832 protein-coding genes, 25 tRNA genes, 6 rRNA genes, 2 other RNA genes, 8 pseudogenes and 3 riboswitches (2 of these 876 only partly in view) are annotated in these 912,670 nt (G+C 65.8%); of the genes and pseudogenes, 515 read left to right on the plus strand and 358 right to left on the minus strand.

Annotated elements, in window-relative coordinates; translation table 11 throughout:
• Both WI26_RS00975 and WI26_RS00980 read left to right on the plus strand, forming a co-directional pair.
• On the plus strand, positions 1 to 309 hold the end of the coding sequence (locus WI26_RS00975; protein WP_069225014.1) for an NAD(P)H-dependent flavin oxidoreductase. Its footprint begins 771 nt before the window's first position; only the last 309 of its 1,080 coding nucleotides appear in the window; its start codon lies off the left edge, out of view; its stop codon occupies positions 307 to 309.
• A 420-nt stretch (positions 310 to 729) separates the two neighbouring features.
• The gene (locus tag WI26_RS00980) at positions 730 to 1,872 is read left to right on the plus strand and encodes a branched-chain amino acid ABC transporter substrate-binding protein (protein ID WP_040142930.1); all 1,143 of its coding nucleotides are present in this window, start codon (positions 730 to 732) and stop codon (positions 1,870 to 1,872) included.
• A 99-nt stretch (positions 1,873 to 1,971) separates the two neighbouring features.
• Here WI26_RS00980 and WI26_RS00985 read toward each other — a convergent pair whose 3' ends face one another.
• Positions 1,972 to 3,186 carry an MFS transporter gene (locus WI26_RS00985; RefSeq protein ID WP_069225015.1) on the minus strand — a complete coding sequence of 405 codons (1,215 nt, stop codon included), beginning with the start codon at positions 3,184 to 3,186 and terminating at the stop codon, positions 1,972 to 1,974.
• A 277-nt stretch (positions 3,187 to 3,463) separates the two neighbouring features.
• Between WI26_RS00985 and WI26_RS00990 the strand changes: the two genes are divergently transcribed.
• The 3 genes from WI26_RS00990 to WI26_RS01000 all read left to right on the plus strand — a co-directional run bounded on the left by WI26_RS00990 (position 3,464) and on the right by WI26_RS01000 (position 6,167).
• Positions 3,464 to 4,123, plus strand: a complete 660-nt coding sequence (locus WI26_RS00990; RefSeq protein WP_059508646.1) for a HugZ family protein — start codon at positions 3,464 to 3,466, stop codon at positions 4,121 to 4,123.
• A gap of 355 nt (positions 4,124 to 4,478) precedes the next feature.
• Complete coding sequence (locus WI26_RS00995; protein ID WP_011350620.1) at positions 4,479 to 4,772, plus strand: H-NS family nucleoid-associated regulatory protein; 294 nt, start codon at positions 4,479 to 4,481, stop codon at positions 4,770 to 4,772.
• 237 nt (positions 4,773 to 5,009) lie between these two features.
• Entirely contained in the window at positions 5,010 to 6,167 is a 1,158-nt protein-coding gene (locus tag WI26_RS01000; RefSeq protein WP_069225016.1) for a cation diffusion facilitator family transporter, read from the plus strand.
• A 27-nt stretch (positions 6,168 to 6,194) separates the two neighbouring features.
• On the opposite strand, the gene WI26_RS01005 is transcribed toward WI26_RS01000, so the two are convergent.
• The 3 genes from WI26_RS01005 to WI26_RS01015 form a co-directional block, all read right to left on the minus strand.
• Positions 6,195 to 6,665 carry an Lrp/AsnC family transcriptional regulator gene (locus tag WI26_RS01005; protein ID WP_006477376.1) on the minus strand — a complete coding sequence of 157 codons (471 nt, stop codon included), beginning with the start codon at positions 6,663 to 6,665 and terminating at the stop codon, positions 6,195 to 6,197.
• A gap of 79 nt (positions 6,666 to 6,744) precedes the next feature.
• Positions 6,745 to 7,404 (minus strand): exonuclease, encoded by a 660-nt coding sequence (locus WI26_RS01010; protein WP_069225017.1) that lies wholly within the window; start codon positions 7,402 to 7,404, stop codon positions 6,745 to 6,747.
• A complete protein-coding gene (locus tag WI26_RS01015) occupies positions 7,401 to 8,045 on the minus strand; it encodes an MBL fold metallo-hydrolase (RefSeq protein ID WP_059539853.1) in 645 nt (214 codons plus the stop codon). Before WI26_RS01015 ends, WI26_RS01010 begins: the two co-directional genes overlap by 4 nt.
• Before the next feature lie 660 nt (positions 8,046 to 8,705).
• Between WI26_RS01015 and WI26_RS01020 the strand changes: the two genes are divergently transcribed.
• Positions 8,706 to 9,317 carry a septal ring lytic transglycosylase RlpA family protein gene (locus tag WI26_RS01020; RefSeq protein WP_059465101.1) on the plus strand — a complete coding sequence of 204 codons (612 nt, stop codon included), beginning with the start codon at positions 8,706 to 8,708 and terminating at the stop codon, positions 9,315 to 9,317.
• 95 nt (positions 9,318 to 9,412) lie between these two features.
• On the opposite strand, the gene rsmI is transcribed toward WI26_RS01020, so the two are convergent.
• The gene (rsmI, locus tag WI26_RS01025) at positions 9,413 to 10,291 is read right to left on the minus strand and encodes a 16S rRNA (cytidine(1402)-2'-O)-methyltransferase (RefSeq protein WP_059465102.1); all 879 of its coding nucleotides are present in this window, start codon (positions 10,289 to 10,291) and stop codon (positions 9,413 to 9,415) included.
• Positions 10,292 to 10,337: 46 nt separating this feature from the next.
• On the opposite strand from rsmI, the gene WI26_RS01030 reads away from it, so the two are divergent.
• From WI26_RS01030 to WI26_RS01050, 5 genes are all read left to right on the plus strand, one after another.
• Positions 10,338 to 10,766, plus strand: coding sequence for a YraN family protein (locus WI26_RS01030; protein WP_208604129.1), 429 nt, complete (start codon positions 10,338 to 10,340; stop codon positions 10,764 to 10,766).
• Positions 10,767 to 10,894: 128 nt separating this feature from the next.
• Positions 10,895 to 11,479 carry an SIS domain-containing protein gene (locus WI26_RS01035; RefSeq protein WP_069225019.1) on the plus strand — a complete coding sequence of 195 codons (585 nt, stop codon included), beginning with the start codon at positions 10,895 to 10,897 and terminating at the stop codon, positions 11,477 to 11,479.
• A gap of 17 nt (positions 11,480 to 11,496) precedes the next feature.
• A complete protein-coding gene (locus WI26_RS01040) occupies positions 11,497 to 12,294 on the plus strand; it encodes a BON domain-containing protein (RefSeq protein ID WP_059465105.1) in 798 nt (265 codons plus the stop codon).
• Positions 12,291 to 12,650 carry a c-type cytochrome gene (locus tag WI26_RS01045; protein ID WP_069225020.1) on the plus strand — a complete coding sequence of 120 codons (360 nt, stop codon included), beginning with the start codon at positions 12,291 to 12,293 and terminating at the stop codon, positions 12,648 to 12,650. Before WI26_RS01040 ends, WI26_RS01045 begins: the two co-directional genes overlap by 4 nt.
• Positions 12,651 to 12,715: 65 nt before the next feature.
• A tRNA-Ala gene (locus tag WI26_RS01050) sits at positions 12,716 to 12,791 on the plus strand.
• Positions 12,792 to 12,859: 68 nt separating this feature from the next.
• On the opposite strand, the gene WI26_RS01055 is transcribed toward WI26_RS01050, so the two are convergent.
• Together WI26_RS01055 and WI26_RS01060 are read right to left on the minus strand one after the other, a co-directional pair.
• Positions 12,860 to 14,257 carry an enolase C-terminal domain-like protein gene (locus WI26_RS01055; protein WP_069225021.1) on the minus strand — a complete coding sequence of 466 codons (1,398 nt, stop codon included), beginning with the start codon at positions 14,255 to 14,257 and terminating at the stop codon, positions 12,860 to 12,862.
• A 62-nt stretch (positions 14,258 to 14,319) separates the two neighbouring features.
• Positions 14,320 to 15,660 carry an MFS transporter gene (locus tag WI26_RS01060; protein ID WP_069225022.1) on the minus strand — a complete coding sequence of 447 codons (1,341 nt, stop codon included), beginning with the start codon at positions 15,658 to 15,660 and terminating at the stop codon, positions 14,320 to 14,322.
• Positions 15,661 to 15,951: 291 nt separating this feature from the next.
• Here WI26_RS01060 and WI26_RS01065 point away from each other — a divergent pair, with 291 nt between their 5' ends.
• Entirely contained in the window at positions 15,952 to 16,578 is a 627-nt protein-coding gene (locus tag WI26_RS01065) for a DUF2239 family protein (protein ID WP_069225023.1), read from the plus strand.
• 16 nt (positions 16,579 to 16,594) lie between these two features.
• Positions 16,595 to 17,932, plus strand: a complete 1,338-nt coding sequence (locus WI26_RS01070) for a carotenoid oxygenase family protein (RefSeq protein ID WP_069225024.1) — start codon at positions 16,595 to 16,597, stop codon at positions 17,930 to 17,932.
• Between the two features lie 13 nt (positions 17,933 to 17,945).
• On the opposite strand, the gene WI26_RS01075 is transcribed toward WI26_RS01070, so the two are convergent.
• From WI26_RS01075 to WI26_RS01090, 4 genes are read right to left on the minus strand one after another with little or no spacing between them, the layout of a single operon-like run.
• Positions 17,946 to 19,112 carry an ABC transporter permease gene (locus WI26_RS01075; protein WP_069225025.1) on the minus strand — a complete coding sequence of 389 codons (1,167 nt, stop codon included), beginning with the start codon at positions 19,110 to 19,112 and terminating at the stop codon, positions 17,946 to 17,948.
• 10 nt (positions 19,113 to 19,122) lie between these two features.
• Positions 19,123 to 20,277 (minus strand): ABC transporter permease, encoded by a 1,155-nt coding sequence (locus tag WI26_RS01080; RefSeq protein ID WP_069225026.1) that lies wholly within the window; start codon positions 20,275 to 20,277, stop codon positions 19,123 to 19,125.
• Positions 20,278 to 20,295: 18 nt separating this feature from the next.
• Complete coding sequence (locus WI26_RS01085) at positions 20,296 to 20,994, minus strand: ABC transporter ATP-binding protein (RefSeq protein WP_059508697.1); 699 nt, start codon at positions 20,992 to 20,994, stop codon at positions 20,296 to 20,298.
• Positions 20,995 to 21,004: 10 nt separating this feature from the next.
• Positions 21,005 to 22,210 (minus strand): efflux RND transporter periplasmic adaptor subunit, encoded by a 1,206-nt coding sequence (locus WI26_RS01090; protein WP_069225027.1) that lies wholly within the window; start codon positions 22,208 to 22,210, stop codon positions 21,005 to 21,007.
• 367 nt (positions 22,211 to 22,577) lie between these two features.
• On the opposite strand from WI26_RS01090, the gene WI26_RS01095 reads away from it, so the two are divergent.
• The gene (locus WI26_RS01095; protein WP_059465114.1) at positions 22,578 to 22,811 is read left to right on the plus strand and encodes a hypothetical protein; all 234 of its coding nucleotides are present in this window, start codon (positions 22,578 to 22,580) and stop codon (positions 22,809 to 22,811) included.
• 78 nt (positions 22,812 to 22,889) lie between these two features.
• Here the strand turns inward: WI26_RS01095 and WI26_RS01100 are convergent, their stop codons facing one another.
• On the minus strand, positions 22,890 to 23,660 hold the full coding sequence (locus WI26_RS01100) for a Mut7-C RNAse domain-containing protein (RefSeq protein WP_069225028.1): 771 nt from the start codon (positions 23,658 to 23,660) through the stop codon (positions 22,890 to 22,892).
• A 96-nt stretch (positions 23,661 to 23,756) separates the two neighbouring features.
• Here WI26_RS01100 and WI26_RS01105 point away from each other — a divergent pair, with 96 nt between their 5' ends.
• Together WI26_RS01105 and WI26_RS01110 are read left to right on the plus strand one after the other, a co-directional pair.
• On the plus strand, positions 23,757 to 24,626 hold the full coding sequence (locus tag WI26_RS01105; RefSeq protein WP_059465116.1) for an NAD(P)-dependent oxidoreductase: 870 nt from the start codon (positions 23,757 to 23,759) through the stop codon (positions 24,624 to 24,626).
• 71 nt (positions 24,627 to 24,697) lie between these two features.
• Entirely contained in the window at positions 24,698 to 25,339 is a 642-nt protein-coding gene (locus WI26_RS01110; RefSeq protein ID WP_069225029.1) for a LysE family translocator, read from the plus strand.
• A gap of 161 nt (positions 25,340 to 25,500) precedes the next feature.
• On the opposite strand, the gene WI26_RS01115 is transcribed toward WI26_RS01110, so the two are convergent.
• Entirely contained in the window at positions 25,501 to 26,778 is a 1,278-nt protein-coding gene (locus WI26_RS01115; protein WP_069225030.1) for an MFS transporter, read from the minus strand.
• A 99-nt stretch (positions 26,779 to 26,877) separates the two neighbouring features.
• Between WI26_RS01115 and WI26_RS01120 the strand changes: the two genes are divergently transcribed.
• Positions 26,878 to 27,798 carry a LysR family transcriptional regulator gene (locus WI26_RS01120; RefSeq protein ID WP_069225031.1) on the plus strand — a complete coding sequence of 307 codons (921 nt, stop codon included), beginning with the start codon at positions 26,878 to 26,880 and terminating at the stop codon, positions 27,796 to 27,798.
• A gap of 202 nt (positions 27,799 to 28,000) precedes the next feature.
• Here WI26_RS01120 and WI26_RS01125 read toward each other — a convergent pair whose 3' ends face one another.
• The 7 genes from WI26_RS01125 to WI26_RS01155 all read right to left on the minus strand — a co-directional run bounded on the left by WI26_RS01125 (position 28,001) and on the right by WI26_RS01155 (position 35,550).
• Entirely contained in the window at positions 28,001 to 28,834 is an 834-nt protein-coding gene (locus WI26_RS01125; protein WP_059465120.1) for an OmpW/AlkL family protein, read from the minus strand.
• 16 nt (positions 28,835 to 28,850) lie between these two features.
• Positions 28,851 to 30,092, minus strand: a complete 1,242-nt coding sequence (locus WI26_RS01130) for a DUF2957 domain-containing protein (protein ID WP_059465121.1) — start codon at positions 30,090 to 30,092, stop codon at positions 28,851 to 28,853.
• Between the two features lie 155 nt (positions 30,093 to 30,247).
• Complete coding sequence (locus tag WI26_RS01135; RefSeq protein ID WP_059465122.1) at positions 30,248 to 31,669, minus strand: DUF2957 domain-containing protein; 1,422 nt, start codon at positions 31,667 to 31,669, stop codon at positions 30,248 to 30,250.
• 427 nt (positions 31,670 to 32,096) lie between these two features.
• On the minus strand, positions 32,097 to 33,047 hold the full coding sequence (argC, locus tag WI26_RS01140; protein ID WP_059465143.1) for an N-acetyl-gamma-glutamyl-phosphate reductase: 951 nt from the start codon (positions 33,045 to 33,047) through the stop codon (positions 32,097 to 32,099).
• 187 nt (positions 33,048 to 33,234) lie between these two features.
• Entirely contained in the window at positions 33,235 to 33,807 is a 573-nt protein-coding gene (locus WI26_RS01145) for a flavodoxin family protein (protein WP_059465123.1), read from the minus strand.
• Positions 33,808 to 34,019: 212 nt separating this feature from the next.
• Positions 34,020 to 34,622 (minus strand): YbhB/YbcL family Raf kinase inhibitor-like protein, encoded by a 603-nt coding sequence (locus WI26_RS01150; RefSeq protein ID WP_059508629.1) that lies wholly within the window; start codon positions 34,620 to 34,622, stop codon positions 34,020 to 34,022.
• Between the two features lie 241 nt (positions 34,623 to 34,863).
• Entirely contained in the window at positions 34,864 to 35,550 is a 687-nt protein-coding gene (locus tag WI26_RS01155; RefSeq protein WP_006752465.1) for an orotate phosphoribosyltransferase, read from the minus strand.
• A gap of 471 nt (positions 35,551 to 36,021) precedes the next feature.
• On the opposite strand from WI26_RS01155, the gene WI26_RS01160 reads away from it, so the two are divergent.
• Entirely contained in the window at positions 36,022 to 38,292 is a 2,271-nt protein-coding gene (locus WI26_RS01160; protein WP_059465125.1) for an NADP-dependent malic enzyme, read from the plus strand.
• A gap of 140 nt (positions 38,293 to 38,432) precedes the next feature.
• Here the strand turns inward: WI26_RS01160 and WI26_RS01165 are convergent, their stop codons facing one another.
• Positions 38,433 to 42,023, minus strand: a complete 3,591-nt coding sequence (locus WI26_RS01165; protein ID WP_069225032.1) for an indolepyruvate ferredoxin oxidoreductase family protein — start codon at positions 42,021 to 42,023, stop codon at positions 38,433 to 38,435.
• Positions 42,024 to 42,342: 319 nt separating this feature from the next.
• Here WI26_RS01165 and WI26_RS01170 point away from each other — a divergent pair, with 319 nt between their 5' ends.
• Positions 42,343 to 42,537, plus strand: a complete 195-nt coding sequence (locus WI26_RS01170; protein ID WP_069225033.1) for a hypothetical protein — start codon at positions 42,343 to 42,345, stop codon at positions 42,535 to 42,537.
• 147 nt (positions 42,538 to 42,684) lie between these two features.
• Here WI26_RS01170 and hppD read toward each other — a convergent pair whose 3' ends face one another.
• Entirely contained in the window at positions 42,685 to 43,782 is a 1,098-nt protein-coding gene (gene hppD, locus WI26_RS01175) for a 4-hydroxyphenylpyruvate dioxygenase (protein ID WP_059465128.1), read from the minus strand.
• 213 nt (positions 43,783 to 43,995) lie between these two features.
• Between hppD and WI26_RS01180 the strand changes: the two genes are divergently transcribed.
• Entirely contained in the window at positions 43,996 to 44,520 is a 525-nt protein-coding gene (locus WI26_RS01180) for an Lrp/AsnC family transcriptional regulator (RefSeq protein WP_011655746.1), read from the plus strand.
• A gap of 71 nt (positions 44,521 to 44,591) precedes the next feature.
• On the opposite strand, the gene WI26_RS01185 is transcribed toward WI26_RS01180, so the two are convergent.
• From WI26_RS01185 to paaA, 8 genes are all read right to left on the minus strand, one after another.
• On the minus strand, positions 44,592 to 45,239 hold the full coding sequence (locus WI26_RS01185; protein ID WP_069225034.1) for a GNAT family N-acetyltransferase: 648 nt from the start codon (positions 45,237 to 45,239) through the stop codon (positions 44,592 to 44,594).
• A gap of 234 nt (positions 45,240 to 45,473) precedes the next feature.
• Positions 45,474 to 46,079, minus strand: coding sequence for a TetR/AcrR family transcriptional regulator (locus WI26_RS01190; protein WP_069225035.1), 606 nt, complete (start codon positions 46,077 to 46,079; stop codon positions 45,474 to 45,476).
• Between the two features lie 23 nt (positions 46,080 to 46,102).
• Positions 46,103 to 46,918, minus strand: a complete 816-nt coding sequence (locus WI26_RS01195; RefSeq protein WP_059915071.1) for a DUF1835 domain-containing protein — start codon at positions 46,916 to 46,918, stop codon at positions 46,103 to 46,105.
• 129 nt (positions 46,919 to 47,047) lie between these two features.
• On the minus strand, positions 47,048 to 48,184 hold the full coding sequence (gene paaE, locus WI26_RS01200) for a 1,2-phenylacetyl-CoA epoxidase subunit PaaE (protein ID WP_060191029.1): 1,137 nt from the start codon (positions 48,182 to 48,184) through the stop codon (positions 47,048 to 47,050).
• A gap of 31 nt (positions 48,185 to 48,215) precedes the next feature.
• Positions 48,216 to 48,779 (minus strand): 1,2-phenylacetyl-CoA epoxidase subunit PaaD, encoded by a 564-nt coding sequence (paaD, locus tag WI26_RS01205; RefSeq protein WP_059465133.1) that lies wholly within the window; start codon positions 48,777 to 48,779, stop codon positions 48,216 to 48,218.
• Between the two features lie 23 nt (positions 48,780 to 48,802).
• A complete protein-coding gene (gene paaC, locus WI26_RS01210; protein ID WP_059539868.1) occupies positions 48,803 to 49,606 on the minus strand; it encodes a 1,2-phenylacetyl-CoA epoxidase subunit PaaC in 804 nt (267 codons plus the stop codon).
• A gap of 10 nt (positions 49,607 to 49,616) precedes the next feature.
• On the minus strand, positions 49,617 to 49,901 hold the full coding sequence (gene paaB, locus WI26_RS32050) for a 1,2-phenylacetyl-CoA epoxidase subunit PaaB (RefSeq protein ID WP_006752453.1): 285 nt from the start codon (positions 49,899 to 49,901) through the stop codon (positions 49,617 to 49,619).
• Between the two features lie 36 nt (positions 49,902 to 49,937).
• The gene (gene paaA, locus WI26_RS01220) at positions 49,938 to 50,936 is read right to left on the minus strand and encodes a 1,2-phenylacetyl-CoA epoxidase subunit PaaA (RefSeq protein ID WP_069225036.1); all 999 of its coding nucleotides are present in this window, start codon (positions 50,934 to 50,936) and stop codon (positions 49,938 to 49,940) included.
• Between the two features lie 197 nt (positions 50,937 to 51,133).
• On the opposite strand from paaA, the gene WI26_RS01225 reads away from it, so the two are divergent.
• The 6 genes from WI26_RS01225 to rrf (WI26_RS01250) all read left to right on the plus strand — a co-directional run bounded on the left by WI26_RS01225 (position 51,134) and on the right by rrf (WI26_RS01250) (position 58,194).
• Positions 51,134 to 52,399, plus strand: coding sequence for an SGNH/GDSL hydrolase family protein (locus tag WI26_RS01225; protein ID WP_069225037.1), 1,266 nt, complete (start codon positions 51,134 to 51,136; stop codon positions 52,397 to 52,399).
• A gap of 564 nt (positions 52,400 to 52,963) precedes the next feature.
• Positions 52,964 to 54,495 (plus strand): 16S ribosomal RNA (locus WI26_RS01230).
• Between the two features lie 62 nt (positions 54,496 to 54,557).
• A tRNA-Ile gene (locus WI26_RS01235) sits at positions 54,558 to 54,634 on the plus strand.
• A gap of 38 nt (positions 54,635 to 54,672) precedes the next feature.
• Positions 54,673 to 54,748: transfer RNA gene (locus tag WI26_RS01240), tRNA-Ala, on the plus strand.
• Between the two features lie 294 nt (positions 54,749 to 55,042).
• Positions 55,043 to 57,924 (plus strand): 23S ribosomal RNA (locus WI26_RS01245).
• Between the two features lie 157 nt (positions 57,925 to 58,081).
• Positions 58,082 to 58,194, plus strand: a 5S ribosomal RNA gene (gene rrf, locus WI26_RS01250).
• The 16S, 23S and 5S rRNA genes sit together here with 2 tRNA genes alongside, the layout of an rRNA operon.
• Before the next feature lie 396 nt (positions 58,195 to 58,590).
• Here rrf (WI26_RS01250) and WI26_RS32060 read toward each other — a convergent pair.
• Positions 58,591 to 58,740 (minus strand): hypothetical protein, encoded by a 150-nt coding sequence (locus WI26_RS32060; RefSeq protein ID WP_155768724.1) that lies wholly within the window; start codon positions 58,738 to 58,740, stop codon positions 58,591 to 58,593.
• A 113-nt stretch (positions 58,741 to 58,853) separates the two neighbouring features.
• Positions 58,854 to 59,980, minus strand: a protein-coding gene (locus WI26_RS01255) for an IS3 family transposase (protein WP_155768721.1) whose coding sequence is annotated in 2 segments (ribosomal slippage) — positions 58,854 to 59,740 and positions 59,740 to 59,980 — 1,128 coding nt in all. Because the reading frame shifts where the segments join, the coding sequence is not laid out codon by codon here.
• A gap of 879 nt (positions 59,981 to 60,859) precedes the next feature.
• On the opposite strand from WI26_RS01255, the gene WI26_RS01265 reads away from it, so the two are divergent.
• The 49 genes from WI26_RS01265 (at position 60,860) to dsbD (ending at position 98,884) form a co-directional block, all read left to right on the plus strand.
• Positions 60,860 to 60,945 (plus strand) — tRNA-Tyr (locus WI26_RS01265).
• 43 nt (positions 60,946 to 60,988) lie between these two features.
• A tRNA-Gly gene (locus tag WI26_RS01270) sits at positions 60,989 to 61,062 on the plus strand.
• Between the two features lie 25 nt (positions 61,063 to 61,087).
• Positions 61,088 to 61,162 (plus strand) — tRNA-Thr (locus tag WI26_RS01275).
• A gap of 65 nt (positions 61,163 to 61,227) precedes the next feature.
• Entirely contained in the window at positions 61,228 to 62,418 is a 1,191-nt protein-coding gene (tuf, locus tag WI26_RS01280; RefSeq protein ID WP_011882996.1) for an elongation factor Tu, read from the plus strand.
• A 59-nt stretch (positions 62,419 to 62,477) separates the two neighbouring features.
• Positions 62,478 to 62,553 (plus strand) — tRNA-Trp (locus tag WI26_RS01285).
• 42 nt (positions 62,554 to 62,595) lie between these two features.
• Positions 62,596 to 62,976: a preprotein translocase subunit SecE gene (gene secE / locus WI26_RS01290; protein ID WP_006482892.1), complete on the plus strand. Its 381-nt coding sequence runs from the start codon at positions 62,596 to 62,598 to the stop codon at positions 62,974 to 62,976.
• Position 62,977: 1 nt separating this feature from the next.
• The gene (nusG, locus tag WI26_RS01295) at positions 62,978 to 63,535 is read left to right on the plus strand and encodes a transcription termination/antitermination protein NusG (protein ID WP_006400672.1); all 558 of its coding nucleotides are present in this window, start codon (positions 62,978 to 62,980) and stop codon (positions 63,533 to 63,535) included.
• 140 nt (positions 63,536 to 63,675) lie between these two features.
• The gene (rplK, locus tag WI26_RS01300) at positions 63,676 to 64,107 is read left to right on the plus strand and encodes a 50S ribosomal protein L11 (protein ID WP_006400671.1); all 432 of its coding nucleotides are present in this window, start codon (positions 63,676 to 63,678) and stop codon (positions 64,105 to 64,107) included.
• Positions 64,108 to 64,803: a 50S ribosomal protein L1 gene (gene rplA, locus WI26_RS01305; protein WP_059468480.1), complete on the plus strand. Its 696-nt coding sequence runs from the start codon at positions 64,108 to 64,110 to the stop codon at positions 64,801 to 64,803.
• A gap of 295 nt (positions 64,804 to 65,098) precedes the next feature.
• On the plus strand, positions 65,099 to 65,596 hold the full coding sequence (gene rplJ / locus WI26_RS01310; RefSeq protein ID WP_059448627.1) for a 50S ribosomal protein L10: 498 nt from the start codon (positions 65,099 to 65,101) through the stop codon (positions 65,594 to 65,596).
• A gap of 63 nt (positions 65,597 to 65,659) precedes the next feature.
• Complete coding sequence (gene rplL, locus WI26_RS01315; RefSeq protein ID WP_021161757.1) at positions 65,660 to 66,034, plus strand: 50S ribosomal protein L7/L12; 375 nt, start codon at positions 65,660 to 65,662, stop codon at positions 66,032 to 66,034.
• Positions 66,035 to 66,411: 377 nt separating this feature from the next.
• On the plus strand, positions 66,412 to 70,518 hold the full coding sequence (gene rpoB / locus WI26_RS01320) for a DNA-directed RNA polymerase subunit beta (RefSeq protein ID WP_069225039.1): 4,107 nt from the start codon (positions 66,412 to 66,414) through the stop codon (positions 70,516 to 70,518).
• A 21-nt stretch (positions 70,519 to 70,539) separates the two neighbouring features.
• A complete protein-coding gene (gene rpoC / locus WI26_RS01325) occupies positions 70,540 to 74,781 on the plus strand; it encodes a DNA-directed RNA polymerase subunit beta' (RefSeq protein ID WP_059468478.1) in 4,242 nt (1,413 codons plus the stop codon).
• Between the two features lie 243 nt (positions 74,782 to 75,024).
• Complete coding sequence (gene recQ / locus WI26_RS01330) at positions 75,025 to 76,872, plus strand: DNA helicase RecQ (protein WP_069226327.1); 1,848 nt, start codon at positions 75,025 to 75,027, stop codon at positions 76,870 to 76,872.
• Positions 76,873 to 77,109: 237 nt separating this feature from the next.
• Entirely contained in the window at positions 77,110 to 77,490 is a 381-nt protein-coding gene (gene rpsL, locus WI26_RS01335) for a 30S ribosomal protein S12 (RefSeq protein WP_006400662.1), read from the plus strand.
• 172 nt (positions 77,491 to 77,662) lie between these two features.
• On the plus strand, positions 77,663 to 78,133 hold the full coding sequence (rpsG, locus tag WI26_RS01340) for a 30S ribosomal protein S7 (protein WP_034209730.1): 471 nt from the start codon (positions 77,663 to 77,665) through the stop codon (positions 78,131 to 78,133).
• 123 nt (positions 78,134 to 78,256) lie between these two features.
• On the plus strand, positions 78,257 to 80,359 hold the full coding sequence (fusA, locus tag WI26_RS01345) for an elongation factor G (RefSeq protein ID WP_059448623.1): 2,103 nt from the start codon (positions 78,257 to 78,259) through the stop codon (positions 80,357 to 80,359).
• Between the two features lie 41 nt (positions 80,360 to 80,400).
• Complete coding sequence (tuf, locus tag WI26_RS01350; protein WP_011882996.1) at positions 80,401 to 81,591, plus strand: elongation factor Tu; 1,191 nt, start codon at positions 80,401 to 80,403, stop codon at positions 81,589 to 81,591.
• Between the two features lie 286 nt (positions 81,592 to 81,877).
• On the plus strand, positions 81,878 to 82,189 hold the full coding sequence (gene rpsJ / locus WI26_RS01355) for a 30S ribosomal protein S10 (RefSeq protein WP_004199280.1): 312 nt from the start codon (positions 81,878 to 81,880) through the stop codon (positions 82,187 to 82,189).
• A gap of 178 nt (positions 82,190 to 82,367) precedes the next feature.
• Positions 82,368 to 83,018: a 50S ribosomal protein L3 gene (gene rplC / locus WI26_RS01360; RefSeq protein WP_006752926.1), complete on the plus strand. Its 651-nt coding sequence runs from the start codon at positions 82,368 to 82,370 to the stop codon at positions 83,016 to 83,018.
• On the plus strand, positions 83,018 to 83,638 hold the full coding sequence (gene rplD, locus WI26_RS01365) for a 50S ribosomal protein L4 (RefSeq protein WP_006477192.1): 621 nt from the start codon (positions 83,018 to 83,020) through the stop codon (positions 83,636 to 83,638). The genes rplC and rplD overlap by 1 nt, the downstream gene beginning before the upstream one ends.
• Positions 83,635 to 83,949 carry a 50S ribosomal protein L23 gene (gene rplW, locus WI26_RS01370; protein WP_004199275.1) on the plus strand — a complete coding sequence of 105 codons (315 nt, stop codon included), beginning with the start codon at positions 83,635 to 83,637 and terminating at the stop codon, positions 83,947 to 83,949. Before rplD ends, rplW begins: the two co-directional genes overlap by 4 nt.
• 2 nt (positions 83,950 to 83,951) lie before the next feature.
• On the plus strand, positions 83,952 to 84,779 hold the full coding sequence (gene rplB, locus WI26_RS01375) for a 50S ribosomal protein L2 (RefSeq protein ID WP_034209733.1): 828 nt from the start codon (positions 83,952 to 83,954) through the stop codon (positions 84,777 to 84,779).
• Between the two features lie 10 nt (positions 84,780 to 84,789).
• Entirely contained in the window at positions 84,790 to 85,065 is a 276-nt protein-coding gene (rpsS, locus tag WI26_RS01380; protein ID WP_004199273.1) for a 30S ribosomal protein S19, read from the plus strand.
• A gap of 12 nt (positions 85,066 to 85,077) precedes the next feature.
• Complete coding sequence (gene rplV / locus WI26_RS01385; protein ID WP_004199272.1) at positions 85,078 to 85,407, plus strand: 50S ribosomal protein L22; 330 nt, start codon at positions 85,078 to 85,080, stop codon at positions 85,405 to 85,407.
• An 11-nt stretch (positions 85,408 to 85,418) separates the two neighbouring features.
• Positions 85,419 to 86,219 carry a 30S ribosomal protein S3 gene (gene rpsC, locus WI26_RS01390; protein WP_006482899.1) on the plus strand — a complete coding sequence of 267 codons (801 nt, stop codon included), beginning with the start codon at positions 85,419 to 85,421 and terminating at the stop codon, positions 86,217 to 86,219.
• Between the two features lie 2 nt (positions 86,220 to 86,221).
• Positions 86,222 to 86,638, plus strand: coding sequence for a 50S ribosomal protein L16 (gene rplP / locus WI26_RS01395; protein ID WP_059468475.1), 417 nt, complete (start codon positions 86,222 to 86,224; stop codon positions 86,636 to 86,638).
• A 9-nt stretch (positions 86,639 to 86,647) separates the two neighbouring features.
• Positions 86,648 to 86,842 carry a 50S ribosomal protein L29 gene (rpmC, locus tag WI26_RS01400; protein ID WP_006400652.1) on the plus strand — a complete coding sequence of 65 codons (195 nt, stop codon included), beginning with the start codon at positions 86,648 to 86,650 and terminating at the stop codon, positions 86,840 to 86,842.
• On the plus strand, positions 86,839 to 87,111 hold the full coding sequence (rpsQ, locus tag WI26_RS01405; RefSeq protein WP_006752928.1) for a 30S ribosomal protein S17: 273 nt from the start codon (positions 86,839 to 86,841) through the stop codon (positions 87,109 to 87,111). The genes rpmC and rpsQ overlap by 4 nt, the downstream gene beginning before the upstream one ends.
• 309 nt (positions 87,112 to 87,420) lie before the next feature.
• The gene (gene rplN / locus WI26_RS01410; RefSeq protein WP_006752929.1) at positions 87,421 to 87,789 is read left to right on the plus strand and encodes a 50S ribosomal protein L14; all 369 of its coding nucleotides are present in this window, start codon (positions 87,421 to 87,423) and stop codon (positions 87,787 to 87,789) included.
• Positions 87,790 to 87,798: 9 nt separating this feature from the next.
• The gene (rplX, locus tag WI26_RS01415) at positions 87,799 to 88,107 is read left to right on the plus strand and encodes a 50S ribosomal protein L24 (protein WP_006477187.1); all 309 of its coding nucleotides are present in this window, start codon (positions 87,799 to 87,801) and stop codon (positions 88,105 to 88,107) included.
• 16 nt (positions 88,108 to 88,123) lie between these two features.
• Positions 88,124 to 88,663, plus strand: coding sequence for a 50S ribosomal protein L5 (rplE, locus tag WI26_RS01420; RefSeq protein WP_006482882.1), 540 nt, complete (start codon positions 88,124 to 88,126; stop codon positions 88,661 to 88,663).
• A 7-nt stretch (positions 88,664 to 88,670) separates the two neighbouring features.
• A complete protein-coding gene (rpsN, locus tag WI26_RS01425; protein ID WP_006482884.1) occupies positions 88,671 to 88,976 on the plus strand; it encodes a 30S ribosomal protein S14 in 306 nt (101 codons plus the stop codon).
• Between the two features lie 14 nt (positions 88,977 to 88,990).
• Positions 88,991 to 89,386: a 30S ribosomal protein S8 gene (gene rpsH / locus WI26_RS01430; RefSeq protein ID WP_006477185.1), complete on the plus strand. Its 396-nt coding sequence runs from the start codon at positions 88,991 to 88,993 to the stop codon at positions 89,384 to 89,386.
• Between the two features lie 18 nt (positions 89,387 to 89,404).
• Complete coding sequence (rplF, locus tag WI26_RS01435) at positions 89,405 to 89,935, plus strand: 50S ribosomal protein L6 (RefSeq protein ID WP_006758786.1); 531 nt, start codon at positions 89,405 to 89,407, stop codon at positions 89,933 to 89,935.
• 12 nt (positions 89,936 to 89,947) lie between these two features.
• Complete coding sequence (gene rplR / locus WI26_RS01440; protein WP_006477183.1) at positions 89,948 to 90,313, plus strand: 50S ribosomal protein L18; 366 nt, start codon at positions 89,948 to 89,950, stop codon at positions 90,311 to 90,313.
• Between the two features lie 14 nt (positions 90,314 to 90,327).
• Entirely contained in the window at positions 90,328 to 90,846 is a 519-nt protein-coding gene (gene rpsE, locus WI26_RS01445; RefSeq protein ID WP_006752931.1) for a 30S ribosomal protein S5, read from the plus strand.
• 15 nt (positions 90,847 to 90,861) lie between these two features.
• Positions 90,862 to 91,044, plus strand: coding sequence for a 50S ribosomal protein L30 (gene rpmD, locus WI26_RS01450; RefSeq protein WP_006400644.1), 183 nt, complete (start codon positions 90,862 to 90,864; stop codon positions 91,042 to 91,044).
• Positions 91,045 to 91,070: 26 nt separating this feature from the next.
• The gene (rplO, locus tag WI26_RS01455) at positions 91,071 to 91,505 is read left to right on the plus strand and encodes a 50S ribosomal protein L15 (RefSeq protein ID WP_006482880.1); all 435 of its coding nucleotides are present in this window, start codon (positions 91,071 to 91,073) and stop codon (positions 91,503 to 91,505) included.
• Between the two features lie 42 nt (positions 91,506 to 91,547).
• Positions 91,548 to 92,897: a preprotein translocase subunit SecY gene (gene secY / locus WI26_RS01460; protein ID WP_006400642.1), complete on the plus strand. Its 1,350-nt coding sequence runs from the start codon at positions 91,548 to 91,550 to the stop codon at positions 92,895 to 92,897.
• A gap of 9 nt (positions 92,898 to 92,906) precedes the next feature.
• On the plus strand, positions 92,907 to 93,125 hold the full coding sequence (gene infA, locus WI26_RS01465) for a translation initiation factor IF-1 (RefSeq protein ID WP_004521905.1): 219 nt from the start codon (positions 92,907 to 92,909) through the stop codon (positions 93,123 to 93,125).
• 20 nt (positions 93,126 to 93,145) lie between these two features.
• Positions 93,146 to 93,262 (plus strand): 50S ribosomal protein L36, encoded by a 117-nt coding sequence (rpmJ, locus tag WI26_RS01470; protein ID WP_004199844.1) that lies wholly within the window; start codon positions 93,146 to 93,148, stop codon positions 93,260 to 93,262.
• Positions 93,263 to 93,300: 38 nt separating this feature from the next.
• Complete coding sequence (gene rpsM, locus WI26_RS01475) at positions 93,301 to 93,666, plus strand: 30S ribosomal protein S13 (RefSeq protein WP_039323572.1); 366 nt, start codon at positions 93,301 to 93,303, stop codon at positions 93,664 to 93,666.
• Between the two features lie 28 nt (positions 93,667 to 93,694).
• Positions 93,695 to 94,096 carry a 30S ribosomal protein S11 gene (gene rpsK, locus WI26_RS01480; RefSeq protein WP_004197937.1) on the plus strand — a complete coding sequence of 134 codons (402 nt, stop codon included), beginning with the start codon at positions 93,695 to 93,697 and terminating at the stop codon, positions 94,094 to 94,096.
• Positions 94,097 to 94,251: 155 nt separating this feature from the next.
• A complete protein-coding gene (gene rpsD, locus WI26_RS01485) occupies positions 94,252 to 94,875 on the plus strand; it encodes a 30S ribosomal protein S4 (RefSeq protein WP_012362893.1) in 624 nt (207 codons plus the stop codon).
• 124 nt (positions 94,876 to 94,999) lie between these two features.
• Positions 95,000 to 95,977 carry a DNA-directed RNA polymerase subunit alpha gene (locus WI26_RS01490; RefSeq protein ID WP_006477176.1) on the plus strand — a complete coding sequence of 326 codons (978 nt, stop codon included), beginning with the start codon at positions 95,000 to 95,002 and terminating at the stop codon, positions 95,975 to 95,977.
• A gap of 136 nt (positions 95,978 to 96,113) precedes the next feature.
• The gene (gene rplQ / locus WI26_RS01495; protein ID WP_006477175.1) at positions 96,114 to 96,509 is read left to right on the plus strand and encodes a 50S ribosomal protein L17; all 396 of its coding nucleotides are present in this window, start codon (positions 96,114 to 96,116) and stop codon (positions 96,507 to 96,509) included.
• A gap of 208 nt (positions 96,510 to 96,717) precedes the next feature.
• Positions 96,718 to 97,044: a divalent-cation tolerance protein CutA gene (gene cutA, locus WI26_RS01500; RefSeq protein ID WP_069225040.1), complete on the plus strand. Its 327-nt coding sequence runs from the start codon at positions 96,718 to 96,720 to the stop codon at positions 97,042 to 97,044.
• Positions 97,037 to 98,884 (plus strand): protein-disulfide reductase DsbD, encoded by a 1,848-nt coding sequence (gene dsbD / locus WI26_RS01505; protein ID WP_069225041.1) that lies wholly within the window; start codon positions 97,037 to 97,039, stop codon positions 98,882 to 98,884. Before cutA ends, dsbD begins: the two co-directional genes overlap by 8 nt.
• 120 nt (positions 98,885 to 99,004) lie before the next feature.
• On the opposite strand, the gene hemB is transcribed toward dsbD, so the two are convergent.
• Entirely contained in the window at positions 99,005 to 100,003 is a 999-nt protein-coding gene (hemB, locus tag WI26_RS01510; RefSeq protein ID WP_059468471.1) for a porphobilinogen synthase, read from the minus strand.
• 253 nt (positions 100,004 to 100,256) lie between these two features.
• Positions 100,257 to 100,916, minus strand: coding sequence for a ribosome biogenesis GTP-binding protein YihA/YsxC (gene yihA / locus WI26_RS01515; protein ID WP_059468470.1), 660 nt, complete (start codon positions 100,914 to 100,916; stop codon positions 100,257 to 100,259).
• A gap of 218 nt (positions 100,917 to 101,134) precedes the next feature.
• Between yihA and WI26_RS01520 the strand changes: the two genes are divergently transcribed.
• The 5 genes from WI26_RS01520 (at position 101,135) to msrQ (ending at position 107,188) form a co-directional block, all read left to right on the plus strand.
• Positions 101,135 to 101,788, plus strand: coding sequence for a c-type cytochrome (locus WI26_RS01520; RefSeq protein ID WP_059468469.1), 654 nt, complete (start codon positions 101,135 to 101,137; stop codon positions 101,786 to 101,788).
• A gap of 125 nt (positions 101,789 to 101,913) precedes the next feature.
• Positions 101,914 to 104,130, plus strand: coding sequence for a cytochrome c biogenesis protein ResB (locus tag WI26_RS01525; RefSeq protein WP_069225042.1), 2,217 nt, complete (start codon positions 101,914 to 101,916; stop codon positions 104,128 to 104,130).
• A gap of 4 nt (positions 104,131 to 104,134) precedes the next feature.
• The gene (ccsB, locus tag WI26_RS01530) at positions 104,135 to 105,325 is read left to right on the plus strand and encodes a c-type cytochrome biogenesis protein CcsB (protein WP_059593687.1); all 1,191 of its coding nucleotides are present in this window, start codon (positions 104,135 to 104,137) and stop codon (positions 105,323 to 105,325) included.
• Between the two features lie 157 nt (positions 105,326 to 105,482).
• Complete coding sequence (msrP, locus tag WI26_RS01535; protein ID WP_069225043.1) at positions 105,483 to 106,478, plus strand: protein-methionine-sulfoxide reductase catalytic subunit MsrP; 996 nt, start codon at positions 105,483 to 105,485, stop codon at positions 106,476 to 106,478.
• Between the two features lie 20 nt (positions 106,479 to 106,498).
• Positions 106,499 to 107,188: a protein-methionine-sulfoxide reductase heme-binding subunit MsrQ gene (gene msrQ, locus WI26_RS01540; protein ID WP_069226328.1), complete on the plus strand. Its 690-nt coding sequence runs from the start codon at positions 106,499 to 106,501 to the stop codon at positions 107,186 to 107,188.
• Positions 107,189 to 107,274: 86 nt separating this feature from the next.
• Here msrQ and lptM read toward each other — a convergent pair whose 3' ends face one another.
• Positions 107,275 to 107,556, minus strand: coding sequence for an LPS translocon maturation chaperone LptM (gene lptM, locus WI26_RS01545; protein ID WP_059467834.1), 282 nt, complete (start codon positions 107,554 to 107,556; stop codon positions 107,275 to 107,277).
• A 36-nt stretch (positions 107,557 to 107,592) separates the two neighbouring features.
• Between lptM and cyaY the strand changes: the two genes are divergently transcribed.
• On the plus strand, positions 107,593 to 107,919 hold the full coding sequence (gene cyaY, locus WI26_RS01550; protein WP_059467835.1) for an iron donor protein CyaY: 327 nt from the start codon (positions 107,593 to 107,595) through the stop codon (positions 107,917 to 107,919).
• A gap of 97 nt (positions 107,920 to 108,016) precedes the next feature.
• Here the strand turns inward: cyaY and WI26_RS01555 are convergent, their stop codons facing one another.
• Positions 108,017 to 110,404 carry a penicillin-binding protein 1A gene (locus WI26_RS01555; protein WP_081334206.1) on the minus strand — a complete coding sequence of 796 codons (2,388 nt, stop codon included), beginning with the start codon at positions 110,402 to 110,404 and terminating at the stop codon, positions 108,017 to 108,019.
• Between the two features lie 224 nt (positions 110,405 to 110,628).
• Here WI26_RS01555 and WI26_RS01560 point away from each other — a divergent pair, with 224 nt between their 5' ends.
• The 12 genes from WI26_RS01560 to ugpQ all read left to right on the plus strand — a co-directional run bounded on the left by WI26_RS01560 (position 110,629) and on the right by ugpQ (position 122,773).
• On the plus strand, positions 110,629 to 111,552 hold the full coding sequence (locus tag WI26_RS01560) for a competence protein ComA (protein WP_069225045.1): 924 nt from the start codon (positions 110,629 to 110,631) through the stop codon (positions 111,550 to 111,552).
• Positions 111,549 to 112,184 (plus strand): fimbrial protein, encoded by a 636-nt coding sequence (locus WI26_RS01565; protein WP_069225046.1) that lies wholly within the window; start codon positions 111,549 to 111,551, stop codon positions 112,182 to 112,184. The genes WI26_RS01560 and WI26_RS01565 overlap by 4 nt, the downstream gene beginning before the upstream one ends.
• Positions 112,181 to 113,050, plus strand: a complete 870-nt coding sequence (locus WI26_RS01570) for a pilus assembly protein (RefSeq protein WP_069225047.1) — start codon at positions 112,181 to 112,183, stop codon at positions 113,048 to 113,050. The genes WI26_RS01565 and WI26_RS01570 overlap by 4 nt, the downstream gene beginning before the upstream one ends.
• A complete protein-coding gene (locus WI26_RS01575; RefSeq protein ID WP_069225048.1) occupies positions 113,047 to 114,690 on the plus strand; it encodes a type IV pilus secretin PilQ in 1,644 nt (547 codons plus the stop codon). Before WI26_RS01570 ends, WI26_RS01575 begins: the two co-directional genes overlap by 4 nt.
• 40 nt (positions 114,691 to 114,730) lie before the next feature.
• Positions 114,731 to 115,285 (plus strand): shikimate kinase, encoded by a 555-nt coding sequence (locus WI26_RS01580; protein ID WP_059467841.1) that lies wholly within the window; start codon positions 114,731 to 114,733, stop codon positions 115,283 to 115,285.
• Positions 115,282 to 116,361: a 3-dehydroquinate synthase gene (gene aroB, locus WI26_RS01585; protein WP_059467842.1), complete on the plus strand. Its 1,080-nt coding sequence runs from the start codon at positions 115,282 to 115,284 to the stop codon at positions 116,359 to 116,361. Before WI26_RS01580 ends, aroB begins: the two co-directional genes overlap by 4 nt.
• Before the next feature lie 41 nt (positions 116,362 to 116,402).
• Positions 116,403 to 117,611, plus strand: a complete 1,209-nt coding sequence (locus WI26_RS01590) for a deoxyguanosinetriphosphate triphosphohydrolase (RefSeq protein WP_059467843.1) — start codon at positions 116,403 to 116,405, stop codon at positions 117,609 to 117,611.
• Positions 117,612 to 117,701: 90 nt separating this feature from the next.
• Positions 117,702 to 119,036 (plus strand): sn-glycerol-3-phosphate ABC transporter substrate-binding protein UgpB, encoded by a 1,335-nt coding sequence (gene ugpB, locus WI26_RS01595; protein ID WP_069225049.1) that lies wholly within the window; start codon positions 117,702 to 117,704, stop codon positions 119,034 to 119,036.
• Positions 119,037 to 119,135: 99 nt separating this feature from the next.
• A complete protein-coding gene (gene ugpA, locus WI26_RS01600) occupies positions 119,136 to 120,020 on the plus strand; it encodes a sn-glycerol-3-phosphate ABC transporter permease UgpA (protein ID WP_059449834.1) in 885 nt (294 codons plus the stop codon).
• The gene (ugpE, locus tag WI26_RS01605) at positions 120,017 to 120,862 is read left to right on the plus strand and encodes a sn-glycerol-3-phosphate ABC transporter permease UgpE (RefSeq protein WP_069225050.1); all 846 of its coding nucleotides are present in this window, start codon (positions 120,017 to 120,019) and stop codon (positions 120,860 to 120,862) included. The genes ugpA and ugpE overlap by 4 nt, the downstream gene beginning before the upstream one ends.
• Positions 120,863 to 120,894: 32 nt before the next feature.
• Positions 120,895 to 121,980, plus strand: a complete 1,086-nt coding sequence (locus WI26_RS01610) for a sn-glycerol-3-phosphate import ATP-binding protein UgpC (RefSeq protein ID WP_069225051.1) — start codon at positions 120,895 to 120,897, stop codon at positions 121,978 to 121,980.
• Between the two features lie 28 nt (positions 121,981 to 122,008).
• On the plus strand, positions 122,009 to 122,773 hold the full coding sequence (gene ugpQ / locus WI26_RS01615) for a glycerophosphodiester phosphodiesterase (protein WP_069226329.1): 765 nt from the start codon (positions 122,009 to 122,011) through the stop codon (positions 122,771 to 122,773).
• A 167-nt stretch (positions 122,774 to 122,940) separates the two neighbouring features.
• On the opposite strand, the gene WI26_RS01620 is transcribed toward ugpQ, so the two are convergent.
• Positions 122,941 to 123,672 (minus strand): OmpW/AlkL family protein, encoded by a 732-nt coding sequence (locus tag WI26_RS01620; RefSeq protein WP_059467848.1) that lies wholly within the window; start codon positions 123,670 to 123,672, stop codon positions 122,941 to 122,943.
• Positions 123,673 to 123,864: 192 nt separating this feature from the next.
• Here WI26_RS01620 and WI26_RS01625 point away from each other — a divergent pair, with 192 nt between their 5' ends.
• The 5 genes from WI26_RS01625 (at position 123,865) to thpR (ending at position 133,449) form a co-directional block, all read left to right on the plus strand.
• On the plus strand, positions 123,865 to 124,578 hold the full coding sequence (locus WI26_RS01625; RefSeq protein WP_059467849.1) for a transposase: 714 nt from the start codon (positions 123,865 to 123,867) through the stop codon (positions 124,576 to 124,578).
• A 288-nt stretch (positions 124,579 to 124,866) separates the two neighbouring features.
• On the plus strand, positions 124,867 to 129,570 hold the full coding sequence (locus WI26_RS01630; RefSeq protein ID WP_059467850.1) for a glutamate synthase-related protein: 4,704 nt from the start codon (positions 124,867 to 124,869) through the stop codon (positions 129,568 to 129,570).
• A gap of 85 nt (positions 129,571 to 129,655) precedes the next feature.
• Positions 129,656 to 131,122, plus strand: coding sequence for a glutamate synthase subunit beta (locus WI26_RS01635; RefSeq protein ID WP_059467851.1), 1,467 nt, complete (start codon positions 129,656 to 129,658; stop codon positions 131,120 to 131,122).
• A 291-nt stretch (positions 131,123 to 131,413) separates the two neighbouring features.
• A complete protein-coding gene (locus WI26_RS01640) occupies positions 131,414 to 132,904 on the plus strand; it encodes an alanine/glycine:cation symporter family protein (RefSeq protein ID WP_059536955.1) in 1,491 nt (496 codons plus the stop codon).
• Entirely contained in the window at positions 132,901 to 133,449 is a 549-nt protein-coding gene (gene thpR / locus WI26_RS01645; RefSeq protein WP_059467853.1) for an RNA 2',3'-cyclic phosphodiesterase, read from the plus strand. The genes WI26_RS01640 and thpR overlap by 4 nt, the downstream gene beginning before the upstream one ends.
• Positions 133,450 to 133,517: 68 nt before the next feature.
• On the opposite strand, the gene WI26_RS01650 is transcribed toward thpR, so the two are convergent.
• Positions 133,518 to 135,287: an ABC transporter ATP-binding protein/permease gene (locus tag WI26_RS01650; protein ID WP_059467854.1), complete on the minus strand. Its 1,770-nt coding sequence runs from the start codon at positions 135,285 to 135,287 to the stop codon at positions 133,518 to 133,520.
• Between the two features lie 268 nt (positions 135,288 to 135,555).
• A riboswitch (TPP riboswitch) is annotated at positions 135,556 to 135,679 on the plus strand.
• 234 nt (positions 135,680 to 135,913) lie between these two features.
• On the opposite strand from WI26_RS01650, the gene WI26_RS01655 reads away from it, so the two are divergent.
• The 29 genes from WI26_RS01655 (at position 135,914) to tatC (ending at position 157,350) form a co-directional block, all read left to right on the plus strand.
• On the plus strand, positions 135,914 to 137,050 hold the full coding sequence (locus WI26_RS01655) for an FAD-dependent oxidoreductase (RefSeq protein ID WP_069225052.1): 1,137 nt from the start codon (positions 135,914 to 135,916) through the stop codon (positions 137,048 to 137,050).
• A 32-nt stretch (positions 137,051 to 137,082) separates the two neighbouring features.
• Complete coding sequence (gene thiS, locus WI26_RS01660) at positions 137,083 to 137,280, plus strand: sulfur carrier protein ThiS (protein ID WP_014898319.1); 198 nt, start codon at positions 137,083 to 137,085, stop codon at positions 137,278 to 137,280.
• 39 nt (positions 137,281 to 137,319) lie between these two features.
• Positions 137,320 to 138,135: a thiazole synthase gene (locus WI26_RS01665; protein WP_059536948.1), complete on the plus strand. Its 816-nt coding sequence runs from the start codon at positions 137,320 to 137,322 to the stop codon at positions 138,133 to 138,135.
• Complete coding sequence (gene thiE, locus WI26_RS01670) at positions 138,132 to 139,256, plus strand: thiamine phosphate synthase (RefSeq protein WP_069225053.1); 1,125 nt, start codon at positions 138,132 to 138,134, stop codon at positions 139,254 to 139,256. The genes WI26_RS01665 and thiE overlap by 4 nt, the downstream gene beginning before the upstream one ends.
• Before the next feature lie 84 nt (positions 139,257 to 139,340).
• Positions 139,341 to 140,162: an ABC transporter ATP-binding protein gene (locus WI26_RS01675; RefSeq protein WP_059467856.1), complete on the plus strand. Its 822-nt coding sequence runs from the start codon at positions 139,341 to 139,343 to the stop codon at positions 140,160 to 140,162.
• The gene (mlaE, locus tag WI26_RS01680; RefSeq protein ID WP_059449820.1) at positions 140,159 to 140,926 is read left to right on the plus strand and encodes a lipid asymmetry maintenance ABC transporter permease subunit MlaE; all 768 of its coding nucleotides are present in this window, start codon (positions 140,159 to 140,161) and stop codon (positions 140,924 to 140,926) included. The genes WI26_RS01675 and mlaE overlap by 4 nt, the downstream gene beginning before the upstream one ends.
• Before the next feature lie 24 nt (positions 140,927 to 140,950).
• Positions 140,951 to 141,511, plus strand: coding sequence for an outer membrane lipid asymmetry maintenance protein MlaD (gene mlaD, locus WI26_RS01685; protein WP_069225054.1), 561 nt, complete (start codon positions 140,951 to 140,953; stop codon positions 141,509 to 141,511).
• 32 nt (positions 141,512 to 141,543) lie between these two features.
• On the plus strand, positions 141,544 to 142,509 hold the full coding sequence (locus tag WI26_RS01690) for a VacJ family lipoprotein (protein WP_059467877.1): 966 nt from the start codon (positions 141,544 to 141,546) through the stop codon (positions 142,507 to 142,509).
• A 110-nt stretch (positions 142,510 to 142,619) separates the two neighbouring features.
• Complete coding sequence (locus WI26_RS01695) at positions 142,620 to 143,249, plus strand: MlaC/ttg2D family ABC transporter substrate-binding protein (protein ID WP_069226330.1); 630 nt, start codon at positions 142,620 to 142,622, stop codon at positions 143,247 to 143,249.
• Positions 143,246 to 143,521, plus strand: a complete 276-nt coding sequence (locus WI26_RS01700; protein ID WP_059467858.1) for an STAS domain-containing protein — start codon at positions 143,246 to 143,248, stop codon at positions 143,519 to 143,521. Before WI26_RS01695 ends, WI26_RS01700 begins: the two co-directional genes overlap by 4 nt.
• A 192-nt stretch (positions 143,522 to 143,713) precedes the next feature.
• Positions 143,714 to 144,640, plus strand: coding sequence for an ABC transporter ATP-binding protein (locus WI26_RS01705; protein ID WP_059467859.1), 927 nt, complete (start codon positions 143,714 to 143,716; stop codon positions 144,638 to 144,640).
• Positions 144,637 to 145,392, plus strand: a complete 756-nt coding sequence (locus tag WI26_RS01710) for an ABC transporter permease (RefSeq protein WP_059467860.1) — start codon at positions 144,637 to 144,639, stop codon at positions 145,390 to 145,392. The genes WI26_RS01705 and WI26_RS01710 overlap by 4 nt, the downstream gene beginning before the upstream one ends.
• A 50-nt stretch (positions 145,393 to 145,442) precedes the next feature.
• Positions 145,443 to 145,682, plus strand: coding sequence for a BolA family protein (locus WI26_RS01715; protein ID WP_006477131.1), 240 nt, complete (start codon positions 145,443 to 145,445; stop codon positions 145,680 to 145,682).
• Positions 145,683 to 145,695: 13 nt separating this feature from the next.
• Entirely contained in the window at positions 145,696 to 147,045 is a 1,350-nt protein-coding gene (murA, locus tag WI26_RS01720; RefSeq protein ID WP_069225055.1) for a UDP-N-acetylglucosamine 1-carboxyvinyltransferase, read from the plus strand.
• Positions 147,042 to 147,695 carry an ATP phosphoribosyltransferase gene (gene hisG, locus WI26_RS01725; RefSeq protein WP_006751807.1) on the plus strand — a complete coding sequence of 218 codons (654 nt, stop codon included), beginning with the start codon at positions 147,042 to 147,044 and terminating at the stop codon, positions 147,693 to 147,695. The genes murA and hisG overlap by 4 nt, the downstream gene beginning before the upstream one ends.
• Positions 147,696 to 147,719: 24 nt before the next feature.
• Positions 147,720 to 149,036 carry a histidinol dehydrogenase gene (gene hisD, locus WI26_RS01730; protein ID WP_059449814.1) on the plus strand — a complete coding sequence of 439 codons (1,317 nt, stop codon included), beginning with the start codon at positions 147,720 to 147,722 and terminating at the stop codon, positions 149,034 to 149,036.
• A 119-nt stretch (positions 149,037 to 149,155) separates the two neighbouring features.
• Positions 149,156 to 150,229: a histidinol-phosphate transaminase gene (hisC, locus tag WI26_RS01735; protein WP_059467863.1), complete on the plus strand. Its 1,074-nt coding sequence runs from the start codon at positions 149,156 to 149,158 to the stop codon at positions 150,227 to 150,229.
• A 65-nt stretch (positions 150,230 to 150,294) separates the two neighbouring features.
• Positions 150,295 to 150,882 carry an imidazoleglycerol-phosphate dehydratase HisB gene (gene hisB, locus WI26_RS01740; protein WP_006751804.1) on the plus strand — a complete coding sequence of 196 codons (588 nt, stop codon included), beginning with the start codon at positions 150,295 to 150,297 and terminating at the stop codon, positions 150,880 to 150,882.
• Between the two features lie 61 nt (positions 150,883 to 150,943).
• Positions 150,944 to 151,564, plus strand: coding sequence for a MarC family protein (locus WI26_RS01745; protein WP_059449812.1), 621 nt, complete (start codon positions 150,944 to 150,946; stop codon positions 151,562 to 151,564).
• Entirely contained in the window at positions 151,561 to 152,202 is a 642-nt protein-coding gene (hisH, locus tag WI26_RS01750; RefSeq protein WP_059449811.1) for an imidazole glycerol phosphate synthase subunit HisH, read from the plus strand. Before WI26_RS01745 ends, hisH begins: the two co-directional genes overlap by 4 nt.
• Before the next feature lie 163 nt (positions 152,203 to 152,365).
• Entirely contained in the window at positions 152,366 to 153,121 is a 756-nt protein-coding gene (hisA, locus tag WI26_RS01755) for a 1-(5-phosphoribosyl)-5-[(5-phosphoribosylamino)methylideneamino]imidazole-4-carboxamide isomerase (RefSeq protein ID WP_059467864.1), read from the plus strand.
• Positions 153,122 to 153,227: 106 nt separating this feature from the next.
• A complete protein-coding gene (gene hisF, locus WI26_RS01760; protein ID WP_059536943.1) occupies positions 153,228 to 154,001 on the plus strand; it encodes an imidazole glycerol phosphate synthase subunit HisF in 774 nt (257 codons plus the stop codon).
• Positions 154,001 to 154,417: a phosphoribosyl-AMP cyclohydrolase gene (hisI, locus tag WI26_RS01765; protein WP_059593709.1), complete on the plus strand. Its 417-nt coding sequence runs from the start codon at positions 154,001 to 154,003 to the stop codon at positions 154,415 to 154,417. Before hisF ends, hisI begins: the two co-directional genes overlap by 1 nt.
• Positions 154,414 to 154,779, plus strand: coding sequence for a phosphoribosyl-ATP diphosphatase (locus WI26_RS01770; RefSeq protein ID WP_059449808.1), 366 nt, complete (start codon positions 154,414 to 154,416; stop codon positions 154,777 to 154,779). The genes hisI and WI26_RS01770 overlap by 4 nt, the downstream gene beginning before the upstream one ends.
• A 71-nt stretch (positions 154,780 to 154,850) precedes the next feature.
• Positions 154,851 to 155,243 carry a DUF4870 family protein gene (locus WI26_RS01775; protein ID WP_059449807.1) on the plus strand — a complete coding sequence of 131 codons (393 nt, stop codon included), beginning with the start codon at positions 154,851 to 154,853 and terminating at the stop codon, positions 155,241 to 155,243.
• 31 nt (positions 155,244 to 155,274) lie between these two features.
• On the plus strand, positions 155,275 to 155,640 hold the full coding sequence (locus WI26_RS01780; RefSeq protein ID WP_059467866.1) for a histidine triad nucleotide-binding protein: 366 nt from the start codon (positions 155,275 to 155,277) through the stop codon (positions 155,638 to 155,640).
• A 93-nt stretch (positions 155,641 to 155,733) separates the two neighbouring features.
• The gene (gene tatA / locus WI26_RS01785) at positions 155,734 to 155,964 is read left to right on the plus strand and encodes a Sec-independent protein translocase subunit TatA (protein WP_034209780.1); all 231 of its coding nucleotides are present in this window, start codon (positions 155,734 to 155,736) and stop codon (positions 155,962 to 155,964) included.
• A gap of 28 nt (positions 155,965 to 155,992) precedes the next feature.
• Complete coding sequence (gene tatB, locus WI26_RS01790) at positions 155,993 to 156,523, plus strand: Sec-independent protein translocase protein TatB (protein ID WP_059467867.1); 531 nt, start codon at positions 155,993 to 155,995, stop codon at positions 156,521 to 156,523.
• A gap of 41 nt (positions 156,524 to 156,564) precedes the next feature.
• A complete protein-coding gene (gene tatC, locus WI26_RS01795; protein ID WP_059467868.1) occupies positions 156,565 to 157,350 on the plus strand; it encodes a twin-arginine translocase subunit TatC in 786 nt (261 codons plus the stop codon).
• A gap of 225 nt (positions 157,351 to 157,575) precedes the next feature.
• Here tatC and WI26_RS01800 read toward each other — a convergent pair whose 3' ends face one another.
• Positions 157,576 to 158,781, minus strand: coding sequence for a Do family serine endopeptidase (locus tag WI26_RS01800; RefSeq protein ID WP_059467869.1), 1,206 nt, complete (start codon positions 158,779 to 158,781; stop codon positions 157,576 to 157,578).
• A 21-nt stretch (positions 158,782 to 158,802) separates the two neighbouring features.
• Here WI26_RS01800 and WI26_RS01805 point away from each other — a divergent pair, with 21 nt between their 5' ends.
• From WI26_RS01805 to WI26_RS01835, 7 genes are all read left to right on the plus strand, one after another.
• Positions 158,803 to 159,549, plus strand: a complete 747-nt coding sequence (locus WI26_RS01805; protein WP_060189211.1) for a Nif3-like dinuclear metal center hexameric protein — start codon at positions 158,803 to 158,805, stop codon at positions 159,547 to 159,549.
• Between the two features lie 218 nt (positions 159,550 to 159,767).
• Positions 159,768 to 160,388: a ubiquinol-cytochrome c reductase iron-sulfur subunit gene (petA, locus tag WI26_RS01810; RefSeq protein ID WP_009691892.1), complete on the plus strand. Its 621-nt coding sequence runs from the start codon at positions 159,768 to 159,770 to the stop codon at positions 160,386 to 160,388.
• Complete coding sequence (locus tag WI26_RS01815) at positions 160,388 to 161,770, plus strand: cytochrome b (RefSeq protein ID WP_059467871.1); 1,383 nt, start codon at positions 160,388 to 160,390, stop codon at positions 161,768 to 161,770. The genes petA and WI26_RS01815 overlap by 1 nt, the downstream gene beginning before the upstream one ends.
• Before the next feature lie 21 nt (positions 161,771 to 161,791).
• Positions 161,792 to 162,550 (plus strand): cytochrome c1, encoded by a 759-nt coding sequence (locus WI26_RS01820; RefSeq protein WP_059449800.1) that lies wholly within the window; start codon positions 161,792 to 161,794, stop codon positions 162,548 to 162,550.
• Between the two features lie 94 nt (positions 162,551 to 162,644).
• Positions 162,645 to 163,256 (plus strand): glutathione S-transferase N-terminal domain-containing protein, encoded by a 612-nt coding sequence (locus tag WI26_RS01825; RefSeq protein ID WP_006400565.1) that lies wholly within the window; start codon positions 162,645 to 162,647, stop codon positions 163,254 to 163,256.
• A gap of 71 nt (positions 163,257 to 163,327) precedes the next feature.
• Complete coding sequence (locus WI26_RS01830; RefSeq protein ID WP_059593715.1) at positions 163,328 to 163,849, plus strand: ClpXP protease specificity-enhancing factor; 522 nt, start codon at positions 163,328 to 163,330, stop codon at positions 163,847 to 163,849.
• Positions 163,850 to 163,868: 19 nt separating this feature from the next.
• Positions 163,869 to 163,944: transfer RNA gene (locus tag WI26_RS01835), tRNA-Thr, on the plus strand.
• Between the two features lie 181 nt (positions 163,945 to 164,125).
• Here the strand turns inward: WI26_RS01835 and WI26_RS01840 are convergent.
• Entirely contained in the window at positions 164,126 to 164,827 is a 702-nt protein-coding gene (locus WI26_RS01840) for a hypothetical protein (RefSeq protein ID WP_155768725.1), read from the minus strand.
• 427 nt (positions 164,828 to 165,254) lie between these two features.
• On the opposite strand from WI26_RS01840, the gene WI26_RS01845 reads away from it, so the two are divergent.
• Complete coding sequence (locus WI26_RS01845) at positions 165,255 to 165,458, plus strand: hypothetical protein (protein ID WP_059449797.1); 204 nt, start codon at positions 165,255 to 165,257, stop codon at positions 165,456 to 165,458.
• Positions 165,459 to 165,539: 81 nt separating this feature from the next.
• Here the strand turns inward: WI26_RS01845 and WI26_RS01850 are convergent, their stop codons facing one another.
• Positions 165,540 to 166,340 (minus strand): transporter substrate-binding domain-containing protein, encoded by an 801-nt coding sequence (locus WI26_RS01850; RefSeq protein ID WP_059468318.1) that lies wholly within the window; start codon positions 166,338 to 166,340, stop codon positions 165,540 to 165,542.
• Positions 166,341 to 166,700: 360 nt separating this feature from the next.
• On the opposite strand from WI26_RS01850, the gene WI26_RS01855 reads away from it, so the two are divergent.
• From WI26_RS01855 to WI26_RS33375, 7 genes and pseudogenes are all read left to right on the plus strand, one after another.
• Positions 166,701 to 169,880 (plus strand): type VI secretion system Vgr family protein, encoded by a 3,180-nt coding sequence (locus WI26_RS01855; RefSeq protein WP_069225057.1) that lies wholly within the window; start codon positions 166,701 to 166,703, stop codon positions 169,878 to 169,880.
• Between the two features lie 51 nt (positions 169,881 to 169,931).
• On the plus strand, positions 169,932 to 174,572 hold the full coding sequence (locus WI26_RS01860) for an RHS repeat-associated core domain-containing protein (RefSeq protein WP_069225058.1): 4,641 nt from the start codon (positions 169,932 to 169,934) through the stop codon (positions 174,570 to 174,572).
• Entirely contained in the window at positions 174,569 to 174,937 is a 369-nt protein-coding gene (locus WI26_RS01865; RefSeq protein ID WP_069225059.1) for a DUF7716 domain-containing protein, read from the plus strand. Before WI26_RS01860 ends, WI26_RS01865 begins: the two co-directional genes overlap by 4 nt.
• Before the next feature lie 555 nt (positions 174,938 to 175,492).
• Complete coding sequence (locus WI26_RS32065; RefSeq protein WP_155768726.1) at positions 175,493 to 175,660, plus strand: hypothetical protein; 168 nt, start codon at positions 175,493 to 175,495, stop codon at positions 175,658 to 175,660.
• A 19-nt stretch (positions 175,661 to 175,679) separates the two neighbouring features.
• Positions 175,680 to 176,306, plus strand: a pseudogene (locus WI26_RS32890) (RHS repeat-associated core domain-containing protein); the annotation flags it as partial.
• Positions 176,191 to 176,616: an SMI1/KNR4 family protein gene (locus WI26_RS01870; protein WP_069225060.1), complete on the plus strand. Its 426-nt coding sequence runs from the start codon at positions 176,191 to 176,193 to the stop codon at positions 176,614 to 176,616. The pseudogene WI26_RS32890 and the gene WI26_RS01870, both read left to right, overlap by 116 nt.
• Positions 176,612 to 176,770: pseudogene (locus WI26_RS33375) on the plus strand (RHS repeat-associated core domain-containing protein); the annotation flags it as partial. The gene WI26_RS01870 and the pseudogene WI26_RS33375, both read left to right, overlap by 5 nt.
• 33 nt (positions 176,771 to 176,803) lie before the next feature.
• Here WI26_RS33375 and WI26_RS01875 read toward each other — a convergent pair.
• Positions 176,804 to 177,930 (minus strand): IS3 family transposase gene (locus WI26_RS01875; protein ID WP_155768721.1). Its coding sequence is split into 2 segments (ribosomal slippage): positions 176,804 to 177,690 and positions 177,690 to 177,930, totalling 1,128 coding nucleotides; the frame shifts between segments, so codons are not numbered across the junction.
• Between the two features lie 120 nt (positions 177,931 to 178,050).
• On the opposite strand from WI26_RS01875, the gene WI26_RS33380 reads away from it, so the two are divergent.
• Positions 178,051 to 178,305 carry a TNT domain-containing protein gene (locus WI26_RS33380; RefSeq protein WP_167359227.1) on the plus strand — a complete coding sequence of 85 codons (255 nt, stop codon included), beginning with the start codon at positions 178,051 to 178,053 and terminating at the stop codon, positions 178,303 to 178,305.
• A gap of 432 nt (positions 178,306 to 178,737) precedes the next feature.
• Positions 178,738 to 179,055 carry a DUF7716 domain-containing protein gene (locus WI26_RS01885; protein WP_059914980.1) on the plus strand — a complete coding sequence of 106 codons (318 nt, stop codon included), beginning with the start codon at positions 178,738 to 178,740 and terminating at the stop codon, positions 179,053 to 179,055.
• 92 nt (positions 179,056 to 179,147) lie between these two features.
• On the opposite strand, the gene icmH is transcribed toward WI26_RS01885, so the two are convergent.
• From icmH to tssJ, 3 genes are all read right to left on the minus strand, one after another.
• Entirely contained in the window at positions 179,148 to 179,930 is a 783-nt protein-coding gene (gene icmH / locus WI26_RS01890) for a type IVB secretion system protein IcmH/DotU (RefSeq protein WP_069225061.1), read from the minus strand.
• Positions 179,927 to 181,273, minus strand: a complete 1,347-nt coding sequence (tssK, locus tag WI26_RS01895) for a type VI secretion system baseplate subunit TssK (RefSeq protein ID WP_059465239.1) — start codon at positions 181,271 to 181,273, stop codon at positions 179,927 to 179,929. The genes icmH and tssK overlap by 4 nt, the downstream gene beginning before the upstream one ends.
• Positions 181,274 to 181,375: 102 nt before the next feature.
• Positions 181,376 to 181,975 (minus strand): type VI secretion system lipoprotein TssJ, encoded by a 600-nt coding sequence (tssJ, locus tag WI26_RS01900; protein WP_059539163.1) that lies wholly within the window; start codon positions 181,973 to 181,975, stop codon positions 181,376 to 181,378.
• A gap of 392 nt (positions 181,976 to 182,367) precedes the next feature.
• Between tssJ and WI26_RS01905 the strand changes: the two genes are divergently transcribed.
• From WI26_RS01905 to WI26_RS01965, 14 genes are all read left to right on the plus strand, one after another.
• Complete coding sequence (locus WI26_RS01905) at positions 182,368 to 183,009, plus strand: tetratricopeptide repeat protein (RefSeq protein ID WP_059465241.1); 642 nt, start codon at positions 182,368 to 182,370, stop codon at positions 183,007 to 183,009.
• A gap of 44 nt (positions 183,010 to 183,053) precedes the next feature.
• On the plus strand, positions 183,054 to 183,569 hold the full coding sequence (gene tssB, locus WI26_RS01910; RefSeq protein ID WP_059465242.1) for a type VI secretion system contractile sheath small subunit: 516 nt from the start codon (positions 183,054 to 183,056) through the stop codon (positions 183,567 to 183,569).
• Between the two features lie 15 nt (positions 183,570 to 183,584).
• A complete protein-coding gene (gene tssC / locus WI26_RS01915; RefSeq protein WP_006757139.1) occupies positions 183,585 to 185,075 on the plus strand; it encodes a type VI secretion system contractile sheath large subunit in 1,491 nt (496 codons plus the stop codon).
• Between the two features lie 70 nt (positions 185,076 to 185,145).
• A complete protein-coding gene (locus WI26_RS01920; protein ID WP_006477093.1) occupies positions 185,146 to 185,649 on the plus strand; it encodes an Hcp family type VI secretion system effector in 504 nt (167 codons plus the stop codon).
• A 62-nt stretch (positions 185,650 to 185,711) separates the two neighbouring features.
• A complete protein-coding gene (gene tssE / locus WI26_RS01925; protein WP_059465243.1) occupies positions 185,712 to 186,197 on the plus strand; it encodes a type VI secretion system baseplate subunit TssE in 486 nt (161 codons plus the stop codon).
• Between the two features lie 77 nt (positions 186,198 to 186,274).
• A complete protein-coding gene (gene tssF / locus WI26_RS01930; RefSeq protein ID WP_059465244.1) occupies positions 186,275 to 188,110 on the plus strand; it encodes a type VI secretion system baseplate subunit TssF in 1,836 nt (611 codons plus the stop codon).
• A complete protein-coding gene (gene tssG / locus WI26_RS01935) occupies positions 188,074 to 189,174 on the plus strand; it encodes a type VI secretion system baseplate subunit TssG (RefSeq protein ID WP_059465245.1) in 1,101 nt (366 codons plus the stop codon). Before tssF ends, tssG begins: the two co-directional genes overlap by 37 nt.
• A 36-nt stretch (positions 189,175 to 189,210) precedes the next feature.
• Positions 189,211 to 191,877 carry a type VI secretion system ATPase TssH gene (gene tssH, locus WI26_RS01940; protein WP_069225062.1) on the plus strand — a complete coding sequence of 889 codons (2,667 nt, stop codon included), beginning with the start codon at positions 189,211 to 189,213 and terminating at the stop codon, positions 191,875 to 191,877.
• Positions 191,878 to 191,921: 44 nt separating this feature from the next.
• Entirely contained in the window at positions 191,922 to 193,043 is a 1,122-nt protein-coding gene (gene tssA / locus WI26_RS01945; protein WP_059465247.1) for a type VI secretion system protein TssA, read from the plus strand.
• 66 nt (positions 193,044 to 193,109) lie between these two features.
• Positions 193,110 to 195,791, plus strand: a complete 2,682-nt coding sequence (locus WI26_RS01950) for a type VI secretion system Vgr family protein (protein ID WP_069225063.1) — start codon at positions 193,110 to 193,112, stop codon at positions 195,789 to 195,791.
• Positions 195,792 to 195,793: 2 nt separating this feature from the next.
• Complete coding sequence (locus WI26_RS32080; protein WP_069225064.1) at positions 195,794 to 197,290, plus strand: hypothetical protein; 1,497 nt, start codon at positions 195,794 to 195,796, stop codon at positions 197,288 to 197,290.
• Positions 197,291 to 197,301: 11 nt separating this feature from the next.
• On the plus strand, positions 197,302 to 198,099 hold the full coding sequence (locus WI26_RS32085; RefSeq protein WP_155768727.1) for a hypothetical protein: 798 nt from the start codon (positions 197,302 to 197,304) through the stop codon (positions 198,097 to 198,099).
• A 377-nt stretch (positions 198,100 to 198,476) separates the two neighbouring features.
• Positions 198,477 to 199,253 (plus strand): hypothetical protein, encoded by a 777-nt coding sequence (locus WI26_RS01960; RefSeq protein ID WP_069225065.1) that lies wholly within the window; start codon positions 198,477 to 198,479, stop codon positions 199,251 to 199,253.
• 127 nt (positions 199,254 to 199,380) lie between these two features.
• Positions 199,381 to 200,142: a hypothetical protein gene (locus WI26_RS01965; protein ID WP_069225066.1), complete on the plus strand. Its 762-nt coding sequence runs from the start codon at positions 199,381 to 199,383 to the stop codon at positions 200,140 to 200,142.
• A gap of 161 nt (positions 200,143 to 200,303) precedes the next feature.
• Here WI26_RS01965 and WI26_RS01970 read toward each other — a convergent pair whose 3' ends face one another.
• From WI26_RS01970 to WI26_RS01985, 4 genes are all read right to left on the minus strand, one after another.
• Positions 200,304 to 201,245 (minus strand): OmpA family protein, encoded by a 942-nt coding sequence (locus WI26_RS01970; RefSeq protein WP_069225067.1) that lies wholly within the window; start codon positions 201,243 to 201,245, stop codon positions 200,304 to 200,306.
• Positions 201,246 to 201,249: 4 nt separating this feature from the next.
• The gene (tagF, locus tag WI26_RS01975) at positions 201,250 to 202,239 is read right to left on the minus strand and encodes a type VI secretion system-associated protein TagF (RefSeq protein ID WP_059465254.1); all 990 of its coding nucleotides are present in this window, start codon (positions 202,237 to 202,239) and stop codon (positions 201,250 to 201,252) included.
• Positions 202,236 to 206,183, minus strand: coding sequence for a type VI secretion system membrane subunit TssM (gene tssM, locus WI26_RS01980; protein ID WP_069225068.1), 3,948 nt, complete (start codon positions 206,181 to 206,183; stop codon positions 202,236 to 202,238). The genes tagF and tssM overlap by 4 nt, the downstream gene beginning before the upstream one ends.
• Positions 206,184 to 206,484: 301 nt before the next feature.
• The gene (locus WI26_RS01985) at positions 206,485 to 207,330 is read right to left on the minus strand and encodes a M15 family metallopeptidase (RefSeq protein WP_059465256.1); all 846 of its coding nucleotides are present in this window, start codon (positions 207,328 to 207,330) and stop codon (positions 206,485 to 206,487) included.
• A 121-nt stretch (positions 207,331 to 207,451) separates the two neighbouring features.
• Between WI26_RS01985 and WI26_RS01990 the strand changes: the two genes are divergently transcribed.
• Positions 207,452 to 208,414 (plus strand): hypothetical protein, encoded by a 963-nt coding sequence (locus WI26_RS01990; RefSeq protein WP_059510556.1) that lies wholly within the window; start codon positions 207,452 to 207,454, stop codon positions 208,412 to 208,414.
• Positions 208,415 to 208,619: 205 nt separating this feature from the next.
• Complete coding sequence (locus tag WI26_RS01995) at positions 208,620 to 209,648, plus strand: transporter (RefSeq protein ID WP_059539171.1); 1,029 nt, start codon at positions 208,620 to 208,622, stop codon at positions 209,646 to 209,648.
• A gap of 111 nt (positions 209,649 to 209,759) precedes the next feature.
• Here the strand turns inward: WI26_RS01995 and WI26_RS02000 are convergent, their stop codons facing one another.
• Entirely contained in the window at positions 209,760 to 211,928 is a 2,169-nt protein-coding gene (locus tag WI26_RS02000) for a M1 family metallopeptidase (RefSeq protein ID WP_069225069.1), read from the minus strand.
• 644 nt (positions 211,929 to 212,572) lie between these two features.
• On the opposite strand from WI26_RS02000, the gene WI26_RS02005 reads away from it, so the two are divergent.
• From WI26_RS02005 to WI26_RS02015, 3 genes are all read left to right on the plus strand, one after another.
• Positions 212,573 to 213,067, plus strand: a complete 495-nt coding sequence (locus WI26_RS02005) for an LEA type 2 family protein (protein ID WP_059539173.1) — start codon at positions 212,573 to 212,575, stop codon at positions 213,065 to 213,067.
• Positions 213,068 to 213,191: 124 nt separating this feature from the next.
• Positions 213,192 to 214,325: a methyltransferase gene (locus tag WI26_RS02010; protein WP_059914988.1), complete on the plus strand. Its 1,134-nt coding sequence runs from the start codon at positions 213,192 to 213,194 to the stop codon at positions 214,323 to 214,325.
• A gap of 89 nt (positions 214,326 to 214,414) precedes the next feature.
• On the plus strand, positions 214,415 to 215,305 hold the full coding sequence (locus WI26_RS02015; protein ID WP_069225070.1) for a class I SAM-dependent methyltransferase: 891 nt from the start codon (positions 214,415 to 214,417) through the stop codon (positions 215,303 to 215,305).
• Positions 215,306 to 215,360: 55 nt separating this feature from the next.
• Here WI26_RS02015 and WI26_RS02020 read toward each other — a convergent pair whose 3' ends face one another.
• Together WI26_RS02020 and WI26_RS02025 are read right to left on the minus strand one after the other, a co-directional pair.
• The gene (locus tag WI26_RS02020; protein ID WP_059465263.1) at positions 215,361 to 215,933 is read right to left on the minus strand and encodes a DUF1415 domain-containing protein; all 573 of its coding nucleotides are present in this window, start codon (positions 215,931 to 215,933) and stop codon (positions 215,361 to 215,363) included.
• 82 nt (positions 215,934 to 216,015) lie between these two features.
• Complete coding sequence (locus WI26_RS02025; protein WP_059539176.1) at positions 216,016 to 216,639, minus strand: TetR/AcrR family transcriptional regulator; 624 nt, start codon at positions 216,637 to 216,639, stop codon at positions 216,016 to 216,018.
• Positions 216,640 to 216,856: 217 nt separating this feature from the next.
• On the opposite strand from WI26_RS02025, the gene WI26_RS02030 reads away from it, so the two are divergent.
• The 3 genes from WI26_RS02030 (at position 216,857) to WI26_RS02040 (ending at position 220,398) form a co-directional block, all read left to right on the plus strand.
• Complete coding sequence (locus tag WI26_RS02030; protein ID WP_069225071.1) at positions 216,857 to 218,140, plus strand: MFS transporter; 1,284 nt, start codon at positions 216,857 to 216,859, stop codon at positions 218,138 to 218,140.
• 159 nt (positions 218,141 to 218,299) lie between these two features.
• Positions 218,300 to 218,905 (plus strand): nitroreductase family protein, encoded by a 606-nt coding sequence (locus tag WI26_RS02035; RefSeq protein ID WP_069225072.1) that lies wholly within the window; start codon positions 218,300 to 218,302, stop codon positions 218,903 to 218,905.
• A gap of 242 nt (positions 218,906 to 219,147) precedes the next feature.
• The gene (locus tag WI26_RS02040; RefSeq protein WP_059465267.1) at positions 219,148 to 220,398 is read left to right on the plus strand and encodes an Hsp70 family protein; all 1,251 of its coding nucleotides are present in this window, start codon (positions 219,148 to 219,150) and stop codon (positions 220,396 to 220,398) included.
• 102 nt (positions 220,399 to 220,500) lie between these two features.
• Here the strand turns inward: WI26_RS02040 and WI26_RS02045 are convergent, their stop codons facing one another.
• Entirely contained in the window at positions 220,501 to 220,704 is a 204-nt protein-coding gene (locus tag WI26_RS02045) for a cold-shock protein (RefSeq protein ID WP_006477070.1), read from the minus strand.
• 420 nt (positions 220,705 to 221,124) lie between these two features.
• On the opposite strand from WI26_RS02045, the gene WI26_RS02050 reads away from it, so the two are divergent.
• Positions 221,125 to 222,723 carry an APC family permease gene (locus WI26_RS02050; protein WP_059465268.1) on the plus strand — a complete coding sequence of 533 codons (1,599 nt, stop codon included), beginning with the start codon at positions 221,125 to 221,127 and terminating at the stop codon, positions 222,721 to 222,723.
• A gap of 106 nt (positions 222,724 to 222,829) precedes the next feature.
• Here WI26_RS02050 and WI26_RS02055 read toward each other — a convergent pair whose 3' ends face one another.
• From WI26_RS02055 to WI26_RS02085, 7 genes are all read right to left on the minus strand, one after another.
• Entirely contained in the window at positions 222,830 to 223,621 is a 792-nt protein-coding gene (locus tag WI26_RS02055) for a DODA-type extradiol aromatic ring-opening family dioxygenase (RefSeq protein WP_069225073.1), read from the minus strand.
• A gap of 219 nt (positions 223,622 to 223,840) precedes the next feature.
• A complete protein-coding gene (locus WI26_RS02060) occupies positions 223,841 to 224,437 on the minus strand; it encodes a UbiX family flavin prenyltransferase (RefSeq protein WP_059539179.1) in 597 nt (198 codons plus the stop codon).
• A gap of 14 nt (positions 224,438 to 224,451) precedes the next feature.
• A complete protein-coding gene (grxD, locus tag WI26_RS02065; protein WP_011883132.1) occupies positions 224,452 to 224,763 on the minus strand; it encodes a Grx4 family monothiol glutaredoxin in 312 nt (103 codons plus the stop codon).
• Between the two features lie 67 nt (positions 224,764 to 224,830).
• A complete protein-coding gene (gene prmC, locus WI26_RS02070) occupies positions 224,831 to 225,673 on the minus strand; it encodes a peptide chain release factor N(5)-glutamine methyltransferase (protein ID WP_069225074.1) in 843 nt (280 codons plus the stop codon).
• 7 nt (positions 225,674 to 225,680) lie between these two features.
• Positions 225,681 to 226,763: a peptide chain release factor 1 gene (prfA, locus tag WI26_RS02075; RefSeq protein ID WP_059465272.1), complete on the minus strand. Its 1,083-nt coding sequence runs from the start codon at positions 226,761 to 226,763 to the stop codon at positions 225,681 to 225,683.
• Positions 226,764 to 226,844: 81 nt separating this feature from the next.
• A complete protein-coding gene (gene hemA, locus WI26_RS02080; protein ID WP_059465273.1) occupies positions 226,845 to 228,143 on the minus strand; it encodes a glutamyl-tRNA reductase in 1,299 nt (432 codons plus the stop codon).
• A gap of 26 nt (positions 228,144 to 228,169) precedes the next feature.
• The gene (locus tag WI26_RS02085; RefSeq protein WP_059465274.1) at positions 228,170 to 228,931 is read right to left on the minus strand and encodes a response regulator transcription factor; all 762 of its coding nucleotides are present in this window, start codon (positions 228,929 to 228,931) and stop codon (positions 228,170 to 228,172) included.
• 171 nt (positions 228,932 to 229,102) lie between these two features.
• Here WI26_RS02085 and WI26_RS02090 point away from each other — a divergent pair, with 171 nt between their 5' ends.
• The 4 genes from WI26_RS02090 to WI26_RS02105 all read left to right on the plus strand — a co-directional run bounded on the left by WI26_RS02090 (position 229,103) and on the right by WI26_RS02105 (position 232,432).
• Positions 229,103 to 229,357, plus strand: a complete 255-nt coding sequence (locus WI26_RS02090; RefSeq protein ID WP_059449757.1) for a hypothetical protein — start codon at positions 229,103 to 229,105, stop codon at positions 229,355 to 229,357.
• Positions 229,358 to 229,376: 19 nt separating this feature from the next.
• Entirely contained in the window at positions 229,377 to 231,191 is a 1,815-nt protein-coding gene (locus tag WI26_RS02095) for an aminopeptidase P family protein (RefSeq protein WP_069225075.1), read from the plus strand.
• Positions 231,192 to 231,260: 69 nt separating this feature from the next.
• Entirely contained in the window at positions 231,261 to 231,812 is a 552-nt protein-coding gene (locus WI26_RS02100) for a cysteine hydrolase family protein (protein WP_069225076.1), read from the plus strand.
• Positions 231,809 to 232,432 carry an HAD family hydrolase gene (locus tag WI26_RS02105; protein WP_059465277.1) on the plus strand — a complete coding sequence of 208 codons (624 nt, stop codon included), beginning with the start codon at positions 231,809 to 231,811 and terminating at the stop codon, positions 232,430 to 232,432. Before WI26_RS02100 ends, WI26_RS02105 begins: the two co-directional genes overlap by 4 nt.
• A gap of 132 nt (positions 232,433 to 232,564) precedes the next feature.
• Here WI26_RS02105 and ettA read toward each other — a convergent pair whose 3' ends face one another.
• The 3 genes from ettA to gcvA form a co-directional block, all read right to left on the minus strand.
• A complete protein-coding gene (gene ettA, locus WI26_RS02110; protein WP_059465278.1) occupies positions 232,565 to 234,232 on the minus strand; it encodes an energy-dependent translational throttle protein EttA in 1,668 nt (555 codons plus the stop codon).
• A 189-nt stretch (positions 234,233 to 234,421) separates the two neighbouring features.
• Positions 234,422 to 234,730: a DUF3761 domain-containing protein gene (locus WI26_RS02115; RefSeq protein ID WP_059539183.1), complete on the minus strand. Its 309-nt coding sequence runs from the start codon at positions 234,728 to 234,730 to the stop codon at positions 234,422 to 234,424.
• An 89-nt stretch (positions 234,731 to 234,819) separates the two neighbouring features.
• Entirely contained in the window at positions 234,820 to 235,737 is a 918-nt protein-coding gene (gene gcvA / locus WI26_RS02120; protein ID WP_059539184.1) for a transcriptional regulator GcvA, read from the minus strand.
• A 193-nt stretch (positions 235,738 to 235,930) separates the two neighbouring features.
• Between gcvA and WI26_RS02125 the strand changes: the two genes are divergently transcribed.
• The 3 genes from WI26_RS02125 to gabP all read left to right on the plus strand — a co-directional run bounded on the left by WI26_RS02125 (position 235,931) and on the right by gabP (position 239,477).
• The gene (locus tag WI26_RS02125) at positions 235,931 to 237,193 is read left to right on the plus strand and encodes an MFS transporter (RefSeq protein ID WP_069225077.1); all 1,263 of its coding nucleotides are present in this window, start codon (positions 235,931 to 235,933) and stop codon (positions 237,191 to 237,193) included.
• Between the two features lie 82 nt (positions 237,194 to 237,275).
• Positions 237,276 to 237,620 (plus strand): MmcQ/YjbR family DNA-binding protein, encoded by a 345-nt coding sequence (locus WI26_RS02130; protein WP_069226331.1) that lies wholly within the window; start codon positions 237,276 to 237,278, stop codon positions 237,618 to 237,620.
• Between the two features lie 465 nt (positions 237,621 to 238,085).
• Entirely contained in the window at positions 238,086 to 239,477 is a 1,392-nt protein-coding gene (gabP, locus tag WI26_RS02135; protein ID WP_059465283.1) for a GABA permease, read from the plus strand.
• A gap of 165 nt (positions 239,478 to 239,642) precedes the next feature.
• Here gabP and ychF read toward each other — a convergent pair whose 3' ends face one another.
• On the minus strand, positions 239,643 to 240,737 hold the full coding sequence (gene ychF / locus WI26_RS02140) for a redox-regulated ATPase YchF (protein ID WP_059465284.1): 1,095 nt from the start codon (positions 240,735 to 240,737) through the stop codon (positions 239,643 to 239,645).
• A gap of 248 nt (positions 240,738 to 240,985) precedes the next feature.
• Between ychF and WI26_RS02145 the strand changes: the two genes are divergently transcribed.
• The 4 genes from WI26_RS02145 (at position 240,986) to WI26_RS02160 (ending at position 245,642) form a co-directional block, all read left to right on the plus strand.
• Positions 240,986 to 242,164: a UbiH/UbiF family hydroxylase gene (locus WI26_RS02145; protein ID WP_059465285.1), complete on the plus strand. Its 1,179-nt coding sequence runs from the start codon at positions 240,986 to 240,988 to the stop codon at positions 242,162 to 242,164.
• A gap of 90 nt (positions 242,165 to 242,254) precedes the next feature.
• Positions 242,255 to 242,983: a DsbC family protein gene (locus WI26_RS02150; RefSeq protein ID WP_059465286.1), complete on the plus strand. Its 729-nt coding sequence runs from the start codon at positions 242,255 to 242,257 to the stop codon at positions 242,981 to 242,983.
• A gap of 115 nt (positions 242,984 to 243,098) precedes the next feature.
• Positions 243,099 to 244,898: a M61 family metallopeptidase gene (locus WI26_RS02155; protein WP_069225078.1), complete on the plus strand. Its 1,800-nt coding sequence runs from the start codon at positions 243,099 to 243,101 to the stop codon at positions 244,896 to 244,898.
• A gap of 147 nt (positions 244,899 to 245,045) precedes the next feature.
• Complete coding sequence (locus WI26_RS02160) at positions 245,046 to 245,642, plus strand: FMN-dependent NADH-azoreductase (protein ID WP_059449745.1); 597 nt, start codon at positions 245,046 to 245,048, stop codon at positions 245,640 to 245,642.
• 118 nt (positions 245,643 to 245,760) lie between these two features.
• Here WI26_RS02160 and WI26_RS02165 read toward each other — a convergent pair whose 3' ends face one another.
• The 8 genes from WI26_RS02165 to rpe form a co-directional block, all read right to left on the minus strand.
• The gene (locus tag WI26_RS02165; RefSeq protein ID WP_069225079.1) at positions 245,761 to 246,666 is read right to left on the minus strand and encodes a uracil-DNA glycosylase; all 906 of its coding nucleotides are present in this window, start codon (positions 246,664 to 246,666) and stop codon (positions 245,761 to 245,763) included.
• A gap of 13 nt (positions 246,667 to 246,679) precedes the next feature.
• A complete protein-coding gene (locus WI26_RS02170; RefSeq protein ID WP_069225080.1) occupies positions 246,680 to 247,306 on the minus strand; it encodes a CYTH domain-containing protein in 627 nt (208 codons plus the stop codon).
• The gene (gene trpC / locus WI26_RS02175; protein ID WP_059510541.1) at positions 247,306 to 248,091 is read right to left on the minus strand and encodes an indole-3-glycerol phosphate synthase TrpC; all 786 of its coding nucleotides are present in this window, start codon (positions 248,089 to 248,091) and stop codon (positions 247,306 to 247,308) included. The genes WI26_RS02170 and trpC overlap by 1 nt, the downstream gene beginning before the upstream one ends.
• Before the next feature lie 29 nt (positions 248,092 to 248,120).
• Positions 248,121 to 249,152 (minus strand): anthranilate phosphoribosyltransferase, encoded by a 1,032-nt coding sequence (gene trpD, locus WI26_RS02180; protein ID WP_059702638.1) that lies wholly within the window; start codon positions 249,150 to 249,152, stop codon positions 248,121 to 248,123.
• 13 nt (positions 249,153 to 249,165) lie between these two features.
• Complete coding sequence (locus tag WI26_RS02185; protein WP_059465291.1) at positions 249,166 to 249,765, minus strand: aminodeoxychorismate/anthranilate synthase component II; 600 nt, start codon at positions 249,763 to 249,765, stop codon at positions 249,166 to 249,168.
• Positions 249,766 to 249,778: 13 nt separating this feature from the next.
• Positions 249,779 to 251,272: an anthranilate synthase component I gene (gene trpE / locus WI26_RS02190; protein ID WP_059449739.1), complete on the minus strand. Its 1,494-nt coding sequence runs from the start codon at positions 251,270 to 251,272 to the stop codon at positions 249,779 to 249,781.
• Between the two features lie 359 nt (positions 251,273 to 251,631).
• Positions 251,632 to 252,387, minus strand: coding sequence for a phosphoglycolate phosphatase (locus WI26_RS02200; protein ID WP_069225081.1), 756 nt, complete (start codon positions 252,385 to 252,387; stop codon positions 251,632 to 251,634).
• Positions 252,388 to 252,391: 4 nt separating this feature from the next.
• Positions 252,392 to 253,078: a ribulose-phosphate 3-epimerase gene (gene rpe / locus WI26_RS02205; protein WP_006482066.1), complete on the minus strand. Its 687-nt coding sequence runs from the start codon at positions 253,076 to 253,078 to the stop codon at positions 252,392 to 252,394.
• Between the two features lie 177 nt (positions 253,079 to 253,255).
• Between rpe and apaG the strand changes: the two genes are divergently transcribed.
• Complete coding sequence (gene apaG / locus WI26_RS02210) at positions 253,256 to 253,630, plus strand: Co2+/Mg2+ efflux protein ApaG (RefSeq protein ID WP_069226332.1); 375 nt, start codon at positions 253,256 to 253,258, stop codon at positions 253,628 to 253,630.
• A 79-nt stretch (positions 253,631 to 253,709) separates the two neighbouring features.
• The gene (locus WI26_RS02215) at positions 253,710 to 254,942 is read left to right on the plus strand and encodes a murein transglycosylase A (protein ID WP_069226333.1); all 1,233 of its coding nucleotides are present in this window, start codon (positions 253,710 to 253,712) and stop codon (positions 254,940 to 254,942) included.
• 135 nt (positions 254,943 to 255,077) lie between these two features.
• On the opposite strand, the gene paaK is transcribed toward WI26_RS02215, so the two are convergent.
• From paaK to paaN, 5 genes are all read right to left on the minus strand, one after another.
• Positions 255,078 to 256,376, minus strand: coding sequence for a phenylacetate--CoA ligase PaaK (gene paaK, locus WI26_RS02220; protein WP_069225082.1), 1,299 nt, complete (start codon positions 256,374 to 256,376; stop codon positions 255,078 to 255,080).
• A gap of 38 nt (positions 256,377 to 256,414) precedes the next feature.
• Positions 256,415 to 256,867 (minus strand): hydroxyphenylacetyl-CoA thioesterase PaaI, encoded by a 453-nt coding sequence (paaI, locus tag WI26_RS02225; protein ID WP_069225083.1) that lies wholly within the window; start codon positions 256,865 to 256,867, stop codon positions 256,415 to 256,417.
• A 1-nt stretch (position 256,868) separates the two neighbouring features.
• The gene (gene paaG / locus WI26_RS02230) at positions 256,869 to 257,660 is read right to left on the minus strand and encodes a 2-(1,2-epoxy-1,2-dihydrophenyl)acetyl-CoA isomerase PaaG (RefSeq protein ID WP_069225084.1); all 792 of its coding nucleotides are present in this window, start codon (positions 257,658 to 257,660) and stop codon (positions 256,869 to 256,871) included.
• Positions 257,661 to 257,705: 45 nt separating this feature from the next.
• Complete coding sequence (gene pcaF, locus WI26_RS02235; protein ID WP_069225085.1) at positions 257,706 to 258,908, minus strand: 3-oxoadipyl-CoA thiolase; 1,203 nt, start codon at positions 258,906 to 258,908, stop codon at positions 257,706 to 257,708.
• 87 nt (positions 258,909 to 258,995) lie between these two features.
• Positions 258,996 to 260,702, minus strand: a complete 1,707-nt coding sequence (gene paaN / locus WI26_RS02240; RefSeq protein WP_069225086.1) for a phenylacetic acid degradation protein PaaN — start codon at positions 260,700 to 260,702, stop codon at positions 258,996 to 258,998.
• 129 nt (positions 260,703 to 260,831) lie between these two features.
• On the opposite strand from paaN, the gene WI26_RS02245 reads away from it, so the two are divergent.
• The 8 genes from WI26_RS02245 to WI26_RS02280 all read left to right on the plus strand — a co-directional run bounded on the left by WI26_RS02245 (position 260,832) and on the right by WI26_RS02280 (position 271,639).
• A complete protein-coding gene (locus tag WI26_RS02245) occupies positions 260,832 to 261,608 on the plus strand; it encodes an enoyl-CoA hydratase (protein WP_059465301.1) in 777 nt (258 codons plus the stop codon).
• Between the two features lie 552 nt (positions 261,609 to 262,160).
• Positions 262,161 to 263,693 (plus strand): 16S ribosomal RNA (locus tag WI26_RS02250).
• Between the two features lie 62 nt (positions 263,694 to 263,755).
• Positions 263,756 to 263,832 (plus strand) — tRNA-Ile (locus tag WI26_RS02255).
• Positions 263,833 to 263,870: 38 nt separating this feature from the next.
• A tRNA-Ala gene (locus tag WI26_RS02260) sits at positions 263,871 to 263,946 on the plus strand.
• 294 nt (positions 263,947 to 264,240) lie between these two features.
• Positions 264,241 to 267,122: ribosomal RNA gene (locus tag WI26_RS02265) — 23S ribosomal RNA — on the plus strand.
• A 157-nt stretch (positions 267,123 to 267,279) separates the two neighbouring features.
• Positions 267,280 to 267,392, plus strand: a 5S ribosomal RNA gene (gene rrf / locus WI26_RS02270).
• 361 nt (positions 267,393 to 267,753) lie between these two features.
• Positions 267,754 to 269,829 (plus strand): molybdopterin-containing oxidoreductase family protein, encoded by a 2,076-nt coding sequence (locus WI26_RS02275; RefSeq protein ID WP_069225087.1) that lies wholly within the window; start codon positions 267,754 to 267,756, stop codon positions 269,827 to 269,829.
• Between the two features lie 136 nt (positions 269,830 to 269,965).
• Positions 269,966 to 271,639, plus strand: a complete 1,674-nt coding sequence (locus WI26_RS02280; protein ID WP_069225088.1) for a long-chain fatty acid--CoA ligase — start codon at positions 269,966 to 269,968, stop codon at positions 271,637 to 271,639.
• Between the two features lie 377 nt (positions 271,640 to 272,016).
• Here WI26_RS02280 and WI26_RS02285 read toward each other — a convergent pair whose 3' ends face one another.
• Positions 272,017 to 273,174: a porin gene (locus tag WI26_RS02285; RefSeq protein ID WP_059465304.1), complete on the minus strand. Its 1,158-nt coding sequence runs from the start codon at positions 273,172 to 273,174 to the stop codon at positions 272,017 to 272,019.
• A gap of 277 nt (positions 273,175 to 273,451) precedes the next feature.
• Between WI26_RS02285 and coq7 the strand changes: the two genes are divergently transcribed.
• From coq7 to lpxC, 18 genes are all read left to right on the plus strand, one after another.
• Complete coding sequence (coq7, locus tag WI26_RS02290; RefSeq protein ID WP_069225089.1) at positions 273,452 to 274,078, plus strand: 2-polyprenyl-3-methyl-6-methoxy-1,4-benzoquinone monooxygenase; 627 nt, start codon at positions 273,452 to 273,454, stop codon at positions 274,076 to 274,078.
• 386 nt (positions 274,079 to 274,464) lie between these two features.
• Positions 274,465 to 274,893 (plus strand): division/cell wall cluster transcriptional repressor MraZ, encoded by a 429-nt coding sequence (mraZ, locus tag WI26_RS02295; RefSeq protein WP_006400450.1) that lies wholly within the window; start codon positions 274,465 to 274,467, stop codon positions 274,891 to 274,893.
• Positions 274,894 to 274,916: 23 nt separating this feature from the next.
• Entirely contained in the window at positions 274,917 to 275,858 is a 942-nt protein-coding gene (rsmH, locus tag WI26_RS02300; RefSeq protein ID WP_069225090.1) for a 16S rRNA (cytosine(1402)-N(4))-methyltransferase RsmH, read from the plus strand.
• Positions 275,855 to 276,196: a cell division protein FtsL gene (gene ftsL, locus WI26_RS02305; RefSeq protein ID WP_063547959.1), complete on the plus strand. Its 342-nt coding sequence runs from the start codon at positions 275,855 to 275,857 to the stop codon at positions 276,194 to 276,196. Before rsmH ends, ftsL begins: the two co-directional genes overlap by 4 nt.
• The gene (locus tag WI26_RS02310; protein WP_059465308.1) at positions 276,193 to 278,040 is read left to right on the plus strand and encodes a peptidoglycan D,D-transpeptidase FtsI family protein; all 1,848 of its coding nucleotides are present in this window, start codon (positions 276,193 to 276,195) and stop codon (positions 278,038 to 278,040) included. Before ftsL ends, WI26_RS02310 begins: the two co-directional genes overlap by 4 nt.
• Positions 278,037 to 279,575 carry a UDP-N-acetylmuramoyl-L-alanyl-D-glutamate--2,6-diaminopimelate ligase gene (locus WI26_RS02315; RefSeq protein ID WP_069225091.1) on the plus strand — a complete coding sequence of 513 codons (1,539 nt, stop codon included), beginning with the start codon at positions 278,037 to 278,039 and terminating at the stop codon, positions 279,573 to 279,575. The genes WI26_RS02310 and WI26_RS02315 overlap by 4 nt, the downstream gene beginning before the upstream one ends.
• Positions 279,572 to 280,978 carry a UDP-N-acetylmuramoyl-tripeptide--D-alanyl-D-alanine ligase gene (locus tag WI26_RS02320; RefSeq protein ID WP_069225092.1) on the plus strand — a complete coding sequence of 469 codons (1,407 nt, stop codon included), beginning with the start codon at positions 279,572 to 279,574 and terminating at the stop codon, positions 280,976 to 280,978. The genes WI26_RS02315 and WI26_RS02320 overlap by 4 nt, the downstream gene beginning before the upstream one ends.
• Before the next feature lie 16 nt (positions 280,979 to 280,994).
• Positions 280,995 to 282,164 (plus strand): phospho-N-acetylmuramoyl-pentapeptide-transferase, encoded by a 1,170-nt coding sequence (gene mraY / locus WI26_RS02325; RefSeq protein ID WP_059451891.1) that lies wholly within the window; start codon positions 280,995 to 280,997, stop codon positions 282,162 to 282,164.
• A gap of 28 nt (positions 282,165 to 282,192) precedes the next feature.
• Positions 282,193 to 283,704 (plus strand): UDP-N-acetylmuramoyl-L-alanine--D-glutamate ligase, encoded by a 1,512-nt coding sequence (gene murD, locus WI26_RS02330; protein WP_069225093.1) that lies wholly within the window; start codon positions 282,193 to 282,195, stop codon positions 283,702 to 283,704.
• On the plus strand, positions 283,701 to 284,969 hold the full coding sequence (gene ftsW, locus WI26_RS02335; protein WP_069225094.1) for a putative lipid II flippase FtsW: 1,269 nt from the start codon (positions 283,701 to 283,703) through the stop codon (positions 284,967 to 284,969). Before murD ends, ftsW begins: the two co-directional genes overlap by 4 nt.
• Positions 284,966 to 286,069, plus strand: coding sequence for an undecaprenyldiphospho-muramoylpentapeptide beta-N-acetylglucosaminyltransferase (gene murG / locus WI26_RS02340; RefSeq protein WP_069225095.1), 1,104 nt, complete (start codon positions 284,966 to 284,968; stop codon positions 286,067 to 286,069). The genes ftsW and murG overlap by 4 nt, the downstream gene beginning before the upstream one ends.
• Entirely contained in the window at positions 286,066 to 287,463 is a 1,398-nt protein-coding gene (gene murC / locus WI26_RS02345) for a UDP-N-acetylmuramate--L-alanine ligase (RefSeq protein ID WP_059465314.1), read from the plus strand. The genes murG and murC overlap by 4 nt, the downstream gene beginning before the upstream one ends.
• Before the next feature lies 1 nt (position 287,464).
• The gene (locus tag WI26_RS02350; protein WP_069225096.1) at positions 287,465 to 288,406 is read left to right on the plus strand and encodes a D-alanine--D-alanine ligase; all 942 of its coding nucleotides are present in this window, start codon (positions 287,465 to 287,467) and stop codon (positions 288,404 to 288,406) included.
• A gap of 19 nt (positions 288,407 to 288,425) precedes the next feature.
• The gene (locus WI26_RS02355) at positions 288,426 to 289,178 is read left to right on the plus strand and encodes a cell division protein FtsQ/DivIB (protein ID WP_059465315.1); all 753 of its coding nucleotides are present in this window, start codon (positions 288,426 to 288,428) and stop codon (positions 289,176 to 289,178) included.
• 26 nt (positions 289,179 to 289,204) lie between these two features.
• Entirely contained in the window at positions 289,205 to 290,437 is a 1,233-nt protein-coding gene (gene ftsA, locus WI26_RS02360) for a cell division protein FtsA (protein WP_006752447.1), read from the plus strand.
• Positions 290,438 to 290,548: 111 nt separating this feature from the next.
• On the plus strand, positions 290,549 to 291,745 hold the full coding sequence (ftsZ, locus tag WI26_RS02365) for a cell division protein FtsZ (protein WP_011883181.1): 1,197 nt from the start codon (positions 290,549 to 290,551) through the stop codon (positions 291,743 to 291,745).
• Positions 291,746 to 291,945: 200 nt separating this feature from the next.
• Positions 291,946 to 292,452, plus strand: a complete 507-nt coding sequence (locus WI26_RS02370; protein ID WP_069225097.1) for a peroxiredoxin — start codon at positions 291,946 to 291,948, stop codon at positions 292,450 to 292,452.
• Between the two features lie 240 nt (positions 292,453 to 292,692).
• Positions 292,693 to 293,610 carry a UDP-3-O-acyl-N-acetylglucosamine deacetylase gene (lpxC, locus tag WI26_RS02375; RefSeq protein WP_059465496.1) on the plus strand — a complete coding sequence of 306 codons (918 nt, stop codon included), beginning with the start codon at positions 292,693 to 292,695 and terminating at the stop codon, positions 293,608 to 293,610.
• A gap of 81 nt (positions 293,611 to 293,691) precedes the next feature.
• On the opposite strand, the gene WI26_RS02380 is transcribed toward lpxC, so the two are convergent.
• Entirely contained in the window at positions 293,692 to 294,171 is a 480-nt protein-coding gene (locus WI26_RS02380) for a DUF721 domain-containing protein (protein ID WP_059465317.1), read from the minus strand.
• 267 nt (positions 294,172 to 294,438) lie between these two features.
• Between WI26_RS02380 and secA the strand changes: the two genes are divergently transcribed.
• The 4 genes from secA to WI26_RS02400 all read left to right on the plus strand — a co-directional run bounded on the left by secA (position 294,439) and on the right by WI26_RS02400 (position 299,957).
• A complete protein-coding gene (gene secA, locus WI26_RS02385; RefSeq protein WP_059465318.1) occupies positions 294,439 to 297,237 on the plus strand; it encodes a preprotein translocase subunit SecA in 2,799 nt (932 codons plus the stop codon).
• 149 nt (positions 297,238 to 297,386) lie between these two features.
• Entirely contained in the window at positions 297,387 to 298,628 is a 1,242-nt protein-coding gene (gene argJ / locus WI26_RS02390) for a bifunctional glutamate N-acetyltransferase/amino-acid acetyltransferase ArgJ (RefSeq protein WP_069225098.1), read from the plus strand.
• A 19-nt stretch (positions 298,629 to 298,647) separates the two neighbouring features.
• The gene (locus tag WI26_RS02395; protein WP_059465320.1) at positions 298,648 to 299,517 is read left to right on the plus strand and encodes an ATP-binding protein; all 870 of its coding nucleotides are present in this window, start codon (positions 298,648 to 298,650) and stop codon (positions 299,515 to 299,517) included.
• On the plus strand, positions 299,514 to 299,957 hold the full coding sequence (locus WI26_RS02400; protein ID WP_069225099.1) for an NUDIX domain-containing protein: 444 nt from the start codon (positions 299,514 to 299,516) through the stop codon (positions 299,955 to 299,957). The genes WI26_RS02395 and WI26_RS02400 overlap by 4 nt, the downstream gene beginning before the upstream one ends.
• Before the next feature lie 62 nt (positions 299,958 to 300,019).
• On the opposite strand, the gene WI26_RS02405 is transcribed toward WI26_RS02400, so the two are convergent.
• From WI26_RS02405 to WI26_RS02445, 9 genes are all read right to left on the minus strand, one after another.
• Entirely contained in the window at positions 300,020 to 300,220 is a 201-nt protein-coding gene (locus WI26_RS02405; RefSeq protein WP_039317342.1) for a DNA gyrase inhibitor YacG, read from the minus strand.
• A gap of 28 nt (positions 300,221 to 300,248) precedes the next feature.
• A complete protein-coding gene (gene zapD, locus WI26_RS02410) occupies positions 300,249 to 301,004 on the minus strand; it encodes a cell division protein ZapD (RefSeq protein WP_069225100.1) in 756 nt (251 codons plus the stop codon).
• Between the two features lie 109 nt (positions 301,005 to 301,113).
• Positions 301,114 to 301,722 carry a dephospho-CoA kinase gene (gene coaE, locus WI26_RS02415; RefSeq protein ID WP_059465323.1) on the minus strand — a complete coding sequence of 203 codons (609 nt, stop codon included), beginning with the start codon at positions 301,720 to 301,722 and terminating at the stop codon, positions 301,114 to 301,116.
• An 84-nt stretch (positions 301,723 to 301,806) separates the two neighbouring features.
• Entirely contained in the window at positions 301,807 to 302,718 is a 912-nt protein-coding gene (locus WI26_RS02420; RefSeq protein ID WP_069225101.1) for a prepilin peptidase, read from the minus strand.
• Between the two features lie 44 nt (positions 302,719 to 302,762).
• Positions 302,763 to 303,968, minus strand: a complete 1,206-nt coding sequence (locus WI26_RS02425) for a type II secretion system F family protein (protein ID WP_069226334.1) — start codon at positions 303,966 to 303,968, stop codon at positions 302,763 to 302,765.
• Between the two features lie 5 nt (positions 303,969 to 303,973).
• On the minus strand, positions 303,974 to 305,251 hold the full coding sequence (locus WI26_RS02430; protein ID WP_069225102.1) for a GspE/PulE family protein: 1,278 nt from the start codon (positions 305,249 to 305,251) through the stop codon (positions 303,974 to 303,976).
• Positions 305,252 to 305,333: 82 nt separating this feature from the next.
• Positions 305,334 to 306,620: an HlyC/CorC family transporter gene (locus WI26_RS02435; RefSeq protein ID WP_155768728.1), complete on the minus strand. Its 1,287-nt coding sequence runs from the start codon at positions 306,618 to 306,620 to the stop codon at positions 305,334 to 305,336.
• 150 nt (positions 306,621 to 306,770) lie between these two features.
• A tRNA-Pro gene (locus WI26_RS02440) sits at positions 306,771 to 306,847 on the minus strand.
• Positions 306,848 to 306,996: 149 nt separating this feature from the next.
• Positions 306,997 to 307,992 carry a polyprenyl synthetase family protein gene (locus tag WI26_RS02445; protein ID WP_069225104.1) on the minus strand — a complete coding sequence of 332 codons (996 nt, stop codon included), beginning with the start codon at positions 307,990 to 307,992 and terminating at the stop codon, positions 306,997 to 306,999.
• A gap of 210 nt (positions 307,993 to 308,202) precedes the next feature.
• On the opposite strand from WI26_RS02445, the gene rplU reads away from it, so the two are divergent.
• The 4 genes from rplU to proB all read left to right on the plus strand — a co-directional run bounded on the left by rplU (position 308,203) and on the right by proB (position 311,311).
• Positions 308,203 to 308,514 carry a 50S ribosomal protein L21 gene (gene rplU, locus WI26_RS02450; RefSeq protein WP_006025184.1) on the plus strand — a complete coding sequence of 104 codons (312 nt, stop codon included), beginning with the start codon at positions 308,203 to 308,205 and terminating at the stop codon, positions 308,512 to 308,514.
• Between the two features lie 24 nt (positions 308,515 to 308,538).
• Complete coding sequence (gene rpmA / locus WI26_RS02455; protein ID WP_006476999.1) at positions 308,539 to 308,802, plus strand: 50S ribosomal protein L27; 264 nt, start codon at positions 308,539 to 308,541, stop codon at positions 308,800 to 308,802.
• Between the two features lie 187 nt (positions 308,803 to 308,989).
• Positions 308,990 to 310,102, plus strand: a complete 1,113-nt coding sequence (cgtA, locus tag WI26_RS02460; RefSeq protein ID WP_069225105.1) for an Obg family GTPase CgtA — start codon at positions 308,990 to 308,992, stop codon at positions 310,100 to 310,102.
• 90 nt (positions 310,103 to 310,192) lie between these two features.
• A complete protein-coding gene (gene proB, locus WI26_RS02465; protein WP_059916332.1) occupies positions 310,193 to 311,311 on the plus strand; it encodes a glutamate 5-kinase in 1,119 nt (372 codons plus the stop codon).
• Between the two features lie 97 nt (positions 311,312 to 311,408).
• On the opposite strand, the gene WI26_RS02470 is transcribed toward proB, so the two are convergent.
• Entirely contained in the window at positions 311,409 to 311,966 is a 558-nt protein-coding gene (locus tag WI26_RS02470) for a CNP1-like family protein (protein ID WP_059465329.1), read from the minus strand.
• Positions 311,967 to 312,029: 63 nt separating this feature from the next.
• Positions 312,030 to 312,677, minus strand: a complete 648-nt coding sequence (locus tag WI26_RS02475; protein WP_059510973.1) for an RNA pyrophosphohydrolase — start codon at positions 312,675 to 312,677, stop codon at positions 312,030 to 312,032.
• Between the two features lie 218 nt (positions 312,678 to 312,895).
• On the opposite strand from WI26_RS02475, the gene WI26_RS02480 reads away from it, so the two are divergent.
• The gene (locus tag WI26_RS02480; RefSeq protein WP_069225106.1) at positions 312,896 to 314,632 is read left to right on the plus strand and encodes a proline--tRNA ligase; all 1,737 of its coding nucleotides are present in this window, start codon (positions 312,896 to 312,898) and stop codon (positions 314,630 to 314,632) included.
• Positions 314,633 to 314,653: 21 nt separating this feature from the next.
• On the plus strand, positions 314,654 to 315,262 hold the full coding sequence (locus WI26_RS02485) for a MarC family protein (RefSeq protein ID WP_040143346.1): 609 nt from the start codon (positions 314,654 to 314,656) through the stop codon (positions 315,260 to 315,262).
• Positions 315,263 to 315,347: 85 nt separating this feature from the next.
• Here the strand turns inward: WI26_RS02485 and WI26_RS02490 are convergent, their stop codons facing one another.
• Both WI26_RS02490 and ffh read right to left on the minus strand, forming a co-directional pair.
• Positions 315,348 to 315,899 (minus strand): hypoxanthine-guanine phosphoribosyltransferase, encoded by a 552-nt coding sequence (locus WI26_RS02490; protein ID WP_059465332.1) that lies wholly within the window; start codon positions 315,897 to 315,899, stop codon positions 315,348 to 315,350.
• Between the two features lie 94 nt (positions 315,900 to 315,993).
• On the minus strand, positions 315,994 to 317,361 hold the full coding sequence (ffh, locus tag WI26_RS02495) for a signal recognition particle protein (RefSeq protein WP_069225107.1): 1,368 nt from the start codon (positions 317,359 to 317,361) through the stop codon (positions 315,994 to 315,996).
• Between the two features lie 89 nt (positions 317,362 to 317,450).
• Here ffh and WI26_RS02500 point away from each other — a divergent pair, with 89 nt between their 5' ends.
• The 7 genes from WI26_RS02500 (at position 317,451) to WI26_RS02525 (ending at position 325,404) form a co-directional block, all read left to right on the plus strand.
• Positions 317,451 to 318,344: a cytochrome C assembly family protein gene (locus tag WI26_RS02500; RefSeq protein WP_059465334.1), complete on the plus strand. Its 894-nt coding sequence runs from the start codon at positions 317,451 to 317,453 to the stop codon at positions 318,342 to 318,344.
• Between the two features lie 13 nt (positions 318,345 to 318,357).
• On the plus strand, positions 318,358 to 318,675 hold the full coding sequence (locus WI26_RS02505) for a PP0621 family protein (RefSeq protein ID WP_069225108.1): 318 nt from the start codon (positions 318,358 to 318,360) through the stop codon (positions 318,673 to 318,675).
• Positions 318,672 to 319,262: a 1,6-anhydro-N-acetylmuramyl-L-alanine amidase AmpD gene (gene ampD / locus WI26_RS02510; RefSeq protein ID WP_069225109.1), complete on the plus strand. Its 591-nt coding sequence runs from the start codon at positions 318,672 to 318,674 to the stop codon at positions 319,260 to 319,262. Before WI26_RS02505 ends, ampD begins: the two co-directional genes overlap by 4 nt.
• Before the next feature lie 452 nt (positions 319,263 to 319,714).
• The gene (locus tag WI26_RS02515) at positions 319,715 to 322,708 is read left to right on the plus strand and encodes a ribonucleoside-diphosphate reductase subunit alpha (protein WP_059538682.1); all 2,994 of its coding nucleotides are present in this window, start codon (positions 319,715 to 319,717) and stop codon (positions 322,706 to 322,708) included.
• 363 nt (positions 322,709 to 323,071) lie between these two features.
• Positions 323,072 to 324,283, plus strand: a complete 1,212-nt coding sequence (locus WI26_RS02520; RefSeq protein ID WP_059465338.1) for a ribonucleotide-diphosphate reductase subunit beta — start codon at positions 323,072 to 323,074, stop codon at positions 324,281 to 324,283.
• A gap of 82 nt (positions 324,284 to 324,365) precedes the next feature.
• Entirely contained in the window at positions 324,366 to 324,692 is a 327-nt protein-coding gene (locus WI26_RS30735; RefSeq protein WP_081334211.1) for a hypothetical protein, read from the plus strand.
• Between the two features lie 28 nt (positions 324,693 to 324,720).
• A complete protein-coding gene (locus WI26_RS02525) occupies positions 324,721 to 325,404 on the plus strand; it encodes a histone H1-like DNA-binding protein (RefSeq protein WP_059451920.1) in 684 nt (227 codons plus the stop codon).
• A 215-nt stretch (positions 325,405 to 325,619) separates the two neighbouring features.
• On the opposite strand, the gene WI26_RS02530 is transcribed toward WI26_RS02525, so the two are convergent.
• The 10 genes from WI26_RS02530 to WI26_RS02575 form a co-directional block, all read right to left on the minus strand.
• Positions 325,620 to 326,093: a glycine zipper 2TM domain-containing protein gene (locus WI26_RS02530; RefSeq protein ID WP_059465339.1), complete on the minus strand. Its 474-nt coding sequence runs from the start codon at positions 326,091 to 326,093 to the stop codon at positions 325,620 to 325,622.
• A 19-nt stretch (positions 326,094 to 326,112) separates the two neighbouring features.
• Complete coding sequence (locus tag WI26_RS02535) at positions 326,113 to 327,051, minus strand: carbohydrate kinase family protein (RefSeq protein ID WP_059465340.1); 939 nt, start codon at positions 327,049 to 327,051, stop codon at positions 326,113 to 326,115.
• Positions 327,052 to 327,145: 94 nt separating this feature from the next.
• A complete protein-coding gene (tpx, locus tag WI26_RS02540) occupies positions 327,146 to 327,649 on the minus strand; it encodes a thiol peroxidase (protein ID WP_059465341.1) in 504 nt (167 codons plus the stop codon).
• A 70-nt stretch (positions 327,650 to 327,719) separates the two neighbouring features.
• Positions 327,720 to 329,042, minus strand: coding sequence for a DUF3426 domain-containing protein (locus WI26_RS02545; protein WP_069225110.1), 1,323 nt, complete (start codon positions 329,040 to 329,042; stop codon positions 327,720 to 327,722).
• 45 nt (positions 329,043 to 329,087) lie between these two features.
• A complete protein-coding gene (gene prmA, locus WI26_RS02550; RefSeq protein WP_059510979.1) occupies positions 329,088 to 329,990 on the minus strand; it encodes a 50S ribosomal protein L11 methyltransferase in 903 nt (300 codons plus the stop codon).
• Positions 329,991 to 329,992: 2 nt separating this feature from the next.
• Positions 329,993 to 331,360, minus strand: a complete 1,368-nt coding sequence (accC, locus tag WI26_RS02555; protein WP_059465344.1) for an acetyl-CoA carboxylase biotin carboxylase subunit — start codon at positions 331,358 to 331,360, stop codon at positions 329,993 to 329,995.
• An 85-nt stretch (positions 331,361 to 331,445) separates the two neighbouring features.
• On the minus strand, positions 331,446 to 331,922 hold the full coding sequence (gene accB / locus WI26_RS02560; protein ID WP_059465345.1) for an acetyl-CoA carboxylase biotin carboxyl carrier protein: 477 nt from the start codon (positions 331,920 to 331,922) through the stop codon (positions 331,446 to 331,448).
• Positions 331,923 to 331,986: 64 nt separating this feature from the next.
• Positions 331,987 to 332,439 (minus strand): type II 3-dehydroquinate dehydratase, encoded by a 453-nt coding sequence (aroQ, locus tag WI26_RS02565; RefSeq protein WP_040143361.1) that lies wholly within the window; start codon positions 332,437 to 332,439, stop codon positions 331,987 to 331,989.
• 194 nt (positions 332,440 to 332,633) lie between these two features.
• Positions 332,634 to 333,197, minus strand: a complete 564-nt coding sequence (locus tag WI26_RS02570) for a TlpA family protein disulfide reductase (RefSeq protein WP_069225111.1) — start codon at positions 333,195 to 333,197, stop codon at positions 332,634 to 332,636.
• A 7-nt stretch (positions 333,198 to 333,204) separates the two neighbouring features.
• A complete protein-coding gene (locus tag WI26_RS02575; RefSeq protein WP_069226335.1) occupies positions 333,205 to 333,849 on the minus strand; it encodes a UDP-N-acetylmuramate--alanine ligase in 645 nt (214 codons plus the stop codon).
• Between the two features lie 233 nt (positions 333,850 to 334,082).
• Between WI26_RS02575 and mpl the strand changes: the two genes are divergently transcribed.
• The 17 genes from mpl to pyrF all read left to right on the plus strand — a co-directional run bounded on the left by mpl (position 334,083) and on the right by pyrF (position 352,712).
• Entirely contained in the window at positions 334,083 to 335,468 is a 1,386-nt protein-coding gene (gene mpl / locus WI26_RS02580; RefSeq protein WP_059538670.1) for a UDP-N-acetylmuramate:L-alanyl-gamma-D-glutamyl-meso-diaminopimelate ligase, read from the plus strand.
• A complete protein-coding gene (locus tag WI26_RS02585) occupies positions 335,465 to 336,034 on the plus strand; it encodes a YqiA/YcfP family alpha/beta fold hydrolase (RefSeq protein WP_069225112.1) in 570 nt (189 codons plus the stop codon). The genes mpl and WI26_RS02585 overlap by 4 nt, the downstream gene beginning before the upstream one ends.
• A gap of 81 nt (positions 336,035 to 336,115) precedes the next feature.
• Entirely contained in the window at positions 336,116 to 338,203 is a 2,088-nt protein-coding gene (locus WI26_RS02590; protein WP_069225113.1) for an RNB domain-containing ribonuclease, read from the plus strand.
• Positions 338,200 to 339,066 (plus strand): shikimate dehydrogenase, encoded by an 867-nt coding sequence (gene aroE / locus WI26_RS02595; RefSeq protein WP_059538664.1) that lies wholly within the window; start codon positions 338,200 to 338,202, stop codon positions 339,064 to 339,066. Before WI26_RS02590 ends, aroE begins: the two co-directional genes overlap by 4 nt.
• A 16-nt stretch (positions 339,067 to 339,082) precedes the next feature.
• The gene (gene mtgA, locus WI26_RS02600; protein ID WP_069225114.1) at positions 339,083 to 339,820 is read left to right on the plus strand and encodes a monofunctional biosynthetic peptidoglycan transglycosylase; all 738 of its coding nucleotides are present in this window, start codon (positions 339,083 to 339,085) and stop codon (positions 339,818 to 339,820) included.
• 427 nt (positions 339,821 to 340,247) lie between these two features.
• On the plus strand, positions 340,248 to 341,858 hold the full coding sequence (locus WI26_RS02605) for a S10 family peptidase (RefSeq protein WP_069225115.1): 1,611 nt from the start codon (positions 340,248 to 340,250) through the stop codon (positions 341,856 to 341,858).
• A gap of 84 nt (positions 341,859 to 341,942) precedes the next feature.
• Positions 341,943 to 342,347 carry an EF-hand domain-containing protein gene (locus WI26_RS02610; protein WP_059538660.1) on the plus strand — a complete coding sequence of 135 codons (405 nt, stop codon included), beginning with the start codon at positions 341,943 to 341,945 and terminating at the stop codon, positions 342,345 to 342,347.
• Between the two features lie 348 nt (positions 342,348 to 342,695).
• Positions 342,696 to 343,595, plus strand: a complete 900-nt coding sequence (locus WI26_RS02615) for an IclR family transcriptional regulator (RefSeq protein WP_059465354.1) — start codon at positions 342,696 to 342,698, stop codon at positions 343,593 to 343,595.
• On the plus strand, positions 343,592 to 344,617 hold the full coding sequence (locus WI26_RS02620) for a 2-dehydro-3-deoxygalactonokinase (protein ID WP_069225116.1): 1,026 nt from the start codon (positions 343,592 to 343,594) through the stop codon (positions 344,615 to 344,617). The genes WI26_RS02615 and WI26_RS02620 overlap by 4 nt, the downstream gene beginning before the upstream one ends.
• Positions 344,618 to 344,639: 22 nt before the next feature.
• Entirely contained in the window at positions 344,640 to 345,317 is a 678-nt protein-coding gene (locus WI26_RS02625) for a 2-dehydro-3-deoxy-6-phosphogalactonate aldolase (RefSeq protein WP_069225117.1), read from the plus strand.
• Positions 345,317 to 346,096, plus strand: a complete 780-nt coding sequence (locus WI26_RS02630; protein WP_059595932.1) for an SDR family oxidoreductase — start codon at positions 345,317 to 345,319, stop codon at positions 346,094 to 346,096. The genes WI26_RS02625 and WI26_RS02630 overlap by 1 nt, the downstream gene beginning before the upstream one ends.
• A gap of 102 nt (positions 346,097 to 346,198) precedes the next feature.
• Positions 346,199 to 347,194 (plus strand): arabinose ABC transporter substrate-binding protein, encoded by a 996-nt coding sequence (locus WI26_RS02635; protein ID WP_059465357.1) that lies wholly within the window; start codon positions 346,199 to 346,201, stop codon positions 347,192 to 347,194.
• 67 nt (positions 347,195 to 347,261) lie between these two features.
• The gene (araG, locus tag WI26_RS02640) at positions 347,262 to 348,782 is read left to right on the plus strand and encodes an L-arabinose ABC transporter ATP-binding protein AraG (protein WP_059465358.1); all 1,521 of its coding nucleotides are present in this window, start codon (positions 347,262 to 347,264) and stop codon (positions 348,780 to 348,782) included.
• 80 nt (positions 348,783 to 348,862) lie between these two features.
• The gene (araH, locus tag WI26_RS02645; protein WP_059510986.1) at positions 348,863 to 349,879 is read left to right on the plus strand and encodes an L-arabinose ABC transporter permease AraH; all 1,017 of its coding nucleotides are present in this window, start codon (positions 348,863 to 348,865) and stop codon (positions 349,877 to 349,879) included.
• A 23-nt stretch (positions 349,880 to 349,902) separates the two neighbouring features.
• Positions 349,903 to 350,718 (plus strand): SDR family NAD(P)-dependent oxidoreductase, encoded by an 816-nt coding sequence (locus WI26_RS02650; RefSeq protein WP_059465360.1) that lies wholly within the window; start codon positions 349,903 to 349,905, stop codon positions 350,716 to 350,718.
• A gap of 62 nt (positions 350,719 to 350,780) precedes the next feature.
• Positions 350,781 to 351,845, plus strand: a complete 1,065-nt coding sequence (locus WI26_RS02655; protein ID WP_060188399.1) for an aldose 1-epimerase — start codon at positions 350,781 to 350,783, stop codon at positions 351,843 to 351,845.
• Between the two features lie 39 nt (positions 351,846 to 351,884).
• Positions 351,885 to 352,712, plus strand: a complete 828-nt coding sequence (gene pyrF, locus WI26_RS02660) for an orotidine-5'-phosphate decarboxylase (protein ID WP_059465362.1) — start codon at positions 351,885 to 351,887, stop codon at positions 352,710 to 352,712.
• Positions 352,713 to 352,865: 153 nt separating this feature from the next.
• Here the strand turns inward: pyrF and WI26_RS02665 are convergent, their stop codons facing one another.
• From WI26_RS02665 to thiL, 3 genes are read right to left on the minus strand one after another with little or no spacing between them, the layout of a single operon-like run.
• A complete protein-coding gene (locus WI26_RS02665) occupies positions 352,866 to 353,366 on the minus strand; it encodes a CinA family protein (RefSeq protein WP_059465363.1) in 501 nt (166 codons plus the stop codon).
• A gap of 31 nt (positions 353,367 to 353,397) precedes the next feature.
• The gene (locus tag WI26_RS02670) at positions 353,398 to 353,940 is read right to left on the minus strand and encodes a phosphatidylglycerophosphatase A (protein ID WP_059465364.1); all 543 of its coding nucleotides are present in this window, start codon (positions 353,938 to 353,940) and stop codon (positions 353,398 to 353,400) included.
• Complete coding sequence (gene thiL / locus WI26_RS02675; protein ID WP_069225118.1) at positions 353,930 to 354,964, minus strand: thiamine-phosphate kinase; 1,035 nt, start codon at positions 354,962 to 354,964, stop codon at positions 353,930 to 353,932. Before thiL ends, WI26_RS02670 begins: the two co-directional genes overlap by 11 nt.
• A 100-nt stretch (positions 354,965 to 355,064) precedes the next feature.
• Here thiL and WI26_RS02680 point away from each other — a divergent pair, with 100 nt between their 5' ends.
• The 3 genes from WI26_RS02680 (at position 355,065) to WI26_RS02690 (ending at position 358,804) form a co-directional block, all read left to right on the plus strand.
• Positions 355,065 to 357,407: an NADP-dependent malic enzyme gene (locus WI26_RS02680; RefSeq protein WP_269465987.1), complete on the plus strand. Its 2,343-nt coding sequence runs from the start codon at positions 355,065 to 355,067 to the stop codon at positions 357,405 to 357,407.
• A 385-nt stretch (positions 357,408 to 357,792) separates the two neighbouring features.
• On the plus strand, positions 357,793 to 358,224 hold the full coding sequence (locus WI26_RS02685; RefSeq protein ID WP_059451950.1) for a ribonuclease: 432 nt from the start codon (positions 357,793 to 357,795) through the stop codon (positions 358,222 to 358,224).
• A gap of 16 nt (positions 358,225 to 358,240) precedes the next feature.
• Entirely contained in the window at positions 358,241 to 358,804 is a 564-nt protein-coding gene (locus WI26_RS02690; RefSeq protein WP_059452036.1) for a barstar family protein, read from the plus strand.
• Between the two features lie 168 nt (positions 358,805 to 358,972).
• Here WI26_RS02690 and WI26_RS02695 read toward each other — a convergent pair whose 3' ends face one another.
• The 3 genes from WI26_RS02695 to speE form a co-directional block, all read right to left on the minus strand.
• Positions 358,973 to 359,740, minus strand: coding sequence for a 16S rRNA (uracil(1498)-N(3))-methyltransferase (locus WI26_RS02695; RefSeq protein WP_069225120.1), 768 nt, complete (start codon positions 359,738 to 359,740; stop codon positions 358,973 to 358,975).
• A gap of 17 nt (positions 359,741 to 359,757) precedes the next feature.
• Positions 359,758 to 360,174: a VOC family protein gene (locus tag WI26_RS02700; RefSeq protein WP_059465368.1), complete on the minus strand. Its 417-nt coding sequence runs from the start codon at positions 360,172 to 360,174 to the stop codon at positions 359,758 to 359,760.
• A gap of 206 nt (positions 360,175 to 360,380) precedes the next feature.
• On the minus strand, positions 360,381 to 361,238 hold the full coding sequence (speE, locus tag WI26_RS02705) for a polyamine aminopropyltransferase (protein ID WP_059465369.1): 858 nt from the start codon (positions 361,236 to 361,238) through the stop codon (positions 360,381 to 360,383).
• 216 nt (positions 361,239 to 361,454) lie between these two features.
• On the opposite strand from speE, the gene tkt reads away from it, so the two are divergent.
• Positions 361,455 to 363,527 carry a transketolase gene (gene tkt / locus WI26_RS02710; protein WP_059465370.1) on the plus strand — a complete coding sequence of 691 codons (2,073 nt, stop codon included), beginning with the start codon at positions 361,455 to 361,457 and terminating at the stop codon, positions 363,525 to 363,527.
• A gap of 85 nt (positions 363,528 to 363,612) precedes the next feature.
• Positions 363,613 to 364,623 (plus strand): type I glyceraldehyde-3-phosphate dehydrogenase, encoded by a 1,011-nt coding sequence (gene gap, locus WI26_RS02715; RefSeq protein WP_010091320.1) that lies wholly within the window; start codon positions 363,613 to 363,615, stop codon positions 364,621 to 364,623.
• A 98-nt stretch (positions 364,624 to 364,721) separates the two neighbouring features.
• Here gap and WI26_RS02720 read toward each other — a convergent pair whose 3' ends face one another.
• Entirely contained in the window at positions 364,722 to 365,921 is a 1,200-nt protein-coding gene (locus tag WI26_RS02720) for an MFS transporter (RefSeq protein WP_059538643.1), read from the minus strand.
• Positions 365,922 to 366,226: 305 nt separating this feature from the next.
• On the opposite strand from WI26_RS02720, the gene cynR reads away from it, so the two are divergent.
• On the plus strand, positions 366,227 to 367,117 hold the full coding sequence (cynR, locus tag WI26_RS02725) for a transcriptional regulator CynR (RefSeq protein ID WP_069225121.1): 891 nt from the start codon (positions 366,227 to 366,229) through the stop codon (positions 367,115 to 367,117).
• Between the two features lie 57 nt (positions 367,118 to 367,174).
• Here cynR and WI26_RS02730 read toward each other — a convergent pair whose 3' ends face one another.
• Positions 367,175 to 367,897 (minus strand): FadR/GntR family transcriptional regulator, encoded by a 723-nt coding sequence (locus WI26_RS02730; RefSeq protein ID WP_196480784.1) that lies wholly within the window; start codon positions 367,895 to 367,897, stop codon positions 367,175 to 367,177.
• Positions 367,898 to 368,086: 189 nt separating this feature from the next.
• Here WI26_RS02730 and WI26_RS02735 point away from each other — a divergent pair, with 189 nt between their 5' ends.
• From WI26_RS02735 to WI26_RS02745, 3 genes are all read left to right on the plus strand, one after another.
• Positions 368,087 to 369,406 (plus strand): C4-dicarboxylate transporter DctA, encoded by a 1,320-nt coding sequence (locus tag WI26_RS02735; RefSeq protein ID WP_059465374.1) that lies wholly within the window; start codon positions 368,087 to 368,089, stop codon positions 369,404 to 369,406.
• A gap of 101 nt (positions 369,407 to 369,507) precedes the next feature.
• Positions 369,508 to 370,515 (plus strand): allantoicase, encoded by a 1,008-nt coding sequence (gene alc / locus WI26_RS02740; RefSeq protein ID WP_059538637.1) that lies wholly within the window; start codon positions 369,508 to 369,510, stop codon positions 370,513 to 370,515.
• A gap of 13 nt (positions 370,516 to 370,528) precedes the next feature.
• Positions 370,529 to 371,053: an ureidoglycolate lyase gene (locus WI26_RS02745; RefSeq protein ID WP_059510994.1), complete on the plus strand. Its 525-nt coding sequence runs from the start codon at positions 370,529 to 370,531 to the stop codon at positions 371,051 to 371,053.
• Positions 371,054 to 371,251: 198 nt separating this feature from the next.
• Here WI26_RS02745 and fur read toward each other — a convergent pair whose 3' ends face one another.
• Positions 371,252 to 371,680 carry a ferric iron uptake transcriptional regulator gene (fur, locus tag WI26_RS02750; RefSeq protein ID WP_069225122.1) on the minus strand — a complete coding sequence of 143 codons (429 nt, stop codon included), beginning with the start codon at positions 371,678 to 371,680 and terminating at the stop codon, positions 371,252 to 371,254.
• A 142-nt stretch (positions 371,681 to 371,822) separates the two neighbouring features.
• Between fur and WI26_RS02755 the strand changes: the two genes are divergently transcribed.
• From WI26_RS02755 to WI26_RS02795, 9 genes are all read left to right on the plus strand, one after another.
• Positions 371,823 to 372,626: an outer membrane protein assembly factor BamE gene (locus WI26_RS02755; protein ID WP_059510995.1), complete on the plus strand. Its 804-nt coding sequence runs from the start codon at positions 371,823 to 371,825 to the stop codon at positions 372,624 to 372,626.
• A gap of 65 nt (positions 372,627 to 372,691) precedes the next feature.
• The gene (gene dapB / locus WI26_RS02760) at positions 372,692 to 373,489 is read left to right on the plus strand and encodes a 4-hydroxy-tetrahydrodipicolinate reductase (RefSeq protein WP_059510996.1); all 798 of its coding nucleotides are present in this window, start codon (positions 372,692 to 372,694) and stop codon (positions 373,487 to 373,489) included.
• 19 nt (positions 373,490 to 373,508) lie between these two features.
• Complete coding sequence (locus tag WI26_RS02765) at positions 373,509 to 374,177, plus strand: MotA/TolQ/ExbB proton channel family protein (protein ID WP_059465379.1); 669 nt, start codon at positions 373,509 to 373,511, stop codon at positions 374,175 to 374,177.
• Positions 374,178 to 374,199: 22 nt separating this feature from the next.
• Positions 374,200 to 374,655, plus strand: a complete 456-nt coding sequence (locus WI26_RS02770) for an ExbD/TolR family protein (RefSeq protein ID WP_059465380.1) — start codon at positions 374,200 to 374,202, stop codon at positions 374,653 to 374,655.
• A gap of 279 nt (positions 374,656 to 374,934) precedes the next feature.
• On the plus strand, positions 374,935 to 377,529 hold the full coding sequence (gene leuS, locus WI26_RS02775; RefSeq protein ID WP_059538635.1) for a leucine--tRNA ligase: 2,595 nt from the start codon (positions 374,935 to 374,937) through the stop codon (positions 377,527 to 377,529).
• A 38-nt stretch (positions 377,530 to 377,567) separates the two neighbouring features.
• A complete protein-coding gene (gene lptE / locus WI26_RS02780) occupies positions 377,568 to 378,122 on the plus strand; it encodes an LPS assembly lipoprotein LptE (RefSeq protein WP_059465382.1) in 555 nt (184 codons plus the stop codon).
• An 18-nt stretch (positions 378,123 to 378,140) separates the two neighbouring features.
• A complete protein-coding gene (gene holA / locus WI26_RS02785; protein WP_069225123.1) occupies positions 378,141 to 379,235 on the plus strand; it encodes a DNA polymerase III subunit delta in 1,095 nt (364 codons plus the stop codon).
• Positions 379,236 to 379,373: 138 nt separating this feature from the next.
• Complete coding sequence (locus WI26_RS02790) at positions 379,374 to 380,645, plus strand: glutamate-5-semialdehyde dehydrogenase (protein ID WP_059682562.1); 1,272 nt, start codon at positions 379,374 to 379,376, stop codon at positions 380,643 to 380,645.
• A 17-nt stretch (positions 380,646 to 380,662) separates the two neighbouring features.
• A complete protein-coding gene (locus WI26_RS02795) occupies positions 380,663 to 381,085 on the plus strand; it encodes a CopD family protein (protein ID WP_107938103.1) in 423 nt (140 codons plus the stop codon).
• A 146-nt stretch (positions 381,086 to 381,231) separates the two neighbouring features.
• Here the strand turns inward: WI26_RS02795 and WI26_RS02800 are convergent, their stop codons facing one another.
• Complete coding sequence (locus WI26_RS02800) at positions 381,232 to 382,080, minus strand: MurR/RpiR family transcriptional regulator (RefSeq protein ID WP_059465385.1); 849 nt, start codon at positions 382,078 to 382,080, stop codon at positions 381,232 to 381,234.
• A gap of 293 nt (positions 382,081 to 382,373) precedes the next feature.
• Between WI26_RS02800 and edd the strand changes: the two genes are divergently transcribed.
• The 4 genes from edd to WI26_RS02820 all read left to right on the plus strand — a co-directional run bounded on the left by edd (position 382,374) and on the right by WI26_RS02820 (position 386,975).
• A complete protein-coding gene (gene edd / locus WI26_RS02805) occupies positions 382,374 to 384,230 on the plus strand; it encodes a phosphogluconate dehydratase (protein ID WP_059916372.1) in 1,857 nt (618 codons plus the stop codon).
• Between the two features lie 19 nt (positions 384,231 to 384,249).
• Complete coding sequence (eda, locus tag WI26_RS02810) at positions 384,250 to 384,876, plus strand: bifunctional 4-hydroxy-2-oxoglutarate aldolase/2-dehydro-3-deoxy-phosphogluconate aldolase (RefSeq protein ID WP_059465387.1); 627 nt, start codon at positions 384,250 to 384,252, stop codon at positions 384,874 to 384,876.
• A gap of 220 nt (positions 384,877 to 385,096) precedes the next feature.
• Complete coding sequence (locus WI26_RS02815; RefSeq protein ID WP_069225124.1) at positions 385,097 to 386,458, plus strand: GntP family permease; 1,362 nt, start codon at positions 385,097 to 385,099, stop codon at positions 386,456 to 386,458.
• Between the two features lie 13 nt (positions 386,459 to 386,471).
• Complete coding sequence (locus WI26_RS02820; RefSeq protein WP_059465389.1) at positions 386,472 to 386,975, plus strand: gluconokinase; 504 nt, start codon at positions 386,472 to 386,474, stop codon at positions 386,973 to 386,975.
• Positions 386,976 to 387,076: 101 nt separating this feature from the next.
• Here WI26_RS02820 and WI26_RS02825 read toward each other — a convergent pair whose 3' ends face one another.
• Positions 387,077 to 387,724 (minus strand): TetR/AcrR family transcriptional regulator, encoded by a 648-nt coding sequence (locus tag WI26_RS02825; protein WP_059538357.1) that lies wholly within the window; start codon positions 387,722 to 387,724, stop codon positions 387,077 to 387,079.
• Between the two features lie 264 nt (positions 387,725 to 387,988).
• Between WI26_RS02825 and WI26_RS02830 the strand changes: the two genes are divergently transcribed.
• Complete coding sequence (locus WI26_RS02830) at positions 387,989 to 389,410, plus strand: NAD(P)/FAD-dependent oxidoreductase (RefSeq protein WP_059465391.1); 1,422 nt, start codon at positions 387,989 to 387,991, stop codon at positions 389,408 to 389,410.
• Positions 389,411 to 389,493: 83 nt separating this feature from the next.
• Here WI26_RS02830 and purB read toward each other — a convergent pair whose 3' ends face one another.
• The gene (gene purB, locus WI26_RS02835) at positions 389,494 to 390,882 is read right to left on the minus strand and encodes an adenylosuccinate lyase (RefSeq protein WP_059465392.1); all 1,389 of its coding nucleotides are present in this window, start codon (positions 390,880 to 390,882) and stop codon (positions 389,494 to 389,496) included.
• A 242-nt stretch (positions 390,883 to 391,124) separates the two neighbouring features.
• Here purB and WI26_RS02845 point away from each other — a divergent pair, with 242 nt between their 5' ends.
• From WI26_RS02845 to WI26_RS02870, 6 genes are all read left to right on the plus strand, one after another.
• A complete protein-coding gene (locus WI26_RS02845; RefSeq protein WP_059538353.1) occupies positions 391,125 to 392,078 on the plus strand; it encodes a LysR substrate-binding domain-containing protein in 954 nt (317 codons plus the stop codon).
• 275 nt (positions 392,079 to 392,353) lie between these two features.
• Positions 392,354 to 393,640, plus strand: a complete 1,287-nt coding sequence (locus WI26_RS02850; RefSeq protein ID WP_059465395.1) for a Glu/Leu/Phe/Val family dehydrogenase — start codon at positions 392,354 to 392,356, stop codon at positions 393,638 to 393,640.
• Positions 393,641 to 393,890: 250 nt separating this feature from the next.
• Entirely contained in the window at positions 393,891 to 394,784 is an 894-nt protein-coding gene (locus WI26_RS02855; protein WP_059465500.1) for a glutamate/aspartate ABC transporter substrate-binding protein, read from the plus strand.
• An 84-nt stretch (positions 394,785 to 394,868) separates the two neighbouring features.
• Positions 394,869 to 395,609, plus strand: coding sequence for an amino acid ABC transporter permease (locus WI26_RS02860; RefSeq protein WP_059465396.1), 741 nt, complete (start codon positions 394,869 to 394,871; stop codon positions 395,607 to 395,609).
• Complete coding sequence (gene gltK, locus WI26_RS02865) at positions 395,609 to 396,286, plus strand: glutamate/aspartate ABC transporter permease GltK (protein WP_059465397.1); 678 nt, start codon at positions 395,609 to 395,611, stop codon at positions 396,284 to 396,286. Before WI26_RS02860 ends, gltK begins: the two co-directional genes overlap by 1 nt.
• On the plus strand, positions 396,283 to 397,008 hold the full coding sequence (locus WI26_RS02870) for an amino acid ABC transporter ATP-binding protein (protein ID WP_059465398.1): 726 nt from the start codon (positions 396,283 to 396,285) through the stop codon (positions 397,006 to 397,008). The genes gltK and WI26_RS02870 overlap by 4 nt, the downstream gene beginning before the upstream one ends.
• Positions 397,009 to 397,133: 125 nt before the next feature.
• Here the strand turns inward: WI26_RS02870 and WI26_RS02875 are convergent, their stop codons facing one another.
• Together WI26_RS02875 and WI26_RS02880 are read right to left on the minus strand one after the other, a co-directional pair.
• Complete coding sequence (locus tag WI26_RS02875; RefSeq protein WP_069225126.1) at positions 397,134 to 402,371, minus strand: autotransporter outer membrane beta-barrel domain-containing protein; 5,238 nt, start codon at positions 402,369 to 402,371, stop codon at positions 397,134 to 397,136.
• Positions 402,372 to 402,966: 595 nt separating this feature from the next.
• Entirely contained in the window at positions 402,967 to 403,884 is a 918-nt protein-coding gene (locus WI26_RS02880) for a class II glutamine amidotransferase (RefSeq protein ID WP_059465400.1), read from the minus strand.
• A 205-nt stretch (positions 403,885 to 404,089) separates the two neighbouring features.
• Between WI26_RS02880 and pyrC the strand changes: the two genes are divergently transcribed.
• The 3 genes from pyrC (at position 404,090) to rnpB (ending at position 406,453) form a co-directional block, all read left to right on the plus strand.
• Positions 404,090 to 405,154, plus strand: a complete 1,065-nt coding sequence (pyrC, locus tag WI26_RS02885; protein ID WP_069225127.1) for a dihydroorotase — start codon at positions 404,090 to 404,092, stop codon at positions 405,152 to 405,154.
• A complete protein-coding gene (locus tag WI26_RS02890; protein WP_069225128.1) occupies positions 405,151 to 406,029 on the plus strand; it encodes a DUF3025 domain-containing protein in 879 nt (292 codons plus the stop codon). The genes pyrC and WI26_RS02890 overlap by 4 nt, the downstream gene beginning before the upstream one ends.
• A gap of 12 nt (positions 406,030 to 406,041) precedes the next feature.
• Positions 406,042 to 406,453, plus strand: an RNA gene (rnpB, locus tag WI26_RS02895) — RNase P RNA component class A.
• Between the two features lie 69 nt (positions 406,454 to 406,522).
• Here rnpB and WI26_RS02900 read toward each other — a convergent pair.
• Both WI26_RS02900 and WI26_RS02905 read right to left on the minus strand, forming a co-directional pair.
• Positions 406,523 to 406,987, minus strand: a complete 465-nt coding sequence (locus WI26_RS02900; RefSeq protein WP_081057545.1) for an OsmC family protein — start codon at positions 406,985 to 406,987, stop codon at positions 406,523 to 406,525.
• A 432-nt stretch (positions 406,988 to 407,419) separates the two neighbouring features.
• Positions 407,420 to 407,722 carry a DUF1090 family protein gene (locus WI26_RS02905; RefSeq protein ID WP_069225129.1) on the minus strand — a complete coding sequence of 101 codons (303 nt, stop codon included), beginning with the start codon at positions 407,720 to 407,722 and terminating at the stop codon, positions 407,420 to 407,422.
• Between the two features lie 311 nt (positions 407,723 to 408,033).
• Here WI26_RS02905 and rplM point away from each other — a divergent pair, with 311 nt between their 5' ends.
• The 3 genes from rplM (at position 408,034) to erpA (ending at position 409,445) form a co-directional block, all read left to right on the plus strand.
• Positions 408,034 to 408,462: a 50S ribosomal protein L13 gene (rplM, locus tag WI26_RS02910; RefSeq protein ID WP_009687896.1), complete on the plus strand. Its 429-nt coding sequence runs from the start codon at positions 408,034 to 408,036 to the stop codon at positions 408,460 to 408,462.
• A gap of 11 nt (positions 408,463 to 408,473) precedes the next feature.
• Entirely contained in the window at positions 408,474 to 408,866 is a 393-nt protein-coding gene (gene rpsI, locus WI26_RS02915; RefSeq protein WP_011883283.1) for a 30S ribosomal protein S9, read from the plus strand.
• Positions 408,867 to 409,073: 207 nt separating this feature from the next.
• Positions 409,074 to 409,445, plus strand: a complete 372-nt coding sequence (gene erpA, locus WI26_RS02920) for an iron-sulfur cluster insertion protein ErpA (protein WP_059451991.1) — start codon at positions 409,074 to 409,076, stop codon at positions 409,443 to 409,445.
• Positions 409,446 to 409,565: 120 nt separating this feature from the next.
• Here erpA and WI26_RS02925 read toward each other — a convergent pair whose 3' ends face one another.
• On the minus strand, positions 409,566 to 410,714 hold the full coding sequence (locus WI26_RS02925; RefSeq protein WP_069225130.1) for an anhydro-N-acetylmuramic acid kinase: 1,149 nt from the start codon (positions 410,712 to 410,714) through the stop codon (positions 409,566 to 409,568).
• A gap of 142 nt (positions 410,715 to 410,856) precedes the next feature.
• Here WI26_RS02925 and tyrS point away from each other — a divergent pair, with 142 nt between their 5' ends.
• Genes tyrS through WI26_RS02940 form a run of 3 tightly spaced genes read left to right on the plus strand, consistent with a single transcriptional unit; the run spans position 410,857 to position 413,239 of the window.
• Positions 410,857 to 412,098: a tyrosine--tRNA ligase gene (tyrS, locus tag WI26_RS02930; protein ID WP_069225131.1), complete on the plus strand. Its 1,242-nt coding sequence runs from the start codon at positions 410,857 to 410,859 to the stop codon at positions 412,096 to 412,098.
• Positions 412,095 to 412,553: a D-aminoacyl-tRNA deacylase gene (gene dtd, locus WI26_RS02935; protein ID WP_059511007.1), complete on the plus strand. Its 459-nt coding sequence runs from the start codon at positions 412,095 to 412,097 to the stop codon at positions 412,551 to 412,553. Before tyrS ends, dtd begins: the two co-directional genes overlap by 4 nt.
• A gap of 23 nt (positions 412,554 to 412,576) precedes the next feature.
• Positions 412,577 to 413,239 (plus strand): histidine phosphatase family protein, encoded by a 663-nt coding sequence (locus WI26_RS02940; RefSeq protein WP_069225132.1) that lies wholly within the window; start codon positions 412,577 to 412,579, stop codon positions 413,237 to 413,239.
• A 72-nt stretch (positions 413,240 to 413,311) separates the two neighbouring features.
• Here the strand turns inward: WI26_RS02940 and WI26_RS32830 are convergent.
• The 10 genes and pseudogenes from WI26_RS32830 to WI26_RS02985 form a co-directional block, all read right to left on the minus strand.
• A pseudogene (locus WI26_RS32830) lies at positions 413,312 to 413,432 on the minus strand (chromosome partitioning protein ParB); the annotation flags it as partial.
• A 51-nt stretch (positions 413,433 to 413,483) separates the two neighbouring features.
• Positions 413,484 to 414,437, minus strand: coding sequence for an oxygenase MpaB family protein (locus WI26_RS02945; protein ID WP_069225133.1), 954 nt, complete (start codon positions 414,435 to 414,437; stop codon positions 413,484 to 413,486).
• A 24-nt stretch (positions 414,438 to 414,461) separates the two neighbouring features.
• Entirely contained in the window at positions 414,462 to 415,529 is a 1,068-nt protein-coding gene (gene ruvB, locus WI26_RS02950; RefSeq protein WP_059465408.1) for a Holliday junction branch migration DNA helicase RuvB, read from the minus strand.
• A gap of 108 nt (positions 415,530 to 415,637) precedes the next feature.
• On the minus strand, positions 415,638 to 416,219 hold the full coding sequence (gene ruvA / locus WI26_RS02955; RefSeq protein ID WP_059451998.1) for a Holliday junction branch migration protein RuvA: 582 nt from the start codon (positions 416,217 to 416,219) through the stop codon (positions 415,638 to 415,640).
• A 173-nt stretch (positions 416,220 to 416,392) separates the two neighbouring features.
• Entirely contained in the window at positions 416,393 to 416,935 is a 543-nt protein-coding gene (gene ruvC / locus WI26_RS02960) for a crossover junction endodeoxyribonuclease RuvC (protein ID WP_069225134.1), read from the minus strand.
• A gap of 151 nt (positions 416,936 to 417,086) precedes the next feature.
• A complete protein-coding gene (purH, locus tag WI26_RS02965; protein ID WP_069225135.1) occupies positions 417,087 to 418,652 on the minus strand; it encodes a bifunctional phosphoribosylaminoimidazolecarboxamide formyltransferase/IMP cyclohydrolase in 1,566 nt (521 codons plus the stop codon).
• A gap of 44 nt (positions 418,653 to 418,696) precedes the next feature.
• Positions 418,697 to 418,930: a Fis family transcriptional regulator gene (locus WI26_RS02970; RefSeq protein ID WP_006476892.1), complete on the minus strand. Its 234-nt coding sequence runs from the start codon at positions 418,928 to 418,930 to the stop codon at positions 418,697 to 418,699.
• A complete protein-coding gene (dusB, locus tag WI26_RS02975; protein WP_006497523.1) occupies positions 418,927 to 419,994 on the minus strand; it encodes a tRNA dihydrouridine synthase DusB in 1,068 nt (355 codons plus the stop codon). Before dusB ends, WI26_RS02970 begins: the two co-directional genes overlap by 4 nt.
• Positions 419,995 to 420,132: 138 nt before the next feature.
• Positions 420,133 to 421,320 carry a UbiH/UbiF/VisC/COQ6 family ubiquinone biosynthesis hydroxylase gene (locus tag WI26_RS02980; RefSeq protein ID WP_069225136.1) on the minus strand — a complete coding sequence of 396 codons (1,188 nt, stop codon included), beginning with the start codon at positions 421,318 to 421,320 and terminating at the stop codon, positions 420,133 to 420,135.
• An 80-nt stretch (positions 421,321 to 421,400) separates the two neighbouring features.
• Positions 421,401 to 422,798, minus strand: a complete 1,398-nt coding sequence (locus WI26_RS02985; protein WP_069225137.1) for an aminopeptidase P N-terminal domain-containing protein — start codon at positions 422,796 to 422,798, stop codon at positions 421,401 to 421,403.
• Positions 422,799 to 422,986: 188 nt separating this feature from the next.
• Between WI26_RS02985 and WI26_RS02990 the strand changes: the two genes are divergently transcribed.
• Positions 422,987 to 423,598, plus strand: coding sequence for a glutathione S-transferase family protein (locus WI26_RS02990; RefSeq protein ID WP_059465501.1), 612 nt, complete (start codon positions 422,987 to 422,989; stop codon positions 423,596 to 423,598).
• A 94-nt stretch (positions 423,599 to 423,692) separates the two neighbouring features.
• On the opposite strand, the gene WI26_RS02995 is transcribed toward WI26_RS02990, so the two are convergent.
• From WI26_RS02995 to WI26_RS03010, 4 genes are all read right to left on the minus strand, one after another.
• Positions 423,693 to 425,312, minus strand: a complete 1,620-nt coding sequence (locus WI26_RS02995) for an FMN-binding glutamate synthase family protein (RefSeq protein ID WP_069225138.1) — start codon at positions 425,310 to 425,312, stop codon at positions 423,693 to 423,695.
• Positions 425,313 to 425,430: 118 nt separating this feature from the next.
• Entirely contained in the window at positions 425,431 to 426,594 is a 1,164-nt protein-coding gene (mnmA, locus tag WI26_RS03000; protein WP_069225139.1) for a tRNA 2-thiouridine(34) synthase MnmA, read from the minus strand.
• The gene (locus WI26_RS03005) at positions 426,591 to 427,100 is read right to left on the minus strand and encodes an NUDIX hydrolase (protein ID WP_069225140.1); all 510 of its coding nucleotides are present in this window, start codon (positions 427,098 to 427,100) and stop codon (positions 426,591 to 426,593) included. Before WI26_RS03005 ends, mnmA begins: the two co-directional genes overlap by 4 nt.
• 157 nt (positions 427,101 to 427,257) lie before the next feature.
• Positions 427,258 to 428,178: a LysR family transcriptional regulator gene (locus tag WI26_RS03010; RefSeq protein WP_069225141.1), complete on the minus strand. Its 921-nt coding sequence runs from the start codon at positions 428,176 to 428,178 to the stop codon at positions 427,258 to 427,260.
• A 79-nt stretch (positions 428,179 to 428,257) separates the two neighbouring features.
• On the opposite strand from WI26_RS03010, the gene WI26_RS03015 reads away from it, so the two are divergent.
• Positions 428,258 to 429,181: a carbon-nitrogen hydrolase family protein gene (locus WI26_RS03015; RefSeq protein ID WP_069225142.1), complete on the plus strand. Its 924-nt coding sequence runs from the start codon at positions 428,258 to 428,260 to the stop codon at positions 429,179 to 429,181.
• Between the two features lie 52 nt (positions 429,182 to 429,233).
• Here the strand turns inward: WI26_RS03015 and WI26_RS03020 are convergent, their stop codons facing one another.
• The 8 genes from WI26_RS03020 to WI26_RS03055 all read right to left on the minus strand — a co-directional run bounded on the left by WI26_RS03020 (position 429,234) and on the right by WI26_RS03055 (position 438,451).
• Positions 429,234 to 429,920, minus strand: coding sequence for a helix-turn-helix transcriptional regulator (locus WI26_RS03020; RefSeq protein WP_059465418.1), 687 nt, complete (start codon positions 429,918 to 429,920; stop codon positions 429,234 to 429,236).
• Positions 429,921 to 429,993: 73 nt separating this feature from the next.
• Complete coding sequence (locus WI26_RS03025; protein WP_069225143.1) at positions 429,994 to 430,416, minus strand: VOC family protein; 423 nt, start codon at positions 430,414 to 430,416, stop codon at positions 429,994 to 429,996.
• A gap of 285 nt (positions 430,417 to 430,701) precedes the next feature.
• Positions 430,702 to 432,000, minus strand: a complete 1,299-nt coding sequence (locus tag WI26_RS03030; protein WP_059465420.1) for a THUMP domain-containing class I SAM-dependent RNA methyltransferase — start codon at positions 431,998 to 432,000, stop codon at positions 430,702 to 430,704.
• 165 nt (positions 432,001 to 432,165) lie between these two features.
• Complete coding sequence (locus WI26_RS03035; protein WP_069225144.1) at positions 432,166 to 434,304, minus strand: site-specific recombinase; 2,139 nt, start codon at positions 434,302 to 434,304, stop codon at positions 432,166 to 432,168.
• Between the two features lie 515 nt (positions 434,305 to 434,819).
• Positions 434,820 to 435,551, minus strand: a complete 732-nt coding sequence (locus WI26_RS03040; protein ID WP_069225145.1) for a PqiC family protein — start codon at positions 435,549 to 435,551, stop codon at positions 434,820 to 434,822.
• Entirely contained in the window at positions 435,548 to 437,167 is a 1,620-nt protein-coding gene (locus WI26_RS03045) for an intermembrane transport protein PqiB (RefSeq protein ID WP_059465423.1), read from the minus strand. Before WI26_RS03045 ends, WI26_RS03040 begins: the two co-directional genes overlap by 4 nt.
• Entirely contained in the window at positions 437,160 to 437,789 is a 630-nt protein-coding gene (locus tag WI26_RS03050) for a paraquat-inducible protein A (RefSeq protein ID WP_069225146.1), read from the minus strand. Before WI26_RS03050 ends, WI26_RS03045 begins: the two co-directional genes overlap by 8 nt.
• Entirely contained in the window at positions 437,786 to 438,451 is a 666-nt protein-coding gene (locus tag WI26_RS03055) for a paraquat-inducible protein A (RefSeq protein WP_059465425.1), read from the minus strand. Before WI26_RS03055 ends, WI26_RS03050 begins: the two co-directional genes overlap by 4 nt.
• A gap of 260 nt (positions 438,452 to 438,711) precedes the next feature.
• On the opposite strand from WI26_RS03055, the gene WI26_RS03060 reads away from it, so the two are divergent.
• The 4 genes from WI26_RS03060 to WI26_RS03075 all read left to right on the plus strand — a co-directional run bounded on the left by WI26_RS03060 (position 438,712) and on the right by WI26_RS03075 (position 441,945).
• Positions 438,712 to 439,272, plus strand: coding sequence for a cytochrome b (locus WI26_RS03060; protein WP_059465426.1), 561 nt, complete (start codon positions 438,712 to 438,714; stop codon positions 439,270 to 439,272).
• Positions 439,273 to 439,280: 8 nt separating this feature from the next.
• A complete protein-coding gene (locus WI26_RS03065; protein WP_069226336.1) occupies positions 439,281 to 439,841 on the plus strand; it encodes a YceI family protein in 561 nt (186 codons plus the stop codon).
• A gap of 69 nt (positions 439,842 to 439,910) precedes the next feature.
• A complete protein-coding gene (locus WI26_RS03070) occupies positions 439,911 to 440,492 on the plus strand; it encodes a YceI family protein (RefSeq protein WP_059465427.1) in 582 nt (193 codons plus the stop codon).
• Between the two features lie 175 nt (positions 440,493 to 440,667).
• A complete protein-coding gene (locus WI26_RS03075; RefSeq protein ID WP_069225147.1) occupies positions 440,668 to 441,945 on the plus strand; it encodes an MFS transporter in 1,278 nt (425 codons plus the stop codon).
• A gap of 21 nt (positions 441,946 to 441,966) precedes the next feature.
• Here WI26_RS03075 and WI26_RS03080 read toward each other — a convergent pair whose 3' ends face one another.
• The 6 genes from WI26_RS03080 to queA form a co-directional block, all read right to left on the minus strand.
• Entirely contained in the window at positions 441,967 to 443,505 is a 1,539-nt protein-coding gene (locus tag WI26_RS03080) for a S41 family peptidase (protein WP_081334214.1), read from the minus strand.
• Positions 443,506 to 443,662: 157 nt separating this feature from the next.
• Positions 443,663 to 444,613 carry a protein translocase subunit SecF gene (gene secF / locus WI26_RS03085; protein ID WP_059465429.1) on the minus strand — a complete coding sequence of 317 codons (951 nt, stop codon included), beginning with the start codon at positions 444,611 to 444,613 and terminating at the stop codon, positions 443,663 to 443,665.
• Between the two features lie 18 nt (positions 444,614 to 444,631).
• Entirely contained in the window at positions 444,632 to 446,653 is a 2,022-nt protein-coding gene (gene secD, locus WI26_RS03090) for a protein translocase subunit SecD (RefSeq protein ID WP_059535377.1), read from the minus strand.
• 106 nt (positions 446,654 to 446,759) lie between these two features.
• Positions 446,760 to 447,083, minus strand: a complete 324-nt coding sequence (gene yajC / locus WI26_RS03095; protein ID WP_006401647.1) for a preprotein translocase subunit YajC — start codon at positions 447,081 to 447,083, stop codon at positions 446,760 to 446,762.
• A 233-nt stretch (positions 447,084 to 447,316) separates the two neighbouring features.
• The gene (gene tgt / locus WI26_RS03100) at positions 447,317 to 448,504 is read right to left on the minus strand and encodes a tRNA guanosine(34) transglycosylase Tgt (RefSeq protein WP_069225148.1); all 1,188 of its coding nucleotides are present in this window, start codon (positions 448,502 to 448,504) and stop codon (positions 447,317 to 447,319) included.
• A gap of 134 nt (positions 448,505 to 448,638) precedes the next feature.
• A complete protein-coding gene (queA, locus tag WI26_RS03105; protein WP_069225149.1) occupies positions 448,639 to 449,706 on the minus strand; it encodes a tRNA preQ1(34) S-adenosylmethionine ribosyltransferase-isomerase QueA in 1,068 nt (355 codons plus the stop codon).
• Between the two features lie 167 nt (positions 449,707 to 449,873).
• Between queA and recG the strand changes: the two genes are divergently transcribed.
• The 6 genes from recG to ubiA all read left to right on the plus strand — a co-directional run bounded on the left by recG (position 449,874) and on the right by ubiA (position 458,001).
• The gene (gene recG / locus WI26_RS03110; RefSeq protein WP_069225150.1) at positions 449,874 to 452,198 is read left to right on the plus strand and encodes an ATP-dependent DNA helicase RecG; all 2,325 of its coding nucleotides are present in this window, start codon (positions 449,874 to 449,876) and stop codon (positions 452,196 to 452,198) included.
• Between the two features lie 136 nt (positions 452,199 to 452,334).
• Entirely contained in the window at positions 452,335 to 453,294 is a 960-nt protein-coding gene (locus WI26_RS03115; RefSeq protein ID WP_069225151.1) for a hydrogen peroxide-inducible genes activator, read from the plus strand.
• A 541-nt stretch (positions 453,295 to 453,835) separates the two neighbouring features.
• On the plus strand, positions 453,836 to 456,022 hold the full coding sequence (katG, locus tag WI26_RS03120; protein WP_069225152.1) for a catalase/peroxidase HPI: 2,187 nt from the start codon (positions 453,836 to 453,838) through the stop codon (positions 456,020 to 456,022).
• A 99-nt stretch (positions 456,023 to 456,121) separates the two neighbouring features.
• Positions 456,122 to 456,277, plus strand: a complete 156-nt coding sequence (locus WI26_RS32595) for a hypothetical protein (RefSeq protein ID WP_167359228.1) — start codon at positions 456,122 to 456,124, stop codon at positions 456,275 to 456,277.
• A gap of 117 nt (positions 456,278 to 456,394) precedes the next feature.
• Positions 456,395 to 456,883, plus strand: a complete 489-nt coding sequence (dpsA, locus tag WI26_RS03125) for a non-specific DNA-binding protein DpsA (RefSeq protein WP_059465436.1) — start codon at positions 456,395 to 456,397, stop codon at positions 456,881 to 456,883.
• Between the two features lie 245 nt (positions 456,884 to 457,128).
• Positions 457,129 to 458,001 (plus strand): 4-hydroxybenzoate octaprenyltransferase, encoded by an 873-nt coding sequence (gene ubiA / locus WI26_RS03130; protein WP_069225153.1) that lies wholly within the window; start codon positions 457,129 to 457,131, stop codon positions 457,999 to 458,001.
• Between the two features lie 94 nt (positions 458,002 to 458,095).
• On the opposite strand, the gene proC is transcribed toward ubiA, so the two are convergent.
• From proC to WI26_RS03160, 6 genes are all read right to left on the minus strand, one after another.
• The gene (gene proC / locus WI26_RS03135; protein WP_059465438.1) at positions 458,096 to 458,908 is read right to left on the minus strand and encodes a pyrroline-5-carboxylate reductase; all 813 of its coding nucleotides are present in this window, start codon (positions 458,906 to 458,908) and stop codon (positions 458,096 to 458,098) included.
• A gap of 50 nt (positions 458,909 to 458,958) precedes the next feature.
• Positions 458,959 to 459,657: a YggS family pyridoxal phosphate-dependent enzyme gene (locus WI26_RS03140; RefSeq protein WP_059465439.1), complete on the minus strand. Its 699-nt coding sequence runs from the start codon at positions 459,655 to 459,657 to the stop codon at positions 458,959 to 458,961.
• 122 nt (positions 459,658 to 459,779) lie between these two features.
• Positions 459,780 to 461,006 carry a glycolate oxidase subunit GlcF gene (gene glcF, locus WI26_RS03145; protein WP_069225154.1) on the minus strand — a complete coding sequence of 409 codons (1,227 nt, stop codon included), beginning with the start codon at positions 461,004 to 461,006 and terminating at the stop codon, positions 459,780 to 459,782.
• Between the two features lie 7 nt (positions 461,007 to 461,013).
• A complete protein-coding gene (gene glcE, locus WI26_RS03150; protein ID WP_059451313.1) occupies positions 461,014 to 462,102 on the minus strand; it encodes a glycolate oxidase subunit GlcE in 1,089 nt (362 codons plus the stop codon).
• A 178-nt stretch (positions 462,103 to 462,280) separates the two neighbouring features.
• Complete coding sequence (locus WI26_RS03155; protein WP_069225155.1) at positions 462,281 to 463,774, minus strand: FAD-linked oxidase C-terminal domain-containing protein; 1,494 nt, start codon at positions 463,772 to 463,774, stop codon at positions 462,281 to 462,283.
• A 38-nt stretch (positions 463,775 to 463,812) separates the two neighbouring features.
• Positions 463,813 to 465,222 carry an FAD-binding oxidoreductase gene (locus WI26_RS03160; RefSeq protein ID WP_069225156.1) on the minus strand — a complete coding sequence of 470 codons (1,410 nt, stop codon included), beginning with the start codon at positions 465,220 to 465,222 and terminating at the stop codon, positions 463,813 to 463,815.
• A gap of 140 nt (positions 465,223 to 465,362) precedes the next feature.
• On the opposite strand from WI26_RS03160, the gene WI26_RS03165 reads away from it, so the two are divergent.
• On the plus strand, positions 465,363 to 465,914 hold the full coding sequence (locus WI26_RS03165; RefSeq protein WP_059538314.1) for a cob(I)yrinic acid a,c-diamide adenosyltransferase: 552 nt from the start codon (positions 465,363 to 465,365) through the stop codon (positions 465,912 to 465,914).
• Positions 465,915 to 466,010: 96 nt separating this feature from the next.
• Positions 466,011 to 467,219: an NO-inducible flavohemoprotein gene (gene hmpA / locus WI26_RS03170; RefSeq protein ID WP_069225157.1), complete on the plus strand. Its 1,209-nt coding sequence runs from the start codon at positions 466,011 to 466,013 to the stop codon at positions 467,217 to 467,219.
• Between the two features lie 113 nt (positions 467,220 to 467,332).
• Here hmpA and aroG read toward each other — a convergent pair whose 3' ends face one another.
• Positions 467,333 to 468,406 carry a 3-deoxy-7-phosphoheptulonate synthase AroG gene (gene aroG, locus WI26_RS03175; RefSeq protein WP_059465445.1) on the minus strand — a complete coding sequence of 358 codons (1,074 nt, stop codon included), beginning with the start codon at positions 468,404 to 468,406 and terminating at the stop codon, positions 467,333 to 467,335.
• A 42-nt stretch (positions 468,407 to 468,448) separates the two neighbouring features.
• Between aroG and WI26_RS30765 the strand changes: the two genes are divergently transcribed.
• Positions 468,449 to 468,694 (plus strand): hypothetical protein, encoded by a 246-nt coding sequence (locus WI26_RS30765; protein WP_167359224.1) that lies wholly within the window; start codon positions 468,449 to 468,451, stop codon positions 468,692 to 468,694.
• Between the two features lie 110 nt (positions 468,695 to 468,804).
• On the opposite strand, the gene tldD is transcribed toward WI26_RS30765, so the two are convergent.
• The 3 genes from tldD to WI26_RS03190 form a co-directional block, all read right to left on the minus strand.
• A complete protein-coding gene (gene tldD, locus WI26_RS03180) occupies positions 468,805 to 470,271 on the minus strand; it encodes a metalloprotease TldD (protein ID WP_059451318.1) in 1,467 nt (488 codons plus the stop codon).
• 88 nt (positions 470,272 to 470,359) lie between these two features.
• Positions 470,360 to 471,187, minus strand: coding sequence for a carbon-nitrogen hydrolase family protein (locus WI26_RS03185; protein WP_059465446.1), 828 nt, complete (start codon positions 471,185 to 471,187; stop codon positions 470,360 to 470,362).
• A gap of 51 nt (positions 471,188 to 471,238) precedes the next feature.
• Positions 471,239 to 475,438: a YhdP family protein gene (locus WI26_RS03190; RefSeq protein WP_069225158.1), complete on the minus strand. Its 4,200-nt coding sequence runs from the start codon at positions 475,436 to 475,438 to the stop codon at positions 471,239 to 471,241.
• A 227-nt stretch (positions 475,439 to 475,665) separates the two neighbouring features.
• On the opposite strand from WI26_RS03190, the gene glnE reads away from it, so the two are divergent.
• Complete coding sequence (glnE, locus tag WI26_RS03195) at positions 475,666 to 478,467, plus strand: bifunctional [glutamate--ammonia ligase]-adenylyl-L-tyrosine phosphorylase/[glutamate--ammonia-ligase] adenylyltransferase (protein WP_069225159.1); 2,802 nt, start codon at positions 475,666 to 475,668, stop codon at positions 478,465 to 478,467.
• Between the two features lie 128 nt (positions 478,468 to 478,595).
• Here glnE and recN read toward each other — a convergent pair whose 3' ends face one another.
• On the minus strand, positions 478,596 to 480,245 hold the full coding sequence (gene recN, locus WI26_RS03200; protein WP_059465449.1) for a DNA repair protein RecN: 1,650 nt from the start codon (positions 480,243 to 480,245) through the stop codon (positions 478,596 to 478,598).
• Positions 480,246 to 480,264: 19 nt separating this feature from the next.
• The gene (locus tag WI26_RS03205; protein ID WP_059465450.1) at positions 480,265 to 481,167 is read right to left on the minus strand and encodes an NAD kinase; all 903 of its coding nucleotides are present in this window, start codon (positions 481,165 to 481,167) and stop codon (positions 480,265 to 480,267) included.
• Positions 481,168 to 481,297: 130 nt separating this feature from the next.
• On the opposite strand from WI26_RS03205, the gene hrcA reads away from it, so the two are divergent.
• The 3 genes from hrcA (at position 481,298) to WI26_RS03220 (ending at position 483,942) form a co-directional block, all read left to right on the plus strand.
• Entirely contained in the window at positions 481,298 to 482,320 is a 1,023-nt protein-coding gene (gene hrcA / locus WI26_RS03210) for a heat-inducible transcriptional repressor HrcA (protein WP_011544637.1), read from the plus strand.
• Positions 482,321 to 482,464: 144 nt separating this feature from the next.
• The gene (gene hemH, locus WI26_RS03215; protein WP_069225160.1) at positions 482,465 to 483,529 is read left to right on the plus strand and encodes a ferrochelatase; all 1,065 of its coding nucleotides are present in this window, start codon (positions 482,465 to 482,467) and stop codon (positions 483,527 to 483,529) included.
• A gap of 5 nt (positions 483,530 to 483,534) precedes the next feature.
• Positions 483,535 to 483,942, plus strand: coding sequence for an RNA-binding S4 domain-containing protein (locus tag WI26_RS03220; RefSeq protein ID WP_069225161.1), 408 nt, complete (start codon positions 483,535 to 483,537; stop codon positions 483,940 to 483,942).
• Here WI26_RS03220 and WI26_RS32600 read toward each other — a convergent pair.
• Positions 483,914 to 484,075, minus strand: coding sequence for a hypothetical protein (locus WI26_RS32600; RefSeq protein WP_006476841.1), 162 nt, complete (start codon positions 484,073 to 484,075; stop codon positions 483,914 to 483,916). The two genes, WI26_RS03220 and WI26_RS32600, sit on opposite strands and share 29 nt — an antisense overlap.
• A 351-nt stretch (positions 484,076 to 484,426) precedes the next feature.
• On the opposite strand from WI26_RS32600, the gene grpE reads away from it, so the two are divergent.
• From grpE to WI26_RS03245, 5 genes are all read left to right on the plus strand, one after another.
• Positions 484,427 to 484,972, plus strand: a complete 546-nt coding sequence (gene grpE, locus WI26_RS03225) for a nucleotide exchange factor GrpE (protein ID WP_059465453.1) — start codon at positions 484,427 to 484,429, stop codon at positions 484,970 to 484,972.
• Positions 484,973 to 484,982: 10 nt separating this feature from the next.
• A complete protein-coding gene (locus WI26_RS03230; protein WP_069225162.1) occupies positions 484,983 to 485,423 on the plus strand; it encodes a thioredoxin family protein in 441 nt (146 codons plus the stop codon).
• 147 nt (positions 485,424 to 485,570) lie between these two features.
• Positions 485,571 to 487,520 (plus strand): molecular chaperone DnaK, encoded by a 1,950-nt coding sequence (gene dnaK / locus WI26_RS03235; RefSeq protein ID WP_059465455.1) that lies wholly within the window; start codon positions 485,571 to 485,573, stop codon positions 487,518 to 487,520.
• A 253-nt stretch (positions 487,521 to 487,773) separates the two neighbouring features.
• Positions 487,774 to 488,910 (plus strand): molecular chaperone DnaJ, encoded by a 1,137-nt coding sequence (gene dnaJ / locus WI26_RS03240; RefSeq protein ID WP_059465456.1) that lies wholly within the window; start codon positions 487,774 to 487,776, stop codon positions 488,908 to 488,910.
• Positions 488,911 to 488,914: 4 nt separating this feature from the next.
• On the plus strand, positions 488,915 to 490,834 hold the full coding sequence (locus tag WI26_RS03245; RefSeq protein ID WP_069225163.1) for a chorismate-binding protein: 1,920 nt from the start codon (positions 488,915 to 488,917) through the stop codon (positions 490,832 to 490,834).
• Positions 490,835 to 490,966: 132 nt separating this feature from the next.
• Here WI26_RS03245 and panB read toward each other — a convergent pair whose 3' ends face one another.
• From panB to hda, 6 genes are read right to left on the minus strand one after another with little or no spacing between them, the layout of a single operon-like run.
• Positions 490,967 to 491,782 carry a 3-methyl-2-oxobutanoate hydroxymethyltransferase gene (gene panB / locus WI26_RS03250; RefSeq protein ID WP_069225164.1) on the minus strand — a complete coding sequence of 272 codons (816 nt, stop codon included), beginning with the start codon at positions 491,780 to 491,782 and terminating at the stop codon, positions 490,967 to 490,969.
• 43 nt (positions 491,783 to 491,825) lie between these two features.
• The gene (locus WI26_RS03255; protein WP_059465459.1) at positions 491,826 to 492,512 is read right to left on the minus strand and encodes a deoxynucleoside kinase; all 687 of its coding nucleotides are present in this window, start codon (positions 492,510 to 492,512) and stop codon (positions 491,826 to 491,828) included.
• The gene (gene folK / locus WI26_RS03260; protein WP_059465460.1) at positions 492,509 to 493,051 is read right to left on the minus strand and encodes a 2-amino-4-hydroxy-6-hydroxymethyldihydropteridine diphosphokinase; all 543 of its coding nucleotides are present in this window, start codon (positions 493,049 to 493,051) and stop codon (positions 492,509 to 492,511) included. Before folK ends, WI26_RS03255 begins: the two co-directional genes overlap by 4 nt.
• A 35-nt stretch (positions 493,052 to 493,086) precedes the next feature.
• A complete protein-coding gene (gene pcnB / locus WI26_RS03265; RefSeq protein ID WP_059538295.1) occupies positions 493,087 to 494,622 on the minus strand; it encodes a polynucleotide adenylyltransferase PcnB in 1,536 nt (511 codons plus the stop codon).
• A gap of 5 nt (positions 494,623 to 494,627) precedes the next feature.
• On the minus strand, positions 494,628 to 495,305 hold the full coding sequence (locus WI26_RS03270; protein WP_044844056.1) for an HAD family hydrolase: 678 nt from the start codon (positions 495,303 to 495,305) through the stop codon (positions 494,628 to 494,630).
• An 11-nt stretch (positions 495,306 to 495,316) separates the two neighbouring features.
• A complete protein-coding gene (gene hda, locus WI26_RS03275) occupies positions 495,317 to 496,051 on the minus strand; it encodes a DnaA regulatory inactivator Hda (RefSeq protein ID WP_044844057.1) in 735 nt (244 codons plus the stop codon).
• 247 nt (positions 496,052 to 496,298) lie between these two features.
• Between hda and purM the strand changes: the two genes are divergently transcribed.
• On the plus strand, positions 496,299 to 497,354 hold the full coding sequence (gene purM, locus WI26_RS03280; RefSeq protein WP_059916427.1) for a phosphoribosylformylglycinamidine cyclo-ligase: 1,056 nt from the start codon (positions 496,299 to 496,301) through the stop codon (positions 497,352 to 497,354).
• A gap of 107 nt (positions 497,355 to 497,461) precedes the next feature.
• Positions 497,462 to 497,857, plus strand: a complete 396-nt coding sequence (locus WI26_RS03285; protein WP_069225165.1) for a YybH family protein — start codon at positions 497,462 to 497,464, stop codon at positions 497,855 to 497,857.
• 48 nt (positions 497,858 to 497,905) lie between these two features.
• On the opposite strand, the gene tet is transcribed toward WI26_RS03285, so the two are convergent.
• Positions 497,906 to 499,114, minus strand: coding sequence for a Tet(A)/Tet(B)/Tet(C) family tetracycline efflux MFS transporter (tet, locus tag WI26_RS03290; RefSeq protein ID WP_069225166.1), 1,209 nt, complete (start codon positions 499,112 to 499,114; stop codon positions 497,906 to 497,908).
• Between the two features lie 55 nt (positions 499,115 to 499,169).
• Here tet and tetR point away from each other — a divergent pair, with 55 nt between their 5' ends.
• Entirely contained in the window at positions 499,170 to 499,802 is a 633-nt protein-coding gene (tetR, locus tag WI26_RS03295; protein WP_069225167.1) for a tetracycline resistance transcriptional repressor TetR, read from the plus strand.
• Between the two features lie 22 nt (positions 499,803 to 499,824).
• On the opposite strand, the gene miaA is transcribed toward tetR, so the two are convergent.
• A complete protein-coding gene (gene miaA / locus WI26_RS03300; protein ID WP_069225168.1) occupies positions 499,825 to 500,799 on the minus strand; it encodes a tRNA (adenosine(37)-N6)-dimethylallyltransferase MiaA in 975 nt (324 codons plus the stop codon).
• Positions 500,796 to 502,790, minus strand: a complete 1,995-nt coding sequence (gene mutL / locus WI26_RS03305; RefSeq protein WP_059511036.1) for a DNA mismatch repair endonuclease MutL — start codon at positions 502,788 to 502,790, stop codon at positions 500,796 to 500,798. Before mutL ends, miaA begins: the two co-directional genes overlap by 4 nt.
• 172 nt (positions 502,791 to 502,962) lie before the next feature.
• On the opposite strand from mutL, the gene WI26_RS03310 reads away from it, so the two are divergent.
• Entirely contained in the window at positions 502,963 to 503,646 is a 684-nt protein-coding gene (locus WI26_RS03310) for a DedA family protein (protein WP_059511037.1), read from the plus strand.
• A gap of 165 nt (positions 503,647 to 503,811) precedes the next feature.
• Here the strand turns inward: WI26_RS03310 and WI26_RS03315 are convergent, their stop codons facing one another.
• Positions 503,812 to 504,624, minus strand: a complete 813-nt coding sequence (locus tag WI26_RS03315; protein ID WP_069225169.1) for a mechanosensitive ion channel family protein — start codon at positions 504,622 to 504,624, stop codon at positions 503,812 to 503,814.
• A 716-nt stretch (positions 504,625 to 505,340) separates the two neighbouring features.
• On the opposite strand from WI26_RS03315, the gene WI26_RS03320 reads away from it, so the two are divergent.
• From WI26_RS03320 to WI26_RS03435, 23 genes are all read left to right on the plus strand, one after another.
• Positions 505,341 to 506,507, plus strand: coding sequence for a polysaccharide biosynthesis/export family protein (locus WI26_RS03320; protein WP_069225170.1), 1,167 nt, complete (start codon positions 505,341 to 505,343; stop codon positions 506,505 to 506,507).
• 6 nt (positions 506,508 to 506,513) lie between these two features.
• Entirely contained in the window at positions 506,514 to 507,329 is an 816-nt protein-coding gene (locus tag WI26_RS03325; protein WP_069225171.1) for an ABC transporter permease, read from the plus strand.
• Positions 507,326 to 507,988, plus strand: a complete 663-nt coding sequence (locus WI26_RS03330) for an ABC transporter ATP-binding protein (protein ID WP_069225172.1) — start codon at positions 507,326 to 507,328, stop codon at positions 507,986 to 507,988. The genes WI26_RS03325 and WI26_RS03330 overlap by 4 nt, the downstream gene beginning before the upstream one ends.
• Positions 507,985 to 509,157, plus strand: coding sequence for a chain-length determining protein (locus WI26_RS03335; protein WP_236849290.1), 1,173 nt, complete (start codon positions 507,985 to 507,987; stop codon positions 509,155 to 509,157). The genes WI26_RS03330 and WI26_RS03335 overlap by 4 nt, the downstream gene beginning before the upstream one ends.
• Before the next feature lie 15 nt (positions 509,158 to 509,172).
• Entirely contained in the window at positions 509,173 to 510,291 is a 1,119-nt protein-coding gene (gene wecB / locus WI26_RS03340) for a non-hydrolyzing UDP-N-acetylglucosamine 2-epimerase (RefSeq protein ID WP_069225173.1), read from the plus strand.
• Positions 510,285 to 511,556 (plus strand): UDP-N-acetyl-D-mannosamine dehydrogenase, encoded by a 1,272-nt coding sequence (wecC, locus tag WI26_RS03345; RefSeq protein WP_069225174.1) that lies wholly within the window; start codon positions 510,285 to 510,287, stop codon positions 511,554 to 511,556. Before wecB ends, wecC begins: the two co-directional genes overlap by 7 nt.
• 2 nt (positions 511,557 to 511,558) lie before the next feature.
• Positions 511,559 to 514,171: a hypothetical protein gene (locus WI26_RS03350; RefSeq protein ID WP_069225175.1), complete on the plus strand. Its 2,613-nt coding sequence runs from the start codon at positions 511,559 to 511,561 to the stop codon at positions 514,169 to 514,171.
• The gene (locus WI26_RS30775; protein ID WP_081334215.1) at positions 514,168 to 516,027 is read left to right on the plus strand and encodes a BNR repeat-containing protein; all 1,860 of its coding nucleotides are present in this window, start codon (positions 514,168 to 514,170) and stop codon (positions 516,025 to 516,027) included. Before WI26_RS03350 ends, WI26_RS30775 begins: the two co-directional genes overlap by 4 nt.
• A 19-nt stretch (positions 516,028 to 516,046) precedes the next feature.
• The gene (locus tag WI26_RS30780) at positions 516,047 to 521,776 is read left to right on the plus strand and encodes a glycosyltransferase (RefSeq protein WP_167359229.1); all 5,730 of its coding nucleotides are present in this window, start codon (positions 516,047 to 516,049) and stop codon (positions 521,774 to 521,776) included.
• 126 nt (positions 521,777 to 521,902) lie between these two features.
• Positions 521,903 to 523,294, plus strand: coding sequence for a BNR repeat-containing protein (locus WI26_RS03370; RefSeq protein ID WP_167359230.1), 1,392 nt, complete (start codon positions 521,903 to 521,905; stop codon positions 523,292 to 523,294).
• A 345-nt stretch (positions 523,295 to 523,639) separates the two neighbouring features.
• Complete coding sequence (locus WI26_RS03375; protein ID WP_069225179.1) at positions 523,640 to 524,809, plus strand: nucleotide sugar dehydrogenase; 1,170 nt, start codon at positions 523,640 to 523,642, stop codon at positions 524,807 to 524,809.
• On the plus strand, positions 524,806 to 525,918 hold the full coding sequence (locus WI26_RS03380; RefSeq protein WP_069225180.1) for a glycosyltransferase: 1,113 nt from the start codon (positions 524,806 to 524,808) through the stop codon (positions 525,916 to 525,918). Before WI26_RS03375 ends, WI26_RS03380 begins: the two co-directional genes overlap by 4 nt.
• Positions 525,915 to 526,466 carry a hypothetical protein gene (locus tag WI26_RS03385; protein ID WP_155768731.1) on the plus strand — a complete coding sequence of 184 codons (552 nt, stop codon included), beginning with the start codon at positions 525,915 to 525,917 and terminating at the stop codon, positions 526,464 to 526,466. The genes WI26_RS03380 and WI26_RS03385 overlap by 4 nt, the downstream gene beginning before the upstream one ends.
• A gap of 2 nt (positions 526,467 to 526,468) precedes the next feature.
• Entirely contained in the window at positions 526,469 to 527,443 is a 975-nt protein-coding gene (locus WI26_RS03390) for a polysaccharide deacetylase family protein (protein ID WP_069225182.1), read from the plus strand.
• Between the two features lie 236 nt (positions 527,444 to 527,679).
• Entirely contained in the window at positions 527,680 to 528,780 is a 1,101-nt protein-coding gene (locus tag WI26_RS03395; protein ID WP_236849291.1) for a glycosyltransferase, read from the plus strand.
• Positions 528,761 to 529,846: a CgeB family protein gene (locus WI26_RS03400; RefSeq protein ID WP_069225184.1), complete on the plus strand. Its 1,086-nt coding sequence runs from the start codon at positions 528,761 to 528,763 to the stop codon at positions 529,844 to 529,846. The genes WI26_RS03395 and WI26_RS03400 overlap by 20 nt, the downstream gene beginning before the upstream one ends.
• Positions 529,847 to 529,861: 15 nt before the next feature.
• Positions 529,862 to 531,337: a glycosyltransferase gene (locus tag WI26_RS03405; RefSeq protein WP_069225185.1), complete on the plus strand. Its 1,476-nt coding sequence runs from the start codon at positions 529,862 to 529,864 to the stop codon at positions 531,335 to 531,337.
• A 1,068-nt stretch (positions 531,338 to 532,405) separates the two neighbouring features.
• Positions 532,406 to 533,227 (plus strand): SDR family NAD(P)-dependent oxidoreductase, encoded by an 822-nt coding sequence (locus WI26_RS03410; RefSeq protein ID WP_420480779.1) that lies wholly within the window; start codon positions 532,406 to 532,408, stop codon positions 533,225 to 533,227.
• A complete protein-coding gene (locus WI26_RS03415; RefSeq protein ID WP_081334219.1) occupies positions 533,181 to 534,761 on the plus strand; it encodes an LTA synthase family protein in 1,581 nt (526 codons plus the stop codon). Before WI26_RS03410 ends, WI26_RS03415 begins: the two co-directional genes overlap by 47 nt.
• A 2-nt stretch (positions 534,762 to 534,763) precedes the next feature.
• Positions 534,764 to 542,374 (plus strand): type I polyketide synthase, encoded by a 7,611-nt coding sequence (locus tag WI26_RS03420; RefSeq protein WP_155768732.1) that lies wholly within the window; start codon positions 534,764 to 534,766, stop codon positions 542,372 to 542,374.
• Positions 542,371 to 543,285: a UDP-3-O-acyl N-acetylglycosamine deacetylase gene (locus WI26_RS03425; protein ID WP_155768768.1), complete on the plus strand. Its 915-nt coding sequence runs from the start codon at positions 542,371 to 542,373 to the stop codon at positions 543,283 to 543,285. The genes WI26_RS03420 and WI26_RS03425 overlap by 4 nt, the downstream gene beginning before the upstream one ends.
• Before the next feature lie 37 nt (positions 543,286 to 543,322).
• A complete protein-coding gene (locus tag WI26_RS03430) occupies positions 543,323 to 544,651 on the plus strand; it encodes an aminotransferase class I/II-fold pyridoxal phosphate-dependent enzyme (RefSeq protein ID WP_069225189.1) in 1,329 nt (442 codons plus the stop codon).
• On the plus strand, positions 544,651 to 545,328 hold the full coding sequence (locus tag WI26_RS03435) for a GNAT family N-acetyltransferase (protein ID WP_236849307.1): 678 nt from the start codon (positions 544,651 to 544,653) through the stop codon (positions 545,326 to 545,328). The genes WI26_RS03430 and WI26_RS03435 overlap by 1 nt, the downstream gene beginning before the upstream one ends.
• A 9-nt stretch (positions 545,329 to 545,337) precedes the next feature.
• Here WI26_RS03435 and rfbD (WI26_RS03440) read toward each other — a convergent pair whose 3' ends face one another.
• The 6 genes from rfbD (WI26_RS03440) to WI26_RS03465 form a co-directional block, all read right to left on the minus strand.
• Positions 545,338 to 546,258 (minus strand): dTDP-4-dehydrorhamnose reductase, encoded by a 921-nt coding sequence (gene rfbD, locus WI26_RS03440; protein ID WP_069226340.1) that lies wholly within the window; start codon positions 546,256 to 546,258, stop codon positions 545,338 to 545,340.
• A gap of 8 nt (positions 546,259 to 546,266) precedes the next feature.
• Positions 546,267 to 546,818: a dTDP-4-dehydrorhamnose 3,5-epimerase gene (gene rfbC, locus WI26_RS03445; protein WP_069225191.1), complete on the minus strand. Its 552-nt coding sequence runs from the start codon at positions 546,816 to 546,818 to the stop codon at positions 546,267 to 546,269.
• Positions 546,803 to 547,696: a glucose-1-phosphate thymidylyltransferase RfbA gene (rfbA, locus tag WI26_RS03450; RefSeq protein WP_069225192.1), complete on the minus strand. Its 894-nt coding sequence runs from the start codon at positions 547,694 to 547,696 to the stop codon at positions 546,803 to 546,805. The genes rfbC (WI26_RS03445) and rfbA (WI26_RS03450) overlap by 16 nt, the downstream gene beginning before the upstream one ends.
• An 11-nt stretch (positions 547,697 to 547,707) precedes the next feature.
• Positions 547,708 to 548,769: a dTDP-glucose 4,6-dehydratase gene (gene rfbB, locus WI26_RS03455; RefSeq protein ID WP_069225193.1), complete on the minus strand. Its 1,062-nt coding sequence runs from the start codon at positions 548,767 to 548,769 to the stop codon at positions 547,708 to 547,710.
• A 590-nt stretch (positions 548,770 to 549,359) separates the two neighbouring features.
• Entirely contained in the window at positions 549,360 to 550,193 is an 834-nt protein-coding gene (locus WI26_RS03460) for a class II glutamine amidotransferase (RefSeq protein WP_069225194.1), read from the minus strand.
• Between the two features lie 145 nt (positions 550,194 to 550,338).
• Positions 550,339 to 550,668: a carboxymuconolactone decarboxylase family protein gene (locus tag WI26_RS03465; protein WP_011883382.1), complete on the minus strand. Its 330-nt coding sequence runs from the start codon at positions 550,666 to 550,668 to the stop codon at positions 550,339 to 550,341.
• A gap of 130 nt (positions 550,669 to 550,798) precedes the next feature.
• Between WI26_RS03465 and WI26_RS03470 the strand changes: the two genes are divergently transcribed.
• The gene (locus WI26_RS03470; protein WP_069225195.1) at positions 550,799 to 551,746 is read left to right on the plus strand and encodes a cupin domain-containing protein; all 948 of its coding nucleotides are present in this window, start codon (positions 550,799 to 550,801) and stop codon (positions 551,744 to 551,746) included.
• A 158-nt stretch (positions 551,747 to 551,904) separates the two neighbouring features.
• Here the strand turns inward: WI26_RS03470 and WI26_RS03475 are convergent.
• The 9 genes from WI26_RS03475 to WI26_RS03515 form a co-directional block, all read right to left on the minus strand.
• Positions 551,905 to 551,980, minus strand: a tRNA-Lys gene (locus tag WI26_RS03475).
• Positions 551,981 to 552,038: 58 nt separating this feature from the next.
• Entirely contained in the window at positions 552,039 to 552,788 is a 750-nt protein-coding gene (gene ybgF / locus WI26_RS03480) for a tol-pal system protein YbgF (RefSeq protein WP_059465489.1), read from the minus strand.
• Between the two features lie 19 nt (positions 552,789 to 552,807).
• On the minus strand, positions 552,808 to 553,317 hold the full coding sequence (gene pal, locus WI26_RS03485) for a peptidoglycan-associated lipoprotein Pal (protein ID WP_059465490.1): 510 nt from the start codon (positions 553,315 to 553,317) through the stop codon (positions 552,808 to 552,810).
• Positions 553,318 to 553,334: 17 nt separating this feature from the next.
• Positions 553,335 to 554,630, minus strand: a complete 1,296-nt coding sequence (tolB, locus tag WI26_RS03490) for a Tol-Pal system beta propeller repeat protein TolB (protein ID WP_059465491.1) — start codon at positions 554,628 to 554,630, stop codon at positions 553,335 to 553,337.
• A gap of 108 nt (positions 554,631 to 554,738) precedes the next feature.
• The gene (gene tolA, locus WI26_RS03495; protein WP_069225196.1) at positions 554,739 to 555,806 is read right to left on the minus strand and encodes a cell envelope integrity protein TolA; all 1,068 of its coding nucleotides are present in this window, start codon (positions 555,804 to 555,806) and stop codon (positions 554,739 to 554,741) included.
• Complete coding sequence (gene tolR / locus WI26_RS03500; RefSeq protein WP_006484943.1) at positions 555,803 to 556,252, minus strand: protein TolR; 450 nt, start codon at positions 556,250 to 556,252, stop codon at positions 555,803 to 555,805. The genes tolA and tolR overlap by 4 nt, the downstream gene beginning before the upstream one ends.
• A 10-nt stretch (positions 556,253 to 556,262) precedes the next feature.
• A complete protein-coding gene (gene tolQ / locus WI26_RS03505; RefSeq protein ID WP_010091489.1) occupies positions 556,263 to 556,940 on the minus strand; it encodes a protein TolQ in 678 nt (225 codons plus the stop codon).
• Between the two features lie 144 nt (positions 556,941 to 557,084).
• The gene (gene ybgC, locus WI26_RS03510) at positions 557,085 to 557,570 is read right to left on the minus strand and encodes a tol-pal system-associated acyl-CoA thioesterase (RefSeq protein WP_059538244.1); all 486 of its coding nucleotides are present in this window, start codon (positions 557,568 to 557,570) and stop codon (positions 557,085 to 557,087) included.
• Positions 557,571 to 557,676: 106 nt separating this feature from the next.
• The gene (locus tag WI26_RS03515) at positions 557,677 to 558,423 is read right to left on the minus strand and encodes an SDR family NAD(P)-dependent oxidoreductase (RefSeq protein ID WP_069225197.1); all 747 of its coding nucleotides are present in this window, start codon (positions 558,421 to 558,423) and stop codon (positions 557,677 to 557,679) included.
• 180 nt (positions 558,424 to 558,603) lie between these two features.
• Positions 558,604 to 558,704, plus strand: a riboswitch (ZMP/ZTP riboswitch).
• A gap of 137 nt (positions 558,705 to 558,841) precedes the next feature.
• Between WI26_RS03515 and glyA the strand changes: the two genes are divergently transcribed.
• The 7 genes and pseudogenes from glyA to WI26_RS03550 all read left to right on the plus strand — a co-directional run bounded on the left by glyA (position 558,842) and on the right by WI26_RS03550 (position 563,632).
• Entirely contained in the window at positions 558,842 to 560,089 is a 1,248-nt protein-coding gene (glyA, locus tag WI26_RS03520) for a serine hydroxymethyltransferase (RefSeq protein ID WP_069225198.1), read from the plus strand.
• A gap of 6 nt (positions 560,090 to 560,095) precedes the next feature.
• The gene (gene nrdR, locus WI26_RS03525) at positions 560,096 to 560,575 is read left to right on the plus strand and encodes a transcriptional regulator NrdR (protein ID WP_006760615.1); all 480 of its coding nucleotides are present in this window, start codon (positions 560,096 to 560,098) and stop codon (positions 560,573 to 560,575) included.
• Positions 560,576 to 560,728: 153 nt separating this feature from the next.
• Positions 560,729 to 561,289, plus strand: coding sequence for a GspH/FimT family pseudopilin (locus WI26_RS03530; protein WP_069226342.1), 561 nt, complete (start codon positions 560,729 to 560,731; stop codon positions 561,287 to 561,289).
• Positions 561,286 to 561,708, plus strand: coding sequence for a PulJ/GspJ family protein (locus WI26_RS03535; RefSeq protein ID WP_069225199.1), 423 nt, complete (start codon positions 561,286 to 561,288; stop codon positions 561,706 to 561,708). The genes WI26_RS03530 and WI26_RS03535 overlap by 4 nt, the downstream gene beginning before the upstream one ends.
• Positions 561,692 to 562,531: a PilW family protein gene (locus WI26_RS03540; protein ID WP_081334220.1), complete on the plus strand. Its 840-nt coding sequence runs from the start codon at positions 561,692 to 561,694 to the stop codon at positions 562,529 to 562,531. The genes WI26_RS03535 and WI26_RS03540 overlap by 17 nt, the downstream gene beginning before the upstream one ends.
• Before the next feature lie 104 nt (positions 562,532 to 562,635).
• Positions 562,636 to 563,184, plus strand: coding sequence for a pilus assembly protein (locus WI26_RS32905; RefSeq protein WP_081334274.1), 549 nt, complete (start codon positions 562,636 to 562,638; stop codon positions 563,182 to 563,184).
• Positions 563,181 to 563,632 (plus strand): annotated as a pseudogene (locus WI26_RS03550) (type IV pilin protein). Before WI26_RS32905 ends, WI26_RS03550 begins: the two are co-directional and overlap by 4 nt.
• Positions 563,633 to 563,692: 60 nt before the next feature.
• On the opposite strand, the gene WI26_RS03555 reads toward WI26_RS03550, so the two are convergent.
• From WI26_RS03555 to WI26_RS03565, 3 genes are all read right to left on the minus strand, one after another.
• The gene (locus WI26_RS03555; protein ID WP_069225200.1) at positions 563,693 to 564,136 is read right to left on the minus strand and encodes a DUF3318 domain-containing protein; all 444 of its coding nucleotides are present in this window, start codon (positions 564,134 to 564,136) and stop codon (positions 563,693 to 563,695) included.
• A gap of 43 nt (positions 564,137 to 564,179) precedes the next feature.
• On the minus strand, positions 564,180 to 564,569 hold the full coding sequence (locus WI26_RS03560; RefSeq protein ID WP_059468500.1) for a phage holin family protein: 390 nt from the start codon (positions 564,567 to 564,569) through the stop codon (positions 564,180 to 564,182).
• Positions 564,570 to 564,705: 136 nt separating this feature from the next.
• Entirely contained in the window at positions 564,706 to 565,008 is a 303-nt protein-coding gene (locus tag WI26_RS03565) for a DUF883 family protein (RefSeq protein WP_006754606.1), read from the minus strand.
• Positions 565,009 to 565,326: 318 nt separating this feature from the next.
• Between WI26_RS03565 and WI26_RS03570 the strand changes: the two genes are divergently transcribed.
• The gene (locus WI26_RS03570) at positions 565,327 to 565,965 is read left to right on the plus strand and encodes a peroxiredoxin (RefSeq protein WP_069225201.1); all 639 of its coding nucleotides are present in this window, start codon (positions 565,327 to 565,329) and stop codon (positions 565,963 to 565,965) included.
• Between the two features lie 141 nt (positions 565,966 to 566,106).
• On the opposite strand, the gene WI26_RS03575 is transcribed toward WI26_RS03570, so the two are convergent.
• Positions 566,107 to 567,294 carry an acyl-CoA dehydrogenase gene (locus WI26_RS03575; RefSeq protein WP_069225202.1) on the minus strand — a complete coding sequence of 396 codons (1,188 nt, stop codon included), beginning with the start codon at positions 567,292 to 567,294 and terminating at the stop codon, positions 566,107 to 566,109.
• A gap of 221 nt (positions 567,295 to 567,515) precedes the next feature.
• Between WI26_RS03575 and WI26_RS03580 the strand changes: the two genes are divergently transcribed.
• Positions 567,516 to 568,307, plus strand: coding sequence for an IclR family transcriptional regulator (locus tag WI26_RS03580; protein WP_059508865.1), 792 nt, complete (start codon positions 567,516 to 567,518; stop codon positions 568,305 to 568,307).
• A 127-nt stretch (positions 568,308 to 568,434) separates the two neighbouring features.
• The gene (locus WI26_RS03585; RefSeq protein WP_059468503.1) at positions 568,435 to 568,845 is read left to right on the plus strand and encodes a GFA family protein; all 411 of its coding nucleotides are present in this window, start codon (positions 568,435 to 568,437) and stop codon (positions 568,843 to 568,845) included.
• A 193-nt stretch (positions 568,846 to 569,038) separates the two neighbouring features.
• On the opposite strand, the gene WI26_RS03590 is transcribed toward WI26_RS03585, so the two are convergent.
• On the minus strand, positions 569,039 to 569,842 hold the full coding sequence (locus WI26_RS03590; protein ID WP_069225203.1) for an EAL domain-containing protein: 804 nt from the start codon (positions 569,840 to 569,842) through the stop codon (positions 569,039 to 569,041).
• 379 nt (positions 569,843 to 570,221) lie between these two features.
• Between WI26_RS03590 and WI26_RS03595 the strand changes: the two genes are divergently transcribed.
• Genes WI26_RS03595 through fahA form a run of 5 tightly spaced genes read left to right on the plus strand, consistent with a single transcriptional unit; the run spans position 570,222 to position 576,179 of the window.
• Entirely contained in the window at positions 570,222 to 571,910 is a 1,689-nt protein-coding gene (locus tag WI26_RS03595; RefSeq protein ID WP_069225204.1) for an FAD-dependent oxidoreductase, read from the plus strand.
• Positions 571,911 to 571,939: 29 nt separating this feature from the next.
• On the plus strand, positions 571,940 to 572,170 hold the full coding sequence (locus WI26_RS03600; RefSeq protein ID WP_014897947.1) for a DUF2783 domain-containing protein: 231 nt from the start codon (positions 571,940 to 571,942) through the stop codon (positions 572,168 to 572,170).
• Entirely contained in the window at positions 572,167 to 573,528 is a 1,362-nt protein-coding gene (locus WI26_RS03605) for an MFS transporter (RefSeq protein ID WP_069225205.1), read from the plus strand. Before WI26_RS03600 ends, WI26_RS03605 begins: the two co-directional genes overlap by 4 nt.
• 15 nt (positions 573,529 to 573,543) lie before the next feature.
• Positions 573,544 to 574,878 (plus strand): homogentisate 1,2-dioxygenase, encoded by a 1,335-nt coding sequence (gene hmgA, locus WI26_RS03610; protein ID WP_069225206.1) that lies wholly within the window; start codon positions 573,544 to 573,546, stop codon positions 574,876 to 574,878.
• The gene (gene fahA, locus WI26_RS03615) at positions 574,875 to 576,179 is read left to right on the plus strand and encodes a fumarylacetoacetase (RefSeq protein ID WP_069225207.1); all 1,305 of its coding nucleotides are present in this window, start codon (positions 574,875 to 574,877) and stop codon (positions 576,177 to 576,179) included. The genes hmgA and fahA overlap by 4 nt, the downstream gene beginning before the upstream one ends.
• A gap of 156 nt (positions 576,180 to 576,335) precedes the next feature.
• Here fahA and WI26_RS03620 read toward each other — a convergent pair whose 3' ends face one another.
• The 5 genes from WI26_RS03620 to WI26_RS03640 all read right to left on the minus strand — a co-directional run bounded on the left by WI26_RS03620 (position 576,336) and on the right by WI26_RS03640 (position 581,985).
• Positions 576,336 to 577,496, minus strand: coding sequence for an MFS transporter (locus WI26_RS03620; protein ID WP_069225208.1), 1,161 nt, complete (start codon positions 577,494 to 577,496; stop codon positions 576,336 to 576,338).
• Between the two features lie 132 nt (positions 577,497 to 577,628).
• A complete protein-coding gene (locus WI26_RS03625; protein ID WP_059537836.1) occupies positions 577,629 to 578,798 on the minus strand; it encodes an MFS transporter in 1,170 nt (389 codons plus the stop codon).
• Positions 578,799 to 579,082: 284 nt separating this feature from the next.
• The gene (bluB, locus tag WI26_RS03630) at positions 579,083 to 579,850 is read right to left on the minus strand and encodes a 5,6-dimethylbenzimidazole synthase (RefSeq protein WP_069226344.1); all 768 of its coding nucleotides are present in this window, start codon (positions 579,848 to 579,850) and stop codon (positions 579,083 to 579,085) included.
• A 119-nt stretch (positions 579,851 to 579,969) separates the two neighbouring features.
• On the minus strand, positions 579,970 to 580,968 hold the full coding sequence (locus tag WI26_RS03635; protein ID WP_059468511.1) for a 2-hydroxyacid dehydrogenase: 999 nt from the start codon (positions 580,966 to 580,968) through the stop codon (positions 579,970 to 579,972).
• A gap of 30 nt (positions 580,969 to 580,998) precedes the next feature.
• Positions 580,999 to 581,985 carry a LysR family transcriptional regulator gene (locus tag WI26_RS03640; protein ID WP_069225209.1) on the minus strand — a complete coding sequence of 329 codons (987 nt, stop codon included), beginning with the start codon at positions 581,983 to 581,985 and terminating at the stop codon, positions 580,999 to 581,001.
• Positions 581,986 to 582,737: 752 nt separating this feature from the next.
• Between WI26_RS03640 and WI26_RS03645 the strand changes: the two genes are divergently transcribed.
• Positions 582,738 to 583,949, plus strand: coding sequence for a pyridoxal-phosphate-dependent aminotransferase family protein (locus tag WI26_RS03645; RefSeq protein ID WP_059468513.1), 1,212 nt, complete (start codon positions 582,738 to 582,740; stop codon positions 583,947 to 583,949).
• 63 nt (positions 583,950 to 584,012) lie between these two features.
• On the opposite strand, the gene WI26_RS03650 is transcribed toward WI26_RS03645, so the two are convergent.
• Positions 584,013 to 584,948: an AraC family transcriptional regulator gene (locus tag WI26_RS03650; RefSeq protein ID WP_069225210.1), complete on the minus strand. Its 936-nt coding sequence runs from the start codon at positions 584,946 to 584,948 to the stop codon at positions 584,013 to 584,015.
• Between the two features lie 133 nt (positions 584,949 to 585,081).
• On the opposite strand from WI26_RS03650, the gene WI26_RS03655 reads away from it, so the two are divergent.
• A complete protein-coding gene (locus WI26_RS03655) occupies positions 585,082 to 585,972 on the plus strand; it encodes a DMT family transporter (RefSeq protein WP_069225211.1) in 891 nt (296 codons plus the stop codon).
• Between the two features lie 111 nt (positions 585,973 to 586,083).
• Here the strand turns inward: WI26_RS03655 and WI26_RS03660 are convergent, their stop codons facing one another.
• Entirely contained in the window at positions 586,084 to 587,298 is a 1,215-nt protein-coding gene (locus tag WI26_RS03660) for an MFS transporter (protein WP_069225212.1), read from the minus strand.
• 349 nt (positions 587,299 to 587,647) lie between these two features.
• On the opposite strand from WI26_RS03660, the gene xdhA reads away from it, so the two are divergent.
• The 4 genes from xdhA to WI26_RS03680 all read left to right on the plus strand — a co-directional run bounded on the left by xdhA (position 587,648) and on the right by WI26_RS03680 (position 592,788).
• Positions 587,648 to 589,234 (plus strand): xanthine dehydrogenase small subunit, encoded by a 1,587-nt coding sequence (gene xdhA, locus WI26_RS03665; RefSeq protein WP_069225213.1) that lies wholly within the window; start codon positions 587,648 to 587,650, stop codon positions 589,232 to 589,234.
• An 18-nt stretch (positions 589,235 to 589,252) separates the two neighbouring features.
• Positions 589,253 to 591,616, plus strand: a complete 2,364-nt coding sequence (xdhB, locus tag WI26_RS03670; protein ID WP_069225214.1) for a xanthine dehydrogenase molybdopterin binding subunit — start codon at positions 589,253 to 589,255, stop codon at positions 591,614 to 591,616.
• 1 nt (position 591,617) lies between these two features.
• Positions 591,618 to 592,295 (plus strand): xanthine dehydrogenase accessory protein XdhC, encoded by a 678-nt coding sequence (gene xdhC / locus WI26_RS03675; protein ID WP_069226345.1) that lies wholly within the window; start codon positions 591,618 to 591,620, stop codon positions 592,293 to 592,295.
• Positions 592,296 to 592,386: 91 nt separating this feature from the next.
• The gene (locus WI26_RS03680) at positions 592,387 to 592,788 is read left to right on the plus strand and encodes a polyketide cyclase (protein ID WP_069225215.1); all 402 of its coding nucleotides are present in this window, start codon (positions 592,387 to 592,389) and stop codon (positions 592,786 to 592,788) included.
• Positions 592,789 to 592,837: 49 nt separating this feature from the next.
• On the opposite strand, the gene WI26_RS03685 is transcribed toward WI26_RS03680, so the two are convergent.
• The 3 genes from WI26_RS03685 to WI26_RS03695 form a co-directional block, all read right to left on the minus strand.
• On the minus strand, positions 592,838 to 593,785 hold the full coding sequence (locus WI26_RS03685) for a LysR family transcriptional regulator (RefSeq protein WP_069225216.1): 948 nt from the start codon (positions 593,783 to 593,785) through the stop codon (positions 592,838 to 592,840).
• A gap of 69 nt (positions 593,786 to 593,854) precedes the next feature.
• Positions 593,855 to 594,493 (minus strand): 2-hydroxychromene-2-carboxylate isomerase, encoded by a 639-nt coding sequence (locus WI26_RS03690; protein WP_069225217.1) that lies wholly within the window; start codon positions 594,491 to 594,493, stop codon positions 593,855 to 593,857.
• Positions 594,494 to 594,599: 106 nt separating this feature from the next.
• Complete coding sequence (locus WI26_RS03695) at positions 594,600 to 596,033, minus strand: TAXI family TRAP transporter solute-binding subunit (protein ID WP_059915007.1); 1,434 nt, start codon at positions 596,031 to 596,033, stop codon at positions 594,600 to 594,602.
• A gap of 454 nt (positions 596,034 to 596,487) precedes the next feature.
• Here WI26_RS03695 and WI26_RS03700 point away from each other — a divergent pair, with 454 nt between their 5' ends.
• The 3 genes from WI26_RS03700 to WI26_RS03710 all read left to right on the plus strand — a co-directional run bounded on the left by WI26_RS03700 (position 596,488) and on the right by WI26_RS03710 (position 601,629).
• Entirely contained in the window at positions 596,488 to 596,853 is a 366-nt protein-coding gene (locus WI26_RS03700) for a BON domain-containing protein (RefSeq protein WP_059468523.1), read from the plus strand.
• 235 nt (positions 596,854 to 597,088) lie between these two features.
• The gene (locus WI26_RS03705) at positions 597,089 to 599,179 is read left to right on the plus strand and encodes a D-(-)-3-hydroxybutyrate oligomer hydrolase (protein WP_069225218.1); all 2,091 of its coding nucleotides are present in this window, start codon (positions 597,089 to 597,091) and stop codon (positions 599,177 to 599,179) included.
• A gap of 614 nt (positions 599,180 to 599,793) precedes the next feature.
• Entirely contained in the window at positions 599,794 to 601,629 is a 1,836-nt protein-coding gene (locus WI26_RS03710) for a S10 family peptidase (protein ID WP_069225219.1), read from the plus strand.
• Between the two features lie 215 nt (positions 601,630 to 601,844).
• Here the strand turns inward: WI26_RS03710 and WI26_RS03715 are convergent, their stop codons facing one another.
• The 5 genes from WI26_RS03715 to WI26_RS03735 all read right to left on the minus strand — a co-directional run bounded on the left by WI26_RS03715 (position 601,845) and on the right by WI26_RS03735 (position 607,172).
• Positions 601,845 to 602,633 carry a sulfite exporter TauE/SafE family protein gene (locus WI26_RS03715; RefSeq protein WP_059468537.1) on the minus strand — a complete coding sequence of 263 codons (789 nt, stop codon included), beginning with the start codon at positions 602,631 to 602,633 and terminating at the stop codon, positions 601,845 to 601,847.
• Between the two features lie 290 nt (positions 602,634 to 602,923).
• Positions 602,924 to 604,363, minus strand: coding sequence for a DHA2 family efflux MFS transporter permease subunit (locus tag WI26_RS03720; RefSeq protein WP_060190842.1), 1,440 nt, complete (start codon positions 604,361 to 604,363; stop codon positions 602,924 to 602,926).
• 127 nt (positions 604,364 to 604,490) lie between these two features.
• Entirely contained in the window at positions 604,491 to 605,225 is a 735-nt protein-coding gene (locus WI26_RS03725; protein WP_069225220.1) for a DsbA family oxidoreductase, read from the minus strand.
• Positions 605,226 to 605,418: 193 nt separating this feature from the next.
• Positions 605,419 to 606,213, minus strand: coding sequence for a helix-turn-helix transcriptional regulator (locus WI26_RS03730; protein ID WP_059468528.1), 795 nt, complete (start codon positions 606,211 to 606,213; stop codon positions 605,419 to 605,421).
• Positions 606,210 to 607,172 carry an ornithine cyclodeaminase family protein gene (locus WI26_RS03735; RefSeq protein WP_069225221.1) on the minus strand — a complete coding sequence of 321 codons (963 nt, stop codon included), beginning with the start codon at positions 607,170 to 607,172 and terminating at the stop codon, positions 606,210 to 606,212. Before WI26_RS03735 ends, WI26_RS03730 begins: the two co-directional genes overlap by 4 nt.
• 334 nt (positions 607,173 to 607,506) lie before the next feature.
• On the opposite strand from WI26_RS03735, the gene WI26_RS03740 reads away from it, so the two are divergent.
• Positions 607,507 to 608,286 carry an ABC transporter substrate-binding protein gene (locus WI26_RS03740; protein ID WP_059508849.1) on the plus strand — a complete coding sequence of 260 codons (780 nt, stop codon included), beginning with the start codon at positions 607,507 to 607,509 and terminating at the stop codon, positions 608,284 to 608,286.
• A 67-nt stretch (positions 608,287 to 608,353) separates the two neighbouring features.
• On the plus strand, positions 608,354 to 609,598 hold the full coding sequence (locus WI26_RS03745) for an NAD(P)/FAD-dependent oxidoreductase (protein WP_069225222.1): 1,245 nt from the start codon (positions 608,354 to 608,356) through the stop codon (positions 609,596 to 609,598).
• A 62-nt stretch (positions 609,599 to 609,660) separates the two neighbouring features.
• Here the strand turns inward: WI26_RS03745 and WI26_RS32105 are convergent.
• Positions 609,661 to 611,024, minus strand: a protein-coding gene (locus WI26_RS32105) for an IS3 family transposase (protein WP_155768733.1) whose coding sequence is annotated in 2 segments (ribosomal slippage) — positions 609,661 to 610,562 and positions 610,562 to 611,024 — 1,365 coding nt in all. Because the reading frame shifts where the segments join, the coding sequence is not laid out codon by codon here.
• A 504-nt stretch (positions 611,025 to 611,528) separates the two neighbouring features.
• On the opposite strand from WI26_RS32105, the gene WI26_RS03760 reads away from it, so the two are divergent.
• From WI26_RS03760 to groL, 9 genes are all read left to right on the plus strand, one after another.
• Positions 611,529 to 614,627, plus strand: coding sequence for a beta strand repeat-containing protein (locus tag WI26_RS03760; RefSeq protein ID WP_069225225.1), 3,099 nt, complete (start codon positions 611,529 to 611,531; stop codon positions 614,625 to 614,627).
• Positions 614,628 to 614,903: 276 nt separating this feature from the next.
• Entirely contained in the window at positions 614,904 to 615,263 is a 360-nt protein-coding gene (locus WI26_RS03765) for a hypothetical protein (RefSeq protein WP_059466945.1), read from the plus strand.
• A 46-nt stretch (positions 615,264 to 615,309) separates the two neighbouring features.
• A complete protein-coding gene (locus tag WI26_RS03770) occupies positions 615,310 to 615,825 on the plus strand; it encodes a sigma-70 family RNA polymerase sigma factor (protein WP_059538923.1) in 516 nt (171 codons plus the stop codon).
• Positions 615,825 to 616,619 carry an anti-sigma factor family protein gene (locus WI26_RS03775; RefSeq protein WP_069225226.1) on the plus strand — a complete coding sequence of 265 codons (795 nt, stop codon included), beginning with the start codon at positions 615,825 to 615,827 and terminating at the stop codon, positions 616,617 to 616,619. Before WI26_RS03770 ends, WI26_RS03775 begins: the two co-directional genes overlap by 1 nt.
• A 26-nt stretch (positions 616,620 to 616,645) precedes the next feature.
• Positions 616,646 to 617,059 carry a quinol oxidase gene (locus WI26_RS03780; RefSeq protein ID WP_069226346.1) on the plus strand — a complete coding sequence of 138 codons (414 nt, stop codon included), beginning with the start codon at positions 616,646 to 616,648 and terminating at the stop codon, positions 617,057 to 617,059.
• On the plus strand, positions 617,056 to 617,688 hold the full coding sequence (locus tag WI26_RS03785; RefSeq protein ID WP_069225227.1) for a LolA family protein: 633 nt from the start codon (positions 617,056 to 617,058) through the stop codon (positions 617,686 to 617,688). The genes WI26_RS03780 and WI26_RS03785 overlap by 4 nt, the downstream gene beginning before the upstream one ends.
• Before the next feature lie 29 nt (positions 617,689 to 617,717).
• Entirely contained in the window at positions 617,718 to 618,227 is a 510-nt protein-coding gene (locus WI26_RS03790; RefSeq protein WP_069225228.1) for an SRPBCC family protein, read from the plus strand.
• A gap of 371 nt (positions 618,228 to 618,598) precedes the next feature.
• The gene (gene groES, locus WI26_RS03795) at positions 618,599 to 618,892 is read left to right on the plus strand and encodes a co-chaperone GroES (protein ID WP_004186661.1); all 294 of its coding nucleotides are present in this window, start codon (positions 618,599 to 618,601) and stop codon (positions 618,890 to 618,892) included.
• Positions 618,893 to 618,938: 46 nt separating this feature from the next.
• Positions 618,939 to 620,579 carry a chaperonin GroEL gene (gene groL / locus WI26_RS03800; protein ID WP_059466950.1) on the plus strand — a complete coding sequence of 547 codons (1,641 nt, stop codon included), beginning with the start codon at positions 618,939 to 618,941 and terminating at the stop codon, positions 620,577 to 620,579.
• A 140-nt stretch (positions 620,580 to 620,719) separates the two neighbouring features.
• Here groL and WI26_RS03805 read toward each other — a convergent pair whose 3' ends face one another.
• The 4 genes from WI26_RS03805 to WI26_RS03825 form a co-directional block, all read right to left on the minus strand.
• Positions 620,720 to 622,768, minus strand: a complete 2,049-nt coding sequence (locus WI26_RS03805) for a hypothetical protein (RefSeq protein WP_155768734.1) — start codon at positions 622,766 to 622,768, stop codon at positions 620,720 to 620,722.
• 679 nt (positions 622,769 to 623,447) lie between these two features.
• Positions 623,448 to 624,095 carry a class I SAM-dependent methyltransferase gene (locus tag WI26_RS03815; protein WP_069225231.1) on the minus strand — a complete coding sequence of 216 codons (648 nt, stop codon included), beginning with the start codon at positions 624,093 to 624,095 and terminating at the stop codon, positions 623,448 to 623,450.
• Complete coding sequence (locus tag WI26_RS03820) at positions 624,092 to 625,087, minus strand: glycosyltransferase family 2 protein (RefSeq protein ID WP_069225232.1); 996 nt, start codon at positions 625,085 to 625,087, stop codon at positions 624,092 to 624,094. Before WI26_RS03820 ends, WI26_RS03815 begins: the two co-directional genes overlap by 4 nt.
• A 462-nt stretch (positions 625,088 to 625,549) precedes the next feature.
• Positions 625,550 to 626,416 (minus strand): hydroxymethylpyrimidine/phosphomethylpyrimidine kinase, encoded by an 867-nt coding sequence (locus WI26_RS03825; RefSeq protein WP_059466951.1) that lies wholly within the window; start codon positions 626,414 to 626,416, stop codon positions 625,550 to 625,552.
• A 253-nt stretch (positions 626,417 to 626,669) separates the two neighbouring features.
• Between WI26_RS03825 and WI26_RS03830 the strand changes: the two genes are divergently transcribed.
• The 8 genes from WI26_RS03830 (at position 626,670) to WI26_RS03865 (ending at position 633,256) form a co-directional block, all read left to right on the plus strand.
• Positions 626,670 to 626,840, plus strand: a complete 171-nt coding sequence (locus WI26_RS03830) for a rubredoxin (RefSeq protein ID WP_004186709.1) — start codon at positions 626,670 to 626,672, stop codon at positions 626,838 to 626,840.
• A 103-nt stretch (positions 626,841 to 626,943) separates the two neighbouring features.
• Positions 626,944 to 628,245 carry a hypothetical protein gene (locus tag WI26_RS03835; RefSeq protein WP_069225233.1) on the plus strand — a complete coding sequence of 434 codons (1,302 nt, stop codon included), beginning with the start codon at positions 626,944 to 626,946 and terminating at the stop codon, positions 628,243 to 628,245.
• Between the two features lie 171 nt (positions 628,246 to 628,416).
• Complete coding sequence (locus tag WI26_RS03840) at positions 628,417 to 628,995, plus strand: YqgE/AlgH family protein (RefSeq protein ID WP_044846295.1); 579 nt, start codon at positions 628,417 to 628,419, stop codon at positions 628,993 to 628,995.
• Positions 628,992 to 629,441 (plus strand): Holliday junction resolvase RuvX, encoded by a 450-nt coding sequence (ruvX, locus tag WI26_RS03845; protein WP_059466953.1) that lies wholly within the window; start codon positions 628,992 to 628,994, stop codon positions 629,439 to 629,441. Before WI26_RS03840 ends, ruvX begins: the two co-directional genes overlap by 4 nt.
• Positions 629,428 to 629,943: a bifunctional pyr operon transcriptional regulator/uracil phosphoribosyltransferase PyrR gene (gene pyrR / locus WI26_RS03850; protein WP_069225234.1), complete on the plus strand. Its 516-nt coding sequence runs from the start codon at positions 629,428 to 629,430 to the stop codon at positions 629,941 to 629,943. Before ruvX ends, pyrR begins: the two co-directional genes overlap by 14 nt.
• A gap of 74 nt (positions 629,944 to 630,017) precedes the next feature.
• Positions 630,018 to 631,049, plus strand: a complete 1,032-nt coding sequence (locus WI26_RS03855) for an aspartate carbamoyltransferase catalytic subunit (RefSeq protein WP_044846292.1) — start codon at positions 630,018 to 630,020, stop codon at positions 631,047 to 631,049.
• Positions 631,050 to 631,101: 52 nt separating this feature from the next.
• Positions 631,102 to 632,379, plus strand: coding sequence for a dihydroorotase (locus WI26_RS03860; RefSeq protein ID WP_059466955.1), 1,278 nt, complete (start codon positions 631,102 to 631,104; stop codon positions 632,377 to 632,379).
• A 19-nt stretch (positions 632,380 to 632,398) separates the two neighbouring features.
• Complete coding sequence (locus WI26_RS03865) at positions 632,399 to 633,256, plus strand: lysophospholipid acyltransferase family protein (RefSeq protein WP_069225235.1); 858 nt, start codon at positions 632,399 to 632,401, stop codon at positions 633,254 to 633,256.
• Positions 633,257 to 633,289: 33 nt separating this feature from the next.
• Here WI26_RS03865 and WI26_RS03870 read toward each other — a convergent pair whose 3' ends face one another.
• The gene (locus WI26_RS03870) at positions 633,290 to 634,129 is read right to left on the minus strand and encodes a symmetrical bis(5'-nucleosyl)-tetraphosphatase (RefSeq protein WP_069225236.1); all 840 of its coding nucleotides are present in this window, start codon (positions 634,127 to 634,129) and stop codon (positions 633,290 to 633,292) included.
• 292 nt (positions 634,130 to 634,421) lie between these two features.
• Between WI26_RS03870 and rfbB (WI26_RS03875) the strand changes: the two genes are divergently transcribed.
• From rfbB (WI26_RS03875) to rfbD (WI26_RS03890), 4 genes are read left to right on the plus strand one after another with little or no spacing between them, the layout of a single operon-like run.
• Positions 634,422 to 635,483 (plus strand): dTDP-glucose 4,6-dehydratase, encoded by a 1,062-nt coding sequence (gene rfbB / locus WI26_RS03875; protein WP_069225237.1) that lies wholly within the window; start codon positions 634,422 to 634,424, stop codon positions 635,481 to 635,483.
• Between the two features lie 11 nt (positions 635,484 to 635,494).
• Complete coding sequence (gene rfbA / locus WI26_RS03880; RefSeq protein WP_069225238.1) at positions 635,495 to 636,388, plus strand: glucose-1-phosphate thymidylyltransferase RfbA; 894 nt, start codon at positions 635,495 to 635,497, stop codon at positions 636,386 to 636,388.
• Entirely contained in the window at positions 636,373 to 636,924 is a 552-nt protein-coding gene (gene rfbC, locus WI26_RS03885; protein ID WP_069225239.1) for a dTDP-4-dehydrorhamnose 3,5-epimerase, read from the plus strand. Before rfbA (WI26_RS03880) ends, rfbC (WI26_RS03885) begins: the two co-directional genes overlap by 16 nt.
• 20 nt (positions 636,925 to 636,944) lie before the next feature.
• Positions 636,945 to 637,841: a dTDP-4-dehydrorhamnose reductase gene (gene rfbD / locus WI26_RS03890; protein WP_069225240.1), complete on the plus strand. Its 897-nt coding sequence runs from the start codon at positions 636,945 to 636,947 to the stop codon at positions 637,839 to 637,841.
• Between the two features lie 8 nt (positions 637,842 to 637,849).
• Here the strand turns inward: rfbD (WI26_RS03890) and WI26_RS03895 are convergent, their stop codons facing one another.
• The 12 genes from WI26_RS03895 to WI26_RS03950 form a co-directional block, all read right to left on the minus strand.
• Positions 637,850 to 638,971 (minus strand): glycosyltransferase family 4 protein, encoded by a 1,122-nt coding sequence (locus tag WI26_RS03895; RefSeq protein ID WP_069225241.1) that lies wholly within the window; start codon positions 638,969 to 638,971, stop codon positions 637,850 to 637,852.
• 19 nt (positions 638,972 to 638,990) lie between these two features.
• Positions 638,991 to 639,869 carry a GDP-mannose 4,6-dehydratase gene (locus tag WI26_RS03900; protein ID WP_069225242.1) on the minus strand — a complete coding sequence of 293 codons (879 nt, stop codon included), beginning with the start codon at positions 639,867 to 639,869 and terminating at the stop codon, positions 638,991 to 638,993.
• A 13-nt stretch (positions 639,870 to 639,882) separates the two neighbouring features.
• Positions 639,883 to 640,923: a GDP-mannose 4,6-dehydratase gene (gmd, locus tag WI26_RS03905; RefSeq protein ID WP_069225243.1), complete on the minus strand. Its 1,041-nt coding sequence runs from the start codon at positions 640,921 to 640,923 to the stop codon at positions 639,883 to 639,885.
• 44 nt (positions 640,924 to 640,967) lie between these two features.
• Positions 640,968 to 641,915: a D-glycero-beta-D-manno-heptose-7-phosphate kinase gene (gene rfaE1 / locus WI26_RS03910; RefSeq protein WP_069225244.1), complete on the minus strand. Its 948-nt coding sequence runs from the start codon at positions 641,913 to 641,915 to the stop codon at positions 640,968 to 640,970.
• Positions 641,916 to 641,928: 13 nt separating this feature from the next.
• A complete protein-coding gene (locus WI26_RS03915; protein WP_081334222.1) occupies positions 641,929 to 642,930 on the minus strand; it encodes a glycosyltransferase family 9 protein in 1,002 nt (333 codons plus the stop codon).
• A complete protein-coding gene (locus WI26_RS03920) occupies positions 642,923 to 644,440 on the minus strand; it encodes a glycosyltransferase family 4 protein (RefSeq protein WP_069225246.1) in 1,518 nt (505 codons plus the stop codon). Before WI26_RS03920 ends, WI26_RS03915 begins: the two co-directional genes overlap by 8 nt.
• Positions 644,437 to 645,639 (minus strand): glycosyltransferase, encoded by a 1,203-nt coding sequence (locus tag WI26_RS32605; RefSeq protein ID WP_069225247.1) that lies wholly within the window; start codon positions 645,637 to 645,639, stop codon positions 644,437 to 644,439. The genes WI26_RS03920 and WI26_RS32605 overlap by 4 nt, the downstream gene beginning before the upstream one ends.
• Complete coding sequence (locus WI26_RS03930; RefSeq protein WP_069225248.1) at positions 645,626 to 646,012, minus strand: hypothetical protein; 387 nt, start codon at positions 646,010 to 646,012, stop codon at positions 645,626 to 645,628. Before WI26_RS03930 ends, WI26_RS32605 begins: the two co-directional genes overlap by 14 nt.
• Positions 646,013 to 646,034: 22 nt before the next feature.
• Entirely contained in the window at positions 646,035 to 647,021 is a 987-nt protein-coding gene (locus WI26_RS03935; RefSeq protein WP_069225249.1) for an FkbM family methyltransferase, read from the minus strand.
• On the minus strand, positions 647,018 to 648,238 hold the full coding sequence (locus WI26_RS03940; protein WP_069225250.1) for an ABC transporter ATP-binding protein: 1,221 nt from the start codon (positions 648,236 to 648,238) through the stop codon (positions 647,018 to 647,020). The genes WI26_RS03935 and WI26_RS03940 overlap by 4 nt, the downstream gene beginning before the upstream one ends.
• A complete protein-coding gene (locus WI26_RS03945) occupies positions 648,238 to 649,035 on the minus strand; it encodes an ABC transporter permease (protein WP_069225251.1) in 798 nt (265 codons plus the stop codon). Before WI26_RS03945 ends, WI26_RS03940 begins: the two co-directional genes overlap by 1 nt.
• A gap of 167 nt (positions 649,036 to 649,202) precedes the next feature.
• Positions 649,203 to 650,654: a mannose-1-phosphate guanylyltransferase/mannose-6-phosphate isomerase gene (locus WI26_RS03950; RefSeq protein ID WP_069225252.1), complete on the minus strand. Its 1,452-nt coding sequence runs from the start codon at positions 650,652 to 650,654 to the stop codon at positions 649,203 to 649,205.
• A gap of 364 nt (positions 650,655 to 651,018) precedes the next feature.
• Here WI26_RS03950 and WI26_RS03955 point away from each other — a divergent pair, with 364 nt between their 5' ends.
• The 5 genes from WI26_RS03955 to WI26_RS03975 all read left to right on the plus strand — a co-directional run bounded on the left by WI26_RS03955 (position 651,019) and on the right by WI26_RS03975 (position 658,801).
• Positions 651,019 to 652,890 (plus strand): polysaccharide biosynthesis protein, encoded by a 1,872-nt coding sequence (locus WI26_RS03955; protein ID WP_069225253.1) that lies wholly within the window; start codon positions 651,019 to 651,021, stop codon positions 652,888 to 652,890.
• Between the two features lie 95 nt (positions 652,891 to 652,985).
• Complete coding sequence (locus tag WI26_RS03960) at positions 652,986 to 654,167, plus strand: glycosyltransferase family 4 protein (RefSeq protein WP_069225254.1); 1,182 nt, start codon at positions 652,986 to 652,988, stop codon at positions 654,165 to 654,167.
• Positions 654,168 to 654,197: 30 nt separating this feature from the next.
• Positions 654,198 to 655,157: an NAD-dependent epimerase/dehydratase family protein gene (locus WI26_RS03965; RefSeq protein WP_069225255.1), complete on the plus strand. Its 960-nt coding sequence runs from the start codon at positions 654,198 to 654,200 to the stop codon at positions 655,155 to 655,157.
• The gene (locus WI26_RS03970) at positions 655,058 to 656,140 is read left to right on the plus strand and encodes a glycosyltransferase family 4 protein (protein ID WP_335622144.1); all 1,083 of its coding nucleotides are present in this window, start codon (positions 655,058 to 655,060) and stop codon (positions 656,138 to 656,140) included. The genes WI26_RS03965 and WI26_RS03970 overlap by 100 nt, the downstream gene beginning before the upstream one ends.
• Before the next feature lie 312 nt (positions 656,141 to 656,452).
• The gene (locus WI26_RS03975; RefSeq protein WP_236849292.1) at positions 656,453 to 658,801 is read left to right on the plus strand and encodes a protease pro-enzyme activation domain-containing protein; all 2,349 of its coding nucleotides are present in this window, start codon (positions 656,453 to 656,455) and stop codon (positions 658,799 to 658,801) included.
• 115 nt (positions 658,802 to 658,916) lie between these two features.
• Here the strand turns inward: WI26_RS03975 and WI26_RS03980 are convergent, their stop codons facing one another.
• Genes WI26_RS03980 through WI26_RS04000 form a run of 5 tightly spaced genes read right to left on the minus strand, consistent with a single transcriptional unit; the run spans position 658,917 to position 664,345 of the window.
• Positions 658,917 to 660,023: an MraY family glycosyltransferase gene (locus WI26_RS03980; protein WP_059466971.1), complete on the minus strand. Its 1,107-nt coding sequence runs from the start codon at positions 660,021 to 660,023 to the stop codon at positions 658,917 to 658,919.
• Positions 660,024 to 660,050: 27 nt separating this feature from the next.
• Positions 660,051 to 661,073, minus strand: coding sequence for a UDP-glucose 4-epimerase GalE (gene galE, locus WI26_RS03985; RefSeq protein WP_059466972.1), 1,023 nt, complete (start codon positions 661,071 to 661,073; stop codon positions 660,051 to 660,053).
• 14 nt (positions 661,074 to 661,087) lie between these two features.
• Complete coding sequence (locus WI26_RS03990; RefSeq protein ID WP_069225257.1) at positions 661,088 to 662,224, minus strand: glycosyltransferase family 4 protein; 1,137 nt, start codon at positions 662,222 to 662,224, stop codon at positions 661,088 to 661,090.
• Between the two features lie 43 nt (positions 662,225 to 662,267).
• Positions 662,268 to 663,092, minus strand: a complete 825-nt coding sequence (locus tag WI26_RS03995) for a glycosyltransferase (protein WP_059466974.1) — start codon at positions 663,090 to 663,092, stop codon at positions 662,268 to 662,270.
• The gene (locus WI26_RS04000; RefSeq protein ID WP_059466975.1) at positions 663,089 to 664,345 is read right to left on the minus strand and encodes a lipopolysaccharide biosynthesis protein; all 1,257 of its coding nucleotides are present in this window, start codon (positions 664,343 to 664,345) and stop codon (positions 663,089 to 663,091) included. The genes WI26_RS03995 and WI26_RS04000 overlap by 4 nt, the downstream gene beginning before the upstream one ends.
• A gap of 241 nt (positions 664,346 to 664,586) precedes the next feature.
• On the opposite strand from WI26_RS04000, the gene WI26_RS04005 reads away from it, so the two are divergent.
• The 4 genes from WI26_RS04005 to waaA all read left to right on the plus strand — a co-directional run bounded on the left by WI26_RS04005 (position 664,587) and on the right by waaA (position 669,556).
• On the plus strand, positions 664,587 to 665,981 hold the full coding sequence (locus tag WI26_RS04005; protein ID WP_069225258.1) for a phosphomannomutase/phosphoglucomutase: 1,395 nt from the start codon (positions 664,587 to 664,589) through the stop codon (positions 665,979 to 665,981).
• Positions 665,982 to 666,236: 255 nt separating this feature from the next.
• Positions 666,237 to 667,232 (plus strand): lipopolysaccharide heptosyltransferase I, encoded by a 996-nt coding sequence (gene waaC, locus WI26_RS04010; protein WP_059466977.1) that lies wholly within the window; start codon positions 666,237 to 666,239, stop codon positions 667,230 to 667,232.
• A 43-nt stretch (positions 667,233 to 667,275) separates the two neighbouring features.
• Entirely contained in the window at positions 667,276 to 668,160 is an 885-nt protein-coding gene (locus WI26_RS04015; RefSeq protein WP_059448101.1) for a Kdo hydroxylase family protein, read from the plus strand.
• Positions 668,161 to 668,197: 37 nt separating this feature from the next.
• Entirely contained in the window at positions 668,198 to 669,556 is a 1,359-nt protein-coding gene (gene waaA / locus WI26_RS04020; RefSeq protein WP_069225259.1) for a lipid IV(A) 3-deoxy-D-manno-octulosonic acid transferase, read from the plus strand.
• 61 nt (positions 669,557 to 669,617) lie between these two features.
• Here the strand turns inward: waaA and ureG are convergent, their stop codons facing one another.
• From ureG to WI26_RS04055, 7 genes are all read right to left on the minus strand, one after another.
• Positions 669,618 to 670,265 (minus strand): urease accessory protein UreG, encoded by a 648-nt coding sequence (gene ureG / locus WI26_RS04025; RefSeq protein ID WP_059466980.1) that lies wholly within the window; start codon positions 670,263 to 670,265, stop codon positions 669,618 to 669,620.
• A 14-nt stretch (positions 670,266 to 670,279) separates the two neighbouring features.
• Complete coding sequence (locus WI26_RS04030) at positions 670,280 to 670,960, minus strand: urease accessory protein UreF (protein ID WP_069225260.1); 681 nt, start codon at positions 670,958 to 670,960, stop codon at positions 670,280 to 670,282.
• On the minus strand, positions 670,947 to 671,567 hold the full coding sequence (gene ureE / locus WI26_RS04035) for an urease accessory protein UreE (RefSeq protein WP_069225261.1): 621 nt from the start codon (positions 671,565 to 671,567) through the stop codon (positions 670,947 to 670,949). The genes WI26_RS04030 and ureE overlap by 14 nt, the downstream gene beginning before the upstream one ends.
• Positions 671,568 to 671,585: 18 nt before the next feature.
• On the minus strand, positions 671,586 to 673,292 hold the full coding sequence (gene ureC, locus WI26_RS04040; protein ID WP_069225262.1) for an urease subunit alpha: 1,707 nt from the start codon (positions 673,290 to 673,292) through the stop codon (positions 671,586 to 671,588).
• A gap of 28 nt (positions 673,293 to 673,320) precedes the next feature.
• Positions 673,321 to 673,626: an urease subunit beta gene (locus WI26_RS04045; RefSeq protein WP_059448107.1), complete on the minus strand. Its 306-nt coding sequence runs from the start codon at positions 673,624 to 673,626 to the stop codon at positions 673,321 to 673,323.
• A gap of 14 nt (positions 673,627 to 673,640) precedes the next feature.
• Complete coding sequence (ureA, locus tag WI26_RS04050; RefSeq protein WP_006048588.1) at positions 673,641 to 673,943, minus strand: urease subunit gamma; 303 nt, start codon at positions 673,941 to 673,943, stop codon at positions 673,641 to 673,643.
• Positions 673,944 to 674,180: 237 nt separating this feature from the next.
• Entirely contained in the window at positions 674,181 to 675,056 is an 876-nt protein-coding gene (locus WI26_RS04055) for an urease accessory protein UreD (protein WP_069225263.1), read from the minus strand.
• A gap of 25 nt (positions 675,057 to 675,081) precedes the next feature.
• On the opposite strand from WI26_RS04055, the gene WI26_RS32115 reads away from it, so the two are divergent.
• Positions 675,082 to 675,234, plus strand: a complete 153-nt coding sequence (locus WI26_RS32115; RefSeq protein ID WP_155768737.1) for a hypothetical protein — start codon at positions 675,082 to 675,084, stop codon at positions 675,232 to 675,234.
• Between the two features lie 5 nt (positions 675,235 to 675,239).
• Here the strand turns inward: WI26_RS32115 and urtE are convergent, their stop codons facing one another.
• The 9 genes from urtE to hemN form a co-directional block, all read right to left on the minus strand.
• Positions 675,240 to 675,932 (minus strand): urea ABC transporter ATP-binding subunit UrtE, encoded by a 693-nt coding sequence (gene urtE, locus WI26_RS04060; RefSeq protein ID WP_059509651.1) that lies wholly within the window; start codon positions 675,930 to 675,932, stop codon positions 675,240 to 675,242.
• Positions 675,933 to 675,936: 4 nt separating this feature from the next.
• Entirely contained in the window at positions 675,937 to 676,794 is an 858-nt protein-coding gene (urtD, locus tag WI26_RS04065; protein WP_059509652.1) for an urea ABC transporter ATP-binding protein UrtD, read from the minus strand.
• The gene (gene urtC / locus WI26_RS04070) at positions 676,791 to 677,978 is read right to left on the minus strand and encodes an urea ABC transporter permease subunit UrtC (protein WP_069225264.1); all 1,188 of its coding nucleotides are present in this window, start codon (positions 677,976 to 677,978) and stop codon (positions 676,791 to 676,793) included. Before urtC ends, urtD begins: the two co-directional genes overlap by 4 nt.
• Position 677,979: 1 nt before the next feature.
• Positions 677,980 to 679,599: an urea ABC transporter permease subunit UrtB gene (gene urtB / locus WI26_RS04075; RefSeq protein ID WP_069225265.1), complete on the minus strand. Its 1,620-nt coding sequence runs from the start codon at positions 679,597 to 679,599 to the stop codon at positions 677,980 to 677,982.
• 151 nt (positions 679,600 to 679,750) lie between these two features.
• Positions 679,751 to 681,058, minus strand: coding sequence for an urea ABC transporter substrate-binding protein (gene urtA / locus WI26_RS04080; RefSeq protein ID WP_059467112.1), 1,308 nt, complete (start codon positions 681,056 to 681,058; stop codon positions 679,751 to 679,753).
• Between the two features lie 547 nt (positions 681,059 to 681,605).
• Complete coding sequence (locus tag WI26_RS04085; RefSeq protein ID WP_006758748.1) at positions 681,606 to 681,929, minus strand: rhodanese-like domain-containing protein; 324 nt, start codon at positions 681,927 to 681,929, stop codon at positions 681,606 to 681,608.
• Positions 681,930 to 681,943: 14 nt separating this feature from the next.
• Positions 681,944 to 682,600: a protein-L-isoaspartate O-methyltransferase family protein gene (locus WI26_RS04090; RefSeq protein WP_059466988.1), complete on the minus strand. Its 657-nt coding sequence runs from the start codon at positions 682,598 to 682,600 to the stop codon at positions 681,944 to 681,946.
• 104 nt (positions 682,601 to 682,704) lie between these two features.
• The gene (locus WI26_RS04095) at positions 682,705 to 682,962 is read right to left on the minus strand and encodes a hypothetical protein (RefSeq protein ID WP_059448113.1); all 258 of its coding nucleotides are present in this window, start codon (positions 682,960 to 682,962) and stop codon (positions 682,705 to 682,707) included.
• Positions 682,963 to 683,034: 72 nt separating this feature from the next.
• Positions 683,035 to 684,426 carry an oxygen-independent coproporphyrinogen III oxidase gene (gene hemN, locus WI26_RS04100; protein ID WP_069225266.1) on the minus strand — a complete coding sequence of 464 codons (1,392 nt, stop codon included), beginning with the start codon at positions 684,424 to 684,426 and terminating at the stop codon, positions 683,035 to 683,037.
• A 170-nt stretch (positions 684,427 to 684,596) separates the two neighbouring features.
• Between hemN and WI26_RS04105 the strand changes: the two genes are divergently transcribed.
• From WI26_RS04105 to WI26_RS04115, 3 genes are all read left to right on the plus strand, one after another.
• Positions 684,597 to 684,914 carry a YkgJ family cysteine cluster protein gene (locus WI26_RS04105; RefSeq protein WP_069226348.1) on the plus strand — a complete coding sequence of 106 codons (318 nt, stop codon included), beginning with the start codon at positions 684,597 to 684,599 and terminating at the stop codon, positions 684,912 to 684,914.
• Between the two features lie 141 nt (positions 684,915 to 685,055).
• Positions 685,056 to 685,637 carry a DUF1439 domain-containing protein gene (locus tag WI26_RS04110; protein ID WP_059466990.1) on the plus strand — a complete coding sequence of 194 codons (582 nt, stop codon included), beginning with the start codon at positions 685,056 to 685,058 and terminating at the stop codon, positions 685,635 to 685,637.
• 78 nt (positions 685,638 to 685,715) lie between these two features.
• Positions 685,716 to 686,546 (plus strand): undecaprenyl-diphosphate phosphatase, encoded by an 831-nt coding sequence (locus tag WI26_RS04115; RefSeq protein ID WP_069225267.1) that lies wholly within the window; start codon positions 685,716 to 685,718, stop codon positions 686,544 to 686,546.
• 117 nt (positions 686,547 to 686,663) lie between these two features.
• Here the strand turns inward: WI26_RS04115 and trmB are convergent, their stop codons facing one another.
• On the minus strand, positions 686,664 to 687,431 hold the full coding sequence (trmB, locus tag WI26_RS04120; protein ID WP_069225268.1) for a tRNA (guanosine(46)-N7)-methyltransferase TrmB: 768 nt from the start codon (positions 687,429 to 687,431) through the stop codon (positions 686,664 to 686,666).
• A 132-nt stretch (positions 687,432 to 687,563) separates the two neighbouring features.
• Positions 687,564 to 687,638: transfer RNA gene (locus WI26_RS04125), tRNA-Gly, on the minus strand.
• A gap of 309 nt (positions 687,639 to 687,947) precedes the next feature.
• Here WI26_RS04125 and WI26_RS04130 point away from each other — a divergent pair.
• Positions 687,948 to 688,292: a cupin domain-containing protein gene (locus tag WI26_RS04130; RefSeq protein ID WP_059466993.1), complete on the plus strand. Its 345-nt coding sequence runs from the start codon at positions 687,948 to 687,950 to the stop codon at positions 688,290 to 688,292.
• A gap of 220 nt (positions 688,293 to 688,512) precedes the next feature.
• On the opposite strand, the gene WI26_RS04135 is transcribed toward WI26_RS04130, so the two are convergent.
• From WI26_RS04135 to WI26_RS04150, 4 genes are read right to left on the minus strand one after another with little or no spacing between them, the layout of a single operon-like run.
• Entirely contained in the window at positions 688,513 to 688,719 is a 207-nt protein-coding gene (locus WI26_RS04135; RefSeq protein WP_069225269.1) for a hypothetical protein, read from the minus strand.
• A 9-nt stretch (positions 688,720 to 688,728) separates the two neighbouring features.
• The gene (gene rpsU / locus WI26_RS04140) at positions 688,729 to 688,941 is read right to left on the minus strand and encodes a 30S ribosomal protein S21 (protein ID WP_059466995.1); all 213 of its coding nucleotides are present in this window, start codon (positions 688,939 to 688,941) and stop codon (positions 688,729 to 688,731) included.
• Between the two features lie 33 nt (positions 688,942 to 688,974).
• Complete coding sequence (locus WI26_RS04145; RefSeq protein ID WP_059466996.1) at positions 688,975 to 689,184, minus strand: hypothetical protein; 210 nt, start codon at positions 689,182 to 689,184, stop codon at positions 688,975 to 688,977.
• Between the two features lie 50 nt (positions 689,185 to 689,234).
• A complete protein-coding gene (locus WI26_RS04150) occupies positions 689,235 to 689,519 on the minus strand; it encodes a hypothetical protein (protein WP_059466997.1) in 285 nt (94 codons plus the stop codon).
• Positions 689,520 to 689,903: 384 nt separating this feature from the next.
• On the opposite strand from WI26_RS04150, the pseudogene WI26_RS04155 reads away from it, so the two are divergent.
• Positions 689,904 to 690,269, plus strand: a pseudogene (locus tag WI26_RS04155) (mandelate racemase); the annotation flags it as partial.
• 133 nt (positions 690,270 to 690,402) lie between these two features.
• Here WI26_RS04155 and WI26_RS04160 read toward each other — a convergent pair.
• From WI26_RS04160 to WI26_RS04170, 3 genes are all read right to left on the minus strand, one after another.
• Positions 690,403 to 690,939, minus strand: coding sequence for a chromate transporter (locus tag WI26_RS04160; RefSeq protein WP_069225271.1), 537 nt, complete (start codon positions 690,937 to 690,939; stop codon positions 690,403 to 690,405).
• Positions 690,936 to 691,547 carry a chromate transporter gene (locus WI26_RS04165; RefSeq protein WP_069225272.1) on the minus strand — a complete coding sequence of 204 codons (612 nt, stop codon included), beginning with the start codon at positions 691,545 to 691,547 and terminating at the stop codon, positions 690,936 to 690,938. Before WI26_RS04165 ends, WI26_RS04160 begins: the two co-directional genes overlap by 4 nt.
• 131 nt (positions 691,548 to 691,678) lie before the next feature.
• The gene (locus tag WI26_RS04170; RefSeq protein ID WP_069225273.1) at positions 691,679 to 692,434 is read right to left on the minus strand and encodes a DeoR/GlpR family DNA-binding transcription regulator; all 756 of its coding nucleotides are present in this window, start codon (positions 692,432 to 692,434) and stop codon (positions 691,679 to 691,681) included.
• 81 nt (positions 692,435 to 692,515) lie between these two features.
• On the opposite strand from WI26_RS04170, the gene WI26_RS04175 reads away from it, so the two are divergent.
• Both WI26_RS04175 and WI26_RS04180 read left to right on the plus strand, forming a co-directional pair.
• On the plus strand, positions 692,516 to 693,121 hold the full coding sequence (locus WI26_RS04175; protein ID WP_069225274.1) for an NUDIX domain-containing protein: 606 nt from the start codon (positions 692,516 to 692,518) through the stop codon (positions 693,119 to 693,121).
• An 80-nt stretch (positions 693,122 to 693,201) separates the two neighbouring features.
• The gene (locus WI26_RS04180) at positions 693,202 to 694,086 is read left to right on the plus strand and encodes an SIR2 family NAD-dependent protein deacylase (RefSeq protein ID WP_069225275.1); all 885 of its coding nucleotides are present in this window, start codon (positions 693,202 to 693,204) and stop codon (positions 694,084 to 694,086) included.
• Positions 694,087 to 694,123: 37 nt separating this feature from the next.
• Here WI26_RS04180 and WI26_RS04185 read toward each other — a convergent pair whose 3' ends face one another.
• Positions 694,124 to 695,335 carry a S53 family peptidase gene (locus WI26_RS04185; protein WP_069225276.1) on the minus strand — a complete coding sequence of 404 codons (1,212 nt, stop codon included), beginning with the start codon at positions 695,333 to 695,335 and terminating at the stop codon, positions 694,124 to 694,126.
• 407 nt (positions 695,336 to 695,742) lie between these two features.
• Here WI26_RS04185 and crcB point away from each other — a divergent pair, with 407 nt between their 5' ends.
• Together crcB and WI26_RS04195 are read left to right on the plus strand one after the other, a co-directional pair.
• On the plus strand, positions 695,743 to 696,129 hold the full coding sequence (crcB, locus tag WI26_RS04190; protein ID WP_059538889.1) for a fluoride efflux transporter CrcB: 387 nt from the start codon (positions 695,743 to 695,745) through the stop codon (positions 696,127 to 696,129).
• 24 nt (positions 696,130 to 696,153) lie between these two features.
• Entirely contained in the window at positions 696,154 to 696,504 is a 351-nt protein-coding gene (locus WI26_RS04195) for a DUF190 domain-containing protein (protein ID WP_059467006.1), read from the plus strand.
• A 7-nt stretch (positions 696,505 to 696,511) separates the two neighbouring features.
• Here WI26_RS04195 and WI26_RS04200 read toward each other — a convergent pair whose 3' ends face one another.
• Together WI26_RS04200 and WI26_RS04205 are read right to left on the minus strand one after the other, a co-directional pair.
• Positions 696,512 to 697,075 carry a YggT family protein gene (locus WI26_RS04200; protein WP_059467007.1) on the minus strand — a complete coding sequence of 188 codons (564 nt, stop codon included), beginning with the start codon at positions 697,073 to 697,075 and terminating at the stop codon, positions 696,512 to 696,514.
• Between the two features lie 76 nt (positions 697,076 to 697,151).
• A complete protein-coding gene (locus WI26_RS04205; RefSeq protein ID WP_069225277.1) occupies positions 697,152 to 698,081 on the minus strand; it encodes a Rossmann-like and DUF2520 domain-containing protein in 930 nt (309 codons plus the stop codon).
• 511 nt (positions 698,082 to 698,592) lie between these two features.
• Here WI26_RS04205 and WI26_RS04210 point away from each other — a divergent pair.
• Positions 698,593 to 698,889, plus strand: a complete 297-nt coding sequence (locus tag WI26_RS04210; protein ID WP_069225278.1) for a hypothetical protein — start codon at positions 698,593 to 698,595, stop codon at positions 698,887 to 698,889.
• Positions 698,890 to 698,994: 105 nt separating this feature from the next.
• On the opposite strand, the gene WI26_RS04215 is transcribed toward WI26_RS04210, so the two are convergent.
• Positions 698,995 to 699,666 (minus strand): LysE family translocator, encoded by a 672-nt coding sequence (locus WI26_RS04215; protein ID WP_069226349.1) that lies wholly within the window; start codon positions 699,664 to 699,666, stop codon positions 698,995 to 698,997.
• A gap of 33 nt (positions 699,667 to 699,699) precedes the next feature.
• Complete coding sequence (locus WI26_RS04220) at positions 699,700 to 701,256, minus strand: UbiD family decarboxylase (RefSeq protein WP_069225279.1); 1,557 nt, start codon at positions 701,254 to 701,256, stop codon at positions 699,700 to 699,702.
• Between the two features lie 596 nt (positions 701,257 to 701,852).
• On the opposite strand from WI26_RS04220, the gene WI26_RS04225 reads away from it, so the two are divergent.
• Positions 701,853 to 702,980, plus strand: a complete 1,128-nt coding sequence (locus WI26_RS04225) for a transglycosylase SLT domain-containing protein (protein ID WP_069225280.1) — start codon at positions 701,853 to 701,855, stop codon at positions 702,978 to 702,980.
• A 104-nt stretch (positions 702,981 to 703,084) separates the two neighbouring features.
• On the opposite strand, the gene WI26_RS04230 is transcribed toward WI26_RS04225, so the two are convergent.
• From WI26_RS04230 to WI26_RS04270, 9 genes are all read right to left on the minus strand, one after another.
• Positions 703,085 to 704,281, minus strand: a complete 1,197-nt coding sequence (locus WI26_RS04230) for a pyridoxal phosphate-dependent aminotransferase (protein WP_069225281.1) — start codon at positions 704,279 to 704,281, stop codon at positions 703,085 to 703,087.
• A 69-nt stretch (positions 704,282 to 704,350) separates the two neighbouring features.
• Positions 704,351 to 704,788 (minus strand): transcription antitermination factor NusB, encoded by a 438-nt coding sequence (gene nusB / locus WI26_RS04235; RefSeq protein WP_059467013.1) that lies wholly within the window; start codon positions 704,786 to 704,788, stop codon positions 704,351 to 704,353.
• On the minus strand, positions 704,785 to 705,300 hold the full coding sequence (gene ribH / locus WI26_RS04240; RefSeq protein ID WP_040143614.1) for a 6,7-dimethyl-8-ribityllumazine synthase: 516 nt from the start codon (positions 705,298 to 705,300) through the stop codon (positions 704,785 to 704,787). The genes nusB and ribH overlap by 4 nt, the downstream gene beginning before the upstream one ends.
• Positions 705,301 to 705,353: 53 nt before the next feature.
• Positions 705,354 to 706,496, minus strand: a complete 1,143-nt coding sequence (gene ribBA, locus WI26_RS04245; protein WP_069225282.1) for a bifunctional 3,4-dihydroxy-2-butanone-4-phosphate synthase/GTP cyclohydrolase II — start codon at positions 706,494 to 706,496, stop codon at positions 705,354 to 705,356.
• Positions 706,497 to 706,684: 188 nt separating this feature from the next.
• Entirely contained in the window at positions 706,685 to 707,203 is a 519-nt protein-coding gene (locus WI26_RS04250; RefSeq protein WP_059448143.1) for a DUF1993 domain-containing protein, read from the minus strand.
• A gap of 183 nt (positions 707,204 to 707,386) precedes the next feature.
• Positions 707,387 to 708,016, minus strand: a complete 630-nt coding sequence (locus tag WI26_RS04255) for a riboflavin synthase (protein WP_069226350.1) — start codon at positions 708,014 to 708,016, stop codon at positions 707,387 to 707,389.
• 14 nt (positions 708,017 to 708,030) lie between these two features.
• Positions 708,031 to 709,152, minus strand: a complete 1,122-nt coding sequence (gene ribD, locus WI26_RS04260) for a bifunctional diaminohydroxyphosphoribosylaminopyrimidine deaminase/5-amino-6-(5-phosphoribosylamino)uracil reductase RibD (protein ID WP_069225283.1) — start codon at positions 709,150 to 709,152, stop codon at positions 708,031 to 708,033.
• Between the two features lie 15 nt (positions 709,153 to 709,167).
• Positions 709,168 to 710,451 (minus strand): glutamate-1-semialdehyde 2,1-aminomutase, encoded by a 1,284-nt coding sequence (hemL, locus tag WI26_RS04265; protein WP_069225284.1) that lies wholly within the window; start codon positions 710,449 to 710,451, stop codon positions 709,168 to 709,170.
• A gap of 173 nt (positions 710,452 to 710,624) precedes the next feature.
• On the minus strand, positions 710,625 to 711,077 hold the full coding sequence (locus tag WI26_RS04270; protein ID WP_059593379.1) for a hypothetical protein: 453 nt from the start codon (positions 711,075 to 711,077) through the stop codon (positions 710,625 to 710,627).
• Positions 711,078 to 711,331: 254 nt separating this feature from the next.
• Here WI26_RS04270 and WI26_RS04275 point away from each other — a divergent pair, with 254 nt between their 5' ends.
• A complete protein-coding gene (locus tag WI26_RS04275; protein WP_069225285.1) occupies positions 711,332 to 712,549 on the plus strand; it encodes a Bcr/CflA family multidrug efflux MFS transporter in 1,218 nt (405 codons plus the stop codon).
• A 118-nt stretch (positions 712,550 to 712,667) separates the two neighbouring features.
• On the opposite strand, the gene WI26_RS04280 is transcribed toward WI26_RS04275, so the two are convergent.
• The 3 genes from WI26_RS04280 to zwf form a co-directional block, all read right to left on the minus strand.
• Positions 712,668 to 714,596: a bifunctional transcriptional regulator/glucokinase gene (locus WI26_RS04280; protein WP_059467021.1), complete on the minus strand. Its 1,929-nt coding sequence runs from the start codon at positions 714,594 to 714,596 to the stop codon at positions 712,668 to 712,670.
• The gene (gene pgl, locus WI26_RS04285; RefSeq protein ID WP_059509681.1) at positions 714,574 to 715,254 is read right to left on the minus strand and encodes a 6-phosphogluconolactonase; all 681 of its coding nucleotides are present in this window, start codon (positions 715,252 to 715,254) and stop codon (positions 714,574 to 714,576) included. The genes WI26_RS04280 and pgl overlap by 23 nt, the downstream gene beginning before the upstream one ends.
• An 86-nt stretch (positions 715,255 to 715,340) precedes the next feature.
• Complete coding sequence (zwf, locus tag WI26_RS04290) at positions 715,341 to 716,810, minus strand: glucose-6-phosphate dehydrogenase (RefSeq protein WP_059467023.1); 1,470 nt, start codon at positions 716,808 to 716,810, stop codon at positions 715,341 to 715,343.
• 429 nt (positions 716,811 to 717,239) lie between these two features.
• On the opposite strand from zwf, the gene WI26_RS04295 reads away from it, so the two are divergent.
• The 4 genes from WI26_RS04295 (at position 717,240) to WI26_RS04310 (ending at position 721,642) form a co-directional block, all read left to right on the plus strand.
• Positions 717,240 to 718,487 carry an ABC transporter substrate-binding protein gene (locus WI26_RS04295; protein ID WP_059467024.1) on the plus strand — a complete coding sequence of 416 codons (1,248 nt, stop codon included), beginning with the start codon at positions 717,240 to 717,242 and terminating at the stop codon, positions 718,485 to 718,487.
• Positions 718,488 to 718,625: 138 nt separating this feature from the next.
• Positions 718,626 to 719,564 (plus strand): carbohydrate ABC transporter permease, encoded by a 939-nt coding sequence (locus tag WI26_RS04300; RefSeq protein ID WP_059509685.1) that lies wholly within the window; start codon positions 718,626 to 718,628, stop codon positions 719,562 to 719,564.
• Positions 719,554 to 720,411 (plus strand): carbohydrate ABC transporter permease, encoded by an 858-nt coding sequence (locus WI26_RS04305; protein WP_059448153.1) that lies wholly within the window; start codon positions 719,554 to 719,556, stop codon positions 720,409 to 720,411. Before WI26_RS04300 ends, WI26_RS04305 begins: the two co-directional genes overlap by 11 nt.
• A 112-nt stretch (positions 720,412 to 720,523) precedes the next feature.
• The gene (locus WI26_RS04310; RefSeq protein ID WP_059915443.1) at positions 720,524 to 721,642 is read left to right on the plus strand and encodes an ABC transporter ATP-binding protein; all 1,119 of its coding nucleotides are present in this window, start codon (positions 720,524 to 720,526) and stop codon (positions 721,640 to 721,642) included.
• 97 nt (positions 721,643 to 721,739) lie between these two features.
• Here the strand turns inward: WI26_RS04310 and WI26_RS04315 are convergent, their stop codons facing one another.
• The 3 genes from WI26_RS04315 to trxB all read right to left on the minus strand — a co-directional run bounded on the left by WI26_RS04315 (position 721,740) and on the right by trxB (position 724,226).
• On the minus strand, positions 721,740 to 722,363 hold the full coding sequence (locus WI26_RS04315; RefSeq protein WP_059467027.1) for a trimeric intracellular cation channel family protein: 624 nt from the start codon (positions 722,361 to 722,363) through the stop codon (positions 721,740 to 721,742).
• Positions 722,350 to 723,129: a Smr/MutS family protein gene (locus WI26_RS04320; protein WP_059509688.1), complete on the minus strand. Its 780-nt coding sequence runs from the start codon at positions 723,127 to 723,129 to the stop codon at positions 722,350 to 722,352. The genes WI26_RS04315 and WI26_RS04320 overlap by 14 nt, the downstream gene beginning before the upstream one ends.
• Before the next feature lie 134 nt (positions 723,130 to 723,263).
• Positions 723,264 to 724,226: a thioredoxin-disulfide reductase gene (trxB, locus tag WI26_RS04325; protein WP_059467029.1), complete on the minus strand. Its 963-nt coding sequence runs from the start codon at positions 724,224 to 724,226 to the stop codon at positions 723,264 to 723,266.
• 287 nt (positions 724,227 to 724,513) lie between these two features.
• On the opposite strand from trxB, the gene WI26_RS04330 reads away from it, so the two are divergent.
• The 3 genes and pseudogenes from WI26_RS04330 to WI26_RS04340 all read left to right on the plus strand — a co-directional run bounded on the left by WI26_RS04330 (position 724,514) and on the right by WI26_RS04340 (position 729,062).
• Positions 724,514 to 726,823: a DNA translocase FtsK gene (locus WI26_RS04330; RefSeq protein WP_059467030.1), complete on the plus strand. Its 2,310-nt coding sequence runs from the start codon at positions 724,514 to 724,516 to the stop codon at positions 726,821 to 726,823.
• Positions 726,824 to 726,911: 88 nt separating this feature from the next.
• Positions 726,912 to 727,559 (plus strand): annotated as a pseudogene (gene lolA / locus WI26_RS04335) (outer membrane lipoprotein chaperone LolA); the annotation flags it as partial.
• A gap of 192 nt (positions 727,560 to 727,751) precedes the next feature.
• Positions 727,752 to 729,062 carry a replication-associated recombination protein A gene (locus WI26_RS04340; protein WP_069225286.1) on the plus strand — a complete coding sequence of 437 codons (1,311 nt, stop codon included), beginning with the start codon at positions 727,752 to 727,754 and terminating at the stop codon, positions 729,060 to 729,062.
• Between the two features lie 25 nt (positions 729,063 to 729,087).
• On the opposite strand, the gene WI26_RS04345 is transcribed toward WI26_RS04340, so the two are convergent.
• The gene (locus WI26_RS04345; protein WP_059467033.1) at positions 729,088 to 729,354 is read right to left on the minus strand and encodes a DUF2164 domain-containing protein; all 267 of its coding nucleotides are present in this window, start codon (positions 729,352 to 729,354) and stop codon (positions 729,088 to 729,090) included.
• A 239-nt stretch (positions 729,355 to 729,593) separates the two neighbouring features.
• Between WI26_RS04345 and serS the strand changes: the two genes are divergently transcribed.
• From serS to WI26_RS04360, 3 genes are all read left to right on the plus strand, one after another.
• Complete coding sequence (gene serS, locus WI26_RS04350; protein WP_069225287.1) at positions 729,594 to 730,895, plus strand: serine--tRNA ligase; 1,302 nt, start codon at positions 729,594 to 729,596, stop codon at positions 730,893 to 730,895.
• Between the two features lie 130 nt (positions 730,896 to 731,025).
• A tRNA-Ser gene (locus tag WI26_RS04355) sits at positions 731,026 to 731,116 on the plus strand.
• 395 nt (positions 731,117 to 731,511) lie between these two features.
• Positions 731,512 to 733,047, plus strand: a complete 1,536-nt coding sequence (locus WI26_RS04360) for a methyl-accepting chemotaxis protein (RefSeq protein WP_069225288.1) — start codon at positions 731,512 to 731,514, stop codon at positions 733,045 to 733,047.
• A 51-nt stretch (positions 733,048 to 733,098) separates the two neighbouring features.
• Here WI26_RS04360 and WI26_RS04365 read toward each other — a convergent pair whose 3' ends face one another.
• Entirely contained in the window at positions 733,099 to 734,259 is a 1,161-nt protein-coding gene (locus WI26_RS04365; protein ID WP_069225289.1) for an alkane 1-monooxygenase, read from the minus strand.
• A gap of 527 nt (positions 734,260 to 734,786) precedes the next feature.
• Between WI26_RS04365 and WI26_RS04370 the strand changes: the two genes are divergently transcribed.
• The 5 genes from WI26_RS04370 (at position 734,787) to WI26_RS04390 (ending at position 738,075) form a co-directional block, all read left to right on the plus strand.
• Entirely contained in the window at positions 734,787 to 735,440 is a 654-nt protein-coding gene (locus WI26_RS04370; protein WP_230939352.1) for a GNAT family N-acetyltransferase, read from the plus strand.
• Between the two features lie 166 nt (positions 735,441 to 735,606).
• On the plus strand, positions 735,607 to 736,374 hold the full coding sequence (minC, locus tag WI26_RS04375; protein ID WP_059467037.1) for a septum site-determining protein MinC: 768 nt from the start codon (positions 735,607 to 735,609) through the stop codon (positions 736,372 to 736,374).
• Between the two features lie 59 nt (positions 736,375 to 736,433).
• Entirely contained in the window at positions 736,434 to 737,249 is an 816-nt protein-coding gene (gene minD, locus WI26_RS04380) for a septum site-determining protein MinD (RefSeq protein WP_006476635.1), read from the plus strand.
• Positions 737,250 to 737,261: 12 nt separating this feature from the next.
• Positions 737,262 to 737,516, plus strand: coding sequence for a cell division topological specificity factor MinE (minE, locus tag WI26_RS04385; RefSeq protein WP_006486661.1), 255 nt, complete (start codon positions 737,262 to 737,264; stop codon positions 737,514 to 737,516).
• A gap of 157 nt (positions 737,517 to 737,673) precedes the next feature.
• Positions 737,674 to 738,075 carry a YXWGXW repeat-containing protein gene (locus WI26_RS04390; RefSeq protein WP_069225290.1) on the plus strand — a complete coding sequence of 134 codons (402 nt, stop codon included), beginning with the start codon at positions 737,674 to 737,676 and terminating at the stop codon, positions 738,073 to 738,075.
• 118 nt (positions 738,076 to 738,193) lie between these two features.
• Here the strand turns inward: WI26_RS04390 and WI26_RS04395 are convergent, their stop codons facing one another.
• Entirely contained in the window at positions 738,194 to 739,735 is a 1,542-nt protein-coding gene (locus WI26_RS04395; RefSeq protein WP_069225291.1) for a chloride channel protein, read from the minus strand.
• 175 nt (positions 739,736 to 739,910) lie between these two features.
• Between WI26_RS04395 and waaC (WI26_RS04400) the strand changes: the two genes are divergently transcribed.
• A complete protein-coding gene (gene waaC / locus WI26_RS04400; RefSeq protein WP_069225292.1) occupies positions 739,911 to 740,909 on the plus strand; it encodes a lipopolysaccharide heptosyltransferase I in 999 nt (332 codons plus the stop codon).
• 56 nt (positions 740,910 to 740,965) lie between these two features.
• On the opposite strand, the gene WI26_RS04405 is transcribed toward waaC (WI26_RS04400), so the two are convergent.
• From WI26_RS04405 to rph, 9 genes are all read right to left on the minus strand, one after another.
• Positions 740,966 to 741,145, minus strand: a complete 180-nt coding sequence (locus WI26_RS04405) for a hypothetical protein (RefSeq protein ID WP_059448171.1) — start codon at positions 741,143 to 741,145, stop codon at positions 740,966 to 740,968.
• 102 nt (positions 741,146 to 741,247) lie between these two features.
• Complete coding sequence (locus WI26_RS04410) at positions 741,248 to 742,558, minus strand: MFS transporter (protein WP_069225293.1); 1,311 nt, start codon at positions 742,556 to 742,558, stop codon at positions 741,248 to 741,250.
• Positions 742,559 to 742,858: 300 nt separating this feature from the next.
• Positions 742,859 to 743,350: an energy transducer TonB family protein gene (locus WI26_RS04415; protein ID WP_069225294.1), complete on the minus strand. Its 492-nt coding sequence runs from the start codon at positions 743,348 to 743,350 to the stop codon at positions 742,859 to 742,861.
• A 231-nt stretch (positions 743,351 to 743,581) separates the two neighbouring features.
• Positions 743,582 to 743,875: a hypothetical protein gene (locus WI26_RS04420; protein ID WP_059467043.1), complete on the minus strand. Its 294-nt coding sequence runs from the start codon at positions 743,873 to 743,875 to the stop codon at positions 743,582 to 743,584.
• Positions 743,876 to 744,033: 158 nt separating this feature from the next.
• Positions 744,034 to 744,435 (minus strand): hypothetical protein, encoded by a 402-nt coding sequence (locus tag WI26_RS04425; RefSeq protein ID WP_059509703.1) that lies wholly within the window; start codon positions 744,433 to 744,435, stop codon positions 744,034 to 744,036.
• 144 nt (positions 744,436 to 744,579) lie between these two features.
• Positions 744,580 to 744,667 (minus strand) — tRNA-Ser (locus tag WI26_RS04430).
• A 42-nt stretch (positions 744,668 to 744,709) separates the two neighbouring features.
• A complete protein-coding gene (gene hemW, locus WI26_RS04435) occupies positions 744,710 to 745,924 on the minus strand; it encodes a radical SAM family heme chaperone HemW (RefSeq protein WP_069225295.1) in 1,215 nt (404 codons plus the stop codon).
• Positions 745,925 to 745,958: 34 nt separating this feature from the next.
• Positions 745,959 to 746,588, minus strand: coding sequence for an RdgB/HAM1 family non-canonical purine NTP pyrophosphatase (gene rdgB, locus WI26_RS04440; RefSeq protein WP_069225296.1), 630 nt, complete (start codon positions 746,586 to 746,588; stop codon positions 745,959 to 745,961).
• Positions 746,581 to 747,321, minus strand: coding sequence for a ribonuclease PH (gene rph / locus WI26_RS04445; RefSeq protein WP_059467047.1), 741 nt, complete (start codon positions 747,319 to 747,321; stop codon positions 746,581 to 746,583). The genes rdgB and rph overlap by 8 nt, the downstream gene beginning before the upstream one ends.
• 176 nt (positions 747,322 to 747,497) lie before the next feature.
• Here rph and WI26_RS04450 point away from each other — a divergent pair, with 176 nt between their 5' ends.
• The 4 genes from WI26_RS04450 (at position 747,498) to WI26_RS04465 (ending at position 751,803) form a co-directional block, all read left to right on the plus strand.
• Positions 747,498 to 748,421 carry a YicC/YloC family endoribonuclease gene (locus WI26_RS04450; RefSeq protein ID WP_069225297.1) on the plus strand — a complete coding sequence of 308 codons (924 nt, stop codon included), beginning with the start codon at positions 747,498 to 747,500 and terminating at the stop codon, positions 748,419 to 748,421.
• Positions 748,422 to 748,427: 6 nt separating this feature from the next.
• Positions 748,428 to 749,111, plus strand: a complete 684-nt coding sequence (gmk, locus tag WI26_RS04455) for a guanylate kinase (protein WP_059467049.1) — start codon at positions 748,428 to 748,430, stop codon at positions 749,109 to 749,111.
• Positions 749,112 to 749,169: 58 nt separating this feature from the next.
• Entirely contained in the window at positions 749,170 to 749,373 is a 204-nt protein-coding gene (rpoZ, locus tag WI26_RS04460) for a DNA-directed RNA polymerase subunit omega (protein WP_006025620.1), read from the plus strand.
• Positions 749,374 to 749,436: 63 nt separating this feature from the next.
• Entirely contained in the window at positions 749,437 to 751,803 is a 2,367-nt protein-coding gene (locus tag WI26_RS04465) for a RelA/SpoT family protein (protein WP_059467050.1), read from the plus strand.
• Positions 751,804 to 751,979: 176 nt separating this feature from the next.
• Here the strand turns inward: WI26_RS04465 and WI26_RS04470 are convergent.
• The 3 genes from WI26_RS04470 to WI26_RS04480 form a co-directional block, all read right to left on the minus strand.
• Positions 751,980 to 752,056, minus strand: a tRNA-Arg gene (locus tag WI26_RS04470).
• Positions 752,057 to 752,117: 61 nt separating this feature from the next.
• A tRNA-Arg gene (locus WI26_RS04475) sits at positions 752,118 to 752,194 on the minus strand.
• A 67-nt stretch (positions 752,195 to 752,261) separates the two neighbouring features.
• A tRNA-Arg gene (locus tag WI26_RS04480) sits at positions 752,262 to 752,338 on the minus strand.
• Between the two features lie 130 nt (positions 752,339 to 752,468).
• Between WI26_RS04480 and greB the strand changes: the two genes are divergently transcribed.
• On the plus strand, positions 752,469 to 753,032 hold the full coding sequence (gene greB, locus WI26_RS04485; RefSeq protein ID WP_059467051.1) for a transcription elongation factor GreB: 564 nt from the start codon (positions 752,469 to 752,471) through the stop codon (positions 753,030 to 753,032).
• Positions 753,033 to 753,132: 100 nt separating this feature from the next.
• Here greB and WI26_RS04490 read toward each other — a convergent pair whose 3' ends face one another.
• A complete protein-coding gene (locus tag WI26_RS04490; RefSeq protein ID WP_059467052.1) occupies positions 753,133 to 754,275 on the minus strand; it encodes a porin in 1,143 nt (380 codons plus the stop codon).
• 509 nt (positions 754,276 to 754,784) lie between these two features.
• Positions 754,785 to 755,045 carry a hypothetical protein gene (locus WI26_RS04495; RefSeq protein WP_069225298.1) on the minus strand — a complete coding sequence of 87 codons (261 nt, stop codon included), beginning with the start codon at positions 755,043 to 755,045 and terminating at the stop codon, positions 754,785 to 754,787.
• Positions 755,046 to 755,437: 392 nt separating this feature from the next.
• Between WI26_RS04495 and WI26_RS04500 the strand changes: the two genes are divergently transcribed.
• Positions 755,438 to 755,641, plus strand: coding sequence for a cold-shock protein (locus WI26_RS04500; RefSeq protein WP_059467054.1), 204 nt, complete (start codon positions 755,438 to 755,440; stop codon positions 755,639 to 755,641).
• A 161-nt stretch (positions 755,642 to 755,802) separates the two neighbouring features.
• Positions 755,803 to 756,930, plus strand: a complete 1,128-nt coding sequence (locus WI26_RS04505; protein WP_069225299.1) for an exonuclease domain-containing protein — start codon at positions 755,803 to 755,805, stop codon at positions 756,928 to 756,930.
• A 34-nt stretch (positions 756,931 to 756,964) separates the two neighbouring features.
• Here the strand turns inward: WI26_RS04505 and WI26_RS04510 are convergent, their stop codons facing one another.
• Together WI26_RS04510 and WI26_RS32610 are read right to left on the minus strand one after the other, a co-directional pair.
• A complete protein-coding gene (locus WI26_RS04510) occupies positions 756,965 to 757,558 on the minus strand; it encodes a chorismate mutase (protein WP_069225300.1) in 594 nt (197 codons plus the stop codon).
• Positions 757,559 to 757,778: 220 nt separating this feature from the next.
• Positions 757,779 to 757,925, minus strand: a complete 147-nt coding sequence (locus tag WI26_RS32610; protein WP_167359231.1) for a hypothetical protein — start codon at positions 757,923 to 757,925, stop codon at positions 757,779 to 757,781.
• Between the two features lie 197 nt (positions 757,926 to 758,122).
• On the opposite strand from WI26_RS32610, the gene WI26_RS04515 reads away from it, so the two are divergent.
• The 4 genes from WI26_RS04515 (at position 758,123) to WI26_RS04530 (ending at position 762,720) form a co-directional block, all read left to right on the plus strand.
• Positions 758,123 to 758,512 carry a DUF2946 domain-containing protein gene (locus WI26_RS04515; protein ID WP_059509713.1) on the plus strand — a complete coding sequence of 130 codons (390 nt, stop codon included), beginning with the start codon at positions 758,123 to 758,125 and terminating at the stop codon, positions 758,510 to 758,512.
• A 127-nt stretch (positions 758,513 to 758,639) separates the two neighbouring features.
• Positions 758,640 to 760,994, plus strand: a complete 2,355-nt coding sequence (locus WI26_RS04520; protein WP_069225301.1) for a TonB-dependent receptor — start codon at positions 758,640 to 758,642, stop codon at positions 760,992 to 760,994.
• On the plus strand, positions 760,982 to 762,241 hold the full coding sequence (locus WI26_RS04525; RefSeq protein ID WP_069225302.1) for a sialidase family protein: 1,260 nt from the start codon (positions 760,982 to 760,984) through the stop codon (positions 762,239 to 762,241). Before WI26_RS04520 ends, WI26_RS04525 begins: the two co-directional genes overlap by 13 nt.
• On the plus strand, positions 762,238 to 762,720 hold the full coding sequence (locus tag WI26_RS04530; protein ID WP_069225303.1) for a TlpA disulfide reductase family protein: 483 nt from the start codon (positions 762,238 to 762,240) through the stop codon (positions 762,718 to 762,720). The genes WI26_RS04525 and WI26_RS04530 overlap by 4 nt, the downstream gene beginning before the upstream one ends.
• Positions 762,721 to 762,810: 90 nt before the next feature.
• Here WI26_RS04530 and WI26_RS04535 read toward each other — a convergent pair whose 3' ends face one another.
• The 7 genes from WI26_RS04535 to pepN all read right to left on the minus strand — a co-directional run bounded on the left by WI26_RS04535 (position 762,811) and on the right by pepN (position 770,691).
• Positions 762,811 to 763,065 (minus strand): GlsB/YeaQ/YmgE family stress response membrane protein, encoded by a 255-nt coding sequence (locus WI26_RS04535; RefSeq protein ID WP_059467061.1) that lies wholly within the window; start codon positions 763,063 to 763,065, stop codon positions 762,811 to 762,813.
• A gap of 231 nt (positions 763,066 to 763,296) precedes the next feature.
• A complete protein-coding gene (locus WI26_RS04540) occupies positions 763,297 to 763,509 on the minus strand; it encodes a hypothetical protein (RefSeq protein ID WP_059915455.1) in 213 nt (70 codons plus the stop codon).
• Positions 763,506 to 765,251 carry an FAD-dependent oxidoreductase gene (locus WI26_RS04545; protein ID WP_069225304.1) on the minus strand — a complete coding sequence of 582 codons (1,746 nt, stop codon included), beginning with the start codon at positions 765,249 to 765,251 and terminating at the stop codon, positions 763,506 to 763,508. The genes WI26_RS04540 and WI26_RS04545 overlap by 4 nt, the downstream gene beginning before the upstream one ends.
• Positions 765,252 to 765,426: 175 nt before the next feature.
• Positions 765,427 to 766,236, minus strand: coding sequence for a helix-turn-helix transcriptional regulator (locus WI26_RS04550; protein ID WP_059467064.1), 810 nt, complete (start codon positions 766,234 to 766,236; stop codon positions 765,427 to 765,429).
• A gap of 184 nt (positions 766,237 to 766,420) precedes the next feature.
• A tRNA-Thr gene (locus WI26_RS04555) sits at positions 766,421 to 766,496 on the minus strand.
• Positions 766,497 to 766,704: 208 nt separating this feature from the next.
• Complete coding sequence (locus tag WI26_RS04560; protein WP_059467065.1) at positions 766,705 to 767,718, minus strand: class 1 fructose-bisphosphatase; 1,014 nt, start codon at positions 767,716 to 767,718, stop codon at positions 766,705 to 766,707.
• 279 nt (positions 767,719 to 767,997) lie between these two features.
• On the minus strand, positions 767,998 to 770,691 hold the full coding sequence (pepN, locus tag WI26_RS04565; RefSeq protein WP_069225305.1) for an aminopeptidase N: 2,694 nt from the start codon (positions 770,689 to 770,691) through the stop codon (positions 767,998 to 768,000).
• A gap of 186 nt (positions 770,692 to 770,877) precedes the next feature.
• Here pepN and WI26_RS04570 point away from each other — a divergent pair, with 186 nt between their 5' ends.
• Entirely contained in the window at positions 770,878 to 771,579 is a 702-nt protein-coding gene (locus tag WI26_RS04570) for a DUF4136 domain-containing protein (RefSeq protein WP_069225306.1), read from the plus strand.
• A gap of 52 nt (positions 771,580 to 771,631) precedes the next feature.
• Here WI26_RS04570 and WI26_RS04575 read toward each other — a convergent pair whose 3' ends face one another.
• From WI26_RS04575 to WI26_RS04615, 8 genes are all read right to left on the minus strand, one after another.
• Positions 771,632 to 772,204 carry a TMEM165/GDT1 family protein gene (locus WI26_RS04575; RefSeq protein WP_059509802.1) on the minus strand — a complete coding sequence of 191 codons (573 nt, stop codon included), beginning with the start codon at positions 772,202 to 772,204 and terminating at the stop codon, positions 771,632 to 771,634.
• 79 nt (positions 772,205 to 772,283) lie between these two features.
• Positions 772,284 to 772,421, minus strand: a riboswitch (yybP-ykoY riboswitch).
• Between the two features lie 91 nt (positions 772,422 to 772,512).
• Positions 772,513 to 773,829, minus strand: coding sequence for a guanine deaminase (gene guaD, locus WI26_RS04580; protein WP_069225307.1), 1,317 nt, complete (start codon positions 773,827 to 773,829; stop codon positions 772,513 to 772,515).
• Positions 773,826 to 774,233, minus strand: coding sequence for a hypothetical protein (locus tag WI26_RS04585; protein WP_069225308.1), 408 nt, complete (start codon positions 774,231 to 774,233; stop codon positions 773,826 to 773,828). Before WI26_RS04585 ends, guaD begins: the two co-directional genes overlap by 4 nt.
• A 27-nt stretch (positions 774,234 to 774,260) precedes the next feature.
• On the minus strand, positions 774,261 to 775,286 hold the full coding sequence (locus WI26_RS04590) for an adenosine deaminase (RefSeq protein ID WP_059467070.1): 1,026 nt from the start codon (positions 775,284 to 775,286) through the stop codon (positions 774,261 to 774,263).
• Positions 775,287 to 775,304: 18 nt separating this feature from the next.
• Positions 775,305 to 776,309, minus strand: a complete 1,005-nt coding sequence (gene xdhC / locus WI26_RS04595) for a xanthine dehydrogenase accessory protein XdhC (RefSeq protein WP_069225309.1) — start codon at positions 776,307 to 776,309, stop codon at positions 775,305 to 775,307.
• Positions 776,310 to 776,924: 615 nt separating this feature from the next.
• Complete coding sequence (locus WI26_RS04605) at positions 776,925 to 777,437, minus strand: disulfide bond formation protein B (protein ID WP_059467072.1); 513 nt, start codon at positions 777,435 to 777,437, stop codon at positions 776,925 to 776,927.
• A gap of 149 nt (positions 777,438 to 777,586) precedes the next feature.
• Positions 777,587 to 778,963, minus strand: coding sequence for an amidase (locus tag WI26_RS04610; RefSeq protein ID WP_069225311.1), 1,377 nt, complete (start codon positions 778,961 to 778,963; stop codon positions 777,587 to 777,589).
• A 7-nt stretch (positions 778,964 to 778,970) separates the two neighbouring features.
• The gene (locus tag WI26_RS04615; RefSeq protein WP_059543694.1) at positions 778,971 to 779,651 is read right to left on the minus strand and encodes a GntR family transcriptional regulator; all 681 of its coding nucleotides are present in this window, start codon (positions 779,649 to 779,651) and stop codon (positions 778,971 to 778,973) included.
• Positions 779,652 to 779,928: 277 nt separating this feature from the next.
• Between WI26_RS04615 and WI26_RS04620 the strand changes: the two genes are divergently transcribed.
• Entirely contained in the window at positions 779,929 to 781,116 is a 1,188-nt protein-coding gene (locus tag WI26_RS04620) for a gamma-glutamyl-gamma-aminobutyrate hydrolase family protein (protein WP_059507135.1), read from the plus strand.
• Between the two features lie 114 nt (positions 781,117 to 781,230).
• On the plus strand, positions 781,231 to 781,932 hold the full coding sequence (locus WI26_RS04625; RefSeq protein WP_069225312.1) for a DUF2968 domain-containing protein: 702 nt from the start codon (positions 781,231 to 781,233) through the stop codon (positions 781,930 to 781,932).
• A gap of 77 nt (positions 781,933 to 782,009) precedes the next feature.
• On the opposite strand, the gene WI26_RS04630 is transcribed toward WI26_RS04625, so the two are convergent.
• On the minus strand, positions 782,010 to 783,251 hold the full coding sequence (locus WI26_RS04630; RefSeq protein ID WP_236849294.1) for a hypothetical protein: 1,242 nt from the start codon (positions 783,249 to 783,251) through the stop codon (positions 782,010 to 782,012).
• Positions 783,252 to 783,302: 51 nt separating this feature from the next.
• Between WI26_RS04630 and WI26_RS04635 the strand changes: the two genes are divergently transcribed.
• The gene (locus WI26_RS04635) at positions 783,303 to 784,598 is read left to right on the plus strand and encodes an MFS transporter (RefSeq protein WP_069226352.1); all 1,296 of its coding nucleotides are present in this window, start codon (positions 783,303 to 783,305) and stop codon (positions 784,596 to 784,598) included.
• A gap of 77 nt (positions 784,599 to 784,675) precedes the next feature.
• Here WI26_RS04635 and WI26_RS04640 read toward each other — a convergent pair whose 3' ends face one another.
• A complete protein-coding gene (locus WI26_RS04640; RefSeq protein ID WP_420480780.1) occupies positions 784,676 to 786,514 on the minus strand; it encodes a tetratricopeptide repeat protein in 1,839 nt (612 codons plus the stop codon).
• Between the two features lie 130 nt (positions 786,515 to 786,644).
• On the opposite strand from WI26_RS04640, the gene WI26_RS04645 reads away from it, so the two are divergent.
• The gene (locus WI26_RS04645) at positions 786,645 to 788,300 is read left to right on the plus strand and encodes an FAD-dependent monooxygenase (protein ID WP_069225314.1); all 1,656 of its coding nucleotides are present in this window, start codon (positions 786,645 to 786,647) and stop codon (positions 788,298 to 788,300) included.
• Positions 788,301 to 788,308: 8 nt separating this feature from the next.
• Here WI26_RS04645 and WI26_RS04650 read toward each other — a convergent pair whose 3' ends face one another.
• The 4 genes from WI26_RS04650 to WI26_RS04665 are packed head-to-tail and all read right to left on the minus strand — an operon-like array spanning position 788,309 to position 793,611.
• Entirely contained in the window at positions 788,309 to 788,560 is a 252-nt protein-coding gene (locus WI26_RS04650; protein WP_059467080.1) for a formate dehydrogenase subunit delta, read from the minus strand.
• 7 nt (positions 788,561 to 788,567) lie between these two features.
• Positions 788,568 to 791,519, minus strand: coding sequence for a formate dehydrogenase subunit alpha (gene fdhF / locus WI26_RS04655; RefSeq protein ID WP_069225315.1), 2,952 nt, complete (start codon positions 791,517 to 791,519; stop codon positions 788,568 to 788,570).
• Between the two features lie 17 nt (positions 791,520 to 791,536).
• A complete protein-coding gene (locus WI26_RS04660; RefSeq protein WP_069225316.1) occupies positions 791,537 to 793,114 on the minus strand; it encodes a formate dehydrogenase beta subunit in 1,578 nt (525 codons plus the stop codon).
• Positions 793,111 to 793,611, minus strand: coding sequence for an NAD(P)H-dependent oxidoreductase subunit E (locus WI26_RS04665; RefSeq protein WP_069225317.1), 501 nt, complete (start codon positions 793,609 to 793,611; stop codon positions 793,111 to 793,113). Before WI26_RS04665 ends, WI26_RS04660 begins: the two co-directional genes overlap by 4 nt.
• Before the next feature lie 131 nt (positions 793,612 to 793,742).
• Here WI26_RS04665 and WI26_RS04670 point away from each other — a divergent pair, with 131 nt between their 5' ends.
• The 3 genes from WI26_RS04670 (at position 793,743) to WI26_RS04680 (ending at position 795,883) form a co-directional block, all read left to right on the plus strand.
• Positions 793,743 to 794,849, plus strand: coding sequence for a substrate-binding domain-containing protein (locus WI26_RS04670; protein WP_069225318.1), 1,107 nt, complete (start codon positions 793,743 to 793,745; stop codon positions 794,847 to 794,849).
• A gap of 101 nt (positions 794,850 to 794,950) precedes the next feature.
• Positions 794,951 to 795,220 (plus strand): hypothetical protein, encoded by a 270-nt coding sequence (locus tag WI26_RS04675; protein ID WP_069225319.1) that lies wholly within the window; start codon positions 794,951 to 794,953, stop codon positions 795,218 to 795,220.
• Between the two features lie 309 nt (positions 795,221 to 795,529).
• The gene (locus WI26_RS04680) at positions 795,530 to 795,883 is read left to right on the plus strand and encodes a DUF4148 domain-containing protein (RefSeq protein WP_069225320.1); all 354 of its coding nucleotides are present in this window, start codon (positions 795,530 to 795,532) and stop codon (positions 795,881 to 795,883) included.
• A 249-nt stretch (positions 795,884 to 796,132) separates the two neighbouring features.
• Here the strand turns inward: WI26_RS04680 and ssrA are convergent.
• The 4 genes from ssrA to ompA all read right to left on the minus strand — a co-directional run bounded on the left by ssrA (position 796,133) and on the right by ompA (position 798,770).
• Positions 796,133 to 796,502, minus strand: a transfer-messenger RNA (tmRNA) gene (gene ssrA / locus WI26_RS04685).
• A 17-nt stretch (positions 796,503 to 796,519) separates the two neighbouring features.
• On the minus strand, positions 796,520 to 797,236 hold the full coding sequence (gph, locus tag WI26_RS04690) for a phosphoglycolate phosphatase (RefSeq protein WP_069225321.1): 717 nt from the start codon (positions 797,234 to 797,236) through the stop codon (positions 796,520 to 796,522).
• Between the two features lie 13 nt (positions 797,237 to 797,249).
• Entirely contained in the window at positions 797,250 to 797,948 is a 699-nt protein-coding gene (gene ubiG, locus WI26_RS04695; protein WP_059448219.1) for a bifunctional 2-polyprenyl-6-hydroxyphenol methylase/3-demethylubiquinol 3-O-methyltransferase UbiG, read from the minus strand.
• Between the two features lie 153 nt (positions 797,949 to 798,101).
• The gene (gene ompA / locus WI26_RS04700) at positions 798,102 to 798,770 is read right to left on the minus strand and encodes an outer membrane protein OmpA (protein ID WP_040126893.1); all 669 of its coding nucleotides are present in this window, start codon (positions 798,768 to 798,770) and stop codon (positions 798,102 to 798,104) included.
• Between the two features lie 536 nt (positions 798,771 to 799,306).
• Between ompA and gyrA the strand changes: the two genes are divergently transcribed.
• The 16 genes from gyrA (at position 799,307) to cysM (ending at position 817,056) form a co-directional block, all read left to right on the plus strand.
• Positions 799,307 to 801,910 (plus strand): DNA gyrase subunit A, encoded by a 2,604-nt coding sequence (gene gyrA / locus WI26_RS04705; RefSeq protein ID WP_059467089.1) that lies wholly within the window; start codon positions 799,307 to 799,309, stop codon positions 801,908 to 801,910.
• Between the two features lie 83 nt (positions 801,911 to 801,993).
• A complete protein-coding gene (locus tag WI26_RS04710; protein WP_059448245.1) occupies positions 801,994 to 802,593 on the plus strand; it encodes a DUF2059 domain-containing protein in 600 nt (199 codons plus the stop codon).
• Positions 802,594 to 802,754: 161 nt separating this feature from the next.
• Positions 802,755 to 803,837, plus strand: coding sequence for a 3-phosphoserine/phosphohydroxythreonine transaminase (gene serC / locus WI26_RS04715; RefSeq protein WP_059467090.1), 1,083 nt, complete (start codon positions 802,755 to 802,757; stop codon positions 803,835 to 803,837).
• Positions 803,838 to 803,871: 34 nt separating this feature from the next.
• Positions 803,872 to 804,954, plus strand: coding sequence for a prephenate dehydratase (gene pheA, locus WI26_RS04720; protein ID WP_059467091.1), 1,083 nt, complete (start codon positions 803,872 to 803,874; stop codon positions 804,952 to 804,954).
• Positions 804,955 to 805,141: 187 nt separating this feature from the next.
• Complete coding sequence (locus WI26_RS04725) at positions 805,142 to 806,068, plus strand: prephenate dehydrogenase/arogenate dehydrogenase family protein (RefSeq protein WP_069226353.1); 927 nt, start codon at positions 805,142 to 805,144, stop codon at positions 806,066 to 806,068.
• Positions 806,069 to 806,088: 20 nt separating this feature from the next.
• The gene (aroA, locus tag WI26_RS04730) at positions 806,089 to 807,393 is read left to right on the plus strand and encodes a 3-phosphoshikimate 1-carboxyvinyltransferase (RefSeq protein WP_069225322.1); all 1,305 of its coding nucleotides are present in this window, start codon (positions 806,089 to 806,091) and stop codon (positions 807,391 to 807,393) included.
• 13 nt (positions 807,394 to 807,406) lie between these two features.
• Positions 807,407 to 808,093 carry a (d)CMP kinase gene (gene cmk, locus WI26_RS04735; RefSeq protein ID WP_059467093.1) on the plus strand — a complete coding sequence of 229 codons (687 nt, stop codon included), beginning with the start codon at positions 807,407 to 807,409 and terminating at the stop codon, positions 808,091 to 808,093.
• 141 nt (positions 808,094 to 808,234) lie between these two features.
• On the plus strand, positions 808,235 to 809,947 hold the full coding sequence (rpsA, locus tag WI26_RS04740; RefSeq protein WP_059467119.1) for a 30S ribosomal protein S1: 1,713 nt from the start codon (positions 808,235 to 808,237) through the stop codon (positions 809,945 to 809,947).
• Between the two features lie 22 nt (positions 809,948 to 809,969).
• Positions 809,970 to 810,293 carry an integration host factor subunit beta gene (locus tag WI26_RS04745; protein WP_006750752.1) on the plus strand — a complete coding sequence of 108 codons (324 nt, stop codon included), beginning with the start codon at positions 809,970 to 809,972 and terminating at the stop codon, positions 810,291 to 810,293.
• Positions 810,294 to 810,503: 210 nt separating this feature from the next.
• Entirely contained in the window at positions 810,504 to 810,797 is a 294-nt protein-coding gene (locus WI26_RS04750; RefSeq protein WP_059467094.1) for a lipopolysaccharide assembly protein LapA domain-containing protein, read from the plus strand.
• Positions 810,798 to 810,850: 53 nt separating this feature from the next.
• Positions 810,851 to 812,023 (plus strand): lipopolysaccharide assembly protein LapB, encoded by a 1,173-nt coding sequence (lapB, locus tag WI26_RS04755; RefSeq protein WP_069225323.1) that lies wholly within the window; start codon positions 810,851 to 810,853, stop codon positions 812,021 to 812,023.
• 90 nt (positions 812,024 to 812,113) lie between these two features.
• Positions 812,114 to 813,514: a UDP-glucose dehydrogenase family protein gene (locus tag WI26_RS04760; RefSeq protein ID WP_059467096.1), complete on the plus strand. Its 1,401-nt coding sequence runs from the start codon at positions 812,114 to 812,116 to the stop codon at positions 813,512 to 813,514.
• Between the two features lie 7 nt (positions 813,515 to 813,521).
• Positions 813,522 to 814,472 carry a D-glycero-beta-D-manno-heptose-7-phosphate kinase gene (gene rfaE1 / locus WI26_RS04765; RefSeq protein WP_081065931.1) on the plus strand — a complete coding sequence of 317 codons (951 nt, stop codon included), beginning with the start codon at positions 813,522 to 813,524 and terminating at the stop codon, positions 814,470 to 814,472.
• 64 nt (positions 814,473 to 814,536) lie between these two features.
• A complete protein-coding gene (gene rfaD, locus WI26_RS04770; protein WP_059507155.1) occupies positions 814,537 to 815,529 on the plus strand; it encodes an ADP-glyceromanno-heptose 6-epimerase in 993 nt (330 codons plus the stop codon).
• Positions 815,530 to 815,602: 73 nt separating this feature from the next.
• Positions 815,603 to 815,947, plus strand: a complete 345-nt coding sequence (locus WI26_RS04775; protein ID WP_059467099.1) for a ComEA family DNA-binding protein — start codon at positions 815,603 to 815,605, stop codon at positions 815,945 to 815,947.
• A gap of 206 nt (positions 815,948 to 816,153) precedes the next feature.
• Positions 816,154 to 817,056 (plus strand): cysteine synthase CysM, encoded by a 903-nt coding sequence (gene cysM, locus WI26_RS04780; RefSeq protein ID WP_059467100.1) that lies wholly within the window; start codon positions 816,154 to 816,156, stop codon positions 817,054 to 817,056.
• Positions 817,057 to 817,132: 76 nt separating this feature from the next.
• Here cysM and mltB read toward each other — a convergent pair whose 3' ends face one another.
• Entirely contained in the window at positions 817,133 to 818,482 is a 1,350-nt protein-coding gene (mltB, locus tag WI26_RS04785; RefSeq protein WP_081334226.1) for a lytic murein transglycosylase B, read from the minus strand.
• A 43-nt stretch (positions 818,483 to 818,525) separates the two neighbouring features.
• On the opposite strand from mltB, the gene WI26_RS04790 reads away from it, so the two are divergent.
• The gene (locus tag WI26_RS04790; protein ID WP_069225325.1) at positions 818,526 to 819,449 is read left to right on the plus strand and encodes a histone deacetylase family protein; all 924 of its coding nucleotides are present in this window, start codon (positions 818,526 to 818,528) and stop codon (positions 819,447 to 819,449) included.
• 22 nt (positions 819,450 to 819,471) lie between these two features.
• Here the strand turns inward: WI26_RS04790 and WI26_RS04795 are convergent, their stop codons facing one another.
• Positions 819,472 to 820,395: an alpha/beta hydrolase gene (locus WI26_RS04795; RefSeq protein WP_069225326.1), complete on the minus strand. Its 924-nt coding sequence runs from the start codon at positions 820,393 to 820,395 to the stop codon at positions 819,472 to 819,474.
• Between the two features lie 216 nt (positions 820,396 to 820,611).
• Here WI26_RS04795 and WI26_RS04800 point away from each other — a divergent pair, with 216 nt between their 5' ends.
• The 3 genes and pseudogenes from WI26_RS04800 (at position 820,612) to WI26_RS04810 (ending at position 823,112) form a co-directional block, all read left to right on the plus strand.
• Positions 820,612 to 821,646, plus strand: coding sequence for a methionine ABC transporter ATP-binding protein (locus WI26_RS04800; RefSeq protein ID WP_059509785.1), 1,035 nt, complete (start codon positions 820,612 to 820,614; stop codon positions 821,644 to 821,646).
• Positions 821,636 to 822,289, plus strand: a complete 654-nt coding sequence (locus tag WI26_RS04805) for a methionine ABC transporter permease (RefSeq protein WP_044844825.1) — start codon at positions 821,636 to 821,638, stop codon at positions 822,287 to 822,289. The genes WI26_RS04800 and WI26_RS04805 overlap by 11 nt, the downstream gene beginning before the upstream one ends.
• A 27-nt stretch (positions 822,290 to 822,316) precedes the next feature.
• Positions 822,317 to 823,112, plus strand: a pseudogene (locus WI26_RS04810) (MetQ/NlpA family ABC transporter substrate-binding protein).
• 63 nt (positions 823,113 to 823,175) lie between these two features.
• On the opposite strand, the pseudogene WI26_RS04815 reads toward WI26_RS04810, so the two are convergent.
• Positions 823,176 to 823,538: pseudogene (locus tag WI26_RS04815) on the minus strand (alpha/beta fold hydrolase); the annotation flags it as partial.
• A 216-nt stretch (positions 823,539 to 823,754) separates the two neighbouring features.
• Between WI26_RS04815 and WI26_RS04820 the strand changes: the two are divergent.
• From WI26_RS04820 to WI26_RS04840, 5 genes are all read left to right on the plus strand, one after another.
• Positions 823,755 to 824,789, plus strand: coding sequence for a methionine ABC transporter ATP-binding protein (locus WI26_RS04820; RefSeq protein WP_059509785.1), 1,035 nt, complete (start codon positions 823,755 to 823,757; stop codon positions 824,787 to 824,789).
• Positions 824,779 to 825,432, plus strand: coding sequence for a methionine ABC transporter permease (locus WI26_RS04825; protein WP_044844825.1), 654 nt, complete (start codon positions 824,779 to 824,781; stop codon positions 825,430 to 825,432). Before WI26_RS04820 ends, WI26_RS04825 begins: the two co-directional genes overlap by 11 nt.
• Before the next feature lie 27 nt (positions 825,433 to 825,459).
• Positions 825,460 to 826,254 (plus strand): MetQ/NlpA family ABC transporter substrate-binding protein, encoded by a 795-nt coding sequence (locus WI26_RS04830; RefSeq protein WP_069225327.1) that lies wholly within the window; start codon positions 825,460 to 825,462, stop codon positions 826,252 to 826,254.
• Between the two features lie 229 nt (positions 826,255 to 826,483).
• Positions 826,484 to 827,233 (plus strand): electron transfer flavoprotein subunit beta/FixA family protein, encoded by a 750-nt coding sequence (locus tag WI26_RS04835; protein WP_069225328.1) that lies wholly within the window; start codon positions 826,484 to 826,486, stop codon positions 827,231 to 827,233.
• A gap of 16 nt (positions 827,234 to 827,249) precedes the next feature.
• Positions 827,250 to 828,185, plus strand: a complete 936-nt coding sequence (locus WI26_RS04840; RefSeq protein ID WP_069225329.1) for an electron transfer flavoprotein subunit alpha/FixB family protein — start codon at positions 827,250 to 827,252, stop codon at positions 828,183 to 828,185.
• A 305-nt stretch (positions 828,186 to 828,490) separates the two neighbouring features.
• On the opposite strand, the gene WI26_RS04845 is transcribed toward WI26_RS04840, so the two are convergent.
• Positions 828,491 to 829,777, minus strand: coding sequence for a D-amino acid dehydrogenase (locus tag WI26_RS04845; RefSeq protein WP_060320975.1), 1,287 nt, complete (start codon positions 829,775 to 829,777; stop codon positions 828,491 to 828,493).
• A gap of 144 nt (positions 829,778 to 829,921) precedes the next feature.
• Here WI26_RS04845 and WI26_RS04850 point away from each other — a divergent pair, with 144 nt between their 5' ends.
• Positions 829,922 to 830,410 carry an Lrp/AsnC ligand binding domain-containing protein gene (locus WI26_RS04850; protein ID WP_006762687.1) on the plus strand — a complete coding sequence of 163 codons (489 nt, stop codon included), beginning with the start codon at positions 829,922 to 829,924 and terminating at the stop codon, positions 830,408 to 830,410.
• A gap of 91 nt (positions 830,411 to 830,501) precedes the next feature.
• Positions 830,502 to 831,680: a PA0069 family radical SAM protein gene (locus WI26_RS04855; RefSeq protein ID WP_059594504.1), complete on the plus strand. Its 1,179-nt coding sequence runs from the start codon at positions 830,502 to 830,504 to the stop codon at positions 831,678 to 831,680.
• A 22-nt stretch (positions 831,681 to 831,702) separates the two neighbouring features.
• Here WI26_RS04855 and WI26_RS04860 read toward each other — a convergent pair whose 3' ends face one another.
• Both WI26_RS04860 and WI26_RS04865 read right to left on the minus strand, forming a co-directional pair.
• Entirely contained in the window at positions 831,703 to 832,170 is a 468-nt protein-coding gene (locus WI26_RS04860; RefSeq protein ID WP_059465149.1) for an NINE protein, read from the minus strand.
• Between the two features lie 110 nt (positions 832,171 to 832,280).
• Positions 832,281 to 833,420 (minus strand): PQQ-dependent sugar dehydrogenase, encoded by a 1,140-nt coding sequence (locus WI26_RS04865; protein WP_069225330.1) that lies wholly within the window; start codon positions 833,418 to 833,420, stop codon positions 832,281 to 832,283.
• A 153-nt stretch (positions 833,421 to 833,573) separates the two neighbouring features.
• Between WI26_RS04865 and rpsP the strand changes: the two genes are divergently transcribed.
• From rpsP to WI26_RS04895, 6 genes are all read left to right on the plus strand, one after another.
• Positions 833,574 to 833,828, plus strand: a complete 255-nt coding sequence (gene rpsP, locus WI26_RS04870; RefSeq protein ID WP_006476550.1) for a 30S ribosomal protein S16 — start codon at positions 833,574 to 833,576, stop codon at positions 833,826 to 833,828.
• A gap of 42 nt (positions 833,829 to 833,870) precedes the next feature.
• Positions 833,871 to 834,548: a ribosome maturation factor RimM gene (rimM, locus tag WI26_RS04875; protein ID WP_069225331.1), complete on the plus strand. Its 678-nt coding sequence runs from the start codon at positions 833,871 to 833,873 to the stop codon at positions 834,546 to 834,548.
• Positions 834,548 to 835,342: a tRNA (guanosine(37)-N1)-methyltransferase TrmD gene (trmD, locus tag WI26_RS04880; protein WP_059447922.1), complete on the plus strand. Its 795-nt coding sequence runs from the start codon at positions 834,548 to 834,550 to the stop codon at positions 835,340 to 835,342. Before rimM ends, trmD begins: the two co-directional genes overlap by 1 nt.
• A 133-nt stretch (positions 835,343 to 835,475) precedes the next feature.
• The gene (gene rplS, locus WI26_RS04885) at positions 835,476 to 835,868 is read left to right on the plus strand and encodes a 50S ribosomal protein L19 (RefSeq protein ID WP_006753174.1); all 393 of its coding nucleotides are present in this window, start codon (positions 835,476 to 835,478) and stop codon (positions 835,866 to 835,868) included.
• Positions 835,869 to 835,955: 87 nt separating this feature from the next.
• On the plus strand, positions 835,956 to 836,642 hold the full coding sequence (locus tag WI26_RS04890; protein ID WP_059510898.1) for a CoA pyrophosphatase: 687 nt from the start codon (positions 835,956 to 835,958) through the stop codon (positions 836,640 to 836,642).
• A gap of 120 nt (positions 836,643 to 836,762) precedes the next feature.
• Positions 836,763 to 837,701, plus strand: a complete 939-nt coding sequence (locus WI26_RS04895) for a CobD/CbiB family protein (protein ID WP_069225332.1) — start codon at positions 836,763 to 836,765, stop codon at positions 837,699 to 837,701.
• 79 nt (positions 837,702 to 837,780) lie between these two features.
• Here WI26_RS04895 and WI26_RS04900 read toward each other — a convergent pair whose 3' ends face one another.
• Genes WI26_RS04900 through WI26_RS04910 form a run of 3 tightly spaced genes read right to left on the minus strand, consistent with a single transcriptional unit; the run spans position 837,781 to position 840,354 of the window.
• A complete protein-coding gene (locus tag WI26_RS04900; RefSeq protein WP_059465154.1) occupies positions 837,781 to 838,098 on the minus strand; it encodes a putative signal transducing protein in 318 nt (105 codons plus the stop codon).
• Positions 838,099 to 838,156: 58 nt separating this feature from the next.
• Complete coding sequence (rsgA, locus tag WI26_RS04905) at positions 838,157 to 839,098, minus strand: ribosome small subunit-dependent GTPase A (protein WP_059465155.1); 942 nt, start codon at positions 839,096 to 839,098, stop codon at positions 838,157 to 838,159.
• The gene (locus WI26_RS04910; protein WP_069225333.1) at positions 839,095 to 840,354 is read right to left on the minus strand and encodes a M48 family metallopeptidase; all 1,260 of its coding nucleotides are present in this window, start codon (positions 840,352 to 840,354) and stop codon (positions 839,095 to 839,097) included. The genes rsgA and WI26_RS04910 overlap by 4 nt, the downstream gene beginning before the upstream one ends.
• A gap of 117 nt (positions 840,355 to 840,471) precedes the next feature.
• Between WI26_RS04910 and orn the strand changes: the two genes are divergently transcribed.
• A complete protein-coding gene (orn, locus tag WI26_RS04915; RefSeq protein WP_059465157.1) occupies positions 840,472 to 841,092 on the plus strand; it encodes an oligoribonuclease in 621 nt (206 codons plus the stop codon).
• A gap of 16 nt (positions 841,093 to 841,108) precedes the next feature.
• Here the strand turns inward: orn and mog are convergent, their stop codons facing one another.
• Both mog and yjgA read right to left on the minus strand, forming a co-directional pair.
• The gene (mog, locus tag WI26_RS04920) at positions 841,109 to 841,726 is read right to left on the minus strand and encodes a molybdopterin adenylyltransferase (protein ID WP_081057501.1); all 618 of its coding nucleotides are present in this window, start codon (positions 841,724 to 841,726) and stop codon (positions 841,109 to 841,111) included.
• Positions 841,710 to 842,315, minus strand: coding sequence for a ribosome biogenesis factor YjgA (gene yjgA / locus WI26_RS04925; protein WP_272481915.1), 606 nt, complete (start codon positions 842,313 to 842,315; stop codon positions 841,710 to 841,712). The genes mog and yjgA overlap by 17 nt, the downstream gene beginning before the upstream one ends.
• A 128-nt stretch (positions 842,316 to 842,443) precedes the next feature.
• Between yjgA and pmbA the strand changes: the two genes are divergently transcribed.
• Positions 842,444 to 843,814, plus strand: a complete 1,371-nt coding sequence (pmbA, locus tag WI26_RS04930; protein WP_059465159.1) for a metalloprotease PmbA — start codon at positions 842,444 to 842,446, stop codon at positions 843,812 to 843,814.
• A gap of 83 nt (positions 843,815 to 843,897) precedes the next feature.
• Here pmbA and WI26_RS04935 read toward each other — a convergent pair whose 3' ends face one another.
• Positions 843,898 to 844,398, minus strand: a complete 501-nt coding sequence (locus WI26_RS04935) for a dihydrofolate reductase (protein WP_069225334.1) — start codon at positions 844,396 to 844,398, stop codon at positions 843,898 to 843,900.
• A 286-nt stretch (positions 844,399 to 844,684) separates the two neighbouring features.
• Complete coding sequence (locus WI26_RS30835; RefSeq protein ID WP_081334227.1) at positions 844,685 to 845,011, minus strand: hypothetical protein; 327 nt, start codon at positions 845,009 to 845,011, stop codon at positions 844,685 to 844,687.
• A 501-nt stretch (positions 845,012 to 845,512) separates the two neighbouring features.
• On the opposite strand from WI26_RS30835, the gene WI26_RS04940 reads away from it, so the two are divergent.
• On the plus strand, positions 845,513 to 846,910 hold the full coding sequence (locus tag WI26_RS04940) for a sigma-54 dependent transcriptional regulator (RefSeq protein ID WP_069225335.1): 1,398 nt from the start codon (positions 845,513 to 845,515) through the stop codon (positions 846,908 to 846,910).
• Between the two features lie 42 nt (positions 846,911 to 846,952).
• A complete protein-coding gene (locus WI26_RS04945; RefSeq protein ID WP_069226354.1) occupies positions 846,953 to 847,924 on the plus strand; it encodes a thymidylate synthase in 972 nt (323 codons plus the stop codon).
• A gap of 106 nt (positions 847,925 to 848,030) precedes the next feature.
• Here WI26_RS04945 and WI26_RS04950 read toward each other — a convergent pair whose 3' ends face one another.
• Positions 848,031 to 850,535, minus strand: coding sequence for a DUF6600 domain-containing protein (locus tag WI26_RS04950; protein ID WP_069225336.1), 2,505 nt, complete (start codon positions 850,533 to 850,535; stop codon positions 848,031 to 848,033).
• A gap of 162 nt (positions 850,536 to 850,697) precedes the next feature.
• Positions 850,698 to 851,405 carry an ArsR/SmtB family transcription factor gene (locus WI26_RS04955; protein ID WP_059510958.1) on the minus strand — a complete coding sequence of 236 codons (708 nt, stop codon included), beginning with the start codon at positions 851,403 to 851,405 and terminating at the stop codon, positions 850,698 to 850,700.
• Between the two features lie 179 nt (positions 851,406 to 851,584).
• On the opposite strand from WI26_RS04955, the gene WI26_RS32615 reads away from it, so the two are divergent.
• Both WI26_RS32615 and WI26_RS04965 read left to right on the plus strand, forming a co-directional pair.
• Positions 851,585 to 851,722 carry a hypothetical protein gene (locus WI26_RS32615; RefSeq protein WP_167359232.1) on the plus strand — a complete coding sequence of 46 codons (138 nt, stop codon included), beginning with the start codon at positions 851,585 to 851,587 and terminating at the stop codon, positions 851,720 to 851,722.
• 144 nt (positions 851,723 to 851,866) lie between these two features.
• Positions 851,867 to 852,379, plus strand: a complete 513-nt coding sequence (locus WI26_RS04965; RefSeq protein WP_014897688.1) for an acyl-CoA thioesterase — start codon at positions 851,867 to 851,869, stop codon at positions 852,377 to 852,379.
• A gap of 57 nt (positions 852,380 to 852,436) precedes the next feature.
• On the opposite strand, the gene fumC is transcribed toward WI26_RS04965, so the two are convergent.
• From fumC to WI26_RS04980, 3 genes are all read right to left on the minus strand, one after another.
• Entirely contained in the window at positions 852,437 to 853,831 is a 1,395-nt protein-coding gene (gene fumC / locus WI26_RS04970) for a class II fumarate hydratase (RefSeq protein WP_069225337.1), read from the minus strand.
• Positions 853,832 to 853,972: 141 nt separating this feature from the next.
• On the minus strand, positions 853,973 to 855,361 hold the full coding sequence (gene norM, locus WI26_RS04975; protein ID WP_069225338.1) for a multidrug efflux MATE transporter NorM: 1,389 nt from the start codon (positions 855,359 to 855,361) through the stop codon (positions 853,973 to 853,975).
• 129 nt (positions 855,362 to 855,490) lie between these two features.
• Complete coding sequence (locus WI26_RS04980) at positions 855,491 to 855,709, minus strand: RNA-binding S4 domain-containing protein (protein WP_006753074.1); 219 nt, start codon at positions 855,707 to 855,709, stop codon at positions 855,491 to 855,493.
• Between the two features lie 280 nt (positions 855,710 to 855,989).
• On the opposite strand from WI26_RS04980, the gene WI26_RS04985 reads away from it, so the two are divergent.
• Positions 855,990 to 856,400, plus strand: a complete 411-nt coding sequence (locus WI26_RS04985) for a hypothetical protein (RefSeq protein WP_069225339.1) — start codon at positions 855,990 to 855,992, stop codon at positions 856,398 to 856,400.
• A 117-nt stretch (positions 856,401 to 856,517) separates the two neighbouring features.
• On the opposite strand, the gene WI26_RS04990 is transcribed toward WI26_RS04985, so the two are convergent.
• The 8 genes from WI26_RS04990 to fdxA form a co-directional block, all read right to left on the minus strand.
• Positions 856,518 to 857,294, minus strand: a complete 777-nt coding sequence (locus WI26_RS04990; RefSeq protein WP_069225340.1) for a DUF4088 family protein — start codon at positions 857,292 to 857,294, stop codon at positions 856,518 to 856,520.
• A gap of 159 nt (positions 857,295 to 857,453) precedes the next feature.
• Positions 857,454 to 857,792: an AzlD domain-containing protein gene (locus WI26_RS04995; RefSeq protein WP_069225341.1), complete on the minus strand. Its 339-nt coding sequence runs from the start codon at positions 857,790 to 857,792 to the stop codon at positions 857,454 to 857,456.
• Positions 857,789 to 858,562, minus strand: a complete 774-nt coding sequence (locus WI26_RS05000) for an AzlC family ABC transporter permease (RefSeq protein ID WP_081334228.1) — start codon at positions 858,560 to 858,562, stop codon at positions 857,789 to 857,791. The genes WI26_RS04995 and WI26_RS05000 overlap by 4 nt, the downstream gene beginning before the upstream one ends.
• Before the next feature lie 121 nt (positions 858,563 to 858,683).
• A complete protein-coding gene (locus WI26_RS05005; protein ID WP_069225343.1) occupies positions 858,684 to 859,589 on the minus strand; it encodes an AraC family transcriptional regulator in 906 nt (301 codons plus the stop codon).
• A gap of 61 nt (positions 859,590 to 859,650) precedes the next feature.
• Complete coding sequence (locus tag WI26_RS05010; protein ID WP_059465172.1) at positions 859,651 to 860,136, minus strand: CreA family protein; 486 nt, start codon at positions 860,134 to 860,136, stop codon at positions 859,651 to 859,653.
• 107 nt (positions 860,137 to 860,243) lie between these two features.
• A tRNA-Asn gene (locus tag WI26_RS05015) sits at positions 860,244 to 860,319 on the minus strand.
• A gap of 77 nt (positions 860,320 to 860,396) precedes the next feature.
• Positions 860,397 to 860,472 (minus strand) — tRNA-Asn (locus WI26_RS05020).
• Between the two features lie 104 nt (positions 860,473 to 860,576).
• Positions 860,577 to 860,900 (minus strand): ferredoxin FdxA, encoded by a 324-nt coding sequence (gene fdxA, locus WI26_RS05025; protein WP_042583454.1) that lies wholly within the window; start codon positions 860,898 to 860,900, stop codon positions 860,577 to 860,579.
• Positions 860,901 to 861,188: 288 nt separating this feature from the next.
• On the opposite strand from fdxA, the gene pncB reads away from it, so the two are divergent.
• The 5 genes from pncB to WI26_RS05050 all read left to right on the plus strand — a co-directional run bounded on the left by pncB (position 861,189) and on the right by WI26_RS05050 (position 867,166).
• Positions 861,189 to 862,388: a nicotinate phosphoribosyltransferase gene (gene pncB, locus WI26_RS05030; protein WP_059465173.1), complete on the plus strand. Its 1,200-nt coding sequence runs from the start codon at positions 861,189 to 861,191 to the stop codon at positions 862,386 to 862,388.
• Between the two features lie 86 nt (positions 862,389 to 862,474).
• Positions 862,475 to 863,137 (plus strand): LutC/YkgG family protein, encoded by a 663-nt coding sequence (locus tag WI26_RS05035; RefSeq protein WP_069225344.1) that lies wholly within the window; start codon positions 862,475 to 862,477, stop codon positions 863,135 to 863,137.
• Between the two features lie 52 nt (positions 863,138 to 863,189).
• Entirely contained in the window at positions 863,190 to 864,620 is a 1,431-nt protein-coding gene (locus WI26_RS05040) for a sodium:proton antiporter (RefSeq protein ID WP_069225345.1), read from the plus strand.
• Between the two features lie 81 nt (positions 864,621 to 864,701).
• Positions 864,702 to 865,691, plus strand: a complete 990-nt coding sequence (locus WI26_RS05045) for a 2-hydroxyacid dehydrogenase (protein ID WP_059536492.1) — start codon at positions 864,702 to 864,704, stop codon at positions 865,689 to 865,691.
• Positions 865,688 to 867,166: a DNA recombination protein RmuC gene (locus tag WI26_RS05050; RefSeq protein ID WP_069225346.1), complete on the plus strand. Its 1,479-nt coding sequence runs from the start codon at positions 865,688 to 865,690 to the stop codon at positions 867,164 to 867,166. Before WI26_RS05045 ends, WI26_RS05050 begins: the two co-directional genes overlap by 4 nt.
• Before the next feature lie 96 nt (positions 867,167 to 867,262).
• On the opposite strand, the gene WI26_RS05055 is transcribed toward WI26_RS05050, so the two are convergent.
• The 6 genes from WI26_RS05055 to WI26_RS05080 form a co-directional block, all read right to left on the minus strand.
• On the minus strand, positions 867,263 to 867,748 hold the full coding sequence (locus WI26_RS05055; protein ID WP_069225347.1) for a GNAT family N-acetyltransferase: 486 nt from the start codon (positions 867,746 to 867,748) through the stop codon (positions 867,263 to 867,265).
• Positions 867,745 to 868,020: a hypothetical protein gene (locus WI26_RS05060; RefSeq protein WP_006476519.1), complete on the minus strand. Its 276-nt coding sequence runs from the start codon at positions 868,018 to 868,020 to the stop codon at positions 867,745 to 867,747. The genes WI26_RS05055 and WI26_RS05060 overlap by 4 nt, the downstream gene beginning before the upstream one ends.
• Before the next feature lie 37 nt (positions 868,021 to 868,057).
• Positions 868,058 to 869,350, minus strand: coding sequence for a gephyrin-like molybdotransferase Glp (gene glp, locus WI26_RS05065; protein WP_069225348.1), 1,293 nt, complete (start codon positions 869,348 to 869,350; stop codon positions 868,058 to 868,060).
• 105 nt (positions 869,351 to 869,455) lie between these two features.
• On the minus strand, positions 869,456 to 870,073 hold the full coding sequence (gene mobA / locus WI26_RS05070) for a molybdenum cofactor guanylyltransferase MobA (protein ID WP_069225349.1): 618 nt from the start codon (positions 870,071 to 870,073) through the stop codon (positions 869,456 to 869,458).
• Between the two features lie 28 nt (positions 870,074 to 870,101).
• Positions 870,102 to 871,214: a GTP 3',8-cyclase MoaA gene (moaA, locus tag WI26_RS05075; RefSeq protein ID WP_069225350.1), complete on the minus strand. Its 1,113-nt coding sequence runs from the start codon at positions 871,212 to 871,214 to the stop codon at positions 870,102 to 870,104.
• Positions 871,215 to 871,345: 131 nt separating this feature from the next.
• Positions 871,346 to 874,465, minus strand: a complete 3,120-nt coding sequence (locus WI26_RS05080; protein ID WP_069225351.1) for an Rne/Rng family ribonuclease — start codon at positions 874,463 to 874,465, stop codon at positions 871,346 to 871,348.
• 724 nt (positions 874,466 to 875,189) lie between these two features.
• Here WI26_RS05080 and WI26_RS05085 point away from each other — a divergent pair.
• From WI26_RS05085 to WI26_RS05100, 4 genes are read left to right on the plus strand one after another with little or no spacing between them, the layout of a single operon-like run.
• Entirely contained in the window at positions 875,190 to 876,194 is a 1,005-nt protein-coding gene (locus tag WI26_RS05085) for an RluA family pseudouridine synthase (protein WP_069225352.1), read from the plus strand.
• A gap of 5 nt (positions 876,195 to 876,199) precedes the next feature.
• Positions 876,200 to 876,859, plus strand: a complete 660-nt coding sequence (locus WI26_RS05090; RefSeq protein ID WP_069225353.1) for an HAD-IA family hydrolase — start codon at positions 876,200 to 876,202, stop codon at positions 876,857 to 876,859.
• Positions 876,856 to 877,266: a Rieske (2Fe-2S) protein gene (locus tag WI26_RS05095; protein ID WP_059510917.1), complete on the plus strand. Its 411-nt coding sequence runs from the start codon at positions 876,856 to 876,858 to the stop codon at positions 877,264 to 877,266. Before WI26_RS05090 ends, WI26_RS05095 begins: the two co-directional genes overlap by 4 nt.
• 12 nt (positions 877,267 to 877,278) lie before the next feature.
• On the plus strand, positions 877,279 to 878,271 hold the full coding sequence (locus WI26_RS05100; protein WP_059465184.1) for a S49 family peptidase: 993 nt from the start codon (positions 877,279 to 877,281) through the stop codon (positions 878,269 to 878,271).
• 72 nt (positions 878,272 to 878,343) lie between these two features.
• Here WI26_RS05100 and WI26_RS05105 read toward each other — a convergent pair whose 3' ends face one another.
• Together WI26_RS05105 and WI26_RS05110 are read right to left on the minus strand one after the other, a co-directional pair.
• Complete coding sequence (locus WI26_RS05105; RefSeq protein WP_059465185.1) at positions 878,344 to 879,066, minus strand: SAM-dependent methyltransferase; 723 nt, start codon at positions 879,064 to 879,066, stop codon at positions 878,344 to 878,346.
• On the minus strand, positions 879,063 to 879,692 hold the full coding sequence (locus WI26_RS05110; RefSeq protein ID WP_069225354.1) for a Maf-like protein: 630 nt from the start codon (positions 879,690 to 879,692) through the stop codon (positions 879,063 to 879,065). The genes WI26_RS05105 and WI26_RS05110 overlap by 4 nt, the downstream gene beginning before the upstream one ends.
• Positions 879,693 to 879,933: 241 nt before the next feature.
• Between WI26_RS05110 and WI26_RS05115 the strand changes: the two genes are divergently transcribed.
• The 22 genes from WI26_RS05115 (at position 879,934) to nagZ (ending at position 899,796) form a co-directional block, all read left to right on the plus strand.
• Positions 879,934 to 880,569 carry a DUF177 domain-containing protein gene (locus WI26_RS05115; RefSeq protein ID WP_069225355.1) on the plus strand — a complete coding sequence of 212 codons (636 nt, stop codon included), beginning with the start codon at positions 879,934 to 879,936 and terminating at the stop codon, positions 880,567 to 880,569.
• A 98-nt stretch (positions 880,570 to 880,667) separates the two neighbouring features.
• Positions 880,668 to 880,847, plus strand: coding sequence for a 50S ribosomal protein L32 (gene rpmF / locus WI26_RS05120; protein WP_006051932.1), 180 nt, complete (start codon positions 880,668 to 880,670; stop codon positions 880,845 to 880,847).
• A gap of 129 nt (positions 880,848 to 880,976) precedes the next feature.
• On the plus strand, positions 880,977 to 882,083 hold the full coding sequence (gene plsX / locus WI26_RS05125; RefSeq protein WP_069225356.1) for a phosphate acyltransferase PlsX: 1,107 nt from the start codon (positions 880,977 to 880,979) through the stop codon (positions 882,081 to 882,083).
• Positions 882,084 to 883,073, plus strand: a complete 990-nt coding sequence (locus tag WI26_RS05130) for a beta-ketoacyl-ACP synthase III (protein WP_059465189.1) — start codon at positions 882,084 to 882,086, stop codon at positions 883,071 to 883,073. It abuts the gene before it with no gap.
• 85 nt (positions 883,074 to 883,158) lie between these two features.
• Positions 883,159 to 884,091, plus strand: a complete 933-nt coding sequence (gene fabD, locus WI26_RS05135) for an ACP S-malonyltransferase (protein ID WP_059594485.1) — start codon at positions 883,159 to 883,161, stop codon at positions 884,089 to 884,091.
• A 36-nt stretch (positions 884,092 to 884,127) separates the two neighbouring features.
• Positions 884,128 to 884,877, plus strand: a complete 750-nt coding sequence (gene fabG, locus WI26_RS05140; RefSeq protein ID WP_006752487.1) for a 3-oxoacyl-ACP reductase FabG — start codon at positions 884,128 to 884,130, stop codon at positions 884,875 to 884,877.
• A gap of 144 nt (positions 884,878 to 885,021) precedes the next feature.
• Positions 885,022 to 885,261: an acyl carrier protein gene (gene acpP, locus WI26_RS05145; protein WP_004197638.1), complete on the plus strand. Its 240-nt coding sequence runs from the start codon at positions 885,022 to 885,024 to the stop codon at positions 885,259 to 885,261.
• Positions 885,262 to 885,423: 162 nt separating this feature from the next.
• Entirely contained in the window at positions 885,424 to 886,656 is a 1,233-nt protein-coding gene (gene fabF, locus WI26_RS05150) for a beta-ketoacyl-ACP synthase II (protein ID WP_069225357.1), read from the plus strand.
• Positions 886,657 to 886,668: 12 nt separating this feature from the next.
• Positions 886,669 to 887,133, plus strand: coding sequence for a protein YgfX (locus WI26_RS05155; RefSeq protein ID WP_069225358.1), 465 nt, complete (start codon positions 886,669 to 886,671; stop codon positions 887,131 to 887,133).
• Between the two features lie 91 nt (positions 887,134 to 887,224).
• Positions 887,225 to 887,824 (plus strand): RNA polymerase sigma factor RpoE, encoded by a 600-nt coding sequence (rpoE, locus tag WI26_RS05160; protein WP_006752490.1) that lies wholly within the window; start codon positions 887,225 to 887,227, stop codon positions 887,822 to 887,824.
• An 88-nt stretch (positions 887,825 to 887,912) separates the two neighbouring features.
• Positions 887,913 to 888,530, plus strand: coding sequence for a sigma-E factor negative regulatory protein (locus tag WI26_RS05165; protein ID WP_069225359.1), 618 nt, complete (start codon positions 887,913 to 887,915; stop codon positions 888,528 to 888,530).
• 5 nt (positions 888,531 to 888,535) lie between these two features.
• Positions 888,536 to 889,588, plus strand: a complete 1,053-nt coding sequence (locus tag WI26_RS05170; protein WP_069225360.1) for a MucB/RseB C-terminal domain-containing protein — start codon at positions 888,536 to 888,538, stop codon at positions 889,586 to 889,588.
• 16 nt (positions 889,589 to 889,604) lie between these two features.
• A complete protein-coding gene (locus tag WI26_RS05175; RefSeq protein ID WP_069225361.1) occupies positions 889,605 to 891,110 on the plus strand; it encodes a DegQ family serine endoprotease in 1,506 nt (501 codons plus the stop codon).
• Between the two features lie 7 nt (positions 891,111 to 891,117).
• Positions 891,118 to 891,354 carry a glutaredoxin family protein gene (locus WI26_RS05180; protein ID WP_069225362.1) on the plus strand — a complete coding sequence of 79 codons (237 nt, stop codon included), beginning with the start codon at positions 891,118 to 891,120 and terminating at the stop codon, positions 891,352 to 891,354.
• Between the two features lie 208 nt (positions 891,355 to 891,562).
• Entirely contained in the window at positions 891,563 to 893,356 is a 1,794-nt protein-coding gene (gene lepA / locus WI26_RS05185) for a translation elongation factor 4 (RefSeq protein WP_069225363.1), read from the plus strand.
• Positions 893,357 to 893,372: 16 nt separating this feature from the next.
• Positions 893,373 to 894,266, plus strand: coding sequence for a signal peptidase I (gene lepB / locus WI26_RS05190; protein WP_069225364.1), 894 nt, complete (start codon positions 893,373 to 893,375; stop codon positions 894,264 to 894,266).
• Positions 894,267 to 894,419: 153 nt separating this feature from the next.
• Positions 894,420 to 895,676 carry a ribonuclease III gene (gene rnc / locus WI26_RS05195; protein ID WP_069225365.1) on the plus strand — a complete coding sequence of 419 codons (1,257 nt, stop codon included), beginning with the start codon at positions 894,420 to 894,422 and terminating at the stop codon, positions 895,674 to 895,676.
• 60 nt (positions 895,677 to 895,736) lie between these two features.
• Entirely contained in the window at positions 895,737 to 896,636 is a 900-nt protein-coding gene (gene era, locus WI26_RS05200; RefSeq protein ID WP_041490532.1) for a GTPase Era, read from the plus strand.
• Complete coding sequence (recO, locus tag WI26_RS05205; RefSeq protein WP_069225366.1) at positions 896,623 to 897,462, plus strand: DNA repair protein RecO; 840 nt, start codon at positions 896,623 to 896,625, stop codon at positions 897,460 to 897,462. The genes era and recO overlap by 14 nt, the downstream gene beginning before the upstream one ends.
• Entirely contained in the window at positions 897,459 to 898,235 is a 777-nt protein-coding gene (gene pdxJ / locus WI26_RS05210; protein ID WP_059465199.1) for a pyridoxine 5'-phosphate synthase, read from the plus strand. The genes recO and pdxJ overlap by 4 nt, the downstream gene beginning before the upstream one ends.
• Positions 898,236 to 898,304: 69 nt before the next feature.
• Positions 898,305 to 898,751 carry a holo-ACP synthase gene (acpS, locus tag WI26_RS05215; protein ID WP_069225367.1) on the plus strand — a complete coding sequence of 149 codons (447 nt, stop codon included), beginning with the start codon at positions 898,305 to 898,307 and terminating at the stop codon, positions 898,749 to 898,751.
• A 16-nt stretch (positions 898,752 to 898,767) separates the two neighbouring features.
• Positions 898,768 to 899,796 (plus strand): beta-N-acetylhexosaminidase, encoded by a 1,029-nt coding sequence (nagZ, locus tag WI26_RS05220; RefSeq protein ID WP_069225368.1) that lies wholly within the window; start codon positions 898,768 to 898,770, stop codon positions 899,794 to 899,796.
• A gap of 165 nt (positions 899,797 to 899,961) precedes the next feature.
• Here nagZ and WI26_RS05225 read toward each other — a convergent pair whose 3' ends face one another.
• The 3 genes from WI26_RS05225 to earP all read right to left on the minus strand — a co-directional run bounded on the left by WI26_RS05225 (position 899,962) and on the right by earP (position 903,501).
• On the minus strand, positions 899,962 to 901,347 hold the full coding sequence (locus WI26_RS05225; protein ID WP_069225369.1) for a sigma-54-dependent transcriptional regulator: 1,386 nt from the start codon (positions 901,345 to 901,347) through the stop codon (positions 899,962 to 899,964).
• 271 nt (positions 901,348 to 901,618) lie between these two features.
• On the minus strand, positions 901,619 to 902,176 hold the full coding sequence (gene efp / locus WI26_RS05230) for an elongation factor P (protein ID WP_034206788.1): 558 nt from the start codon (positions 902,174 to 902,176) through the stop codon (positions 901,619 to 901,621).
• Positions 902,177 to 902,313: 137 nt separating this feature from the next.
• A complete protein-coding gene (earP, locus tag WI26_RS05235; protein WP_069225370.1) occupies positions 902,314 to 903,501 on the minus strand; it encodes an elongation factor P maturation arginine rhamnosyltransferase EarP in 1,188 nt (395 codons plus the stop codon).
• Between the two features lie 76 nt (positions 903,502 to 903,577).
• On the opposite strand from earP, the gene uvrC reads away from it, so the two are divergent.
• The 6 genes from uvrC to WI26_RS05265 all read left to right on the plus strand — a co-directional run bounded on the left by uvrC (position 903,578) and on the right by WI26_RS05265 (position 906,946).
• Positions 903,578 to 905,608, plus strand: a complete 2,031-nt coding sequence (uvrC, locus tag WI26_RS05240) for an excinuclease ABC subunit UvrC (RefSeq protein WP_059465204.1) — start codon at positions 903,578 to 903,580, stop codon at positions 905,606 to 905,608.
• 99 nt (positions 905,609 to 905,707) lie between these two features.
• The gene (pgsA, locus tag WI26_RS05245) at positions 905,708 to 906,295 is read left to right on the plus strand and encodes a CDP-diacylglycerol--glycerol-3-phosphate 3-phosphatidyltransferase (RefSeq protein WP_059447979.1); all 588 of its coding nucleotides are present in this window, start codon (positions 905,708 to 905,710) and stop codon (positions 906,293 to 906,295) included.
• Between the two features lie 144 nt (positions 906,296 to 906,439).
• A tRNA-Gly gene (locus WI26_RS05250) sits at positions 906,440 to 906,515 on the plus strand.
• Positions 906,516 to 906,567: 52 nt separating this feature from the next.
• Positions 906,568 to 906,643 (plus strand) — tRNA-Gly (locus WI26_RS05255).
• Positions 906,644 to 906,694: 51 nt separating this feature from the next.
• Positions 906,695 to 906,770, plus strand: a tRNA-Gly gene (locus WI26_RS05260).
• Positions 906,771 to 906,872: 102 nt separating this feature from the next.
• A tRNA-Cys gene (locus WI26_RS05265) sits at positions 906,873 to 906,946 on the plus strand.
• Positions 906,947 to 907,076: 130 nt separating this feature from the next.
• Here WI26_RS05265 and WI26_RS05270 read toward each other — a convergent pair.
• Both WI26_RS05270 and WI26_RS05275 read right to left on the minus strand, forming a co-directional pair.
• The gene (locus WI26_RS05270; protein ID WP_069225371.1) at positions 907,077 to 907,625 is read right to left on the minus strand and encodes a GNAT family N-acetyltransferase; all 549 of its coding nucleotides are present in this window, start codon (positions 907,623 to 907,625) and stop codon (positions 907,077 to 907,079) included.
• A complete protein-coding gene (locus WI26_RS05275; RefSeq protein WP_069225372.1) occupies positions 907,622 to 908,281 on the minus strand; it encodes a helix-turn-helix domain-containing protein in 660 nt (219 codons plus the stop codon). The genes WI26_RS05270 and WI26_RS05275 overlap by 4 nt, the downstream gene beginning before the upstream one ends.
• Positions 908,282 to 908,438: 157 nt before the next feature.
• Here WI26_RS05275 and WI26_RS05280 point away from each other — a divergent pair, with 157 nt between their 5' ends.
• Both WI26_RS05280 and map read left to right on the plus strand, forming a co-directional pair.
• Positions 908,439 to 908,675 carry a ParD-like family protein gene (locus tag WI26_RS05280; protein ID WP_059447674.1) on the plus strand — a complete coding sequence of 79 codons (237 nt, stop codon included), beginning with the start codon at positions 908,439 to 908,441 and terminating at the stop codon, positions 908,673 to 908,675.
• Positions 908,675 to 909,481, plus strand: coding sequence for a type I methionyl aminopeptidase (map, locus tag WI26_RS05285; protein ID WP_069225373.1), 807 nt, complete (start codon positions 908,675 to 908,677; stop codon positions 909,479 to 909,481). Before WI26_RS05280 ends, map begins: the two co-directional genes overlap by 1 nt.
• A 100-nt stretch (positions 909,482 to 909,581) precedes the next feature.
• Here map and WI26_RS05290 read toward each other — a convergent pair whose 3' ends face one another.
• Entirely contained in the window at positions 909,582 to 910,085 is a 504-nt protein-coding gene (locus tag WI26_RS05290) for a GAF domain-containing protein (protein WP_059536464.1), read from the minus strand.
• Positions 910,086 to 910,199: 114 nt separating this feature from the next.
• On the minus strand, positions 910,200 to 911,117 hold the full coding sequence (locus WI26_RS05295; RefSeq protein WP_069225374.1) for a LysR family transcriptional regulator: 918 nt from the start codon (positions 911,115 to 911,117) through the stop codon (positions 910,200 to 910,202).
• Positions 911,118 to 911,227: 110 nt separating this feature from the next.
• Here WI26_RS05295 and WI26_RS05300 point away from each other — a divergent pair, with 110 nt between their 5' ends.
• Positions 911,228 to 912,094, plus strand: coding sequence for a pirin family protein (locus tag WI26_RS05300; protein WP_069225375.1), 867 nt, complete (start codon positions 911,228 to 911,230; stop codon positions 912,092 to 912,094).
• Between the two features lie 129 nt (positions 912,095 to 912,223).
• Positions 912,224 to 912,670: the 5' portion of a GNAT family N-acetyltransferase gene (locus tag WI26_RS05305; RefSeq protein ID WP_060321605.1), read on the plus strand. The gene runs 45 nt beyond the window's last position; 447 of the gene's 492 nt are visible here — the first part of the coding sequence; it begins with the start codon at positions 912,224 to 912,226; its stop codon lies off the right edge, out of view.

The following is a 912,670-nucleotide window of genomic DNA, read 5'->3' on the forward strand; positions in this document are numbered from 1 at the left end:
GCGCGGCTGCTCGAGAGCGCCGATACGTCGACGCAGGTCACGCGTGCGATCACGGGCCGCCATGCGCGCGGATTGCGCAACACGTTGATGATGCGGCTCGGCGAACGCATGGCCGACGTTGCGCCGTATCCGGTGCAGAACGCGCTGACCCAGCCGCTGCGCCAGGCAGCCGCGCGAGCGAACGACGGCGACTACCTGTCGCTGTGGGCCGGGCAGGGCGCACCGCTCGCACGGCGGCGCGCCGCCGCGCTGACGACGTCGCAACTCGTCGACGCGCTCGACGCCGAATGGCGCGCAATCGCCGCCTGACCGGTTCATCTCGAAGCTGGAAAAGCGCGTGTTGTCACGCGCGTTTCATTCAATGATCCCGCGCACAAAATACCGAATCGAAATGACGCGGGAATGCTTTGAATCAACCTTTCATCCGGCCGTCGAGGATTAGCGGAAACCCTTATCCGGCGGGCCTCGCAGCGATATTCGAGTGTTCATTCCAATGCGCCCGTATCGGTAGTGTTACCACTACCCCAAAAAAGTCCCACAAATTAATTTGATCACCTACACTTGCGCGCAAGTACGGGCGGGCGGCCGCTACAAGCGGCTGTTTCCCTACGTGCTTGAGGCCAAGTGCATAAACGATGCAACCGGCGAATCGTCCAGTGAATGCAAACACAGGGATGGCAGCGGGGCACCGGGCGATGGCGTTTATTGGGACCGAAACTGGAGACTTACATGAATATCAAGATGCAAAAGCTGTTGCCGATCACCGCAGCGGCGATGCTGTGTGCTGCAGCTGCAAGCAACGCGTCCGCCGATCAAGTCGTCAAGATCGGCCACGTCGCGCCGTTGACGGGCGGCATTGCACACCTGGGCAAGGACAACGAAAACGGCGCGCGTCTCGCAGTCGAGGAAATCAACGCGAAGGGTCTCACGATCGGCGGCCAGAAGATCACGCTGCAACTCGACCCGCAGGATGACGCGGCCGACCCGCGCCAGGCCACGCAGGTTGCGCAGAAGCTCGTCGACGACAAGGTCGTCGCGGTGGTGGGCCACCTGAACTCGGGCACGTCGATCCCGGCCTCGAAGATCTACAGCGATGCGGGCATCGTGCAGATCTCGCCGTCGGCGACCAACCCGGCTTACACGCAGCAAGGCTTCAAGACGACGTACCGCGTGGTCGCGACCGATGCGCAGCAGGGCCCGGCACTCGCCGACTACGCGCACTCGAAGGGCATCAAGAGCGTCGCGGTGGTCGACGATTCGACCGCTTACGGCCAGGGTCTCGCGAACGAATTCGAGAAGAAGGCAAAGGCGCTCGGCCTGAAGGTGATGTCGCACGACGCGACCAACGACAAGGCGGTCGACTTCCGCGCGATTCTGACCAAGATCAAGGGCGAGAATCCGGACGCGATCATGTACGGCGGCATGGATGCCACCGGCGGCCCGTTCGCGAAACAGGCGAAGCAGCTCGGCCTGCGCGCGAAGATCTTCGCGGGCGACGGCGTATGCACGGAGAAGCTGGCCGATCTGGCCGGCGATGCGACCGACAACATCGTGTGCTCGGAAGCCGGTGCTTCGCTCGAGAAGATGCCGGGCGGCGCAGCATTCAAGGCCAAGTACGAGAAGCGTTTCGGCCAGCCGATCCAGATCTACGCACCGTTCACGTATGACGCCGTGTACATCATCGCCGACGCGATGAAGCGCGCGAACTCGACGGACCCGGCGAAGATCCTCGCGGCGATGCCGGCGACGAAGTACACGGGCGTGATCGGCACGACGACCTTCGACTCGAAGGGCGACCTGCAGCACGGCGTGATTTCGCTGTACAACTACAAGAGCGGCAAGAAGACGCTGCTCGACGAAGTGAAGATGTAAGCTGAAAAGCGGTCGACAGAAGGGGTGAAGGCGCGCCCGCGGCAACGCGGGCGCGCCTTCTTTTTGGCGATCTGGCAGCGGGTGGTGCGGCTGCCGCGGTCAGATTTTCAGGTGCGCGAGCACCTTCGGCGCGACGGCCGCGACGAGCGCCGCGCATAGCGCGACGACCGACAGGCCGACGGTGAGGTTCGCGGTCTGAGCGACGGCGCCGATCACGACCGGACCGAACAGCAGTCCGAAATACGCGAGCCCGGCCACGTGCGCGAGACCCTCGGCCGCGTGAATGCCTTTCACGCGCGCGGCGGCGGCGAACAGCACGGGCATCATGTTCGCGAGGCCGAGGCCCATCAGCGTGAAGCCCGTCAGCGCCGCGATCGGGTTCGGCAGCAGCAGTGCGCCGATCATCCCGGCGCACGCGAGCGATGCGCTCGCGAACACGAGCTGCGGCGCGCCGAAACGCGCGCGCACCGCGTCGCCCGCGAATCGCGCGATGGCCATTCCCCCGGAGAACGCGGCATACGCGGCGCTCGCGAGCGCGGGACTCGCCGCGACGACGTCGCGCATGTAGACCGTCGCCCAGTCGTACATCGCCCCCTCGGCGATCAGCGCGATCAGCGCGATGCCGCCCAGCATCCACAGCGCGGGCGAGCGCCAGCGGTTGCCGCCGCCGTGCGCGTGTTCGTGATGCGGCACGTGCGGCAGCACGGCCGGGCTCGCGACGAGCAGCACCGCCGCGCCGACGGCCGCCGCCAGCGCGAGATGCACGGCCGGCGCCATGCCGGCCGACAGTAACGCGCCGCCGGCCGCGGCCCCCGACATCCCGCCGATGCTGAACATCCCGTGCAGCGACGACATGATCGGCTTGCCGAGCGCGATCTCGACCGCGCTCGCCTCCGCGTTCATCGCGACGTCCAGCGTGGCCATCGAGTAGCCGAACAGCGCGAGCACGACGAGCAGCATCCAGTAATCGGGCACGACGAGGATCAGCGCCGCGCATGCGGACATCACGAGCCCGCCCGCGAGGCACGCGGTGCGCGAGCCGACGCGTGCGATCCAGCGCGCGATCGTCAGCATCGCGGCGATCGAGCCGCCCGCGACCGCGAACAGCGCGATCGACAGCAGCCCCGGGCTCAATGCGAACCGGTCGCGCACCGTCGGCACGTGCACGCCCCACGACGCGTACATCATGCCGGCGATGAAGAACAGCGCCATCGTGGCCGTGCGCGCACGCTGGCGGACCGGCAACGCCAGCACGCGATGCGCGTCGGGCGGCGCGGCGAAGTCGGACGACGATCGGGAGGAGGTTTCGGACACGGAGCGCTCTTGAATGGACGATGCGCGGGCGCGTCGCGCCCGTCGGATGGGTCAGATTCTATCGAACCGCTTACGATCTTGCCGACGCGCTGGCCGTTCGGCCGCTCACGCTTCGGGCGCGTATGCCGCAGGGGCGGTCCGCGTCGGTCATCCGGCCGATGCCCGGCGGGACGCCGCCGCGGGTAACATCGATGCGCAGGCGGCGTGCCCGAAGCGTTCCAGTGCGGCGCGTCGTCGCCACCGTTACCGCCCAGGCTTTCCGACCGCAGGAGTCACCGTGAACATCGATCCCGCCCTTGCCGTGCACTTGCTGCACCGCTGCGCGCTCGGCACGCTCGCGACCCACGCGCGCGACCCGCAAGGCTTCCCTTATCCGACGGTCGTACCGTTCGCTCCCGATGCGAATCACCGACCCGTGATTCTCGTGAGCGCCCTTGCCGAGCACACGCGCAATCTTGCCGCCGATCCGCGCGCGGGATTCCTCGTCGTCGACGCGCCGGGCGGCGACGTGCTGAACGCCGAGCGCGCGACACTACTCGGCCGCTTCGTGCCGCTCGGCGACGATCCGCATGTCGCCGCGCGCTACACGCGCTACGAACCCGATGCCGCACGCTACCTCGCGCTGGGTGATTTCACGTTCTGGGCGCTCGCCATCGAGCGGCTGCGCTATATCGGCGGATTCGGCCGGATGGGCTGGATCGACGGCACCGGCCTCGATGCGCTGCCGCCGCTCGGGTTCGATGACGAACGGGCGTTGTGGGACGCGTACGACGCGAGCGATGCGCGCCGCGACGGGCTCGACCTGCTCGGCGTCGATCGGCACGGCGCCGACTGGCGCTGCGACGGCCGCCGCGTGCGCACGCCGTTCGATCCGATGGCGGGCGACGCCGGCGCGCTGCGCGAGCGGTTGATTGCCTGCGCGCGGAATCTAACGTGATGTCGCGGATATTGCTTTGTCTGTTTAGCGTCCCGCGCGGTGCGATTTTTTGCAAACTTGTCGCCGGATGAAAGCTTTGATTTTCGATATGCAGGGTAATTGCGTAGATTGATAGGCCGATTACCAGATCGGTAATGTCCTAATCTCTATGCAAGCACGTAAAAATTTGAGAAATGGCCGTGGCCGGTCAAAATGACATGTGTGAATTGAAATCGACCTCGGGATTTTCATGAATCTCGCTTCTATCAAATCTTTTTTGTGCTAATCTCTGCCTTCGAAAATCCGAGGCACAAATATTCCATGAATGGTGAGCTGGCTGCAGATCGGCGCCATTGGTCATATAGAAAGGGAAACTATGTCTTCTTACAAGGACCTGCTGGCCCAGCGGGAGAAGCTGGAGAAGCAAATCGAAGAAGCGAAGTCGCGCGAATACGCCGAAGTGCTGAATGACGTGAAGCAGAAAATTGCCGACTACGGCTTTTCGCTCGCCGAACTCGGCCTCAGCCGTGCGAAGGCAGGCAAGGTGGGCCGTCCGCGCGCAGGCGTGGCAGCCAAATACCGCGATCCGGAATCGGGCGCGACGTGGTCGGGCCGCGGCAAGCCGCCGCGCTGGATCGCCGGCAAGAACCGCGAACAGTTTGCGATTTAAACAACCGTTTAAGTCGTTGTCTCAAAAAGAGCCGCGTATCCGTCCAGGAGCGCGGCTTTTTGCATTTCGACACCTGAATGTATGCTTTTTGTCACGAAAGTGTCACGTGTGGCGCGTGAATGAAAATGCAACCCGTTCGCATAAGCGATTGATTTGAATGGAAAATTTCATGTTATCGGAATACCGCGCGGACTTCGTTTGATAGAATTCCGTATCCCAACCGATATCTCGTATTTCATGTCTACGTTTTCCGACGACGCGCAAAGCGCGGATAAGCACGCGGTCGCGCGCAAGAGCACCCTCGTCAGTATCGTGCTGAATGTGGTGCTTGCGACGTTTCAGATCGTCGTCGGTGTGGTTGCACATTCTCAGGCATTGATTGCCGATGGCATCCATTCGATTTCCGATTTGATCTCGGATTTTGTCGTACTGGTTGCGAATCGCCATAGTGGTGCATCGCCGGATGCCGATCACAATTACGGACACAGCCGCTACGAGACCGTCGCGTCGCTGTTTCTCGGCGCGATCCTGATCGCGGTCGGCATCGGCATGCTCTGGCGCGCCGGCGACCGTCTCGTGAATCTCGAAAATATCCCGGCCGTCCATTTTTCCGCGTTGATCGTCGCGCTGACCGTGCTCGTGTCGAAAGAGGCGCTGTTCCGCTACATGCTGCGCGAGGCGCGGCGCGTGCGTTCGGCGATGCTCGTCGCGAACGCATGGCATGCGCGCTCGGACGCCGCTTCGTCGCTCGTCGTCGCGATCGGCATCATCGGCAGTCTCGCGGGCGTGCGGCTGCTCGACCCTATCGCCGCGGCGATCGTCGGTTTCATGGTCGCGCGCATGGGCTGGACGTTCGGCTATGACGCGCTTCAGGATCTGTCGGACCGGGCGCTCGACACCGCCGACACGGCCGAGATCCGCGCGTTGCTTGCGGCGACGCCAGGCGTGCGCGACGTACACGACCTGCGCACGCGCAAGATGGGCGATGCCGCGCTCGTCGACGCGCACATCCTCGTCGATCCGATGATCTCCGTGTCCGAAGGCCATTACATCGCGGAGACAGCGCGTGCGCGCGTGCTGCGCGACCCGCGCGTGCTTGACGCGCTGATCCACGTCGACCCGGAGAACGACACGGCACGCCGTCCGGCGCTCGCGCTGCCGCCGCGTGCCGAGATTGCGGCGCGGCTCGAGGCCGCGCTCGCGCAACGCGGGCTGCATCCGGCCGCGATCAACCTGCATTACCTGAGCACGGGGCTCGAGATCGACGTGACGCTCGACGCCGGCGCGGGCGATACCGACGCGGCGCTGGCCGGCCGGCTCGATGTCGACGCGCTGAAGCGGCAGTTCGGCGCGCGTCGGATCGGCTTCACGCGCGGGTTGCCCGCGCAGGCCTGAGCGGCGCTGGCGGCCGCGGGCCGCGCGTTACAGCGGCAGTTGCGTGTCGAACTTGATTTCGCGCAGCACGACGCTCGTGCGCACCTGCGACACGGCCGGAATCTTGAAGATCCTTTCGTGCAGGAAGACGTCGTAGGCCTTGATGTCGGGCGCGACGATCTTGAGGATGTAATCGGCCTCGCCCGTCGTGCTGTAGCACTCGGTGACTTCGGGGCAGGTCGCGATCTCGCGCTCGAATTGCTCGACGCCGCCTTCGTTGTGGCGGGTCAGATGCACGTGCGCGAGCGCGCACACGTGCAGGCCGAGCTTCTCGCGATCGAGCAGCGCGGTGTAACGCTGGATCACGCCGGACTGCTCCATGTCCTTGATGCGGCGCCAGCACGGCGTGCTCGACAGGCCGACCTGGTCGGAGATTTCCTGAACGGAACGGCGCGCGTCGAGCTGCAACAGGCGAAGGATTTTTTGTGAAAAGGAATCGAGCGTCACCTGCGCCTCCATGCGGCAGCTACAACACGCTGAATGTTAGAGGGCCGGGAAAGGAAAGGCAATCTGATGGCGCGTCGCTGAGCGAGATTCGCTAATTTGCGCGCGGATCCGTGGGGTTTTGTCCCGCGCCCGCCTGCTCCGACCGATCGGTGTCACCCACCGCGAGACCCGCGAGCGCGGCTTGCTGGCGGCGCAGGTCGGTGAGCATGTTGCAGAACAGCGCGCCTTGTTCGATCGCGTCGTCGAGCGCGACGTGCGTGTGCGGATGATCGTCGAACCAGTGCTTCGGAAAGCGCGGCTTGATCGCCTTGCGATACGGCAGGCCCGTCATCGCGAACGCGAGCGTCTTGATGTCGAGTGCCGACCACGAGAACGGGCAGCGTCCGGCGAAGCGCATCATGTACCAGAACATGAACGTGAAATCGAAGCCGGCCGGCATCGCGACGAACACCGGCTTGCCGGGCAGCGCCTCGACCCACTCGACGTACGCGACGAGCGCGGCTTCGGGCGACTGCAGGTCGCGCCGGCACGCGGCCCACGCGTCCGGTTCCGTCTTCCACCACGCTTCCTGCACCGGATGGGCCTGCGCGCCCGGCAGCGTCTCGAGATTCGCCGAGAACGTCGCGATCAGCTGCTTGTCCTCGGTATAGGCGGCCGACGCGAAGCTCAGCATCGAGTGCGGGCCGGGAATCGGGCCGTCGGCCTCGACGTCGGTGCTGACGTAGATTTCGGGGATGGCGGTCTGGTTCATCCGAACACCTTGTCGGATACGAACGGATTCGTGCGGCGCTCGTCGCCGAAGGTCGACACCGGGCCGTGGCCCGGCACGAACGTCACGTCGTCGCCGAGCGGCCACAGCTTCTCCTTGATCGAGCGCACGAGGTCCGCGTGATTGCCGCGCGGGAAATCGGTGCGGCCGATCGAGCCGGCGAACAGCACGTCGCCGACGATCGCGACACGATGCGCGCGGCTGAAGAACACGACGTGGCCGGGCGTGTGGCCCGGGCAGTGATAGACCTCGAGCGTCTCGTCACCGAACTGCACGGTGTCGCCGTCGTTCAGCCAGTGGTCCGGCTCGAACGCCTCGGCGGGCGGGAAGCCGAAGCGCTGGCTCTGCATCGGCAGTTGCTCGATCCAGAAGCGCTCGTCTTCCTGCGGTCCCACGATCGGCACGCCGTAGTGTGTCGCGAGCGCCTTCGCGCCCGCGCAGTGATCGACGTGGCCGTGCGTGAGCAGCACTTTCTCGACCTGCACGTTCTGCCGCGCGATCTCCTGTTCGATCCGTTCGATGTCGCCGCCCGGATCGACGACGGCGGCGCGGCCGGTCTTTTCGCAGACCAGCAGCGAGCAGTTCTGCTGGAACGGCGTGACCGGAATGAGCGTGACTTTCATGGAGGCACCGGCGGCTAAAAGGAGCGATTGTACCGGTCGCGCGCGCTGCCTGCCGGCACTGCGGGTGACGTCGGACGCGCTGCTCAGGGCAATCCCGGAGCATTCCGATTGTTACAGCCATAGTGAGAATCAATGGTCCGGACGGGGTGCTTTTCAAGCCAGGCTTTTGATTTATGTATAATGCCGTCCATTGCGCGTGAATTTCACGCAATTCGCTGGTGTTTCGGCCCTGTTAAAAAAGGGTGTCGGATTCACCGTCAAGCATCGACCGCCGGGGAGTCCGGCGGTGTATCCAGCACCGAGCATTCGGTGCTCACGTCTTGTCCGGCCGGGTGCTGCGCGCCCGTCTGCGGCCCTGCTGCCGCGCCGCCGGATGAGGCCTGTGCCGCCGTTCCTGTGCGTTGGCTGTATGCGACGCGCGCGAACGTGAGAGCCATGTTCGATGGCGGCATGTGGGGTCTGGTCAGGCTGCCGGGGACAGGTTGCGCCAGACGTGAAAACTAATCAGGACGGTTGCGGCAGAGACGAAAGCCGCGCCCATGCTAGCCGCCTGCTCGCGTCATCCGAGCGGGGCGTGCACGCATTTGCCGTCTGGGCCGCGTATCTGCGTTGTTGAGCAGCGTTGTATCGGTGCGGCCCGAACCAGAAGGCGACACGTCGATGAACTTTCGTTTTCCGACTCGATTCGGGACTATTGCATTATTTTTTGCGCTGACGGGCTGTGCGGTGCCACCCAGCCAGACCACCGGCAGCGCCAACCAGAAGAACGCGGTCAACAAGACGGCCGCTGCCGCGAAAGCGGACGACGACAAGCAACAACTGAATTTCGATTCCGCGCTGGCATCGATGCCGGCTGCCGACAGCAAGGACGCGAAGAAGTCGTCGCTGGCGGATGCCGAGCCGATCGACGGCAAGGACGTGTCCGACTTCCGGCAGACGGGCCGGGCATCGTGGTATGGCCGGGATTTCCACGGCCGTCGCACCGCGAACGGCGAGCGCTTCAACATGAACGCGCTGACCGCCGCGCACCGCACGCTGCCGCTGTCGTCGTACATCAAGGTAACGAACGCGTCGACCGGCAAGTGGGTCGTCGTGAAGGTCAACGATCGCGGGCCGTTCAAGCGTGGCCGCGTGCTCGACCTTTCGTATGCGGCTGCCAAGATGATCGGCCTCGTGCATGCCGGCACGGGCCGCGTGAAGATCGAAGGGCTGTCGCCGCAGGAAGCGCGCGAGGCACGCGACGAAATGTTCGCGTCGCTGTCGTCGAAGTAACGCGGCGGTTCGTCCGCCCATGCAAAAGGGCTGCCCTCGGGCAGCCCTTTTTCGTTTTCGCGTGCCGGGCGGCGAGTGCCGGCCGCGCCCGCGCGTCAGCCTTCCTTCAGCGCCAGCGCGCGCGCATACAGCGTGTTGCGCGATGCGCCCGTCAGCGCGGCCGCGAGCTTCGCCGCGCTTTTCACCGGCACTTCTTCCAGCAGCAGTTTGAGCAGCGCGTCGTGCGCGGTGTCGTCGGCTTCGCCGCCGTCGGTCGGCGCGCCTTCGACGACCAGAACGAACTCGCCGCGCTGCCGGTTCGCATCGCCTGCGAGCCAGCTCTGTCCTTCGGCCAGGGTGCCCTGGAACAGTTGCTCGTGTAGCTTGGTGAGCTCGCGTGCGATCAGCAGCCGGCGCGCCGGGCCGAACGCGTCGGCGAGGGCGGCGACGGTGTCCGCGATCCGGTGCGGCGCTTCGTAGAACACCAGCGCGTACGGGTGCCGCGCGAGCGCTTGCAGCGCGCTCGCCCGCTGCTTCGGCTTCGGTGGCAGGAAGCCCGCGAACGTGAACGCGCCGGCCCAGTCGCCCGCCACGCTGAGCGCGGTTACGGCCGCGCTCGCGCCCGGCAGCGGAATCACCGGAAAGCCGGCCGCGCGCACGGCGTCGACGAGCCGCGCGCCGGGGTCCGAAATGCCGGGCGTGCCGGCGTCCGACACGTACGCGACGCGTTCGCCCGCGCGCAGCAGCTCGATCACGCGCAGCGCGGCTTCGCGCTCGTTGTGCTCGTGCACGGCGACAAGCGGTTTCGATATCCCGTAGCGGGCCAGCAGCTGGCCTGTGTTGCGGGTGTCTTCGGCTGCGATGCGGTCGGCGAGGCCGAGCACGTGCAGCGCGCGCAGCGTGATGTCGGCGGTGTTGCCGATCGGCGTCGCGACCACGTAGAGAGCGGCGTTCGGGTAGTGCTGCGTTTGCGCGAGTTCGAGGAGGGCAGTCATGGCAGGCAATGCGCGCAATCGCGGCGCAAGCGGAACAAGGACGGCATTGTGCCACGCGGCGCCGTCCGCGCCGGGCAACGAGCACGGTTTGCCGGCCGGCGGCGGCAACTTTTCCGGCACGGCGCGATCCAGATCGATTGGCGCGACGTTCGAGCAGCGCGCGCGGCAGTTCCTGGAACGTCGCGGTCTCGCGTTCGTCGCGGCGAACGTGACGATGCGCGGCGGCGAACTCGACCTCGTGATGCGCGCGTCGGACGGCACGCTCGTGTTCGTCGAGGTGCGCGCGCGGCGCAGCGCCCGGCATGGCGGCGCGGCCGCGAGCGTCGGCTTGCGCAAGCGGCGGCGTCTGATCGCGGCCGCGCTCCATTTCTGGGCGCGGCACGGCGCGGATGCCGCATGCCGGTTCGACGTCGTCGCTTTCGAGGCCGGCCGGCTCGAGTGGCTGCGCGATGCATTTCGTGCCGACGATGCGTAGCCTCGAGCTGTGACGAGATGTAAAGAGTTCTCGTCATACCCCCGGAGAGGGTGCCGGAGTGCGGTAAACTCGCCGCACCCATGACGTTGCGCGCTGCGTGCCGTGCGCGCCCAGTTCACCAGGAATCGATGTCAGTCGAACGTATTCAGCAACATTTTCGCGACAGCGCCGCGCTTCACGCCGAAGCGGCCGATGCGCTGTCGTTGCCGATCGCGGCCGCGGTCGACGCGATGTTCGCCGCGCTGGCGAACGGCAACAAGATCGTCGCATGCGGAGATGGCCCGTCGGCTGCCGCAGCGCACTACCTCGCCGTGTCGCTCGTCGGCGGTTTCGAGCGCGAGCGCCCGGGCCTGCCGGCGATCGCGCTGGCCACCGATGCGTCGCAGGGCGGTCTCACGGGGGCTGCCGCCGCCGATCAACTGTTCGCGCAGCAGGTGCGTGTGCTCGGGCAGACCGGCGACATTCTGCTGGTGCTCGACGCGAGCGGCGCGTCGCCGCGCGTGCTGGCCGCGATCGACGAGGCGCACGAGCGCGAGATGGCCATCGTCGCGCTGACGGGCGGCGACGGCCACGCCGTCGCGGCCGCGCTGTCCGACACCGATATTCTGATCAGCGTGCCCGCCTCGCGCGCGGCGCGCGTCCACGAAGTCCATCTGCTGACCATCCACTGCCTGTGCGACGGCATCGACGCGATGCTGCTGGGTGAGGATTGAACGAAGGAGAGCCGTCGATGAATCAAAGCCGCGTCAAACAGACGCTCGTCAGAACCACGTTGCTCGCCGCGCTGACGGCGGGCCTCGCGATGTCGCTGCAGGGCTGCGTGCTCGGCGTGCTGGGGGCGGCGGCCGGCGGCGGCGCGCTGATCGCGACCGATCGCCGCACGCTCGGCGCGCAGACGGAGGATCGCGAGATCCAGGTCAAGTCGCTCACGCAGATCAACAACGGGCTGCCGGACCAGTCGCACGTGAACGTGACAGTGTTCAACCGCCGCGTGCTGCTGACGGGCGAAGTGCCGAACAACGCGTCGAAGCAGCGCGCGGAGGAAATCGTGCGCGGCATCAACAACGTGAACGGCATCGTCAACGAGCTGTCGGTCGAGCCGTCGTCGTCGCTGTCGTCGCGTGCGAACGACTCGTACCTCGAAGGGCGCGTGAAGTCCGAGCTGATCGCGACGAAAGGGCTGTCGGCGAATTACTACAAGGTCGTCAGCGAGCGCGGCAACGTCTATCTGATGGGGCTCGTGACGGTCGACGAAGGCAATCGCGGTGCTGATGCGGCCAGCCAGGTGCCGGGCGTCGAGAAGGTCGTGAAGGTGTTCCAGTACATCCAGCCGCAGGACGCGCAGGCATTGCAGGCCGCGTCGCCGAGCGGGGCGTCCGGCGCGCAGGCCGCCGCCGCACCCGCGGATGCCGCGACGGTCGGTGCGGTGCCCGATGCGTCGGTCCAGTCCACGCCGCTGCAACCGCCGGCGCCGATCTCGAATTCGTCGAGCGTGCATCCGGGCAATCCTAAGGCAACGCCGCAATGAAATCGACGCAGATGAAGCTCAGGCAATGGATGGTGCAGGGCGCCGCAGTCGCGGCGCTCGCGGCCGGTGCGCTCGGCACGGCGCGGGCGGACGTCGGCGACGGTCTCAAGGTTGCGCGCGGCAATGCGTGCATGGGCTGCCACGCGGTGGACCGCAAGCTCGTTGGTCCGTCGTTCAAGGACATCGCCGCTCGCTACAAATCCGATCCGCAGGCCGTCGCGAAGCTGTCGAAGAAGGTGAAGGATGGCGGCTCCGGCGCCTGGGGCGCGATCCCGATGCCCGCGCATCCGCGCATGAGTGACGCGGATCTGCGCTCCGTGGTCGAATGGGTGCTGGCAGGCGCGCCGTCAAAGTGACGCGTCGGGGTGACGGAATCCCTATTGCCAAGCGCGGAAATGCATGTGTATGATGGTCGACTGTTGGGGCGGTAGCTCAGCTGGGAGAGCGTCGCGTTCGCAATGCGAAGGTCGGGAGTTCGATCCTCCTCCGCTCCACCAACGGAATTCGAAGGGCTCGGTCGCAAGACCGAGCCCTTTTTGCTTTTCCGCGAGCCCGCCCCGCCGCATCATCCCCGCCCGAAACTCGGCCGTTTCGGATCATACGTCCACCCCGGCACCAGATACCGCATCGCCATCGCATCGTCGCGCGCCGTGCCGCCGACTTGCTCGTACAACGCATGGGCCGCCTCGACCTGCGCCATGTCGAGTTCGATCCCGAGCCCCGGCCGCTCGGGCACGGCCACCTGGCCGCCCACGATCTCGAGCGGCTCGCGCGTGAGGCGCGCGTCGCCTTCCTGCCAGATCCAGTGCGTGTCGATCGCGGTAATGGTGCCTGGCGCCGCCGCGGCCGCGTGGGTGAACATCGCCAGCGACACGTCGAAATGGTTGTTCGAGTGCGAACCCCACGTGAGCCCCCAGTCGCGGCACAGCTGCGCGAGCCGCACCGAACCCTGCATCGTCCAGAAATGCGGATCGGCGAGCGGAATGTCGACGGCCTGCAGCCGCACCGCGTGATCCATCTGCCGCCAGTCCGTCGCGATCATGTTGGTCGCCGTCGGGATGCCGGTGGCTCGCCGGAATTCGGCCATCGTCTCGCGGCCCGAGTAGCCGGCTTCCGGGCCGCACGGATCCTCCGCATACGCGAGCAGATGACCTTGCCCGCGGCACAGCGCGACGGCCTCATCGAGCGACCACGCGCCGTTCGGGTCGAGCGTCGCGCGCGCGTCGGGAAAGCGCGCCTTGATCGCCGCGATCGCTTCCATCTCGTCCGCGCCGGCCATCACGCCGCCCTTCAGCTTGAAATCGGCGAAGCCGTAGCGCTCGACCGTGGCCTCGGCCTGCTGCGCGATCGCGGCCGGCGTAAGCGCAGCTTCATTGCGCAGTCGGAACCACGGATCGGCTGCGTGCGTCTGGTCGCGATACGGCAGGTCGGTGCGGCGCCGCTCGCCGATGTAGAACAGGTACGCGAGCATCGGCACGGCGTCGCGCTGCTGGCCTTCGCCGAGCAGCGCCGCGACGGGCACGTCGAGATGCTGGCCGAGCAGGTCCAGCAGCGCGGCCTCGATCGCGGTGATCACGTTGTCGAGCCGCAGGTTGATCTCGTGCGGCTGGCGCAGCACGGCCGCTTCCCCGGCCGACGTCACTTCGTGCCGGATCGTGCGTCCTGCCCCCGCGCCGGTGCCGGACAGCGCCGCGCGCACCGCGTTGAGCGTTGCCTGGTAGCGCCCGATCGACTGGCCGACCACGAGATCGGTCATCCGTTCGAGCGCCTGGCGGATGCCTTCGCCGCCCGGCACTTCGCCGACGCCCGTGTGGCCGCTGCTGTCGTCGAGGATCACGAGATTGCGCGTGAAATACGGTGCGTGCGCACCGCACAGGTTCAGCAGCATGCTGTCGCGGCCGGCGACGGGGATCACCTGCATGCGCGTGACGCGCGGCGTGCCGGCACGGCGGGATTCGGACATCGGTTCGCTCCTGGTTCCGGTCGTGCGCGGGCCGCCGGACGCGCCGGCGCGGCCCGCGCGGTTCAGTTCAGCTCGACGCGGCGAATTTCGCCGACGACGAACAGATAGCAGATCACGGCGACGAGCGCATGCGCGACGACGTACACCAGCGCGCCGTTGAACGAGCCGCTGCGGTCGACGATGTAGCCGATCGCGATCGGCGTCGTGATGCTGGAAAGATTGCCGCACGTGTTGAGCAGCGCGCCGCTCAGGCCGGCGATCTGGCGCGGCGCGGTGTCGGCATTGACGGCCCAGCCGAGTGCGCCGAGCCCCTTGCCGAAGAACGACAGCGCCATGAACAGCACGACGAGCACGTGCGAATCGGTGTAGTTGCAGACGATCATCGACATCGACAGCAGCATGCCGATCACGATCGGCACCTTGCGCGCGACCGACAGCGACTGGCCGTGCTTGAGCAGCGCGTCCGACACGATGCCGCCGAGAATCCCGCCGAGGAACCCGCACACCGCCGGGATCGACGCGACGAGCCCTGCGTTGAGGATCGACATCCCGCGCGCCTGCACGAGATAGACGGGAAACCACGTGATGAAGAAGTAGGTGAGGGCGTTGATGCAGTACTGCGCGACGTATACGCCGACGAGCATCCGGTTCCTCAGCAGCGCCTTCACGTGCCGCATCGACGGGCCGCCGTCGCGCGCGCCGGTCGCCTGGTCGATGTTGACGAGCGCGCCGCCTTCGGCGAGGTAGTCGAGCTCGGCGCCGTTGATGCGCGGGTGCGCCTTCGGGTCGTACATCGTGCGGTTCCACACCAGCACGAACGCGAAGCCGAGCACGCCCATCACCGCGAACACCGACTGCCACCCGTACGCATGCACGAGCCAGCCCATCAGCGGCGCGAACACGACGGTCGCCGCGTACTGAGCCGCGTTGAAGATTGCCGACGCGGTGCCGCGCTCCACGGCCGGGAACCACGTGGACACGATCCGGCTGTTGGCCGGGAACGACGGCGCCTCGGCCGCGCCGACCAGAAAGCGCAACCCGAACAGCGTCGCGAATGCGGCCGCTCCGCCGAAGAAGCCGATGCCGCCCTGAAGCAGCGTGAACAGCGACCAGAAGAAGATGCTGAACGCATAGACGATGCGCGACCCGAAGCGGTCGAGCAGCCAGCCGCCCGGCAGTTGCGCGACCACGTACGACCAGCCGAACGCCGAGAAGATGAAGCCCATCTGCACATGGCTCAGGTGCATCGCGCGGGCAAGCGCCGGGCCCGCGATCGCGATCGCGGCGCGATCCGCGTAGTTGATCGTCGTGACCGCGAACAGCACGGTCAGCACGAGCCAGCGCACGCGGGTGCGCCGGGCCGTTGCCGATGCGGACGCCGGCAATGCGTGAAGCGGATTCATGACTGTCTCCTCCGAAGGGCGGAAGGCGCCGTCGTGCGGCGGCGCGTCGGTGCGCGCGTTTTTTCGTGGTGGTCCTGCCGGCCGGCGGCCGGACGCCGATGCCGCGGAGGCGGGCGTCCGGATCATTCTGTCATGGCGAAATTCGCGCTTTCATGCCAATTGCTGACTTGATCGATTCAGGAATTGAATTGATTCGAGCACTCGGCATATTTTTACCCGGATGATATTGACAATCAATTTATACCCGGATAAAAATTGCGTCATTCCGATTTCTGCCCATGGGCGGCCACGATGACGCTTTCCACCTTGCTTCCTTCCTACACGGCATTCGACGGTCATCGGCGCGTCGCGTCGGGTCCGCTTGCGACGGTGGCCGTCGCAATCCGGCAGGCGTACGGCGACACGATGTCCGGCTCGATCGTGATCTTCGACGACGCGACCGGCCGCTCGATCGACCTCGACCTGCGCGGCACGGCGGACGATATCCGCGCGCGTTACGCGGCAGTGCCGGGCGAGGCATCCGCGTCCGCCGGCGAGCAGGCCGGCGCGGCCGAGCAGCGCGGCCGCGGACGTCCGAAGCTCGGCGTCGTCGCACGCGAGGTCACGCTGCTGCCGCGTCACTGGGACTGGCTCGCTGCGCAGCCGGGCGGCGCGTCCGTCGCGCTGCGCAAGCTGGTGGAGGACGCGCGGCGCACGCACGCGGCGGCCGACCGGCGCCGCGACGCACAGACGCGCGCGTATCACTTCATGTCGGCGATCGCGGGCGACCTGCCGAATTTCGAGGAAGCTGCGCGTGCGCTGTATGCGAACGACCTCGCGCGGATGGCAGAGCTGATCGCCCGGTGGCCGGACGACGTGCGCGACCATGCGCTCGTGCTGGCGCGTGGCGATCTGCCGCCGTCGACCGAAGACTGCTGATGGAGCACACGACGCAATGACGACCTTCGAGCTGAACCGCGGCGCGATCGCGCCGGTCGCCGACGAAGTCGACCTCGTCGACCTGCGCGTGACCGGAACGATCCCGCCAGAACTTGACGGCACGTTGCTGCGCAACGGCCCGAATCCGCCGGGCGGCCGCTTCGAGGGCAATGACGTGCTGTCGTGGTGGCCGGAAGCGGCGATGCTGCACGCGATCGCATTCGAACGCGGCCGCGCGGCCGGCTATCGGAACCGCTGGGCGCGCACGCGCCGCTGGGCCGATGTGCATGCGCCGGAGCAGGCGCCGCACCTGCCCGACACGAATCCGAACGTGAACGTAGTGCAGCACGCCGGCGAATTGCTCGCGCTGGCGGAAGGCGGCGTGCCGCTCGCGATCACGGCCGCGCTCGACACGCTCGGTGCGCCGGCGCGGCATGCGGCGTTCGGCGGCGCGATGGCTGCCCATCCGAAGGTCGACCCGGTGACGGGCGAACTGATCCTGCTTCGCGCGGACTGGCGCGCGCCGTGGCTGCGCTACGGCGTCGCGGATGCGCAGGGCGTGCAGCGCGTCGACGTCGCCGTCGACCTGCGTGCGCCGTCGATGATGCACGACCTCGCGATCACCGAGACCCGCAGCTTGCTGCTCGATCTGAACGTCGGCTACGACTTCGCGATGCTGAAGCAGGGGCACCGGATGCCACTGCGCTGGCACGACGATCGCGACGCGCGGATCGGCGTGATCCCGCGCCACGGCGGCGACGTGCGCTGGTTCGGCATCGAGCCGTGCTTCATCCAGCATGTCGTGAACGCGTACGACTGCGATGCGTCGTGCATCGTGCTCGATGCGGTGCGCTATCCGTGGTTCCTGCGGCTCGACGCGCGCACCGGCCGCTTCGCCGACAACCCGGTCGGCGAGCTGTGGCGCTACGTGATCGATACCGCGAACGGGCTGATCGACGAGGGGCCGCTCGCCGACGGCGGCATCGAGCTGCCGCGCATCAACGAAAGCAGGACGGGGCGCCCGTACCGCTATCTGTATGCGGTCGAGCAGCCGAACAACGCCGAGATGCGCGGTGTGATGCGCTTCGACCACGTGCGCGGCACGACGACACGCTTCGCGGTGCCGGCCGGCGACCAGAACGGCGAGCCGGTGTTCGTGCCGCGCCCGGGCGGCACCGACGAGGACGACGGCTGGCTGCTGGTGATGGTCTACCGCGCGGCGACGGACACGAGCGACGTCGTGATCCTCGATGCGCGCGCCATCGACGCGGCGCCGGTCGCGACGGTGCACCTGCCGCGCCGCGTGCCGGCCGGGTTCCACGGCGCGTGGGTGCCGCGCGAGCGTCGGCCGTGAGCGGCCGCGCGCGTCACTGCGCGCGCAGCGCGTCGACGATGTTCAGCCGCGCGGCGCGCATCGCCGGCAGGAACCCGCCGACGAGCCCCATCACGAGCGAGAACAGCAGCGTCTTCACGACGATCGCGGGTGTCAGTACGAAACGGAACGACAGGTCGGAGAAGGTCTGGAAGTTGGTCGTCGAGAACGACGCGAACTCCATCAGCGATGCGCACGCAAGCCCCGCGAGCCCGCCGACGAAGCCGAGCAGCAGCGCCTCCAGCAGGAACGCGGCGAGCACGTTCGCGCGCTTGAAGCCGAGCGCGCGCAACGTGCCGATCTCGGCGGTGCGGTTCGCGACTGACGCGTACATCGTGATCATCGCGCCGATCATCGCGGCGATCGAGAAGATCGTCGACAGCGTGATGCCGAGGATGTTGATGAAGGTCGACAGCGCCTTCGACTGGTCGCCGTAAAACGTCTGCTCGCGCTTTGCTTCATCCGTCAGCCGCGGGTCGACGTCGATGTCGGCCTTGAAGCGCGCGAAGCCGTCGGCGCTCGGGATGCGCAGCACCATCGACGAATAGCTGGTGCGCCGGAACGACTGCATCAGCTGGTCGACGTCGCCCCAGATCTCCGAATCGAAGCCGCTGCCGCCCGCGTCGAAGATGCCGACGACGGTCCAGTCGCGCTGCGCGAAATGCAGGCGGTCGCCGAGCTGCGTGCCGCTGAAGCCTTTCGCGATTGCGCTGCCGACGACGATCTCCGACGAGCCCGGCGCGAACGTGCGGCCGGCCACGAGCTTCACGCGCGGGCGCAGCGCGAGGCCGGCCGGCGACACGCCGCGGATCACGACGTTCGACGGCTTGCCGGTCGACGTCTTCACGAGCGAGATCAGCACGACGGCTTCCTTCGACACCCGCGGCCGGCCGTCGGGGCCGAGCGCCACGGCCGGATGCATCTCGAGCGCGTTGGCCTGCTGATGGTCGATCGCACTCTGGATCTCGGTTTCCGCGCCCTTGCGGATCACCACGACGTTGTCCGGTTCGCCGGTCGACACGAGCGTCTGCGTGAGCCCCGCGTCGAGCATCTGCACGGTCGCGAACACGAAGATCACCAGCGCCATCCCGCCTGCGGTGAGCGCGGTGGTGAGCCGGCGGGTCCACAGGTTGCGCGCGATGTAGGTGAGCGGAATCGTCATCGGCGGCAGCCTACCCGATCGCCCGCAGGCCTTCGACCACGCGCACGCGCGCCGCCTGCCACGCCGGCACGAGCGCGGCCGCGAGGCCGACCGCGACCGAGCACGCGGCCTGCAGCGCCATCGTTTCGGTCGACACCTTGAACACCGGGAAGATGCCGCCCGCGGCCTGCTTGAAGATGCTCGCGGCCGGCGGCGTCGCGAGCATCCCGAGCCCGCCGCCCGCCACCGCGATCACGACCGATTCGCCGAACACGATCAGCGCGAGAAAGCCGGGGCCGAAGCCGAGCGCCTTCAGCGTCGCGTATTCGGCGGTGCGTTCGCGCGCGCTCATCGCCATCGCGTTCGCCATCACGGCCATGATGATCAGGATCACCACGTACGACACGACGCGTATCGCCGCGATGATCTGGTTCGACATCGCGACGAAGCCGAGCTGGAACGCCTGCTCGGTCTCGGTCAGCGTCTCGGCGAGCGAGTTCTTGAACTCGGCGTCGACGTTGCGCGCGATCGCGGCGCCGTCGTCCGGGTTCGCGACGCCGAGCACGAACACGCCGACCTGGTCGGCCTGCTTCGGCGTGCGCTTGCGCACCGTCTCGTTCAGGTAGTCCCAGTGGAACACCAGCTGGCGCGTGATCGTCGAGTCGTCGCGGCCATCGAGGATGCCGCGCACGACGAAGTCCCACGTGCCCGGATAGATCGTGCCTTTCAGCGGAATCACGTCGCCGACCTTGAAGCCGAACTGCGTCGCGAGCTGGCGCCCGACGAGGCAGCCGCGGCGGTCGCGGTCGTAGTCGGCGCGCTGCTGCGCCGGCAGGATGAATTCGGGATACAGGTCGAGGTAGTTCTCCGACACCGCGAAGCTCGCGAAGAAGTTCTTCGGATCGCGGTAGATGCCGCCGAACCAGTTCGAGCGCACCACGGCCGTCACGCCGTCGACGCCGCGGATCCGGTTCTCGTAGCTGACCGGCAGCGGGAACACGAGCGAGATCGCGTTGCGCGTGACGAGCCGGCCGCTGGAGGCGGCGGCCGCGCCCGCGTACCAAGCGTCGACGACGGTGTGCAGCAGCCCGAACGCCAGCACCGCGATGGTCAGCCCGAGCACGGTCAGCAGCGTGCGCAGCCGGTGCCGCAGCGCATTGCGCGCGATCAGCTTCAGCACGTACATCGCGCGCGCTCCCGTCCGTCAGGCGGCGTGCCCATCGATCAGCTCCCCTTTTTCCAGATGCACGAGCGAGCGCGCGGCGGCTGCCGCGTGCGCATCGTGGGTCACCATGATGATCGTCTTGCCGAGCTCGGCGTTCATCCGCTGCAGCATCGCGAGCACGTCGGTGGCCGATGCGCGGTCGAGGTCGCCGGTCGGTTCGTCGGCGACGATCAGCACCGGATCGGTGATCAGCGCGCGCGCGATCGCGACGCGCTGCTGCTGGCCGCCCGACAGCTCGGACGGGTAATGGGTCATGCGGTCGCCGAGATTCACCATGTCGAGCACCAGCTCGACGCGCTCGCGGCGTTCGCGGCGCGACAGGTGCGTCAGCATCAGCGGCAGCTCGACGTTCTCGAACGCGGTGAGCACGGGCATCAGGTTGTAGAACTGGAAGATGAAGCCGACGTTCGCCGCGCGCCATTCGGCCAGTTGCGCTTCCTCGAGCCGCGAGATGTCGAGGCCGCCCACGCGCAGCTCGCCGCTGTCGGGCCGGTCGATGCCGGCAACGAGGTTGAGCAGCGTGCTCTTGCCGGAACCCGACGGCCCCATCAGCGCGACGAAGTCGCCTTCGCCGATGTCGAGCGTGATGTCGGTCAGCACCGGCACGACCTGGTTGCCGCGCCGGTACGACTTCGCGACGTGGCTGAGCTCGACGAGCGGCGGCGCGGCGTCGTTCACGCGCGCCACGCTACTTCTTCGCGACGGCCACTTTCGCGCCGTCCTTCAGTTTCGCGCCCGGCGCAAGCACGACCGTGTCGCCGGGCTTCACGCCGCGGATCGCGACGAGTTCGCCGATCCGCGCGCCTTGGGTCACCGGCGCTGCGCGCACGGTGTCGTCCTTCACGACGAACACGACCGGCCGGCCGTCGCGCTCGACCACCGCGCTCGCCTGCACGGCGGTTACCGGCTGACGGTCCTGCGGCGACGCGGGCTTCGACAGGAACGCGATCTTCGCACTCATGTCGGGCAGCACGCGCTCGTCGCGGTCGACGAAACGCACCTTCACGAGCACCGTTGCCTTCGAGCGGTCGACAGTCGGCACGATGCGCGACACGCGACCTGCGAAGCGCATGTCGGGCAGCGCGTCGAGCTGGATCTCGCACGGCTGTTCCGCGCGGATCTTCGCGATGTTCGACTCGGCGACGTCGGCCTCGACCTCGAGCGTGTCCATGTCGGCGATCGTCACGACCGCGCCCTTGCTGTCCGACGCGGACGAGAACGGCGTGATGTTGTCGCCGACGTTCGCGTGCTTTGCCAGCACGATGCCGTCGAATGGCGCGCGGATCACCGTCTGGTCGACCGCGACCTGCGCGGCTTGCGCATTGGCTTCGGCGGACGCGATCGTGGCCTCGTCGCTGTTGACCGACGCGCGCGCCTTGTTCACGCGGGCCGTGTCGATGTCGAGCTGCGCGGCCGGCACCGCGCCCTTCGGCGCGAGCGCGGCGGTGCGGCGCAGCGCGATTTCAGCGTCCTTCAGCTCCGCCTGCGCGACGCCGAGGTTCGCGCGGGAGACCTGCACCTGCGCGCGTGCCTGCGCCAGCGACGCCTGTACGTCACGACTTTCGAGCCGCGCGATGATCTCGTCCTTCTTCACGCGCGTGCCTTCGAGCACGCCGAGCCATTCGACGCGCCCCTGGCCCTTCGACGCGACCGCGGCCTTGCGCTGCGGCACGACGTAGCCGGTCGCGTTGAGCTGGGTATCGTTCTGGTACGGATAGGCGGACGTGACGGCGGTCGTGTCGACCGTCGGGCGGCCAGTGAACGCCAGCACGGCGACGATCACGGCGATGACGAGCGCGGCTGCGACCGCAATGCGGAGCCACCGGCGCCGGCGTGGCGCGGGCGCGAGCGGACGCCGGTCGATTTTCAGTTTGTCCAGATTGTGATCGGGCAATTTGGGCGCCTTGCGACGGCGGCGGTCTCGGAACCGGCCGCGTCCGGTTGGGGACGGAAGGAGGCCAGTATAGCGTCGCCGCGGCGGGCGCGAGAGCCGGTTTGTCGGATGATTGACGCACGTTCCGCAGCGTGTCGCGCTGGCCTGAAACCGGCGCCCCCGGGGAAACCCGAGGGTGCAGGCCGCATGTCAACTCGTCGTGCGGGAGAGGCGTTATGGAGCCAGTGCATCAGTGTTTGTCGAGGCGAAAAGGCAAGAGCCGACCCGCCCGGCGGCGACCGGCGACCCGGCGCGGCTGATGTTCCGATGCGGATGCCTCGCATCTCTTACCGGTACGTTTGACTTTTTCTCCGCTAAAGGAAGAACAATGAAGAAGACGCTCGCTTCGATCATGGCCGCAGCATTCGCTCTCGCATCGGTTTCGGCATTCGCACAGGCGTCGGCTGCCGGCGCCGACGCGATGGCTCCTGCTTCCGCCCCGATGAAGAAGGATCACAGCAAGCCGAAGCATCAACTGAAGCACCACGGCTCGAAGAAGGGCCAGGCGAAGGCTGCGGCTGCATCGGCCGCCGGCACGAACGACGCAGGCGCGCAGAACTAAGCACGTTTCGCCGGAGCCGGCACTGCCGGCCGCCCGTCGTGAAACCCCGCACGCTCCGGCCTGCGGGGTTTTGTTTTTTCAGGCGTCGGCCACGTTCGGGACGTCGAGGGCGCCGGGCGGCGGCGGCGCGCGCATCGCATCGACCACCGCGCGCATGCGCCGCCAGTGCGATCCCTCCCAGAACACCCGCCGGCACACGTCGCACGCGGCAAAGCGCCGGTGCCGCTGCCGGACACCGGCCGGCACGCGCGGCGCGGCGTCCGCCGCGTCGAGCGCGTGCAGCGGCGCGTTGCAGCGCAGGCACAGCCGGAACGGCCGCATGTGCGGCGCGAGATCGAGCCGCACGAACAGCTCGCGCAATTGCGCGTCCGGCTGCTGCGCGTGCAGGTAGCAGCCGCGCGCGACCGCGCGGCGCTTCAGCAGCTCGCGGTCGCGTGTCAGCACGATCCGGCCTTCGCGGGACGCGAGCGCGACGAGCTCGTCGTCGCGGTAGTGATTGTCGTAGCAGGTGTCGAAGCCGGCCAGGCGCAGCAGCTGCGCAAGGCCACCGAGGTGCGCGTCGGCGACGAAGCGCCAGCGGTCCGGTTGCGGCAGCGGGGATGCGGCCGACGGCTGCGCGCGCTGCGGATGGATGTCGACGCGGTCGCCGTCGCCGAGCGGCCGGTCGAGGGCGGATGGGGCGCCGTTCACGCAGAGCCGGCCGATTTCCGTATGCGGGACGCCGAGCGCCTCGATTGCATGCTTGAGCGTCGCGTCGCGCGCAAACGCGTGCGCGAACGCGCGCTCGCGCCGGGCGCGAGCGAGAAAGTCGTTCAGTTCGCCGTGAAAGCGGAAGGTTGCGGTCGCCATCCGCGCAGTATCGCACCGCGCACGGCCGGTCGCCGGGGCTGCAGGCTGTCGCCATCTGTGTTTAACTCCCCGCTTCACGAGTCGAAGGAGCGGGAAATGGATCTCGGATTTATCGGACTGGGCGAAATGGGGCAGGCGATCGCGACGAACCTGCTGAAGGCGGGGCATGCCGTGCGGGTCTGGAACCGGTCGCGCGAGCGTGCCGAGCCGCTCGCCGCGTTCGGCGCGCAGATCGTCGCGACGCCGGCCGACGCGTTTCGCGGCGATGCCGTGTTCTCGATGCTCGCCGACGATGCGGCCGCGCGCGAAGTATTCGACGACGCGCTGCTCGCGCAGGCGCCGCGCGGCCTGATTCACGTGAATATGGCGACCGTGTCGGTCGCGCTCGCCGAATCGCTCGCGCACGCGCATGCGTCGCGCGGCCTCGCGTATGTCGCCGCGCCCGTGATGGGGCGCCCGGACGTCGCCGCCGCCGCGCGCCTGACGATCATGGCGGGCGGCCCGGCCGAGGCGATCGACCGCGTGCAGCCGCTGTTCGACGCGATCGGCCAGAAGACCTGGCGGTTCGGCTCGCTGCCGCAGCATGCGAACGTCGCGAAGATCGCGGCGAATTTCACGCTGGCGTCGGCGATCGAGACGCTCGGCGAGGCGTCCGCGCTGCTCGGCGCGCACGGCGTCGCGATGCGCGATTTCCTTGACGTGATCACGAACAGCGTATTCCCGGGGCCGGTCTACGCAGGCTACGGTGCAATGATCGCCGAGCGCAGCTACGAGCCCGCGCGTTTCAAGGCGCGCCTCGGGCTGAAGGACGTGCGGCTCGCGCTGCAGGCCGGCGACGCCGCGTCGGTCCCGCTGCCGGTGGCGAGCGTCGTGCGCGACAGCCTGCTCGATGCGCTCGCGCACGGCGGCGGCGAGCAGGACTTCGCGGTGCTCGGCGAAGTCGCGCTGCGGCGCGCGGGGCGCTGAGCCGGCGCGGGACAGACGCGCCGCGCACGCGGCATAATCGACGTTTCGTTTTTCTTTCGGTCGGGGTGGTGATGAACCTGCATACGTGGTGGCTTTTCGTGGCGACGGTGTTCGTCGTGTCGGCGATTCCGGGGCCGAACATGCTGCTCGTGATGACGCACGGCGCGCGGCACGGGCTGCGGCGTTCGGCGTGGACGATGGCCGGCTGTCTCACGGCGCTGGTGCTGATGCTGTCGGTGTCGGCGGCGGGCCTCGGTGCCGTGCTCGAGGCATGGCCGGCGATGTTCAACACGTTGCGCTTTGCGGGTGCTGCCTACCTGATCTATCTCGGCGTGAAGGCGTGGCGCGCGCGGGTCGACGACGAGCAGCCTGCCGCCGATGTCGAAACCGTGTCGCGCCAGCTCGCGTCGGCATCGCGCGGCGCGCTGTTCCGCAACGGTTTCCTGGTCGCGGGCAGCAACCCGAAGGCGATCCTGTTCGCGGCCGCGCTGCTGCCGCAATTCATCAACGCGTCCGAGCCGACGTTGCCGCAGTTCGGCATCCTAGTCGTCACGTTCGCGGTGATCGAGGTCAGCTGGTATCTCGTCTATGCGTCGTTCGGCACGCACATCGGCGCGACGCTGAAAAGCCAGAGCGTTGCGAAGATCTTCAACCGGCTGACGGGCGGCATTTTCGTCGGCTTCGGCGCGATGATGGCGTTGGTCCGTCACTGATTCATGCCGCCGCGGCCGCCGCCGCCGCCACGGGTTGCAGCACGCCCCGCGCCTCGTCAGAGGGCGGGGCGTTTTCACGTCGCGCTGCGATTACGCTCCGCCCACGCGCGCGGCCAGCCAGAGGCGGGGCATTTTCGCATCCGGGGCCGGTCATGCTTGGATCACGCGCGCGGCCACGCGGCGGCGCCGGCACGGCGGCCGGTCGACAAGCCGAACGCGGCGGCCGCGCCCGCGAACGCGAAGCCGACACCGCACACGGCACGCCACCCGCCCCACGCCCATGCGCTGCCCGCGAGCGCTGCGCCGGTCGCGCCGCCGACGAAGAACAACCCGACGAACAATCCGTTCAAACGACCGCGCGCGGCTGGGTTCAGCAGATTGATTGCCCGGCGGCCGATCGTCTGGTCGACGATCACGCCTGCGTCGAGCAGCGCAGCGCCGCCGGCGAGGAGCGCCAGCGCGACGCCGCGGTGCGTGTGCGCATCGAAGCCGAACCAGCCGGCGCCGGCGATGCCGAGCACGGTGAGCGCGGCGAGCATCGTCACGTGTGCGATGCGCTGCGCGGCCGGACCGTGGCCGCGATCGCCGGCGCGACCGGCCAGCGGCGTGACGATCGCACCGCTCGCGCCGGCGAACGCGAACAGCGCGACGCCGTGCAGGTCGAGGCCGAATGGCGGCTGCGCGAGCCGCAGCCCGATGGCGGTCCAGAACGCGCTGAATGCGGCCATTGCGAGCGCGGCCGACAGCGCATGTCGGCGCAGCACCGGTTCGTCGGCCAGCAGGCGGCCCATCGACGCGAGCAGCGCGCGATAGCCGGCCGTCACCGGCGGCACGCGCGGCGGCAGGCGCAGCGCGAGCACCGCCGCAATCGCCGCGTTCGCGAGCGCGGCCAGCGCGTAGAACGCGCGCCAGCCGGCCGTGCCCGCGATCAGGCTGGCGAGTGGCCGCGACAGCAGGATGCCGAGCATCAATCCGCTCATCACGTTGCCGACCGCTCGCCCGCGCTGTGCTTCGGGCGCCATCGACGCGGCCATCGGCACCAGCATCTGGATCACGCTCGACGCGGCGCCCGCGACCAGCGTTGCGAGCAGGAAGACGGCGCCGGACCGCGTGAACGCCGGCAGCGCGAGCGCGGCCGCGCACGCGACGAGCGTCACGACGATCAGGCGGCGGTTCTCGAGCAGATCGACGAGCGGCACCAGCAGCACGAGGCCCGCTGCGTACCCGAGCTGCGGCAGCATCGCGACGAGTCCCGTGAGGCCCGGCGGCAACCGCAGGTCGGCGCTGATCGAACCGGTCAGTGGCTGCGCGGCGAACAGGTCCATCACGATCACGCCGACCGTCGCGGCGAAGAAGAGCGTCATGCCCGCACTGAGCGCGGGCGGTGCGCCGAGCGCGGGGCGGTCGGCGGCTTGGCAGGAGTGTGCAGGGCAATTCATCGTCGGAAGCCTGGATGTCGAACGAAGGAATCCCCATCGTAGGTGCGCGATGTTTATGCGACAATTGAAATATGTCTAACATGATTATGCGAGTTTGCTTTGAATACGCGTGATCTCCAGGCGTTCGTCGCGGTGGTCGACAGCGGGTCGATGGTCGCGGCCGCCGCGAAACTTCATCTGACGCAGCCGGGCCTGACGCGTCGCGTCCAGAACCTCGAAACACTGCTCGGCATGCCGCTGCTCGATCGGCAGAGCAAGCCGCTGAAGCCGACCGCTGCCGGGCGCGACGTCTACGCGCTTGCGCGCAACGTGCTGGGTGCGGTCGACGAATTGATGGCGGCCGGCGCGCCCGACAGCGAGCCGTCCGGTGAACTGCGGATCGGCGTGCCGCCGTTCCTGTCCGAGCTGGCGCTCGAGCGGCCGATCGACAGGTTGCGTGATGCCTTTCCGCGCCTGACGCTGCGCGTGACGGCCGGCTGGTCGCCGGCGCTCGTGCAGGGCATCGAGCGCGGTGCGCTCGATGTCGCGACGGTCATGGTGCCGGCCAGCGCGGCGCTGCCCGACACGCTCACGGCCACGTTGCTCGGCACGCAACCGACGGTGCTCGTCGCCGCGCGCGACTTTCCGCTACCGGACGGGCCGCTGTCGCTCGATGTGTTGTCGGGTTTTCCGTGGGTGCTGAGTCAGGACGGCTGCGGGATGCGCTCGGCGCTGAGCCGCGCGCTCGGCGCGGCCGGGTTGCCGTTCGACGTCGCGGTCGAGGCATTCGGCTCGGAGCTGCAGCTGTCGCTCGTGGCGCGAGGCGCCGGCATCGGCATCGCGCCGCCGAACGCGCTCGCGCGCAGCGCGCATCGCGATGCGCTAAGGGTGGTGGAAACGGCGGGGCTCGAGACGCGGATCAGCGTGTGGATCGTGCACGGCACGCTGCCGGGCCGTCTGATGCGGCCGGTCGCGCTACTGCGGGATGCGCTGGGAGAGGTGCTCCGCCGGGAGAACGAGATGGGGTCGGATGCGAACTAGCGCTCTAGAGTGCGCAGTCGAGGGAAAATCCTTATTTTCTCTACGGAAATGTTGCAATGCGGAAACCGATTCGCTATAGTTACACCTGTCTCCTCCATGTCTCCTCTGATATGGATTCAGCCCGCCACTTAGGCGGGCTTTTTTTTGCCCGTGTTTTGCGCGGGCCATCCATTCGTCCTTTGTCCGCCCTGCGTCGCCGGCGTCAGAACTTGTACGTCATCCCGACGTAGCTGATGATCGGGTCAGCCTTCAGCTCCGATTTCGACTCGGCGAGCACCGTGCCGTCGGCCGCCTTGATCGTCACCGTCGACGTCGTCTTCAGCGGGATGTAGGTCACCGACGCCACCAGCCCGAAATGCTCGGTCATGTTGTACTGCAGACCCGCGTTGAACACCGGCTGCCACGACGACGACGCCTTCGCTTCCACCGATGTCGTACCCGGCTTGCCCGCGCCCGCCGCGAGAATCGCGCCGAGGTTGTCCTGCGTCTGCTTGATGAAGTTCGTGTTGAGCTGCAGGTCGCTGAACCAGTTGTACGACACGCCGAGGCCGAGGAATGGCCTGAATTTCGCGTTCGCCGCCCCGAAGTAGTACTGCAGGATCGCCGCCGGGCTCCACTGCCGCACGCTCTTCACGATCGGGTTCACCGACGCGAGGCCGATGTTCTGCGTGCCGAGTGCGCCGGCCGGGCCCGGCGGCTTGATCGTGCCCTGGCCCGACACCTTGAACACCGGCGGCACGCCGGCCACCGACGTGACCGCGATGTGATCGGTCAGGAAGTGGCTGACCGTCAGGCCGACGGTATCCGCGCCGCTGGTGTGCAAACCGGTGCCCGGCGACGTGAACGACGGCGGCAGCCGCAACGGCGTGTTGATCGGCGTCGGCGCGACGTTGGTCGTCATCGGCGTGCTGCTTTGCTGCGGCATCACGTGGAACCAGCCGAGCGTGACGACGTTGCTGCCGGCGCTTTGCGCATGGGCCGCAAGCGGCGCCATCGCGGCGGCGCCGGCCGCCGCGCAAAGAAGGGTCTTCTTCATCACGGCTTGCCTCCGCTTACTGGACGAACGCGCCGATCGTGAAATACGGCGTCGAACCCGCGTTGTCGAGGAAACCGAACACGCCACCCGTGAAGATGAACTTGCCGGTCGGCGACGTGCTGCCCGAGCCCGTATGGATCGTCGTGACCGTGCCCGGCACCTTCTGCGTGTAGTCCAGGTCGAGCGCGGTCGCGAGCGATGCCTGCGACGGCTGGAACGGATCGAGCAGCGTGGCCTGGTTGTTGATCAGCGCGGTGGTCCGGTAGTCGAACTGGCTGTCGACCCCGATGTATTCGCCGTTCTGCGAGCCGGCCGCGATGGCCGTCTGCGGCGCGAGGATCGAGATGCTCGATTCGTCGTCGGCGGTCAGGCCCGGCACGCCGTTGCTGTCGGGCGTCGGGTTCGGGTTCGCGACACCCGTGCGCACGAGGATCGGCACCAGCTGGTTGCGCAGCTTGCCGACGATCATGAAGCCCTTGCCCTGCGGCGTCGCCGACAGCGTCGGCTTCAGCTGGCTCGCGTAGTTGTTCGACTGGAACGCGCCGCTGCCGTCGGCCGACTGCACGAAGTTCGTGCCCTGCTGCACGCACGCGCCGCCGGCGAACTGGCCGGTCGTGTCGCACTTGGTCCACGTGCCGTCCGCGTTGATCGTCACCTTGGCGTCGATCGACGCCGGCGCGAATTTCTGCGACGGCACTTCGCCGAAGCCGATGTGGCTGTACGTGCCCGCGACCTTTGTGATGTCGGTTTCGATCGACGAGAAGCCGATGAACGGGTAGTACGGGAATTTCGTGTCGGGCACCGCTGCCTGGCCGAGCACGCCGTCGAACTGGATCTCCTTGCCGGGAATCGTGCCGCCCGCGACGCCGAAGCCGACGAAGATGCGCGCCGGACGCGACGCATCGAGGCTCGCGCCGTTCAGCCGGAATGCGCACTGGTTCAGCTTGTTGGTCGGCAGCAGCGTTTCCTGCGTGAGCGTGCCGCTGTCGACGGTGCCCGCGCGGGTCGGCGTGACGGTGCCGGTCTTTTGCGGAACCGCCGATTCGACATAGGTGACCTGCCAGGTCATCTTGGTCGTGTCGAGCTGGACCTTGGCCAGTTCGCCGCTGCCCGCGCCGCCCGTAAACACGGTGCTGTAGTCGAGCGTTGCGGGGCAGAGCCGGTCTTCGACGAGCGGGGGCGGATTGTCGCTGCCGCCGCCGCATGCGGAAAGAAGGGGGGCGGCAAAGGCCGCCGCCAGAACGAGGTTGCGCTTCATGTTGCTCCTCCAGATTTGTCTTGTCAGGCGGCCGGCTCCCTGTCGACCGCTTCTGTTGCTTGTGCTCGTGCTGCCTGCGCCGTGCCGGGCGCCGTCGTTTCGTGCCTTCCCTGCATTCCGCGGCGGCGCACCGGCCGCCGCCGCGTCCCCGATCGTTACTTGCTGATCTGCGCGCCCACGCCGAAGTACGGTGTCGACGACGTGCTCGAGTTCGCCGACGTCGACGTGACGCCGCCGTTCACCGTGCCCTGGATCAGCGCCGCGTACAGGCCGCCCGTCGCGATCACCACACCCGATGCGGCCGTGCCGCTCTTCGGAATCGTCGTCGTGTTCAGCAGGCCCGGCGTCGTCTGACCGTAGTCCAGCGTGAAGCCGTCCTCCTCCGCCTGCGTGGTCGGGTTGATGAACGACGCGTTGCTGCCGCGGATCAGTGCCGCCGTGTACTTGAAGTTCGAATCGGCGCCCGCGTAGCCGCCGTCGATCGCGCCCGACTGGATCGCGCTCGCCGCGCCGAGCACCGCGATGCCCGATTCGTCGTCGACCTTTGCGTCGGTATGCAGCGCCAGATCCGTGCCCAGATACACGTAGCCCGTGCGGACCACCACCGGCACGGTCGCGCCGTTGAGCTGGCCGATCACCATGTGCGCGGTCGCCGACTTGCCGGTCGCGCCGATGAGCGGCAACTGCGTCTGCGGCAGGATCTGCGGCGCCTTCGTGCTGTCGAGATAGCCGCCGTTTGCGTTGACCGTCCACGGATCGCCGGTCGTCAGGCAGCCGCCCGAGGACGTCGACGTACACGCGCCGTTCGCGTCGAACGTCTCGCTTGAATTCGTGCCCTTCGTCGCGTAGTTGCCCGACGGCACGAGGTGATAGATCAGCGCGTTGTACGTACCCGGCAGCTTCGTGAGGTCGGTCGTCGTGCTTGCGAAGCCGAGGAACGGATAGAAGTCGAAGTGGCGGTTCGGCACCTGGCCGACGTTCTTGTAGATCGGGACACCGGCGACGCTGATCGTCAGGCCGTCGTACTGAACCGTCGCGCCGGGGATGCCGCCGCCCGCGACGCCCATGCCGACCAGCAGCATCGGCGGGTTCGCCTGGTTGAAGTCGGCGGCCGTCGAATAAGTCGAGCCGTTCGGTGCCGTGCCCGAACCCGGCGTGAGCACGAACGCGCAGCGCGTCTGCTCCGCGGTCGGCAGCGTGCCGGTCGGCGGGTGGACGACCTTGCCGGTGATCGTGGTGCCGGCGCGGCTCGGCGTGACCGTGCCGGTCGCAAGCGGAATCGGCGATTCGAGCCACTTGAGCGTGTACGTCATCGCGACCGCGTCGATGTTGACGCTGACGATCTCGCCGCTACCGGCGCCGCCGAGGTACGTGCTCTTCACGATGTCGGCATCGGCCGGGCAGAGCGCGCCGTTGATCGGCTGCGACGGCGGCGGCCCTTGCGTGCCGCAGCTCGATCCGGAACATTGGGGTGCTTCGATCGGCGCGGGCGAGCCGCCGTCTCCTCCACCACAGGCAATCAGGAAAGGGGCGATGGCAAAGGCCGTTGCCACCCCCTTCGATAAGGCGTGCGACATGCCGCTGTCTCCAATCGTTTAATTGTGCGAGCTAATGTCGCTGCCTGGATTTTTGCTGTCAATTGATGAACTCGTCTAAAAAAGACGATTGAAACAACGCGCGCGCGATGAATCCTTGCAGGATACGGATTTCAGTAAGAATTAAAACGCACGGGCAGTGCTAGAGTGCTGCCGAAGTGGGGCGTCTGCCACGCTCGGGCGGCCCTGGAGGCCTTCCTGCGTATAACGGCAGCGTTTAAAGCGGCGATATCAGGTTTATCCCTATTCGGGATTGACTGGAGAAGGTGGGGTGGAATTAATTTGCCGGTAATCGCGCAATGGAAAGCTTGTAAATATTTGTAAATGCGTAAACCGGATTTTATATATTGCCTGATATGGGTAAATAAAAAGCCGGCCAGCGGCCGGCTTGCATCCGATGCGAGAAGGATCAGCGCTTGAGGCCGGTGTCTTCGGCCGCGCCGATGTTGATGTTCATGCACTGGATCGCGGCGCCCGATGCGCCCTTGCCCAGGTTGTCGAGGCGCGCGACCGTGACGAAACGCTCTTCGTTGCCGAATACGAACAGGTCGACGCGGTTCGTGTCGTTGTTCGCCTGCACGTCGAAGAAGCCGCTGTCGAGGTTCGCATCCGCGTTGAACGGTGCGACGCGCACGAACGGTTCGTCCGCGTAGTACTCGGCGAACACGCGCTGCACATCCTGCGGCGTCGCACGCTTGGCGAGCTGTTCGGGCGAGAAGTAGGTCGTCACGGCAAGGCCCTTCAGGAACGGGCCGACGATCGGCGTGAAGATCGGCGCGTGCGCGAGGCCCGTGTGCGCGGCCATTTCCGGCAGGTGCTTGTGCGCCAGTGCGAGCGCGTACGGACGCGGGCTCGCGAGCTTGCCGCCCGGCGCCGCGTTTTCGTATTCGGCGATCATCGACTTGCCGCCGCCGCTGTAGCCGGTGATCGAGTAGCTGTGCGCGGCGAAGGTCGGCGCGACGATGCCGGCATCCACGAGCGGACGCATCGCGAGCACGAACGCCGATGCATGGCAGCCCGGCACGGCGATGCGCTTCGACGTGCGAATCTTGTCGCGCTGCGCGCGGGTCAGTTCCGGCAGGCCGTATGCCCAGTCGGCGCTCGTGCGGAACGCGGTGCTCGCGTCGATCAGCGTCGTGTCCGGATTCTCGACCAGCGATGCCGATTCGCGCGACGCGACGTCCGGCAGGCAGAGGAACGTGACGTCCGATGCGTTGATCAGGCGGCGGCGCTCGTCGACGTCCTTGCGCTTCGCTTCATCGATGCGCAGGATCTCGATGTCGTTGCGCGCCGACAGGTATTCGAAGATCTTGAGGCCGGTCGTACCTTCCTGGCCGTCGACAAAAACTTTGGTGCTCATTTCGTTCTCGCTGAATGACACGGGAGCCGCGGCGCCCTGAAACCGCCATTTTAAAACCTCATCCGGCGGGCCTGCACCGCGCGGGGCGAAAAAAGACGGCCCGCGGGCCGTCTTGTATCACTTTGATACGCGCCGGCACCGCATCGCCGCGTGCCGGGCGGCGAGCGGGCGGGCTCGCTGGCGGCGGTCAGCGGCCGCCGGCCAGCCAGCGGGCGGTCGCCTCGGCGACGCGCAGGCCGAACGCCTTCGCGGTCTCGAGGTCGCCGGGCAGCGGGCCCTCGTCGGGCGTCGCGTCCGCCGGCGACTGCGCGAGCAGGCCCGTGAAGCCGCCGACGTAATTGATGTCGTTGCGCGTGGCCGCCTTCGAGTTGGCCGGCATCATGCCCGTGCCGACCCACACCATCCCATGTTGCATCGCCAGCGTGACGAAATACTGAATTGTCGAGAACTTGTCGCCGTTCATCGTCGCGGAGTTCGTGAAGCCCGCGGCGATCTTGTCCTTCCATTTCTGCGTGAACCACGGTTTCGACGTGGCATCGGCGAACTGCTTGAACTGTGCGGACGGGCCGCCCATGTAGGTCGGCGCGCCGAAGACGATCGCGTCCGCCGCGTCGAGCGCGGCCCAGCCCGCGTCGTCGAGTTCGCCGACGGCGATCAGGCGTGCGGTGGCGCCGGCGTCCTGCGCGCCTGCATGGACGGCCTCGGCCAGTTTCTGCGTGTGACCGTAGCCGCTGTGATAGACGATGACGATGTTCGACATGAAGCGTTCTCCGGAAGAGGACGAAACGGCGGGCGCCGCGGCCTGCCGCGTCACGCGCCGCGGTGGGGCGGCGCGACGGATGCGCGGCGGGATGCCGCGACCGATGCCGCTGAGTCTAGCAAGCCTAAATGACGGGAGAACAGCACGCGCGCGGGCGCGGGTGATCGCGGCTCCGAGACGCGCGCAACGGCAGGCAGGCGGCGCGCGAGCGCTTACTGTCCGTAAGTGACCGTGAGCCGCGCGGTGCCGATCGTCAGCGTGCCGATCTCGTGCTCGAACATCGGAGCGGGGCGCCCTTGCGCGACGCGCAGGTCCGTGCCCTTCAGCGCATAGACGGTGATCACGTAGCGGTGCGGCTTGCCGGGCGGCGGGCATGGGCCGCCGTAGCCGTCGATCCCGAAGTCGTTGCGCGCCTCGCTCGCGCCGATGCGGCGCAGGAAGCCCGACGCGCTCGCGTCGGCCGGCAGGCTCGTGACGCTCGCCGGGATGGTGGCGACGGCCCAGTGCCACCAGCCGTGCCCTGGCGCATCGGGATCGAAGATCGTGATCGCGTAGCCGCGCGTGCCGGGCGGCGGGTTGCGCCAGCTGAGCTGCGGCGAACGGTTGTCGCCCTTGCAGTCGCCGCGGTCGAACACGTTCGCGGCGCCGACGCGCCCGCCGGGCGTCAGGTCGTTGCTCGACACGGTGAACGGGCCTTCCGCCCGCGCGGGCAGGACGGCGAACGCGACACACGCGGCGGCGCAGGGAAGGGCGGCGATGAACGGCGAAGGGCGACCCGGGGACGCAGGCGAAGTGATCCGGCGATCCACACGCATATGGCGCTTCTCCCGTCACGTGGGCCGGTCCGATGCTCCCGGCATTGTTGGCGTTGTGCGTTGCCTGCGCAGCTGATGGCGGCGATGAATCAAGTCTAGCATTAGGGTTCGATGAGCGATGCATGCCGCGGCCCGCGCGTTCGTGCCGGCCCCCGATGCGCACTGGCGGACGAAAAAAAGCCGCTCGCGGTCAGGCGAGCGGCTTTTTCGGCCAGGGTGCCGGCGGCGTGCCGGCTCGGCATTACTCCTTCGGGGCCGTCGCGCCACCGTGCGCGGCCGACCACTCGGCCGGCGCGTGCAGGAACTTCTCGACTTCGTCGAGCGTCTTGGTCTCGAAGTAGCCCGATGCCTTCGCGACGCGCAGCACGTCCCACCAGGTCGCCAGCGCATGCAGGTCGACGTCGATGTCCTTCAGGACCGACACGCTTTCCTTGAAGATGTTGTAGTGGAACAGCACGAAGCAGTGGTTCACCGTCGCGCCCGCGGTGCGCAGCGCGTTGACGAAGTTGATCTTGCTGCGGCTGTCGGTCGTCAGGTCTTCTACCAGCAGCACGCGCGAGCCTTCTTCCAGATGACCCTCGATCTGCGCGTTGCGGCCGAAACCCTTCGGCTTCTTGCGAACGTACTGCATCGGCACCATCATCCGATCCGCGAGCCAGGCCGCGAACGGGATGCCGGCCGTCTCGCCGCCCGCCACCGAGTCGATCTGCTCGAAGCCGACGTCGCGCATGATCGTCGTTTCCGCCATTTCCATCAGTGCGCGGCGCACACGCGGATACGAGATCAGCTTGCGGCAGTCGATGTAGACGGGGCTTGCCCAGCCGGACGTGAAGATGAACGGTTTTTCGGCATTGAAGTGCACCGCCTGCACTTCGAGCAGGATTTTGGCGGTCGTATCCGAGATCGACTGACGATCGTAGCCTGTCATGGGCATTCCTTGGGTGATGAGCGAAGAGCGGGCGCGGGCCCGGTGGCGCAGCAAGGGGAACCTGCCCGTGGGGGCCTGGGTGCGATCGGCGAGCCGATCGCATCGCTGCGCGCGTAGCCGGCTATTTTACCCGATTCAGGCGGGTTTTCGGCGGAAATCCCGCAGGTTTGGCGCGCGGCTCCGCGCGGCTCGCCACCGGCGAAACAAACGGGGCGCGACCATCCCGATGCTGATGCGGAGGATGCGGCGCCGCACCAACGGACGTCATTTAGGGGGTGTACACTAGGCGACCCTTAGAAATCGTTCAGTACTTTGTACTTTCCTCTTGCCACCCGCCAAGGTTCGATGGCGTGCCGACCCGGCGCGCTGCGTGCCGTCTCGCAGTCGACCACCCCTTCGATTCAAGCAGACGCGGCCCAAGGTGCTGTGTACTGAACCGTCAATATTTCGCATGTCTCTCGCAGGTCAATCATGGACGAACAACTGAAGCAGGCCGCTCTCGCTTATCACCTGAACCCGAAACCCGGCAAGATTTCGGTCACCCCGACCAAGCCGCTGTCGAACCAGCTCGATCTGTCGCTCGCGTACTCGCCGGGCGTCGCCGCCGCGTGCGAGGCGATCCACGCCGATCCGCTCGACGCGCAGAAGTACACGTCGCGCGGCAACCTCGTCGGCGTCATCACGAACGGCACGGCCGTGCTGGGCCTCGGCAACATCGGCCCGCTGGCCGCCAAGCCGGTGATGGAAGGCAAGGGCTGCCTGTTCAAGAAGTTCGCGGGCATCGACGTGTTCGACATCGAACTGTCGGAGTCCGACCCCGACAAGCTGGTCGAGGCAATCGCGATGCTCGAGCCGACGCTCGGCGGCATCAACCTCGAGGACATCAAGGCGCCGGAATGCTTCTACATCGAGCAGAAGCTGCGCGAGCGCATGAAGATCCCCGTCTTCCACGACGACCAGCACGGTACCGCGATCATCGCGTCGGCCGCGATCCTGAACGGCCTGAAGGTGGTCGGCAAGAAGTTGTCCGAAGTGAAGCTCGTGTGCTCGGGCGCGGGCGCGGCGGCGATCGCGTGTCTGGACCTGCTGGTGAACCTGGGTCTCACGAAGTCGAACATCCTCGTCGCCGACTCGAAGGGCGTGATCTACGAAGGGCGCGGCAACCTCGATCCGTCGAAGCAGCGCTATGCGGCGACCACCGACGCGCGCTCGCTTGCCGACGCGATCGTCGGCGCGGACGTGTTCCTCGGCTGCTCGAGCGCGGGCGTGCTGAAGCAGGACATGGTCAAGACGATGGGCGAGCGCCCGCTGATCCTGGCGCTCGCGAACCCCGAACCGGAAATCCGCCCGGAAGACGCCAAGGCCGTGCGCCCGGACGCGATCGTCGCGACTGGCCGTTCGGATTACCCGAACCAGGTCAACAACGTGCTGTGCTTCCCGTTCATCTTCCGCGGCGCACTCGACGTCGGCGCGACGACGATCACGGAAGAAATGAAGCTCGCGTGCGTGCGCGCGATCGCCGAGCTGGCCGAGGAAACCGACCAGAGCGAGGAAGTCGCGAAGGCGTATGAAGGCCACTCGCTCGAGTTCGGGCCGGAATACCTGATTCCGAAGCCGTTCGACCCGCGCCTGATCATCAAGATCGCGCCGGCCGTCGCGCAGGCCGCGATGGATTCGGGCGTCGCCACACGCCCGATCCAGGACATGGACGCATATCGCGAGCAACTCGGCGCGACCGTCTACCGCACCGGCATGGTGATGCGCCCGGTGTTCGCGACCGCGAAGAAGAAGCAGGCGCGCATCGTGTTCGCCGAGGGCGAGGACGAGCGCGTGCTGCGCGCCGCGCAGTTCGTGCTGCAGGAAAAGATCGCGAAGCCGATCATCGTCGGCCGTCCGGCGGTCGTCGAGATGCGCCTCGCGAAGATCGGCTCGAAGCTGAAGGCCGGCGTCGATTTCGAGATCGTGAATCCGGAAGACGACACGCGTTACCACCGCTACTGGCAGGCGTACCACGAGATCGGCGCGCGCGACGGCGTGACGCCGGAAGTCGCGAAGGCCGCGCTGCGCAAGTTCAACACGCTGATCGGCGCGATGCTCGTGCATCTGGGCGATGCGGACGGGATGATCTGCGGGATGATCGACACGTACCACACGCACCTGAAGTTCATCGAGCAGGTGCTGGGCCGTGCGAAGGGCGCCGAGCACTTCGCGGCGATGAACCTGCTGATGCTGCCGGGCCGCAACCTGTTCCTGTGCGACACGTACGTGAACGAACTGCCGAGCGCCGAACAGCTCGCCGACATGACGATCCAGGCGGCCGCCGAGATCGAGCGCTTCGGCATCGTGCCGAAGGCCGCGCTGCTGTCCAACTCGAACTTCGGCAGTGCGCCGTCGGCGTCGTCGCGCCGCATGGCCGAAGCCCGCAAGCTGATCAGCGAGCGTGCGCCGAACCTCGAGGTCGATGGCGAAATGCACGGCGATGCCGCGTTGTCGGAAGCGGTCCGCAAGGCCGCATTCCCGGGCACGACGCTGTCGGGCGAGGCGAACCTGCTGATCATGCCGAACGTCGAAGCGGCGAACATCGCGTACAACCTGCTGAAGATGGTCGGCGGCGAAGGCGTGACGGTCGGCCCGCTCCTGCTCGGCGCGGCGAAGCCGGTCCACATCCTGACGCCGGCCGCGACCGTGCGCCGGATCATCAACATGACGGCGGTGGCCGCCGCGAACGCGAACACGAAGTAAGCTCGCGATGCGCGTGTGCCGCGCATCGCGCGCGGCACAATGAAAAACGCCACGGAACCTGCGTTCCGTGGCGTTTTTTTTCATGAACCGCCGACCGCGCGGAGGCGGACGTCCCGACCGCGAACGCCCGCCGCGCGCCGTTACGCGACCTGCTGGTGCGACTGCCCGCCCGTCGGCGAACGCCACTTCGCGAGCAACGTGTTCCACTTCTGGCGAACCGCGCGCAGGTTGTTCTCCTTCACGTGGCCGTAGCCGCGAATGCCGTCCGGCAGCGCCGCGAGTTCGAGCGCGAGCGGGCGGTTGGCCGCGTTCAGGCTGGCCAGCACTTCGCCGATCAGCGCTTCGTACTCGCCGATCAGGGCGCGCTCGGTGCGGCGCTCCTCGGTGCGGCCGAACGGGTCGAGGCCCGTGCCGCGCAGGAACTTCGCCTTCGCGAGCAATCGGAACGCCGACAGCATCCACGGGCCGTACGCCTTCTTCACGAGATGGCCGTGCGCGTCCGTCTTCGCGAACAGCGGCGGCGCGAGGTGGAACTTCAGTTTCCAGTCGCCTTCGAACTGCGACGACAGGCGCGCGAGAAACGCCGGATCGGACTGCAGCCGCGCGACCTCGTATTCGTCCTTGTACGCCATCAGCTTGAACAGGTTGCGCGCGACCGCTTCGGTCAGCGGTTCCTGCGCGGCGTCGCTGTCCGCCAGCGCGCGCTCGGCTGCCCGCACCTTGTCGACGAAGGCCGCGTAGCGCGATGCATACGCGGCGTTCTGGTACGCCGTGAGGAAGTCCACGCGCTTCGCGATCAACGCGTCGACCGCCTTCTTCGTGTGCAGCGAGATCACCGTTGCGCCCTGCGCGGGGCGTGAGTCGCCGGCCGCGGCCTGCTTCACGCTCGCGAGGTCGTGCGCGGCACGGCGGCCCCAGTCGAATGCCGCACGGTTCTTCTCGACCGACACCGCGTTCAGCTCGATCGCGCGTTCGAGCGACGCGAGCGTGAGCGGCAGCCAGCCCTTCTGCCACGCGTAGCCGAGCACGAACGGGTTCGTGTAGATCGCGTCGCCGAGCAGCGCGACCGCGAAGCGGTTCGCGTCGATGAAGTCGACGGCCGCGCCAGCCGCCGCGCGGATGTCGTTTTCCGCGGACAGGCCCGGGAACGCCCAGTTCGGATTCTTGATGAACTCGGCGGTTGGCGTCTGCGCGCTGTTGACGACCACGCGCGTCGTGTCGTGCCGCATCCGCGACGTGCATTCGTCGCCGGCCGTGACGATCGCGTCGCAGCCGATCACGAGGTCGGCTTCGCCCATCGCGATTCGCGTCGCGTGGATGTCGGTCGGCGCGTGCGAGATCTGCACGTGGCTCATCACGGCGCCGCCCTTCTGCGCGAGGCCCGTCACGTCGAGCACGGTCACGCCCTTGTTCTCCAGGTGCGCGGCCATCCCGAGCAGCGCGCCGATGGTGACGACGCCCGTGCCGCCCACACCCGTGACGAGCACGCCGTATGCGCGGTCGATCGCCGGCAGCGTCGGCTCCGGAATCGGCGGCAGCGCGCCGCCGTCCACCGACACGGCCTTCGGCTTCTTCAGCTGGCCGCCTTCGACCGTTACGAAGCTCGGGCAGAAGCCCTTCACGCACGAGAAGTCCTTGTTGCAGCTCGACTGGTTGATCTGGCGCTTCGTGCCGAATTCGGTTTCGAGCGGCTCGACCGACAGGCAGTTCGACTGCACCGAACAGTCGCCGCAGCCTTCGCAAACGGCGTCGTTGATCACGACGCGCTTCGCCGGGTCCGGATACGTGCCGCGCTTGCGTCGACGGCGCTTCTCGGTCGCGCAGGTCTGGTCGTAGATCAGGATCGTCGTGCCTTCGATCTCGCGCAGCTCGCGCTGCACGTCGTCGAGCTGATCGCGGTGATGGATCGTCACGCCCGGCGCGAGCAGCGCCTTCTGGCCGTCGTACTTCTCCGGTTCGTCGGTGACGATCACGATCTTCTTCGCGCCTTCGGACGCGAGCTGGTGCGTGATCTGCGGCACCGTCAGCACGCCGTCGACCGGCTGGCCGCCCGTCATCGCGACCGCGTCGTTGTAGAGGATCTTGTAGGTGATGTTCGCTTTCGACGAGATCGCCGCGCGCACCGCCAGCAGGCCCGAGTGGAAATAGGTGCCGTCGCCGAGGTTCGCGAACACGTGCTTCTCGTCCGTGAACGGCGCCTGGCCGATCCACGGCACGCCTTCGCCGCCCATCTGGCTGAAGGTGCTCGTGTTGCGGTCCATCCAGACCGTCATGTAGTGGCAGCCGATCCCGGCGATCGCGCGCGAGCCTTCCGGCACGTTGGTCGACGTGTTATGCGGGCAGCCCGAGCAGAACCACGGCTTGCGCTCGGTCTGCACGTGCGGCTTCGCGAGCGCCATTTCCTTCGCGTTGATCACCGCCAGCCGCGCGGCGATCCGCGCGCGCACGTCGGACGGCAGCTCGAACTTCTCGAGGCGCGTCGCGATCGCCTTCGCGATGATCGCGGGCGACAGTTCGTAGTGCGCGGGGAGCAGCCAGTTGCCCATCGGCACCGACCATTCGCCGCCGGCGCCGTCCTTCTCGTCGAACTTGCCGAATACGCGCGGGCGCTGCGCATCGGGCCAGTTGTACAGTTCTTCCTTGATCGCGTATTCGAGGATCTGGCGCTTTTCCTCGACGACGAGAATTTCGTCGAGGCCGCGCGCGAACGCCTGCGCACCCTGCGCCTCGAGCGGCCACACACAGCCGACCTTGTACAGGCGGATGCCGATCCGCGCGCAGGTTTCGTCGTCGAGGCCGAGGTCTGTCAGCGCCTGGCGCACGTCGAGGTATGCCTTGCCGCCTGTCATGATCCCGAAGCGCGCATTCGGCGAGTCGATCTCGATCCGGTCGAGCTTGTTCGCGCGCACATAGGCGAGCGCCGCGTACCACTTGTAATCGAGCAGCCGCGCTTCCTGCACGAGCGGCGGGTCCGGCCAGCGGATGTTCAGGCCGCCTTCCGGCAGGATGAAGTCGGTCGGCAGCACGATCTCGGTGCGATGCGGGTCGATGTCGACCGATGCGGACGATTCGACCACGTCCGTCACGCACTTGAGGGCCACCCACAGGCCCGAGTAGCGGCTCATCGCCCAGCCGTGCAGGCCGAAGTCGAGATATTCCTGCACGTTCGACGGGAACAGCACCGGCAGCCCGCAGGCCTTGAAGATGTGTTCGGACTGGTGCGCGAGCGTCGACGATTTCGCCGCGTGGTCGTCGCCGGCAAGCACGAGCACGCCGCCGTGCTTCGACGAGCCGGCCGAGTTCGCGTGCTTGAAGACGTCGCCGGTGCGGTCGACGCCCGGTCCCTTGCCGTACCACATGCCGAACACGCCGTCGTGCTTCGCGCCGGGATACAGGTTCACCTGCTGCGAGCCCCACACGGCGGTGGCGGCGAGATCTTCGTTGAGACCGGGCTGGAAGACGATCTGGTGGGCGGCGAGGTGCTGCTTGGCCTTCCACAGCGACAGGTCGAGGCCGCCGAGCGGCGAGCCGCGATAACCCGAAATGAAGCCGGCCGTGTTGAGGCCGGCGGCGCGGTCGCGTTCCTGCTGGAGCATCGGCAGCCGCACGAGCGCCTGGATGCCGCTCATGTACGCGCGGCCGCGTTCGAGCGTGTATTTGTCGTCAAGCGTGACGGACTTCAGCGCGGCTTCGAGCGACGCGCGTTGGCCTGCGTCTAGCGGGGCATTCATTAACTGTCTCCTCCACCCAGTTTGGGATCACCAAAACTTCGATTGCGTCGACGTCTTGTGGACGTGTCGGCAGTGGCCGGCATATTGGCCGGTTTTGAGTGATGGTAGCACTGGGATAAACCCGCCGCCCATCGGTCGACAGGCAACGACGCGACGACGAAATCTCGCGGGTCAATGCGTTACATCATGTAAAAGCATGTAAAGCCCGCTCCATCTCCGTGCAAATGCCGTTAATCTTGTCGGCCTGCCGGAGGTGCCCGGCCGCGTCGGCTCGTTTCGACGCAACCGGGGAGGCGCCGGCAGTTTTAAAGGAGGTGCAATGAACACACGTCATATCCAGAGTTTCCTGATCGTGTCCGCAGCGTTTTTCGCGATGACCGGCCCGGCGCATGCGCAAGGCGCGAGCGCACTGGCGGCAGCCGGCGCGCAGATGCGCCAGATCGCGCCGGCGCAGGGCGCGGACGCGCAGCCGGCGGCCGCACGCGCCGTCGTGTCGAAGGCGAACGTGCGTTGATCCGTTCGCGCGGCCGGCGGGTCGCGCCGGAACGATGCAAAACAACAAAAGGGCGGGAATCGCAAGATTCCCGCCCTTTTTTCATGTGCCGCCGGCGCCGCTCGGCCCGGGCGCCGTCTGCCGGCCGCCGCGCGGCCGTCGTCTGCGTCAGGCCTTGTCCTGGACCACGCCGCGGCGGATCTGATCGAGTTCGATCGATTCGAACAGCGCCTTGAAGTTGCCTTCGCCGAAGCCCTGGTTGCCCTTGCGCTGGATGATCTCGAAGAAGATCGGGCCGATCTGGTTTTCGGTGAAGATCTGCAGCAGCAGGTCGTCGCGGGCGCCGTCGATCAGGATCTTGCGCTTCTTCAGTTCGTCCAGCGATTCGCCGTGGTTCGGCACGCGGCGGTCGACCAGCTCGTAATACGTGTCGATCGTGTCGAGCAGCTTCACGCCCTTGCCGCGCAGGCCGTCGACCGCGCCGTAGATGTCGTTCGTGCCGAGCGCGATGTGCTGGATGCCTTCGCCGTGGTACGCGTCGAGGTATTCCTGGATCTGGCCGGCCGTGTCCGAGCCTTCCTCGTTGATCGGAATCCGGATCTTGCCGCACGGCGAGGTCATCGCCTTCGACTTCACGCCCGTCACCTTGCCTTCGATGTCGAAGTAGCGCACTTCGCGGAAGTTGAACAGGCGCTCGTAGAATTCGGCCCATTCCTGCATGCGGCCGCGATGCACGTTGTGCGTCAGGTGGTCGATGTAGGTGAGGCCGTGGCCGACCGGGTTCGGGTTCGCGCCTGCGATCGGTTCGAAGTCGACGTCATAGATGCTGATGTCGCCGATCGCGCCCGGCTGCGCGCCGTTCTTGCCGCGCCACCGGTCGACGAAGTAGATCAGCGAATCGCCGATGCCCTTGATCGCCGGGATGTTCAGCTCCATCGGGCCCGTCTTGTTGTCGAAGCCCCACGCACCGAGTTCGAGCGCGTGCTTGTACGCCTTCGCGGCGTCCTGCACGCGGAACGCGATCGCGCAGATCGACGGGCCGTGCAGGCGCGCGAAGCGTTGCGCGAACGAATCGGGCTCGGCGTTGATGATGAAGTTGATGTCGCCCTGGCGGTAGACCGTCACGTCCTTGTGGCGATGGCGCGCGATCGCGGTGAAACCCATCCGTTCGAACAGTTGTCCGAGCGCTTTCGGGTCCGGCGCGGTGTATTCGATGAATTCGAAGCCGTCGGTGCCGACGGGGTTGTCCCAGTTGGGGATCTGCATGTCGTGTCTCCTGTGCGGGGCGATCGGCCGGCGCGACGTGCGCGTGCGCGGCCCGGTTCGATGTCGAATGCGGCGCACGCGTCGGCGTGCGCCGCGAATCGGTACGTGCGACAGAGTGTAGCGGGCGGGCGCGAGCGTAAACTTGCGAACTTAATCGTCCGTGCCTACGATGGCGCAATTTCCAGTCTCTGAGCAATCATTGGAGGGCAGAAAATGGCGCAAGCCGAATTGGATGCCATCGACCGGCGGATTCTCGCGATTCTTCAGGAGAACGGCCGCCTGTCGAACCAGGAGATCGCCGAGCGCGTAAACCTGTCGCCAAGCCCGTGCCTGCGGCGGATCCGCCGGCTCGAGGAGATCGGCGTGATCACCGGCTACGTCGCGCTGCTCGATCCACAGAAGCTCGGCCTCGACTTGCTCGCATACGTGAGCGTGCGGCTCGAGAAGCGCGGCGGCCTGGCGCCGGTTCGTGCCGACGAGACGTCGGCGCGCGCGGGCGCGACCCACGCGGAACTGTTCCGCGCGGCCGTGCAGACCTGGCCGGAAGTGGTCGCGTGCCATGCGATGACGGGGGACATGGATTACCTGCTGCGCGTGCAGGTCGAGGATATGGCGCACTTTTCCCGCTTCGTGCAGGAGCATTTGCTGCACCATCCGTCGGTGATCGACGTGAAGACGAGCTTCTCGCTCGAGTGCTTCAAGGAGACGACGGCGTTGCCGATTCGGTCGGTGCGCTGACGCGTGATGCGGGGAGGCAGGAGAAGGGAAGGCGGGCCGGGCGCCCCGCGAGGCAGCCCGGTTGGCCGATGTTACGCCGTCAGCGCGGCGGGCATCAGCGATGCGAGGAACTTCGACGTGCGGTGCGCTTGGCGCTTCAGCGCATAGTCGAATACCGCGGCCTGCTCTTGCAGCATCTCGGCGAGAATCGTCGAGTGGTCGGCCGGCGGCAGCGACAGGTACGCATCGGCTTCGCCGTAGGCATATTCGATCCGCATCCCGGACTTCTTCGCGATGTGCATCATCGTCGCGTTGCGCGACAGGCAATGCATGTACAGCATCGTCACGCGGGTGTTGCGGCTGCGGATCGCCGCGCGCTCGAACAGTTTCGAGCCGACGCCGCGGCCGCGCGCGCTTTCGAGCACCGACACGCCGAATTCGGCCGTCCGCTTGTCGCCTTCGGCGGGCAGATACGCCAGATGGCCGACGCCGATCAGCTCGAGCGCATGGTCGAACACGCCGAACACTGTGTCGCGACCGAAGTCGATCGTACGGACATAGTTCTCGATCACGTGATCGGGCACCATCTGGCCGAAGCGCAGCAGGCGATCCTCTTCGTTGAGCGAGAGAAAGTGGGTGAGCATTTGCTCACGATCTTTGGAAGCCAGTTCCCTGACGAGAACCGGCGCAGTACCGGCGTGGCCGACAGCCTCGGCACGGCGGTTGAGTTGCGTGTTCATCGTGGGTTCCTCAGTGTGTAGCTGCACAAGCGACTTGTGCAATGCAACGCATTTTACCTGAGCGGGGTTGGGGAAAACCCGTATTTGACGTTATTTGTGCTGAGGGTGAATTCTAAATCCGCTTAGTTAATTCTCCATCTATTTGATTTTTAACGGATTTAAAATTCATCATATGAAATGCGCGACGGCCTGCCGCAGTGTACCCGTCGCGCAACGCATGCTGCTGCGCGGCAATCACACGCCCGACGACAGTCCGTGTTCCATCAGGTCGATCACCTGTTCGGCGAAGTCGCGGTAGCCGAGGCGGCCACCCGGCTTGAGCCACGTGAACGTCCAGTTGATCATCCCGAACACCATCATCGTGACCGATGTCTGGTTTTCCTTCGAGATCCGGTCCGGATAGGCGCGCGCAAGCTGACGCGCGAATGCCGCGACGATGTCGCGCTGGCGGTCGAGCACGATTTCGCGCTGTGCGTCCTCGAGATACTTCACGTCGTTGAGCAGCGCGACATGGCGGCTGTGCGACGTCTCGTACTCGGCGAGGAACGCGCGCACCAGTTCGGCGAACGCGTCGCGCTCGCTGAGGCCGCGTCGCTGGCTCGCGCCTTCGACCTCGGCGATGATCAGCATCAACCGCTTCGTATAGCGGTCGAGCAGGTCGAACAGGATCGCTTCCTTGCTCTCGTAATAGTGATAGAGACGTGCCTTCGACGTGCCGCTCGCGGTCGCGAGATCGGACATCGACGTGCTCGGATAGCTCGTCTGCGCGAATTTTTCGGCGGCGAGATCGAGGATCTGCTCGCGCTGGGATTCGTGGTCGGGCGCTCGGGTACGGGCCATGGTCGAATGCGAAAGTTGTAGCGTTAGCGAGGCGCGGCTGCCGCGCGCATCTGCGTTGAAGAAAGGGCGGCCGGTGCGTCGTCCTGCAGCTCGAGCCGGCCGGCAGCCGCGAGTTCGCGGCAACGCCACCAGGCGATCGAGTCGCTGACGAACAGCCCGCCGCGATCGGCGCCGGCCATGATGCCGCCGACGACGCGTCGCGCGGGCTGCCACCCGGGTTCCGCGTGCGCGACGATCAGCGCGTCGAGATCCGCGTAGTGGCCGCTCTTGATCGTGTTGCTGACCCAGTAGCGCAACTCGGCGTTCAGGTGCTTCGCCTCCTGCCATTCGAGCGCGAGGCGACCGATGCGCAGTACCGAGATCGGCGCGGCGACCGGCCGTTTGCGGGCGAGCGCCGCGGGAGAGAACATCCCGGTCGAGCAGGCCTGGTCAGTGCGGGTCAGCGCCGCGCGTTGCGGGGCGTCGAGGTCCGCGGCCGACAACCGCACTTCGTTCAGCCGCTGCGGCACGTTGCGCAGGTGATAGGCGACGCGGCGCAGCAGCAGCTTGTCGCCGACGCTCGGTGCGTGCCAGACAACCACCTGGTCCGTATCCATCACGAGCTGGTCGAGGCGGCCGAATTCGCCTTCGATCTCCGCGTTCCAGTCGGGAATCTGGTCGCCGAGCACGCGCTGCCAGAAGGCGGCGCGCGTGTCGGGCGTCTCATCGACGCCCTTCAGCGGCCCGACCGCGAGATCGTCGAGCAATCCGACGACGCGCTCGTCGCGTCCGGCTTGCGCGAGGGCCTCGCGCAGCGACGCGGCGGCGGTGCCGCCCTGAATCACGTGAATGGTACTCATCGGCCTGTCATCAACAAAAGAAAACCGCCGGACTGGCGGACGTTGCGACGTCCAGCCGGCCGGCGGCCCCTAGTGTAAGCGAGATGTGTGACGACGAGAAACCAGCGCGCCGCGCCGGTGCGGCGCCGCTCAACGCTCGTCGAAGCTCACGACGACCTTGTCGCTGACCGGGTGGCACTGACACGTGAGCACGAAGCCGTCCTGCACTTCCCGTTCTTCGAGCGTGTAGTTCTTCTCCATCCGGACTTCGCCTTCGATCACCTTCGCGCGGCACGTGCAGCACACGCCACCCTTGCACGCATACGGCAGCGCGAGGCCCGCGCGCAGGCCGACGTCGAGCAGGCTCACACCTTCGTACGGCAGGCGCAGCTTGCGCTTCTTGCCGTCGAGCACGATTTCGAGGTCGGCGGCCGGTGTCTGTTCGGTGATTTCGACGACCGGTGCGCCCGCCTGCGGCAGCGGCGTCCCGAACCGCTCGACATGCACCTTTGCCTGCGGCACGCCGGCTGCCTTCAGCGCGGCTTCCGCTGCGTCCATCATCGGCGCGGGGCCGCAGATGAACGCTTCGTCGATCGCATCGGCCGGCGTCAGCGTGGCCAGGAATTCGGCGCATTTCGCCTGGTCGAGCACGCCGTTGAACAGTTCGACGTCCTGCTGGTCGTCCGACAGCACGTGATAAAGGACGAAGCGGTTCATGTAGCGGTTCTTCAGGTCCTCGAGCTCCTCGGCGAACATGATCGCGTCGACGCTGCGGTTGCCGTAGATCAGCGTGAACGTGCTGCGCGGCTCCAGCTCGAGCGTCGTCTTCACGATCGCGAGCACCGGCGTGATGCCCGATCCACCCGAGAACGCGACGTACTGTTTGCCGTGATCGGCGTTCAGGTGCGTGAAGAAGCGCCCGTCCGGCGTCATCACGTCGATCGTGTGGCCCGGCTTCAGCGTGTCGAACGCGAAGTTCGAGAAACGGCCGCCGCGCACGCGCTTGATGCCGATGCGCAGTTCGCCGTCGCGGTCGTAGTCGGTCGTGCCGACGCAGATCGAGTACGAGCGACGCGTTTCCTCGCCGTCGATGTGGGTCTTCAGCGTGACGAACTGGCCCTGCGTGAAGCGGTACGCGTCGCGCAGCTCCGGCGGCACGTCGAAGGAGACGGTGACGGCGTCGGCGGTCTCGGGCCGCACGTCGCGGATACGCAGCGGATGAAATTGCGGGGTTGACGACCCCCGCCGGGCCGCCCCAAGGGGGGCGTCCGCCCCCTCGGGGGGCAGCGAATGAAGAGAGCGTGGGGGCTGTTTCATTTCAGTAAGGTTTGAAGTAGTCGAAGGGTTCGCGGCAGTCGACGCAGCGATACAGCGCCTTGCAGGCCGTGGACGCGAATTGCGCGAGCCGCTCGGTATTGGCCGAGCCGCAGCGCGGGCAAACGGGCGCGGCGACGGGGCGCGGCACGAATCGCACGACGTTTTCCGTGGGCGCTGCGCTGCCGCACTGGCCGACAGGCGGTGCGATGCCGTATGCGCGCAGCTTGTCGCGCGCTTCCTGCGTGATCCAGTCGGTCGTCCAGGCCGGCGCGAGCACCGTCTCGATCCGGTGCGGCGGCAGACCGGCGGCCTGCATTGCCGCGGCGATGTCCTCGGCGATCTGCGACATCGCCGGGCAACCGGAGTAGGTCGGCGTGATCACGACTTCGAGCTGGCCGTCGTCCGCGCGACGGACGTCGCGCAGGATGCCGAGCTCGCGGATCGACACGACCGGGATTTCGGGATCGGGCACGGCTTCCAGCACGTCCCACGCGCGCGCGAGCACGGGATCGTCGCGGCGTGCGGCGGGTGTGGCATTGGTCGAGGCGTCGATCTGAACGGACATCGTGAGCTCCGTGGTGTGGCCAGTTACCAACTCGCGCCAGGATGCTGACGCGCGAGGCTCTGCATTTCCGCGAGCAGGTAACCCATATGCTCGGAGTGCTCGCCCTGCTTGCCGGTCGTCACGTGCTGCACGGGTGCCGGCAACGCGAGCGTTGCTTCGGCGAGCGCATCGTCCACGTCTGCGCGCCATGCGGCTTCGAGCGAAGCCGGCGCGGGACCGATGCCCGCCGACGCGACGGCATCGTCGATCGCGTCGGCCGCGAAGAATTCACGCGTGTACGGGATCAGGTAGTCGAGCGCGGCCTGCGCGCGGCGATGCGATTCGTCGGTGCCGTCGCCGAGGCGCACGAGCCATTCGCGCGCATGCTGCACGTGATAGCGGGTTTCCTTCACCGATTTCGCGGCGATCGCGGCGAGTTGCGCGTCCGTCGACGTTTCGAGCGCGGTCCACACGTGCAGCATCAGCGTCGCGTAGAGGAAATTGCGCACGATCGTCACCGCGTAGTCCTTGTCGGCGTGCGCGGTGCCGGCGATCGGGCCGTAGTGCGGCAGCTCGGCGAGCGTGAAGTTCGCGAACTCGCGCTCGGTGCGGAAGTATGCGTAGTCGTCTTCCGTCTTCGCCGCACCGTTCAGTTGGCGGTCGAGGTCGGCTGCATGCGTATACAGCATGCGGGCCTGGCCGATGAGGTCGAGGCTCATGTTGGTGAGCGCGATGTCTTCCTCGAGGATCGGGCCGTGGCCGCACCATTCGGCGTTGCGCTGACCGAGGATCAGCGCGTTGTCCGCGAGGCGCAGCACGTAGGAGAGGTGTTCGGGCGTGATCGTCATGGCGCGGGCGTTACATGTGGTTGACTTCGTCGGGCAGCGTGTAGAACGTCGGGTGACGGTAAATCTTGTCACCCGCCGGTTCGAACAGCTCGGCCTTCTCGGCCGGATCCGACGCGGTGATCGCCGACGACGGCACCACCCAGATGCTCACGCCTTCCTGGCGGCGCGTGTAGACGTCGCGCGCCATGCGCAGCGCCATCGACGCGTCGGCCGCGTGCAGGCTGCCGCAATGCTTGTGGTCGAGGCCCTGCTTGCTGCGCACGAACACTTCCCAGATCGGCCATTCCTTGTTCATCACTCTCTCCTGAATCCTGTATTCGATGGTTGCCGCTCAGGCGGCGTGCTGTTCGGCGCGGGCGCGGCGCTTGGCTTCGTGCGCGAGCGCGGCTTCGCGCACCCAGGCGCCGTCGACGTGCGCCTTCACGCGGGTCGCGAGGCGTTCCTTGTTGCACGGGCCGTCGCCGTTGACGACGCGCCAGAATTCGTTCCAGTCGATCGCGCCGTAGTCGTAGTGGCCGCGTGCTTCGTTCCACTTGAGGTGCGGGTCGGGCAGCGTCACGCCGAGCACCTTCGCCTGATCGACCGTCGCGTCGACGAATTTCTGCCGCAGGTCGTCGTTCGAGATCCGCTTGATGCCCCATTTCGCGGACTGATTGCTGTGGACCGAATCAGCATCGCTCGGGCCGAACATCATCAGCACCGGCCACCACCAGCGGTTCACCGCCTGCTGGACCATCGCGCGCTGCGCGTCGGTGCCCTTCATCATCGACAGCAGGGCATCGAAGCCCTGGCGCTGGTGGAACGACTCTTCCTTGCACACGCGGATCATCGCGCGTGCGTACGGGCCGTACGTGCAGCGGCACAGCGGGATCTGGTTCATGATCGCGGCGCCGTCGACGAGCCAGCCGATCACGCCGACGTCGGCCCAGGTCGGCGTCGGATAGTTGAAGATGCTCGAGTATTTCGCCTTGCCTGCGTGCAGCGCGTCGATCAGCGCATCGCGCGATACGCCGAGCGTTTCGACCGCGCTATATAGATAGAGGCCGTGACCGGCTTCGTCCTGGACTTTCGCGAGCAGGATCGCCTTGCGCTTCAGGCTCGGCGCGCGCGAGATCCAGTTGCCTTCCGGCAGCATGCCGACGACTTCCGAGTGAGCGTGCTGCGAAATCTGGCGGACCAGCGTCTTGCGATAGGCGTCGGGCATCCAGTCCTGCGGTTCGATCTTGCCGTCCGCGGCCATGACCGCGTCGAACCGCGCCTGCTCGGGCGAATCGGCTGTGGCGTCGAGCGGTGCGACGTTGCCCGGGATGTCGAGGGATTGCGTGTACATGGCGGAGGATCTCGTCCGTTGAATGTGTGCGAAGTATAAACCAACCGACCGGTCGGTTAATAAATTTCTTGCGGATTTGCGTCGGGATTCGGGTAAACGTGGGGTGTGGGGTGCGACCGCCGGTCGGGAAGGCGTCGGGCGCGTGAGACGGGCGGCTTCTGCGGCACAATGCCCGCTTTCCGATGAGGATTTCGCCGATGTCATTTCGAAGCAGTTTCGTCGCGACCGTTCTGGGTGCGTCCGTTTTCCTGTCGCCGCTCGCGGCCTCGGCCGCACCGGCCGGGTGGGTCGCCGCGTGGGCGACCGCATTGCAGCCGATTCCCGACCTGGCTGCGCCGCCGCCGCTCTACCGTGCGCCCGACGTGGCCGGGCGAACCGTTCGGCAGATCGTCTACCCGACGGTTTCAGGGCATGCTGCGCGGATTCGTGTCAGCAACGCCTACGGTCGCGCGCCGCTGGTGATCGAGGCTGCCAGTCTCGCGCGCGCGGGTGACGGTGCGGCGCTTGCCGACGCGACGGGCGCTGCCGTGCGCTTTGGCGGCAAGACGTCGGTGACGCTCGCTCCGGGCCAGGAGCTCGAAAGCGACGCGGCGGCGATCGAGGTGACGGCCGGGCAGCCGTATGCAATCAGTCTGCGGATGGGGGCGAACCAGCGGATGACCGTGTGGCACCGTGTGTCGAACCAGCTCAATTACGTATCGGCGCCCGGTGATCACGTGAACGATCCGGGCGCGGGCGCATTCCGCACGCGATTTACCCAGTATGCGTGGGTGACTGAACTGGCCGTCGAGGCGGGCGCTGCGCGGGCAAGTGTCGCCGCGATCGGGGACTCGATCACCGACGGGCTGCGCTCGAGCCTGAACCGCAACCGTCGTTGGCCGGATGCGCTGGCGCGCCGGCTGACCGCGACAGGTTCGGATTCACTCGGCGTCGTGAATCTCGGGATCAGCGGCAATCGGCTGCTGAGCGATTCGGCATGCTACGGCACGTCGCTGGCGTCGCGGTTCGAGCGCGATGCGCTCTCGCGTGCTGGGGTGAAGGCGGCAATCGTGCTGATCGGCATCAACGACATCAACTTTGCGACGATGCCGCCGCGTGCGGGGCTGGATTGCGACAGCCCGCATACACAGGTCACGGCCGCTTCGTTGATCGACGGCTATCGCCGGTTGATCGAGGCAGCACACCGCCAAGGCGTGAAGGTCTTTGGCGCGACGCTGACGCCCGCGGCGTTGCCGGCCGGGCGCGAGGCGGTCCGGCTCGAGGTGAACCGGTGGATTCGGAGCGGCGGCGGGTTCGACGGTGTGGTGGACTTCGACTCGGTGCTGCGCGACCCGGCTCGCCCGAGTGTGCTGCAGCGCCGGTATGACAGTGGCGACGGCATTCATCCGAGTGACGCGGGTTACACGGCCATGGCCGATGCCGTGCCGATGGAGCGGCTGCGGGCCGCGGTCGGCGGTAAGTGACATCGCTCTATATATAGAGCGCGGAACGGCTGGCTTCTCGGAGATTGTGGGCGGCGCGCGGTCGCTCGAACCCGAAGCCCCCGTGCGCGGCAGCGCACGGGGGCTTTTTCAAAATATTTTCACAAAGGGGTTGCGGAGACGGGGGCGGGTGCATAGAATCACGCCTCTTTCGCGCTAACGGCAACGCGGCGCGGGAGAAGAAGGGAAGCGGTGCGATGGGTTGGCTGTAGAGCCCCTGGCGCACACGAAGTTGAACCCCGGTTGTCGCAACGAAGCAGTTAAAAAGTTGTTGACGAACCGAAAAAGACGGTTCATAATTTCGCTTCTCTGCTGCTGAAAACGCAGCGCTGCTGAGAAACTTCAGGTTTCTCGCAGAAATGCTCTTTAAAAATTAACAGCCGATAAGTGTGGGCGCTTGATGGCCGCGAGCTGATCTTCGGATCAGATAGCGAAAGTATCAAGAGTCTCACACTAAAGTAAGTCAGGTTTATGAAGTGATTCATATACCTGTCAGCTTTGAGTGAGCGACCGGTTCTTAACCGAACCGAAAACAGTAACAGGTTTAAACTGAAGAGTTTGATCCTGGCTCAGATTGAACGCTGGCGGCATGCCTTACACATGCAAGTCGAACGGCAGCACGGGTCTTGCACCTGGTGGCGAGTGGCGAACGGGTGAGTAATACATCGGAACATGTCCTGTAGTGGGGGATAGCCCGGCGAAAGCCGGATTAATACCGCATACGATCCACGGATGAAAGCGGGGGACCTTCGGGCCTCGCGCTATAGGGTTGGCCGATGGCTGATTAGCTAGTTGGTGGGGTAAAGGCCTACCAAGGCGACGATCAGTAGCTGGTCTGAGAGGACGACCAGCCACACTGGGACTGAGACACGGCCCAGACTCCTACGGGAGGCAGCAGTGGGGAATTTTGGACAATGGGCGAAAGCCTGATCCAGCAATGCCGCGTGTGTGAAGAAGGCCTTCGGGTTGTAAAGCACTTTTGTCCGGAAAGAAATCCTTGGTCCTAATATGGCCGGGGGATGACGGTACCGGAAGAATAAGCACCGGCTAACTACGTGCCAGCAGCCGCGGTAATACGTAGGGTGCAAGCGTTAATCGGAATTACTGGGCGTAAAGCGTGCGCAGGCGGTTTGCTAAGACCGATGTGAAATCCCCGGGCTCAACCTGGGAACTGCATTGGTGACTGGCAGGCTAGAGTATGGCAGAGGGGGGTAGAATTCCACGTGTAGCAGTGAAATGCGTAGAGATGTGGAGGAATACCGATGGCGAAGGCAGCCCCCTGGGCCAATACTGACGCTCATGCACGAAAGCGTGGGGAGCAAACAGGATTAGATACCCTGGTAGTCCACGCCCTAAACGATGTCAACTAGTTGTTGGGGATTCATTTCCTTAGTAACGTAGCTAACGCGTGAAGTTGACCGCCTGGGGAGTACGGTCGCAAGATTAAAACTCAAAGGAATTGACGGGGACCCGCACAAGCGGTGGATGATGTGGATTAATTCGATGCAACGCGAAAAACCTTACCTACCCTTGACATGGTCGGAATCCTGCTGAGAGGCGGGAGTGCTCGAAAGAGAACCGGCGCACAGGTGCTGCATGGCTGTCGTCAGCTCGTGTCGTGAGATGTTGGGTTAAGTCCCGCAACGAGCGCAACCCTTGTCCTTAGTTGCTACGCAAGAGCACTCTAAGGAGACTGCCGGTGACAAACCGGAGGAAGGTGGGGATGACGTCAAGTCCTCATGGCCCTTATGGGTAGGGCTTCACACGTCATACAATGGTCGGAACAGAGGGTTGCCAACCCGCGAGGGGGAGCTAATCCCAGAAAACCGATCGTAGTCCGGATTGCACTCTGCAACTCGAGTGCATGAAGCTGGAATCGCTAGTAATCGCGGATCAGCATGCCGCGGTGAATACGTTCCCGGGTCTTGTACACACCGCCCGTCACACCATGGGAGTGGGTTTTACCAGAAGTGGCTAGTCTAACCGCAAGGAGGACGGTCACCACGGTAGGATTCATGACTGGGGTGAAGTCGTAACAAGGTAGCCGTATCGGAAGGTGCGGCTGGATCACCTCCTTTCCAGAGCTTCTCGCAAAGTTGAGCGCTCACGCTTATCGGCTGTAATTTAAAGACAGACTCAGGGGTCTGTAGCTCAGTCGGTTAGAGCACCGTCTTGATAAGGCGGGGGTCGTTGGTTCGAATCCAACCAGACCCACCATTGTCTGGCGGTAGAACACCTGAGGCATCTGTACTCATGGGGGCATAGCTCAGCTGGGAGAGCACCTGCTTTGCAAGCAGGGGGTCGTCGGTTCGATCCCGTCTGCCTCCACCAATCACCAACGCTAAGGGCTTGGTTCAGACACTGAACCGAGAATTTTGCATTGGCGATTGAGCCAGTCAGAGTGATATGAGTAACACCATATCGGCTGTCGTTCTTTAACAATCTGGAAGAAGTAAGTAATTTGGATAGCGGAAGCGTCTTTGAGATGGACGTGGAAACTATCCGGGTTGTGATTGTATCGATGTATCTCAAGATGATTCGAACTTCATGTTCGGCTCAATTGGAATACGGCACAACGCGAGAACTCAACCTGTAACGACTGTCGATGAGACAGACTCGTTATAGGGTCAAGCGAACAAGTGCATGTGGTGGATGCCTTGGCGATCACAGGCGATGAAGGACGCGGTAGCCTGCGAAAAGCTACGGGGAGCTGGCAAACAAGCTTTGATCCGTAGATGTCCGAATGGGGAAACCCACTCCTTTTGGAGTATCCATGGCTGAATACATAGGCCATGTGAAGCGAACGCGGTGAACTGAAACATCTAAGTAACCGCAGGAAAAGAAATCAACCGAGATTCCCAAAGTAGTGGCGAGCGAAATGGGATGAGCCTTGCACTCTTTATTTGTATTGTTAGCCGAACGCTCTGGAAAGTGCGGCCATAGCAGGTGATAGCCCTGTAGGCGAAAACAGTATGAAAGAACTAGGTGTGCGACAAGTAGGGCGGGACACGTGAAATCCTGTCTGAAGATGGGGGGACCATCCTCCAAGGCTAAATACTCGTGATCGACCGATAGTGAACCAGTACCGTGAGGGAAAGGCGAAAAGAACCCCGGGAGGGGAGTGAAATAGATCCTGAAACCGCATGCATACAAACAGTCGGAGCCTCGTAAGGGGTGACGGCGTACCTTTTGTATAATGGGTCAGCGACTTACGTTCAGTAGCAAGCTTAACCGTATAGGGCAGGCGTAGCGAAAGCGAGTCCGAATAGGGCGTTCAGTTGCTGGGCGTAGACCCGAAACCAGGTGATCTATCCATGGCCAGGATGAAGGTGCGGTAACACGTACTGGAGGTCCGAACCCACTAACGTTGAAAAGTTAGGGGATGAGCTGTGGATAGGGGTGAAAGGCTAAACAAACCTGGAAATAGCTGGTTCTCTCCGAAAACTATTTAGGTAGTGCCTCGTGTCTCACCTTCGGGGGTAGAGCACTGTCATGGTTGGGGGGTCTATTGCAGATTACCCCGCCATAGCAAACTCCGAATACCGAAGAGTGCAATCACGGGAGACAGACATCGGGTGCTAACGTCCGGTGTCAAGAGGGAAACAACCCAGACCGCCAGCTAAGGTCCCCAAATATAGCTAAGTGGGAAACGAAGTGGGAAGGCTAAAACAGTCAGGAGGTTGGCTTAGAAGCAGCCACCCTTTAAAGAAAGCGTAATAGCTCACTGATCGAGTCGTCCTGCGCGGAAGATGTAACGGGGCTAAGCTATATACCGAAGCTGCGGATGCGTGCTTAGCACGCATGGTAGGAGAGCGTTCCGTAAGCCTGCGAAGGTGCCTTGTAAAGGGTGCTGGAGGTATCGGAAGTGCGAATGCTGACATGAGTAGCGATAAAGGGGGTGAAAGGCCCCCTCGCCGTAAGCCCAAGGTTTCCTACGCAACGTTCATCGGCGTAGGGTGAGTCGGCCCCTAAGGCGAGGCAGAAATGCGTAGCTGATGGGAAGCAGGTCAATATTCCTGCACCATTGTTAGATGCGATGGGGGGACGGATCGCGGAAGGTTGTCCGGGTGTTGGAAGTCCCGGTCGCTGCATTGGAGAAGGCGCTTAGGCAAATCCGGGCGCGTAATTCAAGGGTGTGGCGCGAGCTCCCTCGGGAGCGAAGCAATTGGAAGTGGTTCCAAGAAAAGCCTCTAAGCTTCAGTCTAACGATGACCGTACCGCAAACCGACACAGGTGGGCGAGATGAGTATTCTAAGGCGCTTGAGAGAACTCGGGAGAAGGAACTCGGCAAATTGGTACCGTAACTTCGGGATAAGGTACGCCCTTGTAGCTTGACTGGCCTGCGCCAGGAGGGTGAAGGGGTTGCAATAAACTGGTGGCTGCGACTGTTTAATAAAAACACAGCACTCTGCAAACACGAAAGTGGACGTATAGGGTGTGACGCCTGCCCGGTGCCGGAAGATTAAATGATGGGGTGCAAGCTCTTGATTGAAGTCCCGGTAAACGGCGGCCGTAACTATAACGGTCCTAAGGTAGCGAAATTCCTTGTCGGGTAAGTTCCGACCTGCACGAATGGCGTAACGATGGCCACACTGTCTCCTCCCGAGACTCAGCGAAGTTGAAGTGTTTGTGATGATGCAATCTACCCGCGGCTAGACGGAAAGACCCCATGAACCTTTACTGTAGCTTTGCATTGGACTTTGAACCGATCTGTGTAGGATAGGTGGGAGGCTATGAAACCGGAACGCTAGTTTCGGTGGAGCCGTCCTTGAAATACCACCCTGGTTTGTTTGAGGTTCTAACCTTGGCCCGTGATCCGGGTCGGGGACAGTGCATGGTAGGCAGTTTGACTGGGGCGGTCTCCTCCCAAAGCGTAACGGAGGAGTACGAAGGTACGCTAGGTACGGTCGGAAATCGTGCTGATAGTGCAATGGCATAAGCGTGCTTAACTGCGAGACCGACAAGTCGAGCAGGTGCGAAAGCAGGTCATAGTGATCCGGTGGTTCTGTATGGAAGGGCCATCGCTCAACGGATAAAAGGTACTCTGGGGATAACAGGCTGATACCGCCCAAGAGTTCATATCGACGGCGGTGTTTGGCACCTCGATGTCGGCTCATCTCATCCTGGGGCTGTAGCCGGTCCCAAGGGTATGGCTGTTCGCCATTTAAAGAGGTACGTGAGCTGGGTTTAAAACGTCGTGAGACAGTTTGGTCCCTATCTGCCGTGGGCGTTGGATATTTGAAGGGGGCTGCTCCTAGTACGAGAGGACCGGAGTGGACGAACCTCTGGTGTACCGGTTGTCACGCCAGTGGCATCGCCGGGTAGCTATGTTCGGAAGAGATAACCGCTGAAAGCATCTAAGCGGGAAACTCGCCTTAAGATGAGATATCCCTGGGGACTAGATCCCCTTGAAGGGTCGTTCGAGACCAGGACGTTGATAGGTCGGGTGTGTAAGCGCAGTAATGCGTTCAGCTAACCGATACTAATTGCCCGTAAGGCTTGATCCTATAACAAGTCTGCCTTGTAGATCGGCGCCGTGCGACAGCACCGGCCGCCAGATCCAGAGCGACAAGTTGGATTCTCGTGTGTGATACACACAACTCAAAATTACTGCTTCTTCCAAGATTGGTTCTGTTGGCCACGCCAGCAGGACAACCCTCTTTGCCTGATGACCATAGCGAGTCGGTCCCACCCCTTCCCATCCCGAACAGGACCGTGAAACGACTCTACGCCGATGATAGTGCGGATTCCCGTGTGAAAGTAGGTAATCGTCAGGCTCCCTAAGCCAGAAACCCCCGCCCAAACAGGCGGGGGTTTTTGCATTTGGGCGGCGGAAGGCGCGCGTGCAGGCAGTCGAACCTGTCCGTTCGTTGCTCGAGCACCGTAACTCGGTCCCCCCTTTCCATCATCCCGAACCTATCTCCAGATTATTCGCTGCAATCTCCGAGCGCGGAGACGACTTGGGCCGCCTCGGCGAAGCCAACCACCAAGGCACTTTTTCATCCAATGTCGGTGACTATGTTCGAGGCACGCGTGTCGTCGGTATGTGACTGGCGCGTTCATGGTAAGTCCGCGCCAGCTCGAGGCTGCGGGAGTATGGCCTGTTGGCACTCGAATGATGACCGAAATTCCCATCGGACCTTTCGTCGGCGCCCAGGAGTCGGGAGGTGAGCTCAGTTTGCCTGCTCGATCCAATCAGAAGTCTCCTCTGTTGTTTCTGTCGAGAGCGGGCTACCCGCTTCGAAGGGCGCTAGCTTCTTCGGCGAGCGAATGAACTGCGTCACCGAAACAGTCGAGACCTCAGCCACCGACGAGAAGTTCATGGCGCTCGTGTCGACGCGGGTTGTCGCGTCGCATGTTAGCTTCCATGGCGCCAGGTCCGCAGACGGCGCCGCATAGGGATTCCAATCAAAGTCGACATGACCTGCCCCCGGTTTTAGTCCGAACTGCAGTTAGAGTCCGAAGTTAAAAACTGCTGCTTCGCGTCGTGCGCCCGGGCGAACTGCGCAGGCGTCAGATAGCCGAGCGAACTATGAGGCCGCTCGGTGTTGTACTCGATACGCCATTCCTCAATCAGCCGCTTGGCGTGGCGCATTGAGACGAACCAGTGCTCGTTCAGGCATTCGTCGCGGAAGCGACCGTTGAAGCTCTCGATATAGGCATTCTCCACCGGCTTGCCAGGCCTGATGAACGACAGCGTGACACCGGCTTCGTAGGCCCATGCATCCAGCACCTTACCAGCGAACTCCGGCCCGTTGTCGACCGTGATGGATGCGGGTAAGCCTCGCATCTCCTTGAGCCGCTCGAGCACTTGCTGAACGCGTAGGCCCGGCAATGAAGTATCGACCTCGATGGCCAAGCACTCGCGCGTGTAGTCGTCGACCACGTTCAGGCATCGAAACCGCCGACCATAGGCCAGCCCGTCAGAAACGAAGTCCATCGACCAGCTCTGATTCGGGCCTGTTGGTAACGGTAGCGGCGTGCGCTCGACAGCCGCAATACGCTTGCGTCGCCGCTTGCGCACACTCAGTCCCGCCTTGGTGTACAGGCGCCAGATACGCTTGTGATTGACGAAGTAGCCATCCCGCTGCAACAGCACGTGAATCCGGCGATAGCCGTAGCGGCGCTTCTGCGCGGCGATGGCCATCATCCGGCCAGTCAGCACTTCGTCGTCAACTCGGCGGCGTGATTCGTAATAGAACAGAGAGCGCGAAATCCCTACCAGCCCGCAGGCCCGGGTAACACCCATGGCACGTTCGGTCATCAATATCCGGACCGCTTCGCGCTTGGCCTGCGGGCTTGCTACTTTCGAGCCAGCAAGTCCTTCAGCGCGGCGTTGTCGAGCATCGATTCGGCCAACAGACGCTTGAGCTTACTATTCTCCTGCTCCAGTTCCTTCAGGCGCTGCGCTTCGGAGACCGTCATCCCGCCGAACTTCGCTTTCCAGTTGTAGTAGGTCGCTTCCGAGATGCCGTACTTGCGACACAGCTCCGCCGGCTTCAGGCCAGCCTCGGCTTCCTTCAAGATACCGATGATCTGTTCTTCGGTGAATCGCTTTTTCATTGCCGTTCCTCTCTGGAACGGACTCTACACCGTCACCGTACTAAACGCGGGGAGCAGGTCAGACACAGGAACCGGCCGTGGACACCGGATGCTTCGTCGCCGCTTACAACGCAACGATGCCGGTGACCGCCGCAGTTCCGGAAGCTGCCGCACGCCATGGTATTGGACAGCCCTCGGGCGCGCCTTATGGCCGCTGGAGGCGACGATGACGCCCTGGACCGGTGCCGAAAGCTCGATCTCGCCTCAAACTCCTCCTGCCGCTGCTACGCGACGCCTGTCCCTGGCGGCCACGTCGAATACGCATCACTGCCGCAGCGAGCGTGCAGCCGAACTGCGCGCTCGCGCAAGCCGATCTAGATAGGTGCCTGATCAGACTGTCGCGGCGAAGCCGCGCTATACATCTGATATCCGCTGTGTTCATACGATACTCGGCTCGTTGAGCGCGGATTCCGGTGTCGCAGCGGAAGAGGCGAGCAGCGGCGCTATATCCGGATATCTGGCTTCGGTATGCCAGAAGTTCCCGCAGACAACCCGGTCGACCCCGTGGACGGTGTTCTGCCGCCCCATTATCAATAGGCTTCAGCGGTCCAGGCGTGTGCCAGACGTCTCGGAAATTCCCGTCGGCATGGAAATTGCGGATTTTTTGCGTCTACCCGCTTGGCATTATGCTTGGGAGGCCGTATGATGGCGGTCTTTCGTTTTTAGCGAAGATGCAAATCGACGCTGAAGACGGGGTCTGACGAACATGTGGGCTTGCCTTAGCCGGGTGAGCGCGAATGTCAGGTGAATCGCACAAGTGCGCTGGAAGAGAATGAAAAATAATCTTCCGGATGTGCTTGACAAGAGTGCGATGCACCCCCATAATCGTCAGTTCTCTACGGAGGGGTGCCCGAGTGGCTAAAGGGGGCAGACTGTAAATCTGTTGGCTTACGCCTACGTTGGTTCGAATCCAACCTCCTCCACCAGAACATCAGCGCAGAGAGCGGTAGGGAATCGTTAGTGGCCCGTGCGGGTGTAGCTCAATGGTAGAGCAGAAGCCTTCCAAGCTTACGACGAGGGTTCGATTCCCTTCACCCGCTCCAGTCCGTGTAGTTGAAGCGTAATAGCGCCCATGTGGCTCAGTGGTAGAGCACTCCCTTGGTAAGGGAGAGGTCGGCAGTTCGATCCTGCCCATGGGCACCAGCAGTAAAAAGTCAGTGTCTGTTTGCGCGCGGCGCAACATGTGAAATTCCTTTCGGGAGTTGAAAATGGCCAAGGAAAAGTTTGAGCGGACCAAGCCGCACGTCAACGTTGGTACGATTGGTCACGTTGACCACGGCAAGACGACGCTGACGGCAGCGATCACGACGGTTCTGACGAAGAAGTTCGGCGGCGAAGCGAAGGCCTACGACCAGATCGACGCGGCACCGGAAGAAAAGGCGCGCGGCATCACGATCAACACGGCACACGTCGAGTACGAAACGGCAAACCGCCACTACGCACACGTCGACTGCCCGGGCCACGCTGACTATGTGAAGAACATGATCACGGGCGCGGCGCAGATGGACGGCGCGATCCTGGTTTGCTCGGCAGCAGACGGCCCGATGCCGCAAACGCGTGAGCACATTCTGCTGGCGCGTCAGGTTGGCGTTCCGTACATCATCGTGTTCCTGAACAAGTGCGACATGGTGGACGACGCAGAACTGCTCGAGCTGGTCGAGATGGAAGTTCGCGAACTGCTGTCGAAGTACGACTTCCCGGGCGACGACACGCCGATCGTGAAGGGTTCGGCCAAGCTGGCGCTGGAAGGCGACACGGGCGAGCTGGGCGAAGTGGCGATCATGAACCTGGCAGACGCACTGGACACGTACATCCCGACGCCGGAGCGTGCGGTTGACGGCGCGTTCCTGATGCCGGTGGAAGACGTGTTCTCGATCTCGGGCCGTGGTACGGTGGTGACGGGTCGTGTCGAGCGTGGCATCGTGAAGGTCGGCGAGGAAATCGAAATCGTCGGTATCAAGCCGACGGTGAAGACGACCTGCACGGGCGTTGAAATGTTCCGCAAGCTGCTGGACCAAGGTCAGGCAGGCGACAACGTCGGTATCCTGCTGCGCGGCACGAAGCGTGAAGACGTGGAGCGTGGCCAGGTTCTGGCGAAGCCGGGTTCGATCACGCCGCACACGCACTTCACGGCTGAAGTGTACGTGCTGAGCAAGGACGAAGGCGGTCGTCACACGCCGTTCTTCAACAACTACCGTCCGCAGTTCTACTTCCGTACGACGGACGTGACGGGCTCGATCGAGCTGCCGAAGGACAAGGAAATGGTGATGCCGGGCGACAACGTGTCGATCACGGTGAAGCTGATCGCTCCGATCGCGATGGAAGAAGGTCTGCGCTTCGCAATCCGCGAAGGCGGCCGTACCGTCGGCGCCGGCGTCGTCGCCAAGATCATCGAGTAAGCCAGTTATTCGTTGATCGACAGTTTTGGGGCTGGCAGCAGCCGGCCCCAACATGGTTTAGGGGTATAGCTCAACTGGCAGAGCGTCGGTCTCCAAAACCGAAGGTTGGGGGTTCGATTCCCTCTGCCCCTGCCAAAAATCGCCACGTGTCCCACGTGGCATTTGTTTTAAGGTGTTATGGCGAATCCATCCGTCGAAACTGTAAATACCTCCGGCGATAAGCTGATGCTGGCCCTGGGCGTATTGCTGGTCTTGGCCGGATTCGTGGGCTTCTTCTGGCTGGCCAATCAGCAGTGGTATGTCCGCGGTGCCGCATTGGCGGTAGGTATCATCGCCGGCGTGGCCGTCGGTCTGATGTCCGCACCTGGCAAGAGCCTCATCGCATTTGCCAAGGATTCGTACAAGGAAGTCCGCAAGGTCGTTTGGCCCACCCGAAAGGAAGCAACGCAAACCACACTTGTCGTGTTCGGTTTCGTGCTCGTGATGGCGATTTTCCTCTGGCTGAGTGACAAATCGATCGAATGGGTGATTTTCTCGGCGATTCTGGGTTGGAAATGATATGAGCGATACTCCGGCATCCCCGAGCGGAAAGCGTTGGTACGTTGTGCACGCCTACTCCGGTATGGAGAAGAGCGTGCAACGTGCGCTTCAAGAGCGCATCGAACGTGCTGGCATGCAGGATAAATTCGGTCAGATTCTTGTGCCGACCGAAGAAGTGGTCGAAGTCAAAGGTGGCCACAAGGCAGTAACCGAGCGTCGTTTCTTCCCCGGCTACGTGCTGGTGGAGATGGAGATGACGGACGAAACGTGGCATCTCGTGAAAAACACGGCGAAGGTCACGGGTTTCGTCGGCGGTGCGCGTAACCGCCCGACCCCGATTTCCCCGAAGGAAGTCGAAAAGATCATGTCGCAGATGCAGGAAGGCGTCGAGAAGCCGCGCCCGAAGACCCTGTTCGAAGTTGGCGAGATGGTGCGTGTCAAGGAAGGCCCGTTCACGGACTTCAACGGCACCGTCGAGGAAGTCAACTACGAAAAATCGCGCGTGCGTGTGTCGGTCACCATCTTTGGCCGTTCTACCCCGGTCGAACTCGAGTTCGGTCAGGTCGAAAAAGTTTGATCCCGATTCGGTGGGCAGCCTCGGCTGCCCACCTTCGCGCTTACGGTTCGCGTTATAGCCGTTGAGGAGCGTCAGTAGCCAAGGGCGAACGCGCGTTATCACTCACCGAACGCCGTCTGGCGTTCCAACGAGGTTTACAAATGGCAAAGAAGATTGTCGGCTTTATCAAGCTGCAGATTCCTGCAGGTAAAGCCAACCCGTCGCCGCCGGTCGGTCCGGCACTGGGCCAGCGCGGCCTGAACATCATGGAGTTCTGCAAGGCGTTCAACGCGCAGACTCAAGGCATGGAGCCGGGTCTGCCGGTGCCGGTGGTCATCACGGCATACGCTGACAAGAGCTTCACGTTCGTGATGAAGACGCCGCCGGCGACCGTCCTGATCAAGAAGGCGGCGAAGGTGGACAAGGGCTCGAGCAAGCCGCACACCGACAAGGTCGGTTCGATCACGCGCGCTCAAGCCGAAGAAATCGCGAAGACCAAGATGCCGGACCTTACGGCAGCTGATCTGGATGCAGCCGTTCGCACCATCGCTGGTAGCGCACGCTCGATGGGCATCACTGTGGAGGGCGTGTAAATGGCTAAGATCTCCAAGCGCCGTCAGGCATTTGCCGCCAAGGTCGACCGTCAGAAGCTGTACGCGATCGAAGACGCACTGGCACTCGTGAAGGAATGCGCGAGCGCGAAGTTCAACGAGTCGATCGACGTCGCAGTCCAGCTCGGCATCGACGCGAAGAAGTCGGACCAGGTCGTTCGTGGTTCGGTCGTTCTGCCGGCAGGTACGGGCAAGTCGGTTCGCGTTGCCGTGTTCGCACAAGGTGACAAGGCCGAGCAGGCTCGTGCAGCAGGCGCGGAAATCGTCGGTATGGAAGACCTGGCTGAGCAGATCAAGGCCGGCCAGATGGACTTCGACATCGTGATCGCTTCGCCGGACACGATGCGTATCGTCGGTACGCTCGGTCAGATCCTCGGCCCGCGCGGCCTGATGCCGAACCCGAAGGTCGGCACGGTCACGCCGGACGTCGCGACTGCAGTCAAGAACGCGAAGGCTGGTCAGGTGCAATTCCGTGTCGACAAGGCCGGTATCATCCACGCGACCATCGGCCGTGCATCGTTCGAAGCAGACGCATTGCGTTCGAACCTGTCGGCACTGATCGAAGCGCTGCAGAAGGCCAAGCCGGCAACGAGCAAGGGCGTCTACCTGCGCAAGATCGCACTGTCGAGCACGATGGGCGTCGGCGTGCGTGTCGACCAGGCTACGCTGGCAGCATAAGCAAGTATTCGGGCCGCTTCGTTCGCGAAGCGGCCTACATGGGCTTTGGGCGGTTGTTCGTGCAGCAGGGCGGGCAACCGGTTATCAAAGACCGTTGGTGGGACGCAGCAGGCAGGCGATCCCTTAATTCAAGCCAACGCAGATGGCGAACCCGAAAAAGTTTTGCAGTGGTGAAGCCGCAGGTCGTGAAGCGATTCACGGCGTGAGGTGGAAATACTCCTAACGAGGTCGGACGCCGTTGTTGAACGAGGTACGTGAGGTTTCATGCCGAACGTATCGTTTCTGGAGGCTAACCGTGCCGCTTAATAGAGAAGACAAGCAAGCCGTCGTCGCTGAGGTTGCCGCGCAAGTCGCGAAGGCCCAGACCGTTGTGCTGGCTGAGTATCGTGGAATTGCGGTTGGCGATCTGACCAAGCTGCGCGCGAAAGCGCGTGAGCAACAGGTTTACCTGCGCGTGTTGAAGAACACGCTGGCGCGTCGCGCTGTTGAAGGTACGCCTTTTGCTCCGCTGGCAGAGCAGATGACTGGCCCCCTGATCTACGGCATCTCGGAAGATGCAATTGCTGCTGCTAAGGTCGTCAACGACTTCAGCAAGAGCAATGACAAGTTGGTCATCAAGGCTGGTTCGTTCGATGGCAAGGTGATGGACAAGGCTGGCGTGCAAGCGCTGGCAAGCATCCCGAGCCGTGAAGAACTGCTCTCGAAGCTGCTGTTCGTTATGCAAGCGCCTGTTTCGGGCTTCGCGCGTGCTCTTGCCGCGCTGGCCGAGAAGAAGCAAGCGGAAGCTGCGTAATCGAGCGTGCATCAGCGTCACTGATCGCTGGCTGTATCCGAATTCAATTTAGGAGTATTTCAAATGGCAATCGCAAAAGAAGACATCCTGGCAGCAGTCGAAGGGATGACCGTTCTGGAACTGAACGAACTGGTCAAGGCGTTCGAAGAGAAGTTTGGCGTGTCGGCAGCTGCTGTGGCAGTCGCTGGCCCGGCAGGCGGCGGCGCTGCTGCTGCTGCAGAAGAGAAGACCGAATTCACGGTCGTTCTGGCTGAAGCGGGCAGCAACAAGGTTGCAGTCATCAAGGCAGTTCGCGAACTGACGGGCCTGGGCCTGAAGGAAGCGAAGGACGTCGTTGACGGCGCACCGAAGGCTGTCAAGGAAGGCGTCGACAAGGCTGCTGCTGAAGAAGCCAAGAAGAAGCTGGAAGAAGCTGGCGCGAAGGTCGAAGTCAAGTAAGTTTCGACGCGCTGTGCGAAGGCTGGCGGTATTTTCACCGCCGGCCTTTTTGTGCTTTGTGGGGACGTTATTCTGGCACTCATTCGGGAGCCCGAATAGTCGGCCCCAGAGGCCAAAGAAAACCGCCGAATCGTAATCAATGGTCACGATTGGCGTTTCTCTTTGTCTTCTGAAGCGACTGCAGAAGGCAAGTTTGGTCGGGTAGCGGGCAACACAGGCATCCGCTGCCGTCAGCCAGCGGTTGGTAGCGGCCAACCACCAAGCTTCTCGGCTCGTTCAAGCCATCGGGCGGCCATCGGGTCTCAGTCGGTGAACACTCGGGTTCGAAACGTCCAGGTATCCCGCCTCGACAGCACCCGCCGTGATTCGGAGATCGTATGCAATATTCCTTCACCGAGAAGAAGCGCATTCGCAAGAGTTTCGCGAAGCGCCCCATCGTTCACCAAGTTCCGTTCTTGCTGGCCACCCAGCTTGAATCATTCAGCACGTTTCTGCAAGCTGATGTGCCTGGCACGCAACGCAAGCCTGAAGGTTTGCAAGCCGCATTCACATCGGTATTTCCCATTGTTTCGCACAACGGCTTCGCGCGCCTCGAGTTCGTGAGCTATGCGTTGTCCGCGCCGGCATTCAACATCAAGGAATGCCAGCAGCGTGGCCTGACGTACTGCTCCGCACTGCGCGCGAAGGTCCGCCTCGTCATCCTCGACAAGGAATCGCCGAACAAGCCGGTCGTCAAGGAAGTGAAGGAGCAGGAAGTGTACATGGGCGAAATTCCGCTCATGACGCCGACGGGCTCGTTCGTCATCAACGGCACCGAGCGTGTCATCGTCTCGCAGCTGCATCGTTCGCCGGGCGTGTTCTTCGAACACGACAAGGGCAAGACGCACAGCTCGGGCAAGCTGCTGTTCTCGGCACGGATCATTCCGTACCGCGGCTCGTGGCTCGACTTCGAATTCGATCCGAAGGACATCCTGTACTTCCGCGTCGACCGTCGCCGCAAGATGCCGGTCACGATCCTGCTGAAGGCCATCGGCCTCACGCCGGAACAGATCCTCGCGAACTTCTTCGTGTTCGACAACTTCACGCTGATGGACGAAGGCGCGCAACTCGAGTTCGTGCCCGAGCGCCTGCGTGGTGAAGTCGCGCGCTTCGACATCACGGATCGCGACGGCAAGGTCATCGTCCAGAAGGACAAGCGGATCAACGCGAAGCACATCCGCGACCTCGAAGCCGCGAAGACCAAGTACATCTCGGTGCCGGAAGACTATCTGCTCGGCCGCGTGCTGGCGAAGAACGTCGTCGACGGCGACACCGGCGAAGTGATCGCGACCGCGAACGACGAAGTCACGGAAAGCGTGCTCGAGAAGCTGCGCGAAGCGGGCATCAAGGACATCCAGACGCTCTACACGAACGATCTGGACCAGGGTCCGTACATCTCGTCGACGCTGCGTGTCGACGAAACGACCGACAAGACGGCCGCGCGCATCGCGATCTACCGCATGATGCGTCCGGGCGAACCGCCGACCGAAGAAGCGGTCGAGGCGCTGTTCAACCGTCTGTTCTACAGCGAAGAAGCGTACGACCTGTCGAAGGTCGGCCGCATGAAGTTCAACCGCCGCGTCGGCCGTGACGAGATCGTCGGCCCGATGACGCTGCAGGACGACGACATCCTCGCGACGATCAAGATCCTCGTCGAACTGCGCAACGGCAAGGGCGAAGTGGACGATATCGACCACCTCGGCAACCGCCGCGTGCGTTGCGTCGGCGAACTGGCGGAAAACCAGTTCCGCGCGGGTCTCGTGCGTGTCGAGCGCGCGGTCAAGGAACGCCTCGGCCAGGCCGAAAGCGAAAACCTGATGCCGCACGACCTGATCAACTCGAAGCCGATTTCGTCGGCGATCCGCGAGTTCTTCGGTTCGTCGCAGCTGTCGCAGTTCATGGACCAGACCAACCCGCTGTCGGAAATCACGCACAAGCGCCGTGTTTCCGCACTGGGCCCGGGCGGTCTGACGCGTGAACGCGCAGGCTTCGAAGTGCGTGACGTGCACCCGACCCACTATGGCCGCGTGTGCCCGATCGAAACGCCGGAAGGTCCGAACATCGGTCTGATCAACTCGCTCGCACTGTACGCGCACCTCAACGAGTACGGCTTCCTCGAGACGCCGTACCGCAAGGTCGTGGACAGCAAGGTGACCGACCAGATCGACTACCTGTCGGCGATCGAGGAAGGCCGCTACATGATCGCGCAGGCGAACGCCGCGATCGACGAGGACGGCACCCTGATCGACGAACTCGTGTCGTCGCGTGAAGCCGGCGAAACGATGATGGTCACGCCGGACCGCATCCAGTACATGGACGTCGCGCCGTCGCAGATCGTGTCGGTTGCAGCTTCGCTGATCCCGTTCCTCGAGCACGACGACGCGAACCGTGCACTGATGGGTTCGAACATGCAGCGTCAGGCCGTGCCGTGTCTGCGTCCGGAAAAGCCGGTCGTCGGTACGGGCATCGAGCGTACCTGCGCGGTCGACTCGGGCACGACGGTTCAGGCGTTCCGCGGCGGCGTCGTCGACTATGTCGACGCAGGCCGTATTGTGATTCGCGTGAACGACGACGAGGCGGTCGCAGGTGAAGTCGGTGTCGACATCTACAACCTGATCAAGTACACGCGTTCGAACCAGAACACGAACATCAACCAGCGTCCGATCGTGAAGATGGGCGACAAGGTCTCGCGCGGCGACGTGCTGGCCGACGGCGCCTCGACGGACCTGGGCGAGCTCGCGCTCGGCCAGAACATGCTGATCGCGTTCATGCCGTGGAACGGCTACAACTTCGAGGACTCGATCCTGATCTCGGAGAAGGTCGTGGCCGACGATCGCTACACGTCGATCCACATCGAGGAGCTGAACGTCGTTGCACGCGACACGAAGCTCGGGCCGGAAGAAATCACGCGCGACATCTCGAACCTGGCGGAAGTCCAGCTCGGCCGTCTCGACGAATCGGGCATCGTGTACATCGGTGCGGAAGTCGAAGCGGGCGACGTGCTGGTCGGCAAGGTCACGCCGAAGGGCGAGACCCAGCTGACGCCGGAAGAGAAGCTGCTGCGCGCGATCTTCGGCGAGAAGGCTTCGGACGTGAAGGACACGTCGCTGCGCGTGCCGTCGGGCATGAGCGGCACCGTGATCGACGTCCAGGTGTTCACGCGTGAAGGCATCCAGCGCGACAAGCGTGCGCAACAGATCATCGACGACGAACTGAAGCGCTACCGTCTCGATCTGAACGACCAGCTGCGCATCGTGGAAGGCGACGCGTTCCAGCGTCTGGCACGCATGCTCGTGGGCAAGGTCGCGAACGGCGGTCCGAAGAAGCTCGCGAAGGGTACGAAGATCGACCAGGCTTACCTGGAAGACCTCGACCACTACCACTGGTTCGACATCCGCCTTGCGGACGACGAAGCGGCGGCGTCGCTCGAAGCGATCAAGAATTCGATCGAAGAAAAGCGTCACCAGTTCGATCTGGCGTTCGAAGAGAAGCGCAAGAAGCTCACGCAAGGCGACGAACTGCCGCCGGGCGTGCTGAAGATGGTCAAGGTGTACCTCGCGGTGAAGCGCCGCCTGCAGCCTGGCGACAAGATGGCAGGCCGCCACGGTAACAAGGGTGTCGTGTCGAAGATCGTCCCGATCGAAGACATGCCGTACATGGCCGACGGCCGTCCGGCAGACGTCGTGCTGAACCCGCTCGGCGTGCCGTCGCGGATGAACGTGGGTCAGGTTCTGGAAGTGCACCTCGGCTGGGCCGCGAAGGGTCTCGGCTGGCGTATCGGCGAAATGCTGCAGCGTCAGGCGAAGATCGAGGAACTGCGCACCTTCCTGACGAAGATCTACAACGAGTCGGGCCGCCAGGAGGATCTGGAAAGCTTCACCGACGACGAGATCCTCGAACTCGCGAAGAACCTGCGCGAAGGCGTGCCGTTCGCGACGCCGGTGTTCGACGGTGCGACCGAGGAAGAAATGGGCAAGATGCTCGACCTCGCGTTCCCGGACGACATCGCGGAACAGCTCGGCATGAACCCGTCGAAGAACCAGGTCCGCCTGTACGACGGCCGCACGGGCGAGATGTTCGAACGTCGCGTGACGCTCGGCTACATGCACTACCTGAAGCTGCACCACTTGGTCGACGACAAGATGCACGCGCGTTCGACCGGCCCGTACTCGCTCGTCACGCAGCAGCCGCTGGGTGGTAAGGCGCAGTTCGGTGGCCAGCGTTTCGGTGAAATGGAAGTGTGGGCACTCGAAGCGTACGGCGCGTCCTACGTGCTGCAGGAAATGCTGACGGTGAAGTCGGACGACGTGACCGGCCGGACGAAGGTGTACGAAAACCTCGTCAAGGGCGATCACGTGATCGATGCAGGCATGCCGGAATCCTTCAACGTGCTCGTGAAGGAAATCCGCTCGCTCGGTATCGACATCGATCTCGACCGCAATTAATCGGACTACGGAGAGAAGGCAATGAAAGCTCTGCTCGATCTATTCAAGCAAGTCCAACAGGAAGAAGTTTTCGACGCGATCAAGATCGGTCTGGCCTCGCCGGACAAGATCCGTTCGTGGTCGTTCGGTGAAGTGAAGAAGCCGGAGACCATCAACTACCGTACGTTCAAGCCGGAACGCGATGGTCTGTTCTGCGCGAAGATCTTCGGGCCGATCAAGGACTACGAGTGCCTGTGCGGCAAGTACAAGCGTCTGAAGCACCGCGGCGTGATCTGCGAGAAGTGCGGCGTCGAAGTGACGCTGGCGAAGGTGCGTCGCGAACGTATGGGCCACATCGAGCTGGCCTCGCCGGTCGCGCACATCTGGTTCCTGAAGTCGCTGCCGTCGCGTCTGGGCATGGTGCTCGACATGACGCTGCGCGACATCGAACGCGTGCTGTACTTCGAGGCATACGTGGTGATCGAACCGGGCATGACGCCGCTGAAGGCGCGGCAGATCATGACCGAAGAGGATTACTACAACAAGGTCGAGGAATACGGCGACGAATTCCGTGCCGAGATGGGCGCGGAAGGCGTGCGTGAACTGCTGCGCGCGATCAACATCGACGAGCAGGTCGAGACGCTGCGCACCGAGCTGAAGAACACCGGCTCGGAAGCGAAGATCAAGAAGTACGCGAAGCGCCTGAAGGTCCTCGAGGCATTCCAGCGCTCGGGCATCAAGCCCGAGTGGATGATCCTCGAAGTGCTGCCGGTGCTGCCGCCGGAACTGCGTCCGCTCGTGCCGCTGGATGGCGGCCGTTTCGCGACGTCGGACCTGAACGACCTGTATCGCCGCGTGATCAACCGTAACAACCGGTTGAAGCGTCTGCTCGAGCTGAAGGCGCCTGAAATCATCGTCCGCAACGAAAAGCGGATGCTGCAGGAAGCCGTCGACTCGCTGCTCGACAACGGTCGTCGCGGCAAGGCGATGACGGGCGCGAACAAGCGTCCGCTGAAGTCGCTCGCCGACATGATCAAGGGCAAGGGCGGTCGTTTCCGTCAGAACCTGCTGGGCAAGCGCGTCGACTACTCGGGCCGTTCGGTCATCGTGGTCGGCCCGACGCTGAAGCTGCACCAGTGCGGTCTGCCGAAGCTGATGGCGCTGGAACTGTTCAAGCCGTTCATCTTCAACAAGCTGGAAGTGATGGGCGTCGCGACGACCATCAAGGCTGCGAAGAAGGAAGTCGAGAACCAGACGCCGGTGGTGTGGGACATCCTCGAAGAGGTGATCCGCGAGCACCCGGTGATGCTGAACCGTGCGCCGACGCTGCACCGTCTCGGTATTCAGGCGTTCGAGCCGGTCCTGATCGAAGGCAAGGCGATCCAGCTGCACCCGCTCGTCTGCGCGGCGTTCAACGCCGACTTCGACGGTGACCAGATGGCCGTTCACGTGCCGCTGTCGCTCGAAGCGCAGATGGAAGCGCGCACGCTGATGCTGGCGTCGAACAACGTGCTGTTCCCGGCCAACGGCGATCCGTCGATCGTGCCGTCGCAGGATATCGTGCTGGGTCTGTACTACGCGACCCGCGAAGCGATCAACGGCAAGGGCGAAGGCCTGTCGTTCACCGGCGTGTCGGAAGTGATCCGCGCGTACGAGAACAAGGAAGTCGAGCTGGCATCGCGCGTCAACGTTCGGATCACCGAAATGGTCCGCAACGAAGACACGTCGGAAGGCGCGCCGGAATTCGTGCCGAAGATCACGCTGTACGCGACGACCGTCGGTCGCGCGATCCTGTCGGAGATCCTGCCGCACGGCCTGCCGTTCTCGGTGCTGAACAAGCCGCTGAAGAAGAAGGAAATCTCGCGCCTGATCAACACCGCGTTCCGCAAGTGCGGTCTGCGTGCGACGGTCGTGTTTGCCGATCAGCTGATGCAGTCGGGTTTCCGTCTCGCGACGCGTGCCGGCATTTCGATCTGCGTGGACGACATGCTCGTGCCGCCGCAGAAGGAAACGATCGTCGGCGACGCCGCGAAGAAGGTGAAGGAGTACGACCGCCAGTACATGTCGGGTCTCGTCACCGCGCAGGAACGCTACAACAACGTGGTCGACATCTGGTCGGCAACGTCGGAAGCGGTCGGCAAGGCGATGATGGAGCAGCTGTCGACGGAGCCGGTGATCGACCGCGACGGCAACGAGACGCGCCAGGAGTCGTTCAACTCGATCTACATGATGGCCGACTCGGGCGCCCGGGGTTCGGCGGTGCAGATTCGTCAGCTGGCCGGTATGCGAGGCCTGATGGCGAAGCCGGACGGCTCGATTATCGAGACGCCGATTACCGCGAACTTCCGCGAAGGCCTGAACGTGTTGCAGTACTTCATCTCGACCCACGGTGCACGTAAGGGTCTGGCTGATACGGCACTGAAGACGGCAAACTCGGGTTACCTGACGCGTCGTCTGGTCGACGTCACGCAGGATCTGGTGGTGGTCGAGGACGATTGCGGCACGTCGAACGGCGTGGCGATGAAGGCGCTGGTCGAAGGCGGTGAAGTCGTCGAGGCACTGCGCGACCGTATCCTCGGCCGCGTCGCGGTCGCGGACGTCGTGAACCCGGAAACGCAGGAAACGCTGTACGAATCGGGCACGCTGCTCGACGAAACGGCGGTCGAGGAAATCGAACGCCTCGGCATCGACGAAGTGCGCGTGCGCACGCCGCTGACCTGCGAAACGCGTTACGGTCTGTGCGCGGCCTGCTACGGCCGTGACCTTGGCCGCGGCTCGCTCGTGAACGTCGGCGAAGCAGTCGGCGTGATCGCTGCACAGTCGATCGGTGAACCGGGCACGCAGCTGACGATGCGTACGTTCCACATCGGTGGTGCGGCATCGCGTGCGGCAGTGGCGTCGTCGGTTGAAGCGAAGAGCAACGGTATCGTGCGCTTCACGGCGACGATGCGTTACGTCACCAACGCGAAGGGCGAGCAGATCGTCATTTCGCGTTCGGGCGAGGCGCTGATCACCGACGACATCGGCCGCGAACGCGAACGTCACAAGATCCCGTACGGCGCGACGCTGCTGCAGCTCGACGGCGCGGCGATCAAGGCCGGCACGCAGCTGGCGACGTGGGATCCGATGACGCGTCCGATCATCACCGAGTACGGTGGTACGGTGAAGTTCGAGAACGTCGAGGAGGGCGTGACCGTCGCGAAGCAGATCGACGACGTGACCGGCCTGTCGACGCTGGTCGTGATCGACGTGAAGCGTCGCGGTTCGCAAGCTTCGAAGAGCGTGCGTCCGCAGGTGAAACTGCTCGACGCGAACGGCGACGAAGTGAAGATCCCGGGCACGGAACACGCAGTGCAGATCGGCTTCCAGGTCGGCGCACTGATCACCGTGAAGGACGGCCAGCAGGTGCAGGTGGGTGAAGTGCTCGCACGTATCCCGACCGAAGCGCAGAAGACGCGTGACATTACCGGCGGTCTGCCGCGGGTGGCGGAACTGTTCGAAGCGCGTTCGCCGAAGGATGCCGGCATTCTCGCGGAAGTCACCGGCACGACGTCGTTCGGCAAGGACACGAAGGGCAAGCAGCGTCTCGTCATCACGGACCTCGAAGGCAATCAGCACGAGTTCCTGATCGCGAAGGAAAAGCAGGTGCTGGTCCACGATGCTCAGGTCGTCAACAAGGGCGAAATGATCGTGGACGGCCCGGCCGATCCGCACGACATCCTGCGTCTGCAGGGTATCGAGGCGCTGTCGCGCTACATCGTCGACGAAGTGCAGGACGTGTATCGTCTGCAGGGCGTGAAGATCAACGACAAGCACATCGAGGTGATCGTTCGCCAGATGCTGCGTCGTGTGCAGATCACCGACAACGGTGATACGCGCTTCATCCCGGGCGAACAGGTCGAGCGTTCCGACATGCTGGACGAGAACGATCGCATGATCGCCGAGGGCAAGCGCCCGGCTTCGTACGACAACGTGCTCCTCGGTATCACGAAGGCGTCGCTGTCGACTGACTCGTTCATCTCGGCGGCATCGTTCCAGGAAACGACCCGCGTGCTGACCGAAGCGGCGATCATGGGCAAGCGCGACGATCTGCGCGGCCTGAAGGAAAACGTGATCGTCGGCCGCCTGATCCCGGCCGGTACGGGTCTCGCGTTCCACAAGGCACGCAAGGCGAAGGAGATGTCCGACCGCGAGCGTTTCGATCAGATCGCAGCGGAAGAGGCATTCGACTTCGGCACGCCGAGCGCGCCTGCGGAAGAGCCGCAACACCCGGCAGCCGAATAAGCGCGGGCGGCGCGAGCCGCCTCACGCTGCGTATTCGCTGTCATCGAAACCGCCCGGTTCGCCGGGCGGTTTTTTTTGTCCGTCGTTCACGTGCATGACGGGCTTGCCGCACGTTTGCGCAGGCCCGTCATGCGCGCGCACGAACCCTGTCCGATTGGCCAACGTTGCACGATTCGCCGCGCGCTGCGCGAGCGGGTTGTTAAAATCGCGGTCATCGTCCTGCCGTCCTCGTTCTCATCATTCATGTCCCGCGCCCTCGAAATCCTCGACGAAGTCTTTGGTTATTCCGCATTTCGCGGCCAGCAGGGCGAGATCGTCGAACACGTCGCCGGCGGCGGCGATTGCCTCGTGCTGATGCCGACGGGCGGCGGCAAATCGCTGTGCTACCAGATTCCGGCGCTGCTGCGCCGCGAAGCCGGCCAGGGCGCCGGCATCGTGGTGTCGCCGCTGATCGCGCTGATGCAGGACCAGGTCGCCGCGCTCAGCGAGGTCGGCGTGCGGGCGGCCTATCTGAACTCGACGCTGTCGGGCGCCGAGGCTGCGGCGACCGAGCGCGCGCTGCGCGAGGGCGAGATCGACCTGCTGTACGTCGCACCCGAGCGGCTGATGACTGGGCGCTTCCTCGAGCTGCTCGAGCGCGCGAAGATCGGGCTGTTCGCGATCGACGAGGCGCATTGCGTGTCGCAGTGGGGGCACGACTTCCGTCCCGAATACATCCAGCTGTCGGTGCTGCACGAGCGCTTCCCGTCGGTGCCGCGCATCGCGCTGACGGCCACCGCCGACGCGATCACGCGAGACGAGATCATCCATCGTCTCGCGCTCGACGACGCGCGAGTGTTCGTATCGAGCTTCGACCGGCCGAACATCCGTTACCGGATCGTCGAGAAGGACAACGCGCGCGCGCAGCTGCTCGACTTCATCCGCGCGGAGCACACGAACGCGGACGGCACGACCGACACGGGCGTTGTTTACTGCCTGTCGCGCCGCAAGGTCGAGGAAACGGCCGAATGGCTGAAGGCGCAGGGCGTGCGCGCGCTGCCGTACCACGCGGGGATGGAGTTCGAGGTGCGGCAGAAGCATCAGGAAATGTTCCAGCGCGAGGAAGGCATCGTGATGTGCGCGACCATCGCGTTCGGCATGGGCATCGACAAGCCCGACGTGCGCTTCGTCGCGCACCTCGATTTGCCGAAGAGCGTCGAAGGCTACTACCAGGAAACCGGCCGGGCGGGCCGCGACGGGATGCCGGCGAACGCGTGGATGGCGTATGGGCTCGGCGACGTCGTCCAGCAGCGCAAGATGATCGATGAATCCGATGCGGACGATGCGCACAAGCGCGTGCAGACGTCGAAGCTCGATGCGCTGCTCGGGCTGTGCGAGACGATCTCGTGCCGGCGTGTGCGGCTTCTGAACTACTTCGGCGAGGCGAGCCAGCCGTGCGGCAACTGCGACACGTGCCTCGAGCCGCCCGATTCATGGGACGCGACGCGCGAGGCGCAGATGGCGCTGTCGTGCGTATTCCGCGCGCAGCGCGCGAGTGGTTTCAATTTCGGCTCGAGCCATCTGATCGAAATCCTGCGCGGCGGCCGCACCGAGAAGGTGCTGCAGCGCGGCCACGACCAGCTCAGCACGTTCGGGATCGGCGCATCGCTGTCCGAGCCTGAATGGCGCGCGATATTCAGGCAACTCGTGGCGTACGGCTATCTGGCGGTCGACCATGGTGGCTTCGGCGCGCTGATGCTGACCGAGGCCGCGAAGCCGGTGCTGAAGAACGAGGAGAAGGTCACGCTGCGCCGCTACGTAAAGCCGCAGCGCACGCGCCAATCGTCGAGCCGCAGCGGTACGCGGGTCGACCCGACGGCCGGCATGGGCACCCGCGAGCGGGCACGCTGGGACGCGCTGCGCGCGTGGCGCGCGGAAACCGCGAAGTCCGACGGCGTGCCGGCCTACGTGATCTTCCACGACGCGACGCTGGCCGAAATCGCGCGCAACGCGCCGGAGACTATCGACGATCTGCGCCATATCCCCGGCATGGGTGTGCGCAAGCTCGAACGCTTCGGCGACGAGATCATCGACGTCGTCGAATCGGCATGACACAGGGGTTCGGACCCTTCCGGTAAATCCCCCGCACGGCCGGCAGATCACGCAAGCCGTTGACTTAGTTGGCATTTCCGGAATATCATGCTGGGTTCCGGTATTCGGTGGGCCGAGTCGCGTCGAAGATTGTTCGCAGGTTCGTGTCCGTATCGCCGGTTCGGAAGTCAACTGTGCGTCGATTCTCGCTTTGCCCGAAATCGGTGTGCAGATTTTGTTCAATTTCAGGAATAAACAATGCCAACCATCAACCAACTGGTTCGCAAAGGCCGTCAGTCGGAAACGACGAAGAGCAAGAGCCCGGCCCTGCAGGACTGCCCCCAGCGTCGCGGCGTGTGCACCCGTGTGTACACGACGACGCCGAAGAAGCCGAACTCGGCACTCCGTAAGGTTGCCAAGGTTCGTCTGACGAACGGCTTCGAAGTGATTTCGTACATCGGCGGTGAAGGCCACAACCTGCAGGAACACTCGGTTGTGCTGATCCGCGGCGGCCGTGTGAAGGACTTGCCGGGTGTGCGTTACCACATGGTTCGCGGCTCGCTGGATACCCAGGGCGTCAAGGACCGTAAGCAAGCGCGCTCGAAGTACGGCGCGAAGCGTGCAAAGGCTGCCAAGTAAGCAGTTTTTGACCAGGGATCGCCGCAGGGCGGTCAAGGCGGGAGTACCGGATTGCCGGTGCTGTCGAGTAAGTGGTCACCCGGCCAAGCTGGTTAGTCGTGAAGATGTGATCGGGTTTGTTGGTGACCGTGGGGCTGGATGCAGCTCCAACTGAACAGGTAAAGGAAGAATCATGCCGCGTCGTCGCGAAGTCCCCAAGCGGGAAGTGTTGCCGGATCCGAAGTTCGGCAACGTTGATGTAGCCAAGTTCATGAACATGCTGATGCTGTCCGGCAAGAAGTCGGTCGCAGAGCGCATCGTTTATGGCGCATTCGAACAAATCCAGACCAAGGGTGGCAAGGACCCGCTGGAAGTGTTCACCGTTGCGCTCAACAACGTGAAGCCGGTGGTCGAAGTGAAGAGCCGTCGCGTTGGTGGTGCCAACTATCAGGTTCCGGTCGAAGTGCGCCCGTCGCGTCGTATGGCATTGGCGATGCGCTGGCTGCGTGAGGCTGCGAAGAAGCGCAGCGAGAAGTCGATGGCTCTGCGTCTGGCAGGCGAACTCACCGAAGCGGCCGAAGGCCGTGGCGGCGCGATGAAGAAGCGCGATGAAGTTCACCGCATGGCAGAAGCCAACCGCGCGTTCTCGCATTTCCGCTTCTAAGCGCCTGGCTGGGCTGTTTGCGGAAATAAATTCCGGGCGGGTGCGCTATTCAGGCGCCTCGCCCGTTTGTGTTGAAGCGCGATGCAGCAGGGCTGCATCGTGTCATCCCCGTAGAGGATCAAAGTGGCTCGCAAGACTCCTATCGAGCGCTACCGCAATATCGGTATTAGCGCTCACATCGACGCCGGCAAGACGACGACGACCGAGCGCATTCTGTTTTACACCGGTGTGAACCACAAGATCGGTGAAGTCCACGACGGCGCAGCAACGATGGACTGGATGGAGCAGGAACAAGAGCGTGGCATCACGATCACGTCCGCTGCTACCACGGCCTTCTGGAAGGGCATGGGCGGCAACTATCCGGAACACCGCATCAACATCATCGACACCCCGGGCCACGTCGACTTCACGATCGAAGTGGAGCGTTCGATGCGCGTGCTCGACGGCGCGTGCATGGTGTACTGCGCAGTGGGCGGCGTGCAGCCGCAGTCGGAAACGGTGTGGCGCCAGGCCAACAAGTACAAGGTGCCCCGTCTCGCGTTCGTCAACAAGATGGACCGTACCGGCGCGAACTTCTTCAAGGTCTACGACCAGCTCCGCCTGCGCCTGAAGGCGAACCCGGTTCCGGTCGTGGTGCCGATCGGCTCGGAAGAAAACTTCAAGGGCGTGGTCGACCTGATCAAGATGAAGGCGATCATTTGGGACGAAGCGTCGCAAGGCACGAAGTTCGACTACGTCGACATCCCGGCCGAGCTCGCGGACACCTGCAAGGAATGGCGCGAAAAGATGGTCGAAGCGGCTGCTGAAGCCAGCGAAGACCTGATGAACAAGTACCTGGAAGAAGGCGATCTGCCGGAAGCCGACATCGTCAAGGCGCTGCGCGACCGTACGATCGCGTGCGAAATCCAGCCGATGCTGTGCGGTACCGCGTTCAAGAACAAGGGCGTGCAGCGCATGCTCGACGCCGTGATCGACTTCCTGCCGTCGCCGGTCGACATCCCGCCGGTCAAGGGCGAGCTCGAAGATGGCGCGGAAGCCGAGCGCAAGGCGTCGGACGACGAGAAGTTCTCGTCGCTCGCGTTCAAGATCATGACCGACCCGTTCGTCGGTCAGCTGATCTTCTTCCGTGTGTACTCGGGCGTCGTGAACTCGGGCGACACGCTGCTGAACTCGACCAAGGGCAAGAAGGAACGCCTCGGCCGTATTCTGCAGATGCACGCGAACCAGCGTGAAGAAATCAAGGAAGTTCGCGCAGGCGACATCGCTGCTGCGGTCGGCCTGAAGGAAGCGACCACGGGCGACACGCTGTGCGATCCGGCACACCCGATCGTGCTCGAGCGCATGGTGTTCCCGGAGCCGGTGATCTCGCAGGCCGTCGAGCCGAAGACCAAGGCTGACCAGGAAAAGATGGGCCTCGCGCTGAACCGCCTGGCGCAGGAAGATCCGTCGTTCCGCGTGCAGACCGACGAAGAGTCGGGCCAGACCATCATCTCGGGCATGGGCGAGCTCCACCTCGAAATTCTGGTCGACCGGATGAAGCGTGAATTCGGCGTGGAAGCAACCGTCGGCAAGCCGCAGGTTGCGTACCGCGAAACGATCCGTTCGACGGCGAAGGACGTCGACGGCAAGTTCGTCAAGCAGTCGGGTGGTCGCGGCCAGTACGGTCACGCGGTCATCACGCTCGAGCCGAACGAACAGGGCAAGGGCTACGAGTTCTTCGACGAGATCAAGGGTGGTGTGATTCCGCGTGAATACATCCCGGCGGTCGACAAGGGTATCCAGGACACGCTGAAGTCGGGCGTGCTCGCGGGCTTCCCGGTCGTCGACGTGAAGGTTCACCTGACGTTCGGTTCGTACCACGACGTTGACTCGAACGAAAACGCGTTCCGCATGGCCGGTTCGATGGCGTTCAAGGAAGCGATGCGCAAGGCGAACCCGGTCGTCCTCGAGCCGATGATGGCTGTTGAAGTCGAGACGCCGGAAGACTACATGGGCAACGTGATGGGCGACCTGTCGGGCCGTCGCGGCATCGTCCAGGGCATGGAAGACATGGTTGGCGGCGGCAAGATCGTTCGCGCCGAAGTGCCGCTGTCGGAAATGTTCGGTTACTCGACGTCGCTGCGTTCGCTGACGCAAGGTCGTGCAACGTACACGATGGAGTTCAAGCACTACGCTGAAGCTCCGCGCAACGTTGCTGAAGCGATCATCAGCGCGAAGTCGAAGTAAATCTGTAGCTACCAACCGATATTTTTTGAAAGAAGAGAATCATGGCAAAAGAAAAGTTTGAGCGGACCAAGCCGCACGTCAACGTTGGTACGATTGGTCACGTTGACCACGGCAAGACGACGCTGACGGCAGCGATCACGACGGTTCTGACGAAGAAGTTCGGCGGCGAAGCGAAGGCCTACGACCAGATCGACGCGGCACCGGAAGAAAAGGCGCGCGGCATCACGATCAACACGGCACACGTCGAGTACGAAACGGCAAACCGCCACTACGCACACGTCGACTGCCCGGGCCACGCTGACTATGTGAAGAACATGATCACGGGCGCGGCGCAGATGGACGGCGCGATCCTGGTTTGCTCGGCAGCAGACGGCCCGATGCCGCAAACGCGTGAGCACATTCTGCTGGCGCGTCAGGTTGGCGTTCCGTACATCATCGTGTTCCTGAACAAGTGCGACATGGTGGACGACGCAGAACTGCTCGAGCTGGTCGAGATGGAAGTTCGCGAACTGCTGTCGAAGTACGACTTCCCGGGCGACGACACGCCGATCGTGAAGGGTTCGGCCAAGCTGGCGCTGGAAGGCGACACGGGCGAGCTGGGCGAAGTGGCGATCATGAACCTGGCAGACGCACTGGACACGTACATCCCGACGCCGGAGCGTGCGGTTGACGGCGCGTTCCTGATGCCGGTGGAAGACGTGTTCTCGATCTCGGGCCGTGGTACGGTGGTGACGGGTCGTGTCGAGCGTGGCATCGTGAAGGTCGGCGAGGAAATCGAAATCGTCGGTATCAAGCCGACGGTGAAGACGACCTGCACGGGCGTTGAAATGTTCCGCAAGCTGCTGGACCAAGGTCAGGCAGGCGACAACGTCGGTATCCTGCTGCGCGGCACGAAGCGTGAAGACGTGGAGCGTGGCCAGGTTCTGGCGAAGCCGGGTTCGATCACGCCGCACACGCACTTCACGGCTGAAGTGTACGTGCTGAGCAAGGACGAAGGCGGTCGTCACACGCCGTTCTTCAACAACTACCGTCCGCAGTTCTACTTCCGTACGACGGACGTGACGGGCTCGATCGAGCTGCCGAAGGACAAGGAAATGGTGATGCCGGGCGACAACGTGTCGATCACGGTGAAGCTGATCGCTCCGATCGCGATGGAAGAAGGTCTGCGCTTCGCAATCCGCGAAGGCGGCCGTACCGTCGGCGCCGGCGTCGTCGCCAAGATCATCGAGTAAGATCGACGATCCGCGGACTCCTCCGGAGTCCGCGATTCCACGGTAGGCAGTCGTACCGTCGAAACCGGGTGTCCAGTTTGATCTGGCACCCGGTTTTGTATTTGTGGCGTGCGCGTTGCTGCATTGACAAACGCACGCCACCACTTTGATTTTTCGTGTAGAATCGCGGGCTTAGCAGTGGAAGTGCCGTTCGGAATCTGGCGCCTCGCTCCCCGCAGGCAACAGGTTTCGCGTTCTTTTAGTGTCCGGCGATGCAACATCGCCTCGCTCTTTTCAAGGAATCGTCATGCAGCAACAGAAAATCCGCATTCGCCTGAAGGCTTTCGACTATCGTCTGATCGATCAATCGGCTGCCGAAATCGTCGATACCGCGAAGCGGACTGGCGCAATCGTCCGTGGCCCGGTGCCGCTGCCGACGCGCATTCAGCGTTTTGACATCCTGCGTTCGCCGCACGTCAACAAGACGTCGCGCGATCAGCTCGAAATCCGTACCCACCAGCGCCTGATGGACATCGTCGATCCGACCGACAAGACGGTTGACGCGCTGATGAAGCTCGACTTGCCGGCTGGCGTCGACGTGGAAATCAAGCTGCAGTAAGGGTTTCGGCGCCACCCGGCGTGCTGGGTGGTGCTAAGTCTTTGTATTGCTTGCGGAAATCGAGAAGTCGGGCTATACTGCTTGGCTTTTCGCGTATTCGCGTAAAAAAGTTGGGCCTTGCGTGCCCGGCATTTTGTAAATCAGCCCCGACCAATCGCAGTCGGGAATGGAGAAAATGATGAGCCTTGGACTCGTAGGTCGCAAGGTTGGCATGACCCGTATCTTCACGGCTGAAGGGGATTCGATTCCCGTCACCGTGCTGGACGTGTCGGACAACCGCGTGACGCAGATCAAGACTGTTGAAACCGACGGCTACACGGCCGTGCAGGTTGCATTCGGCTCCCGCCGCGCATCGCGCGTGACGAAGCCGCTGGCAGGTCATCTCGCCAAAGCCGGCGTCGAAGCCGGTGAAATCCTCAAGGAATTCCGCATCGATGCGGCCAAGGCAGCTGAGCTGTCGAATGGCGCCGTGGTCGGTGCTGATCTTTTCGAAGTGGGCCAGAAGGTCGACGTGCAAGGCGTGTCGATCGGTAAGGGCTACGCTGGTACGATCAAGCGTTACAACTTCTCCTCCGGCCGTGCCACCCACGGTAACTCGCGCTCGCACAATGTGCCGGGCTCGATCGGTATGGCGCAGGATCCGGGTCGCGTTTTCCCGGGTAAGCGCATGACGGGTCACCTCGGTGACGTTACGGTGACGGTGCAGAACCTCGAAATCGCTCGTATCGACGCAGAGCGCAAGCTGCTGCTCGTCAAGGGTGCGATTCCGGGCGCGAAGGGCGGCAAGGTTTTCGTGACGCCGGCCGTCAAGACCAAGGGGGCGAAATAATGGAACTCAAGCTCCTGAACGAAAATGGTCAGGAAGGTGCAGTGGTCAACGCGTCGGACGTCGTGTTCGGTCGTGACTACAACGAAGCGCTGATCCATCAGGTCGTCGTCGCGTACCAGGCGAATGCTCGCCAGGGTAACCGCGCACAGAAGGACCGCGAGCAAGTCAAGCACACCACCAAGAAGCCGTGGCGTCAGAAGGGTACGGGCCGCGCTCGTGCCGGTATGTCGTCGAGCCCGCTGTGGCGTGGCGGTGGTCGCATCTTCCCGAACTCGCCGGAAGAAAACTTCTCGCACAAGGTCAACAAGAAGATGCATCGCGCAGGTCTCTGCTCGATCTTCTCGCAGCTGGCCCGTGAAGGCCGTCTGTCGGTCGTCGAGGACATCATCCTCGAAGCGCCGAAGACCAAGCTGCTGGCTGACAAATTCAAGACCATGGGTCTCGATTCCGTGCTGATCATTACGGACACGGTCGACGAGAACCTGTACCTGGCTTCGCGCAACCTGCCGCACGTGGCGATTGTCGAGCCGCGCTACGCTGACCCGCTGTCGCTGATCTACTTCAAGAAAGTGCTGGTCACGAAGGCTGCGGTCGCCCAGATCGAGGAGTTGCTGTCATGAGCGAGATTCGCAAGAACGATCATCGTTTGATGCAGGTCCTGCTCGCACCGGTGATTTCCGAAAAGGCGACGCTGGTTGCCGACAAGAACGAGCAAGTCGTGTTCGAAGTCGCACCGGATGCCACGAAGCAGGAAGTGAAGGCGGCTGTCGAGCTGCTGTTCAAGGTTGAAGTTGATTCGGTCAACGTGCTGGTTCAGAAGGGCAAGCAAAAGCGCTTCGGCCGTTCGATGGGCCGCCGCAAGGACGTGAAGAAGGCGTACGTTTGCCTGAAGCCCGGCCAGGAAATCAACTTTGAAGCGGAGGCCAAGTAATCATGGCAATCGTGAAAGTTAAACCGACTTCGCCGGGTCGCCGCGCGATGGTCAAGGTGGTCAACAAGAATCTGCATCAGGGCAAGCCGTACGCGGCGCTGCTCGACTCGCAGAGCTCGACCGCCGGCCGTAACAACAACGGCCGCATCACCACCCGTCACAAGGGTGGTGGTCACAAGCAGCACTATCGTATCGTCGATTTCCGTCGCACGAAGGATGGCATCCCGGCAAAGGTCGAGCGTCTCGAGTACGACCCGAACCGCAGCGCGAACATCGCGCTGGTGCTCTACGCAGACGGCGAGCGTCGCTACATCATCGCCCCGAAGGGCCTGACCGTCGGCCAACAGCTGATGTCGGGTTCGGAAGCGCCGATCCGTGCAGGCAACACGCTGCCGATCCGCAACATTCCGGTCGGTACGACGATCCACTGCATCGAGATGCTGCCGGGCAAGGGCGCGCAAATGGCGCGTTCGGCTGGCACGTCGGCCATGCTGCTGGCACGTGAAGGCGTCTACGCGCAGGTTCGTCTGCGTTCGGGCGAAATCCGCCGCGTGCACATCGAGTGCCGTGCAACGATCGGTGAAGTTGGCAACGAAGAGCACAGCCTGCGCCAGATCGGCAAGGCTGGCGCGAACCGCTGGCGCGGTATCCGCCCGACGGTGCGTGGCGTTGCAATGAACCCGGTTGATCACCCGCACGGTGGTGGTGAGGGCAAGACGGCTGCAGGTCGCGACCCGGTGAGCCCGTGGGGTACGCCGGCTAAGGGTTACCGCACCCGCAGCAACAAGCGCACGACGACGATGATCGTCCAGCGCCGTCACAAGCGTTAAGGAGTAGGCAATGGCACGTTCTGTAAAAAAAGGTCCGTTCTGCGACGCCCATTTGCTGAAGAAAGTTGAGGCGGCTGCAGCTTCGCGCGACAAAAAGCCGATCAAGACCTGGTCGCGTCGCTCGACGATTCTGCCGGATTTCATCGGCCTGACGATCGCTGTTCACAACGGCCGTCAACACGTTCCGGTGTACATCTCGGAAAACATGGTCGGCCACAAGCTTGGCGAGTTCGCACTGACCCGTACGTTCAAGGGTCACGCGGCCGACAAGAAGGCCAAGAAATAAGGGGCAATCAAGATGGAAGTGAAAGCAATTCATCGCGGTGCCCGCATCTCGGCGCAAAAAACGCGCCTTGTGGCTGACCAGATCCGCGGTTTGCCGGTCGACAAGGCGCTGAACGTTCTGACGTTCTCGCCGAAGAAGGCGGCTGGCATCGTGAAGAAGGTTGTGCTGTCGGCAATCGCGAATGCGGAGCACAACGAAGGCGCTGATATCGACGAGCTCAAGATCAAGAGCATCTACGTCGACAAGGCTGCATCGCTCAAGCGTTTTACCGCGCGCGCCAAGGGCCGCGGTAACCGCATCGAGAAGCAATCCTGTCACATCACTGTGACGGTCGGGAATTAAGGAGCCATACGATGGGACAGAAAATTCATCCGACTGGCTTCCGCCTGGCTGTCAGCCGCAATTGGGCTTCGCGTTGGTACGCGAACAACAACAATTTCGCGGCGATGCTGCAGGAAGACATCGGTGTTCGTGAATACCTGAAGAAGAAGCTGAAGAACGCTTCGGTCGGTCGGGTCGTCATCGAGCGTCCGGCAAAGAACGCGCGCATCACGATTTACAGCTCGCGTCCGGGCGTCGTCATCGGCAAGAAGGGCGAGGATATCGAACAGCTGAAGACGGAGCTGCAACGCCGCATGGGCGTGCCGGTTCACGTCAACATCGAAGAAATCCGCAAGCCGGAAACCGATGCGCAACTGATCGCTGACTCGATCACGCAACAGCTCGAGCGCCGGATCATGTTCCGCCGCGCGATGAAGCGTGCGATGCAGAACGCGATGCGTCTGGGTGCCCAAGGCATCAAGATCATGAGCGCGGGCCGTCTGAACGGTATCGAAATCGCACGTACGGAGTGGTATCGCGAAGGTCGCGTGCCCCTTCACACGCTGCGTGCCGACATCGACTACGCAACCTCGGAAGCGAAGACGACCTACGGGATCATCGGTGTCAAGGTGTGGGTGTACAAGGGCGACACGCTCGGCCGCAATGACGCGCCGGTGGTCGAAGAAGTAGCCGAAGACAAGCGTCCGCGTCGCAATGCGCGTCCGGGCGACCGTCGTCCGCGCCGTGACGGCGAAGGCGGCGCTCCGGGTGCTCGTCGTGGCGCACCGCGCCGTGGCGCCGGCAAGCCGGAAGACGGCAAGACTGGAGAATAACGATGCTGCAACCGAAACGCAGGAAGTATCGCAAAGAGCAGAAGGGTCGTAACACCGGCAAGGCGACGCGCGGCAACGCCGTGTCGTTCGGTGAATTCGGCCTGAAGGCGATCGGTCGCGGTCGTTTGACCGCACGTCAAATTGAAGCGGCGCGTCGTGCAATGACGCGTCACATCAAGCGTGGCGGCCGCATCTGGATCCGGATCTTCCCGGACAAGCCGATTTCGCAAAAGCCGGCAGAAGTGCGTATGGGTAACGGTAAGGGTAACCCGGAGTACTACGTCGCCGAAATCCAGCCGGGCAAGATGCTCTATGAAATGGACGGCGTAACCGAAGAACTGGCACGCGAAGCGTTCCGTCTGGCTGCAGCGAAGCTGCCGCTGAAGACGACGTTCATCGTGCGCCAGCTCGGCGCCTAAGGAGAAAACATGAAGGCTTCCGAACTTCTCCAGAAAGACCAGGCCGCGCTCAACAAGGAGCTGGCGGACCTGCTGAAGGCGCAATTCGGCCTGCGCATGCAACTCGCGACCCAGCAGCTCACGAACACGAGCCAGCTGAAGAAGGTTCGTCGCGACATCGCACGTGTGCGGACCGTCATGACTCAGAAGGCGAACCAGAAATGAACGATAGCGTGAAAACCTCGCTGAAGCGGACGCTGGTCGGTCGGGTCGTCAGCAACAAGATGGACAAGACCGTCACCGTGCTGATCGAGCACCGCGTCAAGCACCCGATCTACGGCAAGTATGTCGTGCGCTCGAAGAAGTACCACGCGCATGATGAAGCGAACACCTGCAACGAAGGCGATCTCGTCGAAATCCAGGAAACCCGTCCTGTTTCGAAGACGAAGGCCTGGACGGTGTCGCGCCTCGTCGAAGCAGCTCGCGTCATCTAAGCGGGCAGAGCAGTAGGCAGTAACAGGCGCTTCACCACGAAGTGCTTGAAATCGCAAAGTTTTTGCTTGCGTGACCGGGATTATTTGTTATAATCCCGGTCTTCCCTCTTTATGGGAGCCCCGTCGCGGGCGAAGTTGGTGGGGGAAGCGGACTGGCGCCAGCCTGTCCGAAAGATTCACCGAATTGCGATGGCGGGTTTCGTTTGCCGTCGCTGCTGTTCCAACCCAAGCAGCCGATTGGCTGACGGGACCAAGACTGACCGAATGCATCATGGTGGTGCATCCGGATTAAGTTGGGAAAGACAAACCATGATCCAGACCGAATCTCGGCTCGAAGTAGCCGACAACACGGGTGCGCGTGAAGTCATGTGCATCAAGGTGCTCGGCGGCTCGAAGCGTCGTTATGCCGGCATTGGCGACATCATCAAGGTGACCGTCAAAGAAGCAACGCCGCGCGGGCGCGTGAAGAAAGGCGAAATCTACAACGCCGTGGTGGTCCGCACCGCCAAGGGTGTTCGCCGTCAAGACGGCTCGCTGATCAAGTTCGACGGCAACGCCGCTGTGCTTTTGAATAACAAGCTTGAGCCGATCGGCACCCGTATCTTCGGGCCGGTGACGCGTGAGCTGCGTAGCGAACGATTCATGAAGATCGTTTCGCTGGCGCCGGAAGTGCTGTAAGGAGTCGCGATGAACAAGATTCGCAAAGGTGACGAAGTTATCGTCGTCACTGGCAAGGACAAGGGCAAGCGCGGCGTCGTGCTGGCTGTCGGTGCAGAACATGTGACGGTTGAAGGTATCAACCTCGTCAAGAAGCATGTGAAGCCGAACCCGATGAAGGGTACGACGGGCGGCGTGGAAGCGAAGACGATGCCCCTGCATATTTCGAACGTCGCACTGGTCGACGCGAATGGCAAGGCGTCGCGTGTTGGCATCAAGGTCGAGGAAGGCAAGAAGGTTCGCTTCCTGAAGACGACCGGTGCCGTACTGAGCGCCTGACGCAGCGGAGTAAAAAATGGCTCGTTTTCAAGAGTTTTACAAAGAAAAGGTTGTGCCCGGCCTGATCGAGAAGTTCGGTTACAAGTCGGTCATGGAAGTGCCGCGCATCACCAAGATCACGCTGAACATGGGTCTTGGCGAAGCGATCGCTGACAAGAAGATCATCGAGAACGCCGTTGGCGACCTCACGAAGATCGCTGGTCAGAAGCCGGTCGTCACGAAGGCGCGCAAGGCAATCGCAGGCTTCAAGATCCGCCAGGGCTACCCGATCGGCGCGATGGTGACGCTGCGTGGCCGTGCGATGTACGAATTCCTCGACCGTTTCGTGACCGTTGCCCTGCCCCGCGTGCGTGACTTCCGCGGTGTGTCGGGCCGTGCTTTCGATGGCCGCGGCAACTACAACATCGGTGTGAAAGAGCAGATCATTTTCCCCGAAATCGACTACGACAAGATCGACGCACTGCGTGGGCTGAACATCAGCATCACGACGACTGCGAAGACCGACGACGAAGCAAAGGCTCTGCTCGCCAGCTTCAAGTTCCCGTTCAGAAACTGAGGTTACCGTGGCTAAACTGGCACTGATCGAACGTGAAAAGAAGCGCGCCCGCCTGGTCGCGAAGTTCGCAGCAAAGCGCGAAGCGCTGAAGGCGATCGTCGAAGACCAAAGCAAGTCGGAAGAAGAGCGCTACGAAGCACGCCTTGAGCTGCAGCAACTGCCCCGCAACGCAAACCCGACCCGCCAGCGTAACCGCTGCGCGATCACGGGCCGTCCGCGTGGCACGTTCCGTAAATTCGGCCTCGCGCGTAACAAGATTCGTGAAATCGCATTCCGTGGCGAGATTCCTGGCCTGACCAAGGCGAGCTGGTAATAGGAGAAACGTAAATGAGCATGAGTGATCCTATCGCCGATATGCTGACTCGCATCCGCAACGCGCAGATGGTCGAGAAGGTATCGGTCGCGATGCCCTCGTCGAAGGTCAAGGTTGCAATCGCGCAAGTCCTCAAGGACGAAGGTTATATCGACGATTTCGCCGTCAAGGCGGAAGGTGCGAAGTCCGAACTGAATATCGCGCTGAAGTACTACGCAGGTCGCCCGGTCATCGAACGCCTCGAGCGCGTGTCGAAGCCTGGTCTGCGCGTGTACCGCGGCCGTAACGACATTCCGCAGGTCATGAACGGCCTGGGCGTGGCAATCGTGTCGACGCCGAAGGGCGTGATGACCGACCGCAAGGCGCGCGCTACCGGCGTCGGCGGCGAAGTCATCTGCTACGTCGCTTAAAGCCGAGGAGAGAGAAACATGTCTCGAGTAGGTAAGAGCCCGATCGCGCTGCAAGGCGCGGAAGTCAAGCTGGCCGACGGTGCGATCACCGTCAAGGGCCCGCTGGGCACCATCACGCAAGCGATCAATCCGCTCGTGAACGTGGCGAACAACGACGGCACGCTGAATCTGTCGCCGGTCGACGAAAGCCGCGAAGCAAACGCACTGTCGGGCACGATGCGCGCGATCATCGCGAATGCCGTGCACGGCGTGACCAAGGGTTTCGAGCGCAAGCTGACGCTGGTTGGCGTCGGTTATCGTGCGCAAGCGCAAGGCGACAAGCTGAACCTGTCGCTGGGTTTCTCGCACCCGGTGGTGCACCAGATGCCGGAAGGCGTCAAGGCTGAAACCCCGACGCAAACCGAAATCGTGATCAAGGGGATCAACAAGCAACAAGTCGGTCAAGTGGCTGCGGAAGTCCGCGGTTACCGTCCGCCGGAGCCGTACAAGGGCAAGGGCGTGCGCTATTCCGACGAGGTTGTGATCCTCAAAGAAACGAAGAAGAAGTAAGGGTGCGCAATCATGGATAAGACTCAATCTCGCCTGCGCCGCGCTCGCCAGACGCGTATCAAGATCGCTGAGCTGCAGGTCGCGCGTCTCGCCGTGCATCGCACGAACACGCACATCTACGCTCAAGTGTTCTCGCCGTGCGGCACCAAGGTGCTCGCCAGCGCGTCGACGCTCGAAGCAGAAGTGCGCGCTGAACTGGCCGACAAGTCGGGCAAGGGCGGCAACGTTAATGCCGCGACGCTGATCGGCAAGCGTATTGCCGAGAAGGCAAAGGCTGCCGGCATCGAATCCGTCGCCTTCGACCGCTCGGGCTTCCGCTACCATGGCCGCGTCAAGGCGCTGGCTGAGGCAGCTCGCGAAGCTGGGCTCAAGTTCTAAGGAAGGAATTCGTCATGGCAAAGATGCAAGCGAAAGTTCAGGCTGACGAGCGCGACGACGGCCTTCGCGAAAAGATGATTTCGGTCAACCGCGTGACCAAGGTCGTGAAGGGGGGCCGTATTCTCGGCTTCGCCGCACTGACCGTGGTTGGCGACGGCGATGGCCGCATCGGTATGGGCAAGGGCAAGGCGAAGGAAGTGCCGGTCGCTGTCCAGAAGGCAATGGAACAAGCTCGCCGCAACATGTTCAAGGTGCCGCTCAAGAACGGCACGCTGCAGCACGAAGTGCACGGCAAGCATGGCGCATCCGCTGTCCTCCTCGCTCCGGCGAAGGCGGGTACGGGCGTGATCGCCGGCGGCCCGATGCGCGCAGTGTTCGACGTGATGGGCGTTCAGAACGTCGTGGCAAAGAGCCACGGTTCGACGAACCCGTACAACCTCGTTCGCGCCACGCTGGACGGTCTGCGCAAGCAGTCGACCCCGGCAGACATCGCGGCGAAGCGCGGCAAGTCCGTCGAAGATATTTTGGGCTAAGCCCGGGTGGTCACCATGTCTGAAAAAACTGTCAAGGTTCAGCTCGTCAAGAGCCTGATCGGGACCCGCGAATCGCACCGTGCGACCGTGCGTGGCCTGGGCCTGCGCCGACTCAACTCGGTTAGCGAGCTGCAGGATACGCCGGCGGTCCGCGGCATGATCAACAAGGTCTCGTACCTCGTTAAGGTCATCGCGTAAGCGGCCCTACGGATCAAGGAGTTGATATGGAATTGAATAACCTGAAGCCGGCCGCTGGTGCAAAGCATGCCAAGCGTCGCGTCGGCCGCGGCATCGGTTCGGGCCTCGGCAAGACGGCTGGCCGTGGTCACAAGGGTCAGAAATCGCGTTCGGGCGGCTTCCACAAAGTCGGTTTCGAAGGCGGTCAGATGCCGCTGCAACGTCGTCTGCCGAAGCGCGGCTTCACGTCGCTGACGAAGGAATTCGTCGGTGAAGTGCGCCTGGGCGACCTCGAGAAGCTGCCGGTCGATGAAATCGATCTGCTCGCACTGAAGCAAGCCGGCCTGGTCGGCGAGCTGACGAAGAGCGCGAAGATCATCGCGACGGGCGAACTGAAGCGCAAGATCGTCGTGAAGGGTCTGGGCGCCACCAAGGGTGCGCGCGCTGCGATCGAAGCGGCTGGCGGTTCGTTCGCCGAGTGACACGCGTAGCGCGTCGTTACTTGCATTCATCGGAGAAGGTACTTGGCTAACAGCCCGAGTCTTGCAAAACCCGGTCGAAGCACGGCGAAATTCGGCGATCTGCGCCGGCGAGCGATGTTCCTGCTCCTGGCGCTGATCGTCTATCGCATCGGCGCGCACATCCCCGTGCCGGGCATCGATCCGGATCAACTGGCGAAGCTGTTCCAGAGTCAGGCGGGCGGCATCCTGGGCATGTTCAACATGTTCTCGGGTGGCGCGCTTTCCCGCTTCACGATCTTTGCGCTGGGGATCATGCCGTACATCTCGGCGTCGATCATCATGCAGTTGCTGGCGATCGTCTCGCCGCAGCTCGAGGCGCTGAAGAAGGAAGGGCAGGCAGGGCAACGGAAGATCACGCAGTACACGCGGTATTTCACCGTGGTGCTCGCGACCTTCCAGGCGTTCGGTATCGCGGCTGCGCTGGAAAACCAGCCCGGCCTCGTGATCGACCCCGGCATGCTGTTCCGGCTGACGACGGTCGTGACGCTGGTTACCGGCACGATGTTCCTGATGTGGCTGGGTGAGCAGATCACCGAGCGTGGTCTGGGCAACGGCATCTCGATCATCATCTTCGGCGGGATCGCAGCAGGGTTCCCGAATGCCGTCGGTGGGCTGTTCGAGCTGGTGCGTACGGGTTCGATGAGCATCATTTCGGCGATCATCATCGTCGTTCTGATTGCCGCGGTGACTTACCTGGTCGTGTTCATCGAACGCGGTCAGCGCAAGATCCTCGTGAACTACGCGAAGCGCCAGGTCGGCAACAAGATCTACGGTGGCCAGTCGTCGCACTTGCCGCTGAAGCTGAACATGTCGGGCGTGATTCCGCCGATCTTCGCGTCGTCGATCATCCTGTTCCCGGCCACGATTCTCGGCTGGTTCAGCACGGGTCAGCCGTCGGGAAGCTGGATCTCCAACACGTTGCATAACGTCGCGGAGGCGCTGAAGCCGGGTCAGCCGGTCTATGTGCTGCTGTACACGCTGGCAATCGTGTTTTTCTGCTTCTTCTACACCGCACTGGTGTTCAACAGCAGGGAAACCGCGGACAACCTGAAGAAGAGCGGTGCGTTTGTTCCGGGCATTCGTCCGGGCGATCAGACCGCGCGATATATCGACCGCATCCTCACGCGTCTGACGCTGGCCGGTGCGATCTACATCGTCTTCGTGTGTCTGTTGCCGGAATTCCTGGTGCTGCGCTGGAACGTGCCGTTTTATTTTGGTGGAACGTCGCTGCTGATCATTGTCGTCGTCACGATGGACTTCATGGCGCAGGTGCAGTCGTACGTTATGTCGCAACAGTATGAGTCGCTGCTCAAGAAGGCAAACTTCAAGGGCGGCAACATCCCAATGCGTTAATTAAGGACTATGGCCAAAGACGATGTAATCCAGATGCAGGGTGAGGTGATCGAAAACCTCCCGAATGCGACCTTCCGTGTGAAGCTGGAAAACGGCCATGTCGTGTTGGGGCATATCTCCGGGAAGATGCGGATGCACTACATCCGCATCCTGCCGGGCGACAAGGTGACGGTTGAATTGACGCCTTACGATCTGTCTCGTGCGCGGATCGTGTTCCGGGCGAAGTGATTTGAAAAAAGGGTATTATCATGAAAGTGATGGCATCGGTTAAGCGCATTTGCCGCAATTGCAAGATCATCAAGCGCAAAGGCGTCGTTCGCGTGATCTGCAGCTCGGATCCGCGCCACAAGCAGCGCCAAGGCTGACCGCGCGTTTGTTTGCGCTTTTTGTTTGAGGAAAAACAATGGCTCGTATCGCAGGGGTTAACATCCCGAATCACCAGCATACCGAGATCGGCCTGACGGCAATCTTCGGTATCGGCCGCACGCGCTCGCGCAGCATCTGCACGGCAGCTGGCGTGGAATTCTCGAAGAAGGTCAAGGATCTGACCGACGCAGACCTCGAAAAGCTGCGTGAAGAAGTGGGCAAATTCATCGTCGAAGGCGATCTGCGCCGTGAAGTGACGATGAACATCAAGCGCCTGATGGACCTCGGTTGCTACCGTGGTGTTCGTCATCGCAAGGGCCTGCCGATGCGCGGTCAGCGTACGCGTACGAACGCACGTACCCGCAAGGGTCCGCGTCGTGCAGCGCAAGCGCTGAAGAAGTAAGCGGAACTGACAGTTACAGGAAAACGTAATGGCTAAGGCTTCGAACACCGCGGCGCAACGCGTTCGCAAGAAGGTTAAGAAGAACGTCGCTGAAGGCGTGGTTCACGTTCACGCGTCGTTCAACAACACGATCATCACGATCACCGATCGCCAGGGCAATGCACTGGCATGGGCGACGTCGGGCGGCCAGGGCTTCAAGGGCTCGCGCAAGTCGACGCCGTTCGCTGCTCAGGTTGCTGCTGAGTCGGCCGGTCGCGTGGCGATGGAATACGGCGTGAAGAATCTGGAAGTGCGGATCAAGGGCCCGGGCCCGGGTCGTGAGTCGGCAGTGCGCGCACTGCATGGCCTCGGCATCAAGATCACCGCGATTTCGGACGTCACCCCGATTCCGCACAACGGCTGCCGTCCGCCGAAGCGCCGTCGTATCTAAGAATGTGCTGGCACGTTCGTGCTGGCGCATTTGCCTGTCGCCGCGTAGCGTCGACGGGCGTTGCTTTTTTGATTGACTAAGCCCACCGTTCGCCCCAAAGGGCGCGAACTAGCGCGGATTTCGATCCGCGTGACTGATTGATAAAGGAATGCAAAGTGGCACGTTATATCGGCCCTAAGGCCAAGCTGTCCCGCCGTGAAGGCACCGACCTGTTCCTGAAGAGCGCGCGCCGCTCGCTCGCCGACAAGTGCAAGCTCGACAGCAAGCCGGGTCAGCACGGCCGTACTTCGGGCGCACGTACGTCCGACTATGGTACGCAGCTGCGCGAAAAGCAGAAGGTCAAGCGTATTTACGGCGTCCTGGAGCGTCAGTTCCGCCGCTACTTCGCTGAAGCCGACCGCCGCAAGGGCAACACGGGTGAAAACCTGCTGCAACTGCTCGAGTCGCGTCTCGACAACGTCGTGTACCGCATGGGCTTCGGCTCGACCCGCGCTGAAGCGCGTCAGCTGGTGAGCCACAAGTCGATCACCGTGAACGGCGTCGTCGCGAACGTGCCGTCGCAGCAAGTGAAGGCGGGTGACGTCGTCGCGATCCGCGAAAAGGCGAAGAAGCAGGCGCGTATCGTCGAAGCGCTGTCGCTGGCCGAGCAAGGCGGCATGCCGAGCTGGGTTGCAGTCGATGCGAAGAAGTTCGAAGGCACGTTCAAGCAAATGCCGGAACGCGCTGACATCGCAGGCGACATCAACGAAAGCCTGATCGTCGAATTGTATTCGCGTTAATCCGATTGACGGCCGAGGTACCCCGATTGCGTCATGCAAGGAGGGGCCTCGGCTGTTTATTTTCTGGTTGTTACCGGTCAGCCTTATCGGTGTAACGAGCCGAGGGTATTGAAAAGGAAAGCCCATGCAAACCAGTTTGCTGAAACCCAAGATCATCGCCGTGGAATCGCTGGGCGAGAACCACGCGAGGGTGGTCATGGAACCGTTCGAACGCGGTTACGGCCACACCTTGGGCAATGCGCTTCGCCGCGTGCTGCTGTCGTCGATGGTTGGCTACGCGCCGACCGAAGTCACGATCGCCGGCGTGGTGCACGAGTATTCGACGCTCGATGGCGTGCAAGAAGACGTCGTCAACCTGCTGCTGAACCTGAAGGGTGTGGTGTTCAAGCTGCACAACCGTGACGAAGTGACGGTGACCCTGCGCAAGGAAGGCGAAGGCGTCGTCACGGCCGGCGATATCGAGCTGGCTCACGATTGCGAAGTCATCAACCCGAATCACGTGATCGCACACCTGTCGAAGGGCGGCAAGCTCGACGTTCAGATCAAGATCGAAAAGGGTCGTGGCTACGTGCCCGGCAACGTCCGTCGCTATGGCGAAGACACGGCCAAGATCATCGGCCGCATCGTTCTCGACGCATCGTTCTCGCCGGTTCGCCGCGTGAGCTACGCAGTTGAAAGCGCACGTGTCGAGCAGCGTACCGACCTCGACAAGCTCGTGATGAACATCGAGACGAGCGGCGTGATCACCCCGGAAGAGGCGATCCGTCAATCGGCCCGCATCCTGGTCGACCAGCTGTCTGTGTTCGCGGCACTGGAAGGCACGGAAACGGCTGCAGAGGCACCGTCGCGCGCACCGCAGATCGATCCGATCCTGCTGCGTCCGGTGGACGATCTCGAGCTGACGGTTCGTTCGGCGAACTGCCTGAAGGCCGAGAACATCTACTACATCGGCGACCTGATCCAGCGCACGGAAAACGAGCTGCTGAAGACGCCGAACCTCGGTCGCAAGTCGCTCAACGAGATCAAGGAAGTGCTCGCTTCGCGCGGTCTCACGCTGGGCATGAAGCTCGAAAACTGGCCGCCGGCTGGTCTCGACAAGTAAGCCCAAGTGTTGCTGTAGTTGGCAAAGATGCGGATTTTCCTTTAAAATCCGCATCTTGCTTTTTTCGTTACCGGCCCGTGCACCCCAGCGGTGCGATAGAAGAGCTGGATCAAAACTTTGAATCAAGGAAACTGAAATGCGCCATCGTCATGGTCTGCGGAAACTGAACCGCACGAGCAGCCACCGTCTGGCTATGCTCCGTAACATGTCCAACTCGCTGATCGAGCACGAAGTCATCAAGACGACGCTGCCGAAGGCGAAGGAACTCCGTAAAGTCGTCGAGCCGCTGATCACGCTCGGCAAGAAGCCGTCGCTGGCAAACCGTCGCCTGGCGTTCAACCGCCTGCGCGATCGTGACTCGGTGGCTAAGCTGTTCGACGTGCTCGGTCCGCGTTTCGCGAACCGTCCGGGCGGCTACCTGCGCGTGCTGAAGTTCGGCTTCCGCGTCGGCGACAACGCACCGATGGCACTGGTCGAACTGCTCGATCGTCCGGAAGTCGACGAAACGGAAAACGTGCAAGAAGCCGAGTAAGCTTCCAGTACGCAGCAGTATCTGAAAAGGGCCGAGCAATTGCTTGGCCCTTTTTGTTTTTCGTCACGCTTCGGGCTGCGATCGATTGTCGCAACCGGGGGCGGGCAGTGTCGCGCGGGCTGCGCTACGATACGGAACTGCCGGCGCGGGCTTTCGATGGGCGATTCGTGGCGGCGGAAGCCGGTAAAAGCCAGCCAGGAGGGCGCGTATGGTGGTGGTATTGATGCTCACGACGGTGCCGGACGCGGCGACGGCCACGGCGCTCTCCGATGGCGCGCTCGATGCGCGGCTTGCCGCGTGCGTGTCGGAACTCGGTGCGGTCAAGTCGCGCTACCACTGGCAGGGCAAGGTCGAGACGGCCGACGAGATCCAGTTGCTGTTCAAGACGAGCCCCGTGCGCTCGCTCGAACTGGAGCGATTTATCCTCGCGCATCATCCATACGAGACGCCGGAAGTCGTCTCGTGGCAGGCGACGGCTTCGGCCGCGTACGGCCAGTGGGTGACCAGCGAAACTCAACGTCTATTTCATGTTTAACGGTATGGCGCTTTCCGTGCGCGTGCGCGCGCTGCGGGTCCTCGCAGTCCTGTTGTCGTTCATGTTCATGCTGGGCGGCCTGTCGGCCGCGCGCGCGGCCGACGATTTTCTCGATCCGTCGGTCGCATTCAAGTTCAGCGCGAGCGAAGCGCCGGGGCAGGTGGACGTCCGCTTCAAGGTCGCCAATGGCTATTACCTGTACCGCGAGCGGTTCGCGTTCGCGGTGAAGAGCGGGCAGGCGACGCTCGGCGATCCTCAGTTTCCGGCCGGTCACGTCAAGTTCGACCAGACGTTCCAGAAGGAGGTCGAGACCTATCGCGACGAGGTCGTGATTCACGTGCCGGTCAAGCATGCGGCGGGGCCGTTCGAGCTCGCGGTGACGTCGCAGGGATGCGCCGACGAAGGGATCTGCTATCCGCCCGCGGAACACGTCGTGAAGGTCGACGGCGCGGCGCTGGGCGCGGCTGCGCCGGCCAACGGCGGATCGGCCTCGGACAACTGGTTCGACAAGGTCACGAGCGCGGATTTCGCGCGGTCGCTGCTCGAAGGGCACGGCTTCTTTACGATCGTCGCGCTGTATTTCGTCGCGGGCGTCGTGCTGAGTCTCCTGCCCTGTTCGTATCCGATGATTCCGATCGTGTCCGCGATCATCATCGGCCAAGGTACGCGGGCGACGCATGCGCGCGGCTTTGCGCTGTCGCTGACATACGTGGTCGGCATGGCGCTCGTCTATACGGTGCTGGGCATCGCGGCGGCGCTGGTCGGCCAGAGCCTTGGCGCCTGGTTGCAGAACCCGTGGGTGCTCGGCGCGTTCGGCGTGCTGCTCACGGCATTCGCAGTGTCGCTGATTTCCGGCAAGGACATCGCATTGCCCGAGCGCTGGCAGAACGGCGCGGCAGAAGCCTCGCGCGCGCGGCAGGGCGGTCACTTCGTCGCGGTCGCTGCGATGGGTGCGTTGTCGGCGCTGGTTGTCGGCGCATGCATGACGGCGCCGCTGTTCGCTGTGCTCGCGTTCATCGCGCACACCGGCAATGCGTGGCTCGGCGGCGCAGCGCTTTTCGCGATGGGGCTGGGGCTCGGCGTGCCGCTGCTCGTCGTCGGCATCGGTGCCGGCACGGTGCTGCCGCGCGCGGGCGCATGGATGGATGGCGTGAAGGTGTTTTTCGGCATCGTGCTGCTCGCGGCCGCGTTGTGGATCGTGTGGCCGGTGCTCGCGGGCGGGCTCAAGATGGTGCTCGTCGCGTTGTGGCTGCTCGTCGCGGCTGCGGCGCTCGGCCTGTTCACGCCGCATGCAGGCGCCGCGTCGATCTGGCGCCGTCTCGGTCGCGGCCTGGGTGCGGCGCTCGCGATCTGGGCAGCGACGCTGCTCGTCGGTCTTGCGGCAGGCTCCAACGACCCCGTGAAGCCGCTGGCCGTACTCGCGGCGCGCACGGTTGCGTCGGGCGATGCGTCGGCAGCGGGCGCGGCTCCCGGACAGGCGGGCCCCGCTTTCGCGTCGGTGCGCTCCAGTGGCGAACTCGACGCGCTGCTGAAGACGTCGGGCCGGCCGGTGATGCTCGACTTCTACGCAGACTGGTGCGTGAGCTGCAAGGAAATGGAGCATCTGACGTTCACCGATTCGCGCGTGCAGGCGCGGCTCGCGCAGCTTCACCTGGTGCGCGCGGATGTCACCGCGAACAATCCGGACGACCAGGCGCTCCTCAAGCGCTTCAACCTGTTCGGGCCGCCGGGCATCATCTTCTTCGATCGCAACGGCAACGAAATCGGCCGCGTGGTCGGCTATCAGGCAGCCGAGACGTTCCTGCGCAGCCTCGATCGCGCGGCGGTGCCGACGGTGTAAGGCGCGCGCATTCGCGCACATGGGCGCTGGCTGCGCCGCGCCGGCCGGTCGGCAAATAGAAAACGGCGGGACACCGATGAAGTGTCCCGCCGTTTTTGTTGATACTCGCCGTCGTGCGGCTCAGCGCTGCGCTTTCAGCAGACGGGCGGCATCGAGCGCGAAGTACGTGAGGACGCCGTCGGCGCCTGCGCGCTTGAACGCGAGCAGCGATTCGAGCACGACCTTGTCGTGGTCGAGCCAGCCGTTCATCGCGGCGGCCTTGAGCATCGCGTATTCGCCACTCACCTGGTACACGTAGGTCGGGAAGCGGAACTCGTCCTTCACGCGACGCACGATGTCGAGATACGGCATGCCGGGCTTGACCATCACCATGTCGGCGCCTTCGTCGATGTCGAGGCGCACTTCACGCAACGCTTCGTCGCTGTTCGCCGGATCCATCTGGTAGGTCATCTTGTTGCCCTTGCCCAGATTGGAGGCCGAGCCGACCGCATCGCGGAACGGGCCGTAGAACGCCGACGCGAACTTGGCCGAATAGGCCATGATGCGCGTATGGATATGGCCGTCGCTTTCCAGCATCTCGCGGACCGCGCCGATGCGGCCGTCCATCATGTCCGACGGCGCGACGATGTCGACGCCGGCTTCCGCCTGCGCGCGCGCCTGGTCGACCAGGATCTCGATCGTCTCGTCATTGATCACGTAGCCGTTTTCGTCGAGCACGCCATCCTGGCCGTGGCTCGTATACGGATCGAGCGCCACGTCGGTCAGCACGCCGAGTTCCGGGAAACGCTTCTTCAGCTCCCGCACCGCGCGCGGGATCAGGCCTTCCGGGTTGGCCGCTTCGCGGCCGTCGGGCGTCTTCAGCGACGGCTCGATGGCCGGGAACAGCGACAGCACAGGCACGCCGAGTTCGACGCACTGCTCGGCGACATGCATCAGCAGATCGACCGACACGCGCTCGACGCCGGGCATCGACGGCACGGCCTGGCGTTCGTTGGTGCCTTCGACGACGAACACCGGGTAGATCAGGTCGTCGGTGGTCAGGCGGTTTTCGCGCATCAGTCGGCGGGAGAAGTCGTCGCGGCGCATCCGGCGCGGACGATGAAGCGGATGGAAGCTCATGGCGATTTGGCAGAAATCAGGGCAAGAAGGACCTTACGGAACCCTTAGGTCATTTTCGAGATCGTTGGTATATGATAGCGATCGAGCGGCACGCGTCGCGTGCAACTCCCCGCTTCTCCTCCCTGAGCGGGTGCCTGTCGTTATTCGATTAGGCTGTTTGACCCGCCGTTCAACGGCGGGTTTTTTTATGAGCCGGCCGAATCCGCAGGTGCCGCCAGGTGCGCCCGGCCGATCCCGGCCGCGCGTTGCCCGCTTATTGTGCTACAGGCTCGCCTTTTTCGTCGGCGACGGACGGCCGCACCCAGCTCTCGATCAGTTCATGAGCCTCGTCGAGCCCCGTGCGTTTCAGCGCCGAGAACAGCTGGACCGTCAGCTTGCCCTTCACGCCCTGGTCGCGATACGCATCGAGCCCCTTCTGCGTGTTACGCAGCGCGTTGATGCTTTCCTGGCGCGTCAATTTGTCGCACTTCGTCAGCAGCGTGTGGATCGGCTTGCCGGTTGGCGCGAACCACTCGATCATTCGGCGATCGAGGTCGGTCAGCGGGCGGCGCGAATCCATCATCAGGATCAGCCCGCACAGCTGCGAACGCGTCGCGAGATAGGACGACAGCAGCATTTCCCAGTGGGCCTTCGCGGCCCCCGGCACTTCGGCGTAGCCGTAGCCGGGCAGGTCGACGAGGTTCGCGACGGGCTCGGCGGCCGGGCCGACGGAGAAGTAGTTGATGTGCTGGGTGCGGCCGGGAGTCTTCGACGCGAAGGCGAGCCGCTTCTGGTTGCACAGCACGTTGATCGCCGTCGATTTGCCGGCATTCGAGCGGCCCGCGAACGCGATTTCCGGCTGCACCGTCGGCGGGAGGTCGCGCAGATGGTTGACGGTCGTGTAGAAACGGGCTTGATGGAGCAAAAAGGCCATGGGGGAAACCGGAGGGACGGGGCGGCGCGAGCCGCTTGGTGGAGGCGGGGTAGCCCCGATAGGCGCGGGAGCTTTCAGCGCGATATTGTACAATACGCCGGTTTTGCCGAAGGACTGCGGGCGCCTGCCTCGCGCTTTTATGCAGCTTCTGCGGTAGACTGGTCGACGTCGTTTTTTGCAGAACCTCAAATTCCCACAAGACGAAACAGGGTGTGCGAATGAATCGACTGTGCAAGTCTCTGATGGTGCTTCAGGTTGCAGCAGGGTTCGTAGGTTTCGTAGCGGAGGCAAACGCGGCGGATGCGGCAAAGCCGGATCTGGACCGCGGCAAGGCGATTGCCGGGCAAGTCTGCGCGTCGTGTCACGGCGCCGACGGCAACAGCGCATCGGGCAGTTTCCCGAAGCTCGCTGGTCAGCATCCCGAATATCTGGTCAAGCAGTTGAACGACTTCAAGGCCCAGCCGGGCGCGAAGGGGCCGGCGCGGACCAATCCGGTGATGGTCGGGTTCGCGAGCGCGTTGAGCGCGGACGACATGCGCAACGTCGCCGCGTATTACGGATCGCAGACGACGAAGCTCGGCACCGCACGCGATGCGGCGACCGTGCCGATCGGCCAGAAGATCTATCGCGGCGGCATCGCGGAAAAGGGTGTGCCCGCCTGCGCGAGCTGCCACGGGCCGACGGGGCAGGGGATTCCGGTCCAGTACCCGCGTCTGTCGGGGCAGTGGGCCGATTACACGGTTGCCCAGTTGACCGCGTTCCAGCAGGGTGTCGGCGCGCGCAACAACAACGAGGCGATGCATCAGATCGCATCGCGTCTGTCGGACAACGAGATCAAGGCCGTCGCGGATTACATCGCGGGCCTGCGTTGACCGGACGGTCGCGAATGGAATGACCGGGCGCCCGAACAGGGGCGGCCGGAGTCAGAACAAGAAAAGGGTGGGGCGCCGCGTGATTGCGGCCGCCTTGCCCTTTTTTGTTGTCAGTCGGAGTTTGAATGAGCGTTACCACGTCGGGGTTGCAGTCGAAGTCGGGTCAAAGTGCGTCCAGGCGCGCGGTCGAGCTGCTGAGCTCGATGCGCTTCGCGATCGCGCTGCTGGTGGTGCTGTCGATCGCGAGCATCGTCGGCACGGTTCTGACGCAAGACGACCCGTATCCGAACTACGTGAACCAGTTCGGGCCGTTCTGGGCGGACATCTTCCGCTCGCTGGGCCTGTACAACGTGTACAGCGCGTGGTGGTTCATGCTGATCCTGATCTTCCTCGTCGTGTCGATTTCGCTGTGCGTGATCCGCAACGCGCCGAAGATGCTCGCGGATGCGAAGAGCTGGAAGGACAAGGTCCGCGAAGGCAGCCTGCGCGCGTTCCACCACAAGGCCGAGTACTCGGCGTCGGGCACGCGCGCGAGCGTCGCCGCCACGCTCGCCACGTTCGTCACCAAGGCCGGCTACAAGCACATCGTGCGTGAATCCGACGGCGCGACGCTGATCTCCGCGAAACGCGGCGCGCTGACGAAGTGGGGCTACATCTCCGCGCACCTCGCGATCGTCGTGATCTGCATCGGCGGCCTGCTGGACAGCAACCTGCCGATCAAATTCCAGATGTGGATGTTCGGCAAGAGCCCGGTCAACACGAGCGCGACGATCAGCGAGATCTCGCCCGACCATCGGTTGTCGGCGTCGAACCCGACGTTCCGCGGCTACGCGTGGGTGCCGGAAGGCCAGTTCGTGTCGACCGCTATCCTGAACCAGCCGAGCGGCTCGCTGATCCAGGACCTGCCGTTCTCGATCCAGCTCAACAAGTTCATCGTCGACTACTACACGACGGGGATGCCGAAGCTGTTCGCGAGCGACATCGTCGTGATCGATCGCGAGACGGGCCAGAAAATCCCGGCGCGCGTCGAGGTCAACAAGCCGTTCACGTACAAGGGCGTGTCGATCTACCAGTCGAGCTTCCAGGACGGCGGCTCGCAGATGGAGATGACCGCCTACCCGATGACGGGCGGCAACGCGAAGACCTTCGCGGTGAAGGGCACGATCGGAAGCACGGCGCCGCTGCAGATGCCGGGCAGCGACGGCGACACGATCGAATTCTCCGACTTCCGCGCGATCAACGTCGAGAACATGGCGGACGCGAACGGCAAGCCGGACGTGCGCGGTGTCGCGAAGACGGAGTCGCTCAAGGAAGCGTTCGACGAGCGGCTCGGTTCCGGCGCGAAGACGTCGAAGCCGATGCAGCTCCACAACATCGGCCCGTCGGTGCAGTACAAGATTCGCGGCAAGGACGGCCAGGCGCGCGAATTCAACAACTACATGCTGCCCGTCGACATGGGCGGCACGCGCGTGTTCCTCGCCGGCGTGCGCGCGAGCCCGAACGATCCGTTCCGCTACATGCGGATTCCGGCCGACAGCCAGGATTCGATCGGCGAATGGATGCGCCTGCGCGCCGCGCTCGAGGACCCGGCCGTGCGCGCCGACGCCGCTGCACGTTTCGCGCAGCGTTCGCTGCCGACGACCGAAGCCTCGTTGCGCGGCCGGCTGCAAGACAGCGCTTTCAAGGTGTTGACCCTTTTTGCGGCGAGCGACGACAGCATCGGCCGCGGTGCCGATGGCCAGCCGGTCGGCGGCTTCCAGGCGGTGGCGACGTTCATCGACCGTTCGGTGCCGAAGGCCGAGCAGGAAAAGGCGGCCAGCCTGCTGCTGCGCATGCTCGAGGGTTCGATGTGGGAAGTCTGGCAGATCGCGCGCGAGCGTGCCGGCGAGCCGGCAGCGCAACAGGGCACCGACACGATCCGCTTCGTGCAGAACGCGATCAATGCACTATCCGACAGCTTCTTGTACGGATCGCCGGTTTATTTGCAGCTCGACTCCTTCAAGCAGGTGCAAGCTTCGGTATTTCAGCTGACGCGCGCGCCCGGCAAGAATCTGGTGTATCTTGGCAGCCTGCTGTTGGTCGCCGGCATCTTCTCGATGTTCTACGTGCGCGAGCGGCGCCTCTGGTTCTGGCTCAAGGACGCCGGTTCGGGCGTCGATGTGGTGATGGCGATGTCCACGGCCCGCAAGACCTTCGATTTCGAGAAAGAATTCGTGCAGACGCGCGACGCGGCCGGCGCCGCCTTGCGCGCCACGCCACGCGACGCCGCACCGGTCGGTGCGGCAGCGACTGCCCGTCCGCCCGCAGGCGACGGTTCCGATTCCGAGAATTCCACCCGGTAACATCATGGATCTCACTCAAGTCTCCTCTTCCCGCTCGGGGCCAGTCCAGGCGCCGAATCCGGCGCCGTTGTTCGACGACCGTCCGTTCCTCGCGCGCCTGTCGATCATCGACTGGCTGTTCGCTCTGGCACTCGTGGTCGGCGCGGGCTATGCGTTCGTGCATTACAACGAACACATGAATTACTACGACAAGGCGGTGATGATCGGCACGGTGCCGGCGCTTGTCGCACTCGGCTGGCGCTGGAAGCCCGCGCGGCTGATGATGGCGTCGATCGCGGTGCTGTCGCTGCTGTCGATCCAGATCTACCAGGGCGATCTCGCGCGCGCCGATTCGGCGTTCTTCCTCAAGTACTTCCTGTCGAGCCAGTCCGCGATCCTGTGGATGAGCGCGCTGTTCGTGCTCGCGACGATCTTTTACTGGATCGGCCTGCTCGCACGCTCGGAGTCGGGCTCCGCGATCGGCCAGAAACTGACGTGGGTCGCGGTGCTGATGGGCTTCACCGGCCTGATGGTGCGCTGGTACGAGTCCTACCTGATCGGTGCGGACGTCGGGCATATCCCGGTGTCGAATCTGTATGAAGTATTCGTGCTGTTCAGCCTGATTACCGCGCTGCTCTACCTGTATTACGAAGGCCACTACGGCACGCGCTCGCTCGGCGCGTTCGTGCTGCTGGTCATCAGCGCGGCCGTCGGCTTCCTGATGTGGTATTCGGTCGCGCGCGACGCGCAACAGATCCAGCCGCTCGTGCCGGCGCTGCAGAGCTGGTGGATGAAGATCCACGTGCCGGCGAACTTCATCGGCTACGGCAGCTTCGCGCTGTCGGCGATGGTGTCGGTCGCGTACCTGATGAAGGAGCGCGGCGTGCTCGCCGATCGCCTGCCGACGCTCGAGGTGCTCGACGACGTGATGTACAAGTCGATCGCAGTCGGCTTCGCGTTCTTCACGATCGCGACGATCCTCGGCGCACTGTGGGCGGCCGAAGCATGGGGCGGCTACTGGAGCTGGGACCCGAAGGAAACCTGGGCGCTGATCGTGTGGCTCAATTACGCGGCCTGGCTGCACATGCGCTTGATGAAGGGCCTGCGCGGTGCGGTCGCCGCATGGTGGGCGCTCACGGGCCTGCTGGTGACGACGTTCGCGTTCCTCGGCGTCAACATGTTCCTGTCCGGGCTGCACAGCTACGGCAAGCTGTAAGATTTCCGACATTGGCCCGACAAAAGACCGCCGGCGCACTGCGTGCCCGGCGGTTTTCTTTTGTAACGGGCGGACGGTCCGGCGTCGAACGGCGCCGGGCAGGGCGGGTCGAACGCTCATGAAGCGTGCGCGCCGCGCATGCAGGAGGAGCAGCACGATGTGGATCAAACACTCTTTGCGCACCGTACTGACAGGCGGTGATATCGCGCAGAGCCAGATTACGCCGCGCGCGGTGTTCGAGAACCGGCGGCGCGTATTGCAGGCCGCCGGCCTGGCGGCGGCGGGCGGATTGCTCGGCGGCAGCGGCGCGGCGTTCGCGGCCTATGCGTCGCCGGACGCGCGGGCCGCGAAGCTCGCGGCGAAAACCAACCCGAAGTTCGTCGCGGCCGACAAGGTGACGCCGTTCAAGGACATCACGTCCTACAACAACTTCTACGAATTCGGCACCGACAAGAGCGACCCGGCCCAGAACGCGGGCACGCTGCGGCCGCGCCCGTGGCGCGTAAGCGTCGAAGGCGAGGTGCTGCACCCGAAGGTATTCGATCTCGATGAACTGCTGAAGCTCGCACCGCTCGAGGAGCGCGTGTACCGGCTGCGTTGCGTCGAAGGATGGTCGATGGTGATTCCGTGGATCGGGGTGCCGCTGTCCGAGCTGATCAAGCGCGTGCAGCCGACCGGCAACGCGAAATACGTGCAGTTCATCACGCTGGCCGATCCGTCGCAGATGCCGGGACTGTCGACGCCGGTGCTCGACTGGCCGTACTCGGAAGGACTGCGGATGGACGAGGCGATGAACCCGCTGACGCTGCTCACGATGGGCGTGTACGGCCAGGTGCTGCCGAACCAGAACGGCGCGCCGGTGCGGATCGTCGTGCCGTGGAAGTACGGCTTCAAGAGTGCGAAGTCGCTTGTGAAGATCCGCTTCGTCGACAAGCAGCCGAAGACCAGCTGGAACACGTATGCATCGAATGAATATGGTTTCTATTCGAACGTGAACCCGAACGTCGATCACCCGCGGTGGAGCCAGGCGACCGAGCGACGGATCGGGGAGGACGGCTTCTTCACGCCGAAGCGCAAGACGCTGATGTTCAACGGTTACGGCGATCTCGTCGCGTCGATGTATCAGGGCATGGACCTGAAAAAGAACTTTTGAGCGCGCCGGTGAGAAACGACATCACTCCTTCGACGCTGACGCCCACGCGCGCGTCCGGCATGCGCGCGGCTGCCGCCGGTGTTTCCGCGTCCGGCGCGGCGCGTACCGCTTCGTCGCGCTGGCTTGCCCCCGCCAAGGTGCTGGTTTTCGCGGCCGGCCTCTATCCGCTCGCGCGCCTGGTGCTGTTCGGGCTGACCGACCGGCTCGGCGCGAACCCGATCGAGTTCATCACGCGTTCGACGGGCCTCTGGACGCTGGTGATGCTCTGCATCACGCTCGCCGTCACGCCGCTTCGGCGCGTGACGGGCGTTCCCGCGTTGCTGCGCTTTCGCCGGATGATCGGTCTGTTCGCGTTCTTTTACGCGACGCTGCATTTCACGACGTATCTGTGGTTCGACAAGTGGTTCGACGTGCTCGCGATCCTGAAGGACGTCGGCAAGCGTCCGTTCATCACGGTCGGCTTCGCCGCGTTCGTGCTGCTGATTCCGCTCGCCGCGACGTCGCCGCGCGCGATGGTGCGCCGGCTCGGCCGTCACTGGGCGACGCTGCATCGCGCAATCTATGCGATTGCGCTGTTCGGCGTGCTGCATTTCTGGTGGATGAGGGCCGGCAAGCACAATCTCGCGCAGCCGAAGCTCTACGCGACGATCGTCGCGGTGCTGCTCGGCTGGCGGCTGCTTGAATGGAGTCGGCGACGCATCCGTGCATGACGATGCGGGCCTGAAAAAAACAAAAGGCGATGACGGGAAGTCATCGCCTTTGTAGCGACCGAAACCGCGTGAGCGGCGGTGTGCGATTACTGCGCGATAGCCGGGCCGGATGCGGGCGTCGCGGCCCTCGACGCATCGCTCGACAGTTCCGGCGACAGCGTGAGCGGTGTGCCGGAAGAATCGGGAATGCTCTCGGACGACGCGTTTTCATCGGTCGGCGTGACGTCCGACGGCGGCGTGTCCTGCTGCTGGATGGGCTTTGCCGGCAACGGCGGCACGGTGGGCAGATAGAGCGGGCCGCGTTGGCCGCAGCCGGCAAGTATCGCCAAAGCCGCTACAATCGCGCTCATCCGGAAAACGACTCGCATGATCGTCCCTGAACAATTTAACCGATAGAGTTTAGCATGTCCGATACTGAATACCTGGCCCGTGCCGAGGCCGTGCTGGCGGCCGTCGAGCGTACCGTGGATGCCGCGAACGATGGCGATCACGACATCGATCTGGAGCGCAACGGTAGCGTGCTGACGCTGACATTCGAGAACGGCTCGAAGATCATCATCAATCTCCAGCCGCCGATGAAGGAGCTGTGGATCGCCGCGAAGGCGGGCGGATTCCATTACCGCTTCGTGGACGGCGAATGGCGCGATACGCGCACCGGCACCGAGTTCTTCTCGGCGCTCACCGACTACGCGACCCAGCAAGCCGGCCTGCCGATCACGTTCGGCGCGTAACGTCGGGCGCACGCCCCGCCGGACCCCGATACGCCCGATCGAAGCACAAGAAAAAAGCGCCCTGGCGGGCGCTTTTTTCATGCTCGGGCCGTTCGTGTCAGTGGCCGCGGAACAGGTTCATGATGTCCTGCTTCTCCTGCTCGTCGACGTGCGGCACGGGTTCGTCGGTGTTCTGCACCGCCGGCGCCTGCGGCACGCCGACCGTCGACACGAAGCCGTGACCCGGCGTGAACTCGGTGAAGTACAGCTCGCTGCCGAGCGCCTGGACGTCGTCCGGCATCGTCGGCTTGAACTCCGGCACGCCCTTCAGCGCCGCGCCCATGTAGTCGATCCAGACCGGCAGCGACAGGCCGCCGCCGGTTTCGCGATCGCCGAGGCTGCGCGGGTTGTCGTAGCCGATCCACGCGATCGCCGCGAGCGTGTGCTGGTAGCCGGCGAACCATGCGTCGTGCGAATCGTTCGTCGTACCGGTCTTGCCCGCGAGGTCGGTGCGCTTCAGCACGTTGGTGCGCGCGCCCGTGCCGCGCTGCGCGACGCTCTGCAGCAGGCTGTTCATCACGTACGCATTGCGCGCGTCGATTGCGCGCGGCGCATTCTGCTCGGCGATGAGCGGTTGCGCACGGGCGACGATCGCGCCATTCGGATCGGTCACTTCGGCGATCAGGTACGGATTCACGCGGAAGCCGCCGTTCGCGAACACCGAGTACGCGCCAGCCATCTGCAGCGGCGTGACCTGGCCCGCGCCGAGCGCCATCGGCAGGTAGGCCGGATGACGCTCGGCGTCGAAGCCGAAGCGCGTGATGTACTGCTGCGCGTACTTCGTGCCGATGTGGTTCAGGATGCGGATCGACACGAGGTTGCGCGAGCGCTGCAGCGCGGTGCGCATCGACATCGGGCCTTCGAAGCCGCCGCCGTAGTTCTTCGGCTCCCACGGCTGGCCGCCGGTTTCCGCGGCGCTGAAATACAGCGGGCCGTCGTTGATCACCGTGGCTGGCCCGAGGCCCTTGTCGAGCGACGCCGAATAGATGAACGGCTTGAACGACGAACCCGGTTGCCGCCACGCCTGCGTGACGTGGTTGAACTTGTTCTTGTTGTAGTCGAAGCCGCCGACAAGCGAACGGATCGCGCCGTCCTGCGGGACGATCGAGATGAACGCGCCTTCGACTTGCGGCAACTGCGTGATCGCCCACTTGCCTGCATCGTTCTTCACGACCCGGACGATCGCGCCCGGACGGATGCGCCGATTCGGCTGCGCGCTGGCCGAGAGCGCGCCCGACGCGAAGCGCAGGTTGTCGCCTTCGATCGTTGCGCTGCTGCCGTCGATGAAGGCGACGGTGATCTGGCGCGGGGTGGCGGCGGTGACGACCGCCGCAACCAGTTCGCCATTGTCGGGGTGCTCGAGCAGCGCATCGTCGATCGCCTGCTCGCGGTCGTCGGCGCCGGCCGGCAGCTCGATGAAGCCTTCCGGCCCGCGATAGCCGTGGCGGCGCTCGTAATCCATGATGCCCTTGCGCAGCGCGGTGTACGCGACCTGCTGGTCGGCGGAGTCGATCGTCGTGATGACGTTGAAGCCGCGCGTGTAGGTTTCCTCGCGGTACTGCGCGTACATCATCTGCCGGACCATTTCCGCGACGTACTCGGCGTGCACGCTGAACTCGCGGCCCGCGCCCTTGACGACGAGCGGCTGCGCGACGGCTGCGTCGTACTGCTCGCGCGTGATGAAGTTCAGCTCGAGCATCCGCTGCAGGATGTATTCCTGGCGTACCTTCGCGCGCTTCGGATTGACGACCGGGTTATATGCGGACGGCGCCTTCGGCAGCCCCGCGAGCATCGCCGCTTCCGCGAGCGTGATGTCCTTCAGATCCTTCCCGAAATAGACCCGCGCGGCGCTTGCGAAGCCGTACGCGCGCTGGCCGAGATAGATCTGATTCATGTAGACCTCGAGAATCTGATCCTTCGTCAGCGCGCGCTCGATCCGGTAAGCAAGCAGCATCTCGTAGATCTTGCGCGTGTAGGTCTTCTCGCTCGACAGGAAGAAGTTTCGCGCGACCTGCATCGTGATCGTGCTCGCGCCCTGCGACGCGTGGCCGTTCGTCAGCGCGACGAAGCCGGCGCGCGCGATGCCGGTCAGGTCGACGCCGCCGTGATCGTAGAAGCGCGCGTCCTCGATCGCGAGGATCGCTTTCTTGAGCGAGTCGGGCACGTCCTTGAAATGGACAATGTCGCGGCGTTCCTCGCCGAATTCGCCGATCAGCACGTGATCCGACGTGTAGATCCGCAGCGGTACCTTCGGACGATAGTCGGTCAGCGCGTCGAGCGACGGCATGTTCGGCCACGCAACGACGAGCGCGTAGCCGAGCACCAGACCGCCGGCCACGACGAGGGCCACGCACATCGCGGCCAGGCCGATCAGGACTTTCAGCCACCAGGACCGCTTCTTCGGCTCGGGCGCGGGAGGCGGGGACGTAGGAGACGTGGATTGCATAGGCATACCGGAAAACAGTCCCGCGATTATAGCTGCCCGGTAAGGCGGCCCTGACGCGGGGGCGTCCGCCGGAACGCGGCGAATCGCGGTGCCGCCAGTATGGCGTCCGCGGGCCCGTTTCGAATCACGACTGGCCGTTCGGCCGACTGTCGGGCGCACGCGCCGCTTTGCAGAATCAGGCCTCGGTAACGCGGCGTGGGCCGCGACGATCGCGGGAGGCTGGGATGGCAGGACGATGGGCGGCGCGGTTCGCGCCAGGCAGGCACCGTTCGACGGGCATCGACGTCGGGGCGGACGAGGTGAGGGTAGCCGTGCTGAGCCGGCGCGGCCGGATCGCGGATGTGCGGGTCGAAGGACTCGAGCGGGAGCCGGTCGGACTGGCCGACGGGCCGGAGGACGCGCGCTGGGCTGCTGTCGCACGTGCGTTGGCGGCGGCCGTGTCGCGGCTGGCTGGGGCGGGCGTGCGCTGTGACGCGCGCGGCGTGATGGCGCTGCGCGATGACGAGATGCGGACCGCGACGCTCGATCTGGCCGGGCGCGACGACATCGCGGACGCTGCCCGACAGGCTGCCGAACGGATCTCGGGGCTGGCGCCCGACCACTTCGCGTTCGACTGGCGACAGGACGACGATGCGTGCCAGGGTGAAATTTCAGTCGCCGTGGCCCCGCAGGCATTGCTCGAGCGGCGGATCGACGTGGCCGCGCAGGCCGGCATCGATCTGACGGCCGTCGACGGCGAGTCAGCTGCCGCACTGCGCGCGTTGCGCTATGCCGCGCAGTTCGAGCCGGACGCGCATGGCCCGTATGCCGCGCTCTGGTTCAGCGACACAGGCGTGCGCGGCTGGCGGATCGACGGTACGATCGCCGCGCCGGTGCTCGCGGTGTCCGGCGACGTGCGTGCGGCGTTGCCTGACGCGTTGCGCCAGTGCGTATTCGAGCCGGTGCGCTGCGTGCTCGTAGCCGGCGACGAGCGCTGTATCGCTCGCTGCGGCACGTCGGCCGCCGATATCGGCGATGCCCTCGGGGTGGCAGTGATGCCGTTCGATTGCACCGGATGGGATGGGCTGCGTGGTGTACCCGTTGGCGCACCGGGTGGTCCGGCGTTTGCCCTCGCGATCGGGCTGGCGCTGCGCGGGGTGTGGGAATGACGGCCGATATGAGTTTCGGGCGCGCTGTCGCTGGCCATGTCACGCTCGGCGGCTTCAATTTGTTGCCGTACCGTGAGCGGCTGACGCGGGCGCTGCGGCGGCGCCGTGCCACGCAATGCGGGGTGGCGATCGTGCTCGGCGCATTGGGGGCCTGCGTGTGGACAGGGGCGGCGGCAGCGTGGCGATGGCGCGTGGATGCCGAACGCACGCGAGTGGAGGCGCAGCTGCGGCAATTGCAGCCGCAGGTCGATGCCGCACGGCGCGCCGCCGGCGCGGCCGCCGATCTCGCACAGCGCGATGCGCGGGCAGTCGCCCTTGCCGGGCCTTACCGGCGAGTTGGCGGGCTGCTCGCGACGCTGGCGCAGGTGCGCGACGACACTGTCCGGCTCGACGCATTGCGTACGACATCGTCGGGTGCCGAGCTCGACGCACGCGCGACGAGTTACCGGACGGCAGCGCGGTGGCTCGCGCGGATCGCGGCCGAACAGCGCGACTGGCGATTCGACATCGGTGCGCTGACACCGGCTTCGGCCACATCGGTCGAGGGTTCGGCCGTGCCGTTCCGTTTTTCCGTGCAGGTGCGCTGGCACGACGCGCCGCCGCGACAGAAGGCAGCGGGAGGCGGCGCATGACCGCGATCGTGCATCAATCCATGCCTGACGGTGCTGAGTGGCTCGGCCGCGTGACGCGAATGTCGCCGGCCGCAATGCACGCCGTTGGCTGTGTGCTGGCATTCGCGTTCGTGATGGCGGGCGGCATTCATCTGACAAACGCCGTCGATGGAAGCGGACTCGCACGCAGTCGGGCGTTGCTGGCAACGGCGCAGATACGGGCCGCCGATGCGCAACGGCTGCTCGCGACCGCCGCGCCGCAGCGCGATATGGGCCCGGCTGCCGGGCGCAACGCCAGCTCGCGGCCTGCGCCGGGGTGGCCGGCGTTGATGCTGGAGCTGGCTGACTTGGTCCGAGGAAGCGGACTGAGGGTTGTGTCGATCGAACCACGGCGCACTGACGATGCAGTGCCGGATGGCCGGCGCACGGTGCGGATCGTCGCCGATGGCGGTTTTCCGGCGCTGCTGCGCCTGATGGGCGGGCTGGCGAGTTTTCCCGCGCTGGTGGTGCCGTCGGGGCTGCATATCGAGCGGAAAGCGCCCGCGTCGCGGGTGGAGATGACGATCGACGTGTTTCCAGCGCTGTCGGGGGCATGGGTTCCCGATGGCGCGGAGGCGGTGCTTGCCGGTACGCCGAGCGACGATCCATTCGGCGACGCCGGATCGCCGACGGTGGCCGATGACATGACGCCGCGCCTGGCCGGCACCATTCGTGACGGACGCACCGGGCTCGCGCTGTTCGACGCTGGCGACGGCGCATTCGCTACCGTCGCGCCGGGCGAAGTGTTCGGGTTGTCGCGTGTGGTGAGCATCGATGCCGGTGCCGTGACAGTCGCGACGGCCGGAGGCGCTCGCCGGTTTGTCGTGGACGACGGAGGCCGCTCATGACGAAGTACGGATGGTGGGTGATCGCATTCTGGGTCGGATCGAGCATGGCCGCCGTGAACGCCGCGCTACCGCCTTTACCGCCGGCCGGCGGGCCGATCGGATCGATACGGGCATATTCCCAGCACACGCCGCTGCCGCAGGGTGCGCCCGACGGAATGGACGGCGCGGACGATGACGCGCCGGCGCACGACGGTCCACTGCCGTTCGACCAGGCGGCGCGCGCAGCGCTTCAGGCAAACACTGCGGCACCGCTGCCCCGGCTGGAAGGGCCGCCGATCCCCTTGCCTCCCCCGACGCGCATGAGCGACGCCTCGGCGCGGCGCCCAGGCGATGTGGACGACGCGCGGCGAATCTCGCTGAATCTGCAAGGCGTCGGGCTCGCAGCCGCATTCGACGCGCTCGCGCGATTCACCGGGCTGAACGTCATCGTCGGCGAGCAAGTGCGCGGTACCGTGACATTACGTCTGAACAATGTGCGCTGGCGCGATGCATTCGATACGTTGCTCGACACACATGGGCTGGCGATGTCCCGGCGCGGCAACGTGATCTGGGTCACTCCGGCGGTCGAACTCGCGGCGCGTGAGCGCGAGCGCTTCGAAACGCATGCACGCGCGGCCGAGCTGGAGCCGCTCGCGAGCCGAACCTTCGCGCTGCATTATCCGCGCGCGCAGGACGTGCAGCGGCTGCTGGCGGGGGCGACCGGCCAGCGCCTGCTGTCGAAACGCGGCGCTGCGGCGGCCGATCCGCGCATGAACTTGTTGTTCGTCACCGATCTGGCGCCGCGCATCGAACAGATCGCGGGTCTGATCGACGCGATCGACCGGCCGTCGCGACAAGTCCGGATCGAGGCGCGCATTGTCGAGGGCGAACAGGGCTTCTCGCGCAACCTCGGCGCACGCGTCGCGCTGCGCGCCCAGGGGCGGGCGCCCGTCGCGGACGGGGCGGCGTCCGCAACGGACACGCGCAACGCGCTGGATCTGGCCGCGCGGCCGCTTGGCGGCTTCGAGGCGGCGACGGCCGGCTTCACGTTGTTCGCCGCGCCGCTCAGCCGCGTGCTCGACGTCGAATTGAGCGCGCTCGAGGCGCAGGGGCGGGGCCAGATCGTTTCCAGCCCGCGCGTGGTGACGGCCGACCGCGTGAAGGCGATCGTCGAACAGGGTTCGGAGCTGCCTTACCAGGCGAAAGTCGGCAACGGCGTGAGCGGCGTGCAGTTCCGCCGTGCGACGCTGAAGCTCGAGGTCGAGCCGCAGATCACGCCCGACGGGCGCGTCGTGCTCGACCTGGATGTGACGAAGGACAGCATCGGCGAGCCAACGGCCGCCGGCCCGGCGATTCATACCAAGCACGTCCAGACGCGCGTCGAGGTCGAGGACGGCGGAACGGTCGCGATCGGCGGGATTTACGAGCAGTTGAACCGGGACGATGTGACGCGGGTGCCGCTCTTGGGCAAAATACCGGTTCTGGGCGCGCTTTTCCGGCACCGCGCGCGGCGCGACCAGCGTAACGAACTGGTCGTCTTCATCACGCCGACGGTCGTCGGCGCGCGTTGTGAAACGGCCGGCGCGGGCGACTCGGATGCGGGAAAAACGGGGCCGGAAGCCGGTGGTGCAGGCTCGACAAGGCAGCCGCTTTGCCAGTAAGCTGCGCCACACACCAGCAAGATTCAAGCAGAGGAAGCCGTTGCAAGCGCGGGACCCACACGCAAACGTATTTTTCGTCGGCCTTATGGGAGCGGGTAAGACCACCGTGGGCCGTGCGGTCGCGCGCCGGCTCGACAGGACGTTCTTCGACTCCGACCACGAAATCGAGGCCCGCACGGGTGCGCGCATTCCGGTGATCTTCGAGATGGAGGGCGAGGCCGGGTTTCGCGACCGCGAATCGCAGGTGATCGCGGATCTGACGCAGCGCGAGAACATCGTGCTCGCGACGGGCGGCGGTGCGGTGCTGCGTCCCGAAAATCGCGATTGCCTGAAGGGCCACGGCATCGTCATCTATCTGCGCGCCAATCCGCACGATCTGTGGTTGCGCACGCGCAAGGACAAGAACCGCCCGCTGTTGCAGACCGACGATCCGAAGGCGCGTCTCGAAGCGCTCTACGAAGTACGCGACCCGCTGTACCGCGAATGCGCGGACTTCATCATCGAGACCGGCCGTCCGTCGGTCAACGGCCTCGTCAACATGGTGCTGATGCAACTCGAACTGGCAGGCGTCGTCGCCAAGCCGCTACAAGCATGATTACCGTCAACGTCGATCTGGGCGACCGCGCCTACCCGATTCACATTGGTGCCGGCCTGATCGGCCGCACCGAGCTGTTCGCTCCTCACATCACCGGCTCGTCGATCACGATCGTCACGAACACGACGGTCGATCCGCTGTACGGCGACGCGCTGCGAGCAGCGCTCGCGCCGCTCGGCAAGCGCGTCTCGACGGTCGTGCTGCCGGACGGCGAGGCCTACAAGAACTGGGAAACGCTGAACCTGATCTTCGACGGTCTGCTGACCGAGCGCGCCGACCGCAAGACGACGCTCGTCGCACTTGGCGGCGGCGTGATCGGCGACATGACCGGCTTTGCCGCCGCATGCTACATGCGCGGCGTGCCGTTCATCCAGGTGCCGACGACGCTGCTGTCGCAGGTCGATTCGTCGGTCGGCGGCAAGACGGGCATCAACCACCCGCTCGGCAAGAACATGATCGGTGCGTTTTACCAGCCGCAGGCCGTGATCGCCGATATCGGCGCGCTGACCACGCTGCCCGATCGCGAGCTGGCGGCCGGCGTGGCGGAGGTCATCAAGACGGGCGCGATCGCCGATGCGGCATTCTTCGACTGGATCGAGGCGAACGTCGATGCGCTGAACCGCCGCGAGCCGGCCGCGCTTGCGCATGCGGTGAAGCGCTCGTGCGAGATCAAGGCGAGCGTGGTCGCGGCCGACGAACGCGAAGGCGGTCTGCGCGCGATCCTGAATTTCGGCCATACGTTCGGTCATGCGATCGAGGCCGGGCTCGGTTACGGCGAGTGGCTGCACGGCGAGGCGGTCGGCTGCGGGATGGTGATGGCGGCCGACCTGTCGGTGCGGCTCGGCCTCTTCGACGAAGCGTCGCGGCAGCGGCTCGACGCGGTGATCGCCGCCGCGCATCTGCCGGTGCGCGGGCCGGCGCTCGGCGATGCGCGCTACATGGACCTGATGCGCGTCGACAAGAAGGCGGAAGCCGGTGCGATCAAGTTCATCCTGCTGAAGCGATTCGGCGATACGCTGATCACCCAGGCGCCCGACGAAGCCGTGTTCGCCACGCTGGCGCAGACAACCCGGTAACGGCGCCCCGGATGGCCCGGCGCCCCTGACATGGAGGAGACGTGAGCGAGACATCCAGCAGCAAACCGACCGAAGCCGGTCGCGCATCCGTCGCGGCGCTGGCCGAGCCGCCGACGCTGGCGGCGCTGGAAGCCCATCTCGCTCCGTATGCCGCCCACGCGTCGCAGTCGCGCGGCCGTCGCCATCAGGAAACACCGCCGGCGGCGCGCACCGAATTCCAGCGCGATCGCGACCGTATCGTTCATTCGACCGCATTCCGCCGGCTCGAATACAAGACGCAGGTCTTCGTCAATCACGAAGGCGACCTGTTCCGCACCCGCCTCACCCACAGCCTCGAGGTCGCGCAGATCGCCCGCTCGGTCGCGCGCAACCTGCGGCTCAACGAGGATCTCGTCGAAGCGATCTCGCTCGCGCACGATCTCGGGCACACGCCGTTCGGCCATGCCGGGCAGGACGCGCTGAATGCGTGCATGCGCGAGCACGGCGGCTTCGAGCACAACCTGCAGAGCCTGGCCGTGGTTGACGAGCTCGAGGAGCATTACGGCGCGTTCAACGGCCTGAACCTGTGCTTCGAGACGCGCGAAGGCATCCTGAAGCACTGTTCGCGCGAGAACGCACGCAAGCTCGGCGCGCTCGGCGAGCGCTTCCTGCAGGGCCGTCAGCCATCGCTGGAAGCGCAGCTGGCGAACATCGCGGACGAAATCGCGTACAACAACCACGACGTCGACGACGGCTTGCGCTCCGGCCTGATCACGATCGAGCAGCTCGCCGAAGTCGAGCTGTGGCAGCGCCACTACGACGCCGCGCTCGCCGAATTCCCGCATCTGGAAGGCCGCCGCCTCGTGCACGAGACGGTGCGCCGCATCATCAATACGCTGATCGTCGACCTGATCGACGAGACCACGCGCAATCTCGCGCGCGTCGCGCCCGCGTCGCTCGACGACGTGCGCGCCGCGCCGCAGCTCGTCGCGCACAGCGAGGCGGTCGCCGCGCAGGCGGCCGCCCTCAAGCGGTTCCTGTTCAAGAACCTGTATCGGCACTACAAGGTGATGCGCATGGCGAACAAGGCCCAGCGCGTCGTCACCGGGCTGTTCGACGCGTTCATCGACGATCCGCGGTTGCTGCCGCCGCCGTACCAGTCGGACGACGACGCGCAGCAGCCGCGCCTCGTCGCGCACTACATCGCCGGCATGACCGACCGCTTTGCGCTGAAGGAATATCAGCGCCTGTTCGTTGTCAACGACAACTGACTGTCACAAACGATCACTAGACTTCGCCGGTTCAATGGCGACGGGAATGTTGCACACGCTGTTGGTAACGTTTTCACAGGAGAGAGGTCGATGAAGAAGAAGCCCGCGGGGACCATGATTCGCTCGATCGCGCTGGGCGGCGCGTTGATGTTCGGTGTGCAGCATGCGGCGTTCGCCGTGACGGAAATCCAGTTCTGGCATGCGATGGAGTCGGCGCTCGGCGAGCGCGTGAATGAACTTGCCACGCAATTCAACGCATCGCAGAGCGACTACAAGATCGTGCCGGTGTTCAAGGGCACCTACGACCAGGCGCTCGCGGCGGGCATCGCCGCCTATCGCAGCGGCAATGCGCCGGCGATTCTCCAGGTCTACGAAGTCGGCACCGCGACGATGATGCAGGCGAAGAAGGCCGTCGTGCCGGTGTACGACGTGTTCAAGCAGGCCGGCGTGCCGCTCGACGAGAAGGCGTTCGTGCCGACCATCGCCAGCTACTACAGCGATGCGAAGACGGGCCATCTCGTGTCGATGCCGTTCAACAGCTCGACGCCCGTGCTGTACTACAACAAGGACGCATTCAAGAAGGCCGGGCTCGATCCGAACCAGCCGCCGAAGACGTGGGCCGACGTGCAGGCCGACGCGGAGAAACTGCGCAAGTCCGGGATGACGTGCGGCTTCACGACCGGCTGGCAAGGCTGGATCCAGCTCGAGAACTACAGCGCATGGCATGCGCTGCCGTTCGCGAGCCGCAACAACGGCTTCGACGGCGCCGACGCCGTGCTCGAATTCAACAAGCCGCAGCAGGTCGCGCACATCGCGTTCCTGCAGCAGATGCAGAAGGACGGCACGTTCACGTATGCGGGCCGCAAGGACGAAGCGTCCGCGAAGTTCTACAGCGGCGACTGCGGGATCCTGACGACCTCATCGGGCGCGCTTGCGAACGTGCAGAAGTTCGCGAAGTTCAGCTACGGCACCGGCATGATGCCGTACGACGCGAACGTGAAGGGGGCGCCGCAGAACGCGATCATCGGCGGCGCGAGCCTGTGGGTGCTGGCCGGCAAGGATCCGGTGACCTACAAGGGCGTCGCGAAATTCCTCGCGTTCCTGGCTTCGCCGCCGATCGCCGCCAAGTGGCACCAGGAAACGGGCTACCTGCCGGTCACGACGGCCGCGTACGAGCTCACGCGCCAGCAGGGCTTCTATGCGAAGAACCCGAGCGCGGAAACCGCGATCAAGCAGATGATGAACAAGCCGCCGCTGCCTTACACGAAGGGGCTGCGTCTCGGCAACATGCCGCAGATCCGCACGGTCGTCGACGAGGAACTCGAGCAGGTCTGGGCGCAGAAGAAGTCGCCGAAGGACGCGCTCGATTCGGCAGCGTCGCGCGGCGACGAGCTGCTGCGCCGCTTCGAGAAGTCGGGCAGCTGATCCCGCATCGCGTTCGTGTCGCCGGCCGCCGCTTCGCCTCTGCGAGCGGGCGGCCGGCGGCGCGGTTCCTTTCCCGTTTCGCTTGACCGGATGCCCGCGATGCAATCCCGTTCCCGTTTCGGCACGAGCCTGCTGCCGTACCTGCTGATCGCGCCGCAGCTCGCCATCACCGCCGTATTTTTCCTGTGGCCGGCCGGCGTCGCGCTGTGGCAGTCGACGCAGATGCAGGATGCATTCGGCACATCGAGTGAATTCGTCGGCTTCGCGAACTTCACGCACCTGTTCGCCGATCCGCTGTACCTCGATTCGTTCCGCACGACGCTGGTATTCAGCTCGCTCGTGACGGTCAGCGGGCTCGTCGTGTCGCTGCTGCTCGCCGCATGCGCCGACCGCGTGATCCGCGGCGCGCGCGTGTACCGCACGCTGTTGATCTGGCCATACGCGGTCGCGCCGACGATCGCGGCCGTGCTTTGGGCGTTCCTGTTCAATCCCAGCATCGGCCTCGTCACCTATGCGCTCGCGAAGGGCGGCATCGTCTGGAATCACGCGCTGAACGGCGGCCAGGCAATGTTTCTCGTCGTGCTCGCGTCGGTGTGGAAGCAGGTGAGCTACAACTTCCTGTTCTTCTACGCGGGGCTGCAGGCGATTCCCCGCTCGCTGATCGAGGCGGCGGCGATCGACGGCGCGGGGCCGGTGCGGCGCTTCTTCAATATCGTGCTGCCGCTGCTGTCGCCAACCAGCTTCTTCCTGCTGGTCGTGAACCTCGTCTACGCGTTCTTCGACACGTTCCCGGTGATCGACGCGGCCACCGCCGGCGGCCCCGCGCAAAGCACGAAAACGCTGATCTACAAGATCTTCACGGAGGGCTTCCAGGGCCTCGACATCGGTAGCTCGGGCGCGCAGTCGGTCGTGCTGATGATCATCGTCGTCGGCCTGACGGTGATTCAGTTCCGCTTCGTCGAACGCAGGGTGCAATACGCATGATCGAAAATCGCAAGGGCTTCGACCTGTTCTGCCACGCGGTGCTGATCGCGGGCGTCGTGCTGATCGTGTTCCCCGTGTACGTTGCGTTCTGCGCGGCGACCATGAACGCGCAGGAAGTGTTCACGATCCCGTTGTCGCTGGTGCCGAGCACACACCTGCTGGAGAACATCGCTTACATCTGGGGGCACGGCAGCGGCGGCACGACGGCGCCGTTCGGCCGGCTGCTCGTCAACAGTTTCGTGATGGCGCTCGCGATCGCGGTCGGCAAGATCGCGGTGTCGATCCTGTCGGCGTACGCGATCGTCTATTTCCGCTTTCCGTTCCGCAACACCGCGTTCTGGCTGATCTTCGTCACGCTGATGCTGCCGGTCGAGGTGCGGATCTTCCCGACCGTGCAGGTCGTGTCGACCCTGCATCTGACGAACACCTACGCCGGGCTTTCGCTGCCGCTGATCGCATCCGCGACCGCGACGTTCCTGTTCCGCCAGTTCTTCATGACGCTGCCCGACGAGCTGATGGACGCCGCGCGCATCGACGGCGCGGGACCGCTGCGCTTTTTCCGGGACGTGGTGTTGCCGCTGTCGAAGACGAGCATCGCGGCGCTGTTCGTGATCACGTTCATTTACGGCTGGAACCAGTATCTGTGGCCGATCCTGATCACGACGGAGGCGTCGCTGTCGACGGCGGTGGTGGGCATCAAGACGATGATCGCGAGCGGTGACGCCGCGACGGAGTGGCAATACGTAATGGCGGCGACGCTGCTGGCGATGATTCCGCCGCTCGTCGTCGTGCTGGCGATGCAGCGCTGGTTCGTGCGCGGCCTCGTCGATTCCGAGAAATGAACCACGGACGGCAACCGGGAGAAGGACCAAGTATGGCTGCGCTGAGCTTGAAGGGCGTCAGGAAATCCTACGACGGCAAGCAGCATGTGCTGCACGGCATCGACGTGGAGATCGCCGACGGCGAATTCATCGTGCTGGTCGGCCCGTCGGGCTGCGGCAAGTCGACGCTCTTGCGGATGATCGCGGGGCTCGAGACGGTGACGGACGGCGAGATCGCGATCGGCGAGCGCGTGGTCAACACGCTGGAGCCGAAGGATCGCGACATTGCGATGGTGTTCCAGAACTACGCGCTGTATCCGCACATGACGGTCGCACAGAACATGGGCTACGGGCTGAAGATCCGCGGCATCGAGCGCGCGACGATCGACGCGCGGGTGGCCGCGGCAGCGAAGATCCTCGAGCTCGAGCCGCTGCTCGCGCGGCGGCCGCGCGAGTTGTCGGGCGGCCAGCGGCAACGCGTCGCGATGGGGCGGGCGATCGTGCGCGAGCCGTCCGTGTTCCTGTTCGACGAGCCGCTGTCGAACCTCGACGCGAAGCTGCGCGTGCAGATGCGCCTGGAGATCCAGCGGCTGCATGCGCGGCTCGCGACGACGAGCGTGTACGTGACGCACGATCAGATCGAGGCGATGACGCTCGCCCAGCGCGTGATCGTGATGAACCGCGGCTATGCGGAGCAGATCGGCGCGCCGGTCGACGTGTACGAGAAGCCGGCGACGGTGTTCGTCGCAGGCTTCATCGGCTCGCCGGCGATGAACCTGATGCACGGCCGGCTGTCCGAGGATGGCGCGACGTTCACGGTCGCGGGCGGCGGCCCGGCGCTGCCGGTTGCCGGCGCGCCGGGCATCGGCACCGCGATCGCCGCGGGGCGCGACTGGGTGCTTGGCGTGCGGCCGGAGCACATGACGCCGCAGCCGGGTGTCGCGCAGGCGACGCTGCCGGTCGACTCGTGCGAGCTGCTCGGCGCGGACAACCTCGCGCACGGCCGCTGGGGCAACCACGACGTCGCGGTGCGCCTGCCGCACGCGGATCGTCCGGCGCGCGGCACGGCGCTGGCCGCCGCGCTGCCCGCGCATCGGCTGCATTTCTTCGATCCCGAAACCGGCAAGCGTGCCGGCTGACCCTCACGAACCCGCCGAGAGGCTCACGATGACTTCCCGTACCGACTGGCCCTATCCGCGCGTCGTCGCCCATCGCGGCGGCGGCACGCTCGCGCCGGAGAACACGCTCGCCGCGTTCGACGAAGGCGCGCGGCGCGGTCACCGGATGGTCGAGTTCGACGCGAAACTGTCCGCCGACGACGTGAGTTTCCTGTTGCACGACGACACGGTCGACCGCACGTCGAACGGCAGCGGGCCGGCCGCGGGCATGCGCTACGCGGCGTTGGCCGCGCTCGATGCCGGCGCCTGGTTCGACGCGCGATTCGCGGGCGAGCAGATGCCGACGCTCGAGGCTGCGGCGGCACGCTGCATCGCGCACGGGCTGGCGGCGAACGTCGAGATCAAGCCGTGCCCGGGCCGCGAGCGCGACACGGGGCAGCGGGTGGCGGCCGATGCGGCTGCATACTGGCACGGCGCGGCCGTGCCGCCGCTGCTGTCGTCGTTTTCGTTCGACGCGTTGCAACAGGCGCGCGCCAGCGCTCCGGCGCTGCCGCGCGGGATGCTGTACGACGCTGTGCCGGACGACTGGCACGCGCAAGTCGTCAGCGCGCTCGGCTGCGTATCGTTGCATGCGAACCACAAGGCGCTCGACGAACCGCTCGTGCGCGCGATCAAGGCGGCCGGGCTGCGCATCCTGGTCTACACGGTCAACGACCTCGCCCGCGCGCGCGAACTCGTGCGCTGGGGCGTCGACGCGGTCTGCACGGACCGGATCGACCTGATCGGCCCGACGGCACTCGACGACATCGTGTAACGCCGCGCGCATCCGGCAAAACCCTGTGCGGGAACGTGCCTGACGCGAAAAAACGACGCCCCGGCCGGACTCCGACCGGGGCGTTCTGCATCGCGGACCCGTTACTCAAGGAAAATTCCGCTACAAATTGCAGCAGGATTAACCATTCCCCAAATATTCGACTACGCTTAGAAGCGATAGCCGACGTTCAGATACGTGACGATCGGGTTCAGCGAGATGTGCGCCTTCGACGTTTCCGTGAGCGTGCCGACCGGCGTGCGGCGGGCCGTCGTGAACGTCGCGGTCACGCTGACCGGGATGTAGGAGATCGACAGGCCGCCGAACCAGTGTTTGGTGAAGTTGTACGTGAAGCCGGCGTTAAAGACGGGCGCCCACTGGTTGCTCGTCTGCGCGCTGGTCGGGCCGCCGAGCACGCCGTTCTCGAATGCGCTGTTCGTGATCTTCGCACCGGTGAACCAGACGTACGTCGCGCCGACGCCGACATACGGGCGGAATTTCGCGTTGGCATCGTTGAAGTGATAGCGCAGCAGCAGGGCCGGGCTCCACTGGTACGCGCGGCCGAGCACGCCGAAGCTCGAGAACTGGCCCTTGCCGGTAATGTCGAACTTCGGTGGCACACCGAGAACGAATTCGGTGGAAATGTGGTCAGTGATGAAATAGCCGGTCGCGAGGCCGAGCGTGTCGGCGTCGTTGATGCCGGCGCCGGTGTTGGCAATGGACTGATTGACGGGCGTGCCGCCGACGCCGTAGACGTAAAGCGGATCGCTGCTGTCCTGGGGGGACAGGTGGAACCAGCCGGTGCTGACGTAGAAATCACCTGCGGATTGTGCGTGTGCCGTACCGCCCGCAAACGTGAATGCGAGCGCTGCAGCCCCCGTAATGGCCAGTTTTCGTTTCATTGTGTCTCCTCCGATCTAAGGCGTGCTCATTATGACGACTGCGTTTAAAACCAAACAAGCTCGTAAGTTAGAGTTTTCACCCTAGGATTCGCACGACCGTACGCTTCCGCGCCCCGCCGGGACACGCATTCGGCGCAGTGCGCAATTTCGGACCTTCGGGTATTTCCTAACGCGTTCAAACGGACATTCAGCATGGCACGGTTAGCACGACTCTACGTTCCCGACCAGCCGCAGCACGTGATACTGCGCGGCCTGGATCAGCAACCCGCGTTCGTCGACGACCAGGACTACGAACTCTTCATCGATTGTCTGAAGGCCGCGGCACGCGATCATCACCTTTCGGTGCATGCCTACGTGCTGCTTCCGCGTCAGGTGCAACTCCTCGTGACGCCGAGCGACGAGGCGAGCCTGCCGAAGGCGATGCAGGCGGTCGGCCGCCGCTACGTTGCGCATTTCAACCGACGTTATTCGCGTCGCGGCACCTTGTGGGAAGGCCGCTATCGAGCGACCGTGATCGAAGGCGAGCGCTATTTCCTGCTCGCGAGCCGCGTGGTCGAGATGAGCCCGGTGCGCTCGCAGCTCGTCGCGACGGCCGACGCCTATCGCTGGTCGAGCTACCGGCACCACGTCGGTCTCACCGTCGACAGCCTGATCACCGACCATCCGCTCTACTGGGCGCTCGGCAACACGCCGTTCGATCGTCAGCGCGCGTACAAGGAGCTCTGCGAGCAGCCGCTCGACGAGCGGCAGGCCGACCAGCTTCAGCAGGCGACGCTGAAGGGCTGGGTGCTCGGCGGCGAGAATTACCGCGAATGGGCGGCGCGCACCGCGAATCGCCGCGTGTCGCCGCTGCCGCGCGGACGCCCCAGAAAGGTGCGTGAAAACACCCCGCCGATCCAGCAGTAACGCGGGAAAGGCAGATCACGAGGCGGCGCTGGCAGCGCCGCTTCTTTTTGCACCAAAATGATACGTCCCCAATAAAACGGCACCAGATCGGCGCATGCATTTAATTGGGGTTCTATCAAGTGGTTTTTGTTGCTATTCCTTTGATTCGTCGCGTATATTCCGAATTCCGGTGGCCCGGGTGAAGTTCGCCCAACCACTGTCGGCCGTGCCGTCTCCCGTCGGGAGCGGGATCGACGGCAACAAAAAATGGTTCAACGGCCCCCGAGGCCCCTTTACGACGGTGTCCCCATGAACGACCACCAGCAGCCGCTCGCCGCGGTGCCCGCCGCACAAGGTCTGTACGACCCGCAAAACGAACACGACGCCTGCGGCGTCGGTTTCGTCGCTCACATCAAGGGCAAGAAGAGCCACGAGATCATTCAGCAGGGTCTGAAGATCCTCGAGAACCTCGATCACCGCGGCGCGGTCGGCGCCGATCCGCTGATGGGCGACGGCGCCGGCATCCTGATCCAGATTCCGGACGCGTTCTATCGCGAGGAAATGTCGAAGCAGGGCGTGACGCTGCCGCCCGCCGGCGAATACGGGGTCGGGATGATCTTCCTGCCGAAGGAAAACGCGTCGCGTCTCGCGTGCGAGCAGGAGCTCGAGCGCACGGTGCGGGCAGAGGGCCAGGTCGTGCTCGGCTGGCGCGACGTGCCGGTCGACCACGCGATGCCGATCTCGCCGACGGTCAAGGCGAGCGAGCCGCTGATTCGCCAGATCTTCATCGGCCGCGGCAAGGACATCATGGTGACCGATGCGCTCGAGCGGAAGCTGTACGTGATCCGCAAGACCGCGAGCCACCGCATCCAGGCGCTCAAGCTCAAGCACGGCAAGGAATACTTCGTGCCGTCGATGTCGGCGCGCACGGTCGTCTACAAGGGGCTGCTGCTGGCGGGCCAGGTCGGCGTGTATTACCGCGACCTGCAGGACGAGCGCGTCGTGTCGGCGCTTGCGCTCGTGCACCAGCGCTTCTCGACCAACACGTTCCCGGCATGGGAACTGGCTCACCCGTACCGGATGATCGCGCACAACGGCGAGATCAACACCGTGAAGGGCAACGTGAACTGGCTGAACGCGCGTACCGGCGCGATCGCGTCGCACGTGCTCGCCGACGACCTGCCGAAGCTGTGGCCGCTGATCTACCCGGGCCAGTCTGACACCGCGTCGTTCGACAACTGTCTCGAACTGCTGGTGATGGCCGGCTACCCGCTCGTGCACGCGGTGATGATGATGATCCCGGAAGCGTGGGAACAGCACACGCTGATGGACGAGAACCGCCGCGCGTTCTACGAATACCACGCCGCGATGATGGAGCCGTGGGACGGCCCCGCCGCGATCGCGTTCACCGACGGCCGCCAGATCGGCGCGACGCTCGACCGCAACGGCCTGCGCCCGGCGCGCTACATCGTGACCGACGACGACCTCGTGATCATGGCGTCGGAAGCCGGCACGCTGCCGATCCCCGAATCGAAGATCGTCAAGAAGTGGCGCCTGCAGCCGGGCAAGATGTTCCTGATCGACATGGAGCACGGCCGCATCATCGACGACAAGGAGCTCAAGGACAACCTCGCGAACGCGAAGCCGTACAAGAGCTGGATCGACGCCGTGCGCATCAAGCTCGACGAGATCGAGCCGAAGGCCGAGGAAGTCGCGGCCGGCCGCACGCAGGGCGCCGCGCTGCTCGACCGCCAGCAGGCGTTCGGCTATACGCAGGAGGACCTGAAGTTCCTGATGGCGCCGATGGCGCAGCAGGGCGAGGAAGCCGTCGGCTCGATGGGCAACGACTCGCCGCTCGCCGTGATGTCGAACAAGAACAAGACGCTCTATCACTACTTCAAGCAGTTGTTCGCGCAGGTCACGAACCCGCCGATCGACCCGATCCGCGAGAACATGGTGATGTCGCTCGTGTCGTTCATCGGCCCGAAGCCGAACCTGCTCGACACGAACAACATCAACCCGCCGATGCGTCTCGAAGTGTCGCAGCCGGTGCTCGACTTCAAGGACATCGCGAAGATCCGCGCGATCGATCAGTACACGGGCGGCAAGTTCAGCGCCTACGAACTGAACATCTGCTATCCGGTCGCGTGGGGCAAGGAAGGCATCGAGGCACGTCTCGCGTCGCTGTGCGCGGAAGCCGTCGATGCGGTGAAGTCCGGCTACAACATCCTGATCGTATCGGATCGCAAGACGGACGCCGACCACGTCGCGATCCCGGCGCTGCTCGCCACGTCGGCGATCCACACGCACCTCGTCCAGCAAGGGCTGCGCACGAGCACGGGCCTCGTCGTCGAGACGGGCTCTGCACGTGAGACGCACCACTTCGCGCTGCTCGCGGGCTATGGCGCGGAAGCCGTGCACCCGTACCTCGCGATGGAAACGCTCGCGAAGATGGCGGAAGGCCTGCCGGGCGACCTGTCGCCGGAGAAGGCCGTCTACAACTTCACGAAGGCGGTCGGCAAGGGCCTGCAGAAGGTGATGTCGAAGATGGGCATCTCGACGTACATGTCGTACACGGGCGCGCAGATCTTCGAAGCGCTCGGCCTGTCGAGCGACCTCGTCGAGAAGTACTTCAAGGGCACGGCCTCGAAGGTCGGCGGCATCGGCCTGTTCGAAGTCGCGGAAGAGGCGATCCGCCTGCACCGCGACGCGTTCGGCGACAATCCGGTCCTGCGCGACATGCTCGACGCGGGCGGCGAGTACGCATACCGCGTGCGCGGCGAGGACCACATGTGGACGCCGGATTCGATCGCGAAGCTCCAGCACGCGACGCGCAGCAACTCGTACCAGACGTACAAGGAATACGCGCACCTGATCAACGACCAGACCAAGCGTCACATGACGTTCCGCGGCCTGTTCGAATTCAAGGTGGAGCCGACCAAGGCCATTCCGATCGACGACGTCGAGCCGGCGAAGGAGATCGTCAAGCGCTTTGCGACGGGCGCGATGTCGCTCGGTTCGATCAGCACCGAAGCACACGCGACGCTCGCGATCGCGATGAACCGGATCGGCGGCAAGTCGAACACCGGCGAAGGCGGCGAGGACGAGAAGCGCTACCGCAACGAACTGCGCGGCATTCCGATCAAGTCGGGCGAGACGCTGAAGTCGGTGATCGGCGACGAGATCGTCAGCGACATTCCGCTGAAGGACGGCGATTCGCTGCGCTCGAAGATCAAGCAGGTCGCGTCGGGCCGCTTCGGCGTCACCGCCGAGTACCTGGCATCGGCCGACCAGATCCAGATCAAGATGGCGCAGGGCGCGAAGCCGGGCGAAGGCGGCCAGCTGCCGGGCCACAAGGTGTCGGAATACATCGGCAAGCTGCGTTATTCGGTGCCGGGCGTCGGCCTGATCTCGCCGCCGCCGCACCACGACATCTACTCGATCGAGGATCTGGCGCAGCTGATCCACGACCTGAAGAACGTGAACCCGAGCTCCAGCATCTCGGTGAAGCTGGTGTCGGAAGTGGGTGTCGGCACGGTCGCGGCCGGTGTCGCGAAGGCGAAGGCCGATCACGTCGTGATCGCCGGCCATGACGGCGGCACGGGTGCGTCGCCGCTGTCGTCGGTGAAGCACGCGGGCACGCCGTGGGAACTCGGCCTCGCCGAAACGCAGCAGACGCTGGTGCTGAACCGCCTGCGCGGCCGCATCCGCGTGCAGGCCGACGGCCAGATGAAGACGGGCCGCGACGTCGTGATCGGCGCGCTGCTCGGCGCGGACGAATTCGGCTTCGCGACGGCGCCGCTTGTCGTCGAAGGCTGCATCATGATGCGCAAGTGCCACCTGAACACGTGCCCGGTCGGCGTCGCGACGCAGGATCCGGTGCTGCGTGCGAAGTTCAAGGGCCAGCCCGAGCACGTCGTGAACTACTTCTTCTTCGTCGCCGAGGAAGTGCGCGAGATCATGGCGCAGCTCGGCATCGCGAAGTTCGACGACCTGATCGGCCGCGCCGACCTGCTCGATACGCGCAAGGGCATCGAGCACTGGAAGGCGAAGGGCCTCGACTTCTCGCGCGTGTTCTACCAGCCGGAAGAGTGCGAGGAGGTGGCCCGGCGTCATGTCGACGTGCAGGATCACGGCCTCGAGCGCGCGCTCGACCACGTGCTGATCGAGAAGGCGAAGGCCGCGATCGAGAACGGCGAGCACGTGTCGTTCATCCAGCCGGTGCGCAACGTGAACCGCACGGTCGGCGCGATGCTGTCGGGCGTGATCGCGAAGAAGCACGGCCACGACGGCCTGGCCGACGACGCGGTGCATATCCAGTTGAAGGGCACGGCCGGCCAGAGTTTCGGCGCGTTCCTCGCGAAGGGCGTCACGCTCGACCTCGTCGGCGACGGCAACGACTACGTCGGCAAGGGCCTGTCGGGCGGGCGGATCATCATCCGGCCGACCAACGACTTCCGCGGCAAGTCAGAGGAAAACATCATCTGCGGCAACACGGTGATGTACGGCGCGATCGAAGGCGAATCGTTCTTCCGCGGCGTCGCGGGCGAGCGCTTCTGCGTGCGCAACTCGGGCGCGACGGCGGTTGTCGAAGGCACGGGCGACCACGGTTGCGAATACATGACGGGCGGCACGGTCGTCGTGCTCGGCGAAACCGGGCGCAACTTCGCGGCCGGCATGTCGGGCGGCCTCGCGTACATCTACGATCCGGAAGGCACGTTCGCGGCGAAGTGCAACAAGTCGATGGTCGCGCTCGAGCCGGTGCTGCAGCAGGCCGAGCAGGAGCGCACGGTCGACCGCGCGCTCTGGCATGAGGGCACGACGGACGAAGCGTTGCTCAAGGGGCTCGTCGAGCGTCATTTCCAGTTCACGGGTTCGCCGCGCGCGAAGTCGCTGCTGGAAAACTGGGACGCGGCGCGCCGCCAGTTCGTGAAGGTGTTCCCGCACGAATACAAGCGCGCGCTGGGCGAGATTGGTGCAAAGAAGGCGGCGAAGGAAGTGCTGGCCGCCTGAGCGACGAACGACATAGCGAATGCCGCGCGCGCATGATCGCCGCGCGCGGCTCCCCCACCCGATACACCGAACAGAAGAGCACCTTATGGGCAAGGCAACCGGTTTTCTGGAATTCGAACGCCGCCACGAGGCGTACGAAGCACCGCTCACGCGCGTGAAGCACTACAAGGAATTCGTCGCGGCGCTGACCGACGCGGACGCGAAGATCCAGGGCGCGCGCTGCATGGACTGCGGCATCCCGTTCTGCAACAACGGCTGCCCGGTCAACAACATCATCCCTGACTTCAACGATCTCGTTTACCGCCAGGACTGGCAGCAGGCGATCGAAGTCCTGCATTCGACCAACAACTTCCCCGAGTTCACGGGCCGCATCTGCCCGGCGCCGTGCGAGGCAGCCTGCACGCTCGGGATCAACGACGATCCGGTCGGCATCAAGTCGATCGAGCACGCGATCATCGACAAGGCCTGGGCGGAGGGCTGGGTGAAGCCGCTGCCGGCCGAGCACAAGACGGGCAAGAAGGTCGCGATCGTCGGCTCCGGCCCTGCGGGCTTGGCGGCCGCGCAGCAGCTTGCGCGCGCCGGCCACGACGTGACGGTGTTCGAGAAGAACGATCGCATCGGCGGCCTGCTGCGTTACGGGATCCCCGACTTCAAGCTCGAGAAGTGGCTGATCGATCGCCGCATGCGCCAGATGGAAGCGGAAGGCGTGACCTTCCGCACCAGCGTGTTCATCGGCAAGGATCCGCTGCCCGAGTCGATCGGCAATCTCGCGAAGGAAACCATTTCGCCGGAGAAGCTGAAGGAAGAATTCGACGCGGTCGTGATCGCGGGCGGTTCGGAAACGCCGCGCGACCTGCCGGTGCCGGGCCGCGAACTCGCCGGCGTGCATTTCGCGATGGACTTCCTGCCGCAGCAGAACCGTGTGAACGCGGGCGACAAGCTCGTCGACCAGCTCGTCGCGAAGGGCAAGCACGTGATCGTGATCGGCGGCGGCGACACGGGTTCGGACTGCGTCGGCACGTCGAACCGTCACGGCGCGAAGCAGGTCACGCAGTTCGAGCTGCTGCCGCAGCCGCCCGAAGAGGAAAACAAGCCGCTCGTGTGGCCGTACTGGCCGATCAAGCTGCGCACGTCGTCGTCGCACGAGGAAGGCTGCGAGCGTGACTGGGCGGTCGCGACGAAGCGTCTCGAAGGCAAGAACGGCAAGGTCGAGAAGCTGATCGCGGTGCGCGTCGAGTGGAAGGACGGCAAGATGCAGGAAGTGCCGGGCTCCGAGTTCGAGATGAAGGCCGACCTGGTGCTGCTCGCGATGGGCTTCACGCAGCCGGCGGCCACCGTGCTCGAAGCGTTCGGCGTCGCGAAGGATGCACGCGGCAACGCGCGCGCGGCGACCGAAGGCGATCGCTCGTACTACACGTCGGTCGACAAGGTGTTCGCGGCGGGCGACATGCGCCGCGGCCAGTCGCTCGTCGTCTGGGCGATCCGCGAAGGCCGCCAGTGCGCGCGCTCGGTCGATGCGTACTTGATGGGGCATTCGGAACTGCCGCGCTAAGCAAAAGCGCGCGAGCGGATTTCGAAGAAAACCGGGCGTCCGAAAGGGCGCCCGGTTTTTTTATTGTGCAAGCGCCGCGAATGGTCGACTTCCGAGCGTGCCTTCGTCGCCCGCTCCTTTCGATGCGCGCCCCACATCTTCACGCAGCATCGCCTAACCTGATCGCATCGGGCGCCGATATTGCGTTATCTCTAAACTTTCGTTTTGTAATAATCCTTGAGAACTGTCATATCATGTCGCCCCGGCCGTGTTTCGCGGCCGTCTATATGACCCCATTTACAAGGACTCTGAATGGAAGCATTCGTGCATGGGCTGATCGACGCCGTCAACGGCGTGCTGTGGAATTACGTGCTGATCGCGCTGCTGCTCGGCGCCGGCGCGTGGTTCACGTTGCGGTTCCGGATGATCCAGCTGAAGGCGCTGTTCCTCAGCATCAAGCTGGTCGGCAGCAAGGGCGAACCGGGCAGCATCTCGTCGTTCCAGGCGTTCGCGACCGGGCTCGCGAGCCGCGTGGGCACCGGCAACATCGCCGGCGTGGCGGTCGCGCTGACGGTCGGCGGGCCGGGCGCGATCTTCTGGATGTGGATGACGGCGCTCGTCGGGATGTCGTCGGCGTTCGTCGAGGCGACGCTCGCGCAGATCTTCAAGGTATCGCATCCGGACGGCAGCTATCGCGGCGGCCCCGCGTACTACATCCAGACGGGCCTGCGCTCGCGCGGCTTCGGCGTGCTGTTCTCGCTGTCGCTGATCCTCGCATTCGGCTTCGTGTTCAACGCGGTGCAGGCCAATGCGATCGCCGACGCTTTCAATACATCGTTCGGCTGGAGCCGCGAATCGGTCGGCCTCGGCCTCGTGCTGCTCACCGCGCCGCTCATCTTCGGCGGAATTCGCCGCATCGCGTCGGTCGCGCAAGTGATCGTGCCGGTGATGGCGATCGGCTACCTCGCGCTGGCCGTCTACGCGGTCGCGACGCACGTCGCGCTGGTGCCGGAAGTGCTCGCGCTGATCGTGAAGAGCGCGTTCGGGCTCGAGCAGGCGGCAGGCGGCCTGACCGGCTACGCGATCAGCCAGGCAGTCTCGATGGGCGTGAAGCGCGGGTTGTTCTCGAACGAGGCCGGCATGGGCAGCGCGCCGAATGCGGCCGCGACCGCGAGCGTGCGGCATCCGGTCGTGCAGGGGCTGATCCAGATGCTCGGCGTGTTCGTCGACACGATCGTGATCTGCAGCGCGACCGCGTTCGTGATCCTGCTGTCGGGCCAGTACGAGCTCGGCACCGGCATGGAAGGCGCGGCGCTCACGCAGCGCGCGATCGCGAGCCACGTCGGCGACTGGGGCGGTATCTACATGGCCGTCGCGATCTTCTTCTTCGCGTACTCGTCGGTGATCGGCAATTACGCATACGCGGAAGGCAACGTCGACTTCATCACGAAGCGGCGCGGCGTGCTGCCGCTGTTCCGCTTCGCGGTGCTCGGCATGGTGATGTTCGGCAGCGTCGGGCAACTGCCGCTCGTGTGGGCGATGGCCGATACGAGCATGGGACTGATGGCGATCATCAACCTGGTCGCGATTCTCGCGCTCGGCAAGTATGCGCATGCCGCATGGCGCGACTATCGCCGCCAGCGCGCGGAGGGCATCGCCGATCCGGTGTTCACGCGCAACACGATTCCCGAGCTCGCGCGCGTGCTGCCTGCCGACGTGTGGGGTGAGGACGGCCCGTTGCCGCAGCGTCCGGTGTCGGCCGATGCGGTGGCCGAAGCGCGCGTGGCGGTGCGCGAATCATGAACGGCGACCGGCTCCGTGCGTTCGTCGCGCTGATGCCCGATGCGGCATCGCGCGACGCGCTGCATGCGCTGCCGGTCACCCGAGGCGCGCGGCGCACGCTGCCCGCGCAACTGCACGTGACGCTCGCGTTCATCGGTGCAATCGAACGCGCGCGTTGCGATGCGCTGGCCGCACGCCTGCCGGCGCTCGCGGCCGCGCATGCGCTGCCGTTGCAGCCGGTCGAGCGGATTGCGTGGTGGCCGAGCCTGCCGCGCGCGAGACTGATCGTCGCGGAACTCGCGCCCGATTCCGCCTGCGCGGCGCTGAACGCCGACTTGTCGGCGCTGCTGCTCGAACTGGGTGTGCCGGCCGACCGCCGGCCGTTCAGGCCGCACGTCACGCTCGCACGGTTGCCGCGCGACGCGGACGGACAGCCCGCGCACGGCGGCGCGACCGGGCGGCCGGTCGCGCTGCGTTTCGTCGCGCTGACGTTATTTGAAAGCCGGCTGTCGCACGACGGCGTGTCGCATGTGCCGATCGTGTCGGTGCCGGTCGGGCGGGCGTAGCGGGAAGGCGGGAGGGACGGGGAAGAGGAGAAGGCCGGCGCAGTATGCGCCGGCCTTTTGCCTGGCGGTTACGCCGCGACCTTGTCGCTGTCGTTCACGCGTTCGACGTTGATCGTGCCGACGTGGAACGCGGCGAGCGATTCGCGATGCGCAATGCTGACGATCGCGGCCTTCGGCAGCCGTTCGGCGAACAGATGATAGAGCCGCGCTTCGTTGTCGGCGTCGAGCGCGCTGGTCGCTTCGTCGAGGAACAGGAAGTCCGGCTTGTGCAGCAGCACGCGCGCGCCGGCCAGACGCTGCTGTTCGCCCGGCGACAGCACGCGCGTCCAGTGGCCGGTCTCGTCGAGGCGCCCGACGTAGTCTTCGAGGCGGCACGCACGCAGCGCGTCGCGGCACGCGTCGTCGGTGAACGCGTCGGGCGCGGCCGGATAGGTCAGCGCGGCCTTCAGCGTGCCGATCGGCAAGTAGCTGGTTTGCGGCACGAACATCATCCGTGCGCCGACCGGCGCGTCGATCGCGCCGTCGCCGAACGGCCACAGGCCCGCGAGCGCGCGCATGAACGTGCTCTTGCCGGAACCCGACTTGCCGATCACCAGCCAGCGCGAGCCGGGTTCGATCGTCACGTTGCCGATGTTGGCGAGCGCGTCGCCGTTCGGCAGCGCGAGCTTCAGCGACGACGTCGACAGCTTCGCGGCATCGACGTAGTGCAGGTTGATGCCGCCGTGCTCGGTCGCGGGCGACAGGCTTTCCTTCAGGTGCGACGTGCCCATCACGCGCTTGAATTCACGCAGACGGTTGACGGTCGCGCGCCATTCGACGAGGGTCGAGTAACTATTGATGAACCACGAGAACGAATCGCTGACGGTGCCGAACGCCGACGAGATCTGCATCAGCACGCCGAACGAGAACGCGCCCGCGAAATAGCGCGGCGCCGCGACGACGAGCGGGAAGATGATCGCGATCTGCCCATAGAAGCTCAGCACGAACGTGAGGCGCTTCGTGTACTTCATCACGCGCCACCAGTTGTCGCGAATGCGCGTGAACAGGCTCTGCGCATTGGCGGTCTCGGTCTTTTCTCCGTCGTAGAACGCGATCTGCTCGGCGTTCTCGCGCACGCGGATCAGCCCGAAGCGGAAGTCGGCCTCGACGCGCTGCTGCTGGTAGTTGATCGACACGAGCGGGTGGCCGACCTTCTGGATGATCAGCGAGCCGACCACCGCGTACAGCGCGGCCGCCCACACCATGTAGCCGGGGATCGTGATCGGCGTCGCGCCGAGCGAGAACGTCAGCGCGCCGGCGAGCGACCACAGGATCGTGATGAACGACACGAGCGTGACGACCGTCGACAGCAGGTCGAGCGACAGCGCGAGCGTCGTCGTCGCGAACGACTGGAGGTCGTCGGTGATCCGCTGGTCGGGGTTGTCGGCGAGGCGGTCACGTTCGATCCGGTAGAACGCGCGATCGCCGAGCCACTGGCCGAGAAAGCGGTCGGTGAGCCACTGGCGCCAGCGGAACCCGAGCATCTGGCGCAGGTAGCGGCCGTACACCGCGAGGATGATGAAGCCGAACGCGAGCGCGGAGAACTGCATCAGCAGGTTCGGGAAGTCGTGGACGTCCTTCGACTGCAGCGCGTTGTAGAACTGCGCGTTCCACTTGTTCAGCTTGACGTTGATCCAGACCACGCAGAGGTTGATCGCGATGATCGTGATCAGCAGCCCCCACGCGATTTTCCATTCGGACGACACCCAGTAGGGCTTGATGAGGCTCCACGCGGATACCGGGCGCTCGTCCTGCGGCGCGTCGGAGGCGGAGCGGACGGGATCGATCGATTGGGTCATGTGCTTCCTGATGAGTAGCCGGCGCGCGGGCCGGGCGGAGCCGGACGCGCGCCGCGATAAGGCATGCCGGGGCGCGGTGCCGACTGACGGCGGGCGTCCGGATGGTGGCCCGCGCGTCTTAAACGGCACTTAAGGCCGGCGGTGACGCGGCAACCGGCCGCTCGCGCGGCCGGCCTGCGGGCATTGTGCCAGAGCGGCGCGGCGCGACGGCGAATTTGCCGCAGGGGGACAGTTTGCGGCGCTTTCCGCTTTTATGGTCTAATGGCCGACGACGAAACAGGGGTGCTTCGAGCGCGGCCGACGGACAATTCCGGGCGACGCGGCGAGGCTGAGAAAGACCCTTCGCACCCGATCCGGGTAATACCGGCGAGGGAAGTTTCTGATCCCGCCGGGCCGCGCTGGCCGCCATCCCACATGGTCAGCGCCCGAGTCCCGCCCGGCCGGCCTTTGCTGCCGGTTTCGTCCTTTTGGGTACGCGCGCTGCGCGTTACGGAAGGAATGATGACCGCTCAATCTTCAGTCTTTTGCGCTGTTCCCGATCCGCTGTCGCGTGCGTCCGCACGGGGCGCTGCGCGTGCGTCGACATCCGTCGCACGCGTCGGCGCGGTTCGCGGGGAGGGCGCGCGATGAACCTCCACGCTTCCCGGCCGGATTTCGCGGTACTCGGCGGCGGCCTCGTCGGCCGCCTGATTGCCTGGCGGCTGGCGGGCGACGGGCATCGCGTCGCGCTCTACGAACGCGGCGGCCCGGATGGCGAGCAGTCGGCCGCGTGGGTCGCGGCCGCGATGCTCGCGCCGCTCGCCGAGGCGGCGAGCGCGGAGCTGCTGATCACCGAGCTCGGCGCCGCATCGCTCGCGCGCTGGCCGCAATGGCTCGCGGAACTGCCCGAACCGGTGTTCTTCCAGCAGCACGGCACGCTCGTCGTCTGGCATCACGCGGATCGCGCCGAGGCGCCGTTGTTCGAGCGTCGCGTGCGTGCGAACGCGCCGGTCGAGCTTTTCGACGGGGGCTTCGTCGCATTGGCCGGCGCGCAGGTCGACACGGCCGAGCCTGCGCTCGCGGGGCGCTTCGCGCGCGGCCTGATGCTGCCGCGCGAAGGGCAGCTCGACAACCGGCAGGCGCTGCGCGCAATCGCGGCGGGCCTCACGCAACGCGGCGTCGAACTGCACTGGCACGCGACGATCGACGACGCGAACCGGCCCGACGCGCATTTCACGATCGATTGCCGCGGGCTCGGTGCGAAATCCGTGCTGCCCGCGCTGCGCGGCATCCGCGGCGAAGTCGCGCGCGTGCGCGCGCCGGGCATCGGGCTTACGCGGCCCGTGCGATTGCTGCATCCGCGCTATCCGCTGTACATCGCGCCGAAACAGGACGACCTGTATGTGATCGGCGCGACCGAAGTGGAGGGCGAGGACTTGTCGCCCGTCAGCGTGCGCTCGGCGCTCGAACTGCTGAGCGCGGCGTTTTCCGTGCACCCGGCGTTCGGCGAGGCGCGCATCCTCGAACTGAACGCGCAATGCCGCCCGACGCTGCCCGATCATCGCCCGGCGGTGATCTGGGACGGCGCGACGACGCTGGCCGTCAACGGCCTGTACCGGCACGGCTTCATGATCGCGCCGGAAGTCGCGCATGCGGCGGTCGCGTTCGCGCAAGCCGCGCTCGGCGGCGAGTTCGCCGATGCCGACGCGTTCGCCGCGTGGCGCGATGCCGCGCGCTGGCCGACGCTCCTTCATCACCGCGACGACGCGCGCCAGCCGGCCTGACGCGCGCCGCCGACCGAATTCGATCAAGCCTCATGGATATCCAGATCAACCAACAGACGCTGACGCTGCCCGACGGCGCGACGGTGGCCGACGCGCTCGCCGCGTATGGCGCGCGTCCGCCGTACGCGGTCGCGCTGAACGGCAATTTCGTCGCGCGCACGCAGCATGCGGCGCGCGCGCTCGCGACGGGCGACAAGCTCGACGTCGTGCACCCCGTCGCGGGCGGCTGAGCGCCGCCGGTTCGCCCTCCGCCCTTCCAGGAAAACGACATGACGTCCATCACTTCCGCCGACGCGCTGACGCTGTACGGCGAAACCTTCGCAAGCCGTGTGCTGCTCGGCACGTCGCGCTACCCGTCGCTGCAGTCGCTGTCCGATTCGATCGCCGCGTCGCGCCCCGGGATGGTGACGGTCGCGCTGCGCCGTCAGATGACCGGCGGCACCGCCGAGGCCGGCTTCTTCGACCTGCTCAAGCGTCACGCGGTGCCGCTGCTACCGAACACGGCCGGCTGCCAAACCGTTGCCGAGGCGGTGACGACCGCGCACATGGCGCGCGAGGTATTCGAAACCGACTGGATCAAGCTCGAGCTGATCGGCGACGACTACACGCTGCAGCCCGACCCGGTCGGACTGATCGAGGCGGCCGCGCAACTGGTCAAGGACGGCTTCAAGGTGCTGCCGTATTGCACCGAGGATCTCGTGATCGGCCGGCGCCTGCTCGATGTCGGCTGCGAGGCGTTGATGCCGTGGGGCGCGCCGATCGGCACCGGCAAGGGCGTCGTGAATCCTTACGGACTGCGCGTGCTGCGCGAGCGGCTGCCGGACGTGCCGTTGATCGTCGACGCCGGGCTTGGTGTGCCGTCGCACGCGTGCCAGGTGATGGAGTGGGGTTTCGACGGCGTGCTGCTGAACACGGCCGTGTCGCAGGCCACGCATCCGGAAATCATGGCGCGTGCGTTCGCGCAAGGCGTCGAGGCCGGCCGTGCGGCCTATCTCGCCGGCCCGATGGATGCGCGTGAGACCGCGCACGCGAGCACGCCGGTCGTCGGGATGCCGTTCTGGCACCAGGACGGAGGCGGCGCATGAGCGTGCGCTTCGCCGATGCTTTCTGGCCGCCGGCCGACGAGCTGGCCGAAGCGGCCGAGCGGATTCGGGCCCGTCTGGGCGACTGGCCGACCGGCACGACGCCGTGGCGGCTGTGCGTCGCGGCACCCGACGTGCCGGCCGCTGGCGACGTGCTGATCGTGTCGGCCGGCGATCGTGCCGCGCAGGCGCGCGCGTCGGCGGCATCGCGCCCCGCGTCGCCGGACGCGGTTGCAATCGAATTCGACGAGCGCGGCGCGGCGCTGCATGCCGCGGGCGCGCGCTACGCGCTGGAAGCCGCGCATCCGCTCCCAGACGACTGGATCGCGGCGCTCGCGGCGTTCCTCGATTGCGGTTTCGAGCCGATCGACGCGCTGGTGCTCTCGCTTGCGTGGCGGGACGGCGACGAAGCGCGCGGTGCCGACGCGTGGCCGGTCGAGACCGCGCGATTCCCGCGCGTCGCGGGCCTCCCGGCCGCGCCCGAGCCCGCATTCCCGCCGTGCCCGCCGCGGTTGGGCCTCTATCCGGTCGTCCCCGATGCCGGATGGGTGGAACGCGTGCTCGACTGCGGCGCGCGAACCGTGCAACTGCGCGTGAAAGGCGCGACCCCGGACGCGTTGCGCCGCGAAATCGCGCGCGCGGTCGCGGCAGGGCGCCGCTATCCCGATGCACGCGTGTTCATCAACGATCACTGGCAGATCGCGATAGAAGAAGGTGCGTACGGCGTACATCTGGGTCAGGAGGATCTGGAAACGGCAGATTTGGCCGCGATCGCGCGCGGCGGCTTGCGGCTCGGTCTGTCGAGTCACGGTTATTACGAGATGTTGCGCGCGTTGCACGAGCGCCCGAGCTATCTGGCGCTGGGTCCCGTGTATGCAACCGCGACCAAGGCAGTCGCGGCGCCGCCGCAAGGCCTCGCGCGGATTGCGCGCTATGCGCGCTTCGCGGGCGCGCGGGCGCCGCTCGTCGCGATCGGCGGCGTGGGGCTCGACGCGTTGCCGGACGTCCTGGCGACGGGCGTGGGTAGCGTCGCGGTGGTCAGTGCGGTCACGGGCGCAGACGATTATCGGGCGGCGATTGTTGCGTTGCAGCAATGTTTTGCCCGACAATTTGACAATCATTGACCGCAGGGTCCGGAACGGCGTCACGACATCATTCCAATGCAGGCCCTATAATTTGGCGTTCTGCGTATAAGGACTGTCAGCTCCGTGAGCCCCACTCCTACCGAGACACTGCTGGAACTTCGCGACGTCGACTTTGGCTACGGCGACCGCCTCGTCCTGTCGAACCTGAACATGCGCTTCGGGCGCGGCCAGGTCGTCGCTGTCATGGGCGGGTCGGGTTGCGGCAAGACGACCGTGCTGCGTCTGATCGGCGGCTTGGTGCGCGCGCGTCGCGGCCAGGTGATGTTCGACGGCGCCGACGTCGGCGCGCAGACGCGCGACGGCCTGTACGCGCTGCGCCGCAAGATGGGCATGCTGTTCCAGTTCGGCGCGCTGTTCACCGACATGTCGGTGTTCGAGAACGTCGCGTTCGCGCTGCGCGAGCACACGGACCTGCCCGAAGACCTGATCCGCGACCTGGTGCTGATGAAGCTCAACGCGGTCGGCCTGCGCGGCGCGCGCGACCTGATGCCGTCCGAGGTGTCCGGCGGGATGGCGCGCCGCATCGCGCTCGCGCGCGCGATCGCGCTCGACCCGCAACTCATCATGTACGACGAACCGTTCGCGGGCCTCGATCCGATCTCGCTCGGCATCACGGCGAACCTGATCCGCACGCTGAACGAGGCGCTCGGCGCGACGTCGATCCTCGTCACGCACGACGTGCCCGAATCGTTCGCGATCGCCGACTACGTGTACTTTCTGGCCAATGGCGGCGTGCTCGCGCAGGGTACGCCCGACGAGCTGCGCGCGTCGACCGACCCGAGCGTGCGCCAGTTCATCGACGGCGCGCCGGACGGCCCGTTCAAATTTCATTACACGAGCCCGCCGCTGGCTGCGGATTTCGGGCTCGGCGGAGGGCGCGCATGATCAGCGCGATCGGACGTTACGTCATCGGCGGCCTCGAACGCGCGGGCTACGGCACGCGGCTGTTCGTGCGCCTCGTGCTGGAATTCTTCCCGCTGCTGCGCCGGCCGCGGCTCGTCACGAAGCAGATCCACTTCCTCGGCAACTATTCGTTCGTGATCATTGCCGTGTCGGGCCTGTTCGTCGGCTTCGTGCTAGGCCTGCAGGGCTATTACACGCTGAATCGCTACGGGTCCGAGCAGGCGCTCGGCCTGCTGGTCGCGCTGTCGCTGGTGCGCGAGCTCGGCCCGGTCGTGACCGCGCTGCTGTTCGCGGGCCGCGCCGGCACGTCGCTCACGGCCGAGATCGGCCTGATGAAGGCCGGCGAGCAGCTCACCGCACTCGAGATGATGGCCGTCGACCCGATCAAGACGGTGATCGCGCCGCGCCTGTGGGCCGGCATCATCGCGATGCCGCTGCTTGCCGCGATCTTCAACGCGGTCGGCGTGCTCGGCGGATATTTCGTCGGGGTCGTGCTGATCGGCGTCGATCCGGGCGCGTTCTGGTCGCAGATGCAGGGCGGGGTCGAGGTGTGGGCCGACGTCGGCAACGGCGTGATCAAGAGCATCGTGTTCGGGTTCGCCGTGACCTTCATTGCACTGTTTCAGGGGTATGAAGCGAAGCCCACGCCCGAGGGCGTGTCGCGCGCGACGACCAAGACGGTCGTGTTCGCGTCGCTCGCCGTACTCGGCCTCGATTTCCTGCTGACCGCGCTGATGTTCAGCTAAGCCTCAGCCAAGCCAAATTTTGGGATGACGATGAAAAAGACTGCTCTAGACTTCTGGGTCGGCCTGTTCGTGGTGGTGGGCTTCCTTGCGGTGCTGTTCCTGGCGCTCAAGGTCGGCAACATGAGCTCGCTGTCGTTTCAGCCGACCTACTCGGTGAGGATGAAGTTCGACAACATCGGCGGGCTGAAGCCGCGCGCCGCCGTGAAGAGCGCGGGCGTCGTGGTCGGCCGCGTGAAGGCGATCGGCTTCGATACGAACACCTATCAGGCGGTCGTCACGATCGACGTCGACGGCCAGTACCAGTTTCCGAAGGATTCGTCTGCGAAGATCCTGACGTCCGGCCTGCTCGGCGAGCAGTACATCGGCCTCGATCCGGGCGGCGACACCGAAATGCTGAAGTCGGGCGATACGATCACGATGACGCAGTCGGCGATCGTGCTCGAGAATCTGATCGGCCAGTTCCTGTACAGCAAGGCGGCCGACGCGGGCGGCGCGAAGCCTGCAGCCGGCGCATCCGCGGCGCCGGCCGCACCGGCGCCAGTGGCGGTGCCGGCGTCCGCGGTGTCCGGTTCGGCGGCCCAATAACCACACGAGAGAAAGACAAGAGGGTAATGACCATGCAGACGATCCGCATCAGGCACGCCGCGCTCGCGGTGGCGGCAGTCGCCGCGTTGAGCGGTTGCGCGACCGTGCAGACGCCGACCAAGGGCGATCCGCTCGAAGGTTTCAACCGGACGATGTACAAGTTCAACGACACGGTCGACACGTACGCGCTGAAACCGGTCGCGAAGGGCTACCAGTACGTGGTGCCGCAGCCAGTGCGCGACAGCGTGACGAACTTCTTCTCGAACATCGGCGACGTCTACATCGCCGCGAACAACATCGTGCAGTTGCGAATCGCGGACGGCGTCGGCGACATCATGCGCGTGGTAATCAACACGGTGTTCGGCGTCGGCGGCCTGTTCGACGTCGCGACGATCGCGAAACTGCCGAAGCACACGGCCGACTTCGGGATCACGATGGGCCGCTACGGCATGCCGTCGGGCCCGTATCTCGTGCTGCCGCTGCTGGGCCCGAGCACGTTGCGCGACACGGCCGGCCTCGGCGTCGACTACGTGGGCAATCCGCTCACCTACGTGAAGCCGGACGGCCTGAGCTGGGGCCTGTTCGGCGTGAACCTCGTCAACACGCGTGCGAACCTGCTCGGCGCGGGCGACGTGCTGGATGCCGCGGCGCTCGACAAGTATTCGTTCGTGCGCAACGCTTACCTGCAGCGCCGCCAGATGCTGATCGACAACGCGCGCGGCGAGGCCTCGACGGCGTCGAGCAACGATGCGCTGCCGAAATACGACCTGCCGGACGACGGCGCGGCACCGGCGGCAGCCGGCGCGGCCGGAACGGCGGGCGCGGCGGCAGTCGGTGGCGCGACGGCACCGGCCGGCGCATCGGGCGCGGCCGTTGCCGCACCGGCGTCGGGCAGTGCAGAAGCACCGAACCCGGCCAGCGCGACGAACGTGCCGGCAATGCAGATGACGCCGCCCGCACCGGGCGGGATTCGTTTCCCGAGCATCAAGCTGCACTGACTGACTTACATTCGTTACAGCCGGAAACGATTCAGTCGGTAGCGCACGCGAACTTGCGCGTAAGCTACCGGCTCCAACCTTCGCATCGACTCTTCATGCAGGTCACTATGATGAAAAAACTGTTCCTGATCCCCGTTTTCGCGGCGCTGTTCTCGTTCGGCAGCGCAGCTCACGCGCAAGTCGACCAGTCGAACCCGCAGGCGCTGATCAAGACGGCGACGCAGCAGGTCCTCGATGAGGTCAAGCAGCAGACGATCAAGCAGGGCGACACCAACCGCATCATTACGATCGTCAACAAGGACATCCTGCCGTACACCGATTTCCGCCGCACCACGCAGCTCGCGATGGGGCGCAACTGGCGCGCGGCATCGGCCGAGCAGCAGCAACAGGTTCAGGAGCAGTTCAAGCTGCTGCTGATCCGCACGTATTCGGGCGCGCTCGCGCAGCTGAAGCCGGACCAGCAGATCCAGTACCCGCCGTTCCGCGCGGATCCGGCCGACACCGACGTGGTCGTGAAAACGGTCGCGATGAACAACGGCCAACCGGTCCAGATCGACTATCGCTTGTACAAAACGGCGAACGGCTGGAAGGTGTATGACCTGAACGTGCTCGGCGCATGGCTGATCCAGACGTACCAGCAGCAGTTCAACGAGAAGATCCAGCAAAGCGGCGTGGACGGCCTGATCCAGTTCCTCACGCAGCGCAACCAGCAACTCGCCGCCGGCAAGCAGGCGTCGTGAGCGGCTTCGAAGCAGGTTCTTCGCTGACCGTCGCGAGCGCGAAATCCGCGCTCGCGGACGGTCTCGCGCGCATCGGCGCCGGCGCGACCGCCGTCGATTGCGCGGCGCTGACGCAGTTCGATTCGTCCGCGCTCGCCGTGCTGCTCGCATGGCAACGTGCCGCCAAAGCGCGCGGCGCGACCCTCGACATCCTCAATCTCCCGCAGAAGCTCGCCAGCCTCGCGCGCGCCTACGGCGTCGACGCGCTCATCGACGGCACCGGGCGACATTGACCCTGTCCGACCGAAGCTTGCCGCGCCAGCCGGCGCGCGCACGCTTCAGGCCGCGCGCCTCCTGCGCCGGCCCCACCAGCCGGTTTGCCCTATAATCAAGCGTTTTGCGGGGCTGCCAATCGGCGTCCGGCCCCCATTTTCTTTCGCAGCAAGCACAGAATAGGCGTCGCGGTCCTTGCGCCGCGCACAGTCATGTCAGCCATAGAAATCCGTCACGTCAAGAAGCGCTACAAATCGCTTCAGGCGCTCAAGGGCGTCAGCCTGTCGGTCGAGGAAGGCGAGTTTTTCGGTCTGCTCGGCCCGAACGGCGCAGGCAAGACCACGCTCATCAGTATCCTCGCCGGGCTCGCCCGGGCCGATGAAGGCAGTATCTCGGTGCGCGGCCACGACGTCGTCAAGGACTTCCGTAATGCGCGCCGCGCGCTCGGCGTCGTGCCACAGGAGCTCGTGTTCGACCCGTTCTTCACCGTCCGTGAGACGCTGCGGATCCAGTCCGGCTATTTCGGGCTGCGCCGCAACGACGACTGGATCGACGAAGTGATGGCCAATCTCGACCTCACCGAGAAGGCCGACGCGAACATGCGCGCGCTGTCGGGCGGGATGAAGCGCCGCGTGCTGGTCGCGCAGGCGCTCGTGCACCGGCCGCCCGTGATCGTGCTCGACGAGCCGACCGCCGGTGTCGACGTCGAACTTCGCCAGACGCTGTGGCAGTTCATCTCGCGGCTGAACCGCGAGGGCCACACGATCGTCCTGACCACCCATTACCTTGAGGAAGCCGAGTCGCTGTGCGATCGGATCGCGATGCTCCGCCGCGGTGAAGTTGTCGCGCTCGACCGCACCGACGCGCTGCTGCGCCGCTTCGCCGGGCTGCAGCTGTACTTGCGGCTTGCGACCGGCGCGCTGCCGGCCGAGCTGCGCGGGCTGGAGACCGATCCGGCCGCGCGCGCGCCGGGCGAGCATCTGCTGCGCCTCGCGAGCTACGACGATGTCGAACGCATCCTCGCGCAGTGTCGCGCGGCGGGCTGCACGTTCGACGAGATCGAGGTCCGCAAGGCCGACCTCGAGGATGTGTTCGTCCAGGTGATGAACGGGGCCGAGGTGATCGAGGGATTGGCATGAGCGGTTTTCGTACCTTGTTCTACAAGGAACTCCTGCGTTTCTGGAAGGTGTCGTTCCAGACCGTGTGCGCGCCGATCGTGACGGCGCTGCTGTACCTGACGATCTTCGGCCATGCGCTCTCGGGCCGCGTCGAGGTGTATCCGGGCGTCGAGTACGTGAGCTTTCTCGTGCCGGGCCTCGTGATGATGAGCGTGCTGCAGAACGCATTCGCGAACAGCTCGTCGTCGCTGATCCAGTCGAAGATCACCGGCAACCTGGTGTTCGTGCTGCTGCCGCCGTTGTCCTACAAGGACATCTTCGGCGCGTACGTGCTCGCGTCCGTCGTGCGCGGGCTCGTGGTCGGCGCCGGCGTGTTCGTCGTGACGATCTGGTTTATCCCGATGCATTTTGCCGCGCCGGTGTTCATCATCGCGTTCGCGCTGCTCGGCTCGGCGATCCTCGGCACGCTCGGGCTGATCGCCGGGATCTGGGCCGAGAAGTTCGACCAGCTTGCCGCGTTCCAGAACTTCCTGATCATGCCGCTGACGTTTCTGTCCGGCGTGTTCTATTCGACGCACTCGCTGCCGCCCGTGTGGCGCGAGATCTCGCGTCTCAACCCGTTTTTCTACATGATCGACGGCTTCCGTTACGGGTTCTTCGGCGCGTCCGACATCAACCCGCTCGCGAGCCTCGCGATCGTCACCGGTTTCTTCGTGCTGCTCGCGGTGTTCGCGATGCGGCTGCTCGCAACCGGCTACAAACTGCGTCATTGATATCGACGGCGGCCGCCGCCACGGGCGGCGCGCGCCGACAGGAGCCCCTCATGTTGCCGACTCCCGAACAGGTCAAGCAATACATCGCCGGCGGTCTCGCCTGCACTCATCTGGAAGTCGAAGGCGACGGCCAGCATTTCTTCGCGACGATCGTGTCGGCGGCCTTCGAAGGCAAGCGGCCGATCCAGCGGCACCAGCTCGTTTATGCGGCGCTCGGCGATCGCATGAAGCAGGAAATTCACGCGCTCAGCATGAAGACGCTGACGCCCGCCGAATGGCAGAACGCATAACCGGAACCACTGAGTGCAAGTCACCGTCAACGAGCGCGACGCCGTCCAGAGCGTCGCCACGGCACACCCGGCCGCCAACGGGGAATCGCAGGGACATGGGATGGACAAGCTGGTGATCGAAGGCGGTCGCCGGCTGTCGGGCGAGATCGTCGTGTCGGGCGCGAAGAACGCCGCGCTGCCGATCCTGTGCGCGGGGCTGCTCAGCGCCGAGCCGGTCGAGCTCGACAACGTGCCGAACCTGAAGGACGTGCGTACCACGCTGAAGGTGCTGAACCAGATGGGCGTGAAGAGCGAAACGGACGGCTGCCGTGTGCAGCTCGACGCGTCGCGCGTCGACAACCTCGTCGCGCCGTACGAGCTCGTCAAGACGATGCGCGCGTCGATCCTCGTGCTCGGGCCGCTGCTCGCTCGCTTCGGCGAGGCGAAGGTGTCGCTGCCGGGCGGCTGCGCGATCGGCGCGCGGCCGGTCGACCAGCACATCAAGGGGCTGCAGGCGATGGGCGCCGAGATCAGCATCGAGCACGGCTTCATCGAGGCGCGCGCGAAGCGCCTGAAGGGCGCGCGCATCGTGACCGACATGATCACGGTGACGGGGACGGAAAACCTGCTGATGGCCGCGACGCTGGCCGATGGCGAGACGGTGATCGAGAACGCGGCGCGCGAGCCTGAAGTGAGCGATCTCGCACACTTGCTGGTCGCGATGGGCGCGAAAATCGACGGCATCGGCACCGACCGCCTCGTGATCCGGGGCGTCGAGCGGCTGCATGGCGCACGCCATTCGGTGATTCCCGACCGCATCGAGGCCGGCACGTTCCTGTGCGCGGTCGCGGCGGCGGGCGGCGACGTGATGCTGACGGGCGTGCGGCCGCACATCCTCGACGCGGTGATCGACAAGCTGCGCGAGGCCGGCGTGTCGATCGAGGAAGGCGACAGCTGGCTGCACGTGAAGATGGACCGCCGCCCGTCGGCGGTGACGATCCGCACGTCGGAATACCCGGCGTTCCCGACCGACATGCAGGCACAGTTCATGGCCCTCAATTCGGTCGCGACGGGCACCGCGCAGGTCGTCGAGACCATTTTCGAGAACCGCTTCATGCACGTGCAGGAACTGAACCGGCTCGGTGCGAACATCACGATCGACGGCAACACGGCGCTCGTGACCGGCGTCGACAAGCTGTCCGGCGCGAACGTGATGGCGACCGACCTGCGCGCGTCGGCGAGCCTCGTGATCGCCGGGCTGCGTGCCGAAGGCGAAACGCTCGTCGACCGCATCTATCACCTGGACCGCGGCTACGACCGCATGGAAACCAAACTGACCGCCGTCGGCGCGAACGTGCGCCGCCTCTCCGGGAGCCAAGCATGACCGCGCCGCTGACCCTCGCCCTGTCGAAGGGCCGCATTTTCGAGGAAACCCTGCCGCTGCTGGCGGCCGCCGGCGTGCAGGTGGCCGAGGATCCGGAAACGTCGCGCAAGCTGATCCTGCCGACGACCGATCCGAACCTGCGCGTGATCATCGTGCGCGCGAGCGACGTGCCGACCTACGTCGAATACGGCGCGGCCGATTTCGGCGTGGCCGGCAAGGACGTGCTGGTCGAACACGGGGGCTCGGGCCTGTATCAGCCGATCGATCTGAACATTGCACGCTGCCGGATGTCGGTGGCCGTGCCGGCCGGTTTCGACTACGCGAACGCGGTGCGCCAGGGCGCGCGCCTGCGGGTCGCGACCAAGTACGTCGAAACGGCACGCGAACACTTCGCCGCGAAGGGCGTGCACGTCGACCTGATCAAGCTGTACGGCTCGATGGAGCTGGCGCCGCTGGTCGGGCTGGCCGACGCGATCGTCGACCTCGTGAGCTCGGGCGGCACGCTGAAGGCGAACAATCTGGTCGAGGTCGAGGAGATCATGGCGATCTCGTCGCGCCTCGTCGTGAACCAGGCTGCGCTGAAGTTGAAGCGCGCGGCGCTCAAGCCGATTCTCGACGCGTTCGAACGCGCGTCGCAGAATGGCAATTGAGCGCATCACCGTAACGGAACTCTCATGGCCATCACCATCCGCAAACTCGATTCGACGAGCGACGGCTTCGACGCCGCGCTGCGTGCGCTGCTCGCGTTCGAGGCGAGTGAGGACGAAGCGATCGAGCAGTCGGTCGCGAAGATTCTCGCCGACGTGAAGTCGCGCGGCGACGCCGCGGTGCTCGAGTACACGAACCGCTTCGACCGGCTGGACGCGAGCAGCGTCGCCGCGCTCGAACTGCCGCAGGACGCGCTGCAGGCGGCGCTCGACGGCCTCGCGCCGAAGGCGCGCGCGGCGCTCGAAGCTGCCGCAGCGCGTGTGCGTGCGTACCACGAGAAACAGAAGATCGAGTGCGGCACCCATAGCTGGCAGTACACGGAAAGCGACGGCACGGTGCTCGGCCAGAAGATCACGCCGCTCGACCGCGTCGGCCTGTACGTGCCGGGCGGCAAGGCCGCCTATCCGTCGTCCGTGCTGATGAACGCGATTCCCGCGCGCGTCGCGGGCGTCGGCGAGATCGTGATGGTCGTACCGACCCCGGACGGCGTGAAGAACGACCTCGTGCTCGCCGCGGCGCTGCTCGGCGGCGTCGATCGCGTGTTTACGATCGGCGGCGCGCAGGCGGTCGGTGCGCTCGCGTACGGCACGGCCACGGTGCCGGCGGTCGACAAGATCTGCGGGCCCGGCAACGCGTACGTCGCGTCGGCGAAGCGCCGCGTGTTCGGCACGGTCGGCATCGACATGATCGCCGGCCCGTCGGAAATCCTCGTGCTGTGCGACGGCACGACCGATCCGAGCTGGGTTGCGATGGACCTGTTCTCGCAGGCCGAGCACGACGAGCTCGCGCAGTCGATCCTGCTGTGCCCGGACGCCGCGTTTCTCGAGCGCGTCGAGAAGGCGATCGACGAACTGCTGCCGACGATGCCTCGCCAGGACGTGATCCGCGCGTCGCTGGAAGGTCGCGGCGCGCTGATCAAGGTGCGCGACATGGCCGAAGCGTGCCGGATCGCGAACGACATCGCGCCGGAGCACCTCGAGATTTCAGCGCTGGAGCCGCAGCAATGGGGCCAGCAGATCCGCCACGCCGGCGCCATCTTCCTCGGCCGCTACACGAGCGAAAGCCTGGGCGACTACTGCGCGGGCCCGAACCACGTGCTGCCGACGTCGCGCACCGCGCGCTTCTCGTCGCCGCTCGGCGTGTATGACTTCATCAAGCGTTCGAGCCTGATCGAGGTCAGCGCCGAAGGCGCGCAGACGCTGGGCGAGATCGCCTCCGAGCTCGCATACGGCGAGGGGCTGCAGGCGCACGCGCGCAGCGCCGAGCTCCGGATGAAGGGATGACGCGCGCCGGAGCCGATGCTGGCGCAGCGGTTCCGGTCGACGAGGAGACGCAGTGCAGGGCGGCAGCCGCCGCCTTGCCGACCATTTGACGCCGGTGCGACGCACGCCGGCTTGACACCATGACGACGCCACAAGACATCATCCGCCGCGACGTGCTCGCGATGACGAGCTACCCGGTGCCCGACGCGAGCGGCTTCGTGAAGCTCGACGCGATGGAGAACCCGTATTCGCTGCCGGCGCCGCTCGCGGCGGCGCTCGGCGAACGCCTCGCGCAGGTCGCGCTGAACCGCTACCCGGCGCCGCGCCCGGGCGCGCTGCTCGACAAGCTGCGCCGTGCGATGGGCGTGCCGGCCGCTTGCGACGTGCTGCTTGGCAACGGCTCGGACGAAATCATCAGCATGATGTCGGTGGCATGTGCGAAGCCGGGTGCGAAGGTGCTCGCAGCGGTGCCGGGCTTCGTGATGTACGAACTGTCGGCGAAGTTCGCGCAGCTTGAATTCGTCGGCGTGCCGCTGAAGGCCGACCTGACGCTCGACGCCGACGCGATGATCGCGGCGATTGCCGAGCACCGGCCCGCGCTCGTCTATCTCGCGTATCCGAACAACCCGACCGGCACGCTGTACGACGAAGCCGACGTCGAGCGGATCATCGCGGCCGCGCAGCACAGCCTGATCGTGATCGACGAGGCGTACCAGCCGTTCGCGGAGCGCTCGTGGCTGCCGCGTGCCGCGGAGTTCGACAACGTCGTCGTGATGCGCACTGTGTCGAAGCTCGGCCTCGCGGGAATCCGCCTGGGCTATCTCGCCGGGCTGCCGGCGTGGCTGACCGAGTTCGACAAGGTGCGCCCGCCGTACAACATCAACGTGCTGACCCAGGCGACCGCCGATTTCCTGCTCGACCACCTCGACGTGCTCGACGCGCAGGCGGCCGAACTGCGCGCGGAACGTACGCGTCTCGCGCAGGCCGTGGCCGCGCTGCCGGGCACGACGGTGTTCCCGAGCGCCGGCAATTTCCTGCTGGTGCGCGTGCCGGACGCGGCGGCCGTGTTCGATGCGCTGCTCACGGAGCGGGTGCTGGTCAAAAACGTGAGTAAAATGCATCCGTTGCTGGCCGAATGCGTGCGGCTGACCGTCGGTTCTCCCGACGAAAACGCGCGCCTGCTGGCTGCCTTGAAACTCGCGCTGCCCGATTGAGCCAAGGGCGCGGCGGCGCGCGACGATCAATCCCCATTTACATCAGACTCATTCAAGGAATTGCCATGCGTGTGGCGGAAGTCGTTCGCAATACCAGCGAAACGCAGATCCGTGTGAAGCTCGATCTCGACGGGACGGGCCGGCAGAAGCTGGCCACCGGCGTGCCGTTTCTCGACCATATGCTCGATCAGATCGCGCGACATGGTCTGATCGATCTCGAGGTCGAAGCGCATGGCGATACGCATATCGACGACCACCATACGGTCGAGGACGTCGGCATCACGCTCGGTCAGGCCGTCGCGAAGGCGATCGGCGACAAGAAGGGCATTCGCCGCTACGGCCATTCGTACGTGCCGCTCGACGAGGCGCTGTCGCGCGTCGTGATCGACTTCTCGGGCCGGCCGGGTCTCGAATTCCACGTGCCGTTCACGCGTGCGCGGATCGGCACGTTCGACGTCGACCTGTCCATCGAATTCTTCCGCGGATTCGTGAACCACGCGGGCGTGACGCTGCACATCGACAACCTGCGCGGGATCAACGCGCACCACCAGCTCGAAACGGTGTTCAAGGCCTTCGGCCGGGCGCTGCGTGCGGCGGTGGAGCTCGACGAGCGCGCGGCGGGGCAGATCCCGTCGACCAAGGGCAGCCTCTGACTGCCGAACGTACAGGACGCCAACGACACCTCACGGCTTCGGCGCGGCGCGCCGGCTTGCGATGGATCTGCTCAAATCGTTCATTTCGCTGCTGGCGCTGATCAACCCGATCGGCGCGGTGCCGTTTTTCCTGAGCCTCACGGCGCAGCAGTCGGACATCGAGCGGCGCCGCACGATCCGGATCGCGTCGGTGTCGGTATTCTGCGTGATGACGGTGACGGCGCTGCTCGGGCAGCAGATCATCGACTTCTTCGGTATTTCGGTCGGCTCCCTTGAAGTGGGCGGCGGGATCATCATGTTGCTGATGGCGATCAACATGCTGAACGCGCAGATCGGCAACACGCGATCGACCCCGGAAGAGCGCGACGAGGCCGAGCTGAAGGACAACATCGCGGTCGTGCCGCTGGCGATTCCGTTGCTCACGGGCCCCGGCTCGATCAGCACGGTGATCATCTATGCGGCGAACTCGCGTCACTGGTATGAGCGAGCCGGGCTCGTCGCGATCGGCGCGGTCCTGGCTCTGCTGTGTTTCTTCGCGATGCGGCTTGCCGAGCCGATCGCGAACTGGATCGGCCGCACCGGCATCAACATCGCCACGCGGCTGATGGGTTTGATGCTGTCGGCGCTGGCGGTGGAATTCATCGTCAATGGACTGAGGGCGCTACTGCCTGCACTGAGATGAAAACTTCGATTGCGATTGTGGATTATGGGATGGGCAACCTGCGCTCGGTCGCGCAGGCGCTCAAGAAGGCCGAACCGGCCGCCGATGTGGCGATCGTCGATACGCCGGCCGCGATTCGCGCGGCCGACCGCGTCGTGCTGCCCGGCCAGGGCGCGATGCCCGACTGCATGCGCTGCCTCGGCGAATCGGGGCTGCAGGAAGCGGTGATCGAGGCGTCGCGCACGAAGCCGCTGCTCGGCGTGTGCGTCGGCGAGCAGATGCTGTTCGACTGGAGCGCGGAAGGCGACACGAAGGGTCTGGGCCTCCTGCCCGGCAAGGTCGTGCGTTTCGAGCTCGACGGCCAACTGCAGGACGACGGCTCGCGCTTCAAGGTGCCGCAGATGGGCTGGAACCGCGTGCGCCAGTCGCAGCCGCACCCGCTGTGGGACGGCGTGCCCGACGACGCGTATTTCTACTTCGTGCACAGCTATTACGTGCGCCCGGACAACCCGGCGCACACGGTCGGCGAGACGGCATACGGCGCGCCGTTTACGTCCGCGGTCGCGCGGGACAACCTCTTCGCGACCCAATTCCACCCCGAGAAAAGCGCGGAGGTCGGGTTGCGTCTGTATCGCAACTTCGTACACTGGAAACCGTGAACGTCGCGCGCGTGCCACAGTCGGCGGGCCGGAAAGGCCCGTCGCGCCGGGCTCGCGCGCCTATGCGCCGAAAGAGTTGTACTAAACTAGCGAGACGGCGCGGTACCGGTTTGGCCGGTACGCGCCGGATTCTTTTCATTTTCCACGACGACACCCGATTGCTATGTTGCTGATTCCGGCCATCGATCTCAAAGACGGTCAGTGTGTGCGCCTTAAACAGGGCGATATGGACCAGGCCACGATTTTCTCCGAGGACCCGGCGGCGATGGCCCGCAAGTGGGTCGATCTCGGCGCCCGGCGGCTGCATCTGGTCGACCTGAACGGCGCGTTCGCCGGCAAGCCGAAGAATCTCGACGCGATCGAAGCGATCCTCGACGAAGTCGGCGACGAAATTCCCGTGCAACTCGGCGGCGGCATCCGCAGCCTCGAGACGATCGAGAAGTATCTCGATGCCGGCCTGTCGTACGTGATCATCGGCACTGCGGCCGTGAAGGATCCGGGCTTCCTGCAGGACGCGTGCACCGCGTTCGCGGGCAACATCATCGTCGGGCTGGACGCGAAGGACGGCAAGGTCGCAACCGACGGCTGGAGCAAGCTGACGGGCCATGAGGTGATCGATCTCGCACGCAAGTTCGAGGACTACGGCGTCGAATCGATCGTCTACACGGACATCGGCCGCGACGGGATGCTGCAGGGCATCAACATCGAAGCGACCGTGAAGCTCGCACAGGCGGTCGGCATTCCGGTGATCGCAAGCGGCGGCCTGTCGAACCTCACCGACATCGAGCACCTCTGCGAAGTGGAGGAACACGGCGTCGAAGGCGTGATCTGCGGCCGTGCGATCTACTCCGGCGACCTCGATTTCGCGGCCGCGCAAAAACGCGCGGACGAACTGAACGGCGAACTCGACGACGCCTGAGCGCGTTCGTTCCGTTCGCCGGGGCCGCCAGCAGGCGGCCCCGACCGGATGCCTCGCGCGAGGCGTCCGTAACCGGCCGTCCCATCGCGGCATTTGGCGCAACATCATGGCTCTAGCTAAACGCATCATCCCCTGCCTGGACGTGACTGCCGGGCGTGTCGTCAAGGGCGTCAACTTCGTCGAACTGCGCGATGCCGGCGACCCCGTCGAGATCGCCCGCCGTTACGACGACCAGGGCGCCGACGAACTGACATTCCTCGACATCACCGCGACCTCCGACCAGCGTGACCTGATCCTGCCGATCATCGAAGCCGTCGCGTCGCAGGTCTTCATTCCGCTGACCGTCGGCGGCGGCGTGCGCGCCGTCGAGGACGTGCGGCGCCTGCTGAACGCCGGCGCGGACAAGGTCAGCATGAATTCGTCGGCGGTCGCGAACCCGCAACTCGTGCGCGACGCGGCCGACAAGTACGGCTCGCAGTGCATCGTCGTCGCGATCGACGCGAAGCGCGTGTCGGCGGACGGCGAGGCGCCGCGCTGGGAAGTCTTCACGCACGGCGGCCGCAAGGGCACGGGTCTCGACGCGATCGAATGGGCGCGCAAGATGGCCGAGCTTGGCGCGGGCGAGATCCTGCTCACGAGCATGGACCGCGACGGCACGAAGTCCGGCTTCGACCTCGCGCTCACGCGCGGCGTGTCGGACGCGGTGCCGGTGCCGGTGATCGCATCGGGCGGCGTGGGCTCGCTGCAGGACCTCGCGGACGGCATCAAGGAGGGCCGCGCCGACGCGGTGCTGGCCGCCAGCATCTTCCACTACGGCGAGCACACGGTCGGCGAGGCGAAGCGCTTCATGGCCGACCAGGGCATCCCGGTGAGGCTGTGATGAATACGGAAACGAAATCCCTGCCCGCGTGGCTCGACAAGGTCCGCTGGGACGACAACGGCCTCGTGCCGGTGATCGCGCAGGAAGCGTCGACGAACGACGTGCTGATGTTCGCGTGGATGAATCGCGAGGCGCTGGCGAAGACGGTCGAGACGCAGCGCGCGGTCTACTATTCGCGCTCGCGCAAGCGTCTCTGGTTCAAGGGCGAGGAGTCGGGCCACGTGCAGCACGTGCACGAGGTGCGGCTCGACTGCGACGAGGACGTCGTGCTGCTGAAGGTCGAGCAGGTGTCGGGCATCGCATGCCACACCGGCCGGCATTCGTGCTTCTTCCAGAAATTCGAAGGTACGGTGGACAGCGGCGATTGGGTCGCGGTCGATCCGGTGCTGAAAGACCCCGAACATATCTACAAATGACGCAATCGACCGAAGACACGCTGCTGCGCCTCGCGGCCGTGATCGATAGCCGCAAGGGCGGCGACCCCGAACAATCGTACGTATCGCGCCTGTTCCACAAGGGCGACGACGCGGTGCTGAAGAAGATCGGCGAAGAGGCGACCGAAGTCGTGCTGGCCGCGAAGGACGTGCGCCAGGGCGGCGCGCCGACGGCGCTGGTCGGCGAGGTGGCCGATCTGTGGTTCCACTGCCTCGTGATGCTGTCGCATTTCGACCTGAGCCCGGCCGACGTGATCGCCGAACTCGAGCGCCGCGAAGGGCTGTCGGGCATCGAGGAAAAGGCGCTGCGCAAGCGCCGCGAGCGCGAGCAAAACGGCGGGTGACGATGCGCGGCCTGCCGCGCCGACGCCAGTGCGGTAAGCTGTAAGAATTGTCATCTAACGGGGGTAGCATCATGACCGATACGCCGAGCCAGTTTCCGACACCGTCGGTGCCGGGCGCAGCGGACGCCGAGCGACTGAAAGGTCTGCGCACGTTGACGCACGTGTTGTACGGCCTTTATGCGATTCATTGGCTCACGGGCGGCGTCACCGGGATCATCGCGATCATCATCAACTACGTGAAGCGCGACGACGTGGCCGGCACGCCGTACGCCGACCATTTCGAGTGGCAGATCCGCACGTTCTGGCGTGCGCTGATCGCCTACGTGATCGGCTTCGCGCTGATGTTCGTGGTGGTGGGGTTCGTCGTCATGTTTGTCACATGGATCTGGACGCTATACCGTATCATCAAGGGTTGGCTGTACCTGAACGACAACAAGACGCTCGATCCGCAGGCCTGGTTCTGACCGGCGTGCGCGGGCGTTTCGCAGGAGCAACATGAGTCACGATCCGAATTGCCTGTTCTGCAAGATCGCGGCGGGCGAGATCCCGAGCACGAAGGTGCACGAGGACGATGAATTCGTCGCGTTCCGCGACATCCGCCCGGCGGCCGAGACGCACGTGCTCGTGATTCCGCGCCGGCATCTGCCGACGCTGTCGGCCGCGACCGACGACGATGCGCCGATGCTCGGCCGGCTGATGTTGCTGGTCGCGCGCCTGGCCGACCAGCTCGGCGTCGCGTACACGGGTGGCGAAACCGGTTTTCGCACGGTGGTCAACACGGGCCCCGGCGGCGGGCAGGAGGTCTACCACCTGCACGCGCATATCCTGGCCGGCCCGCGCCCGTGGCTGCGGATGGGTTGACGTGGCGGGGCGTTTCCCCGCATCGATAGTCGAAGCCGGCGTGCCGCCGGCGATTTGCGCCGCGACGCGGCGTGGTTGAGGAGAGGTTTCATCATGGGTGGATTGAGCATTTGGCACTGGCTGATCGTGCTGCTGATCGTCGCGCTGGTTTTCGGTACGAAGAAGCTGCGCAACATCGGCAACGACCTCGGCAGCGCCGTGAAGGGTTTCAAGGACGGCATGAAGGAAGGCGAGACGCCGGCCGACGCGCAGCAACTGCCGCGTTCGGGTACGGTCGACGTCAACGCGAAGGAAACGACGCGTTCCGATTCGAACAAGGCGTAACCCGCCGGCACGCTGACAGGCATTCGCGATGCTGGATCTCGGTCTTTCGAAGATGGCGCTGATCGGCGTCGTCGCGCTCGTGGTGCTCGGCCCCGAGCGCCTGCCGCGCGTCGCGCGCACGGCCGGCGCATTGTTCGGCCGCGCGCAGCGGTACATCAACGACGTGAAGGCCGAGGTCTCGCGCGAAATCGAGCTCGACGCGCTGCGGACGATGAAGACCGATTTCGAGGCGGCCGCGCGCAATGTCGAGACGACGATTCACGACAACCTGCGCGAGCACGAGAAGGAACTGAACGACACGTGGAATTCCGCGGTCGGCGGTCTCGGCGAAGGCTCGGTCGATGCCGGCACGTACGGCTCCGACGCGCCCGCTGCGCCGTCGTGGCGCGGCAGCACGGCCGCGCTCGCGCCGAAGCGTCGCAACTGGCGTGTGAAACAGGCGGCGACGCCTGTCTGGTACAAGCGCGCGACGACCCGCCGCACACACGTGCAGTCGGGCGCCGCGCGAGTCGCGCGCCACCAGCCGGCCAGCCTGCGCCGGCCGACGCGCTTCTTCTGAGCCGAGCGTATGCTCGCTCGTCAATCCTACCGAGGGCCGGTGTGAGCGACCCCCAGCAGAATCCGGGCGACGCCCCGGAAGAAACCTTCATCTCCCATCTCGTCGAGCTTCGCGACCGCATCATTCGCGCGGGGCTGGCCGTGATCGTCGTGTTCCTCGGGCTCGTGTACTGGGCGCCCGACATCTTCCGGCTGCTCGCGCGGCCGCTGATGGAAAACCTGCCGAAGGGCGGCAGGATGATCGTGACCGACGTCACCGGCTCGTTCTTCGTGCCGATGAAGGTCACGATGCTCGTTGCGCTCGTGATCGCGCTGCCGGTCGTGCTGTACCAGATCTGGGCGTTCGTCGCGCCGGGGCTGTATCAGCATGAGAAGAAGCTCGTCGCGCCGCTCGTGGGCAGCAGCTATTTCCTGTTCCTCTGCGGGATGGCGTTCGCGTACTTCCTCGTGTTCCCGACGATCTTCCGTGTGATGGCGCACTACAACGCGCCGCTCGGGGCGGAGATGTCGACCGACATCGACAACTATCTGAGCTTCGTGCTCGGGATGTTCATCGCGTTCGGCGTGACGTTCGAGGTACCGATCATCGTGGTGCTGCTCGTCCGGATGGGCGTGCTGTCGCTGAAGAAGCTGAAGGAGATGCGGCCTTACGTGATCGTCGGCGCGTTCATCGTCGCGGCGGTCGTCACGCCGCCAGACGTGTTCTCGCAACTGATGCTCGCGCTGCCGCTCGTCGTGCTGTTCGAGGTCGGGCTGCTCGCCGCGCGATTCTTCGTGCCGAAGGCGACGGAAGAACCGGAGGCGGAGAACAACGGCGCCGCCGGGTAACGAAAGCGCCGTGCACGTGGGCCGGCATGACGGCCGCCTGCGGTATCACCTCTTCGCGCCGGTGACGCGGGGCTGGCGGCAGCAAGGTACAAACGGTGAGGTCGAACGCCGGCTTCACCGCGATGGAAAGAATCTTCGCCATAAAGCAAATGGGCAGCCGATCGGCTGCCCATTTGCGTTTTCGGCGTGGCCGGCGGGCGAAGCCGCCGCGCTGCCGGCCAAGGGTTACTCGGAGTCGCTGTCCTGCTCGTCGAGCGTCTGTTTCGGCGGCGGCGGGCGCTTGCCGATCACCACGCTCACGTCGAACTCCTTGCCCTTGCGCACGACGTGAACCTTGGTTGGCGTGCCCGGCTTGATCTGCGCGACGGTGTTCAGCAGCTTCGTCGTATCGGTGATTTCATCGCCGTTCACGCTGACCAGGATGTCGCCCGGCTTGATGCCAGCCTTGTCGGCCGGACCGCCCTGCAGCACGCCCGCGACGATCGCGCCGGACTTCTGCTGGAGCCCGAACGACTCGGCGATTTCCGGTGTGACGTCCTGCGGCTCGACGCCGATCCAGCCGCGCGTGACCGAGCCCGTCGTGATGATGCTCTCGAGCACGGTGCGCGCGGTCGACACGGGGATCGCGAAGCCGATGCCGAGCGAGCCGCCCGAGCGGGAGTAGATCGCCGTGTTGATGCCGAGCAGGTTGCCGTTCACGTCGACCAGCGCGCCGCCCGAATTGCCGGGGTTGATCGGTGCGTCGGTCTGGATGAAGTTTTCGAACGTGTTGATGCCGAGGTGATTGCGGCCGAGCGCACTGATGATCCCCATCGTGACCGTCTGGCCGACACCGAACGGGTTGCCGATCGCGAGCACGACGTCGCCGACCCGCGACTGATCGGAACGGCCGAGCGTGATCGTCGGCAGGTTCGTCATGTTGATCTTCAGCACGGCGAGATCGGTTTCCGGATCGCTGCCGATCACCTTCGCGGTGGCCGTGCGGCCGTCGGCGAGCGCGACTTCGATCTGGTCGGCGCCGTCCACGACGTGCTGGTTCGTTAGAATGTAACCTTCAGGGCTCACGATAACGCCGGAGCCGAGGTTGGCCGCCGGTTCGTCCTGCTGCTTGCGGGCGTTGCGGTCGCCGAAGAAGTAGCGGAACAACGGATCCTTCGCGCGCGGATCGGGCGGCAGCGAGCCGTCCTTGCTGGAGAATACGTTGACGACGGCGGGCATCGCCTTTTGTGCGGCTTCCGCGTAAGACGTGGTCGCCGGTGCGCCGCCGATGCCCGGCGCGACTTCCCGCAGCGCGACGATCGGCGTGGCGAGCTGCTTGCCGAGCTGTCCTTGCCGTTGCAGCCATTGCGGCTTGAGCGTCACGACGATGAACATCAGCGCGAGCAGTACGGTGACCGCCTGCGCGAAGAACAGCCAGAAGCGTCTAAGCATCTGAATGGATTAGAGGTTTATATGGATCGGATCGAACTTGAATTGTACTTGAACAATACCCTTGAAACCGCGCGCTTCAAGGACTATTGCCCGAATGGCCTCCAGGTCGAGGGCCGCCGCAAGATCGAGAAGATCGCTACCGGCGTGACTGCGTCGGTCGCGTTCCTCGAAGCCGCGCTCGAATGGGGGGCGGATGCGGTGCTCGTCCATCACGGCTATTTCTGGCGCAACGAGGCGCCGCAGATCACGGGCCGCAAGTACCGGCGCCTGAAGCTGCTGCTCGCGAACGACCTGAACCTGTTCGCGTTCCATCTGCCGCTCGACGCGCATCCCGAGTTCGGCAACAACGCGCAGCTTGGCCAGAAGCTCGGCCTGATCGGTGAACAGCGCTTCGGCGACGGCGACCTCGGCTGGATGGCCACGCTGCCGATGCCCGTCACGCTCGAGCACTTCGTCGCGAAGGTCGAACGTACGCTCGGCCGCACGCCGCTCGTGCTCGGTGATCAGGAGATGCAGTTGCGCCGCATCGCGTGGTGCACGGGCGCCGCGCAGAGCTACTTCGATGCCGCGATCGACGCCGGCGCCGACGTGTTCCTGACCGGCGAAGTGTCGGAATCCGTCACGCATGCGTCGGCCGAGAGCGGCGTCGCGTTCGTTGCGGCAGGGCACCATGCGACCGAACGCTACGGAATCCAGGCGCTTGGCGCCCATTTATCCGAAGAATTCGATATCGAACACCTTTTTATCGATATTCATAATCCGGTCTGAGCGACGGATTTGCGGCGGCGCATCCAGATTTCACAATGTAGCGAATGCTTAAAAGTGAAATGATTTAATCGCTCCGATAGTGCGGGGAAACCCTTAACTATCAACTACTTCGAAGGGATTTTCACCTCCGGGCCTTGTAAATGGCGACTCCATTCGCGCAAACTAGCGGCGGAATGAAAAGTCGTGACGGAAAATCCAACTCAGAAGTGGGGCGTGTGATGCGAGACAAGGAAGAGAAACGCGTCGACAGCGGCCGCCGTACCTGGCTGATTGCGACATCCGTAGCAGGTGGCGTGGGAGGCGTAGCCACCGTCATACCTTTCGCGGCGTCGCTTGCGCCGTCCGCGAAAGCGAAAGCGGCCGGCGCTCCGGTCGAGGTCGACATCAGCGGCCTGAAGCCCGGCGAGATGGTCACCGTGCCGTGGCGTGGCAAGCCGGTCTGGATCCTGAACCGCACCGACGACATGCTGGCCGACGTCGTCAAGGCCGACAAGGAAGTCGCCGATCCGACCACGAAATCCCCGTATTCGATGCCGCTGCCCGCGTATTGCGCGAACGAATATCGCTCGCGGGCCGATCGCAAGAACATTCTCGTCGTGATGGCCGTGTGTACGCACCTCGGCTGCACGCCTAGCCAACGCTTCACGCCGGGTCCGCAGCCGAACCTGCCGGACGACTGGCCGGGCGGTTTCCTGTGCCCGTGCCATGGTTCGACCTACGACCTCGCCGGCCGCGTGTTCAAGAACAAGCCGGCGCCTCAGAATCTCGACATCCCGCCCTACATGTTCACGTCGGCGACGACCCTCGTGATCGGCAAGGACGAGAAAGGAGAAGCGTGATGGCTGCCGACAACAAAGAAGTCTCCACGACAGGTCTCACCGGCTGGATCGATCAGCGCTTTCCGCTCACGTCCACCTGGAAGAAGCACGTTTCCGAGTACTACGCGCCGAAGAACTTCAACTTCTGGTACTTCTTCGGCTCGCTCGCGCTGCTCGTGCTCGTCAACCAGATCGTCACGGGCATCTTCCTGACGATGAACTACAAGCCCGACTCGACGCTCGCGTTCGCGTCCGTCGAGTACATCATGCGCGAGGTGCCGTGGGGCTGGCTGATTCGCTACATGCACTCGACCGGTGCATCGATGTTCTTCATCGTCGTGTACCTGCACATGTTCCGCGGGCTGATGTACGGGTCGTACCGCAAGCCGCGCGAGCTCGTGTGGATCTTCGGTTGTGCGATCTTCCTGTGCCTGATGGCCGAGGCATTCTTCGGCTACCTGCTGCCGTGGGGCCAGATGTCGTTCTGGGGCGCGCAGGTGATCGTGAACCTGTTCTCGGCGATTCCGTTCGTCGGCCCGGACCTGTCGTTGTGGATCCGCGGCGACTACGTCGTGTCCGACGTCACGCTGAACCGCTTCTTCGCGTTCCACGTGATCGCGATTCCGCTCGTGCTGGTCGGCCTCGTCATCGCGCACCTCGTCGCGCTGCATGAAGTCGGGTCAAATAACCCGGACGGCATCGAGATCAAGGCGAAGAAGGATGCGAATGGCATTCCGCTCGACGGCATCCCGTTCCATCCGTACTACTCGGTGCACGATTTCTTCGGTGTCTGCGTGTTCCTGATGGTGTTCGCGCTGATCGTGTTCTTCGCGCCGGAGATGGGCGGGTACTTCCTCGAGTCGAACAACTTCGTCCCGGCGAACCCGCTGCAGACGCCGCCGGAGATCGCGCCGGTCTGGTACTTCACCGCGTTCTACGCGATGCTGCGTGCGACCACCGACCCGTTCAAGATCGTGCTGATGATCGTGATCGCGCTGCTCGGCGTGCTCGCGCTGATCCGCGCGCGCGGCAAGTGGAAGGTCGGCCTGCCGGTGCTGGCCGCGGCGATCGTCGTATTCATGTTCCTGACGGAATCGAAGTTCTGGGGCGTCGTCGTGATGGGTTCGGCGGTGATCACGCTGTTCTTCCTGCCGTGGCTCGACCGCAGCCCGGTGAAGTCGATTCGCTACCGGCCGCTGTTCCACAAGGTGTTCCTTGGGATCTTCGTCGCGGCGTTCCTGACCCTCGCGTTCCTCGGCACGCGGCCGCCGTCGCCGGCCGCGACGCTGATCGCGCAGGGCTGCGCGCTGATCTACTTCGCGTTCTTCCTCGGCATGCCCGTCTGGACGCCGCTTGGCACGTTCAAGCAGCCGCCGGAACGGGTGCGCTTCAAGCCCCATTAACGTGAGCGAGGAGAGAACGACATGAAGAAACTGCTTTCAACGCTCGCGCTGATCGGGGCGACGGCCGTGGCGCTGCTGGCGGCGCCGGCCGTGCGCGCGGAAGGTAATTTTCCGCTCGACCGGGCGCCCGATAACACGGAAAATCTCGTTTCGCTTCAGCACGGCGCGCAATTGTTTGTAAACTATTGCCTGAACTGCCACAGCGCGAACCTGATGCGCTACAACCGTCTGACGGATCTGGGCATATCCCAGAAGGAGATCGAAAAGAATCTCCTGTTCACGACCGACAAGGTCGGGAACACGATGTCCGTCGCGATGCGGCCCGAAGACGCGAAGAACTGGCTCGGCACCTCGCCGCCCGACCTGTCGGTCGAGGAACGGGCGCGCGGCCGCGACTGGCTGTACACGTATCTGCGGAGTTTCTACCGCGACGATACGCGGCCGACCGGCTGGAACAACGCGGTGTTCGAGAACGTCGGCATGCCCCATGTATTGTGGCAACTGCAGGGGCAGCGCACTGCCAAATTCGAAGACAAGACGGACGAGGAGACGGGCGAGAAGGTCCACACGCTCGTCGGCTTCCAGCAGGTCACGCCGGGGACGTTGTCGTCGCCGGACTATGATGCTGCCGTGGCCGACCTGGTGGCCTATATGACATGGATGTCCGAGCCGGCCCAGCAGACCCGCAAGCGCCTCGGCGTGTGGGTGCTGGTCTTTCTCGGTGTCCTGACTTTCCTGGCCTGGCGGCTCAATGCCGCGTACTGGAAAGATATCAAGTAAACACGCCTGACCGGCGTGGGGCCGGCGCAAGGCGGAACCCGTGAAAGGGGTTGCGCTGCGTGCCGGCCCTCGGCTTTTTTGAGGAAACGCAAATATGATGGTTCTGTATTCCGGCACAACTTGCCCGTTCTCCCAGCGTTGCCGGCTGGTGCTGTTCGAGAAGGGCATGGATTTCGAGATCCGTGACGTCGACCTGTTCAACAAGCCGGAAGACATCTCGGTGATGAACCCGTACGGTCAGGTGCCGATTCTGGTCGAACGCGACCTGATTCTGTACGAATCGAACATCATCAACGAATACATCGACGAGCGCTTCCCGCACCCGCAACTGATGCCGGCCGACCCGGTGCAGCGCGCACGTGCTCGCCTGTTCCTGCTCAACTTCGAGAAGGAACTGTTCGTTCACGTCAGCACGCTCGAGAACGAAAAGGGCAAGGCAGCGGAGAAGAACCACGAGAAGGCACGCCTCGCGATCCGCGATCGCCTGACGCAGCTCGCGCCGATCTTCGTGAAGAACAAGTACATGCTCGGCGAGGAGTTCTCGATGCTCGACGTCGCGATCGCGCCGCTGTTGTGGCGTCTGGATCACTATGGCATCGAGCTGTCGAAGAATGCCGCGCCGCTGATGAAGTACGCCGAGCGGATCTTCAGCCGTCCGGCGTATATCGAAGCACTGACGCCGTCCGAAAAGGTCATGCGTCGTTGATGGTGCAATGAGTGCATGACGGAGCGGGCGGCGCGGCGTGCCGTGTGCCCGCTCCGGGTTCGAGGATTGTGATGCAAGAGATTTCAACGAAGCCTTATCTGCTGCGCGCGTTGTACGAGTGGTGCACCGATAACGGTTACACGCCGCATATCGCGGTGAGGGTCGACAACTCGACGCGCGTGCCGCGTCAGTTCGTGCGTGACGGCGAGATCGTGCTCAACATCAGCTTCGAGGCGACGAGCCAGCTGCAGATGGGCAACGAGTGGATCGAGTTCACTGCCCGGTTCTCCGGGAAGGCGCACAAGATCGAGATTCCGGTGGCCAACGTGCTCGCGATTTACGCGCGGGAGAACGGGCAGGGAATGGCGTTCCAGGTCGATGCGGTGGCGGGCGAAGGCGAGGATTCGGGTGCGTTCGAGGACGATGCCGAGCAGGCCGAGGAGGCGCGACGCGACGAGTCGCCCGCGGTGCTGACGCCGGTTGCGGATCATGGCGCGAACGAGGAGCCGTCCGAGGGGGCCGACGAACCGCCAAAAACCGACGGCGATGGTTCGAAAGGCGGCAGCAGACCTCGCCTCAAGATCGTGAAATGAGGTAGAATCTCGGGCTTACGCCGGCTTAGCTCATCTGGTAGAGCAGTTGATTTGTAATCATCAGGTGGCGGGTTCGAGTCCTGCAGCCGGCACCAAATTGAACGAAGGGCCGGGAGATTTTTTCTCCCGGCCCTTCGTCGTTTCAGCGCCGCGAACCGACAAACCCGACGCGGGGCGCGCGGCAAAGCCACTTCAGCGTATTGCATGTGCGCACGCGAGCACGCGGGATTTCCTTCACGCCCCGGCACCGACCATCCGCCAGATTGCCGCACGTCGCTAAGCGAGGCCGTTGCGCCGCAGCCAGTCCTTCAGGCAGTGCCTGCATACCGATTTTCCGCTTTCGAGCAGAAGGAGGCTGCGCTCGCCCGATTCCATTCGATAGACGCCGTCGGAAAGATCGACGTCTGCTCCGAGTGAGCGGCGAAGGAACGCTTCGTCGAACCAGAATTCGTTTTCGGCTTTCGACGAAACCACGACTACCTTCACTACAGGGCCGGGTGGCCGCGTGTCGCGCAGATCGATCAAGGCTGCCATGTCCGGGGACGTGCATGAACCGAAAACAATCCCGTGAATGCCGCATTTGACGAGCGGGCCGCTTACCGTCGCATTCTCGGCGACGATCGCCGTGTCGAACGCACGTGACGCCGGCGTCGGCGAGTGCGGTTGTTCGCCCGAACGCACGAGCAGTTCATCGAGGCAATCCGGGCAAACAGGCCCGCACGCCTGGTCAAGCAATGCGATCTTTCGTAGTTCGGTGACATGTGCGACGCCGCCGACATGGCTGGCCTCTACCGCATGCTCGTCCAGATCCGCGCGAGTCATCCATTTAATCTGGCTGCGTTTGGGCCGATCCAACGACACCCGCACCAATTCTTCGCGCTCGAATCGTCCTCGCTCGCGAATTCGGTCGCCAATACGTTTCGATGCCACTGTGAACGGCCGGACGCCATGTCTGGCGCACAACGTTGGAGACATCATCTGTCGTTACCTCGTCATCGGTTACTTTGTACGTGGGCCGACGCCAGCACGGTTGAGGAATGCCCACGCACGCTTGCCGCGCGCCGGAACGTCGGCTCCGCCGGCGTTGAGCACGTCCATCACGTGCATCATGCAACTGTTGTTGGACACGTCGTAGGCACCGTCGGACTCCCCTTTGGCGCCGCCTCTTTTATTGTCACGGCCGCGTCACGATGACCCAATAACGTTGCACGTCCCAGCGGTGGCGTACGCATCCAGCGGATCCGATGACATCGCCCCGCTCAGGGAGCGCCAGCCTCCTTGCGACGACGTGCCCTCGTCGCAAACGGCCGCGCATTTCCGCATCCCCATGCCATCGAGCCACTCCATCCGAAAACACGATCGACGCCGATCACACCGGATCGCGGACGATCAGGAGACAAGGACCATGCTGAGTCCGCACGAATTTTCGATGCTGCTGCGCGTTGCCCGCGCACCGGACAGTGTCGACCCGTCGAATCCGGCGTTCGCCGTGCTCGTTGAAAAGCGGCTGGTCGACGATACGCAGGTACGCGTGAATGCAGTGGCGGCGCGCCCGGCGCTTACGCCGATCGGCCAGATGCTGCTTGCACGCTTCGACGAAGCGGCTTGAGAGAAGGGAAGCGTGATGCAGATGGGCGTCACGCCTTCGCCGCAGCGAATGACGTGACGCAACACGAGCGCGGCGAACCGCTTATTGCGCGACCGGCACCGTCACATCGCTGCCGAACCAGTGCATCGAGATCTTCTTCAGCGAGCCGTCCTTGCGCAGCGAGTCCAGCGCATCGTTGATCGCCTTCTCGAACTTCGGATTGCCCTTGCGGAACGGGATCGCCATCTCCTGCTTGCCGCCGTTGAGCACCGCGCCCGAGCGCAGCGGCAGGTTCGACGTCTTGATCATGTACGGCAGCATCAGGCGATCGTCGAGCGTCGCCTCGATCCGGCCCGCGGCCAGGTCGCGCAGCTTTTCCGGTGCGCCGGGATACGTCTGCACCTCGATGCCCGGCACGCTGCGGGCCATCTGGTCATAGTTGGTGCCGAGCGTCACGCCGAGCTTCTTGCCCTTGAAATCCTCGAGCGATTTGAAGTTGCGCGTGTCGTCCTTGCGCTGGATCAGCTGCGCGGCCGAGTAGGTGTACGGCTCGCTGAAGTCGAGCACTTCCTTGCGCTGTGGCGTGATCGTGACCTGGTTGACGATCACGTCGAACTTGCCGGCCTGCAGCCCCGCGATGATCCCGCTCCATTCGGTCGGGATGAACTGGGTCTTCACGCCGAGCTTGCCGGCGACGGCGTTGGCGACATCGACATCGAAGCCCTCGAGCTGTCCCGACGTGCCGCGCGAGTTGAACGGCGGATACGTGCCTTCGAGGCCGACGCGCAGCACGCCTGCCTTCTTCACCGAGTCGAGCAGGTCTTCCGCGTGCGCGGCGACGGCCGTGAAACCGAGGGCCGACGCGAGCAGCAGGCCCGACAGCAGGAACTTCGAACGTTTCATCGCAGATCTCCAGTGTTCAGTGTGGTAATCGAGCGCCGGGCATCGGTCGTGCCCGGACTGGGGCCGGAATACGGGCACGTAGACACTACTCGCAACCGGGCCGCGCCGGAAGTCGAATTGGCCCTGATTGCAATCGATTTCAGCGGGCCGTGGGTGAGCAATTCACCGTGACGTCAGGGCGCGTGCGTGTCGAACAAGCGTTCGAACGATTTGCCCGAACAGCCCGGAATATGCGACGAAAAACTCTTTTAAATCAGGTTATTTTTCTGAGTCTCGCAGTAATTTGTCTGTAAAATCGCGCGAGCGAAATCGCATAGCGCGCCATCCGAGGGCGCGTCAAAAGAAGAAAAGGCCGTTGCCATGAACATGCAGAACACTGTTGCCGCCTTGCGCGGCGGGTTGCTTCAGCAGGACCGGCTGTTGAAGCTCGATACGCCGTTGGGCGCGAACGTGCTGACCGTGCAGCGGGCCGTCGGCCGTTCGCGCATCGGGCGCGCGTACGAATTCACGCTCGACGTGCTGTCGACCGACAGCGATCTGGAACTTAAAAAGCTGATCGCGCAGCCCGTTACGTTGTGGATCCAGCGGGGCGATCGCAGCTACCGGCCGATCAACGGATACGTCCACACCGCGCGCCGTCTCGGCGCCGACGGCGGGCTCACGACCTATCAGCTTACGTTCGCCGATTTCACCCATTTCCTGAAGTTTCGTCGCGACCAGCGCCTCTGGAACGACACGACCGTCGACCAGATCATCAGCGACGTGCTGAACCAGCATCCGCAGGCGCAGGGGCATTTCCGCTTCGCACTGTCGCAACCGCTGCCGAGCCGTTCATATACGCGCCAGCACGACACCGACTGGCATTTCGTGCATCGGCTGATGGAGAGCGAAGGCCTCTACAGCACATGGCAGCAGGCCGACGACGGCAAGTCGCACACGCTCGTGATCACCGACAACCTGCAGGCATTCGCGCCGCTGTCGCCGGAAACGGTGCGCTTCTATCGCGGCGGCGCGGCGAGCGAAGCCGACGGGTTCACGCAATGGTCGGGCTCGCGCACGCTGCAGAGCGTGACGCGCACGACGCGCACGTTCGACTACAAGAATCCTTCGCAGCCGTCGAATCCGAAGGGCACGACGCTGCCGACGATGGCCGGTCAGGGCGAATTGCCCGACCAGCTCGAGGTGTACGAGTACACCGGCGCGTACACGTATCTGGACCAGACGCGCGGCGACCATCTGACGAAGATCCGGATGGAGGAATGGGAATCGCAGGCAAAGCGCTTCCATGGCGCGGGCGGCGTGCGTGCGATCGACGCGGGCCGGCGCTTCACGCTGTCGGATCATCCCGAGCACGATCGCGATCCGGCCGACCAGCGCGAATTCGCGGCGATTGGCGTCGAGTGGTGGATCGAGAACAACCTGCCGGTTGCGAGCAGCAGCGCGGATTTCCCGTACAGCCTGCGCGAAGCGTTGACGCAGGCGCAGGAAGGCTACGGTGCCGACCCGGCGTTTCGCGTGCCGCACGACGACGGCTCGGTCGGCTTCTATCTGGTCGAAGTCGAGGCGCAGCGCGTGAGCGTGCCGTATCGCAGCCCGTTCGAACACGAGAAGCCGAAGATGCACCTCGAGACGGCGATCGTCGTCGGGCCGCAGGGCGAGGAAGTCTATACCGACGAGTTGAACCGGATTCGCGTGCAGTTCGTGTGGGATCGCCTGAACCCGGGCAACGAGAACGCGTCGTGCTGGGTGCGCGTCGTGCAGTCGGATACCGGCGCGGGCTACGGCGGCGTGCATGTGCCGCGCATCGGCGAGGAAGTGCTGATCGACTACGTCGGCGGCGATTGCGATCGGCCGCTCGCGGTCGGGCGCGTGTACAACGGCGCGAACCAGCCGCAGTGGCATAGCGACGGCATTCTCTCCGGCTATCGGTCAAAAGAGTATTCGGGCAGCGGCTACAACCACCTCGTGATGGACGACGCAACCGGACAGAACCGCGTGCAGCTGATGAGCAGCAGTGCGAACAGCCTGTTGCATCTCGGTTACCTCATCGACCAGAACGGCAATGCGCGCGGGTCGTATCTCGGCAGCGGCTTCGATCTGCGCTCTGATGCGTATGGTGCGGTGCGGGCGAGCCAGGGGCTGTACGTCACGACTCATCCGAAAGCGCCGAACAGCCAGCCGCTCGACGTGAAGGAAGCGCAGCAGCAGCTCGTGACGGGCGAGAGTCTGATCGAGGCGATGTCGGGCGTGAGCGAGCAGCATCAGGCGGAAAGCCTGAAGGATGCTCAGGACACGATGCGCGCGTTCACCGACGCGACGCAGGACAGCGCGTCCGGCAACGCATCCGGCGGGCGTACGGCAGGCGGCGGCACGGGCAGCGCGAATGCGTTCAAGGAGCCGGTGATGCTGTTCGGCAGCCCGTCGGGGATCGGGATGTCGACGCAACAATCGCTGCACATGGTGGCGAACGATCACGTGAACGTGGCGAGCGGACAGAGCGTGCACGTCGCGACGGGCAAGTCGCTGATCGGCAGCATCGGTCAGAAGCTGAGCCTGTTCGTGCAGAACGCGGGGATGAAGCTGTTCGCGGGCAAGGGCAAGGTCGAGATCCAGGCGCAGTCGGACAACGTCGAGGTGACCGCGCAGAAGTCGGTGAAGGTGGTGTCCGCAACGGAGCGGATCGAGATCGCGGCCGACCAGGGGATTCTGCTGACGAGCGGTGGCGGGTATATCCGCATCAAGGACGGCAACATCGAGATTCATACGCCGGGCGCGGTAGATGTAAAGGGCGCGTCGCATACGTTCGCGGGGCCTGCGAGCATGGGGTATCCGTTGCCGAGCCCGCGTCCGGACCAGCCGGGGCAGCTGGAGCTGTTTCACAAGTACGTGAATGGCGAGGCGGTGAAGGGCGGGCTGTTCACGGTGAGAGACGTGAACGGCGCCGTGCTGAAAAAGGGCGCGCTCGACAGCAGCGGCCATACCGTCGTGAGCGGTTTGCCGCCGGGCGCGGTACGGGTCGAATTCGGCAAGGACCCGCGCGAGTCGGATCAGCCGGCGAACTATTTCAAGCAGGCGAAGTGGCCGGCGGAGCCGGTCGCGCCGTCGCCGGAGGCGGCGCAGGCAGCGGCGAGCGGGCAACTCGCCAGCCAGCTCCAGGGAATGGCGCCCGCTGCGACCACGGCGGCGTTGGGGCTCGTGAGCGGTGGCAGTGCCGGCGCGGCGCTCGGCGGTCTCGCGGGTTCCGCATTGCCGGCTGCCGCGAGTGCGCTCGGTGGGGCAGGCGCCGTTTCCGCGCTACAGACGGCTTCGAGCCTGGGCGGCGCTGCGAAGCAGGTGGCCGGGATGGTGCAGGCCGCACGTCAGGGCGGGCTTGCAGCGCTCGCCGCGCCGGCTGCGAATGCGGCGTCCGGTGCGCTACAGAGCGCGTTGCCTGGCGTCGCTGGAATGGCGGGCAAGGGCACCGCGACGGTGGCGTCGGCGGCGGGTGCGACGGGCATGAAACTGCCGACGAGCGGGTTCGGCGGACCGCTGAAATCCTGAGAGGGCGGCTTGTCAGCCGTCTTGAAAAAAACGAATTGAACGAAGAACGACATGGCACAACAACTTCCACCGGGCGCCGAGAAGGAACAGGCCGTCACCTGGCTCAGTGATGTTTCGCCGAAGGACGTCGCGGCGGTCGGCAACCGCTTCGACGCATGGTTGCGCCGCATCAGCGGCAATCACATCACGTTCGAGGATGTGAAGACGTTTGCCGGCGCGGTGCCGATCGTCGGCAACATCATGGCGATGGTCGACGCGCTTGGCGATATTGCCGAGATTGTCGAGAAGCGCGGCGGGCAGGTGCTCGACTACATGAGTCTCGCGATCAATCTGCTCGGCATCATTCCGATTCCGCCGACGCTCGCACCGTTCCGGATGTCGGCGCGTCCGTTGCTCGCGCTCGTGCGTCACGAATTGCTGGCGACGCGCAACAACCTCGGTGCGGCGATCATCTCCGTGCTGGTCACGCACATCAATGCGACGTGCGCGACCGAGATCGAAGATTTTCTCAACAAGCTGAAGGCCGGCCTCGTCGAGCTGCTGGACGGCTGCGCGTCCAAGTCCGAGGAGATCATGCTCGCGCTGGCGACGGGCATGGACAAGGCGTTGCATGGCCAACTGTTTGACGCCAACGCGAATGTGAAGCGCCAGGAGCAGCTTGCGAAGAAGATGGCGGACAACCGGCCGTGGTATAGCCCGAGCCGTGTCGGCGACGGTATCCAGTTCGCATATGAAGGCACCAAGGCGCTCGGCAAGAAGGTGGTCAACAAGACGGCGGGCACGGTGGCGAAGCTCGCACCGGATGCGTGGCTCGAACCGTTTCGCGGCACGGTGACCTTCTTGCGGACCGAAGCGCCGAAGATCGCGACGTCGATCCGTTCGCTTGCCGGCAGCGAAGAAGGCAAGATGATGTGGCTCGTGTTGCAACTGATCGAAGCCGTTGGGCGCGTCAAGGCACGCTCGAAGCTTCATGAGCAGAGCGCCGACGTCAAGGCGGCCGGGAAGAGCCAGGCGAAGAAGACGCGCGGCCAGGAGGGACTCGAGAAAACCGAAGCGCAAGCGCCGGCCGAAGGAGCGGGAAAGAGCACGTGCAAGGCTTGCGGTGTCGGCGCGTCGCTGGCTTCCATCGATTTCGCGTTCGGCGACGAAACGTTCTCGCATGTGGATTTCGACCTGCCGGGCGCGCTGCCGCTCGTGTGGGGACGCACTTATCGCTCGCGGTTGTCGGCCTATGACAATGGCGAACTGGGTGCGCGATGGATCACGCCTTATACGACACGCATCGACGTCAAGAACGGTCAATGGATCTATCGCGATGCGGAGGGGCGCAGTATCGACTATCCGGCACTCGCGGTCGGCGCGGTGCACGACGATCTATCGGAAAACCTGACGCTGTCGCGACTCGACGATACGTGGGTGACGGTCGCGTACGGCCATGACGAACTGCACGTGTACGAGCGCCGTGGAGATGCGTTCCGGCTCGCGATGCAAAAGGATCGCGCTGGCAACACGATTACGTGCGACTACGATGCCGTCGATCGACTGGCGCGCTTGATCGACGCGAGCGGCAACGTGCTCGCGTTCGAGCATGACAAGCATGGCCGGATCGTGCTGATCGAGCAGGTGCTCGAGGATGGCGCACGCCGCGCACTGGCGAGCTACGAATACGACGCGAACGGCGATCTCGTGCGTGCAGTCGATCGCCACGGCAATGCGCGGACGTATCAATATCACCGCCATCTGGTGACGCGCTATACCGATCGGACCGGCCGCGGCATGACGCTCGAATGGGATGGCGCGGATGCCGAAGACAACGCGGATGCCAAATGCATACGCGAATATGCGGATGACGGCAGCCTCGATCTCCGGCTCGCATGGCATCCGAATATCCGCCTGACCTACGTGACCGATGCGCTCGGCCAGATGACGCGGTACTACTTCAATATCCACGGTTACGTGTACCGGATCATCCATCCGGACGGCAATCAGGAGTGGTTCCGTCGCGATGCGCATCACAATCTGGTTCTGCATATCCGTCAGGACGGCAGCATCGAGCGGCGGGATTACGACGCACGCGGCAATCTGATTCAGCATGAACGCGCCGACGGCAGCATCGTCGAGATGGCATACGACGACAAGGATCAGATGATCCGGCTCGTCGACCCGAACGGGAGTGTGTGGGAGCGCAAGTACGACGATGCCGGCAATCTCGTCGAAGAAATCGATCCGCTCGGGCACGCGACGAAGTACGGCTACAACGGCAAGGGCTTGCCGACCGAGATTACCGACGCGAAGGGCGGCTCGAAGGCCCTCGAATACAACGACGCCGGGCAGCTCGCGAGCTATACGGATTGCTCGGGCAAGAAGACCGAGTGGCGCTATGACGACATCGGTCGCCTGATCGAGAGCAAGGATGCGTCGGGCGGCATGGTCGCTTATCGTTACGGCCCGAACGGGCAATTGACCGAGATTCGCTCGCCGGCTGGCGTCGAGCAGGTGCAATACGACGCTGAAGGCCGGTTGTTACGGCATACCGATCAACTGAACCGGTCGACGCGATACGGCTACGACGCCGTCGGCCGAATTGCGAGTCGCGCGGATGCGCTCGGGCAGACGCTCGCGTATCGGTATGACCGTCTCGGCCGCCTGAGTGCGCTCACCGATGCGAACTTTGCGACGTACCAGTTTCATTACGATCCGGCCGGGCGGCTGATCGAGGAAGTCGGCTTCGACGGCAAGTCGACGCGCTATCAGTACGACAAGGAGACCGGCAGCCTCGTTTCGGTAGATGAAGCCGGCTGCGTAACGGCGATCGACGTCGATGCGAACGGCCGTTTGATGAAGCGTGTTGCCGGGCAAAGCGAGGAACGGTTCGCCTACGACCCAAGCGGCAGGCTGATCGACGCGGTGAACCGCTACAGCCGCGTGCAGTTCTTCTTCGATCCGGCCGGCAACCTCGTGCGCGAACATCACGCGTACGATCTGTTCGGCGAGCGGCGCAGCTACGTCTGGCATCACGAGTACGACGAACTCGGCAACCGGCGAAGAACGGTGCGGCCGGACGGGCATGTGGTCGATTGGCTCATGTATGGTTCGGGACATGTGCACGGGATGCTGCTCGATGGCGACGAGCGTGTGCAGTTCGAGCGCGACGATCTTCATCGCGAGACGGTGCGTGTGCTGTCGAGCAAGGTCGGGCAACGCACGCATTACGATCCGGCCGGGCGCGTGCTGCAGCAGACGATTCAACGAGCGACATCGCCGGCGCCGCTTGCCGAGCGACGGTATCGCTATGACACGGCGGGGCAGTTGTCGCGAATCGAGGACAGTCACAAAGGCGGGATCGACTATCGATACGATCCGGTCGGGCGATTGATCGAGGCGATCAGCCCGGTCGCGAAGGAACGGTTTGCGTTCGATCCTGCGAGCAACATCATCGATCCGGTGCGGAGCACGGAAACGCCGGCTTCCCGTCCGAGCCCGGTGCGGCCGGACAGCACGTTGCCGGTTGAGGTGCCGAAGGTGCTCGGCAACCTGCTGAAGGCGTATGCGGGGATGCACTTCGAGTACGACGCCCGCGGGAATCTCGTGCGCAAGCGTACGCCGGCCGGCGAGCAGGAATACGAGTGGGACCAGTTCAATCGCTTGATGTCCGCGCGGGTTGCGGAGACGTCGCGGCAGAGCCAGGCGCGGTATTTCTATGATGCGTTCGGCCGCCGGATTGCCAAAGAGGTGGACGGCGAGCGCACGGTCTTCGGGTGGGACGGTGACACGCTCGCGTACGAAAGTGATGGCGAGCGCGGCACGCACTATCTGTACGAGCCGGGGACATTCGTGCCGCTGGCGCAGTATGTGGCGGAGCCGGTCGAGGGAATCGCGACGCCGGAATGGAAGAGTACCGACCGCTATGTGCCGGAGGAAGATCCGCTGCAGAAGCTGCCGGAGCGGCGGGGTGATGCGGTGGTGTTCTATTACCACTGCGATCAGATCGGTACGCCGCAGTTGCTGACGGACGACGATGGCGATGTCGTGTGGGAAGCTTCGTACAAGGCGTGGGGTGAAGCGCGGGAGGTGATCGCGCGGGCGTCGAAGGCGGCGGGGATCGTCGCCAGGAATCCGTTGCGGTTTCAGGGGCAGCAGGGAGATGAGGAGACGGGGCTGCACTACAACCGGCACAGGTACTATGATCCCAACAGCGGCCGGTTCGTCAGCAAGGACCCGATCGGTCTCTCGGGCGGGATCAACGTCTATCAGTACGCACAGAACCCGGTTGCGTGGATTGATCCGCTGGGCCTTCGGAAGCGCCCTGGATGCCCCGGGAAATTTCACTCATTCCACGACTTCGATTTGTCGAAAGACAAGTTTTTTGCTAGCGATGCTGTGCAGTTTCGCTTAGCCAACAAGGCGTTGATCGACCGGATGAATACGGATGCTGCATTTCGTCGAGACATGTTGGGGCGGAACCCCGCCTTGTCCGACTGGATGAAGGACCCAGATTTAAGTAAGAGTCCTGTGGGAATGACGTGGCATCATAACGACGAACCGGGGAAACTGAATCTGGTTAGTTTCGACGATCATCGCGATAACCATGGCATTTACCATCCTGACGGGACTGGCGGCAGAAACAAGTGGGGCGGCGGTGAGCCAGGACGACGAGGAAAATTGGATTCAAGTACAGGGTGTCCAAAATGAGCGACTTCAAACATAAGACGTACCAGATCGAAGATTTCATAGCATTTGTTCAGGCTAAGCAGGATCGTTCGGCTCAGTACAACAGGGCTTTTCTCTACGATGTGTACGGGGATGATTCAGTTGAAGATTTGCTCCGGGAGGGGCAAACTATTTTTGTCGGCGACACCGTTCAAGTGGATGACAATGATGAAGAAATCTATCCGCGGGAAGTCAACGAGCGAGGATATGCATTTCTTTACTCAGGTGAAAATTTCCAGGCGGTTGTCGATCTTGCATATAAGCAAAAACCAACGGCTTCGGCGAAAGAAGTCATCCAGTGCCTGAACTACTACGCGCAACACGATGATTTCTTAGACTTGTACTGACGACTCGATTGAGAAACATCTTGGGGCCGCGTGAGCGGCCCTTGTTGTTTCTGGTTGCTGATGTCCGGAAATCGACCAACGCGCGGTTACTCATATGGCGGGGCGCCCGCAGTTCAACTGGAAGGACCATCTACTCGCTTGGGCTCAGAGCATTACGCAGCTACAAGCGTGCAGCGGCAAGCGGGCGGAGAATCGTACGCCGCCGAGCGAAGAATCGGTTACAAGGCAATTCGGCGAGCTGGTCTTCCCGCTCAGGAGGCGAAATGTCTATTTGCCGCGCATGTTGATCCATATTTCGAAAAGCTTGGGTTCACCGGGGACTCGCCAATGCGAACCGTGAAGAATCGGCGATAGGAGGTAGCATGGAACGTAAGTTGATGGATTATCCAATGTACGCGCCGTTGGTGAAATATATCTACGAGGAGATGAGGTAAGGTCATTTTGATGATCTAGTATGCCAAGGTCAGCTGCGCCGAGCTCCGCGTCAGAGTACACAACTGCGCTCGAGGCTTGCTTGGGAAAGGAAGTGAGGGGGCGATTCCTGATGAAGCTCTAATGGACGGATATGTATTTGAGATTGATGGGCAGAAATTGGATCGCTTATCCATCGAGGTGCCGATCTTTTCAGAAGATGGACGTTCGGATGCTTTCGCGGTTTTTCGGGTGAAGAAGGACGATCCTGCGCAGCCAACGGTGTACCTGTACGACATACTGGAGCCGTAACAGGTGACGCAAGTAAGCAGGGCTGCACTATAACCGGCATCGGTATTACGATCCGAACTCGGGGCGCTTCATTAGTAAGGACCCGATCGGGCTTGCAGGCGGGATCAACGTCTATCAATACGCTGATAACCCAACGGGCTGGATTGATCCGCTTGGTCTCGCGAAGCGATGCGGGTGCCCATGCGGCGTTGAGCCACACGGTAATCAACCGAGCCCCCGACCGTCTGGTTATCAGAGCCACCACATCATTCAGGATCGTTGGGCTAAGGCGAACGAAATTGAGGGGTACAACTATCGTGAAGCTCCTGCAATTCTCATCCCACAAAACCCGATCCATAGAGCGATCAGCGATAGCCAGAACGCGCGTCGCGACGCAATGACGGCTGCAGGCCAGGATCCGTGGGCTACCAGCATCCAGGATCAATTCAACTATTCGTCGCAAGACATGCGGGCTGCTGGGATCTCGGACGACTGCCGGAAGAGTGCCTTGAAGAGGCGTACAAATACTTCGACAAACTCGGAGCCATCAAATGACGGACTTCACCGCGTTGCTGAGCGTCGGCTTCCACAAAAACGCCCCCTCCGCCCCCGCAGAAATTGCTGGCCTAGAAAAGACGCTAGGCGTTTTGCTTCCATTGAACTATAAGAATTTCCTTGCATGGTCTGATGGGGGCGAGGGCGAAGTTGGTGACCTCTATCTGTCCATGTGGACCGTTAAGCAAGTTGTCGAACTCAATGCCTTGTACTCGATCACGACACGCATGGGCCGGGGATTCGTGGGCATCGGTACGGACGGTGGGTATTACTGCTTTGCTCTGGATCTCCGAAGGGACGAACGTTTCGTTGTCGTGCCGCTCGGTGCGCTAGCTGAGGATGAAGTCAAACCACTGGCAAGCGACCTCGTGGCCGGACTGACCGCAATCCACGACGGCCGCATAACGGGCAACGATCTATAACCGGCATAGGTACTATGATCCGGGTAGCGGGCGGTTCGTTAGCAAGGATCCGATCGGGTTGCAAGGCGGCCTGAACGTCTATCAGTACGCGCCCAATCCGGTGCGGTGGATTGATCCGCTGGGGCTGACAAAATGTTGTCCGTGTACCGCGCTTGCGCTGTATTGGCCTCCTGACCTGCCCCCGGTTTTAGTCCGAACTGCAGTTAGAGTCCGAAGTTAAAAACTGCTGCTTCGCGTCGTGCGCCCGGGCGAACTGCGCAGGCGTCAGATAGCCGAGCGAACTATGAGGCCGCTCGGTGTTGTACTCGATACGCCATTCCTCAATCAGCCGCTTGGCGTGGCGCATTGAGACGAACCAGTGCTCGTTCAGGCATTCGTCGCGGAAGCGACCGTTGAAGCTCTCGATATAGGCATTCTCCACCGGCTTGCCAGGCCTGATGAACGACAGCGTGACACCGGCTTCGTAGGCCCATGCATCCAGCACCTTACCAGCGAACTCCGGCCCGTTGTCGACCGTGATGGATGCGGGTAAGCCTCGCATCTCCTTGAGCCGCTCGAGCACTTGCTGAACGCGTAGGCCCGGCAATGAAGTATCGACCTCGATGGCCAAGCACTCGCGCGTGTAGTCGTCGACCACGTTCAGGCATCGAAACCGCCGACCATAGGCCAGCCCGTCAGAAACGAAGTCCATCGACCAGCTCTGATTCGGGCCTGTTGGTAACGGTAGCGGCGTGCGCTCGACAGCCGCAATACGCTTGCGTCGCCGCTTGCGCACACTCAGTCCCGCCTTGGTGTACAGGCGCCAGATACGCTTGTGATTGACGAAGTAGCCATCCCGCTGCAACAGCACGTGAATCCGGCGATAGCCGTAGCGGCGCTTCTGCGCGGCGATGGCCATCATCCGGCCAGTCAGCACTTCGTCGTCAACTCGGCGGCGTGATTCGTAATAGAACAGAGAGCGCGAAATCCCTACCAGCCCGCAGGCCCGGGTAACACCCATGGCACGTTCGGTCATCAATATCCGGACCGCTTCGCGCTTGGCCTGCGGGCTTGCTACTTTCGAGCCAGCAAGTCCTTCAGCGCGGCGTTGTCGAGCATCGATTCGGCCAACAGACGCTTGAGCTTACTATTCTCCTGCTCCAGTTCCTTCAGGCGCTGCGCTTCGGAGACCGTCATCCCGCCGAACTTCGCTTTCCAGTTGTAGTAGGTCGCTTCCGAGATGCCGTACTTGCGACACAGCTCCGCCGGCTTCAGGCCAGCCTCGGCTTCCTTCAAGATACCGATGATCTGTTCTTCGGTGAATCGCTTTTTCATTGCCGTTCCTCTCTGGAACGGACTCTACACCGTCACCGTACTAAACGCGGGGAGCAGGTCACTCCCAACAATGGGTCCTTGGGGCCGGAGAAAACAGTCACCTTGCAGCCTGGAACGAAGGTGGACCGATACGGTTACGAAGGCGGCACATATGTATCACCGGCCGGCACTCCTTATGGTGCAAGAGCGCTCCCGCCGGGGTCCAACGAAAAGCCATACAACGTGTATGAGGTGGCCAAGCCGATTGAGAACGTGGCCGAGGGAAGGATTGCGCCGTGGTTCGGTGAATTGGGACTCGGTACGCAATACAAGCTCCCGAAATCTGTTGGGGATCTGGTGGCATCGGGCCACCTAAAGAGAGGGTGTGGTGAATAGTCAAGAGTTACAGAGTGCACTCGCTGCGCTAAACGCACCACGAGACAGCTATTGCCTTGGATGCGAAAAGGACGAGGCACTTTGTCTTGTTGAGAACTACGGGCGCTGGAGTGTTTATTACAGTGAGCGCGGACGTCGTACGGAAGAAGAGTTGTTCGACACAGAGGCGCTTGCCTGCTCTGCTTTCTTGGCACGGCTTCGGAAAATGCTCCGCATTTAATAAACGAACGAACGGCCGCTCACAAGTGGCCCTTGCTGTTTCCGGGCGAGCAGGTTGTGTGCGACCCGGTAAATTGGGCCCGCTGGAATCTATCGCAGCCGAAGTTGGCATAATCTCGGCTTGCTGACGCGAGCGCTGCGTCACAGTCACACTCGTGCCTGCGACGTCACCCGCCCTGCATTGACTTCAGTCCAGTTATAGCCCCAATACCCATGCTGAGCACGCCCGCGACCACCGCGTCGCTGAAACACATCCTCGAACACCCCGGCGACTTCTCCGGATGGCTGAGCCTGCCACCGATGCCATGGACGGTCGATACAGACGGCGCATTCATCGACGATCCAGACGACCCCGAAGCCGACACGCCACCTACCACCGCCCCACAACCCGGCTGGCGCGTAACGCTGAACAGCACGACGATCGAAGACATCGTCATCAACGCGCACGACCAGGTCGACGAGCCGAGCATCGCGCAATTGTTCGACGCGTTCGTGTACTACGTCGAAAACGACGAATTCATTCTGCTCTGACGACGCATCCCGCACACCACAGCAAAAAAGGACCGCCGGGCGGTCCTTTTCCACGAAGCAGCAGCCGCGTTAAAACGACGACTCAACGCCCGTCAAGGCAACGAAATCGTCAAATTCGCCGACTCCGGCCCGACCTTGATGACCTGCGAATAAGGCGCCAGCGCCTGCAGCGTCTTGTCCTTGAGATAGGTATTGAGCCCGAGATACCCGAGCAGGGCCACGAGCGCGAACACCGCGCCGATCGCCCAAACCGGCACCTCGCGCTTCAAGCGGTGCGCGATCTGATCCGGCAGCGGCCAATGCGGCGCGAACGCGGCGCGCTTGCCCTTCATGTGCGCAATCTCGTCCCCCAGCCGTGCGGTGAGATACGCGAGCTTCTCCGGTCCCTCGAGCAGATACTTGCCCTGGAACCCGAGCAGCAGGCACATGTGAAACACCTCCAGCGACTGCAGCCGCGTCGCGCCCTGCGCGCGGCATTCCTCGAGATACTGGAAGAACTTCTCCCCCGCGAGCTGCTCGCCGAACAGCACGAGCTGCAGCGGCCGGCGCTCCCAGTCGGTGCGGATCTTGAATTGCGACGACAACACCATTTCATCGACCGCCGCGCAATACGCGAACTTCGCGCCGTACACGTCCTCGGCCGGGATGTTCAGCTTCTTCGCGCCGCGCTCGAAGTCCGACAGGAATTCCTGGATCTTCGTGCTGAACTCGCTCGCGCTGTCCGGCTCGCGGCCGTTCTTGAGCAGGAACAGCATGAAGAACCCGTCGTACAGCAGGTCGAGCAGCGAACGAGCCTGGAACGCGGCGTCGGTCGACGCCGGGGTGTGCAACGGAGCCGGCGTGTTGTCGCCGAACAGGGAGGGCGCGTAGCTCATGATGTGACCGCGATCAGTTCGAATTTCAGGTCATTGATGCCAGTCGGCGCGTAGATCATCGCGGACTGGGCCTGCAGCATGCGCTCGTACAGCGCGCCGCGCGAATCGAGCTGGAAATAGCATGCACCAGGCCGCACCGGAATCGCGGGCGGCACCTGCGGCATGTACGACAGCCGCACGCCAGGCATCGCCGACAGCACGAGCTTGTCGACGTCATCCGGCGCGCCGACCTTGAAGCGTGCGGGCACGGCGTCGATGAGCTCGACGTTCGGCATGTCCGCGGATACGGCCAGGTAGAACTCGGTCTTGTCGTCGATCTTGCCCGAATCGAGGCGGCCCAGGTGGAACGACGGGCGCACCTCGTCGAGCGTGATCGCGAAGTAGCGCGTCGAGATCACGGTGTCGAGCAGCTCGCGCAGCATCAAATCGAGACGCGCGAAGCTCGGCCCCGGATCGTCATGGCGATACACGGGCAGATCGGCGAGCGTATAGCCTTTCGAGAACGTCATCAGCTGGCCCGCGAGGCGCAGCAGTTCCTGGAACAACCGCTCCGGATGCAACGCCGCATGCTGATGCAGGTGCGCGAGCGTCGCGAACGCGGCGTTCGCCGTGTGCAGCAGCCAGAACGACGCGATGTCGCCCGAGCGGAATTCGATGATGTTCTTCGACGGCTCGCGGTGAAAGCCGTACAGCGCATTCACCTTCGCCTGCAGCGCGTCGACGAGCTGGCGCAGCCGCTGATGCAGGATCGGCGACGCTTCGATCGCGAGGCACGGCGGCACGAAGCTGTCGTCGATCTCGAAGCCGGACGTCGCGGTGCGGCGCACGCGCACGAGCGGCACCGACAGCAGCTGGTCGCGCGGCTCGCTGTGCGCGATCAGCTTGACCTGCGTCTTGAGGAACGTGATGTCGGCTTCGGCGGCGTCGGTGAAGTTGTCGGCGACGCTCGTCTGCTCGCTGACGAAGCGCGTCATGAAGCCGGCGGCCGGATCGTCGCTGTAGTTGGTGCCGTTCTCGCGCAGCGGGTGCAGCGCGAGATAAAACACGAATTCGTTGATGCCGTCGGGCAGCGTGTCGAGCGCGATCGGCGGCGGCAGGTCGTCGGCCTGCGGCGCGGCATACAGCGCACCGTCCGGAAACACGAGCGCGAGCTCCGCCATGCGCAGCACGTTGCTGCCGAGTGCATCGCGATCGATGCGCACGGAGCGCACGCCCCAGTTGTACGGCTGGATCGCCTGGATGGACTCGAACAGGCGCGCCTCGTGGTAGGCGTCCTGCCGCTGGAAGTGTTGAGGCCGGAGGAACAGCCCTTCCCCCCACAGCACCTTGGCCGAATAACTCATGTCAAATCCGGTTAATGTAGCGTTGCGATCTAATCGATTTGGTCGTGCCCGAATTAATCGCCAATTTGTTAACTCTTGTTAATTGACATTCGTGCGTCATGTTTAACCGCAGGTGACCGACGAAAGCAAATTCAGCGGTTGCGAAGGCGCACCTTGTTGCGGTGCGATGACGGAGCCATCGGTGACCGTCATCGCGCAATTATGCAGGCCGATGATTATGCCGGATTTCTCCGACTTCGCCGGGTCGAACGTCAGTTTCCATCGCTGGATTGCCGGATCGCGGAACAGCGCGACGATGCCGAATGCCTGCGCTTCGCGCGACACCTTTTCGGTCGCCGTATAGCGTTGGCCCGGAATCAGCGTGATTTCACGCACGTTCAGCAGATCCGCGCCGAGCGCGGCCTTTTCCTTGGTCGGATCGGTAAATGCGTCGAACGGCGCTTGCTGGAACGAAGTCGGATCCTTCAACGCGTAGAGCCGCACCACCAGGGCGAGCGGCTTGCGATCGTTCGCGGCGTTGAGATTGGGCGCCGCGGCGAGCGTGAGCCCGATGTTGCGCGGCGGCTTCTGGGCATCCGGCAGTTCGGGCTTGCCGACGCCGGCGGCCTGCATCACGGCGCTCGCGGCGGAGCCGAGCAGCGGGGCGGCCGCGCATCCGGCCAGGAGTGCGCAGGCAATCAGCGGCAGCGCAAAGCGAATCATGGGCGATCTTCTCATCGTGTTTCCGGCTTGCCGCCTTTAACTCCCTGTCAAATCTGCCGGGTATTTCCGCGTTCGCCGCGAATGCCCGCCTTATCAGCTGTTCAACTATTAAGCACGCGTGCGCGGCATCGAGGCTCTCGGAAATTTTTTCCGTTGCGCCGGCGATGTGCCGCCAAGCCAGTAAAACTTGCGCATTCCGATCGATGAAAAGACCGCTTCCGGCCCGCCGCCAGAGGCGATTCGAGGGGTAGCGCACGGATTTAAAAGGAATTACTCTGCACGCAGCGATTGAATTATGAAAAATTGATCGGTACTATACCCGCGCGCTTCTTGCAAAGCAAAAGAACCAGATTCTCAACGATTTTAATACTCACGCGCCGGTGGATATAACGATGAAAGACCGTCTCTTCGCAAAATTGTCTGGGGTAGTGCTGGCTTGCGGCGTGATCGCCGGTTGTGCGAGCCAGCCGCCGGCGCCGCCGACTGCCGAGGTGTTCAACAAGTCGCTGGCCGATGCGGACGCCGTTGCGAAGTCGGGTGACCAGGACAAGGCGCTCGGCCTGTACCAGCAGCTCGCGAAGTCGGATCCGACGCGCGAGGAACCGTGGTCGCGCATCGCGCAGATCCAGTTTGCCCAGAACCACTATGGCCAGGCGATCGTCGCCGCGCAGGAGGCATTGCAGCGCGACGCGACCGATCGTCAGGCGAAGAGCGTGCTCGCCGTCGCGGGGCTGCGGATCGCGACGCAGTCGCTCGGCGAGCTGCGCCAGGATGCATCGCTCGCGGGCGATGCGAAGTCGGATGCCCAGGCGCTCGCGAAGCAGCTGCGCGACACGCTCGGCGAATCGGCGCTGTTCCCGCCGGAGCAACGGGCGACGAAGCCGCGCACCGCTCGCCGCGTGATTCATCGTCCGAAGGCCGGCGCGGCGCCGGCTGCGGAAGCCGCAACGTCCGCGCCGACGCCGGCTGCGACGCCGCAGGCCGCGGCTTCGCAAAAGGGCGGCGCCGATCCGTTCAGCGCGCTGCGCAACTGAGCGCAACTGACGCGATAACCACAACTAACCTGGGAGCCGTCGAGATGGCCAAGAAAGAAAGCATTCAGAAAAGCTTGCAGAAAATACGGCCGCCGCGCGTCCAGCTGACCTACGAGGTCGAGAAGGGCGATGCGATCGAGGTGAAGGAACTGCCGTTCGTCGTCGGGGTCGTCGGCGATCTGGCGGGCCAGTCGGAAGTCGAGCAGCCGAAGCTGCGCGACCGCAAGTTCGTCAACATCGACCGTGACAACTTCGACGACGTGATGAAGGCGATCGAGCCGCGCGCCGCGTTCCAGGTGGAAAACCGCCTGAGCCCGGAAGGCGGCAAGTTCGCGGTCGACCTGAAGTTCCGTTCGCTGTCGGATTTCAATCCGGACGAAGTCGTCGAACAGGTCGAGCCGCTGCGCCGCCTGCTCGAGGCGCGCTCGAAGCTCGCCGACCTGCGCAACAAGCTCGCCGGCAACGACAAGCTCGAGGATCTGCTGTCCGAGGTGCTGAAGAACACGCAGCAACTGCAGGAGCTCGCGAAGGGCACCGGCGGCGACAAAGACGGCGAATGACGACGGAGTGTTGAGATGAACCAGCAAACGGCTGCGGCCCAAGCGAGCGGCGCGGAATACGCCGCCGGGACTTCGCTGCTCGACGATATCGTCGAGAAGAGCAAGGTCGCGAAATCCGATTCCGAGCATGCGCGTGCGAAGGACCTGATCGGCGAGCTCGTCCACCAGGTGCTCGACGGCACGGTGATCGTATCGGACAACCTGTCGGCGACGATCGACGCGCGCGTCGCGGAACTCGACCGCCTGATCTCCACGCAGCTGTCCGCGGTGATGCACGCGCCGGAATTCCAGCGCCTCGAAAGCACGTGGCGCGGCATGGACTATCTGGTCAAGGAAAGCAACACCGGCCAGACGATCAAGATCAAGGCGCTGCACGCACCGAAGCGCGACCTCGTGCGCGACTTCAAGGGCGCGAGCGAGTTCGACCAGAGTGCGCTGTTCAAGAAAGTCTACGAAGAAGAATTCGGCACGTTCGGCGGCTCGCCGTTCGGTGCGCTGATCGGCGATTACGAGATCTCCCGCCAGCCGGAAGACATGTATTTCATCGAGCAGATGTCGCACGTCGCGGCGGCCGCGCACGCGCCGTTCATCGCATCGGCGTCGCCGGAGCTGCTCGGCCTCGAGTCGTTCTCCGATCTCGGCAAGCCGCGCGACCTCGGCAAGGTGTTCGACACGGTCGAATACGCGAAGTGGAAGTCGTTCCGCGATTCGGAAGACTCACGCTACGTCGGCCTGACGCTGCCGCGCTTTCTCGGCCGGCTGCCGTTCAATCCGAAGGACGGCCAGACCGCGGAGAACTTCAATTTCGTCGAGGACGTCGACGGCACCGAGCACGACAAGTACCTGTGGTGCAACGCGTCGTGGGCCTTCGCGGCACGCCTGACGGCCGCGTTCGACGACTTCGGCTGGTGCGCGGCGATCCGCGGCGTCGAAGGCGGCGGCCTCGTCGAGGACCTGCCGACCCACACGTTCAAGACCGACGACGGTGAAGTCGCGCTGAAGTGCCCGACCGAAATCGCGATCACCGATCGCCGCGAGAAGGAGCTGAGCGACCTCGGCTTTATCCCGCTCGTTCATTGCAAGAACTCGGATTACGCTGCGTTCTTCGCCGCGCAATCGGTGCAGAAACCGAAAAAATACAGCACCGACAGCGCGAACGCGAATGCCGTCCTGTCCGCCCAGCTTCAGTACATCTTCTCGGTATCGCGCGTCGCGCACTACCTGAAGGCGATGATGCGGGACAAGATCGGCAGCTTCGCATCGGCGCAGAACGTGGAGACTTTCCTCAACCGGTGGATTTCGCAGTACGTCCTGCTCGACGACAACGCGTCGCAGGAACAGAAGGCGCAATTCCCGCTGCGCGAGGCATCCATACAAGTGTCGGAGATTCCGGGCAAGCCGGGCTCGTATCGTTCGGTCGCGTTCCTGCGTCCGCACTTCCAGCTCGACGAACTCTCGATTTCTCTGCGACTTGTCGCTGATCTGCCCAAACCGGCAAATTCATAAGCGAGTAGATCGCCCGGGCGGGCCGCCTGGGTAGGACGTTAAAACCACCTCTTTGGGGAGTCGAAGGGCCATGTTACATATGCACTTGCAGTTTGGTAGTCCGGCGGTGAAGGGCGAATCCGCGGACAAGGACCATCAAGGCTGGATCGAACTGAAATCGTGGGATCACTCGATCGTTCAGCCGCGTTCGGCAACGGCATCGACCGCAGGCGGTCACACGATGACGCGCTGCGAGCACGGCGACATGATTTTCACGAAGGAAATCGATTCGTCGAGCCCGCTGCTGTATCAGCACGCATCGGGCGGCACCACGTTCGATGAAGTGACGGTCCATTTCTCGCGCGCGGACGGTGAAGGCAAGCGCGTGCAGTATCTGGAAGTCAAGCTCAAGTACGTGATCATCTCGAGCATCGCACCGAGCGTTCGCGAAGAAGGTCTGCCGCTCGAGACGTTCTCGCTGAAGTACGCGGCAGTGCAGTGGAAGCAGACCCAGCAGAAGATCGGCGGCAACCAGGGCGGCAACACGCAAGGCGCCTGGAGCCTGACGAAGAACGACAAGACCTACGCGGTCTAAGGTCGGTTGCGGCAACGGGGCGTGCAGCGTCCCGTTGCCGTTTTCGCTGTATACACCGGCCGATGAAACGATTCGAACCCAGCTTTCTCGACAAGCTGTTCGACGACGAACCGCACCTTCCGGCCTCGGCCGCGATGCGGCAATTGTCGCTGGACGAGCTCAAGAACACGGTCGCCCGCGACGTCGAGGCGATCCTCAACACCCGTATCGCGCACACCGAGATCGAACTGGCCGCGCTGCCGGAATGCCAGAAGTCGGTGCTGACTTACGGGTTGAACGATTTCGCGGGGCTGAGCCTCGCGAGTCACTACGACCGCGCGTTCATCTGCAAGTCGATCCAGCAGGCCATCGCGCGCCACGAGCCGCGGCTTCAGCAGGTGCAGGTGACGTTCGAGCTGAACGAGCAGTCGACCAACGCACTGTATTTCGCGATCCAGGCGCTGCTGGTCGTGCATCCGGCCGAGGAGCCGGTGAGTTTCGACGCGATGCTGCAGCCGTCGACGCTGCAATATTCGGTCACGCGCACGCGCGCGGCCAGAATGCTGTAAATCAAGCCGCCGAGCGGGCCGGACCGCCCGGTGATGGTTCAGGGTCCGGCAGGAAATATTGAGGTTCGGGGTCGTCGATGGAAGAGTTGCTGCCGTATTACGAGCGCGAATTATCGTTTTTGCGGCGCTATTCGCGAGATTTCGCCGAACGATATCCGAAGATCGCCGCGCGGCTCGCATTGTCCGGCGAGCACTGCGAGGATCCGCACGTCGAGCGGATGATCGAGTCGTTCGCGCTGCTCGGCGCGCGCATCAACAAGAAGCTCGACGACGACTACCCGGAATTCACCGAAGCGCTGCTGGAAGTGCTGTATCCGCACTACCTGCGGCCGTTCCCGTCGTGCTCGATCGCGCAGTTCACGCCGGCCTCGCCCGGCCAGCAGACCGAACCGGTCGTGATCGACCGCGGCACCGAGCTGAAGAGCCGTCCGATCCGCGGCGTGCAGTGCCGGTTCCGCACCGCATACGACGTGACGCTCGCGCCGATCCGCATCTCGGACGCGCGTTTCACGCCGGTCGCGCTCGCGCCGAGCGCGACGGTACTGCCGTCCAACGCGACGGGCGTGATCTCGATCACGTTCGAATCGCTCGCCGCGCAGCTCGATCTCGGCGCGTTGAAGCTGCCGACGCTGCGCGCGCACCTGCACGGCGAACAGTCGTTCGTCGCCGCGCTGACCGACTGCCTGTTCGTGAACGTGCTCGGCGCCTACGTCGAGCCCGAGCGCAACGGCCGCTGGACGCCGTTGCGCAAGCTGCCGATCGCGCATGCCGGCTTCGACGAGGACGATGCGCTGATCGACTACCCGGCGAAGTCGCATCCCGCGTATCGCCTGCTCACCGAATACTTCGCATTCCCCGACAAGTTCGATTTCGTCGATTTCGATCTCGCGGCGATCGCGCGTGCGTCGGGCCGCTGCCAGCGCGCGACGCTGCATCTGGTGCTGCAGGACGTGCGCAGCGATTCGCACGTCGCGCGGCTGCTCGAGCTGCTCACGGCCAGCCATTTCCGGTTGTTCTGCACGCCGATCGTCAACCTGTTCCGCCAGCACGGCGAGCCGATCCGCATCACGCACCGTGCGGTGTCGTACCCGGTGATCGCCGAAGCGCGTCGCGCGTTCGCGTACGAGGTGTATTCGATCGACTCGGTGAAGCTCGTCCGGCAACAGGCGCACGAGGAATCGGTGATCGAGTTCCGGCCGTTCTATTCGCTGCATCACGGCGAATCGGCGCGCATCGGTCATTACTGGTTCGCGCGCCGCAACGACTGGGTCGCGCAGAAAAGCCCCGGCTATGAAACCGAGATCTCGATCGTCGACATCGATTTCGAGCCGACGTCGCCGCAGACCGACACGCTGAGCCTCGACCTCACGTGCACGAACCGCGACCTGCCGTCGATGCTTGCGTTCGGGCTCGAAGGCGGCGACCTGTTCCAGGAGGGCGGCGCGCAGACGAGCGGCATCTCGCTGCTGCGGCGCCCGACGCAGAGCGTGCGCTTCGAGCGCGGCCGCGCCGCGCACTGGCGGCTCGTGTCGCATCTCGCGCTGAATCACGTGTCGCTGGTCGCGCACGGGCTCGCGCCGCTCAAGGAAATGCTGACGCTGTACGACCTGCGGCGCACCGCGGTGTCGATGCGCCAGATCGACGGGCTCGCCGGCGTCGAGCAGCGCGGCGCCGTGCAATGGCTGCCCGGCAAGCCGTTCGCCACCTTCGTGCGCGGCATCGAGATCCGGCTGACGATCGATGAAGAGCACTTCGTCGGCGCGAGCCTCGCGTCGTTCGTGCGCGTGCTCGACAGCTTCTTCGGGCTGTACGTCCACCTCAACAGTTTCGTTCAACTAGTCGTGGTGTCGAAGCGCACCGGCGAGGAGATCATCCGATGCAAGCCCCGGACCGGCGAATCGATCCTGGCGTAGTCGACGCGCTGCTCGACGAGCCGCACCGCTTCGAGTTCTTCCAGGCGGTGCGCGTGCTCGAGGGGCTGTTCGCGCGGCAGGCGTCCGATGCGCCCGGCGCATGGCGGCAAGGCGACGTCGTCGCGCAGCGCATCGAATTCCGCAACACGCTGTCGCTCGGCTTCCCGCCGAGCGAGATCGAAGGCGCCCGTTCGTTCGACGACGGCGGCACGCTGCTCGATTCCGGCGAGGAACGCGGCGCCGCGCTCGCGGCCGGCGAGCTCGGCCACGTCGAGCTGACGCCCGCATTCTTCGGCTTGCTCGGCGGGCAGGGCGCGCTGCCGCTGCACTATACCGAGCAGATCGTCGCGCGCGAGCACCTGAAGCGCGACCACGCGGCGCGCGCCTTCTTCGACGTGTTCTCGAACCGCGCGACCGCGCTGTTCTACGCGGCATGGAAGAAATACCGGCTGCCGTTCCATTACGAACTCGACCGCGACGAGCGCTACCTGCCGCTGCTGCTCGCGATCGCCGGCGTGCCGAGCGACGAGGTGCGCGACAGCCTCGCGGCCGGCGCGGGCGGCGTGCTCGACGAGGCCGTCGCCGGCTATGCGCTCGCCGCGCGGCACCGCCCGATGTCGGCCGCGTACCTGCAGCGCACGCTGTCCGATTATTTCCGCGTGCCGGTGAAGATCGACCAGTTCGTCGGCAAGTGGTACGACGTGCCGGCCGACCAGCTGAGCGTGCTCGGCGAGGTGAACGCGGTGCTCGGCGCGACGGCGCTCGTGGGCGAACGCGTATGGCAGCGCGACATGCGTGCGCGGATCGTCGTCGGTCCGCTGTCCAAGCGCGACTACGAGGCATTCCTGCCGGGCGGCGCGCAGGCCGTCGCGCTCGAGCGAATGCTGACGCTGCTCGCCGGCGTCACGCTCGAATACGAGGTGAAGCTCGTGCTCAAGCGCACCGAAGTGGGCGCGAGCGTGCTCGGCGCGGGCTCGCGGCTCGGCTGGGACGCGTTCCTCTGCACGCGCGACGCGGCCGAGGACCGGTCCGACGCCCGCTACGAACTGCATGTGATTCACTGATACCGACAACAAGCAATCGAACCTGAGATCGACGCCATGAGCACGCCTCTGAAGACCCTGATCACGAAACTGAACCCGCTGTGCCGGCACGCGACCGAGCGCGCGGCGAGCGCGTGCCTGGCGCGCGGCCACTACGAGGTCGATCTGGAGCACCTGTTCCTCGCGCTGCTCGACGAGGCGACGGGCGACCTGCCGCTCGCGCTGCGTGCGAGCCGAGTCGATCCGCATGCGCTGCGTGCCGATCTCGAGCGCGAACTCACGCGCCTGAAGACGGGCAACACGCGCACGCCGGTGTTCTCCGTGCACCTGATCGCACTGTTCGAGCAGGCATGGCTGATTGCGTCGCTCGATTCGCAGCTCGGCCGCATCCGCTCCGGGCACCTGCTGCTCGCGCTGCTGACAGCGCCGGATCTCGCGCAATTCGCGCAGCGCATGTCGTCGCAGTTCGCGGAAATGAACGTGACGGACCTGAAGCACAAGTTCGACGAGATCATGGCCGGGTCGAGCGAGGCCGAGCCGCGCCAGGCGGATGCGGAAGACGGCGACGTCGCGTCCGCTGCCAACGGCGCGCCGGCGGCCGGCCCGTCGAAGACGCCCGCGCTCGACACGTACACGACCAACCTCACGCAGCGCGCGCGCGACGGCAAGATCGACCCGGTGATCGGCCGCGAAGCCGAGATCCGCCAGGCGATCGACATCCTGATGCGCCGCCGCCAGAACAACCCGATCATGACCGGCGAGGCCGGGGTCGGCAAAACGGCCGTCGTCGAGGGCCTCGCGCTGCGGATCGCGGCCGACGACGTGCCGCCGCCGTTGCGCGGCGTCGCGCTGCACGTGCTCGACATGGGTCTGCTGCAGGCCGGCGCGAGCGTGAAGGGCGAGTTCGAGAACCGCCTGAAGAGCGTGATCGACGAGGTGAAGAAGAGCGCGCACCCGATCATCCTGTTCATCGACGAGGCGCACACGATCATCGGCGCGGGCGGCCAGGCCGGCCAGAACGACGCGGCGAACCTGCTGAAGCCGGCGCTCGCGCGCGGCGAACTGCGCACGATCGCCGCGACGACGTGGAGCGAATACAAGAAGTACTTCGAGAAGGATGCGGCGCTCGCGCGGCGCTTCCAGGTCGTGAAGGTCGAGGAGCCGAGCGAGCCGCTCGCGGCCGCGATGCTGCGCGGGATGTCCGGGTTGATGGAGAAGCACTTCAACGTGCGGATTCTCGACGACGCGATCACCGAGGCCGTGCGCCTGTCGCATCGCTACATCAGCGGCCGCCAGCTGCCGGACAAGGCGATCAGCGTGCTCGACACCGCATGCGCGAAGGTCGCGCTCGCGCACAGCGCGACGCCGGCGGCGATCGACGACACGAAGAAGCGCATCGAGCGCATCGACGCGGAAATCGCGTCGCTGGAGCGTGAGGCGGCAGGCGGCGCGGCGCACGACGAGCGGCTCGGCGAGCTGCGCGGCGCACGCGACTCGGCGCTCGCGCAATTGACCGAGGACGAGGCGCGCTATGAAGCCGAGCGCGCGATCGTCGCCGAGATTACCGCGCTGCGCGAGACGCTCGACAAGGCACGCGGCCCGTCCGAAGACGGCGAGCTGGTCGACGTGCAGGCCACCCGCGAGGAGCTGGCCGAACGCGTCGAGGCGCTGCACGCGCTGCAGGGCGGCGAGCCGATGGTGCCGCTGCAGGTCGACGGTCACGTGGTGGCCGAGATCGTCGCCGCATGGACCGGCATTCCGCTCGGCCGGATGGTGAAGGACGAGATCGACACCGTGCTGAACCTGCAGCCGCTGCTGACTGCCCGCGTGATCGGCCAGGACCACGCGCTGGAAGCAATCGCGCAGCGCGTGCGCACCGCCACCGCGAATCTCGAGGATCCGAACAAGCCGCGCGGCGTGTTCATGTTCGTCGGGCCGTCGGGCGTCGGCAAGACCGAGACCGCGCTCGCGCTGGCCGACATCCTGTACGGCGGCGAGCGCAAGATGGTCACGATCAACATGAGCGAATATCAGGAAGCGCATAGCGTGTCCGGCCTGAAGGGTTCGCCGCCGGGTTACGTCGGTTACGGCGAGGGCGGCGTGCTGACCGAGGCCGTGCGCCGCAATCCGTATTCCGTCGTGCTGCTCGACGAGGTCGAGAAGGCGCATCCGGACGTGCTCGAGATGTTCTTCCAGGTGTTCGACAAGGGCACGATGGACGACGCCGAAGGGCGCGAGATCGACTTCCGCAACACGCTGATCATCCTGACGTCGAACGTCGGGTCGGCCGCGGTGATGCAGGCGTGCCTGAACAAGCCGGCCGAGGAATTGCCCGACCCGGACGCGCTCGCCGAGGCGCTGCGCCCGCAGCTGTACAAGACGTTCAAGCCGGCGTTCCTCGGCCGGATGAAGGTCGTGCCGTACTACCCGATTTCCGACGACGTGCTGGCCGAGATCATCGAGCTGAAGCTCGAACGGATCCGCCGCCGCATCGAGGCGAACCACAAGGCCGCGTTCGAGTGGGACGAATCGCTCGTCGACGCGGTGCTCGCGCGCTGCACCGAAGTCGATTCGGGCGCCCGCAACGTCGACCATATCCTGAACGGCACGCTGCTGCCGGAGATCGCGGGCCACGTGCTCGGCAGGATCGCCGACGGCGCGGCCATCGCGCGCATCGCGGTGCGCGCGGACGAGGCCGGCGAATTCGCGTACACGGTCGAATGAGCCGCCGCGCGCGACATCTCATGCATCAACGGATTCACTGAACCATGCCGATCAATCTCCCCGAGCTGCTGACGCCGATCAGCGATGCGTCGCCCAGTGGCGACGACCTGCTGTTCTCGAACGAATTCGACGCGATCCAGGACGCGCGGCGCTATGACGATCCGACGCTCGACCAGGGCGAATGGGTGACCGAGATCAAGGAGGCCGACTGGGGCTTCGTCGTCGATCGCGCGGGCGAGCTGCTGCGCACGCGCACCAAGGACCTGCGGCTCGCCGTGTGGCTGACCGAGGCGCTCGCGCTCGAGGACGGCATCACCGGCCTGACCGAAGGTTACGCGCTGCTGGAAGGCCTGTGCCGCGACTACTGGGACACAGTGCATCCGCTGCCCGAAGGCGACGACGTCGAATACCGGCTCGGCAATGTCGCGTGGTTGTCCGGCCGCACGGCCGAGCTGCTGCGCGGCATTCCGGTGACGGAGGGTGCGTCGAACGCGTTCACCACGCTGGACTGGGAAGTCGCGCAGCACGTCGCGCAGGCCGTCAGGCGCGACCCCGAACACGCGGACGACATCGCGCGCGGCAAGCCGTCGGTCGAGCAGGTCGATGCGTCGCGGCGTGTGACGCCGATCGCGTTCTACACGACGCTGCTCGCCAACCTGAAGGCGTTCGAATTCGCGCTCGACGCGTTCGAGGAGCGGCTCGTCGAGCGCGCGGGCGATTCGGCGCCGAGCTTCCGGCAGGCGCGCGACGCGTTCGAGACCGTGTACCGGCTCGTCGAGCGCTTCGCGCGCGAGCAGGGTTATACGGGTAGCGCGCCGCATGCGCCGTCGGCGCCGCAGGCGCAGCCCGAGCGTATCGAGCCGAGCTTCGGCGACACGTTCCATAGCGAGGAGACCCACGTGCAGTCGCAGACCGCTCCGCGTCCGCCGGTGACGCAGATGATCGCCGGCATCCAGAACCGTGCGCAGGCCGTGGACCAGCTGCGTGCCGTCGCGCGCTACTTCCGCCAGACCGAGCCGCACAGCCCCGTCGCGTATCTCGCCGACAAGGCCGCCGAATGGGCCGACATGCCGCTGCACAAATGGCTCGAGAGCGTCGTGAAGGACGACGGATCGCTGTCGCACATTCGCGAGCTGCTCGGGGTGAGGCCCGACGAGCAGTCGTAAGCGATGACGTTTTGACCTGAGAGCGCGGGCCCGGCGGGCTCGCGATGAACGAGAAGAAGGGTGACGATGAACGTGACCGAACTGGCGCAAGCGCTCCGCGGTGGCCTGATTCAGCAGGATCGCCTGCTGAAGACGGACATCCCGTCGCTGCCGAACAATGCGCTCGTGCCGCGCCGCGCCGTGACGCGCTCCGAGCTCGGCCGCGATTTCAGCGTGATGCTCGACCTGGTGTCGACCGCGAGCGACGTCGAGCTCAAGACGCTGATCGCGCAGCCGATCACGCTGTGGATCCAGCAGGCGGACAAGTCGTATCGGCCGATCAACGGTTATATCCACACGGCGCGCCGGCTCGGCGCCGACGGCAGCCTGTCGAGCTACCAGCTCGGCTTCGCGTCGTGGATGCACTTCCTCAAGTTCCGCAGCGACATGCGGTACTGGCAGGACAAGCCGGTCGACGCGATTCTCTCCGACGTGTTCGACATGCATCCGCAGGCGCGGGGCCAATACCAGTTCGCGCTGTCGAAGCCGCTGCCGTCGCGCTCGTATTGCCGTCAGAGCGAAACCGACTGGAACTTCGTGCATCGGCTGATGGAGGACGAAGGGCTGTTCGGTTTCTGGCGGCACGGCGAAGACGGTCGGTCGCATACGCTCGTCATCACCGACGACCTGCATGCGGTCGATGCACTGTCGCCGAATGCCGTCACGTTCGAACGCTCGGGCACGGGCACCGAAACCGCCGGTTTCACGCAATGGGCCGCGTCGCGGACGTTGCAAAGCACGCTGCACACGACGCGCACGTTCGACTACAAGTCGCCGTCGTCGGCGGGCAATCCGAACGGCACGTCGCTGCCGACGAAGGCTGGCCAGGGCGACCTGCCAGGGCAGGCGGAAATCTACGAATACACCGGCGCATACACATATCCGGGCCAGGATCGCGGCGAACACCTGTCGAAGATCCGCCTCGAGGAGTGGGAGTCGCGCGCGAAGCGCTTTTTCGGCGTGGGCGGCGTTCGCGGTATCGACGCGGGCCGGCGCTTTACGCTGACCGGTCATCCCGAGCACGGTCGCGATGCCGAGAGCGATCGCGAGTTCGCGGCCATCGGCGTCACGCGGTACATCGAGAACAACCTGCCGATTTCCGATCACGAAGCGACTTTCCCGCATAGCCTTCAGGGCCGGCTCGCGCAGGCGAAGGCCGCTCACGGCGAAGCGGCGGCATTCGAGGTCGGGCACGACGACGGCTCCGCCGGGTTCTATCTCGTCGAAGTCGAAGCGCAGCGCGCGAGCGTGCCGTATCGCAGCCCGTTCGAGCACCGCAAGCCCGCGATGCAGCTCGAGACGGCCATCGTCGTCGGCCCGAAGGGCGAAGAGGTTTATACCGATGAGCTGAACCGGATCAAGGTCATGTTCGTCTGGGACCGGCAGAGCGAGGGCCGCGAGAACGCGTCGTGCTGGATGCGCGTGGTGCAGTCCGATACCGGCGGCGGGTACGGCGGCGTGCATATTCCGCGCGTTGGCGAGGAAGTGCTGGTCGGCTATATCGGCGGCGACTGCGATCGTCCGATCGTCATGCACCGCGTATACAACGGGGCCGCCAAGCCGCAGTGGCACAGCGACGGGATTCTGTCGGGCTTCCGGTCGAAGGAGTACGCGGGATCGGGGCACAACGAGATGGTGCTCGACGATGCGACCGGGCAGAACCGCGCGCGCCTGTTCAGCAGCAGCGCGAATTCGCTGCTTCATCTCGGTTATCTGATCGAGCAGAACGGCAACACGCGCGGCGCGTATCTCGGTTCCGGTTTCGATCTGCGCACGGATGCTTACGGCGCGATGCGTGCCGGGCAAGGTTTGTACGTGACGACGCATCCGAAGCAGGCGAACAGCCAGCCGCTCGACGTGAGCGAGGCGAAGCAGCAGCTCGTCAACGCGCAGGGGCTGGTCGAGTCGATGTCGCAAGTCAGCGAGATGCATCAGGCGGAGAGTCTCGGCACGGGGCACGAGGCGCTGAAGCAGTTCGCGGACGTGACGCAGAACAGCGTGGCGGGTGCGAGCGCGGGCGGGGGCAGGACGGCTGGCGGCGGGACGGGGAATGCAAATGCGTTCAAGGAGCCGGTGATGCTGTTTGCGAGCCCGGCGGGGATTGGGATGGCGTCGCAGCAAAGCACGCACATCGCCGCGGATCGGCACGTGAACGTCGTGAGCGGGCAAAGTACGCATCTCGCCAGCGGGAAATCGCTGGTGGCGAGCGTCAAGGAGAAGCTCAGCCTGTTTGCGCAAAATGCGGGCATGAAGCTCTTTGCCGGGAAAGGTGCCGTCGAGATTCAGGCACAGAACGACAACGTCGAGATGGTCGCGCAGAAGACGATCAAGGTGCTGTCGGCGACCTCAACGATCGAAGGCGTCGCGAAGGAAGAGATTCTGCTGACTTCCGGTGGCGCGTACGTCCGGATCAAGGGCGGCAACATCGAAATTCATGCGCCGGGCAAGATCGACGTGAAGGGCGGACAACATGCGTTCAGCGGGCCGACGAGCATGCACAAGACGTTCAAGGCGGAAGGCAAGAAGGCAGACATGCGGATTCGCTATGTGGATGCCGACGGCAACGTGCCGCACGGGGAGCCGATCAAGTTCACGACGGAAGACGGGACCGAGCATAGCGTCGCGCTCGACGCGGAAGGCAAGGCGGAATTGAAGAACATCGATTTTGACGAGTTCGTGGCCAGTCAGGTCAAGCGGACGGGGGAGTGAACATGGGTGGCAAGGCGCTCGTTCAACATCAGGTCTGTATCGATCTGCCAGGGGAGCCGGTCAAGTGCGCGGCCGAAACGGAATTGACGGTGCTGTTACGCAAGCATCGGGATGTGGTATTCGACATCAAGCTTCAGGCCGGCGCGACCTATACCATCACTACGACGCACCCCGATCAACCTAACGGGCGCTTTTATGACACGAAGCGGAAGGCGAATGTCGGCAAGACGACGTTCAAAGATGGGGCGCCGTGCCACATCTGGCTGGGACGTACATTCGAAGGGAGTCTGATTCTAAAGCAAGGCGAGAAAGTGCTTGGGCACTATCCGATTGCTAAAATGGATTGCACCAAGGGCTGTACCGATGATCCGAAAGATAAGCCGGCGCCAGTTCTGATTGTGCTCCACAACGATAAGGAGTGGGCTAAGGATTTAATCCGGATCTCGGATGCCGGAGTTCTTGGCAATGCTGCTGCGGCGCCGTCCCTGATGTCCGCTTTGGACCGGGCCCGCCGGGCGCAATCTAACGGTGATGCATCCGGTCTACTGAGTAATAGTCCGTTTCAGTCGAAAACAACGATGGCGGAGGCAGGTAATGTTTTTCGCGGTGGGGCGTTAAACGTTTCCGCAGACGGGCGAGAAATAAAATACTCAGTCCATTTATTTTCAGTAAAGCGAAATGCTGGGGTGGACGAACCAATTTGGGTCGCCAAGTTCTTCAAGGAGGGTGACAGACCTTACGAATTCAAGGCAAATCCTCACGACGTTATATCAAGGAATTGGCTTTTGGCGCAGGTTGGGAATATCGGTGCGTATGTGAGGGATGCTTGGTATGGAAATGAGCCTTGGGCGAGAGATTTTTTCAAGAGGTCATTTTATTTGATCAAGCGAGGTGGTGAAACGGTGCTCGCGTTCTCTACCGTTCCGGAAGATTGGAAGACTCTAGGATTCCTACTGGTAGGTTATGCACGGGAAGTGCAGCCCGGTACCAAGTTGGCAACGATTGCTGGCGGGGCTGGATCATTGTCGTCGGCAGGGGCTGCAGCATGGAACGCAGCCAAGGGGTCCTTTTCCGGTAATGCATTAATCGCATTCTTTATTGGCGCGGGCATAGATACGGTTGTGTGGTTTTCGGACTCAAATCAGGATTTGCGCGACCTAATGGCAATATTGTTGGTGGATGCATTCAAAGCGGCATTGGTTGGTGCGGCAATAAGCCTGGCTAACGCCGGGATAGTCGCTATGGCTGCGGCGACGGGGGTGACTGTGGGCGCCTTGGCAATCGGTGGGTTTGTCCTGATTTTGGGCGTAGGCTTGCTTGTTGATTATTTTTTTGATGCTAGTGGCAAAAAATTTGTAAAGTTACTGTTTCATAATCCGAAGTCTATCGTGGACGAAATCGACGGTATGGTGCGTAGGGCGGGTAAGATGCTTGAGGAACAGCTTCCGAAGGACTACGGTGATTACTATTCCGGAACGCAATGGGCGCTGCTTCCTTGATTGAGCGATAATTGAAATTTTCGAGCTTTGATATGATGATGGGGTCAAATATTGATGGAGGTTCTGTCGATGACGGGTCTCCGATAGATTTTCACGGCAAGTTGGCTGCAATAGAGTTGGCTATTGGCTTGCTTGTGGCTGGAATATATTACGTGTTTTCTCAGTTGGGGGTGATGGCGGCCTCGGTGTGGAAATTAATTGTAATTGTTCAGTTGTTCGTATCGACTATTCTGTTTATCCATTACATCGCGAATCGGAGATCTCGAAGGCTTTGGATTGAGGGGGTTGTTTCGCTATTTGCTCTGGCTCCGTGGCTGATGATCTCGCTGGCTTGGTTGTTCTACATATTGTATATTCCAATGTCGGTGGCTTTAAAGAGTTTGGTGATTGCAATTTGCTTTGCTGTCATTGGGTGGCATTCATTTAAGGTTTGGCGGGATTTTGATTCTGCTGCAAAAAAAGAATCGGTCGTCAACACGATTTACTATGAAAGTGGTGGGAATCTTGTGTTTAGAAATTCATTGGGCGGGTATATTGATCAATTAACCTCGAGGAATCCGTTGAAAGGATCCCTGCTTGCGATGATAGGCTATTCTTTGCCATTTGCTGCGGCATTTGGATTGAGTGCAAATCATATTTTTGGTGAAAACGTGGGTCCTCATGTGTTGTGTGTTGTTTTGTCGATTCTTGGATTTCCAATGACCGTATGGATTTTTGGGAATGCCTTTGTTCGGTCAATTTTTTTTCGGGTTTACTTGCCGTTGAAGCTTGAAAAAAAGACCGGAAGGAAGGTTGTTGTTTGTTCGTGAGTGTTGTGGTTGCGGGAGTGTAAAGAGAGGTTTCGTTGAAGCTGTGCCGAGTGATTTTCAAAGCGAATTCGCTCGGTGGCGCTTTCGTGACCCAGTCGCGTATGTGCTCGGTTTTTATAGTTTGTGGATGATGCGCTCCGCCTGAACACTGCCGCCGACAGTACGCCCGCGACGTTCGTCGGCTGAACATATGCATGGCGCGATGACAGCGAGCGCCAGTGTATGGGTTCACAGGTCATCGCCGTGGCAACGGTAGCCGCCTGTGCAAGCCATTTGGTATCGACGTTGGCAATTCCGCTCGTCCGCTGGTTGTCTACGGAAAGCTATGTGAAATGCATGCCCAACAATCCGAGCACGCCGATGTTTGGAGCCCTGCCATGAGGAACGAGGCCGTCGCTCACAGCGCGGAGAAATCGCTGTCACCGGCCGTCGCCCAGGCTGTCTGGATCGGGATTCTGCTCAACGCGTTGGCGGTTGCACTCGCGTTTACCGCCTACAAATTCGATTACGGTGTTTCCAGCCTGCCCGGCCAAATCAGTGTCGCGATTGCTGTGGCATGCGTGGCGACGCCGGTGATTTGCTGGCTCGTGTGCCGGGGCACGAAGAAATTCATCGTCTATGGATGCCTCCGATTGATCAGCTTGCTGTCGGCCTATGCGTTGATCGGGATCGCCTTTTACTTTTACTACTTCATTTTCGCCCCGATGCCGGTTCTTGCCCGGATCGCCGGGTTGGTGATCGGTGGCGGGCTCAGCGTCTACTGGCTGGTGTTTTCCTACGTCGCGCTGACGCGCCATATCGAGCAATCGGATTTCGAGGGCAGGGCTTTCGACGTCCTTGACGGTGCGATCGTCTGCCGGAAGGACTTCTTCGAGATTCTGGACGCCACCTACGCCGAACGCAGCCCGTTCGTCAAATGGCATTCCTGGATCGTCATGGCGCTTGCGCCATTCTTTCTGGTACTCAGCCGACTGCTTTCGATGTACTTTGGGACAGGGGGCGTGCTGTTCTTTGTCGCGGCCATCACATTCCCTGCATCGCTCTGGTTGATCGGCGTCATGATCAGGGTCGGTGTGACGATGATCCAGTTGCCGAATGCGATGGAGCGAAAATACCGGAAGCCGGTGGTGATGGCGCCTGACGCATCGTTCTAGTGGGGATAGGGCCGGTGACTTCCGTCAGCGCGACGGAACGAACTCGGGCCCTTAACCGATGCAACAACAGCACGTCAAACCATGTGATACGAACGCGGGTGACACTCAGCGATGTCGGGGCTTATGTATGAGCGGTGTTGATCGGCTCCGGCCTGATCACGTACTGGCGATGGTGCGGAAAGCCGTGCCGCTGTGTATGGCGTTGCCCTTGCTTGGCGCAGGGATATCGTACGCTGCCTATACGGACGAATTGTCGATATCGACCTGGCCGTGGAGGATCGGCGTTCTGGTTGCATTGGGTTGCTGTACGGGACTCCTGCTCATCCATTTGAGGTACCGCGGCACGAACGAGTTGTTCGCCTACGGACTGGTCATGTCGCTGGGCACGTTCGCGACGTACTACTTTTTCGGCATATTCGGATACTTCTGCTTCTTCATATTTGCGCCCATGCCCGCCTTGGCGCGTTGGCCGGGATTGAGCGGCGGCATCGTGCTGAACATTTTCTGGGCGGCAATCGCGTACCGAAGCGTGTGTCATACGGTCGAGGCAACGCCCTTTGTCGGCAACGTGTTCGATGATCGAGGCGAGTTCGTCGTTTATGACGTCCAGCGTGGAGTGACGGAGTTCGAGCGGCATCACAAGGAGCCTTCCGCCATCCCGAAATTCGGCCGACATATCGTGTTCGGGCTGGCGCCGCTTTACCTGATACTGGGTCGCCTGCTTTCGTCGGGTTTCGGGGCAAACGGCGTGCTGCTGTTTTGGGCCGTAATGAGCATGCCGCTGGCATTGCTGTTTGTCAGCTTGTTCGTGCGCAACTACGTATTGATGATCGCCTTGCCCAAGCGGATCGAGAAACAGCGTGGCAAGCGTGTGCTGGTGGCCGAATAGGCCGCGTTTTCCTGCGGGCGAATGTTGCGTGATGTCGAACGTATCATCTGCAACGAGCGACGCAGGCCACGATCTGTCGGCCCTCGCCGCCAGAAAATCAGATCGCTTCTTGCTCGTGCCGGAATCGGCCGGCGACCCGTGTACACGGGTCGCCACTTCGGTCACTGCCCCACCCTGAACTCGATCCTTCGATTCCTCGCCCGCCCCTCCGCCGTATCGTTCGGCGCGATCGGCTGATCCGGCCCGACCCCTGTCGTCGTCATCTGCTGCGGCGGGACGCTCTTCGTGATCAGATACCCCTTCACCGCATCCGCGCGCGCCTGACTCAGCGCGATGTTCGACGTCCGGTTTCCCGAGTTGTCGGTATGGCCGATGATGTCGACGGTGCGGTTCTGCAGCTTCGACAGCGCGGCCGCCATCTGGTCGAGAATCTGCTTGCCTTGCGGCGTGAGCGTCGCGCTGCCCGTCTCGAACTCGATCGTGCGATTGGCCAGCGTCTGGTCGAGCAGCCCCTGCTCGGAAGCCGACACGCGCAGCCCGTTCTTGATCGTATAGGTCGGGTTCAGCGTGTTCGCCATGTCGCTCGCGAGCTGCTGGCGCTGCGCCTCGTTGTGCACCTCGCCCTTCATCTCGATCTGCGTGCCGTTGATCTTCAGCTGCCCCTTGCTGATCTGCTTGAGCTGCGCGCCGAGCAGCTTCTGCACGTTCGCGCTCCAGTTCGGCGGCGTCGCGACGTCGCCGACCTCGATCTGGTCGACCACGTTCGTCGCGCCGTAGGTGTCGCGCAGTTTCTGCAACACGGCGGCCTTGGTTGCCTCGTCGGGCACCTTGCCGCCGACCACCACCTGGCCGGGCGTCGCGTTTGCGGGCGGCGGCGTGATCGTGCCGGCCGTGCCGTGCACCACCGTGCCGGATGCCGTGCCCGGTGCGGCGCCGGCGTTCGGCGTAGCGGGCAGGGCGGCGGCTGCAACGGTGCCGTTGCCGACCGGCGTGACGGTCGCGCCGCCGGTGTTCTGCGCGCAGGCCGCACCGCTGGCGAAGAGGCCGGCGGTCGCGAGGGCGACGACGAAGGGCGACAGGCGGGCGTGAGTCGTGCGTTGCATCCGGTCAGCCTCCGATGAACGCTTCGCGGAACGCGTCGATGGCGACGCGCAGCGAGAGTTGCGGTTGGTCGAGATAGCTGACGAGCTTGCTGATCCGTTGATCGTTTTGCGCATGGGCGTCGATCCATTCGGGATCGTCGATGTCGATGTTGTGGGCGGCGTAGGTCTGCGGGTCGACGACGCTCAGCAGCGTCTTCGACGACGCGCCGTTGAAGCCGATGATCAGCCGTTCGCGCTCGGCGATCGTGCCGATGAAGATTGCGAGCTCGAAGTCGGCCTGCGCGACGAACGGCGCGATCAGTTCGAGCCAGAACGCGGCGACGAGGCTGCGATAGAACGGATCGACGGGCAGCGGCAGCGTCAGGCCGCGCTCGATGTGCGACGAGCCGCTTTGCATCACGGGCCGCAACAGCGAGCCGAGCGCGAGCATCGCGCCGCGCAGCCGGACCGGATGGCCGCTTTCGAGCAGCATCTGCTGCAGGCCGTACAGCGACTGGTGTTCGATGAAGTCGTTGAAGGTGCCGTCATGCGACGTGCCGGGGCCGCCGATGTCGATCGGCACCTGCGTGTCGCCGAGCGCCTGCAGCGCGCCGGGCGGCTCCTCCTTCGCGAGCAGCGGCGGCATCTGCGCGGCGACGCGCGACCACAGCCGGGCGAACGCGAGCGGGCTGCGCGCGAGGAACGCGAGCGGCCGGTCGACCTCGAGCGCGGTCGCGCCGAGGAACGGGAAGCGGCGCATCGACACGTCGTGGCTCGCGACCATGTGGCCCGCGATCGCGAGCTTGCTGCGCGAGCCGAGGAACGCGAAATGCATCGGCTTCGCATCCTCGTAGACGATCTTCCAGCGTGGATCTTCCGCGAGCAGCTCGAGCGCCTGCGCGATCCAGCGATCGAGCGTCTGCAGCAGCTGCGGGTTGTGCGGGCTCTTCACGAAGTCGCCGCGCGACGGAATCTTGCCGAAGTAGGCGATCTGCGCCTGAACGGTTTGCGTCATTGCGCCCCCTGTGCATTCGTTGCGGCGGCGGCCGCGACGGCCGGTGCCGGTGCCGCGGCCGGCGCGCCCGTGGCGGCCTGCGTCGCGTTCTGCGCGGCGCCCGCGCTCGCGTCGGCGACCGACGACGGCAGCTGCAGGCCGCGCAGGCTTTGCTGCTGCGGCTGGTCGCCGCCGCCGCTCGTCGGCTGCGACGTGCTGATGATGCGCATCGTCACCGACACGTTGACGCTGCCTTGCGCCCACGTGAGGTCGAAGGTGCCGTCCGGGCGGCGCTTGCGCTGCGCCGAGTTGATCAGCTTCTCGAGACCGTAGCGGCCCGGCTCGTTGACGAGCTGCACGGTGCGGCCGTCGAAGGTCGTCGCGGACAGCGTCGCGCCGGGCGAACCTTGCGGGTTCGGCCACACGAAGTTGGTCCACTGCGGCGGGGTGTTGCGGTAGCGCAGCTGCTGCCCGTCGATCGCGATCGTGTATTCCGTCGTGCCCGTGCTCGGCTGCGGCAGGATCTGGAACACGGTCTGCGGTTCGGCCGCCGCGGCCGCGCCGCCTGCGGCGCCGCCGGAAAGCGGCGCGACCCAGCGCGCGAAGCCGTTCGTGAAGTCCGGCGTGAGGCCGATGCCCATGTCGCCCCACGTGCGGGCCGCGAGCGTGTCGCCGCGGCGCACCGCGAGCGGGCCCAGCGTCGTGCCGACGAACTTCGCGATCGCGCCGTCCGGACCGAACACCTGCGCGATTTCACCGGCGCCGGCCTCGACCTTCGCGTTCGCCGCGAACGGATACTTGGTCGCGAGCGAGCTCTGGAACGGCTGGTAGACCTGCGCGTTCCACACCTTGTTGACTTCGGCGCTGGCCGGCTGGATCACCACCGAGAACGCCTGCATCAGCGGGCGCACCAGCAGCGGACGCAGCGACTTGCGTTGCGAGTCGGTCAGGCCGGTCAGCATCTGCTCGTCGACGAACTTCAGCGAATCGGCGAGTTCCGAGCCGTTGCCGTCGAGCGTCTGCTGCATCAGCTGGCGCGCGCCGGGGCCGGGGTCGCCCTGGTTCTTGATCACGTTGAAGCGCGTACGGACCTTCGACAGCGAATCCATGTAGCCCTTGAGCATCGACGTGCCGTCGTGCGTCGCGACGATCCGGGCGAGCCCGATGAACTCCTGGCCGATCGGACCCATCGGCACCTCGGCCGGATTGCCGTTGATGTCGATGTTCGCCGCCGCCATCTGGCCAGCCTGCGAGCGCGTGAACAGTTGCTTGACCCAGTTCACGACGCCGGTCTGCGCCTTCTTGATCGCGACGTTCGCCAGCGACGGGTTGTCCCACGAGGTCTGGTCGTACGCGGTCTCGAGGATCTTGCGGATCGGCGAATCCTGCGGGTCGCCAAGGCGGTTCATCCCGTCGACGGCCTGCCCGAAACTCGTGAAGCCCTGCACCGCGATGCCCTGCATGAACTTCTGCCAGTGTTGCGCGTATTCGGTCTTGTACATCCCGACGAGCGTCTTCTGGATCTGTTCGGGGCTGCCTTCCAGCGTCAGGTCGTCCTGCGTCGACGTGTTGAGCACCCAGTCCTTCGCCTGCAGCTCCTTGGTCGCCGCGTCGCGGATCGCCGGCTGCACGTAGTCGAACCACGCCTCGCGCGTGAACGTGCCCGGAATCGCGTAGCTGCCGGCGACCAGCCCCTGGTTGCCGTCGCCGACGATGCGCGCGATGGTCATCGGCGCAAAGCGGGTCGACGCGCGCGCCTTGATTTCCTCATAGACGCGCTGGCGGGCCGGCATGCCGCGCACGACGCGGCGCAGGTTCTCGCGGGTCTGGTCGACGAGCGCGAGGTTCGCGTCGATCATCGGCCAGTCGTCATCGTTCACGCGCGCGAGGTAGAACGAGATCATGCGCTCGGCGCTCTTGATCATCTCGTCGCGCGGCATGTTGCCGCGATTCGTCTCGAGCCAGCCGCGCCAGAAGCGGGCCAACTGGTCGGTCAGGTGCGCCTGTTCGACGTGACGCTTGTCGGACAGCATCAGGTAGGTCTTCAGCGCGTTGTACGCGTCCTGCACGTTGGTCGGCGACGCGTCGCTGTACAGCCCGCCTTGCGGTGCCGCCGCCTGTTGGGGCGCGGCGGCCGTCGCGGCGGATGCGCCTTGCGCGGCGCCGGCGAGCGGCGTGGCGCCCGGCGGGTTCGTCGACACGGGAATCGCGCCGGCCTGCACGGCGCCCGATTCGGGCGGGCGCGTCATCGGCACGAGCTGTTCGGGATGCGCGTTCACGTCCTTCATGAACGACGCGAGGTTCTGCGAGACCGGCGCCAGCAGGATCTGGCGCACGCCGTTGTAGTACTCGGTCAGCAGATGCTGTTCGAGCCGGTCGCCCTGGTACAGGCCGAGCGACACCGACATCGGCTTGTCGCGGCGGAACTGTTCGAGCTGCTCGATCCGGTCCTCGAGGATGTCCATCGCCTGCAGGCGCGACTGCAGATCGTTGCGGCCCTGCTGCAGGCGCGTGACGTTGTCGAGGTCGGCCTGCACGTTCGCGACGAGCTGCTGGTTGCCGATCGTCGACCACGTCCAGCCGCCGAGCGCGAGCGCGAGCGCCGCGACGAAGCCGAAGAAGGTCGCGTAGCGCAGCCGGGTCTTGGTCGGGCTTGCGAACTGGCGCACGGTCTGGCGGTCCGCGAAGATCACCTTCGAGAACAGGTCGCGCAGGAAGAAGCCGTTCTTCGAGAACGCGCTGTGCGGCTTCGGCAGCGCGGTCGCGTCGAGACCGAAGCGCTGCGCGATACGCTGCGCGGCGGCGCTGTTGGTTTCGCCTTCCTGCAGCGCGCTGGTGAAGTAGAAGCCGCGGAAGATCGGTTTGTACTGGAACGGGTTGTTCTCGAACAGCGTCGCGAGGAACGCGCGCAGCGACGGCTTGATCGTCGAGAACTCGAGCGGGAAGCTCAACTGGCCCGGCGACAACTGATTGCCGCGCGACAGCGACAGCTGCGCGACGCTGATTTCCTTCAGCCCTTCGTACAGTTCCTCGAAGTGTGTGTCGAACTGCGCAACGACGTCGCGCTTGTCGTCCGGCTCGTAGGGCAGGGTGGCGCCCCACACGCGGTCGTATTCGTGCTTGTCGCTGCTGCTGAAGAATTCGGTGAAGCCGGTGATCAGGTCGGCCTTCGTGAACATCACGTAGACCGGCGCGAACACTTCGAGCTTTTCCGTCAGCTCCTGAACGCGCTGGCGGAGGTTTTTCGCGAGGTTGATCGCGAATTCGGGGCGGTTGCCGGTGAGTTCGGCGATGCTCGCGGTCACGATGATGCCGTTGATCGGCGCCTTCGGGCGATAGCGCTTCAGCAGGCCGAGAAAGCCGAGCCATTCGCTGCGGTCTTCCTCGTGTACCGAGTAGCGGCCGGCCGTGTCGAGCAGGATCCCTTCGGTCGTGAAGAACCAGTCGCAGTTGCGCGTGCCGCCGATGCCGTGGATCACGGCGCTGTTCTTGTCCGCGAACGGAAACTGCAGGCCGGAGTTCAGCACCGCGCTGCTCTTGCCGGCGGCCGGGTTGCCGATCACGATGTACCACGGCAGCTCGTACAGCGCGGAGCCGCCCGACACCTGGCCGATCTTCGACGTCTTGATCGTCTTGACCGCGTCGGACAGGCGCGTGCGCAGCACGTCGAGGTCGGCGGTTTTCGTGTCGGGTGCGAGCGCGGCCGCGGCCGGCGCGGCGATCTTGCCGGTTTCCGCCTGCTCTTCCAGCACCTGGCCGAGCTGCTGGTTCGCGCGCTTCACGCGCCAGCGGCGCACCAGCGCGACGCCGAGCCACAGCACGAGGATTGCCGCGAAGGCGATCGCCGCCCACAGGAGCGGCAGCTGCAGCATGTCGGCGACGATGAAGAGAATCGCCGCTAGCGCGACGATCCCGACAATCGAGAGCGTACGCGGATGAGTCAGCACGTTGAGGATGCGTTGCATAGGACGTTCAGGTTCCGGTGCGATTCGGTGAGGCGACGCAGGCGCGCCGAGCGGCAAGCGTGGCGCCGCGATGTGTCGCCATGCTGTCAAACGGGATGAAAGGGGCTGGCATCAATGCGCCCGCGGCATCGGAGAAGGCGCGCGCAATAATGAAAGGACGCTGTGAGAATTTAAACGGAAGCGGCGGCCTGAAAAAATCGCGCAACGGAATGCCCGATCGATTGCGCCGCCCAAATCGTTTCCTGCCGGGTGATTAAAAAGCCCCATGCCGCCCTCATTATTTCTTGTCCGGCAGCCCTGACTAGCTGCCGCGTCCCAGTTTAAAACCGGGTTTATGGTATTCCACGTGTCCGAGGTCCATCATTTTCCATCGGCCTCCCCAGGTCAGGCCGACCTGCTCGGCAACCTGTCCGTACAACTGGTAGCCGCGCATCGCCCAGGGATCTTTCTCGGAAATGACCAGCTTGCCATCGCGCAGAAATGCGTTGTCGGCCGCGAGCCCGAACTGGTGATAACTCTGGAAGGCTGCCGCATTGGTCACGTTGGTGCCCATTTGCGCGAGCCGGTTCTGACGTTCCGGGCTCCGATAACCTTCCAGCAGCGCCATTTCGTAACCATATTGTTCGTGCATGATCTTGTAGACCAGCAGCAAACGCGTGCGGAAATCGGGATCCAGCAGATTCCAGTCGCGGCTCGCATCCTTCAGTGCCGGCCGCACCTGTTCGACTTCCTTCGTGGCAAAGACTTCCGGCGGCAACGGCGGGGGCGGCACGAGTTGTTCGCCCTGCAGCAGCGCGGCGATCTTCTCGTCGGGCACGCGCGCCGTGTCGTCGTACTGAAACAATTGCCGACCGCGTAACGCAATGGCCACCAATGGCGGCGTCGCAAGAATACCTGCCGATACCATAATCATCAAGCGCCGCCGAATCAGTAAATTTTGCACATCGCTTAATGCGCCGCGCGTAACGGTTGCCGATTTAACAATTTGACTTCGCGTGCGTGCGGCGCGATCGTTCGCACGGCGCGTCAGGCGACCGTGAAACTGGGCGACGGATTCGAAAACCGCCGCACGGATACCCGGTAAAAGCAACAGTGCCGCAACCGCGACGGCAAGGGCGAAATAGGCGACGAGTGCGACGGCAATCAACGAAATCCCCGGAAATTGGAATTGATTGTGTTTTGCAATGCTTGCTCTTAGAATCAGGCTGCTTTGAGAGGCCGGGCTATATTATCGCGGTGAATTAAACCAGGATTCAATGAGACGCTGAATGAGTGCGCCGGAAAATTCAAATTCGAAAACCCCGCCGAGCCTGCTGTCCGATACCAAGCCGGCAGGCGAGGGCGGACCGCAGCAGTCGCGCATTCTCGCGAATCTGGAAGGACGTGTCACGCCGCCGGCCGAAGCGCCGCGCCGTTCGCTGAAGGCGCCGATCGCGGCCGTCGTCGCGCTCGTGGTCGCCGTCGGCGGCTGGGGGGCATGGCGCTGGCAGCAGCAATCCGGCGAGCAGGCCGTCGTGGCCGCTGCGCCCGCGCAGGCAGCGGCGAAGGCCGCGGCAGCCAGCGCCGCCGCCGTGCAGGTCGCGCAGAATGCCGCGTCGGCCGCTCCCGCCGCGCAACCGGCCACGATCGTCAATGACGATGCGGCGTCCCAGACCGTTGCGTCCGCATCGGGTGCGTCGGGCGCGGACAACAGCCGCTTGTCGCGCGCGCTCGCGAACGGTGCCGACGATGCATCGGGCGCGGCCACGGCTGGCGCCGTCGCCGCGACGGCCGCCGCCGCGGCGACGACGAAATCCGCGAAGGCCGACGCCGCGCAGAGCGGCAAGGTCGCCGCGCGCAGCAAGGCCGATGCGAAGGCCGACGCGAAGGCGGAGGCCCGCAAGCATCACAAGGAACAGCAGGCGGAACTCGCGCAGGCGAAGAAGCGTCGCGACGCGACGACCCGTACCGCGAGCGCGAAGGCCGCCGGCAAGGACGACCCGGATGCGGACCTGCTCGCCGCGCTCGTCGCGCGCACGAAGCCGGCCGACAAGAAAGTCGCCGCGCAGAAGGGGCAGGTCGTGCCGACCAGGACGGCCGCCACGACGGGCGGTTCGCTCGCGGCGCGCGTGAAGGAGTGCTCGGAGCGCGGCTTCTTCGAGGATCAGCTGTGTCGCTGGCGCGTCTGCGACGGCCACTGGGGCAAGGATCCGGCCTGCCCGAGCGCCGCGCAGTCGGAGACGCGGCAGTAACCGGGCGTCACGCCGGCCAGCCTGTCGAACATGCGCCGCCCGATGGGCGGCGCATTGCTTTTGGGGCCGGCTGACGCCGCACGGCCGCATGTGACGGCGTCACGAGACCGTCACATGCGTCGGGCATACGTTTCCTTTCATTTCCCGGCGTGGCGCCGCGAGGCGCGATGCGCGACGCGATGCGCGCCGCACGACCTTCGACACGATGGACCTGATCGTACAGACTTACGGCGCCGATACGTCCGGCATGGTGTGCGGATTCCGCTTCGTTCCGGGCGGATCGGGCGCGATGCTCGATGCCGACGCGGCCGCCGCATGGCTGCGCACGTGCCGCGAGCACGATGCGGCCGCCTCGGACGATTTCGTCTGGCTGCACTTCAATCTCGCGCACGGCGCGAGCGAGCGCTGGATGCGCACGCACCTCGGATTGCCCGACAGTTTCTTCGAATTCCTTCATGAAGGATCGCGCTCGACGCGCATCGAGCAGGAGGACGGCGCGCTGCGCGCGATCGTCAACGACGTGATGTTCAATCTCGAGCTGACGCCGTCGGAAATCGCGACGCTGTTCGTCCACGTCGAGCGGCGCATCATGGTCACCGCGCGGCTCAAGCCGCTGCGCTCGGTCGACACGCTGCGCGCGTGCGTGCGCGACGGCGAGCGGTTCCGTTCGCCGGCCGAACTGCTCGTGCACCTGCTGCGCGACCAGGCCGACCTGCTGATCCAGATCATGCGGCGCACGAGCATCGACGTGGACCGCATCGAGGATCGCTTCCTGTCGCAACGGCTCACGTCGAATCGCGTCGAACTCGGCGCGATGCGCCGTACGCTCACGCGGCTGCAGCGCATGCTCGCGCCCGAGCCGGGATCGATCTTCCGGCTGCTCGCGAAGCCGCCCGCGTGGCTGCATGCCGAAGACGTGCAGGAGCTGCGCGAGTCGACCGAGGAGTTCTCGCTGGTGCTCGCCGATCTGTCGGGGCTCAACGAGCGGATCAAGCTGTTGCAGGAAGAGATCGGTTCGCGTCTCGACGAACAGAACAACCGGACGCTGTTCACGCTGACGCTCGTGACCGTGATCGCGTTGCCGATCAACATCGTCGCGGGCTTCTTCGGGATGAACGTCGGCGGCGTGCCGTTCTCGGAGAACAAGCACGGGTTCTGGCTGATGGTGCTGCTGGTCGCGGGCTTTACCGCGCTCGCCGCGTGGTGGGCGTTTCGCCGGCGCGACGATCGCTAGCGGCCGTCACAAAAAAACAGGCCCCGCATCCGGGGCCTGCCGAAGGACGTGAAAGATCGAACGCCGTCCGGCGCCGCGAACTGCGCGGCACCGGACGGCCGGACCACGACGTTACTGAACCAGCGTCTTGCGCGGCTTGAACATGCCCTGGTAGCGCAGCGACGGACGTTCCTTCACCATCGGTGCGATGCCGCCGAAGCTCGGCGTCTGGCGCAGCTTCATCGCGGCCGGCGACGCGACCGAGCCGATCGACGTCGAACGCGAAGCCGGCGCGAGGTTGTTCGCGACGAGCAGCGCGGCCTCGCTCTTCAGGTTCGCGAGCAGCACCGGATCGGTCGAGCCGTTGACCTGCGTGAGCAGGCCGCTCCACGCGGCGTCGCTGTAGTTCACGACGTAGTAGTCGAGACCGCTCGGATCCGCGACCACGCCCGTGCAGCCGTCGATCCGCGTTTGCGTCTGCGTATCCTTCAGCGCGAGCGTCGTGCGTTTCGCGAGACCCTGGCCGTACGCGAGCGTGATCGGCACCGTCCACTGCAGGCCCGGATACGCGTTCTTGTTCGGGAACGGCTGCTGTTTCAGCGTGACGATCGTCTGGTTCTTCGTCATGTCGCACTGCGTATCGAGCGAGATCAGCGGCACGCCCGTCTGGCGCACGTAGCTATCGCCGATCGGGCCGACCGGCTGGCCGCTCGCCTTCGACAGCGCATCCCACAGGCGCTTCGGCGTGCCGTTGCCGAACGAGTAGTCGACCAGGTATTGCTGCAAACCCTTGCGCAAGGTTTGCTCGCCGAGATAGTTCTCGAGCGTCTTCAGCACGTGGCCGCCCTTGTCGTACGTGAACGCGCTCGCGCTCAGCACGAAGTCGTTCGACGCCCAGTCGTTGAAGTTCGGTGCGACCGGGAACGCGTTCGGGCCGATGTCGCGATTGATCACGCGATACTTGTTCTTCACCTGGTCGAGCCAGCTGAACTCGTCGGGGAAGAACTGGATCGTCGTCTTCGTCTCGAAGAACGTCGCGAACGATTCGTTGAGCCAGACGTTGTCCCACCAGTCGGTCGTGACGAGGTCGCCGAACCACTGGTGCGCGACTTCGTGCGTCAGCACCTCGTTACCGTAGTGCGACATCGGCTGGCCCGGTTGCGGCAGGATATCGTCGGCGAACTCGAGGATCGACCCCCAGTTTTCCATCCCGCCGAAGTTCAGGTCCTTCTGTTCCTTGAACGCATCGTTCGCGGCGACCGTGTCGAACTTCGTCAGCGGCAGCGGGATGCCCGTGTAGCGGTAGTAGAAGTCGAGCGCCTGCTTGGTGCGGTCCATCGCCGGCTTCGCCCAGTCGCTCATGCCCGGCGGCGTGAACACGCGCAGGTGCAGGCCGCCCTTGCCGCCCGGCAGCGGGCTCGAGAAATCGTCCTCGTAGGTGTCGAACATGCCGCCGCCGAAGAACAGCAGGTACGACGGCATCGGCGGCGTCTTCTCGAACTGCACGAGCTTGTAGCCGCCGCCGACGTTGGTCGACGGCTTCTCGGCCGCGTTCGACACGACGCGCCAGTTCTGCGGCACTTCGGCCGTCACTTCATAAGTCGGCCGGAATGCCGGCTCGTCCCAGCCCGGGAACCACTGGCGCGCCAGGTTGGTTTCGCCCTGCGTGAGGATCGCGCCGCTCGTCGTGCCGTCGGTGGCCTTCAGGTCGACACGGAACACCCCTTCCGCGGCCGAGCAGCCCGGATACGGATCGTTGCCGCAACTGCCGCCCGTCTGCGTGGCCGGATCGTCGTACGACTTGAAGTTGATGATGCCCGACCACTCCATGTGCAGCGAATAGTTGCCCGGCGCGATCGTGCCGGCCACGGGGCGCAGCTGGTAGAAATCGCCCTTGTCCTGCGGCGTCGCGATCAGCTGGATGTTGCCCGGTTGCAGCGTGATGCGGCCGTTCGTGAACTTGATCCGGTGGCCGGCGATCACGATGTTGTTGACCGGCTTCAGCACCTTGATCTCGACATCGGCGCGTCCGTCGAACGCGTTCAGCGCGTCGTTCGGGCGGAACCACAACCGGTAGTTGACGGGTACCACGGTGTCCGGCAGCTCGACAGGCGATACGCTCTTGTCGACGTTGGACGCGCTCGGCGGCGTGTTGGCGGCGGGCGACGAGCTCGAGTGCGGCGCGCCGGCGGAGCTGAGTGCGGAAGCCGAACCGACGCCGCTGTCGTCGCCGCCGCACCCGGCGAGCGCGAGTGCGGCGATCAGCGGCAGGTAACGCATCTTGTGAATGTTGATCGACATGACTGAAACCTCGATTGTTGAAAGAATCGTTCAGTGCTGCGAAAACGCCGGCAAAAGAAATCCCTCGCCGTTAATCAACAGCGACGAGAAATGCCAATGACGGATTATTCGAAAAGACGGCCGGCCGACTACGTGAAGGTAATCATGGTTTACTGCCCCCTCTGTGTTTCCGGATGTCGGTTAACTTGCCGGTTCAAAATGGCCGGGCGCGTGTTGTACTGAATTGATTTCGCGCGCACGACACGGGGCCGCCCGCCCTGCGCGGGCGTGCATTCCCCCTGAACCGACGACCCACGGGGCTGGCCGTGCCAGGCCGCAGGACGGAAGGACGGCATGTCGCCGTTCCGTAAAATCGCCGTCATGCGGCTTGAAGGTTTGTCGGCCTGCTCGAAGGATGCGTAAATATACTTGATGGTTTTGGGTAAAGGAAACGAAAAAATTAGAAAGTGCTTCTATTGGATTTTTTGCGCGCCATTGAATGCCGGGAAGCATTAATTCGCTTTCCATTCGACCGTCTTTTTCCGTAGTTTTAATCTATTAACGATCTCGGCGGCGAGCGAAAACTACGAATCAGGGCGGAGCGTGGCGCGCTCGGTACAATGCAGCGACGATCCGTCGATCGATTGACGCAAGGAGGCCAGCCCATGTCACGAGCCCTGTTCCGTATCGCGCCGCTGCGCGCCATGCTGCTGCTGTTCGCCGCCGTCTTCGCGCTCGGCGGTTGCGCGGGCCTGACGCGCGAGCCGGTGAGCGTGACCGTCGCCGGGCTCGATCCGCTGGTCGGACAGGGCCTCGAGATGCGCTTCAGCCTGAAGCTGCGCGTGCAAAACCCGAATGACGCGCCGATCGAATACGACGGCATTTCGGTTGCGCTCGAACTGAACGGCACGCCGTTCGCAAGCGGCGTCAGCGATCGTTCGGGCGTCGTGCCGCGCTTCGGCGAGGCCGTGATCGACGTGCCCGTTTCCGTGTCGGCGTTCGCCGCCGCGCGGCAGGCGTGGAACCTGCCCGGCGCGGCTGCCAGCGGCGAGTTGCCGTACTCGCTGCGCGGCCGGCTCGCGGGCGGCGTGCTCGGCACCGTGCGCTTCAGCGATGCGGGCACGCTGCGCATGCCGGCGATGCCGGGGTGGGGCGGGTAGGCGATGCCGGCGCGAGGCGAGGGCGGCTGCGCGCGCTTTGCCGCGCGGGCAAAGCGCGGTATGGTGTGGTCCGCGCGCACTTCCGTAGCGCCGCCTGTCTGAAGCCAACTGTAGCCGAGCTCGCGTGACCGATTTCCCCGTTTTCCACTGGACCGACGCCGACGGCGCCGAACATGCCGTTCGCTGGCGCTCCGAAGCCGGCGTGCAGCCGCCCCGGCGCGCCGTGCCCGCCGACGACCGCCTCACCGCCGACGCCGCGTACCGCCTCGCGTGCGAGGGCACCGCGCTCGTCTGGCAAGGCGACTTTCAGAACGCGCGCCAGCTCGTGCAGGCGATGGCGCGCCGTGTCGAACGCAAGCCGAAGAAGGCGAAGGCCGCGGTGGGCGTCGACGCATTCAACCTGCACCGGCTCGCGCAGTCGCAGCGCGCCCGCACGCTCGGCATGCTGCTGATTCCGCTGGACGCCGACTACACGATCCCGCTGCGCCGCGCGCCCGACGTGCGCGCCGCGTGCGAGGAAGCGTACGGGCCGGGCGGCGCGCCGTCGGTCGTGTCGCTGCGCGAGTTGCTCGGCCTCGTCGGCGCGCACGAATGGCGCAAGAAGGGCGTGCCGATTCCGGCACTCGGCGGCGCGCCGATCCATCCGCATTACGGCGTGTTCTCGCCGGTGCGCGGCGAATACGTCGAACTCGTCGCGCGCACGCCGCTGCCCGCGACGTCGCTCGCGTTCGACATCGGCACGGGCACCGGTGTGCTCGCGGCCGTGCTCGCATCGCGCGGCGTCGAGCGGATCGTCGCGACCGACCAGGATCCGCGTGCGCTCGCATGTGCCCGCGAGAACGTCGCGCGGCTCGGTTATGCCGACCGTGTCGACATCGTCGAAGCCGACCTCTTTCCAGCCGGCCGTGCGCCGCTCGTCGTGTGCAACCCGCCGTGGGTCCCGGCCCGCCCGAGCGCGCCGATCGAATACGCGGTCTACGACCCCGACAGCCGCATGCTGCGCGGATTCCTCGCGGGGCTTGCCGACCATCTCGAGCCGGGCGGCGAAGGCTGGCTGATCCTGTCCGATTTCGCCGAGCATCTCGGCCTGCGGCCGCGCGACACGCTGCTGCAATGGATCGACGAAGCCGGTCTCGTCGTGCTCGGCCGCGAAGACATCCGCCCCGCGCACCCGAAGTCTGCCGACGCCGACGATCCGCTGCACGCGGCCCGGCGCGCCGAGGTCACGTCGCTCTGGCGGCTCGGCGCGCGAGCCTGATCGCGCATTTTCGGTAAACTATCGCCATTCCTCACGAATTCCCGCCGCCGGGCCGTGGTCGACCGACCGTGGCCCGGCGCCGCTTCACGATGTCGAACAAGACCTACGAAATCCGTCCGGAGCAGTCCGTCGAGCTGCTGAAGGAGCTGCACATCCTTACCCGCGACGGCAAGCTGAACCAGGACAGCCGCCGCAAGCTGAAGCAGGTCTATCACCTGTTCCAGTTCATCGAGCCGTTGCTCGCGAGCGTGCAGGCCGACAAGGGCGGCGTGACGCTCGTCGATCACGGCGCCGGCAAGTCGTATCTCGGCTTCATCCTGTACGACCTGTTCTTCAAGCAGCAGCCGGGGCACGGCACGCCGGCGTTCGCGTCGCACGTGTACGGGATCGAGACGCGCGAGGAGCTCGTCACGCGTTCCACCGAACTCGCCGCGCGACTCGGGTTCGGCGGCATGTCGTTCCTGAACCTGTCGGTTGCCGATTCGATCACGTCGCCGAAGCTGCCTGAAACGGTCGATGTCGTCACCGCGCTGCATGCGTGCGACACGGCGACCGACGACGCGATCCGTTTCGCGCTCGCGAAGCGCGCGCAGCATATCGTGCTGGTGCCGTGCTGCCAGGCGGAAGTCGCGGGCGTGCTGCGCAAGAACAAGGGCAAGTCGCTCGCGAACGCGCTGACGGAAGTGTGGCGGCATCCGCTGCATACGCGCGAATTCGGCAGCCAGATCACCAACGTGCTGCGCTGCCTGCAGCTCGAGGCGCACGGCTACCAGGTGAGCGTGACCGAGCTGGTCGGCTGGGAGCATTCGATGAAAAACGAGCTGATCATCGCGCAGTACAAGAACCTGCCGCGCCGCAAGCCCAGCGAGCGGCTGAACGAGATCCTCGGCATGTTCGGGCTCGCCGAACTGAACGAGCGCTTCTTCGCGCCGACGCCCGCGGCGACGTCCAACGAGGCCGTCGAGCCGGCCGCGGACTGACGCAGGCCGACGCGCGGCCCGCTTGCCGCGCGCCAAACGGCCGTCGCGTAATGCGTCAGACGTCGTCGCCCGGCCGGCGCATCCATTCACGCCAGCCATCGTGGCCGAGGCGGCGTAGCGTTTCCTGGTTTTTCTCGTAGATCGCGGACGCGTCCGGGAACGCGTCGACCGCGCGCGCGATGCTGTCCTCGCGCAGCAGGTGCAGGATCGGATACGGTGCGCGATTGGTGTAGTTCTCGATGTCGTCGGCTTCGCTGCCTTCGAACCGGTACGCGGGATGGAAGCTCGCGATCTGCAGCACGCCGTCGAGCCGCAGTTGCCGCACGAGCCGGTCGGCGAAGAACAGCGCATCGTTGTAGTCGACGAAATCCGCGAACGCACGCGGATAGATCACGAGCGTCGTGTCGACCTGTCGCGGATCCGCCGCTTCGAGCGCGCGCAGCTCGGTTTCGAGGTCGGCGAGCGCGTCCTCGAGCGTCGTCGCTTCGCTGATCGCATAGCGCACCTGTTCCTTCACGTAGACGCTCTTCGCGAACGGGCACAGATTGAGCCCGATCACCGCGCGCGCGAGCCAGTGCCGTGTGGCGGCGAGGATGTCGTCGTGTGAGTCGGAGCGGGTATCGGTCATGGCAAGGGCGGTCGGGCAAAGCGGCAGCGAGGGCCGCATTGTAGCGGGAGCGGGTGCGCCCGGTCCGGGCGCGCGCCGCCCGTCACGCGCAGGCGGCTTCGATCAGCTGCGTGACCAGCGCGGGCGCGGTGCCGATCGGCGTTTCGCCGTGCCGGTAGGTCTGACTGGCCGCGTAGATACCCTCGATCACGAGCGCGAGCGCATCGGCGAGCGCTTTCGGCTGACGGGCGCCTGCGCCTTCGCACAGCGCGACGAGCCGCTTCATCAACTGTTCCTTGTTCTGCGCGACGCGCTCGCGCGCCGGATGCGACGCATCCGGGAATTCGGCCGCGACGTTGACGAACGGGCAGCCGCGATAGTCCTTCTGCGTCGCGCGCTCCGCGAGATCGACGAAATACTGGATCAACTGCGCCTTCGGCTGGCCGGGATGCTTCGCGACGCTCGAATCGAGGCGCTCGAAGAAACATGCATCCATCCGTTCGAGATACGCAAGGATCAGCTCGTCCTTCGACGAAAACTGGCGGTACAGGCTCATCTTGTTGACGCCCGCCCGTTCCACGACCGCCTCGACGCCAACCGCGCGCACCCCTTCCTTGTAAAACAACTCCTCGGCGGCGCGCAGCAGGTGCTCCTGCGCGGCGGCCGCGGCGATCGGCTGGCGCGTGCGGCGTGCCGGCGCCTTGTTGGCGGCCTCGATGCCCGACATGATGACCCTCGACTGCGTGGTGAATTGCTTGACATGTTACCGACTGGTCACTACGATCGCAACACACTTGTGACCGATCGGTAACAACGCCGGCCGGATCGACAGACAAATGCCAGGTATCGGCCCGGGTCAGCCGATGCAGCGTGCGGCGGAGGTGGCCTGGTGGTGAGGCGGGGCAGGCGCGCGGGCGCCGGGCCGCCAACTGGAGAGCGACGAGATGAACTGGGCGGTGACACGAATCGGCGGGCGTTTCCACTACGGATGGCTCGCGGCGGCGGTGGTTTTCCTGATCCTGCTGGCTGCGGCCGGCACGCGCGCGACGCCGAGCGTGCTGATGGTGCCGCTCGAGCGCGAGCTCGGCTGGAGCCGCGCGGCGATTTCGCTGGCGATTTCGGTGAACATCGCGCTGTACGGCCTGACCGGCCCGTTCGCGGCCGCGGCGATGCAGCGCTTCGGGCTGCGGCCGACGATCCTGACCGCGCTGGTGACCATGAGCGCGGGCGTCGCGCTGTCGTCGATGATGACGCAGAGCTGGCAGATGGTCGTGATCTGGGGGCTGATGGTTGGCTGCTCGACCGGCGTCGTCGCGCTGACGCTGTCCGCCACCTTTGTCACGCGCTGGTTCCACGCGCGGCGCGGCCTCGTGATGGGCATCCTGACGGCGAGCACGGCCACTGGCCAGCTCGTGTTCCTGCCGATGCTCGCGGCGATCGCGCAGCGTCATGGCTGGCGGCCGGTCGTGCTGGTCGTCGCGGTGGCCGCCGCGATCGTGATTCCGCTGGTCGCATTCCTGCTGCCCGAGCGGCCGGCCGACGTGAAGCTGCGCCCGTACGGCGAGCCGGCCGACACGCCGGCCGCGCCCGACGCGACGAAGGAGAATCCACTCGCGGTCGCGTTCCGCACACTGTCGACGGCGAGCCGCTCGCGTGACTTCTGGCTTCTGTTCTTCAGTTTCTTCATCTGCGGCGCGAGCACCAACGGCTATGTCGGCACGCACCTGATCGCGATGTGCAGCGACTACGGGATGACCGAAGTGCAGGGTGCATCGCTGCTCGCCGCGATGGGTGTGTTCGACCTGTTCGGCACGACGCTGTCGGGCTGGCTGTCGGACCGCTACGACAACCGCGTGCTGCTGTTCTGGTACTACGGGCTGCGCGGGTTGTCGCTGATCTACCTGCCGCATGCATTTGGCATCGATTTCTTCGGGCTGCCGCTGTTCGCGATGTTCTACGGGCTCGACTGGATCGCGACCGTGCCGCCGACGGTACGGCTTGCCACCGACGTGTTCGGCAAGGCTGCGGCGCCTGTCGTGTTCGGGTGGATCGTCGCCGGCCACCAGCTCGGCGCGGCGTTCGCGGCGCTCGGCGCGGGGCTGCTGCGTGCGAGCCTCGGCACCTATACGGTCGCTTCGATGATTTCCGGCGGGCTCTGCATCGTCGGTGCGCTGATCGTGCTGCGGATCAACCGCGGCCCGTCCCGCGCGGCCGCGCAGGCCGCCTGAGCGCGGCGCTCCGGCCGTCCGTGCGCGGAGGGGAGGCCGCTCAATGCGGAATCTGTGATTTGCATTGCGCGGGATGATCGGGCGCGTGTCTCCTCGAGCGGTTATGCTTGCGGTTCGCCGGGCGTTCGCGCCCCTTCATCGATATCAGCGAGGAACCGCATGTCCGTCAAACCTGCTCCCACCACTGTTTCGATTCACGACCTGATCGCCGGCCGCTGGAGCCCGCGCGCGTATTCGGACGAGCCGATCAGCGGCGCCGATCTGCATGCGGTGCTCGAAGCCGCGCGCTGGGCGCCGTCCGCCTACAACGCGCAACCGTGGCGCTTCATCGTGTTCGATCGCACACAGGACGAAGCGGCGTTCAAGCGCGCATTCGCGACGCTGGTGCCGTTCAACCAGGGCTGGAACGCGCCGGCGCCGGTGCTGATCGCCGTGACCGCGCACACGCTCACGCCGAAGGGCGAGCCGGCGCCGACCGCGCTGTACGACGCGGGCGCGGCCGCGATGTCGCTGGTGCTGGAGGCGCACGCGCTGGGTCTCGCCGCACACCAGATGAGCGGCTTCGACGTGAAGGCGTTCCGCGACGCATTCGAGATTCCGGCCGACGTCGCGATCCCTGCGATCATCTCGCTCGGCCACTACGGCAACGTCGACAAGCTCGATCCGGTGCTGCGCGAACGCGAAAAGGCCCCCCGCACGCGTCATGCGATCGGCGAAGTCGTCTATGCGGGCGCATGGAAGAAGGGTTTCGACGCGGCAGCCTGATTCCGCGCGCGGGCAGGCATCCATCGCACGCTGTCCGCGCCAGTTGCCGGCGAGCCGGAAGCGGGCGGCATCGACGCGCTGGATGCCCCGTCGCACCCGCTGCCGGCGCGTCGCGGGTGCGTCCGATCGCGGCCGGGCCGGTTGCGCGACACCGGTGGCCGATCCGGTTGTGATCCGGCGGGCTTCATGTTAAAAAGCCCGTCCTTTCCGTTTTCGCGCCGGCCATGCCGCGGCACCTTCCCATGACTTACTGCGCGATCGATTTCGGCACGTCCAATTCCGCCGTGGCACTGCCCGACGGCGACGGCATGCGCCTCGCGCCCGTCGAGGGCGACCACCTGACGCTGCCCACCGCGATTTTCTTCAACAACGACGAGCAGACGGTCGAATACGGTCGTGCGGCGCTCGCGTCCTATATCGACGGTTTCGATGGCCGCCTGATGCGTTCGATGAAGAGCATCCTCGGTTCGCCGCTCGCGGAAACCACGACCGATCTCGGCGACGGCAGCGCGATGGCGTACACGGAGATCATCGCGCGCTTCCTGACGCACCTGAAGCGCAAGGCCGAAGCGCGCGCCGGTGCGCCGATCGGGCGCGCGGTGCTCGGCCGGCCGGTGTTCTTCGTCGACGACGATCCGCGCGCCGACCGCCTCGCGCAGGACCAGCTCGAAGCGGCCGCGCAGTCGGTCGGTTTCAAGGACGTGCATTTCCAGTACGAACCGATCGCGGCCGCGTTCGACTACGAGTCGCGTCAGCAGGCCGAGCGGCTCGTGCTGGTCGCCGACATCGGCGGCGGCACGTCGGACTTCTCGCTGGTGCGCGTCGGGCCGGAGCGGATGGCGCGCCTCGAGCGCAAGGACGACGTGCTCGCGCACCACGGCGTGCACGTCGCGGGCACCGATTACGACCGCCGCGTCGAGCTGGCGGCGATCATGCCCGCGTTCGGCTACCGCTCGCTCGATTCCGAGGGGCGCGAACTGCCGAACCGTATCTATTTCGACCTGGCGACCTGGCATCTGATCAACACGGTGTACACGCCGAAGCGGCTGGGCGAGCTGAAACTGATGAAGCATCTGTACCAGGACGTGCGGCAGCACGACCGGCTCACGCGCGTGGTCGAGCAGCGGCTCGGGCATGCGCTGATGGCGCGTGCGGAAGAAGCGAAGATCGGCGTGGCGGCAGGCGGGGAGACAATGATCGACCTGAACGACGTGGAAGAGGATCTGCAGATCGCATTCGACGCCGAACGCCTGGTCGATGCGAGCGTCGACGACACAGCGCGCATCGTCGATGCCGCGCGCGAAACGGTGCGGCTTGCGGGCGTCGCGCCGCGCGACGTCGGCGCGCTGTATTTCACCGGCGGCTCGACCGGGCTCGCGTTCCTGTCGGGTGCGCTCGCCGGTGCGTTCCCGGACGCGCAGCCGGTGTTCGGCGATCGCCTCGCGAGCGTCGCGACCGGGCTCGGTATTCACGCGCAGCGGCTGTTCGGCTGAGCGAAGGCCTTTCGGACCGGCGGTGGCCGTAAGGTTGCCCGCGCCGGAAAACAAAAAGCCCCGCCGAAGCGGGGCTTTTTTACACGAAATATCGCGCCGAACTTAGACCGGACGGATGTTCGCAGCTTGCAGACCCTTCGGGCCCGTCTTCACTTCGAATTCAACCTTCTGGTTTTCTTGCAGCGTCTTGAAGCCTTCGACGCGGATTTCCGAGAAGTGCGCGAACAGATCGTCGCCGCCGCCTTCCGGGGTAATGAAGCCGAAGCCCTTTGCGTCATTGAACCACTTGACGGTACCGGTTGCCATGTTACTTGTTCCTAAAAAGATAAAACGGGGCCGAGGCCCATGGGTGCGGAAAATCAAGGAAGGGGGTAATAGGACCAACCGGAGTACCGTTGATGGGCGAACTACGAAAGAACCAATTCACTCGCCGCTTGAAATCCTGCAACGTTGTTTATACGGCTATTCGGTCGCGCGGTCAACCGTATTTCCATGCTGTCAGGGTTATTGCGGAGTTCAGGTTTACAAACCTTGCAAGCGACGCGAATTTTTTGTAGGGGCCGAACGATTTTGGCGCCAACTTGCAGGTGCAACCGTTAAACTACGCGCCGCGTGGAAGGGTTGCCCCGATCGGGTGATCCTACCCCCCAAAATGGCATGCGCGGTGTTGTTCGAGCCGATCCCGGACAGCGAGCCGACCATGCTTTTTGAGACATAGGAGAGGATGTGAAGAGTTCTATTCAACGGAACATCGGCCCGTTTGCACTGATGCTGACGGGGCTGGGTTCGATTATCGGCTCGGGCTGGCTGTTCGGCGCCTGGAAGGCTGCGAAGATTGCCGGTCCGGCGGCGATTTGCGCGTGGATCATCGGCGCGGTCGTGATTCTCGCGATTGCACTGACGTATGCCGAACTGGGCGCGATGTTCCCCGAGTCTGGCGGCATGGTGCGCTACGCGCGTTACTCGCACGGTTCGCTGGTGGGCTTCATCAGCGCGTGGGCGAACTGGATCGCGATCGTATCGGTGATTCCGATCGAAGCGGAAGCATCGATCCAGTACATGAGCACGTGGCCGTATCCGTGGGCGCACGCATTGTTCGTGAACGGCGAGTTGACGACACCCGGCCTGCTGCTGTCGGCCGTGCTGGTCGTCATCTATTTCATGCTGAACTACTGGGGCGTCAAGGCCTTCGCGCGTGCGAACACCGCGATCACGATCTTCAAGTTCCTGATCCCAGGCCTCACGATCCTCGGCCTGATGCTGTCGAGCTTCCACTCGGAAAACCTCGGCACCGCGTCGAATGCGAGCTTCGCGCCGTACGGCTGGTCGGCCGTGCTGACCGCGGTTGCGACGAGCGGCATCGTGTTCGCGTTCAACGGCTTCCAGAGCCCGGTGAACCTGGCCGGTGAAGCGCGCAATCCGTCGCGCAGCGTGCCGTTCGCCGTGATCTCGTCGATCCTGCTCGCACTCGTGATCTACGTGCTGCTGCAGATGGCGTACATCGGCTCGGTGAACCCGGCCGACGTCGCGAAGGGTTGGGCGCATTTCAACTTCTCGTCGCCGTTCGCGGAACTCGCGATCGCGCTGAACCTGAACTGGCTCGCGATCCTGCTGTATGTCGACGCATTCATCAGCCCGAGCGGCACCGGTACGACCTACATGGCGACGACCACCCGCATGATCTATGCGATGGAGCGCAACAACACGATGCCGAAGATGTTCGGCAACGTGCACCCGATCTACGGCGTGCCGCGCCAGGCGATGTGGTTCAACCTGCTCGTGTCGTTCATCTTCCTGTTCTTCTTCCGCGGCTGGAGCTCGCTCGCGGCGGTGATCTCGGTCGCAACGGTGATCTCGTACCTGACCGGCCCGATCAGCCTGATGGCGCTGCGCCGCGCGGCGACCGACATCGAGCGTCCGCTGTCGATCCCGCTGATGAAGCTGATCGCACCGTTCGCGTTCGTCTGCGCTTCGCTGATCCTGTACTGGGCAAAGTGGCCGCTGACGGGCGAAATCATCCTGCTGATGATCGTCGCGCTGCCGGTGTATTTCTACTTCCAGGCGAAGTCGGGCTGGACGGGCTGGGGCGCCGACCTGAAGGCCGCCTGGTGGATGGTCGCGTACCTGCCGACGATGGCCGTGCTGTCGCTGATCGGCAGCAAGGAGTTCGGCGGTTACGGCGTGCTGCCGTACGGCTGGGACATGCTGATCGTCGCGGCCATCTCGCTGGTGTTCTACTTCTGGGGTGTGAACACGGGCTACCGGACCCAGTATCTCGACGAGCGCGAGTCGCACGACGAGATCCTCGAAGGGGTCGGTGTCTGACGGCTGCCCGCCACCGGAATCGGCGGTGGTGAAAGCATAAAAAAGCCCGCCCGAGCGCTGCTCGGGCGGGCTTTTTGTTTGCGGTCGTCGGCTGGTGTCGCAGGATTCAGGCAGCTGCGCTCGCGAACACGTAGTTCGTCATCGCGAGCACGCGCTGATACGTGCCGAGCGACTGGATGCCGAGCTGGTAGTCGTCGTCGGCCGCGCCGAGCGCGGTGAACACCGGCAGCAGGTGTTCGTCGGTCGGATGCATCAACGCGGCGTGCGGCGCCTGCCGGCGATAGTCGAGCAGCGCGTCGACATCGCGCGCGGCGAGCTTTGCCTCGAACCAGCCGGTGAATTCCGCGACCCGCGGGTCCGCATCCTCGGGCGCCGCGCTGAAATCGGCCGCGCGCAGGTTGTGCGTGATCTGGCCGGAGCCAATCACCATCACGCCTTCGTCGCGCAGTGGCCGCAGCGCGCGGCCGAGCGCGAAGTGATGGGCGGCGTCCGCGCGCGGCTGGATCGACAACTGCGCGACGGGTATGTCGGCCTCGGGGAACATCAGCAGCATTGGCACCCACGCGCCGTGGTCGAGGCCATGCTCGGTCGTCTCGGTCGCGATGCCGGCCGCGTTCAGCAGCGCGGCCGCCCGTTTGGCGATCTCGGGCGCGCCCGGCGCCGGGTACCGGATCTCGTACAGCGCGCGCGGGAAGCCGTAGAAGTCGTGGATCGTGTCAGGGTGCGCGGCCACGCTGGCGACCGGCTGCTGCGTGCCCCAGTGCGCGGACAGCATCAGCACCGCGCGCGGGCGCGGCAATTCGGCGCCCAGGTGCGTGAATGCGGCGGACGGCAGCGTCGGATCGATCGGCAGCGTCGGGGCGCCGTGGGACAGGTAAAGCGAGGGCAAGCGGTTCATGGTGGGAGAGCCTGCAAAGGGATTTGCCTGTGACTATAGGCCCGCACCTGGCATTGATAAATCGGCTTATGGGAATTTGATTGAATCGTTGAGGTTGATAATTCGGCCGATTTCGTGCCTTCGGTGGCAGCGGGGCTTCGAGATTGCCGGATCGAGCGGGAAGGCGGCTGAATCGGCGAAGATGCATGAAGAATGGCGCCGGAGCGCCGTGTCAGCAACTTATTCCGCCGGTCGGATGCCGGCCCAGGGCGTCGTCATCGGTGTACTGAGTGCGAATAGATCCAGGACGCGGGTGACGGTCTGATCGACGAGTTCCTCGATCGTCTTCGGCATCGCATAGAACGCCGGCAGCGGTGGGAACACGATGCCGCCCATTTCGGTCACGGCGGTCATGTTGCGCAGATGCGCGAGGTTGAACGGCGTTTCGCGCACCATCAGCACGAGACGGCGGCGTTCTTTCAGCGTGACGTCGGCCGCACGCGTGATCAGGTTGTCCGACAGGCCGTGCGCGACGCTGGCGAGCGTCTTCATCGAGCAGGGCGCGATCACCATCCCGTCGGTCGCGAACGAACCGGATGCGATGGTCGCGCCGACATCGCGCACCGAATGCACGACATCCGCCCGGCTTTCGACGTCGGCCCTGGGCAGCTTCAGTTCATGCTGGATATTGAGCCAGCCGGCGTTCGAAACCAGCAGATGCGTTTCGACGCCGCCGGCGGCGCGCAGCAATTCGAGCAGCCGCACGCCGTAGACCGCGCCGGTGGCGCCGGTGATCGCAACGATCAGCCGGCGTGGCGGCGCGCTGTGAGATGCCATCGGGAACGGGGGCGTTACGCGGCAGCGAACAGTTGCTGCAGTTCGCCGGACTGGTACATCTCCATCATGATGTCCGAGCCGCCGATGAATTCACCCTTCACATACAGCTGCGGGATGGTCGGCCAGTTCGAGAATTCCTTGATGCCCTGGCGGATTTCGTCGTCCTCGAGCACGTTGACCGTCTTGAACTGGTCGACGCCGCAGGCCTTCAGCACCTGCACGGCGCGGCCCGAGAAGCCGCACATCGGGAATTGCGCGTTGCCCTTCATGAAGAGCACGACCTGGTTTTCGTCGACGATTTGCTTGATTCGTTGTTGGGTATCCATGACTGACCTTGCGTTTGCGGGGCGTTAGAAGGAAATGATAGCGGATTTCAACCGGACGGGCCGACCATCAACCGGGCCGGCGGCCGCCCGTCGTGCGTTCGATCGCCGCCAGATCGGCGCGCGATTCGACAGCGACGAAGCCGCGTGACACCAGCAATGCGCGCACGGCTTCGGCCTGGTCGTAGCCATGCTCGATCCATAGCGTGCCGCCGGGTTTCAGGTAAGCGCCGGCGCCGGCGACGATCGTGCGGATCGCGCTGAGGCCGTCGGCATCGTCGGTGAGCGCGCCGCGCGGCTCGAACCGCAGGTCGCCCTGCACGAGGTGCGGATCGTGCTGCGCGATGTACGGCGGGTTGCTGACGATCGTGTCGAACGCGAGCACCGGATCGAGCGCGGCATACCAGTCGCTCTGCAGCCAATGCAGCGGGCCGCCCGGGCGGCCCGCGTCGAGCAGCTTGTTCGCGTTGCGTTGAGCGACCTCGAGCGCGGCCGGCGAACGGTCGAGCGCCCACACGCGCGCATCGGGCCGTTCGGCGGCGATCGACACGGCGATCGCGCCGCTGCCGGTGCCCAGATCGAGCACCGCCGGATGCGGCCGTCCGTCGATCGCGTCGAGCGCGGCTTCGACGAGCAGTTCGGTTTCCGGGCGCGGGATCAGCACGTCGGGCGTCACGTCGAACGGACGGCCGAAGAATTCGCGCATCCCGACGAGCTGCGCGACCGGCTCACCGGCCGCGCGGCGCGCTTCGAGCGCGCGGTAGCGCGCGATCGCGGCCGGTTCGAGCGGGGCGTCGCCGCGCGTGATCAATTGCGTGCGGGTCCAGCCGAGCGCGTGTGCGAGCAGCACGCGCGCATCGACCGGATCGAGCGGCGTCGCGCGCAGCAGTTCGTCGGCGGTGGTGTCGGGCATCTCGGCCTCAGTCGGTGTCGCCGAGCGACGCGAGCAGTTCGGCCTGATGTTCGCTGACGAGCGCGCCGATCAGTTCGTCGAGATCGCCGTCCATCAGCGCCTCGAGCCGGTACAGCGTCAGGTTGATCCGGTGGTCGGTCATCCGGCCCTGCGGGAAGTTGTACGTGCGGATCCGTTCCGAGCGGTCGCCCGAGCCGATCAGGCTCTTGCGCGTCGCCGCTTCCTTCGCGTGCTGCTCGTGATACTGCTTGTCCTTGATGCGCGCGGCGAGCACTTTCAGCGCACGATCCTTGTTCTTGTGCTGCGAACGGTCGTCCTGGCACTCGACGACGATCCCGGTCGGGATGTGCGTGACGCGCACCGCCGAATCGGTCTTGTTGATGTGCTGGCCGCCCGCGCCCGACGCGCGGAACGTGTCGATCCGCAAGTCGGCCGGATTGATCTCGACCTCGCCGATCTCGTCGGCTTCCGGCATCACCGCGACCGTGCAAGCGGACGTGTGGATGCGCCCCTGCGTCTCGGTCGCCGGCACGCGTTGCACGCGATGGCCGCCCGATTCGAATTTCAGGCGCGAGTATGCACCCTGGCCCGCGATCCGCACGATCACTTCCTTGTAGCCGCCGAGGTCCGACGGGCTCTCCGACATCATCTCGACCTGCCAGCGCTGGCGTTCCGCGTAACGCAGGTACATGCGCAGCAGGTCGCCCGCGAACAGCGCCGATTCGTCGCCGCCGGTGCCGGCGCGGATTTCGAGGAAGATGTTGCGGTCGTCGTTCGGGTCCTTGGGCAGCAGCATCTTCTGCAACTCGCCTTCGAGGCGAGCCATGCGTTCGCGCGCGCTGCGAATCTCGTCTTCGGCGAAATCGCGCATCGATGCATCGGCGAGCAGCTCCTGCGCGGCCGTCTCGTCGCTGCGCGACTGGCGCCACAGCGCGTACTGCTCGACGACCGGGCCGAGTTCCGCGTGTTCGCGCGTCAGCTTGCGGTACTGGTCGAGGTCGGCCGTGACGTTTTCGCGGCTCAGCAGGTCGTTCAGTTCGGCCAGCCGGATAGACAGCTGGTCGAGCTTGCGTTGCATGCTCGTCTTCATGGTGTGGAGCGGCGCTCCCGGGCAAGGGTATTCGGAAAGGATAGGCCGGCGCGCGGCCGGCGGCAGGGCAGACGGCCGGCGCTAGTGGCCGGACTGGTCGTTCGAGCGCGGCGCGTGCTGGTAGAAGCCGCGCATCAGGTCGATCAGCGAATCGCGGTCGGCGCCGTTTACGCGGTTGAGCGCGCTCGTCGGGCCGTGGATCAGCTTGTTGGTGAGCGCCTGCGACAGCGCTTCGAGGACTGCCGCCGGATCGTCGCCGCGCGCGAGCAGCTTTTGCGCCTTCTCGACTTCCGCGCGGCGCAGCGCGTCGGCCTGCGTATGCATGTGACGAATCACCGGCACGACGCTGCGCGTGTCGAGCCACTGCATGAAATTCTGCACGCGCGTCTCGATGATCGTCTCGGCTTGCGCAACCGCGGCCTGGCGCGATGCGTTGCCTTCGCGCACGATCGCGCCGAGATCGTCGACGGTGTAGAGGAACACGTCCTTCAGCTTGCCGACTTCCGGCTCGATGTCGCGCGGTACCGCGAGATCGACCATGAAGATCGGCCGATGGCGGCGCGCTTTCACCGCGCGTTCGACCGCGCCGAGGCCGATGATCGGCAGCGTCGACGCGGTGCACGACACGATGATGTCGAATTCGTGCATGCGGGCGGGCAGGTCAGACAGCGGCATCGCGCGGCCGTTGAAGCGTTCGGCGAGCCGCTGGCCGCGTTCGGCCGTGCGGTTCGCGACGACGAGCTCGCGCGGGCTTTGCGCGGCGAAGTGCGTCGCACAGAGCTCGATCATTTCGCCGGCGCCGATGAACAGCACGCGCTGATCCGAAACCTTTTCGAAGATGCGCTGCGCGAGGCGGACGGCGGCGGCGGCCATCGATACCGACTGCGCGCCGATCTCGGTCGTGCCGCGCACTTCCTTCGCGACGGCGAACGTGCGCTGGAACAGCTGGTTCAGGTAGGTGCCGAGCGCGCCGGCTTCCGTTGCGGTACGCACCGCGTCCTTCATCTGGCCCAGAATCTGCGTTTCGCCGAGCACCATCGAGTCGAGGCCCGACGCGACGCGAAATGCATGCCGGACGGCTTCCGACTGCGGCAGCGCATAGACGTGCGGCGCGAGTTCGTCGACCGGAATCCGGTGGTACTCCGACAGCCAGCGAATCGCTCCCTCGCGGGCGGCCCGATCATCGGTCGCGCAATAGAGTTCGGTGCGATTGCAGGTGGAGAGGATCGCCGCTTCGGGCGCATTGGGCGCCTGGGGGCCGAGGAACACGTTCTTGAACGTGACGAGAGCCGGCTTGATTTGCTCGAGCGGAAACGCCACGCGTTCGCGCAGAGCGACAGGCGCAGTGTGGTGATTGATTCCGATCGTGAGGAGTTGCATATCGAGGGCTATCGTTTAGCCCCATATTATAGCGTTTCGGTGATTTCCTCACTCGCCGCATACCGTGCATCAGCGTGGCGTGGCCTGGAATTTGGGGGCTCGATCGGCACGCGGTCGAGCTGATAGCCGTAGCCGTAGAGCGGCAGAAGCCGGTAGCCATGCTCCGGAAGCAGCTGCAGCTTGCTGCGCAGCCGGGATGCGTGCGTGTCGAGCGTGCGCGACTTCATGTCGCGGCGGCGAGCCCAGACGGTTTCGAGGATATGGGCGCGCGACACGGGCCGGGACAGGTTCGCGAACAGCAGTTGCGCGAACCGGAACTCCTTCGGCGTGAGCGCGACGACGACGTCGCCGAAGCGCACGAGGCCGTGGGTCGCATCGAATGCGTATTCTCCATACATTTCGCGCGAGCGATTCGGCGGCCGCCGGACGCCGGCGCGCCGGCTGAGCGCATTCACCCGTGCGAGCAATTCGGGCCCGCTCACCGGGCGCACGAGGCAGTCGTCGGCGCCCGCGTGCAGGCATGACACGACTTCGCTTTCGCGCGGCAGTTGCATCACGGCGATGGCCGGCAGGCCGGGCAGGATCGCCTGCGCACGCGGAATGACTTCCTCGGCCGGCTGATCGCCGGCCCAGTTGCCGGTGATCAGCATGTCGCAGGTATCGGTGGCGAGCCACTCGAAGAACGCGGCGCTGGACGGAAACGCGTGGCACACGTGACCGCCGGCGAAGAGCAGGCGGTTCAGGAGCGCAGCATGACGTGCCTCCGGATCGATCAGGGCGATTCGCATGAGGATTTCTTCAATACGGCTGCCGGTGCGCGCTTGCCATAACGTCGGGTCGGCCCCTACACTCGAATGTTCGCGGCGCCCGGCTGGTCTCGGGTTCGATGGATGAATCGATGCTAGTCGCTGGCAACGTTCACGCCTATGGGACGAATCTGAATTTATAGAAGGCGTCGAATGAACTGGTTTGGAATCCTTGTCCTGGGAGCGGCCGTCGGGCTGTTCGGCCGGTGGCTGCATCCGATGCGGCGCACGGGCCGGCCGGCGTGGTGGATCGCGGTGCTGGTCGGCATCGCAGGCGCAGCCGCCGCGCGCATGGCCGGCAATCTCTCCGGACTGTTTTACGATGGCGAAACGCTCGAATGGCCGGTCTGCACCGGTGTCGCGTTCCTTGCCGTAGCCGTGACGGTCGCGGTGTCTGCCCGTCGCTGAAAGCCTCTCAGGTGAAATCATGAATGCCCGTCTCCCCGAAGTCTCGTCGGTGCCGGCCCGCCTCGCGCTGCTGCGCGGCGCGATGGTCCGCGAGGACCTGGCCGCCTATCTCGTGCCGTCCGCCGATCCTCACTTGTCCGAGTACCTGCCCGAACGCTGGCAGGCGCGCCGCTGGTTGTCCGGTTTCACCGGCTCGGTCGGCACGCTGGTCGTAACCGCGGACTTCGCGGGCTTGTGGGTCGACAGCCGGTACTGGGTGCAGGCCGAGGCGGAACTGGCCGGCACGGGCGTCCAGTTGATGAAGATGACGGGCGGGCAGCAAAGCGCGCCGCATGTCGACTGGCTCGCTCAGAATGTGCTGGCCGGTGAGACGGTCGGCGTCGACGGTGCCGTGCTCGGGGTCGCGGCGGCGCGCGCGCTGACGGCCGCGTTGAGCGCGCGCGGCATCGCGCTGCGCACCGATCTCGACCTGCTCGACGCGATCTGGCCGGAGCGCCCGGGGCTGCCGGGCGACGCGGTGTTCGAGCACGTCGCGCCGCAGGCCGACACGACGCGCGCGAGCAAGCTCGCCGAAGTCCGCCGTGCGATGCACGCGCAGGGCGCGCAATGGCATTTCGTGTCGACGCTCGACGATCTCGCGTGGCTGTTCAACCTGCGCGGTGCCGACGTCAACTTCAACCCCGTGTTCGTCGCGCACGCGATGATCGGCGCCGATCGCGCGACGCTGTTCGTCGCCGACGGCAAGGTGTCGCCGGCGCTGGCCGCATCGCTCGCGCGGGACGGCGTCGAGGTCCGCGCGTATGACGCCGCGCGCGCGGCGCTCGCGGCACTCCCTGACGGCGCGACGCTGCTGATCGACCCGCGTCGCGTGACGTTCGGCACGCTCGAGGCCGTGCCGGCCGGCGTGAAGCTGGTCGAGGCCGTGAACCCGTCGACGTTCGCGAAATCGCGCAAGACGTCCGCCGAGATCGAGCACGTGCGCGTGACGATGGAGCACGACGGCGCCGCACTCGCCGAATTCTTCGCGTGGTTCGAGCAAGCGGTGAACCGCGAGACGATCACCGAGCTGACGATCGACGAGCAGCTTACGGCCGCGCGCGCTCGGCGTCCCGGCTACGTGTCGCCGAGCTTCGCGACGATTGCCGGCTTCAACGCCAATGGCGCGATGCCGCACTATCGCGCGACGCCCGAGTCGCACGCGACGATCGCCGGCGACGGCCTGCTGCTCGTCGATTCGGGCGGCCAGTACACGACCGGCACGACCGACATCACGCGCGTCGTGCCGGTTGGCACGGTCAGCGATCTGCAACGCCGCGATTTCACGATCGTGCTGAAGTCGATGATGGCGCTGTCGCGTGCCCGTTTCCCGCGCGGCATCCGTTCGCCGATGCTCGACGCGATCGCGCGCGCGCCGATGTGGGCGGCCGGACTCGATTACGGCCACGGCACCGGCCACGGCGTCGGCTACTTCCTGAACGTGCACGAGGGCCCGCAGGTCATCTCGCACTACGCGCCGGCCGAGTCGTACACCGCGATGGAAGAGGGGATGATCACGTCGATCGAGCCGGGCGTGTACCGGCCCGGCAAATGGGGCATCCGGATCGAGAACCTGGTCGTGAACCGCGCGGCCGGACAGACCGAATTCGGCGACTTCCTCGCGTTCGAGACGCTGACGCTGTGTCCGATCGACACGCGTTGCGTGCTGGTCGAGATGCTGCACGAAGAAGAGCGCGCGTGGCTGAACACATATCACGCGACCGTGCGCGAGCGCGTCGGCCGGCACGTGAGCGGCGATGCGAAGGCGTGGCTCGACGCGCGCACGCAGCCGATCTGACGCAACACGCAACACGCAACGCGCGACACCGGCCGCCTGACGGCCGGGCCACGACAGAGAGGGCAACCGATGGCAGATACCGCAGTGATCGTGATCGACATGCAGCGCGGGCTGGTGCAGCGTGCGCGGCCCGCGTACCGGCTCGACGACGTCGTATCGGGCATCAACCGGCTGACGGCGGCGGCGCGCGCGGCGCACGCGCCCGTGTGCTTCGTGCAGCACGACGGCGACGCGGACGACGACATCGTGCCCGGCACGTCCGGCTGGGAATTGCATGAGGAACTGATCGTCGATCATGCCGACTGGCGCATCCGCAAGCAGGTGAGCGATTCGTTCCACGACACGTCGCTCGCCGCGCAACTCGACGGCCACGGCATCCGTTCGGTGCTGATCTGCGGCTATGCGACCGAGTTCTGCGTCGATTCGGCCGCGCGCCGCGCGGCATTGCTCGGCTACCGGACAACCGTCGTGTCCGACCTGCACACCACGAACGAACGCACGCACCTGTCGGCCGCGCAGATCGTCGCGCATCATCACTTCGTGTGGGAAAACAATACGCTGTCGGGCAACTCCGTGACGCCGCGCACGCTTGCCGACGTGCTCGCGACGGAGTTCGCATGACGATCAAGGCGGTGGTGTTCGATTTCGGCGGCGTGCTGATCGACTGGAGCCCCGAGTATCTGTACCGGCAACTGATTCCGGACGAAACCGAGCGCCGCTGGTTCCTCACGCACGTGTGCGCGATGGACTGGGTGATCCGCCAGGACGGCGGGCAGACGATCGACGAAGGGACGAGCGAGCTCGTCGCGAAGTTTCCGGCGCACGAGGCGCTGATCCGCGCGTTCTATGCGCGCTGGCACGAGATGATCGGCGGCGTGCTCGACGACGGCGCCGCGCTTGTCGATCGGCTCGATGCGCAGGGGATGCCGCTCTTCGGGCTGACCAACTGGTCCGCGCAGACGTTTCCGTATGCATGGGACAACTTCCCGGTGCTGCGGCGCTTCAAGGACATCGTCGTGTCGGGTCGCGTGAAGCTCGTGAAGCCCGATCCGGCGATCTACCGCGAGATGCATGCGCGGATCGATCCACACGTGCCGGGCATCGCGCCGCACGAGCTCGTGTTCATCGACGACAACGCGAAGAACGCCGCTGCCGCGACGGCGCTCGGCTGGCATGGCATTCACCACACGAGCGCGGCGGCGACCGAGGCGCGCTTGCGCGAGCTGGGCGCGCTCGCGTAGGCGGCGGCCGAACGAATGCCGGATGACGAAAGCGGGCCATGGGCCTGCTTTTTCGTTCTGTCGGCCCGGAAGCCGCCGCGTTCCGCATCCGGCAGCGCATTACCGCGTTGCCGGATGTGCGAGCCGCACCGATCAGCGGCTGATCGGCTTGTAGCGCAGACGCTTCGGCTTCGCCGCTTCCTCGCCGAGGCGAGCACGTTTGTCGGCTTCGTATTCCTGGTAGTTGCCGTCGAAGAACGTGACCTGCGAATCGCCTTCGAACGCGAGGATGTGCGTCGCGATCCGGTCGAGGAACCAGCGATCGTGCGAGATCACCATCACCGAGCCCGCGAATTCGAGCAGCGCATCTTCCAGCGCGCGCAGCGTTTCGACGTCGAGGTCGTTCGACGGTTCGTCGAGCAGCAGCACGTTGCCGCCGGAAATCAGCGTCTTCGCGAGGTGCAGGCGGCCGCGTTCGCCGCCGGACAGGTTGCCGACGATCTTCTGCTGGTCGCCGCCCTTGAAGTTGAAGCGGCCGATGTACGCCCGCGACGGCGTTTCGTACTTGCCGACCGTCAGCACGTCGGCGCCGCCCGAGATTTCCTCGAATACCGTCTTCGAGCCGTCGAGCGCGTCGCGGCTCTGGTCGACGTACGCGAGCTTTACGGTCGGGCCCAACACGACTTCGCCCGAATCCGGCTGTTCCTTGCCGGTCAGCATCTTGAACAGTGTCGACTTGCCGGCGCCGTTCGGGCCGATGATGCCGACGATCGCGCCGGCCGGAATCTTGAAGTTCAGGTTGTCGATCAGCAGGCGGTCGCCGAACGACTTGCTGACGTTCTTGAACTCGATCACTTCATTGCCGAGGCGGTCGCCGACCGGAATGAAGATTTCCTGCGTTTCGTTGCGCTTCTGGTATTCCTGGCTGTTCAGCTCCTCGAAGCGCGCGATACGCGCCTTCGACTTCGCCTGGCGGCCCTTCGGGTTCTGGCGCACCCACTCCAGTTCCTTCTTGATCGCCTTCTGGCGCGCCGATTCCGACGCTTCTTCCTGCTTCAGGCGCTCTTCCTTCTGGTCGAGCCAGCTGCTGTAGTTGCCCTTCCACGGAATGCCGTGGCCGCGGTCGAGCTCGAGAATCCACTCGGCCGCGTTGTCGAGGAAGTAACGATCGTGCGTGACGGCGACGACGGTGCCCGGGAAACGCACCAGGAACTGCTCGAGCCAGTCGACCGATTCGGCGTCGAGGTGGTTGGTCGGTTCGTCGAGCAGCAACATGTCCGGCTTCTCGAGCAGCAGCTTGCACAGTGCGACGCGGCGCTTTTCGCCACCCGACAGGTGCTCGATCTTGGCGTCCCACGGCGGCAGGCGCAACGCATCGGCGGCCACTTCGAGCTGTTGCTCGGGGCTGCCGCCGTCGCTCGATGCGAGGATCGCTTCGTACTTCGCCTGCTCGGCCGCGAGTGCGTCGAAGTCGGCGTCCGGTTCCGCATACGCGGCGTAGATTTCCTCGAGCTTCTTGTTCGCCTGGAACAGGTCGCCGAGGCCTTCCTCGACGGCTTCGCGCACCGTCTTCGTCGGATCGAGTTGCGGTTCCTGCGGCAGGTAGCCGATGTTCAGGTTCGGCATCGGCGTCGCTTCGCCTTCGATGTCCTTGTCGACGCCCGCCATGATGCGGATCAGCGTCGACTTGCCCGAGCCGTTCAGGCCGAGCACGCCGATCTTCGCGCCGGGAAAGAACGACAGCGAGATGTCCTTCAGGATCTGGCGCTTGGGCGGCACGATCTTGCCGACCCGGTTCATCGTGAAAACGTATTGGGCCATTTGGATGTGAAACTCAGAAAAGGTTGAGACTGCCGCGCAGCGCGTGGGCCTGCGTGGCGTCGGGCGATTCGGTACGGAGCGTGCCGCGCGAGGCGCAGCGGTGTCGCCGCGGGTTGGCGGCGCGAGCGCGTATTGTACTTCGCCGCCGGCTGCCGCTGGCACCGCGCAGGCCATTCGGCCGACCCGCGTTCACAGCCACGCGGCGACGCCGCCGTGCCCCGAGCAGGTGCCGCGCCGATGTCGGCTGAAGCTGTACGTGCCATCGCGGCAGCGCGCGCTCGCGCCGTCGGGCACGCGGCCCGATTTCGAGTGCGCCGGCGCATGGACGGTGTCGCCGTCGCGATTGCGGTACGTGTCGTGCCGGTCGAGGTCGGCTTCGCTACCGTATCCGGGCGACGTGCGATACGCGTGCGCGGCGGGCGGCAGGGCGGCACACGCGACGAACAGCGCGGCCGACAGGGTCGCGATGCGCGTCATGCGACGCAGCAGGGCAGGCATGGTCTCTCTCCGGATGTCGTTGTCGGTTGCGGGACGCATGTTAGCCGATCGGCCGAAGAACGTTGCCACCGCCCTGCAGGGCAGCGACGCTACACCGCGCTGGTCATCGACGCGGCTCCGTCGGCTTGCGCGGCCTCGAGAATCCATCGGCGGAACGCGGTGACTTTCGCGCGTTCGGCGTGATGCGGCGGATAGACGAGGTAGTACGCGAAATCGTCGAGCCAGGCGACGTCGGCAAGCTGCACGAGCCGGCCGCTCGCGAGCTCGTTGCGCACCATCGCCGCCGGGAGCAGGCCGGCGCCCTGGCCGGCGAGGATCGCCTGCAGCAACAGGCCGGAATCGTCGAACGCGGGGCCGCGCGGCGGGCCGAAATCGGCGATTCGCTGTGCATCGAGCCAGATGTGCCATCCCTTGCGCTCGGCGTCGTGCAGATGCGGCCATCCGGCCAGGTCGGCGGGCGTGGCCGGCATGCCGAGCCGCTCGACGAGTGCCGGCGCCGCGAGCGCGACGATCTCCACGGTCAGCAGTCGTTCGCTGCACAGCCCGATGTAGCGGCCGAGACCGTGGCGGATCGCGACGTCGACGCCGTCGCGCGAGAAATCGGCGAGCGCGTGGCTCGTGACGATCTGCAGGTCGACGTCCGGGCACGCGTCGCGGAACTGCGCGAGGCGCGGCACGAGCCACGCGGACGCAAAAAAGGGTGTGACGCTCACGGTCAGCACGCCGCTGTCAGCGGCGCCCGATACGCGCTGCGACGCGTCGGCGATCTGCCGGAACGCGTTGCGCACGGGCGGCAGGTAGTCGCGGCCCGCCGCGGTCAGCAGGATGCCGCGATTCACGCGCTCGAACAGCTGTACGCCGAGGTGCGTCTCGAGCGTGCGGATCATCTGGCTCACCGCCCCCGGCGTGACCGACAGCTCCTCGGCCGCCGATTTCACCGACAGGTGGCGGGCGGCCGCTTCGAACGCGCGCAATGCGTTGAGCGGTGGCAGGCGGGAACGGGTCATTGAGTTTTTCTAAAGCGAAAGGCCGACGAAATATCGTTTGAGGGGACGAGTGCGCACGAGTACCGTGGTTGCATTGGATCGTATCGTCGCGACCGGGTTTTGCTGTGTCGATGCGATCAACATAGTTCAACTATATCCGTGAGGCAATCCGGGCGCCGTGCGACGTCCGGCGGAGCCCGAGAGGAGGATCGTCATGAGCGGCACGCGCGCATCGCGCGTCTTCTACGGCTGGTATGTGGTGGCGGCTGCCTTTGCCGTCACGTTCGTCGGCTTTGGCAGTGCATATACGTTCAGCGCGTTCGTTGAATCGCTGCAGCGGGACTTTGCCGCCTCGCGCGGGCAGATCTCGCTCGTGTTCTCGCTGGCCGGCTTCCTGTATTTCGGCTTCGGCATCGTCAGCGGCCCGCTTGCCGATCGCTTCGGCTCCCGGCGGCTCGCCGTCGCCGGCATGTTGCTGACGGCCGCCGGTCTCGCGGCGGCCGGTGCCGCGCATACGCTGCTGCAGGTCTATGTCGCGTACGGGCTCGGTGTCGGCCTCGGCGTCGGCTGCGCGTATGTGCCGGCCGTCGGCGCCGTGCAACGCTGGTTCGTGCGGCGGCGCGGCTTCGCATCGGGGCTCGCGGTCGCGGGGATCGGCGTCGGCACGCTCGTGATGCCGCCGCTCGCATCCGCGCTGATCGCGCACGTCGGCTGGCGCGGCGCGTACGTCACGCTCGCGGCGATCGCGGTGATCGTGGGCGCCGGCATGTCGCTGCTGATCGAGAACGATCCGCGCGGGCGCGGATTGCTGCCTGACGGCGATGTGGCGCGTGCGCAATCGGGCGACGAGCAGCCCGGTGCCGCTTCATCGGTGCCGGCCGGCGCGACCGTGCGTGAAGCCGTGACGTCGCGGTCGTTCGCGAGCCTGTATGCGGCATGCCTCGTCTGCTCGTTCGGCGTATTCGTGCCGTTCGTGCATCTCGTGCCGTATGCGCTCGATCACGGCGTCGCGCAGTCGACGGCCGTGCTGCTGCTCGGCGCGATCGGTGTCGGCAGCACGGCGGGGCGCTTCTTCCTTGGGGGCCTCGCCGACCGCTTCGGCCGCCGCGCGTCGCTGCTCGCGATGTTCGCAGGCATGGCGGCCGCGCTCGTCGCGTGGGCCGGTGCCGGCAGCGTCGCGACGCTGGCCGCGTTCGCACTCGTGTTCGGCGTGTTCTACGGCGGCTGGGTCGCCGTGCTGCCGGCCGTCGTGATGGATTACTTCGGCGGGCGCAACGTGAGCGCGATCATCGGCATGCTGTACACGAGCGTCGCGTTCGGCACGCTGATCGGGCCTGCTGCCGCCGGCTTCATCTACGACGCCGGTGGCGGCTATCTCATGCCGATCCTGGCCAGCGCGACCGCGAATGCGATCGCGTTCGCGATCGTTGCCGCCACCGGCCGCGCGCCAGTGGCGGCGCGCGCGGCCGGCCGCTAGACGCCTGTCGCACGGCTAGGCGTCATCCACGATTTCCGCTACGGTGTCCGGGACATCGATCACCGACCGGCGGAGGCGCATCGTGACATTCGATGAAGTTCGGCAGATCGTGCTGGCATGGCGGGGTGTCGAGGAAGGCACGTCGTACGGCACGCCCGCATTCAAGGTGAAGGGCAAGATGCTCGCGCGCCTGCGCGAGGATGGCGACACGCTGGTCGTGAAGGGCGTCGGCCCCGACGAGCGCGCGTGGCTGATCGAATCGGAGCCCGACGTCTACTACATGACCGACCACTATGCGGGCTGGCCGATCGTGCTGGTGCGCCTGTCGGCCGCGCGTCCTGACGCCGTGAAAAACCTGCTTCTGCGAGAATGGCACGCGATCGTGCCGGCCAAATGGCGCGACGCAGGGCCGGGCGGCGCGAACTGAACATCCGGCGCAGCGCCCGCGCGGCACGCAAAGCTCCTTGGCGGAAGGCGTCCACGCGGTGTCGCGCGTGCCTGACTCACCGCGCATTTCCCGATCCAGCGCCGCGCAGGCGGACGCCGAACCGGACCAAGCGTTGCATCGGTTCGCGTCGATGCAACGAGTGGTTCCATCGAAATTCTTCAATTGGTTCTTAGTCGCGAACCGTTTGATGCTTACACTCCTTCGCTTCGAAGGCGGCTGACCGACAGCCGACGGAAAAGGGCGCATGCGATGCGCCGGCGCCCCGAGTGCCGCATCGCACCCGCAGCTTCGCAGACTGCGTTGCGCCGACCGGAACCGGCTCGATCCGGCCTCCTGCCCGCATGCCGCGCATGCGCGGCGGGCTGCCGGATTCAACAACGACAAATCCCGCGCCGCCTTCACGCAACACCGGTCATATCGGAACCGTTTTTTGGAGAGAGACACATGAGTGGAAGCAAGACAGGCCTCGGCACGGGTCTGAAGCAGCGTCACGTGACGATGATGTCGATTGCCGGCGTCATCGGCGCCGGCTTGTTCGTCGGCTCCGGCCACGCGATCGCGGAAGCCGGCCCGGCTTCGATCCTCGCGTATGCGATCGCGGGCGTTCTGGTCGTGCTGGTGATGCGCATGCTCGGCGAGATGGCCGTCGCACATCCGGACAGCGGTTCGTTCTCGACCTATGCCGATCGTGCGATCGGCCACTGGGCCGGCTTCACCATCGGCTGGCTGTACTGGTGGTTCTGGGTGCTCGTGATTCCGATCGAGGCGACGGCCGCCGCGACCATTCTCAACGCATGGTTCCCGGGCGTCGCGACCTGGATCTTCGCGCTCGGCATCACGTTGCTGCTGACGATCACCAACCTCTTCTCGGTCAAGAACTACGGCGAATTCGAATTCTGGTTTGCGCTGATCAAGGTCGTCGCGATCGTCGTGTTCTTGTGCATCGGCGGCGCGGCGATCGTCGGTATCGTGCCCGCGCCGGCCGTATCGGGCGTGTCGAACCTCTTCGCGCACCAGGGCTTCATGCCGAACGGCGCCGGCGCGGTGCTCGCGGCGATGCTGACGACGATGTTCTCGTTCCTCGGCACCGAGATCGTGACGATCGCGGCCGCCGAGTCGGACAACCCGCAACGCCAGATCGTGCGTGCGACGAATTCCGTCATCTGGCGTATCACTTTGTTCTATCTCGGCTCGATCCTCGTCGTCGCGGCCATCGTGCCGTGGAACGATCCGCTGCTGCCGAAGCACGGCTCGTATCAGCGCGCGATGGAACTGATCGGGGTTCCTAACGCGAAGGCGATCATCGACGTGATCGTGCTCGTGTCGGTCGCGAGCTGCCTGAATTCCGCGCTCTACACCGCATCGCGGATGCTGTTCTCGCTGTCGAAGCGCAAGGATGCGCCTGCGTTCCTGCACAACACCGATTCGACGGGCACGCCGCGAGCGGCCGTGCTCGCGTCGACCGCATTCGGTTTCCTGACCGTGATCGCGAACTATCTGATGCCGGAGCAGGTGTTCGGCTTCCTGCTGGCGACCTCGGGCGCGATCGCGCTGCTGGTGTATCTCGTGATCGCGATCTCGCAGCTGCGGATGCGCAAGACGCTCGAATCGGGCGGCGCCGACCTGACGCTGCGGATGTGGCTGTTCCCGTGGCTCACATGGGCGGTGATCCTGTTCATCTGCGGTACGCTGACCGTGATGTTCGTGAGCGAGGAGCACCGGATGGAAGTGGCGGCAACGGCCGTGCTCGCGCTGCTCGTGCTGCTCGCTTCGTGGCTGAACAAGCGCGGTCGTGACGCGCGGGCAGGCGCGGGGCGGCGGGTGTCGGCGACCTGATGGCGTGACATCCGAAGGCGGGCAACGTGCTCGTCTTCGACTGACGGGCATGTCCGTGGATGAAAAATGGGCCGATCGGCATTTGCCGATCGGCCCATTTGCTTTTCGTGCCGGACGCGCATCATGCGATGCCGAGCGTATCGCACGGCATCGGCATTGCACGTATCAGACGTTGAACAGGAAGTTCATCACGTCGCCGTCGTGCACGACATATTCCTTTCCTTCGGCGCGCATCTTGCCGGCTTCCTTCGCGCCCTGTTCGCCCTTGTACGCGATGAAATCGTCGAATGCGATCGTCTGCGCGCGAATGAAGCCGCGCTCGAAGTCGGTGTGGATCACGCCGGCTGCTTGCGGCGCCGTGTCGCCGATGTGGATCGTCCATGCGCGCACTTCCTTCACGCCCGCGGTGAAGTAGGTCTGCAGGCCGAGCAGCTTGAAGCCCGCGCGGATCACGCGGTCGAGGCCCGGCTCTTCCATGCCCATGTCGGCGAGGAAAGCTTCCTTGTCCGCATCGTCGAGGTCGGCGATTTCCGCTTCGATCGCCGCGCACACCGCGACCACCGGCGAATTCTCGCTTTCCGCGTACTTGCGCACCGCTTCGAGGTGCGGGTTGTTCTCGAAGCCGTCGTCCTTCACGTTCGCGACATACATCGCCGGCTTCGCGGTAATCAGGCAGAACGGCTTGAGCAGCGCCTGCTCGTCGTCCGACAGATCCAGGCCGCGCACGGCCTTGCCTTGGTCGAGATGCGCGCGAACCTTTTCGAGCACCGCGGCGAGCTTCACCGCTTCCTTGTCGTTGCCCGACTTCGCGGCCTTCGAGTAGCGCGTGAGCGCCTTCTCGACGGTGCCGAGGTCGGCGAGCGCGAGCTCGGTGTTGATCACTTCGATGTCGTCGATCGGGCTGACCTTGCCGGCGACGTGGATGACGTTGTCGTCCTCGAAGCAGCGCACGACATGCGTGATCGCGTCGGTTTCGCGGATGTTCGCGAGGAACTGGTTGCCGAGGCCTTCACCCTTGCTCGCGCCCGCGACGAGGCCCGCGATGTCGACGAATTCGACGACGGCCGGCACGATGCGCTCGGGGTTGATGATCTCGGCGAGCGCCTTCAGGCGCGTGTCCGGCACTTCGACGATGCCGACGTTCGGCTCGATCGTGCAGAACGGGTAGTTCTCGGCGGCGATGCCGGCCTTGGTCAGCGCATTGAACAGTGTGGACTTGCCGACGTTGGGCAAGCCGACGATGCCGCATTTGAGACTCATGGAATCCTTCGGACGGGTAAGGCGGCGCGGCCGGACTGGGCACGGCGGCGCGGGAAAATAGGGACGGCCGGCGCCTGGGGCGCGGCGGGCCGACGTTCAAACGCGCTATTGTACCGTGCCGACGCCCCGGTTTCCGGCCTTCCCCCGAATACCCGATGCGACGGGCCGCCGCGCTGCCGGGGGCGGCCTGCGATTCTGCTGATTTCCCGCAAAGTCCGGCCGCGTAAGGGATTGGCCCCGCGGCTATAATGCCCGCCATGACTGCCCACCACACCTTCGACGTCGCCGTGGTCGGCGGCGGGCTCGTCGGCAAGACGGCCGCGCTCGCGCTGACCCAGTCCGGCTACAAGACCGCCTTGCTCGCCCAGCCGGCCACGCCGCGCCCCGCCGATCTCGCGTTCGACACGCGCATCTACGCGCTGTCGTCCAGCTCGCAGGCACTGCTGGAGCGGCTGCGGGTCTGGCAGGCGCTCGACCATGGGCGGCTCGCGCCGGTCTACGACATGCGCGTGTACGGCGATGCGCACGCGGAACTGCATTTCTCCGCGTACCAGGCTTCCGTGCCGCAACTCGCCTGGATCGTCGAATCGTCGCTGATCGAGACGTCGCTCGATGCCGCGCTGCGGTTCCAGCCGAACCTCACATGGTTCGATGCGCGCGCGCAGGGCTTCGATGTGCGCGACGACGCAGCCGTGCTCACGCTTTCGTCCGGCCAGGTGCTCGAAGCGGATCTCGTGGTCGGCGCGGACGGCGCGCATTCCTGGGTGCGCTCCCAAATGGGGGCCAGGGTCGAGCGGCGCGATTACCGGCAGACGGGCGTCGTCGCGAACTTCAAGGCGTCGCTGCCGCACCGCGAGACGGCCTGCCAGTGGTTTCACGAAGGCGAGATCATCGCGTTGCTGCCGCTGCCGGACGGTCACGTATCGCTCGTATGGTCCGCGCACACCGCACACGCGGACGAACTGCTCGCACTCGATCCCGCGCAGCTCGCGGCCGAAGTCGAGCGCGTGTCGCACGGCCAGGTCGGCACGCTCGAATGCGTGACGCCGGCGGCCGGCTTCCCGCTCGCGCTGCAGACCGTCGACAAGCTGATCGCCCCGCGCGTCGCGCTCGTCGGCGATGCCGCGCACCTGATCCACCCGCTCGCGGGGCAGGGGATGAACCTCGGGCTGCGCGACGTCGCGGCGCTCGCCGATGCGATCGCGAACAAGGAGAGCTTCCGCAACCTCGGCGACACGGTGCTGCTGCGCCGCTACGAGCGTTCGCGCCGCGAGGACATCCGCGCGCTGATGGTCGCGACCGACGGGCTGCAGCGGCTGTTCGCGGTGCCTGGCTCCTTGGCGAAGGCGGTGCGCAACGCGGGCATGGCGTTCGTCGGTGCGCAACCGCTGGTGAAGCGCTGGCTCGTGTCGGCCGCGCTCGGCTGATCGAACCTTCGCGCCTTCGGCCTGTCGGACAGGGCTGCGTTACGGCGTACACTGTGACGTGCACTCCGATTGAGCTGAAGGAACTACAGGATGAAAAAAACGATCCGCATCGCATCGCTGGCGCTGGCCGTCGCGATGGCGACGCTCGGCTGCACCGCGCAGGCCGACCAGACCACCGACAAGCTGAAAGCCACGCTGCAAGCGCGTCTCGGCAACGACGCGCCGATCAAGAGCGTGTCGAAATCGCCGGTCGCGGGCCTCTACGAAGTGAACCTCGGCTCCCAGATCATCTATAGCGATGCAGCCGGCGACTACGTGCTGCTCGGCGATCTCGTCGACACCAAGACGCACAAGAACCTGACCGACGCGCGCCTGTCCGACCTCAACAAGATCGACTTCGCGAGCCTGCCGTTCGCGAACGCGATCAAGGTCGTCAAGGGCAACGGCGCGCGCAAGATCGCGGTGTTCTCCGATCCGAACTGCCCGTACTGCAAGCGCCTCGAGACGACGCTGCAGTCGATCGACAACGTGACCGTCTACACGTTCCTGTATCCGGTGCTGTCGCCCGATTCGACCGCGAAGTCGAAGGCGATCTGGTGCGCGACCGATCGCGCGAAAACCTGGGAGGGCTGGATGCTCGATCATCGTGCACCGACCGGCGCCGGCACCTGCGACACGACCGCGCTCGACAAGAACCTCGCGCTCGGCCGCGGGATGAACGTCACCGGCACGCCGACGATCTTCCTGCCCGACGGCCGTCGCCTGCCGGGCGCGGTATCGGCCGATCAGCTGAACCAGGCGCTCGCGTCGAGCAAGTAACCGATCGACACGCCGGGCTGCATGGTCCGGCCAGCGAGGGGCGCCCGCGATATCAGCCGGCGCCTCTCTTCGTTTCCGCCGCCGTATTCCGTCCGATTTTCGTCCGATTCCCACGATGACCCAGCCGATCCGTTATTCGATTGCCCCGAAAGATCTCGCCGCACACCTGTTCGAAGTGTCGGTGACGGTCGACGATCCCGATCCCGAAGGCCAGCACTTCTCGTTGCCGGTGTGGATTCCGGGCAGCTACCTCGTGCGCGAGTTCGCACGCAACATCGTGACGCTCGCCGCGTTCAATGACGCGGGCCGCAAGGTGCGGATCGCGAAAACCGACAAGAATACGTGGCGCGCCGCGCCGGTGAGCGGCGCGCTGACGCTGCGTTACGACGTGTACGCGTGGGACCTGTCGGTCCGTTCCGCGTATCTCGACGAATCGGGCGGCTTCTTCAATGGCACGGCCGTGTTCCTGAGCGTCGCCGGCCACGAGGATGCGCCGTGCGAGGTCGACATCGCGAAACCGGCGGGCGCGGCGTTCCGCACGTGGCGCGTCGGCACGTCGCTGCCCGAAGCGCGCGGCACCAAGCGCTATGGCTTCGGTGCATATCGTGCGTCGAACTACGACGAACTCACCGACCATCCGGTGACGATCGGCGAATTCGCGCTGGCGACGTTCGACGCGCACGGCGTGCCGCACGACATCGTGATCGCCGGGCGCGTGACGCAGCTCGACATGGAGCGCCTGCGCACCGACCTGAAGCGCGTGTGCGAGGCGCAGATCGCGCTGTTCGAGCCGAAATCGAAGAAGGCGCCGATGGACCGCTACGTGTTCATGACGCTCGCGGTCAGCGACGGCTACGGCGGTCTCGAGCATCGCGCGTCGACCGCGCTGATCTGCAATCGCACCGACCTGCCGGTGAAGGGCCGGCCGGAAACGACGGAAGGCTATCGCACGTACCTCGGCCTGTGCAGCCACGAGTATTTCCACACGTGGAACGTGAAGCGCATCAAGCCGGCCGCGTTCGTGCCGTACGACCTCGCACGCGAAAACTACACGTCGCTGTTGTGGCTGTTCGAGGGCTTCACGTCCTATTACGACGACCTGATGCTCGTGCGCAGCGGGCTGATGTCGCAGGACGAATATTTCGCGGCGCTCGGCCGCACCATCGGCGGCGTGCTGCGCGGCACCGGGCGGCTGAAGCAGAGCGTCGCGGACAGCTCGTTCGACGCGTGGATCAAGTACTACCGTCAGGACGAGAACGCGACCAACGCGATCGTCAGCTACTACACGAAGGGTTCGCTCGTCGCGCTCGCGTTCGATCTCGCGATTCGTGCGCAGACGCGCAACCGCAAGTCGCTCGACGACGTGATGCGCTTGCTGTGGCAACGCTACGGACGCGAGTTCTATCGCGGCAAGCAGGCGGGCGTCGAGGAAAACGAGGTCGAGACGCTGATCGAGGAAGCGACGGGCGTCGCGCTCGGCCGGCTGTTCGCCGACGCCGTGCACGGCACGCGCGACCTGCCGCTCGCCGAACTGCTCGCACCGTTCGGCGTGACGCTCGCACCCGACGTCGCGCCTGGCGCGGCCGCGAAGCCGACGATCGGCGCGCGCCTGCGCGGCGGCGCGGACTGCACGCTGGCGGCGGTGTACGAAGGCGGCGGCGCGCATCGCGCGGGACTGTCGGCCGGCGACACGCTGATCGCGCTCGACGGGCTGCGCGTCACCGGCACGAACCTCGACACGCTGCTCGCGCGCTACCGGCCGGGCGACAAGGTCGAGGTGCACGCATTCCGCCGCGACGAGCTGCGGACCGCGAAATTGAAGCTCGACGGGCCGGAAGTCGCGCGCTACCGGCTCACGGCGGCCGCGAAGCCGGCTGCTGCGCACAAGGCCCGCGAAGCCTGGCTGAAGGGCTGAGCATGCACGGGCGGGTTTCGGGGCGCGATCGGCGATCGTTCTGCTGCTGCAACAATCCGTCGCCCTGAGCCCGCTTTTTCGCGACCATGCGGCCACGCACAATGGCGTCACTCGCGCTACCGAAGCGCAACCAAACCGGAGCCTGACATGACGACCATTCTGCAAATCAATTCCGCGGCGCGCTCGCAAGGTGCGCAATCCACGCTGCTGGCCAACGAACTGACGGCAAAGCTGCAACAATCGAACCCCGGCGCGAAGGTCGTGGTTCGCGACCTGCTGGCCGACGCGCTGCCGCACCTCGACGAATCGGTGCTCGGCGCATTCTTCACGCCGGCCGACCAGCGCAGCGCGGAGCAGAATGCGATCGTCGCGAAGAGCGATGCACTGATCGCCGAACTGCAGGCCGCCGACATCATCGTGATCGGCGCCCCGATGTACAACTTCGGTGTCTCGTCGCAACTGAAGACGTATTTCGACTGGATCGCCCGAGCAGGCGTCACGTTCCGCTATACCGAGAACGGCCCGGAAGGCCTGATCAAGGGCAAGAAGGTTCACGTGGTGACGGCGCGCGGCGGCAAGTACCTGGGTACGCCGAACGACAGCCAGACGCCGTTCCTGCGCACGTTCCTCGGCTTCATCGGTTTGACCGACGTGAGCTTCATCCATGCGGAAGGCCTGAACCTCGGCCCGGATGCGCAAAGCGCAGCGCTCGCCGGCGCCCGCGAAGCGATCGCCGCGGCGTAAGGCCGATGCGGGTCAGTCACTCCCGCTGCGTCGCCAGACGAAAAAACGCCGCGCCCCGAAAGAGGCGCGGCGTTTTTGCGTGCTGCAGACCGAAGTGAGCGCGAAACGCTGAACGCGGTTACGCGAGCGTTTCGGCGACTTCCGGCAGGCGCCAGTCGATCGGCTCGCGGCCCGCTTCGACCAGATAGTCGTTCGCGAGCGCGAAGTGACGGCAACCGAGGAAGCCGCGGTGTGCGGACAGCGGCGACGGATGCGGCGCCTCGAGCACGCAGTGCGCGCTCGCATCGAATAGCGCGCGCTTCGCCTGCGCATGCGCGCCCCACAGCATGAACACGAGCCCGCGATGGCGGTTGGCGAGTTCGCGGATCAGCGTGTCCGTGCATTGCTCCCAGCCGCGCTTCGCATGGCTCGCGGCCGCGCCGCGCTCCACTGTCAGCACGGTGTTCAGCAACAGCACGCCCTGGCGCGCCCAGCTATCGAGGCAGCCGTGACGCGGCGTGTCGTGGCCGAAGTTCGCGGCGATTTCCTTGAAGATGTTGCGCAGCGACGGCGGCGTGCGTACGGCCGGCGGCACCGAAAATGCGAGGCCGTGCGCCTGCGGCGTGCCGCGATCGTCGCCGTGGTAAGGGTCCTGGCCGAGAATCACGACCTTCACGTCGTCCGGGCTCGTCAGGCGCAGCGCGCGGAACACATCGGTCGGGTAGACCGTCTTGCCGGCTGCGCGTTCGTCGTCGACGAAGCGGCACAGCGGTGCGTACGCATCGCTGTCGGTGAAGGGTTTCAGCACGTCGCGCCAGACGGCCGGCAGCGCGTCGAACTGCGCGGCGAGGTGCGGGACGTGCGCGGCAGCCGGCTGCGGAGAGGAGGACGCCGGGGCGGTCGCCGCGGCCTTCTTTGCGGGCTTGCGCCCGACCGCGGCGGGCGCGGGCGCCTCGGCGGAAACATCGTCCTGCGCCGTTTCCGGCACGGGATCGTCGAACAGCGACGCCTGTTGCGGCGTGCGGAGAGTCTTGCGGGTTGCCATGCGTGATGCGGGTTTATTGCGCGCGCAGCCGGTAGCCGCGCTGCGCCTTGCTGATGTTTTCGGGGGCGAGGCCCGGCAGCGCTTGCTGCAGTTCGGCGGCGAGTGTCGCGAGCGCCGCTTCCGGGCCGTCGATCAATTCGAGTTCGATTTCGCTGATCGGTTCGCGGCGCGTATCGTTTTCCGCCTGGACGACGATCTCGCCGACGTCCACCGCGGCCTCGACGGTCGCGCCGCCGATTGCGATGCGCCACAGCGTACGCGAAAAATCCGTCCGGAACAGCGCATGCAGTGCGGGCGCCGCATCGCGCAGCGCGGTGGCGGCATCCGGCACGTCGCATGCGGTGACGAGCGCATCGATTTCCAGCGCATCGCCGGCGACGGGCAGCTCCCATTCATGGCGGCGATGCAGGCCGGCGTCCGCGCTGCCCACCGTCTTGAAGGTCTGCAGCCAGCCGTGCGGCGTGCGGCGCACGCGCACCGCGCTCTTCGAACGGGCCAGCGCGAGATCGGGCGTGTCGTAGTAGACGTTCGCGAGCACGATGACGTCACCGGCTTCGCCGGTCAGCGTCTCGAAAAAGCGTCGCGCCGCATCGGCCTGACCGGCCGGCAGCGCGAGCTTGATTTCCTTTTCGATCGCCATCAGAAGAACATCCGCGCAAGTTCCTCGCCCGGCTGGTCGGCGCGCATGAACGCCTCGCCGACGAGGAACGCGTTCACGTTCGCCGCGCGCATCGTGTCGACGTCGGTACGCGACAGGATGCCCGATTCGGTCACGACCATGCGGTCCTGCGGAATCATGTCTAGCATGCCGAGCGTGGTCTGGATGGTCGTCTCGAACGTGCGCAGGTTGCGGTTGTTGATGCCGAGCAGCGGCGTGTTCAGCGTCAGCGCCTGTTCCATCTCGTCGCGGTCGTGAACTTCGACCAGCACCGCGAGGCCGAGCGAGTGCGCATATGCCTCGAGGTCCTGCATCAGCGGTGTGTCGAGCGCGGCTGCGATCAGCAGGATCGCGTCGGCGCCCATCGCGCGCGCTTCCAGGATCTGGTACGCGTCGACGATGAAGTCCTTGCGCAGCACCGGCAGCGTGCAGGCCGCGCGCGCCTCCTCGAGATAGCGGACGCTGCCCTGGAAGAATTGCTCGTCGGTCAGCACCGACAGGCAGGCCGCGCCGTGGGCCGCATACGAGCGCGCGATGTCGGCCGGCACGAAATGCTCGCGCAGCACGCCCTTCGACGGGCTCGCCTTCTTCACTTCGGCGATCACCGCCGCATTGCCGGCCGCCTGCTTCGCGCGCAGCGCGCCGACGAAGTCGCGCAGGTCGCGCGCGGACGCTTCCAGTTTCAGTGCCTCGAGCGGCGTGCTGCGCATGGCCGCCGCGACTTCTTCGCGCTTGACGGCGATGATTCGATCGAGAATGTCGCTCATGTGGATTCCTGCTTGATTCGAAAGGGGAGTCAGCGCTTGAACTGCTGCGTGAAGCGCACGAGTTCGTCGACCTTCGCGCGCGCCTTGCCGCTCGCGATCGCTTCGCGGGCGAGCTGGATGCCGTCCGCGATCGATTCGGCGATATTGGCCGCATAGAGCGCGGTGCCCGCGTTCAGCGTGACGATCTCGCGTGCGACACCGGGCTGGTTGTCCAGCGCGCCGAGCAGCATCGTGCGCGATTCCTCGGCATTTTCCACCTTCAGCGTGCGGTTCGACACCATCTGCAGGCCGAAGTCCTCCGGATGGATCTCGTATTCGTGCACCTCGCCGTCGCGCAATTCGCCGACGAGCGTCGCGGCGCCGAGCGAGACTTCGTCCATCCCGTCCTTGCCGTATACGACCAGCACGTGCTGCGCGCCGAGACGCTGCATCACGCGCACCTGGATGCCGACGAGGTCGGGGTGGAACACGCCCATCAGCTGGTTCGGCGCGCCGGCCGGATTGGTCAGCGGGCCGAGGATGTTGAAGATCGTCCGCACGCCGAGCTCGCGGCGCACGGCTGCGATGTTCTTCATCGCCGGATGATGGTTCGGCGCGAACATGAAGCCCATGCCGGTTTCGGCGATCGACGCGGCAACCTGGTCGGGCTGCAGGTCGATGTTCACGCCGAGCGCCTCGAGCACGTCCGCGCTGCCCGACTTGCTCGACACGCCGCGGTTGCCGTGCTTCGCGACCTTCGCGCCGGCCGCCGCCGTGATGAACATCGACGCGGTCGAGATGTTGAACGTGTGTGCGCCGTCACCGCCCGTGCCGACGATGTCGACGAAGTTCGAGTTGTCCTGCACTTCGACGTGGTTCGCGAATTCGCGCATCACGGTCGCGGCGGCGGCGATCTCGCCGATCGTTTCCTTCTTCACGCGCAGCCCGGTGATGATCGCGGCCGCCATCACGGGCGACATGTCGCCGCGCATGATGAGCCGCATCAGGTGCAGCATCTCGTCGTGGAAGATCTCGCGGTGTTCGATCGTGCGTTGCAGCGCTTCCTGCGGGGTAATCGTCATCGTGCGTCTCCCGTCAGGCTGCCGGCGCGGCCGCGCGGGCCGTTGCGCGATGCTGCTTCAGGAAATTCTCGAGCAGCGCATGGCCGTGCTCGGAGAGGATCGATTCCGGGTGAAACTGCACGCCCTCGATCGGCAGCGTCTTGTGACGCACGCCCATGATTTCGCCGTCGTCGGTCCACGCGGACACCTCCAGGCAGTCGGGCAACGATTCGCGTTCGATCGCGAGCGAATGGTAGCGGGTGACGTCGAAATGCTTCGGCAAGTCGGCGAATACGCCGCGGCAGTCGGTTTCGATCCGGCTCACCTTGCCGTGCATGATGGTCTTCGCGCGCACGACGCGGCCGCCGAATGCTTCGCCGATCGCCTGATGGCCGAGGCAGACGCCGAGGATCGGCTTCTTGCCCGCGAATTCGCGCAGCACGTCGAGCGTGATGCCCGCGTGCTGCGGGTTGCTCGGGCCGGGCGACAGGCAGATGGTGTCGGGGTTCAGGCGCGCGATCTCGTCGAGCGTGATTTCATCGTTGCGGTACGTGCGCACGTCCTCGCCCAGTTCGCCGAAGTACTGGACCAGGTTGTAGGTGAACGAGTCGTAGTTGTCGATCATGAGCAGCATGGTCAGTCTCCGGTCAGAAGTCGCTATCGAGGCCGTCCTGGACCTGTTCGGCCGCACGCAGCACCGCGCGCGCCTTGTTCTCGGTCTCTTGCCATTCGGATTCCGGCACCGAGTCCGCGACGACGCCGGCCGCCGCTTGCACGTACAGGTTGCCGTTGTGGATCAGGCCCGTGCGGATCGCGATCGCGAGATCCATCTCGCCCGAGAACGACAGGTAGCCCACCGCGCCGCCGTAGAGCCCGCGCTTGATCGGCTCGAGCTCGTCGATCAGTTCCATCGCACGCACTTTCGGCGCGCCGGACAGCGTGCCGGCCGGGAACGTCGCGCGCAGCACGTCGTAGTTCGTCATGCCGGGCTTCAGCTTGCCTTCGACCGAGCTGACGATGTGCTGCACGTGCGAGTACTTCTCGATCACCATCTTGTCGGTCACCTGCACCGAGCCAATCTCCGCGATGCGGCCGACGTCGTTGCGCGCGAGGTCGATCAGCATCACGTGCTCGGCGATTTCCTTCGGATCGTTCAGCAGTTCGGTCGCGAGTTCAGCGTCGCGCTCGGGCGTGTTGCCGCGCGGACGCGTGCCGGCCAGCGGACGAATCGTGACGATCTGGTCTTCCCCGCGCTTTTCCTGGCGCACGAGGATTTCCGGCGACGCGCCGACCACGTGGAAATCGCCGAAGTTGTAGTAATACATGTACGGCGACGGATTCAGCGAACGCAGCGCGCGATACAGCGACAGCGGATTGTCGCGGTACGGCTTCGTCAGGCGCTGGCCGACCTGGATCTGCATCAGCTCGCCGGCCGCGATGTATTCCTTCGCCTGGCGCACGGCGGCCAGATAGTCTTCCTTCTTGAACTCGCGGAACGTCTCGGTGCGCACGCTCGCCGACGTCACGGGCGGCTGCACGGTCGTGCGCAGGCGCTGCTTCAGTTCGCGCAGCCGCTGCTTAGCCTTCGTATAGGCTTCGGGCTGGGCCGGGTCCGCGTAGATGATCAGGTAGAGCTTGCCGGCGAGGTTGTCGATCACCGCGACTTCCTCGGTGAGCAGCAGCTGGATGTCGGGCAGGCCGAGGTCGTCGCGCGGCGCGGTATTCGCCAGCTTCTTCTCGATGTAGCGCACCGCGTCGTAGCCGAAATAGCCGGCCAGGCCGCCGCAGAAACGCGGCAGGCCCGGACGCTGCGCGACCTTGAAGCGCGCCTGGAACGACTCGATGAATTCGAACGGGTCGCCGTCGTGCGTCTCGACGACCTGGCCGTCGCGCACCACTTCGGACACGCCGTTGCGGGTGCGCACCAGCGTGCGAGCGGGCAGGCCGATGAACGAGTAGCGGCCGAAGCGTTCGCCGCCGACCACCGACTCGAGCAGGAACGAGTTGGCGCCCGCGCGCTCAGGCTGGGCCAGCTTCAGGTAGAGGGACAGCGGCGTTTCGAGGTCGGCGAGCGCTTCCGCGATCAGCGGGATGCGGTTATAGCCTTCGTTCGCCAGCGATTGGAATTCGAGTTCGGTCATGTTCCGGTCCTGTTCGGGGACGAGCGGCGGAGTGCGCCAGGGATCACTTGACGCTGCGCGGGCTGCCGTCGGCGAAAGGGCGGTCGATCGAGAAGTGCCTGTTGCCGGCCGGCATTCCGGGCGTGAACGTCGCGAGCCTGCGGCCGATCCTGAACGCAAGCGTTCGGACGCGGTGGAACTCGAGGTGGTGCGACGATCGGCGCGCGGATGCGCAGCGAGATAAAAAACGGCGCTGAAGACGTGCCTCAGCGTACCTCATCGAAGAGGTTAGCGCGACCAGCGACGCCAGGGCCAGGCTCCCCGGTCGATGCTGCTCAGACTCCGTTTTTTATTCAGAAACATGCGGATGGAAGAAATAATCAGATGGTTGGCCGGCCGGCGTTGTGCGCGGTAATCGCGCGGGCCGCGACCAGCAACGAATCGACTATACCATCCGAATTTATCGTTTGTATAGCTTTGCCGTGGTTGTAGCCGTACGGCACCGTCAGCGTCGCCATCCCCGCCGCGCGGCCGGCCAGCGCGTCGTTTTCCGAGTCGCCGATCGCGACCGCCGCTTCCGGTGCGACGCCGAGCGCGTCGCATGCGGTCAGCATCGGCAGCGGATCGGGCTTCTTGCGCGCGACGCTGTCGCCGCCGAGCACGATGCCGAAGCGATCGATCAGCCCGTATTGCTCGAGCAGCTCGACCGCGAAGCGGTGTGGCTTGTTCGTCACGCACGCGAGCCGGATGCCGGCCGCGCGCAGTGCGTCGAGGCCGGTTGCGACGTCCGGATAGAGGCGCGTGTGCCGGCCGTTGATCTTCGCGTATTCGGTCTGGTAGATCGCGAGCGCGTCGTCGAAGCGCGCGTGTGCCTCGTCGGGCGTGAAGCGCGGCTTCAGCACGCTCTGTATCAGGTGCTCGGAGCCCTTGCCGACGTAGCCGATTACCTCGTCGCGCGACGTGGCCGATGCGCCCAGCCGCGCGAGCATCCCGTTCAGCCCGGCCGTGAAATCGTCAGCCGTGTCGACCATCGTGCCGTCGAGGTCGATCAGCGCCGCGTCGATGCGCGGCGTCGCGAAACGGATCGTACCGTCGGCTTCGGCCGGTGCCAGACCGTCCAGCGAGGATTCGGCCACGGCGTCAGCTCCGCTCGACGGTGGCGAGTGCTGCGCGCATCTCGTCGATCACCTTGCGGTAATCGGGCTTGCCGAAGATCGCCGAGCCCGCGACGAAGGTATCGGCGCCGGCCGCCGCGATTTCCGCGATGTTGTCGGCCTTCACGCCGCCGTCCACCTCGAGCAGGATTTCGCGGCCGGTGCGCTCCGTGTATGCGTCGATGCGGGCGCGCGCTTCGCGCAGCTTGTTCAGCGTTTCCGGAATGAACGACTGGCCGCCGAAGCCCGGGTTCACCGACATCAGCAGCACGAAGTCGAGGCGGTCCATCACGTGATCGAGATAGTTCAGCGGCGTCGCCGGGTTGAACACGAGGCCGGCCTTGCAGCCGTGATCGCGGATCAGCGACAGCGTACGGTCGATGTGGTCCGAGCCTTCCGGGTGGAAGCTGATCAGGTTCGCGCCGGCTTTCGCGAAATCGGGCACGATCCGGTCGACCGGGCGCACCATCAGATGCACGTCGATCGGCACCTGCACGTGCGGGCGGATCGCCTCGCAGACAAGCGGGCCGATCGTGAGGTTCGGCACATAATGGTTGTCCATCACGTCGAAGTGAATCCAGTCGGCGCCGGCGGCGACCACGTTACGGACTTCTTCGCCGAGCCGTGCAAAGTCGGCCGACAGGATGCTGGGAGCGATGCGGAATTGAGTCATGACAGGGGAGCGGGGACGCTGCGGCGCAAAATCGCCATTCTACCGTCCGGCGACCCGGTGCGCGGCGACGGGCCGTGCGGTTGCGGCCCGATTCCGAATAGAATGCCGAACCAGTGCGGCGCGCCCGCGGCCCGGCCGCTCGAGTCGGCGCGGGCGGTTACCTATAGCGGAAACACCATGAGTCAGTATCAGTTCACCGTTGCGGTGAAAACCAGCTACTTGCCGGAACAATCCGACCCCGATCGGCGTCAATACGCATTCGCGTACACGCTGACCATCCGCAATACCGGGCAGGTCGCGGCGCAGTTGATCGCGCGCCACTGGATCATTACGGACAGCGAAAACCACGTGCAGGAAGTGAAGGGGCTCGGCGTCGTCGGGCACCAGCCGCTGCTGCAGCCGGGCGAACAGTTCGAATACACGAGCTGGGCCGTGATCGCGACGCCGGTCGGCACGATGCGCGGCGCGTACTTCTGCGTCGCGGAGGACGGCGAGCGGTTCGACGCGCCCGTCGACGAGTTCGCGCTGCACATGCCGCGCACGCTGCATTGAGCGTGCGCGGCCCGGTCAGCGCGGCTGGCGGTCGTTGCCGCGGGCGTGCTTCTTCCTGCCCGACGACGTCCACACGACGATGAAGACAAGCAGGGCAAGCGCTACGAAAGCCTCGAGCGCGAAGATGAGCATCGGATATTGGTCGAGAAAATCTGACATGGCGGTTTCCATCAAGAACGGACATTGTATGTGGTTTGGGCCCCGGGCGGCCGGCTGGGTCGCGGCGGCCGCGACGGCAGCGCTGCTTGCCGCGTGCGGCGGCGCGCCGACGCGGACGTCGGCGCTCAAGCCGCCGACCGGCGCGGCGATCGTGCCGGGACAGGTTGCCGCGAAGCGGCTCACGCCGGTCGCGTGGCAGCAGGTGCCGGGGTGGCAGGACGATTCGCTGATCGGCGCGACGGCCGCGCTGCGGCAGAACTGCGTGCGGCTCGCGCGCCAGCCGGCGTGGCAGCGCGCCTGCGCTGCCGCCGACCGCCTCGACGAGCTCGACGTCGGCAGCGCGCGCGCATTCTTCGAAACGTATTTCACACCGTTTCAACTGGCGAACACCGATGGCACGCTCGACGGGCTCGTGACCGGTTATTACGAGCCGCTGCTGCACGGCTCGCGCGTGCGTCGTGGTCCTTACCAATACGCGCTGTATCGCTGGCCGGCTGGTTATCGCGCCGGTGCTGCGCTGCCCGCTCGCGCGCTGCTCGAGCGGGCCGGCATCCTGAACGGCAACGAGCTCGTGTGGGTCGATGATCCGATCGAGGCGTTCTTCCTGCAGGTACAGGGCTCGGGGCGCGTGCTCCTCGACGACGGTTCGGTGATGCGGGTCGGCTTCGGCGGTACCAATAACCAGCCGTATCGCTCGATCGGCAAGTGGCTGCTCGATCGCGGCGAACTGACGCCCGCGCAGGCGACGATGCAGGGCATCAAGGCTTGGGCGAAGGCGAACCCGACTCGCGTGGATGCGTTGCTCGACACGAATCCGCGATTCGTTTTCTTCCGCGACATGCCGACGAAGGAAGATGCGCCGCACGGCGGCGCGGACGGCCCGATCGGCGCACTCGGCGTGCCGCTTACGGCGGAGCGCTCGATCGCGGTCGATCCATCGTCGATCCCGCTCGGCACGCCCGTGTTCCTGCAGACCACGCGTCCGCTGACGAATACGCCGATGAACCGGCTCGTGTTCGCACAGGACACGGGTTCCGCGATCAAGGGCGGCGTGCGGGCCGACTATTTCTGGGGGTTGGGCGACGATGCCGGTGACCTGGCCGGACGGATGAAGCAGATTGGCCGGATGTGGCTGCTGTTCCCGAATTCGTGACGTGCAATGGCGCCGGTATTCACGTCTGACCGGCGCTCGAAATGAAGCAGCCCGACCGGTGTTGTTGGCCGGTCGGGCTGTTTTTTTTGATGCGCGCGGTTGCTGTTGCTCGCGGCGGTCAGGCAATGGCGGGTATCAACCCTTGCGCTTGTCGATCACGCGACGCGCCTTGCCGACCGAGCGTTCGATTCCGTTCACGGGCAACACGTTGATGACAGCCGTCACGCCGATCAATGACTTGATGTCGTGCGCGAGCGCCTGTCCGGCTGCATGGATCGCCGCCGTGTCGGGGGCCGTTTCGGGACACGGCTCGACGTTGAGCGTCAGCACGTCGAGCGGGCCTTCCTTCGTCAGCACGATCTGATAATGCGGCGCGAGCGCGCGTTGTTTCAGCAACTGTTCCTCGATCTGCGTCGGGAAGACGTTGACGCCACGCACGATCATCATGTCGTCCGAACGCCCGGTGATCTTTTCCATCCGGCGCATCGTGCGGGCGGTGCCGGGCAGCAGACGCGTGAGGTCCCGTGTCCGGTAGCGGATGATCGGCAGCGCTTCCTTCGTCAGCGACGTGAAAACCAGTTCGCCGAGTTCGCCGTCCGGCAACACTTCGCCGGTGTCGGGGTCGATGATTTCCGGATAGAAGTGATCTTCCCAGATCGTCGGGCCATCCTTAGTCTCGACACATTCCGATGCGACGCCGGGTCCCATTACTTCGGACAGCCCATAGATATCGACCGCATCGATGCCCATTCGCTGCTCGATGGCCATGCGCATGTCGTTGGTCCACGGCTCCGCGCCGAAGATGCCGATGCGCAGCGAACTTTGTGCGGGATCGAGGCCCTGGCGCTCGAACTCGTCGGCGATCGACAGCATGTAGCTCGGCGTCACCATGATGATGTCGGGCCGGAAGTCCTGGATCAGCTGCACCTGCTTTTCGGTCTGGCCACCGCCGAACGGAATCACGGTCAGCCCCGCGCGCTCGGCGCCGTAGTGTGCGCCGAGCCCGCCGGTAAACAGCCCGTATCCGTAACTGACGTGAACCTTGTCGCCACGCCGTGCACCGGCCGCGCGGATCGAGCGCGCGACGAGATTGGCCCAAGTGTCGATGTCGCGCGCCGTATAGCCGACGACGGTCGGTTTACCGGTCGTGCCCGACGACGCGTGAATGCGCGAGACTTGGTCCTGCGGCACCGCGAACATCCCGAACGGATAGCTGTCGCGCAGGTCGCTCTTGGTCGTGAACGGGAAGCGCGAAAGATCCGTGAGCGTCTTCAGGTCGTCGGGATGCACGCCCGCTTCGTCGAATTTGCTGCGATAGACGGGGGAGTGGTCATACGCATGCCGGAGCGACCACTTCAGGCGCTCGAGCTGCAGTGCCGTCAGCTCGTCGCGCGAGGCGGTCTCGATCGGCTCGAGCGGTAGCGGGGTAGTCATGCCTGTCTCCAGTGATTGTTATGAGCGAGCCGTGGACGTCAATGTTCTTCCGGCAGCACCGTGCCCTTGATCTGGGCCGATTTGCCCCGAAACATTGCGACCGTTTCGCCTGTCTGGTTCGTGACGCGGACGTCGTAGATGCCGTGCCGGCCGCTGCGCGTCTGCTCGATCGCTTCGGCCGTCAGCAGGTCGTTACCGTAGACGGGACGCAGGTATTCGATCGAGCAGCCGGCCGCAACGGTATTCAGGTTGTACGAGTTGCACGCGAACGCGAACGTCGAATCGGCGAGCGTGAAAATGATGCCGCCGTGGCAGGTCCGATGTCCATTCAGGAACTCCGGCCGTACGCGCATTTGCAGGCGTGCGTAGCCGGCCCGCACTTCGGCAATTTCCATGCCGAACGCGCGGCTGCAGGCGTCCGCGTCGTACATGGCCCGTGCCGTCGCACGGGCGAGCGCATTGGGGTCGAGCATGTCGTTGGAGGCGGTCATGTCAACGCCCCTCGAAGCGAGGTGCACGCTTCTCGATGAACGCCTTCACGCCTTCCGCGTAGTCGTATGACTGGCCGAGCTTGCGCTGCAGGTCGCGCTCGAGGTCGAGTTGCTGGTCGAGCGTGTTCGTGACGCTGTCGCGCATCGACTGCTTGATCGAAGCGATCGCGAGCGTCGGTTGCTGCGCGAGCTGATTGGCGAGCTGACGGGCCGACGCGACGAGCGCATCGTCGTCGACCGCGCGCCAGATCAAGCCCCATTGTTCGGCCTGTTCGGCGCCGAGCTTGTCGCCGGTCAGGGCGAGCCCCAGCGCGCGTGCCATGCCGACGCGTTGCGGCAGGAACCACGTTCCACCCGAATCGGGCACGAGTCCGATCTTGACGAAGGCCTGGATGAAGCTGCTCGAGCGTGCGGCGAAGACGAGGTCGCAGGCGAGTGCGAGATTCGCGCCGGCGCCGGCCGCCGTGCCGTTGACGGCTGCGATCACCGGGACCGGCATGCGTTGCAGCCGACGGATCAGCGGATTGAAATGCTCGTCGATCAGCGTGCCGAGGTCGGTGGACGCGCCCGGCGTGAAGTCGAGGTCGGCCAGGTCCTGGCCTGCGCAAAAGCCGCGCCCCGCACCGGTCAGGATCAGCGCACGTGCGCCGGCCGTCTCGACTTCATCGAGCGCGGACTGCAGTTCGCGGTGCATCGCTCGCGTGAAGCTGTTCAGCTTGTCCGGACGGTTGAGGGTGATCGTGGCCACCCGGGCAGTCTGATCGATATCCAGCTGGATCGCCTCATATGACATGCAGTGTCTCCTTCATGACTTCGTTATAGGCGCGCGGCGCGTCGGTTACACGCGCTCGATGGCGATCGCGATGCCTTGGCCGACGCCGATGCACATCGTACAGAGCGCGAAGCGGCCGCCCGTACGCTCGAGTTGGTGCAGCGCCGTGGTCACGAGCCGCGCGCCCGATGCGCCCAGCGGGTGACCGAGCGCGATCGCGCCGCCGTTCGGGTTCACGCGACGATCGTCGTCGGCGACACCGAGCATGCGCAACACCGCGAGACCCTGCGAGGCGAACGCTTCGTTCAGCTCGATCACGTCGAACTGGTCGATCGTCATGCCGAGCTGGCGCAACAGTTTTTGCGTGGCCGGCGCCGGGCCGATTCCCATCACGCGCGGCGCGACGCCGGCGGTCGCCATGCCGACTACGCGTGCGCGGCGGCGCAGCCCGTATTGGTCGGCTGCTTCTGCATTGGCGAGCAGCAGCGCGCATGCGCCATCGTTGACGCCCGACGCGTTGCCGGCCGTCACCGACCCGTCCGGGCGCACGACGCCCTTCAGCTTCGCAAGCGCTTCGAAAGACGTTTCTCGCGGATGCTCGTCACGCGATACGACGAGCGCCTCGCCTTTCTTCTGTGGAATCGTCACCGGGACGATTTCCTCGGCGAGCGTACCGTCCTGCTGCGCACGCGCGGCTTTCTGCTGGCTGCGCAGCGCGAACAGATCCTGGTCGGCACGGCTGATGTTGTAGTCGTCCGCGACGTTCTCGGCCGTCTCCGGCATCGAATCGACGCCGTATTGCTGTTTCATCAGCGGATTGATGAAGCGCCAACCGATTGTCGTGTCGAAAATGGCAGCTTGGCGCGCGAATGCGCTGGTGGCCTTGCCCATCACGAACGGCGCGCGCGTCATGCTCTCGACGCCGCCCGCGATCATCAAGCGCGCCTCGCCCGCCTTGATCGCGCGCGCGGCGGTGCCGACGGCGTCCATGCCAGAGCCGCACAGTCGATTCAGCGTCGTGCCCGGCACGACTGTCGGCAGGCCCGCGAGCAGCGCGGACATGCGCGCGACATTGCGGTTGTCCTCGCCTGCCTGGTTCGCGCAACCGTAGATGACGTCGTCGATCGCCGACCAGTCGACGTTGCGGTTGCGCTCGATCAGCGCCTTGAGCGGCACTGCGCCGAGATCGTCGGCACGAACGTCTTTCAGGGCGCCGCCGTAGCGGCCGATGGGGGTGCGAATCGCGTCGCAGATGTAGGCGTCGGTCATGGGGGTGTCGATGTGCAACGAACCCGCCGGTTGGCGGATTCGTTCATGGTAGAGAACGTGACGGCGTTTGCACGTCGGCCATTCGGGTTATGCCGTTTGGCCGGCTTCCACAGGTACTGCCTTCGGCGCAGCATGGACACGGCTTTGCACTACGCAGAACCGGTTGGCGACGAACGCCGGATCGGCAAGCGCCGCGTTGGCGGCCGGGTTCGCGCCGGTGCCGTGGAAGTCGGAGAATGCAGCCGACTGGTTGACGAACACGCCACCGGTCAGGTTGATCGACAGCGCCACGCCGCCACGCACCGCCGCGCCGTGCGCAGCGTCGAGTACCTTGTCGTCGGTGCTGTAGACGGAGAGCGTCAGCGCACCATGTTCAGCGGCGATCTCGCCGGCGAGATCGAGCGACTGCGAGGTCGAGTCGGTCGCGATCACGAACGAGATCGGGCCGAACCACTCCTGCGTGAATTTTGCGCGGTCGGCCACGTCGAGCTGCAGCACGAGCGGCGTGCGCACGCGAGCATTGGCGAACGTCGGATGCTGGAGCGTCTGGCTGTCGGCGAGTACGCGACCGAGCTTGCGGGCATCGTCGACACGCGCGGCCACGCCGTCGTTCTGGATTGCCCCGATCAGTTCGACCGAGCGAGCCGGGTCGCCGGTCAGTTTCTGCACGGAAACGGCGATCGCCTGCGCGACTTCGTCGAAGCTTGCATGGCCGTCCGCCGTCCGGATGCCGTCGCGCGGCACGTAGATGTTCTGCGGTGCCGTGCACATCTGGCCGGAGTACAGCGCCAGCGAGAACGCGATGTTCTTGGCTGCGGCCTTCAGGTCGTCGGTCGAGTCGATCACGATCTGGTTGACGCCTGCCTTTTCGGTATACACCTGTGCCTGATGGGCATGGCGTTCGAGCCACGTGCCGTTTTGCGTGCTGCCCGTGAAGTCGATCAGCTTGATTTCAGGGCGCAGCGCGAGGTCTTGCACGAGGGCGCCGTCGTTCGGTTCGGTCGCGAGGAGCGTAACGACGTTCGGATCGAAGCCGGCTTCGCGCAGCACGTCGCGGGCGATGCGGACCGTGATCGCGAGCGGCAGGATTGCGCCCGGGTGGGGTTTGACGATCACCGTGTTGCCGGTCGCGAGGTCGGCGAACAGGCCGGGGTAGCCGTTCCAGGTCGGGAACGTGCAGCAACCGAGCACGAGGCCGGTGCCGCGCGGAACGATCGTATAGCGCTTGTGCATCGCGAGCGGCGGGTTCTTGCCTTGCGGCTTCTCCCAGTGTGCATCGGCAGGGATGCGACGCAACTCGTCCCACGCGTAGGCGACCGCTTCGAGCGCGCGATCTTGCGCGTGCGGGCCCCCGGCCTGGAACGCCATCATGAACGCCTGGCCCGTAGTGTGCATCACGCTGTAGGCAATCTCGAAGCTCGCGCGATTCAGCCGTGCGAGGATTTCGAGACTGACGCCGATCCAGGCGCTCGGGCCGGCTTCGCGCCACGCACGCTGGGCAGCGGCGGCCGCGGCAATCAGTTCGTCGGGCGTCGATTTCGGATATCGGATGCCCAGCGCGATCCCGTACGGCGACTGCTCCGCGCCGACGGTTCCGCCGGACGCCGGCTGGTCGAGCACGAACGTGTTACCGAGGTGTGCCTTGAACGCCGCTTCGCCATCGGCGTTCGCGCTTTCCCCGTACACTTTGGGACTCGGCATTTCCGCGAACGGGCTCCAGTACCCGCGGCTCTCGATGGCGGCGAGGGCTTGTTTCAGCGTGTCTTCGTGCTTCGTGAACAGTGCATGGGTCATGACGGCGGCCTGGTGGACATAGGGAAGGGGTGGGTCGATTAATTAACCGACCGGTTGGTCGGAGAATGGTAGCATCAAACTATTCGCATGTGCGAGGCGTTTCTCATTTCATTGATCGAGGAGAAATTGATGTCTTACGAGAACATCCTGGTGGAGACCCGGGGGCGAGTCGGGCTGATCACGCTGAACCGTCCGAAAGCGCTGAATGCATTGAACGATGCGCTGATGGATGAGTTGGGCGCTGCGCTGAAAGCGTTCGACGCGAACGACGAGATCGGCGCGATCGTCGTGACGGGGAGCGAGAAGGCGTTCGCGGCCGGGGCCGATATCGGCATGATGGCGACCTATTCCTATATGGATGTTTATCGCGGCGACTACATCACCCGTAACTGGGAGACCATCCGCGAGATTCGCAAGCCGATCATTGCTGCCGTGGCGGGCTTTGCGCTTGGCGGTGGTTGCGAGCTCGCGATGATGTGCGACATCATCTTCGCGGCGGATACGGCCAAGTTCGGCCAGCCCGAGATCAAGCTGGGCGTGATGCCGGGCGCGGGCGGCACGCAGCGTCTGCCGCGCGCGGTGTCCAAGGCGAAGGCGATGGACATGTGCCTGACGGCGCGTTTCATGGACGCGGCCGAGGCGGAACGGGCGGGGCTTGTGTCGCGCGTGCTGCCGGCCGACAAACTGCTTGACGAGGCGATTGCCGCTGCGACGACGATTGCCGAGTTTTCACTTCCGGCGGTCATGATGGTGAAGGAGTCGGTGAATCGCGCGTACGAGACGACGCTGGCCGAGGGTGTTCATTTCGAGCGTCGACTGTTCCATTCGCTGTTTGCGACCGAAGATCAGAAGGAAGGGATGGCGGCATTCGTCGAGAAGCGGAAGCCGGTATTCAAGAACCGCTGATTTGGCGGCAACTGAGCGACGGGTGTCGGTCGTTGGTAGATCGCCCGGTGCAGTAGACCCGAAGCCCCGTGCGCGGCAGCGCACGGGGGCTTTTTCAAAATATTTTCACAAAGGGGTTGCGGAGACGGGGGCGGGTGCATAGAATCACGCCTCTTTCGCGCTAACGGCAACGCGGCGCGAGGGAAGAAGGGAAGCGGTGCGGTTGGGTTGGCTGTAGAGAGCCCCGGCGCACACGAAGTTGAACCCCGGTTGTCGCAACGAAGCAGTTAAAAAGTTGTTGACGAACCGAAAAAGACGGTTCATAATCTCGCTTCTCTGCTGCTGAAAACGCAGCGCTGCTGAGAAACTTCAGGTTTCTCGCAGAAATGCTCTTTAAAAATTAACAGCCGATAAGTGTGGGCGCTTGATGGCCGCGAGCTGATCTTCGGATCAGATAGCGAAAGTATCAAGAGTCTCACACTAAAGTAAGTCAGGTTTATGAAGTGATTCATATACCTGTCAGCTTTGAGTGAGCGACCGGTTCTTAACCGAACCGAAAACAGTAACAGGTTTAAACTGAAGAGTTTGATCCTGGCTCAGATTGAACGCTGGCGGCATGCCTTACACATGCAAGTCGAACGGCAGCACGGGTGCTTGCACCTGGTGGCGAGTGGCGAACGGGTGAGTAATACATCGGAACATGTCCTGTAGTGGGGGATAGCCCGGCGAAAGCCGGATTAATACCGCATACGATCTACGGATGAAAGCGGGGGACCTTCGGGCCTCGCGCTATAGGGTTGGCCGATGGCTGATTAGCTAGTTGGTGGGGTAAAGGCCTACCAAGGCGACGATCAGTAGCTGGTCTGAGAGGACGACCAGCCACACTGGGACTGAGACACGGCCCAGACTCCTACGGGAGGCAGCAGTGGGGAATTTTGGACAATGGGCGAAAGCCTGATCCAGCAATGCCGCGTGTGTGAAGAAGGCCTTCGGGTTGTAAAGCACTTTTGTCCGGAAAGAAATCCTTGGTCCTAATATGGCCGGGGGATGACGGTACCGGAAGAATAAGCACCGGCTAACTACGTGCCAGCAGCCGCGGTAATACGTAGGGTGCAAGCGTTAATCGGAATTACTGGGCGTAAAGCGTGCGCAGGCGGTTTGCTAAGACCGATGTGAAATCCCCGGGCTCAACCTGGGAACTGCATTGGTGACTGGCAGGCTAGAGTATGGCAGAGGGGGGTAGAATTCCACGTGTAGCAGTGAAATGCGTAGAGATGTGGAGGAATACCGATGGCGAAGGCAGCCCCCTGGGCCAATACTGACGCTCATGCACGAAAGCGTGGGGAGCAAACAGGATTAGATACCCTGGTAGTCCACGCCCTAAACGATGTCAACTAGTTGTTGGGGATTCATTTCCTTAGTAACGTAGCTAACGCGTGAAGTTGACCGCCTGGGGAGTACGGTCGCAAGATTAAAACTCAAAGGAATTGACGGGGACCCGCACAAGCGGTGGATGATGTGGATTAATTCGATGCAACGCGAAAAACCTTACCTACCCTTGACATGGTCGGAATCCTGCTGAGAGGCGGGAGTGCTCGAAAGAGAACCGGCGCACAGGTGCTGCATGGCTGTCGTCAGCTCGTGTCGTGAGATGTTGGGTTAAGTCCCGCAACGAGCGCAACCCTTGTCCTTAGTTGCTACGCAAGAGCACTCTAAGGAGACTGCCGGTGACAAACCGGAGGAAGGTGGGGATGACGTCAAGTCCTCATGGCCCTTATGGGTAGGGCTTCACACGTCATACAATGGTCGGAACAGAGGGTTGCCAACCCGCGAGGGGGAGCTAATCCCAGAAAACCGATCGTAGTCCGGATTGCACTCTGCAACTCGAGTGCATGAAGCTGGAATCGCTAGTAATCGCGGATCAGCATGCCGCGGTGAATACGTTCCCGGGTCTTGTACACACCGCCCGTCACACCATGGGAGTGGGTTTTACCAGAAGTGGCTAGTCTAACCGCAAGGAGGACGGTCACCACGGTAGGATTCATGACTGGGGTGAAGTCGTAACAAGGTAGCCGTATCGGAAGGTGCGGCTGGATCACCTCCTTTCCAGAGCTTCTCGCAAAGTTGAGCGCTCACGCTTATCGGCTGTAATTTAAAGACAGACTCAGGGGTCTGTAGCTCAGTCGGTTAGAGCACCGTCTTGATAAGGCGGGGGTCGTTGGTTCGAATCCAACCAGACCCACCATTGTCTGGCGGTAGAACACCTGAGGCATCTGTACTCATGGGGGCATAGCTCAGCTGGGAGAGCACCTGCTTTGCAAGCAGGGGGTCGTCGGTTCGATCCCGTCTGCCTCCACCAATCACCAACGCTAAGGGCTTGGTTCAGACACTGAACCGAGAATTTTGCATTGGCGATTGAGCCAGTCAGAGTGATATGAGTAACACCATATCGGCTGTCGTTCTTTAACAATCTGGAAGAAGTAAGTAATTTGGATAGCGGAAGCGTCTTTGAGATGGACGTGGAAACTATCCGGGTTGTGATTGTATCGATGTATCTCAAGATGATTCGAACTTCATGTTCGGCTCAATTGGAATACGGCACAACGCGAGAACTCAACCTGTAACGACTGTCGATGAGACAGACTCGTTATAGGGTCAAGCGAACAAGTGCATGTGGTGGATGCCTTGGCGATCACAGGCGATGAAGGACGCGGTAGCCTGCGAAAAGCTACGGGGAGCTGGCAAACAAGCTTTGATCCGTAGATGTCCGAATGGGGAAACCCACTCCTTTTGGAGTATCCATGGCTGAATACATAGGCCATGTGAAGCGAACGCGGTGAACTGAAACATCTAAGTAACCGCAGGAAAAGAAATCAACCGAGATTCCCAAAGTAGTGGCGAGCGAAATGGGATGAGCCTTGCACTCTTTATTTGTATTGTTAGCCGAACGCTCTGGAAAGTGCGGCCATAGCAGGTGATAGCCCTGTAGGCGAAAACAGTATGAAAGAACTAGGTGTGCGACAAGTAGGGCGGGACACGTGAAATCCTGTCTGAAGATGGGGGGACCATCCTCCAAGGCTAAATACTCGTGATCGACCGATAGTGAACCAGTACCGTGAGGGAAAGGCGAAAAGAACCCCGGGAGGGGAGTGAAATAGATCCTGAAACCGCATGCATACAAACAGTCGGAGCCTCGTAAGGGGTGACGGCGTACCTTTTGTATAATGGGTCAGCGACTTACGTTCAGTAGCAAGCTTAACCGTATAGGGCAGGCGTAGCGAAAGCGAGTCCGAATAGGGCGTTCAGTTGCTGGGCGTAGACCCGAAACCAGGTGATCTATCCATGGCCAGGATGAAGGTGCGGTAACACGTACTGGAGGTCCGAACCCACTAACGTTGAAAAGTTAGGGGATGAGCTGTGGATAGGGGTGAAAGGCTAAACAAACCTGGAAATAGCTGGTTCTCTCCGAAAACTATTTAGGTAGTGCCTCGTGTCTCACCTTCGGGGGTAGAGCACTGTCATGGTTGGGGGGTCTATTGCAGATTACCCCGCCATAGCAAACTCCGAATACCGAAGAGTGCAATCACGGGAGACAGACATCGGGTGCTAACGTCCGGTGTCAAGAGGGAAACAACCCAGACCGCCAGCTAAGGTCCCCAAATATAGCTAAGTGGGAAACGAAGTGGGAAGGCTAAAACAGTCAGGAGGTTGGCTTAGAAGCAGCCACCCTTTAAAGAAAGCGTAATAGCTCACTGATCGAGTCGTCCTGCGCGGAAGATGTAACGGGGCTAAGCTATATACCGAAGCTGCGGATGCGTGCTTAGCACGCATGGTAGGAGAGCGTTCCGTAAGCCTGCGAAGGTGCCTTGTAAAGGGTGCTGGAGGTATCGGAAGTGCGAATGCTGACATGAGTAGCGATAAAGGGGGTGAAAGGCCCCCTCGCCGTAAGCCCAAGGTTTCCTACGCAACGTTCATCGGCGTAGGGTGAGTCGGCCCCTAAGGCGAGGCAGAAATGCGTAGCTGATGGGAAGCAGGTCAATATTCCTGCACCATTGTTAGATGCGATGGGGGGACGGATCGCGGAAGGTTGTCCGGGTGTTGGAAGTCCCGGTCGCTGCATTGGAGAAGGCGCTTAGGCAAATCCGGGCGCGTAATTCAAGGGTGTGGCGCGAGCTCCCTCGGGAGCGAAGCAATTGGAAGTGGTTCCAAGAAAAGCCTCTAAGCTTCAGTCTAACGATGACCGTACCGCAAACCGACACAGGTGGGCGAGATGAGTATTCTAAGGCGCTTGAGAGAACTCGGGAGAAGGAACTCGGCAAATTGGTACCGTAACTTCGGGATAAGGTACGCCCTTGTAGCTTGACTGGCCTGCGCCAGGAGGGTGAAGGGGTTGCAATAAACTGGTGGCTGCGACTGTTTAATAAAAACACAGCACTCTGCAAACACGAAAGTGGACGTATAGGGTGTGACGCCTGCCCGGTGCCGGAAGATTAAATGATGGGGTGCAAGCTCTTGATTGAAGTCCCGGTAAACGGCGGCCGTAACTATAACGGTCCTAAGGTAGCGAAATTCCTTGTCGGGTAAGTTCCGACCTGCACGAATGGCGTAACGATGGCCACACTGTCTCCTCCCGAGACTCAGCGAAGTTGAAGTGTTTGTGATGATGCAATCTACCCGCGGCTAGACGGAAAGACCCCATGAACCTTTACTGTAGCTTTGCATTGGACTTTGAACCGATCTGTGTAGGATAGGTGGGAGGCTATGAAACCGGAACGCTAGTTTCGGTGGAGCCGTCCTTGAAATACCACCCTGGTTTGTTTGAGGTTCTAACCTTGGCCCGTGATCCGGGTCGGGGACAGTGCATGGTAGGCAGTTTGACTGGGGCGGTCTCCTCCCAAAGCGTAACGGAGGAGTACGAAGGTACGCTAGGTACGGTCGGAAATCGTGCTGATAGTGCAATGGCATAAGCGTGCTTAACTGCGAGACCGACAAGTCGAGCAGGTGCGAAAGCAGGTCATAGTGATCCGGTGGTTCTGTATGGAAGGGCCATCGCTCAACGGATAAAAGGTACTCTGGGGATAACAGGCTGATACCGCCCAAGAGTTCATATCGACGGCGGTGTTTGGCACCTCGATGTCGGCTCATCTCATCCTGGGGCTGTAGCCGGTCCCAAGGGTATGGCTGTTCGCCATTTAAAGAGGTACGTGAGCTGGGTTTAAAACGTCGTGAGACAGTTTGGTCCCTATCTGCCGTGGGCGTTGGATATTTGAAGGGGGCTGCTCCTAGTACGAGAGGACCGGAGTGGACGAACCTCTGGTGTACCGGTTGTCACGCCAGTGGCATCGCCGGGTAGCTATGTTCGGAAGAGATAACCGCTGAAAGCATCTAAGCGGGAAACTCGCCTTAAGATGAGATATCCCTGGGGACTAGATCCCCTTGAAGGGTCGTTCGAGACCAGGACGTTGATAGGTCGGGTGTGTAAGCGCAGTAATGCGTTCAGCTAACCGATACTAATTGCCCGTAAGGCTTGATCCTATAACAAGTCTGCCTTGTAGATCGGCGCCGTGCGACAGCACCGGCCGCCAGATCCAGAGCGACAAGTTGGATTCTCGTGTGTGATACACACAACTCAAAATTACTGCTTCTTCCAAGATTGGTTCTGTTGGCCACGCCAGCAGGACAACCCTCTTTGCCTGATGACCATAGCGAGTCGGTCCCACCCCTTCCCATCCCGAACAGGACCGTGAAACGACTCTACGCCGATGATAGTGCGGATTCCCGTGTGAAAGTAGGTAATCGTCAGGCTCCCTAAGCCAGAAACCCCCGCCCAAACAGGCGGGGGTTTTTGCATTTGGGCGGCGGAAGGCGCGCGTGCAGGCAGTCGAACCTGTCCGTTCGTTGCTCGAGCACCGTAACTCGGTCCCCCCTTTCCATCATCCCGAACCTATCTCCAGATTATTCGCTGCAATCTCCGAGCGCGGAGACGACTTGGGCCGCCTCGGCGACGGATCGTCGCATCGGCAATTCGGGACGGATTCGGCGTCAATATTTTTCATCTTCCATTCCTGTTTTTCGCCGAATAGGCGGGAAATTCGTTTGAAATGACGCGTTACTCGGCCCATCCACGTAAAATTTGCGAATCTCCACCCCAGTCGCATCCAGAACGATGAACGCCGTCACTCAGATAGCTCGGGCTGTTTGCCCGCACGATTGTCCGGATACATGCGCGATGCGCGTGACTGTCGAAAACGGCCGAGCCATCAAGGTTACGGGCGATCCGGACCATCCGCCTACGCAGGGCGTGTTGTGTACGAAAGTCAGCCGGTATGCCGAGCGCGTTCATCATCCTGACAGGCTCACCGTGCCCCTCAAGCGCATCGGCGCAAAGGGGGAAGGGCGCTTCGAGCCGATCAACTGGAGCGACGCACTTGATGAGATCGGTCGTCGTCTCGGGGAAATCGCAGCGCGCGCGCCTGAGGCGATCGTGCCGTACAGCTACGCGGGAACGATGGGACTCGTGCAGGGCGAAGGCATTGCGCAGCGGTTCTTCCATAAACTCGGTGCGTCCAGGCTTGAGCGAACCATCTGCGCCGCGGCCGGTGCGGCAGGGCTGCGCTATACGTATGGCGGTAGCGTCGGCATGCATCTGGAGCATTTCGAAGAGAGCGAGCTGATCCTGATCTGGGGCGCCAATCCGATCGCGTCCAGCCTGCATTTCTGGACCCGAGCGCAGGAAGCCAAGCGTCGAGGCGCCCGTCTGGTCGCAATCGATCCCTACCGCTCGCTGACGGCGGAAAAGTGCCATCAGCACATCGCGTTGAAACCGGGTACCGACGGCGCGTTCGCGCTCGGCATGATGCATGTGCTGATTACCGAAGATCTGCTCGATCACGACTATATCGCGCGTCATACGCTCGGCTTCGATGCACTCAAGGCGCGAGCCCAGTCCTATCCACCGGAGCGTGTCGCGCAAATCTGCGGCGTCGAAGTGTCGGAGCTGATCGAACTCGCACGCCATTACGGCGCGACCCGCAAGGCATCGATTCGCCTCAATTACGGTATGCAGCGCGTGCGCGGCGGCGGCAATGCCGTGCGCGCGATTGCGAGCCTGCCTGCGCTGACAGGCGCGTGGCGAGACCGGGCTGGCGGGCTGCTGCTCTCGTCGTCGGAATCCGCACCGGTCAATCAGTCCGCGTTGCTGCGCCCGGATCTGATGCCCGGCTGGCCTAACAAACTACCGCGCATCATCAACATGAATGCGATTGGCGATGCGCTGCTGCATCCAGGCGACGCAACCTTCGGGCCGAAGGTCGAAGCGGTGATCGTCTACAACTCGAATCCGGTAGCGGTCGCGCCCGACTCGTCGAAAGTCGCCGCCGGGTTCGCGCGCGAAGATCTGTTCACGGTCGTTCTCGAGCACTTCAAGACAGATACGGCCGATTTCGCCGACATTGTGCTGCCGGCCACGACGCAACTCGAGCATCTCGACGTCCACAAGTCGTACGGCCACACCTATGTGATGGCGAATCTCCCGGCGATTCCGCCAGTCCGCGACGCACGGCCGAACACGGAAATCTTTCGCGGCATCGCTCGCAGCATGGGGCTGGACGAGCCCGCGCTTTATCACAGCGACGAGGAGGTCGCGCAGGTGGCGCTCCGTTGGGACGATCCGGCGCTCGACAGCGATTGGGAGACGTTGAAGCGTGCCGGGTGGCTGAAGCTCAAGGTGGCGGACGCGCCGTTCGCGAATGGCGGCTTCCGCACACCGTCCGGCAAATGTGAGTTCTACAGTGCGCGGCTCGAGCAGATGGGCATGGACCCGGTGCCCGATTACCTGCCGCCGTTCGAATCGGCGGAGGCCGCGCCTGAACTCGCCGCTCGCTATCCGCTGGCGATGATTTCCCCGCCGGCCCGTCATTTCCTCAACAGCACGTTCGTGAACGTTGACAGCCTGCGCAGTACGGAAGGCCAGCCGCACCTCGACATACACCCGACCGACGCCGACGCGCGCGGCATTGGGGAGGGCGACATCGTGCGCATCTTCAACGACCGTGGATCGATGCAGGCGGTCGCGAGAGTGACCGATCGCGCGCGGGTGGGGCTCGTCGTCGGACTGTCGATATGGTGGAAGAAATTGTCGGCGGATGGGCGTAACGCAAACGAGGTGACGAGTCAGGCGCTGACCGATCTCGGTAATTCGGCGACTTTTTACGATTGTCTCGTGGAAGTTGAGCGAATTTGACCGAACTTCGAAGTATCATCAGATGATTTGATTCGAAAGTTCGAAGTGGGCATCTAACCCGGTTGTCTCGGGATGGACGAGCCGCTACGATGCGTTTTAGCACGACCATTCGAAAATCAGTGAGGAGACGCGCAGTATGAACAAAATTTGGCTGAAATCGTACCCACCCGGCGTTCCAGCCGAAATTGACGCGTCCCCGTATCCTTCGATTCCGGATCTCCTCGACGAAAGCTTCAAGCAGTACCGCGACCGCAACGCGTTCGTCTGCATGGGCAAGAGCATCACGTACGGCGAACTCGATGCGCTGTCGCGCCAGTTCGGCGCGTGGCTGCAGTCGCGCGGCCTGAAGCGCGGCGCGCGCGTCGCGCTCATGATGCCGAACGTGCTGCAGTACCCGGTGGCGATCGTCGCGGTGCTCCGCGCGGGCTTCACCGTCGTCAACGTCAACCCGCTCTATACGCCGCGCGAGCTCGAACATCAGCTGAAGGACAGCGGGGCGGAGGCGATCGTCATCCTCGAGAATTTCGCGTCGACGCTGCAGGCCGTCATCGCCAATACTGCGGTCAAGCATGTCGTGGTCGCGTCGATGGGCGATCTGCTGGGCATCAAGGGCTGGCTCGTCAATTATGTCGTGCGCAACGTGAAGAAGATGGTGCCGGCGTGGCAGCTTCCGTCGTTCACGCGCTTCAAGGCCGCGCTGTCGGAAGGCGCGCGGCAGACCTTCAAGCCGCAGCAGCTCGGCCCCGACGACGTCGCGTTCCTCCAGTACACGGGCGGTACGACGGGTGTCGCGAAGGGCGCGACGCTGCTGCACCGGAACATTGTGTCAAACGTGTTGCAGGCCGGCGCATGGCACCATCCCGCGCACGAGAAGTACCCTGAGGTGAAACAGTTCGTGACGGTCGTCGCGCTGCCGCTCTATCACGTGTTCGCGTTGACGGTGTGCGGTTTCCTGACGATGCGCACGGGCGGCATGGGCATCCTGATCCCGAATCCGCGCGACATCGGCGGCATGATCAAGGAGTTGAAGGGTTATCAGATCTCGACGATTCCGGCCGTCAACACGCTGTACAACGCACTGCTGAACCATCCTGACTTCAACCAGCTCGACCTGTCGAAGCTCGTGATCGCCAACGGCGGCGGCATGGCGATCCAGGAAGGCGTCGCGAAACGCTGGTACGAGAAGACCCATACGGCGATCGTCGAGGGTTACGGTCTGTCGGAGACCTCGCCGGTCGCGACCTGCAATCCGGTGACCGCGACCGAATACAGCGGGACGATCGGCCTGCCGCTGCCGTCGACCGAAGTGGCCATCCGTGATGACGCCGGCAACGACGTCGCGCTCGGCGAGCCGGGCGAGATCTGCATCCGCGGGCCGCAGGTCATGGCCGGCTACTGGAATCGTCCGGAGGAAACCGCGAAGGTCATGTTCCCGGACGGTTTCTTCAAGACCGGCGACGTTGGCGTGATGGACGCGCGCGGGTATGTGAAGATCGTCGACCGGAAGAAGGACATGATCCTGGTATCCGGTTTCAACGTGTATCCGAACGAGGTCGAGGACGTGGTGGCATCCCACCCGGGCGTGTTCGAAGTGGCGGCGGTCGGCGTGCCGGACGAGCACTCGGGCGAAGCCGTGAAGCTGTTCGTCGTGAAGAAGGATCCGGCGCTCACCGACAAGGACATCCTCGCGTACTGCAAGGAGCGTCTCACTGGTTACAAACGGCCGAAACTCGTCGAGTTCCGCACGGAGCTGCCGAAGACGAACGTAGGCAAGATCCTGCGGCGCGAATTGCGCGACGGACGCGCGTAACACTGAAGCCAAACCAACCAGCCCGGCCTGTGCCGGGCTTTTTCATTCATGGTGCTGCATCAAGGTTGCCGCGCCGTCGTGGTTCGACGGTCGCAAGAACGGCACGCGTTCCACCGGGATGCGCCCTGGCTGACGGAGCAGCTCGATCGGCCCGCCGACGGCTGCCGCAACCCGCGACTCACATGGTGCGGTACCTCGGTGCATGCCGCATACCGGCAGTGGCAGCATTCACGTCGATGGCACGCCGCGCAAGGTTCACTGCCGCGAACGGGCTGTCCGGCGATTGTCCCGCTCCACTACCCACCGCTCCGCAGCCGCAAATAGAAAAAGGCGCCCGAAGGCGCCTTCAATATGCTGCGGCTTGTCAGGCAAGCTGATTAGAACTTGTGACGGATGCCGACGCGCGCTGCAACCTGGTTGCTGGTGCTCGACGGGTCGAGGCCGTTGATCGACGCATGTGCCTGAACGACGTTGCCTGCCGAGTCGAGCGTGTTGCCCGATGCATGCTGGTACACGCCGATCACGTAGACGTCCGTGCGCTTCGACAGGAAGTAGTCGACGCCCAGCGAGCCCTGGTGATACTTGGCCGCCGAGTTGCCGTCGATCTTGCTGCCTTGCGTGTAGTCATACGCCGCGCCGACGATCAGCGCCGGGGTCAGCTGATACTTGAAGTTGATTTCGCCGTTGTTGAACGTCGCGGTCTGGTTCACGAACGGACCGACCGAGAAGCCCTTGAACTTCGTGTTCGAGTACGTCGCACCGATCGTTGCTGCGCCGAACGTGTACGCACCGCCTGCACCGATGACCTGGTACGTGTTCGCGCTGTTCGCATACGCGCCGTAGACCGGCGACGACACGGCAGTCGCCGCAGCCGACGCGCCGGTATTGAACATGCCGCCGAAGTTCGCCGGCGTGCGTGCGTTCAAGTAGCCGACACCCAACACCAGCGGACCGTTGTTGTAACCGGCGCCGAGCGACCAGACCTGGTTCTTCGAGAACTGGCCGGCTTGACCGCCGAAGCTGTACAGGCCGCCGAACGAGAAGCCGCCGTAGGTCGGGCTCGTGTACTTGACCGCGTTGTTCACGCGGTATGCGTTGTTGAAGTTGTCGAGGTCGCCCGGGTGAGCCGCGATGTAGCCGCCCCACTGGTCGCCTGCCTCGAGCGGGCCGACGAAGTCGACGACGGAGTCGTATTGGCGACCCAGCGTGACCGTACCGTACTGGCTCGACAGGCCGACGTAAGCCTGGCGGCCAAACATCAGGCCGCCCTGGCCCAGCTTGCCGGAGTTCACGTCGAAACCGTTCTCGAGCACGAAGATCGCCTTCAGGCCGCTGCCCAGATCTTCGGTGCCGCGCAGGCCGAAGCGGCTACCTTGCATCACGCCGCTTGCCAGGCCGTACAGGTGGCCGCCCTTGGCGTTGTTGTTGAAGATGAGGCCTTCATCGATGATGCCGTAAAGCGTCACGCTGCTTTGCGCATGAGCTGCGCCAGCGAACGCGCCCAGCGCGACGAGCGCGAGAAGCGACTTTTTCATTAACGGATCTCCAAGAATCACTGAATTTTTTTGGCGGGGCGGATAGTTATGTTGTGTTGACGCGCCCCATCAACTTCGCAAGAAGTCGCACGTAATGTAGCAAAGCCGTTTTTTCCGACAAAGCGAAATGCCGTGGCGCAAGGTTGCCATGTTTCCTTTATGCAACAATGGTTAAAATCACGGGTTAACCGCAATTTCCGCTGAATAATCAAGTCGGTTACGCAGTGGAGCACGTGCCCTTGCCGCCCGCGGCAGCACACGCAGCCAGGAGAACAGGATGGTGTTGGATGAACTGATCAGCGAATTCGATCGCGGCCTGCGATCGCTGACCGGCATTAGCCGGATGAGCCGGCCGGTGCCCGCGCCGGCGGAGCCACCGGCCGGCGAACTGACGCCCGCCGAGCGCACGCATGCCGCCGGACTGATGCGCGTGAACCACGTCGGCGAGGTGTGCGCGCAGGCGCTTTATCAGGCGCAGAAGCTGACCGCGCGCTCGTCGTCGTCGAAGGCGATGTTCGAGGAGGCTGCGCGCGAGGAGGAGGATCATCTCGCGTGGACTGCGCATCGGCTGAAGGAACTCGATTCGCGCCCGAGTCTGCTCAACCCGCTGTGGTACGCTGGCGCGCTTGCGATCGGCGTCGTCGCCGGCACGCTGGGCGACAAGGTCAGCCTCGGCTTCATGGCGGAGACGGAGCGCCAGGTCGAGAGTCATCTCGATGGGCACCTGTCCGAGCTGCCGGCGACCGATACGGCGTCACGTGCGATCGTCGAGCAGATGCGCGTCGACGAGGTGAAGCACGGCAAGGCCGCGACCGATGCCGGCGGAATCGAGCTGCCGCTGCCCGCACGGATGCTGATGCGCGCCGCATCGAAAGTCATGACGAGCACTGCGTACTATCTCTGACATTCGGGCCGGGGCGGCGCGCGACGCCGTCCCGGTCCGCCGTCCACGATACCGCCCGTTTTTTCCGCGTTTTCCCGCCCCCGAAGCCCCTTCCGCACGCCAGTCTGGCCCGTCTTTCTCACGTATCACCTTCACAAGTTGCACTAGCTCATTCATTTATAACGGTTTTTGGTATGAGGGGTCGCATGAGCATGCGCGCGTAAGTCCTTGTTCTAACTAACAAAATTCGTCAAAAATCCGGGCCGCTCCCTTGACCGTGCCAAACCCTTCCACTAAAGTGGGAGACAGTGTGAGAAAGTGTATTTTTGTGTGATTTGGCGGGCTATTCCGGCTAAATTCTTGAGCATTGAGCGGGTGCTTCGGTGCCCTGAACGGGAGAGCGGAAAGTGTTCCAAGGGGCGTCGGCGCTGACGCTCGATGCGAAAGGGCGGATGTCGGTGCCGGCTCGCTATCGCGAAGCGCTGCAAGGACAGGCAGAAGGACGGGTGACTGTGACCAAGCACCCGGACGGCTGCCTGTTGCTGTTTCCGCGCCCCGAATGGGAAGTGTTCCGCGCCAAGATCGCCGCGCTGCCGATGGACGCTCATTGGTGGCGGCGAATTTTTCTCGGCAATGCGATGGACGTCGATCTCGACAGCGCAGGCCGGATTCTCGTATCGCCCGAGCTGCGGATGGCGGCCGGACTGGAAAAGGAAGTCATGTTGTTGGGAATGGGTAGTCACTTCGAGCTGTGGGATTCGCAGACCTACATCGCGAAGGAGCAGGCAGCGATGGCGCAGGGCATGCCCGACGCGCTGAAGAACTTCACGTTCTGATTGCGGTGACGGAGACGCCCGCGATGGGAAACGAATTGCAGCATCGGACCGTACTGTTGGACGAAGCGGTCGATTCGCTCGTGACGCGGCCGGACGGCATTTATGTCGACGGCACGTTCGGGCGCGGCGGTCATAGTCGCGCAGTGCTCGCGCGGCTGGCGCCGGCCGGCCGGCTGTTCGCGTTCGACAAGGATCCGAGAGCGATCGAGACGGCGCAGCGCATCGAGGATGCGCGCTTCTCGATCGTGCATGACAGCTTTGCATCGATGCGCGACGCGCTTGCGGCGCGCGGTGTCGAGAAGGTGTCGGGTGTATTGCTGGACCTGGGCGTGTCCTCGCCGCAGGTGGACGATCCGGCGCGCGGCTTCAGTTTTCGCGCCGATGGCCCGCTGGACATGCGTATGGATCCGACGCGCGGTGAGTCGGCGGCTGAGTGGCTCGCACGGGCTTCGGTGCAGGAATTGACGGAGGTGATACGGGATTATGGGGAAGAACGGTTTGCTTTTCAGATTGCAAAGGCGCTTGTTGCTCGCCGGGCAGAGTCCGACCGTCTTGGGCCTCTCGACACCACGGGCGAGCTTGCCCAAATCGTGGGTAACGTCGTCAAAACCCGTGAGAAGGGCAAGGATCCGGCAACCCGCACCTTTCAGGCTATACGGATTCACGTCAATCAAGAGCTTGCGGACCTGCAAGTCGTACTAGACGCGGCATTGTCGTTGCTGGAGCAAGGGGGGCGGCTGGTGGTCATCAGCTTTCATTCACTCGAGGACCGGATCGTCAAGCGATTCATGCAGGCGCACGCGAGTGCGCCTGCGGTCGATCGTCGCCTGCCGATCCGTGCCGTCGACCTCCCGAGCCCGCCGCTCAAGATCATCAGCCGTCAGTTCCCGAGCGACGCGGAAGTCGCCGCGAACCCGCGCGCCCGGTCGGCCGTGATGCGCATCGCGGAGCGCGTCACGCCATGAGCCGCTTCAACATCTTCCTGCTGATCATCGTGATGGGCTGCGCACTGTCGGTCGTCAACTCGACGAACCAGCAGCGCCAGATCTTCATCCAGCTGCAGCGCGCGCAGTCGCAGGAGCGTCAGCTCCAGCAGGACTACGCGCAGCTTCAATATCAGCAGAGCGCGCTGTCGAAGACGTCGCGCATCGAACAGCTTGCGAACGATTCGCTGAAGATGCAGCCGATCACGACCGGCCGCACCCAGTACCTGACGCTGCCGCCGGGCGCCGCGAAGGCGATCGACGCGCCGATTCCCGCGTCGGCCGATTCGGCCACCAAGGGCCGCGGAGGCGCGCGATGAAGCCGTCGCAAAAGCGCCAGGACGTGAAATTCTCGTCGAGCCCCGTGCTCGGCGTGCACCTGCCGATGTGGCGCTCCAAGCTCGTCGTGTTCCTGCTGTTCATGGCGTTCGTCGCGCTCGCCGCGCGCGCGTTCTGGATCCAGGGGCCCGGCAACGCCTTCTATCAAAAGCAGGGCGAAAGCCGCTACCAGCGCACGATCGAGCTGCCGGCCACGCGCGGCAAGATCCTCGACCGTAACGGGCTCGTGCTCGCGACGAGCTTGCCCGTGCGCGCGATCTGGGCGATTCCGGACGCCGTGCCGGACGATCTCGACGCCGGCAAGATCAACCAGCTCGGCAAGCTCCTTGGCATGACGCCAAAGGAACTGCGCGTGAAGCTGTCGGAAGACAAGGGGTTCGTCTACGTCAAGCGCCAGGTGCCGATCGACGTGGCGGACAAGGTCGCCGCGCTCGATATTCCCGGTATCTATCAGCGCAACGAATACAAGCGTTTCTATCCGGAAGGCGAGATCACCGCTCACCTGATCGGCTTCACGAACGTCGAGGACGAAGGCCAAGAAGGCGTCGAGCTCGGCGACCAGAAGCTGCTGTCCGGCACGTCCGGCGTGCGCCGCGTGATCAAGGACCGGATGGGGCACATCGTCGAGGATGTCGCCGAACAGATTCCGCCGCACAACGGGACGGACGTCGACCTGTCGATCGACAGCAAGATCCAGTACATCGCGTATGCGAACCTGAAGGCCGCCGTCGAGAAGTTCAAGGCGAAGGCCGGCGCGGCGATGGTCGTTGATGTGCGCACCGGCGAGGTGCTGGCGCTCGTCAACTACCCGACGTACAACCCGAACGACCGCTCGCGCATGACGGGCGAGCAGTTGCGCAACCGGATCATGACCGACGTGTTCGAGCCGGGTTCGATCATGAAGCCGTTTACCGTGTCGCTCGCGCTCGACCTGCACCGCGTGACGCCGAACACGCTCGTCGAGACGGGCAACGGACATTTCGTGCTCGACGGCGCGCCGATCACCGACGATGCGGGTTTCGGCACGCTGACGGTCGGTGGCGTGATCCAGAAGTCGAGCAACATCGGCGCGACGAAGATCGCGATGACGATGCGGCCCGAGGAAATGTGGAATATGTATACGAGCATCGGCCTCGGCCAGGCGCCGAAGGTCGGGTTCCCGGGCGCGGTGGCCGGCCGCCTGCGTCCATGGAAGAGCTGGCGTCGCATTGAGCAGGCGACGATGTCGTACGGCTACGGCTTGTCGGTGTCGCTGTTCCAGCTGGCGCGCGCATACACGGCGATCGCGCACGACGGCGAGCTGATGCCCGTGACCATATTCAAGACAGACCCCAACCAGCCGATCGTGGGCACGCAGGTGTTCAACCCGACCACCGCGCGCGAGGTGCGTGCGATGCTCGAAACGGTGGTGGCGCCGGGCGGTACGTCGCCCGATGCGGCCGTGCCGGGTTATCGCGTCGGTGGCAAGAGCGGCACCGCTTACAAGCACGAAGGCCACGGCTACACGCGCAAGTACCGCGCGTCGTTCGTCGGCATGGCGCCGATGCCGAATCCGCGCATCGTCGTCGCCGTGTCGGTCGACGAACCGACCGCCGGCAGCCACTTCGGCGGCCAGGTGTCCGGCCCCGTATTCTCGGCGATTGCGGGCGATACGATGCGCGCGCTGAACGTGCCGCCGAACATGCCGATCAAGCAGCTCGTCGTGTCCGACGACGCACCCGGCGCGCCCGCCGGGACGGGCCCGCAAAAGCTCGCCGCGGGCAGCGGTGCGAAGCATATGATCGTATCCAGCACGACACGTAATTCACCAGGAGTTGTTCGATGAGCGCCGCTCGCAGTTCCCATCCGGCGCATCAGCAGATCGCGGCCGCGCTTGCGTGGCTGCGCGAGCATGTGGCCCCCGCGGCGCAATTGCATGCCGACACGCGCAGCCTGCAGGCGGGCGACGTGTTCCTCGGCTATGCGGTCGACGGGGCAGACAATCGCGCCTTCATTTCAGATGCCGTCGCGCGCGGCGCGGCCGCGGTGCTGTATCAGCCGGAAGGTCTCGAAGCCGCACCGGCCGTACCCGTCGCACTCGCGGTGCCGGCGCTCGACCAGCTGGCCGGCGAGATCGCCAGCGGCTGGTACGGCGACCCGAGCGACAGCCTGCTCGCCATCGGCGTGACCGGCACCAACGGCAAGACGTCCTGCACGCAATGGATCGCGGCCGCGCTGACGGCGCTGCATCAGCCATGCGCGCTGATCGGCACGCTCGGCAGCGGCATGCCGGGGCAACTGGTGCCGACCGGCTTCACGACACCTGACGCGCCGCAGCTGCAGCGCAGCCTCGCGCAACTGCACGACGCGGGCGCGAAAGCCGTAGCAATGGAAGTGTCGTCGCACGCGCTGCATCAGGGCCGCGTGAACGGCACGGCATTCGACATCGCCGTCTTCACGAACCTCACACAGGATCACCTCGACTATCACGGCACGTTCGACGCGTACGAAGCCGCGAAGTCGAAGCTGTTCGCGTGGCGCGGCCTGCGGGCGGCGGTCGTCAATCGCGACGACGAAGCCGGCCGCCGCCTGCTCGAGAAGCTGGCCGGCCGCGTGCGCACGATCGCATACGGGATCGGCGATGCGCAGGCAGCCGACGCCGATCGCGAGCTGGTCGCGCTCGACGTGCGCGCGACCGCCACGGGTACGGCTTTCCGCCTGCGCTCGTCGTGGGGCGAAGCGGACGTCGAAGTCGGCACGCTCGGCACGTTCAACGTCAGCAACCTGCTCGCGGTGCTCGGCTCGCTGCTTGCGGCCGACGTGCCGTTCGACGCCGCCGTCGCGGAGATTGCACGGCTCGAGTCGGTCAACGGGCGTATGCAACGCCTTGGCGGCCGGTTGCAGAACGACGAACCGCTCGTCGTGATCGATTACGCGCACACACCCGATGCGCTCGACAAGACGCTCGACGCGTTGCGCCCGATCGCGGCGGCGCGCGGCGGGCGGCTCGTCTGCATGTTCGGCTGCGGCGGCGATCGCGACGCGACGAAGCGCCCGCTGATGGGCGCGATCGCCGAGCGGCTCGCCGACGAAGTCGTCGTCACGAGCGACAATCCGCGCAGCGAGGATCCGCAGCGCATCATCGATCAGGTCATCGCCGGGATGACCGCGCCCGATCGCGCACGCCGCATCGAGGATCGCGCGAGCGCGATCCTGCAAGCCGTGCGCGGCGCCGCGCGCGAGGATGTCGTCGTGTTGGCCGGCAAGGGTCACGAGGCGACGCAGGAAATCATGGGCAAGAAGCGCGCGTTCTCCGATCAGGATCACGCGCGGCTCGCGCTTGCGGCACGCGCGACGCACGGCAAGGGGGGCGGCGAATGACGATGCTCAGTCTCGGCGAAGCCGCGCGCCTGATTCCCGGCGCCTCCGTCCACGGCGATCCGGACGCCACGTTCGAGCGCGTGTCCACGGACAGCCGCACGGTCGGTCCGGGCGACCTGTTCGTCGCGCTGAAGGGCGAGCGCTTCGACGCGCACGACTTCCTCGGCGACGTGGCCGCGCGCGGCGCAGCCGCGGCGCTCGTCGCGCACGCGCCGGCGGGCCTCGCGATGCCCGTCATTGAGGGCGGTGAAACGCGCGCCGCGCTCGGCGCGCTCGCGCATGGCTGGCGCAAGCGCTTCGCGGTGCCGCTCGTCGCGGTGACGGGCAGCAACGGCAAGACGACCGTCAAGGAAATGATCGCGTCGATCTTTGCGGCGGCCGTCGGCGCGGACGCGCGGCTGGCGACGGCCGGCAACCTGAACAACGATATCGGCGTGCCGCTGACGCTGCTGCGCCTGTCGGACGCGCATCGCGTCGCGGTGATCGAGCTCGGGATGAATCACCCGGGCGAGACCGAAGTTCTCGCGCGCCTCGCGGCGCCGACCGTCGCGCTCGTCAACAATGCGCAGCGCGAACACCAGGAATTCATGGCGACGGTCGAGGCGGTCGCGCTCGAACATGCGGCCGTGATCCACGCGCTGACGCCGGACGGCGTCGCGGTGTTTCCGGCCGACGATGCGTACGCCGGAATCTGGCGTGTCGCAGCGACCGGCAACCGGATTCTCGATTTCGCGCTGCACGACGCGGAACGGCAGGTCGAAGCGCAGGTCACGGCCCGTTTGCACGGCGGCGAGCTTGCGATCGATACGCCGTCCGGCCCGGTGACGGTACGCCTGCGCGCGCTCGGCGAGCACAACGCACGCAACGCGTTGGCGGCAACGGCCGCGGCGCTCGCGGCCGGTATGGAACTGGCTGCGATCAAGCAGGGCCTCGAATCGTTCGAGCCGGTCAAGGGCCGTTTGCAGGTCCGGCAGGCGGACGTCGGCAGCCTCGCGGGCGCAACGGTCGTCGACGACACCTACAACGCGAACCCCGATTCGATGCGCGCGGCGATCGACGTGCTGGCCGCGCAACCGGCTCCGCGCGTGCTGGTGATCGGCGACATGGGGGAGGTCGGCGACGAAGGCCCGGCATTTCACCGGGAAATCGGCGCGTATGCGCGCGAGCGCGGCATCGATGCGCTGTTCGCGCTCGGCGATGCGTCGCGCGATGCCTGCACGGCGTATGGCGGCACGGCTCGGCATTTCGACGACGTCGGCGCGCTGGTGACGGCACTGCTCGCGGCGGGCTACGGCGCGCGCGCGACGGTGCTCGTGAAGGGCTCGCGGTACATGAAGATGGAGCGCGTGGTCGACGCGCTGACGAAACAACCCGCGGCGGGCACGGTGCCCGCTGCACACTGAGTAGAAGGAAGGAAGCATGCTGCTGGCGCTGGCGCAATGGCTGCAAGGAGACGCAAGCTTTTTGCGCTTGTTCACGTACCTGACGTTCCGCGCGGTGATGGCTACCATCACCGCGCTCGGGATCGGGCTCGTGTGCGGACCGTGGGTGATCCGCAAGCTGACGCAAATGAAGGTCGGGCAGGCCGTGCGCAAGGACGGTCCGCAGAGCCATCTCGTCAAGTCCGGCACGCCGACGATGGGCGGCGTGCTGATCCTGATCGGCATCGCGGTCGCGACGCTGCTGTGGGGCGACCTGACGAACCGTTTCATCTGGATCGTGATGCTCGTCACGTTCGGCTTCGGCGTGATCGGCTGGGTCGACGACTACCGCAAGGTCGTCTACAAGGACCCGCGCGGGATGTCGTCGCGCGAAAAGTATTTCTGGCAGTCGGTGATCGGGCTGTTCGCGGCGGTCTACCTCGCATTCAGCGTGTCCGAGGCGAACAACGTGCGCGTGTTCGACCTGTTCATGGCCTGGGTGAGGAGCGGCCTGTCGATGGGGTTGCCCGCGCGGGCCGACCTGATGCTGCCGTTCCTGAAGTCGATCAGCTACCCGCTGGGCGTCTGGGGCTTCATCGTGCTGACCTACTTCGTCATCGTCGGCGCGAGCAACGCGGTGAACCTGACCGACGGCCTCGACGGCCTCGTGATCATGCCGGTCGTGCTGGTCGGTGCGTCGCTCGGCGTGTTCGCGTACGTGATGGGCAGCTCGGTGTATTCGAAATACCTGCTGTTCCCGCACATTCCGGGCGCCGGTGAACTGCTGATCTTCTGTTCCGCGATGGGCGGGGCAGGGCTCGCGTTCCTCTGGTACAACACGCACCCCGCGCAGGTGTTCATGGGCGACGTCGGCGCGCTGGCGCTCGGCGGCGCGCTCGGCACGGTCGCGGTGATCGTGCGCCAGGAAATCGTGCTGTTCATCATGGGCGGCATCTTCGTCGCGGAAACGCTGTCGGTGATGCTGCAGGTGTCGTGGTTCAAGTACACGAAGAAGCGTTACGGCGAAGGGCGGCGCCTGCTGAAGATGGCGCCGCTGCATCACCATTTCGAATTGTCCGGCTGGAAGGAAACGCAGGTGGTGGTGCGTTTCTGGATCATCACGCTGATGCTGTGCCTGTTCGGTCTGTCCACCCTCAAGTTGCGGTAAAGGAAAGGTAACAAGGATGTCTGGCGAGATGTTTGGAGATCGGCAGCGGCCGATGGTGCTCGTACTGGGGCTCGGGGAGTCGGGTCTCGCGATCGCGCGATGGTGCGCGAGGCACGGGTGCCGGCTGCGAATTGCCGATACCCGCGAGGCGCCGCCGAACCTTGCCGCGCTGCAGGCCGAAGGCATCGACGCGGAGTTCGTCGGCGGGCCGTTCACGCCTGCGCTGCTCGATGGCGGCGTCGAGATCGTCGGGCTGAGCCCCGGCCTGTCGCCGCTGGAGCCGGCGCTCGCGGCGTTGATCGCCGCCGCGAACGAGCGCGGGATCGCGGTGTGGGGCGAACTGGAATTCTTCGCGCAGGCGCTGCGCGCGCTCGGCACGAGCGGCTACCAGCCGAAGGTGCTCGCGATCACCGGCACCAACGGCAAGACCACGACGACGAGCCTCACGGGCCTGCTGTGCCAGCGTTCGGGCAAGAAAGTGGCCGTCGCCGGCAACATCAGCCCGGCGATGCTCGACCGGCTTGCGGCGGCGATCGACGATACGGCGCTGCCCGACGTCTGGGTGCTCGAGCTATCGAGCTTCCAGCTCGAAACCACACGCACGTTCGCGCCGGACGCGGCCGCGATCCTCAACATCACGCAGGATCACCTCGACTGGCATGGCAGCTTCGACGCATACGCGGCGGCGAAGGGCCGGATTTTCGGTGCGACGACGACGCGCGTGCTCAATCGCGACGATGCGGCCGTGATGAAGTTCGCGCCGGCCGCCGGCGCGGCCGATGCGGCGCGCACCGTCACGTTCGGCCTGAACGAACCGGTGCATGACGGCGACTACGGCCTGTCGCGCGACAACGGCATTGCGTGGCTCGTCGAAGCCGTTGATCGCGACGCGCCGGACGAGACCACGACGAGCCGTCGGCGCAAGCGCGACGGCGCGCATACGCCCGACATCGCGCAGAAGCGCCTGATGCCGGCGGACGCGTTGCGCATCCGCGGGCTGCACAACGCGGCGAACGCACTCGCCGCGTTCGCGCTTGCACGCGCGATCGACCTGCCGGCCGCGCCGCTGCTGCACGCGCTGCGTGAATACCGCGGCGAAGCGCATCGCGTCGAAGTGATCGCGACGATCGACGACGTGGACTATGTCGACGACAGCAAGGGAACGAACGTCGGCGCGACGGTGGCCGCTCTCGACGGGCTCGCGCAGAAGATCGTGCTGATCGCCGGCGGCGACGGCAAGGGTCAGGATTTCGCGCCGCTGGTCGCGCCGGTCGCGCGCTGGTGCCGTGCGGTGATGCTGATCGGCCGCGACGCCCCTGCGATTCGCGACACGCTCGCCGAAACCGGCGTGCCGCTCGCCGATCACGCGACGCTCGAAGCCGCGGTGCATGCTGCTGCCGAGCTTGCGGAGCCGGGCGACGCGGTGCTGCTGTCGCCCGCGTGCGCGAGCCTCGACATGTTCAGGAACTACGCCCATCGCGCGGACGTGTTCCGCGCGGCGGTGGATGAAATCGCCATCGACAAAGGAGCGACGCCATGAGCTGGTCCGATCGCCTCGTCTCCCGTTTCAACGACCGGCGCGACACCGGCGGCCGCGTCGCGTCGGCCACGCGCGCCGCGACCGGCGGGCTTGCGAGCGTCGTCAACGGCGTGCGGCCGAGTCGCTCGCGGATGCTCGATTTCGACTACTCGCTGCTGTGGGTCGCGATCGCGCTGCTCGGGCTCGGCGTCGTGATGGTGTATTCGGCGTCGATTGCGATGCCCGATTCGCCGAAATACGCGTCGTATCACGATTACGCGTTCCTGATGCGCCACTGCGTGTCGCTCGTCGTTGCGTTCATCGCGGCGGTGATCGCGTTCCGCGTGCCGGTGTCGACCTGGGACAAATACGCGCCGCATCTCTTCCTGATCGCACTGGTCGGCCTCGTGATCGTGCTGATCCCGCACGTCGGCAAGGGCGTGAACGGCGCGCGCCGCTGGATTCCGCTCGGCATCACGAACATGCAGCCGTCGGAAATCATGAAGCTCGCCGTGACGATCTACGCGGCGAACTACACGGTGCGCAAGCAGGAGTACATGCAGAGCTTCGCGAAAGGCTTCCTGCCGATGGCGTTCGCAGTCGGTCTCGTCGGCGCGCTGCTGCTGCTCGAACCGGACATGGGCGCGTTCATGGTGGTCGCCGCGATCGCGATGGGCGTGCTGTTTCTCGGCGGCGTGAACGGCAAGCTGTTCGGCGGCCTGGTCGCGACCGCGGTCGGCACTTTCACGATGCTCGTGTGGCTGTCGCCGTGGCGTCGCGAGCGGATCTTCGCGTATCTCGATCCGTGGGACGAACGCTATGCGCAGGGCAAGGCGTATCAGCTCACGCACTCGCTGATCGCGTTCGGCCGCGGCGAGTGGTTCGGCGTCGGTCTTGGCGGCAGCGTCGAGAAGCTGAACTACCTGCCCGAAGCGCATACCGACTTCATCCTCGCGGTGATCGGCGAGGAACTCGGCTTCGTCGGCGTGCTGGTCGTGATCCTGCTCTTCTACTGGATCGTACGTCGCGCGTTCGAGATCGGCCGTCAGGCGCTCGCGCTCGACCGCACGTTCGCGGGCCTGATGGCGAAGGGCATCGGCATCTGGTTCGGTGCGCAGACGTTCATCAACATGGGCGTGAACCTCGGGCTGCTGCCGACCAAGGGCCTGACGCTGCCGCTCGTGAGCTACGGTGGTTCGGGCATCCTGCTGAACTGTGTCGCGCTCGCGGTGCTGCTGCGGGTCGACTATGAAAATCGCGTACTGATGCGCGGAGGGAAGGTATGACCGCGTCGCGACGCACGCTGATGGTGATGGCAGGCGGCACCGGGGGCCACGTGTTCCCGGGGCTCGCGGTCGCGCACCGGATGGAAGCGGCGGGGTGGCGCGTCGTATGGCTCGGCAATCCGGCCGGGATGGAGGCGACGCTCGTGCCGAAGCACGGCATTCCGATGGAATACGTGCGCTTCGGCGGACTGCGCGGCAAGGGCCTGAAGACCAAGCTGACGCTGCCGTTCAATCTGCTGCGCGCATGCTGGCAGAGTCTCGGCGCGCTGCGCCGCGTGCGGCCGGACGTCGTGCTCGGGATGGGCGGCTACATCACGTTCCCGGCGGGCGTGATGACTGCGCTGTCGGGCCGCCCGCTGGTGCTGCACGAACAGAATTCGATCGCCGGTCTCGCGAACAAGGTGCTCGCGAAATTCGCGAAGCGCGTGCTCGTCGCGTTCCCCGGCGCACTGCCGCACGCGGAATGGACGGGCAACCCGATCCGCGCGGAACTTGCGCGCACGGAAATGCCCAAAGCACGCTATGCGTCGCGCAGCGGCCCGCTGAACGTCCTGGTCGTCGGCGGCAGCCTTGGCGCCGCCGCGCTGAACGAAGTCGTGCCGCGCGCGCTGGCGTTGCTGGCGCCGGGCGAGCGCCCGCGCATCGTGCACCAGGCCGGCGCGAAGCACATCGACGCGCTGAGGGCGAATTACGAAGCGACCGGATTCGCCGGCGGCGACGACGTGCGGCTCGTGCCGTTCATCGACGACATGGCGAGCGCATACGCGGCGGCGGACCTCGTGATCTGCCGCTCCGGCGCGATGACGGTGTCGGAAATCGCGGCGGTGGGCGTGGCGGCGCTGTTCGTGCCGTTCCCGTACGCGGTCGACGACCACCAGACGACCAACGCCGCGTTCCTCGCCGATGCGGGCGCGGCGGTGCTGGTGCAACAACGCGACCTGTCGGCGGAACTGCTTGCCGACTGGCTGCGCGGCCAGTCGCGGGCGTCGCTCGCGGACATGGCGGAGCGTTCGCGCTCGCTGGCGAAGCCCGAGGCCACCGATGAAGTCGCGCGCGTCTGCGCGAAGGTGGCCGGCGCGAACCTGGAACAACTGCAATGAAACACATCGTCAAACACATTCATTTCGTCGGAATCGGCGGCGCGGGCATGAGCGGCATCGCCGAAGTGCTCGTCAACCTCGGCTACGAGGTCAGCGGCTCCGACCTGTCGCGCAATGCGGTGACCGACCGTCTCGCGGCGCTCGGCGCGCGGATCGCGATCGGCCACGACGCGGCGAACATCGAAGGTGCGAATGCGGTCGTCGTGTCGACGGCCGTGCGCTCGGACAACCCCGAAGTGCTGGCCGCGCGCCACCAGCGCGTGCCGATCGTGCAGCGCGCGGTGATGCTCGCGGAGCTGATGCGCCTGAAGCAGGGGATCGCGATCGCCGGCACGCACGGCAAGACCACGACGACGAGCCTCGTCGCGAGCGTGCTCGCGGCGGGCGGGCTGGACCCGACCTTCGTGATCGGCGGCCGGCTGATCAGCGCGGGCGCGAATGCGCGGCTCGGCACGGGCGACTTCATCGTCGCCGAGGCCGACGAGTCGGACGCGTCGTTCCTGAACCTGTATCCGGTGATCGAAGTCATCACGAACATCGACGCCGATCACATGGACACCTACGGCCACGATTTCGCGCGGCTCAAGCAGGCGTTCATCGAATTCACGCAGCGCCTGCCGTTCTACGGCAGCGCGGTGGTGTGCGTCGACGATCCGAACGTGCGGCAGATCATTCCGTTCATCTCGAAGCCGGTCGTGCGCTACGGGCTGTCGCCGGACGCGCAGGTGCGCGCTGAAGACATCGATGCGCGCGACGGTCGCATGCATTTCACGGTGATCCGCGAAGGCCGTGCGCCGCTCGCCGTCGTGCTGAACCTGCCGGGGCTGCACAACGTGCAGAACGCGCTCGCGGCGATCGCGATCGCGACCGATCTCGGCGTGGCGGACGACGCGATCCAGCTCGCGCTGGCGGAATTCAACGGCGTCGGCCGGCGCTTCCAGCGCTACGGCGAGGTGCCGACCGCGGACGGCGGCCAGTACACGTTGATCGACGACTACGGCCACCACCCGGTCGAGATGGCCGCGACGATCGCGGCCGCGCGCGGTGCGTTCCCGGGCCGCCGCCTCGTGCTGGCGTTCCAGCCGCACCGCTACACGCGCACGCGCGACTGCTTCGACGATTTCGTCAACGTGCTGTCGACGGTCGATGCGCTGGTGCTGACGGAAGTCTACGCCGCGGGCGAAGCGGCGATCGCGACGGCCAACGGTGACGCGCTGTCACGCGCGCTGCGCGCGGTGGGCAAGGTTGATCCGGTGTTCGTCGCCACGGTCGACGACGTGCCGGACGCATTGGCCAGGGTCGCGCAGAACGGCGACGTGGTGATCACGATGGGCGCGGGTTCGATCGGCGGCGTGCCGGCGAAGCTCGTGCAACACACACAACAGAAGGCATGACATGAGCGGGATCGATCCGAAACGTTTCGGCAAGGTGGCGGTGTTGTTCGGCGGCGAATCGGCCGAGCGCGAGGTGTCGCTCACCTCGGGCCGTCTCGTGCTGCAGGGCTTGCGTGACGCGGGCGTCGACGCGCATCCGTTCGACCCGGCCGAGCGGCCGCTGTCGGCGCTGAAGGACGAAGGCTTCGTGCGCGCGTTCAACGCGCTGCACGGCGGCTACGGCGAGAACGGCCAGATCCAGGGCGCGCTCGATTTCTACGGGATTCGCTACACGGGCAGCGGCGTGCTCGGCTCGGCGCTTGGTCTCGACAAGTTCCGCACGAAGCTGGTGTGGCAGCAGACGGGCGTGCCGACGCCGCCGTTCGAGACGGTGATGCGTGGCGACGACTACGCGACGCGCGCGGCGGACATCGTCGCGAAGCTCGGCCTGCCGCTGTTCGTGAAGCCGGCGAGCGAAGGCTCGAGCGTCGCGGTGCTGAAGGTGAAGACGGCCGACGCGTTGCCCGCCGCACTGTCGGAAGCCGCGACGCACGACAAGATCGTGATCGTCGAGAAGAGCATCGAAGGCGGCGGCGAATACACCGCGTGCATCGCCGGCGATCTGGACCTGCCGCTGATCAAGATCGTGCCGGCCGGCGAGTTCTACGACTACCACGCGAAGTATGTCGCCGACGACACGCAGTACCTGATTCCGTGCGGGCTGCCGGCCGACAAGGAAGCGGAACTGAAGCGCATCGCGCGCCGTGCGTTCGACGTGCTCGGCTGCACCGACTGGGGGCGCGCGGATTTCATGCTCGACGCCGCCGGCAACGCGTATTTCCTGGAAGTGAACACGGCCCCCGGGATGACCGACCACTCGCTGCCGCCGAAGGCTGCGCGCTCGATCGGCATCAGCTATTCGGAGCTGGTCGTGAAGGTGCTGTCGCTTACGCTCAACGACTGACGCAGGAACGGAACGACGTATGTGGAACAACGTTCGCCAACTCAACCTTGCCGCCAGCGCGCTTTACGCGCTGTTGCTGCTCGTGTTGGCGGCGGCCGGCTGCTACTGGCTGATCCAGCGTCCGACGTTCGCGCTGCGCGAAATCCGGATCGACGGCGACACCGAGCACATCAACACGCCGACGGTGCGTGCGGGCGTGGTCGGCCGGCTGAAGGGCAATTTCTTCACGGTCGATCTCGACGCGGCGCGTGCCGCGTTCGAGCAGATGCCGTGGGTACGTCATGCGAGCGTGCGCCGGGTGTGGCCGAATGCGCTGGCTGTCACGCTCGAGGAGTACAAACCGCTCGGGACCTGGGGCAGCGCGCAGCTCGTGAGCGTCGACGGCGAGCTGTTCACCGCGAACCAGGGCGAACTGGATCAGGAACTGCCGGCGTTCGACGGCCCGGAGGGCAGTGCGAAGGAAGTCGTCACGCGGTATCGCGACTTCACGAACTGGTTTGCGCCGCTGAAGGCGGCGCCGGAAGAAGTGACGCTGTCGGCGCGCTACGCGTGGACGGTGAAGCTGTCGAACGGCATGCAGGTCGAATTGGGCAAGGAGCGCACCAGCGAGACCCTGCATGACCGGAGCCAGCGCCTCGTCGCCGCGTGGCCGGCCGTCACGGAGCGTTGGGGCAACGACATCGAGTACGCGGACCTGCGTTATCCGAACGGATTCGCGATTCGTGCGGCAGGCATGCGGTTCCTGACCGATACCGACAAGCGCAAGAAGTAACGAGAGATCACACGCAAGAGCACTTTATGAGCAAAGACTACAAGGATCTGCTGGTTTCCCTCGACATCGGCACGTCGAAGGTGGTGGCCATTGTCGCCGAGCTGAAGGGCGAAGGCCATTACGAGGTGATCGGCCTCGGCCAGAGCGAATCGAAGGGTCTGAAGAAAGGCGTGGTGGTCAACATCGAGGCCACCGTGCAGTCGATCCAGCGCGCGCTCGAGGAAGCCGAGCTGATGGCCGACTGCAAGATCACCAACGTGTTCACGGGGATTGCCGGCAGCCACATCCGCAGCTTCAACTCGAGCGGGATGGTCGCGATCAAGGACAAGGAAGTCACGCAGACCGACGTCGCGCGCGTGATCGAGACCGCGAAGGCGATCAACATCCCGACCGACCAGCAGGTGCTGCACATCCTCACGCAGGAATTCATCATCGACGGCCAGGAAGACGTGCGCGAGCCGATCGGGATGAGCGGCATCCGGCTGGAAGTGAAGGTGCACATCGTGACGGGCGCGGTCAGTGCCGCGCAGAACATCGTCAAGTGCGTGCGCCGCTGCGGGCTGGAAGTGAACGACCTGATCCTGCAGCCGCTCGCGTCGTCGCTGGCCGTGCTGACGGAAGACGAGAAGGATCTCGGCGTGGTGCTGGTCGACATCGGCGGCGGCACGACGGACATCGCGATCTTCGCCGAAGGCGCGATCCGCCATACCGCGGTGATTCCGATCGCCGGCGACCAGATCACGAGCGACATCGCGATGGCGCTGCGCACGCCGACGCCGGACGCGGAAGACATCAAGGTCGGCTACGGGATCGCGAAGCAGGCGCTCGCCGATCCGGACGAGATGGTCGAAGTGCCGGGCCTCGGCGAACGCGGCCCGCGCACGCTGTCGCGCCAGGCGCTCGCGGCCGTGATCGAGCCGCGCGTAGAGGAACTGTTCTCGCTCGTGCAGCAGGTCGTGCGCGAGTCGGGTTACGAAGAACTGCTGAGCTCCGGCGTGGTCATTACCGGCGGGGCTTCGATGATGCCGGGCATGGTCGAGCTCGGCGAAGACATTTTCCTGAAACCGGTGCGTATCGGCGCGCCGGAATACGCAGGCGGCCTGGCCGACGTGGTGCGCAATCCGCGCTACTCGACGGCGATGGGCCTGCTCGTCGAAGGCAGTGCTCAGCGCATGCGCGGCCGCAAGGTCGCCGTGCAGTCCGGCAACGCGGGGCAGATCTTCTCGCGGATGAAGGAATGGTTCCTGAGCAACTTCTGATGAACCGAATCGAAATTCGCGCCGGTGCCGGCGGCTGGCGCGCGACAGGGGGTTGCCCGATCTCCTGCCGAATAACGGCCGAGTAGTTTTATTTTCTTGACGGAGGCATCAATGGAATTCGAAATGCTGGAAACCGAAACCAACGGCACCATCATCAAGGTGGTCGGCGTTGGCGGCGCTGGCGGCAATGCCGTTCAGCACATGATCAACCGTGGCGTGCAGGGCGTCGACTTCATCGTGATGAACACCGACGCACAGGCGCTGTCGCGCGCGCGTGCGCCGTCCGTGATCCAGCTCGGTAACACCGGCCTCGGCGCCGGCGCGAAGCCGGAAATGGGCAAGGCGGCGGCGGAAGAGGCGCGCGAGCGCATCGCTGACGCACTGCGTGGCGCGCACATGGTGTTCATCACGGCCGGCATGGGTGGCGGCACGGGCACGGGCGCAGCGCCGGTGGTCGCGCAGATCGCGAAGGAGATGGGCATCCTGACGGTTGGTGTTGTCAGCAAGCCGTTCGAATTCGAAGGCGGCAAGCGCATGCGCGTCGCGGAAGCAGGCTCGCAGCAACTGGAGGATCACGTCGACTCGCTGATCGTCGTCCTGAACGACAAGCTGTTCGACGTGATGGGCGATGACGCCGAAATGGACAAGTGCTTCCAGTGCGCGGACGACGTGTTGAACAACGCGGTTGCAGGCATTGCCGAAATCATCAATGTCGATGGCCTCGTGAACGTCGACTTCGAAGACGTGAAGACGGTGATGGGCGAGCAGGGCAAGGCGATGATGGGCACGGCGACGGTCGCCGGCGTCGATCGCGCACGCCTCGCGGCGGAACAGGCCGTGGCGAGCCCGCTGCTCGAAGGCGTCGATCTGTCGGGCGCGCGCGGCGTGCTGGTCAACATCACGTCGAGCCGTTCGCTGCGCCTGTCGGAAACGCGCGAAGTGATGAACACCATCAAGAGCTACGCGGCGGAAGACGCAACGGTGATCTTCGGTGCGGTGTACGACGACGCGATGGGCGATGCACTGCGCGTGACGGTCGTGGCGACGGGCCTGGGCCGTGCAGCGAAGAAGCAGCAATCGGCTCCGATGACGCTGCTGCGCACGGGTACCGACAACCAGCCGGTCAGCGCGGTTTCGCACGGCTATGCGCAGCCGCAGCACGTCAGCACGGCAGACTACGGCGCGCTCGATACGCCGGCGGTGTGGCGCAACTCGCGTGAAACCGCGGCATCGCACGTGCAGGCGCTGCAGGAGAAGGGTGTCGACACGTACGACATCCCGGCTTTCCTGCGCAAGCAGGCTGACTGACGACGCACACACAGGCGAAGCCGCGGCGCAATCGACGAGATTGCCGCGGTAACGCCGGCGTGACGGATGCCACGGACCACGACAGGCCGCGTCGGATGCGACGCCGGGCCGGGAAACGTGCCCTCTTCGCATGAGCGAAGCGGGATGGGACGTGCTGTCCGCAATACGCCGAAAAACCGTATCGCTATGAGGGACCAGCCATGATTCAAGTGGGCGACGCGCTGCCCGACGCGCAACTGTTCGAGTTCATCGACGACGCGCGCGAAGGCTGCACGCTGGGGCCGAATGCCTTCAGCGTGCGCGACCAGGTTGCGGGAAAGCGGGTGGTGATCTTCGGATTGCCGGGCGCTTTCACGCCGACCTGTTCGGCGCAGCATGTGCCGGGCTATGTCGAGCACGCCGAGCAACTGCGCTCGGCGGGCATCGACGAGCTCTGGTGCGTGTCCGTCAACGACGCATTCGTGATGGGCGCATGGGGACGTGATCTGCACACCGCGGGCAAGGTGCGCATGATGGCGGACGGCAGCGCTGCTTTCACTCATGTGCTGGGGCTGACGCAGGATTTGTCCGCGCGTGGCATGGGAATCCGTTCCCTGCGCTACGCGATGGTGGTCGACGACGGTGTGGTCAAGACGCTGGCCGTCGAAGCGCCGGGCAAGTTCGAAGTGAGCGATGCGGCGAGTGTGCTCGCGACGTTGACGTCCTGATCGTGCGGTGCGCCGTTGCCTGCCGGCAACGCTGCTCACCGGCCTCAGGGCAGTTGTAATACGGGCCGATGACCGGAAACGCCTCCGTTCCGGGCATCGGCCCGTCCCGTATCGGCGCGGGTAAACAGTCGAAACAGATTGATACGCAGTTTCAAACAGCGTTGAATAGGGAATTACGCTATAATCCCACCTATCGAATATAACTCCTGATTGATATTCTCAATCAAGATGAAGAACATCATGCTGAAGCAGCGCACCATCAAATCGATCGTGAAGACCGTGGGCATCGGTCTGCACTCGGGCCGCAAGGTCGAACTGACGCTCCGCCCGGCCGCGCCGGGCACGGGGATCGTTTTCTCGCGCGTCGACCTGCCCACGCCCGTCGACATTCCGGCATCCGCAATGTCGATCGGCGACACGCGGCTCGCGTCGGTGCTGCAGAAGGATGGTGCGCGCGTGTCGACCGTCGAGCACCTGATGTCGGCGTGCGCTGGCCTCGGCATCGACAACCTCTATGTCGACGTGACGGCCGAGGAAATCCCGATCATGGACGGCAGCGCCGCGTCCTTCGTGTTCCTGATCCAGTCCGCGGGTATCGAGGAGCAGAACGCGCCGAAGCGCTTCATCAAGGTGAAGAAGCCGGTCGAAATCCGCGACGGCGACAAGTTCGCGCGTCTCGATCCGTATTTCGGTTTCAAGCTGAAGTTCACGATCGACTTCCGTCATCCTGCCGTCGACAAGACCGGCCAGGAACTGGAGGTCGACTTCGCGAACACGTCGTACGTGCGCGAGATCGCGCGTGCGCGCACGTTCGGCTTTGCCCATGAAGTCGAAATGATGCGCGAGCTGGGCCTCGCGCGCGGCGGCAGCATGGACAACGCGATCGTGCTCGACGAATACCGGATCCTGAACAACGACGGGCTGCGCTACGACGACGAATTCGTGAAGCACAAGATGCTCGACGCAATTGGCGACCTCTACGTGATCGGCCATCCGCTGCTGGCGTCGTACACCGCATACAAGTCGGGCCACGGGCTGAACAACGCGCTGCTGCGCGAACTGCTCGCGCACGAGGATGCGTACGAGATCGTCACGTTCGACGATCCGCAGGCCGCGCCGAGCGGCTTCGCGTTCGACACGCAGACGGCGTTCGCCTGATCGGCGTTCACCCCGGCGATAAAAAAAGCGACCTTCGGGTCGCTTTTTCGTTGGGCGGCCGCCTGCGCGGTCGGCGCATGTTCAGCGCGAAGACTTCGCACCGTGCCGCGCGGCCATCCGCGCGAGTGCGGCCTGAAGCGGCGACGGTTCGAGATGATCGGCGAGGTCGCGCAACGCGGTGGCGCCGACGGTCGTCATGCGCGCCTGCTTCACGTGCGGTGGCTCCGGCGCGTCCTTCGGCCGCACGCGCACGCGAAGCGTCGAGACTGGCCAGCCGCGCTTCTGGAGATCGGCGAGCAAGCGCGGCTCGACCTGCCGCAGTCGGGCGGCGAGCGCGTTGTGTGCGGCAAAGAGGGTCAGGGTGCCGTCCTTGATGGAGCCCGGTTCGACGTGATTCGCAAGATAGTCGGGCAGCAGGGCGGCGAGATCGCGCTGCAGCGACGCGACTTGTTCGACGCCGGCGCGCAGCGCCGCGAACGCGTCGGTGCGGTTGAGCACTTCGGACACGGGTTGCGGGCGATACGCGGGGAGTGGGCCGAAACGCTTGGAAAATCGGTTCATCGAGGCATTCTTCGGGCGCGCACGGGCGCGGACGTTGACGCCGATTGTACCCGCGCCGGCTCGCGTATGGGCGGCTTTCGGGCCGTGCACCCGGCTGCCCGCGCGGGTTCGGCGTGCGGCGGGAGTCCGGCCGGGACACCGGCGCATGCTTCCTCGCGTGCTAAAATTCCTCGTTTGATTCCACTAATTCGCTAAGCCGCCGAGGCTCGGGCGTCGGGGCGCGCAACGCGCGCCGGGCGCCGGTGCTGCGACGCAGGATCCGATCCGATGACAACCGGTTTTCTCCAGAAAATTTTTGGCAGCCGCAACCAGCGGCTCGTCAAGCAATACCAAAAGACCGTCGCGACGATCAATGCGCTCGAAACGCAGATCGAGAAGCTGACGGACGACCAGTTGCGCGGCAAGACGGATGAGTTCCGCCAGCGGATCGCGGGCGGCGAGTCGCTCGACAAGCTGTTGCCCGAGGCGTTCGCGGTTTGCCGGGAGGCGAGCCGCCGCGTGCTGAAGATGCGCCACTTCGACGTGCAGCTGATCGGCGGCATGGTGCTCCACTACGGCAAGATCGCGGAAATGCGCACCGGCGAGGGCAAGACGCTCGTCGCGACGCTGCCCGTGTACCTGAATGCGCTGGCCGGCCGCGGCGTGCACGTCGTGACGGTCAACGACTACCTCGCGCAGCGCGATGCCGAATGGATGGCGCGCCTCTACAACTTCCTCGGTCTGTCGGTCGGCATCAACCTGTCCGGCATGGAGCATGACCAGAAGCAGCAGGCCTACGCGTCGGACATCACCTACGGCACGAACAACGAGTTCGGTTTCGACTACCTGCGCGACAACATGGTCTACGAGACCGACGCGCGCGTGCAGCGGGCACTGAACTTCGCGGTCGTCGACGAAGTCGACTCGATCCTGATCGACGAGGCGCGTACGCCGCTCATCATCTCTGGCCAGGCGGAAGATCACACCGAGCTGTATGTGCGGATGAACGCGCTGCCGCCGCTGCTGGAGCGCCAGATCGGCGAGGAGAAGGCCGACGGCACGGGCGTCGAGAAACCGGGCGACTACACGCTCGACGAGAAGGCGCGCCAGGTGTTCCTGACGGAGTCAGGCCACGAGAAGGCCGAGCGGCTGCTCGCCGAGTGGGGCCTGATCGGCGAGGGCGAGAGCCTGTACGCGCCGCAGAACATCACGCTGATGCATCACGTGTACGCGGCGCTGCGCGCGCACACGCTGTTCCACAAGGACCAGCACTACGTCGTGCAGAACGGCGAAGTGGTGATCGTCGACGAATTCACGGGCCGCCTGATGGCGGGCCGCCGCTGGTCCGACGGCTTGCACCAGGCGGTCGAGGCGAAGGAACACGTGAAGATCCAGAGCGAGAACCAGACGCTCGCGTCGATCACGTTCCAGAACTACTTCCGCATGTACGCGAAGCTCGCGGGCATGACCGGTACGGCGGACACCGAAGCGTACGAATTCAACGAGATCTACGGCCTCGAGACGGTCGTGATCCCGACCAACCGCCCGCCGAAGCGGATCGACAAGCAGGACCAGATCTACAAGACGGCCAAGGAGCGCTACGACGCGGTGATCCGCGACATTCGTGAATGCTACGAGCGCGGCCAGCCGGTGCTGGTCGGCACGACGTCGATCGAGAACTCGGAACTGCTGTCGCACCTGCTGAAGCAGGCCGGGCTGCCGCACGAAGTGCTGAACGCGAAGCAGCACGAGCGTGAAGCCGCGATCGTCGCGGAAGCGGGCCGTCCGAAGCGCATCACGATCGCGACCAACATGGCCGGTCGCGGTACCGACATCGTGCTTGGCGGCAATGCCGAGAAGCAGGCTGCGTTCATCGACGCCGACGACGCAATCCCCGCCGACGAAAAAGCGCGCCGCATCAAGCAACTGCACGACGAGTGGGAGACGCTGCACGAGCAGGTGAAGGCCGCGGGCGGCTTGCACATCATCGGCACCGAGCGCCACGAATCGCGCCGGATCGACAACCAGCTGCGCGGCCGTGCGGGCCGCCAGGGCGACCCGGGCTCGTCGCGCTTCTACCTGTCGCTCGACGATCCGCTGCTGCGCATTTTCGCGGGCGACCGCGTGCGCTCGATCATGGATCGCCTGAAGATGCCGGAAGGCGAGGCGATCGAAGCCGGCATCGTCACGCGTTCGATCGAATCCGCGCAGCGCAAGGTCGAAGCGCGCAACTTCGACATCCGCAAGCAGCTGCTGGAATACGACGACGTGTCGAACGACCAGCGCAAGGTGATCTACCAGCAGCGCAACGAGCTGCTCGAAGCCCACGACATCACCGAGACGATCTCGGCGATGCGTCATGGCGTGATCACCGAAGTCGTTCGCCAGTTCGTGCCGGAAGGCAGCATCGAGGAGCAGTGGGACGTGCCCGAGCTCGAGGAAGCGCTGCGCAACGACTGGCAGCTCGACCTCGCGATCCAGGAAATGGTGAACGAGTCGTCGTCGATCACGGCCGAAGAGATTCTCGAAGCGGTGACGGCCGCGGCCGATGAGCAGTACGAGACGAAGGTCGCGATGGTCGGTCGCGAATCGTTCAGCGCGTTCGAGCGTTCGGTGATGCTGCAGACGGTCGACCGCCTGTGGCGCGAGCACCTCGCGGCGCTCGACCACCTGCGCCAGGGCATCCACCTGCGCGGTTATGCGCAGAAGAACCCGAAGCAGGAATACAAGCGCGAAGCGTTCGAGCTGTTCGCCGCGATGCTCGAGGCGATCAAGCAGGAAGTCACACGCATCGTGATGAACGTGCAGATCCAGTCGCCGGAGCAGCTCGAGGAAGCCGCCGAGCAGATCGAGGAGCGCGGCGGTCATCTCGAAAACGTCGAGTATCAGCATGCCGACTACGCGGAATCCGGCGCGCCGGTCGCGAACGTCGCGGCCGCCACTGCGGCCACGGCGACGGCCGACATGGTCGGCAGCGCGATGACCCACAGCGGCCCGGGCGGCGAGATGCCGAAGGTCGGCCGCAACGACCCGTGCCCGTGCGGCAGCGGCAAGAAGTACAAGCAATGTCACGGGAAGCTGTCATGATCGGCGGCGGCGCGCATCCGCGTGCCGCATCGTTCTCAGCTTCGAGTCAGTGATAGTGATGTGAGTTGCGGCGGCCCGCGTGTGCGGCCGCCGGTTCTTCCAATCGATGCCGGCGCATGCCGGCATTTTCCATCCGGCAGGTGTGCCCCATGGCTGTCAATTTTCCGTCGATCGATCCCGCCCAACTCCATCCCGTCGCCGGCGTCACGCTCGGCTGGGCGGAAGCGAACATCCGCAAGCCGAATCGCAAGGACGTGCTGGTCATCTCCGTCGACGAAGGGGCGACGGTCGCCGGCGTATTCACCGAGAACCGCTTCTGCGCCGCGCCGGTGACGGTGTGCCGCGAGCACCTGGCAAAGGTGCGTGCCGGCGGCGCGGGCATTCGCGCGCTCGTCGTGAACACCGGCAACGCGAATGCGGGTACCGGCGAGCCGGGCCTCGTGAACGCGCGTGAGACCTGCTCGGAACTCGCGCGCCTCGCGGGCATCGACGCCACGCAGGTGCTGCCGTTCTCGACCGGTGTGATTCTCGAGCCGCTGCCGATCGACCGCCTGAAGGCCGGGCTGCCGGCCGCGCTCGCAAACCGCAAGGCCGCGAACTGGTACGACGCCGCGCAGGCGATCATGACGACCGACACGCTGCCGAAGGCGACGTCGCGACAGGTGGCGATCGACGGTCACACGGTCACGCTGACGGGCATCAGCAAGGGCGCGGGCATGATCAAGCCGAACATGGCGACGATGCTGGGCTTCCTCGCGTTCGATGCGAACGTCGCGCAGCCGGTGCTCGACACGCTCGTGAAGGAAGTGGCCGACCGCTCGTTCAACTGCATCACGATCGACGGCGACACGTCGACGAACGACTCGTTCATCCTGATCGCATCGGGCAAGAGCATGCTGCCCGCGATTACGTCGACCGACTCGCCGGCCTATGCAGCGCTGCGCGACGCGGTCACGCAGGTCGCCCAAGTGCTGTCGCAGCTGATCGTGCGCGATGGTGAAGGCGCGACGAAATTCATGACGGTGCAGGTCGAAGGCGGCAAGAGCGTCGCCGAATGCCGCCAGATCGCGTATGCGATCGGGCACTCGCCGCTCGTGAAGACGGCCTTCTATGCATCCGACCCCAACCTGGGCCGAATCCTCGCCGCGATCGGCTATGCGGGCGTCACGGATCTCGACGTCGGCAAGATCGACCTCTATCTCGACGACGTGCTCGTCGCGAAGGCCGGTGGCCGCAATCCGGCTTACCAGGAGGAGGACGGTCAGCGCGTGATGAAGCAGAGTGAAATCACGATCCGCGTGCTGCTCGGTCGCGGCGACGCGCAGGCAACCGTCTGGACGTGCGACCTGTCGCACGATTACGTGAGCATCAACGCGGATTACCGTTCCTGATCAGGAGCGTTGGGACGACATGGACAAGCTCGAACAGTTTCTGACGCGCGCGGAGGCGCTGCTCGGCCGCCTCGAGGGAATGCTGCCGCCCGCACCGGCGGCCATCGACTGGAACGCCGCCACCGCGTTCCGCTGGCGCAAGCGCCAGGGGCGCGGCTATCTGCAGCCGGTGCCGGCGGCATCGGCGATCACGCTCGACGACCTGCACAACATCGATCGACAGAAAGGGCTGATCGAGCAGAACACGCGACAGTTCGTCCAGCGCAAGCCGGCGAACAACGTACTGCTGACCGGTGCACGCGGCACCGGCAAGTCGTCCCTGATCAAGGCCTGCCTGAACGCATATGCGAAAGACGGCCTGCGCCTGATCGAAGTCGACAAGGACGACCTGCACGATCTCGGCGACATCGTTGATCTGATCTCTCAGCGTCCGGAGCGGTTCATCGTGTTCTGCGACGACCTGTCGTTCGAGGAAGGCGAATCGGGCTACAAGGCACTGAAGGTCGCGCTCGACGGCTCGATCGCCGCGCAGTCCGACAACGTGCTGATCTACGCGACATCGAACCGCCGCCATCTGCTGCCCGAGTACATGAGCGATAACGAGTCGTACAAGCATCTGCCCGACGGCGAGATCCACCCCGGTGAAGTCGTCGAGGAAAAGATCTCGCTGTCGGAGCGCTTCGGCCTGTGGGTCAGCTTCTACCCGTTCAAGCAGGACGACTACCTCGACATCGTCGCGCACTGGCTGCGCCATTTCGGCTGCGCGGACGCCGAGATCGAGACGGCGCGCGGCGACGCGCTCGTCTGGGCGCTCGAGCGCGGTTCGCGTTCGGGACGCGTCGCATGGCAGTTCGCGCGCGACTGGTCGGGTCGCAAGGAGCAGGCATGAGTGCGGATTTCGCGGCGGGCAGCGTGCGCGCGCCTGATGGACGCAAGGTGACAGAGGTCGCGGTCGGCGTGATGGTGCAGGCGGACGGCCGTTACCTGCTCGCGCAGCGGCTGCAGGGCAAGCCGTACGAGGGCTACTGGGAGTTTCCGGGCGGCAAGCTGGAGGCCGGGGAGAGCGTGGAGGACGCGCTGGCGCGCGAGTTGCACGAGGAACTCGGCATCGAAGTTACGGCCTGCCACCGCTGGCACACGCTCGAGCACGATTATCCGCACGCGTATGTGCGCCTCTATTTCTGCAAGGTGACGGGCTGGACGGGCGAGCCGCACAGCAAGGAAGGGCAGGCATTCGTGTGGCAACAACTGCCGGTCGAGGTCGCACCGCTGTTACCGGCGGCGCTGCCGGTGCTGGAGCTGCTGGAGAAGGAGGCGGCGTCGCAATGACGCCGTGGCGGCTCGCCTGAAAGACGGGCCATATCCGCGGGGTGGGCGGAGCCGTGCGCCGCTCAGCTGTCGCGGCGGCCGTCGGTGCCGTCTTCCTCCGACGATGGACCCTCGTCGGAGGACCCGCCGATCCGGTACTTTTCCGCGGCCCATGCGCCGAGGTCGAGCTGCTTGCAGCGGGCCGAACAGAAGGGACGGAACTTGTTTTCAGGCGTCCAGCGCACTTCTGCACCGCACGAAGGACATTTCACAACGGTAGTCATACGAAAGCGTCGAACCGGCACGCGGCCGTTACAGATTGCATAGTGTCAGATGGAACGGAACGTCGATGTCCACCGCGCGCGGCCGCACGTCGCCGTCCTGCATGGTGAACCGTACCCACAGCATGTATTTGTTGGCGCTCGCTTCGGGAATCACGCGCAGCTCCGGGGGCACGCGCACCTGCATCAACTGGTAGGTGCGCCCCGACAGCATCTGCTGGTAGCTGCCCTGCATCGCCATCACTTTCGAAGCCTGGCCTGATTCGCGCGCGAGCCGTAGCACGATCGCAGCGGCGTCGCGCAGCGGCAGCAGCGGCAGGATCCATTTCGCGATGTCCTGGCGCCGCTGTTCCGCGGACCATTGCTGCCACGCATAGTACGACGGCAGGTCGAACTTGCACGTGCCGCCGGGAATCACCGCGCGGCTGCGAATGCTGGCGAGCCACTCGTTGTCGATCAGATGCTGCCCGGTCTTGCCCTGCATCTGCGCAAGATTGGCGAGCGTCTGCTCGATTTCACCGAGCACGACCTCGAGCGCATTCTGTTCGATGCCCGGATTGCCGCGAAAGGGGGCGAGCGTCTGGCGTTGACGTTCGAGCTCCTTCATCAGATCCGATTTCAGGTCCGCGCGGCCTGTGACCTCGGCGATTTCGAACAACGTCGTCAGCGCGACGTGATGTTCACGCGGGTCCTCCTGAGCCAAAAAGAACGCGAAGCGCTCGAACAGGTCTTCGAGGCGCAACAGCGTGCGAATTCGCTCGTTGAACGGATACTCGTAAAGAATCAAGCGCGCTCGCCTCTAGGGTAGGGATTGAAACAATGCAGGACATTCTAATGCTCACTGTCTACCCTAGCAACGCACCAATTTCGTACACCATCACGATCGCGCGCGGCGGTCAGTGCGCGGCAGCCGCGAATGCGAGATAGCGTTGGTGCAGTGCATCGACCTGTGCGGCGAGCGCAGCGGGCGTCGTCGCGTCGTTGACGATCACGTCGTCGGCCGCAGCGAGGCGCGCTTCGCGCGTCGCTTGTCTTGCGATGATCGCTTCGACCTGTTCGCGCGTGAAACCATTGCGCCGCATCACACGTGCTATCTGCGTTTCGACCGGACAGTCGACGACCAGCACGCGATCGCTGCGCGCCTTCCAGTTACCTGACTCCACGAGCAGCGGCACGACGAAGATCACGTAAGGGCCCTGCGCGTCGCGGGCCTCGCGCTCGGTCTCGGCGCGGATCAGCGGATGCGTGATCGCTTCGAGGCGCCGGCGTGCGTCGTCGTCGCTGAAAATGAGTGCGCGCATCTTCGCACGGTCGAGCGAGCCGTCGGCCGCGACGAAGTTCGGTCCGAATGCATGTTCGATCGCCGGCATCGCGAGGCCGGCCGGTGCGGTAATGCGGTGCGCGATCAGGTCGGTATCGACGAGCGATGCGCCGCGTGCGGCGAACATGTCGGCGACGGTCGTCTTGCCGCTGCCGATGCCGCCGGTGAGTCCTATTGAAAACATGCGAGCCTCCGCCGGGCCGTCACGAGGCAGCGAAGCGCCTTCCCGCGACGCAGCGAACATGGCGGCCGCCGGCGGTGCGTCATATCAGCCGCCGAATGCCGAATAGAAAGGGGTGCCGAAAAACAGCGTCGCGACGCCGCCTGCCGCGAGGAACGGGCCGAACGGAATCGGCTCCTCGAAGCGCATGCGTCCGCGCCAAGTCGCGACGAGCCCGACGAGCGCGCCTGTCACCGCGGCGAACAGCACGACCTGCGGCAGCGCGGCCCAGCCCATCCATGCGCCGAGCGCGGCAAGCAGCTTCAGGTCGCCGAATCCGATGCCTTCGATGCCGCGCAACCACTTGAACAGCCAGTAGATCGACCACAGGAACAGGTAGCCGGCCATTGCGCCGACGACGGCCGAACGCAGCGACGTGAACGTGCCACCGAGGTTCAGTGCGAGCCCGGCCCAGAGTAACGGCAGCGTCATCGAATCGGGCAGGTAGCCGGTCCGGATATCGATTGCGCTCATCGCCAGCAAAGCAGCGCACAGACCGAACGAGGCGAGAGCGGCGACGGTCGGGCCGAACGCGGCGAGCGAACCGGCGGCGAGCAGCGCACCGGCGAGTTCGACGAGCGGATAGCGCATGCCGATCGCATGACCGCACTGACGGCAGCGCCCGCGCAACAGCAAGTAGCTGACGAGCGGGATGTTCTCCCACGCACGCAGCACGTGGCCGCAATGCGGACAGGCGCTGCGCGGGCGCCACAGATCGTAGTGCGGCGGATAGCCGTCGTCCGGCGGCGTGCTTGCGCTGCCGGTCGCTTCGGCAATCTCGGCCTGCCAGGCGCGCTGCATCATCACGGGGACCCGGTGCACGACGACGTTCACGAAGCTGCCGACGCACAGGCCGAGCACGACGGCGAACACATACTGCACCGCGGGCGGCAGCATCGCCAGCGCGAGCAGCGTGCTGTCGGGCGAATCGAAAACGGTGATCAGGGGCGCGGACGTCATGGGGCTCGGGTTCGGCATGAAAGACGACAGAATCGGTTGCGATGCTACACCACGTTGCCCAGCTGAAGGATGGGCAGATACATCGCGATTACGAGGCCGCCGACGAGTGCACCCAGCACGATCACGATCAGTGGCTCGCCGAGCGCGGCGAGCGCATCGAGCCGCGCGTCGAGCTGACGCTCGCATAGCGCGGCAATATCGGAGAGCATCGCGTCGAGCGCGCCGGTTTCCTCGGCGACGGCGATCGGCTGCACGACGTCGTCCGGGAAGCATCCCGCCGTGTGCATCGCATCGGCCAGACGCACGCCGCGCAGCACGCGAGACGCAATTTGCGCGGTGGCCTGCTCGAACACCGGATGGCCGGCGGCGCGCTCGAGCGTGATGAACGCATCGGCGAGCGGGACGCCAGCACCGAGCAGCGTTGCAAGCGAGCGGCACCAGCGCGCGGTCGCGAAGCGCGTGAACGCGCCGCCGACGAGCGGCAGGTTCAGCAGATGCCGCGCGACCGTATAGCGCAGCGAAGGCGAGCGCCGCAGCGCGTGGCGCGCGGCAAGTCCCACGGCGCCTGCACCGGCAGCCAACGCGCCGCCCCAGGCCGATGTCGCGGACGAGAGGGCGAGCAGGGCGCGGGTCGGCGCCGGCAGGGCGGCGCCGAAGCCGTCGAAGATCTGCCGGAACGTCGGCACGACCCACACCATCAGCGCGGCAGAGATCGCGAGCGCGAACACGATGACGGCGACCGGGTAGGCGAGGGCGGCACGCAGCTTGCGCCATTGCGCGTCGGCGCGTTCCCGGTGCTCCGCAACGCGGGTCAGCACGGTACCGAGCGCACCCGATGCCTCGCCCACCTCGATCAACTGGCGATACAGCGTGCCGAACTGGGTCGGATAGCGTGCGAGCGCGGCGGCGAAGCGTTGCCCGCCGACGATCTCGCGTGCGAGGCCGGCGGCGATGCGTGGCAGCCCGTCGCGGGTACGGGTGCGGGCGAGCATTTCGAGCGACGGTGCGAGTGGCAGTCCTGCTTGCAGCAGGCTCGCGAGTTGACGCGTGAAGCGCGTGACCTCCCGTGCGCCGGCAGCCGGTGGCCGGGCCGCGCCGCGGATGTCGAGCGACAGCACCGCGACGCCTTCGCGCGCGAGCACTGCGCGTGCGGCGGCTGCATCGAACGCGATGACGTTGCCGCGGCATGGCGTGCCGTCGCGACGACGGCCGCGCCACGCGAAGCGGGTTTCGTTTGTCGGTGCATGCATGGCGGTCACGCGTCAGGTGTCGCGGCCAACGCTTCCGCGATGCTCGTCGTGCCGTCGCGGACGTGCGCGAGCGCCGCGTCGCGCAGACTGCGTACACCCTCGGAGGCCGCGCATTGCGCGAGCGTGCCCACGCTTGCGCGCGCGACGATGTGCTCCGTCATTGCCGATGAAACCGGCATTGTCTGATGCAGGCCGATCCGGCCGCGATAACCGATGCCGTGACAGGCGGCGCAGCCGCGTGCGACGAACGGACGCCATCCGGACTCCAGCGCTGCCGAATCGCAGCCTGCTTCGCGCAGCGCACGTGCCGATGCGTCCGAACGCACGCGGCAGCCGGTGCACAGGCGCCGAACGAGGCGTTGCGCGGTGACGAGGCGCAATGCGGCGGCCAGGTTGTACGGCGCGACGCCGATGTCGAGCAGTCGCGCGACGGCTGTTGGCGCGTCATTCGTATGCAGCGTCGACAGCACGAGGTGCCCGGTCTGCGCGGCCTTGATCGCGACGTCGGCCGTCTCCGCATCGCGAATCTCACCGACCATGATGACGTCCGGGTCCTGCCGCAGCAGCGCGCGCAGCGCAGTGGCGAAAGTGAGTCCGGCTTTTTCGGCCACGCCGACCTGGTTGATGCCGTCTAGCTGAATCTCGGCCGGATCCTCGACCGTGCACACGTTGTGGGCATCGCGGTCGAGCATTTGCAGCGCGCAGTAGAGCGACAGCGTCTTGCCGCTTCCGGTCGGCCCGGTGACGAGCACGAGGCCGTGCGGCGCGCGAATCGCGGCCTCCATCGCCGAGGCCTGCCGCGCGTCGAAGCCGAGGCGCGCGAGCGTGAGGTCGGGCGGCAACATTTCCAGGCGGCGCAACACGAGCTTCTCGCCGAACAGCGTGGGCAGCGAGCTGACGCGATAGTCGCCTCGCATGCCGCCGTCGACCGCAATGCGCAGCCGGCCGTCCTGCGGAAGCCTGCGCTCGGCGATGTCCATGCGGGCGAGCACCTTGATTCGCGTCACGAGTGCATCGCGCAAATGAGCAGGCGGCCGCGCGTGTTCATGCAGGACGCCATCGATGCGCAGGCGGATGCGCCAGCCTGCTTCGGACGGTTCGACGTGGACGTCGGACGCGTCGCGCACGCGGGCGGCGTGCAGCGTGTCGGTCAGCAGCCGTACGGCGGGCGAGTCGTCGAGCTGCGCCGCATCGAGCGACCGTGACGTTTCAGCGGGAGATGCGCCAATGGAGGCGGGCAGCCGCTGTGTGCGCGGCGGTGCCCCGGGAGGTGACAAGTGCATGTGAGCCGGCGCTCGGCCGCCTGTTGATCGTGACCTGCAAATGGTCGCGTATCGCGAGCGGCGCCGACAGTCGGCCGTTTGGCTAGCGCGCGGCGCGTGCGCGCGTGCTGCGTGGCTTGAAGAGCTTGACGGTGCGAACGGCCTGGTCGTCGCTGCGCATGACCTCGAGCATCACGTCACGGATTCTCAGGCACACGTCGCCTTCGGGAATTTCCTCGAGGATCTCGAGGATCAGGCCGTTGAGCGTCTTCGGTCCGTCGGTTGGCAGTTGCAGGTGCAGCCAGCGGTTCAGTTCGCGCAGCGGCATGCTCGCGGCGACGATGCATTCGCCGTTCTGGTCCCAGCCGCCCGCGCGTTCGCCGCGCGGCATCGACGTCGTGAATTCGCCGATCAGCTCCTCGATGATGTCCTCGGGCGTGACGAGCCCCTCGAGTTCGCCATACTCGTTGACGACGAGTGCGGTTCGCTGCCGGCTTTCCTGGAAATACTGGAGCTGCTGAACGACCGGTGTGCCCGACGGCACGTAGTACGGCTCGGCGAGCAGCGTGCGCAACGTTTCGCGATCGAAATCCTGGTTGTGCAGTGCGGTGAGCGTCTTCCTGACGTGCAGCACGCCGAGCACCTTGTCGATGTCTCCTTCATAGACGACCAGGCGGTTGTGATAGCAGGTCTCGAGCTGATGCAGGATGTCGTCGAGCGGCGCGTGGAAGTTGAGCGATTCGATTTGCCGGCGCGGCACCATCACATCGTCGACCGTGATGTTCTCGAGGTCGAACAGGTTGAGCAGGATGCTGCGGTGCTTGGTCGGCATGAAACTGCTCGATTCGAGCACGATCGCGCGCAGCTCGTCGGCCGACATCCGCTGGTCGCGGCCCTTCTTCGTATTGATGCGCAGCACCCAGAGCACGCCGTTCGCAAGCGCGTTGACGAACCACACGACCGGCTTGAACACACGCATCAGCGGCGCGATCACGAGACTGGCGGGCAGCGCGATGCGCTCGGGAAAGGTCGCACCGACGATCTTCGGCGCGATTTCCGCGAATACGATGATCAGGAACGCGACGATGCCGGTCGCGATCGACAGCGCGAGGTTGTTACGGCCGAACGTGTGCAGCGCGAGCGAAGTGGTCAGAACCGGGATGATCGTGTTGAACAGATTGTTGCCGATCAGGATCACGCTGAGCAGCAGGTCGGTGCGGGTGAGAAGACCCTGCGTGGTTTTCGCGCCGAGCACGCCCTGGCCGGCGAGATGCTTCAGCCGATGGCGGTTGAGCGCCATCATCGCGGTCTCGGAAATGGAAAAGAAGCTGGAGCAGAGGAGAAGCAGGAAGACGGCGCCGATTTGCGCCCATAAGGGAATTTGGTCCACGCGTCGGAAGGGGCAGTGAAGGACAGGGATGGAAGGGAATATAGCAGAGGCCGGCGGCCGGGATGTGTCGTGCGCGGCATCGGGGCCGCGCGATCGGGCAAAAGAAAGGCAAAAAAAAACCGTGCACATGGTGCACGGTTTTTTCAAATCTGGTCGGGGTGAGAGGATTCGAACCTCCGGCCTCTACGTCCCGAACGTAGCGCTCTACCAGGCTAAGCTACACCCCGATTTTTGCTCTTCGGACTCTGCCGTCTTCGTGAAGATCGCTGCGTCGTCTCAAGCAAGAACGTAACTATAACGATGTTTTTTCTAAAAGGGAATACCTTGGTGAAGAAATTTTTTCGAGAGAAGGTATCGCGTCCCCTTCGCGTCGCGTTTACGACTGCCGCGACGTCGAGTACGAGCACAGCGCGAGCAGGCTTTCCTTGTAGATCGAATCCGGGAACGCGGCGATCGCGGCCGCAGCGGCCTGTGCTTCCTGGCGCGCGCATTCGAGTGTATGGTCGAGCGCGCCAGAACGCGTGATCGCATCGAAAATCGTATCGAAGCGGTCGGTGCCGCCTTGTTCGATCGCCTCGCGCGCGAGCGCCGACTGTTCGGGCGTGCCGCGTTCGATCAGATAGATGAGCGGCAGCGTCGGTTTGCCTTCGCGCAGATCGTCGCCGGCATTCTTGCCCATCGCTTCGGCCGTGCCCGCGTAGTCGAGCCAGTCGTCCATGATCTGGAATGCGGTGCCGATCCGGCGGCCGTATTCGGCCGCGGCGGCTTCGGTCGGCGCATCGGCGCCGGCGAGCACAGCGCCCAGGCGGGCCGATGCCTCGAACAGCTTTGCCGTCTTGTAGCGGATCACCTGCATGTAGCGCGACTCGTCGACGTCCGCGTCGTGCATGTTCAGAAGCTGAAGCACTTCGCCTTCGGAAATGATCGTCGTTGCTTCCGACAGGATTTCCATCACGCGCATCTTGCCGACACCGACCATCATCTCGAACGAGCGCGAATAGAGGTAGTCGCCTACCAGCACGCTCGCCGCGTTGCCGAACAGCGCGTTGGCCGTCTGGCGGCCGCGCCGCAGTTCGGATTCGTCGACAACATCGTCATGCAGCAGCGTGGCCGTGTGGATGAACTCGACGACGGCGGCCAGCACGTGCCGCTGGTGCGACGTCTCGCCGAGCGCACCGGCGACGAGCAACAGCAGCGCCGGACGCAGCCGCTTGCCGCCCGCACCGATGATGTACTCGGCGATCTGGTTGATCAGCAGCACGTCGGACGCGAGGCTTTGCCGGATAACGCGATTGACCTGCTCCATGTCGCTGGCGATCGGGGAGAGCAGGTGAGCGGCGCTGAGGGTGGGGGAGGCGGTGGACGACGACATGATGATCGAAATGGGTGATGCCGCGGATTATAAGTCGAATCCGCGATATCCCGGTCTGTCGGACGTGCCGGCATGGTGATTTTGGCCGTCCGGCCAGGGCTTGCGCGCGGCAATCGTGGATCGGCTTTGACTTGGGTGCTAACCCCATGTATAATCACGTGTTTTCCGCGCGTGGTGTGCGGAAAAATTGGATCCAGAGTGAGGTTCTCAATGTACGCGGTCATAAAAACCGGCGGCAAGCAGTACAAGGTTGCCGTTGGCGAAAAACTCAAAGTAGAACAGATACCGGCTGACATTGACGCTGAAATCACGCTCGACCAGGTTCTCGCAGTGGGCGAAGGCGAATCGATTAAGTTCGGTACGCCGCTGGTCAGTGGGGCTTCCGTCAAGGCCACCGTTGTGTCGCACGGTCGTCATGCCAAGGTCACCATCTTCAAGATGCGTCGCCGGAAGCACTACCAAAAGCACGGCGGCCACCGCCAGAACTACACTGAGCTGCGCATCGACGCGATCAACGCGTAAGCGCCTCGGTAAAGGAGCAATCAGATGGCACACAAAAAGGCAGGCGGCTCTTCCCGGAACGGCCGCGACTCCGAGTCGAAACGTCTCGGCGTGAAAGTGTACGGCGGCCAGGCAATCAATGCCGGCGGCATCATCGTGCGTCAGCGCGGTACGCGCATGCACGCTGGCGAGAACGTCGGCATGGGCAAGGATCACACCCTGTTCGCGCTGGTCGACGGTCACGTCAAGTTCGCGACCAAGGGCGCGGACAAGAAGCATCTGGTCATCGTTGTCCCGGCGGCTGCCTAAGTTCAGGCACCCACGGGCTTCGTAGCCGAAAGGCCCCGCAGTCTTCGCGGGGCCTTTTTTTATTTGGCCGCCGGGCGCATGTGCGCACCGGCGGCTGTCGCGAAACGACGCGCAATCGGCCGAACGGCAGATTGTTCAAGCGCGCCGGCGCGCGGCACAATAGCGGAAATACTGGTCGGAGTGACGAATGAAGTTCATTGACGAAGCACGAATCGAAGTCATCGCCGGCGACGGAGGCGATGGCAGCGCGTCGATGCGCCGCGAGAAGTTCGTTCCGTTCGGCGGGCCGGATGGCGGCGACGGCGGCCGGGGCGGCAACGTCTACGCGATTGCCGACCGCAACATCAACACGCTGATCGACTATCGTTACGCGAAGAAGCATCTGGCGCGCAACGGCGAAAACGGTCGCGGATCCGATTGCTACGGCAAGGGTGGCGACGACGTTACGTTGCGCATGCCGGTCGGCACGGTCGTGACCGACATGGACACGGGCGAGCTGATCGCCGACCTGACCGAACACGATCAGCAGGTGATGCTCGCGAAGGGCGGCGCAGGCGGTCTCGGCAACCTCCATTTCAAGTCGAGCACGAACCGCGCGCCGCGCCAGAAGACCGACGGCAAGCCGGGCGAACGGCGCATGCTGAGGCTCGAACTGAAGGTACTCGCCGACGTCGGTCTGCTCGGCATGCCGAACGCCGGCAAGTCGACCTTCATCTCGTCGGTGTCGAACGCGAAGCCGAAGATCGCGGACTATCCGTTCACCACGCTCGCGCCGAACCTTGGCGTCGTACGGGTCGGCCCGAGCAAGAGTTTCGTGATCGCCGACATCCCGGGGTTGATCGAGGGCGCCGCCGAAGGGGCGGGCCTCGGCCACCAGTTCCTGCGACATCTTCAGCGCACTGGCGTGCTGCTGCATCTCGTCGATTTGGCTCCGTTCGACGAAAGCGTCGATCCGGTCGCGGAAGCAACCGCGATCGTCGGTGAGCTGCGCAAGTACGACGAGGCGCTCTACGAGAAGCCGCGCTGGCTCGTCCTCAACAAGCTCGACATGGTGCCGGAAGACGAGCGCGAGGCGCGCGTCGCCGATTTCCTCGACCGTTTCGGCTGGGACGGCCCCGTGTTCGAGATTTCGGCACTCACGGGTCAGGGCTGCGAAGCGCTGTGCTATGCGATCTACGACTACCTCGCCGAGCATTCGGACGCCCATCGCGCGGCGGAAGAGGAAGATCTGGCCGCGGACGTGCGGTTCCGCGATGCGCCGCCCGTCGATGGCGGTGCGACGTCCGGCGACGACGTCTGAGCGGGGCCGGAACGCACCGGGCGTCGCGCCCGGTGCCGGAATTTAATCGCGCCCGGCCGGGCAGGCATCAGATACAGGAGACAGCGCACGATGCGTTCGATCATCGCGGATTCGAAGCGATTGGTGGTGAAGGTGGGTTCGAGCCTCGTAACCAACGACGGCAAGGGGCTCGATCATGCTGCGATCGGCCGCTGGGCGGCCCAGATCGCCGCGCTGCGCGCGCAGGGCAAGGAAGTGGTGCTCGTCAGTTCGGGCGCGATTGCTGAGGGGATGCAGCGGCTCGGCTGGAGCAAGCGTCCGCGCGAGATCGACGAACTGCAGGCTGCCGCCGCGGTTGGCCAGATGGGGCTCGCGCAGGTCTATGAAAGCCGCTTTACCGAGCACGATATCCGCACCGCGCAGATCCTGCTGACGCACGCCGACCTTGCCGATCGCGAACGCTATCTGAACGCGCGCTCGACGCTGCTCACGCTGCTGCGGCTCGGTGTCGTGCCGATCATCAACGAGAACGACACGGTCGTCACGGACGAAATCAAGTTCGGCGACAACGACACGCTTGGCGCGCTGGTCGCGAACCTGATCGAAGGCGACGCGTTGATCATCCTGACCGATCAGTCGGGGCTGTTCACGGCCGATCCGCGTAAGGATCCGAACGCAACGCTGGTCGCGGAAGCCAGTGCAGGCGCACCGGAACTCGAGGCGATGGCGGGCGGAGCCGGCTCGAGCCTCGGCCGAGGTGGAATGCTGACGAAGATTCTCGCGGCGAAGCGCGCAGCGCACAGTGGCGCGAATACCGTGATCGCGAGTGGCCGCGAAGCCGACGTGCTGTTGCGGCTGGCGGCGGGCGAGGCGATCGGCACGCAGCTGATCGCGCGCACCGCGCGGATGGCCGCGCGCAAGCAATGGATGGCCGATCATCTGCAGGTGCGCGGGCACGTCGTGATCGATGCCGGTGCGGTCGAGAAGCTGACGGCCGGCGGCAAGAGCCTGTTGCCGATCGGCGTGATCGGCGTGCAGGGCGCATTCGCGCGCGGCGAGGTGATCGCATGCGTCGGCCCCGACGGACGCGAAGTGGCGCGCGGTCTCACGAATTACAGCAGCGCGGAAACGAAGCTGATTCACCGCAAGCCGAGCGGCGAGATCGAGACGGTGCTCGGCTACATGCTGGAACCTGAGCTGATTCACCGCGATAACCTCGTGCTCGTGTAACCATTCGGCCAGAGCGTCGCGAGATATTAAAAAAGCCCGCGTTGTGCGGGCTTTTTGTTGCGACTGGCGGGGCAGGGCCGGTGGCCTGCGTCGCGGGTCAGCGCAGCTGGCTCATCGCGGTGCGGTGGAACCGGATGTTCTCGAGAATCTGCTGGGTCGTGCCCTGCGGCATCTTGTTCGAGCAGAAGTAGTCCTGGTACAGCGCCGAGTGGTACGCATTCAGCTCGCCGTTCTCGATGCGACGCCAGTCGTTCTCGACCGTGCGGTCCCAGCCGTCGTGATCCGAATTCAGGCCTGCATACTGACGCCATTCGTAGGTGTCGCAGCGGATGCCTTCGTAGTTCACGTTGCGTGCGCCGGCCGGGCTCGTGATGACGACCGCATAACGCACGACGCCGTCGGTACCGACAGCGAGCGACTTCGCATCGACGGAGAACTTGAGCGGCGTGTTCTGCGATACGTTGAACGGCAGCAGGTCGCCTGCTTGCGGAAGCGGCGGCAGCGTGTCGACCGGATTTTCCTTCCAGTTGCCTTGGCGGTCCAGCAGGTACACGAACTCGCTGTCGTCCTTGTTGGTCGGCGTCTTCGAATTCGCGCAACCGGCCAGCGTGGCCGCCGCGACAATCGATGCGAGCGCGAGAGCAATCGCTTTCAATATGCATTCCTCGTAAAAAAAGGGCGCGACACAAGGTCGCGCCCGGTCATGCAGTCCGACTCGTCATTTGCCGACGATCTCACGGGGCGGCATCTCGTCGAGCGTGCTCGCCTCCACTTCGATCTCCGAACAAACTACCGATGTGTCGACAATCGTCAGCGTCTGCTGGACCTGCGCACCGATGACGCGCGGATAGCGCGACGGACGCGGCCCACGCGGCTTTTCGGCTCGCTGCGCCGGGCGGCGCAGGAAGCGCGACAGTTCCGTCAGCGCCAACTGATAGACATCCCGCTTGAACTCGATCACCGCATCGAGCGGCACCCAGTACTCGTTCCAGCGCCATGCATCGAACTCCGGGTGATCGGTCGCGCGCAAGCAAATGTCGCAATCGCGTCCGACCATCCGCAGCAGGAACCAGATCTGCTTCTGGCCGCGGTAATGGCCGCGTACTTCGCGTTTGATGAACTTGTCAGGCACCTCGTAACGCAACCAGTCGCGGGTGCGGCCGATTATCTTGACGTGTTCCGGGTGCAGGCCGGTCTCCTCGTGCAGTTCCCGGTACATCGCCTGCATGGGGGTCTCGCCGTACTTGATCCCACCTTGAGGAAACTGCCAGGAATGCTCGCGGAGCCGCTTGCCCCAAAACACCTCGTTGCGCGCGTTCAAGAGGATGATGCCGACGTTCGGGCGAAAGCCTTCACGATCCAGCATACAACCACCTTCGAATCCTTTAAAATTGCTTTGATTATAAACAGATAACGGGCGCTGCGCACCGTGACGGAGCGAATCCGCGCGCGGGGCACCGGCTGATTCGTCCCTGATTTGTCTGCTACGTCATCTGCGCCATCGTCGTTCGTCGCGCGCAGCTTTTTCACCTTGAAACTTTTTCGGGCGCCCCGCCTGGGGGCGCCGTATTTGGAACCGTCCGCATGAAAGCTTCCCGTTTCTTTATCGGCACCCTCAAAGAAGCACCGGCCGACGCAGAGATCGTCAGCCACAAGCTGATGGTGCGCGCCGGCATGATCCGTCGCGTCGCCGGCGGCATCTACAACTACCTGCCGATCGGTCTGCGTTCGATTCGCAAGGTCGAAGCGATCGTGCGCGAGGAAATGAACCGGGCAGGCGCCATCGAGCTGCTGATGCCGGCCGTGCAACCGGCCGAGCTGTGGCAGGAATCGGGCCGCTGGGAACAGTACGGCCCCGAGCTGCTGCGCTTCAAGGACCGCAAGGACAACGACTTCGTGATCGGGCCGACGCACGAGGAAGTCATCACCGACATCGCGCGCAACCAGATCAAGAGCTACCGGCAGATGCCGGTGAACTTCTATCAGATTCAGACGAAGTTCCGCGACGAGATTCGTCCGCGCTTCGGCGTGATGCGCGGCCGCGAATTCATCATGAAGGACGCGTATTCGTTCGACAAGGACGCGGCCGGCCTGAACGAGTCGTATCGCAAGATGTATGACGCATACGTGCGCATCTTCACGCGCCTCGGCCTCGAGTTCCGCGCGGTCGCAGCCGACAGCGGCTCGATCGGCGGCAACTTCTCGCACGAGTTCCACGTGATCGCCGACACCGGCGAGGACGCGATCGCCTATTGTCCGACGTCCGAGTTCGCGGCGAACATCGAGGCGGCCGAAGCGCTGCCGCTGATCGCCCAGCGCGCGGCGCCGGCCGAAGCGATGGAAAAGGTCGCGACGCCCGGCAAGGCGAAGTGCGAAGCCGTCGCCGAATTGCTGGAGATCCCGCTCGAGCGCACGATCAAGTCGATCGTGCTGGCCACCGACAACGAAGGTGCCGAGCCGACCATCTGGCTCGTGATGCTGCGCGGCGACCACGACCTGAACGAGATCAAGGTGTCGAAGCTGCCGGGGCTGAAGAACCACCGCTTCGCGACCGAACAGGAAATCGTCGAGTGGTTCGGCACGCCGCCGGGCTATCTCGGCCCGGTCGGCACGAAGAAGCCGGTGAAGGTGATCGCCGATCGCACGGTTGCGAACATGAGCGATTTCGTCGTCGGCGCGAACGAGGTCGACTATCACATCGCGGGCGTGAACTGGGGCCGCGACCTTCCGGAGCCGGAAGTCGCCGACGTGCGCAATGTGAAGAAGGGCGATCCGTCGCCGGACGGCAAGGGCGAGATCGACATCTGCCGCGGCATCGAAGTCGGCCACGTGTTCCAGCTCGGCACCAAGTACTCGGAAGCGATGGGGGCGACGTTCCTCGACGAATCGGGCAAGCCGCAGCCGATGCTGATGGGCTGCTACGGCGTCGGCGTCACGCGCATTCTCGGCGCGGCCATCGAGCAGAACTTCGACGAGAAGGGCATCATCTGGCCCGAGTCGATCGCCCCGTTCGAGGTCGTGCTGTGCCCGATGGGCTACGATCGCAGCGACATGGTCCGCGAGGCCGCCGACAAGCTGTACGCAGACCTGACCGCCGCCGGCGTCGACGTAATCCTCGACGATCGCGGCGAGCGCCCGGGCGTGATGTTCGCCGACTGGGAACTGATCGGCGTGCCGCATCGCCTGGTGATCGGCGAGCGCGGCCTGAAGGAAGGCAAGATCGAGTACCAGGGCCGCCGCGACGCCGAAGCGACGCTGCTGCCGGCCGATGCGGCCGCGGCGACGGTGACGGAGAAGATCCGCGCCGCGCTCGCGCGCTAAGCGCTACAACCGGGGGACACGGTGGAATACACCTTCCTGTCGGCCACCGTGCTCCTCGTGCTGATCACGGATCCGCTCGGCAACATCCCGCTGTTCATCACGGCGATGCGGGATGTGCCGCGCGAGCGGCGCGTGAAGCTGATCCTGCGTGAAGTGGGGATCGCGTTCGTGATCCTGCTCTTCTTCATGGTGGTCGGCGACCGCTTCCTGCGGATGATGAGCCTCACCGACCTGTCGCTGCGGCTCGGCGGCGGGATCGTGCTGTTCCTGATCGCGCTGCGGATGATCTTCCCGCATCCGGATGGCGCGCTCGGCAGCGATCCGCGCGCGGGCGGGGAGCCTTTCATCGTGCCGCTCGCGATTCCGGCGCTCGCCGGGCCGTCCGCGCTCGCGACGGTGATGCTGCTGACGTCGCAGGCGCCAGGCAAGATGTTCGAGTGGGTCGGCGCGCTGACGGTCACGATGATCGTCTGCGCGATCACACTGGTGCTGGCTGAAAGGATTCAGGCGTGGCTCGGCGAGCGGACCGTCGCCGCATTCGAGCGGCTGATGGGCCTCGTGCTTGTCGCGATCTCGGTCGAGATGCTGCTGGCCGGTATTCGCGCGTTCGTGCACCAGTTGCAGCCGTAGCGCGGACGGTGTGGTCGACGAAAAAAAGCGGCGCTCCGGGAAACCGGAGCGCCGCTTTCTGTTTATATAGCGGGCAGGGCGGCGATCAGACGTTCGCGGTCAGTGCACGGATCGTCGGCAGGTTGCGCCAGTAGCCCTTTGCGTCCATCCCGCAGCCGAACACATAGCGGTCCGGCACCGAGAAGCCGCAGAAGTCGGGGTGCAGCGGTTTCGCCTTCGCGAGCGTCTTCTCGCACAGCACGGCGGACATGAAGCGCTTCGCACCCATGTCGAGGATGCGGTCGCGGATCGCGGCCATCGTCTCGCCTTCGTCGAGGATGTCGTCGAGCACGAGCACGATACGGTCTTTCACCGATTCGCGCGGCGCGACGCGCCAGTGCATCTCCGGGCTGCCCTGCGTCGTGTTGCGGTAGCGGGTCAGGTGGATGTAGTCGAACTCGAGCGGGAAATCGAGGTGCGGCAGCAGCATCCCGGTAAACACCGCGGCGCCGCCCATCACCGAGAGAACGAGCGGGAACGCGTCGCCGATGTCGGCGCGGATCGCGTCGGCCATCCGGGCGATCGATGCGTTGACGGCATCGGCCGAGACGATCTCTTCGGAGTGGTCGAAAATGTGGAGGGCTTCTTCGCGGTTCATGTGTTCTGGCGGGCAGTCGGTATACAAATAAGGATGAGGCAGAACGGCCGGCGCGCGCTACGGCAAAAACCCGCGCGCCGGCCGACGGGCGGAATCAGCGCATGCCGGGCATCATGCCCTTCAGGCCGCGCATCATCTTCTGCATGTTGCCGCCCTTCAGCTTCTTCATCATCGTACGCATCTGGTCGTACTGGTTCAGCATCCGGTTGACTTCCTGCACCGGCACGCCCGCGCCGGCTGCGATGCGGCGCTTGCGCGTCGCCTTGATGATTTCGGGTTTCGCGCGCTCGGCGGGCGTCATCGAGCTGATGATCCCTTCCATGCGGCGGATCTGCTTCTCGGCCTGGCCCATGTCGGCGCCGGCCGCCGCCTGCTGGAACTGCGCGGGCAGCTTGTCCATCAGCGACGACAGGCCGCCCATGTTCTTCATCTGCGAGATCTGCGCGCGGAAATCGTTGAGGTCGAAGTCGCCGCCCTTCTTGACCTTGTCGGCAAGCTTCTGCGCGGCCTGCACGTCGACGCCGCGCTGGGCCTCCTCGACGAGCGCGAGGATGTCGCCCATGCCGAGGATCCGGTTCGCCATCCGGTCAGGGTGGAACACCTCGAGGCCGTCGAGCTTCTCGGCGACGCCGACGAACTTGATCGGCTTGCCCGTGATGTGGCGCACCGACAGCGCGGCACCGCCGCGCGAGTCGCCATCGAGCTTGGTCAGCACGACGCCGGTGAGCGGCAGCGTGTCGTTGAACGCCTTTGCGGTGTTGACCGCATCCTGGCCGAGCATCGCATCGACGACGAACAGCGTTTCGGCCGGTTTCAGCGTGCCGTGCAGCGCGGCGATTTCCTGCATCATCGCCTCGTCGATACCGAGGCGGCCGGCCGTGTCGACGATCAGCACGTCATGGTAGTGGCGCTTCGCCCAGTCGACGGCCGCGAGTGCGATGTCGACGGGCTTCTGGTCCGGCGTCGACGGGAAGAAGTCGGCGCCGACCTGTTCGCTCACCGTTTTCAGCTGCATGATCGCGGCCGGGCGATACACGTCGCACGACACCGTCAGCACCTTCTTCTTGTACTTCTCGCGCAGCAGCTTCGCGAGCTTGCCGGCGGTCGTCGTCTTGCCGGCGCCCTGCAGGCCGGCCATCAGGATCACCGCGGGCGGCGTGACCGCGAGGTTCAGCTCGGCGGCCTTGCCTTCGTAGTTGCCGCCGATCACGGCGGTCAGTTCCTTCTGGACCACGCCGACGAGCGCCTGGCCCGGCGACAGGCTGCTGATCACTTCCTCGCCGAGCGCCTTTTCCTTGACCTTGGCGATGAATTCGCGGACGACGGGCAGCGCGACGTCGGCTTCCAGCAGCGCGAGACGCACCTCGCGGAGCATCTCCTGGGTGTTCGCCTCGGTAAGCCGGGCCTCGCCGCGCAGCGTCTTGACGACGCGCGCCATCCGTTGAGTGAGATTGTCGAGCATGGGGAGCGATGGACAGTGGGGCCCGAAGGCGCAACGGAACCGTACAAAGGGAGCCGTCGCGGGAAGGGGGCCTAGTGTAAACTTCGAACATGGATATTGTACTGTATGCCCTCACCGCATTCCTGTACGGCGGCCTCGCCGTCGCAGGCTGGCGCACGCACCGCCAGGGCGCGACCTCGCTCGTCGCGAGCGTGCCGGCCGTGCCGGTTCCGGCGTCCGCCGCGTCGGGGATGAGCGGGGCCGGCCGCGCGCTGCTGTTCGCGGCGCTCGTCGCGCACGGCGTGCTGCTGCACATGACGATTTTTCCGCACGACGCGATGATCTTCGGCTTCGCGTTCGCGCTGTCCGCGATGTTCTGGCTCGGCGCCGGCATCTACTGGATCGAGAGCTTCTTCTTCCCGCTCGACAGCCTGCGCCTGCTGGTGCTGCCGCTCGCGTGCGGCGCATCGCTGCTGCCGCTCGTGTTCGGCGGTGTGCGGGTGCTGCCTTATGCCGCAGCGCCGCTGTTCAAGATGCACTTCCTGATCGCGAACATCGCGTATGGCCTGTTCGCGATCGCCGCGCTGCACGCGGTCCTGATGCTGATGGTGGAGCGGCGCCTGCAGTCGCTGAGGAGCGGCGGGCGCGACGGGTCGACCGGCTGGATCGCGAGCTGGCTCGAAACGCTGCCCCCGCTGCTCACGCTGGAGAAGCTGCTGTTCCGCCTGATCGGCGCCGGCTTCGTGCTGCTGACGCTCACGCTCGCGTCGGGAATCCTGTTCAGCGAGCAAGTCGATGCGCGCGCGCTGCGGCTCGATCACAAGACCGTGTTCGCGGTGCTGTCGTGGCTGATGTTCGGCGGCCTGCTGGTCGCCCGCAAGACGTCGGGCTGGCGCGGGCGCGGCGCCGCGCGCTGGGTGCTCGTGTCGTTTGCCGCGCTGCTGCTCGCGTATGTCGGCAGCCGGTTCGTTTTCGAGGTGCTGCTGCACCGCTCCGTGGTTTGAACGCAGGTCTCAGATGCGACAGATTCTTCTCCTGATTCTTCTCTTCTTCGCGGGTTCGTGGCTCACGCGCAAGCTGCGCCAGGCCCAGGAGCACGCGCAGGCGCGCACCGGCCGCGGTGGCGGCTTCGACGGCGCACCCGGTTCCGGCAGCGCCGGGACGGCACGCCCGAACGGCGATGCGCGCTCGCTGCCCGAACCGATGGTGCGCTGCGCAGAATGCGGCGTGCATGCACCGAAGGGCGACGCCGTAGTCGCGGGCGGCGAATACTTCTGCAGCATCGAGCACGCGCAGCGACACGGCGCTCACGCGAGCGGCTACGACGCCCGATGAGCGACGCAGCGCTGCTGTCGGTCGACGCGCGCGGCTGGGTGCGCGAAGCGCGCCACGCGCCGTCGCCGAATTTCGAGGCGCGGCCCGCGGGCGCGGTGCCGACGCTCGTCGTCGTCCACAACATCAGCCTGCCGCCCGGCGAGTTCGGCGGCGATGCGATCGAGGCGCTGTTCCTGAATCGCCTCGATTGCGATGCGCACCCTTATTACCGGAGCCATCTGCGCGGCGTGCGCGTGTCCGCGCACTTCCTGATCCGTCGCGACGGCGAGCTCGTGCAGTTCGTGTCGTGCGACGAGCGCGCCTGGCACGCGGGCGCATCCGAGTTCTTCGGCCGGCCGCGCTGCAACGACTTCTCGATTGGCATCGAGCTCGAAGGCGCGGACGACGTGCCGTTCGACGCGGCCCAGTACGCGACGCTCGGCGTGCTCGCTCGCACGCTCGCCGCGCGCTACCCGATCGATGCGGTGGCCGGGCATTCCGACGTCGCGCCGGGCCGAAAGACCGACCCGGGTCCGCACTTCGATTGGCAACGCTTCGCACGCGATGCCGGCTTTTCCGCCGAATACTTTCCTTTCCGTCAGCACTGAGCGCAGGGTTTTTTGGACGGGGAAAGTTTTTTCTCCGACCAATGCCTTGCCGTGTCTGCGCGCGAGCGATGTCAAGACCTCCACCGCAAATTATCCGTTTTGACCTCGCTCGAATGTCCACTATACTTGGTGCCAGTTGAGCGGTTCTGTACTAGATATAGTGTGTGTCGCAGGGGAAACCCGAGCGGCGCCGGCCGGCGGGCAACGCCGGCGGACAGGGTTCTCAGGGCGGCGCGCCAGGCCGGGCGGTCCGGGCGTCGCGATCAAGCGCAGCGAACTTCGACGGGGCAGGGTACACATGACGAAGCACACGACCGGGACGGTTGTCGCGCATCGACCGAACCGGCTTCCCCGACGCATCGCTCGCCTCTTACCGCTCGCGCACTCCATTGCGCAGCGTTCGTTTTAATCCGCGGTTCTCTCCGCACCATCCAACACCAGGAGCTTTGCACATGCAAACCACCGACAACGCGACGTCCCAGTACGAGAGCGCCTCGAGCCGTCCGCTCGGCGGGACCGAACAGGGCGCGCAGGCGCTCGCGCCGCAGGCCACGTTCGCCGACTACAAGGTGATCCGCCGTAACGGCAGCGTGGTGTCGTTCGAGCCTTCGAAGATCGCGATTGCGGTGACCAAGGCTTTCCTGGCCGTCAACGGCGGGCAGGGCGCGGCATCGGCGCGCGTGCGCGAACTCGTCGAGCAACTGACGCACAACGTCGTGCGCGCGCTCGTGCGCAGCCGTCCGAACGGCGGTACGTTCCACATCGAAGACATCCAGGACCAGGTCGAACTCGCGCTGATGCGCGGCGGCGAACACAACGTCGCGCGTGCGTACGTGCTGTATCGCGAGAAGCGTCACCTCGAGCGTCAGCATGCGGGCGAGGAAGCAGCGGCCGCGGGCGGCGAGTCGAGCACCGGCATCAACGTCGTCGACAACGGCGTCACGCGTCCGCTCGACCTGAATGCGCTGCGCGCGCTGATCGTGTCGGCGTGCGACGGCCTCGGCACCGCGGTTAACCCTGACCCGATCGTCGCGGAAACGGTGAAGAACCTGTACGACGGCGTGCCGATGAGCCAGGTCTACGACTCGGCGATCCTCGCAGCACGCACGATGATCGAAAAGGATCCGGCGTACAGCCAGGTCACGGCCCGCATCCTGTTGCACACGATCCGTCGCGAGATCCTCGGCGAGGAAGTGGTTCAGGCCGAGATGTCGGCCCGCTACGCCGAATACTTCCCGCAGTTCCTGAAGCGCGGCGTCGACGCCGGCCTGCTCGACGACAAGCTGCTGCAGTTCGACCTGAAGCGTCTGGGCGAAGCACTCGACGCGAACCGCGACCTGCAATTCGGCTACCTCGGCCTGCAGACGCTGTATGACCGCTACTTCCTGCACGTCGACGGCTCCCGCATCGAAATGCCGCAGGCGTTCTTCATGCGCGTCGCGATGGGCCTGTCGCTGAACGAGATCGACCGCGAAACGCGCGCGATCGAGTTCTACAACGTGCTGTCGAGCTTCGACTTCATGAGTTCGACGCCGACGCTGTTCAACTCGGGCACCCACCGCTCGCAGCTGTCGTCGTGCTACCTGACGACGGTCGCAGACGATCTCGACGGCATCTATGAAGCGCTGAAGGAAAACGCGCTGCTGTCGAAGTTCGCCGGCGGTCTCGGCAACGACTGGACCCGCGTGCGCGCACTCGGCTCGCATATCAAGGGCACGAACGGCAAGTCGCAAGGCGTGGTCCCGTTCCTGAAGGTCGTCAACGACACGGCCGTCGCGGTCAACCAGGGCGGCAAACGCAAGGGCGCGGTGTGCGCGTACCTGGAATCGTGGCACCTCGACATCGAGGAGTTCCTCGAGCTGCGCAAGAACACCGGCGACGACCGCCGCCGTACGCACGACATGAACACGGCGAACTGGATTCCCGACCTGTTCATGAAGCGCGTGATGGAGGGCGGTGACTGGACGTTGTTCTCGCCGTCGACCTGCCCGGACCTGCACGACAAGTTCGGCGCGGAGTTCGAGAAGGCTTACACGGCTTACGAAGACAAGGTCGCGCGCGGCGAGATCAAGCTGTTCAAGAAGATCCCCGCGCAGCAACTCTGGCGCAAGATGCTCGGCATGCTGTTCGAAACCGGCCATCCGTGGATCACGTTCAAGGATCCGTGCAACGTGCGCTCGCCGCAGCAGCATGTCGGCGTCGTCCACTCGTCGAACCTGTGCACGGAAATCACGCTGAACACGAGCGACACCGAAATCGCGGTGTGCAACCTGGGCTCGGTGAACCTCGTCGCTCACCTGGTGAAGCAGGCCGACGGCAGCTACGCGCTCGACCACGACAAGCTGAAGCGCACGATCAGCGTCGCGATGCGCATGCTCGACAACGTGATCGACATCAACTACTACGCGGTGCCGAAGGCGCGTAACTCGAACCTGAAGCACCGTCCGGTCGGCATGGGCATCATGGGCTTCCAGGACTGCCTGCATCTGCTGCGCACGCCGTACGCGTCGGAAGCGGCCGTCGAGTTCGCCGATCGTTCGATGGAAGCGGTCTGCTACTACGCGTACTACGCGTCGACGGAACTGGCCGAGGAACGCGGCCGCTACTCGAGCTACCGCGGCTCGCTGTGGGATCGCGGCATCCTCCCGCAGGACACGCTGAAGCTGCTGACGGAAGCGCGCGGTGGCTACGTCGAGGTCGACACGTCCGAGTCGCTCGACTGGACGACGCTGCGTTCGCGGATCGCCGCGCACGGCATGCGCAACTCGAACTGCGTCGCGATCGCGCCGACGGCGACGATCTCGAACATCATCGGCGTGTCGGCATGCATCGAGCCGACCTTCCAGAACCTGTACGTGAAGTCGAACCTCTCGGGCGAATTCACGGTGGTCAACGAGTACCTCGTTCGCGACCTGAAGGAACGCGGCCTGTGGGACGAAGTGATGGTCGCCGACCTGAAGTACTTCGACGGCATGCTGTCGCGCATCGACCGCATCCCGGCCGACCTGCGCGCGATCTACGCGACCGCGTTCGAAGTCGACCCGACGTGGCTGGTCGAAGCGGCGTCGCGTCGTCAGAAGTGGATCGACCAGGCGCAGTCGCTGAACATCTACATGGGCGGCGCGTCGGGCAAGAAGCTCGACGAGGTCTACAAGCTCGCATGGCTGCGCGGTCTGAAGACGACCTACTACCTCCGCACGATGGCGGCGACGCACGTCGAGAAGTCGACGGTCGCACACGGCGCGCTGAACGCAGTGCCGACGGGCGGCTCGAGCAGCGGCGGCGCGCAAGGCGCGGCAGGCGGCTTCGGTGCGGCAGGCGGCGCAGCGTCGTCGTCGGGTGCACTCGACGCAGCACCGGCACTCGCGCCGGTCGAAGCAGACGGTCCGGTGTGCACGATGCGTCCGGGCGATCCGGGCTTCGACGAGTGCGAAGCCTGCCAGTAACGCGGCGCGCATGACCGGAAGAAGGTTCGGGCGGCGCGCACGGCAACCGATCGAGGTTGAAGTGTGCGCCGCTCTCTACTAAAAAAATGATAAGGAATCTGTAACGCGGCACTTGCGTTGCAGGCAGTGACAAGCGATCGAAACATCCCCGACGACGTCGCGTTTCGATCAGCGTTCGATGCGTCGAGCGCACCTCGCGATACATGCGTGACACGCGTCGCGCTCTGCATGAACGACGATGCGTTGCTCAAAGTGTTGTATCGAGGTCGCAACGCGAATCGAAAAAAGGATTTTTCGTGAGCGAACCCTTTTATCGCTCAGGAAAAGATGGTACAAACCGTTCTAAATTGATGGTGAGAATTTATGCTCAACTGGGATGACGAGAAGACTGCCGTAACCCCCGCGAGCGGAGCGCAGCAAAACACGATGCGCACCTCCGCAGGGATGGCTGTCGGACTGCAGGCTGCAACGCCTGCCGCCCATCAGGTCCGCGACATTTTCGAAGGCGATCTTGCGGTGCCGCCGCAAGCATCGGCTGTTCCCGCTGGCGCTTCCGAAGCGCGGGTCAATGTCGCCGACAAGCGCATCATCAACGGCCAGACTGACGTCAATCAGCTGGTGCCGTTCAAGTACAAGTGGGCGTGGGAAAAGTATCTGGCGGGTTGCGCGAACCACTGGATGCCGCAGGAAATCAACATGTCCCGCGACATCGCACTGTGGAAGGACCCGAACGGTCTCACCGAGGACGAGCGCCGCATCGTGAAGCGCAACCTCGGCTTCTTCGTGACCGCCGACTCGCTCGCCGCGAACAACATCGTGCTCGGCACGTATCGCCACATCACGGCGCCCGAATGCCGGCAGTTCCTGCTGCGCCAGGCGTTCGAGGAAGCGATCCACACGCACGCGTATCAATACATTGTCGAATCGCTCGGTCTCGACGAAGGCGAGATCTTCAACGCGTACCACGAGGTACCGTCGATCCGTGCGAAGGACGAATTCCTGATCCCGTTCATTCATACGCTGACGGACCCGGCCTTCAAGACGGGCACGCTCGAAGCGGATCAGAAGCTGCTGAAGTCGCTGATCGTGTTCGCCTGCATCATGGAAGGCCTGTTCTTCTATGTCGGCTTCACGCAGATCCTCGCACTCGGCCGCCAGAACAAGATGACGGGTGCTGCAGAGCAATATCAGTACATCCTGCGTGACGAGTCGATGCACTGCAATTTCGGCATCGACCTGATCAACCAGATCAAGCTCGAGAACCCGCATCTCTGGACCGCGGAATTCCGCGCCGAGATCCGCGAGCTGTTCAAGCAGGCTGTCGAACTCGAATACCGCTACGCCGAGGACACGATGCCGCGCGGCGTGCTGGGGCTGAACGCGTCGATGTTCAAGAGCTATCTGCGCTTCATCAGCAACCGCCGTTGCCAGCAGATCGGCCTCGATCCGCTGTTCCCGAACGAGGAAAACCCGTTCCCGTGGATGAGCGAGATGATCGACCTGAAGAAGGAACGCAACTTCTTCGAGACGCGTGTGATCGAGTATCAGACGGGCGGTGCGCTGTCCTGGGAATAACCCGCAGCAGCGAACCCGTCACATGATGGAGCAGCCGGCGGCCTCTCGGCCCCGGCCCAAGGTTTAGGAGCAAGAACGCCTGATGCAAAGCATGCCCGGTGCCTTAACGGCCCAACGACATGATCGGCACTTTGCGAACCCTTCAGTGGGATGGGCAAACTTCCCTCCGGAAAAAGCGGGCAGCCGTGTGGCCGTCCGCTTGATCAAGCGATTAGGGGTGGCGGCGCGAGGTGCGCCGGCTACCGACTTGATTTGGCGCGCGAGGCCATGGGGTCACGCGCGCCATACCGTATTCATTAGCGTAAGCGCGTGGTATCCGCGTACGCCGATGAATAGCCCGCTTCGAAGCGCACGTCCTGAACAGCGTCCGCGGGAAGCGGGTTTTGACGAAGGGTGTAGTTTGAACTGACTCTCATCTGAACCTGAAGGAGAACAACATGGCTACTGCCAAGAAAAAACCGGCTGCTAAGAAGGTCGCTGCCAAGAAGACCGTTGCGAAGAAGGCTGCTGCTCCGGCGAAGAAGGCCGCTGCAGTGAAGAAGGTTGCTGCGAAGAAGGTCGCGGTGAAGAAGGTTGCCGCGAAGAAGGCAGCACCGGCGAAGAAGGCCGCTGCGAAGAAGGTCGCGGCAAAGAAGGTCGCAACGAAGAAGGTTGCAGCCAAGAAGGTCGCTGCTAAGAAAGTCGCGGTGAAGAAGGTTGCCGCGAAGAAGGCAGCACCGGCGAAGAAGGCCGCTGCGAAGAAGGTTGCAGCCAAGAAGGTCGCAGTGAAGAAGGTTGCTGCGAAGAAGGCAGCACCGGCGAAGAAGGCTGCTGCGAAGAAGGCCGCGCCGGCGAAGAAGGCTGCTGCCAAGAAGGCTGCGCCTGCGAAGAAGGCTGCTGCGAAGAAGGCGGCTCCTGCCAAGAAGGCTGCGCCTGCGAAGAAGGCTGCTGCTGCACCGAAGGCTGCCGCACCGAAGGCCGCCGCACCGGCGAAGAAGGCTGCTGCTCCGAAGAAGGCCGTCGTGAAGAAGGCTGCACCGGCAACCACCGCGTCGACCGCATCGGTTGCGCCGGCATCGGGCGTGAAGACCGCGCTCAACCCGGCAGCGGCATGGCCGTTCCCGACCGGCAGCCGTCCGTAATCGCGGCTGACCCGTACCACCCGGACACTCACGCGGTGTCCGTGGGTTGAGTAGCGCTACTCAATCGGTCCCGCCATCTGGTTCAGGTGGCGGGATTTTTTTCGTCCGCATTCATGGATGAGTCGACCGGTTGCCGGACACGGACGAAAAAAAACGCATGTGCAGCTTCGCACATGCGTTCGACCGCGGCTTGCGCCGCGTGCTGAGGATGCTCGTTAGTGCGTGACGCGCGTGACGCCGCCGCTCGAGAGCAGTCGCACACGTTCGCCGGCGCGGAACATTTCGCCGCTCGCCGCTTGTGTGATCGAGCGCAGGTCGCCGTTGTCGAGGCGCACGGTGATTTCGACACCGTTCGCCGTGCTGAGGTTTTCGCCGACCGCGTTGCCCGCGACCGCGCCGACGAGACCGCCCGCGATGGCCGTCAGGATCGATCCCTTGCCGCCGCCGATCGCGCTGCCCGCGACCGCGCCGAGGGCACCGCCACCGAGCGTGCCGATCGCGCTGCCGCCGCCGTCGGACTGGATGCGCACGGCACGGACGCTTTCGACCGTGCCCATGCGGACGGTTTGTTCGCGCTGCGCCTGGCCGACGCTATAGACATCTGCCGAGCCCGGCGCCGTGAAGCAGCCCGCGAGCGTCAGCGTGGCCGTCAGCATCGCGGCGAGCGTGAGGGTTTTCTTGGTCAACATTTTTGCTCTCCCACAATATTCATTTGAGACTGTACCCGAAGGCAGCCTCGAAACGCGCGTCGATTTCGGCGCGCGTCAGTGCATAAGTTTGAGGCCCCTGGTGGGCGATCTTGATCGAGCCCATCAGGCTCGCGAGGCGGCCCGTGGTTGCCCAGTCGAGGCCGTTCTCGATGCCGTACAGCAGGCCGCCCCGGAAGGCGTCGCCGCAGCCGGTCGGATCGACGACACGCTCGGCTTGGACGGCCGGAATCTGTTCTTCGCCGTTTTTGTGAAGAATGGTGGCGCCGTGCTCGCCGCGCGTGATGATCAACGCTTGAACCCGGCTGGCGATTTCCTGTTCGGACCAGCCCGTCCTGTCGCTGACGAGCTTGCCCTCGTAGTCGTTGACCGCGACGAAGGTCGCGAGTTCAATGATGCGGCGCAGCGTCGCACCATCGAACAGCGGCAGGCCCTGGCCCGGATCGAAGATGAACGGAATGCCGGCTTTCGCGAATTGCTCGGCGTGCTGGACCATCCCGTCGAAGCCGTCCGGCGCGACGATGCCAAGCTTCACGCCCGACACTTCGTCGGCGCGGTTCAGGTGCGACTGCATCATCGCGCCCGGGTGGAATGCGGTGATCTGGTTGTTCTCGAGATCGGTCGTGATCATCGCCTGTGCGGTGTGCGTTTCGGGCACCACGCGCACGCTGGCCCTGGACAGGCCGAGGCTGTCGAGACGCTCGAGATAGCGATCGGCGTCGTTCGCGCCGACCGTCGCCATGATGCGCGCGTCGCCGCCGAGCATGTGCAGCGCGTAAGCGATGTTCCCCGCGCAACCGCCGAATTCGCGACGCATCGTCGGCACGAGGAAGCTCACGTTCAGAAGGTGAACCTGGTCGGGCAGGATGTGCTCGCGAAACCGGCCTTCGAAGGTCATGATGTTGTCGTAGGCGAGCGAGCCGCAAATCAGCGTAGTCAAGGCGTGCGTTCCTGTAGAGAGCAAAAAGAAGCGGCCGCCCGGCCGGTGCGCCGAGGCCGACGGGCCTCGCGCCGCAACGTCGGGCGGCAGCGGGTTACTTCAGTGCGGCGAGCGCTGCGTCGTAGTTCGGCTCGTCCTTGATCTCGCTGACGAGTTCCGCGTGAATCACCTTGTCCTGTGCGTCGAGCACCACGACCGCGCGGGCCGTCAGGCCGTTCAGCGGGCCGCTCGTCACGTCGACGCCGTACGCGTTCGCGAATGCGCGGGCGCCGCGGAACGTCGAAGCCGTCACGACATTCGCGAGGCCTTCCGTCGTGCAGAAGCGCGTGGCGGCGAACGGCAGGTCGCCGGATACGACGATCACGACCGTGTTGTCGAGCGACGACGCGGCTTCGTTGAACTTGCGGGTCGACGTCGCGCAGGTCGGCGTGTCGAGGCTCGGGACGATGTTCAGCACCTTGCGCTTGCCGGCGAAGCTGGCGAGCGACAGATCGGCGAGGTCCTTGCCGACCAGCTTGAAGTCGGGGGCTTGCGAGCCGACGGCCGGGAACGTGCCGGCGAGATCGATCGGGTTGCCACCCAGCGTAACTTTGCTCATGTTCGTGCTCCGAAATAGCGCGCCGCAGCGGCGCGCGGGTTGAGACGGCGCGCATGCGCGCCGCGGGGCGTCACGGATAAAAGATCTGGACGCGGAAATTCGAGGCGGGCGCGCCGTTCGTGTCGAGACGGACGACCATCGTCCGCGTCGTGCCGGGCGGCAGCCCGGCATCGATCGGCGTGCCCGGGCGGACGTAGTCGCGCGGCGCCAGCACGCGGCGCACGGTCACGTGATTCGTGTCGTCGAGCAGCGTCAGCTCGAGCGACGGGTAAGCGAGTGCGACGCGGTAGCGGTTCGTCAGCGGCACCTTCAGTTCCAGCACGCGCGGGCCGTCGAGCTGGCGCAGGTCGGCCGCGTCGAGCCGCAGGCCGTCGATCGCGCGCGGCGGCGCGACCGTGCAGCCGAGCGGCGCGCACGCTTGCCGGAACCAGCCTTGCGTAACCGGCCAGTAGATCATCGCGGTTTCGCGCTGCCACCACGCGAGTTGCGCGACGAGCAGCACTGCGAGCACGGCGGCGACGAGTCCGCCGAAAAAGCCGCCAAGCAGCCCGCGTCGCTGCGGCGCGCGCGTCTCGCGGGTCACGGCGAAGTGGGGGCGATCGTCATCGGCCAGTGCGGCGGGGAAGGGGACGGCCGGTTGGACGGCCGGTTGGTCGGCCGCTTCGCTGACGGCCGCCGCCGGTGCGGGGGCACCCTCGTCGGCATTGCAATCGTGTTCAGGGACGACTTGTGCTGGCGTGAATGCAAAGCGCGGTTCGCGCGGTGCGCGTTCGTCGTCGGGTACGGAGAAGTGCGCGTTGCCGACGGGTTCGTTCGCATCGGCCGCCGATGGTGTGTGCGCGACGAAGCGCGGTTCGCGCAGGTCGGGCTCGGCCGGTGGCGTGGCTCGCGATGTGCCGGATGAGTCGGTTTCGTGCCGCCCCAAATCCGGTTCCGCCGACGCGACGGTGTGCAGTTCGGCCGGAGCCGAGGCGATCGGGGCAGGCGTGCCGGACAGGTGGACGACACCGGCGTCGATGGCCGGCAGCGCGACGGGCACCAGCGGCTCGGTGCGCACGGTCTGCACGGTGTGCTGCAGGGACGGGTCGACGCCGGCATCGAGCCACGGCGCCCACATGTCCCAGCCTTCAGGCTGATAGTCGGAACGGGACGCCGGCTCGACCGGCGCGTCGGTAGCGAAGAGCCGCGCGGGCGCGGCTTCGTGTTGCGGTTCGGTGGCGGCCGGCCCGGCCGGAGCCGCTTCGGTCAGCGCCGGCTCGGGAACGAGCGACTGCGACGCGTTGAAGACCTGCTGGCAGTGTCCGCAGCGCACGAGCCCGTCATGCAGCGAGAGCTGCTCCTGCTGCAGCCGGAAGACGGTTTCGCAATGAGGGCAGCGCGTCGCAAGAAGCATGTCGAGCCGGGCGGCCTGCTGGCCAGAGTGAAGGACAGCGCTATTCTAATGGCTTTCCCGCCGCGTTCCGGCGAGGCATACCCAACCTTCGTGTTCGCGCCAGACCGAGATGTCGACGTAGCGCGCATAGACGGCCGCGACTTCGTCCGCCTGGCGCGCGAGCACGCCCGACAGCGCGATGTGCCCGCCCGGTTTCACCTTCGATGCGAGCATCGACGCCATCAGCTTCAGCGGATTCGACAGGATGTTGGCGACGACGATGTCGAATTCGCCGGGCGGGCACGCGTCGGGCAGCCCGTACGTGACTTCCGCGTGGTTGCGTTCGCTGTTCTGCCGCGCCGATTCGACCGCTTGCGGATCGATGTCGATGCCGACCACGGGGTTCGCCCCGCATTTCTTCGCGAGGATCGCGAGAATGCCCGAGCCGCAACCGTAGTCGAGCACGGACTGGCCGGGCTTCACCGACTGCTCGAGCCATTCCATGCACAGGCGCGTGGTCGGATGGCTTCCCGTGCCGAATGCGAGACCGGGGTCGAGTTCGAGGATCAGCGCATCGGGGTCGGGTGCGTCGTGCCACGACGGCACGACCCAGATCCGCTCGCCGATCGGAATCGGCTCGAACTGCGACTGCGTGAGCCGCACCCAATCCTGTTCCTCGACTTCGCGCACGTCGAACTTCGGCGTCTCGGCGACGCCGATCTCGTTCGCGGCCGCCGCGAGCAGCACGGCCGGCTCGTGATCGGGCGACAACAGCGCGATCACGCGCGAGTGCTGCCACGCGGTGCGTTCGGGGACGAGCCCGGGCTCGCCGAAGAGCGGCTGTTCGTCGGGCGTGTCGGCGTCGGCGTCCTCGACGGACACCGACAGCGCGCCGAGGTCGAGCAGCGCGTCGGACAGCGCCTCCGCATGCTCACGGGCCAGTTCGACGACGAGTTCGCGATAGCTCATGCTTACGCTTCTTCCGGTGCGACCTGCTGCTTCTGGGCGAGCCGGTGTTCGAGGTAATGGATGCTGGTGCCGCCTTCGACGAACTTCGAGTCGATCATCAGCTCGCGGTGCAGCGGGATGTTGGTCTGAATGCCTTCGACGACCATTTCCGACAGCGCGATGCGCATCCGGCGGATCGCCTGGTCGCGCGTCGCGCCGTAGGTGATCAGCTTGCCGATCATCGAATCATAGTTCGGCGGCACGAAATAACCATTGTATGCGTGCGAGTCAACGCGCACGCCGGGGCCGCCCGGCGTATGCCACGACGTGATCCGGCCCGGCGACGGCGTGAACTTGAACGGATCTTCCGCGTTGATCCGGCATTCGATCGCATGTCCGCGGAACTGGATGTCGCGCTGGCGCAGCGCGAGCTTCTCGCCGGCCGCGATGCGGATCTGTTCCTGCACGATGTCGACGCCCGTGATCATCTCCGACACCGGGTGCTCGACCTGCACGCGCGTGTTCATTTCGATGAAGTAGAACTCGTTGTTCTCGTACAGGAATTCGAACGTGCCCGCGCCGAGGTAGCCCATCTTCTTGCACGCGTCCGCGCAGCGGTCGCCGATGCGCTCGATCAGGCGGCGCGGAATGCCGGGCGCCGGCGCTTCCTCGATCACCTTCTGGTGGCGGCGCTGCATCGAGCAGTCGCGTTCGCCGAGCCAGATCGCGTTCTTGTGCGCATCCGACAGCACCTGGATTTCGATGTGGCGCGGGTTCTCGAGGAACTTCTCCATGTACACCTGCGGGTTGCCGAACGCACGGCCGGCTTCCTCGCGGGTCATGTTGACCGCGTTGACGAGCGCGGCCTCGGTGTGCACGACGCGCATCCCGCGCCCGCCGCCGCCGCCCGCTGCCTTGATGATCACCGGATAGCCGATCGCGCGGGCAATCTTCACGATCTCCTTCGGATCGTCCGGCAACGCGCCTTCCGAACCCGGCACGCACGGCACGCCGGTCTTGATCATGGTCTGCTTCGCGGTGACCTTGTCGCCCATCAGGCGGATCGTCTCCGGACGCGGGCCGATGAACGTGAAGCCCGACTGCTCGACGCGTTCCGCGAAGTCGGCGTTCTCCGACAGGAAGCCGTAGCCGGGGTGGATCGCCTCGGCATCGGTGACTTCCGCGGCGCTGATCAGCGCCGGCATGTTCAGGTAGCTCAGGTTCGACGGGGCCGGGCCGATACAGACGGCTTCGTCCGCGAGGCGCACGTACTTGGCTTCCTTGTCGGCTTCCGAGTAGACGACCACCGTCTTGACGCCGAGCTCGCGGCACGCGCGCTGGATGCGCAGCGCGATTTCACCGCGGTTGGCAATGAGGATTTTTTCAAACATAGCGAGTATTCGTCTCTTCGAGGGGCGCGCGAACGGCGCCTGGCGAGCATCGGCGGAGCGCGGCCGGACGGGCCGCGCGGCGGGCTTAGCCGATCACGAAAAGCGGCTGGCCGTATTCGACGGCCTGGCCGTTCTCGACGAGGATTTCCTTGATCACGCCGGCCTTGTCCGACTCGATCTCGTTGAGCAGCTTCATCGCTTCGATGATGCAGATGGTCTGGCCTTCCTTGACCGTGTCACCGACCTGGGTGAACGGGTCCGCGCCCGGCGACGGCGCGCGATAGAACGTGCCGACCATCGGCGAGGTCACGACGTGGCCTTGCGGTGCGGCGGGCGCGGCAGCGGCGCCTGCGGCCGGCGCGGCAGCCGCGCCTTCGGTCGGCAGCGCGACCGCCGGGGCCGGCGCGCTGACCTGCGGGGCAAATCCGCCCGTCGGCTGGACATAGACCGGCGGCGCGTTCTTGACGATACGCACCTTGCCTTCGCCTTCCGTCACTTCCAGCTCGGAGATGCCGGATTCGGAAACGAGGTCGATCAGAGTTTTCAGCTTACGAAGATCCATCGGGAATTCCCCTTTCAATACGTGAAAGCGCCGGTGGTACCGGCGCTGAATCTAGATCGCGAAATCAGCCGCGCGACGCGCCTTGCAGCTTGTCCAGCGCGTACTCGAGCGCGTACAGATAACCTTTCCAGCCAAGCCCGCAGATCACGCCTTCGGCCTGGTCGGAAAAGTAGGAGTGGTGCCTGAACGCTTCGCGGCGGTGCACGTTCGACAGATGAACCTCGACGAACGGGATGCCAACGCCGGCGATCGCGTCCCGGATCGCGACGCTCGTGTGCGTATACGCGGCGGGATTGATCAGGATGAAATCGGTCTGTTCCTCCCGCGCGGCCTGGATGCGGTCGACGAGCGCGCCTTCATGGTTGCTCTGGAACGACGACAGTTCGGCGCCGGCCTCCTGCGCCCGCGCGGCAAGCGCCTGATCGATCTGCGCGAGCGTGACGCGGCCGTACACCTCCGGTTCCCGGGTGCCGAGAAGGTTCAGGTTGGGGCCGTGCAGCACCAGCAATCGTGTCATGGTCGCTTCTATTTCTGCGGAATTGCGCGAACTTTAGCGCTATTTAGAGAAATTTGTCTAGTTTTGCCGAACGGCCGGGCGCGCGCGACCTGCAAGAATTACCGGTGCGGTCGCAAAGTGTCAGCGAAATCACGTGAAATTGCGGCGATCGACGCACAAATCGCCGCCAACGCGCAGGCTGCCGTTCAGGGCGATCACAACGCGTCGAGGGTCTTTTTCAGCTCGGCCGGTTGGATTTGTCCCAATTTTGTCTCGCGAATCTTGCCGGTTTCGTCGATGACGACTGTAAACGGAAGCGCGCCAGCGGCATTTCCAAAATTACGGGCCAGATCGGCGCCCGCATAACCGCTGACGAATACCGGGTAGTCGACCTTCACCTTCTGCAGGAAGTTCTTCACGTTCTGGTCGGAATCGACGCCGATTCCGATGAAACGGATTCCCTTCTGCTTGTATTGATGCGACAGCGCGACGAGCTCCGGCATCTCTTCGACGCACGGGCCGCACCATGACGCCCAGAAATTGACCACGACCTTCTGGCCCTTGAAGGAAACGAGCGACGCCGGCTTGCCATCGACGCCGGTCAGCGACGCGGCCCACAGCTGGTCGACCGGGCTTCCTTTCGCGGTGGATGCGGCGGGTGCGGCGACGGCGACACCGTCATCGGCGCTGCCGCCGCGGAACCAATGGCCGGCGGCGAGGCCGCCGGCGACGGCGGCGGCAGCAACCACCGCGAGCGCCAACATGCGTTTCATCATCATTGTTGAATCATTCCGGTTCGGAAGGGGCGTTGCCGGCCTCGAGGAGCGTGCGCAACGCGGCGGCGTCTGCGCGGGCGACCCGGCCGCGAGCGTCGGCCTTGACGGCGCCGCGCAGGTCGTCGCTCGCGTAGAGCGCGACGTGAATGCCGATCGCATCCACGTCGCGCCGCGGGCGCCACAGGAAGCTGAGCGTCTCGACGTCGGCGCGGCCGGCGAAATGCCGCGTTTCGGACACGTCGTACTGGACGTTCTGGTTCAGCAGGTAGATCGCGACGTCCTTCGGGTTATCGGTGAATATCTGAAAATGGATGTCCGAATGCACGTTCGCGGTGCCGTTGAGCACCGCGCCCGTCACGTACGGATTGAACTCGGCGAGCCGGCGCATCCAGTCGAGCGCGACCTCGCGCAGCCGGCGCAGTTCGTCCGGCTGCGTGTCGCTCTGGAACAGAGCGAGGTATTCGCGCAGTTCTTCCTCGATCAGGTCGTTATCGGGCAGCCATTCGCCGGCAACGCGCGTATCGCCGAACAGCTGGCGCGCGGCCTTGCGTTTCGCGCCGGCGTAATCGAGGCCGTCTTCCGCGATCAGGCGGGCGGCGGACTGGGCAATTTCCTCGCGGGCGCGCCGCGGGTCGACAAGAGGTTTGCGAGACATGATCCGGCAATCATACTCGATCGCCGCCACGGCCGAACGCGGTGCGCCCGCTTGCCGCCCGCCGCGCCGCGCGGTGTTCGGATCCATCGTTCGGGCCGCCGGGCACGGCGGGCCGTCAGTTACAATGACGGTCTTTGTGTCGCGGCGAAAGTCGTTGGCCGGGCGGCCCGTCCGGCGTGCCGCAGACCATCTTTCCGAATCGACGGCGCCCGGCGGCGCGAAAGCATTCATCTATGCACATCCACATTCTTGGCATCTGCGGCACCTTCATGGGCGGTCTCGCTGTGCTCGCGCGCGAGGCGGGCCACACGGTGACGGGTTGCGACGCGGGCGTCTATCCGCCGATGAGCACGCAGCTCGAGGCGCAGGGCATCACGCTGATCGAGGGCTACGGCGCCGAACAGATCGATCTCAAGCCCGACCTGTTCGTGATCGGCAACGTCGTCACGCGCGGCAACCCGCTGATGGAGGCGATCCTCGATCGCGGCCTGCCGTATGTATCGGGCCCGCAATGGCTCGGCGAGCACGTGCTGGCCGGCAAGTGGGTGCTGGCGGTCGCGGGCACGCACGGCAAGACGACCACCTCGTCGATGCTCGCGTGGCTGCTGGAAGATGCCGGTCTGAACCCGGGCTTCCTGATCGGCGGCGTGCCGCTGAACTTCGGTGTGTCGGCGCGGCTGACGGATTCGAGTTTCTTCGTGATCGAGGCCGACGAATACGACACCGCGTTCTTCGACAAACGCTCGAAGTTCGTCCACTACCGCCCGCGTACCGCGGTGCTCAACAATCTCGAATTCGATCACGCCGACATCTTCCCGGATCTCGCCGCGATCGAGACGCAATTCCATCATCTCGTGCGCACCGTGCCGGGCGTCGGCCGGATCGTGACCAACGGCCGCTCGGACGCACTGGAGCGCGTGCTCGCGCGCGGTTGCTGGAGCGAGGTCGAGCGTTTCGGCGTCGACGGCGGCTGGCAGGCGTTGCCGGCCGAGGACGGCGTGCCGGTCGACGAACGTTTCGCGGTGTACTCGCAGGCCGAGCGCGTCGGTGAAGTCGCGTGGCAGGTGCAGGGCGACCACAACCGGATGAACGCGCTCGCGGCGATCGCCGCTGCGCGTCACGTCGGCGTGCCGCCCGCGCAGGCGGCCGCGTCGCTCGCATCGTTCCGCAACGTGAAGCGGCGCATGGAAGTGCGCGGCAGCGTGGACGGCGTGACCGTCTACGACGACTTCGCGCACCATCCGACCGCGATCGAAACGACGATAGCCGGCCTTCGTGCGCGCATCGGCCGCCAAAATTCCCGCATTCTCGCCGTGCTCGAGCCGCGTTCGAACACGATGAAGCTTGGTGTGATGAAGGCGCAACTACCGGCCAGCCTCGCCGACGCCGATCTGGTGTTCGGCTACGGCGCCCCGACCGGGCGTGACGCGCTCGGCTGGAACCTCGGCGACGCGCTTGCGCCGCTCGGCGACAAGGCTCGCGCGTTCGACGATCTCCATCTGCTGGTGAAGTCGGTCGTCGAGGCCGCGCGCCCGGGCGACCACGTGCTCGTGATGAGCAACGGCGGGTTCGGCGGCGTGCACCAGAAGCTGCTCGACGCGCTCGGGAGCCGTGCGTGATCCTGTACCTGCACGGATTCCGGTCGTCGCCGGAGTCGCAGAAGTCGCGGCTCCTCGCCGCGCGCATGGCCGAGCTGGGCCGCACGCACGAGTGGCGTTGCCCGTCGCTGTCGGTGTCGCCGCTCGAGGCGATCGCGCTCGCGGAGGCCGAGGTGGCCGGCGCGCCCGACGTGACGGTGATCGGCAGCTCGCTCGGCGGCTACTACGCAACCTGGCTCGCCGAGAAGCACGGCTGGAAGGCGGTGCTGCTGAATCCGGCGATCGTCCCGCAGCGCGATCTCGAGCAGTATCTGGGCGAACAGCCGCTATGGCACGGTGGTGGCTCGATCGTCGTCGAACGCCGTCACCTGCACGAGCTCGATGCGCTGCGCGTGGCGGCGATTTCGCGGCCCGAACGCTACTATCTATTCGCGGCGACGGGCGACGAAGTGCTGGACTACCGCGAGATGCTCGCCCATTACCCGGGCGCGAAAACGCGCGTGATCGAAGGCAGCGATCACGGAATCAGCGAATTTGCCGACTATGTCGACGACGTTCTCGCCTTTTGCGGCGAACGTACGTCATGAATCCGGCGTCATGCCGATCGAATTCCCATCATCTTGCGGCGCCGCCGATGCGGCGCCCGGCAGTCTGAACGAGAGTACTGAGTGAACGTTTTCTTCGAGGAATCGGGCAGTTTCAAGGCGGGCAGCGTGCTGTCGCGCCAAGGCGACGCATTTCAGGTCGAGTTGCCCGGCGGGCGGCGTGCGAAGGTGCGTGCGAAAGACGTGCTGATCGAATTCGAGAAGCCGGCCGCGAGCGAGTTGATGCAGGAAGCCGATTCGGCCGCGCAACAGATCGACCTGGATTTCCTGTGGGAGTGCGCGCCGGCCGAGGAATTCGCGTATACGGCGCTGGCCGCGGAATACTTCGGCGCGACCTACGGCCCGGTCGAGCGCGCGGCGCTGGTGCTGCGGCTGCACGGCTCGCCCGTCTACTTCCGCCGCAAGGGGCGCGGTCAGTATCAGCGCGCGCCGGAAGAGCAGCTCAAGATGGCGCTCGCGTCGCTCGAGCGCAAGCGCCAGCAGGCGCTCGTCCAGGCGCAGTATGAAGAGGAACTGAAGGCCGGCAAGCTGCCGGAAGCGTTCGCGGGCAAGGTGCTCGGGCTGCTGACGCGGCCGGACAAGAATGCGATCGAATACAAGGCGATGGAAGCCGCGGCCGGGGCGCGCGGCGTATCGCCGGCGCGGCTGATGCTCGACTGCGGCGGTATCGCGTCGCCGCGTGCGCTGCACGAGGCGCGCTTCCTCGCGGAATTCTTCCCGCACGGCACGGGCTTTCCGCCCGTCACGGTCGGCCCGCTGCCGGACGACCTGCCGCGCGCGGACGTCGAGGCGTTCTCGATCGACGACATCACGACGACCGAAATCGACGACGCGTTCTCGGTCGAGCACCTGTCCGACGGTCGCGTGCGGATCGGCGTGCACATCGCGGCGCCGGCGCTCGGCATCGTGCGCGGAGACGCGGTCGACGCGATCGCGCGCGCACGCCTGTCGACCGTCTACATGCCGGGCGACAAGATCACGATGCTGCCGGACGACGTCGTCGACGTGTTCACGCTGAAGGAAGGCGATTACCGCCCGGCGCTGTCGCTGTACATCATCGTCAACCGCGAGACGCAGGAGATCGTGGCGAACGAGACGCGCGCCGAACTCGTGTACGTGAAGAACAATCTGCGCCACAACACGCTCGACGAGCTCGTCAATGAAGAGACGCTCGCGGCCGGCACCGGCGACTACCCGCACAAGGACGACATCGCCGTGCTGTGGCCGCTCGCGCAGGCGCTGTTCGAGAAGCGCCAGATCGCGCGCGCGGGCTACGGCCTGAAGCGCGAAGTGCAGCGCAACACCGACTACAACTTCTACGTGGAAGGCGAGCACGTGACGATCACGCCGCGTCGCCGCGGCTCGCCGCTCGACCTGATCGTGTCGGAGCTCGCGATTCTCGCGAACTCCACCTGGGGCGCGTTCCTGCACGATCACACGGTGCCGGGCATCTACCGCTCGCAGCGCGGCTTCGGCGCGCCCGGCCCGAAGCGCACGCGCATGCAGACGACGGCCGCGCCGCACGAGGGCCTCGGCGTCGCGCAGTATGCGTGGAGCACGTCGCCGCTGCGCCGCTACGTCGACCTCGTCAACCAGTGGCAGCTGCTCGCGTGCGTGCAGCACGGCGTCACCGCGAAGCTCGCCGCGCCGTTCAAGCCGAAGGACGCCGACCTGTACGCGGTCGTGCAGGGCTTCGACGATACGTACACGGCCTACGCTGACTACCAGCGCCGGATGGAGTATTTCTGGTGCCTGCGCTGGCTCGCGCAGGAGCAGAAGAAGCAGGTCGTCGCGAGCGTCGTGAAGGGCGATCTCGTGCGCCTCGAGGAAATTCCGCTGCTGCTGCACGTGCCGGGCCTCGGTGTGCATGCGCGCGGCACGCGCGTGCTGCTCGAGGTGATGTCGCTCGACGAGCTGACGATCGAGGCGTCGGTGCGGCTGCTGAACGTGCTCGACGCGCCGACGGTGACGAGCGGCGACGCGGCCGACGACGAAGACGAGACCGAAGGCGGCGACGACACGCTGGTCGATGCGCAAGACGCGTCGGCGGAAGCCGAGGCCGAGGCACTGGCCGAAGCGGACGGCGCGGCCGAGGGCGGCGAGGCCGCGAGCGGCAAAGACCAGGAAGGCGAAGAGGGGCGCGCATCATGAATGCAGCCGCGTCCACGAGCAACGCCGACCGCTACGTGGTGTTCGGCAATCCGGTGGCGCACAGCAAGTCGCCGTTCATCCACGCGCAGTTCGCCGCGCAGACGGGCGAGGCGATCGTCTACGAGCACCGGCTCGCGCCGGTCGACGGTTTCGAGGCCGCCGTGCGCGCCTTCATTGCCGAAGGCGGCCGCGGCGCGAACGTGACGGTGCCGTTCAAGCTCGACGCGCATGCGCTGGCCGACACGCTGTCGCCGCGCGCGGCGGCGGCCGGCGCGGTGAACACGCTGCGCATCGAAGCCGACGGCAGCATCTACGGCGACAATACGGACGGCGTCGGCCTCGTGCGCGACATCGAATCGAACCTTGGCGTGTCGCTCGCGGGCGCGCGCATCCTGCTGCTCGGTGCGGGCGGCGCGGCGCGTGGCGTCGTGCTGCCGATGCTCGAGCGCGCGCCGCTGTCGATCACGATCGTGAACCGCACGGCGAGCAAGGCCGAGGCGCTCGTCGGCCAGTTTTCGCAGGCGGCGCACGATGCGGGCTGCGTGCTGTCGGGCGGCGGCCCGGATACCGTGCGAGCGGAACCGTACGACGTGATCGTCAACGCGACGGCCGGCAGCCTCGACGCGGCGGTGCCGGAGTGCGACGCGGCCGCGTTCGGCGCGCACACGCTCGCATACGACATGATGTACGGCGCGCAGCCGACCGTGTTCATGCAGCACGCGGCGTCGCTCGGCGCGCGCACGGCCGACGGGCTCGGCATGCTGGTCGAGCAGGCGGCCGAATCGTTCTTCATCTGGCGCGGCGTGCGGCCGGACGGCGCACCGGTGCTGGCCGCGCTGCGCCAGGCGCTCGCGGCGGCCTGAGCCCGGAGCGCGGGAGGTGGTGGCGGTAAGCAGCACGCAGCGCACGCGGACGGTCAGCCCGACGCGCTGGATCGTCTATGCCGGCTCCGTGTTCGCGGGCGCGTGGCTCGCGACGCAGCTGTTCTATCTCGCGCAGATTGCGCTGTGGTCGTTCATCAATCCAGGTTCGACCGCGTTCATGCGGACCGACGCATGGTGGTTGTCGCGCGACAATCCGCCCGCGCGGATCCAGCACCAGTGGGTGCCGTACGACCAGATCTCGCGCAATCTGAAGCGCGCGCTGATCGCGTCGGAGGATTCGACCTTCGCGACCAACAACGGCTACGACGTCGACGCGATCCTGCAGGCGTGGGAGAAGAACAAGGCGCGCGGACGGATCGTCGCGGGCGGCTCGACGATCACGCAGCAACTCGCGCGCAATCTGTTCCTGTCGCGCGAGAAGAGCTACATCCGCAAGGGGCAGGAACTCATCATCACGTGGATGCTCGAGACGGTGCTCGACAAGGAGCGGATCTTCGAGATCTACCTGAATTCCGTCGAATGGGGCCGCGGCGTGTACGGAGCCGAGGCCGCCGCCCGCTATTACTACAGGATTCCCGCGAGCCGGCTCGGCGCGTGGCAGTCGGCGCGTCTCGCGGTGATGCTGCCGAAGCCGCGCTGGTTCGACGCGCATCGCGGCTCGGCCTATCAGGCGCAACGCGCGGCCGTGATTGCCCGCCGGATGGGCGCCGCCGAACTTCCGCAATCGCAATGAGCGGCGCGAGCGCGCCGTCACATTGTCCGTTCCGTCGCCGGCGCGCCATTGGTGCGCTGCAGCGCATTCGTGTCAGCTGCATTTCGGGACACATCCGTTAGACGAATTCGTCTATTTCGCTTTACCGAGCAATGCCCGCCCGTCGGGGATTTTGTTTGCCGATATGGCACGAAATCCCACGCGGTTTTAGCGTTTCCGGGTAAACGCGAAAGCAATTGAAAGGCGGCTGAAAAACAATGGTTCGCAAAACGAAGCATTTCTGAAAGGTGTGCGCCGCACCGAGCGTCGATCAAATATTTCCAAATTTTTCAAAGCCGACCCGCTCACGTATATTGGCCAGCGCCTCGGCTTATCGGCCGCAATCGAGGCGGGGGGCGGCTTACCCGGCTGCTCGACATAAGAAACATTCGAGAGAAGGAAAGCAACGATGCCAGCGAGCAAAGCGAAGCTGTTGTTGGGGGTTGTGTTCTCTTCGCTGATTCTGTCGGCCTGCAACGACGACGTGACTTCGTCCTCGGCAGCAGGTACCGACAACTCAGCCGATCCCGCCGCTCAAGTGGACAGGCCGTACAACGATCCCAACAGTTATTCGTCGAGCGCGACCGCGTCGCTCGACGCGTCCGCCGCGGTCGAAAAGGCCGCCGTCACCCATCACCAGATCACGCTGAACGGCAAGACGATTCGCTACACGGCCACCGCCGGCCACCTCGTCGCGCGCAATCCGCAGACGGGCGCGCCCGAAGCATCGTTCTTCTACGTCGCGTACACCGCCGACAATCAGCCCGCGGCCAAGCGGCCCGTCACGTTCCTGTACAACGGCGGCCCCGGCTCCGCATCGGTGTGGCTGCATCTCGGCTCGTTCGGTCCGAAACGGATCCAGACGGGCGACCCGAATGCGAACACGTCGACCTTCCCGTTCGTCGACAACGCGGAAAGCCTGCTCGATACGACCGACCTCGTGTTCGTCGATGCGATCGGCACCGGCTTCTCGGAGGCGATCGCGCCGAACACGAACCAGACGTTCTGGGGTGTCGACCAGGACGGCGGCGCGTTTCGCGACTTCGTGACGCGCTACATCGCCGTGAACCAGCGCGACGCTTCGCCGAAATACCTGTTCGGCGAGTCGTACGGCACGCCGCGCACCGACGTGCTCGCGAACCTGCTCGAGACGGCCGGCGTGAAGCTCGACGGCATCGTGCTGCAGTCGTCGATCCTGAACTACAACGCGAACTGCGACATGGCGAGCGACTATGTCGGCAACTCGAACAACGGGGCGAGCCCCGTGAGCTGCGCGGGCTTCGTGCCGTCGTACGGCACGGTCGGCGCGTACTACCAGCTCGACAACCCGAACCCGACGAGCCTGCCGCAATACGCGGACCAGATGCGCCAGTTGACGGCAGGCAGCTACGCGCCCGCCGTGAACGCTTATCTCGCGAGCCACACGCCGCCGACGACGACGCTCGTCACGACGATGGTGAACTCGACCGGCGTGAAGCAGGCGCTGTGGAACGCGGACTTCAACGTCGTCCCGACCTTCTTCGACAACAGCTTCCAGGTATCGCTGATTCCGGGCACGCTGATCGGCCGCTACGACGCGCGCGTGAACGTGCCGTCGTCGAGCCCGCTCGCGGCGGACGGCGACCCGTCGAGCACGTTCATCACGAAGCCGTTCACCGACACGATCGGCAGCTACCTGCCGAACGTGCTCAAGTACAGCGCGCAGTCGGCGTATTCGGTCAGCAGCAATGCGATCCAGACCTGGGACTGGACGCACGACGGGCTCGCGATGCCGGACACGATTCCCGATCTTGCGGCTGCGCTGACGCTGAATCCGTCGCTGAAGGTGCTGTCGCTGAACGGGTATCACGACATCGCGACGCCGTTCTACCAGACCGAGCTCGATCTCGCGCGACTCGGCTCGCAACCGAACCTGACGATCAAGGACTATCAGGGTGGACACATGGTCTATCTCGACGATACGTCGCGTCCGCAGGAGAAAGCCGACCTCGTGACCTTCTACAACGCGGCCGCGCACTGATGCGATGTGCGGGCCTGGCGACGCGCGCCCGTGGCGGCGCCGTTCGCCGGCCGTCGACGACCTCATTCCAGACTGGAGCCTGACATGAAGAAACGTTTCATCGTCGTTGCCGCGGCGCTCGCATGCGCCGGCGTTGCAGCATCCGCATCGGTATCCGCGTTCGCGCAGGCGAGCGACACCGCCGCCCCGGCGCGCGCGCGCCAGGCGCAGCTCGGCGATCCATACGTGCCGCCGGCCGCGCGCAAGCCGACCGCCGGCACGCAGACGACGGGCGCCGCGCTGCACGCGCAGGTGGTGCGCAAGCTCGCGCGGCAGTTCGGCGCGGCCGATACGCAGAACACCGGTTCGATCACCGAAGCACAGGCGCGCGCGGCCGGCCTCGGCTATGTCGCGAATCACTTCCGGCAGATCGATGCGAGCGGTAGCGGTCGCGTGTCGTTCTCCGACGTGCAGCGCTACATGCAGGCGCGCAGCACGAACCAGCAGTAAGCGCGGCACGCATGCCTAACGGGGGCGGAACCCGCGACGCGTCGGGTTCCGCCCCCGTGCGCATGGCGCGGCCGTTTCGCGACGACCGCCGAAGCCTTTTGCCAGTTTTCTCATTATCTGGACAACGCATTCAAATATTGGAGACGAGTGCGTGCGCTCCTACAATCCGAAGCACATCGACAGCTTCGGACCCACGCATCGCGCGGCGCCCGACGCATACGGAGACACATTCCATGAAGTTCGCCGGGCGCTTTCCTCGGTGCATCGACCGCCGCGTTGCCGCGACGCCCGACCTCGTTCCGGCGTCGCAACAGCGGCTTCACCGATTCCGTTGAAGAAGCCCGTTCCATGACCAAGATGCCCGATTCCCTTGCTCTCGACGCCCGGCGCGCGACGCCGGACGATGCGCCGCTTACCGACACCATCGGCGCGACCAGCACGCCGCTCGACCTCGCCGCGCAGCAGGCCGGCACGCAAACGCTGTTGCGCGGTCTCGCGATCCTCGAAGCGATCGCGAACGGCGCGCGCGACATGCGTGCGATCGGCGCCGCGCTCGGCACGACGCGCAGCACGACGCACCGTCTCGTCAGCAGCCTCGTGCAGGCGCGCTACCTGCGCCAGGTGCAAGGCGGCTACCTGCTTGGCCCGAAGCTGATCGAGCTCGGCACGATCGCGCTCGAACAGATGCCGCTCACGGCGGTCGCACGGCCGCACCTCGAGGCGCTCGCCGAAGCGACGCTCGACACGATCCACCTCGGCGTGCGCGACGGCGACGACGTGCTGTACATCGACAAGATTCCCGGCACGCGCGGTCTCGAGATGCGCTCGCGTGTCGGCCACCGGATGCCGCTCGCATCGACCGGCATCGGCAAGGCGATGATGCTCGACCTCGATCCGGACCTGTGGCGCTCGCTGTTCGAAGCTGCGCGGCGCGCGCTGGCCGGCGTCAACTTCAAGCCGGACAACCGGCCCGAGACGAGCGCGTTCCTGCAGCGCATGGCGCATTACGCGGCCGGCGGCTACACGTTCGACCTCGAGGAGAACGAGGCGTCGATCCGTTGCGTGGCCGCGCCGATCCGCGACGCGTCGGGCGCAATCGTCGCGGCCGTATCGGTCGCGAGCACGATTCCGTACATGCCGCACGACCGGATGGACGAACTGATTCCGCTCGTGCAGCGCGAAGCGCGAGCCATTTCCGCGGAACTGGGCTGGAGCCCGCCGCAGGGTACCCGCAGGATCAAACGATGACCAATTCGACCCGGATCGTTCCGGACGCCAACTCCGCCAACCCGTCGCTGATCGCGCTCGACTGGGGTACGACGTCGCTGCGCGCGTATCTGTTCGACGCGCACGGCGCGCTGCTCGACACGCGCAGCCGTGCCGCGGGCGTGATGCATGTGCCGGCCGGCGGCGCGCGCGCCTTCGACGTCGTGTTCGAGGAAGCGTGCGGCGACTGGCTCGACCGCGCGCCTGGCGTGCCGGTACTGGCGGCCGGGATGGTCGGCAGCGCGCAGGGCTGGCGCGAGGCGCCGTACGTCGAGGTGCCGGCCGGCGCCGACGCACTCGTCGCGGGGCTCGTCACGGTGACGACGGCGCGCGGCACGACGGTGTCGATCGTGCCGGGCGTGATCGCGACGGGCGAATTGCCCGACGTGATGCGCGGCGAGGAAACGCAGATATTCGGCGCACTCGCGAACGATCCCATGCTTGATGCAGATCGTTCAGGGGTACTGATCGGCTTGCCGGGCACGCATGCGAAGTGGGCATGGGTGAAGGACGGGCTCATCGAGCGCTTCCAGACCTTCATGACCGGCGAGTTGTTCGCTGCGCTGCGTGATCACACGATCCTCGGCCGCACGATGCGCACGAGCGCCACGCCCGACCGCGCGGCATTCGTGCGCGGCGTCGCGGTGGCCCGCGGCGCGCAGCGCGCGGGCCTGCTCGCGACGATCTTCAGCACGCGCACGCTCGGCCTGACCGACCGGCTCGCGCCCGATGCGCAGGGCGATTACCTGTCCGGGCTGCTGATCGGCCATGAGCTGAACGCGCTCGACGCGATGCTCGCGGAGCGCGGTGTCGCGCTCGCGAACCAGCCGCTGCTGCTGATCGGCGACGACGGATTGTGCGCACGCTATGTCGACGCGTTGAACGTATTCGGCTGCACGCATGCGCGCGTCGTCGCACAGGCGACCGAGCGCGGCTTGTGGTGGATCGCGTCGCGCGCCGGGCTCGTGCGTGCGGACGGCGAGCCCGTCTGCGCCGACCAATGAACAGATTGAAGAGGAACCACGGATGTCGTCCGACCTTACGTTGCCCGCACCGTACACGCCGCACGCCGCGCTGATGCGCGCGTTCGACGCGTGTCCGCTGATCGCGATCATGCGCGGCATCACGCCTGACGAAGCAGCCGAGCACGGCCTCGCATTGCACGAAGCGGGCTTCCGGATCGTCGAGGTGCCGCTCAACTCGCCCGACCCGTTCGCCAGCATCGCGGCGCTGCGCCGCGCGTTGCCCGACGACATGATCGTCGGCGCCGGCACCGTGCTGCGCGCCGAATTCGTCGACCGCGTGCGCGACGCCGGCGGCACGCTGATCGTGATGCCGCACAGCGACGCGACCGTGATCCGCCGCGCGCGCGAGTGCGGGCTGGCCAGCGCGCCGGGCGTCGCGACGCCAACCGAGGCGTTCGCCGCGCTCGCGAACGGCGCCGACGTGCTGAAGATGTTCCCGGCCGAGCAACTTGGCGTGTCCGTCGTGAAGGCATGGCGCGCGGTGATCGACCGCGCGGTGCCGCTGATTCCGGTCGGCGGAATTTCCCCGGACAACATGCAGCCGTTCCTCGCGGCCGGAGCCAACGGGTTCGGGCTCGGGTCGGCGCTGTATCGCCCCGGCCAGTCGGCGGACGCGACCGCCGCGAACGCGCGCGCGTTCCAGGCCGGCTTGCGCGTCGCGCGCGGTGGAGCCGCATGATGGGCCGCCTCGCGGGCAAGGTCGCGATGGTGACGGGTGCGGGCCGTGGCATCGGCGCCGCGATCGCGCGTGCGTTCGTGCGCGAAGGCGCGGCAGTTGCGCTCGTCGATCTCGACTTTCCGCAGGCGCGGCACACGGCCGCCGCGATTGCACACGAATACGACGGCGCGCGCGCGTTGCCGCTGCAGGCGGATGTCGCACGGCAGGAGTCGGTGCGCGACGCGCTTGCGCAGACCGAAGCCGCATTCGGCCCGCTCGACGTGCTCGTGAACAACGCGGGCATCAACGTGTTCGCCGATCCGCTGACGATGACCGACGATGACTGGCGGCGCTGCTTCGCGGTCGATCTCGACGGCGTGTGGCACGGCTGCCGCGCGGCGCTGCCGGGGATGGTCGAACGCGGTCGCGGCAGCATCGTGAACATCGCATCGACGCATGCGTTCCGGATCATCCCGGGCTGCTTTCCGTATCCGGTCGCGAAGCACGGCGTGCTGGGCCTCACGCGTGCGCTCGGCATCGAATACGCGGCGCGCAACGTGCGCGTGAACGCGATCGCGCCCGGCTATATCGAGACCCAGCTCACGCGCGACTGGTGGGACGCGCAGGCCGACCCGGCCGCGGCGCGCGCCGAGACGCTCGCGCTGCAGCCGATGAAGCGGATCGGCAAGCCGGAGGAAGTCGCGATGACGGCCGTGTTCCTGGCCTCCGACGAGGCGCCGTTCATCAATGCCGCGTGCATCACCGTCGACGGCGGGCGCGCGGCGCTGTACCACGACTGACGCAACGATTCGAAAGACCGCACGTGCGACGGCCGCGCGCACGCTGCGTCGAAACCAACAAGCGGCTGCATTCCGTTCGATGAAGACAAGGAGACACTGGAGATGAAACGCAGAACCTTCGTTACGCTGGCCGCAGCGGCGGCAGTGGTGATCGGCAGCCCGGTCGCGCACGCGGCCGACCCGGTCAAGATCGGCTTCCTGGTGAAGCAGCCGGAAGAGCCGTGGTTCCAGGACGAATGGAAGTTCGCCGAGATCGCGGCGAAGAACAAGGGCTTCACGCTCGTGAAGATCGGCGCGCCGTCGGGCGAGAAGGTGATGAGCGCGATCGACAACCTGTCCGCGCAGAAGGCGCAGGGCTTCATCATCTGCACGCCCGACGTGAAGCTCGGGCCGGGCATCGTCGCGAAGGCGAAGTCGCACAACCTGAAGATGATGACGGTCGACGATCGCCTCGTCGACGGCGCGGGCAAGCCGATCGAGGCGGTGCCGCACATGGGCATCTCCGCGTACAACATCGGCAAGCAGGTCGGCGACGGCATCGCGGCCGAGATCAAGAAGCGCGGCTGGGACATGAAGGACGTCGGCGCGATCGACATCACCTACGAGCAACTGCCGACCGCGCATGACCGCACGAGCGGCGCGACCGACGCGCTGGTGGCAGCCGGCTTCCCGAAGGCGAACGTGATCGCGGCGCCGCAGGCGAAGACCGACACCGAGAACGCGTTCAATGCGGCGAACATCGCGCTCACCAAGAACCCGCAGTTCAAGCACTGGGTCGCGTACGGCCTGAACGACGAGGCCGTGCTTGGCGCGGTGCGCGCGGCGGAAGGACGCGGCTTCAAGGCGGACAACATGATCGGCATCGGCATCGGCGGCTCCGATTCGGCGCTCAACGAATTCAAGAAGCCGCAGCCGACGGGCTTCTACGGCACCGTGATCATCAGCCCGAAGCGCCACGGCGAGGAAACCTCGGATCTGATGTACGCATGGATCACGCAGGGCAAGGCACCGCCGGCGCTGACGCTGACGACCGGCATGCTCGCGACGCGTGACAACGTGTCGAAGGTGCGCGAGGAGATGGGGCTCGCATCGAAGTAAGCGGCCCGCCGGCTGCCGCGGCGATGCGGCGGCCGGCGATCGATGGAATTGCAAGTGGGGAGACGACGTGTCAGCGGCACTGCGTTTTGACAATATCGGCAAGGTATTTCCCGGCGTGCGCGCACTCGACGGCATCTCGTTCGACGTGCACGCGGGCGAGGTGCATGGCCTGATGGGCGAGAACGGCGCGGGCAAGTCGACGCTGCTGAAGATTCTCGGCGGCGAATACCAGCCCGATGCGGGCAGCGTGCTGGTCGACGGCCAGCCCGTGCATTTCTCGAGTGCGGCCGCGTCGATCGCGGCCGGCATTGCGGTGATTCACCAGGAACTCCAGTACGTGCCCGACCTGACGGTCGCGGAGAACCTGCTGCTCGGCCGCTTGCCGAACGCGCTCGGCTGGGTGAAAAAAGGCGAGGCGAAGCGCCACGTGCGCGAGCGGCTCGCGGCGATGGGCGTCGATCTCGATCCCGACGCGAAACTCGGGCGGCTGTCGATCGCGCAGCGGCAGATGGTCGAGATCTGCAAGGCGCTGATGCGCAACGCGCGCGTGATCGCGCTCGACGAACCGACGAGCTCGCTGTCGCACCGCGAGACCGAGGTGCTGTTCAAGCTCGTCGACGACCTGCGCGCGCAGGGTCGCGCGCTGATCTACATCTCGCACCGGATGGACGAGATCTACCGGTTGTGCGATGCGTGCACGATCTTCCGCGACGGGCGCAAGATCGCGTCGCACGAATCGCTCGCCGACGTGCCGCGCGAGCGGTTGGTCGCCGAGATGGTCGGGCGCGAGATCGCCGATATCTATCACTACGCGCCGCGTGCGCTCGGCGACGTGCGGTTTTCCGCCGAAGGCGTCGACGGCCCCGCGTTGCGCGAACCCGCGAGCTTCTCGGTGCGCGCGGGCGAGATCGTCGGCTTCTTCGGGCTGGTCGGCGCGGGCCGCAGCGAACTGATGCGGCTCGTGTACGGCGCGGACCGCCGGCGCGCGGGCGCGCTGACGCTCGACGGCAAGCGCATCGACGTGAAGCGCACCGGCGACGCGATCCGCCACGGCATCGTGCTGTGCCCGGAGGATCGCAAGGAGGAAGGGATCATCGCGATGGCGTCGGTCGCGGAGAACATCAACATCAGCTGCCGCCGCCATTCGCTGCGCGCGGGGCTGTTCATCGACCGCAAGACCGAGACCGAAACGGCCGACCGCTTCATCCAGCGGCTGAAGATCAAGACGCCGAACCGGCGGCAGAAGATCCGCTTCCTGTCGGGCGGCAATCAGCAGAAGGCGATCCTGTCGCGCTGGCTCGCGGAGCCCGACCTGAAGGTCGTGATCCTCGACGAGCCGACGCGCGGCATCGACGTCGGCGCGAAGCACGAGATCTACGACGTGATCTACCGGCTCGCGGAGCGCGGCTGCGCGATCGTGATGGTGTCGTCGGAATTGCCGGAAGTGCTCGGCGTGTCCGACCGCATCGTCGTGATGCGAGAAGGCCGCATCGCGGGCGAGCTGCCGCGCGAGCAGGCGAACGAGCATGCGGTGCTGAGCCTCGCGCTGCCGCAGACGAGCGTCGTCGAGGCAGCTGACGCAGTTTGAGGTCGCCGCGTGTGGCGCAGGACTTTCGAATCGATCAAGCGCGGCGCGGGCCGCGCGATGCAGGAGCAGGAGACACAACCATGCAAGTCAGGGAAAACCTCGCCAGCGCAGCCGTGAAGCCGTCGGCCGACGCGCTGGTTCCACAACAGAGCGACCGCCAGAAGTGGTGGCAGCATCTCACCGAATACAGCCTGATCGCGATCTTCGCGGTGATGTTCTTGACGATGTCGCTGACGGTCGATCACTTCTTCTCGATCGACAACATGCTCGGCCTCGCGCTGTCGATCTCGCAGATCGGGATGGTCGCGTGCACGATGATGTTCTGTCTGGCCTCGCGCGACTTCGACCTGTCGATCGGCTCGACCGTCGCGTTCTCGGGCGTGCTGTGCGCGATGGTGCTGAACGCGACCGACAACACGTTCGTCGCGATCGTCGCGGCGGTCGCGGCAGGCGCCGCGATCGGCTTCGTGAACGGCGCGGTGATCGCATACCTGCGCATCAACGCGCTGATCACGACGCTCGCGACGATGGAAATCGTGCGCGGGCTCGGCTTCATCGTGTCGAAGGGGCAGGCGGTCGGCGTGTCGTCCGATACGTTCATCGCGCTCGGCGGGCTGTCGCTCTTCGGCGTCTCGCTGCCGATCTGGGTCACGCTCATGTGCTTCATCGTGTTCGGCGTGCTGCTGAACCAGACCGTGTACGGCCGCAATACGCTCGCGATCGGCGGCAATCCCGAGGCGTCGCGCCTCGCGGGGATCAACGTCGAACGCACGCGCGTATACATCTTCCTGATCCAGGGCGCGGTGACGGCGCTCGCCGGCGTGATCCTCGCATCGCGCATCACGTCGGGCCAGCCGAACGCCGCGCAGGGCTTCGAGCTGAACGTGATCTCCGCGTGCGTGCTCGGCGGCGTGTCGCTGATGGGCGGCCGCGCGACGATTTCAGGCGTCGTGATCGGCGTGCTGATCATGGGCACCGTCGAGAACGTGATGAACCTGCTGAACATCGACGCGTTCTACCAGTACCTGGTGCGCGGCGCGATCCTGCTCGCGGCCGTGCTGCTCGACCAGCTGAAGAATCGCGGCGTACGCGACTGACCGATTCCACGGAGACGATTCGCATGACCATCGAAACACCCGCGCAGGCGCAGCACGCCGCGAGCGACGCGCGTTATGCGCGCTACCCGAGCCTCGCGGATCGCGCGGTGCTGATCACGGGCGGCGCGACCGGAATCGGCGCGTCGTTCGTCGAGCATTTCGCGCGGCAGGGCGCGCGCGTCGCGTTCGTCGATCTCGACGCGCACGCGGGCCAGGCGCTCGCGGAAAGCCTCGCGCAGGCGCCGGATGTGCGCCACGCGCCGCTGTTCCTGCCGTGCGACCTGACCGACATCGGCGCGCTGCGCCATGCGATCGACGCGATTCGCGCGCGCATCGGCGCGATCGCGGTGCTCGTGAACAACGCGGCGAACGACACGCGCCACGCGATCGCCGACGTGACGCCCGAATCGTTCGACGCGGGCATCGCGGTGAACCTGCGCCACCAGTTCTTCGCGGCGCAGGCGGTGATCGACGACATGAAGCAGCGCGGCGGCGGCGCGATCATCAATCTCGGCTCGATCAGCTGGATGCTGAAGAACGGCGGCTACCCCGTCTACGTGATGGCGAAGGCGGCCGTGCAGGGCCTCACGCGCGGCCTCGCGCGCGATCTCGGCCCGTTCGGCATCCGCGTGAATTCGCTGGTGCCCGGCTGGGTGATGACCGACAAGCAACGCCGGCTGTGGCTCGACGACGCCGGCCGTGCGTCGATCAAGGCCGGGCAGTGCATCGACGCCGAGTTGCTGCCGGACGATCTCGCGCGCATGGCGCTGTTTCTCGCGGCCGACGACAGCCGGATGATCACCGCGCAGGACGTGGTGGTCGACGGCGGCTGGGCCTGATTGCCGGGGGCAGCGCTCGCGGCGCCCCGTATCGTTTCATCGACGAAGGAAAGGAGTTCATCATGACCGCCACGTCCTCGCGCGCATCGTCGTCGTCCACGAGCCAGTCGCGCCGCGCGCGCCTGGCTGCCGCCGCGCAGCCGGTCAGCGCCGGCCCGCAGACCGCCGCGTTCGCGCAGGGCGTCGGCGCCGCGCATGCGGCGGCCGTCACGCTGTCGAACGCGGCGCTGCGGCTAGACGTGCTGCCGCACCTGGGCGGCGGCATCGCGCGCTTCGACTGGCGCGGCGATCACGGCGCGCTGGTGCCGGTGTTTCGCCGCTGCGAGCATCCGGAAACGGCGACGGATCCGAACGCGCTCGCGTGCTATCCGTTGTTGCCGTACTCGAACCGGATCGGCAACGGCCGCTTCGAATTCGACGGACGCAGCATCGCGGTGCCGCGCAATCGCCGCGACGAGCCGCTGCCGATTCACGGCGACGGCTGGCTCGCGCCGTGGCAGGTGGACGACGCGACCGACACGACGCTGCAGCTGTCGCTCGATCGCGCGAGCGGCGCGCCATATGCGTTTCGCGCGATCCAGTCGTTCGCGCTCGACGACACGACGCTGTCGATCGCGTTGACGATCGAGAATACGGGGCGCGCACGGTTGCCGTTCGGGCTCGGCCTGCATCCGTTCCTGGTGCGCGACGACGCGACCGAGCTGGCCGCGGCCGCGGGGGGCCTGTGGCTGTCGGGCACGGATTTCCTGCCGGTGCGGCACGTGAGCGTGCCGCCGGCCTGGCAATTCGGCGTCGCGTATCCGTTGCCGGCGACGCTCGTCAATCATGCGTTCACCGGCTGGGGCGGCCACGCGACGGTGAGCTGGCCGCGCCGCGGGCTGTTGTTGACGATCGCGGCCGACGCCGATGCGTACGTGCTCTATACGCCGCCCGGCGAGCCATTCTTCTGCTTCGAGCCGGTCGATCATCCGATCAATGCGGTGAACCTGCCGGGCGGCGCGGCCGCGCACGGGATGACGCTGCTCGCGCCGGGCGAGCGGCTCACGCGGCGTTTCGCGTTCACCGTCGAGCGGTCCGATGCGCGCATTGACGCCGCCGCGCGCGAAGGGCGCCGGCGACGCGGGTAAAATACGCGGTCTACCAACGGTTTGCCGCGAGTATCCGCCATGTCTTCCCCGCTTACTTTCATCGAATCGCTGCGCGCCGCGTGGCAGCGCACGAATTCGCTGCTGTGCGTCGGCCTCGATCCCGAGCCGTCGCGCTTTCCCGTGCAGTTCGACGGCCAGCCCGACGCGATCTTCGAATTCTGCCGGCAGATCGTCGACGCGACCGCGCAGTATGCGAGCGCGTTCAAGCCGCAGATCGCGTACTTCGCCGCGCATCGCGCGGAAGATCAGCTCGAGCGTCTGATCGCGCACATCCATCTTCAGCATCCGGGCCTGCCCGTGATCCTTGACGCGAAGCGCGGCGACATCGGCAGCACGGCCGAGCAGTACGCGCGCGAGGCGTTCGAGCGCTATCGCGCGGACGCGGTCACCGTGAACCCGTACATGGGCTACGACTCGGTGGAGCCGTACTTCGAGCACGACGGCAAGGGCGTGATCGTGCTGTGCCGCACATCGAACCCGGGCGGGTCGGACCTGCAGTTCCTCGAAACGGGCGGCCGGCCGCTGTATCAGGTCGTCGCCGATCTCGCGGCGAACAAATGGAACGCGAAGAATGGCCAGCTCGGCCTGGTGGTCGGCGCGACGTTCCCGAAGGAAATCGAGATCGTGCGCGGGATCGTCGGCGACATGCCGCTCCTGATCCCCGGCATCGGCGCGCAGGGCGGCGACGTGCAGGCGACCGTCAACGCGGGCCGCACCGCCGACGGCACGGGGATGATGATCAACTCGTCGCGCGCGATCCTGTACGCGAGCCAGGGCGAGGATTTCGCCGAAGCCGCGGCGCTCGCCGCGCAGAAGACGCGCGATACGATCAACGCGCATCGCTGAAATATCGTTGGAGCACAGGCCGCCCGCCTGCTTCGCGTGTTTGCCATACTGGCGCACGCGAACAATTCGGACAAGAACTCCATCGTCGCGAAGCCCGGCGCGATCCCGTAAGCGGGCAGGGGCGGTGGTCGCCCCGTCCGTCGCGCCTTCGGATCAGCCTTCGCGCTCGTCGAGCAGCTTCAGCAGCCCGCGCAGCGCATGCGCGGCCGCCTGCGTGCGGATCTGTTCGCGGTCGCCCCGGAACACGAGGGTCTCGACGTCCGTATGCAGTCGGTTGCTCCATGCGAACGACACGGTGCCGACCGGCTTTTTCTCGCTGCCGCCAGCCGGGCCTGCGATGCCGGTGACGGACAGCGCGACCTGCGCACGGCTGTTGCGCAGCGCGCCTTCGGCCATCGCACGCGCGACCGGTTCGCTGACGGCGCCGTGTTTCTCGATCAGGTCGGGCGGCACGCCGATCATCTCGATCTTGGCCTGGTTCGAGTAGGTGACGAAGCCGCGCTCGAACCACTGGCTGCTGCCGGAGATGTCGGTGATCGCGGCGGCGATCATGCCGCCCGTGCAGGATTCGGCGGTGGCGAGCGACAGGTGCTCGTCACGCAGCTTGTTGCCTGCGCGGATCGCAAGCTGATGGACGACGGAATCGGTTGGCATGCGCGTCGGGAAACGGGAGTCGGGGAATCGGTCAGCCGGCGACGGAACGCCAGAAGGCGATCACGAGCAGCGTCATGAACGCGGCGATCAGGTCGTCGACCATGATGCCGAGGCCGCCTTTCACGCGACGGTCGAAATAGCGGATCGGCGGCGGCTTGAGCATGTCGAAGAAGCGGAACGCGACGAACGCCCACAACTGGCCGATGAAGGTCGCGGGCGTGACGAACAGCATCACGAGCCAGATCGCGACGATTTCGTCCCAGACGACGGCGCCCGGATCGGACGTGCCCATCTTCCGTGCGGTGAAACCGGTGATCCACGTGCCCGCCGCGAAACCGACCACGATCAGCGCCCACCATTCGGGCACCGTCAGGTAGCGATTGAGCACCACGAACGTGAGCCAGCCGAACAGCGAGCCGAACGTGCCGGGCATGAACGGCGCGAGCCCGCTGCCGAAGCCGAACGACACGATATGCGCCGGGTGCGACAGCATGAAGCGCGCGGTGGCGCGCTGCGGCGCGTTGCGGGCGGCGCCGGGCGCGGCCGCGGATTGCGCGGTCGGGTCAGTCTGCATGGAAGTGGTCGAAACCGTGCAACGTGAGAGTCAGGGGGGCGCCGGCGGCGTCGCGCCACGCGATCGCGGGCTGCTCCGACGGCGAGGACAACGCGTGTATTGTACCGACTCGCGTGACCCGGACGCCGGCGCTCGCGCTCGCTGCCTCGATCGCCGTGCGGGCCGCGGCCGGCGCGGTGAAACACAGTTCGTAGTCGTCGCCGCCGGCGAGCATGCAGCGTCGCTGCACGTCGGGCGGCAGCGTCGCGAGCGCGGCCGAGCGCGGGACCGCGTCCGCGTCGATCTCGGCGCGTACGTTCGAGCGGGTCAGGATGTGCTGCAAGTCGCCGGCGAGGCCGTCCGAGATGTCGAGCGCCGCATGCGCGACGCCCGCGAGCGCAAGCCCGAGCGCGATGCGCGGCTCGGGACGCTCGAGCGCCAGCCGGAACGCGGCGGCTTCGTCCGCGCCGGCGGCCCATTCGCCGCGCGCGAGCCCGAGCCCCGCGCGGGCGTCGCCGAGCGTGCCGGACACCCAGACGTCGTCGCCGTCGCGCGCGGCATCGCGCCGCAGCGCGGCGTCCGGCGAGACTTCGCCGAGCACGGTCACGCACAGGTTCAGCGGCCCGCTCGTCGTGTCGCCGCCGATCAGCTCGCAGCCGAACCGCTCGGCGAGCGCGAACAGCCCGTTGCTGAATGCCTCGAGCCACGCCGCGTCCGCGCGCGGCAGTGCGCACGCGAGCGTGAACGCGCGCGGCTCGGCGCCCATCGCCGCGAGATCCGACAGATTGACCGCGAGCGTCTTGTGGCCGAGCGCGTCGGGCGCGACATCAGGGAAGAAATGGCGGCCTTCGACCAGCATGTCCGTCGAAATGGCCAGCAATTTTCCGGATCGAGGCGCGATCAGCGCGCAATCGTCACCAATGCCGAGCGTCGACGCACGCGCCCCCCGGGCCGCGCGGCGCGCGAAGAAGCGATCGATCAGCGAAAACTCGGACAGGGCGGCTGGCACGGCGGACGAACCCGGAAGCGGTGAAGGGAACGGCATTGTACGCAGCGAACGGCGCCGTTCCTGCACCGTTCAGTACATTTTTGTCGCGGCTGTTGCACCCGAATCGCCGGTCTGGCGGCCTTGGATTGGCGCTACAATGCCGTCGAACAGTTATTCTAATCCGCACGTCAAGAGACACATGTCGACTCAAGCCTCCTCCAAAGCCAAGCTCCGCGAAGCCGCTCTCGACTATCACGAATTCCCGACGCCCGGGAAGATCGCGATTGCCCCGACCAAGCAGATGATCAACCAGCGCGACCTCGCGCTCGCGTATTCGCCGGGCGTCGCGTATGCATGCGAGGAGATCGTCGAGAACCCGCTGAACGCCGCGCGCTTCACGGCGCGCAGCAACCTGGTCGGCGTCGTCACGAACGGCACGGCGGTGCTCGGGCTCGGCAACATCGGCCCGCTCGCGTCGAAGCCGGTGATGGAAGGCAAGGCCGTACTGTTCAAGAAATTCGCCGGCATCGACGTGTTCGACATCGAGCTGAACGAGTCGGATCCGCACAAGCTGGTCGACGTGATCGCCGCGCTGGAGCCGACCTTCGGCGGGATCAACCTGGAAGACATCAAGGCGCCCGACTGCTTCATCGTCGAGCGCGAAGCGCGCAAGCGGATGAAGATCCCGGTGTTCCACGACGACCAGCACGGCACCGCGATCGTCGTGGCCGCGGCCGTCACGAACGGCCTGAAGGTCGTCGGCAAGGACATCAAGAAGGTGAAGCTCGTCGCGTCCGGCGCGGGTGCGGCCGCGCTCGCGTGCCTGGACCTGCTGGTCGACATCGGCCTGCCGCTCGAGAACATCACGGTGACCGACTTGGCCGGCGTCGTCTACAAGGGCCGCACGGAGCTGATGGATCCGGACAAGGAGCGTTTCGCCCGCGAGACCGACGCCCGCACGCTGGCCGAGGTGATCGACGGCGCGGACATCTTCCTCGGCCTGTCGGCCGCCGGCGTGCTGAAGCAGGAAATGGTGAAGGGCATGGCCGAGCGCCCGCTGATCCTCGCGCTCGCGAACCCGACGCCGGAGATCCTGCCGGAAGCGGCGCTCGAAGTGCGCCCCGACGCAATTCTCGCGACCGGCCGCACCGACTATCCGAACCAGGTCAACAACGTCCTGTGCTTCCCGTTCATCTTCCGCGGCGCGCTCGACGTCGGCGCGACGACGATCACGCGTGAAATGGAGATCGCGGCCGTCAACGCGATCGCCGAACTCGCGCAGCACGAGCAAAGCGACATCGTCGCGACCGCATATGGGATCCAGGACCTGTCGTTCGGGCCCGAATACCTGATTCCGAAGCCGTTCGATCCGCGCCTGATCGTCAAGATCGCACCGGCCGTCGCGCAGGCCGCGATGGACGGCGGCGTCGCGACGCGCCCGATCGAGGACATGGAGGCGTACCGCGTTCACCTCCAGCAGTTCGTGTACCACAGCGGCACGACGATGAAGCCGATCTTCCAGCTCGCGCGCAGCGCGCCGGCGGAGAAGAAGCGCGTCGTGTTCGCGGAAGGCGAGGAAGAGCGCGTGCTGCGCGCCGTGCAGATCATCGTCGACGAGAAGCTCGCGAAGCCGATCCTGATCGGCCGCCCGTCGGTGATCGAGCACCGTATCCAGCGCTACGGCCTGCGCCTCACGCCGGGCGCCGACTTCACGGTCGTCAACACCGAGCACGACGAGCGCTACCGCGACTTCTGGCAGACGTACTACAAGATGATGGCGCGCAAGGGCATCAGCGAGCAGCTGGCCCGCGTCGAGATGCGCCGCCGCACGACGCTGATCGGCTCGATGCTGGTGAAGAAGGGCGAAGCGGACGGGATGATCTGCGGCACGATCAGCACCACGCACCGCCACCTGCACTTCATCGACCAGGTGATCGGCAAGCGCCCGGGCTGCAGCGTGTACGCGGCAATGAACGGCCTCGTGCTGCCGGGTCGCCAGATCTTCCTGGTCGACACGCACGTGAACGTCGATCCGACCCCGGAGCAACTCGCCGAGATCACGATCATGGCGGCGGAAGAAGTGCGCCGGTTCGGCATCGAGCCGAAGGTCGCGTTGCTGTCGCACTCGAATTTCGGCACGAGCAATGCGCCTTCGGCGCAGAAGATGCGCGATACGCTCACGATCCTGCAGGAACGAGCGCCGGAGTTGAAGGTCGACGGCGAAATGCACGGCGACGTCGCGCTCGACGCGGCGCTGCGCAAGGAAATCCTGCCGGAATCGACGCTGGAAGGCGACGCGAACCTGCTGATCCTGCCGAACATCGATGCCGCGAACATCGCGTACAACCTGTTGAAGACGGCCGCCGGCAACAACATCGCGATCGGGCCGATCCTGCTGGGCGCGGCCCAGCCGGTGCATGTGCTGACCGAATCGGCGACCGTTCGCCGCATCGTCAACATGGCGGCGCTGCTGGTCGCCGACGTGAACGCCGCACGCTGAGTCGTAACGAACCGCGCGGCAACGGTCGAAGGTCGAACCGTGCCGCGCGGTGGGCGAAATTGTAAACAAAAGCAAAAAGAGGCCTGCCCGCAATGGACACGCCGTCGGGCAGGGCGCAAACGCGCTTCCCGTAAGCAACAGCAGCATCTCTCCACTCAGGGCAGCGAGCGTGGCAAGGAGGCGGGGTCTTGCCATACGAGAGATGCCGTCGATATTTTATCCTGTTTAGGATAAATGCAGTCTGTTTTCGGTAAAAAATGCACGCTCGCAGGTGGAACCAGCCTTTCGATTCCCAAACGAACATTGATTCGCGCGAACAATAGCGCTACGCTAACGCCTTTGGTTGGTCGTCAACTACTTGATTTAACAGCGGGAACCCTGGTTCATGGCACGCAAGTGGCTCCGCAACGGCGCGCTCGCGTCCGTCTTCGCGATGTTCGCGATGGGTATCGTCGGTACACCGACGGGCAGTCTGGTTTCCGCCGCTTACGCACGGCAGGCCGTTTCGGCCGACATGGCCGTCGGCGGGGTCGATACGATCCCGACCGCCCGTCTGCCGCGTGAGGCCGTGACCACGCTTGGCCTGATCGGCGCCGGTGGCCCCTATCCGTACGAGAAAGACGGCGTCGTTTTCGGCAACCGTGAGCGGATCCTGCCGAAGGCGAAGCGCGGCTACTACCACGAGTACACGGTGCCGACGCCGCGCGCGCGCAATCGCGGCGCGCGCCGGATCGTCTGTGGCGGGCCATTGCGCCGGATCGACAACTGTTATTACACGGACGACCACTACAACAGTTTTAAACGTATTGTTGAATGACTTCGGGATGAACGGCATGAGCGACTCCATCTACGCGCACGATACGGCGGCGGCGGAACTGTTCGCGGCCGGCGACGGCAATCTGTTTCAGCGTGTGATGCAACTCCACGCGGCGGCACAGGCCGGCGGCGCGCCTGAGCAACAGGAAGCCGAGCCCGGGCTTTCATCGAACGAGGAGCCTATGAGCCTTTTCACGACCGTGCGACCCAACCTCGTGCAGTCGATCCGCGCGTTCCGCGTGCAGGATCTCGCCGACGAAGCCGGCCGGCTCGGCCAGCATTTCCTGTACGCGTATTGCGGCGCCGCGCAGTCGAAGCAGGAAGTGATGGAGACGATCGCGACGTCGTTCCTGTTTCCGAAGCATTTCGGGAAGAACTACGATGCGCTGTACGACTGCCTGACCGACCTCGTCGCGAAGGCTGGCGCGCAGCCCGGTTTCGTGATCGTCCTCGAAGGGCTGCCGATCGCGCAGAAATTCGACAAGGAAGGGCGCGAGACGCTGCTCGACGTGTTCCGCGAAGCCGCCGAATTCTGGGCCGAGCGCAAGGTCGCGTTCCGCGTGTTCTATTCGTTCGCGTAAAACGCGAACCCGCCGGCCGCCCGATCGCGGCCGATCCGACAAAAGGCCCGCCTTGCGCGGGCCTTTTTGCGTCCGCGCGCGCAGTCAGCCGCAAGGTTGAAACGCGCCGCATTCACGTGGAGGCCCCGCGAGCGGGGGGGGGGGGCGTGTCGCGGCGCGTCGGGTTCGTCACCAGCCGCCCCAGCGGGCGGCCAGTGCCGCGAGCACGGCCGCGCCGGCCGTCTCGGTGCGCAGCACGCGCGGACCGAGCGACAACGCGGTGAATCCTTGCGCGCGTGCCGTGTTTTCCTCGTCCGGCGACAGCCCGCCTTCGGGGCCGATCAGCAGTGTGACGGCCGCCGCGGGCGGCGCATCGGGCAGCGACGCGAACGGGATGCTCGCGCGCGGCGACAGCAGCAGCCGCAGCTCGCCGTCGGCCGGCGCGGCGGGCAGCATGTCGAGCCAGGCGCCGAAGCCGCGTACCGGCGCGACGTCGGGCACGCGGTTGCGCCCGCATTGTTCGCACGACGCGCGCACGACGCCGCGCCAGTGCGCGACGCGCTTGTCCGCGCGCTCGCCGGACAGTTTCACGACGCCGCGCGCGGTCGACAGCGGCACGACCGCCGCGACGCCGAGCTCGACGGCCTTCTCGATCACCCAGTCCATCTTGTCGCCGCCGGCAATGCCTTGCGCGAGCGTCACGCGATAGGGCGGCTCGGCCTCGGCCGGGTCGAATGCTTCGATCTGCGCGAGCGCGCTGCGCTTGTCGATCTCGACGAGCCGCGCGCGGTACTGGCCGCCGCTGCCGTCGAACAGCGCGAGCGTGTCGCCGGGCTGCAGCCGCAGCACTTGCGCGTGACGCGCGACGTCGGCCGGCAACGCGAGCGTCGCGTCGGTACGCAGCGTCGCCTCGATGAAAAAGCGCGGCACGGCCGCGGTGGTGGTGGCTTCACTCATGCGTATCGCGGCTCCGTTCATGCGACCAGGCGGCGTGCGAGCGCCCAGCGGTAGCCGTCGAGATCCTCGATCTGCGCGAAGCGGTCGCCCCAGAACTGGTCTTGCGGCGCGGTCAGCGATTTCGCGCCTGCGTCGAGCGCGCGCTGCCAGGTCGCGTCGACGTCGTCGACATACAGGTAGAACGACTGCGGGGCGGTTGCGTCCGCACTCTTCGGCGTGAGCGCGGTCGAGCCGAACGCGCCTTCGGGGGCGAACATCACGATCAGTTGCCCGCGGTAGGTCATCTCGACGTGCATGATCGCGCCGTCCTCGTCGAGGACGTCGCGCAACCCGAAGCCGAATGCGGCCTGGAAGAACTCGATGGCCGCCTGCGCATTGCGCACGGCTAGGTAAGGCGTCAACCAAGGCACGTTGGCCGGACGTGGATCGGTCATGAAAATCTCCTGTCGAACGGTGTTGGCGCTTGAGCGGTTACTCCGGTCCCATGCTTCGCAGTCCAACGGGTATTGGCGCGCGGGCGCCGGGTGCGGTCCCGCGGATGCGCCGGCGGGCCGCATGCATCATTCCGGGCCTGCGCGTGGCGGGCCGAGCGCGGGAGATAGCGCGGCGAGCCCGCGGAACGATGCGTCCGCCCGGAATCTCAGCGGCGAACGCCCAGTGTATCGCGCAGCGCGCGCGGCAGGGCAAAGAGGGCCGCATGGAGTCGCGCATCGTAGTAGCGCAAGCCCTGCACGCGGCGCGCGGCGAGGCGCTCGTCGATGTCGTGCGCGAACAGCGCGGCCGCATCGAGCGTGTCGCTCGCGATCGCCATCAGCCATTGGGAGCCGTACAGCGGCACGTGCGCGGACAATGGATCGACGACGGCGAAGCTCGCGCGCAGGTCGGCGAGCAGCGCGGCGACGCGCGCCGTGTGGAACACCGGCGAGCCAAGATGCATCGAGATCGCGCCGCACGGCGTGAGGATCCGCTTGAGGCGCGCGTAGAACTCGCGCGTATAGAGGCCGGCCGCCGGCGAATCGGGCGGCGTGAGATCGAACACGACGAGATCGAAATGCTCGACGGTCGACGTGACGAAATGCGCGGCGTCGCCGATCACGACCTCGACGCGCGGATCGTCGAGCGCGCCCTGGTGCACGTCGTCGAGATAGCGGCGCGCCATGCCGACCACTTCGTCGTCGAGTTCCGCGACGACGATTCGCTCGATGCACGCGTGCTTGAGCAGCTGACGCGCCGCGCCGCCGTCGCCGCCGCCGAGCACGAGCGCCTTCCTCGGGCACGGATGCGCGAGCGCGGCCGGGTGCGTCATGCACTCGTGGTACACGTATTCGTCGCCGACCGACGTCATCGGCCGTCCGTCCAGCGTGAACAGGCGGCCGAGCTGCGGGGTTTCCCAGACTTCGATGTGCTGGTGCGGCGACGCGACGTGCGCGAGCCGGCGTGCGTTCGGGAAGCCGTACGCGGCGTCGGGCGTGGGATGGAAGAGAAGGGTCGTGTTCACGGGCGGGCCGCGCGAGGCGGGCAGTTCCGACGCCTGAATTATAGGAGGCGCGCGGTTCCACGGAAAAGCGTGCCGGAACACCGCGCGCCGACAAGGGAAATGTCAGCCCATCTGTTAAAATGACGAGCTTTGCAGCCCCGTCCGTAGGCTCCGTCCGCTTCGCGTCCGTCAGGCGCCGCACCGCGCGCCGGGAACGATTGACGCTCGAGCTTCCGGATGCCGCCGTGCCCCCGTTTCCTCGACTCGTTCTCCGGACTCGACATGACGACTTCGTCTCCCGCCTCCACCACCCTGATGGCCAACGCGATCCGTGCGCTCGCGATGGACGCCGTCCAGCAAGCGAACTCCGGCCACCCCGGCATGCCGATGGGCATGGCCGAAATCGGCGTTGCGCTCTGGTCGCGCCACCTGAAGCACAACCCGACGAACCCGCACTGGGCAGACCGCGACCGCTTCGTGCTGTCGAACGGCCATGGCTCGATGCTGCTGTACTCGCTGCTGCACCTGACCGGCTACGACCTGCCGATGGAAGAGCTGAAGAACTTCCGCCAGCTGCATTCGAAGACGCCGGGCCACCCGGAATACGGCATCACGCCGGGCGTCGAGACGACCACCGGCCCGCTCGGCCAGGGTCTCGCGAACGCGGTCGGCATGGCGCTCGGCGAAGCGTTGATGGCCGACGAGTTCAACCGTGACGGCGCGAAGATCGTCGATCACCACACGTACGTGTTCCTCGGCGACGGCTGCCTGATGGAAGGCATCTCGCACGAAGCCTGCTCGCTCGCGGGCACGCTGAAGCTGAACAAGCTGATCGCGCTGTACGACGACAACGGCATCTCGATCGACGGCGACGTCGTCAACTGGTTCCACGACGATACCCCGAAGCGCTTCGAGGCATACGGCTGGAACGTGATCCCGAACGTGAACGGCCATGACGTCGACGCGGTCGACGCGGCGATCGCGAAGGCGAAGCTGTCGGACAAGCCGACGCTGATCTGCTGCAAGACGGTGATCGGCAAGGGCGCGGCAACCAAGGCCGGCGGCCACGACGTGCACGGCGCGGCGCTCGGCGCCGAAGAAATCGCAAAGACGCGCGAAGCGCTCGGCTGGAAGTGGGAACCGTTCGTGATCCCGCAGGAAGTCTATGCGGCATGGGATGCGAAGGAAGCAGGCAAGCGTGCCGAAGCCGAATGGGACGCGTCGTTCGCGCAATATCGCGCGAAATTCCCGGCAGAAGCCGCTGAATTCGAACGCCGGATGGCGAACAAGCTGCCGGCCGACTGGGCCGAGAAGGCCGCGGCGATCATCGCCGGCGCGAATGAGCGCGCCGAGACGGTCGCGACCCGCAAGGCATCGCAGCAGGCGATCGAAGGGCTGGCCGCCGCACTGCCCGAGCTGCTCGGCGGCTCGGCCGACCTGACCGGCTCGAACCTGACCAACTGGAAGGCATCGAAGGCGGTCCGCGCGAATCCGGAAGGCGCCGGCGTGCTGCTCGGCAACCACATCAACTACGGCGTGCGCGAATTCGGCATGAGCGCCGCGATCAACGGCCTCGCGCTGCACGGCGGCCACAAGCCGTTCGGTGGCACGTTCCTGACGTTCTCCGACTACAGCCGCAACGCGCTGCGCGTCGCGTCGCTGATGAAGGTCCCGTCGATCTTCGTGTTCACGCACGATTCGATCGGCCTCGGCGAAGACGGCCCGACGCACCAGTCGATCGAGCACGTGTCGAGCCTGCGCCTGATCCCGAACCACGACGTATGGCGCCCGGCCGACACGGTCGAGACGGCCGTCGCATGGACCCACGCGGTTGCCGCCGACCGTCCGTCGAGCCTGATCTTCAGCCGCCAGAACCTCGCGTTCAACCCGCGCACCGACGCGCAGATCGCCAACATCGAGAAGGGCGGTTACGTGCTGAAGGACTGGGACGAAGAGATCGTCGCGCGCAAGATCATCCTGATCGCGACGGGCTCGGAAGTCGAGCTCGCGATGAAGGCCGTCGAGCCGCTCGCGCAGCAGGGCATCGCGGCCCGCGTCGTGTCGATGCCGTCGACCAACGTGTTCGATCGCCAGGACGCCGAATACCGCGAACGCGTGCTGCCGCACGGCGTGCGCCGCGTTGCGATCGAGGCGGGCGTGACCGCGTTCTGGCACAAGTACGTCGGCCTCGAAGGCGGCGTCGTCGGGATCGACACGTTCGGCGAATCGGCCCCGGCCGGCGTGCTGTTCAAGTACTTCGGCTTCACTGTCGAGCGCGTCGTCGAGACCGCGAAGGCCGTGCTGGCCTAAAAGCATTCGCGACGCGCGCCGCCCCGCGCGCGTCGCACCGTGAAGCTGCACGAAACGAATTTTTTCAGCCATCAGGAGATAGACCATGACGATTCGCGTCGCAATCAACGGCTACGGCCGTATCGGCCGCAACACGCTGCGCGCGTTTTATGAAAACGGCAAGAAGCACGATCTCGAGATCGTCGCGATCAACGACCTGGGCGATGCGAAGACCAACGCGCACCTGACCCAGTACGACACCGCGCACGGCAAGTTCCCGGGTGAAGTGTCGGTCGACGGCGACTACCTCGTCGTGAACGGCGACAAGATCCGCGTGCTGGCCAACCGCAACCCGGCGGAACTGCCGTGGGGCGAGCTGGGCGTCGACGTCGTGATGGAATGCACGGGCTTCTTCACGACGAAGGAAAAGGCGAGCGCGCACCTGAAGGGCGGCGCGAAGAAGGTGATCATCTCGGCGCCGGGCGGCAAGGACGTCGACGCGACGATCGTCTATGGCGTGAACCACAACGTGCTGAAGGCCGAGCACACCGTCATCTCGAACGCATCGTGCACGACGAACTGCCTCGCGCCGCTCGTCAAGCCGCTGAACGACAAGATCGGCCTCGAAACCGGCCTGATGACGACGATCCACGCGTACACCAACGACCAGGTGCTGACGGACGTCTATCACGAAGACCTGCGCCGCGCGCGTTCGGCCACCCACAGCCAGATCCCGACGAAGACGGGTGCGGCTTCCGCCGTCGGCCTCGTGCTGCCGGAACTGAACGGCAAGCTCGACGGCTACGCGATCCGCGTCCCGACGATTAACGTGTCGATCGTCGACCTGTCGTTCATCGCGAAGCGCGACACGACGGTCGAGGAAGTCAACGCGATCATGAAGGAAGCATCGGAAGGCGCGCTGAAGGGCATCCTCGGCTACAACGACGCACCGCTGGTGTCGATCGACTTCAACCACAACCCGGCTTCGTCGACGTTCGACGCGACGCTGACCAAGGTTTCGGGCCGCCTCGTCAAGGTGTCGAGCTGGTACGACAACGAGTGGGGTTTCTCGAACCGCATGCTGGATACGGCAGTCGCATTCGCGAACGCGAAGTAATCCCGCACGTCGCGCGGGCGCCGCAAGGCAGCCTGCGTGGCGAACGAGCCCGCCCGGTTTTTCCGGTCGGGCTTTTTTTATTCTCCGGCGCAAACCGACTACTGCGTGACTTGCCGCGTGCCGACGCGCTGCGACGCGAGCCACAGGGCGATCAGCACGCCCGAGAGCGCCGCGCCCGCGATGCACACGCCACGCCAGCCGTCGATGCCGTACGCGACGCTCGCCGCGAACGACCCGAATGCGCCGCCGATGAAGTAGCTCGTCAGGTAGATCGTCGTGACGCGGCTGCGCGCGTTGCCGGCGAGCGCATAGATCACGCTCTGGTTCGAGATGTGCATCCCCTGCACGCCCACGTCGAGCAGCAGGATGCCCGCGATCAGCGCGACGAGCGAATGCGCGCCGGTCGCGATCAGCGCGAACGAGGCGAGCACGGCCGCCGCGAACAGGCCGGTCGCCGCGTTGCCGTGACCGCGATCGACGAGGCGGCCGGCCGACGTCGCCGCTAGCGCACCCACCGCGCCGACGATTCCGAACAGGCCGATCTGGCCTTCGGAATAGCTGTACGGCGGCTGGCTCAACAGGAACGTGAGGCCGGTCCACAGCAGGCTGAAGCAGGCGAACACGAGTGCGCCGTAGATCGAGCGCAGCGCGATCAGCGGCTGTGCGCGCACCAGTGCGACGAGCGACTTCATCAGCGCCGCGTAGTCGAGTCGCGCGTGACGGCGATCCTTCGGCAGCTTAAGCGCGAGCACGCCGGTCAGCGCGAGGATCATCGCCGCGGCGATTCCGTACACCGCGCGCCAGCCGAACCCGTCGGCGATCGCGCCGGCCGCGACGCGCGCGAGCAGGATACCGAGCAGCAGCCCGCTCATCACGGTGCCGACCGCGCGGCCGCGCGTGCGCGCATCGGCGAGCGAGGCGGCAAACGGCACGAGCAGCTGCGTCGAGCACGTGACGAAGCCGAGCCCGACGTTCGCGGCGACGAACATCGTGAAGTTCGTGCTGAACGCGACGGCGACCAGCGCGATCACGTTGAGCACGAGCAGCCGCACGATCAGCGTATGGCGGTTGAGCGCATCGCCGAGCGGGACGATCAGCAGCAGGCTCGCCGCATAGCCCAGCTGCGTCAGCGTGACGAGATAGCCGAGTTCGGCGGGCGGGCGGCCGAAGCTGTGTGCGATCGCCGCGAGCAGCGGCTGCGCGTAGTAGATGTTGCCGATGACGATGCCGCACGCGCAGGCGAACAGCAGCGTCATCGCGCGGGTCAGGGGAGGATGGTTGTCGTGATGCGGTTCCATGGTCGTGAAAAGACAGCGGCGCCGGCCGGCGGCGCGGGCCGTCGGCAACGCGGGGTTGCGGAAATCGGGGCCGGCGTCGACGGATTGGCAATGCGCCGATGCGCGCCGCGTGACTGGCGCCCGGATCGGGCGGAGGCCGACGTCGTACGGCGGGCGAAGGGAGGGGCGGGCCCGGTGGGCCGCTCCGCTGCGGCGGCCAGGCGCCGTGGGCGGAAGCGGATGTGCGTATGATGCGGAAATCGAGCCATAGCGTCCAAGACGGGATTCCTATGGTTTTCATTGGTGCTACCAATAGATGGGCCGCGATGCTACTCCGTCACATCCGATATTTCCTGGCCGTCGCCGAGCAGCGCAGCTTCACGCGCGCGGCCGATGCGCTGCACGTGTCGCAGCCGACGCTGTCGCAGCAGGTTCGCCAACTCGAGGACATGCTCGGCGTCCTGCTGTTGGACCGCTCGGGCCGCGCGGTGCGGCTCACCGAATTCGGCGAGGTCTATGCGCGTCACGCGCGCGCGGCGCTGCACGAGCTCGATGCCGGGCAGCGTGCGCTGCACGACGTCGCCGATCTCGGTAGCGGTTCGCTGCGGCTCGCGATGATGCCGACCTTCGCGGCCTACCTGAGCGGCTCGCTGATCGACGCGTTCCATGCGGATTACCCGAACGTCGCGCTGACGATCGACGCGATGCCGCAGGAGCGCATCGAGGCGCTGCTCGCCGACGACCGGCTCGATGCGGGTTTCGCGTTCGTGCCGCCGCGCGCGCCGGACATCGACGCGCTGCCGCTGTGGGACGAACCGCTCGCGCTCGTGACGGGCCGCTCCCACCGTCTCGCCCGCCGCCGGCGCGCGCTCGGCCCGGCCGAACTCGTCGGCGAGCCGCTGGTGCTGCTGAGTCGCGCGTTCGCGACGCGGGAAAGCATCGACCGGTATTTCATCGAGCAGGGCGCGCGGCCGACGATCGCGATCGAGACGAACACGGTCAGCGCGGTGCTGGAGCTCGTGCGCCGCGGGCGGCTCGCGACCGTGCTGCCGGACGCTGTTGCGCGCGAGAGCGGTGACCTGTGCGCGCTGGAGCTCGATCCGCCGCTGCCGTCGCGCACGGCGGCGCTGCTCACGCGCAAGGGCGCGTACCGCAGCGTCGCGGCGCGCGCGTTCATCGCGCGTGCGCTCGCGTATCGCGATCCTGCGGGGGGATGACCGGCACGACTGGAAAATGGCTGCCGCATCGGCCGGGACCGAAGGCCGACGGCGGCGTCAGGCGCCGGGTGTCGGGAAGAAGATGCCCGCGCGTTGCGCGGCGTTCGCGATGTGCGTCTCGATCGCCGTGCCGGCTGCGGCCGCATCGCGAGCGATCAGCGCGTCGACGATCGCGCGGTGCTCGTGCCACGTCGACAGCAGCAGCTCGCGCCGGTAGAACGGCATGCGCTGGCTTTCCTTCATGATGTCCGCACTGCTGCGCAGCACCGACTCGATCGCCGCGTTGCCCGCGAGATGGATGATCCGCATGTGGAAGTCGAAGTCGAGCTGCGACGCTTCGTCGAGTGCGCTATCCGTCAGCGCGACGTGCAGGGCGGCGAGGTTGTCCTCGAACCACGCGATGTCGTCGTCGGTGACGACGTGCGCGGCCATTCGCGCGGCGAATCCTTCGAGCGCATAGCGCATCTGGTACGTATCGGGCGGCGACGACTGCTCGGCGAATTGCCACGGATGGGCGGCCGTCGCCTGGGCGCTTTCGACATACACGCCCTTGCCGGCGCGGATGCGCAGCATCCCGAGCGCCTCGAGCGTGGAGAGCGCCTCGCGCAGCGACGCGCGGCTGATCTCCAGCTCCTCGGAGAGCTGGCGCTGGGCCGGCAGCAGGCTGCCGACCGGATACACGCCTGCCTCGATCCGGTCGCGGATCGTCGCGATGGCGGCGTCGGTCACGGTATGCGGAACGTTTTTCATGATGTGAGCGATGGCCGGTCTGACCGGCATTGTAATCCGCCCGCGCGCGGTGCATGACCGGCCTACGGGAAAGCCACGATCCGCCCTTGCATGGGGCGGGAAATCCCTATTTTATTCGGCCTTGACTCGACTATATCGGCTTCCTACTATCCACCATAACATCACTGGTCTTACCAGTATGAACAGACGAAACTGCAACCGTTGGATCGGGAGAGCGCCGTGTCGAAATTCCTCAATTCGCTGTTTGGCCGGGTAGTCGTCGCATTGATACTGGGGGTCGCGCTCGGCGCGTTCTTCCCGCATTTCGCCGAGTCGCTGCGACCGCTCGGCGACGGCTTCCTTAAGCTCATCAAGATGGTCATCGGTCCGATCGTTTTCTGCGTCGTGGTCAGCGGGATGGCCAATGCGGGCGACCTGAAGAAGGTCGGCCGGGTCGGCCTGAAGGCGGTCGTCTACTTCGAGGTGATGACGACGATCGCGCTCGGCATCGGGCTTGTCCTCGCGTGGCTCACGCGCCCGGGCGTCGGGATGAACATCGATCTGCGCTCGCTCGACGCGGCCTCGCTCTCGTCGTACGCGAAGAACGCCGAAAGCCTGAAGGACACGGCCGGCTATCTGATGAAGATCATCCCCGAGACCGCGATCGACGCATTCGCGAAGGGCGACATCCTGCAGATCCTCGTGTTCGCGGTGCTGTTCGGCTCCGCGCTGTCGCTGCTCGGCGACAAGGCGCAGCGCGTGAACAGCCTGATCGAGGAGCTGTCGCACGTGTTCTTCCGCATCATCGGCTTCATCATCAAGCTCGCGCCGCTCGGCGTGCTCGGCGCGATCGCGTTCACGACCGGCAAGTACGGCGTCGCGTCGCTCAAGCAGCTCGGCTATCTCGTCGCGGTGTTCTACCTGAGCTGCTTCGTGTTCGTCACGGTCGTGCTCGGCATCGTGATGCGCATCGCAGGCTTCTCGGTATTCAAGCTGATCCGCTACCTGCGCGAGGAACTGTCGATCGTGCTTGGCACGGCGTCGTCGGACGCGGTGCTGCCGCAGGTGATGAGCAAGCTCGAATACATGGGCATCAAGGATTCGACGGTCGGCCTGGTGATCCCGACCGGCTATTCGTTCAACCTCGACGGCTTCTCGATCTACCTGACGCTTGCCGTGCTGTTCATCGCGCAGGCCACCAACACGCCGCTGTCCACGCATGACCTGATCGTCGTGCTGCTGGTGTCGCTCGTCACGTCGAAGGGCGCGCACGGGATTCCGGGTTCGGCGATCGTGATTCTCGCGGCGACGTTGTCGGCGATTCCCGCGATTCCCGTGCTCGGTCTCGTTTTGATCCTGCCGGTCGACTGGTTCGTCGGCATCGCCCGCGCGCTGACCAACCTGATCGGCAACTGCGTCGCGACGGTGGTCGTCGCCGTGTGGGAGAACGACATCGACCGGGCGCGCGCGACGCGCGTGCTGAACCGCGAACTGCGCTACGTGGCCGAGGAGCCGGGCAGCGCCGCACCGGTCGCCGGCGACCAGGCCCACGCGCTCTGAGCACCTTTGCGCGGAGCTGCTTCCCCGGCCGCTTCGCGCGAACGAATTTCCCGAGGCCGGCGCGACGATGCGCCGGCCCCCAACAAGACAATGGAGACGACATGGCAGCCCCCATCCTCGATCCGAACGCGCCGGCCTTCACGCGGCGCTACATGAACCTCGCCGATCCGCGCCTGGGCGCGCAGGCGCTCTTCGCCAGCGACGAATTCTTCGCGCCGAAGGAACGCATGCTGAATCCCGAGCCGGCCGTCTTCATTCCCGGCAAATACGACGACCACGGCAAGTGGATGGATGGCTGGGAAACGCGCCGCAAGCGCACCACCGGCCACGACTTCTGCGTGGTCCGGCTCGCGCGGCCGGGCGTGATTCACGGCGTCGATCTCGATACGAGCCACTTCACGGGCAACTTCCCGCCTGCCGCGTCGATCGACGCGTGCGCGGTGGACGGCGACACGCCGCCGGACGACGCCGAATGGCGCACGATCGTCCCCGCGACGACACTGCAGGGCAATTCGCATCACTACGTGAGCGTCGACGATGCGCAGCCGGTCACGCACCTGCGCGTGAACCTCTATCCGGACGGCGGGCTCGCGCGGCTGCGCGTGTACGGGCAGCCGCAGCGCGACTGGCGCCGCGTGCCGGCCGGCGAGCTCGTCGATCTCGCGGCGATCGAGAACGGCGGCTACCTGGTGGCCGCGAACAACCAGCACTTCGGTGCGGCCTCGCAGATGCTGATGCCGGGGCGCGGTGCGAACATGGGCGACGGCTGGGAAACGCGGCGCCGCCGCGAGCCCGGCAACGACTGGGCGATCGTCGCGCTGGCGCGGCCGGGCATTATCCGGCGCGTCGAGGTCGACACGGCGTTCTTCAAGGGCAACTTCCCCGACCGCTGTTCGCTGCAGGCCGCGCGGGTCGCGGGCGGCACCGACGATTCGCTCGTCACGCAGGCGATGTTCTGGGCCGAGCTGCTCGGCGAGCAGAAGCTGCAGATGGACCACGTGCATACATTCGACCAGCTCGCGGCGCTTGGCCCCGTCACGCATGTGCGCTTCAACATCTTCCCGGACGGCGGCGTGTCGCGCCTGCGTCTGTGGGGCGAGCCGGCTTGAAGGAGGTATCGGCATGAGCGGACCACGCATCCTGCGCGTCGAGCGCCTGACCCGCGAGGCGTTCGCGCCGTTCGGCGACGTGATCGCGCTCGAAGGCGCGCGGCACTTCCCGATCAACGGCGGCACGACCGAGCGCTTCCACGATCTCGCGACGATCGACGTCTGCGCGGACGGCGGCCGGCCGCTCGTCAGCGTGTTTCGCGCGCAGCCGCGCGCGCAGCCGGTCGCGATCACGCTGATGGAGCGTCATCCTCATGGCAGTCAGGCGTTCATTCCGCTCGCGGCCGTGTCGCGGTACGCGATCGTCGTCGCGCCGGCCGGCGAGTTCCGGCCCGACGCGATGCGCGCGTTTCTCGCCGAAGGCTGGCAGGGCGTGAATTACGCGAAGGGCGTCTGGCACCATCCGCTGCTCGCGCTCGACGCGGTCAGCGACTTCGTGATTGTCGATCGCGGCGGCCCGCAGCCGAACTGCGACGAGATTCCGCTCGACGACGCGTGGGCGCTCGAGTTCGCGCCGGCGTGCGCGAGCACGGCCTGACGCGCGGCGAAGGCGCCATCGGGCGTCGAGCAATGCGCGCCGTGCGGCGGCAGCATGGCTCGCCGCTCACGATTGGAAAACGTTCCCGAACCGGCACGCCCGCAACGCGCGGGCCTTTTCCATTCCGATCCCGAAAACAACACGGCCCGGGCGGCGAGATGCCGGCCGGGCCGTGGCGCAGGTGTGAAGTCGTGCGGATCAGTGCTTGCGGTGCGGGCAGTTCTCGGTCGTGCACGAGCCGTACATCGCGAGCGAGTGCTCCTGGAGGTGGAAGCCGCGTTCCTTCGCGATCGCCTGCTGGCGGCTTTCGATCTCGGCATCGAAGAATTCCTCCACGCGGCCGCAATCGAGGCAGACGAGGTGATCGTGGTGCGAGCCTTCGTTCAGTTCGAACACGGCCTTGCCGGATTCGAAATTGCTGCGCGTGAGCAGGCCGGCCTGCTCGAACTGCGTCAGCACGCGGTAAACGGTGGCGAGCCCGATGTCGAGCTGCTCGTTGAGCAGGTTGCGGTAGACGTCTTCGGCCGTCAGGTGACGCACCGGGCTTTGCTGGAAGATCTCGAGAATCTTGAGGCGCGGTAGGGTGGCCTTTAGCCCGATATTCTTGAGATCCGTCGGATTGGTCATGGCTAGGCATCCCTAGAGTACAATGCAGGGCTTCAATGTTACCGGCTTTTCGCCGTTCCAGAAACACGCGCGGCCCGCGACGCGGGCCTGCCCGGTGACGGAAATGTTCACGGAATTTCTTTCGCACCTTCAGAGGAGTCGCATGCGGAGTGCCATCATCGCTGCCGCCGCCGTTGCCGCGCTGGCTGGTTGTTCGTCGTACGACAGCGTGACGCAGCGCATCGCGCAGAGCATCACGCCCTATCGGATCACTGTCGTGCAGGGCAACTTCGTGTCGCAGGAGAAGGCCGCGCAGTTGCAGGCCGGGATGACGCGCGAGCAGGTCCGCGCGCTGCTCGGCACGCCGCTGCTGTCGGACATGTTCCATGCTGACCGCTGGGATTACCTCTTTTACTTCAAGCGCGGCTCGACGTCCGTCGTTCAGCAGCGCGATCTCGTGCTGACGTTCTCGGGCGATCGCCTCGCGAGCTGGACGGGTGCCGAGAACCTGCCTTCCGAACTCGACCTGCTGGCGGATATCGACGGCGATCGCGGCGGCAAGAAGGCGAAGGCCGCGGCTGCGGCGAAGAAGGCGTCCGAAGCCGCTGCGGCCGCGAGCGCCGCGCAGGCGGCCGCCGCTGCGAGCGCATCCGCCGGGCCGGTTTCGGCTGCGGCGGTCGACCAGGATGCCAACGCCCAGGCGGCGCGCGCGGCGAACCGCGCGACCAACCAGGTGTCGGGGCAGGGCACGACCGCCCGCCGCTTCACGCCGTCCGCGCAGGCCTCGGGCGGCGCGCCGGTGCCGGGCGGCCAGCCGCCGGGCGCTGCGCCGGCGATCCAGCCGCAATTCCAGTTCCATCGCCCGCCGCAGCCGAACGCGACGAACGAAGCGGCGCCGCCCGTCGGCCCGCAAGGCTCGGACAACCTGCAGAACCAGCCGCTCACCGCGCCGGCGCAGTCGCAGTAAGCGGCCGGCGAGCGGAAACAGGGCGGCATGCGCCGCCCGCCTTTAGACCTGTCGTGTAGAAAGCCATGAAGATTGCGATTGCCGGTGCATCGGGCCGTATGGGCCGGATGCTGATCGAAGCCGTTCTCAACGATTCCGACGCGCAGCTCGTCGGCGCGCTCGACCGCGCCGATTCGCCGTTCCTCGGCCAGGACGCGGGCGCGTTCCTCGGCAAGGAAACCGGGATCAAGCTGACCGACGACCTCGACGCCGTGTTCGCGCAGGCCGACTACCTGATCGACTTCACGCGGCCGGAAGGCACGATGGCGCATGTGGCGGCCGCGTTGCGCCACGACGTGAAGCTCGTGATCGGCACGACCGGCTTCACCGCCGAGCAGAAGGCCGAGCTGCAGGCCGCGGCGGGCAAGATCGGCATCGTGTTCGCGGCGAACATGAGCGTCGGCGTGAACGTCACGCTGAAGCTGCTCGAATTCGCGGCGAAGCACTTCTCGCACGGCTACGACATCGAGATCATCGAGGCGCACCATCGTCACAAGGTCGACGCACCGTCGGGCACCGCGCTGATGATGGGCGAGGCCGTGGCCGGCGCGCTCGGGCGCTCGCTCGACGAATGCGCGGTGTACGGCCGCCACGGCGTGACGGGCGAACGCGATCCGTCGACGATCGGTTTTGCGGCCGTGCGCGGCGGCGACATCGTCGGCGATCACACCGTTCTGTTCGCCGGGATCGGCGAACGGATCGAGATCACGCACAAGTCGTCGAGCCGCGTGTCGTATGCGCAGGGCGCGCTGCGTGCGGTCCGCTTCCTGTCGGCGCGCGGCGCCGGCCTGTTCGACATGCAGGACGTGCTCGGCCTGCGCTGACCCTCACGGGGAAACTCCGATGGCGATTCCCACCGGCGTTGTCCACTACCTCGAAAGCGGCGATGCGATCACGCACGCCGTCGCCTACGTGCTGCTGGCGATGTCCATCGCCAGCTGGTGCTTCCTCCTCATGAAAGCCTGGCTGCTGGTCCGCGCGAAGCGGCAGGGGCCGCGGGCGCTCGCTTCGTTCTGGCGCGCGGCGTCGCTCGACGCGGGGATCGCCGCGCTGGCCGGCGCCGATCGCGAGCGCGTGTTCGTTCCGCTCGCGGAAGCCGCGCGCGATGCGGCCGATCAGCACGATCCGGCCGCGCTCGCCGCGCGTGTCGAGCGCAGCGAACGCGTGCTGCGTGCGCTGCGTCACGCGATGCTGCGCTCGCAGCGGCGCCTCGAATTCGGCCAGGTGCTGCTCGCGTCGATCGGCAGCACCGCGCCGTTCGTCGGGCTGCTCGGCACCGTATGGGGCATCTACCACGCGCTCGGCAGCATCGCCGCGAGTGGGCAGGCGCAGATCGAGAACGTCGCCGGGCCGGTCGGCGAGGCGCTGATCATGACCGCGTTCGGGCTCGTCGTCGCGATCCCTGCCGTGCTCGCCTACAACATCCTCGGGCGGCTCGTGCGCCAGCTCGCCGAGGAACTCGACGGCTTCGCGCGCGACCTGCACGTATTCGTGTGCGCGCAGGACGCCTGACGCGCGGCACGGAGGCACGAACATGGCATTCGGCGGACTGGAGCACCACAAGACGTCCGCGCCGATGGCGGAGATCAACATGACGCCGCTGATCGACGTGATGCTCGTGCTGCTCGTGATCTTCATCATCACCGCGCCGTTGATGACGCACGCGATCCGGCTCGACCTGCCGAAGGTCGCGGCCAGCGTCGCGCGCGACACGCCGCAGTCGGTCACGCTGTCGATCGACGACGCCGGCAAGCTGTACTGGGACGACGCACCTATTGCGCTCGACGCGCTGCCGGCGCGTTTCCGGGCCGCCGCCGCGGGCGCCGCGCCGCCCGAGCTGCGGCTGCGCGCATCGCGCGCGACCCGCTACGACGTGATCGCGCAGGTGATGGGCGCCGCGCAGGCCGCGGGGCTCACGCGGATCGGCTTCGTTACCGACATGCCGCCGGCGGGCGCCGCCGCACCGGCTGCGGCGGGCGCGGCACGCTGACGCGCAGGCCGCCCGCGCGTGCAGCGCGGGCAAGAATGCATGGCCGGCCCGCGAGAGCGGCCGTCCCGCCCGCCACGGACGGTATAATCGTCGTTTCCGCCCGGTTGGCAAGGTTTCGCCGGGTAACCTGGAGACCCTTCGGGCTACCCCGCGAATATCCGGATCATGATGCAGGCCCGAGAACCTTGAGCCTGCTCCCGCCGCCGGGCTGCCCGATTTCGTCCACTTCCGCGTGCCCGCCTCGTGGCGCGCCGCTTAAAGCCTAGTCCGAACCACACCATGCACGAGAGATACGTACCCGCCGACGTCGAAGCCGCCGCTCAGGGCGACTGGCGCGCAGCCGATGCCTACAAGACGAAGGAAGATTCGCAGAAGCCGAAGTTCTACTGCGTGTCGATGCTGCCGTACCCGTCCGGCAAGCTGCACATGGGTCACGTGCGCAACTACACGATCAACGACGTGATGTACCGCTATCTGCGGATGAACGGCTACAACACGCTGATGCCGATGGGTTGGGATGCATTCGGGATGCCGGCCGAGAACGCCGCAATGGCCAACGGCGTGCCGCCCGCGAAGTGGACCTACGACAACATCGATTACATGAAGGGCCAGATGCAGTCGATGGGTCTCGCGATCGACTGGTCGCGCGAGATCGCGACGTGCAAGCCCGACTACTACAAGTGGAACCAGTGGCTGTTCCTGAAGATGCTCGAGAAGGGCATCGCGTACAAGAAGACGGGCACGGTGAACTGGGACCCGGTCGACCAGACCGTGCTCGCGAACGAGCAGGTGATCGACGGCCGCGGCTGGCGTTCGGGCGCGCTCGTCGAGAAGCGCGAGATCCCGATGTACTACCTGCGGATCACGCAGTACGCGGATGAGCTGCTGAACGACCTCGACGGCCTCGGCTGGCCCGAGCGCGTGAAGATCATGCAGCAGAACTGGATCGGCAAAAGCTTCGGCGTGAACTTCGGTTTCCCGTACGAACTCGACGGAGAGAAGGCGCTCCTGCGCGTGTTCACGACGCGTGCGGACACGATCATGGGCGTCACGTTCTGCGCGATCGCGGCCGAGCACCCGCTCGCCACGCGCCTCGCGCAGGGCAAGCCAGAGCTCCAGGCGTTCATCGACGAATGCAAGCGCGGCGGCGTCGCCGAGGCAGACGTCGCGACGATGGAGAAGAAGGGCGTCGCGACGGGCTTCTCGGTATCGCACCCGCTGACGGGCGAGCCGGTCGAGGTGTGGATCGGCAACTACGTGCTGATGAGCTATGGCGAAGGCGCGGTGATGGGCGTGCCGGCGCACGACGAGCGCGACTTCGCGTTCGCGAAGAAATACGGGCTGCCGATCAAGCAGGTTATCGCAGCCGAAGGCCAGACGTACTCGCTGGACGCATGGCAGGAATGGTACGGCGACAAGGAAGTCGCGGTCTGCATCAACAGCGGCAAGTACGATGGCCTGGCATACGGCGCGGCGGTCGATGCGATCGCGGCCGACCTGAAGGCCGGCGGCTTCGGCGACAAGCAGGTCACGTGGCGCCTGCGTGACTGGGGCGTGTCGCGCCAGCGCTATTGGGGCACGCCGATCCCGATCATCCACTGCCCGTCGTGCGGCGACGTGCCGGTGCCGGAGCAGGACCTGCCGGTCGTGCTGCCGGAAGACCTCGTGCCGGACGGCACAGGCAACCCGCTCGCGAAGTCGGAAGCGTTCCTGAACTGCACGTGCCCGAAGTGCGGCGCGGCCGCCAAGCGCGAAACCGACACGATGGACACGTTCGTCGACTCGTCGTGGTACTTCTCGCGCTACACGGCGCCGGACGCCGAGACGATGGTCGACGCGCGCACCGATTACTGGATGCCGATGGATCAGTACATCGGAGGCATCGAACACGCGATCCTGCACCTGCTGTATTCGCGCTTCTGGACCAAGGTAATGCGCGACCTCGGCCTCGTGAAGTTCAGCGAGCCGGCGAAGAACCTGCTGACGCAGGGCATGGTGCTGAACGAGACGTTCTACCGCGAAGACGCGACGGGCAAGAAGACCTGGTACAACCCGGCCGACGTGACGGTCACGCACGACGACAAGGGCCGCCCGGTCGGCGCGACGCTGAACGGCGACGGCCAGCCGGTCGTGCTCGGCGGCATCGAGAAGATGTCGAAGTCGAAGAACAACGGTGTCGATCCGCAGGTGCTGATCGACCAGTACGGCGCCGACACCGCGCGCCTGTTCACGATGTTCGCCGCGCCGCCCGAGCAGCAGCTCGAGTGGTCGGGTGCGGGCGTCGAAGGCGCGAGCCGCTTCCTGCGTCGCGTGTGGAGCTTCGGCGCGACGAACCGTGAAGCGCTCGCCGCGCGGGCGGGCTTCGACGCGGCCGCGCTCGGCGATGCCGACAAGGCACTGCGCCGCGAGATCTACAGCGTGCTGAAGCAAGCGGATTTCGACTACCAGCGTCTGCAATACAACACGGTCGTGTCGGCCGCGATGAAGATGCTGAACGCGATCGACGGCGCGAAGGGCGCGACGCCCGGCGTGCTGCGCGAGACGTACGGCGTGCTGCTGCGCGTGCTGTACCCTGTCGTGCCGCACGTCACCTTCGAGCTGTGGAAGGCATTGGGTTACGCGGACGAATTCGGCACGCTGCTCGACGCGCCGTGGCCGAAGGTCGACGAGGCCGCGCTCGAGCAGGCCGAGATCGAACTCGTGCTGCAGGTGAACGGCAAGGTGCGCGGCGCGCTGAAGGTCGCGAAGGACGCGAGCCGCGAGGCGATCGAAGCCGCTGCGGTGGCCGACGACGCGTTCGCGAAGTTCAGCGACGGCAAGCCGGCGAAGAAGATCGTCGTCGTGCCGGGCCGCCTCGTGAACATCGTCGTCTGACGGCCGCTGGCCGTCGGGCGAACACAGAAGGAGCGAAGGTGATCCGCAGATCGTTTTTGATGCTCGCCGTCGGCAGCGCAGTCGCGCTGTCGGCATGCGGTTTCCAGTTGCGCGGCCAGCAGAACTACGCGTTCAAGCACTTGCTGGTGGCCGGTGCGCCGGCGCCCGTCGAGGCTCGCCTGGCGCGCCTCGTCGAGGCGGGCAGCGACACGAAGATCGTCAAGTCGGCGGACGACGCCGATGCCGTGCTGCGCATGTGGGAGTCGCGCGGGCAGAACACGCTGACGCTCAACAAGTACGGTTCGGCGCAGGAATACGCGCTGTTCTACACGTTGAACTACACGCTGACGAGCAAGGACGGCACCGTGCTGATTCCGCCGAGCGCGATCGCGCTGAACCGCGCGATGACGTACAGCGACCAGTACACGAACGCGAAAGCGCAGGAAGCCGACATTCTGTACGGCGACATGCAGAACGACGCTGTCGATCAGCTGATGCGGCGTCTTGCGATCGTCCACTCGCTGACGCCTGCGCCGGAGGACGTGGTGCCTGGCGTTGCGCCGGGCGCACCGTTGCCGCCGCCGCCACTCTGATCGCCCGCGCACGCACCGATGCAATTGCGACTTGATGCGCTGGAGCCGCACCTCGCGAAGGGGATGGCCGGGCTCTACACCGTCTACGGCGACGAGCCGCTGCTCGCGCAGGAAGCATGCGACCGCATTCGTGCGGCCGCGCGCGCGGCCGGTTTCACCGAACGTTCGGTGCATACGGTCGAGCGCGGCTTCGACTGGAGCGTGCTGCTCGGCGCGACCCAGGCGATGTCGCTGTTCGGCGAGCGTCAGCTGATCGAGCTGCGCATCCCGTCGGGCAAGCCCGGCAAGGAAGGCGCGGACGCGCTCAAGACGCTCGCGGCGACGCCCAACCCCGACGCGCTGATGCTCGTCACGTTGCCGCGCCTCGACGCGGCAACGCAGAAATCCGCGTGGTTCACCGCGCTGCAGAACGGCGGCGTCGCGCTGAAGATCGATCCGGTCGACCGCGCACAGCTGCCGAACTGGATCGGCCAGCGACTGTCGATGCACGGCCAGCGGGTCGCACCGGGCGACGACGGCCGGCGCGCGCTGCAGTTCATCGCGGAACGCGTCGAGGGCAACCTGCTTGCCGCGCACCAGGAAATCCAGAAGCTCGGCCTGCTTTATCCGCAGGGCGTGCTGTCGTTCGAGCAGGTGCACGACGCGGTGTTGAACGTCGCGCGCTACGATGTCTTCAAGCTGAACGAGGCGATGCTCGCAGGCGACGCCGCGCGGCTCGCGCGGATGATCGACGGGCTGAAGGGCGAGGGCGAGGCGATCGTGCTCGTGATGTGGGCCGTCGTCGAGGAATTGCGCACGCTGTTGCGGATCAAGCGCGGCGCGGCGGCCGGCAAGCCGCTGGCCACGCTGCTGCGCGAAAACCGCGTGTGGGGCCCGCGCGAGCGGCTGATCGGCCCCGCGCTGAGCCGCGTGTCGGAAGCCGTGCTCGAGAAGGCGCTCGCGTTTGCCGCCAAGCTCGATCGGCAGGTGAAGGGGCTGTCGGCCGTTACGCCGGGCCGCCGCACGCAGGACGATCCACCACCCGATCCGTGGGACGGCCTGTTCCAGCTCGCGATGACGGTGGCGGGCGCTCGCGGCGAACGACCGCCGACCGCGGGCCGCGTGCGGCGTTAAGCCCCGTCCGGGCTTTCAGCGCACGCATCGCAACCCGCTTACAATGTTTCGATCGCTGGCGCGGCCCGCTTGCCGCCGCGCTCCACGCTTCCCACGAATTTCACGCCGCGCCAAGCGGCTCGCTTTTCGAGTCACACGATGGATATCGATCAGTACATGACGGACCTGGGCCGCCGTGCCCGGCACGCTTCCCGCGCGATGGCGCGCGCCAGCACGGCCGCGAAGAACGCGGCGCTCGACGCCGTGGCCCGCGCGATCGAGCGCGACGCGCAGGCGCTGAAGGATGCGAATGCACGCGACGTCGCCCGCGCCCGTGAAAAGGGGCTCGATGCGGCGTTCATCGACCGCCTGACGCTGTCGGACAAGGCACTGAAGACGATGGTCGAAGGCCTGCGCCAGGTTGCGTCGCTGGCCGATCCGATCGGCGAGATCGGCAATCTCAAGTATCGCCCGAGCGGGATCCAGGTCGGCCAGATGCGCGTGCCGCTCGGCGTGATCGGCATCATCTACGAGTCGCGCCCGAACGTGACGATCGACGCGGCCGCGCTGTGCCTGAAGTCGGGCAACGCAACGATCCTGCGCGGCGGCTCCGAGGCGCTCGAATCGAACGCGGCGCTCGCGAAGCTGATCGGCGAAGGGCTCGAGGCGGCCGGCCTGCCGCAGGACGCCGTGCAGGTCGTTGCGACCGCCGATCGCGCGGCCGTCGGCAAGCTGATCACGATGACCGAATACGTCGACGTGATCGTGCCGCGCGGCGGCAAGAGCCTCATCGAGCGCCTGATCAACGAGGCACGCGTGCCGATGATCAAGCACCTCGATGGCATCTGCCACGTATATGTCGACGATCGTGCCGATCTCGCGAAGGCGCTGACGGTGTGCGACAACGCGAAGACGCACCGCTACGGCACCTGCAACACGATGGAAACGCTGCTTGTGTCGAGTGGCATCGCGGCGACGCTGTTGCCGCCGCTCGGCAAGCTGTATCGCGACAAGCAGGTCGAGCTGCGCGTCGATGCGGCCGCGCGCGCGGTGCTCGCCGAGGCCGGCATCGGCCCGCTCGTCGACGCGACCGACGAAGACTGGCACACCGAATATCTCGCGCCGGTGCTCGCGATCAAGGTCGTCGACGGCCTCGACGCCGCGATCGAACACATCAACCATTACGGCTCGCACCACACCGATGCGATCGTCACCGAGGATCACGACCGCGCGATGCGCTTCCTGCGCGAAGTCGACTCGGCGAGCGTGATGGTCAATGCGTCGACGCGCTTCGCGGACGGCTTCGAATTCGGCCTCGGCGCGGAAATCGGCATCTCGAACGACAAGCTGCACGCGCGCGGCCCCGTCGGCCTGGAGGGGCTCACGTCGCTGAAGTACGTCGTGCTCGGACACGGCGAAGGCCGCCAGTAAAGCGAGGCGCACAACCGATGGCAATGCTCTGGGTCAAGACGTTCCATATCGTTCTGATTGCCGCGTGGTTCGCGGGGCTGTTCTACCTGCCGCGCATCTACGTGAACCTGGCCATGGAGACCGATCCGGCCGCGGTGCGGCGTCTGTTGCTGATGGCGCGCAAGCTGTTCCGCTTCATGACGATGATCGCGGTGCCGGCGCTCGCATGCGGGCTGTGGCTCTGGCTCGTGATCGGCATCGGCCAGGGGCAGGGCTGGATCCACGCGAAGGTGACAGTCGTGCTGCTGCTCGTGATCTATCACGCGTACTGCGGGCATCTGCTGAAGGTGTTCGAGCGCGGAGAGAACAAGCGCACCGACAAGTGGTATCGCGTGTTTAACGAGCTGCCGGTGCTCGGCATGCTCGCGGCGGTCGCACTGGTCGTGATCAAGCCGTTTTGAGCGGTGCGGCCGGCCAGGTGCTGCCTGCGGTTGCCCGCCGATCCATGCGCAACGGCGCCCTTCGGGGCGCCGTTCTTCGTTTACGCGCGAGTCATGTGCGGCGCGACACGCCGGATGCCCGCGGGGCGGTCGGGCATCGCGCTTCGTCAATCCTTCGCGCCGTCGTCGATCCGGCGGCGCGTAATCGCTTCCTTCGCGCGGCCGACGCGCTCCATCAGCGCGGGCCCGCGCGACAGCGCAACGCCGACAGCGAGGATGTCGCCGATCGCGAGATGCGACATCCGCGACGTCATCGGCGAGAACACGTCGGTTTCCTCGGCAACGTTGGACGCGAGGCTCACCGTCGCGAGCTTCGCGAGCGGCGAGTGGCTCTGCGTGATCGCGACGACCTTCGCGCCGCACGCGAGCGCCGAGCGCGCGGCATCGACGATATCGCGCGTGCGGCCGGTGTTCGAAATCGCGACGACGACGTCGTGCGGCCCGAGCAGCGCCGACGACATCGAGAACGTGTGCGGGTCCGAATACGCGACGCTCGGCACGCCGAGCCGGAAGAACTTGTGCTGAATGTCCTGCGCGGCGATGCCCGAGCCGCCGGCGCCGTAGAACTCGATGCGCGACGCGTTCGACAGCAGTGCGATCGCGTCGGCGACGCTGCCGGCCGACAGACTGTTGCGTACTTCGATCAGCGCGCCGATCGTTCGGTCGAACACCTTGCCGATGATGCCGGGCGCGGGCTCGTCGGGCTCGACGTCACGATAGACCGACGACACGCCCGGCGCGACGCTCTGCGCGAGCCGGATCTTGAATTCGCGAAAGCCGCTGCAGCCGAGCGCCTGACAGAAGCGCGCGATGGTCGGTTGGCTGACGCCCGCGCGGGTCGACAGCTCGGTCATCGCGAGGTCGAGCACCTCGCGCGGCGCGGCGAGAATGTAGTCGGCGAGCTTGCGCTCGGACGGGCGCAGGTCGGCGCGAATCGCTTCAATGCGAGGCAGCATGGGACGGCAAATGAAAATCGGGTTCGGATGAGCGAGTGTATCGCAATCGAATTGTAGAAAATCTACATGAAAATGCTAGCTCGATCGTCAGTGATTTTCGGGTTGATGAGTAGTGGATATTAGGGTTTTCACTAGGTAAAGCCTTGCTGGTGGCGGGAATGCCGGTTGCGCGCATGTTCATTCGCATTGCGTGCGTGTAGTTTTTCTACTAGACTGGCTTCGTTCGTTCGACGCACTCGACCGTCCCCACGATTCCAACCGCCGGCACCGTCCGGCATACAGGAGCGCCCAGCATGACGTCGCTGCACCCCACCCTGGCGAAGGTCACCGAACGCGTGATCGCCCGCAGCCAATCGACCCGTTCCGCCTATTTGAAGCGCATCGACGGCGCGCAGGGCAAGTTCCCGGCGCGTGGTGCACTGTCGTGCGCGAACCTCGCGCACGGCTTCGCGGGTCTCGAAGGCAGCGACAAGTTCCAGATCAAGGCGATTCGCGAGCCGAACATCGGCATCGTGTCCTCGTACAACGAGATGCTGTCGGCGCACGCGCCGTACAAGGATTTCCCCGAGATCATCAAGGCAGCCGCGCGCGAGAACGGCGGCGTCGCGCAGTTCGCGGGCGGCGTGCCGGCGATGTGCGACGGCGTCACGCAGGGCAATCCGGGGATGGAGCTGTCGCTGTTCTCGCGCGAGGCGATCGCGATGGGCACGGCGATCGCGCTCACGCACAACATGTTCGACGCGGCGCTTTGCCTCGGCATCTGCGACAAGATCGTGCCCGGCCTGCTGATCGGCGCGCTCCAGTTCGGCCACCTGCCGACCATCTTCGTGCCGGCCGGCCCGATGACGAGCGGCCTGTCGAACGACGACAAGGCGAAGATCCGCCAGCAGTTCGCGACCGGCCAGGTCGGCCGCGACGCGCTGCTCGAAGCGGAATCCGCCGCGTATCACGGCCACGGCACCTGCACGTTCTACGGCACCGCGAACAGCAACCAGATGCTGATGGAACTGATGGGCCTGCACCTGCCGGGTTCGGCGTTCGTTCATCCGCACACGCCGCTGCGAAACGCACTGACGGCCGAAGCCGCGCGGCGCGTGCTCGACCTGACGGTCGAGCGCGGCCAGTACACGCCGATCGGCCATGTGATCGACGAGAAGGCGATCGTCAACGGGATCGTCGCGCTGCTCGCGACGGGCGGCTCGACCAACCACACGCTGCACCTCGTCGCGATCGCACGGGCGGCCGGCATCCTGATCGACTGGAACGATTTCGACGAACTGTCGGCGGCGGTGCCGCTGCTCGCGAAGATCTACCCGAACGGCAAGGCCGACGTGAATCATTTCCATGCGGCGGGCGGAGTCGCGTTCCTGGTGCGCAACCTGCTCGAAGGCGGGCTGCTGCACGAAGACGTGACGACCGTCGCGGGTAAGGGCCTGTCGCACTACACGAAAGAGCCGAAGCTGATCGACGGCAAGCTGACGTGGGTCGACGGCACGGCCGAAAGCCACGACACGAAGGTGCTGCGCGGCATTCACGACCCGTTCCAGCCCGACGGCGGCCTGCGCCTGATGCAGGGCCGGCTCGGCCGCGGCGTGATCAAGATTTCGGCGGTCGCGCCCGAGCACCGCAAGGTGACCGCGCCCGCGATCGTGTTCGATTCGCAGGAAGCCGTGCAGGAGGCGTTCGATCGCGGCGAGCTGAAGCGCGATTTCGTCGCGGTCGTGCGCTTCCAGGGCGCGCGCGCGAACGGGATGCCGGAATTGCACCGTTTGACGCCGCTGCTCGGCGTGCTGCAGGATCAGGGCTTCCATGTCGCGCTCGTGACCGACGGCCGCATGTCCGGTGCGTCGGGCAAGGTGCCGGCCGTGATCCACGTGTCGCCGGAGGCGCTGCTGGCCGGCCCGCTCGGCAAGGTGAAGACGGGCGACACGCTGGTGATCGACGCGGAGGCCGGCATTCTCGACATCGAGGTCGACGACGCCGAGTGGCACGCGCGCCCGGTTGCGCAACCGCTGCACCAGGCCGACAACGAAACGGGTTTTGGCCGCGAGCTGTTCGGCGTGTTCCGCGCGGCGGCCGCGCCGGCCGAGCAGGGTGCATCGGTTTTCGGGACGCTGGTCGGCGAAGCGGCCGTCCGCGTCTCTGCATGAATTTCAAGGAGCGAATTTGATGAAGACGATTGCTGAAATCGTGAAGCTGGGCCCGGTGATTCCGGTGCTCGCATTCGACTCGGTCGAGCAGGGCGAACACGTGTCGCGCGCGTTGCACGCGGGCGGCGTCAAGGTGCTCGAGATCACGCTGCGTACGCCGGCGGGGCTGGAGGCAATCCAGCGCGCGAGCCAGCTCGCGGACGACATCGTCGTCGGCGTCGGCACGATCACGAAGCCGGAGCACTGCGAGCAGGCGAAGCGCGCGGGTGCGAAGTTTGGCGTGTCGCCGGGTCTGACGAAGGACCTGCACCTCGCGTCGCTCGACGCCGGCCTGCCGCTGCTGCCGGGCGTGATGACGCCGAGCGACATTATCCAGGCGCTCGAATTCGGCTACGAGATCGTCAAGTTCTTCCCCGCGCAGCAGGCCGGCGGCGTGCCGATGCTGCAGGCGTTCCACGGCCCGTTCCCGGCGCTGAAGTTCTGCCCGACGGGCGGCATCACGGTCGACACCGCGCCGAATTTCCTGAAGCTGCCGAACGTCGTGTGCGTCGGCGGTTCGTGGCTCACGCCGAAGGCCGCGCTCGCCGCGCAGGACTGGGCCGAAGTCACGCGCCTCGCGCAAGCCGCGAGCCAGCTTCACCGCTAATACTTGTACGGAATGAAGGTTTGACCCTCGGCAAGCAAGCGCTTAGTGCTTGTTTTACCGAGGGTTTTTGCTGATGGAACCGGTTCTATCCGCGGACCTTAAAGATAAGTAAAATTCAGCGTCCTCACGGGGTGGGTACCCCCGTGTTTCGGAGACCTGCATAGCCGGGCATACTCGCAACCACTCGCCCGGTTTCGAACAATCCAAGGAGGAGTGCCACATGGGGGCTGTCCAAGGCAGCATGCTGCTCGTATTCACGCTGATCGCGATTGCCGCGCTGATCCTGATGATCGCGCGCTTCAAGATCTACCCGTTCCTGGTGCTGATCATCGTTTCGCTGGGGCTGGGTCTCGTCGTCGGCATGCCGATGGACAAGATCGTCAAGTCGTTCGAAACGGGCACGGGCGGCACGCTCGGCCACATCGCGATCGTCGTCGGCCTCGGCACCATGCTCGGCAAGATGATGGCCGAATCGGGCGGCGCCGAACGGATCGCGACCACGCTGATCGACTGGTTCGGTGAAAAGAACATCCACTGGGCGATGATGTTCGTCGCGATCATCGTCGGCTTGCCGGTGTTCTTCGAAGTCGGCTTCGTGCTGCTGATCCCGATCGCGTTCAACGTCGCGAAACGCACCGGCAAGTCGCTGCTCGTCGTCGGCCTGCCGATGGTGGCCGGCCTGTCCGTCGTGCACGGGCTGATCCCGCCGCACCCGGCCGCGCTGCTGGCCGTTCAGCAATACGGCGCCGATATCGGCAAGACGATCGCGTTCGGCCTGATCGTCGGCGTGCCGACCGCGATCATCGCCGGTCCGCTGTTCGCGCTGATGATCTCGAAGTTCGTGAAGCTGCCGGAAAACAACCCGCTCGCATCGCAGTTCGTCGATACGCACACGGACGGCCGCACGCGCGAACTGCCGGGTTTCGGCATCACGCTGTTCACGATCCTGCTGCCCGTCGTGCTGATGCTCGTCGGCAGCTGGGCCGACCTGGTATTCGCACCGAAGTCGCTGCCGAACAACCTGCTGCGCTTTGCCGGCAACTCCGACGTCGCGCTGCTGATCGCCGTGCTGGTGAGCTTCTTCACGTTCGGCAAGCTGCAGGGCTTCAACCGCGACCAGATCCAGAAGTTTTGCGGCGAGTGTCTGGCGCCGATCGCCGGCATCACGCTGATCGTCGGTGCGGGCGGCGGCTTCGGCGGCGTCCTGCGCGATAGCGGGATCTCGCAGCAGATCGTCGAGACCGCGAAGCACGCGCACCTGTCGCCGCTGCTGCTCGGCTGGTTCGTCGCGGCGCTGATGCGCCTGGCGACAGGCTCGGCGACGGTCGCGATGACGACGGCCTGCGGCATCGTCGCGCCGATCGCGGCGGCGTCGGGCGCGGCGGTTCGTCCGGAGCTGCTCGTGCTCGCGACGGGCTCGGGCTCGCTGATCTTCTCGCACGTGAACGACGGCGGCTTCTGGCTGATCAAGGAATATTTCGGGATGACGGTCGGCCAGACGTTCAAGACCTGGTCGCTGCTTGAAACCATCATCTCGGTGCTCGGTCTGAGCTTTACGCTGGTGCTGAGCCTGGTTTTGTAACAAGGGGTAGTCAATGATTCTGATCGCAATGGGCGTGTCGGGCGCGGGCAAATCGCGAATCGGCGAAATGCTGGCGGAACGCCTGTCGTGCAGCTATACCGACGGCGACGCGTTTCACAGCGCCGCAAACAAGGAAAAGATGCACAACGGCATTCCGCTGACCGACGACGACCGCTGGCCGTGGCTGCGCACGATTCGCGCGGCCATCGAGGAGAAGCAGCGTGCCGGCGAGACCGCCGTGTTCACCTGCTCGTCGCTGAAGCGGTCGTACCGCGACGTGCTGCGCGGTACCGACACCGACGTGCGGTTCGTGTATCTGAAGGGCTCGTTCGAGGTGTTGCAGGAGCGCCTGAAGACCCGCACCGGCCATTTCTTCGATCCGTCGCTGCTGAAGAGCCAGCTCGACACGCTCGAGGAACCGGGCCCGGACGAAGCGATCGTGGTCAGCATCGAGCTGACGCCCGAACAGATCGTCGATGAAGTGATGGCGAAGATCGGCCTCGCGCAGCAGCATTGAGCGCGGTTCGCGGCAATCCGCGGCAATTATCACGCAGCAGTGAAAAAGGCGCCCCTCGGGGCGCCTTTTTCGTTGGCGGTGGCGTGCGCGTGAGCCGCCGCTCAGCTTGAGCGGGCATGCTGCGCGATGCCGTCGTGCAGCACGTCCAGCATCGTGTCGTGCACGGCTGCCGGGTCGAGTTGCGCATAGAGCGGGGCGGCCGATTTGACGAGCGGGTGCGCGGTGTCGGACAGCGCGTTCATTTCCGCGAGCTCGACCTCGTTAGCGGGCCGCGTGAGACCGCCGGCCTCGGCGGCCGCGAGCCCGATCACGCTCGCATACCAGCCGACGCAGACCGACGGCAGTGCGGTGCGCGCAATGCCGGCATCGGCCAGCGCACGATGGACGGTCTCGATGTGCGCGAGATCGGCCGGCCCGGTGCTCATGTGACGCTGCAGCAGCGCGAACGCGGCGGGATGGCGCAGCGCGAGCGCGCGGTACTGGCGTGCGAGATCGCACAGTCGCTCCCGCCACGGCAGCGAAGGGTCGACCGGCACGAGCGAGCGCGACAGCGCGTTCGCAATCGCACGGCTCAGGCCCTCCTTCGACTTGAAGTGATACAGCACGCTCATCGGGTCGCAGCCGACCGATTGCGCGAGCTTGCGCACGCTGAACGCGGCTTCGCCGACCTCTTCGAGCAGCGCGAGCGCGGCCGCGACGATTGCATCCTTGTCGAGGCCGCGCGGGCCTTGGGCGGGTTTGTCTTTCATGGAAGCGGGATGGCTGCGGTTGTAATCTTGACGAAAGCATATTCTACGCTGTAGAATTATTTCTGCGGTGTAGAAATTTGGGTGTCCCGGCACCTTCAATGCGTGCTTTCGCACGGTCCGGGATCCAGGCAGACACGAGCGTGCCTGCCGTCAACACGGGCCATCGCGCCCTTTATCTCGTTGACACCCAAGTGGAACCGGCTGCCCCACCCGCGAAGCCTCACGGCCCTTCGACAGGCGGCCCAAGACCATGCAAGTGCAATCATGACTTCCAATCACAAACCCCTGATCCAGGGAGAATCGCGTTTCGACCAGACGCAACTGAACATCGAAAAGGACAACTGGAACTGGTGCGAGCCGTCCCGCTACGACGGCGAGCGTCCGGCCAACTGGTACGAGGCGTCGTTGTCGCGCCATGAAAACAGCGCGCCGCTCGCGCACGACGCGGTGTGCGACGTGCTCGTGATCGGCGCGGGTCTGCTCGGCGCATCGGCCGCGCTGCATCTCGCGGAAGCCGGCGTCGACACGATCCTCGTCGACAAGCATCACGTCGGTTCCGCGGCGTCGGGCCGCAACGGCGGCCAGCTCACGCCGGGCCTCGCGCGCTGGGAGGCGGCCGACATGATCGACCATCTGTCGCACGAGGACGCGAAGCGGCTGTGGCGCTTCGCGTCGGTGGAATCGATGGACCTGATCGATGCGATCGGCGCGCGTTACGCGCTCGACCTCGATCGCAAGCGCGGCCACGTCACGGCGGCGGTCCACCCGGGCCACATGAGCGCGCTGCTCGACGGCGCGGACGCACGCCGCCATCTCGGCGACGCCGGCGTGACGCTCGTCGGCCGCCATCAGCTGCACGACGAATACGTGCGCTCGGGGTTGTATCACGGCGCGGCGATCGACGCGATCGGCGGCCAGCTTCATCCGCTCGCGCTGGTGCGCGGCCTCGTGCACGGCTTCCGGCTGAACGGCGGCGTGCTCCACGAGGGCACCGAGGTGCTGGAACTCGACGAAACGCCCGCGGGCGTCGTCGCGACGACGCCGGGCGGCACGATTACCGCGCGCCGCGGCGTCGTACTCGCGCTGCACAACACGACGTTCCGGTTGCTGGACGACGGCGCGGCGACCACCGTACCGTTTTTCACGTACGTGAGCGTGACGGCGCCGCTCGACGTCGACGTCGCGACCCTGATGCCGGCCGGCATGCCGGTGTACGACACGCAGTTCCAGATCGACTACTACCGGCCGGTGCGCGGCAACCGCCTGCTGTTCGGCGGGCAGGGCACCGGCACGTGCTGGGCGCAGCCCGACGTCAACGCGTATCTGCTGACGCGGCTGAACACGGTGTTCCCGCAGGTCGACGGCCAGTTCGCGCTCGACTACTGCTGGAGCGGCGTCAGCGATTTCACGCTGAACGGCGCGACCGACAGCCGCAAGACCGACGGCCGCGTGCCGATGTACATGGTGCAGGGCTGGAGCGGGCATGGCGTCGCGCAGACGGTGCGGATCGGCAAGGCGATCTGCGACGATTTCGTCGGACGCAACGACGATTTCTCGATGCTGACCGGCATCGACCACCGCGAGATTCCGCTCGGCCGGCAGTTGTCGCCGATCGCGATTCCGGCCGCGAAGGCGGCGATGAGCGTGATGACGGCGCTCAACCCTGGGAAGATGATCTCGTTCTGATCGGGCGGCGCGGATCGTCGGCCCGACAAACAAAAACGCCCGATGCGCGATGCATCGGGCGTTTTGCGTTGGCGCGGCGGCGCTTACGCGATCCGCTTCGCGAGTTCGACGGCCTTGCCGATGTACGACGCGGGCGTCATCGCGAGCAGGCGGTCCTTTGCGTCCTGCGGGATCGCCAGCGTGCCGACGAATTCCTGCAGCGCTTCGCGCGTGATGCCCTTGCCGCGCGTCAGTTCCTTCAGCTGCTCGTACGGGTTCTCGATGCCGTAGCGGCGCATCACCGTCTGCACCGGCTCCGCGAGCACTTCCCAGCAGTTGTCCAGGTCTTCGTTCAGGCGCTGCGGGTTCACTTCGAGCTTGTCGAGGCCGCGGATCAGCGAGTCGTACGCGAGCAGCGAGTAGCCGAGCGCGACGCCCATGTTGCGCAGCACCGTCGAGTCGGTCAGGTCGCGTTGCCAGCGCGACACCGGCAGCTTGTCGGCGAGGTGGCGCAGCGTCGCGTTCGCGAGGCCCAGGTTGCCTTCGGAGTTCTCGAAGTCGATCGGGTTGACCTTGTGCGGCATCGTCGACGAGCCGATTTCACCGGCCTTCGTCTTCTGCTTGAAGTAGCCGACCGAGATGTAGCCCCACACGTCGCGGTCGAGGTCGAGCAGGATCGTGTTCGCGCGCGCAACCGCATCGAACAGCTCGGCCATGTAGTCGTGCGGCTCGATCTGGATCGTGTACGGGTTGAAGGTCAGCTTCAGGCGGTTCTCGATCACGTCGCGCGAGAACGCTTCCCAGTCGAATTCCGGATACGCGGACAGATGCGCGTTGAAGTTGCCGACCGCGCCGTTCATCTTGCCGAGGATCTCGACCTTCTCGATGCGCGTGATCGCGCGCGCGAGGCGGGCGGCGACGTTCGCGAGTTCCTTGCCGAGCGTCGTCGGGCTGGCCGGTTGGCCGTGCGTGCGCGACAGCATCGGCTGCTCGGCGAGCGCATGCGCGAGCGCGACGAGGCGCTGGTGGACAGTGCGCAGCGCCGGCACGATCACGTGCTCGCGCGCGCCGGCGAGCATCATCCCGTGCGACGTGTTGTTGATGTCTTCGGACGTGCACGCGAAGTGGATGAATTCGCTGGCCTTCTCGAGTTCGGCCTGGCCCTTGACCGATTCCTTCAGCCAGTATTCGACGGCCTTCACGTCGTGGTTCGTCACGCGCTCGATTTCCTTGATGCGCGCGGCGTCGTGCGCGGTGAAGCGCTCGGCGAGCTGCAGCAGGAATTGTTCGGAAGCTTCGGAGAAGCGCGGGATTTCCGCGAAGCCGGCGCGCGACAGCGCGATCAGCCAATGCACCTCGACGGTGACGCGGTGGCGCATGAAGGCGGCTTCGGAGAGCCAGTCGCGCAGCGCTTCGGTCTTGCTGGCGTAGCGGCCGTCGATGGGCGAGAGCGCGGTGAGGGCGAAAAGCGTATCGGGACGAGTGTCGGACATGGTCGGGCGTGGCCTTTGGGGCCGGTGCGAACGAGGGGGAGGAGAATCCGGTATTTTACCATTGGCGCGGGACGATTCCGGCCGAACCGGTCCGGCCGTCGCCGTCGGCGATCGGCACGCATGCGGCGCCCGGGCGCCGCGCAAGCAGTCCGCCGGCTGGGCTGGCCGCCGTGCCGCCGGACAGGTGCGCCCGCCGGTAGAATGCAGGCTTCCTCCCGACCGCCGCCCCCGCGCCCGCCCGCATGGAACTGAAATGGCTCGAAGACTTCGTCTCGCTCGCTGAAACGCGCAGCTTCAGCCGGTCCGCCGAATTGCGGCACGTGTCGCAGCCCGCGTTCTCGCGGCGCATCCAGGCGCTCGAGGCATGGCTCGCGACCGAACTGATCGATCGCTCGGTCTATCCGACGCGGCTCACGCAGGCCGGCCAGATCTTCTACGAGCAGGCACTGACGATGCTGTCGCAGGCGCACGAGGCGCGCACGCTGCTGCGCGGCCACGTCGGCGCGCCGGTGCCGACGATCGAATTCGCGGTGCCGCACACATTGTCGCTCACGTATTTTCCGCGCTGGCTGCAGCGGATCGAGGCGAAGATGGGGCAGGTCCACACGCGGCTGCGCGCGCTGAACGTGCACGACGCCGTGCTTTCACTCGTCGAGGGCGGCTGCGATCTCGTGATGGGCTATCACCACCCGAGTCACCCCGTCGCGCTCGATCCGGCCCGCTACGACATGCTGGTGCTCGGCAGCGAGCCGATCAGCGCATTTTCGGCGCCGGGCCGCGCGGGCCGGCCGCGCTACACGCTGCCGGGCACGGCCGATGCGCGCGTGCCGTATCTGTCGTATACGCCGAACGCGTATCTCGGCCGGATGACCGAAGTCATCATTGCGAACGCACCGACGTCGCTGTTCCTCGATCGCGTGTACGAAACCGACATGGCCGAAGGGCTGAAGGCGATGGCGCTCGCAGGCCACGGCGTCGCGTTCCTGCCGCACAGCGCGGTCGAGGACGCGGTGGCGAGCGGCCGTCTGATCCGGCTTGACCGGTCGGCGCGCGGCGGCACGCACCCGTTCACGCTGACGATGGAGATCCGCCTTTACTGCGACAAGCTCGCGCTGCACGGCGACGATCCGCATCAGAAGCTCGTGCGCACGCTGTGGGAAGTCGTGCGCGACGAACTGCGCGAAACCGCCGGTTAACCGCGGGCGGTTAACCCGGCCGGTCGCGCGAGCAGCTGACAACGCGCTTGCCACACCTGTCGGACGGCTGTCCGGCGGGCGTTCCGCGTATTTCCCCGACGATTTTTCGCTGACGCGATGCACGACCGATCACGGGCGTTCTTGCGCAAATCGACCGCGGATTTGCGAAAAATCACGATCATGCAAGAAACGCATAATCGAATAAGCAAACGGCATTGGATAAAAAAAACGGGTTTTTCGACAATGTGCGCAATCCGTTGAACGTTGGAGCGTCCATGTCTTCGCAACTGCAGTCCATCCCGTCCTACCTTCACGCCGACGATCTCGGCCCGTGGGGCAACTACCTTCAGCAGGTCGATCGCGTCGCACCGTACCTCGGTTCGCTGTCGCGCTGGCTGGAAACGCTGAAGCGTCCGAAGCGCATCCTGATCGTCGACGTGCCCATCGAGCTCGACAACGGCACCGTCGCGCACTTCGAAGGCTATCGCGTGCAGCACAACGTGTCGCGCGGTCCGGGCAAGGGCGGCGTGCGCTACCACCAGGACGTGACGCTGTCGGAAGTGATGGCGCTGTCGGCATGGATGTCGGTGAAGAACGCGGCCGTGAACGTGCCGTACGGCGGTGCGAAGGGCGGCATCCGCGTCGACCCGCGCAAGCTGTCGCGCGGTGAGCTCGAGCGCGTGACGCGTCGCTACACCAGCGAAATCGGCATCATCATCGGACCGAACACCGACATTCCGGCACCGGACGTCAACACCAACGAACAGGTGATGGCGTGGATGATGGACACGTTCTCGATGAACCAGGGCCAGACGTCGACCGGCGTCGTGACCGGCAAGCCGATCTCGCTCGGCGGTTCGCTCGGCCGCAAGGAAGCGACGGGTCGCGGCGTGTTCGTCGTCGGCTGCGAAGCGGCGAAGAAGAAGGGCCTGGAAATCGAAGGCGCGCGCATCGCCGTGCAGGGCTTCGGCAACGTCGGCGGCATCGCGGCGAAGCTGTTCCAGGAAGCGGGCTCGAAGGTGATCGCGGTGCAGGATCACACGGGCACGATCTACCAGCCGGCCGGCCTCGATTCGAACAAGCTGCTCGACCACGTCGCACGCACGGGCGGCGTCGCGGGCTTCGAAGGCGCCGAACCGATGCCGAACGACGAGTTCTGGACGGTCGAAACCGACATCCTGATCCCGGCGGCACTGGAAAACCAGATCACCGAGAAGAACGCATCGAAGATCCGCACGAAGATCATCGTCGAAGGCGCGAACGGCCCGACGACGACGGCGGCCGACGACATCCTGAGCGCGAACGGCGTGCTCGTGATCCCCGACGTGATCGCCAACGCTGGCGGCGTGACCGTGTCGTACTTCGAGTGGGTGCAGGACTTCTCGAGCTTCTTCTGGACGGAAGACGAGATCAACCACCGTCTCGAGCGCGTGATGCGCGAAGCGTTCGCCGGTGTGTGGGCGGTCGCGGAAGAGCACAAGGTGTCGGTGCGTACGGCGGCGTTCATCGTCGCGTGCAAGCGCATCCTGATGGCGCGCGAAATGCGCGGCCTGTACCCCTGATCGGTCATTTCCGAGCCGATCGGCCGACTATGACGAAAGCATGACGCAATCCACCCGATTGCATGCATGAACCCTCGCGGGCGGTGCCGAATCCGGCACCGCCCGCGTGTGCATTCAGGCGCCGCGAGAGGCGCCCGAAGCCGGGAGGACGGCTTCGTACAGGACGATTCGTAGTACGGTAAACAACCAGTACTTTCAAAAATATTACTTTGATACACTGGCGCGGGTTTTAGCCAAGGAGATGACCAAAATGAAATACCAGAAGGCAGTCCTGATGGTCGCGGCGCTGTGTGCGTTCGCGAGCGGCGCGCATGCACAGGAGACCGGCACGCTGAAGAAGATCAAGGACACGGGCGTGATCGCGCTGGGCCACCGCGAATCGTCGATTCCGTTCTCCTACTATGACCAGAACCAGCAGGTTGTCGGTTATTCGCGCGAATTCCAGATGAAGGTCGTGGACGCGGTGAAGAAGAAGCTGAACCTGCCGAACCTGCAGGTCAAGAACATCCCGGTGACGTCGCAGAACCGCATCCCGCTCGTGCAGAACGGCACGGTCGACATCGAGTGCGGCTCGACGACCAACAACGCCGAGCGTCAGCAGCAGGCCGCATTCTCCGACACGATCTTCGTGATCGGCACGCGCCTGATGACCAAGAAGGATTCGGGCGTGAAGGACTTCGGCGACCTGAAGGGCAAGACGGTCGTGACCACCGCCGGCACGACGTCCGAGCGCCTGTTGCGCAAGATGAACAACGACAAGCAGCTGGGCATGAACATCATCAGCGCGAAGGACCACGGCGACTCGTTCAACACGCTCGAGTCCGGCCGCGCGGTCGCGTTCATGATGGACGACGCGCTGCTCGCGGGCGAGCGCGCGAAGGCGAAGCAGCCGGGCGAGTGGGTGATCGTCGGCACGCCGCAGTCGGAAGAGGCGTACGGCTGCATGATGCGCAAGGGCGATGCAGACTTCAAGAAGGTCGTCGACGATGCGATTTCGCAAGTCGAGAAGTCGGGCGAAGCCGCGAAGATCTACGCGAAGTGGTTCGAGAACCCGATTCCGCCGAAGGGCCTTAACCTGAACTTCCCGCTGTCCGATTCGATGAAGAAGCTGTACGCGAACCCGAACGACAAGGCGCTCGACTGACCAAGCGGCCGTTGAAGCAGAAATGACGCTACTGAAACGGAAGAGGCCACGCTTCTTCCGTTTCTTTTTGCTGGAGTCTTGCCCATGTCTTACCACTGGAACTGGGGCATCTTCCTGAGCCCCGTCTCGACCGGCGAGCCGACGACTTACTTCGGATGGCTGATGTCCGGCTTCTGGGTGACGATCGAGGTGTCGCTCGTCGCCTGGGTCATCGCGCTGATCGTCGGTTCGCTGTTCGGCGTGCTGCGCACGGTGCCGAACAAATGGCTGTCCGCGATCGGCACCGTCTACGTGTCGATCTTCCGGAACATCCCGCTGATCGTGCAGTTCTTCATTTGGTACCTCGTCGTGCCCGAGCTGCTGCCCGCGTCGATCGGCACCTGGATCAAGCAGTTGCCGCCGGGCACGCAGTTCTTCACCGCGTCGATCATCTGCCTCGGCCTGTTCACGGGCGCGCGCGTGTGCGAACAGGTGCGCTCGGGGATCAACGCGCTGCCGAAGGGCCAGCGCGCGGCCGGCCTCGCGATGGGCTTCACGCAATGGCAGACGTACCGCTACGTGCTGCTGCCGGTTGCATACCGGATCATCGTGCCGCCGCTCACGTCCGAATTCCTGAACATCTTCAAGAACTCGGCGGTCGCGTCGACGATCGGCCTGCTCGACCTGTCGGCGCAGGCGCGCCAGCTCGTCGACTACACCGCGCAGACCTACGAGTCGTTCATCGCGGTGACGCTCGCGTACGTGCTCATCAACCTCGTCGTGATGGCGTTCATGCGCTGGATCGAAGGCCGCACGCGGCTGCCCGGCTACATCGGAGGCAAGTGATGCATCAGTTCGACTGGAGTAGTATTCCCGGCGCGATACCGACGCTGTGGTCGGGCGCGATCGTCACGTTCAAGATCACGCTGATCGCGATCGTCGTCGGCATCGTCTGGGGCACGTTGCTGGCGCTGATGCGGCTGTCCGGCGTGAAGCCGCTTGCGTGGTTCGCGAAGGCATACGTGACGGTGTTCCGCTCCATCCCGCTCGTGATGGTGCTGCTGTGGTTCTTCCTGATCGTGCCGCAGGTGCTGCAGGGCGTGCTCGGGCTGTCGCCGACGATCGACATCCGGCTTGCATCGGCGATGGTCGCGTTTTCGCTGTTCGAAGCCGCGTATTATTCCGAGATCATCCGCGCCGGTATCCAGGCGGTGCCGCGCGGGCAGGTCAACGCCGCGTTCGCGCTCGGCATGAACTACGCGCAGGCCATGCGCCTCGTGATCCTGCCGCAGGCGTTCCGCGCGATGGTGCCGCTGCTGCTGACGCAGGCGATCGTCCTGTTCCAGGACACGTCGCTCGTGTACGTGATCAGTCTCGCGGACTTCTTCCGCACGGCCGCCAACATCGGCGATCGCGACGGCACGACCGTCGAGATGGTCCTGTTCGCGGGTGCATGCTATTTCGTGATTTGCTCGGTGGCGTCTGCCCTCGTCAAAGGTCTCCAGAAAAAGGTCACAAGATGATTTCCATCAAGAACGTTTCGAAGTGGTACGGCCAGTTTCAGGTCCTCGCCGATTGCACGACCGAGGTCAAGAAAGGCGAGGTGGTCGTCGTGTGCGGCCCGTCGGGCTCCGGCAAGTCGACGCTGATCAAGACCGTGAACGGCCTGGAGCCGTTCCAGCAGGGCGAAATCCTCGTGAACGGCCAATCGGTCGGCGACAAGAAGACGAACCTGTCGAAGCTGCGCTCGAAGGTCGGGATGGTGTTTCAGCACTTCGAGCTGTTCCCGCACCTGTCGATCACCGAGAACCTGACGCTCGCGCAGATCAAGGTGCTCGGCCGCGGCAAGGACGAAGCGACCGAAAAGGGCATGAAGCTGCTCGATCGCGTCGGCCTGAAGGCGCATGCGCACAAGTTTCCGGGCCAGCTGTCGGGCGGCCAGCAGCAGCGGGTCGCGATCGCGCGCGCGCTGTCGATGGACCCGATCGCGATGCTGTTCGACGAACCGACGTCCGCGCTCGATCCGGAGATGATCAACGAGGTGCTCGACGTGATGGTCGAGCTCGCGCAGGAAGGGATGACGATGATGGTCGTCACGCACGAAATGGGCTTCGCGAAGAAGGTCGCCCATCGCGTGATCTTCATGGACAAGGGCGCCATCGTCGAGGACGACCGCAAGGACGATTTCTTCTCGAATCCGAAGTCGGATCGCGCGAAGGACTTCCTCGCGAAGATCCTGCACTGAGCGATACCGCGTCGCGCGCTTCGTGCACGCGGGATGCGAAACCGCCCGGCCGAGCGCCGGGCGGTTTTTTTTCGCCGGTTGCCCGGCGGCTGCCATTGGCGGCGGACGGATTACGGCACCGGGCGTTACCAGCTGTAGCGGTAGCCGACCTGGCCGGTGACGCCGCGCCGGTAATCGCCGCCGACGTTGCGTGCGTATTTCACGTTCGCGTACAACTCGCCCGACTTGCCGAAGCCCGCGGTCACGCCAAGGCCGAGCTCGTACCACGTGCGGCCCAGGTGCGTCGCGAACGGCGTGCCGCCGACGACGGTCTGGCCCGGCGACAGGAAGTCGTGCAGCACGTCGGCCGTGAAGTACGGCGTTGCTGCGCCGCCGCCCGCGTTCGCGTCGAGGTTCGGCCGGAAAATGCGCACGCCGACGCGTCCGCGCAACGCACTGCTCGTCGTGCCCGACACAGCCGACACGTTGTCGTTGAAGCCGTTCAGCTTCAGGTACTGATACATCAGCTGCGCTTGCGGCTCGACCGCGATCGGCGTGCCGCCGATCCCGAACGGCTTGCCGAGCTCCTGCGACAGTGCGATGCCGAAGCCGTTCTGCGATGCGTCGTTGCCGTAGCCGTCGCGATAGCGGTTGCCGTAGTGCGTGACCTGGCCGACGCTATCGAAGTAGGTGCCGTCGGACAGGTAACGCGTCCAGTAGCCGCCGACGCTCTGCGCGTGCATCTCGATCGAGCCCGTCGATGTCGACAAGCCGGGCGTGCCGCCGCGTGCCATGTCGCTGAAGCTCGCGTTCGCGACGCCGATGCTTGCCGTCACGCCCGCATGCGTGCTGCCGCCGGCCGGTGCCTGATCGAGCGTCCAGTCCTTGCCGAATTGCGCGAAGAACGTGCGCTCGTCGGCCGCAAAGCGGCCCGCGTTCGCATCGAGGCTCTGCCCGCCGATGCGGCCCCACACGCCGTCGCGGCTGCCCGGCGCCTGCTTCTCGAGGTTGTAGATGTCGCCGACGCGCTCGTGCAGCTTGCCGAGCGTCGAGAAGCCGTAGTCCGCGTTCAGCAGCGGCGTCATCGCATAGCCGGCAACCCCTGGGCGGTACGCAAGGTTGCCGCCGCCGCCGTTGCTGATGTTCGGGCCGACCGGATCGCCAGGGTCGGTCGGGTCGAGTTGCGAGCGCAGATACCAGCCGTTCGCATCGCTCTGTCCGCCGCGGTAGAGCCGGTATTCGTATGCGCCGGCCTGCACCGGGCCCGCGAGATGGAACGCCGATGCGGACGTCGTGCCGCCGTTGGCCGTGACGACCACCGGAATCCCGTCGCCCGTCGTCTGCGCGCCGGTGCCGGCCGTGTTCGCGATCTTCAGTCCCGTCGTGCCGGTCGCGGCCCCGCCGTTCACGATCAGCCGGTCGGTCGGCGATGCATCGGCGCCGAGGTAGGTGTTCAGCGCGATCGTGCCGCCGTTGCCGACGTAATTGCCGGTCGTCAGCGTCCGGTAGCTGCCTGCCGCCGTCGGCGCGCCGGACGGCGCGGCGAATGCAACCAGACCCGCGTTGTCCAGGCTGCTCAGCACGGAGCTGCCGGTCATGCGCCACGTGCTCGTGCCGTCGACGTTCAGCGCGACCGGGTCGATCTTGCCGGTGAGGGTCGTGCCGTTCGTCAGGAACACGTTGCCCGTGCTCGACGCGTCCGACACGATGTCGCCGGCGAGATTCACGGCCGATGCGCTGAAGGTCGCGGTGCTGCCGTTCGCGAGGTTCAGCAGCGTGCCGTTGCCGGCCGTCACGACGGTGCCGTTGCGCACCGCGATGTCGACCGTGCCGCCGCGCGCGGCGAACGCCGGTCCGGCGACGGACGCGACGCTGCCGCCGTCGACGAGCACCGCGCTCGTCGCGCCGGTCGCGAGCGTGTCGGTGCTCAGCACGCCGGCCGTCGCGCCCTTGAGCGTCGTGCCGGTCAGCGCGAGCACGCCGCCGCCGTCGACCGTCGCGCCGTTGCCGGCGGCGCTCGCGATCGACGAACTCGTGTCGCCGATGCGGCCGCCGTTTTGCGCGACGACGCCGTCGGCCGACGCGCCCGCCGTCGAGACCTTTGCCCCCGACAGCAGCGCGGTCGCGCCGCTGCCGGCGACGATCGCCTGCGCGCCGGCGCCTGTCGTCGCGACGGTCGTGCCGTTGGCCGCCAGCGTCGAATTCGCGCCCGTCACGAACAGGCCGCGCGCGTTGTCGCCGGCGGTGTGCACGATCGTCGACGCATCGGTCGCGATGCGCGCGCCGGCACCCGTCGACGACAGCCCGTCGGCGCCGTTGCCGGTCGTGCCGATCTGCGTGCCCGACAGCACGATCGTCGTGTTCGAGCCGAGGTTGTCGATGCCCTTGCCGGCGCCGCCCGCCGCGATCGACGTCGCGCCGGCTGCGATGCCGCCGCCCGACACGGTCGAGTCGATCAGCACGCCGTCGGCGCTGCCGTTCGCGACGACGGTGCCCGCGCCCGACAGGGCGACCGACGCGCCGGTACCCGTCAGATGCACGCCGGCGCTGCCGTTGTCCGCCTCGATCGTGCCTGCGTTGGCGAGCGTTGCCGATGCGCCCTGCACGAGTGCGCCGGTGCCGTTCGATACGCGGATTGACGATGCGTTGTTCACCGTGCCGAGCGCGCCGACCACGATCCCCGTCGAGCCGTCGCCGGTCAGCAGCACCGTATTGCGGTTCTCGAGCGTGCCGAGGTTTTGCGCGACGAAGCCCGTCACGCCGGCCGTCGACGATGCGACGGCCGCGTTGTTGGTCAGCGTCGTCGCGACCGGCGTACCGGCGTTCGCCCCGGTGAGGGTGTGTGCCTGGCCGTCGACGGTGCCGGCGATCGCGCCGGCCGCATTCAGGTTGATGGTTGCACCCGAGTCGATCGTGCCCGTCGCGCCGCCTTCGACGGCGATGGCGATGCCGTTCGCGCCGTTGACGTTGTAAGTGGCGTGTCCGGTGGACAACGTCGTGCCGGCACCCGTCGCGAGCACGCCGCGCGCGCGCTGGCCGTTCACGTCGGTCGTCAGCGTGCCGGCCGCCGACGCGCCCGTATAGGCCGCGCCGCCCGCGATGCGGAACAGCGTCGAATCGTCGGTGTCGACGCTCAGCCGCTGTGCGGCGACGTTGATCGTCGAGCCGGAGCCGTATGCGTAGATACCGATCTGGTTCGTGCCCGACATGAACGCGGGCACGGCGTTGGCACCGACGTCGATCGTCGCGCCCGAGCGCGCATGGACGCCGATCGCGCCGTTGCCGGTGAGGTTGAGCGCACCGTCGACCGTGGCCGTTGCCTGCGGCCCTTCGGCCCACACGCCGTAGTTGCGCGTGTCCGACGCCGGATCGAGCCCGCCGGCGACGTTGATCGTGCCGGTCGACGTCGCGGCCGTCGCGGTCGCGCCGGTGCCGACCACCATGAGGCCGATGCCGTTTACGCCGTTCAGCGTGATCGTGCCCGTGTTGGTCACGGTCGCGGCCGAGTTCGCCGCGAGCATGCCGACGTTGGCGAGCGGCGTGCCCGGTGCCGCACCGTTCACGACGATCGTGCCCGCGTTGCGCAGCGTGCCGGACGACGAGCCGATGCTCGCCATCCCGGCGCCGTTTTGCGTCTGCGCGCCGATCACGATCGAGCCGAGGTTGCTCGCGGTGCCGGATGCACCGAGCAGGATCCCGTACGAATGCGCGGAAAGCGCAACGTCGTTCGCAGCGGCCCCAGGTCCGTATTGGGCCGCACGGCCGAGATAGATCGTGCCGCCGGCCGCGTTCGTGAAGGTGCCGTCGGCCGCGAAGCCGCCGATCACCTGGCTGTCGAGCGTCGTCGCATTGACGCCGACGTTGATCGTGCCGGCGTTCGACGCGTTCGCACCGCTCGTCACGGCCACCGCGTAGTTCTGCAGGTCGGGGCGGTTGCCGTCGAGCGTCCACGCGCCGACGTTCATCACGCCATTGTTGACGAACGAGGTGCCCGTGCCGCTTGCGTACACGCCGTTGCCCTCGGTGTACGCGTGGAAGCCGAAGTTGTCGGGCGGCGCGCTGCTGCTCGTGTCGACATTGTCGCCGGACGCGTAGCCGGACGAGATCGTGCCGTTGTTGACGCCGCTTGCGCCGCTCAGCAGGCGCACCAGCGTGAAGTCGCCCGACAGGCGGCCGTCGTTGACGAAGTGCGCGCCGTTTTCCGCGAGAACGGCCGAGCTCGAAGCGATCGTGTTGGTGCCGCGGAAGTCGATCTGGCCGTCCTTGCCGATCTGCAGCGTCGCGTTCGCGCCGGTCCCGTGCATCGCCGACAGGTGATCGATCGGCAGCGTGTTCTTGTCGCCGGCGGACACGTTGTTCGCGTACTGGAAGGTTTCCTTCGAGAACGTGACGGCCTGGCCGAACGCGGTGTCGTACGCGGCCTGCGAGCCGAGCGCGCCGCTCTGGACCGAGCGCACCAGGAAGTCGTTGTACGCGGCGAGCGACGTGGCGTCGGTGACGGTCCAGGTGCTGCCGTCGAATGCGGTGAAGGTGCCCGCATAGGCCGGCACGTCGAGCTGGAGATTGCCGACGGCACCGCCGCTTGCGAGATAGTCGCCGGTGCCGAGCCAGACCTGGTTGCGCGAATTCCAGTTGACGACGCTTTTGGCCGCGCCGGTGCCGTCCGCGAAGGCGAGGTCGGTCTGCTTCGGTGCGATCGAGATTGCGTTGCCGGCCGCGTCGGGCGCGTTCGCGGGATTGCCGATCGACACGTTCAGCGTGCCGCCGGTGTTGTCGACCGTGCCGATCCGCAGGTTCACGTACTGGTTGCCGTTCACGTCGTGGTAGACAGGCACATTGATCGAGCCGGCCGTCGACGCGGTGAAGGCGGACGAGTTGTATGCAGCGATCGACGTATGGGTGTCCGTGATCGTGTCAGGCGTGCTGACGCTTTGCGTCTTGCCGCCGAGCGACAGCAGCGGCTGGCTCGGGTTGCCCGACACGATGGTGGTATTGCCGATCGGCGTGAGCGTATAGCCGGGGTCGCCAGCGGCGCCCGTCCATGCACCCGTCACGCCGACCGTGTCGCCGCCCGACACGATCGTGGCGCCGGCCAGGTTGTCGTTGACGGTCGGGCTGACGCTGCCGAGCGCGCAACTGGCGCCGCTTGCGACCGCCGAACTGTCACCGCAGGTCGACGCGTACGCGGAGCCGGCCGACAGCGCGGCCAGCGCGGCACCGAGCGCGGCGACGCGCAGCGGCGCGCGGCGGATCGCCGTGCGGCCGGCACGGCGGCTTGCGGCCGATTGCCGGCCCGAACGCTTGCCGTGCGCCCGAGCCGTTTCCGCAACCGCGACCCAGCAGCCGGCGGCTTCGCTCCATATCGATCGAAATGAGTGATTCACGACAAGCCCCTCTTTCTTTTTTTTGAAGTGTTATTCGCCGTATGCGGCGAATGCGCGTTCCTCGGTGATGCGCGTTTCGAATGGACGCGCGGCAGCCGTGGCTGCGTCGAGTGCCAATCAGGATTCGTTACACCGAAGATGGGGCGAGTCTACTTATCGACAGGGCAGTCGATTTTCTAAAAAATCAAGATATGTGGGGATGGTAACGGTATTGGGTGATATTTCTGGATTGTGTGGTTAATCGAACTGAAAGCCTTGGTGGGGGTGGGTTTGGCGGGTTTCTATGCTGACCGCGCGGAATTGTCCGGTCGGTGGGTTAACGCACGGTCGGTGTTTTGTTTGTGCTTTAAATTACGGTTTCCGGATTATCCGTTTTTGGCCGATTTGGTCTTGTTTTTGGCCGTTGAATTATTTTGCTCGAAAATTAATAAAATAAAAGCGGGTGTCGTATGGCGACGATCGCGTGCATCCGATGGCGATCTGAATGAAACGTGAAACGTCGTCGGGCGAGACTTTACTGCAGGCGATCTCCGGGGCGTGACGCTCGCGCACGAGCGGAAGGCGGGAAGGGCGCGCGCGCGACGGCGCGGCGCGCTCAGAAGTCGATCGAGTCGTCGGCGTCGTCCGCGGTGCCGGCCGCCAGCGCCTCGCGCCGCACGCCGCCGCACGGCGCGGACGCCGACGCGTCGAGCGCCGGGTTGCGCAGCTTCTCGAGCACGCGCTCGGGCACCGGAATCTGCATCCGCGCGGCGACGTCGCCGCACTGGAACATGATCAGCTCGCCCGGTTCGAACGAGGTCCAGATTTCGTTGTCGGTCAACGGCTGCGTGGCGATCACCGCGACCCGATCCTCGGGCGTCGTGTATTTCGCGAAGTCGATCGACAGGTCTTCGTCGACCAGATGGGCGGTCGAGAACGGCCAGCGCCGCACGAGGTAGTGCAGCCGCGTCGAGCAGTGCGCGAAGAGCGCCTGGCCGTTCGACATCAGGAAGTTGAACACGCCGTGATCGGTGATCCCGCGCGTCAGCTCGCCGACGCGCTCGAACAGTTCCGGCAACGGCGGCTGCGCACCGGGGAACGCTTCGCGCAGGCCCTGCATCAACACGCAGAACGCTTTCTCGCTGTCGGTCGTGCCGACCGGATGGTAGACGCTGCCGTCGAGATCGGGTTCGTAGTCCTGCAGATCGCCGTTATGCGCGAAGATCCAGTGCCGCCCCCACAGCTCGCGCATGAACGGGTGGCTGTTTTCGAGGAGGATGTGACCCTGCGTGGCCTTGCGGATGTGCGCGATCGTGTTCTTGGACTTGATCGGGTAGCGCTTCACCATTTCGGCGATCGGCGACGTGGCCGACGCCTGCTGGTCGATGAAGAGGCGGCAGGCCTTGTCCTCGAAGAACGCGATCCCCCAGCCGTCGGCATGGTGATCGGTGAGCCCGCCCCGGGCCGCGAAACCTGTGAAGGAGAATGTGACGTCCGTCGGCGCGGCGCAGTTCATTCCAAGAAGTTGGCACATTTTACTTGGGGCGGGGGCGAAAGCAGGGGGGTAACCAACCGGGTGAACCCCGGTACAATGTGGCTTCTAGCATATCACCGAGCCTTGAGCGGTAAAAAGCGGATTCCGCCGGCCGAAGGCCTCGTGTTGCGGTTTGCCGTCAGTCGGCCCGCGCACGCGCGTTCCGGCCCCGCAGATGGCCAGCCCGTTCCTCACGACGCCTCCTATGACTGCCTCGAACGCTTCCTCTCCGGCGACGCTCACGCTCGCCCGTCCCGACGACCTGCACCTGCACCTGCGCGACGGCGACATGCTGGCCGCCGTGCTGCCGCACACGGCGCGCCAGTTCGCCCGCGCGATCGTCATGCCGAACCTGAAGCCGCCCGTCACGACCACCGCGCAAGCGCAGGCCTATCGCGAGCGAATCCTGGCCGCGCTGCCGGCGGGCATGGCGTTCGAGCCGCTGATGACGCTGTACCTGACCGACAACACGGCGCCCGACGAAATCCGCCGCGCGCGCGACAGCGGCTTCGTGCACGGCGTGAAGCTGTATCCGGCCGGCGCGACGACGAACTCGGATCACGGCGTCAGCGATCTCGCGAAGTGCGCGAAGACGCTCGATGTCATGCAGGAAACGGGCATGCCGCTGCTGGTGCACGGCGAGGTGACCGATCCGGCGATCGACATGTTCGATCGCGAGAAGGTGTTCATCGACCGGGTGATGACGCCGCTGCGCCGCGATTTTCCCGGCCTGAAAGTCGTGTTCGAGCACATCACGACCAGGGACGCGGCCGACTACGTGCGCGACGCCGATGCAGCGCCGGGCCTGCTCGGTGCGACGATCACGCCGCAGCACATGCTGTACAGCCGCAACGCGCTGTTCGTCGGCGGGATTCGCCCGCATTACTACTGCCTGCCGGTGCTGAAGCGCGAAACGCACCGCGTCGCGCTCGTCGAAGCCGCGACGTCGGGCAACCCGCGCTTCTTCCTGGGCACCGACAGCGCGCCGCACGCGCGCGGCGCGAAGGAAACCGCGTGCGGCTGCGCGGGCTGCTACACGGCGCTGCATGCGCTCGAGCTTTATGCGGAAGCGTTCGACCAGGCCGGTGCGCTCGACAAGCTGGAGAATTTCGCGAGCCGCTTCGGCGCCGATTTCTACGGGCTGCCGCACAGCACGGAGACGATCACGCTGCGCCGCGAGACCTGGGAGCTGCCGCTCGAAGTCTTCGCGGGCGATACGCCGGTCGTGCCGCTGCGCGCCGGCGAAACCATCGGCTGGAAGTTCGCGTGACCGGCACGCCGCCGCGCGGGGCCGGCCCGACGGCCGGCGGCGGGGCGGCGGTATTTGCGCAGATCGACTGGTCGGCGCCGTGGCTCGCGCCTTACGCGGCGCCCGGTCGTACGCTGCAGGCGGCTGCGCTCGCGGGCGAGGCCGCGTTGCTCGATGCGTTGAACGGCACGCTGCGCGGCGGTACGCGGGCGAGCGGTCGCGGCCGGCCGCTGTGCTTCGTGCCGCAGGCGGAGCTGCCGCCGGGCGTCGCATACGAAACGCATATTGCCGACACGGGCGGCGTCCCGACCCGCCACAATCTTCACGACTTCTTCAATGCGCTCGTGTGGTTCGCGTATCCGCGCACCAAGGCCGCGCTGAATGCACGCCAGGCCGCGGCGATCGATGCCGCGGGCGGCGTCGGTCCCGTGCGCGGCACGCTGCGCGATGCGCTCACGTTGTTCGACGAGAACGCCGCGCTGTTCGTGACGGCCGACCGCGCGCTTGCCGATGCGTTGCGGGGCTTCAGCTGGCAGCAGCTTCTGGTGGCGGCGCGCGACGCGTGGGGCACGCGCTGCGAGGCGCGGCTTGTCGGCCACGCGCTGCTCGAGAAGCTCGTCACGCCGTACAAGTCCTGCACCGCGCACACGTGGATCGTCGAAGTGAGTGACGACTATTTCTCGTGGCCCGATGCACGGCGTGCCGCACATGTCGATGAGTGGATCGCCGATGAACTCGCGACCCGCGACCTGACGAGCCGCGATTTCGCACCGCTCCCGGTGCTCGGCGTGCCGGGCTGGTGCGCCGCGAATGCCGAGCCCGCGTTCTACGACGATCCGGCGGTATTTCGCAGCGGCCGCCGCTCGCGCGCTGCCGGCGGCGGCGCGCAGTGCTAGAATGCGCACCGCAAAGCAGGCCAGGCAGTCGCGGCCTCGCCGCCTTCGGGCAGGCGGGGGCGAGGAAAGTCCGGACTCCACAGGGCAGGGTGATGGCTAACGGCCATCCGTGGCGACACGCGGAACAGGGCAACAGAAAGCAAACCGCCGATGGCCCGGCGCGAGCCGGGATCAGGTAAGGGTGAAACGGTGCGGTAAGAGCGCACCGCGGCGACGGCGACGTCCGCCGGCACGGTAACCTCCACCCGGAGCAATTCCAAGTAGGCAGGCGCGCATTTTCGGATGCAGGACGGGGCCCCCGTCTCGTCTGCGGGTAGGAAGCTTGAGCGCGTCAGCAATGGCGCGCCTAGAGGAATGGCTGCCACGCGCCGTGCGCTTCGGCGTGCAGCGTGCACAGAATCCGGCTTATCGGCCTGCTTTGCCGCTCGAATGTGAAAGGGCCGGCGCTCCATCAGGAGCGCCGGCCCTTTTTTCATGCGTGATTGCCGCGCGTTCAGACTGCGACGATGTCGAACGAATGCGTGAGTTCGGCCGTCTTCGCGATCATGATCGATGCGGAGCAGTATTTGTCGTGCGACAGGTTGATCGCGCGCTCGACCGTGGCCGGGTTCAGGTTGCGGCCCGTGACGGTGAAGTGGAAGTGGACCTTCGTGAACACCTTCGGATCTTCGCTCGCGCGTTCCGCCTTCAACGTGACCGAGCAGCCGGTGACTTCCTGGCGGCTCTTCTTCAGGATCAGCACGACGTCGTATGCGGTGCAGCCGCCGGTGCCGACCAGCACCATTTCCATGGGGCGCGGCGCGAGATTATGGCCGCCGCCTTCCGGCGCGCCGTCCATCGCGACGAGGTGCCCGCTTCCGGTCTGGGCGGAAAACGCCATGCCGTCCTGACCCATCCAGCTTACTTTGCATTCCATGCTTGCACTCCAGCGTTGCCTGATTCGAATTTGATCATGCATTGTAGCCCGCAGCGCAACAGTCGGCTGATGCGCTGCACGACGCGCAACGTCGCGCCGCCGCACGCGGCGCCTGGCGGAGCGCCGAATGCCGATTTCCCTGCTGTTTTTAGGGGTTTTGCTCTAGATGCGACGTGCTTCCGATGGCGTTCTCGTCATCCAATCGATTGATTTAAAAAGAGAAAATGGGTGTCGGCGGTGGCATCTGTTGCATTCCGTATTATGGTGTTCGATTTCGTAATGCAAATTTTCTTGTGAATCCGGCGGCCCGTTCGTATAATGAGCCTCATTGGTTGCCGCGCTGCGGCAACCTCCGCATGTCTCCTCCACCCTCCTCCTAAGGTGGATTAAGCCCGAACCAGCCGTTCGGGCTTTTTTTCGTCCCATGCAAGCATCGGCGCGCAGTTTGCGCGCGCCGATCTGGCGTGATTCCGCTTACGCGGGCCGCCGCACGGCTGGTTGCGATGCCGCGCCGGTTGGCGTGTCGGTCGAACCAGCGGGCGCCGGGACCTGCGCGGCCGATGCGTGGCCATGACCGCGCGCGCAGAAGTGGCGTACGCGTTCGCGTACCGCGCGCAGGCGGGCGACGCGATCCTCGGCATGGGCGTCACGGGCATCGGCGATGCGGGCGTCGAGTGCGTCGAGCTTGGCCTCGCAGCCGGCCCGGGCAGCGACGGCAGGCGCCGCGACCGCCAGCAATGCGGCCGCGAGAAGGGACGTAAGTCGTTGTTTCATCATGCTTGTTTGTTGTTTTCCGTTGTCGGCCGGTCTGGCGCGGCAAGGTCAGGTGCCGCGCGTCGATGGGTGCCTCACCGGGCGCTCGGTTCGCCAGGTATATCGGGGCACGAACGGATTTTGGCCCATTTCGGGCGCCGCCGGCACGGGGCATGGATTCTTTTTGACCGCTCTGCCGTATTTCCTTTATAATTCAGGGCTTTTCCGCATTCATGCCCACGGAAAAAGAACAGGGAGAGCCTGCACCGCGCCTCGAAGCGCACACAGACAAGCAGGAAGAACACATCGGGCAAAGCATTTTTTTTGGATCGATCATGAAGACGTTTTCCGCAAAAGCCCATGAGGTGACGCGCGAATGGTACGTGATTGACGCGACGGATAAGGTTCTCGGCCGTGTTGCCAGCGAAGTGGCACGCCGTCTGCGCGGCAAGCACAAGCCTGAGTTCACCCCGCACGTCGACACTGGTGATTTCATCATCATCATCAACGCAAGCAAGTTGAAGGTCACGGGCAACAAGACTCTGGACAAGAAGTACTACCGTCACTCGGGCTACCCGGGCGGTATCTATGAAACGACGTTCGGCAAGATGCAAGAACGCTTCCCGGGCCGTGCGCTCGAGAAGGCGGTCAAGGGCATGCTGCCGAAGGGCCCGCTCGGCTACGCGATGATCAAGAAGCTGAAGGTCTACGCTGAAGCGACGCATCCGCACTCGGCTCAACAGCCGAAGGCGCTCGAGATCTAAGGGGAGCCCACATGATCGGTAACTGGAACTACGGTACGGGCCGCCGCAAGAGCGCAGTCGCACGTGTCTTCATCAAGGCTGGCAAGGGCGACATCATCGTCAACGGCAAGCCCATCGCTGACTACTTCTCGCGCGAAACGTCGCTGATGATCGTGCGTCAACCGCTGGAACTCACGAACCACGGCCAGACGTTCGACATCAAGGTGAACGTGAACGGCGGCGGCGAAACGGGTCAGGCAGGCGCAGTGCGCCACGGCATCACCCGCGCGCTGATCGACTACGATGCGACGCTGAAGCCGTCGCTGTCGAACGCAGGCTTCGTCACGCGCGATGCACGTGAAGTCGAGCGTAAGAAGGTTGGTCTGCGCAAGGCACGTCGCGCAAAGCAGTTCTCGAAGCGTTAATTCCGCTTCATGGCCGCGCCGCTTTCGGGCGGCGTCCGCCGGAAAAACCGCCAGCATTCACGCTGGCGGTTTTTTTATGTCCGCGCGGCGGTGTCCCGCGGGCAGTTTCCTGTACTGAAATCAACAAGAACCTATTGATTTCATGGACATCAGCACGATCTTCTGATCGGCCCTACAATAGCGGCTAAAGCTTTTTGGAGAGTTCGCATGAACGCTGTTACCGAATCCGCAGCAACGACCACCGAAATGCCGGTACCGTTCGTCTTCACCGACGCCGCGGCCGACAAGGTCAAGCAACTGATCGACGAAGAGGGCAATCCCGACCTGAAGCTGCGCGTATTCGTGCAGGGTGGCGGCTGCTCGGGCTTCCAGTATGGCTTCACGTTCGACGAGGAAGTCAACGAGGACGACACCGTGATGAACAAGAACGGCGTCCAGCTCCTGATCGACTCGATGAGCTACCAGTACCTGGTCGGCGCCGAGATCGACTACAAGGACGACCTCAACGGCGCCCAGTTCGTGATCAAGAACCCGAACGCAACGACGACCTGCGGGTGCGGCTCGTCGTTCTCGGTCTGAGCGCACGCCAAATCCTGTCCGGTTCGCCGGAATGAAAAACGGGGCTTCATGCCCCGTTTTTTTGTGCCTGCGCGCGGCGCGAACCGGGCGGCCTGCGTCTCGTCGCGTCCCGGCCGGCCATCAGCGCGGATAAAGCGCGCCCAGCACGCGCGCGTCCGCGGCGCCCGTCACGCTCGCGAGGTTGCCGGGCTGGCGCGCGGTGAAGCGATACGCGAGCCACGCGAACGCGAGCGCTTCGACCTGCTGTGGCGGCACGCCGAGCGCGGCTGTCGTATCCACTGTCGCTGGCACGCCGGCTTCGCGCAACGCATCCGCGAGCGCGGCGAGCAGCACCGGATTGCGGGCGCCGCCACCGCAGACGAATACGGCCTTGCAATCCGTCGCATGCTGCGCGACTTCGCGGGCGACCGAGACGGCGGTGAGCGCCGTCAGCGTCGCCTGCACGTGTTCGGGCGCGACTTGCGTGAACGCGGCGAGCTTCGCGTCCAGCCACGCGGGATTGAACAGGTCGCGGCCGGTGCTTTTCGGCGGCGGCGCGGCGAAGTAGGGCTCGTCAAGCAGCGCGTCGAGCAGCGGAGCATGTACGGTGCCGCGCGCGGCGAACTTGCCGCCGTCGTCGTACGGCTTGCCGAGGTGGCGCGTCGCCCACGCGTCGAGCAGCGCGTTCGCGGGCCCGCAGTCGAAGCCGCGCACGTCGCCGCCATCGCCGGGCAGGATCGTGATGTTGCTGATGCCGCCGAGGTTGCAGACGACGCGCGTCTCGCCCGGCGCGCCGAAGATCGTCGCGTGGAACGCCGGCGCGAGCGGCGCGCCGTGGCCGCCGGCCGCCACGTCGCGGCTGCGGAAATCGGCGATCACGTCGATATGGGCAAGCTCCGCGAGCAGGGCCGGATTGTTGAGCTGGCGCGTGTAGCCGCGCTCCGGACGGTGTCGGACCGTCTGGCCATGCACGCCGATCGCGCGGATCTGGTCGCGCGACAGGCCGGCGGTGCGCTGCAACTCGTGACAGCACACCGCGTAGCGCGCGACGAGCGCGTTCGCCGCGACGGATTCGCGGTCGATCTCGTTGTCGCCGGGCTGCTGCAGCGCGAACAGCGCATCGCGCAGCGATTGCGCGAAGCCGACGAACGCTTCCGCGAGCACGACGGGCGCGCGGCCCGTCTCGAAGCGCACGGCGACGCCGTCGACGCCGTCCATGCTGGTTCCCGACATCAGCCCGAAGTAGATGCCGTCGGCCGGATGGGCGGGTTGCGGATGTCGTTGCGGCACGTTGGGTTCTCCTGGATCGAGCGGCGCGGGCCGGTGCCACGCGCCTTGCGCCCGATTATCCGCGCAACCTGACGCATCGTTAAGCGATGCACGCGCAAGTTATGGGAAAATCCCTGTCTTTGCGACATTCTTCCCGGCACCGATGAGCACCGAACCCAGTTTCAAGCCTGTTTTCCCGATCACCGACGAAGTCCGCCATGCGCTCGCCGTCACGAAGCGCGGCGTCGATGAACTGCTGATCGAGGAAGAGTTCGCGCAGAAGCTCGCGCGCAGCGCGGCTACCGGCACGCCGCTGCGCATCAAGCTCGGCCTCGATCCGACCGCGCCCGACATCCACATCGGCCATACGGTCGTGCTGAACAAGATGCGCCAGCTGCAGGATCTCGGCCACACCGTGATTTTCCTGATCGGCGATTTCACGTCGCTGATCGGGGACCCGTCGGGCCGCAACGCGACGCGCCCGCCGCTCACGCGCGAACAGATCGAATCGAACGCGAAGACCTACTTCGAACAGGCCGCGCTCGTGCTCGATCGCGCAAAGACCGAAATTCGCTACAACAGCGAATGGTCGATGCCGCTCGGCGCGGACGGGATGATCAAGCTCGCGTCGCGCTACACGGTCGCGCGAATCCTCGAGCGCGAGGATTTCACGAAGCGCTTCCAGAGCGGCGTGCCGATCTCGATCCACGAATTCCTGTACCCGCTGATGCAGGGCTACGACTCGGTCGCGCTGAATGCCGACCTCGAACTCGGCGGCACCGATCAGAAGTTCAACCTGCTCGTCGGCCGCGAACTGCAGAAGCAGTACGGCCAGGAACAGCAGTGCATCCTGACGATGCCGCTGCTCGAGGGTCTCGACGGCGTCGAGAAGATGTCGAAGTCGAAGGGCAACTACGTCGGCATCAGCGAGAAGCCGAACGACATGTTCGGCAAGCTGATGAGCATCTCGGACACGCTGATGTGGCGTTATTTCGAGCTGCTGTCGTTCCGCGGCCTCGACGAAATCGCCGGTTTCAAGCGCGAGGCCGAAGGCGGTCGCAATCCGCGCGACTTCAAGGTGCTGCTTGCGCAGGAAATCGTCGCGCGCTTCCACTCGCAGGCCGACGCCGAGCGTGCGCTGGAGGACTTCAATCACCGCGCGAAGGGCGGCGTGCCGGACGACATTCCGTCGGTCACGCTCGCGGGCGCGCCGCTCGCGATCGGCCAGCTGCTGAAGCAGGCGGGCCTCGTGCCGTCGACGAGCGAAGCGCTGCGCAACATCGAGCAGGGCGGCGTGAAGATCGATGGCGCGACGGTGTCCGACAAGGGCCTGAAGGTCGAGGCCGGCGAGTTCGTCGTCCAAGTCGGCAAGCGCCGCTTCGCGCGCGTCACGCTGACCGCATGATCGCGCTGATCCAGCGCGTGAAGCGCGCCGACGTGCGCGTTGGCGACCGCACGACGGGCGAGATCGGTGCAGGGCTGCTCGCACTCGTCTGTGCGGAGCGCGGCGACACCGAGGCCGTGGCCGACAAGCTGCTCGCGAAGCTGCTTGGCTATCGCGTGTTCAGTGACGCGGCGGGCAAGATGAACCTGCCGGTGTCGAACATCGACGGCATGGGCGGCGCCGGCGGCCTGCTGCTGGTGTCGCAGTTCACGCTCGCGGCCGATACCAACAGCGGGCTGCGGCCGAGCTTTACGCCGGCCGCGCCGCCCGACGAAGGCGCGCGCCTGTTCGACTATTTCGTCGCGGCCGCGCGCGCGCGTCATCCGGTCGTCGAGACGGGCGAGTTCGGCGCCGACATGCAGGTGTCGCTCGTCAACGATGGCCCCGTGACGTTCTGGCTGCAAGTGCGGCCCTGATCTTTCCCCGGAGACGCGCCGCGATGGCCACCACGCAGATTCTCTTCATTCGTCATGGTGAGACGGCCTGGAACCGCATCAAGCGCATCCAGGGCCATATCGACATTCCGCTGGCCGACACCGGGCTCGCGCAGGCGCAGCGGCTGGCCGTCCGACTCGCGCGGGAAGCGCATGAAGGACAGCGGATCGACGCGATCTATTCGAGCGACCTGATGCGAGCGCAGCAGACCGCGCAACCCTTTGCCGAGGCGCTCGGGCTGCCGCTGCGGTTGCGCGAAGGGCTGCGCGAGCGCGCGTACGGCGTGTTCCAGGGGCATGACAGCACCGGGATCGAGACGCTGTTTCCGGACGCCTACGCCGCGTGGCAGACGCGCGATCCGGGCTTCGCGCCCGAGGGCGGTGAGTCGCAGCGCGAGTTCTATCATCGCGTGCTGCATGCGCTCGAGCCGATCGTCGCTGCGCATCCGGGCGGGCGGATTGCATGCGTCGCGCACGGCGGCGTGCTGGATTGCGTGTATCGCTTTGCAAACGGTCTCGACCTGTCGGCGCCGCGCAGCTATCAGTTGCTGAACACCAGCATCAACGTCGTCGATTACGTCGATGGCCGTGCGCAGGTCGTGCAATGGGCCGACGTATCACATCTGGATACCGCGAGCGACGACGACGGGTATCGCAAGGTACTTTGATGTGCTAATGCCGGCCTCGCCGGCGTGAGCTGCGGGCCGACTTCTACATTTGGCTTGGTGCGGCTTCGCGTGGCGCATCCCGTAGTCGAGCGCGTACGCGATTTTACCGGGCTCGTCGGCCGTGATCGGCTGGCGGCAGCTTGCCGAATTCTCCCTGGGTGTACTTCTCCCCGCCATTGATCGCATCGGCGCGGCGGCGACGGGAATCTGACGACAAATCGAAATGATCCGAAGAAACGGATCGTCAGGCGGGAGGGGCGCTGTCGGGCGGCGTCGCGGTTGCACGGCGGCGTGCGCGTTTCGGTGCGCCGTTGACGAGCGCCCAGCGCAGCACGGGGGCGACCGCCCTGACACCGGGCCGGACCACCGCGCGCCGCAGCGGCGCGAACGTCGACACGCCGAGCATGCGCTGCGCCCAGTGCGGCAGCAGGTCTATGCCCGCATGCATGATCAGTGACGCGGCCGGCCGCAGCGCGGGCGTCGAGATCGGCACATTCAGCAGAACGTCCATGACGGCGAAGGTGCGTGGTCCTGCTTCGAGTTCGGGCCGCATGCGCGCGAAATAGGCCGCGACTTCCGCACGCGAACGGGGAACATCCCGGGCACCGAGCAGCTCGGCGATCAATGCCGTTTCAGCGTAGTAGCCATCCTGCAGTTCGCCCGACAGCGACGGATTCACGTAGCGCAAATGGGCGGCGAGAAAGCTCGATACTTCCGCGACATGCACCCAGGTCAGCAACGCCGGATCGTCGGCTCGATACGGCCGGCCGTCGGGCGCGGTACCCGATACGCGCGCGTGGATCGTTCTTACGCGCTCGATCAGCGCGAGTGCGTCCGCGCGGCTGCCGAACGTCGTGCCCGTGATGAACGTGGCGGTGCGCCGCAAGCGGCCGAGAATGTCGGTGCGAAACGACGAGTGATCCCAGACGCCCGCCAGTGCGAGCGGATGGAGCGCCTGCAGCAGCAGTGCGGCAATGCCGCCGGTCATCATCGACGTGAAATCGGCATGCACGCGCCAGCAGATGGCGTCGGGGCCGAACAGCCCCGGGTCTCCCGGTGGCGACGACAGATCGATCGACGGACCGCCGCCGCCGGTCGTCAGGTGCGTGATGCCGGCCACGAGCCGCTTGCGGATCGGTTCGACCCAGCGCGGGCCCGGTGCGGGCGTGGCGGGGTGCGGGCTGGGCGGCGTGGTCATGGCAGGCGCGGCACGGGCAGCGGGTTACTTCCCGTCAGCGGTATCCCACATTCCGCGTTCGGTGTTGCCGGCATCGGGCGCCGAAAGCCCGAAATGGCGGTAGGTGAGCAGCGTTGCGACGCGCCCGCGCGGCGTGCGCTGCAGGAAGCCTTGCTGGATCAGGTACGGCTCGAGCACGTCTTCGATCGTGTCGCGCTCCTCGCCGATTGCCGCCGCGAGGTTGTCGATACCGACCGGGCCGCCGTCGAACTTGTGCAGGATCGCCTCGAGCAGCTTGCGGTCCATCAGGTCGAAGCCGACCGGGTCGACGTCGAGCATCGCGAGCGCGGCGTCGGCCACGGCCGCGGTGATCTGGCCATCGGCCTTCACTTCCGCATAGTCGCGCACGCGGCGCAGCAGCCGGTTCGCGATCCGCGGCGTGCCGCGCGAGCGCTTCGCGATTTCCAGCGCGCCGTTCGGATCGATCTGCGCATTCAGCAGCGACGCCGAGCGCCGCACGATGCGCGACAGCTGGTCGGCATCGTAGAACTCGAGGCGCGCGACGATCCCGAAGCGATCGCGCAGCGGGTTGGTCAGCATCCCTGCACGCGTGGTCGCGCCGACCAGCGTGAACGGCTGCAAGTCGAGCTTCACGCTGCGTGCTGCCGGGCCCTCGCCGATCATGATGTCGATCTGGTAATCCTCCAGCGCCGGATACAGGATTTCCTCGACGACCGGTGACAGCCGGTGGATTTCGTCGATGAACAGGACGTCGTTCGCTTCGAGGTTGGTCAGCAGCGCGGCGAGATCGCCCGCGCGCTCGAGCACGGGGCCCGACGTCTGGCGCAGGTTCACGCCCATCTCGCGCGCGATGATGTGCGCGAGGGTGGTCTTGCCGAGGCCCGGCGGCCCGAACAGCAGCACGTGGTCGAGCGGCTCGGAGCGGCGCTTCGCGGCCTCGATGAAGATCTCGAGCTGGCCGCGCACCTTTTCCTGGCCGACGTAATCGTCGAGCTGGCGCGGCCGCAGCGCGCGTTCGAACACCTCCTCGTGCGACGAGGCGGGCGTGGCGGCGATGATCCGCTCGGCGGCGAGTTTGTCGGTTTCAATCATGCGGCCATTGTACCGCGCGCGCTGACGCGGTCGAACTGGCCGAACGGCCGACTGGCGCGCACCGCACGGCGGCGCGACACTGGCTCCGACAGCCGGTTCGGGCGGGTGTTACGCCTTCGACAGTGCCTTGAGCGCGAGCTTGATGCCTTCGGACACGCCGGTGCCGGCCGGCACGTTCTTGATCGCGGCGAGGCCTTCCTTTTCCGAGTAGCCGAGCGCGAGCAGCGCGTTGAGGATGTCGGTCGCGTGGTCGGACTGGGATGCGGCGCCGGCGAGCGCACCGAGGTCCGCGCCGAGCTTGCCTTTCAGCTCGAGCAACAGGCGCTCGGCGGTTTTCTTGCCGATACCTGGCAGACGCGTGAGACGCGCGGCGTCCTGCATGGTCACCGCCTGTGCGAGCTCCTGCACGCTCATGCCGGACAGCACGGCCAGCGCCATGCGCGCGCCGATACCGGTGATCTTCAGCAGTTCGCGGAAGGTCGTGCGCTCCTGCGGCGTGAGGAAGCCGTACAGCAGGTGCGCGTCCTCGCGCACGATCTGCTGGGTGAGCAGCACGACGCGCTCGCCTGTCTGCGGCAGGTTGTAGAAGGTGCTCATCGGCACGTCGATCTCATAGCCGACGCCGTTGCAGTCGACGAGCAGGTGGGGCGGGTTCTTTTCGAGCAGGATGCCGGCGATGCGACCGATCATGGATGGCGGGAAGCGAGGAAGAAAGCGCGAGTGTAGCGCAGGTGCGGCGCGATGCCGATGGGTTGGCCGTCAGGTCGGGCAATGCGACACGCGTGCGTGGCGCAGGGCGATCAGGCGGGCAGGGTGATCGCAGGCGCAACGCGCGAAGCGACGTGGACACGCGTGCGGTTGCGTCAGCCGACGAGCCGTCCGCGCCGCACGCGCAGCCCCTTTTTCGCGAACGCTGGCGCGAGGCCGCTGATCGTGCCGAGCGTATTACCGCTGTGCGCATGGCAGATCGCCATCCCGAGCGCGTCGGCCGCGTCGCTGCCGGGCTGGCCCGTGAGATTGAGCAGCCGCGTGACCATCTCCTGCATCTGCGACTTGGTCGCGCGGCCGTAACCGACGACGGCCTGCTTCAGTTGCAGCGCGGTGTATTCGGCCACCGGCAAGCCGCCGGCGACAAGCCCGCAGATCGCGGCGCCGCGCGCCTGGCCGAGCAGCAGTGTCGACTGCGGGTTCACGTTGACGAACACCTGCTCGATCGCGGCCTGGTCGGGCGCGTGTTCGCGCACGAGCGTCGATACACCCTGGAAGATCGTGCCGAGTCGGGTGGCCAGGTCGGCCGTTGGCGTGCGGATCACGCCGCTCGCGACATAAGCGAGCCGGTGGCCGCTGACGTCGATGATGCCGAAACCGGTGACGCGCAGGCCGGGGTCGATGCCGAGAATTCGCATGAGTGAGGAGAAGTACCTGATGCAGCGATACTACAACGAATGGTGCACGGCGCCGGCCGCACGGTTGGACGCGCCGGCGCCGCGCAATAAAAAACCCGGCGGGTGTGATGCCGCCGGGTTTTCATGCAGCGGCCGCGCGGGCCGCGTGCGATCAGTGACGGAAGTGACGCACGCCCGTCACGACCATCGCGATGCCGTGCTCGTCGGCCGCCGCGATCACTTCGTCGTCGCGCATCGAGCCGCCCGGCTGGATCACGCAGGTCGCGCCCGCCGCCACGACGACGTCGAGACCGTCGCGGAACGGGAAGAACGCATCCGACGCGACAGCCGAGCCGGCCAGCGTGAGGCCCGCGTTCTGCGCCTTGATGCTCGCGATGCGAGCGGAATCGACGCGGCTCATCTGCCCGGCGCCGACGCCGAGCGTCATGCCGTTGCCGCAGAACACGATCGCGTTCGACTTCACGTACTTCGCGACGCGCCATGCGAACAGCAGGTCGTCCATTTCCTTCGTGGTCGGTTGGCGCTTCGTGACGACGCGCAGCTCGCTCGGCTGCACGTTCTTCGAATCGAGCGACTGCACGAGCAGGCCGCCGCCCACGCGCTTCAGGTCGAACGCGTTGTGACCGTCGCCCAGTGCGATTTCGAGCAGGCGCACGTTCTGCTTCGCAGCGAACACCTGCTTCGCGGCGTCCGAGAACGACGGCGCGATCAGCACTTCGACGAATTGCTTCGCCACCGCCTGCGCGGCCGTCTCGTCGACTTCGCGGTTGAACGCGATGATGCCGCCGAACGCCGACGTCGGGTCGGTCTGGAACGCCTTCGCGTATGCGTCGGCCGAGTCGTTGCCGACCGCGACGCCGCACGGGTTCGCATGCTTGATGATCACGCAGGCCGGCGCGTCGAACGTCTTCACGCATTCCCACGCCGCGTCCGAATCCGCGATGTTGTTGTACGACAGTTCCTTGCCCTGCAGCTGGCGGTAGTTCGCGAGCGCGCCGGCGGGCGTCGTGATGTCGCGGTAGAACGCCGCGCTCTGGTGCGGGTTCTCGCCGTAGCGCAGGTCCTGCACCTTGTCGAACGCCATGTTCAGCGTGGCCGGATACGCGCTGCGCGATGCGTGCTGCAGCTCGTCGGTCAGGCTCGTCAGGTAGTTCGTGATCGCGCCGTCGTATTGCGCGGTGTGCGCGAACACTTTCGTCGCGAGGCGGAAGTTGGTCGCGTAGCCGACCGTGTTGCCGTTCGCCTTCATTTCGTCGAGCACGACCGCGTAGTCGGCCGGATCGACGACGACCGTCACGTCGCGGTGGTTCTTCGCGGCCGAGCGCAGCATCGTCGGGCCGCCGATGTCGATGTTCTCGATCGCGTCGGCGAGCGTGCAGTCGTCCTTCGCGATCGTCGCGACGAACGGATACAGGTTCACGACCAGCAGGTCGATCGTCGGGATGCCGTGCTGCTCCAGCGCCTGCATGTGCTCGGGCAGGTCGCGGCGGGCGAGGATGCCGCCGTGCACCTTCGGGTGGAGCGTCTTCACGCGCCCATCGAGCATTTCCGGAAAGCCCGTGTAGTCGGCCACTTCGGTTACGGGCAGACCCGCGTCGGCGAGCATTTTTGCGGTGCCGCCGGTCGACAGCAGCTTGACGCCGAGGTCGGACAGCGACTTCGCGAAGTCGACGATGCCGGTCTTGTCGGAAACGGAAATGAGCGCTTGCTTGATCATGATGGAACCACCAATAGCCAGGGAAACGGGGACGGGACGGCCGCCTACAGCAGGCCGTGCTGCTGCAGCTTCTTGCGCAGCGTATTGCGATTGATGCCGAGGTACTCCGCGGCGAGCGACTGGTTGCCGCCGGCCTGTACGAGCACGACCTCGAGCATCGGCTTTTCGACGCAGGACATCACCATCTCGTAGACGTCGTGCGGATTGGAGCCGTCTAGATCCCGGAAATACACGTCCAGGCTCTCGCGGACACATTGTTCGATGTTGTGCTTGCTCATGCTGCTAACTGGTTATGGTCGTCCGACTCGCCCTGGCCGTTTTCCTCTTCGTCATCGACGTAGACGAGGTGGTCCGACAGCGCCTTTTGCGCCTCGAAGAATGCATTGACGGCGGCGAGCTGCTCGCGGGTGGAATCGAGCGTGTTCATCCTGTGCCGGAACCCGTTGGCACCGGAAAGGCCGCGAGTGTACCAGCCGATGTGCTTGCGCGCAGTACGGACGCCCGTGAATTCACCATAGAACGCGTAGTGGTCTTCCAGGTGTTCGTTCATCACGTGCTGGATCTCGTCGATCCGTGGTGGGGGCAGCAGCTCGCCTGTTTGCAGGAAATGATCGATTTCACGGAACAACCACGGCCGGCCTTGCGCGGCGCGACCGATCATCAGTGCGTCGGCGCCGGTTGCGTCGAGCACGGCCTTCGCTTTCGCCGGCGACGTGATGTCGCCGTTCGCGACGACCGGGATGCGCACGGCCGCCTTCACGGCCGCGATGGTGTCGTATTCCGCGTCGCCGCGGTAGAGGTCGGCGCGGGTGCGGCCGTGCACGGTCAGCATCGAGATGCCGGCCGCTTCGGCGAGGCGCGCGACCGTGATCGCGTTCTTGTGCTCGCGATCCCACCCGGTGCGGATCTTCAGCGTGACGGGCACCGCATCCGGCCCCGTGCCGACCGCCGCGACGACGGCCTCGACGATCCGCTGCACGAGCGGCTCGTTCTGCAGCAGCGCGGAGCCGGCCGCGACGTTGCAGACCTTCTTCGCCGGGCAGCCCATGTTGATGTCGATGATCTGCGCGCCGTTGTCGACGTTGTAGCGAGCGGCCTCGGCCATCATCGCCGGATCGGCGCCGGCGATCTGCACCGCGATCGGCTCGACTTCGCCTTCGTGGTTCGCCCGCCGCATCGTCTTCGCGCTCTTCCACAGCTGCGCGTTGGACGCGACCATCTCGGACACGGCGTATCCGGCCCCCAGCCGCTTGCACAGCTGGCGGAACGGACGATCCGTCACTCCGGCCATCGGGGCGACGAACAGGTTGTTACGCAATACGTGAGGGCCGATAACGGGCATCGCAATGGCGCCGCCCGCGAGCGCCGGGCGTCGCGGGCAAAAAAGGGCGGAGGGAAAACGCGCATTTTACCGTATTCCCATGCCCCGCCGATTTGACCCGGTTTGCGCGGCCTGACGGCGCGCAACGGACGCCGCGCGTCAGTTGCGCTGGCCGAACATCATCTGGCGTGCGATCGCCTTCTTGAGCGGCGGTACGAATTCGAGTGCGGTGAGCGCCGCGCCACGCAACAGCGGAAGAGGGCCGGCGTCGACCGTGAACAGCCGCGCGAGCGTGTCGGTCGCGCCGATCGTGAAGCGCCGGTCGAGCGCACGCCGCGCGTTGAAGGTCGCAAGTGCGGTTGGTTCGAAGCCCTGGGTGGACAGCGCATCGACGAGTGTATGTGCGTCGCGCAGCCCCAGGTTCAGCCCTTGGCCTGCGACCGGGTGCAGCGTTTGTGCGGCGTTGCCGACGATCGCGATGCGCCCGCTGACCAGCGTTTGCGCCGCGTTCAGCCCGAGCGGGAACGATGCGCGCCCCGCGATCGCGACGAACTGGCCCATCCGCTCGCCGAACGCAGCGCCGAGTTCGCGCAGAAACGCGTCGTCGGGAAGGGCAGCGCGGCGGGCCGCCTCGTCGGGCGCGCAGCACCACACGAGCGAATACTCGGCCTGGCGCGGGCCGCCGAGCGGCAGCAGCGCGAGCGGCCCTTCGTGCGTGAAGCGCTCCCATGCGACGTTCGGGCGCGGCGCCGAGACGGTGACCGTGCCGACGATCGCGGTCTGACCGTAGTCGCGGCGATGCTTGCCGGTATCGGCCTGCTGTTCGTGGAACAGCCCGCCTTCGGCATTGATGACGATACGCGCGCGCAGCGTGCGCTCGCCTTGCGGGCCGTCGAGCGTCAGCGTGACGCCGTCGGCGTCCTGTCGCGGCGTGCGGGCGGTGGTCGACGTGAGCCAGTCGACGCGCGTGCCGCGCACGGCCTGCGCGAGGGCCTGCACGATCGAGCCGTAGCGCACGACGTAGCCGAGCGCGGCCAGGTCGTGCTCGTCGCGATCGATCAGCGTGCGGCCGAAATGGCCGCGCTGCGACACGTGGATGTGCTCGATTGGCGTCGCGTCGCCGGGCCATCCGAGCGTGTCGAGCAGCACGCGGCTGCCGTGCGACACCGCGATTGCACGCGGATCGTTCGCGCTCGCGGCCGGTTCGCGCGCGTCGATCAGCGCGATCGACGCATGCTGCGTCGCGCTGCGTCGGGCGAGCCAGCCGGCGAGCGCGAGCCCGACGGGGCCCGCGCCGACGATGGCGAGATCGTAGTCCGGCGTGGCCGGGAAGGAAGCGGTCGTCATCAGTGTTCGTGAAACGGGGTAACGGTCAACGTCGGATCAGCGGTGGTTCGACAGCCGGGCAATGGCGACCTGCGGCATGCTCACGCGCCGTGCGCCGCGCCCGCACGCATCAGCGCCTCGATCTCGGCAGCCGCCACCGGCACGTCGCGCGTGATCAGCTCGCAACCGTGCTCGCGCACGATCGCGTCGTCCTCGATGCGGATGCCGATGTTCCAGTATTCGGTCGGCACGTCGTCGGCTGCCCGCACGTACAGGCCAGGCTCGACGGTAAGCGTCATGCCGGGTTTGAGCGTGCGCCACGGCAACGCGCCGTCGGCATCGCGCGCGGCCAGCCGCTCGCGGTAGTCGCCGCAATCGTGCACGTCCATCCCTAGCCAGTGGCCGGTGCGGTGCATGTAGAAGCGTGCATACGCGCGCTCGGCGATCACGTCGTCGACGTTCGAGAAACGCGACTTCGGGATGATGCCCGTATCGAGCAGCCCTTGCGCCAGTACGCGTACGGCCGCGTCGTGCGGCGCCTCGAACGGTACGCCCGCGCGCGTTGCGTCGATCGCGGCCTGCTGCGCGGCGAGCACGATGTCGTACAGCGTGCGCTGCGCGGGAGAGAAGCGCCCGTTGGCCGGGAACGTGCGCGTGATGTCCGACGCGTAGCCGTCGAGTTCGCACGCGGCATCGATCAGGATCAGGTCGCCGTCCCGCGCGGCCGCGTTGCCTGCCGGGTAGTGCAGCACGCACGCGTTCGCGCCGGCCGCGACGATCGAGCCGTACGCGGGCGCCTGCGCGCCGTGCTTGCGGAATGTGTACAGCAGCTCGGCCTCGAGTTCGTATTCGCGGATCCCCGGGCGGCATACCTGCATCGCGCGGCGATGCGCGAGCGCGGAAATGTGCGCGGCCCGCATCATGATCGCGAGTTCGTGTTCGTCCTTCACGAGCCGCATGTCGTCGAGGAGCGGCGTGAGGTCGAGCAGCGCGTCGGGCGCGGCGGCACCCGTGCGCGCCTGCGCGCGCACCGCATCGATCCAGCCGGCGAGCTGGCGGTCGAACTCGGCCGACGCGCCGAACCGGTAGTGCACGGTGCCCGCATCGGCGAGCAGGCGCGGCATTTCAGTGTCGATCACGTCGACCGCGTAGGCCGCGTCGAAGCCGAACGCGTCGCGCGCGGCCTCGGGCCCGTAATGGAAACCTTCCCAGATCTCGCGGTCGGCATTCTTCGCGCGGCAGAACAGGATCGATTCCGGCGCGCCGTGCGACCCGGCCGCGTTCAGCACGAGCATGGCATCCGGTTCGGTGAAGCCCGTCAGGTAGTGGAAGTAGCTGTCATGTCGGTACGGGAAGGCCGTATCGCGGTTGCGCAGCATTTCCGGCGCGGTGGGGACGATGGCGACGCCGCCGCCCGCGGCGCGCAGTGCGGCTAGCACGCGTTCGCGGCGCTGGCGGTAGACGTCGACGGCGATGGCGGTATCGAGGGGCGCATTCATCGTGCGATTGTAGCGCCGCCGGACACAGCGCGTGAGAGGAGCGGCCGCAAGCCGCGCCTGACGGGGCTCGGCGACGGTTGTTGCAAACCATCCACAGGCCGGACGGGCAGATTTTCTACCCTGCCGCGCGGGCCGGTTATGATCGGCGACAACGTATACTCTCGGCGGTTCCCTTAAAAAGGCAGATGATGAAATTAATCGGTTCGCTCAGCAGCCCGTACGTCCGAAAGGCGCGGATCGTGCTTGCTGAAAAGAAGATCGACTACAAGCTGGAGCTCGAGAACGTATGGGCGCCGGAGACGGACATTCATGCGTCGAATCCGCTCGGCAAGGTCCCGTGTCTCGTGATGGAGGATGGTGCCGCGGTGTTCGATTCCCGCGTGATCTGCGAATACGTCGATACGCTGTCGCCGGTCGGCAAGCTGATTCCGCCGTCGGGGCGCGAACGTGTCGAAGTGCGTTGCTGGGAAGCGCTGGGTGACGGCGTGCTCGACGCGGCCGTGGCGATTCGTCTCGAACACACGTTGCGCGACGAAGCGCAGCGCAGCGCGAGCTGGATCGCGCGCCAGCAGCGCAAGATCGACGACGCTCTCGTCGCGATGTCGCAGGGCCTCGGCGGCAAGACGTGGTGCGTCGGTAATCATTACACGCTCGCCGACATCGCACTCGGCTGTGCGCTCGGCTACCTGGATTTCCGGATGCCCGAACTCAACTGGCGCGATCGCCATCCGAACCTCGACAAGCATTTCGTGAAGCTGTCGCAGCGGCAGACCTTCGTCGACACGCTGCCGCAAGGTTGACCGGTCGCCGGCGGCGGATCGGGCAGACAAGGAACAAGCGCCCCGCGGGGCGCTTTTTCTTTATGCGAGCCGCCTGGCGGCGAGCGATCGAGCATTACTCGATCGACGTGTAAACGGTTTCGCCGAGCACGAACGAATCGCTGCGCGCAATCGGCCACCACTTGTCGTAAAGCGTATAGCCGCAGGTCTGGCCGTCGAGCAACGCGCCCGGCTTCAGGTACTTCAGCAACTGCGACATCAGCCGCACCTCGTGCGGCGCGACGCGCTGCACGATGTGATGCGCGCGCAACGCCGACGGATGGCCAAGGCCGGCCGCCTGCACGAGTTCCTGCAGCGCATGCAGCGTATTGCGGTGGAAGTTGTACACGCGTTCGGCCTTGTCGGGCACGACGATGGCGCGCTGGCGCACCGGGTCCTGCGTGGCGACGCCGGTCGGGCAGCGGTCGGTGTGGCAGTGCTGCGCCTGGATGCAGCCCACCGCGAACATGAAGCCGCGCGCCGAGTTCACCCAGTCCGCGCCAATCGCGAGCGTGCGCGCGATGTCGAACGCGGTGATGATCTTGCCGCTCGCGCCGATCTTCACGCGGTCGCGCACGCCGATCCCGACGAGCGTGTTGTGTACAAGCAGCAGCCCTTCCTGCAACGGCACGCCGACATGGTCGGTGAATTCGAGCGGCGCCGCGCCGGTGCCGCCTTCAGCGCCGTCGACGACGATGAAGTCCGGCACGATGCCCGTCTCGATCATCGCCTTCGCGATCCCGAAGAATTCCCACGGATGGCCGATACACAGCTTGAAGCCGGTCGGCTTGCCGCCCGACAGCGTGCGCAGCCGTTCGACGAATTCGAGCAGCCCGCGCGGCGTCGAGAATTCCGAGTGCGTCGCGGGCGAGATGCAGTCCTTGCCCATCGGCACGCCACGCGTCTCGGCGATCTCGGGCGTGATCTTCGCGGCCGGGAGCACGCCGCCGTGGCCCGGCTTCGCGCCTTGCGACAGCTTGATCTCGATCATCTTGACCTGCGGATCGGCGGCCTGCTTCGCGAACTTGTCCGGATTGAACGTGCCGTCGTCGTTGCGGCAGCCGAAGTAGCCGGACGCGATTTCCCAGATGATGTCGCCGCCGTGCTCGCGGTGGTACTTCGACAGCGAGCCTTCGCCTGTGTCGTGCGCGAACCCGCCTTTCTTCGCGCCGAGGTTCAGCGAGCGGATCGCGTTCGCGGACAGCGAGCCGAAGCTCATCGCCGAGATGTTGAAGATCGAGATGTCGTACGGCTGCGCGCGACTCGCGCCGACCCGGATGCGGAAGTCGTGGCTCGGCAGCTTGGTCGGCGCGAGCGAATGGCTGATCCACTCGTGCGCGATGGCCTTCACGTTCAGCTCGGTGCCGTACGGGCGGTTATCGGCGACGTTCTTCGCGCGCTGATAGACGAGGCTGCGCTGCGCGCGCGAGAACGGCTTCTCGTCGGTGTCGTCCTCGACGAAATACTGGCGGATCTCGGGGCGGATGAACTCGAACAGGAAGCGGAAATGGCCCCAGAGCGGGTAATTGCGCAGGATCGCGTGACGGTCCTGGTTCAGGTCGTACAGGCCGACGGCGACGAGGGCGACGGGGATGATGATCCACAGCCAGGAAAGCACGTGGAACGACGCGAGTGCGGCCGCCGCGACGAGCAGCAACACGGCGCACCACATTGCGAGGTAGCGTCTGGAAAGCATGGGGACTCCGCAAGAATCTTGAAATGCCGCCATGCGTACGCTGCGCGGCGGCGCACCGGCCGCGGCGGAATCGTGTTCCGCCGGGCGCGGCGTGCCGCAAGTCTAAACCGAATGGATGTCAGCGTGCTTCGGCAAGCGCGCCCGCGTGGGTTGCCGTCGGCGCGGTCTGGCCGGGCTGGCCGGTGGCCGCGAACTCGATGATGCCGCCGCCGAGGCAGATCTCGCCGTCGTACAGCACGGCCGACTGGCCGGGCGTGACCGCCCATTGCGGGTCGTCGAACGCGAGCGAGAAGCGTTCGCCGTCGGCCTGGCCGAGCGCGGCACGACCGAATGTGCAGGCCGCATCGGCTTGCCGGTAGCGCGTCTTCGCGCCGCACGAGAAGCCTTCGGCCGGCGGCTCGCCCGCGACCCAGCTCACGTTGCCGGCGACGAGCTCGCGCGACAGCAGCCACGGATGATCGTGGCCCTGCACGACGTACAGCGTGTTCGATGCGATGTCCTTCGCCGCGACGAACCATGGTTCGCCGCTGCCGTCCTTGCTGCCGCCCAGGCCGATGCCCTTGCGCTGGCCGAACGTGTAGAACGCGAGGCCGATGTGCTCGCCGACCACCTTGCCGTCGGGCGTTTTCATCGGGCCGGGTTTCGTCGGAAGATAGCGGTTCAGGAAATCGCGGAACGGCCGTTCGCCGATGAAGCAGATGCCGGTCGAGTCCTTCTTCTTCGCGTTCGGCAGGCCGATCTGTGCGGCGATCTCGCGCACCTTCGTCTTAGGGATCTCGCCGAGCGGGAACATCGTCTTCGACAGCTGCGCCTGGTTCAGCCGGTGCAGGAAGTACGACTGGTCTTTCGTATGATCGAATGCCTTCAGCAGTTCGAAGCGACCGTCGCGCTCGCGCACGCGTGCGTAGTGGCCGGTCGCGATCATTTCCGCGTCGAGCGACATCGCGTGGTCGAGGAACGCCTTGAACTTGATCTCGGCGTTGCACAGCACGTCGGGGTTCGGCGTGCGGCCGGCCGAGTATTCGCGCAGGAATTCGGCGAACACGCGGTCCTTGTATTCGGCCGCGAAGTTCACGGCTTCCACGTCGATGCCGATCAGGTCGGCTACCGACACCACGTCGATCCAGTCCTGGCGCGTCGAGCAGTATTCGCCGTCGTCGTCGTCTTCCCAGTTCTTCATGAACAGGCCGACCACGTCGTATCCCTGTTCCTTCAGCAGCCACGCGGTCACCGACGAATCGACGCCGCCCGACATGCCCACTACTACACGGCGCTTGCTCATTTGTTTACCGCCTGACGGTCGAATGCTTCCGGGCGCGGCGCGACCGAATGCGTGTGCACGAAATCGAGCGGAATGCGCCGCCCGGCGAGATAGTCGTCGACGCAGCGCATCACCGCCGGCGAGCGATGGCGCTCGCTGCACGCGCGCAGTTCGTCGGCGCTCATCCACAGCGTGCGCATGATGCCGTCGTCGAGCCTGTGGCCCGGCAGCGGTTCGCCGGCCGTGCCGCAAAACGTGAAGCGCAGGTAGGTCGCGCCGGCACTGCCGGGGCGGTCGTAGTGCGCGAGATAGACGCCGACGAGCGCGTCCGGCACGAACGGATGCGCGGTTTCCTCGAGCGTCTCGCGGATCACGGCGTCGGCGAGCGTCTCGCCGGCTTCGAGATGGCCGGCCGGCTGGTTGATGCGCAGGCCCGTCGAGGTTTCTTCCTCGATCACGAGAAAGCGACCGGCACGTTCGACGAGCGCCGCGACGGTCACATGCGGGGTCCAGATTTCGGGTTTCATGGTTCGGCATTTTACCGGTTGCGCCCGGACGCTGCCGGCCGTCAGGTTAGACGAATCCGACCCCGAGCGTTCTTGCTGCGCCAACGGGCCTATCGTCGTCCGGCGGCCAGCCGGGGCAGGAGAACGGACTGTCACCAGCTGAATCGCGCCCCGTGCATCACGGCGCGACGATCGTCGCGACGCAGGCGGCGATCGTATCCCGCACGCGCACGATGGCCGGGTCGCGCTGCGTGCTCGTGCGCCAGCCGATTTCCACCGGGTAGCGCGGCAGTTCGACCGGGCACGCAAGCGCGCGCAGCGACGTCGACTGCGCGATCGCACGCGCCGCGTGCGCCGGAATCGTCGCCACCGCGTCGGAGCCCGCGAGCAGGTAAGGCAGCGCCGCGAAATGCGTGGTCGACGCCGCGACGCGCCGTTTGTGGCCGAGCGCGGCCAGCGCTTCGTCGACGATCCCGATCACGCCGCCCGACGACACGAGCAGGTGATCGCGCTGCACGAAATCGGCGAGCGCGAGCGTGCGCGGCGCATGCGCGCGGCCGGCCGGATCGATCACGCACGCGTAGCCGCCCGTCGCGACCGCGCGCCGGCTGAGCCCGTTTGCCGAGAACCCGCCCGACGCGATCGCCAGATCGACGCCGTGCCGCAGCAGCGCGTCGCCCGCAATACCGCTGTGGGTCTGCCGAAAGATCAGCCGGATGCCCGCGGCTTCGCGTGCGACCGCGTCTATCAGCGCGCGGCCGAGCGCGATCTCGAAGTCGTCCGACAGCCCGATCGAGATCGTACGGCCGACCCGTTCGCCGCCGTCCGCCGCGATCGCGAGGCTTGCGCGGCAGCGGTCGAGCGCATCGGACAGGATCGGCTTCAGTTCGTCCGCGCGCGGCGTCGGCGCCAGCCCGCGGCCGGTGCGCGCGAACAGCGGATCGGCGTAGATCACGCGCAGCCGCGCGAGCGCCGCGCTGACCGCCGACTGCGTGAGGCCGAGCCGCAGCGCCGCGCGGCTCGCGCCGCCTTCTTCGTACAGCGCCTCGAACACCTTCAGCAGGTTCAGGTCGAGGCTGGCGATATCATCCATATTCATGTCAGTTATCGTTTTATCGATTTGATCGATGAAATGATATCGACAAAGATGGCGTCACCCACTCACCGGAGACGCCTTCATGTCCAACTCAGTCATCGCCGCGCTGCAGATTGGCGCATCGCCCGCCGGCACGCGCGCCACGCTCGACACGATCCTCGGCTACGAAGCCGCGATCCGCGACAGCGGCGCGTCGCTCGTCGTGCTGCCCGAGGCCGTGCTCGGCGGCTATCCGAAAGGCGAGATCTTCGGCACGCGGCTCGGCTACCGGCTGCCGGAGGGCCGCGACGCATACGCGCGCTACGCCGCGCAGGCGATCGACGTGCCGGGGCCCGAAACCGACGAACTGGCCGCGCTGTCGCAGCGCACGGGCGCGAGCCTCGTGGTCGGCGTGATCGAGCGGGGCGGCAGCACGCTGTACTGCACGGCGCTGTTCTTCGATCCGCGCGACGGGCTCGTCGCGAAGCACCGCAAGCTGATGCCGACCGGCACCGAACGGCTGATCTGGGGGCAGGGCGACGGCTCGACGCTGCCGGTGGTCGACACGGCGGCGGGCCGCGCGGGTGCCGCAATCTGCTGGGAGAACCACATGCCGCTGCTGCGCTGCGCGATGTATGCGAAAGGCGTGCAGATCTGGTGCGCGCCGACCGTCGACGAGCGCGACCTGTGGCAAAGCTCGATGCGGCACATCGCGCACGAAGGGCGCTGCTTTGTCGTGAGCGCGTGCCAGGTGCAGCCGTCGCCGCGCGCGCTCGGCATCGACGTGCCGGGCTGGGATCCGGAACGGCCGCTGATCCGCGGCGGCAGCGTGATCGTCGGGCCGCTCGGCGACCTGCTGACGGAGCCGCTCGTCGGCGAGGCCGGGCTCGTGACCGCGCGCATCGATACGGACGAGCTCGTGCGGGCGCGTTACGACTTCGACGTGGTCGGACACTATGCGCGCCCCGACGTGTTCTCGCTGCACGTCGACGAGCGGCCGAAGCGATCGGTCGTGTTCGGGGAATGACGGGCGTGGCCGGGGCGCGGACGCCCCGGCATGCGCATGGCGGCGATGCGCGTCAGCGCATCGGCGCTTCCGCGATCCGCATGTAGTCGGCGATGCGCCGGCCTTCCATGTCCGGAAACTGCTCGTGCACGGTGATGTCGCCCATCCGCGCGATGTCGAAGGTGCGGAAGTCGTCGCGCAGCTCGCACCACGCGCCGATCGTCCAGCGTCCGCCCCAGTAGACGAGCCCGAGCGGCCACACGCGGCGCTTCGTGTGCGCGCCGAGCCGGTCGCGGTAGTCGAAGCTGACGACGTGATGCGTATCGACCGCCTGGTGAATCGCGTCGACCTTCGCGCAGAACGTCTCGTCGATGTGGAACGACGGTGCGAACACCGGCAGGCGGTCGAGCGCGGTGCGCTTGTCGGCCGGCATCGCCGACGCGATTTTCGCGAGCGCCGAACGCGCGCCGCCCGCGAAGCGCGCGCCGCCCCAGGTCTCGAGCATCCGCGCACCGGCCGCGAGCGCCGCGAGCTCCTCGGCGGTGAACGTGAGCGGCGGCAGGCTCGCGTTGCGGTTCAGCCGATAGCCGATGCCGGCTTCGCCTTCGATCGGCACCCCTGACAGTTGCAGGTCGCGCACGTCGCGATAGACCGTGCGCGGCGACACCGACAGCCAGTCGGCGAGTTGCTGCGCGGTCGTGAGACGACGCCCGCGCAACAGCTCGGCGATCTGGAACAGGCGGTCGGCACGGCGCGTCATGGCTGAACCTCGACTCCAACGACTACGGGGACTTCGCGATGATAGCGCCGCGCCGGCCGGATCGTGGACGCGCTCAGTGGCATTTCGGTGCGTGCAGGCCGACGCGATTGCCTTCGGTATCGATCAGGTAGCCGATGTAGCCGTAGTTGTTCGGCAGCTCGATGACCGAGCCCTGCACGACGCCGCCCGCGCGCTTTGCGCGGTCGAGTGCCGCGACGACCGATTCGCCGGCGTTCAGGTACACGAGCACGCCGTTCGCGCTCGGTTTCATCTGCTGCGGATCGAACACGATGCTGCCGCCCGTGCTCGACGCTTCGTGATCGAACAGGGCCATCGGCACGCCGCCGATGACTTCGCGCTGCAGCGTCGTCTGCAGCACGGTTTCGTAGAAACGGATCGCCCGGTCGAAATCGAGGGACGGAATGTCGAACCACGCGATTGCGCGTTCCACGGTTGCGGTTTCGGTTGCAGTTGCGGTTGCGGTTGCGGACGTCATGACGAGCTCCTTGTTGTTCGGGTTCTTGATGGAAACCAGCCTTGCATTGCGCCGGGATTGCAGTGTGATCGGGGGCTGCTGACAGCGTGCTGTCAGTAGTCGTGGCAGTGCTGACAAAACGGCCTGACGGCTTTGGCGGGCAGCACGGTGCGGGAACGCATCGGTGCGCGGGTGGCGGGGCGGCACGCGGGCACCGCCCGCATGGGTGCGGTGAAAAGAAAAACGCCCGGCTCGGGCCGGGCGTCGTGTGGGTGTCGGCAGGCAGCCGCGGCGGCCGCTCGCGTGTCAGGCGTCGCCTTCCGGCGCGGCCGGGCGTGCCTTCACGCTGCCGGCGATCAGGTCGAAGCGGAACAGCCGGCATTCGAGCGCGCCGTTGAACAGCGGCGTCTTCGCCGATTCGCGCAGGCGCAGCTGGCCAGGCAGCGACCGGTCCGACGTCAGCAGGAACGCCTGCCAGCCCGTGAAGCGCTGCTTGAGCGCATCGCCGAGCGCGTTGAAGAACTCGCTGTCCGGCGCGTCGGTGTGCGTGCGGCGGAATGCGTCGTCGTTGCCGCGGTTGCGGCCTGTCTCGCGCACCTCGCCGCGCGCGCTGCGGCCGCGCACCTCGATCCGCTCGCCGTACGGCGGGTTCGCGAGGATGATGCCCGGGCCGTCGCACGGCGGCGTCATTCCGCGCGCGTCGACCTGCTTGAGCCACACCGACGGCACGCCCGCGCGCTCGAGGTTCGCGCGCGCCTTCTCGAGCATGTCGCCCGAGATGTCGCTGCCGTACACGCCGAGCGAATCGCGCTTGCCGCGCGCCGCGCGCTTCGCGTCGAGCGCCGCGACCTTCAGGCCCTGCCATGCGGTGATGTCGTACTGCTTGAGCTTTTCGAAGCCGAACCGGCGCTCGACGCCCGGTGCGACGCCGAGCGCGATCTGCGCGGCTTCCGCGAGGAAGGTGCCGCTGCCGCACATCGGGTCGTACAGCGGCGTGCCGGGCGTCCAGCCCGTCAGGCGCAGGATGCCGGCCGCGAGGTTCTCGCGCAGCGGCGCCGCGCCCTTGTCGAGGCGCCAGCCGCGCTTGAACAGCGGCTCGCCCGACGTATCGAGGTACAGCGTGCACTCGGTGGCCGTCAGGAACGCGAACACGCGCACGTCCGGCGCGCCGGTGTCGATGCTCGGGCGCGCGCCGGTCTTGTCGCGCATCCGGTCGCAGATCGCGTCCTTGACGCGCAGCGTCGCGAATTCGAGGCTCTTCAGCGGCGACTTGATCGCGGTGATGTCGACGCGCAGCGTCTGCGTCGACGCGAACCAGCGTTCCCACGGCTGCTCGAGCGCGAGCGCGTAGACGTCCTGTTCGTTGCGGTACGCGCGGTGCGCGATCTTCAGCAGGATCCGGCTCGCGATGCGCGAATGCAGGTTCGCGGCCATGCCGGCGGCCCAGCCGCCGCGGAAATGAACGCCGCCCGGCACCTGCGCGCCCGCGGTGAACGGCGCGCCGTCCAGATGTCGGCCGGCGATTTCGGCCAGCTCGGCGGCAAGCGCCGCTTCGAGGCCGCGCGGGCAGGGAGCGAAGAATTCGTACAGGGTGGGCGAGGACATAAGGCGGGTGAGGACGTGCAAAAGTCCACTATTGTACGCGGCGCGGGCGACCGAAGCCGGCGTCGCATCCGAATCGGGATGCCGGCGCCGGTGCGCCGGCCGTGACGGCGAGCCGGCCCGCCCGCGCGTCGGCGCCCGCCCGCGCGGCGCGCCGACGCTGGAAGTTCAATGCGAGCCCGGCTGGCCGGCGCGGGCCGCCGGGGTGCCGGCCGGCCAGAACAGCGCGGACGGCTTCGACAGCACCGTGCGCACGATCGCGCCGACCAGCGCGCGCACCTTGGTGCGACGCAGGCTGCGCGAGCGCACGGCCATCGTGAATGCGAGCGCGAAGCTCACGAGCACGTTGAGGATGGCCATGCTCAGCACGCCGGCGCAGGCCCACCACAGCTCGGGCGTGCTCAGTGCATCCTTGCCGAGCACGCCGAGCGCGATCCCGATCGAGCCGGCCGACAGCGTCACGTGGCGCACCTCGAACGGGAACAGGAACACGGTGACGATTGCCGGAATCAGGCCGAGCATCAGGCCGAGGCCGACGTTGGCGACCACGCCCGCGACGTTCGAGCGGCAGAAGTGCGCGAGTTTCGCGGCGCCTGCCGCGCCGAGCGTGAGCCGCAGCCGCCGGTTGTATGCGAGCGCGTCGCCGACCCGGTGCAGCACGAACCAGTTGTCGGCCCAGCCCGCGAGCAGACTCGACGCCCACAGCAGCACGCCCGTGAGCGCCGCGTAGAACGGCGTCGGCCCCAGCAGCGAGAACGAATGCAGCGTCGCATGCGCCTTGCCCGGCGAAATCAGGTTGGCGTGCAGCAGGTTGCCCGCGAACAGCTGCACGAGCAGGCACACGGGCAGCACGACGAGCACGTTGCCGGAAATCGCCGCGGCCTGCGTGCGGATCAGCGCGATCACCGACGCGACGAACGCCTTCACGCCTTCCTCGTGACCTGTGTCGTCGAGTTCACGCGCGAGCGTCGGCGCGGTCATCGCGGGCTGCTTGGTCGCGAGCGTGAAATGCAGGAAGTGCATCAGCATGAAGCTCGCCGCGTAGTTGACGCCCGCGAGCAGCCCTTCGAGCATCGACTGCAGGTGCGCGCCGGTGATCGCGAACTTCACGCACACGGTCACGACGGTGACGAGCCCGCCGCCCGCGGCCATCCGCAGCATCTTCAGGTACTCGGCGCGGCCGCGCGAGATGTAGTGCTCGCCGGTGTCCGCGTTGGTCTCGACGAGCTTGCGCGCGAACAGCGAGAAGTTGCTGCGCATGAGGTGCGACACGCTCTGGCTGTTCTGGTTTGCGTCGACGAGCTCGGCCGTCAGGCGGGCCATCCCGCGCAGATCGTCGCGCGCCATCCACGCGTTGAGCAGCATTTCGGCGCGCAGGATGCGCATGCGCATCCGTTCGACCTGGAACACGATGTCGACCGACACGCCATTGCGGTACAAGTGCGCGAACACGTCGTCGACGGCAATCCGGCATTCGTCGAGCAGCACGCGCAGGTAATTCACCTCGTGCAGCAGCTTGCTCGAGTCGCCGCCGTCCTCGACGGCCGCGTGCGCGGTCTCGACCGCGAGCATCGCGCGCGTGAGCCGGTAGAACGGCTGCGTTTCGAGCGGCTGGCGTTCCAGCGGCTTGCGCGCGTCGTCGTCGGACAGCCGGCTGCGCACCGTCTGCGACAGGCCGGTCGAGCTGATCTGGCAGGTCAGGTTGTGCAGGGCGGCGAGCAGGTCGCGCGAGAACGAGCCGGGCTCGTGGCGTTCTTCGTCGGTGACGTCGAACGAGATCAGCTCGGCGAGGCGGGCGAGCAGGTCGTCGGGCAGCGCGTCGATCCATTGCGCGTCTTCCGGCGTCGGGAACATCAGCGTGAACAGCGCCGTCAGTTCGCGGCGGTTCGGCGCGGGCGGAATCAGCGACGCGTCGATGCGCTCGAACAGCGCGCCGAAGAAACCGGAATGCACGGGCATCCCCGCGTCGCACAACAGCGAGATGCCGTCGCATTCGCGCAGGATCCCGCGCAGGATGCGCGCGGCGTGCGATTTCCATGCGGGGTTTCGGTCGAGCACGTGGAACAGGTAGCGGAGCCGCGCGTGCGCCGGATACGCGCGCGCGTCGGCGTCGCGTTCGGCCGGCGTGTCGTGCGCGACCTGCATCGCGCCGTTGCGGCGCAGCCAGTGCGCGAGCTCGATCAGCCATTCGCTGCGCTCGGCGTACGACGCGTCCGCGTCGGCATGCGCGAGCAGCGCATCGAGCTGGTGGCCCGCATTGCGCGACGCGCGCCACTTCTTGATCAGGGTCGTCAGGGAACGAAACATAAACGGAATAGCGAAAGCCCTGGACGGGCGGGTTCGGGATGCCGGCCGGCACATGGCGCGGCACCGGGGAGAACGGTGAGGCTGGTCGGGTGTCCGGACGATGCACGGCGACCCGCGATGCGGCTGCCCCGGCGCGGTGCATGCGGACACGCATGCGCGCTCCGGGAGGCGCGGCGATCGAGCCGGACACGACGGGCGGATCGCCGCCGGCGGGCGCACACGACGAGCGGCGCGAGCCGGGAAGTGCGTAGGATCGTCAATCGGGCGTGAAAACGCAAGCCGACCGCGTTGTGTGGTGCCGGTTCCGGCGGATTTTGACAAACAATGCAAAACCGCCGTCCGGCCGATGGATGCCGAGCGGCGTCGGCCCGAGCGGCGAGGGGCGGCGCGGCCGGCAGGTTCGCGTGCGCGGTTGCGCGCGCACGCGGGTCGATGTCGACGATGACTATCGGGCAGCGTGTGCCGGGTGCGGCCGCACCGCGCGCATGCGTCCGACGCCGGCTCGCGCGCCGCGCTTACGCGCCGGGCTTGCCTGTCGCGCCCGCGTCGTCGCCGGGTGTCGGGTTGGCCGGGCAGGGCACGACGGGCGCGGTGGCCGGTGACTTGCCGGACGCGCTCGTCGCGGCGGTCGACGCAACCGCGGCGCCGCGCCGCGCGGCCATCGCGCGCACGCCGGACGCGGCCTGCGATGCGATCACGTCGAGCGCGCGCCGGTGGCCGGCGACGAGCGCGTCGTAGCCGTCGGCGACCGGTTCCGCGACGCTCGTGCGGCACGTCATCACGGCCTGCGTGCCGAGCGCGCGCACGCTCCACACCGCGTCGATCGCCGCGCGCTTGCCGGGCCACGACTCGAAGCGCTGCACGTTCACGCTGATCCGATAGACCGGCACGCCGGCCGGATACGCGGAATTCGCGACGTCGATCGTGCCGAGCTGCGCGGCGAGGTCGTCGGACAACGCGCGGCGGATTTCGTCGGCGGGCGGCGCGGCCCAGCGCTCCTGCTCGAGCACGTCGACCTGCGCGGCGTTCTTCTGCACGACGAGCTGGTTCTTCGCGACCTGCTCGGGCACGCCGACGGACGGCACCTCGATCAGGAACGACGGGTTGGCGGGCGCGCTGCGCACGGGCGCGGTCGCGTCGGCCGGGCTCAGCGTATAGAACCGCGCGGGCGGCGAGCTGCACGCGGCGAGCGCGGCGAAGACCGCCGCCGCGCCGCTCGCGAGGATGTTCGCGCGTGTCGTCGTCATTGTTGATCTCCTGGCTTGCCCTTGAGCAGCGATTCGGGATGGCGCTCCAGATAGTCGGCGAGCGCGTTCAGCGATTGCAGCGTGCGCGTGAGCTCCTTCAGCGCGCCGCGCACGTCGGACTGCAGCGGCGAATCCTGCTGCAGCGTCGCCTCAGCGGTCGAGAAGGTCTGCTTCGCGGCCGACAGCGTGTCGCGCGCTTCCGGCGCGACCTGCGTGTCGAGTTGCTTGAACAGCTTGTCGGCATTCGACAGCGCGCTGTTCAGGTTCGCGCCGATCTGGTCGAACGGCACCTTGTCGAGCTTCTTCGCGATGTCGGCGACTTGCAGCTGCAGTTCGTCGAGCGTGTTCGGCACGGTCGGCAGCTCGAGCGGCTGGCGTGCCGCGTCGATCTTCACGACCGGCGCCTTCGGGAAGAAATCGAGCGCGACGTACAGCTGGCTCGTCAGCAGGTTGCCGGTGCGCAGCTGGCCGCGCAGCCCGTGCGTGACGAGGCGCTCGACGATCTCGCGGCGGGCCGCTTCGCCCTTGCTTTCGATTGTTTCGCGGAAGCGCGGGCCGAGCCGCTCCGGATACACGTTCATCGTCACCGGCATCAGGAAGTTCTTGGTCTTCGGATCGAAGTCGATGCCGATGTTCGTCACTTCGCCGAGCACGATGCCGCGGAAGTCGACCGGTGCGCCTACCGCGAGCCCGCGCAGCGACTGGTTGAAGTTCATCACGACCTGCAGCGGCTGGCCGTCCGGATCGCGCATCGCGTCCGCCTCGTCGGAGCCGAGGCGGAAGGTCGTGTTGTTCGGCGCCGTTGCGCCGCTGTCCTGGTTCGGCGGTGTCTGGAACGCGATGCCGCCGAGGATCACCGTCGCGAGCGACTGCGTGTTCAGCTTCAGGCCGCTCGAATCGAGCCGCAGGTCGACGCCGCTCGCCTGCCACCAGCGCGAGTTCACGCCGACGTACTGGTCGTACGGCGCGTTGACGAACACGTTGAACGTGACGCCCGTGCCGTCCTTGTCGAGCGAGAAGCCGACCACCTGGCCGACCTGCACGCGGCGGTAGTAGACGGGCGAGCCGATGTCGACCGAGCCGAGCGAATCGCCGCGCAGCACGTACTGCGTGCCCTTCTGGTCGCCGGTCACGGCCGGTGGCGTCTCGAGGCCGGTGAAGTCGGTCTGCGTGTCCTGCCCGTGGCCGGCGTCGACGCCGATGTACGCGCCCGACAGCAACGTGCCGAGCCCCGACACGCCGGTCGCGCCGACGCGCGGACGCACGATCCAGAAACGCGAGCCCTTGACCGCGAAGTCCTCGGCTTCCTTCTTCAACTGCACCTGGACGAGCACGCGCGACAGGTCCTTCGACAGCTTGATCGTCTTGACCATGCCGATCTCGACGTCCTTGTACTTGACCTGCGTCTTGCCCGGCTCGAGCCCTTCCGCGCTGTGGAAGCTGATCGTGACTTCCGGGCCGCGCTCGCGCACGGACTTGATCACGAGGCCGATACCGATCAGCGCGGCGATCAGCGGCACGAGCCAGACGAGCGACGGCAGCCAGCCGCTTTTCGTCGAGATCGCCGGATCGGGCGGCCGGGACGCGTCTTGCTGCGGGCCTTGCGGACTATTCATGGTGTTTCCCTGAGGTTTCGACTGGATCCCAGATCAGGCGGGGATCGAACTGCATCGACGCGAGCATCGTCAGGATCACGACCGAACCGAACGCGAGCGCGCCGGGGCCGGCCGTGATGACGGCGAGCGAACGGAAATGGACGAGCGCGACGGTGAGCGTCACGACGAAGATGTCGAGCATCGACCAGCGGCCGATCCGCTCGACGATCCGGTACAGGCGCGTGCGCTGCAGCGGCCGCCACGCGGTGCGCCGCTGCGCGGTGCCGACGAGGATCGTCAGCACGCCGAGCTTGAGCATCGGCACGAGGATGCTGGCGACGAACACGACGACCGCGAGCGGCCAGTCGCCGGACGTCCAGAAATAGATGACGCCGCTCATGATCGTGTCCTCCTGCGAGCCGACGATCGACGACGTGCGCATGATCGGCAGCAGATTCGCCGGAATATAGAGGATCGCGGCCGCGATCAGCAGCGCCCAGGTGCGCATGATGCTGTTCGGCGTGCGAAAGTGCAGCGTGCTGCCGCAGCGCGCGCAACGCGCGTGCGGATGGTCGATCGTCTGCACGAGCCCGCATGCATGGCAGCTGGCGTAGCCCTCGCGGGCGGCGGTCGGCATCGTCATCGGCGGGGGGCGTCCGGCTGCGGCGGGGAGCCGTCGGGCGGGGCAGGCGTGCGCCGCGCGCGCAGGTCGTCGGCGATGTCCCACAGCGTGCGTGGATCGAACATGAGCACGACGGCGGTCATCAGCGTGAGCGCGCCGAACGCGAACAGCGCCGCGTCGGGCACGACGCGCGCGAGGCTCACCATCTTCACGATCGTCACGACGATCCCGAGCATGAACACTTCGATCATCCCCCACGGCCGCACGAGCTGGATCGTGCGCAGCACGAGATTGAGGCCCGGCGGCACGACGCCACGCCGGATCGGCAGCAGCACGTAAAGCAGCGCGGCCATCTCGACGAGCGGGAACAGCACGGTCGAGCAGAACACCATCACGCCGACGATCTCCATGTCCTGATGCCACAGCGCATCGATCGCGCCGATCAGCGTCGTCTGCACGCGGGTGCCGTTCAGGTCCATTTCGAGGATTGGGAACGCCTGCGCGATGACGAACGTGACGAGTGCGGCGACCGCAAGCGCGCTGATGCGCTCGATCTGCGTGGTGCTGTTCCGATAGAGCAGCGCGTCGCAGCGCGGACAGCGCGCGATTTCGCGGCCGCTCAGGCGCGGTTTATGCAACAGTGCGTCGCATTCGTGGCAGGCAATCAGGTCGTATCGTTGCATGGAAAAGGCAGTGGTGCGACCGCTGGGGGAGCGCGTCGACGGGGCCGGAACCCGCGCCAATCTTACCAAAACGGCTTTTTCGGCGTGTCAACGCCCGGTTACTGGGTGACCGATCGGTAACATGGCGTAAACATGGCAGCGGGCTGACGGGCCTGTCCTGAGAGCCCGCGCGTGACAAAAGGTTGCGGTAGCATGGCGCCCGTGACAAGCGTCGGACGAATTTACCGGCGCAGCCGTTCGCTCAACTGAGGAAATCCAAGATGGCATCGAAATCGCCGCCGGCCCGGCCGGCCCGCTACGCGCACACCGCGATCGCGCTGCACTGGCTGATCGCGCTGCTGATCGTCTGCGCGTTCGCGCTCGGCTGGGTGATGACCGACATCCCCGGCTTCACGCCGACGAAGCTCAAGTACTTCTCGTGGCACAAGTGGATCGGCGTGACGGTGTTCGCGCTGGCCGTCGTGCGCGTGCTGTGGCGCGCGACCCATCAGCCGCCGCCGCTGCCGGACGACACGCCGGCGTGGCAGCGCGCGGTGTCGCACGGCGTGCACATGCTGCTGTACGTACTGATGATCGCGATTCCGGCGACGGGCTATCTGTACAGCTCCGCGTCGAACATTCCGGTCGTCTACCTCGGCATCGTGCCGCTGCCGCGCCTGATCGACCCCGATCCGGTGCTGAAGGAAACCTTCAAGACGCTGCACGTGTCTTTGAATTACATTCTGCTTGCACTCGTCGCCATGCATGTCCTCGCGGCGCTCAAGCACCAGTTGTTGGACCGCGACGGCCTGCTGTCGCGGATGCTTCCCTCCGCCAAATGAAGGATCCCATGAAAGTGTCTTTCTCCCGCTCCATGCTGACCGCGTTCGCCGCGGTGTCACTTGTCGCGTCGGCCGCGGCGCATGCCGACGTCGATCTCTCGAAGAGCAAGGTGTCCGCCGTGTCGAAGCAGATGAACGTGCCGACCGAAGGCGCATTCAAGAAGTTCTCCGCGCAGGTGAAGTTCGACCCGGCGAAGGCCGCGCAGGGCAGCGCGCAAATGACGATCGATATCGCGAGCTTCGACCTCGGCGACAAGATGTACAACGACCAGGTCGCGGGCAAGGACTGGTTCGACGCGAAGGCGTATCCGCAGGCGACCTTCGCGTCGTCGGCGATCGCGCCGGCCGGCGGCAACAAATACAACGTGACCGGCAAGCTGACGATCAAGGGCAAGTCCGAAACCGTCACGGTGCCCGTCACGGTCACGCAGAGCGGCTCGACGCAGACCTTCGACGGCGTGCTGCCGATCAAGCGTTCGGCGTTCAACGTCGGCACCGGCGAGTGGAAGGACACGTCGATCGTCGCCGACGAAGTGCAGATCAAGTTCCATCTCGTCGCCACGAAGTAAGCGGCGACGGGCTGTCGCATCACCCAGAATGCCGCGCGAGGGCGCGGCGCTGTTCCAAGGAGAAAGCGTTTGAAAAAGCATCTGATCATCGCCGCGGGCGCGCTGGCTGCTTCGCTATCGTTCTCGGCATTCGCCGACAGCGCGACGTACCAGTTCGACCCGAGCCATACGTACCCGAGCTTCGAGGCCGACCACTTCGGCGGCCTGTCGGTCTGGCGCGGCAAGTTCGACAAGTCGAGCGGCACCGTGACGCTCGACCGCGCGGCGAAGACCGGTACGGTCGACGTGACGACCGACATCGCGTCGATCCACACGGGCAGCGCGAAGCTCGACGAGCACCTGCAGACGGCCGAGTTCTTCGACGTCTCCAAGTTCCCGCAGGCGAACTACAAGGGCACCATCAAGTTCGACGGCGACAAGCCGGTGTCGGTGGTCGGTAACCTGACGCTGCACGGCGTCACGAAGCCGGTCACGCTGAAGATCGATTCGCTCAAGTGCATGCCGCATCCGATGCTCAAGCGCGAAGTGTGCGGCGTCGACGCGGTCGGTGAATTCAACCGCGACGATTTCGGCCTCGACTACGGCAAGCAGTACGGCTTCAAGATGAAGACGAAGCTGCTGATCACGGCCGAAGCCATCAAGCAGCAGTAACGCGCCCGACCGGGCCGGCCGCCGCGTCACGCTGCCGGCCCGTCGCGAGCCAGCCGCCGCGCTTCCGTTTCCCGGGGGCGCGGCGGTTTTTTTTGCGCGCCTATAATCGTCGGCGCAGCTCGCGGCGCGAGAACCGGCGCGCCGGACACAACGTACAACGACAAGGAGATCGCCGATGCATGCCGTCACGCAGTCCAGCTCCATTGCCTCGTCGCCGCGCGTGTGGCGCGCGGTGGTCGCCGCGTCGATCGGCAACGCGCTCGAGTGGTTCGACCTCGTCGTCTACGGCTTCTTCGCGGTGACGATCTCGAAACTGTTCTTTCCGGCCGGCAACGACACCGTGTCGCTGTTGCTCACGCTCGGCACGTTCGGCGTGTCGTTCTTCATGCGCCCGCTCGGCGCCATCGTGCTCGGTGCATACGCGGACCGCGCGGGCCGCAAGGCCGCGCTCACGCTGTCGATCCTGCTGATGATGGCCGGCACGCTGGTCATCGCGGTGCTGCCGACCTACCAGACGATCGGCGTCGCCGCGCCGCTGATCCTCGTCGCCGCGCGGCTGATGCAGGGCTTCTCGGCAGGCGGCGAATTCGGCAGTGCGACTGCGTTCCTGGCCGAGCACGTGCCGGGCCGGCGCGGCTTCTTCGCGAGCTGGCAGGTCGCGAGCCAGGGCCTCACGACGCTGCTCGCCGCCGGCTTCGGCACCGTGCTGAACGCGCAGCTCACGGCGGAGCAGATGGCCGCGTGGGGCTGGCGCATCCCGTTCTTCTTCGGGCTGTTGCTCGGGCCGGTCGCGTACTACATCCGTTCGAAGGTCGACGAGACGCCCGAATTCCTCGCGGCCGAAAGCACCGCGAGCCCGTTGCGCGACACGTTCGCGTCGCACAAGGCGCGGCTCGTGGCCGCGATGGGCGTGGTGGTGCTCGGCACCGTCGCGACCTATCTGGTGCTGTTCATGCCGACCTACGGCGTGAAGCAGCTCGGCCTTGCGCCGTCGGCTGCGTTCGCCGCGATCCTCGTCGTCGGCGTGATCCAGATGGCGTTCGCGCCACTCGTCGGCCACTGGTCGGATCGTTACGGACGCGTGCGCGTGATGCTCGCGCCGGCCATCGCCATCCTCGTGCTGATCTATCCGGCGTTCGCGTACCTGGTCGCGCATCCGGGCTTCGGCACGCTGATCGCGCTGCAGGTGTTGCTCGCGTTCCTGATGACCGGCTATTTCGCGGCGCTGCCCGGGCTGTTGTCCGAAGTGTTTCCGGTGCAGACGCGCACGACCGGAATGTCGCTCGCGTATAACGTCGCGGTGACGATCTTCGGCGGCTTCGGGCCGTTCATCATTGCGTGGCTGATCCGCGCGACCGGGATGAAGACCGCGCCGAGCTTCTACCTGATGTTCGCGGCCGTGCTGAGCCTTGTGGCGCTGATCGTGCTGCGCCGGCGGTTCGGGTTCCGGTGATGCGAAGCGTGCGGCGGCGCGTCAGTTGCTGACGCGCTCGCATACCGGTTGCGCCGGCATCAGCTGCGCCGGCGCGGTGATGGTCTGCACCGGCCGACCGGCGAGCGCGTCGAGCGCCTGCCGGAGCTGCCAGTCGGCGGCCGTGCCGAATTCCCGCTGCGGCAGCGCCGCGCTCTTCGACGTATCGATTTTCTCGCGCACGCGCGCGTCGCGCAGTTTTTGCCGTGCCTTGCGCACCTGTGCGAACGGATCGGGCGCCAGCCGGTCCGCATACGGCGCGCGGGCGAGATCGACTTCGCGGTACCACAGCAGCACGCCGTCGACGTCCGAGTCGCGGCGCGGCGGCACGAGCCAGTCCGGCACGACGCCGTAGCCGTCCATCGGGCAGCCGTTCGGCCGCAGATTGCGCGCGAACGTGAAATTGACGCGCGTGCCGTCGATCAGGTCGACGCCGGTCTGCGCGAGTCCCTTTCCGTAGGTCGGCATCCCGACGAGTCGCGCGCGGCCCAGATCCTTCAGTGCGGCCGCGGTCGCTTCGGCGGCCGACGCGCTTTGTCCGTCGACGAGCACGACGAGCGGCACGGTGCGCCACCAGTCGTCGGCCTGCAGCGGCGCGAGCGGATCCTGGCCGTGCATGGCCGGCAGTTCGTAGTCGGGCCAGTTGGTCGTGAAGCGGCGGCGCTTCGTGCCGTCGCGCTCGAGCGTCACCATCACGGTGCGGTCGCGCCCGGCGAACAGTGCGGTGATGCCGATCGCCGCATTCAGTGCGCCGCCGCCGTTGATGCGCAGGTCGAGGATCACGCCTTTCACCGTCGGCCCCGCGCGGCGTGCGGCCTGCACGGCGTCGATATAGTTGCCGACCGCGGGCTCCGGGAAGCTCGACAACCGCGTGTACAGGATGTCGCCGGCGAACCGCCTTGCGCTCGCCGGGTGTGGGCGGACGATCGCGCGGACGGGCGCGAAGGTCAGCGTCGCATGGTTCGCGCCACGCCGGATTGTGAGCTTCAGCGGCATGCCCGCGTCGCCCTTCGCGAATTTCACGACCTCGCTGCTGTCGATGCCGACCACGCTCCGGTCGTTCATCGCGACGACGAGATCGTCGGGCCGCACGCCGGCCTGTTCGGCGGGCGCGTCCGGGATCACGTCGATGATGTGGAGCCCGTCGGGCCGCGTCTCGAACACGATGCCGATGCCCGGCGTGCCGTCGCGTGCGCGGCGCTCGTCGTCGAGCCGTTCCTGTTCCTCCCTCGCGTTGAAGAAGCGCGCGTACGGCAGCGTCTTGATCCCGTCGTGCACGGTGGCGTCGAGCAACGCACCGATGTCGACGTCGGTCAGGTGCTGCTTCTTCAGCACTTCGACCGCGGCCTTCAGTTCGCAGAGCTGGGGTTCCCAGTCGGGCGGGCAGGGTGAAGGTTGTGACGTCGCGGTAGCGGCAGCGACGGCCGGCGCGGACGCGGATTGCGCACGGGCGGCCGATGCGCATGCAACGAACGCAGCCGCGGCGGCGGCACCGGTGCTCCAGGCGACGATGCGATGAACGACACGCGTGGCAGGCATCATGAGGACCGCGGCTTCGACGTGTGGCGGGGCGGGGTGGTGAAGCGATTGTAGCCGACGGTCCGTGCGCCGCACCGGAGGAAGCGCGCACACGGCGCGCATGAAAAAAGGCCGGTCCAACAGGACCGGCCTTCTGGTATCCGCCGAAGCGGCGCGATGCTTAAACCTGCGCGCCCGCGTTCGGATCGTCCGGATCGTGCGCGGTCTTCTTTTCCTTGATCAGGTCTTCGCGCTTGATGCCGAGCCACATCGCGAGCGAGCCCGCGACAAACACCGACGAGTAGATGCCGAACATGATGCCGACCGTCAGCGCGAGCGCGAAGTAGTGCAGCGTCGGGCCGCCGAAGAAGAACATCGACAGCACCATCATTTCCGTCGACGTGTGCGTGATGATCGTCCGCGACATCGTGGTCGTGATCGCGTGGTTGATCACCTCCGACACGCTCATCTTGCGTTCGCGGCGGAACGTTTCGCGGATCCGGTCGAAGATGACGACCGACTCGTTGACCGAGTAGCCGAGCACCGCGAGGATCGCCGCGAGCACCGCCAGCGAGAACTCCCACTGGAAGAACGCGAAGAAGCCGAGAATGATCACGACGTCGTGCAGGTTCGCGATGATGCCGGCGACCGCGTACTTCCATTCGAAGCGGATCGACAGGTAGATCACGATGCCGATCACGACGCACGCGAGCGCGAGGAGACCATCGGTCGCCAGCTCGCGGCCGACCTGCGGGCCGACGAACTCGACGCGCTGCAGCGTGACGTCGGGGCTCTGCGCCTTCAGCGCGGTCATCACCTGGTCGCTCTGCTGCGCGGACGTGAGGCCTTCCTTCAGCTGCAGGCGGATCAGCACGTTGCGCGACGTGCCGAAGTTCTGCACCTGCGCGTCGGCGTAGCCGAGCTTGCCGAGCGTGTCGCGCACGGGTTCGAGCTGCGCGGCCTGCTGGTACTGCACCTCGATCACCGTGCCGCCGGTGAATTCGACGGACAGGTGCAGCCCGCGGTGGAACAGGAAGAACACGGCGGCGAGGAACGTGACCAGCGAGATCACGTTGAACACCAGCGCGTGCCGCATGAACGGAATGTCTTTACGGATGCGGAAAAATTCCATGGCTTCGTCTCCGGGGCCTTATTGGGTCGAGCCCGGTTTCTTCGGCGACACGCCTTGCTGCGCGCGGTTGCGCAGTTGCGGCTTGCCGGCGCGCGGCGCGTTGCCCTTCGCAGGCGCGGCGAGCTTCGCGGCGCGCGCGGTGTCGGTCGATTCGTCGGCCGCGGCGAACGACGCGCCGGCCGTGGCGCCTTCCGGCTTCCACACCTGGCCGATCGCGAGCGACTTCAGCTTCTTGCGGCCGCCGTACCAGAGGTTGACGATCCCGCGCGAGAAGAACACCGCGGAGAACATCGACGTCAGGATGCCGAGGCAGTGCACGATCGCGAACGCGCGAACGGGGCCCGAGCCGAATGCGAGCAGCGCGAGGCCGGCGATCAGCGTCGTGACGTTCGAGTCGAGAATCGTCGCCCACGCGTGTGCGTAGCCGGCCTGGATCGCGGTCTGCGGCGGCTGGCCGGCGCGCAGTTCCTCACGCACGCGCTCGTTGATCAGCACGTTCGAGTCGATCGCCATCCCGAGCGCGAGCGCGATTGCCGCGATACCCGGCAGCGTCAGCGTGGCCTGCATCAGCGACAGTACCGCGACGAGCAGCAGCAGGTTCACCGACAGGCCGATCACCGAGATCACGCCGAACAGCATGTAGTACGCGATCATGAACACGGCGATCGCGCAGAAGCCCCAGATCACCGAGTGGACGCCCATCTTGATGTTGTCGGCGCCAAGGCTCGGGCCGATCGTGCGTTCCTCGATGATGTCCATCGGTGCGGCGAGCGAACCGGCGCGCAGCAGCAGCGCGAGGTCGGCCGCGGCCTGCGGCGTCGGCTGGCCCGTGATCTGGAAGCGGTCGCCGAGTTCGGACTGGATCGTCGCGACCGTCAGCACCTCGCCCTTGCCCTTCTCGAACAGCACCATCGCCATCGGCTTGCCGATGTTCTCGCGCGACACCGCGCGCACCGAGCGGCCGCCCGCCGAGTCGAGGCGGATGTTGACCGACGGACGCTGGTGTTCGTCGAAGCCGGCCGATGCATCGATGATGCGGTCGCCGGTGAAGATCACGTCCTTCTTCAGCAGCACGGGCGCCTGGTTGCCCTGCGTGAACAGCTCCTCGCCCGGCGGCACCGGGTCGTTCGGGTTCGGGTGCGTGTTGATCGGATCGGCGAGGCGCGCCTCGAGCGTCGCGGTGCGGCCGATGATGTCCTTCGCCTTCGCGGTGTCCTGCACGCCCGGCAGTTCGACGACGATGCGGTCGCTGCCTTGCTGTTGCAGGATCGGCTCGGACACGCCGAGTTCGTTCACGCGGTTGTGCAGCGTCGTCAGGTTCTGCTTGAGCGCGGCATCCTCGACGGCCTTCTGCACGGCCGGCGTGAACGTGCCGACGACTTGCGTGCCGCCGCCGCCGGGCTGGGTCGCCCATTGCAGTTCGGTGACCGACGCGGCGAGCACCTTGCGGGCGTCTTCCGCCGTCTGCGCATCGCTGAAGTTGACGACGACGGACTGGTCGACGCGGCTCACGCCGCCGTCGCGGATGTTCTTGTCGCGCAGCAGCGTGCGCGCGTCGGACGCGTCGGAGTCGAGCTTCTTCGTGAGCGCGCCCGTCATGTCGACCTGGAGCAGGAAGTGGACACCGCCGCGCAGGTCGAGGCCGAGATACATCGGCAGTGCGTGCAGCGCGGTCAGCCAGCGCGGCGACGCGCTTTGCAGGTTCAGTGCGACGACGTATTGCGGATCGTTCGGATCGGCGTTCAGCGACTTCTGCAGCAGGTCCTTGACGCGCAGCTGCGTATCGGTGTCCTTCAGGCGCACGCGGATGTTCGCGTTGGACGCCGTGTTCTCGAAGGTGACGTCGTCCGGCGTGATCTGCGCGGAGGCGAGCGCGGATTCGACCTGGGTCAGGGTGGTCGAGTCGAGCTTGACCGTGGCCTTGCCGCTCGACACCTGCACCGCCGGCGCTTCGCCGAAGAAGTTGGGCAATGTGTACAGAAGGCCGATGGCGAGCGCCACGACCATCACGACATATTTCCAGAGTGGATAACGATTCATGAGGGGGCCGAACGGGTGGTTGGCGTGAAAGCGTCGCGTCCGGCGCCGCGGCGGCCCGCTCTCTCAGGCGGGCACGACGCGGGGAGCCGGACGCTCGGTGAAGGCCTTACAGCGACTTGATCGTGCCCTTCGGCAGAATGGTCGTGACGGCAGCCTTCTGCACGGTGATTTCTGTGCCTTCGGCGATTTCGACGCCGATGTAGCCTTCGGAGACCTTCGTCACCTTGCCGACGAGGCCGCCGCTCGTGACGACTTCGTCGCCCTTCGCCATGGCCGCGAGCATGTTGCGGTGTTCCTTCTGGCGCTTCATCTGCGGACGGATCATGATGAAGTACAGCACCGCGAACATCAGGATGAGCGGCAGGAAGCTCATCAGGCTCGATTCGGCGCCACCGGCACCTTGCGCGAAGGCATTGGAAATGAACGGCACGTTGGTCTCTCCGTAGGGGAAGATCGAAAAATAAGCCGGTTATTCTACCACCGGCCCCATCTGCAAACGGCACGGCAAATGCGCTTTCGGATCAAGCTGTTAAAGCACGAACCGGCAGCGTGGCCGCGCGTCTGGAAAGGTAATTGTAATGTTTGGCGGTCGCGACCGGTGTCGAGACCGCCAAACTTGATACACGTTGCATGTGACGGTTGGCGGCGCGGGCGGCCGGTCCGTCAGTCGACCCCTCTCGCGCGATCCTCCGCGAAGCGCTGGCGGAACGCGTCGAACGTATGGGTCTCGATCGCGTCGCGGATCTCGCTCATCAGCTGCAGGTAGTAGTGCAGGTTGTGGATCGTGTTGAGCTGAGCGCCGAGGATTTCGCCTACGCGGTGCAGGTGGTGCAAGTAGCCGCGCGAGAAGTTCCGGCACGTGTAGCACGTGCAGCTCGCGTCGAGCGGCTTCAGCGAATTCTTGTGCGTCGCGTTGCGGATCTTCACGTCGCCGAAGCGCGTGAAGAGCCAGCCGTTGCGCGCGTTGCGGGTCGGCATCACGCAGTCGAACATGTCGACGCCGTTCGCGACGCCCTCGACCAGATCCTCCGGCGTGCCGACGCCCATCAGGTAGTGCGGCTTGTCGGCCGGCAGCTTCGGGCCGACGTGCCGCAGCACGCGCATCATGTCTTCCTTCGGCTCGCCGACCGACAGCCCGCCGATCGCGAGGCCGTGGAAACCGAGCTCCGACAGGCCCGCGAGCGACTCGTCGCGCAGGTCCTCGAACATCCCGCCCTGGACGATCCCGAACAGCGCGTTCGGGTTGCCGAGCCGGTCGAATTCGTCCAGCGAGCGCTTCGCCCAGCGCAGCGACATGCGCATCGAGTCGGCCGCTTCCTTGTGCGTGGTCGGCACGCCGTTGGTCGCGTACGGCGTGCATTCGTCGAACTGCATCACGATGTCCGAGTTCAGCACCTTCTGGATCTGCATCGACACTTCCGGCGACAGGAACAGCTTGTCGCCGTTGATCGGCGATGCGAACGTCACGCCGTCCTCGGTGATCTTGCGCAGGTCGCCGAGCGAGAACACCTGGAAGCCGCCCGAGTCGGTCAGGATCGGCTTGTTCCAGCCCATGAAGCCGTGCAGGCCGCCGTGCGCATCGATCGTGTCGAGGCCGGGGCGCAGCCACAGGTGGAACGTGTTGCCGAGGATGATCTGCGCGTTGATCTCGTGCAGCTCGCGCGGCTGGATCGCCTTCACGGTGCCGTACGTGCCGACCGGCATGAAGATCGGCGTCTCGACCATGCCGTGGTTGAGCTTCACGCGGCCGCGGCGCGCATGGCCGTCGGTCGTCAGCAGTTCGAATTCGAGCCCGTTGGCGGGGCGCTCCTGCACGGGAGCGTGCGTATCGTGGGATGAACCTTCGGTCATCGCGTCATTCTCCTTGCCACCGGAAAACAGTCCGGCGCATGTTGGAAACGCCGCCGGCAAGCCGGCGGTCGGAAAAGCAGGCACGCGCCATCGAGGCGCGCGCAGCAGGAAAACGGGTGCGGCGGCGGCCGCGCTTACCTGCGCGGCGCCTCCGGCGTGTCGCGCCGTGTGAGCAGCATCGCATCGCCGTAGCTGAAGAAGCGGTAGCGTTCGTCGATCGCGTGCCGGTACGCGGCGCGGATCGTCTCGACGCCCGCGAATGCGGACACCAGCATCAGCAGGGTCGACTTCGGCAGGTGGAAGTTCGTGACGAGCCGGTCGACGACGCGAAAACGGTAGCCCGGCGTGATGAAGATGTCGGTCTCGGCCTGCATCGCCGCGAGCGAACGGCCCGCTTCGTCGGCGCTGCGCGCCGCGGCTTCGAGCGCACGCATCGACGTCGTGCCGACCGCGATCACGTTGCCGCCGCGCGCGCGGGTCGCGGCGATCTTGTCGACGAGCGACTGCGGCAGGTCGTACCACTCGCTGTGCATCCGGTGCTCGGCGATGTTCTCGACGCGCACCGGCTGGAACGTCCCGGCGCCCACGTGCAGCGTCAGCGTCGCGCGCTCGACGCCCATCGCGTCGAGCTTCTCGAGCAGCGGCTGGTCGAAATGAAGCCCGGCCGTGGGAGCCGCGACCGCGCCCGGGTTGGCAGCGTAGACCGTCTGGTAGCGCGTCTCGTCGTTCGCGTCGGCGTCGTGCTCGATGTACGGCGGCAGCGGCAGGCGGCCGTGCTGCTCGATCAGCGTGAGGCACGGCTGCGGGAAGTGCAGCGTGAAGAACGGCTCGACGCGCTCGCCGACCGTCACGTCGAACGCGTCGGCCAGGCGCAGCGTCGTGCCGGCGCCCGGCGACTTGCTCGCGCGGATCTGCGCGAGCGCGGTGTGCGTGCCGGTCACGCGCTCGATCAGCACCTCGATCTTGCCACCGCTGGCCTTCTGGCCGAAGAAACGCGCCTTCAGCACCTTGGTATCGTTGAACACGAGCAGGTCGCCGGGCGCGATGCACGACGGCAGCTCGGCGAAGCGGCGGTCGACGAGGCGCGCGGGCTCGACGGCGCCGTCGACCTCGAGCAGGCGGCTCGCGGTGCGGTCGGGCAGTGCGGTTTGCGCAATCAGCTCGGGGGGCAGATTGAAATCGAAATCGGAAAGCGTGAACATGCGGGCTGGTTCGAAACGGCCGGCGGGCGCCGCCGACAGGGCGGAAACGCATGAATGGGGCGCGCGAGCCGCTATGATGGCGGGATGCGCGGCCTGGCCGGCGTCGTTCGTTCGGACGACGTGAAAGCCGCTATTGTACTTGCCTTGCGAAGCACCCAGACGATCCGATGCCTGTGTCACCACGCCGTTCCTCCGCCGCCGTTGCCGCTTCCGCCGATCCGTTCGACGCGGACGATGCAGCGTTACCCGCGCAAAGTGCGGAGCCGCGCGCCGCCGCGCCGCGCCGCGCGGGTCCGAAGCGCGGCGCCGCCGGGCGGCTCGCGCAGCCGGCCGCCGCCGCGCCCGACGTCGAGCCGGGCCCGGGCGGCGACGCCGAGGCTGCCGGCGCGTCCGGCGCGAAGCGCAAGAAGAAGCCGGCCGTCGACAAACCGGTGAAGACCGCCGACAAGCTCGCGAAACTCGGCCTCACGCGCTCGATCGATCTCGTGTTGCATTTGCCGATGCGCTACGAGGACGAAACGACGCTCACGCCGATCGGCGAACTGCTGCCGGGCGGCATCGCGCAGACCGAGGGCGTGGTGTTCGACAACGAAGTCGCCTACCGGCCGCGGCGCCAGCTCGTCGTGAAGATCCGGGACGACGACGGCGAGCAGCTCGTGCTGCGTTTTCTCAATTTCTACGGCTCGCAGGTCAAGCAGATGGCCGTCGGCCAGCGGCTGCGCGTGCGCGGGGACGTGCGCGGCGGCTTCTTCGGGATGGAGATGGTGCATCCGGCCGTGCGCGTCGTCGAAGCCGACGCGCCGCTGCCGCAGGTGCTCACGCCCGTCTATCCGAGCACGGCCGGCGTGTCGCAGGCGTATCTGCGCAAGGCGATCGAGAACGCGGTCGAGCGCACGCCGCTGCCCGAGCTGCTGCCACCCGAGATCGAACGCGACTACCTGAAGCCGCTTGGCGTGCCGACGCTCGCGCAGGCCGTGCGGATCCTGCACCACCCCGGTGTCGATTCCGATGAAGCTGCGTTGATGGACGGCTCGCATCCGGCGTGGACACGCATCAAGTTCGAGGAGCTGCTCGCGCAGCAGCTGTCGCTCAAGCGTGCGCACGAGGAGCGCCGCACGCGCGCGGCGCCTGCGATGCCGCGCCGTACCGCGGCCGATGCCGGCGCGCTGACGACGCGTCTCTACGCGGCGCTGCCGTTCACGCTGACGGGCGCGCAGTCGCGCGTCGTCGACGAGATCGCGCACGACCTCACGCTCGCGCATCCGATGCAGCGGCTGCTGCAAGGCGACGTCGGCAGCGGCAAGACGGTCGTCGCGGCGCTGGCGGCCGCGCAGGCGATCGACGCCGGCTACCAGGCCGCGCTGATGGCGCCGACCGAAATCCTCGCGGAGCAGCACGCGCGCAAGCTGCGCGCGTGGCTCGAACCGCTCGGCGTATCGGTCGCATGGCTCGCGGGCAGCCTGAAGGCGAAGGAGAAGCGCGCGGCGATCGAGGCCGCGGCGCTTGGCACCGCGCAGCTCGTGATCGGCACGCACGCGATCATCCAGGACACGGTCGAATTCGCTCGGCTCGGCCTCGTGATCGTCGACGAGCAGCACCGCTTCGGCGTCGAGCAGCGTCTCGCGTTGCGCGCGAAGGCCGCGAATGCGGCCAACGGCGCGCGCGATTTCCAGCCGCACCAGCTGATGATGTCGGCCACGCCGATTCCGCGCACGCTCGCGATGACGTATTACGCGGATCTCGAGGTGTCGACGATCGACGAGTTGCCGCCGGGCCGCACGCCGGTGCTGACGCGCCTCGTCGGCGATGCGCGGCGCGAAGAGGTGATCGCCCGCGTGCGCGAGGCCGCCCTGACGGGGCGACAGGTGTATTGGGTGTGTCCGCTGATTGAGGAGAGCGAGACGCTGCAGCTGCAGACGGCCGTCGAAACCTACGAGACGCTCGCCGCCGCGTTGCCCGAGCTGAAGGTCGGGCTCGTGCACGGGCGGCTGTCGCCGGCCGACAAGGCGGCCGTCATGGAAGCCTTCACGCGCAACGAGGTGCAGTTGCTCGTCGCGACGACCGTGATCGAGGTCGGCGTCGACGTACCGAATGCGTCGCTGATGGTGATCGAGCACGCGGAGCGCTTCGGCCTCGCACAGCTGCATCAGTTGCGCGGCCGCGTCGGGCGCGGCACCGCGGCGTCGGTCTGCGTGCTGCTGTACACGGGCCCGCTTTCGCTGACCGGCCGCGAGCGGCTGAAGACGATGCGCGAGACCACCGACGGCTTCGAAATCGCGCGGCGCGACCTCGAAATTCGCGGTCCCGGCGAATTTCTCGGCGCACGCCAGTCCGGCGCGGCGATGCTGCGCTTCGCGAACCTCGAGACCGACGGCTGGTTGATCGACCCGGCACGCGATGCGGCAGCGCGGCTGATCGCCGCGTATCCCGACGTGGTCACGCAGCATCTCGCACGCTGGCTCGGCGCGCGGGAGCAGTATCTGAAGGCCTGATGCGCGTATTCAGGGACGGATTTAAACCGCCATTGAGCAGCGATCGGGCGCATCGCGATGCAGAGAAACTTGGCGAACCGGTGCCAACGGGTGTATAAATTAAACCTATCGCCTGTATATCTCTGATTGACCCACAATGACCCTGACTGAATTGAAATATATCGTCGCGGTCGCGCGCGAGCGGCATTTCGGTCGCGCGGCCGAAGCATGCTTCGTGAGCCAGCCGACGCTATCGGTGGCGATCAAGAAGCTTGAAGACGAGCTCAACGTGCAGATTTTCGAGCGCGGCGCGAGCGAAGTGAGCGTGACTCCGATCGGCGACCAGATCGTCACGCAGGCGCAGCGCGTGCTCGAGCAGACGTTCGCCATCAAGGAGATCGCGAAGCAGGGCAAGGATCCGCTCGTCGGCCCGTTCCGTCTCGGCGTGATCTATACGATCGGGCCGTACCTGCTGCCGACGCTCGTCAAGCAGATGATCCAGCGCGTGCCGCAGATGCCGCTGATGCTGCAGGAGAACTACACGCTGAAGCTGCTCGAACTGCTGAAGCAGGGCGAGATCGACGCCGCGATCATGGCGCTGCCCTTCCCCGAAACCGGTCTGATGGTGCGGCCGCTGTACGACGAGCCGTTCGTCGTCGCGCTGCCGGCCGGCCATCCGTGGGAGAAGCGCGACGAGATCGATGCCGAGGACCTGAAGCAGGAAACCATGCTGCTGCTCGGTAACGGTCATTGCTTCCGCGATCACGTGCTCGGCGTGTGCCCGGAGCTGATGCGCTTTTCGCAGACGGCCGACGGTATCCAGAAGACCTTCGAAGGCTCGTCGCTCGAAACGATTCGCCATATGGTCGCGAGCGGCGTCGGCATCACGGTGCTGCCGCGGATGTCGGTCGCCGAAATCGGCCCGCGTGCGAACGGTCCCGACGCCGAATTGCTGTCGTACGTGCCGTTCAACGAACCGGTGCCGGATCGTCGCGTCGTGCTGGTGTGGCGCAAGAGCTTCACGCGGATGCAGGCGATCGACGCGATCAGCGAGGCGATCGCCGCGTGCGAACTGCCGGGCGTCGCGAAGCTCGACATGCCGGCCACGATGAATTGAGCAAAGTGTGGTGCATCCAACGCAGGCCAATGAACGGGGTCAATCGACCCCGTTTATTTTTGCCTATCGCATAGATGAAATTTATCAAATTCAAATTGTCGATAGATGTAAATAGAATTACTTTCATGGATGGCGTTGGACCGGTGGTCCGATTTGCACGCTGAATGCAGGTGTCAAAGGAGGATGTCATGATGCGGTCGATATTGCAGCACGCGCAGCGGAACATCCCGTCGCGCGACGGGGTCGTAAATCGCGCGAGGGCCGCGGCCCGCAGCCTCCGCCCGATTGCGTTCGCGTATCTGGCGGACCGTGTGTATGGCGGATGAGTGCCGCTGCATGCGGGTTCCGTGTTCCCCGACTCACCGCCATTCAGCCATGAGGGAGCATTGCATGTCCGACGTCCCGCAGCCCGCATCGAAGGCCACACCGCCTGACACCCCGTAGCACGACGGGACCACCCTGTTCCGTTTCATCCCCCCGCGATGCTCCACGAACCGCGCCCGGCAAGTGGGGGCTTACGAGAAAGTAAAGGAGAAAAAGCATGTCGACCGAATCGAAATGTCCGTTCAACCATACGGCGGCCGGCGGCACGTCGAACAAGGACTGGTGGCCGAACCAGCTCAATCTCGACATCCTGCATCGGCACTCGGCGCTGTCCGATCCGATGGACAAGGATTTCGACTACGCGCAAGCGTTCAAGAAGCTCGACCTCGCAGCGGTGAAGCGCGACCTGCAGGCGCTGATGACAATGTCGCAGGACTGGTGGCCGGCCGACTTCGGCCACTATGGCGGCCTGTTCATCCGGATGGCGTGGCATAGCGCCGGCACATACCGGACCGCCGACGGCCGTGGCGGCGCGGGCGGCGGGCAACAGCGCTTCGCCCCGCTGAACAGCTGGCCGGACAACGGCAACCTCGACAAGGCGCGCCGGCTGCTGTGGCCGATCAAGCAGAAGTACGGCCGCAACATCTCGTGGGCCGACTTGTTGATCCTGACCGGCAACGTCGCGCTCGAATCGATGGGCTTCAAGACCTTCGGCTTCGCCGGCGGCCGCGTCGACACGTGGGAACCGGACGACGTCTACTGGGGTTCGGAAAAGATCTGGCTGGAACTGAGCGGCGGCCCGAACAGCCGTTACTCGGGCGACCGCGACCTCGAGAATCCGCTTGCGGCCGTGCAGATGGGCCTCATCTATGTGAACCCGGAAGGTCCGGACGGCAACCCCGACCCGGTCGCGGCGGCGCGCGACATTCGCGAAACGTTCGCGCGGATGGCGATGAATGACGAGGAGACGGTTGCGCTGATCGCCGGTGGCCACACGTTCGGCAAGACGCACGGTGCGGGTCCCGCATCGAACGTCGGCCCGGAACCGGAAGCGGCCGGCATCGAGCAGCAGGGTCTCGGCTGGAAGAGCACGTACGCATCGGGCAAGGGCCGCGACGCGATCACGAGCGGCCTCGAAGTCACGTGGACGTCGACGCCGACGAAGTGGAGCAACGATTTCTTCAAGCACCTGTTCAGCTACGAATGGGAACTGACGAAGAGCCCGGCCGGCGCGCACCAGTGGGTCGCGAAGGGCGCCGACGAAGTGATTCCGGATGCGTTCGATCCGGCGAAGAAGCATCGCCCGACGATGCTGACGACCGACCTGTCGCTGCGTTTCGACCCGGCCTACGAGAAGATCTCGCGCCGTTTCCACGAGAATCCGGCCGAATTCGCCGACGCGTTCGCGCGCGCCTGGTTCAAGCTCACGCACCGCGACATGGGCCCGCGCGCCCGCTATCTCGGCCCTGAAGTGCCGGCCGAGGAACTGCTGTGGCAGGACCCGATTCCGGCCGTCGATCACGCGCTGATCGACGACGCCGACGTCGCGGCGCTGAAGGCGAAGGTGCTTGCATCGGGCCTGTCGGTCGCACAGCTCGTGTCGACCGCATGGGCGTCGGCCTCGACGTTCCGCGGTTCGGACAAGCGCGGCGGCGCGAACGGTGCGCGCATCCGCCTGGCGCCGCAGAAGGACTGGGAAGTGAACCAGCCGGCCGCGCTTGCGACGGTGCTCGAGACGCTGGAAGGCGTGCGCAAGGCATTCAACGATGCGCAGACGGGCGGCAAGAAGGTGTCGCTCGCCGACCTGATCGTGCTGGCCGGTGCAGCCGGCGTCGAACAGGCCGCCAGGAACGCGGGTGTCGCGGTGACGGTGCCGTTCGCACCGGGCCGGATGGACGCGTCGCAGGAGCAGACCGATATCGACGCGATGGCCGTGCTCGAGCCGGTCGCGGACGGCTTCCGCAACTACCTGAAGCGCGCGTACAAGACCCCGGCCGAGGCGCTGCTGGTCGACAAGGCGCAGCTGTTGACGCTGAGCGCGCCGGAGATGACGGTGCTCGTCGGCGGCCTGCGTGTGCTCGGCGCGAACGTCGGTGACGCAAGGCACGGCGTGTTCACCGACCGTCCGGGCTCGCTGACCAACGACTTCTTCGTGAACCTGCTCGACATGGGCACGGAGTGGAAGCCGGTGTCGGCCGCAAACGACGTGTTCGAAGGGCGCGATCGAGCGTCGGGCCAGGTCAAGTGGACCGGTACGCGCGTCGACCTGATCTTCGGTTCGCACTCGCAGTTGCGCGCGCTTGCCGAGGTGTACGGCAGCGCGGACGCGAACGAGAAGTTCGTGCGCGATTTCGTCGCGGCCTGGAACAAGGTGATGAACCTCGATCGCTTCGACCTCGCATGAATGTCGCGATGCGGTAACGCAGTCACGCTGTAACGTGAAACGGCCGGTCGCACGACCGGCCGCTTCTTCTTCCAATATCGTGTCGAAGGAGAGACGACCATGACGCAAATGATGCTGAACATGCGCACCGCGTTCACGCCGGCCGAGTGGGCGCGGCGCATCGTCGGTGTCGCGATCGTCGTCGGCGGTGCGGCCGAGCTGGGCTCGCAGGCGCTGCACGCGCTCGCGCCGCTCGTGTCGAGCGCTGGCGGCTGAGCGCGCGAGTCGCCGGCCGCGCCGCCGGCAAGTCGCGAACGGATGCCGTGCGACGCGGCATGCGGATTGCTCGACGCATTTTCTCCGGTTCAACATTTCGAATGAGGAGTCCAGAAGATGGCCAGGAAAGGCAATGCCACGCAGATCAACATCGGCATCAGCGACAAGGACCGCAGGAAGATCGCGGACGGCCTGTCGCGTCTGCTTGCCGATACGTTCTCGCTGTACCTGAAAACCCACAACTTCCACTGGAACGTCACGGGTCCGATGTTCAACACGCTGCACCTGATGTTCGAAGAGCAGTACAACGAACTATGGCTTGCGGTCGACTCCGTCGCCGAGCGTATTCGCACGCTCGGCGTCGTCGCGCCGGGCACGTTCGCGGATTTCGCGAAGCTGTCGTCGGTGCCGGAAGCGAACGGTGTGCCGGCGGCCGAAGAGATGATTCGTCAACTCGTCGAAGGGCACGAGACGGTCGTGCGCACCGCGCGCGAAATCTTCCCGATCGCCGATGCGGCAAGCGACGAGCCGACCGCCGACCTGCTGACGCAGCGCCTGCAGACGCACGAAAAGACCGCGTGGATGCTGCGGTCGCTGCTCGCGTAAGTTCGATGCGGCCGGTCGCCCGCGTGCGGCCGGCATCGGCGGACAGTACGATCGCGAATCGGGGCCGGGTCGCCTGCCTGCCGCACATCCGTCCCTTGATTGGCGCGTGCGACCGCCCCCGGCCGCTTGCCGCGGGCCGGAACGGCCCACGCGCATGTCGCGGCGCGCGGTCGCGGGCCATCCCGACATGACGCGAACCGCGGCTCGGCTCTAAAATGCCGGGATTATCTTCCCGGTGCTTCGCCATGCTCGCCCGCTTTCCCCTGTATCTGCGGCTCGTCCGGATGGACAAGCCGATCGGCAGCCTGCTGCTGCTCTGGCCGACGCTCAACGCACTGTGGATCGCGTCGGACGGCCGTCCGCGCTGGCCGCTGATCGTGATCTTCGCGCTCGGCACGCTGCTGATGCGCTCGGCCGGCTGCGCGATGAACGACTATGCCGACCGCGATTTCGATCGCCACGTGAAGCGCACGGCCGATCGGCCGCTGACGTCCGGCAAGATCCGCGCATGGGAAGCCGTCGCGATCGCGGTGGTGCTGTCGTTCATCGCGTTTTTGCTGATCCTGCCGCTTAACACGCTGACGAAGGAGCTGTCGGTCGTCGCGTTGTTCGTCGCCGGTTCGTATCCGTTCATGAAACGGTTCTTCGCGATTCCACAGGCGTATCTCGGCATCGCGTTCGGCTTCGGCATCCCGATGGCGTTCGCGGCCGTGCAGGACACGGTGCCGATGCTCGCGTGGGTGATGCTGATTGCAAATATTTTCTGGTCGGTCGCGTACGACACCGAATACGCGATGGTCGATCGCGACGACGACATCAAGATCGGCATTCGCACGTCCGCGCTGACGTTCGGCCGCTTCGACGTCGCGGCCGTGATGGCATGCTATGCGATGACGCTCGGTATCTACGTATGGATCGGCATGACGCTCGGATTCGGTCTCGCATATTGGGCCGGCTGGGCGGCGGCGGTCGGCTGTGCGCTGTATCACTACACGCTGATCAAGGGGCGCGAGCGGATGCCGTGCTTCGCGGCGTTCCGGCACAACAACTGGCTGGGTGGCGTGCTGTTCGCGGGAATCGCCGCGCATTACCTGCTGGCGGGTGCGACCGGCAACTGAAGCGGTGCGCGCGCTGGCGCGATGCCAACAAAAAAGCGGCCTCGGCCGCTTTTTTGTTGGCGGTGCCGGGAATGCACCGCGTTGGTCGTTGCGCTTACGCGCGGCCGAGCTCGTCGCCCATTTCCCTGGCGCGTGCCTCGGCGGCAAGCGCGCCGCGCACGATCGCTTCCTTCACGCCCTGCGCATCGAACGACGCGAGCGCGGCGGCCGTCGTGCCGCCCTTCGACGTCACGCGCTCGCGCAGCACGCTCGCCGGCTCGCCCGATTGCGCGGCCAGTTGCGCGGCGCCCGCGAACGTGGCGACCGCGAGCGCGCGGCCCTGTTCGTCGTTCATGCCGAGGCGGCGCGCGGCTTCCTGCAGCGCTTCGATGAAATAGAACACGTAGGCCGGGCCGCTGCCCGAGATTGCCGTGACCGCGTCGAGCTGCGCTTCGTCGTCGAACCACACGATTTCGCCGACCGCGCCGAGCACGTTCGACGCGAGCTCGCGACCGGCCGCGTCGACGCCCGGCAGCGCGGCGAGACCCGTCACGCCCATGCCGACCAGTGCGGGCGTGTTCGGCATCGTGCGCACGACGCGCGCGTAGTCGCCGAGCCAGCGGGCGAGGTCGGCGCCGCGGATGCCCGCCGCGATGCTGATCACGAGCTGCGATTTCAAATGCGGCGCGAGCGCCTGCGCGACGTCCTTCAGCACCTGCGGTTTCACCGCGAGCACGATCGCGTCGTAGTCGGCGAGCGTCGCGTCGATGGCGGCACCGGTGCCGATGCCGAACTGCTGCGCCGCGCGCGCGCGGACGTCCTCGTTGACGTCGATGGCATACAGGCCGTCAGCGCCGACGCCGCGCTTGATCAGGCCGCCGATGAGGGCCGCGGCCATGTTGCCGCCGCCGATGAATGCGATTTTCATGATGTCCGATTGAGCAGGTAAGTGAACGGAAAGGCGGGAAAGGGCAGCGCTCAGTGCGAATAGTCGCGCGCGCCGAAGATCGCGGTGCCGACGCGCACGATCGTCGCGCCTTCGAGCACCGCGGCTTCGAGATCGGCGGACATGCCCATCGACAACGTGTCGAGCGGCAGGCCTTCGGCGCGCAATGCGTCGAACAGCGCGCGCAGCGCGCGATGCGGCACGCGTTGCGCGTCGGTATCGCCGGCCGGCTCGGGAATCGCCATCAGGCCGCGCAGGCGAAGTGCCGGCAGCGCGGCGACCGCGCGCGCGAACTCGGCCACGTCGGCCGGCGCGACGCCGCTCTTCGACGCCTCGCCGCTGATGTTTACCTGCACGCACACGTTGAGCGGCGGCAGGTGCGCGGGACGCTGTTCGGCGAGGCGCTGCGCGATCTTCAGCCGGTCGATCGAATGGACCCAGTCGAACCGTTCGGCGACCGGGCGCGTCTTGTTCGATTGCAGCGGCCCGATGAAATGCCATTCGAGGTTCGCGCGAAGATCGGCGAGCGCGTCGATCTTGTCGATCGATTCCTGCACGTAGTTCTCGCCGAACGCGCGTTGTCCGGCCGCATGCGCGGCGCGCACGTCGTCGGCGGGAAAAGTCTTCGACACGGCGAGCAGCGAGACGGCGGCGGGATCGCGGCCGGCGGCGCGGGCGGCGTCGGCGATGCGGCGGTGAACGGAGTCGAGACGAGCGGCGAAGTCGGACATGACGGGCACGGAAGCAGGCACGGGAAGCGAGTACGGCGGCGAGTACGGTGACGAATGCGGCACGGCACGCGCCGCTTCGATTCGCCCATTATACGGATGCCGACGCGGACGCCGACGCCGCGCTACCCGTACAGCAGATGCTCGACCAGCTGGATCCAGTGCGTGACCGGTATCTGCGCGCCGCTTTGCAGATGCGCGATGCAGCCGACGTTGCCGGACACGATCATCTGCGGCTCGAGCGCCTGCAGCTTTAGCAGCTTCTGCTTGCGCAGCCGGTACGACAGCGACGGCTGCGTGAGCGAATAGGTGCCGGCCGACCCGCAGCACAGATGGCTGTCGGCCGGCAGCCGCACGTCGATGCCGAGCGTCTCGAGCAGGCGCTCGACCTTGCCGCGCGACTGCTGGCCGTGCTGCAGCGTGCACGGCGGGTGATATGCGACGGTATGGATCGCGCGGCGCCGCGCAAGCGTCGAGATCTCGGTCTCGAACGCGAGCAGCACGTCGGAGATGTCGCGCGTCAGCGCGCCGATGCGCTGCGCCTTTTCCGCATAGGCCGGATCGTCGCGCAGCAGGTGCGCGTATTCGAGCACCGTCGCGCCGCAGCCCGATGCATTCATCACGATCGCCTCGGCGCCTTGCTCGACGTACGGCCACCACGCGTCGATGTTGCGGCGCGCGTCGTCGAGCGCTTCATCGTGATAGTTCAGGTGCAGGCGGATCGCGCCGCAGCAGCCCGCTTCGGGCGCGACGACCGTCTCGATGCCGAGCGCGTCGAGCACGCGCGCGGTCGCGATGTTGATGTTCGGCAGCATCGACGGCTGCACGCAGCCGGCGAGCATCAGCATCTTGCGCGGATGCGTGCGCTGCGGCCATTCGAGCAGCCGCGTGCGCGGCGGCACCTTGTCGCGCAGCCGTTTCGGCAAGAGCGGCCGCACGTGCTGGCCGAGCCGCATGACCGGCGAGAACAGCGCCGCGTTCGGCACGAGGCTCGCGAGCACGCGGCGCACGAGCCGTTGCTGCACGGGGCGCTGCACTTGCGCTTCGACGTGCTTGCGGCCGATCTCGACGAGCCGGCCGTACTGGACACCCGACGGGCAGGTCGTCTCGCAGCTGCGGCAGGTGAGGCAGCGGTCGAGGTGCTGCTGCGTGCTGCGCGTGACGGGCGCGCCTTCGACCATCTGCTTGATCAGGTAGATGCGGCCGCGCGGGCCGTCGAGTTCGTCGCCGAGCAACTGGTAGGTCGGGCACGTCGCGGTGCAGAAGCCGCAATGCACGCACTTGCGCAGGATCGCGTCGGCCTCGTCGCCGTCGGGCGTGTTGCGGATGAAATCGGCGAGGTTCGTTTGCATCGAGCCCTCAGAGATCAGGATAGAGCCGGCCGCGATTGAAGATGCGCGCGGGATCGAACGCAGTCTTCAGCCCGCGGTGAATCTTCATCAGCGGCGCGGGCAGCGGCGTGAACACGCCCGCGCTGCGGTCGTAGGAATCGCCGGCGCGGAACAGCGTCGCATGGCCGCCGGCCTGCTTCGCGCTCATGCGCACCGTTTGCGCATCGGCGTCGGTGATCCACCAGCGCTGCGCGCCGCCCCATTCCATCAACTGGGTGCCGGGCAGGTGCATCGGTTCGGTGATCGACGGCAGCGCGAGGCGCCACAGCGCATAGCCGGGCGGAATGCCATTGAAGAATGGATCCGTGTGCTCGCGCAGGCCGGCCCAGAAGCGCTCGGCCTCGACCGCGTCGACGACTTCGCCGCCGAGCAGCGTCTTCGCCGATTTCACGGCGGCCTCGGCGCCCGACAGCCGCAGCACCAGCGTGCCGTTGCGCCATGCGCTGGCGCTGACGGGCAGCGGATGGCCGCCCCATTCGTTGAGCTTGCGCACCGCGTCCGTCGCGGTCATCTCGAACTTCAGCGTGACTTCAGCGACCGGCACCGGCAGCACCTTGATCGACAGGTCGAGCATCAGCCCGAGCGTGCCGAGCGAGCCGGCCATCAGCCGCGACACGTCGTAGCCGGCGACATTCTTCACGACCTGTCCGCCGAAGCGCAGCACTTCGCCGCGCCCGTTCATCAGCGTGACGCCGAGCACGAAATCGCGTGGCGCGCCGCAGGTCGCGCGACGCGGGCCCGCGAGGCCCGCCGCGATGCAGCCGCCGACGGTGGCCGCGCGGCCAAAATGCGGCGGCTCGAACGGCAGCATCTGGCCGCGCTCGGCGAGGACGGTTTCAAGCTGCGCGAGCGGCGTGCCCGCGCGGACCGTGACGACGAGCTCGGCCGGGTCGTACGACACGACGCCCTGAAATGCGCGCGTGTCGAGTATTTCGCCGTCCAGCGCCTGGCCGTACCAGTCCTTGGTGCCGCCGCCGCGAATCCGCAGCGGCCGGCCGTCGGCACTGGCGGCACGGATGCGCTCGGCCCATCCGGCGACGATGTCGTCCTCTTCCATGTTCTGTTGCTGCCTCGTTGTTGTCCGGTCGATTGTACCGGGGTGGCGCGAATCCACATCGCGACTATCCCTAAGCCCGGTATGGCGAAGGCACGCAGCCGCCGCGCGCACGATCGGCGCGGGCGGGGCGGCACATCGCGGCCCGCGCGTCGACACGGGCCGCGCAACCGTGCGGCGCTCAGAAGCGCGGCAGGTCGGGGTGCGGCAGCAGCCCCCCGCGCACGTGCTGGCGGCCGTACTCCGCGCAACGCGCGCGGGTCGGGATGCCCTTGTCGGGATTGAGCAGCCCGGCCGGATCGAACGCGCGCTTGACCGCGAAGAACGCATCGCGCTCCTGCGGCGAGAACTGTACGCACATCGAATTGAGCTTTTCGATGCCGACGCCGTGCTCGCCCGTCACGCTGCCGCCGAATTCCACGCAGCACTCGAGGATTTCCGCGCCGAACTGTTCGGCGCGGTGCAGTTCGTCCGGATCGTTCGCGTTGTAGAGGATCAGCGGATGCATGTTGCCGTCGCCGGCATGGAACACGTTGATGCAGCGCAGCCCGTAGCGCGTCTCGAGTTGTTCGATGCGCGCGAGCAGCGGGCCGATCGCGCGGCGCGGCACGGTGCCGTCCATGCAGTAATAGTCGGCGGAAATGCGCCCGGCGGCCGGAAACGCGTTCTTGCGGCCGGACCAGAAGCGCAGCCGCTCGCTTTCGTTGCGCGACACCTGGATGCGCGTCGCGCCATGTTCGCGCAGCACGGCCGTCATGCGGACGATTTCCTCCGCGACCTCCTCGGGCGTGCCATCCGATTCGCACAGCAGGATTGCCTTCGCGTCGACGTCGTAGCCCGCGTGCGTGAACGCCTCGACGGCCTGCGTGGCCGGCTTGTCCATCATTTCGAGCCCGGCCGGGATGATGCCCGCCGCGATGATCGCGGCGACCGCCTCGCCGCCCTTCACGACATCGTCGAAGCTCGCCATCACGAGCTGCGCGGTCTGCGGTTTCGGGATCAGCTTCACCGTGACCTCGGTGACGATCGCGAACATCCCTTCGCTGCCGATCATCACCGCGAGCAGGTCGAGGCCCGGCGTGTCGAGGCCGAGCGAGCCGAATTCGACGATCTCGCCGTCGATCGTGACCGCGCGCACGCGCATCACGTTGTGCACCGTCAGCCCGTATTTCAGGCAGTGGACACCACCGGAATTTTCCGCGACGTTGCCGCCGATCGTGCAGGCGATCTGCGACGAAGGATCGGGTGCGTAGTAGAGCCCGTAAGGCGCGGCGGCTTCCGAAATCGCGAGGTTGCGCACGCCGGGCTGCACGGTGGCGGTGCGCGCGTACGGATCGACCTCGACGATGCGCGTGAAGCGTGCGAGCGACAGCACCACGCCGTTTCCGATCGGCAGCGCGCCGCCGGACAGGCTCGTGCCGGCGCCGCGCGGCACGATCGGCACCTCCATGCGTCGGCAGATCTGCACGATCCGCTGCACCTGCGATTCGGTTTCGGGCAGCGCGACCGCGAGCGGCAGCCGGCGATACGCGGACAGGCCGTCGCATTCGTACGGGGCGGTGTCTTCGTCGCGGAACAGCAGGCAATGCGTCGGCAGCACGGCCATCAGCGCCTGCACGACTTCGCGCTGGCGCTGGGCGCGCATCGCGCTCGACAGTTCGACGGAAGCGTTCATGGAGTCTCCTGCGGGCGGCGCGGCTGCGCGCTGCCGTGTCAGCACGTGAAGATCTTGCCGGGATTCATCAGGTTGCGCGGATCGAGCGCGAGCTTGATCGCGCGCATCGCGTCGATCGCGTTATCGCCGTGCTCCTTCGGCAGGAAGCGCATCTTGTGCAGGCCGACGCCGTGCTCGCCGGTGCAGGTGCCGCCGAGGCGCAGCGCGCGTTCGACGATCCGGTCGTTGATGCGTTCGGCTTCGTCGATTTCCTCTGGCTTGTCGGGGTCGATCAGGATCGCGACGTGGAAATTGCCGTCGCCGACGTGGCCGACGATCGGGCAGGGCAGCGACGATGCGCGCAGGTCGGCTTCGGTTTCCTCGACGCAGGCGGCGAGCTGCGAGATCGGCACGCACACGTCGGTCGTCACCGCGCGGCAGCCGGGTTTCAGTTGCAGCATCGCGAAGTACGCGTTGTGACGCGCGGCCCAGAGCCGCGTGCGATCCTCGGGGCGGGTCGCCCATTCGAAGCCCTGGCCGTTGTTCTGGCCCGCGAGCGTCTGCACGAGCTCGGCCTGTTCCTTCACGCCGGCTTCGGTGCCGTGGAATTCGAAGAACAGCGTCGGCGCTTCGGTGAGCGTCAGGTTCGAGTGGCGGTTGATCGATCGCACGGCGAGCGAGTCGACGAACTCGACGCGCGCGATCGGCACGCCGATCTGGATCGTCTCGATCACGGTGCGCACCGCGTCGCCCATCGACGGGAACGTGCAGATCGCGGCCGACACGGCTTCGGGCAGCGGATGCAGGCGCAGCGTGATCTCGGTGATCACGCCGAGCGTGCCTTCGGAGCCGACGAACAGCCGCGTGAGGTCGTAGCCGGCCGACGACTTGCGCGCGCGCGAGCCCGTCTTCACGACACGGCCGTCGGCCAGCACGGCCGTGAGGCCGAGCACGTTCTCGCGCATGGTTCCATAGCGCACGGCGTTGGTGCCCGATGCGCGAGTCGCGGTCATTCCGCCGATGCTGGCGTCGGCGCCCGGATCGATCGGGAAGAACAGGCCGGTGTCGCGCAGCGCTTCGTTGAGCGCCTTGCGCGTGATACCCGGTTCGACCGTGACGGTCAGGTCTTCCGCGTTGATCGACAACACGCGGTTCATTTCCGACAGGTCGAGCGAGACGCCGCCGCGCACGGCGAGCAGGTGGCCTTCGAGCGACGAGCCGGCGCCGTACGGGATCAGCGGCACGCTGTAGAGCGCGCACAGCGACACAACTTCGCGAACTTCGTCGGCGTTGTGGGCGAATACGACGGCGTCGGGCAATTGCGGGTCGAACGGCGATTCGTCGCGGCCGTGATGGGCGCGCACGGCATCGGCGGTCGACACGCGCTCGCCGAAGGCGGCGCGCAGCGCATCGAGCATGGCGGGGGGCAGCGGGCGGCGCGCGGTGGCCGGCGGGGCAGGGTGATTCACGAATGTCTCCTGTCGACTGCTTGTCAAACTTTCGGCCCATTCTACGCTGTAACGCCCGCTGCGCCCGCCGCCGCGGGCTGCGATAATCGCGTTCCTACGCAACCGGGCCGCATCACGGCCGCGCACGAAAGGACATTCGCATGGGCAACCGCTTGAGCAAGATCGCGACGCGCACGGGCGACGACGGCACCACCGGCCTCGGCGACGGACGGCGCATCGGCAAGGACGACGCGCGGATCGTCGCGATCGGCGACGTCGACGAACTGAACTCGAACCTCGGCGTGCTGCTCGCCGAGCCGCTGCCGGACGACGTGCGCACTGCGCTGGTCACGGTCCAGCACGACCTGTTCGATCTCGGCGGCGAGCTGTGCATTCCCGGCCATGCGGTACTCGACGACACGCACCTCGCGCGCCTCGACCGGTGGCTCGCCGACTACAACGCGACGCTGCCGCCGCTGAAGGAATTCATCCTGCCGGCCGGCTCGCGCGCGGCGTCGCTCGCGCACGTGTGCCGGACGGTGTGCAGGCGCGCCGAGCGCTCGATCGTCGCGCTCGGGCGTACCGACACGCTCAATGATGCGCCGCGGCGTTACGTGAACCGGCTGTCGGACCTGCTGTTCGTGCTGGCGCGCGTGCTGAACCGCGCGGACGGCGGGGCGGACGTGCTGTGGGAGCGCGGGCGCGCCCGCTGACGCCCGGCAGCGTTTTTGCGCGGTGCGACAATTTGCCCGAGGGAGATCGATTTTTAAACATGTATTGTATGTGCATGTTTAACGGAGAGAACGAGCATGACCCACATCACCGCTGACCAAATGGCCCGTGTGAAGGCCACCGCCCCCGTCCTGGCCGAGCATGGCGCGACGATTACGAAGCATTTCTATCAGCGCATGTTCGCGCGTCATCCGGAACTGAAGAACCTGTTCAACCAGACGCACCAGAAGACCGGCAGCCAGCCCGAAACCCTGGCGAAGGCCGTCTACGCGTATGCGGCGAACATCGACAATCTCGGCGTGCTCGGCGGCGCGGTGTCGCACATCGCGCACAAGCACGCAAGCCTGAACATCCGCCCCGAGCATTACCCGATCGTCGGCGAGAACCTGCTCGCGTCGATCGTCGAAGTGCTCGGGGACGCGGTCGATGCGGAGACGCTCGAGGCATGGCGCGTCGCGTACGGCCAGCTCGCGCAGATCCTGATCGGCGCGGAGGCCGACCTCTACGCGGGCGCCGCGTGGAGCGGTTTCCGTCCGTTCAAGGTCGCCCGCAAGGTGCGTGAAAGCGACGAGATCACCTCGTTCTACCTGACACCCGCCGACGGCGGCGAGGCGCCGACCTTCGAGCCGGGCCAGTACATCACGGTGAAGCGCTTCGTCGGCGACCTCGGCGTCGATCAGCCGCGTCAGTACAGCCTGTCCGACGCGCCGCACGGCAAGTGGCTGCGCATCTCGGTGAAGCGCGAGGCCGGCCAGCCGGAGGCCATCCCGCCCGGCAAGGTGTCGACGCTGATGCATGACGGCGTGGAGGAGGGCGCGATCGTCGAAGTGACCGCGCCGATGGGCGAATTCTCGCTGAAGCGCGGCGTCGATACGCCGGTGGTGCTGATCTCCGGCGGCGTCGGCCTGACGCCGATGGTGTCGATGGCATCGACGCTGGTCGGCGAAGGCAGCACGCGCGAGGTGCGGTTTGTCCACGCATGCCGGTCGGGCGCGGTGCATGCGTTCCGCGACTGGCTGAACGATACGGTGCGCGAACGCGCGAACGTAAAGCGCACGGTGCTGTACGAGCTGGTCGGCCCGAACGACCGGGGCGGCGTCGATCACGACCTCGAAGGGCGCCTGACGCCGGAGCGCGTGAAGCAATACGCGCTGGTGCCGGATGCCGACTACTACGTCTGCGGCCCGATCGCGTTCATGAAGGCGCAACGCGACGCGCTGGTCGCGCTGGGCGTCGAGCCGGAACGCATCAATACCGAGATCTTCGGTTCGGGTGCGCTCGAGTGAGATCCTGACGGCGGTTCCCGCCAACGAAGAGGCCCGGCGCGAGCCGGGCCTTGTTCATTGCAGCGCGGGCCGCAGGCCGCGGGCGGCATGCGCCGCCTCGGCCCTGTCGGCGCTCAGTTGCCGCTGCCGCGCGCGACGCGCCGTGCCTTCACCGATTCCGCGAGGCCTTCGAGCACCTTCACGCTGTCGTCCCACGCGATGCACGCATCGGTGATGCTCTGGCCGTAGGTCAGCGGGCAGCCTTCCTTCAGGTCCTGACGCCCCTCGACGAGGTGCGACTCGATCATCACGCCGACAATGCGCTCGTCGCCGGCCGCAACCTGGCGGCCGATGTCCGCGCACACGGGGATCTGGTTCTCGTGCTTCTTCGAGCTGTTCGCGTGGCTCGCGTCGATCATCAGGCGCGCGGCGAGGCCGGCCTTGCCGATGTCAGCGCAGGCGGCGTTCACGCTGTCCGCGTCGTAGTTCGGCGTCTTGCCGCCGCGCAGGATCACGTGGCAGTCCTCGTTGCCGGCCGTTGACACGATCGCCGAGTGACCACCCTTGGTCACCGACAGGAAATGGTGCGGCTGCGATGCGGCCTTGATCGCGTCGACCGCGATCTTCACGTTGCCGTCGGTGCCGTTCTTGAAGCCGACAGGGCACGACAGTCCCGACGCGAGCTCGCGGTGCACCTGCGACTCGGTCGTGCGCGCGCCGATCGCGCCCCACGAGATCAGATCGGCGATGTACTGCGGGCTGATCATGTCGAGGTACTCGGTCGCGGCCGGCAGCCCCATCTCGTTGATCTGCAGCAGCAGTTCGCGCGCGGTGCGCAGCCCTTCGTTGATCTTGAAGCTGTTGTCGAGGTGCGGATCGTTGATGAGCCCCTTCCAGCCGACCGTCGTGCGCGGCTTTTCGAAGTACACGCGCATCACGATTTCCAGCTCGCCCTTGAAGCGCTCGCGCTCCTTCACGAGCCGCCCCGCGTACTCGATCGCCGCCTTCGTATCGTGGATCGAGCACGGCCCGATCACGACGATCAGCCGGTCATCCATCCCGTGCAGGATGCGGTGCATCGACTGGCGCGAATTGTAGATCAGCTCGGACGCGGCCTCGGAGCATGCGAATTCGCGGATCAGGTGGGCGGGCGGCGTCAGTTCCTTGAGTTCGCGAATGCGGACGTCGTCGGTGTTGTGCGGGGGCATGCTGTTTCTCCTAATTTTGCGGGCGCCGTTCGGTTAGTGCGCGTGCGGCAGATTCATCAATTCAAGCGATTCAGTGATTTCGGTCGGGGCCGCGGGATCCGCTGGGGCGGCGACCGGGTGGCGAAGGGCGAAAAAAAACCGCCGGGTTCGCCGGCGGTTTTTTCGGGAATTTCGGTTGCGCTTTACGCGCCATCAACCCTCTCGATCCGCCAGCGGTCTGAGATGCCAAAAAAAGTAAAAATAAAACTTGGCGGACATGACGGAGATTTGGTTCGTCAAAAAAGTTGATTCGGAATTTATACCCGGTCGCCGGCCCGCTGGCAACCGGGGGTGCTCGAAAATGCGGACAATCCGCGCGTTTCTGTCAAAATGCGCGGATTATCTGCGCCGCGATGCGGTTATGCCGTACCGCCGACCGTCATCTTGTCGATCCGCAGGGTCGGCTGGCCGACGCCGACCGGCACGCTCTGACCTTCCTTGCCGCACACGCCGACGCCCGAGTCGAGCGACATGTCGTTGCCGATCATGCTCACGTACTTCAGCGATTCCGGGCCGCTGCCGATCAGCGTCGCGCCCTTCACCGGGTACGTGATCTTGCCGTTCTCGATCATGTATGCCTCGGACGCCGAGAACACGAACTTGCCGTTCGTGATGTCGACCTGGCCACCGCCGAAGTTCACCGCGTACAGGCCGTTCTTCACCGACGCGATGATCTCCTGCGGATCCTTGTCGCCGTTCAGCATGTACGTGTTGGTCATGCGCGGCATCGGCAGCGCCGCATACGACTCGCGCCGTGCGTTGCCGGTGACGGGCATCTTCATCAGGCGCGCGTTCAGCGTGTCCTGGATGTAGCCCTTCAGGATGCCGTCCTCGATCAGCGTCGTGCACTGCGTCGGGTTGCCTTCGTCGTCGATGTTCAGCGAGCCGCGGCGATTCGGCAGCGTGCCGTCGTCGACCACCGTCACGCCCTTCGCGGCGACCTGCTCGCCGATGCGGCCGGCGAACGCCGACGAGCCCTTGCGGTTGAAGTCGCCCTCGAGGCCATGGCCGATCGCCTCGTGCAGCAGCACGCCCGGCCAGCCCGGCCCGAGCACGACCGTCATCGCGCCGGCCGGGGCCGGGCGCGCGTCGAGATTCACGAGTGCCGCGTGCACGGCATCGTCGACGTAGCGCGACAGCACTTCGTCGGTGAAGTAGCCGTAGTCGAAGCGACCGCCGCCGCCGCCGGAGCCGATCTCGCGGCGGCCGTTCTGTTCGGCGATCACCGTGACCGACACACGCACGAGCGGGCGGATGTCGGCCGCGAGCGCGCCGTCGCTGCGCGCGACCAGCACGACGTCGTATTCGCCGGCGAGGCCCGCCATCACCTGCGTGACGCGCGGGTCGCGCCCGCGCGCCATTTGCTCGATGCGCTCGAGCAACTTGACCTTGGCCGTTGCATCGAGCGACGCGAGCGGATCGGACGGCAGGTACAGGTCGCGGCCCGAGATGCCCTTCAGCGAAGTCGCGGCCTTGATCTTCTGGCGGCCACCGCCGGCCGCCGCGATCGCCTTGGTGGCCGCGGCCGCCTGGGCGATCGCCTCCGGCGACAGGTCGTCCGAGTACGCGAACGCGGTGCGGTCGCCCGCGACCGCGCGCACGCCGACGCCTTGATCGATGCTGAAGCTGCCCGACTTCACGATGCCTTCCTCGAGGCTCCACGCTTCGCTGCGGGTCGCCTGGAAGTACAGGTCCGCGTAGTCGACGCGATGCGTGAAGATGTCGGCGATCGTGCGCGTGAGCAGGCTCTCGTCGAGGCCGTACGGCGTGAGGAGGATGTCCTTCGCCAGCGCAAGATTGCGGATGCCGGGTTCGATGATGTTCATGCGGGTATCGAGGGTTCTCAAAAAGTTGTCGGGTGCGTTCTGGGCAGATGGGTTGGCCGGGCGGCGTTTCAAGCGCCGGGGCAGCGGTTCAGGCCAGCACGCGATGCCGCCACGCGGGCAGGCTCTGGCGCACATCGGCGATGCGCTGCGGATCGAGCGCGCCGGTCACGACGCTCGCGCCTTCGTCGCGGACCGCGACGATCTCGCCCCACGGGTCGATCAGCATGCTGTGGCCCCAGGTGCGCCGGCCGTTCTCGTGCTTGCCGCCTTGCGCGGCCGCGAGCACATAACACTGGTTCTCGACGGCCCGCGCGCGCAGCAGCATGTCCCAGTGCGCGCGGCCCGTCGTATACGTAAACGCCGATGGCACGACGATCAGCGCGCAGTCGCCCATCCTGCGATACAGCTCCGGAAAGCGCAGATCGTAACAGACCGACAGGCCCACCCGCCCGAACGGCGCGTCGAACGCGACGACGGTGTCGCCCGCGCGGATCGTGCGCGCCTCGTCGAACGATTCGTCGCCTTTCTCGAAGTTGAATAGGTGGATCTTGTCGTAGCGCGCTGCTTCGTGGCCGGTCGGGTCGAATACGAGCGTCGTGTTCAGCACGCGATCGGGTTCGGGCGCCTTCAGCGGCAGCGTGCCGCCGATCACCCAGATGCCGTGACGGTGCGCGGCCTCCGAGAGGAAGCGCTGGATCGGGCCGTCGCGGTAGGGTTCGGCGAGCGCGAGCTTGTCGGTGTCGCGATGGCCCATGAAGCAGAAATACTCGGGCAGCAGCACGAGCTGCGCGCCGTCGCCGGCCGCTTCCGCGATCAGGCGGCCGGCTTCGGCGAGATTGCGTGCGACGTCCGGCGTGCTCACCATCTGCAGCGCGGCGACCCGAAAGGGTGTGGCGGAACGGGTGTGATCGGTCATCGCTGGATCGATTGCGTCATAAATGGGGTGCGGCCCGGCACCCTGCGCGCGTCAGTGGTTTGCCGCATCGGCCGGACCGTGATTCATCTTACCCTGATCGCTCCGCACCCGCTCGATGTGCGGATGCGCCCACGAGCCGGTGATCGCGTAGTCGAGCGCGAACGCGTGCGACAGCGTCTCCGACAGCGCGTAGTTCGCGGCCAGCACGCCGACACCGAGCAGCGGATTGATGATCGCGGCCGCGATCGCGGCCGTGCCGGCGCCGATCTTCGGCGCGACGTGCGCGTGCAGATCCTGCGTCTCGGTGCCGAGGTCGACCGCGCCGCGCACGGTCACGTTCGCCGGCGCGGTCGTCATCGAGAAGTCGTCGGTGCGTGCGATCCCGTTCGAGATCCGGCTGGTGCCCGTGATCTTGTCGAACGGCAGTCCCTTGCCGATCACGTCGCGGAAGTTCAGCGTCAGGAAGCGCGCGAGACTTTGCAGGCTCAGCACGCCGAGCAGTTTCGCGGCGCCCGGATCGACCTTCAGGATCTGGCCGTGCTCCAGGTCGAGCGCGACCTGGCCGCCGAGCGACGGGAGGTCGACCGCGGTGGGGCCGCCGCGCCAGCCGACCTTGCCGGTCACCGTGCCGTGGCCGTCCGCCAGCGTGCGCGGCAGGCCGACGAGGTCGAGCAGCGCGCCCGCGTTGCCGACGTCGAGCTTGAAGTCGAACACGCTGCGGCGCGGCGCATCGTTTTCGTCGACGCCGCGAGCCAGCGCGCGGCGGGACGTGCGCCAGTTGCCGGTCGCCGTCAGCTTCGCGGCCGGGTTCGCCAGTTCGAGCTTGTCGAGCTGCCACACCGGCGCGCCGTCTTCGTCGATGTTGCGCGCATTGACGACGAGCCGACCGATGTCGTGATCGCGTGCAACGACCTGGTCGACGATCAGGTCGACCGACGGCATCGGCCGGTCGGTCGGCGTCGGCAGGTTCATCGCGCGGCCGACGAGGTCGTGCTGCGCGCTCTGCGGAATCACGAGCTTCGCGAGCCGTGCGTTCAGCACGCCGGCTCCGTTGTGGCCGCCGCCCGGCGCCCACGACAGGTAGCCCGATACCTGGTTGGAAGCGATGTTGGCCTGCCACAGCTCGTCGACGTGCGACGCGCCGACGATCACGTTTTCCCAGTTGCGCTTGAGCAGCTTCAGCGTGCCGAAGTGAAGCGCGAAGCGCTTCGGCGTAAAGCTCGCGATGTCGACGCGCGGCGCGGCTTGCGGCTCCTGCGTGCGCGGCGTGTCGTGCTGCAGCGTGCGGGCCAGTGCGAGCCAGGCGTCGGCGTCGAGTTCGTCGACGTCGACGGCGGCGCTCACGCCGTCCTGCGGCAGATCGGGCATCCGGTGGATGCCCATCGCGCCGCGCGCCGCGCGCAGCGGCTGGCCGGGCGTCGCGTCGAGCAGGTAGGTCGCGGACACGGGGCCGAGTGTCAGGTCGGCATGCTCGAGGCGCTTGCCGCCCGCCTGGGCGGCCGGCTGCAGCGTGAAGCGGAATGGCATCGGCGTGCCGGCCGGTTTCGCGAACGGCGCCGGGAAGTTGAGCGCGACGCCCGTCAGGTCCGAACGCGCGGTGACCTCCGGCAGTCGGCCCGGCGCGCCGCGCACGGCGATCTGGTACGGCGCGTCGCCGACCACGTGCTCGAGCAGCGCCGCGGCCGTGCCGCGCAGATTCAGGCCGCGCGCGGCGTCGAGCGCGAGCTTGCCGTCGACGTCCACCGCGTACGGGCCGTGCGACTGGAAGTTGCCGTTCGCGCGCACCGGACCGCCAAGGAAGCGCGCCGACAGGCCGTGCAGCGATGCACCGGCCTCGGTGAAGCCCACGCTGCCGCGCAGCGCGGACAGCGGCGGCAAGCCGTCGGTCGACAGCGTGTTGCCGCCGAACGCGAGTGCGCCTTCGACGTGGGTATGCGGATGCGGAACGTGCTGCGGAATCGTGATCTTGAGCGCGAGCGCCGCAGGCCCCTGCGCATCGATCCGCTGGCCGATGTGTCCGCTCATCGAGCCGAGCGAGCTGTTGTCCGCGTAGTCGATCAGGTCCGCGAGCGGGCCTTGCGCATGGCCGTCGATGACGAGCGGCGATTTCGACGGGTTGCCGAGATCGTCGATCCGGCCGGCGACCTTCGTCAGCGCGACGCGCTTGTAGTGCGCGCGCGCGATGTCGAAGCGCAGCTTGTTCTGCGCGAGCTCGAACACGCCGTCGATTCCGTCGAGTGCGGGCCACACGCTCGGCGTGCCGTTCGCGAGCTTGCGCGGCGGGTACGGCGTCGGCTCGAAGCGGCCGCCGGTGAACGGCGCGACGATATGGAACACCCCGGCGTCCGGCTCGTGTTCGAACGGGAATTTCTCGAGCGGGCCGCGGGCGACGATCGACGCGCCCTTCGTCACCTGGCCATTCTGCAGCGCATGGCCGAGATAGGTGCGCAGGTGCTCGGACATCCCGGTCGGCAGGTAGCGTGGAATGCGCGCCACCGACGCGCGCGCGAAATCCGCGCGCAAGTCGAGCGAGCCGCGGCCGTGGCCGGGGTTCGTGTACGAGCCCGACACCGCGATTTCCGCATCGGGGTTCGCGACGAACAGGTCGGGCAGCGTCACGTCGACACGCGCGTGCTTTTCGCCCGGCGCCGGCGTGATCACCCATTTCGCGTTGCCGCGCAACCGGTCGAAGGTGAGGCGTGGCTCGTCGAATTCGCCGGGCACCGTGACCGCCGCGTTGACCGTGTCGAAGTGCGCGGCGCCGCCCGTCTCGTTCGCGTCGACGCGGCCCCACAGGTTCTCGACGCCCGGCCAGCCGGCGCGCGGATGGCCGCGCGGCGAGAGGCCCGGGGGCGGCTCCTGCGCGGCGAAGCTGATGCCCTGCAGGTCGCCGAGGAAGCGGTAGCGGACGATCGGTGCGGCGCCGGTGCGGCGCTCTTCGTCGGCGAGCTCGGCCCGCGCCGGCTTCGCGCGTTCGACCTCGATGTGATAATTCGACACCATCCCGCGCGGGTCGAGCTTGATCAGTTCGTTGCGCAGCCGTGCCGGCAGCGGCAGCCCGCGGATGAACTCGCTCAGAATGCCGAGATCGACGCGGTCGCCGACGACGCTCAGGAGTTGCCCCTGGTCGGCGGCCGGCACGCGGTAGCGGGCGGTCAGCGTCGACAGCGCGAGCGAGCGGGCGAGCGGCGTGCCGTCCGGCAGTGGCGGCTGGCCGAGCTCCGCGTTGAAGCGCGTCAGGTGCAGCGTGTAGTCGCGGCCGGTGTCCAGCGCCATGTCCCAGCCGAAGCCGACCGTCGGCACGTCGAGGCGTGGCTGGGTCGGCCGCACGCGCAGCACGACGTCGGCGCCCTGCAGGTCGCCGCCGGCGGAGCGCAGGTGGCCGTCCTGGAAGGTCGCCCAGATTGCGTTGTCGATTCGGCCCGCATGGATCGTGAGCGGGATGTCGAGATAGCGACCAAGCGTCTGCAGGTCGACCGGGCCGGTCGACAGATACGCATCGCCGGTCCAGTTCGTCGGCTTGCCGATCGGCGCGAGCGGCTTGTGCCGGAAGCGCGCGCGGAAATCGAGCGGGCCGAGCAGCAGCGTGCCGTTCGCGGGCGCCTGCAGCGCGGCCTTGTGCTCGCGGCCGTGGTTGAGCACCGCGAGGCGGATGCCGGACAGCGCGAGCTCCGGTGCGTTGTGCTGCGCGTCGCGCCAGCGCAGCGTGCCATTGCGCAGCACGATCGCTTCCTGCTTCAGCAACCAGGTGCTGAACGTGTCGTTGCCGCCATGGGTGGTCGCGACGCCGACGCCCGCGATGCTCAGCGAGCCGTCGGTCGCGCGCGCGACGACCAGATCCGGATGGTCGACGATCAGGCTCGACAGCGCGGGCGACAGCCGCAACAGCGACATCCACGACAGCGCAGCAGTCGCGTGCGGAACCGACAGCGCGATCTGGCCGTCACGGCCGCGAATGGTGAGGTTGGCGACTTCGACGCCCGGCTGCATGCCGGACCAGTGGGGAGACAGTTTGCCGATCGAAAGCTGCGCGTGGAGCTTGTCGGAGACCGCGCGCTCGATGCGCGGGCGAAATTCGTCGATGCGCGGCAGCACCACGTAGCGCAACCCGAGGAACGCGCCGGCCGCGACGAAGTAGGTGCCGATCCCGACTGCCAGCGTCACCCTGAACACGCGACGCAGGACCGGATGATCGTGCTTCGGAGGTCCCGCTTCGGGCTCAGCTACGGCGGATTCCTGACGGTCGGACATGCGGCGGAAGGGCGGCGATATGGTAGTTTTGCAGACTGACGTTGAAATGTATCACAGGGGTTCGTGCCGGCGGCCGTCGCGGCAGCGCGGCACGGGCTTTCCGGCGCGCGGTTTTCGCGGCGGCGCATCCGCGTCGCGACACCGCGCCGAGTCCACGGGGCCCGTCGGCTGCGGGGCGCGCAAGCGTTCCCCGCGGCGGCGGACCTTACCGCCAGGCCCGCTTTTCGATGACCGACGCTTCCGCCCTGATCAGCCCGTCCTACTCCCGCTATATCGCCCGCGCGGCCGCCGCGCGTCCCGCGCTGTCCGACCAGATCGCCGCATGGGCCGCCGCGCCGCTTGTCCGCGCGCAGCTCGACGCGCGCCTGACCGAGCTGCTCGCATCGCCGGCCGGCGCGGTCGCGCCGGGCGACGAGCAACTGAAGCGCGCGCTGCGGCAGTTGCGTGCCGAGGTGTTCGGCGCGGTCGCTGAGCGCGACCTGCGCGGCGTCGCGGACGTCGCCGAGGTGACGTCCGCGATGACCGATCTGGCCGAGGTGGCCGTGCAGCGTTCGCTCGCGCTGCTGTCCGCCGAGCTCGAGGCGATGTACGGCGAGCCGCGAGCGGCCGACGGTCAGCGCGTCGTGCTGGGCGTGGTCGGGATGGGCAAGCTCGGCGGCCGCGAGCTGAACGTGTCGTCGGACATCGACCTGATCTTCGTCTACGAGGACGACGGCGAGACGGCCGGCGGCACGCGCTCGCCGCTGTCCACCCAAGAATATTTCACGCGGCTCGGCCGGCGCCTGATCGGCGTGCTGTCCGAGGTCACCGCCGACGGCTACGTGTTTCGCGTCGACATGCGGCTGCGGCCGAACGGCGATTCGGGGCCGCTCGTCTGCAGTCTCGGGATGCTCGAGGAATATTTCTACGTGCAGGGGCGCGAATGGGAGCGCTATGCGTGGATCAAGGGGCGGCTCGTGTCGGAAGGCGACAGCGACGCGGCGCGGCGGCTCGCGTCGCAGCTCGAATCGATCGTCAAGCCGTTCGTGTACCGCCGCTATCTCGACTTCGGCGTGATCGGCGCGATCCGTTCGCTGCACCAGCAGATTCGCCAGGAAGCCGCGCGCCGCGCGTCGATGCGCCCCGACAAGGCCGACGACATCAAGCTCGGGCGCGGCGGCATCCGCGAGATCGAATTCAGCGCGCAGGTGTTCCAGCTGATCCGCGGCGGCCAGGATGCGGAATTCCGCGTGCGGCCGACGCTCGCGGTGCTGCGCCATGCGCAGGCGCGCGGGCTGATCGGCGAGGACGTGCGCGAGCGCCTGACCGACGCCTACAACTTCCTGCGCACGCTCGAGCACCGGCTGCAGTACCGAGACGACGCGCAGACGCACGCGATGCCGGTCGATCCGGTCGAGCGCGCGGCGCTGGCCGCGTCGCTCGGCTTTGCCGACTACGCGGCGCTGATGACGGTGCTCGACGGCCACCGTACCTTCGTCGAGGCGCAGTTCGACCAGATTTTTGCCGACAAGGCGAGCGGCGGCCCCTGCGCGGCGGGCGAGGACACCACCGCGTCGTGGATCTGGAGCGGGGCGCTCGCCGACGACGGCGAAGACGACGCGCTGCGCGCGCGCCTCGACGGGTTGGGCTTCACCGATCCGGCGACCGTGCTCGCGCGGCTGCGCGCGATCTGGCAGTCGTCGCGCTACGCGGGCTTGCCGGAAAAGAGCCGGCAACGCTTCGACAGCGTCGCGCAGCGCGCGCTCGAGGCGGCGCCGCGGATCGACACCGCGCGCCGCGACGACACCATCGTGCGGCTGTTCGACCTGCTCGAGACGGTCAGCCGGCGCGGCGTCTATCTCGCGCTGCTGACGGAGTATCCGGCCGCGCTCGATCGCGTGCTGTCGGTGCTTGGCGCGACGCGCTGGGGCGGCGGCTACCTGATCCGCCATCCGCAACTGCTCGATGAACTGCTCGACGACGAAGCGATCGCCAGTCCGTTCGACTGGCCCGCGTTCAAGGACGCATTGCGTGCGCGCCTCGCGGCCGCCGACGGCCCCGAGCAGCAGATGGACCTGCTGCGGCATGCGCAGCACGCGGAGGTGTTCCGCATCCTGCTGATCGATCTGGCGGGCCAGCTGTCGGTCGAGCACGTGAGCGATCGCCTCTCGGAGCTCGCCGACGCGGTGCTGGACGTGACGATCGAGGTCGTCTGGTCGCAGCTCGCGAAGCGTCACCGCGACGTGCCGAAGTTCGCGGTGATCGCATACGGCAAGCTCGGCGGCAAGGAGCTCGGCTATGCGTCGGATCTCGACCTGATCTTCCTGTACGACGACCCCGACGAGCGCTCGGCGGATGTCTACACGACGTTTACGCGACGGCTGATCACGTGGCTCACGACCGCGACCGGCGCGGGCGCGCTGTTCGACATCGACTTGCGGCTGCGGCCGAACGGCGAGGCCGGACTGCTCGTGACCGATCTCGACGCGTTTCGCCGCTACCAGCTGCGCGAGGGCGACGCGGCGAACACCGCGTGGGTGTGGGAGCACCAGGCGCTCACCCGTGCCCGCTACAGCGCGGGCGACACGCAGATCGGCGCGGACTTCGAGGTGATTCGCCAGCAGGTGCTGACGACGCCGCGCGACGGCGCGGTGCTTGCGAAGGAGATCGTCGACATGCGCACCAAGGTGTTCGCCGGCCACCCGAACCAGACCGAGCTGTTCGATCTGAAGCACGATCGCGGCGGGATGGTCGACATCGAGTTCATCGTTCAGTACTGGGTGCTGCTGCATGCATCGAGCGATGCCGAGCTGATCCGCAACACCGGCAACATCGCGTTGCTGCGCGAGGTCGCGCGGTTCGGGCTGATGGGCGAGGACGAAGCCGAGCGCGTCGGCGCCGCGTACCGCAAGTATCGGAAGCTGCAGCACAAGCTGCGGCTCGACGGGATGGAAAAGGCCCGCGTCGATCCGGCGCTCGTGGCCGACGAGCGGGCGGCCGTGATGGCGTTGTGGGAGCGGGTGTTCGGCGCGATCGAAACGGGTGTTTGAGTCGGGCGTTCGAACCGAATGTTCGAATCGCCGAGGCAGGGCGCGCGCAATCGGGCGGCGGCTGCCGCCCGTCAAAAAAGACCGGCGCATGCGCCGGTCTTTGTATATTCAGCGATTGGGCGCCCGCGTCAGGCCGCCAGCATTTCCTTCGCGTGCTTGCGCGTCGTCGCGGTGATCTCCAGCCCGCCGAGCATCCGGGCGACTTCCTCGATCCGGCTGGCCTTGTCGAGCGGGACGACCGACGAGACTGTGCCGCCGTGCTCGTCGGCACCCTTCGCGACCTGGTAGTGATGGTCGCCGCGCGCGGCGACTTGCGGCAGGTGCGTCACGCACAGTACCTGGCGGTCACGCCCGAGCTGATGCAGCAGGCGGCCCACCACCTCGGCGACGCCGCCGCCGATGCCCGTGTCGACTTCGTCGAAAATCAGCGTCGGCGTCGGGCTGGCGGCACTCGCAATTACCGCGAGCGCAAGGCTGATCCGTGCGAGTTCGCCGCCCGACGCGACTTTCGCGAGCGGCCGCAGCGGCACGCCGGGGTGTCCGGCGACCCGGAATTCGACCTGCTCGAGCCCGTGCGGGCCACCATCGGCGAGCGGCACGAGCGCGACTTCGAAGCTGCCGCCCGCCATCGACAGTTCCTGCATGCCGGCCGTGACGGCCGTGCCGAGCGCCTTCGCGGCCTGCGCGCGCGCCTTCGACAAGTGCTTCGCGTCGGCGAGGTAGGCTTCCCATGCCTTGGCCTGCGCGGCTTCGAGCGCGCCCAGATCGGCGGCCGCGTCGAGCGCGGCGAGTTGCGCGCGGCGTGCCGCATGTTCCTCGTGCAGCGTGTCGGGCGGCAGCCGGAACTTGCGGGCGGTCGAGTGCAGCGCGTCGAGGCGCGTTTCGACCTGCGCGAGCCGGGCCGGGTCGAGATCGAGGCGCTGCGCGTAGTGCGACAGCGAATAGACGGCTTCCTGCAGCTGGATCTCGGCCGGTTCGAGGGATGCGAGCGCGTCGCCGAGCCCCGTGTCGTAGTCGGCCAGGCTGCGCAGTTTCGACACGATCGCGCCGAGCTGCGGGAGCATCGCGTCGTCAGCCTCGGACAGCGCGTTGAGTGCGCCCTGCACGCCGGCGATCAGGTTCGCCGAATGCGACAGGCGCTTGTGCTCGCTGCCGACTTCGTCCCATTCGCCTGGCTGAGGCGCGAGCTTGTCGAGCTCGGCGAGCTGCCATGCGAGCTTCTCGCGTTCGAGCTGCAGTTCCCGCTCGTGCGCCTTCGCGGCGTCGATCGCCTGCGTCGCGTCGCGCCAGACGCGCCACGCGCGGGCGACGTTCGCGGCATCGGCGACGAGCCCCGCGTGCGTATCGAACAGCTCGCGCTGCGCATCGGGGCGCATCAGCAACTGGTGCGCGTGCTGGCCGTGGATGTCGACCAGCATTTCGCCGAGCTCGCGCAGTTGCGCGAGCGTCGCGCTGGTGCCGTTGATGAACGCGCGCGAGCGGCCATTCGCATCGATCACGCGGCGCAGCATCACGGTGTCCTCGGCATCGAACGCGTGTTCGTCGAGCCAGCGCGCGACGCGGTCGTGCGGCGTGAATTCGGCGGTGATGTCGGCGCGGCCGCAGCCGGCGCGCACGACGCTCGCATCGGCGCGTTCGCCGAGCGCGAGAGCCAGGGCGTCGATCAGGATCGATTTGCCGGCGCCGGTTTCGCCGGAAAAAACGGTAAAGCCGCTGTCGAATTCGAGATCGAGCGCGGCGACGATGACGAAGTCGCGAATCGAGAGGTGGCGAAGCATGGTGTCGGGCTCGGGTGCGTCAGGGCGCCTTGTCGTCTTCGTTCGATGCGTGTTCGTTCCAGTGCAGCTTCTTGCGCAGCGTCGCGTAATAGCTGTAGCCGACCGGATGCAGGAACGGTACCGTGTGCTTCGAGCGGCGCACCTCGATCGTGTCGTTCAGCTCCAGCGCGGTAAACGACTGCATGTCGAAGTTCACGTTGACGTCGCGGCCGCCGACGATCTGGATCGCGATCTTCGAATCGTCGGGCAGCACGATCGGCCTGTTCGACAGCGCATGCGGGGCGATCGGCACGAGCACGATGCCCTGGAGTTGCGGGTGCAGGATCGGCCCGGCCGATGACAGCGCGTATGCGGTCGAGCCGGTCGGCGTGGCGACGATCAGGCCGTCCGAGCGCTGGTTGTACATATACCGGCCGTCGACCGACGCGCGCAGCTCGACCATCCCGGAAAAGCCGCTGCGGTTCACGACGACGTCGTTGAACGCGAGTGCGTGGTAGATCGGCTCGCCGTCGCGCACGATCCGGGCCTCGAGCAGCGAGCGCTCCTCGCGCTCGAACTTGCCCGACAGGATCACCGGGACGAGCGCCTGCATGTCGGCCGCCGCGATGTCGGTGATGAAGCCGAGCCGCCCGTGGTTGATCCCGATCAGCGGTGTCTTGTACGGCGCGAGCTGGCGGCCGATGCCGAGCATCGTGCCGTCGCCGCCGAGCACGACCGCCACGTCCGCGCGCGCGCCGATTTCCGCCGGGGTAAGCGCCGGATAGCCGGAGATGCCGATCTCGCGCGCGGTTTCGGTTTCGAACACGACCTCGAAGCCGAGCTTCGCGATGCAGCCAGCCAGCATGGCGAGCGGCTCGGCGATGCCGGGCGTGTTGCTCCGGCCCACGAGCGCGACAGTATTGAACTGATTACCGGTTTTCATGCCGGCATTACACCATAGCTCGTTGACGAAAAGAACCGGCTGCGTGAGGACGGGGCCGGATCGGTCAGCCCGCGCGACAGTGGCCGTGGCCACTCGCCGTGCTCGCGCGGTTGCGCTAAAATTTTCCACCATGCTAGATCCTCGCGCACGAACCCTCCTGAAAACCCTGATCGAACGGTATATCGCCGACGGTCAGCCGGTCGGCTCGCGCACGTTGTCCCGTTACTCCGGGCTCGAACTGAGCCCGGCAACGATCCGCAACGTGATGTCCGACCTGGAGGAGCTCGGCCTCGTGTCGAGCCCGCACACGTCGGCCGGCCGCGTGCCGACGCCGCGCGGCTACCGTCTGTTCGTCGACACGATGCTGACGGTCGAGGCGCCGATCGATGCCGAGGCCGTTGCGCGCCAGGTGCAGAACACGCTGCAAGCCGGCGAGCCGCAGCAGCGGGTGGTGGCCGCCGCGGCGAGCGTGCTGTCGAACCTGTCGCAGTTCGCGGGTGTCGTGCTGACGCCACGCCGCAGCCATGTATTCAAACAGATCGAGTTCATGCGGCTGTCGGACAAGCGCATCCTGCTGATCATCGTCACGCCCGAGGGTGACGTGCAGAACCGGATGCTTGCGACGCCGCGCGACTATTCGCCTTCGCAGCTCACAGAGGCGTCCAACTACATCAATGCGCATTTCGCCGGGCTGTCGTTCGACGAGGTGCGCCGCCGCCTGCGCGACGAGATCGACCAGCTGCGCGGCGACATGACCACGCTGATGCATGCGGCCGTGACGGCCAGCACGGAGGTGCCCGACACGGAGGACACCGTGCTCATTTCCGGCGAGCGCAACCTGCTCGAGGTGGCTGATCTGTCGTCCGACATGGCGCGGTTGCGCAAGCTGTTCGACGTGTTCGACCAAAAGACGGGCCTCCTTCAATTGCTCGACGTGTCGAGCCACGCCCAGGGCGTGCAGATATTCATCGGCGGCGAATCGACGCTGGTGCCGATCGAGGAAATGAGCGTCGTGACCGCGCCCTACGAGGTGAACGGCCAGATCGTCGGCACGCTCGGCGTGATCGGCCCGACCCGCATGGCGTACAACCGCGTGATCCCGATCGTCGACATCACCGCGCGGCTGCTGTCGCTCACGCTGAGCCAGCAGTAATCCCAACCCGAGCCGATACCGTTTCGCCATCGTGCCGCGATGCCGCGTGCACCGCCAGTCGGCCGAACGGCCAGCCGACCCGAACGAGGCGGCCCGCTATAATTGAGGGCCGTCCGACTGCGTGCCCCGAGCACGTTCCTGCCCATGCGTTTCGATCTCGAGCCGCCTTCGAGCATTGCCGCCGCCCATCGCATCGGCGTGCTGCTGATCAATCTCGGTACGCCCGACGCTCCGACGCCGCGTGCGGTGCGGCGCTATCTGGCCGAATTCCTGTCGGATCCCCGCGTGGTCGAAATCCCGCAGGTCGTCTGGCAGGTACTGCTACGCACGCTGATCCTGCCGCTGCGCGGCCGTGCGTCCGCGAAGAAATATGCGGCCGTCTGGATGCCGGAGGGTTCGCCGCTGCGCGTGTACACCGAGCGGCAGACCGAAGGTGTGCGCCATCTGCTCGCATCGAACGGCTACCAGGTAACGGTCGACTACGCGATGCGCTACGGCAGTCCGGGCATTGCGCAGGCACTCGCGCAGTTCAAGCGCGCGGGCGTCGAGCGCGTGCTGCTGATGCCGATGTATCCGCAATACTCGGCGTCCACCACCGCCACCGCATTCGATGCCGCGTTCGCCGCGCTCGCGCGGATGCGCAACCAGCCGGAGGTGCGCACGGTGCGGCAATATGCCGACCATCCGGCCTACATCCATGCGCTCGCCGAGCAGGTGCGCCAGTACTGGGCGCAGCACGGCCGCCCCGACTTCGCGGCCGGCGACAAGCTCGTGCTGAGTTTTCACGGGGTGCCGAAACGCACGCTCGACCTGGGCGACCCGTATCACGATCAATGCCAGCAGACGGGCGCGCTGCTGATGGCCGCGCTCGGATTGTCGACGCTCGAATGCCGCGTGACGTTCCAGTCGCGCTTCGGCAAGGCCGAGTGGCTGCAGCCGTACACGGCGCCGACGCTGCGCGAACTCGGTGAGGCTGGCGTGCGGCGGGCCGACGTGTTCTGTCCCGGTTTTACGGCCGATTGTCTGGAGACGATCGAGGAGATCGGGATGGAGGTGCGCGACGAGTTCATCGCGGGCGGCGGCCAGGCCTTCCACCGGATTCCCTGCCTGAACGGGGCGCCCGCGTGGATCGGCGCGGTGAGCGAAATCGTCGCCGAGAATCTGCAGGGCTGGCCGGTGAAGGCCGCACAGCCCGAAACGGTGAGTTGAATGCGATGAACTACAAGATTTCGACGGAACCTGGAGCTAAGCTGCGCATCGACAAATGGCTGTGGGCAGCGCGCTTCTTCAAGACGCGCTCGCTCGCGTCCGATGCAGTCGACAAAGGCCACGTGAAGATCGGCGGCGCGGCGGTCAAGCCGGCGAAAGAGGTGCGCGTGGGCGACGAGGTCGAGATTGCGATCGACGGTATCGTCTGGCACATAGCCGTGCTGGGCATTTGCGACGTGCGCGGGCCCGCGAGCATCGCGCAGACGCTTTACGAGGAAACCGAAGCGGGGCGCGTCGCGCGGCTCGCTGAACTGGAGCGGCGCCGCACGTATCGTGAGCCGGCGGCGGAACTGCACGGCCGGCCGACCAAGCGCGACCGGCGCATCATCGACAGATTTTCTGGTGGGAGCTGAACATCTGGTCGAAGGTTGCCCGCGCGCTTCCGTATTCGGTCGTGCGGTCGGTCACGGCTCCGGACAGGCAGATGGTGGTGGTGCCGGCAATCAGTACCAGCGCGACCACCGATATGGCAAAGGTCAGTTTCACGGTACTCGCCTCGATGGGACGGTGAATGCGGCGCCAGGTGGATGTCAGGCGGCGGTAAGCTAGGGTAAACGCGCTTTTTCGACGCTTGAATGGAGTGTAGTGCAGCCCCCTGTGCCGAGCTAGTACTTGCCTGGTAAGCGTTGTTACCGGCCGTTTCGTCCGATCTGGCGACAAATGCGCGCAATCGGGCTGCGCGCGGTGCGGTTGTTTCGCGGTATTGGCGAATACCGGCGAATAGCCCTCTTGAAATCGCAGTTTTCGCCCTTATTTGCACCAACAATGTGCGGTGCCGCCAGCATACGGTCCGGCGGTTGCCGATTTGGCTTCAACCTCTAATCGACTTTCAGCGACATGGAAAACACGCAAGAGAACCCGGCTACCCAATCGGCCGAAGACATCGGCAGCGAGAAGCAGGCGGCGCAAGGCGCTGCTCCCGCCGCTGAAGCAGCCGACGCGGCGCTCGCGGAGGCTCAAGCCAAGGTCGCCGAGCTGCAGGAGAGCTTCCTCCGGGCGAAGGCCGAGACCGAGAACGTCCGCCGCCGTGCGCAGGAAGACGTCTCGAAGGCGCACAAGTTTGCGATCGAGGGCTTCGCGGAGCACCTGCTTCCCGTGCTGGACAGCCTCGAGGCCGCCGTCAGCGACACGTCCGGCGACATCACGAAGGTGCGCGAAGGCGTCGAGCTGACGCTGCGCCAGCTGACGAGCGCGCTCGAGAAGGGCCGCGTCGTCGCGATCAACCCGGTCGGCGAGAAGTTCGATCCGCACCAGCACCAGGCGATTTCGATGGTGCCGGCCGATCAGGAGCCGAACACCGTCGTGACCGTGCTGCAAAAGGGTTACACGATCGCAGACCGCGTGCTGCGCCCGGCGCTCGTCACGGTCGCCCAGCCGAAGTAAGGCTGCCGCGATGGCTCCCGGCGGCGTCGATCCGGCCGCGTTCGACGCGTTCGACATGCAGGCGCTGGCGGCCGACACGTTCGACGCCGCGATTGCCGGCGCCGCAGACGCGCTCGCCGTGGTGTTCTTCTGGGGCGTCGACTGCTTCAACTGCGAGATCGCGAAGAAGGCGATGCTCGCGCAGCCGGACGCGATCCGCGCGCTGGATCTGAAGTGGTTCCACTGCAACGTGTACGAACATCACGAACTGGGGCGCCGCTTCGGCCTGCACGGCGTGCCGACGTGGTTCTTTTTCCACCGCGGCAAGCGGCTCGGCCGCGCGACCGGCTGGCATGGCATGGCGCAGTTCCAGGCGGCGGTGTCGGCGGCGCGCGCGAAGATCGCCGCGGCGGCCGGTGCGCCATCGGGCCGCGACGACGGTCCGCACGATCCGGCTACCCGCGGCGATTGAAAAAATTTAATATCCGCATCGCTTGGCGGGTCTTGAAAACGGATCGGCCGGACGCATTTCGGGAACAGAGTTGAATTCTGGCGCGCGAAACTACCCGTAAAAGCGGCGTTTCGCGCAGCAAACAGGCATTTCTGGAGATTAGGAAAAATGGGAAAGATCATCGGTATTGACCTCGGCACCACGAACTCGTGCGTCGCCATCATGGAAGGCAACCAGGTCAAGGTCATCGAGAACTCGGAAGGCACCCGCACGACGCCGTCGATCATCGCCTACATGGACGATAACGAAGTGCTCGTCGGCGCACCGGCCAAGCGTCAGTCCGTGACCAACCCGAAGAACACGCTGTTCGCGGTGAAGCGCCTGATCGGCCGCCGCTTCGAAGAGAAGGAAGTCCAGAAGGACATCGGCCTGATGCCGTACGCGATCATCAAGGCCGACAACGGCGACGCATGGGTCGAAGCGCACGGCGAGAAGCTCGCGCCGCCGCAGGTTTCGGCGGAAGTGCTGCGCAAGATGAAGAAGACGGCCGAAGACTACCTCGGCGAGCCGGTCACGGAAGCCGTGATCACGGTGCCGGCTTACTTCAACGACAGCCAGCGTCAGGCAACCAAGGACGCCGGCCGCATCGCGGGCCTCGAAGTCAAGCGGATCATCAACGAGCCGACCGCGGCTGCGCTCGCGTTCGGCCTCGACAAGGCCGAGAAGGGCGACCGCAAGATCGCCGTGTATGACCTCGGCGGCGGCACGTTCGACGTGTCGATCATCGAGATCGCGGACGTCGACGGCGAAATGCAGTTCGAAGTGCTGTCGACCAACGGCGACACGTTCCTCGGCGGCGAGGACTTCGACCAGCGCATCATCGATTACATCATCGGCGAGTTCAAGAAGGAGCAGGGCGTCGACCTGTCGAAGGACGTGCTCGCGCTGCAGCGCCTGAAGGAAGCCGCTGAAAAGGCGAAGATCGAACTGTCGTCGAGCCAGCAGACCGAAATCAACCTGCCGTACATCACGGCCGACGCATCGGGCCCGAAGCACCTGAACCTGAAGATCACCCGCGCGAAGCTGGAAGCGCTGGTCGAGGACCTGGTCGAGCGCACGATCGAACCGTGCCGCATCGCAATCAAGGACGCGGGCGTCAAGGTGTCGGACATCGACGACGTGATTCTGGTCGGCGGCCAGACCCGTATGCCGAAGGTGCAGGAGAAGGTGAAGGAATTCTTCGGCAAGGATCCGCGCCGTGACGTGAACCCGGACGAAGCTGTCGCAGTTGGCGCGGCGATCCAGGGCCAGGTCCTGTCGGGCGATCGCAAGGACGTGCTGCTGCTCGACGTGACCCCACTGTCGCTCGGCATCGAGACGCTCGGCGGCGTGATGACGAAGATGATCAACAAGAACACGACGATCCCGACGAAGCACGCACAGGTGTATTCGACGGCGGACGACAACCAGTCGGCCGTGACGATCAAGGTGTTCCAGGGCGAACGCGAGATGGCGGCAGGCAACAAGCTGCTCGGCGAATTCAACCTCGAAGGCATCCCGCCGTCGCCGCGCGGCGTGCCGCAGATCGAAGTGACCTTCGACATCGACGCAAACGGCATCCTGCACGTCGGCGCGAAGGACAAGGCGACCGGCAAGGAAAACAAGATCACGATCAAGGCGAACTCGGGCCTGTCCGACGCTGAAATCGACCAGATGATCAAGGACGCGGAAGCGAACGCAGCGGAAGACCACAAGCTGCGCGAGCTGGCCGATTCGCGCAACCAGGGCGACGCGCTGGTCCACAGCACGAAGAAGGCGCTCACCGAGTACGGCGACAAGCTGGACGCGGGCGAGAAGGAAAAGATCGAAGCGGCGCTGAAGTCGCTCGAGGACGTGCTGAAGGATACGTCGGCCGACAAGGCAGCGATCGACGCGAAGGTCGAGGAACTCGGTCAGGCTTCGCAGAAGCTCGGCGAAAAGATGTACGCCGACATGCAGGCGCAGCAGGCCGGTGCGGCCGGTGCGGCGGGCGCAGCGGAAGGCGCGGCCCACGCGGGTGCGCAGCAGGCTGCGGACGACGTCGTCGACGCCGAGTTCAAGGAAGTGAAGAAGGACTGAGCCGGGTTGCCATGGCACCGCACGCCGCGCGCGACACGCGCGCGGCGTGGCTGAACAGCGGTCTGTCTTTCCTTCCGGATGGCCGGATCGACTCCACGCCTGGCGGGCTTCGCGGCCCTCCGGGCACATTTGTTTTTTGGCGGGTGCTGCGCGAGCCGTCCGCGGACGGCGCAGCGCCAGACGAGTCGAGAGACTTTACTGCGGGCGAAAGGAGCCGCCGCGTGCGTGACGCGCGACGGCACAGCGAATCGATATGGCGAAACGGGATTACTACGAGGTTCTGGGCGTCGCGAAGAATGCGAGCGACGACGAAATCAAGAAGGCGTATCGCAAGCTTGCGATGAAGTATCACCCTGACCGCAATCCGGACAGCAAGGATGCGGAAGAGCATTTCAAGGAAGCGAAGGAAGCCTATGAAATGCTGTCGGACGACCAGAAGCGCGCGGCGTACGACCAGTACGGCCACGCCGGCGTCGATCCGAACATGGGCGGTGCGGGCGGACAGGGTTTCGGCGGCTTCGCGGATGCGTTCGGCGACATCTTCGGCGACATCTTCGGTCAGGCCGCGGGCGGCGCCGCGCGCGGCGGCCGCGGCGGTCCGCAGGTGTATCGCGGTGCCGACCTGCGCTACAGCATGGAAATCACGCTCGAGCAGGCCGCGCATGGCTACGACACGCAGATCCGCGTGCCGAGCTGGGTGTCGTGCGAAGTCTGTCACGGGTCCGGCGCGAAGCCGGGCACGAAGCCGGAAACCTGCCCGACGTGCCACGGCCAGGGCACGGTGCGCATGTCGCAGGGCTTCTTCAGCATCCAGCAGACCTGCCCGAAGTGTCACGGCACCGGCACCTACATCCCCGAACCGTGCGCGCACTGCCACGGGTCGGGCAAGGTGAAGGAAACCAAGACGCTCGAAGTGAAGATCCCGGCCGGCATCGACGACGGGATGCGGATCCGCTCGGCCGGCAACGGCGAGCCGGGCATCAACGGCGGGCCGCCGGGCGACCTGTACGTCGAGATCCACATCAAGCCGCACTCGGTATTCGAGCGCGACGGCGACGATCTCCACTGCCAGATGCCGATTCCGTTCACGACCGCCGCACTCGGCGGCGAGATCGAGGTGCCGACGCTGGCCGGCCGTGCGTCGTTCCCGGTGCCGGAAGGCACGCAGTCGGGCAAGACGTTCCGCCTGCGCGGCAAGGGGATCAAGGGTCTGCGTTCGAGCATCGCGGGCGATCTGTACGTCCACGTGCAGGTCGAGACGCCCGTGAAGCTGACCGAGCAGCAGCGGGACCTGCTCAAGCAGTTCGAGAAGTCGCTGGCCGAGGGCGGTGCGCGTCACAGCCCGCAGAGCAAGAGCTGGTTCGACCGGGTGAAGAGCTTCTTCGAGTAACGGCATGACTGAAGGCAACGAGAGCGCGTCGTTCGCGCTCTTGGACGATTGCGACTCGACCGCGTCCGCGCGGTCGAGTCGTTTGTATTCCGGTTTCGTGCGCGAACGCGTGTGTACGGATCAGGCGCGGCTCGATGAACTCGATGCAGCGGTGGCGCAGGATTTGCGCGACGGGCTCCATGCGATCGTCGTAGGCGATTACGAATTCGGACGCAATCTCGAAAGAGCGCAGCCGGGCCATGCCCCGCTGCGCTTTTTGCTGTATGCGCGCTGCGAGCATCTGTCGCGCGACGAAGTCGATGCGTGGCTCGCGCAGCAGGACGGCGGCGGCCCGCCGTCGATCGCGGGCGTCGCGCATGTCGCGAAGAGCGTGTCGCGCGATGCGTTCGACACGGCGATCGCCGCGGTGCACGACGCGCTGCGCGCGGGCGATTCGTACCAGATCAACTACACGTACCGGCTGAATTTCGACATGTTCGGCATACCGCTCGCGCTGTACCGGCGGTTGCGTGCGCGTCAACCCGTGCGTTACGGCGCGCTGATCGCGCTGCCCGACGGCACGTGGGTCGTGTCGTGCTCCCCCGAACTGTTCGTCGAGAAGCACGGCGACGTGCTGCGCGCGCGGCCGATGAAGGGCACCGCGCCGCGCTCGGTTGATCCGCGCGACGACGCGGCGGCCGCCGCGTTCCTCGCGAACGATCCGAAGAACCGTGCGGAAAACGTGATGATCGTCGACCTGCTGCGCAACGACGTGTCGCGGATCGCGCGCACGGGCACGGTCAGGGTGCCGGCGCTGTTCTCGGTCGAACCGTACGCGTCGGTATGGCAGATGACGTCGACGGTCGAAGCCGGCTGGCGCGACGGCACCACGTTCGCGCAGATGCTGCGTGCGCTGTTTCCATGCGGATCGATCACCGGTGCGCCGAAGCACAAGACGATGGAACTCATCGACGCGATCGAGTCGACGCCGCGCGGGCTCTATACGGGCGCGATCGGCTGGCTCGACGCGCCGAAGAATGAGGCATCGGCAGGCGCTGCGTCGCGCGACGATGCGACCGGCTGCGGCGATTTCTGCCTGTCGGTCGCGATCCGGACGCTGACGCTCGAGGCGGTCGATGCCGACGCTGCCGCCACGATCGACACGCGCGACGCGGCAACGGCCGCTGTCGGCCGGCGACGCGGCACGATGGGTGTCGGCGCGGGCATCGTGCTCGACAGCGTTGCCGCCGACGAATATGCGGAGTGCGAATTGAAGGCGCGATTCCTGACCGACGCCGATCCCGGCTTCCAGTTGTTCGAAACCACCGGTGCGACGCGAGCGAACGGCATCCGGCATCTCGAGCGCCATCTCGCGCGGCTGCGGCGTAGCGCGGATGCATTCGGTTTCCGCCTCGATGCCGATGCGTTGCGCCGCGAGATCGACGCGCGCTGCGCGGCGCTCGACGGCGACGGCCCGTATCGGATGAAGCTCACGCTCGCAAAGGACGGCGCGATCGACATCACGGCCGCGGCGCTGAAGCCGCTGCCCGCCGGGCCGGTCGGCGTGATTCTCGCGTCCGCGCACGGCTTCGCATCGACCCGCGCGGACGACGCGCTGCTGCTGCACAAGACGACGCGCCGTGCCGAATTCGACCGCGCATGGAAAGCGGCGGAAGCGCTCGGCGGCTTCGACATGCTGTTCGTCAACGAGCGCGGCGAGGTGACGGAAGGCGGGCGCTCGAATTTGTTCGTGAAGCTCGATGGCCAGTGGGTGACCCCGCCGCTGTCGAGCGGCGTGCTGCCGGGCGTGATGCGCGGCGTGCTGCTCGACGACCGCACGTTCGGCGCCGAGGAGCGCATCGTCACGCTCGACGATCTGGCGCGCGCCGACGCGCTGCTGCTGACCAATGCACTGCGCGGCGCGCTCGATGCGGTATTGAAATGACGCGATGAACGACCGGGCCGCATGCCCGCAGAACCGGTACCGCCGATCTTCGGCAATACGGTACCCAAAGAAAAAGCGCGGCACCCCGCAAAGGGTGCCGCGCTTTTTTGTCGGACGGTCGCCGGCCGCGCGTCAGAACGAGTGTTCCGGGCCCGGGAACGTGCCGTCCTTCACCGCGCTCACGTACGCCTCGACGGCCGCCTGGATGTTCGGCTGGCCCTGCATGAAATCCTTCACGAAACGCGGGCGCTTCCCGGGGAAAATGCCGAGCATGTCGTGCAACACCAGCACCTGGCCCGAGCAGTCGAGGCCCGCGCCGATGCCGATCGTCGGGATCTTCAGCATGTGCGTGACTTCGGACGCGACGAGCGTCGGCACCGCTTCCAGCACCACGAGCTGCGCGCCAGCATCTTCGATCGCGCGCGCATCGCGCAGCAGCTGCGCGGCGCCGGCTTCCGTGCGGCCCTGCACCTTGAAGCCGCCGAACGCATGCACCGACTGCGGCGTGAGGCCGAGGTGCGCGCACACCGGCACCGAGCGTTCGACGAGGAAGCGGATCGTGTCGGCGAGCCATTCGCCACCTTCGAGCTTGATCATCTGCGCGCCGGCGCGCATCAGCGTGACGGCGTTCGCGAACGCCTCGGCCGGCGTGCCGTACGTGCCGAACGGCAGATCGGCAACGACGAGCGCGCGCGGCTGCGCACGCGCGACGCACGCGGTGTGGTACGCGATGTCGTCGATCGACACGGGGAGCGTGGTGGTGTGGCCCTGCAGCACGTTGCCGAGCGAGTCGCCGATCAGCAGCACGTCGGTGCCGGCGCGATCGAGCAGTGCGGAAAAGCTCGCGTCGTAGCAGGTGAGCATCGCGATCTTCTCGCCGGCCTCGCGCATTGCCTGCAGCTTGGGCACTGTCACGGCAGGCCGGCTCGATTCCTGGAGATAGGTCATGGGAAATCCGGTTCGATGGGGGGAACGACCAAGCGAGGACGCGTCAGCGCGTCGTCTCGCCCTTGACGAAGAATTCCTTGCGGCCGCGCATCGTGTCGATGCGTTCGATCAGCAGCGCCAGGTCTTCGGGAGAGTCTTGCGGGTTCAGGTGTTCGGCTGCGACCGTGAGCACCGGCGTGCGGTCGTAGTGGTAGAAGAACTCGTTGTACGCGTCGACGAGCGAGCGCAGGTACGCGTCGCTGATCTGCAGCTCCATCGGCAGCCCGCGCTTCTGGATGCGCGAGAACAGCACCTCGGGGCTCGCCTGCAGGTAGACGACGAGATCGGGCGCGGGGGCCTGCGGCACGTCGAGGTGCGTCGCGATCGACCGGTACAACTGCCATTCGTCTTCCGGCAGGTTCAGCCGCGCGAAGATGTCGTTCTTCTGCGGCATGAAATCGGCGACGACGGGCCGGCCCGTATCGAGCGCGCCGATCAGCTCGCGCGCCTGCTGCGCGCGCTGCAGCGCGAACGACAGCTGCGCGGGCAGCGCGTAGCGCGCGGTGTCGCGATAGAAGCGTTCGAGGAACGGGTTGTCCTGCGGGCGCTCGAGCAGCGTCTGCATCGACCAGCGCTCGGCGAAGAGGCGCGCGAGCGTCGTCTTGCCGACGCCGATCGGCCCTTCGATCACCAGATAGCGATGCGGGGCGCGCAGGTCGGGCGCGGTGACGGTCAGCGGAGTGATGTTCATCGGCAGCGGTTCTTGTCGGCGTCAGCGCCGGCGGCAAGGGCCTTCTGCATCAGGCATTGACAGGTCTGCACCTTCTCGACGCGCTGATCCGCGACGGAGGCGAGGTACGCATCGGCGCGGCCGCGCGCGGGGATGTCGAGCGCCGGCTCGATCTCGACGAGCGGCACGAGCGCAAATGCGCGATCGGTCAGGCGCGGATGCGGGACGATCAGGTCGGGCTCGTCGATCGAATCGGAGCCGAACAGCAGGATATCGAGGTCGAGTGTGCGCGGCGCGTTGCGATACGGGCGCTCGCGCCCGAAGTGATGTTCGATCTTCTGGCAGAGTGCGAGCAGCTCACGGGCCGACAGCGTCGTATCGAGCTTGACGACGCAGTTGTAGTAGTCGTCGCCGCCCGCTTCGAAGGGCGCCGTGCGATACAGGCTCGATTTGCCGAGGATCGAGATGGTGCGCTGCTGCGCGAGGCACACCACCGCGTCCTTCAGGGTCTGGCGCGCATCGCCGAGATTCGCCCCCAGTCCGATATATGCAACCGTCATGGCATCACTTCCTACGTCGTTCGCCGGCGTGCGCGTCAGTCGTCGGAACCGCCCGCGGTGTCCGGCGCCTGCTCGGCGGCGCCTTCGCCCGGCTTGCGGTTTCGCGCGCCGCCGCGGCGGCGCCGCTTGCGGGGCGATTTTTCCTTCGAGCCGCCCTGCGTGAGGAGTGCCTCGCGCGCGGCCGCGTCGCCTTCGATGAAATCCGTCCACCACTGTCCGACTTCCGCATCGAGCTCGCCGGATTCGCAGCGTAACAGGAGGAAATCATACCCCGCTCTAAATCTTTGGTGTTCCAGCAGCCGCATCGCGCTGCGGCCCGAGCGTTTTTCGAGGCGCAGCTGCAGGCCCCAGATCTCGCGCATGTCGGCCGAGTAGCGCTTGTGGATCGCGAGTTTCTCGGTCTGCATGTCGATCACGTCGTCCATCGCGCGATGGAGCGCCGGCACCGGGAACTCGCCTTCCGCCGTGTATTGCTCGAAGCGCTGGCGCATGTCGTGCCACAGCAGCGTCGCGAACAGGAAACCCGGCGACACCGGCTTGCCGGCGCGCACGCGCGCGTCGGTGTTGTTCAGCGCGAGCGTGATGAACTTCTCGCCTTGCGGTTGTTCGAGCACGACGTCGAGGAGCGGCAGCAGCCCGTGGTGCAGCCCTTCCTTGCGCAGCCGCTGCAGGCATGCGAGCGCATGGCCCGACAGCAGCAGCTTCAGCATTTCGTCGAACAGACGTGCGGCCGGCACGTTGTTGATGAGATCGGCGAGCGCGTTGATCGGCTCGCGCGTGTGCGGCTCGATTTCGAAGCCGAGCTTCGCCGCGAAACGCACGACGCGCAGCATCCGCACCGGATCCTCGCGATAGCGCGTGGCCGGGTCGCCGATCATCCGCAGCAGACGGGCGCGCATGTCGGCCATCCCGTCGTGGTAATCGAGCACCGTCTGCGTCGACGGGTCGTAGTACATCGCGTTGATCGTGAAATCGCGGCGCGCGGCGTCTTCGTGCTGCTCGCCCCACACGTTGTCGCGCAGCACGCGGCCGCTGGCGTCCACCGCATGCGTGCGGCGATCGAGCTCGTCGCGCTTCAGGCGCTTCGGCGGCTCGGCCGCGGCGGCTTCGGGCGGCGCATCGACCAGCGCGCGGAACGTCGACACCTCGATCAGCTCCTGGCCGAACTGCACGTGGACGATCTGGAAGCGGCGGCCGATCAGGCGCGCGCGGCGGAACAGGCGCTGCACCTCGGTCGGCGTTGCGTCGGTTGCGACGTCGAAGTCCTTCGGCGCGATGCCGAGCAGCAGGTCGCGCACCGCGCCGCCGACGATGAAGGCGCGGAAGCCCGCCTGCTGCAGCGTGTCGGTCACGCGCACGGCATTGCGCGAGATCAGCGAGGGATCGATCTGGTGCACGCTGGCCGGCACGACGGTCGGTTCGTGATTGCTGCGCGGCTTCCTGGCGCCGCCGCCGCGACTGCCCTTCGCGGGGCGCTGCGCAGGGGCCGTGTCGGCGGCGGGTGCCTCGGCGGGCAACGTTTGTTCGGCGCCGTCCTGGCCGAGCAGCTTGCGAATGAATTTTTTGATCACGACGTTCAGAAGAGATCGAGGATGCGCCAGCCGCGGTCGCTTGCATGCGCACGCAGCGTGTCGTCGGGGTTGGTCGCGATCGGGTCGGTGACTTTCTCGAGCAACGGGATGTCGTTGTGCGAGTCGCTGTAGAAGTAGCTGTGTTCGAAGTCGTCCCAGTGCTTGCCGAGCGACGCGAGCCACGCTTCGGTGCGCACGATCTTGCCTTCGCGATAGCTCGGCGTGCCGGTCGGCCGGCCCGTGTACGGCGAATCGGGATGCCCGTCGGTCGTTTCGACCTCGCACGCAATCAGCGTGTCGACGCCGAACGCGGTCGCGATCGGACGCGTGATGAACTCGTTGGTCGCGGTCACGACGCAGCACAGATCGCCGGCATCGAGGTGCTTGCGTACGAGTTCGAGCGCGGCGGGCGTCATCGCGGGGCGGATCACTTCGTGCATGTACTGCTCGTGCCATTCGGCGAGCTGCGCGCGCGAATACTTCGCGAGCGGCGTGAGCATCGCGCACAGGTAAGCATGGATGTCGAGCTTGCCGGCCTTGTAGTCGGCGAAGAACTGATCGTTCTGACGCGAGAAGCTTTCCGCGTCGACGATGCCGAGCTTCACCATGAAGCGGCCCCATTCGTGGTCGCTATCGGTCGGGATCAGCGTGTGATCGAGGTCAAAGAGTGCCAGATTAGTCATGGATGCGCATTTTACTCGAAGCGGTTCGGGCCTGTGCCCGGCGGCGCGATGTCGTCGCCGGGACGGGCCAGCATCCGGCGCAGCAGCGGCAGCGTGACGGCGCGCTTCTGCTCGAGCGAGAAGCGGTCGAGCGCGTCGAGCAACGCCATCAGGCTCGGCATGTCGCGGCGGAAATGGGTCAGCAGGTAGGCGGCGATGTCGTCGGTGAGCGCGATCCCGCGCTCCTTCGCCGCGAGCTTCAGTACGGCGATCTTGCCGGCGTCGGACGGCGGCGACAGGTGAAACACGAGCCCCCAGCCGAGGCGCGTGCGCAGATCCTCGCGCACGTCGAGCGCGAGCGGCGCCGCGGGGCCCGCCGCGACGAACGCGCTCGACGGATGCGCGCGAACCTCGTTGAACAGGTTGAACAGCGCGACCTGCTGCGTATCGCTCATCTTGTCGCAGTCGTCGATCGCGTAGATGCCGATGCGCGGGTCGAACGTGAACGCGCCGAGCGGGCTTTGCGGCGTCAGGTAGCGCGCATAGCCGTACGACGCGTCGCTCACGAGCGCCTGCAGCAGGTGGGTGCGGCCGCTGCCGGGCTCGCCCCAGATATAGAACGACCGGTCCGGCACGGGCCCCGCCGCGAGCGCGAGGTCGAGCTTCTGGAGCCGCGAGATGAGCTCGTCGTTCTCCTCATTCATGATGAAGTTGTCGAACGTGGCGGGCGGCGGCGTGCCGAGATCGAGCGTCAGTTGACGGGACACAACAGTCACAATGCGAGTCGGTTGATGAAACGCGCGCCGTACGCCGGGCACGCGCGGGGGGCTGCTCCGGCGCCTGCACACGCGGCCGCACGCACGGCGGCGCGCGCGTTTCGGCGCGGCTCGCGTAGCGATGAAAACGGGGACGTGTCGACCAAGATGCAATCCCTGACGATTCGGTGCTGGGAATTCCGGCCAACGGGCCGGCTTCGGGTAAAATCGCATTTTACCGACCTTCTCGCATTCCCCCATGAATCCTCCGAAATCCGCTCCCGACGCTCAGGGTCTGTCCTACCGCGACGCAGGCGTCGACATCGACGCGGGCGACGCCCTCATCGACAAGATCAAGCCTTTTGCGAAGAAAACCCTGCGCGATGGCGTGCTCGGCGGCATCGGCGGGTTCGGCGCGCTGTTCGAGGTGCCGAAGAAGTACAAGGAGCCCGTGCTCGTGTCGGGCACCGACGGCGTGGGCACCAAGCTCAAGCTGGCCTTTCATCTGAACAAACACGACACCGTCGGCCAGGACCTGGTGGCGATGAGCGTGAACGACATCCTCGTGCAGGGCGCCGAGCCGCTGTTCTTCCTCGACTACTTCGCGTGCGGCAAGCTCGACGTCGACACGGCCGCAACGGTCGTCAAGGGCATCGCGCACGGCTGCGAACTGTCGGGCTGCGCGCTGATCGGCGGCGAGACGGCCGAAATGCCGGGCATGTACCCGGACGGCGAATACGACCTGGCCGGTTTTGCGGTCGGCGCGGTCGAGAAGAGCAAGATCATCGACGGCAGCACGATCGCCGAAGGCGACGTGGTGCTCGGCCTTGCGTCGAGCGGCATCCACTCGAACGGCTTCTCGCTCGTGCGCAAGATCATCGAGCGCGCGAATCCCGATCTGTCGGCCGATTTCCACGGCCGCTCGCTGGCCGACACGCTGATGGCGCCCACGCGCATCTACGTGAAGCCGCTGCTCGCGCTGATGCAGAAGCTGGCGGTGAAGGGCATGGCCCACATCACCGGTGGCGGCCTCGTCGAGAATATTCCGCGCGTGCTGCGCGAAGGCCTCACGGCCGAGCTCGACCAGAACGCATGGCCGTTGCCGCCGCTGTTCAAGTGGCTGCAGGAGCACGGCGGCGTCGCCGACGCGGAAATGCACCGCGTGTTCAACTGCGGGATCGGGATGGCCGTGATCGTCGCGGCGGCCGATGCCGACGCAGCGATCGCCGACCTGACGGCCGCCGGCGAACAAGTGTGGAAGATCGGCACCGTGCGTGCAAGCCGTGAAGGCGAGGCGCAGACGGTCGTGGTCTGACGCACCGCACGCCAGATGCAGCAAGGAAAGCCGCCCGGAGTTGATCCGGGCGGCTTTTTTTCTGGCGCGGCCCGGCGTATCGCCGGGCCGCCGAAGGAGTAACGACGATGACCGAAGACGAACGCGCAATTCGGGATCTGGTGGAAACCTGGTTCGTGTCGAGCCGGCGTGGCGATCTGGCGACCGTACTCGACCTGATCGCCGACGACGCGATTTTCATGGTGACCGGCAAGCCGCCGTTCGACAAGGCGGCGTTCGCGGCCGCGTCGCGCGACGCAAATGCGGCGGCGGGCAATGGGCCGAAGGTCGATGGCCGTTACCGGATCGACGAACTGCGCGTGATGGGCGACTGGGCGTACATGCGCAATTTCATCGAGATCGACGTGACGCCACCGGGCGGCGACGCCGTGCGCCGCTCCGGCCATACGCTGACGATCTTCCGCAAGTCGGATGGCCGATGGCAGCTTGTGCGGGACGCGAATCTCGTCACGCTCGCGCACTGAGACTGCCGTCACCTGGCGGGCGCATCGTCCTGCCATTGCAGCCGATGCTCACGCGGATGGCCGCGCCGCGCCCGCGGCGCGCGCGCCGGCCAGCAGCGGCGGTACGAACATGTACAGCATCCCGGCCGCGGCCCAGACGAGCCCTGGCCACGTGTCGCGCGTCGCCGCGTAGGTCGCGGTGACGACGAGCGGACCCGCGACGCCGATCAGGCTCGCGACGCTGGCGAGCGCACCCTGCAACTCGCCTTGCCGCGCATCGTCGACCTGTCGCGCGAGCATCGCCTGCAGCGACGGCAGCGTCATCCCGCCAGCAGCAAAGAGCGGCAGCAGCGCGAACGGCACCCAGGCGGTCGTCGCGAACGCGATGGCCGCGAACGCGAGCGCATCGCCAACGAGGCCGAGTGCGAGCGCGCGGCGCTCGCCTAGGCGCGCGATCAGCGGCCCGATCGCGAACGCCTGCGCGAGCGTATGGCAGGCGCCGTAGCCCGTGAGCGACAGCCCCGCGACCAGCGTGGACCAGCCGAAGCGCTCCTGCCCGTAGAGGATCCACAGCGTCGCGGGCACCTGCGACACCAGCGCGACGATCACGTAGATGCCGACGAGCGGCGCGAGCGCCGCCGCGCCGTGCAACCGCCTCAGGCTCGCGAACGGATTGACGGCGGCAAAGGCGCGACCGTTGCGCGCAGACGGCGGACGCGACTCCGGCAGCACCCGCCACACGAGCGCGAGATTGAGCGCGTTGAACAGCGCGGCCGCGACGAACGGCGCGCGCAGATGCCACGCGCCGAGCAGCCCGCCGAGCAGCGGACCCGCGATGAAGCCGATGCCCATCATCGCGCCGAGCTGGCCGAAGCGCCGAGCGCGATCGGGTTCGGCCGTCACGTCGGTGACGTACGCGGTTGCAACGGCGACGTTCGCGCCGGTGACGCCCGCGATCAGGCGCCCCGCGTAGAGCCATGCAAGCGACGGCGCACCGGCCATCAGCAGGTAGTCGAACGCGGCGCCGCCGAGCGACGCGAGCAGCACGGGCCGGCGGCCGAAGCGGTCGCTCAGCGCACCGAGCAGCGGCGCGCACAGGAACTGCGCGAGCGCATACAGCGCGAGCAGCATTCCGTAATGGGTACCGGTGCTGCCGGAGGCTGTACCGCCCAGCGAGCGCAGCAGGCCGGGCAGGATCGGCATCACGAGCCCGACGCCGATCGCGTCGAGCAGGGCCGTCGCCAGGATGGCAATCAGGGAAGGATTCAAGGGATACATCCCTATCGGTGATAGAGTGGCGATTATTCCACGATTTCCCCTATCGGTGATAGAGATGAAGGATATGAGCGCGCGGTTGACGCGCGACATGGTCTTGCGCGCGGCGCTCGACCTGCTGAACGAGGTCGGCATCGACGCGTTGTCGACGCGCCGGCTCGCGGAGCGGCTCGGCGTGCAATCGCCGACGCTTTACTGGCATTTCAAGAACAAGGGTGAACTGCTCGAAGCGATGTCGGAAGCGATCATGCTCGAGCGCCACGATGCGTCGCTGCCGCGGCAGGGCGACGCGTGGGATGCATGGCTCGTCGCGAATGCGTGCAGTTTCCGCGCGGCGTTGCTGGCCTATCGCGACGGTGCGCGACTGCATGCCGGCACGCGGCCGCGCGACCCGCACTACGGTGCGGTCGAACGGAAGGTCGCGTTGCTGTGCGGCGCGGGTTTCACGCCGGACGAGGCGGTCGACGTGATGTACGGCCTCGGCCGTTTCGTGGTCGGCTGGGTGCTGGAAGAGCAGGCGCAACAGAGTGGGGACGCCGATCCGTCGCTGCCGGATGCGGCTGCGTATCCACTGCTCGCGCAGGGCTGGGCCGCATTGCGCGAGCGCGGTGGCGACGAAGCGTTCGTGCGCGGCGTCATGCTGTTCGTCGATGGCGCGCGTGCGCGCGTGGCGGCGCGCAAGCCGGGTTGATACCGCTGTCGGCGCCGCAGGTTCAATCGGGCATGTGCCCGTCGAGCACGCGTTCGAGCGCGTCCACCGCGTGCGCGGTCGAGTCGGCCGCGATGCAATCGACGACGACGCGCTCGGGCATCGCGCGCAACCACGTGATCTGCCGTTTGCACAGCTGGCGCGTCGCGAAAATGCCTTTGTCGCGCATCGTCCGGTAGTCGATGTCGCCGTCGAGGAATTCCCACGCCTGCCGATAGCCGACGCAACGCATCGACGGCAGGCCGAGATGCAGATCCTCGCGGCGGCGCAGCCGTTCGACTTCGTCGATGAAGCCCGCATCGAGCATCGCGTCGAAGCGTTGCGCGATGCGCGCGTGCAGCACCGCGCGGTCCGACGGTTCGAGCGCCACCGGCACGAAGCGGTACGCGGCGGCCGCGTCGTCCGCGCGCCGCGGTGCGGCGAGCAGCGCCGACATCGGCTGCCCGCTCAGCAGGAACACTTCGAGCGCGCGCTGGATCCGCTGCGAGTCGTTCGGTGCGAGCCGCGCGGCCGTCGCGGGGTCGACCTGCGCGAGCCGCGCATGGAGTGCCGGCCAGCCGGCGCGTGCGGCGTCGGCATCGAGTGCCGCGCGCACGGCCGGATCGGCGGTCGGCAGGTCGTTGAGGCCCTGCGTCAGCGCCTTGTAGTACAGCATCGTGCCGCCCGCGAGCAGCGGCGTGCGGCCGCGTGCGGCGATCTCGCCAATCACGCGCAGCGCGTCCGTGCGGAATTCGGCCGCCGAGTAGGCGTCGGCCGGATCGATGATGTCGATCAGATGGTGCGGCACGCTCGCGCGCTCGTCGCGCGTCGGCTTCGCGGTGCCGATATCCATGTCGCGGTAGACGAGCGCCGAATCGACGCTGACGATCTCGATCGGACGGTGCGCGGCGAGCGCCAGCGCGGCCGCCGTCTTGCCGGAGGCGGTCGGGCCGAGCAGACAGGCGATCGTCGTTGGACGGGACTGCGGTGAAGCGCTCATTGGCCGCGCATGAAGAGACGGTCGAGATCGTTCAGCGTGAGCTGATACCAGGTCGGTCGGCCGTGATTGCACTGGTCCGCGCGTTCGGTCGCTTCCATCTGGCGCAGCAGCGCGTTCATCTCGTCGAGCGTCAGGCGCCGGTTCGCGCGCACCGCGTGGTGACACGCGAGCGTGCCGAGCAGCTCGTGCTGGCGCTCGGTGAGCACGCGCGAACCGCCGAACGCGTGCAGGTCGGCGAGCACCGCGCGCGCGAGCGACTGCAAGTCGGCGTCCTTCAGCAGCGCGGGCACGGCGCGGATCGCGAGCGTCGTCGGCGACAGCACCGCGAGGTCGAAGCCGAGCGATTCGAGCGTCTCGCGTTCTTCCTCGACCGTGCCGATCTCGACCGGCGTCGCCGTCATCGAAATCGGCAGCAGCAGCGACTGCACGGCGACCGTGCGGTCGGCGAGCGCGTTCTTGAACTGTTCGTAGAGGATCCGCTCGTGCGCCGCGTGCATGTCGACGATCACGAGCCCGTGCGCGTTTTGCGCGAGCACGTAGATCCCGTGAATCTGGCCGAGCGCGAAGCCGAGCGGCTGCTCGTCGTGTACGGTGGCGGCAGCGGGCGACGCGGCGAAGCCCGGCAGCGGCGCGACTGGCGCATTGGCCGCCTCTGCCGAATCGCGCGCGATGGTCGTCGTGCCGTCCGGTGTACCCGCACCCGTGTCCTTGCGGCCGAACAGCGCATCGTAGAGCGCGAGCGGTTGCGCGACCGGCAGCGTGCCCTGCGTCATGCGTGCCTGACGCATCCAAGTGTTGCCCGCCGACGACGATGACGGCGGCGACGAGAAGCCGCTACCGCCCGTGCCGGTGGTCGCGCCCTGGCCGAGCGGCGTATTCAGGAACGACGCGGGGCCGCTCGGCGCCGGCGAGAGTTGCGCGGCATGGCCGCCCGCGGTGGTTTCGGGCGACGCGCCCGCATGGCGCGCGAGCGCGCGCTGCACCGCGTGGAACACGTACTGGTGGATCGAGCGCGAATCGCGGAATCGCACCTCGATCTTCGACGGGTGCACGTTCACGTCGACGGCTTCCGGCGGCAGGTCGAGGAACAGCACATACGACGGGTAGCGGTCGCCGTGGAGGACGTCCTCGTAGGCCGCGCGCACTGCGTGCGTGAGCAGCTTGTCGCGCACGAAGCGGCCGTTGACGAAGAAGTATTGCTGGTCGGCGCGGCCGCGGCTGGCGGTCGGCAGGCCCGCGCAGCCGTAGACAGCCAGCGGGCCGGCCTGCTCGTCGAGCGGCAGGTGCGCGGTCGCGAAGCTGTCGCCGAGAATCTTCGCGACCCGCACTGCGGGCTCGGTCGCGTTCCAGTGCTCGACGGCCTTGCCGTTGTGCAGCACCGAGATCGCGACGTCCGGCCGCGCGAGCGCCGCGCGGCGGATCATTTCGAGGCAGTGGCCGAACTCGGTCTGCTCGCTCTTCAGGAATTTGCGGCGCGCGGGCGTGTTGAAGTACAGCTCGCGCACCTCGATCGTCGTGCCCACCGCGCCGGCGGCCGGCGACAGCGCGCCGGTGGTCGCGTCGATCTTCGTCGCATGCGCGACGTCGGCCGTGCGGCTCGTGATCGACATCTCGGCGACCGACGCGATCGACGCGAGGGCTTCGCCGCGAAAACCCAGCGTCGCGACCGCCTCGAGCTCCTCGAGCGAGCGGATCTTGCTCGTCGCGTGACGCATCAGCGCGAGCGGCAGTTCGGCGGGAGGGATGCCGCAGCCGTCGTCGGTGATCGAGATGCGCTTGACGCCGCCTTCCTCGAGCACGATGCGCAGCGTCGTTGCGCCGGCATCCATCGCGTTCTCGAGCAGCTCCTTGACGACAGACGCCGGGCGTTCGACGACCTCGCCGGCAGCGATCTGGCTGATCAGCTGGTCGGGCAGGGGCTGGATCGCGCGTAGCGGGCGCGGAGCAGGGGCGGGCGCGGCGCCCGCGCCCGTTTCGGTGATTTCGGACATGGCCAAATTATAGCGAGGCGGCGTGAGCGTGCCGGGGCGGCGGCGGTTACGTTTTTTCACGGAGCCTTAAGGTAGTTTCGGTATGATGGCTCCGTTCCGCGCGCCGCCTTGTCCGGCGCGCGCTTTCGCATTTTTCGGCCGTTCGGGCCCTTTCGCCATCGAGGAATCGCATTTGGATACGCTGCTTCATTTCGTCAACCTGGTCCTGCATATCGACGCGTTCCTCGGCGACTTCATCCGGCAGTACGGTGCGTGGGTGTATCTGGTGCTGTTCCTGATCGTGTTCTGCGAGACGGGCCTCGTCGTGCTGCCGTTCCTGCCGGGCGATTCGCTGCTGTTCATCGGCGGCGCGTTCGCGGCGACGGGCGACATGAACGTCGCCGCGCTGATCGTGCTGCTGCTCGTCGCGGCGACTGCCGGCAATACCGTGAACTACATGATCGGCCGCTGGATCGGGCCGAAGGTCTTCAATACGCATATTCCGGTGCTCGAGCGCTTTCTCGATCGCGCCGCGCTGCAGAAGACCCACACGTTCTACGACAAGCACGGCGGCAAGACGATCGTGCTTGCGCGCTTCATTCCGGTCGTGCGCACGTTCGCGCCGTTCGTCGCCGGCGCGTCGTCGATGAGCATCGCGCGCTTCCAGCTGTTCAACGTGATCGGCGCGCTGGTCTGGGTGCTGCTGCTGGTGCTGCTCGGCTACTTCTTCGGCAATATTCCGTTCATCCGCCAGTATCTGAACGTGATCGTGCTGGCAGGGATCGGTGCGGCGATCGTGCCGGTTGCGCTGGGCGCGCTGTGGAAGCTGGTGCGCGGGCGGCGATCGGGCAGTACGCCGAACGCGGGCGGCCATTGAGCCGAGCGTTTTCGCTCCGGCGCAGTAACAAAGCGTGGCGGTTGCCACGCTTTTTTTTCGTCCGTGCGGGCCGACCGATTGCCGATTTGCGGTACCGGCCGATCCCGTTGCTCGACGTCGGCTGCCTCGGTCAGAACCCCGCGGACCGGCGGCGACGCTGTTTCGTCAGGCCGTGCGATGCGAGATCGGCGTTTCGGGCGTCGGGTATTGCGCGTCGCGGAACGTCTCGAGAATCACGCGGTTGGTATCGCAGTACACCTGCCAGTAATTCTCCGGCTGCGTCGACGGACGCACGAACAGCAGCGGGCCTTCCGGCGTGAACTGCAGCACGCCGACGTCCGGCGCCGGCACTTTCAGCACGTTCGGGATCAGCTGGATCTGCGTCTTCAGGCGATTGATCGCATCGGCCGCGTCGACGCCGTTCGCGATCTTGGCGGTCAGGTCGACGCGGCGATGCGGCGTCGCGCTGTAGTTCGCGATGTTGTCCGAGAAGATCTTGTTGTTGCCGACGATCGTCACGACGTTGTCGGCGGTGATGATCGTCGTGCCGAACAGGCCGAGCTCCTTCACCGTGCCGGTGACGCCGCCCGCGCTGATCACGTCGCCGATCTTGAACGGACGCAGTACCTGCATGAACACGCCGGCGGCGAAGTGGGCGAGCAGGCCGCCCCAGGCGGTGCCGATCGCGAGGCCGAGGCCGGCGAGCAGCGCGGCGAACGACGTGGTCTGCACACCGAAGATCTGCAGGATCGCGAGGATAAGCAGGATCGTCAGCAGCACGCTGACGACCGAGGTCAGGTAGTCGGTGAGCGTCGGATCGACCTTGCCGCTGCGGCGCACGACCTTGCCGAGCAGGCGCGTGGCGATGCGGATCGCCCAGCGGCCGACGAACCATAAGACGATCGCGGCGAGAAGGTTGAGGCCGAAGTCGAGACCGCGGGTCATCAGGAATTGCTGGGCGGATTCCAGGTTCAGCATGAAGGCTCCAAGGCGGGTTTAAAGAAGGGCCAACGGCCGATAATCGTCGCACGGTTATAACCGACCTGTGAGACCGAGACAACTACCGCGCCTGCGTGTGCGCTGGTATCGAAAACGTTTCAATCAGCACGACGCACGCCGTTTTCCCCCGGCGCGAACATTGTTAAATCCGCAGCGCAATCCGAATTAATTACAGCCTATTACCGAAGGGTCGCGGTTGCGGACTGATCCTGTAGTTTTCGGACTAAATTCGGACGCGTCCTACTTCCATGCGATAATGCCGGCGTTAGGGAGACCTGCGCTGTAAGTTGCGAGAACCTGAGCGGACAGTGCGATTGCCGGAGCGGGATCGACCACCCCGATAACAGGCGCAGACGGCCGGCTGGCAAGGCCGGGCGCGGTTTTAAGACGTACCGTCGTTTCGGTTATTTCCCATGAATTTCTGAAGTTCGTTCGCCATCGAGCCTGAATCCGTGGCGGAAATTGACATGCAGTAACCATTTCTTCTGCTGTCACAGAGGGTGGGTTTGTTGCTTTTTCGGTCGCCAATGGCCGAAAGAATGCAAATTTAAGTGAAGAATTTTTGAGCGGTCGATGGCCTGATCGAGCCAATCGACTGATGAAAAAGCGGCCGGGTGTTCGGGGGGATGCGTTGATTGAACGCCCGGGAAATGACGCTGGCAAATCAATAGTAAAAAGTCTTGACCTCAAGATCCATGAAAAAGAGTTTATTGGCAATCTCCGTTCTTGCCGCTTTGGCGCTTTCGGGGTGTGGGACCTATCCGGATTGGATACCCGCTTCCGGTGCGTCTCGCCAGAAGGTGCAGCAAGCACCCGAGACCGGCGGGCGCATCGAAGGCATTCAACTGGTGGACGTCAACGACACGTTGGCGAGGAAGCTTGCCGATAGCAAGAAGCTGGGCCAGTTCGCGACCATCTTTCCGAGTGCGGTTACCAATAACTACTTGATCGGCCCGGGCGACGTCATCGAGGTGACGATCTGGGAGGCGCCGCCGGCGATGCTGTTCAGCACGCTGGCGCCCGCGCAGCCGATGACGACGGCCACGGCCAATAGCGTCACGTTGCCCAACCAGATGGTGGCCTCGGACGGCACGATCACCATCCCGTTCGCGGGGCGGATCGCCGTCAAGGGGCGGACGACCGAGCAGATCGAGGCGAGCATCGTCAGCCATCTCAAGGGCAAGGCGAATCTGCCGCAGGTGCTCGTCAGCGTCACCAAGAACAATGCGTCGAACATCACGGTCGTGGGTGAGGTCAACACGAGCGCACTGATGCCGTTGACCCCGAAGGGCGAGCGTCTGCTCGATGCGCTGGCATTCGCCGGCGGCGTGAAGCAGTCGGTCAACCGCATGGCCGTGCAGCTTTCGCGAGGCAGTGTCACTGCAACGATGCCGCTCGATTCGGTCATTCGCGACCCGCGCCAGAACATCGTGCTCAAGCCGGACGATGTCGTGACGGCGCTCTTCCAGTCGCAAAGCTTCTCGGTGTTGGGCGCGACGGGCAAGAACGACGAGATTCCGTTCGAGGCGCAAGGCATTTCGCTGGCCCAGGCGCTCGCGCGTTCGGGTGGTCTCAACGACAACCGTGCCGACGCGCGTGGCGTGTTCGTGTTCCGGTTCGAAGACGCGAAGCTGGTCGATGCGCAGGACAAGACGGTTCGGGCTGTCAATGGCACGGTGCCGGTGGTCTACGAGATCAACCTGCGGGATCCCGCCGCGTTCTTCGTGACGCAGAATTTCCCGATTCAGAATCATGACGTGATTTACGTCTCGAACTCGCCCGAGGTCGAGTTCAAGAAGTTCCTGACGCTCGTCGTGATGGTGGCCAGTCCGGCGGCAACCATCAACCGGGAACTGGAGTAAGTCGCGATGGCGGGAAAGGTGCGTACTCCGATGGAGATCACGGTTTCGGTCTGGCGCGCGATGTTTCTGCGCGAGGCGTTGGATCGCCTCTTTGAGGCACGGGCGGCCTGGCTCTGGCTACTGCTTGAGCCTGTGTTCTATATCGCGATCCATGCCTTTGGATATATCACGTTCCACATTCACCAGATTGGTGGAATCGAGATAACCATGTGGATTATCGCGGGCTTTATCGGATTTCTGCTCTGGCGGCGTACCTGGGTCCAGGTGTTGCATGGGATCGATTGCAACAAGGCCTTCTTCGTATACCGGCAGGTCAAGCCCTTCGACGCGGCGTTCATGCGGGCCGTCCTCGAGTTGTTTCTGATGATTCCGGTTTCAATCATCATCTTCTTTATCGCAATCGCTGCGGGCCGAATGATCACGCCGGGTATGCTCAATCCGGTTTTGTTGCCGGTCGATCCATTGCTGATGATTGTCAGCATTTTCGGGCTGTGGTTGTTTGCGCTTGGCTTCGGTCTGATTACTTCGGTTGCGATGAAATTCGTTCCGGAACTCGATCACGTATTTAAAATACTTTTTCTGCCGTTGTTTTACATCTCCGGGGCGATGTTTCCGATTGCGCTGGTGCCAACGCCTTACCGTGAGATATTGCTGATCAATCCGGTTGTCCATGGCGTTGAGCTGCTGCGGCTTGGATTTTTGCCTTCATATCACACGCTCCCGGAAGTGAGCCTTGCCTACCTATATGAAGGCGGGATCATATTTATGCTTGCTGGTCTGATGCTCTATCGGCGATTTGCAAAAAAGCTGGTGATGAAATGATCATTATCGAAGATGTTCATAAGCGATATCTGACAGAGCACGGTGCGGGCAAGTGGGTACTGCAGGGTATCAACATGACGATTCCACCGAAACGGAATATTGCTCTGATCGGTGTGAACGGTGCAGGCAAGTCGACACTGCTGCGCATTATTGGGAACGTTGATTATCCGACCAAGGGGCGGGTCGAACGGCGCTGTCGCGTGTCCTGGCCGGTCGGTGGAGGAGGATTGGAAGGGACGTTGACCGGGCGTCAGAATACGAAATTCGTTTGCAGAGTATACGGCCGTGAAGACGAGTTGAAGGATCGACTCTCGTTTATTCAGGACTTCACCGAACTGGGTGATTCATTCGACGAGCCTGTGCAGACGTATTCGTCTGGGATGCGATCGCGTCTCCAGTTTGCGCTGTCGATTGCTTTCGATTTCGATGTCTATATTTCGGACGAGGTGACGGCCGCAGGCGATGCCAGATTCAGAAAAAAGGCTGCAGATGCTTTCAAAAGCAAAGTCGATCGAGCAAGTGTGATCATGGTGTCTCATGACGAAGGCACGCTAAAACAGTTTTGCCAGTCCGGTATCTGGATCAATGGTGGTAAGGCATATTGGTTCGATGAACTTGATGAAGCATTGAGGGCTTATAAGGACGCTATCTTGGTATGAAAGAACTAACAGTGAGCAGAGGGGGGCGCATTGGTGCCAAGCTGGCGGCAGCATATGGTAAGGGGAAGTCGACGCTTTTTTCGATGGGGTTATTTCGACTGATTATCAAGATGATCTTGATGTATGCGGTGCTTGCCACAGTGTATTGGCTATTCATCGCTTCCGATCGATTTGTGTCGGTTGCCAACGTAATTATCCGATCCACTGATCAGATCAGCAGTCCGAGTGTCGACGTATCAACGCTCGTTCCCGGCGCTGGTGGTCCCAATCGCGGCGATCAACTGCTGTTGCGCGAATATCTTCTGTCGGAAGATGTTCTTAAGAAGCTCGATGTCGCTTTGGATTTACGCTCTCATTTCAGCGATGGGCATCGAGATCCCGTCTCACGGATGTGGTTCAAGAACGCACCGATGGAGTGGTTCTATCACTATTGGCTGTCACGTGTCGATGTCGAGTACGACGACTACAGCGGTGTATTGCGTATCCAGGCGCAGGCCTATGATTCAAAAACCGCGCAGGAAATCGTCAATTTCATGGTTCGCGAGGGTGAAGCACACATGAATCAGATTGATCATGAATTGGCTTTTTCGCAAGTGCGCTTCCTCGAGCGGCAGGTGACGCTTGCGCATGGAGGTCTTCTGGACGCGACACATGCGCTGATCGATTTTCAGAATCGCAAGGGGTTAATGGCGCCACAGGCAACGGCGGAGAGCCAGAATGCGTTGATCGACAAGCTCGAAGCGCAGAAGGTTGACGTGCAGACGCAAATTGCTGCATTACCTCCGACGTTGAACCCGGATCAGCCCACCGTGGTGATGCTTCGGAACAACCTTAACGCGCTTCAAAAGCAGATCGCGCAGAAGCGGGCTGAACTGGCGTCACCATCGAAAGGGACGCTCAACTACACCGTAGAGGAGTTTCAGCGCTTGCAGATGCAGGTGAGCTTCGCACAGGACTTGTATAAAACCGCGCTTTCGGCGCTTGAGAAAGGGCGGATGGACGCAGCCCGTACGCTCAAGAAGGTTTCAATCCTGCAAGCACCGACGAGACCGAGCTATCCATTGCAGCCGAAGCGGCTCTATAACGCATTTCTGACTCTGCTGCTTGCTGCCTCATTGATTGGTGTTCTGAAGCTACTGGAAAGCATCATTCGCGATCACGTAGATTGAATTTCGGGGGAATCAATGAGGGCCTTGATTATCCTTGGAACCCGACCAGAAGCGATAAAAATGGCACCGCTGGTCGGTGTACTGAGGAACGAACCTGGGATCGAGACGAAAGTCTGCGTTACGGCACAGCATCGTCAGATGCTCGACTCGATGCTCGATTTTTTCGGCATTTGTCCCGACTACGATCTTGACGTCATGGCGCCGGATCAAACGCTGACCGGGATGACGAGCAGAGCGCTGGTTGGCCTCGACACCGTATTGAGCGAGGCCCGACCGGATCTGGTTTTGGTGCAAGGAGACACGTCGACCACGCTTGCCGCGGCTCTGTCCGCGCACTATCGACAGATCGAAGTCGGGCACGTCGAGGCCGGTCTTCGGACCGGTGACATGCTGGCTCCTTGGCCCGAGGAGGCAAATCGCAGGCTGACGAGCGTTCTGGCCAAATACCATTTCGCGCCGACATGCGGCGCTCGTGACAATCTGCTTCGGGAAGGCATTGCTGAATCGAATATCCACATCACCGGAAACACCGTTATCGATGCCCTCCTGGCTACTGCGGCAAGGATGCGTGACGACACGGCACGGCGCAGCGAGCTTGATTCGCGATTCGGCTTTCTCGATCCGAAGAAACGCTTGATTCTTGTCACCGGACATCGCCGGGAGAATTTGGCCGGTGGTCTCGACTCCGTGTGTCATGCGTTGCGGGAAATTGCTCAGCGTGGCGATGTGGAAATCGCCTTTCCGGTCCATCTCAATCCTCGGGTCCGACAATGTGTATATCGCCTTCTCGGCAACGTTCCGGGCGTATTTCTGATGGAGCCGCAGGATTATCTGCCCTTCGTTTACCTGATGGACAGAGCTGCGCTGCTGATTACGGATTCGGGCGGAATTCAGGAGGAGGCACCGGCCTTGGGCAAGCCGGTGCTTGTGACACGTGAGACCACGGAGCGTCCGGAAGCGGTGGCTGCCGGCACCGTGCGAATCGTCGGTACTGGCCAAGCGGCGATCGTCGCCGAGGCGAGCAGACTTCTCGACGATCCAATCGGATATGCCGCCATGGCCCGGGCGGCCAACCCTTATGGCGATGGCAATGCTGCCCAGCGCATCCGCGATATTTTGGTGAACGCATGCTGAATACGATTTCGATAATCGGCCTTGGCTACATAGGCCTGCCGACCGCTACGTTGTTTGCGTCGCGAAAGATGCGGGTTATTGGCGTCGATGTGTCTTCGCATGTCGTCGATACCATCAACCGGGGAAATATCCATATTGTCGAACCAGAACTCGATATTCTGGTTCACGCAGCCGTGGGTGCCGGCTATCTGCGCGCGACGACACGCGTCGAGCCTGCCGACGCGTTCATCATTGCCGTGCCGACGCCACTGACGGCGGACCGAAGGCCGGATTTGAGCTACATCGAGGCTGCGGCCAAATCGATTGCACCCGTGTTGGTCAAGGGCAACTTGGTCATTCTCGAATCGACATCGTCGGTCGGTGCGACCGAATTGCTGGCCAGCTGGCTGGCGGAAATCCGCCCGGATCTGACTTTTCCACAACAGGCCGGCGATGCATCCGATATTCGGATCGCTCACTGTCCCGAGCGCGTTCTACCTGGCCGTATCGTGCATGAGTTGGTCGTTAATGACCGTGTGATCGGAGGCATGACCACGAGCTGTTCCAAGGCGGCGATTGCGCTGTACAGCTTGGTGGTACAAGGCGACTGCATTGTCACGGATGTTCGCACTGCAGAAATGTGCAAGCTTGCTGAAAACAGTTTCCGTGACGTCAATATCGCCTTTGCGAATGAACTGTCGATGATATGCGACAAGCAAGGTATCGACGTTTGGGAACTGATCAAGCTGGCCAACCGGCATCCACGCGTCAATATTCTACAACCGGGGTGCGGTGTGGGGGGGCACTGCATTGCGGTCGATCCGTGGTTCATCGTGGACGGCGCACCGCAGGACGCGAAGCTCATTCGGGCGGCGCGCAGTGTCAACGATGCGAAGCCGGACTGGGTGATTCGCAAGGTCGGTGAGGCTGTCGAAGCGCTGGTCCGTTCGGGGGTCCCGGCCGAGGAAATCAGTGTTGCTTGCCTCGGCATTACGTACAAGGCGGATATTGACGACTTGCGCGAAAGCCCGGCCCTTGAAATTGCGCAGGCGCTTGCGAATTGCCACCGCGGAAAAATCGCGATCGTGGAACCCAACCTGCAAACGCTACCCGATGAGCTGGCGGTAGGAAGAGCGACATTGTCCACACTGGATGATGCGATGGCGGAGGCTCACATTCTCGTTCTGCTTGTCGATCATGCGGAGTTCAAAAGCCTGAAGCCCGAGCTTGGCGGCAGACAGGTGCTTGTCGACACGCGTGGTATCTGGCAAACACAAAGTAAATGACAATGGACCAGAAAATTCAGGCCGATCTCGAGTCTCGTCTCAACGAGATGGGAGAAGAAAACGAGTTGTTACTCCTGCAACTCCATCAGGTTCAGGAGGCGCTCGAGCGTCACCATTTGCTGAATGAAGCGTCTGCGACCGAACTTCCTGCCTTGCCGCAAGCCAGTGATGCGATCTGCAGGGGGTGGGTAGACGACGAACTGCCCGAAGCGTTGGCGGAGCGCCGTCGTTTGCTCACTTTGGTGGACGTTCAGCGGCAAGTCCATCAGACCGAGACGCGCAACGCATTGAATTCGAAGCTGGGGGACTTGTTGATCGAGGGTGCGGATTCCCCGGGCTCGATTGCGACGCTGCCCGGAAAGCTCTGGAAGATCTGGCGGTCATATAGTCGGCAGACGCCCCCTGGATCGCTCGGCGGAAAAGGATTCGACAAGGTCATCGTCGCGTACGGTGAGGGGAGTTTCGACGCGGTGGACAAACTCATGTCGCAGACGTCGAGTTCACCCGCCATGCAGGCCAATGGTTACACCGCGTTGGCGCGACATCTGATGAAGTGCGATCGCCCGCGTGCGGCCGAGGCCGCACGTCGCGCATATGCGTTGGATCCGAAACCTTACCGATTGAAATGGCTCGCATTCCGGCTTCATGAAGCGGGTGACGTCATCGAGGCGAGTGCGATGCTGGACGTACTGCCTTCCGATATTCAGCTTAGCGAGTCGGAAGGGCGGCAGGCCGCCCAGTTGCGCCATGAGGCGCGCCACGCGCTGCAGCGTGAGGCCAAGCAGAAGACCGGGTTTTCCGAGCGCCGTGCCGAGATCGAACGTCAGTTGAGCAGTCTGCTACAGGAAAGGGACGAGCAATCGAAGCAGCTCGGCGCACTTCGCGACGAAAACAAGACGCTCAAGCAGGCGAACGCCCGGCTTGAGCAGGACAAGCAGTCGTTGACGAATCTTCATGGAGAAATTGCTCGGCAAGTTCGCGAACGGGCGGGCGAGGTTGAGGCACTGAAGCAGATCAATGCTCGGCTCGAGCAGGAACAGTTGGTTCTCGCGCGCCGGTACGAAGAGGCCCTTACGCAAGCGCAAGAATACGTCCTGGAAATCAGGAGCCTAAAGCAAGCCAACGCAAGGTTCGGGCAACAGCAGGTGGCATTGACGTGGCAGCATCGGGAAGCGGCGAAGCAGGCTGCGGACCGTAGTCGTGCGGTCGAAGCGCTGAAGCAGGCGAAGTTGCAACTCAAGCAGCAGAAATCGGCACTGGAGATGCGGTGCGAACAAGTCACGAAACAGGCGACCGAGCAAACACGGAAAGTCGATGCGCTGGAGCGCGTCATGGCGCAGCTCAAGCAGGACAAAATCGTACTGGCCGATCTGCACGACGATGCGGTGAAGCGTGCGTCCGAGCGCAATCGCGAGATCGAAGCACTGAAGCGACTCAACGCACAGCTCGAGGAAGACAAGACGACTTTGGCCAGCTTGCATCAGACGGCCGAGAAACTGCTGGCTGAGCGCAGCAGCGACGTCGATGCATTAAAGCAGGTCAACACGCGATTGGAAGAGGACCACGCAGCCTTGATGGAGCGGCATGAAGATGTCGCAAAGCAAGTTGCGGAACGTGTTCAGGAAACCAACGCGTTAAAGAGCATCAACACCAAACTGGAGCAGGAAAGGCAGGTATTGGCGCAGCAGGGCGAAGAAGCGGCGCAGCGAATGGCCGAGCATAGCCGCGAGGTCGACACACTGAAGCAACGCAATGTGCAGCTCGAGCAGGACAAGGCGACGCTGATGGCGCAACGTGAAGAAGCTGCGAAGCAGATCGTCGAGCATACCCGCGAGATCGACTCGCTCAAGCAATTCACTTCGCAGCTGGAGCGGGACAAGGTGACGCTGGCGGAGCAGCGTGAAGATGCTGCGAATCAGCTGGCTGAGCGTAGCCAGGAAGTTGTAACGCTGCAAAATGCCAACGCTCGGCTGGAGCAGGAGAAGCTGGCGTTGGCGGGACAGCGAGAAGAAGCGTCGAAGCAGGCGACAGAGAAGAGCCGTGAGGTCGAGGCGCTGAAGCAGACGAATGCACTGCTGGAACGAGACAAGGCCGCACTTGCGACTCGACATCGGGAACTTGCGCAGCAGGCTGCCGAGCGGTGCGAGGAAGTCGAGGTGCTGAAGCAAGCAAGGGCGCAACTGGAGCAGAGCAAGCTCCTGCTGGCGAGCCAGTACGAAGAGGCCGCGAAGCAATCGGGAGAGCGCAGCCGAGAGGTTGAAACCCTGAAGCAGGCCAAGGCGCAATTGGAGCAGGATATGGCAGCGCTCACCGGCCGGTACGAACAGGCCGCCACGCAGATGGTCGAGCGCAGTCACGAAATCGAAGCCTTGAAGCAAGCCAGGGCACAGCTGGAGCAGGAGAAGTCAGTGCTCGCCGGCCAGCACAATGACTCTGCCAGACAGGCAACTGAACGCCTTGCGCGAGTCAACGTATTGGAACAGCTGATTCAAAGTCGCCAGGTGTACGAGGCGGAGCTGGCGGCGCGTCAGAAGATTGTGCAAGAGGAGATGGTTCGGGCCGAGGCTCAACTCGATCTGATCAAGGACATTCTGCTTCGAGAGTCCGGGTTATGAGAAAGAAGTCTGCGCCCATTCGCTATACGACGACGGTGAAGGAGTCCGCACAGCCTGTCACGGTAGTCGAGGTCGATTCTGTACATTCCGTTGTTCCTTACGACGAGAATCTGTTGGAGCGTGCGCGTACGCAATGGCAGTTCGGCGACTGGCACAGTCTCGCCCAACTCGGGCGCGGTGTCTTGCAGCACCATCCGGATCGAGCCAAGCTGGCCCTGCTCGCAGCGGCAGGTCGCCTGCAAACTGGGCAACTCGCCGAAGCCAAACAGTTCATTCGACTCGCCCAGGATTGGGGAATCAGCCAGAAGCTCCTTTGTCAGATTCTTGCAGCAGGCGTGCACAACAGCTTGGGGCGTGCTGCCGCCGTGGCCGGAAATTTGCCACGGGCGCTCACGCATTTCGAATCTTCCATTGCTGTCGGTACACCGGAGGCCGACAGAGCTCTGTTGACCAAGGCGCGCATCCACCAGCAGTGCAGCGAACTTGGCGTAGCGCCAGGTCATCTTGAAAGAGAGCTGGGGAGCATTGCGCGATCGGATCGAACTTCCTCGCAGTCCGCACGACGTTTTCACATCGTCAAGCTGGCCAAGTTCGATCTAGGTGATGCTTGGGCTGGGAATACGATCAATACGGTTATCTTTCGCCATCACGGTGTTCTGACTCATCAGGGAAAACAAATCACGGCTTTTTACGTCGATGCTCATACACTGCGTGTCGTACGCCGTGATCTGGAGACAGACGATCTCCAGACATTTGATTTGTGCGGTAAATACAATTTGGCGGACGCCCACAACAGTATCAGTCTGGGTGTCGATCGCGCTGACCATCTGCATATTTGTTACGACCACCACGCTACGCAGTTGCGATATCGCCGAAGCACGCGACCCCACGATATATCGAGTTGGACCGATGAACTGCCCATGACTGGGGCGGCGGAAACGAAGGTGACCTATCCGACTTTCATGCAGCCGCATCATGGCTTTCCGTTGACGCTGCTGTATCGCGATGGCGTGCACAACAACGGTACCGCACGTTTCAAGACCTATGACGAGGCATCTGCAGATTGGACAGATCATCCAACACCTGTTTTGAGCGGTAGCGAGTCAAAACCGTGGACCAGCAACGCCTATTGGAACCACCCGGCCATTGGTCGAAACGGCAGCCTTCACCTGAGCTTTGTCTGGCGCACACATACGCTGGGCGTGGAGGAGCGGGTCAACAACATCAATATCGGCTACGCCTGCTCGCTGGACAATGGAATCAGTTGGGTAACTTCCAAGGGGCGAGGCTACCAGCTTCCGATTACGCCGGTAAATGCCGAAACCGTGCATCCGGTGTCTCCGGGCAGCAACCTCATTAACCAATGCAGCATGGCGCTCGACAGCTGCAACCGTCCGCATATTGTTTTTTATGCCGATGATTCCAACGGCATCCCGCAGTATCAACATTTACGGTACGACGGCAAGCAATGGCATCACCAGATTGTGTCGCAACGCATTGAACCATTTGCGTTGAAGGGTGGTGGAACGCTTCAGATTCCGATCAGTCGACCGGAAATCGTTATTGATCGCCAGGACAATGCGTACATCATCACTCGGGGAGATCACAGCGACGGAAGAATGGTCGCGACTGTACTGGCCGCGCCCGAATACACCTGGCATCAAGACGACACTCGAGTTCTGTGGGATGAGGACCTCGGATTTGCGGAACCCGTAATCGACCGATTGCGGTGGGAGCAGGAAAACGTATTGAGTATGTTGTTGCAGTACAACGAGCAACCCAGTCATGACATCGGCTGGCGGCAGACGAATGGGCCCGTCACACTGCTGGACATCCAATTCAAATTTAAGAACTAAGACCAAGAAAATGAAAAATATGGATACGTCTCTCGCACTTGGCAACGCATCGATGCGGGCGGGAAACTTCGAAGACGCCATTCGCCAATACGCGAGGGTGTTGCTCACGGCTCCGGGGTTGGCCAAGCACATCTCGGCGAACTTCGTTCTGGCGCGGAGGAAGTACCTGAGAGAGCGCCAATGCATCAAAAGAAAGCGCGTAGGTGTGTGCGGTTGGGATCTCGGGCGTAATCCCGCCGGACGTGCGTACACGCTGGCCATGCTGTACGAAGATTTTGCGGACGTGGAAATCGTCGGCAGCGTTTTTCCGAAGGACGGGCGACAGATCTGGGAGCCTATTCGAGGAAGTCGAATCGAGAAGCACTGCTTCGTGGCGGACGACGAATCGCGCTATATCCATCAGGCAATCGAACTGGTTGCGGATCATCCTTTTGACATCGTGCATCTGTCCAAGCCCCGAGCCCCGAATATTTTCTTGGGGATTCTCTACAAGCTGATGTGGGGGGCCAAGGTCATCGTTGATGTCGACGACGACGAACTTGCCTTTTTCGGTGAAGACGCGTCGGTCGGCGTCGGTGAATTCATCGAGAAACACCATCAGCTGCCTGCTCTAGCGGACCTTGCGGGGAAGAATTGGACGCGTTTGGCCGTCGGGCTTGCCGAGTCTTTCGACGGCGTTACTGTGTCGAACACTGTTCTCAAGAAACGCTACGGTGGCCAGGTCATTCAGCATGCACGGAATGAACAGCTCTTTGATGCATCCCCGGAGTTCAAGCGAAAGTGCCGGGAAAAGCACGGTGTGCCGCAAAAGAAGAGGGTCGTACTGTTTTTCGGTACGCCGAGGACGCACAAGGGGTTGCTTGAAACCGCCGAGGCCATAGCAGCACTCAAGCGGGATGACGTGGTGTTCGTAATTGCCGGTGAATTTTCCGATGCGACACTCAAGGCGAGGTTGCAAGCGATCGACGGTGTCGAATACCTTTTCATCGCGAATCAACCCATCGAAAGTGCTCCGGAAATCGTCGCGCTAGGCGACGTCTGCGTTCTGCTGCAGGATGTGGGTTCGGCCGCTGCACAGCGTCAGATCCCGGCCAAGCTCTCTGACGCGTTGGCCATTGGCATGCCTGTTCTGGCAAGCGAGACCGAGGCGCTGGCCGATGTCTTCGCGCGAGGCGCGCTTCTGGCGGTCACACCGGAAACGTTGAGTGCCCGGCTAGGGCATGTATTGAACGATTCCGATACTGCTAACCGCTTGAGCGAGTCCGGACGCGCCTATTTTGAAAGCGAGCTTGGCCACGACACAAATGCGCTTCACCTGCGTCAGGCTGTCGAACAACACCGCAATCTACCCCTTTCGAAGGACTGCGAACTCTTCGTCAACAACCTGGACGCGAAGGTTCGCGAGACGCTGCAATACCTGTTGAACGCTGCCGGCACCGGCAATCCGGGATCCGAGGCAACGAATGACCGGAGAGGCGTAGGCGCGCGCCAACTCACGACCGGCGACGCCGCTGGATCGGTAAGCGATCGTCCGTGGGCGGACGCAGGACGCAGGGGCGTGCCTGGTCGAATTGCCGTTGTCGTCCACTATTTTTATCCAGAGATCTGGCCGGAAATTTGTGCGCGATTGGAGCGAATCGGTACCGCTTTCGATCTCTTTGTGACGGCGCCTGTCGAACTCGCTTCGAGCGCACACGAAAATATTCTTCGCAGTTTCCCGAACGCGCGTTTCGCCTTTGGTCCCAATGTCGGAATGGACATCCTCCCGTTTCTCTCGTTGATTCCTACGTTGATCAACGAGCGATACATGGCTGTGTGCAAGATACACACCAAGCGCGGCTATGACGAGTCTGCGGTCGTGTGGCGCAATGTGATGCTCGACAGTTTGCTGGGTTCCGACGTCACCTTTTCCTCCGTGGTTCGCGCATTCGAGGAGCATCCGGAGCTCTGCCTGGCAGGACCAGCGATGCTGTATCAGTCGGCACCCAGACTGATGTACGAGAACAGGGCGAATGTTTCACGCATCTTGAGGGAGAGCTACGGCAGGGACATTCCCGAGACCGACTGGGGATTTTTTGCGGGGACGATGTTTTGGGTTCGTCCTGAACTGCTCGAAAAAATTTGCAGGTATGCAACCTTTCATATCGCGGACCAACAGGCCGCGAATAAAAAGGACGGAAAGCTTGAACACGCGTTGGAGCGCGCATTCGGGCTTCTGCCGGTCATTTACGGTGGCAGTGTTGGCCTGCTGCACGGATCGAGCGACGGCGAAGGAAGTTGTGCGCTTCATTTGACGAACAATCCCGCATTCGTCGGCAAGGCCGACGTAGGTGCCGTTCTCGCGCATCGAGCTGGTCTTGCGCGATATGTGGGCGCGATCCGGAAGGCGGGGATCTTCGACGAAGCGCTTTACCGATTCCAGTATTCCCAAGAACTGCCGATGAATGTCGATGCGTTGACGCACTACATTCTGATCGGCTGCTTCAGCGGAAAGCGCCCGGTCAAGTCGTTCAGTCCAACGCAATATCTGTCCCAGAATCAGGATGTCAGGCGGCACAGGGTCGAGCCGTTGTTCCATTACCTGACCAGCGGTGCGCGGGAGGGCAGGTTACTGTTCAGCGAGCCGGAGAAGGAGCCGCAGTTCCGGTTCGAAGTACTGAACCGGACGCTGATCAATTGGGATAGGCTCGCCGCGGAAGCTCGAAAGCCTCGCACGCTCGACGTGTCTATCGTGATTCCGGTGTATGGTCAGCCCGAGCTCACGGTGAAATGCGTGCAGTCGATACTGAGGGTGGATTCCCCGCTGTCCTGGGAAGTCATTCTCGTTGACAATGGCAGCGACCCGGTTACGGCGGCGCAAGTTGAAAAGCTCAAGAGCGGTACGCGTGTCAAAGTCGTGCGGAATTGGGAGAACCTGAATTTTGCTCTCGGCTGCAACATCGGCTTTACGCACGCAAGCGGGAGGTCGATCGTATTTCTGAACAACGATACGACGGTCACGGACGGATGGCTGGAAAAACTGATACAGCCTCTTGCGGATGCAAAGGTCATGGCCGTTCAACCCAAGCTCTTGTTCCCGGACGGAACGCTGCAATGTGGCGGGGTGGTATTTTCACGATGGAGTGCCCTCGGCTATCCGATATACGCGGAATTTCCGGGGGATGCCGAGTGCGTCAACAAGAGTCGGCGGTTCCAGGCCATTACGGCTGCCTGTATCGCGCTGCGCAGCGAGGATTTTGCGGAAATCCGCGGATTCGATCCTGTATTCATCAACGGGCAAGAGGACGTCGATCTGTGCCTCAGGCTCAGAGAGCGCTTTCATGGATATTGTTGGTACGCGGCGGGCGCCACGGTGATTCACTATGAAGGCAAGACGCCCGGGCGTGGAAAACATATCGCGCACAATCGAGCGAAATTTATTGCGCGGTGGTCGGAAAAGCACCTTCCCGACGATTTCTCCTACTACGCGGAGGATGGGTACGTCGTGAAGGAGTGGCGCGTCGATTCGGAAAAAAATCTGGAGAGGGGCATTGCGGTCTATCGTCCTGCGGTCGCTCCCGCCGAGACAGGCGCCGCTCTCGATCCGAGGCAAACCGTGTCCTGGCCTATTGTGGATGTGTCGGGTGACGCTGTAGTGCCTACGCGAGATACGTCCGTCGCGGGCAAGCAGTCGATCCGGCAGGGTGCGCCGTGGCTGCTCCTGTGCGCACACGCGGCCGGAACGCAGTTGTTCGGAGGTGAGCGAAGCTTCCTGGACATGCTCGTCGCGTTGAACGGCTGCGGTTTCAACGTCGTTGCCACCTTCCCGGGTTTTGGCAACGAGGAGTATCTGGCAGAGGTTCTACAGTACGTCCATGTGCTCTATGTTTTCGAGTATCACCACTGGCAAAAAGAAGTACCGATGTCGAGATCTGCCGTGGAACGATTCTCCGCCATCGTTAAAAGGCATTCGATCGACGCTGTATACGTCAACACGATCGTTATCCGGGAGCCGTTGGTGGCTGCTCGGGAATGTGGCGTGCCCAGCGTCGTTCACGTGCGGGAGATGATTTCGAGCGACGAGCATCTTTCGAAGGCGATCGGGATGTCGCCCGAGGACATCGTGCGCCACCTGTATGCAAGTGTCGACTATGTCGTGGCTAACTCGAGAACGACTGCTGAGGCATTGGGACATCCGGATCGCACATTCGTAGCACCCAACGTGATCGATCTGACGTGCCTCGACGTGCCCAACTGCATTTATCCGAATGAGATCACATTCGCCCTGATCAGCAGCAATATCCCTAAAAAGGGAGTCTACGATCTCGTCAATGTGGCGCGAATTTGCGAGCGGATCGCCCCGGCGGCGAGGTTCTGGTTGGTTGGTCCCGAACGAAAGGAAATAAGCGAGCTCATGGCGTTGCAGGAGAGCGACAGGATTCCGAGAAATGTGGTTTTTGCCGGTTACAAGCAAACGCCTCGTGAGGCGCTTGCGAATGTCAATGTGGTCCTCAACCTGTCGTTGTTTGCAGAATCTTTCGGACGAACGGTAGCCGAAGCGCTATCGGCAGGACGCCCGGTCATTGCATACGATTGGGGTGCGCTGGGCGAACTCGTCCAATCCGGGAGGACAGGATTCCTGGTTCCATATCGGGACGTCGCTCAGGTTGCACAGAAGGTTCGGGAGTTCTGTGCGAACCCGGCGTTGATAGATACCTTCGGTGAGGCGGGGCGGCAATTTGTGCTCGAGAAATACACGCCTGCAACACTTCAGCGCAACCTCGGCAAGGCGTTCTCGAAAATTCTCAAACGAGATCCGATCGTGGATGAAGTATCGCGGGTCGCGGAGCAGGCCAATCAGATGCTCAAGCTCGCGACGGAAAAATATGGGCGTTTTCCGTCGGATGCAGTTAATCGGGATGTGACGGTCATCGTTCCTGTATATAACGCACTGAACGAGTCGATAGCGTGCATTGAAAGCGTTATCGCAAATTCGGATCCGCAACACACGCGTTTGCTCGTCATCGACGATGGAAGCCCGGATCAGCATGTATTTCCCGCGCTCTCGAAGTTCGATGACGTCGGCAATGTGACCGTCGTTCGTAATGAGCGAAACATTGGCTATACAAAAACAGTCAACAGAGGGTTGAAGCTTGCAGGTACGGATGACGTCGTTCTGTTGAACAGCGATACCGTGGTAACGCCGAATTGGCTGCTTGGACTGAGGATCGCAGCGTATGGGCCCGACTCGGTCGGCACCGTGACTGCCATGAGTGACAATGCTGGCGCATTTTCGTTTCCTGTCCCAGGCCGAGCGAATCCGAAACCAGAGAGCATGTCATATGACGAATATGCTTCCGTGGTCCTGTCGGGAAGTACTTCCAAAGATCCGATCGAACTTCCGACCGGCAATGGGTTCTGTATGTACATTAAGCGGGAGCTTGTCGACAAAATTGGCGCATTCGACGAGGAAGCGTTCCCGCGCGGCTATGGAGAGGAAAATGATTTCTGCATGCGTGGACTGAAGGCAGGCTATAAGAATCTTCTGTCTCCGTGGTCGTTCGTATTCCACGTGCGAACTGCCAGCTTCAAGGGGGAGAAGGCCAAGCTGGTTGCCGAAGGCAATGCCGCACTCGAAAAATTGCATCCTGATTATCCGGGACGAGTCCGGGAGGCGTTCTCGTCTTCGGCAATCAAAGATCTGCATAGTGCTGTTGAAGCGGCGGTTCGCGCACACGATTTGCGAGCTGTGGAACTTGCTCGAATATAGGAACTGCAAGAATCGGTAAAGCCAAGTCACAGGGGCGGTGAGTGGCATTCTTGCGAAATTCGTGGCGACAGTTTGAAGAGTCCTTGAACGATGAGAAAAGTGTTTTTGCTCGAAAGAGGAGGTGAGATGCCAAGATATTTGATCGGATGTCTTGCTGTTGTAGCGGCGATGACTTTTTCCACCTCGTCGTTTGCAGACAGCGACATCGATTCCTGCAAGTCTCTGCAGACGGAACTGCCGATCGATCAGGTTTGGGGGAGCGCGCACGTCGAGTTCGCCTCCCTCGAAAGCAAGAAATTTGTCTACGTTGCCTACTACGACGCTGATCGCTGGCTCACGGTTGCGCAAATCAATAAATGCACCGGTGAGAAGGAGAAAATCAGGGTTCCGTCTCGCTTCGAGGGGTGGGATGAGCACAACTATATTTCCCTCGTCTTGGACGACAAGAATCGGCTGCATGTATCGGGGAATATGCATGTATCTCCGTTGATTTACGCCCGGACAGACGGCCCGGATCGACTGGCTGGACTCGATACACTGCGGCCGATGACCGGAGCGGACGAGACTCGAACAACCTATCCGTATTTTTTTCGCTTCGCTGATGGCGCGCTCGGATACTCGTACCGATCTGGACGGAGCGGGAACGGAATTGAATTGATCAACCGGCTGGAAGGTTCGCGATGGGTTCGTTGGACCGACCAGCCGATCTTCGCTCCGAACTCGGAAAAGAGCACGGTCAACGCGTACCATTCGGATTACCAGTTAGGGCCGGACGGCTTCTTCCACGTAGCCTGGGTATGGCGAGAGACCTATAGAGTCGAAACCAACTTTAACGTCAGTTATGCGAAGAGTGCCGATCTGCGCACCTGGAGGAACAGCCGAGGAGACGTTGTACCGTTGCCTATCACGCCGGCCACTGCTGAAGTTGTGGACGCCATTCCGAAGGGTAGCGGACTGATCAACAATGTCCGGATCGGGTTCGATGCGACGGGTCACCCCGTCATCTCATACCTGAAATTCGATTCGACCGGTGCTACGCAGTTGTTCCACGCCAGACGGGAGAACAACGGATGGAAGTCGGTACCGGCGACCCAATGGACATATCGGTGGGACCCGAGAGGCGGCGGGACGATTCCGAGTGAGATCAATTTCTCGGGCGTGAAGATGAGAAACGGGCGCTTGATCGAACAGGTTCATCAACGGGATATCGGTACGAAGACGTTTGTGTACGATGGCGATTCGCTCAAGGTTCGACAGATGCTTGGTGCAAGCGTCTGGGCGCCGACGATTGCCGTCAAGGATCGTCAGGCTCCGAAGGGGGCCGAGCTGAATGTTCGTCCCGTGGCCATTGGAGATTCGGCACCTGATAGCGCCGACGCCAATTATGCGATTTCTTGGTTTAGCTTGCCTGCGGACAATAGAGACCGTCCCAGGGACTGCAAATCGGCGGTGCCGTGTAATTTCGTCTCCGATCTGGTGTTGAAATCGATCCGGACATCACGCGACGCCTCGAATTAGCAAGTGAAGCAGCCATGGATTGTGAAGGTTGTGGATCATGTCGCGGGAGGCGGGCGCATTGCCACATATCGGGAGACCGCCGCTTCGAAGTCGAATATGTCGATGTGGTCGGTCTGATCCTGTTGGCACGGGAGACAGGATTTGAATGTGCGGCATTCGAACACGATGTCGGGCACCGCTGAATTTGAACAGATTTCCTGCGGACGACAGCCTGTTGGGCTCGGTCGTTGCGGGTCGTCTGCAATGGAATGAAGTTGCTTTTCCTGGCACGGACCGCCTACGGGCGCATTTGTCTTGGCTGGAAGGATGGCAGCGGATTTCTTTATCTGTCTGAGAGAAGTTTGCATGAAAATCGCTATCGCCGGCACAGGCTACGTCGGCCTGTCCAACGCCGTCCTGCTGTCGCAGCACAATGAAGTCGTGGCTCTCGACATCGTCCCCGAGAAGGTGGCGATGCTCAACCGCAAGGAGTCGCCGATCGAGGATGCCGAGATCGAGGACTACCTGCGCCACAAGAGCCTGAACTTCCGCGCGACGCTGGACAAGGAAGACGCATACGCCGGCGCTGACTACGTGGTGATCGCCACGCCGACCGACTACGATCCGGAAACGAACTACTTCAACACCCGCTCGATCGAGGTCGTCATCCGCGACGTGATGGCGATCAACCCTCGGGCGGTGATGGTGATCAAGTCGACCATTCCGGTCGGCTACACCGAGCGTACGCGCGCGGCACTCGGCACCGACAACCTGATCTTCTCTCCCGAATTCCTTCGTGAAGGCCGGGCGCTGTACGACAACCTGCATCCTTCGCGGATCGTGATCGGCGAACGTTCCGAGCGAGCCGAAGCGTTTGCCGGCCTGCTGAAGCAGGGGGCGATCAAGCAGAATATTCCGACGCTGTTCACGGGCAGCACGGAAGCCGAGGCGATCAAGCTCTTCGCGAATACGTACCTGGCGATGCGCGTGGCCTATTTCAACGAACTGGACACCTACGCCGCGCAGCACGGTCTCGACACGCACCAGATCGTCGACGGCGTATGTCTCGATCCACGCATCGGCGCGCACTACAACAACCCGAGCTTCGGCTACGGCGGCTACTGTCTGCCGAAGGATACGAAGCAACTGCTGGCCAATTATCGCGACGTACCGCAGAGCCTGATTCGCGCGATCGTCGAGTCGAACAGCACGCGCAAGGACTTCATCGCCGAGAGCATTCTCAAGCGCAAACCGAAGGTCGTCGGCATTTACCGCCTCGTGATGAAGGCCGGGTCCGACAATTTTCGCGCGTCCAGCATCCAGGGCGTCATGAAGCGCATCAAGGCAAAGGGCGTCGAGGTCATCGTCTACGAGCCGGCGTTGCACGAATCGACGTTCTTCAACTCGTCGGTCATCCACGACCTCGCTGAATTCAAGCGCTCCGCCGACGTGATCGTTGCAAATCGCCAGACCGATGATCTGTCCGACGTCGCAGGCAAGGTCTACACGCGCGACCTGTTCGGCGGGGACGCATGATCGGCCCGGAGTCCGGTCACCCGGCGCGCGCGGCCTGCGCGTTGCCGCGCATCCTGTTCTTCAACGTGAACGGCTCGGGCATGGGCCATCTGAACCGTTGCCTCGCGTACGCGCGTCGCCTGCGTGGCCGCGCGCGCCCGTTCTTCTTTTCGCTGGCGTCGGCGATCGAGATCATCGAGGAGATGGGATTCGAAGCGGACTATTTCGTTTCGCATTACTGGTCGTCGAGCTCGACGTTCGGCTGGAACAGCGAACTGGCCGTGCGGCTGGGCATGATGCTGGAGCGGGTTCGCCCGGATGCGGTCGTATTCGACGGAACGTGGCCGTTCAAGGGTCTGCTGACGGCATGCGAAATGTACGGATCGCCTGTCCTCGTTTGGTCCAATCGCGGGCTGCTCAAGGCTGATACCAAGACGGTGCCAGTGGACGAAGCGTTGTTCGATCTCGTGATCCAGCCCGGTGAACTGGGTGCGACCGAAGCACGCGCATCCTTGCCGAATGGCGGCACGCGGCTCACGGTGCCACCGGTTTGCCTGCTGGAAGACGACGAGTTGCTCGACCGCGCGGCGGCGAGAACAGCGCTCGGCCTGCCGCGGACCGGCCGCTTCGTCCTCTTTTCGCTCGGCCCGGGCAACCTGAAGGACGTCGCCGGCATCGGGCACGGACTGATCGCCGCGTTCGAGGCGGCCGGGTTCCAGGTGGTCTGGGCAAGGGCGCCCATCTCGGTGCGCGACGTCGAATTGCCGGCCGGCGTGCTGCCGATTTCGGTCTATCCGTTGGCGCGCTATCTGCGCGCGTTCGATGCGTTTGTCGGCGCCGCGGGCTACAACACCTGCTGTGAACTGGTGCAGTCGGGTGTTCCCGCGCTGTTGGTACCCAACGCGCAACTGGTGGACGATCAGGCTCGTCGCGCGCGGATGGTCGCCGACGTGATGCCTGCCATCGTTTCGGCTTGCGAGACCGAACAGGAACGCAAGGCCGCCGTCGGCACGCTGCTGGGCATGTTGCCCGAGGCGGCGCCGGCGCGGTGCGCGGTACCGATGACCGGCGCGTCGCTTGCGGCGGACGAGATCATCGCCAGGATTGCTGACAAGAGGCAAACGCATTGAGCATCATCGACCAAACCCGGGCCTTGAGGCACGAATTGCGCGCGCTTGCGGCGAAGCCCGACTGGACGTTGCTGACGCGCCATGATTTGCTCGCCGGGAAACCGCTGGCCACACTGAAGGAGCGTGCGTGGCGTGGTGTCAAGCGTGGGCTGTCCACGTTGGGCGTGATTGCGCCGCACGTGACCCAATATCCGTGGCAGCCGACGCTGAAGCACGCGCCGTTTTCGGCCGAAGCGAACACGCTGCTGATCTGGGCGCCGGGTACGGAGCGCGATGCACTGCGCCGTGCGTGCGAAGATTTTTCAGCACGGCTGAAAGGTGACGATACGCTGGCGCCGGTACTGGTGACCGATGTGGCCGATTTCGCCTTCTATTCACGGCTGGGCTGGCTGGTGGAATACCTGCCAGAATTGAGCGGCGACGATCGTTCGTATCGCGAAAGAAAGCGCGCCTATCTCGCGTGGCGTTATCGCGATGCGCGGATCGTGCCGCCGGCCGCGGCGCAGGTCAGCGACGCCGACTGGAAGGCATTGGTGGAAGTGAACTGAACATGATGGATAGAAATCGCTATGCCATGTTGACGGTGGATACCGAGGCGCTGCCCAAGCGCGCCACGGACGATCACGTCAAACGGTTGATGTGGGGTGTGCACGAGAAGGGGCGGGCGGGGGTTGCCGAAATGGCCTCCATCGGCGACGAGTTCGGTGTCAAGCACGTGTTCTTCGTGGACCAGTGCGGCGCGTACGCGTACCTCGACGAGACGAAGGAGGTCGTGCGCCGGCTGGATGCCGCAGGGCAGGATGTTCAGCTGCATACGCATCCGGAATACCTGCCGGACGCGTTCTGGGCCGAGCACGGCCTTGCGCGGCGGCCGCAATACATGAATCAATACACCGACGATGCACGTGCGGAGTTCGTGATTCGCCACTTCGGCGAGCTGATTTCGGCGGAAACGGGCAAGCCGGTGCTGGCGCACCGTGCCGGTTCGTTTCGCTGGAACGCGTCGACGATCCGGGCGCTGAAGTCCACGGGCGTACAACTGTCGTTCAACAATTCCCTGTGCGCGGTCCACGCCGGGCAGTGCAACTACAGCGAGCCCACGAATCTGCCGTTCCAGTGGTCGAACGGCGTGATCGAAGTGCCGATGACGGAAAAGAAGATCCTGCCGAAGGTCGGCAAGGAAGAATGGTGGGCACGCCTGACTTACCCCGAATCGCCGTATTTCCGGTTTCGTCCGTGGTGGGGCAAGTTGCTGCTCGACGCGTTCAGCGGGAGTCCGACGTTCTCGATTTTCCTGCTCCATTCGTGGTCACTGCTGTATTGGGACGAGAACGGGCATGCGACCTATCGGGACGACCAGCGTGTCGAAGGCTACCGGAAACTCCTGTCGCGTCTGACGAAGGACTACGACGTGATCACGACGTCGGAATTCCTGGACCTGCAGACCCGCGGCAAGATCCGGACCACGCATACGACCGATCTCGCCCGTGCCGAACTGAAGGCGGCCGGGGCAGCGAAAGCATGAGCACGATGCTTGATTCGTTGCAGACGGCGTTGACCGAGCCGCTGCTCGCGATGAGCCGTCGGCTGACGGCGCATGTGCTCGAGCGCAAGTTGAAGCAGCGTTCTCGAGGCGTGTCGTTCGTCGGCGATCCGGACACCATGCTGTACGTGGCGGCGAGCGCATTGCCGTATCACACGAGCGGCTATACGACGCGCACGCACGAAGTCGTGCGCGCATTGGCAGCGGCGGGAGGCCGCGTGCACCCGCTGACGCGGCCCGGCTATCCGGGCGATCGTTTGGATCGCCTGACCGATGTCGCCGGAAGCGAGACGCAGGTGAGCGAGGTCCGGTATCTGCATGCGAGCGCGCCGTTCAACAACCGGCCGGTGCTGATGTACGCGTTACAGGCGGCGCCTGTCATCGCGCGCGTGGCCTTGCAGTGTCGCGCGTCGGTGATCCATGCGGCGTCGAATCACGTGAACGCGCTGCCCGCCCTGCTGGCGGCACGGCAACTGGGCATTCCGTTCCAGTACGAGATGCGCGGGTTGTGGGAGTTGACGCGCATCTCGCGCATGCCGGAATACGAAGGACGTCAGGGCTTCGCGCAGGGGCTGCAGCTCGAGGGGCTGGTGGCCCGGCACGCGGACAAGTTGTTCGTGATCTCGGCGCAACTGGGGCGGTTCGCGCGCGACCGCTGGGGGATTGCCGGCGAGCGGATGCATCTGCTGCCGAATTGCGTGGACCCCGAGCGGTTTACGCCGTCGGCACCCGAGGAGATCGATGCCGACACGATCGGATACGCGGGCTCGCTGATCGGCTATGAAGGGCTCGATACGTTGATCGATGCGGTCGCCCGGTTGTGCGGACGAGGGCGCGCGGTGCGGATCGAGATCGTCGGAGAAGGCGAGGCACGGCCGGCGCTGGAGGCGCAGGTGCAGCGCCTCGGATTGTCGGCGCGGATTCGTTTTCTGGGCCGGACCTCACCCGAGCAGGCGCGCAGGACGCTCGGTCGGTGCGCATTGGTGTGCATCCCACGCAAGCCGTTCAAGGTCTGCGAGATCGTGCCGCCGATCAAGCTCGTGGAAGCGCTCGCGATGGGCAAGCCGGTGATCGTGCCGGATCTGCCGGTATTTCGCGACGAAATGGGGCCGAGCCCGGCCGGCTGGTTTTTCAAGGCCGGCGATGCGGTCGACTTGGCACGGGTGATCGATGTGGCGCTGTCCGACCGCGATACGCTCGCGGCGTTCCGGGGGCAGGCGAGAGAATACGCTACCACGCAGCGCCGCTGGCGCGAATTTGTCATGAATGCACTGCCAATGTCGCAGGGTGAGGGGCTAAATGGTCGGCAGGGTCATTAGAAAACTGGGTTCGTTGGTCTACGACTATCCGACGGTTGCGGAGGATGTTGAGCAGGCCGGACGCTTCGGGCACCTGAAGATTGCGCTCGTCACCGATTACTTCACCGCAGACTGCCTGTCGGCGGAATGTCGCGTGCGCACCATGACGCCGGCCAACTACGCGGACGTGATCGGCAACTGGAAGCCCGATCTCGTGCTCGTGGAGTCGGCGTTTCACGGCGTGGACGGGAGCTGGCGCTACGAGCTGGCGCGACAGACGCCGCCGATGCGGCTGGGCAAGCCGACGGCGATCTTTCGTCTGGTCGACTTCGCGAGGCATGCGGGCGTTCCAACCGTATTCTGGAACAAGGATGACGGCGCATTCTTCGACACGTTCATCGACGTGGCGAAGGCGTTCGACTACGTGTTCACGACCGATGAGGAGTGTCTGGACCAATATCGGCAGCAGGTGCCCGCGCACGTGCCGGTGAACACGCTGGTGATGCCGTATCAACCGGCGTCGCATAATTTTTCGGGCTTCAATTTCGTTCGCAACGAGGCGTGCTTCACGGGGAGCTACTACCGGCGCATCCTGAACGAGCGCCGCCGCTTTCTCGACATGGTGTTCGACACCTGCGAGCAGAGCAATCTGCAGCTCAACGTATTCGATCGCAATCACGATCGCCTGTCGCGCTTCTTCGAGTTTCGCTATCCGAAGAGGAATGGGCTGCGCGTGCACGGCAAGGTGCCGCATCGGGAAACCGCACATGTGTACAAGTCCCATGCAATCTCGATCAACGTGAATTCGGTGACGGGCTCCGAGACGATGTTCTCGCGACGCCTGCTCGAGATCCTCGCGTGCGGCGGTATCGCAGTGACCAATGCCAGCCGTGCGGTCGACCGGTATTTCCGCGAGTTCTGTCACGTGATCGATACGCATGACCAGGCGCGGGAGCTGTTTTCGCGGCTTCGGCATGGCCCGTCGCAGGATGATCTGGACCGAGCAGAGGCAGGTGCGCGCTACGTACGGCAGAACCATACGTGGGCGCACCGGCTGGAAGAAATCTGCGCCATCGTGAAGATCTGAGGAGAAGCCGTCACGATGCTCGCGCTGCTTTCCTACGCCGCCCAGTTGGTGTTCCTGCTGGTGGTGCTCTATTTTGCGCTGTACGTGCTCCTCGAATTGCGCGTGCTGCGGATTTCCCGCAAGGTCGAACGGCGCAAGCTGACCGAGCTGGCGCAGCCCGCCCGGATCTCCGAAGACGGGTTTCACCCCCGGGTCAGCGTACTGCTGCCGATCTGCAACGAGTCCGAGGTGGTCGAGCGGCTGATCGACGCGGCCTGCCGCCTGACCTATCCGTCCAACGAGATCGAGATCCTGGTGCTCGACGATTCGTCGGACGCGACGACGAAGCTCGCGTGGGCGAAAGTCGAGCGCTACGCCGCCGACGGAATCAACATCCGGCTCATCAAGCGTCAGTCGCGAACAGGCTACAAGGCCGGCAACCTCGTCAACGGCATCCAGCAATCGTCCGGCGAATTCTTTGCGATCTTCGATGCGGACTTCGTACCGCCCGCGGACTTCCTGCTGAAGACCATCCCGTGCTTCACCGATCCGAAGCTCGGCTTCCTGCAGACCGGCATCGGCTACGAGAATCGCGACGCGTCGTTCCTGACACGCTTCCAGGCCATGGAGATGGGGCACCAGCAGTATGTGACGGTGGGGCTGAGCGAGGACGGCGACATGGCGTCGCTGAGCGGCAGCTCGTGTGTCTGGCGCAAGGAGTGCGTCGATGCGCTGGGCGGCTGGAATGCGTCGACGGTCACTGAAGACGTGGACCTGGGCTATCGCGCGCAGTTCGGCGAATGGAAATACGCGTACATGCGAGAAGTCGTTTCCATGTCGGTGCTGCCGGAGACCATCAGCGCGTTTCGGATTCAGCGGGAGCGCTGGGGGCGTGGTCTGATCCACAGCGGGTTCAAGCATGTCGGACAGATGTTGTCGCAAAGCATGCCGCTGATGAAGCGGATGCACGCGATCTCGGTGATGTTCTCGTCCGTGCTGCTGGCTTCGATCTACGTGCTGATCCTGCTCAGCATGCCGTTGACCTGCCTGGTGCATTTCGACGGCGTGGGGATTCATCTTGGCGCATTCGCCTTTTTCGTTCTGGTCGCGATCTGGGCGCTTGCGAATGCGTTCGGTTCCCGCAAGGGCGCGAGATTCGATGACAAGCCGAGTGTTCTGAAAGCGGTATGGGATACCTACCTTTATATCGCGATGTTTTTACCGATGGCCTGGTATTACTTCGCGGGGGGCGTGCGTGCGGTTTTCGGCGTGTATAGCGGTTTTCACCGCACGCCAAAAGGCAAGAAGGCCTATCGTTCGACGATGCCGCGCATCAATGCAGTTCTGCTCGCCGGCGAAATCGTGACGTTTGCCTATTCACTCACCACGGTTCTGCTGGCGATTCAGAAAAAGAACTATGTTCTGATTCCGCTCAACGTAACGGTTTGCGTCGGCTTCGGCATGGTTCTCTATTGGTCGTGGCAAGAGCATCGTACCCGTGTGCAATCGTGATTTCAGCGTGAGCGAAGTTCAATCGATGCGAGTGATGGCCACGGATTACCGATTCGTTGTGGACGCCCTCTTTCTCGCATTTCGGCGTGTAAAGCGAATGTCAGTATCGAAAGAAGCGTGGATGTTTGCACGAAGAGGGAGCGCGCGATAACCAACGATGTTGTCCGACGATGCTGCGGGCGCCGGTAGCTGACCTGCCGGGCCCGCGCGAGAGGATCGGTGTAGCGCATTTCACTTTTACCGATGGCGCGGCCGCACGGCTTCGCTCGTTTCGCCGTCCGGAGCCGATCTGGAGTAGGGCCTGACGTTTTCCATACATAGTTCGGCGAATCAAGCGAATCGAAGGATCATCAAGATTTGCAAAGAACATTCGAGGAATTCTGTCCGCCCCAATTGGACGGGGCAGAATGCCACCAGACAGTCTCTCATCGAACCCGCTACGTCGGAGATTCATGTCCGCCAAGTAATCGGGAAACTTTAACAACGGCTTGCAGGATTGCTCGCATGCAGTCGGCCGAGCGGTGACGCCAGCATCGGCAATCTGTGCGATGGATACGTCGTGCGAATGGGCGGGTGCCGGACGGCCAGTGTAATGATTCGGCAGTTTTTTCCGATGTTTGCACTTCTGGACCGGCGTGCCCCGGTACCGGACGATTGCAAACGATGCAAGTTTCGTTTTCTGCGTGGTCCCGACCGGCGAGAGCATATCTCGTGTAAGCGGTCGTAACATGCAAGGTATTACTCGAGTATTAATATTGATGTATGATCGCGTCGGCGCGTTGTAAGCTTGTGGCCAACAACCTTTCGCACCGCGCAAATTTCCATGCGGTGGCGTTTCGCTGCATGGTCCGCACATTTTTTCGCAACCCTGATTCGGGCGGTCGCACGTCGTTACGTCGCTGTGCGATACCAATGCGTCGCATGTTGCGGCCGTAGTTAAATCATACGAAATAATCAAACGTAGTAAATCGACAATGTTGTCCGCTGCTTGATCGCAATATCAGGCAGCGCTTGGCGCTTGAAGATCGATAACCACACATCGCTGAAAAACAAAGTCTGTTTAAAACGATGGAAAACAGCAATATTCGCAACCGGGGAGGGCAGGTGAGCGCAAGCGGGCCACGAGCAATCGTGATAACCGGCAGCAGTGCCGGGCTTGGACGCGCGCTGGCATTGAATTATGCCGCGCCCGATACCACGCTGGGGTTGATCGGCAGAAATTCAGCGCGGCTGGAATCCGTCGCCGCGGAGTGTCGTGCGCGCGGCGCCCGCGTCGTGATCGGCTGCATGGACGTGCGCGATTCGACCGCCGTCCAGGACTGGATGCTCGATTTCGATACGCGGTATCCAATCGAATTGATGATCGCGAATGCGGGCGTGGCCAGCACGCTGCAGTCCGCGGACGACTGGGAGCACATGGCGCGTACCGCCGACGTCGTCGATACCAACCTGTACGGCGCGTTGCATGCGGTGCTGCCGGCCATCGACCGGATGCGCATGCGCCGGCGCGGGCAGATCGCGGTCGTCAGTTCGCTCGCCGCATTGCGGGGCATGGCCATCTCGCCCGCCTACTGCGCGAGCAAGGCTGCGCTGGTCGCCTACTGCGATTCCGTGCGCCCGATCCTCGCGCGGGAGGGAATCGGCCTGTCGGTCGTGATGCCTGGGTTCGTCCGCACGGCGATGAGTGACGTCTTCCCGGGCAGCAAACCGTTCATGTGGAGCGCGGACAAGGCTGCCGGGTACATCAAGAAGCGCCTCGCGCGCCGCCGCGTGGAAATTGCCTTTCCGTTCACTCTTGCCTTCGGCATCAAGTTGCTGCGCCTGCTGCCGGCCGCGCTGGCAGATGCAATTCTCGGCCGTCTGTCCTATCTTCCGCGCGGGAAGGCGTGACGTGCTGCACGGATTCGCGTTCGCGGCTGTCGCAGCCGCACTCTCGTTTCTCGTAGAGGCCATCGCGTATCCGCGCGCGTCGCTCGCCCGTTCGCCGGCGGCGATCACACTGCATGTCTGCGCGTTCGCGATCGTGGCGGGCGCGACTTTCGTCGTGACGGCACGGCCGCTTTTCTCGGTATCCGTCGCCCTGGTGCTGATCGCGTTGCTGGTCGTCATCAGCAACGCAAAATACGAAACTCTGCGCGAACCCTTCGTATTTACGGACCTGAGCCTGTTCAGCCAGGTTTTCGCCCATCCGCGTCTTTATCTGCCGTTTCTGAGTGCCGGCAAGGTGCTCGCCATCGTAGCCGCCGTGGCGGTCGCGACGGGCGGGTTTCTGATCGAACAACCGTCCGGCATGCCGGCGCGTGGCGTCGCTGCGCTGATCGCGCTTGCTTGCGTGCCATTCTGTATCGCGCTGTCGTGTCGCATGTCGCTGACGCTCGACCCGATTGCGGATCAGCGTCGGACGGGTTTCTTCGCGGCATTCGTCGCTTACCTCGTCAACGGGTTGCGGCATGCGGAGCGCAATGCGTTCTTTCGCACGGTCGACGCCGGGCCCTTCTCCGGCGGCCGTCCGGACAGCACGCCGGACGTGATCGTCATCCAGAGCGAATCCTATTTCGACGCGCGTCGTCTCGGCGCGTGCGTGTCGTCGGGGCCGTATGCGAATTTCGATCGTGCCCGCCGCGAGGCATTTGCGCAGGGCAGCCTGGACGTTCCCGCCTGGGGCGCCAATACGATGCGCAGCGAATTCGCGATGCTGACGGGATTGCCGTCTGCCGTGCTCGGCTATTCGCGCTTTTACCCGTACATGTATGTGCGCCGCGCATGTGCGTCGCTGGCGGGCTGGTTCAAGCGGGGCGGATATCGCACGCTCGCGATTCATCCGTATCACGCCGATTTCTTCGGGCGCAACCGGGCATTCCGGTTCATGCATTTCGACCGCTTTCTGGATATTCGCGATTTCGGCGGTGCGGCCCGGATCGGGCCGTATATCGGGGATGACCCGGTGGCCGATGCGATCATTGCGACCCTCCAGGAGCACGGCGACGGGCCGCTGTTCGCGTTTGCGATCACGATGGAAAACCACGGCCCGCTGCATCTGGAATCGGTCGGGCCGGGTGAATCCGAATCGCGGCACACGCTCGGCGACGACGCACGCTGGCGCGACCTGACCGCTTATCTGCGACACGTCGAGAATGCCGACGGCATGATCGGCAAGCTGACTGATTATCTCCGCAAGCGGGAGCGGCCGACCGTGCTGTGCTTTTACGGCGATCACGTTCCTGCCCTGACTTCGGTGTTCGACGCGCTCGAAACCGAACCGACCAATAGCGACTACTTTATTTGGCGCAACTTCGCGAACGATTTCGGCGAGCACCGAAACGTTCGCGTCGAGAGTCTCGGTGCTGCGATACAGCGCGCGATGGTGCACGTCGATTGCACTCGCGCCGCGTCGCCGACCGGGATGCTGCAGACGCCGGCATGATGATGGAAAAGAAAATTGCAATTATCGGGATGGCGTGTCGCTTTCCCGGTGGGGTTGAGGGACCCGACGACTTCTGGCAACTGTTGTGTGATGAACGCGATGCCGTGACCGCCATTCCGCCGGACCGATTCGGCACATCGTTCTACCAGCACCCGTCGAAACGGGAGCCGGGAAAGAGTTATACGTTCGCGGCAGGTGTCGTCGACGACGTCGCGGGCTTCGACGCCGAATTCTTCGGTATCTCGCCGCGCGAGGCCGCGCAAATGGACCCGCAGCAGCGGCTGCTGCTCGAACTCGCGTGGGAGGCGTTCGAGGACGCCGGCGTTCGTCCGGCCGCGATGCGCGGACGCGATTGCGGCGTGTTCGTCGGCGTGGCGGGCATGGATTACGGCAACCGCAATATGGACGACATGAACACGATCGATCCGTATTCGGCAACCGGCAACACGCTCAGCATCGCATCGAACCGCGTGTCCTACCTGTTCGACCTGCGCGGCCCGAGCATGTCGGTCGACACCGCATGCTCGTCGTCGCTCGTCGCGCTTCATCAGGCGGTCCGGGCGTTGCAGTCCGGTGAAACGGCGATGGCGCTTGCCGGCGGGGTCAACCTGCTGCTGCACCCGTTCGGATTCGTCAGCTTCTCGAAGGCGTCGATGCTGTCGCCGCGCGGCCGTTGCCGCGCGTTCGACGCGACCGGCGACGGCTACGTGCGCGCCGAAGGCGGTGCGTTCGTGCTGCTCAAGCCGCTCGACCAGGCGCTGGCCGACGGCGATACGATCCACGCGGTCATCGCCGGATCGGGCGTAAATTCGGATGGCCATTCGCACGGCGGCATCAACGTGCCGGCAGCAGCGACGCAGGCGGACCTGCTGCGCGCGGTGTATCGGCGCGCGGGCATCGATCCGCGTACGCTCGCGTATCTCGAGGCGCATGGCACGGGCACCGCGGTTGGCGATCCGATCGAAGCGCGCGCGTTGATCGACGCGGTGTCGGGCGGCCGACCAAAGTCCGATCCGCTGCTGATCGGTTCGGTCAAGACCAATATCGGACACCTCGAAACGGCATCGGGCATGGCCGGTCTGCTGAAGGCCGTGCTGTGCCTGAAGCACCGCGCGGTGCCGCGTTCGCTGCATTTCGACACACCCAACCCCGGCATCGATTTCGAAGGTGGCCGCTTGCGCGTGGTCGATCGGTTCACGCCGCTTGCGCGCGGCGATGCGCCGCTGACCATCGGCATCAATTCGTTCGGCTTTGGCGGCACGAATGCGCACGTCGTCGTCACCGAAGCGGCGGCGGCGCCAGGGGAGCAGTCGGCGGCAAGGAGCGATGCTCCGTTGCCGCCGCTGGTTCTTACCGCACGGTCGCCGGCCGCGCTGGCAGCCGTCGCTGCACGCCATCTCGCACGCCTGCAGTCGGGTGCCGACTGGGCCGCGCTCGCGGCCGCCGCCGCCCGGCGGCGCCAGTGGCTGGAGCATCGCGCGGTCGTCGCGCCGGCGGATCGGGCTGAAGGCTTGGCAGCGCTTGCCGCACTCACGCAGCCGTCGGAGCGCGGGTTGCCGGCCTGCGCAGTGCAGGCGCAGGCCATCGAAGGCGATGCGCCCGTCGCGTTCGTCTACGCGGGCAACGGCTGTCAATGGGCCGGGATGGGCAAGCGGCTCTATGCGGAGGATGCGGTGTTTCGCGCGGCGCTCGACGAAGTCGATGCGCTGTGGCGCGCGGACGGCAACGCGTCGCTCGTCGAAGTCATGTGCGAAGGCGCCGACGCCGAATGGCTCGCCGCGACCGAGAACGCGCAGCCGCTGCTGTTCGCGATGCAGGTCGGCATCACGCGGGTGCTGACCGCGCGCGGCATCCGCTTCGATGCGGCGGTCGGTCACAGTGTCGGCGAGATCGCGGCGGCCTGGGTGTCGGGCGCGCTCACGCTCGCCGAGGCCGTGCGCGTGATCCGCATTCGCAGCGGTGCCCAAGGCCTGACGCGCGGCGCGGGCAGAATGGCGGCGGCCGGCATCGGCGAGGCTGTGGCGCGCGACTGGATCGCGCGTCTCGATCTCGCCGCGGCCATTGAAATCGCGGGCACCAACAGCCCCGAATCGGTGACGCTCGCAGGTTCTCAAGCCGCGCTCGAAGCGATCGGCGCGGCGCTCGTGGACGCCGGCCATTTCTATCAGATGCTTGGTCTCGATTACGCGTTCCACAGCAGCCGCATGGACTCGATCGAGCAGGTCGTACGCGACGGGCTGGCCGATCTCGCGCCGCGCGATACGCATACGCGATTCGTGTCGACGGTGACCGGCGACACGTTGCCGGGTACCGCGCTCGACGCGGATTACTGGTGGCGCAACATTCGCGAGCCGGTCCGTTTCGGCGATGCAATTGCCCGCCTGGCTGACGATCGCGTGCGCGTGTTCGTCGAAATCGCCCCGCATTCGATACTGCGCACCTACGTGAAGCAGACGCTTGCCGCACGCGTCGCGCCGGGCGTCGTCGTGCCGACGCTCAAGCGCCAGCACGACAGTGCGGAAATGCTCGCTCATTCGATCCTGTCGGCAGTCGCGCAGGGCGCGCGTGTCGATCTCGATCGCCTCGTTCCCGATGTTCCGCACGCCGCGCTACCGACTTATCCGTGGCAGCGCGAGCGATACTGGCTTGTGCCGAGTGTCGAGGGCTACGGGCTCGTGAATCGTCGCGTCGATCATCCGCTGCTCGGCTATCGCCTGCACGAGCATGCATTTGCCTGGGAGAACCAACTCGATCCGCAGCGCGTGCCGATGCTTGCCGATCACGTGGTCGACGGCGGCGTCGCGTTCCCCGGCGCCGGTTATGTCGAAATGGCACTCGCGGCGGCGCGTACGTTCTTCGGCACACAGGATGTGGCCATTGAGAACGTCGAGATCCGCATGCCGGTCGTGTTCCAGCCGCAGCACGCGAAGCTGTTCAGGTTCTCGATCGACGTGCGCACCGCGTTGTTTGCGATCGAGACGCGCGACCGGATGTCGGACGGTCCATGGAACCTGAACGTGACGGGGCGCCTGCTCGAAAGCGGCAATACGCTCGATGCGGACAGCACGCCGGATGCGTCCGTCGTCGCCCATCTGCAGTCGCGCCCGGTGCTTTCCGGCGACGCACTGTATGCGGGCACGACGGCCATCGGCCTGAGCTACGGGCCGGCGTTCCGGTGGGTGCGGTCGCTGCGCGTGTCGGGCGACGACGCGCTTGCGGAGCTCGATGTTCCGTCGGTTCTTGCCGATGCGTATGCGCGGTCGGACTATCTGCTGCATCCCGCGCTGATGGACAGCGGCTTCCACCCGCTGTTCGCGGTGCTGGCGCAGGCCGGCGCCGCGCCGGACGATGCGCATTCGGCGTTTGTTCCCGTGCAGATCGGTCGCGTCGATTTCCTGAGCGGCGAGGCGATTCGTCGCGTGCTGGCGCGCATTCATCGCCGCAGCCCGCATTCGATCGTCGCGTCGTTCGAATTCATCGATGCAAACGGCAAGATCGTCGCGCGCCTTTCCGCGTGCCGCTTCCGTCGCATCGATCTCGCCGGGCGCCGTCACGGCGCGCCGGCGCGTTTTGCCTACGTGCTCGAAGCGCGGCCGCTGCCGGCCGGTTACACGGCCGACGCGTTGCCGCCGCCGGGCGTGCTCGTCGAGCGTGCGAACGCGCATGTCGCGGCGCGTGAGGATCTCGTGCGCCGCACGCAGCATCTGACCGAAATGCTGCCGCTGCTCGATGTGCTCGCCGGTCTGCATGCGCTCGATGCGCTGGATGCACTCGGCGAGTTCGCCCAGCCGACGCTGCCGACGAACACGCACCCGCAACTGGTCGCGCGACTGGCGGAAATTGTCGTCGAGGACGGACTGGCCCGCTTCGAAGGCAATCGCCTGGTTCGCGATGACGAAGCCTGCGCGGCGATGCCCGCGCGTGACGCGCTGTGGCGCGACGTGCTGGCGGCATCGCCGGCCCATGTCGCCGAACTGACGCTGCTGGCGCACGTCGGCGCGGCGCTGCCGCACGCACTGCGCGACACGTCGCTCGAGGGCGCGCCGCTGTCGTCGACCGGGCGCAGTCTGGTCGAACAGTTCTTCGATGCATCACCGACATGGGCGCATGCGCGCGCGCTGCTCGCCGCCTGCGTGACGCAGGCTGTCGCAGCGTGGCCGGATGCACGCCGCTTGCGTGTACTGGAGTTCGGCCCCGCGAACGGCGACGTGCTGCAGCCGCTCGACGTGGAGGTGCCGGCCGGTCGCTGCGAATACCTGCTGGCGGGTACGCCGCAGCAGCTCGCAGGTTTCGATGCGGAAGCTCACGCGCACGTGCGGACGCTGGCGTTCGCGATCGACGCACCGCTGTTCTCGCAATGCCGCGACACGACGCCGTTCGACATCGTGATCGTCAACCGGATGCTGGGCGATCATCCGGATCCGCTCTCCGCGCTGACGGCAATCTCCGAACGGCTCGCGCCGGGCGGGCTCGTCGCCATTGCCGATGCGCGCCGCAGCCGGTTCTCCGACATCGTGTTCGGCACGGCCGGTGGCGGCGCTGCCGGCGCGTACGGCGCACTCGCGCCTGCCGTGATCGAGTCGATGTGCGAACGAGCCGGACTGGTCGACGTGGTGCGTGATACCGAACAAGGCCTCGATCTCGAGGGTATGCCGACGTTCTTCATCGCGCGCAAGCCGGCTGCCCGCGAGCAAGGTGCCGGCGCATCGCGGGACCAGGGTCGAGCGCATTGCATGGCGCCAAGTGACGGCGCGCACTGGCTGATCGCACAGGACGATGACGATGCGTTCGGTATCGCGCTGGCGGGCGAGCTCGAGCGACTGGGTTGCCGCGTCGAGTCGGCAGCGGTGTGTGACGTCGCGGCATGGTCGGCGCGTCAGCCGGCCGGGCATCCGGCGCATGTCGTGTTCGTGGCGCCGCTTGCATTGCGCGACACCGCCGACGGTGCGGCCATGATGCGCGCGCAGCACGTCGGCGCGCTCGCGCTGGCATCGCTCGTGCGCGATCTCGATGCTGCCGGCGCGACGGAGCGTGGACGACTGTGTGTCGTGACGCGTGGCGGCGCGCCGTTTGCCGCAGGCACGTCATCACGCCCCGAGCATGGAACGTTGTGGGGTCTCGGCCGCGTGATAGCGAACGAGTATCCGACGCTGCCGCTCAGGTTGATCGACGTCGATCGCGCCGTCGGACAACCGGCCTCGCAGCTTGCGATGGCGCTGCTTGGCGACGATGGCGAGGAAGAAGTGCTGCTTGGCCCGCGGGGCCGCTACGTGCCGCGCATGCTGCCCGCTGCCCAGGCGGCCGAGCGTGGCGACGCGCTGTCGAGCGCATCGGACCGGCCGGCCGCACGGCTCGCATTCGACATGCCGGGTTCGTTGAGCAATCTCGAATGGTTCGCGATGCCGGCACGCGATCTCGCGGCCGGCGAGGTGGAGATCGAGCCGATGGCGACGGGGCTCAATTTCCGCGACGTGATGTATGCGATGGGGCTGCTGTCCGACGAAGCCGTCGAGTCGGGCTTCGCGGGCGCGACGATTGGCATGGAAATGTCGGGACGCGTCGCGCGGGTCGGCGCGGACGTCGAAGGGTTTGCTCCGGGTGACGCGGTGCTGGGTTTCGCACCGGCATCGTTCGCGACACGCGTGGTCACGCGTGCAACCGCGATCGCACGCAAGCCCGACACGATGTCGTTCGAGGAGGCCGCCACGATTCCGACGACGTTCTTCACCGCGTACTACGCGTTGTGCGAACTCGCGCGACTGCGACGCGGCGAGCGCGTGCTCGTGCACGGCGGCGCGGGCGGGGTCGGTATCGCTGCGATCCAGATCGCGCGGCATCTCGGCGCGGAAGTCTTCGCCACCGCCGGCAGCGACGAGAAGCGCGAGTTCATTCGCCTGCTCGGTGTCGAACGCGTGTTCGATTCGCGCAGCCTCGCGTTTGCCGACGAGATCCGTGCGTGCACGCACGGCGAAGGCGTCGACATCGTGCTCAATTCGCTCGCAGGCGAAGCGATGGTGCGCAGCATCGACACGCTGCGTCCGTTCGGCCGCTTCCTCGAACTCGGCAAGCGCGACTTCTACGAGAACAGCCAGATCGGCCTGCGGCCGTTCCGCAACAACATCAGCTATTTCGGCATCGACGCGGATCAGCTGATGGGCGTGCTGCCGTCTCTGACGACGCGACTGTTCGAGGAAGTGATGGGGCTGTTCTCCGCCGGCGTGCTGCATCCGTTGCCATACCGCGCGTTCCCGGCGGCACGTGCGGAGGAAGCATTCCGCTACATGCAGCAGGCGCGCCAGATCGGCAAGGTGCTCGTCACCTATCCGTCGGGCACACCGGTGCCGACGCGTGGCGTTGCGGCGCCGACGCGGCGGCTCGACCCGCAGGCGGCGTACCTGATCGTCGGCGGCACCGGCGGCTTGGGCTTCGCGACCGCGCGCTGGATGATCGAGCGCGGCGCACGGCACCTGACGCTCGCGAGTCGCAGCGGCGTGCTGGGCGCGGCAATGCAGGCGGAGGTCGATCGTTGGCGAGACGCGCTCGGCGTTGAAGTGTCGGTTGCTCGATGCGACGTGACCGACGGCACGGCACTCAACGCCCTCGTCGACGAAATCGAACGTCGCGGAACACCGCTCAAGGGCGTATTGCATTCGGCGATGCAGATCGATGACGGGCTCCTGCGCAACATTGACGACGCGCGCTTCGCGGCCGTGCTCGAACCGAAGGTCGCCGGTGCGTGGAACCTGCACCGTGCGACGCAGCGTTGCACACTCGATTTCTTCGTCGTGTATTCGTCGGCGACGACCTTTCTCGGCAACCCTGGGCAGGGTGCGTACGTTGCCGCCAACGGCTTCCTCGAGGCGCTGGTCGCACATCGCCGCGCGGCCGGTCAGCCGGCCCTGTTCATGGCGTGGGGGCCGATCGAGGACGTTGGCTTCCTGGCGCGCAATGCCGGCACGCGCGAGGCGTTGCAGTCGCGGATCGGTGGTGCATCGATCACATCGGACGAAGCAATGGCCGCGCTCGAACGTGCGCTTGTTCAAGGGACTGCCGGCGAAGCCGTCGTGCGCCTCGACTGGAGCGCCGTCGCGCGCGGCATGCCGGCCGCGCATGCTCGGCGATACACCGCATTGCAGACGGGTGGGGCGGCCGAAACGGCGAGCGAGGATCGTGTGTTGCTGGAGCAATTGCGTATGTTGCCGCCTGCCGAGGCGGTCGCGCTTGTCGAGACGGCGTTGCGCGGCCAGATCGCGCGGATTTTGCACATGTCGCCGGAGCGCGTCGATGCCGGCCGCTCGGTCCTCGATCTCGGGATGGACTCTCTGATGGGCATGGAACTCGGCATGGCCGTCGAGGAGACCTTCGGCGTCAAGCTGTCGATCATGGCGATCGCGGAAGGTGCGACGGTGCACACACTGGCGGAGCGCATCGTCGAATTGCTCGGTGCGCGCAACGGCGATGGAACGGCCGCGACTTCCGACGAACTGGCGGAGGCGTTGGTCGCGCGACACGCATTGGGCGATGAGGCGCGCTCGACGCTCGCACGTCATCAGGATCACGAAGAAAAACAGGGGGCAGCAACATGCAAGTCGACGCCGGCGCATGCCGGGTGAAAGCGCCGAAGGGGTGGCAGGCCAGCGAAGGTACGGTCGCCCGGCCGGTGACTGTGACAGGACATGGTTTGCACACCGGGCGCCGGGTCCAGGTGCGGATCGTGCCCGCGACGCCGTCGGAGAAACGGCACGGGATCGTGTTTCGTCGCATGCGCGGCGATCATCAACTGGGGATGCTTGCCGCCGGTCCGGCGGTGCGTCGCGCGCAACCGCTTTGCACGATGCTGCGTGCCGACGACGGCATGGGCGTGCGTACGGTGGAGCACCTGCTTGCATCGCTGCTGACTTGCGAGATCGATCACGCGATCGTCGAGCTCGATGCGGAGGAAGTGCCGATTCTCGATGGTAGTGCTCGGCCGTGGATCGACGCGATCGCGGCCGGCGGCCGGGCCGAATTGCAGCGTTCGAAGCGCTTTCTCCGGGTGCTCAAGCCGGTGAGCGTGGCCGACGGCGAGGGTGCGTCACGGCGCGAATTGCTCGTCGAGCCGGCCGAGCGATACGAATTCAGCGTGCGCGACGATCTCAAGGGGTTCGGCGACATGCAGTGGGACGGCGAGGTCACGCCGGGGACGTTCGCCAGCGAGATTTCGTCGTCGCGTTCGTACGGGCGGATCAAATGGGCCGTGCCGGCGATCGCGGTCGGCTACCTGACGGGCACACCGATCCTGCGCGGCGCGAGGCCGTCGTGCACGGCGTCGATCATCGGCAATCACGTGATCGGCGGACTGCGCGCGCCCGACGAATTCGTGCGTCACCGCGTGCTCGATCTCGTCGGCGACCTGGCGCTCGCGGGCTCGCCGCTGCTCGGGCGCGTCACCGCGCATCGCCCCACCCACGAAATGAACTACAGGCTCCTCAGCGCGTTGCTCGGTACGCCCGACGCGTACGAATGGGTCGACGTATCCGCGTAACGCGGACACAACGGACGGATTGCCCGGAACCAAAGACATGGCACTCGGAGAAAACCTTCGCCAGCAACTGGCGGCGAAAGCCCTGAAACGGCAACTCGAGCGCGCGACGGAAGCCGCCGCGGCGCACGGCGTGCCCGCTACACCGGTGGCACACGCCGTGTCGGCACGCAGCCGTTTCGAATCGATGCCGCAGTATCAGCAGGTCAGGATCATGCGCGAGATGGGCGAGAAGCTGCGTGTCGATTCGCCGTTCTTCCGCGTGCACGATGGCGTTGCCGGCGCGACCACCCGGATTGGCGGTCGCGAGTACGTGAACTTCGCGAACTACAACTACCTCGGTCTCGCCGGCGATCCGACCGTGTCCGAACGTGCGAAGGCCGCGATCGATCGCTACGGCACGTCGGCGTCCGCGAGCCGGATGGTCGCGGGCGAGCGTCCGGTACAGCGCGACCTCGAGCGGGCGCTGGCCGCATTTTACGAGACCGACGATTGCGTCGCGTTCGTAAGCGGCCACGCGACCAACGTGACCGTGATCGGCGCGCTGTTCGGCCCGGGCGACCTGATCGTCCACGACGCGCTCGCACACAACAGTATCGTGCAGGGGGCGCAGTTGAGCGGCGCGAAACGGCTGAGCTTTGCGCACAACGACTGGCAGGCGCTCGACGAACTGCTGTCGCGCGTGCGTCCCGAATACCGGCACGTGCTGATCGCAATCGAGGGGTTGTACAGCATGGATGGCGACCTCCCGGACCTGCAGCGTTTCGTCGACGTGAAGACGCGTCATGGCGCGTTCCTGCTGGTCGACGAAGCGCATTCGCTCGGCGTGCTCGGCGAGACGGGCAAGGGCATTCGAGAACATTGCGCGGTCGCGCCCGACCAGGTCGACATGTGGATGGGAACGATGAGCAAGACGCTGGCCGGTTGCGGCGGCTTCATAGCCGGCTGCCAGCCGCTCGTGGACATGCTGCGCCATCTGGCGCCGGGTTTCCTGTACAGCGTCGGGCTCGCGCCGACGCTCGCCGAAGCGTCGCTGGCCGCGCTCGAACGCTTGCAGGCCGAGCCGGAGCGCGTCGCACAACTGCAGGCGCGCGGGCGGCAGTTCCTGACCGAGGCACGCGCGGTTGGGCTCAACACCGGCACGAGCGCCGGCTATGCGGTCGTGCCGGTGATCACCGGAAGTTCGCTGAAAGCAGCGCAGTGGGCCAACGCGATGTTCGACGAAGGGATCAACGTGCAGCCGATCTTCTATCCGGCCGTCGAGGAGAAGGCCGCGCGCCTGCGGTTCTTCATCTGCTCGACGCACGAGCCAGGGCAGATCAGCCGGACGGTGGACGTGCTGGCCAGCCTGGCGGCGGGGGCGGCATGATGCCTGCTGCGGCACTCGCGCCATCCTTCGGCGTGCCGCAAGCCTGTGCATCGATGCCGTTTCGCGCCGCATGTGCGGACGATGCGGCGGCATGCGCGCCGCTCGTGTTCGCATCCGGTGTCGGCGAATTCGGCTTCTTCCTCGGCGAGAGCGATGCGCGCTGCATTGCGTTCCTGCAACAGGCGTTCCGGTCGCGCCACGGCCGGTTTTCGTGGCGCAGGCACCGGGTCGCGGTCGGCGCCGACGGCACCGTGCATGCCGTGATGGCCATCCACGACGGGCGCCGGACGATGTTCGACGACGTTCATGTCGTATGGGCCCTGGCGCGCTTTTTCGGCGTGCGCCGCGCGATCGGTCAGCTGTTGCGCGGGCTGGTGCTCGAAACGGAGATTCCGGCGCCCAAGCGTGCGCAGATCCTCATTGCGCATTGCGCGACGGACGAGCGGCAGCGCGGCACCGGCATCTTCACCGCACTGCTGCGCGATGCGCTCGCGAGCGGTGCGTTGCCGGACGACGGCAGCCGCGACATCGTGCTCGACGTGCTGACCCGCAACGAGCGCGCCCGCGCACTGTACGAACGGCTCGGCTTTACCGCGTTGCCGCGGTCGCGTCCGCGCTCGCGACAGTTGCCTGCCGAGCTTGATTCGGTACGGATGCGGCTCACGCGTTGCGGCTGACGGCGTGCATCAAATTTCTTTCATGCACAGTTCGAGCGCGGCTTCCCAATGCGGCGCACACAAGCCGAAGTGTTCCGCCAGTTTTGCATTCGACATGCGGGAATTGGCCGGGCGCGACGCGGGTGTCGGATAACCGTTGGCGGGAATGGGCGACAACGACGGCTTTTTCGACAAGTTCGAAAGGCGGAAGATCGCTTCGGCGAATCCATGCCATGAAGTCGAGCCGGCCGCGCAGAGGTGATAGACACCCGAATGCGTGTTCCACCATTCGCGCTGGCCGTCCCGTTCGTTCATGGAGGCGACGATGGCTTGCGCGGCGACATTCGCGCTCAGCGCAGCGATCGTCTTCGACCAGGTCGGTGCACCGATCTGATCCGCGACGATCTTCAGTTCGTCACGCTCGGCGCCGAGGCGCAGCATGGTCAGCAGGAAGTTCTTGCCGCGCGTGCCGTACACCCAACTGGTACGGAAAATCAGGTGCGCGCAGCCCGATGCCGCGATTGCCTGCTCGCCCGCGAGTTTGGTCGCGCCGTACACGTTTTGCGGATCGACCGGATCATCCTCGAGGTACGGGCCGTTCTTTGTTCCGGCAAACACGTAGTCGGTCGAGTAATGAATCAGCGCCGCGCCGACGCGCTTCGCTTCTTCGGCGAGCACGGCCGGTGCTTCCGCATTCAGGCGCGTGGCGGTCGCGACGTCGTTCTGCGCGTGGTCCACGGCCGTATAGGCGGCCGGATTGACGATGAGGTCCGGTCCGATGTCGCGCACGACCTCGCGCACCTGATCGAGGCGCGACAAGTCGAGCCCGCCGCGATCGAGCGCGACTACCTTGCCGAGCCCCTGCAGGCTGCGCGCCAGCTCGAATCCCACCTGACCATTGATGCCGGTGAGCAGGATGGTCCGTTGCTCGGGCGTTTTTTTCTGTCGCACGGCGCCGCTCACTTGTAGCACTCGGCTTCGGCGAGCCGCTTGCCAGCAGCATCCTTGGCCGCGAGCACGGGCTCGCCGTCGAGCGGCCAATCGATGCCGATCTCGGGGTCGTTCCACAGCAGGCTGCGCTCGTGTTCAGGGAACCAATAGTCGGTGGTCTTGTAGAGGAATTGCGCCGACTCCGACAGCACCACGAAGCCATGCGCGAAGCCGGGCGGCACCCAGAGCTGGCGATGGTTGTCGGCCGACAGTGTCACGCCGGCCCATTTGCCGAAATTCGGCGAACTGCGCCGGATGTCGACTGCGACGTCGAACACCTCGCCTTCGACCACGCGCACGAGTTTGCCCTGCGCGTGCTCGATCTGGTAGTGGAGCCCGCGCAGCACGCTCCTCGCCGACCGCGAGTGGTTGTCCTGGACAAACTCGACGTCGGTGTCGACGAGCGCCGCGAATTCCCGCCCGTTGAAGCTCTCATAGAAATAGCCGCGCACGTCGCCGAATACCTTCGGCTCGACGATCTTGACTTCGGGGAGTGCCGTAGCAGTTACCGTGATGGCCATGCAACCTGATCCGTGAGAATGTTCAGCAAATATTTGCCGTAGCCGTTTTTCGACAGCGGTTGCGCGAGTTCCTGCACCTGCTCGGCATCGATCCAGTGCCGGCGGTACGCGATCTCCTCGGGGCAGGCGACGACCAGGCCTTGCCGCTTCTGCAGTGTCGCGATGAAGCTCGCGGCCTCGATCAGCGAATCGTGGGTGCCGGTGTCGAGCCATGCATAGCCGCGGCCCATGATCTCGACGTTCAACGCGCCGTCCGCGAGATAGCGGGAATTGACGTCGGTGATTTCGAGTTCGCCGCGCGGCGACGGCTCGATATCGGCGGCGATGTCGCACACTCGATTGTCGTAGAAGTAGAGACCGGTCACGGCGTAGTTCGAACGCGGCTTGGCCGGCTTCTCTTCGATCGATACGGCACGGAAGTCCTGATCGAATTCGACGACGCCGTAGCGTTCCGGATCGTGCACGTGATAGGCGAACACCGTCGCGCCCGCGTCTTGCGCGTCTGCGTGCTCGAGTTGTTTCGCCAGATCGTGACCATAGAAGATGTTGTCGCCGAGAATGAGCGCCGACGGATCGTTGCCCACGAATTCGCGACCGATGATGAACGCCTGCGCAAGGCCGTCGGGCGACGGCTGTACCGCATACTGGATGTTCATCCCCCACTGGCTGCCGTCGCCGAGCATCGACTCGAAGCGCGGTGTGTCCTGCGGCGTCGAAATGATCAGGACGTCGCGAATACCCGCGACCATCAGCGTCGAGAGCGGGTAATAGATCATCGGCTTGTCGTAGACCGGAAGCAGCTGCTTCGAGACCGCGTGCGTGATCGGATAGAGCCGTGTGCCGGAGCCCCCGGCGAGAATGATGCCCTTGCGCGCCATGTCCGTTCTCCTTACGCGCGGTGCGCGTAGTTCGTTGCGACCCACTTTCGGTAGTCGCCCGAAGCGACTTCGTCGACCCATTCCTGATGGTTCAGATACCAGCGCACTGTCTTCGCGAGGCCGGTTTCGAACGTCTCGGCGGGTTTCCAGCCGAGTTCGCGCTGGAGCTTGCGAGCGTCGATCGCATAGCGGCGGTCATGGCCGGGCCGATCCTTCACGTAGGCGATCTGCTCGCGGTACGAACCGGCCGATTTCGGTCGCAGTTCGTCCAGCAGGTCGCATAGCGTATGCACGACCTCGAGATTCGTTTTCTCGTTCCAGCCGCCTACGTTATATGTTTCGCCGGTCTGGCCGCGCGCGAGTACCTCGCGGATTGCGCTGCAGTGGTCGCCGACGTACAACCAGTCGCGCACGTTCTGCCCGTCACCGTAGACAGGCAGCGGCTTGCCTGCGAGCGCGTTGGCGATCATCAGCGGAATGAGTTTCTCGGGGAACTGGTACGGGCCGTAGTTGTTCGAGCAGTTCGTGGTCAGCGTGGGCAGGTCGTACGTATGCTGATACGCGCGCACGAGGTGGTCCGCCCCGGCCTTGGTGGCCGAGTAGGGGCTGTTCGGCGCGTACGGAGTCGCTTCCGTGAATTGCGGATCGGCGGGCGACAGTGAACCGAATACTTCGTCCGTGGAAACGTGCAGAAACCGGAATGCGGCTTTGTCCGCTTCAGGCAGCGTGCTCCAGTGCCGGCGTGCGGCTTCCAGCAGCGTAAACGTTCCGACGACATTGGTCTGAACAAAATCCGCCGGCCCGTGAATCGAGCGATCGACGTGGCTTTCCGCAGCGAAATGCAGTACCGCACGCGGCTTGTATTCGGCGAACAATGCGTCGAGCGCTGCACGATCGCAAATGTCGGCTTGCGCGAACACGTGCTTTGGATTTCCGTGCAGCGATTTTAACGTTCCGAGATTGCCGGCATAGGTCAATTTATCGACGTTCAGAATCGATTCGTCCGATTGACGCAACCAGTCGAGCACAAAGTTGGCGCCGATAAAGCCGGCGCCGCCTGTAACCAATATCATGTACCCTCTTTTTATGTTAATGGCAGTGAATCCTGCCTTGCTCTCATTCGTGCGTGTCGCCCTGATCGACGCAGGACAAAGAATATCAAGAAGCCGTGCGACCCCGGCTGATGCAGGCGGGCTCGATTGCACGCATATTCTAGGGTATTCCTTGGGGGCGACGCATGTGCCAACCGGATAGTCTGTGCTGAAAGACTATTAATTCTCTATACCGCAGGACCCAACCGATACCTGTTGTGCGCGATGTATTGCGATTTCAGGTGCTCTTGCACGGGATTCATCAGACATGCTGGTACGCGCAAACATTTGCGCAGTCCGCAGCAAAGAAACTGCGAGCAGGAGTCGATGATCGAAGGCGGTGATGTTTTTTTACGGTGCTTAAAATCGGTGGCAACTATATCATGCTGGATTCATTCGGTGCGAATCATCTATTTTATGCCGTGATTTGAATCGACGTGTTTTATGCTTTGCCGTCACGGCTGGTGGCGCTATGGTCGTTGACGCATCTGTCGAATTACTCGTTAAATCCGGTTTGATTCGGACACTGTCGCTTGTTGACGCGGGGGCTTGAAGCGAAACACCGCTTCAACCTACTTATGCCGCGGATTGAACACCCGCTGCTGCACATCCGCCCCATGCGCGACGATCGCCGTGCTTTCCGGCACTTCCTCCCACGCCCCGCGCAGGTCGACGAGCGGCTCCGACACGACCATGAACGCGTCGTCGCCCGCTTCGACGATGCGCGGATTATGCGGGTAGAGTTCGTGCAGATGCTTGAACGACGTGCTGTGAAATAGCGAGCGCGATTGCCGTTCGCTCGAGTAGCGCACCGCGATGATCCGGTCGCCATCCGTCGCGCAGATCGTCATGTTGAGTGGCTCGGCGACGCGGTATCGCGCGGCGGATTCCTCGATCACGCCGACCATGCGTTCGAGCGCCTGCAGCGGCATCTGCTCGAGGCCGTAGGTCAACGCGAGACGGAACATCAGCTCTGAGTCGGTCGACCCTTCGAGCGTCGGAAACAGCGCCGGGTCGATCTTCATCGTCAGGTCGCGGCGCAGCTTGTGGAAATCGCGGATCAGCCCGTTGTGCGCGAACAGCCAGCGGCCGTGGCGGAACGGGTGGCAGTTGGTTTCCTGGACGGGCGTATCGGTCGCCGCACGGATGTGCGCGATGAACATCCGCGAGCGAATCGCGCGCGCGGCCTCGCGCAGGTTGCGGTCGTTCCACGCGGGGTGCACGGAGCGGTAGCGGAACGGCAGTTCATCGGGATGGCCATACCAGCCGATGCCGAAGCCGTCGCCATTGGTGGTCGTGGCGCCCAGTTCCGAATGCAGGCTCTGGTCGATCAGCGAATGCTTCGCGCGAAACAGCACGGTCTCGAGATGGATCGGATTACCCGTATAGGCGAGCCAGCGGCACATGGAGCGCTCCTTCGCGATGAACCCTCTCGCGCATGGTAGCCGACTTCGCTGCGCCGTTATACGCGGCTGCCGAGCGCTTGCCGATGGCTCCGCGCCGACGATAGTCGATGAAGGACGGGCGGGTGCCGCATCCTTCATGCGCGCGTCAGTCGCCGAGCGCGTCCATCACGCGGGCGGAGTAGACGAGCGCCGCGCCCGCATTCAGCGCGATCGCGACACCGAGCGCTTCGGCCACTTCCTCCTTGGTCGCGCCATGCTTCGCGGCTTCCGCCGTGTGCACGGCGATACAGCCATCGCAGCGCGTCGTGACGGCCACCGCGAGCGCGATCAGTTCGCGCGTCTTCGCGTCGAGATGACCCGTCTTGGCGCCGGCGCCAGACAGCGCCTTGTAGCCGGCCAGCGTGTCGGGCGAGAGCTTCGCGATGTCGCCGATGCGGGTCGTGAGTTCCTTCCGGTATTCGTTCCAGTTCAGCATGATGCGTCCTTTCGAGAAGAAGTTGGTCGGGCGGCGGATGCCGCGATCTCGGGCGATGCAGTGCTTATTCTGATCGCTCACACTGAGGGTTTCGATACGCTAGAGTGTCAATTTTTAGCGCAAACGTCTCATGGACGCGTTGAGTCAATTGCTGTCGCTGGGCCGCAGCCATGTCGAACTCGACGTGCGCTGCCTGCTCGATGGCCCGTTCGCGATGCCGCACGATGCGTTGCCGCCCGGTGAGGCGGCGTTTCACCTGCTGCTGTCCGGTACGTGCGAGCTGCGCACGGCCGACGGGCGCACGCTGCGGCTGGTCGACGGGGATTTCGTGCTGTTGCCGGCGGGGGACGCGCACGACCTGTCTGATGTCGAAGGCGGCAGTGTGCGGTCGGTCGCGCCGCTGCATGAACCCGGTGCGGCGGGCGGCGCGGTGCTGCCGGTCAAGTCGAATCGCGATATCGCGGCGCCGGCCGATGCAAGCGTCGATCTGCTCTGCGGGCGCTTCGTCTACGCGCGAGGTGCCGGTGATTTGTTGATGCGCACGCTGCCGCGCGTGCTGCATGTCGGGCTGCGCGAGGCGTCCGGGCCCGCGTCGCTGCAACTGCTGACGAGCGTGCTGCGCGCGGAGGCGTCAAACGCGCAGCCGGGTGCACGTGCGATCGTGAATGCGCTCGGACAGGCGCTGCTCGCCTATGCGTTGCGCGCGTACGGCCGCGATGCGCGCGTGCCGGCCGGCTGGCTCGCGTTGGCTGCGGACGCGCGGCTCGGCCCGTCGGTCCAGGCCGTGCTGCAGGCGCCGGCACAGCCGTGGACGGTCGAGTCGCTCGGCGCTGCATCCGCGATGTCGCGCGCGACCTATGCGCGGCATTTCCGAGAAAAGGCCGGGATGAGCGTCGGCGCATTCGTCGCGCGGATCCGGATGATGCATGCATGCGCGCTGCTGCAGGACACGCAGCGCGGCCAGGCAGAGATTGGGCAGGCGGTCGGCTATCAGTCGGAAGCGGCGTTCGGCAAGGCATTTCGCGCGGTGCTCGGCACGACGCCGGGGCGGTGGCGTCGCGCGCAGCGCGACACGTGAGATTGCAGGCGCGAGCGGCGTGCTCGACGCCAACGTCTCATTGGCCGGAATGCGGAAGGGGAGGGATGTCTGACCGCGGGCACGCGTTTGCTTGCACGGCGCGGCAACAACAATGAAAAAGGGGCTTCCGGTTTCCCGGAAGCCCCTTCTTGACATCTTGGTAGGCCGTGCGTGACTCGAACACGCGACCAACGGATTAAAAGTCCGCTGCTCTACCAACTGAGCTAACGACCCAAAGAGCAAAAAATTATAGCGGCGGATCGTGGGCCTGTCAACAACCCGTCACGATAATTTATTTGATGCTCTCGATCTTGCCCTGCGCAGTCTGCGCCGCGTTCGATCCGGCGTATTGCGACACGACCTGCTCGAACGTCTTCTTCGCGGCCGCCTTCTGGCCTTGCTCGAGCTGGTTGGTGCCGATCGCGACGAGCGCGTCCGCCGCGCGCGGATGCTGCGGATACTTGCTCACGATCGCCTGCCACGTCGCGGTCGAGCCGCGGTAGTCGCGCAGCGCGTATTGCGCATTGCCGAGCCAGTACTGCGCGGTCGGCTGGTACGGGCTCTGCGGATACTTCGCGATGAAACTGCGAAACGACGCAGCGGCAGCCTTGAAGTTGCCGTTGCGGAATTGCTGCTGCGCCGCGTTGAGCGCATCCGTTTCACCTGGCTGCACGGTGCCTTCGACACCATCGATCGTCGCCTGCTGCGGCTCGAACTTCTTGAGTCGCGTGTCGAGATCCTGGTAGTACTCCTTCTGCTGCCGCTCGAGCGTCGTCAGCCGGTTCGTCAGATCCTCGTTCTCGCCGCGCAGCGTCGCGACCTGCTGGTTCAGCTGGTCGATACGGCCGGATTGATCGAGGATCGTACGCTGGGCGGCCGACAACTGGCTGGCCAGGTTGTCGCTCTTGCTGCGCAGATCGAGCACGGCGCGGCGCGCCTCGTTGTCGTCGAACATGCCGGCGTGCGCCGGCGCGGCCGACCACGCCGCGCCGACGACGCAGAATGCTGCGGCCATGCGCAGCCAGGATTCACGGTGCGTCATACGGCAATTCTTCCGTTACTTACTGTTGGTAGACGAGGTCGGCGCGACGGTTCTGCGCCCACGATGCTTCGTCGTGACCCGATGCTTGCGGCTTTTCCTTGCCGAGGCTCACGGCTTCCATCTGCGAGTCGTTCACGCCGAGCAGCGCCATCGCGCGGCGGACAGCCTCCGCACGCTTCTGGCCCAGCGCGAGGTTGTACTCGCTCGTGCCGCGTTCGTCGGTGTTGCCCTGGATCAGCACGTGGCGCTGCGGGTGGCTCTTCAGGTACTGCGCGTGTTGCTGCAGCAGCGGCTGGTACTCGTCCTTCACCGAATAGCTGTCGAAGTCGAAGTAAATGCTGCGCTTCGCGAGCGGGCTGTTCGGGTCGTTCAGCGGATCGACGTTCACCTGCGCGACGTTGTCGGCGCTCGGTTGCGTGCTCATCGCGCCCGCGTTGGCCTTGTCGTCGAGCTTCACGCCCGACTTACACGCTGCGAGCGCGCTGATCATCATCACGGCCAGGGCCAGACGAGCTTTATTCGACATCATGGTTACTCTCCTTGTGGTCATTGCATGAAGGGCCCCCACGACGGCTCACGAACGGAGCCGCCCTGGACGGACAGGATCTGCGGCGGCGCGCTGCCGTCGGAGGGCACTGCTGCCAGCACGTTGCGACCACCCGACTGGGTAGCGTAGAGAAGGTACTGGCCGTTTGCCGCGAAGCTCGGCGATTCGTCGCGATTGGTATTCGTGATGGCGTTCGCCGCGCCGGTTTGCAGATCCTGAACGTACAGCTTGAACCCCCCACCCGTGCGGGAGATGTAGGCGAGCAGCTTGCCGTCCGGGCTGATGCGCGGGCTGGTGTTGTAGCTGCCGGTGAAGGTCACGCGTTGCGCGGCGCCGGCGCTTTCGCCTTGCGCGGGCATCCGGTAGATCTGCGGCGCACCGCCGCGATCGCTCGTGAAATAGATCCAGCGGCCGTCCGGCGAGTAGAACGGCTCGGTGTCGATCGAACTGCTCTGCGTGAGCCGGCGCAGACCGCCGCCGTTTGCATTGACCGAATAGATTTGCGTATTGCCCGTCAGCGACAGCGCAACGGCCAGCGTGTTGCTGTCCGGCGACCACGCCGGTGCGCTGTTGTTGCCCTTCTGGTCAGAGACCATGTAGCGGCGGCCCGTCGGCAGGTCATGGATGTAGACGATCGGCTTCTTGCGCTCGAACGACACGTATGCAACCTTCGTCCCGCTCGGCGACCACGCCGGCGAGATGATCGGCTCGGTGCTCGACAACGCGATGCGTGCGTTCTGGCCATCCGAATCCGAGATCTGCAGCTGGTACCGGTTGCCCGTCTTGATCACGTACGACAGACGCGTGGCGAACACGCCGCGCACGCCGAGCAACTTCTGATAGATGTAGTCGGCGATCTTGTGGCCGGCCGTGCGCAGCGTGTTGTCGTTTGCCGTCAGCGACAGACCGCCGAGGCTTTGCTGCTTCACGGTGTCGTACAGGATGAAGTTCACCTTGTACTGGCCGTTGGCTTCGCGGTTCACGCTGCCGGCGACGAACGCGTTCGCGCCCTTGGCCTTCCATGCGCCGAGATCGACCGATGCGGTCTCGGGCACGGGCGTGCTGCCTGCGTCGATATTGGTGAATTTGCCGCTGCGGGCGAGGTCGGCGCGGACGATCGACGTGACCTGCTGCGGCAGGCCCGCCTCGTTCGCGAAATTCGCGGTGGCGATGGGGAACTGGGTCGAACCGACGCCGGTGATCAGCACGTTGACCTGCGCGTTAGCGGCGCTGCCGGCCGCAATCAGACACGAGGCCACGAGTGCCCTGAAACCTAGTTTCGTCATCAAACTCATGCTTCTGCTTCCCATGTGACTTGGATCGCTGCGCAACCGCAGAGACAGTAAAAATACCCGATTCGTTCCCGTCCGGCAGCGACGCACGGAGTGTAAGCGCATTTGCGATCACTCCGCCGCCTTGAAGGTAATCGTAATGTCGGACGGGGTACGACCGTTAGAATCGGGCGGCAATGGGACCGACGCCTGAATCGCATTGACCACGGCCTGATCCCACCCCGAATTTCCGCTCGAGCGGCGGATCGAAACGCTCAGCACGTCGCCCGACGGCGTGCAGCGGATCGCGACGACCGTCGTCAGGCCCGCGCGCTCGCCGCCCCAGACGATGTTCGGCTTCACACGGCGACGCACCTTGTCGGGATAGCCGGGCGACGCGGCGTTGCCGCCGGAGCCCGTCCCGGTACCGCTTTTCGCGAGGCCTTCACCGCCGCCTTCACCGGCCCCGGACATCCCTTGCATCTGCGCGAGACGCGCACTGCGCTCACGGTCGAGCTTCGCCTTCGCCGCGGCATCGGCCTTCGCGCGCGCCGTCGCTTCGGCCTTCGCCTTGGCCTGGGCTTCCGCCTTTGCCTTCGCGGCCGCGTCGGCCTTGGCCTTCGCAGCTTGCTGCGCTTCCAGCTGCGCCTGCTTCTGTTGCTGCAGTTTCTGCTGCTGGAGCTTCTGCTGTTCGAGCTTCTGCTGCTCCACGAGCTGTTGTTGCCTGAGCTTGTCCGCCTGCTTCTGCTTATCGCGCTCGGCGGCCTTCTGCGCGGCGAGGGCGGCAGCCTGCTGGGCCGCGAGCTGCTCACGCCGGGCTTCTTCCTGCTGGGTCTTCAGTTGCTGCGCGCGGCGCTGCTGCTCGAGCAGCGCTTCGCGCGCGGCCGCTTCCTGTTGCCGTTTCTTCTGCTGCAGCGCGATGTCCGCCTGCTCGTCCCGGACCGGGGGAGGGGGCGGTGCGAGCTTCGCCGGCGGCGTGGGTGCGACGACGGGCCGCGGCGCGGGCACGTCGGGCACCTCGGTCCAGAGCTCGGCTTCGGCGCCGGCCGGCGTGCTGTTCTGCCACTGCACGCCGTGATAGAGGAACAACGCGAGCAGCACGTGCATCAGCGCGGCGAGCGCGAACGCGCGCCAGGTGCCGCGCTCGCGAGGGGGCTGAGGCGGATAGGCGTTGCCGCGCGTGGATTGCTGCCGGTTCATTGCGATTTGACGAGGAGGCCGACGCGCTTGACGCCGCGCGCCTTCAGGTCCGACATCACGGTCATGACGGCATCGTACTGCACGGTCTTGTCGGCCGCGATCACGACGGGCTGGTCGGGATGGTCAGCCTGTCGGGCCGAGATGAAGCTGTCGAGTTCGGCCTTGGTCATCGTGTCTTCCTGCGTCGCGCCGGAGTCGCCCTTGTACTTGACGCTCATCGTGCGGTCGGCCTTGATGTTGACGACGACCGGCGGCGTCTGTTCCTGGGGGGCGGCATTGCCGACGGTCGGCAGATTGATGATCGACGGTGCGACGAGCGGTGCCGTGACCATGAAGATCACGAGCAGCACCAGCATCACGTCGATGTACGGCACGACGTTGATGTCGGCCATCGCGCGGCGTGAGCGGCCGCCGCGCATGCTGGATCGAATGGGACTTCCTGCCATGGCGCGCTCCTTACTGGGCCTGACGCTGCAGGATGTTCGAGAACTCTTCGATGAAGGTCTCGAAGCGGATCGCGAGGCGATCGATGTCGTGCGCGTAGCGGTTGTACGCAACCACAGCCGGAATCGCGGCGAACAGGCCGATTGCGGTGGCGACGAGCGCCTCTGCGATGCCGGGCGCGACGTTCGCGAGCGTCGCCTGCTGGACGTTCGCAAGGCCCCGGAACGAGTTCATGATCCCCCAGACGGTGCCGAACAGGCCGATGTACGGACTGACCGAGCCGACCGACGCGAGGAACGCGAGGTTCGCTTCGAGCACGTCCATTTCACGCTGGAACGACGCGCGCATCGCGCGGCGCGCGCCGTCGAGCACGAGGCCCGGGTCGCTGATGCGCTTTTCCTTCGCCTTCAGGAACTCACGCATCCCCGATTCGAAGATCCGCTCGAGCGCGCCGATCGTGTGCCGATTGTTGGCCGCGCTCTGATACAGCGCCTGCAGGTCGCCGCCCGACCAGAAATCCCTTTCGAAGCGTTCGGTCTGCGCGCGTGCGCGGCGGATCGCGAACCACTTGCGGAAGATGAAGGTCCACGACATCAGCGACAGCAGCAGCAGCAGCCCCATCACAGCCTGGGCCAGCACGCTCGCATTAAGGACGAGGGAAATGATCGACAGGTCTTGAGAAGTGTTCATAGAGGTTTGAGTAACGTCCCTTCGGGGGTGTCCGGCGAGGGCGCACGGTATGCGTGTGGCGCGGCGCGCCGGCCTGGCCTGGCGCCGAACCTTGCTTAGTATCGATTCAGGAAGGCAAGTTCATAGGCTTTGTCCAAACGGTGCTCATCCGAGCTTCGTTGACAATACAGTCTGCCCCGCGTCGATGACGGGCCCGCGGTGCAGCGCGTCGAGCACGACCGGCGGGATTGCCGCAGGCCGGATGCCGGTTCGGTCGACGCAGCCGAGACGGATATGTCCGGCGACGAGCAGCGTGTCGCCACGCCAGGCTTCCTGTGTGAATTCCACCGATGCGCGGCCGATGCGTCCGGGCCGGCTCGTGATCGTCAGCGCGTCGTCGAGTCGCGCTGGCGCGCGGTAGTCGAGGGACGTGCTGCGGACGATGAAGATCGCGCCCGTGTCGTCGGCGAGCCGACGCTGGTCGATGCCGCACGCGCGCAGCCATTCGGTACGGGCGCGCTCGAAGAATTTCAGGTAGTTGGCATAGAAGACGATGCCGCCTGCGTCGGTGTCCTCGTAGTACACGCGCACCGGCCAGGTGAAGCCGGAGTGCGCGTCCGGGGAGCGGGTAGGCTGAGTCATGGCGCGCATTCTACCGGAAGGCCGAGACGGGATTCGTAACCGATTCGTAACGGAATGTAGTACGCCGCAGCATGCTGCGGGCCGGTCGGAACCGGCCCGTGGCTGCCCCGCCGTGTCAGCCGCGATGGATCGTGAGGCCCGCCGGGGCCTGGGCGACCGGCATCATTTCGATCGTGTTGATGTTGACGTGTGCGGGGCGCGTTGCGATCCAGTAGATCGTGTCGGCGATGTCCTCGGCCGTGAGCGGCTGGACATTCTGGTAGACATTCGCCGCCTTCGCATCGTCGCCGCGAAAGCGAACGTTCGAGAATTCCGTGCCGCCGCACAGGCCCGGCTCGATGTCGGTGACGCGCAACGGTGTGCCGATCAGGTCGGCGCGCAGGTTCAGGCTGAATTGTCTGACGAAAGCCTTGGTCGCACCATATACGTTCCCGCCCGGATACGGATAGGTGCCGGCCACCGAACCCAGGTTGAAGATATGGCCGCGACCGCGCTCGATCATGCCGGGCAGCAACGTATGGGTGACGGTCACGAGGCCCGAGCAGTTCGTGTCGATCATGGTCTGCCACTCGTCGAGGCTGGCCTTGTGTGCAGGCTCGACGCCGAGCGCGAGACCGGCGTTATTGACGAGCACATCGAGCGCGGCGAATTCGGCGGGAAGGGCGGCCGGCACGGCTTCGACGGCGGCGCGGTCACGCACGTCGAGCTCGAGCGGCAGCAGTGCGTCGCCGAGTTCGGCCGCGAGCGCATCGAGGCGATCCTTGCGACGTGCGGTTGCGACGACACGGTGGCCGCCCTTGACGAAGGCTCGGGCGATGGCGGCGCCGAAGCCGGCGGACGCGCCTGTGACGAACACGATCATTGCTGCTCCTGGTCGGTAACAAAGTAGCGGATGGTATCCCGCAAGCCTACTGAGATTGCGGCATCGCGGCAAGGCGCCAAAGCGCGTTGGCACGGGCGCGTAAAATCTGGCCCTTATTGTTTCCGGGCTACTGCCGTGCGGTTGCCTATTCATGACGCATCCAATACACTAACGCGCTCATCACCCCTGCGTGACTGGCGATAGAACCCTTCGGGTTCAAGGTGGAGCATCCCACCGTGAAGCGCGGGGCGCCGTTTTTGCCGTTCGCCTGGGCAGCCGTTGTGCGCCGTCGCGTGCATCGCCGGTGGCTGTCCTGCCTCGCGTCATACGGATTCTTCCGCCACGTCGGGCTGGTTCCGCCAGCAGCGCAATGTACTCGGCCACTCCGGTCAACCTGTACACACTTAACGGAAACCGTATGTTTGACAGAGCCCAAAGCACCATCGCGAACGTCGACCCCGAAATCTTTGCAGCGATCGAGCAGGAAAACCGCCGCCAGGAAGAGCACATCGAGCTGATCGCATCGGAAAACTACACGAGCCCGGCCGTGATGGCCGCACAGGGCTCGCAGCTCACGAACAAGTACGCGGAAGGGTATCCGGGCAAGCGTTACTACGGCGGCTGTGAATACGTCGACGTGGTCGAGCAACTGGCGATCGACCGCGTGAAGCAGCTGTTCGGCGCGGAAGCCGCGAACGTGCAGCCGAACTCGGGTTCGCAGGCGAACCAGGGCGTGTTTTTCGCGATGCTCAAGCCGGGCGACACGATCATGGGCATGAGCCTCGCGCACGGCGGCCACCTGACGCACGGCTCGCCGGTGAACATGTCGGGCAAGTGGTTCAACGTCGTGAGCTACGGTCTGAACGAAAACGAAGACATCGACTACGACGCCGCCGAGAAACTGGCGAACGAACACAAGCCGAAGCTGATCGTGGCGGGCGCGTCGGCATTCGCGCTGAAGATCGACTTCGAGCGTCTGGCGAAGATCGCGAAGTCGGTCGGTGCGTACCTGATGGTCGACATGGCGCACTACGCGGGCCTGATCGCGGCGGGCGTGTATCCGAACCCGGTGCCGCACGCGGACTTCGTGACGACGACGACGCACAAGAGCCTGCGCGGCCCGCGCGGCGGCGTGATCCTGATGAAGGCGGAGTACGAGAAGCAGATCAACTCGGCGATCTTCCCGGGCATCCAGGGCGGCCCGCTGATGCACGTGATCGCGGCGAAGGCGGTGGCGTTCAAGGAAGCGCTGTCGCCGGAATTCAAGGCGTACCAGGCAAAGGTGGTCGAGAACGCGCGGGTGCTGGCTGAAACGCTGGTCAAGCGCGGGCTGCGGATCGTGTCGGGGCGTACGGAAAGCCACGTGATGCTGGTGGACCTGCGCGCGAAGCACATCACGGGCAAGGCGGCGGAAGCGGCGCTGGGCGCGGCACACATCACGGTGAACAAGAACGCGATCCCGAACGATCCGGAAAAGCCGTTCGTGACGAGCGGGATCCGTCTGGGTTCGCCGGCGATGACCACGCGCGGCTTCGGCCCGGCGGAAGCGGAGATGGTCGGCAACCTGATCGCCGACGTGCTCGAGAACCCGGAAGATGCAGCGACGATCGAGCGCGTGCGCGCGCAAGTGGCCGAGCTGACCAAGCGCTTCCCGGTTTATCGCTGATCCGGCATGCGCTGCCCGTTCTGCCGGCATGAGGACACGCAGGTCGTCGACTCGCGCGTGTCCGAAGATGGCGCCGCGATTCGTCGGCGCCGTCGTTGTTCGGCTTGCGACAAGCGCTTCACGACGTACGAGCGGGTCGAGCTGAACCTGCCGGCCGTCGTGAAGAAGGACGGCAGTCGCACGGAATTCGACCGTCGCAAGATCGTCGCCAGCATGCAACTCGCGCTGCGCAAGCGGCCGGTTGCGGCTGACGCGATCGACGCGGCGGTTGCCCGCATCGAATATCAACTGCTCGCGACCGGCGAGCGTGAAGTGCGTAGCGAGAAGCTTGGCGAACTCGTGATGAACGAGTTGCGCGGCCTCGATACGATCGCCTATGTCCGTTTCGCATCGGTTTATCGCCGGTTCGAGGATGTTTCCGAATTTGCCGACGTGATCGAAGAGTTCCGTCGCGCGTCCCCCTCCAAACCTCCGCGTAAGCGCTGACGCGCTGCGTCCGTTCATCGTCTTCTCCGTGGGTTCGGTTCGCGCCGATTGTGTCGGCCGCGATCGCATGTCGCCAGTCGGCCGTTCGGCTAATGGCGCGTGTCTGCTTGCGTCGCTACAGTCGTCGCATCACGTTGACGGAGGGCGATGGCGATGGGACTGCACCGATCGGGCGTTGAACGATGCATGCGATGTAGCGGCGGTTTTACGCTCGTCGAGCTGATGGTCGCGATCGCGCTGGCGGCCGCGATCGGCCTATACGCAGTGCCGGCATTCGATCAGTGGCACATGCGTGAACGTGTGGATGCACGCTCGCGCGCATTGCTCGGTGCGCTGTCGTTCGCGCGCACCGAGGCGACACGGCTCGGCGTGCGCGTGACGTTGTGCAGGGCCGGGCGCGACGGCGGCTGCATGCATTCCGGCGAGCGGTGTGACCTCGCGGGATGGTCGTGCGGCTGGATCGTCAGCGGGCAATTCGACGGACGATCGCGCGTGCTGCGGCGCTATCCGCGCGATGCCGACATCGCTGTCGCGGGGGCGGCGCACGATCTGGCATTTGCTCCGCCGGCGGGCCAGGTGCTTGGAGGGATCAGGCGTTTCGAGTTGCGTCCTCAGCGCATGCTGTCCGGTGACGACACGCGCGTGTCGCGCTGCATCCGGATCGCGGCGGGCGGCCGGGCGCGCGTCGTCACTGGTCGCTGCGAAGCGGCATGAAGCGCGCGCGAAAGTCGATGCACGGCACGTCGCTGCTCGAAGCGGTGCTGGCCGTCGCGCTACTCGCCACCGTGATGCTGGCCGTGGCCGGCAGCCAGCTTGCGATGACGCGCGCGCAGCGGGCGACGATCTGGCGTGAACGCGCGCTGTGGCTGGCCGATGCTCGCATTGAGAGCCGGCGTGCGGTGGCAGGCTCCGACGACGGCATCGCGGCGCTCGCGTCGGCATCATTGCCAGACGGCACGACGGCGCTCGACGGTGCGCCGGCCGATGTCCGCTACGTGACGGTCGGCTGGCGTGACGCTCACGCCTACGCGCCGACATCGGCGCGCTGCGACAGTGCGCGGGTAACGGCCGTGCCACCGTCGTGCGTGCGCATGCCGTTTCGGGAGGCAGAGGTCAATGCCGATGAACGGTGAACGCCGCAGCCGCGCGCATACGCTGCTCGAAGTGCTGATCGCGATGACGGTCGGTCTGCTGGTGCTTGCCGCTGCCGGTACGCTGTACCACGTCCAGCGCGTCGCGCAGCGGCGAGCGGAAGACGGGTTCCGGATGCGCGATGCGGCCTCGACCGCACTGATGCTGATCGGCCAGCAGATCCAGATGGCCGGGTTTCGCCCGCTCGACGTCGAAGGGCCGCCATCGTTACCGGCGGTGTTCGGCTGTTCCGCGGGCCGTGTGCGAGGCAATGGAGCGCAGGTGCGCTGCGAAGCCGTGCGCGCAGCGTCGGACGCATTGCTGGTTCGTTATGTCGGCGATACCGTGTCGACATGGCCGACGATCGGGGCACAGGTGTCTGATTGTCTCGGGCAGGGTGTTGGCGCGCCGGGTGAGCGGCCGCTCGTGGAAAATCGTTTCGATGCGCATGTCAGTCCGTCGACCGGCGAGCCCGAGTTGTACTGCGAGGGCAGCGGGCGCCCGGGTACGCCGCAACCCGTCGTGTCCGGCATCGATCAACTGCGCGTGCGCTACCTTCGTAGAAAAAACGCGCAGTTTGTCGACGCCGGAGCGATAGGCAGCGGTGACTGGCGCGATGTCGTTGCCGTGCACGTGTGCGTCCGTGCGCGTGGCGAACCGATGCACGAGCCCGCGCGTCATGTCGATTGCGACGGCCGCACAGCCATTTCGTCGGATGGTCGCGCGCATCTGGTGCTGCATCGAATCGTCGCGCTGCGCAATGCCGTGGTCGCATTCACTGATCCGCTGGGTGACGCGGCGCGGGATCAAGGGGTGTTGCGATGATCGACGCAAATCGATCCGTCGACGAACTCGCGATGCGATTCCGCAGGCCGCGCAAGGCAGCACGCCGTGGCGTTCCGCGACATGCGGTTCGCGATGAAGGCCCCATGCCGAGCGGGACAACATCACGCATGCGTTGTCCGTCCGCCAGCCGCGGCTGGCGTCGTGACGCGGGTCTGGCGCTGCCCGCCGTAATCGCGGTCGGAGCGGCAGTCGCCGCGCTGACCGGCACATTGTTCGAATCCGCACTGACGGAATCGCGCCGCGCGCGTGCATTGTCGGATCGGCTGATCGCATTTCATGCAGCCGATGCAGCGTTGGCAGCCTGCACGGCGCGATTGCTCGGAGGCTGGGCGCCGTACATCGACGCACCCGCGTCACCCGGCGAGCCGGACGCATGGCGGCGTGCGCCCGCGCTGAGCGTCGCCGAAGCATTCGCCCCGTTCGCTTCGTGGCCGATGGCGGCCGAGCCGCCGCGTTGCCTGATCGAAGCCTGGCGAGGTATCGGTCCTCAAGGGAGTCGCGCTTATCTCGTTACCGCGCGTGGTGTCGGTGGCCATGCGTCAAGCGCGGTCTGGCTGCAGCGCCAGATCGCGCTGCGAGACGGACGCATCGTTGCACAGCGGTGGCGTCGCGTCGCGGCGGTTCATCGATGAAATGGCCCGCATCGATGCGCCGGTCGGTGGCGTTCACGTTGCTCGAACTGATGATCGTGCTCGCGATCGCGGCCGTGCTGGCCGGGTGGGGTATCCCATCGTATCGCGAGCATGTCGTGCGCGTGCATCGCGCGTCCGCGGTCGCTGCGCTCTACCGCGCAGCTCAGTATCTCGAAACGCTCGACGGCGCGCCGCCACGGACGCTGCCGGACGCATATTCGCAGGCGCCCCCGGACGGTCAAGCGGTCTACCACGTGACGCTGCGGCGAGCGTCGGCGATGATGCGCCGGTGGCGTACGAACTCGTTGCACGCCCGCTCGATGGCGGCCCGATGCGCGACGACGCATGCGGCGCATTCACGCTGCGTGCGGACGGGACTAAAGGCAACGCAGGATCGAACGACGCGCAGGTCGACGCATGGGAGCGGGCATGCTGGGGCGCGCGTTGATCACGCGATCACACACGGAAAACGTGCATCGGCGCGGCGCCGTGCGCCTGTCGTTGCGCGTCAGTCGTCGTTCGCGGCAGTTCCGCGCTCGTCGCGCGACTGTTTCCAGATCCGGTAGACCTCCCATGCGGCGAAGCCGAGGGAGCCCCACTTCAACGCGGGGCCCGCGCTCGCGCGCAGCAGCGAGCGAACGGGTTTCGCCAGCACGAGCGACGCGAGCGAACTCAACATCGGGTACTGGTTGACGAGTTGGCCGAGGCTCGCGTTCAGGTTCTTGGCGGACTGGCTGAACCTGGTGCCCGACAGGCCGGGGACGAACACCTTGAGCCAACTGAAGCGCGTGACGGCGTGGCGCATTTCGGCGGCGGCTTCGGCAAGCTCGAGCCGCTCGACCTCGGATCGCAGGATCAGCAATTCCTTGCGGAGTGCGCGATGCTGCGACGCGCTCCAGTTCGATCGCGACGAATGGGGGCGGGTTGAATGGCCCGTGACGTTCTGGCTCATGGCGCGTCGGCGAAGTAGGTGAGAGAGGGAAACGCGACTGCGTTCACGGCTTGCCGCGGAAAATCTCGCGGTCTTTCTCGAGTTCGGCGAGCGTCGCCTCGAACACGGTCGGCGCGTCGCGCAGGCCCGAACGCGCTTTCAGCGCACATACGATGCCCGCGATCGCGTACAGCGCGGTGATGGCTGCGAGCGACTGCCAGCGATAGGTATCCCAGAACGCGATCGCGACGAGCACGGTCAGGCTGATGAGCGCCATCGTCGCGAGCATCATGGCCGCGAGCCCGAGGAACAGCACGCCCATCAGGCGTTCCTTCTCCTCGGCGAGCTCGATGCCGACCAGTTCGAGGCGCGTTTGCAGGAGGCCGATCGCGGAGCCGACGAGGCGGCGCAGCGGTCCCTGGCCGGACGGCTGCGGGTGAGTGTCTGTCGTCATGGATGAGGCGCTTGTGCGCGCAATGAGCGGCTAGGGCAAAGCCGGCCGGGGGCGAACCGCCGGCTGGCCTCGGCACCCATGCGCCGCACGGGGCGGCACACGGGATGGCGCATGGAGCGGAACGGCGCTGAGCGCGTTACTTGCGGTTGATCAGCAGGCCGATCAGCACACCGACGCCAGCGGCGACGCCGATCGACGTCCACGGATGCTCGTGCACGTAGTCGTCGGTCGCGCGCGCGGCCTTCTTGCCCTTCTCGACCACCACGACCTGGACGTCGGTTGCCTTTTCCTTGGCCTGCTTCAGGCGCGACATGGCTTTCTCGCGCAGCTCGGCCGCACGGTCGCCCGTGCTGCTCGCTGCCTGCTTGAGCAGATCCTCGGCGTCCGCGAGAACGGTTTTGATATCCGACATCAGTTTCTCCTTGTTGATTTCCGACATTGCAACTCCCTTCATGCTGTCATGCTGCAGGTTCACATCGTAGCGAAACCCCTGCCTGCTGGCGAGCCGGGAAGACACGCGGCGGCGGTGCAAGACCACATGGTAAACGACTCGTAAGCAGTGACAGAGCCGCAAATGCTGCGAAAAGTTTCCGTTGCGGACGTCCGGCCTGCGCGGATACCGGGTAAAAATGACAAAAAAGTATGAATATCAAACGGAATAATCGTTCGCACCGCCCATTGCTTCCCGTAAGCTGATGGACTGTCCCGCGCCGTCCAGCGCGCGGTTTCAACCAGCATCGTTCGAGGAGGGAACATCATGAGTCTGCGTCTTGGTGACATCGCACCGGATTTCGAGCAGGAATCGAGCCTGGGCCCCATCAAGTTTCACGAGTGGCTGGGCAACAGCTGGGGCGTCCTGTTCTCGCACCCGGCCGACTACACGCCGGTATGCACGACTGAACTCGGGCTGACCTCGAAGCTGAAGGGCGAATTCGAGAAGCGCAACGTGAAGGTGATCGCGCTGTCGGTCGACGGCGTCGAATCGCACAAGGGCTGGATCAACGACATCAACGAAACGCAGTCGACCGTCGTCGGCTTTCCGATCATCGCCGACGCGGACCGCAAGGTATCGCAGCTGTACGACATGATCCACCCGAACGCGAACGAAACGCTGACGGTGCGCTCGCTGTTCGTGATCGACCCGAACAAGAAGGTGCGGCTCACCATCACCTATCCGGCCAGCACCGGCCGCAACTTCGACGAAGTGCTGCGCGTGATCGACTCCCTGCAACTGACCGACAACTACAAGGTCGCGACGCCCGGCAACTGGAAGGACGGCGACGACGTCGTGATCGTGCCGTCGCTGCAGGATCCGGAAGAGCTGAAGAAGCGCTTCCCGAAGGGCTTCAACGCCGTGCGTCCGTACCTGCGCCTCACGCCGCAGCCGAACAAGTAAGCAGCGGCTGCCGCGTCGGCGGCGCGTGACGAACGCACGCACCGATGAAAACGGCCCGCCGGGCAGCGATGCCGGGCGGGCCGTGTCGTTTCAGCGGCGACGACATGACGCGACGGGTGTCGTCGCGTATCGCGCGAATGATCAGAAGAATGCCTGGATGCCCGTCTGCGCGCGGCCGAGGATCAGCGCGTGGATGTCGTGCGTGCCTTCGTACGTGTTCACCACTTCGAGGTTCACGAGGTGGCGCGCGACGCCGAATTCGTCCGAGATGCCGTTGCCGCCGAGCATGTCGCGCGCGAGTCGCGCGATGTCGAGCGCCTTGCCGCACGAGTTGCGCTTCATGATCGACGTGATTTCGACGGCCGCCGTGCCTTCGTCCTTCATCCGGCCGAGACGCAGCACGCCCTGCAGGCCGAGCGTGATCTCGGTCTGCATGTCGGCGAGCTTCTTCTGGATCAACTGGTTCGCGGCGAGCGGCCGTCCGAACTGCTTGCGGTCGAGCACGTACTGGCGCGCGGTGTGCCAGCACGATTCGGCCGCGCCGAGCGCGCCCCAGGCGATCCCGTAGCGCGCCGAGTTCAGGCACGTGAACGGGCCGCGCAGGCCGCTCACGTTCGGCATCAGGTTCTCTTCGGGCACGAACACTTCGTCGAGGACGATCTCGCCGGTAATCGACGCGCGCAGCCCGACCTTGCCGTGAATCGCGGGTGCAGACAGGCCCTTCCAGCCTTTCTCGAGGATGAAGCCGCGGATCGCGTCCTTGCCGTTTTCCTCCAGTTTCGCCCACACGACGAACACATCGGCGATCGGCGAGTTGGTGATCCACATCTTCGCGCCGGACAGCGAATAACCGCCGGGCACCTTCTTCGCGCGCGTGACCATGCTGCCCGGATCTGAGCCGTGGTTCGGCTCGGTCAGCCCGAAGCAGCCGATCCATTCGCCGCTCGCGAGCTTCGGCAGGTATTTCTGCTTCTGTGCGTCGGAGCCGAATTCGTGGATCGGCACCATCACGAGCGACGACTGCACGGACATCATCGAGCGGTAGCCGGAGTCGACGCGCTCGACTTCGCGCGCGATCAGCCCGTAACTCACGTAATTGAGGCCGGGGCCGCCGTATTCTTCCGGAATCGTCGGGCCGAGCAGGCCGATCTCGCCCATCTCGCGGAAGATCTCGACATCGGTGCGTTCATGGCGGAACGCCTCGGTGACGCGCGGCGCGAGCTTGTCCCGCGCATACGCCTGCGCGGCATCGCGCACCATCCGCTCTTCTTCGGTCAGTTGCTGGTCGAGCAACAGCGGATCATCCCAATGAAAAGTTGCAGCGCTCATCGTGTTATCTCCTGTCGGCCAGAGTTGGCGCTTCAGCGCGTACTCTGGCCCCATGCTTCGCGGTCGGCCAGAGATGGCGCTTCGGTGCTTGCCCTGATCCCATGGTTTGCGGTCGGTCCGGGGTTGGCGCTTCGCTGCCTGGCCCGATGTCTAAAGTTCGCTTGACTGTAGTTCCGCTGTGCGGAACAATGTTTTGCAAAACGAACCCAGTGTAGCATCACATGACGCTTTCAACCATCGACGAAACCACGATCGACGAACGCAAGTTCGTCGTTGCGCTCGCGCGCGGGCTGGATCTGCTGCGTGCATTCCGGCCCGGCGAGACGATGCTCGGCAATCGCGACTTCGCGGAGCGCACCGGGCTGCCGAAGGCGACGGTGAACCGGCTCGCCTATACGCTGACCGTGCTCGGCTACCTGCGTTATGACGAGACGCTCGGAAAGTATGCGCTCGACGCCGGCGTCCTGTCGCTCGGCTACGCGCTGCTGTCCGGCTCCGGGACACTCGATCTCGCGCGGCCGCACATGCAGGCGCTCGCGCGCGAGATCGGCGCGGCCGTGTCGCTCGGCTGCCGCGACGGGCTCGACATGATCTATCTGGAGACAATCCGCAGCGAAACCGCGCTGACGCTCGGGCTTGCGCCCGGCTCGCGGCTGTCGATGCTGACGAGCTCGATGGGGCGCGCGTACCTGGCCGTGCAGCCGGAGGACGTGCGCCGCGCGCTCTATGCGGATCTGCACCGGGCGGCCGGCGGCGCGGCCGACGCGGATGCGCTCGTCGCGGCCGCGCAGCACGCGGTGGCCGAGTTCTCCACGGGCGGATGCTGCTATTCGTTCCGCGCGTGGCACATGGACGTGAACGCGGCGGCCGTGCCGTTTCGTGAGCCGCGCGAGGGGCGCTGGCTGATCCTGAGCTGCAGCGGGCCCGCGTCGTCGATGGACGAGAACGTGTTCCGCACGCAGATCGGGCCGAAGCTGAAGGCGCTCGCGCAGCGGCTCGGGCAGACGGTCTGAACCGGGCGCCGCGAGCGGCGCGTCGCCGGGTCGACCACGCACCGGCGTGGGCGCCGCCGACGATTGCACCGCGAGCGAACCGCGCTCATCATCGTCCACCCGTTCCGCGACGATGACGAGGTTTGCGATGTCCCACCTGGAAACCATGGAAGGCGGTTGCGCATGCGGGGCGATCCGCTATCGGATCGCCGGCATTCCGGCCGACGCAGGCTTTTGCCATTGCCGGCTCTGTCAGCGCACGACGGGGGCGGCGGTCGTCGCGTCGGCATCGGTGCCGCTCGACGCATTCGAATACCTGCAGGGCGAGCCGACGGTCTATGCGTCGAGCGCCTGGGGCGAGCGGCGCTTTTGCGGGCGCTGCGGCGCGCAGTTGGAGTACCGGCTGGCCGATGCGCCGACGACCGTGGAAATCAACTATGCGACGCTCGACGAGCCGGCGCGGCTGCGTCCCGCATGGCACGTCTGGTACGGGGATCGCTTCCCGGGCATCGAGATCGACGACGATCTGCCGAAATTCGACGATGGCGGAAGAGCGTAGGCGGCGGCCGTCGATGTCGACGTGCCGGCGTCGAATCCGCGCGCAAGCGCGTTCGACCTTTCACGGATGAGCGGAAACGGAACCGGCCGGCATCGAGCGACGATGCACGCCGTCCCCGATTCCCGACGCAATACCGACACCGGATTCCGTCATCCGACGCGCCGCACCGCGCGCGGGCCGGTTCTCCCCTCGCTCAGGCCGGGACGACCTTCGCGAACACCGGCCCCTGCATGAACCGCACGTCGTGCTGGCGCAGCAGCTCGCACTGCGTCTCGTCGACGACGCCGTCGAAAATCAGTGGAATCCGCACGCGCTGCGCATATGCGACCAGCGCCTTCACCATCCCGTCGCGCAACGCGATGCCTGCATCCATCTTGATGTAGTCGGGACGCGCCATCTCCGATTCGACCGCGAGGATCCGGCCCGGGTCGGGCAGCTTATCGGCAACCTTGAAGCCGTGATGCTGGTAGCTGCGCGTCAGGTAGCCGAGGAAGGTTTTATGTGCGACCGCGGCGGCCGGCAGCTCGATCACGATCCGCTCGGTCGGCAGCCCGAAGCGCTGCAGCACCGACCAGAAATGCTTGCCGTGATCGTACTTCACGCTCTTGAGCAGCCGTTCGTGCACGCGCAGGAACAGCAGCCCGTGGCGTTGCGCGCCGAAGAAGTTGATCGCATGCAGCGCGCGGGACAGCCGGTCGATCGCGACGAGCGTCTGGTCGTCGACGGCCGAGTCGACCGGATCGTGCGGCGCACCCGTGACCAGCGTGACGGCCTGGAAGCCGAGTTCGTCGCCGTAGCGTTCGATCGCGTCGGCGAATGACGTCGACTGCGGCGCGCCGGGCATCGTCACGTCGTAGATCGGCTCATAGGCGCTCGCGAGCGTGCGCTCCGGCAGCTTTGCGCACGCGGTGCCGCCCTCGGCGAGCGCAAGGTGTTCCCGCAGATACGGCAATTGCCCCGCACGGACGACCAGCTCGGGAATGTTGGGCGGAATCATTGGCGTAGGAAGGAAAAATGGCGGCCCAAACGGCCGCCTCATGACTTGATATTAGCAGCGCGTGCCCGGCTCGGCTCGGCGTTTCGCTCATATGGTTATCCCGCCCTCGCGTCGATGGCTAGGGTTTACGTTGATTTCACTATTCGTAATTGGTTTTACTATTCGTAAATCCAAAGATTTGTCGCCGATCAAGAAAAGCGGCGTTCGGGCGCCCGGAGCGGCGCCGTTTCCCGAATCGAATCAACAGGAAGCAAGGAGCGAGACGTGGCGGTTGACAGCAGGTGGGCGAGGCAGGGCGGGCCGCGGCAGCGGCGGGCAACGGGCATGAGCGGGACGAAGCCATGCGCTTCGGCGCGCGCGCGGCAGCGCTGAGGAGCGGATGGCGACCATGAGCATCGATTACCAGACGCTGAAATTCGACTACAAGCCGCGCGCGACGCGGGCCGCCGGCGACGATGCGGCCATCCACCCGGTGATCGTCGTCGGTGCGGGCCCGGTTGGCCTGTCGGCCGCGATCGATCTCGCGCAGCAGGGCGTGCCGGTCGTGCTGCTCGACGACGACGACACGCTGTCGACGGGTTCGCGCGCGATCTGCTTCGCGAAGCGCACGCTCGAGATCTTCGACCGGCTCGGCTGCGGCGAGCGCTTCGTCGACAAGGGCGTGAGCTGGCACGTCGGCAAGGTGTTCCTGCAGGACGAACAGCTGTATGCGTTCGACCTGCTGCCGGAGGAAGGCCATGCGCGTCCCGCGTTCATCAACCTGCAGCAGTACTACGTCGAAGGCTATCTGGCCGAGCGTGCGTTCGCGCTGCCGAACATCGACATCCGCTGGAAGCACAAGGTGACGGGTGTCGCGCAAGGGGCGGAACACGCCACGCTCACCGTCGAGACGCCGGAAGGCATCGAGACGCTGCGCGCACAGTACGTGATCGCGGCCGACGGCTCGCGCAGCCCGATGCGCGCGGCAATGGGTCTCGAGAGCCGCGGCCGCACGTTCAAGGACCGCTTCCTGATCGCCGACGTGAAGATGAAGGCGGAATTCCCGACCGAGCGCTGGTTCTGGTTCGATCCGCCGTTCCACCGCAACCAGTCGGTGCTGCTGCACCGCCAGCCCGACAACGTGTGGCGCATCGACTTCCAGCTCGGCTGGGACGCCGACCCGGTCGCCGAGAAGCAGCCGGAGCGCGTGATCCCGCGTGTGCGCGCGCTGCTCGGGCCGGACGTCGAGTTCGAGCTGGAATGGGTGAGTGTCTATACATTCCGCTGCCAGCGGATGGATACGTTTCGGCACGGCCGCGTGCTGTTCGCGGGCGACTCCGCGCACGGCGTGTCGCCGTTCGGCGCGCGCGGCGCGAACAGCGGCGTGCAGGACGCGGACAACCTCGCGTGGAAGTTGAAGCTCGTGCTCGACGGCCGCGCGGATGACCGCCTGCTCGACACCTATGCGAGCGAACGCGAATTCGCGGCCGACGAGAACATCCGCAACTCGACGCGCTCGACCGATTTCATCACGCCGAAAAGCGCGGTGTCGCGCGTGTTCCGCGACGCGACGCTGAAGCTTGCACGCGACTGCGAATTCGCGCGCAAGCTCGTGAACAGCGGCCGCCTGTCGGTGCCGGCGGTACTCGCCGATTCGCCGCTGAATACGCCGGACCGCAACGGCGACGTGTTCGCGTGCGCGATGCGCGCGGGCGCGGCCGCCGCTGATGCGCCGGTGCGCGCGCAGGGCGTGTCGGGCTGGCTGCTGCGGCATCTGGGCGACGGCTTCACGGGCGTGCTGTTCGGGCTGCCGGGCGACGCCGCCGCACTCGCGCAGGCCCTCGACGGCCTGGCGCTGCCGGTGCGGCCGGTGCTGGTCGTGCCGGCCGGGCATGCGCAACCGGTGGCCGGAGTCGACGTCGTGGAGGACGTTGACGGCCTCGCCGCGCAACGCTACGACGCGAAGCCGGGCACGTTCTACCTGCTGCGCCCCGACCAGCACGTCTGTGCGCGGATGCGCTCGCTCGAGCGCCAGGCGGTCGCCGACGCGCTGGCGCGCGCGACCTGCGCGCGCGGAACATCGCATTGAACACGACAACGATACCGGAGACACCCGTCATGCCCCGACTCGACACCCGCCCGCGCCTGGCCGATCCGGATGCGTTCTACGAAGCGCTGATCGACATGCATCGCGACCTGTCCGACGCCGACAGCCAGCTCGTCAACGCGAAGCTGATCCTGCTGCTCGCGAACCAGATCGGCGATGCCGACGTGCTGCGCGAAGCGATGGCGCTCGCGCGCCAGGGCGTGACGCCTCCTGTGCATCCCGCCGCCGAGGTGGCGCAATGAGCGCGGCGCCGGCCGACGCGCGCGTGCTCGAAGTCGAGCGCGTGATCGACGAGACCCACCGCCCGGGTTTTCACTGGATGCTGCTCGCGTTGTGCGGGCTGTGTCTCGTGATCGACGGTTTCGATGCGCAGGCGATGGGGTATGTCGCGCCCAGCGTGATCGCCGAATGGGGCGTGCCGAAGCAGGCGCTCGGGCCGGTGTTCAGCGCGAGCCTGTTCGGGATGCTGCTCGGCGCGCTCGGGCTGTCGGTGCTGGCCGACCGGATCGGGCGGCGCCCGGTGCTGATCGGCTCGACGCTGTTCTTCGCGGCGACGATGCTCGCGACGCCGTTCGCGGGTTCGATCCCGGTGCTGATGGCGCTGCGCTTCGTCACGGGCCTCGGCCTCGGCTGCATCATGCCGAACGCGATGGCGCTGGTCGGCGAATTCAGCCCGGCCGCGCATCGCGTGAAGCGGATGATGATCGTGTCGTGCGGCTTCACGCTCGGCGCCGCGATCGGCGGCTTCATCAGCGCCGCGCTGATTCCGGCGCTCGGCTGGCGCTCGGTGTTCTTCGTCGGCGGCGCGGTGCCGCTCGTGCTGACCGTCGCGATGCTCGCGCGGCTGCCGGAGTCGCTGCAGTTCCTGGTGCTGAAAGGGCGCGACACGCAGGCACGCGCGTGGCTCGCGCGCTTCGCGCCTCAGGCCGGCATCGATGCGAGCACGCGCCTCGTCGTGCGCGAGCGCGCGGCGAGCGGCGCGCCGGTCGCCGAGCTGTTCCGCGATGGCCGCCTGCCGGTCACGCTGCTGCTGTGGGCGATCAGCTTCATGAACCTGATCGACCTGTACTTCCTGTCGAACTGGCTGCCGACCGTGATGCGCGACGCGGGCTATTCGCCGGGCACGGCGGTGATCGTCGGCACGGTGCTGCAGACGGGCGGCGTGATCGGCACGCTGTCGCTCGGCTGGTTCATCGAACGCTACGGCTTCGTGCGCGTGCTGTTCGCGTGCTTCGCATGCGCGGCGGTCTCGGTCGGACTGATCGGCTCGGTCGCGCATGCGCTGCCGTGGCTGCTGATCGTCGTGTTCGCGGGCGGATTCTGCGTGGTCGGCGGGCAGCCGGCCGTGAATGCGCTCGCCGGCCAGTATTACCCGACGTCGCTGCGCTCGACCGGCATCGGCTGGAGCCTCGGCATCGGCCGGATCGGCTCGGTGCTCGGGCCGCTCGTCGGCGGACAACTGATCGCGCTCAACTGGACCAACGGCGCGTTGTTCCATGCGGCCGCGTTGCCCGTGCTGTGCTCGGCGCTGTTCGTGCTGGGACTGGCCGGCGTTACGCGTCGCAGCGCTGCGCAGGCGCCGAACGCCGCCATGAATTGATGGAGAAAGGAAACGATGACGCTTGACCTGTCGAAACCGGCGCGAGCCGGCTACCTGAGCGGTTTCGCGAACGAATTCGCGACCGAGGCACTGCCCGGCGCGCTGCCGCACGGGCGCAACTCGCCGCAGCGCGCGCCGTACGGGCTGTATGCGGAGCAACTGTCGGGCACCGCGTTTACCGCACCGCGCAGCCACAATCGCCGCTCTTGGCTGTACCGGATCCGTCCGGCGGCCGTGCACCGGCCGTTCGAGCCGTTCACGGGCCCGCAGCGGCTCGTGTCGGAATTCGCCGACTCGGCCGACGTGCCGCCGACGCCGCCGAACCAGCTGCGCTGGGATCCGCTGCCGATGCCGGTGGAGCCGACCGATTTCGTCGAAGGGCTCGTGACGATGGCCGGCAACGGCTCGGCGGCCGCGATGAACGGCTGCGCGGTCCACCTGTACGCGGCGAACCGCTCGATGCAGGACCGCTTCTTCTACAGCGCCGACGGCGAACTGCTGATCGTGCCGCAACAGGGGCGGCTCTTCATCGCGACCGAATTCGGCCGGCTCGATGTCGAACCGTTCGAGATTGCGGTGATCCCGCGCGGCGTGCGTTTTTCCGTCGCGCTGCCGGACGGCGACGCGCGCGGCTACATCTGCGAGAACTTCGGCGCGCTGCTGCGCCTGCCCGACCTTGGGCCCATCGGTTCGAACGGACTCGCGAACCCGCGCGATTTCCTCACGCCGCAGGCCGCGTACGAGGATCGCGAAGGCGCGTTCGAGCTGATCGCGAAACTGAACGGGCGCCTGTGGCGCGCGGACATCGGACATTCGCCGTTCGACGTCGTTGCGTGGCACGGCAACTACGCGCCGTACAAATACGACCTGCGCCTGTTCAACACGATCGGTTCGATCAGCTTCGACCATCCCGATCCGTCGATCTTCCTCGTGCTGCAGTCGCCGAGCGATACGCCCGGCGTCGACACGATCGACTTCGTGATTTTCCCGCCGCGCTGGCTCGCGGCCGAGGATACGTTCCGCCCGCCGTGGTTCCATCGCAACGTCGCGAGCGAGTTCATGGGGCTCGTGCACGGCGCGTACGACGCAAAGGCCGAAGGCTTCGTGCCGGGCGGCGCGAGCCTGCACAACTGCATGTCGGGCCACGGGCCGGATGCGGACACGTTCGAGAAGGCGTCGGCGAGCGACACGACGAAGCCGCACAAGGTCGACGCGACAATGGCGTTCATGTTCGAAACCCGCACGCTGATCCGGCCGACGCGCTATGCGCTCGACACCGCGCAGCTGCAGGCCGACTACTTCGAGTGCTGGCAAGGCATCAAGAAACACTTCAATCCGGAGCAACGATGAGCGACACCCAAGACTGGCGCGCGACGCTCGACCCCGCCCGCAAGAGCTGGGTCGACACGGTGAACGATCCCGCCTGCGATTTCCCGATCCAGAACCTGCCGTTCGGGATCTTCAGCGATGCGAAGCAATCGGCCCGGCGCGCGGGCGTCGCGCTCGGCGACCAGATCGTCGACCTCGCCGCGCTCGCGCGTGCGGGCCTCGTGACGCTGCCGACCGGTGCTGACGTGTTCGCCGCGCCGACGCTCAACCCGTTCATCGCGCTCGGTCGCGACGCATGGCGCAGCGTGCGCGTGCAGCTGTCCGACCTGTTCTCGCGCGACGACGCGCGACTGCGCGACGACGCCGCGCTGCGCGCGCAAGTGCTCGTCGCGCAACGTGATGCGACGCTGCATCTGCCGGTCGATATTCCCGGTTACACCGATTTCTATTCGTCGAAGGAGCATGCGACCAACGTCGGCTCGATGTTTCGCGATCCGAAGAATGCGTTGCTGCCGAACTGGTCCGAAATGCCGATCGGCTACAACGGCCGCGCGTCGTCGGTGGTCGTCAGCGGCACGCCGGTGCGGCGCCCCAACGGGCAACTGAAGCTGCCCGACCAGGAGCGTCCGGTGTTCGGCGCATGCCGCAAGCTCGACATCGAGCTGGAGACGGGGTTCATCGTCGGCAAGGGGAACGCGCTCGGCGAGCCGATCGCATGCGAGGATGCCGAAGCGCACATCTTCGGGATGGTGCTGCTGAACGACTGGAGCGCGCGTGACATCCAGCAGTGGGAATACGTGCCGCTCGGCCCGTTCAATGCGAAGACCTTCGCGACGACGATCTCGCCATGGATCGTCACGCTCGACGCGCTCGAGCCGTTTCGCGTCGCGCAGCCCGAGCAGTCGCCGCAGCCGCTCGCGTATCTGCGGCACGCGGGCAAGCACGCATTCGACATCGCGCTGGAAGTGACGCTGCGCCCCGAAGGGGCCGCCGAGGCGACGTCGATCTGCCGCACCAACTTCAGGCACATGTACTGGACGATGGCGCAGCAGCTCGCGCATCACACGGTCGCGGGCTGCAACACGCGCGTCGGCGACCTGATGGGATCGGGCACGATCAGCGGGCCGACGAAGGATTCGTTCGGCAGCCTGCTCGAGCTGACGTGGAACGGCAAGGAGCCGCTCGCGCTGAACGGCGGCGGCAGCCGCGCCTTCATCGAGGACGGCGACGAACTCACGCTCGCGGGCTGGTGCCAGGGCGACGGCTATCGCGTCGGGTTCGGCGCATGCGCGGGCAAGATTCTGCCGGCGCACGGCGGATAACCGACTGCACCGCGACTCGCGACGCGTAGTCCGGAAGGACAGGGCGGCCCGCATTGCGCGGGCCGTTTTCGTTGTGGCGGCGGATGGCGACGCGCACGCGCCGGTGCGTGACGCTGGACACGAGCATCGGCGCTCACGCCAGCGACAGCGGCAGCGTCAGACCGCGCGCTGCAACGCGGCGCGCCGCTCCCACAGCGCGGCCGCGACGAACGCGGCGACGCACACGACCAGCACGCCGATCAGCGCGTTGCTGCCCAGTTGCTCCATCAATGCACCTGCAACCAGCGGGCCGCCGAAGCTCGCGGCACTCCACGATGCCGACACGAGCGAGCTCGCGGTGACGAGCGCCGCGCCGCGGAAGCGTTCGCCGCATGCGACGAGCGACAGCGTGTAGATGCTGCCGGCGGCCGCGCCCAGCACGAACAGCAGCGGCCAGCACAGCCACGGGTTCGCGATCACGAACGGCAGCAGCGGCAGGCCCGCGAGCACGATCCAGCCGGCGCCGAGATGCACGCGTTCGCGGCCGAGCTTGTCCGCGAGCCAGCCGATCGGGAACTGCATCGCGGTGTCGCCGAACAGCATGATCGACGCGAGCAGCACCGCCGTCGCGCTCGCGACGCCGTGATCCATCGCATAGAGCGGCAGCAGCGACAGCGCGAGCGTATCGAACAGCGCGAAGAAGCCGGTGCCGATGATCAGCGCGGGCATGCGCGGCAGCACGGCAAGCCAGCTGTCGTGCGCTGCGTGATGCGCATCGTCGCCGGCGAGCGGCGCGCGGCGGATCGTCGCGAGCGTCGGCAGCGCGAGCAGGAACAGCGCGCCGCACAGCGCGAAGCGGATGCTCGTCGCGCCGGCGATCTGGCTGACGAGCACGGGCCCCGCCATCTGGAACAGCGTGAAATTGGTCGCGTAGATCGCGACCACGCGGCCGCGCGTCGAATCGTCGGCGAGCTGGTTGACCCACGCCTCGCCGATGGTGAACAGGAGCATCAGCGCCGCACCGCACAGCACGCGCAGCACGCCCCATACCATCAGGTTCGACGTGAACTGCATCAGCGCCGTGGCCGCCGCGAGCAGCACGACGGACACGACGATCGCACGGCGTGCGCCGATGCGCCGCGCGAGCGCGGTGACGAACGGGACGATCGCGAGGCCGCCCAGTGCCTGCGCGGCCGTCAGCATGCCGACGACATTGGTGCCGTGTCCGGCTTCGGTCAGTGCAAGCGCGGTGAGCGGCATCGTCGCGCCGGTGCCGAGACCGACGACCGCGACGCTCAGGATCAGCGCGAGGAAATCACGATTGAGAATGGCTTTCATCGGCCGCGATGCTACACCGCGAACCCTGAAAGGTCCATGAAGGCCATCAGGGTTGCATGGCGTTGTTTGCGCAACGAACGCGGCGGCACGCGGCCGGCTGCCGCACCGCCGCGCGTCGCCGCTGCGCGCGCGTCATACGTATCCGGTCGGCCCGCTCACCGGACGGCGTTCGAGCGACGCCGACCACAGCGTGAGCGCGAGCGCGGCGACCGCCATCGCCGCACCGACCCACGGCAGATTCACGAGCGACACGCCGGAGCCGATCGCCATCCCGCCGAGCCAGGCGCCCGTCGCGTTGCCGAGGTTGAATGCGCCCTGGTTCAGCGTGGACGCGAGGTTCGGCGCGTCGCTCGCGCGATCGACGATCAGGATCTGCAGCGGCGGCACGATCGCGAACGCGAGGATGCCCCACACGAAGATCGTCGCGAGCGCCGCGAACGGCACGTGCATCGTGCCCGCGAACAGCGCGAGGACGATGCCGATCAGCGCGAGCGTGGCGATCAGCGACGGCATCCGGCGCCAGTCGGCGAGCTTGCCGCCCAGCGTGCCGCCGACCGTCAGGCCGAGACCGAACAACAGCAGCACGTAGGTGACCTGGCGCGGCGAGAAGCCCGTCACGTCCTCGAGGATCGGCGTGATGTACGTGAACACGCTGAACAGGCTCGCGGACGCAAGCACGCTGATGCCGAGCACCATCAGCACCTGCGGGTGCTTCAGCACGCTGAATTCGCGCGTGATGCTGGTGTCGGGCATCGCGAGGTTCCTCGGCAGGCACACCGCGAGCGCGGCGGCCGCGGCGATGCCGATGCCGGTGACGGCCCAGAACGTGGCGCGCCAGCCGTATGCCTGGCCGAGCGCGGTGCCGAGCGGCACGCCGAGCACGTTCGCGAGCGTGAGGCCGGTGAACATCAGCGCGATCGCCTGCGCGCGCCGGTTCGGCGCGACGAGGTTGCTCGCGACCACCGAGCCGATCCCGAAGAACGCGCCATGGCAGAACGCGGTGACGACGCGCGCGGCCATCAGCACCGCATAGCCGGGCGCGATCGCGCAGAACAGGTTGCCCGCGATGAACAGCCCGATGAGGCCCATCAGCGCCCGCTTGCGCGGCATCTTCGCGGTAACGACCGCGAGAATCGGTGCACCGATCGTCACGCCGAGCGCGTAGCCCGACACGAGCATTCCGGCGGCGGGGATCGACACGCCGAGGTCGCGGGCGACATTGGGCAGCAGCCCCATGATCACGAACTCGGTGGTACCGATTCCAAATGCGGCGACGGCTAGGGCGAAAAGAGGTAATGGCATCGCGGTGGGCTGCGGAAAAGGCCGTGGCCCGGGAGCCGGCGCGGGATGCGCGGGACGGGCAGGGCGGGGGAGGCGTCAGCCGCGATTCTACTTCAGTGAAAACCCCTATGCTCGGGGCCAAAACAGATGTTGCCGGCGTGCGACGTGGTCATGGCAGGGCTGCGCCACAGTGTGGGATTCGGGGCGGATGGCGGTGGCGCGCATGAAATTCGGGTCGGAGCGAAGCCCGTGGAGCGGCCGTTCCGCGCGCGTTGCGTTCGGGTATGCGGTCGATCGACGATCGGTCAGCGCTCGTGCCCCGCGCCGGCGGGTGTCGAGTCGGAGCGGTCATCGGGTTCGGCGCCGGCGGGCGATGGCGATGACGGCGATCCGGCTGTCGTGCCGGCGTCCGCCGTGCAATCGGCGGCCTGCGTCACCGGTGCGTCCCAGCCGTTTTCGAACAGGCATGCCTCGATCGGCATCCGCGCGGCCCAGCGCTCTTCCTCGAGCATCGGCTTCGCATAGAACGCATCGACATGCCCGACGCACAGCACGGCGATCGGCTTCGCGCCGGCCGGCATGCCGAGCAGCGTGCGCAGCGCGTCGACGTCGAACAGCGATACCCAGCCCATCCCGAGCCCTTCCGCGCGTGCGGCGAGCCACATGTTCTGGATCGCGCAGGCGGCGGATGCGAGGTCCATCTCCGGCAGCGTGCGGCGGCCGAATACGTGGCGCTCGCGATCGTCGGTCAGCGCGACGACCAGCAACTCGCCGCATTCGCGCACGCCTTCGACCTTCAGCCGCATGAATTCGTCCTGCCGCTCGCCGAGCGCGTCGGCCGTCGCGCGGCGCTCGGCCTCGACCAGCGCGTGGATCGCGGTGCGCAGCGCGGGATCGGTGATGCGGATGAAGCGCCATGGCTGCATGAAGCCGACGCTCGGCGCATGGTGCGCGGCGCGCAGCAGCCGCGCGAGCGTGGCGGGATCGACGGGCGCCGGCGTGAAGTGGCGCATGTCGCGCCGTTCGAAGATGGCGCGGTAGACCGCGGCAATGGCGGAGTCGTCGAAACGCATGAGCGGCAGAAGCAAGGGAGAGGTCGGCGCAACGATAGCAGACGCCGGGCGTGCGGCGTTACATCAGTCGAAACAAAATGATGGATCGTTGACGGATCGCTTGCGCCGAACGCCGTCGGTCAGCGTCCCGTCGTGACGACGTTGGTCGGCGTGCCGGCGTGCCACGCCTCGATGTTCAGCAGCGTCGTGTGCGCGATCTCGGCGAGCGCCTCGCGCGTGAAGAATGCCTGGTGCGACGTGACGATCACGTTCGGGAACGTCAGCAGGCGCGCGAGTACGTCGTCCTGCAGCGGCAGGTCGGAGTGATCCTCGAAGAAGAGGCCGCTTTCCTCCTCGTACACGTCGAGCCCGAGATGGCCGAGCTGGCCGCTCTTGAGCGCGTCGACCAGCGCCTGCGCGTCGACGAGGCCGCCGCGGCCGGTATTGATCAGCATCGCGCCGTGCTTCATCCGCGCGAGCGTCTGCGCGTTGATTAGATGGTGCGTCGACGGCAGCAGCGGGCAGTGCAGGCTGACGATGTCCGCATGGTGCAGCAACTCGTCGAGTTCGACGTAGCGTGCGCCGAACGCGATCAATTCGTCGTCGTACGGCGGCATCGAGTGCGCGAGCACGTGCATCCCGAAGCCCATCATGATCTTCGCGAACACGCTGCCGATCAGGCCGGTGCCGATCACGCCGACGGTCTTGCCATGCAGGTCGAAGCCGAGCAGGCCGTTCAGCGAGAAGTCGCCTTCGCGCGTGCGTGCCACCGCGCGCGGCAGCCGGCGGTTGAGTGCGAGGATCAGCGCGACCGCGTGTTCGGCAACCGCATGCGGCGAATACGCGGGCACGCGCACGACGGCAATGCCGAGCCGCTCGGCGGCCGCCAGGTCGACGTGGTTGAAACCCGCCGAGCGCAGCGCGATCAGGCGTGTGCCGCCGTCGGCGAGCCGTTCGAGCACTGCCGCGTCGACGGTGTCGTTGACGAACGGGCAGACGACCTCGTAGCCGTGCGCGAGGATCGCGGTTTCCGCGTCGAGGTGCGACGGCTGGAAGTGCAGCCGATAGCCGAATTGCCGGTTGGCGGCGGTAAAGGATTCGTCGTCGTACTGCCGGCTGCTGAACAGGATCACACGCACGCTGCACCTCCGATGGCTGTCGCGTGCAGTTTACTGCAGGCCCGTCTGCCGGCCGGTGACGATGTCGGCGCGATCGGGCGTGCGCAGGAAGCCGTAGCCGGTCCGTTCGCGGGCCGCCTGCGTGCCGAAATGCTCGAGCGCATGCTCGACGAAGCTGCGCGTGCGGGCCGGCACGTACTGGCGATTTGGGTAGACGACGGATAGCTGCGCGTCCGGGTCGTCGATCCGGAAGGCGGGCAACAGCCGCACGAGCGCGCCGGTGGCGAGCGCATCGGCGATGCTCGGCTCGGGCAGCACCGCGATGCCGGACCCGGCGACGGCTGCCGCCTGTACGAGCGCCAGCTGGTTGACCGTGCAGGTCGGGCGCACCGTGATCGAATGCGTGACGCCGTCGTGGCCGACCAGCCGCCACGCGGGCGCATGCTGGTGCGGTGCGAGCGCGACCCAGTCGTGGCCCGGCAGATCCTCGGGGGTGCGCGGCTCGCCGCGCCGTTCGAGATACGCGGGCGCCGCGCACGCGACGAACGGGTTCGGCGCAAGTGCGTGGCCGATCAGCGTCGGGTTGCCGTCAAGCCGGTTGCCTGTCGCGATGCCGACGTCGTAGCCGGAATCGAGCACGTCGAGCGGCCCTTCGGCGACCGTGAGCTGGACCCGCAGTTCGGGGTAGCGGTGCCGGAAACTGCTGACGAGCGGCGTCAGCGCAAGCGGCGACAGCAACCCCGACGCGACGACCCGCAGCGTGCCGGCCGGCTCGCGCACGGCGTGCGCGACGGACGCTTCGAGGTGGTCGAATTCCTCGAGCAGCGCCCGGCAGCCGTCGAGGTAGCGCAGGCCGGCCTCGGTCAGCGACAGGTTGCGCGTGGTGCGGTGAATCAACCGCGTGTTCAGGTGAGACTCGAGCATTGCGATCGAGCGCGTGACGAGCGCATTCGACACGCCTAGATGGTGCGCGGCGCGCCGGAAGCTCTGCTGTTCGGCGACGCAGACGAACACACGCATGGTCTGAATCTGGTTCATGGCTCGCGAATTTCTGGCCCGGTTGATTGATTTTGGTTGTGATTTTTCGTTGCACGACCTGGAAAGCCGTCGCGTGACGCCAGGTTCCGGCCCGTATCGAAAAATCGGTTTTCGATTCTGCAGACGATTGTTCATTACGGAGCCAATATCCGTCAACCTGAGAAAATGGGCGGGTTGCGTAAAATCGAAATCGCGGGTATCGATTTAACGCGGCGATGTCGCGTGTGCGTGCGGTGAATAGCCGGAGGTGTATTGGGAGAAATTTCTGCGGGTTTGAATATTTTCCATGTGAATCAATATATTGCGGATGATCGTGTGTGGCGGGTGCGGTAATGGGTGAAATCGCTCACCAATAGATGCTGCGATAGTGGATGTTTTTGAACAGGTCCGGTTTTCGTCGGCCGATTCCGCCCTGCGCGATTTTTATCGTGACGACCGGTATTCCGGTCGATGCATGTGTCGTGCAGAACGCGGCCATCCGGAGTGCGACGCAATACTGCCCGAGAAAATCGTGGGCATTGAGCCGCGGATGGAACCGTTACGCATGCGCACGGCAATGCCGCGGTATTGCAAGATCGGTCGTGCGGCGCGGGTGCGGCCGGCTGGCCCGGTCCGTCGACCGGGCCAGCGCCACGCTGTCCGGCTGTGCGTGCCTCTTGCGCGCGGGCGCGGAACGCGGAATGATCGATCAGTTCGCCGTGCCGTGCGGCGAACGACGTCCGAGCGTTTTCTCCGTTCCTTCTCTACCTGCCATGTCCATCGATTACTCGCCGATTCCCTGTCCCGTCGTCGTGCCGCTCGACGCGATCCTGCCCGAAGAACCGCTGCTGATGATGGGGGCCGGCCCGGTCCCGATTCCGGCCGCCGTCGCAAAGGCGAACACGATCGTGATCAACCACCTCGGCGCGACGATGGCGAAGATCATCGAGCAGGTGAAGGAGATGGCGCGCTACGTGTTCCAGACCCGCACGAAATGGGTGCTCGGCGTTGCCGGCCCCGGCTCCGCCGCGATGGAAATGGCGATTTCGAACCTCGCGTGGCGCGGCACGCGCGTGCTGTCGATTCGCAACGGCTTTTTCAGCGCGCGAATGGCGGAGATGGCCACGCGCGTCGGTGCCGACGTCGCCACGCTCGAGGTGGCCGACCGTTCGGTCGCGAGCCTCGACGAGATCGCGGACGCGATCGCGCGCGAGCGGCCCGAAATCGTCACGATCGTGCAGGGCGAGACGTCGAATACCGTGTGGAACCGCGATCTGCGCGACATCGCGGCGCTCGCGAAGGCGGCCGGCGCGCTGGTTGTGGTCGACGCGGTGTGCACGCTCTCGACGATGCCGCTCGAGATGGACGCGTGGGGCATCGACGCGGTGATCACCGGCGGCCAGAAGGGGCTGTCGTCGATCCCCGGTGTGTCGCTGATCGCATTCTCCGACGCCGCGTGGGAGCGGATGAAGCAGCGTCCGGAACCGAATGCGCACTGGTGCCTCGACATGGCGCTCGCGGAGAACTTCTGGCACAACGCGGGCTATCACTACACGGCGCCGGTGTCGGGTGTGCTCGCGTTGCACGAGGCGCTGCGGCTCGTCTGCGCGGAGACGCTCGAAAGCCGCTTCGCGCGCCACCTGCGCTGCTCGCTCGCGCTGCAGGCGGGCGTCGAGGCGATGGGGCTCGCGCTTTATGCGCCGAAGGATTGCCGGCTCAATTCGGTGGTCGGGATCGAGACGCCCGAAGGGCTCACGCCCGGAATGGTGTGCGGCCATATCTCGAAGCAGTACCAGGTCGAGATCTCGGGCTCGTTCGGGCTGCCGATCGTGCGCATCGGGCAGATGGGCGAACAGTGCCGCGAACACAACCTGTTCCGCACGCTGCACGCGTTCGGCCGCACGATGGTCGATCTGAAGGTGCCGGTCGATTTGCCGGCCGGCGTGGCCGCGCTCGAGCAGGAACTGTCGCGGCGCGGCACGTAAGCGCAGGGACGCGAGGCGGGTGCGCTGGACGAAACCGCCTCGTCGTCAGCCGGGGCGTGGCGCTCAGCCGCCCTGCATCGCGCGCCGGTACGCGTTCGGCGTCGTGCCGTGCGCGTCGCGAAAGCGATGGCTGAAGTGGCCGGCGTTCGCGTAGCCGCATTCGGCCGCGACCTGCGCGAGCGGTAGCGCCGTCGTGCGCAGCAGCAGGCGCGCCCGCGCGAGCCGCTGCTCGGCCACCCATGCGTGCGGCGCACGACCGAACGACAGCCTGAACATCCGCGAGAAATGGTATTCGGACAGCGCGGCGACGTCCGCCAGTTCGCCGAGCGTCAGCGGCTGCGACAGGTAGCTGTCGATATAGTCGCGCACGCGGCGGCGCACGGCCGGCGCGAGCCCGCCGCGGAACGGCACGTCGGTGCGCGTCGTGCTCTGGCCGCGCAGCAGCAGGCTGAGCACGTCGTGCGCGGCCTCGTTCACGCGCAGCCGTCCGTCGGCATCGTCCCAGTGCTCGAGCGCGAGCGAACGGAACTGCGCCGCGACGCGCGCATCCTCGAAATAGGTGCGATCGGCGAGCTTCAGCTCGCGCGGCTCGCGATCGAGTTCGCGGATCGCGCGCTGCGTGAAGTGCTCGGGCAGGAAGTACAGGTGGATGAAGTGCATCTCGCCGCGCACCCACCAGCGCGATTCATGGTCGCCCGGCAGCGCGCACAGCAGGCTTGGCGCGCCGTAGCGCGGCACGCGCTCGCGCTCCGTCCGGTAGCCGCCGTCCAGATAGCACGACAGCGTGTGGTGGCCGGGCCGTTCGTAGATCGTCTCGCTTTCGTCGGTGATGCGCGTCCATTCGGCGATCGCGAGATGGTCGCCGAGCCACGTGAAGCGCTCGAGCGTCGCGTTCGCCTCGGCGAGCGTGCGGCACACCGATTGCAGGCCGAACGGCATCGCACCGCCGGCAAGGGCGGCCGCGTGGTCGGCGGGCGGGGCGTACAGGGGCGAACTCATGATGGGGCGAGTATAAGCGCGCGCGAAGCGCTCCGTGCGGCCGCCGGAAAAAGACCGCAATTCCGGACAATCCGCGCTGACGCGGTGGCGGCACAGTCGAAGTCCGTTTCCCTCGTTCCGCTTCGTTGCCGCCATGAACCTGTCGCTTTATTTCGTTACCGTGCTGATCTGGGGCACCACCTGGATCGCGATCAAATGGCAACTCGGCGCCGTGCCGCCGCCCGTGTCGATCGCGTGGCGCTTCTGGCTCGCGGCTGCCGTGCTGTTCGCGCTGCTGCGCGTGATGCGTCGGCCGGTGCGCCCGCCGCGCGAGGCGTGGCGTTATCTCGTCGCGCAGGGTTTCGCGCTGTTCTGCCTGAATTTCCTGTGCTTCTACTATTCGGAGCAGGTCGTGCCGAGCGGCCTCGTCGCCGTGATCTTCTCGACCGCGCCGCTGCTGAACTCGATCAACGGGCGGCTGTTCATGGGCCGCCCGCTGCGGCCGTCCGCGATCGCCGGTGCGCTGCTCGGGCTGGCCGGCATCGCATGCCTGTTCTGGCAGCAGATGGCCGGCCACCTCGACGATCACGCCACATGGAGGGGCCTCGCGATCGCGTTCGCGGGCACGATGTGCTTCTCGGCCGGCAACCTGCTGTCGAGCCGCATGCAGTCGATGGGTCTGCACCCGCTCGCAACCAACGGCTGGGCGATGCTGATCGGCGCGGCGATCCTGACGGTCGGCAGTGCGGTGGCCGGGCTGCCGTTCATGATCGACCCGAGCCCGCGTTATCTCGGTGCGCTCCTCTATCTGGCCGTGCCGGGCTCGGTGATCGGGTTCACGGCCTACCTGACGCTCGTCGGCCGGATCGGGCCCGAACGCGCCGCGTACTGCACGGTGCTGTTCCCGATCGTCGCGCTGGCCGTGTCGACGGTCTTCGAGGGTTACCAGTGGTCGCCGCTCGCGGTGCTCGGGCTGCTGCTCGTGCTGGCCGGCAATCTCGTCGCGTTCGACCTGACGCGCCGGTTGTTCCTGCGCACGGCTTGACCGGGGCGGCCGTCGCGATGGCCGCCGCAAACAAAAAACGCCCGCGCGATGCGGGCGTTTTGCGTTGGCTGCCAGCGCAGCGGCCGCGTGGCCGTCCGGCGAGCGGCTCGTTCAAGCCGCCGCGCCGCTCCCCGCGACCCGCGCCTGCCGCTGGTACAGCATCATCGACAGCGCGACGCCCGCCGCGGCGGCCACCGCCGCGAACAGGAACACCTGCGGATAGCCGAACTCACCGGCCACATAGCCGGCGAGCGGGCCCGTGATGCCGAGCGACAGGTCGAGGAACACCGAATACGCGGACAGTGCCGCGCCGCGGCTCGCCGGCGGCACGAGCGCGACGGCCTCGACGCCGAGCGCCGGGAAGATCAGCGCGAAGCCGAAGCCGGTCAGTGCGGCGCCGACGAGCGCGACGTGCGGTACGGGCGCGAGCCACAGCAGCACGAGGCCCGAGCATTCGAACGCGAACGACACGATCGCGACGCGGAAGCCGCCGTAAGTCTTGATCGTGTTCGCGAACAGCAGGCGCGCGCCGATGAACAGCGTGCCGAACACGGTCAGCGACAGTGCGGCGTTCGGCCAGTGGCGCGCCGCGTAGTACAGCGTGACGAAGGTGGCGATCGAACCGAAGCCGGCGGAGCCGAGCGCGAGACCGAGGCCGTGCGGCAGCACGCGCGTAAACACGCTCGCATACGACATGCGTTCGCCATGCACGAGCGGCACGGCATCGATCAGGCGTGCGAGATAGAAACCGCTCGCGGCGAGCGCGATCACGATCACGCCGATCAGCGCCGGATTCAGCGTATGCGCGATCGCGACGCCGACCGGTGCGCCGAGCGCGAGCGCGCCGTAGGTCGCGATGCCGTTCCACGAGATCACCTTCGCGTTGTGCGCGACGCCGACCCGTCCGATGCCCCACAGGATCGCGCCGGTGCCGCACAGGCTCTCGCCGATGCCGAGCACGAGCCGACTCGCGACCAGCAGCACGAGGCTCGCGACCGGCCAGTGGGCCAGCAGCAGCGCGACGAGCAGCAGCACGCCCGACACGCCGCAGCCGATCAGCCCGCGCAGCACCGTCTGCTTCGGCCCGAGCGTATCGGCGAAGCGCCCCGCGAGCGGGCGCGACGCAAGCGTCGCGAAATACTGGACGCTGATCGCACCGCCCGCGACGATCGCGGAAAAACCGAGGTCGTCGTGGACGAAGCCCGGGAGCACGGCGAGCGGCAGGCCGATGGTCAGGTAGCAGATGAACGTGAAGCAGACGACGGACACGATTTGCAGCGTGACGGCAACGCCGCTGCGCGGCGGTGTGGCGGAATCGGTTGACATGGGGTCGGAACGAATGGGCGAAACGGAGAGGAAAGCGACGAAAAACGGAATCGGGATTTTCCCATGGAACCGGTTTTCCCGCAGGTACCATTTAGTTAATCGTGACCCGTTTTCGGTGCCGAAGAATGGCTGACGGAACGGTGCAGGCTGGCCTGGAACCCGGATGGGGCAACGCGCGCGACGCCCGCCGGGTGGCCCCGGCGCCCATATCGCGGCAGTTATATGGGCCGCATGCGTGATGGGCTATGGGTTGCGGAATTTGATGGTGATAGCGTGCAAACTGTCAGAGAAACGTCGGTCGAGCGCCCCGCGCAGGCCGCCTTGCCCCCACTTGAAGAACGATAGAGACATGAGTGAGCCGATCCGCTTCTACCATCGTCACGCGGTCCGCGAAGTCAGCGGCGCGGACGTCACCCGCACCGTGCTGCAGTATCTGCGCGAGGACGCGCACTGCACGGGCACCAAGGAAGGTTGCGCGGAAGGCGACTGCGGCGCGTGCACGGTCGTCGTCGGCGAGCTGACCGACGCGGGCACCGTCGCGTTCAAGGCCGTCAACGCGTGCATCCAGTTCCTGCCGACGCTCGACGGCAAGGCGCTGCTGACGGTGGAAGACCTGCGCCAGCCGGACGGTTCGCTGCACCCGGTTCAGCAGGCGATGGTCGATTGCCATGGCTCGCAATGCGGGTTCTGCACGCCCGGTTTCGTGATGTCGATGTGGGCGCTGTACGAGAAGCATGGCCACGAAGGCTGCGGCAGCGCGTGCGCGAAGGCGAAGGATGTGCCGACGCGCACCGAGATCGCCGATGCGCTGACGGGCAACCTGTGCCGCTGCACCGGCTACCGGCCGATCGTCGATGCAGCCGTGCGGATGTTCGATGCGACCGGCGAAGGCGCGACCGGCGACGGTGCGCCCGCGCATTGCGCACCGGTCGACACGGCCGCGCTGGCCCGTACGCTCGCATCGCTCGAGCGTGACGGCACGTTCGACTACACGACGCCCGACGGCGCGCGCTTCGCGGCGCCGCGCACGCTCGACGCGCTGGCTGCGCTGAGGGCCGAGCGTCCCGCCGCGCGGATCCTCGCCGGCAGCACCGACATCGGCCTGTGGGTCACCAAGCAGATGCGCCGCCTGGACGACGTGATCTACGTCGGCCAGATCGCCGAACTGCAGCGCGTCGTGCACGGCGACGACTGGATCGAGATCGGCGCGGGCGTGACGGTCGAGAACGCGTATGCGGCGCTCGCCGGCACGTATCCGGAACTGACCGAAATGTGGAAGCGCTTCGCGTCGCTGCCGATCCGCAACGCGGGGACGCTCGGCGGCAACGTCGCGAACGGCTCGCCGATCGGCGACTCGATGCCTGGCCTGATCGCGCTCGGTGCACGCGTCGTGCTGCGCGGCGGCGACACGGTGCGCGAGTTGCCGCTCGAGGCGCTCTACACCGGCTACCAGCAAAAGGACATGGCGCCGCACGAATTCGTCGTCGGCCTGAAGGTGCCGACCCGCACCGGCGCGCGCGCGAAGCTGCAGTTCCGCACGTACAAGTTGTCGAAGCGGTTCGACTCCGACATTTCGGCGGTGTGCGCGGCGTTCGCATTCATCGCGGACGGCGAGCTGATCCGCGAGCCGCGCATCGCATTCGGCGGGATGGCCGCAACGCCGAAGCGCGCGACGCATGCCGAAAGCCTGCTCGATGGCGCGCAATGGCACGAAGCCACCGCGCAGGCCGCGATGCAGGCGCTCGAGCGCGACTACCAGCCGCTCACCGACATGCGTGCGACGAGCGCGTATCGCCTCGATACCGCGAAGAACCTGATGTACCGATTCTGGCTGGAGACGCGTCCGCACGACCCGCTGCCGCCGCAAGCGTTGAACGTGCGTGAAGTGGCCGCCGAAGCCGGCGCCGACGTTGCCGATTCGCCGGCGCGCGTCTGAAGACGGAGAACACCGAACATGAACCAGCAAGCAGAACCGTTCCTGAACACCCTCGACCCGCAGGCCGACGCCGCGCAGGTGCACGTGTCGCGTGCGCACGAATCGGCCCACCTGCACGTCAGCGGGCGCGCGACCTACACCGACGACATCCCGCTCGTCGCGGGCACGCTGCACGCGGCGCTCGGGTTGTCCGCGAAGCCGCACGCGAAGATCGTGTCGATGAACTTCGACGCGGTGCGCGCGACGCCCGGCGTGGTCGCCGTCTTCACCGCCGACGACATCCCCGGCGTGAACGACTGCGGCCCGATCATCCACGACGACCCGGTGCTCGCGAAGGGCATCGTGCAGTTCGTCGGCCAGCCGATGTTCATCGTCGTCGCGACGTCGCACGAAATCGCGAGGCTCGCCGCGCGCCGCGCGCAGGTCGACTACGAGGAACTCCCCGCGATCCTGACCGCGCAGGATGCGCGCAAGGCCGAGACCTACGTGATCCCGCCGCTGAGGCTCGCGCGCGGCGACGCGGCCGCGCGGCTGGCCGCCGCGCCGCATCGCGAGTCGGGCGAGATGACGCTCGGCGGCCAGGAGCAGTTCTACCTGGAAGGGCAGATCGCCTACGCGGTGCCGAAGGACGACGACGGCATGCACGTGTACTGCTCGACGCAGCACCCGAGCGAGATGCAGCATCTGGTCGCGCACGTGCTCGGCGTCGCGTCGCACAACGTGCTGGTCGAATGCCGCCGGATGGGCGGCGGGTTCGGCGGCAAGGAATCGCAGTCGGGCCTGTTCGCATGCTGCGCCGCGCTCGCCGCGTGGAAGCTGCTGTGCCCGGTGAAGCTGCGCCCGGACCGCGACGACGACATGATGATCACCGGCAAGCGGCATGACTTCCACTACCGCTTCGACGTCGGCTACGACGACGACGGCCGCCTCGACGGCGTCGCGCTCGACATGACGTCGCGTTGCGGCTTCTCGGCGGACCTGTCGGGCCCGGTGATGACGCGCGCGGTGTGCCACTTCGACAACGCTTACTGGCTCGGCGACGTGGACATCGCAGGCTACTGCGGCAAGACCAACACGCAGTCGAACACCGCGTTCCGCGGTTTCGGCGGCCCGCAGGGCGCATTCGCGATCGAGTACATCCTCGACGACATCGCGCGCTCGCTCGGCCGCGATCCGCTCGACGTGCGCTACGCGAACCTGTACGGCAAGACCGAGCGCAACGTCACGCCTTACGGGCAGACAGTCGAGGACAACGTGCTGCACGAACTGCTCGGCGAACTCGAGACGACGAGCGACTACCGCGCACGGCGCGCTGGCGTGCGCGAATTCAACGCACGCAACACGGTGCTGAAGAAGGGCATCGCGCTCACGCCGGTGAAGTTCGGCATCGCGTTCAACGTCACGCACTTCAACCAGGCCGGCGCGCTGGTGCACATCTACACCGACGGCTCGGTGCTCGTGAACCACGGCGGCACGGAGATGGGGCAGGGGCTCAACACGAAGGTCGCGCAGGTCGTCGCGCATGAGCTCGGCATCCGCTTCGGCCGGATCCGCGTGACGGCGACCGACACGAGCAAGGTCGCGAACACGTCCGCGACGGCCGCGTCGACGGGCTCCGACCTGAACGGCAAGGCCGCGCAGGACGCGGCGCGCCAGCTGCGCGAGCGCCTCGCGGCGTTCGCGGCGAAGCAGTTCGGCGACGGCAAGGTCGACGCGGCCGACGTGAAGTTCGCCAACGACTTCGTGTGGATCGGCGGCGCGAGCGTGCCGTTCGGCGAGGTGATCGCGAAGGCGTATCTCGCGCGCGTGCAGCTGTGGTCCGACGGTTTCTACGCGACGCCGAAACTGTACTGGGATCAGTCGAAGCTGCAGGGTCGGCCGTTCTACTACTACTCGTACGGCGCGGCCGTGTCGGAAGTCGTGATCGACACGCTGACAGGCGAGATGCGCACGCTGCGCGTCGACGCGCTGCACGATGTCGGCGCGTCGCTGAACCCGGCACTCGACATCGGCCAGGTCGAAGGCGCGTTCATCCAGGGGATGGGCTGGCTCACGACCGAGGAGCTGTGGTGGAACGCGGGCGGCAAGCTGATGACGCACGCGCCGTCCACGTACAAGATTCCGACCGTCAACGACACGCCGCCCGAGTTCAACGTGCGGCTGTTCCAGAATCGCAACGTCGAGGACAGCATCCATCGGTCGAAGGCCGTCGGCGAGCCGCCGTTGTTGCTACCGTTCTCGGTGTTCTTCGCGGTGCGCGACGCGATTGCCGCGGTCGGCGATTACCGGGTGAATCCGCCGCTCGACGCACCGGCCACCGGCGAGTCGATCCTGCGTGCGGTGAATGCGGTGCGCGCGGCGAGCGCCGCGCGGGCAGGCTGACATGAAGCCGCTCCCAGGCTCGCCGCGCTCGCTGCATGCCACGTCGCATGCGAGCGCCGCCGGTTGCGACGGCGCATGCGGCAACGCGCCGTCGCCGATGCAGCCGTTCGCGCCAGGCACAGGCATGCGCCCCCGCGCGAGCGCGGCGCAGCCGCCGATGCACATCGTGCTGTTCGGGGCGGGGCACGTCGGTCATGCGCTTGTCACGCTGCTCGGCGCACTGCCGTGTGTCGTGCAGTGGGTGGATACGCGCGACGAGCTGTTCCCGGACGAATGTCCGCCGAACGTGCAGCCGGAGCCGACCGACACGCCGGAGGCCGTGGTGGACGCGGCGCCGCCCGGCGCGTACTTCCTCGTGATGACGCACAACCACGCGCTCGATTTCTCGCTCGCCGCGCAGATCATGCGGCGGCGCGACTTCGCGTATTTCGGGATGATCGGTTCGCGCACCAAGCGCGTGAAGTTCGAGCGCCGGCTCGCGGCTCGCGGCGTCGATCCGGCGCGGCTCACGGAGATGGTGTGCCCGATCGGCATCGCGGGCATCGTCGACAAGGCGCCCGGCGCGATTGCGGTGGCCGTCTGCGCGGAACTGCTGCAGGCGCGCTCGGGCATGCCGGTGGCCGATACGAAGGCGGCCGCGGCGGGACGCATGCGCGGCGAAGCGAGCTGCGTGCGATAAGAGTCGGCACGCGCGACGCACGTCCGCCCGCTTTGACCTACACTGCGCGGATCGCGCGGCATCGGGCCGCGCGTCTTTTCGTGCACGCCCCATGTCCGATCCCCAGGCTTATTTCGACGCACTCGATACCAGTCTCGCCGACATCGAACGCTGGCTGTCCGGCGCCGATACTTCACCTGCGGCGCTCGATGCGCTGATCGCCCCTTTTTCCGCCGATTTCACGATGATCATGACCGACGGCCGCGCGCTCGACCGGGACGGCACGCATGCGCTGTTCGCGACGCTCGGCGGCGCGAAGCCGGGGCTGCGCATCGCGCTGTCGGACATCCGCGTGATCGCGGCCGATGCATCGCATGCGGTGCTCACCTATCTCGAGGCGCAGCATGCGGCGTCGGGCGAACTGCCGGCGCGTCGCGCGACCGCCGTGTTCGCGCGCGACGCGGCAGGCATCGTGCGCTGGACCCATCTGCAGGAAACCTTCTGCACGGCCTGAGCAGCGACGCTGCGTCGTAGCCGCAGCGCGCGGGCAACGTCGCGCGACGTCAGCGCTTGCGGCCGCGTGCGGCCGTCAGCTCGTCGGACACGCTCTGCATCAGCGCGCACAGCCACGCGATGTCGGTCGGGCGATCGGGGTGCGGGTGCGTGAGCAGGTAGCTCTTGATGCGCGGGAACGGCACGGGCGGCGTGACGACCACGAGCGGCAGCAACTGCGCATAGTGCGTCGCGAAGCGGCGCGTCGTCGTGAAGATCAGGTCGGTCTGCAGCAGCACCTGCGGCACGATTCCGAAGTACGGCAGCGTCGTCACGATCCGTCGCTCGAGACGGGCGCGTGCGAGGCCGATCTCGATCGCGTTGCGTTTGTCTCCGGTGTACGGCGTCGGCGCGACGTGCGCGGCCGACGCGTACGCTTCGCGCGTGAGCGGCTCGCGCGCGAGCGGATGCGCATCGCGCATCAGGCACACGATCGTGTCGGAGAACAGGTCCTGGCGCGCGAACTGCGGGTCGGGTTTCGGCCAGTTGCCGATCACGAGATCGAGCGCGCCCGATTCGAGCGCCTCTGCGTGATCGAGCGCGGGGTTCAGCGAGTCGATTTCCAGATGAGCGTGCGGCGCCGCGTCGCGAAAGCGCTCGATCAGCGTCGGCATGAAGAAATCGTTCAGGTAGTCGGGCGCGGCGACGCGGAACGTGCGCCGCGCTGACGAAGGGTCGAAGTCGCCATGCGGCGTCGCGATGAAGTCGACCTCGCGCAGCGCGCGCGACGCGGCGCCGAGCAGCGAAGCGCCATACTCGGTCGGCACCATCCCGGACTTGCCGCGCACGAGAATCGGGTCGTTCAACGTCTCGCGCAGCTTGCGCAGCGCGGTGCTGATCGCGGGCTGGGTCTGGTTCAGCCGCAGCGCGGCCTGCGTGACGCTGCGCTCGAGCAGCAGCGTGCGCAATACGCGCACGAGCCAGATATCGAGCGAGGCGGTACGGTCGTCGTCTTCCATCGGTGCGCGGTGTTTCGGGAGAAGCGTAACCTTACCGCAGCCACGCATCGCGGTGCGTGATACCGGCCATCACGCACGCCCCTTCGGCAGCGTGCTGATCCGCTTGACCTCCCGCGACTCGAGCCAGTTCGGCGTGCGCGCGCAATACAGCACCATCGGCAGCGCGTCCTCGCCCCAGAACAGCTGCTGGTTCATCCAGAACGTCGGTACGCCGAACACGCCGAGCGCGATCGCGTCGTCGGTGTTGCGGCGCAACTGCGCGCTGGTCTCCTCGAATTCGATCAGCTCGTCGCCGTGCCCGACGCCGACGCGCTCGCACAGCGCGGCGAACCCGTCCGGCGTCGACGGGTCGTTGCCGTCGTGCCAGATGAAGCGGAACATTTCCAGCACGGTCGCGATGTCGGCGCGCAGCGCGATCGCGAGCCGCAGCACCTTGTCGGAGTCGAACGGATGCACGGGCGGCATCTTGAAGCGGATGCCGAGCTGTTCGGCGCGAAACAGCGCATGACGGTACGTGAACACGCGCTTGGCCGGCACGTCGGCGCTCGAGCGCTGTCCCCAGTGGCGCTGCAGGTCGGGCAGCGACACGGCGACGGGGTCGAACGGCACGTCCGGCCACTTGTCATGCTGTTCGAGCAGCAGATAGGAGAACGGCGACACGAAGTCGAAGAACCAGGCAGGCTGGGCAGTGTCGAGGCCGGTTGTCATGGCGATCTCCAGAGAATGGGGCGTGTGCGCCTCGCGGCGGCCTTCATGTTACGCGCGGCGCGCGGATGCGGCCGCGCGGATGCAGAAATGATCGCGGATCGGCCGCTCATGCGGAACCGGGAGTCGCCCGAGGGGGCTTGCCGGCCGGCGCCGCCGCGAGGCCGCCGGCGCCGGGCGTGGCCGACGTACCCGACGCGGCGTCGTGGTCGTGCGCGGTGAGGCGTTCGCGCACGAAGCCGATGTGCTCGCGCAGCACGTAGAACTGCCCTGCATACGCGAGCGGCATCTTCATCCGGTTCACGGCTTCCTCGATGTCGTCGAGTTCGTCGAGCAGATGGACGCGCTCCTCGGCCGTATGCTCGCCGAGCGCGCGGCGCTCGAGCGCGATCAGCGCGCCGTACCAGCGGTAGATGCGCGAACGCACGCGCCAGCCGTACAGCGACGGCACCAGCCGCAGCCCGGGAATCAGCACGACGATCAGCGGCACCACGACGACCAGCAGCCGGTCGACGAGACTCGCGACCCAGAACGGCAGCCGCCGGTACAGGAAGGTCTTGCCCGACTTGTAGTAGCGCGCCGCGTCGTCGGACAGCGGGAAGCCGCGCGTGACGGCCGACGGGAATTCGCCTGCGTGCTGCAGGATCGTCGCGTGGCCGTGCACTTCGCGCGCGGCCTCGATCAGCAGATCGGACAGTGCGGGGTGCAACGAGTCGCGCGCGACCAGCTCGATCGTCGGCGCGACCGTATGGATGTCGGCAGGCGGCAGGTTGCGGCCGAGATCGTAGACGCCCATCGGCAGCGTGATCGCGGTCAGGTACGGAAAGCGCCGCGCGTACGCTTCGGCCTGCGTGAACGAGTACACGTGCACGCCGGGCGCGCGGAACAGCTTCGCCATCACCGGGATCTGCGTCGAGTCGCCGGACAGGAACGCGGCGTCGATCCTGCCGTCGAGCAGCGCGGTCGCCGCATCCTCGCCGGCCGTCGGCAGCAGTTCCGTCGAGCCGCCCGGCACGATGCCGTTCATCTTCAGCAGCGCGAGGCTCAATTCGCGCGCGCCGCTGCCTTCCGCGCCGAGCGCGAGCCGCTTTCCCTTGAAGTCCGACAGGCGCTCGACCACCGGGCCGCGATACATGATTGCGAGCGGCACGTAGCCGATGCTGCCGAGCGACACGAGGTGCTCGTCGCGCTCCTTCGGACCGATGCCGCTCTGCACGAAGCCGACGTCGACCGGCGCGTTCGGGTTCGACAGCCGAGCGAGATTCTGCGCGGATCCTTCGGATGACTGGACGTCGAGCGTGACGCCGTTCTTCGCGAGGATCGCCTTGTATTTCTGCGCGGCATTCCAGTAGGTGCTGCCGGGCGGGCCGGACGAAATCACGAGCGTGGACGGCGGCGCCGGCTGGATCAGCTTGACCGCGAGCCATACCGCCGCGACCGCGAGCAGCACGGTGGGGCCGATCGACAGTGCGAGGTCGCGCCACGACACCGCGACGAAGCGGGCGAGGATGCGGCGGGGCGGGCGAGGGCGGGCTGGCTTCATGGAGTCGGCGGATGACACGGGCGTGACGCATCGATGACGGGCGTCACGGACGATGTGCGAGATGCAGGTTCTCGCGGCGATGGTACCCGGTTTCGCCCGGCATGCGCGAGTCCGGCACGGCAGCGCGGCGGCGGACTCGGGCGCGCGCGCCGCCGGCCGCCGGGAGGCCGCGCGTCAAAAGCTTTGCGCTTCGGCGGGCGCTGGATTACATTGTGCGTCGCAGCCGCGACCGATTCGCGCGCGACCCGGCACGCAATGAGACCGGGCGCGTCCGGCCGGCGGCTGTCCGGCCCGGCCGGCCCGCATTCGCGTGCGCCGGTCGCCGGCCCGTGTCGCCTCTCTCGCATCGCCGTGGAAATCATCGGCCGTCCCGCCCGTTCGCGCGCGGGTTGGCTGCCTTTGGGGGTATCCGGCCGTACTGTGCGCGGCCGTTCCGAAGTCATAAGGAGATAGCATGAAGTCGATCGTGTTGAGAGCGTTGGGTGTTGCGGCCGTTGCGGCCTGTCTGTCGGGCAGCGTGTATGCGCAGTCGAGCGACGCGGCGGCAACCGAGGCGCCGGCTGCGGCAGCGAGCTCGCCGAAGGCCGCGGCCAAGACCGCGAAGAAGGCGAACCGCAAGCTCGGCTACGCGGTGCGCAAGGCAATTACGAAGGCAGGCGGCATCGACGTGGCGAACATCGTCGTGCGCTCGAAGGGCGGCGCGATCTCGCTGGAGGGTACGGTGCCCGACCAGGCACAGATCGACAAGGCGGAAGAGGCAGCGAAGAGCGTGAAAGGCGTGACGTCGGTCACGAACAAGCTGACGGTCCAGCAGCAATGACGCCGGGCGGCGGCGCGTAAGCGCCGCGCGCCCGTTTGCGGCGGGTCCCGGTGTACCGGGGCCCGTCTGCGCTGTGAGCCCCGGGCCTGCCGCCATGCGTCAGGCCCCCCGAATGGGTATCTCCAAGGCGAGTTCCTTGGGGGCGGAAAACGCCGGGCGCCCCTGCGTTTCCATCAGAGGTCGTCAGCCGCGCACGACACGGCGGCGGACCGATAACGATATCGAGAGGGCGGCAATGACGACGCACGGGTGGGGCAGTCGGATTCTCTTGGGCGCGGCGCTGGTCGCGGTCGCGGTGCTCGGCGCCTGCAACGGCGACGATTCTGGCGAGCGCAACCGGTTGCCCGGCTTCGTGTCCGGCAGCGTGCGCACGACCGCCTATGACGGCACGAGCGACGATCTGCTGACGGCCGGCCTCGGCAAGACCGGCCTCGCCGCCGCCGCCGCGCCTGCATTCGCGAATCCGTCCCGGCCGACCAGCGCCGAGCTGCGCCGGCTCGCGATCTGGTCGAATTACCGCGCGCTCGTCGACATGAGCGCCAATGGCGGCTACGGCCGTTTCTGGGGGCCGAACGTCGACCTCGACGGCAACGACACGCTCGGCGAAGGCAAGATCCCCGGCACCGAATATCTCGCGTATTCCGACGACGGCAGCGGCCGCAAGAACGTGACGCTGCTCGTGCAGGTGCCCGCGAGCTTCGATCCCGCGCAGCCGTGCATCGTCACGGCGACGTCGTCCGGTTCGCGCGGCGTGTACGGCGCGATTTCGGCGGCCGGCGAGTGGGGCCTCAAGCGCGGCTGCGCGGTCGCATACAACGACAAAGGCGGCGGCAACGGCGCCCACGAGCTCGGCTCCGACACGATCACGCTGATCGACGGCACGCTCGCGAACGCGGTGCTCGCGGGCAACGCCAGTCTCTTTACCGCCAACGTGACGAGCGGCGACCTGGCCGCGTTCAACAGCCGTTTCCCGAACCGCTACGCGTTCAAGCACGCGCATTCGCAGCAGAACCCCGAGCAGGACTGGGGGCACGTGACGCTGCAGTCTGTCGAATTCGCGTATTGGGCGCTCAACGAGCAGTTCGGGCCGCTGCTCGACAGCTCGCATCACGGCGTGCGCTACCATCCGGGCGACATCACGACGATCGCCGCGTCCGTCAGCAACGGCGGCGGCGCGGCGCTCGCGGCGGCCGAGCAGGACACGCGTCGCTGGATCACTGCGGTCGTGGTCGGCGAGCCGCAGGTCAACGTGCGGATGGCGCCGAACGCGGTCGTGCGCGAGGGCGGCCAGCCGGTGCCGTCGTTCGGCCGGCCGCTGGCCGACTACGCGACGCTCGCGAACCTGCTGGAGCCGTGCGCGGCCGCATCGGCGTCCCTCGCCGACGCGCCGTACCTGAGCGCGCTGCCGGCCACCACCACGCAGTCGATCCGCACGCAGCGCTGCGCGACGCTCGCCGCTGCGGGGCTCGTGTCCGGCGCCGATACGCAAAGCCAGGCCGCCGACGCGCTCGCGCAACTGCATGCGGCCGGCTATCTCGCCGATTCCGACCTGCTGCAGGCGCCGATGTGGGATTCGCAGGCGATTCCGGCGATCGCGGTCACCTATGCGAACGCGTACACGCGCTCGCGCGTGACCGACAACCTGTGCAATTTCAGCTTCGCGACCACCAGTGCGGCGACGGGCGCGGTCGCGCCGCCCGCCACGTCGCCGATGCCGGCCGTGTTCGGCCTCGGCAACGGCGTGCCGCCGACGGCGGGTGTCAATCTCGTGTTCAACACCGGCGCGGGCGTCGACCACCGGCTCGCGACGCCCGACGCGAGTTTCGCGGGCGCGCTGTGCCTGCGGCAGCTGTGGACCAACGGGATGCTCGACATGCCGGCGAACGTCGACGCGGTGCGCGTGAACGCGAATCTGCAGGGCAAGCCCGCGATCATCGTGCAGGGCCGCAGCGACGCGCTCGTGCCCGTGAATCACGCGTCCCGCGCATACGTCGCGCAGAACGGCATCAGTGAAGGCGGGCGCAGCCAGCTCGTGTTCTACGAGGTGACGAACGGGCAGCACTTCGATGCGTTCCTGCCCGTCGCGGGCTTCGACACGCGCTTCGTGCCGGTCCACTACTACAACCTGCAGGCGCTGAACCTGATGTGGCGGCACCTGAAGAGCGGTGCCGCGCTGCCGCCATCGCAGGTGATCCGCACGGTGCCGCGCGGCGGCACGCCGGGCGCCGCGCCGGCGCTGACGAGCGCGAACCTGCCGCCGATCTCGGCGTCCCCCGGCGCGAACGCGATCACGACCGGCGCTGGCGCGATCGACGTGCCCCTCTGACGGCGCCCGCCGCGCCGCGATAGGAAGCCGGACCGTCGTCCGGCTTTTTTCTTTTCAGCACCTGGAATCGGTCCCGCACTGGCCTTTATCGGAGCGGCATGCGCTGTAACAAATTATTACTTTACGGCGGAAAACCCGGAATCTATTATGCGCCGATATTTTCACTTAATTTAATAAATTACCGTAAAGACAATATTCCTTTCCGTATAGTTAATCGATCCTTTCGATTTTATTAAATCGGCTCGAACTGCGATTGGTCGCTGTTTCGCGATTGATCGGCATTTCGCCGAGGGGGATTGTTCGTTTGTTCGAAGCGAAGGCGCCTTGTCGGGCGGGCCTTGCAGGGGATGCTTTTGCTTGGCTGTTTCTCGCGCATGCGGATGACGGAGGCTGAATTCGCATTGGCGCGCATTATTGAATTGTCGTTTTTCAATGGAATTGATTCCATTGCGCGGTCGCGGAATGCGGGTGGGGTAAATCGTGCCGATCGGTATTTGCCGATTCGGTAAAAAACTCGGAGTGCATCGCAAAACGAATGCGCTCCCGGTGCGGAGCGCCGGCGCAAATGATCCTTTGCGGGCGGCGGTATTTATCGTTCTGTTCGAGAGGCAATAATGACGACACTGAAGTCCTTGAAAGACGGTTTCGCGCTATTTGGAACGACACTCGGCGTGCCGCTCGCCGCAGCCGCGACCGCGGCGCTGCTCGTCACGGGATGTGGCGGCGACGACGGGTCCGGCCCGACCGCCGCCACCGCGGCGGCGGCGACGACGCCGAACGGCAGCACGACGGCCAGCACCAATGCAACGGCCGCCGTCCCGGCCGACCAGCCGTACGTCGACAACGACGTGTACGGCACCGGGCCGAACGATGCGGTCACGGATTCGACCGAAGGGGCCGCGGTCGTGCACCGCCAGGTCACGATCGGCGGCAAGACCGTCCAGTACACGGCCACCACGGGCCACCTGACCACGATCGATCCGATCACGTCGGCGCCGAACGCGAAGATGTTCTACGTCGCGTACACGCAGGACAATCCGGACCCGTCGAAGCCGCGCCCGGTCACGTTCTTCTACAACGGCGGCCCCGGCTCGTCGTCGGTCTACCTGCTGCTCGGCTCGTACGGGCCGAAGCGCCTGCAGTCGTCGTTCCCGAACTTCACGCCGCCGGCCCCGTACAAGCTGCTCGACAACCCGGACAGCCTGCTCGACCGCACCGACCTCGTGTTCATCAACCCGGTCGGCACCGGTTACTCGGCGGCGATCGCCCCGGCGAAGAACAAGGACTTCTGGGGCACCGACCAGGACGCGCGCTCGATCGATCGCTTCGTCCAGCGCTATCTGACCAAGTATTCGCGCTGGAACTCGCCGAAGTTCCTGTATGGCGAGTCGTACGGCACGGCGCGCAGCGCGGTGGTGTCGTGGGTGCTGCATGAGGACGGCATCGACCTGAACGGGATCACGCTGCAATCGTCGATCCTCGACTATGCGAATGCACTGTCGGCGCCCGGCACCTTCCCGACGCTCGCGGCCGACGCGTTCTACTGGAAGAAGACGACGCTCAACCCGACACCGACCGATCTCGACGCGTACATGGTGCAGGCCCGCAACTACGCGGACAACACGCTCGCGCCGCTCGCGCAGAAGCCGAACCCGCAGGACGGCGGCTTCGTGAACGTGCGACTGAACCTCAATCTGCAGACCGCGCAGCAGATGGGCTCGTACATCGGCACGGATCCGACGTCGCTGATCCAGACGTTCGGCAACCCGGCCGCGCTGGGCAACGTGCCGTCGTCGGACGACAACCCGCCGTACACGTTCTTCCTGACGCTCGTGCCGGGCACGCAGATCGGCCAGTACGACGGGCGCGCGAACTTCACGGGCAAGGGCATCGCGCCGTACATCCTGCCGAACTCGGGCAGCAACGATCCGTCGATCACGAACGTCGGCGGCGCGTACACGGTGCTGTGGAACAGCTATATCAACACCGACCTCAAGTACACGTCGACGTCGTCGTTCGTGGACCTGAACGACCAGGTCTTCAACAACTGGGACTTCAGCCATACGGATCCGACCGGCGCGAACAAGGGCGGCGGCAATACGCTGTACACGGCCGGCGACCTGGCGGCCACGATGAGCGTGAACCCGGACCTGAAGGTGCTGTCGGCGAACGGTTATTTCGATGCAGTCACGCCGTTCCACCAGACCGAGCTGACGCTCGCGCAGATGCCGCTCGATCCGACGCTCAAGGCGCAGAACCTGACGATCAAGAACTACCCGTCGGGCCACATGATCTACCTGAACGACGCGTCCCGGACCGCGCTGAAGGGCGATCTGGCCAACTTCTACGACGGCGTGCTCGCGAACCGCGCGGCGCTGCAGCGCGTGCTGAAGCTGCAAATGCGCACGCAGCAGCTCAAGCAGCAGCAACTGAAGCAGCAAGGGCAGTAAGCGCGGCGGGCGGCGTGCTCGCCGCCCCGTGGCAACGCGATTCGCGTCGCCCGGTTCGCAGCCGGGCCGTGCGCGGATCGCACCGCCCCGGATGGACGACAGCCCGATCGGCGCAGGCCGGTCGGGCTGTTTTTCTTGTGCGGTGGGACGCGGGTCGGCGCGTCGCGCACCGGCCGGATGGAAGATTACTACGGAGCGAAAGGCGCCCGCGCCGCTTACGCGAGCACGAGCCGCACGCCGACCGCGACGAGCGTCGCGGCGAGCAGGTTGCGCAGCAGCCGCTCGGGCGCGCGCGCCGACAGCAGGCTGCCGAGCACGATGCCGGGCAGCGAGCCGAGCAGCAGCGACAGCAGCATCGACCAGTCGACCGAGCCGAGCAGCCAGTGGCCCATGCCCGCGACGAGCGTGAGCGGCACCGCATGCGCGATGTCGGAGCCGACGATGCGCGTGGTTGCGAGCGTCGGGTACAACAGCAGCAGCACGGTGACGCCGATCGCGCCGGCGCCGACCGATGTCATCGACACGAGCACGCCGAGCACGGCGCCCGTCAGCACCGTCGACCACAGCGTGCGCGCGGGGCTCGGCGCGAGCGGGTTGCGCGCGGCGAGCGCGGTCAATTGCGGACGGAAGATCAGCGCGAGCGACGTGAGCAGCAGCGCGACGCCGAGCACCAGCTGGATCAGCCGCGCGGTGCCGGGCGAATTCATCCCGTGCGTGTGCAGTATCCATAGCGTGACGGCCGCGGCCGGGACGCTGCCGGCCGCGAGCCGGCCGGTGATGCGCCAGTCGATCGACCCCTTCAGCCCGTGCACGAGCGTGCCGGTGGCTTTGGTCGCCGCCGCGTACAGCAGGTCGGTGCCGACCGCCGTCGCGGGGTGGACGCCGAACAGCAGCACGAGGATCGGCGTCATCAGCGAGCCGCCGCCGACGCCCGTCAGGCCGACGAGGATGCCGACGAACAGGCCGGACAGGGAGTACAGCAGATCGATATGGGGAAGCGACATCGGAAGCAGGCGGTTATGCGGCGTTCGGCGGCGGCGCGCGGCCGCGGCGCGCGCATCAAAGTCCGCCATTGTCGCAAAAGTGGCGCGTCGGTGTACGACTACGTTAAAAATCGGCGGGGAATGCTTGCCGGACGGGCCCTTCGTGACGTGCGAAACGGTCGTTTGAACGGGCGCCGGGCCTGACGGGGCCGTGCGCCGGCATTGGGGCGTGTGCGAACGGCGGCCGGCTATCGGGCATGGCGGGGGAGAGCGGGGCGACATGCGTCCCGCGTCAGGCCGGACGGCCGCCGTCAATGCATCGCGGGGCCGACGCCGGCAACGGCGTCCTGGCGGCGGATGCGCAGCGCGAGGCCGAGCAGCCCCGCCGCGGCCGCGAATGCCGCACCGACCGCGAATGCGGCGTGGTAGCCGCCGTTCAGCGCCTCGAGCGGTATGGCGCGCGCCGCCGCGAGCGCGTCGGTGCGCGCGGCCGCGAGGCTCGCGAGCACGGCGAGGCCGAGTGCGCCGCCCATCATGAACGCGGTGTTGACGATGCCGGACGCGAGTCCCGAATCGGCCGGGGCGACGTCGCTCATCGCGGCGAGCAGCACCGGATTGAACGCGACGCCGGCGCCGATGCCGAGCAGCGTCATGCCCGGCAGCACGTGCCAGACGAAGCTGCCGTCCGCCGGCGCGCGCGAGAACAGCGCGAGGCCGCACGCGGCGATCAACAGGCCGGCCGCGATCGGGCCGCGGATTCCGAAGCGCATCACGATCCGCGCCGACAGCCCGAGCGAGAACGCCGCCATGATCAGGTTGGCCGGCAGGAACGCGAGCCCGACCTGCAGCGGCCCATAGCCGAGCACGCGCTGCATGTAGAGCGCGGACAGGAAAAACCACGCGAACATGGCCGCCGCCCACAGCACGCCGATTACGTTCGCGAGCGCGACGTTGCGCGCGGCGAACAGCGTGAGCGGCATCAGCGGATGCGCGACGCGCGCCTCGATCGCGATGAACAGCGCGAGCAGCACCACGGCCGCGCCGATCAGCACGACGGTCTGCGTCGACAGCCAGCCGGCGTCGTTGCCGCCGACGATCCCGTAGACCGCGAGCATCAGCGACGCGGTCACGGTGATCGCGCCGGCGACGTCGAGCCGCGCGGCGCCGGCCGGCGCGCGCATGCGCGGCAACAGCGCGACGCACATCGCATAAACCGCGATGCCGATCGGCAGGTTGACGAGGAAGATCCAGTGCCACGACAGCGTGCTGGTCAGGAGCCCGCCGAGCAGCACGCCGATGCTGCCGCCGCCCGCGCAGACGAAGCCGTAGACACCCATCGCGCGCGCCCGTTCTCCCGGTTCGGTGAAGAGATTCATGATCAGCGACAGCGACACGGCCGACACGATCGCGCCGCCGAAGCCCTGCACCGCGCGCGCGGCGATCAGCATCGTCTGCGACTGCGCGAGGCCGCAGGCGAGCGACGCGAACGTGAATACGACGAGGCCCGCAAGGAACATGCGCCGCTGGCCGTACAGGTCGCCGAGCCGGCCGCCGAGCAGCAGGCAGCCGCCGAACGTCAGCAGGTATGCGTTGACGACCCATACGAGGGCCGTTTCGGTGAAATGGAGGTCGGTACTGATCGAAGGCAGCGCAACGTTGACGATCGTGCTGTCGAGCACGATCATCAGCACGCCGAGGCAGAGGACGATCAGCGCGTACCAGCGCTTCTCGCCGTGGATACCGTGGGTCATGGGCTGGCCGCCTTCTCTCTGATAGTTATTTGAAAGGCTGCATTGTAGACGTCATTCCCGCGCGCTTCCTGCCGGTTTGTGGCAGGAGCGACGCGTAGCGGCGGCGCGCGTCGCGCGGCGCCGGAGGTTATCCGCGCGGCGGCAGTTCGCAGCCGTCGGGGCCGCACGCTGCCGCGTCGTCGCCGGCGAATTCGACGATCGCGCCGTCGCGCCACGCCTGTTCGAGCGCCTGCGCGAACACGTCGGCCGGCTGTGCGCCCGATACCGCGTAGCGGCGGCCGAACACGAACAGCGGCACGCCGCGTCCGCCGATCTGCGCCGCGCGCGCGATGTCGGCTTCGACTTCGTCGCGGTATGCGTCGCTGCGCAGCACGGCTTCGACGGCCGAACGCTCGAGGCCCGTTTCGACCGCGTAGTCGATCAGCGCCGCGTGGTCGAACAGCGAGCCGTGCTCGCAGAAATACGCGCGGTACAGCCGCTCGGTCAGCGCATGCGCACGGCCGGTCGCTTCCGCGAGCTTCACGAGCCGGTGACCGTCGAGCGTGTCGCCGACGAACGTGCCGGGCAGGTCGTAGTCGAGTCCAACGCTCGCGGCCGCATCGGTTACCTGGCGCAGCATCTGGCCGACCTGCGCGGGCGGCATCCGGTACTTGCCGGCGAGCATTGCCTCGACCGGCTCGACCGGCTGGCCCGGCATCAGCCGATACGCGCGCAGCGCGACGTCGACATGCTCGGCGTGCGCGAACGCGGCGAGTGCCTCGTCGAAGCGGCGCTTGCCGATCCAGCACCATGGGCAGATCAGGTCGGACCAGATTTCGACGGTCAGGCTCGGGCGGGCAGTCGGGGCAGGGATGGTCGTCATGAGCGGTCCGGGGCGGCAAATAAATGTAACCGAGACTATATCACTTTATGCTTCGATGCCTCGTCGGAGGCTCGCCGGGGGTGGAACGGGCCGCACGCTTCACGACGGAGGAACATGGCTCGCGCGTACCGGTCGCGATCGTCGATGTCGATCTCGGCGGTGAACCGACGATCGGTCCCGCTGCACGCGCCGCTTATGCGTCGCCCTGCGTTTCCTTCAGATGCTTCAGGTGCTTGTAGACGGTCGCGCGCCCCATTCCGAGCACGTTCGCCACGTAGTTCGCGGCGCTCTTGCCGCGGAACGCGCCTTCCGCATACAGCGCCTCGACGAGCTCGCGCCGGTGCTCGCGCGTGAGCCCGTTCAGGCCGACCTGCCGCTCGCGCAGCCAGCCGTGCAGGAACGTGTTGATGCGCTCCTGCCAGTCGTCGCGGAACAGCTCGTCCGGCTGCGCGACGATGCCCGCGCCCTTGATGAACACGTCGAGCGTCGCGCGGACGTCGTCGAACACCGCGATGTTGAAGTTGATGCACATCATCCCGGCCGGGCGGCCTTCGTCGTCGAACAGCACGTTGCTCACGCAACGCATGCGCCGGCCGTCCCAGTTCAGCTTTTCGTACGGACCGATCACGCGCTCGCGCGCCGAATGATCGATTTCCTCGAGCGCCGAGTCGTCGCCGACCTCGCGCTTCGACAGGTTGTTCGCGAGATACAGCACGGTCTGGTCGTGCAGGTCGTGGATCACGACTTCCGCATACGGGAAGAACAGCGCCGCGATGCCGTCGGCGATCGGTGCATAGCGGGTGAGCAGCAGGTCTTTGACGGGGGATTGCTTCTTGCGCATCGGAATCGCCATCTCGGGTGAGCGGGGGCCGGGCGGTGCGTCGGCGCGGCGCGCCGGCGTGCCGTCGAACGGCTGGTCCGTGCGCCCGCGCGCTGCCGCCGCGGCGGTTGCGCCATTGTATCGGCCCCGCGTGCGCGTGCTGCTCATGCGTGCGTCAGATGCGTGTACAGCGCATGTGCGATCGCGATGTCCTCGAGCCCGAGGCCGATCGAGCGGAAGAACGCATGACGCGTGCGCGACGGCGCCGCGCAGGTGCCGGCGACGAGCGCGGGCAGGTCGCCGACGATTCGCTCATGCGTCCAGCCGTGCGCGGCCGCCGCGATCTGCATCTCGCCCGCGCTCGCGGGCGTCGTGTGCCGGTAGTCGCAATACACGTCCATGTCGGGCAGCCACGCGGGCGGGATCTCGTGCGCGCGCGCGACGTTGGTGCTGATCGACGTGACGAGCGCCGGACGCGTGAGCATGCCGTCGGCGAGCACCGGCGTGCCCGACGACGTGCACAGCATCACGACGTCAGCGTCGCGCACGCATGCGTCGACGCTGGCGGCCGCACGGGCTCGCGGATCGATCCGCGCGAGCGTCGCCTGCAGCGCCGCGTCGCCGGCGAGCGCGGGCGAATGGACGCTGATCGATGCCCAGTCGCGCAACGCCGCCGTGTGACGCAGATGCGCAAGGCCGACCGCGCCCGTGCCGACCACGGCGAGCCGGCGCGCGTCGCGCGGCGCAAGGCAGTCGACCGCGAGCGCGGTCGTGCCGGCCGTGCGCTCGATCGTCAGCAACCCCGCATCGCACCACATCAGCGGCTGGCCGGTGCGCATCGACATCAGCGCGGTCCATGCGGTGACGATCGGCTTTGCACCCGTCACGACGTACGGCGACAGCTTCGCGCCGAACACCTGCTCGTCGGCGAGCGCGCCGAGATACGTGATGAAATCGCCGGCGTGTTCGGGGAACAGCGTGAGGGTCTGCGGCGGCTGCACCGCGCGGGCCGACGCGAGCGACGCGAACATGCGGCGCAGCGTGCCGAGCACGTCGAGCGACGGCAGCGCCGCGCGCACCGTGGCTTCGTCGACGGTCAGCGGCAGGGTCGGGGCGGGTTGCGTCATGGGACTTCTCCGGTCGGGCGCCGGACAGGACAGTCTCGAAAACAGGTGTCCGGCGGTGTTCGTGATGGATTAAAAGTCTAATATAGACAAAACTGGCCGGGTGAAATTTTCTTTTCGAGACACGATTGCCGCGCGCATCGCCGGAAAAATGTCGGCAAATCAACGGCGTTTCGCGTGATCGGTGGACTCTCGCCGGACGATGGCGGCGTCGCGATTATCGTATCCCCTATAGTCTATAGTAGACTAAGAGTCTATATTTCCGCGTGCGGACCGGCGTGTCGTCGCACGGCGGCCGGTCTTCATCGCCTCAATCCGGAATCGAAGGACATCCGTCATGAACTGGAAGCTTTCCCTCTGCGCCGTCGCGGCGCTTGCGTGCGCGGCCGTCACGGCCCACGCGGAACAGACCACGTTGCGCTTCGGGATCGAAGCCGCGTATCCGCCGTTCGAGAGCAAGACGCCGGCCGGCCAGCTGCAGGGTTTCGACGTCGACATCGGCAACGCGGTGTGCGCGAAGCTGAACATGAAGTGCGTGTGGGTCGAGAATGCGTTCGACGGGCTGATCCCGGCGCTGCAGGCGCGCAAGTTCGACGCGATCAATTCGGCGATGAACATCACCGCGAAGCGCAAGCAGAGCATCGACTTCACGCCGCCGATCTACGTGGTGCCGATCGTGATGGTCGCGCACCGCGGCTCGCCGCTGCGGCCCGACGCCGCGAGCCTGCGCGGCAAGCACGTCGGCGTGCTGCAGGGCTCGTCGCAGGAGGATTTCCTGAAGGCCCACTGGGCGAATGCGGGCGTGGCTGTCGTGTCGTATCAGGACCAGGACCAGATCTATGCGGATCTCGTCGCCGGACGTCTCGACGCGGCCGTGCAGGAAGCACAGACCGCGCAGGACGGTTTCCTCGACAAGCCTGCCGGCCGCGACTACCAGATCGTCGGCGATGCGCTGAAGGATCCCGCGACGCTCGGCGAAGGCACCGGCTTCGGGATGCGCAAGGGCGACAAGGCGCTGCAGGCGAAGATCGTCGGCGCGCTCGACGCGCTGAAGAAGGACGGCACGCTGAGCGCGCTGTCGCAGAAGTACTTCAAGCGCGACATCATCGCGAAGTAAGCGTGGCCGCGCGCCGGCCGCGGTGCCGGCGCGCGTCGCACCGAATCTCGACGCAGTACGGAGAAGCATGGATTTCGACGTCATCGTTCTGGGGGCCGGCATCGTCGGCGTGTCGTCGGCGCTGCATCTGCAGGATCGCGGGCTGCGCGTCGCACTCGTCGACCGGCGCGCGCCCGGCGAGGAAACGAGTCACGGCAATGCCGGGCTGATTGAACGCTCGTCGGTCGTGCCGTACGCGTTCCCGCGCCGTTTCGGCACGCTGCTGCGTTACGCACGCAACCGCTCGGTCGATCTCTATTGGGATTACAAGGCATTGCCCGCGTATGCGGGCTGGCTCGCGCGCTTCTGGCGGGAATCGTCGCCGCAGCGGCTCGCGGCCGCCGCGCGCGACATGCTGCCGCTCGTCGCGGCGAGCGTCGTCGAGCACGACGCGCTGCTCGCGCGCACGGACGCGCAACCGCTCGTGCATGACGGCGGGTGGATCGAGGCGTTCCGTTCGCCGGCGTTGTTCGACGCGGAAGCGCGCGCGCAGCAGCGGGTGGCCGACGCGCACGGGTTGCGGATGAGCGTGCTCGACGCGCGTACGTTGCGCGAACGCGAGCCCGGCATCGGCGATGCATTTTGCGGTGCGTTCCACTGGCAGGATCCGAAGACCGTGTCGAGCCCCGGCGGCCTGACGAAGGCGTACGCGCGGCTGTTCGAGCGCGACGGCGGCACGTTCGTGCGCGGCGACGCGACGACGCTCGCGCAGGTGCGCGATGGCTGGCAGGTCGATACCGGACACGGGCCGATCGCGGCGCGCTCGGCCGTGGTCGCGCTTGGGCCGTGGTCCGATCACGTGTTCGCGCCGCTCGGTTACCGGATTCCGTTGCGTGCCAAACGCGGCTACCACATGCATTACCGGCCGACCCGCGTGCCGCTGAACGTGCCCGTGTGCGATACCGAGGAGGGCTTCGTCGTCGCGCCGATGGAGGGCGGCCGCCTGCGGCTCACGACCGGTGTCGAGATTGCGTTGCGCGGCGCGCCGCCGACCGGCGTGCAGCTCGCGCGCGCCGAGCCGCTTGCGCGCGACGCGTTCGGCATCGGCGAACGGCTGGATCCGGCGCCGTGGCTCGGGATGCGGCCGTGCACGCCCGACATGCGGCCGGTGATCGGGCCTGCGCCGCGCCATCGTCACCTGTGGTTCGCGTTCGGCCATTGCCATCACGGACTCACGCTCGGCCCCGCGACCGGACGTTTGCTCGCCGAGATGATGACGGGCGAGCCGACCTACATCGATCCCCATCCGTATCGACCCGCACGCTTCGGCTGAGCCCGTTTCGACGCGACGGCCGCCGCGAGTGAACTGACCCCACGAAGTTGGACGGTTAAAATCTAAGCGGCCAAGGGCTGAGTCCTGTATTGCACGGGACTCAGCCCATTTAATTTCAGCTTGATGCGTTCGTGGTTGTAGTAGTGAATGTAGCGGCTCAACGCATCTCGCAACTGCTCCACGTTCGCAAAGCGCGCCAGCCGATAGCACTCGGATTTCAGCGTGCCGAAGAAGCTCTCCATGGCTGCGTTATCAAGGCAGTTGCCTCTGCGCGACATGCTCTGGGTGAGCGCATGCTGCTTCAACAACCGACGGTAGGCGGGCATCTGATACTGCCAGCCTTGATCCGAATGCAGTAACGGCCGTCCTTCATCATCGAGCTTGGCCACCGCCTTCTTCAACATGCCGCTGACCAACTCGAAGCTCGGGCGCTCATCCATTTGGTAAGCGACGATCTCCCCGTTGTACAAGTCCATCACCGGCGACAGATAGAGCTTTGGGCCCCCTACATTGAATTCGGTCACGTCGGTCACCCACTTCTGATTCGGGCGTTCAGCATCAAACTGCCGCCGCAGTAGATTTGGGGCAACGCGGCCGACTTCGCCTCGCCAGGAACGATATCTCTTCGGGCGTACCAGAGATTTCAACTGCAGTTGTCCCATCAACCGCTGCACGGTCTTGTGATTGATCGCGTGTCCCGCTTGCCGGATCACTGTCGTGATTCGCCGATAGCCGTAACGGCCCTTGTGGTGGTCGTACACGCTCCGGATCTTCACTTTGAGATCCGCATACCGATCGCCAGCATCCAATACCTTGAGTTGGTAATAGAACGTGCTGCGTGCCAGACCTGCCGCCTTCAGTAACGCGGCTACCGGATGGCATTGCCTAAGCTCACGTATTATTTGCGTTTTTTCCTGGGCGCTGTCTGCTTCTTTGATTGCAGCAGCGCATCGAGCTTTTTTAGGTATGCCACCTCCGCTCGCAAATACACGATTTCCTTGAGCAGTTCCTCGCGGCTCGGCTCTTTCTGCACGGTATCGTCGAGGGATTTCGGTGGTGGTGAGGTGGTCATTTTCGGGGGGCGCCCTCGGCGACGAGGCGCCAACGCATCTATACCGCCCTCATGATACAGACGCTCCCAGATCGGGATGCTTCGTTCATTGCGGATGCCGAATAGCGCTGCCACCTGCGCATACGACAGCTCATCGCGCCGCATCCGCTGAAGGACTGACAACTTGAATCGCGCGTCGTAGTGGCTGTGCTTCTTGCTCAGTCCGTCTTCGCCATGCTCGCGATAGCTCGCCACCCAACGTCGCACCATCGTCCTGCCCACTCCGTAACGGTGAGCAAGTGTCTTGGTGCCGGCCTCTCCAGCCAGGTACGCCTGAACCACTCGACGCCGAAAACGTTCGTCGTACTTCGTCATGAAAAACACCCCAAAGGTTGGATCTAGTCCAACTTTTGGGGTGCAGTTCAGAGTGCGGCCGTCACATTTTTTCGTTTGGCTGTCCGTGTTGTCGGAGGGCGCGCAAATGGAAATCATCTGCGTAATTGATCGGAAAGAAATCGCGAAATAAGAAAATGGGCAAACAAGCGATTTATTAATGCATTTTCATGAAAATGAAATGCGAATCGTTGGATCCGCCCGGGCAATACGTCGGCGCTTTCGTAAGGACGTTCCGACGTGGCACGGAATGTACCGGAACACGTTACTTCGGGCCTCGCAAACGTTACGTTACATCCGCACGCCGGATGTCTGATTCGTCGGATGATTGTGGTCGTGTGACCCATTTATTTGCCCTGAAATCCATATAAAACCGTTATTCGATTGCAATAGGCAGACGAATCAATCCGTTTTATCCGGGTGGCACGCTTCGTGCAATCCGTCCCCATGCTTTATCAACGTAGTGCCAACCGAGATGGGGTAAAGATGGGACAAAATCTTAAATTGACGGGTGTGGCGCTGTCGGTCGCGACGGTGTTCGGGGTACTGGCTTCCGGTTCGGCTATCGCGGGGACGCTCGATGCGCTGCCGCTTCCGCAGGTAATCGTGAATCCGCCGACGAACAGCGTGTCGATCGGGCTGGCCGCGACCGGCACGTCGCCGCTGGGTTCGGTCACCGTGGCGGCGGGCGGATCGGGCGCGATTCAGACGTCGCTGGGCAATCCGGCGGAGGCATTGTCGGGCGCGGTGAACGCGCTGCAAGGCGCGCTCGGTGGCGGAGGCGGCACGGTGACGCCGCTCGCGCCGGTGCAAGGCGTGGTGAACGGGGTGACGGGTGCGCTCGGCGGTGGCAATCCGGCAGGTGCATTGACCGGTGCGCTCGGCACGGTCACGGGTGCGTTGGGTAACGTTGGCGGCGGCACGAATCCGCTGGCGCCGGTTCAAGGCGTCGTCAATCAAGTGACGGGGGCGCTTGGTGGCGGCAATCCGGCAGGTGCGTTGACTGGTGCGCTCGGCACGGTCACGGGTGCGCTGGGTAACGTTGGCGGTGGCGCGAATCCGCTGGCGCCGGTGCAGGGTGTGGTGAACGGGGTGACGGGCGCGCTCGGCAGCGGCGATCCGGCAGGTGCGTTGTCCGGCGCGTTGGGCACGGTCACCGGTGCGTTGGGCAACGTTGCCGGCGGTGGGAATCCGCTGGCGCCGGTTCAAGGCGTGGTGAACGGAGTGACGGGCGCACTCGGCGGCGGCAATCCGGCAGGTGCGTTGACTGGCGCGTTGGGTACGGTCACCGGTGCACTGGGCAACGTTGGCGGCGGCACGAACCCGCTGGCGCCGGTTCAGGGCGTCGTCAATCAAGTGACGGGCGCACTCGGCGGTGGCAACCCGGCAGGTGCGTTGACTGGCGCGCTGGGCACGGTCACGGGTGCACTGGGCAACGTTGGCGGCGGCACGAACCCGCTGGCGCCGGTTCAAGGCGTCGTCAATCAAGTGACGGGCGCACTCGGCGGCGGCAATCCGGCAGGTGCGTTGACTGGCGCGCTGGGTACGGTCACCGGTGCACTGGGTAACGTTGGCGGTGGCACGAACCCGCTGGCACCGGTTCAAGGTGTCGTCAATCAAGTGACGGGCGCGCTCGGCGGCGGCAATCCGGCAGGTGCGTTGACCGGCGCGCTGGGCACGGTCACCGGTGCACTGGGCAACGTTGGCGGCGGCACGAACCCGCTGGCGCCGGTTCAAGGCGTCGTCAATCAAGTGACGGGCGCACTCGGCGGCGGCAATCCGGCAGGTGCATTGACTGGCGCGCTGGGTACGGTCACCGGTGCACTGGGTAACGTTGGCGGTGGCACGAACCCGCTGGCACCGGTTCAAGGTGTCGTCAATCAAGTGACGGGCGCGCTCGGCGGCGGCAATCCGGCAGGTGCGTTGACTGGCGCGCTGGGTACGGTCACCGGTGCACTGGGTAACGTCGGCGGCGGTGCGAATCCGCTGGCGCCGGTTCAAGGTGTCGTCAATCAAGTGACGGGCGCACTCGGCGGCGGCAATCCGGCAGGTGCGTTGACTGGCGCGTTGGGTACGGTCACCGGTGCACTGGGCAACGTTGGCGGCGGCACGAACCCGCTGGCGCCGGTTCAGGGCGTCGTCAATCAAGTGACGGGCGCACTCGGTGGCGGTAATCCGGCAGGTGCGTTGACCGGTGCGCTCGGCACGGTCACCGGTGCACTGGGCAACGTCGGCGGTGGCACGAACCCGCTGGCGCCGGTTCAAGGCGTCGTCAATCAAGTGACGGGCGCACTCGGCGGCGGCAATCCGGCAGGTGCGTTGACCGGTGCGCTGGGCACAGTCACGGGTGTACTGGGCAACGTTGGCGGCGGCACGAACCCGCTGGCACCGATCCAGAACGTTGTCGACCAGGTCACGGGCACGCTGGGCAGTGGCAATCCGGCCGGTGCACTGAGCAACGCGGTCAATACGATCACGGGGGCGCTCGGCAACATCGGCGGCGTGTCGAGCCCACTGGCACCGGTGCAAGGTGCCGTTACGCAACTCGCCGGCACGCTCGGCAACGGCAACCCGGCCAGTGCACTGACGGACGCGGTGAACTCGATGACGGGCGCACTCGGCAATCTCGGCGGCTCGAACCCGCTGGCGCCGGTGCAGGGCGTTGTGAACCAGGTCGTCGGCACGCTTTCGGGCGCCGGCGGCGGCAGCCCGATCGCGCCGATCACGAGCCTCGTCAGCGGCCTGCAGAATGCCCTGCCGACGGGTGGCAATGCGGCCGGCGCGCTGACCGGAGCGCTCGGTTCGGTCACGAGCGCGCTCGGCAATCTCGGTAGCGCGAACGCGCTGGCGCCGGTCCAGGGCGTGGTTAACCAGGTCGTCGGCACGCTGGGCAGCGGCAACCCGGCAGGCGCACTGAGCAATGCGGTCAGCTCGGTGACGGGCGCACTCGGCAACCTCGGCGGCACGAACCCGCTGGCGCCGGTGCAGGGCGTCGTGAACCAGGTCGTCGGTACGCTGGGCAGCGGCAACCCGGCAGGCGCACTGAGCAATGCAGTCAGCTCGGTGACAGGCGCACTCGGCAACCTCGGCGGCACGAACCCGCTGGCGCCGGTGCAGGGCGTCGTGAACCAGGTCGTTGGCACATTGTCGGGCGCAGGTGGCAGCCCGATTGCGCCGATCACGAACCTCGTCAGCGGTCTGAGCGGCGGCAGCAACCCGGCCGGCGCACTGACCGGTGCACTCGGTTCGGTCACGGGCGCCCTCGCGAACGGTCCGGCAGCCCTCGGGCAGGCGGCCGGCGCGCTGTCGGGCGCGGCCGGTTCGACTGCCGCGGCGGGCGGCAGCCTGCTCGGCTCCGGCGCGAGCGCTGCGGGCAGCACGGCGGGCGCTACCGGTTCGCTGGTCTCGACGACCGGCAACGCGACGGCGACGGTCGTCAATGCTGTCGGCACGTCGCTGGGCACGGTGCTGGGTTCAACGCCGAGCCTGTCGGTCACGCCGCACTCGGGCAACGGCTCCGCGAACAACCCGCTCGCACCGGTGTCGACGCTGCTGCAGGCGGTGACTGGCGCATTGCCGAAGTAACCGGCCGGAACGCGCGGCGGCGGTCCATCGCTTGCCGCGCGCAACGGGGCGTACAACGCGGCATGACAGCAATGTCATGCCGCGTTTTCTTTGGATTCCCGATGTGTTTCCTGTGAGGAATGGCGCCGCGTTGCGGGGCAGCATGGAATAACTTGCCGGGTCCGTCCGTTTACCTACCAAGTCTCGGCGCGGCCGGACGGCGGGATAATGGTCATGACGAAGTCGACGTCCCGTCCGGCGGTGCGGTGCCGCGATGCCATGCCAAGGAGAACGGGAATGAAGACGATGCTGTTCGCCATCGCGCTGACGGCCGCGATCGCGCGGCCCGCGGCCGCCGAGCCGCCGCAGGCCGGTGACGGGAAACTGGTCGACGAAGATCACATGACGCTGTACGTGTTCGATCACGATGCGCCGGGCAGGAGCACATGCACCGGCACCTGCGCGGCCAACTGGCCGCCGGCGCTCGCCGACGGATACGACAAGGCGTCCGGCGCACTGAGCCTCGTCACGCGCGACGACGGCCGCAAGCAATGGGCTTACCACGGCCGTCCGCTGTATCGCTGGAAGATGGACCACAAGGCCGGCGACGCGGGTGGCGACGGGATTGGTGGCATGTGGCACGTCGCGCGTCCCTGAGAGTCGACGGACGGACTGACGGCGCGGCGACGCGCGAGGCATCCGGATGAGCTACGAATCGGACCTGCTGGTGTGGCTGCCGCATCTCACGCGATATGCGCGCGCGCTGACGGGCGACCGAGCCTGGGCGGACGATCTCGTGCAGGACACGCTCGAGCGCGCGCTGAACCGGCCGCCGCGCGACGGCGGCAACCTGCGTGCGTGGCTGCTGACGCTGCTGCGCCATCGTTTCATCGATCAGTTGCGCGCGCGGCACGAGATCGCGGTCGACGATGCGACCGCGCCATGGCAGACGATGGCCGCGCCGACCGACGAGATCGGTGGGCTGCTGCTGCGCGACGTGCAGCGCGCGCTGTACCGGCTGCCCGTCGAGCAGCGCGAGGTGCTGCTGCTGATCGCGCTCGAGGAATTGAGTTACCGCGACGCCGCACAAGTGCTCGGGGTGCCGGTGGGGACGGTGATGTCACGGCTGTCGCGGGCGCGTGAACACATGCGTGCGCTGCTGTCCGGCGAGCCGCCGGCGCGCGGCGCGGCCGCGTTACGGGTGATCGGGAAGACATGATGGACGACGATCCGCGCAAACCTTCGAACGAGCGGGACGACGGCGCCGACGCCGACGCATCGGCGCAGCTGCTGTCGGCGCTGCTCGACGGCGAGCTGTCGGGGCCGGAGCGCCGCGAGATGCTCGAACGGCTGGAGTCCGATCCGCGTGAAGCCGACCGGTTCGCGCATTACGGCGCACAGCGCGCCGCGGTGCAAGCATTGTTCCCGCTGCCGGCCGCAGCACCCACGCTGTTCGTGCAGCGGCGCGCGCCGCGCTGGCGCAGCGTCGCGTATGCGTTCGCGGGGCTGGCCGCCGGGCTGATGATCGGCGTCGCGCTGCACGCCGGCTGGACTACGTTCGGCGCCGAGCCGGCCTTTGCCGCGCGCGCGGACGTCGCGTACGCCGTGTACGCGGCCGATCGGGAGCATCCGGTCGAGGTCGATGCGCGCGATCCGGCGCGCCTTGCCGCGTGGCTGTCCGCGCGTCTCGGGCGGCCCGTGCGCGCGCCGTCGCTCGACGAATACGGCTATGCATTGCTGGGCGGCCGATTGCTGCCGGGCGACGCGGGGCCGGCCGCGCAACTGATGTACCAGCGTGCGGATGGCGAGCGCGTCACGCTCTACATGACGGCCTACGACGCGCGACGCTTTGCGCCCCAGGCGATGTCGGCCGGCGGCCGCGACACGTATTTCTGGTCCGATCGCGGCATGGGTTTTGCGCTCTCCGGACGCGCCGACGAACGGCGCTTGCGCGAGCTCGCGATCGAAGCATGCGGCGCGCTCGGCGGACCGACCGACGCGTGGAAGGGATGACGCGCGACATCGGCAGGGAGTCAACGATGAACACGAAGGCGGCGATGTTGACGATTGCGCTCGTCGCGGGCGCCGGGCTCGCGCGGGCGGACGGCGATGCGCCGGTGCGCGTGCCGGTCGACGCCGACGGCGTGCAGCGGGTGACGATCGTCGGCGGCAGCTATTTCTTTCGCCCGAACCACGTGATTGTCCGCGCGCACGTGCCGGTCGAACTGACCGTATCGGCCGAACCGGGCGTCGTGCCGCACAGTTTCGAGATTGACGCGCCACAGGCCGGCGTCGCGGTGCATACCGAGCTGGGCACGACGCCGCGCACGTTGCGCTTCACGCCGACCGCACCCGGCCGCTTCGCCTACTATTGCACGCATCGGCTGCTGTTCCTGCGCAGCCATCGCGAGCGCGGAATGGAAGGCGTGCTCGACGTCGAGGCGGCGCCGTGATCGCCGCATTGCTGGCCGCGAGCCTGATAGGAGCGAGCATGACAGCCGATCCCGTGACCATCGCGCAGACCCATTTCGACCAGGTCCACTCGTACCGCGCGACGATCCGCTCGTCGGCGCGAAGCGGCGAGCACGCCGAATTCCACTATGCGTACCGGAAACCCGGTTTCGTCCGGATGGACTTCGTGTCGCCGCATCACGGCGCGGTGCTTGCGTACGACCCCGGCGACGGCAAGGTGCGGCTGCGCCCGTTCGGCGAGCATGCGCTGCCCGCGCTGACGCTGTCGCCGTCCAATCCGCTCCTGCGAGACGGCAGCGGCCATCGCGTCGACCGGTCGGACGTCGGCGTGTTGCTGCGCAACGTGCATGCGCTGCAGCAGGGCGGTGCGACCGTGACGGAAGGCCAGGAAACCATCGGCGGACGCACCACGCTGCGCGTATCGGTGACGGGCGCGCCCGCGCATGTGGTCGACGGCGTGCACCGCTATCGTCTGTGGCTGGACGCCGAGGACGGCTTTCCGCTGAAGGTGGTGAGCTTCGCGGACGATGACGGCGCGCCGCTCGAAACGGTGACCCTCGACGACGTCGAGATCGACGTCGCGTTTCCCGCCCGCTTCTTCACGCCCTGATCCCGATTCTGATTCGCGCCGGAGGCAGCATGGCGGAATACCGGTTTTCGACGACGTGGCGAGTGGACGCGCCGCTCGCGGCTGTCTGGGACGCGATCTACCAGGTCGATCGCTGGCCCGACTGGTGGAAGAGCGCCGTGCGGACCGTCGAGATCGAGCGCGGCGACACGCGCGGCATCGGCGCGCTGCAGCGATACACATGGAAAGGCGCGTTGCCGTACCGGCTGACCTTCGACATGCGCGTGCTGCGCGTCGAGCGGCCGCATGTGCTCGAAGGTCGCGCGAGCGGCGCGATCGAAGGCGAGGGACGCTGGTCGTTCGCCGGCGACGGCACGCGCACCGTTGTGCGCTACGAGTGGCACATCCGCACGCGCGAGCGCTGGATGAACTGGCTGGAGCCGGTCGCGCGGCCGCTGTTCGTGTGGAATCACGACGTCGTGATGCGCGAAGGCGCAAAAGGCCTCGCCCGCCTGCTCGGCGCGACGGTCGAGACCGACGGCCGGACGTTCCAGCCGGTCGCGGGCTGTCCGGACATGTGATATTCCGGGCCTCCGTCTAGGCTCCTGCTGCGTCCGAGCAGCCATTTTCATACGATGCCGACGACCGCGGGAACTCGATGCTCGCTCCGTGTCAAATTGGGGCGAGGGTCGGGATATCCCGTATCTCGTTCGCTGCCGGCCCGCGGTGTCGATAGCTATGTATTTGTTTTAAATGAGTTTGTTAAATTCGTCCCCGTTTTTTTCCCGTTCCGCCCCGCACGAAAAAACCTCCGGCTTCCCTTCTTGAATTTGTCAAAACCCGTCCATATAATTAGCACTCGCTGCACGAGAGTGCTAACAATTCTCTGCCGGGCGACCCGCCGGGCAGATTCCCTAAGCGTTCTTCAATCTCAGTCAAGAGAGGAGTGAATATGAACCTTCGTCCTTTGCACGATCGCGTGATCGTCAAGCGCCTGGATCAAGAAACCAAGACCGCCTCGGGCATCGTGATCCCCGACGCAGCAGCTGAGAAGCCGGATCAAGGCGAAGTCCTGGCCATCGGCCCGGGCAAGCGCGACGACAAGGGCGCACCGATCGCGCTCGACGTGAAGGTCGGCGATCGCGTGCTGTTCGGCAAGTACGCTGGTCAGACCGTCAAGGTCGACGGCCAGGAGCTGCTGGTCATGCGTGAAGAAGACATCATGGCCGTGGTCAACGCCAAGTAAGCGTCCACTGTCGGCACATATTCTCAAGAATTCAAGGAGTTAGAAGATGGCAGCTAAAGACGTCGTATTCGGCGATTCCGCCCGTTCGAAGATGGTCGAAGGCGTGAACATTCTCGCCAACGCAGTCAAGGTCACGCTGGGTCCGAAGGGCCGCAACGTCGTGCTCGAGCGCAGCTTCGGCGGCCCGACGGTCACCAAGGACGGTGTGTCGGTCGCGAAGGAAATCGAGCTGAAGGACAAGCTCCAGAACATGGGCGCGCAAATGGTCAAGGAAGTGGCTTCCAAGACCAGCGACAACGCAGGCGACGGCACGACGACGGCAACCGTCCTCGCGCAATCGATCGTTCGCGAAGGCATGAAGTACGTCGCATCGGGCATGAACCCGATGGACCTGAAGCGCGGCATCGACAAGGCAGTCGCAGCGGCTGTCGAAGAGCTGAAGAAGATCAGCAAGCCGTGCACGACGAACAAGGAAATCGCACAGGTCGGCTCGATCTCGGCGAACAGCGACTCGTCGATCGGCGATCGCATCGCTGAAGCGATGGACAAGGTCGGCAAGGAAGGCGTGATCACCGTCGAAGACGGCAAGTCGCTCGCCGACGAACTCGACGTCGTCGAAGGCATGCAGTTCGACCGCGGCTACCTGTCGCCGTACTTCATCAACAACCCGGACAAGCAAGTCGCCGTCCTCGACAACCCGTTCGTGCTGCTGCACGACAAGAAGGTATCGAACATCCGTGATCTGCTGCCGGTGCTCGAGCAAGTCGCGAAGGCTGGCCGTCCGCTGCTGATCATCGCTGAAGACGTCGAAGGCGAAGCGCTCGCAACGCTGGTCGTCAACAACATCCGCGGCATCCTGAAGACCGTTGCGGTCAAGGCGCCGGGCTTCGGCGATCGTCGCAAGGCCATGCTGGAAGACATCGCGATCCTGACCGGCGGTCAAGTCATCGCGGAAGAAACCGGCCTGACGCTCGAGAAGGCAACGCTGGCAGAACTGGGCCAGGCGAAGCGCATCGAAGTGGGCAAGGAAAACACGACGATCATCGACGGCGCAGGCGAAGCCGCGAACATCGAGGCGCGCGTCAAGCAAGTTCGCACGCAAATCGAAGAAGCGACGTCGGACTACGACCGTGAAAAGCTGCAAGAGCGCGTGGCCAAGCTGGCCGGCGGCGTGGCAGTGATCAAGGTCGGTGCTGCGACCGAAGTCGAAATGAAGGAAAAGAAGGCACGTGTCGAAGACGCACTGCACGCAACGCGCGCAGCTGTGGAAGAAGGCATCGTGGCAGGCGGCGGCGTTGCGCTGATCCGCGCTCGTACCGCGATCGCAGGCCTGACCGGCGCGAACGCCGACCAGAACGCCGGCATCAAGATCGTGCTGCGCGCAATGGAAGAGCCGCTGCGCCAGATCGTCACGAACGGCGGCGAAGAAGCGAGCGTCGTGGTGGCGGCAGTTGCTGCAGGCAAGGGCAACTACGGCTACAACGCAGCAACGGGCGAGTACGTCGACATGGTTGAAGCCGGCGTCGTCGACCCGACCAAGGTCACGCGCACCGCGCTGCAGAACGCAGCTTCGGTTGCAGGCCTGCTGCTGACGACGGACGCAGCTGTTGCAGAACTGCCGAAGGAAGACGCACCGATGCCGGGCGGCATGCCGGGCGGCATGGGCGGCATGGGCATGGACATGTAATCGACTTCGGTCGATGGTGTCCGGAGCGCGTAGCGATGCGCGCTCCAGCCAAAGAAAAAGACCCGCAGCGATGCGGGTCTTTTTTTATGCGCGCTGCCGGGACGAGTGTTCAATGAACATCGCCTGCGAGATGTGTCACGCTAGTCGCGCATTTCGATCAGCGCATAGTATGGTCGGTTCTTGACGATCAGGCGGGGATGCCGGGAGAGGTAATCCAGCACCTGCGCATAGCGCGTGCGGGCACCGGCAAGCTCGCTCGGCGAAGGTGGCCATTGATGGGCGTTCCACAGCAGATCGACGTAACTGATCACCACTGCGTTTGCGTCACCGCTTTCCAGCGTGTGCTCGATGTTCGCCGGAAGCGTCGCCAAGTCGGACGCAAAGAGCGTGGAGATGGACGGCGGCCATTGCGAACTGGCGAGTGCCACGTTCTTGTCGCCGCCGATGTTGTACGTCCGCGTGCCGGACTTGGTCGCGAGGTACGCTGCCAGGAAGTCATTGCCCTGTGGAAAGAATACCGTGACACCGCCCTTCGGCGCATCGTGCTGGAAGTCGGTGACGATCGAGCGGTCGAGCATCGTGAATTGCTCCCGAAAACGGATCGGTGCGTGCAGCAGGACGTCCCGTTCGTCGATGTGCGCGTCCGATGCGGTGATATCGACTTCGGGGTTCGGCAGATTGGATATCAGCATGGCAGCCAGCAGCAGCCATGCCGTCTTGTGTCTGCCGCGGGTCGACAACTCCGCAATCAACAGCACGAATAGCGCCCAGAATGCGAGACTGGACAATGCAGTCCATCGATACGACGCGCGCATGCTCGAGAAGCCGGGGACGTGAGCGGACAGCCATGCGGTACCAGTCGGTCCGACCGCGAGTTCAGGCGGCATGCTGACCTGGAAGTTGCCGGCTTCCCGGTCGGTGACCGGTCGCTGCGAGTCGATTTTCAGCGACGGTCCGAACGCGAGGTAGGTTGCAAGTATGCCGAGCGCGAGTAGCGGAACGGCGCGGGCCTTGTTCGCCGTCAGCTTGAAGCCGGCCAGTCCGACGAGGATGACGGGTGCGCTGAACGTTGTGAGCCACACGGACGCATCGCCGTAGAACGCGACGTCGCTGCGTGGCGTGCTGACGCGAAGGACATCCCATATCCAGAGCAGCCCCTCGGTCGGCTGCAACAGCATTGTCACGTCGACGCCGAAGCCGCGAAACACGGAGATTGGATCGGCTGCGAAGTCGTGCGTACCGACGAATCGCGCATACAGGACATAGGCCATGCCGAATCCGGTCATGTAGAACGGCAAGCCGATGGCGAGGACGCGAATGCTGGTGCTGCGACGCAGTGCGAGTTGTGCGACGAACTGAACGCCCGCGCCGACCCCGAACATCACGAACGTATAGCCGTCGGTGAAGGCGGCTACGCACGCGAGTGCGACGAACGCGGTGCCGCATGCGGCGACCGTCGTCGCTCGTCCGGTGGCGGCAACGTCGCACAAGGATTGCGTCGTCCAAAGATACAGTGGGAGCAGCGCAATCCCGATCGACAGCATCGAATAGCCGGCGTGCATCCAGACGAGCGGCATGGTCGCCCACACCGTCGCGAGCGCCAATGCGTGGGACCGCCGTGCGCCGAGCGATAGCGCATAGCGCATCGCGCCCCACATTGCGAGTGCGAGAAATCCTGCGATCGTGACGTTGTACGCGTCAGCGACGCCGAGCGGTGTCGTGACAAGCAGCGCGCTTTCGACCACCGCGCCGGACAATCCGAACGCAATTCGCGCCGCGTCCGGAATGCCGAAATCGTGCGCGAGAATCGAGGGCCAGCCATGGTTCGCGAACGATAGCGCATACGATGAAATCCAGAGCGCCTGACCCAGTGTCGGAAGTGTAACGAACGGCACGGCGCCATAGACGGCGAAGACGATCGCCAGAGCAGAGATGAATGGCAAAGCCGTTCGTGCGAGCGAAAGGTGGGTAGTCCAGCGGGGGCGCATGAGGTTCAGTTCGAGGTGCGGCGGACAAAGGTGGCGCCGACAAAGAAAATCAGGTCGCCTGTCACGGTCACCATGCGGCCGAGGACGATCGCCGTAATGAGATCCGCTTGTCCCACGATCCCATGCATCAGCCAGTACAGGGCGGCTTCCCGAACGCCGATACCTGCCGGTGCGCCCGGCGTGACGAGTCCGGCGAGCCACGCCACGACGTAGGCGCCGCAGACGGGTAGCCAGAAACCCTCGCGAAGCGCGTCGACCGTTGTGTGTGCGGACGCGATGGCGAGCAGTGCGCAAAAGATGAGCCCCGCAGCAAGCAGAAATGCCGCATGCAGCGATACAGCGCGAGCCACCTGCCGGGACCAGGCCGTCCCGATTGTCCACGCGGTGATGACAAGCAGTCCTGCGAATGCGGCAGCGGCCACCGAAGCGCCGACTGCCGGCCATTTGAGCGGAGCCGCCAGCAACGCGAAGGACAGCGCGGTCGATGCAATGACGGCGAGTTCCCATCCGATCGACTTCGCGACGGGCCACGCAGGCAGGCCCGCAGCGATGCTGATCGCCTGGCGTCCGGCAAGATGGAAGATGTTTCCCGGCGTGTATTTGGCAAGCTGCGATATGCCATACGTCCGAATGGTCCACGCCAAGGGCGGCTCGACGCCATGGTGGGCGAGCAGGTGCCGCCACGCGAGCGCCAGCAGCACGCCGCACGCGCCGTAGCCCGCGCTCAGCAACACTACGGCGCTCCACATCGTCGCAGAGAATGAGTCGAGTGAAAGCTGGCGGCTGTACTCGACGAGCTTCATGCCGACGAAGATCGTCCCGAGTGCGCCGAGCGCGCTACCGACGAGATGTACCCAGCGCCGTTCCCGTGTGCCGAACTTCACTCGTGTGTAGCGCTGCGAGGGCGGCAGAGCAGCATCGTCCACGGCAACGGCGTGCGTACGCATTCGATCTCGAAACGTGTGGAGATGAAGGAGAGGAACGCTCGGGTCGACCAGCGCTGAACGTGGCCGGGCGTGTTCCCGAGCGCGGGCAGATATTTTCCCCGCGCGAGGTTCATGGCGCTCCAGATCGGTTCGCGTGGCACGCTGAAAATCACGTGGCGCGCACCCAGCGCCTGAATGTTGCGCAACGCGACTTCCGGCTGCTCGAGATGCTCCAGCACTTCGCAGCAGACGACGAGATCCGCTTGCACATCCTGCGGCCGCAGGTTGTAGACGTCGCGCCGAGAAAAATGTGCGGGATCGATTCCACGTGCCATCGCGTTTTCCTGCGCGATCTCGATTACGCGGCCCGAAAAATCGCTGCCGGTGGCCTGAAGGCCTTGTTGCCGCCACCGCAGAACCCAATATCCTTCGCCGCAGCCGATTTCGTGGATGGACGAAGGTGCCGCCCGGGCCACGACGTCGGTCAAGGCTTCGTCGAAACCTCGCATCAGGCGTCGGACGATCGGGTTGCGCGAGCCGTACTTGTCGTAATGGTTGCCGACGACGATCCCGTCTTCGGCCATGCCCTGTGCCATCTTCATCGGACGACCTCGAGCGCGCGTGCCGCATCCTTGTCGAGCTGCGACGGGGCCGTACTGTCCGTCTGCATCTGCTTGACCATGAATCGCACGTCCTCGAGCAGTTTGCGGTTGGTGGACAACAGGTCCGCGACGATGGCAATCAGCAGTGTCTGGAATCCGGCACCCACGAGTATCGACGCGAGAATCAGCGACTGGACGTGCCCGGTGCCGTGACCGATCGCCCAGAAATAGATGAAGCGCAGCCCAGTCGCCACGCCTGCGCCGAGCAGGATCGTGCCGAGCGTGCCGAAAAAGGCGGCGGGCCGGTAGATCACGAAGATCCGGAGGATCGTATGGGTGGAGCGCATCACGTACGAACCGATGCTCTTCACCAGTCGCGACGGTCGAAGGAATCCGTTGACCCGGATTGGCACCGACATGATCGACATGTCGCGCTGACCGGCCTGGATGATCGTCTCGAGCGTGTAAGTGTAATTGCTGAAAACCGTCAGCCGCTGTGCGGCGTGGCGGCTATAGGCGCGAAAGCCGCTCGTCGTGTCGGGAATGTCGGTGCGGCTCACCGCGCGGACCACCCAGCTGCCGATTTTCTGCAGCGCTTTCTTGAGCGGCGAAAAATGCGCGATCTCATCGATCGGCCGCGCACCGACGACGATATCGGCGTCACCAACATAAATTGGGCGGACCAGCGCGGGAATATCCGCGGCATTGTATTGATTGTCGGCATCGGTATTGACGATCACATCTGCGCCGCGTTGCAGGCACGCTTCGAGTCCGGTCATGAAGGCGCGTGCCAGACCGCGATTGCGCGGATGCCGGATGATGTGATCGACGCCGGCAGCCCGTGCAACCTCGATGGTCCCGTCACTGCTGCCGTCGTCGATAATCAACCATTCGACCCTGTCAAATCCAGGGATTCGGCGAGGCAGCGCCGCCAGTGCAATCGGCAATGTGGCGGCTTCGTTGAAGCACGGAACTTGAATAATTAATTTCATTGCCTGCCAGAGAGTAATTCGCCTATAGCTGCTGGCGTTCAAATATCAAAGAACAATATCGAATCCGGCGAACATCACTGGAATATAGAACAGATCGAAATGCGGAAAATTACAGGAAGTTACATTCGGGCATTGATTGCGGGGGCGCGATCGAGGGGCGCAAGTGCGACGTCCCGCAGAGGCAGTTGCATGATTGTTTTCATGATCGCCGATCCGGGTGGACGTACAGCCGCGGCCGGTGGCCATGCAGTGACACCCGACGCAGTCGGTATCTTGTAATTAAATGTTGCAAAGAACGGGTCGCACGATCAGATATGGAGTGTTTGTCGTCGTCGGACGGCGACGCACAGAATACGGGGGCAAGGGCGCGATAACCGGCGGTCTGAATGGCGGTCACGCGCGCGACCGTATGCACGTCAGCGCGAAGGGCCACCTCGCGAGCACGCGTCCGCCGCGCGGACGTCAATGCCGAGCGATCCGCGGCGAGCTTTTGCTGCTCTCCGTCACCGGACGCCCGCCTTCCTCATCATTGCTGCGCGCCCAGAAGAACCGGTCGGGCAGGTACGCGCCCATGCCGGGCCGGAACGCGTCGCGCACGGCCTGGTACAGGTATTCCTGCGCCTCGCGCACCGCTTCGGGCGGCTCCTGGCCGTTCGCGAGCAGCGCCGCGATCGCCGCGCCGAGCGTGTCGGTGATGCCCATCAGCCGGTGCGGCGAACGATCCCACATGTCTTCGCGAAGCTGGCCTTCCTCGCCGTACAGCGTGTTGACGAGCCGGTGCGAGCCGGTTTCCGACGACAGGATGTACTCGCAACCCTGCGACAACAGATGCGACACAGCGGCGTCGAGATTCGGCGCCTCGGCATCGCCGTCCGGCTGCGCGAGCGCGATCAGCGTCGCGTGGTCGGCGACCAGCAGCGTCGTCTGCGGCGCGAGCAGGTCGGCGATCGATTCGCGCAGGTCGTCGGCGGCGAGCACGTGCTCGTCGTCGAGCGTGAAGTCCGGTGCGAGCACGAGCGGCACGCCATCGTAGTCGGCGACCACTTCCGCGATCGCGCTCACGACTTCCGCGCGCGTCGCGGCGCCGATCTTGAACGCGGCGACCGGCATGTCCTCAAGCAGCATGCGCGCCTGGGCGGCGACGACATCGGGATCGAGGCCGGTCACTTCGTCGCAGGCGGCGGAGTCGCGCACGGTGTAGCCCGTCAGGACGGACACACCGTGACAGCCCATGCTCGCCAGGGTCATCAGATCGGCTTGGAGGCCGGAGCCGCCGGTGGGATCGGACAGGCCGAAGGTGAGGACGATCGGAGGGGCGTTGCTGGACATGTAAAAATGGGGCAAGAAAAAAACGGGGAAGCGACAGAACTGCGGACGGCGAGGCGAAGTGGGCATTTGGCCCCGTGTTGCCCGGCAGGCCGCACTTTTCAGCCATTATGCGGCGGAATCCGGCCCGCACGACGGAATTTTTAGCGCAGCGCAACGTAGTCGTCGTACTCCAGTGCGATTGCTAGGCAGTCCGGCCCCGACACGGTACCATCATGGCTCCCGAATTTACCGACTTTTCCCGACGCGGCTTAAGATGGAATACAAGAGCTGGATGTGCCTGATTTGTGGCTGGATTTATGACGAAGAAGCCGGGCTGCCCGAAGAGGGCATCGCCCCGGGCACGCGCTGGGAAGACGTCCCGATCAACTGGACGTGCCCCGAATGCGGCGCTCGAAAGGAAGACTTCGAGATGGTCCAGATCTGACGGACCCTTGGCCCACGGACACACCGCTTCGGCCTCGCGGTTGCCGGGCGCTAGCGCGCCGCGGCCGACGCGAGCGACTTGACGATGACAGGCGCGCGTGTCCATGACGTCAGATCCGGCGAACACTCCCCACCCTGAAGCACTGCCCAACCCTCGCGGCGGGGCCGTGCGTGCGGCCGACGCGTGGCTCGCGGCGGCCGCCGACGCATTCGGGCACCGAGACGACGCGGCCGCGCCGCTGTCGGCCGCCGCCGCCGTACTGGCGGAGGCCGGCTGGCTGCCGGCCGCCCGTTTCGCGGGGCAGCTGGCCGCCGCGGTGCCGCTCGTCGCCGCCGAACCGATTTCCGCCGCCTGGCGCGCCGCGCTGAGCGATTTCCGCGCGGCGGTCGGGCGCCACAACCTGCGCGAGCTGGCCTGTTCGCCCATCCTGTTCGACCATTTCCGTGTGCTGCGCGCGCAAGCCGCGGCCGACCTGCGCGCGAGCGTGCCGCTCGACGTGCTGGCGCTCGTCGGGCGCGCGATACCGCCGGCGACGCTGCGCGTGCTGCCCGACGCATTCGCAAGCCGGGCGCGGGCCCGCTACGAGCAGGCGCTGCTCGGCGTGCTGCGCGCGCCGCGAGGCACGCCGGACGCGGCGCTCGACGAACTCGACGCGATCCTGACCGCGCTGGCCGACGGCGCGCCGTATGACTTCTGGCGGCTCGCCGCCGCATGCCTGCGCGCGCTGCGCGCGAGCGCCGCACCCGAACTGAAGCGTTTCCTCGCACGCACCAACCTGCTGCTCGGCGAGCACGCGCACGGCAGGCGCAGTGCGCCGCCGGCGCTCGTGCGCGAGACGGTTGCGCTGCTGTGGCGCGATTTCGCGCTGTTCGGCGCCGCTGCGGAAGACGTCGCGCTCGTCGACGTGCTGCACGATTACGGGCTGACCGTGGACTGGCACGTCGCCGGCACGCCCGCGTCCGAGGCGCTGTGGGAAACCGACGCCGCGCGCGCCGAGCGCGATGCTGTCGCCGTGGCGCCCACCCGCATGCTGGGGGTCGTGACCGTCAACGCGCATGCGTATGAGGATTTCCTGCAGACGGCCGACGCGTCGATGGCCGATCTGGCCGTCGATCCAGCCGCGGCTGATACGGGGGCCGCATGGCACGCATCCGCGGCGGCCTACCGGGTCGGCACGGCCGCGTGTGCACTCGGGCTCGGTCACGCGGCGCTGCTGGCCGACACGCTCGGGCTCGCGTGGCGCCGCGCCGCGCACGGCATGCCGCTCGCCGACGGCGGGCTCGACGCACACGCGCGCGCGTCCGACATGCTGCGTGCCGCGCTGTTGAAGATCGCCGCCGGAGTGGCGCCGCCGGACTTGACCGCGGCGTGCGGGGTGCTCGGCGCGGCGCTCGGCCGAGACTGATGCGCAACGGGGCGGCAGCCCTTGTCGCGCGGGCCCGCAACACGCTGCCGACAGCACCCGCGCGCGTGTTAGAGTGCCGTGTGATCCGCGCGCGTCGTTGCCAGCGTCGCGCGGCGTTGCTTGTTGATCGCGGCCCGGTCAGGTCGCGGCGTCTTTGCTAAAATTCAAACCATGTCAAAGCCTTCCGATCGCATCAATCTCACCAACCAGTTCCTGATCGCCATGCCGAACATGGCGGATCCGACGTTTTCGGGAACGGTGGTCTATCTTTGCGATCACAGCGAGCGCGGGGCGCTCGGCCTCGTCATCAATCGTCCCACCGACATCGACCTCGAATCGCTGTTCAGCCGCATCGACCTGAAGCTCGACATCGAGCCGCTGCTGCACATTCCCGTGTACTTCGGCGGCCCGGTCCAGACCGAGCGCGGCTTCGTACTTCACGAGCCGGTCGAAGGCGCGAACTACAACTCGTCCATGTCGGTCGAGGGCGGGCTCGAGATGACGACGTCGAAGGACGTGCTCGAGGCGGTCGCGACGGGCACCGGCCCGAAACGCTTCCTGCTGACGCTTGGCCATGCAGGCTGGGGCGCCGGGCAGCTCGAGGAGGAGATTTCCCGCAACGGCTGGCTGACTGTCGCCGCCGATCCCCGCATCGTGTTCGACACGCCGGCCGAGGAGCGCTTCGAAGCCGCGCTCGGCCTGCTCGGCGTCAGCTCGTCGATGCTGTCCGGCGAAGCAGGGCACGCATGAGTGGCGCGAGCGCGCGCGATGCAACGCTCCTGGCGTTCGATTATGGCGAGAAGCGGATCGGCGTCGCGATCGGCAATGCGCTGACGTGCTCGGCCCGCGCCCTCGTCGTGATTCCCAACCTGAACCGCGAGCACCGCTTCAAGGCGGTCGGCGAACTGCTGGCCGAATGGCGCCCGGACGCGCTCGTCGTCGGGCTGCCGATGCATCCCGACGGCACGCCGCACGAGATGACGCAGCAGGCGAAGCGTTTCGGCAACCAGTTGAACGGCCGTTTCGGGCTGCCCGTCACGTGGGTCGACGAACGCTATTCGTCGGTCGAGGCCGAGGCCGGACTGCGCGAGCGCAACGTGCGCGGCCGCGCTCGCGCCGAGATGCTCGATGCCGAGGCCGCGCGCGTGATCCTTCAACAGTATCTCGATCAATTGTCCGACCATGAGCACCATTGACGCCGACGCGCTCTACCGCGTCCTGCTCGACCAGATCCGCGACGCATACGGCACGGCCTTCGCCGAGCCGGGTGGCCCGCGGCTCGCCGGTATTCACAGCGGTGGCGCCTGGCTTGCCGAGCGCCTCGCGCGCGATCTCGGCGCGCCGGGGTTTGGCGTCGTGAACGTCGCGCTGCATCGCGACGACTACGCGAAGAAGGGGCTGCACAGCCAGGCGAGCCCGACATCGCTGCCGTTCGAGGTCGACGGCGCGCGCATCGTGCTCGTCGACGACGTGCTGTACACCGGCCGCACCGTGCGCGCTGCGCTCAACGAACTGTTCGACTACGGCCGTCCGGCTGCGGTCGAGCTTGCGGTGCTCGCCGATCGAGGCGGCCGTGAGCTGCCGGTCGCCGCGCGCTTCGCGGGCGGCATGCTCGACGTGCCGGCCGATGCGACGCTCGTGCTCGCCCGCGACGAAGCCGCGCAACTCACGCTGCGCATCGAGGCGCACGGCGCCTGACCGAGCCGCGAAATCGTATCCCGGGCCGCCGGTTCGCGCCGCGGCCCGTTTGCATAGTTGGAATCACGCACACCATGACCACCGACACCACTGGCCGCACCGGCAATCCCGCCGCGGCCGCGAGCCCCGAGCGGTTCCGCTACGGTTTCCTGAAGGGCAACCCGCAGCTCACGAAAAACGGCGAGCTGAAACACCTGCTGTCGATCGAGGGCCTGCCGCGCTCGATCGTCAACCATATTCTCGATACGGCCGAGCAGTTCGTCAGCGTGACGGACCGCGAGGTGAAGAAGGTGCCGCTGTTGCGCGGCAAGTCGGTGTTCAACCTGTTCTTCGAGAACTCGACGCGCACGCGCACGACCTTCGAGATCGCCGCGACGCGCCTGTCGGCCGACGTGCTGAACCTGAACATCAACGCATCGTCGACGAGCAAGGGCGAGTCGCTGCTCGACACGATCAACAACCTGTCGGCGATGCATGCCGACCTGTTCGTCGTGCGCCACGCATCGAGCGGCGCGCCGTACCTGATCGCCGAGCACTGCGCGCCGCACGTGCACGTGATCAACGCCGGCGACGGCCGACATGCGCATCCGACGCAGGGTCTGCTCGACATGTACACGATCCGTCACTACAAGCGCGACTTCACGAAGCTGCGCGTGGCGATCGTCGGCGACATCCTGCATTCGCGCGTCGCGCGCTCGGACATCCACGCGCTCACCACGCTCGGCGTGCCGGAAGTGCGCGCGATCGGCCCGCGCACGCTGCTGCCCGGCGGCCTCGAGCAGATGGGCGTGAAGGTGTTCCACAACCTCGACGAAGGACTCAAGGGCGTCGACGTGATCATCATGCTGCGCCTGCAGAACGAGCGGATGAGCGGCGCGCTGCTGCCGTCCGCGCAGGAATACTTCAAGACCTGGGGCCTGACGCCCGAGCGCCTCGCGCTCGCCGCGCCCGACGCGATCGTGATGCATCCGGGCCCGATGAACCGCGGTGTCGAGATCGATTCGCAGGTAGCCGACGGTCCGCAGTCGGTGATTCTCAACCAGGTCACGTTCGGCATCGCCGTGCGGATGGCGGTGATGGGCATCGTCGCCGGCAACAGCGACTGAGCCCGCTTTCGCGCATCCTTATTCACGCAATCAACGCATTCACAGACAGCGCATGAAGATTCATATCCAAGGCGGCACGCTGATCGACCCGGTCGCCGGCACCGAACGGCAGGCTGACGTATTCGTCGCGGACGGCAAGATCGCCGCGCTCGGCGCCGTGCCGGCCGGTTTCAACGCGGACAGGACGATCGACGCGTCCGGCCTGATCGTCGCGCCCGGTCTCGTCGACCTGTGCGCGCGGCTGCGCGAGCCGGGCTACGAGCACAAGGCGACGCTCGCGTCCGAGATGGCCGCGGCCGTCGCGGGCGGCGTCACGACCCTCGTGTGCCCGCCGGACACCGACCCCGTGCTCGACGAGCCGGGCCTCGTCGAGATGCTCAAGTTCCGCGCCCGCAACCTGCGCCAGGCCAACGTCCATCCGCTCGGCGCGCTCACCGTCGGCCTCAAGGGCGAAGTGATCACCGAGATGGTCGCGCTGACCGAATCGGGCTGCGTCGGCTTCACGCACGCGAACGTGCCGGTGCGCGACACGCAGGTGCTGCTGCGTGCGCTGCAGTACGCCAGCACCTACGGCTACACGACGTGGCTGCGTCCCCTCGACGCGTTCATCGGCCGCGGCGGCGTCGCCGCGAGCGGCGCGCTCGCGTCGCGACTCGGCCTGTCCGGCGTGCCGGTCGCGGCCGAGACAATCGCGCTGCACACGATTTTCGAACTGATGCGCGTGACGGGCGCACGCGTGCACCTCGCCCGGCTGTCGTCGGCGGCCGGCCTCGCGCTCGTGCGCGCGGCGAAAGCCGAGGGGCTGCCCGTGACGTGCGACGTCGGCGTGAACCACCTGCACCTGATCGACGTCGACATCGGCTACTTCGATTCGCAGTTCCGGCTCGACCCGCCGCTGCGCGGCGAGCGCGATCGCGAAGCGATCCGTGCGGCGCTCGCGGACGGCACGATCGACGCGATCTGTTCCGATCACACGCCGGTCGACGACGACGAGAAGTTGCTGCCCTTCGCCGAAGCGACGCCGGGCGCGACGGGGCTCGAGCTGCTGCTGTCGCTGACCGTGAAGTGGGCCGATGAAACGAACACGCCGCTCGCACAGGCGCTGCGCCGCATCACGGCTGCGCCGGCCGATGTGCTGCAGTTGCCGGCGGGCCGTCTGGCCGAAGGCGGCGCGGCCGACCTGTGCGTGTTCGACCCGCGCGCGCACTGGCGCGTCGAGCCGCGCGCGCTGAAGAGCCAGGGCCACAACTCGCCGTTCCTCGGCTACGAACTGCCTGCCTGCGTGCGCGCGACGCTCGTGGCGGGCCAGGTCGCGTTCGAGCGCCACTGAACCACGCCGGATCCTCGCCATGACCGCACTTCGCAAGCTGCGTCTCGTCTTTCACCTGTTGCGCGGCATGGCGATCGTCGCGCTGCGTTTTTCGCATGTCACGCCCGCGCATCGCGCGGAGTTGACGCGCCGCTGGTCGCTCAAGATGCTGCGCATCTGCGGGATGCGTCTCGTCGTGCACAACGACGGCGCGCGCCTCGACGCGGGGGCGCTCGTCGTCGGCAACCACGTGTCGTGGCTCGACATCTACGCGGTCAACGCTTGGCGGCCGACGCCGTTCGTGTCGAAGGCCGAGGTGCGGCAATGGCCGGTCGTCGGCTGGCTGGCGGAGAAGCTCGACACCGTGTTCCTGCAGCGCGAGAAACGTACCGAGGCGATGCGGGTCATGCACGAGATGGCCGACCGGTTGCGCAACGGCGGCGTGATGTGTGTGTTTCCGGAGGGCACGACGTCGGACGGGCAAGGGCTGCTGCCGTTCCACGCGAACCTGTTCCAGGCCGCGGTGTCGGCCGGCTGCGCGGTGCAGCCGATCTGCCTCATGTACGAGGACGCGCAGCGGCGCCAGTCGGTCGCGCCCGCGTATACGGGCGAGCTGTCGCTCGGGATGTCGCTCGACATGGTGCTGCGCGGCGGCCCGCTCGTTGCGCACCTTTACGTCTGTGAGCCGATCGCGCCGGGCGGCGACCGCCGCGCGACTTCTGCGGCGGCGCGCGATGCGATCGCGGCGGCGCTCGAGACGCTGCAGGCGAAGGTCGGCAAGCCGTCGCCCGAGTCGCTGGCGGAGCTGGAGAAACATGCATATCCGGCGACTGAAGTCGGCGGCGGCGCGGCGGGCGATGCGGCGGCCGAGGAGCCGGTGCCGGGACGCGAGGGCTGATGCTTCATTCCGCCCGCGTGCATTGCGCGCGGGCTACTCGCCGCCCGGCGTGCGGCACGCTTCGCACTGCACCTGCGTGACCGTACGCAGCGCCGGATCGGCCATCAGTCGTACGGCCGACAATCGATTTCCCCATACGCACCCCGAATCAAGCGCGATGACGTTGTCGCGCAGCATCAGGCCGAGCGCGGCCCAGTGGCCGAATACCATCGTGACGTTCTCGGTGCGGCGGCCCGGTGCGTCGAACCACGGCAGATAGCCTGGCGGCGCGCTTTCCGGGCCGCCGTTCGTCTTGAATTCCATCGCGCCGTCGGGCGTGCAGAACCTCAGGCGCGTGAACGCATTGAATGCGACGCGCATCCGGTCGCGTTTTTTGAGGTTCGGACTCCATTGGTTCGGCTCGTTGCCGTAGAGGCCTTGTAGTGTGTCGCGCCAATCGGGCGCGCGCAGCGCGTGTTGCAGCTCGTCCGCGAGTTCCAGTGCCAGTGTGGCGTCCCATTGCGGCAACACGCCTGCGTGGACGAGCAGCATCCCGTTTTCGAAGTGCGCGAACGGGCGGTGGCGCACCCAGTCGAGCAGGGCGTCGGCGTCGGGCGCGTCGAGGATCTCGCCGATCGTGTCGCCCGGGCGCTCCGTGCGGATGCCGGCCGAAACCGCAAGCAGGTGGAGATCGTGGTTGCCGAGCACGACCGTTGCACGCGGGCCGAGCTCGACCAGCGCGCGCAACGCGGCGAGAGAATCGGGCCCGCGGTTGACGATGTCGCCGGCGATCCAGAGTGGGGTGTCGGCGGGGGGTGAAAGCTTTTCGAACAGCGACTGGAAAGCTGAATGACAGCCTTGGATGTCGCCGATGGCGATGGGGGGCCGGCTCATGAGGGTAGGCGCATTGTCGAGGAGGTTGAAGTCGTGATGGAGGCGGGCCGTGACGGAGCGAGATGTCTCGATTGCCGTCCCATGATAATCGACTGTCGAATGCGTGCAATGCCGCCTCGGCGCGGTTGGTGCAGGGGGGCGGGTAGTCAGGCGCGCGATTTTTACGGTCTTCGCCGGGCGGCTCAAGATGATCCGGTAAAATTTCGGCCCTGACGTGACGGCCGTTTGCACTGGCAAGTCGAAGGCGGGCGGTACCAGCCGGTGCCAGCCGCGTACTATTTGAGAGAATCTCATGATCCTGATTACGGGCGGTGCGGGATTTATCGGCGCCAACTTTGTACTCGACTGGCTGAATCAATCCGACGAAGCCGTACTCAACGTCGACAAGCTTACCTATGCGGGCAACCTTCGCACGCTGCAATCGGTCGAGAAGAATCCCGGGCACGTGTTTGCGCGGGTTGATATATGCGATCGCGCGGCACTCGATGCGCTGTTCACCGAATACAAACCGCGCGCGGTCCTGCATTTCGCGGCGGAAAGCCACGTCGACCGTTCGATTCACGGGCCGGCCGATTTCGTGCAAACCAACGTCGTCGGCACGTTCACGCTGCTTGAAGCGGCGCGCATCTACTGGAGCGGTCTCGGCGATGCCGACAAGGCGGCGTTCCGGTTTCTGCACGTATCGACGGACGAGGTATTCGGCTCGCTGTCCGCGACGGATCCGCAATTCACCGAAACGACCCCCTATGCGCCGAACAGCCCGTACTCGGCAACGAAGGCCGGTTCGGATCATCTCGTGCGTGCCTATCATCATACGTACGGCCTCCCGACGCTCACGACAAACTGTTCGAACAACTACGGTCCGTACCAGTTTCCGGAGAAACTGATCCCACTGATGATCGCGAACGCGCTCGCCGGCAAGCCGTTGCCCGTATACGGCGATGGCATGAACGTGCGCGACTGGCTGTATGTCGGCGACCATTGCAGTGCCATCCGGGAAGTACTCGCACGCGGCGTGCCCGGCGAAACCTACAATATCGGCGGCTGGAACGAAAAGACGAATCTCGAAGTTGTGCACACGCTGTGCGACCTGCTCGATCGCGCCCGCCCGAAGGCGGCTGGCTCGTATCGCGAGCAGATCGCCTACGTGAAGGATCGCCCCGGCCACGACCGCCGCTATGCGATCGATGCGCGCAAGCTCGAGCGCGAACTCCAGTGGCGTCCCGCCGAAACATTCGAGACCGGGCTGGCGCGGACGGTGCGGTGGTACCTCGATAATCAGCAATGGGTCGACGAAGTCGCGTCGGGCGAATATCGGAAGTGGGTCGAAACCAATTACGCGGAACGGAACTGAGGGCTTACCCCATGGCACGCAAAGGCATCATTCTCGCCGGCGGTTCCGGCACACGCCTGTATCCGGTCACGCATGTCGTATCGAAGCAGTTGCTGCCCGTATACGACAAGCCGATGATCTATTATCCGCTGTCGACGCTGATGGTCGCGGGAATCCGTGACGTGCTGATCATTTCCACGCCGCAAGACACGCCGCGCTTCGAGGCGATGCTCGGCGACGGCGGTCAGTGGGGCATGAATATCCAGTATGCGGTACAGCCGTCTCCGGACGGCCTCGCGCAGGCATTCCTGATCGGCCGGGACTTCGTCGGCAACGATCCGTCGGCACTCATCCTCGGCGACAACATCTTCTACGGCCACGATCTAGCAAAGCAGCTCGACCGGGCAGACGCACGCGATACGGGAGCGACGGTGTTCGCCTATCACGTGCACGATCCCGAACGCTATGGCGTGGTCGAATTCGACCAGTCCTTCCGGGCACTGTCGATCGAAGAAAAGCCGACCAAGCCGCGTTCGAATTACGCGGTCACGGGCTTGTACTTCTACGACAACCGCGTGTGCGATATCGCCGCCGAGATCACGCCGTCGCCGCGCGGCGAGCTGGAAATCACCGACGTCAACTCGCTCTATCTCGCGGATGGTTCGCTTAACGTCGAGATCATGGGGCGCGGCTATGCATGGCTCGACACCGGCACGCATGATTCGTTGATCGAGGCGGCCAGCTTCATCGCGACGCTGCAGAAGCGTCAGGGGCTGGTCGTCGCGTGCCCCGAGGAAATCGCGTATCGCCGCCGCTGGATCGATGCGGAGCAGGTGCTGAAGCTCGCACAGCCGCTGGCGAAAAACGCATACGGGCAGTATCTCAAAAATATCCTGACGGACCAGGTCGCATGGCTATCCAAGTAACCGCAACGGCGTTGCCCGAAGTGAAGCTCATCGAGCCGAAGGTGTTTGGCGATGCGCGAGGATTCTTTTACGAGAGCTTCAACGCACGGGAATTCGCCGAGCGTGTCGAGGCCGGTGTCGAATTCGTCCAGGACAACCATTCGCGCTCGGCGAAGGGCGTGCTGCGCGGACTTCACTATCAGATCGAGCGTGCGCAGGGAAAACTCGTGCGCGTGGTCGAAGGCGAGGTGTTCGACGTTGCGGTCGACATCCGGCGCAGCTCGCCGAACTTCGGCAAGTGGGCCGGCGTGGTGCTGACCGGCGAGAATCATCGTCAGCTTTGGGTTCCGCCGGGGTTCGCGCACGGCTTCGTCGTGCTGTCCGACACGGCGCAGTTCCTCTACAAGACGACCGATTACTGGTACCCGGAACACGAGCGGTGCCTGTTGTGGAACGATCCCGCGCTGGGCATCGACTGGCCGTTCGACGGTGAACCTCAGCTGGCGGCGAAGGATGCGGCCGGCAAACGTCTGGCCGATGCCGACGTGTACGCGTAAGCGCGAGCCGGAGCGATACGATGCAACGCAAACACACCATTCTCGTGACGGGTATCGGCGGCCAGGTTGGTTTCGCGCTGCTGCGCCATCTGCAGGGGCTCGGCGAGATTGTCGGGCTCGACCGGACGGCGTTCGATCTCACCCGCCCGGACATGATCCGGGAAGTCGTGCGCACGATCCGCCCCACGCTGATCGTCAATCCCGCCGCGTATACAGCCGTCGATGCCGCCGAGCGTGAGCGTGATCTTGCGATGGCGATCAACGCGGCTGCGCCGCGCGTGCTGGCTGAAGAGGCGGCGCAGGTCGGTGCATCGCTGATTCACTATTCAACGGACTATGTGTTCGACGGGACGAAGGCCGATCCGTATGTCGAGACCGACGCGACGAATCCATTGAACGTCTACGGCCAGTCGAAGCTGGACGGTGAGCAGGCCATCGCGGCGGTTGGCGGCCGTCACCTGATCCTCCGCACGAGCTGGGTCTATGGCGCGCGAGGCCGAAATTTCCTGACAACGATGTTGCGCCTCGCGAAAGAACGGAACGAACTGAAGATCGTTGCTGACCAGTTTGGCGCGCCGACGTGGTCGGAAACGATCGCGGCGCTGACTGCACACGTCGTCGCACAGGCGCTTGTGTCGGATGATGCCGACGCGTGGTGGCGCCGACATGGCGGGCTCTATCACATGACGGCGGCGGGGGGCGCCTCGTGGCACGAATTCGCGACGGCGATCTTCGAGCAAACCCGCATGGAACGCGCGCTGACGGTCTTGCCGATCCCTGCCTCGGCTTATCCGACGCCCGCGTCGAGACCGGCCAATTCGCGGCTGGCAAACGACCGCTTCATGCGTGCGTTCGGTCTCGCGGCGCCGCAATGGCGTGATGCATTGCAATTATGCTTGGACGGCATGACCGGTTGACGACCGTCTCAGGCCGGCCGCTGCTCGCGCAACACGCGCTCGTAGATTTCAACGTAACCGTCGACCATCTTGTCGGCGGTGAAGCGCGCTTCGTAGCGTTGCCGTGCCGCCGCGCCGAACCTGGCCGTGAGTGCTGCGTCGTTCGACAGCGTGTCGAGTGCGTTACGCAGGGCCGGCGTGTCGCCGAGCGGGACGACCAACCCGGTCTCGCCGTTCACATTGACGAACGATGTGCCGGTCCCGATTTCCATCGACACCATCGGTTTGCCGAACATCGATGCCTCGAGCAGTGAGATCCCGAATGCCTCGGAGCGCAGATGAGACGGAAAGACGAGCGCCTCGCAGAGCTCCAGCAACGCGATCTTGTCCTCGTCGGGCGATGCGCCGGTAAACAGCAACTGTCCTTCCACGCCGAGCTTGCGCGCTTGCGCCTTCAGTTCCTGTTCCATCGGGCCGGCGCCCACGATCACGACGCGGTGGTTGGTGCCGTGCAGCGCGTCGAGCAGCAGATGCAGCCCCTTGTAGTAGCGCAGGTTGCCGACGAACAGGAAGAACTTTCCGCCGATCTCGCGCCGCCAACGTGCGAGCGTCGCATCGGTCGCACGCGGATACGCGGCTTCGTCGATGCCGATCGGCACGACGTCGACCTTGTCGCGGAAACGTTGAAGCACCGGGCTCGTGTCGACGTAATTCGGCGATGTTGCGACGATTCGGGTGACCGAGTCGAGAAAGCGAAGCATCAGCGGCCGATACACCTTCAGCAGGTTCTTCTGCCGGATGATGTCCGAGTGGTAGGTGACGACCGACGGCTTGCCAGAACGCGCGGTCAGGTGAACCATGTCCGCGAACGGCCACGGAAAATGGTAGTGGACGATATCGGCGTCGCGCACGAGTTCCCGGTAGTGGCGAAACGCGGACACGGAGAACGGCGATGACGCGATATCGATCGTGACCTTGGCGCGGTGGTGCAAGTGGCTGCCGAGGTCGACGGTCGACGTGTTGCGGCTGACTGTCAGCACGTCACTGCGGATGCCGCGTGCCGCGGCGCCGTCGCAGATGTGCCAGATCATCTGCTCGACGCCGCCCATCGAGTCGGGTTTGTAGGTTTTGTAGAAATGCAGGACGCGCATTGCGAATCGGTAGGCTCGGTTAGTCTGCTGCAAGCATCCAGCGCAGCGTCGAACGCAGATCGATCGGCGCGACGTCCGGCACCGCGGCCCGCAGCTTGTCAGGCACGCCCGTCAGCATCTTTACCTCGTTGGCACGGACGAAAGCCGGGTTGACCTCGACGTCGAGATCGTGTCCCGAGATCTCGCGGCACATCTCGACGATGTCGGTCAGCGAATGGGCGGTGCCGCTGCACACGTTCACGGTCTCGCCCGCGGTGTCGTTCTCGACAAGCCGGCGATAGACCTCGGCGACGTAGCGGACGTCGGAGAAGTCGCGCGACACGTCGAGATTGCCGAGTTCAATCCTCGGCTTGCGCTCCGCGAAGTGGGATACGATCTTCGGCACCAGGAAGCGTGGCGACTGCCCGCGTCCGGTGTAGTTGAACGGGCGCGTGATCACGATCGGCAGCCGGTCGAACCATGTCCGCACGAGGTGTTCCATCGCGACCTTGCTGGCCGCGTAGTGGTTCACCGGTGCAAACTGCTGCGTTTCGTTCACGGCGCCGCTTGCGTTCCCGTAGATGTTCGCGCTACTGGCGATCAGGATCTTGTCAGGCACGTGGCCGACATCTGCGCATGCCTGCAGCAGGTTGAGCGTGCCGATCACGTTGACGTCGTAGAACATGCTGGCGTCGTCATGGCCAACGAAGCTGATCGCCGCGAGGTGGACGATGCTGGTCGGACGCACTGCATCGATCGTCGCGCGACAGGCGTCCAACGAACAGATGTCGAGCGCGATCAGGCCGTCATGGGCATGATTTCCCGCGCCCGTGACGCGATGCCCCGCGCGCGCGAGCGCATCCCTGACGTAGGCCGCCGTGAATCCGCTCGCTCCGGTAATCAGCGCATGACGTTCCATGAGCGCGGGCCCGTTAGAACGAGAAACCGGCTTCGTTGCGGCGAAGGTCGGCTTCGACCATCATCGCGCAGAGCGTTTCGAGGTTCGTCTCGGGTGTCCAGCCGAGCTTTTCCTTGGCCTTTGCCGGATCGCCGATCAGCAGTTCGACTTCCGCCGGGCGATAGAACTTCGGGTTGACGCTGACGAGGGTCTTGCCGGTCGCGACGTCGATCCCGCGCTCGTTGTCCGCGGTCCCTTCGAAGCGAAGCGTATAGCCGGCCGCCTTGAACGCCATCGTCACGAAATCGCGCACGGTTTCGGTGCGGTTCGTTGCCAGCACGAACGTGTCCGGCTCGTCCGCCTGCAGCATTCGCCACATCCCTTCGACATATTCCTTCGCGAAGCCCCAGTCGCGCTTGGCATCCAGGTTGCCGAGCTCGAGCACGTCCAGTTTGCCGAGCTTGATCTTGGCGACCGAGTCGGTGATCTTGCGCGTGACGAATTCGCGGCCGCGCAGCGGAGACTCGTGATTGAACAGGATCCCGGATGAACCAAAGATGCCGTACGACTCGCGATAGTTGACGGTGATCCAGTGCGCGTACAGCTTCGCGACGCCATACGGGCTGCGCGGATAGAACGGCGTGGTTTCGATCTGCGGAACAGCCTGGACCTTGCCGAACATCTCCGACGTCGACGCCTGGTAGAAGCGGATCTTGTCGTTGACGATGCGGATGGCCTCCAGCACGTTGAGCGCGCCGATGCCGGTGATCTCGGCGGTGGTGACCGGCTGGTCGAACGAGACGCCGACGAAGCTTTGCGCCGCGAGGTTGTATACCTCAGCCGGTTGGGCCGTCTGCAGCAGGCGGATCGTCGACGAAAGGTCGGTCAGGTCATGCTCGACCAGATTGAGGTCCGGATGCCTGGCGATGCCGAGCTCCTCGATGCGCCAGAAATTCACGGAGCTTGTGCGGCGGTACGTGCCGAACACGCGATAGCCCTTGCCGAGCAGCAGTTCCGCGAGGTACGCGCCGTCCTGACCGGTGATGCCGGTGATGATTGCAGTTTTCTTTTGCATGTCAGATCCTCTGTAACTTGCGATGGTTGAACGGGCGGGCAGAATTACTCGGCCGCGAGCGCGTTTTCGAGTTCGTCGAGCGTAATGGTAGCGGTTCCGAGTTTGCCGACCACGATGCCCGCCGCGACATTGGCTTCGTGCATCGCACGCAACCAGTCGCCATGTGTTGCATATCGTACCGCCAGCGTGGCGATGACCGTGTCGCCCGCGCCTGACACGTCGAAAACCTCGCGGGCCTTCGCCGGCTGGTGGTGTGCGCCGCGTGCGTCGAACAGCGTCATGCCTTCCTCGCTGCGCGTGACGAGCAACTTGTCGAGCGACAACTGTTGGCGTAGCGCCTCGGCCTTCGCGGTCAGTTCGGCTTCCGACCCGAACCGACCCGCGACCGCCTTGAATTCCGAGAGATTGGGCGTGAGCAGGGTCGCGCCGCGATAACGTTCGTAGTCGTCGCCTTTCGGATCGACCAGGACCACCTTGCCTTGCGATCGCGCGCGCTGAATCAGCGCCTGCACGCCGTCCAGCGCACCTTTGTGGTAGTCCGAGAAGATCACGACGTCGGCGCGCGGCAGCGCGTCGTCGAAGGCGGCTGCGATCTCGATGAGCACGGGCGGTGCCGGAGTGCGCTCGAAGTCGAGGCGCAGCAGCTGTTGCTGATGGCCGACCACGCGGAGCTTCACCGTCGTATGCAGATCGTCGTCGACGCAGAGCCGCGCGTCGATGCCGTTTTCCCGGCACAGGCGCTCGATCGTGTCTGCATTCGCGTCGCGTCCCGCGACGGCGAGCAGCGTGGCCGTCGCGCCGAGCCGCGCGCAGTTGTGCGCAACGTTGGCGCTGCCGCCGAGCCGGTCTTCGGTCCGCTGGACCGCGACGACGGGCACCGGCGCTTCCGGCGAAATTCGGTTGACGTTGCCGAACCAGTATTGATCGAGCATCACGTCGCCGACGACCAGGATATGAGGCTGGGTATTCACGTTGTCCTCGATAATGGCCATGGGTGAGTTCGGGTCAGATATGGCTGGGGCCGCAGACGAAATGCAGCAGGCGCCCCAGTTTGGGTTTTGCACCGGGGCCGGACGCGAGCAGGGCGGCTTCGATGTCCTGCGCCGTGATCAGCGCGGCGCACTCGCGTATGACGCATCCGTTGTAGGCATCCTTTGAAAACTGGATGCACGGCGAGCAGGGAACATCGGAGTACAGCACGCGGTTCGATGCGCCGAACGGCGAAAAGCGTTGCCACGGGCTCGAAGTGAATACGCCGAGCACCGGCCGGCAGACCGACACGAGATGCAGGGTACCGCTGTCGGCGCCCACCACGACATCGCATTCGCCGACGCGCGCATGGAAATCGGACAGCTTCGCGCCACCGAGGATCACGTCCGAGTCGGCCAGATTCAGCATTCGCGCGAGCATGCGCAGTTCGTCTGCCTCGAGCGGGCCGCCGATCAGCTTGATTGCGATGCCGTGCTTCGACTGCAGCGATTGCGCGAGCCGTACCCAAGTCGTCGCCGGGATCTTGTTCGCGAAGAAGCCGGCACTCAGCGAGATGCCGACGGTGCGGAGTGCCGACGGCCATTGCGGCGCGGAGCCGGCCGCCGGCCACATCAGCGACGAGCGTGAGTATTTGCCGGTCAGCAATTCCGTGACGCGCTGCTGAATGCGCGTCTCATGGGTGACGTTGTCGCTGCGCGGTACGACGGCGCGCGTGCCGAGGATGCTGGCCGCTTCGTGGCAGAACCCGTCGTCACGCAGGAAGACGATGAGCGAGTAGGGCTTCAACTGTGCGATCAGTTCCGGCATGCCTTCGCCGATCCCGTCTTTCTGCAAGTGGGCGAGTTTCGTCGGATGCAGCACCGGCCCGTCCGGCAGGAAATGCTCGAGCAGAAACCGGTTGCCCGGCGCGGCGTACAGATCGTAGTTGCCGAACTTCTGCTGTAACGCGCGCAGCGCCGGTACGCTGAGGACGAAATCGCCGAGGTGATCGGGCTTGACGACAGCCACGTCAGTCATGATCGCGCTCCAGACGCGTCCCGAGTTTCTGGATCAGCGTCTCGTTGATCATCGATCGAACCAGCGTATTGGTGACCTGCAGCGAAACGGCCTCGGCAACCACGCGCACCGCGTACCACGGATACATCCAGATCCGGCCCGACATGAAGCGCGACAGCATACGCGACAGACGCAGGCGCCGCTCTTGCTGCAGGCAGTAGAGGTAGTCGAGTGAAAACGAATTTCCGGGCACGTCGCGCAGCGTGGCCGGCACGATCCGCGATCGATGGATCAGTGCGCGTCGGATGCGGCGCGTGAGCGGCAGCGGTCGATTCGCGGCGGGCGAGTCGACCGCGGATTCGCCGGCCGGCGCCGCATGTTCGGACAACGGATCGTTGCGTGCGCTCGACCGGGCGGCCGCGCTTTCCGTGTGGCGAACGGCCTCGGTGACGACCGACAGGTAGGCTTCGCGCGAGAACTTGCGAACCCATTCCCGACGTGCGTCAAGGGTGTGCGCGCCGTAGTCGGGGTCGTCGTGCGCGCAACGGGCGGCTTCGACGAGACCCTGCGCGATCGAATGCGGATTGCATGGATCGACATAGCGCGCGAACGGACCGCCGACCTCGGGTAGCGCGCCGGTATCCGACAGCAGCAGCGGGATGCCGCGCGCGAGCGCTTCCAGCGCCGGCAGGCCAAAACCTTCCCATAGCGACGGGTATGCAAGCGCACAGCAGCGCTCGTACTCGTCGCGCAGTTTGTCGTCGGGTAGGCGGCCGCAGAGCACGGCGCCATCCACGCGTGCGACCGCGGCCTTGATGACCTCGGCACCGTGACCGTCGCCACCGACGATGCGCAGCGTGTAGCCTTCCTTGGCCAGACCCGACAGCGCGAAGCCCTGGACGAGTCCGGTTATGTTCTTGCGGGTTTCCAGGCTACCGACGAACAGGAATTGCCGCGACGGCTGGCGCCGTTTCGCCTCGACCGGATGATCGAAACGATCGTAGAGCGGGACAACGCGCATGCGGCTGCGCGGAATGCCGTAGTTGGCCCACAGGTCGCGTGATGTACTTTCGCTGATCGACAGGATGTCGATCGATGGATCGTAAAGACGGTCGTACGCAATCGAGTAGAGGCGCGACACACTTGGGTTGTGCCACTGCGGACGCGTGATCGGCGTCAGGTCGAGCACGTATGCGATCGTGCGCGCGGCTCGGCCGACAAACAGCAGGTACAGCGGGTCGAACACAAAGTTGATGCACGGTGCTTCGGGTTGCCGATCGTCCTGGCGGCGTGCGAACGCGTCGGGATTCGCGAGGGCCGCGCCGAGCAGTGCGCCGACACGCGACTCGAAGCTGGCGTTCAGCGTATAGTCGTTTGCAACGAATTCCGCGAGATCAACCGGTTCGCCCAGCGCCTGAAGTTGAACCGGATGGCCGGACAGGATCAGGTGACGCACCGTGTCGCGCACGATGAAGTACATCGCGGTACGATTGATCGCGAGCGGCGTGATGTCGATGACGAGACGCATCATGCGTGGTACTCCCATGCCCGCGGGCTGCAGACGGTCCGGAAATGTTCGACTGCGGCGCTGATTTCGGTGTGCGTGCGCCGCTCGCGCAGATCGCCGAGCAGGGTTTCGACCGTCGCGAGCAGCGCGCCTTCGCGAAGTACGCCCCAGTGCGCCGAGATCGGATTCACGCCGACCGGATCGGCAAGGCCGAAGTTTGCGACCTCGGTGTCGATGAAATAGCGATAGTCGGCCGGCAGGAATTCCGCGAACGACGTGTGGCGAGGACACAGGGCCGGCTTGCCGGCCAGCAGGTTTTCGAACAGGCCGAGCCCGAGACCCTCGCCGAACGACGCGGTCAGGAAGCCGTCGCAGGTCAACCCGAGCGCCTGCATCGTGTCGTGCGTCAGCGAGCCGGTGCACAAATAGACGCGCGACGCGTCGACGTCGTGGCGGCGCGCGATCTGCGCGAACAGGGTTGCCACTCGGTCGAACAGGCGATCCACCGTTTCCGTGACGTCGATCGTCGATACCTTGAGCACGAGCCCCGCGCGAGGATGCGCGCGAACCACGTCGAGCCATTCGTCGGCAAGGACCGGGAAGCCCTTGCGAGGGATCAGCGTGTTGGTGCTGAGCAGAAGCAGGTCGCACGACGAGCGTACTTCGGACAGCGATACGAGTTTCGGGGCCGCGCCGTCGCGCAGCGGAATTTCGCGCAGCGTGAGATCAGGAACCGACACGTCGCGCGGTTCGGCGGAGCCGTGTGGCATCGGGCAGGGCGTGTAGACGACCGGGACCTCGACGCCTTCTTCCTCGAGCATCGGTTGCATGAACCGGGCCGGCACCCAGACTTCGTCGATATCGTTGATCGACGCGATCCACGATTGATTGCCGAGGCGATCGGTTTCCCAGAAGAACAGGCCGATACTGTGCGCGCCCGTGAACGGGCGGAAGTTGTCGGGCGTCGAGATCGTCAGGACGACGACCTCGCTATCGGGCATCTTCGCGGCGCTCGCGACGCAGTTGTCGGCAATCAGCGGATACGGCCATACCGTGACATGGCGGGACGGGTGTCCGTGCAGATCGACGCCGAGCACGATGTCGAAGTGCGGCTCCAGCCATTCGAGATAGAGACGAGTCGCATACGCATAGCCGCTGTAGCTGTTCAGGTCACCACGAATGATCAGAACGCGCCGCTTGGCGGACAGGTTACCGGTGGTCATGCTGCGTGATCCGCTTGAGTTCCGTGTAAATCAGGTCGACGCAGTCGGCCGTTGCTTGTGATTGGGTGCGGCCTGGGCGCGTGACGTAGTTCCATACGCGCAGGATCATGCGCTGCACGGGACCGAACCGCAGCAGCCGGTAGCGCGCGATGCGCGGCGGCAGCGACGTACGCGGCGCGGCGAGGTGCCTCAGCATACCTATGCGCGCGAGCAGCTCCGCATCGATGCGCAACGGGGACGGCACGGGTTGACGCGTATCGTCGCGCGTCGGTTCGAGATGCTTCGCGAACGCCTGCGAATCGCGGATTCGTGCGTTGCGCGTCGATGCTTCGTTGCCCGATGCAACGTCCGGGCGGTTATCGGATTGAGTCATGTCGTCGATCCCTCGTCGTCACTTAACGCGCTGCGCCGTGCAGCCGCAGCGCAAGGCGCACGAGCGGCTGCGCGAGCTGTTCGGACTGCCGAGTGTGGTCTGCCTGCAGTGCGGCGAGTTGGCGTTTCAGGTCCATCGCCTGCGCATCGGCATGGGCGGCGGTTAGATGTGCTTCCGAGAGCTCGGCGCGCGCCGCGGCCAGCTCGCCCCGCAATGTGGCCAGTTCGCCCTGCAACCCGGCCAACGCGCGCTCCCGCTCCGCAAGGGTGTCCTGCAACGCGCGATGAGCGTCCGGCGAAACTTCGGGATCCAGCACGAAGCAGTGGCCGCGACGCAGCTTCGCACGATCGAATACGTTCGGCGCGAGCGCAATGCGCGGCTTCAGGTCGCGATGCTCGACCGCGACGTAGAATCGATTCAGGCCGTCGAAGTATGCGTATTCGTAGCCGGCGTCGGTCACGATCGATTCCCATTCAGCGCTGTTGTCGACCGGCGAATTCGGCTCGGTCGATTCGATCACGAGAATCCACGGGCGGAAGCGCTTGAAGTCCGCGCCGAGCAGCACGTTGCGCTCGAAGCCTTCGACATCGATCTTGAGGAAATGAATGTCGCGCGGCGCGTACGCTTCGCAGACATCCGCGAGCGTACGAACCTCGACCTCGCGTTCGCCGTACACGCGACCGGTTTCGCGATAGCGATTCGCAATCTCGGGCGCGTTGGTCGACAGGCCACGCGCATCGATTTCATAGAGCGTCACGCGGCCAGGCTTTTCGCCGAGCGCGCATGCGAGATTGATGTCGCGAGGCCGATCTTGCACGAGCGCATCGAAATGCTCGGTGACCGGCTCGACATTGACACCGTGCCAGCCCCGTTCGTAGAACGCCTTCGTGACGGAATCCTCGATCGGTTCATTGGCGCCGACGTCGATGTAGAACCCCTGTTCGACATCGGAAAGCGCGCGCCAGAGTACGATGTCTTCGAAGTTCTGCGCAAAGGAAAGAAAGGTCATTGCCGCTCGATCCGGATGGTGGGTTCGATGAAGCTGAAACCGAGGAAGAAGGGGCGGGTCAGGTTCGCGACGGTGAAGACCAGTGCATAGTCGCGCCACTCATAGTTGTTGGTCAGGTGATCCGACCCGCTGGTAAGTGCCGTTGCAACCGAATACGAGCCCGGGCCGACATTCATGTCGAACGCGACCGTGAACTTCAAGCGTTCGCCGGCCTGCACGTTTTCCGCGATCTGCTTCGTGTGGTACGTGTTCGTACCGTAGATGTCCTGACCGAGGCGGTTCTTGATCATGTAGCCGAGCACGAGCTTCGGAATCGCCTCGTTGGCGCGCACGGTGACCTCGAGTTGCGCGCTGGAGCCCACGTCGACCATTTCGACCTCGTTGCCGTCGCCGTCACAGAGCACGATGTGTTCGACCGTGGCTTCACCGGTGCCGGAGATGGTGCGCGTGTTGCCCTCCGCCGTTACTTCCTGGCGAATCGTCTGACTTTGGCGCTGCGCGAGCGACGCGTTGTAGAAGTCGATCACTTCCTCGGGCGGCCCGATCTTGGAGACGGTGCCTTTCTCGAGCAGGATGGCCTTGTCGCAGATCGACTGGATCGATGTCTTGTCGTGCGAGACGAGCAGCAGGGTAGTGCCCTGTTCGCGGAACTTGCGGATCCTGTCGAAGCTCTTGTGCTGGAAATACGCGTCGCCGACAGACAGCGCTTCGTCGACGATCAGGATGTCGGGACGGCGCGCGGTCGCGATGCTGAATGCCAGGCGCATCTGCATGCCGCTCGAATAGACGCGTACCGGCTGGTCGATGTATTCGCCGATCTCGGCGAATTCCTCGATTTCCGGCATCAGCGTGTCGACGTCGTGATTGGTGAGGCCGAGCAACTGGCCGGCCATGTAGACGTTCTGCCGGCCGGTGAAGTCCGGATGGAAACCCATGCCGAGTTCGAGCAGCGCCGCGACCGAACCGTTGATCGCGATTTGACCTTCGGACGCGCGCGCCGTGCCGGTGATGATCTTGAGCAGCGTGCTCTTGCCCGCGCCATTGACGCCCATCAGGCCGACGGCTTCGCCAGGTTCGATGTCGAACGAAATATTGCGCAGCACCCAGCGCAACTCGTGGCGGTTCGCGCCCGGCACGAGCCATTCGATGAGCCGCCCCCAACGGGAGCGATAGATTTTGTATGCCTTGCCGACGCCGGCTACCTTGATCGCCGTCATTACAGTTCGTCCACCATTTCAGCCGAATGCCTGCGGAAAATATATGCGCCGGCCGCGCAGAGCAGTACGGCAAGGGCAAGAACGGGCCACAGCGAGTACCAGTTCGGCATGCGGTGCCACACGCAGATGTCCTGATAAGCGGTAATCACGCGCGCCATCGGGTTGAACATGATGTAGTGGCGCACTCGCTCGGGCAGGACTGCGATCGGATAGACGATCGGCGTGAACCAGAACCAGAACTGCATCACCACGCCGAAGAGCTGGCCGACGTCGCGGAAGAACACGTTCAGCACGCCGAGCACGATGCCGAGGCCCATCGAGAATGCGACCTGGAGCAGCAGCACCGGAATCAGCGCGAAATACGACCAGCCGGGGAAATTGTTCGAGATCAGCAGGAAGATCGTGAAGAGCGCGAACACGATGCCGAAGTTCAGCAGTGCGTTCAATGCGACGATGATCGGCAGGCAGATGCGCGGAAAGTTGAGCTTCTTGATCAGATTGGCCTGCTCGAGGAACACGTTCTGCGCGCGTGTCAGCGTGTCGGCAAACAGGCCCCACGTGAGCGACCCCGCACACAGGTAGACGCTGTATGCGAGATTGCTGTCGACGCCGGGAAGTCGCGCGCGCATCAGCTGTGAGAAGATCACCGTATAGACGAAGATCATCGCCAGAGGGTTGATCACCATCCACGCGCCGCCGAGCAGCGAATTCCGGTAGCGCGACTGAAACTCGCGCTTCACGCTGCTGACGATGAATCCGCGATATCGCCACGCGGATTTGACAATTCCTACTGCCATGCAGAATTCCTATGAACAGGTCGTGCGCGCGACACGGGGTGGCGGCTTCCGCGCGTCGATTGCCGCCGGGACGCGCGGCGCGGCATCGGGAAAACCAGTCGCACCGCGACATCCATGCTGCGCGGCCCCCGGATCGGCCGGGGGCATGAGCGGTCCGTTCGGCCGTATCAGTTCGACGATGTGCGGCCGTAGACGTCCTCGAAGCGGACGATGTCGTCTTCGCCAAGATATTCGCCGCACTGAACCTCGATGAGCACGAGATCGAGCACGCCGGGGTTGATCAGCCGATGCTTGTGACCAGCCGGGATGTAGGTCGATTCGTTCGGCTGCAGCGAGATGACCTGTTCGCCGTTGACGACATCCGCGCAACCGCTCACGACTACCCAGTGCTCGCTTCGATGGTGATGCATCTGCAGCGACAGCGAGGCGCCCGGCTTGACGACGATCCGCTTCATCTTGAATCGTTCGCCTTCCTCCAGCACCGTGTAGGTCCCCCACGGACGATGCACGGTGCGGTGCAGGCGATACGCGCTGTGGTTCGACTGCTTTAGCCCGGCGACGATGTGCTTGACGTCCTGTGCGCGTTGCGCGGATGCGACGAGCAGGGCGTCCGGCGTATCGACGACGATCAGGTCGTGCACGCCGACGAGGCCGACCATCCGGTCTTCGCTCTGAACGAAGCAGTTGTCGGCGTCGTGAAGTTGCGCATGGCCGCTGATGCGGTTGCCGCGCTCGTCAGGGGCGGTGAGACTGCTGATCGACAGCCAGGAGCCGATGTCGCTCCAGCCGATGTCGCACGGCACGACGTAGACGTTGGCCGAGCGCTCCATTACCGCGTAGTCGATCGAGATGCTTTCCGTTTCGCGGAAGGCTGCCTGCGTGAGTTCGAGCGCGTAGTCGCCGTCGGACGATGCACTGCGCGACGCCGTATCGACCGCATGGACGACCGGCGCGGCAACGCCGGGCGCGTGACGTTCGAGTTCCGCGAGGATCGTCTGCGCGGTAAAGCAGAACATGCCGGCGTTCCACAGGTGGCGCCCGTCGGCGACAAGCGCCTCGGCGACCGACAACTGCGGTTTCTCGACGAAACGCGTCACCTTGCGCGACGCCGGGCTGCGGGCAGGCGTCGCATCGTATTCGATGTAGCCGTAGCCGGTTTCGGGACTGGTCGGATGAATGCCGAACGTCACGATCTGACCATCGACCGCGGCGGCCGCGGCTTGCTGCACCGCAGCATCAAACGCCGCCTGATCGGCGACCAGATGGTCGGCCGGCAGGACGAGCATGACGGCCTCGGGGCCGTGCTCGCGGCGGATCAATTCGGCGGCCGCGCCAATGGCGGCAGCCGTATTGCGGGCCTCGGGCTCGAGCACGAAGCCGAGCCGGTTGCCAGCTTCCCGCACGTTCGTGCACTCGTCCTTGGTCAGGAAGTAGGTTTCGCGGTTCGTGACGACGACAATTTCGCGTGCAGCGGTCGCCTGCTGGGCCCGAAGATAGGTCTTCTGGAGCAGGCTTTGCCCGTCAGCAAGGCGCAACAGCGGCTTCGGAAACGCTTCACGTGACACGGGCCACAGCCGGGTGCCCGCGCCTCCGCAGATGATGACGGGTATGATGTTCATTGACTCGATCTGGTTACGATCCGTTTACGGCATGGTGCGGGACCATCGGAAGGCTGCGATTCTAGCGGATTTCACCCTGCGAAACCATTGCACCATACATCTCGTTACGGAAGTTGCACTGCAAGAAAACAACAATAAATCGAGAGAGGGTATCGTCCGGAAATCATATCCGCCGCAACATGCAGGTATCCGAATTTGCCTGTTTGTTCGGTCTATCGGCATAATTCCTACCGGTTCACGGTGGTCGTGCGCTGGAGTCCCCCCAAGCCGATCCGCACACTATACGACATGGCCAAGCGGCCAAGCCGTCCGCGGGACGGCCGCCGCACAGTAGTTAACGTTCTGCTTCACTAGGATCTCACGCATGCTTCGATTCAAACCGTCGTGGCGGTCACTGAGCGTATTCGGATTCGACTTGCTCGCCGTCGCCGCCGCATGGATATCGGCTTACGTGATTCGTTTCAATGGGGCCGTGCCGTCGGAATTCTGGCACGGTTGTCTCATTGCGCTCGCGGGCGTCGTCCCGACCTATGCGATCCTGTTCCGAATTTGCGGCCTGTACCGCGGCATGTGGGTGTTCGCGAGCCTGCCGGATCTCATCCGCATTGCGAAGGCGGTCGGCATCGGTGCGCTGCTCGTGATGATCGGCGCGGTCATGCTGCAGCCGACGCCGATCATTCCGCGCTCGGTCCTGCTCGTTTCGCCGCTGCTGCTGTTTCTGTCGACCGGCGGCGCGCGTGCGCTGTACCGGACGGTGAAGGAGTTCTACCGATACGGAGGCCTGATCGCGCAAGGCAAGCCGGTCGTCGTGCTCGGCGCGGGCGCGGCCGGTGCGACTCTCGCTCGCGAATTGTCGCGTTCAGGCGAATGGCGCCTGATCGGACTCCTGGACGACGATCCGACCAAGCGCGGCCGGGAAATTTACGGCTACAAGGTGCTCGGTGCGATCGACGAGCTACCGCATTTTGCCGACATGTTGCGCGTCGAGACCGCGATCATCGCGATCCCGTCTGCACCGGTCGAAGTGCAGCGGCGGGTCGCGACGCTGTGCGTGCGTGCCGGTGTTCGCGCCATGGTGCTGCCCGCGCTCGCCGACGTCGCGCAGGGGCAGGCCTCCCTGTCGCGCGTGCGCCAGATCGATCTCGAGGATCTACTGGGCCGCGAGCCCGTATCGATCGATACGGCTCACGTGGATGCCCTGCTGCGCGGCCGGGTCGTGATGGTGACGGGCGCGGGCGGCTCCATCGGTTCCGAACTGTGTCGTCAGATCCTGCGGTTCGAGCCGGCCCAGCTGGTTGCGTTCGATCTGTCGGAGTACGCGATTTACCGGTTGACTGAAGATTTGCACGAGCGTTTCCCGGGCGTCGACGTCGTGCCGATCGTCGGCGACGCGAAGGACTCCCTGTTGCTGGACGAAGTGTTTCGCCGCCATGCGCCGCACATCGTTTTCCATGCCGCGGCCTACAAGCATGTGCCGTTGATGGAAGAACTCAACGCATGGCAGGCGGTCCGCAACAACGTGCTCGGCACGTACCGCGTCGCGCGTGCGGCTGCGCGCCATGCCACGCGCCACTTCGTGCTGATCTCGACTGACAAGGCCGTCAACCCGACAAACGTGATGGGCGCGAGCAAGCGGTTGGCGGAAATGGCTTGTCAAGCATTGCAGCAATCGAGCTCGACGCAGTTCGAGACGGTTCGCTTCGGCAACGTGCTCGGCAGTGCCGGGAGCGTCATTCCGAAATTCCAGCAGCAGATCGCGAAGGGCGGCCCCGTGACCGTCACCCACCCGGAAGTCACACGCTTCTTCATGACGATCCCCGAGGCGTCACAGCTGGTGTTGCAGGCTTCCAGCATGGGACTGGGCGGCGAGATCTTCGTCCTCGACATGGGGCAGCCGGTCCGGATCGTCGATCTCGCTCGTGACCTGATTCGCCTCTACGGCTTCGACGAGAGTCAGATTCGCATCTCGTTCTCGGGCCTGCGGCCGGGAGAAAAACTGTACGAGGAACTGCTCGCCGACGACGAGACCGCGACCCGTACACCGCATCCGAAGCTGCGCATTGCGCGCGCGCGCGAGGTGCCGGACAACCTGCTCGACGACCTTTTGCCCTGGCTGATGCAGAATCGCGTGCTGCCCGACGACGAGGTGCGACGGGATCTGCGCCGTTGGGTGCCCGAATACCAGCCGACGGTCTTGCCGCAACTGCAGCCAGTTGCATCGGCGCGGTCGGCCTGAGCGCGCACCGCCCATCCTTCATTTTCCTGACACGACGCAGCGACCCGTCTTCCGACGGGTAACGGCGTCGTCAAGTTCGTTTGGCCCTCGATCGCATGAAACTGCTTTTCGATCTCAATTCGCTGCGTCCGCCCCGAAGCGGCATCGGCTACTACACACAACATCTGCTCGAAGGTCTGCTGCGGCGCAGCGATGTCGAAGACGTCGCCGGTTGGGTCGGGCGTACCGTGTTCCAGGGCGAGCGTCTCGACGCCATGATGGTCGATCAGTCATCGCTGCAGAAGGCCGTGCAGTTCCGCAACGGCATGACTGCGAGCCTGCTGCAGAAATCGAGGGCGATTCCGGGGCTATATCGTTTACGCACGGTCGTGCGGAGTTCTGCTTCGCGCACGTTGCGCAGCGACTTCGCGCGGCGCGGCTATCTCTATCACGAGACCAATTTCGTCGCGTCGCGTTATCGCGGCCCGAACGTCGTGACCGTGCACGACCTGTCTCACCGGCGTCATCCGGAGTTTCATCCGCAGGTCGCCGTCAACTACCTCGATCACGGGTTGCCGCGCTCGCTGCGACAGGCCGGCGCGATCATCGTCGACAGCCTGTACACGAAGCAGGAACTGCTCGACATCTACGACGTGCCGGAGGAGCGGGTGGTGCCGATCCACCTCGGCGTCGAATCAGTGTTCCGGCCATACAGCGAAGAAGAGTGCCGTCCCGTGCTTGACGCGCTCGGGATTCAGTCGCGGCGTTTCGTCCTGTCCGTCTGCACGCTGCAGCCACGCAAGAATCTTCAGCGACTGGTCGAAGGATTCGCACGGTTGCCGGAGGAACTGCGGCAGATGTATCCGCTGGTCCTCGTCGGCGCGGACGGCTGGAAGAATTCGCAGCTGATGGCGTGCATCGAACCGCTCGCCCGTGCGGGCCAGATCATTTCTCCGGGCTACCTGTCGCGCTCGAGTCTGCTGCATCTTTTTTCGTCTGCCGCGGTTTTCGCGTATCCGTCGCTTTACGAAGGATTCGGGCTTCCGGTCGCGGAGGCGATGGCGAGCGGAGCGCCCGTCCTGACGTCGAACGTGACTTCGATTCCGGAAGTCACGAACGGTGCCGCGCTCGAAGTCGATCCGTATTCGGTCGACGCGATCGAGGCCGGGCTTGAGCGTCTACTGACGGACGCCGCATTGCGCGACCTGCTGGTGGAGAAGGGGTTGCGGCGCGCAGCCGAGCTGACTTGGGATGCAACTGTCGACAAGACCTGCGAGGTCTATCATTCACTGGTTTGACGTGCGCGCGGCGCCGATGGAGGAGAAGCAATGCGGATTGGCGTGAGCGGGGCGAACGGTTTCGTGGGGCGCGCACTGGTTCAGACATTGTGCGATGCGGGGCACGACGTCATCGCGCTCGTTCGCCGCCACGCGGGCAATACCGATGCGCGGGCGACGGAGTGCATCATCGCGGACGACGATTTCGCCAGTGTCGCGGCCGGGCAGCCCGCTTTGCCACCGTGCAGCGCGTTCGTGCATCTCGCCGCGCGCGTGCACGTGATGCACGACGACGCAACTGATTCGCTGGCGGCCTACCGGGCCGCGAACGTCCAAGGCGCGCTCAATGCGCTCGAGGCCGCGCGCCGCGCCGGCGTGCGCCGGTTCGTGTTCGTGAGCAGCATCAAGGCGCTCGGCGAGCACGAGAACGGCCGCCCGTTGCGCGAGGACGATGTACCGCGCCCCGGCGATCCGTACGGCATCTCGAAGCAGGAAGCGGAAGTCGCATTGCGCGATGCCTGCGCGGCTTGCGGGATCGAGCTGACGGTCGTTCGGCCGCCGCTCGTGTACGGTCCCGGCGTGCGCGCGAATTTCCTCGGGCTGATGCGCGCGGTCGCGCGTGGCGTGCCGCTACCGCTGGGCGCCGCGCACGCGCAACGCAGCATGGTGTATGTCGGCAACCTTGTCGACGCATTGCGGTTCCTGGCCACGCGCGATCACGCGACGGACGGGGTATTCCATGTGACCGATGGCAACGACAGATCCGTCGCCGAACTCGTTGGGGCGATTGCGGTCGCGCTCGGCCGATCGCCGCGCCTCGTGCCGGTGCCCGTCGCGTGGTTGCGCGCTGCGGGCGCGTTGACCGGACGCCGCGCGGCGGTCGACCGCCTGACGAGTCCGCTGCGGATCGAATGTGCGCACCTGCGCGAGCTTGGTTGGGCGCCGCCGTTTACCGTCGACGAGGGGCTGGCCCGCACGGTGGCCGGCTTGGCGAAGGGGGGCGGAGCATGATCGCATCGTTGCCCATCGTAGTCGTTGCCGCGTTCGCGGCATGCGCCAGCTTCGCGGTGCTTGCATGGCTGCTGAAATCGGGTGTCGCGTGGCGACTCGCCGTCGACGTGCCGAACCAGCGCTCCCTTCACGAGCGGCCGGTGCCGCGTGTCGGCGGATGGGGCGTGATGTGTTCGGCGCTGCCGCTGATCGCGCTCGGCGTGCCGGGATTCGGCTGGGCGGCGCTTGCCGCGTGCGTGCTGGCCGTCGTGTCGTTGATCGACGACCGGCGTGGCCTGTCGGCGCGTGTGCGTTTCAGCATACATCTGCTGGTGGCCGCAGGCGCCGTCGCGGTCTCGTCCACCGGAATGTCGATATGGACGACGGTGTTGGTCGTCGTCGCGCTCGTCTGGATGGTTAATCTTTACAACTTCATGGACGGCGCGAACGGTCTCGCGGCCGGTATGACGGTGCTGGGTTTCGGCACCTATGCGATTGCGGCGGCGCGCGTCGCGCCGGAGCTCGCAATGGCGAGCGGCGTGATCGCGGGCGCCGGTCTGGGATTTCTCGTGCTCAATTTCGGAGCGGCGAAGGTCTTCCTCGGTGACGTCGGGTCGATTCCGCTGGGCTTTCTGGCCGGTGCATTCGGGCTGTGGGGCTGGCAGCACGATGTCTGGCCGGTATGGTTTGTCGCGATGGCGTTCGGATCGTTCATCGCGGATGCATCCGTGACGCTGTTGCGCCGCCTGTTGCGCGGAGAAAAGGTCTGGCAGGCGCATCGCGAACATTTCTATCAACGGCTGGTGCGGGTGCTCGGTTCGCACGTGCCAGTGGCGCTGCTGTATTACCTGTTGATGTTGGGCGGTTCGGCGGCGGGGCTCGCGGCGCGTCAGCTTTCGTCCGTCGTGGAGCAGTGGTGGATCGTGGTTGCGTGGTACGCCCTGCTCGCCGTTGTCGGCGCGTGGATCGAGTGGCGCTGGCGCAAGTCCGGGCTGACTCGTTGATTTCGCGTTATATCCGGTCTCGAGCGTCATACCGGATGTCGTATGAAGGGCGGTGGTCGAGCGCCGCCTGGTCTCTTGCCCACGCCGGCATCCGCTAGGCGCCATCGTCCCGATCGACGCACCGATCACCTCGTCCGCGTCAACCCGCGTCCACTCGCATCGACCCGCTTCGTCTTTTGACTACCGGTCGATTCCCTCCTATGTTTTCCTCAAGATAGCCGTGCGATTGCCGTAAAGAACAATGGTGAAAAGCCAAGTACGAGATCAACGGTTCATACCAATCCGATGAAAGCGGAACATATTGCAAGGGGAATGAGCGCGGCACTCATGGTGTTTGCGCTCGCGGGGTGTGGCGGCGACGAGAGTCCGACGGCGTCGACCGTCGCCGCCACTGCGCAAGTCGGTAAATTGTCGGCGCTGCGCGCCACGGGCAACGTGGTAAGTGCGGCGCCGATGAGTGCGACGGCGCCGGTTCATGTTGCGCTGATACTCAAGCTGAACGACGAAGCCGCACTGCATCGCTTCGTGCAGGACGCGCGAACGCCCGGCAGCGCCAGCTTCGGCGCCGTGCTGACCTCCGCGCAGATCGCCGCGCGCTACGCGCCCACCGCCGACCAGGTCGCCACGGTGAAGACCTATTTGGGAAGTAAGGGCTTCACGAACATCAACGTCGCCGGCAACAACATGATCGTCGAAGCCGATGCGCCGGCCGGCGTGATTTCCGGGGTGTTCCAGACGACGCTGGTGCCCGTCGCGATGGCGGATGGCACCCGCGCGCATATCAATACTGCCCCCGAGACGGTACCCGATGCACTCGGCGGAGTCGTTCAAGCGGTTCTGGGGCTCGATACCGCGACACGCCTGCATCCGCACTTCGTGCGCGCCTCCGTGGCCACCAGTACGCCAGCCACCAATACGTCGCCGACGACCAACGCAGTCATGGTCGGCCACAACCCGACGGAGTTTCCGGGCATCTATTCCGTAGGCAGCGCGCCGACGGCCGCCAACACGACGGTGGGCATCATTGCGGAAGGGAACCTGACGCAGCCCGTCGTCGACCTGACGACGTTCGAAACGAACAACGGGTTGCCCGCCGTACCCGTTTCGGTGATCAACGCCGGCACGCCAAGCGCCGACACGAGCGGAAACGTCGAATGGTCGCTCGACAGCCAGACCATCGTCGGGATGTCCGGCGGCGTCAAGCAAATCAATTTCTATGTTGCGCCGTCCTTCGCTTGGAGCGACATGGCGCTCGCGATCAATCGCGCCGTGACGGACAACACCGCGCGGATCGTCAACATGTCGATCGGCGGATGTGAGAACTGGGCGCCGACCGCCTCGATGGACGTGCTGTTCGAACTTGCCGTCGCACAGGGACAGACCTTTTCGGTCAGCACGGGCGATTCGGGTAGCGTTGCGTACGGCTGCAGCGGCACGTCGGTGCAATACCCGGCCAGTTCACCGTATGTCGTGGCCGTCGGCGGCACCAGCCTCTATACGAACGGCAACGGCAGCTATGGCGGCGAGATGGCCTGGGGCTCCGGCGGTGGCGGCAGCAGCGGCTTCGAGCCGATTCCGGCCTGGCAGTCGAATGTACCGCAGCTGAAGGGGCGGGCGTTCCGGGGCCTGCCGGATCTTGCGTTCGACGCGGATCCCAACAGTGGCGCGCAGATCATCGTGGGCGGACAACTCGAAACGCTGGGCGGTACGAGCCTGTCCGCGCCGTTGTTTACCGCGACCTGGGCGCGCCTTTTGGCCGGCAGTTGCGTGACGAACCTCGGCTTCGCGGCGCCGACGCTGTACAGCACTCAAGCCACGACGCCGTCGATCTTCCGCGACATCACCTACGGCAGCAACGGCGCATACAGTGCGGGTTCGGGCTGGGACTTCGTGACCGGCTGGGGAACACCGATCGTCACCACGCTGCAATCGTCGATATGCGCGCCGACGACACCGATCTACGGCGGCACCATCAGTGAAGGGACGACGCTCAAGCCTGGGCAAATCGTGTATTCGACGTCGCAAAACCATCGGCTGGTCATGCAGAATGACGGCAACCTTGTGCTTTACAACGCGACCAGTGGTGCCGCGCTGTGGAATTCAGGGACGTCCGGAAATGCAGGGGCGTATGCAGTTTTCCAGACCGATGGCAACTTCGTGGTCTACAGCGCGAGCGGCAGGGCGCTGTGGTTTTCGTCGACCAACAGCGGTTCCTATGGCCAGTCTCTTGTCATACAGGATGACGGCAACATGGTGATCTACGCTTCGTCCGTCCCGGTATTCGCCACGGCGACGTTCACGGCGGGATTGACGAATTCGTCGAACGGGCCGGCCGTCTGGAAGGGCGGTGCTACCCTCGGCAGCGGCCAGAGCCTGGTATCAGGCAACGGCGCAAACATACTCGTGATGCAGGGCGACGGGAATCTGGTGCTGCTTCGCCAGGGCGTTCCGCGATGGAATTCAGGGACCTACAATCATCCGGGCTCCTACGCGGCGATGCAGACGGACGGCAATCTGGTCGTCTACAGTCCAACGGGCGTGCCGCTCTGGTATTCCGGCACCAACGGCAATCCGGGGGCAGCCACGTACATTCAGGACGACGGCAATCTCGTGATCTATGCGCAAGCGCCACGCTGGAACACCAATACGTCGGGCAGCTAAGATTTCATTCTGCGATTCGCGGCCGCGCCGTTACGGTTACCGTCGGCGATGGCCGCGCAGTGTGTGGCAGTGGACGGGGCGTGCGAACCGGCGGCGCGCTGGCCGCCCGCACCCCTCAACGCCCGCGCTTCCCCTTCCTCACGACCATCCACCGCGGGGCCCTGAACCTGACGATGCTGATATACAGCCACACATAGGTCAGCGCGAACAGCACGACGAACACGAACAGGTGCACCGTGTGCCGCCAGAACAGCGTCGCCGGAATCACCGCGACGAGGCACAGCAGCCAAAGATAAGGTGAAGTGAGCGAATTCCGCCGCGTGAGGTCATGCGCGTGTTTCGTCCCGACGGCCCATCGCATCAGCCGCTTGTACACGAGCATGTGCAGGTGCACGCCGTCCGGAATCCCCGGCGACATCCCGCGAATGAACTTCTTCCGGTAGATCGAGAAGCAGGTCTCGAAGATCGGATACATGAACAGCAGCACCGGGTACCACGCCGACACTTCGCGATTGCGCATCACGAGCATGATCGCGAGCTCCGCGAGCATGAACCCGATGAAATACGCGCCGCCGTCGCCGAGGAAGATCAGGCCGGCCGGAAAATTCCACAGGAAGAAGCCGAGCACGGCGCCCATCATGATGATCGACGCGGACATCACGACCGGGTCGTTCACGTGGAATGCGACGTAGGCAAGCGACGCGAACATCATGAAGCTCACCATCGACGCGAGGCCGTTGAAGCCGTCGATGATGTTGATCGCGTTGGCCAGCGCCGCGACCGCGAGCACCGTGATGAACGCCGAGATGGCTACGTAGTGGAGCAGGAAGTCGAGCGGCGGCACGCTGATGCGCGTGACTGCAATGTTCAGCAACCAGAACGCCAGCGCGGCCGCGCCCATCGTGCACAGTAGCCGCGCGCGCGGCGACACGCGCTTGGTCAGGTCCTCGACGAGCCCGGACAGGAACGCCGGCAGTCCACAGGCCACGATGCCGAGAATGCTGCCGGCGATCGTCGGATAGCGCCGGGTGAGGAGCAGGGCGGCAATGACGACGCCGGCGAGGATCCCGATACCCCCGACGCGCGGCACGGGCCGCACGTGGAATTTCTGCACGCCCGCCAGGTCGCTGTCGATCGAGAATTTCTCGTGCAGATGCGCATAGCGCACGATGAACAACGTGACGAGCAGGGAGACGATGAAGCCGGACGCGAAGCTGAGCATGGGATCGCTCGAAAAATGGACAGCGGATTATACAAAACCGCGGGGGTTCCCCTCCTGCCATTTCCAGTGGTCCGCGCACATCTCGTCGATTCCGAGCGTCGCGCGCCAGCCGATGATGTCGGCGGCTGCCTGCGGATTCGCGTAGCACTCGGCGATGTCGCCCGGGCGGCGCGCGACGAGTTCGTACGGCACCGGGCGGCCCGACGCCTTCTCGAACGCGCGCACGACTTCGAGCACGCTGTAGCCCTGGCCCGTGCCGAGATTCACGACGAAGCTCGCATCGCGCTTCGCGAGCGCGTCGAGCGCGGCGATGTGCCCCTTCGCGAGATCGACGACGTGGATGTAGTCGCGCACGCCGGTGCCGTCCGGCGTCGGGTAGTCGGAGCCGAACACGCGCAGCTTCTCGAGCTTGCCGACCGCAACTTGCGCGACATATGGCATCAGGTTGTTCGGGATGCCGGCCGGATCCTCGCCGATCAGCCCGCTCGCATGCGCGCCGACCGGGTTGAAGTAGCGCAGCGTCGCGATGCGCCACGACGGGTCCGATACCTCGAGATCGCGCAGGATCTGCTCGGCGATCAGCTTCGACTGGCCGTACGGGTTGGTCGCCGACAGCGGGAACGATTCGTCGATCGGCGAGCGCTCCGGCACGCCGTACACGGTCGCCGACGAGCTGAACACGAACTGTCGGACGTTGCGTTCGCGCATGATCTTGAGCACGGAGAGCAGCCCGCCGAGGTTGTTCTGGTAATACTCGAGCGGCTTCGCCACCGATTCGCCGACCGCCTTGAGCGCTGCGAAATGAATCGTGCCCGTGATCGGATGCGCGTCGAACACCTTCGCGAGTGCGGCTTCGTCGCACACGTCGACCTGGTGGAATGCCGGCGTCTTGCCGGTGATGCGCTCGATGCGACGCACGGCTTCGGCCTTGCTGTTGACGAGGTTGTCGACGATCACGACATCGTAGCCGTTGTCGAGCAGCTCGACGGCCGTGTGCGAACCGATGTAGCCCGCACCGCCGGTAACGAGGATGGTGCCTTTAGCGGTCATGCTGATGCGCTCCTTCAGAGTGTGATGCCGGTCAATGTATGAATGGTCTGTCTGTAGCGTTCGACGACCTGCTGCTCGTCGAATTCAGCGGTCACCTTGCGACGGCCGCGCGCGCCCATCGCATCGCGCCCGGCAGTCCCGAGTTCGATCATGCGGATCAACTGTTCGGCGAGGCTTGCGCTGTCGCGTACGCGGCACAGCAAGCCGGTTTCGCCGTCGGCCACGACGTCGCGGCAGCCCGGCACGTCGGTCGCGACGATCGGGCGGCCCATCGCGGACGCTTCCATCAGCGTGCGCGGCACGCCCTCGCGGTACGACGGCAGCACGACGCAGTCGGCCGCCGAGATGTGCGGGCGCACGTCGTGCGCCTCGCCGAGATATTCAACGACGCCTTCGCCAACCCACGCGTCGACGTCCGCGCGGCCGATCGCGCTCGGATTGTCGACGCCGAGCGGCCCGAGCAGCTGGAAGCGCGCGTCCGGGTAGCGGGCCCGCACGACGCGCGCGGCCTCGACGTACTCCCGGACGCCCTTGTCCCACAGCAGCCGGCCGATCAGGATGAACACGGGGCCACGGCCGGCGGGCAGCGGCACCGGCGCGAACTGTTCGAGGTCCACGCCTTCGCCGTGCAGCAGCCGCGCGCGATCGGGGTGTGCAAGCAGCTGCTCGCCGGTGAAGGTCGCCAGATCGTCGCGGTTCAGGAACCAGACTTCACGCGGAAAGCGGAACGCGAACCGGTACAGGCGCTTCGCGACACTGGCCGCGCGGCTTTTCTGGATGAACACGTAGCCGAGGCCGGTGGTGACCGCGATCGACGGTACGCGCGCGAGCCACGCCGCGATCGACCCGTAGATGTTCGGCTTGATCGTGTAATGGAACACGAGATCGGGCTTGAGCGCGCGGTAATGGCGCACCAGCGCGGCAAGCGTGCCGAGATCCTCGCGCGGGCTCGTGCCTTTCGACGCCACGGCGAGCGCGACGTAACGGCAGCCCATCTGCTCGAGTAGCGGCACCGTGCGGTCGTGCGGCGCGATCACGATGACCTCGGCGCCGCGCGCAACGAGCGCACGGATCAGCCCGTGGCGGTACGTGTAGATCGCCCAGGCCGTGTTGCAGACGAGCGCGATGCGCAGCGAGGGGGTAGGGGGCATGAAAAAAAAGTAAAAATAAAGCGTCGAAAATGCCGGATATGGACTACGCGGACGGGCGCGCCGCGAACAGCGTCCGCTTGATCCGCTGCAGCGTGCGGTAAGGCGTCACGAAATGCAGCAGGTTCTTGGCGAGGCCGGCCCAGTCGTACGGGTTCAGAACGTTGAAGTGCCGCAGCAGCAGCGATAGCGTCGATATCAGCTGGCGGCGGCGCTTGGTCGCGCTGATCCCGCCCTCGTTGAGCTCGTAGTAGAGGCCGAGCTCGGGCAGGTTCGCGCAATCGTAGCGTTGCATTAACCGTAAAAAAAGATCGAGATCCTCGGCCGCGCGGTACTTCGCCCGATAGTTGCCGACTTCGCGCACCGCGTCGATGCGCAACATGACCGACGGGTGCACGAGCGGCGAGCGCAGGAAGCGCGTGCGGCGCAGCGTGCGCGGATCGGCGGGTGGCGTCAGCATGAAGCGCGGCTCCCCGGCCCGCGACACGACCTGGGTCCACATGCCGACGCAGGCCACGCGCGGGTGGGCGTCGAGATACGCGCGCTCTTTGGCGAGGCGCTGCGGCGCGGCGAGGTCGCCGGCGTCGATGCGGGCCGCGTAGCGGAAGCCGCGCGCCGCGAGTGCGTCGATGCCGGCCTCGAGCGCGCGCTCGATGCCGCCGTTGCGCGGCATGCGCAGCACCTCGATCGCGAGGCCGGGCAGGTCGGGCGCCACGATCGGCGGCGTGCTGCCGTCGTCGACGATCAGCACGTGCACCGGCGCGTCCTCTCGAAACGACGCGAGGGTGCGGACGACGTCGTCGTGGCCGTTGTAGGCCGGCATCAGCACGGCCACGTCGTCGAGCGGGGGCGGGCAATCGGGAGACGTCATGGGCGCAGCTTGAAACGAATGTAATAAAAATTAACGGCGGCGGCGGCAACATAGCCGGCCGCCAGCCCGACGAGCGCGCCGTACAGGCCGAGCCGGGGGATGGCGAACACGTTGACGAGCGCGGCGATCGCGAGCGCGAGCACCCATTTCGCCAGCAACACGAATTTTGCTTGATATTTGAGAACGATAAGATTGCCTATCGCCTCGATGCCGGCCGGCACGGACAGCCAGACGGCCCAGCGGAAGATGTCGACCGACGCCTCGTAGCCGCGGCCGAACACCTTGCCGACGATGAGCGGCGCGGCGGCGTCCAGCACCAGCGCGCCGGCCGTCATCAGGCCGGCGGTCATCGCGATCAGCCGGACGATGTTGCGGCGCAGCCGTGCGACGTCCTGCACGCGGTACACGAACGCGGGTGCGATGGTCTGTGCAAGCATCAGCGCGAGCGTGATCCAGTTCTCGTTGAGCTGCTGCGCCGCCGAATAGCGGCCGAGATCGGCGAACGACACGTGACGCTCGAGCATCAGGCGGTCCAGCTTCAGGAACAGATACATGCAGATCAGGCCGAGCCAGAACACGGTGCCGGCGGTGGCAAAGTGCCCGAACAGCGGTTTGTCGAACGTCCAGCCGAGCGTGCCGCCGTTACGATGGCGGTAGTAGAGCAGCAGCACGAAGCCGATCGCGGCGGCCTCGAGCGCCCACAGCCACGCGAAGCGGGCGGGGCCGGCGGCCGCGCGGACCAGCAGCCAGACGGCGAGCGCCTTGGCCAGCGCAGTGAGCATGCTGGTCACGAGCTGCGGCTTGCTGTAGGTCATGCTCTGCAGCCACGCGTTGATCACGCCGACGAACGGCTCGCGGAACACCATCGTGACCGCGAGGCCCGCGAGCATCGCGCCGACGAGCGGATCGAACGCGCCGGCGCCGATCGCGACCCAGGTCGCGACGAGCGCGGCGGCGGACACGCCGATGCGCAGCGCGAATGCGCTGCCGAGCACCGCGCCGAGTTGTGCGGGCGGGCGCTGGACGATGGTCGGAACCAGGATTTCGGCGCCGCATACCCAGGTGAGCGGCGCCAGTACGAGGAGAAGCGTATTCGCATACTGCCATTTGCCGAACACGTCCGGCCCGAAATAACGGGCCAGAAGACCGCTGATCGCGATCGCGACGCCGATCTGCGTAAGCCGTTCGAGCCCCAGCCAGACGAGATTCGCGACGGCTTTCGCGACGTCCGGGTTGCCGAATCGCTTCAGCATGCGGGACAGCCGCATGCGCGCGAGGCGGCCGGCAGGGAGCCCGGAGGCGGCAGGGTGGCGGCGGCGGAACGGCTAGGCATTAAAATGGACGGAATCCGCGTCATCAAAACCCGCGATTATAAGTGGGATCGGGGCCGCACCAGCCGTCCCGTTCCTTGCAGCGCCGGGCCCGCATGTATGATGCCGGGCACGCGCGAAGGCGGCCAGATTATTTTCCATGCACGCAACCGAGAGAGAATCGATGATCTCCCAATCCATCTTCAAGGCATATGACATTCGCGGTGTGGTCGGCAAGACGCTCGACGCCGATACGGCGCGCGGGATCGGCCGGGCATTCGGCAGCGAAGTGCGCGCACAGGGCGGCGACGCGGTCGTCGTCGCGCGCGACGGCCGCCTGTCGGGGCCCGAGCTCGTCGGCGCACTCGCCGAGGGCCTGCGTGCGGCAGGCGTCGACGTCGTCGACGTCGGCATGGTGCCCACGCCGGTCGGCTATTTCGCGGCGAGCGTGCCGCTTGCGCTGAAGGGTGGCGAGCGTCGCGTTGATTCGTGCATCGTCGTCACGGGCAGCCACAACCCGCCCGACTACAACGGCTTCAAGATGGTGCTGCGCGGCGCGGCGATCTACGGCGAGCAGATCCAGGCGCTGTACCGCCGCATCGTCGACGAGCGCTTCGAGACGGGCAGCGGCTCGTACGAGGCATTCGACGTCGCCGACCAGTACATCGAGCGCATCGTCGGCGACGTGAAGCTCGCGCGTCCGCTGAAGCTCGTCGTCGATGCCGGCAACGGCGTCGCGGGCCCGCTCGCGACGCGCCTGTTCAAGGCGCTCGGCTGCGAACTCGTCGAGCGCTTCACCGACATCGACGGCACGTTCCCGAACCACCACCCCGATCCCGCGCACCCGGAAAACCTGCAGGACGTGATCCAGGCGCTCAAGGACACCGACGCCGAGCTCGGCTTCGCGTTCGACGGCGACGGCGACCGCCTGGGCGTCGTCACGAAGGACGGCCAGATCATCTACCCGGATCGCCAGCTGATGCTGTTCGCGGAGGAAGTGCTGTCGCGCAACCCGGGCGCGCAGATCATCTACGACGTGAAGTGCACGCGCCATCTCGCGCAATGGGTGAAGGCGAAGGGCGGCGAGCCGCTGATGTGGAAGACGGGCCATTCGCTCGTGAAGGCGAAGCTGCGCGAGACGGGCGCGCCGCTCGCGGGCGAGATGAGCGGCCACGTGTTCTTCAAGGATCGCTGGTACGGTTTCGACGACGGGCTTTACACGGGCGCGCGCCTGCTGGAGATCCTGTCGAAGACGGCCGATCCGAGCGCGCTGCTGAACGCGCTGCCGGACGCGATGAGCACGCCCGAACTGCAACTCTGGCTCGACGAAGGCGAGAACTTCCGCCTGATCGAGAAGCTGCAGAAGGAAGCGAAATTCGATGGTGCGGACGAGGTCGTGACGATCGACGGCCTGCGCGTCGAGTACCCGGACGGCTTCGGCCTCGCGCGTTCGTCGAACACGACGCCGGTCGTCGTGATGCGGTTCGAATCCGAGACCGAGGAAGGGCTCAAGCGCATCCAGGACGACTTCCGCCGCGTGCTGACGGCCGCGAAGCCGGACGTCAAGCTGCCGTTCTGAGCGCCCCGAACCTGGCGCGTCGCGCCAGGCCCCGGAGTGTGCAAGGAATACTTCGGACGGCCCGGCGTTTTCTCGAGAGCCCCGGCGGCCTGCGGACCGCCGTCGGCGCGACGATGATCGAAGGATCGTCGCGTCATGCCCGAAAAGCGGCGCACGCCGACGGCGTGCGGCCGCTTTTTGCCTGTGTGGTCCCCCGGGCGCGATAAAATCGCGTCTTTATGCCTGTCGCCGGCCGTCCGCCGGCGTTTTTTCAGCGTGCAAAAGATCCTGATCGTGCGCGTGTCGTCGCTGGGCGACGTCGTGCACAACATGCCGGTGATCGCCGATATCCGGCGTCGCCATCCCGACGCGCAGATCGACTGGCTCGTCGAGGAGAGCTTCGTCGACCTCGTGCGGCTCGTCGACGGCGTGCGCGACGTGCTGCCGTTCTCGCTGCGCCGCTGGCGCAAGAAGCCGTTCTCGGGTGCGACGTGGCGCGAGATCCGCGCGTTTCGCAAGCGCCTCGCGGCCGAGCAGTACGACCTCGTGATCGACTGCCAGGGGCTTATCAAGACGGCGTGGGTCGCAAGCTGGGCGCGCGGTCCGCTCGCGGGCCTCGGCAACCGCACCGACGGCGCGGGCTACGAATGGCCGGTGCGCTTCTTCTATCGCAAGCGCGTGCCGATCGAGCCGCGCACGCATGTGGTCGAGCGTTCGCGCCAGCTGGTCGCGGCCGCGCTGGGCGACCCGGCGCCGACGCCGGCCGATCCGGTCGACTTCGGCCTCGATACGCGCGCGGCGGCGCTCGCGGTCGCGGCGCTCGGCCTGAACCTGCCGGTGCCGTACGTGGTGTTCGTGCATGCGACGTCGCGCGCCGACAAGCAGTGGCCGGACGCCGCCTGGATCGAGCTCGGCCAGGCGCTCGTGCGGCGCGGCGCGTCGCTCGTGCTGCCGTGGGGCAACGAAGCGGAGCGCGCAACCAGCGAGCGGCTCGCGAAGGAATTCGGCGCGGCGGCGATCGTGCCGCCGAAACTGTCGCTGCCTGCCGTCGTCGGACTGATCGACGGCGCGGCCGCGACGGTCGGGGTTGATACAGGTCTGGTTCACATCGCGGCCGCGCTGAAGCGTCCGACGGTCGAACTGTACAATTTCGCGACGGCCTGGCGTACCGGCGGCTATTGGTCGCCGAACGTCGTCAATCTCGGCACGGCGGGGCAGCCGCCGTCGATCTCGCAGGTGAAGGCGGCGCTCGCGGGCTTCGGTCTGCTGTGACGCCCGTCACGCCTGCCCTGCCAGTCACGCACGCGAACCGATCATGAGCGAATCCCAGATCATCGAAGTCCCGTCCGCCGACTGGAGCGGACACAACCTGTCGACGCCGCGCGAGCAACTGCTCGCCGCGGTCGAGGAAGGCAAGGTGCTGTATTTCCCGAACCTGCGCTTCGCGATCGAAGGCGGCGAGGAAGCGTTGCTCGATCCGGCGCTCGCCGATCCGAAACGCAAGAACATCAGCCTCGCGCCGAATGGCGGCGCGCTCGCCGGCGTGCTCGGCGACAGCGTCACGCAGTCGGCCGTGCGCGCGCTCGTCGCGCGTTTCCAGCAGCAAGCCGGCACGCTCGTCGACGGCCTCTTTCCCGAGTACCGCGGCAAGCTGCGCGTCGCGCCGACGAGCCTGCGGCTGATGCAGGTCGAGACGCGCCAGACTTCATGGCGCAAGGACGACAGCCGACTGCACGTCGACGCGTTCCCGTCGCGGCCGAACTACGGCGAGCGGATCCTGCGCGTGTTCACGAACGTGAACCCGGCCGGGCAGCCGCGCGTGTGGCGCGTGGGCGAACCGTTCGAGGACGTCGCGAAGCGTTTCCTGCCGAAGATCCGGCCGCAGTTTCCTGGTTCCGCGTGGCTGCTGAACCTGCTGCACGTGACGAAGTCGCCGCGCAGCGCGTACGACCACCTGATGCTGAACCTGCACGACGGGATGAAGGCGGACCTCGACTACCAGAAGACGTGTCCACAGCAAACGATGCCGTTTCCGCCGGGCAGCGTGTGGATATGTTTCTCGGATCAGACTTCGCACGCTGTGATGTCCGGCCAGTTCATGCTCGAGCAGACCTTTTTCCTGCCGGTCGACGCGATGGTGCGTCGCGACTGCGCGCCGCTCGGCATTCTCGAGCGCCTGACCGGCAGGACGCTGGTTTGAGCGCGCGCCTGTTTCGACGCATGACGGGGGCTGCCTCATGCTGAGGGCGATCTATCGCGCGCTGTGGTGGCTGGTCGCGCCGATCGCCGTGATCCGGCTCTTCGTGCGTTCGCGCAAGGAACGCGGCTATCGCGAACACATCGGCGAGCGCTTTGGTCACGTCGCGGGCCGTTCGCCGGACGATCGCGCGCCGCTGATCTGGGTGCATGCGGTATCGGTGGGCGAGACGCGCGCTGCGCAGCCGCTGATCGACGCGTTGATGCGCGCGCGTCCCGACGCGCGCATCCTGCTTACCCACATGACGCCGAGCGGCCGCGCGACCGGCGAGCAGATCTTCGGCGATCGAGTGTTGCGCTGCTATCTGCCGTACGACATGCCGGGCGCGGTGCGGCGCTTCCTGCACGCATGGCGGCCGACGCTCGGGCTCGTGATGGAAACCGAAGTGTGGCCGACGCTGATCGACGAATGCCGCCGTGCGGACGTACCGCTCGTGCTGACCAACGCGCGGATGTCCGCGCGTTCGCATCGGCGCGCCGCGAAATTCGGCGCGGCGACGCGCGACGTGTTCGGCGGTTTCTCGCGCGTGCTCGCGCAGAGCCCGGCCGACGCGGAGCGCCTGACGTCGCTCGGTGCGCGCAACGTGACGGTGCTCGGCAACCTGAAGTTCGACATGACGACGCCGCCGGAGCTGGCCGCGCGCGGCCATGCGTGGCGCGACGCGATCGGCGCGCGGCCCGTGTGGGTCGCGGCGAGCACGCGCGAGAACGAAGAGGCGCTGGTGCTGCAGGCGTTCGCCGCGATGAAGACGCCGGATGCGCTGCTGATTCTCGTGCCGCGTCATCCGCAGCGTTTCGCGGAAGTGGAGGCGCTGGTCGCGCGCAACGGCTTCAAGTGCGTACGGCGCTCGGTGTGGGGGGCCGATGCTGCGGCGCTCGCGGCCGGGCGCGCCGCCGCCGCCGAACCGCTGGCGGACGACGTGACGGTGCTGCTCGGAGACTCGATGGGCGAGCTCGGCGCGTATTACGCGGCGAGCGACGTTGCGTTCATCGGCGGCAGTTTGCTGCCGCTCGGTGGACAGAACCTGATCGAAGCCTGCGCGGTTGGCGTGCCGGTGCTGATCGGCCCACACGTATTCAACTTCACGCAGGCGACCGCCGATGCGGTCGCGGCCGGCGCGGCGCTGCAGGTCGCGGATCCGCTCGATCTCGCGCACGTGCTCGACGCGCTGTTCGCCGACAACGCGCGGCGTATCGCGATGGGTGCGGCCGGTGCAGCGTTCGCGGCGCGCCATCGCGGTGCGACCGCGCGCTCGGTGGACGTGCTGGCGGCGTTGCTGCCGCCGGTGGAGCGGGGCGGGCGTGCGATGCACGGCGCAGCCGACGCTTTCGACGAATAAGCGGGAGGCGTAAGGCCGTTCCCCCGGCTGACGTGGCGACGGCATACCGCCGTCGTGTCGCTCACACCGTCAACAGCCCCTTCTTCTCGATGAACGCGATCACGTCCGCGACGCCTTCAAGCGCCTTCAGGTTCGTCATCACGTAAGGCCGCTCGCCGCGCATCTTCTTCGTATCGGACGCCATCACATCAAGGTTCGCGCCGACGAGCGGCGCGAGGTCCGTCTTGTTGATCACGAGCAGGTCGGACTTCGTGATGCCGGGGCCACCTTTGCGCGGAATCTTCTCGCCGCCGGCGACATCGATCACGTAGATCGTCAGGTCCGACAGCTCGGGGCTGAACGTGGCCGCGAGATTGTCGCCGCCCGATTCGATGAACACGATGTCGGCGTCGGGGAAGCGCGACAGCATCCGGTCGACGGCCTCGAGGTTGATCGACGCATCCTCGCGGATCGCCGTGTGCGGGCAACCGCCCGTCTCGACGCCCATGATGCGTTCCTCGGGCAGTGCGCCCGCGACCGTCAGCAGGCGCTGGTCTTCCTTCGTATAGATGTCGTTGGTGATCGCGACGAGGTCGTACTTGTCGCGCATCGCCTTGCACAGCATTTCGAGCAACGTGGTCTTGCCGGAGCCGACCGGCCCGCCGATGCCGACACGCAGCGGCGGCAGTTTCTTGGTGCGGCGGGTGGAGGAGAGAGCAGGTGCATTCATGGCGTGGATCTTGTTCAGGAGCGGAACAACCGCGAATACTGGGATTCGTGCCGCGCCGACAGGATGCCGAGCTGCGGCGCGAACGTGTTGATGGCGTCGGGTGGCGTCGCGAGCGCGCGGCGCACGGCCGCGTCGATCGCGCCGCGCAGCGCGACGATGATGCGCTGGCCGGCGAGCTGGCCGAGCGGCACCGCTTTCAGCGCGGCGGACGTCTGGTTCTCGACCCAGCCGAATGCGTAGGCGGCGAGCGTCGCGTCGGCGCCGGCATCATGCGCGGCAGCCGCGTACGCGAACGCCGTCGGCAGCGCGATCGGTGACAGCGACGCGAGCGTCGCGCGGCGCTCGGCATCGCCCCATTCGAGCGACCCGCAGAGTTGTGCGAGCGACCAGCCCATCTGCTCGGTTTCGCGGCGCAGTTCCGACGATTCGCGGCTCGCGACGAACCACGCGTTCTCGCGCACGAGCGCATCGGCGTCGTGCGCGTGCCAGCGCGCGAGCTGGTGCGCGAGGAACGGCAGCTCGCCGTGCGCGAGCACGTCGGTCAGTCCGCTCGCGATCCAGTCGCGCGCGGTGTCCGCGTCGCGGATCAGGTTCGCGTCGAGCGCGGCTTCGAGTCCCTGCGAATAGCTGAACGCGCCGATCGGCAGCGCCGGCGACGCGAGATGCAGCAGCGCGACGAGTTCAGTGGTGGTCATGACCGTGGTGGCCGTGCGAGCAGCCCGGGCCATGCTGATGATCGTGATCGTGATCGTGATCGTGATCGTGATCGTGCGAGTGCGAGTGGCCGTGGTGTTCGCCGAACACCTGCTGTGCAAGCGCGTAATCCTCCGCGAACGTCGCGTCGTGTCCGTGCTTGTGACCACCGCCGTATGCGCCGGCTTCCGGCTGGAACGGTGCGCTGGCTTCTTCGACCTGCGTGCCGAGCCGGCGCAGCATGTCCGCGAGCACCGGATCGGCTTCGAGCTTCAGATAACCGTCGCCGATCTCGACCGGCGTGTGACGGTTGCCGAGGTGATACGCGGCGCGCATCAGCGTGAGCGCATCGGCGGCACGCACGAGCAGCACGGTCTCGTGCGCCGCGGCGATGCGCACGAGTGCGCCGTCGTCGGCGACGAGCACGTCGCCGTCGCGCAGCACGGTGCCGCGCGGCAGCAGGACTGCGACGTCCTCGCCGGTGTCGAGCGTCGCCGCGAGGCGGCTCTTGCAGCGGGCGTCATACGCGAGCGTGAGCGTCGGCGCACGCGCGACGAGCGACGCGGCGAGCTTCACGTTCGGGGCAATGCGTTTGTCGAGGGTGCGCATGGAACGAAAAACCGGAAATCAGAACAGGAAATAGCGCTGCGCCATCGGCAGCACCGTGGCCGGCTCGCAGGTGAGCAACTGGCCGTCGGCGATCACGTCGTAAGTTTCGGGATCGACGCTGATCGACGGACGCCATGCGTTGTGGATCATATCGGCCTTCGTCACGTTGCGGCAGTTGCGCACCGGCACGACGCGCTTCGCGAGCCCGTAGCGTTCGGCGATGCCCGCCTCGGCCGCCATCTGCGACACGAAGGTCAGCGATGTGCGGGCGAGCGCGCCGCCGCGGGTGGCGAACATCTCGCGGTAGTGGACGGGCTGCGGCGTCGGGATCGACGCGTTCGGATCGCCCATCTGCGCGATGGCGATCATCCCGCCCTTCAGGATCATCGACGGCTTGATCCCGAAGAACGCGGGCTCCCACAGCACGAGGTCGGCCCACTTGCCCGGTTCGATCGAACCGACTTCGTGTGCGATGCCATGCGTGATCGCCGGGTTGATCGTGTACTTCGCGATGTAGCGCTTCGCACGGAAGTTATCGTTGCGCGTGCTGTCTTCCGGCAGCGCGCCGCGCTGCACCTTCATCTTGTGCGCGGTCTGCCAGGTGCGGATGATTACTTCACCGACGCGGCCCATCGCCTGCGAGTCGGACGACAGCATCGACAGCGCGCCGAGATCGTGCAGGATGTCCTCGGCCGCGATGGTCTCGCGGCGGATCCGCGATTCGGCGAACGCGAGATCCTCGGCGATCGACGGATCGAGGTGGTGGCACACCATCAGCATGTCGAGATGCTCGTCGAGCGTGTTGATCGTATACGGGCGTGTCGGGTTGGTCGACGACGGCAGCACGTTCGCCTCGCCGCACACCTTCAGGATGTCGGGTGCATGGCCGCCGCCCGCGCCTTCGGTGTGGTACGTGTGGATCGTTCGACCCTTGAACGCGGCGACCGTCGATTCGACGAAGCCGCCTTCGTTCAGCGTGTCGGTGTGGATCGCGACCTGCGTGTCGGTGTCGTCGGCGACCGACAGGCAGTTGTCGATCGCGGCGGGCGTCGTGCCCCAGTCTTCATGCAGCTTCAGCCCGATCGCGCCGGCCGCGATCTGCTCGACGAGCGGCTGCGGCAGGCTCGCGTTGCCCTTGCCGAGGAAGCCGAGGTTGATCGGCCAGCCGTCGGCGGCCTGCAGCATGCGCTCCATGTGCCACGGGCCCGGCGTGCAGGTCGTCGCGTTGGTGCCGGTGGCGGGCCCGGTGCCGCCGCCGAGCATCGTCGTGACGCCCGACGCGAGCGCCTCGTCGATCTGCTGCGGACTGATGAAGTGGATGTGCGTGTCGATGCCGCCGGCCGTCACGATCAGCCCTTCGCCGGCGATCACTTCGGTCGCCGCGCCGATCGCGATCGTCACGCCCGGCTGAATGTCCGGGTTGCCGGCCTTGCCGATCGCGGCGATGCGGCCGTGCTTGATCGCGATGTCGGCCTTCACGATGCCCCAGTGGTCGAGGATCACGGCGTTCGTGATGATCGTGTCAGGCACGTCGGCGGCCACGCGCTGAGATTGGCCCATCCCGTCGCGGATCACTTTCCCGCCGCCGAATTTCACTTCCTCGCCGTAGGTCGTGAAGTCGCGTTCGATCTCGATTATCAGTTCGGTATCGGCGAGCCGCACGCGGTCGCCCGTCGTCGGCCCGAACATTTCCGCGTATGCGCGGCGGCTCAAGCGTAGTGTCATGTGCTGTTCCTGAAGAGCGGGGCGCGGCTTACAGCGGCCCCATCACCTTGCCCTGAAAACCGTAGACGGCGCGCTCGCCGGCCAGCTCGACGAGCTCGACGGTGCGCGTCTGGCCCGGCTCGAAGCGCACGGCCGTGCCGGCCGCGATGTTGAGCCGGAAGCCGCGCGCGGCCGCACGGTCGAACGACAGCGCGTCGTTGACTTCGAAGAAGTGGTAATGCGAGCCGACTTGCACCGGGCGGTCGCCGGTGTTCGCGACGACGAGCGAGACCGTCGCGCGGCCCGCGTTCAGTTCGTGCTCGCCGTCGTCGGTGAGGATTTCGCCGGGGATCATGCGTGCTACCTCGGTCACGGAATCGGATGGTGGACGGTGACGAGCTTGGTGCCGTCGGGGAAGGTCGCCTCGACTTGAATGTCGGGGATCATCTCCGGCACACCTTCCATCACGTCGTCGCGCGTGAGCAGCGTCGTGCCGTAGTGCATCACCTCGGCGACGGTCTTGCCGTCGCGCGCGGCTTCCATCAGCGCGGCGGTAATGAACGCGACCGCTTCCGGATAGTTGAGCTTCAACCCGCGCGCGCGGCGGCGCTCGGCCAGCAGCGCCGCCGTGAAGATCAGCAGCTTGTCCTTTTCTCGGGGAGTCAGTTTCATGAAGGCAATCGTTCAGGAAAACGTAATTTGTTATCGGTGCGCGGGATTCCGGCCGAGGCGCGGGTCATCGTAGCACCGCGCCGTTTTTCGTGCGTCGTGTAGCCGTTATGTAAGCAGCAAGGCGCGTGCCATGTCGGAAGAACGGGCATCGATGCGCGATCGTGGTGCGCGATGCATGGATCGTGGGCAGCGCGGGCTGCGCCGCCGCGCCGAAACGGTGCGTGCCGCGCCGCGCGCTCAGGTCTGCCAGAGGCGCAGCGGCCGCGCGTCGACGCCGTGCACGAGCGGCCGCAGGTAAAGCCAGCAGTCGGTGAAGTGACGCTGCAGCGCTTCCATCGACGTCGATACCGCGCGCACCAGCACGACGCCCGGCGTCACGCAGGTCGCGCCCGCGCGCAGTGTATCGTCGAACGGCATACGCGCGGCGAGCGCTTCGGCGAGCGCGGCATCGCACGCAGCGCCCGCCGCCCACAGCGTGCCGTACACGGGAAAGCCGGCGAGACCCTGCAGCGCGCCGCGCAGCGGATCATGCGCGTCGAGCAGCGTGCGCTCGGTCCATAGCGGCCGTCCGTCGGCATCGACGAGTGCCGAACCCGACACGATGCGGCCTGCCGACCACGTTTCGCCGGCCGCCTGACGGCCGAGCTGCGTCGTATCCCAGCCAATCGCGCTCGCGCTGGCGTCGAGCGTCACCGTGAAGTCGAGCGTGGCGTGGGCGGCGTCGAAGAACAGGTTGTTCTGCGGCAGCCAGTCGAGCTTCGCGTGCTCGCCGACCGTGATGGCGATGCGCTGCGTCGCGCCCAGGCCGTTCGACTTGTACCATTTGGTCGCACCGGGTGTCGTCAGCACTGCGTGCGTGCCGTCGCCGAGCGTGATGTCGATGTCGAGCCGGTCACCGCCCGCGACGCCGCCCGGCGGGTGAACGATGACGCCGTGGCAGATCGCATCGCCTTCCGGATACAGCGGCCGCTGCACGCGCAGCGGGCCGTCGTGCAGCCGGTGGACGAGTGTCGTGCGCGCGCCGTGCCGTTCGAAGCCGAGTTCGAGACGGCCGCGCCACGACTTGGCGACGGCGGGGCGGGACAGCGGGGCGTGGGAATCGAGGGCGGACATCGGCGGGAAGTAGGAGACGGGCGCGGTGATCGGGAATGCTATCGCAACACTATACGCTCGGGTGTACGGGATGCCGAACGCGAAGATGGGGACGGGCGGCCGCGCGGCGACGATGCCGACGTTGGCACGGCATGCGTCGATCGCCGGCACCGTGCGCCAGGATCATCGCGTGCCGTAGCGTCGCTACACCGCGATCAGCTCGCGCACGCCGTTCGCCTCCATGTCGTGTGCGTCGCCGCCCGCAATGACCTCGCCGCGGCTCATCACCCAGTAGCGGTCCGCGATCGAGCGTGCGAAGTCGTAATACTGCTCGACGAGCAGCACGGTCATCCTTGATTCGTCGACGAGCTGGCGCAGCGTGCGGCCGATGTCCTGGATGATAGACGGCTGGATACCCTCGGTCGGCTCGTCGAGGATCAGCAACTGCGGCTCGCTCATCAGCGCGCGGCCGATTGCGAGCTGCTGCTGCTGGCCGCCCGACAGGTCGCCGCCGCGCCGAGCACGCATGTCCTTCAGCACCGGGAACAGGTCGTAGATGCGGTCGGGCACTTTCGACGGCGCCTTGCGGCTTGCCGCGCCGACGAGCAGGTTCTCCTCGACGGTGAGGCGCGGAAAGATGTCGCGGCCCTGCGGCACGTACGCGAGGCCGGCCGCGACGCGCGCATACGGCGGCAACGTGCCGAGCGCCGTACCGCGCCACGACACGCTGCCGCTCTTCGCGGCGACGACACCCATCAGGCAACGCAGCAACGTGCTCTTGCCGACGCCGTTGCGGCCGAGCAGCACGGTGAGCTTGGCTTCGTCGGCGGCCAGCGTGACGTTGCGCAGGATATGGCTGCCGCCGTAGTACTGGTTCAGTGCATCGATCTTCAGCATGGGATTACCGTCCGAGGTAAGACTCGATCACCGCGTCGTCGCGCTTGACCTGGTCGAGCGTGCCTTGCGCGAGCACCGCGCCTTCGGCCATCACCGTCACGCGGCCCGTGTCGCCCGCGAGCGCCGCGACGAACTCCATGTCGTGCTCGACGACCATCATCGAGCAGGTGCCGCGCAGCGTGTTCAGCAGCTTCGCGAGTTCCATCGTTTCGTGATCCGTCATCCCCGCAGCCGGCTCGTCGAGCAGCAGCAGCGCCGGGCGCTGCATCAGCAGCATGCCGATCTCGAGCCGCTGCTTCTGCCCGTGCGACAGCTCGCCGGCCGCGCGATACGCGTCGCTTTCGAGACCGATCAGCGCGAGCGTCTCCTCGATCTTCGCCTGCGCGGCGCGGTCGAGCCGCGCGCGCAGCGATGCGAGCCAGCCCTTGTCGGTCTGCATCGCCAGTTCGAGGTTTTCCCATACCGGGTGCTGTTCGAACACGGTCGGCTTCTGGAACTTGCGGCCGATCCCCGCGCGCGCGATTTCGGGCTCGTTCATCCGCGCGAGGTCGATGGTCTGGCCGAGAAACACCTTGCCCGCGTCGGGGCGCGTCTTGCCGGTGATCACGTCCATCATCGTCGTCTTGCCCGCGCCGTTCGGGCCGATCACGCAGCGCAGTTCGCCCGCGTCGATCGCGAGCGACAGCTTGTTCAGCGCGCGAAAGCCGTCGAAGCTCACCTCGATATCCTCGAGGTAGAGGATCGTGCCGTGCGACGTATCGATGCCGGGCGGCACCACTCGGCCCATCGATGCGGTGCCGCTGACGGCCAGCAGCTCGTCCTCGGCGGGCGGCGTGAACTGGTAGAGGGCCGTGCCGTTCATGCGCGTTTCCCCTTTGCGAGCAGCGTGTCGACGAGGCCCATGATGCCGCGTGGCAACAGCAGCGGCACGAGCACGAAGATCAGGCCGAGAAAGAACAGCCAGTATTCGGCGAAGTACGCGGTAAAGAGGCTTTTCGCGCCGTTCACCGCGAACGCGCCGACGATCGGACCGATCAGCGTGCCGCGGCCGCCCACCGCGACCCAGATCGCCATCTCGATCGAGTTGCCGGGCGACATCTCGCCAGGATTGATGATGCCGACCTGCGGCACGTACAATGCGCCCGCGATCCCGCACAGCACGGCCGACAGCGTCCATACGAACAGCTTGTACGCGAGCGGGCTGTAGCCGAGGAACATCAGCCGCGTCTCGCCGTCGCGCACCGCGGTGACCACGCGCCCGAGCTTGCTGGTGACGATCGCGCGCGCGGCGATGAACGCGAGCACAAGCGTCGCGAAGGTCAGCAGCAACAGCGCCGTGCGCGTGCCGGGCGACGTGATCGGAAACCCGGCGATGCGCTTGAAGTCGGTGAAGCCGTTGTTGCCGCCGAAGCCCGTCTCGTTGCGAAAGAACAGCAGCATCGCGGCGAACGTCAGCGCCTGCGTGATGATCGACAGGTACACGCCCTTCACGCGCGAGCGGAACGTGAAGAAGCCGAACACCCATGAGAGCACGGCCGGCACGAGCACGACCAGCGCGAGCGCCCAGGCGAGATGCTGCGTGCCGCTCCAGTACCACGGCAGCTGATGCCAGTCGAGGAACACCATGAAGTCGGGCAGGTCGCTGCCGTACTTGCCGTCGCGGCCGATCTCGCGCATCAGGTACATGCCGATCGCATAACCGCCGAGCGCGAAGAAGAGGCCATGGCCGAGACTCAGGATTCCGCAGTAACCCCACACGAGATCGAGCGCGAGCGCGGCGATCGCGTAGCACATCAGCTTGCCGGCGAGCGTCATCGCATACGCGGACAGATGGAACGCGCTCGCTTCGGGCGCAACCAGCGCGGCGAGCGGCACGCCGATGCCGATCGCAAGGCACAGCGCGACGAGCGCGAGCCACGCGCGGCGCGACAGCAGCGCGGGGCGGGGCGGCAGGCCGAGCGCGAAACCGTCTGCCGCACGCGCGGCGGCCGCAGGCTTCGGTGCGTCGGCGACCGGGTTCGGCAACGAATCGGTGATTGAAGTCATGTCAGGCCTCCGCGCTGCGTCCCTTCGGGGCGAACATGCCCTGCGGACGTTTCTGGATGAACAGCACGATCATCACGAGCACCGCGATCTTGGCGAGCACGGCGCCCCAGAACGGCTCGATCGCCTTGCTGACGAGGCCGAGCCCGAAGCCGCCGAGCACGGTGCCGGCAATCTGGCCGACGCCGCCGAGCACGACCGCCATGAACGAATCGATGATGTAGTTTTGCCCGAGGTCCGGGCCCACGTTGCCGATCTGCGACAGCGCGCAGCCGCCGAGGCCCGCGATGCCCGCGCCGAACGCAAACGCATACGCGTCGACGCGCGCGGTCTTCACGCCGACGCACGCGGCCATCCGGCGGTTCTGCGTGACCGCGCGCACGAACAGGCCGAGCCGCGTCTTCGTCAGCACGCCCCACGCGACACACACGACCGCGAGCGCGAACGCGAGGATCGCGAGCCGGTTGTACGGCAGGATCAGGTTCTGCATCACGGTCACGCCGCCGCTCATCCACGACGGGTTCACGACCTGCACGTTCTGCGCGCCGAACAGCATGCGCGTCGCCTGGATCAGAATCAGGCTCACGCCGAAGGTCGCGAGCAGCGTCTCGAGCGGGCGGCCATACAGGTGCCGCAGCACGAGCCGCTCGAGCACGATGCCGACGAGCCCGGCCGCCGCGAACGACACCGGCACCGCGATGAGCGGATACCAGTCGAATGCCGCCGGCACGTAGCGCTGGATCAGTGTCTGCACGACATAGGTTGCGTACGCACCGATCATCAGGAATTCGCCGTGCGCCATGTTGATCACGCCGATCAGCCCGTACGTGATCGCGAGGCCGAGCGCCGCGAGCAGCAGCACACTGCCGAGCGACAGGCCTGCGAACACGGTGCCGGCGATCTCGCCGCGGCGCTGTAGCGCGTGCAATGCGTCGAGCCCTTGCTGCGCGGCTTCGCGCACACGCGCGTCGGGCTCGGTGAAACTGCCGTCCGCATTCCTTGCGACGAGCGGACGCAACTGCTCGATCATGTCGAGGTCGCGGCGCGCGGCCACCACCTGCACCGCTTCGAGACGCTTCACCGGATCGGCATCGTGCAGCGCGGCAATCGCCCATAGCGCGTCGAGGCGACGCTTCAATGCCGGATCGGTTTCCTTCGCGCGTGCGCGATCGATCATCGGCTTGAGTGCCGGGTCGGGCGACTTCAACAGCGCGTCGATCGCGTCGCGGCGCGCGGCGACGTCGGGCGAGGCGAGCGCGAGACCCGACAACGCGCCGGCGATCTTCGTGCGCAGCAGATTGTTCAGCATCACGGGCTGCGCGTCGCCGGCCGGCGTCGCGGACTGCGTGAGCGCGTCGTGCGCGGTGTCGCCGGTCTGGATCAGCAGGCGTCCGTCGCCGGTCGCGAGTGCGTCGCCGTTCGAGAGCGCATTGAGCAACGCGACGGCGCGCGGATCGGCATCGGCAGCGAGATGTTCGATCGCGGCCGTCTTTGCGTCGAAGTCGTCGCCGGCGAGCGCGGCGGTATCGGCCGCCGTCAGGGCGAACGCGGCACGCGGCAGCGCGCCCGCCAGCGCGGCACAGGCGACGATCGCGACGGCGGCGCGGCGAAAGCGTGTAGGCATCGGGAAATCCTGTGGGGCGTGAGAAAGCGAATGCGTGCGGCAGTTCAGCAGTGCGTGAGCACGCGCGGGGCGTGCGACCGCGATCGCGGCAGGCGCCTGCACCGGCCTGCGAACGGGGCGCCGCGCCGGTGCGCGGCGCTTCCCAATCGCGTCAGGCCAGCGCCGCGCGCTGCCGGCGCAGGAACGCCGGGATCGAACTGACGATATCCGGCTTGCCCTGGTTGCCCGCGATGAACGGGCTCCACGGCTGCGCGCGCACGGCCGTCTTCGTCTTCCACACGACGTTGAACTGCCCGTCGCCGCGGATCTCGCCGATCATCACCGGCTTGTGCAGGTGATGATTGCCGTCCATCGAGAGCGTGAATCCCGACGGCGCGGCAACCGTCTGGCCGATCATCGCGACGCGCACCTTGTCGACGTCGGTGCTCTTCGCCTTCTCGACCGCCTGCTTCCACATGTGGATGCCGACATAGGTCGCTTCCATCGGATCGTTGGTCACGCGCTTCGCGCCGCCCGGCAGGTTGTTCGCCTTCACCCACGCGGCGAACTGGTCCTTGAACTTCGTGTTCGTCGGGTTCTTCACCGACATGAAGTAGTTCCACGCCGCGAGATGGCCGACGAGCGGCTTCGTGTCGATCCCGCGCAACTCTTCCTCGCCGACCGAGAACGCGACCACCGGCACGTCGGTCGCCTTGATTCCCTGGTTGCCGAGCTCCTTGTAGAACGGCACGTTCGAGTCGCCGTTGATCGTCGAGATCACGGTCGTCTTGCCGCCCTGCGCGAAGTTCTTGATGTTCGCGACGATCGTCTGGTAATCGCTGTGGCCGAACGGTGTGTAGACCTCCTGAATGTCGGCGTCCTTTACGCCCTTCGATTTCAGGAACGCGCGCAGGATTTTGTTGGTCGTGCGCGGATACACGTAGTCGGTGCCGAGCAGGAAGAAGCGCTTCGCGCCGCCGCCTTCCGCGCTCATCAGGTACTCGACGGCGGGGATCGCCTGCTGGTTCGGCGCGGCGCCCGTGTAGAACACGTTGCGCGACATTTCTTCGCCTTCATATTGCACCGGGTAGTAGAGCAGGCCGTTCAGTTCCTCGAACACCGGCAGCACCGACTTGCGCGACACCGACGTCCAGCAGCCGAACACGCATGCGACCTTGTCCTGCGTGAGCAGCTGGCGCGCCTTCTCCGCGAACAGCGGCCAGTTGGAAGCGGGGTCGACGACCACGGGCTCGAGCTTGCGGCCCATCACACCGCCGCTCTTGTTGATGTCGGCGATCGTCATCAGCGCCGTATCCTTCAGCGACGTTTCGGAGATTGCCATCGTGCCCGACAGCGAATGCAGGATGCCGACCTTGATCGGGCCCGTGCCCGCATCGGTCGCGTGCGCGAACGGACTCTTGCCCGCCAGCGCGAGTGCACCGGCCATCGAACCGAACTTCAGCAGGCTGCGACGTTTCATCGAGTTCCCCTTGACGTGTTGGACAGGCGTGCGCCGTGACGGCGCCGGCATCGAACTAACGCAAGGCATGTGCCAGTCGCTCGGATGCACGCCGGGCGTGCCTGTGAGGCGCGGCGCAGGGCGTCCGCGTGGTGCGCGTGACGCGTCGTGCAGCATCCGCGATCCGTTGCGGTGCAGTCGCGCGGGCGCAAATGGTGCACGGCGCGCGCCCTTGTGCGAGCGCGAACGCCGCTCGTTGACGGGCGTGCGGAACGTGATCGATGCGCATGCATCCAGTGGCGTCATGTCGGCGTTGACGTGCCCACGGGAGGTGAAGTGCGGCGGGAAGGGCGAAGCGATCCGCTCGACGGGTGCGATGCTCGGGTGCGCTCGCGGTCGTTCGTCATCGAACGGCCGCGGATAGCCGGCGCGCCGAAGCAATCGAAGGAGAGGGAACGGGGAGCCCAAACGCGAACGGGCGCGCCATGCGCGCCCGTTCGGCGGATCGGAGCGATCGGCTGCAACGCTGCCGGTCGCCATGGCGGCGCGCGATGCGCCGCCGGGAACGTCAGTAACGCGGCACGGAGGGATCGACGTCGCGCGACCACGCGTCGATTCCGCCTTGCAGGTTGTACAGCTTCGTGAAGCCGCGCGATTCGAGGAACATCGCGACTTGGGCGCTGCGCATCCCGTGATGGCACACGCAGACGATTTCCGCTTCGTCGTCGAGCTCCTCGCTGCGCGCGGGAATCTGCTGCATCGGGATCGACACGCTGCCGGCGATCTGCGCGGTCGAGATTTCCCACGGCTCGCGCACGTCGAGCACGACCGGCGCGGGACGCGCCGGATCGCGAAGCCATTCCGCGAGCATCGCGGGTGTCAGGATCTGCATGAAAGCTCCGCCGCTCAGAACTTGAAGCGCGACGGCTCGATCGCGTTGACGAGGTGATTGACGTAGGTTTCGAACACGTCGGCGACACGGTACTGCTTGTCATCGATACGCGTGATGATCTGCGCCTTCATCACCGGACGGCCGCCGACGAACGCCGACAGGCGGCCGCCGATCTTCAGCTGTTCGAGCATCTGTTGCGGCACGACCGGCAGGCCGCCCGCGACGCAGATCACGTCGTACGGCGCCTTGTCGGGCCAGCCGAGCGAGCCGTCGCCGAGCACGACTTCCGCGTTCGTCACGCCGTCGTTGCGCAGGTTGTCCGCCGCGAACTTGGCGATGGCCGGATCGATATCGACAGCCGTCACGTGCTGCGCGCGATGCGCGAACAGTGCGGCCAGGTAGCCCGAACCTGCGCCGATGACGAGCACGTTTTCGTGCTTCTTGACCGCCAGTTCCTGCAGCACGCGCGCTTCGACGCGCGGGAACAGCATCTTGCTGCTGCCGCCGGGCAGCGGCAGCTCGAGGTCGGCGAACGCGAGATCGCGGTGTTCGGGCAACACGTAGTTTTCACGCTTGACGATCGACAGCAGGCCCAGGACGTCCAGATCCAGCACATCCCACGGCCGGATCTGTTGTTCGATCATGTTGAAACGCGCGTTTTCGATATTCATGGTGTGGTCACGCAGCCAGGTCGGCCATCAGCGGGGATAGAGAAACTTCGTGATTGTACCAAACGGGGCGGCGGCGAAGCCTTCAGACGGCCTGCAACAGACCTTTACCCCTTGCTCTTCTTGATCTGTGCCTCGAATGCGAGGTCGAGCTTGCTGGCCTTGCGCGGTTTTTTGGGGCCGAATTCGTCGACGAACCTGACGAATTCGTCGAGCGGCAGCGGCTCGCTGCGCTTCTCGGCGGTGCCGCCGGAGCGGTCGACCAGATAGAACAGGCCGCCCGCCATCGCGACGGCCGCGAACTGCGGGTTGCCGGAACGGGTCTTCAGGCGTTCGACCGCGTTGGTTGCTTTGGTGGTGCGCATCGTGCGGGTTCTTGCAGGGGCGTTGAGCCCGTTACTCTATCAAACCGGCCGCCCGCATGCGGCCGTGCGGTGTCAGACGGTGCGCGAGTAGCGTTGCCGCGGCGTCTGGCCGAGGTAGGCGTCGAACGCCATTGCGATATTGCGCACGATCATCCGGCCGGCCGGGTGGATCGTCAGGCGGTCGCCGCCGATGGTCAGCAGCCCGTCCTGCTCGAACGTGCGCAGCGCGTCGAGCTCGCGCGCGAAGTGATCGGCGAAGCGGACCCCGTGCGCAGCCTCGATATGCGAGAACGGCAGTTCGAGGTTGCACATCAGCTGAGTGATCACGTCGCGGCGCAGCCGGTCGTCGGGCGTGAGCCGCACGCCGCGCGCGATCGGCAACCGGCCCGCGTCGAGCGCGGCGCCGTACGCCGGCAGGTCTTTCGCGTTCTGCGCGTAGACGTCGCCGACCTTCCCGATCGACGACACGCCGAAGCCGACCAGATCCGTATCCGCGCGCGTGCTGTAGCCCTGGAAGTTGCGCTGCAGCGTGCCGTTTCGCTGCGCGCGCACGAGTTCGTCGGTCGGCCGCGCGAAGTGATCCATCCCGATGTACACGTAGCCGGCCTGCGTCAGCATGTCGATTGCGAGGCCGAGCAGCGCGACGCGCGTTGCGGGCGGCGGCAGCGTCGCATCGTCGATCTGCCGCTGCATCTTGAACAGGTGCGGCATGTGCGCGTAGCCGAATACCGAGAGGCGATCGGGCGCGAGTTCGATGATCGTCTCGAGCGTGCGCGCGAACACGGCGACCGTCTGATGCGGCAGCCCGTAGATCAGGTCGACGCTGACCGAATGAAAGCCAGTCGTGCGTGCGGCCGACAGCAGGTCGGCCGTCATCTCGAGCGGCTGGATCCGGTTGATCGCCTGCTGCACGACCGGATCGAAGTCCTGCACGCCGAGGCTCAGCCGGTTGAACCCGATGTTGCGCAGGTGGACGAGCGTCGCGGGCGTGACCGTGCGCGGGTCGATCTCGATCGAGAACTCCGCGTCGGCGTCCGGCGCGAGCGCGAAATGTTCGCGGGTGGCCACCATCAGCTCGGCCGTTTCGTCGTCGGACAGGAAGGTCGGCGTGCCGCCGCCCCAATGCAGCTGCGTGACCGGGCGCGAGGGGTCGAACAGCGCAGCCTGCAGCGCCAGTTCGCGCTTCAGTTGATCGAGATACGGGCGCGCGCGGCGGCGGTTGTTGGTCGCGATCTTGTTGCAGCCGCAATAGAAGCAGGCCGTATTGCAGAACGGGATGTGGAAGTACAGCGACAGGTCGCTCGACGACGCGCCGGGATCGGCTGCGGCGCGTACATAGTCGGCCGGGTTGAAATCGTCGCGGAACTGCAGCGCGGTAGGGTAGGACGTATAGCGCGGCCCGTTCGTGCCGTACTTCGCGAGCAAATCGGGACGGAACAGTGTGTCGGCAGAAGCGGAATTCATGATGGTCTCGCGCTTTTTAGATGCTTTCGAGTATATAAACGCGCGTTCCGGCTGCATTGTGTAATAACGTCGCAGCCGGCGGTGGCACAATGCGCGGTGGGCTGCCGGCCGCTGTGTCCGGTTGCCGCACCGTTTTTCGTTGTTCGTGAGAGAGCCGAGTGTCCGTCGAAATGCCTGTCCATCCGGCGCCCGCCGATGTCCCGCCGCCGCATGCATGCCGCGAGCGGTGCGGCGCGTGCTGCATCGCGCCGTCGATTTCCTCGCCGATTCCGGGGATGCCCGACGGCAAGCCGGCCGGCGTGCGCTGCGTGCAGCTCGGCGATGACCTGCGCTGCCGGATCTTCGGCCGGCCCGAGCGTCCCGCGTGCTGTTCGGGGCTGCAGCCGTCGGCCGAGATGTGCGGCGCGTCGCGCGACGACGCGCTCGCGTGGCTGACGCGCCTCGAAGCCGTGACGCAGCCGTCGCCGGGCGCCGGCGCGGCCCGCTGACGCATTGCCCGCGCCGTTGTTCACCGGCACGCGCATGGAACCGGCGACATGCGCCGAAGCACTAACTTCGGTGCCAGGCCTTGCTTGCGGCCGAGCCGGTAACCCGGCTGCCGCCTCGCCCGATACAGGAGATTGTTCAGCATGACCGCATCTTGCACGCCCGGCCGGCGCCGCTTTCTCGCCGCCTGCGCCGGCGCCATCGGCGTGTCGGTATCGCTCGCCGCGTGCGCGTCGACGTTCCCGTTCATCCCCGATCACTACACGTTCTCGCGCGGCGACGTGCAGAAAGCCGTCGCACGCAAGTTTCCGTACCAGAAGACGGTCGCGCAGGTCGTCGACGTGTCGCTCGCCAATCCGGCCGTCAACCTGCTGCCCGACCAGAACCGCGTCGCCGTGCAGCTCGACGCGCATTTCGCGAGTCCGTTCCTGCGCGAACCGGTGAGCGGCAAGTTCACCGTGTCGGGCCAGCTGGCTTACGACGCGCCGAGCCGCTCGGTCGTGCTGAAGGCGCCGGCCGTCGACAGCCTCGTGCTCGACGGCAACGCGCAGATGTACGCGCAACAGGTCGGCGCGGCCGCCGGCCTGCTCGCGACGCAGTTGCTGACCAACTATCCGATCTACACGTTCAAGCCCGAGCAGCTGCAATTTGCCGGAGTGACCTACGAACCCGGTACAATTACGATCCTTACAAACGGCATACGCGTGGCGATCGTCGAAAAGTGACGGCGCACCGCGCGCGGCCGGGCGGGCCGCGGCGGTGACGCGGCCCTTTCTTTCGACTACTTCGGAGTTGGGCCACGGATGGACTGGATCCTGATCTGCAAGGCATTGATCCTCGGCGTCGTCGAGGGGCTGACGGAATTCCTCCCGGTGTCGAGCACCGGCCACCTGATCGTCGCGGGCAGCTTCCTGAATTTCAACGACCCGCACGCGAAGACCTTCGACGTCGTGATCCAGTTCGGCGCAATCCTCGCGGTCTGCTGGGAATACCGGCAACGGATCGCGTCAATCGTGTCCGGGCTGCCGAGCCGGCCCGACGCTCAGCGCTTCACGCTGAACGTCGTGATCGCGACGATTCCCTCGATCGCGCTCGGCCTGCTGTTCGAGAAGAAGATCAAGGCCGTGCTGTTCTCGCCGGTGCCGGTCGCGTTCGCGCTCGTCGTCGGCGGCGCGATCATCCTGTGGGCCGAGGCGCGGCAGCGCGAACGCAGCGAGCCGCCGCGCGTGCAATCTGTCGATGCGCTCACGCCGCTCGACGCGCTGAAGGTCGGCATCGCGCAATGTTTCGCGCTGGTGCCGGGCATGTCGCGCTCGGGCTCGACGATCATCGGCGGGATGCTGTTCGGCCTCGAGCGGCGTGTCGCGACCGAATTCTCGTTCTTCCTCGCGATTCCGATCATCTTCGGCGCGACGCTCTATGAAACCGCCAAGGACTGGCAGGCGTTTACGGTCGATTCGCTCGGCCTGTTCGCGCTCGGGCTCGTTGCCGCGTTCGTCAGCGCGTTCGTGTGCGTGCGCTGGCTGCTGCGTTTCGTCGCGACGCACGACTTCACCGTATTCGCGTGGTACCGGATCGCGTTCGGCCTGTTCGTGCTGTTGGTCGGTTACAGCGGATGGCTGAACTGGGCGTGACGCCGGGGCGGGGGCAAAGCGCTTCCAATAGAAAACGGCCCGATCGGCAGCAGATGCCGGTCGGGCCGTTTGTCATTGCGCGGCGTGCAGCGTGCGTTGCGCGCCTGCGTGTTGTGGTCAGCCGGCGCGCTTGCGGAACACCAGATCCCACACGCCGTGGCCGAGCCGCAGCCCGCGACGTTCGAACTTCGTGACGGGGCGGTAGTCGGGGCGCGGCGCGTAGTCGGCGGCCGTGTTTTCGAGCGTCGGTTCGGCGCCGAGCACCTCCAGCATCTGTTCCGCGTAGTTTTGCCAGTCGGTCGCGCAGTGCAGGTACGCGCCGGGCTTCAGGCGCGAGGCGAGGTGCGCGACGAGCGGCGGCTGGATCAGCCGGCGCTTGTGGTGGCGCGCCTTGTGCCACGGATCCGGGAAGAAGATGTGCACGCCGTCGAGGCTTTCCGGCGCAAGCATGTGCTCGAGCACCTCGACCGCGTCGTGCTGGATGATGCGGATGTTCGTCAGATCCTGCTCGCCGATCAGTTTCAGCAGCGCGCCGACACCCGGTTCGTGCACTTCGACGCCGAGGAAGTCGTCGTCCGGACGGTGCGCGGCAATTTCGGCGGTCGATGCGCCCATCCCGAAGCCGATCTCCAGGATGCGCGGCGCGCGGCGGCCGAACACGGCGTCCCAGTCCGGGATTTCCGCCGCGTACGGAACGACGAAGCGCGGACCGAGCTCGTCGAGCGCGCGGCGCTGGCCGGTCGACACGCGGCCGGCGCGCGTCACGAAGCTGCGGATGCGGCGGCGGTGCAGCGGATTGACTTCGTCGGCGCCGTCGGGGGCTTCGTCGGGAAGGGCGGCATCGTCCGGCGGCAGGCCGGCTTCGTTCGGATCGTCGTGCATCATCGGTGACAGAGAAAGGCTCGGTTTGGGCGCGGGCCGTCATGCGCAGCGGTGCTGCCGGATGAACTGGCAGATGGTACAAAAAAGCCGCCTTCGACGAGGCGGCTCTTGCGCAGGCTGCCGAGCAGCCGAAGGTGGAGCGGGCGATGGGAATCGAACCCACGTCATCAGCTTGGGAAGCTGAGGTAATGGCCATTATACGACGCCCGCAGAACGTGTAATTCTACAGGGTTTGGCTCAGATGTTGCAAGCGAGGCGTTTTTGGCCGCTCGTCTCGAAGCAGGGCATGGGCTCGGTGGTTGAACAATGGATGGCCGGGAGCGGACGTCCACGATCGGCCGGAAGCGGTCCGTCATCGCAACGCCGACCGGAATGCGCAGGCGGCGCCCGCGCGCAAGCCGTGTCGAAAAGCGGGCCGTGTCGAAAATAGACGAGTCGGTGTCGGACGCATACAAGTTCCAGCACAGCTTTCGAACTAACGTGACAGACCTTTTACCCGATCGTTAGTCTGGAGCCGACATGTCCGATTTCATCACCGTTCTGCGCAAAACCTGTCCGACCCCGGTGGTCGACGCGACCAAGTGGAAGCGCATCGGCGGCGATCCGCATACCGTGAACCTCAACGCGTACCTGTCGAAGGATGGCAGCAAGATCATGGGCACCTGGATCTGCACGCCGGGCAAGTTCGAGGTGAATTACGAGAAATGGGAGTACTGCCACTTTCTCGACGGCTACTGCATCATCACGCCGGAAGGCGAGGAGCCGGTGCACCTGAAGGCCGGCGACGTGTTCGTCATCGAACCGGGCATGAAAGGAACGTGGGAAGTGGTGGAGACGGTGCGCAAGTATTTCGTCTTCGCGTGAGCGGGTCTGTCGGTTCGACTCGCGCACCAGCACCGGTTGAACCGATGCGTTGAAACGCACCTGTACCCGTGCCGACGAGCAGGGCTTTCAGCCGAAATCGCAATCAGAGGATTCCGGCTCGATAAAACTCGCTCCACCCCGAAAATAACGCGCCGAGCGTGGTCGCGCGTCCGCGCAGCGTTGTCCGGCACGACGCGATTCGACAACGTCGGCGCGACGCTCACTGCTCGATGCTCAGGGCCTTTTCGATCGCGGCAATCAATCTGAATGCATCGTCTCGACCGATCAGGAGGCCGCGACTGGTGTACTCGCAGCCGAACGCGTAGAAGCTCGGCAGAAGCGTGATCGCATCGTTCTGTCGATCGAAATCGACCTCGCATTTCGTCAACGGGAAGAATGGAGGGGCCTCGACGGTCGGCTGGTACACGACGTTCTCCTAATAGAGCTTGCGAGGCGGCAGCATGCGTTTCGCGCGCAGGCGCTGTCTCGCGACGGCGCTGGCTTTCTTGCGCTTGCGCTCGGTGGTCGGCTTTTCATAGCCAGTGCGACTGCGCAGTTCGCGGATCAGGCCCGTCTTCTCGATGTTTCGCCGGAAGCGCCGGAGCGCGACATCGACAGGTTCGTTGGGCTTGAGGATGATCGTCGTCATGTAGGTCCTGTTTCAAGATATGCGTGGAGGAAACTAGCCGAGTCGGGTCATCACGGCACTCGCGATCTCGTCGGATTCGAATTCGGAATATCCGGCACGAATCGACAGTGCGCGCACGGCGGCGAACATCTGCAACTCGGGTTGATGACGCAACGCGGAACCGGCGAGGGCGTCGTGCGGGACCGCGTCGGTCACGGAGATTTCGCGCCGTTCGATCAGGCGGAGGAGTTCGTCGATGATCATTTCGTCGTCCGAATCAGGGTGCCGTCGTGGTGACGCCGCGGCATGAATCGTCAATGGGAATCGGCGAAGAGCGGCTGCTCGCCGCGATTGCCATCGATGATCTCCTCCGCGTAGCGAACGGACGCCCGACGCGCTTCGCCCGCCGATTCGAACGGCGCGTTCTCGAGCAGCCGGAATGTTTCGCTGCGGGTCAGCGTGTCGGTGGTGCCGCGCAGGCAGATTTTCACGGCCGCGTCGAAGCCGCCGGCGTAGTTGTGCGGATTGCCGTTCTGCGATGGAATGTGCGGGTAGATCAGCGGATAGATTTCGAAGCCGCGATAGAGATGCATGCTCATGATGAACTCCTGGGTTCGTCCGCGATAAATCCCATGGACGAACGCATCCAACCGGTATCACCGCGGCGCGGCGTGACGGGTGGGGTGAAAAAGGCAGCAATGCGCGCGGGTAACGGCGCGACGCAATGAGAGGGCAGACGGCGGGGCGAGCGGCGAGTTGAGTAACGCAGGCTCGGACAAAATTCATCATACGCGCCTCACGTCGGATGTCCATCTAATTCGCGGCCGTGCCAGTGGGGCGCGATGGCGGCGTCGACCCGCGCGGCCCGCCTCGCGCATGACGCAGAATTCATCCGCACATCGATGCGGTACGGCGCGATTCGGGCGATTCCGATCGAGTTACGTGACCTCACGGCGCGTGGCGTTGCGATGGCGTCGAGCCTGCTCGCCGAAGCGAAGCTGCTCGAACGCTACGGCGGCCTGCGCCCGGACTGCGACGTCCTCGTGTTCGATCCGGTGCATTGCTACGGCCTGCCGGGCTACCTGCAGATCGTCGATCATTTCGTGTCGAACGGATGGCGCCGCGATGCGTTCTGGCCGCACGGCGGTCATCCGTTCTCGCTGCACGACGTGTCGACGCTGGGGCCACGCGGAGCCGAAGTCAGTCCGTTCGCGTTCCGTCCGTTCAACGGGTTGGCGGACGGCGAATCGGTCGATGACGGCTACGCGGCCGTGCCGCAGGCGCAGGGCATCGGCTTCGAGCTTCATGCCGATGCGTGCCGTGCGTTTCGCGCGGTGGCCGGCCTGTGAACGGCGCGGACGACTTTCAGCGCGCGCCGAGTGCAAAGCGGGCCATGAACTCGAGCATCATCGCCGCGACGAACTACGCGAGCGCGCGGTCGCCCCCCGTGCGGCAGGCCTGTGCGCCGTAGGCAAGCCGCCGTCACCCGATCGCGTGCACGCCGACCAGCAGCACCGCGCCGAAGACGATCAGCAATAGCGCGTGGATGCGCGTGACCATCACGCACACCGTCGACGCGACCGCGATCGCCCGCGCGGGCCAGCCGCCGTCGAGCGCCTGCAGCAGCACCCAGACCGACGCGAGGATCATGCCGGCCGCGACCGGGCGCAGACCGGCCTCGAGCGCGACCTGCCAACGTGCGCCCTGGTGGCGCCGCCACAGATGTGCGATGCCGTAGATCAGGAACGCGGTCGGCCCGAACAGCGCAAGCGTCGCGATGACCGCGCCCCAGAAGCCCGCCACCTGCCAGCCGATCAGCGTCGCGAGCAGCGAGCCGGGGCCCGGCGCCATTCGAGCGATTGCGAAGTCGTTCACGAACTGCGTGGCCGTCATCCAGTGATGCACGTCGACGACCTGCCGCTGGATGTCGGCGATGATCGCCTGACCGCCGCCGATCGTCGCGATCGACAGCGGCGCGAATACACCGAACAGGGCGGCGTAGCGCGATGAGGCCGTCATCGTTCGTCGCGTCCGACGGTGGGGGCGGCCGCGCGGCGATATTCGAGCGCGACGCTCAGCGTGCCGCCGATCAGCACGGTCCATACGAGCGGCCAGTGCAGTACCGCCACCGACATGAACGTGAGCGCCGCCACCGAGAACGGCAGCGCGCGGCGCGGCAGACGTCGCACCGCGGTGATCGCCATCGAGATCGACAGCCCGATCGCCGCGGCGGCCGCGCCCGCGAGCGCGACGTGCGTGAACGTAAAGCGCGTCAGCGTCGAGAACGCGACGCCGAACAGCACGATCAGCACGGCCGGCGGCGCGATGATGCCGGTGAAGCCTGCCACCGCGCCGCGCCATCCGGCCAGCCGGTAGCCGATCCAGATCGCGAGGTTCTTCACGTTGACACCCGGCAGCGCCTGCGACAGCGCAAGGCCGTTGAGGAACGCTTCCTCGTCGAGCCAGCGCCGCTCGTGTACGAAGTCGCGCATCATGCGCCCGCTCAGCCCGCCGCCGAAGCTGGTCAGGCCGATCTGCGCGAATGCGACGAACAGTGCGAGGACGCCGGGCGGTGGAGCAGCGCCGTCGGGCGGCGCGGAGGGGGGCGGTGTGGGGGAGGGCGGCATCGTACGAACGGGACGCGGCGGGTGGGCAATCGTCCATCGTAGCAAGCGGCGCCTGTCAGCACGCTGACATCGCGCCGGCGGCGATGTCGGTGCCGCCCTGCCGACGTGCAGGCATCGAAGCCGTCGCCCGGCTACGCGCGCACGACGGTCACGCCCGCCGCCTCGATCGGCTCGGTCAGCGCTGCATCGGTTTCCTGTTCGACCACGATCGCTTGCGCGAGCGCGAGCTCGCCGATCACGAATTGCGACGCCGCTCGCAGTTTGGATTGCGAAGCCAGCACGACCGTCTCGCCGGCGCGTCCGGCCAGCGCGCGCTTGATCGCCGCTTCCTCGAAATCGCCGGTGCTCAGACCCGCGACCGGGTGAACGCCGGTCACGCCCATGAAATACAGGTCCGCGTGGATGCGCGAGATGCCTTCCATCGCCGCGGCGCCCACCGCGACGATCGAATGCTTGTACAGCCGTCCGCCGATCAGGATCACATCGATCGACGGATGCGCGGCCAACGCGACGGCGACGCTCGGGCTGTGCGTGACGATCGTTGCGCGCAGGTCGGGCGGCAATTGGCCGACGAGCAGCGCCGACGTCGTGCCGCCGTCGACGATCACGACCTGCCCGGGCGAGATCATTTGCGCGGCCCGGCGCGCGATACGCCGCTTTTCCGCCGTTTCGAGCGTCTCGCGCTGCGCGAACGACGCGAGCGCCGGCGACGCGGGCAGCGCGCCGCCGTGCACGCGCTGCAGCAGGCCCTCGGCCGCCAGCTCGCGCAGGTCGCGCCGGATCGTGTCCTCGGACACGCCGAATTGCGCGCTCAGCTCTACGGCCAGCACCTGGCCGTCGCGGGCGAGCGCGTCGAGAATCGCCTTCTTGCGTTGGGTCGTCAGCATCGGATTTGCACGAAATTTCTTGAAATTGCACGAATCTGCACGTTACCATGAGCGCCGTCACTTGTCGAATGGGAGACCATCATGGCTGCAACGCGGGACCGCGTCCGCATCGTCGATACGACGGTGCTGTCCGATGACTGGTATGTGCTGAAGAAGGTAACGTTCGATTTCCAGCGCCGCGACGGCACGTGGCAGCGCCTGAGCCGCGAAACGTACGACCGCGGCAACGGCGCGACCATCCTGCTGCGCAACGCGGCGACGGGCGACGTGCTGCTCACGCGGCAGTTCCGGATGCCGGCGTTCGTCAACGGGCACGACGGGATGCTGCTCGAAGCCGCGGCCGGGCTGCTCGACGACGCGACGCCCGACGCTCGCATCCGCGCGGAGGCCGAAGAGGAAACCGGCTATCGCGTGCGTGGCGTGCGCAAGGTGTTCGAGGCGTTCATGAGTCCGGGCTCGGTGACGGAAAAGCTGCATTTCTTCGTCGGCGAATACGATGCGTCGCTGCGCACCGGCGATGGCGGCGGCATCGCGGAAGAGGGCGAGGATCTCGAGGTCGTCGAGATGCCGCTGCACGCGGCGCTGGATGCCGTCGAGCGTGGCGAGATCGTCGACGCGAAGACGATCATGCTGCTGCAGTACGTCGCGCTGCGGGAACCTGCGGGCGGGCACACCGCGACCGCGTGATAACGGCGGCGCGGCGCCCGAACCGGCGTATGATCGCGCGACGCCATTCGCGCTCCGTTCGACGCTCCCGCTGCTTCATCATGCCGATTTCCGACTCGTTCGACTCCACCGGTTCCACCGATTCCAGCGCCGATGCCGCATCATTGCCGGCCCATCTGGTCGCGTCCGCCGTCGAGGCGCTCGCGCGCGCCGATGCGTTGCTCGTGACGGCCGGCGCCGGCATCGGCGTCGATTCGGGGTTGCCCGATTTCCGTGGCACGGACGGCTTTTGGCGCGCGTATCCGGCGCTGCGCCACGAACGTTTCGAATTCCACGAGATCGCCTCCCCGCAGGCGTTCCGCGCGCATCCGCAGCTTGCGTGGGGCTTTTACGGCCACCGTCTCGGACTCTACCGGCAGACGGTGCCGCACGCGGGCTTCGCGATCCTGCGGCGCTGGATGAACGCGATGCCGAACGGCGGCTTCGTGCTGACGAGCAATGTCGACGGCCAGTTCCAGAAGGCCGGTTTCGACGCGGCGCGTATCGTCGAGATTCACGGGTCGATTCATTCGATGCAGTGCCTGCGCCCGTGCTCGGACGACACGTGGGACGCCGCGCCGTTCGTGCCCGACGTCGACGCGGCCGCGTGCCGGCTGGTCGGCGAGATGCCGCGCTGCCCGCGTTGCGGCGGCCTCGCGCGGCCGAACATCCTGATGTTCGGCGACAACGGCTGGCTCGGCGAACGCTACGACGCGCAGGAGCGGGCCCTGCAGGACTGGATCGCGCAAGCGGGATGGGTGACTGTCGTCGAGATCGGCGCGGGCACGGCGATTCCGACCGTGCGTCTCTCGAGCGAACGGCTCGGTGCGGACGTGATCCGCATCAACGCACGCGAAGCGCATGCCCGCCGCGCGGACGTGATTGGGCTGAAGGGCGGCGCGCTCGCGACGCTCGCCGCACTCGATCGCGCATGGCACGGCGGCTGAGCGGCGCGGCACGAATCGGCCGGCCGCGGCCCCGCGATCACGGCTGGGCGACGAGCGCCTGGACGAGCGCCGGCGCGATCGGGGAGCCGAGGCCCGTCACGTAGTCGTAGCCGCCCGCCGCATTGCAGATGCTGCCGCAAGTGCCGTTGGATCCGGTCGTCACGTCGTGGTAGTCGCTGCCGTACGCGTTTTTCCCGACCGTATAGAGCGTGTCGTAGGTGCCGCTCAGCGCGTGTTTGCCGGCTGCCGTACGCAACGAATTCGCGATCGCGACGAGCGCCGACCATTGCGGCGCGCCCGCGCTCGTGCCGCCGACCTGGAACCAGCCGGCCTGCCCCTGATAGGTGACCGAGTCGTACACCGCGAAGCCGCTGGACGGATTCGCATCGTAGCTGACGTCGGGCACGCCGCGCTTGCCGGCCACCGGCACGGGCCAGCCGGTCTGCCCGGCCGGCTCGGCCTCGATCGAACTGACGCCGCCGCCGCTGCCGCTCCACGCGGCCTCGCTGACATAGGCGCCGGACGCGTCGGTGGACAACGTCGTGCCGCCTACCGCCACCACGTACGGCGACGCAGCCGGGTACTCGGTGCCGGTGCCGCTGTCGCCGGACGACGCGACGAACGTGACCCCCGATACGTTGAAGTGGCTGTCGAAGCCGGTCTCGCTGCTGAACTCGTTGCCGCCGAAGCTCATCGACACGACCGATGCGCCGCGCTTGACCGCGACGTCGACCGCGGCCATCAGGTCGTTGAAGCTGGCCGACGCGGCCTCGACGAGCACGATCTTCGCCTTCGGCGCGATCGCATGCACCCATTCGACGTCGAGCGACATCTCGAGCGACCAGCCCGCGTCCGTCTTGGGTCGTGCGCCGCGCGCGTACACCTTCGTGAAACAGCCGTTCGATGAAGTGCAGGCCGGCAGCGAGAACGCGCTGCTGAACACGCCGAGATCGGCTTCGATCTTCGGATCGTCGTACGCGTCGACGATCGCGACGACCATCCCGTCGCCCTGGTTGGCGATCGAATCGAATCCGTACGCATGGCGGACGAGCGCGGGTGTGAGGCCGGCTACCGTGGCCGTGCTTGCGCGCTGTTTCGTATGGAACGGCGGGCGCGCATAGCCTTTCGGCGCGCGGGTGCCTTCGACGTAGGACGGCGGGCCGTTGTCCGCCGCGAGCGCGACGCTCGACGCGAGCAGCGTCATGCACAGTGCCGGAATCAACATGGATGACAGGCGGTAATTGATCATTTTTCGAGTCTCCATGTCGATGGAGTGGGGGCGAAATAATTTTACGAAATCGATCGAATGAATTGCATGGAATATCGGCCAGATTCGGGAATGTCTGGATTAGGGAAAACATGCGGAATGCCCATGACGCATGGCTTGCATGATTGGTGTGAGCGCGAGGCTGATTTTTCGACTTCGGGAAAATCTGATGAATAATGAATTCGTTTCTGGCGATTTGTAATGTCCTGCGTAATGCATCGGAAAATGTCCAACTCGGCGGCGCGTGGAAATAATGAAATGCATGATTCCGGCGCGACACCATCCGGTGCGCACCGGGGTGCCGGCCGGCGTTGCCGTCGCGGCGCGATTGCGCATACAGTTCGGCGTAGGTCGCATTCGCCATGCGGCTTCGTCAGCGAGGAGCTCCCTTGTTCTATTCGATCGTCGCGATCTTCGTCGGCGCCGGGCTTGGCGCATTGCTGCGCTGGTTCCTGAGCCTTGCGCTCAACGCGTTCTTTCCCGCCGTGCCGCTCGGCACGCTCGCCGCGAACCTGATCGGCGGTTACGTGATCGGCATCGCGGCCGTCGCGTTTACCTCCCGCGTCGGGCTGCCGCCCGAGTGGCGGCTGTTCGTGATCACCGGCTTCCTCGGCGGCCTCACGACCTTCTCGACCTATTCGGTCGAAGTAATGACGCACGCGGTGCAGGGCGAATTGGGATGGGCGTTCGCGGTGGCTGCCCTACACTTGACTGGATCGTTCACGCTGACGGCGCTCGGCATGTGGACCGCGCGCGCGTGGTTCGCGACGGCCTGAGCGCGCCGGCATCGGGAGGACGCGATGGACAGGGTCTTCTTGCGCTTCTATGTGCACGAGCAGCACCGGCTGCACTGGAAGCCGCTGTGGGAGTGGTTGCTCGAGGAGGGAAACCGGATGGGCGTCGCGGGCGGTTCCGCGTTTCGTGCGATGGCCGGCTTCGGCCGGCATCGCGTGCTGCACGAGGATCGCTTTTTCGAGCTGCAGGGTTCGCTCACGATCGAGGTCGAGTTCATCGTCACCGAGGACGAGGCCCAGCGGCTGATCGAGCAGGTGGCGCGCGAGAAAGTGCGCGTGTGCTACGCGATGATTCCGGCGCGCTTCGGGGTGATCGACACGCTCGAGGCGCCGCCGGCGCAGGGGCCGGCGGCGTAGCAACACGTCAGATGCCGAACATCGTCAGCGACACGGCAGCGCGCGTGACGATCATCAGCAGCACCTGCACGATCACGAACAGCAGGATCGGCGACAGGTCGATGCCGCCAAGGTTCGGGATCACGCGGCGCAGCGGGTTCAGGAACGGCGCGGTGAGCTGGTAGAGGATCGGCATAGCCGGCGAGCGCGGATTGAGCCACGACAGCAGCGCCATCAGGATCGTCATCCAGATCACGAGATTGAGCGCCCACTTCACGACGGTGAGCAGCGCGACCACGACGAGTGTCGCGATCACCGAGGCCGGATCCAGGCCGGCCATCACGACCATCAGCACCACATAGACGAGCGCGGTGAGGACAGCGGCGACGACGCTTGCCCAGTCGATGCCGCGCACGCCCGCGATCACGCGGCGCAGCGGCAGCACGAGCCAGTTGGTCGCCTGCAGCACGGCCTGCGTGACGGGGTTGTACGGCGGCACGCGGACGGCCTGCATCCAGACGCGCAGGATCAGTGCGGCGCCGAACAGCGTGAAGACGGTATTGAGCAGAAAACGGGCGATCTCGCCGAACATCGTTGGCATCCTTTTTATACAGTCGAGTAGCGTGCGGCCGCCAACGCCGGATGGCGGCGCATCGGCCGACACCTTATCACGCCTCGTCTCGCGGCGGGGAGGGGTGTCCGGTCGTGCGCTCGAGTGACGTTTCGACGGCCTGCGCAAGCGCCGGCAGCGCGGACGGCGGCGCCGCGCGCTTCGCCGCGAGCGCGACCGCGCGGCGTGTCATCAGCGCATACAGCGTCGCGTGGTCGCCGCCGCGCGCCTCGAGCAGCGCGAGCTGGCGTTCGACGATGCCGGTGTCGCCGCGCGAGACGGGGCCGGCCAGCGCGTTCGCGAGGCCCCTGTCGCGCGCGGTCTCGATCGTGCCGGCGAGCATCGGCAGCAGCGCGCGCAACGCGGCATCCTCGTCGAAGCCAAGGCCGCGCCACAGCTCGACCGCTTCCGACAGTCCGCACAGCGCGAAGCTCGCCGCGTAATGGGCGGCCGCGTGATACAGCATTCGGCCGCCGGCCGGAATCGACAGCGGGTGGCACCCGAGTGCGGCAGCAAGCCGCAGCAGCGTCGCGTGCAGCGCGCCGTCGGCTTCGAGCGTGACCGAGCAGCCGTCGATGCGGGTGAGGTCGGCGTCCGTGCCGCCGAACAGGTAGAGCGGATGGAAGCCGCCCGTGGCGGCGCCTTGGTGCTTTGCCGGGTCGAGCAGTTCGACCGCCGACGCGCCGCTGCAGTGAACGAGCGCCTGGCCCGTCGCGCGCGTCGCGTCAAACCGCAACGCCGCGGCGGTCGACGCGAGATGGTCGTCGGGCACGGTCAGGAAGATGAGGTCGGCGGCGTCGACGACCTGCTGCGGCGTGTCGACTGCCCGGCAGCCGTCGATGCGCGCCGCGAGTCCCGTGGCCGATTCCGACGTGCGGCTCGCGATCGCGACGACCGGAAAGCCGGCCGCGGCGAAACGCAAGGCGAGGCAGCGCGCCAGGCGGCCGGCGCCGATGAAGCCGAGGCGGGGAATGTCGGGGAGAGACATGGCGGGTCGTGAAGCGAAAATGGAGCAGTCGCCAGTATCGCAGGAATGGCGCGGCGGTCGCGAATGGGCGGTGGCGGTACCCAGCCGGGGCGGCCTGGACGGTGGCGTTCGGGCGACTGTCAAACACGCGCGGCGGTTCGCCCCGTCGAAGAATGGTTGAATCCGGCCCTTAATCGTGCGACGGCGATGTCCCGCCTGATTTGTCGGCGACTTGTCTCGAATTTGTAATCGTTGATTACGGAAGCGTACGCGCCGCGCTTGCCGGATTCGGTAAGACTGACCGGCCGGCAGGTCGCGATTTCGCTGGTCGGACGGAATCGCGGGATCCACAAGGAAGAGCGCCAATCCGCGCGGCCGTGCCGCACGGCGGCCGCAGCCGAGCGGAATTGCAATTTGCAACAAATGCGCGACACGCGAGGGCCGGGTTTTCGCTACATTGCATCCATGCGACGTGCATGCCCGCCGTTGCCGACAGGAGCGCACAAATTACCGCTCCAGCAGGAGAATCGAAGTGAAAAAGCTCATTCCGTTCATCGCCGCCGCCGCGCTGGCCCTCGGTACCGCAAGCGCCGCGCAGGCTCACGTGTCGATCGGGGTCGGCATCGGTATTCCGGTCGCACCAGCGTATCCCGTGTATGCGCCGCCGCCGCCCGTGTACTACGCACCACCTCCACCCGTGTATTACGCACCGGCGCCCGCCTACTATGCACCGCCGGCCGTGGTCGTCGGCGGTTATGGCGGCTACTACGGCCGTCCGTACTGGCGCCACGGCTACGGCGGGTGGGGTCACCACGGCTGGCGTCGTTGACGCATTCCGCGCGGCGGCCTGACCGCGCGGCAAAACGGCGCAACGTCCTTTACGGGCGTTGCGCCGTTTTTCATTTGGGGCGCGCCGCGTCCCGGCGTGCGACGGTCACGCCGCGTGGGCAATCAGGTCGCGGTAGCCGCCGACGATCACGCTGTACGAGAAATACGCGAACAGCAGCGCCGACGCGACGTGACACGCGCGCATCATCCCCGCGCCCGCGCGCTTGCGGCCCTGGCTCGCGAGTGTGCACATGAAGAGCGTCCACGCGAGGCCGCCGAGGAAGAAGCCGGACAGGAATACCGACGCCGTCGCCGGCGTGGTCGCGCCGGCTTTCGCAATCAGCGCGCCGCCGACGGCCGCGAACCACAGAATCGCGCTCGGCGACGACATCGCAAGCAGCATCCCGCGCACGAAGCTGCGCCGCGCGCTCGCACGCGGCTGCGGCGGGTCGTCGGCCGTGCCGTCGTTGGCGCCGCCGGCTGGCGCGAGGGCTTCACGCGTCATCTTCCACGTGAGGAACAGCAGCACCGCACCGCCGCCGATCCAGACGATCCAGCGCACGGCCTCGAATTGCAGCAACACGGCCATGCCCGCGAGCGCGAGCGCCGCGTAGACGAGATCGCCGACGCACGAGCCGACGCCGAGCCAGAATCCCGGCCGGAAGCCGTGCGACAGCGTCAGCGACAGCATCGCGACGTTGACGAGGCCGATGTCGAGACACAGCGACAGCGACAGGAAGAACCCGTCGGACAGCATCGAGGCAGGGGGGAAGCTCATCATCGTTCTTGTCGGGTGCGTTCAGGCGTGGACCTAGAGTCCGATTTCGTGCCAGAGACGGTCGACGCGCGCCTTCACGGCCGCATCCATCTCGATCGGGCGACCCCATTCGCGATTCGTCTCGCCGGGCCACTTGTTGGTCGCGTCGAGCCCCATCTTCGAGCCGAGGCCCGCGACGGGCGACGCGAAATCGAGATAGTCGATCGGCGTGCTATCGACCATCACGGTGTCGCGCACCGGGTCGACGCGCGTCGTGATCGCCCAGATCACCTCGTTCCAGTCGCGGATGTTCACGTCCTCGTCGACGACCACGATGAACTTCGTATACATGAACTGCCGCAGGAAGCTCCACACGCCGAACATCACGCGCTTCGCATGGCCCGCGTAGCTCTTCTTCATCTGGACGATGGCCATCCGGTAGCTGCAGCCTTCCGGCGGCAGGTAGAAATCGGTGATCTCGGTGAACTGCTTCTGCAGCAGCGGCACGAACACCTCGTTGAGCGCGACGCCGAGCACGGCCGGCTCGTCGGGCGGTTTGCCCGTGTAGGTCGAGTGATAGATCGCGTCGCGGCGCATCGTGATCCGCTCGACGGTGAACACCGGAAACCACTCCTGCTCGTTGTAGTAGCCGGTATGGTCGCCGTACGGGCCTTCGAGCGCGTGCTCGTATGCGGCCGCCGCGTTGCCGGCCGGCCGCGGCGGTGCGCCGGCCGGGCCAGGGGCGGGCGTGCCTTCCTGCGGATGGATGAAGCCCTCGAGCACGATCTCCGCGCGGGCGGGCACCTGCAGCGTGTCGACGCCGGGTGTCAGGCACTTCGCGAGCTCGGTGCGGCTGCCGCGCAGCAGGCCGGCGAACTGATATTCGGACAGCGAATCGGGCACCGGCGTCACCGCGCCGAGCGTCGTGGCCGGATCGGCGCCGAGCACGACCGCGACCGGATACGGCTTGCCGGGGTTCTTCAGCGCGAATTCGCGGAAGTCCAGCGCTCCGCCGCGATGCGCGAGCCAGCGCATGATCAGCTTGTTGCGGCCGATCAACTGCTGGCGGTAGATGCCGAGGTTCTGGCGCGGTTTGTTCGGCCCGCGCGTGACCGTGAGGCCCCACGTGACGAGCGGCCCCGCGTCGCCGGGCCAGCAGGTCTGGATCGGCAGCTTGTTCAGGTCGACGTCGGCGCCTTCCCAGACGATTTCCTGGCACGGCGGCGACGAGACAGATTTCGGCGCCATGTCCCATACGGCCTTCGCGAGCGACAGCAGCTTGCCGGCGTCCTTCAGGCTCTTGGGCGGATCCGGCTCCTTCAACGCCGACAGCAGCCGCCCGAGGTCACGGAGCGAGCCGAGCGCGGCGTCGTCGCCCGCATCGACACCCATGCCGAGCGCCACGCGGCGCGGCGTGCCGAACAGGTTGCCGAGCACCGGGAACGTATGGCCGGGCGGCGCGTCGAACAGCAGCGCCGGGCCGCCGGCGCGTAGCACGCGGTCGCACAGTTCGGTCATTTCGAGCACGGGCGATACGGGCTGCGTGACGCGCCGTAGTTCGCCGAGCGCCTCGAGGCGCTGGATGAAATCGCGTAAGTCTTTGTATTTCATGAAGAAGGTCCGGGCTACCCGCAATGCGGGCAGCGATGGGCGGGTGCAGCGGCCGGCTGCGACCCCGAATCGACCGACGATTTTACCCGGGCGGCGGCTCGCACGCCCGGTTCAGAAAAAAGTCGACCGCGCGCGGAACCCTTACGGCAGGGGGCTCGCGATCTGAAGGGTGATTCAAAATTACTTTTTGTTATAATTTCAAGGTTTTATAGTGTTGACGATCTATAAAACCCTGCTAGAATCCGCTCACATTGGTTGCAGGGTAAAAGGCTTCGAGCCGCCAATCACCGATCTTTGACGCAGCGCGTCACCGTCCGCCGAAACCTGCACGGCGTATTCGACGGCCTTTGTCGTAGTCCCAGCCAGCGCCACCAGACGCTGGTTTTTTGCGTGGGTGCCACCGCGTATGCCCGCCTCGCCCGATGTGCGAAGGTGCCGGCCCTCTTACACCGTGGCCTCGAACGGTACTTATACCGTTTCCCCGATGCTTGCGCGTCCCAACCAAGGCGCGCGGCGTCGTGATTCCGCGGCGCGTTTTCCGTCTCGCCATCGAGCTGAGCGAGCCGCACGAGTCATGTTCATGGGAGATGATCTGAATGAACGCTTGGTTATCGTGGCGTCCCAGTGAGCAGCATGCACAAATCGTGCGCAACATGCTGCGTCGCGGGACGCGTGTCAGTCACCATCTATTCAGCGTTGTCGGCTGTCTCGCTGTCGCGGTCGCGCTTGCCCTGTGGTTGCTGCCGACCGTGCGAGGGAACCTCGCCGCGAAGCTGATGCCGGTCGTATCCGCGGCCGTGCAGGCCGGTCCGGCCCGTCTGCTGACCGGTCATCCGCTGCCCAACTTCGCGCCCGCTGGCGCGCAGCCGCAGCAGGAAGACGCGCCCGAAACGGATGCGCTCGCCGTCGGCCTCGACGTCGTACCCGAAACAGCCGCGCAGAACGATGCGTCCGATCCGGCCCGTAACGGCCCGTCGCCTGTCGCGCTGGCCAAACTGATCCCGACCCAGCGGGTCCCGGCCGATGCGCGCGACGATCGTGCACTCGCGTCGAACCGCGAACAGGCGCTCGTCGCGACCTACCTGTCGCGCCGTTACCGGGTCGCGCAGGAGCCGCTCGGCCAGCTCGTCAAGGCTGCGTTCCAGACCGGCCGCGACGTCGGCCTCGATCCGCTGCTGCTGCTGTCCGTGATGGCGATCGAATCGGGCTTCAACCCGTACGCGGAAAGCGGCGTCGGCGCGCAAGGCCTGATGCAGGTCATGTCGAAGGTTCATTCCGACAAGTTCGAATATTTCGGCGGGACCGACACCGCGCTGCAACCGCTCGCGAACCTGCAGGTCGGCGCGCTCGTGCTGAAGGACTGCATCGCCCGCGGCGGCTCGCTCGCGAACGGCCTGCGCCTGTACAACGGCTCGACCAACCCGGACGACACAGCCTACGGCTCGAAGGTCATGGCCGAGCGCGGCCGCCTGCGCGACGTCGCTCATGGCCGCAGCGTCCCGGTCAATGCGCCGCAAGCGCCGGCGCAGCCGTCGAAGCCGATCGTGACCGCAGCCGTGACGGCGGCAGCCGGCGGCGCCAAGCGCGTGCATGCGACGCTCGACGGCGCGCAGCCGATCACCGCGAAGGCGACTGCCGCGCCGAAGGGCGCACCGCAGCAGGACGACGCGAGCGTCGACACCGCGAAGCAGCCGCACGGCGACCACTCGGAACTCGGCGCGTAACGTTCCGCGGTTCCGGCCAGGCTCCAGCAAAAAGGCACCCGATTCGGGTGCCTTTTCTTTTTTGCGCGGAGGCCGGCGTGCCGGCCGGGAAGGCGGATTCGCGCTCAGTGCCGGCCGAACAGTACCGCGAGCCGCTCGACGGCCTCTTCGAGGCGCGAGTAGGCGGTCGCATAGGACAGCCGGATATGGTCGCGCGGCGCATGCACGCCGAAATCCATGCCTGGCACCAGCACGACACCCGCGTCATGCAGCATCGCGTGCGTGAGCGCCGCGCTGTCGCCGGCCGCGGGATGGGCGACGCCGCCGCAGTGCGCATACACGTAGAACGCGCCGTCCGGCATCACGGGCACCGTGAAGCCGAGCTTCTCGAGCGCTGGCGCGATGAAGTCGCGGCGGCGCTTGAATTCGAGGCGGCGCGCCTCGTAGATGTCGAGCGCCGCCGGTTCGAAGCACGCGAGAGCCGCATGCTGCGCGAGCGCGGACGGGCAGATGAACAGGTTCTGCGACAGCTTTTCGAAGGTGCCGACGAGCGCGGGTGGCACGACGAGCCAGCCGAGCCGCCAGCCGGTCATGCTGAAGTACTTCGAGAAGCTGTTCACGGTGACGACATCGTCGCCGAACGACAGTGCCGACACGGGCGCCGCGTCGTAGCTGAGCCCCTGGTAGATTTCGTCGACGATCGTGAAGCCGCCGCGTACGCGCACGGCTTCGACGATCCGCTTCAACTCGTCCGGCTCGAGCGACGTGCCGGTCGGGTTCGACGGCGACGCGAGCAGCACGCCGCGCGTGCGGCTGCCCCAGCGCGTGCGGACGTCGTCCGCGGTGAGCTGGAAGCGCGCTTCCGGGCCACTTGGCACGAGCACCGGCCGGCCCTCGGCCGCCGCGACGAAGTGCCGGTTGCACGGATACGACGGATCGGGCATCAGCACCTCGTCGTCACGGCCGACGAGCGCGAGGCACGCGAGCAGCAGCGCGGCGGACGCGCCGGCCGTCACGACGATCCGCTCGGGGCTGATCGTGAGGCCGTAGGCGCGCGCATAGTGCGCGGCGATCGCTTCGCGCAGCGGCGCGATGCCGAGGGCACTCGTGTACTGCGTGACGCCGCGGCGCAACGCGGCGGCCGCCGCCTCGACGACGGGCTCCGGCGCGGTGAAATCCGGTTCGCCGATACCCATGTGGATAACATCGCGCCCGGAGGACTCGAGCCGCTGTGCCTCCTTCATCAATTCCATCACGTAGAAGGGCTGGATCGCGTCGACGCGTGCGGCGAGCGTGATGAGCGAATCGGCGGTGGTATTCATCGGTTGGGCGAAGCGGGGAGGGGAGGGAGAACGAAAAACGGGCGCTTGCGCGCCCGTCTGCCTGCGGAATCAGCCGTTGCGGCGCGCCTGCGTTTCGGCGGGGCGCAGCTTCGCGGCGAGCTTGTCGAGCACGCCGTTGACGTACTTGTAGCCGTCGGAGCCGCCGAACGTCTTGGCGAGTTCGACCGCTTCGTTGATGATCACGCGGTACGGCGTTTCGACATGATGCGTGAGCTCGAACGTCGCGATCAGCAGCACGGCGCGTTCGACCGGCGACAGCTGGTCGATCGGACGGTCCAGTGACGGCGTGATGGCTTCGACGAGCGTCGCATGCTCGCGAATCACGCCGTGCAGGATCGCGTCGAGCAGCTCCTTGTCAGCCTTGTCGTAACCGAGCGCGCCGCGCAGTTGCGCGTCGATCTCGCCGGAGGCCGCGTTCGACAGCAGCCACTGATACAGGCCCTGCGTCGCCAGCTCGCGCGATTGTCGGCGGGCGCTCTTCTTCATGCGCGCTCCTCTTCGTCGTCTTCGTCTTCTTCTTCGTCCTCGTCGTCGCCGAGCTGGTCGAGCGCCATCGTCAGGTTCGCCATCTCGACCGCGACGCGTGCGGCGTCACGACCCTTTTCGGTCATGCGCGCGACGGCCTGCTCGTCGTTTTCAGTCGTGAGGACCGCGTTGGCGATCGGCAGGTTGAAGTCGAGGCCGATGCGGGTGATGCCCGCGCCGCTTTCGTTCGACACGAGTTCGAAGTGGTACGTCTCGCCGCGGATGACCGCGCCGAGCGCGATCAGTGCGTCGAACTGGCCGCTTTCCGCGAGCTTCTGCAGCGCGAGCGGGATTTCCAGCGCGCCGGGCACCGACACGAGCAGCACGTCTTCACCGGAGACGCCGAGGCGCTCGAGTTCCTCGACGCATGCATCGGCAAGGCCGTTGCAGACGGGTTCGTTGAAGCGGGATTGCACGATGCCGATACGCAGGCCGTCGCCTTCGAGATTCGGTTGGTATTGTCCGATTTCCATGATCTGGTCCGTGGTGTGGATGAACGGTTATAGGGCGAAAGCGTCGTGGCGGGTTACGCGTGGGACGCCGGGCAGGACTTGGCTTCGCCGCCGGGCATCGGAATGAAGCCCGTGACTTCGAGGCCGTAGCCGGACATGCTGCCCAGCTTGCGCGGATTCGACAGCACCTGCATCTTGCCGACGCCGACGTCGCGCAGGATCTGTGCGCCGATGCCGAACGTCTTGAAATCGACCGGCCGGCGCTTCAGCGCAGCGGCCCTTTCTTCCTCGTCGAACGCCTTGAAGACGTCGATCAGATGTTCCTTCGTGTCGCCGCAGTTGAGCAGCACGATCACGCCGAGGTCGCGTTCCGCGATGTCGCGCATTGCCGCGTCGAGCGTCCACGAGTGCGTCGAGATGCTCGTCTCGAGCAGATCGAGGACCGACAGCGGCTCGTGCACGCGCACCGGCGTATCGACGTCGGGCGACGGCGTGCCGCGCACCAGCGCGATGTGCGGGGAGCCGCTCGGCTGGTCGCGGTACAACACCGCGCGGAACGTGCCGTGCGCGGTCTGCATCGTGCGCTCGGCGATCCGCTCGATGATCGATTCGGTGCGGCTGCGGTACTGGATCAGGTCGGCGATCGTGCCGATCTTCAGATCGTGTTCCTTCGCGAACTCGAGCAGGTCGGGCAGGCGCGCCATCGTGCCGTCGTCCTTGATGACCTCGCAGATCACCGCGGCCGGCGTGAGCCCGGCGAGCGCGGTGAAGTCGCAGCCCGCCTCGGTATGGCCGGCGCGCACGAGCACGCCGCCCGGCTGCGCCATGATCGGGAACACGTGGCCCGGCTGCACGATGTGCTCGGGGCGCACGTCGTGCGCGACCGCCGTGGCGATCGTGTGCGCGCGGTCGGCGGCCGAGATGCCGGTCGTCACGCCTTCGGCCGCTTCGATGCTGACCGTGAACGCGGTGCCGTACTGCGTGCCGTTGCGGTAGGTCATTAGCGGCAGGTGCAACTGCTTGCAGCGTTCCTGCGTCAACGTCAGACAAATCAGGCCGCGGCCGTACTTGGCCATGAAGTTGATCGCTTCCGGCGTGACGAATTCGGCGGCGATCACGAGGTCGCCTTCGTTTTCGCGGTCTTCTTCGTCGACCAGGATCACCATCCGGCCGGCTTTCAACTCCGCGATGATGTCGAGCGTGGAGGCGAGCGTCATAAGGGGGCGAGAAAGAGGAAAGTGCGTATTTTACGCCAGCCGGACTGCGTTTCGGCTGGCACTGGCCGCGCGCCGCTGGCGAGCGCCCCGGAAAGCGGTGCGGCCGGCCGTCGGGACGGGCCCGTCCGGGCCCGCCGCGGCGGGCCCGAAGACGGGCTGCCGCAGGCCGGCCGCGGCACGGCCGTGCGTCACGCTTGCTCGTTACGGCCGCCGAGGTAGTCGAGCTTGCCGAGCTCGACGCCGCTGTGGCGCAGGATGTCGTAAGCCGTCGTCACGTGGAAGAAGAAGTTGGGCAGCACGAAGTTCAGCAGATACGACTGGCCGGTGAACTCGATCGGGCCGACGCGCATCTTCAGCACGATCTGACGCGCCTCGCTGCCGTCGATCTGTGCTGCATCGAAGCCTTTCAGATAGTCGATCGTCTTCTGGATGCGCGCGTGCAGTTCGTCGAACGTCTGCTCGACGTCGGGATAGCTCGGGATGTCGACGCCGGCGAGGCGCGCCGCGCAGCCCTTGGCCGTGTCGGTCGCGATATACACCTGGCGGACGAGCGGCAGCATGTCCGGATAGAGCCGTGCGCCGATGAACACCGACGGGTCGATCTGCTTCTCGGCCGCGTGCGCCTGGGCCTTGCCGAGGATGTGCTGCAGGTTGGTGAGGCCGCGGATCAGGACAGGCAGCGAAGCCTGATACATCGAGATGGACATGGGGACGACTCCTGGAGGAAAAGGGGGCAGCCGGTATGCGGCGCACCGTGCGCCGCGGCGCCGAAAACGCTGCCGTTGCATCTTAGCGCGACGGGATGACCCGTGCGCGTCGTTGGCCATCAGGCCAGGCGCCGGGCCGCCCCGCCGGCCGCCATTTCCCGTCCGGCGGGCGGAACCGCCTGATCAGTCCTGATGCACGCCCTGCGATGCCGACATCATCCGCTCCACATACCGCGCAATCATGTCGATCTCGAGATTGACCTTGTCGCCGGCCTTCAGGTGACGCAGCGTCGTGACCTCGACCGAATGCGGGATCAGGTTGATCGAGAACTCGCAGCCGTCGGCGCGATCGTCGACCGAGTTGACGGTCAGGCTCACGCCGTTGACCGTGATCGAACCCTTGTATGCGAGATAGCGGCCGAGCTCGCGCGGCGCGACGATCCGCAACTCGTGCGATTCGCCGATCGGCGCAAAGCGCGTGACGGAGCCGAGGCCGTCGACGTGGCCCGATACGATGTGCCCGCCGAGGCGGTCATGCGCGCGCAGCGCCTTCTCGAGGTTCACTTCGCCGGGCTGCGCGAGGCCGACCGTGCGGTTCAGGCTTTCGCGCGACACGTCGACGTCGAACCCGGTGTCGGTCTTTTCGATCACCGTCATGCACGCGCCCTGGATCGCGATGCTGTCGCCGAGCGCGACATCGGCCAGGTCGAGCCCGCCGGCCTGCACGGTCAGCCGCACGCCGGCGTCGGGCGATGCGCCGAGCGGGGTGATCGCCTCGATGCGGCCGACGGCCGCGACAATTCCGGTAAACATCGTGACGACTCCGTTCAAAGTGTGGCGGCGGGCGGCGCGATGCGCGCCAGGATCCGCAGATCGTCGCCGATCCGCTCGACGCTGTGGAACGCGAGTCGCGTCCGGTCGTCGAGGCTCGCGGGCGCGGCGAGGTCGAACATGCCGGCCGCGTCGCTGCCGAGCAGGCTCGGTGCGAGATAGACCAGCAACTCGTCGACGCATTGCTCGCGCAACAGCGAGCCGTTCAGCTTGTGGCCGGCCTCGACGTGCAACTCGTTGACGCCGCGCGCGCCGAGCGCCGCGAGCATCGCGGGCAGGTCGACCTTGCCGTGCGCATTCGCGAGCGGCACGATTTCCGCGCCGCGCGACTTCAGCACGTTCGCGCGCACTTCGCCGGCGGCATCGAGCCGGCCGCAGAAGATCAGCAGCGGCGCGCCTTCGAGCAGGCGCGCATCAAGCGGCAGGTCGAGGCGGCTGTCGACCAGCACGCGCTGCGGCTGGCGCGGCGTGTCGATGCCGCGCACGGTCAAGAGCGGATTGTCCTCGCGCACGGTGCCGATGCCGGTGAGGATCGCGCACGCGCGCGCGCGCCATGCGTGGCCGTCGAGGCGCGCGGCCTCACCGGTGATCCATTGGCTTTCGCCGGACGGCAGCGCGGTGCGTGCATCCAGCGATGCGGCCGTCTTCATCCGCACCCACGGGCGGCCGCGCGTCATCCGCGACACGAAGCCGATGTTCAGTTCGCCCGCTTCGTTCGCGAGCAGCCCGCAGCGCACGTCGATGCCCGCGTCGCGCAGCATCCCGAGGCCGCGCCCCGACACCTGCGGGTTCGGGTCCTCCATCGCCGCGACGACCTTCGCGACGCGCGCGTCGATCAGCGCGTTCGCGCACGGCGGCGTGCGGCCGAAGTGGCTGCACGGCTCGAGCGTCACGTACACGGTGGAGCCGGCGACGTCATGGCCGCGCGCGCGCGCGTCCTTCAGCGCCTGCACTTCCGCGTGGTCCTGGCCGGCCGGCTGCGTGAAGCCTTCGCCGATCACGTCGCCGTCCTTGACGATCACGCAGCCGACGCGCGGGTTCGGCGCGGTCGTATACATGCCGCGCGCCGCGAGCGTCAGCGCGCGCTGCATGTGGGCGAAATCGGTATCCGAGAACATGCGTGCGGACCCCGGTCAGGCGGCGAGGGCCGCGAATGCGCGGCGCGCGGCCGCGAGCGTCGCGTCGATCACCGCGTCGTCGTGCGTGCTCGACACGAAGCCGGCCTCGTACGCGGACGGTGCGAAATACACGCCTTCGTCGAGCATCAGGTGGAAGAAGCGGTTGAAGCGCTCGATGTTGCTCTGCGTGACTTCCGCGAAGCTGGCCGGCACGCGCTCGGCGAAGTACAGGCCGAACATCGCGCCGATCGAGTCGGCCGCGAACGGCACGCCGGCCGCGCGCGCTTCGGCCGCGAGGCCGTCGGCGAGGCGCTTCGTCTGCGCGGTGAGCGCGTCGTAGAAGCCGGGCGCCTGGATCAGTTGCAGCGTCTTCAGGCCCGCGGCGACCGCGATCGGGTTGCCCGACAGCGTGCCGGCCTGGTACACGCCACCGAGCGGCGCGAGGTGGGCCATGATGTCGCGGCGGCCGCCGAACGCGGCGGCCGGCATCCCGCCGCCGATCACCTTGCCGAGGCAGGTGAGGTCGGCCGCGATCCCGTAGTACGCCTGCGCGCCGCCCAGCGCGACGCGGAAACCGCACATCACCTCGTCGAAGATCAGCACGGCGCCGTGCTTCGTGCACAGCGCGCGCAGTGCGTTCAGGAATTCGGGCGTGCCGCGCACGAGATTCATGTTGCCCGCGACGGGCTCGACGATTACCGCGGCGATCTCGTCGCCGAACGCACCGAACGCCTCTTCGAGCGCGGAGACGTTGTTGTATTCGAGGACGGTCGTGTGTTTCGCGATGTCGGCGGGCACGCCGGCCGACGTCGGGTTGCCGAACGTCAGCAGGCCCGAGCCGGCCTTGACCAGCAGGCTGTCCGCGTGGCCGTGGTAGCAGCCCTCGAACTTGACGATGCGGCTGCGGCCCGTGAAACCGCGCGCGAGACGCAGCGCGCTCATCGTGGCCTCGGTGCCGCTCGACACCATCCGCACCTGCTCGATCGACGGCACGAGCTTGCAGATTTCCTCGGCGATCTCGATTTCCGCCTCGGTCGGCGCGCCGAACGAGAAGCCGTCGGCAAGCACGTTCTGCACGGCCGACAGCACTTCCGGATGAACGTGGCCGACGATCATCGGGCCCCACGAGCCGATGTAGTCGATGTATTGCTTGCCGTCGGCATCCCAGAAGTACGGGCCCTCCGCGCGCGACACGAAACGCGGCGTGCCGCCGACCGAACGGAAGGCGCGCACCGGCGAGTTGACGCCGCCCGGAATGGTCTTCTGGGCGCGTTCGAAGAGGATCTGATTGTTGGACATGTGCGAAACCTGCGAGAGAAGGGCGCGGGGGGCCTGTGCACGGGCCGCGGCGCCTGGCGGAACGATCGTCCGATTGTACCGGAGACGCGCATGACCGGCCCGCCGGGCGGTCTGCGGCCTTTCGGCGCGCGCGGGATGGGCCGGCGCGCACGGTTGCGCCCGATCCGGCCCGTTTATCGCGGCGGTTTGCGCTTGCCGGTCAGTTCGGTCCAGCGTTTTTCGAGCGGGCCTTCGACCATCGGCTTGATCGACGTGCCGGAGGACTGCGCGTCCCAGGTCTGCACCGAGTATGGATGCACGCGCAGCGCGTCGCGCGGGATCACGACGTCCTGGTGGGCGTCGACCAGCCAGTCGTAGACGAAATCGATGCACAGCCGGTAGCCGCGCTTCGTCGCCGGGTCGGGCACCTCGTACGGCGCGCGCGTCACGTAGCCCGAGCCGAACACGCCCTTCGGCTCCTTCGCGACGCGGTGCAGGAACACGCGATCGCCCGGCAGGATGCCGCGCGCGAAGCCGCAGCCCCACACGTCATGCACGGCGTCGCCGGCCTTCACGCGCGCGGCGACGTCGGGCAGCTCGGGCCACGGCCATTTCTTGGGGCTCCAGATCAGCAGGAAAGCGGTCATCGGTTCGGTCGTGCGTCGATTGGGTCGGACAAGAGAAGCGTGGAGCCGCAAGCTTAATCGAATCCGGGCGCGGCCTCGTGCTGCCTCCCGGGACATCGGCGGTGATCGGCCGCACGGCCGTGCGCGGCGCCTGGCCGACGGCTCGCCAAAAAGTTGCGCGTACAATCATGGGCCTGAGCGCCGTCCGCGGCGCGGCCCCCCGTCTTCACCGCCACGCGCGCCCGGATGCGCGCGGGCCTCCATTCCGGATACCCATGTCCCACGTTGTCCGGCGCCGGCCCGATGCCCGGCTGATCCTGTTGCTCGGCGCGCTCGCCGCTTGCGGGCCGATCGCCACCGACATGTACCTGCCGAGCCTGCCGTCGATCGCCGCCGGCTTTTCCGTGAGCCCCGGCGCCGCGCAGCGCACGCTGACGAGCTTCATGGCCGGCTTCTCGATCGGCATGCTGCTGTATGGCCCGCTGTCCGACACATGGGGCCGCCGGCCCGTGCTGCTCGGCGGCATCGCGCTGTTCACGCTCGCGAGCGTCGGCTGCTTCGTGTCGAACTCGATCGACATGCTGATCCTCGTGCGGTTCCTGCAGGCGCTCGGCGCGGGCGCGGCGTCGGTGCTGTCGCGTGCGATCGCGCGCGACGCGCACGAGCCGGCCGATGCGGCGAAGGTGCTGTCGATGGTGGCGATCGTCACGGCGGTCGGGCCGCTGCTCGCGCCGCTGATCGGCGGGCAGATCCTGCGCTTCTCGGGTTGGCGCGGCGTGTTCGTCGTGCTGGCCGTGTTCGGCGCGGTGTGCGCGGCGACCGCGTACCTGCGCGTGCCGGAAACCTGGCCGAAGGAGCGGCGCAAGAGCGCGGCCGTGCTCGCATCGTTCGCGTCGTACGGGCGCATCCTGTCCGATCCGGTCGCGTGGGGCCACATGCTGTGCGGCGGGATGGCGTTCGCGTCGATGTTCTCGTACATCACCGCGACGCCGTTCGTGTACATCGAGTACTTCCACGTGTCGCCGCAGCACTACGGGCTGCTGTTTGGCCTGAACGTGGTCGGCATCATGATCGGCAACTTCACGAACACGCGGCTCGTCGGCCGCATCGGCTCGCTTCGGATCATCGCGGCCGCGTCGCTGGTGAGCTGCATCGCGTCGCTCGCGGTCGCGCTCGTCGCACTGACCGGGTGGGGCGGGTTGTGGTCGATCGTCGTGTGCCTGTTCTTCGTGGTCGGCGTGGTGGGGATCCTGTCCGCGAACTGCACGACCGACCTGATGCATCGCTATCCGCACAACGCGGGCGCGTCGGCGGCCGTGTTCGGCGCGATGCAGCTCGCGCTCGGCGCACTCGCGAGCGTCGCGATCGGCGCACTCGCGGACGGCACGCCGTTCGCGATGGGCGTGACGATCGGCGTCACCGGCGTGCTGTGTTTCGTCGGTCGCTCCCTCGTGCTGCGCTGGCATGGCCGGCCGGTGAAAGCGGGCGCCTGAGGCGGCGCGGCGGCAGCAGCCCCCGCCGCGGGATGAAAAAACGCCACCGCGCGATGTGCGTCGGTGGCGTTTTTTTAGGGGCGGGCGGAAACCAGGCGCCGACGTGCCGTGTCGGGTGTCAGTCCCGCGCGACGTCCTTCGCCGCCGGCGACGCGCCGTGGCTCAGCCAGTCGAGCACGTCGGCCGTCTCGTCGTCGCTCGCTCGTGCGCGCGCCTGCGCGACGGCCTCCGGCAGCTCGCCGTTGGTGGACGCGCGACGGATCGCGACGCCGACGGCGAGGATGTCGATCATCAGCAGATGCAGGATTCGCGAGATCATCGACAACTGCGATTCGCGCATCTCGATGTGATCGGTCTCGAGCGCGACGGTCGCGCGCTTCGCCAGCGGCGTGTTGCTCGACGTGATCGCGATCACCTTCGCGCCGGCCTGCATCGCGACGTCGAGCACGCGGAGCAATTCCGGCGCGCGTCCCGATTTCGACACCGCGACGATCACGTCGCCCTTGCCGAGCAGCGCGGCCGATGCGGCCTGCATGTACAGGTCGCCGTACGCGATCGTCGGAATCCCGAAGCGGAAGAACTTGTAATGCGCGTCCTGCGCGACGATGTTCGAGTTGCCGAGCCCGTAGAACTCGATGCGACGCGCGCCGTTCAGGATCTCGATCGCGTTCTCGACGTGCTCGAAATTCAGGTGTTCGCGCAACTGCAGGATCGCGGACACCGTGTTGTCGAGCACCTTCGCGCCGAAGTCGGTGGCCGTGTCGCCGAGATGCACCTGGCTGTGGCTCATCGGAATCGTGCCGGTGAGGCCGGTCGCGAGCTTCAGCTTGAAATCCGACAGCCCCTGACAGCCGAGCGAGCGGCAGAAGCGAATCACCGTCGGCTGGCTCACGTCCGCCTTGCGTGCGATGTCGACGATCGGGTCGTTGATGATCGAGCGCGGATGATTCAGCGCGAGATCGGCGACGCGGCGCTCGGCCGGCGTCAGCGCGTCGCGCATCTGACGGATCCGCTCGAACACGGCCGACGATGCGCCGCCCGAGCGGTTCGACAACTGTTCCGCGAGGATCGCCGACACGCCGAGGAACGCCGGATATTCGGCGGTGATCAGGTAGGTCGGGATGTTCTGCAGATAATGCGCGAAGCGGCCCTTCGCCTCGAAGCGCGCGCGGAACGACGAGCGCGTGAACAGTTCGCCGAGCTTCAGCGCGACGCCGCCGCCGATGTACACGCCGCCGAGCGCGCCGAGCGTCAGCGCGAGGCTGCCGGCGAACGAGCCGAGGATGCCGCAGAAGCATTCGACCGCCTCGAGCGCGAGATCGTCGCCCGCGTGCGCGCGCTCGACGATGTCCGCCGTGTCGACGGTCGCGGCCACGCGCTTCTTGTCGCGCGCGGCGAGCGCGCGATAGATGACCTCGATGCCGGGGCCCGCGCACACGCGTTCGAACGACACGTGCGGAAACTTCTTGCGCGCGTACTGCAGCACGAGATCCTCGCGCTCGTCCTGCGGCGCGAACGATGCGTGACCGCCTTCGCTGCCGAGCGCGATCCAGCGGTCGTCCGCGGGGATCAGGCCGGACACGCCGAGCCCGGTGCCGGGCCCGAGCAGCCCGATCACGCTGTTCTGGCGGCGCGTGCCGCCGCCGATCTGCACGCGCTGCGCATCGGTCAGGCCCGGCAGCGCCATCGCGAGCGCGGTGAAGTCGTTCACGACGAGCAGCGTGTCGAAGCCGAGCGCGCGCCGCGTGGCCTCGATCGAGAAGCTCCAGTCGTGATTGGTCATCGTGACCTGGTCGCCGTCGACGGGGTTCGCGATCGCGATCGCCGCGTGGTTCACGCGGCTGATCTTCACGTCCTTCAGATACTTGCGGATCGCGTCGGTAAGCGTCGGATAGTCGGCGCCGGGGTACACGCGGATCTGCGTGATCTCGCCGGGGCCGGTTTCCAGCGCGAAACGCGCGTTGGTGCCGCCGACGTCCGCGAGCAGGCGCGGGCCGTCGGCATGCTGGCCCGCGACGACGGCCTTACTTTGCGCACCAGTAGACATCGAGCTTGGTCCCCTTGTCGTTGGCCAGTTGGGAAATCGCGTTCTTCTGCAGCGATGCGGCCGCCGCGTCAAGCACCGCGCGTTTGCGTTCGCCCGCGATCAGCAGGAACAACCGGTCGACGCGCTTGAGCGCATCGAGCGAGAAGCTCACACGCGCATGCGGCGCGGCGCCGGGATGCACGGCGACGAAGCGCTCGGGTGTCGCGATCGCGTGGTCCCATTCGGGCGCGTCCGCGAAGATCGACGCGGTGTGGCCGTCCTCGCCCATGCCGAGCACGGCGACGTTCGGTACGCGGTAGTCGGCGTTCGCGTTGAGCGCGGCGACGTGCGCGTCGAGCGACACGCGCGTGTCGACGAGCGGCAGGAAGCGGGCAGGAGCCGCCGCGTGCTGCAGCAGCGTGTCGCGCACGAGGTGCGCGTTGCTGGCCGCATCGTCTTCCGGCACCCAGCGGTCGTCGACCAGCGTGACGTCGACGCCGGCCCAGTCGAGCGCCGCGTGCGACAGTGTTTGCAGGAACGGGCGCGGGCTCGTGCCGCCGGACACCGCGAGCGTCGGGCGCGCGGCGCCGCCGAGCGCGGCGCGCAGCGCGTCGCCGACGGCGCGCGCGAGCGCTTCGCTTTGCGCTTCCTGGGTGTCGAAAGCGTGGATCTCGATCACATCTCCTCCGGACTGCTTTGTCTGTTCAATTCGTGCGAATCATGGGGCACGTTGCCGCGCGCTTGCGCGCACGACGACGGCTTGCATCAGTTTTCTTCTTCGAGCCAGCAGGTGCCGTGCTGCGCGAGCATCGCGCTCGCCGCGGCCGGTCCCCACGTGCCGGCCGCATACGGCTTCGGCGGCTTCAGCGAGCGGGCCCATTCGTTCAGGATCGGCTCGACCCAGCGCCACGCGGCTTCCTGCTCGTCGCGACGCACGAACAGGGCGAGGCGGCCGTTGATCACGTCGAGCAACAGGCGCTGGTACGCCTCCATCTGCCCTTCCTTGAAGAACCGGTCGAACGCGAGGTCGAGGTGCACGCTCGCGAGATTCATCCCTTCGCCGGGCTGCTTCGCGAGGCAGTACAGGCGAATCGTCTCGTTCGGCTGCAGCCGGATCACGAGGCGGTTCGAGCCGGCGCGCAGCGCGGTCGGCCCGAGAGCCGAGTGCGGCACCGGCCGGAAGTTGACGACGATCTCCGCGACGCGATCGGCGAGACGCTTGCCGGTGCGCAGGAAGAACGGCACGCCGGCCCAGCGCCAGTTCTCGATCTCGACCTTCAGCGCGACGAAGGTTTCGGTCGCGCTGTCCGGCTTCACGCCCGGCTCGGTTGCGTAGGCCGGCACCTGCACGCCCTTGATCACGCCCGCATGATACTGGCCGCGCACCGCGACCTTGCCGATGTCGCGCGAATCGACGGGCTTCAGCGCGCGCAGCACGCGCAGCTTCTCGTCGCGCACCGAGTCGGAGTCCATCGAATGCGGCGGCTCCATGGCGACGATCGACAGCAGTTGCAGCAGGTGGTTCTGCACCATGTCGCGCAGCGCGCCCGTATTGTCGTAGAAATCGCCGCGCGCCTCGACGCCGAGCTCCTCGGCGATCGTGATCTGGATGCTCTCGACCCATTCGCGGCGCCACAGCGGCTCGAACAGCGCATTGCCGAAGCGCAGCGCGAGCAGGTTCTGCACCGGCTCCTTCCCGAGGTAGTGGTCGATCCGATAGATCTGGTCTTCCGCGAAGATCTCGCCGACCGCGTCGTTGATCGCGTTCGACGAGCGCAGATCGTAGCCGAGCGGCTTCTCGAGCACGATGCGCGCGCCTTCGTTCAGGCCTACCGACGCGAGCGCTTTGCAGATCGGCACGAACAGCGACGGCCCCGTCGCGAGATAGAACACGCGAATGCCGGGCAACTGCGCGACCGCGTCGCGCAGCACGACGTAGTCCTCCGCGCGACCGAGGTCGAGCTTCACATATTCGATGCGTTCGAGGAAGGATTTCCACGCGGTTTCGTCGAAGGCCTTGCCGGCCGCCTTCACCGCGTGCGGCTTCACGTGCGTGTCGACCCACTCGAGATAGCCGGCCCGATCCGATTCGTGCCGCGCGACGGCAACGATCCGGCCGCTTTCCGCGAGCATGCTGCCGCGGTGCGCTTCGAACAGCGCGGGCAGGATCTTGCGCATCGACAGGTCGCCGGTGCCGCCGAAAAGTACGAAGGTAAAGCTGGAATCGGTATGCATGTGTCTCCGCCGGTTGGGGTGCTGGGAAGCGATCCGTAGTGCGATAAAAATATTTTTGACACTGAATTGTAGTTTAACTACAATCCGCCGCAAGGGGTAGCACCTGGGTGAAGAAAAAAAGAAGTGCGGTCGACGAACTGCGCGAGCTTCGCCTTCGGGAACGCCTTGTGCCGAATGTTATCGGACATTGACGGTGCGCATCGTCCGCGCGCCGTCGCCCCCGGGCTTGCGCCGCGGCATCGCGGCGGGCCAGAAACACAAAGAGGAGACACGCCGTTGAATCTCGATTCACGCTTTCTGTAAGAGCCCGGCCGGTCATCGGCCCGTACGCTGCATGCGTCCCGCGGCTCGATTTCCCCGTCGTTTATCAAGAAGCCGGTTCCCCGTCGGGGAACTTAACGAGTTGATTCAGTCTGGAGGAGATAAGTAATGAAAGTTCGCTCGATCATGGGCGCGCTCTGCGCCGCAGGTCTGATGGCAGGCGCCGTGGCGGCGCAGGCGGCCGAGAATGTAACCGTGCTGCACTGGTGGACGTCGGGCGGCGAGTCGAAGGCCGTCGGCGTGCTGAAGGACGACATGCAGAAGCAGGGCTACGTGTGGAAGGACTTCGCGGTCGCGGGCGGCGCCGGCGCCGCGGCGATGACCGCGCTGAAGACCAAGGTGATCAGCGGCGACGCTCCGTCGGCCGCGCAGATCAAGGGCCCGCTGATCCAGGACTGGGCCGACCAGGGCGTGCTCGTCAACATCGATTCCGCCGCCGGCGACTGGAAGCAGAACCTGCCGCCGGAAATCGACAAGATCATCAAGTACAAGGGCCACACCGTCGCCGCGCCGTTCTCGGTGCACCGCGTGAACTGGCTCTATATCAACAAGGCCGCGCTCGACAAGGTCGGCGCGAAGGTGCCGACCACCTGGCCCGAATTCTTCGCGGTGGCCGACAAGCTGAAGGCCGCGGGCATCCAGCCGGTCGCGATGGGCGGCCAGCCGTGGCAGGACCTGACGCTGTGGGAAGACGTCGTGCTGTCGCAGGGCCCGGCGTTCTACAAGAAGGCGCTGGTCGATCTCGACCAGGCGACGCTGACGTCGCCGCAGATGCTGTCCGTGTTCGACACGGTGCGCAAGATCCAGGGCTACTTCGATACCGGCCGCAACGGCCGCGACTGGAACCTGGCGACCGCGATGGTCATCAACGGCAAGGCCGGCATGCAGTTCATGGGCGACTGGGCGAAGGGCGAGTTCGAGAACGCCGGCAAGAAGGCGGGCAAGGACTACATCTGCGCGCCGGTGCCGGGCACCGCGAACTCGTACACGTTCAACGTCGACTCGTTCGTGTTCTTCCAGCAGAAGGGCCAGAAGGATGCGACGCCCGGCCAGATCGCACTGGCGAAGACGATCATGACGCCGGGCTTCCAGGAGCAGTTCAGCCTGCTGAAGGGCTCGGTGCCGGTGCGCCTCGGCGTGAAGATGGACAAGTTCGACGACTGCGCGAAGAAGTCGTACGCCGACGAGCAGACCGCGATCAAGTCGGGTGGCTTCGTGCCGTCGCTCGCGCACGGGATGGCGCAGGGCGACGCAACGGCCGGCGCGATCACCGACGTCGTGACGAAGTTCATGAACTCGCAGCAGGATTCGAAGAGCGCGGTCGCCGCGCTCGCGAAAGCCGCGAAGGTGAAGTAAAGCGCGACAGGCGCCCGGCCGGAAACGCTTCGCCGGCCGGGCGTTTTTGCAAGTGCAGCAAACGGGCGCGCCCGCGGGCCCGTGCCGTACCCGGCGCCGGCCCGGCCTGCGTCACCCTCGTTCCAGGAGTCGAATCAAGTGGCTGCCCCTCTTAGCGGAAACGGATCCGGCGCTGCCGCCGCACGGCGCACATCGCCGATGTCGGCCTTCGCCGATCGCTGGATCCCGAAGCTCGTGCTCGCGCCGAGCCTCGCGATCGCCGTGGTGTTCATCTACGGCTTCATCCTGATTACCGGCTATCTGTCGCTGACCAACTCGCGGCTGTTGCCGAACTACGAATTCGACGGCTTCGGCCGTTACACGGACCTGTTCCAGAACGACGTGTGGTGGACCTCCGCCGCGAACCTCGGCTGGTTCGGGATTCCGTTCATCGCGATCTGCGTCGCGCTCGGGCTGTTCCTCGCGATCCTGCTCGACCAGCGGATCCGCAACGAAGGCGCGCTGCGTGCGATCTTCCTGTATCCGATGGCGTTGTCGTTCATCGTCACGGGCACCGCATGGCAGTGGATCCTGAACCCGGGCCTCGGCCTGGAGAAGGTAATGCACGACTGGGGCTGGACGAGTTTTTCGTTCGGCTGGCTCGACGATCCGGACAAGGCGATCTTCTGTATCGTGATCGCCGCCGTGTGGCAGTCGACCGGCTTCGTGATGGCGCTGTTCCTCGCCGGGTTGCGCGGCGTCGATGCCGAGATCTTCAAGGCCGCGCAGGTCGACGGTGCGACGCTGCCGACCATCTACCGCAAGATCGTGATCCCGAGCATGCGACCGGTGTTCTTCTCGGTGCTGCTGATTCTCTGCCACATCACGATCAAGACCTTCGACCTGGTGGTCGCGTTGACGGCGGGCGGCCCCGGCACGTCGTCGTCGTTGCCGGCCATGTTCATGTACACGTTTTCGTTCAACCGCGGCCAGCTCGGGCTCGGCGCGGCGTCGTCGGTGATGATGCTCGCGACCGTGGTCGCGGTGCTGGTGCCGCTGATGTATATGGAATCGAGGAGCACCCGCAATGCAGCCTAAGATGACGATCAGCCGGGCAGTGATCTATGCGGCGCTGATCCTGTTCGCGCTGTATTTCCTGTTCCCGATCTACGTGATGCTGTCGACGTCCTTCAAGGATCTCGACCAGCTGCGCACCGGCAACCTGCTGACGCCGCCGACGCACTGGACCGTCGATCCGTGGGTGAAGGCTTGGAGCGGTGCGTGTACCGGCGTGCGCTGCGACGGCATGAAGCCGTTCTTCCTGAACTCGCTGCAGATGGTGATTCCGGCCGTGCTGATCTCGTCGCTGATCGGCGCGTTCAACGGCTACGTGCTCACGCACTGGCGCTTTCGCGGCGCGGATGCGCTGTTCACGATGATGCTGGTCGGCTGCTTCATTCCGTTCCAGGTGATTCTGCTGCCGATGGCGCGCCTGCAGGGGATGCTCGGCCTCGCCAACACGATTCCGGGCCTCGTGTTCGTGCACGTCGTGTACGGGATCGCGTTCACGACGATGTTCTTCCGCAACTTCTACGTGAGCGTGCCGGCCGAGCTCGTGAAGGCCGCGCGCATCGACGGCGCGGGTTTCTTCACGATCTTCACGAAGATCCTGCTGCCCGTGTCGCTGCCGATCTTCATGGTGTGCCTGATCTGGCAATTCACGCAGATCTGGAACGACTTCCTGTTCGGGATCGTGTTCTCCGGCGTCGATTCGATGCCGATCACGGTCGCGCTGAACAACCTCGTCAACACGTCGACGGGCGTGAAGGAATACAACGTCGACATGGCGGGCGCCATCATCGCCGCGCTGCCGACGCTGCTCGTCTACGTGGTTGCCGGCCGCTACTTCGTGCGCGGGCTGACGGCGGGCGCGGTGAAGGGGTAAGCGCGGTTTCATCCGATACGACGAACCGGCCGCGCACGACGCGCGGCGCATCGAAACGAACCCGACGCGGCGCCGCAGTGCGCCGCGCGAGACGAGACAGAGGATTCACAGCATGGCAAGCCTTTCCATCCGTGACGTGTACAAGACCTACCCGAACGGGGTGCCGGTCCTGAAGGGTGTCGACATCGAGATCGAGGACGGACAGTTCCTGATCCTGGTCGGCGGATCGGGCTGCGGGAAATCGACGCTGCTCAACATGATCGCCGGCCTCGAGACCGTGACGAGCGGCGAGATCTGCATCGACGGCAAGGTGGTGAACAACCTGTCGCCGAAGGATCGCGACATCGCGATGGTGTTCCAGTCATACGCGCTGTATCCGTCGATGACGGTGCGCGAGAACATCTCGTTCGGCCTGAACATCCGCAAGGTGCCGAAGAGCGAGCAGCAGCAGATCGTCGAGCGCGTGTCGGCGATGCTGCAGATCCAGCATCTGCTCGACCGCAAGCCGGGCCAGCTGTCGGGCGGCCAGCGCCAGCGCGTCGCGATGGGCCGGGCGCTCGCGCGCGATCCGTCGCTGTTCCTGTTCGACGAACCGCTGTCGAACCTCGACGCGAAGCTGCGCATCGAGATGCGCGCGGAAATCAAGCTGCTGCACCAGCGCCTCGGCACGACGATCGTGTACGTGACGCACGACCAGATCGAGGCGATGACGCTCGGCGACCGGATCGCGGTGATGAAGGACGGCGTGGTTCAGCAGTTCGGCGCGCCGCAGGAAATCTACGATTCGCCGTCGAACCTGTTCGTCGCGGGCTTCATCGGCGCGCCGCCGATGAATTTCATCAATGGCAAGCTGGTCGAGCAGGGCAACGGGATCGCGCTCGAGATCGACACGGGGCTCGCGCGTGGCGCGCTGAACCTGCCGTTCGACGCGAAGCGGATGAACGGCCACGTCGGCCGGGAGGTGATTCTCGGCCTGCGCCCGGAGCGCATCACCGACGTGCGCAACGCGCACCACGGCGAGACGTCGCAGCTGCAGCCGATCGATGTGCGCGTCGACGTGACGGAGCCGACCGGGCCGGACACGCACGTGTTCGCGCAGGTCAACGGCAAGCGGATCGTGAGCCGCGTGCATCCGGCCGCGAATCCGCAGCCGGGGCAGACGCAGTCGCTGCTGTTCGACGTATCGAAGGCCGTGTTGTTCGATCCGGCGTCGGAAGAGCGGATCGCGTGACGCGGAGTAAGCGCTGAACGAAAGAGAAGGGGCCGTGTAGATGAACGGCCCCTTTCGTTTTGGAATGCCGGCGAGGCCGCAGGGCAGCGCGGTCGCTTCAGTGCGGCAACCGCACGTCGAACTTGTACGTCGCGAGCCGCGCGACGAGGATGAAACCGGTCGCGAGCAGCACGCTATACACCGAATCGAACTGCAGCCACGCTAGCAGCAGGTAGAACCAGCAGCCGATGAACGCGCAGGTCGCGTACGGCCGCGAATCGCGCAGGATCAGCGGGATGTCGTTGCACAGCACGTCGCGGATGATCCCACCGACCACGCCCGTGATCACACCCATCATCACCGCGATGAAGCGCGGCATCTCGGCATCGAGCGCGATCGCAGTGCCGGAAATGCTGAAGATGCCGAGCCCGATTGCGTCGGCGACCAGCAGCAGCCGCTCGGCCGATAGCCGCGACAGCATCCGCAGCACGAACGGCGCAAACAGCGCGAGCACGAAGATCGCGATTACGTAGTCGTCGTGCACGACCCAGTAGAACGGCCGGCGCTCGAGCAGGATGTCGCGCAGCGTGCCGCCGCCGAACGCGGTGGCGAGCGCGACGACGAACGTGCCGACCGAATCGAGCCGGTTCTTGCGTGCCTCGATGAAGCCCGAGATCGCGAACGCCAGCGTCGCGATCGCCTCCAGTACCGCGATCGCGAGCGTCAGCCTAGGATGCGGCACGCGGCCCCCGGTCGGCGGGCGCCGCGAGCGGCTGCAACAGCACGAGCACCGCGCCCGCGCCGCCGTCGTGGCTGCGCGCCTCGCAGAACGCGATCACCTCTTCCTTCTGCACGAGCCACGCGCGCACCTTGCCCTTCAGTACGGGCTCCTTGCCGATCGAGCCGAGCCCCTTGCCGTGAATCACGCGCAGGCAGCGCAGCCCCTTCTTGCCGGCCTCGCGGATGAACTCCGCGAGTGCGTCGCGCGCTTCGTCGCGCCGCATCCCGTGCAGGTCGAGCTGCGCCTGCACGATCCATGCGCCGCTCCTCAGCTTGCGTACGACATCACGGCTGATGCCCGGACGGTGGTAGTACAGCGATTCGTCGCTGTCGAGCAGCGTCTCGGGATCGAATTCGTCGGACAGCGTCGCATTCAGCACGTCCTCCTCGTCGCGCTGCGTCTGCTTTGGCACCGGATCGGGCGGCGTGCGGCCGGACTTCGCACGCGGCGGTGCGTTCAGCGGCTGGATCGCGCCGATTTCGTTGCGGAACAGGTTCGCGTCGGCTTCCGCCTGGCGGGCGGCCTTCGCGGTTTCGACGCGGGTGCGCTCGCGGCGGTCGGCTTCGCCTTGCAGCGACTTGCGCAATGCGCCGAGGCCGGCCAGGCCCTGGCCGCGCAGGACGGCGGCGTCGGGTGCGGGCGGCGGCGCGGCGGGCGCCGGGTTCGCGGGACGGGCGGCGATCTGCCGCTTCGCGGGATCGCTCGGATGGGGCTGGTTCTTCGCCATGATTCGGTAACCGGGCAGGCGCGTTCGAACGCGCGGGCACAAAAAAGCCGCTGCACGGCGGCAGCGGCTTTCCGGTCAAGCCCGCTTCGCGGCAGCGGACGCCATTGTAGCGCCCGGAGCACGAAGGCTTGAGCTTACTTCTTGTCGTGCAGGCTTTCGAGGTAGCGCTGCGCGTCGAGCGCGGCCATGCAGCCCGTGCCGGCGCTCGTGATTGCCTGGCGATACACGTTGTCCTGCACGTCGCCGGCGGCGAACACGCCCGGCACGCTCGTCGACGTCGCGTTGCCCTGCAGGCCGCTCTTTGTCAGGATGTAACCGTCCTTCATCTCGAGCTGGCCCTGGAACAGGTCGGTGTTCGGCTTGTGGCCGATCGCGACGAACACGCCCTGCACGTTGAGATCCTGCGTTTCGCCGGTCTTCACGTTCTTGATGCGCAGGCCCGTGACGCCCGAATCCTCGCCCGTCACTTCATCGAGCACGTGATCCCACTTGATGTCGACGACGCCTTCCTTTTCCTTCTCCAGCAGGCGGTCGATCAGGATCGGCTCGGCGCGGAACTTGTCGCGGCGGTGGATCACGGTGACCTTCTTCGCGATGCCCGTCAGGTAGAGCGCTTCCTCGACGGCCGTGTTGCCGCCGCCGATCACCGCGACTTCCTGGTTGCGATAGAAGAAGCCGTCGCAGGTCGCGCAGGCCGACACGCCCTTGCCCATGAACGCTTCCTCGGAAGCCAGGCCGAGATACTGCGCGGACGCGCCGGTCGCAATGATCAGCGAGTCACACGTGTATTCGCCCGAGTCGCCGATCAGCCGGATCGGCTTTTCGTGCAGTTTCGCGGTATGGATGTGGTCGAATACGATTTCGGTGTTGAAGCGCTCGGCGTGCTCCTGGAAGCGTGCCATCAGTTCCGGGCCTTGCACGCCCTTCGCGTCCGCCGGCCAGTTTTCGACGTCGGTCGTGGTCATCAGCTGGCCGCCCTGCGCGATGCCGGTGATCAGCACCGGGGACAGGTTGGCGCGTGCCGCATAGACGGCAGCCGTGTAGCCGGCGGGGCCGGAACCGAGAATCAGGACTTTGGCGTGTTTGGGCGTGGACATGTGCGAATCCGTAAAAGGCGGCCGCGGCGGGCGGGGTAAGGCTCGCCGGACGGTCTGGGTTGACCGGGATGCCGTCATAGATGGGTATCAGACGCGCATTATAAAGGCCCCGTTGCTGCGCTGCCGAACGAGAGTTTCAATCGGGGCGATAGCATTGCCGCGATCGCTTCGGGCGCCCCGGCCCTCTTATGTAACCGTCATTTACACTTGGCGGCCCGGTGCAGCGTTTACAATAAGCGCGATCGAACGACAGGCGGGCGCGCGGCCCGTCCTCTTTATACGGATTCATGGCAAAAGCTCCTTATTCCGCCCAGGCACAGGCGTTGCCGCACCGGATGTCGAAGCTCCTCACGGAGATCCGCTGGATTCTCCAGGTCGCGCTCTGCGCTTTTCTGGTGATGGCCCTGTTGAGCTACAGCCGGCGCGATCCGAGCTGGACGCACGCCGCGCAGGTGGACCACATCTCGAACTGGGCCGGCCGCGTCGGCGCATGGACGGCCGACATCATCCTGCTGCTGTTCGGCCTGTCGGCCTACTGGCTGATCGTGCCGCTTGGACGGCGCATCGCGGTCAACTACCGGCGCATCACGCGTCACGAGGCGGTCGTCGACGAGCCCGAGCGGCCGATCGGCTGGCTCACCGAGATCTTCGCGTTCGTGCTCGTCGTGCTGGCGTGCGACGGCATCGAGGCGTTGCGGATGTGGTCGCTGAAGGTGCAGCTGCCGCGCGCGCCGGGCGGTGTGATCGGCGAGGCCGTGGCGGGCGCGATGTCGCATGCGTTCGGCTTCACCGGCGGCACGCTGCTGCTCCTGATCCTGCTCGCGATCGGCCTGTCGCTGTATTTCCGCTTCTCGTGGCTGTCGGTCGCCGAGCGCGTCGGCGGTGCGATCCTGTCCGCCGTCAACGTCGCGAAGCTGCGCCGCGAGGCCGAACGCGACCGCAAGCTCGGCGAGGCCGCGGCCGTGCGCCGCGAAGGGAAGGTCGAAGAGGAACGCGTGCGCATCGAGGATCACGAGCCCGTGACGATCGTGCCGCCGGTCGTCACGCCGGCGAAGTCCGAGCGCGTCGAGCGCGAGCGCCAGGTGCCGCTGTTTACCGACCTGCCGGGCGATTCGACGCTGCCGCCGGTGTCGCTGCTCGATCCCGCGCCGAAGACGCAGGAAGCGATTTCCGCCGATACGCTGGAATTCACGTCGCGCCTGATCGAGAAGAAGCTGAAGGACTTCGGTGTCGAGGCGAGCGTTGTCGCCGCGTATCCGGGCCCGGTCGTCACGCGCTACGAAATCGAGCCGGCCACCGGCGTGAAGGGCAGCCAGATCGTCAACCTCGCGAAGGATCTCGCGCGCTCGCTGTCGCTCGTGTCGATCCGCGTGGTCGAGACGATCCCGGGCAAGAACTACATGGCGCTCGAGCTGCCGAACCAGCGCCGCCAGACGGTCCACCTGTCCGAGATCATCGGTTCGGAAGTCTATGCGGCCGCGTCGTCGGCGCTGACCTTGAGCCTCGGCAAGGACATCGGCGGCAAGCCGGTGTGCGCGGATCTCGCGAAGATGCCGCACCTGCTGGTCGCCGGCACCACCGGTTCGGGCAAGTCGGTCGGGATCAACGCGATGATCCTGTCGCTGCTCTACAAGGCCACCGCCGAGCAGGTGCGCCTGATCCTGATCGATCCGAAGATGCTCGAAATGAGCGTCTACGAAGGTATTCCGCACCTGCTGTGCCCGGTCGTCACCGACATGCGCCAGGCCGGCCATGCGCTGAACTGGACGGTCGCGGAGATGGAGCGCCGCTACAAGCTGATGAGCAAGCTCGGCGTGCGCAACCTTGCGGGCTACAACAACAAGATCGACGACGCGGCGAAGCGTGAGGAAAAGATTCCGAATCCGTTCAGCCTGACGCCGGACGATCCCGAACCGCTCGGCCGCCTGCCGAACATCGTCGTCGTGATCGACGAACTGGCCGACCTGATGATGGTCGTCGGCAAGAAGGTCGAGGAATTGATCGCGCGGATCGCGCAGAAGGCGCGCGCGGCCGGCATCCACCTGATCCTCGCGACGCAGCGTCCGTCCGTCGACGTGATCACCGGCCTGATCAAGGCGAACGTGCCGACGCGGATTGCGTTCCAGGTGTCGTCGAAGATCGACTCGCGCACGATTCTCGACCAGATGGGCGCCGAATCGCTGCTCGGGATGGGCGACATGCTGTACCTGCCGCCCGGCACCGGCTTGCCGGTGCGCGTGCACGGCGCGTTCGTCGCCGACGACGAAGTGCATCGCGTCGTCGAGAAGCTCAAGGAGCAGGGCGAGCCGAACTACGTCGAAGGGCTGCTCGAGGGCGGCACCGCCGACGGCGACGAGGGTTCGGCCGGCGCGGGAACCGGTGAAGGCGGCGGCGAGTCTGATCCGCTATACGATCAGGCCGTCGAGATCGTGATCAAGAACCGCCGCGCGTCGATTTCGCTCGTACAGCGCCATTTGCGGATCGGCTACAACCGCGCGGCGCGGCTGCTTGAACAGATGGAACAGTCGGGGCTCGTGTCGGCGATGTCGTCGAGCGGCAACCGCGAAATTCTTGTGCCGGCGCGCGACGCGGAATAAGTCCGCGGCGCCCGCAGCGCCGGCCACCCAGGGAGAAAACCGCAACATGCAGCAACTTTCGTTCGTTCCTTCCCTTCGTTCGACGCGGCGCTGGCTCGGCGCGGCGTTCGCCGGTGCATCGCTGATGCTCGCGGCGACGCATGCGTTCGCGGGCGGCACCGAGCAACTGAAGGCCTTCGTGTCGCAAGTGCGTTCGGCGAAAGGCGATTTCACGCAGCAGATCGTCAAGGCGCCGGCCAAGGGCGCGAGCGCCGCACAGGCCGCGCCGAAGCCGAACGACAACTCGAGCGGCACGTTCGTGTTCTCGCGTCCGGGGAAGTTCATCTGGACGTACCAGAAGCCGTACCAGCAGGTGCTGCAGGCCGACGGAGACAAGCTCTACGTGTACGACCGCGACCTGAACCAGGTCACCGAGCGCAAGCTGAACGGCGCGCTGGGCGCAAGTCCGGCCGCGATCCTGTTCGGCAGCAACGATCTGGACAAGAACTACACGCTGCGCGATGCCGGCGAGAAGGGCGGCATCGAGTGGCTGGAGATGTTGCCGAAGGCGCAGGACACGCAATTCCAGCGGATCGGCATCGGCTTCCGCAACGGCACGCTCGCCGCGATGGAACTGCACGACGTGTTTGGCAACGTCACGCTGCTCACCTTCACGAACATCCAGACGAACCCGCCGCTGAAGAGCGACGCGTTCAAGTTCGTCGTGCCGAAGGGCGCGGACGTGATCACCGGCTGATCTGCACCGCATCGTTTTCCCGACACGGGCCTGCCGGCGACGGCAGGCCCGTGTTGTTTGGGGCGTGGGCACCGGACGCGGGCACCGGGCCGGGCTGTGGCGGCCTGCACCGGCGGTGCCGTCGTGCGGCTGTCATAATGTCGGGTCCGGCGGCCGGTTCGGCCGCCATCGTTTGATCTGGAGCGAGGGTTCATGTCCGACCTGTTTCAAGTCGAGCCGCGCCGGCCGCTCGCCGAGGCGCTGCGGCCGAAGACGCTCGCCGAGGTAATCGGCCAGACGCATCTGCTGGGCGAAGGCAAACCGCTGCGGCTCGCGTTCGAGTCCGGCAAGCCGCATTCGATGATCCTGTGGGGGCCGCCCGGCGTCGGCAAGACGACGCTCGCGCGCCTGACCGCGCTCGCGTTCGACTGCGAGTTCATCGCGCTGTCGGCGGTGCTCGGCGGCGTGAAGGACATCCGCGAGTCGATGGAGCAGGCGAAGGACACGCTGAACCGCACCGGCCGCCATACGATCCTGTTCGTCGACGAAATCCACCGCTTCAACAAGGGGCAGCAGGATGCGCTGCTGCCGTTCGTCGAGTCGGGACTCGTGACCTTCATTGGAGCGACGACCGAGAATCCGAGCTTCGAAGTCAACTCGGCGCTGCTGTCGCGGGCGCAGGTGTATGTGCTGCAGTCGCTGAACGACGACGAGATGCGTCAGTTGCTCAGGCGCGCGCAGGAAATCGCGCTCGACGGCCTCGCGTTCGACGACAAGGCGGTCGATACGCTCGTCGGTTACGCGGACGGCGACGCGCGGCGCTTCCTGAACCTGCTCGAGCAGGCGCAGACGGCCGCATCGTCCGCCGGGGTCACGACCATCGACGCCGATTTCGTCAGCAGCGCGATGACGCTGAACGCGCGGCGCTTCGACAAGGGTGGCGACAATTTCTACGATCAGATCTCGGCGCTGCACAAGTCGGTGCGCGGTTCGAGCCCGGACGGCGCGCTGTACTGGTTCTGCCGGATGATCGACGGCGGCGCGGATCCGAAATATCTCGCGCGGCGGATCGTGCGGATGGCGTGGGAAGACATCGGCCTCGCCGACCCGCGTGCGCTGCAGGTGGCGAACGACGCGGCCGAGACGTACGAGCGGCTCGGCTCGCCCGAAGGCGAGCTGGCGCTCGGGCAGGCAGTGATCTATCTCGCGTGCGCGGCGAAGAGCAACGCGGGCTACAACGCGTTCAACCAGGCGATGGCGTTCGTGAAGCAGGACAAGTCGCGCGAGGTCCCCGTGCATCTGCGCAATGCGCCGACCAAGCTGATGAAGGAGCTCGGCTACGGTCACGCATATCGCTACGCGCACGACGAGCCGAATGCCTATGCGGCCGGCGAATCGTACCTGCCGGAAGGGATGCGCGAGCCGCGCTGGTACAAGCCGGTGCCGCGCGGGCTCGAATCGAAGATCGCCGACAAGCTCGCGTGGCTGCGTGAACTCGACCGCGAGGCCGGCAAGAACGACTGACCGGCCGTTCGCCGCCTGCGGCGGGTCAACGCCTGCGGCCCGGCTGCTTCTTCCAGTACTCGAACGGCTCCGCGTGGCAGTCGATGTCGAGTTCGGCGACCCGTGCGTGCAGGCGCTCCTGTGCGTCGGCAATCGCGAGGTTGTAGATTGCCGGCGCGATTTCCTCGACGAAGAAGTGCAGCAGCGCGCCTGCCTGGATGTTGCCGATCGGCTCGTCCATGTTTTCTGTGAAATAGCGTTGCAGCGACGCGATCGCGCGGTCGCGGACATCCTTGTCCAGTTCGATGGCCATCGTGTTCCCTCGGATCGTGGCGGTGAGAAGGGCGGGCGTGTGGCGTGCCTGCGGCGGTTGTCGCGTCGCCGCGCAACGAGGCCGCGCGACGCGCTTTGGCGAGTGCCGACGCGGGGGTCGGCAATGCGATACTGCCATGTCCGTCGCGCGTTTGCGCCGCTGTCCATCCGGCCAGTGCCGTGGCGGCCTCGCGGTGCGTTAGAATTCCCGTCTTACACAACGATTTTCCAAGTCCTCCCATGCTCGACATCCAGTTGCTGCGCAAAGACCTCGACGGCGTCGCGAAGCGCCTCGCCGATCGCGGCTACACCCTCGACGTCGCTGCGTTCTCCGCGCTCGAAGCGGAACGCCGTGCGATCCAGACCCGTACCGAAGAGCTCCAGGCGCGCCGCAACAGCCTGTCAAAGCAGATCGGCGCGATGAAGGGGAAGGGCGAGGACACGTCGGCCGTCATGGCCGAAGTCGGCGGGATCGGCGACGAGATGAAGGCGTCGGAGGCCAAGCTCGGCGAGATCCAGACGCGCCTGTCCGACCTGATGCTGGGCATGCCGAACATCGCGCACGAAAGCGTGCCGGTCGGCAAGGACGAGGCCGACAACGTCGAAGTGCGCCGCTGGGGCACGCCGCGCGAGTTCGACTTCGAGGTGAAGGATCACGTCGACGTCGGCACGCCGCTCGGCCTCGATTTCGAAACCGGCGCGAAGCTCGCCGGCGCGCGCTTCACGATGCTGCGCGGGCCGATCGCACGGCTGCATCGCGCGCTCGCGCAGTTCATGATCGACACGCACACGCTGCAGCACGGCTACAGCGAGACGTACACGCCGTACATCGTGAACCCTGAAATCCTGTACGGCACGGGCCAACTGCCGAAGTTCGCCGACGACATGTTCCGCGTCGAGAAGGGCGGTGCCGAAAACACGATCACGCAGTACCTGATCTCGACGTCCGAAATTTCGCTGACCAACACTGTGCGCGAATCGATCGTCGAAGGCACCGCGTTGCCGATCAAGCTGACCGCGCATTCGCCGTGCTTCCGTTCGGAAGCCGGTTCGTACGGCCGCGACACGCGCGGGATGATCCGCCAGCATCAGTTCGACAAGGTCGAGATGGTGCAGGTCGTCGCACCGGACGCATCGTACGCGGCGCTCGACGAGATGGTCGGCCACGCGGAAGCGATCCTGCAAAAGCTCGGCCTGCCGTACCGCGTGATCACGCTTTGCACGGGGGACATGGGCTTTTCGGCCGCGAAGACGTTCGACCTCGAAGTATGGCTGCCCGCGCAGAACACCTATCGCGAGATCTCGAGCTGCTCGAACACCGAGGCGTTCCAGGCGCGCCGCATGCAGGCACGTTTCCGCAACGCGCAGGGCAAGCCGGAACTCGTGCATACGCTGAACGGTTCCGGCCTCGCGGTCGGCCGCACGCTCGTTGCCGTGCTGGAGAACTACCAGAATGCCGACGGTTCGGTCACGGTGCCGGAGGCACTGCGTCCATACATGGGTGGCATGGAGCGAATCGAAGCGCCTGCGCAGGCGTCGTGAGATCGCTCCGCGATCGGTCTTCAAGCCTCCGCAAAAAAATTTGCAAAAAGGGCTTGTGAGTTTTAAAGAGATCGTTCTATAATCTTTTCTTTCCCGGACACGACCAGCCGGGAAATGAAGCAGCAAGGAAGGAGAGGTGGCAGAGTGGTCGAATGTACCTGACTCGAAATCAGGCGTACGGTTTCCCCGTACCGTGGGTTCGAATCCCACCCTCTCCGCCAAAATACGAAGCCCCGTGATTCGCAAGGATCACGGGGTTTTTCGTTTTGGTCGCGCGCGACTGAGCGTGGCACCGCTCACAACGCGCAGCGCGGCCGTCGCCATGCTCGAATCTTTGCGTGGCGATTGCCCCCGCCGTCGAGCGAAAGCCATCTCGTTCGCTTCGATGCTCGGTTTCCATTGGCCTGACCTGCGCCGCTGGGTGGCGGCGCAAGCCGTCCCGCACCATGTGCCCGATTCGCATATCGCGGCGGCATGCCGCAACTGCTTGCGGTGCCGTCTCCGCCGGATTCCCGCTGCCTTCGTCTTGCTTCAGCCTTCGCTTCGCGCGCCGTTAACAGTGGGCGGCGGCAAGCGCCTTTTGCGCGGTCGCCGTTTCCCGTCGATTCAAGGTCCCATGAAGCTGAGCTACAAGATTCCCCTCGCATTCGCCCTCGCGTTGCTGCTGATGTTCTGCGGCGCGCTGTACGGTATCCGCATCCTCAACCGCTCGATCGACACGTTCGCGAACGACGTGCAGACGCGTGTCGCCGACGAACGGCTCGTGTCGGCGACGCTCGTGCAGTTCAAGCTGCAGGTCCAGGAATGGAAGGACACGCTGCTGCGCGGCAAGCAGCCCGACAAGCTCGACAAGTACTGGCAGGCATTCCAGACGCGCGAGCGCACGGTCGATACGCTCGCCGCGCAACTCGTGAACCAGTTGCCGCCCGGCGAGAGCCGTACGCTGGTCGAGCAGTTCATGCGCGCGCATGCGGCGATGGGTGACGGCTACCGGCGCGGGTTCGATGCATTCAAGGCCGCCGGTTTCGATCCGACGGCCGGGGATGCGGCCGTCGCGGGTGTCGACCGTGTGCCCGCCGCGCTGCTCGAGCGCGCGGCCAAGGCGATTGCCGACGAGAGCGCCACCGTGTCGGCGCAAGCGAGCCGCGATGCAAGTCATGCCACCGCGGCGAGCGTCGTGCTGATGCTGATCGTGCTCGGCATCGCGATGATCGGCGCGTTCCTGTTCAGCCGCGCGATCCTGCGCCCGCTCGATCGCGCAGTGGCGTGCGCGCAGGCCGTGGCCGGCGGCGATCTGACGCGCGACGTCGACGCGGCCGGCCGCGACGAGATCGCCGATCTGCTGCGCGCGTTGCGGACGATGCAGGCGAGCCTGTCGGGTGTCGTGCTCGAGGTGCGCACGCATGCCGAAGCTGTCGCGACCGCCAGCGCGCAGATCGCGGCGGGCAATCACGACCTGTCGTCGCGCACCGAGGCGCAGGCTGCGTCGATCGAGGAAACCGCGGCAAGCATGACTGAACTGACGGGCATCGTGCGCCAGTCGGCCGAGCACGCGCAGCACGCGGCGCAGTTGGCGCGGGACGCATCGGACATCGCGGCCGCGGGCGGCGGCGTGATGACCGACGCCGTCGACACGATGAACGGGATTGCCTCCAGCTCGGCGAAGGTCGGCGAGATCATCGCGGTCATCGACAGCATCGCGTTCCAGACCAATATCCTCGCGCTGAACGCGGCCGTCGAGGCGGCGCGCGCGGGCGAACAGGGGCGCGGCTTCGCGGTCGTCGCGTCGGAGGTGCGCACGCTCGCGCAGCGCAGCGCGGCCGCCGCGAAGGAGATCAAGGCGCTGATCGAGCAATCGACGCAGCGGGTCGACGAGGGCGCCGTGCTGATCGCGCGCGCGGGCGAATCGATCCACGAGATCGTCGGCGCGGTGCAACGGGTCACGTCGATCGTCGGTGAGATTTCGTCCGCATCGCAGGAGCAGAGCGGCGGCATCCAGCAGGTGAACGTGGCGGTCACGCAGATGGACGAAGCGACACAGCGCAACGCGGCGCTCGTCGAACAGGCGTCGGCCGCGACGCAGGCGCTGGCGGAACAGGCGAGCGCGTTGCGACACGCGGTCGCCGTGTTCAGGCTGCCGCAGGCCGCGTGACGATATTGCCGACCGCGACCGCGACCGCGACCGCGACCGCGCCGTGCTGTGTCACGCCGCAGCCGAATACTGCGCGAGCACGCGAGCGCGGATCGACGGCTTGATGTTCGACTGCGCCATGTTGCCGCCGTAATGCGCGACGACACGCGGATTCATCACGCGATACCAGAGCGGCGGCACATACGCGAACAGGATCATCGTCGCGTAGCCGGCCGGCAGTTGCGGCGAGTCGTCGAAGTGGCGCAGCGCCTGGTACGAACGCGTCGGGTTCGCGTGATGGTCGGCGTGTCGCTGCAACTGATACAGGAACAGGTTGGTGACGACGTGATTGCTGTTCCACGAATGCTGCGGCGTGCAGCGTTCGTAGCGGCCGCTCGGCAGCTTGCGGCGGCCGAGCCCGTAGTGCTCGACATAGTTGACGACTTCGAGCAGCGACGCGCCGTACACGGCCTGGATCACGAGGAACGGAATCACGACCTTGCCGGCCATCGCGATCGCGATGCCCCATACGACGACGGTCATCGCCCACGCGTGCAGCACCTCGTTACGCCACGTCCATGGCGAACGCCCGAGCCGTTCGAGGCGCGCCGTCTCGAGCCGCCACGCCGAGTGGATGCTGCCCGTCACAGTGCGCGGCAGGAATGCCCAGAACGATTCGCCGTAGCGCGCGCTCGCCGGATCCTCGGCCGTCGCGACGCGCACGTGATGGCCGCGGTTGTGTTCGACGAAGAAGTGCCCGTACGCGACCGGCGCGAGCGTGACTTTCGCGAGCCAGCGCTCGAAGCGGTTGGTCTTGTGCCCGAGTTCGTGCGCGGTGTTGATCGAGATGCCCGTCGCGGCGCCGAGCGACAGCGCGAAGCCGATGTAGTCGTACCACGCGAGCGCATGTGTGCCAACGATCCACACGCACATGAAGAACGCGATGTATTCGACCAGCGTCGCGAGATAGACGATGTAGCGGTAGTAGCGCTCGCGTTCGAGGCGCGGGACGACGGTTTCGGGCGGATTGTCGCGGTCATCGCCGATCAGCGTGTCGAGGACCGGGATCACGCCGAACGCGAACAGCGGTCCGAACCACCAGAACACATGAAGGCCCGTCGACAGCGCGAGCTGGGCCGAGAGGATCGGCAGCGTGATCGTCACCGCGCCGAGCAGCCACAGATAACGTTTGCCATCCGACCAGCCCGAGGCCGATGCGTCGGTCATTGCCATTGTCTCCCTCCTTGTAGAGGCCGGCTCCCGCGTGTGCGGGGGGGCGGCCGTGTGACGCGTTTGTCGTCGTTCGAATCGTCGCGTGTCCGCGGTGCCGGATCGGTCGTCCGGTTGTGCCAGTTATACGACCGTCGCGCATGCTTTCCAAACCCTGGCGCTAGGCGTGCGACTCCAAACGATGGACGGGTACATGCCGCCGGCCGGGAAGGGCCGGCACGGGGCGATTGAAACAGGCGGACTTGGGCCGATCCGCTTGTGCGGCCTGCGTTCTTGTCGGATGAATGCCTGGCGTGACGCTCGCGTGCATCCAGAGGTGAGGTCCGCAACGAATGTTGCGATGCAGCAGCCGTGGCGCGACGACGCCCGATCGTGCGGTTCTTTCGCATACGTATGTAACGAATCATTACGGCCTCGGCGAGGAAATGCCGGACACTAGCCGCATGAACGCCATGCATGACAAGGCGAGCGAGGCGAGGCCTCCGATCTCGCCATTCGGCGAGCATGCGTTGTCGCGCGTCGGCGCATCGATGCTGCACCTGCACACCGGCGTGCCCGCGACGTCGGTTGCCTTTCGATCGGCGCTGCCGTTTGAAAATTACGATTTGACTCATGCCCCGCTTTCGGTTGAAGCTAATACCTTGCTGTCCGAAGGGGGCTGTGCCTGCATGAGTTCGACCTTGACCGTTCGTCGTATCGCTGCCGATCAGGGCCGCGTGTATCGCGAACTCCGCGCCGCATCGCTGCGCGAGCCCTACGCGCCCGGTGAAGCGCCGGAGGCCGAATTGCTGAACGTCGATTCCGACGCGGCGGCGGCCGTTGCCGCGCTGCGCGCCACATCCGACGAGTCGACGACTTTCCTGCTGTATACCGAGGGCCATCCGGCCGGCATGATCGGCGCATATTTCGACAACACGCCCGAGCGGCGCGCGTTCGTCAGCGAGCTGTGGGTCGCCCACGCGGTCCGCCACTTGCGCGGTGGCGTGCTGTTGCTCGAAACCGCCACAGCGTGGTTGGCGGAACGCGGTGCGCAGGACGTCTACGCATGGATCGCCGATGCGAACCGCAACGCGATCCGTTTTTACGAACGCGCGGGTTTCGGCAACACGGGCGAGCATGCGCCGATCGCGCGGATGCCCGGCGCGATGAAGTCGTTGTTCGTGTCGCACTTCAACACGCCCTGACGCATGAATGCGCGGGCCGCACGGCGCGATGAAGGCCCGGCCGCCCGTCCGACTGCCCGCCCGCCGGTCGCGCGCTCGCTGCGATCGTCATCCCCCGGTTCCCCAAAAATAATGGCCGCACGCGTGGACGCCTGTAAAATACGCAAAAAATTTTTGCAGAGTGTCCATGTCGCTTAAAAAATCGCCATTCTTCGAGCTGCGCAGCGGATCGGTCGATACGTTGCTGTTCACCGTGAAGACGACCGATCTCGATGCGTTGCGTGCCGAACTGGTCAAGCGCTTCGAAGCGACTCCCGAGTTTTTCGCCGATGATGTCGTCGCGATCGACGTCCGCCGCCTCGCGGACGGCGAACGCGTCGCGCTTGACGACATTCGCCAGATGCTGAACGACGTGCGGATGCGCCCGGTGGGCGTCGTCGCGCTCGCCACGCAGGGCTGGGCGGGGGAAGCCGGCCTGCCGTTGCTCGAGGCGCGCGACCGCCGCGTGTCGGCTGCGAAGCCGGCCGAGGAAGCGGAGCCGGCGCCTGTCGTTGCCGCGGCCGCTGCCGTGGCGGCCGAACCGGCGCCGGAGACTGCACCGACGCCGGTTTCGGCGGGTGGCCAGACGCTGGTGATCGATCGGCCGCTGCGTTCGGGGCAGCAGATTTACGCGAAAGGAGACCTCGTGGTGCTGGCGCCGGTCAGTCACGGCGCCGAGATCATCGCGGAAGGCAATATCCACATCTACGCGCCGTTGCGCGGCCGCGCACTCGCGGGCGTGCACGGCAATCACGATGCGCGCATTTTCTGCACGTGTCTGGAGCCGGAACTGATTTCGATCGCGGGTATCTATCGAACGACCGAGAACCCGTTGCCTGCCGACATACTGGGCAAATCGGTGCAGATCCGGCTCGAAGAGGAAAAACTGATGATCGAACCGCTGCGCCTGACGTGATTCACGCGGCGCGCTCCGGATCGATCGGCTCTCATTGACGAACACAGGGTATTGGGTAAATGGCAAAAATCATCGTGGTGACTTCGGGCAAGGGCGGCGTGGGCAAGACGACGACCAGCGCGAGCTTCGCGTCCGGCCTCGCGCTGCGCGGCCACAAGACGGCCGTGATCGACTTCGACGTCGGCCTGCGCAACCTCGATCTCATCATGGGCTGCGAGCGTCGCGTGGTGTACGACCTCGTCAACGTGATCCAGGGCGAAGCGAACCTGAACCAGGCGCTGATCAAGGACAAGAAGTGCGAGAACCTGTTCATCCTGCCGGCGTCGCAGACGCGCGACAAGGATGCGCTCACGCGGGACGGCGTCGAGAAGGTGCTGAACGACCTGGTCGCGATGGACTTCGAATACATCGTCTGCGATTCGCCGGCCGGTATCGAGGCGGGCGCGCTGCACGCGATGTATTTCGCGGACGAAGCGCTGATCGTCACGAACCCGGAAGTGTCGTCGGTGCGCGACTCGGATCGCATTCTCGGCATCCTGTCGTCGAAGACGAAGCGCGCGACCGAAGGCAAGGAGCCGATCAAGGAGCACCTGCTGATCACGCGCTACAGCCCGAAGCGCGTGAGCGAAGGCGAAATGCTGTCGCTCGAGGACATCAGCGAGATCCTGCGCATCAAGCTGATCGGCGTGGTGCCGGAATCGGAAGCCGTGCTGCACGCATCGAACCAGGGTTTGCCGGCAGTGCATATCGACGGCACCGACGTTGCGGAAGCGTACAAGGACGTCGTCGCTCGCTTCCTCGGCGAGGACAAGCCGCTGCGCTTCACCGATTACCAGAAGCCGGGCCTGCTGCAGCGCCTCTTCGGCAGCAAGTAACGGAGGCCGCCCATGTCCATCCTTTCGTTTCTCCTCGGCGAGAAGAAGAAGTCCGCATCGGTCGCGAAGGAGCGCCTGCAGCTCATCATCGCGCACGAGCGGGTCGGCGGCCGGCCGCCGGCCGATTATCTGCCGGCGCTGCAGAAGGAGCTGGTCGCGGTCATCTCGAAATACGTCCATATTTCGAACGATGACATTCGCGTGAGCCTCGAGCGCCAGGACGATCTCGAAGTCCTCGAAGTGAAGATCGAGATCCCGCAAGCCTGACTTTTGTCGGTCTCCCCGCACGGCGGCGCATGCCGTCGTGCGCGTCTTACGCCCTGTTGCACTTTCGGGCTCGCCGTAACACGGCGTCTGTCGGCCGTTGGTCGACCTCCCGCATTGAACGAATACGCTCGCGTCATTTGTCAATCAGGAGGTTGTAATGGCTGTCTCTACCGTTCGACGTCGTATCGTTTCGCTCGCGCTGTTCGCCGCGGGCCTGTCAGCCATCGCCGCGCCGTTTGCCGCACACGCGGACGAAATCCTCGTCGGTGCGCCGATGATGGTGCAGTCGGGGCGGATGGTCGTCGCCGAACCGGTGGCCACGCCGGTCGAGGAAATCGTCGTCGTCGCACCGAATGCGCCGCCGCCCGTGCGCTACGAAGTCGTACCCGACGCACGCGTCGGCTATGTGTGGGAGCGTGGGCACTGGCGCTGGGACCATGGCCGCTACGTGTGGATCGGCGGCCACTGGGAAACCGAGCGCATCGGCATGCACTGGGTGCCGGGTCACTGGGACCAGCGTGGCCCGAACTGGTTCTGGACTCGCGGCCACTGGGCCTGACGGGGAGGCATGCGATGAAACGAACCGCCATTGCCATCGCGCTCGTCGCGATCACGCTCGCCGGCTGTATCGTCGTGCCGGCCCGGCCCGTTTACTATCGGCCGGCGCCGGTGGTCATCTACTGAGGATCGCGCGGGTCCGTCCGCGCCGGGCCGCTCGCACCGGATGCGGACGGGCCGTGCTCGTGCGGCGCCGCCGACGTGTGCATGGCGACGTTGCCGGCTGCCGGGGCCTCCGGCTCGCCACCGTCCTGCTCGCGCAGCGTGTCGAGCGGATCGGCGGGTGCGGCGGCCGCATCCTGCGGCTCCACGACACTGGCCGTGGCAGCGGGTGCCACGGCGGGTTCGGCGGTGGTCGCGGGCGGCGCGAGATAGCGCTCGGCAAGTGTTTCGTAGAGCGGCGGCGCGAAGAAGCGCGCCATGCGGCTCGACACCAGTGCGGTCGCCATCAGCGAAATCACGAGCGCGTGACCGTTGATCATCTCCATCACGATCACGAACGACGTGATCGGCGACTGCGTGACCGCCGCGAGGTAGCCGACCATCGCGAGCGCGATCAGCATCGGCAGGCTCATGTCGCCGAACACGAGATGCAGCAGGTTGCCGAACCCGGCGCCGATCGACAGCGAAGGCGCGAAGATCCCGCCCGGGATGCCCGGCAGGTACGACGCGACCATCGACACCATCTTCAGGAACGGATAAAGCACCGACAGCCGTTCATGGCCGTCGAGCAGGCCGCGCGCCTCGGCATAGCCGCTGCCGAACGTCGTCCCGCCCGACACGAGGCCGACGACCGCGATCACGAAGCCGCACAGCGCCGCGAACGCGATCGGGCGCTCGCGATACAGGCCGAGCAGGCGCGCGGGCAGCCAGCGGCCCGTATTGAGCAGCAGCCAACTGAAAAGGCCGCCCGCGATGCCGGTGACGATCGCCGTGACGAGCACGGCGACGGCAAGCATCTTCGGAAAATGCTGACCGGCGTCGATCGTGCCGAAGTATGTGTAGTTGCCGTTCAGGCCCAATGCGACGACACCGGCGAGGATGATCGCGGTGATCAGCACGCCGCTGGCGCGGGCGGAGAAGCTGCGGGTCAGCTCCTCGATCGCGAACACGATCCCGGCGAGCGGTGTATTGAATGCGGCCGACAGGCCCGCCGCTGCGCCGGCGAGCACGAGTTGCCGTTCGATCTGCGCATTCGAGCGCGGGTAGAAGCGCCGCAGGTTGAACATCAGCGCCGCGCCGACCTGCACGGTCGGGCCTTCCCGGCCGATCGTGAAGCCGCCGAGGATCCCCAGGAACGAGAGCAGGACCTTCCCGAACAAGATGCGCAGCGTTAGCAGCCGCGCGCCGAATGCGCTCGGGCTCGCATGCAGTGTCGCAATGACCTGCGGGATCCCGCTGCCCTCGGCGCCGCGGAAGAAGCGACGCGTGAGCCATGCCGACGCCGCGGCGATCGACGGCGTCAGCACCAGCGGCAGCCACGCGGCGTGCTCGCGCATCGTGCGGAAGGTATCGTAGCCCCAGTCGATCAGTCGCGCGTACAGCACGGCCGCGAGGCCGACGGCGATCGCGCCGAGCCAGAATACGCCGTACTGGCGCCAGATTCGCAGCGAGCGGCGGGTGAGGGCGGGAAACAGGGCGGGAAGGGCGGGGCGGGGCATCGGCAGCGGGCCGGGAAGGCAAAGGAACCATTATAAAAAGAACCGGATGTGTCCGGGGCTCGACAAATACTCACAAAAGCGTCGCATTTTGTTGCAAATGTAATGTCGGCGTAATGTTTGCGCGCCACAAGCATCGTTAGCATGGCGAAATGGCCAGCCATTCCTCACACCGAACGTGAAACGTATCCTCATCGTGAAAGTGACGTCGCTCGGCGACGTCGTCCAGACGCTGCCCGTTGTCGCGGACCTTCATCGCGCCTTTCCGGGCGTGCAGGTCGACTGGGCCGTGGACGAATCTTGCGCGGAGGTCGTGCGCTGGCACCCCGGCGTGAGCCACGTGCTCTGCGCGCCGCTGAGGCGGTTCAAGAAGCTCCGCAACGGCGGCGACCTGAAGGCGATCTCCGCGTCGATCGGCGCGCTGCGCGCGCATCGCTACGATGCCGTCATCGACCTGCACGGCGTCTACAAGAGCGCGATCATCTCGGCGCTCGCGCGCGCCGCACGCCGCGTCGGCTATCAGACGCGGGATCTCGGCGAGACGGGCGCCCGCTTCGCGTACTCGCATCGCTTCGGCCCACGGCCGGATTGCGATGCATGGCACGGGATGCGGGTGAGCGCGGGCGAGGCGCTGGGCTATGTGCCCGAAGGCATCGCCGCGTACGGGATCGTCCCGCCGCAGGACGCGAGCCTGCCGCCCGCCGTGACCGACGGCGCGCCGTTCATGCTGCTGTTCCACGCGACTTCAAATCCGGACAAGAAATGGCCGACCGATGATTGGGCCGCGCTGGCCATCCGGATGATGGCGCGCGGCGTGCGTGTGCTGTTGCCCTGGGGATCGGCCGCCGAACACGACGATGCGCAGCACATAGCCGCCCGTGCGCCAGGCGCGATCGTGCTGCCGGCGATGTCAGTGCGCGAACTGGGCGCGGCCATCGGCCGGGCTGCGCTCGTGGTGGGGGTCGATACCGGGTTCGTGCACATGGCGCACGCGCTGCAGCGGCCGACCGTGATGATTTTCGTTGCGACCTCGCGCCACCATTGCGGCATCGGCGGCGCACCGAATGCACTGTCGATCGGCGAGCCTGGCGTGCCGCCCTCGGTGGCGCAGGCGCTCGATGCGATCGATGCGGTCGGGCCGGCCTATGGCGCGCAGCGCGAGCGGCTGACGGCCTAGCGCGCGGACAGGCCCGCTATCGGCTTGAACGGGCCCAGCGAAGGCGCCCGGCAGGGTCAGGCGAGCAGCGCTTCGACCGTGACTACCGCAGCGATGGCGGCCAGGTTGGCGAGCAGCGCCTCGAACAGGAGGCCGCGCCACGTTTTTGGCCGGAAGCGTGCCGCGAGCAGCAGGGCGCTACCCAGCGCGAGCGCCAGGATCATGACGAGGTCGGCATTGCCGAGGTGGATGTTCATCGCGGCGGCTCCTTCGGGGAGGGATCCGGGGACGCGCGGGCGCGCCCCCGGATCGAGTATAGGCAGCGCCGGCCGCCGCACAACCCGGGGCGCCCCGGACGCTCAGAGGAGCGATGCGTCGCGGGTTTCGCGCATCAGCAGCACGCCGATCAGGCTGATCGCCGCCGCGACCGACACGTAGCCGCCGACCCACGACAGGCCGCCGCGTGCGGCGAGCAACTGTGCGATGTACGGCGCGATCGACGCGCCGAGGATCCCCCCGAGGTTGTACGCGACGCCCGCGCCCGTATAGCGGACGTTGGTCGGGAACAACTCGGGCAGCAGCGCGCCCATCGGCGCGAACGTCACCCCCATCAGGAACAGCTCGAGCGTCAGGAACAGCGCGACGAGCGGCATCGAGCCGCTGCCGAGCAGCGGCTCCATCGCGAAGCCCGAGAGCAGTGCGGCGATCGCGCCGGCGACCAGCACCGGCTTGCGGCCGAAGCGATCCGACGCCCACGCCGACAGCGGTGTCGCGAGCCCCATGAACACGACAGCGAAGCAAAGCAGGCCGAGGAAGCTCTGGCGCGGAATATGCAGCGTCGACACGCCGTACGACAGCGAGAACACCGTCGAGATGTAGAACAGCGTGTAGCAGACCACCATCGCGAGCGCGCCGAGCAACGTGGGCTGCCAGTGTTGCGAGACGAGCGTCGCGACCGGCACGCGCACACGTTCGTTGCGCTCGAGTGCGGCCTGGAACGCCGGTGTCTCGGTGATCTTCAGCCGCACGTACAGGCCGAGTGCGACGAGCACCGCGCTGACGAGGAACGGGATGCGCCAGCCCCAGCTGCGGAATTGTTCGTCGGACAGCGACAGCGCGAGCGCGAAGAACAGCCCGTTCGACATCAGGAAGCCGACCGACGGGCCGAGCTGCGGGAACATCCCGAACCAGCCGCGCTTGCCTTGTGGCGCGTGCTCGGTCGCGAGCAGCGCCGCGCCGCCCCATTCGCCACCGAGGCCGATGCCCTGGCCGAAACGCAGCACGCAGAGCAGCACTGGCGCGAGTGCGCCGATCGCGTCGTAGCCGGGCACGAAGCCGATCGCGGTGGTGGACACGCCCATGACGAGCAGGGACGCGACGAGCGTCGACTTGCGGCCGATGCGGTCGCCGAAGTGACCGAACAGGAACGAGCCGATCGGTCGCGCGATGAATGCGATGCCGAACGTGACGAATGCGGACAGCGCCTGTGCGGTCGCGGAACCGTGCGGAAAGAACACGGGGCCGATGACGAGTGCCGCGGCGGTCGCGTAGACGTAGAAGTCGTAGAACTCGATCGCGGTGCCGATGAAGCTCGCGAACACGATGCGCCGGTGGCTGACGGCGCCGGCCGAACCGGTTGCATGTGCAACGGCCGGGGGAGATGCGGACATGGATGTCTCCGTTTTGTCGTTGGGGCATTCGACCGAGCGTGCGTCGAGCCGGCAGGTGGACGCCTGCCGGGAGAGCGCAGCCGGGCGGATGATGCGGTAGCGACGTGGACGCGCGTCGTGGCGCGGACGTCACTCGCCGGTCGACGAGACAGACGGGCAGGTCGCCGCCGCCCTGTGCCGGCATGGTCGGTTCGCATGCCGGGTGCGGCGCGCGAACGCGCGCGCGGGAGGGTGGCCGCGCGATTGCGGAAAATTATAGCCAGCGCCGCGACATAGCGACAATCGCGGGCGGGTGCAGACTCAATCGAGCGATTGCGCCTGTGCGGATGCGGTGCTTTGCAGCTGGAAACGCCCGTCGTCGTTGAACAGCCAGCCTTCCATCATCTCGATCCGGCCGTTGCCGTCCAGCAGTTTCGACGGTGGCGGCGGCAGCGGTGCCGAACGGCGCAGCGATGCGAGCGCGAGCCCTTCCGCTTCGCTGTCGCCGTTGCTGCGATAGACGGATGCGTTGACGAGGCGGCCGCTGCCATCGACGGTGAACGCGACGACGACGAGCGAGCGCAGCATCGCCTGCGGCGTCCCGTGCGAGACGCCGGACGGATTGTGCTCGGCGACGCACCGCGCGACTTCCACGCGGTACTGGTCGCGATTCGCGCTGCGGGTGACGGACGGGATCGTCAGCACCGAGCGCAGCGACGGCGGCGGCGTGATCGTGCAGGCGGCAAGCAACGAGGCGGCGAGCAGCGCGGCAACACGCAGCCGGCTCGCGCCCGGGTGGGGAAGAGGGGACATGGGGGCGTGCCGGAGGGTGACTATAAAAAAATGATAGGCGTCCGGGCGCGACCTGTTATCGGGACAAACGCATAGTGCGCGAAGCGCGACGTGGCGATTCGCAGATGATGGCGATCGGCGGCCCCACCGGCACCTGTCGTGATGTGATGTGACGTGACATGTGACCGCGCGGGCGCGACATGCGTACCTGCGCCGCACGCAGCGGCGGTTGGCGTGGCCCGAGCGGCCCGCTCAGTAGCCGTGCGTCACGAGCGACAGAACGGACAGGTCCGGATGCGTGCCGTCGATAATGGTCTTGCCGATATGCACGCCTTCCTGAACCGCTTCGTCGACGCTCGCGAAGCTTTCCTCGCCGTCCGCGTGGAAGGGCACAGCATGATCGGGCAGCGCGGGATTCACGCCAGGATGGCAGACATATCCGGTGTAGGTGTAACGCGTGTCGCTGCCGGGAGCGAGGCCCGGCACCACATGGATCTCGAAGCCTTCGTAATCGACGTGATCCGTCGCTGTCGACAGTTCTGTCATGGCGGTCTCCGTGTGCCGCACGCACGGATGGTGCGCGGGGCATCGAGTCGCGGCGGCGGTCGTGTCGCCGTGCTGATCGAATTCTAGGCGATGGCGGCACGGCTTGTGAGGCTCGCGCGCGGCGTCGGTGGCCACGGCGGGCGCGCATGTATCACGCGTTACCGCGTGCAGCGCGCGTCCTTGCGCTGCACCACGAGGATCACGGGATACTTCTGGCCGTGCTCGAGTTCCACGGGCGCGACGACCGTCAGCGTCGCCGGATCGGAATCGTCGTACACGCTGACCTGCTCGTTGCGGATATAGGTCACGCCGATGCAGTTCGATGCGCGCCCGTCATCCGACACCTTGCACTGGATCTCGTTTTCCTTCAGGTAGTTGTACGGCGTCGGGCTCGCGAGGTATTCGCGCAGGCTGCGCGGCGAGCCGCCGACGCCCTTCACGTACGCGATCGCGCACGACGGTGTTTGCCCGTCGGTGCCGGAGGCGGAATCGGCGGCCGCGGCGTGCGTGCCGACGGCAGCCAGCAGGGCGACGAGCGACGAGGCGATGAAGGGCTTCATGACGTGGTTTCCCGTTTCGCGATTCGGAGCGCCGGATTGTAACGGCATCGGGCGAGATGCGTCGGCCCGCTGGGCACGTACCGTGCGCGGCGGACAAACAAAAACCCCGTCATTCGAAGAATGGACGGGGTTTGGCGAACTTCCTGGCGGAAGCGGTGAGATTCGAACTCACGGACAGTTTCCCGTCGCCGGTTTTCAAGACCGGTGCCTTAAACCGCTCGGCCACGCTTCCACACGAGGCGGCATTGTAACCGAAATGCCGCGCCGTTCCGCTTCAATCGTCGCGCAGGAACAATTCCTGCAGGTCGTTGAGGAATCGTTGACCCAGCGGCGTCGGCGCAATCTGCGCAAAGTCGCGCGTGATCAATCCGCGCTGCTCTGCTTCCTTGAGTGCCGGCTCGATCGTGCTGATCGGCAAACCCGTGCGCTCGGCAAAGCTGTGCACGGGGAAGCCCTCGACGAGCCGCAGCGTGTTCAGCATGAACTCGAACGGCAGGTCGCGCGCACCGACTTCACGCTCTTCCTGCACGGGCGTGCCGGCCATCGCCTGTTCGATGAAGGTGGCCGGATGCTTGTAGCGTGCCTGTCGCAGGATCCGGTTCGGGAACGACAGCTTCGTGTGTGCGCCCGCGCCGATGCCGAGATAGTCGCCGAAGCGCCAGTAGTTAAGGTTGTGCTTGCACTGATGATTCGGCTTCGCGTACGCGGACACTTCGTAGCGGTCGTAACCGGCCTCGGCCGTGCGCGCATGGATCCATTCCTGCATGTCGGCTGACGCGTCGTCGTCGGGCACCGCGGGCGGAAACTTCGCGAACAGCGTGTTCGGTTCGAGCGTCAGGTGATACAGCGACAGATGCGGCGGCGCGAACGACAGCGCAGTCTCGATGTCGGCCCGGCATTCGTCGAGCGTCTGGTTCGGCAGCGCGAACATCAGGTCGAGGTTGAAGTTGTCGAACGTCTTCGCGGCGATCTCGACGGCCGCGCGCGCCTGCGCGGTGTCGTGAATGCGGCCGAGCGCTTTGAGATGGCCTTCGTTGAAGCTCTGGATGCCGACCGACAGGCGATTCACGCCGCTCGCGCGGAACTGCGCGAACTTCGCGGCTTCGAACGTCCCCGGGTTCGCCTCGAGCGTGATCTCGGCGTCGGCATCGAGCGGCAGCAGTGCGCGCACGTCGGACAGCAGACGGTCGAGACCGGCCGCGGACAGCAGGCTCGGCGTGCCGCCGCCGATGAACACCGTATGCACCTGCCGGCCCCAGACGAGCGGCAGCGCCTGTTCGAGATCCGCACGCAGCGCATCGAGGTACTCGGTTTCCGGAAACCGCTCGCCTTTCCACTCGTGCGAGTTGAAATCGCAGTACGGGCACTTGCGCACGCACCACGGAAAATGCACGTATACCGCGAGCGGCGGCAGCGACGTGAGCCGTACCTGCCCGGGCGACGTGAAGGTCGCGACGACGCGCGCGCCGGTTTCCGCCGCCTGGCTCATGCGGCCTCCGGTTGCGAATGCGTGACGAAGTCGATCATGCCGGTTCCTCCGCGAGCCGCGCGAGCAACGCCTTCAATGCGAGCGCGCGATGGCTGTGCGTGTTCTTCACGGCCGGCTCGAGTTCGGCCGCCGTCGCGCCGAGCGACGGCAGGTGGAAATGCGGGTCGTAGCCGAATCCGTGCTCGCCGCGCGGCGTGTCGATGATCTCGCCCTCCCAGCGTCCTTCGGCGAACAGCGGCTCGGGATCGTCCGCGTGGCGCACCAGCGCGAGCACGCAGCAATAGTATGCGCGCCGGTCGTGGACGCCGCGCAGCTGCTCGACGAGGTACGCATTGTTCGCCGCGTCGCCCTTGTCGCGGCCCGCACGCTGCGCGTAGCGGGCCGAATACACGCCCGGCGCGCCGCGCAGCGCGCGCACGCACAGGCCCGAATCGTCGGCGATCGCCGGCAGGCTGGTGAGCCGCGACGCGTGGCGCGCTTTCGTCAGTGCGTTCTCGATGAACGTACCGAACGGTTCTTCCGCTTCCGGCACGGCCAGCTCGCCCTGCGGCACGATCTCGATGCCGACCGTCGAGAACAGCGCGGTGAACTCGCGCAGCTTGCCGGCGTTGTTCGACGCGAGCACGATGCGCGAAAGCGGCGCGGGGGTGCGATCGTCAGACATGGCTCGCGCCCAGCACGTCTTTCTGCAACTGCACGAGTTGGCCGATTCCGCTTTGCGCGAGGTCGAGCAGCGCGTTCATTTCGTCCCGCGAGAACGGCACCCCTTCGGCGGTGCCCTGGACTTCGACGAAGCCGCCGGCGCCCGTCATCACGACGTTCATGTCGGTGTCGCAGCGCGAATCTTCCGCGTAGTCGAGGTCGAGCACGGGCGCGCCTTCGTACACGCCGACCGAAATCGCGGCGACGTGGTCGGTGATCGGCGAGCGCGCGAGCTTGCCGGCCGCGATCAGCTTCGACACGGCGTCGTGCGCGGCGACGAACGCGCCGGTGATGCTGGCCGTGCGCGTGCCGCCGTCGGCCTGGATCACGTCGCAGTCGATGTGGATCGTGCGCGGGCCGAGCGCTTCGAGATCGAACACCGCGCGCAGCGCGCGGCCGATCAGGCGCTGAATTTCCTGCGTACGGCCCGTCTGCTTGCCGCGCGCGGCTTCACGGTCGCTGCGCGTGTGCGTCGCGCGCGGCAGCATTCCGTATTCGGCCGTCAGCCAGCCCTGGCCGCGATCGCGCAGGAATTCGGGCACGCGTTCGGCGACGCTCGCGGTGCAGATCACCTTGGTATCGCCGAATTCGACGAGTACCGAGCCTTCGGCGTGTTTCGTGTAATGGCGCGTGAGGGCGACCTTGCGCAGTTCGTCGGCGCGGCGGCCGCTCGGGCGGGACAGGGAAGACGTCATGGGGGAATCGTGGACGGAAGAGGAAACCCCGATTTTAGCGCCGAACGGCCGCCTTGCCCGGCGGGGTGGCGCGCAAAAATGGGATAATGCGCGCTTCCCGCCCCGCGCCTTGCAATGCGCCGGGCGCCTCGACATATTCCCCGCCCGACAAGGGCACCCAGACGGCGAGACGAACCATGATCTACAGCATGACGGGCTATGCGAGCGCGACGCGCGAACTCGCCACGGCTACCGGCAACGGCGGCACCAGCGTGTCGGTCGAACTGCGCACCGTGAACTCGCGCTTCCTCGACCTGAATTTCCGCATGCCGGACGACGTGCGCGCGTGCGAGCCCGCGCTGCGCGAAATGCTGATGAACAAGCTGTCGCGCGGCAAGGTCGACGTGCGCATCAACCTGCAGCGCGGCGAGCAGAGCATCGGTGCCGGTGCGCTGAACCAGACGGCGCTCGGCCAGCTGGCGGAGCTCGAGCGCTCGGTGCTCGATTCGTTCCCGGGCGTCGGCCGCCTGCGCGCGGGCGAGATCCTGCGCTGGCCGGGCGTGCTCGCCGAAAGCGGCGTGTCGGCGGAAGCGATCCGCGACGCGGTGCTCGCGTGCGGCAAGGAAGCGATCGGCGAGCTCGTCGTCGTGCGTTCGCGCGAAGGCGCGCAGCTGGCGACGATGCTGCTGTCGAACGTCACCGAAATGGAGGCGATCGTCGCGCGCATCACGCCGCTCGTGCCGGAACTGATCGCGAAGCATCAGCAGAAGATCGTCGAGCGGATGCAGGAAGCGCTCGGCCTCGCGGCGCCCGAAGGCAGCGCGCCGATCGTCACGCGCGAGGAAGCCGCGGAACGCATTCGTCAGGAAGTGACGATGTACGGCATCCGGATCGACATCGCGGAAGAACTGTCGCGACTCACCGCGCACCTGAACGAAACGCGTCACGTGATCGAGAAGGGCGGCCGCGTCGGCAAGCGTCTCGACTTCATGATGCAGGAACTGAATCGAGAAGCAAACACGCTCGGCTCGAAGGCGGCGGCGAAGGAACTGGCCGACGCGTCGATGGCGCTCAAGCTGTTGATCGAGCAGATGCGTGAGCAAGTGCAAAACCTGGAGTAACGCAACATGACCCAACCCACTCACGACGGCCACGCGTCGCATGCGCTGCACGGCGGCGTCTATCCCGGCAACCTGTTCATGGTCATCGCGCCGTCGGGCGCCGGCAAGTCGACGCTCGTGAACGCGCTGCTGTCGAAGGACAGCGACATCTGCCTGTCGATTTCGTACACGACGCGCAAGCCGCGCCCGGGCGAGCAGGACGGCCAGCACTACCACTTCACGACGGTCGAGGATTTCCGCGCGCGCCATGCCGCGCACGAATTCCTCGAAAGTGCGGAAGTGCACGGCAACTATTACGGCACGTCGCGCGTCTGGATCGAGGAGCAGATGATGAGCGGCCACGACGTGCTGCTCGAGATCGACTGGCAGGGCGCGCAGCAGGTGAAGAAGCAGTTCCGCAACGCGGTCGGCATCTTCATTCTGCCGCCGTCGCTCGACGCGCTCGAGGAACGCCTGAAGAAGCGCGGCCAGGACGAGCCGAACGTGATCACGCGACGCCTGCTCGCCGCGGGCAGCGAGATGGCGCATGCGTCCGAAGCGGAATACGTCGTGATCAACGAGAATTTCGATCGTGCACTGGCCGAACTCGAATGCATCGTCGCGGCGACGCGCCTGCGCTTTGCTTCGCAGTACGCGCGACATGCCGAGCTGTTCATCGAGCTCGGCATCCATTTGCCCCACGCGGAATGACGCGGGGGCAGAGGGACATAAGGTAGAATAGGGACTATATTCAGAAGGAATTACCAACATGGCTCGCATTACCGTCGAAGACTGCCTGAAGCAAATCCCCAACCGCTTCGAACTGGCGCTCGCCGCCACTTACCGCGCGCGGCAGCTCGCGCAAGGCCATACGCCGAAGATCGAGAGCCGCGACAAGCCGACCGTCGTCGCGCTGCGCGAGATCGCTGCCGGCCAGGTCGGCGTCGAGATGCTGAAGAAGGTGCCGGTGTAACGCGCATCCGGCCCGTTCCAGCCATGTAGTCCACGCGCGCAACGACTCGACCTGGAGGCGAATATGAGCACCACCCCATCGTCCGCCTCCGCGGATTCGACCACCGAAGCCACGGCCCAGTCGCCTGCGCGCCAGTACATCGACGCGGTCCTCGAACAGTCCTTCCGGCATCTGTTCGGGCCGACCGCCACGCCGGAGCAGCCGCGCAAGCACGGCGTCGTTTCGATCGCGAAACTGACGGCCGCGCTTGCCGAGTATCTCCCTCCGGAAGAAATCAAAGAGGTCAAGGCGGCGTTCCACTTCAGCGACGAAGCCCACCTCGGTCAATATCGCCAGAGCGGCGAACCCTACATCACCCATCCCGTCGCCGTCGCCGAAATCTGCGCCGGCTGGAAGCTCGACGCGCAAGCCGTGATGGCCGCGCTCCTGCACGACGTAATGGAAGACCAGGGCGTGACCAAGAGCGAGCTGGCCGAACGGTTCGGCCCGAAAGTCGCCGAACTGGTCGACGGCCTGTCGAAGCTCGACAAGATGGAGTTCCGCAGCCGCGAGGAAGCGCAGGCTGAAAACTTCCGCAAGATGCTGCTCGCGATGGCGCGCGACGTGCGCGTCATTCTCGTCAAGCTCGCCGACCGTCTGCACAACATGCGCACACTCGGCGCGGTGCCGATGGAAAAGCGCCGTCGCGTCGCGCGCGAGACGCTCGACATCTACGCGCCGATCGCGCACCGCCTCGGGTTGAACAACACCTATCGCGAGCTGCAGGACATGAGCTTCGCGAACTTCAACCCGCATCGCTACGCGACGCTCGAGAAGGCCGTGAAGGCCGCGCGCGGCAACCGCCGCGAAGTGATCGGCAAGATCCTCGAGGCCGCTCAGCGCGCGATGGGCGACGCGAAGCTCGACGCCGAGATTACGGGCCGCGAAAAGACGATCTACAGCATCTATCGCAAGATGCGCGACAAGCAGCTGTCGTTCTCGCAGGTGCTCGACGTGTACGGCTTTCGCGTCGTCGTCGAGAATCCGCTCGACTGCTACACGTGCATCGGCGCGTTGCACGCGCTGTACAAGCCCGTGCCCGGCAAGTTCAAGGACTACATCGCGATCCCGAAGATCAACGGCTATCAGTCGCTGCACACGACGCTCGTCGGCCCGTTCGGCGCACCGATCGAGTTCCAGGTGCGCACGCGCAAGATGCACGAGATCGCCGAGGCCGGCGTGGCCGCGCACTGGCTGTACAAGAACGGCGGCGCGGATCTGAACGACGTGCAGAAGCGCGCGCATCAGTGGCTGAAGTCGCTGCTCGACATCCAGAGCGAAGCGGGCGATTCGAGCGAATTCCTCGAGCACGTGAAGATCGACCTGTTCCCGGATGCGGTCTACGTGTTCACGCCGAAGTCGAAGATCATGGCGCTGCCGCGCGGCGCGACGGCGCTCGATTTCGCGTATTCGATCCACAGCGATCTCGGCAATCAGTGCGTGGCCGTGAAGATCAACAACGAGTTGCTGCCGCTGCGTACCGAGCTGAAGAGCGGCGACATCGTCGAGGTGATCACCGCGCCGTACTCGAAGCCGAACCCCGCGTGGCTGGGCTTCGTGCGCACGGGCAAGGCGCGTTCGGCGATTCGTCACTACCTGAAGACGATGCGCCTGAACGAGTCGGTGCAGCTCGGCGAGCGGCTCGTCGACCAGAGCCTGAAGGGTTACGGCCTCGCGCTCGCCGATGTCGCGCCGGAGGTGTGGGAGAAGCTCGTCCAGTGGACGGGCAACAAGAGCCGCCAGGAAATCTTCGCGGACATCGGGCTCGGCCGCCGTGTCGCCGCGGTGATGGCCAAGCGCATCGAGGTGCTGATGAGCGGCCGCGATGCGGACGACGATCTGCCGAAGTCCGAGCGGCATCCCGCGCACAATGCGCCGCCGGTCGTGATCACCGGCACCGAAGGGATGTCCGTGCAACTGTCGGCGTGCTGCCGACCGATTCCGGGCGATGCGATCATGGGCTATATCGGCATCGGCCTCGGGATGGCGATTCATACGACCGATTGCCGGGTCGCGCAGCGCATCCATCGCCGCGATCCGGGCCGCTGGATCGACGTCGAGTGGGCGCCGCAGCCGGGTCGCCTGTTCGATGTCGCGGTGAAGGCGCTCGTGAAGAACACGAAGGGCATCTTCGCGCGCGTTGCGGCGGACATCACGTCGGCCGACGCGAACATCGTTCACATTGCGATGGACGAGGATCTGACGCACGAATCGACGGTGCTGCGGTTTGTGATCCAGGTCAGCGATCGCGTGCATCTCGCGAACGTGATGCGGCGCGTGCGGACCAATCCCGACGTGATGCGCATCATGCGCGAGCGCTCGACCGACGACAGCGTGCATGCGCGTCACGACGGCGGCATGCGCATCGAGCGCGAGCGGCAGGATTACTGACGCCGCGCGTTGGTTTGCGGCGCGATACGACGGCGGCCATGGGTCGCCGTTTTCATTTGTGCTGCGGGACGGACGGTGTTGTGCAGTGGCAACGCGACTCGAGTCGAATGGGTGATGGCAGAAGAGAGGGGGCGCGAAAAGAAAAAGGGCCTTCCCGGAGGAAGGCCCTTCTGAGGTGGCGCGGCTGGCAGGATTCGAACCCACGACCCCTTGGTTCGTAGCCAAGTACTCTATCCAACTGAGCTACAGCCGCACGCAAAGCGGTACTACTTCAACTGTCGGAACCTTCTGCGATGGGAAGGCCCCCAAAAAGGTGGCGCGGCTGGCAGGATTCGAACCCACGACCCCTTGGTTCGTAGCCAAGTACTCTATCCAACTGAGCTACAGCCGCACGCAACAACAAAACGCTACAACATCGAACTGAAAGGGCCTTCGGTTGAGAAGGCCCTCGAAAAAGGTGGCGCGGCTGGCAGGATTCGAACCCACGACCCCTTGGTTCGTAGCCAAGTACTCTATCCAACTGAGCTACAGCCGCACGCAGAAGCGGAAGTATAGCAGGGTTGTATAAAAAGGGAAGCCTTATTCGCAAAAAATGTCACCCGATCTTGGGCGGCCGCGTTCGTGTACCCTTGATGCATCAGTCATCCATGTGTTGAATCTGCATCATGAACAAGGCGTTTGTCAAAGAGTCGGACGGCGACGACGACGATCTCGACTCGAGTCAACCCGCGATTCCGGCGGGCACGAAGAACTACATCACCCCGGCCGGCCACAAGCGGCTCAGGGATGAACTCCTGAACCTGATCGACGTCGAGCGTCCCGAGGTCGTGCGACTGGTGTCGTGGGCCGCGTCGAACGGCGACCGGTCCGAAAATGGCGATTACATCTACGGCAAACGGCGGTTGCGCGAGATCGATCGCCGGATCCGCTTCCTGACGAAGCGGCTCGATCTCGCCGAAGTCGTCGATGCGAGCCGGCAGGAGAATGTCGACCAGGTGTTCTTTGGCGCGACTGTCGATTACGCGACCCCGGACGGCGAGGATCACACCGTCACGATCGTCGGGATTGACGAGGTCGATCTCGATCGCGGTTGTGTCAGCTGGATTTCGCCGGTTGCGCGGGCCCTCATCAAGGCGAAGATCGGCGACACCGTCACGCTGATGACGCCGGCCGGTCCCCAGCCGATCGACGTGCTCGATGTTCGCTATCCGGCATCGGGCAGCGCGTGAGCAGGGAGCGGTGTATCCGCGCAGTGCTGCGCTGAAACGACGAAGCGCCCCGGGTGGGGCGCTTCGTCATGGTGGTCCTGGCTGGGCGGGAACCGATCGCTCAGAATCGGTGGCGCATGCCGGCCGTGACCGCGATCTGCTTGTTCGTCGACGATGCGGTGCCGAGCCCATTGATGTTCGCGCCGACCGCCAGGCCGTCCGCATTGACGCGTTGGTACTCGCCCTGCAGATACAGGTCGGTGCGTTTCGACAGCGCATAGTCGGCCTGCAGGTTGAACTGGTGCCAGCTCGGCGTCTGGCCGTCGAGGCGGCTGTCGGTGTACGTGTACGAGCCCGCGAGCGAGAACGCCGGCGTCAGCGCGTAGCGGCCGTTCACTTCGTAATTGTTGAAGCGCGTGCCGCCGGTGAGCGGGATGCCGCCCGTCACGCCGGACTGTCCGGCGCTGATCCTGGCCGAATCGGTCAGGCGCGTCTGCGTGAACACGAAGCCGGCCGTCGCGGGTCCGAACGTGTAGTTGAGGCCAGCGCCCCATGTGCGCTGACGGCTGGCGGCAAACGTCCAGTCGCCGGCCACCGCGCCGGGGTCACTGGCTGCGAGCGATAGCGCGTTGATGTTGTTGTTGAGCTGCATGTACGCGGCCGCGACGTTGAAACCCATGTAGCTGTACGACGCGCCCACGCTGTATGCGCGGTTGTTCGAGAAATCGCTGGAATTCGAGAAGCCGTACAGCGCGCCGAACTTCAGGCCGCCGTAATTGGCACTCTGATACTTGACCGAGTTGTTGATCCGGAACGAATTGTTCAGGTTGTCGTTGTCGAACGGATGCGCGAACTGCGTGCCGCCGTATTGAGTGCCGGTCAGCGACAACGGGCCAAGGAAATCGACGACGCTGTCGTACTGGCGGCCGAGCGTGAGCGAGCCGTAGCTCTCATGCGCGAGCCCGACGAAGGCCTGGCGGCCGAATTCCCGGCCGTTCTGCTTCAGCGTACCGTTGTTGATGCCGAAGCCGTTTTCCAGCGTGAAGATCGCTTTCAGTCCGCCGCCGAGATCCTCGGTGCCGCGCAGGCCCCAGCGGCTGCCGTTGATCGAGCCGCTCGTCTCCTGCCACGCGCTGTGACCACCCTGGTTGTTCGTATAGGTAATGCCGGCATCGATCAGGCCGTACAGCGTGACGCTGCTTTGCGCATGGGCGGCAGTGGCACACACGCCGGCCAATGCGGCGACGATCAGGGGTTTTTTCATGATCTGTCTCCAAACAGGATGGTGTCGATCGAACCTGCTGCGGGCATCGGCGGCGTCACGGGTCGGCGACGCCGTGCGCATGGAGCGCGGCACCCTCGTCGGAAATCCACTTGCAGTGTACGGATCGGCCTGGGTGCAGAAGAAAATTGCTTCCGGCAATACTGTATTTTGAATCCCGCAAGAATGAGTGTATGCGCCGGGAGCCACGGCCATCAAGGCTTTGTGGCAATGCAGCAGGCGGACAAGGTGCTCAGGACTGCGTAGCGGGTGTCACGTGCGTTGCGCGATCGCGACAGGCAATCCGTGGCGGGCGGTAGCAGACCTAGCGCGATTATTGACACAACGGCAATAGAGGTTTGTGTGGAGCATGGATAATGAAAGGATGTTCTCTCGCTATACTGCGATCTCTGCTTTCCGAAGCAGACTTTTTCGTTGACGGAAAAGATCTCCAAACCTTTGTCGGCGCGACTTCCCAGTCGCGCTTTTTTTTGCCTGTCTGCCGGGTTTCCCTATTGCGTGTACGAGCGTCGCTTGCGCTTGCCTGTCGGCTGCGCGTCGTCGGCTTCGGCCTGCGGCGGCGTGTACGTCCAGTCTTCCATCACGTAGTGACGGGCGTCGAGCGGTGATGCCAGCAGGTTCTGCCAATGATCGCCGTGCCAGGTCGGGTCGAATTCGGTGTCGCACGGCGTTCGGGACTCGGCCAACGCGCGGGACTTGCGGCGTACGCGTGCGAGCCGGCTCGCGAAGCGTTTGATTCCGTCCAGCCACATGACCTTCTCCTTCCATTGCCTTGCACCAGCATCGCAACGTCCCTCGTTCTGCGCAATCCGGAAAAAACCCGAGGATTTTACCGACTCGATTTGTCCCCGGTAGCTTTTTCGTGATTTCGATTATGAGCGATTCGGTCCCGGTAATATTGACAGGTTTTTGATGCGGATCAATTAATAAAAGGCGATGGTGTACCGATTCCAGTGGTATTGACGTTTTTTTGATAAAGAAAGCGCCAAAAATTCCCTTGACGCACCCGGATTGTCCAATTTATAAAGTCAGCACTCCGTCCCCGGGCGGAGCGCTGGGGGGAGTATCGGCGCGCCGTTGCGGGATTTCGGGAAGCGGCTATAGACAGTAGCTTTTTTGATCTAAACGAGTGGGGAACGAAGGTATGGATACCGGTATCGTAAAATGGTTTAACGATGCTAAAGGTTTCGGTTTTATTACGTCCGACAATGGTGGCGAAGATTTGTTTGCGCACTTTTCCGAAATCCGGATGGACGGCTTCAAAACGCTGAAGGAAAACCAGCGCGTTTCCTTCGACGTGAAAATCGGGCCGAAAGGCAAGCAGGCAGCGAATATCCAGGCGGTCTGACGCGCCACGCATTGCCGATCACGTCCGGCCCCCGCATCGCGGGGGCTTTTTGTTTTCCGGGGCACGAAAACCCGTAACCGGCAAATCGGACCCGTTTCGGACTGGTCGCGAACATGCCTGCCGGTGCATACTCACGGAAGCATCGTTTCTCCCGCCTTTTCATGTCCGATTTCCGTCCGTCCGATCCCGCCTGCGAACAGCCGCTCGTCTTCGTCGACCTCGAAACCACCGGAGGCTCGTCCTCCGAGCATCGCATCACGGAAATCGGCGTGGTCGAAATCAGCCCGCTCGGCGTATCGACATGGACGACGCTGGTCAATCCGGGGCAATCGATTCCACCGTTCATCCAGCAACTGACCGGCATTTCCGATGAGATGGTGCGCGACGCGCCGTCGTTCGCTTCGCTCGCGCCCGTGCTGTTCGAACGACTCGACGGCAAGTTGTTCGTCGCGCACAACGCGAGCTTCGATCGGGGCTTCCTGCGTGCCGAATTCGAGCGGGCCGGCTTCGCGTTCAATCCGGACGTACTGTGCACGGTGCGGCTGTCGCGGGCGCTGTTTCCGCGGGAGGCGCGACACGGACTCGATGCGCTGATCGAACGCCACGGTCTCGTTCCTGCCGCCCGCCACCGGGCGCTCGCGGATGCCGATCTTCTTTGGCAGTTCTGGCGGAAACTGCACGAGATCGTGCCGATCGAGCGTCTGCGCGACCAGATCGCGCGCACGACGCGCCACTTCCGTCTCGCGGGCGGCATGACCGAAGCGTGGCTCGATACCGCACCGGCAGGATGCGGCGCGTACGCGCTGTTCGGGGAGAGCGACGAAGCGCTGTACGTCGGCCGCAGCGTGCGCGTGCGGCAGCGATTGCGCGCGCTGCTGACCGGCGAGCGGCGCTCGTCGAAGGAAATGCGTATTGCGCAGCAGGTGCGACGTGTCGAATGGCGGGAGACCGGCAACGAACTCGGCGCAATGCTCGCGGAAGCGCAGTGGATCGCTCGCCTGCGGCCGTCATACAACCGGCGTTCCGCAGCCGAAAACGCCCGTGCCGGCAATGCGCCTTGGCCGTTCGACGGCCCGGTCGCGTTCGAGGCGGGTGACGAGCGTCGCCTGTTTCACGTAATCGATGGCTGGCGCTATCTCGGTGCGGCCGAATCGCTCGATGCGGCCGCGCAACTCGTGGCTGATGGTGCGGACGGCGCCTTCGAACCGCATACTCACCGCCTGCTGCAGACGCATCTCGCGCGCGGCCTGCAACTGATTCCGCTAGCGGCACTCACGCCTGCCGACTGAGCACCGCCGGCCGCAGCGCAACGGCCGTGCGCCATCAGCCGATCGCGCTGGCGCCGCCGGCAGAGCAGACGTGCGACAGTGCGATGCCGAGCGCCTGCGTCTGGGTGGGGTCGTAGCGGGTAAGCGTCCTCCAATTTGCGATGCTGCGTGCGAGCCGCGCCTGGCAATCGGGTGCGTCGCGCAGCGGTGCGACTTGCGCGAGGCCGACCAGCATCTTTTGCGTGAGCTGGTCGAGCGCCGGCCGCGTGCTGGTCGCGAGGTCCGGCGGCGCGCCCTCCGGCGGGCGCGTGGCGCGCCACGCTGCAAACAGCGCGTTCTGCACGTCCTTGCTCGCGGCGATCTGGTCCTCGAAGAATATGCGTGCGAATGCCGGATCCACGCCGGACTGTGCGGCACGCTTCTCCATCGATGCGAGCAATGCCGCTTCGCGCGGCCGGTCCTCGATCGCCTTGTGGTTTGCCCATTTCCATCGCGCGACGGGTTCGGCAAGTGCGAGCCGCTGCGACGCGAGCGCGACAAGGTTGGTGAGTGCGGTGTCGTCGCCGTCCGCGCGCGCGGTGTGCGGCGACGAAAAAAGGGCGACGCCGAGCGCGGCGACAGCGACGCTGGCACGAATGGCTTGTTTCATCGGAACGATCGGGAGAACCGGGCGGGCCGGAGGTGGAAAACCAGAAGAATAGACGAAGACAGTCGCGCGGCGGAACGACGCGACAGAAGAATCAGCGGACGCGCCGATCCGGCACCGGCAGGCCGTTGCAGCCCGGGTGCGTAGCGATCTGCGCCGAAAACGCAGCGATGAACCGCACGGTATCGATCGACACGTGGCGGTTACGGAACGGAACGCAGGTTCACTTCGGCGAGTACAGCTTGTGCTGCTCGTCGAAGAATGCCCGCACATACTCGGGCAATTCGGCGAGGAATTCCACGCCGACAGGTTCCGGATCCGGGCTCATTACTTGCTCGGGCGGGGGCATGCGGGTTGGTCTTTCGTCCATGGTCATTTCTCCAGCGGGTTCAATAATTATCAACCTCGTGCTTGGATTTATGCCAGTGGCGAATCGTTAGATTTTGTCTCTGTTGTATTAACGGCACATGCGCTGCTACGCCTCGTGCGATGCCGACTATTGAATCCCGCATGTCGGCAACTATCGGGCCGCTTGTTATACTTGCGCGCACTTTTTCCTGGACCGAGATGAAACGAACGACGCGATGGATCGGCCTCGTATGGTTGGCGCTCGTACTGAACGTACTGTCGCCCGTCGTCGGCTACGCGCGTCTCGCATCGACCGGGTCCGGCGATCTCACGCTCGAATTGTGCAGTGCGGCAGGCGCGCGCCAGATCGTTCTCGCGCAGTCGGGCGACGAGCGCGGCACGTCGTCGTTCGACCATGCCGGCGTGCCGCACTGCGTGTACTGTCCCGGCTTCGCCGCGAACGTGGCGCTCGGCACGAGCCTGCCCGCGTTGCCGGGCTTCGTGCGCGCATTCGCGTACCGGGCGGTCGCCCCGGCCGTTCCCGTTTTTCCCCGCAAGGGCATCCGCCTCGCGCAGCCGCGCGGTCCGCCTGAAAACGTTCCGATCTGATTGATATCGTCCGCGCGCCCGGGTGGCGCGCGTGCCGCCCGCGGCCCGGTCCGCGCGCCGCGCCGCATGCGCGCGGCGCGTCGGTTCGCGCCCGGAGGCGTCCGGTCACGTTTTCAGGAATTCATCCATGTCGTTCAATTTCGCCGCGCGGCCGTCGCGCAGCCGGCTCGCACTCGCCTGCGCGGCCGTTTTTGCCTGGCCTGCCGCGCAGGCGGCCATGGTCGATGGCGTATCCGCCGATCCGGTGCCCGGCGGCTCGTGCAACCCGGCCGGCCATGCCGTACCGGTTGCCGCAGCCGCGCCCGCGCCGACGGGCGACACGCTGACCGCGATCAGCGTCACCGCCCAGCGGCAAGCCGTCGATCCGGATACGCCGGCCGTCGTCGAGTCGATCACGCGCGAGCAGATCGACGCGCACACCAACGTCACCACCGAGGACGCGCTGAAGTACGCACCCAACCTGATGGTTCGCAGGCGCTACATCGGCGATCGCAACAGCGTATTCGCCGGCCGCGACTTCAACGAATTGCAGAGTGCGCGCGGGCTCGTCTATGCCGACGGCCTGCTCTTGTCGAACCTGCTCGGTTCGAGCTATGCGTATCCGCCGCGCTGGTCGCTGATCGCACCCGACGATATCGCACGCGTCGATGTGCTGTATGGTCCGTTTTCCGCGCTTTATCCCGGCAACGCGATCGGCTCGACCGTGCTGCTGACGACGCGACGCCCCGATGCACTCGAGGCGTCGCTGTCGACGCAGTTCTTCACGCAGCGCTATCACGACGGCTACGGGTTCGCGGACAGCTTCGGCGGTAATCACCAGACCGCGCGGATCGCCAATCGCGTCGGCAAGTTCTGGTTTTCGCTGTCGCTCGATCGGCTGGAGAACGACGGCCAGCCGATGCAGTATGCGAGCCCCAATTCTGTCTACAACCCGAAGCTTGGCGCCGCAGTGCCCGTGACCGGAGCGGCTGCCGACATCGGGCCGAACGGCAAGCCGCGCACGATCGTCGGCGCGCAGAACATCGAACGGACCGAGCAGATCAACGAGACGGTCCGGATGGGCTACGCATTTACGGACCGCATCGACGCGACACTGACGCTCGGGCACTGGGAAAACCATTACCGGCAGCACGGCGAAACCTTCCTGCGCGATGCGGCCGGCAATCCCGTCTACGGTGGCAACGTGTCGATCGGCGGCCGGAACATGACCGTCGCGCCGAACGCGTTTGCGCCACAGCGCGGCGACCAGGAGAACTGGCTGTACGCGCTGGGCCTGAACGGCCGGCTCGATTCGGGCTGGCGGCTGTCGGGCGTGGTGTCCGCGTACGACGTGTCGCGCGATGTACTGCGCGCGGCATCAACCGTGCAGGGCGGCGCGGGCACGCTGTTCCAGGGCGACGGCACGGGCTGGCGCACGTTCGACCTGAAGGCCGCGGCGCCTGAAGTGAAGGGCCACGCATTCACGTTCGGCTATCACTACGACAACTATTTCCTGCGCAACGTCACGTACAACACGGCCGACTGGCTGGCCGGGCCGACTACGTCGCTCGCGAGCGTCTACCGGGGCGACACGCGCACGCAGGCGCTGTTCGCGCAGGACGCGTGGCGTTTCGCGCCCGGCTGGCTCGCGACCCTCGGCCTGCGCTACGAGCGCTGGGATGCATACGGCGGCGCGCTCGGCAACGCCAACGGCATGCTCGGCTACGCGGACCGCAGCGCGAATGCGCTGTCGCCGAAAGTCGCGCTGCAATGGGACGCGACGGACGTCTGGCGCTTCCGCGTGTCGTTCGCGACCGGCACGCGCTTCCCGACGGTCGGCGAGCTGTTCCAGGGGACGATCTCGAACAACGCGATCGTCAACAACAGCCCGAATCTGCGGCCGGAAAAGGCAATGGACTGGGACTTCACGGCCGAACGCGACGTGGGCGTCGGCGTCATGCGCGCGAGCGTGTTCCAGAGCGACCTGCGCGATTCGATCTACAGCCAGACGACGGTGTCGGGCGCGTCGAGCGTCACCAACATCTCGAACGTCGATCGCGTGCGGGTACGCGGCGTCGAGCTCGCATTCAGCGGCCAGAACGTCGGGCTGCGCGGACTCGACATCGACGCGAACGTGTCGGCGAGCAATGCGCAGATCCTGGCCGACACCGCCAATCCGGCGTACGTCGGCTCGCGTTTTCCGCGCATCCCGCGCATGCGCGCGAACCTGCTCGCGTCGTACCGCTTCGACGAACACTGGCTCGCGAGCGTCGGCGTCCGCTACTCGGGCCGCCAGTTCAATACGCTCGACAACAGCGACGTGAATCCGGACGTGTACGGCGGCACGAGCGTCTTCACGGTCGTCGACCTGAAGGCGCGCTACCGGTTCGATCGTCACTGGACCGCGTCGGTCGGCATCGACAACCTGACGGATCGTCGTTACTACGTGTTCCACCCGTATCCGGGGCGCACTTTCTTCGGAGAACTGAAATGGTCACTGTGAAATCGTTCGCGGCAGGCTGCGCGTTGTGGCTCGCAGTGCTGTCGCCTGCCGGCGCGCACGACGCTCCGACGGCCGCTGATCCGCATGCCGCGCACATGAGCATGCACGCCGCGCCGGCGCAGCAGAAGCAGCCGCTCGCGACCGGTGCAGCATTCGACGTGCGGCACCGGTTGTGGGTCGCATGGGTCGAAGGCGCGCACGTTATCGTCGCGCACTCGGATGACGCGGGCCGCACGCTGTCCGCGCTCGCGACCGTCAACGCGATGCCCGAGCCGATCTACACGAGTGCGGAGAATCGGCCGAAGATCGCGACGAGCCCGGACGGTCGCGCGGTGTACGTATCGTGGTCGATGCCGCTCGATGCGCCGTACACCGGCATGGTGCGCTTCTCGCGTTCGCTCGACGGCGGCGCGACCTGGAGCGTGCCGCTCACCGTGCATCGCGACCGGCAGGCGATCACGCACCGCTTCGACATGATGGCGGTCGATCCGGCCGGCAACATCGCGATCGCGTGGATCGACAAGCGCGATCTCGTCGCGGCGAAGACGGCAGAGCAGGCATACGACGGCGCGGCCGTCTACTACGCTGTGTCGCGTAACGGCGGCGCGTCGTTCGAGCCCGAGCGCAAGGTGACCGATCACACGTGCGAATGCTGCCGCATCGCGATGGCGATCGATCCGGCCGGACATATCGAAGCCGTGTGGCGTAACGTGTTCCCCGGGCAGATCCGCGACCATGCGCTCGCGGTCTTGCCGCTGTCGGCGTCGGCGCCCGTCGTGCCGGTGCGCGCGACATTCTCGAACTGGCATGTCGAAGCGTGCCCCGAGCATGGGCCGGCGCTCGCGATCACGGCGGACGGCACGCGGCACATCGCGTGGTTCGGCGTGGTCGACGGCCGCGCCGACGCGTTTTATTCGCGCATTGGCGCCGATGGCCGGCCGCTCGGCACGCCTTGGGTGTTCGGCGCGAATCCGGCGGTGCCGGCCGAGCAGGCGTCGCATGCGGCGCTCGTCGCACGCGGTGATGTCGTCTGGCTCGCATGGAAGGCGTTCGACGGCGACACGATGCACATCAAGCTGCGCCGCTCGGACGATCGCGGCGAGCACTGGTCGGCGCCGCGCGAGATCGCGTCGACGACGGGCGCGAGCGACAACCCGCAACTGCTCGACGATGCGGGGCGCATCTACCTGTCGTGGCGCACGCGTAACGACGGCTACCGTCTGATTCCCGTGGAGGGCGTGCAATGAAACAATGGATGGTTCTGATCGGCGCGCTGCTCGCGAGCGTGCCGGCGTGGGCCGGCGAACTGCAACCGTTGCGCGCGGCCGAGGTCGGGCAGTTGTACGCGACGGCGCACGAACGGCCGGTCGTCGTCGAAATCTGGTCGCTCGATTGCGGATACTGCCGCGAGAACGCCGCGCATTTGGTCGCGTGGCAGCGTCGACATCCGGACGTGCGGCTCGCGATGGTCTCGATGGACGCGATCGACGACAACGGTGCGGCGATCGCCCAGGCGCTCGCGCAGATGAACCTGCCGCCGCAGGTCGCGCAGTATGCGAACGCGGAGCCGATGCCCGAGCGTCTGCGGGCGGCGCTCGATGAGAGATGGCGGGGAGAAATGCCGCGTACCGTGTGGATCGGACGGGATGGCGCACGCGAGGCGCGCAGCGGATTGCTGACGGCCGACGTGCTCGACGGCTGGTTGCAGCGTGGCAAGCGCCGATGAAACCGGAAGGCGGCGCGCGGACAATGCCCCGCGCGCCGCTTCGATACAAACATGAAACGAAAGCGCGCCCGAAGGCGCGCGAGAAGATCGTCAGGCCGCGCGCCTGAATAGCCGGATCACGAACAGCAGGATCACGGCGCCGATGACAGCGACGACCACCGAGCCGATGAAGCCGCTGCCGAGGCTGATGCCGAGCAGCCCGGCCAGCCAGCCGCCGATCACCGCGCCGACGATACCGACGATGATGTCGACGATCAGGCCGAACCCGCCGCCCTTGACGAGCAGGCCCGCCAGCCAGCCGGCGATCGCGCCGATGATGAGCCACATAATCAAGCCATGAGTCATGGTGATCCTCTCCTTGTGTTGAGTCGAAATGACCGGACGTCGGCTGTTTCGCCGCAAGCTGCATGAAGGCGGCATGCGACCCGCCGCGTCGCCCACGCAATGTAACGCGATAGACGGGTCGGAATCGTTAAGTAATGTTATGCACCCTTAACGGGTTTTTCCAGGGGATTCGTCTGTCTATGAAATAAATTTGTAAGGAATGGATGTTGGCCGCGAGCGGTGCGTCATATGTCATTGTTCGTGCGTTGGCGCCGGTGCCCCCATGTCGGGCAGGCCGTCGCCGGCGTCGGCAATCAGGCGGGAGAGGGTCGCCGCGTCGCCGATTGCCTCGATCGCCAGCAGCGCGAAGCGGGCGAGAAAGAGCGACGCATCGGTTTCGCCGATGCGGGTCATCGTGCGGCACAGGTCAGTGTAGAGGATGTCGCGTTCGGTATCGGTAATCATGTGTTTTCCTGAATATCGGCTGACGTGTGCGGGCGAAGCGCGCGTTCGAGCGCATCGCTTAGATCGGCGGGGCATGCATCGTGCCAGCGTCCGAGCACGTGTCCGTCCGGACGCACGAGATAGCCCGTGCCGTCGCGCGCGCCGTACAGGTCGAACAGGCGGCCGTCGGCATCGTAGCCGCCACATCCCGCGTGATGCGGCGCCGCGTGCCGCGCGAGCGTGACCAGCGCGAACGGTATGCCGGCGCCGTGCAGGTGTCGTTCGAGATCGGCGAACGACGGATCAGACGCTCCATCGCGTGTGAAGCGCAACGCGGTGAAGCGCGAGCCAACGAGATCGGTCAGGTGGCCGCGACGCGCGCCGTTGTCGTTGCCGATGTCGCTTGACGCCTGCAGCATCAGCGGACACTCGGCGAGCACCGAGCCGGGTGGCGGCCCACCCGGGAACGCATCGCGTTCGTCCGCATTGAGCGGCGACGCCGTGTAGGCGATGGCCGATGTCTGCCGCGGATTGATCAGGGAACGCAACGCCGGATGCCGGACCGCGAGCGTCAGCACGGCCTTGCGCATCAGGTCGAACGCGAACGACGGTGGCGCCATGAATTCAGTGCTCTTGGTGCCGTAGCGCAGATTCTCGTGCGTGGCGAACACGCGCTCGTCCGAATAGCTGTCGAGCAGCGCGTCCGACGCGAGGCCGCGAATCACGTACGCCAGTTTCCACGCGACGTTGTCGGCGTCGTCGATGCCCGAGTTCGCGCCGCGCACGCCGAAAATCGGCACGAGGTGCGCGGCGTCGCCGCAGAACAGCACGCGGCCGTGCCGGTAGCGTTCGAGCGTCAGCGCGTTCGCCTTGTAGATCGTGATCCAGATCGGCGACCAGTCGCCGCGCTCGCCCATCATGTCGAGCAGGCTCTGTACGCGCGGGATCACGTTCTCGGGTTGCACGGCCGCTTCGGGATCCTCATCGTCGCGCAACTGGTAGTCGATCCGCCATACGTTGTCGGGTTGCTTGTGGACGAGCACCGTCGAGCCGGGGTTCGACGCAGGGTCGAAGTAGGCGAGCCGCTCGGTCGGCCGATCGCTGTCGAGCGCGATGTCGACGATCACGTAACGGCCTTCATAGCTGGTGCCGTGCAGCGACAGGCCGAGCGCTTCGCGCATCGTGCTTCGCCCGCCGTCGCACGCGACGATCCAGTCGGCATCGAGTGCATAGCCGCCGAGCGGCGTATCGACGTCGAGGCGCACGCCGTCAGTGTGCCGCGTGACACCCGCGACCTTCGTCTGCCAGCGGATTTCGATGAGCTCGGGGCGGCGCAATGCGGCATCGAGCAGGAACTGCTCGATGTGATGCTGCGCGAGGTTCACCATCGGCGGCAGCTTCTGGTTTTCGTCCTGCGGCATCGTGAAATGCAGCACTTCTTCGTGACGATAGAAGCTGCGTCCGCCGCTCCACGGCAATCCGACGCTGAGGAAAGCGTCGAGTGCGCCGAGTCGCTCGATGATCTCGAGGCTGCGTCGCGAGATGCAGATCGCGCGGCTGCCGTGACAGACCGAATCGTCGGCTTCGATCAGCACGCTGCGGATGCCATGATTGGCGAGGCCGAGCGCGACGGCAAGGCCGACCGGCCCGCCGCCGACGATCGCGACGCGGTGCCGCTGCATGTCGACACCGTTGCTGCAGGTCGGCAGGTGCGCGAGATGGCGCGCGGCGACGAACGGATATGGCTTGAATTCGATGCCCATCGTTGGCTTCCAGGTTGCACTGGTTGAATGCGCGCACACGACGACGCGATGCGTGCGGCTGGCTGGATGCAGTATGGAAGCCGTACCGAACACCGGTGTCCCCATTCCGGGTACAGCGCAAGGCTGGCGGCGGGCCGGGACATACCCTGATGCGATCAGGACCGGCGAGCGCGGTTCAGGGTTGCAGGCATAGCGCAAACAGCTGGCGCTGGCTCGAAATGCCGAGGCGTCGATACGCGCGTTTCTGGTAGGTGATGACGCTCGAGGCCTTCACGCCGATCGTCTCGCCGATCTCTTGCGCGGTCTGGCCTTCGAGCACGCCGCGCAGCACGTCGAGTTCGCGCTTGGACAGTGCCGGGCATGCGCCACGCAGCCGCGCGAGCATCAGTTGCGGGATCCCGATCTGCGCCGCGCCGGCGAGCGCGTAGTGATGCTGCGCGGCCTGCGCGATCAGCGGTGCGAGCGTTTCGATGGCCGCGATCTCGCGCGACTGGAACGCGCCGCTGCGGTGCGCGCGATACAGGTTGATCGACAGCCAGGTCGAGTCGTTCGGCTGCATCAGCAACGCGAGGCGATCGGATACGTCGGGGCCGCGGTAGCAGGCCGCGCGATATGCGTCGTGGCCGATCTCGTCGCCGGCCTGCTGATGCAGCAGCACGTCGCGGCGGTGCGTGCCGCGACCGGTGGCCGACACGATCTTCTGGTTGCCGTCGTGCGCATAGAAATGTCGCGCGTAGGTATCGGCGACGTCACGCAGGTAGCGACCGCCGCGATGATCGGCGACCGACATGGTGCGTGGCCGGTTGCCGAACTCGTACGCGAAGATCGTGCACTGCGTGATGGACAGCGCATCGTCGAACAGCTTCAGGATTTCCGCAGCGAACGCATTCGGCTCGCCCCCGCCGATCGCGGTGACGAGACCGGTGGCACGGGACACGTCCAGTTGTCCGCCGAGGTGCGGTCGTTCGAGGCGCCAGATGCGCATGATGCTGGGGTGGGGAGGGCCGGGTGGTCCGGTGATTGTAATTGCCGGCGCGCGGCGCGGGAGTCCGGAGATGCCCGCAAGCGGAAATGACGGGGGAGGGTGTTGGCGCACGGCTTCGTGTATCGGAAGCGTGGCCGGAAAAGAGAAAAGGCCTGATAAGCATGCTTATCAGGCCTTTATATCTTGGTGCCGGAGATAGGAGTCGAACCTACGACCTTCGCATTACGAATGCGCTGCTCTACCAACTGAGCTACACCGGCAGCAGAGAAATGAAATTATATGGTGAAATCCGAGATCTTGGCAATAGGTTTTGCGAAATTTTTTCAGCTTGCTGCTGCTGCTTCGCGACACCTTCGATCCGGCGGACCTCCCGCTTTCACTTCACTGCGATGCAGCCTGTCAGGGCCACATCGCGAAGGCGCGATTGTACTGATGTCTCGCACCTCCGTCTAGTGCTGCAGTGCAAATTTATTTGCCTTCGTTGTGATAGGCGGTCACGCGCTCGACTTCGTTCTTCGAACCGAGGAATACCGGCACGCGCTGGTGCAGGCCGGTCGGCTGCACTTCCATGATGCGCTGCGTGCCCGTCGTCGCCGCGCCGCCGGCCTGTTCGACGATGAACGACATCGGGTTCGCTTCATACATCAGGCGCAGCTTGCCCGGACGATCGGGCGTGCGCTTGTCGGCCGGGTACATGAAGATGCCGCCGCGGTTCAGGATCCGGTGCACGTCTGCCACCATCGACGCGATCCAGCGCATGTTGAAGTTGTCGCCGCGCGGGCCTTCCTTGCCGGCGTTCAGCTCGTTGACGTAGCGCTGGACCGGTTCGTACCAGTGGCGTGCGTTCGATGCGTTGATCGCGTATTCGCGCGTATCGGCCGGAATCTGCATGTTGCTTTGCGTGAGCACCCACGAACCGACTTCGCGATCGAGCGTGAAGCAGTTCACGCCGTTGCCGGTCGTCAGCACGAACACGGATTGCGGGCCATACACCGCGTAGCCGGCCGCGACCTGCTCCGTGCCCGGCTGCAGGAACGATTCCTCGGTGGCCTGCTTGCCGTCCGGGCAGCGCAGCACCGAGAAGATCGTGCCGATCGACACGTTCACGTCGATGTTCGACGAGCCGTCGAGCGGGTCGAACACGAGCAGGTATTCGCCGCGCGGGTAGTTCGCGGGAATCGGGAAGAACGTTTCCATTTCCTCCGATGCCATCGCGGCAAGGTTGCCGCCCCATTCGTTCGCGTCGAGCAGGATTTCGTTCGACAGGATGTCGAGCTTTTTCTGCACTTCGCCCTGGACATTCTCGCTGCCGGCGGTACCGAGCGCATCGCCGAGCGCGCCCTTCGATACGTTGTAGCTGATCGCCTTGCACGCGCGGGCAACGACTTCGATCAGCAGGCGGAGGTCGGCGGGGAGGTTGTTGGTCTCACGCTGCTGCTCGATCAGGAACTTGGACAGCGTGGTGCGGCGGGCAATGGACATGACAGACTCCGAAAGGCCAAAGAATCCTTGAATTGCCGCAATTTTACCCGGCGCGCCTTCCCAGCCGCCGCCTTTTTTCGTCCGGTTACATGACCGGACGGCCGAGCCGGCCAGGTTCCGGCGTGCGCTGCGCGCTGGAGCGACCCGTCAGCGGCGGGAAAACCGGGGTGCCGTGGTCCGGCTCCGACCCCGCAACGCTCGTACGACAAAAAGCCGACGCCGCCACGGGGCGGCGCCGGCTTCGACGGATGGCGCGCGAGGCGAATCGCGTGCGTGACGTTACGCGAGTGCCTTCTCGACGATTTCGCGCACGTCGCGCGATTTCGCGCCGGCGGCGACCTGCTCGAGCGCTTCGCGCATCCGGTCGCGCAGCGCCGGCGTGAAGCGGCGCCACAGTTCGAGCGAGCGGGCGAGGCGCGCGGCGACCTGCGGGTTGATCGCATCGAGCGCGAGCACCTGTTCGGCCCAGAACGCATAGCCCGAGCCGTCCGCGGCGTGGAATTGCGCGGGGTTCGCCGCGCAGAAACTGAAGATCAGCGAGCGTGCGCGGTTCGGGTTCTTCAGGTTGAACGCGGGGTGCGCCATCAGCTTGCGGATCTTGGCGAGCGTCGGCTGCGCGGGCGTGCCGCGCTGCGCGGCCTGCATCGCGAACCACTTGTCGATCACGAGCGCTTCCTTCTCGAATCGACGGTAGAAGTCATCGAGTGCGCGCGCGGCCGCGTCGTTCGCGCCCGACGCCGCGGCGGACAACAGCCCGCCGAGCGCGGCGGCGCGGTCGGTCATGTTGTTCGCCGCGTCGTACTGCGCGGTCGCGATGCGCACGGCATCGGCCGGATCCTCGAGTTCGGCGAGATACGCGAGCGCGAGGTTCTTCAACGCACGGCGGCCGGATGCGTCGGGCGTCGGGTCGTACGCGCCCGGCGTCTGGTGCTGCTCGTACGCGGCGAGCCACTCCGCGCGCAGCGCGCTCGCGAGCTGGCGTCGCACGAACTGGCGCGCGCGATGCACGGCAGCCGGATCGGCTTCCGCCATCTGGTCGGCCAGATAGGTTTCCGATGGCAGCGTCAGCGCGAGTTCGCGAAACGCGGGCGACAGGCTTTCATCGGTCAGCACGCGGCGGAATGCGGCGATGAATTTCTCGCCGAGCGTGAGCGACTCGTTCGCGGCGGCGCGTGCGGCGAGCGTCAGCAGCGCGCGCGTCGCGAGGCGCTGGCCGGCTTCCCAGCGGTTGAACGGATCGCTGTCGTGCGCGAGCAGGAACGCGAGGTCGTCGTCGCTGTAGTCATACTCGACGATTACCGGTGCCGAGAAATTGCGCAGCAGCGACGGCAGCGGTTGTTCCGGCACGTCGACGAACGTGAAGGTCTGTTCGGTATCGGTGAAGTCGAGCACGCGCGTCGTGCCCGACGCGGTGGTTTCGCCATCGAGGCGCAGCGGCAGGTCGCGGCCGTCGCGGCCGATCAGGCCGATCGCGAACGGAATCAGCAGCGGCCCCTGCTGCGTCTCGCGCGCGGCCGGCGACGCATCGCCGTAGCCTTGCGTGAGCGTGATCGTGTAGCGACGCGCGGCCGCGTCGTACGCGGTGCGCACGGACACGCGGGGCGTGCCCGCCTGGCTGTACCAGCGCTCGAATTGCGCGAGATCGCGTCCGTTTGCGTCGGCCATTGCGTGACGGAAGTCGTCGCACGTCACGGCGTGACCGTCGTGGCGCTTGAAGTACAGGTCCATCCCCTTGCGGAAGCCGTCGCGGCCGAACAGCGTCTGGTACATCCGCACGACTTCCGAGCCCTTCTCGTAGACGGTCATCGTGTAGAAGTTGTTGATCTCGACGTAGCTTTCCGGACGCACCGGATGGGCCATCGGGCCCGCGTCCTCGGCGAACTGCAGCTGGCGCAGCACGCGCACGTCCTCGATGCGCTTGACCGCGCGCGCCGCGGATTCGACATCGTCGCCCGCGGCCATGTCGGCCGAGAATTCCTGGTCGCGGAACACCGTCAGCCCTTCCTTCAGGCTCAGCTGGAACCAGTCGCGGCAGGTCACGCGGTTGCCGGTCCAGTTGTGGAAGTACTCGTGCCCGACCACCGATTCGATGTTCGCGAAGTCGGTGTCGGTGGCGGTCTCGGGGTTCGCCAGCACGTACTTCGTGTTGAAGATGTTGAGCCCCTTGTTCTCCATCGCGCCCATGTTGAAATCGCCCACGGCGACGATCATGAAACGGTCGAGATCGAGCTCGAGGCCGAAGCGCTTCTCGTCCCAGCGGATCGAGTGGATCAGCGAATCCATCGCGTGCCGGGTCTTGTCGAGATCGGCCGGTTCGACCCAGACCTGCAGCAGCTTTTCCTTGCCGGAACCGGACGTGATCTTCTCCTCGATCGCGACGAGCTTGCCCGCGACCAGCGCGAACAGATAGCTCGGCTTGCGGAACGGGTCTTCCCATTTCGCGAAGTGGCGGCCATCGGGCAGCTCGCCCGAGTCGACGAGGTTGCCGTTCGACAGCAGCACCGGATACGCGGTCTTGTCCGCGCGCAGCGTGACGGTGTACGAGGCCATCACGTCGGGGCGGTCGAGGAAGTAGGTGATGCGGCGAAAGCCTTCGGCCTCGCACTGCGTGAAGAAGTTGCCGCTCGACACGTACAGGCCGGACAGCGTCGTGTTCTGGTCCGGCGCGCACGCGCTGTCGAGCGTGAGCTCGAATGCGTCGGGCACGTTTTCGACGGTCAGCCCGTGTTCGTGCGCACGCACCGCGCCATACGGCTTGTCGTCGAGCGCTGCACCGAGGAATTCGAGCGCTTCACCCATCAGCTCCAGGTGCGGGGTAGGCGCCGCGTCCGGATTGCGACGCACGCGCATCGTATTCCTGACGATCGTGCGGGCCGGCGCGAGGTCGAATTCGAGCGCGACGGAATCGATGAGGAAAGCCGGCGGCGTGTAGTCGGCGCGGCGGATCACGGTGGAGGAGGCGTTGTCGGACATGGTCGTCGAGATCGGTGGAGTGGGGATCGGGCCCGCGGCGCGAGCCGGGCGAACCGGGCCATTGTACAAAGGCTTGCGGCTGCGTGCCGGGCGAACTTTTTACCGGTTCCGGCAGTCCGCGTATTATCGGCATCCCGTGCAGTTCGCGCGGTGCGACGAACGGGTGACGGATCGACGAGGATCGACATGAAACGCGAATGGATTCAACGCAGTGCGGGCTGGGCCGCGATGCTGTGCGTGGCGCTGCTGACGGGCTGCACCAGCTATGTGACGACGCAGGTCACGGCCTTCTCCGACTGGAGCGGCAGCGACGCGACACGCACTTACGCCTTCACGCGCACGGATGCGCAGAAGCACAGCATCGAACAGTCGACCTACGAGCCGATCGTCGCGAACGAACTGTCCGCGTACGCATTCCGGCAAGTGCCGGCCGCGCAGGCGCGCTATCTGGTCGGGCTGGCCTACGGGGTCGGCAGCGACCTGGTGACGGTGCCGCAGCCGGTCTACTACGACCCGTGGTTCACGGGGCCGGGGCCGTACTGGCGGGGCGGGCCGTGGGGCCCGTGGGGGCCCTGGGGGCCGATGCCGGCGGGCTACGTCGCGCAGACCTACCAGGTCTTCGACTACACGCTCGGCATCCGGATCACCGAGCGCGCGACCGGCAAGGAAGTCTATAACGTGACCGCACGTACCACCGGCGACAACGGTGCGCTGCTGTATGCGATGCCGTTCCTCGCGCGCAGCGCGCTCGCGGATTTCCCGCTGGCGAACGGCGCGATCCGCACTGTGCGGCTGCCGGTCGACAAGCACGGCGGGCCGGCCGCGCCGGCCGCCAACGAGCGTGCGGTGCCGGCCGTGCCGGCATCGGGCGCGGCCGTCGCGAAGTAACACGGTATCGACACCGGCGCGGCCGCCCGGCCGCGTCGTTTGCCTGCGTACGTCAGGCTCCGATGCCCAGCAGCGCCAGCGCGCCGAGCACGACGAACAGCACGGCCGCAATGCCGTGCACCAGCTTCGTCGGCAGGCGGTGCGCGAATCGGTCGCCAAGCAGGATCGCGGGCACGTTCGCCAGCATCATCCCGAAGGTCGTGCCGGCCACCACGCCGATGTAATCCTGGAAGCGCGCGGCGAGCGCGACGGTCGCGATCTGCGTCTTGTCGCCCATCTCAGCGAGGAAGAACGCGACGAGCGTCGCGCCGAACACGCCGAGCCGCGAGCGGTTCGCATTGGCTTCGTCCGCATCGAGCTTGTCCGGCACGAGGATCCACAGTCCCATCGCGATGAACGAGAACGCGAGCGCCCAGCGCATGATCGACGGCGTGACGAGCGCGCCGAGCCATTCGCCGAGCGCACCGGCAAAGCCATGGTTCACGAGCGTCGCGGCGAGCACGCCGAGAATGATCGGCAGGGGCTTGCGATAGCGCGCAGCCAGCACGAGGGACAGCAGTTGGGTCTTGTCGCCGATTTCAGCGAGGGCGACGGCGCCGGTGGAGATCAGGAAGGCTTGGGACACGTACGGGGTTTCCACGGGCCGATGTTATGCGTGCGAGCGACGATCCGCCGCGCGCCGGGCCCTGATGCGGCGCGCAGTGAACCATCGGTCTCGCCAGGCCTTGGTGGCTGCGCCCGCCATGGCCGAACGGCCAAGTCTGTTGACGGACGCCTCCGTCACGATGCGCGCCCGGGGCGCGGGACATCGAGCGGAGCGGCTACTCCCCAATGAGCGGCGAATTCTAGCACGGTGCGTGGCGTGCGCGGTGCGAATCCGGTTGCTCCGGCGTGCGTCGCGACGCACGCCGGAGCAGCAGTGTGGCAAGTGCGTTACGCGGCGGCGCGGCGTGCGGCGCCGCGCTCGTGCACGAGCTGGCCGGCCGCATACGTGCGGTACACGGCACGGTCGTCGCCGAGCAGCGCGAACGCGAACAGCAGCTCCTCGAGCGATTCCGCGCGTTTCGTGCGGCGCGCGAGCAGCGGCGTGGCCTGCGGGTCGAGCACGACGAAATCGGCCTCGGTGCGCGGCGCGAGCGTGCCGACGGTGTCGGCGAGATCGAGCGCTTGCGCGGCGCCGGCCGTCGCGAGCCAGAACATCCGCGTCGCGCTCAGGTGATGGCCCGACAGCCGCGCGACCTTGTGCGCCTCGTTCATCGTCTGCAGCATCGAGAACGACGTGCCGCCGCCGACGTCGGTGGCGAGCGTGACAGGCACGTCATATTCGCCGGCCTTGTCGAAGTCGAACAGGCCGCTGCCGAGGAAGAAGTTCGACGTCGGGCAGTGCGCGACGACGGTGCGCGTCTCGGCCATCCGGCGGCGGTCCTCGTCGTCGAGATGGATGCAATGGCCGTACACCGCGCGCGGGCGCAGCAGTCCGTAGCGGTCGTAGATGTCGAGATAGCTGCGGTGCCCGGGGAACAGCTCGGCCACCCATTTCACTTCATCGACGTTTTCCGCGACGTGACTCTGCACGAACACGTCCGGATGGCGACGCGCGAGTTCGCCGCACGCCTCGAGCTGCGCCTCGGTGGACGTCGGCGCGAAGCGCGGCGTAACCGCATACATCTGGCGGCCCTTGCCGTGCCAGCGGCCGATCAGCTCGGCGCTGTCGTCATAGCCCGATTGCGCGGTGTCGCGCAGGAACTCGGGGCAGTTGCGGTCCATCAGCACCTTCCCCGCGATCATCCGCAGGTCGCGTGCGTCGCTCGCCGCGAACAGCGCGTCGGCCGACTGCTTGTGCACGGTGCAGTAGACGAGCGCGCTCGTCGTGCCGCAGGCGAGCAGTTCGTCGACGAAGAAGTCGGCGACCTTGCGCGCATGTTCCGGATCGCCGAACCGGCGCTCGGTCGGGAACGTGTATTTGTCGAGCCACGGCAGCAGGCCGGGCGCCGGCGACGCGATCATGTCCGTCTGCGGATAGTGGATGTGCGTGTCGATGAAGCCGGGCACGATCAGCTTGTCGCGCAGATCGTGGACGACCGCGTCGCGCGCGAGCGTCGCGGCGAGGCGCGCATGCGGGCCGGCCGCGACGACCTTGCCGTCGTCGACGATCAGCAGGCCGTCGGTCTCGTGGTTCGCGGCCTGGCTCGACTGCGCCGGGTCGCCGTTGAAGGTCAGCAGCTGGGAACGGAAAGCGGTTTGCGTCATGACGAATGGTCCTGCATCAAGGTAAGGCGAACAGAAGAAAGCGGTCGGCGCCGCGCGGGCGACGGCATGGCTGGCGCTGCGCGGGCATGCGCGATGCGGCGAAGCGCGGCGGCCGGAGCGCCGCGGTCGGCGATCGCGCACGCGAGCGTGGCGTCCGCCATCACCGGGTTGCTGGCGGACGACGTCGAGAACGCGGCGGCAATCGTAGCGGCATCTGCGACCGGCGCGGCGGCGAACTGCACGACGCGCCGCAACGACAGGCTTCGGCGCGCGGCATCGCACAACGCCGTCGCCACGCGGGCGACGGGCGCGACGCCGACGTGCGTGCGCGGTGCTCGCACGCGACCGGCGTGGCGCAGGGCCGGACCGGTCGCCACGAAGCGGATGTCGTCGACGTGTTTCATCTGTCTAGCGAGCCTCGATGCCGGCCGTCACGCGGCCTGCCAGTACGAATCGAGACGCGCGATCAGCGCATCGCGCTGCGCGGCGTCGACGAACGACGCCTCGAAGCCGTTGCGGATCACCGCGTGCACTTCGGCGTCCGTCAACTGCAGCCCGTCGACCGTCGCGAAGTAGTTGTCGTTCACGTAGCCGCCGAAATAGGCCGGATCGTCGGAGTTGATCGTCACTGCGACGCCGCGATCGAGCAGCGCCTTCAGCGTGTGCTTCGTCATGTCGTCGAACACGCACAGCTTCAGGTTCGACAGCGGGCATACGGTCAGCGCCGTACGCGTGCGCGCGAGGCGCTCGACCAGCGCCGCGTCCTCGATGCTGCGTACACCGTGGTCGATCCGGTCGACCTTCAGCACGTCGAGCGCTTCGTAGATGTAGGCGGGCGGGCCTTCCTCGCCCGCATGGGCGACGAGCTTCAGCCCGAGCGCACGGGCCTTCTCGAACACGCGCGCGAACTTCGTCGGCGGATGGCCGAGCTCGGACGAATCGAGACCGACGCCGATCAGCCGGTGGCGATAACGTTCGAACAGCGGCAACGCGGATTCGAACGTCGCGAGCGCATCGTCTTCGGACAGGTGGCGCAGGAAACACAGGATCAGCTTGCTCGACAGCCCGCGCGGTTCGGCATCGGCGAGCGCGCGATCGATGCCGGCGACGACCGTCTCGATCGGCACGCCACGTTCGGTGTGCGTCTGCGGATCGAAGAACAGCTCGGTGTGAACGACGTTGTCGGCGAGTGCGCGTTCGCAGTACGCGGCCGTCATGTCGTAGAAATCCTGCTCGGTCAGCAGTACGCTCGCGCCGGCGTAATAGATGTCGAGGAACGACTGCAAATCAGTAAACGCATACGCGGCGCGCAATGCGTCGATTGACTCGTACGCGAGTTTCACGCCGTTGCGCTGCGCGAGCGCGAAGATCAGTTCGGGCTCGAGCGAGCCTTCGATATGGATGTGCAGCTCGGCTTTCGGAGCGCGGGCAATCTTGTCCTTGAATGTCGGAGTCATGGCGTTGTTCTTGGTCGGTCAGAATGTAGGGGAAGCCTGCGCGGGCGCGTTCGCCTCGACGGCCTGCAGCAGTTGCGCGGCCACCGAGATCGCGATCACTTCGGGCGCCTTGTCGACGATGCCTTCGACGCCGATCGGGCAGCGCATCCGCGCGATCTGGGCAGGATCGATGCCGATCGCCGCCAGCCGATGATCGAACTGCACGCGCTTGGTGTGCGAGCCGGTCATCCCGAAATACGCATAGTCGCCGCGCCGCAGGATGCGTTCGGCCAGCACGAAATCGAGTGCGTGGTCGTGCGTCATCACGACGAAGTATGCGTGCGGCGGCGCCGTGTCGACGGCGTCGGCCGGGCTGGCCACCGCGTCGATCGCGAGATTGCCGATCCCGGCGAGTGCGTCGGCCGGCGGGAACGCCGCGTCGGGTCCGTCGATCCAGCGCACGTGGCATGGCAATGTCGCCAGCACCTTTACGAGCGCGGTGCCGATGTGTCCCGCGCCGAACAGCACGACGGGGAACGCATAGGGTGCGATCGTTTCGGTCATCAGCGACACGCCGCCGGTTTCCCACAGCAGGCAATCGGCGCGCGCCGCGGGCGATTCGGGCTCGCTCAGCAGCGGCGCGCCCGGCGAGGGGCCGAATGATACGCTACGCACGGTCGCGGCGCCCGCCGCGACGCGCTTCGCGAGCGACATGATCCACCCGAGGTCGCCGACGTCGAGCCGCTCGAACGCGAGCACGACCGCGCCGCCGCAGCACTGGCCGAGGCTCGGGCCGAGCGCGAGCCGTTCGAGCCGGCGCGCGTGGCGCACGTGCGCGCCGTCCTTCAGCAGATGCCGCGCGATCTCGATCGCCTTCCATTCCAGATGACCGCCGCCGATCGTATGGCGGGCCATGTCGCGCGTGACGAGCATCTTCGTGCCGGCCTCGCGCGGCGCGGAGCCGTCGGTATGTGCGACCGTCACGAGTACGGCCGCTTCGCCGTGCGCGAGCAGTTGCTGCAGATCGCCGAGCCAGGCTTCCATCAGCACGCTCCGGTCGGGACGACGCGGCACGACGCGCGGCGCGGGCTGGCGGGCGCGGCGGCAACGAGGACGGACGAGAGGGGCGCGGGCCGGCTGCCCGACTGATTCGATGAGGTGGCCGTGCGCCGAAGGCGCGCGCGAACGACGCCGCGGAACATGCGGACGCCATGAGGGTGACGGATGCGGATGGTTTGCGTTGTCATGATGAATCCAGTCGACATTGCGGATCGGGCGCGCGTTACGCAGAAGGTGAGACCGCTGGCCTCGCGCACGTAGATCGCCATCCAGTCGCGAAGATAGCACCGCAACGCGGCGGAAACATTGCCGGGCGGTGATCCGGGCTATCAGACGGCGATCATGTCGATCATAGGCCCGCCGCGCGGGATCGGGGCGCGGATGCACGGGCATCGAGCCGAAACGCATGCGGGGCGGGGCGCGCGCGAATGTCGCGCCAGATGCGTTCGCCCAGAAACCCAGGTTGCGGCGAGGGTAGGTGTTTACGCGCGGCCGGCAGGATGCGGCTGCGTTGGGGCTGCGCCGGTGCAGCCGGGCGAGCAGCGCGAAGCGCCCGCGCGGCCTCGACCGGTCGGCCGGACCGCGGGACGCGGCGCCCAATCAGCCTGCCAGCTTGCGGCGATGGCGCCAGAGGCTCGAGGCGACGGCAATCAGGATCGCGGCGAAGCCGATCAGCGCCCAGCCGGGCAGCAGGATGCCGAAGATCGGCGGGTAGACGGTTTCGCACAGGCCGGCGACCTTGAACATGCCGGGGAACCACTGGGCGGGCGGCAGGCTGTCGACGATCGGCTGCAACGTGTCGAAGCCGCAGCTGAAGCCCGGATTCATCTGGATCGACAGATGCCGTGCGGCGGTGCCGACGCCGCCGGCCGCGGCGATCGCGATTAGCAGCTCGAGCACCCAGATGCCGCGCCAGTTGCGCATCCCGGCCGCCAGGAACGCGAAGATCCCGATCGCCGCGAAGAAGTAGCGCTGGATGATGCACAGCGGGCACGGATCTTCGTTCTTCACGTACTGCAGATAGAGCGCGCCGGCCAGCAGGGCGATGCACACCCATCCGAGCAGCATCAGCAGGCGGCGTTCACGGCGGAGTGCGAGCGTGGAGTCGTTCATGTCGGCGGGATTCCTGTCGTTGGTCGGTCCGATAAACAATCGCGCGATTTTAGCGCGAACGATCTGGCACGAAACTGACAGCGCGCGTGCGGCGCCCCGCCGCAGCCGCTTGGTCCGGGGCATTTCCCGCCGTCATTGCGCCCGTGCGGTCACCGGATCGTGTTCAGCACGGCTTCGACCGCCTGGCCGATCGCGAGCAGCGCGTCGTCGCGATGCGGCGCGGCCGCGAGCATCAGGCCGACCGGCGCTGCGTCGCGGGGGTGGCACGGCAGCGACAGCGCGCAGGCGTCGAGGAAGTTGAACGCGCTCGGGTTGCGAAGGATCAGTGCGTTGGTGCGCGTGAAGGCGGCGTCATCCGCTTCGAGTTCGGCGATGCGCGGCGGCACGACCGGCACCGTCGGCGCGACGAGCGCGTCGAAGCGCGACCAGACCGTGTGTGCCGCTTCGTCCAGCATTGCCTGGCGGGCGGCGAGCAGGTCGAGATAGTCGGCCGCGCTCGCCGGCTCGCCCTTCAGGATGCGCGAAAGCACGCGCGGGTCGTATTGGTCGCGGTGCTGCGCGAGCAGCGGCCGATGCCACGCGTATGCCTCGATCGGCGAGAAGCCGAAGCGGTTGATGTCCGGCAACCGGTCGAGCGCGGAAAAGCGCACTTCCGTGACGATCGCGCCGGCGGCTTCGAGGTGCTTCAGCGATGCGTCGAGCGCGGCGGCGACGTCGGCATCGACGCCGTCCGTCACATAGTTGGTCAGCACGCCGAGCCGCACGCCTTCGAGCGGCCGTGCGGCCGGCACGTGCGGCTCGAGGCCCGCGAGCATCCGGTCGACGAGTGCGCAGCAGGCCACCGTCAGGCCGATCGGGCCGAACGAGTCGAGCGTGGTCGACAGCGGCACGCCGCCTTGCGTCGGGATCCGGCTCGCGGTCGGCTTGAAGCCCGTGAGCCCGCACAGCGCGGCCGGAATGCGGATCGAGCCGCCGGTGTCGGTGCCGAGCGCAACGGCCGCCATCCCGTCGGCGACGGACGCCGCCGCGCCGGACGACGAGCCGCCGGCAATGCGCGCGTCGCCTGGCACGTCACGGCGGTACGGCGAGCGCGGCGTGCCGAAGTGCGGATTCAGGCCGAGCCCCGAGAACGCGAACTCGCTCATGTTGGTGCGGCCGACCAGCACCGCGCCCGCACGCTTGAGCCGCGCGACGGCGACCGCATCGGTCTTGGCGGGCGGCGCACCGTCGAGCACGCGCGAGCCGGCGCGCGTCACCTGGCCCGCGGCGTCGAACAGATCCTTCACCGACACGGGAATGCCGGCGAGCGGCGACAGCACGGTGCCCGCGGCACGCAGGCGGTCGTGGGCATCGGCGGCCGCGCGCGCGTTGTCGGCGTCGACTTCGGTGAAGACGGCCGCACCCTGGCCGGACGGATCGGCGATCCGTTCGAGCGCGACGTCGACGAGCGCGCGGCTCGTGGTCCTGCCCGCGGCGAGGTCGGCGGCGAGCTGGGCGAGCGGGGGGAAGGGCGTGAAGGCGGTCATAGGCGGCTCAGGGACGAAGATGTTGGACAAGGGTGGCGCGAAACGAATCGATATGGCGTTCGACGGCCGTGCGCGCGCCGGCTGCATCGCGCGCGGACAGCCGCTCGAACAGTTCGCGGTGCTCGCGCTGGACGTCGGACAAGTGGTGCGGCTCGGACAGCGTGACGAACCAGAAGCGCAGCGAGCGTTCGTGCAGCGCGCGCAGGATTTCCGCGAGCACGGTATTGCGTGCCGCCGCGGCCACGGCCTGATGAAACGCGCGGTCGAGCGCCATCATGCCCTCGACGTCGTGCGTGTCGACGCACGCCTGCCCGTCGTCGAGCAGCGCGGCCATGCGCGCGAGATCGTCGGGCGTCGCATGGCGGGCGGCGAGTTCGACGCAATGCGCTTCGTTGATGCGGCGCACGTCGGTCACCGCGACGATGTCGTCGAGCGACAGCGGCTGCACCATGAGGCCCTTGCGCGGCATCACGGACAGCAGCCCTTCGAGCACCAGCCGGTGAACGGCCTGATGCACGGGCGTGCGGCCGATGCCGGTGCGTGCGACGAGGTCGGCTTCATTGAGCGCGGCGCCGGGCTTCAGGCGCATCGTGATGATGTCGCGCTGGATCAGCGCATACGCACGATCGGCGAGGCTGACCGCCGATGCGGCAGGCGGGTCGCGCGGGGCGTCGGTCAGGGCGTTCATCCAGGCGGCGGCGCGGTGGCCGGACAGGGCGCGATCATGTGCGGGCGAGCGGGGGAGCATGGGCAATGCGTGAATATTATTGTGATATATCACTGCTGTCCAGTGTGCCCGGGCGACTATCGAATCCATGAAATGGGTCCGGCGACATGCCATGCGATCGATGCGACGAGTTGCAACAATATCGACAGGATGTTGCTCGTTTACCGCGCGATCGAGCACTGAAGCATAATGAATCCTCGTCAATCCACACGCGCGAGCGACGTACCAGCCCATCGTCATGAGCGAAAACACGCCTTCCCCGGCCGGTCTGCCCGGCACCTCGTCCGCTTCCACCGATTCCCCCCGTTCCGGTCCCGCGCATACGCCGGAGGCGCCCGCCGCTCAGGCCGCCGCCGCGCAGGTCGTCGCGGCGGACGGCGCATCGCCCGTCACGGCGGCGTCCGAACCGGGCGCTGCCGGCACGACAGGCGCCGCTGCCGACGGCAGTGCAGTGCCGCCGAAGCCCGGTGCCGCACCGCCCGGTTTCGGCGCGCAGCCCGATTTCGACACGCCGCGCCCGCCGCCCGCGAGCGCGCAGAACGCGCCGCCCGCATACCTGAAGCAAAGCGACACGCCGTGGTCGGTGTTCGGCCGGATCGTCGCGGCACGCGCGCGCCGGATCTTCGATCGCGCCGGCCAGCGGATCACGCAGCGTACGCTGCGCATCGGCGTGTCGGCGCGGATCTTCCATCCGGAGCCGGGCGCGAAGGGGCTGCGCGGCAAGACGCTGCAGTATCTCGAGGAATCGATCGCGCATTGGGTGATGTCGCGCGACGTGCTCGTGTTCATGATCCCGACCGTCGGTCACCAGGGCATGCTGCATCCGAGCAACATCCGTTTGCGCGACTACGCGAAGCATCTCGACGGCCTGTTGCTGCAAGGCGGCGCCGACGTGTCGCCGCAAACGTACGCGGCGTCGGATGCACGTCCCGAATGGCCGGGCGACCGCGTGCGTGACATGTACGAGCTCGAGCTGTTTCACGAGTTCGTCGAGTCGGGCAAACCGGTGCTCGGCGTGTGCCGCGGCTGCCAGCTGATCAACGTTGCGTTCGGCGGGTCGCTCTACCAGGACATCGCGACGGACGTGCCGACCGCGAATCCGCACGTGAGCGAGCATTACGACCAGCATCGCCACGCGATCCGCTTCCCCGATTCGTCGACGCTCGCGAGCATGTTCCCCGGGCGCAGCGAAGCGATCGTGAACTCGATCCACCATCAGGCGATCCGCGATCTGGGCCGCGATCTGAACATCGAGGCCGTGTCGGCCGGCGACGGGATCATCGAAGGCATTCGCTACCGGCGTGCACCGTTCGTCGTCGGCGTGCAATGGCACCCGGAGTTCCATCGAGCCGGCGGCGCCGAGTTGCTCGACTGCACGCCGCTGCTCGATGCGTTCCTGCGCGCGGCACGCGAGACCCGCCTGTAACCCGTTTTCCTATTGCCTGGCAGGAAGACAGGCCGCATCACGATAAATTCGAGATGCGGTCGTTTCGTTTTGAACGATAATCGCGACTCCCGATTCGTTCGCCGGAGTCTGACGTTGGCCTTCCGAGATTTTTCCCCTGCACGATGCGCGACGTGGATCGTTGCGCTGGCCGCCTGCGCGCACGCGGGCGCGGCGTGGTCCGATGCGACGGCGCCGGTCGCGGGCACGCGCCCCGCGATGACGAGCCTGAGCGGCGATGCTTCGACTGCGGCGCCTGCCTCCGCGGCCTCCGCCACGGAGGCAGGCGCACAAGGCAACGTCGCCGAACTCACGCAGTTGCTGCACGACGGACGAATCGTCGAGATGCGCACGACCTACAACGGCAGCTATGGCGCAAGCCTGATGTTCGATCCGCGCGAGATGACGTATTGCGTCGCGCTGTTTCAGGACAAGCATCTGTGGCGCGTGATCAGATCGCAGGAGAAGAGCCGCGCGGAAATGGTGTACGCGAACTTCGTCCAGCAGACGGCGCAGCTTGCGGACGTCGAAATTCGTCGCACTGAACTCCAGGCGCAGAAGACGTTCCTCGAACGCGTGATCGCGCTGCAGGCGAATCGAGCGCAGCAACTGCAGGCCGATCTGAATGTCGCGCGCGGCCAGCAAGCCGAGGTCGCGCAGCGGCAGAAGGCGGCGCAGGAGCAGACGCAGGCGCTGCAGATCGAGAAGCGGGCGGCACAGGTGCAGTTGCGCGATCTGCAGGAGCAGGTACGGCAACTCGAGCGGCAGTCCGAAACGGGTTTGCCTGCGCACAAGTGACGATTCGGTCCGATGGATCGACGGACGAACGAAAACCCGGCGAAGCCTGCTTCGCCGGGTTTTTTGTTGGGCGCGTGTCAGCGGGTGAGCGTGTCCGGTACGTCGGTCAGGCGGCGGTGGGACAGTTGCGCTGTCCAGTCGAAACCGGCGCCGGGCGCATTGACCGCCGGTTCCGGGCGATCGGCGTGCAGCGCATTTGCCATCGCGATAAGCGTGAGCGGATCGTCGAGCGGGTCGACCGGCGCGCCGGGATGCGCTGGCGAACCGACGAGATCGGACGTCGGCGCGCGCGACGCGTAGTGCGCGACTGACGGGCGGGCTGTGAATCGCGGCGCGGAAGGTGCGTGCACGCGTGCCGTTGTCGTGCGCCTGTCGTCCGGCCGATGAGGCGTCGGCTGCGCCGAGGCGGCGACGCGCTGAACCAGCGGAGTCGTGTCGGCGTGTCGCGGTCCTGGATGGATCGTCGCATCGCGTGCGACGGGCGACGCTGGGGAATGCGTCGCAACCGGCCGCGCCGCGATGGACTGCGCCGGCGCGATGTTCGGCGTGGCGGGGGCCACCGCGGCCGTTTGCACGGCGCCCATGGACTGCGCGGCATGTTCCGGCACGAGGCCGGCGGCCTGCATCGCGGGCGCGAAACCCGGGAACGGCTCGTGCGCGGCGATCAACCAGCCGATGATGCCGAGTGCGCCGATGCTCCAGCAGGCGGCGTGCCGCGCACGCCGGTCATGCGCGCGACCGCCGGTGCGCTCGACGTGCTGGCCGGCGGCGCGTGCCGCAACGGCCGGGATACCTGCAGACACCGGACGCGCGGCGGGCGGCGATTGCCAGTGGCACGTGCGATGCGGTGCTTCGACGTCGATGCATGAGGTCTTCAGGATGGCAACGCAACGCGTGTCGCGCCCGGTACCGGGCAGGCCGCTGAACGTCCATTCGCGGCCGAACGGCGGCACGCCGTCGAGCGGCGCGACACGAGGGCGGGCAAGCGGGCCTTCGACGGAAACGAGGGGCGTTGGAATCATGAGGGCGGTACGCGGTGCGACACGGGCAACGATGCCGGCGGCGGCGCGAGTAGCGTGGCAAGTCTTGGCATTGTGGTCAGTCGACGGCGACCGGTCGATCAGATCAATCTGATTTTGGTACGTTTTTTGAGGCGATTCGTACGAGACGACCACGGCGATGGTGGTCGCGGCCCCGGCCCAAGGCAATTGTCGGCTTCGCGTGGCATCATTTGCGGACCATGCCGGCGTGCGCGTCGGCGCGCGGCGTGCCGCGGGCTGGCCGTGATGTTCGAGCGTGCCGGTCCGTGCCACACGCATCGTCGGAACCACACGGCGCCGATGTCGCGCCATCCGCGCCGAGAGAAAGACATGTCCACTGCAACACACGCCGTCACGCGGGAATCGAAGGTTCGTACCGTGTTTCGGGTCGTCAGCGGCAACTTCCTGGAAATGTACGACTTCATGGTCTACGGGTATTACGCGTCGGCCATCGCGAAGACCTATTTCCCGAGCGGCAACGCGTTCGCTTCGCTGATGCTGTCACTATCGGTGTTCGGCGCGGGCTTCCTGTTGCGCCCGGTCGGCGCGATCGTGCTCGGCGCGTACATCGACCACCACGGCCGCCGCAAGGGGCTGATCCTGACCCTCGGACTGATGGCGCTCGGCACGCTCGCGGTGGCCGCGATACCCGGCTATGCGACGATCGGCGTGCTCGCGCCGATGCTCGTGCTGCTCGGCCGGTTGCTGCAGGGCTTTTCCGCGGGCGTCGAGCTGGGCGGCGTGTCGGTCTACCTGTCGGAGATCGCGACGAAAGGCCACAAGGGGTTCTATACGTCGTGGCAATCCGGCAGCCAGCAGGTGGCGGTCGTGTTCGCCGCGTTCGTCGGCGTGCTGCTGAATCGCGCGCTTCCGGTCGAGGACATGACCGCGTGGGGCTGGCGCATTCCGTTCCTGATCGGCTGTCTGATCGTCCCGTTCCTGTTCCTGATCCGTCGTTCGCTGAAGGAGACCGACGAATTCCTCGCGAAGCGTCATCGCCCGACGATGAGTGAGATCATGCGCTCGATGCTCGCGAACTGGGGTGTCGTGATCGCCGGCATGGGGATGGTGATCATGACGACGGTGTCGTTCTACATGATCACCGCGTACACGCCGACGTTCGGCAAGGAAGTGCTGCATCTGTCGTCGCTCGACGCGCTCGTCGTGACGGTCTGCGTCGGCCTGTCCAATCTCGTCTGGCTGCCGCTGTCCGGCGCGCTGTCGGATCGCATCGGCCGCCGCCCGGTGCTGATCGCATTCACGGTGCTCACGCTGCTGTCGGCCTACCCGGCCGTGCTGTGGCTTGTGGCCGATCCGTCGTTCCTGCGGCTGCTGGCGGTCGAACTGTGGCTGTCGTTCCTGTACGGCTCGTACAACGGCGCGATGGTCGTCGCGCTGACCGAAGTCATGCCGGCCGACGTGCGCACGGCCGGCTTTTCGCTCGCGTACAGCCTTGCGACGACGATCGGCGGTTTCACGCCGGCGATCTCGACGTTGCTGATCCACCAGACAGGCAACAAGGCGGCTCCGGGGCTGTGGCTGAGCGTCGCCGCGATCTGCGGATTGATCGCGAAGCTCGTGCTGTACCGCACGCCCGAGTCGCGCAACCAGTACAAGGCGACCTGACGCCGCCAGTATTGCATCGCGTCGAATGAAGAAAGGGAGCGGTTGCGCTCCCTTTCTTCATCTGCGTTTGGCGGCAGTCAGGCGTCTCGCAGCGCGCCTGCGACCGCTGCCGCCACGTCGAGCCACTGCCCCGGTGCGGACTGGCGGACGAGCCTCGCATGCGGATACCATGGGCAGTCGGCGCCAGTGAACCAGCGCCAGTCGGCTGCGGACGGCAGCATGATCCACAACGGCTTGCCGAGCGCGCCCGCGAGGTGCGCAACCGCCGTGTCGATCGTGACGACGCCGTCGAGCCGTTCGATCAGCGCGGCCGTGTCGGCGAAGTCGTTCAGTCGCCCGTCGAGGCGATGCACGCGCGGATGCGCGTCGACGCGCGCGCGTTCATCTTCGTCGAGCGCCGGCTGCAGCACGATCCAGTCGATGTCAGGCAGCGCGAGCAGTGGCGCGAGCGCGTCGAACGGCATCGAGCGGTTTTCCTGCGCCTGCCGGCGCCCGGACCATGCGAGCCCGAACTTGCGTTTCGACTGGCCGCCGAGCGAGCCGCGAAAACGCCGGTGCGCGCTGTCCGGCGCGTCGAGGTAGCGCCTGCCCGCGACGATGTCGGCCGGCTGCAGGCCGAGCAGGAACGGCAGGCTCATCAGCGTGCATGCGATGTCAGCCGCGGGCGGTTTCGCGGCGCCCTGTGCGACGAGCGTCACGCGCCAGCGTGCCGCGGCCGGCGTGAGCAGCGCGACGAGTTCCGGCTGCACTTCGAGCACGACGCGCGCGCAGCGCGCGCGGGCGAGCGGCACGAAGCGGACGAACTGCAGCGTGTCGCCGAAGCCCTGTTCCGCGCGGATCAGCAGCGTGCGCGATGCAATGGGCTCGCCTTGCCAGCGCGGCAGCGTGCCGAGCGGTGTCGCGCCCGGCGTGTCGTGACGCGCTTCGTATGCGGGCAGGCCGCGGGTGAAGTCGCCCAGCGTCAGCAGCGTGACGGCGCGATGCAGGTGCGCGAGTTTGAGGTCGGGAGCGACGCGCAGCGCCTGGTCGAACGCGCGCAGCGCCATCTCGTGCGCGCCGAGTGCGTGATGCGCGTTGCCGAGGTTCAACCACGCGAGACTGAACGACGGATCGAGGCCGACCGCGCGTTCGTAGTAGGGCAGCGCTTCGCGCTGGCGTCCCTGCGCGCACAGCGCGTTCGCGAGCCCGAAAAGGGCGAGCGGGAACGGCGGGTGCAGCGCCAGCGCGGCTTCGAATGCGGCGGCGGCTTCACCGTGACGGCCGACCGCCTCGAACGTGTTGCCGAGATTGAAATGCGCGGCGACGAAGCGCGGCTGCGCGGCGATCGCGGCCTGGAAGTGCGCGATCGCGTCGTCGGCCCGGCCCATCGCGTTCAGGGCCATCGCGAGATTGTTGTGCGCACCGGCATGCCCGGGCCGCAGTTCGAGGGCGCGACGGAATGCGGCGAGCGCGTCGTCGTGGCGGCCGAGGGCATTCAGCGCGTTGCCGAGGTTGTTGTGGATCGAGGCGTCGTCGGGCGTGAGCTGAAGTGCGCGACTGAACGCGTCGAGCGCATCCTCGTGGCGCTGCAGCGCCGCATAGGCGTTGCCGAGGTTGTAGTGTGCAAGCGGAAATTCGGGCGCGAGCGTCAATGCGTTGCGAAAGCGGTCGATCGCTTCGTCGAGTCGGCCGAGCGCCTTCAGCGCATTGCCGAGATTGAGCTGCAGCGCGGCATCGTTCGGGCGCAGTTCGACCGCACGCCCGACGAGATCGGCCGCCTCGGCATGCTGGCCCTGCTGATGCCGCAGCACGCCGAACAGATGCAGTGCGTCGGCGTCGGCGGGATTGGAGGCCAGTGCGGCGCGATAGCCGTGCTCGGCCTCGGCGAGGCGGCCCGCGCGGTGCGCGGCATACGCTCGGTCGAATGCGGAATCCATGACGCGAAAACTGACGGAAAGCGCGTATTTTCCCACACTGCGCGCGGGCGCCCCAGATCGGCCGGTCGGCATATGGCCCCGTCACGCGGAGCGGCGTAGACTTGCACAATCGCGTGTCATCGAGGTTCTCATGGCGGACACACTGCTCGATATCCCGCCCGTGCTGATCGTCGGTGCGGGTCCGACCGGCCTTGCCGCTGCGATGGCTCTCGCGCGTGCCCGCGTGCCGGTACGCATCATCGATCGGCTCGCCGCGCCCGCGCCGCATTCGCGCGCGATCGGCATCCAGGCGCGCACGCTCGAATTGCTGGAGCAGCATCGCGCGATCGAACCGTTTCTCGCGTTGGGGCATCGCGCGCATGCGGCCGCGCTGCATGCGGATGGCCGCGTGATCGCACGGCTCGATTTCGATCCGCTGCAAACGCGCTATCCGTATCTGCTGTTTCTCGACCAGAGCATCACCGAGCGGTTGCTCGCCGAGCACCTGGCCGGGTTCGGCGTGACGGTCGAACGCGGCGTCACGCTGACAGCGTGCGACGCGGGTGCTACGTCGCTCGACGTGACGATTCGCGGCGCCGACGGTCGCGAACAGGCGTTCGCACCGTCGTACCTGATCGCCGCCGACGGCGCGCACAGCACGGTGCGCCATCTGCTTGGCCTGGGCTTCGCCGGGCATGCGTTCGAGCAGACCTTCCTGCTCGCCGATTTCGCGGCGATACCCGATTGGCCGGACGAGGAGATCCATCTGTTCACGACGCCCGACGGTATCGCGGGGCTGTTTCCGATGGGAGGCGGCCGCTACCGGCTTGTCGCCGACCGACCACCCGGCGCCGACGCATCGCCCGACGCGCCGCCCCCGACGCTCGACGAATGCGAGGCGATCGTGCGTGCTCGCGTCGGCGCGTCGATCGCGCCGAGCGATCTCGCGTGGTCGGCGTATTTCCGCCTGCATAGCCGGATGATCGACCGGCTGCGTCACGGGCGCGTGTTCTTCGCGGGCGACGCCGCGCACGTTCACAGCCCGGCGGGCGCGCAGGGCATGAATACGGGTATCCAGGAAGCGTTCAATCTCGGCTGGAAGCTCGCGCGCGTGCTTGGCACCGGCACGCCGGAGCGGCTGCTCGATACGTATCATGCGGAGCGCCATCCGATCGAGCGTGACGTATTGCGGCAGACAGGCTTCATCACGCAGATCGTCGAAGCCGACCACGGCGCGATGAAGCTGCTGCGCGATCATGTCGTGCCGCTGCTGGCGTCGTTCGGGCCGGTGCGGGACGCGGTGCGCCGCACCGTCAGCGAGCTCGGCGTGCAATATCGAAAAAGCCCGCTCACGCTCGAACGCGTGCTCGATGGCGGGCCGCGCGCCGGCGAGCGTGCGCCCGACGCGCTCGTGCACGTGGTCGATGGGCCGCTCGGCCGGGCGCCCGGGACCGCGCGACTATACGACTTGCACGATCCGGCGAGCTTTACGCTGCTGATGCTCGAGGAGCCGCCAGATGCCGACGCGGGCAATGCGGACGACGTGCCGCCGATGCCTGCGGACGCGCGTGCGCTCGTCGAAGGCCTGGAGCGAATCATGCCGGGGGCCGTGAGAACGTGGCGCGTCGCCGATGCCGAAAGCGACGGCGCCGAAGGGCTCGCGCAGGTATATGGCCGTTCGAGGCCGTCGTTCTACCTGCTGCGTCCAGATGGCTACATCGCGGTGCGCGGTCGCACGGCAACCGACGCGAACGCGCTGCTGCGCCATTGCGAAAGCTGGTTCGCGGGCATGCCGGTGCCCGCGTAGCGGTGCGCTCAGGCGGGAGCGGCTGCCGGCACGAGCGATGCGCGGTGTGCGGCGATCGCGTCGCGCACGATCGGCGCGGCGCGTTGCGCGGCTTCGCTCGACGGATCGTCGAGCGCGGCGAGCAACGCGCGCCGCATCCGTGGCTCCCAGAAGCGCCGGATGTGTTCGGCGATTCCGGCCAGCGCTTCTTCGCGATCGGGCATCGATTCGAAGAACGCGCCGATCTGGTTGGCCATGTCGATCAGGTGTCCGTTGTCCATCGCGTCCTCACTTGCCCGTCGTCGCGGCGGCCGGCGTGGCGACGCGGTGCTCGAGCAGGTCGAGCTGCTCCGAGTTGAAGCGCGCATACGCGCGCTGCCAGTCCGACGGCTGCGCAACCGGCATCACCTGCACGGCCGTGACCTTGTATTCCGGGCAGTTCGTGGCCCAGTCGGAACTGTCCGTCGTGATTACGTTCGCGCCCGACTCGGGGAAGTGGAATGTCGTGTACACGACACCCGGCTGCATGCGGTCGGACACGAGCGCACGCAGCACCGTCTGGCCGGCCCGCGATTCGATGCCGACCCAGTCGCCGGTCCGGATCCCGCGATCCTCCGCATCGTGCGGATGAATCTCGAGGCGGTCTTCTTCATGCCACCGGACGTTCTCAGTCCGGCGTGTCTGCGCGCCGACGTTGTATTGCGACAGGATGCGGCCCGTGGTCAGGATCAGCGGATAACGCTGCGTGACCTTTTCCGGCGTCGGAATGAACTGCGTGATCACGAACCGGCCCTTGCCGCGCACGAACGCGTCGATGTGCATCGTCGGCGTGCCGTCCGGCGCCTGTTCGTTGCACGGCCACTGGATGCTGCCAAGCGCGTCGAGCTTCTCGTACGACACGCCCGAGAAGGTCGGCGTGAGCCGCGCGATCTCGTCCATGATTTCCGACGGATGCGTGTAGTGCATGTCGTAACCGAGCGCCTGCGACAGCAGCAGCGTCACTTCCCAGTCGGCGTAACCCGCAAGCGGCGGCATCACCTTGCGCACGCGCGAGATCCGGCGCTCCGCGTTCGTGAACGTGCCGTCCTTCTCGAGGAAAGTCGAACCCGGCAGCAGCACGTGCGCGTACTTCGCGGTCTCGTTCAGGAAGATGTCCTGCACGACGATGCATTCCATCGACGACAGCGCGGCCGCGACGTGCTGCGTGTTCGGGTCCGACTGGACGATGTCCTCGCCCTGGCAGTAAAGCCCCTTGAAGCTGCCGTCGAGCGCCGCGTCGAACATGTTCGGGATGCGCAGCCCCGGTTCCGGTTGCAGCGTGGCCGACCATGCTGCCTCGAACTGGCTGCGCACGATTGCGTCGCTGATGTGCCGGTAGCCAGGCAGCTCGTGCGGGAACGAACCCATGTCGCACGAGCCTTGCACGTTGTTCTGGCCGCGCAGCGGATTGACGCCGACGCCTTCGCGGCCGATGTTGCCGGTAGCCATCGCGAGGTTCGCGATGCCCATCACCGTTGTCGAGCCTTGCGCGTGTTCGGTCACGCCGAGGCCGTAGTAGATCGCGGCGTTGCCGCCCGTCGCGTAAAGGCGCGCGGCTTCGCGCACCAGGGCGGCCGGCACACCTGTCACGTCCGCCGTCGCTTCCGGTGAGTTCTCGGCACGCGATACGAAATCGCGCCATTGCTCGAATGCGCGCGTGTCGCAGCGTTCAGCGACGAATGCGTTGGCGACGAGCCCTTCGGTGACAATGACGTGCGCGAGCGCGTTGACCATCGCGACGTTGGTGCCGGGGCGCAACTGCAGGTGGTAGGTGGCCTTCACGTGCGGGCCGTCGACCACGTCGATGCGGCGCGGGTCGATCACGATCAGCTTCGCGCCTTCGCGGATGCGCCGCTTCATGCGCGACCCGAATACCGGGTGGCCGTCGGTCGGATTCGCGCCCATCACGACGATCACGTCGGCCTGGCCGACCGACGCGAAGGTCTGCGTGCCGGCCGATTCGCCGAGCGTCGTCTTCAGGCCGTAGCCGGTCGGCGAGTGGCACACGCGTGCGCACGTGTCGACGTTGTTGTTGCCGAACGCTGCGCGCACGAGCTTCTGCACGAGGTAGGTTTCCTCGTTCGTGCAGCGCGACGACGTGATGCCGCCGATCGAATCGCGGCCGTATTTCTGCTGCAGCTTGCGGAATTGCGTCGCCGCGTACGTGAGCGCCTCTTCCCAGCTGACTTCGCGCCACGGGTCGGTGATCTTCTCGCGGATCATCGGCTTCGTGATGCGGTCCTTGTGCGTCGCGTAGCCCCACGCGAAGCGGCCCTTCACGCATGCGTGGCCTTCGTTCGCGAGGCCGTTCTTGTACGGCGTCATGCGCACGACCTGCGTGCCCTTCATCTCGGCCTTGAACGAGCAGCCGACGCCGCAGTACGCGCAGGTCGTGACGACCGAGTGCTCGGCCTGGCCGAGCTGGACGACGGACTTCTCCTGCAGCGTGGCGGTCGGGCACGCGGCGACGCAGGCGCCGCACGATACGCATTCCGATGCCATGAACGATTCGCTTTCGCCGGCGGCGACACGCGATTCGAAACCGCGCGCGGCGATCGTCAGCGCGAACGTGCCTTGCGTTTCCTCGCACGCGCGCACGCAGCGGTTGCAGACGATGCACTTCGACGGATCGTATGTGAAGTACGGATTCGATTCGTCCTTCTGCTCGCGCAGGTGATTCGCGCCGTCGAAGCCGTAGCGCACTTCGCGCAGCCCGACCACGCCAGCCATGTCCTGCAGCTCGCAGTCGCCGTTGGCGGGGCAGGTGAGGCAGTCGAGCGGATGATCGGAGATGTACAGCTCCATCACGTTGCGGCGCAGCGACTGCAGCCGGTCCGACTGCGTACGTACTTTCATCCCGGCTTCGGCGGGCGTCGTGCACGATGCCGGATAGCCGCGCCGGCCTTCGATTTCGACCAGGCACAGACGGCACGAGCCGAACGGTTCGAGCGAGTCGGTCGCGCAGAGCTTGGGCACGTTGACGCCGGCTTCGATCGCGGCGCGCATCACCGACGTGCCGGCCGGCACCGTCACCGGCTGGCCGTCGATTTCGAGCGTGACGTCGGTATCGGCATGCCGTTGCGGCGTGCCGTAGTCGGTTTCGTCGAACGGATCGCGCATGCGCGCCTGGGCGGCGCTCTTGCACGCGCATTGGCCCGAGCCGCAGCCGCCTTGGCGGACGTTGTTCGTGTCGAGGGACATTCAGGGCTCCTTCTGGGTCAGGCCGCGGCCTTGACCGGACCCGAAGCGGCTTGCTTGCCGGCGGCGAGCCCGAAATCTTCGGGGAAATGGTCGAGCGCGGACAGTACCGGGTACGGCGTCATGCCGCCCATCGCGCACAGCGAGCCGGCGAGCATCGTGTCGCACAGATCGCGCAGCAGCGTGACTTGTCGCTCCGACGTGTCGCCCTGGCGAATGCGTGCGATCGTCTCGACGCCGCGCGTCGAGCCGATCCGGCACGGCGTGCACTTGCCGCACGATTCGATCGCGCAGAACTTCATCGCGTATTCGGCGAGCTCCGCGAGATTCGACGTGTCGTCGTGCAGCACGATGCCGCCGTGGCCGACGACCGCGCCGATCGCCGTGTAGGCCTCGTAGTCGAGCGGCACGTCCCACTGGTGTTCGGGCAAATAGGTGCCGAGCGGGCCGCCGACCTGTGCGGCGCGTGCGGGCCGGCCGCTCGCCGTGCCGCCGCCGTAGTCGAACAGCAGCTCGCGCAGCGTGACGCCGAACGCGAGCTCGACGAGGCCGCCATGACGGATATTGCCCGCGAGCTGGAACGGCAGCGTGCCGCGCGAGCGGCCCATCCCGTAGTCGCGATAGAACGCTGCGCCGCGCGCGAAGATCACCGGCGCGGTTGCGAGCGTGATCACGTTGTTGATCACGGTCGGCTGGTCGAACAGGCCGGCGAGCGCGGGCAGCGGCGGCTTCGCGCGCACGACGCCGCGCTTGCCCTCGAGCGATTCGAGCAGCGCCGTTTCCTCGCCGCACACATACGAGCCGGCACCCTTCGCGACGTGCAGGTCGAATGCATGCGCGGAGCCGAGCACGCGTTCGCCGAGCCAGCCGGCTTCACGGGCGCGCTCGATCGCGGTTTCCAGTGCCGCGATCGCGTGCGGGTATTCGCTGCGCACGTAGATGTAGCCGAGCGTCGCGCCCGTCGCGATGCCGGCGATGATCATCCCTTCGATCAGGCAGTACGGATCGCTTTCCATGATCAGGCGATCGGAGAACGTGCCCGAATCGCCTTCATCCGCGTTGCAGACAATGTACTTCTGCGTTGCGCTGGCCTGCCGGACGGTGCGCCACTTGATGCCGGCAGGGAAGGCTGCGCCGCCGCGGCCGCGCAGCCCCGATTCGATCAGCAATTCGCATGCGGCGCCGCCGTCGAGCGCGAGCGCGTTCTTCAGGCCGGCGAGGCCGTCGTGTTTCAGGTAGTCGTCGATCGACAGCGGATCGGTCAGGCCGATGCGCGCGAACGTGAGGCGCTGCTGGCGCGCGAGATAGGGCAGGGCGTCGACGAAGCCGACGCCGCTCGGATGCGCGCCGCCGTCGAGCCAGTTCGCGTCGAACAGCGCGGGCACGTCCGCGGCCGACAGGTTCGCATAACCCACGCGCCCGGCGGCCGTGCCGACCTCGACGAGCGGCTCGAGCCACAGCAGCCCGCGCGAACCGTTGCGGATCAGTTCGATCGCGACGCCGCGCCGCTCGGCTTCCGCGACGATCGCGGCGGCGACGGCGTCGGCGCCGAGCGCCAGCGCGGACGAATCGCGCGGAACGTAGATGCGGGTCGTCATGCGACCTCCTGTGTGTGGGCGGTCGCGGCGGCGAGCAGGGCGTCGAACTTCTCCGGCGTGACCTTTGCATGCAGCACGCCGTTGACCGTCATCGACGGCGATTGCGCGCACAGCCCGAGGCAGTAGACCGATTCGAGCGCGATGTCGCCCGGCGCGTGCGCGTCGGCGCCATCGCCGTGCGCCGCGTCGAACCGGCAGCCCGTGCGCGCTTGCGCATGCGCGGCCAGTGTTTCGCAGCCCATGCTGCGGCACGCCTCGGCGCGGCACATCTGGATCGTCACACGCGCGGGCGGCGCGGTGCGGAAGTGGTGATAGTAGGTGAGCACGCCGTGCACTTCGGCGCGCGATAAATTCAACGCCTTCGCGAGCGGCGCGACGCAGCCTGCGGGCACGTAGCCTGCATCGTCCTGGATCGCATGCAGGATCGCGACGAGCGAGCGGCCGGCACGCGCGTGGCGCTCGACGAGCGCGTCGGGCGCAGGGGAATTGGGGGACATCGGTTATGCTCCTCCAAAGTCTCATATGTGCCACTAATTCATATAGTGCACACCGGGACTTCGTCCTGATTGATTTTGAGCAACGATAAGCGGAAGATTTCGCGGTCGCAATAGGAAATCGGAGTACATAATTGGTTCGAATCGAATGCGACGCGTATCTGACCGTACGCGACACGGAGGGTCGGACGGCGAGCCTGTCCGACGTCGCCCCATTGCTGGAACTCGTGGCGGATACGGGCAGCATCGCGCAGGCCGCGCAGGCGAAGGGTCTGTCGTATCGGCACGCGTGGGGCATGCTACGGGCGCTGGAGGCGTGCGTCGGCGGCGAGTTGATCGAGACCGCGCGTGGCAAGGGATCGACGTTGTCGGCGCTCGGGCAGGCGGTCGTCGACGCGCAGCGGCTCGCGCGCAGCCGTCTCGACGGGAACCTGCGCGCGCTGGCAGCCGAGGTGGCGAGTGACTTAAACCGGCGGCTTGCGCAGCGCGACGGCGCCGTGCGCATCCATGCATCGCACGGCTACGCGGTTGCGGCGCTCGTTTCCGCGCTTGTCGATGCGCAGGCAGCCGTCGACATCAAGTATCGCGAGAGCGTCGAAGCCGTGCAGGCACTCGCGCGCGGCGAATGCGAGCTGGCCGGTTTTCATCTGCCGCGCGGCGCGTTCCGCGAACAGTGTGCGCAGATCTATCGGCCGTGGCTCGACGACACGCGTCACGTGCTGATTCATCTGACGCGTCGCCAGCAGGGGTTGTTCGTGCCGCGCGGCAACCCCAAGCAGGTCGGCGGGCTCGCCGATCTCGCCCGCAACGACATTCGCTTCGTCAACCGGCAGCCGGGCTCCGGCACGCGGATGCTGCTCGATCTTGCATTGCGCGCGATCGGCATCGATCCCGAGCGTATCGACGGCTATGCGTCGGCCGAACTCACGCACTCGGCGATCGCCGCGTTCGTCGCGAGCGGGATGGCCGATCTCGGCTTCGGCGTCGAGCCGGCCGCCCATCACTTCGGGCTCGATTTCATCCCGGTCGTCGACGAAGACTATTACTTTGCGTGCGACCGCGCGCAACTCGACTCGCGACCGCTCGCCGGCGTACTTGCGTTGCTGCGCGATGCGCGCTTCGTCGAGCGCGTCGCGCATCTCGACGGCTACGATCCGGCCGCGTGCGGGACGCTGACCGGCGTCGCGGAAGGATTCGCCGGTATCGCCGCGAGCGGTATGCCCGACGGCAATGTACGGTAACGGAGGCGCCCGCGAACCGCGCTGCAGCAGCGAGGGATTTGCGCTACGCTTGCCGCTTGATCAACGTTCCAACAAGCACGCCGTTCAGGCGTCATCCCGCCATGAAACTTTCCGTTCCCTTCTCCGCGGCAGCGTTGACCGCAGGGCTTCTTGTTGCCGTTTCGCCGTTGGCGCTCGCGCAGAATTCACCAGGCGTGCCCGGTGGGATCCTGAGCGAGCAGTTCCGCCTGAACGAGCATCCGCAGATGCCGTTCGCGGCCTCGACGCCGTCGCAGAAATATCAGAGCGGCAAGAAGTCGGCATTGCGCCGCAAGGGCGACTTGGGGGATCCGAACGGCTGCAACCTGAAGTGTCCGATGGACACTCAATAAGCAGAGCGCTGACGCGCCAGTCATCGTCGCCGCGATCGTTTGTCCATGCCGCGCCGATGCCGCGCGGTTCTTTTCGAGCCCCGCAGCGCGTGCAGCCTTGCGGGGGTCATGCTTTGGGGTTGGGGCTCGCGTAGTGCGATCGCGCGGTGCTGGGCCGGGGACGCGTCACACTAGGGTTAACCCTTGTTTCGGGAAGGATGTCTTCCTGAAACCTGCCTTATTCTTAAGCACGCGCCTACATAAACTTCGGTTTGTCAGCGATGAACGGGTGTTCACCGCGAAATCAGACAAATCTGGAGGTAGGTCATCATGAAGTCGCTCGTTCAAGCCGTTGTCGTTGCTGCTGCCCTCGTTGCCCCGGTCGTGTCGTTCGCGCAGTCCGGCTCGGCACTGACCCGCGCACAGGTTCGCGCCGAACTGGTTCAGCTCCAGCAGGCCGGTTACAACACCGCCCGCGGCGAAGATCCGCACTATCCGGAAGCGATCCAGGCCGCCACGGCGCGTGTCGCAGAGCAACAGCGCAGCGCGCTCGCCCAGGCGCAAGGCGCCGACGCCAGCGGTTATGGCGCGCAGGTGCAGGGCGCATCGGTATCGGGTTCGCGTGCGATCGGCGTGCGCCCGGCCAGTGCGGAAGAAATGAAGTCGCTGTATCGCGGCAGCTAAGCTGCGTATTGTTCGGTGAGGCCGTGCTGAGGGGTGACGCGCGCCGGACGCGGGGCCGTCCGCAGTAGTCGATCACCGTGCGAGCGACGTCGAACATCCGTCACCTCCTGCCGCCGGAATACGGCGGCATTCCGCCCGGCCCGTCCGGGCTGGGCGCTTTTTCGGAAGGATGGGGCGTTCGGCCGCTCCTGCAACAAAAAACCCCGCAGACTCGCGTCATGCGGGGTTCGTGCGCCAGAGCGCGGAATTTGGTGGAGGCGGCGGGAATCGAACCCGCGTCCAGAAGCGCTCCACGACTAGTTCTACATGTTTAGTTCAGTCATTTGATTTAACCGCAGCGACGCGGACGAACACGCTGCACTACGGCGATTCGCTAAGTTTTCGACCCTGGCGTCGCGACGCCGACAGGGCTTAACTGACGTAAATGACCTCTGGCGGTATTGCTACCGGTCTTGCGACGCTAGCCCGTCAGTGAACTAGGCAGAGGACGGCGGCCGTTAGGCTGCCAGTGCGAACGTATCGTCGTTTGCAGTTACGTTTTTCCCATTGATTAACGAGGTGACGGGTCCTCGACATGCCCTAGCCGCTTCACAACCCCTGTCGAAACCAGGTCGCCCCCGCGGATAAGATCGACCATTATAGCCCAACATCGCGCAGCAGTTCGCGCAGTTCCTGCGTCGTGCCGACGAGATGCTGCGCCTGCCAGTCGGCCGGCGCGACGCCGTCGCCGCAGTAGCCGTACGCGGCCGCGACCGTCGCCATCCCCGCAGCGCTGCCGGCCTGGATGTCGCGAAGATCATCGCCGACGTAGACGATGCGCGCCGGCGCAAGCGTCATTTGTTCCGCCGCATGCAGCAGCGGGGCCGGATGCGGTTTCGAGTGCGGCGTTGTGTCGCCCCCGACGATGCAGGCCGCGCGCGGCGCGAGGCCTAGCAGGTCGGCGAGCGGCGCGGTGAAGCGCATCGCCTTGTTCGTGACGATGCCCCAGCGCACGCCGCGTGCGTCGAGTTCATCGAGCACGTCGCCGATGCCGGGGAACAGCACCGTGTGCACGCAGATGTCGGCCGCGTAATTCGTCAGGAATTCGTCGCGCATCGCTTCATAGCCGGGCGATTGCGGGCCGATGCCGAATGCGCCGCCGAGCAGGCCGCGCGCACCGGCCGATGCCAGTGGTCGTAGCACGTCGAGCGACGTTTCGGGCAGGCCGCGCACACGCTGCATCTTGTGGACCGCTGCGGCGAGATCGGGCGCCGTGTCGGCCAGCGTGCCGTCGAGGTCGAACAGCACGGCGTCGCAGTGCAACAGACGCGGCGCGTCGAATGCAGGCCGCTCGGTCGAAAGGGGAATCGTCATGCCGGTCGGAGGGTCACGCGCCGCGGCGGCACGCGACGAGATAATTGATGTCGGTATCGTTCGACAGCGCGAAGCGCTTGCCGATCGGGTGATAGGTAATGCCCTTGATCTCCACGATGTGCAGATCGGTCGCGCGCACGAAGCTCGCCAGTTCCGACGGGCGGATGAAGCGCGCGTAGTCGTGGGTGCCCTTCGGCAGCATCTGCGCGATGTACTCGGCGCCGATCACCGCGAACAGGTAGGACTTCAGGTTGCGGTTCAGCGTGGAGAAGAACACCCAGCCGCCCGGCTTCACGAGCGTCGCGCACGCCGCGACGACGCCGGCCGGCGACGGCACGTGTTCGAGCATCTCCATGCAGGTGACGACGTCGTAAGTGCCCGGCTCGCGTTCGGCGATCGCTTCGGCGGCGATCGCCTCGTAGTCGACGGTGATGCCGCTCTCGAGGCTGTGCAGGTCGGCTACGCCGAGCGCTTCGGTCGACAGGTCGATGCCTTTCACCTGGGCGCCGAGCCCGGCCATCGATTCGGACAGGATGCCGCCGCCGCAGCCGATATCGAGTGCGCGCTTGCCGGCGAGGTGCGCATGCGAATCAATCCAGCCGAGCCGGACCGGATTCAGGTCGTGCAAGGGCTTGAATTCGGCATTCGGATCCCACCACCGATGGGCGAGGTCGCTGAATTTCTGGAGTTCGTGCGGATCGGCGTTGGTCATGTCGGCAAACGGGCTACGGAAGGAGGGCGGTACGTCGGTACTTCAAGCCCCGAGTATATAAGGGGGCGCACAGCGAGGCCAGCGAGCGCCTGGACGGGCGTCAAAGAAAAAGCCCCGCCGGAGCGGGGCTTTGAAGCAGTCGAAAACCGCGGCTTACTGCGCCGGGACGGTCGTCTTCTGGACTTCTTGCGTACCGACCACTTCGACTTCCACGCGGCGGTCCGGTGCGAGGCAGGCGATCAGTTGCTTGCGGTTCTTCTGGTTGCAGCCGGTCGTGACCGGGTTGCGCTTGCCCTTGCCTTCCGTGTAGATCTTGTTGGCCGGGACACCCTTGCTGACCAGGTACGACTTGACGGCTTGCGCACGGCGCAGCGACAGACGGTCGTTGTACTTGTCCGAACCGATGCGGTCCGTGTAGCCCGTTGCGACGACCACTTCCGTGTTCATGCCTTCGATCTTCGAAGCCAGTTCGTCCAGCTTTTGCTTGCCCAGCGGCTTGAGCGTTGCCTTGTCGAAGTCGAACAGTGCGTCGGCTTGGTACGTGATCTTCTGGCTCGTGATGGCCGGAGCAACCGGAGCGACCGGCGGCTGCGGTGCCTGGGCGACCAGTGCGCCATCGCACTTCGCGTTGGCGGTGGCCGGCGTCCAGAACGCGTCACGCCAGCAGAGCTCGTTCGTGCCGTTCATCCACACCCATTCGCCCGTGCCGTTCACCCAGTTGTCGTTGACGGCTTGACGCGACGCCGGCACCGACTGTGCCGAAGCGGATGCAGCCATAACTGCGGTAGCTGCAATGAACGCGAGCTTTGAAAGTTTATTCATATTTCTCCTCTCGAAATTGAGATTACCGCAGGTTTACTGCGAGCCTGTTGACGGTGACAAGTCATACATTGCTCGAAGTATAACATTGGTGCGGCACAAAAAACGCGGCACCGCTCTGTGTAGACTTCGAGCAGCGTCTAACTTTCAGTGCGTTGGCATTTTGCCATATCGTTCCCTTCCTACGAAAAAAAATCCTCCCCACCCCAAGATCGCTTCAACTTTGTGGTGCATGCGCAACACCCGCCTGCCGTAACTTTCAGGGATTGTCAAGGGCGTGTCCGCGAAATTGCATGAAAGGCCGCAAGGGTTTACGCGCGGGCGTGATAGGGGTCCGGGCGACCCGGATCCTTCTGAAGGGGCGCGATCGCCGCCGGTTCGACGATGCATTTTCCGTGGGCGGAGATTTTTGCTGTTTACATATAGTGGGGTGGCGAATTGGCGGCTGATGGGCGCATGTTAGAATCTCGCGTTGCGTTGCGCATGCAGCGCCCACGCGAAAGGCGTTCGCCGTCTTCGCTCCGAAACGATACGGATACATGGATCAATTCGCCAAAGAGACCCTGCCCACCTCCCTAGAGGAGGAAATGCGCCGTTCGTATCTCGATTACGCGATGAGCGTGATCGTCGGACGTGCCCTTCCGGATGTCCGCGATGGCCTGAAGCCCGTGCACCGGCGCGTACTGTTCGCGATGCACGAACTGAACAACGACTGGAACCGCGCGTACAAGAAGTCGGCGCGTATCGTTGGTGACGTGATCGGTAAGTACCACCCTCACGGCGATACCGCGGTGTACGACACGATCGTGCGGATGGCGCAGGACTTCTCGCTGCGCTACATGCTGATCGACGGACAGGGCAACTTCGGCTCGATCGACGGCGACAATGCCGCGGCGATGCGTTACACCGAAATTCGCATGGCGAAGATCGGTCACGAGCTGCTCGCCGACATCGACAAGGAAACGGTCGACTTCGAGCCGAACTACGACGGCAACGAGACGCAGCCGTCGGTCCTGCCGTCGCGCATTCCGAACCTGCTGATCAACGGCTCGTCGGGTATCGCGGTCGGCATGGCGACCAACATCCCGCCGCACAACCTGAACGAAGTCGTCGACGCGTGCCAGCACCTGCTGAACAACCCGGAAGCGACGATCGACGAGCTGATCGAGATCATCCCGGCGCCGGACTTCCCGACGGCCGGCATCATCTACGGTGTCGCCGGCGTGCGCGACGGCTACCGCACCGGGCGCGGCCGCGTCGTGATGCGCGCGGCCACGCACTTCGAAGAGATCGACCGCGGCCAGCGGATGGCGATCATCGTCGATGAACTGCCGTACCAGGTGAACAAGCGCTCGCTGCTCGAGCGCATCGCCGAGCTCGTCAACGAGAAGAAGCTCGAGGGCATCTCCGACATCCGCGACGAGTCCGACAAGAGCGGCATGCGCGTCGTGATCGAGCTGAAGCGCGGCGAAGTGCCCGAAGTGGTGCTGAACAACCTGTACAAGGCGACGCAACTGCAGGACACGTTCGGCATGAACATGGTCGCGCTGGTCGACGGCCAGCCGAAGCTGCTGAACCTGAAGGAAATCCTGCAGTGCTTCCTGTCGCATCGACGCGAAGTGCTGACGCGCCGCACGATCTACGAACTGCGCAAGGCCCGCGAACGCGGCCACGTGCTCGAAGGTCTCGCGGTCGCGCTCGCGAACATCGACGAGTTCATCGCGATCATCAAGGCTGCGCCGACGCCGCCGATCGCGAAGCAGGAGCTGATGGCGAAGCCGTGGGATTCGTCGCTCGTGCGCGAGATGCTGACGCGCGCCGAGACCGAAAACGCGTCGGCGGGCGGCCGCTCAGCGTACCGTCCGGAAGGCCTGAATCCGGCGTTCGGGATGCAGGCCGACGGGCTGTACCGTCTGTCCGACACGCAGGCGCAGGAAATTCTGCAGATGCGTCTGCAGCGCCTGACCGGTCTCGAGCAGGACAAGATCATCGGCGAGTATCGTGAAGTGATGGCGCAGATCGCCGACTTGCTGGACATCCTCGCGCGCCCCGAGCGGATCACGACGATGATCGGCGAGGAACTGACGACGGTGAAGGCCGAATTCGGCGACGCGCGCCGCTCGAAGATCGAGCTGAACGCGACCGAGCTGAATACCGAAGACCTGATCACGCCGCAGGACATGGTCGTCACGATGTCGCACGCGGGCTACGTGAAGTCGCAGCCGCTGTCCGAGTATCGCGCGCAGAAGCGCGGCGGCCGCGGCAAGCAGGCGACGCAGATGAAGGAAGACGACTGGATCGAGACGCTGTTCATCGCGAACACGCACGACTACATCCTGTGCTTCTCGAACCGCGGCCGCGTGTACTGGGTGAAGGTCTACGAAGTTCCGCAGGGTTCGCGCAACTCGCGCGGCCGTCCGATCGTCAACATGTTCCCGCTGCAGGACGGCGAGAAGATCAACGTCGTGCTGCCGGTCAAGGAATTCTCGGCCGACAAGTTCGTGTTCATGGCGACGTCGCTCGGTACCGTGAAGAAGACGCCGCTCGAGGCATTCAGCCGCCCGATGAAGAAGGGCATCATCGCGGTCGGTCTCGACGAAGGCGATTATCTGATTGGCGCATCGATCACCGACGGCGCGCACGACGTGATGCTCTTCTCCGACGCCGGCAAGGCCGTGCGCTTCGACGAGAACGATGTGCGCCCGATGGGCCGGGAAGCGCGCGGCGTGCGCGGCATGCAGCTCGACGACGGGCAGCAGGTCATCGCGCTGCTGGTTGCCGGCAGCGAGGAGCAGACCGTGCTCACCGCGACCGAGAACGGCTACGGCAAGCGCACGCCGATCACCGAGTACACGCGTCACGGCCGCGGCACGAAGGGGATGATCGCGATCCAGACGTCGGAGCGCAACGGCAAGGTCGTCGCGGCGACGCTCGTCGACGCCGAGGATCAGATCATGCTGATCACGACCGCCGGCGTGTTGATTCGTACCCGCGTGTCCGAGATTCGCGAGATGGGACGCGCCACGCAAGGTGTTACACTCATCAGTCTCGATGAGGGTACCAAGCTCTCCGGCCTGCAGCAGATCGCGGAAGCCGAGGAGGGCGATGGCGAGGCCGACGAGGCGTCGGACGGCGAAGCCTGAGAACGGATGAGACTCGAGCCGCCGCGGGCGCAGAAGCGCCGCGGTCGGCGAGCAACCATTCATATTTCCAAGAGGGAGTGATGATGCAAAAGCAATTCAAGCAACTGGTTCTGCTGGCTGCACTGGTGCCGACGTTCGCGATGGCGCAAGCGCTGTCGAATTCCGCACCGGCTGCGACCGCGGCAGCTGCGCCGATCGACGCCGACAAGAAGGCGGCGATCAAGGATCTGCTCGACGCGATCGATGCGCCGAAGCTCGTGTCGGCTATCGGCAACAGCGCCGAGATGCAGGCAAAGCAGCTCGTGCCGGCCATCCTGTCGGACGCGCTGTCGGAAAACAAGACGCTGAACGACAAGCAAAAGCAAGCCGCCGTGCCGACGCTGCAGAAGAACGCGGTGCCGAAGCTGGTTGACGGCGCGGGCAAGGTGTTCGGCACGCAGCAATTCCAGAGCGACGCGATGTCGGCTCAGTACGACGCATACGCGAAGTACTACAGCACGTCGGAGATCAAGGATCTGACGACGTTCTACAAGAGCCCGACGGGCCGCAAGTTCATCCAGGTCCAGGATCAGGTCGGCCGCGACGTGGTCAACGGCCTGATGCAGAAGTACATGCCGCAAGCGATCCAGGCAACGCGCGCACAGGCTGACAAGGAAGTCGCGGCGGTCAAGCCGGGCAAGTAAGCCGTCCGGGCACGCCGCCCGGCCGTTCGGCCGGGTTTGGCGAGAGCCTGATGACAGTGCGATAATGGCCGTTTGCGCGCGAGCGCAAGCGGCCATTCCTTTTCTGGCGCGGTTCTTTCTGCCGGCGGCAAGCCGGTCGCGTCCCTCCCGAGGTTTTCACGATGCGCGTCTTTAATTTCTCCGCCGGTCCTGCGGCGCTGCCCGAGGAAGTGCTGCGGCAGGCCGCCGACGAAATGCTCGACTGGCACGGCAGCGGCATGAGCGTGATGGAGATGAGCCATCGCGGCAAGGAATTCATGTCTATCCACGAGGCGGCGCTGACCGACCTGCGCGAGTTGCTCGATGTGCCGGCCAGCCACCGGATCCTGTTCCTGCAGGGCGGCGGCATCGCCGAGAACGCGATCGTGCCGATGAACCTCCTCGGTTCGCGCAAGACCGCCGACTTCGTCGTGACGGGCTCGTGGTCGCAGAAGTCATTCAACGAAGCGAAGAAATACGGCACGCCGCATCTGGCCGCATCCGGTAAGACGGCCGACGGTTTCACTCGCGCGCCGGCCCGCGCCGAATGGCAACTGTCGAACGATCCGGCTTACGTGCATCTGTGCACGAACGAGACGATCGACGGCGTCGAGACGTTCGAGATTCCCGATCTCGGCGACGTGCCGCTCGTCGCGGACGTGTCGTCGCACATCCTGTCGCGCCCGATGGACGTCGCGAAGTACGGCGTGCTGTTTGGCGGCGCGCAGAAGAACATCGGGATTGCCGGCGTGACGGTCGTGATCGTTCGCGAGGATCTGCTCGATCGCGCGCTGTCGATCTGCCCGTCGGCATTCGAATGGAAGACGGTCGCCGAGAACAATTCGCTGTACAACACGCCGCCCACCTATGCGATCTACATCGCGGGCCTCGTGTTCCAGTGGCTGAAGCGGCAGGGCGGCCTCGAGGCGATCGAGGCGCGCAACGTCGAGAAGGCGAAGTTGCTCTACGACACGATCGATGCGAGCAGCTTCTATCTGAACAAGGTCGAGCCGGCGGCGCGTTCGCGAATGAACGTGCCCTTTTTCCTGGCCGACGAAACGCGCAATGAAGACTTCCTTGCCGGCGCAAAGGCGCGCGGGCTGCTGCAGCTGAAGGGCCACAAGTCCGTCGGCGGCATGCGGGCGTCGATCTACAACGCGGTGCCGCTCGAGGGCGTGAAGGCGCTCGTCGAGTACATGAAGGACTTCGAACAGCGCGGCGCCTGAGCGCGGCGCTGTTCAAACAGCACGGCAACTACGCATGGACGACGAACTGAATTCCCGCCTGAAACCGCTGCGTGACCGCATCGATGCGATCGACGCGCAGCTGATCGCGCTCCTCAATCAGCGTGCTGCGGTGGCGCTCGAGGTGGGCGAGGTCAAGAAGCATTTCAACGCGCCGGTGTTCCGGCCGGAGCGCGAACTGCAGGTGATCGCGCGTCTGCAGGACATGAGCGCGGGGCCACTTGCAAGCGAGCACATCAGCGCCATCTGGCGCGAGATCATGGCCGCGAGCCGCGCGCTCGAACAGACGATCCACGTCGCATTCCTCGGGCCGGTCGGCACGTACAGCGAACAGGCGATGTTCGAGTATTTCGGCCAGTCGATCGAAGGGCTGCCGTGTCCGTCGATCGACGAGGTGTTCCGCTCGGTCGAGGCAGGCGCGTCCGCGTTCGGCATCGCGCCGGTCGAGAACTCGACCGAAGGCGCGGTGTCGCGCACGCTCGACCTGCTGCTGCAGACGCAGTTGCTGATCAGCGGCGAACTCGCGCTACCGATTCATCACAACCTGCTCACGCAGCGCGGCACGCTCGACGGCGTGACGCGCGTCTGCGCGCATGCGCAGGCGCTCGCGCAGTGCCAGCAGTGGCTTGCCGCGAACGCGCCGCAGCTTGAGCGGCAAGCGGTGTCGAGCAATGCGGAGGCCGCGCGTCTCGCAGCGGCGGACCCGAGCGTCGCGGCGATCGCCGGCGACCGAGCGGCCGCGCACTACGGCCTGCAGATCGCGTTCTCGCTGATTCAGGACGATCCGCACAACCGCACGCGCTTCGTGATCATCGGCAAGCAGCCTGCCGGGCAGAGTGGTCATGACCAGACGTCACTGATCGTGTCGGTGAAGAACGAGCCGGGCGCGGTATTCAAGCTGCTCGAACCACTCGCGCGGCACGGTGTGTCGATGACGCGCTTCGAGTCGCGCCCGGCGCGGGTCGGCACGTGGGAGTACTACTTCTATATCGACATCGAAGGGCACCGGGATGAGCCAGCCGTGGCGGCCGCGCTCGCGGAGCTCGGCCAGAAGGCCGCGTTCCTGAAGATACTCGGTTCGTATCCGCGCGCGCGCTGACGCGTAGCGGCCGGTCGCCATCAGCGAACAGGCGGCGCGGCGAAGCGGGCAGGGCAGGCCGGGCGGCGCTGCCCAAGGCGGGTTCGGGCGGTATCCGGTGCAGGCCGCGCCGGATGCGAACCCGTTGCCCGAAATCTGGATTTCCGTGCGCGGGGCGACGTTCCGCGCGCGTCACTTGGCTCTTGTCGTGTCAGGCTTTGCATTCAACAAACTTGTCATCTTCGGCGTCGGCCTGATCGGCGGATCGCTGGCGCGCGCCCTGCGCGAGCGTGCACCGGGCGGTGCGGGCGAAGTCGTCGGCGTCGGCCGTGCACGTGCGTCGGTCGAGCGTGCGCTCGCGCTCGGCGTAATCGATCGTGCGGTGGCGCTCGACGACGATGCGCAATTGCGCGACGCGCTTGCTGGTGCCGATCTCGTGCTGCTGGCCGCGCCCGTCGCGCAAACGGGCCCGTTGCTCGCGCGCATCGCACAGTGGCTCGACGCTGCGACGATCGTCACCGACGCCGGCAGCACCAAGTCCGACGTCGTCGCGGCGGCACGCGATGCGCTCGGTGCGCGGATCGCACAATTCGTGCCGGGCCATCCGATCGCCGGGCGCGAATCGAGCGGCGTCGAGGCCGCGCTGCCGGATCTGTACGTCGGGCGCAACGTCGTGCTGTGTCCGCTGCCGGAGAACGCGCCGGAAGCGGTCGCGCGGATCGATGCGATGTGGCGGGCGACCGGCGCCGACGTGCGCACAATGAGCACAGCGCAGCACGATCGCGTGTTCGCGTCGATCAGTCATCTGCCGCACGTGCTGTCGTTCGCGCTCGTCGAGCAGATTCTCGGCGAGGCGGATGCCGAACTGAAATTCTCGTACGCGGCGGGCGGCTTCCGTGACTTCACACGGATTGCGGCGTCCAGCCCGGAAATGTGGCGCGACGTGTGTGTCGCGAATCGCGTGGCGCTGCTCGATGAGCTCGACGGCTACACGCGCGTGCTCGCCCGGCTGCGTGCGGCGATCGACGCCGGCGATGGCGCGGCGCTCGAAGCCGTGTTCACGCGCTCGCGCGCTGCACGCAAGGCATGGCAGGAACGTGGCGCGAGGCCTGCTGCCGAACCGGTCAAGAAATAACAGGAAACAGGACGATTCCCATGGACTATCTCGATCTCGGTCCGTATTCCGGCGCAGCGGGTACCGTGCGCCTGCCCGGCTCGAAAAGCATCTCGAACCGCGTGCTCCTGCTCGCGGCGCTTGCCGAAGGCGATACGACGATCACCAACCTGCTGGATTCCGACGACACGCGTGTGATGCTCGACGCGCTTGGCAAGCTTGGTGTGAAGCTCGCGCGCGACGGTGACACCTGTGTCGTCACCGGCACGCGCGGCGCGTTCACCGCGAAGACCGCCGATCTTTTCCTCGGCAACGCGGGCACCGCGGTGCGACCGTTGACCGCGGCGCTCGCGGTCAACGGCGGCGACTATCGCGTGCACGGCGTGCCGCGCATGCACGAGCGGCCGATCGGCGACCTCGTCGACGGCTTGCGTCAGATCGGCGCGCAGATCGACTACGAGCAAAACGAAGGCTTTCCGCCGCTGCGAATCAAGCCTGCGGCGATCACGGTCGACGCGCCGATCCGCGTGCGCGGCGACGTGTCGAGCCAGTTCCTCACCGCGCTGCTGATGACGCTGCCGCTCGTGAAGGCGAAGGACGGCAGGATCGTCGTCGAAGTCGACGGCGAACTGATCTCGAAGCCGTACATCGACATCACGATCCGGCTGATGGCACGCTTCGGCGTGACCGTCGAGCGCGACGGCTGGCAGCGCTTCGTCGTGCCGGCCGGTGTCCGCTATCGTTCGCCGGGGCACATCATGGTCGAGGGCGATGCGTCGTCGGCCTCGTACTTCCTTGCGGCCGGCGCGCTCGGCGGCGGCCCGCTGCGCGTCGAGGGCGTGGGGCGCGCGAGCATCCAGGGCGACGTCGGCTTCGCGAACGCGCTGATGCAGATGGGCGCGAACGTCGCGATGGGCGACGACTGGATCGAGGTGCGCGGCATCGGCCATGACCACGGCAAGCTCGAGCCGATCGACATGGATTTCAACCTGATTCCCGACGCGGCGATGACCATCGCGGTCGCGGCGCTGTTCGCGAGCGGCACGAGCACGCTGCGCAACATCGCGAGCTGGCGCGTGAAGGAAACCGACCGCATCGCCGCGATGGCGACCGAGCTGCGCAAGGTCGGCGCAATCGTCGAGGAAGGCCCCGATTACCTGGTCGTCACGCCGCCGCAACGGCTCACGCCGAACGCAGCGATCGACACGTACGACGATCACCGGATGGCGATGTGCTTCTCGCTCGTCAGCCTGGGCGGCGTGCCCGTGCGGATCAACGATCCGAAGTGCGTCGGCAAGACGTTCCCCGACTATTTCGACCGCTTCGCCGCGCTCGCCAAAGCCTGACCCGACAGTCCCGATGAAATCGACCCGACCCTTTCACCCGACACCCGTCATCACGATCGACGGTCCCACCGCTTCCGGCAAGGGGACCGTGGCGGCGCTCGTCGCCGCGCATCTCGGTTTCCACCTGCTCGACAGCGGCGCACTGTACCGTCTCGCGGCGCTCGCGAGCGTACGCTACGGTATCGCGGCGGAGGACATCGACGCGCTCGTGAAGCTGATCGACGATCTTCACATCACGTTCCGCGAGGGCTGCGCGCAGCTCGACGGCGTTGACGTGTCGAACGACATCCGCGCCGAAGCGGTCGGCAACCGTGCGTCGGCGATTGCCGTGCACGGGCCGGTGCGTGCGGCGCTCGTCGCACGCCAGCGTGCGTTCCGCAAGACGCCGGGCCTCGTCGCCGATGGCCGCGACATGGGCACCGTGATCTTCCCGGACGCCGTGCTGAAGGTGTTTCTGACGGCCAGCGCCGAGGCGCGTGCGGCCAGACGGCATAAGCAATTGATGCAAAAAGGTTTTTCTGCTAATATAGATAACTTGCTCCGGGATCTTCGTGAACGTGACGCGCGCGACAGCAATCGCGCGGCCGCGCCGCTGAAGCCTGCGGCAGATGCCAAGCTGCTCGATACGTCGGCGCTTTCGGTCGATGAAGCCGTCGACCAGGTGCTGCAGTGGTACCGGGCGCTCGGTCAGCCCGCCTGAAAAGGCAGGCAGCAGTAGGTGCTTTGTGCGAGAAGCGCGGAGCGTGTTTCGAACCCTTAACCCCGTGTGGCTTCGATCTGGCCCTTTCAGCCTGCCATTCCGGCCGGCGTGGCACAGCGATCCATGCACAATCAGATTTTTATGTCCGACCTGCAAACCTCCACCCCGAATACCGAATCCTTTGCGGCTCTGTTCGAAGAGTCGCTGACCCGCCAAGACATGCGCGCCGGCGAAGTGATTTCCGCCGAAGTCGTGCGCGTCGACCACAACTTCGTGGTCGTCAATGCAGGCCTGAAGTCCGAGGCTTACATTCCGATCGAGGAATTCCTGAACGATCAGGGCGAGGTTGAGGTGCAGTCGGGCGATTTCGTGTCCGTCGCGATCGACGCACTCGAAAACGGCTACGGCGACACGATCCTGTCGCGCGACAAGGCGAAGCGCCTTGCATCGTGGCTGTCGCTGGAAAAGGCTCTCGACAACAACGAACTCGTCACCGGCACGATCACCGGCAAGGTGAAGGGCGGCATGACCGTGATGGTCAACGGCATCCGCGCGTTCCTGCCGGGTTCGCTGGTCGACACGCGTCCGGTCAAGGACACGACCCCGTACGAAGGCAAGACGCTCGAGTTCCGCGTGATCAAGCTCGATCGCAAGCGTAACAACGTCGTGCTGTCGCGTCGTGCAGTGATCGAAGCAACGCAAGGCGAAGAGCGCGCGAAGCTGCTCGAGACGCTGAAGGAAGGCGCGATCGTCAACGGCGTGGTCAAGAACATCACCGACTACGGCGCGTTCGTCGACCTCGGCGGCATCGACGGCCTGCTGCACATCACCGACATCGCATGGCGTCGTGTGCGTCACCCGAGCGAAGTCCTGTCGGTTGGCCAGGAAGTCACCGCGAAGATCCTCAAGTTCGATCAAGAGAAGAACCGCGTCTCGCTGGGCATCAAGCAACTGGGCGACGATCCGTGGGAAGGCATCTCGCGCCGTTACCCGTCGGGCACGCGCCTGTTCGGCAAGGTCACGAACATCACCGACTACGGCGCATTCGTCGAAGTGGAATCGGGCATCGAAGGCCTCGTCCACGTGTCGGAAATGGACTGGACCAACAAGAACGTTGCGCCGTCGAAGGTTGTTCAGCTGGGCGACGAAGTCGAAGTCATGGTCCTCGAGATCGACGAAGATCGTCGTCGTATCAGCCTCGGCATGAAGCAGTGCAAGCCGAACCCGTGGGACGACTTCAGCCGCAACTTCAAGAAGGGCGACAAGATCACGGGCGCAATCAAGTCGATCACCGACTTCGGCGTGTTCATCGGTCTGCCGGGCGGCATCGACGGCCTGGTCCACCTGTCGGACCTGTCGTGGAGCGAAGCTGGCGAAGAAGCCGTTCGCAAGTACAAGAAGGGCGACGAAGTCGAAGCGATCGTGCTCGGTATCGACGTCGAGAAGGAGCGTATTTCGCTCGGCATCAAGCAGCTCGAAGGCGACCCGTTCAGCAACTACGTTGCAATGAACGACAAGGGTTCGATCGTCGACGGCGTGGTGAAGTCGGTCGATGCGAAGGGCGCGGTCGTCACGCTGACGGGTGACGTCGAAGGCTACCTGCGTGCATCGGAAATCTCGCAGGATCGCGTCGAAGACGCACGCAACGTGCTGAAGGAAGGCGACAAGGTCAACGCGATGGTGATCAACATCGATCGCAAGTCGCGTGGCATCAACCTGTCGATCAAGGCGAAGGATTCGGCCGAACAACAGGAAGCAATCCGCGGCCTGCAGTCGGACACGAGCGCTGCCGCGACCGGTACGACCAACCTCGGCGCGCTGCTGAAGGCGAAGCTCGACGGCCAGAACCAGTAAGCCTCACGAGGTCTGCTGAAGTATGACCAAATCCGAGTTGGTCGCGCAGCTGGCACTGCGATTTCCGCAACTTGTCCTCAAGGATGCGGATTTCGCGGTGAAAACGATGCTCGATGCGATGTCCGACGCCCTGTCGAAAGGGCATCGTATCGAAATTCGGGGTTTCGGCAGCTTCGGCCTCAACCGTCGTCCGGCGCGCGTCGGACGCAATCCGAAGTCGGGAGAGAAAGTGCAGGTGCCCGAGAAGTTCGTGCCTCACTTCAAGCCTGGCAAGGAATTGCGTGAACGCGTCGACGGTCGCGCCGGCGAGCCGCTGAAAGCTGATGATCCGGACGACGAGCGTTGAGCGTCGTTCGGTTTGCCCGGAATCCGTCCGGCGAAGGCTGAAGAAAAAAGCGCCCCTTGCGGGCGCTTTTTTCATTTCCGGAGGCCGCGTGACAACGTGTGCCCGCAGGATGTGCGGTGACGCGGAAACGCTTCCTTTACAATACGGGTCGATTCGGCGCCGCGAAGGGGAGTCGCGCGCCACGGCAAACCTCAACAAAGAGAGGGCTACATGAAGTTTATCGTCTGGCTGATCCGGGTATTGGTGTTCGTGCTGCTGCTGGTGCTTGCACTGGCCAATACGCAAACCGCGACGCTGAATTTCGTTGCCGGATACGCATGGCAAGCGCCGCTGATCCTGATCGGCCTCGCGTTCTTCGTCGTGGGGCTGCTGGCCGGCCTGCTGTCCGCGCTGCCGTCGATCTTCCGCCTGCGCGTCGAGAACGGGCGCCTGAAACGCGATCTGCGCGCAGCGCGCGAAACCCCGGCCGTCGTCGACCAGCCGCCGATGCCGCCCGTTATTTAACATCGACGCCGCGCGACCTTCGCGCGGTTTTCGTCTCTGCTTCGATATTTCGCATGGATCTGGATTTCTGGTGGTTGCTCGCGATTCCGGTGGCGTTCGCGCTCGGCTGGGCGGCGTCACGCTATGACCTGAAGAACCTCCTGTCGGAGAGCGCCAACCTGCCGCGATCGTATTTCCGCGGCCTGAACTTTCTGCTGAACGAACAACCGGACAAGGCGATCGACGCGTTCATCGAGGTCGCGAAGCTCGACCCCGAGACGGTCGAGCTGCACTTCGCGCTCGGCAACCTGTTTCGCCGTCGCGGCGAAACGGACCGTGCAATCCGCGTGCATCAGAACCTGTTGAGCCGCACGGACCTGCCGGTGAACGAGCGCGATCACGCGCTGTACGAGCTCGGCCAGGATTTCCTGAAGGCCGGCCTGCTCGATCGTGCGGAAGAGGCCTTCCACCGCCTTGCCGATGGCGATTACGCACTGGGCGCGCAGCGGGCGCTGCTGACGATCTACGAGATCGAGAAGGACTGGAACAAGTCGATTGATACCGCGAAGCGCATCGAATCGATGAGCGACAAGCTGCTCGGCACCGAAATCGCGCAGTTCCATTGCGAACTCGCGCAGGACGCGCTGCAACGCAAGAACACCGCGGCCGCGGCCGAGCAACTGACGCTTGCGCTTGCAGCGAACCCGCAGAACGTCCGCGCGACGATCCTGTCCGGCGATGCCGCGCAGGCGGCGGCTGATCACGCGGCCGCGATCGAGCACTGGAAGCGTGTCGAAGCGCAGAATCCGGCGTATCTGCCGCTCGTCGCCGACAAGCTGATGAAGGCTTACGTCGCGCTCGACAAGCCGGTCGAGGGCGCCGAGTTGCTGATGGGCTACGTCGATCGTTATCCGTCGAACGACCTGCTCGATATCGCTTATCAGCACATCGCCGGCTTGCGTGGCCAGGAAGCGGCGCATACGCTCGCGCGCACGCAGATGGAGAAGTCGCCGAACCTGTCGGGCATGCTGCACCTGCTCGATGCGCAGATCGCGGCTGCCGACGAGCCGCGTCGTAAGGAACTTGAAATGATGCGTGCGCTGATCAAGCAGCGCACCAAGAATCTGCCACGCTATACGTGCCAAAATTGCGGTTTCCGGGCACGGCTCTTCTACTGGCAGTGCCCCGGATGCAGCGGCTGGGAAACCTATGCGCCGCGCCGCGTCGAACCTGCGATGCCGGGCTGATCCCGGCGTTCGGCGAGCAAGCGCTGCGGTTGTCGCCGGGCCTGGCCCGACGGCCAAGTTAGTCATTTACCGGGACGTACCGGAACATCTATGAAAATCACCATTATCGGCACTGGCTATGTCGGTCTCGTCACGGGCTCCTGCCTCGCCGAGATCGGCCACGACGTCTTCTGTCTGGACGTCGATCCGCGCAAGATCGAGATCCTGAACAACGGCGGGATGCCGATTCACGAACCGGGCCTGCTGGACATCATCGCGCGCAACCGCGCGGCAGGGCGTCTGCGCTTCTCGACCGACATCGAGGCGAGCGTTGCTCACGGTGAGATCCAGTTCATCGCGGTCGGCACGCCGCCCGACGAGGACGGGTCGGCCGACCTGCAATACGTGCTCGAGGCCGCGCGCAACATCGGCCGTTACATGACCGGTTTCAAGGTGATCGTCGACAAGTCGACCGTGCCGGTCGGCACCGCGCAGCGCGTGCGCGCGGTGGTCGACGAGGCACTCGGCGCGCGTGGCCTAGCGGGCAGCGTCGCGCATCGCTTCTCCGTCGTGTCGAATCCGGAATTCCTGAAGGAAGGCGCGGCAGTCGAGGACTTCATGCGCCCCGATCGAATCATCATCGGTGTCGACGACGACGAGACGGGCACGGTGGCGCGCGAGAAGATGAAGAAGCTGTACGCGCCGTTCAACCGCAATCACGAGCGCACGATCTACATGGACGTTCGTTCGGCTGAATTCGCGAAATACGCTGCAAATGCGATGCTCGCGACGCGTATTTCATTCATGAACGAGATGTCGAATCTTGCCGACAAGGTCGGCGCCGACATCGAAGCCGTGCGTCGCGGGATCGGTTCCGATCCGCGCATCGGCTATCACTTCCTGTACGCGGGCGTCGGTTACGGCGGCTCGTGCTTCCCGAAGGACGTGCAGGCATTGATTCGCACCGCGAGCGAAAACGGCCAGCCGCTGCGCATCCTGGAGGCCGTCGAGGCGGCAAACTCGGCGCAGAAGGACGTGCTGATCGGCAAGATCGAGCAGCGCTTCGGCGCGGACTTGACCGGTCGCGAATTCGCGGTCTGGGGCCTCGCGTTCAAGCCGAACACGGACGACATGCGCGAGGCGCCGAGCCGCCGGCTGATCGCTGCGCTGCTCGCGCGTGGCGCGACCGTGCGCGCGTACGATCCGGTCGCGATCGACGAGGCGCGCCGCGTGTTTGCGCTCGATCTCGGCGAGGCCTCCGACGCGCTCGCGCGCCTGCACTTCGTCGATACCCAGGACGAGGCCGTGACCGCAGCGGATGCGCTCGTGATCGTCACCGAATGGAAGGAATTCAGGAGCCCGGATTTCACGCGCCTGAAGGCCGAGCTGAAGGCGCCGGTGATCTTTGATGGGCGCAATCTGTACGAGCCGGACGCGATGGCCGAACTCGGCATCGACTACCATGCGATCGGGCGTCCGCATGTCGACCCCCAGTCCTCCCCCCGTGGATGAACGCACGATGACTACCCTTCGCGAAGTGGTGCCGGTACCGCGCGCCCAGCTCGCGCGTTCGCGCGTGCTCGTGGTCGGTGACGTGATGCTCGACCGCTACTGGTTCGGCAACGTCGAGCGCATTTCTCCGGAAGCGCCGGTTCCTGTCGTTCTCGTGCAGCGCCAGGAGGAGCGGCTCGGTGGCGCGGCCAACGTCGCGCGCAACGCGGTGACGCTTGGCGGCCAGGCCGGGCTTCTGTGCGTGGTCGGCTGCGACGAGCCGGGCGAGCGTATCGTCGAATTGCTCGACGGCAGCGGTGTGGTTCCCCATCTCGAACGCGATGCGGCATTGCCGACGACGATCAAGCTGCGCGTGCTCGCACGCCAGCAACAACTGCTGCGCGTCGATTTCGAGGCGATGCCGACGCACGAGGTGCTGCTCGCCGGGCTCGCGCGTTTCGATGCGCTGCTGCCGCAGCACGACGTCGTGCTGATGTCGGATTACGCGAAAGGCGGTCTGACTCACGTGACAACGATGATCGAAAAGGCGCGTGCGGCAGGTAAGCCGGTGCTCGTCGATCCGAAGGGCGGCGACTGGGCGCGCTATCGCGGCGCATCGCTGATCACGCCGAACCGTGCCGAGCTGCGTGAGGTCATCGGTCAATGGCAGTCGGAAGACGACCTGCGCGCGCGTGTCGCGACGCTACGTGCGGAACTCGATCTCGATGCGTTGCTGCTCACGCGTTCGGAAGAGGGAATGACGCTCTTTTCCGCAGCGGGCGAACTGCATGCGCCGGCGCTCGCACGCGAGGTGTATGACGTGTCCGGCGCGGGTGATACCGTGATCGCGACAGTCGCGACGATGCTCGGTGCCGGCGTGCCGCTCGTCGATGCCGTCGTGCTCGCGAACCGTGCGGCAGGCATCGTGGTCGGCAAGCTGGGTACGGCCACGGTAGACTACGACGAACTGTTTCACTGAGCGCATTCGGCGGCGCGCCCAGCGTGCCGCGCGTATTTCTTGCAATTTTTCAGGCAGAACGACCATGACCATCATCGTCACCGGCGCAGCCGGTTTTATCGGCGCGAACATCGTCAAGGCGCTCAACGAGCGCGGCGAGTCGCGCATCATCGCGGTCGACAATCTGACGCGCGCGGACAAGTTCCGGAATCTCGTCGATTGCGAGATCGATGACTATCTCGACAAGACGGAATTCGTCGAGCGCTTCGCGCGCGGCGATTTCGGCAAGGTGCGCGCGGTGTTCCATGAAGGCGCCTGTTCGGACACGATGGAAACCGACGGCCGCTACATGATGGACAACAACTTCCGCTACAGCCGCGCGGTGCTCGATGCCTGCCTCGCGCAGGGCGCGCAGTTCCTGTACGCGTCGTCGGCCGCGATCTACGGCGGCTCGACGCGTTTCGTCGAGGAACGCGAGGTCGAGGCGCCGCTGAACGTCTACGGCTATTCGAAGTTCCTGTTCGACCAGGTGATCCGCCGCGTGCTGCCGAGCGCGAAGAGCCAGATCGCCGGGTTCCGCTACTTCAACGTGTACGGTCCGCGCGAGACGCACAAGGGCCGGATGGCGTCGGTCGCGTTCCACAACTTCAACCAGTTCCGAGCAGAAGGCAAGGTCAAGCTGTTCGGCGAGTACAACGGTTATGCGCCGGGCGAGCAGACGCGCGACTTCGTGTCGGTCGAGGACGTCGCGAAGGTGAACCTGTTCTTCTTCGATCATCCGGAGAAATCGGGCATCTTCAACCTCGGCACCGGCCGCGCACAGCCGTTCAACGACATCGCATCGACGGTCGTCAACACGCTGCGCGCGCTCGACAACCTGCCGCCGCTGACGCTCGCGCAGCAGGTCGAGCAAGGGCTGATCGAATACGTGCCGTTCCCGGACGCACTGCGCGGCAAGTACCAGTGCTTCACGCAGGCCGATCAGACGAAACTGCGTGCTGCCGGCTACGATGCGCCGTTCCTGACGGTGCAGGAAGGCGTCGATCGCTACGTGCGTTGGCTATCCGGCCAAGTTTAAACCCGCGCGTCGCATCGCTAGACTGGGTCTCACGGTCGGCAGTCGCCGACCGTTTTCATCGGAGATCCAGCACATGATCAGGAAATGGTTTGCCGCCGCCGCGATGTTCGGCGCGATCGCATCGGCCTGGGCGGCCGTCGACGTCAACACCGCGAACGAGGATGCACTCGTCGGCATCAAGGGCATCGGTCCCGCGCGGGCGAAGGCGATTCTCGACGAGCGCGGTGCACGCGGGCCGTTCAGGAATGCAGATGATCTCGCATCGCGCGTGAAGGGTATGGGCGGTCATACGGTCGAGCGCCTTCAGCGGGAAGGGTTGACGGTCGGTGCAGCCGGCTCGGGTGCGGCGGCACCGGCCGCCGGCAAGCCTGCAGCGGCGAAGCCTGCCGCGGCACCTGCCCGCACCGCCCAGAAGTAACGTACGCGAGACAAACGGCTCCTTCAGCCGCCGTCGTTGCGACGGCTTCCCGCGGCATGCCGCGGGTTTTTTGCGTGCATGCTGCACACGCACACTCGTGAATCGCGAGGCACATCTATTCCATCGTCGCAATGGGGTTGCCGGCGCGAGCCCCGGTGCTGGTTTACAATCGTTTGATTGATCGGCCTCGCACTCACGGTATCTCCATGGCTTACAAAACTATCGAAGACACGATCGGCAACACGCCGCTCGTGCAACTGGTCCGCCTGCCGGACGACGAGATTCGCGCACGCAACAACGTGGTGCTCGCGAAGCTGGAAGGCAATAATCCGGCCGGTTCCGTGAAAGATCGCCCGGCGCTGTCGATGATCAGCAAGGCCGAGGCGCGTGGTCGCATCAAGCCGGGCGATACGCTGATCGAGGCGACGAGCGGCAATACGGGCATCGCGCTCGCGATGGCAGCGGCGATCCGCGGCTACAAGATGGTGCTGATCATGCCGGAAGATCTGTCGATCGAGCGTCGCCAGAGCATGGCGGCTTACGGCGCCGAAATCATCCTGACGCCGGTAAAGGGTGGGATGGAACTGGCGCGCGACCTCGCGGAGCAGATGCAGCGCGAAGGCAAGGGCGTGATCCTCGATCAGTTCGGGAACCCCGATAACCCGATCGCGCACTACGAAGGAACGGGCCCGGAGATCTGGCGCGACACCGAAGGGCGCGTCACGCACTTCGTGTCGGCGATGGGCACGACGGGCACGATCATGGGCACGTCGCGCTTTCTGAAGGAACAGAATCCAGCGATCGAGATCGTCGGCGCACAGCCGGAAGAAGGGTCGCGCATTCCGGGCATTCGCAAGTGGCCGGAAGCCTATATGCCGACGATTTTCGATCGCAGCCGCGTCGATCGCGTCGAGAACGTGAGCCAGGCCGCGTCCGAAACGATGGCGCGCCGGCTCGCGGCCGTCGAAGGCATCTTTGCCGGCATCTCGTCGGGGGGCGCATGCGAAGTCGCGATGCGTATTGCGCGTCAGGTCGAGAATGCAACGATCGTGTTCATCGTCTGCGATCGCGGCGACCGCTACTTGTCGACCGGCGTATTTCCTGCCTGAGCCCGAACGGCATCAGCAGCGTCACGCGATGAAAAAGGCGCCGCACGAGCGGCGCTTTTTTCTTTGCGGACCGTGCTTACTGCGCCGGCGCTTCCGTGTCCGCTGCCGGCAGCGGCAGCGCGCCATCCGCTTCCATCTGTGCCTTCACGGCTTCGCCGAGCTGGTACACGGTGAGCGCATAGAAGAAGCTGCGGTTGTAGCGCGTCAGCACGTAGAAGTTCTTCAGGCCGAGCATGTATTCGGTCGCGCGTCCCGGCGACGGCAGATCGACCACGGTGACCGGCGTGCCGGCTTCAGTGGTGATGTTGACCATTGGCTCGTTGAGCGTCATGCCGGCGCGCAGCAGTTGCGACAGCGCCCAGTGCGGTTCGGGCTGACCGTCCGCCGCCGCCTGGGCGATGCCGAGGCTGCCCGTGTCGGGCGTGATCCGCCAGACTACCGGGCGATCGGTTTCCCAGCCGTGCTGCTTCAGGTAGTTCGCGACGCTGCCGATCGCATCGGCAGGACTGCTGCGCAGATCGACGTGGCCGCCACCGTCGTAGTCGACCGCATACTCGCGGATGCTGCTCGGCAGGAACTGCGGGATGCCGATCGCGCCCGTGTACGAGCCGAGCACGGTGGTCGGGTCGAGCTGGTTGTCGCGGGTCCAGACGAGGAAGTCCTCGAGATTCTTGCGGAACGTTGCCTGGCGGCTGTCGCGATTCGGCGTGTCCGGGTAGTCGAACGTGAGCGTCGTCAGCGCATCGAGCACGCGGAAGTTGCCCATGTAGCGGCCGTAGATCGTTTCGACGCCGATGATGCCGACGATCACTTCGGGCGGCACGCCGAATTCCGCGGACGCGCGCTGCAGCGTTGCCTGGTTCGCCTTCCAGAATTTCACGCCCGCGTTGATGCGGATCGGTTCGATGAAGCGCGAACGATAGACGCGCCAGTTCTTCACCGAAGGCGTCGGCGCCGGCTTCACGAGCTTCACGGCGGTGGCCGAGTAGCTGATGCGCGAGAACAGCGCATGCAGGCTCGCGGAATCGAAGCCGTTGCGGCTCACCATCTCGTCGATAAACGCATCGACCTTCGCGTTGTTCGCGTAACGCTGCGGGACGATTTCCTCTTCGAAGGTCTGGCCTTGCGGCACCGGCTGCTGCGGTTGCGCCTGTGCGACGCGCGTGCCTGGGGACTTCGCGGGCTGCGTCTGCGCAACCGCGGGCGCGGCTGCCACGGTAGCGGCGATGGCAGCAGCAACGAGCGGAACGCGAACGCTGAACAGTGCGGAAAAAAGGGCGGCAGGCTTGCTGGAATTCATGTCGAAGCGGGCGGACAGGGCGATGGGGTTCGGCGCAGTATACCCGACGCATCCTGCGTGCCGGGGCGTAGCAGCGCACCGTTGTGGTAAGTTAGCGGCGAATTCGCGGCAGACGATGGACATCATTGATGGAGACCTGCGACGCACCCCGCGTCGCGGATGACAGCTTATGGCAACCGCCTTCTATACGCACCCCGATTGCATGCTGCACGAGATGGGGGAATGGCATCCGGAATGCCCGGCCCGCCTGTCGGCGATCCAGGATCAACTGATCGCGAGCCGCATCGACGACTTGATCGTGCACGAAACCGCGCCGTTCGCGAGCGAGGTCGCGCTGGGCCGCGTGCATACGCAGGCTCACATCGACTACATCCGCAGCATGACGCCCGTCGACGGCTACGTCGAGATCGATCCCGACACGCTGATGAACCGCGATACGTGGCGTGCCGCACTGCGCGCGGCCGGCGCGGCGATCGCGGCGACCGACGCCGTGATCGAAGGCCGCTACGCGAATGCGTTCTGCAGCGTGCGGCCGCCCGGCCATCATGCGGAACCGGCGCGCGCGATGGGATTCTGCTTTTTCAACAACGTCGCGATCGCCGCGCGGCATGCGCTCGATGTCCATGGCCTCGAGCGCGTCGCGATCATCGATTTCGACGTGCACCACGGCAACGGCACCGAAGCCGCGTTCGCGAACGACGAGCGCGTGCTGATGTGCAGCTTCTTCCAGCATCCGCTGTACCCATTCTCGGGCGTCGATCACCAGGCGCCGAACATGGTCAACCTGCCGATGCCTGCGCGCAGCAACGGGATGGCGATCCGCGAAGCGGTCGACATGTTCTGGCTGCCGCGTCTCGACGCGTTCAAGCCGCAGATGCTGTTCGTGTCAGCTGGTTTCGATGCGCATCGAGAGGACGACATCGGTAACCTCGGTCTCGTCGAAGCCGATTTCGAATGGCTGACCGCGCAGGTCGTCGACGTCGCGCGCCTGCATGCGCAGGGCCGCATCGTGAGCTGTCTCGAGGGAGGCTACAACCTGTCGGCGCTCGGACGCAGCGTCGTCGCGCACCTGCGCGTGCTGGCCGGCATCTGACCGGGAGCGGCTCGGCGCGCGCTCAGCGCGCCGGCACGTGCGCGTGAATCCACGCGATCAGTGCGTCGATCACGCGGTCGCGTTCGAGATCATTCATCGTTTCGTGGAACCCGCCTTCGTAAAGCGTCAGCGTACGATCGGGCGAGCCGACGCGTGCGCCGAACGCACGGCTTCCGTCGGGTTCGGTCAGCTTGTCCTCTGTGCCGTGATAGACGAGTACCGGCATGCGAAGCGCGCCGCGACCGCGCTCAATGCGCGCCATCGCATCGAGGATCTCGGCGCCGGTGCGCGCCGGCACCGCGCCGTGATGCACGAGCGGGTCGGCGCGATTGGCCGCGACGACGGCCGGATCGCGCGACAGCAGCGCCGCATCGATTCTGATCGCGGGGAAGCTCGGCCACACGCGGCTGATGAAGCGGCTCATCGCGAGCATCCAGCGCGGCACGTCGCGTCCCGGCGCGAGCGCCGGGCTCGACAGCACGAGGCCCGCTAGCGCGTGGCCGCGAACCGGCGCGCGTTCGATCGCGTACAGCGCCGCGACGGCGCCGCCCATGCTGTGACCCATCAGAAAGAGCGGCGTATCGTCGCGAGCGGCTTCGGCGACGAGAGCATCCGCGTCGTTCAGGTAACCGTCGAAACGTTCGACCCACGCGCGTTTGCCGGGCGAGTGGCCGTGCCCGCGCAGATCGATTGCCAGCACGCCGATGCCGGCCGCGTTCAATCTGGCCGCGAGCGTCGCGTAACGTCCCGCATGCTCGGCGAGGCCGTGCACGAGCGCGATCGTTGCGCGCGGCGGCTGCGTGCCGTCGCCAGCCGGCCAGCGATACGACGCCAGTTCGAGCCCGTCCGCGGTACGCAGCCGGCCCATGCGCGGGGCGGGCGGCGCTGCCGTGTCCAGCGCTGCGGTGGCGGCGGGTGCGGTGGCCTGCGTGGTGGTGGCGGTCATCTGGCGGGTCTCCTGTGTCGTTGGCATCGGTGTTCCGGATCATAGTCGCGGCGCTCGCGCGGCGGGCCAACAGGGCCCCTCTAATTTCGTCCGGTTATGAAAAGATCGAAATCGATTATTAAGTGGAATGAGGCGTTTGCGGTAAAATCGCCGGCTATTCCAGATGCATCGGCGGCCGACTGGCGGGCTTCGCCTGGCGGCCGCCGTTTTGTTTACATGATCGAATTACGCAATCTGTCACAGCGTTTCCCCGGGCCGACCGGCTGGGTCGACGCATTGCACAACGTCAATCTGACGATCCCGCAGGGCGAGGTGTTCGGCATCATCGGCCGAAGCGGCGCCGGCAAGAGCACGCTCGTGCGCACCATCAACCTGCTCACGCGGCCGACCGAAGGCAACGTCGTCGTTGGCGGGCGCGATCTCACGCTGCTGCCGGCCGGCGCGCTGCGCGAAGCGCGCCGTGAAATCGGCATGATCTTCCAGCACTTCAACCTGCTGTCTTCGCGCACGGTGTTCGACAACGTCGCGTTGCCGCTCGAGCTCGCTGGCGCGAGCCGTGCCGATATCGAGGCCGCCGTGCTGCCGCTGCTCGACCTCGTCGGGCTGTCGGCGCAGAAGGACCGCTACCCGGCGCAGATCAGCGGCGGCCAGAAGCAGCGCGTCGGCATCGCCCGAGCGCTCGCGAGCAAGCCGAAGGTACTGCTGTCGGACGAGGCGACGTCTGCGCTCGACCCCGAGACCACGCGCGCGATCCTCGACCTGCTGAAGCGCATCAACCGCGAACTCGGCCTGACGATCGTGCTGATCACGCATCAGATGGAAGTGATCAAGCAGGTGTGCGATCGCGTGGCGGTGCTCGACGCGGGGCGCGTGGTCGAAGAAGGCCGCGTGATCGACGTGTTCCTGCAGCCGCATCATGAAGTGACGCGCGCGCTGATCGGCGACGTCATCGCGCAGGAACTGCCGCCCGCGCTGAAGGCACGCGTGGCCGAGCGGCTGAAGACGGGCAGCGGGCATTTGCTGCGGCTCGCATTCACCGGCTCGGGGGTCGATCAGCCGATCCTGTCGGAGACGATTCGCCGATACGAACTCGATTTCAACATCCTGCACGGCCAGATCGACGAGATTCAGGGGCAGGCGTTCGGGTCGCTCGCGGTGCTCGCGGGCGGCGAACCGGGCAAGGTCGGGCAGGCGCTCGCGTTCCTGCGCGAGCAAGGTGTGGTGGTAGAGGAGCTTTCGTATGTTGAGTGAGATGTTCGATATGTTCGTGCAGTCGTTCTGGGAGACGCTGATCATGGTCGGCATCTCGGGAGCGGTCGGCGCGCTCGTCGGGCTGCCGCTCGGCGTGCTGCTCTACCTGACCGACCGCCAGGGCGTGCTGCAGAACCTCGGTGTGAATCGCGTGCTCGGCGGCATCGTGAACGCGGTGCGCTCGACGCCGTTCATCATCCTGCTGGTCGCGGTCATTCCGTTCACGCGGCTCGTCACGGGGTCGTCGATCGGCACGGCCGCGGCGGTTGTGCCGCTGACGCTCGCGGCCGCGCCGTTCGTCGCGCGGCTGGTCGAGACCGCGCTGCGCGAAGTCGATCGAGGGCTGATCGAGGCCGCGCAGTCGATGGGCGCGACGACGTCGCAGATCGTCTTCAAGGTGCTGCTGCCCGAATCGCTGCCCGGCATCGTCGCGGGCCTGACGATCACGTTCGTGTCGCTCGTCGGCTACTCGGCGATGGCCGGTGCAATCGGCGGCGGCGGGCTCGGCGATCTCGGGATCCGTTACGGCTACCAGCGTTATCTGCCGGAAGTAATGTGGACGGTCGTCGCGATCCTGATCGTGTTCGTGCAGATCGTGCAATCGTTCGGCGACTGGCTCGTGCGCCGGCTGAGCCACAAGTAAAAACGACATTCACAGGTAGGGGAGACGATGCAACGACGTTTCATGCTGAAATTCGCGGCCGCGCTCGGCGCGGTCGCGCTGTGCGCCAGCGCGCACGCGCAGGCCGAAACCATCAAGGTGGGCGTGACGGGCGGCCCGCACGCGCAGATCATGGACGTGGTGAAGAAGGTCGCGGCCAAGAGCGGCCTCGACATTCGCATCGTCGAATTCTCCGATTACGTGCAGCCGAACGCGGCGCTCGCGTCGGGCGATCTCGACGCGAACAGCTACCAGCACGATCCTTATCTGCAGGCGCAGGTGAGGGATCGCGGCTACAAGCTGATCAAGGTCGCGGATACCGTCACGTTTCCGATGGGCATCTATTCGAAGCGGGTGAAGTCGCTGGCCGAGTTGAAGCCCGGCGCGCGCATCGCGGTGCCGAACGATCCGACCAATGGCGGCCGCGCGCTGCTGTTGCTGCAGAAGCAGGGGCTGCTGAAGCTGCGTGCGGACGCAGGGCTGAAGGCGACGCCGCTCGACATCGTCGACAATCCGCGCAAGCTGAAGATCGTCGAACTTGATGCGGCACAGATTCCGCGCTCGCTCGGCGACGTCGACGCTGCGGCTATCAACACCAACTACGCGATGGAAGCTGGGTTGAAGCCGAAACAGGACGCGATCGCGATCGAGGGCCCGAACGGTCCTTACGCGAACATTCTCGCGATTCGCGAGGCTGACCGGGGCAAGCCGTGGGTCGCGAAGCTGGTCGCGGCCTACCCACTCCGCGGATGTGAAGCAGTTCATCGAACAGAAGTTTGGCGGCGCGGTCATCGCCGCCTGGTAACACGTGGTGCTGGGCGCGCCCCGGTGACGATTAGAGTCGATGATCGAAAACCCGGGCTTTGCGTCCGGGTTTTTTCTCTTTTAAAATAGCATCCGCGTCGTTCAGGTAACCGTCGAAACGTTCGACCCACGCGCGTTTGCCGGGCGAGTGGCCGTGCCCGCGCAGATCGATTGCCAGCACGCCGATGCCGGCCGCGTTCAATCTGGCCGCGAGCGTCGCGTAACGTCCCGCATGCTCGGCGAGGCCGTGCACGAGCGCGATCGTTGCGCGCGGCGGCTGCGTGCCGTCGCCAGCCGGCCAGCGATACGACGCCAGTTCGAGCCCGTCCGCGGTACGCAGCCGGCCCATGCGCGGGGCGGGCGGCGCTGCCGTGTCCAGCGCTGCGGTGGCGGCGGGTGCGGTGGCCTGCGTGGTGGTGGCGGTCATCTGGCGGGTCTCCTGTGTCGTTGGCATCGGTGTTCCGGATCATAGTCGCGGCGCTCGCGCGGCGGGCCAACAGGGCCCCTCTAATTTCGTCCGGTTATGAAAAGATCGAAATCGATTATTAAGTGGAATGAGGCGTTTGCGGTAAAATCGCCGGCTATTCCAGATGCATCGGCGGCCGACTGGCGGGCTTCGCCTGGCGGCCGCCGTTTTGTTTACATGATCGAATTACGCAATCTGTCACAGCGTTTCCCCGGGCCGACCGGCTGGGTCGACGCATTGCACAACGTCAATCTGACGATCCCGCAGGGCGAGGTGTTCGGCATCATCGGCCGAAGCGGCGCCGGCAAGAGCACGCTCGTGCGCACCATCAACCTGCTCACGCGGCCGACCGAAGGCAACGTCGTCGTTGGCGGGCGCGATCTCACGCTGCTGCCGGCCGGCGCGCTGCGCGAAGCGCGCCGTGAAATCGGCATGATCTTCCAGCACTTCAACCTGCTGTCTTCGCGCACGGTGTTCGACAACGTCGCGTTGCCGCTCGAGCTCGCTGGCGCGAGCCGTGCCGATATCGAGGCCGCCGTGCTGCCGCTGCTCGACCTCGTCGGGCTGTCGGCGCAGAAGGACCGCTACCCGGCGCAGATCAGCGGCGGCCAGAAGCAGCGCGTCGGCATCGCCCGAGCGCTCGCGAGCAAGCCGAAGGTACTGCTGTCGGACGAGGCGACGTCTGCGCTCGACCCCGAGACCACGCGCGCGATCCTCGACCTGCTGAAGCGCATCAACCGCGAACTCGGCCTGACGATCGTGCTGATCACGCATCAGATGGAAGTGATCAAGCAGGTGTGCGATCGCGTGGCGGTGCTCGACGCGGGGCGCGTGGTCGAAGAAGGCCGCGTGATCGACGTGTTCCTGCAGCCGCATCATGAAGTGACGCGCGCGCTGATCGGCGACGTCATCGCGCAGGAACTGCCGCCCGCGCTGAAGGCACGCGTGGCCGAGCGGCTGAAGACGGGCAGCGGGCATTTGCTGCGGCTCGCATTCACCGGCTCGGGGGTCGATCAGCCGATCCTGTCGGAGACGATTCGCCGATACGAACTCGATTTCAACATCCTGCACGGCCAGATCGACGAGATTCAGGGGCAGGCGTTCGGGTCGCTCGCGGTGCTCGCGGGCGGCGAACCGGGCAAGGTCGGGCAGGCGCTCGCGTTCCTGCGCGAGCAAGGTGTGGTGGTAGAGGAGCTTTCGTATGTTGAGTGAGATGTTCGATATGTTCGTGCAGTCGTTCTGGGAGACGCTGATCATGGTCGGCATCTCGGGAGCGGTCGGCGCGCTCGTCGGGCTGCCGCTCGGCGTGCTGCTCTACCTGACCGACCGCCAGGGCGTGCTGCAGAACCTCGGTGTGAATCGCGTGCTCGGCGGCATCGTGAACGCGGTGCGCTCGACGCCGTTCATCATCCTGCTGGTCGCGGTCATTCCGTTCACGCGGCTCGTCACGGGGTCGTCGATCGGCACGGCCGCGGCGGTTGTGCCGCTGACGCTCGCGGCCGCGCCGTTCGTCGCGCGGCTGGTCGAGACCGCGCTGCGCGAAGTCGATCGAGGGCTGATCGAGGCCGCGCAGTCGATGGGCGCGACGACGTCGCAGATCGTCTTCAAGGTGCTGCTGCCCGAATCGCTGCCCGGCATCGTCGCGGGCCTGACGATCACGTTCGTGTCGCTCGTCGGCTACTCGGCGATGGCCGGTGCAATCGGCGGCGGCGGGCTCGGCGATCTCGGGATCCGTTACGGCTACCAGCGTTATCTGCCGGAAGTAATGTGGACGGTCGTCGCGATCCTGATCGTGTTCGTGCAGATCGTGCAATCGTTCGGCGACTGGCTCGTGCGCCGGCTGAGCCACAAGTAAAAACGACATTCACAGGTAGGGGAGACGATGCAACGACGTTTCATGCTGAAATTCGCGGCCGCGCTCGGCGCGGTCGCGCTGTGCGCCAGCGCGCACGCGCAGGCCGAAACCATCAAGGTGGGCGTGACGGGCGGCCCGCACGCGCAGATCATGGACGTGGTGAAGAAGGTCGCGGCCAAGAGCGGCCTCGACATTCGCATCGTCGAATTCTCCGATTACGTGCAGCCGAACGCGGCGCTCGCGTCGGGCGATCTCGACGCGAACAGCTACCAGCACGATCCTTATCTGCAGGCGCAGGTGAGGGATCGCGGCTACAAGCTGATCAAGGTCGCGGATACCGTCACGTTTCCGATGGGCATCTATTCGAAGCGGGTGAAGTCGCTGGCCGAGTTGAAGCCCGGCGCGCGCATCGCGGTGCCGAACGATCCGACCAATGGCGGCCGCGCGCTGCTGTTGCTGCAGAAGCAGGGGCTGCTGAAGCTGCGTGCGGACGCAGGGCTGAAGGCGACGCCGCTCGACATCGTCGACAATCCGCGCAAGCTGAAGATCGTCGAACTTGATGCGGCACAGATTCCGCGCTCGCTCGGCGACGTCGACGCTGCGGCTATCAACACCAACTACGCGATGGAAGCTGGGTTGAAGCCGAAACAGGACGCGATCGCGATCGAGGGCCCGAACGGTCCTTACGCGAACATTCTCGCGATTCGCGAGGCTGACCGGGGCAAGCCGTGGGTCGCGAAGCTGGTCGCGGCCTACCACTCCGCGGATGTGAAGCAGTTCATCGAACAGAAGTTTGGCGGCGCGGTCATCGCCGCCTGGTAACACGTGGTGCTGGGCGCGCCCGGTGACGATTAGAGTCGATGATCGAAAACCCGGGCTTTGCGTCCGGGTTTTTTCTCTTTTAAAATAGAACGACCGTTCGCTATTGCCGGCGCGCCGCAGAGGAGCGCTATCCTCGATAGCCACGATGGATTGGTCCGCTTGGCCGCGCAGTCATGAGGCCTCGCTATAGAATGGCCTCTGGTCGTATTCGTAACTTTGGAGCGTGTGCATGAAAATCCTGGTGCCAGTGAAAAGAGTGGTCGATTACAACGTGAAGGTCCGCGTGAAGTCGGACAACACGGGCGTCGACATCGCGAACGTGAAGATGTCGATGAACCCGTTTGACGAAATCGCCGTTGAAGAAGCCGTGCGCCTGAAGGAAGCGGGTGTGGCGACCGAAGTGATCGCCGTGTCGGTCGGCGTTGCACAGGCGCAGGAAACGCTGCGCACGGCGCTGGCGATCGGCGCGGATCGCGCGATCCTCGTCGAGTCGAACGACGGCGTCGAGCCGCTGGCCGTCGCGAAGATCCTGAAGGCGCTGGTCGACAAGGAGCAGCCGCAACTCGTGATCCTCGGCAAGCAGGCAATCGACGACGATTCGAACCAGACGGGCCAGATGCTGGCCGCGCTGGCGGGTCTGCCGCAAGCGACGTTCGCATCGAAGGTCACGATCGCCGACGGTAAGGCCACGGTCGCACGTGAAGTCGACGGCGGCGCGGAAACGCTGTCGCTTCAACTGCCGGCGGTCGTCACGACGGATCTGCGCCTGAACGAGCCGCGCTACGTGACGCTGCCGAACATCATGAAGGCGAAGAAGAAGCCGCTGGAAACGGTGAAGCCGGAAGACCTGGGCGTGGACGTCGCGCCGCGTCTGAAGACGCTGAAGGTGGCCGAGCCGCCGAAGCGCGCGGCCGGCGTGAAGGTGCCGGACGTGAAGACGCTGGTCGAGAAGCTGAAGACCGAAGCCAAGGTGCTGTAAGAGGGAGCGGAAAGAAATGACGATTCTGGTGATTGCAGAACATGACAACGCGTCGATCAAGGCCGCGACGCTGAACACGGTGGCGGCGGCTGCGAAGATCGGCGGTGACGTTCACGTGCTGGTCGCGGGGCACAACGCGCAGGGCGCGGCCGATGCGGCAGCGAAGATCGCAGGTGTTACGAAGGTGCTGCTGGCCGACGCGCCGCAACTGGCCGAAGGCCTGGCGGAAAACGTCGAGGCGACCGCGCTGAACATCGCGAAGGACTACTCGCACATCCTCGCGCCGGCAACCGCCTATGGCAAGAACGTCGCGCCGCGCATCGCGGCGAAGCTCGACGTCGCGCAGATCTCGGACATCACGGCGGTCGATTCGGCCGATACGTTCGAACGTCCGATCTACGCAGGCAACGCGATCGCGACGGTGCAGTCGAGCGATCCGATCAAGGTGATCACGGTGCGCGCGACGGGTTTCGATCCGGTTGCGGCCGAAGGCGGCAGTGCAGCGGTCGAGAAGATCGAAGCCGCGGCCGATGCCGGCAAATCGCAGTTCGTCAGCCGTGAAGTGACGAAGCTGGACCGTCCGGAGCTGACCAGCGCGAGCATCATCGTGTCGGGCGGTCGCGGTCTGGGCAGCGGCGAGAACTACACGAAGGTTCTCGAGCCGCTGGCCGACAAGCTGAGCGCGGCGCTGGGCGCATCGCGCGCGGCAGTCGACGCGGGCTACGTGCCGAACGACTACCAGGTCGGCCAGACCGGCAAGATCGTCGCGCCGCAGCTGTATATCGCGGTCGGCATCTCGGGTGCGATCCAGCACCTGGCCGGCATGAAGGATTCGAAGGTAATCGTCGCGATCAACAAGGATCCGGAAGCGCCGATCTTCAGCGTGGCCGACTATGGCCTCGTCGGCGATCTGTTCTCGCTCGTGCCGGAACTGGTCAACGAACTCGGCTGACACGGCGTGACTTGACGCTTCGGCGGCAAGTACGCAACACGAGGGGCGCGATGAGCGCCCCTTTTTTGTGCAATGACGGAAGAGGGCGCGGTGTTTTGGCGGGCGGCGAGCCCTGCTCGCTCGATGTCGCAAGGAACATGTCGTCGTAAGGGCGGGTGGGCCGGAAGCGTCGATCGTCAACCATGCGCGAGTTGGCGGAAGCCTGTATCGGGCCCGCAACGCACCCGCTGTAATGAAAAAGGCGCCCCCGAGGGCGCCTTTTTCGTTGATGCGGACCGGCCTGCGTTGCGGCGGGCCGATCCGACTCATGCGTATGCCGGGCGCGTCTGGCCGGCCACGTCCTTCAGGTAGCGATGCACCGACAGGTCGTCGGCCTGGATGGCCGGCTTCTTGCCCGAGATCAGGTCTGCGAGCAGCTGGCCCGACCCGCACGACATCGTCCACCCGAGCGTGCCGTGGCCGGTGTTCATAAACAGGTTCGAGACCGGCGTGCGGCCGACGATCGGCGTGCCGTCCGGCGTCATCGGACGCAGGCCTGTCCAGAACGTTGCCTTCGACGTGTCGCCGCCACCCGGGAACAGGTCGTTCACGCACATTTCAAGCGTCTCGCGACGGGCGGCACGCAGGTTCTTGTCGAAGCCGACGATCTCCGCCATGCCGCCGACGCGGATGCGCTGGTCGAAACGCGTGATCGCGATCTTGTAGGTTTCGTCCAGCACCGTCGACACGGGCGCGGCCGTCTCGTCGACGATCGGCGCGGTGATCGAATAGCCCTTCAGCGGGTAGACGGGGATCTTCATCAGATTCGAGACGAAGCTGGTCGAGTACGACCCGAGCGCGACGACATACGCATCCGCACGCACCGTCTCGCTGCCGCACTGCACGCCGGCGATCCTGCCGCCCGCGATCGCCAGTGCATCGATGGGCGTGTTGTAGCGGAATTTCACGCCGAGCGATTCCGCGAGCGCCGCGAGGCGCGTCGTGAACAGCTGGCAATCACCCGTTTCATCGCCCGGCAGGCGCAGGCCGCCCGTCAGCTTGTGCGACACGGCGGCGAGCGCCGGTTCGGCATTCTTGAGCTCGGCCGGCGACAGCAGTTCGAACGGTACGTTCGCTTCCTGCAGCACCGCGATGTCCTTGGCCGCGCCGTCGAGTTGCTGCTGCGTGCGGAACAGCTGCAGCGTGCCGCCCGTGCGGCCTTCGTACTGGATGCCCGTGTCGGCACGCAGCGCCTGCAGGCAATCGCGGCTGTATTCGGCGAGGCGGACCATGCGGCCCTTGTTGACTGCATAGCGCTCTGCCGTGCAGTTGCGCAGCATCTGCCACATCCACTGGAGCTGGAAACGCGTGCCGTCAAGGCGGATCGCGAGCGGCGCGTGCTTCTCGAACATCCATTTGACGGCCTTCAGCGGCACGCCGGGCGCCGCCCACGGCGCCGCATAACCGGGCGAGATCTGACCTGCGTTCGCGAAGCTCGTCTCGAGCGCCGGGCCGGCTTCCCGGTCGATCACCGTGACTTCATGGCCGGCGCGCGCGAGGTAATACGCGCTTGCCACGCCCACCACACCGCTGCCCAGAATGACGACTCGCATAGCTGCTCCAGATGGAAGGATCAGGGCGAGGCCGGGCGCACATGCGTCTCCGTGTAACCTCTAGCTGATCTAGTTTTTTGCGCTATGGTATTGTCGAATGTGTAGGTTTTGTTATCGTATTTTTCAGGTTTTCAGCATAAACAAATGAGAACGCAACGTCAGCCAGTACGCTCGCTCGACAAGCTCGACCGCCGCATCCTCAAACTGCTCCAGGACGACGGCCGGATGGCGATGAAGGACCTCGCGGAGCAGGTCGGGCTGACCGTCACGCCCTGCATCGAACGCGTGCGGCGCATGGAGCGCGACGGTGTCATCACCGGTTATCACGCACGGGTCGATCCGGGACAGCTCGGCGCCGCGCTGTTGGTGTTCGTCGAGATCACGCTTGGCCACAAGGGCGGCAACATGTTCGAGCAGTTCCGGCGCGAAGTGATGAAGATCGACGAGGTGCTCGAATGCCATCTCGTGTCCGGCGACTTCGACTACCTGATCAAGGCGCGGATTGGTGAAATGGCCGACTATCGCAAGCTGCTGGGCGACATCCTGCTGCAGCTGCCCGGCGCGGTACAGTCGAAGAGCTATGTCGTGATGGAAGAAATCAAGGAGACGCTGACGATCTCGGTCGGCGAATGACCGTGGCTGCGGCCCGCAGTCCGCCCCTCTATCTCACCCTTGGCATGATGCACCCAATACTGTATAAATGTACAGTATTGGGTGCAGGCGAATGGGTGAGCGCATGGACGGCCGGTCCGACAACGAATTTCCGATAGCGCCGCCGGCGCCCCGCAAGGGGCGCGGTGCGGTCGACAACCTCCAGGGGCGATACGAAACGGCGCTGCGCGAAGCGGTCGACGACGGCTGGACGCACGAATCGGACGATGCCGATCTACCCGCTCCACTGCGCACGCAGGTGTTCGAGGAGCGTGCGAAGAGCATCCTGACGCACAACCAGTCGCCGGACATACCGTTCAGCGTGTCGCTCAATCCGTATCGCGGTTGCGAGCATGGCTGCATTTACTGTTTTGCGCGGCCGACCCACAGTTATCTCGGTCTGTCCCCGGGCCTCGATTTCGAGAGCCGCATCTATGCGAAGGTCAACGCGGCCGAATTGCTCGAGCGCGAGATTTCGCGCAAGCGCTACGTGCCGGAGCCGATCGCGCTCGGCGTCAACACCGACGCATACCAGCCGGTCGAGCGCGATCTGCGCATCACGCGCAGCGTGATCCAGGTGATGCACGATCACGGGCTGCCGTTCGCCGCGATCACAAAATCATCGCTGATCGAGCGCGACCTGGACCTGCTGGCTCCGATGGCCGAGCGCGGCCAGGTGATGGCCGCGGTCACGATCACGACGCTCGATGCCGATCTCGCGCGCACGCTCGAGCCACGCGCGGCGACGCCGGCGCGCCGGCTGCGCACGATCCGCGCATTGCGCGACGCGGGCGTGCCGGTGGGCGTCAGCATTGCGCCGATCATCCCGTTCGTCACCGAGCCGGACATGGAGCGCGTGCTGGAAGCCTGTGCGGAAGCCGGCGCGACACACGCGAGTTACATCATCCTGCGGCTGCCGTGGGAGGTCGCGCCGCTGTTCAAGAACTGGCTTGCCGTGCATTTCCCCGATCGCGCGGAGCGCGTGATGAACCGCGTGCGCGACATGCGCGGCGGGAAGGACTACGACTCGGATTTCTCGAAGCGGATGAAGGGCGAGGGAATCTGGGCCGACCTGTTGCGGCAGCGGTTCCGTCAGGCCGTCAAGCGGCTCGGGCTGAACGAGCGCGCGAACGGCATTCTGGATCTCTCGCAGTTTCGCGGTGCGCCGCAGACTGGGGCGGCAGCGCAGCGCGTGGCGGCGGGCGCGAACGGCGCGAAGTCGCGTGACGACGTTCAGCTGAGTTTGTTCTGATCTGGCCGACGTATGTCGGCACTTACTGCGAGATTTGCTTCGCCGCTTCGACTTGCGATTCGAAGTACGTCTGGAACGACAGCGCGAGTGCGGTCATCAGCAGGAACGCGCCGATCAGCAGCGAGAAGATCACGATGAAGATCACCGTCCAGCCTGACCGGCTGTGCTTGCCGGTGTCAGCATTGAATTGCGCGTCCCATTTCTCGTCGGGGCGCAGGCCGTAGACGAGCGCGGCGAGGAACGCGGCGAGAAGCGAGATCGCACCCGGCACGGCGAGCCACCAGCCGAGGCTGGCACTGCGCTGGGTGGCGGCGAGCAGCAGGAACCCCGGGATCCCGACGATCGTCGCGAGCAGGTGCGCCCAGCCGTACACGTCGCGAAAGCCGTACAGGTAGAAGCGGTGCGCACCGAGCGAACCGATGAGGAATGCGAGGGCTGCGGTGAGCGTCTTGGAGCGGAAGCGGCGGGGCGATGCGGTGCTGCTGGACATGGATGGCGGCGGATTGTCGTTGGCATGGGTGGCCGGCAGGCCGGCGCGGGGCGCTCGGCCCGGCTCGCATTCTACGATGCTCGGTCGGGCCCGGTCACCCCTTGCCTGCGTCAAGGTGCCGCATAGGTGATGCGGTAGATGGTGCCTGCGTAGTCGTCGCTGACGAGCAGCGAGCCGTCCGGTAGCGGCAGTACGTCGGCCGGGCGCCCCCACACGGTGCCGTCCGCGCGCAGCCAGCCCGTGATGAACGGGGTCTGGCTTGCGTGGCTGCCGTCGGCCGACACGACCACGCGCATCACGCGGTAGCCGACCTTCGTGCTGCGATTCCACGAACCGTGCTCGGCAATGAAGATGTTGTTGCGATATGACGCCGGAAACATCGGCCCCGTATAGAAGCGCATGCCGAGTGCCGCGACGTGCGCGCCGAGTTTCAGCACGGGCGGCGCGTAGCGGCGGCACACGTCGGTGCTCCCGAATTCAGGGTCGGGCGTGTCGCCGCCGTGGCAGTATGGAAAGCCGAAATCGAGGCCGGCGCGCGGCGCACGGTTCAGCTTGTCGTCGGGCGTGTCGTCGCCCATCAGGTCGCGCCCGTTGTCGGTGAACCACAGCTCGCGCGAATCGGGATGCCAGGCGAAGCCGACGGTATTGCGCACGCCGCGGGCAAACACTTCTCGGCCGCTGCCGTCCGCGTTCATGCGTGCGATGATTGCGTATCGACCGCGATCGGCTAGGCACACGTTGCACGGTGCGCCGGTCGGCACGTAGAGCTTGCCGTCGGGGCCGAATGCGATGAATTTCCAGCCGTGGTTGTGATCGGTCGGTAGCGCGTCCGTCACGACTGCTGGCGCCGGAGGCTTGGCAAGCCGGTCGTCGATGTGGTCGAGCCGCAGAATGCGCGACACGGCAGAGATATAGAGTGCTCCATCGCGATACGCGACGCCGACGGGCATGTCGAGCCCCGATGCGATCACGTGGCGGGCCGTGATCCGGCCCCCCTGCATCACAAATGCATGCACGCGGCCTTCCCGCGAGCCGACATATAGGATTCCGCGCGGCGACCATGCCATTTCGCGGGCGGTCGGCACGGCGTCGGTCAGCACGTCGACGTGGAAGCCAGGTGGCACGACGAGTTTGTCCACCGGCGGCGCGGCGCGGGCCGCGGTGGCTGCAAGACAGGTGACGAAGGCGGTCAGCAGGCCCGCGAGGCGGCGCGGCGCGCGGCGCACCGGGGTGACGCGGAATAGCGGCATGGCGGCGGTGAGCGTCGTGGATACGGCGATTGTATGCCCGGCCCGCAGCGCGTCCGTGGAATTTTTGCGCGTAAGTGTTTGTTGTGGCTTTGGTTTCCGGCTATAATCGCACGTTTCAGTAGTTTCGAACCCGGTTTTCCCGAAGGATTTCATATGGTTATCATCCGTCTGGCTCGCGGCGGCTCGAAGAAGCGCCCGTTCTACAACATCGTTGCTACCGATTCGCGCAACCGTCGTGACGGCCGCTTCATCGAGCGCGTCGGCTTCTACAACCCGGTCGCTACGAAGGGCGAATCGCTGCGTATCGCTCAGGACCGCCTGACGTACTGGCAAGGCGTTGGCGCGCAACTGTCGCCGACCGTCCAGCGTCTCGTGAAGGAAGCGCAAAAGGCGCAACCGGCTGCCTAACATGGCGCGGTGTGCCGGTCGTGCCGGCTGCAAGGAGCATTAATGTCCGGTCACGATTCCGGTAACGCAAGGCGCGGGCGAGCGTCGTTTGGCGCATTCGTCCGCAAGCCGGTCGAACGCGACACAGTCGCGAGCGCTGGTGTGGCTGCCGAGCAGGGCAGTCTCGAAGCGGCGCAGGCCTGGCCCGATGATGCTGTCGAGGTCGGGGCGGTAGTCGACGCCTACGGCCTGAAAGGCTGGGTCAAGGTGGCGACGCATGCCGACGCCGGTCGCGGCGGCGATGCACTGCTCAAGGCGCGCCGCTGGTGGCTGGAACGGGGTGGGGAGCGGTTGTCCGCCCGCATCCTGCAGTCGAAGACGCACGGCGACACCGTCGTTGCGCACACCGCGGGTGTCAGCGACCGCGATGCCGCACTTGCTTTGCGCGGTTTTCGCGTGTTCGTGCGCCGGGAAGATTTCCCGGCATTGGCCGCGGACGAATTCTATTGGGTCGACCTGATCGGCCTCGAGGTGGTCAACGAGCAATCGGTGGCGCTCGGGACGGTGAGCGGGATGATCGACAACGGCGTGCATTCGATCATGCGCGTCGAGTATCCGGCAGTCGGCAAGGACGGTCGGCCGACCACCGACGAACGGCTGATTCCGTTCGTCGGCGTCTACGTCAAAACGGTGGATCAGGCGGCACGTCGCATCGTCGTCGACTGGGAAGCCGATTACTAATGAACCAGGTTACGGAGAGCGCGGTGCAGTTCGACGTCGTCACGCTCTTTCCCGAAATGTTCCGCGCGCTGACCGACTGGGGAATCACCAGCCGGGCCGTGAAGCAGGGGCGCTTCGGGTTGCGTACCTGGAATCCGCGTGATTTCACGACGGACAACTACCGTACGGTCGACGATCGTCCGTACGGCGGCGGTCCGGGCATGGTGATGCTGGCCAGGCCGCTCGAGGCCGCGATCGGTGCTGCGAAGGCAGCGCAGGCGGAGCAGGGCGTCGCGAGCACGCGTGTGGTGATGATGTCGCCGCAAGGCGCGCCGTTCACGCACGAACGCGCGGTGCGGATGGCGCAGGAACCCGGCGTCATCGTGCTGTGCGGTCGCTACGAGGCGATCGATCAGCGTCTGCTCGACCGTTGCGTCGACGAGGAAATCAGCCTCGGCGATTTCGTTCTGTCCGGTGGCGAACTGCCGGCGATGGCGATGATGGATGCCGTCGTGCGCCTGCTGCCAGGGGTGCTGAACGATGCGCAGTCGGCCGTGCAGGACAGCTTCGCCGACGGGCTGCTCGATTGTCCGCATTACACGCGCCCCGAGGAGTACGAGGGGATGCGCGTGCCGGACGTGCTGCTCGGCGGCCATCATGCCGAGATCGAGCGGTGGCGGCGCCAGGAAGCATTGAGAAATACGTTGCGGAAGCGACCGGACCTGATTGTCCGGGCGCGCCGCGAGAAGTTGTTGAGCCGTGCCGACGAGGCGTGGCTCGCGAACCTCGCACGCGAAGCGAAGAACGCCTCCTGAGGCGGTGTCGCGGGCGGGAAATGGCGGTGCCGTGCATGCGTGCGCGGTGCCTGATGTGAATCCATCCTCTATCGGGGCCAGGCCTGGAAGCAGGCGGGTGCAAACGCCGACAAGATGGCTTTAGGAGTCAGTGATGAATCTGATTGCAAAACTTGAGCAGGAAGAGATCGAGCGCGCGCTCGCCGGCAAGACGATCCCCGAATTCGCCCCGGGCGACACGGTGATCGTGAACGTGAACGTGGTTGAAGGTAACCGCAAGCGCGTTCAGGCGTACGAAGGCGTCGTGATCGCGATTCGCAACCGTGGCCTGAACTCGAACTTCATCGTCCGCAAGATCTCGTCGGGCGAAGGCGTCGAGCGTACGTTCCAGACCTACTCGCCGCTGCTGGCGAGCATCGTCGTGAAGCGTCGCGGTGATGTGCGTCGTGCGAAGCTGTACTACCTGCGCGAGCGTTCGGGCAAGTCGGCTCGAATCAAGGAAAAGCTGGTGTCGAAGGATCGCGCCGCAGCAGCTTCCCAAGAGTAAGAGCTGTAAGGAAAAAGCACCCTCCCGGGTGCTTTTTTCATTCTGGCGCGACAATATGCTCGATACGTCACGAACTCGAGACCGCCATTGAATCGCCGCCCCATCATTGATCCCGAAGTATTGCCGGTCGAAGGCACCGGCGCCGGCCTGCCGTCCATCGAATCCCGCCTGATGACGCCGCCCGGGCTGCGCGAGCGTTTCGCGCGCACGCTCGAATGGAGCGTCGAGCCCGCGGAGGTGCGGCTGCAGGAGGGCGTCGACCCGCGCAGCGCCGCTGTCCTCATCCCGCTCGTCGTTCGCGAGAGCGGCCTTACCGTGCTACTGACGCAGCGCGCCGATCACTTGAACGACCATGCCGGGCAGATCAGCTTCCCCGGTGGACGTCGCGAGCCGTTCGATCGCGATGCGACGGCGACCGCGCTGCGAGAGGCGAAGGAAGAAATCGGACTGGCCGCCGAGCCGGTGGAGGTTCTCGGCGCGCTGCCCGACTACCTGACGGGGACCGGCTTCTGCGTGACGCCCGTCGTGGGGCTTGTGCATCCGCCGTTCACCGTGCAGGCCGACACGTTTGAAGTTGCCGAGATTTTCGAGGTGCCGCTCGCGTTCCTGATGAGTCCGGCGAACCATCAGGTGCGCGTGTTCCGCTGGGAAGGCGGCGAGCGTCGTTTTTTTGCGATGCCTTATCCGAACGGCGAATCGGCCGGGCATTACTTCATCTGGGGCGCAACTGCCGGCATGTTGCGCAATTTGTACCGCTTCTTGGCAGCCGGATAGCATCCCACCTGAACCTGCGTACGCGGCCGGCTGCCGGCCCGTCGCGTCGGCAGCCATGCGCCGCTTACGCTGTGCTATCGTTATGCAAAAAATGACATAACTCCGAAGACGGCGCCACGCATGACTTTCTTTTCGGTTCTCCTCGCCCTCATCATCGAACAGGTCCGCGCGTTGTCGCCGAACAATCCGGTGTTCGCGCTGTTCCAGTTTCACTCGGAAACCGTCGCGCATGGCCTCGACGCCGGCAAGCAAAAGCACGGCGTGCTCGCATGGCTCGCAGTCGTGCTGCCGTGGGTATTGGTCGTCGCGGTGATCTATTTCCTGCTGTTCAAGGTGAGCTTCGTGCTCGCGTTCATCTGGAACGTCGTCGTCGTGTATTTCACGCTCGGCTTCCGTCAGTTCAGCCACTACTTCACCGATATCCATCTCGCGCTCAACAACGACGACGTGCCGCGCGCGCGTGAAATCCTGCACGAGTGGACGGGCGTCGACACGGTCGACATGCCGGTCGGCGAAATCGTCCGTCATACGCTGATTCATGCAGTCGTTGCGTCGCATCGCCACGTGTTCGGCGTGTTCTTCTGGTACGTGCTGCCGCTCGGTCCTGCCGGCGCCGTGCTGTACCGCATCTCCGAATATCTCGCGCGCAGCTGGTCGACGCCGGGCGACGATCGCACGGCTGCGTTCTCGACATTCGCGCAGCGCGCGTTCTTCGTAATCGACTGGATTCCGTCGCGACTGACCGCGCTCGGCTTCGCGATCGTCGGCAACTTCGAGGATGCGATCTACGCGTGGCGCAATCACACGCGCCAGTGGCCCGACCCGAACGACGGCGTGCTGCTCGCGGCGGGCAGCGGCGCGCTCGGGGCGCGCCTTGCAGGGCCGCTCGCGGAACCGTCGAGTCTCGACGCGTTGGCGGTCGGCGACAGCGGCCCGTTGACGGTCGGTGATGATTGCACGCCGCGCACGCTGCAGTCGGCGGTCGGTCTGGTATGGCGCGCCGTGATTCTGTGGATGATCCTGCTGTTGATGCTGACGCTGGCCGTCTGGGTATCGTGATGAGGCAGCGTAGTGCGCGATGAAACGAAAAGGCCGGCTGCATGCCGGCCTTTTCGCTGCGCATCTGGTCGGTCTCCGCTCAGTCGTCGAGCGGATCGCGTACGGCGCCGCATTGCCAGCAGGCGGTGAACTGGGCCTCGAGCGCCTCGCCGCACTGGCGGCAGCGCCACGGAGCTGCGCCCGCCGACGGGCCGTGCGACGCCGCATCGAGGAGCCGCCGAGCAAGTGCATCGTCGCGCTCGTCGTCAAGCCAAAGCTCGGGCGCGCAAGCGTCGGCGGGCAGGCCGCCGAGCGCGCCGGTCGCGTAGCAGTTGTGCAGTTCGCAACCGATGCCGGCCACTTGCAGCACATTCGCCCAATGCTGCGCAGTGGCGAGATCGGGGGCCTTGAAGCGCATCGCGGCTCCTCTCGGTGTAGGCCGGGCCATTCCCGGCCGTCTCGTGTCTGCCGTGCGGTCAGCGGACGATCTGGCTCGCCTCGTGCACGAGCTGTGCGTAAAGCGCATGTCGCGACGGTGAAATGCGGCCGTCGGCGACGGCTTCGAGAATCGCGCAGCCCGGCTCGTGCAGATGATGGCAATTATAGAAACGGCAGTCCGCGAGCAGTGGGCGGAATTCCGGGAACGCGCGCTCGAGGCGGCCTTCCGTCAGGTGGTAGAGGCCGAATTCCTGGAAACCCGGCGAATCGATCAGCGCGCCGCCGCCTTCGAGCGGGTAGAGGCGCGTGAACGTCGTCGTGTGGCGGCCGCTGTTGAGCGCTGCCGAGATTTCGCGGGTCGCGGCTTCGGCATCAGGCACGAGCAGGTTCACGAGCGTCGACTTGCCCATCCCGGACTGGCCGAGCAGGATCGTCGAATGCCCGGCGAGGTGCGGCATCAGTTGCGCACGCGCATCGTCGGGTGCACCCTTCACCGACAGCTCGAGCACGTCGTAGCCAAGCGCACGGTAGGGCGCGAGGCGCTCGCGGGCGACCGGCAGTGCGGCCTCGACGTCGATCTTGTTCAGCACGACGAGCGGCTTCAGTTCGTTGGCTTCGGCCGCGATCAGCGCGCGGCCGAGTAGATCCTCGCTGAAATAGGGTTCGGTCGCGAGCACGATCAGCAACTGGTCGAGGTTCGCCGCGAACAGCTTCGACTTGAACTGGTCGGAACGGTACAGCAGGTTGCGCCGCTCGCCGATCTCGACGATCACGCCCTGGTCGGCCGACGCCTGTTCGTACACGACGCGGTCGCCGACCGCGATCTCGCTTTTCTTGCCGCGCGGGAAGCATTGCAGCATCGGGCCGCCGTCGTCGGGCGCGACGATGTAGTGGCGGCCGTGCGCCGCGATCACACGGCCTTCGACACGCGGCGCGTTCGATGCGCGCGGAGCCGGCTTGCGGGAGGTCGGCCGGCTCATGCGTGTTGCATCAGGCGGTCGATCCGCTGCGACGCGGGCGGATGCGAATAGTAGAAGGCCGTGTAGACGGGGTCCGGCGTGAGGGTCGACGCGTTGTCCTCGTAAAGCTTCACGAGCGCGCTGACGAGATCCTGCGCATCGGTTTGGCTGGCCGCGAACGCGTCGGCCTCGAATTCATGCTTGCGCGACGTGAGGCTGCTGAACGGCGTCGCGAAGAACAGGAAAACGGGGATCACGAGGAAGAACAGCACGAGCGCGGCGCCCGCGTTGCTCGTGTCGAGCGACGGCGTGACGCCGAGCCCCGTATAGAACCACGTGCGCTGCGCGAGCCAGCCGAGCAGCGCGAGCAGCACGAGGCTCAGCACGAACGATACGAGCATCCGCTTCATGACGTGGCGGCGCTTGAAGTGCCCGAGTTCGTGTGCGAGCACGGCCTCGATTTCCTGACCGGACAGCCGCGCGAGCAGCGTGTCGAAGAATACGATCCGCTTCGACGCACCGAAGCCCGTGAAGTACGCGTTGCCGTGCGCGGAACGGCGGCTGCCGTCCATCACGAACAGGCCTTTCGCCGCAAAGCCGCACCGTTTCATCAGCGACTCGATGCGCGTGCGCAGCGCTTCGTCCTTCAGCGGCTCGAACTTGTTGAAGATCGGCGCAATGAAAGTCGGGTAGATCAGCAGCACGAGCATCTGGAATGCGACCCAGACGATCCAGGTCCACAGCCACCACAGGCTGCCGGCCTGATTCATCAGCCACAGCACGACGAACAGCAACGGCAGGCCGAGCACGGCGCCGAGCAGCGTGTTCTTCAGCATGTCGGTGAAGAACAGGCGCTTGGTCATGCGGTTGAAGCCGAACCGCTGTTCGATCCCGAACTGGCGGTAATACTCGAACGGCACGTCGATCACGCTCGTGATCGCGAGCACGGCGGCGACCAGCGCGACCTGCTGCCCGTAACCGCGGCCGAACCAGCCCGTCAGCAGCGTGTCGAGGGCGCCGACGCCGCCGAGCAGCGTGAGGCCGACCAGCACGGCCGCGCTGACGACGATTTCAAACATCGCCAACCGGGTGCGTTCGACCGTGTAGTCGGCCGCGCGCTGGTGGGCGGACAGCGGAATGGTGGCGCTGAACTGCGCGGGCACGCCGTTGCGGTGGGCTGCGACGAAGCGGATCTGCCGCGACGCGAGCCACAGCTTGGTGACGACCATCGCGAGCACGGCGATCGCGAACAGCAGGGTGAACGAAAAGGGTGACATCGAAGGCGCCAAAGGGTTCTATGCGAGAATTATATGTTCTTGCGGACCGGGCCCGCTCACGCGATGCCGGCCGCCCGGGCGGCGCCACGCGCCGTCCGCCATTTTCCAGGATGACTCATGACCGATACCGCCGCTTCCGCCAGCCAGCCCGCGCTCGTGCGCAACGAGTTGAACCTCGTCTGGCTCGACATGGAGATGACGGGCCTCGACCCGGATAACGACCGCATCATCGAAATCGCGGTCGTCGTGACCAATTCAACGCTCGACATCGCCGTGGAGGGCCCCGTGTTCGCGATCCACCAGAGTGACGAAACGCTCGCGAAGATGGACGACTGGAACAAGTCGACGCACGGCCGCTCGGGCCTGATCGAACGCGTGCGCGCGTCGACCGTGACCGAGGCGGACGCCGCCGCGCAACTGCAGGCGTTCCTCGCGCAGTACGTATCGCCCGGCAAGTCACCGATGTGCGGCAATTCGATCTGCCAGGATCGCCGCTTCATGGCGCGCTGGATGCCGGAATTCGAGCGGTTCTTCCACTACCGCAACCTGGACGTCAGCACGCTCAAGGAGCTGTGCCGCCGCTGGCAGCCCGCGATCTACAAGGGCTTCCAGAAGCGCGCGATGCACACGGCGCTCGCGGACATCCACGAGTCGATCGACGAACTGAAGTACTACCGCGAGCATTTCCTGATTCCGGCGGCATCGGCGCCGGCAGGCGAGTCCGCGCCGGCCGCCTGAGCGGGCCGGCACGCGCTCAGCGCGGCGTGCGTTGTGCGCTCTTCGGCCGGAACGCCGCGACCACCGCGGCGTCGGTCTCGATGTACGGGCCGCCGATCAGGTCGATGCAGTAGGGTACCGCTGCGAAGATGCCCGGCACGGTCGACTTGCCGTCGGCGTCGCGCAGCCCTTCGAGCGTTTCCCGGATCGACTTCGGCTGGCCGGGCAGGTTGATGATCAGCGCCGCATGATCGACCGTCTCGCGGATCACCGCGACCTGCCGCGACAGGATCGCGGTCGGCACGAAATTCAGGCTGATCTGCCGCATCTGTTCGCCGAATCCCGGCATTTCCTTCGTCGCAACGGCCAGCGTGGCTTCCGGCGTCACGTCGCGTCGTGCGGGGCCGGTGCCGCCGGTTGTCAGCACCAGATCGCAGCCCGCGACGTCGACGAGTTCTGCCAGCGTGGCGGAGATCGTCGGCGCGTCGTCCTGGATCAGCCGGGTTTCGGCGCGCCACGGCGAGCGCAATGCGCCGGCGAGCCATTCCTGCAGCGCCGGGATGCCCTTGTCCTCGTAGACGCCCGTGCTGGCGCGGTCGCTGATCGACACGAGGCCGACCACGAGTTCGTCCGGGTGGTTACGCTTCGTCGTCATGGTCGTCTCCGGCTTCGTCCGGCGCTTCGTCTGCGTCGTTCTCGTCCGTGCCGCTCGCGGTCTTGATCCACTGGAACAGCTCGCGGAAATAGCGCGGCGGCTTGCCTTGCTGCGCTTCCTTGCGCGCGTTGCGGATCAGCGTGCGGCCTTCCTGGATATCGGCTTCGGGATGCTGGCGGAGGAATTCGGTCAGTGCGTCGTCGCTGGCGAGCAACTGTTCGCGCGTGCGTTCGATCCAGTGCAGGCGGGCGGTCGCGGCCTTGTTCACGCCTCGCTGGGCGTCCAGCGCGGTGCGCAACGCCGCCGTTTCCTCGTCGGTCAGCGAGCGCATCACGCGGCCGACGTACTGGAGCTGGCGGCGCTTGCCCTCGTGATCGGTGATCCGGCGCGCCTCGCGCACGGCATCCGCCAGGTCCTCGGGCATCGGCATGCGCTTGAGCGCGTCCTTCGGCAGGTCGACCAGAGCCTGGCCGAGCTCCTGCAGCGCGTGCATCTCGCGTTTCAACTGGGATTTGCTGGGGCGATCGTAGCCATTGCCGGTGTCGTCGTCGGCATGCTCGATCGGCTGGATTCGGGTTTTGCGTGTCATGGGCGGCATTGTATCGCGGCGCGGACACCCCAAGCTTGTCGGTATGTGGCCCCGGACCTTGCTATGATCGCGGGATACGCAACATTTTGAACATGCGGGCGGCTCGCCCGCCACCGGATATCACGACGATGGCAGCCAATCTCGACGTACAAGCGCGCTATTTCCCGCACACGCAGGACCAGCTCAAAGAAATTGCCTCGGACATCCTTCGTCATGCGAAGGCCCTCGGCGCGACGGACGCCGCGACCGAAATCTCCGAAGGCGACGGCCTGTCGGTGTCGGTGCGCCGCGGCGAGGTCGAGACGATCGAACACAACCGCGACAAGATGGTCGGCGTGACGGTGTTCATCGGCAAGAAGCGCGGCAACGCGAGCACGTCGGACTTCTCGCCGGCCGCGATCAAGGATACCGTCGCCGCCGCGTACAACATCGCGCGGTTCACGGCCGAGGACGACGCGGCCGGCCTTGCCGAGGCCGAGCTGCTCGAAACCGACCCGCGCGACCTCGATCTCTACCACCCGTGGGCGCTGACGGCCGACGACGCCGTCGAGCTCGCCCGCCGCGCGGAAGACGCCGCGTTCGCGGTCAGCCCGCAGATCCGCAACTCGGAAGGCGCGAGCGTGTCGGCGCAGCATTCGCAGTTCGTGCTCGCGACGTCGCGCGGATTCCTCGCCGGCTACCCGTACTCGCGCCACTACATCGCGTGCGCGCCGATCGCGGGAACCGGCCGCCACATGCAGCGCGACGACTGGTATTCGTCGAAGCGCAGCGCGGTCGATCTCGCGGCGCCGGAAGCCGTCGGGCGCTATGCGGCCGAGCGTGCGCTGGCGCGGATGGGCGCGCGTCGTCTCGATACCCGCAAGGTGCCCGTGCTGTTCGAGGCGCCGCTCGCGGCCGGCCTGCTCGGCGCATTCGTGCAGGCGGTCAGCGGCGGCGCGCTGTACCGCAAGACGTCGTTTCTCGTCGACAGCCTTGGCAAACCGGTGTTCGCACCGCACGTGCAGGTCGTCGAGGATCCGCACGTGCCGCGCGCGATGGGCAGCGCGCCGTTCGACGAGGAAGGCGTGCGCACGCGTGCGCGCAGCGTCGTCAACGACGGTGTCGTCGAAGGCTACTTCCTGTCGACCTATTCTGCGCGCAAGCTCGGTACGCAGACGACCGGCAATGCGGGCGGCTCGCACAACCTCGCGCTGCGCAGTTCGAAAACGCAGCCGGGCGACGATTTCGATGCGATGCTGAAGAAGCTCGGCACGGGCCTGCTGTTGACCGAGCTGATGGGGCAGGGCGTGAACTACGTGACCGGCGACTATTCGCGCGGCGCGGCCGGCTTCTGGGTCGAGAACGGCGTGATCCAGTATCCGGTCGAGGAAATCACGGTCGCGAGCACGTTGCAGGAGATGTTCCGGCATATCGTTGCGATCGGCGCGGATTCGATCGTGCGCGGTACGAAGGAAACGGGCTCGGTGCTGATCGAGCAGATGACGATCGCCGGGCAGTAAGCGGCGCGGCATTGGCCGCCAGGAAACGTAAAAGCCCGACCGGCGCGCTTACGCCGGTCGGGCTTTTTGTCGTGTGCCGGGTGTCAGCGGCGTTTGCGCGCGTAGACGACGAACGCATAGCCGAATGTGTTCGGCGCGGCGGCCTGGTGCGGCTCGCGCGACACTTCTTGCCAGTGCGCGGGATCGGGCGCAGGGAACGACGCATCGCCGTCGAAGTCCGCATCGATTTCGGTGACGACCAGCTTGTCGGCGAGTTCCAGGCCTTCCGCATAGAGCTGTGCACCGCCGATCAGGAATGCTTCGGGCACGCCATCGCGCGCGGCGAGCGCGAGCGCATCGGCGAGCGACGTGACAGTGTCGCAGCCGTCGAAGCGGCGCGCTGCGTCGCGCGTGACGACGATATTGCGGCGGCCCGGCAGCGGCCGGCCGATCGACTCGTGGGTCTTGCGGCCCATCACGATCGGCGCGCCCATCGTCGTGCGTTTGAAGAACGCGAGGTCCTCGGGGAGTTTCCAGGGCAACTGGTTGTCGCGGCCGATGATGCCGTTGCGGGCGCGCGCGACGATCAGGGTCAATGTCGTCATGAAGGTCGGGAAAGAGGGGAACCGGAATGGCGCCGATTCTACCGGAATGGCGGCGCGCGCCCGCATCGATGCGGGCGCACTGGTGGTTTCCGGTCGGCCGCACCGCGTCGGCGATGACGACGAGATGCGGCCTTGCGCCGCGATGTCCTGAATAAAAAGAGTGCCCGCCGGGGGACGGACACAAAAACGGTTCGCGTCGCGATATCGACGCTGCATGAAACGGCCTCACTCATCCCGCTCAGTTGGTATTCCTCAACGATTGAGCGGCATGTGGGTCGTGTGCGGATTATTGATGGATGCGGTTTCCGGCGTTTCCCTCCATCGCATGCTGCGCGCTGCCGGGAAGCGGAACAGGATTCGGTATCGGCACCGGAGCAGGCGGGGCGAGCTCGTCCCACAGCGTCACCCGTGTCTGGCCTGAAGAACTCGGTTGCGGGGCGGCGACCGGCACGATACCGATGCGGTTGTCCAGTTGCATGCGCGGTGCATTATCGGCAAGCAGTATCGCGCGTCCGGGCCGCGCGCCTTCTTCCGAGCGTGCCGGCATGAACGGGCACGCGAGCGCAAATGCAATCGTCAGTTGCACGCAAGACCGTGAAAAAAGTGTTCGCATGGCTGCCTTCTCCGATCTACTGCACATTCAGCGAAATGCATGCCATCGGGCGAAGAGCGTTGTCGCGTCTGCAATCGGTGAGGGCGCATTGTGAATCGCAATCGAAAACGCCGGGAAATGTTTCAGGCGTGAAACGACGGGGCTCGGGAATACTGCGGATTCAATCGATTCGCTTCAAGGATGAAAATCTGCGCGTGTGTCGATGCAGGCACGCGTCGCTGCGCATTTGATATGTGCAGATGATTGATAAACGTCGACCATTGAGCGATTCGGCCGCTCGCCCGTTTGCGCTGCAACTGGTTTGTCGTATTCAGCGCCTATAACTAAGCCGTCGTGGCCAAAAAAATAACTGGACGCGAGATAAGCGCCATCATGCGAGGCCAGTCATTGCCGCGCATCGGCATGGCGAATCGAGCCGCTTCGGCTGACCCGGTTCGATCCTTTTGCACGCGACTTGGCGTGTGCGGCAATCGTTAGACGGTTGATGAACGGGGTGGGCATATGGAAGCCGAGCAGCGGCATGTGATCTATTTCTCGCGCGAGCCGAACGATGCATTGCGCGGGCATTTCGACGAATGCGGGTGGCGCGTCGATCTTGCGGAAAGCGCACGCGACGTGCGGCGGGTCGTGCAGCACGGCGTGGCAACCGCGGGCCTGCTCGATTTCTCGCCGGGTTTTCGGCCCGCGGACTTGCGCGAACTCGAAACGTGTCTGAGCATCCAGCACATCGGCTGGATCGCGGCAACCCGGCGTGGGCAGTTGCAGGACGCCACGCTGCGGCATCTCATTCGCGACTACTGCTTCGACTACGTGACGATGCCGTATGAGGCGTCGCGCATCGTCGAGACCGTTGGCCATGCGCACGGCATGGTCGCGCTGACCGACCCGGTGGCGTCGCCCGTCGGCGCCGGGCGCGCCGAAGGCGAGATGGTCGGCACCTGCGACGCGATGCTCGGGCTCTTCAGGACGATCCGGCGCGTCGCCACAACCGATGCACCGGTGTTCATCTCCGGCGAATCGGGTACCGGCAAGGAGCTGACGGCCGTTGCGATCCACGAGCGCTCGGCGCGCGCGCAGGCGCCGTTCGTCGCGATCAATTGCGGTGCGATTCCGTCGACGCTGCTGCAAGCCGAACTGTTCGGCTATGAGCGCGGTGCCTTTACTGGTGCGAACCAGCGCAAGATCGGCCGTGTCGAGGCCGCGAACGGCGGCACGCTGTTTCTCGACGAGATCGGCGACCTGCCGCTCGAGAGCCAGGCGAGCCTGCTGCGATTCCTGCAGGAAGGCAAGATCGAGCGGCTCGGCGCGCATGTATCGGTGCCGGTCGACGTGCGCGTGATCTGCGCGACGCATGTGGACATGGAAGCGGCGCTGCGCGACGGGCGGTTTCGCGAGGACCTGTTCCATCGGCTGTGCGTGCTGAAGATCGAGGAGCCGCCGCTGCGCGCGCGCGGCAAGGATATCGAACTGCTGGCGCGTCACATGCTCGAGCGTTTCAAGGGCGATGCGCATCGCCGCCTGCGCGGCTTTTCCCCGGATGCGATCGCCGCGCTGTACGGCTATCCGTGGCCGGGCAACGTGCGCGAACTGATCAATCGCGTGCGCCGGGCGATCGTGATGTCGGAGGGCCGGATGATTACCGCGGCCGATCTCGAACTCAACGAATTCGCGATCCTGGCGCCCGTCTCGCTCACCGAGGCGCGGGAAGCGGCCGAACGGCAGGCGATCGAGCAGGCGCTGCTGCGCCACCGTGGCCGTTTTGCCGATGCGGCGCGCGAACTCGGCGTGTCGCGCGTCACGCTGTACAGGCTGATGTGCGCGCATGGGATGCGCGATCGCAGCGAGCCGCTCGGAGGGTTTTCGGCGCCGTTACCGGAGGTTCCGCATCACGCTTGCTAAAATTGGCGGGTGACGGCCGCCCTCGCGGCCGAAGGAACCCGCATGAAACAGTACCTCGACCTCGTTCGCACCATCCTCGACACCGGCACCTGGCAGGAGAACCGCACGGGCATCCGCACCATCAGCATGCCCGGTGCGATGCTGCGGTTCGACCTGCAGCAAGGTTTCCCGGCCGTGACGACCAAGAAGCTCGCGTTCAAGTCCGCGATTGGCGAACTGGTCGGCTTCCTGCGGGCATCGCGCAGCGCGGCTGATTTCCGCGCGCTTGGCTGCAAGGTGTGGGACGCGAACGCGAACGACAATGCGCAGTGGCTCGCGAACCCGTACCGCCAAGGCGCCGACGACCTGGGCGACGTGTACGGCGTGCAATGGCGCCAGTGGCCCGGCTACAAGGTGCTCGACGCGGGCGCCGACGCGCAGATCGCCGATGCGACGCGCCGCGGGTTCCGAATCGTCACCCGCTTCGACGAGGACGGTGCGCCGAAGGTGCTGCTGTACAAGGCGATCGACCAGTTGCGCCAGTGTCTCGACACGATCATGGAGAACCCGGCCGATCGCCGCATCCTGTTTCACGCGTGGAATCCGGCCGTGCTCGACCAGATCGCGCTGCCCGCGTGCCATCTGCTGTATCAGTTCCTGCCGAACGTCACGAAGCGCGAGATTTCGCTGTGCCTGTACATCCGCAGCAACGACGTCGGGCTCGGCACGCCGTTCAACCTGACGGAAGGCGCCGCACTGCTGTCGCTCGTCGGCCGGCTGACGGGTTATACGCCGCGCTGGTTCACGTACTTCATCGGCGACGCGCACATCTACGAGAACCAGCTCGACATGCTGCGGCAGCAACTCACGCGCGAACCGTACGAGAGCCCGCGGCTCGAGATTGCCGAGCGCGTGCCGGACTACGCGAAGACGGGCGTTTATGCGCCCGAATGGCTCGAGCAGATCGAGCCGTCCGACTTCTCGCTCGTCGGCTACCGGCACCATGAGCCGCTGACCGCGCCGATGGCGGTCTGACCCCCGGCGTTCGACGGCGGCGTGGGATATACGACCCGCGCCAGGCAGAATGGAAAAGGACCGACCGGCATTCGCCGGTCGGTCCTTTTCGTTTCATCGGGTGCGGTTACTGGCGATGCCGCTCGTCGTGGCCGCCGGGCGGCGGGTTGCTCGGGCGCGGCGCCTCGACGTGCGGTGCCGGTTGCGGCCGCGGTTCCATGCGTGGCGCGGGCATCGACGGCCGCGGCTCCATGCGCGGAGCCTGCGGTTGCGGTCGCGGCATTTCATGCACGGCCGGCGCGGGCGGGCGATACTCGTTCACGCGCGGCGGTGCGACTTCGCGCCGTGGTGCCGGTTGTGCGAATTCGGGGCGCGGTTGCGGTGCCGGCGCGGCGCGCTCGGGTCGCGGCTGTGCATGCTGGGCCGGTGCCGTGAAATCGGGGCGCGGACGTGGCTGCGGAATCTGCGCGGTCGTATCGGGTCGTGGTTGCGGCAACGCGCGCGGCGTTTCCTGCCGCCCGCCGGGTTGCGCGCCGGGCGCCGCTTCCGGATGCGGGACCGGCGCCGCGCCGCGCACGGGCGGCAGTGCATTCTGTCCTGCTGCGTGGAGTGCCGTCGGCGGCGTCGGGCGCTGACGCTCCATCGGCGTGTGCGGCTGCATCCACACGGGCGCCGCGGCTGCATGCGTGCTGTCGCGCGCGGTCGGTGCGTTGGCGGCCGTCGGCGGGTGCGGGACGCCATTTCCGGCGCCGAGCGCCTGATGCGGGGCCGGATTGCCCGGTGCCGGCGGCGTGGCGCCGTTCGCGAAGCGCGGCGCGTTGGGGGCTTCGCCGTTCGTCGGTCGCGCGCCATTCGGCATGATCGGCATCGGTGCACCGGGCCGTGCAGTCAGTGCCTGTGCCGGGGCTGGCTGCCCGTCGCGCGGCGCGTGCGCCGGTTGCACGACGGGGCCGTGCGGATTCACGAGCTGCACGTTGCGCATCGCCCATGCACCGGCTTTCGGGTTGCCCGGCACGCGGACCGGGCGAGCCGCATAGTCGGCCGGCACGTTTGTCCTCGCGACGGGCGCGCCTGCGCCCGGCACGCGCCCGCCTTGCCGGGCGAGGTGCGCGGCCGCCTGGTCGCGATACGCTGCCGGCACCGCCGGATTGCGCGTCGCGACGAACGTGTGCTGTCCGATCGCTGCCGGCGGCCGGTAGCTGGCCGTGCGCAGTCCGCCGGTAAAGCTCTGGCGCACCGGCGCAATGCCGGGGGTGCCGGGCATCACGTGCGCGTTGCGCCATTGTTGCGGATCGACGTGCTGCGAGAAGTGCGCGACCGGCTGACCGTGCACGAACGCGGACGCCGGCACGGCAGTGATCGCGTGCGGCGCGCGGAAGTTCACGTACGTCTTGTTGATGTTCGTGATGTTGGTGATGTTCGTCACGTTCACGGTCTTGTTGACCGTCACGTTGTTGACCACGATGTTCCGGTTCACGCGATCGTAGTAATGCGGGCTCCAGCCACCCCAGCCGGGATGCCACGGTTCGCCCGGGCCGAGTGCGAACCACGCGCAACCGGCCGCGGCGACACCGCCGACCGTCAGCGCGACGCTCCAGTCGGGCCCGCCGCCGCCGCCCACGAACGCGACGAGTGCCGGCGCGTAGACAGGCGGCTCGCTGACGACCATCGGGCCGGGCACCCATGCCCAGCTGTCGTCGACATAGGCCCAGCGGCCGTAGTGATAGGGCGCGAAGCCCCACGGGGCATCGTCGACCCACGTCCATCCCCATGGCGCCTGCCAGATCCAGTGACCGTCGTGATACGGCGCCCAGTCGGCCGGCGTGTCGTTCGGCACCCAGACCTCGCCGTAATTCGGGGTTTCGCGCCACGTACCATTCGCGTCGAGATCCTGATAACCGGGAACGTCGCGCGATACGTAGCGGGCCGATACCGAGCGCTGCTCCGCCGCATCGCGGCTGGCGGCCCACTGGTCGAGCGCGTCGGGGGCCGGCGCGGCCGATTGCTGTGCGACCTGCAGGTCGGTGCCGGTGAACACGACCTGTTGCCCGGGCGACAGCGGATACTGCCCGTTGCTGCCGTAGACGGTCGCGCTGCCGTTGCGGACGGTGACCGTCGTGGTCGCGCCGTTCGGCGCGACATCGACGCGATAGTCGCCGGGGCCCGTGATGCCGAGCGCGAGATTGGGTGTGTCGATTTCGTAGGTCCCGCCGGACGGCAGATCGCGCACGTGCGTCGATACGGTGCCGAGCCCGACCTTCAGCTGCGTCGTGTTGTCGTCGAGGTTCAGGACCGACAGGCTCGTCGATTCGCCAAGTCGCACCGCCGTCGAGCCGATGTGCAGCTCCGAGCGTGCGCCGGCGTCGTTCCACAGCTGGTCGCCGGTCGTCAGCGGCCGGTTCACGGCGGCGTACGACCACGTGTCGGTGCCGGCGGGCTCCGTCGTCACGGCACCCGACATGTAGTTGAGCCGGGCGACGCGGCTCGGCGGGTCACCGCCCGGCTGTCGGGCGGCGGCCGCATACGCCGCGGCCTGTGTCGCTTGCGCGAATGCGGAGGGCAGGATCGCCAGCGTGGCGAACGCGAGCAGCGTGCAGCGGGCGGTTCGCTTGAGCGTGAACAGGGAGGCCATGATGAGCGTCTTCGTCGTTATCGCGGCGCGTCGATTCGTGCCGTTGAGTTCACAATATCCGCTCGGCCTGTTTCAGTGCTCGGTGTTTTGTAAGTCGAATGGCACGCGATGTAACAAAACCTGTCCATCGCGCGTCGTTGTCGTCGGGCCGCAATGCGCGCGTCAAGCGGACGTAAGCCAGTCGTCGAAAATCTGTTGCCCGGGCACGGTGACGCGCAGCACGCGCGGACGCGCGGTGCGCTCAATCCAGCCGTGCGCGCAGAAGCTGTCGAGCAGCGCCGCGCCCAGCGCGCCGCCGAGATGCGGGCGACGCTCGCTCCAGTCGAGGCAGCCGCATGCGAAACGGCGGCGGCGCGTGCGCTGCTGTGCTACGTCGATGCCCCACTGCGCGAGCGCATGCGTGCCCAGTTCCGTGGCTTCGATCGCATCGCCGTCCGCCTGCAGCCAGCCGCGTGCGGTGAGCCCGTCGAAGATGCGGACCGCGAGTTCGCCGGCCATGTGGTCATAGCAGGTGCGCGCATAGCGCAGTTCGGCCGGCACCGTGCGTGACGGCGGCGGCACCGGGCGGTTCGGCGCGGCCGCGCGTGCCACGTTCGCGAGTGCCTCGAGCGATGCAGCGATGTCGGCAGACGCGAGCCGGTAGTAGCGGTGCCGGCCGCGCACGTCGAGCGCAAGCAGGCCACCTTCGGTCAGGCGCGCGAGGTGCGCGCTCGCCGCGGATGGCGACAGCCCCGCGATCATCGTCAGCTCGCCGGCCGGCCGTGCGCTGCCGTCCATCAGCACCCACAGCATCGCGGCGCGCCCGGGATCGGCGATCAGTGCGCCGATTCGGCTCAGGCCTGGAAAGTGGTGGTCGTCTTGATCGGTCATCATCGTGTGTCGTCAGGCGGAATGACTGCAGTGTAGGCGCTCGCGCACATTCGATGTTTCGCGTTCGGATGAAATGTCGGATGCGGCGAGGCGGTGCGCGACCCGCGGTCGTAGGCGGCGCGCGCGTAGAATGGCCGGACGTGGCGGCAGTGGGCCGCCGGATGCGACACGATGCAACGATGAAGACGATTTTCTGCCTGTTGGCGGCCGCGTTGCTCTGCGCGGCCTGTGCGCAGGGCGGCGCGGGCGCCGGCGAGCGGGGCGGCAGCCTCGAGATGTACGGGACGATCGACCAGGGCATCACGGTGCGCCGCTGACGGGCGCCGATTTCCGATGCCGACGCCGGCTCGGCGCGCAGGCGGGCTTGCCGCCGCTGCCGCGCGGCGGGCGCCGCGACGTGTTGCCGCAGTGCAACGTATAATGCGCCGATTGCAGTGCCCCCGCCGCCTGGAGCTATCACGATGTCCCAACCGTCCCCCGTACCGGCCGCCCTCGACCGCACCGAAACCGTATTCCGCTTCCTCGCCGAGCCGTCGTCCGTGAACTTCGGCGGCAAGGTGCATGGCGGCGCGCTGATGAAGTGGATCGACGAGGTCGCGTATGCGTGTGCGGCGGTCTGGTCGAGCCGTTATTGCGTGACGGTCAGCGTCGGCAACATCCGCTTCCAGCGTCCGATCCTCGTCGGCAACCTGGTCGAGCTGAAGGCGCGCGTCGTCGCGACGGGGCGCACCAGCATGCACATCCACGTGTCCGTGCACGCCGGCGATCCGAAGGGCGGCGTGCTGCGCCAGACGACCGACTGCCTCGTCGTGTTCGTCGCGGTCGACGAGAACGGCAACCCGGTGCCGGTGCCGCCGTTCGTGCCCGAGACCGACGAGCAGAAGGTGCTCGCAAAATATGCGGCCGACGTGCGCGCCGCGCTCGACAAGATCGTCGAGATGAAGCCCGAGGAAGTGGCGAAGGGCACCGTCTGACGGCAACGGGCGCCGCGTACGCGGCTCGCCCGCCCCGTCATTGCGTCGACTGCGCGATTACCGCGACCCGATCATCTGCTCGGGCCGCACCCACGCATCGAATTCCGCCTCGGTCAGGTAGCCGAGCGCGAGCGCGGCGGCCTTCAGCGTGGTGCCTTCCTTGTGCGCCTTCTTCGCGATCTGCGCGGCCTTGTCGTAGCCGATGTGCGGGTTGAGCGCCGTCACGAGCATCAGCGATTCGTTCAGCAGCAGGTCGATGCGCGCGCGGTTCGGCTCGATGCCCGCCGCGCAGTGATCGTTGAAGCTCTGCGCGCCGTCGGCGAGCAGCCGCACCGACTGCAGCACGTTGTGCGCGATCATCGGGCGGAACACGTTGAGCTCGAAATTGCCGCTGGCGCCGCCGACGTTGACCGCGACGTCGTTGCCGAACACCTGGCAGCACAGCATCGTCACGGCTTCCGACTGCGTCGGGTTCACCTTGCCCGGCATGATCGAGCTGCCCGGCTCGTTTTCCGGAATCGACAGTTCGCCGAGCCCGCAGCGCGGCCCGCTTGCAAGCCAGCGGACGTCGTTGGCGATCTTCATCAGGCCGGCCGCGACCGTCTTCAGCGCCCCGTGCGCGAACACCAGCGCGTCGGCGGCGGCCATCACCTCGAACTTGCTCGGCGCGGTCACGAACGGCAGCTTCGTCAGCCGGCCGATCTCGTCGGCCACGCGCACCGCGAATTCCGGATGCGCGTTCAGCCCGGTGCCGACCGCGGTGCCGCCGAGCGCGAGTTCGTACAGGTGCGGCAGCGCCGATTCGACGTGCCGGACGCCCTGGTCGAGCTGCGCGACGTAGCCGGAAAATTCCTGCCCGAGCGTGAGCGGCGTCGCGTCCTGCAGGTGCGTGCGGCCGATCTTCACGATGTCGGCGAAGGCCTTCGACTTCGCGTCGAGCGTCGCGCGCAGCGTGCGCAGCGCGGGCAGCAAGTGGTTGACGATCGCGTAGGCGGCCGCGACATGCATCGCGGTCGGGAACACGTCGTTCGACGACTGGCCGCGATTCACGTCGTCGTTCGGGTGGACTTTGCGTGCTTCGCCGCGCTCGCCGCCGAGCAGCTCGCTCGCCCGGTTCGCGATCACCTCGTTGAGGTTCATGTTGGTCTGCGTGCCCGAGCCCGTCTGCCAGACCGCGAGCGGGAATTCGCGCGGATGCTTGCCCGCGATGATCTCGTCGGCAGCGTCGATGATCGCGCGTGCCTTGTCGTCGGCCAGCACGCCGAGCGACTGGTTCACGGCGGCCGCGGCGCGCTTGACGATCGCGAGCGCGTGGATCAGCTCGGGCGACTGCTTTTCCGTCGAGATCCGGAAATTCTGCAGCGAGCGTTCCGTTTGCGCGCCCCAGAGCCGGTTGGCCGGCACGGCGATTTCGCCGAACGTGTCGCGTTCCATCCGAACTGCTTCGTTCATGATGCACTCCTCCTGGGAAGGGGAAAGGCCGCGGGTCGCGCGGCATCTGGCGTATCGTGAGGCAGTCGCGCCGCTGGCGCGGCGTCTTGGGTCTTCAACCGACAAGCATAGCGCCGGGCGCGATTTTGCGTCGTGCCGAACTCAACGCGTCGACGCGACGAGCGACGAGGTCTTCCGGTGAAAGCGCCAGGCCATCAGCACGGCGACGCTTGCGAGGCCGGCCGCGAGTCCCCACCACAGGCCGCGAGCGCCGAGGCCGGCATGGAACGCCAGCCAGTAGCCGGTCGGGAAACCGATGCCCCAGTAGCCGAAGGTCGCCGCGAGCATCGGGATGCGCGTGTCCCGCAGTCCGCGCAGCGCGCCCGACCCGACGGTCTGCATGCCGTCGACGATCTGGAACACCGCGGCGATGCCGAGCAGCGAAGCGGCAAGCGAAACGGTCGCCGCGTTGGCGGGGTCGTCGAGTTGCAGATACAGGCCGACGATCGCATGCGGCGCGACGATCAGCACGAGACCCGACAACGACATGAACGCGACGCCCAGGCCGAGCGCGACGAAGCCCGCATGCCGCGCGGCGACTGGCTGGCCGGCGCCGACCCAGTAGCCGACCCGCACGTTGGCCGCCTGGCCGATCGCGAGCGGCACCATGAATGCGACCGACGCGACGTTCAGCGCGATCTGGTGCGCGGCAAGCGACGTCGCGCCGAGCACGCCGATGGTGAGACCCGTGGCGAGAAAGAGCGTGGATTCGACCCCGTACGTGATCGCCACCGGCCAGCCGATGCCGATCAGCTCGCCCAACAAGGGCAGTTTCGGGCGGGCGGCGGTTACGAAATGGCGGAACCGCTGGCGGCCATGCAGCAGCCAGATCAGCGCGAGCGCGGTGAGCCAGATGGTGATGGTCGTCGCGACCGCCGAACCGAGGAAGCCGAGCCGCGGCAAGCCGAATGCGCCATGGATCAGCCCGTAGTTCAGCACGCCGTTGACGCCGACGCCGCCGATCGACACCCACAGCAGGCGCCGTGCGGCGCCGATCGCCGGCAGGAACGCGCGCATCAGACCGACGCCGATCAGGCTGCCGAGCGCCGCGAACCGCAGGATGCCGGTGTACTCGCCGACGTGATGCGCGAGCGTCGGCGGCTCGTGGAACATCAGCAGGATCGGTTCGGACAGCGACAGCGCGACGATCGCCGGAATCGCGAGCAGCAGGGACAGCGCGAAGCCGGTCCAATAGATGTGCGGCACGCGATGTTCCGCCTGCGCGCCGCGCGCATGCGCGACGCTCACGCTGACGGATGACAGCACGCCCTGCAGCACGGTCACGATGACGAAGAAGAAGTTCGCACCGAGGCCGCCCGCCGCGAGCGAATCGGGGCCGAGCGAGCCGAGCAGCACCGTGTCGGTGACGCTCATCGCCATCTGCGAGAGCTGCGCGATCGCGAGCGGCGCGGCGAGGCGCGCGGTATCGGCGGCATGACTGGACAGGGACGGCGGCGCGGCGGCCGTCCGCGTAAGACCGGAATGCGACATGGGATGAGCGCTCGCGCGGGTGCAGGCCCGCGCTGTCTGTATTTATTTTGAGAGACGGCTAGCTTACGGCTTTATTCGAACGGTGTCGAACGCGCGCGCCGATGGCCATGTCGCGGTCAGGGGCAACCGCTACGCGTCGTGAACCGCGATCCGCGTGTCGCCGAACAGCACCACCTGACCCGCGCGGATCTTGCAGGTCTTGCGCAGTTCGACCACGCCGTCGACTTTCACCGCGCCGGACGCGACGAACATCTTCGCGGTGCCGCCGCTGTCCGCGAGGCCGGTGATCTTGAGAAGGTTGTGCAGCTCGACGTATTCGCCGGTCAGCGTGAAATCCAGGTTGGGCATGACGAAGGGGGCGCGCGATGCGCGGGAGGAATCGCCCCGCATCATACGGCACCGGGGGCCGCCGCGCGAGTGCGCACGCGCGTGCAGGCCCGCGCGCCGCAGTTGTTAAGGACTGTGAGCGATTCGTCAGCAAATGAAACGGTGGGTAACAGTCTGAGAGATTCGCGAACCGGACGTGCGGCCGGCGGGTCTTTCGTCGTACCTGCTGCGTGTTGCGGCAGGGGACGCGACGGATCGCATCGAGGCGGTCCGCGCCCACAACTTCTTGAGGAGGATTGTCATGTCCAAGATTCGTACGATGCTGATCGGTGCCGCGCTGACGGCGTTCGCCACTTCGGCCGCATTCGCGCAGACGGGCGTCGCGACCCAGGGCACCGCGGGTGCCGGCGTGCAGACGCAGGCGCCGGCAGCAGGGGCCGGCGCAGGCGCAGGCATGCAGGGTGGTGCCGGTGCGAATGCGTCGGGCAATGCGGTCGGTGGCGCGACCGACTCAGCCGGTGCGGCAGCCGACGGCGCGAAGGATACGGCGTCGTCGTCGGTCCACTCGGCGAAGAAGCACGCGAAGCATGCGGCGAAGTCGGCCAAGCATCATGCTGGCACGGCAAAGTCGAAGGTAGGCGACGAGGCGGTCGAGGGTGGCGCGTCGGCCGGCGTGCAGGGCGGTGCATCGGCCTCGGGCGCCGCGCAGTAAGCGGCTCCCCGACGTCGCGCGACGTTCGCCCCGGACGGCGCGTCGTGACGGCGATCGATCGACGGCCCGGTTTGCTTTGCGCGAACCGGGCCGTTCTTCATGCGTGGACGCGTGCCGTCATGGCCGGTGCTGTTCCGGTCCCGGTCCGTGCGCCGGCCGTGCGGCGGACGGCGTGAATATGCTGCGTAGCCACGCGGCGAGCCGCGCGAATACGTCGTACGGCTCGTCGACGAAGATCTCGGGTTTCAGCAGCCGCAGATACTCCATGATCTGCTGCGCTTCCTGTTTCTGGAACGAACCATGCGCGAGCCCGAGCCGCAGCAGGCCGCGCAGTTCGCCGAGCTTGTCGCGCGCGGCGCTGCCGACGCTCATCTCGCACGCGAGCTTCGCCTCGTAGACGCGCTGGCGCAGCGATTCCGCGAGCCGCCATGCGGGCGTCTGCATCATTTCCTCGAGCGCCTGGATGTCGTGCACGGCGCCCTTGATCTGCGCGGCGAGCGGATCGACGAGCGACGCTTCGCCCTGCGCTTCGGCGACAATCGCGCGGGCCCAATCGCGGCACGCCTTCGCGAGCTCGTCGGGTGTCCATTCCGAGCGCGACGCGAAGCCGAAACCGAATTCGCCGGCCTGCCGCATCAGGATCGCGACGACGTCCGGAAATTCCTTGTCGAGCGTGCGCTTCGCCCACGCGTACTGGCCGCCCTCGAGCATCCGCTGCACGGCATGCTCGGTCAGCGGCACCATGTTGTCGAGCAGCTTGGCGCGCAGGAAATCCTCGAACGACGGTGTCGCGAACTGCGGGTCGAGTTTCAGCGACACACGCACGAACGCGTCGTAGTCCTTGCGCAGGGACGCAAGCGTGTCGTCCTTGAGGGAAAGGGTGATCTGGCCCATGAATCGTCTCGATGGCGGCCCGCGCGGGCCGGCGGCCGACATCGCGCACCGGTGCGGGCGCAGCGTCGACGGACCGGTTCGCGCCGAGGCTGATGGCGGGTCTTCATACCCGATATCGGCGCGCCGGGCGAAAACTTGAGCGCGGCCGGTGATGTTCGCTCAGGCCGGCAGCCAGTGCGGCATCACGATCCCTTGCCAGACAAAGAACACCGCGAGCCCGACCGCGATCGTCACGAGCGGCCGGCGTGTCGTCGCCGACACGAGCACGGTGGCGAGCGCGCCGACGAGCTGTGGATTGCGCCAGGTCAGTTCGGCCGTGCCGCCGTGCGGCGAGACGGTCATCGGCACGATGATCGCGGTCAGCACGGTGACGGGCACGAAGCCGAGCGCGGTCCGGATGAGCGGCGGGAAGGTCAGCCGCTCGCCGAACAGGAACAGCGTCGTGCGGATCGCATAGGTGATCACGGCCATTCCGAGGATCAGCAGTGCGTAGCTCACGATGCGGTCTCCGTGCGTGATGCGGTGCGCGAGCGCTCGTGCCGCAGCGTCAGCGCGACGCCGACCACGACGCCGGCGGCGACCGCGCCCAGCAGCCCGAGCTTGTATGGCCAGCCCTGCCAGAAGTACGCGAGCGTGCCGGCTGTCGCGGCGGCCGCGAAATAGCGCAGCGTGCCGAGCTGCGGCACGACGATCGCGATGAAGGTCGCCGCCATCGCGAAATCGAGGCCAAGCGACTGGAGGCCCGGGAAGGCCGCGCCGAAGCCGATGCCCGCGAGCGTCCAGACCTGCCAGTTCAGGTACATCGCGAGGCCGGAGCCGAAGAAGTAGTGGGGGCCGATGTCACCGGCCGGGAAGTGCCGGTAGTGCGCGTAGGCGACCGCGAACACCTCGTCGGTCATCAGCGCACCGAGCGTCGCGCGCCAGCTCAGCGGCAGATGCGCGACGTACGGCGCGAGCGTCGCGCTGTACAGCAGGTGACGCAGGTTCACGATCAGCGTCGTCGCGAGCACGACGACGAAGCTCGCGCTGCCGGCGATCAGGCCGAGCGCGATGAATTGCGCGGAGCCGGCGAACACCGCGAGCGACATCAGCGCACCGTGCCATGCGGCGAGCGGGCCGCCGCCGACCAGCGTGCCGAAGATCACGCCGAACGGCGCCGCGCCGATCATCATCGGGATCGTGTCGCGTGCGCCGTCGAGCAATTCGTTGAGCGGGCGACGGGGCGCGGGCGAGTTTGTGGGTGTGGGATTCAAGGGGCGCGTTTCCATGAAATGCAGGATAGCGGTGCGCAGCCGTGACGGCTTGTACATTCTTGCGCACCGCGGTGCCGGCGGCGCAAGCTGCGTGCCGGATGCCGCGCATTGTCTATTGCAGGCCGCGGAGTGTGCGTCAGCGCGCTTGCCAGCGTCCGGGCGGCACGCCGAACATTCGTTTGAAATGCCGGGAGAAGTGACTCTGGTCGACGAAGCCGCTTGCCGCGGCGACGTCGGCGATCGGCACGCCGGCGCGCAACGGCGCAAGCGCGCGCTGCAGCCGCAACTGATTGCGCCATGCGTGCGGCGGCATTCCGATCGTGCGGGTGAACAGGCGCGCCGCGTGAAACGGCGACAGGCCGGCGGCCTGCGCGACATCGTCGAGCGTGACCGTGCACGTGAGATCGGCGGCGAGCCGCTCGCGCATCGCGTCGACGCGCGGCTCGTCGGCCGCGAGCGCCGCCGGCTGCAGCCGCGCGTCGGCATGGCGCACGATCAGTGCCGACAACGCATCGAGCATCGCCGTTTCGGCGGCGAGCGGATCGTAGACGCGCGGCGCGGCAGCAGCCGGCGCCTCGGCGGCCGGCTGCTCCTGCGGATGAAACGGCGTCATGCACCCGCTGCCTGCCTCCATCATCCGGTGGGCCAGCGCGAGCCGCGCCGCGAGATCGGCGTCGCGGATCACGTCGGACGGGAACCATGGTGCATCTTGCGGGCGCCCCGCGATCGCGTTCGCGAGCGCGCGAATGTAGTCGACCGGCACGTAGCTCACGCGATAGCACCAGCCTTCGTCGGTCGCACGCGAGCCCGTGTGCACTTCGCCGGGATTGATCACGGGCACGGTGCCCGTTTCGGCGACATGGCCACTGCCGCGACAGGTGTAGCGCTCTGCACCCTGGAGGATCACGGGGATCGTGTACGCATCGTGCCAGTGCGGCGCGAACGTATGGTCGCGATAGGTAGCCGTGAGCAGGTCCGCGTTCGGCAGCAGCGGCGTGCGCCAGTAACGTGCGGAGTCCGGCAGAAGACGGGTGGCGGACATGTTCGGGCGCGAGGGCGGTCGAATCGACAGTTTATCGCTCCGGCGCCCGGCCGGCGCGGGCTTACTTGACCGGAATCGTCGTGCCGGCCGGCATCGGCACCGCAGTGACGGCGTTCTTCGGGCTGCCGCTGACGATGCGGTCGCTGTAGGTCAGGTAGACGAGCGTGTTGCGCTTCTTGTCGACCACGCGCACGACGTGAAGCGTCTTGAAGATGAACGACATCCGCTCGCTGAACACGTCGGTCTGCTGCTTGAGCGGCTCCTTGAAGCTGAGCGGGCCGACTTGCCGGCACGCGATCGACGCTTCGCTCGGATCCTCGGCGACGCCGAGCGTGCCCTTGATCCCGCCGGTGCGCGCCCGCGACACATAGCAGGTGACGCCCGTCACGAGCGGATCATCGTACGCTTCGACGACCACGCGATCGGAGCCCGTCACGCGGAAATGGGTGTTGACGCTGCCGACTTCCTCCGCGTGCGCGAATGGCGCGGCGGCAAGGGCGGAGAGGAGAAGGGCGAACGGCGCGGCGGAAAGGAGGCGGTGCTTCATCGACGGAACCGGATGCGAATACGGGACAGAGACTCTAGCATGCGCGTCGGTGACCGACGGGCGCCGGAAAAACAAAAGGCCCGTCGAATGACGGGCCTTTTTCTGTCTGGCTCCCCGACCTGGGCTCGAACCAGGGACCTACGGATTAACAGTCCGGCGCTCTACCGACTGAGCTATCGGGGAATAAATCGGTACATCTGCTTTGTTGTTCGGTTACCAACAAAAAACCCGTCCACCTTCAACGGGCTCTTGTGTTTTTTTGGCTCCCCGACCTGGGCTCGAACCAGGGACCTACGGATTAACAGTCCGGCGCTCTACCGACTGAGCTATCGGGGAACAAACAACAACAGCAGAGAAACGAGATTGTATGGAGCGTTCGCTAACCTGTCAACACTTTTGAGCGGCAGCGCACAAAAATTTTTTGCGGCGCCGCTGCGCGATCAGCGCTCGAGCAGGTGCAGCTTTTCCTGCACGTCCTTCCACTCGTCCGCGTCGGCCGGCGCCGGCTTCGTCTTCGTGATCGACGGCCAGTTCTTGGCCAGCTCCGCGTTCAGAGCGGTGAACTGCTGCTGGTCGCCCGGAACGTCTTCTTCGGCATAGATCGCATTGGTCGGGCACTCGGCGACGCACACGGCGCAGTCGATGCACTCGTCCGGATCGATGGCGAGAAAGTTGGGACCTTCACGGAAGCAATCCACCGGGCACACATCCACGCAATCCGTGTATTTGCACTTGATGCAGCCTTCGGTCACAACGTGAGTCATTAAAACGCTCCTGCTTGGCGGTATATATGGGGTGGCGTTTGCGCCAAAAGCGGCATTGTAACTGAAGCGCAAAACCCGCATCGCGTGGTCGGCTTTCCGGCTTATATCGTTTTGTGATTAGTTTATGGCGACAACCTCGGCGTTCGCGCATGCGGCATTCGCGCGACGCGGCCGGACGACGCGCGGGCGGTTTCACGATGGTCGGGCCCGCATTCGGGTAACATGGCCAGCAGACCGGGCGGCGCGCGGTGCGCCGGGCCGTGTCACGATATTGGCGGTGCCGTAATCATGATCATCACTTCGCTGCTCGACACGGATCTCTACAAGTTCACGATGATGCAGGTCGTCCTGCATCACTTTCCTGCCGCAAACGTCGAGTACCGGTTCCGGTGTCGCACGCCCGGCGTCGATCTCGTCCCGTACATCGACGAGATCCGCGACGAGGTGCGCGGCCTTTGCTCGCTGCGCTTCACCGACGTCGAACTCGACTACCTGCGGCGCATGCGCTTCATCAAGAGCGATTTCGTCGACTTCCTCGCGCTCTTCCACCTGAACGAGAAATACATTTCGATCACGCCTTCGCCGAAGGGCAACGGCGAGATCGACATCGTGATCGAGGGGCCGTGGCTGCACACGATCCTGTTCGAGATCCCGGTGCTCGCGATCGTCAACGAAGTCTATTTCCGCAATACGCAGCGTGAGCCCGACTATCGCGAAGGTCGTGAACGGCTGCGCGAAAAGATCAAGCTGCTCGGCGCGAAGCCGGAGTTCGCAGACTGCAAGATCGCCGACTACGGCACGCGTCGGCGCTTCTCGAAGGTGTGGCACGAGGAGGTTGCACTCACGCTGCGCGACGGGCTCGGGCCGCAGTTCGCGGGCACGAGCAACGTGTTGTACGCGATGAAGCACGGTCTGACGCCGCTCGGCACGATGGCCCACGAATACCTGCAGGCCTGCCAGGCGCTTGGCCCGCGGCTGCGCGATTCGCAGACCTACGGTTTCGAGATGTGGGCGAAGGAGTATCGCGGCGACCTCGGGATCGCACTGTCGGACGTCTACGGGATGGACGCGTTCCTGAACGACTTCGACATGTACTTCTGCAAGCTGTTCGACGGCGCGCGCCACGATTCGGGCGATCCGTTCGAGTGGGGCGAGCGCATGCTGCGCCACTATGAGGCGAATCGCTGCGATCCGCGCACCAAGGTGCTCGTGTTCTCCGACGCGCTCGACATCCCGAAGGTCATGCAGCTGTACGAACGGTTCCGCGGCCGCTGCAAGCTCGCGTTCGGCGTCGGCACCAACCTCACGAACGATCTTGGCTACGTGCCGCTGCAGATCGTGATCAAGATGGTCCGCTGCAACGGACAGCCGGTCGCGAAACTGTCGGACTCGCCGGGCAAGAGCATGTGCGACGACAAGGCGTATCTAGCGTACCTGCGCCAGGTGTTCGGCATCGCGCAGCCGGTCGACGAGGACGCATCGCAGTAAGCGTCGACCATGCGGCCAGGTGCGATGCGGCGAGGGCGGCCGGTATAATCCGACGGTATCGCACGCCAACGTCACGAGGACCGTTCATGGACACTTCCGCTGCCCGTCGCCAGATCCTCGCACGCATTCGCGCGGCGCAAGGACGCGCGCCCGAACCCGATGCCGTGGAGCGCGACGGCGTCGCCGACTATCTCGCCCGTCATCCCGAAGGGCCGCGCCCGCCGATGCCGGCGGACCTCGTCGCCGCATTCGTCGAGGAAGCGGCTCGCCTGTCGACGACGGTCGATGAGGTCGCGACACTGGCCGACGCGCCGGCCGCCGCCGCCCGCTATCTTTCCGCTCACGGCCTGCCGATGCAGGCCATCGCATGGCGCACGCTGGCCGAGCTCGACTGGGCCGGCGCGGGCCTGTCGGTCGAATGCCGCAAGCCGCGCGACGGCGATCTCGTCGGCCTCACGGGCTGCTTCTGCGCAACCGCCGAAACGGGTTCGCTGGTGCTGCTGTCCGGGCCGGACACCTATGCATCGGCCGGGCTGCTGCCGGAGACGCACATCGCGATCGTGCCGGCGTCGCGGATCGTCGCGGCCCATGAAGACGCATTCGCTCTGATTCGCGCGGAGCGTGGCGAATTGCCGCGCGCGGTCAATTTCGTATCGGGCCCGTCGCGCACGGGCGATATCGAGCAGACCATCGTGCTGGGCGCGCATGGCCCGTACCGCGTTCACGTGATCGTCGTACGCGGCGCATGACGTGCACGCCTGATCCATCCTCACTCGACTCATTCGCACAAGGAAGTTCTGCATGAAACGACATGCCGCCTGGGCGGGCATGGCGTTGGGAGCCGCGCTTGGCGCCGTTCCCGCGCTTGCATCGGCCGCCACGCTCGACGGTGCCACGCTGTCCGCACTCTGGGGCATCCCGTTCGCCGGGATCCTGCTGTCCATCGCGATGTTCCCGCTCGTCGCGCCGGTGTTCTGGCATCACCACTTCGGCAAGATCGCCGCGGCGTGGGCGATCGTGTTTCTGGTCCCGTTCGCATTCGCGTTCGGTGCCGGCACGGCGTTCGGCACGCTCGTGCACGCGCTGCTCGAGGAGTACATTCCGTTCATCGTGCTGTTGACGGCACTCTATACGGTCGCCGGCGGCATCTGCGTCAACGGCAACCTGCACGGCACGCCGAAGCTGAACACCGCGATCCTCGCGCTCGGCACGGTGCTCGCGAGCGTGATGGGCACGACCGGCGCCGCGATGCTGCTGATCCGGCCGCTCTTGCGCGCGAACGATAACCGCAAGCACGTCGTACACGTCGTGATCTTCTTCATCTTCCTCGTCGCGAACGCGGGCGGCTCGCTGTCGCCGCTCGGCGATCCGCCGCTGTTCCTCGGCTTCCTGAATGGCGTGAGCTTCTTCTGGACGACCACGCATCTTGCGCTGCCGATGCTGTTCATCTGCGCGGTGCTGCTGACGCTGTTCTTCGCGCTCGACACGTACTTCTACCGGAAGGGCGGCGAGGAGCGGCCGGCTGCGCTCGACCCGACGCCCGACGACGCCGCGCTGACGATCGACGGCAAGATCAACTTCGTGCTGCTCGCGGCCGTGATCGGCCTCGTGCTGATGAGCGGCATCTGGAAGCCGGATGTCACGTTCGACGTGTGGGGCACGCACGTCGCGCTGCAGAATCTCGTGCGCGACGCGGCGCTGGTCGTCGTGGCGCTCGCGTCGCTCGCGCTGACGCCGCGCTCGGCGCGCGAAGGCAACGCGTTCAACTGGGCGCCGATCGAGGAGGTCGCGAAGCTGTTCGCGGGGATCTTCGTGACGATCGCGCCGGTGATCGTGATCCTGCGCGCGGGTGCGGACGGCGCGTTCGCACAGATCGTCCATCTGGTCACGGGGCCTGACGGCAAGCCTGTCGACGCGATGTACTTCTGGGCGACCGGCCTGCTGTCGTCGTTCCTCGACAACGCGCCGACCTACCTCGTGTTCTTCAACCTCGCGGGCGGCGATGCGCAATCGCTGATGACGACGGGCGCGACGACGCTCGCCGCGATTTCCGCGGGGGCGGTCTTCATGGGCGCGAACAGCTACATCGGCAATGCGCCGAATTTCATGGTGAAGGCGATCGCGGAATCGCGCGGCGTGAAGATGCCGAGCTTCTTCGCCTATCTCGGCTGGGCGCTCGTGATTCTGGTACCGGTATTTCTGCTGACGTCGTGGATCTTCTTCCCGGCGTAGGCTGACGATTTTCAACCAAGCGCGGACGGTTGCGGCGGCGCACGATGTGCCGCGTGCCGGCCGCGGCATGCGGAGATGGCGATGCAGAAGATCCTGGTCGCACGTCCGATCTTTCCGGACGTGATCGAACGGCTCGAGCAGTATTTTGAAGTCGACTGGAACAATGGCGACGCGCTCGCCCCCGACGCGCTCGCCGCGCGCCTCGCGGACAAGGACGGTGCGCTGACGGCGGGCGACCCGGTCGGCGCGGCCGCGCTCGCGGCGGCGCCCCGCCTGCGCGTCGTGTCGAACATGGCGGTCGGCTACAACAATTTCGACATGGCCGCGTTCAACGCCGCCAACGTGCTCGGCACCAACACGCCCGACGTGCTGAACGAATCGACCGCGGATTTCGGCTGGGCGCTGATGATGGCCGCCGCGCGGCGGATCGCCGAATCCGAGCACTGGCTGCGCGCCGGGCACTGGCAGAAGTGGGCGTACGACGGTTTCCTCGGCAGCGACATTCACGGCTCGACGCTCGGCGTGATCGGCATGGGGCGTATCGGTCAGGCACTCGCACGGCGCGCGCGCGGCTTCGGGATGCAGGTGATTTATCACAACCGGTCGCGGGTCGCGCCCGAGATCGAAGCCGAACTGAACGCCGAATACGTGTCGAAGGATGCCTTGCTGGCGCGCGCCGATCACGTCGTGCTCGTGCTGCCGTACACGAAGGAGAACCATCACACGATCGGCGCCGCCGAGCTCGCGAAGATGAAACCCACCGCGACGCTGACCAACATCGCGCGCGGCGGCATCGTCGACGACGCGGCGCTGGCCGCCGCGCTGCGCGACGGGACGATCGCCGCGGCCGGCCTCGACGTCTATGAAGGCGAGCCGAGCGTCCATCCGGCGCTGCTCGAGGTACCGAACGTCGTGCTGACGCCGCACATCGCGAGCGCGACGGAGAAGACGCGCCGCGCGATGGCGAACCTCGCGGCCGACAATCTGATCGCCGCGCTGGGCGAGGGGCCGCGCGCGGGGCAGCCGCCGAACCCGATCAACCCTGACGTAATCGGGAAGCGGCGCGCATGACGACGATGTTGTTGCTGGCGGCGGTCGTCGTGCTGGCCGTTGCGCTCGCCGTGGCGATCGTCGCGCTCGTGCGGGGCGGCGGACGCCATGACGATGCGGCCGTGCTTGGCGACCAGATCGAGGACGCCGCGCACGCGCAGGCGCTTGCCGTGGAGCGGCTCGAGCGCGAGCTGCGCGGCGAGATCGTCGAGAACGCGCGCGGCTCGCGTACCGAGCTGGCTGGCAGTTTCTCGCAACTTCAGCAGACGCTCGCGACCCAGCTGACGAGCATCGCGACCGTGCAGAACAATCAGATCGAGGGTTTCGCGCAACAGCTGGGCAAGCTCGTTGCGGGCAACGCGCAGCAGTTCGACGCGATGCGCGAGAGCGTGCAGCGCCAGGCGCAGCAGGCGCGCGAAGAGCAGACGGTTGCGCTGCGGCTGTTCGGCGACACGCTGAACCGGCAGCTCACGCAGCTGACCGAGGCCAATGATCGCCGGATCGGGGAAGTGCGTGCGACGCTGGAGCAGCGGCTGAAGGAAATCGAGACGAACAATGCGGCGAAGCTTGAGGAGATGCGCCGCACCGTCGACGAGAAGCTGCATGCGACGCTCGAACAGCGGCTCGGCGAATCGTTCAAGCTCGTGTCGGACCGTCTCGAGCAGGTACATCGCGGGCTCGGCGAGATGCAGACGCTCGCGGCCGGCGTTGGGGACCTGAAGAAGGTGCTGACCAACGTGAAGACGCGCGGCACTTGGGGCGAGGTGCAGCTCGAGGCCTTGCTCGAGCAAATGCTCACGCCCGATCAGTACGCGAAGAACGTCGCGACGGTGCCGAAGAGCAGCGAACGCGTCGAGTTCGCGATCCGGCTGCCGGGGCGCGAAGCCGGCACGCGCGATGCGCCGCCGGTGTGGCTGCCGATCGACGCGAAATTCCCGCGCGAGGACTACGAGCGGCTGATCGACGCGCAGGAGCGCGCCGATTCGGTGGCGGTCGAGGACGCGGCGCGTGCGCTCGAGGCGCGCGTGCGGATGGAAGCGCGCACGATCGCCGAGAAGTACGTCGCACCGCCGCATACGACCGATTTCGCGCTGCTGTTCCTGCCGACCGAGGGGCTCTATGCGGAGATCCTGCGCCGTCCGGGGCTGACCGACCTGCTGCAGCGCGACTATCGCGTGACGGTGGCCGGGCCGACGACGCTCACCGCGCTGCTGAACAGCCTGCAGATGGGTTTCCGCACGCTCGCGATCGAGCAGCGCTCGAGCGAGGTGTGGCAGGTGCTCGGTGCGGTGAAGACCGAATTCGGCAAGTTCGGTGACGTGCTGGCGCGCACGAAGGCGCAGCTCGAAACGGTCACGCGCTCGATCGAGGCCGCCGAGCAGCGCACCCGCGTGATGAACCGCAAGCTGAAGCAGGTCGAGGCGTTGCCGGGTGAGACGGCGGCCGGGCTGCTCGGCGCGGAAGTCGCCGACGGTGCCGATGCTGACGATGCATGACGCATCATGTGTACAGCCGAAACCGGCTGGAACGAAAAACGGGCGCCGTGGCGCCCGTTTTCTTTTGCAGCAGCGACCGGTTTGGCCGGTCGACGTTCAACGTGTGGCGAGCGTGTTCAGCGCATCTCCGGTGACGCGCACGATGCGCCATTCCGGCAGCACGGTCGCGCCCATCTTCTCGTAGAAGTCGATCGCCGGCTGGTTCCAGTCGAGCACCGACCATTCGAAGCGGGCGCAACGGCGCTCGACGGCGAGTGCCGCGAGGTGCTGCAGCATCGCGGTGCCGAGGCCCGTGCCGCGCTGCGACGGCTGCACGTACAGATCCTCGAGATACAGGCCGCGCCGACCGAGGAACGTCGAATAATTGTGAAAGAACAGCGCATACGCGACGATCGCACCGTCGCGCTCGGCCACCAGCGCTTCGGCGGCGGGGCGCTCGCCGAACAGCGCGTCGGCCAGATCGGCATCGCTCGCGACGAACAGGTGCGTGAGCTTCTCGAATTCGGCCAGCTCGCGCATCAGCGCGAGGATCGCGCCCACGTCGCGCGTGTCGGCGGCGCGGATCAGCGGCGTGACGCTCACGCCTCCTCCGGCGGATCGGACAGCACGATCTCGATGCCGCCGAAGCGCGACGCGACCCAGTTGTACGCGTGGCAGGCGATCCACAGCAGGACGAAACCGAGGATCGCGTTCAGCAGCAGCGCGCTCAGGATCGTGCTCAGTTCGACCATCCCGTAGCGGATGTACGCGACCAGGATGCCGAGCAGCACGATCGGCACGCTGAACGTCAGGTAGACGAGGATCAGTGCCTTCGCGGTCTGCCCCGCGGCGATCGACGAGATTTGTTTCTTCATGTGCGGATTGCCCCCGTAGAGATATACCGATTGGAATTCAGATCAAGCCGTCGAGCGGCAGGATGTCGACCGGGGCGCCCGCGTCGACTGTCGCGCAATCGTGGCCCAGGACGATGAAACAGTTGGCGGCCGCAAGGCCGCTCAGCGATGCGGAACTCTGCGAACCGGCCGGCGCGGCAAGCCACTGGCCGTCAGCGTCGCGCGTCGCGATGGCGCGCAGGTATTCGGTACGGCCCGGGCGCTTTTTCAGTGCCTGCGTGCTGCGTGCCGTATACATCGCCGGCGGCGGTACATGCGCGCCGGCCAGCGTCAGCAGCGCGGGGCGCACGATCGCATGGAACGTCACGGCTGAGGCGACCGGATTGCCGGGCAACCCGAAGAACAGCACGTGGCCGGCGCCGCCGTCACGCGCGAGCGTGCCGCACGCGAGCGGCCGGCCGGGCCGCAGCGCGAGGCTCGCGAAGGTTACGTCGCCCAGCCGCGCCATCACGTCGCGCGTGAAATCGGCTTCGCCGACCGACACACCGCCCGACGTGATCACCGCGTCGGCCTGTGCGGCGGCGGCATCGCGCAGCGCGCGTTCGAGCGCCGCCGGATCGTCGCGGACGATTCCGAGATCGAGCGCGTCGATATGCAGCCTTTCGAGCATCGCGACCAGCATCGCGCGATTGCTGTCATACAGCGTGCCGCGGGTGGGCGGCTCGCCGGGTTCGCGCAGTTCGTCGCCGGTCGAGAACACGGCGACGCGCACGCGGCGACGCACCGTGATTTCGCCCAGTCCGAACGATGCGAGCAAGCCAAGATCGGACGGGCGCAGGATGCGGCCGGCGGCCAGCGCGCGGGCGCCGCGAGCCAGATCCTCGCCGGCCCGGCGGCAGTTTGCGCCGCGCGTGATGTCGCGCGCCGCGAAGCGGATGACGTCGCCGTCGATGCGCACGTGTTCCTGCGGGATGACCGTGTCGCATCCGGTCGGCATCTGCGCGCCGGTCATGATGCGGATGCACGCACCGGGCGCTACGGCTCCATCGAACGGATGGCCGGCCAATGCCGTACCGGCGACGGTCAGCGCGATGTCGGCGGCCGATGCAGTCGCGTATGCGCTGCCGTCGAATGCATAGCCGTCCATCGCCGAGTTGTCGTACGCGGGAATGTCGAACGGCGCATTCACGTCGGCTGCGAGCACTCGGTCGAGGGCGTCGTGCAGCGGCACCTTGTCGCACGCGCCGACCGGCGCCGCGAACCGGCACGCGAGCGCCTGCGCGTCGGCGAGCGACAACGGGGCAGCGGAATCGGGTGCGGTTCGGGAGGCGGGCGAGGATTGCGTGATCATCAGTCTGACTGCGCCGCAAGGCGTATCGGGTTCGTGGCCGGTGGCGCGCGCAGGGCGCCGGAGCGCGAAGGCGCATGCGGCGGGCAGGAACGGATGCCGGCGCCGTCAGCGGCGGGCAAGCGCGGCAAGTTCCTGCCAAGAGTTGGCATTGTAAAACGCACGCTCGTCGCAAAACTCGACTTCGACCGTCTTGTGGCGTGCGTACCACGCACGCACCTTGCGCTCGCCAGCCGCGAGCCCGGCCGCGAGATCGTTGGCGAGCGACGTGCGCAGCAGGGCGAACGTCGGCTGCGGGGAACGTGCCTGTTGCGCGTCGACGGTCACCGCCATCGCGATGTCGGCCTGATGCGCGTCGAGTGCCGCGCGCAGCCGCGCGACGAGGTCGGTCGGCAAATAGGGCGTATCGCACGGCGAGCACGCGACGAGCGGTGCGCGCGCCGCGCGCATGCCGGCAAGCAGACCGGCGAGCGGGCCGGGGAAGTCGGGTGTTTCGTCCGGCACGATGCGCGCGTCGAACGGCGCACCGAGCTCGGCGTAGCGATCGGCGTTGCGATTCGCGCTGATCAGCGTCTCGTCGACCTGCGGGGAGAGCCGGCGCAGCACGTGCAGCGCAAGCGGCGTACCGTCGAGCAGTTGCAGGCCCTTGTCGGCGCCATCCATGCGCGTCGCGCGGCCGCCCGCGAGCAGCAGGCCGGTGACGGGAGGCGAGGCGGAGGCGGACATCGCGGGAAATCGGGGCGGCGGAACCGCGTCAGCCGCCGATGTACGACATTTCGACGCGCTTGCCGGCGCCGTCGTGTGCCGCGTCGGCGGCCGCGCTGCCGCGCAGTTGCGAATAGCGGTCGGTGCGAGCCTGCCAGGTCCGGGCGATCGCGGTCGCGATCTCGGCGTCGCTCGCGCCGCCGCGCACCAGGGCGCGCAGGTCATGGCCCGTCGACGCGAACAGGCACAGGTACAGCTTGCCTTCGGTCGACAACCGCGCGCGCGTGCAGTCGCCGCAGAATGCCTGCGTGACGCTCGAAATCACGCCGATTTCGCCGCTGCCGTCCGCATAGCCCCAGCGCTGCGCGGTTTCCGCCGCCGTGTGCGGCTCGAGCGGCACGAGCGGGAACCGTTCGGCGATCCGTGCGACGACGTCTGCGGACGGCAGCACTTCGGTCATGTTCCAGCCGTTCGACGTGCCGACGTCCATGTATTCGATGAAACGCAGGATCACGCCGGTGCCGCGGAAGCGCTCGGCCATCGGCAGGATTTCGCTGTCGTTGGTGCCGCGCTTCACGACCATGTTGACCTTGACCGGCGCGAGGCCCGCGGCCTGTGCTGCGAAGATCCCGTCGAGCACGTCCGCGCTCGCGAAGTCGGCGTCGTTCATGCGCTTGAACAGCGTATCGTCGAGCGCGTCGAGGCTGACCGTCACGCGCGTGAGGCCGGCGTCCTTCAGCGCGCGCGCCTTGCGCGCGAGCAGCGAGCCATTGGTGGTCAGCGTCAGGTCGAGCGGGCGGCCGTCATGGGTCGTCAGGCGCGCGAGGCGCTCGATCAGGAATTCGAGATTCTTGCGCAGCAGTGGTTCGCCGCCGGTGATCCGGATCTTTTCGACGCCGTGTGCGACGAACAGCCGCGCCACGCGCTCGATCTCCTCGTGCGTGAGCAGTGCGCTGTGCGGCAGGAACGGGTAGTTCTTGTCGAACACGTCTCGTGGCATGCAGTACACGCAACGGAAGTTGCAGCGATCCGTCACCGAGATGCGCAGGTCGCGCAGCGGCCTGGCGAACGTGTCGGCCAAGGCGCCGTCAGGGGTATGCGCGACGCCGGAGATATCCGGCATCCCGCTGACGTCGGCGAGAGGAATGATGCGTCGGGACATGTTCAAAGAAGTGCGAGCCAAGCTTCTATTCTAGCCGCAAGCGGCTGCTCGGGCCGGAGGGCGGAAACCCGCAGCGCGGAAATGGAAAAGCCCGCCGGAGGCGGGCTTTTCCTGGTCGGGCGATGCGCCGCTTAATGTTGCGACGTTTCGACCTGCTGCATCGGGGTCGTGTCGACCGGCGGCAGCGCCTTGCGCTCGCGCGGAACGCGGACAGCGCGCGGCAGGCGCGACGCAGCTTCCTGGGCAGCGCGGAACTTGTCGGCGTCGGTGTTCACCCACACGAGACCGGCTTGTTCCAGCACGGCATCAAGGCTCGCCGAAGCTGGCGCGGCGGCCGGTTGCACGGGTGCCGGAGCCGGCGCGGCAACGGCTTCGACCGGTGCAGTTTCGACGCGCGCCGGTTCGACGTGAGTCGGTTCGACGGCGGACGGAGCCGCTTCGGCTGCGACGACCGGTGCCGGTGCGGCCTGTTCGACGGGCGCGGACTGCGGCGCTTCGACGGCAGCCGGCGCGGCCGGCACTTCGAACGCATCGGTCGGCGAAACCGCGACCGGAGCCGGGCCGGCTTCCGGAGCAGCGGCCGGTGCGACCGGTGCCGACTCGGCTGCCGGTGCGACGACGGCGGGCTCGAGCGGCGCGACCGGCGTCGCTTCGACGCGAACCGGTGCCGGTTGCGGCTCGGCTGCGACCGGTGCGGCTGCTTCGGCAACGGCTGCGCCGGCAGCGGCGACGGCTGCCACCGCGACCGGTGCGGCCGTATGAGCCGGCTCGGCAGCGCTCGGCGCTTCCGTCGTCACGGCCTGCACGGCGGCTTCGTCGTCCGCGCGTTGCTCGGCGTGGTCGACGACTGCGCCTTCGTCCTCGCGCTCGCGGCGGCCGCCACGGCGACCGCGGCGGCGGCGGCGACGTTCCTCGCCGTCACGTGCACCGGCTTCCGCGTCGGCTGCGACATCGGCGCCCGGCAGGGCGGCTGCGGCCTGGTCCGTTTCCGTTTCCGGATGGTTCTCGCCTCGGGTGACGGTTTCGAGCGTCGCTGCATGTTGCGTCGGCTTGCGGCGCTCGCCGCGCTCGCGACGTTCGCCGCGTTCCTGGCGCTCGCCGCGGCCGGCTGCCTCGACGGTTTCCGGCTGCTCGGTGCGCTCGCGCGGTTCGCGGTTCTCGCGCGGTTCACGCGGCTCACGGCCCTCACGCGGTTCGCGGCCTTCGCGCGGACCACGGCCCTCGCGACCTTCGCGACCCTCACGGCTTTCGCGCGGCTCGCGGCCTTCACGCGGTTCGCGACCCTCGCGCGGTTCACGCGGCTCGCGCGCTTCCTTGCCTTCCCGTTCCTGGCGTTGCGACTGGCCACGGCCTGCCGCTGCCTGGTCGCGGCCGCCCTGAGCCTGCTGGGCGCCGCCACGACGGTTGCGGTTGCGATCGCCGCCGCGCTGCTCGGTCTTCTCGGTCCGCTCGCGGGCCGGACGGGCGGCCTGTTCCTTTGCCGGTGCCGGTGCGACCGGCGCGGGCGCCGGAGCCGGCGACATGCCGAACAGACCCTTCAGCCAGCCGATGAAGCCGCCGCTCGCCGCGGCGACCGGTGCGGGCGCCGCAACCGGCTCGACCGGGCGCTGCGGTGCCGGGCTCGGTGCCGGACGCTCGGGCGTGATGCCCTTGACCGCGGCTTCCTGCTTCGGCTTCACGTCGGCCGCACGCTTGCTGTAGCCGGTTTCCGACTCCAGTTCGCGGGCGGCTTCCTCCGCCATCTTCCAGGACGCACGCGGATCGTCGAGGCGCGCGTCGTCATGGCGCAGGCGCTCGAGCTTGTAGTGCGGCGTATCGAGGTGCTTGTTCGGGATCAGCACGATGCCGACCTTGAAGCGCGACTCGATCTTGTTGATTTCCTGACGCTTTTCATTGAGCAGGAAGGCGGTCACCTCGACCGGCACCTGGCAGTGGATCGCCGCGGTGTTTTCCTTCATCGCTTCTTCCTGAATGATCCGCAGGACCTGCAGCGCGGACGATTCGGTATCGCGGATGTGGCCGGTGCCGTTACAGCGCGGGCACGTCACATGGCTGCCTTCCGACAGGGCCGGACGCAGGCGCTGGCGCGACAGTTCCATCAGGCCGAAGCGGGAGATCTTGCCCATCTGCACGCGCGCACGGTCGTGCTTGAGCGCGTCCTTCAGGCGTTGCTCGACTTCGCGCTGGCTCTTCGCCGACTCCATGTCGATGAAGTCGATCACGATCAGGCCGCCGAGGTCGCGCAGGCGCAGCTGGCGGGCCACTTCGTCCGCCGCTTCGAGGTTCGTGCGGGTCGCCGTTTCCTCGATGTCCGCACCCTTGGTCGCACGCGCCGAGTTCACGTCGATCGCGACGAGCGCTTCGGTGTGGTCGATCACGATCGCGCCGCCCGACGGCAGCGGCACCGTGCGCGAGTACGCGGTCTCGATCTGGTGCTCGATCTGGAAGCGCGAGAAGAGCGGCACGTCGTCGTGGTAGCGCTTCACCTTCGACACGTTGTCCGGCATCACGATGTCCATGAACGCACGGGCCTGATCGTAGATCTCGGTCGTGTCGATCAGGATTTCGCCGATATCGGGCTGGAAATAATCCCGGATCGCGCGGATCACGAGGCTCGATTCCAAATAGATCAGCATCGGCTGGCCGGCGTTGCCGCTTTGCGATGCCGCTTCGATCGCGCGCCACAGCTGCAGCAGATAGTTCAGGTCCCACTGCAGTTCCTCGGCGCTGCGGCCGATGCCCGCGGTGCGGGCAATCATGCTCATGCCGTCCGGAATCTGCAGCTGCGCCATGGTTTCGCGCAGTTCCTGCCGTTCGTCGCCCTCGATCCGGCGCGACACGCCGCCGCCGCGCGGGTTGTTCGGCATCAGCACGAGGTAGCGGCCGGCGAGCGAGATGAAGGTCGTGAGGGCGGCGCCCTTGTTGCCGCGCTCCTCCTTCTCGACCTGGACGATCAGCTCCTGGCCTTCGCGCAGGGCATCCTGGATGCGCGCGGAGCGCATGTCGATGCCTTCCTTGAAGTACTGGCGGGCGACTTCCTTGAACGGCAGGAAGCCGTGGCGGTCTTCGCCGTAGTTGACGAAGCACGCTTCGAGCGACGGCTCGATGCGGGTCACGACACCTTTGTAGATATTGCCTTTGCGCTGTTCGCGCCCGGCCGTTTCGATGTCGATGTCGATGAGCTTTTGCCCATCGACGATGGCGACGCGCAGCTCCTCCTGCTGCGTCGCATTGAACAGCATGCGTTTCATGAACGACTCCAGGCGGCTCTGCTGCCGGCGCCTCGCGGTTGTCAGTCGCGAGGGCGGGAACGACGGCAGGCCGCACCTTGTTGTGTTGTCACGAGCACGCTGGAGCGGGAAGGATGGCGGGGAGAATTGCCTGAAGAGGCGCTTGGGCCCGAAACATGGGGCCGGCGGCCAAAGGGCACCTGCGAACACGGCTTCAAAGCACGGCGTCCACACACCGCACGCTGCGAAAGCGCGCTAAGCCTGAGACCGGGGCACTGCCACGGGGCGCGCGCAATGCGTCGCGCGCGCCGACGGGCGGCAGATGCTGCGGCTTGGGCCGCAGCGGGGAGTATCGAATCCAGCCCGACTTTCCCGCCTGGGGTGTACTTCCCTGGTTTGACGTCGCCAAGCCCCGCACGCTTCGCGGGGCCAAATCGGGCGCAACGCCGTAATTTTCGCAACCGGCAGCCTGCGGGCGTACTTCACGCCGCCGGGCTGCCGATCAAATTCTTTTCAACCAACTTTCCGTTACCGCGGCGCCTTGCCGACCGAATCCGCCTGTGGGCGCGATCCTTGCCGACGGGCGGCGCCGTGCGTGCAACTTGCTGCATCTCTTTGATTAGGGGCGAGCAGCAGACCCCCGGCGCAAGTAAAATAGCAGTTTGCGCTTGCGCCTTGCCCGATTCCGTCGGAGCCGGCCTGTCAGGCCACCCTCAACGTCAGGCTGGGCAAAATTATATTCAGTATGAATGAGTTAGGCAAAATATCCCAGAATTCAGTCGCAAGCGGCCAGGTATCGATGATCCAGATCGACGAAAACTCGGCCGGTCAGCGGATCGACAACTTCCTGTTGCGCGTCTGTAAAGGCGTGCCCAAAAGCCATATTTACCGGATCCTGCGTAGCGGCGAAGTGCGCGTGAACAAGGGTCGGGTCGATGCCCAGTATCGCCTGGCGTTCGGCGACATCGTCCGCGTGCCGCCCTTGCGCGTGGCGGCGGTCGACCTTGCTCGCGCCGACACGCCGATCGTGCCGCCCGCGCAGTTCGAGGTGCTGTACGAAGACGATGCGATGCTCGTCATCAACAAGCCGGCCGGCGTCGCCGTGCACGGCGGCAGCGGCGTCGCGTTCGGCGTGATCGAGCAGATGCGCCAGGCGCATCCGCGCGCGAAGTTCCTCGAACTCGTGCATCGGCTCGACCGTGAGACCTCCGGGATCCTGATGCTCGCGAAGAAGCGTTCGGCGCTTGTCGGCCTGCACGAGCAGATCCGCGAGAACCGCATGGACAAACGCTATTTCGCGTGCGGACATGGTGAATGGCAGCCCGACTGGGGGCGCCGCCGTGCGGTGAAGGCGCCGCTGTTCAAGTATTCGACCCCGGAAGGCGAACGGCGAGTGCGTGTGCAGGACGACGGCCTGCCGTCGCACACCGTGTTCAACCTGATCGAGCGCTGGCCGGACTATGCACTGGTCGAAGCGGAACTGAAAACGGGTCGGACCCATCAGATCCGCGTGCACCTCGCGCATCTCGGCCTGCCGATCGCCGGCGACGCCAAGTACGGCGACTTCGCACTGAACAAGGCGCTGGCGCGCGCGAACGCGCAGCCGTCGCTCAAACGGATGTTCCTGCATGCGCACCGGCTGAAGCTCACGCATCCGCTGACCGGCGAGGCGCTGCAGTTCGACGCGCCGCTGCCGGACGAATGCCGGCGCTTCCTCGATCAACTCAGCGCTCTGCGCGATACCGCCTGACTCGCATGGCCCGACAGCAATTTGATCTGATCGTCTTCGACTGGGACGGCACGCTGATGGATTCGACTGCGCACATCGCGCACAGCATCCAGGCCGCGTGCCGCGATCTCGGCCTGCCCACGCCGTCGGACGAGGCGTCCCGCTACGTGATCGGCCTCGGCCTGCGCGATGCGCTGCAGATTACGGCGCCGAGCCTCGATCCGTCCGACTATCCGCGACTGGCCGAACGGTACCGCTATCACTACTTGCTGGACGATCAGCGCATCGAACTGTTCGCCGGCGTGCGCGAACTGCTGGCGGAATTGCGCGACACGGGTTACCTGCTCGCGGTCGCGACCGGCAAGGGGCGGGTCGGGCTGAACCGCGTGCTCGATCAGTCGAAGCTTACGAGCCTGTTCGATGCGACGCGTTGCGCGGACGAGACGTTCTCGAAGCCGCACCCGGCGATGCTGCACGAACTGTCCCGTGAATTGGGGCAGAATCTTGCGCGCACCGTGATGATCGGCGACACCACGCACGACCTGCAGATGGCTGCCAGTGCCGGGGCTGCCGGCATCGGGGTCTCCTACGGCGCGCACACGGCCGACGCGCTGGCCGCGCTGACGCCGCGCTTCGTCGCGCCGGACGTCGGCGCGCTCGCGGCGTGGCTGCGGGAGCACGCATGAGCACGGCGCCGGAAGCGGTGCGCGTGTGCGCCTCGGACGCGCTGGCCGACGGCGGCGCGGGCGTGCGCGTCGACGCGTCGCTGCGCGGCGAGCAGGCGGTCGTGTTCTTCGTGCGCTACGAAGGTCGTGCGTACGGCTACCTGAACCGCTGCGCGCACGTGCCGATGGAGCTCGACTGGGCCGAAGGGCAGTTTTTCGAGTCGTCGGGTCTGTACCTGATGTGCGCGACGCACGGCGCGATCTACGCACCGGATACCGGCAAGTGTGTCGGCGGCCCGTGCCGCGGCGGCCGCCTGCGGCCAGTCGAAGTCGACGAGCGCGACACGCCCGACGGGCGTGCGGTATTCTGGGTGCCGGATGCCGACCTGGGGCCCGCCTCCGCGCCTCCTTCCGCCACGACCGACTGAAGACATTACTGCATGGCCGACCAACCGAACATCCCCGATTCCTCGTCCCGTCCCGACAGCCGCGAACCGAACTGGGAGCGTGCCGCGCTCGAGCGGATCGCGCTGGCGGCCGTCAAGGAGCAGCGCGCCGCGCGGCGCTGGAAGATTTTCTTCCGCTTCGCGTTCCTCGGCGTATTCGTGCTGCTCGCGTTCGCGCTGATCGATTTTTCGAGCGACTCGAAGTTCTCGTCGAGCGGGCGCCATACGGCGCTCGTGACGATCGACGGCGAAATCGCGGCGGGCACCAACGCGAATGCCGACGACATCAATACGGCGCTGGATGCCGCTTTCGACGACAGCGGCACGGCCGGCGTCGTGTTGCGGATCAACAGCCCGGGCGGCAGTCCGGTGCAGGCGGGGATGGTCTACGACGAGATCCGCCGGCTCCGCACGAAGTATCCGGACAAGCCGTTGTACGTCGTCGTGACCGACATGTGCGCGTCGGGCGGCTATTACATTGCGTCCGCCGCCGACAAGATCTTCGTCGACAAGGCGAGCATCGTGGGCTCGATCGGCGTGCTGATGGACGGGTTCGGCTTCACGGGCCTGATGGGCAAGCTCGGCGTCGATCGTCGGCTGCACACGTCGGGCGAAAACAAGGGTTTCTACGACCCGTTCTCGCCCGAGACGCCCAAGATGGATGCCCATGCGCAGGCGTTGCTCGACCAGGTCCATGCGCAGTTCATCAAGGCCGTGAAGGATGGCCGAGGCAAGCGGCTGCACGAAACGCCCGACATGTTCTCGGGCCTGTTCTGGACCGGCGAGAAGAGCGTCGAACTCGGGCTCGCCGACGGCTACGGCACGACCGACACGGTCGCCCGCGATGTGCTGAAGGCGCCGGATCTCGTCGACTACACGGTGAAGGAAAGCCTGACGAATCGCGTTGCGCGCAAGTTCGGCGCGGCGGTTGGCGGTGCCGCGATGAAAGCGCTGACCGCGGGCGGCACGTCGTTCAGCCTGCGCTGAGCGGCGGCCGGCCGGCGCCGCGGCGATGGGGCAGTGCGCCCCGTGGCCGCGAGGGCGCTTCCGGTGCCGACCTCAGTTCGCGAGCAGCAGGAAGATGGCGGGGCGCTTGTGCAGATTCGGCGCTGGCGCCTTTTTCCAATCGGCCACCGAGCGGCTGGCGATCGTCTCCGTCTCGAGGGTCAGGTCGGCCGCGACGCAGATCTGCGTCGACGGCGCGCAGGTCGCGACGAGCGTGTCGAGCATCGCGTGGTTCCGGTACGGCGTCTCGATGAAGATCTGCGTCTGGCGCGCTTTGCGCGACAACTGCTCGAGTTCGCGCAGGCGTTTCGCGCGCGCGGCTGCATCGACCGGCAGGTAACCGTTGAACGCGAAGCTCTGACCGTTCAGGCCCGAGGCCATCAGCGCGAGCAGGATCGAACTCGGCCCGACGAGCGGCACGACCTTCACGCCGCGCTCGTGCGCGCGGCGGACCAGCAGTGCGCCAGGATCGGCAACGGCGGGGCAGCCGGCCTCGGACACGAGCCCGGCATCCGCGCCTGCCAGCACCGGCGCCAGCAGCCGGTCGATCTCGCCGGCCGGCGTATTGACGTTCAGTTCCCGGATCTCGATGTCCTGGATCGGCCTCGTCGTGCCGATCTTCTTCAGGAACGCGCGGGTCGTTTTCGCGTTTTCGCCGATGTAATAGCCAAGCGTGCCGGCGCGGGCCTGCACGGCCGCGGGCAACACGGCGGCGAGCATCGATGCGTCGCCTTCGCCGAGGGTGTTCGGGACGAGATAGAGCGTGCCGGCGGTCATGCGCGGTCTCCGTGGGTGGCAAAGAGCGGATAGCCCGCGTCGCGCAGCATCCGCGTGAGCGCGATCAGCGGCAGGCCGACGAGCGCCGTCGGGTCGTCGGAGTCGATGGCATCCAGCAGCGCGATGCCGAGCCCCTCGGACTTCGCGCTCCCGGCGACGTCGTACGGCGTTTCCGCGCGCAGGTACGCGTCGAGCTCGGCTTCGGGCAGCGAGCGGAAGCGCACGTGCGTGACGACGTCCTCGCTCCAGGTTTCGCCCGTGCGGCTGTCATACAGGCTGAGCGCACTATGGAATTCGACGTCGCGGCCCTGCATCGACAGGAGCTGCGCGAGCGCGCGCTCGTGCGTGCCAGGCTTGCCGATCTGGCGGCCGTCGAACGTCGCGACCTGGTCCGACCCGATCACGAGCACGCCGTCCGGCGCATCGATCGTCGCGGCGACCGCGCGCGCCTTCGCGCCGGCGAGGCGCAGCGCGGTCGCGGCCGGCGTTTCGCCTGCGAGCGGGGTTTCGTCGAGGTCGGGCGACATGGCGTCGAACGGCAGGCCGAGGCGCTCAAGCAGCGCGCGGCGGTATCGGGAACTGGAGGCGAGAATCAGCCGCGGCGGGCGGCAAACGGTATCCGGCATGGTCGGTTGGGTCGATGAGTCGTCAGGTGTGGCGCGGTGTTGCGAGGGCGCAAGCATAAGTGATTGACCGTAAAAGGTAAAACAGGTATGCTTTCCCGCTTTTCGTCGGCAGGCTTTCGCTGTGGTGGCGCCTGCCGGGTCTTCGGAAGTAAAGTACGTAATCGTACGCGGCGTAGATCGCGCACGTGTGCGGCGCCAGCAAGCCGGATCCCGCAAGTCAGCCTGTAGGCAGGAGCGCAACATGAACACTTCTTCTGGCAAACCTGCGGCGTCGCTTGATCCGCACGCAGTCGACCTGTTCGAATTCGCCCGCAGCGGGCGGCAGGCAGCGGGTGCCGTGCGCTTGTCGCAGCTGCCGCGCATGCTGAACGAAGTGCCGGTGGACGCGCCCGATCGCGACACGGTCTTCACGTGGCAGGCCGAAGGGTTCACCCAGAAGGAGTTGCAGGACGACGGCGCCGATGGGCAGCAGCCGTATCTGCGCCTCGCGGTGCACGGCCATGCGTGGCTCACGTGCCAGCGCTGCATGACCCCGTACGACCAGACGTTCGACGTCGACATGACGTACCGGATCGTTGCGACCGAAGAAGAAGCTGAAGAATTTCCGCTCGACGACGATGAAGCCGATGTGATCGTGGGCTCACGCCAGTTCGATCTCGTCGACTTGATCGAAGAGGAGTTGCTGCTTTCGTTGCCGCTCGTGCCCAAGCACGAGGTTTGCCCGGCAGTTCACGAAAGCCTCGTGTCGGGTGCGAGCGGTCCTTCGGAAGACGCGGACGACGAGTCCGTCGAAGACGAGGACGAAGGCAAACGGCCGAATCCGTTCGCGGCGCTGGAAGCGCTGAAGAAGGGCGGGGACGGCGGCAAGAAACACTAAGCAGTTGTGGCGCGGGAAGGCGTAAGGGCTTTGGGCCAGGGTAGTTAAGCGCCGGATCGGGCTGTGTTAGAATCCGGAAAATTATTTAGGAGTTAGTCATGGCAGTCCAGCAAAACAAGAAGTCGCCGTCGAAGCGCGGCATGCATCGTTCGCACGATTTCCTGACGGCAGCGCCGCTGGCAGTCGAGCCGAGCACGGGTGAAGTGCACCTGCGTCACCACGTCAGCCCGAACGGCTACTATCGCGGCAAGAAAGTCGTCAAGACGAAGAACGACTAAGCGTCAAGTCACGCGTTGCGCGCTACGATCGCCGTTCGCGTGACAACTGGTTCGCTTGACACTTTCCTGGCTCAACAAAAAGGCGGCATTCAACTGCCGCTTTTTTGTGCCTGAAATTCGTCGCATTCCATGACCGTAAAGCTCACAATCGATTGCATGGGAGGCGACCACGGCCCGTCCGTGACCGTTCCCGCGGCAGTCAAGTTCGTCCGCGCGCATCCCGATGCGCACCTGATGCTCGTCGGCATCGACAGCGCGATCCGCGCTCAGCTGAAAAAGCTGAAAGCCCTCGACGATCCCGCGCTGACCATCGTGCCTGCCACCGAAGTCGTGGCGATGGACGACCCTGTCGAAGTGGCGCTGCGCAAGAAGAAGGATTCTTCGATGCGTGTCGCGCTCAACCACGTCAAGGAAGGCGCGGCCCAGGCCTGTATCTCCGCCGGCAACACCGGCGCGCTGATGGCCGTTTCCCGTTATGTGCTCAAGACGCTGCCCGGCATCGAGCGGCCTGCGATCGCGTTCGCGCTGCCGAACCCGACCGGCTACACGATGATGCTGGACCTCGGCGCGAACGTCGACTGCGAGCCGCAGCACCTGCTGCAGTTCGCGGAGATGGGGCATGCGCTCGTTGCCGCGCTCGAAGGCAAGGAGCGTCCGACGATCGGCCTGCTGAACATCGGCGAAGAGGTCATCAAGGGCAACGAGACGATCAAGCGCGCAGGCGAACTGCTGCGCGCCAGCACGCTGAATTTCCGCGGCAACGTCGAAGGCAATGACATCTACAAGGGTACGGTCGACGTGATCGTCTGCGATGGCTTCGTCGGCAACGTCGCGCTGAAGACGTCCGAAGGGCTCGCACAGATGCTGTCGGACATCATCCGTGAGGAGTTCGGCCGTTCGCTGATGTCGAAGCTGATGGCGCTGCTCGCGCTGCCGGTGCTGATGCGCTTCAAGAAGCGCGTCGATCACCGCCAGTACAACGGCGCGGCGCTGCTGGGGCTGAAGAGCCTCGTGATCAAAAGCCACGGTTCGGCCGATGCCTACGCGTTTGAGTGGGCGATCAAACGCGGGTATGATGCCGTCAAAAACGGCGTGCTGGAGCGCCTTACGCGCGCGATGGCAGACAATTCGGTGTCACTCGGCGATGGCGAACACGACGCGAGCGGCGCGGGCCAGACGAGCCCGGCCGCAGGCCATCACGCCGAACCTTCCGCTGCGCAATCCTCTAAAGCATAAATGGCCCAATCGACTCTCTATTCCCGCGTGCTCGGCACGGGCAGCTACCTGCCGCCCGACCGCGTCACGAACCAGCAGCTCGCCGATCGTCTCGCGAAGGAAGGCATTGAGACGAGCGATGAGTGGATTGTTGCGCGCACCGGCATCCATGCGCGTCACTTTGCCGCGCCGGACGTCACGACGAGCGATCTCGCGCTCGAAGCGTCGCGCCGTGCGATCGAGGCGGCCGACATCGATCCGCAATCGATCGACCTGATCATCGTCGCGACTTCGACCCCCGATTTCGTGTTCCCCAGCACGGCGTGCCTGCTGCAGAACAAGCTCGGCATCAAGAACGGCGGCGCGGCATTCGACGTGCAGGCCGTTTGCTCGGGCTTCGCCTATGCGATGGCGACGGCTGACAGCTTCATCCGCAGCGGCCAGCACCGCACGGCGCTCATCGTTGGCGCGGAGACGTTCTCGCGCATTCTCGACTTCAAGGACCGCACGACCTGCGTGCTGTTCGGCGATGGCGCGGGCGCGGTGATCCTGTCCGCATCGGAAGAGCCAGGCGTGCTCGGCAGCGCGCTGCACGCGGACGGCAGCTATTCGAACATCCTCTGCACGCCGGGCAACGTCAATCGCGGCGTGATCGACGGCAGCGCGTTCCTGTACATGGACGGGCAGGCCGTGTTCAAGCTCGCGGTCAACGTACTCGAAAAGGTTGCGATCGAGGCGCTCGCCAAGGCGAATCTCGCGCCCGAGCAGATCGACTGGCTGATTCCGCATCAGGCCAACATCCGCATCATGACCAGCACCTGCCGCAAGCTCGGCCTGCCGCAGGAGCGCATGGTCGTGACGGTCGATCAGCACGGCAACACGTCGGCTGCCTCGATCCCGCTGGCGCTCGACGCCGCGGTGCGCGACGGCCGCATCCAGCGCGGTCAGCACGTGCTGATCGAAGGCGTCGGCGGCGGCTTCACGTGGGGCGCATCCGTCTTCCGCTACTGATCCGCGGCGCGCAATTGCTGCGCGCGGATCCCGAACCGGCGCGCCGTTCGCGCGCGCCGTCCGAATCGATTCAATTGGGGACGATATGAAATTTGCATTCGTTTTTCCGGGGCAGGGCTCGCAGTCGGTCGGCATGCTCAACGCATTCGCCGATCTGGCTGTCGTGCGCGAGACGCTCCAGGAAGCATCCGATGCACTCAATCAGGATCTCGGCAAGCTGATCGCCGAAGGCCCGGCCGAAGAACTGAATCTGACCACCAACACGCAGCCCGTGATGCTGACGGCTGCCTACGCGTGCTACCGCGCATGGCAGCAGGCCGGTGGCCCGGCGCCGTCGATCGTCGCAGGCCATAGCCTCGGCGAATACACGGCGCTCGTCGCCGCGGGCGCGATCGCGTTCAAGGATGCGGTGCCGCTCGTGCGTTTCCGCGCACAGGCGATGCAGACCGCCGTGCCGGTCGGCGAGGGCGGCATGGCCGCGATCCTCGGTCTCGATGACGACACGGTGCGCGCGGTGTGTGCCGAAGCCGCGCAAGCGGGCGTCGTCGAAGCCGTGAACTTCAACGCGCCGGCGCAGGTCGTGATCGCGGGCGCGAAGGCGGCCGTCGAGAAGGCCTGCGAGATCGCCAAGGCGAAGGGCGCGAAGCGCGCGCTGCCGCTGCCCGTGTCGGCGCCGTTCCATTCGTCGCTGCTCAAGCCGGCGTCGGACCAGCTGCGCGACTATCTCGCGAACGTCGACGTGAAGGCGCCGCAGATTCCTGTCGTCAACAACATCGACGTCGCGGTGGTCAGCGATCCGGCCGCGATCAAGGACGCGCTGGTGCGCCAGGCCGCAGGCCCGGTGCGTTGGGTCGAATGCGTGCAGCACATTGCGGGCACGGGCGTCACGCACGTGATCGAGTGCGGTCCGGGCAAGGTGCTGGCAGGCCTGACCAAGCGCATCGACGGCAACCTGGTCGGCGCATCGGTGTTCGATCCGGCTTCGCTCGACGAAGCACTGAAGCTGGCGACCGCCTGACGCGGCGCCTTTCCTCAAGAGACGGATATTCGATTCATGGAAAAGACTCTCGATAAACAGGTTGCGATCGTGACCGGCGCATCGCGCGGCATCGGCCGGGCGATCGCGCTCGAACTCGCGCGCCTGGGCGCGACGGTGATCGGCACGGCGACGAGCGAATCGGGCGCCGCCGCGATTACCGCGGGGTTCGCGGAAGCGGGCGTGACGGGGCGCGGCGCGGTGCTGAACGTCAACGACGCGGCGGCGGCCGAAGCGCTGATCGACGCGACCGTGAAGGAATTCGGCGCACTCCACGTACTCGTCAATAACGCCGGGATCACGCAGGATCAGCTCGCGATGCGCATGAAGGACGAGGACTGGGACGCGGTGATCGACACCAACCTGAAGTCGGTGTTCCGCCTGTCGCGCGCAGTGCTGCGCCCGATGATGAAGGCCCGCGGCGGCCGCATCATCAACATCACGTCGGTGGTCGGCTCGGCCGGCAACCCGGGCCAGGCGAACTACGCGGCCGCGAAGGCCGGCGTCGCGGGCATGACGCGCGCGCTCGCGCGCGAGATCGGCAGCCGTGGCATCACGGTGAACTGCGTCGCACCGGGCTTCATCGACACCGACATGACGAAGACGCTGCCGGAAGAACAACAGGCCGCGCTCAAGACCCAGATTCCGCTCGGCCGCCTCGGCAGCCCGGAAGACATCGCCCATGCCGTCGCGTTCCTCGCATCGCCGCAGGCCGGTTACATCACCGGCACGACGCTGCACGTGAACGGCGGCATGTACATGTCGTAACGGTTTTCGTTTACCATCCGCGCCGTATCCCGTTTTTCAGGCGGATCGGCGCTTGATCGACCATCAAGCCAACGCGCGTTTTGGCGTCAGCAAACCTGATAAAATGCGCGCACTTGTAAATCTGAACTTTCCCTCGGAGGGGTAATGGATAACATCGAACAACGTGTCAAGAAGATCGTCGCTGAGCAACTGGGCGTCGCAGAAGCCGAGATCAAGAACGAAGCATCGTTCGTGAACGATCTGGGCGCGGACTCGCTCGACACGGTTGAACTGGTGATGGCGCTCGAAGACGAGTTCGGCATGGAAATCCCGGACGAAGAAGCAGAGAAGATCACGACCGTTCAGCAAGCGATCGACTACGCTCGCGCAAACGTCAAGGCGTAAGCGCCTTTCGCGCTTGTCTGCCACGTCGCCGCGATCTTCGCGTTTGACGCGCCATCCTGCCGGCAACCGCGCCGGACGGACTAACAGCCACAGGGCTCGCAGGGCTGGTTCCTGTGGCCACTGTGGCTTTTGCTTTTGTCATCCAATGGAAAAGAGGTTACCGTGAGCCGCCGTCGTGTTGTCGTTACAGGCCTGGGGCTGATTTCGCCTGTTGGCAATAATGTTGCCGACGGCTGGGCCAATCTCGTCGCCGGCAAGTCCGGCATCGCCACCGTCACCAAGTTCGATGCGTCGAACCTCGCCTGCCATTTCGCGGGCGAAGTGAGGGGTTTCAACGCCGAGGAGTACATCCCGGCGAAGGAAGCCCGGAACATGGATACGTTCATCCATTACGGCATCGCAGCCGGCGTCCAGGCGATGCGGGACAGCGGCCTCGAAGTGAACGAAGCCAATGCGGAACGCATCGGCGTGCTGGTCGGCTCCGGCATCGGCGGCCTGCCGATGATCGAAGACACGCACCAGACCTACGTCGATCGCGGCGCGCGCCGGATTTCGCCGTTCTTCGTGCCGGGTTCGATCATCAACATGATCTCGGGTCATCTGAGCATCATGTTCGGCCTGAAAGGCCCGAACCTCGCGGCCGTGACGGCCTGCACGACCGGTCTGCACAGCATCGGCCTCGCGGCGCGCCTGATCCAGGCCGGCGACGCCGACGTGATGGTCGCCGGCGGCGCAGAGTCGACAGTGTCGCCGCTCGGCATCGGCGGCTTCGCGGCCGCGCGTGCGCTGTCGACCCGCAACGACGATCCGGCCACGGCGTCCCGTCCGTGGGACAAGGACCGCGACGGCTTCGTGCTGGGCGAGGGCGCAGGCGTGATGGTGCTCGAGGAATACGAGGCGGCGAAGGCACGCGGCGCGAAGATCTATGCGGAAGTCTCGGGCTTCGGCATGACCGGCGATGCGTACCACATGACCGCGCCGAACATGGACGGTCCGCGCCGCTGCATGGTCGCGGCGCTGCGCGACGCCGGCGTGAATCCGGACGAGGTCCAGTACCTGAATGCGCACGGCACGTCGACGCCGCTCGGCGACAAGAACGAGTCCGACGCGGTGAAGGCGGCCTTCGGCGAGCACGCGTACAAGATGGTCGTGAACTCGACGAAGTCGATGACGGGTCACCTGCTCGGTGGCGCGGGCGGTCTCGAGTCGGTGTTCACGGTGCTGGCGCTGCACAACAACGTGTCGCCGCCCACCATCAACATCTTCAACCAGGACCCCGAGTGCGATCTCGATTACTGCGCGAACACCGCGCGTGACATGAAGATCGACGTTGCCGTGAAGAACAACTTCGGCTTCGGCGGGACCAACGGCACGCTGGTGTTCAAGCGCGTCTGACGCTGAAATCGCTTGACGAGTCCATTCGATGCTCCGGCCGGGCGTCCGCAGCGCTTTGCGTTGCGGGCCTCGGCCGTGTCGTATGTCGTGCTGGCCGTGTTCGTCGCGGCGGCTGCCGCGTCCGCTTACCTGTTCTGGGCGCCGAGGGCCGGTGCGGCTGCCGGCGGGTGCGTGTCCGCGGCGACGGCGGCGCTGCTTGCCGTCTGTGCCGCGCGGGCCTGTGCCCGTCGGCTGCCGGCCGAGCTGCAGATCGATGCATTCGGGGAGATTGCGGCGTTTGGCCGCACCGGGCGCTTGCTGGCCCGGGGCCGCGTGACCGGCCATGCACACTGGAGCAGCCTGCTGCTCGTGCTGTCGGTCGGGCAGGGCGCACGGCGTGCCCGGCCGCTGCTGATTCCGGCCGATGCGCTCGACGCCGCGTCGTTCAGCGCGCTGTCCGTGCTGGCGCGTACCGCAGGCGCGGCGGGGCAGGCATGACGGCGGTGCGGTTACCGACCGTAACCAGCGGCCGGCGCCAGAACGCTACAATAACGCTCCGCGTTGCATCCCTAGTTAACGGATTTGTCAGGTGAGTGAAAAAGAAATCGATCAGGCTCTGGTCGAGCGCGTACAGAAGGGCGACAAGGCAGCGTTCGAACTCCTGGTCTCCAAATACCACCGCAAGATCATTCGGCTGATCTCGCGCCTCGTGCGGGATCCCGCCGAGGTCGAGGATGTGGCCCAGGACGCGTTCATCAAAGCGTATCGTGCGCTGCCGCAATTTCGCGGCGAGTCCGCGTTCTACACGTGGTTGTACCGGATTGCCGTCAATACGGCGAAGAACTACCTTGCGACGCAGGGCCGCCGGGCACCGACCTCCACCGAGGCCGATGCCGAGGAAGCGGAAACTTTCTCCGACGCAGACCAACTAAGGGATATCAACACGCCTGAGTCGATGTTGATGAGCAAGCAGATTGCCGAGACGGTCAACGCTGCAATGGCCGTTCTGCCCGAAGAGCTGCGCCAGGCGATCACGCTGCGCGAGATCGAGGGCCTGAGCTACGAAGAGATCGCGGAAATGATGGATTGTCCGATCGGGACGGTCCGGTCGCGGATCTTCCGGGCGCGCGAGGCAATCGCTGCGAAATTGCGTCCGCTGCTCGATACGCCCGAAGGCAAGCGCTGGTAAGCGCGACGGGCGCAACGACGCGGGTCGGGGTCTAGTTACGGATAGAGTCGTGAAGTCACGACGGGGTGTGTGCAAGATGGGGAGCATCATGGGGTCGGTCAATACGCAGTCGCAGGCGTGCTCGCGCGGCGAGCGCCTTTCCGCTCTGGTCGACGGTGAACCGTTCGACGGCCCGGATCACGGGCAGTTTCTGGCTGAGCTCGACCGCGCGGATCGCGCTACGTGGGCCCATTACCACCTGATCGGCGATGCGCTGCGCTCGGACGAGCTCGCGCTGTCGCCCGCGCTGAGCGTCGCGTTCACCGCGCGCATGTCGGCTGCGCTCGAAAGCGAGCCGCACCTGCTCGCGCCGGCGGCCGCGCCGGTCGCGCGCAAGCTGCTGTCGCTGCGCCGGCGTGTCGTGCCGGCGTTCGCGGTGGCCGCTGCGGCCGCCACGCTGACGTGGATCGTCGTCCCGCAGATGCAGACGGCCGGTGCGCCGGGCGCCGTTCAGGTCGCATCGGCAGGCGCACAGCAGAACGGCAACCTGCAACGCGTGACGGTTGCGCAGGCATCGGCGCAGCCGGGCCTGCAGGACGTCAACATCATCCGCGACGCAAGTCTTGACCAATATCTTGAAGCGCACCAGCAATTCGCTCAGCAGCCCGTCGTCACGGGCTCGATGCCGCTGATCCGCGCTGCCGTGACCACCACGCCAGGCCAATAAACCCGATGCGGACATTGCAGTTGAATCACGCCATCTCCGGATGGAAGCGGCTGCCGGCCCTCCTGCTTTGCGCGGCCGCCCTGTTGTCCGTTCAATCCCTCCCAGCCAGCGCGCAGCAACCGGACGATCCCGTCGCGACCCGCAAGGGTGCGGCCGATTGGCTGGATCGCATCCAGCAGGCCGCGCAGCAGCAGAGCTACGAGGGTACGTTCGTCTACCAGCGCGGCGGCTATGTCCAGTCGTCGCGTATCGCGCATGTGGCGTCCCGCGACGGCGAGTTCGAGCGGATCGAGTCGCTCGACGGCAAGCCGCGCAAGGTTCTGCGGCACAACGACGAGTTGTACACGTTCGTTCCCGAGCGCAAATTGTGCGTGGTCGAGCGCCGCCAGACGCGCGATTCGTTCCCTGCATTGCTCGGCGCGGGCGGCGAGCACGTGATGTCCGTTTATGACGCGAAGCTGCTCGGCAAGGACCGTGTGGCCGGGGTCGACGCGCAAGTGGTCGAACTCGTGCCGAAGGATGCGTACCGGTTCACGTACAAGCTGTGGGCCGACACCCGCACCGGGCTGCTGCTGCGTTCGCAGACGCTCGATGCGAGCGACCACGTGCTCGAGCAGGTCGCGTTCTCGCAAGTGCAGACGGGCGGCACCGCCGGCGACAAAACCGCGATCGCGGCCGGCATGCGCAACCTGAGCGGCTGGACGGTCGTCCGCCCGCCGGTTGCGACGGTCGACATGGAAGCGCAGGGCTGGCAGATCGCACCGACCATCGCCGGGTTCCGGAAGATTCGCGAGGTGCGCCGGCCGATGGCCGCGCGAGATGCCGGCGATCCGCCGATTCCGGTCGATCAGGCAGTCTTTACCGACGGCCTCGCGACGATCTCCGTCTTCATCGAGCCGGCCGAGAAGAACACGCGCAAGGAAGGCGCGGGCAGCACGGGCGCGACCCACGTTCTCGTGAAGCGCCGCGGCGACTACTGGATCACCGTGCTCGGCGAAGTGCCGCCGGCCACGTTGCAGCAGTTCGCGTCTGCCATAGAATACAAGGCTTCCAAGTAACGCTACGGCTTCCGACATGACGAAACTCACGCTGCGCAAAGTGCTCGCGGCGGCGGCGCTGTGTGCCTGCCTGCCGCTCGTCCCGCAAACCGCGGCTGCTGTCACGCCTCCCGCTGCCAGCCTGCCCGACTTCGCCGATCTGGTCGAGAAGGTCGGGCCGGCCGTCGTGAACATCCGGACCACCGCGAACGTGCCGACGCCCGGGCCGCGCGGCGTGCTCCCGCCGGGCTTCGACAACGGCGACATGTCGGAATTCTTCCGGCGCTTCTTCGGCATTCCGCTGCCGCAGGCGCCTGGCAACGGTGGCGGCAACGGTAATGGCAGCCCGAAGAACGCGCCGGCGCCGGACAATCCGCCCGACACCGAGCAGAATCGCGGCGTCGGTTCGGGCTTCATCGTGTCGGCGGATGGCTACGTGATGACCAACGCGCACGTCGTCGACGACGCGGACACCATCTACGTGACGCTGACCGACAAGCGGGAATTCAAGGCCAAACTGGTCGGCGTTGACGACCGCACGGACGTCGCGGTCGTCAAGATTCAGGCGTCGAATCTGCCGGTCGTCGCGATCGGCGATTCGAACAAGGTGCGCGTCGGCGAGTGGGTCGTCGCGATCGGTTCGCCGTTCGGCCTCGACAACACCGTGACGGCCGGCATCGTGAGTTCGAAGAGTCGCAACACGGGCGATTACCTGCCGTTCATCCAGACCGACGTCGCGGTGAACCCCGGTAACTCGGGCGGCCCGCTGATCAACATGCAGGGCGAGGTGATCGGCATCAACTCGCAGATCTACAGCCGAACCGGCGGTTTCATGGGCATTTCGTTCGCGATCCCGATCGACGAGGCGATGCGCGTGGCGGACCAGCTGAAGTCGACCGGCAAGGTCACGCGCGGCCGCATCGCGGTGGCGATCGGCGAGGTGACGAAGGACGTGGCCGACTCGATCGGGCTGCCGAAGGCGGAAGGCGCGCTCGTCAGCAGCGTCGAGCCGGGCGGTCCGGCCGACAAGGCGGGCATCCAGCCGGGCGACATCATCCTGAAGTTCAACGGCCGGTCGGTCGACGCGGCGTCGGATCTGCCGCGCATGGTCGGCGATACCAAGCCGGGCACCAGGGCCATCGTCAGCGTGTGGCGCAAGGGGCAGGCGCGCGATGTGCCGATCACGATCGCCGAGACGCCGACGGAGACGACCGCGAAGGCCGAGCAGCGCAAGAATGTGCCGCAGAAGCCGCGCCAGGCCAATTCACTTGGCTTGACGGTCAGTGACCTTTCGGCGGACCAGATGAAGTCGCTGAAGCTGAAGAACGGCGTGCAGATCGACGGCGTCGACGGTCCGGCAGCCCGTGCCGGCCTGCAGCGCGGCGACATCGTGCTGCGCGTCGGCGACACCGACATCACGAGCGCGAAGCAGTTCGCCGACGTGACCGCGCAGCTCGATCCGCAGAAGGCGGTCGCGGTGCTCGTGCGGCGCGGCGACAACACGCAGTTCGTGCCGGTGCGCCCGCGCCCGATCCAGAAGTAACGCGCCGATGTTCACGCTCTACGGCCGCGGCTGGTGCCACCTGTGCGACGACATGCGCGATGCGCTGGCGCCGGTGGCGGCCGAATTCGGCATTGCCGTCGACTACGTCGATATCGATGCCGATCCGGCACTCGTTGCCCGTTACGACGAGGGCGTGCCGGTACTGTTGCTGGACGGCACGGAAGTGTGCCGCCACCGGTTCGACGAGGCGAGGGTGCGCAGTGCGCTGACGGCGCGGCGCTGAACCTGGCCCCGTCGCCGGCCGCGCCGTCCGTGCGACGCAGCCAGGTGACGAGTCTGCCCGCCAAGGCCTCCGACAGGGCGCCCCGACCGGGCGCCCCAAATTACCGCCCGGCAAAGGCCTTTTCGGCTAAAATAAGCCGTTTTTTCACCGACTTACAAGGCGTGCTCCGCAGTCGTCGAGCGCGCCTTTTTCGCTTGATCGGCACTGAATGGATCATATTCGCAATTTCTCGATCATCGCGCACATCGACCATGGCAAGTCGACGCTCGCGGATCGCATCATCCAGGTATGCGGCGGCCTCGCCGACCGTGAAATGGAAGCGCAGGTGCTCGATTCGATGGATATCGAGCGCGAACGCGGCATCACGATCAAGGCGCAGACGGCAGCACTGTCCTATCGCGCCCGCGACGGCAAGGTCTACAACCTCAACCTGATCGATACGCCGGGGCACGTCGACTTCTCGTACGAAGTCAGCCGTTCGCTGTCCGCGTGCGAAGGCGCGCTGCTCGTGGTCGACGCGAGTCAGGGCGTCGAGGCGCAAACGGTCGCGAACTGCTACACGGCGATCGAGCTCGGCGTCGAGGTCGTGCCGGTGCTGAACAAGATCGACCTGCCGGCCGCGAATCCCGAGAACGCGATCGAGGAGATCGAGGACGTGATCGGCATCGACGCGACCGACGCGACGCGCTGCAGCGCGAAGACCGGTCTCGGCGTCGAGGACGTGCTCGAAGCGCTGATCGCGAAGGTGCCGCCGCCGAAGGGCGATCCGGCCGCGCCGCTGCAGGCGCTGATCATCGACTCGTGGTTCGACAACTACGTCGGCGTCGTGATGCTCGTGCGAATCGTCAACGGCACGCTGCGCCCGAAGGACAAGATCAAGCTGATGGCGACGGGCGCGCAATACCCGGTCGAGCATATCGGCGTGTTCACGCCGAAGTCGCGCAATCTCGAATCGCTGTCGGCCGGGCAGGTGGGCTTCATCATCGCCGGCATCAAGGAGCTGACGGCCGCGAAGGTCGGCGATACCGTCACGCACGCAGCCAAGGCCGCCACCGAGCCGCTGCCGGGCTTCAAGGAAGTGAAGCCGCAGGTGTTCGCGGGCCTCTATCCGGTCGAGGCGAACCAGTACGACGCGCTGCGCGAGTCGCTCGAGAAGCTGAAGCTCAACGACGCGTCGCTGCAGTACGAGCCGGAAGTGTCGCAGGCACTCGGCTTCGGTTTCCGCTGCGGCTTCCTCGGGCTGCTGCACATGGAAATCGTGCAGGAGCGGCTCGAGCGCGAGTTCGACATGGATCTCATCACGACCGCGCCGACGGTCGTCTACGAGGTCGTGCAGAGCGACGGCACCACGATCATGGTCGAGAACCCGGCGAAGATGCCGGAGCCGGCGCGCATCGCGGAAATCCGCGAGCCGATCGTCACCGTGAACCTGTACATGCCGCAGGACTACGTCGGGTCCGTGATCACGCTGTGCGAGCAGAAGCGCGGCTCGCAGATCAACATGCAGTATCACGGCCGCCAGGTGCAGCTCACGTATGAAATCCCGATGGCCGAGATCGTGCTCGACTTCTTCGATCGCCTGAAGTCGGTGTCGCGTGGCTATGCGTCGATGGATTACGAGTTCAAGGAATACCGCACGTCGGACGTGGTGAAGGTCGACATGCTGATCAACGGCGACAAGGTCGATGCGCTGTCGATCATCGTGCACCGCTCGCAGTCGCAGTATCGCGGCCGCGAAGTAGCTGCAAAGATGCGCGAGATCATTCCGCGCCAGATGTACGACGTGGCGATCCAGGCCGCGATCGGCGCGCACATCGTCGCGCGCGAGAACATCAAGGCACTCCGCAAGAACGTGCTCGCGAAGTGCTACGGCGGCGACATCACGCGAAAGAAGAAACTGCTCGAGAAGCAGAAAGAAGGTAAGAAACGCATGAAGCAGGTGGGTTCGGTCGAGATCCCGCAGGAAGCGTTCCTCGCGATCTTGCGTGTCGAAGACAAATAACAGGACTGATCCTTTTATGAATTTTGCGCTGATTCTTTTTGTGCTCGTCGTCGTGACGGGCGTAGCGTGGGTGTTGGACAAACTGGTGTTCCTGCCGCGGCGACGCAAGGCGGCCGACGAGGCGATCGAGGAGTTCGATCGGCAGCAGTCGCGTATCGACAAGCGTTTCGCGGACGAAAACGCGGGGCAGACGCGTTCGAAGCTGCGCGACGAAAAGCTGCGCCAGCCGTGGTGGCTCGAGTACACCGCGAGCTTCTTCCCGGTGATCCTGGCCGTGTTCGTCGTGCGTTCGTTCGTCGTCGAGCCGTTCAAGATCCCGTCGGGCTCGATGGTGCCGACGCTGCTGGTCGGCGACTTCATCCTCGTCAACAAGTTCGAGTATGGCCTGCGCATGCCGATCACGAACACGAAGATCACGCAGGGCAGCCCGCTGTCGCGCGGCGACGTCGTCGTGTTCCGCTATCCGAAGGACGAGTCCGTCGACTACATCAAGCGCGTGATTGGCCTGCCGGGCGACACGATTGCTTACCAGGACAAGCAGCTGACGATAAACGGCCAGCCGGTGCCTGAAACGCCGTTGCCGGATTTCTTCGACGACGAGCGCCAGAACTACGCGAAGCAGTTCGAGGAGACGATCGGCACGAAGAAGAACGCGATCCTCAACAATCCGGCCGTGCCGCCGTTCGTGATGGGCGCCTACGATTATCCGTATCGCGACAACTGCACGTACAACAGCCGCGGCGTGATCTGCAAGGTGCCGCCGGGCCACTACTTCATGATGGGCGACAACCGCGACAACAGCGCGGACAGCCGCTACTGGGGTTTCGTGCCCGACAACAACATCGTCGGCCGCGCGTTCTTCATCTGGATGAACTTCGGCGACCTGAAGCGCATCGGTTCCTTCAACTGATCGCGTTCGACTCGCACGCAATGCGCGACGCACGGGCCGTGTCGCGTATTGCCGAACTACTTTAAGAACCGGCGGTAACACCGCCTCATCACGCCTTTTCGCGTCCGGCCGTGCCGTTTCGGCCCGACCGGCGCCCGCGTTATACTCCTGCACATGCCCCTATCCCAGTTGGAAAGCCGGCTGCGCTATGAATTTCGCAATGCGGAATTGTTGCGCCAGGCTTTGACCCATCGCAGTCACAGTGCCACGCACAACGAACGGCTCGAGTTTCTCGGTGATTCCGTTCTGAATTGCGCGGTGGCCGCCCTTTTGTTTCAGCGATTCAGCAAGCTGGACGAAGGCGACCTGTCGCGCGTGCGCGCCAATCTCGTCAAGCAGCAGTCGCTCTACGAAATCGCTCAGGCCCTGAATATTTCGGAAGGATTGCGGCTGGGCGAGGGCGAATTGCGCAGCGGCGGCTTCCGTCGCCCGTCGATCCTCGCGGACGCGTTCGAAGCCATCATCGGGGCGGTATTCCTCGATGGCGGCTTCGAAGCCGCCCAAGGGGTCATCAAGCGCCTCTATATCCCGATTCTCGACCACATCGACCCGCGCACGCTCGGCAAGGATGCGAAGACGCTGCTGCAGGAGTACCTGCAGGGGCACAAGATCGCGCTGCCGACCTACACGGTCGTCGCGACTCATGGTGCGGCGCACAATCAGCAGTTTGAAGTCGAATGCACGGTGCCGAAGCTCGACGTGAAGGTGTCGGGCTCCGGCGCGAGCCGGCGGGCGGCCGAGCAGGCTGCCGCGAAGAAGGCGCTTGACGAGGTGCTGGCGGCCGCCCCGATGCTGGCCGCGAAGCCGAAGCGTTCGAAGAACGCACGCGGGTCGAAACACGTGGAGCCTGAAATCGTGCCGGGCGTGAAGGGCGTGCAGGAAGCGCTCGACCTGCGTTCGCCGGAACGGAAGGAGCGCGCCGCGGCGCGCGACGCGAAGGCGGCTGCTGCGGCGTCGGCGGCGGCCGACGCCGGCGCACACTCGACCGAGCGGTCGACGCAGGCGCCGATGGCCGCAATTCGTGCCGCGCATGTGGAAACGGCCGCGGACAAGGCCGAGCGGCCCGCGAAGCCGACGGCCGAGAAGGCGCCCGAGAAGCCGTCGGATCGCAACGACGCCGGCTCGCGCGCGGCGGACAAGCCGGCCGATCGCGCCGATAAGCCTGCGGAAGCCGCACTCCGTGCAGCCGACAAGCAGACGGGCCAGACGGCCGATCCGGCCGCGTCCGCCGACAAGCCTGCTGCCGGTTCCGACGCCGCTTCGCGCGCGACATCGCGCGCCCGCGACACAGCGGCGCCGGGCGCCGAGACGCCGCAGGGCGGCGCAAGCCTCGCTGCCGCGCAGGCGCGCGTGGCCGATGCCGACCACTGAATTGCCCATCGATCGTGCCGCGCGCCGCGCGGCCGTTTCCGAACCTGTCTCCCAAACGATATGAACACTCCCGCTCCTACCGGTTTCCGTTGCGGCATGATCGCGATCGTGGGCCGTCCGAACGTCGGCAAGTCGACGTTGATGAACGCACTCGTCGGCCAGAAGATCAGCATCACGTCGCGCAAGGCGCAAACGACCCGCCATCGCATCACCGGCATCAACACGTTCGACGACGCGCAATTCGTGTTCGTCGACACGCCTGGCTTCCAGACTCGTCACAGCACCGCGCTGAACCGCTCGCTGAACCGGGCGGTCACGTCGACGCTCACGTCGGTCGACGTGATCCTGTTCGTGATCGAGGCCGGCCGCTTCGGGCCCGACGACCAGAAGGTGCTCGACCTGATCCCGCCGGGCATGCCGACGCTGCTGATCGCGAACAAGATCGACCGCGTGGCCGACAAGGCGACGCTGTTCCCGTTCATGCAGCAGATGAGCGGGCTGCGCGAATTCACCGAACTCGTGCCGCTGTCGGCACAGCGGCCGGAGGACATCAAGCGTCTGCTGGACACGATCAAGCCGTACCTGCCGGAAGGCGAGCCGATTTACGGCGAGGACGAGCTGACCGACCGCAGCTCGCGCTTCCTCGCGGCCGAAATCCTGCGCGAGAAGGTGTTCCGCTGGACCGGCGACGAACTGCCGTACACGAGCACCGTGCTGATCGACAAGTTCGAGGAGGAAGGGCGCCTGAAGCGTATCTTCGCGACGATCCTCGTCGAGCGCGATTCGCACAAGGCGATGGTGATCGGCAAGAAGGGCGAGAAGCTCAAGCAGATCAGCACCGAGGCGCGGATGGACATGGAGAAACTGTTCGACGGCCCCGTGTACCTCGAGACCTTCGTGAAGGTGAAGAGCGGGTGGGCCGACAACGAGGCGGGGCTGCGCGCCTATGGGTACGAATGACGCGCTGACGTCGACCGAAGACGCGGTGACCGCCGGCGCGAACGACGCGCCGTTGCCGGCACCGCCCGAACCGCCGCGTCGCAAGGCGCGGCGCGCGACGTCTCGCACGTCCGATTTCCGCGTCGCCGAGCAGCCGGCGTTCGTGCTGCACAGCTATCCGTATCGGGAAACGAGCCTGATCATCGACGTGCTCACGCGCGATCACGGCCGCCTCGCACTCGTCGCGAAGGGCGCGAAGCGCCCGCACTCCGCGCTGCGCGGCGTACTGCAGACGTTCCAGCCGCTGCTGCTGTCCTGGTCGGGCAAATCCGAGGTACGCACGCTGACGGGAGCCGAGTGGGTCGGCGGGATGCTGCCGCTCGGCGGTGACGGGCTGCTATGCGGCTTCTACGCGAACGAGCTGCTCGTGAAATTCTGCGCGCGCGAGGATCCGCAGCCGCCGCTCTTCAATCATTACGTACTGACCCTCACGCGCCTCGCGCACGGCGAACCCGCGGTGCAGGTGCTGCGTTCGTTCGAGCGCGTGCTGCTGCGCGAGACCGGCTATGCGATGGCGCTGAACCGCACGGTTGCGCGCCGTGCAGTCGAACCGGATCGCCGCTACGTGTTCGATCCCGAGCGCGGCGTGCGCAATGCGGAAGACGACGTTCCGTCGCACTGGCCGGTGATTACCGGACAAACGTTGCTCGACATGGAGCAGGACGATTACCATCGAGCCCAGACGGTCGCGCAAAGCAAGACGCTGATGCGCTTCCTGCTGAACACTTATCTCGGCGGTACGCCGCTTGCCACGCGTCAGATCCTGATCGACCTGCAAAACCTATGAGTTTCTTCCTGACAACGCCCACCGCCATCGACCTCGGCGTGAACATCGACCATGTCGCGACGCTGCGTAATGCGCGCGGCACGACCTATCCCGATCCGATCCGCGCGGCGCTCGCCGCCGAAGAGGCCGGTGCGGACGCGATCACGCTGCATCTGCGCGAGGACCGCCGCCACATCGTCGACGCCGACGTGCGCAAGCTGCGCCCGCTGCTGAAGACGCGGATGAACCTCGAATGCGCGGTGACGGCCGAGATGCTCGACATTGCATGCGAAGTGCGTCCGCACGACGCGTGCCTCGTGCCGGAGAAGCGCGAAGAGCTGACGACCGAAGGCGGTCTCGACGTTGCCGGCCGCTTCGAGGCCGTGCGTGCGGCATGCACCCAGCTCGCCGCCGCCGGCGTGCGCGTGTCGCTGTTCATCGATCCGGACGAGACGCAGATTCGCGCCGCGCACGAAGCCGGCGCGCCGGTGGTCGAGCTGCACACCGGACGCTATGCCGATGCGCACGACGAGGCCGAGCAGCAGCGCGAATACGAGCGCATCGTCGCGGGCGTGCAGGCCGGTGCGCAACTGGGCCTCAAGGTCAACGCCGGCCACGGCCTGCATTACACGAACGTGCAGCAGATCGCCGCGATCGACGGCATCGTCGAACTGAACATCGGCCACGCGATCGTCGCGCACGCGATCTTCGCCGGCTGGGACAACGCGGTGCGCGAGATGAAGGCGATCATGGTCGCCGCACGGGTCGCCGCGCTGCACGGCGGCGCGCGCTGACGATGCGTTGCATGCGCGCGTGCTTCGCTTGCTGCCCGGCATTGTCAGCGCGTCACGGCGGGCGGTGAGATGGCGATCTACGGCATCGGCACCGACATCGTCCAGGTGAGCCGCATCGCGGCCGTGCTCAAGCGCACGGGCGGCCGGTTCGCCGAGAAGGTGCTCGGCCCCGACGAACTGCGCGTGTTCCATGCGCGCCGTGCGCGCTCGGAGGCGCGCGGCATCGCGTTTCTTGCGACGCGCTTTTCCGCGAAGGAAGCGTTCTCGAAGGCGATCGGGCTCGGCATGCACTGGCCGATGACATGGCGTGCGCTGCAGACCCTCAACCAGCGCAGCGGCGAACCGTACGTCGTCGCGTCGGGCGAGCTGGCCGATTGGCTTGCGGCGCGCGGCATCACGGCGCGCGTGACGGTCAGCGACGAACGCGACTACGCGGTATCGTTCGTGGTCGCCGAGACCGACGCCGCGCCGTCGCCGGCATCTGCACCGGCATCTGTTTCCCGAACCACTCCCTGACGGATTTTCCGATTCGATGAAAACGACTCCCGGCCCGGTCATGCTCGACGTCGTCGGCACGGCCCTGTCGCGCGATGACGCGCGGCGCCTCGCGCATCCGAACACCGGCGGCGTGATCCTGTTCGCGCGGCATTTCCAGAACCGCGCGCAACTGAGCGCGCTGACCGATTCGATCCGCGCAGTGCGCGAAGACATCCTGATCGCCGTCGATCACGAGGGCGGCCGCGTGCAGCGGTTCCGCACCGACGGTTTCACCGTGCTGCCGGCGATGCGCCGCCTCGGCGAGCTGTGGGATCGCGACGTGCTGCTCGCGACGAAGGTCGCGACCGCGGTCGGCTACATCCTGGCCGCCGAATTGCGCGCATGCGGGATCGACATGAGCTTCACGCCGGTGCTCGATCTCGACTACGGGCACTCGAAGGTGATCGGCGATCGCGCGTTCCATCGCGACCCGCGCGTCGTCACGTTGCTTGCGAAGAGCCTGAATCACGGGCTGTCGCTCGCGGGCATGGCGAACTGCGGCAAGCATTTTCCCGGGCACGGCTTCGCGGAAGCCGATTCGCACGTCGCGCTGCCGACCGACGACCGGCCCCTCGATGCGATCCTCAAACAGGATGTCGCCCCGTACGACTGGCTCGGCCTGTCGCTGTCCGCGGTGATCCCCGCGCACGTGATCTACACGCAGGTCGACAAGCGGCCCGCAGGCTTCTCGCACGTGTGGCTGCAGGACATCCTGCGCGGGCAGCTCGGCTTCACGGGCGCGATCTTCAGCGACGACCTGTCGATGGAGGCGGCACGCGAAGGCGGCACGCTCACGCAGGCGGCCGACGCGGCGCTCGCCGCCGGCTGCGACATGGTGCTCGTGTGCAACCAGCCGGACGCGGCCGAGGACGTGCTGAACGGGCTGAAGGCACAGGCGTCGGCCGAGTCGGTGCGGCGCATCAAGCGGATGCGGGCACGCGGCAAGCCGCTCAAGTGGGACAAGCTGATCGCGCAACCCGAGTATCTGCAGGCGCAGGCGCTGCTGAGCAGCGCGCTGGCGTAAGCGAAGAAGGGCGGCCTTGCGGTCGCCTTCCCGGTTGCCGAAAGCAAAAAGCCGCGCTTCTGCGCGGCTTTTTGCTTTTCCATCGGCGCGATGCGGAACGAGGCGATATGATCTTGCGCAACTAACCGTCGACTCTCGCCCGTGCCCCGAGTAACTGCGAGGGGGTCAGTTCACCTTCATCCGCTGCAGCTTGTTGTACAGCGTCTTGGGGCTGATGCCGAGCAGCGTCGCGGCCCGATGGCGCGTGCCGCCGACCGCGTCGAGCGTCGCGCGAATCAGCAGGTCCTCGACGTCGGACAGCGGGGTGCCTACCTTGATCTGCACGCTGCTGCCGTTCAGCGCGGCGCCGGCCGCGAAGCTCGCTTCCCCCGCGCGCAGTGTTTCGACGAAATCGCCTGACGCGTCATAGGCGAAACGCACGCGCTCCTGCAATTCGCGGACGTTGCCGGGCCATTCGTAGGACAAGCATTCGCGCACGAAACCCGGTGCCGCCCGCTTGTCGGTCGTGCTGCGGCCGGTGGCGCGCGCTTCGCGGTTGAGTTCGTCGATGAGCGCATCCGCGATCGCGAGCGCATCGCCGTCGCGCTCGCGCAGCGGCGGCATCGTGATCGATGCCGCATCTAGGCGCAGCCACAGATCCTCGCGCAGCGTACCGTTCGCGACCGCTTCGCGGGCCGGACGGCGCGTGGTTGCGATCAGCCGGAAGTCGCTCGCGATCGAACTCGTGCCGCCGATCCGCATGAAGTTCTGCGAGTCGAGCGCATGCAGCAATGCCTCCTGCAGCACGAGCGGCAGTGCGGTGATCTCGTCGAGGAACAGCGTGCCGCCACCGGCCTGTTCGAACAGGCCCGATTCGCGCCGCTCGGCGCCGTCGAATGCGCCGCGCTCATGGCCGAACAACACGCTGTCGAGCGACGCACCGTGGCGCCCGGCATGCGCGATCGTGCGGCAGTCGAACGACACGAACGGTCCCTTGCGGCGCCGGCTCAGGTCGTGCAGCGTGCGCGCGGCAAGCTTCTTGCCGGTGCCGGCTTCGCCGGTGAACAGCACCGCCGTTTCGGTGCCGGCATTGTGCTCGATCATGTCGTACACGTGCTGCATCGCCTCGCTGCGGCCCACCAGTGCGCCGAAACGACCGAGGTGGCGCAGCGACGCGCGCAGCGTCCGCACTTCGTCGATCAGTTCGTAGGGCCGCGGAATCCGCGCCAGCAGGCTGCGCAGGCGCGGAATGTTGATCGGCTTCAGCAGGTAGTCCCAGATGCCGTGACGCAGGCCTTCGATCGCGCTCTCGACCGTCGCGTTGCCCGTCAACACGATCACCGGCAGCGAGCCGTTCGGCTGCTGCTGCGGGAGATGCTGGAGCAGGTCGAATCCGCTGCCGTCCGGCAGGTTCAGATCGACCAGGACGACATCGGGAATCGAGCGGCCGAGCGCCGTGCGTGCTTCGGCGAGCGACGTGGCCGTGTCGACCGAGAAGCCGTCCGCGGCGAGCAGAGCGGTCAGGCCGGACAGACTGTTGGGATCGTCTTCGACAATCAGGGCGTGTGGCATGGTGGACGCGAGTCGAGTCAAGAGAGGCGGGCTGTCGGCCATCGAGCCCGCCGCAGCCGCATGTCAGATTAAAAACTGATTTTATGCCCCGCTGAACGCCTGACGTGCATTATTTCTTTGCCGATATAAAACAGTTACCGATGATACAAATTGAATACCTTTAGTGCTGGATTTTGTGTTGTTCATGGTGCCGGCACACCGGCGCTGTTGGCGGCAGGCAAACAAAAAGCGCCCCGAAGGGCGCTTTGTTCGATCCGGAAATCGCAGGCGATTACGCGCGGCTGCGATATTCGTTCGTACGCGTATCGATTTCGATCTTGTCGCCGGTATTGCAGAACAGCGGCACTTGCAGTTCGAAGCCCGTTGCGAGCTTCGCGTTCTTCAGCACCTTGCCCGACGACGTGTCGCCCTTGACGGCCGGCTCCGTGTAAGTGATCTCGCGAACCAGGATCGTCGGCAGTTCGACCGAGATCGCCTTCTCGTTGTAGAACACGACTTCGCAAGCCATGCCGTCTTCGAGGTAGTTCAGCGCTTCGCCCATCATTTCCGCTTCGACTTCGTACTGGTTGTAGTCGGCATCCATGAACACGTACATCGGATCGGCGAAGTACGAGTACGTCACTTCCTTGCGGTCGAGCACGACGACGTCGAACTTGTCGTCAGCCTTGTAGACCGATTCCTGGCCTGCGTTCGTCAGCAGGTTCTTCATCTTCATCTTGACGACGGCGGCGTTACGGCCCGACTTGTTGTATTCCGTCTTTGCGATGACCCATGCGTCGCTGCCGATCTGCACGACGTTGCCTACGCGGAGTTCCTGTGCGGTCTTCATAAAAAACTGTCCTGATCCAATCAAATAAATAGGTGCCTGAGCGTTGCACAACGGCTGACGGCGCAAGCGAGGGGCGTTCCGGTGGTGCCAAGAGCCCCAAACGCGAGCGCTTGCGTGGTCAGCCGTCGGATAACCGCTTATTTTAACTGAGATTTTGCGTATTCCGCCAGCTTTCCGGCGAGATCGCCGACGCCCGCCAGCGCGTCCGCCCAGCATGCCGCGTTGGCGTCCAGCGCGGCACGGTGTTGCAGCAAATCGGCCCAGTCGGGCGTGCCGCCGCCGTTCCATGCGTGCCAGAAGCGCGCGAGCGCCGCTCGCGGTGCGTCGGCGAGGCCGGCCGACAGGTGCGCGAGCGCGGCGTCGAGCTTCGGCAGGTGCGCGTCGTCGGCCTGCGGATAGATGTGCCACACGAATGGCTTGCGCGCCCATTGCGCGCGGACGAACGAGTCCTCGCCGCGCACGAAGTTGATGTCGGCCACCCACAGCAGCCGGTCGTAGTCGGCCTGCGGGACGAATGCGAGCCCGTAAGCGGTCAGGTTGCCCGTGGTCGCGCGTGCGCCGGGGCCGAACGATTCGACTCCGAAGAAGCGGGCGACGGCTGGCGATACGCGGCCCGCGGGTACCAGCGCAACGACGGGCGACGGGCCGTCGCGCCACTGTGCGAGCAACGCGTCGACGGCTGGATTTTCATAGGCGAAGAGGCTGACGACGGTCGTGCCGGGGGCCGGCGGCGCGTCGCCCGTGGCCTCCCGCCACCAGGCCGTGCGCGCTGCCGCGTCGGCTTCGAAGGCGGTGCGGCGCGCGTCGAGGTCACGTTCCTTCAGCACCCCGCCCGTGCCGGCCGACAACCCCGGGAAGAAGAACGTCTTCAGCAGCGGGTAGCGCGGATGCGGCGACGGCCGCAAATGGAAATCGGCGACCCAGTCCTCGGCGCTCAGGTATTCGAGATTGATCCACACAGGGCGGCGCGCGCGGCGCGCCATCGCCGCGAGATATGCGCCGGGCAGCTCGCACGCGAACGCCTCGATCACGACGTCGGCGATTTCCAGCGCGTCGCCGACTTCCGCATGCCAGTGTTCGATCACGATGCCGTCGACCGTCTGCCGCCCGGCATCGGGATCGACCCCCGGCCGCAGTCGCGCGAATGTGCGCAGGTCGTCGATGAAAAGGCGTACCTGCCAGCCGTGCTCTTGCGAAAGCTGGCGCGCGAGGCGCCAGCACACGCCGATGTCGCCGAAGTTGTCGATCACGGTGCAGAAAAGGTCGCATGCGATCGGTTCGTCGGGTGCGAGGGGTGCAGGGGAAGCGGGGGCGGTGCGGGGCATCGAAGCGGACCGGTGAATGCTCTAAACTGGCGATTCTAATGGACCCGTTCCGCGCCACAAGGCGCCCGGATCACGCATGACATCCCCAGAAGCCGCCGACATCCCGTTCGAACCCAAGAAGATCCTCGCGCAGTTGCCGCACATGCCGGGCGTCTACCGCTACTACGATGCGGCGGGCGCCGTGCTTTACGTCGGCAAGGCGCGCGACCTGAAGAAGCGCGTATCGAGCTATTTCACGAAGACCCAGTTGTCGCCGCGCATCGCGATGATGGTCACGCGCATCGCGCGCATCGAGACGACCGTCACGCGCTCGGAGGCCGAGGCGCTGCTGCTCGAGAACAATCTGATCAAGGCGCTCACGCCGCGCTACAACATCCTGTTTCGCGACGACAAGTCGTATCCGTACCTGAAGCTCACCGCGCATCGATTTCCGCGCATGGCGTATTACCGCGGCTCGGTCGACAAGCAGAACCAGTACTTCGGGCCGTTCCCGAGCGCATGGGCCGTGCGCGAGAGCATCCAGATCCTGCAGCGCGTGTTCCAGCTGCGTACCTGCGAGGATTCGGTCTTCAACAACCGCACGCGGCCATGCCTGCTTCATCAGATCGGGCGCTGCACGGCGCCGTGCGTCGGCGCGATTTCCGAGGACGACTACGCGATCGACGTGTCGAATGCCGCGCGGTTTCTGCTCGGCCGGCAATCGGAAGTGATGAAGGAGCTCGAGCAGAAGATGCACGCGTTCGCGGCCGAGCTGAAGTTCGAGCAGGCGGCCGCCGTGCGCAACCAGATGAGTTCGCTCGCGACGGTGCTGCATCAGCAGGCGATCGAGGTCGGCAGCGACAGCGACGTCGACGTCCTGGCGGTCGTCGCGCAGGGCGGACGCGTGTGCGTGAACCTGGCGATGGTGCGCGGCGGCCGCCATCTCGGCGACAAGGCCTATTTCCCGACGCACGTCGAAAGTGCGCTGACGCTCGCCGAAGGCGGGCTCGGAGACGACGCCGATGCGCAAGACGCTGCGGACGAAACCGCCGCGGCGTTGCCCGATCGGCCCGCGGAAGACGCTGCCGCCACGCGCGACGCGGGAGCGTCGGTGGAGGCCGAGGTGCTCGATGCGTTCATCGCGCAGCACTATCTCGGCAATCGCGTGCCGCCCGTGCTGGTCGTGAGTCATGCGCCCGCGAGCCGCGACCTGCTCGAATTGCTGTCCGAGCAGGCAGGTCACAAGGTGTCGCTGGTGCGGCAGCCGCAGGGGCAGCGGCGCGCGTGGCTGTCGATGGCCGAGCAGAACGCGCAGATCGCGCTCGCACGGTTGCTGTCCGAGCAGGGCTCGCAGCAGGCGCGCACGCGCGCGCTCGCGGAGACGCTCAGCTTCGAAGGCGACGATCTTGCAACGCTGCGGATCGAATGTTTCGACATCAGCCACACGATGGGCGAGGCGACGCAGGCATCGTGCGTCGTGTATCACCATCACAAGATGCAGTCGGGCGAGTACCGTCGCTACAACATCACCGGGATCACGCCGGGCGACGATTACGCGGCCATGCGGCAGGTGCTGACGCGCCGCTACGAGAAGATGGTCGAGCAGGCCGCGCAGGCGGCGGCAGCCGACGATGCGGCCGGCATCGACGGCGAATCCACGCGCAAGGCCGAATCATCGAGCCTGCTGCCGAACATCGTGCTGATCGACGGCGGCAAGGGGCAGGTCGAGATCGCGCGGCAGGTGTTCACCGAACTCGGGCTCGACACGTCGATGCTGGTCGGCGTCGCGAAAGGCGAAGGGCGCAAGGTCGGCCTCGAGACGCTCGTGTTCGCGGACGGCCGCGCGCCGCTTGAACTCGGCAAGGAGAGTGCCGCGCTGATGCTCGTCGCGCAGATCCGCGACGAGGCGCACCGTTTTGCGATCACCGGGATGCGCGCGAAGCGGGCGAAGGCGCGCCAGACCTCGCGGCTCGAGGAGCTCGAAGGGGTTGGCGCGAAACGCCGGCAGCGACTGCTCGCGCGGTTTGGCGGGCTGCGCGGGGTGGTCGCGGCGAGCGTCGAGGAACTGGCGAGCGTCGAGGGTATCTCGCACGCACTCGCCGAGCAGATCTACAAGCAACTGCACTGAAGCGGCCGTGTGGCCGGCGGCGCCTGCACGCGATTTCGCGTTCTTGTGGCAGGCCGGTCGACACGGCACAATTGCGAATCCTTTACTGACCCGCATGCCATGCCGTTCAATTTCCCGATTTTCCTGACGTGGGTACGGATCGTGCTGATTCCGCTCGTCGTCGGCGTGTTCTACCTGCCGGACACGGTGATGGGCGGCGCGCACCGCAACCTCGCGGCGGCGGCGATCTTCATTCTCGCGGCGCTGACCGACTGGTTCGATGGGTTTCTTGCCCGCAAGTGGAACCAGACGTCGTCGTTCGGCGCGTTCCTCGATCCGGTCGCGGACAAGCTGATGGTGACCGCCGCGCTGCTGATCCTCGTGCAGATCGCGCGGGTCGATGCGGCGATCGCGCTCGTGATCGTCGGCCGCGAGATCGCGATCTCGGCGCTGCGCGAGTGGATGGCACAGATCGGGGCGTCGAAGAGCGTCGCGGTGAACCAGCTCGGCAAGTTCAAGACCGCATGCCAGATGGTCGCGATCCCGATGCTGCTGTACTACGGCCCGCTGCCGCTCGGCATCGCGACGATCGACACGCGCGTGTGGGGCGAGTGGCTGATGTACCTCGCGGCGGTGCTGACGATCTGGTCGATGCTGTACTACATGAAGCTTGCATGGCCGCAGATTCGCGAGCGCGGCGGCGCGTGACCGGCCTCGCAGAGTCGGTTGCGCAGGTTTTTGGAAAAAGGGCTGGAAAAGCCCTTGACATACGAATGTGCCTTCGACATAATCTCGCTTCTCCGCTGCACGACGAAGTAAGTGTGTGACGGGGAAGCAGTAGCGCAGCAATGCGCGGGAGTAGCTCAGTTGGTAGAGCGCAACCTTGCCAAGGTTGAGGTCGCGAGTTCGAGACTCGTCTCCCGCTCCAGATTTTTTCTGGCAGCGTGTTGTACGGCAAAGCGCTGCAAGTGCAGAACAATGCGGGAGTAGCTCAGTTGGTAGAGCGCAACCTTGCCAAGGTTGAGGTCGCGAGTTCGAGACTCGTCTCCCGCTCCAGATTTTTCTGGCAGCGCGTTGTACGGCAAAGCGCTGCAAGTGCAGGACAATGCGGGAGTAGCTCAGTTGGTAGAGCGCAACCTTGCCAAGGTTGAGGTCGCGAGTTCGAGACTCGTCTCCCGCTCCAAGTCATGGGGAAGCCACGCTTCCCTTTTTATTTGATGGGCCGACGGTCCTCGAATAAATAAATCTGTCGCTTGCCTCAATGGCATCCGGACAGTCCGCTTTTGGCGCGATAGCAAAGCGGTTATGCAGCGGCCTGCAAAGCCGTTTAGGCCGGTTCGACTCCGGCTCGCGCCTCCAGGTAGGAAAAGAAAAGCCCCGCTTCGGCGGGGCTTTTCTTTTTTTCCGTACACCATTCACGCGCTTGTTCTGCCGGAAACGTCAGCCCGCATCATCACGAGCGTGCATGCCGAACATCCGGCGACGCCGGTCAGCCATCGACCGGCCGCGATGGCGTGTCGAGCGTCAACTGATAGAACGCCGCATCGAGCCAGCGGCCGAACTTGAAGCCGGCTTCGGTGATCGTGCCCGAGTGTACGAAGCCGAGCCGCGTATGCAACGCGACGCTGCCGCCGTTGGTCGCGTCGATGCAGCCGACCAGTACATGCACATCAGCTTCGCGTGCACGCCGGATCAACTCCCGCAGCAGCAACTCGCCGAGCCCGCGGCCGCGATGGCCGCGATGGACGTAGACGCTGTGTTCGACCGTGTACTTGAACGCGGGGAACGCGCGGAACGTGCCCCAGCTCGCGAAGCCGACCAGCGTGCCCGATGCGTCGACCGCGCCGACGACGGGAAACCCGCCGGCGCGCTTCGTCGCGAACCACGTGACCATCGCCTCCGGCGGCCGCGGCCGGTAGTCGTACAGCGCGGTCGAGTTCACGATCGCGTCGTTCAGGATCTCGAGGATGGCCGCAGCATGCTCGGCCTCGCTGCAATCGATCAGGCGCACGTCGTCGCGCGGTGTCGGGGAATTCATACGGGCTCCTGCGCCTGTCGGCCTTGAACGGATGACACACCCCGCGCGCCGACGGCGGCGGGGACATCGCAGATCGCGACGACATAGCGCGCGGCGTGCGACGAGGGGTTGCTGAAAACCAGCGGCTGATCGACGCGCATGGCCAGACAGTCGCCTTCATGTAGTTCGTGATGCTGGTCGCCGAACGTGATGTCGACGCGCCCGTGGACGACCCACACCTGTTGATGCGGCGCGCTTTCGCGCCCGCCGGAGTCGTACGCAACGCGCGCACCGGCCGGGAAGTCGATCTCGACGAGCTGGATCGGCGACGGCCAGCCGTGCGGCGACAGATTGCGCCGCACGTAGCCGGACGCCGGATCGCGCCATTCCGCCTGCTGCGCACGCCGCACCAGCGGCTGCGCGGGCGCGTCGTCGCGATCGCCGGCGAACAAGCCCGCCAGCGATACATCAAGACCGGCCGCGAGCTTGTCGAGCACGACGGCGGTCGGGCTGGCCGACGCACGCTCGATGAGCGAGATCATCGAACGGCTGACGCCGGAACGCGCGGCGAGCGCATCGAGCGTGTAGCCTCGTAGCGTGCGCAGATCGCGCACGCGCCGGGCGATGCGTTCGTTGATGCCGGTGTCGTCGGAGGGTGCGCGGGATGATTCTTTCATGATGGATTTATTGTCCATCATGCTGGAATTCAATGTCAACCGGATGCCTGCCTGTCTAGTCCCCGGACCGATTGTTTCGCTAGCGGTCGGATGCTTGCCCAGCTGCCGGCGCAAGCGTAATATACGAAACGACTACATTTCGTTTAATTCGAGACATATGGGAATCATCAAGATATCCGAGCACATGCACGAACGGCTGCGCTCGACCAGTACCGCGCTGAGCCGCTCGATCAATGCGCAGGCGGAGCACTGGCTGCGCGTCGGGATGCTGGCGGAGCTCAATCCGTCGCTGTCCTACGGCGATATCTGCCGGATGCTGATCGAGACGGAAGCGCGTGGCAGCGATGCCGGTCCGACGGAGTCGGTCGCCCACGGCATCGAGCAGGTGGCGTGATGGCAAGACGCGAAATCCCGATCCGCGGTGCCGCGGAAATCGCCAGGTCGCGCGAGGCGGCGAAGCTTGCGTCCCAGGTGTTGACGATGATCACCGAGCATGTGAAGCCGGGCGTCACCACGGACGAACTGGATGCGCGCTGTCGCGAATACATCGTCGACGAACTCGGCGCGATCCCGGCGAACATCGGCTACCACGGTTATCCGAAAACCCTGTGCACGTCGGTCAACCATGTGGTCTGTCACGGCATTCCGTCGTCGCGGCCGATGCGCGACGGCGATATCGTGAACCTCGACATCGCGGTGATCAAGGACGGCTGGTTCGGCGACACGAGCCGCATGTACTTCGTCGGCGAGCCGGGCGAACTGGCGCGGCGCCTTGTCACGACGACCTACGAGGCGATGCATGCGGGCATCCGCGCGGTTCGTCCGGGCGCGACGCTCGGCGACGTCGGCTATGCGATCCAGCAAGTCGCGCATCGCGAGGGGTTCAGCGTGGTCCGCGAGTATTGCGGACACGGGATCGGCGATGTGTATCACGACGAGCCGCAGGTGCTGCACTACGGCCGCCCGGGCACCGGCGTGCCGCTGCGGCCGGGGATGATCTTCACGATCGAGCCGATGCTGAATGCGGGCAAGCGCGACACGCGCGTCCTGGCCGACGGCTGGACGGTTGTCACGAAGGACCACTCGCTGTCGGCCCAATGGGAGCACATGGTGGTTGTGACGGAGCAAGGCTTCGAGATCCTGTCGGACGATGTGAAGCCGCCGGCGTTCGCGTCGCTGTCCGGCACGCATGCGGCCTGATGCGCGGCGAGCCGCACGCAGCGGCGCAATGAAAAAAAGGCCCCGTCATGGGGCCTTTTTCGTCTGGATTCGCGCGGCGCGATCCGCAACGTCACGCGGCTCAACCGCGCGCCTTCTGCCACGCGTGTTCGACGAATACGCGGCACAGCGCTTCCATCCCGTTACGGTCCTCGTCATCGAAACGTGCGGCAACGGGGCTGTCGACGTCCCACACACCGATCAGCGTGCCGTCGGCGGCGACCAGCGGTACGACGATTTCCGATTCCGACGCGGCATCGCAGGCGATATGGCCGGGGAATTCGTGCACGTCCCGCACGACTTGCGTTTCGCGAGTCTGCGCAGCCGTGCCGCACACGCCTTTGCCGAGCGCGATCCGCACGCACGCCGGCTTGCCCTGGAACGGGCCGACCACGAGTTCCGTCCCGTCGAAGAAATAGAAGCCGGCCCAGTTCAGGCGGTCGAGCGAGTGATAGACGAGCGCGGAGAAGTTCGCGGCATTCGCGGTCAGGTCGCGTTCCGATTCGACGAGCGCGCGTGCTTGCTCGACGAGCGTCGCATAGAGTTCGGCCTTGGAGGCGTGAGGGTCGGTGGACAACGTGAACATGGCTGAAATGCGAAAAGGGTTGTGAACGGCGGAATTGTGAAAAGCGCGATGCGCGTCCCGCAGTCTACGGCACGCGCGCCCCGTTTGCAGCGCGTGGTTCGCGGGCGCCGTCGCTCAATCAGGTTCGAGTTCGGCGAACCGCTCGGCCAGGAAGTCGAGCAGCGCCCGCACCGCGGGCAGCAACCCGCGCCGCGACGCGAACACTGCGTGCACGATTTCACGGCGCGGTGCCCAGTCCGGCAGCACGGTCGCCAGTTCGCCGCGCGCGACTTCGTCGCGCACCATCATCGTCGGCAACTGCACGATGCCCACGCCCGCGACGGCCGCCGCGCGCAGCGCGAGCATGCCGCCCGTCACGAGCCGGGGCTGATGGTGGATTTCCGCCTGTGCGCCGTCGGGGCCGCGTAGCCGCCATACGTGTGCGGCCTGCGGCACGCCGTGATCGAGGCTCGGCAAGCGGGTCAGATCAGCGGGGACGGCCGGCACGCCACGCTCGCGCAGCAACGCGGGACTCGCGACGAGACACTGCCCGCGCTCGGCCAGCACGCGCAGCGCGAGATCGCTGTCCTCGAGCGGCGGCGGCCGCACGCGGATCGCGACGTCGATCCCTTCGCCGACGACATCGACGCGCCGGTTGGTCGCTTCCAGATGAATCTCGACGCGCGGGCACGCGACCATGAACGCGGCGATCATCGCGCCGACCAATGAATCGAGCAGCACGACCGGGCAACTGATCCGCACGATGCCGCGCGGCTCCTCATGCAGCAGCGCGATCGCCTCGTCGGCGGCGTCCGCTTCGACGAGCATCGCGCGGCAATGCGCGTAATAGGTCTGGCCGACGTCCGTGACAGTGAAGCGGCGTGTCGAGCGCTGGATCAGCCGCATGCCGAGCCGCGCCTCGAGCAGCGCGATGCGGCGGCTCAGCCTTGATTTGGGCATGTTCAACGCGCGTCCTGCCGGCGCGAAGCCACCGTGCTCGACCACCTGCACGAAGTAGTAGAGATCGTTCAGATCCCGTTCGTTATCGTTCATGAAATAGAACGCTGAGTGCGATTTTGGCAGTCTACCGGATCGATCGTTCCACCTCTATATTCCTACTCAGGATGCGAAACACGTGTTTCGCCGCAATTCGGAGAAGGCAAATGAAGAAGATCCAGGGTGTGTACAGTGCGCCGCGCGGCCATTGGGTCGGTGACGGTTTCCCGGTGCGTTCGATGTTCAGCTACCAGTCTCATGGCACGCACCTGAGCCCGTTCCTGCTGCTCGACTACGCCGGCCCCGTGAACTTCGAACCGGCTTCGACGCCGCGCGGGGTGGGGCAGCACCCGCATCGTGGCTTCGAAACGGTGACGATCGTCTATGACGGCGAAGTCGCACACCGCGACTCGACCGGCGCGGGCGGCGTGATCGGCCCGGGCGACGTGCAGTGGATGACGGCCGCGAGTGGGATCCTGCACGAGGAATTCCACTCGGAAGCGTTCACGAAGCGTGGCGGTCCGCTCGAGATGGTGCAGCTGTGGGTGAACCTGCCAGCCGCCGACAAGATGGGTGCGCCCGGTTATCAGACGCTGCTGAACGCGGACATCCCGGTGGTCGAACTGCCGGACGGCGCAGGCCGCGCGCGGATTATCGCCGGCGAGTTCGACGGGCGGCGCGGCCCGGCCCGCACGCACACGCCGATCGATGTGTGGGACGTGCGGCTTGCAGCAGGCGGCCGTGCACGGTTCCCGATCGCCGAAGGCCGGACGCTCGCGGTGGTCGTGCTGAGCGGGACGTTGCTGGTGAACGGCGAGACGGTCGCCCGCGAAGCGCAGTTCGTGCAACTGAGCCGCGACGGCCGCGACGTCGAGATCGAAGCGAACGGCGACGCCAAGCTGCTGATCCTGAGCGGCGAGCCGATCGATGAGCCGGTCGTCGGTTACGGGCCGTTCGTGATGAACTCGCAAGAGGAAATCCGGACCGCGATCGACGATTTCAACAGCGGTCGCTTCGGCCAGATGCCGGCGTGACGGACAGGCCCCGCGCAATGCGGGGCCTTTTTTTTCATGCGTGGAGCGGCGGCACGCGTGCCGCGTGCGCTTCGAGGCATAATCGACGGTTGCCGCGCGCCGGCTGGCGCGCTCGAATCAGGACCAACCATGAATGCTTCCGCATCTGCCGCCTCCGTGCGTACCGACGATCTCGACTGGCGCTGGAAATCCTTCGACGCGCTGACGGCGCGTGAACTTTACTCGATCCTCGACGCGCGCAGCGCCGTGTTCGTCGTCGAGCAGAACTGCGTGTATCGCGACATCGACGGCGCGGATTACGACGCGTGGCACTTGGCTGCGTACGACCCGGCTGGCCGCCTGGCCGGCTATCTGCGCGTGCTGCTGCCCGATGCGCAGCACACCGACGTGCGCATCGGCCGCGTGCTGACGACCGCGCCGTTTCGCGGCGCGGGCCTCGGCAACGCGCTGCTGTCGCGCGCGCTCGAACACATACGCGCGCAGTGGCCGGATGCGCAGGTGAGCCTGCATGCGCAGGCCCATCTGCAGCGCTTCTATGGGGCATTCGGTTTCACGCCGAGCTCGGACGTGCACGAC

It is taken from the genome of Burkholderia diffusa, assembly GCF_001718315.1.
Lineage (GTDB): Bacteria > Pseudomonadota > Gammaproteobacteria > Burkholderiales > Burkholderiaceae > Burkholderia > Burkholderia diffusa_B.

Bases quoted from the DNA above. Each gene is read 5' to 3' on its own strand.
- WI26_RS00980 (WP_040142930.1), top strand. From the start codon at position 730: ATGAATATCAAGATGCAAAAGCTGTTGCCGATCACCGCAGCGGCGATG.
- WI26_RS00995 (WP_011350620.1), top strand. From the start codon at position 4,479: ATGTCTTCTTACAAGGACCTGCTGGCCCAGCGGGAGAAGCTGGAGAAG.
- WI26_RS01000 (WP_069225016.1), top strand. From the start codon at position 5,010: ATGTCTACGTTTTCCGACGACGCGCAAAGCGCGGATAAGCACGCGGTC.
- WI26_RS01005 (WP_006477376.1), bottom strand. From the start codon at position 6,665: ATGGAGGCGCAGGTGACGCTCGATTCCTTTTCACAAAAAATCCTTCGC.
- WI26_RS01010 (WP_069225017.1), bottom strand. From the start codon at position 7,404: ATGAACCAGACCGCCATCCCCGAAATCTACGTCAGCACCGACGTCGAG.
- WI26_RS01015 (WP_059539853.1), bottom strand. From the start codon at position 8,045: ATGAAAGTCACGCTCATTCCGGTCACGCCGTTCCAGCAGAACTGCTCG.
- WI26_RS01020 (WP_059465101.1), top strand. From the start codon at position 8,706: ATGAACTTTCGTTTTCCGACTCGATTCGGGACTATTGCATTATTTTTT.
- rsmI (WP_059465102.1), bottom strand. From the start codon at position 10,291: ATGACTGCCCTCCTCGAACTCGCGCAAACGCAGCACTACCCGAACGCC.
- WI26_RS01035 (WP_069225019.1), top strand. From the start codon at position 10,895: ATGTCAGTCGAACGTATTCAGCAACATTTTCGCGACAGCGCCGCGCTT.
- WI26_RS01040 (WP_059465105.1), top strand. From the start codon at position 11,497: ATGAATCAAAGCCGCGTCAAACAGACGCTCGTCAGAACCACGTTGCTC.
- WI26_RS01045 (WP_069225020.1), top strand. From the start codon at position 12,291: ATGAAATCGACGCAGATGAAGCTCAGGCAATGGATGGTGCAGGGCGCC.
- WI26_RS01055 (WP_069225021.1), bottom strand. From the start codon at position 14,257: ATGTCCGAATCCCGCCGTGCCGGCACGCCGCGCGTCACGCGCATGCAG.
- WI26_RS01060 (WP_069225022.1), bottom strand. From the start codon at position 15,660: ATGAATCCGCTTCACGCATTGCCGGCGTCCGCATCGGCAACGGCCCGG.
- WI26_RS01065 (WP_069225023.1), top strand. From the start codon at position 15,952: ATGACGCTTTCCACCTTGCTTCCTTCCTACACGGCATTCGACGGTCAT.
- WI26_RS01070 (WP_069225024.1), top strand. From the start codon at position 16,595: ATGACGACCTTCGAGCTGAACCGCGGCGCGATCGCGCCGGTCGCCGAC.
- WI26_RS01075 (WP_069225025.1), bottom strand. From the start codon at position 19,112: ATGACGATTCCGCTCACCTACATCGCGCGCAACCTGTGGACCCGCCGG.
- WI26_RS01080 (WP_069225026.1), bottom strand. From the start codon at position 20,277: ATGTACGTGCTGAAGCTGATCGCGCGCAATGCGCTGCGGCACCGGCTG.
- WI26_RS01095 (WP_059465114.1), top strand. From the start codon at position 22,578: ATGAAGAAGACGCTCGCTTCGATCATGGCCGCAGCATTCGCTCTCGCA.
- WI26_RS01100 (WP_069225028.1), bottom strand. From the start codon at position 23,660: ATGGCGACCGCAACCTTCCGCTTTCACGGCGAACTGAACGACTTTCTC.
- WI26_RS01105 (WP_059465116.1), top strand. From the start codon at position 23,757: ATGGATCTCGGATTTATCGGACTGGGCGAAATGGGGCAGGCGATCGCG.
- WI26_RS01110 (WP_069225029.1), top strand. From the start codon at position 24,698: ATGAACCTGCATACGTGGTGGCTTTTCGTGGCGACGGTGTTCGTCGTG.
- WI26_RS01115 (WP_069225030.1), bottom strand. From the start codon at position 26,778: ATGAATTGCCCTGCACACTCCTGCCAAGCCGCCGACCGCCCCGCGCTC.
- WI26_RS01125 (WP_059465120.1), bottom strand. From the start codon at position 28,834: ATGAAGAAGACCCTTCTTTGCGCGGCGGCCGGCGCCGCCGCGATGGCG.
- WI26_RS01130 (WP_059465121.1), bottom strand. From the start codon at position 30,092: ATGAAGCGCAACCTCGTTCTGGCGGCGGCCTTTGCCGCCCCCCTTCTT.
- WI26_RS01135 (WP_059465122.1), bottom strand. From the start codon at position 31,669: ATGTCGCACGCCTTATCGAAGGGGGTGGCAACGGCCTTTGCCATCGCC.
- argC (WP_059465143.1), bottom strand. From the start codon at position 33,047: ATGAGCACCAAAGTTTTTGTCGACGGCCAGGAAGGTACGACCGGCCTC.
- WI26_RS01145 (WP_059465123.1), bottom strand. From the start codon at position 33,807: ATGTCGAACATCGTCATCGTCTATCACAGCGGCTACGGTCACACGCAG.
- WI26_RS01150 (WP_059508629.1), bottom strand. From the start codon at position 34,622: ATGCGTGTGGATCGCCGGATCACTTCGCCTGCGTCCCCGGGTCGCCCT.
- WI26_RS01155 (WP_006752465.1), bottom strand. From the start codon at position 35,550: ATGACAGGCTACGATCGTCAGTCGATCTCGGATACGACCGCCAAAATC.
- WI26_RS01160 (WP_059465125.1), top strand. From the start codon at position 36,022: ATGGACGAACAACTGAAGCAGGCCGCTCTCGCTTATCACCTGAACCCG.
- WI26_RS01165 (WP_069225032.1), bottom strand. From the start codon at position 42,023: ATGAATGCCCCGCTAGACGCAGGCCAACGCGCGTCGCTCGAAGCCGCG.
- WI26_RS01170 (WP_069225033.1), top strand. From the start codon at position 42,343: ATGAACACACGTCATATCCAGAGTTTCCTGATCGTGTCCGCAGCGTTT.
- hppD (WP_059465128.1), bottom strand. From the start codon at position 43,782: ATGCAGATCCCCAACTGGGACAACCCCGTCGGCACCGACGGCTTCGAA.
- WI26_RS01180 (WP_011655746.1), top strand. From the start codon at position 43,996: ATGGCGCAAGCCGAATTGGATGCCATCGACCGGCGGATTCTCGCGATT.
- WI26_RS01185 (WP_069225034.1), bottom strand. From the start codon at position 45,239: ATGAACACGCAACTCAACCGCCGTGCCGAGGCTGTCGGCCACGCCGGT.
- WI26_RS01190 (WP_069225035.1), bottom strand. From the start codon at position 46,079: ATGGCCCGTACCCGAGCGCCCGACCACGAATCCCAGCGCGAGCAGATC.
- WI26_RS01195 (WP_059915071.1), bottom strand. From the start codon at position 46,918: ATGAGTACCATTCACGTGATTCAGGGCGGCACCGCCGCCGCGTCGCTG.
- paaD (WP_059465133.1), bottom strand. From the start codon at position 48,779: ATGTCCGTTCAGATCGACGCCTCGACCAATGCCACACCCGCCGCACGC.
- paaC (WP_059539868.1), bottom strand. From the start codon at position 49,606: ATGACGATCACGCCCGAACACCTCTCCTACGTGCTGCGCCTCGCGGAC.
- paaB (WP_006752453.1), bottom strand. From the start codon at position 49,901: ATGAACAAGGAATGGCCGATCTGGGAAGTGTTCGTGCGCAGCAAGCAG.
- paaA (WP_069225036.1), bottom strand. From the start codon at position 50,936: ATGTACACGCAATCCCTCGACATCCCGGGCAACGTCGCACCGCTCGAC.
- WI26_RS01225 (WP_069225037.1), top strand. From the start codon at position 51,134: ATGTCATTTCGAAGCAGTTTCGTCGCGACCGTTCTGGGTGCGTCCGTT.
- WI26_RS32060 (WP_155768724.1), bottom strand. From the start codon at position 58,740: ATGAACTTCTCGTCGGTGGCTGAGGTCTCGACTGTTTCGGTGACGCAG.
- tuf (WP_011882996.1), top strand. From the start codon at position 61,228: ATGGCCAAGGAAAAGTTTGAGCGGACCAAGCCGCACGTCAACGTTGGT.
- secE (WP_006482892.1), top strand. From the start codon at position 62,596: ATGGCGAATCCATCCGTCGAAACTGTAAATACCTCCGGCGATAAGCTG.
- nusG (WP_006400672.1), top strand. From the start codon at position 62,978: ATGAGCGATACTCCGGCATCCCCGAGCGGAAAGCGTTGGTACGTTGTG.
- rplK (WP_006400671.1), top strand. From the start codon at position 63,676: ATGGCAAAGAAGATTGTCGGCTTTATCAAGCTGCAGATTCCTGCAGGT.
- rplA (WP_059468480.1), top strand. From the start codon at position 64,108: ATGGCTAAGATCTCCAAGCGCCGTCAGGCATTTGCCGCCAAGGTCGAC.
- rplL (WP_021161757.1), top strand. From the start codon at position 65,660: ATGGCAATCGCAAAAGAAGACATCCTGGCAGCAGTCGAAGGGATGACC.
- rpoB (WP_069225039.1), top strand. From the start codon at position 66,412: ATGCAATATTCCTTCACCGAGAAGAAGCGCATTCGCAAGAGTTTCGCG.
- rpoC (WP_059468478.1), top strand. From the start codon at position 70,540: ATGAAAGCTCTGCTCGATCTATTCAAGCAAGTCCAACAGGAAGAAGTT.
- recQ (WP_069226327.1), top strand. From the start codon at position 75,025: ATGTCCCGCGCCCTCGAAATCCTCGACGAAGTCTTTGGTTATTCCGCA.
- rpsL (WP_006400662.1), top strand. From the start codon at position 77,110: ATGCCAACCATCAACCAACTGGTTCGCAAAGGCCGTCAGTCGGAAACG.
- rpsG (WP_034209730.1), top strand. From the start codon at position 77,663: ATGCCGCGTCGTCGCGAAGTCCCCAAGCGGGAAGTGTTGCCGGATCCG.
- tuf (WP_011882996.1), top strand. From the start codon at position 80,401: ATGGCAAAAGAAAAGTTTGAGCGGACCAAGCCGCACGTCAACGTTGGT.
- rpsJ (WP_004199280.1), top strand. From the start codon at position 81,878: ATGCAGCAACAGAAAATCCGCATTCGCCTGAAGGCTTTCGACTATCGT.
- rplC (WP_006752926.1), top strand. From the start codon at position 82,368: ATGAGCCTTGGACTCGTAGGTCGCAAGGTTGGCATGACCCGTATCTTC.
- rplD (WP_006477192.1), top strand. From the start codon at position 83,018: ATGGAACTCAAGCTCCTGAACGAAAATGGTCAGGAAGGTGCAGTGGTC.
- rplW (WP_004199275.1), top strand. From the start codon at position 83,635: ATGAGCGAGATTCGCAAGAACGATCATCGTTTGATGCAGGTCCTGCTC.
- rplB (WP_034209733.1), top strand. From the start codon at position 83,952: ATGGCAATCGTGAAAGTTAAACCGACTTCGCCGGGTCGCCGCGCGATG.
- rpsS (WP_004199273.1), top strand. From the start codon at position 84,790: ATGGCACGTTCTGTAAAAAAAGGTCCGTTCTGCGACGCCCATTTGCTG.
- rplV (WP_004199272.1), top strand. From the start codon at position 85,078: ATGGAAGTGAAAGCAATTCATCGCGGTGCCCGCATCTCGGCGCAAAAA.
- rpsC (WP_006482899.1), top strand. From the start codon at position 85,419: ATGGGACAGAAAATTCATCCGACTGGCTTCCGCCTGGCTGTCAGCCGC.
- rplP (WP_059468475.1), top strand. From the start codon at position 86,222: ATGCTGCAACCGAAACGCAGGAAGTATCGCAAAGAGCAGAAGGGTCGT.
- rpmC (WP_006400652.1), top strand. From the start codon at position 86,648: ATGAAGGCTTCCGAACTTCTCCAGAAAGACCAGGCCGCGCTCAACAAG.
- rpsQ (WP_006752928.1), top strand. From the start codon at position 86,839: ATGAACGATAGCGTGAAAACCTCGCTGAAGCGGACGCTGGTCGGTCGG.
- rplN (WP_006752929.1), top strand. From the start codon at position 87,421: ATGATCCAGACCGAATCTCGGCTCGAAGTAGCCGACAACACGGGTGCG.
- rplX (WP_006477187.1), top strand. From the start codon at position 87,799: ATGAACAAGATTCGCAAAGGTGACGAAGTTATCGTCGTCACTGGCAAG.
- rplE (WP_006482882.1), top strand. From the start codon at position 88,124: ATGGCTCGTTTTCAAGAGTTTTACAAAGAAAAGGTTGTGCCCGGCCTG.
- rpsH (WP_006477185.1), top strand. From the start codon at position 88,991: ATGAGCATGAGTGATCCTATCGCCGATATGCTGACTCGCATCCGCAAC.
- rplF (WP_006758786.1), top strand. From the start codon at position 89,405: ATGTCTCGAGTAGGTAAGAGCCCGATCGCGCTGCAAGGCGCGGAAGTC.
- rplR (WP_006477183.1), top strand. From the start codon at position 89,948: ATGGATAAGACTCAATCTCGCCTGCGCCGCGCTCGCCAGACGCGTATC.
- rpsE (WP_006752931.1), top strand. From the start codon at position 90,328: ATGGCAAAGATGCAAGCGAAAGTTCAGGCTGACGAGCGCGACGACGGC.
- rpmD (WP_006400644.1), top strand. From the start codon at position 90,862: ATGTCTGAAAAAACTGTCAAGGTTCAGCTCGTCAAGAGCCTGATCGGG.
- rplO (WP_006482880.1), top strand. From the start codon at position 91,071: ATGGAATTGAATAACCTGAAGCCGGCCGCTGGTGCAAAGCATGCCAAG.
- infA (WP_004521905.1), top strand. From the start codon at position 92,907: ATGGCCAAAGACGATGTAATCCAGATGCAGGGTGAGGTGATCGAAAAC.
- rpmJ (WP_004199844.1), top strand. From the start codon at position 93,146: ATGAAAGTGATGGCATCGGTTAAGCGCATTTGCCGCAATTGCAAGATC.
- rpsM (WP_039323572.1), top strand. From the start codon at position 93,301: ATGGCTCGTATCGCAGGGGTTAACATCCCGAATCACCAGCATACCGAG.
- rpsK (WP_004197937.1), top strand. From the start codon at position 93,695: ATGGCTAAGGCTTCGAACACCGCGGCGCAACGCGTTCGCAAGAAGGTT.
- WI26_RS01490 (WP_006477176.1), top strand. From the start codon at position 95,000: ATGCAAACCAGTTTGCTGAAACCCAAGATCATCGCCGTGGAATCGCTG.
- rplQ (WP_006477175.1), top strand. From the start codon at position 96,114: ATGCGCCATCGTCATGGTCTGCGGAAACTGAACCGCACGAGCAGCCAC.
- cutA (WP_069225040.1), top strand. From the start codon at position 96,718: ATGGTGGTGGTATTGATGCTCACGACGGTGCCGGACGCGGCGACGGCC.
- dsbD (WP_069225041.1), top strand. From the start codon at position 97,037: ATGTTTAACGGTATGGCGCTTTCCGTGCGCGTGCGCGCGCTGCGGGTC.
- hemB (WP_059468471.1), bottom strand. From the start codon at position 100,003: ATGAGCTTCCATCCGCTTCATCGTCCGCGCCGGATGCGCCGCGACGAC.
- yihA (WP_059468470.1), bottom strand. From the start codon at position 100,916: ATGGCCTTTTTGCTCCATCAAGCCCGTTTCTACACGACCGTCAACCAT.
- WI26_RS01520 (WP_059468469.1), top strand. From the start codon at position 101,135: ATGAATCGACTGTGCAAGTCTCTGATGGTGCTTCAGGTTGCAGCAGGG.
- WI26_RS01525 (WP_069225042.1), top strand. From the start codon at position 101,914: ATGAGCGTTACCACGTCGGGGTTGCAGTCGAAGTCGGGTCAAAGTGCG.
- ccsB (WP_059593687.1), top strand. From the start codon at position 104,135: ATGGATCTCACTCAAGTCTCCTCTTCCCGCTCGGGGCCAGTCCAGGCG.
- msrP (WP_069225043.1), top strand. From the start codon at position 105,483: ATGTGGATCAAACACTCTTTGCGCACCGTACTGACAGGCGGTGATATC.
- lptM (WP_059467834.1), bottom strand. From the start codon at position 107,556: ATGCGAGTCGTTTTCCGGATGAGCGCGATTGTAGCGGCTTTGGCGATA.
- cyaY (WP_059467835.1), top strand. From the start codon at position 107,593: ATGTCCGATACTGAATACCTGGCCCGTGCCGAGGCCGTGCTGGCGGCC.
- WI26_RS01555 (WP_081334206.1), bottom strand. From the start codon at position 110,404: ATGCAATCCACGTCTCCTACGTCCCCGCCTCCCGCGCCCGAGCCGAAG.
- WI26_RS01560 (WP_069225045.1), top strand. From the start codon at position 110,629: ATGGCAGGACGATGGGCGGCGCGGTTCGCGCCAGGCAGGCACCGTTCG.
- WI26_RS01565 (WP_069225046.1), top strand. From the start codon at position 111,549: ATGACGGCCGATATGAGTTTCGGGCGCGCTGTCGCTGGCCATGTCACG.
- WI26_RS01570 (WP_069225047.1), top strand. From the start codon at position 112,181: ATGACCGCGATCGTGCATCAATCCATGCCTGACGGTGCTGAGTGGCTC.
- WI26_RS01575 (WP_069225048.1), top strand. From the start codon at position 113,047: ATGACGAAGTACGGATGGTGGGTGATCGCATTCTGGGTCGGATCGAGC.
- aroB (WP_059467842.1), top strand. From the start codon at position 115,282: ATGATTACCGTCAACGTCGATCTGGGCGACCGCGCCTACCCGATTCAC.
- ugpB (WP_069225049.1), top strand. From the start codon at position 117,702: ATGAAGAAGAAGCCCGCGGGGACCATGATTCGCTCGATCGCGCTGGGC.
- ugpA (WP_059449834.1), top strand. From the start codon at position 119,136: ATGCAATCCCGTTCCCGTTTCGGCACGAGCCTGCTGCCGTACCTGCTG.
- ugpE (WP_069225050.1), top strand. From the start codon at position 120,017: ATGATCGAAAATCGCAAGGGCTTCGACCTGTTCTGCCACGCGGTGCTG.
- WI26_RS01610 (WP_069225051.1), top strand. From the start codon at position 120,895: ATGGCTGCGCTGAGCTTGAAGGGCGTCAGGAAATCCTACGACGGCAAG.
- ugpQ (WP_069226329.1), top strand. From the start codon at position 122,009: ATGACTTCCCGTACCGACTGGCCCTATCCGCGCGTCGTCGCCCATCGC.
- WI26_RS01620 (WP_059467848.1), bottom strand. From the start codon at position 123,672: ATGAAACGAAAACTGGCCATTACGGGGGCTGCAGCGCTCGCATTCACG.
- WI26_RS01625 (WP_059467849.1), top strand. From the start codon at position 123,865: ATGGCACGGTTAGCACGACTCTACGTTCCCGACCAGCCGCAGCACGTG.
- WI26_RS01630 (WP_059467850.1), top strand. From the start codon at position 124,867: ATGAACGACCACCAGCAGCCGCTCGCCGCGGTGCCCGCCGCACAAGGT.
- WI26_RS01635 (WP_059467851.1), top strand. From the start codon at position 129,656: ATGGGCAAGGCAACCGGTTTTCTGGAATTCGAACGCCGCCACGAGGCG.
- WI26_RS01640 (WP_059536955.1), top strand. From the start codon at position 131,414: ATGGAAGCATTCGTGCATGGGCTGATCGACGCCGTCAACGGCGTGCTG.
- thpR (WP_059467853.1), top strand. From the start codon at position 132,901: ATGAACGGCGACCGGCTCCGTGCGTTCGTCGCGCTGATGCCCGATGCG.
- WI26_RS01650 (WP_059467854.1), bottom strand. From the start codon at position 135,287: ATGACCCAATCGATCGATCCCGTCCGCTCCGCCTCCGACGCGCCGCAG.
- WI26_RS01655 (WP_069225052.1), top strand. From the start codon at position 135,914: ATGAACCTCCACGCTTCCCGGCCGGATTTCGCGGTACTCGGCGGCGGC.
- thiS (WP_014898319.1), top strand. From the start codon at position 137,083: ATGGATATCCAGATCAACCAACAGACGCTGACGCTGCCCGACGGCGCG.
- WI26_RS01665 (WP_059536948.1), top strand. From the start codon at position 137,320: ATGACGTCCATCACTTCCGCCGACGCGCTGACGCTGTACGGCGAAACC.
- thiE (WP_069225053.1), top strand. From the start codon at position 138,132: ATGAGCGTGCGCTTCGCCGATGCTTTCTGGCCGCCGGCCGACGAGCTG.
- mlaE (WP_059449820.1), top strand. From the start codon at position 140,159: ATGATCAGCGCGATCGGACGTTACGTCATCGGCGGCCTCGAACGCGCG.
- mlaD (WP_069225054.1), top strand. From the start codon at position 140,951: ATGACGATGAAAAAGACTGCTCTAGACTTCTGGGTCGGCCTGTTCGTG.
- WI26_RS01690 (WP_059467877.1), top strand. From the start codon at position 141,544: ATGCAGACGATCCGCATCAGGCACGCCGCGCTCGCGGTGGCGGCAGTC.
- WI26_RS01695 (WP_069226330.1), top strand. From the start codon at position 142,620: ATGAAAAAACTGTTCCTGATCCCCGTTTTCGCGGCGCTGTTCTCGTTC.
- WI26_RS01705 (WP_059467859.1), top strand. From the start codon at position 143,714: ATGTCAGCCATAGAAATCCGTCACGTCAAGAAGCGCTACAAATCGCTT.
- WI26_RS01710 (WP_059467860.1), top strand. From the start codon at position 144,637: ATGAGCGGTTTTCGTACCTTGTTCTACAAGGAACTCCTGCGTTTCTGG.
- WI26_RS01715 (WP_006477131.1), top strand. From the start codon at position 145,443: ATGTTGCCGACTCCCGAACAGGTCAAGCAATACATCGCCGGCGGTCTC.
- hisG (WP_006751807.1), top strand. From the start codon at position 147,042: ATGACCGCGCCGCTGACCCTCGCCCTGTCGAAGGGCCGCATTTTCGAG.
- hisD (WP_059449814.1), top strand. From the start codon at position 147,720: ATGGCCATCACCATCCGCAAACTCGATTCGACGAGCGACGGCTTCGAC.
- hisC (WP_059467863.1), top strand. From the start codon at position 149,156: ATGACGACGCCACAAGACATCATCCGCCGCGACGTGCTCGCGATGACG.
- hisB (WP_006751804.1), top strand. From the start codon at position 150,295: ATGCGTGTGGCGGAAGTCGTTCGCAATACCAGCGAAACGCAGATCCGT.
- WI26_RS01745 (WP_059449812.1), top strand. From the start codon at position 150,944: ATGGATCTGCTCAAATCGTTCATTTCGCTGCTGGCGCTGATCAACCCG.
- hisH (WP_059449811.1), top strand. From the start codon at position 151,561: ATGAAAACTTCGATTGCGATTGTGGATTATGGGATGGGCAACCTGCGC.
- hisA (WP_059467864.1), top strand. From the start codon at position 152,366: ATGTTGCTGATTCCGGCCATCGATCTCAAAGACGGTCAGTGTGTGCGC.
- hisF (WP_059536943.1), top strand. From the start codon at position 153,228: ATGGCTCTAGCTAAACGCATCATCCCCTGCCTGGACGTGACTGCCGGG.
- hisI (WP_059593709.1), top strand. From the start codon at position 154,001: ATGAATACGGAAACGAAATCCCTGCCCGCGTGGCTCGACAAGGTCCGC.
- WI26_RS01770 (WP_059449808.1), top strand. From the start codon at position 154,414: ATGACGCAATCGACCGAAGACACGCTGCTGCGCCTCGCGGCCGTGATC.
- WI26_RS01775 (WP_059449807.1), top strand. From the start codon at position 154,851: ATGACCGATACGCCGAGCCAGTTTCCGACACCGTCGGTGCCGGGCGCA.
- WI26_RS01780 (WP_059467866.1), top strand. From the start codon at position 155,275: ATGAGTCACGATCCGAATTGCCTGTTCTGCAAGATCGCGGCGGGCGAG.
- tatA (WP_034209780.1), top strand. From the start codon at position 155,734: ATGGGTGGATTGAGCATTTGGCACTGGCTGATCGTGCTGCTGATCGTC.
- tatB (WP_059467867.1), top strand. From the start codon at position 155,993: ATGCTGGATCTCGGTCTTTCGAAGATGGCGCTGATCGGCGTCGTCGCG.
- WI26_RS01800 (WP_059467869.1), bottom strand. From the start codon at position 158,781: ATGCTTAGACGCTTCTGGCTGTTCTTCGCGCAGGCGGTCACCGTACTG.
- WI26_RS01805 (WP_060189211.1), top strand. From the start codon at position 158,803: ATGGATCGGATCGAACTTGAATTGTACTTGAACAATACCCTTGAAACC.
- petA (WP_009691892.1), top strand. From the start codon at position 159,768: ATGCGAGACAAGGAAGAGAAACGCGTCGACAGCGGCCGCCGTACCTGG.
- WI26_RS01815 (WP_059467871.1), top strand. From the start codon at position 160,388: ATGGCTGCCGACAACAAAGAAGTCTCCACGACAGGTCTCACCGGCTGG.
- WI26_RS01820 (WP_059449800.1), top strand. From the start codon at position 161,792: ATGAAGAAACTGCTTTCAACGCTCGCGCTGATCGGGGCGACGGCCGTG.
- WI26_RS01825 (WP_006400565.1), top strand. From the start codon at position 162,645: ATGATGGTTCTGTATTCCGGCACAACTTGCCCGTTCTCCCAGCGTTGC.
- WI26_RS01830 (WP_059593715.1), top strand. From the start codon at position 163,328: ATGCAAGAGATTTCAACGAAGCCTTATCTGCTGCGCGCGTTGTACGAG.
- WI26_RS01840 (WP_155768725.1), bottom strand. From the start codon at position 164,827: ATGATGTCTCCAACGTTGTGCGCCAGACATGGCGTCCGGCCGTTCACA.
- WI26_RS01845 (WP_059449797.1), top strand. From the start codon at position 165,255: ATGCTGAGTCCGCACGAATTTTCGATGCTGCTGCGCGTTGCCCGCGCA.
- WI26_RS01850 (WP_059468318.1), bottom strand. From the start codon at position 166,340: ATGAAACGTTCGAAGTTCCTGCTGTCGGGCCTGCTGCTCGCGTCGGCC.
- WI26_RS01855 (WP_069225057.1), top strand. From the start codon at position 166,701: ATGAACATGCAGAACACTGTTGCCGCCTTGCGCGGCGGGTTGCTTCAG.
- WI26_RS01860 (WP_069225058.1), top strand. From the start codon at position 169,932: ATGGCACAACAACTTCCACCGGGCGCCGAGAAGGAACAGGCCGTCACC.
- WI26_RS01865 (WP_069225059.1), top strand. From the start codon at position 174,569: ATGAGCGACTTCAAACATAAGACGTACCAGATCGAAGATTTCATAGCA.
- WI26_RS32065 (WP_155768726.1), top strand. From the start codon at position 175,493: ATGGACGGATATGTATTTGAGATTGATGGGCAGAAATTGGATCGCTTA.
- WI26_RS01870 (WP_069225060.1), top strand. From the start codon at position 176,191: ATGACGGACTTCACCGCGTTGCTGAGCGTCGGCTTCCACAAAAACGCC.
- WI26_RS01885 (WP_059914980.1), top strand. From the start codon at position 178,738: ATGCTGAGCACGCCCGCGACCACCGCGTCGCTGAAACACATCCTCGAA.
- icmH (WP_069225061.1), bottom strand. From the start codon at position 179,930: ATGAGCTACGCGCCCTCCCTGTTCGGCGACAACACGCCGGCTCCGTTG.
- tssK (WP_059465239.1), bottom strand. From the start codon at position 181,273: ATGAGTTATTCGGCCAAGGTGCTGTGGGGGGAAGGGCTGTTCCTCCGG.
- tssJ (WP_059539163.1), bottom strand. From the start codon at position 181,975: ATGATTCGCTTTGCGCTGCCGCTGATTGCCTGCGCACTCCTGGCCGGA.
- WI26_RS01905 (WP_059465241.1), top strand. From the start codon at position 182,368: ATGAAAGACCGTCTCTTCGCAAAATTGTCTGGGGTAGTGCTGGCTTGC.
- tssB (WP_059465242.1), top strand. From the start codon at position 183,054: ATGGCCAAGAAAGAAAGCATTCAGAAAAGCTTGCAGAAAATACGGCCG.
- tssC (WP_006757139.1), top strand. From the start codon at position 183,585: ATGAACCAGCAAACGGCTGCGGCCCAAGCGAGCGGCGCGGAATACGCC.
- WI26_RS01920 (WP_006477093.1), top strand. From the start codon at position 185,146: ATGTTACATATGCACTTGCAGTTTGGTAGTCCGGCGGTGAAGGGCGAA.
- tssE (WP_059465243.1), top strand. From the start codon at position 185,712: ATGAAACGATTCGAACCCAGCTTTCTCGACAAGCTGTTCGACGACGAA.
- tssF (WP_059465244.1), top strand. From the start codon at position 186,275: ATGGAAGAGTTGCTGCCGTATTACGAGCGCGAATTATCGTTTTTGCGG.
- tssG (WP_059465245.1), top strand. From the start codon at position 188,074: ATGCAAGCCCCGGACCGGCGAATCGATCCTGGCGTAGTCGACGCGCTG.
- tssH (WP_069225062.1), top strand. From the start codon at position 189,211: ATGAGCACGCCTCTGAAGACCCTGATCACGAAACTGAACCCGCTGTGC.
- tssA (WP_059465247.1), top strand. From the start codon at position 191,922: ATGCCGATCAATCTCCCCGAGCTGCTGACGCCGATCAGCGATGCGTCG.
- WI26_RS01950 (WP_069225063.1), top strand. From the start codon at position 193,110: ATGAACGTGACCGAACTGGCGCAAGCGCTCCGCGGTGGCCTGATTCAG.
- WI26_RS32080 (WP_069225064.1), top strand. From the start codon at position 195,794: ATGGGTGGCAAGGCGCTCGTTCAACATCAGGTCTGTATCGATCTGCCA.
- WI26_RS01960 (WP_069225065.1), top strand. From the start codon at position 198,477: ATGAGGAACGAGGCCGTCGCTCACAGCGCGGAGAAATCGCTGTCACCG.
- WI26_RS01965 (WP_069225066.1), top strand. From the start codon at position 199,381: ATGAGCGGTGTTGATCGGCTCCGGCCTGATCACGTACTGGCGATGGTG.
- WI26_RS01970 (WP_069225067.1), bottom strand. From the start codon at position 201,245: ATGCAACGCACGACTCACGCCCGCCTGTCGCCCTTCGTCGTCGCCCTC.
- tagF (WP_059465254.1), bottom strand. From the start codon at position 202,239: ATGACGCAAACCGTTCAGGCGCAGATCGCCTACTTCGGCAAGATTCCG.
- tssM (WP_069225068.1), bottom strand. From the start codon at position 206,183: ATGCAACGCATCCTCAACGTGCTGACTCATCCGCGTACGCTCTCGATT.
- WI26_RS01990 (WP_059510556.1), top strand. From the start codon at position 207,452: ATGAGTGCGCCGGAAAATTCAAATTCGAAAACCCCGCCGAGCCTGCTG.
- WI26_RS01995 (WP_059539171.1), top strand. From the start codon at position 208,620: ATGGACCTGATCGTACAGACTTACGGCGCCGATACGTCCGGCATGGTG.
- WI26_RS02000 (WP_069225069.1), bottom strand. From the start codon at position 211,928: ATGTCGATCAACATTCACAAGATGCGTTACCTGCCGCTGATCGCCGCA.
- WI26_RS02005 (WP_059539173.1), top strand. From the start codon at position 212,573: ATGTCACGAGCCCTGTTCCGTATCGCGCCGCTGCGCGCCATGCTGCTG.
- WI26_RS02015 (WP_069225070.1), top strand. From the start codon at position 214,415: ATGTCGAACAAGACCTACGAAATCCGTCCGGAGCAGTCCGTCGAGCTG.
- WI26_RS02020 (WP_059465263.1), bottom strand. From the start codon at position 215,933: ATGACCGATACCCGCTCCGACTCACACGACGACATCCTCGCCGCCACA.
- WI26_RS02025 (WP_059539176.1), bottom strand. From the start codon at position 216,639: ATGTCGGGCATCGAGGCCGCCAACAAGGCGCCGGCACGCCGCACGCGC.
- WI26_RS02030 (WP_069225071.1), top strand. From the start codon at position 216,857: ATGAACTGGGCGGTGACACGAATCGGCGGGCGTTTCCACTACGGATGG.
- WI26_RS02035 (WP_069225072.1), top strand. From the start codon at position 218,300: ATGTCCGTCAAACCTGCTCCCACCACTGTTTCGATTCACGACCTGATC.
- WI26_RS02040 (WP_059465267.1), top strand. From the start codon at position 219,148: ATGACTTACTGCGCGATCGATTTCGGCACGTCCAATTCCGCCGTGGCA.
- WI26_RS02045 (WP_006477070.1), bottom strand. From the start codon at position 220,704: ATGGCAACCGGTACCGTCAAGTGGTTCAATGACGCAAAGGGCTTCGGC.
- WI26_RS02055 (WP_069225073.1), bottom strand. From the start codon at position 223,621: ATGAACCGCTTGCCCTCGCTTTACCTGTCCCACGGCGCCCCGACGCTG.
- WI26_RS02060 (WP_059539179.1), bottom strand. From the start codon at position 224,437: ATGGCATCTCACAGCGCGCCGCCACGCCGGCTGATCGTTGCGATCACC.
- grxD (WP_011883132.1), bottom strand. From the start codon at position 224,763: ATGGATACCCAACAACGAATCAAGCAAATCGTCGACGAAAACCAGGTC.
- prmC (WP_069225074.1), bottom strand. From the start codon at position 225,673: ATGCCCGACACCACCGCCGACGAACTGCTGCGCGCGACGCCGCTCGAT.
- prfA (WP_059465272.1), bottom strand. From the start codon at position 226,763: ATGAAGACGAGCATGCAACGCAAGCTCGACCAGCTGTCTATCCGGCTG.
- hemA (WP_059465273.1), bottom strand. From the start codon at position 228,143: ATGCAACTCCTCACGATCGGAATCAATCACCACACTGCGCCTGTCGCT.
- WI26_RS02085 (WP_059465274.1), bottom strand. From the start codon at position 228,931: ATGCGAATCGCCCTGATCGATCCGGAGGCACGTCATGCTGCGCTCCTG.
- WI26_RS02090 (WP_059449757.1), top strand. From the start codon at position 229,103: ATGAACTGGTTTGGAATCCTTGTCCTGGGAGCGGCCGTCGGGCTGTTC.
- WI26_RS02095 (WP_069225075.1), top strand. From the start codon at position 229,377: ATGAATGCCCGTCTCCCCGAAGTCTCGTCGGTGCCGGCCCGCCTCGCG.
- WI26_RS02100 (WP_069225076.1), top strand. From the start codon at position 231,261: ATGGCAGATACCGCAGTGATCGTGATCGACATGCAGCGCGGGCTGGTG.
- WI26_RS02105 (WP_059465277.1), top strand. From the start codon at position 231,809: ATGACGATCAAGGCGGTGGTGTTCGATTTCGGCGGCGTGCTGATCGAC.
- ettA (WP_059465278.1), bottom strand. From the start codon at position 234,232: ATGGCCCAATACGTTTTCACGATGAACCGGGTCGGCAAGATCGTGCCG.
- WI26_RS02115 (WP_059539183.1), bottom strand. From the start codon at position 234,730: ATGCCTGCCCTGCTGCGTCGCATGACGCGCATCGCGACCCTGTCGGCC.
- gcvA (WP_059539184.1), bottom strand. From the start codon at position 235,737: ATGACCCGTTCCCGCCTGCCACCGCTCAACGCATTGCGCGCGTTCGAA.
- WI26_RS02125 (WP_069225077.1), top strand. From the start codon at position 235,931: ATGAGCGGCACGCGCGCATCGCGCGTCTTCTACGGCTGGTATGTGGTG.
- gabP (WP_059465283.1), top strand. From the start codon at position 238,086: ATGAGTGGAAGCAAGACAGGCCTCGGCACGGGTCTGAAGCAGCGTCAC.
- ychF (WP_059465284.1), bottom strand. From the start codon at position 240,737: ATGAGTCTCAAATGCGGCATCGTCGGCTTGCCCAACGTCGGCAAGTCC.
- WI26_RS02145 (WP_059465285.1), top strand. From the start codon at position 240,986: ATGCCCGCCATGACTGCCCACCACACCTTCGACGTCGCCGTGGTCGGC.
- WI26_RS02150 (WP_059465286.1), top strand. From the start codon at position 242,255: ATGAAAAAAACGATCCGCATCGCATCGCTGGCGCTGGCCGTCGCGATG.
- WI26_RS02155 (WP_069225078.1), top strand. From the start codon at position 243,099: ATGACCCAGCCGATCCGTTATTCGATTGCCCCGAAAGATCTCGCCGCA.
- WI26_RS02160 (WP_059449745.1), top strand. From the start codon at position 245,046: ATGACGACCATTCTGCAAATCAATTCCGCGGCGCGCTCGCAAGGTGCG.
- WI26_RS02165 (WP_069225079.1), bottom strand. From the start codon at position 246,666: ATGGCAACCCGCAAGACTCTCCGCACGCCGCAACAGGCGTCGCTGTTC.
- WI26_RS02170 (WP_069225080.1), bottom strand. From the start codon at position 247,306: ATGGCGATCGAAAAGGAAATCAAGCTCGCGCTGCCGGCCGGTCAGGCC.
- trpC (WP_059510541.1), bottom strand. From the start codon at position 248,091: ATGAGCGACATTCTCGATCGAATCATCGCCGTCAAGCGCGAAGAAGTC.
- trpD (WP_059702638.1), bottom strand. From the start codon at position 249,152: ATGACGATTACCCCGCAGGAAGCGCTGCAACGCACGATCGAACACCGC.
- WI26_RS02185 (WP_059465291.1), bottom strand. From the start codon at position 249,765: ATGCTGCTCATGATCGACAACTACGACTCGTTCACCTACAACCTGGTC.
- trpE (WP_059449739.1), bottom strand. From the start codon at position 251,272: ATGACCGAACTCGAATTCCAATCGCTGGCGAACGAAGGCTATAACCGC.
- rpe (WP_006482066.1), bottom strand. From the start codon at position 253,078: ATGACTCAATTCCGCATCGCTCCCAGCATCCTGTCGGCCGACTTTGCA.
- apaG (WP_069226332.1), top strand. From the start codon at position 253,256: ATGAGTCAGTATCAGTTCACCGTTGCGGTGAAAACCAGCTACTTGCCG.
- WI26_RS02215 (WP_069226333.1), top strand. From the start codon at position 253,710: ATGAAGACAAGCAGGGCAAGCGCTACGAAAGCCTCGAGCGCGAAGATG.
- paaK (WP_069225082.1), bottom strand. From the start codon at position 256,376: ATGACTACCCCGCTACCGCTCGAGCCGATCGAGACCGCCTCGCGCGAC.
- paaI (WP_069225083.1), bottom strand. From the start codon at position 256,867: ATGACCGCCTCCAACGACATGCTCGACCCCAATGCGCTCGCCCGTGCG.
- paaG (WP_069225084.1), bottom strand. From the start codon at position 257,660: ATGTCATATGAGGCGATCCAGCTGGATATCGATCAGACTGCCCGGGTG.
- pcaF (WP_069225085.1), bottom strand. From the start codon at position 258,908: ATGACCGACGCCTACATCTGCGACGCGATTCGCACCCCCATCGGCCGC.
- paaN (WP_069225086.1), bottom strand. From the start codon at position 260,702: ATGACCCATGCACTGTTCACGAAGCACGAAGACACGCTGAAACAAGCC.
- WI26_RS02245 (WP_059465301.1), top strand. From the start codon at position 260,832: ATGTCTTACGAGAACATCCTGGTGGAGACCCGGGGGCGAGTCGGGCTG.
- WI26_RS02275 (WP_069225087.1), top strand. From the start codon at position 267,754: ATGAACGCCGTCACTCAGATAGCTCGGGCTGTTTGCCCGCACGATTGT.
- WI26_RS02280 (WP_069225088.1), top strand. From the start codon at position 269,966: ATGAACAAAATTTGGCTGAAATCGTACCCACCCGGCGTTCCAGCCGAA.
- WI26_RS02285 (WP_059465304.1), bottom strand. From the start codon at position 273,174: ATGAAAAAGTCGCTTCTCGCGCTCGTCGCGCTGGGCGCGTTCGCTGGC.
- coq7 (WP_069225089.1), top strand. From the start codon at position 273,452: ATGGTGTTGGATGAACTGATCAGCGAATTCGATCGCGGCCTGCGATCG.
- rsmH (WP_069225090.1), top strand. From the start codon at position 274,917: ATGGGAAACGAATTGCAGCATCGGACCGTACTGTTGGACGAAGCGGTC.
- ftsL (WP_063547959.1), top strand. From the start codon at position 275,855: ATGAGCCGCTTCAACATCTTCCTGCTGATCATCGTGATGGGCTGCGCA.
- WI26_RS02310 (WP_059465308.1), top strand. From the start codon at position 276,193: ATGAAGCCGTCGCAAAAGCGCCAGGACGTGAAATTCTCGTCGAGCCCC.
- WI26_RS02315 (WP_069225091.1), top strand. From the start codon at position 278,037: ATGAGCGCCGCTCGCAGTTCCCATCCGGCGCATCAGCAGATCGCGGCC.
- WI26_RS02320 (WP_069225092.1), top strand. From the start codon at position 279,572: ATGACGATGCTCAGTCTCGGCGAAGCCGCGCGCCTGATTCCCGGCGCC.
- mraY (WP_059451891.1), top strand. From the start codon at position 280,995: ATGCTGCTGGCGCTGGCGCAATGGCTGCAAGGAGACGCAAGCTTTTTG.
- murD (WP_069225093.1), top strand. From the start codon at position 282,193: ATGTTTGGAGATCGGCAGCGGCCGATGGTGCTCGTACTGGGGCTCGGG.
- ftsW (WP_069225094.1), top strand. From the start codon at position 283,701: ATGAGCTGGTCCGATCGCCTCGTCTCCCGTTTCAACGACCGGCGCGAC.
- murG (WP_069225095.1), top strand. From the start codon at position 284,966: ATGACCGCGTCGCGACGCACGCTGATGGTGATGGCAGGCGGCACCGGG.
- murC (WP_059465314.1), top strand. From the start codon at position 286,066: ATGAAACACATCGTCAAACACATTCATTTCGTCGGAATCGGCGGCGCG.
- WI26_RS02350 (WP_069225096.1), top strand. From the start codon at position 287,465: ATGAGCGGGATCGATCCGAAACGTTTCGGCAAGGTGGCGGTGTTGTTC.
- WI26_RS02355 (WP_059465315.1), top strand. From the start codon at position 288,426: ATGTGGAACAACGTTCGCCAACTCAACCTTGCCGCCAGCGCGCTTTAC.
- ftsA (WP_006752447.1), top strand. From the start codon at position 289,205: ATGAGCAAAGACTACAAGGATCTGCTGGTTTCCCTCGACATCGGCACG.
- ftsZ (WP_011883181.1), top strand. From the start codon at position 290,549: ATGGAATTCGAAATGCTGGAAACCGAAACCAACGGCACCATCATCAAG.
- WI26_RS02370 (WP_069225097.1), top strand. From the start codon at position 291,946: ATGATTCAAGTGGGCGACGCGCTGCCCGACGCGCAACTGTTCGAGTTC.
- lpxC (WP_059465496.1), top strand. From the start codon at position 292,693: ATGCTGAAGCAGCGCACCATCAAATCGATCGTGAAGACCGTGGGCATC.
- WI26_RS02380 (WP_059465317.1), bottom strand. From the start codon at position 294,171: ATGAACCGATTTTCCAAGCGTTTCGGCCCACTCCCCGCGTATCGCCCG.
- secA (WP_059465318.1), top strand. From the start codon at position 294,439: ATGACAACCGGTTTTCTCCAGAAAATTTTTGGCAGCCGCAACCAGCGG.
- argJ (WP_069225098.1), top strand. From the start codon at position 297,387: ATGGCTGTCAATTTTCCGTCGATCGATCCCGCCCAACTCCATCCCGTC.
- WI26_RS02395 (WP_059465320.1), top strand. From the start codon at position 298,648: ATGGACAAGCTCGAACAGTTTCTGACGCGCGCGGAGGCGCTGCTCGGC.
- WI26_RS02400 (WP_069225099.1), top strand. From the start codon at position 299,514: ATGAGTGCGGATTTCGCGGCGGGCAGCGTGCGCGCGCCTGATGGACGC.
- WI26_RS02405 (WP_039317342.1), bottom strand. From the start codon at position 300,220: ATGACTACCGTTGTGAAATGTCCTTCGTGCGGTGCAGAAGTGCGCTGG.
- coaE (WP_059465323.1), bottom strand. From the start codon at position 301,722: ATGTTTTCAATAGGACTCACCGGCGGCATCGGCAGCGGCAAGACGACC.
- WI26_RS02420 (WP_069225101.1), bottom strand. From the start codon at position 302,718: ATGACGTCCGCGCCCCTGATCACCGTTTTCGATTCGCCCGACAGCACG.
- WI26_RS02425 (WP_069226334.1), bottom strand. From the start codon at position 303,968: ATGCATGCACCGACAAACGAAACCCGCTTCGCGTGGCGCGGCCGTCGT.
- WI26_RS02430 (WP_069225102.1), bottom strand. From the start codon at position 305,251: ATGCACTTGTCACCTCCCGGGGCACCGCCGCGCACACAGCGGCTGCCC.
- WI26_RS02445 (WP_069225104.1), bottom strand. From the start codon at position 307,992: ATGTCGTCGTCCACCGCCTCCCCCACCCTCAGCGCCGCTCACCTGCTC.
- rplU (WP_006025184.1), top strand. From the start codon at position 308,203: ATGTACGCGGTCATAAAAACCGGCGGCAAGCAGTACAAGGTTGCCGTT.
- rpmA (WP_006476999.1), top strand. From the start codon at position 308,539: ATGGCACACAAAAAGGCAGGCGGCTCTTCCCGGAACGGCCGCGACTCC.
- cgtA (WP_069225105.1), top strand. From the start codon at position 308,990: ATGAAGTTCATTGACGAAGCACGAATCGAAGTCATCGCCGGCGACGGA.
- proB (WP_059916332.1), top strand. From the start codon at position 310,193: ATGCGTTCGATCATCGCGGATTCGAAGCGATTGGTGGTGAAGGTGGGT.
- WI26_RS02475 (WP_059510973.1), bottom strand. From the start codon at position 312,677: ATGCTGGATCGTGAAGGCTTTCGCCCGAACGTCGGCATCATCCTCTTG.
- WI26_RS02480 (WP_069225106.1), top strand. From the start codon at position 312,896: ATGAAAGCTTCCCGTTTCTTTATCGGCACCCTCAAAGAAGCACCGGCC.
- WI26_RS02490 (WP_059465332.1), bottom strand. From the start codon at position 315,899: ATGAACCGCGAAGAAGCCCTCCACATTTTCGACCACTCCGAAGAGATC.
- ffh (WP_069225107.1), bottom strand. From the start codon at position 317,361: ATGCTCGACAATCTCACTCAACGGATGGCGCGCGTCGTCAAGACGCTG.
- WI26_RS02500 (WP_059465334.1), top strand. From the start codon at position 317,451: ATGGATATTGTACTGTATGCCCTCACCGCATTCCTGTACGGCGGCCTC.
- WI26_RS02505 (WP_069225108.1), top strand. From the start codon at position 318,358: ATGCGACAGATTCTTCTCCTGATTCTTCTCTTCTTCGCGGGTTCGTGG.
- ampD (WP_069225109.1), top strand. From the start codon at position 318,672: ATGAGCGACGCAGCGCTGCTGTCGGTCGACGCGCGCGGCTGGGTGCGC.
- WI26_RS02515 (WP_059538682.1), top strand. From the start codon at position 319,715: ATGCAAACCACCGACAACGCGACGTCCCAGTACGAGAGCGCCTCGAGC.
- WI26_RS02520 (WP_059465338.1), top strand. From the start codon at position 323,072: ATGCTCAACTGGGATGACGAGAAGACTGCCGTAACCCCCGCGAGCGGA.
- WI26_RS30735 (WP_081334211.1), top strand. From the start codon at position 324,366: ATGCAAAGCATGCCCGGTGCCTTAACGGCCCAACGACATGATCGGCAC.
- WI26_RS02525 (WP_059451920.1), top strand. From the start codon at position 324,721: ATGGCTACTGCCAAGAAAAAACCGGCTGCTAAGAAGGTCGCTGCCAAG.
- WI26_RS02530 (WP_059465339.1), bottom strand. From the start codon at position 326,093: ATGTTGACCAAGAAAACCCTCACGCTCGCCGCGATGCTGACGGCCACG.
- tpx (WP_059465341.1), bottom strand. From the start codon at position 327,649: ATGAGCAAAGTTACGCTGGGTGGCAACCCGATCGATCTCGCCGGCACG.
- WI26_RS02545 (WP_069225110.1), bottom strand. From the start codon at position 329,042: ATGCTTCTTGCGACGCGCTGCCCTCATTGCGAAACCGTCTTCCGGCTG.
- prmA (WP_059510979.1), bottom strand. From the start codon at position 329,990: ATGAGCTATCGCGAACTCGTCGTCGAACTGGCCCGTGAGCATGCGGAG.
- accC (WP_059465344.1), bottom strand. From the start codon at position 331,360: ATGTTTGAAAAAATCCTCATTGCCAACCGCGGTGAAATCGCGCTGCGC.
- accB (WP_059465345.1), bottom strand. From the start codon at position 331,922: ATGGATCTTCGTAAGCTGAAAACTCTGATCGACCTCGTTTCCGAATCC.
- aroQ (WP_040143361.1), bottom strand. From the start codon at position 332,439: ATGACACGATTGCTGGTGCTGCACGGCCCCAACCTGAACCTTCTCGGC.
- WI26_RS02570 (WP_069225111.1), bottom strand. From the start codon at position 333,197: ATGATGATGAAACGCATGTTGGCGCTCGCGGTGGTTGCTGCCGCCGCC.
- WI26_RS02575 (WP_069226335.1), bottom strand. From the start codon at position 333,849: ATGTCTCGCAAACCTCTTGTCGACCCGCGGCGCGCCCGCGAGGAAATT.
- mpl (WP_059538670.1), top strand. From the start codon at position 334,083: ATGCACATCCACATTCTTGGCATCTGCGGCACCTTCATGGGCGGTCTC.
- aroE (WP_059538664.1), top strand. From the start codon at position 338,200: ATGAATGCAGCCGCGTCCACGAGCAACGCCGACCGCTACGTGGTGTTC.
- WI26_RS02605 (WP_069225115.1), top strand. From the start codon at position 340,248: ATGCCAGCGAGCAAAGCGAAGCTGTTGTTGGGGGTTGTGTTCTCTTCG.
- WI26_RS02610 (WP_059538660.1), top strand. From the start codon at position 341,943: ATGAAGAAACGTTTCATCGTCGTTGCCGCGGCGCTCGCATGCGCCGGC.
- WI26_RS02615 (WP_059465354.1), top strand. From the start codon at position 342,696: ATGACCAAGATGCCCGATTCCCTTGCTCTCGACGCCCGGCGCGCGACG.
- WI26_RS02620 (WP_069225116.1), top strand. From the start codon at position 343,592: ATGACCAATTCGACCCGGATCGTTCCGGACGCCAACTCCGCCAACCCG.
- WI26_RS02625 (WP_069225117.1), top strand. From the start codon at position 344,640: ATGTCGTCCGACCTTACGTTGCCCGCACCGTACACGCCGCACGCCGCG.
- WI26_RS02630 (WP_059595932.1), top strand. From the start codon at position 345,317: ATGGGCCGCCTCGCGGGCAAGGTCGCGATGGTGACGGGTGCGGGCCGT.
- WI26_RS02635 (WP_059465357.1), top strand. From the start codon at position 346,199: ATGAAACGCAGAACCTTCGTTACGCTGGCCGCAGCGGCGGCAGTGGTG.
- araH (WP_059510986.1), top strand. From the start codon at position 348,863: ATGCAAGTCAGGGAAAACCTCGCCAGCGCAGCCGTGAAGCCGTCGGCC.
- WI26_RS02650 (WP_059465360.1), top strand. From the start codon at position 349,903: ATGACCATCGAAACACCCGCGCAGGCGCAGCACGCCGCGAGCGACGCG.
- WI26_RS02655 (WP_060188399.1), top strand. From the start codon at position 350,781: ATGACCGCCACGTCCTCGCGCGCATCGTCGTCGTCCACGAGCCAGTCG.
- pyrF (WP_059465362.1), top strand. From the start codon at position 351,885: ATGTCTTCCCCGCTTACTTTCATCGAATCGCTGCGCGCCGCGTGGCAG.
- WI26_RS02665 (WP_059465363.1), bottom strand. From the start codon at position 353,366: ATGCCAACCGATTCCGTCGTCCATCAGCTTGCGATCCGCGCAGGCAAC.
- WI26_RS02670 (WP_059465364.1), bottom strand. From the start codon at position 353,940: ATGCAGACTGACCCGACCGCGCAATCCGCGGCCGCGCCCGGCGCCGCC.
- thiL (WP_069225118.1), bottom strand. From the start codon at position 354,964: ATGCCGTTCCCTTCACCGCTTCCGGGTTCGTCCGCCGTGCCAGCCGCC.
- WI26_RS02680 (WP_269465987.1), top strand. From the start codon at position 355,065: ATGCCGTCGAACAGTTATTCTAATCCGCACGTCAAGAGACACATGTCG.
- WI26_RS02685 (WP_059451950.1), top strand. From the start codon at position 357,793: ATGGCACGCAAGTGGCTCCGCAACGGCGCGCTCGCGTCCGTCTTCGCG.
- WI26_RS02690 (WP_059452036.1), top strand. From the start codon at position 358,241: ATGAGCGACTCCATCTACGCGCACGATACGGCGGCGGCGGAACTGTTC.
- WI26_RS02695 (WP_069225120.1), bottom strand. From the start codon at position 359,740: ATGAGTGAAGCCACCACCACCGCGGCCGTGCCGCGCTTTTTCATCGAG.
- WI26_RS02700 (WP_059465368.1), bottom strand. From the start codon at position 360,174: ATGACCGATCCACGTCCGGCCAACGTGCCTTGGTTGACGCCTTACCTA.
- tkt (WP_059465370.1), top strand. From the start codon at position 361,455: ATGCCGCCGTGCCCCCGTTTCCTCGACTCGTTCTCCGGACTCGACATG.
- gap (WP_010091320.1), top strand. From the start codon at position 363,613: ATGACGATTCGCGTCGCAATCAACGGCTACGGCCGTATCGGCCGCAAC.
- WI26_RS02720 (WP_059538643.1), bottom strand. From the start codon at position 365,921: ATGGAACCGCATCACGACAACCATCCTCCCCTGACCCGCGCGATGACG.
- cynR (WP_069225121.1), top strand. From the start codon at position 366,227: ATGCTACTCCGTCACATCCGATATTTCCTGGCCGTCGCCGAGCAGCGC.
- WI26_RS02730 (WP_196480784.1), bottom strand. From the start codon at position 367,897: ATGCCGGTCAGACCGGCCATCGCTCACATCATGAAAAACGTTCCGCAT.
- alc (WP_059538637.1), top strand. From the start codon at position 369,508: ATGGCAGCCCCCATCCTCGATCCGAACGCGCCGGCCTTCACGCGGCGC.
- WI26_RS02745 (WP_059510994.1), top strand. From the start codon at position 370,529: ATGAGCGGACCACGCATCCTGCGCGTCGAGCGCCTGACCCGCGAGGCG.
- fur (WP_069225122.1), bottom strand. From the start codon at position 371,680: ATGACCAATCCGACGGATCTCAAGAATATCGGGCTAAAGGCCACCCTA.
- WI26_RS02755 (WP_059510995.1), top strand. From the start codon at position 371,823: ATGCGGAGTGCCATCATCGCTGCCGCCGCCGTTGCCGCGCTGGCTGGT.
- dapB (WP_059510996.1), top strand. From the start codon at position 372,692: ATGAAGATTGCGATTGCCGGTGCATCGGGCCGTATGGGCCGGATGCTG.
- WI26_RS02765 (WP_059465379.1), top strand. From the start codon at position 373,509: ATGGCGATTCCCACCGGCGTTGTCCACTACCTCGAAAGCGGCGATGCG.
- WI26_RS02770 (WP_059465380.1), top strand. From the start codon at position 374,200: ATGGCATTCGGCGGACTGGAGCACCACAAGACGTCCGCGCCGATGGCG.
- leuS (WP_059538635.1), top strand. From the start codon at position 374,935: ATGCACGAGAGATACGTACCCGCCGACGTCGAAGCCGCCGCTCAGGGC.
- holA (WP_069225123.1), top strand. From the start codon at position 378,141: ATGCAATTGCGACTTGATGCGCTGGAGCCGCACCTCGCGAAGGGGATG.
- WI26_RS02790 (WP_059682562.1), top strand. From the start codon at position 379,374: ATGGATATCGATCAGTACATGACGGACCTGGGCCGCCGTGCCCGGCAC.
- WI26_RS02795 (WP_107938103.1), top strand. From the start codon at position 380,663: ATGGCAATGCTCTGGGTCAAGACGTTCCATATCGTTCTGATTGCCGCG.
- WI26_RS02800 (WP_059465385.1), bottom strand. From the start codon at position 382,080: ATGCTGCCTCGCATTGAAGCGATTCGCGCCGACCTGCGCCCGTCCGAG.
- edd (WP_059916372.1), top strand. From the start codon at position 382,374: ATGACGTCGCTGCACCCCACCCTGGCGAAGGTCACCGAACGCGTGATC.
- eda (WP_059465387.1), top strand. From the start codon at position 384,250: ATGAAGACGATTGCTGAAATCGTGAAGCTGGGCCCGGTGATTCCGGTG.
- WI26_RS02815 (WP_069225124.1), top strand. From the start codon at position 385,097: ATGGGGGCTGTCCAAGGCAGCATGCTGCTCGTATTCACGCTGATCGCG.
- WI26_RS02820 (WP_059465389.1), top strand. From the start codon at position 386,472: ATGATTCTGATCGCAATGGGCGTGTCGGGCGCGGGCAAATCGCGAATC.
- WI26_RS02825 (WP_059538357.1), bottom strand. From the start codon at position 387,724: ATGAAAGACAAACCCGCCCAAGGCCCGCGCGGCCTCGACAAGGATGCA.
- WI26_RS02830 (WP_059465391.1), top strand. From the start codon at position 387,989: ATGACTTCCAATCACAAACCCCTGATCCAGGGAGAATCGCGTTTCGAC.
- purB (WP_059465392.1), bottom strand. From the start codon at position 390,882: ATGTCCGACACTCGTCCCGATACGCTTTTCGCCCTCACCGCGCTCTCG.
- WI26_RS02845 (WP_059538353.1), top strand. From the start codon at position 391,125: ATGGAACTGAAATGGCTCGAAGACTTCGTCTCGCTCGCTGAAACGCGC.
- WI26_RS02850 (WP_059465395.1), top strand. From the start codon at position 392,354: ATGTCTTCGCAACTGCAGTCCATCCCGTCCTACCTTCACGCCGACGAT.
- WI26_RS02855 (WP_059465500.1), top strand. From the start codon at position 393,891: ATGAAATACCAGAAGGCAGTCCTGATGGTCGCGGCGCTGTGTGCGTTC.
- WI26_RS02860 (WP_059465396.1), top strand. From the start codon at position 394,869: ATGTCTTACCACTGGAACTGGGGCATCTTCCTGAGCCCCGTCTCGACC.
- gltK (WP_059465397.1), top strand. From the start codon at position 395,609: ATGCATCAGTTCGACTGGAGTAGTATTCCCGGCGCGATACCGACGCTG.
- WI26_RS02870 (WP_059465398.1), top strand. From the start codon at position 396,283: ATGATTTCCATCAAGAACGTTTCGAAGTGGTACGGCCAGTTTCAGGTC.
- WI26_RS02880 (WP_059465400.1), bottom strand. From the start codon at position 403,884: ATGTGCCAACTTCTTGGAATGAACTGCGCCGCGCCGACGGACGTCACA.
- pyrC (WP_069225127.1), top strand. From the start codon at position 404,090: ATGACTGCCTCGAACGCTTCCTCTCCGGCGACGCTCACGCTCGCCCGT.
- WI26_RS02900 (WP_081057545.1), bottom strand. From the start codon at position 406,987: ATGCATGATCAAATTCGAATCAGGCAACGCTGGAGTGCAAGCATGGAA.
- WI26_RS02905 (WP_069225129.1), bottom strand. From the start codon at position 407,722: ATGATGAAACAACGACTTACGTCCCTTCTCGCGGCCGCATTGCTGGCG.
- rplM (WP_009687896.1), top strand. From the start codon at position 408,034: ATGAAGACGTTTTCCGCAAAAGCCCATGAGGTGACGCGCGAATGGTAC.
- rpsI (WP_011883283.1), top strand. From the start codon at position 408,474: ATGATCGGTAACTGGAACTACGGTACGGGCCGCCGCAAGAGCGCAGTC.
- erpA (WP_059451991.1), top strand. From the start codon at position 409,074: ATGAACGCTGTTACCGAATCCGCAGCAACGACCACCGAAATGCCGGTA.
- tyrS (WP_069225131.1), top strand. From the start codon at position 410,857: ATGAGCACCGAACCCAGTTTCAAGCCTGTTTTCCCGATCACCGACGAA.
- dtd (WP_059511007.1), top strand. From the start codon at position 412,095: ATGATCGCGCTGATCCAGCGCGTGAAGCGCGCCGACGTGCGCGTTGGC.
- WI26_RS02940 (WP_069225132.1), top strand. From the start codon at position 412,577: ATGGCCACCACGCAGATTCTCTTCATTCGTCATGGTGAGACGGCCTGG.
- WI26_RS02945 (WP_069225133.1), bottom strand. From the start codon at position 414,437: ATGACCACGCCGCCCAGCCCGCACCCCGCCACGCCCGCACCGGGCCCG.
- ruvB (WP_059465408.1), bottom strand. From the start codon at position 415,529: ATGATTGAAACCGACAAACTCGCCGCCGAGCGGATCATCGCCGCCACG.
- ruvA (WP_059451998.1), bottom strand. From the start codon at position 416,219: ATGATCGGTCGCATCGCCGGCATCCTGCTCGAAAAGAACCCGCCCCAC.
- ruvC (WP_069225134.1), bottom strand. From the start codon at position 416,935: ATGCGAATTCTCGGCATCGACCCCGGCCTGCGCGTCACCGGTTTCGGC.
- purH (WP_069225135.1), bottom strand. From the start codon at position 418,652: ATGATCAAGCAAGCGCTCATTTCCGTTTCCGACAAGACCGGCATCGTC.
- WI26_RS02970 (WP_006476892.1), bottom strand. From the start codon at position 418,930: ATGAGCAAGCACAACATCGAACAATGTGTCCGCGAGAGCCTGGACGTG.
- dusB (WP_006497523.1), bottom strand. From the start codon at position 419,994: ATGCCCGTTATCGGCCCTCACGTATTGCGTAACAACCTGTTCGTCGCC.
- WI26_RS02980 (WP_069225136.1), bottom strand. From the start codon at position 421,320: ATGACGACCGCTTCCTTCCCGGCCACGCCGGACTACGATCTCGCCATC.
- WI26_RS02985 (WP_069225137.1), bottom strand. From the start codon at position 422,798: ATGAATGCGCCCCTCGATACCGCCATCGCCGTCGACGTCTACCGCCAG.
- WI26_RS02990 (WP_059465501.1), top strand. From the start codon at position 422,987: ATGAAATTAATCGGTTCGCTCAGCAGCCCGTACGTCCGAAAGGCGCGG.
- WI26_RS02995 (WP_069225138.1), bottom strand. From the start codon at position 425,312: ATGCTTTCCAGACGCTACCTCGCAATGTGGTGCGCCGTGTTGCTGCTC.
- mnmA (WP_069225139.1), bottom strand. From the start codon at position 426,594: ATGAGCAAGCGCCGTGTAGTAGTGGGCATGTCGGGCGGCGTCGATTCG.
- WI26_RS03005 (WP_069225140.1), bottom strand. From the start codon at position 427,100: ATGAAACCCGAAATCTGGACCCCGCATGTGACCGTCGCGGCGCTCGTC.
- WI26_RS03010 (WP_069225141.1), bottom strand. From the start codon at position 428,178: ATGAATATGGATGATATCGCCAGCCTCGACCTGAACCTGCTGAAGGTG.
- WI26_RS03015 (WP_069225142.1), top strand. From the start codon at position 428,258: ATGTCCAACTCAGTCATCGCCGCGCTGCAGATTGGCGCATCGCCCGCC.
- WI26_RS03020 (WP_059465418.1), bottom strand. From the start codon at position 429,920: ATGACGCGCCGTGCCGACCGCCTGTTCCAGATCGCCGAGCTGTTGCGC.
- WI26_RS03025 (WP_069225143.1), bottom strand. From the start codon at position 430,416: ATGACGTCCGCAACCGCAACCGCAACTGCAACCGAAACCGCAACCGTG.
- WI26_RS03030 (WP_059465420.1), bottom strand. From the start codon at position 432,000: ATGTCCTCGCCCACCCTGTACGAATTCTTCGCTCCCTGCCCGCGCGGC.
- WI26_RS03035 (WP_069225144.1), bottom strand. From the start codon at position 434,304: ATGTTTCGTTCCCTGACGACCCTGATCAAGAAGTGGCGCGCGTCGCGC.
- WI26_RS03040 (WP_069225145.1), bottom strand. From the start codon at position 435,551: ATGACGACGACACGCGCGAACATCCTCGCGAGCGGCGCGGCGGCGGTC.
- WI26_RS03045 (WP_059465423.1), bottom strand. From the start codon at position 437,167: ATGAATAGTCCGCAAGGCCCGCAGCAAGACGCGTCCCGGCCGCCCGAT.
- WI26_RS03050 (WP_069225146.1), bottom strand. From the start codon at position 437,789: ATGACGATGCCGACCGCCGCCCGCGAGGGCTACGCCAGCTGCCATGCA.
- WI26_RS03055 (WP_059465425.1), bottom strand. From the start codon at position 438,451: ATGCAACGATACGACCTGATTGCCTGCCACGAATGCGACGCACTGTTG.
- WI26_RS03060 (WP_059465426.1), top strand. From the start codon at position 438,712: ATGGCATCGAAATCGCCGCCGGCCCGGCCGGCCCGCTACGCGCACACC.
- WI26_RS03065 (WP_069226336.1), top strand. From the start codon at position 439,281: ATGAAAGTGTCTTTCTCCCGCTCCATGCTGACCGCGTTCGCCGCGGTG.
- WI26_RS03075 (WP_069225147.1), top strand. From the start codon at position 440,668: ATGCATGCCGTCACGCAGTCCAGCTCCATTGCCTCGTCGCCGCGCGTG.
- WI26_RS03080 (WP_081334214.1), bottom strand. From the start codon at position 443,505: ATGATGCCTGCCACGCGTGTCGTTCATCGCATCGTCGCCTGGAGCACC.
- secF (WP_059465429.1), bottom strand. From the start codon at position 444,613: ATGGAATTTTTCCGCATCCGTAAAGACATTCCGTTCATGCGGCACGCG.
- secD (WP_059535377.1), bottom strand. From the start codon at position 446,653: ATGAATCGTTATCCACTCTGGAAATATGTCGTGATGGTCGTGGCGCTC.
- tgt (WP_069225148.1), bottom strand. From the start codon at position 448,504: ATGACCGAAGGTTCATCCCACGATACGCACGCTCCCGTGCAGGAGCGC.
- queA (WP_069225149.1), bottom strand. From the start codon at position 449,706: ATGTTCACGCTTTCCGATTTCGATTTCAATCTGCCCCCCGAGCTGATT.
- recG (WP_069225150.1), top strand. From the start codon at position 449,874: ATGCCTGTGTCACCACGCCGTTCCTCCGCCGCCGTTGCCGCTTCCGCC.
- WI26_RS03115 (WP_069225151.1), top strand. From the start codon at position 452,335: ATGACCCTGACTGAATTGAAATATATCGTCGCGGTCGCGCGCGAGCGG.
- katG (WP_069225152.1), top strand. From the start codon at position 453,836: ATGTCGACCGAATCGAAATGTCCGTTCAACCATACGGCGGCCGGCGGC.
- WI26_RS32595 (WP_167359228.1), top strand. From the start codon at position 456,122: ATGACGCAAATGATGCTGAACATGCGCACCGCGTTCACGCCGGCCGAG.
- dpsA (WP_059465436.1), top strand. From the start codon at position 456,395: ATGGCCAGGAAAGGCAATGCCACGCAGATCAACATCGGCATCAGCGAC.
- ubiA (WP_069225153.1), top strand. From the start codon at position 457,129: ATGCTCGCCCGCTTTCCCCTGTATCTGCGGCTCGTCCGGATGGACAAG.
- proC (WP_059465438.1), bottom strand. From the start codon at position 458,908: ATGAAAATCGCATTCATCGGCGGCGGCAACATGGCCGCGGCCCTCATC.
- WI26_RS03140 (WP_059465439.1), bottom strand. From the start codon at position 459,657: ATGTCCGACTTCGCCGCTCGTCTCGACTCCGTTCACCGCCGCATCGCC.
- glcF (WP_069225154.1), bottom strand. From the start codon at position 461,006: ATGCAAACGAACCTCGCCGATTTCATCCGCAACACGCCCGACGGCGAC.
- glcE (WP_059451313.1), bottom strand. From the start codon at position 462,102: ATGGAAGAGGACGACATCGTCGCCGGATGGGCCGAGCGCATCCGTGCC.
- WI26_RS03155 (WP_069225155.1), bottom strand. From the start codon at position 463,774: ATGAACGCTTCCGTCGAACTGTCGAGCGCGATGCGCGCCCAGCGCCAG.
- WI26_RS03165 (WP_059538314.1), top strand. From the start codon at position 465,363: ATGGGCAACCGCTTGAGCAAGATCGCGACGCGCACGGGCGACGACGGC.
- hmpA (WP_069225157.1), top strand. From the start codon at position 466,011: ATGACCCACATCACCGCTGACCAAATGGCCCGTGTGAAGGCCACCGCC.
- aroG (WP_059465445.1), bottom strand. From the start codon at position 468,406: ATGCCCCCGCACAACACCGACGACGTCCGCATTCGCGAACTCAAGGAA.
- tldD (WP_059451318.1), bottom strand. From the start codon at position 470,271: ATGAACATCATCGAACCCGGCATCCGCAATCTTGCGCTGGCGAAGGAC.
- WI26_RS03185 (WP_059465446.1), bottom strand. From the start codon at position 471,187: ATGACCGATCACACCCGTTCCGCCACACCCTTTCGGGTCGCCGCGCTG.
- WI26_RS03190 (WP_069225158.1), bottom strand. From the start codon at position 475,438: ATGTCCGACCGTCAGGAATCCGCCGTAGCTGAGCCCGAAGCGGGACCT.
- glnE (WP_069225159.1), top strand. From the start codon at position 475,666: ATGACCGACGCTTCCGCCCTGATCAGCCCGTCCTACTCCCGCTATATC.
- recN (WP_059465449.1), bottom strand. From the start codon at position 480,245: ATGCTTCGCCACCTCTCGATTCGCGACTTCGTCATCGTCGCCGCGCTC.
- WI26_RS03205 (WP_059465450.1), bottom strand. From the start codon at position 481,167: ATGAAAACCGGTAATCAGTTCAATACTGTCGCGCTCGTGGGCCGGAGC.
- hrcA (WP_011544637.1), top strand. From the start codon at position 481,298: ATGCTAGATCCTCGCGCACGAACCCTCCTGAAAACCCTGATCGAACGG.
- hemH (WP_069225160.1), top strand. From the start codon at position 482,465: ATGCGTTTCGATCTCGAGCCGCCTTCGAGCATTGCCGCCGCCCATCGC.
- WI26_RS03220 (WP_069225161.1), top strand. From the start codon at position 483,535: ATGAACTACAAGATTTCGACGGAACCTGGAGCTAAGCTGCGCATCGAC.
- grpE (WP_059465453.1), top strand. From the start codon at position 484,427: ATGGAAAACACGCAAGAGAACCCGGCTACCCAATCGGCCGAAGACATC.
- WI26_RS03230 (WP_069225162.1), top strand. From the start codon at position 484,983: ATGGCTCCCGGCGGCGTCGATCCGGCCGCGTTCGACGCGTTCGACATG.
- dnaK (WP_059465455.1), top strand. From the start codon at position 485,571: ATGGGAAAGATCATCGGTATTGACCTCGGCACCACGAACTCGTGCGTC.
- dnaJ (WP_059465456.1), top strand. From the start codon at position 487,774: ATGGCGAAACGGGATTACTACGAGGTTCTGGGCGTCGCGAAGAATGCG.
- WI26_RS03245 (WP_069225163.1), top strand. From the start codon at position 488,915: ATGACTGAAGGCAACGAGAGCGCGTCGTTCGCGCTCTTGGACGATTGC.
- panB (WP_069225164.1), bottom strand. From the start codon at position 491,782: ATGACCTATCTCCAGGAATCGAGCCGGCCTGCCGTGACAGTGCCCAAG.
- WI26_RS03255 (WP_059465459.1), bottom strand. From the start codon at position 492,512: ATGAACATCACTCCGCTGACCGTCACCGCGCCCGACCTGCGCGCCCCG.
- folK (WP_059465460.1), bottom strand. From the start codon at position 493,051: ATGACGGTTGCATATATCGGACTGGGGGCGAATCTCGGCGATGCGCGC.
- WI26_RS03270 (WP_044844056.1), bottom strand. From the start codon at position 495,305: ATGACTAATCTGGCACTCTTTGACCTCGATCACACGCTGATCCCGACC.
- purM (WP_059916427.1), top strand. From the start codon at position 496,299: ATGAATCCTCCGAAATCCGCTCCCGACGCTCAGGGTCTGTCCTACCGC.
- WI26_RS03285 (WP_069225165.1), top strand. From the start codon at position 497,462: ATGACCGAAGACGAACGCGCAATTCGGGATCTGGTGGAAACCTGGTTC.
- tet (WP_069225166.1), bottom strand. From the start codon at position 499,114: ATGTATCCCTTGAATCCTTCCCTGATTGCCATCCTGGCGACGGCCCTG.
- tetR (WP_069225167.1), top strand. From the start codon at position 499,170: ATGAAGGATATGAGCGCGCGGTTGACGCGCGACATGGTCTTGCGCGCG.
- miaA (WP_069225168.1), bottom strand. From the start codon at position 500,799: ATGAGCGCTTCACCGCAGTCCCGTCCAACGACGATCGCCTGTCTGCTC.
- mutL (WP_059511036.1), bottom strand. From the start codon at position 502,790: ATGTCCGAAATCACCGAAACGGGCGCGGGCGCCGCGCCCGCCCCTGCT.
- WI26_RS03315 (WP_069225169.1), bottom strand. From the start codon at position 504,624: ATGCTGAACCTGGAATCCGCCCAGCAATTCCTGATGACCCGCGGTCTC.
- WI26_RS03320 (WP_069225170.1), top strand. From the start codon at position 505,341: ATGAAAAAGAGTTTATTGGCAATCTCCGTTCTTGCCGCTTTGGCGCTT.
- WI26_RS03325 (WP_069225171.1), top strand. From the start codon at position 506,514: ATGGCGGGAAAGGTGCGTACTCCGATGGAGATCACGGTTTCGGTCTGG.
- WI26_RS03330 (WP_069225172.1), top strand. From the start codon at position 507,326: ATGATCATTATCGAAGATGTTCATAAGCGATATCTGACAGAGCACGGT.
- WI26_RS03335 (WP_236849290.1), top strand. From the start codon at position 507,985: ATGAAAGAACTAACAGTGAGCAGAGGGGGGCGCATTGGTGCCAAGCTG.
- wecB (WP_069225173.1), top strand. From the start codon at position 509,173: ATGAGGGCCTTGATTATCCTTGGAACCCGACCAGAAGCGATAAAAATG.
- wecC (WP_069225174.1), top strand. From the start codon at position 510,285: ATGCTGAATACGATTTCGATAATCGGCCTTGGCTACATAGGCCTGCCG.
- WI26_RS03350 (WP_069225175.1), top strand. From the start codon at position 511,559: ATGGACCAGAAAATTCAGGCCGATCTCGAGTCTCGTCTCAACGAGATG.
- WI26_RS30775 (WP_081334215.1), top strand. From the start codon at position 514,168: ATGAGAAAGAAGTCTGCGCCCATTCGCTATACGACGACGGTGAAGGAG.
- WI26_RS30780 (WP_167359229.1), top strand. From the start codon at position 516,047: ATGGATACGTCTCTCGCACTTGGCAACGCATCGATGCGGGCGGGAAAC.
- WI26_RS03370 (WP_167359230.1), top strand. From the start codon at position 521,903: ATGCCAAGATATTTGATCGGATGTCTTGCTGTTGTAGCGGCGATGACT.
- WI26_RS03375 (WP_069225179.1), top strand. From the start codon at position 523,640: ATGAAAATCGCTATCGCCGGCACAGGCTACGTCGGCCTGTCCAACGCC.
- WI26_RS03380 (WP_069225180.1), top strand. From the start codon at position 524,806: ATGATCGGCCCGGAGTCCGGTCACCCGGCGCGCGCGGCCTGCGCGTTG.
- WI26_RS03390 (WP_069225182.1), top strand. From the start codon at position 526,469: ATGATGGATAGAAATCGCTATGCCATGTTGACGGTGGATACCGAGGCG.
- WI26_RS03400 (WP_069225184.1), top strand. From the start codon at position 528,761: ATGGTCGGCAGGGTCATTAGAAAACTGGGTTCGTTGGTCTACGACTAT.
- WI26_RS03405 (WP_069225185.1), top strand. From the start codon at position 529,862: ATGCTCGCGCTGCTTTCCTACGCCGCCCAGTTGGTGTTCCTGCTGGTG.
- WI26_RS03410 (WP_420480779.1), top strand. From the start codon at position 532,406: ATGGAAAACAGCAATATTCGCAACCGGGGAGGGCAGGTGAGCGCAAGC.
- WI26_RS03415 (WP_081334219.1), top strand. From the start codon at position 533,181: ATGCAATTCTCGGCCGTCTGTCCTATCTTCCGCGCGGGAAGGCGTGAC.
- WI26_RS03420 (WP_155768732.1), top strand. From the start codon at position 534,764: ATGGAAAAGAAAATTGCAATTATCGGGATGGCGTGTCGCTTTCCCGGT.
- WI26_RS03430 (WP_069225189.1), top strand. From the start codon at position 543,323: ATGGCACTCGGAGAAAACCTTCGCCAGCAACTGGCGGCGAAAGCCCTG.
- WI26_RS03435 (WP_236849307.1), top strand. From the start codon at position 544,651: ATGCCTGCTGCGGCACTCGCGCCATCCTTCGGCGTGCCGCAAGCCTGT.
- rfbC (WP_069225191.1), bottom strand. From the start codon at position 546,818: ATGGCCATCACGGTAACTGCTACGGCACTCCCCGAAGTCAAGATCGTC.
- rfbA (WP_069225192.1), bottom strand. From the start codon at position 547,696: ATGGCGCGCAAGGGCATCATTCTCGCCGGGGGCTCCGGCACACGGCTC.
- rfbB (WP_069225193.1), bottom strand. From the start codon at position 548,769: ATGATATTGGTTACAGGCGGCGCCGGCTTTATCGGCGCCAACTTTGTG.
- WI26_RS03460 (WP_069225194.1), bottom strand. From the start codon at position 550,193: ATGTGCCGCTGGCTCGCCTATACGGGTAATCCGATCCATCTCGAGACC.
- WI26_RS03465 (WP_011883382.1), bottom strand. From the start codon at position 550,668: ATGCTGAACTGGAACGAATACCGGAAGGAACTCACGACCCGCATCGGC.
- WI26_RS03470 (WP_069225195.1), top strand. From the start codon at position 550,799: ATGGACGCGTTGAGTCAATTGCTGTCGCTGGGCCGCAGCCATGTCGAA.
- ybgF (WP_059465489.1), bottom strand. From the start codon at position 552,788: ATGACGCACCGTGAATCCTGGCTGCGCATGGCCGCAGCATTCTGCGTC.
- pal (WP_059465490.1), bottom strand. From the start codon at position 553,317: ATGATGTCGAATAAAGCTCGTCTGGCCCTGGCCGTGATGATGATCAGC.
- tolB (WP_059465491.1), bottom strand. From the start codon at position 554,630: ATGAGTTTGATGACGAAACTAGGTTTCAGGGCACTCGTGGCCTCGTGT.
- tolA (WP_069225196.1), bottom strand. From the start codon at position 555,806: ATGAACCGGCAGCAATCCACGCGCGGCAACGCCTATCCGCCTCAGCCC.
- tolR (WP_006484943.1), bottom strand. From the start codon at position 556,252: ATGGCAGGAAGTCCCATTCGATCCAGCATGCGCGGCGGCCGCTCACGC.
- tolQ (WP_010091489.1), bottom strand. From the start codon at position 556,940: ATGAACACTTCTCAAGACCTGTCGATCATTTCCCTCGTCCTTAATGCG.
- ybgC (WP_059538244.1), bottom strand. From the start codon at position 557,570: ATGCGCGCCATGACTCAGCCTACCCGCTCCCCGGACGCGCACTCCGGC.
- WI26_RS03515 (WP_069225197.1), bottom strand. From the start codon at position 558,423: ATGATCGTGTTCGTCACAGGCGCGTCCGCCGGCTTCGGCGCCGCCATC.
- glyA (WP_069225198.1), top strand. From the start codon at position 558,842: ATGTTTGACAGAGCCCAAAGCACCATCGCGAACGTCGACCCCGAAATC.
- nrdR (WP_006760615.1), top strand. From the start codon at position 560,096: ATGCGCTGCCCGTTCTGCCGGCATGAGGACACGCAGGTCGTCGACTCG.
- WI26_RS03530 (WP_069226342.1), top strand. From the start codon at position 560,729: ATGGGACTGCACCGATCGGGCGTTGAACGATGCATGCGATGTAGCGGC.
- WI26_RS03535 (WP_069225199.1), top strand. From the start codon at position 561,286: ATGAAGCGCGCGCGAAAGTCGATGCACGGCACGTCGCTGCTCGAAGCG.
- WI26_RS03540 (WP_081334220.1), top strand. From the start codon at position 561,692: ATGCCGATGAACGGTGAACGCCGCAGCCGCGCGCATACGCTGCTCGAA.
- WI26_RS32905 (WP_081334274.1), top strand. From the start codon at position 562,636: ATGCCGAGCGGGACAACATCACGCATGCGTTGTCCGTCCGCCAGCCGC.
- WI26_RS03555 (WP_069225200.1), bottom strand. From the start codon at position 564,136: ATGAGCCAGAACGTCACGGGCCATTCAACCCGCCCCCATTCGTCGCGA.
- WI26_RS03560 (WP_059468500.1), bottom strand. From the start codon at position 564,569: ATGACGACAGACACTCACCCGCAGCCGTCCGGCCAGGGACCGCTGCGC.
- WI26_RS03565 (WP_006754606.1), bottom strand. From the start codon at position 565,008: ATGTCGGAAATCAACAAGGAGAAACTGATGTCGGATATCAAAACCGTT.
- WI26_RS03570 (WP_069225201.1), top strand. From the start codon at position 565,327: ATGAGTCTGCGTCTTGGTGACATCGCACCGGATTTCGAGCAGGAATCG.
- WI26_RS03575 (WP_069225202.1), bottom strand. From the start codon at position 567,294: ATGAGCGCTGCAACTTTTCATTGGGATGATCCGCTGTTGCTCGACCAG.
- WI26_RS03580 (WP_059508865.1), top strand. From the start codon at position 567,516: ATGACGCTTTCAACCATCGACGAAACCACGATCGACGAACGCAAGTTC.
- WI26_RS03585 (WP_059468503.1), top strand. From the start codon at position 568,435: ATGTCCCACCTGGAAACCATGGAAGGCGGTTGCGCATGCGGGGCGATC.
- WI26_RS03590 (WP_069225203.1), bottom strand. From the start codon at position 569,842: ATGATTCCGCCCAACATTCCCGAGCTGGTCGTCCGTGCGGGGCAATTG.
- WI26_RS03595 (WP_069225204.1), top strand. From the start codon at position 570,222: ATGGCGACCATGAGCATCGATTACCAGACGCTGAAATTCGACTACAAG.
- WI26_RS03600 (WP_014897947.1), top strand. From the start codon at position 571,940: ATGCCCCGACTCGACACCCGCCCGCGCCTGGCCGATCCGGATGCGTTC.
- WI26_RS03605 (WP_069225205.1), top strand. From the start codon at position 572,167: ATGAGCGCGGCGCCGGCCGACGCGCGCGTGCTCGAAGTCGAGCGCGTG.
- hmgA (WP_069225206.1), top strand. From the start codon at position 573,544: ATGACGCTTGACCTGTCGAAACCGGCGCGAGCCGGCTACCTGAGCGGT.
- fahA (WP_069225207.1), top strand. From the start codon at position 574,875: ATGAGCGACACCCAAGACTGGCGCGCGACGCTCGACCCCGCCCGCAAG.
- WI26_RS03620 (WP_069225208.1), bottom strand. From the start codon at position 577,496: ATGAAAGCCATTCTCAATCGTGATTTCCTCGCGCTGATCCTGAGCGTC.
- WI26_RS03625 (WP_059537836.1), bottom strand. From the start codon at position 578,798: ATGCCATTACCTCTTTTCGCCCTAGCCGTCGCCGCATTTGGAATCGGT.
- bluB (WP_069226344.1), bottom strand. From the start codon at position 579,850: ATGCGTTTCGACGACTCCGCCATTGCCGCGGTCTACCGCGCCATCTTC.
- WI26_RS03640 (WP_069225209.1), bottom strand. From the start codon at position 581,985: ATGAACCAGATTCAGACCATGCGTGTGTTCGTCTGCGTCGCCGAACAG.
- WI26_RS03645 (WP_059468513.1), top strand. From the start codon at position 582,738: ATGTCCATCGATTACTCGCCGATTCCCTGTCCCGTCGTCGTGCCGCTC.
- WI26_RS03650 (WP_069225210.1), bottom strand. From the start codon at position 584,948: ATGAGTTCGCCCCTGTACGCCCCGCCCGCCGACCACGCGGCCGCCCTT.
- WI26_RS03655 (WP_069225211.1), top strand. From the start codon at position 585,082: ATGAACCTGTCGCTTTATTTCGTTACCGTGCTGATCTGGGGCACCACC.
- WI26_RS03660 (WP_069225212.1), bottom strand. From the start codon at position 587,298: ATGTCAACCGATTCCGCCACACCGCCGCGCAGCGGCGTTGCCGTCACG.
- xdhA (WP_069225213.1), top strand. From the start codon at position 587,648: ATGAGTGAGCCGATCCGCTTCTACCATCGTCACGCGGTCCGCGAAGTC.
- xdhB (WP_069225214.1), top strand. From the start codon at position 589,253: ATGAACCAGCAAGCAGAACCGTTCCTGAACACCCTCGACCCGCAGGCC.
- xdhC (WP_069226345.1), top strand. From the start codon at position 591,618: ATGAAGCCGCTCCCAGGCTCGCCGCGCTCGCTGCATGCCACGTCGCAT.
- WI26_RS03680 (WP_069225215.1), top strand. From the start codon at position 592,387: ATGTCCGATCCCCAGGCTTATTTCGACGCACTCGATACCAGTCTCGCC.
- WI26_RS03685 (WP_069225216.1), bottom strand. From the start codon at position 593,785: ATGGAAGACGACGACCGTACCGCCTCGCTCGATATCTGGCTCGTGCGC.
- WI26_RS03690 (WP_069225217.1), bottom strand. From the start codon at position 594,493: ATGACAACCGGCCTCGACACTGCCCAGCCTGCCTGGTTCTTCGACTTC.
- WI26_RS03695 (WP_059915007.1), bottom strand. From the start codon at position 596,033: ATGAAGCCAGCCCGCCCTCGCCCGCCCCGCCGCATCCTCGCCCGCTTC.
- WI26_RS03700 (WP_059468523.1), top strand. From the start codon at position 596,488: ATGAAGTCGATCGTGTTGAGAGCGTTGGGTGTTGCGGCCGTTGCGGCC.
- WI26_RS03705 (WP_069225218.1), top strand. From the start codon at position 597,089: ATGACGACGCACGGGTGGGGCAGTCGGATTCTCTTGGGCGCGGCGCTG.
- WI26_RS03710 (WP_069225219.1), top strand. From the start codon at position 599,794: ATGACGACACTGAAGTCCTTGAAAGACGGTTTCGCGCTATTTGGAACG.
- WI26_RS03715 (WP_059468537.1), bottom strand. From the start codon at position 602,633: ATGTCGCTTCCCCATATCGATCTGCTGTACTCCCTGTCCGGCCTGTTC.
- WI26_RS03720 (WP_060190842.1), bottom strand. From the start codon at position 604,363: ATGACCCACGGTATCCACGGCGAGAAGCGCTGGTACGCGCTGATCGTC.
- WI26_RS03725 (WP_069225220.1), bottom strand. From the start codon at position 605,225: ATGACGACCATCCCTGCCCCGACTGCCCGCCCGAGCCTGACCGTCGAA.
- WI26_RS03730 (WP_059468528.1), bottom strand. From the start codon at position 606,213: ATGAGCAGCACGCGCACGCGGGGCCGATACAATGGCGCAACCGCCGCG.
- WI26_RS03735 (WP_069225221.1), bottom strand. From the start codon at position 607,172: ATGACGCAACCCGCCCCGACCCTGCCGCTGACCGTCGACGAAGCCACG.
- WI26_RS03740 (WP_059508849.1), top strand. From the start codon at position 607,507: ATGAACTGGAAGCTTTCCCTCTGCGCCGTCGCGGCGCTTGCGTGCGCG.
- WI26_RS03745 (WP_069225222.1), top strand. From the start codon at position 608,354: ATGGATTTCGACGTCATCGTTCTGGGGGCCGGCATCGTCGGCGTGTCG.
- WI26_RS03760 (WP_069225225.1), top strand. From the start codon at position 611,529: ATGGGACAAAATCTTAAATTGACGGGTGTGGCGCTGTCGGTCGCGACG.
- WI26_RS03765 (WP_059466945.1), top strand. From the start codon at position 614,904: ATGAAGACGATGCTGTTCGCCATCGCGCTGACGGCCGCGATCGCGCGG.
- WI26_RS03770 (WP_059538923.1), top strand. From the start codon at position 615,310: ATGAGCTACGAATCGGACCTGCTGGTGTGGCTGCCGCATCTCACGCGA.
- WI26_RS03775 (WP_069225226.1), top strand. From the start codon at position 615,825: ATGGACGACGATCCGCGCAAACCTTCGAACGAGCGGGACGACGGCGCC.
- WI26_RS03780 (WP_069226346.1), top strand. From the start codon at position 616,646: ATGAACACGAAGGCGGCGATGTTGACGATTGCGCTCGTCGCGGGCGCC.
- WI26_RS03790 (WP_069225228.1), top strand. From the start codon at position 617,718: ATGGCGGAATACCGGTTTTCGACGACGTGGCGAGTGGACGCGCCGCTC.
- groES (WP_004186661.1), top strand. From the start codon at position 618,599: ATGAACCTTCGTCCTTTGCACGATCGCGTGATCGTCAAGCGCCTGGAT.
- groL (WP_059466950.1), top strand. From the start codon at position 618,939: ATGGCAGCTAAAGACGTCGTATTCGGCGATTCCGCCCGTTCGAAGATG.
- WI26_RS03815 (WP_069225231.1), bottom strand. From the start codon at position 624,095: ATGAAGATGGCACAGGGCATGGCCGAAGACGGGATCGTCGTCGGCAAC.
- WI26_RS03820 (WP_069225232.1), bottom strand. From the start codon at position 625,087: ATGAAATTAATTATTCAAGTTCCGTGCTTCAACGAAGCCGCCACATTG.
- WI26_RS03825 (WP_059466951.1), bottom strand. From the start codon at position 626,416: ATGTCCAGCAACGCCCCTCCGATCGTCCTCACCTTCGGCCTGTCCGAT.
- WI26_RS03830 (WP_004186709.1), top strand. From the start codon at position 626,670: ATGGAATACAAGAGCTGGATGTGCCTGATTTGTGGCTGGATTTATGAC.
- WI26_RS03835 (WP_069225233.1), top strand. From the start codon at position 626,944: ATGACGTCAGATCCGGCGAACACTCCCCACCCTGAAGCACTGCCCAAC.
- WI26_RS03840 (WP_044846295.1), top strand. From the start codon at position 628,417: ATGTCAAAGCCTTCCGATCGCATCAATCTCACCAACCAGTTCCTGATC.
- ruvX (WP_059466953.1), top strand. From the start codon at position 628,992: ATGAGTGGCGCGAGCGCGCGCGATGCAACGCTCCTGGCGTTCGATTAT.
- pyrR (WP_069225234.1), top strand. From the start codon at position 629,428: ATGAGCACCATTGACGCCGACGCGCTCTACCGCGTCCTGCTCGACCAG.
- WI26_RS03855 (WP_044846292.1), top strand. From the start codon at position 630,018: ATGACCACCGACACCACTGGCCGCACCGGCAATCCCGCCGCGGCCGCG.
- WI26_RS03860 (WP_059466955.1), top strand. From the start codon at position 631,102: ATGAAGATTCATATCCAAGGCGGCACGCTGATCGACCCGGTCGCCGGC.
- WI26_RS03865 (WP_069225235.1), top strand. From the start codon at position 632,399: ATGACCGCACTTCGCAAGCTGCGTCTCGTCTTTCACCTGTTGCGCGGC.
- WI26_RS03870 (WP_069225236.1), bottom strand. From the start codon at position 634,129: ATGAGCCGGCCCCCCATCGCCATCGGCGACATCCAAGGCTGTCATTCA.
- rfbB (WP_069225237.1), top strand. From the start codon at position 634,422: ATGATCCTGATTACGGGCGGTGCGGGATTTATCGGCGCCAACTTTGTA.
- rfbA (WP_069225238.1), top strand. From the start codon at position 635,495: ATGGCACGCAAAGGCATCATTCTCGCCGGCGGTTCCGGCACACGCCTG.
- rfbC (WP_069225239.1), top strand. From the start codon at position 636,373: ATGGCTATCCAAGTAACCGCAACGGCGTTGCCCGAAGTGAAGCTCATC.
- rfbD (WP_069225240.1), top strand. From the start codon at position 636,945: ATGCAACGCAAACACACCATTCTCGTGACGGGTATCGGCGGCCAGGTT.
- WI26_RS03895 (WP_069225241.1), bottom strand. From the start codon at position 638,971: ATGCGCGTCCTGCATTTCTACAAAACCTACAAACCCGACTCGATGGGC.
- WI26_RS03900 (WP_069225242.1), bottom strand. From the start codon at position 639,869: ATGGAACGTCATGCGCTGATTACCGGAGCGAGCGGATTCACGGCGGCC.
- gmd (WP_069225243.1), bottom strand. From the start codon at position 640,923: ATGCAAAAGAAAACTGCAATCATCACCGGCATCACCGGTCAGGACGGC.
- rfaE1 (WP_069225244.1), bottom strand. From the start codon at position 641,915: ATGGCCATTATCGAGGACAACGTGAATACCCAGCCTCATATCCTGGTC.
- WI26_RS03915 (WP_081334222.1), bottom strand. From the start codon at position 642,930: ATGACTGACGTGGCTGTCGTCAAGCCCGATCACCTCGGCGATTTCGTC.
- WI26_RS03920 (WP_069225246.1), bottom strand. From the start codon at position 644,440: ATGATGCGTCTCGTCATCGACATCACGCCGCTCGCGATCAATCGTACC.
- WI26_RS32605 (WP_069225247.1), bottom strand. From the start codon at position 645,639: ATGACCACCGGTAACCTGTCCGCCAAGCGGCGCGTTCTGATCATTCGT.
- WI26_RS03930 (WP_069225248.1), bottom strand. From the start codon at position 646,012: ATGACTCAATCCGATAACCGCCCGGACGTTGCATCGGGCAACGAAGCA.
- WI26_RS03935 (WP_069225249.1), bottom strand. From the start codon at position 647,021: ATGACCTTTCTTTCCTTTGCGCAGAACTTCGAAGACATCGTACTCTGG.
- WI26_RS03940 (WP_069225250.1), bottom strand. From the start codon at position 648,238: ATGACGGCGATCAAGGTAGCCGGCGTCGGCAAGGCATACAAAATCTAT.
- WI26_RS03945 (WP_069225251.1), bottom strand. From the start codon at position 649,035: ATGGCAGTAGGAATTGTCAAATCCGCGTGGCGATATCGCGGATTCATC.
- WI26_RS03950 (WP_069225252.1), bottom strand. From the start codon at position 650,654: ATGAACATCATACCCGTCATCATCTGCGGAGGCGCGGGCACCCGGCTG.
- WI26_RS03955 (WP_069225253.1), top strand. From the start codon at position 651,019: ATGCTTCGATTCAAACCGTCGTGGCGGTCACTGAGCGTATTCGGATTC.
- WI26_RS03960 (WP_069225254.1), top strand. From the start codon at position 652,986: ATGAAACTGCTTTTCGATCTCAATTCGCTGCGTCCGCCCCGAAGCGGC.
- WI26_RS03965 (WP_069225255.1), top strand. From the start codon at position 654,198: ATGCGGATTGGCGTGAGCGGGGCGAACGGTTTCGTGGGGCGCGCACTG.
- WI26_RS03970 (WP_335622144.1), top strand. From the start codon at position 655,058: ATGTGCGCACCTGCGCGAGCTTGGTTGGGCGCCGCCGTTTACCGTCGA.
- WI26_RS03975 (WP_236849292.1), top strand. From the start codon at position 656,453: ATGAGCGCGGCACTCATGGTGTTTGCGCTCGCGGGGTGTGGCGGCGAC.
- WI26_RS03980 (WP_059466971.1), bottom strand. From the start codon at position 660,023: ATGCTCAGCTTCGCGTCCGGCTTCATCGTCTCCCTGCTCGTCACGTTG.
- galE (WP_059466972.1), bottom strand. From the start codon at position 661,073: ATGACCGCTAAAGGCACCATCCTCGTTACCGGCGGTGCGGGCTACATC.
- WI26_RS03990 (WP_069225257.1), bottom strand. From the start codon at position 662,224: ATGCCCCCTACCCCCTCGCTGCGCATCGCGCTCGTCTGCAACACGGCC.
- WI26_RS03995 (WP_059466974.1), bottom strand. From the start codon at position 663,092: ATGACGTCTCCCGATTGCCCGCCCCCGCTCGACGACGTGGCCGTGCTG.
- WI26_RS04000 (WP_059466975.1), bottom strand. From the start codon at position 664,345: ATGCTGAAGCGATTCGGCAACCCGGACGTCGCGAAAGCCGTCGCGAAT.
- WI26_RS04005 (WP_069225258.1), top strand. From the start codon at position 664,587: ATGATCTCCCAATCCATCTTCAAGGCATATGACATTCGCGGTGTGGTC.
- WI26_RS04015 (WP_059448101.1), top strand. From the start codon at position 667,276: ATGAGCGAATCCCAGATCATCGAAGTCCCGTCCGCCGACTGGAGCGGA.
- waaA (WP_069225259.1), top strand. From the start codon at position 668,198: ATGCTGAGGGCGATCTATCGCGCGCTGTGGTGGCTGGTCGCGCCGATC.
- ureG (WP_059466980.1), bottom strand. From the start codon at position 670,265: ATGAATGCACCTGCTCTCTCCTCCACCCGCCGCACCAAGAAACTGCCG.
- WI26_RS04030 (WP_069225260.1), bottom strand. From the start codon at position 670,960: ATGACCACCACTGAACTCGTCGCGCTGCTGCATCTCGCGTCGCCGGCG.
- ureE (WP_069225261.1), bottom strand. From the start codon at position 671,567: ATGCGCACCCTCGACAAACGCATTGCCCCGAACGTGAAGCTCGCCGCG.
- ureC (WP_069225262.1), bottom strand. From the start codon at position 673,292: ATGACACTACGCTTGAGCCGCCGCGCATACGCGGAAATGTTCGGGCCG.
- WI26_RS04045 (WP_059448107.1), bottom strand. From the start codon at position 673,626: ATGATCCCCGGCGAAATCCTCACCGACGACGGCGAGCACGAACTGAAC.
- ureA (WP_006048588.1), bottom strand. From the start codon at position 673,943: ATGAAACTGACTCCCCGAGAAAAGGACAAGCTGCTGATCTTCACGGCG.
- WI26_RS04055 (WP_069225263.1), bottom strand. From the start codon at position 675,056: ATGTCCGCCCTCGATTCCCACGCCCCGCTGTCCCGCCCCGCCGTCGCC.
- urtE (WP_059509651.1), bottom strand. From the start codon at position 675,932: ATGCTGAAGATCGATGCACTGAACCAGTACTACGGCGGCAGCCATATC.
- urtD (WP_059509652.1), bottom strand. From the start codon at position 676,794: ATGAACGGCACGGCCCTCTACCAGTTCACGCCGCCCGCCGAGGACGAG.
- urtC (WP_069225264.1), bottom strand. From the start codon at position 677,978: ATGACTTCAATCACCGATTCGTTGCCGAACCCGGTCGCCGACGCACCG.
- urtB (WP_069225265.1), bottom strand. From the start codon at position 679,599: ATGCCTACACGCTTTCGCCGCGCCGCCGTCGCGATCGTCGCCTGTGCC.
- urtA (WP_059467112.1), bottom strand. From the start codon at position 681,058: ATGAAACGTCGCAGCCTGCTGAAGTTCGGTTCGATGGCCGGTGCACTC.
- WI26_RS04085 (WP_006758748.1), bottom strand. From the start codon at position 681,929: ATGCAGATCCTGACACCCGCGATGCTCGCGGAATGGCTTCGCGATCCG.
- WI26_RS04090 (WP_059466988.1), bottom strand. From the start codon at position 682,600: ATGAATATCGAAAACGCGCGTTTCAACATGATCGAACAACAGATCCGG.
- WI26_RS04095 (WP_059448113.1), bottom strand. From the start codon at position 682,962: ATGCGCACCACCAAAGCAACCAACGCGGTCGAACGCCTGAAGACCCGT.
- hemN (WP_069225266.1), bottom strand. From the start codon at position 684,426: ATGAATTCCGCTTCTGCCGACACACTGTTCCGTCCCGATTTGCTCGCG.
- WI26_RS04105 (WP_069226348.1), top strand. From the start codon at position 684,597: ATGCCTGTCCATCCGGCGCCCGCCGATGTCCCGCCGCCGCATGCATGC.
- WI26_RS04110 (WP_059466990.1), top strand. From the start codon at position 685,056: ATGACCGCATCTTGCACGCCCGGCCGGCGCCGCTTTCTCGCCGCCTGC.
- WI26_RS04115 (WP_069225267.1), top strand. From the start codon at position 685,716: ATGGACTGGATCCTGATCTGCAAGGCATTGATCCTCGGCGTCGTCGAG.
- trmB (WP_069225268.1), bottom strand. From the start codon at position 687,431: ATGATGCACGACGATCCGAACGAAGCCGGCCTGCCGCCGGACGATGCC.
- WI26_RS04130 (WP_059466993.1), top strand. From the start codon at position 687,948: ATGTCCGATTTCATCACCGTTCTGCGCAAAACCTGTCCGACCCCGGTG.
- rpsU (WP_059466995.1), bottom strand. From the start codon at position 688,941: ATGACGACGATCATCCTCAAGCCCAACGAACCTGTCGATGTCGCGCTC.
- WI26_RS04145 (WP_059466996.1), bottom strand. From the start codon at position 689,184: ATGATCATCGACGAACTCCTCCGCCTGATCGAACGGCGCGAAATCTCC.
- WI26_RS04150 (WP_059466997.1), bottom strand. From the start codon at position 689,519: ATGAGCATGCATCTCTATCGCGGCTTCGAAATCTATCCGCTGATCTAC.
- WI26_RS04160 (WP_069225271.1), bottom strand. From the start codon at position 690,939: ATGACGGCCTCATCGCGCTACGCCGCCCTGTTCGGTGTATTCGCGCCG.
- WI26_RS04165 (WP_069225272.1), bottom strand. From the start codon at position 691,547: ATGCCGCCCTCCCCCACACCGCCCCCCTCCGCGCCGCCCGACGGCGCT.
- WI26_RS04170 (WP_069225273.1), bottom strand. From the start codon at position 692,434: ATGCTGACGACCCAACGCAAGAAGGCGATTCTCGACGCGCTCGCCCGC.
- WI26_RS04175 (WP_069225274.1), top strand. From the start codon at position 692,516: ATGGCTGCAACGCGGGACCGCGTCCGCATCGTCGATACGACGGTGCTG.
- WI26_RS04180 (WP_069225275.1), top strand. From the start codon at position 693,202: ATGCCGATTTCCGACTCGTTCGACTCCACCGGTTCCACCGATTCCAGC.
- WI26_RS04185 (WP_069225276.1), bottom strand. From the start codon at position 695,335: ATGATCAATTACCGCCTGTCATCCATGTTGATTCCGGCACTGTGCATG.
- WI26_RS04195 (WP_059467006.1), top strand. From the start codon at position 696,154: ATGGACAGGGTCTTCTTGCGCTTCTATGTGCACGAGCAGCACCGGCTG.
- WI26_RS04200 (WP_059467007.1), bottom strand. From the start codon at position 697,075: ATGTTCGGCGAGATCGCCCGTTTTCTGCTCAATACCGTCTTCACGCTG.
- WI26_RS04205 (WP_069225277.1), bottom strand. From the start codon at position 698,081: ATGTCTCTCCCCGACATTCCCCGCCTCGGCTTCATCGGCGCCGGCCGC.
- WI26_RS04215 (WP_069226349.1), bottom strand. From the start codon at position 699,666: ATGAGCTTCCCCCCTGCCTCGATGCTGTCCGACGGGTTCTTCCTGTCG.
- WI26_RS04220 (WP_069225279.1), bottom strand. From the start codon at position 701,256: ATGAAATACAAAGACTTACGCGATTTCATCCAGCGCCTCGAGGCGCTC.
- WI26_RS04225 (WP_069225280.1), top strand. From the start codon at position 701,853: ATGAACGCTTGGTTATCGTGGCGTCCCAGTGAGCAGCATGCACAAATC.
- WI26_RS04230 (WP_069225281.1), bottom strand. From the start codon at position 704,281: ATGAATACCACCGCCGATTCGCTCATCACGCTCGCCGCACGCGTCGAC.
- nusB (WP_059467013.1), bottom strand. From the start codon at position 704,788: ATGAAGAAGAGCGCCCGCCGACAATCGCGCGAGCTGGCGACGCAGGGC.
- ribH (WP_040143614.1), bottom strand. From the start codon at position 705,300: ATGGAAATCGGACAATACCAACCGAATCTCGAAGGCGACGGCCTGCGT.
- ribBA (WP_069225282.1), bottom strand. From the start codon at position 706,496: ATGACGCTCGCCTCCACGCTCGACATCATCGCGGAGTTGAAAGCCGGC.
- WI26_RS04250 (WP_059448143.1), bottom strand. From the start codon at position 707,203: ATGTCCATCTCGATGTATCAGGCTTCGCTGCCTGTCCTGATCCGCGGC.
- WI26_RS04255 (WP_069226350.1), bottom strand. From the start codon at position 708,016: ATGTTTACCGGAATTGTCGCGGCCGTCGGCCGCATCGAGGCGATCACC.
- ribD (WP_069225283.1), bottom strand. From the start codon at position 709,152: ATGTTCTCGGATACCGATTTCGCCCACATGCAGCGCGCGCTGACGCTC.
- hemL (WP_069225284.1), bottom strand. From the start codon at position 710,451: ATGTCCAACAATCAGATCCTCTTCGAACGCGCCCAGAAGACCATTCCG.
- WI26_RS04270 (WP_059593379.1), bottom strand. From the start codon at position 711,077: ATGACCGCTTTCCTGCTGATCTGGAGCCCCAAGAAATGGCCGTGGCCC.
- WI26_RS04275 (WP_069225285.1), top strand. From the start codon at position 711,332: ATGTCCCACGTTGTCCGGCGCCGGCCCGATGCCCGGCTGATCCTGTTG.
- WI26_RS04280 (WP_059467021.1), bottom strand. From the start codon at position 714,596: ATGTCTACTGGTGCGCAAAGTAAGGCCGTCGTCGCGGGCCAGCATGCC.
- zwf (WP_059467023.1), bottom strand. From the start codon at position 716,810: ATGCATACCGATTCCAGCTTTACCTTCGTACTTTTCGGCGGCACCGGC.
- WI26_RS04295 (WP_059467024.1), top strand. From the start codon at position 717,240: ATGAAAGTTCGCTCGATCATGGGCGCGCTCTGCGCCGCAGGTCTGATG.
- WI26_RS04305 (WP_059448153.1), top strand. From the start codon at position 719,554: ATGCAGCCTAAGATGACGATCAGCCGGGCAGTGATCTATGCGGCGCTG.
- WI26_RS04310 (WP_059915443.1), top strand. From the start codon at position 720,524: ATGGCAAGCCTTTCCATCCGTGACGTGTACAAGACCTACCCGAACGGG.
- WI26_RS04320 (WP_059509688.1), bottom strand. From the start codon at position 723,129: ATGGCGAAGAACCAGCCCCATCCGAGCGATCCCGCGAAGCGGCAGATC.
- trxB (WP_059467029.1), bottom strand. From the start codon at position 724,226: ATGTCCACGCCCAAACACGCCAAAGTCCTGATTCTCGGTTCCGGCCCC.
- WI26_RS04330 (WP_059467030.1), top strand. From the start codon at position 724,514: ATGGCAAAAGCTCCTTATTCCGCCCAGGCACAGGCGTTGCCGCACCGG.
- WI26_RS04340 (WP_069225286.1), top strand. From the start codon at position 727,752: ATGTCCGACCTGTTTCAAGTCGAGCCGCGCCGGCCGCTCGCCGAGGCG.
- WI26_RS04345 (WP_059467033.1), bottom strand. From the start codon at position 729,354: ATGGCCATCGAACTGGACAAGGATGTCCGCGACCGCGCGATCGCGTCG.
- serS (WP_069225287.1), top strand. From the start codon at position 729,594: ATGCTCGACATCCAGTTGCTGCGCAAAGACCTCGACGGCGTCGCGAAG.
- WI26_RS04360 (WP_069225288.1), top strand. From the start codon at position 731,512: ATGAAGCTGAGCTACAAGATTCCCCTCGCATTCGCCCTCGCGTTGCTG.
- WI26_RS04365 (WP_069225289.1), bottom strand. From the start codon at position 734,259: ATGGCAATGACCGACGCATCGGCCTCGGGCTGGTCGGATGGCAAACGT.
- WI26_RS04370 (WP_230939352.1), top strand. From the start codon at position 734,787: ATGCTGCACCTGCACACCGGCGTGCCCGCGACGTCGGTTGCCTTTCGA.
- minC (WP_059467037.1), top strand. From the start codon at position 735,607: ATGTCGCTTAAAAAATCGCCATTCTTCGAGCTGCGCAGCGGATCGGTC.
- minD (WP_006476635.1), top strand. From the start codon at position 736,434: ATGGCAAAAATCATCGTGGTGACTTCGGGCAAGGGCGGCGTGGGCAAG.
- minE (WP_006486661.1), top strand. From the start codon at position 737,262: ATGTCCATCCTTTCGTTTCTCCTCGGCGAGAAGAAGAAGTCCGCATCG.
- WI26_RS04390 (WP_069225290.1), top strand. From the start codon at position 737,674: ATGGCTGTCTCTACCGTTCGACGTCGTATCGTTTCGCTCGCGCTGTTC.
- WI26_RS04395 (WP_069225291.1), bottom strand. From the start codon at position 739,735: ATGCCCCGCCCCGCCCTTCCCGCCCTGTTTCCCGCCCTCACCCGCCGC.
- WI26_RS04405 (WP_059448171.1), bottom strand. From the start codon at position 741,145: ATGAACATCCACCTCGGCAATGCCGACCTCGTCATGATCCTGGCGCTC.
- WI26_RS04410 (WP_069225293.1), bottom strand. From the start codon at position 742,558: ATGTCCGCATCTCCCCCGGCCGTTGCACATGCAACCGGTTCGGCCGGC.
- WI26_RS04415 (WP_069225294.1), bottom strand. From the start codon at position 743,350: ATGTCCCCTCTTCCCCACCCGGGCGCGAGCCGGCTGCGTGTTGCCGCG.
- WI26_RS04420 (WP_059467043.1), bottom strand. From the start codon at position 743,875: ATGACAGAACTGTCGACAGCGACGGATCACGTCGATTACGAAGGCTTC.
- WI26_RS04425 (WP_059509703.1), bottom strand. From the start codon at position 744,435: ATGAAGCCCTTCATCGCCTCGTCGCTCGTCGCCCTGCTGGCTGCCGTC.
- hemW (WP_069225295.1), bottom strand. From the start codon at position 745,924: ATGAGCCAGGCGGCGGAAACCGGCGCGCGCGTCGTCGCGACCTTCACG.
- rdgB (WP_069225296.1), bottom strand. From the start codon at position 746,588: ATGTCTGACGATCGCACCCCCGCGCCGCTTTCGCGCATCGTGCTCGCG.
- rph (WP_059467047.1), bottom strand. From the start codon at position 747,321: ATGACGTCTTCCCTGTCCCGCCCGAGCGGCCGCCGCGCCGACGAACTG.
- WI26_RS04450 (WP_069225297.1), top strand. From the start codon at position 747,498: ATGATCTACAGCATGACGGGCTATGCGAGCGCGACGCGCGAACTCGCC.
- gmk (WP_059467049.1), top strand. From the start codon at position 748,428: ATGACCCAACCCACTCACGACGGCCACGCGTCGCATGCGCTGCACGGC.
- rpoZ (WP_006025620.1), top strand. From the start codon at position 749,170: ATGGCTCGCATTACCGTCGAAGACTGCCTGAAGCAAATCCCCAACCGC.
- WI26_RS04465 (WP_059467050.1), top strand. From the start codon at position 749,437: ATGAGCACCACCCCATCGTCCGCCTCCGCGGATTCGACCACCGAAGCC.
- greB (WP_059467051.1), top strand. From the start codon at position 752,469: ATGAACAAGGCGTTTGTCAAAGAGTCGGACGGCGACGACGACGATCTC.
- WI26_RS04490 (WP_059467052.1), bottom strand. From the start codon at position 754,275: ATGAAAAAACCCCTGATCGTCGCCGCATTGGCCGGCGTGTGTGCCACT.
- WI26_RS04495 (WP_069225298.1), bottom strand. From the start codon at position 755,045: ATGTGGCTGGACGGAATCAAACGCTTCGCGAGCCGGCTCGCACGCGTA.
- WI26_RS04500 (WP_059467054.1), top strand. From the start codon at position 755,438: ATGGATACCGGTATCGTAAAATGGTTTAACGATGCTAAAGGTTTCGGT.
- WI26_RS04505 (WP_069225299.1), top strand. From the start codon at position 755,803: ATGTCCGATTTCCGTCCGTCCGATCCCGCCTGCGAACAGCCGCTCGTC.
- WI26_RS04510 (WP_069225300.1), bottom strand. From the start codon at position 757,558: ATGAAACAAGCCATTCGTGCCAGCGTCGCTGTCGCCGCGCTCGGCGTC.
- WI26_RS32610 (WP_167359231.1), bottom strand. From the start codon at position 757,925: ATGGACGAAAGACCAACCCGCATGCCCCCGCCCGAGCAAGTAATGAGC.
- WI26_RS04515 (WP_059509713.1), top strand. From the start codon at position 758,123: ATGAAACGAACGACGCGATGGATCGGCCTCGTATGGTTGGCGCTCGTA.
- WI26_RS04520 (WP_069225301.1), top strand. From the start codon at position 758,640: ATGTCGTTCAATTTCGCCGCGCGGCCGTCGCGCAGCCGGCTCGCACTC.
- WI26_RS04525 (WP_069225302.1), top strand. From the start codon at position 760,982: ATGGTCACTGTGAAATCGTTCGCGGCAGGCTGCGCGTTGTGGCTCGCA.
- WI26_RS04530 (WP_069225303.1), top strand. From the start codon at position 762,238: ATGAAACAATGGATGGTTCTGATCGGCGCGCTGCTCGCGAGCGTGCCG.
- WI26_RS04535 (WP_059467061.1), bottom strand. From the start codon at position 763,065: ATGACTCATGGCTTGATTATGTGGCTCATCATCGGCGCGATCGCCGGC.
- WI26_RS04540 (WP_059915455.1), bottom strand. From the start codon at position 763,509: ATGATTACCGATACCGAACGCGACATCCTCTACACTGACCTGTGCCGC.
- WI26_RS04545 (WP_069225304.1), bottom strand. From the start codon at position 765,251: ATGGGCATCGAATTCAAGCCATATCCGTTCGTCGCCGCGCGCCATCTC.
- WI26_RS04550 (WP_059467064.1), bottom strand. From the start codon at position 766,236: ATGCGCATCTGGCGCCTCGAACGACCGCACCTCGGCGGACAACTGGAC.
- WI26_RS04560 (WP_059467065.1), bottom strand. From the start codon at position 767,718: ATGTCCATTGCCCGCCGCACCACGCTGTCCAAGTTCCTGATCGAGCAG.
- pepN (WP_069225305.1), bottom strand. From the start codon at position 770,691: ATGTCCGACAACGCCTCCTCCACCGTGATCCGCCGCGCCGACTACACG.
- WI26_RS04570 (WP_069225306.1), top strand. From the start codon at position 770,878: ATGAAACGCGAATGGATTCAACGCAGTGCGGGCTGGGCCGCGATGCTG.
- guaD (WP_069225307.1), bottom strand. From the start codon at position 773,829: ATGACGCAAACCGCTTTCCGTTCCCAGCTGCTGACCTTCAACGGCGAC.
- WI26_RS04585 (WP_069225308.1), bottom strand. From the start codon at position 774,233: ATGAAACACGTCGACGACATCCGCTTCGTGGCGACCGGTCCGGCCCTG.
- WI26_RS04590 (WP_059467070.1), bottom strand. From the start codon at position 775,286: ATGACTCCGACATTCAAGGACAAGATTGCCCGCGCTCCGAAAGCCGAG.
- xdhC (WP_069225309.1), bottom strand. From the start codon at position 776,309: ATGGAAGCCTGGCTCGGCGATCTGCAGCAACTGCTCGCGCACGGCGAA.
- WI26_RS04605 (WP_059467072.1), bottom strand. From the start codon at position 777,437: ATGAACGACTCCACGCTCGCACTCCGCCGTGAACGCCGCCTGCTGATG.
- WI26_RS04610 (WP_069225311.1), bottom strand. From the start codon at position 778,963: ATGACCGCCTTCACGCCCTTCCCCCCGCTCGCCCAGCTCGCCGCCGAC.
- WI26_RS04615 (WP_059543694.1), bottom strand. From the start codon at position 779,651: ATGAACGCCCTGACCGACGCCCCGCGCGACCCGCCTGCCGCATCGGCG.
- WI26_RS04620 (WP_059507135.1), top strand. From the start codon at position 779,929: ATGAGCGAAAACACGCCTTCCCCGGCCGGTCTGCCCGGCACCTCGTCC.
- WI26_RS04630 (WP_236849294.1), bottom strand. From the start codon at position 783,251: ATGCGTGTGGCACGGACCGGCACGCTCGAACATCACGGCCAGCCCGCG.
- WI26_RS04635 (WP_069226352.1), top strand. From the start codon at position 783,303: ATGTCCACTGCAACACACGCCGTCACGCGGGAATCGAAGGTTCGTACC.
- WI26_RS04640 (WP_420480780.1), bottom strand. From the start codon at position 786,514: ATGGATTCCGCATTCGACCGAGCGTATGCCGCGCACCGCGCGGGCCGC.
- WI26_RS04645 (WP_069225314.1), top strand. From the start codon at position 786,645: ATGGCGGACACACTGCTCGATATCCCGCCCGTGCTGATCGTCGGTGCG.
- WI26_RS04650 (WP_059467080.1), bottom strand. From the start codon at position 788,560: ATGGACAACGGACACCTGATCGACATGGCCAACCAGATCGGCGCGTTC.
- fdhF (WP_069225315.1), bottom strand. From the start codon at position 791,519: ATGTCCCTCGACACGAACAACGTCCGCCAAGGCGGCTGCGGCTCGGGC.
- WI26_RS04660 (WP_069225316.1), bottom strand. From the start codon at position 793,114: ATGACGACCCGCATCTACGTTCCGCGCGATTCGTCCGCGCTGGCGCTC.
- WI26_RS04665 (WP_069225317.1), bottom strand. From the start codon at position 793,611: ATGTCCCCCAATTCCCCTGCGCCCGACGCGCTCGTCGAGCGCCACGCG.
- WI26_RS04675 (WP_069225319.1), top strand. From the start codon at position 794,951: ATGAAACTTTCCGTTCCCTTCTCCGCGGCAGCGTTGACCGCAGGGCTT.
- WI26_RS04680 (WP_069225320.1), top strand. From the start codon at position 795,530: ATGAAGTCGCTCGTTCAAGCCGTTGTCGTTGCTGCTGCCCTCGTTGCC.
- gph (WP_069225321.1), bottom strand. From the start codon at position 797,236: ATGACGATTCCCCTTTCGACCGAGCGGCCTGCATTCGACGCGCCGCGT.
- ubiG (WP_059448219.1), bottom strand. From the start codon at position 797,948: ATGACCAACGCCGATCCGCACGAACTCCAGAAATTCAGCGACCTCGCC.
- ompA (WP_040126893.1), bottom strand. From the start codon at position 798,770: ATGAATAAACTTTCAAAGCTCGCGTTCATTGCAGCTACCGCAGTTATG.
- gyrA (WP_059467089.1), top strand. From the start codon at position 799,307: ATGGATCAATTCGCCAAAGAGACCCTGCCCACCTCCCTAGAGGAGGAA.
- WI26_RS04710 (WP_059448245.1), top strand. From the start codon at position 801,994: ATGCAAAAGCAATTCAAGCAACTGGTTCTGCTGGCTGCACTGGTGCCG.
- serC (WP_059467090.1), top strand. From the start codon at position 802,755: ATGCGCGTCTTTAATTTCTCCGCCGGTCCTGCGGCGCTGCCCGAGGAA.
- pheA (WP_059467091.1), top strand. From the start codon at position 803,872: ATGGACGACGAACTGAATTCCCGCCTGAAACCGCTGCGTGACCGCATC.
- aroA (WP_069225322.1), top strand. From the start codon at position 806,089: ATGGACTATCTCGATCTCGGTCCGTATTCCGGCGCAGCGGGTACCGTG.
- cmk (WP_059467093.1), top strand. From the start codon at position 807,407: ATGAAATCGACCCGACCCTTTCACCCGACACCCGTCATCACGATCGAC.
- rpsA (WP_059467119.1), top strand. From the start codon at position 808,235: ATGTCCGACCTGCAAACCTCCACCCCGAATACCGAATCCTTTGCGGCT.
- WI26_RS04745 (WP_006750752.1), top strand. From the start codon at position 809,970: ATGACCAAATCCGAGTTGGTCGCGCAGCTGGCACTGCGATTTCCGCAA.
- WI26_RS04750 (WP_059467094.1), top strand. From the start codon at position 810,504: ATGAAGTTTATCGTCTGGCTGATCCGGGTATTGGTGTTCGTGCTGCTG.
- lapB (WP_069225323.1), top strand. From the start codon at position 810,851: ATGGATCTGGATTTCTGGTGGTTGCTCGCGATTCCGGTGGCGTTCGCG.
- WI26_RS04760 (WP_059467096.1), top strand. From the start codon at position 812,114: ATGAAAATCACCATTATCGGCACTGGCTATGTCGGTCTCGTCACGGGC.
- rfaE1 (WP_081065931.1), top strand. From the start codon at position 813,522: ATGACTACCCTTCGCGAAGTGGTGCCGGTACCGCGCGCCCAGCTCGCG.
- rfaD (WP_059507155.1), top strand. From the start codon at position 814,537: ATGACCATCATCGTCACCGGCGCAGCCGGTTTTATCGGCGCGAACATC.
- WI26_RS04775 (WP_059467099.1), top strand. From the start codon at position 815,603: ATGATCAGGAAATGGTTTGCCGCCGCCGCGATGTTCGGCGCGATCGCA.
- cysM (WP_059467100.1), top strand. From the start codon at position 816,154: ATGGCTTACAAAACTATCGAAGACACGATCGGCAACACGCCGCTCGTG.
- mltB (WP_081334226.1), bottom strand. From the start codon at position 818,482: ATGATGTCCATCGTCTGCCGCGAATTCGCCGCTAACTTACCACAACGG.
- WI26_RS04790 (WP_069225325.1), top strand. From the start codon at position 818,526: ATGGCAACCGCCTTCTATACGCACCCCGATTGCATGCTGCACGAGATG.
- WI26_RS04795 (WP_069225326.1), bottom strand. From the start codon at position 820,395: ATGACCGCCACCACCACGCAGGCCACCGCACCCGCCGCCACCGCAGCG.
- WI26_RS04800 (WP_059509785.1), top strand. From the start codon at position 820,612: ATGATCGAATTACGCAATCTGTCACAGCGTTTCCCCGGGCCGACCGGC.
- WI26_RS04805 (WP_044844825.1), top strand. From the start codon at position 821,636: ATGTTGAGTGAGATGTTCGATATGTTCGTGCAGTCGTTCTGGGAGACG.
- WI26_RS04820 (WP_059509785.1), top strand. From the start codon at position 823,755: ATGATCGAATTACGCAATCTGTCACAGCGTTTCCCCGGGCCGACCGGC.
- WI26_RS04825 (WP_044844825.1), top strand. From the start codon at position 824,779: ATGTTGAGTGAGATGTTCGATATGTTCGTGCAGTCGTTCTGGGAGACG.
- WI26_RS04830 (WP_069225327.1), top strand. From the start codon at position 825,460: ATGCAACGACGTTTCATGCTGAAATTCGCGGCCGCGCTCGGCGCGGTC.
- WI26_RS04835 (WP_069225328.1), top strand. From the start codon at position 826,484: ATGAAAATCCTGGTGCCAGTGAAAAGAGTGGTCGATTACAACGTGAAG.
- WI26_RS04840 (WP_069225329.1), top strand. From the start codon at position 827,250: ATGACGATTCTGGTGATTGCAGAACATGACAACGCGTCGATCAAGGCC.
- WI26_RS04845 (WP_060320975.1), bottom strand. From the start codon at position 829,777: ATGCGAGTCGTCATTCTGGGCAGCGGTGTGGTGGGCGTGGCAAGCGCG.
- WI26_RS04850 (WP_006762687.1), top strand. From the start codon at position 829,922: ATGAGAACGCAACGTCAGCCAGTACGCTCGCTCGACAAGCTCGACCGC.
- WI26_RS04855 (WP_059594504.1), top strand. From the start codon at position 830,502: ATGGGTGAGCGCATGGACGGCCGGTCCGACAACGAATTTCCGATAGCG.
- WI26_RS04860 (WP_059465149.1), bottom strand. From the start codon at position 832,170: ATGTCCAGCAGCACCGCATCGCCCCGCCGCTTCCGCTCCAAGACGCTC.
- WI26_RS04865 (WP_069225330.1), bottom strand. From the start codon at position 833,420: ATGCCGCTATTCCGCGTCACCCCGGTGCGCCGCGCGCCGCGCCGCCTC.
- rpsP (WP_006476550.1), top strand. From the start codon at position 833,574: ATGGTTATCATCCGTCTGGCTCGCGGCGGCTCGAAGAAGCGCCCGTTC.
- rimM (WP_069225331.1), top strand. From the start codon at position 833,871: ATGTCCGGTCACGATTCCGGTAACGCAAGGCGCGGGCGAGCGTCGTTT.
- trmD (WP_059447922.1), top strand. From the start codon at position 834,548: ATGAACCAGGTTACGGAGAGCGCGGTGCAGTTCGACGTCGTCACGCTC.
- rplS (WP_006753174.1), top strand. From the start codon at position 835,476: ATGAATCTGATTGCAAAACTTGAGCAGGAAGAGATCGAGCGCGCGCTC.
- WI26_RS04895 (WP_069225332.1), top strand. From the start codon at position 836,763: ATGACTTTCTTTTCGGTTCTCCTCGCCCTCATCATCGAACAGGTCCGC.
- WI26_RS04900 (WP_059465154.1), bottom strand. From the start codon at position 838,098: ATGCGCTTCAAGGCCCCCGATCTCGCCACTGCGCAGCATTGGGCGAAT.
- rsgA (WP_059465155.1), bottom strand. From the start codon at position 839,098: ATGAGCCGGCCGACCTCCCGCAAGCCGGCTCCGCGCGCATCGAACGCG.
- WI26_RS04910 (WP_069225333.1), bottom strand. From the start codon at position 840,354: ATGTCACCCTTTTCGTTCACCCTGCTGTTCGCGATCGCCGTGCTCGCG.
- orn (WP_059465157.1), top strand. From the start codon at position 840,472: ATGACCGATACCGCCGCTTCCGCCAGCCAGCCCGCGCTCGTGCGCAAC.
- mog (WP_081057501.1), bottom strand. From the start codon at position 841,726: ATGACGACGAAGCGTAACCACCCGGACGAACTCGTGGTCGGCCTCGTG.
- yjgA (WP_272481915.1), bottom strand. From the start codon at position 842,315: ATGACACGCAAAACCCGAATCCAGCCGATCGAGCATGCCGACGACGAC.
- pmbA (WP_059465159.1), top strand. From the start codon at position 842,444: ATGGCAGCCAATCTCGACGTACAAGCGCGCTATTTCCCGCACACGCAG.
- WI26_RS04935 (WP_069225334.1), bottom strand. From the start codon at position 844,398: ATGACGACATTGACCCTGATCGTCGCGCGCGCCCGCAACGGCATCATC.
- WI26_RS30835 (WP_081334227.1), bottom strand. From the start codon at position 845,011: ATGCGAACACTTTTTTCACGGTCTTGCGTGCAACTGACGATTGCATTT.
- WI26_RS04940 (WP_069225335.1), top strand. From the start codon at position 845,513: ATGGAAGCCGAGCAGCGGCATGTGATCTATTTCTCGCGCGAGCCGAAC.
- WI26_RS04945 (WP_069226354.1), top strand. From the start codon at position 846,953: ATGAAACAGTACCTCGACCTCGTTCGCACCATCCTCGACACCGGCACC.
- WI26_RS04950 (WP_069225336.1), bottom strand. From the start codon at position 850,535: ATGGCCTCCCTGTTCACGCTCAAGCGAACCGCCCGCTGCACGCTGCTC.
- WI26_RS04955 (WP_059510958.1), bottom strand. From the start codon at position 851,405: ATGACCGATCAAGACGACCACCACTTTCCAGGCCTGAGCCGAATCGGC.
- WI26_RS32615 (WP_167359232.1), top strand. From the start codon at position 851,585: ATGAAGACGATTTTCTGCCTGTTGGCGGCCGCGTTGCTCTGCGCGGCC.
- WI26_RS04965 (WP_014897688.1), top strand. From the start codon at position 851,867: ATGTCCCAACCGTCCCCCGTACCGGCCGCCCTCGACCGCACCGAAACC.
- fumC (WP_069225337.1), bottom strand. From the start codon at position 853,831: ATGAACGAAGCAGTTCGGATGGAACGCGACACGTTCGGCGAAATCGCC.
- norM (WP_069225338.1), bottom strand. From the start codon at position 855,361: ATGTCGCATTCCGGTCTTACGCGGACGGCCGCCGCGCCGCCGTCCCTG.
- WI26_RS04980 (WP_006753074.1), bottom strand. From the start codon at position 855,709: ATGCCCAACCTGGATTTCACGCTGACCGGCGAATACGTCGAGCTGCAC.
- WI26_RS04985 (WP_069225339.1), top strand. From the start codon at position 855,990: ATGTCCAAGATTCGTACGATGCTGATCGGTGCCGCGCTGACGGCGTTC.
- WI26_RS04990 (WP_069225340.1), bottom strand. From the start codon at position 857,294: ATGGGCCAGATCACCCTTTCCCTCAAGGACGACACGCTTGCGTCCCTG.
- WI26_RS05000 (WP_081334228.1), bottom strand. From the start codon at position 858,562: ATGGAAACGCGCCCCTTGAATCCCACACCCACAAACTCGCCCGCGCCC.
- WI26_RS05005 (WP_069225343.1), bottom strand. From the start codon at position 859,589: ATGTCCGCCACCCGTCTTCTGCCGGACTCCGCACGTTACTGGCGCACG.
- WI26_RS05010 (WP_059465172.1), bottom strand. From the start codon at position 860,136: ATGAAGCACCGCCTCCTTTCCGCCGCGCCGTTCGCCCTTCTCCTCTCC.
- fdxA (WP_042583454.1), bottom strand. From the start codon at position 860,900: ATGACTCACGTTGTGACCGAAGGCTGCATCAAGTGCAAATACACGGAT.
- pncB (WP_059465173.1), top strand. From the start codon at position 861,189: ATGATCATCACTTCGCTGCTCGACACGGATCTCTACAAGTTCACGATG.
- WI26_RS05035 (WP_069225344.1), top strand. From the start codon at position 862,475: ATGGACACTTCCGCTGCCCGTCGCCAGATCCTCGCACGCATTCGCGCG.
- WI26_RS05040 (WP_069225345.1), top strand. From the start codon at position 863,190: ATGAAACGACATGCCGCCTGGGCGGGCATGGCGTTGGGAGCCGCGCTT.
- WI26_RS05045 (WP_059536492.1), top strand. From the start codon at position 864,702: ATGCAGAAGATCCTGGTCGCACGTCCGATCTTTCCGGACGTGATCGAA.
- WI26_RS05050 (WP_069225346.1), top strand. From the start codon at position 865,688: ATGACGACGATGTTGTTGCTGGCGGCGGTCGTCGTGCTGGCCGTTGCG.
- WI26_RS05060 (WP_006476519.1), bottom strand. From the start codon at position 868,020: ATGAAGAAACAAATCTCGTCGATCGCCGCGGGGCAGACCGCGAAGGCA.
- glp (WP_069225348.1), bottom strand. From the start codon at position 869,350: ATGATCACGCAATCCTCGCCCGCCTCCCGAACCGCACCCGATTCCGCT.
- mobA (WP_069225349.1), bottom strand. From the start codon at position 870,073: ATGTCCGCCTCCGCCTCGCCTCCCGTCACCGGCCTGCTGCTCGCGGGC.
- moaA (WP_069225350.1), bottom strand. From the start codon at position 871,214: ATGTCCCGACGCATCATTCCTCTCGCCGACGTCAGCGGGATGCCGGAT.
- WI26_RS05080 (WP_069225351.1), bottom strand. From the start codon at position 874,465: ATGAAACGCATGCTGTTCAATGCGACGCAGCAGGAGGAGCTGCGCGTC.
- WI26_RS05085 (WP_069225352.1), top strand. From the start codon at position 875,190: ATGAATGAGTTAGGCAAAATATCCCAGAATTCAGTCGCAAGCGGCCAG.
- WI26_RS05090 (WP_069225353.1), top strand. From the start codon at position 876,200: ATGGCCCGACAGCAATTTGATCTGATCGTCTTCGACTGGGACGGCACG.
- WI26_RS05095 (WP_059510917.1), top strand. From the start codon at position 876,856: ATGAGCACGGCGCCGGAAGCGGTGCGCGTGTGCGCCTCGGACGCGCTG.
- WI26_RS05100 (WP_059465184.1), top strand. From the start codon at position 877,279: ATGGCCGACCAACCGAACATCCCCGATTCCTCGTCCCGTCCCGACAGC.
- WI26_RS05105 (WP_059465185.1), bottom strand. From the start codon at position 879,066: ATGACCGCCGGCACGCTCTATCTCGTCCCGAACACCCTCGGCGAAGGC.
- WI26_RS05110 (WP_069225354.1), bottom strand. From the start codon at position 879,692: ATGCCGGATACCGTTTGCCGCCCGCCGCGGCTGATTCTCGCCTCCAGT.
- WI26_RS05115 (WP_069225355.1), top strand. From the start codon at position 879,934: ATGAACACTTCTTCTGGCAAACCTGCGGCGTCGCTTGATCCGCACGCA.
- rpmF (WP_006051932.1), top strand. From the start codon at position 880,668: ATGGCAGTCCAGCAAAACAAGAAGTCGCCGTCGAAGCGCGGCATGCAT.
- plsX (WP_069225356.1), top strand. From the start codon at position 880,977: ATGACCGTAAAGCTCACAATCGATTGCATGGGAGGCGACCACGGCCCG.
- WI26_RS05130 (WP_059465189.1), top strand. From the start codon at position 882,084: ATGGCCCAATCGACTCTCTATTCCCGCGTGCTCGGCACGGGCAGCTAC.
- fabD (WP_059594485.1), top strand. From the start codon at position 883,159: ATGAAATTTGCATTCGTTTTTCCGGGGCAGGGCTCGCAGTCGGTCGGC.
- fabG (WP_006752487.1), top strand. From the start codon at position 884,128: ATGGAAAAGACTCTCGATAAACAGGTTGCGATCGTGACCGGCGCATCG.
- acpP (WP_004197638.1), top strand. From the start codon at position 885,022: ATGGATAACATCGAACAACGTGTCAAGAAGATCGTCGCTGAGCAACTG.
- WI26_RS05165 (WP_069225359.1), top strand. From the start codon at position 887,913: ATGGGGTCGGTCAATACGCAGTCGCAGGCGTGCTCGCGCGGCGAGCGC.
- WI26_RS05170 (WP_069225360.1), top strand. From the start codon at position 888,536: ATGCGGACATTGCAGTTGAATCACGCCATCTCCGGATGGAAGCGGCTG.
- WI26_RS05175 (WP_069225361.1), top strand. From the start codon at position 889,605: ATGACGAAACTCACGCTGCGCAAAGTGCTCGCGGCGGCGGCGCTGTGT.
- WI26_RS05180 (WP_069225362.1), top strand. From the start codon at position 891,118: ATGTTCACGCTCTACGGCCGCGGCTGGTGCCACCTGTGCGACGACATG.
- lepA (WP_069225363.1), top strand. From the start codon at position 891,563: ATGGATCATATTCGCAATTTCTCGATCATCGCGCACATCGACCATGGC.
- lepB (WP_069225364.1), top strand. From the start codon at position 893,373: ATGAATTTTGCGCTGATTCTTTTTGTGCTCGTCGTCGTGACGGGCGTA.
- rnc (WP_069225365.1), top strand. From the start codon at position 894,420: ATGCCCCTATCCCAGTTGGAAAGCCGGCTGCGCTATGAATTTCGCAAT.
- era (WP_041490532.1), top strand. From the start codon at position 895,737: ATGAACACTCCCGCTCCTACCGGTTTCCGTTGCGGCATGATCGCGATC.
- recO (WP_069225366.1), top strand. From the start codon at position 896,623: ATGGGTACGAATGACGCGCTGACGTCGACCGAAGACGCGGTGACCGCC.
- pdxJ (WP_059465199.1), top strand. From the start codon at position 897,459: ATGAGTTTCTTCCTGACAACGCCCACCGCCATCGACCTCGGCGTGAAC.
- acpS (WP_069225367.1), top strand. From the start codon at position 898,305: ATGGCGATCTACGGCATCGGCACCGACATCGTCCAGGTGAGCCGCATC.
- nagZ (WP_069225368.1), top strand. From the start codon at position 898,768: ATGAAAACGACTCCCGGCCCGGTCATGCTCGACGTCGTCGGCACGGCC.
- WI26_RS05225 (WP_069225369.1), bottom strand. From the start codon at position 901,347: ATGCCACACGCCCTGATTGTCGAAGACGATCCCAACAGTCTGTCCGGC.
- efp (WP_034206788.1), bottom strand. From the start codon at position 902,176: ATGAAGACCGCACAGGAACTCCGCGTAGGCAACGTCGTGCAGATCGGC.
- earP (WP_069225370.1), bottom strand. From the start codon at position 903,501: ATGCCCCGCACCGCCCCCGCTTCCCCTGCACCCCTCGCACCCGACGAA.
- uvrC (WP_059465204.1), top strand. From the start codon at position 903,578: ATGACATCCCCAGAAGCCGCCGACATCCCGTTCGAACCCAAGAAGATC.
- pgsA (WP_059447979.1), top strand. From the start codon at position 905,708: ATGCCGTTCAATTTCCCGATTTTCCTGACGTGGGTACGGATCGTGCTG.
- WI26_RS05270 (WP_069225371.1), bottom strand. From the start codon at position 907,625: ATGAATTCCCCGACACCGCGCGACGACGTGCGCCTGATCGATTGCAGC.
- WI26_RS05275 (WP_069225372.1), bottom strand. From the start codon at position 908,281: ATGAAAGAATCATCCCGCGCACCCTCCGACGACACCGGCATCAACGAA.
- WI26_RS05280 (WP_059447674.1), top strand. From the start codon at position 908,439: ATGGGAATCATCAAGATATCCGAGCACATGCACGAACGGCTGCGCTCG.
- map (WP_069225373.1), top strand. From the start codon at position 908,675: ATGGCAAGACGCGAAATCCCGATCCGCGGTGCCGCGGAAATCGCCAGG.
- WI26_RS05290 (WP_059536464.1), bottom strand. From the start codon at position 910,085: ATGTTCACGTTGTCCACCGACCCTCACGCCTCCAAGGCCGAACTCTAT.
- WI26_RS05295 (WP_069225374.1), bottom strand. From the start codon at position 911,117: ATGAACGATAACGAACGGGATCTGAACGATCTCTACTACTTCGTGCAG.
- WI26_RS05300 (WP_069225375.1), top strand. From the start codon at position 911,228: ATGAAGAAGATCCAGGGTGTGTACAGTGCGCCGCGCGGCCATTGGGTC.